Origin of the sequence: Sodalis sp. RH16, from assembly GCF_047324245.1 — a bacterium.
Taxonomy (GTDB): Bacteria; Pseudomonadota; Gammaproteobacteria; order Enterobacterales; family Enterobacteriaceae; genus Acerihabitans; species Acerihabitans ligni.
This window is the reverse complement of record NZ_CP178737.1, coordinates 2,180,059-3,102,804: the sequence shown is the minus strand read 5'-3', so window position 1 is coordinate 3,102,804 and position 922,746 is coordinate 2,180,059. Positions and strand designations below refer to the sequence as shown.

General features: G+C 55.3%; 851 protein-coding genes, 9 tRNA genes, 7 rRNA genes, 2 other RNA genes, 8 pseudogenes and 2 riboswitches (2 of these 879 cut by a window edge). Of the genes and pseudogenes, 379 read left to right on the top strand and 498 right to left on the bottom strand.

Annotated features, from left to right (window positions below; genetic code table 11):
* From ACL2XJ_RS14265 to ydfZ, 7 genes are all read right to left on the bottom strand, one after another.
* Positions 1 to 433, bottom strand: partial view of an IclR family transcriptional regulator gene (locus ACL2XJ_RS14265; protein ID WP_203522420.1) — the 5' portion only. It extends 338 nt beyond the left edge of the window; the window shows 433 of its 771 coding nt (coding positions 1-433); it begins with the start codon at positions 431 to 433; its stop codon lies off the left edge, out of view.
* 424 nt (positions 434 to 857) lie between these two features.
* The gene (locus ACL2XJ_RS14260; RefSeq protein ID WP_132922980.1) at positions 858 to 1,049 is read right to left on the bottom strand and encodes a hypothetical protein; all 192 of its coding nucleotides are present in this window, start codon (positions 1,047 to 1,049) and stop codon (positions 858 to 860) included.
* Positions 1,050 to 1,169: 120 nt separating this feature from the next.
* On the bottom strand, positions 1,170 to 1,700 hold the full coding sequence (gene aroL, locus ACL2XJ_RS14255; protein ID WP_413726895.1) for a shikimate kinase AroL: 531 nt from the start codon (positions 1,698 to 1,700) through the stop codon (positions 1,170 to 1,172).
* A gap of 259 nt (positions 1,701 to 1,959) precedes the next feature.
* Positions 1,960 to 3,501, bottom strand: a complete 1,542-nt coding sequence (locus ACL2XJ_RS14250; protein ID WP_413723616.1) for an FAD-dependent oxidoreductase — start codon at positions 3,499 to 3,501, stop codon at positions 1,960 to 1,962.
* 209 nt (positions 3,502 to 3,710) lie between these two features.
* The gene (locus ACL2XJ_RS14245; RefSeq protein ID WP_203522422.1) at positions 3,711 to 4,919 is read right to left on the bottom strand and encodes an MFS transporter; all 1,209 of its coding nucleotides are present in this window, start codon (positions 4,917 to 4,919) and stop codon (positions 3,711 to 3,713) included.
* Positions 4,920 to 5,317: 398 nt separating this feature from the next.
* Positions 5,318 to 5,974 (bottom strand): epoxyqueuosine reductase QueH, encoded by a 657-nt coding sequence (locus ACL2XJ_RS14240; protein WP_413723615.1) that lies wholly within the window; start codon positions 5,972 to 5,974, stop codon positions 5,318 to 5,320.
* Positions 5,975 to 6,261: 287 nt separating this feature from the next.
* The gene (gene ydfZ / locus ACL2XJ_RS14235; RefSeq protein WP_132922984.1) at positions 6,262 to 6,462 is read right to left on the bottom strand and encodes a putative selenium delivery protein YdfZ; all 201 of its coding nucleotides are present in this window, start codon (positions 6,460 to 6,462) and stop codon (positions 6,262 to 6,264) included.
* Positions 6,463 to 6,752: 290 nt separating this feature from the next.
* Between ydfZ and ACL2XJ_RS14230 the strand changes: the two genes are divergently transcribed.
* On the top strand, positions 6,753 to 7,637 hold the full coding sequence (locus ACL2XJ_RS14230; RefSeq protein WP_413723614.1) for a DUF2076 domain-containing protein: 885 nt from the start codon (positions 6,753 to 6,755) through the stop codon (positions 7,635 to 7,637).
* Positions 7,638 to 8,432: 795 nt separating this feature from the next.
* A pseudogene (locus tag ACL2XJ_RS14225) lies at positions 8,433 to 8,684 on the top strand (autotransporter outer membrane beta-barrel domain-containing protein); the annotation flags it as partial.
* A 44-nt stretch (positions 8,685 to 8,728) separates the two neighbouring features.
* Here the strand turns inward: ACL2XJ_RS14225 and ACL2XJ_RS14220 are convergent.
* Positions 8,729 to 9,139 carry a hypothetical protein gene (locus ACL2XJ_RS14220; protein WP_413723613.1) on the bottom strand — a complete coding sequence of 137 codons (411 nt, stop codon included), beginning with the start codon at positions 9,137 to 9,139 and terminating at the stop codon, positions 8,729 to 8,731.
* Positions 9,140 to 9,785: 646 nt separating this feature from the next.
* On the opposite strand from ACL2XJ_RS14220, the gene ACL2XJ_RS14215 reads away from it, so the two are divergent.
* The 3 genes from ACL2XJ_RS14215 (at position 9,786) to ACL2XJ_RS14205 (ending at position 17,315) form a co-directional block, all read left to right on the top strand.
* On the top strand, positions 9,786 to 11,387 hold the full coding sequence (locus ACL2XJ_RS14215) for an autotransporter outer membrane beta-barrel domain-containing protein (RefSeq protein WP_413723612.1): 1,602 nt from the start codon (positions 9,786 to 9,788) through the stop codon (positions 11,385 to 11,387).
* Positions 11,388 to 11,934: 547 nt separating this feature from the next.
* Positions 11,935 to 14,334, top strand: a complete 2,400-nt coding sequence (locus ACL2XJ_RS14210; RefSeq protein WP_413723611.1) for an autotransporter outer membrane beta-barrel domain-containing protein — start codon at positions 11,935 to 11,937, stop codon at positions 14,332 to 14,334.
* 1,271 nt (positions 14,335 to 15,605) lie between these two features.
* Complete coding sequence (locus ACL2XJ_RS14205; RefSeq protein ID WP_413723610.1) at positions 15,606 to 17,315, top strand: autotransporter outer membrane beta-barrel domain-containing protein; 1,710 nt, start codon at positions 15,606 to 15,608, stop codon at positions 17,313 to 17,315.
* 271 nt (positions 17,316 to 17,586) lie between these two features.
* On the opposite strand, the gene fusA (ACL2XJ_RS14200) is transcribed toward ACL2XJ_RS14205, so the two are convergent.
* The 3 genes from fusA (ACL2XJ_RS14200) to ACL2XJ_RS14190 all read right to left on the bottom strand — a co-directional run bounded on the left by fusA (ACL2XJ_RS14200) (position 17,587) and on the right by ACL2XJ_RS14190 (position 21,725).
* On the bottom strand, positions 17,587 to 19,686 hold the full coding sequence (gene fusA / locus ACL2XJ_RS14200; RefSeq protein ID WP_203522428.1) for an elongation factor G: 2,100 nt from the start codon (positions 19,684 to 19,686) through the stop codon (positions 17,587 to 17,589).
* A gap of 226 nt (positions 19,687 to 19,912) precedes the next feature.
* Positions 19,913 to 20,611, bottom strand: a complete 699-nt coding sequence (locus tag ACL2XJ_RS14195; RefSeq protein ID WP_413723609.1) for an extensin family protein — start codon at positions 20,609 to 20,611, stop codon at positions 19,913 to 19,915.
* 55 nt (positions 20,612 to 20,666) lie between these two features.
* Positions 20,667 to 21,725 carry an AraC family transcriptional regulator gene (locus ACL2XJ_RS14190; protein WP_413723608.1) on the bottom strand — a complete coding sequence of 353 codons (1,059 nt, stop codon included), beginning with the start codon at positions 21,723 to 21,725 and terminating at the stop codon, positions 20,667 to 20,669.
* Between the two features lie 72 nt (positions 21,726 to 21,797).
* Between ACL2XJ_RS14190 and ACL2XJ_RS14185 the strand changes: the two genes are divergently transcribed.
* Entirely contained in the window at positions 21,798 to 22,811 is a 1,014-nt protein-coding gene (locus ACL2XJ_RS14185; RefSeq protein ID WP_413723607.1) for an oxidoreductase, read from the top strand.
* A 49-nt stretch (positions 22,812 to 22,860) separates the two neighbouring features.
* On the opposite strand, the gene ACL2XJ_RS14180 is transcribed toward ACL2XJ_RS14185, so the two are convergent.
* Positions 22,861 to 23,292 (bottom strand): carboxymuconolactone decarboxylase family protein, encoded by a 432-nt coding sequence (locus ACL2XJ_RS14180; RefSeq protein WP_413723606.1) that lies wholly within the window; start codon positions 23,290 to 23,292, stop codon positions 22,861 to 22,863.
* 156 nt (positions 23,293 to 23,448) lie between these two features.
* Between ACL2XJ_RS14180 and ACL2XJ_RS14175 the strand changes: the two genes are divergently transcribed.
* The 4 genes from ACL2XJ_RS14175 to ACL2XJ_RS14160 all read left to right on the top strand — a co-directional run bounded on the left by ACL2XJ_RS14175 (position 23,449) and on the right by ACL2XJ_RS14160 (position 27,885).
* Positions 23,449 to 24,873 carry a PLP-dependent aminotransferase family protein gene (locus ACL2XJ_RS14175; protein WP_413723605.1) on the top strand — a complete coding sequence of 475 codons (1,425 nt, stop codon included), beginning with the start codon at positions 23,449 to 23,451 and terminating at the stop codon, positions 24,871 to 24,873.
* Positions 24,874 to 25,466: 593 nt separating this feature from the next.
* Positions 25,467 to 26,294, top strand: a complete 828-nt coding sequence (locus ACL2XJ_RS14170; RefSeq protein ID WP_413723604.1) for a hypothetical protein — start codon at positions 25,467 to 25,469, stop codon at positions 26,292 to 26,294.
* Positions 26,295 to 26,317: 23 nt separating this feature from the next.
* Positions 26,318 to 26,917, top strand: coding sequence for a hypothetical protein (locus ACL2XJ_RS14165; RefSeq protein ID WP_413723603.1), 600 nt, complete (start codon positions 26,318 to 26,320; stop codon positions 26,915 to 26,917).
* Positions 26,918 to 27,090: 173 nt separating this feature from the next.
* Positions 27,091 to 27,885, top strand: coding sequence for an SDR family NAD(P)-dependent oxidoreductase (locus ACL2XJ_RS14160; RefSeq protein WP_413723602.1), 795 nt, complete (start codon positions 27,091 to 27,093; stop codon positions 27,883 to 27,885).
* A 43-nt stretch (positions 27,886 to 27,928) separates the two neighbouring features.
* On the opposite strand, the gene ACL2XJ_RS14155 is transcribed toward ACL2XJ_RS14160, so the two are convergent.
* Complete coding sequence (locus tag ACL2XJ_RS14155) at positions 27,929 to 28,783, bottom strand: hypothetical protein (RefSeq protein WP_132922998.1); 855 nt, start codon at positions 28,781 to 28,783, stop codon at positions 27,929 to 27,931.
* Between the two features lie 215 nt (positions 28,784 to 28,998).
* On the opposite strand from ACL2XJ_RS14155, the gene rlmF reads away from it, so the two are divergent.
* Complete coding sequence (gene rlmF, locus ACL2XJ_RS14150) at positions 28,999 to 29,973, top strand: 23S rRNA (adenine(1618)-N(6))-methyltransferase RlmF (RefSeq protein WP_132922999.1); 975 nt, start codon at positions 28,999 to 29,001, stop codon at positions 29,971 to 29,973.
* Positions 29,974 to 30,208: 235 nt separating this feature from the next.
* Here rlmF and ACL2XJ_RS14145 read toward each other — a convergent pair whose 3' ends face one another.
* The 5 genes from ACL2XJ_RS14145 to ACL2XJ_RS14125 all read right to left on the bottom strand — a co-directional run bounded on the left by ACL2XJ_RS14145 (position 30,209) and on the right by ACL2XJ_RS14125 (position 33,834).
* Positions 30,209 to 31,048 carry an energy-coupling factor ABC transporter ATP-binding protein gene (locus ACL2XJ_RS14145; protein ID WP_413723601.1) on the bottom strand — a complete coding sequence of 280 codons (840 nt, stop codon included), beginning with the start codon at positions 31,046 to 31,048 and terminating at the stop codon, positions 30,209 to 30,211.
* Positions 31,049 to 31,059: 11 nt separating this feature from the next.
* Positions 31,060 to 31,836: a cobalt ECF transporter T component CbiQ gene (gene cbiQ / locus ACL2XJ_RS14140; protein ID WP_132923001.1), complete on the bottom strand. Its 777-nt coding sequence runs from the start codon at positions 31,834 to 31,836 to the stop codon at positions 31,060 to 31,062.
* Positions 31,833 to 32,186: a hypothetical protein gene (locus ACL2XJ_RS14135; protein ID WP_413723600.1), complete on the bottom strand. Its 354-nt coding sequence runs from the start codon at positions 32,184 to 32,186 to the stop codon at positions 31,833 to 31,835. The genes cbiQ and ACL2XJ_RS14135 overlap by 4 nt, the downstream gene beginning before the upstream one ends.
* Position 32,187: 1 nt before the next feature.
* Entirely contained in the window at positions 32,188 to 32,853 is a 666-nt protein-coding gene (locus tag ACL2XJ_RS14130) for an energy-coupling factor ABC transporter permease (protein WP_413723599.1), read from the bottom strand.
* Between the two features lie 265 nt (positions 32,854 to 33,118).
* Positions 33,119 to 33,337, bottom strand: a riboswitch (cobalamin riboswitch).
* Between the two features lie 308 nt (positions 33,338 to 33,645).
* Positions 33,646 to 33,834: a hypothetical protein gene (locus tag ACL2XJ_RS14125; RefSeq protein WP_413726832.1), complete on the bottom strand. Its 189-nt coding sequence runs from the start codon at positions 33,832 to 33,834 to the stop codon at positions 33,646 to 33,648.
* Between ACL2XJ_RS14125 and ACL2XJ_RS14120 the strand changes: the two genes are divergently transcribed.
* On the top strand, positions 33,828 to 34,040 hold the full coding sequence (locus ACL2XJ_RS14120; RefSeq protein WP_413726831.1) for a hypothetical protein: 213 nt from the start codon (positions 33,828 to 33,830) through the stop codon (positions 34,038 to 34,040). The two genes, ACL2XJ_RS14125 and ACL2XJ_RS14120, sit on opposite strands and share 7 nt — an antisense overlap.
* A gap of 14 nt (positions 34,041 to 34,054) precedes the next feature.
* Here the strand turns inward: ACL2XJ_RS14120 and ACL2XJ_RS14115 are convergent, their stop codons facing one another.
* The 19 genes from ACL2XJ_RS14115 to ACL2XJ_RS14025 form a co-directional block, all read right to left on the bottom strand.
* A complete protein-coding gene (locus tag ACL2XJ_RS14115) occupies positions 34,055 to 34,180 on the bottom strand; it encodes a hypothetical protein (protein WP_413726830.1) in 126 nt (41 codons plus the stop codon).
* 805 nt (positions 34,181 to 34,985) lie between these two features.
* Positions 34,986 to 35,990 carry a hypothetical protein gene (locus ACL2XJ_RS14110; RefSeq protein WP_413726829.1) on the bottom strand — a complete coding sequence of 335 codons (1,005 nt, stop codon included), beginning with the start codon at positions 35,988 to 35,990 and terminating at the stop codon, positions 34,986 to 34,988.
* Complete coding sequence (locus tag ACL2XJ_RS14105; protein WP_132923007.1) at positions 35,990 to 36,655, bottom strand: DUF2612 domain-containing protein; 666 nt, start codon at positions 36,653 to 36,655, stop codon at positions 35,990 to 35,992. Before ACL2XJ_RS14105 ends, ACL2XJ_RS14110 begins: the two co-directional genes overlap by 1 nt.
* Positions 36,652 to 37,851, bottom strand: a complete 1,200-nt coding sequence (locus ACL2XJ_RS14100; RefSeq protein WP_413726828.1) for a baseplate J/gp47 family protein — start codon at positions 37,849 to 37,851, stop codon at positions 36,652 to 36,654. The genes ACL2XJ_RS14105 and ACL2XJ_RS14100 overlap by 4 nt, the downstream gene beginning before the upstream one ends.
* Positions 37,851 to 38,204, bottom strand: a complete 354-nt coding sequence (locus ACL2XJ_RS14095) for a hypothetical protein (RefSeq protein ID WP_413726827.1) — start codon at positions 38,202 to 38,204, stop codon at positions 37,851 to 37,853. The genes ACL2XJ_RS14100 and ACL2XJ_RS14095 overlap by 1 nt, the downstream gene beginning before the upstream one ends.
* Positions 38,201 to 38,857, bottom strand: a complete 657-nt coding sequence (locus tag ACL2XJ_RS14090; protein WP_203522445.1) for a Gp138 family membrane-puncturing spike protein — start codon at positions 38,855 to 38,857, stop codon at positions 38,201 to 38,203. The genes ACL2XJ_RS14095 and ACL2XJ_RS14090 overlap by 4 nt, the downstream gene beginning before the upstream one ends.
* Complete coding sequence (locus ACL2XJ_RS14085; protein ID WP_413726826.1) at positions 38,857 to 39,684, bottom strand: hypothetical protein; 828 nt, start codon at positions 39,682 to 39,684, stop codon at positions 38,857 to 38,859. The genes ACL2XJ_RS14090 and ACL2XJ_RS14085 overlap by 1 nt, the downstream gene beginning before the upstream one ends.
* A 105-nt stretch (positions 39,685 to 39,789) precedes the next feature.
* Entirely contained in the window at positions 39,790 to 40,104 is a 315-nt protein-coding gene (locus ACL2XJ_RS14080) for a phage baseplate plug protein (protein WP_132923012.1), read from the bottom strand.
* A gap of 42 nt (positions 40,105 to 40,146) precedes the next feature.
* The gene (locus ACL2XJ_RS14075) at positions 40,147 to 40,746 is read right to left on the bottom strand and encodes a phage baseplate protein (protein ID WP_203522449.1); all 600 of its coding nucleotides are present in this window, start codon (positions 40,744 to 40,746) and stop codon (positions 40,147 to 40,149) included.
* Positions 40,747 to 42,234: a hypothetical protein gene (locus tag ACL2XJ_RS14070; protein WP_413726825.1), complete on the bottom strand. Its 1,488-nt coding sequence runs from the start codon at positions 42,232 to 42,234 to the stop codon at positions 40,747 to 40,749.
* The gene (locus tag ACL2XJ_RS14065) at positions 42,224 to 42,346 is read right to left on the bottom strand and encodes a DUF6889 family protein (RefSeq protein ID WP_413726824.1); all 123 of its coding nucleotides are present in this window, start codon (positions 42,344 to 42,346) and stop codon (positions 42,224 to 42,226) included. The genes ACL2XJ_RS14070 and ACL2XJ_RS14065 overlap by 11 nt, the downstream gene beginning before the upstream one ends.
* A 65-nt stretch (positions 42,347 to 42,411) precedes the next feature.
* Positions 42,412 to 42,816 (bottom strand): phage tail assembly chaperone, encoded by a 405-nt coding sequence (locus ACL2XJ_RS14060; protein ID WP_413726823.1) that lies wholly within the window; start codon positions 42,814 to 42,816, stop codon positions 42,412 to 42,414.
* Between the two features lie 3 nt (positions 42,817 to 42,819).
* On the bottom strand, positions 42,820 to 43,260 hold the full coding sequence (locus tag ACL2XJ_RS14055) for a phage structural protein (RefSeq protein WP_132923017.1): 441 nt from the start codon (positions 43,258 to 43,260) through the stop codon (positions 42,820 to 42,822).
* A 10-nt stretch (positions 43,261 to 43,270) separates the two neighbouring features.
* A complete protein-coding gene (locus ACL2XJ_RS14050) occupies positions 43,271 to 44,416 on the bottom strand; it encodes a DUF3383 family protein (RefSeq protein WP_413726822.1) in 1,146 nt (381 codons plus the stop codon).
* 3 nt (positions 44,417 to 44,419) lie between these two features.
* On the bottom strand, positions 44,420 to 44,968 hold the full coding sequence (locus ACL2XJ_RS14045; RefSeq protein ID WP_132923019.1) for an LIC_12616 family protein: 549 nt from the start codon (positions 44,966 to 44,968) through the stop codon (positions 44,420 to 44,422).
* Between the two features lie 160 nt (positions 44,969 to 45,128).
* Positions 45,129 to 45,548, bottom strand: coding sequence for a hypothetical protein (locus ACL2XJ_RS14040; RefSeq protein ID WP_413726821.1), 420 nt, complete (start codon positions 45,546 to 45,548; stop codon positions 45,129 to 45,131).
* 84 nt (positions 45,549 to 45,632) lie between these two features.
* Positions 45,633 to 46,127 carry a lysozyme gene (locus tag ACL2XJ_RS14035; RefSeq protein ID WP_413726820.1) on the bottom strand — a complete coding sequence of 165 codons (495 nt, stop codon included), beginning with the start codon at positions 46,125 to 46,127 and terminating at the stop codon, positions 45,633 to 45,635.
* 1 nt (position 46,128) lies between these two features.
* Positions 46,129 to 46,446 (bottom strand): hypothetical protein, encoded by a 318-nt coding sequence (locus ACL2XJ_RS14030; RefSeq protein WP_132923021.1) that lies wholly within the window; start codon positions 46,444 to 46,446, stop codon positions 46,129 to 46,131.
* Between the two features lie 313 nt (positions 46,447 to 46,759).
* Positions 46,760 to 47,191, bottom strand: a complete 432-nt coding sequence (locus tag ACL2XJ_RS14025; RefSeq protein ID WP_132923022.1) for an antiterminator Q family protein — start codon at positions 47,189 to 47,191, stop codon at positions 46,760 to 46,762.
* A gap of 154 nt (positions 47,192 to 47,345) precedes the next feature.
* On the opposite strand from ACL2XJ_RS14025, the gene ACL2XJ_RS14020 reads away from it, so the two are divergent.
* Both ACL2XJ_RS14020 and ACL2XJ_RS14015 read left to right on the top strand, forming a co-directional pair.
* Positions 47,346 to 47,969: a LexA family protein gene (locus tag ACL2XJ_RS14020; RefSeq protein WP_132923023.1), complete on the top strand. Its 624-nt coding sequence runs from the start codon at positions 47,346 to 47,348 to the stop codon at positions 47,967 to 47,969.
* A gap of 182 nt (positions 47,970 to 48,151) precedes the next feature.
* Entirely contained in the window at positions 48,152 to 48,406 is a 255-nt protein-coding gene (locus ACL2XJ_RS14015) for an ANR family transcriptional regulator (protein WP_203522464.1), read from the top strand.
* Here ACL2XJ_RS14015 and ACL2XJ_RS14010 read toward each other — a convergent pair.
* The gene (locus tag ACL2XJ_RS14010; RefSeq protein ID WP_413726819.1) at positions 48,385 to 48,960 is read right to left on the bottom strand and encodes an RBBP9/YdeN family alpha/beta hydrolase; all 576 of its coding nucleotides are present in this window, start codon (positions 48,958 to 48,960) and stop codon (positions 48,385 to 48,387) included. The genes ACL2XJ_RS14015 and ACL2XJ_RS14010 overlap by 22 nt on opposite strands.
* A 363-nt stretch (positions 48,961 to 49,323) precedes the next feature.
* Between ACL2XJ_RS14010 and ACL2XJ_RS14005 the strand changes: the two genes are divergently transcribed.
* From ACL2XJ_RS14005 to ACL2XJ_RS13935, 15 genes are all read left to right on the top strand, one after another.
* Positions 49,324 to 50,523 carry an MFS transporter gene (locus tag ACL2XJ_RS14005; RefSeq protein WP_413726818.1) on the top strand — a complete coding sequence of 400 codons (1,200 nt, stop codon included), beginning with the start codon at positions 49,324 to 49,326 and terminating at the stop codon, positions 50,521 to 50,523.
* Positions 50,524 to 50,617: 94 nt separating this feature from the next.
* Positions 50,618 to 50,824 (top strand): hypothetical protein, encoded by a 207-nt coding sequence (locus ACL2XJ_RS14000; protein WP_413726817.1) that lies wholly within the window; start codon positions 50,618 to 50,620, stop codon positions 50,822 to 50,824.
* A gap of 502 nt (positions 50,825 to 51,326) precedes the next feature.
* Positions 51,327 to 52,499 (top strand): ATP-grasp domain-containing protein, encoded by a 1,173-nt coding sequence (locus ACL2XJ_RS13995; RefSeq protein ID WP_413726816.1) that lies wholly within the window; start codon positions 51,327 to 51,329, stop codon positions 52,497 to 52,499.
* 19 nt (positions 52,500 to 52,518) lie between these two features.
* Complete coding sequence (locus ACL2XJ_RS13990) at positions 52,519 to 53,625, top strand: phosphoserine transaminase (protein WP_413726815.1); 1,107 nt, start codon at positions 52,519 to 52,521, stop codon at positions 53,623 to 53,625.
* A gap of 410 nt (positions 53,626 to 54,035) precedes the next feature.
* On the top strand, positions 54,036 to 54,281 hold the full coding sequence (locus tag ACL2XJ_RS13985) for a helix-turn-helix domain-containing protein (RefSeq protein WP_413726814.1): 246 nt from the start codon (positions 54,036 to 54,038) through the stop codon (positions 54,279 to 54,281).
* Between the two features lie 874 nt (positions 54,282 to 55,155).
* Positions 55,156 to 56,748: a protease pro-enzyme activation domain-containing protein gene (locus tag ACL2XJ_RS13980; RefSeq protein ID WP_413726813.1), complete on the top strand. Its 1,593-nt coding sequence runs from the start codon at positions 55,156 to 55,158 to the stop codon at positions 56,746 to 56,748.
* Between the two features lie 22 nt (positions 56,749 to 56,770).
* Positions 56,771 to 58,414: a S10 family peptidase gene (locus tag ACL2XJ_RS13975; RefSeq protein WP_413726812.1), complete on the top strand. Its 1,644-nt coding sequence runs from the start codon at positions 56,771 to 56,773 to the stop codon at positions 58,412 to 58,414.
* Positions 58,415 to 58,990: 576 nt separating this feature from the next.
* Positions 58,991 to 59,761, top strand: a complete 771-nt coding sequence (locus ACL2XJ_RS13970; RefSeq protein ID WP_132923032.1) for an enoyl-CoA hydratase/isomerase family protein — start codon at positions 58,991 to 58,993, stop codon at positions 59,759 to 59,761.
* Positions 59,762 to 60,108: 347 nt separating this feature from the next.
* Positions 60,109 to 61,428: an MFS transporter gene (locus tag ACL2XJ_RS13965; protein WP_413726811.1), complete on the top strand. Its 1,320-nt coding sequence runs from the start codon at positions 60,109 to 60,111 to the stop codon at positions 61,426 to 61,428.
* A gap of 51 nt (positions 61,429 to 61,479) precedes the next feature.
* Complete coding sequence (locus ACL2XJ_RS13960; protein ID WP_413726810.1) at positions 61,480 to 63,084, top strand: acyl CoA:acetate/3-ketoacid CoA transferase; 1,605 nt, start codon at positions 61,480 to 61,482, stop codon at positions 63,082 to 63,084.
* Positions 63,084 to 63,896, top strand: a complete 813-nt coding sequence (locus ACL2XJ_RS13955; protein WP_132923034.1) for a shikimate dehydrogenase family protein — start codon at positions 63,084 to 63,086, stop codon at positions 63,894 to 63,896. The genes ACL2XJ_RS13960 and ACL2XJ_RS13955 overlap by 1 nt, the downstream gene beginning before the upstream one ends.
* Before the next feature lie 64 nt (positions 63,897 to 63,960).
* Positions 63,961 to 65,346, top strand: a complete 1,386-nt coding sequence (locus tag ACL2XJ_RS13950) for a glycoside hydrolase family 88 protein (RefSeq protein ID WP_413726809.1) — start codon at positions 63,961 to 63,963, stop codon at positions 65,344 to 65,346.
* Positions 65,343 to 65,810, top strand: a complete 468-nt coding sequence (locus tag ACL2XJ_RS13945) for a MaoC/PaaZ C-terminal domain-containing protein (protein WP_413726808.1) — start codon at positions 65,343 to 65,345, stop codon at positions 65,808 to 65,810. The genes ACL2XJ_RS13950 and ACL2XJ_RS13945 overlap by 4 nt, the downstream gene beginning before the upstream one ends.
* 461 nt (positions 65,811 to 66,271) lie before the next feature.
* On the top strand, positions 66,272 to 66,952 hold the full coding sequence (locus ACL2XJ_RS13940) for a TetR/AcrR family transcriptional regulator (RefSeq protein ID WP_413726806.1): 681 nt from the start codon (positions 66,272 to 66,274) through the stop codon (positions 66,950 to 66,952).
* Positions 66,953 to 68,183: 1,231 nt separating this feature from the next.
* Positions 68,184 to 68,405, top strand: a complete 222-nt coding sequence (locus tag ACL2XJ_RS13935; RefSeq protein ID WP_132923037.1) for a hypothetical protein — start codon at positions 68,184 to 68,186, stop codon at positions 68,403 to 68,405.
* Positions 68,406 to 68,420: 15 nt separating this feature from the next.
* On the opposite strand, the gene ACL2XJ_RS13930 is transcribed toward ACL2XJ_RS13935, so the two are convergent.
* Positions 68,421 to 69,737, bottom strand: a complete 1,317-nt coding sequence (locus ACL2XJ_RS13930) for an MFS transporter (RefSeq protein ID WP_413726805.1) — start codon at positions 69,735 to 69,737, stop codon at positions 68,421 to 68,423.
* A 68-nt stretch (positions 69,738 to 69,805) separates the two neighbouring features.
* Positions 69,806 to 70,366, bottom strand: coding sequence for an isochorismatase family protein (locus tag ACL2XJ_RS13925; RefSeq protein ID WP_132923039.1), 561 nt, complete (start codon positions 70,364 to 70,366; stop codon positions 69,806 to 69,808).
* A gap of 169 nt (positions 70,367 to 70,535) precedes the next feature.
* Between ACL2XJ_RS13925 and ACL2XJ_RS13920 the strand changes: the two genes are divergently transcribed.
* The gene (locus ACL2XJ_RS13920; RefSeq protein ID WP_413726804.1) at positions 70,536 to 71,654 is read left to right on the top strand and encodes a hypothetical protein; all 1,119 of its coding nucleotides are present in this window, start codon (positions 70,536 to 70,538) and stop codon (positions 71,652 to 71,654) included.
* Between the two features lie 203 nt (positions 71,655 to 71,857).
* Here ACL2XJ_RS13920 and ACL2XJ_RS13915 read toward each other — a convergent pair whose 3' ends face one another.
* On the bottom strand, positions 71,858 to 73,324 hold the full coding sequence (locus ACL2XJ_RS13915) for a diguanylate cyclase (protein WP_413726803.1): 1,467 nt from the start codon (positions 73,322 to 73,324) through the stop codon (positions 71,858 to 71,860).
* A 290-nt stretch (positions 73,325 to 73,614) separates the two neighbouring features.
* Between ACL2XJ_RS13915 and ACL2XJ_RS13910 the strand changes: the two genes are divergently transcribed.
* On the top strand, positions 73,615 to 73,899 hold the full coding sequence (locus tag ACL2XJ_RS13910) for a YciI family protein (protein ID WP_203522488.1): 285 nt from the start codon (positions 73,615 to 73,617) through the stop codon (positions 73,897 to 73,899).
* A 7-nt stretch (positions 73,900 to 73,906) separates the two neighbouring features.
* Here the strand turns inward: ACL2XJ_RS13910 and ACL2XJ_RS13905 are convergent, their stop codons facing one another.
* Complete coding sequence (locus tag ACL2XJ_RS13905) at positions 73,907 to 75,445, bottom strand: diguanylate cyclase (RefSeq protein WP_413726893.1); 1,539 nt, start codon at positions 75,443 to 75,445, stop codon at positions 73,907 to 73,909.
* Positions 75,446 to 76,110: 665 nt separating this feature from the next.
* On the opposite strand from ACL2XJ_RS13905, the gene aldA reads away from it, so the two are divergent.
* The 4 genes from aldA to ACL2XJ_RS13885 all read left to right on the top strand — a co-directional run bounded on the left by aldA (position 76,111) and on the right by ACL2XJ_RS13885 (position 80,435).
* A complete protein-coding gene (aldA, locus tag ACL2XJ_RS13900) occupies positions 76,111 to 77,553 on the top strand; it encodes an aldehyde dehydrogenase (protein WP_132923043.1) in 1,443 nt (480 codons plus the stop codon).
* A gap of 112 nt (positions 77,554 to 77,665) precedes the next feature.
* Positions 77,666 to 78,409, top strand: coding sequence for a (Fe-S)-binding protein (locus ACL2XJ_RS13895; RefSeq protein WP_132923044.1), 744 nt, complete (start codon positions 77,666 to 77,668; stop codon positions 78,407 to 78,409).
* A 20-nt stretch (positions 78,410 to 78,429) separates the two neighbouring features.
* Entirely contained in the window at positions 78,430 to 79,824 is a 1,395-nt protein-coding gene (locus ACL2XJ_RS13890) for a lactate utilization protein B (protein WP_413726802.1), read from the top strand.
* Positions 79,821 to 80,435, top strand: a complete 615-nt coding sequence (locus ACL2XJ_RS13885) for a LutC/YkgG family protein (protein ID WP_413726801.1) — start codon at positions 79,821 to 79,823, stop codon at positions 80,433 to 80,435. The genes ACL2XJ_RS13890 and ACL2XJ_RS13885 overlap by 4 nt, the downstream gene beginning before the upstream one ends.
* A 61-nt stretch (positions 80,436 to 80,496) precedes the next feature.
* Here ACL2XJ_RS13885 and ACL2XJ_RS13880 read toward each other — a convergent pair whose 3' ends face one another.
* From ACL2XJ_RS13880 to ACL2XJ_RS13865, 4 genes are all read right to left on the bottom strand, one after another.
* A complete protein-coding gene (locus ACL2XJ_RS13880) occupies positions 80,497 to 82,557 on the bottom strand; it encodes a pentapeptide repeat-containing protein (RefSeq protein WP_413726800.1) in 2,061 nt (686 codons plus the stop codon).
* 270 nt (positions 82,558 to 82,827) lie between these two features.
* A complete protein-coding gene (locus tag ACL2XJ_RS13875; RefSeq protein ID WP_413726799.1) occupies positions 82,828 to 83,370 on the bottom strand; it encodes a DUF1003 domain-containing protein in 543 nt (180 codons plus the stop codon).
* A 104-nt stretch (positions 83,371 to 83,474) separates the two neighbouring features.
* On the bottom strand, positions 83,475 to 84,437 hold the full coding sequence (locus ACL2XJ_RS13870) for a hypothetical protein (protein WP_413726798.1): 963 nt from the start codon (positions 84,435 to 84,437) through the stop codon (positions 83,475 to 83,477).
* A 198-nt stretch (positions 84,438 to 84,635) separates the two neighbouring features.
* The gene (locus tag ACL2XJ_RS13865; protein ID WP_132923050.1) at positions 84,636 to 85,043 is read right to left on the bottom strand and encodes an ArsR/SmtB family transcription factor; all 408 of its coding nucleotides are present in this window, start codon (positions 85,041 to 85,043) and stop codon (positions 84,636 to 84,638) included.
* A 113-nt stretch (positions 85,044 to 85,156) separates the two neighbouring features.
* Here ACL2XJ_RS13865 and ACL2XJ_RS13860 point away from each other — a divergent pair, with 113 nt between their 5' ends.
* The 4 genes from ACL2XJ_RS13860 to ACL2XJ_RS13845 all read left to right on the top strand — a co-directional run bounded on the left by ACL2XJ_RS13860 (position 85,157) and on the right by ACL2XJ_RS13845 (position 88,490).
* The gene (locus ACL2XJ_RS13860) at positions 85,157 to 85,906 is read left to right on the top strand and encodes an SDR family NAD(P)-dependent oxidoreductase (RefSeq protein WP_413726797.1); all 750 of its coding nucleotides are present in this window, start codon (positions 85,157 to 85,159) and stop codon (positions 85,904 to 85,906) included.
* A 125-nt stretch (positions 85,907 to 86,031) separates the two neighbouring features.
* The gene (locus tag ACL2XJ_RS13855; RefSeq protein WP_413726796.1) at positions 86,032 to 86,715 is read left to right on the top strand and encodes an NAD(P)H-binding protein; all 684 of its coding nucleotides are present in this window, start codon (positions 86,032 to 86,034) and stop codon (positions 86,713 to 86,715) included.
* A gap of 119 nt (positions 86,716 to 86,834) precedes the next feature.
* Positions 86,835 to 87,746 carry an AEC family transporter gene (locus tag ACL2XJ_RS13850; protein ID WP_132923053.1) on the top strand — a complete coding sequence of 304 codons (912 nt, stop codon included), beginning with the start codon at positions 86,835 to 86,837 and terminating at the stop codon, positions 87,744 to 87,746.
* Positions 87,747 to 87,758: 12 nt separating this feature from the next.
* On the top strand, positions 87,759 to 88,490 hold the full coding sequence (locus tag ACL2XJ_RS13845) for an SDR family oxidoreductase (protein ID WP_413726795.1): 732 nt from the start codon (positions 87,759 to 87,761) through the stop codon (positions 88,488 to 88,490).
* Positions 88,491 to 88,517: 27 nt separating this feature from the next.
* Here ACL2XJ_RS13845 and ACL2XJ_RS13840 read toward each other — a convergent pair whose 3' ends face one another.
* The gene (locus ACL2XJ_RS13840; protein WP_132923055.1) at positions 88,518 to 89,492 is read right to left on the bottom strand and encodes an AMP-binding protein; all 975 of its coding nucleotides are present in this window, start codon (positions 89,490 to 89,492) and stop codon (positions 88,518 to 88,520) included.
* Between the two features lie 417 nt (positions 89,493 to 89,909).
* Here ACL2XJ_RS13840 and metQ point away from each other — a divergent pair, with 417 nt between their 5' ends.
* A complete protein-coding gene (gene metQ / locus ACL2XJ_RS13835; protein WP_413726794.1) occupies positions 89,910 to 90,725 on the top strand; it encodes a methionine ABC transporter substrate-binding lipoprotein MetQ in 816 nt (271 codons plus the stop codon).
* Between the two features lie 232 nt (positions 90,726 to 90,957).
* Here the strand turns inward: metQ and ACL2XJ_RS13830 are convergent, their stop codons facing one another.
* From ACL2XJ_RS13830 to ACL2XJ_RS13820, 3 genes are read right to left on the bottom strand one after another with little or no spacing between them, the layout of a single operon-like run.
* Positions 90,958 to 91,776: a MetQ/NlpA family ABC transporter substrate-binding protein gene (locus tag ACL2XJ_RS13830; protein WP_413726793.1), complete on the bottom strand. Its 819-nt coding sequence runs from the start codon at positions 91,774 to 91,776 to the stop codon at positions 90,958 to 90,960.
* A 17-nt stretch (positions 91,777 to 91,793) separates the two neighbouring features.
* Entirely contained in the window at positions 91,794 to 92,462 is a 669-nt protein-coding gene (locus tag ACL2XJ_RS13825; protein ID WP_203522505.1) for a methionine ABC transporter permease, read from the bottom strand.
* Positions 92,455 to 93,480 (bottom strand): methionine ABC transporter ATP-binding protein, encoded by a 1,026-nt coding sequence (locus ACL2XJ_RS13820; protein ID WP_413726792.1) that lies wholly within the window; start codon positions 93,478 to 93,480, stop codon positions 92,455 to 92,457. The genes ACL2XJ_RS13825 and ACL2XJ_RS13820 overlap by 8 nt, the downstream gene beginning before the upstream one ends.
* Before the next feature lie 292 nt (positions 93,481 to 93,772).
* Here ACL2XJ_RS13820 and ACL2XJ_RS13815 point away from each other — a divergent pair, with 292 nt between their 5' ends.
* The 9 genes from ACL2XJ_RS13815 to ACL2XJ_RS13775 all read left to right on the top strand — a co-directional run bounded on the left by ACL2XJ_RS13815 (position 93,773) and on the right by ACL2XJ_RS13775 (position 103,106).
* Positions 93,773 to 95,422, top strand: coding sequence for a TIGR04028 family ABC transporter substrate-binding protein (locus tag ACL2XJ_RS13815; RefSeq protein ID WP_413726791.1), 1,650 nt, complete (start codon positions 93,773 to 93,775; stop codon positions 95,420 to 95,422).
* 12 nt (positions 95,423 to 95,434) lie between these two features.
* The gene (locus ACL2XJ_RS13810; RefSeq protein WP_413726790.1) at positions 95,435 to 96,379 is read left to right on the top strand and encodes an ABC transporter permease; all 945 of its coding nucleotides are present in this window, start codon (positions 95,435 to 95,437) and stop codon (positions 96,377 to 96,379) included.
* Positions 96,376 to 97,269, top strand: coding sequence for an ABC transporter permease (locus ACL2XJ_RS13805; protein ID WP_413726789.1), 894 nt, complete (start codon positions 96,376 to 96,378; stop codon positions 97,267 to 97,269). The genes ACL2XJ_RS13810 and ACL2XJ_RS13805 overlap by 4 nt, the downstream gene beginning before the upstream one ends.
* Positions 97,266 to 98,942 carry a dipeptide ABC transporter ATP-binding protein gene (locus ACL2XJ_RS13800; protein WP_413726788.1) on the top strand — a complete coding sequence of 559 codons (1,677 nt, stop codon included), beginning with the start codon at positions 97,266 to 97,268 and terminating at the stop codon, positions 98,940 to 98,942. The genes ACL2XJ_RS13805 and ACL2XJ_RS13800 overlap by 4 nt, the downstream gene beginning before the upstream one ends.
* Entirely contained in the window at positions 98,939 to 99,997 is a 1,059-nt protein-coding gene (locus ACL2XJ_RS13795; RefSeq protein WP_413726787.1) for a putative FMN-dependent luciferase-like monooxygenase, read from the top strand. Before ACL2XJ_RS13800 ends, ACL2XJ_RS13795 begins: the two co-directional genes overlap by 4 nt.
* Complete coding sequence (locus tag ACL2XJ_RS13790) at positions 99,994 to 101,106, top strand: alkylhydroperoxidase domain protein (RefSeq protein ID WP_413726786.1); 1,113 nt, start codon at positions 99,994 to 99,996, stop codon at positions 101,104 to 101,106. Before ACL2XJ_RS13795 ends, ACL2XJ_RS13790 begins: the two co-directional genes overlap by 4 nt.
* A gap of 62 nt (positions 101,107 to 101,168) precedes the next feature.
* Positions 101,169 to 101,309: a hypothetical protein gene (locus ACL2XJ_RS13785; protein WP_413726785.1), complete on the top strand. Its 141-nt coding sequence runs from the start codon at positions 101,169 to 101,171 to the stop codon at positions 101,307 to 101,309.
* Positions 101,310 to 101,496: 187 nt separating this feature from the next.
* A complete protein-coding gene (locus ACL2XJ_RS13780) occupies positions 101,497 to 102,906 on the top strand; it encodes a YeiH family protein (protein ID WP_132923066.1) in 1,410 nt (469 codons plus the stop codon).
* Positions 102,906 to 103,106 carry a hypothetical protein gene (locus ACL2XJ_RS13775; protein WP_132923067.1) on the top strand — a complete coding sequence of 67 codons (201 nt, stop codon included), beginning with the start codon at positions 102,906 to 102,908 and terminating at the stop codon, positions 103,104 to 103,106. Before ACL2XJ_RS13780 ends, ACL2XJ_RS13775 begins: the two co-directional genes overlap by 1 nt.
* A gap of 209 nt (positions 103,107 to 103,315) precedes the next feature.
* On the opposite strand, the gene ACL2XJ_RS13770 is transcribed toward ACL2XJ_RS13775, so the two are convergent.
* The 4 genes from ACL2XJ_RS13770 to betC form a co-directional block, all read right to left on the bottom strand.
* Positions 103,316 to 103,636: a helix-turn-helix domain-containing protein gene (locus tag ACL2XJ_RS13770; RefSeq protein WP_413726784.1), complete on the bottom strand. Its 321-nt coding sequence runs from the start codon at positions 103,634 to 103,636 to the stop codon at positions 103,316 to 103,318.
* A 2-nt stretch (positions 103,637 to 103,638) separates the two neighbouring features.
* Entirely contained in the window at positions 103,639 to 103,998 is a 360-nt protein-coding gene (locus ACL2XJ_RS13765) for a type II toxin-antitoxin system RelE/ParE family toxin (protein ID WP_132923069.1), read from the bottom strand.
* A 901-nt stretch (positions 103,999 to 104,899) separates the two neighbouring features.
* A complete protein-coding gene (choX, locus tag ACL2XJ_RS13760) occupies positions 104,900 to 105,844 on the bottom strand; it encodes a choline ABC transporter substrate-binding protein (RefSeq protein WP_413726783.1) in 945 nt (314 codons plus the stop codon).
* Positions 105,845 to 105,864: 20 nt separating this feature from the next.
* The gene (betC, locus tag ACL2XJ_RS13755) at positions 105,865 to 107,409 is read right to left on the bottom strand and encodes a choline-sulfatase (RefSeq protein ID WP_413726782.1); all 1,545 of its coding nucleotides are present in this window, start codon (positions 107,407 to 107,409) and stop codon (positions 105,865 to 105,867) included.
* Positions 107,410 to 107,516: 107 nt separating this feature from the next.
* On the opposite strand from betC, the gene ACL2XJ_RS13750 reads away from it, so the two are divergent.
* The 5 genes from ACL2XJ_RS13750 (at position 107,517) to ACL2XJ_RS13730 (ending at position 112,776) form a co-directional block, all read left to right on the top strand.
* Complete coding sequence (locus ACL2XJ_RS13750) at positions 107,517 to 108,464, top strand: choline sulfate utilization transcriptional regulator (RefSeq protein WP_413726781.1); 948 nt, start codon at positions 107,517 to 107,519, stop codon at positions 108,462 to 108,464.
* A 99-nt stretch (positions 108,465 to 108,563) separates the two neighbouring features.
* Positions 108,564 to 109,457 (top strand): ATP-binding cassette domain-containing protein, encoded by an 894-nt coding sequence (locus ACL2XJ_RS13745; RefSeq protein ID WP_413726780.1) that lies wholly within the window; start codon positions 108,564 to 108,566, stop codon positions 109,455 to 109,457.
* Positions 109,441 to 110,280 carry an ABC transporter permease gene (locus tag ACL2XJ_RS13740; protein WP_413726779.1) on the top strand — a complete coding sequence of 280 codons (840 nt, stop codon included), beginning with the start codon at positions 109,441 to 109,443 and terminating at the stop codon, positions 110,278 to 110,280. The genes ACL2XJ_RS13745 and ACL2XJ_RS13740 overlap by 17 nt, the downstream gene beginning before the upstream one ends.
* Positions 110,281 to 110,587: 307 nt before the next feature.
* Positions 110,588 to 110,767 carry a hypothetical protein gene (locus ACL2XJ_RS13735; RefSeq protein WP_413726778.1) on the top strand — a complete coding sequence of 60 codons (180 nt, stop codon included), beginning with the start codon at positions 110,588 to 110,590 and terminating at the stop codon, positions 110,765 to 110,767.
* 929 nt (positions 110,768 to 111,696) lie between these two features.
* The gene (locus tag ACL2XJ_RS13730; protein ID WP_413726777.1) at positions 111,697 to 112,776 is read left to right on the top strand and encodes a porin; all 1,080 of its coding nucleotides are present in this window, start codon (positions 111,697 to 111,699) and stop codon (positions 112,774 to 112,776) included.
* A 120-nt stretch (positions 112,777 to 112,896) separates the two neighbouring features.
* Here ACL2XJ_RS13730 and bhsA read toward each other — a convergent pair whose 3' ends face one another.
* Positions 112,897 to 113,154, bottom strand: a complete 258-nt coding sequence (gene bhsA, locus ACL2XJ_RS13725; RefSeq protein ID WP_132923077.1) for a multiple stress resistance protein BhsA — start codon at positions 113,152 to 113,154, stop codon at positions 112,897 to 112,899.
* Between the two features lie 294 nt (positions 113,155 to 113,448).
* Between bhsA and hlyD the strand changes: the two genes are divergently transcribed.
* Genes hlyD through ACL2XJ_RS13705 form a run of 4 tightly spaced genes read left to right on the top strand, consistent with a single transcriptional unit; the run spans position 113,449 to position 118,433 of the window.
* Positions 113,449 to 114,456 (top strand): secretion protein HlyD, encoded by a 1,008-nt coding sequence (hlyD, locus tag ACL2XJ_RS13720; RefSeq protein ID WP_413726776.1) that lies wholly within the window; start codon positions 113,449 to 113,451, stop codon positions 114,454 to 114,456.
* Positions 114,446 to 116,188 carry an ATP-binding cassette domain-containing protein gene (locus ACL2XJ_RS13715; RefSeq protein ID WP_413726775.1) on the top strand — a complete coding sequence of 581 codons (1,743 nt, stop codon included), beginning with the start codon at positions 114,446 to 114,448 and terminating at the stop codon, positions 116,186 to 116,188. Before hlyD ends, ACL2XJ_RS13715 begins: the two co-directional genes overlap by 11 nt.
* Positions 116,175 to 117,317 carry an ABC transporter permease gene (locus ACL2XJ_RS13710; RefSeq protein WP_413726774.1) on the top strand — a complete coding sequence of 381 codons (1,143 nt, stop codon included), beginning with the start codon at positions 116,175 to 116,177 and terminating at the stop codon, positions 117,315 to 117,317. The genes ACL2XJ_RS13715 and ACL2XJ_RS13710 overlap by 14 nt, the downstream gene beginning before the upstream one ends.
* A 9-nt stretch (positions 117,318 to 117,326) precedes the next feature.
* Positions 117,327 to 118,433, top strand: a complete 1,107-nt coding sequence (locus ACL2XJ_RS13705; protein ID WP_413726773.1) for an ABC transporter permease — start codon at positions 117,327 to 117,329, stop codon at positions 118,431 to 118,433.
* A gap of 7 nt (positions 118,434 to 118,440) precedes the next feature.
* Here ACL2XJ_RS13705 and ACL2XJ_RS13700 read toward each other — a convergent pair whose 3' ends face one another.
* On the bottom strand, positions 118,441 to 119,670 hold the full coding sequence (locus tag ACL2XJ_RS13700) for an MFS transporter (protein WP_132923082.1): 1,230 nt from the start codon (positions 119,668 to 119,670) through the stop codon (positions 118,441 to 118,443).
* Positions 119,671 to 120,065: 395 nt separating this feature from the next.
* Between ACL2XJ_RS13700 and ACL2XJ_RS13695 the strand changes: the two genes are divergently transcribed.
* Complete coding sequence (locus ACL2XJ_RS13695; protein WP_413726772.1) at positions 120,066 to 120,989, top strand: LysR family transcriptional regulator; 924 nt, start codon at positions 120,066 to 120,068, stop codon at positions 120,987 to 120,989.
* A gap of 238 nt (positions 120,990 to 121,227) precedes the next feature.
* Here the strand turns inward: ACL2XJ_RS13695 and ACL2XJ_RS13690 are convergent, their stop codons facing one another.
* The 7 genes from ACL2XJ_RS13690 to hypA form a co-directional block, all read right to left on the bottom strand.
* Positions 121,228 to 122,628 carry a radical SAM protein gene (locus ACL2XJ_RS13690; RefSeq protein WP_413726771.1) on the bottom strand — a complete coding sequence of 467 codons (1,401 nt, stop codon included), beginning with the start codon at positions 122,626 to 122,628 and terminating at the stop codon, positions 121,228 to 121,230.
* A 459-nt stretch (positions 122,629 to 123,087) separates the two neighbouring features.
* Positions 123,088 to 125,508 (bottom strand): carbamoyltransferase HypF, encoded by a 2,421-nt coding sequence (locus ACL2XJ_RS13685; protein ID WP_413726770.1) that lies wholly within the window; start codon positions 125,506 to 125,508, stop codon positions 123,088 to 123,090.
* 124 nt (positions 125,509 to 125,632) lie between these two features.
* Positions 125,633 to 126,643 (bottom strand): hydrogenase expression/formation protein HypE, encoded by a 1,011-nt coding sequence (gene hypE / locus ACL2XJ_RS13680; protein ID WP_413726769.1) that lies wholly within the window; start codon positions 126,641 to 126,643, stop codon positions 125,633 to 125,635.
* The gene (gene hypD, locus ACL2XJ_RS13675) at positions 126,640 to 127,755 is read right to left on the bottom strand and encodes a hydrogenase formation protein HypD (protein ID WP_132923086.1); all 1,116 of its coding nucleotides are present in this window, start codon (positions 127,753 to 127,755) and stop codon (positions 126,640 to 126,642) included. Before hypD ends, hypE begins: the two co-directional genes overlap by 4 nt.
* Before the next feature lie 72 nt (positions 127,756 to 127,827).
* Positions 127,828 to 128,121 (bottom strand): HypC/HybG/HupF family hydrogenase formation chaperone, encoded by a 294-nt coding sequence (gene hypC, locus ACL2XJ_RS13670; protein WP_132923087.1) that lies wholly within the window; start codon positions 128,119 to 128,121, stop codon positions 127,828 to 127,830.
* Positions 128,122 to 128,166: 45 nt separating this feature from the next.
* Positions 128,167 to 129,357, bottom strand: a complete 1,191-nt coding sequence (gene hypB, locus ACL2XJ_RS13665; protein WP_413726768.1) for a hydrogenase nickel incorporation protein HypB — start codon at positions 129,355 to 129,357, stop codon at positions 128,167 to 128,169.
* A gap of 62 nt (positions 129,358 to 129,419) precedes the next feature.
* Positions 129,420 to 129,764, bottom strand: a complete 345-nt coding sequence (gene hypA / locus ACL2XJ_RS13660) for a hydrogenase maturation nickel metallochaperone HypA (protein WP_132923089.1) — start codon at positions 129,762 to 129,764, stop codon at positions 129,420 to 129,422.
* 397 nt (positions 129,765 to 130,161) lie between these two features.
* Here hypA and ACL2XJ_RS13655 point away from each other — a divergent pair, with 397 nt between their 5' ends.
* The 13 genes from ACL2XJ_RS13655 (at position 130,162) to fdhF (ending at position 144,757) form a co-directional block, all read left to right on the top strand.
* Entirely contained in the window at positions 130,162 to 130,782 is a 621-nt protein-coding gene (locus ACL2XJ_RS13655) for a 4Fe-4S dicluster domain-containing protein (protein WP_132923090.1), read from the top strand.
* 2 nt (positions 130,783 to 130,784) lie between these two features.
* A complete protein-coding gene (gene hyfB / locus ACL2XJ_RS13650) occupies positions 130,785 to 132,800 on the top strand; it encodes a hydrogenase 4 subunit B (RefSeq protein WP_413726767.1) in 2,016 nt (671 codons plus the stop codon).
* An 11-nt stretch (positions 132,801 to 132,811) separates the two neighbouring features.
* Positions 132,812 to 133,762 (top strand): respiratory chain complex I subunit 1 family protein, encoded by a 951-nt coding sequence (locus ACL2XJ_RS13645; RefSeq protein WP_132923092.1) that lies wholly within the window; start codon positions 132,812 to 132,814, stop codon positions 133,760 to 133,762.
* 18 nt (positions 133,763 to 133,780) lie between these two features.
* Positions 133,781 to 135,220, top strand: a complete 1,440-nt coding sequence (locus tag ACL2XJ_RS13640) for a hydrogenase 4 subunit D (RefSeq protein ID WP_413726766.1) — start codon at positions 133,781 to 133,783, stop codon at positions 135,218 to 135,220.
* Positions 135,221 to 135,231: 11 nt separating this feature from the next.
* The gene (gene hyfE, locus ACL2XJ_RS13635) at positions 135,232 to 135,882 is read left to right on the top strand and encodes a hydrogenase 4 membrane subunit (protein WP_413726765.1); all 651 of its coding nucleotides are present in this window, start codon (positions 135,232 to 135,234) and stop codon (positions 135,880 to 135,882) included.
* 4 nt (positions 135,883 to 135,886) lie between these two features.
* Positions 135,887 to 137,461 carry a hydrogenase 4 subunit F gene (locus ACL2XJ_RS13630; RefSeq protein WP_132923095.1) on the top strand — a complete coding sequence of 525 codons (1,575 nt, stop codon included), beginning with the start codon at positions 135,887 to 135,889 and terminating at the stop codon, positions 137,459 to 137,461.
* A gap of 65 nt (positions 137,462 to 137,526) precedes the next feature.
* A complete protein-coding gene (locus ACL2XJ_RS13625; RefSeq protein WP_413726892.1) occupies positions 137,527 to 139,212 on the top strand; it encodes an NADH-quinone oxidoreductase subunit C in 1,686 nt (561 codons plus the stop codon).
* Positions 139,213 to 139,223: 11 nt separating this feature from the next.
* Positions 139,224 to 139,775 (top strand): hydrogenase 4 subunit H, encoded by a 552-nt coding sequence (gene hyfH, locus ACL2XJ_RS13620; protein WP_413726764.1) that lies wholly within the window; start codon positions 139,224 to 139,226, stop codon positions 139,773 to 139,775.
* Positions 139,772 to 140,551, top strand: a complete 780-nt coding sequence (locus ACL2XJ_RS13615) for an NADH-quinone oxidoreductase subunit B family protein (protein ID WP_413726763.1) — start codon at positions 139,772 to 139,774, stop codon at positions 140,549 to 140,551. The genes hyfH and ACL2XJ_RS13615 overlap by 4 nt, the downstream gene beginning before the upstream one ends.
* A complete protein-coding gene (locus ACL2XJ_RS13610; protein WP_413726762.1) occupies positions 140,544 to 140,942 on the top strand; it encodes a formate hydrogenlyase maturation HycH family protein in 399 nt (132 codons plus the stop codon). The genes ACL2XJ_RS13615 and ACL2XJ_RS13610 overlap by 8 nt, the downstream gene beginning before the upstream one ends.
* Before the next feature lie 223 nt (positions 140,943 to 141,165).
* On the top strand, positions 141,166 to 141,669 hold the full coding sequence (hycI, locus tag ACL2XJ_RS13605) for a hydrogenase maturation peptidase HycI (RefSeq protein WP_413726761.1): 504 nt from the start codon (positions 141,166 to 141,168) through the stop codon (positions 141,667 to 141,669).
* Between the two features lie 315 nt (positions 141,670 to 141,984).
* A complete protein-coding gene (locus tag ACL2XJ_RS13600) occupies positions 141,985 to 142,524 on the top strand; it encodes a 4Fe-4S dicluster domain-containing protein (protein ID WP_413726760.1) in 540 nt (179 codons plus the stop codon).
* 61 nt (positions 142,525 to 142,585) lie between these two features.
* Complete coding sequence (fdhF, locus tag ACL2XJ_RS13595; protein ID WP_413726759.1) at positions 142,586 to 144,757, top strand: formate dehydrogenase subunit alpha; 2,172 nt, start codon at positions 142,586 to 142,588, stop codon at positions 144,755 to 144,757.
* Between the two features lie 135 nt (positions 144,758 to 144,892).
* On the opposite strand, the gene ACL2XJ_RS13590 is transcribed toward fdhF, so the two are convergent.
* Positions 144,893 to 146,899 (bottom strand): sigma 54-interacting transcriptional regulator, encoded by a 2,007-nt coding sequence (locus ACL2XJ_RS13590; RefSeq protein WP_413726758.1) that lies wholly within the window; start codon positions 146,897 to 146,899, stop codon positions 144,893 to 144,895.
* Positions 146,900 to 147,303: 404 nt separating this feature from the next.
* On the opposite strand from ACL2XJ_RS13590, the gene focA reads away from it, so the two are divergent.
* A complete protein-coding gene (gene focA, locus ACL2XJ_RS13585; RefSeq protein ID WP_413726757.1) occupies positions 147,304 to 148,161 on the top strand; it encodes a formate transporter FocA in 858 nt (285 codons plus the stop codon).
* A gap of 279 nt (positions 148,162 to 148,440) precedes the next feature.
* Here the strand turns inward: focA and ACL2XJ_RS13580 are convergent, their stop codons facing one another.
* The 5 genes from ACL2XJ_RS13580 to ACL2XJ_RS13560 form a co-directional block, all read right to left on the bottom strand.
* Entirely contained in the window at positions 148,441 to 149,628 is a 1,188-nt protein-coding gene (locus ACL2XJ_RS13580) for a UxaA family hydrolase (protein ID WP_413726756.1), read from the bottom strand.
* Positions 149,628 to 149,942 (bottom strand): UxaA family hydrolase, encoded by a 315-nt coding sequence (locus ACL2XJ_RS13575; protein WP_132923105.1) that lies wholly within the window; start codon positions 149,940 to 149,942, stop codon positions 149,628 to 149,630. Before ACL2XJ_RS13575 ends, ACL2XJ_RS13580 begins: the two co-directional genes overlap by 1 nt.
* A 42-nt stretch (positions 149,943 to 149,984) precedes the next feature.
* Complete coding sequence (locus tag ACL2XJ_RS13570; RefSeq protein WP_413726755.1) at positions 149,985 to 150,749, bottom strand: SDR family NAD(P)-dependent oxidoreductase; 765 nt, start codon at positions 150,747 to 150,749, stop codon at positions 149,985 to 149,987.
* Positions 150,736 to 152,028, bottom strand: coding sequence for an MFS transporter (locus ACL2XJ_RS13565; RefSeq protein ID WP_413726754.1), 1,293 nt, complete (start codon positions 152,026 to 152,028; stop codon positions 150,736 to 150,738). Before ACL2XJ_RS13565 ends, ACL2XJ_RS13570 begins: the two co-directional genes overlap by 14 nt.
* Before the next feature lie 82 nt (positions 152,029 to 152,110).
* Positions 152,111 to 152,797 carry an RraA family protein gene (locus ACL2XJ_RS13560; protein WP_132923108.1) on the bottom strand — a complete coding sequence of 229 codons (687 nt, stop codon included), beginning with the start codon at positions 152,795 to 152,797 and terminating at the stop codon, positions 152,111 to 152,113.
* A gap of 430 nt (positions 152,798 to 153,227) precedes the next feature.
* Here ACL2XJ_RS13560 and ACL2XJ_RS13555 point away from each other — a divergent pair, with 430 nt between their 5' ends.
* Positions 153,228 to 153,968: a FadR/GntR family transcriptional regulator gene (locus ACL2XJ_RS13555; RefSeq protein WP_413726753.1), complete on the top strand. Its 741-nt coding sequence runs from the start codon at positions 153,228 to 153,230 to the stop codon at positions 153,966 to 153,968.
* A 385-nt stretch (positions 153,969 to 154,353) separates the two neighbouring features.
* Here ACL2XJ_RS13555 and larE read toward each other — a convergent pair whose 3' ends face one another.
* Genes larE through larB form a run of 3 tightly spaced genes read right to left on the bottom strand, consistent with a single transcriptional unit; the run spans position 154,354 to position 157,100 of the window.
* On the bottom strand, positions 154,354 to 155,181 hold the full coding sequence (larE, locus tag ACL2XJ_RS13550) for an ATP-dependent sacrificial sulfur transferase LarE (RefSeq protein ID WP_413726752.1): 828 nt from the start codon (positions 155,179 to 155,181) through the stop codon (positions 154,354 to 154,356).
* Entirely contained in the window at positions 155,162 to 156,424 is a 1,263-nt protein-coding gene (gene larC / locus ACL2XJ_RS13545) for a nickel pincer cofactor biosynthesis protein LarC (protein WP_413726751.1), read from the bottom strand. The genes larE and larC overlap by 20 nt, the downstream gene beginning before the upstream one ends.
* Positions 156,405 to 157,100, bottom strand: coding sequence for a nickel pincer cofactor biosynthesis protein LarB (larB, locus tag ACL2XJ_RS13540; RefSeq protein WP_132923113.1), 696 nt, complete (start codon positions 157,098 to 157,100; stop codon positions 156,405 to 156,407). The genes larC and larB overlap by 20 nt, the downstream gene beginning before the upstream one ends.
* A gap of 370 nt (positions 157,101 to 157,470) precedes the next feature.
* Between larB and ACL2XJ_RS13535 the strand changes: the two genes are divergently transcribed.
* Both ACL2XJ_RS13535 and ACL2XJ_RS13530 read left to right on the top strand, forming a co-directional pair.
* Complete coding sequence (locus ACL2XJ_RS13535; RefSeq protein WP_203522582.1) at positions 157,471 to 158,790, top strand: MFS transporter; 1,320 nt, start codon at positions 157,471 to 157,473, stop codon at positions 158,788 to 158,790.
* A 9-nt stretch (positions 158,791 to 158,799) separates the two neighbouring features.
* Positions 158,800 to 160,104 (top strand): lactate racemase domain-containing protein, encoded by a 1,305-nt coding sequence (locus tag ACL2XJ_RS13530; protein ID WP_413726750.1) that lies wholly within the window; start codon positions 158,800 to 158,802, stop codon positions 160,102 to 160,104.
* 123 nt (positions 160,105 to 160,227) lie between these two features.
* Here the strand turns inward: ACL2XJ_RS13530 and ACL2XJ_RS13525 are convergent, their stop codons facing one another.
* The 3 genes from ACL2XJ_RS13525 to ACL2XJ_RS13515 all read right to left on the bottom strand — a co-directional run bounded on the left by ACL2XJ_RS13525 (position 160,228) and on the right by ACL2XJ_RS13515 (position 162,175).
* Entirely contained in the window at positions 160,228 to 161,508 is a 1,281-nt protein-coding gene (locus tag ACL2XJ_RS13525) for a type II restriction endonuclease (protein ID WP_413726749.1), read from the bottom strand.
* Between the two features lie 132 nt (positions 161,509 to 161,640).
* Entirely contained in the window at positions 161,641 to 161,970 is a 330-nt protein-coding gene (locus ACL2XJ_RS13520; RefSeq protein ID WP_203522588.1) for a type II toxin-antitoxin system RelE/ParE family toxin, read from the bottom strand.
* Positions 161,939 to 162,175 carry a ParD-like family protein gene (locus tag ACL2XJ_RS13515; protein ID WP_132923117.1) on the bottom strand — a complete coding sequence of 79 codons (237 nt, stop codon included), beginning with the start codon at positions 162,173 to 162,175 and terminating at the stop codon, positions 161,939 to 161,941. The genes ACL2XJ_RS13520 and ACL2XJ_RS13515 overlap by 32 nt, the downstream gene beginning before the upstream one ends.
* A gap of 212 nt (positions 162,176 to 162,387) precedes the next feature.
* Here ACL2XJ_RS13515 and ACL2XJ_RS13510 point away from each other — a divergent pair, with 212 nt between their 5' ends.
* Complete coding sequence (locus tag ACL2XJ_RS13510; protein ID WP_413726748.1) at positions 162,388 to 162,633, top strand: hypothetical protein; 246 nt, start codon at positions 162,388 to 162,390, stop codon at positions 162,631 to 162,633.
* On the opposite strand, the gene ACL2XJ_RS13505 is transcribed toward ACL2XJ_RS13510, so the two are convergent.
* The 10 genes from ACL2XJ_RS13505 to ACL2XJ_RS13460 all read right to left on the bottom strand — a co-directional run bounded on the left by ACL2XJ_RS13505 (position 162,614) and on the right by ACL2XJ_RS13460 (position 172,526).
* Entirely contained in the window at positions 162,614 to 163,915 is a 1,302-nt protein-coding gene (locus ACL2XJ_RS13505; protein ID WP_413726747.1) for an MFS transporter, read from the bottom strand. The genes ACL2XJ_RS13510 and ACL2XJ_RS13505 overlap by 20 nt on opposite strands.
* Positions 163,909 to 165,069 carry a mandelate racemase/muconate lactonizing enzyme family protein gene (locus ACL2XJ_RS13500; protein ID WP_413726746.1) on the bottom strand — a complete coding sequence of 387 codons (1,161 nt, stop codon included), beginning with the start codon at positions 165,067 to 165,069 and terminating at the stop codon, positions 163,909 to 163,911. The genes ACL2XJ_RS13505 and ACL2XJ_RS13500 overlap by 7 nt, the downstream gene beginning before the upstream one ends.
* Before the next feature lie 388 nt (positions 165,070 to 165,457).
* The gene (locus tag ACL2XJ_RS13495) at positions 165,458 to 165,658 is read right to left on the bottom strand and encodes a hypothetical protein (protein WP_132923120.1); all 201 of its coding nucleotides are present in this window, start codon (positions 165,656 to 165,658) and stop codon (positions 165,458 to 165,460) included.
* A 103-nt stretch (positions 165,659 to 165,761) separates the two neighbouring features.
* Positions 165,762 to 166,673 (bottom strand): fructokinase, encoded by a 912-nt coding sequence (mak, locus tag ACL2XJ_RS13490; protein WP_413726745.1) that lies wholly within the window; start codon positions 166,671 to 166,673, stop codon positions 165,762 to 165,764.
* Positions 166,674 to 166,756: 83 nt separating this feature from the next.
* Positions 166,757 to 167,791 carry an ABC transporter permease gene (locus ACL2XJ_RS13485; RefSeq protein WP_132923122.1) on the bottom strand — a complete coding sequence of 345 codons (1,035 nt, stop codon included), beginning with the start codon at positions 167,789 to 167,791 and terminating at the stop codon, positions 166,757 to 166,759.
* A complete protein-coding gene (locus ACL2XJ_RS13480; RefSeq protein ID WP_132923123.1) occupies positions 167,788 to 168,807 on the bottom strand; it encodes an ABC transporter permease in 1,020 nt (339 codons plus the stop codon). Before ACL2XJ_RS13480 ends, ACL2XJ_RS13485 begins: the two co-directional genes overlap by 4 nt.
* 38 nt (positions 168,808 to 168,845) lie before the next feature.
* Complete coding sequence (locus ACL2XJ_RS13475) at positions 168,846 to 170,327, bottom strand: sugar ABC transporter ATP-binding protein (RefSeq protein WP_413726744.1); 1,482 nt, start codon at positions 170,325 to 170,327, stop codon at positions 168,846 to 168,848.
* A 61-nt stretch (positions 170,328 to 170,388) separates the two neighbouring features.
* Positions 170,389 to 171,381, bottom strand: coding sequence for an autoinducer 2 ABC transporter substrate-binding protein (locus ACL2XJ_RS13470; protein WP_132923125.1), 993 nt, complete (start codon positions 171,379 to 171,381; stop codon positions 170,389 to 170,391).
* A gap of 67 nt (positions 171,382 to 171,448) precedes the next feature.
* Complete coding sequence (locus ACL2XJ_RS13465; protein WP_132923126.1) at positions 171,449 to 171,922, bottom strand: VOC family protein; 474 nt, start codon at positions 171,920 to 171,922, stop codon at positions 171,449 to 171,451.
* 31 nt (positions 171,923 to 171,953) lie between these two features.
* A complete protein-coding gene (locus ACL2XJ_RS13460; RefSeq protein WP_132923127.1) occupies positions 171,954 to 172,526 on the bottom strand; it encodes an SIS domain-containing protein in 573 nt (190 codons plus the stop codon).
* A 686-nt stretch (positions 172,527 to 173,212) separates the two neighbouring features.
* Between ACL2XJ_RS13460 and ACL2XJ_RS13455 the strand changes: the two genes are divergently transcribed.
* Both ACL2XJ_RS13455 and ACL2XJ_RS13450 read left to right on the top strand, forming a co-directional pair.
* Positions 173,213 to 174,328 carry a GntR family transcriptional regulator gene (locus tag ACL2XJ_RS13455; RefSeq protein ID WP_132923128.1) on the top strand — a complete coding sequence of 372 codons (1,116 nt, stop codon included), beginning with the start codon at positions 173,213 to 173,215 and terminating at the stop codon, positions 174,326 to 174,328.
* A 101-nt stretch (positions 174,329 to 174,429) separates the two neighbouring features.
* Positions 174,430 to 176,844 carry a phosphoketolase gene (locus ACL2XJ_RS13450; RefSeq protein WP_413726743.1) on the top strand — a complete coding sequence of 805 codons (2,415 nt, stop codon included), beginning with the start codon at positions 174,430 to 174,432 and terminating at the stop codon, positions 176,842 to 176,844.
* A gap of 20 nt (positions 176,845 to 176,864) precedes the next feature.
* Here ACL2XJ_RS13450 and ACL2XJ_RS13445 read toward each other — a convergent pair whose 3' ends face one another.
* The 3 genes from ACL2XJ_RS13445 to ACL2XJ_RS13435 are packed head-to-tail and all read right to left on the bottom strand — an operon-like array spanning position 176,865 to position 179,549.
* On the bottom strand, positions 176,865 to 177,947 hold the full coding sequence (locus ACL2XJ_RS13445) for a LacI family DNA-binding transcriptional regulator (protein ID WP_413726742.1): 1,083 nt from the start codon (positions 177,945 to 177,947) through the stop codon (positions 176,865 to 176,867).
* 20 nt (positions 177,948 to 177,967) lie between these two features.
* On the bottom strand, positions 177,968 to 178,777 hold the full coding sequence (locus tag ACL2XJ_RS13440; protein ID WP_243701459.1) for an ABC transporter permease: 810 nt from the start codon (positions 178,775 to 178,777) through the stop codon (positions 177,968 to 177,970).
* Positions 178,761 to 179,549: an ABC transporter ATP-binding protein gene (locus ACL2XJ_RS13435; protein ID WP_413726741.1), complete on the bottom strand. Its 789-nt coding sequence runs from the start codon at positions 179,547 to 179,549 to the stop codon at positions 178,761 to 178,763. Before ACL2XJ_RS13435 ends, ACL2XJ_RS13440 begins: the two co-directional genes overlap by 17 nt.
* Before the next feature lie 297 nt (positions 179,550 to 179,846).
* Here ACL2XJ_RS13435 and ACL2XJ_RS13430 point away from each other — a divergent pair, with 297 nt between their 5' ends.
* Entirely contained in the window at positions 179,847 to 180,614 is a 768-nt protein-coding gene (locus ACL2XJ_RS13430; protein WP_413726740.1) for a glutamine amidotransferase, read from the top strand.
* 29 nt (positions 180,615 to 180,643) lie between these two features.
* Here ACL2XJ_RS13430 and ACL2XJ_RS13425 read toward each other — a convergent pair.
* Positions 180,644 to 180,889, bottom strand: a pseudogene (locus ACL2XJ_RS13425) (transcriptional regulator); the annotation flags it as partial.
* Positions 180,890 to 180,926: 37 nt separating this feature from the next.
* The gene (locus ACL2XJ_RS13420) at positions 180,927 to 181,241 is read right to left on the bottom strand and encodes a hypothetical protein (RefSeq protein WP_413726739.1); all 315 of its coding nucleotides are present in this window, start codon (positions 181,239 to 181,241) and stop codon (positions 180,927 to 180,929) included.
* A gap of 409 nt (positions 181,242 to 181,650) precedes the next feature.
* On the opposite strand from ACL2XJ_RS13420, the gene ACL2XJ_RS13415 reads away from it, so the two are divergent.
* Entirely contained in the window at positions 181,651 to 182,460 is an 810-nt protein-coding gene (locus ACL2XJ_RS13415) for a hypothetical protein (RefSeq protein WP_413726738.1), read from the top strand.
* A gap of 50 nt (positions 182,461 to 182,510) precedes the next feature.
* Here the strand turns inward: ACL2XJ_RS13415 and ACL2XJ_RS13410 are convergent, their stop codons facing one another.
* From ACL2XJ_RS13410 to ACL2XJ_RS13400, 3 genes are all read right to left on the bottom strand, one after another.
* Entirely contained in the window at positions 182,511 to 184,667 is a 2,157-nt protein-coding gene (locus ACL2XJ_RS13410; protein ID WP_413726737.1) for a putative bifunctional diguanylate cyclase/phosphodiesterase, read from the bottom strand.
* 272 nt (positions 184,668 to 184,939) lie between these two features.
* Positions 184,940 to 186,628 carry an alpha,alpha-trehalase TreA gene (gene treA / locus ACL2XJ_RS13405; protein ID WP_413726736.1) on the bottom strand — a complete coding sequence of 563 codons (1,689 nt, stop codon included), beginning with the start codon at positions 186,626 to 186,628 and terminating at the stop codon, positions 184,940 to 184,942.
* 809 nt (positions 186,629 to 187,437) lie between these two features.
* On the bottom strand, positions 187,438 to 187,623 hold the full coding sequence (locus tag ACL2XJ_RS13400) for a hypothetical protein (RefSeq protein ID WP_203522616.1): 186 nt from the start codon (positions 187,621 to 187,623) through the stop codon (positions 187,438 to 187,440).
* 372 nt (positions 187,624 to 187,995) lie between these two features.
* Between ACL2XJ_RS13400 and ACL2XJ_RS13395 the strand changes: the two genes are divergently transcribed.
* On the top strand, positions 187,996 to 189,063 hold the full coding sequence (locus ACL2XJ_RS13395; protein WP_132923147.1) for a LacI family DNA-binding transcriptional regulator: 1,068 nt from the start codon (positions 187,996 to 187,998) through the stop codon (positions 189,061 to 189,063).
* Between the two features lie 376 nt (positions 189,064 to 189,439).
* Complete coding sequence (locus ACL2XJ_RS13390; protein ID WP_413726735.1) at positions 189,440 to 189,916, top strand: hypothetical protein; 477 nt, start codon at positions 189,440 to 189,442, stop codon at positions 189,914 to 189,916.
* A gap of 510 nt (positions 189,917 to 190,426) precedes the next feature.
* Here the strand turns inward: ACL2XJ_RS13390 and ACL2XJ_RS13385 are convergent.
* Positions 190,427 to 190,747 carry a glucose PTS transporter subunit EIIB gene (locus ACL2XJ_RS13385; RefSeq protein WP_132923149.1) on the bottom strand — a complete coding sequence of 107 codons (321 nt, stop codon included), beginning with the start codon at positions 190,745 to 190,747 and terminating at the stop codon, positions 190,427 to 190,429.
* A 616-nt stretch (positions 190,748 to 191,363) separates the two neighbouring features.
* On the opposite strand from ACL2XJ_RS13385, the gene ACL2XJ_RS13380 reads away from it, so the two are divergent.
* The 8 genes from ACL2XJ_RS13380 to cho all read left to right on the top strand — a co-directional run bounded on the left by ACL2XJ_RS13380 (position 191,364) and on the right by cho (position 199,855).
* Complete coding sequence (locus ACL2XJ_RS13380; RefSeq protein WP_132923150.1) at positions 191,364 to 191,852, top strand: ferritin-like domain-containing protein; 489 nt, start codon at positions 191,364 to 191,366, stop codon at positions 191,850 to 191,852.
* An 850-nt stretch (positions 191,853 to 192,702) separates the two neighbouring features.
* Positions 192,703 to 193,971, top strand: coding sequence for an urea ABC transporter substrate-binding protein (gene urtA, locus ACL2XJ_RS13375; protein ID WP_132923151.1), 1,269 nt, complete (start codon positions 192,703 to 192,705; stop codon positions 193,969 to 193,971).
* A gap of 87 nt (positions 193,972 to 194,058) precedes the next feature.
* Positions 194,059 to 195,639, top strand: a complete 1,581-nt coding sequence (gene urtB, locus ACL2XJ_RS13370) for an urea ABC transporter permease subunit UrtB (RefSeq protein ID WP_413726734.1) — start codon at positions 194,059 to 194,061, stop codon at positions 195,637 to 195,639.
* The gene (urtC, locus tag ACL2XJ_RS13365; protein ID WP_413726733.1) at positions 195,639 to 196,715 is read left to right on the top strand and encodes an urea ABC transporter permease subunit UrtC; all 1,077 of its coding nucleotides are present in this window, start codon (positions 195,639 to 195,641) and stop codon (positions 196,713 to 196,715) included. The genes urtB and urtC overlap by 1 nt, the downstream gene beginning before the upstream one ends.
* Positions 196,712 to 197,503: an urea ABC transporter ATP-binding protein UrtD gene (gene urtD / locus ACL2XJ_RS13360; RefSeq protein WP_132923154.1), complete on the top strand. Its 792-nt coding sequence runs from the start codon at positions 196,712 to 196,714 to the stop codon at positions 197,501 to 197,503. The genes urtC and urtD overlap by 4 nt, the downstream gene beginning before the upstream one ends.
* Positions 197,504 to 197,560: 57 nt before the next feature.
* Positions 197,561 to 198,259: an urea ABC transporter ATP-binding subunit UrtE gene (gene urtE, locus ACL2XJ_RS13355; RefSeq protein ID WP_132923155.1), complete on the top strand. Its 699-nt coding sequence runs from the start codon at positions 197,561 to 197,563 to the stop codon at positions 198,257 to 198,259.
* 70 nt (positions 198,260 to 198,329) lie between these two features.
* On the top strand, positions 198,330 to 198,803 hold the full coding sequence (gene nikR / locus ACL2XJ_RS13350; RefSeq protein ID WP_413726732.1) for a nickel-responsive transcriptional regulator NikR: 474 nt from the start codon (positions 198,330 to 198,332) through the stop codon (positions 198,801 to 198,803).
* Positions 198,804 to 198,991: 188 nt separating this feature from the next.
* Positions 198,992 to 199,855, top strand: coding sequence for an excinuclease Cho (gene cho / locus ACL2XJ_RS13345; protein ID WP_413726731.1), 864 nt, complete (start codon positions 198,992 to 198,994; stop codon positions 199,853 to 199,855).
* Positions 199,856 to 200,086: 231 nt separating this feature from the next.
* Here cho and ACL2XJ_RS13340 read toward each other — a convergent pair whose 3' ends face one another.
* Complete coding sequence (locus ACL2XJ_RS13340; protein WP_132923158.1) at positions 200,087 to 200,524, bottom strand: Lrp/AsnC family transcriptional regulator; 438 nt, start codon at positions 200,522 to 200,524, stop codon at positions 200,087 to 200,089.
* 151 nt (positions 200,525 to 200,675) lie between these two features.
* Here ACL2XJ_RS13340 and yedA point away from each other — a divergent pair, with 151 nt between their 5' ends.
* Both yedA and ACL2XJ_RS13330 read left to right on the top strand, forming a co-directional pair.
* Complete coding sequence (yedA, locus tag ACL2XJ_RS13335) at positions 200,676 to 201,626, top strand: drug/metabolite exporter YedA (protein ID WP_413726730.1); 951 nt, start codon at positions 200,676 to 200,678, stop codon at positions 201,624 to 201,626.
* 309 nt (positions 201,627 to 201,935) lie between these two features.
* Entirely contained in the window at positions 201,936 to 203,342 is a 1,407-nt protein-coding gene (locus ACL2XJ_RS13330; RefSeq protein WP_413726891.1) for an MFS transporter, read from the top strand.
* Positions 203,343 to 203,438: 96 nt separating this feature from the next.
* Here ACL2XJ_RS13330 and ACL2XJ_RS13325 read toward each other — a convergent pair whose 3' ends face one another.
* Both ACL2XJ_RS13325 and ACL2XJ_RS13320 read right to left on the bottom strand, forming a co-directional pair.
* Entirely contained in the window at positions 203,439 to 204,098 is a 660-nt protein-coding gene (locus tag ACL2XJ_RS13325; protein ID WP_413726729.1) for a C39 family peptidase, read from the bottom strand.
* Between the two features lie 42 nt (positions 204,099 to 204,140).
* On the bottom strand, positions 204,141 to 205,697 hold the full coding sequence (locus ACL2XJ_RS13320; protein WP_413726728.1) for a methyl-accepting chemotaxis protein: 1,557 nt from the start codon (positions 205,695 to 205,697) through the stop codon (positions 204,141 to 204,143).
* Between the two features lie 432 nt (positions 205,698 to 206,129).
* Here ACL2XJ_RS13320 and ACL2XJ_RS13315 point away from each other — a divergent pair, with 432 nt between their 5' ends.
* On the top strand, positions 206,130 to 206,459 hold the full coding sequence (locus ACL2XJ_RS13315) for a DMT family transporter (protein ID WP_132923163.1): 330 nt from the start codon (positions 206,130 to 206,132) through the stop codon (positions 206,457 to 206,459).
* 57 nt (positions 206,460 to 206,516) lie between these two features.
* Complete coding sequence (gene speG / locus ACL2XJ_RS13310; RefSeq protein WP_413726727.1) at positions 206,517 to 207,071, top strand: spermidine N1-acetyltransferase; 555 nt, start codon at positions 206,517 to 206,519, stop codon at positions 207,069 to 207,071.
* 179 nt (positions 207,072 to 207,250) lie between these two features.
* On the opposite strand, the gene glgX is transcribed toward speG, so the two are convergent.
* Positions 207,251 to 209,392, bottom strand: a complete 2,142-nt coding sequence (glgX, locus tag ACL2XJ_RS13305) for a glycogen debranching protein GlgX (RefSeq protein WP_413726890.1) — start codon at positions 209,390 to 209,392, stop codon at positions 207,251 to 207,253.
* A 555-nt stretch (positions 209,393 to 209,947) separates the two neighbouring features.
* Between glgX and ACL2XJ_RS13300 the strand changes: the two genes are divergently transcribed.
* The 3 genes from ACL2XJ_RS13300 to ACL2XJ_RS13290 all read left to right on the top strand — a co-directional run bounded on the left by ACL2XJ_RS13300 (position 209,948) and on the right by ACL2XJ_RS13290 (position 212,087).
* On the top strand, positions 209,948 to 210,760 hold the full coding sequence (locus ACL2XJ_RS13300; protein WP_132923166.1) for a shikimate 5-dehydrogenase: 813 nt from the start codon (positions 209,948 to 209,950) through the stop codon (positions 210,758 to 210,760).
* A gap of 382 nt (positions 210,761 to 211,142) precedes the next feature.
* The gene (locus ACL2XJ_RS13295; RefSeq protein WP_132923167.1) at positions 211,143 to 211,619 is read left to right on the top strand and encodes a hypothetical protein; all 477 of its coding nucleotides are present in this window, start codon (positions 211,143 to 211,145) and stop codon (positions 211,617 to 211,619) included.
* A 42-nt stretch (positions 211,620 to 211,661) separates the two neighbouring features.
* Positions 211,662 to 212,087 (top strand): hypothetical protein, encoded by a 426-nt coding sequence (locus ACL2XJ_RS13290; protein ID WP_132923168.1) that lies wholly within the window; start codon positions 211,662 to 211,664, stop codon positions 212,085 to 212,087.
* 37 nt (positions 212,088 to 212,124) lie between these two features.
* On the opposite strand, the gene ACL2XJ_RS13285 is transcribed toward ACL2XJ_RS13290, so the two are convergent.
* The gene (locus tag ACL2XJ_RS13285) at positions 212,125 to 213,138 is read right to left on the bottom strand and encodes an alpha/beta fold hydrolase (RefSeq protein WP_413726726.1); all 1,014 of its coding nucleotides are present in this window, start codon (positions 213,136 to 213,138) and stop codon (positions 212,125 to 212,127) included.
* 153 nt (positions 213,139 to 213,291) lie between these two features.
* Between ACL2XJ_RS13285 and ACL2XJ_RS13280 the strand changes: the two genes are divergently transcribed.
* On the top strand, positions 213,292 to 213,930 hold the full coding sequence (locus ACL2XJ_RS13280; RefSeq protein ID WP_132923170.1) for a TetR/AcrR family transcriptional regulator: 639 nt from the start codon (positions 213,292 to 213,294) through the stop codon (positions 213,928 to 213,930).
* A 264-nt stretch (positions 213,931 to 214,194) separates the two neighbouring features.
* Here ACL2XJ_RS13280 and ACL2XJ_RS13275 read toward each other — a convergent pair whose 3' ends face one another.
* The 11 genes from ACL2XJ_RS13275 to ACL2XJ_RS13225 all read right to left on the bottom strand — a co-directional run bounded on the left by ACL2XJ_RS13275 (position 214,195) and on the right by ACL2XJ_RS13225 (position 225,722).
* Complete coding sequence (locus ACL2XJ_RS13275; RefSeq protein ID WP_132923171.1) at positions 214,195 to 214,620, bottom strand: VOC family protein; 426 nt, start codon at positions 214,618 to 214,620, stop codon at positions 214,195 to 214,197.
* Positions 214,621 to 214,642: 22 nt separating this feature from the next.
* Entirely contained in the window at positions 214,643 to 215,719 is a 1,077-nt protein-coding gene (locus ACL2XJ_RS13270) for a PDR/VanB family oxidoreductase (protein WP_413726725.1), read from the bottom strand.
* Positions 215,719 to 217,077: a type III glutamate--ammonia ligase gene (gene glnT / locus ACL2XJ_RS13265; RefSeq protein ID WP_132923173.1), complete on the bottom strand. Its 1,359-nt coding sequence runs from the start codon at positions 217,075 to 217,077 to the stop codon at positions 215,719 to 215,721. Before glnT ends, ACL2XJ_RS13270 begins: the two co-directional genes overlap by 1 nt.
* Before the next feature lie 36 nt (positions 217,078 to 217,113).
* Positions 217,114 to 218,100 (bottom strand): aldo/keto reductase, encoded by a 987-nt coding sequence (locus tag ACL2XJ_RS13260; protein WP_132923174.1) that lies wholly within the window; start codon positions 218,098 to 218,100, stop codon positions 217,114 to 217,116.
* A gap of 40 nt (positions 218,101 to 218,140) precedes the next feature.
* Positions 218,141 to 219,304, bottom strand: coding sequence for an aromatic ring-hydroxylating oxygenase subunit alpha (locus ACL2XJ_RS13255; protein ID WP_132923175.1), 1,164 nt, complete (start codon positions 219,302 to 219,304; stop codon positions 218,141 to 218,143).
* Positions 219,305 to 219,360: 56 nt separating this feature from the next.
* Positions 219,361 to 220,419 carry an LLM class flavin-dependent oxidoreductase gene (locus ACL2XJ_RS13250; RefSeq protein ID WP_413726724.1) on the bottom strand — a complete coding sequence of 353 codons (1,059 nt, stop codon included), beginning with the start codon at positions 220,417 to 220,419 and terminating at the stop codon, positions 219,361 to 219,363.
* Between the two features lie 20 nt (positions 220,420 to 220,439).
* Complete coding sequence (locus tag ACL2XJ_RS13245; RefSeq protein WP_341785745.1) at positions 220,440 to 221,357, bottom strand: amino acid ABC transporter permease; 918 nt, start codon at positions 221,355 to 221,357, stop codon at positions 220,440 to 220,442.
* Between the two features lie 171 nt (positions 221,358 to 221,528).
* Entirely contained in the window at positions 221,529 to 222,308 is a 780-nt protein-coding gene (locus ACL2XJ_RS13240) for an amino acid ABC transporter ATP-binding protein (protein ID WP_132923177.1), read from the bottom strand.
* Positions 222,309 to 222,350: 42 nt separating this feature from the next.
* Positions 222,351 to 223,121 (bottom strand): SDR family NAD(P)-dependent oxidoreductase, encoded by a 771-nt coding sequence (locus ACL2XJ_RS13235; RefSeq protein WP_413726723.1) that lies wholly within the window; start codon positions 223,119 to 223,121, stop codon positions 222,351 to 222,353.
* 5 nt (positions 223,122 to 223,126) lie between these two features.
* Positions 223,127 to 224,809, bottom strand: coding sequence for an FAD-dependent oxidoreductase (locus ACL2XJ_RS13230; protein ID WP_413726722.1), 1,683 nt, complete (start codon positions 224,807 to 224,809; stop codon positions 223,127 to 223,129).
* 19 nt (positions 224,810 to 224,828) lie between these two features.
* A complete protein-coding gene (locus tag ACL2XJ_RS13225) occupies positions 224,829 to 225,722 on the bottom strand; it encodes an ABC transporter substrate-binding protein (protein ID WP_243701463.1) in 894 nt (297 codons plus the stop codon).
* A gap of 376 nt (positions 225,723 to 226,098) precedes the next feature.
* Here ACL2XJ_RS13225 and ACL2XJ_RS13220 point away from each other — a divergent pair, with 376 nt between their 5' ends.
* Positions 226,099 to 227,265: a hypothetical protein gene (locus ACL2XJ_RS13220; protein WP_413726721.1), complete on the top strand. Its 1,167-nt coding sequence runs from the start codon at positions 226,099 to 226,101 to the stop codon at positions 227,263 to 227,265.
* On the opposite strand, the gene ACL2XJ_RS13215 is transcribed toward ACL2XJ_RS13220, so the two are convergent.
* A complete protein-coding gene (locus tag ACL2XJ_RS13215; protein ID WP_132923180.1) occupies positions 227,258 to 227,593 on the bottom strand; it encodes a DUF2002 family protein in 336 nt (111 codons plus the stop codon). The two genes, ACL2XJ_RS13220 and ACL2XJ_RS13215, sit on opposite strands and share 8 nt — an antisense overlap.
* 304 nt (positions 227,594 to 227,897) lie before the next feature.
* Here ACL2XJ_RS13215 and ACL2XJ_RS13210 point away from each other — a divergent pair, with 304 nt between their 5' ends.
* Complete coding sequence (locus tag ACL2XJ_RS13210; protein WP_132923181.1) at positions 227,898 to 228,212, top strand: DUF883 family protein; 315 nt, start codon at positions 227,898 to 227,900, stop codon at positions 228,210 to 228,212.
* A gap of 294 nt (positions 228,213 to 228,506) precedes the next feature.
* On the opposite strand, the gene ACL2XJ_RS13205 is transcribed toward ACL2XJ_RS13210, so the two are convergent.
* A complete protein-coding gene (locus ACL2XJ_RS13205) occupies positions 228,507 to 228,632 on the bottom strand; it encodes an AgrD family cyclic lactone autoinducer peptide (protein ID WP_413726720.1) in 126 nt (41 codons plus the stop codon).
* Here ACL2XJ_RS13205 and nrdH point away from each other — a divergent pair.
* The 4 genes from nrdH to nrdF are packed head-to-tail and all read left to right on the top strand — an operon-like array spanning position 228,631 to position 232,400.
* Complete coding sequence (nrdH, locus tag ACL2XJ_RS13200; RefSeq protein ID WP_132923183.1) at positions 228,631 to 228,870, top strand: glutaredoxin-like protein NrdH; 240 nt, start codon at positions 228,631 to 228,633, stop codon at positions 228,868 to 228,870. The genes ACL2XJ_RS13205 and nrdH overlap by 2 nt on opposite strands.
* 6 nt (positions 228,871 to 228,876) lie before the next feature.
* Positions 228,877 to 229,278 carry a class Ib ribonucleoside-diphosphate reductase assembly flavoprotein NrdI gene (nrdI, locus tag ACL2XJ_RS13195; RefSeq protein ID WP_132923184.1) on the top strand — a complete coding sequence of 134 codons (402 nt, stop codon included), beginning with the start codon at positions 228,877 to 228,879 and terminating at the stop codon, positions 229,276 to 229,278.
* Positions 229,260 to 231,410, top strand: a complete 2,151-nt coding sequence (gene nrdE / locus ACL2XJ_RS13190) for a class 1b ribonucleoside-diphosphate reductase subunit alpha (protein ID WP_413726719.1) — start codon at positions 229,260 to 229,262, stop codon at positions 231,408 to 231,410. The genes nrdI and nrdE overlap by 19 nt, the downstream gene beginning before the upstream one ends.
* 18 nt (positions 231,411 to 231,428) lie before the next feature.
* Positions 231,429 to 232,400: a class 1b ribonucleoside-diphosphate reductase subunit beta gene (nrdF, locus tag ACL2XJ_RS13185; protein WP_413726718.1), complete on the top strand. Its 972-nt coding sequence runs from the start codon at positions 231,429 to 231,431 to the stop codon at positions 232,398 to 232,400.
* Between the two features lie 128 nt (positions 232,401 to 232,528).
* On the opposite strand, the gene ACL2XJ_RS13180 is transcribed toward nrdF, so the two are convergent.
* A complete protein-coding gene (locus tag ACL2XJ_RS13180; protein ID WP_413726717.1) occupies positions 232,529 to 232,744 on the bottom strand; it encodes a hypothetical protein in 216 nt (71 codons plus the stop codon).
* Positions 232,745 to 232,858: 114 nt separating this feature from the next.
* On the opposite strand from ACL2XJ_RS13180, the gene proV reads away from it, so the two are divergent.
* From proV to mprA, 6 genes are all read left to right on the top strand, one after another.
* A complete protein-coding gene (gene proV, locus ACL2XJ_RS13175; protein ID WP_413726716.1) occupies positions 232,859 to 234,061 on the top strand; it encodes a glycine betaine/L-proline ABC transporter ATP-binding protein ProV in 1,203 nt (400 codons plus the stop codon).
* Positions 234,054 to 235,253: a glycine betaine/L-proline ABC transporter permease ProW gene (gene proW / locus ACL2XJ_RS13170; protein WP_413726715.1), complete on the top strand. Its 1,200-nt coding sequence runs from the start codon at positions 234,054 to 234,056 to the stop codon at positions 235,251 to 235,253. The genes proV and proW overlap by 8 nt, the downstream gene beginning before the upstream one ends.
* Before the next feature lie 157 nt (positions 235,254 to 235,410).
* Positions 235,411 to 236,406, top strand: a complete 996-nt coding sequence (proX, locus tag ACL2XJ_RS13165; RefSeq protein WP_413726714.1) for a glycine betaine/L-proline ABC transporter substrate-binding protein ProX — start codon at positions 235,411 to 235,413, stop codon at positions 236,404 to 236,406.
* A 205-nt stretch (positions 236,407 to 236,611) separates the two neighbouring features.
* Positions 236,612 to 237,349 (top strand): AzlC family ABC transporter permease, encoded by a 738-nt coding sequence (locus ACL2XJ_RS13160; protein WP_203522642.1) that lies wholly within the window; start codon positions 236,612 to 236,614, stop codon positions 237,347 to 237,349.
* Positions 237,346 to 237,684 carry an L-valine transporter subunit YgaH gene (gene ygaH / locus ACL2XJ_RS13155; RefSeq protein WP_132923192.1) on the top strand — a complete coding sequence of 113 codons (339 nt, stop codon included), beginning with the start codon at positions 237,346 to 237,348 and terminating at the stop codon, positions 237,682 to 237,684. Before ACL2XJ_RS13160 ends, ygaH begins: the two co-directional genes overlap by 4 nt.
* A 102-nt stretch (positions 237,685 to 237,786) precedes the next feature.
* A complete protein-coding gene (gene mprA / locus ACL2XJ_RS13150; RefSeq protein ID WP_132923193.1) occupies positions 237,787 to 238,305 on the top strand; it encodes a transcriptional repressor MprA in 519 nt (172 codons plus the stop codon).
* Positions 238,306 to 238,321: 16 nt separating this feature from the next.
* Here the strand turns inward: mprA and ACL2XJ_RS13145 are convergent, their stop codons facing one another.
* Positions 238,322 to 239,377, bottom strand: a complete 1,056-nt coding sequence (locus ACL2XJ_RS13145) for a tRNA/rRNA methyltransferase (protein ID WP_413726713.1) — start codon at positions 239,375 to 239,377, stop codon at positions 238,322 to 238,324.
* Positions 239,378 to 239,568: 191 nt separating this feature from the next.
* Between ACL2XJ_RS13145 and trxC the strand changes: the two genes are divergently transcribed.
* The 6 genes from trxC to ACL2XJ_RS13115 all read left to right on the top strand — a co-directional run bounded on the left by trxC (position 239,569) and on the right by ACL2XJ_RS13115 (position 246,508).
* Positions 239,569 to 240,006, top strand: coding sequence for a thioredoxin TrxC (gene trxC / locus ACL2XJ_RS13140; RefSeq protein WP_132923195.1), 438 nt, complete (start codon positions 239,569 to 239,571; stop codon positions 240,004 to 240,006).
* 125 nt (positions 240,007 to 240,131) lie between these two features.
* Positions 240,132 to 240,839 (top strand): tRNA-uridine aminocarboxypropyltransferase, encoded by a 708-nt coding sequence (locus tag ACL2XJ_RS13135; protein ID WP_203522645.1) that lies wholly within the window; start codon positions 240,132 to 240,134, stop codon positions 240,837 to 240,839.
* A 40-nt stretch (positions 240,840 to 240,879) separates the two neighbouring features.
* On the top strand, positions 240,880 to 243,606 hold the full coding sequence (locus ACL2XJ_RS13130) for a bifunctional acetate--CoA ligase family protein/GNAT family N-acetyltransferase (RefSeq protein ID WP_413726712.1): 2,727 nt from the start codon (positions 240,880 to 240,882) through the stop codon (positions 243,604 to 243,606).
* A gap of 88 nt (positions 243,607 to 243,694) precedes the next feature.
* A complete protein-coding gene (pssA, locus tag ACL2XJ_RS13125) occupies positions 243,695 to 245,050 on the top strand; it encodes a CDP-diacylglycerol--serine O-phosphatidyltransferase (RefSeq protein ID WP_203522647.1) in 1,356 nt (451 codons plus the stop codon).
* Between the two features lie 90 nt (positions 245,051 to 245,140).
* A complete protein-coding gene (locus ACL2XJ_RS13120) occupies positions 245,141 to 245,488 on the top strand; it encodes a YfiM family lipoprotein (RefSeq protein WP_132923199.1) in 348 nt (115 codons plus the stop codon).
* A gap of 216 nt (positions 245,489 to 245,704) precedes the next feature.
* Positions 245,705 to 246,508 (top strand): SDR family oxidoreductase, encoded by an 804-nt coding sequence (locus tag ACL2XJ_RS13115; protein WP_413726711.1) that lies wholly within the window; start codon positions 245,705 to 245,707, stop codon positions 246,506 to 246,508.
* 103 nt (positions 246,509 to 246,611) lie between these two features.
* On the opposite strand, the gene ACL2XJ_RS13110 is transcribed toward ACL2XJ_RS13115, so the two are convergent.
* Positions 246,612 to 247,367 (bottom strand): SDR family NAD(P)-dependent oxidoreductase, encoded by a 756-nt coding sequence (locus ACL2XJ_RS13110; protein WP_413726710.1) that lies wholly within the window; start codon positions 247,365 to 247,367, stop codon positions 246,612 to 246,614.
* Positions 247,368 to 247,553: 186 nt separating this feature from the next.
* Here ACL2XJ_RS13110 and ACL2XJ_RS13105 point away from each other — a divergent pair, with 186 nt between their 5' ends.
* On the top strand, positions 247,554 to 248,471 hold the full coding sequence (locus ACL2XJ_RS13105) for an AraC family transcriptional regulator N-terminal domain-containing protein (RefSeq protein WP_413726709.1): 918 nt from the start codon (positions 247,554 to 247,556) through the stop codon (positions 248,469 to 248,471).
* Positions 248,472 to 248,567: 96 nt separating this feature from the next.
* Here the strand turns inward: ACL2XJ_RS13105 and rrf (ACL2XJ_RS13100) are convergent.
* The 5 genes from rrf (ACL2XJ_RS13100) to gmhB form a co-directional block, all read right to left on the bottom strand.
* A 5S ribosomal RNA gene (gene rrf / locus ACL2XJ_RS13100) occupies positions 248,568 to 248,683 on the bottom strand.
* Between the two features lie 125 nt (positions 248,684 to 248,808).
* A 23S ribosomal RNA gene (locus tag ACL2XJ_RS13095) occupies positions 248,809 to 251,720 on the bottom strand.
* A gap of 167 nt (positions 251,721 to 251,887) precedes the next feature.
* A tRNA-Glu gene (locus ACL2XJ_RS13090) sits at positions 251,888 to 251,963 on the bottom strand.
* A gap of 231 nt (positions 251,964 to 252,194) precedes the next feature.
* A 16S ribosomal RNA gene (locus ACL2XJ_RS13085) occupies positions 252,195 to 253,737 on the bottom strand.
* The 16S, 23S and 5S rRNA genes sit together here with 1 tRNA gene alongside, the layout of an rRNA operon.
* A 344-nt stretch (positions 253,738 to 254,081) precedes the next feature.
* Positions 254,082 to 254,654 (bottom strand): D-glycero-beta-D-manno-heptose 1,7-bisphosphate 7-phosphatase, encoded by a 573-nt coding sequence (gene gmhB, locus ACL2XJ_RS13080; RefSeq protein ID WP_132923203.1) that lies wholly within the window; start codon positions 254,652 to 254,654, stop codon positions 254,082 to 254,084.
* A gap of 182 nt (positions 254,655 to 254,836) precedes the next feature.
* On the opposite strand from gmhB, the gene metN reads away from it, so the two are divergent.
* The 6 genes from metN to proS all read left to right on the top strand — a co-directional run bounded on the left by metN (position 254,837) and on the right by proS (position 260,604).
* Positions 254,837 to 255,868: a methionine ABC transporter ATP-binding protein MetN gene (gene metN, locus ACL2XJ_RS13075; protein ID WP_132923204.1), complete on the top strand. Its 1,032-nt coding sequence runs from the start codon at positions 254,837 to 254,839 to the stop codon at positions 255,866 to 255,868.
* On the top strand, positions 255,861 to 256,514 hold the full coding sequence (locus tag ACL2XJ_RS13070; protein WP_132923205.1) for a methionine ABC transporter permease MetI: 654 nt from the start codon (positions 255,861 to 255,863) through the stop codon (positions 256,512 to 256,514). The genes metN and ACL2XJ_RS13070 overlap by 8 nt, the downstream gene beginning before the upstream one ends.
* 78 nt (positions 256,515 to 256,592) lie before the next feature.
* Positions 256,593 to 257,408 carry a MetQ/NlpA family lipoprotein gene (locus ACL2XJ_RS13065; protein WP_132923206.1) on the top strand — a complete coding sequence of 272 codons (816 nt, stop codon included), beginning with the start codon at positions 256,593 to 256,595 and terminating at the stop codon, positions 257,406 to 257,408.
* A 119-nt stretch (positions 257,409 to 257,527) separates the two neighbouring features.
* A complete protein-coding gene (rcsF, locus tag ACL2XJ_RS13060) occupies positions 257,528 to 257,938 on the top strand; it encodes an Rcs stress response system protein RcsF (RefSeq protein WP_132923207.1) in 411 nt (136 codons plus the stop codon).
* Positions 257,935 to 258,675, top strand: a complete 741-nt coding sequence (gene tsaA, locus ACL2XJ_RS13055; RefSeq protein ID WP_413726708.1) for a tRNA (N6-threonylcarbamoyladenosine(37)-N6)-methyltransferase TrmO — start codon at positions 257,935 to 257,937, stop codon at positions 258,673 to 258,675. Before rcsF ends, tsaA begins: the two co-directional genes overlap by 4 nt.
* Positions 258,676 to 258,876: 201 nt before the next feature.
* Positions 258,877 to 260,604: a proline--tRNA ligase gene (gene proS, locus ACL2XJ_RS13050; RefSeq protein ID WP_413726707.1), complete on the top strand. Its 1,728-nt coding sequence runs from the start codon at positions 258,877 to 258,879 to the stop codon at positions 260,602 to 260,604.
* A gap of 199 nt (positions 260,605 to 260,803) precedes the next feature.
* Here the strand turns inward: proS and ACL2XJ_RS13045 are convergent, their stop codons facing one another.
* Both ACL2XJ_RS13045 and ACL2XJ_RS13040 read right to left on the bottom strand, forming a co-directional pair.
* Positions 260,804 to 266,653 (bottom strand): hypothetical protein, encoded by a 5,850-nt coding sequence (locus ACL2XJ_RS13045; RefSeq protein ID WP_413726706.1) that lies wholly within the window; start codon positions 266,651 to 266,653, stop codon positions 260,804 to 260,806.
* Between the two features lie 296 nt (positions 266,654 to 266,949).
* Positions 266,950 to 267,498 carry a YaeQ family protein gene (locus tag ACL2XJ_RS13040; protein WP_413726705.1) on the bottom strand — a complete coding sequence of 183 codons (549 nt, stop codon included), beginning with the start codon at positions 267,496 to 267,498 and terminating at the stop codon, positions 266,950 to 266,952.
* A 248-nt stretch (positions 267,499 to 267,746) separates the two neighbouring features.
* Here ACL2XJ_RS13040 and rof point away from each other — a divergent pair, with 248 nt between their 5' ends.
* A complete protein-coding gene (gene rof, locus ACL2XJ_RS13035; RefSeq protein ID WP_132923212.1) occupies positions 267,747 to 268,004 on the top strand; it encodes a Rho-binding antiterminator in 258 nt (85 codons plus the stop codon).
* 36 nt (positions 268,005 to 268,040) lie between these two features.
* On the opposite strand, the gene tilS is transcribed toward rof, so the two are convergent.
* Positions 268,041 to 269,504 (bottom strand): tRNA lysidine(34) synthetase TilS, encoded by a 1,464-nt coding sequence (gene tilS, locus ACL2XJ_RS13030; protein ID WP_413726704.1) that lies wholly within the window; start codon positions 269,502 to 269,504, stop codon positions 268,041 to 268,043.
* Positions 269,494 to 269,883: a VOC family protein gene (locus ACL2XJ_RS13025; protein WP_413726889.1), complete on the bottom strand. Its 390-nt coding sequence runs from the start codon at positions 269,881 to 269,883 to the stop codon at positions 269,494 to 269,496. The genes tilS and ACL2XJ_RS13025 overlap by 11 nt, the downstream gene beginning before the upstream one ends.
* 303 nt (positions 269,884 to 270,186) lie before the next feature.
* Here ACL2XJ_RS13025 and ACL2XJ_RS13020 point away from each other — a divergent pair, with 303 nt between their 5' ends.
* Genes ACL2XJ_RS13020 through ACL2XJ_RS13010 form a run of 3 tightly spaced genes read left to right on the top strand, consistent with a single transcriptional unit; the run spans position 270,187 to position 272,117 of the window.
* Positions 270,187 to 270,666 (top strand): hypothetical protein, encoded by a 480-nt coding sequence (locus ACL2XJ_RS13020; protein ID WP_413726703.1) that lies wholly within the window; start codon positions 270,187 to 270,189, stop codon positions 270,664 to 270,666.
* Entirely contained in the window at positions 270,645 to 271,769 is a 1,125-nt protein-coding gene (locus tag ACL2XJ_RS13015) for an inositol phosphate phosphatase SopB (RefSeq protein WP_413726702.1), read from the top strand. The genes ACL2XJ_RS13020 and ACL2XJ_RS13015 overlap by 22 nt, the downstream gene beginning before the upstream one ends.
* Before the next feature lie 9 nt (positions 271,770 to 271,778).
* The gene (locus tag ACL2XJ_RS13010; protein ID WP_165934163.1) at positions 271,779 to 272,117 is read left to right on the top strand and encodes a hypothetical protein; all 339 of its coding nucleotides are present in this window, start codon (positions 271,779 to 271,781) and stop codon (positions 272,115 to 272,117) included.
* Here the strand turns inward: ACL2XJ_RS13010 and ACL2XJ_RS13005 are convergent.
* The 18 genes from ACL2XJ_RS13005 to rpsB form a co-directional block, all read right to left on the bottom strand.
* The gene (locus ACL2XJ_RS13005) at positions 272,114 to 274,276 is read right to left on the bottom strand and encodes a lysine decarboxylase LdcC (protein WP_413726701.1); all 2,163 of its coding nucleotides are present in this window, start codon (positions 274,274 to 274,276) and stop codon (positions 272,114 to 272,116) included. The genes ACL2XJ_RS13010 and ACL2XJ_RS13005 overlap by 4 nt on opposite strands.
* Before the next feature lie 360 nt (positions 274,277 to 274,636).
* Complete coding sequence (gene accA / locus ACL2XJ_RS13000) at positions 274,637 to 275,596, bottom strand: acetyl-CoA carboxylase carboxyl transferase subunit alpha (protein WP_203522661.1); 960 nt, start codon at positions 275,594 to 275,596, stop codon at positions 274,637 to 274,639.
* Positions 275,597 to 275,608: 12 nt separating this feature from the next.
* Positions 275,609 to 279,091, bottom strand: coding sequence for a DNA polymerase III subunit alpha (dnaE, locus tag ACL2XJ_RS12995; RefSeq protein WP_413726700.1), 3,483 nt, complete (start codon positions 279,089 to 279,091; stop codon positions 275,609 to 275,611).
* Between the two features lie 131 nt (positions 279,092 to 279,222).
* Positions 279,223 to 279,816: a ribonuclease HII gene (rnhB, locus tag ACL2XJ_RS12990; protein ID WP_413726699.1), complete on the bottom strand. Its 594-nt coding sequence runs from the start codon at positions 279,814 to 279,816 to the stop codon at positions 279,223 to 279,225.
* Entirely contained in the window at positions 279,813 to 280,961 is a 1,149-nt protein-coding gene (lpxB, locus tag ACL2XJ_RS12985; protein ID WP_132923219.1) for a lipid-A-disaccharide synthase, read from the bottom strand. Before lpxB ends, rnhB begins: the two co-directional genes overlap by 4 nt.
* 2 nt (positions 280,962 to 280,963) lie before the next feature.
* Entirely contained in the window at positions 280,964 to 281,752 is a 789-nt protein-coding gene (gene lpxA, locus ACL2XJ_RS12980) for an acyl-ACP--UDP-N-acetylglucosamine O-acyltransferase (RefSeq protein WP_413726698.1), read from the bottom strand.
* 4 nt (positions 281,753 to 281,756) lie between these two features.
* Complete coding sequence (gene fabZ, locus ACL2XJ_RS12975; protein ID WP_132923221.1) at positions 281,757 to 282,212, bottom strand: 3-hydroxyacyl-ACP dehydratase FabZ; 456 nt, start codon at positions 282,210 to 282,212, stop codon at positions 281,757 to 281,759.
* A gap of 151 nt (positions 282,213 to 282,363) precedes the next feature.
* Positions 282,364 to 283,386 (bottom strand): UDP-3-O-(3-hydroxymyristoyl)glucosamine N-acyltransferase, encoded by a 1,023-nt coding sequence (gene lpxD, locus ACL2XJ_RS12970; RefSeq protein WP_413726697.1) that lies wholly within the window; start codon positions 283,384 to 283,386, stop codon positions 282,364 to 282,366.
* A gap of 3 nt (positions 283,387 to 283,389) precedes the next feature.
* On the bottom strand, positions 283,390 to 283,887 hold the full coding sequence (gene skp, locus ACL2XJ_RS12965) for a molecular chaperone Skp (protein ID WP_132923223.1): 498 nt from the start codon (positions 283,885 to 283,887) through the stop codon (positions 283,390 to 283,392).
* A 55-nt stretch (positions 283,888 to 283,942) separates the two neighbouring features.
* A complete protein-coding gene (gene bamA / locus ACL2XJ_RS12960; protein ID WP_413726696.1) occupies positions 283,943 to 286,369 on the bottom strand; it encodes an outer membrane protein assembly factor BamA in 2,427 nt (808 codons plus the stop codon).
* A 36-nt stretch (positions 286,370 to 286,405) separates the two neighbouring features.
* Positions 286,406 to 287,761 (bottom strand): sigma E protease regulator RseP, encoded by a 1,356-nt coding sequence (gene rseP, locus ACL2XJ_RS12955; protein ID WP_203522666.1) that lies wholly within the window; start codon positions 287,759 to 287,761, stop codon positions 286,406 to 286,408.
* 20 nt (positions 287,762 to 287,781) lie between these two features.
* Complete coding sequence (cdsA, locus tag ACL2XJ_RS12950; protein ID WP_413726695.1) at positions 287,782 to 288,639, bottom strand: phosphatidate cytidylyltransferase; 858 nt, start codon at positions 288,637 to 288,639, stop codon at positions 287,782 to 287,784.
* A 9-nt stretch (positions 288,640 to 288,648) separates the two neighbouring features.
* Positions 288,649 to 289,410 (bottom strand): (2E,6E)-farnesyl-diphosphate-specific ditrans,polycis-undecaprenyl-diphosphate synthase, encoded by a 762-nt coding sequence (gene ispU, locus ACL2XJ_RS12945; RefSeq protein ID WP_413726694.1) that lies wholly within the window; start codon positions 289,408 to 289,410, stop codon positions 288,649 to 288,651.
* A 264-nt stretch (positions 289,411 to 289,674) separates the two neighbouring features.
* Positions 289,675 to 290,871: a 1-deoxy-D-xylulose-5-phosphate reductoisomerase gene (gene ispC, locus ACL2XJ_RS12940; protein WP_413726693.1), complete on the bottom strand. Its 1,197-nt coding sequence runs from the start codon at positions 290,869 to 290,871 to the stop codon at positions 289,675 to 289,677.
* A 153-nt stretch (positions 290,872 to 291,024) separates the two neighbouring features.
* Positions 291,025 to 291,582, bottom strand: a complete 558-nt coding sequence (gene frr, locus ACL2XJ_RS12935; RefSeq protein ID WP_132923229.1) for a ribosome recycling factor — start codon at positions 291,580 to 291,582, stop codon at positions 291,025 to 291,027.
* A gap of 250 nt (positions 291,583 to 291,832) precedes the next feature.
* Positions 291,833 to 292,558 (bottom strand): UMP kinase, encoded by a 726-nt coding sequence (gene pyrH, locus ACL2XJ_RS12930; RefSeq protein WP_132923230.1) that lies wholly within the window; start codon positions 292,556 to 292,558, stop codon positions 291,833 to 291,835.
* 210 nt (positions 292,559 to 292,768) lie between these two features.
* Positions 292,769 to 293,626, bottom strand: coding sequence for a translation elongation factor Ts (gene tsf / locus ACL2XJ_RS12925; protein ID WP_132923231.1), 858 nt, complete (start codon positions 293,624 to 293,626; stop codon positions 292,769 to 292,771).
* Between the two features lie 115 nt (positions 293,627 to 293,741).
* Complete coding sequence (gene rpsB, locus ACL2XJ_RS12920; protein WP_132923232.1) at positions 293,742 to 294,467, bottom strand: 30S ribosomal protein S2; 726 nt, start codon at positions 294,465 to 294,467, stop codon at positions 293,742 to 293,744.
* A 333-nt stretch (positions 294,468 to 294,800) separates the two neighbouring features.
* Here rpsB and map point away from each other — a divergent pair, with 333 nt between their 5' ends.
* The 4 genes from map to ACL2XJ_RS12900 all read left to right on the top strand — a co-directional run bounded on the left by map (position 294,801) and on the right by ACL2XJ_RS12900 (position 300,136).
* Positions 294,801 to 295,595: a type I methionyl aminopeptidase gene (gene map / locus ACL2XJ_RS12915; RefSeq protein WP_413726692.1), complete on the top strand. Its 795-nt coding sequence runs from the start codon at positions 294,801 to 294,803 to the stop codon at positions 295,593 to 295,595.
* A 202-nt stretch (positions 295,596 to 295,797) separates the two neighbouring features.
* Positions 295,798 to 298,473: a bifunctional uridylyltransferase/uridylyl-removing protein GlnD gene (gene glnD, locus ACL2XJ_RS12910; RefSeq protein WP_413726691.1), complete on the top strand. Its 2,676-nt coding sequence runs from the start codon at positions 295,798 to 295,800 to the stop codon at positions 298,471 to 298,473.
* 57 nt (positions 298,474 to 298,530) lie between these two features.
* Positions 298,531 to 299,355 (top strand): 2,3,4,5-tetrahydropyridine-2,6-dicarboxylate N-succinyltransferase, encoded by an 825-nt coding sequence (gene dapD / locus ACL2XJ_RS12905; RefSeq protein ID WP_203522671.1) that lies wholly within the window; start codon positions 298,531 to 298,533, stop codon positions 299,353 to 299,355.
* Positions 299,356 to 299,743: 388 nt separating this feature from the next.
* Complete coding sequence (locus ACL2XJ_RS12900; RefSeq protein ID WP_132923236.1) at positions 299,744 to 300,136, top strand: DUF3461 family protein; 393 nt, start codon at positions 299,744 to 299,746, stop codon at positions 300,134 to 300,136.
* A gap of 53 nt (positions 300,137 to 300,189) precedes the next feature.
* Here the strand turns inward: ACL2XJ_RS12900 and ACL2XJ_RS12895 are convergent, their stop codons facing one another.
* The 5 genes from ACL2XJ_RS12895 to syd all read right to left on the bottom strand — a co-directional run bounded on the left by ACL2XJ_RS12895 (position 300,190) and on the right by syd (position 303,955).
* Positions 300,190 to 300,642: a flavodoxin gene (locus ACL2XJ_RS12895; RefSeq protein WP_203523149.1), complete on the bottom strand. Its 453-nt coding sequence runs from the start codon at positions 300,640 to 300,642 to the stop codon at positions 300,190 to 300,192.
* A 27-nt stretch (positions 300,643 to 300,669) separates the two neighbouring features.
* Positions 300,670 to 301,452 (bottom strand): tRNA pseudouridine(65) synthase TruC, encoded by a 783-nt coding sequence (gene truC / locus ACL2XJ_RS12890; protein ID WP_132923237.1) that lies wholly within the window; start codon positions 301,450 to 301,452, stop codon positions 300,670 to 300,672.
* The gene (locus ACL2XJ_RS12885; protein WP_132923238.1) at positions 301,445 to 301,789 is read right to left on the bottom strand and encodes a YqcC family protein; all 345 of its coding nucleotides are present in this window, start codon (positions 301,787 to 301,789) and stop codon (positions 301,445 to 301,447) included. The genes truC and ACL2XJ_RS12885 overlap by 8 nt, the downstream gene beginning before the upstream one ends.
* 166 nt (positions 301,790 to 301,955) lie before the next feature.
* Positions 301,956 to 302,747: a YdcF family protein gene (locus ACL2XJ_RS12880; protein ID WP_413726690.1), complete on the bottom strand. Its 792-nt coding sequence runs from the start codon at positions 302,745 to 302,747 to the stop codon at positions 301,956 to 301,958.
* A gap of 659 nt (positions 302,748 to 303,406) precedes the next feature.
* Complete coding sequence (gene syd / locus ACL2XJ_RS12875) at positions 303,407 to 303,955, bottom strand: SecY-interacting protein (RefSeq protein ID WP_413726689.1); 549 nt, start codon at positions 303,953 to 303,955, stop codon at positions 303,407 to 303,409.
* Between the two features lie 92 nt (positions 303,956 to 304,047).
* On the opposite strand from syd, the gene queF reads away from it, so the two are divergent.
* The 4 genes from queF (at position 304,048) to ACL2XJ_RS12855 (ending at position 309,307) form a co-directional block, all read left to right on the top strand.
* Complete coding sequence (gene queF / locus ACL2XJ_RS12870) at positions 304,048 to 304,896, top strand: NADPH-dependent 7-cyano-7-deazaguanine reductase QueF (protein WP_132927867.1); 849 nt, start codon at positions 304,048 to 304,050, stop codon at positions 304,894 to 304,896.
* Between the two features lie 62 nt (positions 304,897 to 304,958).
* Positions 304,959 to 306,323, top strand: coding sequence for a nucleotide 5'-monophosphate nucleosidase PpnN (ppnN, locus tag ACL2XJ_RS12865; RefSeq protein WP_132923241.1), 1,365 nt, complete (start codon positions 304,959 to 304,961; stop codon positions 306,321 to 306,323).
* Between the two features lie 85 nt (positions 306,324 to 306,408).
* The gene (gene xni, locus ACL2XJ_RS12860; RefSeq protein WP_413726688.1) at positions 306,409 to 307,164 is read left to right on the top strand and encodes a flap endonuclease Xni; all 756 of its coding nucleotides are present in this window, start codon (positions 306,409 to 306,411) and stop codon (positions 307,162 to 307,164) included.
* Between the two features lie 292 nt (positions 307,165 to 307,456).
* Entirely contained in the window at positions 307,457 to 309,307 is a 1,851-nt protein-coding gene (locus ACL2XJ_RS12855) for a glycoside hydrolase family 3 N-terminal domain-containing protein (protein WP_413726687.1), read from the top strand.
* A 135-nt stretch (positions 309,308 to 309,442) separates the two neighbouring features.
* Here the strand turns inward: ACL2XJ_RS12855 and rlmM are convergent, their stop codons facing one another.
* The 4 genes from rlmM to ACL2XJ_RS12835 form a co-directional block, all read right to left on the bottom strand.
* Entirely contained in the window at positions 309,443 to 310,543 is a 1,101-nt protein-coding gene (gene rlmM, locus ACL2XJ_RS12850; RefSeq protein WP_413726686.1) for a 23S rRNA (cytidine(2498)-2'-O)-methyltransferase RlmM, read from the bottom strand.
* Positions 310,536 to 310,931: a DUF423 domain-containing protein gene (locus ACL2XJ_RS12845; RefSeq protein WP_132923245.1), complete on the bottom strand. Its 396-nt coding sequence runs from the start codon at positions 310,929 to 310,931 to the stop codon at positions 310,536 to 310,538. Before ACL2XJ_RS12845 ends, rlmM begins: the two co-directional genes overlap by 8 nt.
* 99 nt (positions 310,932 to 311,030) lie before the next feature.
* Positions 311,031 to 311,969 (bottom strand): transcriptional regulator GcvA, encoded by a 939-nt coding sequence (locus ACL2XJ_RS12840; RefSeq protein WP_132923246.1) that lies wholly within the window; start codon positions 311,967 to 311,969, stop codon positions 311,031 to 311,033.
* A 360-nt stretch (positions 311,970 to 312,329) separates the two neighbouring features.
* Positions 312,330 to 312,551 (bottom strand): YgdI/YgdR family lipoprotein, encoded by a 222-nt coding sequence (locus ACL2XJ_RS12835; protein ID WP_132927868.1) that lies wholly within the window; start codon positions 312,549 to 312,551, stop codon positions 312,330 to 312,332.
* Positions 312,552 to 312,744: 193 nt separating this feature from the next.
* Here ACL2XJ_RS12835 and csdA point away from each other — a divergent pair, with 193 nt between their 5' ends.
* Positions 312,745 to 313,953, top strand: coding sequence for a cysteine desulfurase CsdA (csdA, locus tag ACL2XJ_RS12830; protein ID WP_413726685.1), 1,209 nt, complete (start codon positions 312,745 to 312,747; stop codon positions 313,951 to 313,953).
* A 35-nt stretch (positions 313,954 to 313,988) separates the two neighbouring features.
* A complete protein-coding gene (gene csdE, locus ACL2XJ_RS12825; protein ID WP_413726684.1) occupies positions 313,989 to 314,441 on the top strand; it encodes a cysteine desulfurase sulfur acceptor subunit CsdE in 453 nt (150 codons plus the stop codon).
* A gap of 97 nt (positions 314,442 to 314,538) precedes the next feature.
* Here the strand turns inward: csdE and tcdA are convergent, their stop codons facing one another.
* Together tcdA and mltA are read right to left on the bottom strand one after the other, a co-directional pair.
* A complete protein-coding gene (gene tcdA, locus ACL2XJ_RS12820; protein WP_203522681.1) occupies positions 314,539 to 315,411 on the bottom strand; it encodes a tRNA cyclic N6-threonylcarbamoyladenosine(37) synthase TcdA in 873 nt (290 codons plus the stop codon).
* Positions 315,412 to 315,433: 22 nt separating this feature from the next.
* On the bottom strand, positions 315,434 to 316,600 hold the full coding sequence (gene mltA / locus ACL2XJ_RS12815; RefSeq protein ID WP_132923252.1) for a murein transglycosylase A: 1,167 nt from the start codon (positions 316,598 to 316,600) through the stop codon (positions 315,434 to 315,436).
* Between the two features lie 214 nt (positions 316,601 to 316,814).
* Between mltA and ACL2XJ_RS12810 the strand changes: the two genes are divergently transcribed.
* Positions 316,815 to 316,891, top strand: a tRNA-Met gene (locus ACL2XJ_RS12810).
* A gap of 62 nt (positions 316,892 to 316,953) precedes the next feature.
* Positions 316,954 to 317,030 (top strand) — tRNA-Met (locus ACL2XJ_RS12805).
* 120 nt (positions 317,031 to 317,150) lie between these two features.
* Here ACL2XJ_RS12805 and amiC read toward each other — a convergent pair.
* Positions 317,151 to 318,410, bottom strand: coding sequence for an N-acetylmuramoyl-L-alanine amidase AmiC (amiC, locus tag ACL2XJ_RS12800; protein WP_413726683.1), 1,260 nt, complete (start codon positions 318,408 to 318,410; stop codon positions 317,151 to 317,153).
* A 233-nt stretch (positions 318,411 to 318,643) separates the two neighbouring features.
* On the opposite strand from amiC, the gene argA reads away from it, so the two are divergent.
* Entirely contained in the window at positions 318,644 to 319,978 is a 1,335-nt protein-coding gene (gene argA / locus ACL2XJ_RS12795) for an amino-acid N-acetyltransferase (protein WP_132923254.1), read from the top strand.
* A gap of 6 nt (positions 319,979 to 319,984) precedes the next feature.
* Here argA and recD read toward each other — a convergent pair whose 3' ends face one another.
* The 12 genes from recD to rppH all read right to left on the bottom strand — a co-directional run bounded on the left by recD (position 319,985) and on the right by rppH (position 339,039).
* The gene (gene recD / locus ACL2XJ_RS12790) at positions 319,985 to 321,844 is read right to left on the bottom strand and encodes an exodeoxyribonuclease V subunit alpha (protein ID WP_413726682.1); all 1,860 of its coding nucleotides are present in this window, start codon (positions 321,842 to 321,844) and stop codon (positions 319,985 to 319,987) included.
* Positions 321,841 to 325,395, bottom strand: a complete 3,555-nt coding sequence (recB, locus tag ACL2XJ_RS12785) for an exodeoxyribonuclease V subunit beta (RefSeq protein WP_413726681.1) — start codon at positions 325,393 to 325,395, stop codon at positions 321,841 to 321,843. Before recB ends, recD begins: the two co-directional genes overlap by 4 nt.
* A gap of 15 nt (positions 325,396 to 325,410) precedes the next feature.
* The gene (gene ptrA, locus ACL2XJ_RS12780; protein ID WP_413726680.1) at positions 325,411 to 328,296 is read right to left on the bottom strand and encodes a pitrilysin; all 2,886 of its coding nucleotides are present in this window, start codon (positions 328,294 to 328,296) and stop codon (positions 325,411 to 325,413) included.
* 19 nt (positions 328,297 to 328,315) lie between these two features.
* Positions 328,316 to 331,726 carry an exodeoxyribonuclease V subunit gamma gene (recC, locus tag ACL2XJ_RS12775; protein ID WP_413726679.1) on the bottom strand — a complete coding sequence of 1,137 codons (3,411 nt, stop codon included), beginning with the start codon at positions 331,724 to 331,726 and terminating at the stop codon, positions 328,316 to 328,318.
* Between the two features lie 94 nt (positions 331,727 to 331,820).
* Complete coding sequence (locus ACL2XJ_RS12770; RefSeq protein ID WP_413726678.1) at positions 331,821 to 332,177, bottom strand: prepilin-type N-terminal cleavage/methylation domain-containing protein; 357 nt, start codon at positions 332,175 to 332,177, stop codon at positions 331,821 to 331,823.
* 196 nt (positions 332,178 to 332,373) lie between these two features.
* Positions 332,374 to 332,829: a DUF2509 family protein gene (locus ACL2XJ_RS12765; protein WP_413726677.1), complete on the bottom strand. Its 456-nt coding sequence runs from the start codon at positions 332,827 to 332,829 to the stop codon at positions 332,374 to 332,376.
* The gene (locus tag ACL2XJ_RS12760) at positions 332,826 to 333,395 is read right to left on the bottom strand and encodes a prepilin peptidase-dependent protein (RefSeq protein WP_413726676.1); all 570 of its coding nucleotides are present in this window, start codon (positions 333,393 to 333,395) and stop codon (positions 332,826 to 332,828) included. The genes ACL2XJ_RS12765 and ACL2XJ_RS12760 overlap by 4 nt, the downstream gene beginning before the upstream one ends.
* Positions 333,389 to 333,868: a prepilin-type N-terminal cleavage/methylation domain-containing protein gene (locus ACL2XJ_RS12755; protein WP_413726675.1), complete on the bottom strand. Its 480-nt coding sequence runs from the start codon at positions 333,866 to 333,868 to the stop codon at positions 333,389 to 333,391. The genes ACL2XJ_RS12760 and ACL2XJ_RS12755 overlap by 7 nt, the downstream gene beginning before the upstream one ends.
* 523 nt (positions 333,869 to 334,391) lie before the next feature.
* Positions 334,392 to 335,186 (bottom strand): thymidylate synthase, encoded by a 795-nt coding sequence (gene thyA / locus ACL2XJ_RS12750; RefSeq protein WP_132923263.1) that lies wholly within the window; start codon positions 335,184 to 335,186, stop codon positions 334,392 to 334,394.
* Between the two features lie 6 nt (positions 335,187 to 335,192).
* Positions 335,193 to 336,065 carry a prolipoprotein diacylglyceryl transferase gene (gene lgt / locus ACL2XJ_RS12745; RefSeq protein WP_413726674.1) on the bottom strand — a complete coding sequence of 291 codons (873 nt, stop codon included), beginning with the start codon at positions 336,063 to 336,065 and terminating at the stop codon, positions 335,193 to 335,195.
* Between the two features lie 184 nt (positions 336,066 to 336,249).
* Positions 336,250 to 338,499 carry a phosphoenolpyruvate--protein phosphotransferase gene (gene ptsP / locus ACL2XJ_RS12740; RefSeq protein WP_132923265.1) on the bottom strand — a complete coding sequence of 750 codons (2,250 nt, stop codon included), beginning with the start codon at positions 338,497 to 338,499 and terminating at the stop codon, positions 336,250 to 336,252.
* Positions 338,500 to 338,511: 12 nt separating this feature from the next.
* Positions 338,512 to 339,039, bottom strand: coding sequence for an RNA pyrophosphohydrolase (gene rppH, locus ACL2XJ_RS12735; protein ID WP_132923266.1), 528 nt, complete (start codon positions 339,037 to 339,039; stop codon positions 338,512 to 338,514).
* A gap of 691 nt (positions 339,040 to 339,730) precedes the next feature.
* Here rppH and mutH point away from each other — a divergent pair.
* The 4 genes from mutH (at position 339,731) to ACL2XJ_RS12715 (ending at position 342,836) form a co-directional block, all read left to right on the top strand.
* Positions 339,731 to 340,423, top strand: coding sequence for a DNA mismatch repair endonuclease MutH (gene mutH, locus ACL2XJ_RS12730; RefSeq protein ID WP_132923267.1), 693 nt, complete (start codon positions 339,731 to 339,733; stop codon positions 340,421 to 340,423).
* A gap of 136 nt (positions 340,424 to 340,559) precedes the next feature.
* Positions 340,560 to 341,300: a TerC family protein gene (locus tag ACL2XJ_RS12725; RefSeq protein WP_132923268.1), complete on the top strand. Its 741-nt coding sequence runs from the start codon at positions 340,560 to 340,562 to the stop codon at positions 341,298 to 341,300.
* Positions 341,301 to 341,445: 145 nt separating this feature from the next.
* Complete coding sequence (locus ACL2XJ_RS12720; protein WP_132923269.1) at positions 341,446 to 341,664, top strand: YgdI/YgdR family lipoprotein; 219 nt, start codon at positions 341,446 to 341,448, stop codon at positions 341,662 to 341,664.
* 131 nt (positions 341,665 to 341,795) lie between these two features.
* A complete protein-coding gene (locus tag ACL2XJ_RS12715; RefSeq protein ID WP_132923270.1) occupies positions 341,796 to 342,836 on the top strand; it encodes an NADP(H)-dependent aldo-keto reductase in 1,041 nt (346 codons plus the stop codon).
* A gap of 24 nt (positions 342,837 to 342,860) precedes the next feature.
* On the opposite strand, the gene lplT is transcribed toward ACL2XJ_RS12715, so the two are convergent.
* The 3 genes from lplT to ACL2XJ_RS12700 form a co-directional block, all read right to left on the bottom strand.
* Entirely contained in the window at positions 342,861 to 344,081 is a 1,221-nt protein-coding gene (gene lplT, locus ACL2XJ_RS12710) for a lysophospholipid transporter LplT (protein WP_413726673.1), read from the bottom strand.
* Entirely contained in the window at positions 344,078 to 346,234 is a 2,157-nt protein-coding gene (aas, locus tag ACL2XJ_RS12705; RefSeq protein ID WP_413726672.1) for a bifunctional acyl-ACP--phospholipid O-acyltransferase/long-chain-fatty-acid--ACP ligase, read from the bottom strand. Before aas ends, lplT begins: the two co-directional genes overlap by 4 nt.
* Before the next feature lie 178 nt (positions 346,235 to 346,412).
* Positions 346,413 to 347,129 carry a GNAT family N-acetyltransferase gene (locus ACL2XJ_RS12700; protein WP_413726671.1) on the bottom strand — a complete coding sequence of 239 codons (717 nt, stop codon included), beginning with the start codon at positions 347,127 to 347,129 and terminating at the stop codon, positions 346,413 to 346,415.
* Positions 347,130 to 347,710: 581 nt separating this feature from the next.
* Between ACL2XJ_RS12700 and galR the strand changes: the two genes are divergently transcribed.
* The gene (gene galR / locus ACL2XJ_RS12695) at positions 347,711 to 348,724 is read left to right on the top strand and encodes an HTH-type transcriptional regulator GalR (RefSeq protein ID WP_132923274.1); all 1,014 of its coding nucleotides are present in this window, start codon (positions 347,711 to 347,713) and stop codon (positions 348,722 to 348,724) included.
* Here the strand turns inward: galR and ACL2XJ_RS12690 are convergent.
* Complete coding sequence (locus tag ACL2XJ_RS12690; RefSeq protein ID WP_413726670.1) at positions 348,719 to 349,183, bottom strand: GNAT family N-acetyltransferase; 465 nt, start codon at positions 349,181 to 349,183, stop codon at positions 348,719 to 348,721. The genes galR and ACL2XJ_RS12690 overlap by 6 nt on opposite strands.
* Positions 349,183 to 350,067, bottom strand: a complete 885-nt coding sequence (locus ACL2XJ_RS12685) for a LysR family transcriptional regulator (protein ID WP_413726669.1) — start codon at positions 350,065 to 350,067, stop codon at positions 349,183 to 349,185. Before ACL2XJ_RS12685 ends, ACL2XJ_RS12690 begins: the two co-directional genes overlap by 1 nt.
* 99 nt (positions 350,068 to 350,166) lie before the next feature.
* Here ACL2XJ_RS12685 and ACL2XJ_RS12680 point away from each other — a divergent pair, with 99 nt between their 5' ends.
* On the top strand, positions 350,167 to 350,823 hold the full coding sequence (locus ACL2XJ_RS12680; protein WP_132923277.1) for an HAD-IA family hydrolase: 657 nt from the start codon (positions 350,167 to 350,169) through the stop codon (positions 350,821 to 350,823).
* Positions 350,824 to 350,876: 53 nt separating this feature from the next.
* Here the strand turns inward: ACL2XJ_RS12680 and lysA are convergent, their stop codons facing one another.
* Positions 350,877 to 352,160 (bottom strand): diaminopimelate decarboxylase, encoded by a 1,284-nt coding sequence (gene lysA / locus ACL2XJ_RS12675; RefSeq protein WP_413726888.1) that lies wholly within the window; start codon positions 352,158 to 352,160, stop codon positions 350,877 to 350,879.
* Positions 352,161 to 352,298: 138 nt separating this feature from the next.
* On the opposite strand from lysA, the gene ACL2XJ_RS12670 reads away from it, so the two are divergent.
* A complete protein-coding gene (locus ACL2XJ_RS12670; protein WP_413726668.1) occupies positions 352,299 to 353,225 on the top strand; it encodes a LysR family transcriptional regulator in 927 nt (308 codons plus the stop codon).
* A gap of 17 nt (positions 353,226 to 353,242) precedes the next feature.
* Here ACL2XJ_RS12670 and ACL2XJ_RS12665 read toward each other — a convergent pair whose 3' ends face one another.
* Both ACL2XJ_RS12665 and ACL2XJ_RS12660 read right to left on the bottom strand, forming a co-directional pair.
* Positions 353,243 to 354,400, bottom strand: coding sequence for an MFS transporter (locus ACL2XJ_RS12665; protein WP_413726667.1), 1,158 nt, complete (start codon positions 354,398 to 354,400; stop codon positions 353,243 to 353,245).
* A gap of 129 nt (positions 354,401 to 354,529) precedes the next feature.
* Positions 354,530 to 355,252, bottom strand: a complete 723-nt coding sequence (locus ACL2XJ_RS12660; protein ID WP_413726666.1) for a tetratricopeptide repeat protein — start codon at positions 355,250 to 355,252, stop codon at positions 354,530 to 354,532.
* Between the two features lie 597 nt (positions 355,253 to 355,849).
* Between ACL2XJ_RS12660 and ACL2XJ_RS12655 the strand changes: the two genes are divergently transcribed.
* A complete protein-coding gene (locus ACL2XJ_RS12655; protein ID WP_132923281.1) occupies positions 355,850 to 357,436 on the top strand; it encodes a hypothetical protein in 1,587 nt (528 codons plus the stop codon).
* A gap of 70 nt (positions 357,437 to 357,506) precedes the next feature.
* Here ACL2XJ_RS12655 and ACL2XJ_RS12650 read toward each other — a convergent pair whose 3' ends face one another.
* The 5 genes from ACL2XJ_RS12650 to ACL2XJ_RS12630 form a co-directional block, all read right to left on the bottom strand.
* Positions 357,507 to 358,535, bottom strand: coding sequence for an NAD(P)H-quinone oxidoreductase (locus ACL2XJ_RS12650; protein ID WP_132923282.1), 1,029 nt, complete (start codon positions 358,533 to 358,535; stop codon positions 357,507 to 357,509).
* Positions 358,536 to 358,871: 336 nt separating this feature from the next.
* Positions 358,872 to 359,231: a hypothetical protein gene (locus ACL2XJ_RS12645; RefSeq protein WP_413726665.1), complete on the bottom strand. Its 360-nt coding sequence runs from the start codon at positions 359,229 to 359,231 to the stop codon at positions 358,872 to 358,874.
* Positions 359,228 to 361,546 carry a hypothetical protein gene (locus ACL2XJ_RS12640; RefSeq protein WP_413726664.1) on the bottom strand — a complete coding sequence of 773 codons (2,319 nt, stop codon included), beginning with the start codon at positions 361,544 to 361,546 and terminating at the stop codon, positions 359,228 to 359,230. The genes ACL2XJ_RS12645 and ACL2XJ_RS12640 overlap by 4 nt, the downstream gene beginning before the upstream one ends.
* A 177-nt stretch (positions 361,547 to 361,723) precedes the next feature.
* A complete protein-coding gene (locus tag ACL2XJ_RS12635) occupies positions 361,724 to 362,509 on the bottom strand; it encodes an SDR family oxidoreductase (protein ID WP_132923285.1) in 786 nt (261 codons plus the stop codon).
* A gap of 23 nt (positions 362,510 to 362,532) precedes the next feature.
* Positions 362,533 to 363,435, bottom strand: coding sequence for a GntR family transcriptional regulator (locus ACL2XJ_RS12630; protein WP_413726663.1), 903 nt, complete (start codon positions 363,433 to 363,435; stop codon positions 362,533 to 362,535).
* 196 nt (positions 363,436 to 363,631) lie between these two features.
* Here ACL2XJ_RS12630 and ACL2XJ_RS12625 point away from each other — a divergent pair, with 196 nt between their 5' ends.
* The 7 genes from ACL2XJ_RS12625 to ACL2XJ_RS12595 are packed head-to-tail and all read left to right on the top strand — an operon-like array spanning position 363,632 to position 370,419.
* Positions 363,632 to 364,450 (top strand): ABC transporter substrate-binding protein, encoded by an 819-nt coding sequence (locus ACL2XJ_RS12625; protein ID WP_132923287.1) that lies wholly within the window; start codon positions 363,632 to 363,634, stop codon positions 364,448 to 364,450.
* Positions 364,451 to 364,482: 32 nt separating this feature from the next.
* Complete coding sequence (locus ACL2XJ_RS12620) at positions 364,483 to 365,205, top strand: amino acid ABC transporter permease (RefSeq protein ID WP_132923288.1); 723 nt, start codon at positions 364,483 to 364,485, stop codon at positions 365,203 to 365,205.
* 9 nt (positions 365,206 to 365,214) lie between these two features.
* The gene (locus ACL2XJ_RS12615) at positions 365,215 to 365,982 is read left to right on the top strand and encodes an amino acid ABC transporter ATP-binding protein (protein WP_132923289.1); all 768 of its coding nucleotides are present in this window, start codon (positions 365,215 to 365,217) and stop codon (positions 365,980 to 365,982) included.
* Between the two features lie 25 nt (positions 365,983 to 366,007).
* Entirely contained in the window at positions 366,008 to 367,183 is a 1,176-nt protein-coding gene (locus tag ACL2XJ_RS12610) for a M20 family metallopeptidase (RefSeq protein WP_132927870.1), read from the top strand.
* Positions 367,180 to 368,274, top strand: coding sequence for a mandelate racemase/muconate lactonizing enzyme family protein (locus ACL2XJ_RS12605; protein ID WP_413726662.1), 1,095 nt, complete (start codon positions 367,180 to 367,182; stop codon positions 368,272 to 368,274). Before ACL2XJ_RS12610 ends, ACL2XJ_RS12605 begins: the two co-directional genes overlap by 4 nt.
* Positions 368,274 to 369,449, top strand: a complete 1,176-nt coding sequence (locus tag ACL2XJ_RS12600; RefSeq protein WP_132923291.1) for a M24 family metallopeptidase — start codon at positions 368,274 to 368,276, stop codon at positions 369,447 to 369,449. Before ACL2XJ_RS12605 ends, ACL2XJ_RS12600 begins: the two co-directional genes overlap by 1 nt.
* Before the next feature lie 46 nt (positions 369,450 to 369,495).
* Entirely contained in the window at positions 369,496 to 370,419 is a 924-nt protein-coding gene (locus ACL2XJ_RS12595) for a dihydrodipicolinate synthase family protein (protein ID WP_413726661.1), read from the top strand.
* Positions 370,420 to 370,504: 85 nt separating this feature from the next.
* Here ACL2XJ_RS12595 and ACL2XJ_RS12590 read toward each other — a convergent pair whose 3' ends face one another.
* Entirely contained in the window at positions 370,505 to 371,725 is a 1,221-nt protein-coding gene (locus tag ACL2XJ_RS12590) for a glutamine amidotransferase-related protein (RefSeq protein ID WP_413726660.1), read from the bottom strand.
* 115 nt (positions 371,726 to 371,840) lie between these two features.
* Between ACL2XJ_RS12590 and ACL2XJ_RS12585 the strand changes: the two genes are divergently transcribed.
* The 7 genes from ACL2XJ_RS12585 to ACL2XJ_RS12555 all read left to right on the top strand — a co-directional run bounded on the left by ACL2XJ_RS12585 (position 371,841) and on the right by ACL2XJ_RS12555 (position 382,382).
* The gene (locus ACL2XJ_RS12585; protein WP_413726659.1) at positions 371,841 to 373,049 is read left to right on the top strand and encodes a pyridoxal phosphate-dependent aminotransferase; all 1,209 of its coding nucleotides are present in this window, start codon (positions 371,841 to 371,843) and stop codon (positions 373,047 to 373,049) included.
* 347 nt (positions 373,050 to 373,396) lie between these two features.
* Positions 373,397 to 373,828 (top strand): translesion error-prone DNA polymerase V autoproteolytic subunit, encoded by a 432-nt coding sequence (gene umuD, locus ACL2XJ_RS12580; protein ID WP_203522713.1) that lies wholly within the window; start codon positions 373,397 to 373,399, stop codon positions 373,826 to 373,828.
* A 2-nt stretch (positions 373,829 to 373,830) separates the two neighbouring features.
* Positions 373,831 to 375,099, top strand: a complete 1,269-nt coding sequence (gene umuC / locus ACL2XJ_RS12575) for a translesion error-prone DNA polymerase V subunit UmuC (protein ID WP_413726658.1) — start codon at positions 373,831 to 373,833, stop codon at positions 375,097 to 375,099.
* 32 nt (positions 375,100 to 375,131) lie between these two features.
* Positions 375,132 to 378,323, top strand: a complete 3,192-nt coding sequence (locus tag ACL2XJ_RS12570) for a hypothetical protein (protein WP_413726656.1) — start codon at positions 375,132 to 375,134, stop codon at positions 378,321 to 378,323.
* Positions 378,324 to 378,629: 306 nt separating this feature from the next.
* On the top strand, positions 378,630 to 379,556 hold the full coding sequence (panS, locus tag ACL2XJ_RS12565) for a ketopantoate/pantoate/pantothenate transporter PanS (protein ID WP_413726655.1): 927 nt from the start codon (positions 378,630 to 378,632) through the stop codon (positions 379,554 to 379,556).
* 428 nt (positions 379,557 to 379,984) lie between these two features.
* Positions 379,985 to 381,832 carry a DUF3413 domain-containing protein gene (locus ACL2XJ_RS12560; RefSeq protein WP_413726654.1) on the top strand — a complete coding sequence of 616 codons (1,848 nt, stop codon included), beginning with the start codon at positions 379,985 to 379,987 and terminating at the stop codon, positions 381,830 to 381,832.
* A gap of 124 nt (positions 381,833 to 381,956) precedes the next feature.
* A complete protein-coding gene (locus ACL2XJ_RS12555; RefSeq protein WP_203522718.1) occupies positions 381,957 to 382,382 on the top strand; it encodes an Rrf2 family transcriptional regulator in 426 nt (141 codons plus the stop codon).
* 9 nt (positions 382,383 to 382,391) lie between these two features.
* On the opposite strand, the gene ACL2XJ_RS12550 is transcribed toward ACL2XJ_RS12555, so the two are convergent.
* On the bottom strand, positions 382,392 to 383,237 hold the full coding sequence (locus ACL2XJ_RS12550) for an undecaprenyl-diphosphate phosphatase (protein WP_203522719.1): 846 nt from the start codon (positions 383,235 to 383,237) through the stop codon (positions 382,392 to 382,394).
* A gap of 341 nt (positions 383,238 to 383,578) precedes the next feature.
* Between ACL2XJ_RS12550 and hcp the strand changes: the two genes are divergently transcribed.
* The 3 genes from hcp to ACL2XJ_RS12535 all read left to right on the top strand — a co-directional run bounded on the left by hcp (position 383,579) and on the right by ACL2XJ_RS12535 (position 386,611).
* A complete protein-coding gene (gene hcp / locus ACL2XJ_RS12545) occupies positions 383,579 to 385,237 on the top strand; it encodes a hydroxylamine reductase (RefSeq protein ID WP_203522720.1) in 1,659 nt (552 codons plus the stop codon).
* 9 nt (positions 385,238 to 385,246) lie between these two features.
* Positions 385,247 to 386,224 (top strand): NADH oxidoreductase, encoded by a 978-nt coding sequence (gene hcr, locus ACL2XJ_RS12540; RefSeq protein ID WP_132923303.1) that lies wholly within the window; start codon positions 385,247 to 385,249, stop codon positions 386,222 to 386,224.
* 147 nt (positions 386,225 to 386,371) lie between these two features.
* Complete coding sequence (locus tag ACL2XJ_RS12535; protein ID WP_132923304.1) at positions 386,372 to 386,611, top strand: DinI-like family protein; 240 nt, start codon at positions 386,372 to 386,374, stop codon at positions 386,609 to 386,611.
* Positions 386,612 to 386,715: 104 nt separating this feature from the next.
* Here ACL2XJ_RS12535 and ACL2XJ_RS12530 read toward each other — a convergent pair whose 3' ends face one another.
* A complete protein-coding gene (locus ACL2XJ_RS12530; RefSeq protein ID WP_132923305.1) occupies positions 386,716 to 387,261 on the bottom strand; it encodes a YfaZ family outer membrane protein in 546 nt (181 codons plus the stop codon).
* Between the two features lie 303 nt (positions 387,262 to 387,564).
* Between ACL2XJ_RS12530 and ACL2XJ_RS12525 the strand changes: the two genes are divergently transcribed.
* Entirely contained in the window at positions 387,565 to 388,011 is a 447-nt protein-coding gene (locus ACL2XJ_RS12525; protein WP_413726653.1) for a GNAT family N-acetyltransferase, read from the top strand.
* Entirely contained in the window at positions 388,008 to 388,598 is a 591-nt protein-coding gene (locus ACL2XJ_RS12520; RefSeq protein WP_132923307.1) for an FMN-dependent NADH-azoreductase, read from the top strand. Before ACL2XJ_RS12525 ends, ACL2XJ_RS12520 begins: the two co-directional genes overlap by 4 nt.
* 14 nt (positions 388,599 to 388,612) lie before the next feature.
* Here the strand turns inward: ACL2XJ_RS12520 and ACL2XJ_RS12515 are convergent, their stop codons facing one another.
* From ACL2XJ_RS12515 to ACL2XJ_RS12485, 7 genes are all read right to left on the bottom strand, one after another.
* Positions 388,613 to 389,968, bottom strand: coding sequence for a sensor histidine kinase (locus tag ACL2XJ_RS12515; RefSeq protein WP_413726652.1), 1,356 nt, complete (start codon positions 389,966 to 389,968; stop codon positions 388,613 to 388,615).
* A gap of 57 nt (positions 389,969 to 390,025) precedes the next feature.
* Entirely contained in the window at positions 390,026 to 390,703 is a 678-nt protein-coding gene (locus tag ACL2XJ_RS12510; protein WP_413726651.1) for a response regulator transcription factor, read from the bottom strand.
* Positions 390,704 to 390,713: 10 nt separating this feature from the next.
* Positions 390,714 to 391,526, bottom strand: a complete 813-nt coding sequence (locus ACL2XJ_RS12505) for a MipA/OmpV family protein (protein ID WP_413726650.1) — start codon at positions 391,524 to 391,526, stop codon at positions 390,714 to 390,716.
* Positions 391,527 to 391,803: 277 nt separating this feature from the next.
* Positions 391,804 to 392,370: a TIGR00730 family Rossman fold protein gene (locus ACL2XJ_RS12500; protein WP_413726649.1), complete on the bottom strand. Its 567-nt coding sequence runs from the start codon at positions 392,368 to 392,370 to the stop codon at positions 391,804 to 391,806.
* A gap of 130 nt (positions 392,371 to 392,500) precedes the next feature.
* Entirely contained in the window at positions 392,501 to 392,899 is a 399-nt protein-coding gene (gene psiE / locus ACL2XJ_RS12495) for a phosphate-starvation-inducible protein PsiE (RefSeq protein ID WP_132923312.1), read from the bottom strand.
* A 165-nt stretch (positions 392,900 to 393,064) separates the two neighbouring features.
* Positions 393,065 to 393,427, bottom strand: a complete 363-nt coding sequence (locus ACL2XJ_RS12490) for a type II toxin-antitoxin system HicB family antitoxin (protein WP_413726648.1) — start codon at positions 393,425 to 393,427, stop codon at positions 393,065 to 393,067.
* Positions 393,424 to 393,699, bottom strand: coding sequence for a type II toxin-antitoxin system HicA family toxin (locus tag ACL2XJ_RS12485; RefSeq protein WP_132923314.1), 276 nt, complete (start codon positions 393,697 to 393,699; stop codon positions 393,424 to 393,426). The genes ACL2XJ_RS12490 and ACL2XJ_RS12485 overlap by 4 nt, the downstream gene beginning before the upstream one ends.
* A 162-nt stretch (positions 393,700 to 393,861) precedes the next feature.
* Here ACL2XJ_RS12485 and ACL2XJ_RS12480 point away from each other — a divergent pair, with 162 nt between their 5' ends.
* Positions 393,862 to 394,698: a helix-turn-helix transcriptional regulator gene (locus ACL2XJ_RS12480; RefSeq protein WP_207917846.1), complete on the top strand. Its 837-nt coding sequence runs from the start codon at positions 393,862 to 393,864 to the stop codon at positions 394,696 to 394,698.
* A 12-nt stretch (positions 394,699 to 394,710) separates the two neighbouring features.
* Here ACL2XJ_RS12480 and ACL2XJ_RS12475 read toward each other — a convergent pair whose 3' ends face one another.
* Positions 394,711 to 395,652 carry a nucleoside hydrolase gene (locus ACL2XJ_RS12475; RefSeq protein ID WP_413726647.1) on the bottom strand — a complete coding sequence of 314 codons (942 nt, stop codon included), beginning with the start codon at positions 395,650 to 395,652 and terminating at the stop codon, positions 394,711 to 394,713.
* A gap of 177 nt (positions 395,653 to 395,829) precedes the next feature.
* Between ACL2XJ_RS12475 and ACL2XJ_RS12470 the strand changes: the two genes are divergently transcribed.
* Complete coding sequence (locus tag ACL2XJ_RS12470; protein WP_132923316.1) at positions 395,830 to 396,147, top strand: DMT family transporter; 318 nt, start codon at positions 395,830 to 395,832, stop codon at positions 396,145 to 396,147.
* Positions 396,148 to 397,475: 1,328 nt separating this feature from the next.
* Positions 397,476 to 398,738 (top strand): MFS transporter, encoded by a 1,263-nt coding sequence (locus ACL2XJ_RS12465; RefSeq protein WP_413726646.1) that lies wholly within the window; start codon positions 397,476 to 397,478, stop codon positions 398,736 to 398,738.
* On the opposite strand, the gene ACL2XJ_RS12460 is transcribed toward ACL2XJ_RS12465, so the two are convergent.
* Positions 398,720 to 399,607, bottom strand: coding sequence for a LysR family transcriptional regulator (locus ACL2XJ_RS12460; RefSeq protein ID WP_413726645.1), 888 nt, complete (start codon positions 399,605 to 399,607; stop codon positions 398,720 to 398,722). The genes ACL2XJ_RS12465 and ACL2XJ_RS12460 overlap by 19 nt on opposite strands.
* A 376-nt stretch (positions 399,608 to 399,983) precedes the next feature.
* Here ACL2XJ_RS12460 and ACL2XJ_RS12455 point away from each other — a divergent pair, with 376 nt between their 5' ends.
* The 6 genes from ACL2XJ_RS12455 (at position 399,984) to ACL2XJ_RS12430 (ending at position 405,514) form a co-directional block, all read left to right on the top strand.
* The gene (locus ACL2XJ_RS12455) at positions 399,984 to 400,967 is read left to right on the top strand and encodes an autoinducer 2 ABC transporter substrate-binding protein (protein ID WP_413726644.1); all 984 of its coding nucleotides are present in this window, start codon (positions 399,984 to 399,986) and stop codon (positions 400,965 to 400,967) included.
* Positions 400,968 to 401,064: 97 nt separating this feature from the next.
* Positions 401,065 to 402,546, top strand: coding sequence for a sugar ABC transporter ATP-binding protein (locus tag ACL2XJ_RS12450; RefSeq protein ID WP_413726643.1), 1,482 nt, complete (start codon positions 401,065 to 401,067; stop codon positions 402,544 to 402,546).
* Positions 402,539 to 403,519, top strand: a complete 981-nt coding sequence (locus ACL2XJ_RS12445) for an ABC transporter permease (protein WP_413726642.1) — start codon at positions 402,539 to 402,541, stop codon at positions 403,517 to 403,519. The genes ACL2XJ_RS12450 and ACL2XJ_RS12445 overlap by 8 nt, the downstream gene beginning before the upstream one ends.
* Positions 403,516 to 404,475 carry an ABC transporter permease gene (locus ACL2XJ_RS12440; RefSeq protein ID WP_132923322.1) on the top strand — a complete coding sequence of 320 codons (960 nt, stop codon included), beginning with the start codon at positions 403,516 to 403,518 and terminating at the stop codon, positions 404,473 to 404,475. Before ACL2XJ_RS12445 ends, ACL2XJ_RS12440 begins: the two co-directional genes overlap by 4 nt.
* 113 nt (positions 404,476 to 404,588) lie before the next feature.
* Complete coding sequence (locus tag ACL2XJ_RS12435; protein WP_413726641.1) at positions 404,589 to 404,954, top strand: hypothetical protein; 366 nt, start codon at positions 404,589 to 404,591, stop codon at positions 404,952 to 404,954.
* Positions 404,954 to 405,514, top strand: a complete 561-nt coding sequence (locus ACL2XJ_RS12430) for an RNA polymerase sigma factor (protein ID WP_413726640.1) — start codon at positions 404,954 to 404,956, stop codon at positions 405,512 to 405,514. The genes ACL2XJ_RS12435 and ACL2XJ_RS12430 overlap by 1 nt, the downstream gene beginning before the upstream one ends.
* A gap of 141 nt (positions 405,515 to 405,655) precedes the next feature.
* Here the strand turns inward: ACL2XJ_RS12430 and ACL2XJ_RS12425 are convergent, their stop codons facing one another.
* Positions 405,656 to 406,621, bottom strand: coding sequence for a GlxA family transcriptional regulator (locus ACL2XJ_RS12425; RefSeq protein ID WP_413726639.1), 966 nt, complete (start codon positions 406,619 to 406,621; stop codon positions 405,656 to 405,658).
* A gap of 185 nt (positions 406,622 to 406,806) precedes the next feature.
* On the opposite strand from ACL2XJ_RS12425, the gene ACL2XJ_RS12420 reads away from it, so the two are divergent.
* From ACL2XJ_RS12420 to ACL2XJ_RS12405, 4 genes are all read left to right on the top strand, one after another.
* Positions 406,807 to 407,097: a hypothetical protein gene (locus tag ACL2XJ_RS12420; RefSeq protein WP_132923325.1), complete on the top strand. Its 291-nt coding sequence runs from the start codon at positions 406,807 to 406,809 to the stop codon at positions 407,095 to 407,097.
* Positions 407,098 to 407,122: 25 nt separating this feature from the next.
* Complete coding sequence (locus ACL2XJ_RS12415; RefSeq protein ID WP_413726638.1) at positions 407,123 to 407,989, top strand: NmrA family NAD(P)-binding protein; 867 nt, start codon at positions 407,123 to 407,125, stop codon at positions 407,987 to 407,989.
* 43 nt (positions 407,990 to 408,032) lie between these two features.
* Positions 408,033 to 408,371 (top strand): carboxymuconolactone decarboxylase family protein, encoded by a 339-nt coding sequence (locus ACL2XJ_RS12410; protein ID WP_132927873.1) that lies wholly within the window; start codon positions 408,033 to 408,035, stop codon positions 408,369 to 408,371.
* Positions 408,372 to 408,766: 395 nt separating this feature from the next.
* Entirely contained in the window at positions 408,767 to 409,489 is a 723-nt protein-coding gene (locus ACL2XJ_RS12405) for a GNAT family N-acetyltransferase (protein ID WP_132923327.1), read from the top strand.
* Between the two features lie 64 nt (positions 409,490 to 409,553).
* Here the strand turns inward: ACL2XJ_RS12405 and ACL2XJ_RS12400 are convergent, their stop codons facing one another.
* A complete protein-coding gene (locus ACL2XJ_RS12400) occupies positions 409,554 to 410,126 on the bottom strand; it encodes a TetR/AcrR family transcriptional regulator (protein WP_132923328.1) in 573 nt (190 codons plus the stop codon).
* 203 nt (positions 410,127 to 410,329) lie between these two features.
* Here ACL2XJ_RS12400 and ACL2XJ_RS12395 point away from each other — a divergent pair, with 203 nt between their 5' ends.
* From ACL2XJ_RS12395 to ACL2XJ_RS12375, 5 genes are all read left to right on the top strand, one after another.
* Positions 410,330 to 410,704 carry a hypothetical protein gene (locus ACL2XJ_RS12395; RefSeq protein ID WP_413726637.1) on the top strand — a complete coding sequence of 125 codons (375 nt, stop codon included), beginning with the start codon at positions 410,330 to 410,332 and terminating at the stop codon, positions 410,702 to 410,704.
* Positions 410,705 to 410,782: 78 nt separating this feature from the next.
* Positions 410,783 to 411,274: a DUF302 domain-containing protein gene (locus ACL2XJ_RS12390; RefSeq protein WP_413726636.1), complete on the top strand. Its 492-nt coding sequence runs from the start codon at positions 410,783 to 410,785 to the stop codon at positions 411,272 to 411,274.
* Positions 411,275 to 411,531: 257 nt separating this feature from the next.
* Positions 411,532 to 411,945 carry a GNAT family N-acetyltransferase gene (locus ACL2XJ_RS12385; RefSeq protein ID WP_413726635.1) on the top strand — a complete coding sequence of 138 codons (414 nt, stop codon included), beginning with the start codon at positions 411,532 to 411,534 and terminating at the stop codon, positions 411,943 to 411,945.
* A gap of 13 nt (positions 411,946 to 411,958) precedes the next feature.
* Positions 411,959 to 412,630, top strand: a complete 672-nt coding sequence (locus ACL2XJ_RS12380) for a LuxR C-terminal-related transcriptional regulator (RefSeq protein ID WP_413726634.1) — start codon at positions 411,959 to 411,961, stop codon at positions 412,628 to 412,630.
* Positions 412,627 to 413,913 carry a cytosine permease gene (locus ACL2XJ_RS12375; protein WP_413726633.1) on the top strand — a complete coding sequence of 429 codons (1,287 nt, stop codon included), beginning with the start codon at positions 412,627 to 412,629 and terminating at the stop codon, positions 413,911 to 413,913. The genes ACL2XJ_RS12380 and ACL2XJ_RS12375 overlap by 4 nt, the downstream gene beginning before the upstream one ends.
* 273 nt (positions 413,914 to 414,186) lie before the next feature.
* On the opposite strand, the gene ACL2XJ_RS12370 is transcribed toward ACL2XJ_RS12375, so the two are convergent.
* The 9 genes from ACL2XJ_RS12370 to xerD all read right to left on the bottom strand — a co-directional run bounded on the left by ACL2XJ_RS12370 (position 414,187) and on the right by xerD (position 422,100).
* Entirely contained in the window at positions 414,187 to 414,450 is a 264-nt protein-coding gene (locus ACL2XJ_RS12370; protein WP_413726632.1) for a helix-turn-helix domain-containing protein, read from the bottom strand.
* 446 nt (positions 414,451 to 414,896) lie between these two features.
* The gene (locus ACL2XJ_RS12365) at positions 414,897 to 415,070 is read right to left on the bottom strand and encodes a hypothetical protein (RefSeq protein WP_203522743.1); all 174 of its coding nucleotides are present in this window, start codon (positions 415,068 to 415,070) and stop codon (positions 414,897 to 414,899) included.
* A gap of 68 nt (positions 415,071 to 415,138) precedes the next feature.
* Entirely contained in the window at positions 415,139 to 415,333 is a 195-nt protein-coding gene (locus ACL2XJ_RS12360) for an ash family protein (protein ID WP_203522744.1), read from the bottom strand.
* 301 nt (positions 415,334 to 415,634) lie between these two features.
* Positions 415,635 to 415,708: transfer RNA gene (locus tag ACL2XJ_RS12355), tRNA-Gly, on the bottom strand.
* 183 nt (positions 415,709 to 415,891) lie between these two features.
* Positions 415,892 to 417,412 (bottom strand): lysine--tRNA ligase, encoded by a 1,521-nt coding sequence (lysS, locus tag ACL2XJ_RS12350; protein ID WP_413726631.1) that lies wholly within the window; start codon positions 417,410 to 417,412, stop codon positions 415,892 to 415,894.
* Between the two features lie 9 nt (positions 417,413 to 417,421).
* A protein-coding gene (gene prfB, locus ACL2XJ_RS12345; protein WP_413726630.1) for a peptide chain release factor 2 occupies positions 417,422 to 418,520 on the bottom strand; the annotation gives its coding sequence in 2 pieces (ribosomal slippage) (positions 417,422 to 418,444 and positions 418,446 to 418,520; 1,098 coding nt in all).
* Positions 418,521 to 418,605: 85 nt separating this feature from the next.
* A complete protein-coding gene (gene recJ, locus ACL2XJ_RS12340; RefSeq protein WP_413726629.1) occupies positions 418,606 to 420,336 on the bottom strand; it encodes a single-stranded-DNA-specific exonuclease RecJ in 1,731 nt (576 codons plus the stop codon).
* 13 nt (positions 420,337 to 420,349) lie between these two features.
* The gene (gene dsbC / locus ACL2XJ_RS12335) at positions 420,350 to 421,066 is read right to left on the bottom strand and encodes a bifunctional protein-disulfide isomerase/oxidoreductase DsbC (protein WP_413726628.1); all 717 of its coding nucleotides are present in this window, start codon (positions 421,064 to 421,066) and stop codon (positions 420,350 to 420,352) included.
* A 134-nt stretch (positions 421,067 to 421,200) separates the two neighbouring features.
* Complete coding sequence (xerD, locus tag ACL2XJ_RS12330) at positions 421,201 to 422,100, bottom strand: site-specific tyrosine recombinase XerD (RefSeq protein ID WP_132923340.1); 900 nt, start codon at positions 422,098 to 422,100, stop codon at positions 421,201 to 421,203.
* 101 nt (positions 422,101 to 422,201) lie between these two features.
* Between xerD and fldB the strand changes: the two genes are divergently transcribed.
* On the top strand, positions 422,202 to 422,720 hold the full coding sequence (fldB, locus tag ACL2XJ_RS12325; RefSeq protein ID WP_132923341.1) for a flavodoxin FldB: 519 nt from the start codon (positions 422,202 to 422,204) through the stop codon (positions 422,718 to 422,720).
* A 4-nt stretch (positions 422,721 to 422,724) separates the two neighbouring features.
* On the opposite strand, the gene ACL2XJ_RS12320 is transcribed toward fldB, so the two are convergent.
* Together ACL2XJ_RS12320 and sdhE are read right to left on the bottom strand one after the other, a co-directional pair.
* Positions 422,725 to 423,150 (bottom strand): protein YgfX, encoded by a 426-nt coding sequence (locus ACL2XJ_RS12320; protein WP_132923342.1) that lies wholly within the window; start codon positions 423,148 to 423,150, stop codon positions 422,725 to 422,727.
* Complete coding sequence (sdhE, locus tag ACL2XJ_RS12315; protein ID WP_132923343.1) at positions 423,131 to 423,397, bottom strand: FAD assembly factor SdhE; 267 nt, start codon at positions 423,395 to 423,397, stop codon at positions 423,131 to 423,133. Before sdhE ends, ACL2XJ_RS12320 begins: the two co-directional genes overlap by 20 nt.
* A 216-nt stretch (positions 423,398 to 423,613) precedes the next feature.
* Between sdhE and ygfZ the strand changes: the two genes are divergently transcribed.
* A complete protein-coding gene (gene ygfZ / locus ACL2XJ_RS12310; RefSeq protein WP_413726626.1) occupies positions 423,614 to 424,600 on the top strand; it encodes a tRNA-modifying protein YgfZ in 987 nt (328 codons plus the stop codon).
* A gap of 27 nt (positions 424,601 to 424,627) precedes the next feature.
* Here ygfZ and ACL2XJ_RS12305 read toward each other — a convergent pair whose 3' ends face one another.
* On the bottom strand, positions 424,628 to 425,581 hold the full coding sequence (locus ACL2XJ_RS12305) for a sugar-binding transcriptional regulator (RefSeq protein ID WP_243701591.1): 954 nt from the start codon (positions 425,579 to 425,581) through the stop codon (positions 424,628 to 424,630).
* Between the two features lie 239 nt (positions 425,582 to 425,820).
* Between ACL2XJ_RS12305 and ACL2XJ_RS12300 the strand changes: the two genes are divergently transcribed.
* The 7 genes from ACL2XJ_RS12300 to ACL2XJ_RS12270 all read left to right on the top strand — a co-directional run bounded on the left by ACL2XJ_RS12300 (position 425,821) and on the right by ACL2XJ_RS12270 (position 431,035).
* Positions 425,821 to 426,765 carry a tagatose-bisphosphate aldolase gene (locus tag ACL2XJ_RS12300; protein ID WP_413726625.1) on the top strand — a complete coding sequence of 315 codons (945 nt, stop codon included), beginning with the start codon at positions 425,821 to 425,823 and terminating at the stop codon, positions 426,763 to 426,765.
* Positions 426,758 to 427,411: an AAA family ATPase gene (locus tag ACL2XJ_RS12295; protein WP_413726624.1), complete on the top strand. Its 654-nt coding sequence runs from the start codon at positions 426,758 to 426,760 to the stop codon at positions 427,409 to 427,411. Before ACL2XJ_RS12300 ends, ACL2XJ_RS12295 begins: the two co-directional genes overlap by 8 nt.
* 225 nt (positions 427,412 to 427,636) lie before the next feature.
* Positions 427,637 to 428,080 (top strand): PTS sugar transporter subunit IIA, encoded by a 444-nt coding sequence (locus tag ACL2XJ_RS12290; RefSeq protein ID WP_132923347.1) that lies wholly within the window; start codon positions 427,637 to 427,639, stop codon positions 428,078 to 428,080.
* Between the two features lie 11 nt (positions 428,081 to 428,091).
* On the top strand, positions 428,092 to 429,084 hold the full coding sequence (locus tag ACL2XJ_RS12285; protein ID WP_413726623.1) for a 6-phosphofructokinase: 993 nt from the start codon (positions 428,092 to 428,094) through the stop codon (positions 429,082 to 429,084).
* Positions 429,085 to 429,094: 10 nt separating this feature from the next.
* Positions 429,095 to 429,394, top strand: coding sequence for a PTS sugar transporter subunit IIB (locus tag ACL2XJ_RS12280; RefSeq protein WP_132923349.1), 300 nt, complete (start codon positions 429,095 to 429,097; stop codon positions 429,392 to 429,394).
* A 52-nt stretch (positions 429,395 to 429,446) separates the two neighbouring features.
* Positions 429,447 to 430,712, top strand: coding sequence for a PTS sugar transporter subunit IIC (locus ACL2XJ_RS12275; RefSeq protein WP_132923350.1), 1,266 nt, complete (start codon positions 429,447 to 429,449; stop codon positions 430,710 to 430,712).
* Between the two features lie 17 nt (positions 430,713 to 430,729).
* Entirely contained in the window at positions 430,730 to 431,035 is a 306-nt protein-coding gene (locus ACL2XJ_RS12270; RefSeq protein WP_413726622.1) for a hypothetical protein, read from the top strand.
* 84 nt (positions 431,036 to 431,119) lie between these two features.
* Here ACL2XJ_RS12270 and trhA read toward each other — a convergent pair whose 3' ends face one another.
* Entirely contained in the window at positions 431,120 to 431,767 is a 648-nt protein-coding gene (gene trhA, locus ACL2XJ_RS12265; RefSeq protein ID WP_132923352.1) for a PAQR family membrane homeostasis protein TrhA, read from the bottom strand.
* Positions 431,768 to 431,963: 196 nt separating this feature from the next.
* Between trhA and ACL2XJ_RS12260 the strand changes: the two genes are divergently transcribed.
* Positions 431,964 to 432,572, top strand: coding sequence for an HD domain-containing protein (locus tag ACL2XJ_RS12260; protein WP_413726887.1), 609 nt, complete (start codon positions 431,964 to 431,966; stop codon positions 432,570 to 432,572).
* A gap of 15 nt (positions 432,573 to 432,587) precedes the next feature.
* Here ACL2XJ_RS12260 and ACL2XJ_RS12255 read toward each other — a convergent pair whose 3' ends face one another.
* Both ACL2XJ_RS12255 and mntR read right to left on the bottom strand, forming a co-directional pair.
* On the bottom strand, positions 432,588 to 434,825 hold the full coding sequence (locus ACL2XJ_RS12255) for a YgiQ family radical SAM protein (protein WP_413726621.1): 2,238 nt from the start codon (positions 434,823 to 434,825) through the stop codon (positions 432,588 to 432,590).
* A 159-nt stretch (positions 434,826 to 434,984) separates the two neighbouring features.
* On the bottom strand, positions 434,985 to 435,461 hold the full coding sequence (gene mntR / locus ACL2XJ_RS12250; protein WP_132923354.1) for a manganese-binding transcriptional regulator MntR: 477 nt from the start codon (positions 435,459 to 435,461) through the stop codon (positions 434,985 to 434,987).
* 218 nt (positions 435,462 to 435,679) lie between these two features.
* Between mntR and ACL2XJ_RS12245 the strand changes: the two genes are divergently transcribed.
* Genes ACL2XJ_RS12245 through ACL2XJ_RS12230 form a run of 4 tightly spaced genes read left to right on the top strand, consistent with a single transcriptional unit; the run spans position 435,680 to position 439,147 of the window.
* The gene (locus ACL2XJ_RS12245) at positions 435,680 to 436,603 is read left to right on the top strand and encodes a metal ABC transporter substrate-binding protein (protein WP_413726620.1); all 924 of its coding nucleotides are present in this window, start codon (positions 435,680 to 435,682) and stop codon (positions 436,601 to 436,603) included.
* Positions 436,600 to 437,448: an ATP-binding cassette domain-containing protein gene (locus tag ACL2XJ_RS12240; protein WP_413726619.1), complete on the top strand. Its 849-nt coding sequence runs from the start codon at positions 436,600 to 436,602 to the stop codon at positions 437,446 to 437,448. Before ACL2XJ_RS12245 ends, ACL2XJ_RS12240 begins: the two co-directional genes overlap by 4 nt.
* Positions 437,445 to 438,302: a metal ABC transporter permease gene (locus tag ACL2XJ_RS12235; protein ID WP_413726618.1), complete on the top strand. Its 858-nt coding sequence runs from the start codon at positions 437,445 to 437,447 to the stop codon at positions 438,300 to 438,302. Before ACL2XJ_RS12240 ends, ACL2XJ_RS12235 begins: the two co-directional genes overlap by 4 nt.
* A complete protein-coding gene (locus ACL2XJ_RS12230; protein ID WP_413726617.1) occupies positions 438,299 to 439,147 on the top strand; it encodes a metal ABC transporter permease in 849 nt (282 codons plus the stop codon). Before ACL2XJ_RS12235 ends, ACL2XJ_RS12230 begins: the two co-directional genes overlap by 4 nt.
* Before the next feature lie 2 nt (positions 439,148 to 439,149).
* Here the strand turns inward: ACL2XJ_RS12230 and ACL2XJ_RS12225 are convergent, their stop codons facing one another.
* From ACL2XJ_RS12225 to ACL2XJ_RS12190, 8 genes are all read right to left on the bottom strand, one after another.
* On the bottom strand, positions 439,150 to 439,782 hold the full coding sequence (locus tag ACL2XJ_RS12225) for a TetR/AcrR family transcriptional regulator (RefSeq protein ID WP_203522760.1): 633 nt from the start codon (positions 439,780 to 439,782) through the stop codon (positions 439,150 to 439,152).
* A gap of 279 nt (positions 439,783 to 440,061) precedes the next feature.
* Entirely contained in the window at positions 440,062 to 442,926 is a 2,865-nt protein-coding gene (gcvP, locus tag ACL2XJ_RS12220; RefSeq protein ID WP_413726616.1) for an aminomethyl-transferring glycine dehydrogenase, read from the bottom strand.
* Between the two features lie 90 nt (positions 442,927 to 443,016).
* On the bottom strand, positions 443,017 to 443,424 hold the full coding sequence (gcvH, locus tag ACL2XJ_RS12215) for a glycine cleavage system protein GcvH (RefSeq protein ID WP_203522762.1): 408 nt from the start codon (positions 443,422 to 443,424) through the stop codon (positions 443,017 to 443,019).
* 22 nt (positions 443,425 to 443,446) lie between these two features.
* Positions 443,447 to 444,547: a glycine cleavage system aminomethyltransferase GcvT gene (gene gcvT / locus ACL2XJ_RS12210; RefSeq protein ID WP_413726615.1), complete on the bottom strand. Its 1,101-nt coding sequence runs from the start codon at positions 444,545 to 444,547 to the stop codon at positions 443,447 to 443,449.
* Between the two features lie 421 nt (positions 444,548 to 444,968).
* Positions 444,969 to 446,198 (bottom strand): FAD-dependent 2-octaprenylphenol hydroxylase, encoded by a 1,230-nt coding sequence (gene ubiI, locus ACL2XJ_RS12205; RefSeq protein ID WP_413726614.1) that lies wholly within the window; start codon positions 446,196 to 446,198, stop codon positions 444,969 to 444,971.
* A 28-nt stretch (positions 446,199 to 446,226) separates the two neighbouring features.
* Positions 446,227 to 447,405 carry a 2-octaprenyl-6-methoxyphenyl hydroxylase gene (gene ubiH, locus ACL2XJ_RS12200; RefSeq protein ID WP_132923363.1) on the bottom strand — a complete coding sequence of 393 codons (1,179 nt, stop codon included), beginning with the start codon at positions 447,403 to 447,405 and terminating at the stop codon, positions 446,227 to 446,229.
* Positions 447,406 to 447,408: 3 nt separating this feature from the next.
* Positions 447,409 to 448,722: a Xaa-Pro aminopeptidase gene (pepP, locus tag ACL2XJ_RS12195; RefSeq protein WP_413726613.1), complete on the bottom strand. Its 1,314-nt coding sequence runs from the start codon at positions 448,720 to 448,722 to the stop codon at positions 447,409 to 447,411.
* An 82-nt stretch (positions 448,723 to 448,804) separates the two neighbouring features.
* Positions 448,805 to 449,386 (bottom strand): YecA family protein, encoded by a 582-nt coding sequence (locus ACL2XJ_RS12190; RefSeq protein ID WP_132923365.1) that lies wholly within the window; start codon positions 449,384 to 449,386, stop codon positions 448,805 to 448,807.
* A 198-nt stretch (positions 449,387 to 449,584) separates the two neighbouring features.
* On the opposite strand from ACL2XJ_RS12190, the gene zapA reads away from it, so the two are divergent.
* The 3 genes from zapA (at position 449,585) to ACL2XJ_RS12175 (ending at position 450,820) form a co-directional block, all read left to right on the top strand.
* Positions 449,585 to 449,914: a cell division protein ZapA gene (gene zapA, locus ACL2XJ_RS12185; RefSeq protein WP_131867692.1), complete on the top strand. Its 330-nt coding sequence runs from the start codon at positions 449,585 to 449,587 to the stop codon at positions 449,912 to 449,914.
* Positions 449,915 to 450,013: 99 nt separating this feature from the next.
* Positions 450,014 to 450,197, top strand: a non-coding RNA gene (gene ssrS / locus ACL2XJ_RS12180) — 6S RNA.
* Between the two features lie 23 nt (positions 450,198 to 450,220).
* Positions 450,221 to 450,820 carry a 5-formyltetrahydrofolate cyclo-ligase gene (locus ACL2XJ_RS12175; RefSeq protein WP_132923366.1) on the top strand — a complete coding sequence of 200 codons (600 nt, stop codon included), beginning with the start codon at positions 450,221 to 450,223 and terminating at the stop codon, positions 450,818 to 450,820.
* Between the two features lie 102 nt (positions 450,821 to 450,922).
* Here ACL2XJ_RS12175 and ACL2XJ_RS12170 read toward each other — a convergent pair whose 3' ends face one another.
* From ACL2XJ_RS12170 to rpiA, 6 genes are all read right to left on the bottom strand, one after another.
* Complete coding sequence (locus ACL2XJ_RS12170; protein ID WP_132923367.1) at positions 450,923 to 451,681, bottom strand: DeoR/GlpR family DNA-binding transcription regulator; 759 nt, start codon at positions 451,679 to 451,681, stop codon at positions 450,923 to 450,925.
* Between the two features lie 46 nt (positions 451,682 to 451,727).
* Positions 451,728 to 452,741: a D-threonate 4-phosphate dehydrogenase gene (locus ACL2XJ_RS12165; protein WP_413726886.1), complete on the bottom strand. Its 1,014-nt coding sequence runs from the start codon at positions 452,739 to 452,741 to the stop codon at positions 451,728 to 451,730.
* Positions 452,701 to 453,975, bottom strand: a complete 1,275-nt coding sequence (gene dtnK, locus ACL2XJ_RS12160; RefSeq protein WP_413726612.1) for a D-threonate kinase — start codon at positions 453,973 to 453,975, stop codon at positions 452,701 to 452,703. Before dtnK ends, ACL2XJ_RS12165 begins: the two co-directional genes overlap by 41 nt.
* Positions 453,972 to 454,925, bottom strand: a complete 954-nt coding sequence (locus ACL2XJ_RS12155; protein ID WP_413726611.1) for a 2-keto-3-deoxygluconate permease — start codon at positions 454,923 to 454,925, stop codon at positions 453,972 to 453,974. The genes dtnK and ACL2XJ_RS12155 overlap by 4 nt, the downstream gene beginning before the upstream one ends.
* 608 nt (positions 454,926 to 455,533) lie before the next feature.
* Positions 455,534 to 456,766, bottom strand: coding sequence for a phosphoglycerate dehydrogenase (gene serA, locus ACL2XJ_RS12150; protein ID WP_132923370.1), 1,233 nt, complete (start codon positions 456,764 to 456,766; stop codon positions 455,534 to 455,536).
* A gap of 335 nt (positions 456,767 to 457,101) precedes the next feature.
* Positions 457,102 to 457,758 (bottom strand): ribose-5-phosphate isomerase RpiA, encoded by a 657-nt coding sequence (gene rpiA, locus ACL2XJ_RS12145; RefSeq protein WP_203522767.1) that lies wholly within the window; start codon positions 457,756 to 457,758, stop codon positions 457,102 to 457,104.
* 188 nt (positions 457,759 to 457,946) lie between these two features.
* On the opposite strand from rpiA, the gene ACL2XJ_RS12140 reads away from it, so the two are divergent.
* A complete protein-coding gene (locus ACL2XJ_RS12140) occupies positions 457,947 to 458,840 on the top strand; it encodes a LysR family transcriptional regulator ArgP (RefSeq protein WP_132923372.1) in 894 nt (297 codons plus the stop codon).
* On the opposite strand, the gene ACL2XJ_RS12135 is transcribed toward ACL2XJ_RS12140, so the two are convergent.
* The 6 genes from ACL2XJ_RS12135 to ACL2XJ_RS12110 form a co-directional block, all read right to left on the bottom strand.
* The gene (locus ACL2XJ_RS12135) at positions 458,837 to 459,562 is read right to left on the bottom strand and encodes an oxidative stress defense protein (RefSeq protein WP_132923373.1); all 726 of its coding nucleotides are present in this window, start codon (positions 459,560 to 459,562) and stop codon (positions 458,837 to 458,839) included. The genes ACL2XJ_RS12140 and ACL2XJ_RS12135 overlap by 4 nt on opposite strands.
* Before the next feature lie 185 nt (positions 459,563 to 459,747).
* Positions 459,748 to 460,392 (bottom strand): LysE family transporter, encoded by a 645-nt coding sequence (locus ACL2XJ_RS12130; protein WP_203522768.1) that lies wholly within the window; start codon positions 460,390 to 460,392, stop codon positions 459,748 to 459,750.
* A gap of 241 nt (positions 460,393 to 460,633) precedes the next feature.
* Positions 460,634 to 461,551: a small-conductance mechanosensitive channel MscS gene (mscS, locus tag ACL2XJ_RS12125; protein WP_132923375.1), complete on the bottom strand. Its 918-nt coding sequence runs from the start codon at positions 461,549 to 461,551 to the stop codon at positions 460,634 to 460,636.
* A gap of 206 nt (positions 461,552 to 461,757) precedes the next feature.
* Positions 461,758 to 462,834, bottom strand: coding sequence for a class II fructose-bisphosphate aldolase (gene fbaA, locus ACL2XJ_RS12120; RefSeq protein WP_132923376.1), 1,077 nt, complete (start codon positions 462,832 to 462,834; stop codon positions 461,758 to 461,760).
* A gap of 120 nt (positions 462,835 to 462,954) precedes the next feature.
* A complete protein-coding gene (gene pgk / locus ACL2XJ_RS12115; RefSeq protein ID WP_132923377.1) occupies positions 462,955 to 464,118 on the bottom strand; it encodes a phosphoglycerate kinase in 1,164 nt (387 codons plus the stop codon).
* Positions 464,119 to 464,583: 465 nt separating this feature from the next.
* Positions 464,584 to 464,943, bottom strand: a complete 360-nt coding sequence (locus tag ACL2XJ_RS12110; protein WP_413726610.1) for a hypothetical protein — start codon at positions 464,941 to 464,943, stop codon at positions 464,584 to 464,586.
* Between the two features lie 16 nt (positions 464,944 to 464,959).
* Between ACL2XJ_RS12110 and ACL2XJ_RS12105 the strand changes: the two genes are divergently transcribed.
* The gene (locus ACL2XJ_RS12105) at positions 464,960 to 465,715 is read left to right on the top strand and encodes an SDR family oxidoreductase (RefSeq protein WP_413726609.1); all 756 of its coding nucleotides are present in this window, start codon (positions 464,960 to 464,962) and stop codon (positions 465,713 to 465,715) included.
* 79 nt (positions 465,716 to 465,794) lie between these two features.
* On the opposite strand, the gene tkt is transcribed toward ACL2XJ_RS12105, so the two are convergent.
* The 4 genes from tkt to ACL2XJ_RS12085 all read right to left on the bottom strand — a co-directional run bounded on the left by tkt (position 465,795) and on the right by ACL2XJ_RS12085 (position 471,346).
* Positions 465,795 to 467,789: a transketolase gene (tkt, locus tag ACL2XJ_RS12100; protein ID WP_413726608.1), complete on the bottom strand. Its 1,995-nt coding sequence runs from the start codon at positions 467,787 to 467,789 to the stop codon at positions 465,795 to 465,797.
* Positions 467,790 to 468,235: 446 nt separating this feature from the next.
* Positions 468,236 to 469,177, bottom strand: coding sequence for an agmatinase (speB, locus tag ACL2XJ_RS12095; protein WP_413726607.1), 942 nt, complete (start codon positions 469,175 to 469,177; stop codon positions 468,236 to 468,238).
* Positions 469,178 to 469,200: 23 nt separating this feature from the next.
* On the bottom strand, positions 469,201 to 471,177 hold the full coding sequence (speA, locus tag ACL2XJ_RS12090; RefSeq protein WP_132923381.1) for a biosynthetic arginine decarboxylase: 1,977 nt from the start codon (positions 471,175 to 471,177) through the stop codon (positions 469,201 to 469,203).
* Positions 471,170 to 471,346 (bottom strand): hypothetical protein, encoded by a 177-nt coding sequence (locus ACL2XJ_RS12085; protein WP_165934168.1) that lies wholly within the window; start codon positions 471,344 to 471,346, stop codon positions 471,170 to 471,172. Before ACL2XJ_RS12085 ends, speA begins: the two co-directional genes overlap by 8 nt.
* 689 nt (positions 471,347 to 472,035) lie before the next feature.
* On the opposite strand from ACL2XJ_RS12085, the gene metK reads away from it, so the two are divergent.
* The 8 genes from metK to ruvX all read left to right on the top strand — a co-directional run bounded on the left by metK (position 472,036) and on the right by ruvX (position 479,698).
* A complete protein-coding gene (gene metK / locus ACL2XJ_RS12080) occupies positions 472,036 to 473,190 on the top strand; it encodes a methionine adenosyltransferase (protein WP_413726606.1) in 1,155 nt (384 codons plus the stop codon).
* Between the two features lie 397 nt (positions 473,191 to 473,587).
* Positions 473,588 to 474,985, top strand: a complete 1,398-nt coding sequence (locus ACL2XJ_RS12075; RefSeq protein WP_413726605.1) for a sugar porter family MFS transporter — start codon at positions 473,588 to 473,590, stop codon at positions 474,983 to 474,985.
* 483 nt (positions 474,986 to 475,468) lie between these two features.
* Positions 475,469 to 475,975 (top strand): SprT family zinc-dependent metalloprotease, encoded by a 507-nt coding sequence (locus ACL2XJ_RS12070; protein ID WP_132923384.1) that lies wholly within the window; start codon positions 475,469 to 475,471, stop codon positions 475,973 to 475,975.
* A 68-nt stretch (positions 475,976 to 476,043) separates the two neighbouring features.
* Positions 476,044 to 476,760, top strand: coding sequence for a deoxyribonuclease I (gene endA / locus ACL2XJ_RS12065; protein ID WP_413726604.1), 717 nt, complete (start codon positions 476,044 to 476,046; stop codon positions 476,758 to 476,760).
* A 120-nt stretch (positions 476,761 to 476,880) separates the two neighbouring features.
* On the top strand, positions 476,881 to 477,612 hold the full coding sequence (gene rsmE, locus ACL2XJ_RS12060) for a 16S rRNA (uracil(1498)-N(3))-methyltransferase (RefSeq protein ID WP_132923386.1): 732 nt from the start codon (positions 476,881 to 476,883) through the stop codon (positions 477,610 to 477,612).
* An 11-nt stretch (positions 477,613 to 477,623) separates the two neighbouring features.
* The gene (gene gshB, locus ACL2XJ_RS12055; protein WP_413726602.1) at positions 477,624 to 478,580 is read left to right on the top strand and encodes a glutathione synthase; all 957 of its coding nucleotides are present in this window, start codon (positions 477,624 to 477,626) and stop codon (positions 478,578 to 478,580) included.
* 111 nt (positions 478,581 to 478,691) lie between these two features.
* Complete coding sequence (locus ACL2XJ_RS12050; RefSeq protein ID WP_132923387.1) at positions 478,692 to 479,255, top strand: YqgE/AlgH family protein; 564 nt, start codon at positions 478,692 to 478,694, stop codon at positions 479,253 to 479,255.
* Positions 479,255 to 479,698: a Holliday junction resolvase RuvX gene (gene ruvX / locus ACL2XJ_RS12045; RefSeq protein ID WP_132923388.1), complete on the top strand. Its 444-nt coding sequence runs from the start codon at positions 479,255 to 479,257 to the stop codon at positions 479,696 to 479,698. Before ACL2XJ_RS12050 ends, ruvX begins: the two co-directional genes overlap by 1 nt.
* On the opposite strand, the gene rhaM is transcribed toward ruvX, so the two are convergent.
* The 3 genes from rhaM to ACL2XJ_RS12030 are packed head-to-tail and all read right to left on the bottom strand — an operon-like array spanning position 479,686 to position 482,095.
* Positions 479,686 to 480,000 carry an L-rhamnose mutarotase gene (gene rhaM, locus ACL2XJ_RS12040; RefSeq protein ID WP_413726601.1) on the bottom strand — a complete coding sequence of 105 codons (315 nt, stop codon included), beginning with the start codon at positions 479,998 to 480,000 and terminating at the stop codon, positions 479,686 to 479,688. The genes ruvX and rhaM overlap by 13 nt on opposite strands.
* Positions 479,993 to 480,826, bottom strand: coding sequence for a rhamnulose-1-phosphate aldolase (rhaD, locus tag ACL2XJ_RS12035; RefSeq protein WP_132923390.1), 834 nt, complete (start codon positions 480,824 to 480,826; stop codon positions 479,993 to 479,995). Before rhaD ends, rhaM begins: the two co-directional genes overlap by 8 nt.
* 12 nt (positions 480,827 to 480,838) lie before the next feature.
* Complete coding sequence (locus ACL2XJ_RS12030) at positions 480,839 to 482,095, bottom strand: L-rhamnose isomerase (protein ID WP_132923391.1); 1,257 nt, start codon at positions 482,093 to 482,095, stop codon at positions 480,839 to 480,841.
* Between the two features lie 371 nt (positions 482,096 to 482,466).
* Between ACL2XJ_RS12030 and rhaS the strand changes: the two genes are divergently transcribed.
* Together rhaS and rhaR are read left to right on the top strand one after the other, a co-directional pair.
* Positions 482,467 to 483,294 (top strand): HTH-type transcriptional activator RhaS, encoded by an 828-nt coding sequence (gene rhaS, locus ACL2XJ_RS12025; RefSeq protein ID WP_413726600.1) that lies wholly within the window; start codon positions 482,467 to 482,469, stop codon positions 483,292 to 483,294.
* 107 nt (positions 483,295 to 483,401) lie between these two features.
* Positions 483,402 to 484,265 carry an HTH-type transcriptional activator RhaR gene (gene rhaR / locus ACL2XJ_RS12020; protein WP_132923393.1) on the top strand — a complete coding sequence of 288 codons (864 nt, stop codon included), beginning with the start codon at positions 483,402 to 483,404 and terminating at the stop codon, positions 484,263 to 484,265.
* Positions 484,266 to 484,576: 311 nt separating this feature from the next.
* On the opposite strand, the gene ACL2XJ_RS12015 is transcribed toward rhaR, so the two are convergent.
* Positions 484,577 to 485,560, bottom strand: a complete 984-nt coding sequence (locus ACL2XJ_RS12015) for a type IV pilus twitching motility protein PilT (RefSeq protein WP_413726599.1) — start codon at positions 485,558 to 485,560, stop codon at positions 484,577 to 484,579.
* Positions 485,561 to 485,576: 16 nt separating this feature from the next.
* Here ACL2XJ_RS12015 and ACL2XJ_RS12010 point away from each other — a divergent pair, with 16 nt between their 5' ends.
* The 5 genes from ACL2XJ_RS12010 to hemW are packed head-to-tail and all read left to right on the top strand — an operon-like array spanning position 485,577 to position 489,480.
* On the top strand, positions 485,577 to 486,290 hold the full coding sequence (locus ACL2XJ_RS12010) for a YggS family pyridoxal phosphate-dependent enzyme (RefSeq protein ID WP_413726598.1): 714 nt from the start codon (positions 485,577 to 485,579) through the stop codon (positions 486,288 to 486,290).
* Between the two features lie 20 nt (positions 486,291 to 486,310).
* Positions 486,311 to 487,132 (top strand): pyrroline-5-carboxylate reductase, encoded by an 822-nt coding sequence (gene proC, locus ACL2XJ_RS12005; RefSeq protein ID WP_413726597.1) that lies wholly within the window; start codon positions 486,311 to 486,313, stop codon positions 487,130 to 487,132.
* Positions 487,133 to 487,181: 49 nt separating this feature from the next.
* Positions 487,182 to 487,736 carry a YggT family protein gene (locus ACL2XJ_RS12000; RefSeq protein ID WP_132923397.1) on the top strand — a complete coding sequence of 185 codons (555 nt, stop codon included), beginning with the start codon at positions 487,182 to 487,184 and terminating at the stop codon, positions 487,734 to 487,736.
* A 24-nt stretch (positions 487,737 to 487,760) separates the two neighbouring features.
* Entirely contained in the window at positions 487,761 to 488,354 is a 594-nt protein-coding gene (gene rdgB, locus ACL2XJ_RS11995; RefSeq protein ID WP_413726596.1) for an RdgB/HAM1 family non-canonical purine NTP pyrophosphatase, read from the top strand.
* A complete protein-coding gene (gene hemW / locus ACL2XJ_RS11990) occupies positions 488,347 to 489,480 on the top strand; it encodes a radical SAM family heme chaperone HemW (RefSeq protein WP_413726595.1) in 1,134 nt (377 codons plus the stop codon). Before rdgB ends, hemW begins: the two co-directional genes overlap by 8 nt.
* A 77-nt stretch (positions 489,481 to 489,557) precedes the next feature.
* On the opposite strand, the gene ACL2XJ_RS11985 is transcribed toward hemW, so the two are convergent.
* Positions 489,558 to 490,280 (bottom strand): DUF2884 domain-containing protein, encoded by a 723-nt coding sequence (locus ACL2XJ_RS11985; RefSeq protein ID WP_132923400.1) that lies wholly within the window; start codon positions 490,278 to 490,280, stop codon positions 489,558 to 489,560.
* Positions 490,281 to 490,319: 39 nt separating this feature from the next.
* The gene (trmB, locus tag ACL2XJ_RS11980) at positions 490,320 to 491,039 is read right to left on the bottom strand and encodes a tRNA (guanosine(46)-N7)-methyltransferase TrmB (RefSeq protein ID WP_413726594.1); all 720 of its coding nucleotides are present in this window, start codon (positions 491,037 to 491,039) and stop codon (positions 490,320 to 490,322) included.
* A gap of 170 nt (positions 491,040 to 491,209) precedes the next feature.
* Here trmB and mutY point away from each other — a divergent pair, with 170 nt between their 5' ends.
* The 3 genes from mutY to mltC all read left to right on the top strand — a co-directional run bounded on the left by mutY (position 491,210) and on the right by mltC (position 493,847).
* On the top strand, positions 491,210 to 492,295 hold the full coding sequence (mutY, locus tag ACL2XJ_RS11975) for an A/G-specific adenine glycosylase (protein ID WP_413726593.1): 1,086 nt from the start codon (positions 491,210 to 491,212) through the stop codon (positions 492,293 to 492,295).
* 2 nt (positions 492,296 to 492,297) lie between these two features.
* Positions 492,298 to 492,570: an oxidative damage protection protein gene (locus tag ACL2XJ_RS11970; protein WP_132923403.1), complete on the top strand. Its 273-nt coding sequence runs from the start codon at positions 492,298 to 492,300 to the stop codon at positions 492,568 to 492,570.
* A gap of 206 nt (positions 492,571 to 492,776) precedes the next feature.
* Positions 492,777 to 493,847 (top strand): membrane-bound lytic murein transglycosylase MltC, encoded by a 1,071-nt coding sequence (gene mltC / locus ACL2XJ_RS11965; RefSeq protein ID WP_413726592.1) that lies wholly within the window; start codon positions 492,777 to 492,779, stop codon positions 493,845 to 493,847.
* A 211-nt stretch (positions 493,848 to 494,058) separates the two neighbouring features.
* Here mltC and ACL2XJ_RS11960 read toward each other — a convergent pair whose 3' ends face one another.
* A complete protein-coding gene (locus tag ACL2XJ_RS11960) occupies positions 494,059 to 496,215 on the bottom strand; it encodes an ornithine decarboxylase (RefSeq protein WP_413726591.1) in 2,157 nt (718 codons plus the stop codon).
* A gap of 639 nt (positions 496,216 to 496,854) precedes the next feature.
* Here ACL2XJ_RS11960 and ACL2XJ_RS11955 point away from each other — a divergent pair.
* A tRNA-Phe gene (locus tag ACL2XJ_RS11955) sits at positions 496,855 to 496,930 on the top strand.
* Between the two features lie 293 nt (positions 496,931 to 497,223).
* Here the strand turns inward: ACL2XJ_RS11955 and alkB are convergent.
* Positions 497,224 to 497,871: a DNA oxidative demethylase AlkB gene (gene alkB / locus ACL2XJ_RS11950; RefSeq protein ID WP_203522800.1), complete on the bottom strand. Its 648-nt coding sequence runs from the start codon at positions 497,869 to 497,871 to the stop codon at positions 497,224 to 497,226.
* Positions 497,872 to 498,181: 310 nt separating this feature from the next.
* Here alkB and ACL2XJ_RS11945 point away from each other — a divergent pair, with 310 nt between their 5' ends.
* Entirely contained in the window at positions 498,182 to 499,435 is a 1,254-nt protein-coding gene (locus tag ACL2XJ_RS11945; RefSeq protein ID WP_413726590.1) for a DUF1835 domain-containing protein, read from the top strand.
* A gap of 9 nt (positions 499,436 to 499,444) precedes the next feature.
* Here the strand turns inward: ACL2XJ_RS11945 and ACL2XJ_RS11940 are convergent, their stop codons facing one another.
* The 4 genes from ACL2XJ_RS11940 to ACL2XJ_RS11925 form a co-directional block, all read right to left on the bottom strand.
* Entirely contained in the window at positions 499,445 to 500,194 is a 750-nt protein-coding gene (locus tag ACL2XJ_RS11940) for a GntR family transcriptional regulator (protein ID WP_413726589.1), read from the bottom strand.
* A 259-nt stretch (positions 500,195 to 500,453) separates the two neighbouring features.
* Positions 500,454 to 501,377, bottom strand: coding sequence for a glycosyltransferase family 2 protein (locus ACL2XJ_RS11935; protein WP_413726588.1), 924 nt, complete (start codon positions 501,375 to 501,377; stop codon positions 500,454 to 500,456).
* Between the two features lie 341 nt (positions 501,378 to 501,718).
* The gene (locus ACL2XJ_RS11930) at positions 501,719 to 502,639 is read right to left on the bottom strand and encodes a DMT family transporter (RefSeq protein ID WP_413726587.1); all 921 of its coding nucleotides are present in this window, start codon (positions 502,637 to 502,639) and stop codon (positions 501,719 to 501,721) included.
* Positions 502,640 to 504,232 carry a B12-binding domain-containing radical SAM protein gene (locus tag ACL2XJ_RS11925; protein ID WP_203522805.1) on the bottom strand — a complete coding sequence of 531 codons (1,593 nt, stop codon included), beginning with the start codon at positions 504,230 to 504,232 and terminating at the stop codon, positions 502,640 to 502,642. It lies immediately after the preceding gene.
* Between the two features lie 136 nt (positions 504,233 to 504,368).
* Between ACL2XJ_RS11925 and ftrA the strand changes: the two genes are divergently transcribed.
* Positions 504,369 to 505,358 (top strand): transcriptional regulator FtrA, encoded by a 990-nt coding sequence (gene ftrA, locus ACL2XJ_RS11920; protein ID WP_203522806.1) that lies wholly within the window; start codon positions 504,369 to 504,371, stop codon positions 505,356 to 505,358.
* 24 nt (positions 505,359 to 505,382) lie between these two features.
* Here the strand turns inward: ftrA and ACL2XJ_RS11915 are convergent, their stop codons facing one another.
* The 3 genes from ACL2XJ_RS11915 to ACL2XJ_RS11905 all read right to left on the bottom strand — a co-directional run bounded on the left by ACL2XJ_RS11915 (position 505,383) and on the right by ACL2XJ_RS11905 (position 510,165).
* Entirely contained in the window at positions 505,383 to 506,348 is a 966-nt protein-coding gene (locus ACL2XJ_RS11915) for a D-2-hydroxyacid dehydrogenase family protein (RefSeq protein ID WP_132923422.1), read from the bottom strand.
* Positions 506,349 to 506,582: 234 nt separating this feature from the next.
* Positions 506,583 to 508,193: a methyl-accepting chemotaxis protein gene (locus ACL2XJ_RS11910; RefSeq protein WP_413726586.1), complete on the bottom strand. Its 1,611-nt coding sequence runs from the start codon at positions 508,191 to 508,193 to the stop codon at positions 506,583 to 506,585.
* 301 nt (positions 508,194 to 508,494) lie between these two features.
* Positions 508,495 to 510,165, bottom strand: a complete 1,671-nt coding sequence (locus tag ACL2XJ_RS11905) for a methyl-accepting chemotaxis protein (RefSeq protein WP_413726585.1) — start codon at positions 510,163 to 510,165, stop codon at positions 508,495 to 508,497.
* A 1,028-nt stretch (positions 510,166 to 511,193) separates the two neighbouring features.
* Here ACL2XJ_RS11905 and ACL2XJ_RS11900 point away from each other — a divergent pair.
* From ACL2XJ_RS11900 to ACL2XJ_RS11890, 3 genes are all read left to right on the top strand, one after another.
* The gene (locus ACL2XJ_RS11900; protein WP_413726584.1) at positions 511,194 to 513,206 is read left to right on the top strand and encodes a sigma 54-interacting transcriptional regulator; all 2,013 of its coding nucleotides are present in this window, start codon (positions 511,194 to 511,196) and stop codon (positions 513,204 to 513,206) included.
* A gap of 324 nt (positions 513,207 to 513,530) precedes the next feature.
* Positions 513,531 to 514,415 carry an isocitrate lyase/PEP mutase family protein gene (locus ACL2XJ_RS11895; protein WP_413726583.1) on the top strand — a complete coding sequence of 295 codons (885 nt, stop codon included), beginning with the start codon at positions 513,531 to 513,533 and terminating at the stop codon, positions 514,413 to 514,415.
* Positions 514,416 to 514,544: 129 nt separating this feature from the next.
* Complete coding sequence (locus tag ACL2XJ_RS11890) at positions 514,545 to 515,921, top strand: MFS transporter (protein ID WP_413726582.1); 1,377 nt, start codon at positions 514,545 to 514,547, stop codon at positions 515,919 to 515,921.
* Between the two features lie 74 nt (positions 515,922 to 515,995).
* Here ACL2XJ_RS11890 and arnF read toward each other — a convergent pair whose 3' ends face one another.
* The 8 genes from arnF to ACL2XJ_RS11850 form a co-directional block, all read right to left on the bottom strand.
* A complete protein-coding gene (arnF, locus tag ACL2XJ_RS11885; protein ID WP_132923427.1) occupies positions 515,996 to 516,379 on the bottom strand; it encodes a 4-amino-4-deoxy-L-arabinose-phosphoundecaprenol flippase subunit ArnF in 384 nt (127 codons plus the stop codon).
* Positions 516,376 to 516,726 carry a 4-amino-4-deoxy-L-arabinose-phosphoundecaprenol flippase subunit ArnE gene (arnE, locus tag ACL2XJ_RS11880; RefSeq protein ID WP_413726581.1) on the bottom strand — a complete coding sequence of 117 codons (351 nt, stop codon included), beginning with the start codon at positions 516,724 to 516,726 and terminating at the stop codon, positions 516,376 to 516,378. The genes arnF and arnE overlap by 4 nt, the downstream gene beginning before the upstream one ends.
* Positions 516,723 to 518,390, bottom strand: coding sequence for a lipid IV(A) 4-amino-4-deoxy-L-arabinosyltransferase (gene arnT / locus ACL2XJ_RS11875; protein ID WP_413726885.1), 1,668 nt, complete (start codon positions 518,388 to 518,390; stop codon positions 516,723 to 516,725). The genes arnE and arnT overlap by 4 nt, the downstream gene beginning before the upstream one ends.
* Positions 518,390 to 519,292 carry a 4-deoxy-4-formamido-L-arabinose-phosphoundecaprenol deformylase gene (gene arnD / locus ACL2XJ_RS11870; RefSeq protein WP_413726580.1) on the bottom strand — a complete coding sequence of 301 codons (903 nt, stop codon included), beginning with the start codon at positions 519,290 to 519,292 and terminating at the stop codon, positions 518,390 to 518,392. The genes arnT and arnD overlap by 1 nt, the downstream gene beginning before the upstream one ends.
* Positions 519,289 to 521,271, bottom strand: a complete 1,983-nt coding sequence (arnA, locus tag ACL2XJ_RS11865) for a bifunctional UDP-4-amino-4-deoxy-L-arabinose formyltransferase/UDP-glucuronic acid oxidase ArnA (protein ID WP_413726884.1) — start codon at positions 521,269 to 521,271, stop codon at positions 519,289 to 519,291. Before arnA ends, arnD begins: the two co-directional genes overlap by 4 nt.
* Positions 521,271 to 522,251 carry an undecaprenyl-phosphate 4-deoxy-4-formamido-L-arabinose transferase gene (gene arnC, locus ACL2XJ_RS11860; RefSeq protein ID WP_132923430.1) on the bottom strand — a complete coding sequence of 327 codons (981 nt, stop codon included), beginning with the start codon at positions 522,249 to 522,251 and terminating at the stop codon, positions 521,271 to 521,273. Before arnC ends, arnA begins: the two co-directional genes overlap by 1 nt.
* The gene (gene arnB / locus ACL2XJ_RS11855; protein ID WP_413726579.1) at positions 522,238 to 523,392 is read right to left on the bottom strand and encodes a UDP-4-amino-4-deoxy-L-arabinose aminotransferase; all 1,155 of its coding nucleotides are present in this window, start codon (positions 523,390 to 523,392) and stop codon (positions 522,238 to 522,240) included. Before arnB ends, arnC begins: the two co-directional genes overlap by 14 nt.
* A 487-nt stretch (positions 523,393 to 523,879) precedes the next feature.
* On the bottom strand, positions 523,880 to 524,752 hold the full coding sequence (locus ACL2XJ_RS11850; RefSeq protein WP_413726578.1) for a hypothetical protein: 873 nt from the start codon (positions 524,750 to 524,752) through the stop codon (positions 523,880 to 523,882).
* A 305-nt stretch (positions 524,753 to 525,057) separates the two neighbouring features.
* On the opposite strand from ACL2XJ_RS11850, the gene ACL2XJ_RS11845 reads away from it, so the two are divergent.
* The 6 genes from ACL2XJ_RS11845 to ACL2XJ_RS11820 all read left to right on the top strand — a co-directional run bounded on the left by ACL2XJ_RS11845 (position 525,058) and on the right by ACL2XJ_RS11820 (position 536,805).
* Positions 525,058 to 525,666: a TetR/AcrR family transcriptional regulator gene (locus ACL2XJ_RS11845; RefSeq protein ID WP_132923433.1), complete on the top strand. Its 609-nt coding sequence runs from the start codon at positions 525,058 to 525,060 to the stop codon at positions 525,664 to 525,666.
* A 1,822-nt stretch (positions 525,667 to 527,488) separates the two neighbouring features.
* Positions 527,489 to 528,412, top strand: a complete 924-nt coding sequence (locus ACL2XJ_RS11840; RefSeq protein WP_132923434.1) for a LysR family transcriptional regulator — start codon at positions 527,489 to 527,491, stop codon at positions 528,410 to 528,412.
* Positions 528,413 to 528,530: 118 nt separating this feature from the next.
* On the top strand, positions 528,531 to 528,992 hold the full coding sequence (locus ACL2XJ_RS11835) for a hypothetical protein (RefSeq protein ID WP_413726577.1): 462 nt from the start codon (positions 528,531 to 528,533) through the stop codon (positions 528,990 to 528,992).
* A gap of 808 nt (positions 528,993 to 529,800) precedes the next feature.
* Positions 529,801 to 534,039 (top strand): Ig-like domain-containing protein, encoded by a 4,239-nt coding sequence (locus tag ACL2XJ_RS11830; RefSeq protein WP_413726576.1) that lies wholly within the window; start codon positions 529,801 to 529,803, stop codon positions 534,037 to 534,039.
* 180 nt (positions 534,040 to 534,219) lie between these two features.
* On the top strand, positions 534,220 to 535,392 hold the full coding sequence (locus ACL2XJ_RS11825; RefSeq protein ID WP_413726575.1) for a hypothetical protein: 1,173 nt from the start codon (positions 534,220 to 534,222) through the stop codon (positions 535,390 to 535,392).
* Positions 535,393 to 535,683: 291 nt separating this feature from the next.
* Complete coding sequence (locus tag ACL2XJ_RS11820; RefSeq protein WP_413726574.1) at positions 535,684 to 536,805, top strand: Ig-like domain-containing protein; 1,122 nt, start codon at positions 535,684 to 535,686, stop codon at positions 536,803 to 536,805.
* Between the two features lie 60 nt (positions 536,806 to 536,865).
* On the opposite strand, the gene ACL2XJ_RS11815 is transcribed toward ACL2XJ_RS11820, so the two are convergent.
* The 9 genes and pseudogenes from ACL2XJ_RS11815 to ACL2XJ_RS11775 form a co-directional block, all read right to left on the bottom strand.
* Complete coding sequence (locus tag ACL2XJ_RS11815; protein ID WP_413726883.1) at positions 536,866 to 537,570, bottom strand: ABC transporter ATP-binding protein; 705 nt, start codon at positions 537,568 to 537,570, stop codon at positions 536,866 to 536,868.
* Between the two features lie 5 nt (positions 537,571 to 537,575).
* Positions 537,576 to 538,451 carry an ABC transporter ATP-binding protein gene (locus ACL2XJ_RS11810; protein ID WP_413726573.1) on the bottom strand — a complete coding sequence of 292 codons (876 nt, stop codon included), beginning with the start codon at positions 538,449 to 538,451 and terminating at the stop codon, positions 537,576 to 537,578.
* The gene (livM, locus tag ACL2XJ_RS11805; RefSeq protein ID WP_132923440.1) at positions 538,448 to 539,734 is read right to left on the bottom strand and encodes a high-affinity branched-chain amino acid ABC transporter permease LivM; all 1,287 of its coding nucleotides are present in this window, start codon (positions 539,732 to 539,734) and stop codon (positions 538,448 to 538,450) included. Before livM ends, ACL2XJ_RS11810 begins: the two co-directional genes overlap by 4 nt.
* A gap of 11 nt (positions 539,735 to 539,745) precedes the next feature.
* A complete protein-coding gene (locus tag ACL2XJ_RS11800; RefSeq protein WP_413726882.1) occupies positions 539,746 to 540,660 on the bottom strand; it encodes an ABC transporter permease subunit in 915 nt (304 codons plus the stop codon).
* 100 nt (positions 540,661 to 540,760) lie between these two features.
* Positions 540,761 to 541,879, bottom strand: a complete 1,119-nt coding sequence (locus tag ACL2XJ_RS11795; protein ID WP_413726572.1) for a branched-chain amino acid ABC transporter substrate-binding protein — start codon at positions 541,877 to 541,879, stop codon at positions 540,761 to 540,763.
* 396 nt (positions 541,880 to 542,275) lie between these two features.
* Positions 542,276 to 543,151: a D-amino-acid transaminase gene (locus ACL2XJ_RS11790; protein WP_413726571.1), complete on the bottom strand. Its 876-nt coding sequence runs from the start codon at positions 543,149 to 543,151 to the stop codon at positions 542,276 to 542,278.
* Between the two features lie 17 nt (positions 543,152 to 543,168).
* Complete coding sequence (gene dgcN, locus ACL2XJ_RS11785) at positions 543,169 to 544,161, bottom strand: N-acetyltransferase DgcN (protein ID WP_413726570.1); 993 nt, start codon at positions 544,159 to 544,161, stop codon at positions 543,169 to 543,171.
* A gap of 765 nt (positions 544,162 to 544,926) precedes the next feature.
* Positions 544,927 to 545,283 (bottom strand): annotated as a pseudogene (gene arsC / locus ACL2XJ_RS11780) (arsenate reductase (glutaredoxin)); the annotation flags it as partial.
* A gap of 350 nt (positions 545,284 to 545,633) precedes the next feature.
* Positions 545,634 to 545,816, bottom strand: a complete 183-nt coding sequence (locus ACL2XJ_RS11775; RefSeq protein WP_132923445.1) for a general stress protein — start codon at positions 545,814 to 545,816, stop codon at positions 545,634 to 545,636.
* 487 nt (positions 545,817 to 546,303) lie between these two features.
* On the opposite strand from ACL2XJ_RS11775, the gene ACL2XJ_RS11770 reads away from it, so the two are divergent.
* Complete coding sequence (locus ACL2XJ_RS11770; RefSeq protein WP_132923446.1) at positions 546,304 to 546,600, top strand: putative quinol monooxygenase; 297 nt, start codon at positions 546,304 to 546,306, stop codon at positions 546,598 to 546,600.
* 134 nt (positions 546,601 to 546,734) lie between these two features.
* Here the strand turns inward: ACL2XJ_RS11770 and ACL2XJ_RS11765 are convergent, their stop codons facing one another.
* Together ACL2XJ_RS11765 and ACL2XJ_RS11760 are read right to left on the bottom strand one after the other, a co-directional pair.
* A complete protein-coding gene (locus ACL2XJ_RS11765) occupies positions 546,735 to 547,628 on the bottom strand; it encodes an alpha/beta hydrolase (RefSeq protein ID WP_413726569.1) in 894 nt (297 codons plus the stop codon).
* Positions 547,629 to 548,093: 465 nt separating this feature from the next.
* The gene (locus tag ACL2XJ_RS11760) at positions 548,094 to 549,671 is read right to left on the bottom strand and encodes an EAL domain-containing protein (protein WP_413726568.1); all 1,578 of its coding nucleotides are present in this window, start codon (positions 549,669 to 549,671) and stop codon (positions 548,094 to 548,096) included.
* A gap of 595 nt (positions 549,672 to 550,266) precedes the next feature.
* On the opposite strand from ACL2XJ_RS11760, the gene ACL2XJ_RS11755 reads away from it, so the two are divergent.
* Positions 550,267 to 551,004, top strand: a complete 738-nt coding sequence (locus ACL2XJ_RS11755; protein ID WP_413726567.1) for a LuxR family transcriptional regulator — start codon at positions 550,267 to 550,269, stop codon at positions 551,002 to 551,004.
* Positions 551,005 to 551,197: 193 nt separating this feature from the next.
* On the opposite strand, the gene ACL2XJ_RS11750 is transcribed toward ACL2XJ_RS11755, so the two are convergent.
* Positions 551,198 to 551,827: an acyl-homoserine-lactone synthase gene (locus ACL2XJ_RS11750; protein ID WP_413726566.1), complete on the bottom strand. Its 630-nt coding sequence runs from the start codon at positions 551,825 to 551,827 to the stop codon at positions 551,198 to 551,200.
* A 227-nt stretch (positions 551,828 to 552,054) separates the two neighbouring features.
* Here ACL2XJ_RS11750 and ACL2XJ_RS11745 point away from each other — a divergent pair, with 227 nt between their 5' ends.
* Together ACL2XJ_RS11745 and ACL2XJ_RS11740 are read left to right on the top strand one after the other, a co-directional pair.
* A complete protein-coding gene (locus ACL2XJ_RS11745; RefSeq protein WP_413726565.1) occupies positions 552,055 to 552,735 on the top strand; it encodes a carbapenam-3-carboxylate synthase domain-containing protein in 681 nt (226 codons plus the stop codon).
* A 239-nt stretch (positions 552,736 to 552,974) separates the two neighbouring features.
* Complete coding sequence (locus ACL2XJ_RS11740) at positions 552,975 to 553,874, top strand: SDR family oxidoreductase (RefSeq protein WP_413726564.1); 900 nt, start codon at positions 552,975 to 552,977, stop codon at positions 553,872 to 553,874.
* 64 nt (positions 553,875 to 553,938) lie between these two features.
* On the opposite strand, the gene exbD is transcribed toward ACL2XJ_RS11740, so the two are convergent.
* Together exbD and exbB are read right to left on the bottom strand one after the other, a co-directional pair.
* Positions 553,939 to 554,364 carry a TonB system transport protein ExbD gene (gene exbD / locus ACL2XJ_RS11735; RefSeq protein ID WP_413726563.1) on the bottom strand — a complete coding sequence of 142 codons (426 nt, stop codon included), beginning with the start codon at positions 554,362 to 554,364 and terminating at the stop codon, positions 553,939 to 553,941.
* 3 nt (positions 554,365 to 554,367) lie between these two features.
* Positions 554,368 to 555,363, bottom strand: a complete 996-nt coding sequence (gene exbB / locus ACL2XJ_RS11730) for a tol-pal system-associated acyl-CoA thioesterase (protein WP_413726562.1) — start codon at positions 555,361 to 555,363, stop codon at positions 554,368 to 554,370.
* 396 nt (positions 555,364 to 555,759) lie between these two features.
* On the opposite strand from exbB, the gene metC reads away from it, so the two are divergent.
* Together metC and ACL2XJ_RS11720 are read left to right on the top strand one after the other, a co-directional pair.
* Positions 555,760 to 556,956 carry a cystathionine beta-lyase gene (gene metC, locus ACL2XJ_RS11725; protein ID WP_413726561.1) on the top strand — a complete coding sequence of 399 codons (1,197 nt, stop codon included), beginning with the start codon at positions 555,760 to 555,762 and terminating at the stop codon, positions 556,954 to 556,956.
* A 123-nt stretch (positions 556,957 to 557,079) separates the two neighbouring features.
* On the top strand, positions 557,080 to 557,745 hold the full coding sequence (locus ACL2XJ_RS11720) for a DedA family protein (RefSeq protein WP_132923455.1): 666 nt from the start codon (positions 557,080 to 557,082) through the stop codon (positions 557,743 to 557,745).
* 5 nt (positions 557,746 to 557,750) lie between these two features.
* On the opposite strand, the gene ACL2XJ_RS11715 is transcribed toward ACL2XJ_RS11720, so the two are convergent.
* Positions 557,751 to 558,665, bottom strand: a complete 915-nt coding sequence (locus tag ACL2XJ_RS11715; RefSeq protein ID WP_132923456.1) for an AraC family transcriptional regulator — start codon at positions 558,663 to 558,665, stop codon at positions 557,751 to 557,753.
* A 254-nt stretch (positions 558,666 to 558,919) separates the two neighbouring features.
* On the opposite strand from ACL2XJ_RS11715, the gene dkgA reads away from it, so the two are divergent.
* Positions 558,920 to 559,750 (top strand): 2,5-didehydrogluconate reductase DkgA, encoded by an 831-nt coding sequence (gene dkgA / locus ACL2XJ_RS11710; protein ID WP_203522840.1) that lies wholly within the window; start codon positions 558,920 to 558,922, stop codon positions 559,748 to 559,750.
* A 170-nt stretch (positions 559,751 to 559,920) separates the two neighbouring features.
* Here dkgA and ftsP read toward each other — a convergent pair whose 3' ends face one another.
* From ftsP to parC, 3 genes are all read right to left on the bottom strand, one after another.
* Complete coding sequence (gene ftsP / locus ACL2XJ_RS11705; RefSeq protein WP_413726560.1) at positions 559,921 to 561,336, bottom strand: cell division protein FtsP; 1,416 nt, start codon at positions 561,334 to 561,336, stop codon at positions 559,921 to 559,923.
* 94 nt (positions 561,337 to 561,430) lie between these two features.
* Positions 561,431 to 562,165, bottom strand: a complete 735-nt coding sequence (locus ACL2XJ_RS11700; protein ID WP_132923459.1) for a 1-acylglycerol-3-phosphate O-acyltransferase — start codon at positions 562,163 to 562,165, stop codon at positions 561,431 to 561,433.
* Positions 562,166 to 562,386: 221 nt separating this feature from the next.
* Positions 562,387 to 564,675: a DNA topoisomerase IV subunit A gene (parC, locus tag ACL2XJ_RS11695; protein ID WP_413726559.1), complete on the bottom strand. Its 2,289-nt coding sequence runs from the start codon at positions 564,673 to 564,675 to the stop codon at positions 562,387 to 562,389.
* Between the two features lie 261 nt (positions 564,676 to 564,936).
* On the opposite strand from parC, the gene ACL2XJ_RS11690 reads away from it, so the two are divergent.
* From ACL2XJ_RS11690 to glpT, 3 genes are all read left to right on the top strand, one after another.
* Positions 564,937 to 565,248 carry a putative quinol monooxygenase gene (locus ACL2XJ_RS11690; protein WP_132923461.1) on the top strand — a complete coding sequence of 104 codons (312 nt, stop codon included), beginning with the start codon at positions 564,937 to 564,939 and terminating at the stop codon, positions 565,246 to 565,248.
* Positions 565,249 to 565,898: 650 nt separating this feature from the next.
* A complete protein-coding gene (locus ACL2XJ_RS11685) occupies positions 565,899 to 566,693 on the top strand; it encodes a leucine-rich repeat domain-containing protein (RefSeq protein WP_413726558.1) in 795 nt (264 codons plus the stop codon).
* 245 nt (positions 566,694 to 566,938) lie between these two features.
* Complete coding sequence (glpT, locus tag ACL2XJ_RS11680) at positions 566,939 to 568,294, top strand: glycerol-3-phosphate transporter (RefSeq protein WP_413726557.1); 1,356 nt, start codon at positions 566,939 to 566,941, stop codon at positions 568,292 to 568,294.
* 302 nt (positions 568,295 to 568,596) lie between these two features.
* On the opposite strand, the gene mtnK is transcribed toward glpT, so the two are convergent.
* Positions 568,597 to 569,796 (bottom strand): S-methyl-5-thioribose kinase, encoded by a 1,200-nt coding sequence (gene mtnK / locus ACL2XJ_RS11675; protein ID WP_413726556.1) that lies wholly within the window; start codon positions 569,794 to 569,796, stop codon positions 568,597 to 568,599.
* Between the two features lie 102 nt (positions 569,797 to 569,898).
* On the opposite strand from mtnK, the gene mtnA reads away from it, so the two are divergent.
* Positions 569,899 to 570,930, top strand: a complete 1,032-nt coding sequence (mtnA, locus tag ACL2XJ_RS11670) for an S-methyl-5-thioribose-1-phosphate isomerase (RefSeq protein ID WP_413726555.1) — start codon at positions 569,899 to 569,901, stop codon at positions 570,928 to 570,930.
* Between the two features lie 80 nt (positions 570,931 to 571,010).
* Here the strand turns inward: mtnA and ACL2XJ_RS11665 are convergent, their stop codons facing one another.
* The 8 genes from ACL2XJ_RS11665 to nudF all read right to left on the bottom strand — a co-directional run bounded on the left by ACL2XJ_RS11665 (position 571,011) and on the right by nudF (position 577,630).
* Positions 571,011 to 571,556 (bottom strand): 1,2-dihydroxy-3-keto-5-methylthiopentene dioxygenase, encoded by a 546-nt coding sequence (locus tag ACL2XJ_RS11665; RefSeq protein WP_413726554.1) that lies wholly within the window; start codon positions 571,554 to 571,556, stop codon positions 571,011 to 571,013.
* Positions 571,553 to 572,242 carry an acireductone synthase gene (gene mtnC / locus ACL2XJ_RS11660; protein WP_413726553.1) on the bottom strand — a complete coding sequence of 230 codons (690 nt, stop codon included), beginning with the start codon at positions 572,240 to 572,242 and terminating at the stop codon, positions 571,553 to 571,555. The genes ACL2XJ_RS11665 and mtnC overlap by 4 nt, the downstream gene beginning before the upstream one ends.
* A complete protein-coding gene (locus ACL2XJ_RS11655) occupies positions 572,239 to 572,853 on the bottom strand; it encodes a methylthioribulose 1-phosphate dehydratase (RefSeq protein ID WP_413726552.1) in 615 nt (204 codons plus the stop codon). Before ACL2XJ_RS11655 ends, mtnC begins: the two co-directional genes overlap by 4 nt.
* Before the next feature lie 291 nt (positions 572,854 to 573,144).
* Positions 573,145 to 575,040 (bottom strand): DNA topoisomerase IV subunit B, encoded by a 1,896-nt coding sequence (parE, locus tag ACL2XJ_RS11650; RefSeq protein ID WP_413726551.1) that lies wholly within the window; start codon positions 575,038 to 575,040, stop codon positions 573,145 to 573,147.
* 96 nt (positions 575,041 to 575,136) lie between these two features.
* Positions 575,137 to 575,718, bottom strand: coding sequence for an esterase YqiA (gene yqiA / locus ACL2XJ_RS11645; protein ID WP_413726550.1), 582 nt, complete (start codon positions 575,716 to 575,718; stop codon positions 575,137 to 575,139).
* A complete protein-coding gene (gene cpdA / locus ACL2XJ_RS11640; protein ID WP_207917854.1) occupies positions 575,718 to 576,545 on the bottom strand; it encodes a 3',5'-cyclic-AMP phosphodiesterase in 828 nt (275 codons plus the stop codon). Before cpdA ends, yqiA begins: the two co-directional genes overlap by 1 nt.
* A gap of 27 nt (positions 576,546 to 576,572) precedes the next feature.
* On the bottom strand, positions 576,573 to 576,998 hold the full coding sequence (locus tag ACL2XJ_RS11635) for a DUF1249 family protein (RefSeq protein ID WP_203522851.1): 426 nt from the start codon (positions 576,996 to 576,998) through the stop codon (positions 576,573 to 576,575).
* On the bottom strand, positions 576,998 to 577,630 hold the full coding sequence (gene nudF / locus ACL2XJ_RS11630) for an ADP-ribose diphosphatase (RefSeq protein ID WP_132923471.1): 633 nt from the start codon (positions 577,628 to 577,630) through the stop codon (positions 576,998 to 577,000). Before nudF ends, ACL2XJ_RS11635 begins: the two co-directional genes overlap by 1 nt.
* A gap of 213 nt (positions 577,631 to 577,843) precedes the next feature.
* Between nudF and tolC the strand changes: the two genes are divergently transcribed.
* The 3 genes from tolC (at position 577,844) to ACL2XJ_RS11615 (ending at position 581,405) form a co-directional block, all read left to right on the top strand.
* Complete coding sequence (gene tolC, locus ACL2XJ_RS11625) at positions 577,844 to 579,373, top strand: outer membrane channel protein TolC (protein WP_413726549.1); 1,530 nt, start codon at positions 577,844 to 577,846, stop codon at positions 579,371 to 579,373.
* A 187-nt stretch (positions 579,374 to 579,560) separates the two neighbouring features.
* Positions 579,561 to 580,241: a DUF1190 family protein gene (locus ACL2XJ_RS11620; protein ID WP_413726548.1), complete on the top strand. Its 681-nt coding sequence runs from the start codon at positions 579,561 to 579,563 to the stop codon at positions 580,239 to 580,241.
* Positions 580,242 to 580,244: 3 nt separating this feature from the next.
* Positions 580,245 to 581,405, top strand: a complete 1,161-nt coding sequence (locus ACL2XJ_RS11615; protein WP_413726547.1) for a glutathionylspermidine synthase family protein — start codon at positions 580,245 to 580,247, stop codon at positions 581,403 to 581,405.
* A gap of 62 nt (positions 581,406 to 581,467) precedes the next feature.
* Here the strand turns inward: ACL2XJ_RS11615 and ygiD are convergent, their stop codons facing one another.
* Positions 581,468 to 582,250 carry a 4,5-DOPA dioxygenase extradiol gene (gene ygiD, locus ACL2XJ_RS11610; RefSeq protein WP_413726546.1) on the bottom strand — a complete coding sequence of 261 codons (783 nt, stop codon included), beginning with the start codon at positions 582,248 to 582,250 and terminating at the stop codon, positions 581,468 to 581,470.
* A 164-nt stretch (positions 582,251 to 582,414) separates the two neighbouring features.
* Positions 582,415 to 583,935, bottom strand: coding sequence for a nitric oxide reductase transcriptional regulator NorR (norR, locus tag ACL2XJ_RS11605; RefSeq protein ID WP_413726545.1), 1,521 nt, complete (start codon positions 583,933 to 583,935; stop codon positions 582,415 to 582,417).
* Between the two features lie 232 nt (positions 583,936 to 584,167).
* Between norR and tehB the strand changes: the two genes are divergently transcribed.
* Positions 584,168 to 585,073 carry an SAM-dependent methyltransferase TehB gene (tehB, locus tag ACL2XJ_RS11600; RefSeq protein ID WP_413726544.1) on the top strand — a complete coding sequence of 302 codons (906 nt, stop codon included), beginning with the start codon at positions 584,168 to 584,170 and terminating at the stop codon, positions 585,071 to 585,073.
* Between the two features lie 312 nt (positions 585,074 to 585,385).
* Here tehB and ribB read toward each other — a convergent pair whose 3' ends face one another.
* A complete protein-coding gene (ribB, locus tag ACL2XJ_RS11595) occupies positions 585,386 to 586,039 on the bottom strand; it encodes a 3,4-dihydroxy-2-butanone-4-phosphate synthase (RefSeq protein ID WP_132923477.1) in 654 nt (217 codons plus the stop codon).
* Between the two features lie 109 nt (positions 586,040 to 586,148).
* Positions 586,149 to 586,319: riboswitch (FMN riboswitch) on the bottom strand.
* A 164-nt stretch (positions 586,320 to 586,483) separates the two neighbouring features.
* Between ribB and ubiK the strand changes: the two genes are divergently transcribed.
* The gene (gene ubiK / locus ACL2XJ_RS11590; RefSeq protein ID WP_413726543.1) at positions 586,484 to 586,846 is read left to right on the top strand and encodes a ubiquinone biosynthesis accessory factor UbiK; all 363 of its coding nucleotides are present in this window, start codon (positions 586,484 to 586,486) and stop codon (positions 586,844 to 586,846) included.
* Between the two features lie 61 nt (positions 586,847 to 586,907).
* Here the strand turns inward: ubiK and hldE are convergent, their stop codons facing one another.
* From hldE to ACL2XJ_RS11575, 3 genes are all read right to left on the bottom strand, one after another.
* Positions 586,908 to 588,341 (bottom strand): bifunctional D-glycero-beta-D-manno-heptose-7-phosphate kinase/D-glycero-beta-D-manno-heptose 1-phosphate adenylyltransferase HldE, encoded by a 1,434-nt coding sequence (hldE, locus tag ACL2XJ_RS11585; protein WP_413726542.1) that lies wholly within the window; start codon positions 588,339 to 588,341, stop codon positions 586,908 to 586,910.
* A 108-nt stretch (positions 588,342 to 588,449) separates the two neighbouring features.
* Positions 588,450 to 591,278, bottom strand: a complete 2,829-nt coding sequence (gene glnE, locus ACL2XJ_RS11580) for a bifunctional [glutamate--ammonia ligase]-adenylyl-L-tyrosine phosphorylase/[glutamate--ammonia-ligase] adenylyltransferase (protein WP_413726541.1) — start codon at positions 591,276 to 591,278, stop codon at positions 588,450 to 588,452.
* A gap of 86 nt (positions 591,279 to 591,364) precedes the next feature.
* A complete protein-coding gene (locus ACL2XJ_RS11575; protein WP_413726540.1) occupies positions 591,365 to 592,672 on the bottom strand; it encodes an inorganic triphosphatase in 1,308 nt (435 codons plus the stop codon).
* 404 nt (positions 592,673 to 593,076) lie between these two features.
* On the opposite strand from ACL2XJ_RS11575, the gene ACL2XJ_RS11570 reads away from it, so the two are divergent.
* Positions 593,077 to 593,697 carry a TIGR04211 family SH3 domain-containing protein gene (locus tag ACL2XJ_RS11570; RefSeq protein WP_132923481.1) on the top strand — a complete coding sequence of 207 codons (621 nt, stop codon included), beginning with the start codon at positions 593,077 to 593,079 and terminating at the stop codon, positions 593,695 to 593,697.
* Positions 593,698 to 593,806: 109 nt separating this feature from the next.
* Positions 593,807 to 595,060 carry a multifunctional CCA addition/repair protein gene (locus ACL2XJ_RS11565; RefSeq protein WP_413726539.1) on the top strand — a complete coding sequence of 418 codons (1,254 nt, stop codon included), beginning with the start codon at positions 593,807 to 593,809 and terminating at the stop codon, positions 595,058 to 595,060.
* Between the two features lie 60 nt (positions 595,061 to 595,120).
* Here ACL2XJ_RS11565 and bacA read toward each other — a convergent pair whose 3' ends face one another.
* Both bacA and folB read right to left on the bottom strand, forming a co-directional pair.
* Entirely contained in the window at positions 595,121 to 595,939 is an 819-nt protein-coding gene (bacA, locus tag ACL2XJ_RS11560) for an undecaprenyl-diphosphate phosphatase (RefSeq protein ID WP_413726538.1), read from the bottom strand.
* A gap of 147 nt (positions 595,940 to 596,086) precedes the next feature.
* The gene (folB, locus tag ACL2XJ_RS11555) at positions 596,087 to 596,437 is read right to left on the bottom strand and encodes a bifunctional dihydroneopterin aldolase/7,8-dihydroneopterin epimerase (RefSeq protein ID WP_132923484.1); all 351 of its coding nucleotides are present in this window, start codon (positions 596,435 to 596,437) and stop codon (positions 596,087 to 596,089) included.
* Positions 596,438 to 596,543: 106 nt separating this feature from the next.
* On the opposite strand from folB, the gene plsY reads away from it, so the two are divergent.
* Positions 596,544 to 597,176: a glycerol-3-phosphate 1-O-acyltransferase PlsY gene (gene plsY / locus ACL2XJ_RS11550; protein ID WP_132923485.1), complete on the top strand. Its 633-nt coding sequence runs from the start codon at positions 596,544 to 596,546 to the stop codon at positions 597,174 to 597,176.
* A gap of 183 nt (positions 597,177 to 597,359) precedes the next feature.
* Here the strand turns inward: plsY and tsaD are convergent, their stop codons facing one another.
* Entirely contained in the window at positions 597,360 to 598,373 is a 1,014-nt protein-coding gene (tsaD, locus tag ACL2XJ_RS11545) for a tRNA (adenosine(37)-N6)-threonylcarbamoyltransferase complex transferase subunit TsaD (RefSeq protein ID WP_413726537.1), read from the bottom strand.
* 427 nt (positions 598,374 to 598,800) lie between these two features.
* Between tsaD and rpsU the strand changes: the two genes are divergently transcribed.
* From rpsU to rpoD, 3 genes are all read left to right on the top strand, one after another.
* Entirely contained in the window at positions 598,801 to 599,016 is a 216-nt protein-coding gene (rpsU, locus tag ACL2XJ_RS11540) for a 30S ribosomal protein S21 (protein ID WP_001144069.1), read from the top strand.
* Between the two features lie 156 nt (positions 599,017 to 599,172).
* Complete coding sequence (gene dnaG / locus ACL2XJ_RS11535; RefSeq protein WP_413726536.1) at positions 599,173 to 600,921, top strand: DNA primase; 1,749 nt, start codon at positions 599,173 to 599,175, stop codon at positions 600,919 to 600,921.
* Positions 600,922 to 601,071: 150 nt separating this feature from the next.
* Positions 601,072 to 602,916 (top strand): RNA polymerase sigma factor RpoD, encoded by a 1,845-nt coding sequence (rpoD, locus tag ACL2XJ_RS11530; RefSeq protein ID WP_132923488.1) that lies wholly within the window; start codon positions 601,072 to 601,074, stop codon positions 602,914 to 602,916.
* A 318-nt stretch (positions 602,917 to 603,234) separates the two neighbouring features.
* Here the strand turns inward: rpoD and mug are convergent.
* Positions 603,235 to 603,723: pseudogene (mug, locus tag ACL2XJ_RS11525) on the bottom strand (G/U mismatch-specific DNA glycosylase); the annotation flags it as partial.
* A 132-nt stretch (positions 603,724 to 603,855) separates the two neighbouring features.
* Here mug and ACL2XJ_RS11520 point away from each other — a divergent pair.
* Positions 603,856 to 603,932, top strand: a tRNA-Ile gene (locus ACL2XJ_RS11520).
* 462 nt (positions 603,933 to 604,394) lie between these two features.
* Here the strand turns inward: ACL2XJ_RS11520 and ACL2XJ_RS11515 are convergent.
* Entirely contained in the window at positions 604,395 to 604,736 is a 342-nt protein-coding gene (locus ACL2XJ_RS11515) for a type II toxin-antitoxin system HicB family antitoxin (protein ID WP_413726535.1), read from the bottom strand.
* Positions 604,733 to 604,987 carry a type II toxin-antitoxin system HicA family toxin gene (locus ACL2XJ_RS11510; protein ID WP_413726534.1) on the bottom strand — a complete coding sequence of 85 codons (255 nt, stop codon included), beginning with the start codon at positions 604,985 to 604,987 and terminating at the stop codon, positions 604,733 to 604,735. The genes ACL2XJ_RS11515 and ACL2XJ_RS11510 overlap by 4 nt, the downstream gene beginning before the upstream one ends.
* A gap of 190 nt (positions 604,988 to 605,177) precedes the next feature.
* Between ACL2XJ_RS11510 and ACL2XJ_RS11505 the strand changes: the two genes are divergently transcribed.
* Complete coding sequence (locus ACL2XJ_RS11505; protein WP_413726533.1) at positions 605,178 to 605,651, top strand: cupin domain-containing protein; 474 nt, start codon at positions 605,178 to 605,180, stop codon at positions 605,649 to 605,651.
* A 79-nt stretch (positions 605,652 to 605,730) separates the two neighbouring features.
* Complete coding sequence (locus ACL2XJ_RS11500) at positions 605,731 to 606,372, top strand: glutathione S-transferase family protein (RefSeq protein ID WP_413726532.1); 642 nt, start codon at positions 605,731 to 605,733, stop codon at positions 606,370 to 606,372.
* A gap of 621 nt (positions 606,373 to 606,993) precedes the next feature.
* Here the strand turns inward: ACL2XJ_RS11500 and ACL2XJ_RS11495 are convergent.
* The gene (locus ACL2XJ_RS11495) at positions 606,994 to 607,311 is read right to left on the bottom strand and encodes a hypothetical protein (protein ID WP_413726531.1); all 318 of its coding nucleotides are present in this window, start codon (positions 607,309 to 607,311) and stop codon (positions 606,994 to 606,996) included.
* Between the two features lie 67 nt (positions 607,312 to 607,378).
* Here ACL2XJ_RS11495 and ACL2XJ_RS11490 point away from each other — a divergent pair, with 67 nt between their 5' ends.
* Positions 607,379 to 607,855 (top strand): RcnB family protein, encoded by a 477-nt coding sequence (locus ACL2XJ_RS11490; RefSeq protein ID WP_413726530.1) that lies wholly within the window; start codon positions 607,379 to 607,381, stop codon positions 607,853 to 607,855.
* Between the two features lie 385 nt (positions 607,856 to 608,240).
* Here the strand turns inward: ACL2XJ_RS11490 and ACL2XJ_RS11485 are convergent, their stop codons facing one another.
* From ACL2XJ_RS11485 to ACL2XJ_RS11425, 13 genes are all read right to left on the bottom strand, one after another.
* Positions 608,241 to 609,932, bottom strand: coding sequence for a hydantoinase B/oxoprolinase family protein (locus ACL2XJ_RS11485; protein ID WP_413726529.1), 1,692 nt, complete (start codon positions 609,930 to 609,932; stop codon positions 608,241 to 608,243).
* 3 nt (positions 609,933 to 609,935) lie between these two features.
* Positions 609,936 to 612,023 (bottom strand): hydantoinase/oxoprolinase family protein, encoded by a 2,088-nt coding sequence (locus ACL2XJ_RS11480; protein WP_413726528.1) that lies wholly within the window; start codon positions 612,021 to 612,023, stop codon positions 609,936 to 609,938.
* A gap of 129 nt (positions 612,024 to 612,152) precedes the next feature.
* On the bottom strand, positions 612,153 to 613,010 hold the full coding sequence (locus ACL2XJ_RS11475; RefSeq protein ID WP_413726527.1) for a transporter substrate-binding domain-containing protein: 858 nt from the start codon (positions 613,008 to 613,010) through the stop codon (positions 612,153 to 612,155).
* A gap of 46 nt (positions 613,011 to 613,056) precedes the next feature.
* Positions 613,057 to 613,788 carry an ABC transporter permease gene (locus ACL2XJ_RS11470; RefSeq protein ID WP_279433144.1) on the bottom strand — a complete coding sequence of 244 codons (732 nt, stop codon included), beginning with the start codon at positions 613,786 to 613,788 and terminating at the stop codon, positions 613,057 to 613,059.
* The gene (locus ACL2XJ_RS11465) at positions 613,785 to 614,504 is read right to left on the bottom strand and encodes an ABC transporter permease (RefSeq protein WP_413726526.1); all 720 of its coding nucleotides are present in this window, start codon (positions 614,502 to 614,504) and stop codon (positions 613,785 to 613,787) included. Before ACL2XJ_RS11465 ends, ACL2XJ_RS11470 begins: the two co-directional genes overlap by 4 nt.
* Positions 614,505 to 614,802: 298 nt before the next feature.
* Positions 614,803 to 615,090, bottom strand: coding sequence for a HigA family addiction module antitoxin (locus ACL2XJ_RS11460; RefSeq protein WP_132923503.1), 288 nt, complete (start codon positions 615,088 to 615,090; stop codon positions 614,803 to 614,805).
* Between the two features lie 11 nt (positions 615,091 to 615,101).
* Positions 615,102 to 615,383, bottom strand: a complete 282-nt coding sequence (locus tag ACL2XJ_RS11455; RefSeq protein ID WP_413726525.1) for a type II toxin-antitoxin system RelE/ParE family toxin — start codon at positions 615,381 to 615,383, stop codon at positions 615,102 to 615,104.
* 135 nt (positions 615,384 to 615,518) lie between these two features.
* Positions 615,519 to 617,069 carry a histidine ammonia-lyase gene (hutH, locus tag ACL2XJ_RS11450; protein WP_413726524.1) on the bottom strand — a complete coding sequence of 517 codons (1,551 nt, stop codon included), beginning with the start codon at positions 617,067 to 617,069 and terminating at the stop codon, positions 615,519 to 615,521.
* Positions 617,070 to 617,188: 119 nt separating this feature from the next.
* Positions 617,189 to 618,103 (bottom strand): MurR/RpiR family transcriptional regulator, encoded by a 915-nt coding sequence (locus tag ACL2XJ_RS11445; protein ID WP_413726523.1) that lies wholly within the window; start codon positions 618,101 to 618,103, stop codon positions 617,189 to 617,191.
* A 243-nt stretch (positions 618,104 to 618,346) separates the two neighbouring features.
* A complete protein-coding gene (locus ACL2XJ_RS11440) occupies positions 618,347 to 618,892 on the bottom strand; it encodes a hypothetical protein (RefSeq protein ID WP_413726522.1) in 546 nt (181 codons plus the stop codon).
* The gene (locus ACL2XJ_RS11435) at positions 618,892 to 619,314 is read right to left on the bottom strand and encodes a DUF3830 family protein (RefSeq protein ID WP_132923507.1); all 423 of its coding nucleotides are present in this window, start codon (positions 619,312 to 619,314) and stop codon (positions 618,892 to 618,894) included. The genes ACL2XJ_RS11440 and ACL2XJ_RS11435 overlap by 1 nt, the downstream gene beginning before the upstream one ends.
* Before the next feature lie 223 nt (positions 619,315 to 619,537).
* On the bottom strand, positions 619,538 to 619,951 hold the full coding sequence (locus tag ACL2XJ_RS11430; protein ID WP_132923508.1) for an RcnB family protein: 414 nt from the start codon (positions 619,949 to 619,951) through the stop codon (positions 619,538 to 619,540).
* A 128-nt stretch (positions 619,952 to 620,079) separates the two neighbouring features.
* Positions 620,080 to 621,516 carry a PLP-dependent aminotransferase family protein gene (locus ACL2XJ_RS11425; protein ID WP_413726881.1) on the bottom strand — a complete coding sequence of 479 codons (1,437 nt, stop codon included), beginning with the start codon at positions 621,514 to 621,516 and terminating at the stop codon, positions 620,080 to 620,082.
* Between the two features lie 193 nt (positions 621,517 to 621,709).
* On the opposite strand from ACL2XJ_RS11425, the gene ACL2XJ_RS11420 reads away from it, so the two are divergent.
* Complete coding sequence (locus tag ACL2XJ_RS11420) at positions 621,710 to 621,937, top strand: DUF1127 domain-containing protein (protein WP_413726521.1); 228 nt, start codon at positions 621,710 to 621,712, stop codon at positions 621,935 to 621,937.
* A gap of 20 nt (positions 621,938 to 621,957) precedes the next feature.
* Here the strand turns inward: ACL2XJ_RS11420 and ACL2XJ_RS11415 are convergent, their stop codons facing one another.
* The 6 genes from ACL2XJ_RS11415 to ACL2XJ_RS11390 all read right to left on the bottom strand — a co-directional run bounded on the left by ACL2XJ_RS11415 (position 621,958) and on the right by ACL2XJ_RS11390 (position 625,302).
* A complete protein-coding gene (locus tag ACL2XJ_RS11415) occupies positions 621,958 to 622,365 on the bottom strand; it encodes a GNAT family N-acetyltransferase (protein ID WP_413726520.1) in 408 nt (135 codons plus the stop codon).
* Positions 622,366 to 622,637: 272 nt separating this feature from the next.
* Positions 622,638 to 623,042, bottom strand: a complete 405-nt coding sequence (locus ACL2XJ_RS11410; RefSeq protein ID WP_132923510.1) for a hypothetical protein — start codon at positions 623,040 to 623,042, stop codon at positions 622,638 to 622,640.
* On the bottom strand, positions 623,039 to 623,632 hold the full coding sequence (locus tag ACL2XJ_RS11405; RefSeq protein WP_413726519.1) for a DUF6036 family nucleotidyltransferase: 594 nt from the start codon (positions 623,630 to 623,632) through the stop codon (positions 623,039 to 623,041). Before ACL2XJ_RS11405 ends, ACL2XJ_RS11410 begins: the two co-directional genes overlap by 4 nt.
* 265 nt (positions 623,633 to 623,897) lie before the next feature.
* Positions 623,898 to 624,629: an SDR family NAD(P)-dependent oxidoreductase gene (locus ACL2XJ_RS11400; RefSeq protein WP_413726518.1), complete on the bottom strand. Its 732-nt coding sequence runs from the start codon at positions 624,627 to 624,629 to the stop codon at positions 623,898 to 623,900.
* A gap of 27 nt (positions 624,630 to 624,656) precedes the next feature.
* Entirely contained in the window at positions 624,657 to 625,064 is a 408-nt protein-coding gene (locus tag ACL2XJ_RS11395) for a type II toxin-antitoxin system HicB family antitoxin (RefSeq protein WP_132923513.1), read from the bottom strand.
* Between the two features lie 34 nt (positions 625,065 to 625,098).
* Positions 625,099 to 625,302: a type II toxin-antitoxin system HicA family toxin gene (locus tag ACL2XJ_RS11390; RefSeq protein WP_132923514.1), complete on the bottom strand. Its 204-nt coding sequence runs from the start codon at positions 625,300 to 625,302 to the stop codon at positions 625,099 to 625,101.
* 739 nt (positions 625,303 to 626,041) lie between these two features.
* Between ACL2XJ_RS11390 and ACL2XJ_RS11385 the strand changes: the two genes are divergently transcribed.
* Positions 626,042 to 626,254, top strand: a complete 213-nt coding sequence (locus ACL2XJ_RS11385) for a hypothetical protein (protein WP_413726517.1) — start codon at positions 626,042 to 626,044, stop codon at positions 626,252 to 626,254.
* A gap of 90 nt (positions 626,255 to 626,344) precedes the next feature.
* On the opposite strand, the gene ACL2XJ_RS11380 is transcribed toward ACL2XJ_RS11385, so the two are convergent.
* The 3 genes from ACL2XJ_RS11380 to ACL2XJ_RS11370 all read right to left on the bottom strand — a co-directional run bounded on the left by ACL2XJ_RS11380 (position 626,345) and on the right by ACL2XJ_RS11370 (position 627,890).
* Positions 626,345 to 626,902: a hypothetical protein gene (locus tag ACL2XJ_RS11380; RefSeq protein WP_413726516.1), complete on the bottom strand. Its 558-nt coding sequence runs from the start codon at positions 626,900 to 626,902 to the stop codon at positions 626,345 to 626,347.
* A 41-nt stretch (positions 626,903 to 626,943) separates the two neighbouring features.
* A complete protein-coding gene (locus ACL2XJ_RS11375; protein ID WP_413726515.1) occupies positions 626,944 to 627,327 on the bottom strand; it encodes a hypothetical protein in 384 nt (127 codons plus the stop codon).
* 128 nt (positions 627,328 to 627,455) lie between these two features.
* A complete protein-coding gene (locus ACL2XJ_RS11370) occupies positions 627,456 to 627,890 on the bottom strand; it encodes a MarR family winged helix-turn-helix transcriptional regulator (protein WP_203522882.1) in 435 nt (144 codons plus the stop codon).
* A gap of 243 nt (positions 627,891 to 628,133) precedes the next feature.
* Here ACL2XJ_RS11370 and ACL2XJ_RS11365 point away from each other — a divergent pair, with 243 nt between their 5' ends.
* Positions 628,134 to 628,895, top strand: coding sequence for an alpha/beta hydrolase (locus ACL2XJ_RS11365; RefSeq protein ID WP_132923518.1), 762 nt, complete (start codon positions 628,134 to 628,136; stop codon positions 628,893 to 628,895).
* Between the two features lie 39 nt (positions 628,896 to 628,934).
* On the opposite strand, the gene ACL2XJ_RS11360 is transcribed toward ACL2XJ_RS11365, so the two are convergent.
* The 4 genes from ACL2XJ_RS11360 to ACL2XJ_RS11345 form a co-directional block, all read right to left on the bottom strand.
* Entirely contained in the window at positions 628,935 to 629,438 is a 504-nt protein-coding gene (locus tag ACL2XJ_RS11360; RefSeq protein ID WP_132923519.1) for a DUF1543 domain-containing protein, read from the bottom strand.
* 166 nt (positions 629,439 to 629,604) lie between these two features.
* A complete protein-coding gene (locus tag ACL2XJ_RS11355; RefSeq protein ID WP_132923520.1) occupies positions 629,605 to 630,777 on the bottom strand; it encodes an AI-2E family transporter in 1,173 nt (390 codons plus the stop codon).
* A 187-nt stretch (positions 630,778 to 630,964) separates the two neighbouring features.
* Positions 630,965 to 632,890 (bottom strand): methyl-accepting chemotaxis protein, encoded by a 1,926-nt coding sequence (locus tag ACL2XJ_RS11350; RefSeq protein ID WP_413726514.1) that lies wholly within the window; start codon positions 632,888 to 632,890, stop codon positions 630,965 to 630,967.
* Between the two features lie 295 nt (positions 632,891 to 633,185).
* Positions 633,186 to 633,380 carry a hypothetical protein gene (locus ACL2XJ_RS11345; protein ID WP_413726513.1) on the bottom strand — a complete coding sequence of 65 codons (195 nt, stop codon included), beginning with the start codon at positions 633,378 to 633,380 and terminating at the stop codon, positions 633,186 to 633,188.
* 380 nt (positions 633,381 to 633,760) lie between these two features.
* On the opposite strand from ACL2XJ_RS11345, the gene ACL2XJ_RS11340 reads away from it, so the two are divergent.
* Positions 633,761 to 635,161 carry a hypothetical protein gene (locus ACL2XJ_RS11340; protein ID WP_413726512.1) on the top strand — a complete coding sequence of 467 codons (1,401 nt, stop codon included), beginning with the start codon at positions 633,761 to 633,763 and terminating at the stop codon, positions 635,159 to 635,161.
* Positions 635,162 to 635,163: 2 nt separating this feature from the next.
* Here ACL2XJ_RS11340 and ACL2XJ_RS11335 read toward each other — a convergent pair whose 3' ends face one another.
* Positions 635,164 to 635,463 carry a hypothetical protein gene (locus tag ACL2XJ_RS11335; protein WP_132923524.1) on the bottom strand — a complete coding sequence of 100 codons (300 nt, stop codon included), beginning with the start codon at positions 635,461 to 635,463 and terminating at the stop codon, positions 635,164 to 635,166.
* A gap of 246 nt (positions 635,464 to 635,709) precedes the next feature.
* Here ACL2XJ_RS11335 and ACL2XJ_RS11330 point away from each other — a divergent pair, with 246 nt between their 5' ends.
* The 3 genes from ACL2XJ_RS11330 to ACL2XJ_RS11320 all read left to right on the top strand — a co-directional run bounded on the left by ACL2XJ_RS11330 (position 635,710) and on the right by ACL2XJ_RS11320 (position 638,722).
* Entirely contained in the window at positions 635,710 to 636,708 is a 999-nt protein-coding gene (locus ACL2XJ_RS11330) for a Gfo/Idh/MocA family protein (RefSeq protein WP_413726511.1), read from the top strand.
* The gene (locus ACL2XJ_RS11325; protein WP_413726510.1) at positions 636,708 to 637,442 is read left to right on the top strand and encodes a glutamine amidotransferase; all 735 of its coding nucleotides are present in this window, start codon (positions 636,708 to 636,710) and stop codon (positions 637,440 to 637,442) included. The genes ACL2XJ_RS11330 and ACL2XJ_RS11325 overlap by 1 nt, the downstream gene beginning before the upstream one ends.
* Before the next feature lie 326 nt (positions 637,443 to 637,768).
* Positions 637,769 to 638,722 carry a TerC family protein gene (locus ACL2XJ_RS11320; RefSeq protein WP_132923527.1) on the top strand — a complete coding sequence of 318 codons (954 nt, stop codon included), beginning with the start codon at positions 637,769 to 637,771 and terminating at the stop codon, positions 638,720 to 638,722.
* Between the two features lie 24 nt (positions 638,723 to 638,746).
* Here ACL2XJ_RS11320 and ACL2XJ_RS11315 read toward each other — a convergent pair whose 3' ends face one another.
* From ACL2XJ_RS11315 to uxaC, 4 genes are all read right to left on the bottom strand, one after another.
* The gene (locus tag ACL2XJ_RS11315; RefSeq protein WP_203522890.1) at positions 638,747 to 639,289 is read right to left on the bottom strand and encodes a YgjV family protein; all 543 of its coding nucleotides are present in this window, start codon (positions 639,287 to 639,289) and stop codon (positions 638,747 to 638,749) included.
* Positions 639,290 to 639,393: 104 nt separating this feature from the next.
* On the bottom strand, positions 639,394 to 640,881 hold the full coding sequence (locus ACL2XJ_RS11310; RefSeq protein WP_132923529.1) for a UxaA family hydrolase: 1,488 nt from the start codon (positions 640,879 to 640,881) through the stop codon (positions 639,394 to 639,396).
* Between the two features lie 18 nt (positions 640,882 to 640,899).
* Positions 640,900 to 642,351, bottom strand: coding sequence for a tagaturonate reductase (locus tag ACL2XJ_RS11305; RefSeq protein WP_132923530.1), 1,452 nt, complete (start codon positions 642,349 to 642,351; stop codon positions 640,900 to 640,902).
* 91 nt (positions 642,352 to 642,442) lie between these two features.
* A complete protein-coding gene (gene uxaC / locus ACL2XJ_RS11300) occupies positions 642,443 to 643,852 on the bottom strand; it encodes a glucuronate isomerase (protein WP_203522891.1) in 1,410 nt (469 codons plus the stop codon).
* Positions 643,853 to 644,391: 539 nt separating this feature from the next.
* Between uxaC and ACL2XJ_RS11295 the strand changes: the two genes are divergently transcribed.
* From ACL2XJ_RS11295 to ACL2XJ_RS11255, 9 genes are all read left to right on the top strand, one after another.
* Complete coding sequence (locus ACL2XJ_RS11295; RefSeq protein ID WP_413726509.1) at positions 644,392 to 645,690, top strand: MFS transporter; 1,299 nt, start codon at positions 644,392 to 644,394, stop codon at positions 645,688 to 645,690.
* A 274-nt stretch (positions 645,691 to 645,964) separates the two neighbouring features.
* A complete protein-coding gene (exuR, locus tag ACL2XJ_RS11290) occupies positions 645,965 to 646,741 on the top strand; it encodes a transcriptional regulator ExuR (protein ID WP_132923532.1) in 777 nt (258 codons plus the stop codon).
* A gap of 424 nt (positions 646,742 to 647,165) precedes the next feature.
* Positions 647,166 to 647,840: a DedA family protein gene (locus tag ACL2XJ_RS11285; RefSeq protein WP_132923533.1), complete on the top strand. Its 675-nt coding sequence runs from the start codon at positions 647,166 to 647,168 to the stop codon at positions 647,838 to 647,840.
* Positions 647,840 to 648,217 carry an EnvZ/OmpR regulon moderator MzrA gene (mzrA, locus tag ACL2XJ_RS11280; RefSeq protein WP_413726508.1) on the top strand — a complete coding sequence of 126 codons (378 nt, stop codon included), beginning with the start codon at positions 647,840 to 647,842 and terminating at the stop codon, positions 648,215 to 648,217. Before ACL2XJ_RS11285 ends, mzrA begins: the two co-directional genes overlap by 1 nt.
* 246 nt (positions 648,218 to 648,463) lie before the next feature.
* Positions 648,464 to 648,769: a DUF883 family protein gene (locus ACL2XJ_RS11275; RefSeq protein ID WP_132923535.1), complete on the top strand. Its 306-nt coding sequence runs from the start codon at positions 648,464 to 648,466 to the stop codon at positions 648,767 to 648,769.
* Positions 648,770 to 648,771: 2 nt separating this feature from the next.
* Positions 648,772 to 649,215 carry a phage holin family protein gene (locus ACL2XJ_RS11270; protein ID WP_132923536.1) on the top strand — a complete coding sequence of 148 codons (444 nt, stop codon included), beginning with the start codon at positions 648,772 to 648,774 and terminating at the stop codon, positions 649,213 to 649,215.
* Positions 649,215 to 649,493, top strand: coding sequence for a YqjK-like family protein (locus ACL2XJ_RS11265; protein WP_413726507.1), 279 nt, complete (start codon positions 649,215 to 649,217; stop codon positions 649,491 to 649,493). Before ACL2XJ_RS11270 ends, ACL2XJ_RS11265 begins: the two co-directional genes overlap by 1 nt.
* Before the next feature lie 400 nt (positions 649,494 to 649,893).
* Entirely contained in the window at positions 649,894 to 650,289 is a 396-nt protein-coding gene (locus ACL2XJ_RS11260) for a DoxX family protein (protein ID WP_132923538.1), read from the top strand.
* Between the two features lie 124 nt (positions 650,290 to 650,413).
* The gene (locus ACL2XJ_RS11255) at positions 650,414 to 651,415 is read left to right on the top strand and encodes a glutathione S-transferase family protein (protein ID WP_413726506.1); all 1,002 of its coding nucleotides are present in this window, start codon (positions 650,414 to 650,416) and stop codon (positions 651,413 to 651,415) included.
* A 5-nt stretch (positions 651,416 to 651,420) separates the two neighbouring features.
* On the opposite strand, the gene ACL2XJ_RS11250 is transcribed toward ACL2XJ_RS11255, so the two are convergent.
* Entirely contained in the window at positions 651,421 to 652,311 is an 891-nt protein-coding gene (locus ACL2XJ_RS11250; RefSeq protein ID WP_132923540.1) for a LysR family transcriptional regulator, read from the bottom strand.
* Between the two features lie 172 nt (positions 652,312 to 652,483).
* Here ACL2XJ_RS11250 and ACL2XJ_RS11245 point away from each other — a divergent pair, with 172 nt between their 5' ends.
* The gene (locus ACL2XJ_RS11245) at positions 652,484 to 653,182 is read left to right on the top strand and encodes a pirin family protein (protein ID WP_413726505.1); all 699 of its coding nucleotides are present in this window, start codon (positions 652,484 to 652,486) and stop codon (positions 653,180 to 653,182) included.
* A gap of 41 nt (positions 653,183 to 653,223) precedes the next feature.
* Here the strand turns inward: ACL2XJ_RS11245 and rnpB are convergent.
* Positions 653,224 to 653,624, bottom strand: an RNA gene (gene rnpB / locus ACL2XJ_RS11240) — RNase P RNA component class A.
* A 25-nt stretch (positions 653,625 to 653,649) separates the two neighbouring features.
* Positions 653,650 to 654,519 carry a 16S rRNA (cytidine(1402)-2'-O)-methyltransferase gene (gene rsmI / locus ACL2XJ_RS11235; RefSeq protein WP_413726504.1) on the bottom strand — a complete coding sequence of 290 codons (870 nt, stop codon included), beginning with the start codon at positions 654,517 to 654,519 and terminating at the stop codon, positions 653,650 to 653,652.
* 62 nt (positions 654,520 to 654,581) lie between these two features.
* Here rsmI and ACL2XJ_RS11230 point away from each other — a divergent pair, with 62 nt between their 5' ends.
* From ACL2XJ_RS11230 to dolP, 4 genes are all read left to right on the top strand, one after another.
* Complete coding sequence (locus tag ACL2XJ_RS11230) at positions 654,582 to 656,633, top strand: penicillin-binding protein activator (RefSeq protein ID WP_413726503.1); 2,052 nt, start codon at positions 654,582 to 654,584, stop codon at positions 656,631 to 656,633.
* Positions 656,591 to 656,986 carry a YraN family protein gene (locus ACL2XJ_RS11225; RefSeq protein WP_132923544.1) on the top strand — a complete coding sequence of 132 codons (396 nt, stop codon included), beginning with the start codon at positions 656,591 to 656,593 and terminating at the stop codon, positions 656,984 to 656,986. Before ACL2XJ_RS11230 ends, ACL2XJ_RS11225 begins: the two co-directional genes overlap by 43 nt.
* Positions 656,987 to 657,089: 103 nt before the next feature.
* The gene (gene diaA, locus ACL2XJ_RS11220; protein ID WP_132923545.1) at positions 657,090 to 657,680 is read left to right on the top strand and encodes a DnaA initiator-associating protein DiaA; all 591 of its coding nucleotides are present in this window, start codon (positions 657,090 to 657,092) and stop codon (positions 657,678 to 657,680) included.
* Between the two features lie 9 nt (positions 657,681 to 657,689).
* Positions 657,690 to 658,265, top strand: a complete 576-nt coding sequence (gene dolP / locus ACL2XJ_RS11215; RefSeq protein ID WP_132923546.1) for a division/outer membrane stress-associated lipid-binding lipoprotein — start codon at positions 657,690 to 657,692, stop codon at positions 658,263 to 658,265.
* Positions 658,266 to 658,297: 32 nt separating this feature from the next.
* Here dolP and mtgA read toward each other — a convergent pair whose 3' ends face one another.
* From mtgA to ACL2XJ_RS11195, 4 genes are all read right to left on the bottom strand, one after another.
* Positions 658,298 to 659,032, bottom strand: coding sequence for a monofunctional biosynthetic peptidoglycan transglycosylase (gene mtgA, locus ACL2XJ_RS11210; RefSeq protein WP_413726502.1), 735 nt, complete (start codon positions 659,030 to 659,032; stop codon positions 658,298 to 658,300).
* Entirely contained in the window at positions 659,029 to 659,688 is a 660-nt protein-coding gene (gene elbB, locus ACL2XJ_RS11205; protein ID WP_132923548.1) for an isoprenoid biosynthesis glyoxalase ElbB, read from the bottom strand. Before elbB ends, mtgA begins: the two co-directional genes overlap by 4 nt.
* Positions 659,689 to 659,925: 237 nt before the next feature.
* Entirely contained in the window at positions 659,926 to 662,259 is a 2,334-nt protein-coding gene (gene arcB, locus ACL2XJ_RS11200; RefSeq protein ID WP_413726501.1) for an aerobic respiration two-component sensor histidine kinase ArcB, read from the bottom strand.
* A gap of 102 nt (positions 662,260 to 662,361) precedes the next feature.
* A complete protein-coding gene (locus ACL2XJ_RS11195) occupies positions 662,362 to 663,300 on the bottom strand; it encodes a TIGR01212 family radical SAM protein (protein ID WP_413726500.1) in 939 nt (312 codons plus the stop codon).
* A gap of 692 nt (positions 663,301 to 663,992) precedes the next feature.
* Here ACL2XJ_RS11195 and gltB point away from each other — a divergent pair.
* Both gltB and ACL2XJ_RS11185 read left to right on the top strand, forming a co-directional pair.
* A complete protein-coding gene (gltB, locus tag ACL2XJ_RS11190) occupies positions 663,993 to 668,453 on the top strand; it encodes a glutamate synthase large subunit (protein ID WP_132927889.1) in 4,461 nt (1,486 codons plus the stop codon).
* Between the two features lie 10 nt (positions 668,454 to 668,463).
* Entirely contained in the window at positions 668,464 to 669,882 is a 1,419-nt protein-coding gene (locus ACL2XJ_RS11185) for a glutamate synthase small subunit (RefSeq protein ID WP_132923551.1), read from the top strand.
* Positions 669,883 to 669,928: 46 nt separating this feature from the next.
* Here the strand turns inward: ACL2XJ_RS11185 and sspB are convergent, their stop codons facing one another.
* From sspB to zapE, 5 genes are all read right to left on the bottom strand, one after another.
* Positions 669,929 to 670,429 (bottom strand): ClpXP protease specificity-enhancing factor, encoded by a 501-nt coding sequence (gene sspB, locus ACL2XJ_RS11180; RefSeq protein ID WP_132923552.1) that lies wholly within the window; start codon positions 670,427 to 670,429, stop codon positions 669,929 to 669,931.
* A gap of 5 nt (positions 670,430 to 670,434) precedes the next feature.
* Positions 670,435 to 671,076, bottom strand: coding sequence for a stringent starvation protein SspA (gene sspA, locus ACL2XJ_RS11175; protein WP_132923553.1), 642 nt, complete (start codon positions 671,074 to 671,076; stop codon positions 670,435 to 670,437).
* A 327-nt stretch (positions 671,077 to 671,403) separates the two neighbouring features.
* Positions 671,404 to 671,796, bottom strand: coding sequence for a 30S ribosomal protein S9 (gene rpsI / locus ACL2XJ_RS11170; RefSeq protein ID WP_132923554.1), 393 nt, complete (start codon positions 671,794 to 671,796; stop codon positions 671,404 to 671,406).
* 15 nt (positions 671,797 to 671,811) lie between these two features.
* Positions 671,812 to 672,240 carry a 50S ribosomal protein L13 gene (gene rplM / locus ACL2XJ_RS11165; RefSeq protein WP_132923555.1) on the bottom strand — a complete coding sequence of 143 codons (429 nt, stop codon included), beginning with the start codon at positions 672,238 to 672,240 and terminating at the stop codon, positions 671,812 to 671,814.
* A gap of 492 nt (positions 672,241 to 672,732) precedes the next feature.
* Positions 672,733 to 673,857, bottom strand: coding sequence for a cell division protein ZapE (gene zapE, locus ACL2XJ_RS11160; protein WP_413726499.1), 1,125 nt, complete (start codon positions 673,855 to 673,857; stop codon positions 672,733 to 672,735).
* A 240-nt stretch (positions 673,858 to 674,097) separates the two neighbouring features.
* Between zapE and zapG the strand changes: the two genes are divergently transcribed.
* The 5 genes from zapG to ACL2XJ_RS11135 all read left to right on the top strand — a co-directional run bounded on the left by zapG (position 674,098) and on the right by ACL2XJ_RS11135 (position 681,175).
* Positions 674,098 to 674,502: a Z-ring associated protein ZapG gene (gene zapG, locus ACL2XJ_RS11155; RefSeq protein ID WP_132923557.1), complete on the top strand. Its 405-nt coding sequence runs from the start codon at positions 674,098 to 674,100 to the stop codon at positions 674,500 to 674,502.
* 167 nt (positions 674,503 to 674,669) lie between these two features.
* Positions 674,670 to 676,055: a serine endoprotease DegQ gene (gene degQ, locus ACL2XJ_RS11150; protein ID WP_132923558.1), complete on the top strand. Its 1,386-nt coding sequence runs from the start codon at positions 674,670 to 674,672 to the stop codon at positions 676,053 to 676,055.
* A gap of 95 nt (positions 676,056 to 676,150) precedes the next feature.
* Complete coding sequence (gene degS, locus ACL2XJ_RS11145; RefSeq protein ID WP_413726498.1) at positions 676,151 to 677,218, top strand: outer membrane-stress sensor serine endopeptidase DegS; 1,068 nt, start codon at positions 676,151 to 676,153, stop codon at positions 677,216 to 677,218.
* A 273-nt stretch (positions 677,219 to 677,491) separates the two neighbouring features.
* Positions 677,492 to 678,727, top strand: coding sequence for a hypothetical protein (locus ACL2XJ_RS11140; protein ID WP_413726497.1), 1,236 nt, complete (start codon positions 677,492 to 677,494; stop codon positions 678,725 to 678,727).
* 249 nt (positions 678,728 to 678,976) lie between these two features.
* Positions 678,977 to 681,175, top strand: a complete 2,199-nt coding sequence (locus ACL2XJ_RS11135) for a hypothetical protein (RefSeq protein ID WP_413726496.1) — start codon at positions 678,977 to 678,979, stop codon at positions 681,173 to 681,175.
* Positions 681,176 to 681,242: 67 nt separating this feature from the next.
* On the opposite strand, the gene murA is transcribed toward ACL2XJ_RS11135, so the two are convergent.
* From murA to mlaF, 7 genes are all read right to left on the bottom strand, one after another.
* Positions 681,243 to 682,502: a UDP-N-acetylglucosamine 1-carboxyvinyltransferase gene (gene murA / locus ACL2XJ_RS11130; RefSeq protein ID WP_132923561.1), complete on the bottom strand. Its 1,260-nt coding sequence runs from the start codon at positions 682,500 to 682,502 to the stop codon at positions 681,243 to 681,245.
* Positions 682,503 to 682,554: 52 nt separating this feature from the next.
* Positions 682,555 to 682,809: a BolA family iron metabolism protein IbaG gene (gene ibaG, locus ACL2XJ_RS11125; RefSeq protein WP_132927890.1), complete on the bottom strand. Its 255-nt coding sequence runs from the start codon at positions 682,807 to 682,809 to the stop codon at positions 682,555 to 682,557.
* 332 nt (positions 682,810 to 683,141) lie between these two features.
* Entirely contained in the window at positions 683,142 to 683,450 is a 309-nt protein-coding gene (mlaB, locus tag ACL2XJ_RS11120) for a lipid asymmetry maintenance protein MlaB (RefSeq protein ID WP_413726495.1), read from the bottom strand.
* Positions 683,443 to 684,081, bottom strand: a complete 639-nt coding sequence (gene mlaC / locus ACL2XJ_RS11115) for a phospholipid-binding protein MlaC (protein ID WP_132923563.1) — start codon at positions 684,079 to 684,081, stop codon at positions 683,443 to 683,445. The genes mlaB and mlaC overlap by 8 nt, the downstream gene beginning before the upstream one ends.
* A 13-nt stretch (positions 684,082 to 684,094) precedes the next feature.
* A complete protein-coding gene (gene mlaD / locus ACL2XJ_RS11110; RefSeq protein ID WP_132923564.1) occupies positions 684,095 to 684,691 on the bottom strand; it encodes an outer membrane lipid asymmetry maintenance protein MlaD in 597 nt (198 codons plus the stop codon).
* Positions 684,692 to 684,695: 4 nt separating this feature from the next.
* Positions 684,696 to 685,478: a lipid asymmetry maintenance ABC transporter permease subunit MlaE gene (gene mlaE, locus ACL2XJ_RS11105; RefSeq protein ID WP_413726494.1), complete on the bottom strand. Its 783-nt coding sequence runs from the start codon at positions 685,476 to 685,478 to the stop codon at positions 684,696 to 684,698.
* A gap of 7 nt (positions 685,479 to 685,485) precedes the next feature.
* Positions 685,486 to 686,295: a phospholipid ABC transporter ATP-binding protein MlaF gene (mlaF, locus tag ACL2XJ_RS11100; RefSeq protein WP_132923566.1), complete on the bottom strand. Its 810-nt coding sequence runs from the start codon at positions 686,293 to 686,295 to the stop codon at positions 685,486 to 685,488.
* A gap of 250 nt (positions 686,296 to 686,545) precedes the next feature.
* Between mlaF and ACL2XJ_RS11095 the strand changes: the two genes are divergently transcribed.
* The 11 genes from ACL2XJ_RS11095 to npr all read left to right on the top strand — a co-directional run bounded on the left by ACL2XJ_RS11095 (position 686,546) and on the right by npr (position 694,646).
* On the top strand, positions 686,546 to 687,502 hold the full coding sequence (locus ACL2XJ_RS11095) for a calcium/sodium antiporter (protein WP_413726493.1): 957 nt from the start codon (positions 686,546 to 686,548) through the stop codon (positions 687,500 to 687,502).
* A gap of 34 nt (positions 687,503 to 687,536) precedes the next feature.
* A complete protein-coding gene (kdsD, locus tag ACL2XJ_RS11090) occupies positions 687,537 to 688,523 on the top strand; it encodes an arabinose-5-phosphate isomerase KdsD (protein ID WP_132923568.1) in 987 nt (328 codons plus the stop codon).
* 18 nt (positions 688,524 to 688,541) lie between these two features.
* The gene (gene kdsC, locus ACL2XJ_RS11085) at positions 688,542 to 689,105 is read left to right on the top strand and encodes a 3-deoxy-manno-octulosonate-8-phosphatase KdsC (protein WP_413726492.1); all 564 of its coding nucleotides are present in this window, start codon (positions 688,542 to 688,544) and stop codon (positions 689,103 to 689,105) included.
* A complete protein-coding gene (gene lptC / locus ACL2XJ_RS11080; RefSeq protein WP_132923570.1) occupies positions 689,102 to 689,680 on the top strand; it encodes an LPS export ABC transporter periplasmic protein LptC in 579 nt (192 codons plus the stop codon). Before kdsC ends, lptC begins: the two co-directional genes overlap by 4 nt.
* Positions 689,649 to 690,248, top strand: coding sequence for a lipopolysaccharide ABC transporter substrate-binding protein LptA (gene lptA / locus ACL2XJ_RS11075; protein WP_132923571.1), 600 nt, complete (start codon positions 689,649 to 689,651; stop codon positions 690,246 to 690,248). The genes lptC and lptA overlap by 32 nt, the downstream gene beginning before the upstream one ends.
* 17 nt (positions 690,249 to 690,265) lie before the next feature.
* Positions 690,266 to 690,991, top strand: a complete 726-nt coding sequence (gene lptB / locus ACL2XJ_RS11070) for an LPS export ABC transporter ATP-binding protein (protein ID WP_132923572.1) — start codon at positions 690,266 to 690,268, stop codon at positions 690,989 to 690,991.
* A gap of 48 nt (positions 690,992 to 691,039) precedes the next feature.
* Positions 691,040 to 692,476, top strand: coding sequence for an RNA polymerase factor sigma-54 (rpoN, locus tag ACL2XJ_RS11065; RefSeq protein ID WP_132923573.1), 1,437 nt, complete (start codon positions 691,040 to 691,042; stop codon positions 692,474 to 692,476).
* 23 nt (positions 692,477 to 692,499) lie between these two features.
* Entirely contained in the window at positions 692,500 to 692,787 is a 288-nt protein-coding gene (gene hpf / locus ACL2XJ_RS11060) for a ribosome hibernation promoting factor (RefSeq protein ID WP_132923574.1), read from the top strand.
* Positions 692,788 to 692,947: 160 nt separating this feature from the next.
* Entirely contained in the window at positions 692,948 to 693,427 is a 480-nt protein-coding gene (gene ptsN / locus ACL2XJ_RS11055; protein ID WP_132923575.1) for a PTS IIA-like nitrogen regulatory protein PtsN, read from the top strand.
* A gap of 98 nt (positions 693,428 to 693,525) precedes the next feature.
* Positions 693,526 to 694,377 (top strand): RNase adapter RapZ, encoded by an 852-nt coding sequence (rapZ, locus tag ACL2XJ_RS11050; protein WP_132923576.1) that lies wholly within the window; start codon positions 693,526 to 693,528, stop codon positions 694,375 to 694,377.
* Positions 694,374 to 694,646 (top strand): PTS phosphocarrier protein NPr, encoded by a 273-nt coding sequence (gene npr / locus ACL2XJ_RS11045; RefSeq protein ID WP_132923577.1) that lies wholly within the window; start codon positions 694,374 to 694,376, stop codon positions 694,644 to 694,646. Before rapZ ends, npr begins: the two co-directional genes overlap by 4 nt.
* Here npr and ACL2XJ_RS11040 read toward each other — a convergent pair whose 3' ends face one another.
* From ACL2XJ_RS11040 to ACL2XJ_RS10995, 10 genes are all read right to left on the bottom strand, one after another.
* Positions 694,647 to 696,566 (bottom strand): BglG family transcription antiterminator, encoded by a 1,920-nt coding sequence (locus ACL2XJ_RS11040; RefSeq protein WP_413726491.1) that lies wholly within the window; start codon positions 696,564 to 696,566, stop codon positions 694,647 to 694,649. It lies immediately after the preceding gene.
* Between the two features lie 145 nt (positions 696,567 to 696,711).
* Complete coding sequence (locus tag ACL2XJ_RS11035) at positions 696,712 to 697,908, bottom strand: lactonase family protein (RefSeq protein WP_413726490.1); 1,197 nt, start codon at positions 697,906 to 697,908, stop codon at positions 696,712 to 696,714.
* A 56-nt stretch (positions 697,909 to 697,964) separates the two neighbouring features.
* Positions 697,965 to 698,705, bottom strand: a complete 741-nt coding sequence (gene dagF / locus ACL2XJ_RS11030; protein ID WP_132923579.1) for a 2-dehydro-3-deoxy-phosphogluconate aldolase — start codon at positions 698,703 to 698,705, stop codon at positions 697,965 to 697,967.
* Positions 698,702 to 699,820, bottom strand: coding sequence for a DgaE family pyridoxal phosphate-dependent ammonia lyase (locus ACL2XJ_RS11025; RefSeq protein ID WP_132923580.1), 1,119 nt, complete (start codon positions 699,818 to 699,820; stop codon positions 698,702 to 698,704). The genes dagF and ACL2XJ_RS11025 overlap by 4 nt, the downstream gene beginning before the upstream one ends.
* Complete coding sequence (locus tag ACL2XJ_RS11020; protein ID WP_413726489.1) at positions 699,804 to 700,943, bottom strand: amidohydrolase/deacetylase family metallohydrolase; 1,140 nt, start codon at positions 700,941 to 700,943, stop codon at positions 699,804 to 699,806. The genes ACL2XJ_RS11025 and ACL2XJ_RS11020 overlap by 17 nt, the downstream gene beginning before the upstream one ends.
* A 36-nt stretch (positions 700,944 to 700,979) precedes the next feature.
* Positions 700,980 to 701,624: a DUF4310 family protein gene (locus ACL2XJ_RS11015; protein ID WP_132923582.1), complete on the bottom strand. Its 645-nt coding sequence runs from the start codon at positions 701,622 to 701,624 to the stop codon at positions 700,980 to 700,982.
* Between the two features lie 19 nt (positions 701,625 to 701,643).
* A complete protein-coding gene (locus ACL2XJ_RS11010) occupies positions 701,644 to 702,420 on the bottom strand; it encodes a DUF4311 domain-containing protein (protein WP_132923583.1) in 777 nt (258 codons plus the stop codon).
* 30 nt (positions 702,421 to 702,450) lie between these two features.
* Complete coding sequence (locus ACL2XJ_RS11005; protein ID WP_132923584.1) at positions 702,451 to 702,747, bottom strand: DUF4312 family protein; 297 nt, start codon at positions 702,745 to 702,747, stop codon at positions 702,451 to 702,453.
* Entirely contained in the window at positions 702,747 to 703,112 is a 366-nt protein-coding gene (locus tag ACL2XJ_RS11000) for a glycine-rich SFCGS family protein (protein ID WP_132923585.1), read from the bottom strand. The genes ACL2XJ_RS11005 and ACL2XJ_RS11000 overlap by 1 nt, the downstream gene beginning before the upstream one ends.
* A 16-nt stretch (positions 703,113 to 703,128) precedes the next feature.
* Positions 703,129 to 703,428, bottom strand: coding sequence for a PRD domain-containing protein (locus ACL2XJ_RS10995; protein WP_165934290.1), 300 nt, complete (start codon positions 703,426 to 703,428; stop codon positions 703,129 to 703,131).
* Positions 703,429 to 704,248: 820 nt separating this feature from the next.
* Here ACL2XJ_RS10995 and ACL2XJ_RS10990 point away from each other — a divergent pair.
* Entirely contained in the window at positions 704,249 to 708,385 is a 4,137-nt protein-coding gene (locus ACL2XJ_RS10990) for a dermonecrotic toxin domain-containing protein (protein WP_413726488.1), read from the top strand.
* 138 nt (positions 708,386 to 708,523) lie between these two features.
* Here ACL2XJ_RS10990 and cybC read toward each other — a convergent pair whose 3' ends face one another.
* A complete protein-coding gene (gene cybC / locus ACL2XJ_RS10985) occupies positions 708,524 to 708,913 on the bottom strand; it encodes a cytochrome b562 (protein WP_413726487.1) in 390 nt (129 codons plus the stop codon).
* A 13-nt stretch (positions 708,914 to 708,926) separates the two neighbouring features.
* Positions 708,927 to 710,267, bottom strand: coding sequence for a metalloprotease PmbA (pmbA, locus tag ACL2XJ_RS10980; protein ID WP_413726486.1), 1,341 nt, complete (start codon positions 710,265 to 710,267; stop codon positions 708,927 to 708,929).
* Between the two features lie 416 nt (positions 710,268 to 710,683).
* Between pmbA and yjgA the strand changes: the two genes are divergently transcribed.
* Positions 710,684 to 711,232, top strand: a complete 549-nt coding sequence (gene yjgA / locus ACL2XJ_RS10975; RefSeq protein WP_132923589.1) for a ribosome biogenesis factor YjgA — start codon at positions 710,684 to 710,686, stop codon at positions 711,230 to 711,232.
* 12 nt (positions 711,233 to 711,244) lie between these two features.
* Here yjgA and ACL2XJ_RS10970 read toward each other — a convergent pair whose 3' ends face one another.
* From ACL2XJ_RS10970 to aaeX, 5 genes are all read right to left on the bottom strand, one after another.
* Positions 711,245 to 711,514, bottom strand: a complete 270-nt coding sequence (locus tag ACL2XJ_RS10970) for a hypothetical protein (RefSeq protein WP_132923590.1) — start codon at positions 711,512 to 711,514, stop codon at positions 711,245 to 711,247.
* 91 nt (positions 711,515 to 711,605) lie between these two features.
* Positions 711,606 to 713,063 carry an NAD-dependent succinate-semialdehyde dehydrogenase gene (locus tag ACL2XJ_RS10965; protein WP_413726485.1) on the bottom strand — a complete coding sequence of 486 codons (1,458 nt, stop codon included), beginning with the start codon at positions 713,061 to 713,063 and terminating at the stop codon, positions 711,606 to 711,608.
* A gap of 58 nt (positions 713,064 to 713,121) precedes the next feature.
* The gene (aaeB, locus tag ACL2XJ_RS10960) at positions 713,122 to 715,080 is read right to left on the bottom strand and encodes a p-hydroxybenzoic acid efflux pump subunit AaeB (protein ID WP_413726484.1); all 1,959 of its coding nucleotides are present in this window, start codon (positions 715,078 to 715,080) and stop codon (positions 713,122 to 713,124) included.
* Positions 715,081 to 715,100: 20 nt separating this feature from the next.
* Positions 715,101 to 716,033: a p-hydroxybenzoic acid efflux pump subunit AaeA gene (gene aaeA, locus ACL2XJ_RS10955; protein ID WP_132923593.1), complete on the bottom strand. Its 933-nt coding sequence runs from the start codon at positions 716,031 to 716,033 to the stop codon at positions 715,101 to 715,103.
* A 7-nt stretch (positions 716,034 to 716,040) separates the two neighbouring features.
* On the bottom strand, positions 716,041 to 716,244 hold the full coding sequence (gene aaeX / locus ACL2XJ_RS10950; RefSeq protein WP_132923594.1) for a p-hydroxybenzoic acid efflux pump operon protein AaeX: 204 nt from the start codon (positions 716,242 to 716,244) through the stop codon (positions 716,041 to 716,043).
* A gap of 463 nt (positions 716,245 to 716,707) precedes the next feature.
* Between aaeX and aaeR the strand changes: the two genes are divergently transcribed.
* Complete coding sequence (gene aaeR, locus ACL2XJ_RS10945; RefSeq protein WP_132923595.1) at positions 716,708 to 717,634, top strand: HTH-type transcriptional activator AaeR; 927 nt, start codon at positions 716,708 to 716,710, stop codon at positions 717,632 to 717,634.
* 173 nt (positions 717,635 to 717,807) lie between these two features.
* Here aaeR and tldD read toward each other — a convergent pair whose 3' ends face one another.
* From tldD to csrD, 8 genes are all read right to left on the bottom strand, one after another.
* On the bottom strand, positions 717,808 to 719,253 hold the full coding sequence (gene tldD, locus ACL2XJ_RS10940) for a metalloprotease TldD (protein WP_132923596.1): 1,446 nt from the start codon (positions 719,251 to 719,253) through the stop codon (positions 717,808 to 717,810).
* Positions 719,254 to 719,435: 182 nt separating this feature from the next.
* Complete coding sequence (gene yhdP / locus ACL2XJ_RS10935) at positions 719,436 to 723,257, bottom strand: AsmA2 domain-containing protein YhdP (protein WP_413726483.1); 3,822 nt, start codon at positions 723,255 to 723,257, stop codon at positions 719,436 to 719,438.
* 90 nt (positions 723,258 to 723,347) lie between these two features.
* Complete coding sequence (rng, locus tag ACL2XJ_RS10930) at positions 723,348 to 724,817, bottom strand: ribonuclease G (protein ID WP_132923598.1); 1,470 nt, start codon at positions 724,815 to 724,817, stop codon at positions 723,348 to 723,350.
* 18 nt (positions 724,818 to 724,835) lie between these two features.
* Positions 724,836 to 725,411, bottom strand: a complete 576-nt coding sequence (locus tag ACL2XJ_RS10925; protein ID WP_413726482.1) for a Maf family protein — start codon at positions 725,409 to 725,411, stop codon at positions 724,836 to 724,838.
* An 8-nt stretch (positions 725,412 to 725,419) separates the two neighbouring features.
* On the bottom strand, positions 725,420 to 725,908 hold the full coding sequence (mreD, locus tag ACL2XJ_RS10920; protein WP_132923600.1) for a rod shape-determining protein MreD: 489 nt from the start codon (positions 725,906 to 725,908) through the stop codon (positions 725,420 to 725,422).
* Entirely contained in the window at positions 725,905 to 726,936 is a 1,032-nt protein-coding gene (gene mreC / locus ACL2XJ_RS10915; RefSeq protein WP_413726481.1) for a rod shape-determining protein MreC, read from the bottom strand. Before mreC ends, mreD begins: the two co-directional genes overlap by 4 nt.
* Positions 726,937 to 727,030: 94 nt before the next feature.
* Positions 727,031 to 728,074: a rod shape-determining protein MreB gene (gene mreB, locus ACL2XJ_RS10910; RefSeq protein WP_004385136.1), complete on the bottom strand. Its 1,044-nt coding sequence runs from the start codon at positions 728,072 to 728,074 to the stop codon at positions 727,031 to 727,033.
* A 309-nt stretch (positions 728,075 to 728,383) separates the two neighbouring features.
* Entirely contained in the window at positions 728,384 to 730,312 is a 1,929-nt protein-coding gene (csrD, locus tag ACL2XJ_RS10905) for an RNase E specificity factor CsrD (protein WP_413726480.1), read from the bottom strand.
* A gap of 331 nt (positions 730,313 to 730,643) precedes the next feature.
* On the opposite strand from csrD, the gene msrP reads away from it, so the two are divergent.
* The 11 genes from msrP (at position 730,644) to ACL2XJ_RS10850 (ending at position 739,841) form a co-directional block, all read left to right on the top strand.
* Complete coding sequence (gene msrP, locus ACL2XJ_RS10900; RefSeq protein WP_413726479.1) at positions 730,644 to 731,645, top strand: protein-methionine-sulfoxide reductase catalytic subunit MsrP; 1,002 nt, start codon at positions 730,644 to 730,646, stop codon at positions 731,643 to 731,645.
* Positions 731,646 to 732,245 carry a protein-methionine-sulfoxide reductase heme-binding subunit MsrQ gene (msrQ, locus tag ACL2XJ_RS10895; protein ID WP_203522922.1) on the top strand — a complete coding sequence of 200 codons (600 nt, stop codon included), beginning with the start codon at positions 731,646 to 731,648 and terminating at the stop codon, positions 732,243 to 732,245.
* A gap of 241 nt (positions 732,246 to 732,486) precedes the next feature.
* Positions 732,487 to 732,939, top strand: a complete 453-nt coding sequence (aroQ, locus tag ACL2XJ_RS10890) for a type II 3-dehydroquinate dehydratase (RefSeq protein ID WP_413726478.1) — start codon at positions 732,487 to 732,489, stop codon at positions 732,937 to 732,939.
* 20 nt (positions 732,940 to 732,959) lie between these two features.
* Positions 732,960 to 733,430: an acetyl-CoA carboxylase biotin carboxyl carrier protein gene (gene accB / locus ACL2XJ_RS10885; RefSeq protein ID WP_132923606.1), complete on the top strand. Its 471-nt coding sequence runs from the start codon at positions 732,960 to 732,962 to the stop codon at positions 733,428 to 733,430.
* An 11-nt stretch (positions 733,431 to 733,441) separates the two neighbouring features.
* The gene (gene accC / locus ACL2XJ_RS10880) at positions 733,442 to 734,791 is read left to right on the top strand and encodes an acetyl-CoA carboxylase biotin carboxylase subunit (RefSeq protein ID WP_413726477.1); all 1,350 of its coding nucleotides are present in this window, start codon (positions 733,442 to 733,444) and stop codon (positions 734,789 to 734,791) included.
* A gap of 137 nt (positions 734,792 to 734,928) precedes the next feature.
* Positions 734,929 to 735,171 (top strand): YhdT family protein, encoded by a 243-nt coding sequence (locus ACL2XJ_RS10875; protein ID WP_132923608.1) that lies wholly within the window; start codon positions 734,929 to 734,931, stop codon positions 735,169 to 735,171.
* Entirely contained in the window at positions 735,161 to 736,606 is a 1,446-nt protein-coding gene (gene panF, locus ACL2XJ_RS10870; protein ID WP_413726476.1) for a sodium/pantothenate symporter, read from the top strand. The genes ACL2XJ_RS10875 and panF overlap by 11 nt, the downstream gene beginning before the upstream one ends.
* Before the next feature lie 61 nt (positions 736,607 to 736,667).
* On the top strand, positions 736,668 to 737,555 hold the full coding sequence (gene prmA / locus ACL2XJ_RS10865; RefSeq protein WP_413726475.1) for a 50S ribosomal protein L11 methyltransferase: 888 nt from the start codon (positions 736,668 to 736,670) through the stop codon (positions 737,553 to 737,555).
* A 250-nt stretch (positions 737,556 to 737,805) separates the two neighbouring features.
* Entirely contained in the window at positions 737,806 to 738,771 is a 966-nt protein-coding gene (gene dusB / locus ACL2XJ_RS10860) for a tRNA dihydrouridine synthase DusB (RefSeq protein WP_132927893.1), read from the top strand.
* Between the two features lie 23 nt (positions 738,772 to 738,794).
* Positions 738,795 to 739,091, top strand: a complete 297-nt coding sequence (fis, locus tag ACL2XJ_RS10855; RefSeq protein WP_132923611.1) for a DNA-binding transcriptional regulator Fis — start codon at positions 738,795 to 738,797, stop codon at positions 739,089 to 739,091.
* A 78-nt stretch (positions 739,092 to 739,169) separates the two neighbouring features.
* Positions 739,170 to 739,841 carry a MarC family NAAT transporter gene (locus tag ACL2XJ_RS10850; protein ID WP_132923612.1) on the top strand — a complete coding sequence of 224 codons (672 nt, stop codon included), beginning with the start codon at positions 739,170 to 739,172 and terminating at the stop codon, positions 739,839 to 739,841.
* An 11-nt stretch (positions 739,842 to 739,852) separates the two neighbouring features.
* On the opposite strand, the gene ACL2XJ_RS10845 is transcribed toward ACL2XJ_RS10850, so the two are convergent.
* A complete protein-coding gene (locus ACL2XJ_RS10845; protein ID WP_413726474.1) occupies positions 739,853 to 743,695 on the bottom strand; it encodes a dermonecrotic toxin domain-containing protein in 3,843 nt (1,280 codons plus the stop codon).
* 315 nt (positions 743,696 to 744,010) lie between these two features.
* Positions 744,011 to 744,223, bottom strand: a complete 213-nt coding sequence (gene cspE / locus ACL2XJ_RS10840; protein ID WP_132923614.1) for a transcription antiterminator/RNA stability regulator CspE — start codon at positions 744,221 to 744,223, stop codon at positions 744,011 to 744,013.
* Positions 744,224 to 744,763: 540 nt separating this feature from the next.
* Here cspE and ACL2XJ_RS10835 point away from each other — a divergent pair.
* From ACL2XJ_RS10835 to ACL2XJ_RS10820, 4 genes are all read left to right on the top strand, one after another.
* Entirely contained in the window at positions 744,764 to 745,789 is a 1,026-nt protein-coding gene (locus ACL2XJ_RS10835) for an amino acid ABC transporter substrate-binding protein (protein WP_132923615.1), read from the top strand.
* A 78-nt stretch (positions 745,790 to 745,867) separates the two neighbouring features.
* The gene (locus tag ACL2XJ_RS10830; protein WP_132923616.1) at positions 745,868 to 747,046 is read left to right on the top strand and encodes an amino acid ABC transporter permease; all 1,179 of its coding nucleotides are present in this window, start codon (positions 745,868 to 745,870) and stop codon (positions 747,044 to 747,046) included.
* Between the two features lie 15 nt (positions 747,047 to 747,061).
* Positions 747,062 to 748,168 (top strand): amino acid ABC transporter permease, encoded by a 1,107-nt coding sequence (locus ACL2XJ_RS10825; protein WP_132927894.1) that lies wholly within the window; start codon positions 747,062 to 747,064, stop codon positions 748,166 to 748,168.
* An 8-nt stretch (positions 748,169 to 748,176) separates the two neighbouring features.
* Positions 748,177 to 748,938, top strand: a complete 762-nt coding sequence (locus ACL2XJ_RS10820; protein WP_132923617.1) for an amino acid ABC transporter ATP-binding protein — start codon at positions 748,177 to 748,179, stop codon at positions 748,936 to 748,938.
* A 27-nt stretch (positions 748,939 to 748,965) separates the two neighbouring features.
* On the opposite strand, the gene ACL2XJ_RS10815 is transcribed toward ACL2XJ_RS10820, so the two are convergent.
* Positions 748,966 to 750,138 (bottom strand): ROK family transcriptional regulator, encoded by a 1,173-nt coding sequence (locus tag ACL2XJ_RS10815; protein ID WP_132923618.1) that lies wholly within the window; start codon positions 750,136 to 750,138, stop codon positions 748,966 to 748,968.
* A gap of 262 nt (positions 750,139 to 750,400) precedes the next feature.
* On the opposite strand from ACL2XJ_RS10815, the gene ACL2XJ_RS10810 reads away from it, so the two are divergent.
* Genes ACL2XJ_RS10810 through ACL2XJ_RS10790 form a run of 5 tightly spaced genes read left to right on the top strand, consistent with a single transcriptional unit; the run spans position 750,401 to position 755,481 of the window.
* A complete protein-coding gene (locus ACL2XJ_RS10810) occupies positions 750,401 to 751,654 on the top strand; it encodes an extracellular solute-binding protein (RefSeq protein WP_413726473.1) in 1,254 nt (417 codons plus the stop codon).
* 10 nt (positions 751,655 to 751,664) lie between these two features.
* Entirely contained in the window at positions 751,665 to 752,567 is a 903-nt protein-coding gene (locus ACL2XJ_RS10805; RefSeq protein WP_413726472.1) for a carbohydrate ABC transporter permease, read from the top strand.
* Complete coding sequence (locus ACL2XJ_RS10800; protein WP_132923621.1) at positions 752,564 to 753,403, top strand: carbohydrate ABC transporter permease; 840 nt, start codon at positions 752,564 to 752,566, stop codon at positions 753,401 to 753,403. The genes ACL2XJ_RS10805 and ACL2XJ_RS10800 overlap by 4 nt, the downstream gene beginning before the upstream one ends.
* Before the next feature lie 23 nt (positions 753,404 to 753,426).
* Positions 753,427 to 754,377, top strand: a complete 951-nt coding sequence (locus ACL2XJ_RS10795; protein ID WP_413726471.1) for a carbohydrate kinase family protein — start codon at positions 753,427 to 753,429, stop codon at positions 754,375 to 754,377.
* A gap of 3 nt (positions 754,378 to 754,380) precedes the next feature.
* Entirely contained in the window at positions 754,381 to 755,481 is a 1,101-nt protein-coding gene (locus ACL2XJ_RS10790; protein WP_413726470.1) for an ABC transporter ATP-binding protein, read from the top strand.
* A 38-nt stretch (positions 755,482 to 755,519) separates the two neighbouring features.
* Here the strand turns inward: ACL2XJ_RS10790 and ACL2XJ_RS10785 are convergent, their stop codons facing one another.
* From ACL2XJ_RS10785 to ACL2XJ_RS10750, 8 genes are all read right to left on the bottom strand, one after another.
* Positions 755,520 to 757,127 (bottom strand): hypothetical protein, encoded by a 1,608-nt coding sequence (locus tag ACL2XJ_RS10785; RefSeq protein WP_413726469.1) that lies wholly within the window; start codon positions 757,125 to 757,127, stop codon positions 755,520 to 755,522.
* A 183-nt stretch (positions 757,128 to 757,310) separates the two neighbouring features.
* Positions 757,311 to 757,426 (bottom strand): 5S ribosomal RNA (gene rrf, locus ACL2XJ_RS10780).
* Positions 757,427 to 757,461: 35 nt separating this feature from the next.
* A tRNA-Thr gene (locus ACL2XJ_RS10775) sits at positions 757,462 to 757,537 on the bottom strand.
* Between the two features lie 59 nt (positions 757,538 to 757,596).
* Positions 757,597 to 757,712 (bottom strand): 5S ribosomal RNA (gene rrf, locus ACL2XJ_RS10770).
* Between the two features lie 234 nt (positions 757,713 to 757,946).
* Positions 757,947 to 761,038: ribosomal RNA gene (locus tag ACL2XJ_RS10765) — 23S ribosomal RNA — on the bottom strand.
* A gap of 216 nt (positions 761,039 to 761,254) precedes the next feature.
* Positions 761,255 to 761,330, bottom strand: a tRNA-Ala gene (locus ACL2XJ_RS10760).
* Between the two features lie 191 nt (positions 761,331 to 761,521).
* Positions 761,522 to 761,598 (bottom strand) — tRNA-Ile (locus tag ACL2XJ_RS10755).
* Positions 761,599 to 761,672: 74 nt separating this feature from the next.
* Positions 761,673 to 763,215: ribosomal RNA gene (locus ACL2XJ_RS10750) — 16S ribosomal RNA — on the bottom strand.
* 531 nt (positions 763,216 to 763,746) lie between these two features.
* On the opposite strand from ACL2XJ_RS10750, the gene ACL2XJ_RS10745 reads away from it, so the two are divergent.
* Positions 763,747 to 764,298 (top strand): gamma carbonic anhydrase family protein, encoded by a 552-nt coding sequence (locus tag ACL2XJ_RS10745; RefSeq protein ID WP_413726468.1) that lies wholly within the window; start codon positions 763,747 to 763,749, stop codon positions 764,296 to 764,298.
* On the opposite strand, the gene aroE is transcribed toward ACL2XJ_RS10745, so the two are convergent.
* Genes aroE through dprA form a run of 5 tightly spaced genes read right to left on the bottom strand, consistent with a single transcriptional unit; the run spans position 764,295 to position 767,842 of the window.
* On the bottom strand, positions 764,295 to 765,113 hold the full coding sequence (gene aroE / locus ACL2XJ_RS10740; protein WP_413726467.1) for a shikimate dehydrogenase: 819 nt from the start codon (positions 765,111 to 765,113) through the stop codon (positions 764,295 to 764,297). The genes ACL2XJ_RS10745 and aroE overlap by 4 nt on opposite strands.
* A gap of 17 nt (positions 765,114 to 765,130) precedes the next feature.
* The gene (locus ACL2XJ_RS10735) at positions 765,131 to 765,700 is read right to left on the bottom strand and encodes a Sua5/YciO/YrdC/YwlC family protein (RefSeq protein ID WP_203522937.1); all 570 of its coding nucleotides are present in this window, start codon (positions 765,698 to 765,700) and stop codon (positions 765,131 to 765,133) included.
* Entirely contained in the window at positions 765,687 to 766,244 is a 558-nt protein-coding gene (locus ACL2XJ_RS10730) for a topoisomerase DNA-binding C4 zinc finger domain-containing protein (protein WP_413726466.1), read from the bottom strand. The genes ACL2XJ_RS10735 and ACL2XJ_RS10730 overlap by 14 nt, the downstream gene beginning before the upstream one ends.
* A 31-nt stretch (positions 766,245 to 766,275) precedes the next feature.
* Positions 766,276 to 766,749 (bottom strand): DUF494 family protein, encoded by a 474-nt coding sequence (locus ACL2XJ_RS10725; RefSeq protein ID WP_132923629.1) that lies wholly within the window; start codon positions 766,747 to 766,749, stop codon positions 766,276 to 766,278.
* Positions 766,721 to 767,842, bottom strand: a complete 1,122-nt coding sequence (gene dprA, locus ACL2XJ_RS10720) for a DNA-protecting protein DprA (protein ID WP_203522938.1) — start codon at positions 767,840 to 767,842, stop codon at positions 766,721 to 766,723. The genes ACL2XJ_RS10725 and dprA overlap by 29 nt, the downstream gene beginning before the upstream one ends.
* A 129-nt stretch (positions 767,843 to 767,971) precedes the next feature.
* Between dprA and def the strand changes: the two genes are divergently transcribed.
* From def to mscL, 5 genes are all read left to right on the top strand, one after another.
* The gene (gene def / locus ACL2XJ_RS10715; protein ID WP_132923631.1) at positions 767,972 to 768,487 is read left to right on the top strand and encodes a peptide deformylase; all 516 of its coding nucleotides are present in this window, start codon (positions 767,972 to 767,974) and stop codon (positions 768,485 to 768,487) included.
* Between the two features lie 22 nt (positions 768,488 to 768,509).
* Entirely contained in the window at positions 768,510 to 769,469 is a 960-nt protein-coding gene (gene fmt / locus ACL2XJ_RS10710) for a methionyl-tRNA formyltransferase (protein ID WP_132923632.1), read from the top strand.
* An 84-nt stretch (positions 769,470 to 769,553) separates the two neighbouring features.
* Positions 769,554 to 770,873, top strand: coding sequence for a 16S rRNA (cytosine(967)-C(5))-methyltransferase RsmB (gene rsmB, locus ACL2XJ_RS10705; RefSeq protein WP_413726465.1), 1,320 nt, complete (start codon positions 769,554 to 769,556; stop codon positions 770,871 to 770,873).
* Positions 770,874 to 770,889: 16 nt separating this feature from the next.
* Positions 770,890 to 772,266: a Trk system potassium transporter TrkA gene (gene trkA / locus ACL2XJ_RS10700; protein ID WP_132923634.1), complete on the top strand. Its 1,377-nt coding sequence runs from the start codon at positions 770,890 to 770,892 to the stop codon at positions 772,264 to 772,266.
* Positions 772,267 to 772,551: 285 nt separating this feature from the next.
* On the top strand, positions 772,552 to 772,983 hold the full coding sequence (gene mscL, locus ACL2XJ_RS10695) for a large-conductance mechanosensitive channel protein MscL (RefSeq protein ID WP_132923635.1): 432 nt from the start codon (positions 772,552 to 772,554) through the stop codon (positions 772,981 to 772,983).
* A 70-nt stretch (positions 772,984 to 773,053) separates the two neighbouring features.
* On the opposite strand, the gene ACL2XJ_RS10690 is transcribed toward mscL, so the two are convergent.
* The 3 genes from ACL2XJ_RS10690 to ACL2XJ_RS10680 all read right to left on the bottom strand — a co-directional run bounded on the left by ACL2XJ_RS10690 (position 773,054) and on the right by ACL2XJ_RS10680 (position 774,866).
* On the bottom strand, positions 773,054 to 773,284 hold the full coding sequence (locus ACL2XJ_RS10690; RefSeq protein WP_203522941.1) for an alternative ribosome-rescue factor A: 231 nt from the start codon (positions 773,282 to 773,284) through the stop codon (positions 773,054 to 773,056).
* 152 nt (positions 773,285 to 773,436) lie between these two features.
* Positions 773,437 to 773,811 carry a DUF1992 domain-containing protein gene (locus ACL2XJ_RS10685; protein ID WP_132923637.1) on the bottom strand — a complete coding sequence of 125 codons (375 nt, stop codon included), beginning with the start codon at positions 773,809 to 773,811 and terminating at the stop codon, positions 773,437 to 773,439.
* 152 nt (positions 773,812 to 773,963) lie between these two features.
* Positions 773,964 to 774,866, bottom strand: a complete 903-nt coding sequence (locus tag ACL2XJ_RS10680; RefSeq protein ID WP_413726464.1) for a LysR substrate-binding domain-containing protein — start codon at positions 774,864 to 774,866, stop codon at positions 773,964 to 773,966.
* 241 nt (positions 774,867 to 775,107) lie between these two features.
* On the opposite strand from ACL2XJ_RS10680, the gene ACL2XJ_RS10675 reads away from it, so the two are divergent.
* Positions 775,108 to 776,229, top strand: coding sequence for an alkene reductase (locus ACL2XJ_RS10675; RefSeq protein WP_413726463.1), 1,122 nt, complete (start codon positions 775,108 to 775,110; stop codon positions 776,227 to 776,229).
* 71 nt (positions 776,230 to 776,300) lie between these two features.
* Here the strand turns inward: ACL2XJ_RS10675 and rplQ are convergent, their stop codons facing one another.
* The 28 genes from rplQ to rpsJ form a co-directional block, all read right to left on the bottom strand.
* Complete coding sequence (rplQ, locus tag ACL2XJ_RS10670) at positions 776,301 to 776,696, bottom strand: 50S ribosomal protein L17 (RefSeq protein ID WP_132923640.1); 396 nt, start codon at positions 776,694 to 776,696, stop codon at positions 776,301 to 776,303.
* A gap of 40 nt (positions 776,697 to 776,736) precedes the next feature.
* A complete protein-coding gene (locus ACL2XJ_RS10665) occupies positions 776,737 to 777,726 on the bottom strand; it encodes a DNA-directed RNA polymerase subunit alpha (protein WP_132923641.1) in 990 nt (329 codons plus the stop codon).
* A 25-nt stretch (positions 777,727 to 777,751) separates the two neighbouring features.
* Positions 777,752 to 778,372, bottom strand: coding sequence for a 30S ribosomal protein S4 (gene rpsD, locus ACL2XJ_RS10660; RefSeq protein ID WP_132923642.1), 621 nt, complete (start codon positions 778,370 to 778,372; stop codon positions 777,752 to 777,754).
* Positions 778,373 to 778,402: 30 nt separating this feature from the next.
* A complete protein-coding gene (rpsK, locus tag ACL2XJ_RS10655) occupies positions 778,403 to 778,792 on the bottom strand; it encodes a 30S ribosomal protein S11 (protein WP_025420689.1) in 390 nt (129 codons plus the stop codon).
* Between the two features lie 16 nt (positions 778,793 to 778,808).
* The gene (rpsM, locus tag ACL2XJ_RS10650; protein WP_132923643.1) at positions 778,809 to 779,165 is read right to left on the bottom strand and encodes a 30S ribosomal protein S13; all 357 of its coding nucleotides are present in this window, start codon (positions 779,163 to 779,165) and stop codon (positions 778,809 to 778,811) included.
* A gap of 147 nt (positions 779,166 to 779,312) precedes the next feature.
* Complete coding sequence (rpmJ, locus tag ACL2XJ_RS10645; protein WP_132923644.1) at positions 779,313 to 779,426, bottom strand: 50S ribosomal protein L36; 114 nt, start codon at positions 779,424 to 779,426, stop codon at positions 779,313 to 779,315.
* A gap of 33 nt (positions 779,427 to 779,459) precedes the next feature.
* Positions 779,460 to 780,791 carry a preprotein translocase subunit SecY gene (gene secY / locus ACL2XJ_RS10640; protein ID WP_132923645.1) on the bottom strand — a complete coding sequence of 444 codons (1,332 nt, stop codon included), beginning with the start codon at positions 780,789 to 780,791 and terminating at the stop codon, positions 779,460 to 779,462.
* Positions 780,792 to 780,798: 7 nt separating this feature from the next.
* The gene (gene rplO / locus ACL2XJ_RS10635) at positions 780,799 to 781,233 is read right to left on the bottom strand and encodes a 50S ribosomal protein L15 (RefSeq protein ID WP_132923646.1); all 435 of its coding nucleotides are present in this window, start codon (positions 781,231 to 781,233) and stop codon (positions 780,799 to 780,801) included.
* A gap of 3 nt (positions 781,234 to 781,236) precedes the next feature.
* Entirely contained in the window at positions 781,237 to 781,416 is a 180-nt protein-coding gene (gene rpmD, locus ACL2XJ_RS10630; RefSeq protein ID WP_132923647.1) for a 50S ribosomal protein L30, read from the bottom strand.
* A gap of 6 nt (positions 781,417 to 781,422) precedes the next feature.
* The gene (gene rpsE, locus ACL2XJ_RS10625) at positions 781,423 to 781,926 is read right to left on the bottom strand and encodes a 30S ribosomal protein S5 (RefSeq protein ID WP_132923648.1); all 504 of its coding nucleotides are present in this window, start codon (positions 781,924 to 781,926) and stop codon (positions 781,423 to 781,425) included.
* A gap of 14 nt (positions 781,927 to 781,940) precedes the next feature.
* A complete protein-coding gene (gene rplR / locus ACL2XJ_RS10620) occupies positions 781,941 to 782,294 on the bottom strand; it encodes a 50S ribosomal protein L18 (protein WP_132923649.1) in 354 nt (117 codons plus the stop codon).
* Between the two features lie 9 nt (positions 782,295 to 782,303).
* Positions 782,304 to 782,837 carry a 50S ribosomal protein L6 gene (gene rplF, locus ACL2XJ_RS10615; protein WP_132923650.1) on the bottom strand — a complete coding sequence of 178 codons (534 nt, stop codon included), beginning with the start codon at positions 782,835 to 782,837 and terminating at the stop codon, positions 782,304 to 782,306.
* A gap of 13 nt (positions 782,838 to 782,850) precedes the next feature.
* The gene (rpsH, locus tag ACL2XJ_RS10610) at positions 782,851 to 783,243 is read right to left on the bottom strand and encodes a 30S ribosomal protein S8 (protein ID WP_132923651.1); all 393 of its coding nucleotides are present in this window, start codon (positions 783,241 to 783,243) and stop codon (positions 782,851 to 782,853) included.
* A gap of 33 nt (positions 783,244 to 783,276) precedes the next feature.
* On the bottom strand, positions 783,277 to 783,582 hold the full coding sequence (rpsN, locus tag ACL2XJ_RS10605) for a 30S ribosomal protein S14 (protein ID WP_132923652.1): 306 nt from the start codon (positions 783,580 to 783,582) through the stop codon (positions 783,277 to 783,279).
* A 12-nt stretch (positions 783,583 to 783,594) separates the two neighbouring features.
* Positions 783,595 to 784,134 (bottom strand): 50S ribosomal protein L5, encoded by a 540-nt coding sequence (gene rplE / locus ACL2XJ_RS10600; RefSeq protein WP_132923653.1) that lies wholly within the window; start codon positions 784,132 to 784,134, stop codon positions 783,595 to 783,597.
* A 14-nt stretch (positions 784,135 to 784,148) separates the two neighbouring features.
* A complete protein-coding gene (gene rplX / locus ACL2XJ_RS10595; RefSeq protein ID WP_132923654.1) occupies positions 784,149 to 784,463 on the bottom strand; it encodes a 50S ribosomal protein L24 in 315 nt (104 codons plus the stop codon).
* A 10-nt stretch (positions 784,464 to 784,473) separates the two neighbouring features.
* Positions 784,474 to 784,845 (bottom strand): 50S ribosomal protein L14, encoded by a 372-nt coding sequence (rplN, locus tag ACL2XJ_RS10590; protein WP_132923655.1) that lies wholly within the window; start codon positions 784,843 to 784,845, stop codon positions 784,474 to 784,476.
* 166 nt (positions 784,846 to 785,011) lie between these two features.
* Positions 785,012 to 785,266 (bottom strand): 30S ribosomal protein S17, encoded by a 255-nt coding sequence (gene rpsQ / locus ACL2XJ_RS10585; RefSeq protein WP_132923656.1) that lies wholly within the window; start codon positions 785,264 to 785,266, stop codon positions 785,012 to 785,014.
* Positions 785,266 to 785,457, bottom strand: coding sequence for a 50S ribosomal protein L29 (gene rpmC, locus ACL2XJ_RS10580; protein ID WP_132923657.1), 192 nt, complete (start codon positions 785,455 to 785,457; stop codon positions 785,266 to 785,268). The genes rpsQ and rpmC overlap by 1 nt, the downstream gene beginning before the upstream one ends.
* Positions 785,457 to 785,867 (bottom strand): 50S ribosomal protein L16, encoded by a 411-nt coding sequence (gene rplP / locus ACL2XJ_RS10575; RefSeq protein WP_132923658.1) that lies wholly within the window; start codon positions 785,865 to 785,867, stop codon positions 785,457 to 785,459. The genes rpmC and rplP overlap by 1 nt, the downstream gene beginning before the upstream one ends.
* Positions 785,868 to 785,879: 12 nt before the next feature.
* The gene (gene rpsC / locus ACL2XJ_RS10570) at positions 785,880 to 786,581 is read right to left on the bottom strand and encodes a 30S ribosomal protein S3 (protein ID WP_132923659.1); all 702 of its coding nucleotides are present in this window, start codon (positions 786,579 to 786,581) and stop codon (positions 785,880 to 785,882) included.
* 17 nt (positions 786,582 to 786,598) lie between these two features.
* Positions 786,599 to 786,931 carry a 50S ribosomal protein L22 gene (gene rplV, locus ACL2XJ_RS10565; RefSeq protein ID WP_011412083.1) on the bottom strand — a complete coding sequence of 111 codons (333 nt, stop codon included), beginning with the start codon at positions 786,929 to 786,931 and terminating at the stop codon, positions 786,599 to 786,601.
* Positions 786,932 to 786,945: 14 nt separating this feature from the next.
* Entirely contained in the window at positions 786,946 to 787,224 is a 279-nt protein-coding gene (rpsS, locus tag ACL2XJ_RS10560; RefSeq protein WP_132923660.1) for a 30S ribosomal protein S19, read from the bottom strand.
* 17 nt (positions 787,225 to 787,241) lie between these two features.
* Positions 787,242 to 788,063, bottom strand: coding sequence for a 50S ribosomal protein L2 (rplB, locus tag ACL2XJ_RS10555; protein WP_132923661.1), 822 nt, complete (start codon positions 788,061 to 788,063; stop codon positions 787,242 to 787,244).
* Positions 788,064 to 788,080: 17 nt separating this feature from the next.
* Positions 788,081 to 788,383, bottom strand: a complete 303-nt coding sequence (gene rplW / locus ACL2XJ_RS10550) for a 50S ribosomal protein L23 (protein WP_132923662.1) — start codon at positions 788,381 to 788,383, stop codon at positions 788,081 to 788,083.
* The gene (rplD, locus tag ACL2XJ_RS10545; protein WP_132923663.1) at positions 788,380 to 788,985 is read right to left on the bottom strand and encodes a 50S ribosomal protein L4; all 606 of its coding nucleotides are present in this window, start codon (positions 788,983 to 788,985) and stop codon (positions 788,380 to 788,382) included. The genes rplW and rplD overlap by 4 nt, the downstream gene beginning before the upstream one ends.
* A 16-nt stretch (positions 788,986 to 789,001) precedes the next feature.
* The gene (rplC, locus tag ACL2XJ_RS10540) at positions 789,002 to 789,631 is read right to left on the bottom strand and encodes a 50S ribosomal protein L3 (RefSeq protein ID WP_132923664.1); all 630 of its coding nucleotides are present in this window, start codon (positions 789,629 to 789,631) and stop codon (positions 789,002 to 789,004) included.
* Positions 789,632 to 789,663: 32 nt separating this feature from the next.
* Entirely contained in the window at positions 789,664 to 789,975 is a 312-nt protein-coding gene (gene rpsJ, locus ACL2XJ_RS10535) for a 30S ribosomal protein S10 (protein ID WP_001181005.1), read from the bottom strand.
* Positions 789,976 to 790,378: 403 nt separating this feature from the next.
* Between rpsJ and ACL2XJ_RS10530 the strand changes: the two genes are divergently transcribed.
* Positions 790,379 to 791,068, top strand: a complete 690-nt coding sequence (locus tag ACL2XJ_RS10530; protein ID WP_413726462.1) for a prepilin peptidase — start codon at positions 790,379 to 790,381, stop codon at positions 791,066 to 791,068.
* Between the two features lie 120 nt (positions 791,069 to 791,188).
* Here the strand turns inward: ACL2XJ_RS10530 and bfr are convergent, their stop codons facing one another.
* The 11 genes from bfr to fkpA form a co-directional block, all read right to left on the bottom strand.
* A complete protein-coding gene (gene bfr, locus ACL2XJ_RS10525; RefSeq protein ID WP_132923665.1) occupies positions 791,189 to 791,668 on the bottom strand; it encodes a bacterioferritin in 480 nt (159 codons plus the stop codon).
* 73 nt (positions 791,669 to 791,741) lie between these two features.
* Positions 791,742 to 791,936, bottom strand: coding sequence for a bacterioferritin-associated ferredoxin (bfd, locus tag ACL2XJ_RS10520; RefSeq protein ID WP_132923666.1), 195 nt, complete (start codon positions 791,934 to 791,936; stop codon positions 791,742 to 791,744).
* A 178-nt stretch (positions 791,937 to 792,114) separates the two neighbouring features.
* Positions 792,115 to 793,299 (bottom strand): elongation factor Tu, encoded by a 1,185-nt coding sequence (tuf, locus tag ACL2XJ_RS10515; protein ID WP_132923667.1) that lies wholly within the window; start codon positions 793,297 to 793,299, stop codon positions 792,115 to 792,117.
* A 70-nt stretch (positions 793,300 to 793,369) separates the two neighbouring features.
* Complete coding sequence (gene fusA, locus ACL2XJ_RS10510; RefSeq protein WP_413726461.1) at positions 793,370 to 795,475, bottom strand: elongation factor G; 2,106 nt, start codon at positions 795,473 to 795,475, stop codon at positions 793,370 to 793,372.
* Between the two features lie 96 nt (positions 795,476 to 795,571).
* Entirely contained in the window at positions 795,572 to 796,042 is a 471-nt protein-coding gene (gene rpsG / locus ACL2XJ_RS10505) for a 30S ribosomal protein S7 (protein ID WP_011412093.1), read from the bottom strand.
* A gap of 94 nt (positions 796,043 to 796,136) precedes the next feature.
* A complete protein-coding gene (rpsL, locus tag ACL2XJ_RS10500) occupies positions 796,137 to 796,511 on the bottom strand; it encodes a 30S ribosomal protein S12 (protein WP_132923669.1) in 375 nt (124 codons plus the stop codon).
* A 132-nt stretch (positions 796,512 to 796,643) separates the two neighbouring features.
* Positions 796,644 to 796,931, bottom strand: a complete 288-nt coding sequence (tusB, locus tag ACL2XJ_RS10495; RefSeq protein WP_132923670.1) for a sulfurtransferase complex subunit TusB — start codon at positions 796,929 to 796,931, stop codon at positions 796,644 to 796,646.
* 16 nt (positions 796,932 to 796,947) lie between these two features.
* Positions 796,948 to 797,307 carry a sulfurtransferase complex subunit TusC gene (gene tusC / locus ACL2XJ_RS10490; protein ID WP_413726460.1) on the bottom strand — a complete coding sequence of 120 codons (360 nt, stop codon included), beginning with the start codon at positions 797,305 to 797,307 and terminating at the stop codon, positions 796,948 to 796,950.
* A gap of 9 nt (positions 797,308 to 797,316) precedes the next feature.
* The gene (gene tusD / locus ACL2XJ_RS10485; protein ID WP_413726880.1) at positions 797,317 to 797,703 is read right to left on the bottom strand and encodes a sulfurtransferase complex subunit TusD; all 387 of its coding nucleotides are present in this window, start codon (positions 797,701 to 797,703) and stop codon (positions 797,317 to 797,319) included.
* Between the two features lie 2 nt (positions 797,704 to 797,705).
* Complete coding sequence (locus ACL2XJ_RS10480; RefSeq protein ID WP_132923672.1) at positions 797,706 to 798,428, bottom strand: transcriptional regulator; 723 nt, start codon at positions 798,426 to 798,428, stop codon at positions 797,706 to 797,708.
* A gap of 373 nt (positions 798,429 to 798,801) precedes the next feature.
* Entirely contained in the window at positions 798,802 to 799,716 is a 915-nt protein-coding gene (gene fkpA / locus ACL2XJ_RS10475; RefSeq protein WP_132923673.1) for an FKBP-type peptidyl-prolyl cis-trans isomerase, read from the bottom strand.
* Positions 799,717 to 800,152: 436 nt separating this feature from the next.
* Here fkpA and ACL2XJ_RS10470 point away from each other — a divergent pair, with 436 nt between their 5' ends.
* The 8 genes from ACL2XJ_RS10470 (at position 800,153) to araD (ending at position 809,649) form a co-directional block, all read left to right on the top strand.
* Entirely contained in the window at positions 800,153 to 801,226 is a 1,074-nt protein-coding gene (locus ACL2XJ_RS10470) for a zinc-binding dehydrogenase (RefSeq protein ID WP_132923674.1), read from the top strand.
* A gap of 17 nt (positions 801,227 to 801,243) precedes the next feature.
* Positions 801,244 to 802,812 (top strand): FGGY-family carbohydrate kinase, encoded by a 1,569-nt coding sequence (locus ACL2XJ_RS10465; RefSeq protein WP_413726459.1) that lies wholly within the window; start codon positions 801,244 to 801,246, stop codon positions 802,810 to 802,812.
* 279 nt (positions 802,813 to 803,091) lie between these two features.
* Positions 803,092 to 804,009, top strand: a complete 918-nt coding sequence (locus ACL2XJ_RS10460; RefSeq protein WP_132923676.1) for an ABC transporter substrate-binding protein — start codon at positions 803,092 to 803,094, stop codon at positions 804,007 to 804,009.
* A gap of 94 nt (positions 804,010 to 804,103) precedes the next feature.
* Complete coding sequence (locus ACL2XJ_RS10455) at positions 804,104 to 805,594, top strand: sugar ABC transporter ATP-binding protein (protein ID WP_132923677.1); 1,491 nt, start codon at positions 804,104 to 804,106, stop codon at positions 805,592 to 805,594.
* A 32-nt stretch (positions 805,595 to 805,626) separates the two neighbouring features.
* A complete protein-coding gene (locus ACL2XJ_RS10450) occupies positions 805,627 to 806,580 on the top strand; it encodes an ABC transporter permease (protein WP_413726879.1) in 954 nt (317 codons plus the stop codon).
* A gap of 21 nt (positions 806,581 to 806,601) precedes the next feature.
* Positions 806,602 to 808,083 carry an FGGY-family carbohydrate kinase gene (locus ACL2XJ_RS10445; RefSeq protein ID WP_413726458.1) on the top strand — a complete coding sequence of 494 codons (1,482 nt, stop codon included), beginning with the start codon at positions 806,602 to 806,604 and terminating at the stop codon, positions 808,081 to 808,083.
* Positions 808,076 to 808,963 carry an L-ribulose-5-phosphate 3-epimerase gene (locus ACL2XJ_RS10440; RefSeq protein WP_132923680.1) on the top strand — a complete coding sequence of 296 codons (888 nt, stop codon included), beginning with the start codon at positions 808,076 to 808,078 and terminating at the stop codon, positions 808,961 to 808,963. The genes ACL2XJ_RS10445 and ACL2XJ_RS10440 overlap by 8 nt, the downstream gene beginning before the upstream one ends.
* Positions 808,957 to 809,649 (top strand): L-ribulose-5-phosphate 4-epimerase, encoded by a 693-nt coding sequence (gene araD, locus ACL2XJ_RS10435; RefSeq protein WP_413726457.1) that lies wholly within the window; start codon positions 808,957 to 808,959, stop codon positions 809,647 to 809,649. Before ACL2XJ_RS10440 ends, araD begins: the two co-directional genes overlap by 7 nt.
* A 224-nt stretch (positions 809,650 to 809,873) precedes the next feature.
* Here the strand turns inward: araD and ACL2XJ_RS10430 are convergent, their stop codons facing one another.
* Positions 809,874 to 810,875, bottom strand: a complete 1,002-nt coding sequence (locus tag ACL2XJ_RS10430; RefSeq protein ID WP_132923682.1) for a LacI family DNA-binding transcriptional regulator — start codon at positions 810,873 to 810,875, stop codon at positions 809,874 to 809,876.
* 264 nt (positions 810,876 to 811,139) lie between these two features.
* On the opposite strand from ACL2XJ_RS10430, the gene ACL2XJ_RS10425 reads away from it, so the two are divergent.
* Positions 811,140 to 811,358: a protein SlyX gene (locus ACL2XJ_RS10425; protein WP_203522957.1), complete on the top strand. Its 219-nt coding sequence runs from the start codon at positions 811,140 to 811,142 to the stop codon at positions 811,356 to 811,358.
* Between the two features lie 231 nt (positions 811,359 to 811,589).
* On the opposite strand, the gene slyD is transcribed toward ACL2XJ_RS10425, so the two are convergent.
* The 4 genes from slyD to kefG form a co-directional block, all read right to left on the bottom strand.
* Positions 811,590 to 812,168 (bottom strand): peptidylprolyl isomerase, encoded by a 579-nt coding sequence (gene slyD, locus ACL2XJ_RS10420; protein WP_413726456.1) that lies wholly within the window; start codon positions 812,166 to 812,168, stop codon positions 811,590 to 811,592.
* 94 nt (positions 812,169 to 812,262) lie between these two features.
* A complete protein-coding gene (locus ACL2XJ_RS10415; RefSeq protein ID WP_413726455.1) occupies positions 812,263 to 812,466 on the bottom strand; it encodes a YheV family putative zinc ribbon protein in 204 nt (67 codons plus the stop codon).
* The gene (gene kefB / locus ACL2XJ_RS10410) at positions 812,456 to 814,294 is read right to left on the bottom strand and encodes a glutathione-regulated potassium-efflux system protein KefB (protein WP_243701471.1); all 1,839 of its coding nucleotides are present in this window, start codon (positions 814,292 to 814,294) and stop codon (positions 812,456 to 812,458) included. The genes ACL2XJ_RS10415 and kefB overlap by 11 nt, the downstream gene beginning before the upstream one ends.
* The gene (gene kefG, locus ACL2XJ_RS10405) at positions 814,287 to 814,847 is read right to left on the bottom strand and encodes a glutathione-regulated potassium-efflux system ancillary protein KefG (RefSeq protein ID WP_165934291.1); all 561 of its coding nucleotides are present in this window, start codon (positions 814,845 to 814,847) and stop codon (positions 814,287 to 814,289) included. Before kefG ends, kefB begins: the two co-directional genes overlap by 8 nt.
* 133 nt (positions 814,848 to 814,980) lie before the next feature.
* On the opposite strand from kefG, the gene ACL2XJ_RS10400 reads away from it, so the two are divergent.
* Entirely contained in the window at positions 814,981 to 816,903 is a 1,923-nt protein-coding gene (locus ACL2XJ_RS10400) for an ABC transporter ATP-binding protein (protein ID WP_413726454.1), read from the top strand.
* Between the two features lie 442 nt (positions 816,904 to 817,345).
* On the opposite strand, the gene ACL2XJ_RS10395 is transcribed toward ACL2XJ_RS10400, so the two are convergent.
* On the bottom strand, positions 817,346 to 817,948 hold the full coding sequence (locus ACL2XJ_RS10395) for a LysE family translocator (RefSeq protein WP_132923689.1): 603 nt from the start codon (positions 817,946 to 817,948) through the stop codon (positions 817,346 to 817,348).
* Positions 817,949 to 818,071: 123 nt separating this feature from the next.
* Between ACL2XJ_RS10395 and ACL2XJ_RS10390 the strand changes: the two genes are divergently transcribed.
* A complete protein-coding gene (locus ACL2XJ_RS10390) occupies positions 818,072 to 818,293 on the top strand; it encodes a YheU family protein (protein ID WP_132927897.1) in 222 nt (73 codons plus the stop codon).
* 165 nt (positions 818,294 to 818,458) lie between these two features.
* Complete coding sequence (locus tag ACL2XJ_RS10385) at positions 818,459 to 819,328, top strand: phosphoribulokinase (protein ID WP_132923690.1); 870 nt, start codon at positions 818,459 to 818,461, stop codon at positions 819,326 to 819,328.
* Between the two features lie 46 nt (positions 819,329 to 819,374).
* Here ACL2XJ_RS10385 and ACL2XJ_RS10380 read toward each other — a convergent pair whose 3' ends face one another.
* The gene (locus ACL2XJ_RS10380; protein ID WP_132923691.1) at positions 819,375 to 819,782 is read right to left on the bottom strand and encodes an OsmC family protein; all 408 of its coding nucleotides are present in this window, start codon (positions 819,780 to 819,782) and stop codon (positions 819,375 to 819,377) included.
* 314 nt (positions 819,783 to 820,096) lie between these two features.
* Here ACL2XJ_RS10380 and crp point away from each other — a divergent pair, with 314 nt between their 5' ends.
* Together crp and ACL2XJ_RS10370 are read left to right on the top strand one after the other, a co-directional pair.
* Positions 820,097 to 820,729, top strand: a complete 633-nt coding sequence (gene crp / locus ACL2XJ_RS10375) for a cAMP-activated global transcriptional regulator CRP (RefSeq protein ID WP_034895576.1) — start codon at positions 820,097 to 820,099, stop codon at positions 820,727 to 820,729.
* Positions 820,730 to 820,780: 51 nt separating this feature from the next.
* A complete protein-coding gene (locus ACL2XJ_RS10370) occupies positions 820,781 to 822,862 on the top strand; it encodes a YccS/YhfK family putative transporter (protein WP_132927898.1) in 2,082 nt (693 codons plus the stop codon).
* Positions 822,863 to 822,959: 97 nt separating this feature from the next.
* On the opposite strand, the gene argD is transcribed toward ACL2XJ_RS10370, so the two are convergent.
* Positions 822,960 to 824,180 (bottom strand): bifunctional acetylornithine/succinyldiaminopimelate transaminase, encoded by a 1,221-nt coding sequence (gene argD, locus ACL2XJ_RS10365; RefSeq protein ID WP_132923692.1) that lies wholly within the window; start codon positions 824,178 to 824,180, stop codon positions 822,960 to 822,962.
* Between the two features lie 161 nt (positions 824,181 to 824,341).
* Complete coding sequence (locus ACL2XJ_RS10360) at positions 824,342 to 824,917, bottom strand: aminodeoxychorismate synthase component II (protein WP_203522961.1); 576 nt, start codon at positions 824,915 to 824,917, stop codon at positions 824,342 to 824,344.
* A 308-nt stretch (positions 824,918 to 825,225) separates the two neighbouring features.
* Here ACL2XJ_RS10360 and ACL2XJ_RS10355 point away from each other — a divergent pair, with 308 nt between their 5' ends.
* Entirely contained in the window at positions 825,226 to 825,507 is a 282-nt protein-coding gene (locus tag ACL2XJ_RS10355; RefSeq protein ID WP_413726453.1) for a LysR substrate-binding domain-containing protein, read from the top strand.
* Here the strand turns inward: ACL2XJ_RS10355 and ACL2XJ_RS10350 are convergent.
* Both ACL2XJ_RS10350 and ACL2XJ_RS10345 read right to left on the bottom strand, forming a co-directional pair.
* Positions 825,504 to 826,271 carry an SDR family NAD(P)-dependent oxidoreductase gene (locus tag ACL2XJ_RS10350; RefSeq protein ID WP_413726452.1) on the bottom strand — a complete coding sequence of 256 codons (768 nt, stop codon included), beginning with the start codon at positions 826,269 to 826,271 and terminating at the stop codon, positions 825,504 to 825,506. The two genes, ACL2XJ_RS10355 and ACL2XJ_RS10350, sit on opposite strands and share 4 nt — an antisense overlap.
* Positions 826,272 to 826,457: 186 nt before the next feature.
* The gene (locus ACL2XJ_RS10345; RefSeq protein ID WP_132923695.1) at positions 826,458 to 827,054 is read right to left on the bottom strand and encodes an EF-hand domain-containing protein; all 597 of its coding nucleotides are present in this window, start codon (positions 827,052 to 827,054) and stop codon (positions 826,458 to 826,460) included.
* Positions 827,055 to 827,236: 182 nt separating this feature from the next.
* Here ACL2XJ_RS10345 and ACL2XJ_RS10340 point away from each other — a divergent pair, with 182 nt between their 5' ends.
* Positions 827,237 to 827,815, top strand: coding sequence for a TetR/AcrR family transcriptional regulator (locus tag ACL2XJ_RS10340; protein ID WP_203522965.1), 579 nt, complete (start codon positions 827,237 to 827,239; stop codon positions 827,813 to 827,815).
* An 80-nt stretch (positions 827,816 to 827,895) separates the two neighbouring features.
* Entirely contained in the window at positions 827,896 to 828,636 is a 741-nt protein-coding gene (locus tag ACL2XJ_RS10335; RefSeq protein ID WP_413726451.1) for a 3-oxoacyl-ACP reductase family protein, read from the top strand.
* A gap of 10 nt (positions 828,637 to 828,646) precedes the next feature.
* Here the strand turns inward: ACL2XJ_RS10335 and ACL2XJ_RS10330 are convergent, their stop codons facing one another.
* Together ACL2XJ_RS10330 and ACL2XJ_RS10325 are read right to left on the bottom strand one after the other, a co-directional pair.
* Positions 828,647 to 829,429, bottom strand: coding sequence for an SDR family oxidoreductase (locus ACL2XJ_RS10330; RefSeq protein ID WP_203522966.1), 783 nt, complete (start codon positions 829,427 to 829,429; stop codon positions 828,647 to 828,649).
* Positions 829,426 to 829,755: a nuclear transport factor 2 family protein gene (locus tag ACL2XJ_RS10325; protein ID WP_413726450.1), complete on the bottom strand. Its 330-nt coding sequence runs from the start codon at positions 829,753 to 829,755 to the stop codon at positions 829,426 to 829,428. The genes ACL2XJ_RS10330 and ACL2XJ_RS10325 overlap by 4 nt, the downstream gene beginning before the upstream one ends.
* A 96-nt stretch (positions 829,756 to 829,851) precedes the next feature.
* Here ACL2XJ_RS10325 and ACL2XJ_RS10320 point away from each other — a divergent pair, with 96 nt between their 5' ends.
* Positions 829,852 to 830,187 carry a winged helix-turn-helix transcriptional regulator gene (locus ACL2XJ_RS10320; protein ID WP_413726449.1) on the top strand — a complete coding sequence of 112 codons (336 nt, stop codon included), beginning with the start codon at positions 829,852 to 829,854 and terminating at the stop codon, positions 830,185 to 830,187.
* A gap of 137 nt (positions 830,188 to 830,324) precedes the next feature.
* Positions 830,325 to 830,714 carry a DUF427 domain-containing protein gene (locus tag ACL2XJ_RS10315; protein ID WP_203522969.1) on the top strand — a complete coding sequence of 130 codons (390 nt, stop codon included), beginning with the start codon at positions 830,325 to 830,327 and terminating at the stop codon, positions 830,712 to 830,714.
* A 24-nt stretch (positions 830,715 to 830,738) separates the two neighbouring features.
* Here the strand turns inward: ACL2XJ_RS10315 and ACL2XJ_RS10310 are convergent, their stop codons facing one another.
* The 3 genes from ACL2XJ_RS10310 to ppiA all read right to left on the bottom strand — a co-directional run bounded on the left by ACL2XJ_RS10310 (position 830,739) and on the right by ppiA (position 832,486).
* On the bottom strand, positions 830,739 to 831,341 hold the full coding sequence (locus tag ACL2XJ_RS10310) for a putative adenosine monophosphate-protein transferase Fic (protein ID WP_413726448.1): 603 nt from the start codon (positions 831,339 to 831,341) through the stop codon (positions 830,739 to 830,741).
* Positions 831,331 to 831,498, bottom strand: coding sequence for a YhfG family protein (locus ACL2XJ_RS10305; RefSeq protein ID WP_132923703.1), 168 nt, complete (start codon positions 831,496 to 831,498; stop codon positions 831,331 to 831,333). Before ACL2XJ_RS10305 ends, ACL2XJ_RS10310 begins: the two co-directional genes overlap by 11 nt.
* 415 nt (positions 831,499 to 831,913) lie before the next feature.
* Positions 831,914 to 832,486, bottom strand: coding sequence for a peptidylprolyl isomerase A (gene ppiA, locus ACL2XJ_RS10300; RefSeq protein ID WP_132923704.1), 573 nt, complete (start codon positions 832,484 to 832,486; stop codon positions 831,914 to 831,916).
* 273 nt (positions 832,487 to 832,759) lie between these two features.
* On the opposite strand from ppiA, the gene tsgA reads away from it, so the two are divergent.
* Complete coding sequence (tsgA, locus tag ACL2XJ_RS10295; RefSeq protein ID WP_413726447.1) at positions 832,760 to 833,947, top strand: MFS transporter TsgA; 1,188 nt, start codon at positions 832,760 to 832,762, stop codon at positions 833,945 to 833,947.
* 62 nt (positions 833,948 to 834,009) lie between these two features.
* Here the strand turns inward: tsgA and ACL2XJ_RS10290 are convergent, their stop codons facing one another.
* Complete coding sequence (locus tag ACL2XJ_RS10290; RefSeq protein ID WP_243701472.1) at positions 834,010 to 834,225, bottom strand: DUF1127 domain-containing protein; 216 nt, start codon at positions 834,223 to 834,225, stop codon at positions 834,010 to 834,012.
* A 173-nt stretch (positions 834,226 to 834,398) separates the two neighbouring features.
* Here ACL2XJ_RS10290 and ACL2XJ_RS10285 point away from each other — a divergent pair, with 173 nt between their 5' ends.
* Complete coding sequence (locus tag ACL2XJ_RS10285; protein WP_132923706.1) at positions 834,399 to 835,823, top strand: PLP-dependent aminotransferase family protein; 1,425 nt, start codon at positions 834,399 to 834,401, stop codon at positions 835,821 to 835,823.
* Here the strand turns inward: ACL2XJ_RS10285 and ACL2XJ_RS10280 are convergent.
* The 13 genes from ACL2XJ_RS10280 to pilM all read right to left on the bottom strand — a co-directional run bounded on the left by ACL2XJ_RS10280 (position 835,813) and on the right by pilM (position 847,326).
* Positions 835,813 to 837,093, bottom strand: a complete 1,281-nt coding sequence (locus tag ACL2XJ_RS10280; protein ID WP_132927901.1) for a cytosine deaminase — start codon at positions 837,091 to 837,093, stop codon at positions 835,813 to 835,815. The two genes, ACL2XJ_RS10285 and ACL2XJ_RS10280, sit on opposite strands and share 11 nt — an antisense overlap.
* A gap of 78 nt (positions 837,094 to 837,171) precedes the next feature.
* On the bottom strand, positions 837,172 to 838,176 hold the full coding sequence (trpS, locus tag ACL2XJ_RS10275) for a tryptophan--tRNA ligase (protein ID WP_413726446.1): 1,005 nt from the start codon (positions 838,174 to 838,176) through the stop codon (positions 837,172 to 837,174).
* A complete protein-coding gene (locus ACL2XJ_RS10270) occupies positions 838,169 to 838,876 on the bottom strand; it encodes a phosphoglycolate phosphatase (RefSeq protein WP_132923708.1) in 708 nt (235 codons plus the stop codon). The genes trpS and ACL2XJ_RS10270 overlap by 8 nt, the downstream gene beginning before the upstream one ends.
* Positions 838,869 to 839,546, bottom strand: a complete 678-nt coding sequence (gene rpe / locus ACL2XJ_RS10265; protein WP_132923709.1) for a ribulose-phosphate 3-epimerase — start codon at positions 839,544 to 839,546, stop codon at positions 838,869 to 838,871. Before rpe ends, ACL2XJ_RS10270 begins: the two co-directional genes overlap by 8 nt.
* 12 nt (positions 839,547 to 839,558) lie before the next feature.
* Positions 839,559 to 840,410, bottom strand: a complete 852-nt coding sequence (gene dam / locus ACL2XJ_RS10260; RefSeq protein WP_132923710.1) for an adenine-specific DNA-methyltransferase — start codon at positions 840,408 to 840,410, stop codon at positions 839,559 to 839,561.
* Positions 840,411 to 840,492: 82 nt separating this feature from the next.
* Positions 840,493 to 841,704: an SPOR domain-containing protein gene (locus ACL2XJ_RS10255; RefSeq protein WP_413726445.1), complete on the bottom strand. Its 1,212-nt coding sequence runs from the start codon at positions 841,702 to 841,704 to the stop codon at positions 840,493 to 840,495.
* Between the two features lie 118 nt (positions 841,705 to 841,822).
* Complete coding sequence (aroB, locus tag ACL2XJ_RS10250; RefSeq protein WP_413726444.1) at positions 841,823 to 842,908, bottom strand: 3-dehydroquinate synthase; 1,086 nt, start codon at positions 842,906 to 842,908, stop codon at positions 841,823 to 841,825.
* A 42-nt stretch (positions 842,909 to 842,950) separates the two neighbouring features.
* On the bottom strand, positions 842,951 to 843,472 hold the full coding sequence (gene aroK, locus ACL2XJ_RS10245) for a shikimate kinase AroK (RefSeq protein ID WP_131866394.1): 522 nt from the start codon (positions 843,470 to 843,472) through the stop codon (positions 842,951 to 842,953).
* Positions 843,473 to 843,807: 335 nt separating this feature from the next.
* A complete protein-coding gene (hofQ, locus tag ACL2XJ_RS10240) occupies positions 843,808 to 845,079 on the bottom strand; it encodes a DNA uptake porin HofQ (protein ID WP_413726443.1) in 1,272 nt (423 codons plus the stop codon).
* Complete coding sequence (locus ACL2XJ_RS10235) at positions 845,076 to 845,387, bottom strand: hypothetical protein (RefSeq protein WP_413726442.1); 312 nt, start codon at positions 845,385 to 845,387, stop codon at positions 845,076 to 845,078. Before ACL2XJ_RS10235 ends, hofQ begins: the two co-directional genes overlap by 4 nt.
* Positions 845,377 to 845,934 carry a hypothetical protein gene (locus tag ACL2XJ_RS10230; protein WP_413726441.1) on the bottom strand — a complete coding sequence of 186 codons (558 nt, stop codon included), beginning with the start codon at positions 845,932 to 845,934 and terminating at the stop codon, positions 845,377 to 845,379. The genes ACL2XJ_RS10235 and ACL2XJ_RS10230 overlap by 11 nt, the downstream gene beginning before the upstream one ends.
* Entirely contained in the window at positions 845,921 to 846,475 is a 555-nt protein-coding gene (locus ACL2XJ_RS10225) for a PilN domain-containing protein (protein WP_413726440.1), read from the bottom strand. Before ACL2XJ_RS10225 ends, ACL2XJ_RS10230 begins: the two co-directional genes overlap by 14 nt.
* Positions 846,475 to 847,326, bottom strand: a complete 852-nt coding sequence (pilM, locus tag ACL2XJ_RS10220; RefSeq protein WP_413726439.1) for a pilus assembly protein PilM — start codon at positions 847,324 to 847,326, stop codon at positions 846,475 to 846,477. The genes ACL2XJ_RS10225 and pilM overlap by 1 nt, the downstream gene beginning before the upstream one ends.
* Before the next feature lie 118 nt (positions 847,327 to 847,444).
* Between pilM and mrcA the strand changes: the two genes are divergently transcribed.
* Positions 847,445 to 849,976, top strand: coding sequence for a peptidoglycan glycosyltransferase/peptidoglycan DD-transpeptidase MrcA (mrcA, locus tag ACL2XJ_RS10215; protein ID WP_413726438.1), 2,532 nt, complete (start codon positions 847,445 to 847,447; stop codon positions 849,974 to 849,976).
* Between the two features lie 516 nt (positions 849,977 to 850,492).
* On the opposite strand, the gene nudE is transcribed toward mrcA, so the two are convergent.
* Complete coding sequence (gene nudE, locus ACL2XJ_RS10210) at positions 850,493 to 851,050, bottom strand: ADP compounds hydrolase NudE (protein ID WP_132923719.1); 558 nt, start codon at positions 851,048 to 851,050, stop codon at positions 850,493 to 850,495.
* Positions 851,051 to 851,521: 471 nt separating this feature from the next.
* Here nudE and ACL2XJ_RS10205 point away from each other — a divergent pair, with 471 nt between their 5' ends.
* The 4 genes from ACL2XJ_RS10205 (at position 851,522) to pckA (ending at position 857,051) form a co-directional block, all read left to right on the top strand.
* A complete protein-coding gene (locus ACL2XJ_RS10205; RefSeq protein WP_413726437.1) occupies positions 851,522 to 853,645 on the top strand; it encodes an IgaA/UmoB family intracellular growth attenuator in 2,124 nt (707 codons plus the stop codon).
* 255 nt (positions 853,646 to 853,900) lie between these two features.
* Positions 853,901 to 854,323 carry a ribosome-associated heat shock protein Hsp15 gene (gene hslR / locus ACL2XJ_RS10200; RefSeq protein WP_132927902.1) on the top strand — a complete coding sequence of 141 codons (423 nt, stop codon included), beginning with the start codon at positions 853,901 to 853,903 and terminating at the stop codon, positions 854,321 to 854,323.
* Between the two features lie 29 nt (positions 854,324 to 854,352).
* Positions 854,353 to 855,231 carry an Hsp33 family molecular chaperone HslO gene (hslO, locus tag ACL2XJ_RS10195; RefSeq protein ID WP_413726436.1) on the top strand — a complete coding sequence of 293 codons (879 nt, stop codon included), beginning with the start codon at positions 854,353 to 854,355 and terminating at the stop codon, positions 855,229 to 855,231.
* Positions 855,232 to 855,431: 200 nt separating this feature from the next.
* On the top strand, positions 855,432 to 857,051 hold the full coding sequence (gene pckA, locus ACL2XJ_RS10190) for a phosphoenolpyruvate carboxykinase (ATP) (RefSeq protein ID WP_413726435.1): 1,620 nt from the start codon (positions 855,432 to 855,434) through the stop codon (positions 857,049 to 857,051).
* A 272-nt stretch (positions 857,052 to 857,323) separates the two neighbouring features.
* Here the strand turns inward: pckA and envZ are convergent, their stop codons facing one another.
* The 3 genes from envZ to greB all read right to left on the bottom strand — a co-directional run bounded on the left by envZ (position 857,324) and on the right by greB (position 860,121).
* Positions 857,324 to 858,691, bottom strand: a complete 1,368-nt coding sequence (envZ, locus tag ACL2XJ_RS10185) for a two-component system sensor histidine kinase EnvZ (RefSeq protein ID WP_132923723.1) — start codon at positions 858,689 to 858,691, stop codon at positions 857,324 to 857,326.
* Positions 858,688 to 859,407 (bottom strand): two-component system response regulator OmpR, encoded by a 720-nt coding sequence (gene ompR / locus ACL2XJ_RS10180; RefSeq protein ID WP_003853014.1) that lies wholly within the window; start codon positions 859,405 to 859,407, stop codon positions 858,688 to 858,690. The genes envZ and ompR overlap by 4 nt, the downstream gene beginning before the upstream one ends.
* A gap of 231 nt (positions 859,408 to 859,638) precedes the next feature.
* A complete protein-coding gene (gene greB, locus ACL2XJ_RS10175; RefSeq protein WP_203522984.1) occupies positions 859,639 to 860,121 on the bottom strand; it encodes a transcription elongation factor GreB in 483 nt (160 codons plus the stop codon).
* 217 nt (positions 860,122 to 860,338) lie between these two features.
* On the opposite strand from greB, the gene ACL2XJ_RS10170 reads away from it, so the two are divergent.
* The 6 genes from ACL2XJ_RS10170 to ACL2XJ_RS10145 all read left to right on the top strand — a co-directional run bounded on the left by ACL2XJ_RS10170 (position 860,339) and on the right by ACL2XJ_RS10145 (position 869,462).
* A complete protein-coding gene (locus ACL2XJ_RS10170; protein ID WP_413726434.1) occupies positions 860,339 to 862,663 on the top strand; it encodes a Tex family protein in 2,325 nt (774 codons plus the stop codon).
* A gap of 939 nt (positions 862,664 to 863,602) precedes the next feature.
* Positions 863,603 to 863,827 carry a ferrous iron transporter A gene (gene feoA / locus ACL2XJ_RS10165; protein ID WP_203522986.1) on the top strand — a complete coding sequence of 75 codons (225 nt, stop codon included), beginning with the start codon at positions 863,603 to 863,605 and terminating at the stop codon, positions 863,825 to 863,827.
* A 126-nt stretch (positions 863,828 to 863,953) separates the two neighbouring features.
* Positions 863,954 to 866,278: a Fe(2+) transporter permease subunit FeoB gene (gene feoB / locus ACL2XJ_RS10160; RefSeq protein ID WP_413726433.1), complete on the top strand. Its 2,325-nt coding sequence runs from the start codon at positions 863,954 to 863,956 to the stop codon at positions 866,276 to 866,278.
* A 2-nt stretch (positions 866,279 to 866,280) separates the two neighbouring features.
* A complete protein-coding gene (locus ACL2XJ_RS10155) occupies positions 866,281 to 866,517 on the top strand; it encodes a FeoC-like transcriptional regulator (RefSeq protein ID WP_413726432.1) in 237 nt (78 codons plus the stop codon).
* A gap of 245 nt (positions 866,518 to 866,762) precedes the next feature.
* On the top strand, positions 866,763 to 868,445 hold the full coding sequence (locus tag ACL2XJ_RS10150) for an alpha-amylase family glycosyl hydrolase (protein WP_132927903.1): 1,683 nt from the start codon (positions 866,763 to 866,765) through the stop codon (positions 868,443 to 868,445).
* 42 nt (positions 868,446 to 868,487) lie between these two features.
* Complete coding sequence (locus tag ACL2XJ_RS10145; RefSeq protein ID WP_413726431.1) at positions 868,488 to 869,462, top strand: LysR family transcriptional regulator; 975 nt, start codon at positions 868,488 to 868,490, stop codon at positions 869,460 to 869,462.
* Here ACL2XJ_RS10145 and mdcH read toward each other — a convergent pair.
* The 10 genes from mdcH to bioH all read right to left on the bottom strand — a co-directional run bounded on the left by mdcH (position 869,428) and on the right by bioH (position 878,470).
* Positions 869,428 to 870,357: a malonate decarboxylase subunit epsilon gene (mdcH, locus tag ACL2XJ_RS10140; RefSeq protein ID WP_413726430.1), complete on the bottom strand. Its 930-nt coding sequence runs from the start codon at positions 870,355 to 870,357 to the stop codon at positions 869,428 to 869,430. The genes ACL2XJ_RS10145 and mdcH overlap by 35 nt on opposite strands.
* A gap of 61 nt (positions 870,358 to 870,418) precedes the next feature.
* Positions 870,419 to 871,072 carry a malonate decarboxylase holo-ACP synthase gene (locus tag ACL2XJ_RS10135; RefSeq protein WP_413726429.1) on the bottom strand — a complete coding sequence of 218 codons (654 nt, stop codon included), beginning with the start codon at positions 871,070 to 871,072 and terminating at the stop codon, positions 870,419 to 870,421.
* Between the two features lie 14 nt (positions 871,073 to 871,086).
* Complete coding sequence (locus tag ACL2XJ_RS10130) at positions 871,087 to 872,046, bottom strand: AEC family transporter (RefSeq protein ID WP_132923732.1); 960 nt, start codon at positions 872,044 to 872,046, stop codon at positions 871,087 to 871,089.
* A 351-nt stretch (positions 872,047 to 872,397) separates the two neighbouring features.
* On the bottom strand, positions 872,398 to 873,204 hold the full coding sequence (gene mdcE / locus ACL2XJ_RS10125) for a biotin-independent malonate decarboxylase subunit gamma (protein ID WP_413726428.1): 807 nt from the start codon (positions 873,202 to 873,204) through the stop codon (positions 872,398 to 872,400).
* The gene (locus ACL2XJ_RS10120; protein WP_413726427.1) at positions 873,201 to 874,037 is read right to left on the bottom strand and encodes a biotin-independent malonate decarboxylase subunit beta; all 837 of its coding nucleotides are present in this window, start codon (positions 874,035 to 874,037) and stop codon (positions 873,201 to 873,203) included. Before ACL2XJ_RS10120 ends, mdcE begins: the two co-directional genes overlap by 4 nt.
* Positions 874,030 to 874,329 carry a malonate decarboxylase subunit delta gene (locus ACL2XJ_RS10115; protein WP_132923735.1) on the bottom strand — a complete coding sequence of 100 codons (300 nt, stop codon included), beginning with the start codon at positions 874,327 to 874,329 and terminating at the stop codon, positions 874,030 to 874,032. Before ACL2XJ_RS10115 ends, ACL2XJ_RS10120 begins: the two co-directional genes overlap by 8 nt.
* A 25-nt stretch (positions 874,330 to 874,354) precedes the next feature.
* The gene (locus ACL2XJ_RS10110) at positions 874,355 to 875,206 is read right to left on the bottom strand and encodes a triphosphoribosyl-dephospho-CoA synthase (RefSeq protein WP_413726426.1); all 852 of its coding nucleotides are present in this window, start codon (positions 875,204 to 875,206) and stop codon (positions 874,355 to 874,357) included.
* Positions 875,206 to 876,867 (bottom strand): malonate decarboxylase subunit alpha, encoded by a 1,662-nt coding sequence (mdcA, locus tag ACL2XJ_RS10105; protein WP_413726425.1) that lies wholly within the window; start codon positions 876,865 to 876,867, stop codon positions 875,206 to 875,208. The genes ACL2XJ_RS10110 and mdcA overlap by 1 nt, the downstream gene beginning before the upstream one ends.
* 343 nt (positions 876,868 to 877,210) lie before the next feature.
* Positions 877,211 to 877,480 (bottom strand): YdgH/BhsA/McbA-like domain containing protein, encoded by a 270-nt coding sequence (locus ACL2XJ_RS10100; RefSeq protein WP_413726424.1) that lies wholly within the window; start codon positions 877,478 to 877,480, stop codon positions 877,211 to 877,213.
* 222 nt (positions 877,481 to 877,702) lie between these two features.
* Positions 877,703 to 878,470, bottom strand: coding sequence for a pimeloyl-ACP methyl ester esterase BioH (gene bioH / locus ACL2XJ_RS10095; RefSeq protein ID WP_413726423.1), 768 nt, complete (start codon positions 878,468 to 878,470; stop codon positions 877,703 to 877,705).
* 47 nt (positions 878,471 to 878,517) lie between these two features.
* Between bioH and gntX the strand changes: the two genes are divergently transcribed.
* Positions 878,518 to 879,204 (top strand): DNA utilization protein GntX, encoded by a 687-nt coding sequence (gene gntX / locus ACL2XJ_RS10090; protein WP_132923740.1) that lies wholly within the window; start codon positions 878,518 to 878,520, stop codon positions 879,202 to 879,204.
* A 59-nt stretch (positions 879,205 to 879,263) separates the two neighbouring features.
* A complete protein-coding gene (nfuA, locus tag ACL2XJ_RS10085) occupies positions 879,264 to 879,839 on the top strand; it encodes a Fe-S biogenesis protein NfuA (protein ID WP_132923741.1) in 576 nt (191 codons plus the stop codon).
* A 61-nt stretch (positions 879,840 to 879,900) separates the two neighbouring features.
* Here nfuA and malQ read toward each other — a convergent pair whose 3' ends face one another.
* The 5 genes from malQ to ACL2XJ_RS10060 form a co-directional block, all read right to left on the bottom strand.
* Positions 879,901 to 882,009, bottom strand: a complete 2,109-nt coding sequence (gene malQ / locus ACL2XJ_RS10080) for a 4-alpha-glucanotransferase (protein WP_413726422.1) — start codon at positions 882,007 to 882,009, stop codon at positions 879,901 to 879,903.
* Positions 882,010 to 882,018: 9 nt separating this feature from the next.
* Positions 882,019 to 884,427, bottom strand: a complete 2,409-nt coding sequence (malP, locus tag ACL2XJ_RS10075; protein ID WP_413726421.1) for a maltodextrin phosphorylase — start codon at positions 884,425 to 884,427, stop codon at positions 882,019 to 882,021.
* Between the two features lie 205 nt (positions 884,428 to 884,632).
* Complete coding sequence (locus ACL2XJ_RS10070) at positions 884,633 to 885,391, bottom strand: DeoR/GlpR family transcriptional regulator (protein ID WP_132923744.1); 759 nt, start codon at positions 885,389 to 885,391, stop codon at positions 884,633 to 884,635.
* A gap of 24 nt (positions 885,392 to 885,415) precedes the next feature.
* The gene (glpG, locus tag ACL2XJ_RS10065) at positions 885,416 to 886,261 is read right to left on the bottom strand and encodes a rhomboid family intramembrane serine protease GlpG (RefSeq protein ID WP_413726420.1); all 846 of its coding nucleotides are present in this window, start codon (positions 886,259 to 886,261) and stop codon (positions 885,416 to 885,418) included.
* Between the two features lie 165 nt (positions 886,262 to 886,426).
* Positions 886,427 to 887,191 (bottom strand): GntR family transcriptional regulator, encoded by a 765-nt coding sequence (locus ACL2XJ_RS10060; RefSeq protein ID WP_413726419.1) that lies wholly within the window; start codon positions 887,189 to 887,191, stop codon positions 886,427 to 886,429.
* 283 nt (positions 887,192 to 887,474) lie between these two features.
* On the opposite strand from ACL2XJ_RS10060, the gene ACL2XJ_RS10055 reads away from it, so the two are divergent.
* Positions 887,475 to 888,545, top strand: coding sequence for a glycoside hydrolase family 88 protein (locus ACL2XJ_RS10055; protein WP_413726418.1), 1,071 nt, complete (start codon positions 887,475 to 887,477; stop codon positions 888,543 to 888,545).
* Positions 888,546 to 888,612: 67 nt separating this feature from the next.
* Here the strand turns inward: ACL2XJ_RS10055 and ACL2XJ_RS10050 are convergent, their stop codons facing one another.
* From ACL2XJ_RS10050 to ACL2XJ_RS10040, 3 genes are all read right to left on the bottom strand, one after another.
* Positions 888,613 to 889,902, bottom strand: coding sequence for an MFS transporter (locus ACL2XJ_RS10050; RefSeq protein WP_413726417.1), 1,290 nt, complete (start codon positions 889,900 to 889,902; stop codon positions 888,613 to 888,615).
* 136 nt (positions 889,903 to 890,038) lie between these two features.
* Positions 890,039 to 890,791: an enoyl-CoA hydratase/isomerase family protein gene (locus tag ACL2XJ_RS10045; RefSeq protein ID WP_132923750.1), complete on the bottom strand. Its 753-nt coding sequence runs from the start codon at positions 890,789 to 890,791 to the stop codon at positions 890,039 to 890,041.
* Positions 890,788 to 892,350, bottom strand: coding sequence for an acyl CoA:acetate/3-ketoacid CoA transferase (locus ACL2XJ_RS10040; RefSeq protein ID WP_413726416.1), 1,563 nt, complete (start codon positions 892,348 to 892,350; stop codon positions 890,788 to 890,790). The genes ACL2XJ_RS10045 and ACL2XJ_RS10040 overlap by 4 nt, the downstream gene beginning before the upstream one ends.
* Before the next feature lie 369 nt (positions 892,351 to 892,719).
* On the opposite strand from ACL2XJ_RS10040, the gene ACL2XJ_RS10035 reads away from it, so the two are divergent.
* The 6 genes from ACL2XJ_RS10035 to ACL2XJ_RS10010 all read left to right on the top strand — a co-directional run bounded on the left by ACL2XJ_RS10035 (position 892,720) and on the right by ACL2XJ_RS10010 (position 900,476).
* Positions 892,720 to 893,748, top strand: coding sequence for a LysR family transcriptional regulator (locus ACL2XJ_RS10035; protein ID WP_413726415.1), 1,029 nt, complete (start codon positions 892,720 to 892,722; stop codon positions 893,746 to 893,748).
* Positions 893,749 to 893,939: 191 nt separating this feature from the next.
* A complete protein-coding gene (locus tag ACL2XJ_RS10030; RefSeq protein ID WP_413726414.1) occupies positions 893,940 to 894,956 on the top strand; it encodes a zinc-dependent alcohol dehydrogenase family protein in 1,017 nt (338 codons plus the stop codon).
* Positions 894,957 to 895,233: 277 nt separating this feature from the next.
* A complete protein-coding gene (locus ACL2XJ_RS10025; RefSeq protein ID WP_413726413.1) occupies positions 895,234 to 896,415 on the top strand; it encodes an epoxide hydrolase family protein in 1,182 nt (393 codons plus the stop codon).
* Positions 896,416 to 896,581: 166 nt separating this feature from the next.
* The gene (locus tag ACL2XJ_RS10020) at positions 896,582 to 897,229 is read left to right on the top strand and encodes a glutathione S-transferase family protein (protein WP_132923754.1); all 648 of its coding nucleotides are present in this window, start codon (positions 896,582 to 896,584) and stop codon (positions 897,227 to 897,229) included.
* A gap of 112 nt (positions 897,230 to 897,341) precedes the next feature.
* Positions 897,342 to 898,883, top strand: coding sequence for an MFS transporter (locus tag ACL2XJ_RS10015; RefSeq protein WP_413726412.1), 1,542 nt, complete (start codon positions 897,342 to 897,344; stop codon positions 898,881 to 898,883).
* Between the two features lie 564 nt (positions 898,884 to 899,447).
* Complete coding sequence (locus ACL2XJ_RS10010) at positions 899,448 to 900,476, top strand: pyridoxal-phosphate dependent enzyme (protein ID WP_413726411.1); 1,029 nt, start codon at positions 899,448 to 899,450, stop codon at positions 900,474 to 900,476.
* Positions 900,477 to 900,733: 257 nt separating this feature from the next.
* Here the strand turns inward: ACL2XJ_RS10010 and ACL2XJ_RS10005 are convergent, their stop codons facing one another.
* The 6 genes and pseudogenes from ACL2XJ_RS10005 to ACL2XJ_RS09980 form a co-directional block, all read right to left on the bottom strand.
* Entirely contained in the window at positions 900,734 to 901,462 is a 729-nt protein-coding gene (locus ACL2XJ_RS10005; protein WP_413726410.1) for a hypothetical protein, read from the bottom strand.
* A 496-nt stretch (positions 901,463 to 901,958) separates the two neighbouring features.
* Complete coding sequence (locus tag ACL2XJ_RS10000) at positions 901,959 to 902,264, bottom strand: type II toxin-antitoxin system RelE/ParE family toxin (RefSeq protein WP_413726409.1); 306 nt, start codon at positions 902,262 to 902,264, stop codon at positions 901,959 to 901,961.
* The gene (locus ACL2XJ_RS09995; RefSeq protein WP_413726408.1) at positions 902,261 to 902,545 is read right to left on the bottom strand and encodes a damage-inducible protein J; all 285 of its coding nucleotides are present in this window, start codon (positions 902,543 to 902,545) and stop codon (positions 902,261 to 902,263) included. The genes ACL2XJ_RS10000 and ACL2XJ_RS09995 overlap by 4 nt, the downstream gene beginning before the upstream one ends.
* Positions 902,546 to 902,828: 283 nt before the next feature.
* The gene (locus ACL2XJ_RS09990; RefSeq protein WP_413726407.1) at positions 902,829 to 903,281 is read right to left on the bottom strand and encodes a surface-adhesin E family protein; all 453 of its coding nucleotides are present in this window, start codon (positions 903,279 to 903,281) and stop codon (positions 902,829 to 902,831) included.
* The gene (locus ACL2XJ_RS09985; protein ID WP_413726406.1) at positions 903,278 to 903,886 is read right to left on the bottom strand and encodes a hypothetical protein; all 609 of its coding nucleotides are present in this window, start codon (positions 903,884 to 903,886) and stop codon (positions 903,278 to 903,280) included. The genes ACL2XJ_RS09990 and ACL2XJ_RS09985 overlap by 4 nt, the downstream gene beginning before the upstream one ends.
* 1,214 nt (positions 903,887 to 905,100) lie before the next feature.
* Positions 905,101 to 905,369 (bottom strand): annotated as a pseudogene (locus tag ACL2XJ_RS09980) (tyrosine-type recombinase/integrase); the annotation flags it as partial.
* Positions 905,370 to 905,452: 83 nt separating this feature from the next.
* Between ACL2XJ_RS09980 and ACL2XJ_RS09975 the strand changes: the two are divergent.
* The 3 genes from ACL2XJ_RS09975 (at position 905,453) to ACL2XJ_RS09965 (ending at position 906,721) form a co-directional block, all read left to right on the top strand.
* The gene (locus ACL2XJ_RS09975; protein WP_413726405.1) at positions 905,453 to 905,695 is read left to right on the top strand and encodes a hypothetical protein; all 243 of its coding nucleotides are present in this window, start codon (positions 905,453 to 905,455) and stop codon (positions 905,693 to 905,695) included.
* Between the two features lie 237 nt (positions 905,696 to 905,932).
* A complete protein-coding gene (locus tag ACL2XJ_RS09970) occupies positions 905,933 to 906,166 on the top strand; it encodes a helix-turn-helix transcriptional regulator (protein ID WP_413726404.1) in 234 nt (77 codons plus the stop codon).
* Positions 906,167 to 906,397: 231 nt separating this feature from the next.
* Entirely contained in the window at positions 906,398 to 906,721 is a 324-nt protein-coding gene (locus ACL2XJ_RS09965; RefSeq protein WP_413726403.1) for a SymE family type I addiction module toxin, read from the top strand.
* Between the two features lie 304 nt (positions 906,722 to 907,025).
* On the opposite strand, the gene ACL2XJ_RS09960 is transcribed toward ACL2XJ_RS09965, so the two are convergent.
* From ACL2XJ_RS09960 to ACL2XJ_RS09935, 6 genes and pseudogenes are all read right to left on the bottom strand, one after another.
* Positions 907,026 to 907,523, bottom strand: coding sequence for a hypothetical protein (locus ACL2XJ_RS09960; protein ID WP_413726402.1), 498 nt, complete (start codon positions 907,521 to 907,523; stop codon positions 907,026 to 907,028).
* A gap of 24 nt (positions 907,524 to 907,547) precedes the next feature.
* Positions 907,548 to 907,673, bottom strand: a complete 126-nt coding sequence (locus tag ACL2XJ_RS09955; RefSeq protein WP_413726401.1) for a hypothetical protein — start codon at positions 907,671 to 907,673, stop codon at positions 907,548 to 907,550.
* Positions 907,674 to 908,203: 530 nt separating this feature from the next.
* Positions 908,204 to 908,515 carry a type II toxin-antitoxin system RelE/ParE family toxin gene (locus ACL2XJ_RS09950; RefSeq protein ID WP_413726400.1) on the bottom strand — a complete coding sequence of 104 codons (312 nt, stop codon included), beginning with the start codon at positions 908,513 to 908,515 and terminating at the stop codon, positions 908,204 to 908,206.
* Positions 908,512 to 908,775, bottom strand: a complete 264-nt coding sequence (locus ACL2XJ_RS09945; RefSeq protein WP_413726399.1) for a type II toxin-antitoxin system ParD family antitoxin — start codon at positions 908,773 to 908,775, stop codon at positions 908,512 to 908,514. Before ACL2XJ_RS09945 ends, ACL2XJ_RS09950 begins: the two co-directional genes overlap by 4 nt.
* A 66-nt stretch (positions 908,776 to 908,841) precedes the next feature.
* A pseudogene (locus tag ACL2XJ_RS09940) lies at positions 908,842 to 909,354 on the bottom strand (tyrosine-type recombinase/integrase); the annotation flags it as partial.
* 6 nt (positions 909,355 to 909,360) lie between these two features.
* A pseudogene (locus tag ACL2XJ_RS09935) lies at positions 909,361 to 910,334 on the bottom strand (DNA primase); the annotation flags it as partial.
* On the opposite strand from ACL2XJ_RS09935, the gene ACL2XJ_RS09930 reads away from it, so the two are divergent.
* Both ACL2XJ_RS09930 and ACL2XJ_RS09925 read left to right on the top strand, forming a co-directional pair.
* The gene (locus ACL2XJ_RS09930; RefSeq protein WP_413726398.1) at positions 910,301 to 910,468 is read left to right on the top strand and encodes a SymE family type I addiction module toxin; all 168 of its coding nucleotides are present in this window, start codon (positions 910,301 to 910,303) and stop codon (positions 910,466 to 910,468) included. The pseudogene ACL2XJ_RS09935 and the gene ACL2XJ_RS09930 overlap by 34 nt on opposite strands.
* The gene (locus ACL2XJ_RS09925; protein ID WP_413726995.1) at positions 910,441 to 910,668 is read left to right on the top strand and encodes a hypothetical protein; all 228 of its coding nucleotides are present in this window, start codon (positions 910,441 to 910,443) and stop codon (positions 910,666 to 910,668) included. Before ACL2XJ_RS09930 ends, ACL2XJ_RS09925 begins: the two co-directional genes overlap by 28 nt.
* A 36-nt stretch (positions 910,669 to 910,704) precedes the next feature.
* On the opposite strand, the gene ACL2XJ_RS09920 is transcribed toward ACL2XJ_RS09925, so the two are convergent.
* From ACL2XJ_RS09920 to ACL2XJ_RS09905, 4 genes are all read right to left on the bottom strand, one after another.
* On the bottom strand, positions 910,705 to 910,971 hold the full coding sequence (locus tag ACL2XJ_RS09920) for a hypothetical protein (RefSeq protein ID WP_413726397.1): 267 nt from the start codon (positions 910,969 to 910,971) through the stop codon (positions 910,705 to 910,707).
* Positions 910,971 to 911,630: a hypothetical protein gene (locus ACL2XJ_RS09915; RefSeq protein ID WP_413726396.1), complete on the bottom strand. Its 660-nt coding sequence runs from the start codon at positions 911,628 to 911,630 to the stop codon at positions 910,971 to 910,973. The genes ACL2XJ_RS09920 and ACL2XJ_RS09915 overlap by 1 nt, the downstream gene beginning before the upstream one ends.
* 223 nt (positions 911,631 to 911,853) lie before the next feature.
* Positions 911,854 to 912,186 carry a hypothetical protein gene (locus tag ACL2XJ_RS09910; protein WP_413726395.1) on the bottom strand — a complete coding sequence of 111 codons (333 nt, stop codon included), beginning with the start codon at positions 912,184 to 912,186 and terminating at the stop codon, positions 911,854 to 911,856.
* Positions 912,187 to 912,194: 8 nt separating this feature from the next.
* Positions 912,195 to 912,593 (bottom strand): hypothetical protein, encoded by a 399-nt coding sequence (locus tag ACL2XJ_RS09905; protein WP_413726394.1) that lies wholly within the window; start codon positions 912,591 to 912,593, stop codon positions 912,195 to 912,197.
* 412 nt (positions 912,594 to 913,005) lie between these two features.
* On the opposite strand from ACL2XJ_RS09905, the gene ACL2XJ_RS09900 reads away from it, so the two are divergent.
* Entirely contained in the window at positions 913,006 to 913,188 is a 183-nt protein-coding gene (locus tag ACL2XJ_RS09900) for a hypothetical protein (RefSeq protein WP_413726393.1), read from the top strand.
* 259 nt (positions 913,189 to 913,447) lie between these two features.
* Here ACL2XJ_RS09900 and ACL2XJ_RS09895 read toward each other — a convergent pair.
* Positions 913,448 to 913,771 (bottom strand): annotated as a pseudogene (locus ACL2XJ_RS09895) (tyrosine-type recombinase/integrase); the annotation flags it as partial.
* 27 nt (positions 913,772 to 913,798) lie between these two features.
* Here ACL2XJ_RS09895 and ACL2XJ_RS09890 point away from each other — a divergent pair.
* Positions 913,799 to 914,038, top strand: coding sequence for a SymE family type I addiction module toxin (locus ACL2XJ_RS09890; RefSeq protein WP_413726392.1), 240 nt, complete (start codon positions 913,799 to 913,801; stop codon positions 914,036 to 914,038).
* A 295-nt stretch (positions 914,039 to 914,333) separates the two neighbouring features.
* On the opposite strand, the gene ACL2XJ_RS09885 is transcribed toward ACL2XJ_RS09890, so the two are convergent.
* Positions 914,334 to 922,746, bottom strand: partial view of a hemagglutinin repeat-containing protein gene (locus ACL2XJ_RS09885; protein ID WP_413726391.1) — the 3' portion only. Its footprint extends 686 nt past the window's final position; only the last 8,413 of its 9,099 coding nucleotides appear in the window; its start codon lies off the right edge, out of view; its stop codon occupies positions 914,334 to 914,336.

Genomic DNA, 922,746 nt, shown 5'->3' with positions numbered 1-922,746 from the left:
GCAGAGCCCGTCCGACGGCGGTGTTCGCCGCCGGTAACCGGTGCCCGGCGCTATAGGATGCCGGCCGGTGGGGGCAACCGTTAAATACCGATACGATGCGGACATAATCTTTTTCGAGCAGACAAATCATGCCGGCGCAGCCCTGTTCGTCGCTCAGGGCAGTCAGGGCGGGAGCAACCACATCCGTTAATGGCTTTGCACGCTGCCGGCCACCTACAGCCAGCAGCAATTCACCCACGGAATAAAGCCGGTTGGCGGGATTACGGACCAATAACCCCTGATCTTCCATGGCCACCAATAATCTGGACAAGGTACTTTTCGGCAACGGCAGCCGGCTGGCCACATCGCTGAAAGATAATCCCTGTTGTGGTAAAGACGAACTTTCATGGGCAAACAGTTTTAATACCGCTGATGCATTTTCCAAGGTAGACATGATTATTTTTCATTTTCATTTTTATTAAAAGCAGGTTGAATAATCTTTAAATTGTCAGCCGCTCTCCGTCAAGATAATATTTTCCCACAAAATAAACCTTCAGTTAAAAATAGCGTGTTTAATCCCTTAAGCGCGATAATAACGAGCTTATTCCTGACAATCTACGGTTATAGCCGTAAGGCTATCGGTAATTCAGTGAATTGCTCCGCGCGGATAAAGATAAGATTATTATTCAATTTACTAATAGTTGCGGGCCTGAATTCAATAAAAGTAATACAAATACAAGCCTATTGAAAATGACGTAAAAAATGATTAACCGGCGGTTCAGCCGCTAGAGCCTGAACCGCCGGTAAGTGATAGCGTACAATCCTACCGCCCTGCTGCTTATACCCAAAATAATTCGAGTTGCAAAAAGGCGGGTATATCAGGACTTATCTTCATCCTGATACCGATCCTTAGCGTCAAGCGCTTCCTGCTCGGTATCATGTTCGCTGATAAGCGTATCGGGCCTTGGATGATCCGCCCGCAATTCATAGACTTCTTTGGATTTACCAGGCAATCCCTTTTCTTTCTTTACTATATGCGCTTCACGCGGATACGGTGGTTTACTCGCCATAATCACTCCCTTATTTATGATTTGGTCGGGTAAATAAGTATAGGCTACTCTTGAAAACTCTGCTGGCGGGTAAAGGTTCGCGGGAACGGCTGCATGGATGGCGCCGTAACGGCCGCCCCTTCAGCCGGCGGCGCAGGGACAAAGCCGCTGCAAAACAGCCGAGACCACATCCTGCGGCGACTGGCCGGCATCCAGCACATGATGGGCAGCATCCTGATACAGCGCCTCGCGGGCCAGTAATATTTCCGCTATCTCTTCGGCGATGGGCCTGCCGGTAAGACTGGGACGCTGATCCTCTTCAGGCACGGCTTCCAGGCGCCGGGCCAGCACGTCCGCCGGGGCGTGCAAATAAAACACGGTGCCGGTGGCGCGCATGAACCGCCGGTTGGCCTCTGATAAAATGATTCCCCCGCCGGTGGCTACCACCTGACGGCCGTCGGCGCTTGCCACCCCATGCAATATATCGCTTTCGCGGGTCCTGAATCCCGCCCAGCCCTCCTGCTCCACTATCTGTGCCACGCTCAGACCGGTGGACTGCAGCAATATCAGGTCGGTATCGGTGAACTGAAATCCCAGCGCCTGCGCCAATGCCCGGCCAACGGTGGTTTTGCCGCATCCCCTAGCACCAACCATAAAAATGGGCTGTATAATCAACTGCATATCCTTTTTCACAAATAGCTATAATCGAACCTTTGTCCCGTTCGACCCGCAAAAAACCGACGGCAATACTGGCAGCAACCGCCGATGAAGTCCAGCGGAGCATTATGCGGCCGGTAAGAAGCATTAAATAACATACTTTTTGTGGGGTTGTCCTCTATGGCGCAAAAAAAAAGCCAAACACAGCAGGTTTATCCGCAGCGTTTGGCATGATGGTCATGGCGTCCCGGGCGCGTAACGGCCCGGGCAAATATCAGCTTTTGGGTTCCTTAACCTCTTTAACGATGCGGCGGGCATCGTCCATGGTCAGCGGCTCGCCCATCTTGATGAGCAAGGTACCGGTTGTACGCATGCGGCCGGTGCCCACCACGGCCATCAGTTTGTCTTTCAGGCCGAACAGCGCCACAAAATCGTCTTTATCCGGCGAGCCGATGATGTCGATATCATCCCATTTCTCCGCATGCCCCAGGTATTCGTAGCGCACCCCGTAATGCTGCGTCCAGAAAAAAGGCACCGAATCGTATTTCTCATCCAGACCCGCCATAACGCCTGCGGCTACGCGGCCATGCTGCTGCGCCACGCGCCAGTGCTCAATTCGCGTGGGATGTCCGTTAAGCGGGAAGGTGGCAATGTCGCCGATGGCGAAAATATCGTGCCCGGCCGACATGGATTCATCCACAGTCAAACTGCCGTCTTTATTGAGCGGCAATTCATGGATAAAGTCCGTAGCGGGCATGACTCCGGTGGCCAGCAACACCACATCGGCATCAATGCGGCGGCCGTCTTTCAATACCACCGCCGACACATGGCGATCGCCGTCGAAAGATGCCGGTTCGCCTTCAATGAATTTTACGCCCTTTTGCTCATGGCGCCGGCGGAAAAAGCTCGCCAGATCCTTGCCGAACTGTTTTTCAAACGGCAGGTCATGCTTGGCGATAACCGTAATATCGATATCCTGTTTACGGAAAGCCGCCGCCACCTCCATACCGATAAAATTATTGCCGATTATCACCAGCCGCTGCTTTTGCTCAACCACGGCCATAATGGCGGCCGCCTGCTCCCAACTGCGTAGAACCTCAATGCCCAGCAGCGCCTTGCCCGGCAGATCCGGCCGCTGCGGGATACCGCCGGTGGCCAGCAATAATTTCCGGTAGGGTACGACTGTGCCGTCTTCCAGCCGCAGCTGGTGTTTTTTTACGTCGAGCTCTTCCACGTTGCCGGTAATGCGCTCGACCTTTTGCTTTTTGTAAAAATCATCGTCGAGCAACGACGGAACCTCATCAATGGACATATCCCCCTGAGGCACGAATTTAGACAGCACAGTACGGTCATAGGGTGCCTGTTTTTCGCGCTCAACAACGATCAACCGGCCGCTATAGCCCTTTTCGCGCAGCGCCTTCAGCGCGGCGCTGCCGCCTGCGCCTGAACCCAGGACCACTATCGCCTGCGTATCGTCCACCTTGTCCAGGGCAGCGGCGCCCGGCAGGGCCTTGGGATCGAGCCAGATTGCCCCCTCCTCCACCTTCACCGGATAACGTTTCAGGGCACGCAGAGAGGGTGGTTCGCACAAAGCTCCCTCTTCGATGGTAAATACGGATTTATGCCAGGGACATATCAGCTTCCCTTCACAAAGGGCACCTTTTTCCAGCGGGGCGCCGGAATGAGGACAGGTCGCCTCAAGGGCAAAAACCTCATCGCCTTTCCTGATGAGCAGAATATCTGTTTCGTCCATGCTGACTTTTTTGGGTTCCAGCTCCGGCAAAGCGGATAACGACATCACTTTTTGATAGGCCACGATATGCTCCTTCAGGTATCTAAAATCATCGTTTTTATAAAACCGTACTCTTTAGAGGACTATCGTTAAGCCTAGCAGCTAATTTAAGGGTGGAAAGCGTGGGGGACTCAGAACGCGACAGGATGCATTAACGGTGCGAAGCGTAGGATAAACCCGGCGGCGCACCAGCCCGCGGGGATGCGGGCTGATAAAAAATTTTACGCAGGCGGTTATTTACTCATTGCCTGACGCAGCGCCAAACGGCCTTTTTCGCCGGGGCGACGCAGCGTCAAGGAGACCACCAGGGAGATTATCGATAACACCATAATCAAATGAAAGGTCACCATAAACCCACCCAACAACGAGGCGACAATAGAACCGATAATGCTGCCGACGCCGAAACCGAGATAAATCACCCCGTAGTTTTTAGTCAGGTTGTTGAGACCGAAGTAATCACTTACCAGTGAAGGATAAACGGTGATGGTGCCGCCAAAGCTAAAGGCAACGCAGGCCAGGGAGAGAAAAAACGATGCCTCGGCGAGAGGAGCGAAGGTGAGCGCCGCCATCCCTGCCAACGATACCACCTGCGCCAGCGTGATAACCCGTATCCGCGGCATTTTGTCGGAAAGCACGCCCAAGACCAGGCGTCCGCCGAGATTGGCTATGGCGATAATGGTTACCGCATTGGCGGCCGATACCGGCGATAAGTGAACCAGGCTTTCGCCAATGTCCTTTGCCACCCCGATAACATAGAGACCGCTCATGCAGGCGGTCAAAAACATCAGGGCCAGCAGCCAATATTGCGGCACTTTGATAGATTGTCCCAGCGTAAAATCGTGGGCAGCCTGCACTTTTTGAGTTTCCTGCCGCGGTGCGTCTTTCATCACCAGACCGCCGGCGATAACCATCAGCATGGCTATCAGTCCCCACAGTTCAAACGTCACTTCCAGGCTGTAACGGGCGAGCAGCTGGCTGTTGATGTATTTGAACCCCAGGCTTCCCAAGCCATAGGCGCCGATAGCGCAGGCGGAGATCACGCCTTTACGTTCAGGGAACCATTTGACGCAATTGGATAACGTCATCAAATAACCGATGCCGTCAGCCAATCCCACCAGGATGCCGGCGCATAACCACAGCATCGCCAGGTTGGTTGCGTAGGCGGTCAGCCAAAACCCCGCCGCCAGCAACACGCCGGCGCCGATGGTCACCTTACGCACGCCGAAACGGTCCTGAAATTTACCCGCCACCGACGAGGCCACCGCCAGCGCCAGACTCAGAAGGCCGAAAGAAAAGGCCACCTGGCTGACGGGCTGGTGGAGCTTATCCGCCAGCGGACCGTTAAACAGGCTCCAGGTATACACCGATCCCAGGGCAAACTGGGTCACGATAGTGCCGCATAGGGTCAGCCACCGGATATGATTGGATTGTTGAGTCATCATGTTCTGCCTCGTAGTAATCACTATCTATACCCAAGAGATTTCCAGTTGCAGCAAGACGGCAAGCTCGTGAGCCCCAGGAGCTTAGATAACCAAGTAACTGGGATAAACGAGCGCAGCCAACACCGCTGCAACTTGAAAGATGAAGGGTATTTCGATGCCCTCATCCGGGCTTAATGGCGCCACTATAAGGCAATGCCGGCGGGAGCGGCTCGAAATGGGAATGAGATGCCCTCCACCGGGAATGAAATGCATGTTGGCAGGTATGAACGGCTTAACGATTGATACGACGGGGTGACGGAAAAAAATAAGGATAAAGCGTGGTAAACAGGATTAGACGATTATTCACGAATGCTGTCAAGAATGATCATTGAATTAACATTATTAACATAAATTGATGTTTATTCATCAGCATCGCCATAGTATGTCATCCCGATACGAATAATATCCCGCCCCTGTGATTTGCGGTGCCGGTTACTGTCGCGAAGAGAGTAAATGCAACCGCAGTATTCCTGCTGATAAAAGCGCTCGCGTTTACTGATTTCAATCATGCGCGATGAACCACCCTGCTTGCGCCAGTTATAATCCCAATAGGTGATGCCGGGATATCTAGCGGCGGCGCGTTTGCCGCAGTCATTTATTTGCTGCATGTTTTTCCAGCGGGAAATGCCCAGCGAACTGGAGATAATGCTGAAACCTTGCTCGAAGGCATAGAGCGCGGTACGCTCAAAACGCATATCGAAACACATCGTGCAGCGTATCCCCCGCTCCGGTTCATGCTCCATGCCCCTGGCCCGGGCAAACCAGTTATCGCTGTCGTAATCGGCATCCACAAACGGCACCCGGTGCTTTTGCGCAAAACGGATATTCTCCTCTTTGCGGATTTGGTACTCCCGCCGCGGATGAATATTCGGGTTATAAAAGAAAATGGTATAGTCAATTCTCGAGGCGCCGAGCGCTTCCATCACCTCACCGGAACAGGGCGCGCAGCAGGAATGCAGCAGCAGCTTATGGGCCTGGTGGGGAAGTTGAAGCATCGGACGGGTCAATTCGGCCATGGGCGCTGTCTCTCTGGCAACGGATAACTGGTCGAGGAAAATATAGCATAACGCAGGCGGAACGCGGTGCCGCCGGGGGCGGCGTTTAAGCAAGGTTCAGGCAATCGGGGCAAGCAAATACACCCAATCCACCTTACCGCAGATACCGACAGGCATAATAGGCCCGCTATCACCACGCCAAGTACCGAGCGCGTTAACGGGCGACCATGCCAATGAGGCCGGATCGGACGGGAGTTTTCCGCCGGACCTAGCGCCCCATGGCATGGTAGACCGGATGGCGGCCCTACTCAGGCCAGACGAATCAGCTCAAAGGGAATATAGCGCTCGGCGGTATTTTGCAGTTCCACACACTTTGCCCGTTCGGCCTCGACGGGCGATAGCCCCTCGGCATGTACGGCCTTGGCAATGGATGTCTCACCGGTAGCGGCAATCATGACTTTCTGACCAGGGATGATTGCATTCCGATTCCTGTCATAAACGTGAATCATACACTCCTCCAATTTCCATCACGAAACCGATAGCAAGCATAGGCCCGCCGCAAGGGGCATAATTTGAGTTAAATCAAGCAAAACAACGGTTCATCGCCGGCGCCTTTTCAGCCGCAGAAGCCAACCCCGCATGAAACCTGCTCTAGGCGCCCCATTGGACAAAGTATGTTAACTGGTAACATATATCTGCAAACCTTTACGCTCGGCGCCTTTATGATTAGCCGTAAACAGACTAGATTTAAACGTAATGCAGCCTTCTGCGAACCTGAACATGTCAAAAGGTCAAAGCCATGCAATCTGAAGAGCAACGTCTTATTGAAGGGCTGTTTCAGCGCCTGAAACTGGCGGAACAGCAATCCGGCGCCCGTGATACCGCGGCGGATCGGCAAATCCAGGAATTTATCCGTCAGCAGCCCGCGGCGCCTTATTATATGGCGCAGTCTATTTTGATTCAGGAAGCCGCGCTCAAACGCCTGCATCAGCGGGTCACGCAGCTTGAAAACGAACTGACCGAGCTGAAAAACACTCCTCCCGCCCACAGCGGCGGTTTTCTCAGCAATCTGTTCGGCGGCGGTTCACGCGCGGCTCAGCCTCAGACGCAGGCCCAACAGCCCGCCAACGCCTGGGGCAGCCAAGGGCAGCAAACACCCCCTCCCGGCTATAACGGCTATGGGCAAACCCCTCCCCCCGGCTATAACGGCTACGCCCAAACGCCGCCTCCCGGCTATGGACAACAGCCGGTGCCTCCGCGTGGCGGCGGCTTTATGGCCGGCGCGCTGCAAACCGCGGCCGGGGTTGCCGGCGGCGTGGTATTGGGCAATATGCTCACCGGCATGTTCCATAACAGCCGGCCGGAGGAGATAGTCAATGTTATCGACCAGCCCATGGATACCGCCGCCACGGATCCCCTGACCAATCAGGATTTCCAAAGCAATAACCTCGACACCTTCAATGATGTCTCGGACAGCCATTTCCTGGATAATAACAATAATTATCTGGGCGGCGATAATGCCGGCGGCGATACCGATTACAATAACGGCTTTGGTGCCGATAACGGCTTTGGCTCGGATAATGGTTTTGGTTCAGATAATGGCTTTGGCTCCGATAACGGTTTTGGTTCGGATGGCGGCTTCGGTTCAGACGATGACTTCAGCGACGATGATAATTTTGTCTGATAGCCGGTCTGCTTAAAAAAATCGCCGGCGTAGCGCCGCTGGCGAAAACAAATTCCTGCTTTTGAACCGCGCCGCCAAAGCAATACTACCCAGCCCGCTAGCAGCGCGGTTCATATGGCCGGGGTTTAATTATATCGAGCCCCGCGTTATCTATGCGAACCATTCTAATGTCCCCTAAGCTTGTACCCATCGCTCCATGACGATTTGAAGGATAATTTCACTTCACCTCACGAATACTCTCTTTACTTCTAAATTTCGCTAGAAAATAAGAAAATATTAAATTACAATAATTTCATGAACCTTTTTTTCTCAAAAATTCATAAATACAGTTAAAGTAAAAAACTCGTATTTCATCGACAGTCTTTGTATTTTAGCGAAGGATCTTTTACCAAAATAATAAATAAAACTCACCATACGTTAGTTTTAGCAGGACATCCCTGACAGTAGGCCTGATAAAAATCATGTTATTACATGACAGCTTGCAGCACCGGGCTTACGCATCAATAGCAGAGGATATAAATTTTTTAAGAATTACTAAATCAAGCTAATTTAATAACATATCTGTTATAAAGGCTGATAATTATGCGTAAAAAAACTCAGTGGCGCCTTTGTTATTACGTTTACACCTTTAAACATTGATAAAAGAATATTTTATCAGATTAAAAATATAAATAAATTTAATATTATCACCGCGACCATTGCAATGACGTTATGTATATATTCCATACCTGAAAAGGCGTCGGCGGCTTGCGCTCCTGCGCCAGCGGATGGCGTGACCACGACATGCGCGAACGGGATAAAAACAAGGACCGCCTGTTCCAGCCGTTTATCGAAGCCAACTGGATACATAACAGCAAGGATTTCGGCGCCACGCTGAACGGCGTCACCGTTAGTCAGGACGGCGCGGCCAATATCGGCGAGCTGAAACTGGGGGTGAACGGGCAGCTTAACAAAAACTTCAACCTGTGGGGCAGCGTCGGCCAGCAGGTGGGCAATAAAGGCTACAGCGATACCGCCGGCATGCTGGGCTTGAAATATCTATTTTGACAAAACAGGCCGGCTAATAGCGCTGAAAGCGTGCCTTATCCAAGTCATGTTATGCGAAAACTCACTGGATCCATAACAGCACAGCTTTCGGCATCAGCCTCAATGGCGTCACAGCGTCTCACGAATGATGGCATTTTTAAAATAGCATTTTTTTCGCAGCCATTAATCAAACAAATGAAAGGAATGAAAATCATGCGTAAAATAACTCCTCTGGCGCCTTCGTCTTTAGGTTCTATTTCTTTAAGCATTAATAAAACGACAACTGTTAAAATTAAATCCGTAAATAAATTTAATGTCATTGCCGCAGCCATTGCGCTAAGTATATATGCCATGCCTGATAAGGCGTCAGCGGCCTGCGCCCCAGCCCCGGCGGATGGCGTGACCACGATATGCGATACCTCGTCGGTGCATACCACCACTCTCGGCACCGGACCCGGTTCGAATAATGTGACCATTAATGTCCTTCCTTCCGCAGAAATCGATACCGGTGTATTCAGCGCCATTAGCCTTGACTCGGGTTCCGTCATTACCCTGCAAGACGGTGCCGTGGTTAAAAATGCCGGGTATAGCGCGGTGGTCGGCAGCGGAAATTGGGGAAAGGAGCAAAATACCATAGAGTTCAATAATGATAACGCTATCACGGTGGGACATGGCGCGCAGGTGCTGTTGACCTCAGGTACCGCACACGTTTTTGGAATCATAGGCGCAGGCAATACCATCATCAACCACGGTTTAATTTCATCTAGTTTAATTATATTCGAACTTTATAATAACGTTGGCAGCAATATTATAGACAATTACGGAACCATCGCCAGTGTTGCTGACAATCGGGTCCTTCTAATTTCCTCCGGCAATGGAGATGTTTCCTTAATCAATCGTACCGGGGCCTTGATTTACGGCGTAGTGCGTTTGGGTGCTGGGAATGATACAATTACTCTCGAGCCTGGCTCGGTTCTTACGGGTACAAGCATATCTGGTGGCGATGGAATTAATTCTTTTACACTTGAAGGATCGTCTAATCCTTCGGCGACAGCTGATATTTTACCAACCAACATTAGAGGTTTTCAATCGCTGACCAAAACCGGCGCGGGAGAGTGGCTGTTGACGGGCCAGCTCGACGCCACTGTCTCCAACGTGACCGTCAATGACGGCACCCTGACCCTGGCCGGAAGTAATAGCTTCGTCGGCGATACCCATATCAACGGCGGCACCTTGGCCGCTCAGGCCGCCAACGCCTTCAGCCCCAATTCGGCCTATATCATCGCCACACCCGGCGCCATGGATTTAAACGGCTTTAGCCAAACCATCGCCAGCGTCGACAATGCAGGGGGCATCAACCTCAACGGCGCCAACGCCGGCACCGTGCTCACCGTCACCGGCGACTATACCGGCAATAACGGACGGCTCAATTTTAACGCCAAACTCTCCGACGACGCCTCACAGTCCGAACGCCTTATCGTCGGCGGCAGCACGTCCGGCGATACCCAGGTTACCGTCAACAACGCCGGCGGCGGCGGCGCCCAGACCATTGACGGCATCGAGCTGATTACCGTCAACGGCAGCTCGGACGGCGAGTTTATCCAGTCCGGCCGCATCGTGGCCGGGGCCTATGACTATAATCTCGAACGCGGCACCGGCGCCAACGCCGCCAATTGGTATCTCAACAGTTCAACGTCGACGCCGGCGCCGGGACCCATTCCCGACCCGGATCCGGCCCCCGGCGACATGGTGGAGCGTCCTGAAGACTCAAGCTACGGCGCCAACCTGGCCGCCGCCAATACCCTGTTCGCCGCCGGCCGGGATACCCGCTCGGTCCTGACCGCCTATATCGACCCCATCACCGGCCAACAGCAGACCACCAGCCTGTGGATGACCAATGTGGGCGGCCACAACCGCTCACGCGATGACAGCGGACAGCTGCGCACCCAAAGCAATCGTTATGTCCTGCAACTGGGGGGCGATGTGGGACAGTGGAGCAGCGACGGCGCCGACAGCTTTCGCCTGGGGGTGATGGCCGGTTACGGCAACGCGAAAAGCACCACCGTATCCCAGGTCTCCGGCTACCGTGCCAAAGGCTCGGTGGACGGCTACAGCGTCGGTCTCTACGGCACCTGGTACGCCGATGCCGCCGGCCACGACGGGCTCTATGTCGACGGCTGGACCCAATACGGCTGGTTCGACAACGAAGTGAACGGGCAAGACCTCAATGAGCAAGACTATAAATCCAAAGGCTTCACCGCGTCGCTGGAAACCGGCTACGCCTTTACTATCGGCGCCAACCCGGCCAGAAACGCCACTTATTATATCGAGCCCCAGGCCCAGGCCATCTGGATGGATGTCAAAGCCGACGACCTCACCGAGGACAACGGCACCCGGGTCAGCGGCGACGGCGACGGCAATATCCAGACCCGCCTGGGGGTCAAGGCCTATATGAACGCCTATAGCGAACGGGATAAAAACAAGGACCGCCTGTTCCAGCCGTTTATCGAAGCCAACTGGATCCATAACAGCAAGGATTTCGGCGCCACGCTGAACGGCGTCACCGTCAGTCAGGACGGCGCGGCCAATATCGGCGAGCTGAAACTGGGGGTGAACGGACAGCTGAATAAAAACTTCAACCTATGGGGCAGCGTCGGCCAGCAGGTGGGCAATAAAGGTTACAGCGACACCGCCGGCATGCTGGGATTGAAATACCTGTTCTAAAGAGACCATGGTAGACGACGAAGCCACCATCACGTAGCGGCTAAGCGTACCATGGTCAACGGCTCCATAAACATTTGACTGGCACAAACGCTTGATGAGAGACCGATACGCTGCGGCCACCGCAGCGTTTTTATGTTTCTCCGCTCACATTAATCGAATACCCGTTAATTTAAAAATGGCAATTAGACTTTTTTTTATTTATGGTAATTTTTATTGGATCTTAGCTATTATATAAAATTTATTTTTTTCTCAACATAATCTCTGTTATTAATAAACCGCGCTGAAGATTTGCATTATCCGATTCATGTTCTTAATAAGTATGCACAGGTCTTATGGATAGAGTAGCGTTGTAATACATATCCATCATGATTGCAAAACATACTCTGAGTTCGCCCGGAAACATAACTATTAAAGGATGTTAATCATGAGCACGTTAAATTCTACGCCACGGTTTTTATTAATTGACACAAACGCATCATTATTTTTTCACATAAAAAAAATAAGCAAATTTAATATCATTACCGCTGCTATTGCATTGACTTTTTCCGTGTCGCCAGAAATAACGCTGGCGGCCTGTACCCCTCCCCTGGTGAACGATGGCAGCACCGTTTGTGATGCTACCGTAGACCAAACCACCACCGTCGGCACCGGACCCGGAACAACTAACGTCACCATTACCGTCCAGCCCGGCGCTACAATTACCACCGGCGCGGTCACTGCGATAAGCGTGAATTCCGATTCCACAATCATTTTACAAAACGGCGCCAATGTGATTAACAATAGCAGCGCACTGACGGGTTCGGGTAATTGGAGTACGGGTGAAAATACCATTGAGTTCAACAACGATACCACTCTGGAAATAGCGCCTGGGGCACAGGTACTGTCACAAGGCCCAACTGGCTCGAACGAAGCTATCAACGTCATAGGGGCGGGGAATAGCATTATCAATCACGGCCTGATTCAAGGAAATGCCAGTTCGGCAATCTGGTTCCAGCCCGCCACGGGCATCAACACCATAGACAATTACGGCACCATCAGCATACTGACTCCGGGCGGTACGGCTATCGGTAGTTCAGGCACCATGGTGTCCATAATCAATCGCGACGGCGGCTCCATTATCGGCAACGTCAGTATGGGCTCCGGCGATGACAGCGTAACCCTTGAATCAGGCTCGCTTTTGGAAGGTAACATTAGCGGCGGCGGCGGAACAAATACGCTTACCTTAACCGGTGCGGCAAGTTCGACCGACACCTTGGACCTTCTGGCAGGCAATATAACCAATTTTCAAAGCCTGACCAAAAACGGCGAGGGAGAATGGCAATTAACCGGCGGACTCACCAACATTGCCAACGTGACCATCAACGAGGGCACCCTGGCCCTGGCCGGCACTAATACCTACGTCGGCAATACCAATATCAATGGCGGCACCCTGGCCGCCCAGGCCGCCGGTGCCTTGAGCCCCAATTCGGCCTATATCATCGCCGCACCCGGCGCCATGGATTTAAACGGCTTTAGCCAAACCATCGCCAGCGTCAGCAATGCCGGCGTCATCAACCTTAACGGCGCCGACGCCGCCACCGTGCTCACCGTCGCCGGCAACTATACCGGCAATAACGGCCGATTGAATTTCAACGCCAAGCTCTCCGACGACGCCTCACAGTCCGAACGCCTGATTGTCGGCGGCGACACCTCCGGCGATACCCAGGTCACCGTCAACAACGCCGGCGGCAGCGGCGCCCAGACCATTGACGGCATTGAGCTGATTACCGTCAACGGCAGCTCGGACGGCGAATTTATCCAGTCCGGCCGCATCGTCGCCGGCGCTTATGATTACACCCTGGCGCGCGGCACCGACGTTAATGCCGCCAACTGGTATTTGAACAGCTCCACGGCCGCGCCGACGCCGGAACCGCCTGGAGCGGAACCGCCCTCGGAACCCATTCCCGACCCCCATCCCGACCCGGGCGACATGGTGGAGCGTCCTGAAGACTCAAGCTACGGCGCCAACCTGGCCGCCGCCAATACCCTGTTCGCCGCCAGCCTGAATACCCGTTCGCGATTGACCGCCTATATCGACCCCATCACCGGCCAACAGCAGACCACCAGCCTGTGGATGACCAATGTGGGCGGCCACAACCGCTCACGCGATGACAGCGGACAGCTGCGCACCCAAAGCAATCGTTATGTCCTGCAACTGGGGGGCGATGTGGGACAGTGGAGTAGCGACGGCGCCGACAGCTTTCGCCTCGGGGTGATGGCCGGCTACGGCCATGCCCGCAGCAATACCGACTCGCAGGTCTCCGGCTACCGTTCCAAAGGCTCGGTGGACGGCTACAGCGTCGGTCTCTACGGCACCTGGTACGCCGATGCCGCCGGCCACGACGGGCTCTATGTCGACGGCTGGACCCAGTACGGCTGGTTCGACAACGAGGTAAACGGGCAAGACCTGGGCGAGCAAGACTATAAATCCAAGGGCTTCACCGCCTCGCTGGAAACCGGCTACGCCTTTAATATCGGCGCCAACCCGGCCAACAACGCCACTTATTATATCGAGCCCCAGGCCCAGGCCATCTGGATGGACGTCAAAGCCGACGACCTCACCGAGGACAACGGTACCCGGGTCAGCGGCGACGGCGACGGCAATATCCAGACCCGCCTGGGGGTCAAGGCCTATATGAACGCCTACAGCGAACGGGATAAAAACAAGGACCGCCTGTTCCAGCCCTTTATCGAAGCCAACTGGATCCACAACAGCAAGGATTTCGGCGCTACGCTTAACGGCGTCACCGTCAGTCAGGACGGCGCGGCCAATATCGGCGAGCTCAAATTGGGGGTCAACGGCAAAATCAGCAAAAACCTCAACCTGTGGGGCAGCGTCGGCCAGCAGGTGGGCAACAAAGGCTACAGCGACACCGCCGGCATGCTGGGCGTGAAATACCTGTTTTGATTAAACACGCCGGATAATGCTGATGGTTTTCCCGGCATTCAACGTAGAAAGACATTAAAGAGAATGTAGTAGAGTAAGACCGCATTTGCCGCGGCCGAGTTAAATTATGTTTCCCTGCTCACATAAATTAATTTCTGTCACATTGGAAAATGGTAATTGTTCTGGTTTTTAATTGATGTGGCATTTTATGGCTGATATTACTTAATGAAATGGATTGCGATTTAACATAACCCCTGGTATTTAAATTAATTAGCGCTAAAAGCTTGCCATATCCGAGTCAAGATATGTGGAGGCCAACCGGATCCATAACAGCAAATATTCCGGCGCCAGCCCCGATGGCGTCACTGCGTCTTACGATTGCTGACAGCTTTAAAAGAGTACTTTTCCGACAACCGACAATTAAACAAATGTAAGGAATTAAATTTATGCGTAAAATAACACCTATGTCGCCTCCATCATTAGATGCCATTTATTCATGCATTAATAAAAAAAAACCTTTTCAGATTTATGTAATAAATAAATTTAATATAATTGCCGCAGCCATTGCGCTAAATTTATATGCCGTGCCTAATATGGCGTCGGCGGCATGCAACCCCGCGCTGGCGGATGGCGTCACCACTACATGTGACACTACATCAACTCATACAACCACCCTTGGCAGCGGTCCTGGTTTAGATAATGTGACCATTGTTGTGGACCCTAACGCTCAAATCATTACCGGCATAAACAGCGCCATTAGCCTCGATTCAAATTCAAACATTACGTTGGGGACAAATTCTCTGGTGCAAAATACACCTGAAGCCTCGGGCCCAGGGAATTGGGGCTCTGGCGCAAACACTATTGAGTTTAATAATGATAATACTCTGACCGTGGAATCTGGAGCAGAGGTGTGGGCGGAAGAAGGAATACGAAATGAAAATATTGACAATGCCCTTCATGTTATTGGCTCCGGGAATACCATTATTAATCATGGCTATATTTTTAGCCAAGCCGGCAATGCCATTCAAATTGAATCCAGCACTGGATTAACTACCATTGACAACGACGGGACGATTGCAAACTTTTATCCCAACGGAATCGCCATCTCAAGCGCGTTTAGCAACGGGGATGTTTCAATTGTCAACCATTCCGGCGGAATAATCGCTGGGGCAATTAATTTAGGCGGTGGGAATGATAGCATAGTTTCTGAAGACCACTCTTATCTCTCCGGCAATATCAATGGTGGCGGCGGGAGCAATACCCTGATCCTGGACGCGACGTCAAGCAACGTCTTGCCAGCAAGCCGGGTAGAAGGCACTATCAGTAACTTCCAAAGCTTGACCAAAAACGGCGTGGGACTATGGCGGATACTAGGCCAGATCGACGACACTGTTTCGAATCTCACCATTAACGATGGCACCCTGGCCCTTTATCAAAATAACGCATACACCGGCAACACCAATATCAACGGCGGCACCCTAGCCGCCTACGCCGACAATGCCCTCAGCCCCAATTCGGCCTACACTATCGCCGCACCCGGCGCCATGGATTTAAACGGCTTTAGCCAAACCATCGCCAGCGTCAGCAATGCCGGCGTCATCAACCTTAACGGCGCCGACGCCGGCACCGAGCTTACCGTCACCGGCAACTACGCTGGCAATAACGGCCGGCTCACTTTCAACGCCAAGCTCTCCGACGACGCTTCCGACTCCGAACGCCTTATCATCGGCGGCGACACCTCCGGTGAGACCACTGTCACCGTCAACAACGCCGGCGGCAGCGGCGCCCAGACCATTGACGGCATCGAGCTGATTTCGGTCGCCGGCGCCTCCGACGGCGAGTTTACCCAGTCCGGCCGTATCGTCGCCGGGGCTTATGATTATACCCTGGCGCGCGGCACCGACGCCAATGCCGCCAACTGGTATCTGAACAGCTCAACGGCGGCGCCGACGCCGGAACCCCCCGGAGCAGAGCCTGAGCCATCGCCGGAACCCATTCCCGACCCCGACCCGCAACCGGGCGATATGGTGGAGCGTCCTGAAGATTCCAGCTACGGCGCCAATCTCGCCGCCGCCAATACTCTGTTCGCCGCCAGTCTGAATGACCGTTCAGGATTGACCACCTATATCGACCCCATCACCGGCCAACAGCAGACCACCAGCCTGTGGATGACCAATGTGGGCGGCCACAACCGCTCCCGCGATGACAGCGGACAGCTGCGCACCCAAAGCAATCGCTACGTCCTGCAGCTGGGGGGCGATGTCGGCCAGTGGAGCAGCGACGGCGCCGACAGCTTTCGCCTCGGCCTGATGGCCGGCTACGGCCACGCCCGCAGCACTACCGACTCGCAGGTCTCCGGCTACCGCTCCAGAGGCTCGGTGGACGGCTACAGCGTCGGTCTCTACGGCACCTGGTACGCCGACGCCGCCGGCCACGACGGGCTCTATGTCGACGGCTGGACCCAATACGGCTGGTTCGACAACGAAGTGAACGGGCAAGACCTCAATGAGCAAGACTATAAATCCAAAGGCTTCACCGCGTCGCTGGAAACCGGCTACGCCTTTACTATCGGCGCCAACCCGGCCAGAAACGCCACTTATTATATCGAGCCCCAGGCCCAGGCCATCTGGATGGATGTCAAAGCCGACGACCTCACCGAGGACAACGGCACCCGGGTCAGCGGCGACGGCGACGGCAATATCCAGACCCGCCTGGGGGTCAAGGCCTATATGAACGCCTATAGCGAACGGGATAAAAACAAGGACCGCCTGTTCCAGCCGTTTATCGAAGCCAACTGGATCCATAACAGCAAGGATTTCGGCGCCACGCTGAACGGCGTCACCATCAGTCAGGACGGCGCGGCCAATATCGGCGAGCTGAAACTGGGGGTGAACGGACAACTGAATAAAAACTTCAACCTGTGGGGCAGCGTCGGCCAGCAGGTAGGCAATAAAGGCTACAGCGATACCGCCGGCATGCTGGGGATGAAATATCTGTTTTAAACGCTATAACCGATTGGCACAGCGAAGATGTTTGAGAAGTCGCGTGTGAAAGGGAAACCGCGCCGATGGGGTCGAAGCGGGCATGGTTTTCCTGCCCGCCCGAGCACCCCATGGCACGGTAAGCCCGCTTGCACCGAACGTGCAACGAGCCTGTTAAAGGGAAACCGCGCCGATGGGGTCGAAGCGGGCATGGTTTTCCTGCCCGCCCGAGCGCCCCATGGCACGGTAAGCCCGCTTGCACCGAACGTGCAACGAGCCGGCCTCAGGCAAACTACTTGCCGCGGCTCTTGATAACCTGCTCCGCCACCGCTTTTGGCGCTTCCGAATAGTGCTTGAACTCCATGGTATACGTAGCGCGCCCCTGCGACATGGAACGCAGCGTAGTGGAATAGCCGAACATTTCCGCCAGCGGCACCTCGGCACGGATAAGCTTACTGCCGAGAATATCCTCCATCCCCTGCACCATGCCGCGCCGTGACGAGAGATCCCCCATCACGTTGCCCATGAAATCTTCCGGCGTTTCCACTTCCACCGCCATCATCGGCTCCAGCAGAATCGGCTGCGCCTGACGCATCCCGTCCTTGAACGCCATCGCGGCCGCCATACGAAACGCATTTTCGTTGGAATCCACCTCATGATAAGAACCGAAGAACAGCGTCGCTTTCACGTCCACCACCGGATAGCCCCCCAATACGCCGGAGGTCAGCGTATCCTGAATACCCTTGTCGATAGAGGAGATATACTCCCGCGGCACCACGCCGCCCTTGATGGCATCCACGAACTCATAGCCTTTGCCCGCCGGCTGCGGTTCGATTTTCAGCACCACGTGCCCATACTGTCCACGGCCGCCGGTCTGCTTAACGTACTTGCCTTCCACCTCTTCCACGGTCTTTTTAATGGTTTCCCGATAGGCAACCTGCGGTTTACCCACCGTTACCGCCACGCCGAACTCGCGGCGCATCCGCTCCATCAGGATTTCCAGATGCAGCTCGCCCATGCCGGAGATAATGGTCTGGCCGGATTCATCATCGGTCTTGACGCGGAACGACGGATCCTCCTGCATTAACCGTCCCAGGGCAATACCCATTTTTTCCTGGTCCACCTTGGTCTTCGGCTCAATGGCCTGGGAAATGACCGGATCGGGGAAAATCATGCGTTCCAGAATAATCGGATGATCCGGATCGCACAGGGAGTCGCCGGTGGTCACATCCTTCATGCCCACCGTGGCGGCGATATCGCCGGCATGGACTTCCTTGATATCTTTACGTTCATTGGCATGCATTTGCAGCAAACGGCCCAAACGCTCTTTTTTACCCTTCACCGGGTTAAACACCGAATCCCCGGTGGATATGGTGCCGGAATAGACCCGGAAAAAGATCAGCTGGCCGACAAAGGGGTCGGTCATGATCTTGAACGCCAGGGCGGAGAACGGCTCGGTATCGCTGGAGTGACGTTCCACTTCCTTATCGTTCTCGTCATGGCCGACAATGGCCGGCACGTCGATGGGCGACGGCAGGTAGTCCACCACCGCGTCCAGCAATGCCTGCACGCCTTTATTCTTAAAGGCGCTGCCGCACAGCATCGGCACGATTTCATTGTCGATGGTGCGCTTGCGCAATGCGCTCTTGATCTCTTCTTCGGTGAGTTCCTCGCCGTTCAGGTATTTATTCATCAAGTCTTCGCTGGCTTCGGCCGCCGCTTCCACCATATGGTTGCGCCACTCCAGCGCCGACGCCATCAAGGCCGCCGGGACATCTTCGTAGGTGAACTTCACACCCTGGGTGGAATCATCCCAGACAATGGATTTCATCTTGATCAAATCCACCACGCCCTCGAAATGCTCTTCGGCGCCCACCGGAATCTGAATCGGCACCGCTACCCCTTTGAGGCGTTTGGCGATCTGGGTCTGCACCTTGAAAAAATCCGCGCCGGTGCGGTCCATCTTGTTCACGAACGCGATACGCGGCACTTTGTATTTGTTTGCCTGGCGCCAAACGGTTTCCGACTGCGGCTGAACCCCGCCCACGGAGTCATACACCATCACCGCGCCGTCCAATACCCGCATGGATCGTTCCACTTCGATGGTGAAATCCACGTGCCCCGGGGTATCGATAATATTGATATGATGTTCCGGATAGTTACCGGCCATCCCTTTCCAGAAGGTGGTGGTGGCAGCTGAGGTAATGGTGATTCCGCGTTCTTGCTCCTGCTCCATCCAATCCATCGTTGCAGCGCCGTCATGCACTTCACCGATTTTATGGCTGACCCCGGTATAAAACAGAATACGCTCAGTGGTGGTAGTCTTGCCGGCATCAATATGAGCACTGATGCCGATGTTGCGATATCGTTCTATGGGAGTTTTACGGACCATACAATTACCTTAGATGCCCCTAATGGACAAAACCTACTGTGAAACATTTTCCCGGCGGCCTACGGCGGCGGGGACTGAGTAATAAATTGAGTTTGTTGCGCATTTCCGGGCAATCCGGCGGAAAAAAAACAGCGCCGGCGCGCCTGGTCAGAATGCGCCTTTTGTAACCGCTCTTCAATGTCCGCCAGTGCCTTTGTCGCTCAGGGTCACATAGCGGCGCGGAACATTACCGGCATAGGCCGAAACCGCGCATGCCGAAGTGGAAATGGCCGGCATGGGCGCTATTGTAGTCGGGACCGAGGGAATTGCCGAAGAAATCGCAGCTCTGGCTGAAGATGCTATGTAAATAAGCGCCTTCGGCATCGTCTCGCCGCCACTGCCGCGACACGGTGATGTCTTTGCCGTTCGCCAGGCGAAAACCCGCCACATCCAGCGCATCGGCACCGGCGTGTTCGCTGAGCCGGGCGTCGGGACGGCTGTAGATATTGCGACAGGCATAGCTGCCGAGGTGGTCAATGCGCGCCAGCGGCGAACCGAGGTCCGTCTCGGCCCGTGGCAAGGCGGATTGCGCCACGAACATGGCGCTGCTGAGCGCCAGGGGACAGCTGGCCAGAAAACTCGAGCTCAGCGCCACCGGCCCGAAGCTGCGCACCCGCACCGGCGACACCAGCGGGCAGGCGCCGGTAGTGGTTCTCTCGGCGGTAAAATCGATACGACCGGCGGCGCGCGCCTGCGCCAGTATCGCCAGACAGGCGGCGGGGTCCCGGGCCAGGGACCGCAGCTTGAACCGGGTAATCAACGTCGGCGGGTCGGTAACTGAAACGGGCGCAAAGGGATCGTAACCCGGCGGCAGGTAGCGCTGAAGCCGTGGGGCGAAGACTACCGCCAGCGCTACCGCAATCAATAAACCCAATAGGAATCGCACCCGGTTTTATTCCCTGCACGAGGTCGGATGGTAAGATTCTAGCAGTTGATCCGGTTTAAGGGATTTTTGCGGCGGTTTCCAGCGTAGCCGGGATCCCGGTTGCCAGATTAACGACAGTTGCCCCCTGGCTGGGTGACGAAGAGGCTTCTGTGGTTTCCAACGCGCGCCGGGCCGCGATGCGGTAGGGCTTCGGGGCATGGCCGTTAACACGTTTGAAGGCGCTGCTGAAGGCGCTCTCCGAAGTATACCCCAGCGAACGGGCGAGCACCGCCACCGGCACGTCGCTTTCCCGCAGCGCCCGTCCCGCCAGGCGCATGCGCCAATCGGTCAGATAGGAGAGAGGCGCAACGCCCGCCACCGCCTTGAAATGCAAGGCAAAGGAGGTTCGGGACATGGCGGCGGCCCTGGCCAGCTCCGCCAGTTGCCAAGGGTGGCCCGGATCCCCATGCATCAGCCGCAAGACCGGCGCGATGCGCGGGTCCGCCAGCGCCCTCAGCCAGCCGGCCGCCAGCGTGCCGGCGGTGGAGAAATGCACGCGCAATATTTGCACGAACATCAGCTGGGCTAGCTGGGACGAGGCGATACCGACCCCCGGCAGTTGCGCCGTTCTTTCCCGCACCAGTTGATCCAGCAGCCATCTCAGTACCGAGGCCTGGGGCGAAGCGGCCCGGACATGAATGAACGGCGGCAGGACATCCGACAGCAATCCTCCGCTGGCGGGATCCAGTTTGATATGACCGCCTATCTGTATGCAATCCTCGCCCTCGCCGAGCTTGGCGTTCTTATTGTCGCTGGCGGCAAAAACCCGGACCGCATCCAGGGGCGCCTGGGTCAAATCCCCCGCCAGCACAAACGAACGCTGCGCCGCCAGCAGAAACACATCGCCCTCCTCCAGGCGCAGCGGCTCATCCTCATCGTTAAAACGAAACCAGCAGTTGCCCTTCACAAGCGCGAAAAATTTGATTTTATCAGGAGCCGGAAAGCGGAGCGCCCAAGCGCCGCCGGCCGTAAATCCGCCGGAGACCACGGATTGGGCCTGGGTGAACTGCAGAATATCGGAAAAAAGATCGTTCATTATTGAACTATCGCGCAATAAATACGGATTTTCAAGCATTCATCGTTCAGTCAGCGAAGACTACACTGGGTCCCATGCACTCACCGTTATCCCTTGCAGGAGTCCAATATCATGTCCGCATTGCAAAAACCCCTCCATTCCGGTTTCAGCGCCGCTTCCACCAGCGGCGAAGTGATTAAAGGCATCGATCTGACCGGCAAAATCGCCATTGTCACCGGCGGCTATTCCGGCCTCGGCCTGGAAACCGTGCGAACGTTACGATCGGCCGGCGCCACGGTCATTGTGCCGGCGCGGGATCGGGATAAAGCCGCCGCCGCGCTGCGGGGGCTGGACGGCGTCGAGCTTGAGGTTATGGATCTGGCCCGGCCCGCCTCCATCGACGCTTTTGCCGCGAAATTCATCGACGGCCGACGGCCGCTGCACATTCTGGTGAACTGCGCCGGGATCATGGCCTGCCCTCTTGAGCGGGATGAACGGGGTTATGAATCCCAGTTCTCCACCAACCACCTCGGCCATTTCCAGCTGACGGCGAGGCTCTGGCCGGCGCTCCGGCGGGCCGGCGGAGCACGGGTGGTTTCGGTATCCTCCTGGGGACACCGCTTTTCCCCGGTGGTATTTGACGATCCTAACTTCGAACATCGCGAATACGATCGCTGGCAAGGTTACGGACAGTCGAAAACCGCCAATATCCTGTTTGCCCTGGCGCTGGACGGCCACGGTGTAGCCCACGGCGTGCGCGCCTTTTCACTGCATCCCGGCGGGATTCTGGACACCGGCCTCGGCAAACATCTGTCACAAGGAGAACTGAGGGAAGCGGGAGTCATTGACGATGCCGGAAAGCCCATCCTGGATCCCGCCAAAAACCTTAAAACCGTGGAACAGGGCGCGGCCACCATTGTCTGGTGCGCCGCCAGTCCGCAGCTCAACGGTATGGGCGGTCTTTATTGCGAAAACAGCGATATCGCACCGCTGGCCCCGGAAGGTCGCGCCGGCGGTTGGAATACCGGCGATGCCACCAGGCTCACCCTCAATGGCGTCCTGCCCTACGCTGTAGATCCGGCATCCGCAGAACGCCTGTGGCATCTGAGCGAACGGCTGCTGGGTTTTACCTTCACAGCTGATTAAGCCGAGGCCGCGCTTATCGCGGCCTCGGTCTTGCCTCCGGCGATGGCGGTTATTGCCGCATGCCGATAGCCAGGCGGTTAAAACCGTTAATCAGGGCGACGGCGAAGGTCAGATCGGCAATTTCCCCATCGGTAAACTGGCTTTTTAACGGCTCGAATACCTCATCCGGCGCGCCGGTGGCGGCAATATGGGTCAGGGCTTCCGCCCAGGCAAGCGCTGCGCGCTCCCGCTCGCTAAAATGCGAGCTCACCCGCCATCCGGCCAGGCTATCGAATTTAACTTCCGCCAAACCGCCGGCCCGCAGCGCGGCGGCGTGCATTTCCAGACAAAACGCACAGCCGTTGATTTGCGACACGCGCAAATTAACCAACTCTATTAATTGCTGTCCCAACGTGCTGTTTCCCAATGCTTTATTGACCATCAGAAATCCCTGATAGGCTTCCGGGGATAATTTGGCGTAAGGCAAACGTAATTGGCTCATAGGTATTTCTCTCTGCTGATGCCGGCGGGCCGGTCATCTTTGTAAAACGAAGGTGAAAGCCGCATCATAAGCGTCTTCATTAAATGCGGGTTCACTATAGGCAATGAATGTCATAATCTACAGGGCCAAGAACCGGCTGAATGATTAGGACATGCCATGCCTTATCAGCACATACAACTTGATGGCGACCATTCAATACCGCTCTATCTGCAGATTTACCGGCGGTTTCGCGAGGCCATCACCAACGGCCGGCTGCATCCCGGCGATCGCATCCCGTCGGTGCGCAGCCTGGCCAGCGAATTGGATCTGGCCCGCGGCACGGTGGAAACGGCTTATCAATTATTGATAAGCGAAGGGTATCTGTTAACGCGCGGCCCGGCGGGCACGGTGGTCTCACCCCAGTTGCCGACCCGCCGCATTAAGGAAAAGCCGACGCTTCCGGTGGTTATCCGTGAGTCGACAATTCGCCCTCAGCGCCCCGTTCCGCTGCCGCTGCAGCTTGGCTTACCGGCGCTGGATGCCTTTCCGCGCAAACTTTGGGCCCGCCTGGCCGGCAGCCGCCTGCGCCGGCCGGGGGTGGAGAACATGGTTTATCCCGATCCCCGCGGTTATGCGCCCCTGCGTTCAGCTATCGCCGCTTACGTGGGCATCTCCCGCGGCATTGTCTGCGGGCCGGATCAGGTCTTTATCTGCGCCGGTTACCCCGCGGCCCTTGAGCTGATATGCCGTTGCCTGATGAAGCCGGGGGACGCCTGCTGGTTCGAGGATCCCGGTTATCCCTTCGCCCGCGATGTGCTCATCGGCGCCGGCGCAAAGCTTGTACCGGTGCCGGTGGATGGATCAGGCCTGCGGGTGGACGCCGGTCAGACGCTGGCGGACGATGCCCGTTTTGCCGTGGTGACGCCGTCTCATCAAAGTCCGCTGGGGGTCGCCCTCTCCCTGCCCCGCCGCCTGGCTTTGCTTGAATGGGCCAATCGGCGGCAAAGCTGGATCGTTGAAGACGATTATGACAGCGAATACCGTTATCACGGCCGCCCGCTGCCGGCGCTAAAGAGCCTCGACGACGGGGGACGGGTACTTTATGCCGGGACCTTCAGCAAGGTATTGTATCCGGGTCTGCGGCTGGCCTATCTCGTGGTGCCGGCCGGGCTTATCCCCCGGTTTGCCGGGGTTTCCGAACGAATGGCCAATAACTGCCCCGAATTATTGCAGGGCACCGTCAGCGATTTCATTGAACAGGGGCATTTCACCCGCCATTTGAAAAAAATGCGGAACCTCTACACCCTGCGCCGGAGTTATCTGGAAGGGGCGCTACAGGAGATTTGCGGGCAGCATCTGAAAATAGCGCCTCAGGCCGGCGGCATACAGCTGCTGGCCCGACTGAAGGCCGGCACCGACGATGGGGCGCTGGCGGATGATGCCTTGGCATCCGGCGTGGCGGTGCAGGCATTGTCGCGCTGGTGTCTGGCGGCCGAAATCGAACCGGGACTGCTGATGGGATTCACCAATGTCGCCAGCCCCGAACAGGCCCGGGACATATGCCGGATATTAATGTTATCCCTTAACCGGCCATTGGCTTAACCCTAAAATTTCAGTTAATTTCCAAATCGGTTGCCCCGATGTTTACTTAAGGGAGTTCATATTTAATCGGGTCCGATAAGCGGTCCGGCACCCATCATCCTCTCTGATCAATGCGCGTTTCGACTTTGCTGTGAAGTCCTTGCCCGTCCTAGAGCGGGCTTTTTTTTGCCCATGGAAAAATGGTGTTGGTTAAACAACGCTTTTCATTGACCGGCTCTCCTGTCGGCGCTGAAAAAAAACGTTGTTTTCGTGTTTACGCCCCCGGTATTTAGGTTCATACTTGCGTCGGTTTCATGTAGCAATGAGCTAGACTTTACGCCTCGGACCTAGGTTCGGGGCATCCTCCGATTTCCTTGTTCTACTCCCCCTTGATATATTTTTTTTCCTCCTGTGCGCCGATATCACGCCAAGATTGCCGTTCCATCCGGTTTCCCATGGCTACCGCCGACACCCTGGCTTTTATACCCGCCATATTTTCAGGGCAGCGCGCTCGCCGCTAAACCCTGCCTGCAATCTGCCGATAACCTATACCGGGCGGCTTGGGGCTTCAGGGCTGATTCAGGCGCGGCATGCGATATTGTTAAAGGATGGCTATGTCTACTCAAGATTGCTTGCAACAATTGTTCGATGAAACGCCGGAATCTTCACTTTATTACAAGCAGCTTCAGGCCTTTTCCACCCGGCCCGCCGCCGATTGCCACATCGTGATATGCGGTTTGGCCAACGTCGGCAAGAGCGACCTGGTCAAAGTCCTGTCGCTATCCCGCACGCTATCAGCCACAGACGGGTCCCCTGCTGCGATCGTCCCCCGGTATGTTGATACGCCGGGTTTCGACCTGTCCGGTCAACAGAGCGCGCAGGCCTGGGAAAAAGCCATCGGCGCCGATATCATCGTCTTGATACACGATATGCGACAAGGCGCGCTGGCGGCCGGCGAAATGGCTTTTCTACAATCGCTCAAGGCTCGGTTTCCCGACCTTCGCCAACGGATGATTGTGGTCCTCGCCCAGGCAGATAAGGTGCCTTGCCAAATGCTGGAGCGCCTGAGTGCGATTCACCGCAATCTGGCAATGCTGTTTTTATCCTGCAGCGGCGGGATTCCCGATGAAAGCTATCCCGCTCCGGCAAAGAGCGGGGTCCCGGTGCTGCTATTGGAGCACGGCCGTATCCAGGCGCTGCGGCAACAGCTTTTGTTACTGATCGGCAGTTATGAGGGCGGCCTGCCCGGGATGCGAACCGCAAGCAGCAAAGCGTTGCTTGATACGCTGGATGCCTGGGTTACCGGGGCCATTAAAATCCGCAAAAAAAGCATCGCCATAAAAGAAGCCGAGCTGAGTCAGACTTTTTCTTTATGGCAACGGGATTTACAGCGCCTGGGGGATACATTGCGTTTTCGCATCAATGAGCTTCGTCAACGTTAACCCTTACGGGATAAGGAATGGGTATGTGGTGGTTTATCCTGCCGATGCTGGCTTGGGCTTACAGCCTGTTTGCCCTTTCGGGGCGTGCCCGGACGGTTTCCCCGGGTTTGGCGCCGCCGCTCCCGCCATATGAGGTGGTTTTATGGTCCATAGAGGAAGAAAGCCCGTCAAAGGCCCGGTTCATCAGAGAAAATGAAATTATCGCCGATACCAAAATCGCGCTGCTTAAATTATATGGCGAACATCCGTTGCTGATCGTCCGGGACGAGTCGGCGCCGGTCACCCTGACCTTTGACGCGTTATGCCGATTTGCCGAGCAAGGGCAAGCCAAAAAATTACCGGCGCTGATCAAAGATCTGTCGGTATTGATACCCGGTACCGCTATGAGTCCCGCCAGGGAAAAACAAAAAGCCGAGCTGGCAAGACTCAAAGAAGAAGTCGCCGCATTTATCCAGCTGCGTACCACGCTGGCACAAGTCCAGCTGCGTACCACGCTGGCACAAGTCCAGCTGCGTACTACGCTGGCACAAGTCCAGCCGCGTACCACGCTGGCGCAAGTCCAGCTACCCACCACGCTGGCGCAGGGGGCTCTTCACGGAGAAAATGACCGGCTGTCGGATTGAGCGGTCCCTCCACGGCCGACAGCGACTTAATGATCCGGCCCCCCTGTGGCGCAACGCCAAAATCAAAAGGAGAAAAAACCGGCCTGCGCTATAGGTATTCCCGCCAGATCCCCCATAATAAATAACTCATGTCCTGCCGAGCCATTTTATTTCGCAACGCAAAGGAGACAATTATGCACATTGATTTATCAGGTAAAACCGCCCTGGTCACCGCCTCAACCAGCGGTATCGGCTTCGCCATTGCCAACGGCCTGGCACGGGCCGGCGCCGCCGTGGTCATCAACGGCCGCAGCCAGGATACCGTGGACAAAGCGCTGGCCGCCATCGCTGCTGATGTTCCCGGCGCCGTCCTGAGCGGGATCGCGGCCGATCTATCCGATGCCGCGGGTGTGGCGCGTTTAACGGACGCGGTACCAAAGGCGGATATTCTGGTGAATAATGCCGGCATCTACGGCCCGAAACCTTTTTTCAGAATAGACGACGACGAATGGGAACACTATTTCCAAACCAACGTGATGTCCGGCGTACGCTTGTCGCGCTTCTATCTGCCGGGCATGCTGGATCGCAATTGGGGCCGCATCGTCTTTATCTCATCGGAATCGGCGCTGAATATTCCCACTGAAATGATCCATTACGGCGTGACGAAAACGGCGCAGCTCGCGGTTGCGGGCGGGTTGGCCAAGCTTGCCGCCGGCAGCGGCGTAACGGTGAATTCCGTATTGCCCGGACCGACACTGTCCGACGGGGTCCGGGCCATGCTGAAGGGAAGCGCGGAGGAAGCAGGCATCAGCATCGAAGAGGCCGGAGCCGATTTCGTACGCACCCAGCGCTCCACTTCTATCCTGCAACGGCTGGCAACCCCGGAAGAAGTGGCCAATCTTGTGATCTACACCTGCTCAACGCAAGCTTCCGCCACCACCGGCGCCGCATTGCGGGTAGACGGCGGCGTGGTGAACAGCATCGTTTGATTGAAAATGTCGCTTCACGCCGGGACCGGGGAGGTGGGATGCGTTACCAATATTGATATTGCATCGCCGTGCTTCTGTGGCGCTTTATGACATAAAGAGGGAAGATTTCCGTTTCCCGGCCGTAGCTTAAAACACAATTCCCCACCGCGTCGAAGCGCTGGCACTCTTCAATCTTGGAAATCTGGCTGATGGATGTGGTTGAAACCGAATTGGAGCCCAGTTCCCTTCCCGCGTCATCGTAACGGTAGGTCGTGGAGCCTTTCGAAGACGCGGTGGTGGCTAACAGGCCTTTTTTGTCGTAGTTATAAACGTACTGATCGTTCGCCAGCGCATCCGAACCGCGCGAGACGCTTTTCACCAGCCGGCGCCGCTTGTCATAGCTATACACCGTGGTAGTAAAGCCTTTTTGATCGTTAATGGTAAAAGCATCCGTAGACGTGGCGATCAAACCGGTTTTATCGGTGGAAAAATTGATTTTTCCCAGCTTGTGGGTCGCCAATGTCTGGGTCCCCTCTTTATCCAGGATGACGGTAATTTCATAGTCGGATTCCCAGCCGCCCGGCGCTTTGACGGTATGGTTGATCATCCGCAGGATCACGCTGCCTTCGGATTTACGATAATCAAAAAGCGCATCGGACAAGACACCGCAGCGATCAAAGCGAATGTTGCCGGAGGCCTGTTCATTCACATCCTTTCCTACCATGCCGGAGACCATCATCTTGATATTCCCCCTCGCATTGCCGTCCAACATGATGAGATTGTTATTGTCGTTCACCCTGCGATGTTTGTCAGCGCAGCTAACCGCGGCAACGGCGGAGGTGGACAACAGGCTTCCCAATAAAAACACCGCCGCCCATTTCTGGAAAAGTGTGATCATGGCGTTTTGCAGCATATCCATTTGCGAGAGGAACACTCATTCTATAGCAATTGCCCCTCTCCATCCATTGTCCAAACTGCGGTGACGATGTCTGAGGGGAATATCGCCGCCAAACGCCATAAGATAAGGCTGATTTTTTCCGGCATCGATTTTCCGGCTTTTTGCCGTCCACTCCCCCCTACGCCGGACATTGTGTTATCTTAGCCGCCGGAACAACCCGCCTGAGAATCTGAACGATGGAACACAAGAAAACCTTCCCGCAGCAAAAAAACCACCTGCATCCGCGGAACCGCCATCGTTCACGCTATGATTTTGATGCGCTGATCGGCCGTTGCCCGGCGCTGGCGCCGTTCGTTAAACCCAATGCCTGGGGAGACATTTCGGTGGATTTTGCCGATCCCGCGGCGGTGAAAATGCTGAATAAAGCCTTATTACTACATTACTACGGTATCGAGCATTGGGATATTCCTGCGAATTACCTCTGTCCGCCAATTCCCGGCCGAGCGGACTATATTCATTATCTCGCCGATTTGCTGGCGGACGGTAATGGTCAAGAAATACCCCGTGGCAAAAATATCGCCATCCTGGATGTGGGCGTGGGAGCCAGCTGTATTTATCCCATTATCGGCCAGCATGAGTACGGTTGGCGTTTCACCGGCTCGGAAAATGACAAAATCTCGCTGAATTCGGCCAAAATGCTGGTGGAGATGAATCCCACGCTGAGAAACAGCGTGCGGTTGCGCCACCAAAAGCAAAGCGACGCTATTTTTGACAATATCATCGGCATCGCAGAACGCTTTGACGCTACTATATGCAACCCGCCTTTCCATGGTTCGGCGGAGGAGGCGCGCGCCAGCACCCGGCTGAAGCTGCATAAACTCGGCAAAGGCGAAGTGGCGGACACGCCGGTGCAAAATTTCGGCGGTAAAAATAACGAACTCTGGTGTGAAGGGGGTGAATTGGCCTTCGTCGGCAAGATGGTCGAAGAAAGCGTCGGCAAAGGCAAAAACTGCCTGTGGTTCACCTCGCTGATTTCCAAGCACACCACCCTGCCGCCGCTGTATGAGGCCCTGAAGCTGGCCGATGCGTACGATGTGCGCACCATTGATATGGCCCAAGGCCAGAAAATCAGCCGCTTTATCGCCTGGACCTTCCAGAATGCCGAACAACAGGCGCAATGGGCCGCCGAGCGCTGGCAGAAACCGGAATAACCCGGCGGCTCCCGGCAGTGAGAAGCCTATAAACAGCCGCCGAGGACAAGCCGTTAACGTTAGCGGCTGGCGACAGCAAGAATCAACGTTACCCTCGGCGCTCGCCGGCCTGTCGTGGCGACACGGTTCAACGGGATTACCTTCGGCGGGCGCCGGCGTGCCATGGCGACAAGGGTCAGCAAGATAACCCTCGGCGCTAACCGGCCTTGCAAATCGGCACGTCCGGATGGAATAATCACGATTTGGGCGCCAGCGCCGCCTCTATCATCTCTTTGGCCTGACCGATGGTTAGCGGCAGCCCCTTTTCATCGAGCCGGCCGTCGCGCATCAACAGCTCCGCCAGATGAGCCACCCGAGGCAATCTCAGTTCGAAACGCCGCAGAATGTCTTTTTGATTGAAAAACTCAGAGAGATTCCCCCCCAGAACCACTTCCCCTTTATCCATCAAATAGACCTTGTCCGCCAGCAGCGGAACGATATCCATATCATGGAGGGTAAAAATCAGGGTGATGCCCAGGGTTTTATTGATATCGTTCAGCATATGCACCAAATGACTGGCCGACCGGGGGTCGAGGGCATTAAAGGGTTCATCCAGCACCAGGATCTTCGGTTTCATCGCAATTACGCTTGCCAGGGCAATGCGCTTCTTCTCGCCGCCGCTGAGATTAAAAGGATTGCGGTGAATGTAGGACTCCATGCCGACGATATTCAGCGCCCAGCGTACGGTGTTATCCAATTCCTCGCCGGCAATTTTCATGTTAACCAGGCCGTAGGCGACTTCCCGATAAACCGTGGCGTTAAACAGCTGGTCGTCTGAGTCCTGGAAAACCATGCCCACCCGGCGCCGCAGTTCAATGAAGTTCTCCCTCACCACCGGCAGGCTATCCACCACCACCCGTCCGCCCTGAGGCAACAACAGTCCGTTAAAGAGCTGAAACAGCGTCGACTTCCCCGCGCCATTGGGGCCCAAAACAGCGACACGCTCGCCCTGGCCGACGGTCAGATCCAGATGATTCAGTGCATTGTGTTTACCGTCATAAGAGAAGCTGACGTCGGAAAGCTTGATAATGTCCATGGTTTTCTCGGTTAGCGGCTTAACACATTCAGCGTGACGACCAATATCAGCAATAAGCCGGCGGCCAGGCCAATCAATTTATCCCGCCTTGGCACCTTGGTGGTAAAAAAGCACAGGTCGTGACTGTCTTCATCATAACCGCGAGCCAGCATGGCCTGATAAATCCGCGTGCTTCGGTCCAGGGATCGGATGAGGATACCGCCGGCGACCTTACCCGTATCCCTGACTCTGCGCAGCCAGGAAACAGTCTCTCCCAAGCGGCTGATTTGCGCCTGCCGCATGGTAAAGGCGGTATCCTGCATAATAAAAACATAACGATACATCATATCCGCAATATCAATAACGGTATGCGGCACTTTGCAAAGGCGCAGCGTTTCCAGGATATCTATCATCGGCGTGCTGAATGACAGCGCGGCAACCAGGGTCACCGCCGCCATGATGCGTAAAAAAAGGACAATACCGAAGACCAATCCCTCCTGATAGGCATCAAGGGAAAAGTAGTGAAGCGGAATAGTGAACAGCAGCCGGCTGCCATGGGTGAACAGCACGCTTAAAAATACCAGCCAGGCAATACCCATCGGCATGATCAAGCGTTTTAACAATGCCCTGCGGTCAAAGGGCATAACGCAAAACAGACTGATGGCGGCCAGCCATAATGCCAGCGCCAGATACCATTGGCTCAAGACGGAAGCCACCGCCACCGCCGACAGCAAAACAACGGTTTTTACCCGGCTGTCCAGCCGGCGCAGGGGACTGGAGGATTCATCGGCGAAACGCGCCAGGCTCATGATTCTTCTTCTTTGCTCCCGACGGCGTTGCCCTTGCCGCCAAACAGCTTCAGCCAATGATATCCCACAATCAGGCCGGCGAAAAAGTTGGCCACGGAAAAGGCCCCCACCTCGGCATCCCCCGGCAATTCCACAAAGGGATGATGAGGTTTGTGCGCCACGCCGGTGGCCAAATCATTGACGTGGTTATCCGTACCGCTGCCGTCCATGTTGTGGGTGCTCATATAGGTTCCCGAGGCAAAGATAAACAGCAGTATAACGCACATGACCGCCAGCATGGTTTTGGTGAATCCATCAAAAAACTGGGTCTTTTTCGCCTCTTCGGTCGGAGTCTCAATCTGCAATGACATGTTATGCTCCCGTTCTCGTCAAGATTCCCGGCAACAGGTCAGGACGCCGGCTGACCATGGCCTGCAGCACCGCGGCGGTAAAAACCGCCTCGGCCACCGCCAGCGGCAGTTGCGTCGGACCGTAGCCCATGAAAAAAATCATCCACTGCTTCACCAGCGGAACGTTGCCGTGCAGGCTTAACGCCAGCTCAAACGCGCTGATGAGATAGGTCACCAAATCCCCCACCAGGCCGGCCATGCCCGCGGCGAGCCATAACGGAAAACGAAACGCCCTGAAGAATTTCCACACGGCGTAACCGGAAAAAGCCCCGGCAATGCCCATGGAGACCGTATTGGCGCCGATGGTGGTAATGCCGCCATGGCCCAGGAAGACCGCCTGGAAAAACAGCACAATCATCGACACAACCGCGGTGGCGAACGGACCGATAATAATCGCCGCCAATGGCGTGCCGCACGGATGAGAGCTGGAGCCGGTGACCGGCACCGGCAAATGCATCGCCGAGATAACAAACACCGCGACGCCGATCATGGCGAGGAAAGGTTTATAAGCGAGATTAGTTTTGATTTTTCGTTTTATTTCATAGATGCCCGGCACAACAAAAACCGCCGTCACGGCATAATAAACGGCGCACGCCGTCAGCGGTAAAATTCCATCTTCGATATGCATGCCTGATCCTCACGAGTGTCAACTATACCCATCATCTCTCTCGTTGCAGCTGTGCTAAATAGACTCTTTCACTCGAATAACCTGCCTGAGTAAGCCTCATCGGGATTTTTCGCTTGCCGCCGCTTGAAAACCATTGGGTATATAACACAAATTAAAAAACCAACATGCGGCAGTGAAGGAAGGAAAATAAGTTCAGACACGGGGAATGTTAACCACTCTCGCCGCGAAGTTATAACCGAACCCTTCCCATCACCCCGGGGATTGGTACTTCCTGTATGAGATGGGCCGGTCTCCTGGCTTGCCGTCATTCTTCTTTACCGCCTTCCCATGTCATAAAACACAGTGGCTGAAGGTAAATTCGTCAGGCTTACAGTAGCGGGGGCTGCGCCGGAATATTGATTATCCCAAAAGGGATCTGCACCGGCTTTCCGTTTCACCCGCCTCGCGATCGCGAAGCTAAGGCACCCAAATCTCGGAAATTTATCCTGAGTTTTTTTTCAATTAACGTCAAGGGGTAATTAAACCTTATGGCGGGATTTTATTGCGGTAGATCATGATAAGAAGAAATGATGAACGGGAGAACTTAGCGGGTGGATATCAGATTTTGTTAGGGAGGCGGGGGTTGTGCTTAAAATACCGGAAAATATTTGTAACGGTGAAATATGATTTACATCAAATATTGCCTTATAAAATTTAATTAGAAACATGCATCTAAATCAATTTTATAAAAATCAAGAAATCAAGCAACCTGCTTATTGCGCCGATTAAAACAACCGGCGCGACATTATAATATTATTCTATTATTTCAATTGGCGGTGCGGCAAATCCGCCTGGAGCTGTATATCCCCAACCAATCCATGCCTGCGAATTTTCCGGTATTAAAATTGGTGGGATATCGTCGCCAGCGTCAAAAGGTGTAACGCCATCCCACACACAGACATTTATGACCACACCGTTTTGAATTTCTGCATAGTTTGCCATACACCTCACCACTCTATTTCTATAAAACCAGCGCTACCAGCGCCACCATTTCCACCACTGCCACCGCCAGAATATGGCGTTGCGCCGCCCGAACCACCAGCCCCATAACCACCCGCTGGAAGACCGTTCAGGCCGGCACTACCAATACCCGCGCGCTGATTGCCCCCACCCCCACCGAATGGCGAATTACCACCATTGCCCGATAAACCAGGCCAGCCATTTATTGAAGTATTTGCGCCCGGTGAGGCACTGTCACTTCCAGAACCGCCTTGAGGAAATCCGCTACCACCCGCACCTCCGCCCAAAGCTCCAGTACTGATACCAGCCCGGCCGACACTGCCGCCATTTCCCCCCGACAAGGTGATTAATGATCCTACTATCGTGTTCCCGCCGTTAGAACCCTTTGTGGCATTGTCTGAGCCCTGTCCACCTCCAGTACCTCCTGATCCAGCGCCACCTATAGTAATAGGAATTACCTGTCCTGGCGTCACATTGAACACCGCTCTCTGAATCGATTGACCAGCACCGCCCCCGCCAGCGCAAGAGCCGGAAGCATTTGCTATATTGTTACTGCCGCCACCGCCACCACCACCGCCGCCAGCGCATCCGGAAATATAAATCGTTGTAACGCCTACCGGCACAGTGAAATTGCCGCTGGAGGTAAACGTAGCAAAACCATGGGGCGCCAGGGCTTCATAATCCGCCTGGGCGGTGACGTTAGCACCGGCACCTGCGGCAAAGGATTTGAAGTTGTTTGTTGTCATTAGAAATCCTCCAATAATTTTATCGAATGGATATAATGATTAAGTGAGCATATATTCAAAATTTGTATATATATAATCACGTTTAAACTTACAGGTTAAAAAATTAAAAACCCGTTATTGAAAATTTCCGTATATTCTGGAATGTTTTATTTGATTAAAAACATCACAATGTCAAACAAATTAATATATAATATTAACCATGCTGTCTAAGCATTAACAGGCGGAACGATGAATTCGTCCTGTTTATATAACCACCCCATATCTACAGGTGAATCATCGGTAATAAGTATCGGTATTGTATTATCCGGCCAAACAACGGGTGTCATTCCATCCCATAATATGATATTGACAACAATTTCTTTATTAATAAGTGCATATCTAGCCATATTATGCATACTCCCATATTATAACCATACCTGGCGCTCCTGAGCCGCCGGAGAAAGCTGACGCTGTATTTTCTGTATTAGCAGCCCCGCTTCCTCCAGTGCCAGGAGATACCGCCGTTTGACCATTATGCCCAACCGCGTTTATTCCCGCGCCCGCGCCCATACCAGACTGTCCCCCTTCCCCGGGCAATAGAACCAATGTGGAAATAACCGTTGATGGGCGCCCCTGTCCTCCCTGCTGTGAAAGAATATTCGCTCCAGTTGGAAGAGATGGAGTGGCAGTGCCTTGTGGCGAAATTGGCGGAATAGCTGGCCCAGTTTTTATTCCACCTATTCCCCCAGGCGCGGAAAGCAGCGAGCCAAAAGAGGTTAGCCCACCATTACCGCCATTTGAGCCAATAACAGGAACGCCCGCAGCACCAATAACAACAGCAACTCCTGAAAATCCACCGGTATATCGAGATTTTCCATACGAGCCACCAGAGCCGCCGCTTCCTACCGATGTTGCGCCAGCCGTAGTAACAGATGCGCCACCACCGGCACCGCCACCACCTTGTACCTCAACGATAACACTAGTCGTTCCTGGCGTTGGCGTGTACGTTCCAGACGAGGTAAATGTCCGAACATTAAGCAGCCGCCCCATGGCGCCAATATTCACCAGTGCCGTTGATTGCGCAGCGCTGCCGGCGTCTTTGATTTCTGATAAATTATTAGTCTTTTGTAAAAAACTGGCAGCACCCTTAGAATTCAATGCCGCAATCAGATTATTGAGCAAGGTTGCCGTATCGCCATTATCCAGCACATCCGCTGATAATTGATTTGATATAAACTGCGCCAGAACGCTGGAAAATACCGTCGCCTGTCGTAGCACCTTATTCACCTGCGCCGAAGACGCCTTGCCCGCCGTAAAGCCCGATGATAATTCCGCCAGCGCTTGATAATCCGCCTGATCGATAACATTGGCCCCGGCGCCGGTGGCGAACGGTTTAAAATCATTGGTTGCCATTATAAATTCACTCCCCATGAGCCGATATCAAAACCGGCGATATATTGGTTGTCCATGTCGAAGCCGAAAAACTGATTGTTGGCCGATGGGGTTAATATTTCCCCGGCATAAACCCCGGCGGCTTTTACCGTTAAATAGCCCTGGCGAATGGCGGCCAGCAGTTCACGGGAAACGTAATCCATGCTGGTTTCGGCAAATACCCACAGAGCAATGGTCATATCCTGGTTATCCACTATCTGCATAAATAACCCGGAGCCGGCCAGGGCGGTATTCAGAATATCCGGCAGCGAGCCGTTGGTGCCGTCCCAGTGATTAATGGCGATTTTGGCTTTCAGCACCACCCGGTAAACATCGTCGCTCAGGTTGGTAAAACCGGCGTCGGGATCGTAGGGGCCTTGCCAGACGCCCTGTTCATAGCCCAGTCCGTCGGTATCCCAGGAAAAGTAGACGCCGGAAATAGGCTGTGCCACGGTGCGGCTGCGGCCTATCCATTCGCCGAGAATATCCAGCTGATTGCCCACGGCGGTATCAATATCAAAATCATTGATAAACCCGGTCATGGCGCCATCGATATCCACCAGCGGGCGGGTGGATAAATCGATATGGTCGACAAAATTCGGTTTGCCACGGTGGTAGTTGGTGATGAGATCGGTGTATTTACTCATGACGCCACCTGGATAAGGATGTCATCCACGCTGCAGGAGGCCGATTCGTCCCAGGCGATACCAATATTGCCGGCCGCGACGGCGGCGGCGGATGTGCCGATGGACAGATCGTTAATGTCGTAATATTTGCTGGCGCCGCCGCTCACCGCGCCGAGATTGGCGGGTGAATACACCCGGCTCAGCAATACATCGCTGCCGATGGACAGTGAGTTGATATAGTCGGCGATGGTGGCTTTAATCTGGTCGCCGATGACCGAGGTATAGCCGGTAAATATCGTCAGGGTCAGGGAGATGAACACCGGCACCGCAATGGGCCTGGAAAAGCTAATGACCTGTGGGTTGCCGTACTCGTCCGGCACGGTGATGCTGGTAGTGCCATAGGTGCTGACCCCCTGCCCTTTCTTGCTGCGCAGGGTATCGGCGATGGCGGTGGCGTCGCCGCCTTCAATCACCGCCGAGATGGAGTGCGCCGGCAGGCCGTTACCGTCCGTGCTGCCGGTGTCGTTCTCGAACAGGACATGGCGAGTGACGCCGCCGATATTGGCGATGGCCCCGTCTATGGCTTCAAAGGGCGTCAGCGACGGCAGCGCCACGCTGATGGCCTGCCTGGCCCTTAAGGCGGCGTCGGTCTCGTCGGCGCTGCCCACCGCGGCGGCGGAAGGATTGGTGGCGGATGACCATCCCAGGGTTGGCGTATTGATCTGGTTTACCGTGCCGGGCAGCGCGGTAATAGCGCCGGTGGCGGCGCAGGTGGCGGTAACAATAACCGAGCCGGCGACGTCAATCACCACCTGGGCCGGTAAATTCCAGATAACGCTGTTGCCGTCTTTTACCGATCCGTTGGTAATGGTGGTGCCGGCGGTGCCGGCTATCAGCACGTCCACCGTGGAATTCACCGCGGCGGCCCGTTGGATACCGTTAATCTTCACATTGCTGGCCAGTCCGTTGCCGACGGCGGTGGCCGGTGAAAAAGAGTTATACACCGCGATGGCGCTGTTATTGGCATCATGAATCGCCAACGCCACCAGCGCCACCATCTGGCCGTCTTTGCTGTCGGGGGCCAGATAGGCGTCGCTGCCGTAGATTTGCTGGAAATAGCCGGTGACGGTGTTGAGGATGGTCTGGTAGTCGGGGGCGGTGATGCCCGTGGCTGTGACGGTGGCCGCCAGTCCAAGAGTGTCGAGATTAAGAGCCATTATGCCTCGCTTATTACCGTGGTCGCCCCGTAGAGGGTGTCGATGGCGGCGGTAAAGGTGACACGGCGCGTATTGCCGTCGTTATTGGTGTCGAAGGATTGGATGGAATTGACACCCGCAGTGCCCAGGATCCGGTTGCGCACCGCGAGGCTGTAGATATCCGAGCGCTGCTTGCCCAGGATGGACTGCAGATAGGGCGTGCCCTCGGTGGTATCCAGGAACCATTGTCCCTGCCACAGCTTAAAACGGGTGTCCACGGCCTGGGCCACGCATTCGGGAGAATTGACCAAAAAGGTGTTGTCCCCCTGGCCAAAGGTGTAATCGCCGTCCGCTCCTTCACGTCTGTATCTCATTTTGCCGCTCCTGTATTGCTGCCGCCGCTTTGTACTCCGCCGTGGACGTGGCCGGTCTGGCTGATGCCCGCCGCCACCTGATCGCCGGTGGAGGTGACGGCGCCGTTGATTTGTACTTTGCCGTTCACCGTCAGCAGCGGCGTATCGATAGTGACATTGCCGCTGCGGTCGATTTCAATAAACGACGCGCCGCTGTCGGTGCGCAGCTGGGTGGCGGTGGTGCTGATGCCGCTGATTTTATATTTTTGCGACTGCGGTCCAATCAAGGCGAAGGCGTCGGATAAATCATGCTGGCGAGGGTCCACCGGTTCCTGCAGGTCGCCGTTCTGCCACCAGAAATCGATGCAGCGATCGGCAAACACCACCAGACATTCATCTCCTTCTCTCACCGGGAACGTCAGGGTGACGCCGCCGCCCCGGGGAAACAGCACCGGAACATCCGCCAGCAGCGGCAGGTTGACGGAATTCACCTTGCCGGTGATATCGGTGATGGCGCCTTTGATGGCCGGCTGTACCGAGCAGGTGACCGTATCCGGATCGAAGGACTTGATAATGCCGGGCATGGCTACCCGCAGGTTGGTGGAGAGATTATCGCCATGGGCTTCCAGTAACTGGTCAATCTCGCCGGTTTGTTCATTAACGGGAATCGTCATCAGTTTTTACTCGAATCTTTGTGAGGTTTATCCACCAGGTTATTGTGGGCGGTACAGTTCAAATCCATATACCAATCGTCGCCCATGGTATCGCCCTGGCAGTTTATGGAGTTGACGATAAAATAGCCGGTAGTGGCCGATTGCAGTTCTACCTGAACCAGGCTTCGCCACTGGATAGTCGGATTGATCAGACAGCGTATCACCGCCCCGCCCCCAATGGTCTGTGTAGGCACGCCGAGCAACCCCGTACGACCGTTTAATACAATCACATCATCAAGGCTGGCATCTTCAAATATCGATACATATTGGCCGTTGATGAATTGCCAAAGGAATCGGCACTGTTTTGCAAGCAGGTCTTGATAGACTGTGGAGCGCCCGAACATAGCCTTTGACCGGGGATATTTGGTGCCGGGCATTTTCGCCGTCCTGCCCCTGGTCACGCCGTAGGGCTCAAAGGTCTGCATTAAAGCCGCATCCACCCGCGCGGCGTCATAGCCTTTACCCAGGGTCTGGTTGATGGTGGCATAGACCTTGGCATCGTGAGAATCCACCGCTTGAATGGTGACCACCTGGTCGGTTTTGTTCTCCAGGCTTCTGCTGGAATAGCGGATTTTGCCGTCAAACAGGATGCCGGAATTATTCTGGTAGCCGGCAATGAGTTGAATACTGGAAAATTCGCCGGCCTGAATGGCATTGGCGGTGTCGTCGGATAAATTATAAATCTTGAAAACGGCGGAGCCCCATTGTGAGGTGGTCCACCCTTGCAGCGTGAAAACACATCTCAAATTAGCTAAATCCAGCGTGCGGCCGCCAGGAGCCGTAATCAAGAGCGTGCAACTTCTTAGCCAGTTATAACTCATATTTCACCCATAAAAAAACCCGCCGGGGCGAGGTTCATTCAGATATTCCGTGGCTAGAACCGGAAATAAAAATCATGACGATGACGCGATAATAAAATAGACATGGCTGGTGCTTCCCAGGCCGGTTATGGTCGGCAGACTGGTATCATCGTCATCCAGCATAACCATCAGTCGGCCGTTAAAGCCCAGGTAGGCGTATTGCGCCAATAAGTCGACGTTAATCACCAGGGGAATGCCTTGAATCAAGGCGTTGCCGGCAGAGTCGGCGATATCCAATATCCAGCCGGCGCTGTCCCGCCACAATAAGGTCATTTTGTATAAGGTCCCTGCCAGCTTGATATAGAAGGTCTGATTATCCGCTGTGAGGGGTATTTCTTGGATAGCCATGATGTACCGCCGAATAAAATAAAGAGTATCGAGGTTTGAATATCAATTGGCGGCAATATTGCCCGCCGCCACCGTGGGATTAGCGGGTGTTGTCGGTGTTTTCTTTCCGGTATTCGCCACTGCCGAGGTGCTTAAGGTGTTGGCCATATTGACTTTCAAAGCGGCCTTGGTCGTATCAGTCGTGGTGATAACGACCTGGGTCATCGTCAACGTGCAGGACAAAACGTATTCCGTCGCGACACTGGTATCCACCTCGATGGACGTAATCAGCATATTGCTGTATTGCCGCTTGCCGGTGGTGACTTCGATAAGGGTTCGAGAGGTAAGCAAGCCCAATATTTGCTTATAAGTGTCCTGCGGACTGAGTTCAAGGGGCGTGGTTTGGCCGATGGTTTTTGTTATCGCACTGGTGATGGACTGGTCAAGCAACGCGCCGCCGCCGGCAAAGCCCAGGATCATGGTTACCGTCGCCGGCGGCATATAGGCGTGGTCGCTGATGGTGGCGCCACTCTCCACCGGATACGCCGTCACGGTCAGGCTATCCTTATGGACTTCCGACACCACTACGCTTGGAATAAGCAGCGTCGTTCCCTGGCCGAAATGCCGCGAGTTTTGCTGGAACAGGGCTGAAAGAATATCCATTTATCGCGCCTTTGGGGAAAGTAGTTGGGTCAGGGTCGCGTTGACGCTGATTTGCCGATCCGCGATAGTATTGGCCGTCTCGCTGGGCGACACTGCGCCGTTGACCGTGATATTGGTGGTCTGGTTCAGGGTAGCGGCCCCCGCCGCCGCGCCGGCGCTTCCCATCGGTTCATTGGCATAGGGGCTCCGGCCCGGTTCCCATTGGCCCGTTCCCCCCATGAGGGATGCCGAGAGCCGGGGAGCGGCGATATTCAGCAATGCCGTCGGATTGACGCTGAATCGTTTGGCGAGGCTGCCCAGGGCGCCGCCGGTTCCGGAGCTGTACAAGGCCGTTTGCTCGCCGTCGTCGGACATGTCGCTGTTCAGGAGCGTTTCGGCGCCGCCGGCTTTGTTCTGGTTCGCCAACCGACGGACCTTGGCCCCGGCGCCCTCAAGCAGCGCCTGTAAAAAAGCCCCGCCGCCCTGTCCGCTCGCCGCAGGCTGTGGGACGAGGTCAGGCTGATTGCCGGTTTGCCGTGCAGAGCTAAAGGCGTTATGTACGGTGGCTTGCCGGACATCCGCTGGTGTAACGGCGGATACCGGGTTGATATCCGCGTTCGATATATTATCGCCGGACCCCGAGGCGGGCTTGGTTGAGCCGCCGCGGGTTTGGTTGCCGTTATGCCCAAACGGCAAAGGCCGCCCCATGGTTCCAACCAATCTCTTGACGATATTGATAAGGTAACTACCCATCGCGGACAATCCGGCAACGGCTCGCCCAGTATCGCCAGCGGAAATCAGTTGATGATGAGCGACGACAGCAGGCTTATCGCTGGAGGCAGCACTATGCCCGGCGATATCCGAGGCATTATTCGGGGCGACAGAAGTCCCGTTGACTCCGGAAGCTTCGGCCCCCGGGGGCGACGATATGCCGTTCCGCGCCGCCGGAACGCCACTCACCATGCCATTATCATTGCCGGCATTGAGAGCCTTGCCACTCCCCGTATCTGGTTGCGGCAAACTTGCCCCCGTCACGCTCAACAGGCGCGATAACGATGTCCCTGCGTTGGTAGTAACCGACCCCCGCCTGCCCAGGCCGCTCTGCTTTACCGCACCGGATTGCCCGGTATCCTGGGCAAAAGACAGTGTCGGCGCCAGCGCTGTCGCCAACGGCGCCAGCATGGTTGCCGCCTGGACCGACGGCCCCTGTAAAGCCCGATTCAATCCCGCCAGACTGCCGGTCAAGCCGGTCAAAGACGTGGCCGCACCCGTTGCCGGCGTCGCGGCATTGGCGCTAAAAGCCCCCCCGAGGGGGGGTATGGAAAAACGGTCCAATCCACTGGCCAGGCGCCCGATAAAACGTCCCATCGAGAGCGCCGTTGCGTCGGCAGCCCGGCCAAGGCTGGCGATATGACGGGTTATCATGGACCCAAGGGTATCCAGACTCTCATCGGCATTCGGTTGAAACCCCAGACCGGCCAAAAAATCCTTGATGATTTCAGCGTTCATTTGCCTGCCTCCAGCGCGCTATCCGCGCATTATTGTCATCCACCAGATCGAGATAATCGTTCAACATGGCGATATCGCACAGATCAATGGCGCCGCTTTTGATCTCACCCATGGTGGTCAGTCCCGCCTTGACAGGGCGGAGAATAAACTCTTCTCCGCCCGGCAGGCTGTCCAGCGTTATAGCGGCGACGGGTCCGCCGTCACGCTGCCGGGGAGATCGTGAAAAAAATTTCCCAGCGATTCCCCCACCACGTTAGCGACGATATGCAACACATCCATCAGTTCCAGATCATCAAACATCAGGGTGTCCGACGATGGGTCGAACACCGGAGCCCAATGGCTGCCCTGTTTACGCCTGGCAACCGCCAGGCAGGGAAACAGGATGGCGTCGCAGTCTTCGTCTTTCAGGGCGGCAATGGTTTGAGCGATTTTCGGCAGGGCGTCCAGCAGGCTGGTTTCACCGTTTTTCAGTTCTCCCAGCATGTCCGCTATCACCGGCAATAATTTGCGGGATACCTTGAGCTGGTGGAACACGTCCAAGGCGGACGTGCGGTACTGATTGCCTTTCAGTTCAAATTCCATTGCTTAGAACTCCCCGAGCACCTGATCGATTTTGCCGCAGGCGAATGTCCAGGTCATAGTGCCGCCGTCCGCCGCGTTGGTATTGTTGGGTACCGCGTTGAACGCCACGGAACGGGCGGTGGTGATGTCGCCGGAAGCATGGTTGCGCAGGACGATAACGTTATTGCCCCAGGCCGCCGAGGATAAGGTCTGGGCGTTGTAGGCCAGGGACAGCTTTTTATTCACCGGCGAGGTTTTCAGCAACGTTACCTGGATGGTGCCTGATTTATTCGGACTCAGGCTGTGCATGACTTCACCGTCGGCGCCGACGGTGACGGTATTCACGGCGGCGGGCATCGTCACGGTGATGCCTTCTGATGCGTTGGCGGAGCCGTAGCCCAGATCGATAACGCCGGTCAGGCCGGACAAAGAGGCGCTGACATCGGAAAAACTATAAGTTGCCATGAATTACTCCTTAACGAACCACATTGATTTGAACATCGGCATAATGCACCGCACCCGCCAGCTTGCAGGCCACCTGGATAAGCGGCGCCTTGCGTGCCTCGCGATCGGACTGCGCCTGGTCGGCGATGGGCGCCGCATAGACGTAGTAACCTTTGGTGAGAGTGTCCCCCGCCGCCAGCTGACCGATATCGCCGCCATTCCATACCCCCGGCGCCACCAGGCCGTTAGTCACCGACTGATCCATGGACGCCTCGACGTTGGTGAGCAGACGCGTGACCCCGGCATCGGTTTGCGGGATTTTGGTGGTGGAGGTGTAAAGCAGATTGTAGAGATTGGTCTGGACGTAGTTTTGCAGCCAGTCCAGTCCCTGGCGTTCATCGAAGAAGTCGCCGTTGGCCATGACCCCCTGTTGCAAAATCGCCGTATCATTGGCGTAGTAGACATAGACGTTGGCGTTCTTGCCGTCCACCGCCGCCGCCTGGGACAGGGTGAGGGTTTCGTAGGTGACGCCCGGTTCGGTTTTGAATTTCAGCGTAATGGTGGTGTTGCTGCCGGTGAAATCCACGGTAAACGCCCGGCCAAACGCCGACAGCGCGGCATATTTGCTCGAGGTGGAATACTGCACGAAGGTGCGGCTGTAAGACGCGGCCTTGAGCTTGGCGGCCAGATCGGCGCTGGAAGTGGCGCTCAATGTCATAGCGTCGCCGGTGGTGACGGCGAAAATATGGCTGAGGGAGGAAGCCTCGATGGCGGCGGCGACGCTGATAACATCCCCATCGACGAGATCCGCATCGTCCGCTACCGCCAGGCCATACCAGTTGGTGTATTCCAGGCAGGCATTCACCGCCGCAGCCAGGGTTTCGGCCGTGCCGGTTTCCCCGGTGGCCAGGGTTTTGGCCCAGCGGCCGATATAGACCTGGGTGGGATTCGGCGACTGGGAAAAGAAAATCGACGCCGCTTCATATTCCGGGCTGCCAACGCCGAAATCCGTGCCGATATCATCAATACCGGCATACAGACGCAGACGCTCGGTTACCGGTATAACGGTGGAGGTGCCGAGGATAAGCAACGCGCCGAAGTTGCGGCCGGATGCCGCCGTGGGCGACATGATGATATCAACGTTGACCACGTTGGATACAGGTAATCCCTGTGCCATAAGTTATTCTCCAAAGAATGATACTGGTGTGTCCACCAGCGAATTAACGCCGTATTCTCGTACGACCTTGCGACGCAGGCGCACCGTCATGTCATAACGGCGCGTCCACTGTGTATCGATAAGTTCAGGGTTGGATTTGATGGCGCTGTAATCGGTTAATGACAGGCCTTGTGCATTGAGTTCGTCGTTGTTCTGATTCACCGCCATACCGTCGCGGAACTGGCTGATCAGCTGCTGGCCGCCCGGTCCGTAAAACGACGTCTGGAGACTTATCACTTCATGCCGCCATAGCTGAGTGCTGCTGTCGGTCTGATCTACGAACGCCTGACTGTCGTCCTGGCTGATTTCCGAAATGCCGAAAGCGCACCAGTTGATATCCGCCGCGAATGCCGGCGCCTGATTGGGCTGCCAGCGGGAAACCACATACCCGTCCGCCAGCCCGGTGAGCCCCGTCACCCAGCTGCTTAACTGGTTTTCAAGGGTTGCGTCATAATCGGGGCCGTTGCCCAGCGGCACCAGCCAGCCGCTTTCGGTACTGCTGTTGTTGCCCAATGTTTCACCTCCTGTTTAGGTCGGCCAAAGCCGGTTTGAGGGGCCCTATTTCTGTCTCTCGATTTCGATTTGCCGAATGGCGGATAATTGCTCATTGCAATTTTGCAGGTCGGTGAGCAACAGTTCGTCCCAGGCCAACGCGGCGCCGTAGGTCAAAGGGTCATTTGGCGGCGGCGACGGCGGACATGGGGCCGTCAGGCTGGCCGGCAGGGGCACCGTCGGTACTTTCACGTAGCTGGTGGTAGTGGTCGAGCAGGACGTTGCCAGCAGCAGCAGGAACGGCAGTCCCAGCGCAGGGCTCGGTCTTGATGACCGTTTGGATAACCACTTCCCGGTCCTGGCCGACAGCGGTATTGTTGGCTTGCGCATTGAGGGTGGTCCCGGCGAGAGTATTAAAAATTGTGATAAGATGGCTTTGGCTTTGCATGGCTGCGTCAGCCGCCTTGTTTTCCTGCGCCAGCGCGGAATTGGCGGTCACTTGAGCCTGATACTTGCCGTAATAATGCAATGACAGGTACATCGTGGCGCCGAGCAGCAGCACGACCACGGCGGCCAGGATAACGGCGATTTTATTGCTCATAGGCGCCGTGCTCCCGCCGTCGGCTTTCAGCGATCCTTACCCCGCCGGCGAAAACCCGCCGGGTGTCCTCGGTAATCAACAGGTTCATACGCCTCCCCAGGTACAGACGTCAGTTTCAATTTCGCGCCGTTGCATCAGCCCCTTCCAGGCCCTGTTGCCGGCATAGATCCACTGGCGCAGCGCCTGGCATGCCGCGAGGATGTCGCCGGCGTTAAGCTTGCGCAGCAAAGAGGAGTGACGAAACGCCGTGGTCCCTACGTTATAGGTAAAGGAATAAAGCGCGGCGCGGGTGCTGTCTTTTATCGGGACTTTTACCGCCGTATCAACGGCTTTTTTCACCGGCGCCAGGTCTTTTGCCAGCAGTGCGTCGCATTCGGCATCGGTATAGCGCCGGCCCTTGATAATATCCGGTCCGGTATGGCCGTCGCAGACGGTCCAGATACCGGCCACATCCTGGTAGGGCAGGTATTGCCGCCCCTCAAGGCCGTTGGGACCGCCCAGCAGCGCCACCGCGATGGTCATCGCCCCGCCGCTGAGGGCGGCGATGATGCTTTTGCGTAACGCGGGAGACATCGTCATGCTAATGCTCCGTCTCTTTAAGCACGTTGTTTACTTTCTGAACCACCTCGCCGGCCTGGCTGATATCGTGAGAAGGCGATCCCTGCAAAAATTCAACGATGGCTTTGGTTCTTTCCCAATCGAACGTCAGCCGTTCACGGGCCAGCTGGCGATTGAGCCGTTCGGTTTTTCGTTTATCCAGGTAGCCGAGCAGCGAGATAACCGCGCCGACAACGGCGATAACGAGGTAAACGAGTTCCAAGGTGGAGAGTCCCATCAGGCTTGATAACAGCGTGACCAATGCCCCGCCGTGCGTCGCGATATCTGATTTTTGATCCATGAGTTGCATATCCCACTGCATGAAGTTCAAGGTTGGTGCCGGGTGAAAAAAGAGAATAAAAAAAGCCCGCCGGAGGAAAACCTCCGGCAGGCTAGATAACAGAGACAGAAACGAAAAGACCCCGCCGAAGCGAGGTCTTTTGCCGTTCAAATATGTTTGGCTAGTACGTTTTGTAAATCACGTTTAATAATGTCTAAATAACCAGTAATTGCACCCTATCACGGGTTTTGCGGACCGCACAAGCTTTTTTTTCAGAAAAAATTATTGCCAAGACCCCGTCAAGGCGGGGTCTTTTGCCGGTCGTAAAAACCACTTAGAACATGCTAGCATGGGTTTTGCGGACCGCGTTAACCTTTTCTTTCTCGTAGGTTTTGACTTGCGCATCCATATCCAGTTGCACGTCCAGCATTGCCAGACAGCCCGCCACAAACCCTTCGGCCACCTGCAATTGGATACGGATAATCTTTTCATCAATGCGCCAATGGCGCGCGATTTCCCGTTTGGACATACGGTAGACGTAATACAACATGATCAGATCCAGCTCTTTGCGCTGACGCATCGCCTGCAAATGCAGCACGCAGGCATCGATGGTCAAACCGTCGCTATCGCAGCATTTTAAACGTTGCGACGTGCGATACGGCATCAGTCCTTTAAAACCGGCGGCGATGGGGGACCAATCAAGGCCGCTGTTATCGCTTGCGGCCCAGCCGCCCCACCGTTCCAGAACCTGCTGAATATCTCTCATTTTTGACCCCGGTGAATTTTACAATACTGCTAAAGAGATTCGTGGATTTACAATATTAATTGTATTAAACTACCCACATTATTGTTTGTCAACCACAACTAAAATTGTATTTAATGCTATAGCTGATTTTCAGTTCATTTCATGGAGAGACAGAATGTCTTTAGCTGCACGTTTTAAAGCCAGACGTATGGACTTGAATTTGACACAGGTAGGAGTGGCCGCTGCTGCCGGAGTGAGCCAGCAAGCCATTGAATCCATCGAAAGCGGCAGGACCAAACGCCCGCGAAACCTGCTGGATCTGGCCAAGGCGCTGAACTGCAGTCCTGATTGGCTCCTGAACGGCAAAAACGTCATGCCGCTGGCTGAAATCAGCACGCGCCGTATCCCTATATTGAGTTACGTTCAGGCAGGAGCGCTAACGGAGGTGTCCGAAATTACCACTATCGAAGGCAACTACGAGTATGTTTTGGCTGACGCGGACATCACCGAAAACGCCTTCGCACTGCGTATTGACGGCGATAGCATGATGCCGGAATTCCAGCCGGGAGACATTGTGATTATCGATCCGGAACTGACCCCCGCCCCGGGGGAATTCGTGGTGGCGAAAAATAACGGTTATGACGCTACGTTTAAAAAATTTCGGCCGCTGGGCCTCGGTATTTGCTCATTCGAACTGGTGCCGTTGAATCCCGATTACCCGGTTTTGCGCAGCGCCGACATCGATTTGCAGATTATCGGCGTGATGATTGAGCATCGGATTTTCCGCCGCAAACGCTAAACCAGGACCCGGGGTCCTGCTTCAGGGATGGTCATTGGATTTAACATACAAATCAGCTGCCGTGAAAAACAAATAACTGGTTTACCTTCAAAACAAATACCCCTTTTATTGTTTACATATAACAATTAAAGAGGTATTTTTATTTCCGCTTACTACTTTTCATTTTGAAGGGATCTAAAGATATGGCATTTAAAAACCTCGACAGCCCGCTCTACTTTCGGGCGGCCATCGCCGCAGCGCGGATAGAGCGTACAGGGGATTATCGGCATGCGGCGCAGACCTGGAGCAAAGCCGCACGGTATTCGCGCAATCCGCTCAATCAAACCTGGAGCGAACATCGCGCGGATTTTTGTGTGATGCAAATCGAGCGCGAAAGGCTCAAAAGGAGCGAACAAAGCGTTAAAAACGCCACTGTTTATTCCGTCACATACCTGTAATCGTTAAGCATGTCCAACAGCGCCGGGAACTGGATAAAGCCATCCTGTTCCCTGAAATGTCCCGCGGCGGGAAAGCTGTAGAGTTCGGCGCTAAGCGATCGGCTCAGGGTTTGAGTGAGATCCGGCGGGACAACCTCATCATTCAGCGACCGCAAGGCAACCAACCGTCCGACGCTTTTCTTCAGCCGGCCATAATCGATTTGCTCCAGGGTAAAGCGATCCAGTTCGGGAAATCCCGCTACCGGTTCGGCAAATCCCGCCACCAGCATGGCGCCGCCGACGCAAACCCCCTCCCCCAGCGAGGCGAGATACCGCATCAGGGTAATGCACCCCAGACTATGGGCAATAAACCAGGTGCGGCGGGAGGGTGCGGGTACACAGGCTTTCAGATGCGACAGCCAGCGATCCGGACAGGGAGCCCGGGGCGAGGGCATGCTGGGCAGAATGACCTGGGTTCCCTGTTTTTCCAGCTGCTCTTTTAGCCAGCGGAACCAGTGATGGCGCGGCGTGGACAGAAATCCATGGATTATCACTATCTTGTCAGGCATATTCATTTACTTCCCCTATACCCGTCATACTCCAAGTTGCAGATGCGTTGGCTTTCCTCACTCACCCCAGTCACTTACCTGAGTAAGCTCCCGGGGATTCGCTGCGTTGCCGCCTTCCTGCAACTTTGATTATTTAGGGTAAGCTTCCAGCTAAGCGAAGTTAACTGCATGAACTGGCCTTCAGGATAGGGCGGATATATTTCAACCTGATTAACATTGCCCGACTTGCTTGCCACGGCTTGACATCCTGTCGTTAGCTCCTTAGGTTAAGCCGTTATGGTATGACAAATCCCCCTAGTATAGCGGCCGGAAAAGGTTTCCCGCGAGCCGGGCCTGCTGTCGCCCCACCGGCGTGAATCGAGGTACATCATGAATCAAGAGGCTGATCGCGGGTCGCTTTCCCGGACTCACGTCACTGTTTTCGCCATCGCATGCGGCATTACCGTCGCCAATATCTATTATGCGCAGCCGCTGGCGCAAACCATCGGGCGTGCGCTGGCGATGCCGGGCACCCTGTCGGGTCTGGTGGTCACCGTGACCCAAATAGGCTATGCCGCCGGGTTGATCCTGCTGGTTTCGCTGGCAGACCTGATGGAAAACCGCCGGCTGGTTATCGCCGCCCTGCTGGGGGATGCGCTGGCGCTGGTGTCCATGGCGTTTGCACCGGCTGTCTCGCTGTTTTTCCTGGCCGTTTTTGCCGTCGGCTTTTTCTCCGCGTCGGCTCAGGTCCTGGTGCCCTTCGCGGCGCACATGGTGCCGGAAGCGCGGCGCGGCAGGGTGGTGGGTAATGTCATGGGGGGTCTGCTGCTGGGCATCATGCTGTCGCGTCCGTTGTCCAGCCTGCTTGCCGGCTGGTTCGGCTGGCAGGCGGTCTTCTGGCTGTCCGCCCTGCTGATGGCCGCACTGGCCCTGATGCTGCGCTTTCAGCTACCGACCCGCCAGCCGCGCCATGACAGCCACTACCTGGCCATTCTAGGTTCGTTGTGGCACCTGTTTCGTTCCACGCCGCTATTACGCCGCCGCGCCCTGTGGCAGGGGCTGCTGTTTGCCGCCTTCAATATGTTCTGGACGGCAACGCCCATGGTGCTCAGCGGCCCGCGTTTTAATCTTTCGCCGCACGGCATCGCGCTGTTTTTATTGGCCGGCGCCGCCGGTGCGCTGGCCGCCCCTATCGCCGGCCGGCTGGCGGATAAAGGATTGTCGCAACCTACGACGGGAGTGGCAATGCTTATGGTGGCGCTGGCGTTTGCTTCCACGTTCGCCGCCTGGTCGCTGCACAGCATCACCCTTTTCGTCGTGGCGGCCATCGTGCTGGATGCCGGCGTGCAGACCCACCAGGTACTGAGCCTGCGGGCGATTTATACCCTGCCGGCGGAAGCCCGCGGGAGGCTGAACGGTCTGTTTATGACCAGCGTGTTTTTGTGCGGCTCCGGCGGCGCGCTGCTGGCGGGGGCGCTGTTTTCCCGCGAGGACTGGCCCGGGGTGGCCGCCGCCGGCTGCGTTGTTTCCGTATTGGCGCTGGTTTCGTTTGCCGCCGTCAAAACATTGGGCCATGTAAAAGAGGCCTGACCCCGTCAACCTTTGTTACATAAGTCAAGATGACAGCCGCCGGGCAATAATGGCAATGTTTCCGAACTGTTTTACCCTTTTGTTTGAGATGATCGTGAATAAACATTTTTGTTATGCCGTGGTTTTTATCCTGTTAACAGGCGCCGCCCCGCTCTCCTATGCCGCAGGCTGTCTCAAGGGCGCCGCCGTCGGCGCGGCTGTCGGACATCTCAAAAACCATGCGGTATTGGGTGCGGTGGGGGGTTGTATCGTCGGCCATCATATGGCGGCTAAGGATAAAAAAGATCAGGCCAAAGGATAACGGCGCCACGTTACCGGCGCTTACGCCGGTAAACATGTCCGGTCACGGCATGTTCTTTTATTTGGCTTAAGCAGCAATGAAAATAATAGAATTAAATTTTGACTTAATTAAAATTTTTACCTCATATAACCCACGCCGTGAGTCTAAGCCGTAATAAAATAGATTTTCTTCGATTTTAATGCCAAAAATAAGATCAAAAATACTCTTAATATCAGTTTCTCAGGCTGTTGAGTATGAAATATTTTTTGACGAATATATCTCTCTATAGCGCTGGATCCAGGCCCCGCGCGGCTTGACCACGACCAAGCCGCCACTCATACTAGCCTCCATTAATTTAAAACGACTTTAGGCTGAATATTTTCTTAGCCCGATGCCCGTTAACGCCCCACACCCAAAAGGGATATGACGATTGCAAAATCCAGCGACATTAAATACGCCGTTTGTGCCTGATGCGGCGTATCAACCCGCAACTTTGTTTCTCGGGCTGGCACCTTTTCTGCGTATGAGTATTGCCGGAACCGATTTCACTTCCCTGGCGGAAGAGATGTTGGTCAAGGCGGAACATTATCCGGACGACGCCGAGCTGTGGATGAATATTTCCACCGTCATGATGTGCCTCAAACAGCTAAAAGCAGGTTTGGCTATCCAGGGGCAGGCGTTGGCGATGCAACGGGTATTCCGGCTGCCGGCCGCCCGGCAGCCGGCGAAGCTGCGCCTGCTGATGCTGATGATACCAGGGGATCTTTCAGCCAATATGCCGCTGGATTGCCTGTTGGAAAACAGCGATATCGATCTGCTTTATTACTATATTACCCCCGATACGCCGCTGGCCTGGCCGGTGCCGGAACACGATGCCGTCCTGGTGGCCATCAGCGCCGCCGACGAGAGCCGTGAGCCGCTGGCGCAATTGGAACAGGCATTGGCCCGCTGGCCGAAGCCGGTAATCAACGCGCCGCAGTTTATTCCCGCCTCGGAACGGTATGCGGCCAGCATGCTGCTGCAAAACGTGCCGGGGCTGGCCATATGCCCGGCGCTGCATATCGGCCGTACGACGTTGCAGCGGGTCGCCGACAAAGAGATACCGCTTTCCGGGGCGATGGAAGGCTATCACTTCCCCGTTATCCTGCGTCCTGTGGGTTCCCACGGCGGACGGGGGCTGGCCAGGATTGATTCGTTACCGGCGGTCGCCGCCTATCTGGCGGACATTCCCGCAGAGCACTATTTTCTCTCCCGGTTTGTTGACTACAGCGGGCCGGACGGGCTGTTCCGTAAATTCCGCATTGTCCTTATCGCTGGCGTACCCTATGCCTGCCATATGGCGATATCGTCGCACTGGATGATCCACTACGTGAACGCGGGCATGTACGAGGATGAGAAAAAACGGGCCGAAGAAGCGGCGTTTTTCACTCACTTTGACGCTTTCGCGCAGCGGCACCGTAGCGCCCTGGCGACGATTTATCAGCGCACCCGGCTGGATTACCTCGGCATCGACTGCGCCGAAACCCAAGACGGAGATCTGTTGGTATTTGAGATCGATCCCGCCATGGTGGTGCATGCCATGGATCAGGAAGACATCTTTCCACACAAGCAATATCACATGCAAAAGGTTAAAGATGCATTGCGTGAGTTGCTTCTCATCAGGGCCGCTGAAAATCCAATCAGCAAATTACTTTGACGCGGGAAAAAACGTTATCATGCCGACAAATTCGCATAATGCCCTGAACTTTTCAGGCGGGCCCGGGGCGCTGCCGGAAAGCGTCCTGGCCCAGGTTCAAGCGTCTATTATTGAAGTACCGGAAACGGGCCTATCCATACTGGGCATCAGCCATCGCTCCGCCTGGTTCGAATCCATCGTCCGGGAAACGGAAAACAATATCCGGACCCTGCTGGGCCTGCCGGAAAACTACCATATCCTATTCCTGCAGGGCGGCGCGACGCAGCAGTTCTCAATGGTGCCCATGAACATGCTCCGCGGTAAGCGCCACGCGGCGGAGTATCTTGACACCGGTTACTGGAGCCGCAAAGTCATCACCGAGGCCATGCGTGAAGGCCCGGTCCGTGTGGTCTGGAGCGGCGAAAACTGCGGGTATCGCCATCTCCCGCGAGAAGACGAACTCTCCTTTTCAGCCGATGCGCCCTACATCCATTATGTATCCAATGAAACGGTGGAAGGTTTACAGTTTCATCGTATTCTGGGCCGGGACGATGTTCCCCGGGTCTGCGATATGTCTTCGGACTTTTTATCCAAACCCTGCGAGGCGGATAAATTTTCCCTGATTTATGCCCATGCCCAGAAAAACATCGGCCCGGCGGGCGTCACCATCGTGTTGGTGCGGGACAGCGTCGTGCAATCCGCTGGGCAAAATCTGCCGGCGTTCCTGGATTATCGCCGCCACGTCGACGCCCACTCCAACTTCAACACACCGCCGGTCTTTGCCATTTATGTGGTACTGCTGGTAACGCGTTGGTTGCTCAATGACATCGGCGGCGTGGAGAATATGGCGCGCATAAACCGCGGCAAGGCAGATCTGCTCTATAGCATCCTTGACGGCAGCGATGACTTCTATCGTGGCTGGGGTGAAGCACGGGACCGCTCGGCCATGAATGTCTCCTTCAACCTGCCGAACGCGGACCTTGAAAGGGCATTTTTCACCGAAGCCAAAGCCGCAGGATTTTCCGGGCTGGAGGGACATCGGGCCATTGGCGGGGTACGAGCATCGATTTACAATGCGCTGTCCCTAGGCGCGGTGGAAGCATTGGCGGATTTTATGCAGGACTTCCGGCATCGCAGCGGGCGTTAAACCCTGCCACGGCGTTATTTCCCCTTTCTTCCTGAACAGGCCGGCGGCGGCATTTTCTCCCGCCGCCGGCCGTGCAGTCCTTGCTCACGCGATGCAGCCCTTCCGCCGCCGGCGATGCATTGCTGGTACTCGCCACCAAGCGCTCCTGACGCCGACGGCATAAACACGCCTACATCCATTTTTTTTTGCAACCCTTTTTCATATTGCCATCCCATCGTCTCCCCTACATTCCAAGGGCTAGGATTTATACCGAGTATGTATATTATTCTTAATACACTAAAATAGTGTAAATTATATACGAGCTATAAACCGAAAATTATACACCATTTGTATATATTAACTTAATTCCGACTTTTCTTATTCTAAATATACTCTATATGTATAATCAAGCCATGTAGGAGAACAACCACGTGAAACTTTTAATTATTAACGCTCAAAGTCTCGGCAGCACTATCAGGGATGTTAGAATTCAGAAAGGATTGACACAAGCCGAACTTGGCCTTAAGGTACAAATGCATCAGAAAGACATATCTATTTTCGAAAATAACGCCGGGAATATTAAGCTATCCAGGCTGCTTTCAATATGCGCCATGCTGGGCTTAAAGTTAATAATAGAAGATGATGCCGGTACGAAAGCAGGAGAAGACATGTGGTAAAGTTATGCCATACTTTCTTATACCGAGCATGCTATGCTCACGGAAGGAATTATTAAAAACGGTGGTATTATATAAAAATATCATTAAAAATCATCACTATAACCAATATAATCATCTTTCATTACCAATAAAAAAATGTCGACAATGCTGAAAATAAGTGAACGTTATTAGTGGTTATGTAATAAATTATGCAGGTGGTTCATGAAGCTTGACAATGCTATAACGGCCGATGGGTATTCATAAATAGTGTCGATTGTCTCACTACCTATACATTACGACAATTGACGATATAATTGTCTATAAGACGCCCTGAATATTCAGAGCGTTTTATATTTCCCCCTTAAAAGTCTGATTAAAAAAACCATCAAAACCCAATGCTATAAATTGACACACCTGAATTGCTTAAATTGACATTCGTGATATTTACCCTGCATTTTTTTTATGAGGTAACTATTATGCGAGGCAGGCAGATATAAATCCGCCGGTACACTACCCTGATTACCCGCCATCGTGCGGGCTTTTTTTGTGGTCCAGCATCCTGTTTAATTTTTGATCAAATTTATAATATGAGAACGGTCAGTCTCACTTTTTGACCGTTCCCTGGTAATCTTTGCCCGCCAGTTATATTAATGGCGGGTCTTTTTCCATCAAAAAATTGAAGGGTTTTCATCCGCTTTTTTCACGCCCCGGACAGCGTTAAATCAAAGAAAAACCATTCTGTCGGGTCTGGCGGCGCGATGAGGAGCCGGCCGCCGCCGAAAACGGGTCGCAATTTAAGATTAATCGTCCTGGCGTTCAGGCAACGACGGTTCTAACGTGAGGATCAAGACACCTGATCCGCACGGCGTTTTAGACCGTGCTTGCGGAGTATTCTATGACGGATAACAAACACGCTTTACCCGGCAGCGACAGGAAAGAGCTGCCTGGCTCCAGCTGCACCGGGCCGCTGGAAGATAATGAACGGTTCGACGTAAGCCTGATCGTGCGGCGCCCTGATGCCGCCGGGTTTCAGCAGCATATAAGCAGCCTATGCCAATCGCGGAATCCCGACGCCAAAGTCACGCCCTCGTCACCCGCCCTTTTGAGCCGGGAGGAGTACGCCCGGCGCTTCGCCGCCTCTTTGGAGGATGTGAGTAAAGTACGGGAATTTGCCCATCGGCATCAACTGCGGGTGGTGAGCGAAAACCGGGTAACCCGAACCGTGATTTTGTCCGGCACGGCGCGGCAATTCATGGAGGCTTTCGGCGTCCGCCTGCAACATTATCAACATGCGGGCGGACATTTTCGCGGCCGTACCGGGGCGATTCATTTGCCGGCGGACCTGGCGGGTATCGTTACCGCGGTGCTGGGTCTGGACAACCGGCCCCAGGCCCGCGCCCATTTCCGCTTCCGGCCGCCCATCCGGCCGGCGGCGAAGGATCCCACCTCAGGCTCCTATACGCCGTTGGAACTGGCGGCCCTTTACGATTTCGCCCCCGGAGACGGCGCGAAGCAGTGCGTGGGCATCATTGAACTCGGCGGGGGTTACGATGAAACCGATTTGCAGAACTATTTTTCATCACTGGGCCTGCCCCCCCCTGCGGTGAACGCGGTATCGGTGGACGGCGGAAAAAACAGTCCGTCCGGCGGCGCCGACAGCGCGGACGGGGAGGTGATGCTGGACATCGAAGTGGTGGGAGCCTTGGCGCCCCAGGCTAAACTGGCGGTGTATTTTGCCGGTAACAGCGATCAGGGTTTTATCAATGCGGTCAATAACGCGATTCATGATACCGCCAACCGGCCCTCGGTGATTTCCATCAGTTGGGGCGGTCCGGAATCCAGCTGGACGGCGCAATCCCTGGACGCCTTCGACGATGTGCTGCAATCGGCGGCGGCGCTCGGCGTAACGGTATGCGTGGCATCCGGCGACAGCGGATCGAGCGACGGCGTGAATGACGGCGCCGATCACGTGGATTTCCCTGCCTCCAGCCCTTATGCCCTGGCCTGCGGCGGCACCCGGCTGAATGCCGGTAAAGGCGCCATCAAGACTGAAACCGTGTGGAACGACGGCGAACAGGGAGGAGCCGGCGGCGGCGGAATCAGCACGCATTTTCCCCTGCCGGGCTGGCAAAAATCGTTAAAGGCGGTACGCACCGGAGGGAAACAGGCCGCTCTGGCCCATCGCGGCGTGCCTGATGTGGCGGGTAACGCCGATCCGGAAACCGGCTATAAGGTCCTGGTACACGGCCAGTGGACGGTGGTGGGCGGCACCAGCGCGGTGGCGCCTTTGTGGGCCGGACTTATCGCCCGCGTCAATGGCGCCGCCGGCAAGACGCTGGGCTATATGCAGCCCCTGCTCTATCCGGCCGGAGCATGTCGCGACGTTACGCAGGGCAATAACGGAGATTTCGCCGCCGCGTCCGGTTGGGACGCCTGTACCGGACTGGGGTCGCCCGACGGTAAAAAAATCGCGGCGCTTTTGGATTAAGCAATAGCGTTGAGGAGGGAATATGGCGGGTCATAAAAAAGAGAGTAACGGTAACCACCAGGGCGATGCCGGCGGCAAGGGGACAACGCCTGTACAAAGCGATCGGCCGTTTTTCGATACGGTGGCCTATGGCAACGGTCCGGACGACGGCGTGGCCGACAGCAGCGAAAATGCCGCCGTTACGCATCACACCCTGGAGCTGGGGGGGAAAACTCTGGCCTATACCGCGACCGCCGGTCACTTGGTGGCGGTGGACCCGAGCAGCTCCAAACCGGAAGCAAAAATATTCTATGTGGCATTTACCCTGGACGGCCAAACGCCGGAGCAACGTCCGGTGACCTTTTATTATAACGGCGGCCCGGGCTCGTCTTCTGTGTATGTCTTATTAGGGTCCTTTGCGCCAAAGCGCATCAAAACGGCCATGCCTGATTTTACCCCGCCCGCCCCCTATAGCCTCGAGGATAACAGCGACAGCCTGCTGGATCTCAGCGATCTGGTGTTTATCAATCCGGTGGGCACCGGTTATTCGGCGGCCATCTCCCCGCGCCGCAACCGTGATTTCTGGGGCGTTGACCAGGACGCCCGTTCGCTGGCACAGTTTATCAAGCGCTATCTGACCGCCAACGATCGCTGGAATTCACCCAAGTTTTTATTCGGCGAATCCTATGGCACCGCGCGCAGCGCGGTGCTTTCCTATTTGCTGCACGAAGATGGGGTCGATCTGAACGGCGTCACGCTGCAATCCTCCATCCTGGATTATGCCAAGGCCGGACGGCCCGTGGGGCTGCTGCCCACCTGCGCCTGCGATGCCTGGTATCACAAGAGGCAGAACGTCAAACCCAGGCCGGCCGATCCGGCCGCCGCCGCGCAGCAGGCGGCGGCGTTTGCCGACGGGGACTACGCCGCCGCGCTGGCGGCTTTTCCCAAAGTGGACGATGCCGTCCTGGCAAAGCTCAGCGACCTGACCGGTATTGACGGCAAAACCCTTATCGGCTGGAGCCTCGATGTGGGCGCCTACAACAGCCGGGGCAATTCGCTGTTTCTGGTGACACTGCTCCAGAGCCGGGGTCTGGCGCTGGGCTCCTATGACGGCCGGGTTACGGCGGTCAATACCGGCATCGCGGCCGATATCGATCCTAATTCCGGCGGCAACGATCCCACCATGACGGCGGTGAACGGCGCCTACACCGCCATGTGGAACAGCTACCTGAACGATCAGCTTAAATACACCTCCACCTCCGCTTTCACCGATCTCAACGACCAGGCGTTTCAATACTGGGATTTCCATCACACTGACCCCACCGGCGCGGAAAAAGGCGTCGACAGCAAGGGAAACCCCATTCTCTATACGGCGGGCGACCTTGCCGCCGCCATGAGTCTGAACGTCGACCTGAAAGTACTGTCGGCCAATGGCTACTACGACTTCGTGACGCCGTTCCACCAGACCGAATCCGATCTGCTTAACATGCCCTTGCTGTCCGCCTCGATTCGCCAAAACCTGACGATCAAATACTATCCGTCCGGCCATATGATCTATCTTAACGGCGATGCCCGCACCCTGTTAAAAGCCGATCTTGCCGCCATGTATCGCCAGGCCACCGGCGATCACGCGGCCATGAGCCGCATCCGCCTGCTGCAACAGCGAAAATCGGCGCCGGGAACATAAAAACCGGCGCCCGGTTTTGGACCATCGGGCATGCCTTTTTTTGTTTAAAAAGCATTCTCTTTGAGCAGTAATCTATCTAAGGATTATCTTAAGGAGGATGAAAATGGCTACCGTCATGGCTTTTATTATCTATGCTGTGGTGATGACTTTCGTTGCGATCAAGGTGAGAGAGTCATAATTTCATTCCATCCCGCCGCCCGGACGCTTCCCGGGCGGTTCGCCCCGCATAGCCATCGGCCGGGCATGCAGAGCCCCGCCCGTTTTTACCCGTCCTCCAGTCGCCACATTATCGATTCCGCCGCCAATGTCCCCTATCAAGGCCCTTGCCAATCCCGCCCCCCCACGCCGGCCAGCCTTTCAATATTCATATTTACTAGTCAGTAAGTTTATCCATGGACCGGAAATGATAACCCGATCACTATTTACTTACATGAAAGTAAGTTTTTCTTGTATTGGATAGGGAATAATTTATAACTAGAACACCAAGGCGGCATTACCGGGGCAGCGGTTAATCACAGCCGGTCAACCGTAGATTGCCCGCTGTACATCGCCCCCGTACATAAAGAGGTGAGCAGCATGACGGATCTTATTATCATGAACCAGCATGATTCCATTGCTGAAATCATTATTAATCGACCGGAAAAAATGAATGCCATCACGCCGGAAATGAGCGTGGAGCTTGCCCGGATTTGCGCCGAAATCGACAAAGATGACGGGGTACGGGTAGTGTTGCTGCGGGGCGCCGGAGAACGCGCCTTTTGCGCCGGCAGCGATCTGAAATCCCTGGACAGCTATGACAGCGCCTGGGCATTTCGCAACCGGGTAGAGTATGGAACCACTATACGCAGCCTGCGCAAGCCGGTGGTGGCGGCCTTGACCGGCTGGGTGCTGGGAGGCGGACTGGAAATCATGCTCGGCGCCGATCTGCGCGTGGCCGGAACGGGCGCCAGGTTCGGCGCGCCGGAAGTTACCCGCGGCTGGGTGGGCGGCGGCGGCGCCTCACAGTTTTTGCCGCGCCTGGTGGGTTACGGACAGGCCATGCGTCTGTTGTTGACCGGCGACCACATCGATGCCAAAGAGGCGTTTTCCCTCGGGCTGGTGGAGTATCTGGTGGCGGATGATGACGTGTACGAAACCGCGCGGGCGCTGTGCCGGAAATTGGCAAGTTACAGCCCCCTCGCCGTGCAATCCGTGAAGGCGGCGGTGCGCGCAGCGCTGTCGATGCCGCTGGAAGCCGGGATGAAATATGAAAATGAATTGACCTGTCTGTGCTTCGCGGCGGGAAACTATCAGGAAGGATCCAGCGCGTTCGGCGAAAAGCGCTCGACAAAATATGCCAAAGATTGAAGAGAAAAATATTTACTATAAAGAAGCCCCACGGGAAATATCCTATTCACCGAGAGACAAATGCAGAAATTTGAACATCGCCCGCTAAGATAATAAATGAAATTATCTTGGCATCACCCATAATAAAGGAGCCTCATTTCAACTCAATCACCGTGCCCGGTTGCAAATTTAAAGTCTCCTTTGGATCGAAAATTATCCAGAGTGCGGTTTATTGTGGATAGAATAAGCTGCCGATTTAATTTTGCCATACAGCAAGTAAAGATGGACAGAGTTCCATTACCAAAATCAATCTTCTTATTAAGATGTAAGGAAGGAAGTGTCAATAAACATCGGCAGGAGTACATTCCATGCAAAGTGCCCAGACCCTAGATACAGAATTAACAGTTAATAATAATTCCAATATCCGAAAAGCTGTTGTTGCATCCACCATAGGAACCATCATCGAATGGTATGATTACGGCCTGTATGCCGCGGCATCGGGGCTGATAATCAATAGATTATTTTTTCCGCAGCTCTCGCACCTGGGCGGCATTCTGGCGGCGTTCGCCACCTTCGCCATCGGTTTTGTCATTCGTCCGCTGGGGGGAATCGTTATCTCCCATATCGGCGATCGGTTCGGCCGCAAGCCCGCAATGATTGTTTGTGTTTCCATCATGGGCGTCGCCACCGTGGGGGTGGGGCTGTTGCCCACCTATGAGCAGGCCGGGCTGCTGGCCCCGGCGCTGCTGATCCTGATGCGTCTGTTGCAGGGTTTCGGCGCCGGCGCCGAACTCGCGGGCGCCATGACGCTGGTGGCGGAATATACGCCGCTGAACCGGCGGGCCTTTTATACCTCCATTCCCAATACCGCCACCAATTTCGGCGTTTTGGTGGCTACCCTGACGTTCCTGGGATTTTCCTCCGTGCCGGAAGATATTCTCCTGTCATGGGTTTGGCGCGTTCCTTTTCTTATTTCGGTATTATTATTCGCGGTGGCGGTCTATATCCGTTTTAAATTGAACGAAACCCCTGAGTATGAAGCCGCTATGGAAAAAGCGCGCCTGGAGCAAAAGGATAAAAAAATCCCCATTACGGAATTATTTAAAAATAGTCCGAAGGAAGTGCTGTGCGGGTTTTTCGCCATGGGGGGGCATCAGGCGCTGACCTATATTCTCAATACCTTTGCGCTGAGCTATATGATCAATACCCTGGGCATGTCCAAAACCGACGGCCTGCTGGTGTTGATTATCGCCCTGTTTTGTACGCTGTTTACCGGCCCCATCGGCGGATATCTCTCGGATCGCTTCGGCAGCGCCAAAATTTTCATGCTGGGCGCCTTGTTTGCCGCCCTGATGGTTTATCCGCTGTTTTTACTGGTGGATACCAAGAACGTCGTGCTCGCCACCATCGGCGTGAGCACCATTTATGCCGTCAGTTGGGGCTGCACCGGCGGCGCGCAGGGTGCGTTCCTGGCCAACCTGTTCCCTACCCGCTACCGCTTCTCCGGTATCGCCATGTGCCGGGAACTCTCGGGAGCCATCGTGGGCGGCCCCACCCCGTTTGTCGCCACGGCCCTGGTGGCCTATGGCGGGGGTCAGCCCACCTACGTCATGTGGTATCTCATGGCGTTCTGTATTTTTACCTTTGTGGCCGTCTGGTTCGGCAGAAAGCTCTCATCACATACCTGAATGATGTGCAGGGCCACGGACAAGAACTGAAAAATAGAGGGGAGTAAAACAATGCGAATCGTAACGGCAGCTGAGGTCGCTGGCCTGCTGCAAGATGGTGATACGCTGCTGATCGGCGGATCCGGCGCGGGGCATGCGGTGCCTGAGGCTCTCATTGAGGCGGTGGAAACGCGTTTTCTGGCGGACGGGACCCCTGAACGCATCACCGCCGTGCACCCGGTGGGACTGGGGGATCGCACCTTTCGCGGCGCGTCCCGTCTGGCCCATAAAGGATTATTGAAGAGGGTGGTATGCGGCACGCTGGTGGATTCGCCTCCTCTGGCACAATTGGCGCTTAACGACGAAATCGAGGCCTATACCTTGCCGCAGGGTGCTTTATCGCAACTGATGCGCGAGATTGCCGCCGGACGTCCGGGTCTTGTCACCCATGTGGGCCTGCATACCTTTGTGGACCCCCGGCTGGGAGGCGGACGACAAAGTCCCCGCAGCAAGGAGGATTTGGTCAAGCTTATCGAAATAGAAGGAAAATCCTGGCTGTTCTATAAGCCCTTCAACATCGATATGGTCTTTTTGCGGGGCACCACCGCCGATGAGGACGGCAATATTTCCATGGAACAGGAAGCCATTTTCGGCGACATGCTGTCAATGGCGCAGGCGACCCGCCGCTGTGGCGGCCTGGTGGTGGCGCAGGTTAAACGGATCGCGAAACGGGGCACGCTGCCGGCCAAAAGCGTGAAAATCCCCGGCATGCTGGTGGATCTGGTGGTGGTGGAACCCCACCAGCCCGTGACCTACCAAACCCAGCACGACTTCGCCTATACCGGCGAACTGCGCATTCCGCTGGATGCCTTCCCCACCCTGGCCCTGACCGAGCGTAAAATCATCGCCCGCCGCTGTGCCATGGAGCTTCGCACCGGCGCCATCTGCAATGTGGGTTCGGGGATTTGCACCGGCATCGGACTGGTGGCGGCGGAGGAGAACATTCTGCACAGCATCGTGCTGACCAATGAACAGGGGCTTATCGGCGGCGCTCCCGCCGCAGGCCTGGATGCCGGCGCCGCCCGCAACTATTCGGCCATCGTCGATCAGCCCTATCAGTTCGACTTTTATGACGGCGGCGGGCTGGATATCGCCTTTCTTTCCGCCGTGGAAATCGACGCTGAAGGCAATGTGAATATCAGCCGTTTCGCCGACAAAATCGTGGGAGTCGGCGGCTTTATCAATATCAGTCAAAACGCCAAGAAAATGGTGTTCGGCGGCACCTTCACCGCCGGCGGCCTCAAAGTGCGCTGCGAAGACGGAGAGCTGCGCATTCTCCAGGAAGGCGGCCACCGTAAGTTCGTTTCGTCGCTGCAGCAAACCTCCTACAGTGGGCCGTTTGCCAATGAACGCGGTCAAACCACCCTGTTTGTCACCGAACGGGCCGTCTTTCGCGCCCTGCACGGCGCGCTGGAGCTGATGGAGATCGCTCCCGGCATTGATTTGGAACGGGACGTGCTGGCCCATATGGCGTTTCGCCCGCAGATTTCGCCGGACCTCAAGACCATGGATGCCCGGCTGTTCCGGGAGGAGCCGATGAATCTGCAGGAAGCGCTGGACGGCCAATCCTGGCCGAGTCATCCCCGTCTCTCCCTGCTTGGCAAGGGGGAGCGGTGATGGAAAACGCTATCGTTGACGGATCGACCCGCCTGTTCGGCATTGTCGGCGATCCGGTAACACAGGTAAAAACACCGCAATTAATGACCGCTATCTTCAGGGCGCAGGGCATCAATGCCCTGCTATTGCCCTTTCAGGTGGCGCAGGAGGGTTTTGAGGCCGCCATGCGGGGGCTGATGAGCCTGCGCAATCTTGACGGGCTGGTGATCACCGTACCCCACAAGGTCCGGGCATGCGGCCTGGTGGACAGCCTCTCCCCCCGGGCCGATCAGGTAGGCGCCATCAACGTGATGCGCCGTTTGCCGGACGGTACCTGGTACGGCGATATGTTTGACGGGGAGGGCCTGGTGCGGGGCATGCAAAAACAGGGCTTTAGCATCGAGGGCAAACGCATCAAACAATTGGGGGCCGGCGGCGGCGGTTCCGCCGTGGCCGTTGCCTTGGCGGCGGCCGGGGCGGATACCATCACGCTTTGCGATCCGCGGCAGTCGCTGGCGCAAGGGCTGGCGTCCCGCATTAATCGTTTTTATCCCCGCCGTCCCGCCGGCGTGACCGCCGACAGCGCAGGAACGGAAGGCTACGATTTGCTGGTGAACTGCTCGCCGGTGGGTATGCGGCCCGGCGACGGCATGCCTGCGCCGTTCGGTGAGTTCGACCCATCCCTTGGGGTGGTGGATATCATCATGCATCCGGAAGAGACCCCCCTCCTGGCCCATGCACGCCGGTGCGGCTGCCGGGCCATGAACGGAAAGCCGATGATCGAAGGACAGCTGGAGTCGTTCTGCAACTTCTTCGCTATCCGGCAACCCTGATCGGCCGGGCCATCGCGACTGTCAGCCCCGTCCCGTGTCAAGACTAGAAGGAAAGGCAACATCCATGAAAATAAAATCTGTTAACGCCGCCGATCTGCTGCCGGCTATCCGGCGCATGTGGGAGCTTTCGGCAGTCAAAATACGCTCCATAGATGCCGCCATGGATCGAAGCCAGGGGGCGCCGGTACATACCGTGGCGGGCCGCTACCAGGCCAAGGGCTGGACGGACTGGACGCAGGGGTTCGAGTTCGGCAGCGCCGTACTGCAATTCGATGCCACCGGCGATGAACAGTTCCTTGATATGGCCCTTCAGCGCATTCGCCATGAGATGCCGACGCACATTACCCATTTCGGCGTACACGACCACGGTTTCAACCAGATCAGCACCTATGGCAATCTGTTGCGCCTTATCCGGGAGGGCCGTTTACCCGCCGACCGGGGAACCCTTGATTACTACCAACTGGCGTTAAGGTGCTCGGGGGCGGTACAGGCCCATCGCTGGACCGCCATTGGCGAAGGACAGGGATATATCCACTCCTTCAACGGCCCGCATTCGCTGTTTATCGATACCCTGCGCACCCTGCGCATCCTCCTGGTGGCCCACAGTCTGGGACATGTCATGAAAGACGAGGGAGATCGGGTGGTCTCTCTGCTGGACCGGGCCGTCGCCCATGCCCGAACCACCGCCCGCTATTGCGTATTCTACGGCGAGGGGCGCGATATTTACGATGTGCGCGGCCGGACCGCCCATGAAGCCATTTTTAATATCAAGAACGGCGATTTCCGCTGTATCGGCACGCAACAGGGCTATTCCGGTTTCTCCACCTGGACCCGCGGTTTGAGCTGGGCCATCTGCGGTTTTGCCGAGCTGCTGGAATATATGGCGCAGCTGAGCCCGTCCGCGTTCGGCCCCGGGAACGATAAAGCGAAGGTGCTGGACATGATGGACCAGGCGGCGGCGGCGGTATGCGATTTTTATATCGATCATACCACCCTTGACGGCATTCCCTACTGGGATACCGGCGCGCCGGGATTGGCGCGGATGGCGGATCCCTATGGCGTGGTTTCCGATCCGGCCAATGATATCGAGCCGGTGGACAGTTCCGCCGCCGCCATCGCGGCCCAGGGCCTGCTGCGCTATGGCGCCTGGCGGCAATCCATCGGCGATGGGGCGGGCGAACGCTACACCAGGGCGGGTTTGACGGTATTGGAAACCCTGCTGGGGGATGTTTACCTTAGCGGCCATGAGCATCACCAGGGGCTGGTCCTGCACAGCCAGTATCACCGGCCCAACGGGTGGGATCATGTGCCCGCCGGGCATCTTATTCCGTTTGGCGAGGCCACAATGTGGGGGGACTATCACATGCGGGAACTGGCGCTGTATGTGCAGCGGCTGGCGCAGCAGGGCCCGTACCTGACTTTTTTTAACATCAGCGGAGAAACCCGATGAACGACACTCCTGCCCCGCGCATCTTAGCCTCCGGCGAGTACGGCTATGGCGATGTGAATATCGGCGATAGCTATAAAACGTCCGGCATTACGGTAACCGAAACCCATGTGGTGGGTTTCGCCGGCCTGTCCGGCGATCTCTTCGATGTGCATATGGACGATCAGTTTGCCCGAGAACAGGGCTTTCCGGGGCGAATCGCCCACGGCCTGCTGGGATTATCCCTGGCGGACGGGCTGAAGACCCGCTGCGCCGTACGGCTGCGCGGCGTTGCGACACTGAGCTGGAACTGGTCGTTTCGCGCGCCGCTGATGATAGGCGATCGCATTCACGCGGAGATCGCCATCGCCGCCAAACGCGCCACCAAGCGGGACGATCGCGGTATCGTGACCTTGGGGATCAAAGTCATCAATGATAAAGCGGTTACCGTGCAGGAAGGAGAAACGCAGCTATTAATGCAGGTTTAGCGGGGTTGCGCCCAGGGATGGGCGCTTGAGGGATGGCAGCGTCATCTCCATCAGCACCGTTTCCCTTTAACAGGCTCGCCGCACGTCCAGTGATAGCGGGCTTACCGCGCCGTGGGGCGCTCGATCGGGCGGTAAAACCACGCCCGCGTCGACCCTATCAGCACGCTCTCCCTTTTACTCGATCTTTGCTCGCCCGGCGATAGCGGGCCTGCTTAGCTTATGCCTTTGCGCCGCTGTTTGACCTGCGTCATCAATTGGCCGCTGATAGCATTACTCCATTGCAATGAGATTGATTGTCATACAAACTTACTTATCGGCAAGGAACTTTCCTCCCCCCGCGATCGGAGCGGTCCGTTAATAGCAACGCGATTTTTCATGGCAATGCCGGCTTTCACACCGAAGGGAAAAAGCTTATAACGACGTTGAATTGAAGATGAATAAAACGCAGTTTTGAGGACACTATGGCGAAAAAAGCACAGGTTACCGCGGTAGCCAAAAAAACATCCATGTATGACAACATTAAGGAAGTGGCCAAAAACCGACTTATCGCTTACGGCTACCATGGAACAACGTTCGGCGCCATCGCGGAATCCCTGGATATCACCACGACTAATATTCATTACCATTTCGGCAGTAAAAGCAAACTGGTGGAAGAGGTGGTAAAGGATTACGTGGCCAATGCCTCTGTGCAGCACCAAGCCATCTGGCTGGACGAAACCACCTCTCTGGCGGAAAAAGTGCAGAATGTGGTGAAATACAACTATAAGCTCTACAAAAAATTCAATCGCGGTAAAAATTCCAAAAACCCCTGGAGCCTGATAGGCCGAATGCGGTTGGAGAGCGACGTGCTGAGCGATGAAACCAACGCCTCTTTAAGATCTTTTACCCAATCCATTACTGAAGCCATTGTCCTGGCGGTGGAAAGGGCGCGGGATAATGGACAGCTCAAAGCGGATACCCCTTTGGAGGACTTGGCGTTTTTACTCATTAATTTGGTGGACAGTTCGTCGGTTTTTGCCCAGGACGCGGGTAACTTCGAGCGGCTGGAGCAATTTTTCAATGCGTTTTCCCACGTTGTGCTGTCCGTTTATACCGTGGAACCGGCAACGGAACCCCCCCACAAGGCTGTTATGGAGCCTTGAGCCATGCAACAAGGCGAAAACACATCAGCGGGCGGCTCTAGGATATTTCGGATTTTGCGCCGCGGGTTAATGCCTTTTCAATGGATTACGGGTATTGTTTCTGCAGTATTGCTTGCGCGCCGACGCCGCGTTAACGGGCGCTGTTAATGAAGACTCAACTTTTACCAGAGAGGACGGCATATGACATGTGAATTAACATATTCTCAGGTGACTTCCCTGTGCTTTATCGCTTTTATGATTTTAGCCGGCGCTATCTGCTGGATTCATGTATGGCAATAAGGCCATGATTCCGACAGTGGTCCTGTAATTTCCCCTGACTTCACTGCCGTACGGGGTGAATACCCCCGTTGCGCATCCGTGCTCTTTCGGTTAAATCCGCTGTTAACTATCCCGCACGGTCTGGGCGACGCGGTGGATGCCCCTCGTCCTTTCTGCTTTTTTGCACTAGCTAACAGAATCAACCCAAATCGGCCCCGTTGCCTGAGCGGTCTGCTATGATCAATACAGGCTAAGAAATTGGTTAGGAAGGCTAATGAAAAATCCACCGACAAACACCGGGCAATGGCGATGAAATGCCTGGTTCTTTGCTTAAGCCTGCTGTTATTAACCGGTTGCGGCAGCGCTTTGGGATCGTTATTCAGAATTATCCCCACGGATACCGATGTATGCCCGCACGGACATAATCCCTTTACCAATCAATGTAATCCATAACGGCGGTTCAGGGTTCGCCTGACGCGCGGCGGCCTTGAAACCATCCCGCCTTCTCTCCTGTCCGGGATTTTTAATGCCTTGGCAAAAGTGGCGAATCAGTCACAGCGGACCGTACAAAAATACGCCATAATTACCTCGGTTCAGCCAGCAGGGGGTAACGATATGCGCCAAAAAGTCGATCTTCATATGGTCCTGCTCGGGGTATTTTCATTAGTGGTATTGGTTGCCCTGGCGTTCGGATCCTGACCGGCCGCCATGGTTTCCGGCGGATAGCCGGCGCGGGTGGATTGCGCCGGCTATCCGCCGGCCGAAGTCTGCCCGCCACCTGGGCCGATAATGCCTGAAGCGGATTTTATCTGCGTTGTTTCTCTTATAAATCGAACACCCTTCATACAGGAGCGACTGACTCCCCTGGGCTCCTATAGCTGAAAACCATCTAAGGCGGAACCAAAACCGGTTTCAGGCAGTCCAAGAAAAAAGCATACTTCTGGCGAAGAGGTTCTGGTGGAAATAGTGGCTGATGTTTGAGGCGAAAATGCTTGGACGTTTCCTTGTGACTCTATTGGGTTTGTTATTTGCAGCCTGGATTGCGGTTATCGTTAATTTCCATAATCTCGCCATCCATATCGACCGCGGGATGGATCATCTTGAGTCTTTGCGGAAAAACTCCCTGGATATCATTTCTCTCACGGAAAAACAGAACCGTGCCGCCCGCGCCGAGTCCCAGGACGCCGCGCGCTAACCTGGTCTGCCGGTTTTAACCCCGTCCGGACGGCAAATCGGCATCGGGGTTGGGGCGTACCCTCTGCACCACCGTGAATTCACCGTCATCAAAGCTACATCGAATCCGCCCGTCCACTTTGCCTATCCGCAGGTGGCGATAGCGGGCAAGAAAATAGACGCCGATTATGGCCGCGCCCACACCCGCGAGGGCACCGATGCCCAAGGCCCAACGGGGTCCGAACCTGTCCGCCACCCACCCCACCACCGGTGAACCGATGGGAGTGCCCCCCAGCGCGATGGCAAGCAGAATGGCCATTACCCGACCGCGCATGGCCGGCTCAGTGGATAATTGCACCAGGCTGCTGGCGGTGGTGGTGAATGTCTGGGCGGACATGCCGATAATCACCAACATGACGCTGAACAGCAGGTAATCGGGCATCACGGCGGCCAACGCCAGGCCGCTGCCGAAAATGGCGGCACCCACGCACAGCAAGGCGATATTGGGTTTTTCCCGTCGGGCCGCCAGCAATGCGCCGGCGATTGAGCCGATGGCCATGGTGGAGGTCAAGAATCCATACTGATTGGCGCCGGCGTGAAAAATGGTTACTGACATGGTGGAAATAAAGATCGGAAAATTCAGGCCGAAGGTACCGATTAAAAAAAACATCAGCATCCCCATGCGCAAATCCGGCCGCTGCCAGATATAACGAAACCCTTCGGCAAGACCGCCACGGCTGCGGGGAGCCCGCAGGCTTGCATGCAGTTCGCCGGTGCGCAAGAGCAGCAGCGCGCCGAGCACGGCGATAAACGACGCCGCGTTCAGCAGAAATACCCACCCGGTGCCGATAATGGCAATCAATCCCCCGGCCACCGCTGGTCCTATCATGCGCGCGGCGTTAAAAGAGGTGGAATTAAGCGCCACCGCATTGGACAGATCGGCCTCTCCCACCAAATCCGACACAAAGGTCTGGCGCGCGGGCGTATCAAACGCCGCGGCGGCGCCGAGCAAAAAGGCGAAAACGTAAACGTGCCACAGCTGTACCCAGCCGGTGACGGTAAGGACGCCTAATCCCAAGGCCAGAATCCCCAAGGCCGCCTGCGTCACCATCAGCAGTTTTCGCCGGTCGAAGTGATCGGCGGCAAAGCCGGTTAACGGCAGCAGGAGCATCTGGGGCGCGAACTGCAGCGCGATCACCACCCCCAGAGCGGTGGCGTTATGGCGGGTCAACTGGGTCAGCACCAGCCAGTCCTGGGCGGTACGCTGCATCCAGGTACCGATATTGGAGACGATCGCACCGCCGGCCCACAGCCGGTAATTATAAATCGCCAGGGAACGGAACATGCCATTCATCGCTATTCCTCAGCGCGCCGGCGTCGTGGGGTGCAAAACGGAGGGCACCGCCGTCGCCTGTAAAATGCTCAAGAGCGGGAGCCGTCAAGAAGCGAGATAATCTCCCCGCTGGCGCCGGTTTCACCCAGCCGCGGAAAAATCCGGCTGATGCTGTTGATATGGGCATCGGCATTGGTGTCGGTCATGGCATCAACGGCAAGGGTAACGTTATAACCGTTTTCATGCGCATGGCGCGCGGTGGATTCAACGCCGGCGCTGGTGGAGATGCCGGCAATCACCACCTGCGTGACGCCCGCCTGTTGCAGATAGCCGTTAAGATCGGTATGGCTAAAGGCGCCCCAGGTCCGCTTGGTGACCCGGTGATCGGAAGGCTGCGCATTAAGCTCCGTCGCCAGCTCGGCCCAATCAGCGGAAAATGACCGGTTACGGCTCTGCTCCGTCCGGCCCGGCGCGCCGGCGTCCACGTTCACCAGCACTACCGGCAAGCCGTGCCGGCGAAAAGCGTCAGCCAATTCCCGGGCATGCCGTAATACGTCCGCCACCGGATGTACGGTGGGGTAGGACAATATGCCCTTTTGCAAATCGATAAGAATGAGCGCGGTGTTGGGATCTAGAGTGGTTAATGCCATGGTATTGCCTCTCCGGTAAAGGAATAAGCATTAGGTTAACAGTTAGCAAGGCAATCTACAAAGGTAAACTTCTTATATTGATTTCAAAATGTGCCAAGGGTGTTTTATGCTGAAACCGGCTTGGGTACCGGCCGTTCGTTTTAATCCAGCGATAATAAGAGAGCAACTGATGCCTTCAACTCCCCGTTTTCGCCGCGCCATAGCGGGTTGCATGATTGCCTTGCCGATATTGGCGTGCAGTGCCGTCCCGGTCGCGGCGGCGGCGCCGTCCTGCACAGCGGCCGCCTCGCCGGCCTGCTACCTTCAGTTTAAACCGGCCGGCGCCAAAGGGATCATGCACTACTACGCCTCCCGGCCCGCGGGTAATAGCAGGGCCGATGCGGCGCCCACCCGAGCGTTGATTGCCGTACACGGCCATCCCCGCGATGCCGATAAAACCTTCGACGCCGCATTGCTGGCGACCCGCCGTGCCGGACGGATGGAGGATACCCTGGTGGTGGCGCCGCTATTCCAGGTTGCCGATGCAGACGCGGGGAAATGCCATACGGCGGGGGTACCCGCCGCCCGCGCCGGCGACTTGCTTTGGACTTGTGAAAGCTGGCTGGACGGCGGCGTGGCGTCCAATGACGCTATCGGCTCATTCGATGCCCTCGACGCCCTGGCGGCGACGCTAAAGCGTCAATGGCCCAGCCTCAAGACTATCACAGTAGCGGGATTTTCCGCCGGAGGACAGATGGTGCAGCACTACATCGGTTTTGCCGCCGATCCGGCCGGGGTATCGATGCGTTACGTGGTGGCGGACCCCGGCACCTGGCTCTATTTTCATCCCCTGCGCCCGCAGCCCGTCGCTTCCGGACAGCCGGCGGACTGGTCCCTATGCACCGCCGCCGATAGCGGCGCATGCCGTTTTCGGATGACGGCGCCGGCCAAGGATTGCCCTTCGGTGAATCAATGGAAGTACGGTATGGAAAACCTGCCGGGACATCTCGCCGGCAACGCCCCCCGAGCGCGTCGTCACTATGCCAAAGCCGACATACATTATCTTGAGGGCGCTCTGGACAGCAGCGCCGCCAAAGGCGCCTTTTATCCGATTCTGGACAAGTCCTGCGCCGCGGCCGTCCAAGGTCCCTACCGGATGCAACGTGGACTGGCCTATGCCGCCTACGATCGCGCCCTGCTGGCCCCCGATAAAAAACGGACCGTCACCCTGGTGCCGGACTGCGCCCATGATGTCGGCTGTGTGTTCCCCTCAGAGGCCGCCCGCCCGGCGCTGTTCGGCGATAACTGATTCGGGAGTAAACCACGGACAATCATCCTTGGTAACAAAATATGCAATTATTTTTGGTTCATTATTCAGATAAGCAATCTGTCTTGAGACTATTATAAAAATCCAATACGCTTTTTAGATTTGTACTTCATTCCGATATTTTCATGCCATCTTCATCATAAATAGTACGTGCTTCTATAATCAATTAACGGGACTTTACAGAACTAATCCTCCCACTTTTCGGCGCGATTACGTCCGCGCTGCTTGGCTTGATATAACGCGATATCCGCGCGGTTCATCAATGCGTCCACCCCCTCTTTACCCTGGTGTTCCGCCACGCCGCAGCTTACTGTGACCGGTATGGTCTTGTTATCGAAAATCAGCGGCGATTGTTCAATTAACGCGGACAGCGTTGTCATCCGCGCCAGGGCCTGGACGCTGTCGCAGTCCGGCATCAATACCAGAAATTCGTCCCCGCCCCAGCGGCACAGGCTATCGGTGCGGCGCAAGGAAGTTTGAATGATTCCGGCAATGTGCTGAATGACCCGGTCGCCAATGCCATGGCCGTGATAATCGTTGATGGGTTTAAAATGATCAATATCGATGATTGCCAGCGCAACCGGCGTCCCGGTCAGTAAAGACCCGCGCCTGTGCTGGAAAAGAAGAAAACGTAATTCAAACGCTTGGCGGTTCATGACGCCGGTGAGTTTATCCGTGGTGGCCATGTGTTCCAGCCGGCGCTGGTAGCCGCCGATGGTCAGCCATAATAATAATAAAAAGACCACGCTCACCGCTGCGCCGATGCCCAGATTCTTTAGCAACGTCATATAAAGCACCCGTTGCAAGGGATGATCCCGTTGTTCCACCATTAAATACCAATCGAACTCCGGCAGTAAACGGGTATTGAGCAGCACCTGCCGGCCCTGGTCCCGGTATTGGTAACTGCCGCCGGGCACGGTGAGAATCGAGGTGGTTAACGGGCCTATTCCGGGCTGTTGGCGGATATTCATCGCCCGTTTAAAGGACTGTCCGTGCAAGACCACTTGACCGCTTTTATCCACAAAATAAATGACGCGGTTATAGCGCTGTTCATATTTTTCAATCAAGACCTTGATCTTTTCCACCGAAATGCCGATACCGGTAAGGCCGATAAAGTTTCCCTGGTAATCCTGGACCTTATAGTTGACGAAGATATCCAAACGGGCGTGATCTTCCGGGTCCAGGCGGACATCGATAAAATAGGATTTATCGGCGGGCAGGCTTTTGGCCTGGAAATACCATTGATCCCGGCGCGCCTTTTCAGACACCGTTTCGAGCACCCGTTTAGGATCATAATAACGATCGGTTTTATCGGAAACGAAAAATGAAAAGATGGTATCGAAGCGGCGATCAATCTCGCTGAGATAGCGGATCATGGCGTTAGGATCCTTTTCATGATCCAGCACCCAGTCGCGAACGAAGGTGTCATGAGCCATCAGCGATGAGACAAAGATGGGCCGCAACAGGTCTTGCTGAATCTCTGAATAGACATTATCACTGGTCAGGGGCAGGGTATTCTCTTCGATTTCGTTGTTTAGCGACTGCCGCGCCACCTCATAGCTGCTCCAGCTGATGAGCAAAAAGGCGCCCAGCAGCATCAGGGTGAATAAAATAATGGCCCGTGTTTTAGTTAACCGATAAGGGCTGTTCATCCATTTCCCCTGAAGTGTCGTGTCTTTGACAAAAACGGCCAATGCGCATGGCTAAGCATAACGGATACGAGTGAAACTATCCTGCTGTATTCCGGCCATCACAGGCGGGGGTACGGGATAATATAAGAATTGCCTGCTTCACAGAATGACAAATACCCTAAATAATCCGAGTTGCAGGCGCAGAGTTAACCTCATGGATGAGCCGAGTATCGCCAACGTACCTGCAATTTAAAGTATGACAGGTATAAACATTTATTTTATCGCATAGCCATTACCTAAAGGAGTTGCAGATGTTCATCGTCGAGTTGACCTATGAGGAACCGATTGAAAAGGTTGAAGAGCTGCTGGAAGGTCATATAGCCTGGTTGAAAGAGTTTTATGCCGCCGGCGTGTTTATTGCATCCGGCCGGAAAGTCCCTCGCAACGGCGGGATCATTTTCACCAAAAGTATGGACCGTTCAGAGCTCAATACCGTTCTGTCGTCCGATCCCTTTAATGCCGTGGCGAATTACAAGGTCACCGAATTCCTGCCCTCCATGACCATTCCGTCGCTGGAAGAGCTGAAAACGATTTAACCGGGCATCAGGCTACCACCACCTGGTTGCGGCCTTGCGCTTTTGCCCGGTACAGCGCATCGTCGGCCTGTTTAAGCGCTTGCTCCGGATTTCCCGCCTCAGGCGACCATAAAGCCACCCCCGCGGAAATGTAAACGCGCCCTACGCTGGGGAAATCCGTCGCCGCGATATTGGTCCGCAGACGCTCGGCGATATCGGTTGCGATACCCATCGGGGTCGCGGGCAGCAGCATCAAGAACTCCTCTCCGCCAATCCGGCACAAGACATCTTCACTGCGGGAGCAGGCCCGCAGCTGCTGCGCCATACATTTGAGCACCTGATCCCCGACATCGTGGCCATAGGTATCATTCACTTTTTTAAACTTGTCGATATCAAAAGCAATGACGGCAAAGCCTTGATTCGCGGACGAATAGGCAGCCAGCGCCAGCGATAAACCGCGCCGGTTATGCAGCCCGGTCAACGGATCCGTTTGTACCTCGGTCTTCAGGGTACCGATCTTTTTTTGCAGCAGGCTGATGCCCACCAGCATGGCGCGTTTAAGCTGCGCCACTTCAAAATACCAGGACGGAATGCGAGTGATATCATCAAAAATACCGGTCCGATCCATGTCGTTTGCGCTGCGGGCCAGCAGCCATAGCGGCTGGGAAATCAGGCGGGCGAACAGCCAGGCCGCCACCAGGGTCAGCAGGGTCAGCGGCAGTGTTCGGTGCAATACGCTTAGCATCAGGCCCCGCAGGGACATTAAGGTATTGTCCGTGGTCCGGATGGTGATGATGGTCCAGTGCGACAACGGCTCCGCGGCAAAACCCGCCAGGATATTGATTCCCGACTGGCTGGCCTCCTGTAGGCTGCCGCGGCCCTGACGCTGCACCGCCGTACTGAGTTCCCCGTGCGCCATCGGCTGTCCGATACGGGCGGCATCATCGTGATAAATGATTTTACGTTCGTCATCAACCACGTAAGTATAGGAGCCCGCGCCGTGAAAATTTTGCCCCAGCATTTCGTTCAAAATACTTTTTTGCTTCAGGTAGATGGTGCCGCCCACATATCCCAGGTAGGTCCCGTCCTCGGCGAAAACGGGCGAAGAAATAAAGATCAGCAAATTGCCCGTGACGGAAACATAAGGTTCGCTGATGTTCGGCACGCGAATCCGCAGCGCCTGTAAAGCGCCGGGAGTCGTCAGCTTCCGACCTTTGATTTGTATGGATTCGGGGGAGGTGGCCAACACCACCCCCTCGGCGTTCACCACGGCGACCGAGTTAAAACTGTTGGTTTGCAGCAGCAGGCGCTGGGCCTCCGATTGCAGCAGGGCGGAGTTGCCAAAATCTGCTGAAATCATGGCGGAGCTATAGGCCAATTGACGGTAAAGGCTGACAAAAAACAGATTGGTCGTATCCGCCAGCTTGGCGGCGTAGTTTCGATTGGCTTCCAGGGTATCGTCAATCAGCAGTTGCCGCTGTACCTGGTAAGTGGCGAAAAAACCATTGGCCAAGGTGACCAGCGCGCTCATTACGGCCAGAATCAATATCAGTCGCCGCAAATCCATATGCAGGAACGAGTTTGTTTGTCTATCCACGAGCTAAACCCACGGCAAAACGGATGCGCTATAGTAGACTTGACTTTACTGACTGTAAAAGGGTGCTAAAGCATTCACGGAATATTTTTGTCTCCTGCGGTAAAAGGCCATTCCGTTTATCAATCGATTATATTAATGCCACCCGATACTTAGCGGAAAAATTTGAACTCGCTCAAAATTTCATTATAAAAATATTTTTTTTCATCCGGGATGATCGGAATGAGGTCTTTCGTTTTTTGCCGGTTTTAACGACGATAAAGTGTATTTATGTGAGCCCCATCACTGCAGTCTTCCCCTGATGGTCATTCTTGACCGGGTGATGGCACTATTATCAAGGCCGCTTTGTATGGGTAGACTATAATAATAGGTTTTACATTGACATCACCGCTCAACCCTTCAATACCGGCTGAGCGGATTCGGGCCTCCTCCAGGAAATATTCTGTTTACAATCCCTAGAATCTTCAATGAATTGCATTTGATTGTATAACCTATTGGCCGGTGTTTTTTTCCCGTTGCGCCAATAAACAGTACCTTTCTATTTCCGTAATTTCCGTCATTGCAATACCTCGGCGGCGGGGTAATACTGATTTTTGTATGCAACAATTAACCTACATATCATTAATGGAGTTGCAGCAATGACCATAAAACAGCAACAAATTTATATAAACGGTGAATTCATTTCCAACCCCGGCAACAAATGGATTGATGTGATCAATCCTTCCACCGAGGAAGTTATTTCGCAGGTTCCCGATGCCGGCATTGAGGAAGTCCGTAAAGCTATTGACGCCGCTGAGGCGGCGCAGAATGACTGGGAAGAGTTGCCGGCCCAGGAACGCGGCCAGTGGCTGCATAAAATCGCCGCCGGCATCCGCCAAAGGGAAGAGGAACTGACCGCCATTATCGTCGCCGAGGGCGGTAAAACCCAGGGGCTGGCCAATACCGAAGTGCTGTTCACCGCCGATTACCTTGATTACATGGCGGAGTGGGCGCGGCGCTACGAAGGGGAAATCGTGCAAAGCGACCGACGCAATGAACATATCCTGGTGTTCAAAAAAGCCATCGGCGTCACCACCGGCATCCTGCCCTGGAACTTCCCTTTCTTCCTCATAGCCCGTAAGGCGGCGCCGGCGCTGGTCACCGGGAATACCATTGTCGTCAAACCCAGCCAGCTGACGCCCAACAACGCCATCGCCTTTGCCGAGATCGTCCATGGGGTGGGGTTGCCTAAGGGGGTCTTCAATCTGGTGACCGGCCGTGGATCTGTCGTGGGCCAGGAGCTGGCGGCCAATCCCAAAGTCGGCATGGTCAGCCTGACCGGCAGCGTGGCGGCCGGGGAACAAACCATGGCGGCCGCCGCCAAAAATATCACCAAAGTGTCGCTGGAACTGGGAGGCAAAGCACCCGCCATCGTGATGGCCGATGCGGATTTGGACCTGGCGGTGAAAAGCATTGTCGACTCCCGCATCATTAACACCGGCCAGGTCTGTAACTGCGCGGAACGGGTCTATGTGCAGGAAGAGATAAAAGACGCATTTATTTCCCGGCTGACCGCGGCCTTTAAACAGGTTAAGTATGGCGATCCGGCGAAAGAAAAACAGCTGGATATGGGACCGCTGATTGAAGCCGCCGCGCTGCAAAGCGTGCAGGAAAAGGTGGATAAAGCGGTTTCCCAGGGGGCAAAGGTGGTGCTGGGCGGGAAACGCGCCGAAGGCAAGGGGTATTTTTTCCAGCCGACGCTGCTGGTGGATGTACAGCAGGAGATGGATATTATGCATGAGGAAACCTTCGGTCCGGTATTGCCGGTCACCACCTTCCGCACCCTGTCCGAAGCCATTGCCATGGCCAATGACTGCGAGTTCGGCCTGACCTCGTCCATTTATACCACCGATCTGAACAACGCCATGGTGGCCATGAAAAAACTGAAATTCGGCGAAACCTACATTAACCGCGAGAATTTCGAGGCGATGCAAGGTTTCCATGCCGGATGGCGCAAATCAGGCATCGGCGGCGCCGATGGCCGGCACGGCCTGGAGGAGTATCTGCAAACCCATGTGGTTTACCTGCAATATCAGGCTTAAATCACACAAATAAAGCGGACGGGGGGGAATAATCGCATCAGCCGCGATACCCCAATCGCCCCCGATCCGCTTATGGGAAGAATACCGATATTCCAGGGAGATGTGCCGCCTTATGAAAATCGCCTTGTTTATTCCTTGCTTTATCGATGCCTATTTTCCCGAGGTGGGCATCGCCACGCTGGAGCTACTGGAACGCCTGGACTGTGAGGTGGATTATCCCCTGACCCAAACCTGCTGCGGCCAGCCCATGTCCAACAGCGGCTGCCAGCGTGACGCCGCGGGCTGCGAGGCCCTGTTCGTGCGTAACTTCAGCGGCTACGATCATATCGTGGCCCCCTCCGCCAGCTGTGTTCATCATGTGCGCGAACATCTGGACGCCATCGAACAAACCGACGACGTGCGGCGGGTGCGCCGCAACACCTATGAGCTGGTGGATTTTCTGCATGATGTCCTGCAGGTCAAGGCATTCCCCTGGGCGGCGTTTCCCCATAAGGTCGGCCTGCACAATAGCTGTACCGCCCTGCGCTCCCTGGGCCACGCCTCGGTATCGGAAGTTGACGAACCGCCGTTTTCAAAGCCGCTGGCCCTCTTGAGCGCGGTAAAGGATATTCAGTTCGCCCACCCCCGCCGCCCGGACGAATGCTGCGGTTTCGGCGGAACCTTCAGCGTAACCGAAGCGCCGGTATCGGCCAAGATGGGGTATGACAAAGTCAACGATCATAAAGACGCCGGCGCCGAATACATCGTTTCGGCGGATATGTCCTGCCTGATGCACCAGAAGGGCTGCGCGCAGCGTATGGGGGCGGAGGTTAAATTTATGCATATCGCCCAAATCCTGAATGGCGCCCATGCCTGAGCCCCGTGCCGGAGACCGATATGAAAGCGATTGACCACGTTAAAGGCTCGCGGGAATTCCTGGCCAGCGAAAAGCACCAGACCTTCCTCGATCAACGGCTCTGGACCCTGCGACAGCTGCGCGACGCCCAGATGAAGGCCCATCCGGAATGGCAGCAGCTGCGCGACCTCGCCTCGCAAATCAAGGAGCATACCCTCACCCACCTCGATTTCTATCTGGAGATGTTCGAACGCAATGCCCTGGCCAACGGCGTGAACGTCCACTGGGCCAAGGATGCGGCGGCCCATAACCGTATCGTCCATGAAATCCTACGGTCCCATGGGGTGAAGACCCTGGTGAAAAGCAAATCGATGCTGACGGAGGAGTGCGATATGCGCCCTTATCTGGCGGCGCGGGGCATTGATGTCATCGAAACCGATTTAGGGGAGCGCATTCAGCAGTTGGATAATGAGATGCCCAGCCATATCGTGGTGCCGGCGGTGCATAAGCTCTCCATCGACGTGGCCCGGGTGTTCGCCGATACCCTGGGCACCGATCCGGACAATGCCGATCCGCACTATCTCGCCGGGCAGCAGCGGGATAAAACCCGCCCGTACATTCTGCGGGCCGAGGCGGGCATGACCGGCTGCAACTTTGCCGTCGCCGAAACCGGCGCCGTCACCGTCTGCACCAATGAAGGCAATGCGGATTTGAGCGCTAACGTGCCGAACCTGCACCTGGTGTCCATCGGCATTGAAAAAATGGTGCCCGCCACAGCGGATCTGGGGGTGTTTATCCGCTTACTGTCCCGCAGCGCCCTCGGTTCGCCCATTACCCAGTACACCTCCCATTTCCGCGCACCGCGCCGTGGAGGCGAGATGCATTACATCCTGGTGGATAACGGCCGCAGCGCGCGGCTGGCCATGGAGGATTTCTGGTATTCGCTAAAATGCATCCGCTGCAGCGCCTGCATGAATACCTGCCCGGTCTACCGGCGCAGCGGCGGCATCAGCTATGGCGCCGTCTATTCCGGCCCTATCGGCGCCATCATCAACCCCACCATGGATCTGAAGAAATACAGTACCCTGCCGTTCGCCTCGACGCTTAACGGCAGCTGTACCCAGGTCTGCCCGGTGAAAATCAATATTCACGAGCAGATTTTCAAATGGCGCGAGATCGTCGCCCGCAATAACGAGCTGCCTTTTGCCAAAAAAAGCGCCATGAAAGCCGCCGGCAAGATACTCGCCAGTCCCGCCCTGTACCGGGCGGTGGTGGACACCGCCAACGCCGTAGTGCCTAAACTGCCGCGTATTCTGCTTTATCATCCCCTGAACGCCTGGGGCGAGGCCCGGGAAATTCCGACATCGCCGCGCCAGAGCTTTCACCGCTGGTACCTGGAGCACCGACGCCCCATCGACAAGGATAAAAAGCCATGAGCGATCGTGATGAGATATTGCGCGCCGTGCGCAACCACGCCATGATGCCGGTGCCTCGGCCAGAGCTGCCTGATTTTGCCGATCGGTACCCGGCAACGCCGGAAGCCTTTGGCGTCTCGTTGGCTATTATGGGCGGCATATGGGATGAAAGTCTTATCAATGCGCCGTGGGATGGAAGCCCGGCGGATTATGCCGCGCTGTCCGGCTATATCCGCGGGCTGTTTCCCGCCGGCGGCGTGTTCTGCTCGGCGGTGCGGGGCATCGACGGCGATTTGGCCATCGGGCCGGATACCCCCGCCGCCGCGGTGGATCATGTGGAGGTAGGCATCGTCCGGGCCAGGTTCGGCGTGGCGGAAACCGGCTCCATCTGGCTGAGCGAAGCGGAATGCCCGGTCAATGCGCTGGGTTATCTGGCGCAGCATCTGGTGGTGCTGCTGTCGGTGAAGGATATCTTGCCCAACCTGCACGCGGCCTACCGGCGCGCAGAGTTTTCCACCGCACGCTATTCGGTACTGATGTCCGGCCCCTCCGCCACCGCCGATATCGAAGGCGTATTGATTCGCGGCGCCCAGGGCGTTCGCAGCCTGCGTGTGATCGGCCTGCCTGGATGAATGTTTGTTTTCTTGCCCCCGCAACTGGAAGCGTGAGATAAAAGTATCGAGCCCGACGTTATCAACACCATGCCGGCGGCAGGATACCCCCCAAAACGTCCGGGAAATTTTCGCGGATATGGCCAACCATTAAAAATGATACCATGGCGCTGCAACTTTGGGCGCCTTCCAAGCCCAGCAGGCGGTTTTTCCAATTGGTAAAGGCATTTCCCCTCCCATTCATAAACACCTTCTCATCAAGGGCATTGGCTTTTTCCATCAATGCACAGGCATAGCGTCTGAGCATTTCCGGGGATTCATGTTCAGTGCCGAAAATCGCGCTGGAGGAATATTTCGTGAATACCGCCGCCAGGCTCAGCAGCGTTTTGGCCTGAACGTCATTACCGGCCGATGAGAGGCCATAGGCCATAATAATCTCGTCGTAATGCCCGCTGGTAAGGCTATAGTCGCCGGAATCCGTTGAATAGGTCAGTTTCGGGCGGAAGACTTTGCGCAATTCTTCCTGGCTTTCCGGACTCACCAGCTTTACCTTTGACGTTTTGGAACGCGTTGCGGAGATAAATAATTCCTGCCGTTCCCCAAGCCCTAATATTCCAAGCAATTTTGCAAAGCTGGCGAGCTGTTCCGCAAAGCGATAAGGCGCCAAAAATAATTTGAAATCCTGGTCAAACAGCGTTTCAGGAGGGTGATCGCTTGGCAGCAGATTTTCCCCCCGCCGGTTATACAGATAAAAACCATCCCATACGGGCTTGAGAGGGTCAGGATGCAGCATGCCTTGAAGGGTATGCGCAGAGAGCAGCATAACCGGCCCGTCAGGTCGAGAGGGGAAGAGTATATGATTCGCGGCGTGCTCATCCCTCCAGTCAGGCCGCTGGGCGCCATAATCGCCAAACTCATCCACAGCGGCATACGGTCGCACCCTTTCATGATTCAGGTAGCTATCATAAAGCCGGATGATGCTTGCCTTGATAGCGTCGTTCCCCGTCTTCATTCCTTGGGCAACCCACTGGATAAATGCGCTGTTATGAGTAAACATCCGTTCCGGCTGATGTGAGAACAGGCCCGCAACCTGTTCAAGCCCGTCGTCACTCAACAGCGGCAAGGCTTTCGTATCATATTGACCGAGGTAGCGATCGCAAACCCCATCCAGCCAGGCTGTGATGCCGGCATCACCGCTATAGGGAGCTTTAGACAAGACATCCCTCAAAAGAAGCGCCACGCTCGATACATCAACGTCTTGCAATGAATGCATCAATTCGCGGGCCATCTGTACTTTAACGTCAGCATACCGTTCATCAATGCTGTCCATCATGGTCAGCAGGCTGCCGTTCCTGCCGCTAGCCCTATGATCAAGAAAGATTTTTATATTGCCTGCATCCCAGAGGGGGAAGTAAAGCAACGGACCTTGCCGTGAGAGGTTGCTCAGGTTGACCCCATTGAGTTTAGCTCCGTTCAAATCGGTATTACACAGGTAAGTCCCGGCCAGTTGAACGTCAGTAAGATCGGTTTTCAACAGAATGGCATTTTTGAGAGAGGCTTCGCCCAGGTCAGATTTGCTAAGGTCGGCCTCACGCAGGTCGGCGCCGCTCAAATCGGCTCCGCGCAGATCGAGTTCGCTCAGGTCGGCTCTTCTCAAGTTAGCGCCGCGCAGGTCTATATTTCCCTGGTCCGTTAAAGTGATGGCTGAAAAAGCCAGGTCATGCCGCTGGCGTATCAGCAAAACGGTGCAAATACGGCAGAAGGCAATTTTATCCACCTGCGAGTCGACACTTTTGCCGTCCTGGCTCACCCGAATGGCGACGGGGCCGGCTTCATCATGATTTTCTCCCGGCAGCATAAAGGTGACGGTATAACCGGCATAATCAATGATAAGCGTTTGCGGAAGGATATAAGAATCTTTTGATGGCAAGGCATTATCAAGAGCAGTGGCCAAGGCTTGCGTAAACGCATCATATTGCACCGCGCGCTGCTTGCACAGATAGCCGGCGGTAAAAAAATTCACAATATGCTCCAGAATCCCCCGGAGGGAATTCGCGTCGGATCTCGCCGTTTCAGTGCCGATGCCTGCAACGGCTTGCGCCATGACGTTCATCCGTGCTGTATTGATATTGATTAAAGGCATCTACCGCTCCCCGTGCGTCAAAGTCGCCCCAACGCATGATCCAAAACTCTTTGGCCAAAGTTAGCACGGTAACAATTGGGAAACTTGCAGAAAATACTCTCTTGATAGAGATGGCGAAGATGAGAATTTTAGTGGAATAAGACAGCTCTTTTATCTCTTTAGCGAAAACGTTATTCGGTACCCTGTGATTTAAGGGTAAGAACGTTTTTTAGCTATTTAGGTATCGCCACGAAGAATGCGGCGGCGCTTAAACAGTCTGACGGTTTTGCGTCAGGACGACGCATTTTGCAGCAGCTTGTCGTGCAGTTCGGCAGCCAGCACTTCAATACGTTCGCTCAGCTGTTTGGTCAACGCCGTCAGCTCGGTATTTTGTTCCAGCAGGGCCATCATCTGCGCGGAGGTTTGCGCCGACAGTTCCTGGCGCTCCGCGTTGGCGACCGCCAGTGCCTCCCGGTGCTGGGCATCGGCATCGGCATTGGCCTTATCCCGTTCCGCCTGGCGCGTTTGCGCCAGCAATATCAACGGCGCGGCGTAGGCAGACTGCAAGCTGAAGGCCAGATTGAGCAGGATAAACGGATAAAGGTCGAACTTGGCGAGTCCCGAAACATTGACCACTATCCAGGCGACAACGATGAAGGTTTGCGCGCCGAGAAACATCGGCGTACCAAAAAAACGCGCAAACGCTTCCGCTTTGCGGGCGAACCAGCCGTTGCCGAACGGCGCGGCAAGATGGTGATTCCGCCGGTGGAAGCGCAAATGATCAACGAGCTGCGGTTTATTGTTAGACAGCGCCGGGCCGGTTGGCTTTTCCATATTATCCCCATTAAAACCATTAAGATTGAATGAAAAACGTTAAATGCCGCATATGATAGCCGACAGAAGGCGTCACTGACTAACCACCAATTATGACCATTTGTTTACCCATAGCGTACAGGATATTCCCAGGGTATACCTCCGCCCAAACACTGAAGATAAAACGGCAATTCTTGACTAAGTAATGGTCGTTCAGTAACATTTTCAAAATGATTTTTTTTATAGAATTTATACTCGGAAAAAGTAATGGGCTGATAGGAATTGCGGTTTTTTTTAAATGCCTGTTTAGGGGTAAAATCCATATCGAAAATAACTGAAATATTATTTTCCTTGCTCCATTTAAGTCCTAATTTGGATGACCTTCTAAAAAACATGCTGCTGAAAATACCTGCAATTCGCTCTTTATTGGGTGATTTATAGTTCTGCAAGGCAATAAAACCCTCCGTATCACCCAATATCATAAACTTATCAAATAAAAACCTTATATCTTTTAGTTCATTTGAATCCAGTTTCGGGCCTACGGCATGATTTTTTTTAACCAGGTATTTAAAATTTTCGCGATTGGATAGCGTGTGTTTTGCGACTCTTTTTCTCAATGCCGACTGCAGTGAAATGAAGTCATATTCCCGTTGAAGGTAAGCGGACCAGGAGCGTAGTAAATACCTGGCGGTTTCATCATCGATTTGCGTCGTCTGGGCAAACTGCCTGACCGCGCTACCTCTGACCTTTATACCTTTTTGAATTTCAAGTATTTTATTTGAAGATAAGTTACCATGGGCAAGCATGAGCGCTCTGTTAAGCAGGTCGACGGTGATTTTATCGACGCCGTCCGCCCGTTCAAGATCCCGCACCCCCATGAATCCATACATCAGGGCGACAGGCCTAGGTTTGCGCTGCGCATCGTTTTTTACGTTTGCGGCGGCAAGGCTGTCATTAGTGACCTTGACCAACCCGCCTGCCAGTTTAGTGTTTGTCGCCATGCCCGGAGTCTCGGTTAATCCAGCAATACAGGGCGTGACGGTAAATTTTTGCTTTAGGCCGTTATTCGTTTTAGAAACATTATCCATGTCAAAAATCCTCGCCGGCGGCCGGCATATACAGGTCATCAATTGTGAAAGTGAGGTATATATCGCGACAGCCGCGATAGGGATGGTTCCAGCTTAATCAGGATGAGAGAAGGAATATATCTTTTGAATTCAATATAGGATTAAAAAGTAATGTCCCGGCAAGCAAACATATAAAGGAGCGACATGGCCACCGGGGCGTTATCCCTCGGCAGGACGGCTTTCCGGCAGGCTATCACTATCGGCTCCCTGGCCGGCCTCGCGATCCGCCAATCTTGCTCGTTGGTATTGAGCGGTATAAGCCTCGATAATGGCGCTGATCAGCCCGCCGAAACGTTCATGCAGATCGTCATGGCGCGGCATATTGTACATTTCCACGCCCTTGCGGACGCTGCGTATAAGCCCGGCTTCCCTCAGCACCTTGAAGTGCTGGGACAACGTGGATTTAGGTACGCAACGGTCGCTGACTTCCAGAAATGCCGAACAGGTTTGCGCGCAATCGCCCCGGGCGATTTCTACAAAAATCCGGGCGCGCACAGGATCCGCCAAGGCATGCAGGATACCCTCGACGGTAATATCACTGGCTGCGGGGTGAATTATCGGTCTCATGAAAATATTTATAACAGAGTATTGACAAAGAGTCCATTAGTTCATATTTTACGAACTATACTAGTTCAATAAAACCGAACTAATGTACTTAAACTTAATCTTCGGAGCCCCATATGAGCCAACTTACAGATAAAATCGCTATCGTCACCGGCGCCTCCAAAGGCATCGGCGCCGCCATCGCCAAGGCCTATGCCGCCGCCGGCGCATCAGTGGTGGTGAATTATGCCTCCAGCCGTGAAGGGGCCGATCGGGTGGTGGCGGAAATCGTCGCCAACGGCGGCAAAGCCGTTGCGGTGCAGGGTGACGTGGCCAAAGCAGCCGACGTGCGCCAGCTGTTTCTTACCACTAAAGACGTATTCGGCGCACCGGACATCCTGGTGAACAATGCCGGGGTCTTTAAGTTCGACTCTATCGAAGAAGCCACCGAAGCGGAATTCCATCGGCAATTCAATATCAACGTGCTGGGGATTTTTTTAGCCGTCCAGGAAGCGCTGAAATATTTCGGTCCGCAAGGGGGCAGCATTATCAATATCAGCTCAATGGTCAGCACCAACCCCACAGCGGGTTCCGCCATCTATTCCGCCACCAAAGGCGCTGTCGATACCCTCACCGTAGAGCTGTCGCGGGAATTGGGTCCCAGACATATCCGGGTTAATGCCATTGCGCCGGGGGGCGTGGAGACGGAAGGCGCGACGACGGTGGGCGTGGTGGGCAGCGATTTTGAAAAGATCCTGGTGGCGCAGACGCCGCTGGGCCGCTTCGGGCAGCCGACGGATATTGCTAAAGTGGCGGTATTCCTGGCCTCCGACGACGCGGCCTGGCTGACCGGCGAACGGATCGCCGCATCCGGCGGCTGGCGCTGAGCCTGCGGCTGAATCACTTGCTTTATACTTTACCCCGCATATAATTGAGTGATTACTCATTTATAGATGGCGCAACCGGTGTCCGCCGGTTATGTCATCGGCTTAAGGCCGGCGGAGAACAAGGTATGAAAGTAATTATCTGGGGAGCCACCGGCATGGTGGGTCAAGGCGTATTGCGGGAATGCCTCCGGGCTGAAGATGTGACTTCTGTTATCGCGGTGGGCCGAAAGGCCCCCACCGTTCAGCACTTCAAGCTGCAAACCGTCATTCAGGAAGATATGCTCCATTATGGCGCCATCACCTCAACGCTTACCGGACTTGACGCCTGCTTTTTTTGCCTCGGCGTCAGCTCCGTGGGCAAAAGCGAGCAGGAATATACCCGGATTACCCATGATATGACCTTGGCCGCCGCCACGGCGCTGGCAGCGCAGAATCCCTTGATGACATTTGTTTATTTGTCCGGCTCCGGCGCCGACAGCAGCGGCAAAAGCCGCACCATGTGGGCGCGGGTGCGGGGCGGCACGGAAAATGCCTTACGGACGCTGGCGTTTAAGAGTGTCTATATACTTCGGCCCGGCATCATCCTGCCCCGGCACGGCGCGGTGTCCAAAACCCCCTTTTACCGCTTTTTTTACAGTTTCCTGGGCCCGCTGCTGTCATTGATTCGCCCCCTGTGGCCCGGTGCTATTCTAACCACTGAAGTAATGGGGTTGGCGATGCTTAATCTGGCCCGCCGGGGATTTCCGGAAACTCTGCTGAATGCCAGGCAAATCAACGACCTTGCCCGGGAAAAGCTCCCGTTATCCTAGACTGAAAATTGTGCAACGTTTACATCCTGTAATGGTATGATAAATATCATGACGATTTATCCTTACCAGCGGGAAGGAACCGACAGGTAAACATGTCGGATATTCTCCGGACGATGCACATGATTGATGTTCTTATAAAAGCGTTCTCATTCTTTCTGATCATTGTTGTAGGATATCTGTTAAAAAAGTACGGAGTGCTGCAGCGATCCGACAGTATCGCACTGTCGAAAATAATGATGAATCTCACTCTGCCGGCGGCGGTTATCAACGGATTCTCCAGTTTTAATGTGGATCACAGCCTGCTGATCCTGGTGGTTATCGGTTTTGTCTGTAATATTCTGCTATTGTTCGCCGGGTTTATGTTGAGCCGTAAACGGGACAACGATACAAAAGTCTTTTATATGATCAATTCCCCCGGCTATAACATCGGCTGTTTTACCCTGCCGTATGTGCAGAGCTTTTTGGGGCCGGTGGGGATTGTCGCCACCTGTCTGTTCGATGCCGGCAATTCCATTATCTGTACCGGCGGCAGCTACGTGGCCGCATCAAATGCCATCGGCACCAGTACCGGATTAAAAAGCACGTTCCAGCGACTGTTCTCCTCCATTCCCTTCGATGTGTACGTCCTGCTGCTGCTGGCCGCCCTGTTCGGCTATCACCTGCCCAGCCAGGTGACTATCCTCACCACCATGGTGGGCAATGCCAATCCCTTTATCGCGATGCTTATCATCGGCATGATGCTGGAAATCAATATCGACCGTTCGCAGCTGAGAAGCGTCTATAAAGTGCTGGTGCTGCGTTACGCCGCCGGCGCGCTCTTCTCGGCGCTGTTTTATTTTTGCACGCCGCTGCCGCTGGAAATCCGCCAGGTGCTGGCGGTAACGGTATTTGCGCCGGTCTCCTCACTGGCGCCGGTATTTACCGCCAGAGCGAGCAAGTTCGGTTCCGTTTCCAGCTTTACCGGTTCCATTTCGGTTTTCATCAGTATTATTATTATCACCACCTTACTGACGCTGATGCATGTGGGATAAGAGGACAATGTCATGAACATTGAAGGGAGCATTGCCCTGGTTACCGGGGCGAATCGGGGCCTTGGTCAAGCCTATGCCCAGGCTCTGCTGGCGGCGGGCGCGGCCAAAGTCTATGCGGCGGCGCGGGATCCCGACGGCGTTGCCATTACCGACCCGCGGCTGATAGCGGTAAAACTGGATGTGACTTCCCGGCAGGACGTCACGGCCGCGGCGCGGCAGTGCCCGGATGTCACTCTGCTTATCAATAATGCCGGCATTCTGTTGCAAAGTCCGATACTGGCGGAAGGCGCCGAAGAGGCCATGCGGCAGGAGATGGAAGTGAACGTTTACGGCGTGCAGCGGATGATCACGGCATTTGCGCCGCTGTTGGCCGCCAACGGCGGCGGCGCCATCGTCAATATGCTGTCAGTGGTAAGCTGGTTTACCTCACCGCTGAACGCCACCTACGGCGCGTCCAAGCATGCCGCGCTGGCGGTGACCGACGGGGCGCGCATTCAATTGCATGATCAAGGGACACAGGTCGTCGGCGTTTACGCCGGGTTTATCGATACCGATATGACCACCCACATCGACAGCGCCAAGGTCTCCCCCGAACAGGTGGCCGAACAGACGCTGGAAGGCATCCGCCAGGGACAAAATCATGTGCTGGCGGACCAGCGCGCCAGGGATGTGTGGGCGAGTCTCAGGCGGGATCCCGCCCTGATGGAAACCCAGATGCTGCAACTCTGGCAACGGCAGGCTTGACATCGTTTTGAATCAACTGCCGGACGCTCAATGTTCCGTGCTTTCGGCAAGCATCAGCCGGGTGCCCGCATCGCTGCCGTCGCCATAGAGCAGATGCCGGGGCGGCCCATATTGCAACACCCGCCGCATACTGTGCGCATTTACCGATTCCCCTCCCACCAGCAGATAATTGAGCTGACCGAAACAGTCGGGACGGATACTTGCCAGCAGATTGAACATGGCGGGAGAGGCGCGCAGAATGCTGATGGCAAATTCCCGTAGAGCCGTTTCGAACCGGCGGGGATCGTTAACCCAGCTGTCGGGCATGACCACCGTTGCCGCGCCGTTAAGCAGCGCGCCCCAGATTTCAAACAGCGACGCCACAGCGGTCATGGGCGCGATGGCCGCTACCCGGTCTTCATGATTAAAACGAACATGCCGCGAGTCCAGGGCCTGGCGAAAGATATCAAGAGGATAAACCGGTATGGTTTTCTGAATATCCGACCGGTAAAACCGGTGTGAGGGCTGTGAGATGCCGTGACGCAAGGGAATGAAATCCTGATCGTTTCCGTCCCCCACCGCCACCTGTTCGAAAACGATATAGCGCGTCGCCAGGGAGCGTCGAAGCGTTAAGGCATCAGAGAGGGTTAATAAAACCCGCGAGTCCCGCAATATCCCATTGAGCCGATCGTCCGCTAAGAACGGGTCCAGCGGTAAACAGCAGCCACCGGCCAGCATAATCGCCACCTGGCAGGTAATATGCTCAATGCCGGGAGGCAGCATGATCCCCACCGTGGTGGCCGAATCCACCCCCTGGTGGCGCAGATAAGCCGCCAGTGAGACGGCATCCCGCGCCAATTCCCCATAGTGCAAAATCCGCTGGGGGGTGATAATGGCGGGCCGGGTCTTGTTAAGGGCGGCCTGTTGCAAGAACAGCTCGCTCAACGCCAATTCGGCGGGATAGGCTGAAAGGGTCGGGTCACTGATGCTCCTGCTGCGAGCATACGCGGAAAGTTGTACCATGCTGATCACCTGGGAAATAGGCTACGGGTTAAAATGGACTGCTGGTTAAACAGTATGGTCGAAACAACATTACAATTGTATTAATTGATGTAAAAATTATATATATGTGAAGTTAGTCGCTATAGACGTAACATAAGCAACACATTTTTTTATTTTTATACAAGTTGTGCGAAATCATAATAACCCCCCGTTATTTCTTTCCAAGCAGGCCCTAACGAGGATTCATAAGCTTGACGCCGGTGCAGGCAATCGTTTGCGTCCCTTGGTGGTATTCATCAATGGAATATCACAGAACAATTTGATATTAACTAATGCACAATCGGCAATAAAGTCATGCCGGGTTTTGCGGTACTCTTGTCGGTAAGGATAAATACCTTCCTGGGCAAAATAAATTAATTATTCCGGAGTTTTCTTATTATGTCATCAATATTAAAGTGCCTGGCCCTGGCGGGCATTATTGCTTCGTCTTTGACGTTAACCGCCTGTGATAAAGCCGATAAAGACGCTAACCATATTAAAGTCGGTATTAGCGCGGGTATCGATCAGCCGTTATGGGATGCGGTAAAAAAAGTGGCTAAAAAGAAGTATAACCTGGACGTGGAGACTGTCACCTTCACCGACTATGTGTTGCCTAACGAGGCGCTGAATTCCGGCGATACGGATGCCAATTCTTTTCAGCACGGCCCTTATCTGGCGCAGCAGATTAAAGAGCATGGTTATAAACTCGCGGCGGTGGGCAAGACATTTGTCTATCCCATTGCCGGTTATTCACGCAAATATAAATCCGTTGCCGAGTTACCGGATGGCGCTCAAGTGGCTATTCCCAACGATCCCACCAATCTGGGGCGTTCATTATTATTATTGCAGAAAACCGGTCTGATCTCGCTGAAAAACGGCACCGGCCTGCAGCCTACGTCGCTGGATATCGTCGATAATCCCAAGCATCTTAAAATTGTCGAAATTGAAGCGGCCCAGCTGCCGCGTACGCTGGATGACGGCAAAGTGGATTTGGCGGTCATCAATACCAACTATTCGACGCAGATTGGTTTATCTCCTCATAAAGACGGTCTGTTTATCGAGGATAAAGAGTCGCCTTACGTTAATTTGATCGTGGCGCGAGAGGATAATAAAGACAGCGATAAGGTGAAGAATTTGGTGAAGGCCTATCAGACCGATGAAGTGGCCGCTGCGGCGGATAAAATTTATCACGGCGATGCGGTAAAGGGCTGGTAAATTTTTACAGGCGCCCGCGGGGCGGTAAAACCACGCCCGCTTCGACCCCATCAGCACGGTCTCCCTTTAACACGTCCGCTGCGCGATCGGCGATCGCGGGCCTACCGCGCTGTGGGGCGCTCCGGCGGGCGGTAAAACCACGCCCGCTTCGACCCCATCAGCACGGTCTCCCTTTAACACGTTCGCTGCGCGATCGGTGATAGCGGGCTTACCATGCCATGGGGCGCTTGATTTAACCGTTGACCGGAATGACCGCGCCTTTGTATTTCTGGCGGATAAAATCCTGGATGGTTTTGGAGTGGAGCACCTTCACCAGCGCCTTGATATCCGGTTTGTTCTCATCTCCGCGATGAACGGTAATGATATTGGCGTAAGGGTTATTTTCGCCGCTTTCAACCGCGATGGGATCTTTTACCGGATTGAGTCCGGCATCAATGGCATAGTTGGCGTTGATGACCACCGCGTCCCCTTCATCATTGTTATACATCTGCGGCAGCAGCGAGCCTTCTATATTCGGCAAGAACTGAAGATGTTTCGGGTTATCGGTGATATCGGTTATCCGCGCATCCACCTTGCTGACGCCCGGTTTCAGTTTAATTACCCCTTCCCGTTCGAAGATCGACAGGATTCGCCCCTCTTCCGCCACCGAATCGCGCATGATGACCTTGCCGTTCTGCGGCAGGTCCTTCAGGCTTTTATAGCGTTTTGAATAGATGCCGATGGGTTCGATATGAATCGCGCCGGCGCTGACGAAGTCATAGTTTTTATCCCCGGCATGATCCTTGAGCACGCTGTTAAGATATGGCACATGCTGAAAATAGTTGGCATCGATGTCATGGTCCGCAAGGGCGGTATTGGGCAGGATGTAGTCCTGGAACGGTTTAATCTCCAGGTCGATGCCTTGTTTCGCCAGTATGGGTTTTGCCTGCTCAAGGATTTCAGCATGGGGTACATTGGATGCGCCCACCCTGAGCGTATCGGCCCAGGCCGAGGCGGAGAGGCTGAGGGCGGCAAGGGTGGTGGCGGCCAGTATTGTGAAGGTTTTATTCATGGTTTATCCCGGTCTGTTTAACGTTTATCAAGCAGTGAGGTGATGACGTCGCCCAATAACTGAATGACGAACACGATGATCAAGATCATCAGGGTCGCCACCAGGGTGACGTCGTTGTGGTTACGCTGGAATCCTTCCAGATAGGCCAGATTTCCCAATCCGCCGGCGCCGATAACACCGGCCATGGCGCTGTAGCTCACCAGCGCAATCAGGGTGACGGTGATGCCGGAAACCAGGGCGGGCGACGACTCCGGCAGTAAAACCCGAAATATAAGCGTACCGACGCGGGCGCCCATGGCGCGTGATGCCTCGATGACGCCTTTATCCACTTCCCGCAGGCCGATCTCCACCAGGCGGGCGTAAAAAGGCGCGGCGCCGACAATCAGCGCCGGCAGGGCCGCGTTGGCGCCCAAAATGGTGCCGATGAGAACCTTGGTAAAAGGGATCAGCAGCACGATTAAAATAATGAAGGGGATGGACCGGAACACATTCACCAGCGCCGAAATCACCCGGTAGGCGGCGGGACGCTGAAACAGTCCGCCGCGGGCGGTGAGAAACAGCGCCAGTCCCAGCGCGATGCCCAGCGCAAAGGTGGCAATGCCCGACAGCGCGGTCATATAGAGGGTTTCCGCGGTGGCCGCCCATACTTGATCGAGCTGGACGTGTGGAAAGAAATGCTCAAGCATGTTCCACCACCTCCGCGGTAATGTTGTGTTGACGCAGATCCGCCAGAATATTGTCAAGCCGGCCGGGATCGATTTCAGCATGCAGCCATAATTCGCCAAAGATGCCGTTGGCGGTCTGCGTGACATTACCGTGCAGGATGTTAAACGGCAGGTTATAGCGCAGCGTCAGCTCTCCCACCACCGGCCGGCGGACGCTCAGGCCGAGAAACGTCAGCTTCAATACCACGCCGGGCAGGTTTTGCAGCAGTTCCGGGGCCAAATCCGGCAGCGGTTCCCGGTACTGGCTGACCTGCTTCACAAATTGCCGGGTAATGGGCTGCTGCGGATGGGTGAAGACATTCAAGACGTCGCCTTCTTCCACTACGCGTCCGTTATCCATCACCGCCACCCGTTCGCAAATCTTGCGCACCACATGCATTTCATGGGTGATAAGCACAATGGTGAGATTCAGCCGGCGGTTGATATCCAGCAGCAGGTCGAGTATGGAATCGGTGGTTTGCGGATCCAGCGCCGAGGTGGCCTCGTCGCATAACAGTACCGCCGGGCTGTTCGCCAGCGCACGGGCGATACCCACACGCTGTTTTTGCCCGCCGCTGAGCTGCGAAGGGTAGGCGTGTTCCCGTCCCTGCAAACCCACCAGCGCGATAAGTTCCGCCACCCGCTGCCGGATGGCGGCCTTGGGCGTGCCGGCTATCTGCATGGAAAAAGCGATGTTTTCGCTGACGTTCCGTGACCACAGCAAATTAAAATGCTGGAAAATCATGCTGATTTTCAACCGCGCCTGCCGCAGGCTTTCGCCGCTGGCCCGGGCGATATCCTGCCCGGCCACCAAGACCGACCCGGCGCTGGGCTTTTCCAGACCGTTCAGCAAACGGATGAGGGTGCTTTTCCCCGCCCCGCTATAGCCGATAATGCCGTAGATCTGTCCCCGCTCTACCCGCAGGCTGACATTATCGACGGCGATGATGGGCTCATTATTATCTTTGAATACCTTAGAAACGTTCGTCAGAACGATCATAACCCGTCGATCCTTTTTTCCGCCGCTGAATAAACCACATTATGCCGATTAATTATTTTGATTATTTCTTATTCACTATTTAACGGGCTAATAATCCTCGGGATAATAGGGTAAGCCGTAAGCGGGCTGAAGAAACGATATCGTATTAGTTATAGTTAATTCTTCTTATGCGTTTTTCGATTTTGAATATTGAAATAAATTCTTTTTGCCGGACCTTTATTTGCCGGATATTGACTTTGATCATATTTAAGCAGGCACTACATTTGACCGTCACTACTTAAAGGAAGTCATTATGCAGAATATATTCCGTTTGAGCGCTGTCGGTCACGGCCTGGCACGGGGGATGGCATTAGCCCTGGGGATGAGCTCATTAAACGCCCTGGCCGTGGAAAACGCGCCGGTAAAAGGCGGCACCCTGATTTATCTTGAGCAGCAGGCGCATACCAATCTCTATCCGCCGGCGGGGGGATTTTACCCAAACGGCGGCATTCTCAACCAGATTACCGATAAATTGACCTATCAAAACCCCAAGACCCTGGCCATCGAGCCCTGGATTGCCGAATCCTGGACCAGCAACGACGATAAAACCCAATACACGTTCAAAATCCGCCCCGGCGTGACGTTCTCCGACGGGAAACCCCTGGACGCCGCCGCCGTGGCGAAGAATTTCGATACCTTCGGCCTGGGGAATAAACAGCTGCATCTGCCGGTATCCGAAGTCATCAATAATTACGATCACAGCGAAGTGATCGACCCGCTGACCGTTAAATTTTATTTTAAGAAATCATCGCCGGGATTTTTGCAAGGTACCTCTACCATCGGCTCAGGCTTAGTCTCGCCGGCCACCCTGGCGCAGAATTTCGATGCGCTGGGTGATGCCCGGCATATCATCGGCTCAGGCCCCTTTGTGGTGAGCAATGAAACCCTGGGCCGGGAGGTAGATTTGCGGGTGCGGGACGATTATCGCTGGGGGCCGAAAACGCTGGCGCAGCAGGGTCGGGCGAACCTTGACGGCATCAAGTTCATTATCACGCCGGAAGACAGTGTGCGCATAGGGGCGCTGCTGGCGGGCCAGGCCGACTTTATCCGCCAGGTGCAGGCCTATGATGAAAAGCAGGCCGAGGGGCAGCATTTTATCATCTATGCCGCGCCGACCCGCGGCGTCAACGACGGCATCTCATTCAGGCCGGATAATCCGCTGGTAGCGGATGTGCGGGTGCGCCAGGCGCTGCTGCACGCCACCGATACCGGTCAAATCGTCAATACGCTGTTTTCGCCGCACTATCCGCGGGCGACCTCGGTGATCGCCGCGCCGGCGGCGGGGTATATCAATCTGGCGGATAAATTGACCTACGATCCGCAGCTGGCCGCGCAGTTGCTGGATCAGGCGGGCTGGAAGCCGGGTACGGACGGTATACGCCAAAAAGAGGGTCATTCGCTGGTGCTGTCGGTGTATGAATCGCCGCCGCAGCCGCAGAATAAAGAGGTGCTGCAGCTGGTTTCCCAGCAATGGAGCAAAGTAGGAGCGCGACTGAACATCCTGGCCGGCGATGCCGGCAGCAAAACCGCCGACAGCCTGGACCCGCTTAAAACGCCGGCAAACGTGGTGGAAGTGGGACGGGCCGATCCGGATGTGATTAAAAGCCAGTTTTATCCCACCAATCGCGACGCGCTGCTGCAAAAAGGCGGCCTGAGCAGCAAGGTGCAGAACTTCAGCGACGATAAGCTTAATTCTCTGCTGGTGGCGATTTCAGCCGAAGTGGATGGGCAAAAAAGACTGGCGCTGGCGGGAGAGGCGCAAAAATATTTGCTGGATCAGGCCTATGTGATCCCGATATTTGAAGAGCCGCAGGTCTTCGCCGGCGCACCCTATCTTAAGGGTGTCAGCTTCGAGGCCGTCGGCCGGCCGGCATTTTACGGCGCCTGGCTGGATAAGCATTAAGGAGCGCAGAGTATGCATCGTTATCTGTACGCTCGCCTGGGACAGGCCCTGCTGGTGCTCTGGGCGGCGTTCACCCTCTCTTTTTTCCTGCTGCAGGTCCTGCCCGGCGACGCTATTCTGATCAAGTTCCAGAATCCGGACATGGGCCTCAGTCCGGCACAGATCGCCGATATGCGCGCCGTCTATGGCGCCGATGCGCCGCTATGGCGGCAATATCTGCACACCTTGGTGGATTTTATCCGCGGTGATTTCGGTTACTCCGTACAGACCGGGGTGCCGGTGGCGCAATTACTGACCACCAATCTCCCCCCTACCCTACGGTTGGCGGTGTGCGGTTTTCTGCTGGCGGCGATATTGGCGGGCGGCATGGCATTGCTGGCCGGACTGACTTCCGTCCGCTGGCTGAGGGGAATATGGCATGCCCTGCCCTCCATGTTTATTTCGGTTCCCACCTTCTGGCTGGGCATTGTGCTGATTCAGGTGTTCTCATTTCGGCTCAAATGGGTGCCGGTTATCAACCCCGGCGAATGGGCAGGGCTGATATTGCCCATTCTGACCCTGGCGGTGCCGATTTGCGCGCCCCTGGCGCAAATCCTGATTCGCAGTATCGATGAGGTCCAAACCCTGCCGTTCGTCGCGGTGGCTCGGGCCAAGGGCGCCAGCCGGGCCGGCGTGCTCTGGCGGCATGTGGCGCGCAATGCGGTGCTGCCGGCGCTCACCATCGCCGGCTTGCTGTTCGGCGAGCTGATCGCCGGCGCCTTGATAACCGAAACGGTGTTCGGCCTGAGCGGCCTGGGCCAGTTGACCCAACAGGCGGTGAACAACCAGGACGTGGCGGTGCTGCAGGCCATTGTGGTGATTTCCGCCACGGCGTTTGTGGTCATCAACCTGCTGGTGGATCTGCTGTATCCCCTCCTTGATCCCCGACTTAAAATGCCCGCCGGAGCCGCCCTATGAGCAGTCTGCCGCTGAACACCCAAACGCCATCGCCATCGCCTTCGGCCTCTCCGCCGCCCGAGGCTGTAACCCCACCCCGTCGCCGCCCCCGGTTATTCCGCTGGCAGCCCGGCCTGGCGCTGTCCTGGCTGGTGATGGCAGTGGTGATTCTGTGGGCCCTTGCCCCCGGACTTTTCACCCCTTACAGCGGCACCGACGGCATTGCCGGCGCACAGCGGCTGGCGCCGGCGGCCGGTCACTGGCTCGGCACCGATCAGCTGGGGCGCGATCTGTACGCCCGCATCGTTTACGGCGCGGCCTGGTCTCTCTCCGGCGCGCTGGTGGCGGTGGCGCTCGGGCTGACGGCCGGCACCGCCCTTGGGGTCATTGCCGGCGCGGCGGGACGGGGCACCGACAGCCTGATTATGCGTTTTATTGATGTTCTACTGTCCATACCCGGCCTGCTGCTCTCCCTAAGCATTATTATCCTACTGGGCTTCGGTACCGTCCATGCGGCTATCGCCGTAGGCATCACCTCCATCGCCAACTTCGCCCGCCTCGCCCGGGCGGAAGTGGTGCGGGTGCGGCACAGCGACTATGTGGAAGCCGCCTACGGCAGCGGCGGCACCTTTGCCGCCGTGCTGTGGCGCCATATCCTGCCCAACTCCCTGACCTCGGTAACGGCATTTTCCGCCCTGCAGTTCGGCAATGCCATCCTGGCTATTTCCACCCTGAGTTTCCTGGGCTACGGCACCCCGCCGCCGACGCCGGAATGGGGTTTATTGATTGCCGAAGGCCGGAATTACATTTCCACCGCCTGGTGGCTGACCACTTTCCCCGGCCTGGTGGTGGTGCTGGTGGTGCTTGCCGCCAATCGAATCAGCCATTCATTCGCCAGGAGCCATCGATGAGCCTGTTATTAGCGCGATCCGACACGTTGATTCCCCAACGTGAACCGGTGCTGGAGCTACAGGATCTTTGTATTGCCTATCGCAGCGGCGGCGAACAGCGGCGCGTGGTGCATGACGTCTCCTTTCGCCTTTATCCCGGTGAGGTGCTGGCGCTGGTGGGAGAGTCCGGGTCCGGCAAAACCACCACCGCCCAGGCCATTATCGGCCTGTTGGCGGAAAACGGCCGGCGGGAGCGGGGAACCATCCGTCTGAACGGGGCCGATATCAGCCGCTGGCCGCAACGCCGGCTCGATGCGCTGCGCGGCGTGGGCATCAGCCTGATACCGCAGGATCCTTCCAGCTCCCTTAACCCGGTGAAGACCATCGGCAGCCAGGTGGCGGAAATTCTCGATATCCACCGCCGCCTGCCCCGCCGGGAGAGGGATGCCAAAGTGATCGAACTGCTGACCCGGGTCGGCTTATCCCATCCGGCGCAACGGGCCGGCCAGTATCCCCATGAGCTTTCCGGCGGTATGAAGCAGCGGGTGCTGATTGCCATTGCCGTCGCGCTGCAGCCGGCGCTGATCATTGCCGACGAACCCACCAGCGCCCTGGATGTCACGGTGCAAAAACGGATCCTTGACCTTATTGACGAACTGCGTCGGGAGTATGGCACCGCGGTATTATTGGTGACCCACGATCTGGCGGTGGCGGCCGAACGGGCCGACCGACTGCTGGTATTGCGTCACGGGCGGGTACAGGAACAGGGCAGCACCGCCGACGTGCTGCGGGCACCGGCCAGCGCCTATACCCGGCAACTGTTCGCCGATGCGCCGGCCCTTGCCGCCGTAACGCGCATCCAGCCGCATCGGCTGCACGCCGCGGCGCCCATCATCCGGGTGGAGGAAGCGGCTAAAAATTTCCGCCTCGGCGGGGGCGGTGAAGTGCGAGCGGTGGACCGGGTGTCCTTTGTGGTGGAACGCGGCACTACCCATGCGCTGGTGGGGGAGTCCGGTTCGGGCAAGACCACTTTGGCACGCATTCTGCTCGGCTTTCAACGGCCGGATGCAGGTAGAGTGCTCATTGACGGCATTGACATTGCCCGCCTTAAGGGCGAGTCCCTGCGGCAGTTTCGTCAAAAAATCCAGTTGGTCTACCAGAACCCGTTCGGCTCGCTCGATCCATCCTATACCCTGTTTAGGATAATCGAGGAGCCCTTGCGCAACTTCGCCCCCCTCTCCCCGGCGGAACGGCGGCGCCGGGTGGAAGAGACGGCCGACCGCGTCGCGCTGCCTTTGGCGTTGCTGGCGCGCCGGCCACGGGAATTATCCGGCGGACAGCGGCAGCGGGTGGCCATTGCCCGGGCCCTGGTGCTGCAGCCGCAGATCCTGGTGCTGGATGAAGCGACATCGGCGCTGGACGTCACCGTACAGGGGCAGATATTGGCGCTGTTGCAGCATCTGCAAACCGAGCTGGGGCTCACGTACGTCTTTATCTCCCATGACCTGGCCACGGTGCGGCAAATCTCACACAGCGTTTCGGTCCTGTTCAAGGGCCGGCAGGTGGATTGCGGTCCGGTAGCCGACATATTCGACCATCCCGGGGCGGACTATACCCGGGAGCTAATCAACGCCATTCCCGGCCGGGGCGGAACCCTCCTTCCCGCGCCGCGGCAATCGAGGACCGATGCATGACGGCTAAGCGTTTAGGTTTTTTCACCCGCCTGCTGGATAAAGCCGCTCCGCGGCAGCGCTACCTGCTGGCGGCGGAGCAGATTATCCATGCCGAGGCGCAGGGTTTTGATACCGCCTGGGTGGCCCAGCATCACTTCCATGAAGACGAAGGCGGCCTGCCGGCGCCGCTGGTGTTTCTGGCCCATGTGGCGGCGCGGACCCGGCATATCCGCCTGGGTACCGGCGTCATTACCCTGCCGATGGAGCTGGCGCTGCGGGTAGCGGAAGATACCTCGGTACTTGACCTGCTGGCGGAGGGACGCCTGGAAGTCGGACTCGGGTCCGGCGGCACGCCGTCCTCTTTCCCGCCGTTCGGCCTGCTCAGCGACGAACGCGCCGCCGCCTATGCCGACAATCTTGCCATCCTGCGATCGGCCTGGCGCAACGAGACCTTGAGCGACGGCGGCAACCGCCTCTATCCTCCGGCCCCGCAGTTGGCCCGCCGGGTATGGCAGGCCACTTTCTCCGTTGACGGCGCCGCCCGCGCCGGAACCGCCGGCGACGGGCTGATGTTATCCCGCACCCAGCCGCGTCCCGCCGATAGCCTCGATTTACCCCTGGACGAAATCCAGAATCCCATTATCGATGCCTACCTTGATGCCCTGCCCGCCGGGGCGACGCCGCGCATTCTCGGGTCACGCACCGCCTTTGTCACCGACAATCCCCAACAGGCCCGGCAGCTGGCGGAAGCGGGACTGCGCCGCCAGGCGGAAAATGCCCGCGCCAACGGACAACCCCTTGCCGGCGACCGGCTTGATGATTTTATCGCCGCGTTTGACGTCCATCTCGGCAGCGCCGAACAGGTACTGGCCTCCCTGCAACGGGACAGCACCTTGTCGCGGGTCACAGACCTGGCGTTCCAGGTGCACTCCATCGATCCGCCCCATTCTTATATCCTGCGATCCATTGAACTGATTGCCCGGCAGGTAGCGCCCGCATTGGGATGGATACGACAACGCCCCGCGACGGAGTTGACGCCGCCCCGCACCGACCCTTTACCTGAGGACATCAGATGACACATACCCTAACGGCAGCGGATCTGCTCGATCGGCTGGCAAACATTGCGCCGGACTCGCCGCTGGCGGCGGCGCGCATTACCCGCGATGCGGCGACCCAGCATATTCAGGGCAGCTATCTGGCGCTGTTCGCCGACGACGGCATAGATTTTAGCTTGCCGGACCGGCTGGCGGTGGCGCGCCAGGTAGCTGAGTGGCATGAAGACAGCCGTTTGACCGCACATTATGCCGGTCGTCTGTCCAACCCCGATCCGGGTACCGGCGGCTCCCGGCTGCAAAGCGCGTTACATCACGCCGAACGGCTCAGCCGCCATCCCTCCGCCGCCACGCCGGCGCATCTGGAAGAGCTGCGCCGGGCGGGCTGGGGGCCGGATGCCATTGTCACCTTGTCCCAGTTGGTGGCCTATGTCAGCTTCCAGAGCCGACTGCTGAGGGGTTATCGTTTGATAGCCGGACAGCCCGTGGACAACCCCCTGCCTCTGCCGGTGGGCGCAGCCGCCTGGCGTACCGTCGGCGCCACCCACGGCGGCCGTCCCGCGCCCCATGCATTTACCCAACGGGAGCTGGGCTGGGAGCCGTGGCTGGCCGCCAAGCCGCTGAAGGAATTCACCTTGCAGCAACAGGCGACCCTTGAACACAATGGCCATGCCGATTCCGATTATTTCCGCCTGCTCGGCCGCAATCTGCCTGTCCTGGAGCAACGCACCCTCACCGATAAAGGCATCTTCTATACCGCCGGCGGCCTGGCGCGCCAGGAACGGGAACTGGCGGCGGCGGTGGCCAGCAAAGTCAACGGCTGCATATACTGCGCCTCGGTGCATGCCCGCAAAGCCGCCCAATTATCCAAACAGCCGGATGACATCCAGCGCCTGCTGGACACGCCGCCAGGGGGCAAATTGAGCGCCGGCCAATCCCCCCGCTGGCAGGCGGAAATCGATTTTGCCGCGGCGTTGTCCGCCACCCCCGCCGTGGCCGCGCCGGAGCATATCGCCCGGCTGCGGGAGTTGGGGTTAGGCGATCTGGAATTGCTGGATCTGGTACAAGCCACCGCCTTTTTCGCCTGGGCCAATCGTTTAATGCTGACACTGGGAGAACCCTTTGAGAAATAAGTATCGGCAATATAAAAATTTTCCGGCGTTTTATTACAGCCAATCTGCCATAGGCAATGGCAATGGCAATGGCAATGGCAATGGCAATGGCAATGGCAATGGCAATGGCAATGGCAATGGCAATGGCAATGGCAACATGCTTGACGCGCGAGAAGGCCAATCATAGCTGTATTTTATCTAACGTAATGCAATTTACGTATTAAAACATGCCGGTTATTTGCCTGCATAAATAAGAGCTGCTTACCGGCTGCATATTATAGATTAAATGGTTATTACCCATAACAGAAAGATAATATCCTCGGGGTATCAATTTCGCTATTTTCTCTTCAAAGCATAAAAAGTTAAAAAAATATTTTTCTCCATTCGGCAAGGCATAATAGAGGCAAAATCATGAGCACAAGTGAAAGCAGCGACGTGGTAATAAAATCACCTGACGGGCGGTCCTCTTCCCGCTGGTGGCAGCAGGAGGATTGGTGGTCGATTTTCCTGGCGCTGATATTAATCAGCGCCGCGTATATTCTTTTTTCCCAGGGCGGCAGCCTGAAATGGCTGGCCACCGGGCCGACCAAATGGACCACGCTGGGTGAAGCCGGCGCCGATTTACTGCGCCGCTTGCCGGCATTAGGCGGCCTCTATCTGGTATGGGCGGTATTATTAACCATCAGCAGCGCCATTATCGGACATGACAGCCGAAAATTCCTCGGCGGCTTCACTGTCCTGTTTATTGTTTCGGTCTTTATTTTCCAGCTCGGCGCCTGGGCCAGTGCGTCTCGTTATAACCTCGAACCGCCGTTGCTGGCGCTGGTATTAGGGCTGGTGGTATCCAATATCTGGCAAATTCCGGACTGGCTGGCGCGCAGTCTACGGGTGGAATATTACATCAAAATCGGTATCGTGCTGTTGGGGGCGACGCTGCCGCTGACGCTGATTCAATGGGCCGGACCGGTGGCCATAGGCCAGGCGGCCATTGTCTCCCTGGTGACCTTTTTCGCCATTTTTATCACCGGCCGCTTGCTCGGTCTGGAAAACCGCTTCGCCGCCGTACTGGGCGTCGGCGGCGCGGTGTGCGGCGTATCCGCGGCCATTGCCGTGGCGGGTGCCGTGCGAGCCAAACGGGAACAGGCTTCCGTCGCCATCTCCCTGGTGATCATCTGGGCCATCGTATCGCTGCTGGCGCTGCCGTTTATCTCCCGGGCGCTGGGACTGTCCACCGGCGTGGCCGGCGCCTGGATAGGCACCTCGGAGTTCGCCGATGCCGCCGGCATCGCCGCCGCACAAACCTACAGTGATTTTGCCGCCCACTCTGGGGGCGCCATTGCCGGCAATCCCGATGCCGCCGTGCAGGCTTTTACCCTGATGAAGGTTATCGGCCGGGATATCTGGATCGGCATCTGGGCCTTCGCCCTGGCCATCGTGGCCACCACCTGGTGGCGCGGTGAAGATGGCACCGTCAGCGCCAGAGCCGGTTCCGGGGAAATCTGGCGGCGTTTCCCGAAATTCGTGATCGGGTTCGTCGTGGCTTCGGTGTTCGTCACCTGGCTGAGCAGCCATTACTCCCTGGCTGAATACCGCACCACCGTCACCCCGGCCTTTATCGCGCCGATTACCGCGCTGCGCACCTGGGCCTTTATTTTCTGCTTCCTGAGCATCGGCCTGAGCACCCGCTTTGCCAGCCTGACCAGCACCGGCCTGCGCCCGTTCTGGGCGTTTACCGTCGGCGTGGTAATCAACGTGCTGCTGGGCTATTTCCTGTCGGTGCATGTCTTCGCGGATTTCTGGAATCAGCTGGGTAATTCCTGATGAACACCCCCGCCGAACGTCGCTGCGAACACTGCCGCTTTTGCCTGCGGGATCGCGGCGGAACCGAGCAGCTGATACCCGGCCTCGCCATGCTGGGATCGGCCTTCGGCGCCAGCATCGGCGATTCGCGGTTATGCCGCCGCCACGATCGGCTGGTGTCGCCGAACGATAGCTGCCCGGCGTTTGCCGGAAAAGAGTGAGCTTAGCTTAGCCCGCCGCGTGCGGGCTGATATCGCTGCTGATAGTCCACCGGTTGTTTCACCATTCTAAACACGGTCACTTCGCCGGGGGTTTGTGCGGCAGCAAGATGATAAAGGATATAAATAAATTCACTTGATTCGTCAATCCGAGCCTTCAAAATGGATATATCTACACCACGGTTAGATGCGATGCTTAAGGTCCGTTTCCGTCATGCCGCAACCGTAATACCGGCGGCATAAGCCTGGCGCGCGGGCTGGACGCTGATCTCCACATGCTGGTCAAACGACACCAGAGCCTGCATGAGCCTTTCCAGAGAAATGTTTTGCAGCTTATAACGGCGAACCTGAGATATCTTAGGCTGAGTCATACCGGTTATTTCGGCAGCTTCCACCTGACTAAGGCCTCTCTTTTTGATTAATTCGTTGAGTTTAATCGCCAGCGCCGCTTTTGCCGATAGTTCTTCCGCGTCTTCAAATCCAAGATCAAACAATACATTATCAGAACCTTGAGCATGGCTTTTGTTGGTCATCACTATCTCCTGTCCTCCGCATAGCGAGTGAGTACTGCCTTAAACCTTTTTTCGATCAGTTCCACATCCGGCCGCGGCGTGGCGATGCCGGACTTTGATTTCTTTTGAAATGCGTGCAAAACATGTATTGCCTCTTTGATCCGTAATGTGTAAACAGCCCGAAATGTATCGCCTCGGTGGTCACCTACCAGCTCGTAGACTCCCGGACCGAGCCCTTTCCAAGATCTTACCGACTCGGGAGTTTGGCCCAACTGCACCACAAACAATCCGATGCCCATGTCCTTTTGGACGGAAACCGGGAAGGTTTTGAAATCTCTTTTCGAAGAGCCCTCCCAATAGAGGATTTTACGTTTATGAGTCATAAATTATACCTGTTCAGATATAGAAGGCAAGTAAAGAAATCAGGGGAAGCCATCGTGGGAGCAGAGCTGATAAAACAAGTTATTCTTTTGATGCAGTGAATTATCATTATCAAAAAAAATCCTACCATTGAATTAGTAGCATTAGCGAAAATTGATCAATAGGTAATATTTTCAATATATTAATTTGTTTTAAAATGATCCACTTATGCCCTTAAACACTAGGAATTTCTTATATCATAAAGCAAAATTTAACTTAAAATTAATTTTTAATGATGAAAATTTTTAATTATTACACCATATTAAATTATCATAAAAAAATGATGGATTTAAATTTTTGAGCATATAATTATTTCTAAATTTAAATTTTTAATAATGGGAATAATATCTCTAAGGTAATTATGTTTGACGAAAATGGTCATGTTTGAATTGAATGTTCCTGTCTTTTTTGGCTTGGTTTTCAAACTAATGAACGGCTCGATAAATAACGGATAATTTCTGTTTATTTCCAAACCGGTCCTGGCATGACTGCTTCAGCCAGGTATCCTAGCCCAGCGGCGCTATTCGGCGTTTACCGGAAAAGAGTGAGTTTAGCTTAGTCCGCCGTGGGCGGGCTGAATAAATGCCCGATTGGGCCAGCGCAGCGGCGGTTTCAAATGGCGGGATCACTGTGTTTCAAAGTTTTAGAAACGCAATAATATAAATCATATTTGTGATCTTGTCGGACTGTCGCTGTCTGGCTTTAAAGTCCAATAATATAATTTGATCGCCTCAAGTTAAAAAATTTATCCTATCGAATCATATAATAATAAACATACCAAGCGCCAGATATAATCAAGCGCTTGGCTAGGGTGGGATACACACCAATGTTATACCGAGCCCTATCGGGGTTCATGTAAAAGATCTACAGCGCCAGCGACTGCCGTACCGCCGCCAGGCCCGGCTGCCCCTGGAGGGTGGTGACGCCGTCCAGCCAGCGGGACAACAGCTCCGGATGCTGCTTGAGCTCCTCGCGCGCGGCATCGCGGGGGGTTTGTTTATCATCCAGTGCGCGCTTGATGAGCACATTTTCCAAATCCACGGTAAACGTCAGCTGGCTGAACAGCCGGCCGGCGTTAGGGCATAACGCGCTATAGTCTTTGCGGGTCACGGTATTCACCGTGGCGCTGCCGTAATTGGGGCCGAAGTATTTATCCCCGCCGCTGAGATAGACCAGCTTATGATGGGTATTCATCGCATGGGGCTCCCAGCCGAGAAACACAATCCACTGCTGTTTCGCCACCGCCCGATCCACCTGCGCCAGCATGCCGCTTTCGCTGGATTCCACCAGCGTCCAGCCGGTCAGGTTAAAATCATGCTTATCCAGCATGGTCTTGATATTCTGGTTGGCCGGCGCGCCGGGGGCGATGCCATAGATTTTGCGATCGAACTTATCGCCGTATCCGGCCAGGTCGGCAAAGTCCTTCACGCCGCCCCGGGCTACGTAGTCCGGCACCGCCAGGGTGAACTTGGCGCTGTTGAGATTGGCCCCCAGCACCTGCACCGAGCCATCGCCGGTGAATTTCGATATCACCGGCCGCTGGGCCGGCATCCAGTTACCGAGAAACACATCCAGCTGACCGGTTTTAAGCCCTTGATAGGCCAGGGCCACGGAGAGATTCTGTACCTGCTGTTTATAGCCCAATCCCTCCAGCAGCACGCCGGCCACGCCATTGGTGGCGCCGATATCGGTCCAGCCCGGATCGGACATCTTCACTACGCCGCAGTCGGCATTGTCGGCGGCATAGGCCATAGGCAGACCGACTGCCAGAGACATCCCCAGAGTAAATACAGCAGAAAACACACGCATTTTATACCTCGTTATAATCATCATGAGCGGGTTGAGGACGGACGAGGATAGCGCGCCCGCGCCTCCTGCTCATCCAGGGTCTGGTTATTACGGATGTATCGTTGGCCTGCGTCCTGGCGCGGCTGGTAATCCCATGCCGCCGCTTCCCCCAGGACTTCATTAAGAAATAAGCGCTTGTGCTGGCTGGCCAGCACCTGCCGGTTAAGGGCGTCCAGATCCCAGCGCAGCGCCGCCTCCCGTTCAAAGCCAGCAATGTCATTGCCGTATTCGGGGGATGCCGCCAGATTATGCAGCTCCAGCGGGTCCCGGCTGATATCGTATAACTGCGCCGGTTCGCCGGGGGAGGCGATATATTTCCACGGTCCGCGGCGAATCATGACAATCGGCGCCAGCGCGCCTTCCGCCAAATATTCGCCGTAGGCGACGTTATCGCCGCCATCGCCGCCCGTTTCTCCTGTTAGATAGGGCACCAGGCTGCGCCCGTCCAGGGGAGCGGCGCTCTGTTCCGGCGTCGGCGCACTGCCCGCCGCCAGCTCAACCAACGTCGGCAGCACATCCACCAGCGACACGTTCTGCGAAATATGTCGAGGGGCAAAACGGCCGGGAGCGTGCACGATAAGGGGAACACGCGCCGCGCCTTCATAAAAATTCATTTTGTACCAAAGGCCCCGCTCCCCCAGCATTTCCCCATGATCGGAGAGCACGATGGTGACGGTGTCCTCAGCCAGGCCGGTAGCCGCCAGGGTCTCTTTGATCTGGCCGAACTGATCGTCAACATAGGCCAGCGCGCCATAATAGGCATGCCGTGCCCGGCGTATCTGCTGTTGGCTCAACAGGCCGTCGGTCATCTGATACATACTGCGCAGCCGCCGGGAGTGAGGATCGTCCGCCACATCCGCGGCCGATACCCGCGGCAGATCGATGTCCTGTTCCCGGTATCTCTCCAGGTAACGACGCGGTATGGCGAAGGGATCGTGGGGATGGGTCAGGGACATCACCAGCAGAAACGGCTGTTCATTACCCTGGCGGGCGATATCGAACAATTTTTGCCGGGCGAAAAACAGCGCCTCGTCATCAAAATCCAGCTGATTGGTACGGATGCACTCTCCGGCATCCAGCACCGAGCTCATGTTATGATACCAATCCAACCGCCGCTGGGGATTGCGCCAGTCCGGCGTCCAGCCGAAGTCCGCCGGATAGATATCGGTGGTCAGGCGTTCATCAAAACCATGCAACTGATCGGGGCCGCAAAAATGCATTTTCCCGGACAGATAGGTCTTATAACCCTCACGGCGTAAATAATGGCAAAAGGTCGGATTCTCGGCGCGAAATTCCGCGGCATTATCATAGACGCCGTTATGGGAAATAAATTGTCCGGTCATTAATGACGATCGGGAAGGGGCACATAATGGACTATTGCAATAAGCCGAATTGAATATTACGCCCTCCCGCGCGAGAGAATCAATATGCGGTGTCAGGCTGACGGTATTTCCATAAGCGGATAACGCTCCGGCGCTCAATTGATCGGCCATTAATATTACGATATTCGGTTTCTTTCTAAGCATAGTTAATAATTCGCTTTAAATAACCCACCTTGGCAGTGGTACTTTTATCGCACAAACATTTTTTTCTGTGAACCGGGTATTTTCTTATCGGTCAATAAGGAGACGTTATGTCTGGCAAATCTCGGCTCCCGCCGTTACAGGCATTGGCTGTATTTGAAGCGGCGGCGCGGCATTTGAATTTCACCGCCGCCTCGCTGGAATTAGGTTCCTCGCAGCCGGCGGTCAGCCAGCGCATCAATGCGCTGGAAAATCAACTGGGCACGTCCCTATTCGAGCGTCGTCACCGCGGCGTGGTACTGACGGAAACCGGCGAACAGCTCTATCAAATCGTCCGCGCCAGCCTGCAGGGCATCAGTCGGCAGATTGAGAAAATTCAGTCGAAAATACAAAGGGATGTATTGCGTATCGACACCGATATGGGTTTTGCCGGCTACTGGCTCCTGCCGCGGCTGGACCCGTTGCAACGCTTGATTCCCAATGTGGATGTGCAGATTTCCACCTCACCCAATGAATTTTCGCTGCGCGACAGCAGCGCCCATCTGGCCATCTCTTTTGGCGACGGGCAGGTGCCCGGCTGCCGGAGCGATAAGCTGTTTCCTGAACGGGTGGTGCCGGTCTGCAGCCCGCAATTTTTCCTGGCCCACGGCCGGCCGGAGAGCGCGGAAAGCCTGCTGCGCCTGCCGCTGCTGAATCTGCCCGATCCCCGCCCCTCCCGCTGGCTCAATTGGACGGAATGGTTTCGCCGGCAGCGTTTGGACCCCGGCGAGGGTGTCACCTCGCTGACGTTTAACGCCTATACCCTGGTTATCCAGGCGGCCATAAAGGGCCAAGGCGTGGCATTGGGCTGGCGGCCCCTGGTGGATCAGTTTTTATCCAGCGGCGAGCTGGTGACCTGCGGGCCGGAGTGCCGCACCGAGCGGGGCTATTATTTAATTCAACCGATACCGGAAAGTGACAGTCCCTTGAACCTGAAAGTCAAAGAATGGCTTTTAAGGGAGGCGCTAAGCTTTTATCCGCGGGAAGAAAATACCCCGGCCGTCGTGAATTTTGTTTAAACTTTTTAGCTATAACTCATATGATAATAATGTATAGGACGATACGTGTTTTCTTATAGCCTGTGCCGATGGCAATAGTCATGCTATTAGAAATTCTTTATGAGTGAAACTCTGGTCAGCATAAACAGGCTTTTTAAAATATTCGGCCCCGGCGCGCAGAATGCCCTGGCGCATTTGCGACAGGGGGCGGACCCGGCACAGTTATTTGCGCGGCATAATTGGTCGGTGGCCCTGAATGATATTTCCCTGACGGTAAACCGCGGCGAAATTTTTGTGCTGGTGGGCCTGTCGGGATCGGGAAAGTCTACCCTGCTGCGGACGGTCAACCGGCTTATTGCCCCAAGCGACGGAGAAGTCTATTTTAACGGCGCCGCCATGTCGGCATTATCCGACGCTGAGCTCATCGCTCTGCGCCGCCATGACATGAGCATGGTATTTCAATCCTTCGCCCTGCTGCCGACCCGAACCGTACTGGACAACGCCGCCTTTGGGCTGGAACTGGCCGGCGTCGATGTCCGGCAGCGGCACCGGCAGGCGATGGCGGTGCTGGAACAGGTGGGACTGGCGCAGGTAGCGCGGCAACTGCCCTATCAATTATCCGGCGGCATGCAGCAACGGGTGGGACTGGCGCGCGCCCTGGCGGTTAATCCGACGCTGTTATTAATGGATGAGGCCTTTTCCGCCCTGGACCCCATCAACCGTCGGGAAATGCAGGATCTCTTGCTGGATCTCCAGGCGCAGCGGCAGCGGACGCTGATCTTCGTCACCCATGACATCGAAGAGGCGCTGCGCATCGGCAGCCGCATCGCCATTATGGAACAGGGAAAAGTCATCCAGATAGGCACCGCCGAAGAGATTATCAACGCGCCGGCCAATGCTTACGTCCGACGCTTCTTCTCGGGCATCGATACCTCCCGTTATGTGCTGGCGGAAAATTTCGCCGGTGCGTTCGGCCATCCGGCCACTGAAGGCGCCCATGACCACACCCTTTGATTTCAGCGCCGAAATCGACAGCGGCATCCGTTACCTGCTCTCCCACGGCGGTCCGTTTTTTGATGCCGTCTCCCGGATCATCGATGGCGTGGCCGGCGGATTGGAACAGGGACTGGGCTGGCTGTCGCCCTGGGGTCTGATGGCTATCGCGGTGGGGGTGAGCCTGTGGCGCATCGGCGTGGGTTTTGCGTTATTCACTACTGCCGCGACCCTGTATATTATCTACAGCGGTTATGGCGAACATGCCACGGTAACGCTGGCCCTCACCCTCTCCTCCACCCTTTTCAGCCTGCTGGCGGGCATCCCCCTGGGTATCACGATCGCCCGCCGCCAACGGACCGGGACCATCGTCAGGCCCATGCTGGATTTCATGCAAACCATGCCCGCATTTGTCTATCTGATTCCCGCCGTCATTTTATTCGGTCTCGGCCGGCCGCCGGGTATTTTCGCCACCGTGCTGTTTGCCATGCCGCCGGTGGTGCGGTTAACCGATTTGGGTATCCGTCAGGTGGAAAAGAGCCTGATCGAGGCCGGCCTGGCTTTTGGCTGCACCCGACGGCAATTATTATGGAAAGTGCAATTGCCGAACGCCCTGCCTTCTATTATGGCCGGCGTTAATCAAACCATCATGATGGCCATGTCGATGGTTATTATCGCTTCCATGGTGGGGGCCGGCGGGCTGGGCAATGATGTTTTGACCAGCATACAGCAGCTGGATATCGGCCAGGGATTGCAAAGCGGCATCGTGGTGGTGCTATTGGCGATGATGCTCGATCGGCTTTCCGCCAGTCTGATTAGCCGTCCGCACCATGCCAGGACTTAATCCGTCGTCCGGAATCCAAAGAGGTCGGCCGGAGAAAACCATGAATTTTATTGCGAACTAAAGTAATTAATTTCATTAAAAAATTCGAAATAGTGTGTATATAATTTCGCCTGAAAATGGGCAAATGTCCTAATAAGAGTGGACGCTTCGCCGAAGCCTTATGAGACAAAAGCCGTTAGCCTATATCGATGTGACAATTCATAGCAAAAAAAAGTATTTGTACTTACCCAATCAATGAGGCAAAGTCCCACGGACGCCTAAAATCGCCCCGATAATAACTGCCGCAAAGAGACGGATAAAAGAAGACATGACATTTTTCCCGATGTTATGGGCATTTTATTTTGTTCAAAATACGAACCGCTTTATTATTGTGCTGATTTTTTCATCTGCAGAGGGAATGTACGGCATCGGTATTGATGCGCGAGCTTCGTTAAAGAGCGCAATGCCTGGGTTTGTTTGCGGGCAGATGTCATACATATTTGATTGAGAGAAACCATGGTGCATGAAAAATTTGAACCGCATCACATTTCATGCAATCACCCGCAGCCGTCGAAACGCAGAAAATGCTGTATGGGGAAATTGGACAGGCAATATGGGAGAAAATTCAGTGGATAGACGTGTCGTCAAAAGATTGAACGCCAAAGGAATGTTTCCTAAATGTTGAAATATGTTATACCAATTCAGTTTTAGACGGTTTTGGTATGAGATATATCGTTCAATGTTTAACAAATTTAACATTTACGCAAAGTTATCAACACAAAATATCATTAAGAAGCGGAAAAGCGCCTCAAAATGATACTACTGGACATAGATTGAATATCCTGTAATAAAATAGGGTTTTGTGATGGCTCTCAACTTTTAAATCTGTATGACAAGTTATCGTAGCACCCGATGATTTCCGCAGGACTTCACGGCGTCGATGTAGCGGTTAAATGACGCGCTGGATGTTTTTCCTGCAGTACGCCGGGTGCATAACGTGCGTTGTCTCGGATTGCCGTATTAGACGCCTGGTTTTCGTTTAGTAAAAAAACGGCATGCAATGAGGCGCAAAGAGATCATAAAAACTTAACCAGATGTTAATTGACTTTAAATTATTGTGATCTGGTAAATGGCCCGATATTGAGTTCCGGGGTGTCGTGAAAACGCATTTAAGGTAAATAATCGGGTTTTTGCCGAGGAAGGGAGACCGTAGCACAAAAATCGCAGACTGCTAATTTAATGAAAAGTTCACAATCAACATGGCCCTTTAGCTGATACTATCCTCCGAAATTAGGCGACAGGATAATTTCTCTAGGGACGATCCCATGACATTTGAGCTTTTATCAAACAAATAACATTTTGGTTAGCCCCGGACATCAGCCATCAAAAGGGTGAGTCCTTTACTTAAACACGAAAGTATTTGGTAAGGAAATAGTGATGAAGAAGATAGCATTAGCCGTTTTAGCTACATTGTTAGCACCAGCTGTTCATGCCGCGGTGATATACGACGCCGACGGCAATAAGCTGGACTTATACGGCAGCTTGCGCGCACGACATTACTTTAGTAAAACCACCTCCATTGATGGTGACAACAGCTTCTTGCGTTTGGGCTTCAAGGGCCAAACCAAGATCAATGATGACATTACCGGTTACGGCCAATGGGAATATAACTTCCAGAACAACAATACCGAAGGCGGCTCGGATAGCCAGACTGGTAATAAAACCCGTCTTGGTTTTGCTGGTTTGAAATTCAATAAATTTGGTTCGTTCGATTACGGCCGTAACTGGGGTATCGCGTACGACGTAGCGTCCATCACCGATATCGCGCCCATCTTCGATGACCTGACCTACAGCTTCGCCGACAACTATATGAACGGCCGTGCCACCGGCGTGGCAACGTATCGTAATAACGGCTTCTTCGGCCTGGTTGACGGCTTGAATATCGGCATGCAGTATCAGGGCGCCAATGACGAAAGCACCGCCAATGCCCGCGGCGAAAAACAGTCTAACGGCGACGGTTACGGTTTCTCGGTATCTTATACCACGCCTATCGATATATCGGTCCTGGGTACCTATACCAACTCTGATCGTACCAACAATCAGCAGGTCACCAGCCTGAAATACGGCAACGGCGACCGGGCTGAAATGTGGGCGGCCGGTGTGAAATATGACCATCAGGGCGTTTATCTTGCCGGTTTGTATGGCGAGACCCAGAATATGACGCCGATTTCCTCTAATGGGTTCGCCAATAAAACCCAGAACTATGAAGTTGTCGCGTCTTATCTGTTCGATTTCGGCTTGAAACCGTTGGTTGGTTACTTCCAGTCGAAAGCCAAAGATGTTGAAGGCGTAGGTGATGCGGATCTGGTGAAATACTATATCGTATCCACCACCTATTACTTCAACAAGAACATGAACGCCTATGTGGATTACAAAATCAACCGCATCGACAGCGATAACCAGCTGGGTATCGCTTACCACAATCAGGTGGGTGTTGGTTTGAACTACCAGTTCTAATAACGTTATCACCACCGGTTGCGGATATTTCAACCCTTGCCCCGCAGTTGACTTGATGATGGCCGATACGAAAAGGCGACCCTCCGGGGCCGCCTTTTTATTTACTGCTGTTATTTATGCTTATTTATACAGTTCGGCACTGCCGCGCAGCGTATTATTGCCGCCGGCCGCAACGATGCGGTAAGACGACGCATCAGCTGCCTGCGCCTTGGCGGCCAGCTGGGATTGCAGATCGGTCAGCGAACCTGTGGTACTGGCGGAAACCATACCCACGGGTTGTTCATTGGCGGGGCGTGAAGTGACTTCCTGAGCGGCTAAGCTGGCAAAAGATAACGTACTCAGGGCAATGGCTGCGATAGCTAATTTCAGGTTTTTCATAATGTCTAATCTCTTCTCGTTAATCAGTTATAAACGGGACGTTAATATCTTAACGTTCGATAATTAAATAATAGACGCGATCCCGCCAACGATCAAGTATTTTTTTAATAACCGTTAATTAAATATGTAAACCCTTATTTTTTGCCCTGAAGAAAATTTACCTGCCCTTGCAAACCGGCCTGCAAGCGCTCAGTCCGGCGCAAATCACACTTATCAATGCCGTTTTAGTACAACATAGCCACTGGCTGCTCGAAGGATTGCGGGCTGCAAATGCCCGATAACAGGCGAAATATCATGAATATAAAAAAAATAGCCTTGGCGGTGGTTATCCTGGCGCTGATTGCCGCAGCCGTCTATGGCGTGATGGCGTACCGTGGCCGGCAAAACCAGGCGTTGACCTTATACGGTAACGTGGATATCCGTACCGTCAATCTCGCTTTCCGGGTGGGAGGCCGCCTGGCGCAGCTGGCGGTGGACGAGGGGGACAGTATCCGACCGGGCCAGGTGCTGGCTACATTGGATGACGGGCCTTATCGCAACGCCCTGCAGCAGGCGCAGGCCAATGTTGCAAGCGCGCAGGCCAAACTGGATTTGCAGTTGGCCGGCTATCGTAGCGAAGAAATCGCCCAGGTGCGCTCGCAGTTGGCGCAGCAGCAGGCGGCCTATAATTATGCCGAAAGTTTCTTCCAGCGCCAGCAGGGGGCATGGGCAAAGCGGGCTATTTCCGCCGACCAGATGGACGACGCCTTGACCGCCCGCAACCAGGCCAAAGCGAATTTACAGGCGGCCAAGGATAAATTGCAGCAATACCAGACCGGTAACCGGCCGCAGGAGATCGCCTCCGCGCAGGCGGATGCCGCCCAGGCACAGGCGGCTCTGGCTCAGGCGGCGCTGGATGTGGCCGATACCGTGCTGTTGTCCCCCTCCGCCGGCACTATACTGACCCGCGCCCAGGAGTCCGGCAGTATGCTGAATGCCGGCGGCACCGTCTTTACCCTGTCGCTGACCCGGCCGGTGTGGATCCGGGCCTATATAGATGAACGTTATCTTGCCCAGGCGGTGCCCGGCAGCGCGGTGGACATCAGCGCCGACGGACTTCCCGGCAAGGTCTATCACGGCAAAATCGGTTTTGTTTCGCCCACCGCCGAGTTCACGCCCAAAAGCGTCGAAACGCCGGAATTGCGCACGGACCTGGTGTATCGCCTGCGAATCATCGTTACCGACGCCGATGACCGGCTGCGGCAAGGTATGCCGGTGACGTTGCGCTTTCCTTCCATCGCAGGCGTCGCCGATGCCCGCTAACCCTATTGTGCTCAGCGCGTTGGAGAAAACCTTCCCGGGGCTTGATAAACCGGCGGTGGCAAGCCTGGATATGGTAATACAAAGCGGTGCGGTAACCGGATTGGTGGGGCCTGACGGCGCGGGTAAAACCACCCTGTTGCGCATGCTGGCCGGTTTATTGACCCCCACCGGCGGCACGGTGCGCGTCATGGGGTTGGACCCCATCAAGGATGAACGCCGGCTGCGTGCCGTTCTCGGTTACATGCCGCAAAAATTCGGCCTGTATGAAGATTTGACGGTACAGGAAAATCTAGCGCTGTATGCGGATTTGCGCGGCGTTACCGGCCAACAGCGCCATGACACCTTCGCAAAATTATTGCAGTTCACCGATCTGACCCATTTTACCGGCCGCCTGGCCGGCAAGCTGTCCGGCGGCATGAAGCAAAAACTCGGCCTGGCCTGTACCCTCATCGGCCAGCCCAGGGTCCTGCTGCTGGACGAACCGGGGGTGGGGGTGGATCCCATTTCCCGGCGCGAACTCTGGCGCATGGTGCATGAACTGGCGGACGACGGTATGCTGATCCTCTGGAGCACTTCTTACCTGGAAGAAGCGGAACAGTGCCGCGACATTATGCTGCTTAACGAAGGACGTTTGTTATACCAGGGCGCGCCGAAAGATCTCACCGGCCGGATGGCCGGCCGCACCCTTCTGGCCGGTACGCGGTCCGGTACCCATCGTCAATTGCTGCAGCGGGCGCTGCGTCTGCCGCATATCAGCGACGCGGTAATACAGGGCCGATCGGTGCGTCTGATCCTGGCTAAAGATGCCGATCCCGCGACCCTTGCCGACGCGCTCATGCTGCCGCCGGAAAATATCACCGAAACCGACCCGCGATTCGAGGATGCCTTTATCGATTTGCTCGGCGGCGGTCCCTCCATCAAAACCGCCCTGGCGGACATTATGCCTTCGGTGGCGGGGGATCGGGGGGAAGTTGTCATCGAAGCGCGGGATCTGACAAAAAAATTCGGTGATTTCGCCGCTACCGACCGGGTGAGCTTCCGGGTGCGCCGCGGAGAAATCTTCGGCTTGCTGGGTCCCAACGGCGCCGGAAAATCCACCACCTTTAAAATGATGTGCGGTTTGATGGCGCCCACCGGCGGTAAAGCGCTGGTACTGGGAATGGATTTAAAAACCAGCTCCGGCAAAGCGCGCCAGCGCCTGGGATATATGGCGCAAAAATTTTCCCTGTACGGGAATCTGACCGTGGAACAAAACCTGCGATTTTTTTCCGGTGTGTACGGCCTGTGGGGTAAACGTCAGCGGGAAAAAATTGCCGCCATGAGCGATGCTTTTGATTTCAAACCTATTTTTAAAAAAACGCCGGATACCCTGCCGCTGGGATTCAAACAGCGTCTGGCGCTGGCCTGCTCGCTGATGCATGAGCCGGCTATCCTCTTTCTCGATGAACCCACTTCCGGCGTCGATCCCATTACCCGCCGGGAATTTTGGCTGCATATCAACGGCATGGTGGAAAAAGGCGTGACGGTCATGGTCACCACCCATTTCATGGAGGAAGCGGAGTACTGCGATCGCATCGGGCTGGTGTACCGCGGCAAATTGATTGCCAGCGGCACCCCCGACGACTTGAAGCGGCGGGCGGCGGATGCGCAGTCGGCGTCCCCCACCATGGAACAGGCGTTTATCGCGCTCATCGGGCAATACGATAAGGAGAGCGGCGATGAAGCGGCATGACGGCGGCGGGCTTTCCTGGCGCCGGCTGCGCGCCTTATGCCTCAAGGAAACCCGCCAGATCCTGCGCGATCCCAGCAGCGGACTGATAGCCTTTGTCATTCCCATTATGCTGCTGTTCATTTTCGGCTACGGCATCAATCTGGATTCCAGCCGCCTGCATATCGGCATACTAATGGAGCAGCAAAGCGCGCCGGCCCGCGAACTGGCCTACGCCTTTGCCGGCTCGCCTTATATCTCTCCCACCACCGGCACCAATCGGCGGCAGCTCATTGCCCGGATGCAGTCCGGCGACATCCGCGGCCTGATTGTTATTCCGGCGGACTTTGACATTAATATGGAGCGCGCCGGCAACAGCGCGCCCATCCAGGTGATCACCGACGGCAGCGAGCCCAATACCGCCAATTTTGTCCAGGGATACGCTCAGGGAATCTGGCAGCTTTGGCGACAGCAGCGCGCCGAAGATCATGGCCAGCCCCTGGGGCAATCAATAGATATCAGAATACGCTACTGGTTCAATCCGGCGGCGGTCAGCCGGAATTTTATCATTCCCGGCGCCATCACCATTATCATGACGGTGATCGGCGCCATCCTGACCTCGCTGGTGATAGCCCGCGAGTGGGAGCGCGGCACCATGGAAGCGCTGCTGTCCACCCAGGTCACCCGCGGCGAACTGCTGTTATCCAAGCTCTTGCCCTATTATGTGCTCGGCATGGCGGCCATGGCGCTGTGCATGGCGGTGTCGGTGTTTGTGATGGACGTGCCGTTTCGCGGCTCACTGTGGCTTTTATTCGGTATCAGCAGTCTGTTTCTCGCCAGTACGCTGGGCATGGGACTGCTGATATCCACCCTCACCCGCAATCAGTTCAATGCCGCCATGGTGGCGCTGAACGCGGCCTTTCTGCCCGCCGTGATGCTGTCCGGGTTCATCTTTCAAATCGACAGCATGCCCGCCGTGGTCCGTGCCATCACCTATATCATTCCGGCCCGCTACTTTGTCAGCACCCTGCAAAGCCTGTTTCTGGCGGGCAATATCGGCGGGATACTGGTGATAAACACCCTGTTCCTCATGGCCTCCGCCGCGGGATTTATCGGCCTGACCGCCTGGAAAACCCGGCGCAGGCTGGATTAAGGAGTCGTTATGCTGCACCGGTTATGGACGCTTATCATCAAGGAACTTCAGGCCCTGCTGCGCGATCCGCAGACCCGGGCGCTGCTGATTATGCCGGTGATTTTTCAAGCGGTGCTGTTTCCCTTTGCCGCTACCCTTGAAGTCAAGCACGCCGCCATTGCTATTTACAGCGAAGATAACGGCCAGGCGGCGGTTGAACTGACTCAGCGCTTCGCCAAAGCCCAGGCGTTTTCCAGGATTTTATGGTTGCGCAGCCCGCGGGATATCCAAACTACCCTCGATAACCAGCGGGCGCTGCTATTGATCCGCTTTCCGGCGGCGTTCTCCCGGGATTTGGCCGGCGGCGTTCCGGCGCCGCTGCAATTGATCCTCGACGGGCGCAATTCCAACAGCGCGCAAATCGCCGCCAATTATATCCAGCAGATCGTCGCCGCCTACCAGCTGGAGCTGAACGGGCAGCAGGGAACTGTCGATAACAGCCAGTTGATCATCCGCAACTGGTACAATCCGAACCTGGATTACACCTGGTTTGTGGTGCCCTCGCTGATTGCCCTGATCACCACCATCGGCGTGTTGATAGTCACCTCGCTGTCGGTGGCCCGGGAACGGGAACAGGGCACGTTGGAACAATTGCTAGTGTCGCCGCTCACCACCGGGCAGATTTTTATCGGCAAAGCGGTGCCGGCACTGGTGGTGGCGGGCTTTCAGGCCACCCTCATTCTGTTGATAGGCATATTCGGTTATCAGATCCCCTTTGCCGGCTCGCTGTGGCTGTTTTACGCCGCCATGCTGATTTACGGCCTGTCGCTGGTGGGGTTCGGCCTGCTTATCTCCTCGCTGTGCGCCACCCAGCAGCAGGCGTTTATCGGCGTTTTCGTCTTTATCATGCCGGCGATACTGTTATCGGGCTATGTGGCGCCGGTGGAAAATATGCCGCAGTGGCTGCAAACCCTGACCTGGATAAACCCGGTGCGCCATTTCACCGATATTATTAAGCAGATCTACCTGAAAAATGCCGGTTTCAGCATTATCTGGCACAGCCTGTGGCCGCTGCTGGTAATCACCGCCACCACCGGCAGCGCCGCGTATGGGATATTCCGCCGCAATATCGCCTGAGCCCACGTTATTTGTTGCCCTCGGGAGACGCGGACACCGCCCCGGAAATTTTAATGCCCTGCGTTTCACGGCCAAAGGAAACCAGCACGCAGATCAGTATCGCCACGGTGCCGGCCACCAGGGCCATCGCCAGGCCGTAATTATTGCCGTGCGCTTCGGCGATACGGGCCTGCAGGGTAGCGTTTACCGACGCAATCAAGTTGCCCAGCTGATAAACAAACCCCGGCAGTACCGCCCGTGAATTGGCTGGAACCAGCTCCGTCAGATAGGTGGGCACCACGCCCCAGGCGCCCTGCACCATGAACTGCATCAAAAACGCGCCGACGCCGATCATGACCGAACCGGTGGAAAACGCCCACAGCGGTAACACCGGCAGCGTCAGCAGCGAAGCGATAATCATCGCCTTTTTACGGCCGATTTTTTCCGAGAAGGTGCCGAAAACGATCCCGCCGAGCATCGCGGCGATGTTATAGCAGATAGCAATGATACTGACGGTATGCGGGGCAAAGCCATGCTGCACTTTCAGGAAGGTGGGATATAAGTCCTGGGTACCGTGGCTGAAAAAGTTGAAACAGGCCATCAGTATCACCATATAAATACATAGCCGCCAATGGGTGCGGATAATAGGCAGCAGCGCCACGCTCTCTTTCCGCTGACGGGCCGCCAGCCACACCGGCGATTCGGGGACTTTGAAATAGATATACGGCAGCAGCAGAATCGGCAGTGCGCCGATCAGGAACAGGCCGCGCCAGCCTACGCTTGTGACAAACAGGCCAAAGACGATCGCCGCCAGCAAATACCCGGCGGGATAACCGGCCTGGAAGATTCCCGACATCAGCCCGCGTGAGCGGTCGGGAATGGTTTCCATCGCCAGGGACGACGCCACACCCCAGATACCGCCCATCGCCACGCCATACAGCAGCCGGAAGGTAATAAACGCCGCCAGCGTCGGCGACCAGGCGGAGAGCAATTCAAACAGCGAGAACATAAAGACATTTACCATCAGTATGGGACGCCGGCCGAATTTCTCCGCCAGTCGGCCGAAAAGCAGCGCCCCCAGGGGACGCACCGCCAGAGTCAGCATAATAGAGATGGACACGCTGGCGATATCGGTATGAAACCAGCTGGCGAGGTCGCTTAATACAAACACCAGGATAAAGAAATCGAAGGCATCCAGCATCCAACAGGCAAAGCAAGCCGTCGCCACATTGCGCTGTACTGAGGTCCAATTGAACATAGTGATTGTCCTATCTTTAAGGTGGCCGAGGAACGCGGCGCAGAAAAAATAAGCTATGGTCAGGTAAACTGCCGGGGATATTTCCCTGTCACCCGAAAGGTGTCGTTCTGCAAAAACAATTCTTTTATACCTACCCAATAGATTTCGAGTTACAGCGCTTGCGCTGCCAACAAAGCTGTTACTGGAAAGATAAAGGATAAATGTTAACTATTTGTTTATAGCACGTTATAACCATGCAATTTAGAGGGATTTGTTACCCTCCATAACTAAGTGTAAATATTGGTAACAACCTGCGGCGCTTTGCCTATCTGCCTGGACGCGTTACGATTAAGCCGGAGCGCGGTCCGTCTCAAAGAGCCGCGATAGAATGTATCAGCTATGGGTGGAAACTTTTCATGATCAGGTTTGATGACCTGGCGTTATTTGTCCGTTCCGCCGCCTTGGGCAGTTTTTCCAATGCGGCCCGTGAGGTGGATTTACTCCCCGCCCAGGTCAGCGCGGCGATTAAGCGGTTGGAACGGGAACTTGATATACGTTTGTTTGCCCGTTCCACGCGCAGCCTGCGCCTGACTTCCGAAGGAGAGCAATATCTGCCCTATGCCGCCGGCGTGCTGCAAACCCTGCGGGAAGGCCAGGAATCACTGCGCCAGGATCCCGCCGGTCTGTACGGCATGCTGCAAATCGCCGCCCCTTCCGATTTAGGCCGCAACGTGCTTTTGCCGTGGATTAACGCTTTTCACCGCGACCATCCGCGGCTGAATTTACGGCTCTATTTTTCCGATCAGATAGCGGACGTCTTCAAGGATCCGGTGGACGTGGCTTTTCGTTACGGCATTTTCGACGACGCCAGTTACATTGCCCTGCCGCTGGCCCCGGATAATCACCGCGTGCTGGTGGCATCCCCCGACTACCTGCGCCGGCACGGGCGGCCCGGCGATTTAGCCGAACTGGCCCGGCACAACTGCCTGACCTTCGTGCTGCGCGGACGGGTCTATGATAAATGGCTGCTGTTCCGTAAAGGAGAAAAACAGGAGGTGCCGGTGAGCGGAACGGTGATAAGCGATGATGCCGAAGTGATACGCCGGCTGGCGATTGCCGGCGAGGGCATCGCCTACAAATCATGGCTGGATGTGGCTCAGGATGTACTTAAGGGCAATCTCGAACTGCTGTTGCCGGAATATCAAGGGGAATCGCTGCCCCTGAGCCTGGTTTGTCCCCACCGGCGCCAATTGTCGCCGGCGGTGCAGCAGCTTTACGACCGCGTCAAAACGGCCTGCCTGGAACTGCAGCAGGCCTATCTGTGCCGGGCGGCAACATAACCTGAATTCATTATAAACGTTCCCATGAGAATGCTTAAAATGTAGTACGTTTTTTTGGAGAAAGCGACTGCGTAGATGCTTAAAGAGGGATGACAATGGCCACACGCGACAACGCAGCGACAAAGCACAGCACGCTCAGCCACTGAGGCAGATATTTGCGGCATATTGAAAAATAGTGCTCCGGAGGGCGAGTCACCTCAATTACCGGGCAGGCTTAATACACCGCCCGGCCAGGATATCAGCTCTCTTTAACGGCCGGCTGCTGATAAAGATCCATTTCAGCCTTATAATGATCTCCGTAACCCTCGTCGTCCCAGATTTTTATCGCATATTTCTTCCATTCTTCCGCCAGGTTATCCAATTCATGGCTGAATTTAAAATAGCTGTCGCTGCCTTCATGCTGGGGAGTGGCTTTGTATTTCAGAATATGTTCTCTGAATTTGGCAGGATTATCTATTATAGGACAAGGCTGCATCAAATTTTTATTAAAGGGAATCTGCTGTTTGAATCCCTCAAAGAACGGCGATTTAAGCACCTCGATAACGCTTTTATCCCGGATGTTATCCACCGCATATTGCTGGAATACGCAAGGTTCAACGCCGCCTTTGGCATTAATATGCAAATAATTGGCCCCGCCGGACATACAGCCGTTGACCAAAAAACCATGATTCCAAAAATCGGCGATAAACGCGAACCGCCCTGAAAGACGAAGCTGCTCGATTTTATGAAAACGCGCATAGCGCTGCTCGGGTGTGGGAACCAGATCAAAGGTGGCATCGCGGCCTATGGGCATATATTGGAATACCCAGATATATTCCACGCCGAGATCCTGAATGAATTGCCAATAGTCATCATTCATCAACTGATCGTGGTTTTTACGGGTTGCCATCATGGACGCGCCGCAAAGAATGCCCGCCTCGCGTAATCGGTGATAGGCGGTGACAATCTTTTGAAATACCCCCTCCCCACGCCGCCAGTCGGTCATGTCTTCCCAACCTTCAATGGAGATGGTAATGGCCACGTTACCCAATTTGGCCAGGCGCTTCACCCGGGACTCCGTCAGCAGCGTGCCGTTGGTGTACACCATGAAATAGCAATCGCTGAATTTTTCAAAAATGCGCATAATGGCGGGATAGACAAAAGGCTCCCCGCCGGTAAAGGTAAAAAAGCGTACTCCGAGGTCATAGAACTGCTGCAGGATATTCATCATTTCGTCTTCTTCGAAATGATAGCGATCGCCGTATAATGCCGAATAACACCCCTTACAGCGCAGGTTACAGGCATAAGTAGGAGAAATCAGCACCAAAAAAGGGATATGGGTGGCAAACTCCTTGCCTTTTATTCCCCTGATATTTTCACCATAGATAAGGTGATTAAATATTAAATTTTTTACTAATTTTTCTCGGGCGGTTTTATTCAGCCCACGCAGTGCCCGAATCCAGCCGGATAACATGGGATCCCTATCATGAGCCAGCCGGGCCAATTTAAGCAAATCCTCTTTACTGTCTTTGGCGAATTTCGCCCCGAGGCTAAATATCTTTTCAAAGTTGTTCTCATCGGTATTATTGATCAGTGCGGATAATACCGGAGACATGGAACTAACGATGAAATGATTTAGCTTTACACTTAAACTTTCCATCTTAATTACCTCTACCTTGCCAATATTTATTTTTGTTGGAAAACACTCTTTTTCTAAACGTTTTGTATGACAAATCATAGATCCGTTTCAATCACGTTTGAATTGATATATGTCAATTTTTTCGGAAACCCGGTGAGTCAATTCTTGTGATAATAAGCCCCGCACCGTCGCGGGTAAATAATGCAGCACACATTTTAGCGCTGATAGCGATGGGAATCGCGATCACCGATCGCACAGTGGACGTGTTAAAGGGAGACCGTGCCGAGGGGGTCGAAGCGGGCGTGGTTCTCCCGCCCGCCGGAGCGGCCCCCGGCTCGGTAGGCCCACGATCACCGATCGCGCAGCGGCCGTGTTAAAGGGAGACCGTGCCGAGGGGGTCGAAGCGGGCGTGGTTTTACCGCCCGCCGGAGCGCCCCCCGGCTCGGTAGGCCCGCGATCACCGATCGCACAGCGGACGTGTTAAAGTGAGACCGCGGCGGCGATCAATGCCTGACCCAGGGCCAAGCCGCCGTCTCCCGCCGGCAGACGGGCCGGCGCCAGCACCCGCAGCCCCCCCAGCTCCTGCAGCAACAGCTCCTTAAAAAGACGATTATGCAGCACCCCGCCCGACAGGACGATGGTGTCGATACCTTCCCGGCGTGCCGCTTGGCGCGCCAGCGCGGCAAAGCCCCGGGCCAGGGCCAAATGAAAGCCATAAGCACGCAGGGGCGGTTCGGCCCGCCAGGCCAGCCACTGCCGCCAGAACACCGCCAGATCCAGCCGGTTGTCCAGCACAGGCACGGTAACCGGAATATCCGCCATTCGGACGGATACCGCTTCCCAGGCCAGGGCCTCCAGCCGGCAGGCGGCCTCGCCTTCCCAGCTGATTTCCCGCGGACACAGCCCGAGCGCCGCGGCAACCGCATCGAACAGCCTTCCCGTCGACGAGGCTTCCGGCGCGTTAATGCCCCGCGCCACCGCCCGCGCCAGAGGCTCTCCCAGGGCCGGCGGAATGGCCTCCGCCTCCGGCAGGTCCCGCCAGCCGGGCACGAAGCGCAGCCATTGCGCCAATAGATTACGCCACGGCTGGCGCGCCGCCATATCTCCCCCCGGCAGGGGAACGGCCGGTAATCCCCCCAGCCATTCGCAGCCGAGATAATCCACCTTCAGACACTCGCCCCCCCACAGCGCGCCGGGATCGTCGCCCGGTAGATTTGAACTCAGATCAGCCGGATTGCCGGATCGTTCCCGGCCAAAGCCCAGGCCATCCAGGGCCAAGCCGATAACCGGTCCGGCGTTGCGCCCCCAGCCGTGTTCCGCCAGGCAGGCGACAATATGCGCATGGTGGTGTAAAACGGTAACGCAGGGCAGACCCAATTCCTCTGCCAGGGTGGCGCCCCAGCGACGGCTGAGGTAACCGGGATGGGCATCCACCGCAATCCGGTCCGGGATAAAATTCCAAATGGCGCCGAACAGCGACAGCGCCCGCTGCTGCTGTTGGCGGATCCCCTCATCCGCCAGATCGCCAAGATGCTGGCTAAGTACCGCCTGCCCGTCCCGCAGCAGGCAGAAGGTATTTTTCAAATCCGATCCCATGGCCAATACCGGCGGGCACTGTTCAAAACCGGGGGGCAGCGGGAGGGCATCCGGCACATACCCCCTGGAACGGCGCAGCATTTCCACCTTATCACCCGCCAGCCGCACCAGTGAGTCATCGGCGCGCTGCAGGATATCCCGGTCATGCAACAGCCAGCTGTCCGCGATAGCCGAAAGATCCGCCAGCGCCCGCGCATTATCCAGAGCCGGCGGACGGCCGTTGAGATTGCCCGAGGTCATGACCAGCGGACGCCCTACCCGTTGCAACAGCAAATGCTGCAACGGGTTGGAGGGCAGCATCACGCCGATCTCATGCAGGCCGGGTGCTATCAGGGAACACAACGCCTGTTCTTGCTTTCCGTCGGGATACCCTGCAACGGATCCCGGCTTAACGGGTTGGCCAAGGACGACCGGTCCCGAGGCGGAAACCGTCGCCATCCCCGGCTGCGGAATAAGCACAATGGGCGCGGCTGGAGATCGCAGCAGGGCAATCAAGGCGTCCGATACCGGATCGGCGCAGCGGCGCAGCCAGTGGATATCCGGCATCATGACCGCCAGCGGCTTGGACGGCCGGCGTTTGCGCCGCCGCAGTTTCGCCACCGCCGCCGGGTTGGCGGCATCGCAGGCCAGATGGAATCCTCCCAGCCCCTTGATAGCAACGATCTCCCCGGCCAGAAGCCGCTCCGCCGCGCTGTTTACGGCGTCATCGCCACCGGACAGTTCCTTGCCGTCCCGGTCCGCCAGCCAGACCCGCGGACCGCAGTCGGGGCAGGCATTGGGCTGGGCGTGGAAACGCCGATCGGCGGGATTTTGGTACTCGGCCAAACAGCGGGGACACAAGGGAAAAGCGTCCATGGCGGTATTGGGCCGATCATAGGGCATGCGGCGTATGAGCGTGAAACGCGGGCCGCAGTGGGTGCAATTGATAAAAGGATAATGAAAGCGCCGGTCGGCCGGATCGTTCAGTTCCGCCAGGCAGGCATCGCAGGTTGCCGCATCCGGCACTACCTGGGTGGACATACCGCCGCCCCCGCTGGGGAGAATGGTAAAGCCCTCCGGCGCCTCGTCCCAGCGCCAGGGCAGGGTTTCAATGCTGTGGATTTCCGCCAGCGGCGGGCAGGCCTGCCGCAGCCGCCGGATAAATATCCCGGCGTCGTCACACCGCAGGCGCACCTCGACGCCGGCGCCATTGTTGCTGACATCGCCGGTTAATCCCAGCTCATGGGCCAACTGCCAGACCACCGGCCGAAACCCCACGCCCTGCACCTTACCCTTGATGCGCAGCAGGATACCGTTGTGGGACATATTTTTCCTCCGCTGAACGGAACCTGGGCCCCGGCGACATCCTAACTTGTATTCCACTGGCATTCGCCGCCGGGGCACGCACCAGAGCGGACCTTACTAGAATAACGTGGCCTCGTCTGCCTAACTAGCAAATACGGGGCAGCGGCTCGTCATGGGGCAGATCCAGAATGCGGCTGACGCCATAGAGTCCCCGCAATCTCACCTGCTTGTCGTCGGTCACCCGGCCTATTACCGCCGCGTCGCGTCCCAATGGGTGCCGGCGCAGCGCCTGGAGAACCTGCTGCTCCGCCGCCGCCTCTACCACCAGCAGCAATTTTCCCTCATTGGCGAAGTTCAGCGCATCCAATCCCAGCAGTTCGCATATCCCCCGTACCGTGGTTTTCACCGGCAGCGCCGCTTCGTCCACGGTCATGCCGTAGCCGCTGCCGCGGGCGAACTCATGCAGAATGGCGGTCACGCCGCCCCGTGTGGCATCCCGCAGGGTGCGGATACCGGCGATGCCCCGCAGCGGCGCAATCAACGGAGCCAGCACCGCGCAATCGCTGGACAAATCCGCCTCCATGCCGAGGTTCTCCCGCAGATTCAGAATGGTGGCGCCGTGATCTCCCAGGGTGCCGCTCACCAGAATACTGTCGCCGGGGCGGATAGCGGTCACGCCCCATTCCACCGTCGCGGGGATCACCCCCAGGCCGGCGGTATTGATAAACAGTTTGTCCACCGCGCCGCGGGGCACCACCTTGGTGTCGCCGGTGATAATCTGTATGCCGGCGCCGCGGGCGGTATCGGCCATGGAGCGCACCACGGCCTCCAGAGTTTCCAGCGCCAGCCCCTCTTCCAGGATAAAACCGCAGGAGAGCCAGCGCGGCGTCGCGCCGCTTACCGCCAAATCGTTGGCGGTGCCGCATACCGCCAGCTTGCCGATATCGCCGCCGGGAAAAAACAGCGGATCGACAACGTAGCTGTCGGTGGTAAAGGCCAGCCGGTCGCCCAGGGCATTCAGTTCGCTTAATGCCAGCCGGGCCTGATCTTCCCCGGTGGCCAGCAGCGGATTGTCAAAGGCGCTGACAAACACGCCTGAAATCAACGCCTGCATGGCGCCGCCGCCGTTGCCGTGCGCCAGCGTAATCTGTTTCATGCCTCACTCCGACGATATTGATACCAGGCGGCGCACGCCCCTTCCGAGGAAACCATCAACGCCCCGAAGGCGTTTTCCGGCGTGCATACTCCGCCAAACAACGGACAATCCGCCGGTTTGCAGCGGCCGGTCAGCACCGCGCCGCAGCGGGCGCGGGGATCGTCCGCCACCGGCTGCGGATCGGGATTGAAACGCCCTTCGGCATCATAGGCCGACCACTCCGGCCGCAGGCTGACGCGGGAATCGTCGATGACCCCCAGGCCGCGCCACTCGCTGGCGCCTTCGGTGATAAAAACCCGGTCCATCGCCTCCTGCGCCAGTCTGTTGCCTTCGTCCGGCACCACGCGCCGGTATTGGTTTTCCACTGTACAGCGTCCGTCCACATATTGCTCGCACAGCATCAGCAATCCCTGCAGGATATCGCCGGGTTCAAAGCCGGTCACCACCACCGGTTTATGGCAGATATCGCTGATATAGGCATAAGGCCGCTGGCCGATAACCATGCTGACATGGCCCGGGGCGATAAAGCCGTCGATGCGCACATCCGGCTGAGCCAACAGGCTTTTCAAGGTGGGCATCAGGGTAATATGCTGGCAGAAAAGAAAGAAGTTCTCCACGCCGTCGGCCCGCGCCTGCTGCAGGGTCATGGCGCTGGCGGGCATGGTGGTTTCAAAGCCAATACCGAAAAACACCACCTGCCGATCCGGATTGTTTTTGGCAATGGCCAGGGCATCCAGCGGCGACCAGACCATGCGCACATCCGCCCCCTGCTGGCGCGCGGTCAGCAGGGATCCGTTCCGGCCGGGCACCCGCATGGCGTCGCCGAAGGTACAGAAAATGACCTCGGGCCGCATGGCGATTTGCACACAGGCGTCGATGCGGCCGGCCGGCAGGACGCAGACCGGACATCCCGGACCGTGGATAAACTCCAGCGACGGCGGCAGCAGCTTATCCAGGCCGAACTTGAAAATGGCATGGGTATGGCCGCCGCAGACTTCCATTACCTGTAAAGGCTGCTCGGCGGTATAAACCGTATGGGACATACGTTCGCCGATGCGCGCCACCAGCCCCCTCACCAGCTCCGGCTGGCGATATTCATCAACGAATCGCATCGGTTTCACCATTGTGCAAAAAACAGCCATCAACAAATCGCATCGGTTTCGCCTTTGCGCAAAAAACAGCCATCAACGAATCGCATCAGTCTCGCCTCCCCGCAGGAAATAGCCTACGTCCGCTTCCACCTCCCCCATTGCCTGCAAGGCTTCCAGCGTGTCCCGCGCCTCGGACTCATCCAGCAGGCTCATGGCAAACCCTACGTGCACCAGGACCCATTTTCCCGGCAGCGCCGCCATGTCGGCATCATCGGCGCAAACCAGACGGACATTGACCCGCCGTTTGACGCCGCAGACGTCCACCCAGGCGTTGCCGTAGCCGTCGTTATCGAGCTCCACCACCTGACCGGGGATGCCTATACACATGTTTTTTCTCCAGCCCGCTCCCGCGGGCATAGTGATCGGCGACGATTACAGGCGCCGCTGCTCTTCCAGCCAGCTCAGCCAGGCATCCATGCCCTCGCCGCCGGTGGCGGACACCATCAGTACCGCAATGGAAGGATTGACCCGGCGGGCATTGGCGATACAGGTATCGACATCGAAACGCACCCAGGGCAATAAATCAATTTTATTGAGGATCATCAACCCGGCGGCGGCAAACATATGGGGGTACTTTAACGGCTTGTCCTCCCCTTCGGTCACCGACAGCACCACGACTTTACAACGTTCGCCGAGATCAAAACCGGCGGGACAAACCAGATTGCCGACATTTTCGATGAACAGCAGGCTGTTTTCCGCGGGATCCAGACGCAGGGCGGCGTCATGCACCATCTGCGCATCCAGATGACAGCCTTTACCGGTATTGACCTGGATCGCCGGCGCCCCGGTGGCGCGGATACGTTCGGCATCATTGGTGGTTTGCTGATCGCCCTCGATGACGGCACAAGGGATGCGGTCCTTCAGCCGCAGCAGCGTTTCCGTTAACAGGCTGGTCTTGCCCGAGCCGGGGCTGGAGACCAGGTTCAGCGCCAGGATGGCGCGCTGCTGGAAATAGTGCCGGTTATGGTGCGCCAGCCGGTTGTTTTTATCCAGGACATCAATTTCGATTTCCACCATCCGCCGCTGGCTGAGGCCCGGCGCATGAGTGCCCGCCTCCCCCCGGCCATAATCCAGGTCCCCCCGCGCATCGGCCTGGGGGGTAAACCCGGCCGGACCCGCCGCCGGAACCGGGCCGGGTTCACCGGCGGCGGTTAACGGCAGTGTTTGGCCGGGGGCGAGCTGGTAATAATGATTGTGGACTTCCCCATGATAGTGATGGTGGTGAATGACCTGCGCCGGCGCGGCGGGAAACACCACATGCCTTGGCGCCAGCGCCGCGGAGGGCCGGACTTCGCGCTCGGGATCATAGTGTGTGCGCTGATGGCCGCCATACGCCGGACCATCGTAGCTATGGTAATGATCGCCATGGTCGTGGCCATCGTGGCAATGGTAACGATCGCCATGGTCCCGGCCATCGTGGCTATGTTGATGCTCGTCGTGGTCATGACCATGGCGAGTATGTTGATGCTCTCCATGCCGATGGCCGTGAAGGCCGTCACCCGGTTGATTTTCATCGCCTTCGATATGACGTTCACCCTCGGCACAGCCGCAGGTACTGCACATGGCATGTCTCCTGTCATTATGAAAGTGGCGTGGCCGCTAACCCCACCCTGGGGAGTATACCCTCAAGCCACTTCCAATCGTTTGATCTGGATATGGTCGTGGGCGTCGGTGTGTAATTGATGTCCGCCGCACAAAGGGCAGACCAGGATCGGGACGCCCGGCAGGGTAACCTGCCGCCGGCAATGGCCGCACCAGGCCTCTGCCGGCTGCTGCTCAAGATGCAATACACATCCTTCGGCCAGTGTCCCGCGGCACACCATATCGAAACAGAAATTCAAAGACTCCGCTTCCACGCAGGAAAAGGCCCCGAGGGACAACCAGACGGCGGTAATACGCCGCGCGCCGTTCGCCCGCCCCTGCTGTTCCAGGATCTCCAGCGTATTTTGCGCCAGCGTCAATTCGTGCATGAGTCTCTCCGCGGTACCACCGATGCCTCTCCTATAAAGCTATGCAAGACGGGTGCCAGCGGAAAAACGGACATCCGCCGCAGGCTGAGCGACGGCGGAGACTCGGTTTTAATAAGTTAAATCAATCAATTACCAAATAATTTTCATTCGCGGCGCCTTCAGACAGAGCGCGCAATCCCGTCGTCATAAGTGACGACGGCCCAGGGGCCCGGCCTGTCGACACTTATGACGATATCCCCTTCTCTGCAGCCTGTTTTTACCATTGATGGCCGCGTTAACCCCCGGCCTATGGCCTCCCCGGGCAATAACCCTACTCATGGCATGGAAAATGCTTAGGTGCCGGTATGAATAAACCAAGCAGCCTGACTGTCATCCGTTTCTCCCGGAGGAGAGGGTTATGAACCGCTTTGTTATCGCGGAGCCACAGCTTTGTATTGGATGTAATACCTGTATGGCCGCCTGTTCCCAGGTCCATAAGGCCGCCGGATTGCAGGCGCATCCCAGACTGTCCGTTACGCGGACCGATGAAGAAAGCGCCCCCATGCTCTGCCGCCAATGTGAAGATGCGCCTTGCGCCCGGGTCTGCCCGGTGAATGCCATTACCCACGGCCCCGACGCCATCGTGCTCAATGAAAGCCTGTGCATCGGCTGTAAGTTATGCGGATTGGCCTGTCCGTTCGGCGCCATTACGCCCTCCGGCAGCAAACCGGTGAATATACCGACGATGTTTGAGAATTTCATCCCGTCGCAGCAAATGGCGGATGTGCCGGAGAGCCCGGCGAATATGAACCCCTTTCTGGCCTGGAACGCCGGGATACGCAGCGTCGCGGTGAAGTGCGATCTCTGCGGCTTTCATCCCGACGGACCGCAGTGTGTGCGGGTCTGTCCTACCGACGCGCTGGTGCTGGTAAGCGACGGCGCGGTGGAACAGGTCAGTATGTCGCGCCGCCAGTATGCCGCGCGCTGGCTCTCCGCTGGTCTGGACTCGCTTTCCCCCTCTCAACCGGAGCAGGAGTAAACATGGACGCATTTCGGTTACTTGGCGGCTCCCTCGGTTGCTATGCGGTGGGCGCCATCCTGTCATTGCTGCTGGCGCGGCGGGAAACGCTGGCTATCCAGGCCGCCGGACTGACGGCCATGGCCGGCGGCATCCTTGGCCTGCTGGCGGCCGCCAGCGTGCTGTACAGCGGCGAGACCCTGACCTACAGCGCCGCCGGGCCCTTCCCGTTTGCCGCCTTCAGCGTCCGGCTCGATAGCCTGGCGGCTTTTATGCTGTTGGTGATTTCGCTGCTGGTGACGGTGTGCGCCCTCTACTCCCTGGCCTATGTGCGGGAGTATCTGGGAAAAGGGGCGGCGGCGATGGGGTTCTTTATGAACCTGTTTATCGCCTCCATGGCCACGCTGGTGGTCATGGACAATGCCTTCTGGTTCATCATTTTCTTCGAGATGATGTCGCTGGCCTCCTGGTTCCTGGTCATCGCCGACCAGGATGAAGAGTCCATCAATGCCGGTTTGCTGTATTTCTTTATCGCCCACGCCGGGTCGGTGCTGATCATGATTGCCTTCTTCCTGATGTACCGCCAGAGCGGCAGTCTGGAATTCGCATCGTTCCGCACCCTGTCCTTAAGTCCCGCCGGCGCCTCGGTGGTATTCCTGCTGGCGTTTTTCGGCTTCGGCGCCAAGGCCGGCATGCTGCCGCTGCACAGCTGGCTGCCGCGCGCCCATCCCGCCGCGCCGTCCCATGCATCGGCGCTGATGTCCGGGGTGATGGTGAAAATCGGCATTTTCGGCATCATCAAGGTAGGTATCGATCTGCTGGGGGCCAGCGAACTGTGGTGGGGTATCCTGGTGCTGGCGTTCGGCGCGGTCTCCTCGGTGCTGGGCGTGCTGTATGCCCTGGCGGAGCACGACATCAAACGTCTGCTGGCCTGGCACACGGTGGAAAACATCGGCATTATCCTGATGGGGGTAGGGGTCGGCATGGCCGGTATCGCCGCCCATCATCCGGTCATCGCCGCGCTGGGCCTGCTGGGCGCCCTTTATCACCTGCTGAACCACGCGGTCTTCAAGGGCCTGCTGTTTCTCGGCGCCGGCGCCATTATCTGGCGGGTGCACACCCGTGATATGGAGAAAATGGGGGGATTGGGCCGCCTGATGCCCTTAACCGCCCTGGCCTTTATCGTCGGCTGTATGGCCATTTCCGCCCTGCCGCCCCTGAATGGCTTCGTCAGCGAGTGGTACACCTATCAATCCCTGTTCGCCATGAGCCGCGACGGCGGGTTCCTCCTGCGCCTGAGCGGTCCGGTGGCCATCGTGTTGCTGGCCATCACCGGCGCGCTGGCGGCGATGTGCTTTGTCAAAGTGTACGGCATCAGTTTCTGCGGCGCGCCACGCAGCGAAAAAGCCGCTTTGGCCCGCGAGGTGCCCTGGCAGATGACCGTTGCCATGCTGCTGCTGGCCCTGCTGTGCGTGCTGCTGGGTATCGCCGCGCCTGTCATCGCGCCGGTGCTGGCGGCGGTGGCCGCCGGGCTCGCCCACAGCCATGATATTACCGTGGCGCAGGGGCTGCTGCTGGTGCCGGATCAAGCCCGGCAGGCCATGCTGTCGCCGTTGCTGATCTTTATCCTGCTGCTGGTGTTGCCGCTGATTCCGCTGGGAATTTACCAACTGCGCAAAGGCAGCCAGCCGGATTATCGCCGCCGCGGCGATCCCTGGGCTTGCGGCTACGGCTGGGAAGCGGCCATGTCCATGTCGGCGGGCAGTTTTACCCAGCCGCTGCGCGTCATGTTCGCAGTCCTTTACCGGCTGCGCCGCCAGCTTGACCCCTCACCCGGCCTCAAACGTTTACTGGAACGCACAACCGAAGGGGCCGGACGCGTCGAGCCGTTCTGGGACGACAGAATTATCAATCCATTGGTACGTATCACCCAGCGGGCGGGCGGTCAGGTCCAGGTATTACAGGGCGGGGATTTTCGCATCTACTGCCTGTACGTGGTCGCCGCCCTGGTTATTCTGCTGCTTGTCACCGCCGTCTGAGGAGAGAGTCCATGTTCATGCAACCCGCGCCGACGCTGACCCTGGGGCTGTTCGCCCTGATACAGGCCCTGCTGCTGCTGGCGCTGACCCCGCTGATGACCGGCATCTCGCGCCAAATCCGCGCCCTGATGCACTCCCGGCGCGGACCGGGCATCTGGCAGGATTACCGGGATATCGCCAAGCTGCTTAAACGGCAGGAAGTGGCGCCGGCCCAGGCCGGACCCGTGTTCCGGCTAATGCCATATGTGCTGCTGGGCACCATGCTGCTGGTGGCCATGACCCTGCCGGTATTCACCCGCTTTTCGCCATTCGGCGCGGCGGGGGATCTGATTACCCTGCTGTATCTGTTCGCCCTGTTCCGGTTCGTCTTTTCACTGGCGGGGCTGGATACCGGCAGCACCTTTGCCGGCATCGGCGCCAGCCGCGAGCTGACCCTGGGCATCCTGGTGGAGCCGACCCTTATCCTGGCGCTGCTGGTGGTGGCGCTGATTACCGGATCCACCAATATCGGCGCCATCAGCGCCTCTCTTACCGCCGGCTGGATCTCCCCCACCGCCACCTTTTTGGCCCTGCTGGCCTGCGGCTTCGCCACCTTTATCGAAATGGGCAAAATCCCGTTCGATGTGGCGGAAGCGGAACAGGAGCTGCAGGAAGGACCGCTGACCGAATACAGCGGATCCGGCCTGGCGCTGGTGAAGTGGGGTATGGGCCTGAAACAGGTGGTGATGGCGGAACTCTTTCTGGCGGTGTTCATCCCCTTCGGCAAGGCGCAGATGCTTACCGCTCCGTCGCTGCTGTGGGGGCTGGCGACCGCGTTCATCAAGCTAACCCTGGTGTTTGTTCTCGCCTCCGTGATGGAAAACAGCCTGGCGCGCGGGCGCTTCTTGTTGATTCCCAGGGTGACCTGGCTCGGGTTCGGCGTTGCGGCGCTCTCTTTCGTCTTTTACCTCACCGGTCTTTAAGGAGCCAGGAAATTCATTATGGAAAATATAGCCCTTGCGACCGTTCTGGTCCCGTTCGTCGGCGCGCTGCTGACCGCCTGCCTGCCCCGGCGCATGGCGAAATGGGTCTGTACCCTGTTCGCCCTGCTGGCCACCCTGGGCACGCTCTCGCTGGCCTGGGCGTTCCATTCCGGCGGTAAAGCCGATGCCACCTACACCCTGCTGCAGTATGGCAATGCCGCCCTGATGGGGATTACCGTCGATCGCGTCAGTACCCTGATTGTTTTTGCCGTGGTGTTCCTGGGACTGCTGGTGAGCCTCTATTCCACCGGCTATCTCACCACCGGCAACCGGGAACATCCCCATGAAGGCACCAACCGCTACTACGCCTTCCTGCTGGTGTTTATCGGCGCCATGGCGGGACTGGTGCTCTCATCCACCCTGCTGGGCCAACTGCTGTTTTTCGAAATCACCGGCGGCTGCTCCTGGGCGCTGATCGGTTATTACCAAACGCCGAAAGCCCAGCGTTCGGCCCTGAAGGCCCTGCTTATCACCCACGTGGCGTCCATCGGCCTCTACCTGGCGGCGGCCACCCTGTTCCTGCATACCGGCACCTTCGCCCTCAGCGCCCTGGGTCAAATACAAGGCCCGGCGGCGCTGGTGGTGTTCGGCGGCATTCTGTTCGCCGCCTGGGGCAAATCCGCACAACTGCCGTTGCAGGCCTGGCTGCCGGACGCCATGGAGGCGCCGACCCCGGTGAGCGCCTATCTCCATGCGGCGTCTATGGTGAAAGTAGGTGTGTATATCTTCGCCCGCGCCATCCTGTCCGCCGGCGATGTGCCGCATATCATCGGCTGGGTCGGCATGGTCATGGCGCTTATCACCATGGTCTACGGCTTCCTGATGTACCTGCCGCAAAAGGATATGAAGCGGCTGCTGGCCTGGTCCACCATCACCCAGCTGGCCTATATCTTTTTTGCCTTGTCCCTGGCGATTTTCGGCTCCAAAGAGGCCTTCCTCGGCGGCATCGCCTATATCTTCAACCACGCTTTCGCCAAGAGCCTGTTCTTCCTGGTGGCCGGTACCCTTAGCTACAGCTGCGGCACCCGGTTGCTGCCGCGCCTGCGCGGGGTGCTGGGGAAAATGCCCCTGGTGGGCATCGGCTTTTGCGTCGCGGCGCTGGCCATTACCGGCGTACCGCCGTTTAACGGCTTTTTCAGCAAGTTCCCGATTTTTGCCGCCGGCTTCGCCCTGTCGAGCCAGTATTGGGTGCTGACGCCGATGATGATCCTGGTGCTGATTGAATCCGTCGCCAGCTTCGTCTGGCTTATTTACTGGTTCGGTCGGGTGGTGCCCGGCAAGCCCAGCGAGGAGGTGGCGCAGGCCGCCCCGGTTCCGCTGGCCATGAGTGTCGTGCTGGTGGTTCTGATCGTGATGTCGCTGTGCTCCAGCTTTATTGCCGTCGCCTGGCTTGGATAAGGAAAATGAATATGACCGGATCGCTTATTGTCAATAACCTGGCGGGGCTGATGATGATCACCTCGCTGCTGGTGATCGGCGCCAAACGCCCCGTGGTCTCCTGCTGCTGGTATGCCCTGCAGTCCCTGGTGCTGGTGGCTATTTTCTTCACCCTGGCGGAAACCCTGCAGGCGCATCAGCTACTGCTCTGGTCCCTCAGCGCGCTGATCACCAAGGTGATACTGGTGCCGTTGATCATGGCGCGGGCGTTCAGCAAGCTGGCGGACCCCGGCGCGGACGGCGGTTTTATCTCGCCGCCTATGCTGATGCTGGCGGCGGCGGTAATCGTGGTGCTGTGCTGGTTTGTGGTGGCGCCGGTGGAGCTGCCGATAGCCGCCACGCTGAAACCGGCCCTGGCGGTATCCCTGGGCCACTTCCTGCTCGGTCTGCTCTGTATCGTCAGTCAGCGCAACATTCTCAAACAGGTGTTCGGTTATTGCCTGATGGAAAACGGCTCGCACCTGACCCTGGCGCTGCTGGCCAACCGTGCGCCGGAGCTGGTTGAAATCGGTATTGCCACCGACGCCATCTTCGCGGTGATCGTCATGGCGGTAATGGCGCGCAAAATCTACCGGACGCTCCATACGCTCAATGTGTCCCAACTGACGGCGCTGAAGGGGTGATGAGATGAGTAATACCGCTATGATGTTCATACTGCTGGCAACGCCGCTGATTTTCTCCCTGCTGGCCTTTGCCTGCCGGTGGCTGGGCAACGGCGCGCGGGGCGCGGTAACCGCGTTGCATAGCCTGGGCATAATCGTCCTGCTGGCGGAAGTGGCCTGGGTGGTCGCCAGGGTGGCCGCACAGGGAAGCGTGCTGGCGGCGCACCAGTGGCTCTATCTGGACAGCCTGAGCGCGCTGTTTCTTTCCATACTCGGCATCATCGGCTTTATCACCGGGCTTTACTCCATGGGATATATGCGCCATGAAGTGGATACCGGCGAGATTTCGGTGACCACCCTGTGCCATTACTACGGCTTTTTCCACCTGTTCCTGTTCACCATGCTGCTGGTGGTGAGCAGCAATAACCTGATCCTGATGTGGGCGGCGGTGGAAGCCACTACCCTGAGTTCGGCGTTTCTGGTGGGGCTGTACGGCCAGCGTTCATCGCTGGAAGCGGCCTGGAAATACATCATCATCTGTACCGTCGGCGTCGCTTTCGGCCTGTACGGCACCATTCTGATGTACGCCAACGCCGCCAATATCATGCCCGATGCCGGCCAGGCGATTTTCTGGACCGAAGTGCTGAAAAACACCGCCCGGCTCGATCCCGCCCTGATGCATCTGTCGTTCGTGTTTGTGCTGATCGGATTCGGCACCAAGACCGGCCTGTTCCCCATGCACGCCTGGCTGCCGGACGCCCACAGCGAAGCCCCCAGTCCCACCAGCGCCCTGCTGTCGGCGGTGCTGCTGAACTGCGCCCTGCTGGTTATCCTGCGCTACTACATCCTGGTGAGCGGCGCCATCGGCCCGCTGTTTCCCGGCCGCCTGCTGCTGGTGTTCGGGTTGCTGTCGGTGGCGGTGGCGGCCTTTTTTATTCTGGTGCAGCATGACATCAAGCGGCTGCTGGCCTACTCCAGCGTCGAAAACATGGGGCTTATCGCGGTGGCCGTCGGCATCGGCGGACCGCTGGGGGTATTGGCGGCGCTGCTCCATACCCTCAACCACAGCCTGGCAAAAACCCTGCTGTTCTGCGGCTCCGGCAACGTGCTGCTGAAGTACGGCACCCGTGATATGGGCGCGGTAAAAGGCATGCTGCGGGTGATACCCTTTACCGCCGTACTTATGGCCGGCGGCGCGCTGGCCCTGGGCGGCATGCCGCCGTTCAATATTTTTCTCAGCGAATTCATGACGGTCACCGCCGGTTTGGCGTCCGGCCATATCCTGCTGACCCTGGTGTTATTGCTGCTGCTTACCGTAGTACTGGGCGGCCTGGTGCGCATGGTTGCCCTGACGGTTTTCGGCAGCCAGCCCGAGGCGGTCAGCAAAGGGGAGCTGGGCTGGCTCACCACGGTGCCCATGGCCGTGCTGCTGGTGCTGATGCTGGTCATGGGCACCTATATTCCGCGGCCGGTAGTCCACCTGCTGGAAAACGCCGCCGCCATCGTCCTGCAGCGCGACGCCACCACGTTTCACTGGCCCTGGGCCGCGCCGGATACCGCCGCCGTTACCCCCCATACCCCGTCTGGAGAAGTAAAGTGACTGATAACATTTCCAATAACCCTACCGATGCTCCTTCCGGTGCGTTCAGCGAAAAGAAAGGCGGCCTGGGTTACCTGGCGCAGGTACATGAAAAATTTCCGGCGGCAATCCTGGCTGAGGAGTGGCAAACCGCCAATCAGCTCACCATCACGGTTAAGGTCAACACCCTGCCGGAGGTGGTGGAGTTCCTTTATTACAACCTGGGGGGCTGGCTGCCGGTGCTGTTCGGCAACGACGAGCGGACCCTGTGCGGCGACTATGCCGTCTATTACGTGCTGTCCATGGAACAGGGGGAAAAGTGCTGGATCACGGTGAAAGCGCTGGTAAGCGCACTTACCCTGGAGTTTCCGTCCGTCACGCCGCGGGTACCGGCGGCGGTATGGGGCGAGCGTGAAATCCGCGATATGTACGGCCTGATCCCGGTGGGACTGCCGGACGAGCGCCGTCTGGTGCTGCCGGACGATTGGCCGGACGATCTCTACCCGCTGCGAAAAGACAGCATGGACTATCGCCAGCGGCCGGCGCCCACCAGCGACGGCGAAACCTACCCCTTTGAAAACGCCGCCCCCGGCGAGACCCGGGTAGTGCCCATCGGCCCGCTGCATATCACCTCCGACGAACCGGGCCACTTCCGGCTGTTCGTGGACGGCGAACAGATAGTCGACGCCGACTACCGGTTGTTCTATGTCCACCGCGGCATGGAAAAGCTGGCGGAAACCCGAATGGGTTACAACGAGGTGACCTTCCTCTCCGACCGGGTCTGCGGTATCTGCGGGTTCGCCCACAGCGTGGCCTATACCAGCTCGGTGGAAAATGCCCTGGGCATCGTGGTTCCGCCGCGCGCCCATGCCATCCGCAGCATCCTGCTGGAGGTGGAACGCCTGCACAGCCATTTGCTGAATATCGGCCTCTCCAGCCACTTCGTCGGCTTCGATACCGGTTTTATGCAGTTTTTCCGCGTGCGGGAAAAATCCATGACCATGGCGGAACTGCTCACCGGCGCCCGTAAAACCTACGGCATGAACCTCATCGGCGGCGTGCGGCGGGATATCCTTAAGGATCAGCGCCTGAAAACCCAGCTGCTGGTGGCGGAAATGCGCAAAGAGTTCGTTCAGCTGGTGGATATGCTGCTCAGCACGCCGAACATGGCGCAGCGCACCCAGGGTATCGGCATATTGGACCGGAAGACCGCCAGGGATTACAGCCCGGTGGGACCGATGATCCGCGCCAGCGGCTTTAACCGCGACCTGCGTTTCGATCACCCCTACGCCAACTACGCCAATCTGCCGAAAACCCTGTTTACCCAGGATAACGGCGATGTCTATTCCAGGCTGATGGTGCGGGTGAAAGAGGTACTGGACTCCATGGCCATGATTGAATACGGACTGGATAACCTGCCCGGCGGACCGCTGCTCACCGAAGGCTTTACCTATCAGCCGCATAAATTCGCGCTGGGATTCGTTGAAGCGCCCCGGGGAGAGGACGTGCACTGGAGCATGCTGGGGGATAACCAGAAGCTGTTCCGCTGGCGCTGCCGCGCCGCCACCTACGCCAACTGGCCGGTGCTGCGCTATATGCTGCGCGGCAACACCGTTTCCGACGCGCCGCTGATTATCGGCAGCCTCGATCCCTGCTACTCCTGTACCGACCGCGTGACGCTGGTGGATGTGAACAAACGCCGGGCGAAAACCGTGCCCTACCAGGAATTGGAACGCTATGGCATTGAGCGTACCCATTCGCCGCTTAAGTAGAGGGCTGGACAATGTTTAAACTGTTTAAAACCATCCTGAAAGCCGGTGAGGCCACGGTCAAATATCCGTTCAAGCCGCTGGAGGTCTGCCCCGGCTTTCGCGGTAAACCGAAGTACGACCCCGCACAGTGCATTGCCTGCGCCGCCTGTACCAGCGTTTGTCCGGCCAACGCACTGACCATGGAAACCGATATCGCCAGCGGCGAGCGGCGCTGGCAGCTGTTCCTCGGGCGCTGCATTTTCTGCGGCCGCTGCGAAGAGGTCTGCCCCACCCGCGCCATCGCGCTGTCGGAAGAGTTCGAAATGGCGGTCACGCAAAAAGCGGATTTGTACGTGACCGCCACCTTCGCCCTGCAAGAGTGCCGGGTTTGCCATCAGCCGTTTATCGCGAAAAAATCCGTCGAGTACGCGATGGCGTTGCTGGCCCATTCGGGTCTGGACGACGGGGCGGTAGAGGCGCTGCGCCCGCAGTTCGAAACCTGTCCGGACTGCAAACGCCATCAAAACCTCCATGCCAACCGTAACCTTCGGTTGCGGCATAATACGGGGAGAGAGAACCAATGAGCCTGGACATTCCGTTGAATCATCATGTCAGCGTTCCCGTGACTCCCGATGAACACACGCTGGCGCTGAAAAAGACCCTGCTGAAGGATATCAAGCGTTCGGCCTACGTCTACCGCGTTGACTGCGGCGGCTGCAACGGCTGTGAAATCGAAATTTTCGCCGCCATTACGCCGCTGTTCGACGCCGAGCGTTTCGGCATCAAGGTGGTGGCGTCGCCGCGCCACGCCGATATCCTGCTGTTTACCGGCGCGGTCACCCGCGCCATGCGCACCCCGGCCCTGCGCGCCTATGATGCGGCGCCGGATCCGAAAATCTGCATTTCTTACGGCGCCTGCGGCTGCGGCGGCGGTATTTTCCACGATCTCTACTGCGTATGGAGCGGCAGCGAAAGCATCGTGCCCATTGATGTCTGGATTCCCGGCTGCCCGCCCACGCCGGCGGCCACCATTTATGGCTTCGCCGTGGCCCTCGGCCTGCTGGAGCAAAAGCTCAAAGGCGAGACGCACATCGAACAGCCGGGGGAGAAAGCCTTGCTGCTGCTGCCGGACGTGCCGTTGCATGCCCGGGTGATTGTCGAGCGCGAAGCCCGGCAACTGGCGGGCTACCGGGAAGGCCGAAAAATCAGCGACCGCCTGCTGGGCCTGCTGGCGGGCGCCACCGTCCCGGTCCTGGCGCAGCGCGTCGAGGAGTGGCTGCGCCGCGAAGACGACCCCCGGCTGCGGGAGATCGTCCAGCGGCTGCTGCACACCTTACAGGGTGAATTGCATCATGGCTGATGTCTATATCTGGTCATTGCGCCAGAAGTTCCTCGACAGCGACGACGATATGCCGGCCCAGGCGCAGCAGGTCATGTATTACTCCCTGGCCATCGGCCACCACGTAGGGGTGATCGACTGCCTCAACAAAGAGCTTATCTGCCCCCTCGAGCAGTATCGGGAATGGGTGGAACTGCTGCCCGAGGGGGAGGCGCGGCGCAAAATGCACGGTCTGCTGACCTTCGGCGAAATCATCATCGACAGCAGCCATACCGACCTGCTGGCCAATGCGCTGGCCCCGTTGCAATCCCATGCGCCGGCGCCCTTTAGCGAATGGAGCGCCCGGCTCATAGCCCTGCTGGGGGAAATCTCCCGCGAGCCGGCCATCTATCTTATCGTCAGGAGGGTATAAAACCGTGCGTAAGCCTATGAGTATGCCAAAAATGCCAGGTCGGGACAGGCTGCTATGCGTACGCATATGAGTCTGTTTGCCGAGAGCCTGAACATCGGGAGAGCATGCCAAGCGGGGTCGAATCGGCGCAAGCCGACCTGGCTCCCCACGGCAGGCTAGGCCCGATGCTCACTGGATCGGTCGGCCTGAGGTCATTGTGTCTTCTTATCATAGGAAGCTGGAAATGAATGCCAATACTAGCGATCTCAGCGTTGTGCTGACCGTCGGCAACAGCATGATGGGGGACGACGGCGCCGGTCCGCTGCTGGCGGAGCTGATGACCCTCAAGCCGGTCGCCGGCTGGACGGTGGTGGACGGCGGCGCCACGCCGGAAAATGTCGTCCACCGCGTAAGGGCCCTGCGGCCGCGGCGGGTGGTTGTGGTGGACGCCGCCGACATGACGCTCATACCCGGAGACATCCGGCTTATCGATCCGGCGGATATCGCCGGGATGTTTATCATGAGCACCCATAACCTGCCCCTCAGCTTTGTTATCGAACAGTTGAAAGAGGATATTGCCGAGGTCTGGTTTGTCGGCATTCAGCCGGACGTGGTGGCGTTTTATTTTCCCATGACCGAACCGGTCACCCGGGCGGTGAACGCGCTTTACCAGCGGCTGGAGCAGTGGCGGGGAGACGGCGGGCTCCCCTGGCTGGTCCCTGACAATGCCGCCGATGGCAATGAGTGAACGGCCGGATGCCGTCCGTGTCAATTTCAATAGCGACGGGTCCAACAGCCAAACCAGCGGCAGCAGGGATAATACAGCGGTGACAGGCCGCTGTGTCGAAGCAGGGCCGGCATCGTCAATTTTGTCGATATGACGATAAAGGGCATGATTTTCAAGATATATTTGTTAAGCTCTGTTAAAAAACAATTAAATATCAATGGGTTAAAATAATTCCGTTTCACTTGCAAACTGGCATAAACCCTGCTTTATATAAGGCTATTAATCGCCCGAGGCGGGCCGGGGCATTTCCACCATCGGCACCGCGAGGAGAAATACATGAACCGGTTTGTTATAGCCGATCCCCAAAAATGCATTGGCTGCTTTACCTGTGAAGTCGCTTGCGTGGTCGCGCATAACGGCAATCGCCCCGGCGCGCTGAATCCCGAGAACTTTTTGCCCCGGCTGAAAGTCATCAAGGAGTGGAACATCAGTACGCCGGTGCTGTGCCGGCAATGTGAAGACGCGCCCTGCGCCAATGCCTGTCCGAACGGCGCGATTATTCACGCCAAAGACCATATCCAGGTCTTGCAGGAAAAATGCATCGGCTGCAAGACCTGCGCCGTGGCATGTCCCTATGGCGCCATGGATATCGTTACCCGGCACGTTTACGACGAACGCAATCCGTTGGCGGGGCACAGTATCAAGGCTGAAGCGCAGAAATGCGATTTATGCGAAGGCCGCCCCGAAGGCCAGGCTTGCGTCAGCGCCTGCCCCACCGACGCATTGGTCCTGATGACCAATGAAGCGGTGGAAAACATGAAACTGAAAAAACGGCAGCGGGCCGCGTTGGAAGGCTTCGGCGCCATCCTGTCCTGACCGCTTATTAATTCAACACGGGATTTATGAGTAAAAAATCCTCCACAAGGGGTATGGCATAATGCATAAAGCACTTACCGTATGTCCGTACTGCGGCTCCGGCTGCAAAATCAATTTGTTGGTTGAAAACGGGAACGTCGTCGGCGCCGAGGCGGCCAATGGCGTCACCAATCAGGGCCAGCTTTGCCTGAAGGGATATTACGGCTGGGATTTTCTCAATGATACCCGCCTGCTGACGCCACGGCTGCGCAGCCCGATGATCCGCCGGGAAAAAGGCGGTAATCTGGAGGAGGTATCCTGGGACGAGGCCATCGAATTCGCCAGCTCGCGGCTGCGCCATATCAAAGAAAAATATGGCCCCAAGGCCATTATGCAAACCGGTTCGTCCCGCGGCACCGGTAATGAAACCAATTATGTCATGCAGAAGTTCGCCCGTGCCGTCATGGGCAACAACAATGTCGACTGCTGCGCCCGTGTCTGCCACGGCCCGTCGGTGTCCGGTTTACAGGTGACGCTTGGCAACGGCGCCATGAGCAATTCGATTTGTGAAATCGAAGATACCAAATGCCTGCTGGTGTTCGGTTACAATGCCGCCGATTCGCATCCCATCGTGGCGCGGCGCATCCTCAAGGCCAAACAGAAAGGCGCGAAAATCATTGTCTGCGACCCGCGGCGCATTGAAACCGCCCGCCTGGCCGACCTGTGGCTGCCGCTGAAAAATGGTTCCAATATGGCGCTGGTGAATGCCTTTGCCAACGTGCTGATTAATGAAAATCTGTACGATGCGGATTACGTGGCGCGCAATACCGAAGGCTTTGACGAATACAAATCCATCGTCGCCAAGTACACCCCCGAATATGTAGAAGAGATCACCGGCCTGCCGGCGCAGCAGATCCGCGAAGCCATCCGCATGTATGCCGCCGCGCCCACCGCCACCATTCTGTGGGGCATGGGCGTCACCCAGTGGGGCCAGGCGGTGGATGTGGTTAAGGGACTGTCCGGACTGGCGCTGATGACCGGCAACCTGGGTAAACCCAATGTGGGCGTCGGCCCGGTACGCGGCCAGAATAACGTGCAGGGCGCCTGCGATATGGGCGCGCTGCCGAATATGTTCCCCGGCTATCAGCCGGTGACCGACCCGGCGGCCCGGGAAAAATTCGCCCGCGCCTGGGGTGTTGAATCCCTGCCCGCCGAGCCCGGGTTTACCCTGACCGATGTGCCGCACAAAATCCTTAGCGGCGAAATCAAAGCCAACTATGTCATGGGTGAAGATCCGTTGCAGACCGAACCGGATTTGTCGGTGATGCGCCAGGCGTTCAGCGAGCTGGAACTGCTGATTGTGCAGGACATCTTTATGACCAAAACCGCGTCGGTGGCGGATGTGATATTGCCGTCCACCTCCTGGGGAGAGCACGAAGGGGTCTATACCGCCGCCGACCGCGGCTTCCAACACTTCGAAAAAGCGGTGGAACCGAAGTTCAACGTCAAGACCGACTGGCAGATCATCAGCCTGATGGCCACCGCCCTGGGTTATCCGATGTTTTACAATAATACCAAGGAGATCTGGGACGAACTGCGGGGGCTGTGCCCGTTATACGTCGGCGCCACCTATGAGAAACTGGCCGGATTCGGTTATGTTCCCTGGCCCTGTACGGAAGAAAGCAGTCCGGGCACGCCGTGGCTGTATGAAGGCAATAAATTCGACCGTCCCGGCGGTAAGGGCCTGCTGTTCGCCGCCGAATGGCGGCCGCCGCTGGATCAGGTGGATGATGCGTTCCCGCTGGTGCTCTGCACCGTTCGGGAGGTGGGCCATTACTCTTGCCGTTCTATGACCGGTAACTGTACGGCGTTGGCCACCCTGGCGGATGAGCCGGGTTATGTGCAGGTTAATCCTAAGGACGCCGAGAAGCTGGGCATTCGCGATCAGCAATTGGTGTGGGTCTCTTCCCGCCGCGGTAAGGTCATTACCCGTGCGGCGGTGAGCGAGCGCATTAACCTTGGGGCGGTCTATATGACCTACCAATGGTGGATTGGCGCCTGTAATGAGCTGACCATTGATCATCTGGATCCTATTTCCAAGACGCCGGAGTATAAGTATTGCGCGGTGAAATTGGAAATGATTGACGATCAGCGCTGGGCGGAAAACTATGTGCAAACCGAATACAGCCATTTGAAGGCGCGGCTGCGTAATGCGGTGGATGACGCTATCACTCCTGCCATCACTACCGCTTAGAATATCCGTCGGGCCCGTGGCATCGGGCCTACCATGCCAAGGGTCGCTCCGGCGGGCGGGGAAACCACGCCCGCTTCGACCCCTTCGGCATGCTTTCCCTTTAACACCTTCGTGGCACGTTCGGTGATCGCGGGCCTACCATGCCTGCGGAGAGATGCCCAGCCGCTGCATCCTGGACAACAGCGTCGTACGTTTAACCCCCAGCTTCATGGCGGCGCCGCGCGGACCCGCTACGATGCCGTTCGCTTCCCGCAGCGCCTGTATGATGCGCTGGCGCTCAGTCTCGTCGTTTTCCAGCGGGACGGGCGCCGGGCGGTGCATGGCGGGTTCCGGTGCGGGGGGGCGAACGACGGGCGGCGATACGGCGGGCTGCAGTTCATCCAGCCGCAGATTAAGCTGGGTACCCCGGGTCAGTATCACCGCCCGCTCGATGACGTTCTCAAGCTCGCGGACGTTACCGGGCCAGGAGAGCTGGCTGAGCCGGCGCAGGGTTTCGCCGGGGATGCTGTCGATGGTGCGGTTCATGCGGCGGGCAATCTTCTGGGTGAAGAACTTTGCCAGCAGCGGAATATCTTCCGGCCGCTCACGCAGGGGGGGAATGAGAATCGGGAAGACATTCAGCCGGTAGTAGAGATCGCTGCGGTACTGTCGCTCAGCCACCATGTCCTTGAGGTCGCGGTTGGTGGCGGCGATGAGCCGGACATTCACCGGTATTACTTTGCTGCCCCCCAGCCGTTCGATTTCCCGCTCCTGCAGCACCCGCAACAGCTTGGGCTGCAGCTCCAGCGGCAAATCCCCCACCTCGTCGAGAAACAGCGTTCCCCCTTCCGCCAGTTCAAAGCGGCCGTGACGGGTGGTGGTGGCGCCGGTAAACGCTCCCTTTTCATGGCCGAACAGATCGCTTTCCAGCAGGCCGGACGGGACCGCGGCGCAATTCATCTTCACCATGGGTTTGCCGTTGCGCGCGCTGAGCTCGTGGATCGCGCGGGCAATGAGCTCCTTGCCGGTGCCGGTCTCACCGAGGATCAGTACCGTACTGTCGCTGTCCGCCACCATTTGCACCTGCTCAAGCAGCGCCCCCATCGCCGCGCTTTTCCAGATAATCTCGCCGAAGCTGCCGCTGTTGTACATCTGTTCGTTGAGCCAGATATTTTCGTGTTCCAGATTGTCTTTCAGCCGGGTTATTTCGTCGTAGGCGCGGGCGTTATCCACCGCGATGGCGATGCGGGCGGTAATCTGGCTCAGCAACCGCAGGTTGGACTCGCTAAAGATACCCTGCTGGTATTGCGCCAGTTTCAGAATCCCCAGCGGCTTATGGCCGAACAGCATCGGCAACAGGCACAGGGTGTGTACCCCTTCCCGCAGCATTGCGGCCAGGTGCGGATCATCCTCCGCCCATTGCGGCTCATCCTGCAAATTGATAACCAGGGGTTCAGTTTGCGCCAGTGCCCTTTGCGCCAGGGCATTACCGGCCAGGGGGACACGTGTTTGCTCGCGCCGCATGGGCTTGCCGGCTTGATAGTGAGTGACATACCGATTAAGACGAACGTTTTCCCCGGCGTTCTCGCATAGCGCCAGACTGATATAGTCAATGCCGAAAAACCGATGGATCTCCTTCGACACTTCTGACGCCAGCGCGTCCATATCCAGGCAGGAGAGCACGGAATTGGTTACATCCACCAAAATCCGGTGGTGATCCCGCTCATGGCGCAATACCTCGTTTTCCAGACGCAGGGTATCCTGCACAGCGAGATTTTCCAGCGCCACCGCCAGCAGCTGCGCCAGACGGCGTAAAAACGCACGCTCATCCTGGCTGTAATGATATCCGTCGGTCCGGGTAAAATAAACGTCGCCGAACCGGCGGCGGGGAGAGGCTACCGGCAGCACGCAGCGGCTGTGATTTTCCGGCAGATCTTGCTCGAGATCCGGCTCGGGTCCGGCTCGGGGCCCGTCCCGGTCGCAGCTGAAATGGCGGCGCGGCAGGAACAGCACCAGATCGATGAACCGGCAGGGAATCGGCAAAGGCATCAGAGCGGATAATATCGATGCGTCGTCCCGCTGAAAAAAGAGGGTTTGCGAGATCCGGATTATCGCTTCCTGCCATTGGTCGTTTATTTCACTATCATTCGACGTTTTCAGCATCAGCGTTGCTTCGTGGCCATCCTAAACATTTTTTTCAGTTTAAAGGAGTACGGATGGAAAGAATATTCGGCCGGTTCATTAATTTGATCTGATACGGTGTTTTATGGACTATCTCTGCCGACGCGGGGACATTAGCGCCGTAAAAGCAATTCGTTGTATAATTAAATACATAGCGGTTTTCATTCCTCCCAATCGTAAACGGTAAATGTAAATAATTCTTATTACGCAATATATTTGCTGTCAGTCTTCCGGTTTACCACGAAAAGCCATCAGGAACATATCTTTTCCATCTTTATGGTATGAGAAATGCATTTAATTTAAGGACCTTTATTTTCCAAGTCCCTACTTTATTGAGCAATAACCGTTATTACCATGCCATAGATAATTAATAATCGGGAGTCATTATGAACATCGAAAATTCATTTGATCTGCGCCTGCCGGCGGAAATGGCAAAAGTGGCCGAGCAGGCCGGCGTTTATAAGACTATGAAAAAACCGGAAATCACCTTTTTCCTGGCAATGACCGCCGGTATGTTTATCTCCATTGCTTTTGCATTTTATATTACCGTGACCGCCGGACCGGCCCCGGCCAGCGGTCTGGTAAAACTGGTGGGCGGCCTTTGTTTTTCCCTCGGCCTGATTCTGGTGGTGGTATGCGGCGCCGATCTTTTTACCTCCACGGTATTAACGGTAGTGGCCAAGGCCAGCGGCCGCATCACCTGGAAACAGCTGGCATTGAATTGGATTAATGTCTATTTCGGCAATCTGGCGGGGGCGCTGTTTTTCGTCGCCTTGATCTGGTTTGCCGGGCAGGGCATGTCATCCAACGGCGGTTGGGGATTAAACGTATTGCAGACCGCCGATCATAAGATGCACCATACCTTTGTGGAGGCGGTATTCCTTGGTATTCTGGCCAATTTGATGGTTTGCCTGGCGGTATGGCTGAGTTATTCCGGACACACCCTGAGCGATAAAATGTTCGCAATGCTGCTGCCCATTGGAATGTTTGTCGCCAGCGGATTCGAGCACAGTATCGCCAATATGTTTCTCATTCCATTGGCTATTATTATCCGTGATTATTCGTCGCCGGCTTTTTGGCAAGGAATTCACGCCACGCCGGATCAATTTCCTGCCCTGACGGTGGGTCAATTTATTACCGACAATCTTATTCCGGTAACCATCGGCAATATTATCGGCGGCGGCCTGTTAGTGGGGTTGACCTACTGGGTTATTTATTTGCGCCCCGGCGATGAACGGCATTAATGTCGATACTGTCGCCACGACATTTTTGACGAACATAAATTTATAAAGAACAAACTTTGTTTTGAATAAATTAATACCATGGCAAAAAATGGAAATATATTTTAAAGCATGAGGCATTTTTACGGTGATCAATGCTGAATAGCAGATGTCAACGCAGCGGCGATGCTGCGCTGCGGGCGTCGTTTGGAAAAACTCCGCTGGGGGCGGACCATGCGGCAAATAAGGTATGGGACGGCGTTTGGGGAGCCCCCAAACGCCAGGCCGGCTGCCGTGCTTATCTCAGGCGATACGGCAGCCGCTCTTCTCATAATCAAAGGCTTTATAGGTCAGGACAAATTCGCTGTGTCCCAGCCGTTCGGAACAGCTGAGCTCCTGGCCGGCGACAGCGCGGATGCAGTGCAGAATGTCTTGCGCCACATCATCCAAAGAAGCCCCTTCACTGATAATGCGCCCGGCGTTGACATCCATATCGTCGCTGAGGTTGCGGTAAGTTTGCGGGTTATTGCAAATCTTGATAACCGGCGAGATGACCGATCCCACCACCGATCCCCGGCCGGTAGTGAACAGTATCACATGGCAACCGGTGGCGATGAGCTCGATGATTTCCGAGGTATCGTTAATATTGGGGTAGCCAAAACGCGGCTCGCCGTCGGGCACCACATCCATAAGATACAAACCCGGCCGCGGAGGCACTTCCGTCGGCAAGATCACGCCGTTGATGGGACTGTCGCCTGATTTGGTGTAAGCGCCGAGGGATTTCTCCTCCTGCGTGGTCAAGCCGCCCACGGCATTGCCGTTGGAAAAGCTGCCCAGCCCCATGATGGAGTAGTAGCGTTTGGCCTTGCGCATCGCCAGGTCGATTTGTTCGCGGGCCGTTTCGCTGGCCGCCCGCGCCATCATATGATCCTCGCAGCCGATGAGCTCCCCGCTCTCTTCAAACATGCATCTGGCGCCCTGGGTCAGCAGGTAATCGAAGGCCCGGCCCACCGCAGGATTGCCGGTGATGCCGCTGGTGCCGTCGGAACCGCCGCAAATAGTACCGATAATCAAATCACTGAAGTCGATTTCACGCCGGGGAACCCGGGCAATCTCTTCTAGCATATCCGCCACCAGGGCTTTCCCGCGTTTGGTGGTCTCAAGCGTGCCGCCGTTCTCCTGGATCACCAGCAGATGGCAGGGACGCCCGCTGGCTTTTACCTCCCGGGCCAGCCCATCGCGATCGAAGTTTTCGCACCCCAGGGAAACTATCAGGACCGCGCCGACGTTGCTGTGGGTCGCCAGATTCTTTACCAGCCGGTAGCCATAGTCGCTGGGGTAGCAGCCGGAGAAACCGAAAAATTGCACGTCCGGCCGCTGGAAAGATTCGGCGATATTCTTCGCCACATGGCTGGCGCACTCCACCATAAAAATGACTTGTACCGAGTTGCGGATGCCGACACTTCCGTCCGGCCTGATATAGCCTTGCATTATGCCTGCTCCCCCGAGGCCGAATAGCCGGCGTCGTCATGGTGATAGCCTTCGATATAATTACTCTTCAGGTTATGAGAGTGAATATGGCTGCCCCGGCCGATAGTCTGGGTCGCCGACCCGATAATCGCGCCGTATTTGTAAACCTGCGCGCCGCTCTCCATATCCACAATGGCCAACTTATGTCCCAGGGTCACATCATGAAGGGCGGTAAATTCACCGCCCTCATAATTCACCTCATCCCCCTTGGCGATGTCCTCCAGCGCCACCACGCAATTATCTTTCGGATTTAACAACAGTGCTCTTTTGCTCATGGGATACTCCACGGGGCGGGAAGCGTAGCCCGTCCGGATAAATCAAAAGCCGATCAGCGCCCCGCCGTCCACCACCAGGACGTGACCGCTGACAAACGCCGCGGCGTCGGAGGCCAGGTAAGTGGCGGCCCAGCCGATATCCTGCGGTTTGCCGAATTTTTTCATCGGCGTGCGGCCGAGAATTTTATTTTTCCGCTCATCATCCCCGGCGATAGCCTTGCGCAGCATCGGCGTGTCGATCCAGCCGGGGGCGATGCCGTTTACCCGGATCCCGGCGCCGGACAGCTCGGTGGCCAGGCTATGTATCAGCCCGAGATAGGCGGATTTCGCCGCCGCGTAGCCGCTGACATAGGGCTGTCCCAGGAACGATGTCATGGAAGCGATGAACAGCACGCTGCCGCTGCCGTGCTGCTTCATATGCGGCACCAGGGCCTTGGTGAGGGCAAAGGCCCCGACCACATGCACATCCAGCACCGATTCGAATTCCGCCACCGTCATCTCTTCAATGGGCTTTTTGCAGTGGTTGCCGGCATTGTTCACCAGAATATCGATCTGCCCGTGGGTGGTGAGCAGATTGTCTACCCACCCCTGGGTCTTGCCGGTTTCACCGATATCAAACGACGTCCAGGCGGCCTCGGGACCGAGGTTTTGCGCCGCCTGGCGCGCGGCCTCGCCGTTGCGTCCGGCGACGATCACCTTTGCGCCGGCGGCGGTCATGCATTCCGCCATGGCATAACCGAGGCCGCTGGCCCCGCCGGTGATAAGGGCGGTTTTGCCTGCCAGTGAGAAGGCATTAGCGATTGTCATGGATAAGGCTCCCGTTAACGATTCCGCCGGGTATCGGCTTGACGAACAGCGCCACGCCTAACGCCCCCACCACGCCCACCGCCCCCGCCAGGATAAATGCCGCGATAAAGCTGCCGGTGTATTGCACGATCACGCCGGTGAGGATCGGCGCGATCATGCCCGAGGTGTTGGCCATCAGGTGGACAAACCCGCCCACGCCGCCGACCTTGTCCGGCGAAATATGCTCGGAAATGATGGACCAGGGCGCCGCGGCGGAGAAGTACATGAAAAAGATCCCCAGGGCCATCAGGCTGACCGCGCTGTTCACCGACGTCACGCTGCCGGCGAAACTTAAGCAGATTGCCGACAGGATCAGTCCCCCCACCAGCATGATTTTTCTCGAAAACAACAGGTTATGGGTTTTACGGAATATCCAGTCGGAGGTGGCGCCGCCAATGGCGATACCGACGCTGCCGATAAGCCACGGGATGGCGGAGGCGATGCTGATTTCCTTGATATTCAGGCCCCTTTCCATCGACAGATAGCTGGGGAACCAGGTCAAAAAGAAATACAGGATGTAATTGATGGAAAAAAACGCCAGCCCGGTAAACAGCACAATGGGCTGGGCGAGGTAGAAACGCAGAGGCAGCTTATGCCTGTCCCCTTGCCCGGCAAGGAGGGTTTGCTGTTCTTCATCGTATTCGGACACTTCCTGAGCGGAAGTATGGGGATTGGAATGGGGCCGGTCGGTAAAGGATCGCAGCCAGAAGAACGTCCAGACAAAACCCAGCGCCATCAGGATGATAAATGAAATACGCCAGTTCCACATCACGGCGATGATACCAACGATAGGCCCGGCGATAGCCCCGCCCAGCGGGTTGCCGGCATTGGCGATCCCCACGGCCCGCGATCGCTGGCTCAGCGGCACCCAATTGCTGATGCATTTGTTAATGGTGGTGCTGATGGGTCCCTCGCTCATGCCGAACAGCAGGCGAACGACAAACAGCATGCCATATCCGAACGCCAGGCCGGTCAGGCCGCAAAACAGCGACCATGACACCATGGCGATGGCAAACACTTTTCTCGGACCGTATATATCCGACAGATGGCCGCCGACAAAATTGAACAGGGCATAGCCGAAGAAAAAGCTGCTGAGCATCACCCCCACTTCGGTGGGAGAAAGATGAAGGTGATCCTTGATATAGGGCATGGCAACCGAGAATGCCGCCCGGTCCAGATAATTCACGATGCCGGCGATAAATAACAAAAATAGGATCTTCGAATAGTGTTTTTTGAACATGCCTTTATCTCCTTAATACCGGGAATGCACTGTCCCCGGTATGCGGTGAACCCCAAGCGGATTGAGCGCGCCGGCAATGGCGCTACATCACGCCGAATTTTTCAAATGCTTCCACGGTGCTCATACCGTCCTTAATGGCGCGGCGGACATCGCTTTCGGTATTGACCTTTTCCAGCGCCCGGGAGATGGCTTCCCCCTCGATTTCCCGCGGAATAATCAACAGGCCGTCGCGGTCGCCATACACGATATCCCCCGGCTTCACGGCAACGCCGTGAAATTCAATAGGCACCCGAAAGTCGATGACCTTGCCGCGCGGCCCCTGATCCTGCGCATAAGTGCCGTGGGAAAAGGTCGGCAGACCGAGTTCGAGAATCTCCGCCGAATCGCGGACAAAACCGTCCAGCACCGCCCCGGCGGCATGCAAATGCATGGCGCGCGTGGACATCAGGCCGCCCCACAGCGCATAGCGCAGTGAACTTCCGGTGGTGATATACACTTCATCTTCCTGCAAAGAGTCCAGCGCCTCGAACATGATGCCGAACGGCTTTTCACCGATGGCGGTGCGGCCGGAGGTGGAGCGCTGTTCATACACATCGGCTTCCAATACCGTCATGGCCCGCCCGGCCACCACCATATCCGGGTGCAGGGGTTTGATGGCCGGAGAAACGAACTGATGCAAATAGCCCAGGGTGTCGAGGATGTCCCCCACCACGGCGGTAAAAAGCCTGCTGCGCATCAGTTGAAACAGCTCTTTATCGTTTTTCCACATAACAATCATCCTGTGAGGTTGTCGGTAACGGTCATCTTGTAGAAGAGACAGGGAATATGGAGCTTAGAGGAAGGGTATATTTTGCCTTGAAACCTGTCAAACAGGTTTACAGGATCGTTAACATATTTGATAATATGATCACACTTTCTATTAACGTTAGCCGCAGGGTCGGCCCCTTTGCATAAGGTTAATGACCGTCCGCCTCGGGTGGCTGGTTTTTGGCGGGAATTTACCGGACAATAGGGCGCATTGACGGCGGGCGGGAAGAAAACGATGATATCTGGGTTTGACAACAAAGTGCCCGGTGGGAACAGGCTGCTTGAGTTCCGTGCATGTTTGTCAGCAGTCTGATATCTGCACTGTTTGCGGTATTTATCACCGGACTGAACGGTATGACGCATACCGTTCATCAAGAGGGAATTGAATCGCCATGACCACTAAAAAGCTGCTGGAACATAATACGCTATCGAGCCAGGTGCAAAACTACATACTGGAACTGATCCCTCGGGAAAATCTCACCGCCGGCATGGCGGTGCCCAGCGAGATGCAGATCATTCAGGATCTCGGCGTCAGCCGCGGTGTGGTGCGGGAATCATACCGATCCCTGTCGGCCCTGGGGGTGCTGGAGATCAAAAGCGGCAAAGTGCCGCGCATCAAACACTTCGATGCCAGCGTATTGCAGCTTATCTTCGGCTTCGCTTCCGCCACGGAGCAGGTGACGGCGTCGCAAATCCTGTCGGTACGCCGCTGGCTGGAGATCGGCTGCGCCGAAATGGCGGCGGTTAACGGCACCGAGCAGGATTTCGCCTTACTGCAGCAGGAAATGCGGCTGATTCGCGAGAATTTCCACAATACCGAAAGCTTTGTGGAGCATGACATCCACTTCCACCTGGTGCTTTCCCAGGCCTCGAAAAACCCGCTGTTCATGATTTTGCTGCAGGCCCTGCACGCCCAGCTGAAACAGTCCGTCTATGCCGGTCTGGAGGCGCAAAAAGAGCATTTGCAATATGAACAGCGCATCGTTGAGCTGCATCAGAAGATTTGCGACTTCGTCTGCGCCCGGGACGCCGAGAACGCCAAAAAAGCCATGATGGAGCACTTCGATACCGCAGTGAACTCACTGATTGAGCAGGGCAGCGAAATGAATGGCAAAAGCATTACATCGGTGTGAATACGGAGCGATTTACCCATCCTGTCTGGTCGGTCTGTGCCGAAATAAGGGAAGGCGGGATAATGCCTTTTCGTTGACGAGGCTTGCTTTTAAAACCCATGACAGCAACTATTGATCTCAAATTTTCATAATTTTGAGATGAACGGTGAAAATCAAACTTCCCCCCAACCCCCTACGCATTACGGATTCGGCGCCTGTGCAATTGCTCATCGCCATAAACACAGCACAGGCCGTTGATGGAGAGTGACGTTATTTGCCTTGGGACATGCTGCGCCGTTGATCAAAAAGACCTGCTCTGCCATCGACCGGTTAACATCGTCGGCAGGCAAATGAGTCCCAACCGCTATTTGGCGTTTTACAACTCGGTTCCTCGCCCCAGAACCCGCTATTTTGCCGCACCGTCTCCCATCTCCGTCACCAGTATCCGGTTCATACTGCCGCTCTGGTAACCCCCCAGATCCATCGCTACCCATTTGAAGCCCAGTTCCCGCAGCCGCCGGGATACGGCGTCGTGTTGAATCAGTAACAACGGCATGGCGTCCGGCTCCACCTCCACACGGGCCATTTCACCGTGGACCCTCACCCTGACCTGGCGGATACCCAGCGACCGGATGTAACGCTCCGATTCCTCGATACGCCGCAGCTTGACCAGGGTTATCTCCTCGCCGTAAACCACCCGCGACGACAGGCAGGCATAGGAGGGCTTATCCCAGTTGGACAGCCCCAGGTGCAGGGCCAGTTCGCGAATCTCCGCTTTATACAAATCCGCTTCCTGCAGCGGCGCCCGCACCCGGTACTCCTGCGCCGCCTTGACGCCGGGACGGTGTTCTCCCATATCATCGGCAATCAGGCCGAAGGCGAGATGATGGTAACCTTGCCGCTCCATCAGCGGCAGTATGTTCACAAAGAGATTCTTTTTACAGAAATAACAGCGATTGGGGGTATTTTCCGCATAACCGGCGATGGCCAGCTCGGAGGTGGCGATGACTTCATGACGGGCGTCCAGCTCGGCGGCCAGCCGTTGCGCCGCCCGCAGCTCTTCCCTTGGGTAGGTTTCGCTGTCGGCGGTGACCGCCAGCACCCTGTCCCGCCCCAGTGTATCCAGCGCCACTTTCAGCAGCAGGGTGCTGTCCACGCCGCCGGAAAAGGCAATCACCACGTCGCCCAGCGCCTGCAGGGATTGCTTTAACACGTCATATTTTTGTTCCAGCATCTTGGACTCCTTGGGTGGTCTTCAGGCAAGCGTCCGCCCAGTCGGCATTGGCCGATTGCCGGACCGCGTCCCATACCTGGTCAAACGGCACCCGGTGGTTTTTGGCCGCCTGCCGCACCTGTTCATATTCCGGGGCAATGTGATAAACCCGCCGGCCGCGAAAGCCGATCTTCACCGCGATATCGCCATAGGGTGTGGCAACCTGTTCCATACGCCGTTGTAAAATAAGCCGGCTGTGGCGGGTTTGGCGCACGCCGAAGGTGGAGGTTTCCAGCAGCAGTATCTCTTCCAGCGCGGCGCTGTCCTCTGGCCGGCACAGCACCGTCACCAGGGTGCCGGGGCGGTTTTTCTTCATGTAGACCGGCGTGTAATAGACATCCAAAGCCTGCTGCTCAAACAGCCGTTCCATGACGTAACCGAGATTCTCGCCGCTGATATCGTCCACTTCGCACTGCAGCGTCAACACCGTTTCACGCTCCGGCCGGCTATCCGCGCTCTCGCAAACCATTACCCGCAGGATGTTGGGATGGCTGAACCGCTTTTTACCGGCGCCATAGCCGATAGCCCTGACGGTGACCGCCGGCAGGCCCCGGAACTCGGCCGCCAGGGCATTGAGAAACGCCGCCCCGGTGGGAGTGGTCAGTTCCCCTTCCACCGGAAAATCCGCCAGGGGAATACCCAGCAGCAGCTCGGCGGTGGCCGGGGCCGGGATAGGATAACAGCCATGGGCCATCTGCTTTTTACCGCCGCCCACCGCCACCGGAGAGGCGATGATACGGTCAATATCCAGGCTTTCCAACGCCAGGCAAACGCCGATGATATCGATAATGGAGTCCATCGCCCCCACTTCGTGGAAATGCACCTCACCCGGCGGGATACCGTGGATTTTCCCTTCGGCCCGGGCAAGTACGCTGAAAACCGCCGCTGCCCGCTGTTTTACCCGCGGCGGCAGCGAACTGCTTTCAATCATCGACAATATGGCGGCGGCCCGACGGTGATGGAGATGCCGCGCGGGCGCGGCCAAAGGCGCCGGTCCGGCATCGGCCAGCGGGAAGAAAAGCTGCAGGGTTTTCGCCTCGATGCCGTGCTGGTTAACCGGCGAGACCCCCAGCACAAAGGGATCCACCGGCAGGCCGTTCAAGTGCCTGATGACATAGTCGAGATCCGCCCCGGCGCCGACAAGGGCGCAGAGCATCATATCCCCGGCAATACCGTACTGGCAGTCAAGATAGAGCAGCGGCATGTGGGGCCCCTTCATTCACCAGCCTCATGATCTGCGCCGCCTGGTAAGCGGCGCCGAAACCGTTATCGATATTCACCACGCTGACGCCGGCGGCGCACGACGTCAGCATGGTCAGCAACGGCGTCACCCCCTGGAAATGCGCGCCATAACCCACCGAAGTGGGCACGGCTATCACCGGGCTGCCGGTCAAGCCGCCCACCACGCTTGGCAACGCCCCTTCCATGCCGGCCACCACAATCAGCACGCTGGCCCGGGCGATTTCGTCGCGGTAGGCCAATAGCCGGTCGATGCCCGCGACGCCCACATCGTAGCGGCGGCGGACCCGGCACCCCATCCATTCGGCGGTGAGCGCCGCCTCTTCCGCCACCGGCAGATCCGAGGTTCCGGCGCACAGCACCATCACTTCTCCGGCAAAGCGGGCTTTGGCGCCTCCCTGGCACAGAATGCGCGCCCCGGCGTCGTAGCGGGCCTCAGGAAAGGCCGCCATTACCTGCGCCGCCTTGCCTGGTCCAAGCCGTGTCACCATGGCCTTACCATGATGACTTAGCAAGCGATCAAAGATACCGGCTATCTGCGCAACGGTTTTGCCCTGACCAAAAATCACCTCGGGGAAACCGGTCCGGCTCTCGCGCTGGACATCCACTTTGCAATAACCCAAGTCTTCAAACGTATTCATGTCGGCTCACTCGGTGCTTTTTGTGATTAGTTTCGCAATTCAAGAAAACAGCGGACGCTAACGCCACAACCTGTTTGACAGGATTACAGGTTATTCATAATCTCGTTAACAGACAAGACATCTTTCATTAAAAAACGATTATCAATGAGAGGCAGTTCACAAAAACCACAGCGGGTTATTGGTGGTTAATAAATCACAACCGCGGCGGTTTGAAGCGGGCTTAAGAAATCCAAACAGTTTTAATGAAAACCATAGACAAAATGATGTTAGCGAAGTGGATGCACTGAAAAACAGACAGTCAGTCCCTTGGAGTATGGCGAGTCAATATAACAACTTCAGCTGCGAACCAAACACAATGAGAGGCAATGCTATGCTCAATGATCCGCACGTGATTCCCAATAAAAGATGGGTAAGGATCCTGCCGCCGATTCTTCTGGTTTATATCGTTGCCCTGATGGATCGGGTGAATATTGGTTTCGCCATCGCCGGCGGCATGGATAAAGATCTGGGTTTATCAACCACCTTTGCCGGACTGGTGGCGGGTATTTTCTTTATCGGCTATCTGCTGCTGCAAATACCCGGCGGGCTGATTGCCGCCGGGGGCAGCGCTAAAAAATTCATCGCCTATACCATTGTCGGCTGGGGCGCCACCTCGATTCTGATGGGCTTTGTGGAAAAAGACTGGCAGGTGCTGACGCTGCGCTTCATTTTGGGGGTGGCGGAAGGCGGTGTCTTTCCGGCGCTGCTGATCATTATCTCCAACTGGTTTCCCAACGCCGAACGCGCCCGGGCCAACGCGATATTTATCGGCGGTATTGTCTTTATCGCCAACTTTATCAACGGTCCCATTGCCGGCTGGATTATCAGCCGCTGGAGCTGGCGGGAACTGTTTATTATCGAAGGGGTGATGTCGCTGTTATTGCTGTTTATCTGGTTCCCGATTATCAGCAACCGGCCGGATGACGCCGATTGGATAAGCGAAGAAGAGCGTAGTTATATCAACAACAAAATCAGAGAAGAGCAGGAAGCAAGTATTCATACCGGCTCGCTGATGGAAATTTTAAAACAAAACAGCCTATGGAAACTGGTAGTCATTTATTTTTGCTACCAGACCGGTATATATGGCTTCAGCTTCTGGCTGCCGACGATGATTAAAAACCTCACCACCATGGGCATCGGCGCGGTGGGATTCTTATCCACATTACCTTATGTCGCCATGCTTATCGGCACCTATGCTATTTCGTCGCTGTCGGATAAAAGAAACAACCGGAAATTTTTCATCGCGCTATCCCTATTCGGATTTGCGCTGTTTTTAATCTGTTCGGCGCAATTCAGCCATTATATCTGGGTATCATTTACCTTTCTGGTGCTGTGCGGGCTGTTTTATGAATCTGCTTCCAGCGTATTTTGGACCATACCGCCGGTGCTGTTTCCCCATCATCTGGCCGGCGGCGCGCGCGGCGTGATTAACGCCCTGGGTAATCTGGGGGGATTTGTCGGCCCGTTCATGATTGGCTGGATGACTTCTCAATACAGCCTTTCCACCGGCATTTATTGCCTGGCGGGTATATTGCTGGTGGGATTTCTCACCACACTGACCCTGCCGGGGCACCTTACCCACCCAAAGTCACCTGAAGCCGCCGCCGGGTTGCCTAAAGCGACAAATACCAGCCGTGAAACCGGAGCATAAGGTCAGGCCATGTTTGAGAATACCGACATAAAACTGCAGGACGGCTTTGATATGGCGTGGCCGAGACTGCATCGGGTAAAACAGAAATTCGACCCCCAGCGGGTAGAGAACATTCCAGCCAAGGTGGCGGCGGAATTTGCCAAACCCGCCGTGAGCGCCAAAATCCGGCCGGGGATGCGGGTGGCACTTACCGCGGGTAGCCGGGGCATCGCCAATTTGCGGGAAATTATTACCGCCGTGGTGCACGAGGTAAAACAACGGGGCGGGAGTCCCTTTGTGGTCCCCGCCATGGGCAGCCACGGCGGCGCCACCGCCGAAGGCCAGCGCCAGGTCATCGCCGGCTTCGGCATTACTGAAGGTAACGTCGGCTGTCCCGTTGTCTCCTCCATGGATACGGTTGAATTGGGACAATTGGAAAACGGCCTGCGGATCTGGTTTGATAAAAATGCCTATGAAAGCGATGCGGTAATCGCCATCGGGCGCGTCAAGCCCCATACCGACTTCAAGGGTCCGGTGGAAAGCGGCATCCAGAAAATGATGGTTATCGGCCTGGGCAAGCACATAGGCGCCAGCTCCATACACCGCCATGAAATACCCTCGTTCGGCCAGTTGATGCCCATTGCCGCGAAACTGGTGATGGAAAAGGCCCCGATAGCCATCGGCATCGGCCTGGTGGAAAACGCCTATGACCAAACCTGCGAAATCGTCGCGCTGCCGGTGGAGGATATCGCGGCGGAAGAACCGGCGATCCTGGCACGGGCCAAGACCCGATTGCCAAAACTGCTGCTAAAGAGTATAGACGTGCTGGTGGTGGAGCGGTTCGGCAAAGAGGTCAGCGGCGCCGGCATGGATCCCAATGTCACCGGCCGGAATTCAACCAATGTGAAAGAGGGATTTGTCGCGCCCCCCATCCAGAAAATCTGGGTGCGCGACCTGACGGACGAGTCCCATGGCAATGCCGCCTGTATCAACAATGCCGATATCATTACCAGTAACTTTTTCAATAAAATCGACTTCTCGGCGTTTTACACCAATGTCATTACCTCCTCCAATCTCAACGCCGGCAAGCTGCCGCTAATCCTGCCCAACGATCGCATCGCGCTGGCGGTAGCCATTAAGACCTGTAATCGCATTGAATTTGACCGGGCCAAGGTGGTGTGGATCAAAGACACCCTCCATCTGGAATATATCTATGTTTCCGCATCCTGCCTGGACGAACTGAAAAAGCGCGATGACGTGGAGATAACCGGTGAAACGGTGGAATTAAGCTTTAACGACCGGGATGAGGTGAATACGCGGTTTGATTTTGGCTAATATAGCTACGGGGGATTCTTGCCCCCCCGTAAGGGGATGCGATTTTGCGGCTATTGTCTTTATTTGCCGCACCGATGGGCATTGGCGGAATCGATTGCAAGATAATCATTAGAGAACAGGATGTTATAGCAAGCATTTGGAAATGGCGTACATGCCTTTGATCCCTTGCCCGAAACGCGCCAGCGCCTGGCGATTCTCCGCCAATTCGCCATAGGTCAGGTAGCGCACCCGCAGATCCGCCACCCGGCTGAACGCCGGACGGCGCAGCTGCGCCAGCACTTCCGCCTCGCGATTGTCGGGCGCCACCAGGAAAAGGCCTTCGCTGGCCTGGGTATCTCCGCTCAGGGCCAAATCCAGCATGCGCACGATCCCGGAATAGATCGAGGTGGTATGCTCCACTTCAAAAGCCGCCATCACCCGCTGCCGCCCTGCGTCAAGCCAAAGTACGTCGATGAGGCGGATAGCATCGGCGGCCGGGGAAGCGATAATATCCGGCGGCAGCTGTTCCAGGCAGCCTTGTCCCAGCACACCGCCGTCGTAAGCGCGGCGGCGATCGTTGGCGGCAATCCAGACGCTGTAGCCCAAGGCCAGCCCCAAATCGCGCAGCCAGCCCTGGATTTCGGTATGGGTACGGTCATTGTCACCGGCCTGTTGCCGCGCTTTTGCCATGGCGGCGCCCTCCGCCCGCACCTGTGCCAAATCCGCCGCCCACCGCTCCCGAGCCCCCAGGTCATCAGCCCTGGGCGGTGCGGGATATCGCTCATTGCCCAGATCGAACAGTAGCCCGGCCATGGCGCCAAGATCGTTGGATAACAAAGGGCCGTAGCGATGGTTAAGGGCCATGATGCCCTGCCGCATGGCAAGATATTCCGTCCATTTGCCAAGTTTCACATTGGCGCCGGTCAGCGCGTTGTAGCCTTTGACGATAGCGGTATTAAACGGCGGCATAAGCGTAGGGTGCAGAAAATACAGCAGATTAGCCACCGCCGGTCCCAGCCCTTTGATCCCTAGCCTGTCGATATCATGGATAGCGTGGATAATTTGCTCAGCGTGGATACAGCCGGCGCAGGAAAACAGCAGATGCCCAAACGCCCGTTGATTGCCGGGATTTTCATAAATATCGGGAATGCGCAGCTTCGGCTTCCATAAAAAAGCGTGATCGGCGCCTTTGAAGATCTGGCGCTGTTCGGCAATGGAATGCACGATGGTCTCAAGCGAAGAACCTCGATACAGATTGCCGAAGGTACCGGCTTCAATTTCCGACACCACCAGGGCAATCCCGCGGCGGATGGAGCGGAAATTCTTGATGCGCTCCGGCCATAAAAACCAGCTCTGATAGGTACCGGCCGGATCGCCGCGCCAGCGTTCTATCAATTGCCCCATCGCCGCTTCATCTACTTGCATTTTCCGAACGTGCTCCCTGGCAAACGATAGGCAAGTTTACCGCCAAACGGGCCAGGTTGTCCTTAATATTAATAGGGTTAAATACCTGCTGATTTATACGCTACGCCAAACTCTGCAACCCGAAGGCCGGCGTTATTCAATAAGCTTAAGATCGGCTTTACGATGAATTTTTTGCTCCAGGTAAAAATTTTCATGAGTACCAAAACTCAGCAGGTAGAGTTCCAGCCGGTTCTCAATCCAGCTATACCCGATTAGCATCAATTGGTTGTTCAATGAAAACTTATGTACCTGCAGGAAGCGCAAATCCCCTTTTTTCTGTTCGCCGAGGGAAGGATCGGCGATGATGGCGTCAATCTCGTCCTCAACGGCTGCGAGCACATCCCTGGGCAGCTTTGCCAGGGCCTTCGAGAAACGGCGCGTCTCGTATACATCAATCCTTCGACCGGCTTGTCCTTCTGGCATAGCGGGATACCTTATTGTTTTTAACTTCACTCTGCGCTAACAGCGTCTCAAGAATAAAACCATAGGGCAGATCCGGGTTTTCTTCGGCAATACGCCCTATTTTGGCCCAATGCTCAATTTGCTTGGGTATGCTTCGGCTTGCCGCTTCAGCATGAACCTTGATGTCGCTAACAAATTCATCGTCTAAACGTACACTGATTGACATGTCGGGGACCTCTTTCGGAATAGATTATTGACTGCATCCGGCGAACGCAAACTTCAGATGACAGAGTTCGATCCGCGTCGCAACGTCTCATAACGCTAAAATGCCACATTAGGTCGCGTTGTGCAACCTAATGTGGCATTTCTGCCATTACAGCCTTGTCATACAGACCATACGCCGACCGCCAACCGACTTAACTGAAGCTTGAACCGGAAGTGTTAAAGGGAGACCGCGGCAATGGGGTCGAAGCGGCCATTGTCGGCCGCGGAGCGCCCCATGCCACGGTAAGCCCGCTATCACCGAAGCTCAATGCGGACCTGTTAAAGGGAGACCGCGGCAATGGGGTCGAAGCGGCCATTGTCGGCCGCGGAGCGCCCCATGCCACGGTAGGCCCGCTACCACCGAAGCTCAAAGCGAACCTGTTAAAGGGAGAGCAACAGCTCAGGCCGCCTGCAACCTGATACTGTCCACCTTACGCTGACGCACGAACAGCAGCATCACCACAATACCCGCCACCGCCAGTATACTGGACAGAATAAACGCCGACCGGTAGCCGCCGCCGTACTGGATCAGAAATCCCGTAATGCTCGGCGACAGAATTCCCGCCAGGTTAGCCAGCAAATGCACAAAGCCGCCGGCGGAGCCGATACGGGAGGCCGGAACAATATCCTGCAGCAGCGACCAACAAGCCTGAGGCGTCATGTAGGCAAAAAGGCTGGCCACGGTAATCAGCGTCACCGCCGACCCAAGCGTCGCCGCATAGGCGGTCATCAGCACGCACACCGCGGCAATGGCCAGACCGAAGATAATCACCAGCTTGCGCGACAGCAGGAAGTTACCGGTTTTCTTGAATATGCCGTCACACACCACGCCGCCGCCGACAAAACCGAGCGTCGCCCCCAGCCAGGGCAATACGCCGATGATGCTCATGCTTTTGATATCCAGATGCTGATAATCCGTCAGGTAGCTGGGCAGCCACGAAAGGAAAAAGAACTGGATATAATTGAAACAGAAAAAGGCCGCCGCCACGCCCAGCACCGGCATCGATAACACATAAAACAAAATACCGTGCTTTTTCTGCCGCGACAGGTCGGCGGGCAGCACCGGCGCGGCCGGATTCGCCGGGCGGTCGGCGGTAATAAGCGCCACTTCCTCGGCGGAAACCCGGCGATGCAGTTCAGGCCGATCGCGAAAGAAAATCAGCCAGCAGCCCAGCCAGATAAACCCCAGCAGGGCAATAACCAGAAATGAAATGCGCCAACCGAAGTTAAGCCCCACCAGGCCGACGATGGGCGCCGAGATAGCAGCGCCCAGCGGCTGGCCGGCATTGGTAAAACCCACCGCCCGCCCTACTTCCTTACGGGGAAACCAATTTGAAATGGATTTATTGGTGGTGGTGCCCATGGGGCCTTCGCCGATGCCGAACAGAATCCGCACGAACATCAGATAGCCAAAACCGGTGGCAAGCGCCGTGGCGCCGCAGAAAAATGACCAGACGCCGGCCGCCCAGGCATAAACCCGCCGCGGGCCGAATTTATCCGCGCCCCATCCGCCGACAAAACAGAACAGGCAGTAGCCCACAAAGAAGAAGCTGAACAGAATGCCCATTTGCGCATCATCGATGTGCAAATCCTTTTTTATCAACGGCGCCATCACCGACAGCGCCGACCGGTCCAGATAATTCAGCATACCGGCGAAAAACAGCAACAGCGCCACCACCAAGCGATATTTATGTTTTAGCATGAGGTCATCTCCGACGAGAGGGTTCGATGGGCAATGCGATAACGGCGCAGAATATCTTCAGCGGGCCGGAAACCCAAACCCGGCGTATCGGCCAGACGCAGGCGCGGCTGGAAATCCAGTTCGGCATACAGCGGTTCGGGCCATTGCAGATAAGGCACTTCCAGCGCAACGTCTTCCGGCAGGGTAGCCACCAGATGCGCGGTGGCCATCAGGGCCGCACCGTAATAAAAACAGTGCGGCACCACTTTTACCCGATACTGCTGCGCCAGACGATAAACCTCCAGCGCGGCGCTGATGCCGCCTATTTTCGCCACGCTGGGCTGGGCTACGCTTACGGCGCCGGCTTCAAACAGTTGCCTGAAACCCTCCACCCCCTGGGCATTTTCCCCGGCGGCCACCGGGGTCCCGCAGGCCTTTACCGCCGCCAGCCCGGCCAAATCATCCGGCGGCCATACCGGCTCTTCCAGCCAGGCCAGTCCCAGTTCGTTGAGCGACCGGGCTTGCCGGCACGCTTCCTCTACCGTCCACGGGCAATTAACGTCCACCATTAACCGCGCATCGGCCGGCAGCGCATCACGGGCCGCCGCAATGGCCCGGTACTCGGTTTCATGGAGTTTGATGGACCGAAAGCCTTGGCCGTAAGCGCGCATGGCATGGGCAGCCACCTGCGCGGGATCGTTGCCATAGCTCACCAGACTGGCATAGACGCCAATCTCCCGGCGCGGCGCCCCGAGCAATTGCCAGAGCGGCATCCCCGCCGCCTGGGCGCAAAGATCCCACAGCGCGATATCCAGGGCCGACAGGGCAAATTGCACCGGTCCGCTGCGTCCAAAGGCGTGGAAAGCGCGTTGCGCCCGATCCATCAGCTGCCCTACTCCCTCCGGCGTGTCCGCAAAGGTTTGTCCAAGGAAAAACCGCCCCACCGGCCCCTCCAGCGCGGCAAAGGTCACCGGGTTGGAAAGATGGCCGAAACCCTCGCCCCATCCTTGCAAACCATTGTCCGCCGTCAGCCGCACCAGCAGGGTTTCCATACGGGTCAGCTCCGGGGAGGCGGCGTTATAGGCATCCTCCGCCGAACCCTTTTGCCGGTCGCTGCTTCTACCGGAAGTAAAAGGCATCGCCAGGCGCATCACTTCAATGTCGGTAATTTTCATCACGGGTGCCTCATGTAGAGAACCTTCGGGCAGTCATGCATCGCTGGTTTGCAAAGGTCTTCAACAGGGTTTTATATCAATAATGTTAAAGCATTGTCACATGAGTGATTATAGAGGGCGGATGTGCCGGCGACACCGGTCAAGGGCACAGCATTAAAGCGGGCGCAGGCAATTTCTTTGTGCAAATGTATGAGATGAAGAGAGCTAAATCACGAAAATAGCGGAGGGTTTCCGGCAGGAAAAAAATGGCTATCGGCTATAAGACAATGACGGGATGTTTGGGGAAAACCGGGCCGTAGGGACCCGGCATCAAAGCCTGAAACCGGGCGACGAATCGGCCCGGATTCAACGTTACACAAGACGCAAAGGCGTTATCGGTTGCCCGTGATTACTCATCCCGGTGATTATTGTGGGCATCCTGGCTCTCTTTGGCGGCCGCCCTGGCTTTATCCGCCATGGCATTCTCCTGTTCCGGCGTCAGCAGCGCGTCCGCTTCAAGTATTTTGGCCAGGCCTTCGCTGACGGTCACATCTTCGGGTTTTTGGTCCGGTTTTTGGTCCGCTGGCGCGGGATTATTTGGGGTTGTCATAAAACGCTGCTCCCTATACTTATCATGATGAGGTAAGCATAGCCCTAATTATGCTAATGGCTTTAGTTATTATCGCCCTTATCACACAAGCGAGACCGCGCCATCAGCCCATTAATTTAGGCAGCCAGGCCGCTCCCCGCACCCCGCTTGAGTCGCCGTGTTTCGCTTTACGGATGGGGGTGGAGAATTCCCCGCCGAAAATCCATTGCGGCATCAGCGTCGGCAGGGTGGAATATAATCGATCCACATTGCTCATACCGCCTCCCAGCACGATGACTCCCGGGTCGATGATATTCACGACCCCGGCCAGCGCCTTGGCCAGCCGCATTTCATACTGCTGTAACGCTTGCCCGGCGGCTGCGTCGCCGGCCTCGGCCAGGCGGGCTATCTCATCTCCCGGCAGGGATTTGCCGCTGATGCGCCGATAGGCGGTGGCAAAACCGGTACCGGAGATAAAGGTTTCGTTGCACCCCACCTTGCCGCAGTAGCAGGGCACCTCACGCTGATACACCTGTTCCACCTCGTCGGGCCAGGGTAAAGGATTATGTCCCCATTCGCCGGCAATACCGCTGCTTCCCTGATAAACGCGGGTATTGATGGCCAAGCCCCCGCCGCAGCCGGTGCCGATAATCACCGCGAATACGATTTCCACCCCGGCCCCGGCGCCATCGGTGGCTTCTGAAATCGCCAGGCAGTTGGCGTCATTGGCGACCTTGAACGGGCGTTGCAGCAGCGCGGCTAAATCCTGCTCGAAAAAGCGGCCGTTCAGCCATACCGAATTGGCGTTTTTGATTTTTCCGGTTAACTGCGAGACCGTACCGGGAATACCGATGCCGATGGTGCCCTGCTGTCCCGTCTCCCGCTCCGCCAGTAAAATGAGATCGCGAATGGCGATAAGTGTTTGATCATAATCATTACGCGGCGTCGGCACCCGGTGCCGGTACAATTCCCGCCCATCCGCTTCAAGAGCAATGACTTCCGTTTTAGTGCCGCCCAAATCAATACCGATATACATAGGATAAGCCTTTATTTTTAAATGCCGTATGCAGCAAATGTTGACGATGCGCCGGGACAGCGACAACCGGCTCCATGCCGGCGCTAAACCCGGCGACGCTGTTTCATTTGCCGGTTGATAGCGGAAAAAAGCCCGCGGCACAGCACGATAATAATAATGATACCGCCCCAGGTTGCCGTGATCATGAACGGATCCAGGCGCATCAGATTCAGGCCGCTGGAAATCAATTGCAAAATGATGACCGCCAGCACAACCCCCGACACCCGGCCGAAACCGCCAAACGGGCTGACCTTGCCGAGAAACGCCGCCAATACCGCCACCAGCAGGTAGGAATCGGCATAGCTGGCCTTGACCGAGTTCAGCTGGCCAATCATCACCAGCGCGGTAAGGGCGGCGAAACAGGACGACAGCACATACTGAATAACCGTAACCTTGACGATACTGATATTGGAAAAACGGGCCGCCACCGGATTGGAACCCATCATATAAAGGTTAAAACCAAAGCGGGTTTTGTTCAGGATGACCGACGCGACAATGGCGGCGGCCACAAACAGGAACAGGGAATTGGGCACGCCGAAACTCTGGCCGTTGCCGATATTCACCAACCCCGCCGGAAAGCCGGTAATGGTGTAGCCTTTGGTGAAAACCACGTTCAAGCCGGAAATCAGGGTCATGGTGCCAAGGGTCACCAAAATATCCGGGATCTTCAGCAAGGCAATCAGTAAACCGTTTATCACCCCCACCAGCACGCAGGCCGCCAGCCCCAGCGCAATCGCCAGGGCAATCATTTCCCCCGACGCCAGCTTCATGCCTTGGGGAGCGAACGATTGCAAAAACAGCGCGATCACGATGCCGTTCAGATTGGTGGTGGCGATAATCGACAGGTTAATCCCCCCCGACAGCATGGATATCATCATCCCCAGGGACAAAAAACCGACGATGGGCAGCTGATACGCCATGGAGCTGAAATTCTGCACGCTTAAAAACTTGGCGCCGTTAAGGCTATACATCAACAGGAATACCGCCGCCAACACCAGATATAGCGAGGCGTTTTCGCGGATAATCGGCGGCAACGGCGCTCTGCCCGGTTGCTTTTTATCGACTGCTATCGCTTTCATGAGGGCTCCTTGATATCCACCAGCACCCGCACGCGGGAACGCCGTTGTCTGATAACCTGCACAGCATTAACGGCGACGCTGAATAAAATCACCAGGCCGGTGAACACGTTGTAGTAATAGGGGGATATTTTCATGAGGGTCAGGCTGTTGCTGAGAATGGAGAACAACAGCACTCCCAGCAGGGTCCCCGCTACGCTGCCGCGGCCGCCGGTAACCGAAGCCCCGCCCAGGACCACGGCGGCAATCACCTGCAGTTCCGAACCGACGATGGAATTGGGAATGACGGTTTGCACAATCGACACCTGGACAATACTGGCAAAGCCGGAAATGGCGCCCACCAGGGTATAGATAAACAGCGTGGTTTTTTTAAGGTTGAACCCCACTCGTTCCGCCGAAACGGGATTGCCGCCGATGGCATACACGCTGCGCCCCAGCACGGTATGGCGCAGGAATAAATGCATGCCCAGCGCCAGCAGGAACCACAGGCAGGTGACAAAACTGATCCCGTACAATGCGCCGTTGGCGGCATGCATCGGAAAAATTTTCAGCTCAGCCAACCCCAGGAACGACGGCGGAATATCATAAATCAGATCGCCCTGGGTCACGACGTATAACAGGCCGTAGAACAGGCTGTTGGTGGCGATGGTGACAATGATCGCGGTAATCTTGAAATAATAAATGATCACGCCGTTCAGCGACCCCATCACCCCACCGATTATGATGCTGCACAGTATCGCCAGATAGATGTTATCCAGATTGGCCTGCAGGAAGTAATAGACCACGGCATATTGCACCACCTGGGCGATGGCGGTGAAAGAAACGTCGAATCCGCCGGAAATCAAGACCAGCAGAACACCCAGGGCGAAAATGCCCAATACCGTGTTTGCCTTGAGTAAATCTGCAATATTATCCAGCGACATAAATGCCGGATTGATATAGGTAATGGCAATGGAGAATACTATAATCAGCAAGAGCAGCAGCCACTCCCGCGATTTGAACATTTTGGTCATATCCATAATAAAATAACCTCACCCGCTTTTTTACACCGACGACATCAGACGTTTTCCATTTCTTGCTGCAATGTTTCATTATCAATGGCATCGGTGGCATATTCCTTACCGAAACGGCCCCGGTTCATCATGATAATCCGGTCGCAATTGGCCAACAGCTCGGGCAGTTCATCGGAAATAAACACAATCCCCATGCCCTCGGCGGCCTTCTCTTTCACCGTTTGGTAGATATAGCTTTTTGCCCCCACGTCTATGCCCACCGTCGGGCTGTCCAGGATGAAAATCCGCGGATGGGTGGCGAGCCATTTCGCCAGCACCACCTTCTGCTGGTTACCGCCGGAAAGCATTCTGATCTCTTTATCCATATTGTCATACTTCACCTGCATGCCTTTGAGCAGGCCGCTCACCGCACGGCGCATCTTGCCGCCGTCCAGCAGTCCCAACGGGTTAAGATAGGATTTCAATGAGCAGAGCGCGGCGTTGGCGGCGATGCTTTGCTGCATCACCAGCCCCTGCAGTAATCTGTCCTCCGGCACGTAAGCGATGCCGTTGGCCACGGCGGTGCCGACGCTCCCGATGACCACCGGACGGCTTTCAATAAAGATTTCGCCGCTTTGCGCCGGTTCTATGCCAAACAGCGCCAGGGCAAGTTCGGTACGGCCGGCGCCCAATAATCCGGCGATGCCCAGCACTTCGCCTTTATGCAAATCAAAACTGATATCCTGAAAGCTGTTTTTTTTACACAGGCCGCGCACCCTGAGCAGCACCTCGTCCGTAGCATGGGTTTGCCGCGGGGGATAGGTCAGTTCATAACCCAGCATCAAGGCTTCGATTTTTGCCGTGGTGGCTTCGCCGCCGTCCACCGTGTCGATTAATTTGCCGTCGCGCATCACGGTAATGCGATCGCAGATTTCCAGTAGTTCATTAAGCTTGTGGCTGATAAAAATAAACGATATGCCCTGCGTGCGCAGACGGTTGAGGATGGCGAAGAGATGCTTGATTTCGGTACGGGTCAACGCCGTGGTGGGCTCATCCAGAATAATCAGCCGTGAGTCATTAATCAGCGCGCGGGCAATGGCCACCAGTTGCTGCTTGGCGATGGGCAAATCATCCACATCCGCCTCCAGATCGAGGCTGATGCCCAATTGCTGGATAATCGTCCCGACCTTGTCTTTATAGGCCGATGAAAACACGAGTGATTTATTGTCATTCACCATTTGACTGATATAAATATTTTCCAATACCGTCAGATTGGGAAACAGCGACAGATCCTGATAGATGATGCCGATACCTTGCTTTACCGCTTCAATGGCGGAATATTTATCCATTTGGCGGCCGTTGATCCGCAGGGTGCCGCGATGGAAATCCAGCACGCCGGCGATGATTTTCATCAAGGTGGATTTGCCGCAGCCGTTTTCACCCACCAATCCATGAATTTCCCCGACATTGATGTCGAAACTGACATCATTCAGGGCGGTCACCCCGTCAAAGGTCTTGGTAATATGTTCAGCGGCAAGAAATTGCATTGTAGGGTCCTCCGGCGGCAGACAGGGGCACGGCGCAGTCCGCCCCTGTCCAGGCGTCCGATTAAAAATCGTATTTGCTGTAGTTGTCTTTGGTCACGGTGAGCGGTTTATCAAAAATAATGTTTTTACCGTTGATATCCGGTTTGCCGATGCCGGGGATTTCCAGTCCGTTTTTAATCTGATCGCGCTTGCCTTCAGCGATCATTTTGGCGATATAGGTCATGGAATACGCGGCATCGCCCGGGCTCCACAAAATCAGCTCGGTCAGCGAACCGTCTTTCAGGAATGACGCCCCCTCTTTGGGGGAGGTGGTGCCCATGACGGTCAATTTACCCACCAGGCCCTTCTCCCGCAGCGCCTGCGCCGCCCCCGGCCCACCCTGGCTGCCGAATGAAATTACGCCTTTCAGATCGGGATAGGTGGAGAGCAGTTCCAGGGTCTTCTGACGCGAGGCGTTGCGATCCTCGCTGACGGGGAAACGCTCGGCCACCAGCTTCAGATTGGGGTATTTCGCCTTTGCTTCTTTTATCGCCGCATCCGCCCAGATATTGTGGGCGGGCACCGTTAACGAACCGACATAAATGGCGTATTCGCCGCTGCCGTTCACATGCTGGGCGAACTGATCCAGCATGTATTTGCCGAATTTTTCGTTTTCGATCATTTCCACGTCAAAATCGGCGTTAGGCTGGTTCACCGACTCATGGGTAATGACCACGATGCCTTTATCATGGGCGCGGGCGAAAACCGGCTCACAGGAGCTGGCGTTATTCGGCACCACCAGTACCGCGTTAACCCCCTGGCTGATGGAGTCTTCAATAATACGGACCTGTTGCGCTTCATCCGGGGACGCGGGCGCCTGCTGGTAAACATTGACGCCGAAATCCTTGCCGGCTTTTTTTAACCCTTTTTCATAATCGTTAAACCAGGCAGAACGTAATTTCGGAATACCGACCATGGTTAATTGCTGCTCGCCCGCGGCGTTGGCGATCATAGGATAGGTATTGATGGCGGCGCCAAGCAGCAGGCACAGCGCAATTGCGTTGAGTTTTTTCATGTTTATTCCTCATGACTGACAATATGCTCTTTATCCTCAATACTACGAGTTGCAAGCGACGGGTATATCAGGCGGGATACCGGCTTTCCGGTTCAGGTATGGCACCGGCGTTGCCTAATTCGATCACCGCGCCCTGGAACCGCTCTTCGGTATCAAGATAATAAAAAACATCGTCACCGATATTGCCGCTTTGCACCACCTGGTAGCCGCGTTTTTCATAATCGGCTATCGCCTGCCGGCAATCTTTAAAATAAAGCTTCAAATGATGCAAACCGTAACCATGCTTTTCGATATACTCATCATAGATGCTATATCCGCTTACAGGCTGCATTAATTCCATTTGAACACCGTTTACCCAGCATACGGCGATTTTATAAACATGCTCCGCCGGCTTACCGCGATAAAGTGAATTTTTGATATTATGCGGTCCATAGGTGTATATATCCCATGGACCGATATTACATACATGATAATAATGCTCAATTGCATCATCCAGATTGGATACCAGATGTGCGATTTGTATTATGTCACCATCTTTCATAATCGGGCCTTTTGGCTAAATAAAATCAACGTTAGGCAAATTTATGCGGCAACCCTTCAAGATTGGTATGGCGCTTTTTCATCTCGTCGAGGGAAATACCGGTTTTTTCAATCAACAGCATGGTAATAATATCAACAAACAAAAAGAGCGATTGTTCCAGCAGGGACGACATGGGCTGAATGGATGCCACTTCCTCAGCGCCGCCAAAAATCTGGCCCGGTACCCGCACCGTTAAATCGGCATAACCGCCATGTTCGTTTTCCGGATGCGCGGTGAGTAAAGCGATGCGGGCGCCGGCTTCCTTAGCCAGCTTGATGATATTGAGTTCGACATTGGTGACCCCGCAGTGGACGATAAGCAGGTCTCCCTCCCCGATGCAGGGGGTGGTGGTGTCATAAACCACATAACTGTCGAATCCCATATGCTTCAGCCGCATGGCAAAAGCGCGAACGGAAAGTTGCATTCTACCCATAGCATACAACTGAATCGTTTTTGCTTTACATATTTCATCCATCAACTGGCTAATTTCATTTTCATCAACCGCCAGCAGCGTCGTTTTGTTTTCAGCTATTACCTGTTCAACGAGGTTCTTGTAGGTGTACATCAAAAAAATCCTCAGTTTTAGTTTAATCGGCATTGATGATTTATTTTTACATATCAAAAAATTTGTAAACTAATTTAGTTGATATGTGCATACAACATACGATAAATTTGTAGCGTAACTATCGATACCGATCACATTTTTTTTGCAAATTTGTTAAAAAAAAGCACCGTTTTGTCATTAAAGTGATCGCGCTCACATTAATTATCCGAAAGAATTACAGCCCCTCCAGTATCTCCACAGCAGCGCTGTTGTAACGCCACAGGGTAAAAAAAGCCGTCTAAACTCCCCCATCGGGAAGAGGACTCGGGGACGCGTTGCCGCTTGGCAGCGACTTGCCAAAGGTTGTCGGATGGGGCAGAATCGCCGCTGGGATCAATTCATTGAAGTCAATACCGTAAGGGCGAGGGATTAAGATTGTGACGCCACTCGTGATAAAGAAAAAAATCTTTATTTAGTGTGCTCGGTACGGGTTTATTTTTATCTCCTGCACGATAATCACAATGGCGGCAGCGGCCTCGGACGGTATAAATCTTGACCAAATAACGCGCTTGATTTTACAACTTTTATCATTTATGGTGTTTTTAAAATATTGTCGGGTGCTGGTTATTTCGTGTCGGTGTTATTTCCCGGCCCACGGATAATTTTGAATTGCTTAATTACTTTTAGAATGGGCGAAAAAAATCATCATGGCAAAAAGAGGTAAACTTGACGCGGTATTCTTGACGATAAAACAGCGTATCCTTGATGGGATCTACGAAGAAGATCAACGTTTACCATCGGAAAAAATTTTATGTGATGAGTTTTCCGTCTCCCGGCCCACAATATCCAAAGCCTTGGCTAAATTAAGAGAACTGGGATTGATCAGCAGTACTCAGGGCTCAGGTCATTATGTCTGCGTTCAGCGTCAGGAATCTCCCCTTGCGCCGCAAGAACTGATCCTCGGTATATTATCTCCTCGCCTTGAGGCCAATGAAAGCGGCTTTCTCTTCGAACAAATTTTCAAGTCCATGGCGTCATTATCGCAGCAATTCAATTTTTCCCTGGTCTGGAACGGTGTGGTCACCATGGGATCGGAGGCCAGTAAACAAAAAATCATCGAGATCATTGAAAAAATCATCGATCGCTATATCAAAAATAACGTGCACGGAATATTTTTTATTCCCATTGAATTTCACCCCTTTGCGGATGAGATCAACAACCTGATTCTGCATAAATTATCGCAATACAATATCAAGGTGGTCCTGGTGGACAGCGATTTTGCCGCTTATCCGGATAAAAGCGCCTACGACCTGGTGGGTATCGACAATATCGCCGCCGGTTATGAAGTGACGCGCCATTTGCTGCAAAATAAAACGCGGCGCGTTGATTTTCTTTGTGAAAACTACTCGGCTCATACGGTTTCCATGCGCATTATGGGATATAGGCTGGCATTGCTGGAAGCCGCACTGCCCGCCGTAGCGGAGTGGGTGCATGAGGGCGCCGTGGGGGATAAAAAGTTTATTAACCGTATACTCGATTCCGGCGCCACCGATATTGTTTGCGCCAACGATTTCACCGCCATGAAGCTGTTATCAGTCTGCACTCAAATCAACCGCAAAGTGAACGTTGTCGGCTTTGATGATAACGAATATTCGGCTTTGCTCGGCATCCCCCTGACCACCTATAAACAACCCTTCGGCGATATCGCGGAAAACGCCATTTTCCTGATGCTTAACCGTCTACAGTTTCCGCAGACGGCCCCCCGCCATTTGCAGCTCCGCGGCGAACTGATTATCCGTTCTTCCTGCGGAACGCTTCCCTGATTCATCACTGACTGCCCGCCCGCGCGCCCTCCCCCAGGCATAGCGGAAGATACCGGTCTAGACTTGAGCTATGTCTTATTAAGTCTGTCGAGGAGGCTCCGATGCATACCACCGCCGCAGAAACCGTTCCCTCCACCCCCGATGCCCGAGAACTGGCGCTTATGGATCGCTATTGGCGGGCGGCCAATTACCTGTCGATGGGACAAATCTATCTGATGGACAATCCCCTGCTCCGCCGGCCGCTGCTGCCCGAACATATCAAGCCTCGCCTGCTCGGCCACTGGGGTACTACGCCCGGACTCAATTTTATCTATACCCATCTCAATCGCATTATCCGCAATCGCGATGCGGAAATTATCTTTATTTGCGGTCCGGGGCACGGCGGGCCCGGGATGGTAGCCAATACCTGGCTTGAGGGCACCTATAGCGAAATTTATCCGGCCGTCGGTGCAGACGTCGAGGGGATGCGCAAACTGTTCCGGCAATTCTCGTTCCCGGGCGGCATCCCGAGCCACGCGGCGGCGGAAACGCCCGGTTCCATCAATGAAGGCGGCGAACTGGGCTACTCTCTGGTGCACGCCTACGGCGCGGTGTTCGATAACCCAAGCCTAATCGCCGCCTGTGTTATCGGCGACGGTGAAGCGGAAACCGGCCCGTTGGCCGCCAGCTGGCACGCCAACAAATTCATTAATCCGGCCCGCGACGGCGCCGTGCTGCCCATTCTGCACCTTAACGGCTACAAAATAGCCAACCCCACCCTGCTGGCGCGTTGCAGCGATGGCGACCTGCGGCAACTGTTCGGGGGTTATGGCTATCGGCCGATTTTTGTCGAAGGGGATGAACCCCTGGATATGCACCGTAAAATGATTGCCGCTTTTGATCTGGCCTTCGACGCTATCCACGAAATACAACGAGATGCCGCCGCCGGCGGTGCGCCGAAGCATGAGGTGCCCCATTGGCCGCTGATCGTATTTCGCAGCCCGAAGGGCTGGACCGGCCCGAAAGAAGTGGACGGCAAAAAAGTGGAAGGCTTCTGGCGCGCCCACCAGGTTCCGGTGGCGGGCTGCCGCGAGAACGACGCCCACCGGAAAATACTGGAGGACTGGCTGCGCAGTTACCACCCTGAAGAACTGTTCGACGCCGAGGGCAGGCTGCAGGACGACCTGCGTCAGTTGGCCCCCGCCGGCGCCCGGCGCATGGGGGCTAATCCTCATGCCAACGGGGGACTGCTGCGCAAGGCCCTGCGCACGCCGGCCATCGGCGACTATCAGGTGGCGGTAAGCCGGCGGGGTGGAATCCAGGCGGAATCCACCAAAATTTTCAGTGAATATTTGCGGGATATTTTCCGGCTGAATGCGGATAACGCCAATTTTCGCCTGTTCGGCCCGGACGAGACGGCGTCAAACCGGCTGAGCTCGGTTTTTGAAGCCACCCATCGGGTTTGGATGGAGGAGGTAAAACCTTACGACGAGCAGTTGGCAACGGACGGCCGCGTGATGGAAGTCCTGAGCGAGCATCTTTGCCAGGGCTGGCTGGAGGGCTATCTGCTTACCGGTCGCCACGGCGTGTTTACCTGTTACGAAGCCTTTATCCATATCGTCGACTCCATGTTCAACCAGCATGCCAAGTGGCTGAAGGTATCCCGTGCTTTGCCATGGCGCCGGCCCATATCGTCCCTGAATTATCTCTTGTCGTCCCATGTCTGGCGGCAGGATCACAACGGGTATAGCCACCAGGATCCGGGATTTATGGATCTGGTGGCCAACAAGAAAGCCGATATCGTGCGCATTTATCTTCCGCCGGACGCCAATACCCTGCTGTGGGTGGGCGATCACTGTCTGAACACCTACGATCGCATCAATGTCATTGTGGCGGGCAAACAGCCGGAACCGCAGTGGCTGCCTCTGGATGAAGCGGTCAAGCACTGCGAGTCGGGCATGGGCATCTGGCGCTGGGCGGGTAACGAAGACGGCCGCACGCCGCCGGATGTGGTGATGGCCTGCGCCGGGGATGTCCCCACCATGGAAACGCTGGCGGCGGTGGAACTGCTGCGCCGCCATGTGCCGGCCCTGCGCATCCGGGTGGTCAACGTGGTGGACCTGCTGGCGCTGCAATCACCGGAAAGCCACCCCCACGGCCGCCCCGATAACGTCTTCGATGCGCTTTTTACCCCCGACCGGCCGGTGATATTCGCTTTTCACGGTTATCCGGTCCTGATCCATCGCCTGACCTATCAACGCAAAAACCATGACAATATCCACGTACATGGTTTCATGGAAGAAGGCACCACCACTACGCCGTTTGATATGGCGGTGCTTAATCGGCTGGACAGATTTCACTTGGCCATCTCCGCCATTGAGCGGGTGCCGGGGCTGAAAGCGCAACAACCGGCCGCCGCCGCCCTGGCCCTGTTCCGTGCCAAGCTGGATGAGCATTATCATTATGTGCGGGAACACGGCGACGACTTGCCGGAAGTGCGGGATTGGCAGTGGCAAGAAATCCACCGGCCGGTGTGAACCCACAGTGCCTAGGGGATTTACCCCGGCACAACATCGTCAGGTGGCGATAAACCCACCGAACGGCGGATACAAAGCTCGGTGGGAAAATCTTTTTGCGCCGGACCGTCGGTGACGGCGCCCATGCGCTGCAGCAGCAGGGTCGCCGCGGCGCGGCCCATGTCCCGCCCCGGCTGGCGCACGGTGGTCAGTTCGGGGTGAAGCAGCCGCGCTTCGGGAATATCGTCGAAACCGGTAACGCTGATATCCTCCGGCACCCGTACGTGCAGCTCCAGGCAGCGGCGGATAAAACCAATGGCCATCAGATCGTTGGCGCACAGCACCGCCGTGGGCCGCGCCGCCAGGGCCAGGATCTCGTCCGCCGCCCGGCGGCCTGCCTGCTCGGTGTAATCGCCGCGTATCACCGGCACGCTGTCCGGCGGGATGCCGGCACCGGCAAGGGCCTCGCGGAATCCCGCCTGGCGCTGCTCACTGGTCCATAACCCCCGCGGACCGCTTACCAGCGCCAGGCGACGGTGGTGCCTGGCCAAGACATATTGTCCCAGGGTACGGGCGCCGATAAGATTTTGCGAACTGATAAACGGCACTTCTATCCCGGGGGCTATGCCGGACACCATGCCGGGCAGATATTCATCCACAAACACCACCGACCCCTTTGTCGCCAAGGCGGTAAGCGACGGACTGGGCAAACCGGTGCCGGAGAGATAAATCACTCCGTTCAGCCGCTGGGTGCGCAACACCTGGGCGTAATACTCCTCCCGCCGGGTATCCGACCAGGTCAGACACAACACCAGCAGGCAATCGACGGTATCCAGCACGCTCTGGATACCCTGGGCGACATCGACGAAAAACGCATTGCCCAAATCCGGCACGACAAAACCGATGGATGAGATGCGTTGATGCTTAAGGCTCCTGGCGGCGCTGTTCGGTTCGAAGTTCAGTTCGGCGATGCAGCGCAGGACGTGGCGGCGGGTATCCTCCGCCACCGGCCGGGCGCTATTGTTGATCACGGCGCTGACGGTGCCGATTGAAACCCCGGCCAGCCGCGCCACATCACGAATGGTGGGCCGAACCGGCCGGGCGGATTTGATGCTGTTTTCCATGCTTGATAAGCCTGTGCGGGTTAGGGGGAACGGCGCCAGTAGCGCCGCGACCAGCGGCGGGCCTTGGACGAAGTGCGCCATGGAGTGACCAGATATTCCAGCACAATCACCAGCAGGAAACTGAGCACGCCCAATAAGGCCAGGAAACCGATGGCGGAAAAGGTCCCGGCGGTGTTCAACCGCGAGTTGGCCTGCAGCAGATAAGCGCCCAGGCCGCCGCTGGTGGAGGCGGTCCATTCGCCGATCACCGCGCCGGTCACGCTGAACGTGGCGGACAGTTTCAGGGCGGAAAACAGCGGCGTATAGGTGGCCGGCAGTTTGACATAGCGAAAGATGCTCCAGCGGGAGCCGCCCATGGACCTCACCAGGTTCAGCATATCGCCGTCAACGGAGTTCAGGCCGTCCAGCACGTTCACCACCACCGGGAAAAATACCACCAGTGCCACGATAACCAGTTTGGGCGCCAGGCCGAACCCCAGCCAGATGGTCAGCGCGGCGGAAATGGCGATCACCGGCACTGCCTGGCTGGCAATGAGAATCGGATAGAGCACGCTGCGAATCCAGCGGGTGGAATCCATGGCCACCGCAAACAGGAACCCGGCGCCGGCGCCGAGAACAAACCCCAGCAAGAAGGTGGTAAACGTACTTTGAAAACCAATCCATAATACCGCCCAGTCCGACAGCACATGGCGCCAGGTCATTTCCGGCGAAGGCAGGACATAGGGGGGAATGTGGTAATAACGCACCGCCAGGTCCCATGCCAGCAGCACCAGCAGTAACGCCGCCAGGGGCCCCAGCAGGGGTAACAACAATTTACGAAGGTGTTTCATCGGCATGAACGTCCTGTTGGGGAGTCTCGCTGTAAATCAGGCTCAATATCCGGCGCTTCAACCGGATGAATTCCTCCCCGGTCAGACAGGACAAAGGCCGCGGCCGGGGAATATTCACGGTAAAGATTTCCTGGATACGGCCGGGACGGGGCGTCATTACCACCACCCGGTCCGCCAGGTAAACCGCTTCGTCGATATCATGGGTGACGAAAATCACCGTCCGGTGCTGCTCGGCCCAGACGGTCAACAGCCACTGCTGCATGGACAAACGGGTTTGCGAATCCAGCGCGCCGAAGGGTTCGTCCAGCAGCATGACGTCATGCTCCATGGCCAGGGTGCGCATCAGCGCCACCCGCTGCCGCATTCCGCCGGACAGTGCCGCCGGATAGTGATTGATGAACTCCCCGAGGCCGTAGCGTTCCGCCAGCGCTACCCCGGCCGCCCGCTGCGCCCGGCCGGCGCCGCCGTTAAGGATGGCGCCGAGCACGATATTGTCGATAACCGTCATCCAGGGCAGCAGCAGATCCTTTTGCAGCATATATCCCACATGGCCGGTGCGGCCGGTAACATCCCTGCCGTCAAGAACAATCGCGCCGCTGTCCGGGGGCAAAATCCCGGAAATAAGATTGAACAAGGTGCTTTTGCCGCAGCCGGACGGCCCCACCACGCAGACGAACTCCCCCGGCGCGATGTCAAGACTGGTGGGCGCCAGCGCCGTCATCGCCCCAAAGCGCCGGCTGACCTGTCGGATCGATAACTTGGCAGATGTCATGCGGTGGCCTCTTTTCAATCCGGATATCCCGGTACGCTACAATCAATGGCTTCCCTTCGGTTATCAGTATTCCACAACCGCCGCCGCCGAACCACCGCAACCTGGCGGATAAAATGGAAATTGAAACGGTTCAATAATTTACCATTGTATCTCGATAATATCTTTTTTTTTGCTTGATTAAAAAGCATTAAGATGACAATTTTGTTTATTGAACCGGTTCAATAACCGTGATGACTGACATATCAATAGAGCACTATAACACCCAATTTTTTAATACGGCTCGGGGAGGGCCTCACAATGAGTCGAAAAAAAGTACTGCTGGTAGGTGAAACATGGGTTACCTCGGCAACGCATTTCAAGGGTTTCGATCAGTTCGGCAGCGTGACCTTCCACTCGGGGGCCAAAGGTCTGATGGCCGCACTGGCCGACACGGAGTTTGAGATCACCCATCTACCTGCGCATCAGGCGGTGGAAGATTTCCCCTTTACCGCAGAGGGGCTCAGCGCTTACGATGCCGTCCTGCTGTCGGATATCGGCGCCAATTCGCTGCTGTTGCACCCCGATGTCTGGCTGAACGGCAAAACCGTGGCCAATCGCCTGGCGCTGTTAAGGGATTGGACCGCCCAGGGAGGCGCCCTGGCCATGTTCGGCGGCTATCTGAGTTTCCAGGGCATCGACGGCAAGGCGCGCTGGCATCGGACCCCGGTGGAACAGGCCTTGCCGGTGGAATGTCTGCCCTATGACGATCGGATCGAAATACCCGAAGGATTCCGCCCGGAAATAGAGCCGGCGTATCAAGGCCATGCCATGTTCAGTGATATTACCGGCGAATGGCCGGTATTGCTGGGGATAAACGAAGTGATCGTCAAACCCGGCAGCGAAGTGCTGGCGCGCTTGCCAAAAGCCGCCGGCGGCCATCCGCTGCTGGTGACCGGCCGCTATCAGCAAGGGCGTACGCTGGTGTGGACATCGGATATCAGCCCGCACTGGCTGCCGCAAAGCTTTATGGACTGGCCCGGCTACAGGCAGTTATTGATCAATATGCTGTCCTGGATGACGCAATAGCTGACCGATGCGGCCGGCCGGGCAAATCATCAGACGATGATGACCTCAATGCCCTGCTGTTCCAGGTCGGTTCGATCCTTGTCATTGATTCCGTCATCAGTGATCAAGGTGTGAATTTTATCGATAGGCAGCACCAGATTGAATCCGTTACGGCCGAACTTGCTGGAATCCAGCACCGCAACCACTTTTTTAGCCGCGTTCGCCATCACGCCGCTGATGGCGAAACCCTCGTTAAAAGACGAAATGCCGATACGGGCATCAATACCGTCCGCGCCGCAGAGGGCGTAGGCGTACAGCTTAACGCGATCGGCTTTATGCCTGACAGGCGCGAGGCCGCCTCATTGGATCCGATGGCGTAGAGATAGCGGCCAGCAGGCCGAGCTCCACCGGCAAACCGGCCTTGATCGATAGCCTCGCCGCCACGCCCGACAGGGCGACAACGGATCCGATGCTTAATTCAATGCCGCCGGTGAGGATAACGCAGGTGGCGCCCATGCCGATAAAGGCAATGGTGGAGGTTTGCAATCCCACCGTCATGATATTATTCATGGTCAGGAAACTGCCGCTGGTCACCGAAAAAATAATAACCAGTAACAACAATCCGCCCAATGCCGTTAATTTCAACACAATTGCTTTTGATTATCGCTCATTTACGCAACCTATTTTTATTTATTGTATTTATCTTCTATTTACGTTTGTGATCCTGATCATAATAAACCTTCGTCTGAACTTAAACGAAAGATATCGAAAGAATGGCTTTCAGGAAGTAAACCGTAAGCATGCAGGCTGGGGGAGCTCCCCCGAGGCTAGGCGTAACCCGGTTTGACAGAGGGAAGATGGGCAGAAATATTTAAATGACGATAGGTTGAAAATCGCGGCTTTAACGAGGGTTCGGCGGAACATCCCCTGTTTCGGCCAAGTTTGTTTTAAAAAAAATAGTTTTATCTGCTATTTAAAATAGCCGAAATATTTGTTGAGCAGATGCACAATTTCATTATGATACTAAAAAAAATGATGAAACGTTTTGGAGCTTTGCATGAACAATACGCTGTCGGCTAATAACGGGACGGTGACTTTTAGCGGATATGCCTCGATGGATGGACTTGGAGCCGGAGCTAATACGCATGAACCCTTTTCTGCCAATACATCACGAATGGCGCCAAGAATAAGCGTTTCCAACAGCAGTGTGAAATTTAACAAAATCCCTGCAGCGTCACGCGATAGTGCTCAGCTCCCACCTTCAATACATGGCGGATCATGGACCGGCGGCTCTGAAATTACTGCCGGTTTACCTCAATCAATCATGGGCGGGCAGAAGAACTGCAATCTCCATGCTCATTGCTCTGTGCATACAATTGGCGATTCGCTTAACGCCAAGGCTTCCAATCAGTACAGACAAATGCCGTATCGGTCCAGCTACGCCGCTATTACAGCGCGGAAAAAATGGGAAAAAGAGATCTATTATCAGAACATCAAAAAAGCATGCCTGGATGAGGTAACGAATAAACACCTGAGCATATATTCTGTGGTAAAGAAATACGGTGTTCCCCGTACGAGACTCATGAAATGGTTGAAAGAATGTCCGGCATGGACAGGAAATCTTGACGATGGCGGCCTTTCGGCAGAATTGCTCCATAAAAGGATTTTAGAAGTCAACTCTTCCCTAATCGCCGCACAGCAGAGCAATAATGGCCCGGCGGAGAAAGCGGCCGGAACCCACCGTAGCGCTCAAGGCAAAAGTAGCACAAACAGCGGAAGGGCGGGTTCCCGTCCCCTGCCGGTTTTGCAACAGCAGGCGGCAAACGGAGACATGGCCCAGATGGGGCGGCTCTGGCGGCCTTGGTAAGACGATTGTCCCGACCGCGTCAAAAGAACTCATGGGTATCGCCATCGTCTTCAGCGTCCCAGTCCCAACCGCAGGGCAAACTCCGCCGCCGGCATGGGTTTGCCGAACAGATAGCCCTGGGCTTCAAGACAGCCTTTTTTACGCAAGCGTTCGCACTGTTCCACGGTTTCAACGCCTTCGGCGATAACCTCCAGTTTGAAGCTGCTGCCCAAATAGAGTATTGCCCTGACGATCGCCGCATCCGGCGGGGATTCGCACATGGCGCGGACAAAGGTTTGATCCACCTTCAGCCGGGTGACCGGGTAATGCTTGAGCATGCTGAGGGAAGCATATCCCGTTCCATAGTCATCAAAAGCGATCCCCACGCCATCTTGGCATAATTCGCGCAGCGGAAGCAGCATCGTTTCATCATGGCGCAGGATGATATTCTCGGTGATTTCCAATTCCAGCGCCTGGGGCGGTAACCCGGTTTCGGCCAGAATGGCGCGAACCTGCCGCGCCAGGTTTCCGGTTCTGAACTGAGCGCTAAAAAGATTGACGCCGGTACGGAAATTTTCAACGCCGGCCTTGCGCCAGGCCGCCGTCTGGCGGCAAGCGGTCTTTATCACCCACTCCCCGACCCGTTCCGCCCACGGACCGGATTCCAACGCCGGTAAAAAAGCGGCCGGACCAAGCAATCCTTTTACCGGATGTTGCCAGCGCAGCAGGGCTTCCGCGCCGACAATCGCTTCGTCGGACAAACGTACCTGAGGCTGATAAAACAATTCAAATTCATTCTGCTCGAAAGCGCGGCCGAGTTCGGTTTGGTAGGAGCGTTTCGCCTGCGATAGCTCACGCAGTTCGCGGGTAAAGAAACGGCGGCAGTGGCGTCCCTCGGCTTTCGCCTGATAGAGCGCCAGATCCGCGCTGGTAAGCAGTTCCTGGATAGTCAGGCCGTGGATGGGATAAATCACGATACCGACGCTGGCGCCGATATTCACCGGCTGTCCGTCGACGGCCAAAATTTTTGATATTTCATCAATGATCTGGTCGGCGATTTCCGCTGCCCGCTGCGGATCCGACAGGCCCGGCATCAGCATGGCGAACTCATCGCCGCCCATGCGGGCCACCACATCGCCGGATCGCACGCAGTGCTGCAGTTTATAGCCCACTTCCACCAGAACCGCATCACCGCCGGCATGTCCCAGGTTATCATTGACGTCCTTGAAGCCGTCCAGATCCACCAGCATGATGATGGCGGCGTCTTCATTCCTCAATACCTGTTCGAGACTCGACGTCAGCAGGGTCCGATTGGCCAGTCCGGTAAGATGATCCATATGCGCCAGTTGGAACAGGCGCTCCTCATTGCGGCGACGTTCGGTAATATCCCGCAGGATGGCGCCAAAGCTGACATGCTGATCATCGACCCACATCGAGGCGGACAGCTCCACCGGAATCCAGGCGCCGTCCGCGGCCCGAACCTTCAGTTCCAGCGTGCCGCCATGCTGCAAGGCTTCTTTATCCGCCACCAGACGGCGCAATCGGGCCACCGGACCGCCCGGTATCAATATATTGATATTTTGTCCGATAATATCCTTGCTGTCATAACCCAATAATTTACGGGCGGCGGCGTTCCAAAATGTAATGGTACCGATTTCGTCGGCGCAGATAATCGCATCCGGCGAGGTATGCGCGATATTTTCAAAACGGCCCTGGCTGGCGCCGCGCGCCCGTTCCAGTCGGCGCATTTCCAGCTTATCCATCACCAGCGCCGCCAAATCCTGCATATTCTGCCTATCGCCGCCGTTAAGATCCGGTCGCGGTACCCGATCGATAATGCACAATGAGCCGATGGCGTAGCCCGTTCGCGTAAACAGTGGTATTCCGGCGTAAAAACGGATAAAGGGCTCCCCGGTCACCAGTGGATTATCCCGGAATAAAAGATCCGCCAGGGTATCCGGTATCACCAGGATATTTCGAGTTTGGATGGTATGGGTACAAAAGGAAATGTCCCGCGGCGTTTCACAGGTAGCGATGCCGGTGCTGGCGACAAACAGCTGCCGCTCCGCTTCAATAAGGGAAATCAATACGATGGGAACATTGAATATATTGGCCGTTAATTGGATTAATCGGTTAAAAGCCATATCCGCTATTGGCGAATGAATTCCGAATTCCTCAAGAATTGCCAAACGCTTTTCTTCATCCTGACCCAACGGCGGATACGTCATATTTGCCTCTTCAAATAATTATAAACATAATAATTGACAATGCTTTAGAAGGGTTATGCCTATTAAGTATAGTCACAGGCGCGAAGAAGCGGCGATAATCAACGGGCTGGTTTTATGCGCGGGATCGATAAGAATGAATAATGACCGGCGCCGGATAAAATTCATCAGATTCTAAAAGACGGTGCCGGCCCTATGCCCAGGGCCCCGTTTATGTGCCGCTGACGGGTCAACGGGGCGATAGACTCATAGGGCGGCCATGGCGCCATCCTATGCTAATGGGCCGCCGTAGCCTCTTTTGCACTCTCGTCCGAGCTTTGTTTGTCCTCGCAGCCCGGCGTTTTATCGCAATACATATCCAGTAATTTCAGGGTGACGCCATTAGTCCAGCCGAAGCCATCCTGCAGCGGATATTCACCGCCGCCGCCGCCGCCGAGGCCGCTGCCTTCAACAACATATTTTTCCACCAGCTTGTGCTGATTATTATAAAGCCGCTGCACGTTGCCTAAAAACCGGGTGGCGATATCTTCCGCCAGGGCATCATTGCCGTAATTACGCAACCCTTCAACCGCAACCCATTGCAGCGGCGCCCAGCCATTGGGGGCATCCCATTGCTGGCCGGTGGTATGGGTAGTGGTGGTCAAGCCGCCTTGCTTAAGCAGCTGCGACCGTATGGTTTGCGCGGTGCGATTGGCGCGATCCATCGGCGCGATTTTTGCGTAGAGCGGAAACACGGTGGCGGCGGTAAGCTGTTCGCTCAGCTTGCCCTGCTGCCAGTTGTAGTCGGCGTAATAGCCCTCCTGATCGTTCCACAGGTGCTGGTTGATAGCCTGCTTCCGGCGTTCGGCCCGCTGGCTGTAATCATTGGCCGCTTTCTGATCCTTGGCCAGCAAACTGGCGTTGGCCAGGGTATGCTCAAGATGATACAGCAAGGCGTTCAGGTCCACCGGCAGGAATGAGGTGGTGCGTATGGACGAGAGTTCCAGCGGGTTGTAGAACCAGCGCGAACTATAATCCCAGCCAGAGGCGGCGCCGGCCCGCAAATCACGATAAACTTCCGCCGCCGGCCGGTCTTTGGCCTCGCTGGCGGTCAGCACGTCCTCCATATAGGATTCCGTGCGCGGGGTATCCAGATCATCCCAATACCGGTTCAGTAACGAACCGTCCGGCAAACGCACCACCCGTTTGTTGGCTTCGCCATTTTCCAGGTTCTCGCTGCCTGCCATCCAGTACTCGTACTCTTTTTTCAATTGCGGCAGGTACTTGAGGTAAACCCCCTCGCCATCGTGGGTCGCCAGCAAATCGATCATCAAGGCGAAAAAGGGCGGCTGGGAACGGCTCAGGTAATAGCTGCGGTTCCCGTTGGGAATATGGCCGTATTTTTCGATTTCATGGGCGAAGTTATTGGTCATATCCCTGACCAGTTCCCATTTGTCGCTTTCCGCCAGGCCCAGCATGGTGAAGTAGCTATCCCAATAATAGACTTCCCGGAACCGGCCCCCCGGCACCACATAATCGTTGGGCAGAGGCAGCAGCGAATCGTAAGGCCGTACGGTGGCGGTATTACGGGTCAATACCGGCCATAGCGTATTGATATGTTCACGTAACGTCTGGCCGGTGGGCGGCACATATTTCACCCGATCCGGGGGAAAGATAAAATTCTTGTCGACAAAGGTTCGCAGATTGAATTTTTTACGCCGTTTTTTTACTTGATAATCGGCCACAATCGCCGACGGAGTCCGGCGCGGTACCGCATCCGCAAAAGTTTTCTGGTCGGGGAATAATTTCGCCGTTTGCACGTCGATATAGAGCTGGCCCAATAATATGTCCGGCCCCAGCAAGGAAGGAATATTTGTTTTATTTTTAGTTGTACTCGTAGAGAGAGCCAGGCCTGAAGCTGCTCCCAGCGCCATGCCCAATGTCAGAAATCTTTTCCAGGTCCACCTGAAAGAGCGTGTAATCATAGGTTTTTCTCCTTTTTTATACGCCATCCGGCTAATCTGGCCGCGGCCGCGAAATTCGTAGCAGACTTATAACTATAGCCACTACTGAACTATTCATGGACATCCGGAACAAGCCCGAAACGTTTATTCTTCCCGGCGCAAGCGCCTTAACCAGGCTATGGCCCCGTCGGGCGCGGCGCGGCGGGAGCGCCACTGTCAAATGGACACGCTGATTATTTCCGCCGGCCGCCATAGGAAAAGAGAGCATCACATGATATTTTTTTGTTTTAAAACAACGAATAGCATTAAACCATCAATTGAAATATCCTGCTTGCGCACCCTCGGGGGTTTCATGGGCGCCGGCGGTTAGCCGTTAAACTGCCCCACCGGGCCGATGGATATGTCCAGGCAAAACCCGCGTTAAACATGCCGGCCGGCCTCGCCCAAACGAAGAGATTCGGATTTATCGTAAAGGCCGGATTGCCCGTTGCGGCCCTTGCCGAACGCTTTACTGACCGCCTGATCTTTATTGAGTTCAACACATGAACGTTATTAGATACTATTATTAAACAACAATAACAAAACGAAAACATCTTTAAATGAAATTTATAAATTCGCAGTGGTTATAGAGGGTTAATTATTATTAAGGAAACGCCATAGGGGAAAATAGAATTATCTGGGCGCGACTCGGGGGAAAAGAGCGGGCTATTGCCTAGCGGATTGGAGGTTTTAGACGTTAGCGCGCTAACGTGCATTCAATCAATGAGTGTAATCAGATATCGGCCCGGCGCGGCTGCGCATCGCTTGAAACCGCGCCCGGCGGTTCATATTCATACCCGGTGCTGGTCGTACTCCATATCGCTGACCCGTTGCCAGACTTCGGCGGGCATGTAAACCGGCATATGATCGCAGCCCATGGCGCTGAACAATGCATCGGTTTCGGAACAGGAAGCCCTGTCGGCGCTGGGTTCTTCAGGTAAGACAAGAAACAGACGCTTTAAATGTTCAATAATCATCTCGATGCTCCTGGCCTGAAGAGCAAGGCCTGTTGGTCGGGTGAATTGGCAGCGTACCGCCCGAAGATGACGGTAATACCGTTATAAACGCAAACCGTTCCCGCGGGAAAGCTTTTTTTTGTATCTCTGGCGCCTCAACGCGCCTTAGAACCGGCCTTTCACCGCCGTGCGGTTTCAATGCCCTGAAATGAAAGATATTAAATACCCTGCGGCGACGACCGATAAAATGTAAATCTGAACATAGAATATTCATATGGTTAAAAAGGTTGTCAATAATGGACGCCCGGAAGGCGGCCGGCCCCAGGCGGTTTGGGTTGCCCGGATATCCCCGGCGTTGTAGCATTGGCACCGGTCTTCTTTCCGAGCAACCCCATGCCCAAGCCGCAAAAACCCCGCAATGTCAGTGCCCGGTCAACCCAGGGCGTTACCGTATTTGAAGTGGCCCGTCTGGCGGGCGTGGCGCCCATTACCGTTTCACGCGTACTGAACGAGCCCGGCAAGGTTAAAGAAGCCACGCTGTTGAGGGTACGGCAGGTGATTGAAGAAACCGGCTACGTGCGCAATCAAATCGCCGGTTCGCTGGCATCCAACCGCACCCGGCTGGTGGCGGTCATCGTGCCGGTACTCACCAATCCGATTTTTTCCGATACCTACCAGGCCATAGCGACCTGGCTGGCCAAAGCCGACTACCAGGTCTTGCTAGGCATTTCCGGCTACCATGCCGAGCAGGAAGAGGAATTGATTGACGTTGTCCTCAGCCGCCGCCCCGACGGCATTATCCTGACCGGTACCATTCACACCGAACTGAGCCGTAGGCGACTGCAATCCACCGGCATCCCGGTGGTTGAAACCTGGGATATGACCGAAGAACCCATTGATATGCTCATCGGTTTTTCCCATGAGGAGATAGGACGGAGGGAAGCGCAGCATCTGCTGGCGAAAGGCTATCGGGATTTTGCTATTGTGGAAGTGGACGATCCGCGCGGCCATCGGCGCAGCGAAAGCTTCATAAGGGAGCTCGCGCTGCACGGTATAGCTCCCCGCCATCGCCAAACCTTTCATGGATTGCCGGCGCTGTCCCAGGGACGGGCAGCCCTACTGACGCTGCTGCCATTGCGGCAGCGGCCGCTGATGATCGTCTGTTCATCGGATACGCTGGCCCATGGCGTGCTGACTGAGGCCGCTTGCCAGGGAATAAACGTTCCCGGTGAATTTGCCGTCATGGGTTTTGGCGATATGAATTTCGCCGCGTTTACCTTCCCGTCGCTGTCTACGGTAAGAATCGACGGTGCCGGTATCGGCCGCCGGGCGGCCGCGGCTTTGCTGGAGCGGCTGAAGGGTAACACAACGTCCCCGCCGGTAATGATGGATGTGGGTTTCACTCTGGTGGATCGCGACAGTACCGCATTATTAGCCAACCCATGGACGTCCACAGAGTAACAGCGGACGCCGGCCGGCGGCAAAGCCTCTAGGGCGCGGTATCATTGGCATCGGCGACGAATTCAACGCCCGCGCCGAGCGTACCCTGGACAGAAAGCAAACAATACCCATTCATAGAAAATATATAATTATAAAAAGTATAGTTCCAATATTACTCTTTTTGTAATAAATACCCTTCCCTGTTGAGCCAATTCTTCAAGAAGAGGGGAAAGAGTGTTATTACCTCCTGGCAGCTCACTGTAATTATAAAATTTTTCTTATATGATCCACGTGCTATTAAATGAGCTCAATCATGCTATTTTAGCGATCATTATCCGGCACGCCAGTATTGATTACATATCAAATTAACTAGGATGTATTATTAATAAGGAAAATTATGTTTCATTATAAAGATTGCGGATTATCAATTGTTTGGCTCATCAACGGTTATGTGCAAGAGAAAATGAATAAGGGCTTCGCCTACCGCATTGAAGATAAATCCGGTTTACATCGATTAATCGCCAAGGCATTAATTAATCGCCGGGGATCTCTGACCGGACGGGAGATGTATTTTATACGCAGCGAAATGAATCTATTAACAAGGGAACTGGGAGAGAAAATGGGCGTGGGCGCGACGATCGTCAGTCAGTGGGAACAAAGTTGCCACCCCTTGCCCCGAGGGGCCGATATTGCATTAAGAACGATCTATGTCGGCTTATTGCTGGAAGAAAGCGAAAGGGAACTGCATGTCCATTTACTTTCCGAGTCGGGACAGGATCGTTTCATTGAACAGCTCATTTTTAGATTCATCGACAGGCAATGGCAGCGCTATGTGCCGCTGCCGGGATCGCCGGCGGAGATTGAGCCGATATAATGCGGCTAAAGCGGTGACGCCTGCGCCATCGCGGATCGTGCATTGAAATGATCACTTTTTAAAATTATCAAATTTGATTCATGATTCCGTCATCGGACAGCGTCAACGCGGCATGGCAATAAAAACGTCATATTGATTCTTTATACTTCAGCTTCAATTAAGTCCAAAAAAGAATAACAATATGTACGCCCGCCTGTCCTTGGCGCAGCGGCCAGGCTCCGGTATTAAGCCATCACCGGATGCCGTGCTCTGCGCCTTATTTTTTTGTCCCCGTTCCGCCTCGTCCGTCCGGGGCGAGTTACCCACGAAAGGCCATCTTTCCCGCCGGCGGTACGGTTATCGCGCCACTGCCGATGTTGAAATGCACCAAACCGCCCGAACAGGCCAATGACGTTATCGATTATGTCCTTTTGCCGGAAAGAGGCCATGGGTCGATTTGACCTGCCGGCGATGGCGAAGGACCGGGCCGATTAAAGGGGGAGCGTAAACAGGATCGAAGGCGATTCGCCCCTACTTGTCCTCCAGACCGAAACGTTCCGCCAGCTCGCGGCGTAGATTATCCGATTGCCGTCCGAAAATGGCCTGGATTTCCTGGCCTATCACAACCACCCCCACGGCGCCCAAATGCTGGATTTCCCCCGTATCCACCTTGCTCAAATCCTTGACCTTCACCCGCAAACGCGTGATACAGGCATCCACATCAACGATATTTTCCTGCTCGCCCAGCGCGGAAATCAATGAAGTGATATCCGGATCGTGCGGCACCGTGGCGTTATGCGGGTGCTTTATCTTCTCGCGGAAAAAACGCATAAATTCTTTGAAATTAACCATTCTTGCATCCTTATTTGAATTATCGGGGCCTGTTAGGCTCGCCGGCGGCTATAAAAGCGCGATCCGCGCCCTTCTCCCCGGCACGTTACTGAAAGTGCCACTGCTTATGTTATGCCTTACTTCAATTATCCTACCGCGATGGCGGCAGACCTGAAAGGAGGATTAAACGTCTTGAAGGTTGTGACGTGCATTCTCGAGTAAAAAATGTGATCCAGCCGACAGCGTCGCTGCTGCATATGCGCTACGAAAGCCGGCATAGCCAAAAGCCCCGCCAGGGTGATAAAACTAAAGGCCACAAAAGTTTTTTTCGTATCTCATGAGGCTATGGTCCAAACGACAAATAGGCCGTTATCGGCTTATATTTTAGGTTGCATTATTCTAAATACCTTCTACCTCTCGATTTATTATTCTAGCAATGGGAAAATATGATAAAAAAACGCAGCGCCAACCCCATGAATTTATTATTATTCATGATAGCAATTATCATTTCACTCTCTTATATTAACGCCACTGTTTGTTTTATTACCACTCTCTGACTAAACTTATATCATAAAGGGATTTTCATTGAAAAAGGGCCTTTCTTATTAATGTTTTAAAACCTGCCGCGGAGACATAAATGAATATCAAAACTCTGGAAGACCTTTTTATCCATGCCCTATCGGATGTGTACAGTGCTGAAAAGCAAATTACCCGCGCATTACCGAAAATGGCCCGCGCCGCAACAGATCCCGAGTTGGTCACGGCATTCCAAGCGCATCTTGAGCAAACGCACGGTCAGATAGAACGTATTGATAAATTGGTGGAAGCGACCCCTAATGTGAAGATCAAGCGGATGAAGTGCTTGGCAATGGAAGGATTGGTTGAAGAGGGACAAGAAATTATCGACGAAGTGGAAAAAGGCCCGGTGCGCGATGCGGGACTTATTGCCGCGGCCCAAAAGGTGGAGCACTACGAAATTGCCACCTACGGCACTCTTTGCGCTTTGGCTGAACTGTTGAAATATAGCGAAGGGAAGGCGCTGCTGGCTGAAACCTTAAAGGAAGAAAAAGACACCGATATTAAACTGTCTAAATTGGCGACGATGAAAGTCAATATAGCTGGCTAATATATTCCCCAGGTTATGCCTTATTTATTTTGCTTAAAGCCACGGCTCGGACAATATGAAAAATTGCCTGAGCTGTGATTTATTTATTCATGTTTTTTATAGGGTTGATATGATTATTTAATTTTTTATATATGGCTTAGGCCACCATAAAAACCCCTCAATATTTGGCGCAAACCACAATGGTCTAAATCCTGAACTCGGCAATAACTCTCTCTCGCCGCTATGTGGCGTTTTTGATAGCATTATTATCTGTTCAAAATTCACTGCCCTGCCAAATCGCCAATCGCCTGCGCCCGCTGTTCCATGGCGGGGGCGTCGCGTCACCAGCCCAGGCCATTAGCATGTCAATCGGCCATCATGCACCCTTCAAAGAAGAAATCAGCACTGAACAAAAGTGCCTTTTGGGACAATTGAAAGTTTAGCTTCTCTTACTAATTTCCCCAGCGGCACCTCTTAAGATAAGGGGGATCGACACCGCGAGGCCCTATCCGCTCTGCACGGTTTATATAACATCTTATCGGTCCTCTGCACTCCGTTAGCCCTTCTTTCCCCCCGGATTGGATGATAAATAGCCTTTCCGCCCCGCCATGCCGCATCGATGCCCGCCGCTGGTGCACGCCTGGTTTTTTATGCCCATGGTAAAGAGGAGAAAAGCCGGTGGGCTAGACCAGAGGTATCTGGCACGGCGTTTGCTTTGCTCAAAGCATCCCCGGCCACCGCAGGGGCAAAGCGTAACCGCCGGACGCCAGGCAGGCCGAACCGGCAATCACTATCGCGGCATCAAAAGACATTGTCACCCTTTACAACGGGCCGTTTATGTTTATCCACAACTCATTTTGGAGTGAATTGTATGCAACGACGTAGTTTGCTTAAAGCCTTTGCCCTCTCCGCTACCGTTATCGGCATGGGCATCAGTTGGGGCGCCCTGGCCGCGGATACCATCAAAGTCGGCATAATGCATTCACTGTCCGGCACCATGGCGATTTCTGAAACGCCGCTGAAAGATGTGGCCCTGATGACCATTGATGATATCAATGCCCACGGCGGGGTTTTAGGTAAACAGCTGGAGCCGGTGGTGGTGGATCCCGCGTCGAACTGGCCTCTGTTTGCCGAGAAAGCCCGTCAGCTGTTAACCCAGGACAAAGTGGCGGTGGTGTTCGGCTGCTGGACCTCGGTATCGCGAAAATCAGTGCTGCCGGTGTTTGAAGAGCTGAACGGCCTGTTGTTCTATCCGGTGCAATATGAAGGGGAAGAGATGTCGCCGAACGTATTTTATACCGGCGCGGCCCCTAACCAGCAGGCTATCCCGGCGGTGGAATATCTCATGAGCGAAGACGGCGGCGGCGCCAAACGCTTCTTCCTGCTCGGTACCGATTATGTCTATCCCCGCACCACCAACAAGATCCTGCGCTCGTTCCTGCATTCCAAAGGCGTGGCGGATAAAGATATCGAAGAAGTCTATACCCCCTTCGGCTACAGCGATTATCAGACCATCGTCGCCAATATCAAGAAATTCTCCGCCGGCGGTAAAACCGCGGTCATTTCCACTATTAACGGCGATTCCAACGTGCCGTTCTATAAAGAGCTGGCCAACCAGGGCATCAAGGCCACCGACGTTCCGGTTATCGCCTTCTCGGTAGGCGAGGAAGAACTGCGGGGTATCGATACCAAACCCCTGGTGGGCAATCTGGCGGCCTGGAACTATTTCGAGTCGGTGGATAATCCCACCAACAAGAAATTTGTCGCCGATTACCGGGCCTATGCCAAAGCCCATAATCTGCCCAATGCCGCTACGGTGGTGACCAACGACCCCATGGAAGCCACCTACGTGGGCATTCATATGTGGGCCCAGGCGGTGGAAAAAGCCAAGTCAACGGACGTGGATAAAGTCCGGGCGGCCATGGCGGGACAGACCTACGCGGCGCCGTCAGGCTTCACGCTGACCATGGATAAGACCAATCACCACCTCCATAAGCCGGTCATGATTGGCGAGATCGAGGATAACGGTCAGTTCAACGTGGTCTGGCAGACGGATAAACCCATTCGCGCCCAGCCTTGGAGCCCTTATATTCCCGGCGATGAGAAAAAACCGGATCATCCGGTGAAAAGCGCCATGTGATCTGAGTAAGGCCAGCGAGAGGGTATGGTATGGGTGCCGGAGCGTGGCCGGCGCCTGATTATTCCGGCGCCAGAACGGGTGAATATCATGAGCGGTTTAATTCGTTTATTACGGTGGGTAGCCCTGGCATTGTGCTTATGCCAGCCGCTGGGGGCCTTAGCCGGTCCCGCCGCCGATTTTGTCGCTGCAAACCGCAGCATGCAGGCCAAGATGCTGGAAAACTGGTCCGTGGCGCCGGATGCCTCGCGTTTACCGTTGCTGGAGTCATTGCGGCGGGAAGAGGTGGTTATCGACGAGGCGGGCCGGCCTTTTATCCAAAGGGATACGCAGCTGTTGCCCATGGAAGGCGATGGCAAACCGCAGGGCGCGGTTAAAAAAGTCTGGCTGAATAACCGGCTGCGCAATCTTATCGCCAATGCGCTGTCCGCTCATCAGCTGGTGAGCAACGATCGCCGCGTGCGGTTACAGGCCGCCAAGGTATTGCAACGGGAAGCCCAGGCGGACCAGTTGCCGTTGCTGACCGCCCGTTTAAAAGCGGAGCAGGATCCGTCGGTGCACGGTGCGTTGCTGGCCGCCCTGGCCAATCTGCAATTAAACGATGCCAATCCCCAGGTGCGGCTCCAGGCGGTGACGCTATTGGGCCAATCCGGCGATCCGGATACCCAGGCGCGTCTGGCATCCCTCACCAACGTTAACACCGAACCCGATGCCCAGGTCCGTGCCGCCGCTATCAACAGTTTAAAACAGGTAAGGCATCGGCTGCTGCTGGGAGACCTGCTGGGCCAGGCCTTTACCGGACTCTCGCTGGGTTCGATATTATTGCTGGCGGCGCTGGGACTGGCCATTACCTACGGCCTGCTGGGGGTAATCAATATGGCCCATGGCGAAATGCTGATGCTCGGCGCCTATTCTACCTATCTGGTACAGATGCTGATGCAGCAGTTTACCCCGCAATTACTGGCTTTTTATCCGCTGGTGGCCCTGCCGGTGGCCTTTGCCGTCACCGGCGGCATCGGCATGCTGCTGGAGCGCACGGTGATACGCCACCTTTACGGCCGCCCGCTGGAAACCCTGCTGGCTACCTGGGGTATCAGCCTGGTGCTTATCCAGGGAGTCCGCATGCTGTTCGGCGCCCAAAACGTGGAGGTGGCCAATCCTGACTGGCTGTCCGGCGGTATTCAACTGCTGCCGAATCTGGTCTTGCCCTGGAACCGCATAGCGGTAATTTTGTTTGTGCTCGCCGTACTGGCGCTGTGCTGGCTGCTGCTGAATAAAACCCGGCTGGGCATGAATATCCGTGCGGTAACTCAAAACCGGGCCATGGCCGCCTGCTGCGGCGTTCCCACCGGCCGGGTGGATATGCTGGCCTTCGGCCTGGGTTCCGGCATCGCCGGCCTGGGGGGCGTCGCGTTGTCCCAATTGGGCAATGTCGGACCCGAACTGGGCCAGGGTTATATTATCGATTCGTTCCTGGTGGTGGTGCTGGGGGGCGTGGGCCAGTTGGCGGGTACCGTGGCGGCCGCGTTCGGGCTGGGTATCGTCAACAAAATCCTCGAGCCGGAGATCGGCGCCGTGCTGGGTAAAATCCTTATCCTGGCATTGATTGTGCTGTTTATCCAAAAGCGGCCGCAGGGTCTGTTCGCCGTGAAAGGCCGGGTGATTGACTGATGAGCCAGCCCTTAACCATAACCGCGGTGCAAAAAGCGCCGCGCATCGCCATCACGCTCACCGGACTGGGCTTTATCGCGCTGGTGATTTTCCCGCTGCTGGCCCTGCTGCCCGAGGGGCATCCGCTGGCTATCTCCACTTATACCCTGACACTGGTGGGTAAAATCCTCTGCTATGCCGTGGTGGCCATCGCCCTGGATCTGGTATGGGGCTACGCCGGGCTGCTGTCCCTGGGACACGGGCTGTTTTTCGCGCTGGGGGGCTACGGCATGGGCATGTACCTTATGCGCCAGGCGGCGGGGGACGGTTTGCCGCCGTTTATGTCCTTTTTATCCTGGACTCAACTGCCGTGGTACTGGACCGGCACCGAGCATTTCGCCTGGGCGCTCTGTCTGATTATCCTGGCCCCCGGCCTGCTGGCGCTGGTTTTCGGTTATTTTTCATTTCGTTCGAAAATCAAAGGGGTCTATTTTTCCATCATGACCCAGGCGCTGACCTATGCCGCCATGCTGCTGTTTTTCCGCAATGAAACCGGTTTTGGCGGTAATAACGGTTTTACCGGTTTTACCACCCTACTGGGCTATACGGTAACCGCCACGTCCACCCGGATCGCACTGTTCATGGTAACGGTACTGCTGTTGGCCGCCAGTTTATTGCTGGGTTTCGCCCTGGCGCAAAGCAAGTTCGGCCGGGTGCTGACGGCGATAAGGGACGCGGAAAACCGCCTGGTGTTCTGCGGTTACGATCCCAAGGGCTTCAAGCTGTTCATCTGGACCCTGTCGGCGGTACTGTGCGGTCTGGCGGGCGCGCTGTATGTGCCGCAGGTAGGGATCATCAATCCGGGGGAAATGTCTCCCACCAACTCCATTGAAGCGGCGATCTGGGTGGCGCTGGGCGGGCGGGGCACCCTGATCGGCCCTTTGCTGGGGGCCGGCATCGTCAATGGCGCCAAAAGCTGGTTCACTGTGGCGATGCCGGAATATTGGCAGCTGTTTCTCGGCCTGATGTTTATCGTGGTCACCCTGCTGTTGCCCCAGGGCGTCATCGGCCTGCTGCGTAAAAGGAGGGGCTTATGAATGAAGGCCTACTGACGCAAACCTATCCGGCGGACGCCAGGCGGGATCGGCGCGACCCGGTGCTGTCGCTGGAAAACATCAACGTCAGCTTCGACGGTTTTCGCGCCCTAACCTCCCTCTCCTTTCAGATAGGCGTCGGCGAACTGCGCTGCGTTATCGGCCCCAACGGCGCCGGCAAGACCACGCTGATGGATGTCATCACCGGTAAAACCCGTCCCCAGAGCGGCCGGGCCATTTACGATCAGCAGACCGATCTGACCCGGCTCAGCCCGACCCAAATAGCCCGGGCCGGCATCGGCCGTAAATTTCAGAAGCCGACGGTATTTGAAGCCTTAACGGTATTTGAAAACCTGGAACTGGCGCTGAAAACCGATAAATCGGTCTGGGCCTGTTTGCGCAATAAGCTCACCAGCGAACAGCGGGACCGCATTGACGCCATGCTATCGACGCTGCGCCTGAGCCATGAGCGGCATCGCGCGGCCGGCATGCTGTCCCACGGACAAAAACAATTCCTTGAAATAGGTATGCTGCTGGTGCAGGAACCGCATCTGCTGTTGCTGGATGAGCCCGCCGCCGGCATGACCGATGCCGAAACCGCCTATACCGCCGAGCTGTTCCGCTCGCTGGCGGGTAAGCACTCGCTTATGGTGGTGGAGCACGATATGGGATTTGTGGAAACCATCGCCGACCATGTCACGGTGTTGCACCAGGGCCAGGTATTGGCGGAGGGATCGCTCCGGGAAGTCCAGGCCAATGAGCAGGTGATTGAAGTCTATCTGGGGCGATAATCGCATTCCGTTGGGGCGATAGCGGGAAAACCAAATTTTTTCCTGGGGAGAAACCGGATGCTGCAGGTGGAAGAGTTGAATCAGTTTTACGGCGGCAGCCATATCCTGCGCGGCCTGTCGTTTGAGGCGCGCGTCGGCCAGGTCACCTGCCTGCTGGGACGCAATGGCGTGGGTAAAACCACCCTGCTCAAATGCCTTATGGGACTGCTGCCGGTTAAAACCGGCCGCATCCGCTGGCAGGGCGAGCTGATAAACGGGCGCAAAACCCATCAGCGCGTCCAGGCGGGTATCGCCTATGTGCCGCAGGGACGGGAAATCTTTCCGCGCATGACGGTGGAGGAGAACATCCTGCTGGGCTTATCGCGCTTTCCGGGCGCCCAGGCCAAACAGCCGCCGGCGGAAGTCTATTCGCTGTTTCCCATACTGGCTGAAATGAAACAAAGGCGCGGCGGCGATCTCTCCGGCGGCCAGCAGCAGCAACTGGCCATCGCCCGCGCCCTGGCCTGCCGGCCGCAATTATTGATCCTCGATGAACCCACTGAAGGCATACAGCCTTCGGTTATCAAGGAGATCGGCCTCGTCATCAAAACCCTGGCGGCCCGGGGAGATATGGCCATTTTACTGGTGGAACAGTTTTATGATTTTGCCGCCGCCCTGGCGGACAGTTATCTGGTCATGTCCCGCGGCCAGATCGTGCAGCGCGGGCGCGGAGCGGATATGGAAGCGGAAGGAGTGCGGGGATTGGTCACCATTTAACATACTGCGTCTATGATTGGGGATAAAAATGTTTCACACTGGCTTATAGCCTTTAACCCGGAACAAAGACATGCAACGTTTGACCCTTTCCCTGGACGATGAGCTGGCGCTCGCTTTCGACGAATTAATGCGGCGCAACGGCTACGCCAGCCGCTCCGAAGCCTTCCGCGATATGCTGCGGCGCGAGCTGGGACGCCAGGTGGCCGCCAGCGACGTGAATACGCCCTTTATCGCCATACTCAGCTATGTCTACGACCACCACGAACGCCAGCTGTCCGCCCGTCTTACCGAACTGCAGCATGATCATCATGAACTGACCATTTCCACCATGCATGCCCATCTGAGCCATGACGAATGCGTGGAAACCGCTATTTTGCGCGGACCGCTGCGGCAACTGACTGAGTTTGCCCAGTCGGTGATTGCCCAGACCGGCGTGCGCCACGGCAGCATCAACCTGATTCCGCTGGAGGCGGCGGAACTGGCGGTTGACGCCAACCCGTCCCCAACGCCCCGCGGCGGCCACGATCACGGGCATAAGCACTGATGGCGTCCGCGCCGCCTTCCCCGGGCGGAACCGGGCGGCAGATGGCTCGTCCTAGCCGGCAATAGCGTCAGCGTGGATTTTCCGGCAGGATATGCTCATTTTCTACCCTGCCGGCGATATTTTAGGCTGTTATGTTAAAATATAACCTGCTATGCTGTACAAAACAACAGTAGAGCGGGTTTTATTCAGTGCGCAAGCGTCTCACCACCGTCCGGCGGGAATTCGATCCCGCCGAGATTTATCAGTATCCGGAACATCTGCGTTCATTTATCGACAGCCTCCCCGCCGCCCCCGGCGTGTACGTTTTCCATGGCGACAGCGACGTCATGCCGCTGTATATCGGTAAAAGCATCAATATCCGCAGCCGGGTGATGTCCCATTTTCGTACCGCCGAGGAAGCGCGCATGCTGCGCCAGGCCCGGCGCGTCAGCTATTACCCCACCGCCGGAGAAATCGGCGCGCTGTTGCTGGAGGCGCAGATGATCAAGCAATATCAGCCGCTGCATAACAAGAGGCTGCGGCGCAGCCGCCAGCTCTGCTCCATCCAATTGGTGAACGGTATGCCGGTTATTGTCTCGGCCAAGGAGATAGACTTCGCCCGCGCAGCGGATTTATACGGGCTGTTCTCCAACCGCCATTCCGCGCAGCAAAGGCTGCTGGATATCGGCGACAGCGAATTTTTATGTTACAGCCTGCTGGGGTTGGAAAGGATCAGTCACGGCCGCCCCTGTTTCCGCTTTCATCTCGGACGCTGCGCCGGGGCCTGCTGCGGTAAGGAGACGCCGCAGGAGCATCATCTTCGCCTGATGGACGCGCTGCAGCAGATGCGCATATTCAGCTGGCCCTATGCGGGGGCAATAGGCCTGGTGGAACAGGGGGCGGCGTTTCGCCAAATCCACGTGGTGAATAATTGGTATTATCTGGGGTCTGTAAACAATCTGTCCGACGCCGCGGCCCTGAATAAAGTGGCGAAAAATTTCGACCGCGACGGCTACAAAATCCTCAGCGGGCCGATCTTAAGCGGGCGTCATGAGATCATCGAACTGGAATAGGCGTGAATGCGCCTGGTTAAAACATGGTGAGCCTGGCGGCCTGTGCATGTATATCGCCTTGCTTCTTCAAAAACGCTTTTATTTTGCGCAGCACTTTCATGGCAAATTCCTCGGATTAGCTATTAATTTGTGATGTAAATCACAATTTTCATACTAGGCAAAAGGGAATGGCCTGTCAAATTTATGTGATGCACATCACATTTTTCCGGAAAGCGTTTTTACCTTCGGCAATTAGCTCAGCGACAGCGGCGCGATACGTTCTACCGGTGCCGACAGGATGATGGACGTTTTGGTGGCCCCAAAACGGCTGACTTCTTCGATAAAAGCTTCCAAAGCCGCCATATTGCGTACCGCGCCCCTTATCATCACGCAGGCTTCGCCGGTGACCCGGTAGCACTGCAAAATCTGCGGCATCTGGGTCAATGCCTGCAGGATATTCTGCCAGTGGTTATGATTAAGACGCAGTTCAACAATAAAAGAGATATCCAGCCCCATTTTTTCCAGATTGATATGGGCATGGTAGCCGGTGATGACTTTTTTTGCTTCCAGCTTGGCCACGCGCTCGGCCACCGCCGGCGGTGAAAGGTTCACCCGGCGCGCCAGCTCGGCATAGCTCAATCGCCCGTTTTCCATCAGCGCGTGCAATATCAATTCGTCGAATTTATCCATATTTTGTCCGCCGGCCGTTGAACGTTGAATCGAAGGTATATGGGTGGTTTTCCCGTGCTTTCATCGGGTAAACGGTGCGTAAATACCTCATTGAGTGCTAATAAAATAGGTTAAGTTAGGATTCAATTGCTAGACATTTACAGGAAAAAAAATGCGCTTAAAGGATTCGCCCGGTTTCAAACTCGCCCTGGCCCTGTTTACCCTCTATATCATTTGGGGTTCCACCTATTATTTTATCCGCGTCGGCGTCGGCGCCTGGCCGCCGCTGATGATGGCCGGAGTCCGGTTTTTCCTGGCCGGCGCCCTGTTGCTGACGGTGCTGCTGCTTAAAGGCGACCGTCTTCCCACCCTGCGCCAGACGGTGAACGCCGGCGCGATAGGCATATTGCTGCTGGCCATCGGCAACGGGCTGGTCACCGTGGCGGAGCATATGCAGGTGCCGTCCGGCATTGCCGCCGTGGTGGTCGCCACCGTACCGCTGTTCACCGTGGCTTTCGGCAGCCTGTGGGGCATCCGCGCCACCGGGCTTGAATGGCTGGGCATTGCCATCGGACTGGCGGGGATTATCTTGTTGAATACGTCCGGCAATCTCACTGAACATCCGCTGGGAGCCATGCTGTTGATCGTCGGTTCCATCAGCTGGGCGTTCGGTTCCATATGGGGAAGCAAACTCCAGCTGCCGCAAGGTTTGATGGCCGGAGCAATGGAGATGCTGGTGGCCGGGACGGTACTGCTTTGCGCCAGCCGCATCAGCGGCGAACGACTGGTGCGGATGCCGGATATGGCCGGCATTCTGGCGGTGGGCTATTTGATCCTGTTCGGTTCAATCATTGCCATCAGTGCCTATATGTTCCTCCTCAAACACGCCCGTCCGGCGCTGGCCACCAGCTATGCCTATGTCAATCCGGTGGTGGCGGTACTGCTGGGCATGGGTTTCGCCGGTGAACGTCTCACGGGGACGGAATGGACGGCGCTGGGTATTATTATCCTCGCGGTCATGATAGTCATGGTGGGCAAATCCATCACCGCCGGCAGGCACTCCGCCGGCAATCTGGAGCCGGTGGTCAAAACCCGCCGCGATTCCGGCAAACCGGCGGGTTAACCTCTCTCCTTTCGCCCGAAAACACCGGCACGATTGTTGCCGGTCCTACATCTTTATGCCCACTGGTATAATCACTCATTTTTTTGTATGACAAATTATTCCCCGGAGGTAAAGTAACATCCATACCCCGCGCGTAGCGGGTCAGGTTTGCCGGTATTCTGATACCGACGGGTAGGTAAAAACGTGTTTTAAGGATTTGAGCAGGCAATGGCGAATGAGAAACAACCGACTTCCGCGTTGACGGAGATCAGGGACGCCGACACAGCGGATAACCCGCCTGAACAGGTGTCTTCCGGCGGGATATCGGGCATGGCGCTGCTGGTAGCCGGCGCGTTTTTTATGGAGTATATCGACGGCACGGTCATCGCTACCGCATTACCGCAAATGGGCGTGACCTTCGGCGTTTCCGCGGTGGATCTGAATATCGGCATGAGCGCCTATCTGCTGACGCTGGCGGTATTGATCCCCGCCAGCGGCTGGATCGCCGATCGCTTCGGCTCCCGGCAGGTTTTTACCGTCGCGCTGGCCATTTTTACCCTGTCGTCGGTGCTGTGCGGCCTGACGCAAAACGTGCCGCAATTTGTCCTGATGCGCATCCTGCAAGGGGCCGGCGGCGCATTAATGGTGCCGGTGGGGCGCCTGGCGGTGCTCAGAAGCACGCCTAAACCGCAGTTGATCAAAGCTATCGCCACGTTAACCTGGCCGGCGCTGGTGGCGCCGATCCTGGGGCCGCCTCTGGGGGGGTTTATTACCGACTACTCAAGCTGGCGCTGGATCTTTTTTATCAACCTGCCCCTGGGAATAGTGGCCATCTTTGCCGCCTGGAAGCTTATTCCCAACCCGCCCCGCACGGTACGGCCGCCGTTTGACCTGATTGGCTTTGTCACCAGCGGCATCGCGATGCTCAGCCTGGTCTACGGACTGGAACTGACCGGCCGGCAAGATGCCCCCTGGCCTTACATGCTGCTGTATCTGCTGGTGGGCCTGCTGGCCCTGTTTTTGACCCTGCGCCATTTGCAGCGGGCCGAAAACCCGATGATCCGGTTGAATTCCATTAAGGTATTGACCTTCAGGGTGACTCTCGGCGGCGGTTCGTTATTTCGCATGGCCATCGGCGCGGTGCCGTTTTTACTGCCCATCATGTTCCAGGTGGGATTCGGCATGGACGCGTTCAATGCCGGTTCTCTGGTGCTGGCGGTGTTTGCCGGCAACCTGGCGATGAAACCCGCCACCACGCCGCTTATCCGGCACTTCGGTTTCCGCAAGGTCCTGCTGGTAAACGGCACTCTTGGGGCGCTGTCGCTGCTGGCCTGCGCCTTTCTGACGCCGACGACGCCGAGCTGGGTCATTCTTAGCGTACTGTTTTACGGCGGCCTCTGCCGATCGATGCAGTTTACCGGCATCAGCACCCTGGCCTTCGCCGATATCCCGCAGAGCGACATGAGTTATGCCAATACCCTGTTCAGTACGGCGGTGCAGCTCTCCATCGGCATGGGCATCACCATCGGCGCCATTGGCGTGCGGATCGGAGAGAAAGCGGCGCCGCTCTTGGGTATGGGGGATTTGCCCGGCATCAGCTATCGGCTGGCGTTTGTGCTGATTACCCTGATGTCGCTTATCGGCCTGGTGGATCTGCTGCGATTGCCCGCCAACGCGGGGGAATCGGTCTCGCGCAAACCGCAGCCGGTAAAACGAAAACCGGCTTCCGGCCGTTAGGGCTTGATGAATGAGACGTTGCCGGAGGCGCCGGCACGGCTATCCCCGTGGTTGCCGCCGCCGGTACCGCTACCTGACGGCGCGAGAGGATTAACCTTAGGTCGAAGCGGGGCAGGACGCCGCGTCAAACACCACGCCCCGGCCGGCGCACCAGGAAAAAAACGCGTCCAGCGGCAGTGAAGAGTGGTAAGGGGCCGTCTCGGTGGCCGAGGGATTATTGAACCACACCCGATCCCCCTCCAGCCCGTAGCACAACACCAAATGGCCGCCGTTTGCGCCGGGATCGCTATTGTATCCGTCGGCATGGCGGATCTTAGGCGAAACCGACGCCATTACCGGCATCCCCCTTGACAGGCAGTCCGCCAGGCTCTCCCGGCTGATGGCGGTATCCACCCGGGCCGAAATGCCGTACAGGCGTACGATCATCTCCACAAAAGGGGCATAAATCAACCCCTTAACCGAGCCGTCCGGCTGCGGGATATAGGCTTTTGCCGCCATGGCATGGCGCCAGATGGCATAACGCGAGCAGAGGGACGGGTCCGGCGTCGCCCCGTGCCGGCGCCGGTATAGCAATAGCGATTGAAAACAGGCGATCCCGCAGATTCGCCAGGACCAGAAGCGATACTCCTGGGCATCGCTAAAGCCGGACTGTTCCCGCCAATCCGGATCCCCGCAGGGATCGGCGCCGGCCAGTATTCGCTGATTCAGTCCCGGCGCGGACCACTGTGATACATAGGGATAATGCTCTACCGGCATACCGCTGTCCTTATGATTACCTCTGCTCGGCCGGGCCGCCAATCAGGCGGTCTGGAAAAAGCTGACGGTTTTACGCAATTCCTCTCCTTGTTCGGTAAGCGACCGGGCTGCGGCGGCGGCCTCTTCAACCAGCGCCGCATTTTGCTGGGTCACCTGATCCATTTGCGCAACCGCCTGCCCCACTTCCTGGATGCCCAAATGCTGCTCGCTGCTGGCATTGGCGATCTCACGGATAATGGCGGCCACTTTATCCACCGAATCCACCACTTCCGTCATCGCTTTACTGGCATGATCGGCGCGGTCGGAGCCGGCGGTGATTTTCTCCACCGTGCCTTCAATCAAGGATTTAATCTCTTTGGCCGCGTCGGCGCTCTTTTGCGCCAGGGTTCTGACTTCGCTGGCCACCACCGCGAAACCCTTGCCCTGGGTACCGGCCCGGGCCGCTTCCACCGCCGCGTTAAGCGCCAGCAGGTTGGTTTGGAAGGCGATACCTTCAATGACAGAAATGATATTAACGATTTTTTTCGAGCTTTGCGAAATATCGCGCATCTGAGTCAGCATTTCGGCAACGATCTTACCGCCTTGGGAAGCGGTACGCGACGTTACCGTGGCAAGCTCGCTGGCCTCTTTGGCATTATCGGCGTTCTGATGCACGGTTTGCGTCAGCTGCTGCATATTGGCCGACGTCTGGATCAACGAAGACGCCTGTTCTTCGGTACGCTGGGAAAGATCGGTATTTCCCTGCGCAATCTGGCCCGAGGCCACCGAAATGGATTCGCTGCCGCGGATGATACCGTTAATGGTATCGCGCAGCTGCTGGCTCATGGTATTCAGCGCCGCCAGCAAACTGCCGCTGTCCTTCGCCCTCACCTGGATGCCCGTGGTCAGGTCGCCCTCGGCGATTTTACGCATAATGACCGTGGCATAAGCCGGCTCGCCGCCCAGCTGCCGCCACAGATTTCGGGCGATGACCGTCGCCAGCAGGCCGGAAATCACCAGGGCGAACAGCCCCAGTCCCAGCAGAGAAGTTTTGGCGATAAAATACCCCTGGCTTGATTCGTCGGCGGCCTTGTTGCTGCCGCTGATTTCCCGATCCACCATGGTGGCCAGATCAATCATCAGTTGAGTGCGGTATTTGCGTGAATTATCACCGCTGATTTGGATGGCCGACGTCACATCGCCGGCGCTCATGGCTTTCACCACCTCATCATTCGCCTGGCTGAACTGATCAAAATTGGCGATGATCTGGCTGAATAACGGGGTGGAGCTTAACGGACTGTGCAAAGCAATATAATGATCCTGAGCACGACGATAGTTCGCCACCGCCTGCATGAGCTCTACCCGATGCCCCTCGCGGTCGCTCTCCGTCGCCGAGGAGATATACTGTATCTGCTGCAACCGCAGCTCCGCCAGATTTTCGCGCATCTCCAGGGTATAACGCACGCCGGGCAGCCAGTTGTTGCGATAGTCGTCTATATGGGCATTGGTATTGCTAAGGTGGTACAACGATACTCCGCCCAAGCAAAGCATCATAAAAATAACGACTGCAAAACCACTTATCATTTGAACCAAAAAAGGTAAATGTACTAATTTTTTCATAACCAAAACCGTCCTTGAAGAGGGGTAAAGGTTTATCGGCATAAATGAGCGGAGGATGAGCCCCGGGACGGTTTTATTGTCGATCCGTGAGCCGTCCCAAGCTTTTGAACCTTGTTACACATTTTCCCCGGGCGGCCACGGCACGATGCAAATGATTTCCATAAAGCTTCGTTTTTTTTCCATTTTAAGGAATCTGCTTCCCCCGGAGGAACCGTGCCGCCGTGCGCACTGCCGGCCCATCCCAACACAGCGGGGTCCGGCCGGAAACGCCGATATGGCTGAATCAATAGGCCGGCGGTATAAATCGTCAAATTCTTTATAGAATAATAATCATCCTGCCGAATATTAAAAACAGCGGTAAATTGTCAATTTCACATTCCATATTAACGTGGTAATATTGGCGGCCTTTGTTAGAGAAAATGATTAATGCCTATGACGTATTTATATCTCCTGATCGCTATTTTATCCGAAGTTATTGCTACCACATCACTTAAAGCCTCGGCGGGTTTTACGAAACTCTATCCCTCCATTCTGGTGATTGCCGGCTATATTACTTCCTTTTTATTATTATCATTAGTACTCAAATCCATCCCGGTGGGCATAGCCTACGCGCTCTGGGCAGGCTTGGGCATCGTTTTCGTGGCCATTGCCGGCTATCTGTTCTTCGATCAAAAGCTGGATCTTTACGCTATACTCGGCATGGCGCTTATTATCACCGGAGTATTAGTTATTAACCTGACATCCACCGCGGCGGAGCATTGAAACGCAGCGCCCCGGCCCGATTAAAATCATTATTATCTTATTATTAATAAATAAATTATGATCGTAGAAAATAAACTCTCTAACACCTACAATATAAAATTACGCCCATTGGAACGCGAGGATCTTTATTTCGTCCATCAGCTGGATAATAATGAAAGCGTAATGCGTTACTGGTTCGAGGAACCCTATGAAGCATTTGTGGAACTGAACGACCTCTACGACAAGCATATTCACGATCAAAGTGAGCGGCGTTTTATCATCGATAAGGAAGGCATCAAAATCGGTCTCGTGGAACTGGTGGAAATCAACCATATCCATCGCCGCGCCGAATTCCAGATTTTGATCGATCCGACGCATCAGGGGCATGGCTATGCCGGCATCGCCGCCCGGCTGGCCATGGAATATGGGTTCCTGGTGCTAAACCTGCATAAACTCTACCTCATTGTTGACCAGGAGAATGAAAAGGCCATCCACATCTACAGCAAGCTGGGATTCAACGTGGAAGGGGTATTGATCAAGGAATTTTTCGTTAACGGCGAATACCGCAACACCATCCGGATGTGTATCTTTCAAGAGGAATATCTGGCCCTTCGCCAGTCGGCCTGTGAGTAGCGTCGGCCCATGGCGGCCCGGGCCCGCGATCGCCGCGCGTGCAACGAACCGGTTAAAGGGATAGCGTGCCGATGTGGTGGAATCGGGCGTGGTTTTCCCCGAGCGCCACATGGCACGGTATGCCCGCTATCGCCAGACGTGCAGCCGACGTGTAAAGGAGCACGCCGTCCTACCGGCCCTCATCCCCGCACCATGGTAGTCTTGGTATTCACCAGCTCAAACAGCGCCACGGTCCTGGAGGGACAAGTATATTTATGGCCGAAGCCGAAGCTGTGCTCATTGATATCGTCCGGCTGGAACGTATCAAAGATATGCCGCCAACCGTAACCGTGGGCCACTTCCGGCAAGGTATACACCACATCCTCATGGGAGGCGCTGAACAGCAGCAAAACGGTACTGAGGGAGCCGACCCGCAGCAGGCCGGTGGGCTGTGAACGACCGTCCAGCAGCATACCGATACTTTTCAGCTGGGCATCACCCCATGACTCCTCGGTCATCTCCTCGCCATTGGGCTGGAACCAGGTCACATCCTTGATGTCCAGTTTTTCATTGCGCTGCCCGGTGAGGAAACGTCCCCGATGCAAAATCGGGAACCGATCCCGCAACGCGATAAGCCGATAGGTAAAGAGAATCAGCGATTCGCCTTTATCGGTGATATTCCAATCCACCCAGGAGATATCATCGTCCTGGCAATAACCGTTATTATTGCCCTGCTGGGTACGGGCGAATTCGTCCCCCGCCAGCAGCATCGGCGTGCCTTGGGAAAACATCAGGCTCGCCAGCATATTGCGCATCTGCCTTAGCCGCAAAGCATTGATGGCCGGGTCTTCGGTGGGCCCCTCAACGCCATAGTTGGCGGAATTATTATCGCTATGGCCGTCGCGGTTATCCTCTCCATTAGCTTCGTTATGCTTATTCTCATAGGAAACCAGATCGTTGAGGGTAAAACCGTCATGGGCAGTGATAAAATTCACCGACGCATGGGGCTTTCGTCCGCGGTGGTTGAAAATATCCGCCGAGCCGGCCAGCCGGGTGGTGAATTCCGCCAATTGGCCCTCATCGCCGCGCCAGAATTTGCGCACCGAATCGCGATACCGATCGTTCCACTCCGACCAGCCGGGAGGAAAACCGCCCACCTGATACCCGCCGGGGCCGCAATCCCAAGGTTCGGCAATCAGTTTACATTGGCTGAGCACCGGATCCTGGCGGCAGGTATCCAGAAACCCGCAGCCTTCGTCAAAGCCGTAAATCTCCCGCCCGAGGATGGTGGCCAGGTCGAAGCGAAAGCCATCCACCTGCATCTCCGTTGCCCAGTAACGCAGGGAGTCGGTGACCATTTGCAGCACCCGCGGATGGCTTAAATTCAACGTATTGCCGGTACCGGTATCGTTGATGTAATAACGCTTCTCTTCGGGAAACAGCCGGTAATAACTGGCATTGTCTATGCCTTTCAAAGAGAGGGTCGGCCCCAGTTCATTCCCTTCGGCGGTATGGTTATACACCACGTCTAGAATCACTTCGATGCCGGCGGCATGAAGGGTGGCTATCATCTGCTTGAATTCATAAACCGACGACGTGGCCATGTATTGCGGATGCGGGGCGAAAAAGCACAGGGTATTGTAGCCCCAGAAATTGTGCAGCCCTTTTTCCTGTAAATGGCGATCGTCGGTGAAAGCATGGATCGGCATCAGCTCAATAGCGGTAACGCCGAGAGACTTAATGTAATCCACGATCTGGGGTACGCTCAGGGCCGAAAAGGTGCCGCGCAGATGTTCGGGCACCGCCGGATGGCGCATGGTATAGCCGCGCACGTGGGTTTCGTAGATCAGGGTTTTTTCCCAGGGGATAAAACTCTTGCCGTTCGCCGGCCAGGAAAACGCCGGATCGATAACCCGGCACTTAGGCATGAAAGGCGCGCTGTCCCGTTCATCTATGCTCAGGTCTTTATCGTCGGCGTTAAAATCATAACCGAACAGCGCATCATCCCATTTCAATTCGCCACGGATCTGCTTGGCATAAGGGTCGAGCAGCAGCTTAGCCGGATTGAAGCGATGCCCCTCCTCCGGGGCATGTGGGCCATGCACGCGATAACCATACAGCAGACCCGGCCGGGCATCCGGCAGATAGACGTGCCAGACTTCATCGGTATATTCCGGCAGTTCGATGCGGTCATACTCAACGCCTTCCTCGTCGAACAGACAGAGTTCCACCTTGGTGGCATGGGCGGAGAAGAGGGCAAAATTCACCCCAAGGCCGTCCCAGGTCGCGCCAAGGGGCACCGGCTTGCCTTCCCTGACGCGGGTTTTGCGATCGGCGTCCAGCCGCTGGACAATATCGTTATCTGAATTGGGGTGGACGATACGCACCCCTTTGTCATCAATGGTAATTTCCACCTGGTTATCGACTTTGCTTGCCATGGTGGTTGTGGTGGTAGGAAAAACCACTTCATTTTTCTTCGAGGATCCCTTGGCCATCCAATTCTTCTCCTGCGCGCATTTAGACGAATTCCGACTTCCGCTGCCTTAACCCGTGCCGATGTCGGCATCGCTCCCGGAGCGGGCAATAATTAACCCGCCTTTGGAATCAATGGCTGATGGCACATAAATTTAAAACAGGTATTGGGCGTTGCTTTTCGTATGAGTCCGGGGTGGAAGTAACAGACCATGTTCGAAGTGTAGTACCGCTTTGCGGTTCTGCCAGAAGTCCGCACGGCGAATCTACATCGCTCGCCGGCCGGTGCCTGAAGGATTAGCGATGTGATATGCTGCCGGTTAAGGATAAAACCAGGCCGGGCAGCAACTTGGCACCGCTGTATCTAAGCGACATTCCGGCATAACAGACAATTCTTGAAAAAAAAGAGACACAGGATAACCGCCATGAATATCAATAAAGATACCTTGCTTTGCATGTCTTTGGCCGCGCGGCCGGGTAATTTCGGCACCCGTTTCCATAATTATCTCTATGAACAGCTCAATCTGAATTACATCTATAAAGCCTTCACCACGCAGGATCTGCCGGCCGCCATCGGCGGGATCCGCGCACTTGGAATCCGCGGCTGCGCAGTGTCGATGCCCTTTAAAGAAGCGTGCATTCCCTATCTGGACGAACTTGATCCTTCGGCAAAAGCCATCGATTCCGTCAATACCATCGTGAATACCGATGGCTATCTAAAAGCCTATAACACCGACTATATCGCCATTGCGCAGTTGATAAAACAGCATGGTATCAATCCGCAGACCTCCTTTGTCCTGCGCGGCAGCGGCGGCATGGCAAAAGCGGTGGCCGCCGCGTTCCATGACGCCGGATTCCACAACGGCACCATTGTCGCGCGCAACGAGGAAACCGGCCGGCGGCTGGCGGATTTGTATGGTTATGCCTGGCAGGAGGACGACAGCACAACCCCCGCCGCCTTGCTGATCAATGTTACCCCGGTGGGTATGGCCGGCGGCGCCGGCGCAGACGCCCTCTCCTTTAGCGAGCAGCGCATAGCGCAGGCCGAAATCGTGTTTGACGTCGTGGCGTTGCCGGCGCGGACTCCGCTGATTCAAGCCGCGCAGGCGCAGAACAAACCGGTGATTACCGGTGCCGAAGTCATCGCGATCCAGGCGCTGGAACAATTCGTTCTGTATACCGGCGTTCGCCCGGACCATGAGCTGGTACAGCGCGCGGCCGCCCACGCCCGTAGCTGACCCATGGCGGTTCCCCCCGGCGGGGCCATAACGGCAGGCCGTCATCTTAAAAGATGATGGCCTGGGCTTGTTGACAACGCGCCCGGTCGGGACAGGCTGCCAGATCGTAGCAATAGGGTAAATCAGGCCGTGAACCCCTCCCCGAAGGGCGCGATCATCCTCCCAGAGCCAAGCCATGCCAACCGGAACCGATGCGCCCGAACCGGGTGCAACCCATGCACCATGGTAAAACATCCCCGAACCGGCGCGTATCCTCCTTTCCAGGGCCGACCACAACATTATGATTTGAATAGATATTAATCACGCATGAGCGTTGGCATACTCCTTGCTTATTAATTAGTTAATTAATTAACACGCCTTTTTCATGATGATGGAGACCAACATGTCCGTTGATGAAGTGATAAAACGTTTCGAAGAGGAACGTGAGAAAATCTGGTTTGAACAGCCCGCTGAAGTGCGAGACCTGGGCAATGGCATCGTCCCCCGGAATACCGGATCGCGCGGACAATACCTCAGCACCATCATTTTCGCCGAAGGCGAAGCGAGAACCATGGCGGATGAAATGCTGTGGGGGCTTATCAGGGTGGCGGAAGATACCCAAGCGGATCTGCCGACCCTGCAAGCCATCATCAAAGAAATCATCGGTTATAAAGCGGATTTTTTTGATTTCGTCAGCCTGCCCCACGCCGCCAGCCTGATTCATTTATATGTGGACACCGCCTGCAAATGCACCACGCTGGACGAACTGTGCCGTTTGTCCCATGCGGCATTGTCCTATGCCAACCGTTTGCATATGTGGGTCGATTTTATTCTGCCCTGGGGCCTTGGCGATGGATTCCGTCGGGTCAAACCGGCCTGATCCGCTTCTTATCCCTTTTCTCCTCAAATAACAGGAAACAGAATGAAACTCAGAATGAACGTTGCCGACCAGCCGATTTGCATTATCGAGGTATGGGAAGATAAAGTCCCTAATCTGGTCAAGGAACTGCGAAAAAAACTGCCGATGAAAAGCGTATTGCAGCACGGTAAGCTCATCGGCGATATGGTCTTTTTTACCATGCCTATCGTGGCGCCCTGGGAAAATAAATTCAGAACAGAAGAAGTGGGAAAAATGCGCCGGGAAAAATACGGCAAGTGCACCGGCTCGGTTTGCTTTTACAGCCCCCGCCAGCAGTTTTGCGTGGTGTACGGCGATGATACCGCCGAAGAACCGCTGCCTATCTCCTATATCGGCGAAGTTATCGAAGGTGAATTGCCCTTGCGCGTCACCGGCCTGGAAACCTGGTTTGACCAGGGACGGGTGGTGGAGCTGGAAATCATCGAATAGCGCCGGCCGCAAAGCATTTACCCGTTTTATTGAGGCGTCAGTCTTTTTGCGGCAATAACTCAGCCATTCCCTGCTCTATCAGCGCGGTTTCAGCGGCAAAACGGCCGGGAGCGCCGGCACAATGACCGTATGGCGACCGGATAGGACGCCATACGGCGCGGCTTAACAGCCGGTATTCTTTAAACGCCTCCTCCTCGGTAAAATAGCTATCCGTATCGCAGGGCATGATAATCGCCCTGGCCCTAATCCCGCTTATCGCCTCCGCGAACCGGCCGCCAAACGCCGGATCCCGGCTGATATCCGCCTGCTGCCAGGTCGCCAGCATGCACAACAGATCGTTGGCATCCCATTGGCAGTGATCCCGCTCCCACTCCCGCAGCAGGTCCTCCACGGTGGCAAAATTAAGGTTCCGGTATAATTCATCGCGATAAAACGCCGCTGAATAGGCCCAACCGGCATAACAGCGGCCAAAGGCAGCCAAGCCGGCCCGCGGCGGTTGGCGATAGTTGCCGTGATCAAAAGCCGCGTCCGCCAGCAATGCGGCTTTCACGCCCTCGAGAAAGACAAAGTTCAGCGGCCAGCAGCGTGCGCTGCCGCAAATGGACAGAAACGCTTTTACCTGTTGCGGGTATAGCGCCGCCCAATGCCACGCCTGCATCGCCCCCATTGACCAGCCCGCCACCAGGGCCAGTTCCCTAACCCGCAGATGTTCCGTCAGCAGTTGATATTGCGCGCGGACATTATCCCCCACGCTGACGGCAGGAAAACCCGCCCCGCCCTGGCGTGGTGAATTGCTTGGCGAACTGGAAATACCGTTTCCAAACATATTCACAGCAATGATGAAATAACGGGCCGGATCCAGCGCCCGGCCCGCACCGATGATTGAACGCCATGAACGGTGGGTACCGGTATACCACGACGGCAACAGCACGGCATTGTCCCCCCGGCTATTCAAGGTCCCGTGGGTTTCGTAAGCCAAAACGGCGTCATCAAGCACCTCTCCGGATTGAAGCCGGAAGTTGCCCAGCGCATAACGTTCATAATCTGCCATGGTTTTTCCTTATCAACGCAAAGCTAAGGTAGGTGTTAATTAATCAAATAGTTAACTTGTTGATGATTTCTTGGCTATGGTAGAATTTAGCCATTGAGTCCCCCTCGTCATGTTGCGTGACGGGAACAGCAGGCACCGGCCGCGGCATCTTCTATGAAAAACAGTGAAACCAACGAAAAATCCACAATCAAAAATGGTAAGCATGCTCAAAACGATGTAGCCAATATCTTACAGGACTCGGCGCTGGAATTATTTGCTAAGCAAAATTACTCATCGGTACGTATAAAAGACATTGCCGAGGCCACCGGCCTTAATTCCGCGCTCATCTATTACTATTTCGGCTCCAAAGAAAATCTGTTTCTAAAAGTCATTGAATCCACGGTAGAAAAGGCCTTTGAGAAATTTGACTCCATCAAGATGAACGCCTCAAACCCAAAAGACGTACTGTTTCTTTGGATCCAGATTCATATTTTACAATTTTACCTGCTGCAAAAACTGGCCAAAATCAGTCTTGATTACGCCGGCACCAACGGACGCACCCCCGAAATAGATAAAGCTATTCGGAAATTCTATGAAAAAGAGTCCGTGATACTGAAAAATACCCTCAAAGACGGCATAACCGCCGGCGTATTCCGGGATGTCAATCCGGTGGATATGGCGATGTTTATTTCAACTTTTCTCGACGGCGTATTATTCCGCACCGTAATGTTCCCCAAATTCAAATATAAACACGCCATCAGCTGCATGCGTGAATTCGTGTTTGAACACCTGGAAATCAAACCGGCCCCATAAACCAGGCCCGCGATCGCCGAACGCGCAACGAACGTGTTAAAGGGAGAGCGCGCCAATGGGGTCGACGCGGGCGTGGTTTTACCGCCCGCCGAAGCGCCCCATGGCACGCTAGGCCCGCGATCGCCGAACATGCAACGAACGTGTTAAAGGGAGAGCGCGCCAATGGGGTCGACGCGGGCGTGGTTTTACCGCCCGCCGAAGCGCCCCATGGCACGCTAGGCCCGCGATCGCCGAACATGCAACGAACGTGTTAAAGGTCGCCCCTCACTTGGCAAACAGCTGGCCGATATCCTTAAACGCCTTGAATTCCAACGCATTCTGGCACGGATCGAGCAAAAACATCGTCGCCTGCTCCCCCACCTGCCCTTTAAATCGAATATACGGCTCAATCACAAAGGCGGTATTTCGCTCCGTCAGCCGTTTCGCCAGCGCCTCCCAATCATCCCAGGCCAGCACCACGCCGAAATGCGGCACCGGCACATCATGGCCGTCCACCGGATTGGTATGGGCATGATCCTGACTGGCGGTTTTCGGATGCTCATGGATAACCAACTGATGACCGAAAAAGTCAAAATCCACCCACTGCTCACTGCTGCGCCCCTCCTCGCACCCGAAGATATCGCCATAAAAATGGCGGGCGGCGGCCAGGTCGTAAACCGGTATCGCAAGATGAAAAGGCGCTACGGACATAGTGTGATTCCTCTGCTAACAATTAAAGGTCAATAACCAGGGTTGATGAAAGCGAACGGGAACAACAAAGCAAAATCTTCGTGTTGGCCGCCTTCTCATCCGCACTTAAATACTCATCCCGATGATCCGGTACTCCCTCTTTCACCTGTGCCAGGCAGGTACCGCACAACCCCTGGCCACAGGAAATCTCTACCCCGACACCGGCATCATTCAGCGCGTCGGCAATGGTCTGCTCGGCGCTGACCGGGATAATTTCGCCGGTGCCGTGGATTTTTACCGCAAAGGCTTTTTCGCCGGCCACCTTGGGCGGAGCGAAAGATTCACAATGGCAATCCTCCGACGGTATGCCCAGAGCAACACAGCGATCGCGGATGGTTTGCATAAATTCCGTCGAGCCACAGTAATAGAGCTCAAACCGCCGGTAACGCTGCCGCCAGTCATGCAATATCCCGTCCAGCGATCCGTCTCGGCCTGACATAGCGGCATCCCCGGCGGACGCCATGGCCGCCGCATCCTCAGGCAGCGGATCCGACGGCGGCCCCAAGGCCGCATCCACCTGGACCGCTGCCTGCCGGGGCGGCCGGGTTTGCGTATCCACCAGGATATCACCCGCTATCTCCCTATAGTCCGGCTCCTCCGCCAGGGCCGCCAAGGTGTCGGCACGGCCGAAATAGTGCAGCAGATACTCCCGGCCCTGGCGCTTGAGGGCCAACGCCATCAATAACAACGGCGTAATGCCGATGCCCCCCGCCAGCAACAGCGTCGGGCCGGGATGCGGTTCCAGCGGAAAGTGATTGCGCGGCTCGCCGACAGCCAAGGCCACCCCCGGCAGCAGTTTTTCGCGGATGACCTGGCCGCCGCCCTGCGAGTGCCGGGTCACCAGAACCGCCAGCTTATAACGGGTACGCTGCGCCGGATCGCCGCACAGCGAATAGTAGCGCAGCAATCCCCCCGGCAGCTGCACCGGGATATGCGCGCCGGCGGCAAAGGGCGGCAGCGGCCCGCCGTCGGGACGGGCCAGGGTGATAATGATGACGCCGGTGCCCCGATCCTTCCTCTCCGCCACCACCACCTCAAACAATTCAGGTTGTCCGCTCATCAGAATATTGTACTGTACTGGTCGATTTCCCATTGGCTGACATGGAGATGGTAATTGTTCCATTCCTGGGTCTTGTACTTAACGAATTCATCCCGCAGCGCGGTGCCGAGGGTGGCTTCGACAAAGGGGTCGGCGGCAAAGGCTTCCACCGCTTCCAGCAGGTTCTGCGGCAGGAAATCAATGCCCCGCGCCCGCCGTTCCTGTTCGCTGATGGAATAGAGATTGTCTTCGTTGGGCTCCCGCGGATCGATTTTCTCGCGAATGCCTTCCAGCCCGGCGGCCAATGCCAGGGTGGCGGCCAGGTAGGGATTCACCGCGCCGTCGGCATTGCGGGATTCGCAGCGACCGCCCCCGGCCGGGACCCGAACCGAGTTGGTGCGGTTATTGGAGCCGTAGGAATTGAATACCGGCGCCCAGGAGAAGTAGCTCATGGCCCCCTGGCGCACCAGACGTTTGTAGCTGTTGACGGTGGGCGCGAATGCCGCGCACAGCGCCCGGCCGTGCTTGAGCAAGCCGCCGATAAAATAGTAGCCGGTGTCGGACAGGCCCAGGCCGCGCGGGTCATCCCGGGAAGCAAAGATATTCTCGCCGCTGGCGATATCATATAAAGACATATTGAAATGCGCGCCGGTACCGGTTTTATTGGCGAAGGGTTTCGGCATCATGGTGGCCACCAGTCCCCGTTCCTTGGCGTAATGCTTCGCCATGAAACGGAAGAAAATAAAACGATCGCAGCTGGTTAACGCATCGGCATAGTTAAAATCGAATTCAAACTGGGAATTGCCGTCTTCATGATCCAGCGAATAGAGATCCCAGCCCAGATCGTTAATAGTGCGGGACATGGTATCCAGCCAGTCGAACTGATCGACAAATCCCTGCAGGTCATAGCATGGCTTGTTTAATTTATTATCCGCGTCCGGTACTGATAACCCACCGTCTTCATCCCGTTTCAACAGATAGATTTCACATTCGATGCCGAGATTGAACCCAAAGCCCATCTTGTTGGCCTGCGCCAAGACGTTTTTCAGCGCCACCCGGGTGTTTAACGCATAGGGCTCGCCTTTAAAGGCATTATCCGCCGGCATCCAGGCGATTTTCGGTTCCCAGGGCAGCTGGATAATATGATCCAGGTCCGGCACCGAGGTGAGTTCGTCCTCATTGGGAAGCTGGCCCAGACCGTCCAGGGCATAGCCGGTATAGCGCTCCGAACCGGCCGCCATCTGGCTGAAATGGCTGAGGGGGACCACTTTGCCCTTGGGCACGCCGTGGATATCCACATAGGCGCCCATGCAATACTCCACCCCTTTTTGCTTCAACTGTTCCGCGATGTCCGCTATCTGCTGATGACTTTTTTTCATAATAGGCTCTGTATAAGAAAGATAAAAAACACCGGCTCAGGTATGTTCAACCACCTGATGGGGAATGTAGGGCGCCTCAAGGGCGGCTATTTCTTGCTCCGTCAGCACCAGCTCCGTCGCCGCGACGGCATCGGTGAGGTGGCTGAACGCGGTGGCGCCGATAATGGGCGCCGTCACCGATGGCTTGGTGAACAGCCAGGCCAGCGCCACCTGGGCTTGGCACACCCCGCGACGGGCGGCGACATCCGTTACCGCCTGGATGACTTCCCGGTCCGCCTGTTCGGTGGCGGTATAAAGAAAGCGGGCGTAGGCATCGTCAGCGCCGCGATCGGTGGCGGCGCTCTGTTGCCACGGCCGGCTGAGCCGTCCCCGCGCCAGCGGACTCCACGGGGTGACGCCGATGCCCTCGGCCCGACACAGCCCCATCATTTCCCGCTCCTCTTCCCGATACAGCAGATTGAGATGGTTTTGCATGGCGATAAACGGCGTCCAGCCGTTTTCCCGCGCCACATGAAGCGCCTTGCAGAACTGCCAGGCATACATGGACGACGCGCCGAGATAACGCACCTTGCCCATCTTCACCAGGTCGTGCAGCGCTTCCAGCGTCTCTTCAAGAGGCGTCTCGTAGTCCCAGCGATGAATCTGGTATAAATCGATGTAATCGGTGTTCAGCCGCGTCAGGCTGGCATCTATTTCCGTCATAATGGCCTTGCGGGACAGACCCTTGCCGTTCGGCCCCGAATGCATGGGATTAAACACTTTGCTGGTGATCACCACCTCGTCGCGACGGGCGAAATCCCGCAGTGCGCGGCCGAGGATTTCTTCGCTGTGCCCCTTGGAATAGGCGTTGGCGGTATCAAAAAAATTGATGCCCAGCTCCAGCGCTTTTTGAATAAACGTGCGGCTTTGCCGTTCATCCAGGGTCCAGCTATAGCCGCTTTTGTCCGGCGCGCCATAGGTCATGCAGCCTAAACACAGCGCGGAGACGTCCAGCCCGGACCGTCCGAGTTTTTTCATTTTCATGCCGATTACCTTTTTTATCCTGCCGGCGTGAGCCCGCGCGTCAGATGCGAGTACGTATATAGTTCGCCAAATGCCAGACCGTGGTTTCCAAATGTCCCAGGCGTCCCGGCCCGGCCAGCTGCGATGCGCTGCCCCGTTGCTGGGCCGAATTAATCATCAGATCTTCATCGATGATGGAGAGGCTGGATGCTTTCATATCGGCGGCGGTCTGCGCAAAAGAGGGCTGCGCGCTGGAGGCCTTGGACACCAGCACCAGACGATGCCAGACGGTCATGTGCTTATTGATGGGCAGCAGGGTGCTGATACTGAGCCGATCCGGATTGAGGCCTATCAGGCAGCCGGGATAAATCAGCATCAGATGGATTTGCCGCATATCCTCTTCGCTAAAGCCGGTTAAAGGAATCAGCCCTTCCGTCAGCACTTCGGACAGTTCGCCGTTTTTGCGCAGCGGCTGGTGGCACAGGGTCCAGCCGGGGCCGTCTTCGCCGATATAACTCAGCCGGCCGGGAAAACTGTCTTCCAGGGTGGTACGGTGCACCGCGGAGTGGTGATAGCACTCCATAAAGGTCTCCACCGCCATTTTCCAGTTGAACGGGCAGTCGTAGTCCAGGGTATAGGCGGTGTCCAGTTCAGCCACCTGGTATTTATCCAACAGGGCGTTGAGGGGCTTTAACCGCTGGGCAATGGATTCCACCTGCTCTGAAAAGGTAATGAAAATCATGCCGTGAACGATTTCACTGCGAATGACCGGCAGACGGCACTGCTTGCGGTCGAAATCCGCCGCCTGATTCATATAGGGCGTGCCGATAAGGTTGCCCGTAATATCGTAGGTCCAGTTATGGAACGGGCAGACAAACGCCTTGCAGTTGCCCTGGCCGCTCACCACCGGCGCCCAGCGGTGCAGGCAGACGGCGGACATGACGCTGACGCCCTCGGCGTTGCGTACCACCACCAGCGGCTCGTTAACGATATCCAGCGTGAAATAATCCCCCAGCGCCGGAATTTGCGATACATGGCCGACGAATACCCAATCGCCGCGAAATATTTTTTCCATTTCATGAGAAAAAAATGCATCGCTATTATAGGCTTCCGGCGGTAACGTCTCGGCCAGGGCGGAATTATCGGACTGCTGCCGTTTAATCTTTTCGATTATCATCCCGCAGTCGTCACCGGCAACAGGTATTCGCTGTGAATATTCAGGCATGGACTCTCCCCTTTAATAACAAAGCATATTGGGTAATACATTTAACGTAATAAGACTTAACGAATATCCACCGTGACTTTACCCAAGGCCCGTTCCAATAATGGAATCACCTCCAGGCCGAATTTTTCCAATGATTGCCTGGCGGCGGCAATGGGCATATCGCCAAATTGGAAAAAACAGTTGTAATGGGACGGATTCAAATCCTTGACTTCCTGGATAATACGTTCGGCCACATGCTGGGCATCGCCGATTATAAGATTATCCCGAATCACCGAGGCATCCGGTTCATCAGGGAATTTGGGGGCGTGGATAAAAGCGCCTTCGGTACTCATCTCCTTGCCGTGCAGCGCCGCAATCATCCGGGCCACGAACAGCGCCCGCTCGGCGGCTTCCAGGGCGGCTTTTTTGCTGTCGGTGACATGGATATACTGCTGTACCGCCACCGGCGTATCCGCCGGCAGGCCGGCCTCATGCCATTCCCGCCGGGCGTCGTCCACCATGGTTTTCAGCCGCGGCGAACCGCGCCAGCCGGCGGTCATGAAGGCGGTGGGCCGCCAACGGCTGAATCGCTGCAACAGCGCCGGCTGGGCGGTGGTGATAAACACCGGCGGCAGGGGCTGCTGCAGCGGCCTGAGCAAAAAGTCCGTTTTAATGTGCTGCCCTTGCCATGACAGCGTCTCGGTCTGTCCGTCCACCAGCGCCGACTCGATAAATGCCCACTTATCCAGCAGGATATCGTTGCGCCGCGCCACGTCCATGCCATAGCGGTCAAATTCGTAGGCCTGGTAGCCGCTGCCGATGCCCAACACCAGGCGGCCGTCGGTCAACCGGTCCACGAGGGCGATTTCCTGCGCCAGGCGCATGGGTTCATACAGCGGCAAAACGATAACCGCGGTACCGAGTTTGATTCGCCGGCAGTATCCCGCCATATGCGCGGCCATTAACAGCGGCGATACGCTGATGGAATAATTGCTGAAATGGTGTTCGGCAAACCAGGCGGTTTCAAACCCTATTTCTTCCGCCAGGCCGACCATGCTGCGCATATCATTAATGACGCCCTGGATTCCCTGCGGATTATCCTGGTATGACATTAAATTAAACAATCCCAATTTCATTGCCTGCTCCCGTCCAACCTTTAATTCCGAGCGAATCTATCGGCGGTTTGACCTTTACGGAATATGTTTTCAATCCGCCCCTGTATCCAGCTCAATATCGTGGTGGCAAATAAATACCAAATACAGGCAACAATCAGTAACGGAATATTTTCAAACGTCCGAGAATAAATAGATTGTGCCGAATACAACAAATCCGATAACGAAATCACGCTGACCAACGAGGTGGTTTTCAGCATCCCTATCACCTGGTTCCCGGTGGGAGGGATAATAAAGGGTATCGCCTGCGGCAAAATAATGCGTCGCAACCACAATCCTTTATTCATGCCCAGCGCGCGAGCCGCCTCCTGCTGACCGGTATCCACTGATGACATGCCCGCCCGGATGATCTCCGCCATGTAGGCCGCCTCGTTCAATCCCAATCCCAATATGGCGGCGGTATAGGGGGTAATCAGATCGTTCATACTGCCCTGGTATAGCGTAAACACGTGGGGTATGCCGATATAGACCTCTGGATAAAGCGCGGCCAGGTTATACCAGAAAATCAACTGCACCAGCACCGGCGTACCGCGAAAGAACCAGATATAGCCGGAACTGAAACGCGACAACAGCGGGTTGGCGGATAACCGCAGCGTGGCGATAAAAACACTGAGCACAATCGCCAAGGCCATAATCACCGCCGTCAGCCATACCGTTACCCATAATCCCGACAGGATAATGGGAGAAAACAGGTAGTGCCCCACAATGGACCAGCCGAAATTCTCATTCATCACCATGGACCGGATAAGCAGAATCAGCAGCAAAACGCACACCGCCACTGAAATCCAGCGCCCGGGGTAACGGGTGGGTATGACCACCAGGGCATCATGGGGAAACGCTTTTTCGTGCGCGGCGTCTATTTGTCGCTGCCGCATGGCACGGTATTGCTGATTGTCTGTCATCTCATCTCTCTTAACCGCAGAAGGATAGCGCAATGGCAGCCACACATTTAATTAATCAGTTAATTAATAATATGCACTTGCATTCTCTTACTGTCAATGAAAATCCAGCGCTGAATTTAATTTTTCAATTAACAATAAATACTTTAAAAACAACATATTAAACATAGTCCATCACTGTGAAAGATATTTAGCCAAAAACGAGCGGGTTCGCGGGTGCTGCGGCCGCTGGAACAGTTCCTCCGGCGAGCTCTTCTCAATGATCGCGCCGTTATCCATAAACGCGACGCTGTCCCCCACTTCCCGGGCAAACGCCATTTCATGGGTTACCACCACCATGGTCATTCCCTCTTTTGCCAAATCCCGCATCACATCCAGCACTTCTCCCACCAATTCCGGATCCAGCGCGCTGGTGGGCTCGTCAAACAGCATCAGGGTAGGCTTCATCGCCAGCGCGCGGGCAATGGCCACCCGCTGCTGCTGGCCGCCGGAAAGCTGCGAAGGGTAGGCGTCAAACCTATGGGACAATCCCACCCGAGCCAGCAGCGCCTTGCCCTGCTCCAGCGCCTCGGCTCGCGGTATTTTGCGTACCCGCTGCGGCGCCTCGATGACATTCTCCAGGGCGGTCATATGGCCGAAAAGATTGAAGCGCTGAAAGACCATGCCGATTCCGGCGCGTTTTCGGGCGATCTCCGCTTCCTTGAGCTCATAAAGCTTATCCCCCACCTGACGGTAGCCCATCAGCTCACCTTCCACATACAGCGCCCCGCCGTCGATTTTCTCCAGATGGTTAATGCAGCGTAAAAAGGTGGACTTACCGGAGCCGGAAGGGCCGATGAGGCACGCAACCTCCCCCCGCCGGATCCTGATGTCCACGCCTTTGAGGATCTCATTGCCGTGGAATTGTTTTACCACTTGGTATGCGGCAACCGCCGGCGTCGTGGTGTCGGGCATGTTGGGTTCCTCTTTATGAATAAGAATGAAAAGCCCGGCTGTTCATCGGGTCATATACCAGGTGCAAAGGCCACCGCCGTCCACCGCCAGCATATGGCCGGTGGTATAGGCGGCGTCGCTGAGCAGATAGAACACCGCCGACGCCACTTCCTCCGGCAAACCCGCGCGGCGCAGCGGCAAGCGGGCCACTTCCGCCGCCAGCTGCGGCTCCCGTTGCTGCCAGTCATCGTCGGCGTCCCGGATGGGCCCCGGGCTGACGCCATTAACCCGGATGCCGTAATCCGCCCATTCAACGGCCATTTGCCGGGTCAGGTTGACTACCGCCGCTTTACTGGCGCCGAAAGCGCCGGCGCCGGGATAGCAACGGTGCGCCGAGGCGCCGGCGATATTGACGATGCCGCCGCCGCCCTGGGCGCGCATCTGTTTCGCCGCCTCGGTGGCCACCACAAAACAGCCGGTGAGGTTGGTGGCAATCACCTGCCGCCATTGCTGGTCATCCAGGGTCAATAAGGCGCCTTGGGCGACGGCGCCGGCATTGTTCACCAGCATATGGATACCGCCGAAGCCGGCGGTGATGGCCGCAATGTGCTCCCTTACCTGCTCCCGCTCGGTAATATCGCCATAATAGGCCGCTCCCCGGCCGCCCAGGGCGCGGATTTCCGCCATTAGGCTCTCCCCGGCGGCCCGATCCTGCCTGAGGAGTAATGCAATATTGGCGCCAGCCTGTGCCAGCCGCAGGGCAATAGCCCGGCCGATGCCTTTTGATCCGCCGGTGATAAGCGCGGTTTTCCCCGCCATCAGCGTATTTTCCATTACTTTTATTTCTCCGGTGAAGAGGAAGCGGAGTCGCCGCCATGCACCAGGGCGCGTCCGCAGATATAACCCCAGGTCAGATTCGGTCCCAGGGTGGTGCCGGCGCCCACGCCGCGGGTGCCGATGGGATTGGCCATAGCGACGCCGGCGCAATACAGGCCGCGGATAACCGTGCCGTCGCGGTGTATCACCCGGCCGAATTCATCCGTACGCGGGCCGCCTTTAGTGGCCAGGAAGGTTCGGTTGAACGGTATCGCGATAAACGGACCGCGCGCTATTTTCATTAACCCGCCGTGAAAACGGCGATCTCCCGCCCCATGGCCGGTGGCCAGATGGCGCTGAAAATCCTCGTCCACACCCCGTTCGCAACAGGCGTTGAAGCGCGCCACCGTCTCCTCCAGCGCGCCAGGCGGCAGCCCCAGCAGGGCCGCCAGCCCGCCCAAGGTCGCCTCGCGGCGCAGCCAGCCTTTGCTGCGCAGGGCACAGACCGACAAAAGCGGCGCCCGCCACAGCAGCCGGCTGTCGGCGATAAGCCACGCGGGAAGATGCAGCGGCAGGCCGCTTTGTTCACAGCGCTCGTCCAGCGCCTCGCCGAGATTGAACTGGAATTCGTTGGTAAACCGCCGGCCGTGGCGGTTCACCAGAATGATGTTCGGTTCATATTGAAAAAACACCGACAAACCGTAAGGCCGGCCTTCATAGCGGGTGGGCAGGGATCCGCTGATGTTGGCCTGATCCATATGGGCCAGCTGCGCGCCCGCCGCCTCCGCCATGCGATGCCCGTCGCCTTCGTTGGTCCGCGGGCTGGAGATGGCATCGAAAGGACCGGGAAAATGGACGGCCCGGCGCCGGGCATCCCATTCGAATCCCCCGCTGGCCAACACTACGCCCCGGGCCGCCGTCACCTTGATCAGGCGGCCGTGCCGGGCGACCCATGCCCCGGTGACCCCCTGTTCCCCCTCGGTAATCAGTTCCAGCACCCGCGCCGCCGTCTTCACCCGGCAGCCGTTGGCCAGACACCCCGCCAGCAGCCCGGTAATCAGCGCCGCGCCTTTGGTCCGGGTAGATGTAAGCCGCCGCCAGACCAGGCGCGGCGCCAGTTTGGCCGCCACCCGGAACGGATGATGATAAATGTCTTCGCGGATCACTTCCTGATAGGTGTACACCTGCGGCAGCGGCGATGTCCTGATGGGCCAGGGGCGGGAGCCCAGCACCGCCGCCCGCAAAGGCGCGGGGGTTACCATCCTGCCGAAGGCTTTGGCCCCGTCAAAGGCCATGAGGGGATCGGATTCCGGCGTCAGCTCAAAGCGCAGCGGGGTGTGTTTTTCCAAAAAGGCCAGCATCTCCGGCGCGCAGCGGCAAAACTGCTGCCAAAGAGGGTCCTCCGTCTCCCGCCATCCGTCCGGGGCGGTGGCGCGTAAATAGGTCAACGCTTCTTCCGGGCTGTCCGCCACCCCCTGCGCCAGGGCGTGATGATTGGCCGGCACCCACACCGCGCCGCCGGACATGGCAGAGGTCCCTCCCAGGCTTTCGGCCTTTTCCATCACCAGTACCGACAGCCCCGCCACGGACGCGGCGAGGGCCGCGCTGAGGGCCGCGCTTCCCGACCCCACCACCAGCACGTCGCACGCCATGGTGACGTCGGCGACAAGCGGGCCTGCTCCCCGCGCCGGACTTACCGATTGCATATTGCCCGCCACCGCCGGATTACATGGGACGGGTGGTGAAGAGATTGATGCCCGGCTGCTCCAGCTTCACCGGATCCAAATCCCACTTTTTCATGATGCGGTCATACTCGCCGTTGTCCCACAGCACCTTTAACGCCCCCAGCAAGGCCTGGGCCAGCTGCTGGTTATCCGGCTTCACCACGATGCCCAGATAATACCTCGGCATCAGGGGCATGGTGACGGTGCGTATCGGACGTGGCGCCGCTTTTTTAATGGCTGCCGCCGCGGCGGCGTCATTCAGGACAAAATCGATACGGCCGGAATAGAGGGCCAGCAGTACGGCATCCGCCGAAGGCAGCGTGGTGACGTTAATCGCCGGCTTGCCGTTCTTAACGCAGTTGGGGCTGAAAATTTCCGTCACGGCATGCTGGAAATCAGTGCCGGACTGTACGCCCACCTTCAGGCCGCAGAGGGACAACGGATCGCTGACGATGCTTTTGTTGCCCGCCAGGGTATAGACTTCATTGGTGGCATAGGCGTAATTCACGAACGTAACCTGTTTTTCCCGCTCCAGGCTGTCGGAGATGCACTCCATGGCCATATCGTAACGGCCGCTTTTCACGCCGGGAATCAAACCGTCGAAATCAATGGATACCGGCTTTACCGCCACCCCTAGCACCTTGCCCAGGGCATCCCACAAATCGGGTTCGAACCCCAGCATGGTTTTGTTATCCTCGGCGAAGACTTCGCAGGGAGGATAGTGGGCATCGGTAACCAGATTGATATAGCCGTGGTTCTTGATGTTTTCCGGCAGCATATCGTGCAAGGTTTTATCCATGGCGATAGGCGTGCCGTCCGCTGCGTAAACCATACTTCCCAGAGCCAAACCTGCGCACAGCAACAGCGTATGGGGCAGCATAAATAGTTTTCTCATTCCTCGGAACTCCTGAAACGTCTTTACCCGGTTAACCCGATAATCAGGGCGGATCAGCCAAAAATGTGTCCTAACGCCCGTGGCCGTGACCTGGCGTTACCCTTTAAATTAGCAACTAGCGTGCCATCAATTAACTAATCAATTAATTAACTGATTAATTATGTAATCATTAGGTTTGCTGCCGGCGCCAGCGTCCCTGGGCGTATAATAAATGAGCGTTAAGAGTGCAAATGTTGCATTTTTTCATCAAAAAAGTGCAGGCGTTTCCGCTGCTACACAGCAAAGCCAAGCAGCGAATCGCTAATGGCGATATATGAAAGCCAAGAGGAAATACAAATTATAGAATTGAACTAACTTGCTTATTAAAGGGAAAAAAATGGCCTTCGATATTCAACCATCGCCGGTAAATACTAAGGGCATACCGTCTGATTATCCGGAAAAAAATTCCTTTTACGATCGGTGGCCCACGGAAGACCGCCGTTTGCTTGACGAACTTAAGGAGCGGGCCACACGAAACGATACCGCAAGTATTGAATACCTCTTCACCCTGGCCTGCGAAGCCAGTGAGAGGGGGGCCGAGGCTGAAGATTGTCTTTTCGATTTATATCGCGGCAAGGGACCCGACGATACCCGGCTAAGAGAGCAGATAGGCAAAGACAGCCTGCGGCTTTTTACCCTGGTTCAGCAAAGAAACCAAAACACGCGGCGTGAAAGCACCGACATATGGGAATTGCCTGCCTCATTGTTGCTTATGGCCGCTTTCGAAGCCCAAAGCGGGTCGGAACAGCAGGCTGAACTCTTTGGTAAATTACAGAATTCATCAATATTCTTACACTATGTCAGTGAATTGGAAGAGAATACCGCTGAATCGGCTTTGGCAACCAATCGATTCATTTCCTCAGCCGAAATAGACGCTTTTGCCAACGCGCTTGAGGTCGATAGCACCCTCACATTCTATCCCGCCGCCAACGTTTCCCAGAGTGAGGTTACTGATGGGAACCACAGACGGGTGCTCTTATCGCTGGAATCCCCTGATGCCGACTCCCGGCGCATGTCGTTTGGCGGAGCCTATAATGCTTCCGACGGCATATCCGCCTCGGAACCCGCGGCCGGCTTTATTCCGTTGCTTTTCCGTGACCACTGGATTCTGTTCGGCTGGTTTATCAACGCAGATGAGCAAAAAGAAGCGATCGTCCTGGACAGCTCGCATTATTTGAATAACGACGAGAAAAATTACCTGGTTGATCTTGCCCATCGCTGCGGGGTCGGACAGCAGCAAGAGGTGACATTTATCGACGATAATTTACAAGAAAACGCACCCAACGCCTGTGGTCTTTTTGTTGCTAAAGCTATGGAAAGTCTTGCCGGAGATTCACTTTCGCGGGTTGGGAAAGCCTACCCCAAGGAAACGCTCAGAAGCTTTGCCGGACAATTCTCCGCAACCCACCTCGACAGCGTTGAAGAGCAGCGTCTGTTCAATCGCCATGGGCGCGCCGAGCTGTATGCCATAATGGCGCGGTCCCTTAATGAGTCGCTTAATTGAACATCTTTTTCAAATAATGGTGCAGCGACGCGCGGGAACTGAAGCCGTGGGGTATTCCGTAATGACTGTCCGGCGTGCCCTGAGGGTCGGCGGGGAAAGCGCGGTAGCTGTCGCTGGAGCGTACCGGCGAGGTCGGGGCGGCAAACAGGCTGCTTTTATCCCGCAGGGAAGGGTGTACCACCAGGGCGGTTCGGCCCATTTTGGCTTCCCGGTTAACGTAGACATAATGATGCCCTTTGCGGTAACCGTAGCATTGTTGAGTGATATAATCTCTTTCAAAACCGGCGTTTTCAAGTACGCGAGCGACTTCATCGGGTCTTAAATACATGGTTCGTCCTCTTTTAGTCCGGGTGAAGTTTCACAGTAATGTAATCAGTTAAGGGGCTCGTCTGTAGACGGCCGGCGCTTTTTCGGAATATTCCAAAAATCGGAAAACTTTTCCTATCCCTTTCCCCCGCTTCGCCTGTAAAGGCTTGACCGGCCGCCCGTTTCGCCTATCCCGGCCCCTGCGTGTCCCCTGCTGGAATTTTGTTTTTATCTCGTGTAATCCAGCCCGAAACCGCCGGCATGCCAGCAAGAAGCCCCTGAATGAACTAAAGTTAAATCACTCAATAACCGAAAGGGAGAAACACATGTTTACGAATACTGAAAAAGACGGGATCCAACGGGATATCAAAGACGATGTTTCTCTGTTAGCCGACACTTTGGATGAATTGCTCAACACTTCCGAAAAAACAACGCAAGAACAGCTGGACGCGTTGCGCAGCAAAGCCAAAGGCGTATTGAAAGATGCCCGTGCCCGCGTGAACGGCACCAGCCGTCTGGGCCAGTATGCGCGCGATACCGCTATTCAGACCAAAAATTATGTTGTTGAAAAACCCTGGCAGAGCCTGGGCATCACCACCGCGGTAGGCATAGTCCTCGGCGTGCTATTATCCCGCCGTTAAAATTACTGCCCGGCCGGGTGTCCGGCCGCTGACCCTCCTGACCAGGCAATATTGACCGCTCTTGCCAAAGAGCGGCGAGCTTGTTGACAAAGTGCCCGGTGGGGACAGGCCGCCAGATCGTAAACACGCCGTAAATCCGTCCCTGGAGGCTCGATCCGCGCCGTCCCTGGCGCGGACGGTTTACTCTTCTGGCAGCCTGTCCCTACTTATTAACGCCGAGTACGTTTGTCGGCAGTCTGACCGCTCTTGCCAAAGAGCGGTTTTTTTATGTCGCCGCTTTGCCTTCCCCCTGCATTAACACCATATATTGCGTGGTTGATAAAAATAATATCTACATATAGTATTAACGACAGATTCCACCACTACCCGTGCCGCACAAATCCACTTGGGATTGTTACTTGAGAGGTAAATACGAATCATGAGCATTACTATTTACACTAAACCGGATTGCGTTCAATGTCACGCCACCTGTCGCGCCCTGGACAGCAAAGGCCTTCTATATCGGAAAGTGGATATTCTGCAGGATAGGCAGGCGCTGGATTATGTCCGTTCCCTGGGCTACCAGCAGGTGCCGGTGGTGGAAACCGCCGGCGACAGCTGGAGCGGCTTCAGGCCGGACAAGATAAGCGGTCTGGCCGCCGCGGCCATGGCCTCGTAAACCGCTATGGCCACCCTGGTTTATTTTTCCAGCAGCTCGGAGAATACGCACCGCTTCGTCGGCAAGGTCTCCCTGCCCAGCGTGCGGATTCCCCTGGCGACGTCGCAGCGGCTGCGAATGGATAGCCCCTATATCCTGATTACTCCCAGCTATGGCGGCGGTAGCCGGCACGGGGCGGTACCGCCCCAGGTGATCCGTTTTCTCAATGATGCAACGAATCGTTCCTGGCTGCGCGGCGTCATCGGCGCCGGTAACCGGAATTTTGGCGCGGCGTTCTGTCTGGCGGGCGACATCATCGCCAAAAAGTGCCAGGTTCCCTTTCTTTATCGTTTCGAATTACTGGGAACAGCGGAAGACGTGCGGCAGGTACGTGAAGGAGTGACCGAATTTTGGCAACGACAGAACTGAACATCACCCGCCCCGGTCCGGAACTGGCGGATTATCATGCTTTAAACGCCATGCTGAATCTGTATGACTCGGAAGGCAAGATACAATTCCATAAAGATCGTCAGGCCATAGACTGCTACCTACAGCAGCATGTCATCCCCAACAGCCGGCGGTTTCCGTCCCCCGCGGCCAGGTTGGACGCCCTGGTGGCGGAAGGTTATTACGAAGCGGGGGTACTGGCGCCCTACTCCGCTGAATTTATCGCCGAGCTGTACCAACGGGCGGATGCGCACCATTTCCGTTTCCAGACCTTTATGGGAGCCCTGAAGTTCTACACCGGTTATGCCCTGAAAACCTTTGACGGCCGGCACTATCTCGAACGTTATGAAGACCGGGTCTGCATGGTGGCGCTGACCCTGGCCGCCGGCGACGGCGCCCTGGCCGTCCGCTTGATGGAAGAGATGATGACCGGCCGCTTCCAGCCCGCCACGCCGACCTTTCTCAACTGCGGCAAACAGCAGCGCGGGGAATATGTCTCCTGTTTCCTGCTGCGCATCGAAGACAATATGGAGTCCATCGGCCGCTCGGTCAATGCGGCGCTGCAGCTGTCGAAACGCGGCGGCGGCGTGGCGTTTATGCTCACCAACCTGCGGGAAGCTGGGGCGCCCATTAAACGCATTGAAAACCAGTCTTCAGGGGTGATCCCGGTGATGAAAATGCTGGAAGACGCCTTTTCCTATGCCAATCAGCTGGGGGCGCGCCAGGGCGCCGGCGCGGTCTATCTCCATGCCCACCACCCCGACATCATGCGCTTTCTCGATACCAAGCGGGAAAACGCCGATGAAAAAATCCGCATCAAAACCCTGTCCCTGGGCGTGGTCATCCCCGATATCACATTTGAACTGGCGCGTGACAACCGCCCGATGTATCTGTTTTCTCCCTATGACGTGGAACGGGTCTATGGCGCGCCATTTTCCCAGCTCAATATCAGCGAGAAATACCATGAGATGGCGGCGGACAGCCGCATCCGCAAAACCGCCGTCAACGCCCGGCAGTTTTTCCAGACCCTGGCGGAGATCCAGTTCGAATCCGGTTATCCCTATATGGTTTTCGAGGATACGGTTAACCGCGCCAACCCCATCGCCGGCCGGATCAATATGAGCAACCTCTGTTCGGAGATCCTGCAGGTGAACAGCGCCACGCTTTACAATGAGGATTTAAGCTACCGCGAGGTGGGCAAGGATATTTCCTGTAACCTCGGTTCGCTGAATATCGCCCGCACCATGGATTCGCCGGATTTCGGCAATACGGTGGAAACCGCCGTGCGCGGCTTAACCGCGGTGTCGGACATGAGCCGGATCGCTTCCGTTCCCTCCATTGTCAAAGGCAATGACGAATCCCATGCCATCGGTTTGGGGCAAATGAATCTGCACGGCTACCTGGCGCGGGAACATATTTACTACGGTTCCGAAGAAGGGGTGGATTTTACCAATATCTATTTTTATACCGTGACCTATCATGCCCTGCGGGCCTCCAACCGGCTGGCCATTGAACGGGGGAAGTCGTTCAGCGGCTTCGGCGATTCCCGTTATGCTTCCGGCGAGTACTTTCGTCCGTACCTGGAGCAGGTTTGGCAACCGCAAACGGAACGGGTGCGAAGTTTATTCGCCGGCGCCGGCATCGCCCTGCCGGGCCGCGAGGAGTGGCTGGCTCTGCGTGACTCGGTGATGGCGCACGGGTTGTATAACCAAAACTTGCAGGCGGTGCCTCCCACCGGCTCTATCTCTTACATTAATCATTCCACCTCCAGCATCCATCCCATCGTGTCTCCCATCGAGATCCGCAAGGAGGGCAAGACCGGACGGGTCTATTATCCGGCTCCCTATATGGATAACGACAATCTGCAGTATTTCCAGGACGCCTATGAGATCGGGCCGGAAAAAATTATCGACACCTACGCCGCCGCCACGCGGCATGTGGATCAGGGCCTGTCGCTGACGCTGTTTTTCCGTGATACCGCCACCACCCGGGATATCAACAAGGCGCAGATCTATGCCTGGAAAAAAGGCATCAAGACGCTGTATTACATCCGCATCCGTCAGTTGGCGCTGGAGGGGACGGAAGTCGCCGGCTGCGTCTCCTGCGCACTGTAAACCAAGGAACCCACGGCCATGACAACAGCTCGCACGCTGCGTACCATCAAGGCGGTCAACTGGAATCGCCTGGAAGACGATAAGGATCTGGAGGTCTGGAATCGCCTCACCGCCAATTTCTGGCTGCCGGAAAAAATACCCCTGTCCAATGATGTGACTTCCTGGGGGACACTTTCCCACCGGGAACAACAGCTGACCATCAGGGTATTTACCGGCCTGACGTTGTTGGACACGGTGCAAAATACCGTCGGCGCGCCGGCCCTGATGGCGGATGCGGCCACGCCTCATGAAGAAGCGGTTTTTTCGAATATCAGCTTTATGGAAGCGGTGCATGCGCGGTCCTACAGTTCGATATTTTCCACGCTGTGTCCGATGGCGGACGTAGATGCCGCATACCGCTGGAGCGAGCAGAACGGCGCGCTGCAAAATAAAGCGGCCATTATCGAAAAATATTACCGCGAGGAAGATCCGCTGACGAAAAAAATCGCCAGCGTCTTTTTGGAATCTTTCCTGTTTTATTCCGGCTTCTACCTGCCCATGTATTATTCCAGCCGAGCGAAACTCACCAATACCGCCGACCTTATCCGTCTGATTATTCGTGATGAAGCGGTGCATGGCTACTATATCGGCTATAAGTTCCAGCGCGGGCTGGAACACTGCACGGCGGCGCGGCGGGAAGCCGTCAAGAGCTTCGCCTATGACCTGTTGCAGGATTTGTACGAGAATGAACTGGTCTACAGCGCGGAATTATATGACGGCGTCGGCTGGACCGAGGATGTAAAGGCTTTTCTTCATTACAACGCCAATAAGGCGCTGATGAATCTGGGTTATGAGGCGCTGTTCCCGGCGGCCATGACCGCGGTCAATCCGGCGATTTTATCCGCCCTGTCGCCCAATGCGGATGAAAATCATGACTTTTTCTCCGGCTCCGGCTCCTCGTATGTCATGGGCCGGGCGGTGAATACCGAAGACGAGGACTGGGCATTTTAATATATATACCCTGCGGGATATTACCCTGGTAACGGTGGTAATATCCCTTTTCTACGTTCATTTAATAAATAGTGAATTTCGATAGATCTAAAACAATATACCCTCTTCTTAAAATACCTCTTTTTCATTTAAAATTTTATAAAAAAAATAATCGCATTGAACATTCTCCCTGATGCAGAAATCAGCTTTACCATACCGGCTATTTTCAACATCCAGGACAAAATGAGCCCTCTTGCGCCATAAGCGGCAGCAATGAATCCAAGGGCGGAAATAGTCCGCCAAACGCCTGTCATAGCTGGATAAATCGCAGGAAATACGTTTTCCCCGCCGGTAGAATATGACATGCACGGGTCGATTAGGGGTTGTCTAATGAGCTCAGTATGTTAGGGTATACAACCTTTTTATATGTACCAGGGCTAATCAAAATAGTATAAGCAACACAGGGAAATAATAATTGCATGGCTGTTAAACTTGAAGTTAAGAATCTGTATAAAATATTCGGCGACCATCCCGAACGGGCGCTTAAGCTTCTGAAAACGGGACTCGACAAAGATAAAATATTCGAAAAAACCGGTCTGACGGTGGGCGTGAAAAATGCCTCTCTGGCCATTGAAGAAGGCGAGATATTCGTCATCATGGGATTATCCGGTTCCGGCAAATCCACGTTGGTACGCCTTCTCAATCGTCTGATAGAACCGACCCGGGGCGAAGTCCTGATTGACGGCGTCGATATCGCCAAGATCTCGGATAAAGCCATGCGCGAGGTGCGGCGCAAGAAAATCAGCATGGTATTCCAATCCTTCGCCCTGATGCCCCACCTCAACGTGGTGGACAATACCGCCTTCGGCATGATGCTGGCCGGCATACCCGCGGGCGAACGCCGGACCAAGGCCGTCGAGGCATTGGCCCAGGTGGGATTGGAGATGCAGGCGTTTTCCTGGCCGGACCAGCTCTCCGGCGGCATGCGCCAGCGTGTGGGTCTGGCGCGGGCGCTGGCCAATAACCCCGATATCCTGCTGATGGACGAAGCCTTTTCGGCCCTTGACCCCTTGATCCGGGCCGAGATGCAAGATGAGCTCATCAACCTGCAGGCCCGCCACCAGCGCACCATCGTATTTATCTCCCACGATCTCGACGAAGCCATGCGCATCGGCGATCGCATTGCCATTATGCAGGGCGGCGAAGTGGTACAGGTGGGCACGCCGGAGGACATTCTGAAGAACCCGGCCAATGACTATGTCCGCACCTTCTTTCGCGGCGTGGATGTCAGCCATGTTTTTAATGCCCGGGATATCGCCTTGCGGCGCCCGGTCACCTTGATCCGCAAAACCCCTGGCTTCGGCCCGCGCTCCGCCTTGAAGCTTTTGCAGGATGAGGATCGCGACTTCGGTTATCTGTTGGAACGGGGGCAAAAGTTCATCGGCGTGGTGTCGGTGGATTCACTGAAGGCCGTCCTGGCCGCTAATCTGCCGCTGGAACAGGCCTTGCTCGACAGTCCGATCCCGGTACCCGCCGATACGCCGTTAAACGAGATGATCTCCACCGTGGCTCAGGCGCCCTGTGCCGTACCGGTGGTAGGTGAGGAAAACCGCTATATCGGCGTGATCTCCAAAGGCATGTTGCTGCAGGCATTAGATCGGGAAGGAGCGACCAATGAATAAATTACCAAGCCCATCAGAGGCCGGCGCCTCATCGGCCAACGCTACCGGCGTCCAGAGCGCCGCATCCCCTGCCGCCGATCCGTGGAACAGCGCGCCGTTGCCCCAAGGGGACACGGCGGCGCAAAGCGCCCAGGCCGGCGGGGCGAATGCCCCCGCCGATGCATGGAACAACGCCGCCTCCAGCCACTCCGCCGCGGCCGGCCACCCTCTGGCCCAACCGGGCGCCGACTGGCTGAACAGCGGACCGGCGGCGGCGCCGGAGCATTTCACGCTGCTGGATCCGTTTCACCATACGCTCATCCCTTTGGATAGCTGGGTAACCCTTGGTATTAACTGGCTGGTGCTGCATTTTCGCCCGTTCTTCCAGGGCATCCGTGTACCGGTGGATTTCATTCTGAGCGGCTTCCAGCATGTTTTGCTGGCGCTGCCGGCGCCTATCGCCATCGTGCTGTTCGCCCTGCTGGCCTGGCAGATAGCGACCCCGGCCATGGGCGTCGCCACCCTGGCGTCGCTGACGATTATCGGTGCCATCGGCGCCTGGGGACAGGCCATGGTCACCCTGGCGCTGGTGCTGACCTCGCTGCTGTTCTGTATCGTTTTAGGCCTGCCTTTGGGCATCTGGCTGGCCCGTAGCCAAAGGGCCGCCCGCTATATCCGGCCCTTGCTGGATGCTATGCAGACCACGCCGGCGTTTGTCTATCTGGTACCCATAGTCATGTTGTTCGGCATCGGCAATGTGCCGGGGGTGGTGGTGACCATTATCTTCGCACTGCCGCCGGTGGTGCGCATGACGATACTCGGTATCAAACAGGTGCCGGCGGATTTACTGGAGGCCGCCGGATCTTTCGGCGCCAGCCCAGGCCAGCTGCTGTTCAAGGTACAGCTGCCGCTGGCGCTGCCCACCATTATGGCCGGCATCAACCAGACGCTGATGCTGGCGCTCTCCATGGTGGTCATCGCCTCCATGATTGCGGTAGGGGGACTGGGCCAGATGGTACTGCGCGGCATCGGCCGGCTGGACATGGGCCTGGCGACCATCGGCGGCGCCGGCATCGTGATCCTGGCCATTATCCTCGATCGGCTGACGCAATCCATGGGGCGGGATAGCCGTAACCGCGTGCATGGCCGTTGGTATGCCGGCGGCCCGTTAGGTCTGCTCACCCGGCCCTTCATCAAAAAACCGACGCTTTAAGCACCGGCGGATGGCATAGCCTCGTTCTGTTAACGGCCTGCCCTCACCGGGCAGGTTATAAAATCGCGATGATCTTCCGGACCCGTTCCCGCTTCGATGCCGGGCCGGAATGCCGCGCATTTCGCTACACCTACTGACTATTTGATAAGGACTACCCATGGGAAATAAAACGATTTGGGCGCTGACGTTCACCGCGGCCATGGCCGCACAGACTTCTTTTGCCGCCGGCCAGCCCGGTAAAGGCATCGCGGTGCAACCGCTGCAAAGTACCCTGACCGAAGAGACGTTTCAGACCCTGCTGGTGGATAAAGCCCTGGAAAAACTGGGCTACGATATCAAGCCCATACGCGAGGTGGATTATAACGTGGCTTACACGTCTATTGCCGCCGGCGACGCCACCTTTATGGCGGTGAACTGGGATCCGCTCCATGCCGATCAATACCAGGCCGCCGGGGGCGGGGATAAATTTTATCGCCAGGGCCAGTATGTGCAAGGCGCCGCCCAAGGCTATTTGATCGATAAAAAAACCGCTGACAAATACCACATTGTCTTCATCGACCAGTTAAAAGATCCCAAACTGGCCGCGCTGTTTGATGCCAATGGCGACGGCAAGGCCGATTTGGCCGGCTGTACGCCGGGCTGGGGCTGTGAGGCGGTGATTAACCATCAAATCAAAGCCTATGGACTGGGCGATACGGTCGAACATAACCAGGGAAATTATGCGGCGATCATCGCCGACACCATTGCCCGATTCAAAGAAGGAAAACCGATTCTTTATTATACCTGGACGCCATACTGGGTGAGCGATGTGTTGGTGCCCGGCCGGGACGTGGTCTGGTTACAGGTGCCGTTCTCTTCGCTGCCCGGTCCGCAGAAAACCCTCAGCACCAAACTCCCCAATGGCGCCGATTACGGTTTTCCGGTCAACAGTATGCGCATCGTCGCCAACAAGCAGTGGGCGCAGGCCAATCCGGCCGCGGCGAAACTGTTTGCTATCATGAAGCTGCCCATCGCCGATGTGAATGCACAGAATCTTCGCATGCACGAAGGACAGGCTTCGTCGGCAGATATCGAACGGCACGCCAATGGCTGGATTGCTGCTCATCAAGAGCTGTTTGACAGCTGGATAAGCACCGCCGCCACGGCAAAATAGCGAAACCCGGTTAAGCGCCGGAGCGACGGCAAGGAGTTGGAAGGCGCGCATGGGTGATGCCATAGCGGGCGGGCCGGCGGACAGGCAGCACGTTCGCCCCTCGTATTTTCGCCGCGGATCGGGAATAATCTTTTCCATTTTCTATCCGGATTTTCCCGTGAATCTCACGCCGGGATGCGGATAAAGCACGGAGAGGACCGCGTATATGGAATATCCCCACGACACCCTGCCGCTGCCGAAGGCGACATTCGGCGAGGGCGTTTTTGACAGCCTGCCCATCGTTATCGGTTATGTGCCGGTGGCGTTCGCTTTTGGAATGAACGCCGTCAAACTGGGTTTCACCCCGCTGGAAGGCATTTTCCTCTCCTGCATTATCTACGCCGGCGCCAGCCAGTTCGTGATAACCACCCTGCTGAGCGCCGGCATATCCATCTGGGTCGCGGCGTTAACGGTAATGGCCATGGATGTGCGGCATCTGCTGTATGGTCCGGCGCTGCGCCATCATATACGGGGCGGCCTGTCGCCGCGTAAAACCGCCGTATGGGCCTTTGGCCTGACCGACGAGGTATTCGCCGCGGCCATCGCCAAATTAATCAAGGACAACCGGCGCTGGTCGGAAAACTGGATGCTAAGCGTCGCGGCATGCTCGTGGGGGTCCTGGGTGCTGGGCACCGCCGCCGGCGCGCTGTGCGGCAACGGTCCGCTGAATGCCTACCCGGCGCTGGAAGCGGCATTGACCTTTATGCTGCCGGCGTTATTCCTCGGTTTCCTGCTGGCGGCGTTCCAGCGCCGCCAGGCGCCGGTACTGGCGGCCGCCTTGACGGGAGCGCTGGCGGGCCTGCTGCTGCTGTCGATCCCCATGGCGATACTGGCGGGCATCGGCGGCGGCTGCCTGGCCGCCCTGGCCGTTCCGGGTAAAACAGCCGCCAAGGAGCGCGGATGAGTCACACCGTCATCATTATCGGTTTGGTGGTCGGCCTGGCCAATTATCTGTTCCGCTATCTTCCCCTGCGTCTGGGGTCGGGCGCCGGCAAAGGCGAACATTATCCAGGCCGCTGGATAGGCCGGATATTGGACGGTATCGGCATCGCCTCCATTTGCGCCCTGCTGGTGGTTTCAAGCGTACCGGACGTCCTGCGCGACACGCATAAGCTGGTGCCCACCCTGGCCGGATTCACGGTGCTGATAGCGCTGTTTTACCGAACCCGCAGCATCATAATCGCCACCTTGGCCGGAGCGCTGTGTTACGGACTGGTCTTTAAATTTCTGCCGTTCTGATGGCGCTATACATAGGCTGCTTATTTTTTTATGTAGAAAATATATACACCAGTGATTACATTAGTTACTATACCTACAGTAACTAATGAGGTGATAATCATTATGGAAAGTTCCTTTACGCCCATAGAGCATATGTTGACCCAGCGCGCCCAGCGGCGGGCCGGTTTTCCTTTCCAGGAAATCTTGCTGACCCGCCTGTGCATGCATATGCAGGGAAAACTGCTGGAAAACCGCAATCGCATGCTGAAAGCCCAGGGAATAAACGAAACGCTGTTTATGGCGCTGCTCACTCTGGAGTCCCAGGACAATTTCAGCATACAACCTTCGGAACTCAGCTCCGCGCTGGGATCCTCCCGTACCAATGCCACCCGTATCGCCGACGAGCTGGAAAAACGCGGCTGGATTGAGCGCAAGGAGAGCGAAAGCGATCGCCGCTGCCTGCATCTGCATCTCACCGACGCCGGGGAAGCCTTCCTGAACAGCCTGCTGCCGCCGCAGCATAAAAGTCTAATGGCGTTATGGTCGACGTTGACGTCTGAAGAGAAACAGCAGCTTGAAGCGGTGACCCGCAAGCTGCTGGATAAGCTGGATGAATTGCTGGTTGAAAATAACCCCGCCTGATAGGCGGGTTGACACTTTAAAGATGCTGCCGCCACCACTCCGCCAGCAAAATCCCGGCCGCCACCGATACGTTCAGGCCGGCGACCCGGCCGGTACCGCCGATAGACACCGACAGATCCCCGGTTTCGGCCATCACTTCCGATTGTCCGTTGCCTTCCTGGCCCAGCACCAGCACCATCTTTGCCGGCATCGTCACCGAGGCCAGCGGCTTGCCCTGCCGGCCGGAATTAATCACCACCGTATATCCCGCCTGGCGGAAGCGTTCAAGATCCTCCGGCAAATTATCGGTCTGGATCGCGCTGATATGCTCAGCGCCGCCTTCGGCGGTGCGTATGGCGGCGCCGGATTCCAGCGCCGCGCTATCATCAACCATCACCCCTTTGACGCCGAAATGCGCGCAACTGCGCAATATGGCGCCGAGGTTATGGGGATTGGACACGTCTTCCAGCGCCATAACGCAGTCCTTTTCCACTGCCACCGTCTGTTGCAGGTAGGATTCAGCGTCCAGGCCGGTACGTTTTTTAATCAAAAAACAGACGCCGCCGTGATGTTCGGTGCCGGAAGCCTTGGCCAGCTCTTCATCATCAACCACATGATAGGCTTTACGATTGGCGGCCATCCAGCGCAGCGCATCGCGAAAACGGGGCGTGACGGATTGCACGAACCAGGCGCGGACAATAGAGTCGGGGCGGCTTTTATATAATGCCTGACAGGCGTTCTCACCGTAGACGCGGGTCTCTTCAGCACGCTGGCGGCGCAGCTGCTCGGGGTCGATAAAACTTTTGCCGCTGATGCCGCCGTGATCGGCCGCCAGCGGTTCATCCTCGCTCTGATAATGGGTTTTCCACGGCGAATCCGGCATGGCGGCGGGTTTATCCCGGCGGCCGGCCCCGTCGTCCGGTCGGTCACGGCGGGGACGCCCCTCGCCGCGGCGCGGCGCTTCCCCGCGCTTATTGGCGCTGTCGCGGCCTTGCGGCGCAGAACGCGCGGGACGACGGGGCGCTTCCTCTTCATCTTTACGCACGTACATGACGCGGACTTTATTGTTTTTACCCTTCAGCGAATCGCTCATTTGTTTCTCCACCCGAGTGCTGGGCGCGAAGATTACCCGATCTTGCTCTTTTTAGCTACCGCACCGGCGTTAAAGCCGGCAACTATCAAAGCCATCGGGTAAATCATTTTGTCACCCGCCCGGTCTTTCACCATACTTGAGATCATTGCTCAGATAAAGAGCGGCCGCTCGCCGCTCCGCGAGGTTATTATATGAATACGGTATGCCCATCATGCCAGGCCACCAACCGCCTGCCGGACGAAAGAGTCAGCGACGGCGCCAAGTGCGGCCGCTGCGGCGAGGCGCTGTTGGACGGTAAAGTCACCCACGCCACTGCCCAGACCCTGGACAAGCTGCTGCAGGACGACCTGCCGGTGGTAATCGACTTCTGGGCGCCCTGGTGCGGTCCCTGCGTCGGTTTTGCACCAGTTTATGAAGCCGTGGCCGGCGAACGCCGCGGCAAGGTGCGGTTCCTCAAGGTCAACACCGAGGCCGAACCGCAGCTGGCCGCCCGCTTCAAGATCCGCAGCATTCCCACCATCATGGTCTTCAAACAGGGCCAAATGGTGGATTCACTGCACGGCGCCATGCCCAAGGGGCCGTTTGAAGAGTGGCTTGACGAAGGGCTCTCCATCCAAAAAGCCTCCTGAGTCGTCGCTATCCGCAGCCGTGCCGGGGAGAGATTCCCGCCACGGCTGCAAAGCCTCGCCCACTGAAAAAAATTACCTTTTCTTGCCATAGGTCCGGTAAACTCTCTCTTTTACTTGAGCAACCTATGACACAAAATGCCGTGCTGGCCTTGCGTCAATACCGCCTTGCACTCGCCACCAGACCTTTTCGCGCCCGCGGTTGCCGGGTCAAACGCTGTGAAGGCTGCCTGCTGCCGCTTCCCGTTTGCCTGTGCGATCATATCACGCCCCGCCAGGCCCTGAGCCGGTTTTGTCTGATCATGTTTGATTCGGAACCGTTGAAACCCAGCAATACCGGGCGGCTGATTGCGGATATCCTGCCGGACACCCAGGCGTTTCTCTGGTCCCGCACCGAACCGGCGCCGGCGCTGCTGGCAGCGGTGAATGACAGCGGACGGCAGCCCTACGTGGTATTCCCGGCACAGAATGTCCCGGCCGGCCGGCGGGTGCTCAATGAAATCAGACCGCAGGCGTTGCCGCCGCTGTTCATTTTGCTGGACGGCACCTGGCCGGAAGCGGGAAAGATGTTCCGCAAGAGTCCTTATCTGGCTGATTTTCCGGTGTTATCCCTGGATTTGCACACCCTATCCTCCTACCGGCTACGGGAATCCCACGGCGACGGGCATCATTGCACCGCCGAAGTGGCCGCCACCCTGCTGTACCAGGCCGGCGATAACGCGGCGGCGAAGGGCCTGGCAGATCACTTCGCCCTGTTTCGCAACCGATACCTGGCGGGTAAATCACACCACAATACACTGCAAATTCCTCGCGCCATCACAACACCTGTTCCCTAAAAACGCATACACTTAGCCAGTGCGCCAGGAGGGGAAACGAATGAGTCAACGAGGATTGGACGCGCTGCTCAGGCCTAAATCCATTGCCGTTCTGGGCGCGTCGGACACGCCGGGACGCGCCGGCTACCTGATGATGCGTAATTTACTGGCCGGCGGATTCGGCGGCCCGGTGCTGCCGGTTACGCCGCGATATTCGGCGGTCTGCGGTGTATTGAGCTACCCCGACGTCGCCAGCCTGCCGCTAATACCGGACCTGGCGGTGATTTGCACCCACGCCCGCCGTAACCCAGGACTGCTGGATGAACTGGGGCGGCACGGCTGCAAAACCGTGATTATCCTTTCCTCGCCTTTGGCACAATTCGCCGAATTAAAAGCCTGTGCCCAGCGTTACGGCATGCGCCTGCTCGGTCCCAACAGCCTGGGCCTGGTTTCACCCTGGCAAGGGCTTAACGCCAGCTTCTCTCCGGTGCCCATCCATATCCACAAAGGCAAGCTGGCCTTTATTTCCCAATCCGCCGCAGTGGCCAACACCATCATGGATTGGGCGCAGCAGCGGGAAATCGGCTTTTCCTATTTTATCGCCCTGGGGGACAGCATCGATATCGACGTGGACGATGTGCTTGACTTTCTGGCCCGTGACGGCAAAACCAGCGCGATACTGCTGCATCTTGAACATCTGAGCGACGCGCGGCGCTTCTTATCAGCCGCCCGCGGCGCGGCGCGCAATAAACCCATTCTGGTGATCAAGAGCGGCCGTACGCCGCAGGCGCAGCGGCTGCTGAATTACCCCCAGGGCCGGGACGCCGCCTATGACGCCGCCATCCAGCGCGCCGGAATGCTGCGGGTACGGGACACCCATGAGCTGTTCTCGGCGGTGGAAACCTTGAGTCACATGCGTCCGCTGCGCGGCGAGCGTCTGATGATAGTCAGCAACGGCATCGCGCCGGCGGCGTTGGCGCTTGATGAACTCCTCAGCCGGCACGGCAAGCTGGCCACATTGAGTCCCGCCAGCCGCCAGGCGCTGCAAAGCGTATTGCCGGCGCAAATCGCGGCCGCCAATCCGCTGGATTTAGGGGACGACGCCGATCCGGCCCGCTACCGGGCGGCGCTATCGTGCCTGCTGGACAGCCGGGATTATGACGCGGTACTGATCCTCCACGCCCCCAGCGCCGTCTCCCCCAGCAGTGAAACCGCGCTGCAGGTTATCGAGCTGTTCAAGCAGCACCCCCGCGGCAAACAGGTTACCGTGCTGACCAACTGGAGCGGCGAATTCTCCTCCCGCGACGCCAGGCGCCATTTTACCGAGGCGGGGCTCCCCACGTACCGTACGCCGGAAGGTTCGGTTACCGCATTTATGCATATGGCGGAATACCGCCGCAACCAAAAGCAGCTTATGGAGACGCCGGCATTGCCGGTCAGCCTGGCGGCGGATACCGCACAGGCCCATGAGCTCATCCGCCAGGCGCTGGATGAAGGGGTTTTTCAGCTGGCCACCCATGAAATCAGGCCGATCGTCGAAGCCTACGGCATCGCTACCCTGCCCACCTGGATTGCCGGCGACAGCGCCGAGGCGGTTGCCATCGCCGACAAGATAGGTTACCCGGTGGCGCTTAAACTGCGATCGCCGGATATCCCACACAAGTCCGACGTACAGGGCGTCATGCTCTCCCTGCGCAACGCCCGGGAGGTAGAACAGGCGGCCAACGCCATGATTGAACGGGTCGCGCAGGCTTATCCCCAGGCGCGAATCGACGGTATGCTGGTACAAAGCATGGCCAACCGCGCCGGCACGTTGGAACTCCGGATCCTGGTGGAGGAGGATCCGGTGTTCGGCCCGCTGATCCTGATGGGGGAAAGCGAAAGCGAGTGGCGCCAGGCGGATCAGATGGCTGTGGGGCTGCCGCCCCTGAACATGGCCCTGGCGCATAATATGGTATTGCAGGGGCTGAAAAAGGGCGCAATCCGCGACCGGCGCCCGCTCTACCCGCTGGACGTCGCCGCATTAAGCCAGCTGCTGGTGAAGATATCCACGCTCCTGCTGGACTGTCCCGAGATAGTCCATCTCGATATCCACCCCCTGCTGGCCTGCGGCGACGATATGACCTTGCTGGATGTCAGCCTGACGTTGGCGGAATGCCGCGGCGATCCGGAAGCGCGCCTGGCCATCCGCCCCTATCCGCAAAAGCTTGAATCCGAGATTTTGCTGAAAAACGGCGAACGCTGCCTGCTCAGGCCCATCCTGCCGGAAGACGAACCCATGCTCAAACAGTTCATCGGCCAGGTCACGCCGGAAGATCTCTACTATCGCTATTTCAGCGAGATCACTGAATTTACCCATGAAGATTTGGCTTACATGACCCAAATCGACTACGATCGTGAAATGGCTTTTGTCGCGGTAAGACGTCACGGCCTCGAATCAACCATCGTCGGCGTTACCCGGGTCATTGCCGATCCTGACAATATCGACGCTGAATTCGCGGTGCTGGTGAGATCCGATCTGAAAAAACTGGGTCTGGGGCGCTTGCTGCTGGAAAAAATGATCGGCTATGCCCGGGAACACGGACTTGATCGTTTAACCGCCATTACCATGCCCAGCAACCAGGGCATGATAGCGCTGGCGAAAAAGCTGGGGTTTACCGTCAAGCTGCAGTTAGAGGACGGCATCGTCGCTTTATCGCTGAGGCTAACAGCCGAATCTCCTGCCGCGACGGACAAAATTACCTCAAGGGCTAATCAACCTGAGGCGAAACAAGGCCACAACGGCTGAAAGTAATGTTATTATGGCAGATTCCGCATAATTATGTTTTGCATATGGTCATTCCACCATACGATGACAAGAGAAGAAGCGCACTGTGATGTTGTCAAACTTTAGACGTACCAAACACCAACAACACCTTGCACAACTGCCAAAAATTCCCCAGACGGTTGAAGATGTAAAAACGCTATCCAGTCCAGAAGAATTCCGTATCGCCCTGTTGAATGCCATTAAGGGAGCCCGGCGGCGTATTTATCTGGTGGCGCTCTACCTTGAACAAGATGAAGGCGGCGATGCCGTTCTCTCGGCCCTGTACCGGGCCAGGCAGCAATATCCGGAATTGGAGGTCTGCGTACTGGTGGATTGGCATCGGGCACAGCGCGGGCGCATCGGCGTCGCGGCGGCGAATACCAATGCCGATTGGTACTGCCGCCTGGCGAAAGAACACCCCGATATTTCGGTGCCGATATTCGGCGTACCGGTGAATACCCGTGAAGCTTTGGGCGTGCTGCATTTAAAAGGCTTTATCATCGACGATACCGTTATCTACAGCGGCGCCAGCCTTAATGACGTTTACCTGCACCAGTTGGACAAGTACCGCTACGATCGCTATCAGATTATCAACAACCCGGTTCTGGCCGATAGCATGCTGGATTATCTCAAGCAGCGGCTGTTAACCGCCCCCGCAGTAAACCGGCTGGATAATCCCGATCGGCCCAAAAGCATAGAAATTCGCAACGATACCCGGCTGTTTCGTCAATCCCTGCGGGATGCGGCCTACTCCTACCCCGGCACGGCCTCTGACCGGCAGCTGGCCGTGACCCCGCTGGTAGGGCTGGGTAAGAGAAGCCCGCTGAACAAGACCATCCACCATTTGATGTCTTGTACCGACAGCAAGCTCATAATGTGTACACCCTATTTCAATATGCCCGCCTTATTGGTCAGGAACATTATCTCTCTGCTGCGCCAGAACAAACAGGTGGAAATCATTGTCGGCGATAAAACCGCCAATGATTTTTATATCCCGGAAGATCAGCCCTTTAAGATTATCGGCGCGTTGCCTTATCTGTACGAAATCAATTTGCGCCGCTTCCTCGGACGCCTGCAGCGCTATGTGGATAATGGCCAGCTTGTGGTGCGCTTATGGAAAGACGGTGACAACAGCTATCATCTGAAAGGGATGTGGGTCGATGATGAATGGCAATTGCTCACCGGCAATAACCTCAATCCCCGCGCCTGGCGGCTGGATTTGGAGAATGCGCTGCTGATCCATGATCCCCTGCAATCATTGCGGGAGCAACGGGAGCATGAACTCCATCTGATCCGTACCCATACCCAGGTCATAAAGCATTTTACCGAGCTGGATAGAATCGGCGATTACCCAATAAAAGTGCGTAAGCTGATTCGTCGTTTACGCCGCATCCGTATCGATCGTCTCATCAGCCGAATCCTGTGACATGTCATCTCCCAAAAGCGGCCCCCCCTTAACGCGGCCGTCGGGATCTCGCTGTTCAGCCGGCTGATGCCGATAGCTTATGAGGAAATAATGCTGCAAACGCGTATCGGCAATGCGTGGAAATTCTCGGTGTTGCTGCCGTTGATAGGGTGCACCGCCTGCGCCCATATGGCGCAGGATACTTGGACCGGGCAGGATAAAACGGTGCATTTTGCCGCCTCCGCCGCGCTCGCCATGGCGGGCGGCGCCGTAGCGGAGCATCAAAACGCTTCACCGGCCCGTAGCCGTAATATCGGTTTTGCTTTTTCCATCTCTCTTGGCGCCGCCAAAGAGGGCTTCGACAGCCGCGCCGCCGGCACCGGATGGAGCTGGAAAGACTTTGCCTGGGATGTGGCCGGCGCAGCTACCGGCTATACGCTTTATTATCTCAGCGATTAATTTCCCGTCCCCCATTCCTGGTTTACCGACGGCGTTCCCCCCTTATGCGTCTCCCGATAGGGTCATTGTTGCGAAAAAATTTTCGTTTAAAGGCTATTGCATCAAAATCCAACATATGTTAGTTTTTAAACCAACAAATGTTGGATATAGCATTCAAGCCGATCAACGTCATGGCCCCGCCCATGATCTCATCCATATCTTTAGGGAGTACCTAGCATGATCAAGACCATCCTTATTACCGGCGCCGGCTCGGGTTTCGGCGAAGCGGCCGCCATCGGCCTGGCCCGCAACGGACATAATGTCATCGCCACTGCGCAGCTTTCGCCGCAGGTCACACCGCTGCGGGAGAAGGCCAAGGCCCTCGGCCTCCCGAACCTGCGGGTCGAGAAGCTTGATCTGTGCGATCCCTATGACATGGCTTTTGCCCAGCGCTGGGATATCGACGTGCTTTGGAACAATGCCGGCATGGGAGAAGGCGGGCCGGTTTTCGAGATCCCGCTCGATCTCGTTCGCCGGAACTTCGAAATCAACGTTTTTCTTCCGCTCACCCTGACGCAGGCTTTCGTCAAAAAGTGGATCGAGCAGAATAAACAGGGGAAGGTGGTCTTTACCTCATCGATGAGCGGGCTGTTTTCCCCGGCCAAATGGGGCGTGTACGCCGCCACCAAGCATGCGCTGGAATCGGTTGCCGAAGCCATGCAGCAGGAATTGGCCGGTCATGGCATCAAGGTTCAAACCATCAATCCCGGCGCTTTTTATACCGGCTTTAACGAGACCATGGCCGACACGGCATTCCGCTGGCTCGACGACGGGAAAAATGTCACCAAACGCGCCGATCTGCGCACGCAGTTCGATGAAGAGCTGGCGTCGCCCTTCGGCCACTTCGACGCCCAGGAGATGATTGATCGCATGATTGAAATCGTCCCCGCCGATACGGGCAAGTTTCGCAACGTCGTGCCCCAGGCGGTGGAGGATATGCTTAAAGCGCATCAGCTCGCCGCCTGGGACAACCAGATTTGAACAACGTTGAAACGTCTTTGGACGCTTTTTGGTTCACTGTCTCAAGCCAGGGATGGCATGTTCCGATTTCTTCCTTGATATTCCCTCCCCTATCCCTTGCGCTTCAAATACCCTGGCCACCGGATACTTCAATGCGTTGAGCATTGATCCAGCGATTATCCTCACCCAGCAGCCCGGCGATCATCGGGCCGATATCGTCCGCCACCCCAACGCGGCCAAGCGCGGTCATGCCGGCAAAGAACCGGTTGTACTCCGGCGTATCCCGGACGGCGCCGCCCAAAAAATCCGTCTCAATCGCTCCCGGCGCCACGGTATTGACTGCGATGCGGCGACTGCCCAGTTCCTTCGCCATATAGACGGTAAGAACTTCAATGGCTCCCTTGACGGCGGCATATGCCGACCAGCCTTCGGCGGACACGCGGGTCAGTCCGGAAGAAATATTCACGATGCGGCCGCCGTCGCCGATAAGCGGCAGGAGTTTCTGGGTAAGGAAAAACACGCCTTTGAAGTGGACATTCACCAGTTTGTCGAATGAATCTTCGTCCATCTCGGCAATCAGGGCCATATCACCATGGCCGGCGTTGTTGACCAGATGGTCGAAACTTTCGCGCCGCCAGGTTTCGCTGAGTACCGCGCGCAGTTGCTCAACGAATGCCGGGAAGGTGGATACATTGCCGACATCAAGCTGTAAAGCAACGGCCTGGCGGCCCAAGGCCCGGATTTCAGCCACCACAGCCATGGCCTCTACCCGGCTGCTCCGGTAAGTGAGCACAACGTCGCCGCCGTTCCGGGCGATGCCAAGGGCTGTATTACGGCCAATCCCGCGGCTGGCGCCGGTTACGATTGTGATTTTACTCATCGTTATTTCCTCGTTTAAACGCTTAATGGGAAGGTTGCGCTGACAGAGAACATGTTGGCCCGGATTGGTTGCGCGTGGTTGCCAGAATCGTGTTTATACTTGCCTGATTCTCCAAATAGTTTGCAAGCGGCTTCATTCTGGGTATGTTGGGATGATTCCTCCTTTTGGTTTAGTCTTGTGGAAAGCATGAACCATTCTTTGCTGAGCGCTGTAGGGCGATATGCGGATACCCATGCAGATTCAAGCGGCGTGGCCCGTACGCCGATTCCGGGCCTGAGCGTTATACGCGCAACTATGCCCAGCGAACTGCAATACGCAATCTCCCGCCCATTGGCGGCACTGGTGCTGCAAGGCGGAAAACGTGTCACAACGGGAAGCCGATCATTCAGTTTCGGTGAAGGGGATTCATTAGTCATCGCCGCCCATGTACCCACGATAAGCCAGATCACCAAGGCGAGCCTTGGTGTGCCTTACTATTCACTGGTACTTGAATTTGATCCGGCGGTGATTGAGACGCTGGCCATGGAGATGAACGCTGCCCGCGTCAGTAAGAACTTTCCGGTCAGAGTCGCCGCGACAGAGAATGAAGTCGCCGATGCGGCGCTGCGTCTGATGCGATTACTTGAACGCCCTGAGGCCCTGCCTCTCCTTCAGTCGCAGTTGATACGTGAAATGCATTATTGGCTGTTAGTGGGACATCACGGGGCATCTATACGGGCGCTTGGCGTCGCGCAAAGCCATGCTCAACGGATAAGCAAAGCCGTGGCTATCATTCGTGAGGAGTTCTCACACCCCCTTCGGGTAGAACGCCTGGCGCAAGCGGCCGGTATGAGCATTTCCAGTTTTCATCAACATTTTCGAACCGTAACCTCCTTGTCACCCCTCCAGTTCCAAAAGCAGCTGCGGCTGATCGAGGCGCGCAGGATCATGCTGGCCGACGGAAAACTTCCTAGCCATGTGGCTTATGAAGTGGGTTATGAAAGCGTGCCGCAATTCACACGGGAGTATAGCCGCATGTTCGGCGCTCCCCCGGTAAGAGACATCAGACAGGTTCGAGACCGGCTGACGACAATGTCAGCCCCAGCCCAACACCGTATTGATTGATATGATAGACATTAAAAAGCCCTTGAGTAGCGAAATGCCAGTTCGACAGGCAGAAAAAAGCCCTCTGTTTTCACAGAGGGCTTCGTTCATTTGGATGCCTGGCAGTTCCCTACTCTCGCATGGGGAGACCCCACACTACCATCGGCGCTACGGCGTTTCACTGCTGAGTTCGGCATGGGATCAGGTGGGACCACCGCGCTAGTGCCGCCAGGCAAATTCGTTATCCAACCGTCATCTTTTACTGATGACCATTGGCCTTTATCCGGAACAATCGCTGAAAATTCTCTCATCGCCCTTGCGGACAACGCTCTCACAGCCCAAACACCTTAGGTGTTGTAAGGTTAAGTCTCACGGGTCATTAGTATCGGTTAGCTCAACGCATCGCTGCGCTTACACACCCGACCTATCAACGTCATCGTCTTTAACGTCCCTTCAGGTGGCTTAAAGCCACAGGGAAGACTCATCTCGAGGCAAGTTTCCCGCTTAGATGCTTTCAGCGGTTATCTCTTCCGCACGTAGCTACCGGGCAATGCCATTGGCATGACAACCCGAACACCAGTGGTGCGTCCACTCCGGTCCTCTCGTACTAGGAGCAGCCCCTCTCAATCTTCCAACGCCCACGGCAGATAGGGACCGAACTGTCTCACGACGTTCTAAACCCAGCTCGCGTACCACTTTAAATGGCGAACAGCCATACCCTTGGGACCTACTTCAGCCCCAGGATGTGATGAGCCGACATCGAGGTGCCAAACACCGCCGTCGATATGAACTCTTGGGCGGTATCAGCCTGTTATCCCCGGAGTACCTTTTATCCGTTGAGCGATGGCCCTTCCATTCAGAACCACCGGATCACTAAGACCTGCTTTCGCACCTGCTCGAGCCGTCACTCTCGCAGTCAAGCTAGCTTATGCCTTTGCACTAACCTCACGATGTCCGACCGTGATTAGCTAACCTTCGTGCTCCTCCGTTACTCTTTAGGAGGAGACCGCCCCAGTCAAACTACCCACCAGACACTGTCCTCGACCCGGATTACGGGCCGGAGTTAGAACATCAAACATTAAAGGGTGGTATTTCAAGGTTGGCTCCATAAGGACTGGCGTCCCTACTTCAAAGCCTCCCACCTATCCTACACATCAAGGCTCAATGTTCAGTGTCAAGCTATAGTAAAGGTTCACGGGGTCTTTCCGTCTTGCCGCGGGTACACTGCATCTTCACAGCGAGTTCAATTTCACTGAGTCTCGGGTGGAGACAGCCTGGCCATCATTACGCCATTCGTGCAGGTCGGAACTTACCCGACAAGGAATTTCGCTACCTTAGGACCGTTATAGTTACGGCCGCCGTTTACCGGGGCTTCGATCAAGAGCTTCTCCTTACGGATAACCCCATCAATTAACCTTCCGGCACCGGGCAGGCGTCACACCGTATACGTCCACTTTCGTGTTTGCACAGTGCTGTGTTTTTAATAAACAGTTGCAGCCAGCTGGTATCTGCGACTGGCTTCAGCTCGGGAAGCAAGTTCCTCCACCTAATGCCAGCGTGCCTTCTCCCGAAGTTACGGCACCATTTTGCCTAGTTCCTTCACCCGAGTTCTCTCAAGCGCCTCGGTATTCTCTACCTGACCACCTGTGTCGGTTTGGGGTACGATTCGATGTGACCTGGTGCTTAGAGGCTTTTCCTGGAAGCGTAGCATCAACCCCTTCACCACCGTAGTGGCTCGTCATCACGCCTCAGTGTTACAAGAGAACGGATTTTCCTGTCCTCTCCACCTGCACGCTTGAACCGGGACAACCGTCGCCCGGCCGGTCTAGCTTTCTCCGTCCCCCCTTCGCAGTCACACCCAGTACAGGAATATTAACCTGTTTCCCATCGACTACGCCTTTCGGCCTCGCCTTAGGGGTCGACTCACCCTGCTCCGATTAACGTTGAACAGGAACCCTTGGTCTTCCGGCGAGCGGGCTTTTCACCCGCTTTATCGTTACTTATGTCAGCATTCGCACTTCTGATACCTCCAGCAACCCTCACAGGCCACCTTCTCAGGCTTACAGAACGCTCCCCTACCCAACAATACCCGAAGGTATCGCTGCCGCGGCTTCGGTGCATGGTTTAGCCCCGTTACATCTTCCGCGCAGGCCGACTCGACCAGTGAGCTATTACGCTTTCTTTAAATGATGGCTGCTTCTAAGCCAACATCCTGGCTGTCTATGCCTTCCCACATCGTTTCCCACTTAACCATGACTTTGGGACCTTAGCCGGCGGTCTGGGTTGTTTCCCTCTTCACGACGGACGTTAGCACCCGCCGTGTGTCTCCCGTGATAACATTCTTCGGTATTCGCAGTTTGCATCGGGTTGGTAATCCGGGGTGGACCCCTAGCCGAAACAGTGCTCTACCCCCGAAGATGAATTCACGAGGCGCTACCTAAATAGCTTTCGGGGAGAACCAGCTATCTCCCGGTTTGATTGGCCTTTCACCCCCAGCCACAAGTCATCCGCTAATTTTTCAACATTAGTCGGTTCGGTCCTCCAGTTAGTGTTACCCAACCTTCAACCTGCCCATGGCTAGATCACCGGGTTTCGGGTCTATACCCTGCAACTACACGCCCAGTTAAGACTCGGTTTCCCTACGGCTCCCCTATTCGGTTAACCTTGCTACAGAATATAAGTCGCTGACCCATTATACAAAAGGTACGCAGTCACCCCAATTTCTCAAGGCTCCCACTGCTTGTACGTACACGGTTTCAGGTTCTGTTTCACTCCCCTCGCCGGGGTTCTTTTCGCCTTTCCCTCACGGTACTGGTTCACTATCGGTCAGTCAGGAGTATTTAGCCTTGGAGGATGGTCCCCCCATCTTCAGACAGGATATCACGTGTCCCGCCCTACTCATCGAACCCACAACCTCTGCACCTTCGGATACGGGGCTATCACCCTCTGTCGCCGGACTTTCCAGACCGTTCTCCTGATGCAAAAGCTGATGGTGGTTCTGGGCTGTTCCCCGTTCGCTCGCCGCTACTGGGGGAATCTCGGTTGATTTCTTTTCCTCGGGGTACTGAGATGTTTCAGTTCCCCCGGTTCGCCTCATTGCGCTATGGATTCACGCAATGATAGTGCAACGAATTGCACTGGGTTTCCCCATTCGGACATCGCCGGCTAATAACGCTTCATATCAGCTTACCGACGCTTTTCGCAGATTAGCACGTCCTTCATCGCCTCTGACTGCCTAGGCATCCACCGTGTACGCTTAGTCACTTAACCTCACAACCCTAAGATGTCTCAGGTTTGCTTGCTTTGAGAGACTCGCATACTGATTTTGCTCAGCATGTTTTTTCAAATTTTCAGCTTGTTCCGGATTGTTAAAGAGCAGTATTTCGCAGCGCACTCTTTCAAATGCGCTCTGAAATTTATCAGACACGTAGGCTGTTTGGCGTCCCCTAGGGGGTTCGAACCCCTGTTACCGCCGTGAAAGGGCAGTGTCCTAGGCCACTAGACGAAGGGGACACGGAAAATGCTTGCAACGCACCGCGTTGCTTTTCCGTGTAAGGCGAAACTTTCATTAATGAAAGTAAGCGACCTCTTTCTAGTCGAACAACGCATCGCGTTGCTCTCCTATCATCGGACGATGCCTTGCACGTGCGAAGCCGGGCTTCACGTGTAAACCATACGAGCTGTTTGCTCATCACTTCTATCAGACAATCTGTGTGGACACGTCACTCGACGCGCATCTTTCGGTAAGGAGGTGATCCAACCGCAGGTTCCCCTACGGTTACCTTGTTACGACTTCACCCCAGTCATGAATCACAAAGTGGTAAGCGCCCTCCCGAAGGTTAAGCTACCTACTTCTTTTGCAACCCACTCCCATGGTGTGACGGGCGGTGTGTACAAGGCCCGGGAACGTATTCACCGTGGCATTCTGATCCACGATTACTAGCGATTCCGACTTCATGGAGTCGAGTTGCAGACTCCAATCCGGACTACGACGCACTTTGTGAGGTCCGCTTACCCTCGCGAGTTCGCTTCTCTTTGTATGCGCCATTGTAGCACGTGTGTAGCCCTACTCGTAAGGGCCATGATGACTTGACGTCATCCCCACCTTCCTCCGGTTTGTCACCGGCAGTCTCCTTTGAGTTCCCACCATGACGTGCTGGCAACAAAGGATAAGGGTTGCGCTCGTTGCGGGACTTAACCCAACATTTCACAACACGAGCTGACGACAGCCATGCAGCACCTGTCTCAGAGTTCCCGAAGGCACAACTCCATCTCTGAAGTCTTCTCTGGATGTCAAGAGTAGGTAAGGTTCTTCGCGTTGCATCGAATTAAACCACATGCTCCACCGCTTGTGCGGGCCCCCGTCAATTCATTTGAGTTTTAACCTTGCGGCCGTACTCCCCAGGCGGTCGATTTAACGCGTTAGCTCCGAAAGCCACGGCTCAAGGCCACAACCTTCAAATCGACATCGTTTACAGCGTGGACTACCAGGGTATCTAATCCTGTTTGCTCCCCACGCTTTCGTACCTGAGCGTCAGTCTTCGTCCAGGGGGCCGCCTTCGCCACCGGTATTCCTCCAGATCTCTACGCATTTCACCGCTACACCTGGAATTCTACCCCCCTCTACGAGACTCTAGCCTGCCAGTTTCAAATGCAGTTCCCGAGTTAAGCTCGGGGATTTCACATCTGACTTAACAAACCGCCTGCGTACGCTTTACGCCCAGTAATTCCGATTAACGCTCGCACCCTCCGTATTACCGCGGCTGCTGGCACGGAGTTAGCCGGTGCTTCTTCTGCGGGTAACGTCAATGATTGAATCTATTAAACCCAACCCCTTCCTCCCCGCTGAAAGTGCTTTACAACCCGAAGGCCTTCTTCACACACGCGGCATGGCTGCATCAGGCTTGCGCCCATTGTGCAATATTCCCCACTGCTGCCTCCCGTAGGAGTCTGGACCGTGTCTCAGTTCCAGTGTGGCTGGTCATCCTCTCAGACCAGCTAGGGATCGTCGCCTAGGTGAGCCGTTACCCCACCTACTAGCTAATCCCATCTGGGTTCATCCGATGGTGTGAGGCCCTAAGGTCCCCCACTTTGGTCTTGCGACGTTATGCGGTATTAGCTACCGTTTCCAGTAGTTATCCCCCTCCATCGGGCAGATCCCCAGACATTACTCACCCGTCCGCCGCTCGCCGGCAAAGTAGCAAGCTACTTTCCGCTGCCGCTCGACTTGCATGTGTTAGGCCTGCCGCCAGCGTTCAATCTGAGCCATGATCAAACTCTTCAATTAAAAGCTTGATGCTCAAAGATTTCATCTGGTTAATCTTTTGAATTAACTGTTTGTCACTCTTCAAGACTTGTATTGTTGTGTTTCGATACGGTCTTGTGAGTGCCCACACAGATTGTCTGATAAATTGTTAAAGAGCGTGCGCCGCTATGATTCAGTCTGGCGCGAGGTGGCGTATATTACGCTTTCCCCTATCAGTGTCAAGCCCGTCAGGCTTGCTTCTGACTCGTTTTCGGTCCTTGTGAAGCTGCTCACAGTCCCGGTCGATGGAGGCGCATTATAGGGGGGTGCTGTGAAATGGCAAGCGAATATCGTCAAATTTTTTTTGATCGGTCAAAATTTGCCCGTTATGCCCTTGCCGACTGCCGTTTTATCGCGTCCGGCAGTTGCGCCAGGCTGTCAATGACCCAATCCGCCAGCTTTTGGCCCTCTTCATCAAGCGGCTTACCGGTACGCACCAAGACAGTGGTGCCGACGCCCGCCGCCCGGCCAGCCAGCATATCCTTGGCTGAGTCGCCCACCATATAAGAAGCGGCCATATCGATGTGCAGAAATTTTTGCGCATCCAGCAACATCCCGGGTTTGGGTTTGCGGCAGTCGCAATCCTGACGATATTCGCCTTCACCAACGTCCGGATGGTGCGGGCAAAAATAGATACCGTCCAATTCCACTTCGCGATCCGCCAGCGACCAATCCATCCATTCGGTCAAGCGCATAAATTGGTCTTCGGTGAATTTGCCGCGGGCGATGCCGGCCTGGTTAGTCACCACCACCAGGGCAAAACCCATTTTTTTCAGTTCCTGCATGGCTTCGATAGCACCATCAATAAACTGAAAATCATCGATCTCAAATACGTAACCGTGATCGACATTAATGGTACCGTCGCGGTCTAAAAATATTGCGGGAACAAGCTGTGCCACTGATTGGCTCCTGAGGATATAAACAGCGGGTAGTATCGCACGTTTTAGACAGTGGAAAACCTAGAAAATGAATCCTGGTTGACTTAGACGTCTAGACGCCCTAACATCCACCCCATTAGCACCCGTTGGCGTTAATAACATAATTTCATCCTTGCCACAGGTAACTGTTTACAATAAAAAATATGATTAAACTCTCTCATATTACTAAGCACTTTATCCAGGGAACGCAGACCATAGCCGCATTGTCTGATGTCAGCCTGCACGTGACCGCCGGCCAGATATACGGGGTTATCGGCGCATCCGGCGCCGGCAAAAGTACCTTGATCCGCTGCGTAAACCTGTTGGAACGTCCCACCAGCGGTTCGGTATTGGTGGACGGACAGGATCTGACCACCCTGTCGGAGCGGCAGCTCATCATTGCCCGCCGGCAAATGGGCATGATTTTTCAACATTTCAATCTGCTTTCTTCCCGTACGGTTTCGGGCAATATCGCCCTGCCGCTGGAGTTGGACAACCTGCCGAAAAACGACATCAAAAAACGTGTTGCGGAGCTGTTGGCCTTGGTGGGACTGGAAGATAAAGCCGATGCCTATCCCGCTAATCTGTCCGGCGGCCAGAAGCAGCGGGTAGCCATCGCCCGCGCCCTGGCCAGTAATCCCAAAGTCCTGCTATGCGACGAAGCCACCAGCGCATTGGATCCGGCTACTACCCGTTCGATTTTGGCATTATTAAAGGATATTAATCGCCGGCTGGGATTGACCATTTTATTAATTACTCACGAGATGGACGTGGTGAAGCGCATCTGTGATCAGGTCGCGGTCATCAGCCAGGGAGAACTTATAGAACAAGATACGGTGAGCGAAATGTTTTCCCATCCGAAAACGCCGCTGGCGCAGCAGTTTATCCGCTCTACCCTGCACCTCGATATTCCGGAGGACTATTTGCAGCGGATGTCGCCCCAGCCCGCCGAGGGGAAAATTCCCATCCTGCAGTTGGAGTTTACCGGCCAGTCGGTGGATGCGCCGCTGTTGTCCGAAGCCGCCAGGCGCTTCAATGTCAATAACAATATCATCAGCGCCCAGATGGATTACGCCGGCGGGGTTAAATTCGGCATTATGCTGGCGGAGATGGCGGGTGATGCGGAAAACTCCCGTGCCGCCATCGCTTTTTTGCAGGAACAGCACGTTAAGGTGGAGGTATTAGGGTATGTCTGAAGCCATGTTAGGGCTGTTTGCCAAAGGGATCTGGGAGACGCTGGCGATGACCTTTGTTTCCGGTTTCTTTGGTTTTGTGGTGGGATTGCCCATCGGCGTTTTACTTTATACCAGCCGCCCCGGGCAGATCATCGAAAATCCCAGGCTTTACCGAACCACTTCCGCGATAGTGAATATCTTCCGGTCTATTCCGTTTATTATTTTACTGGTCTGGATGATCCCCTTTACCCGCATGATCGTCGGCACGTCCATCGGACTGCAGGCGGCCATCGTGCCGTTAACCGTCGGCGCCGCGCCTTTTATTGCCCGTATGGTGGAAAATGCGCTGCTGGAAATACCCACCGGGCTTATTGAAGCCTCCCGCGCCATGGGCGCGACGCCGATGCAAATCATCCGCAAGGTTTTATTACCCGAGGCTCTGCCCGGGCTGGTTAACGCCGCCACCATTACGCTGATTACCCTGGTGGGCTATTCTGCCATGGGCGGCGCCGTGGGCGCAGGCGGACTTGGGCAAATCGGTATCCAATACGGCTATATCGGTTATAACGCCACGGTGATGAATACCGTACTGATTTTACTGGTTGTCCTGGTGTTTTTGATACAAATCAGCGGCGATAAAATCGTTAAAGCGGTTACTCATAAGTAAATGATAGTCTTTAAAAAAATGAAGCCGCCATGCCGGCGCTTCAATGAAATAATAATCAACCCATAAGAGGAAAGGGATATGTCTTTTAATTTCAGGACCCTGGCAACCGTTGGCGCTTTGGTAGGCGCATTGGCGTTGACTGCTTGCGGGCAGGACAAGAAAGATCCGAACCATATCAAGGTCGGGGTCATCGTCGGCGCGGAACAGCAGGTGGCGGAAGTCGCGCAGAAAGTCGCTAAAGAGAAATACGGCCTTGACGTGGAACTGGTGACCTTCAATGATTACGTGTTGCCCAACGAGGCGCTGAGCAAAGGGGATATCGATGCCAATGCTTTCCAGCATAAACCTTATCTCGATCAGCAAATCAAGGATCGCGGTTATAAGCTGGTTCCGGTAGGTAATACCTTTGTCTACCCCATCGCCGGCTATTCAAAACAGATAAAATCCCTTAGTGAATTGAAGGACGGCTCACAGGTAGCGCTGCCTAACGATCCCACCAACCTGGGCCGTTCCTTGCTGCTGCTGCAAAAGGTCGGGCTAATCACATTGAAAGACGGCACCGGCCTGCAGCCCACCGTATTGGATGTCGTGGGAAATCCGAAAAACCTGAAGCTGGTGGAATTGGAAGCGCCGCAGTTGCCTCGTTCCCTTGACGACCAGCAGATCGCCCTGGCCATCATTAATACTACTTATGCCAGCCAGATCGGCCTGACCCCCACCAAGGACGGGCTGTTTGTGGAAGATAAAGAGTCTCCCTATGTCAATCTGATCGTGGCCCGGGAAGATAATAAAAACGCAGAAAACGTCAAAAAATTCGTTCAGGCCTATGAGTCCGATGAAGTTAATGACGCGGCCAATAAAATCTTTAATGGCGGTGCGGTGAAAGGCTGGTAAAATTTTTTTGTCACTTTAGTGCGCTTTTATCAAGACGGGCTTCGGCCCGCCTTGTTATTTTGGCCGTACATTGATTCAATAGCGCCAGTTAAATAACAACTCCAATCCGAGGAAAACGTATGCGTGCCTTACCAGGATGTATCTTGGTGCTCTCGCTGACAGGATGTTCATGGATACATTCGCCCGCGTCATCAACCGCAAATCAACATACCGCCATCACGCCGTTTAGTAGTCCCTTGACGAGCCATAAACCCGCAGTGCGCCCGCTGCCGGCAAAATTATATAAATCCGCGGAAGAATTGGTGGGCAAGCCCTTCCGTGATTTAGGGGAAGTCTATGGTTCCACCTGCCAGGTCAATCTGCAGGATCCGCCGCCGAGTATCGCCGCGGCTCGCAAGGACATGCAGGTCCGGGCAGCCCGTATGAAGGGCAACGCCGTGCTGTTGCACCAATGCGAAATGGTCAGGTCGGTGGCCGGATGCTACGCGCAAGCGGTCTGCCAGGGTACGGCGCTTAAAGTGACGCAATGAGCGAGTTCGGCCTTAGCCAAATCGGCGTAATTCGCTCGCCTTATAAAGAAAAATTCGCGGTACCCCGGCAGCCGGGTCTGGTGCCGGACGGCACCGGCGAGCTGCATTTACTGGCGCCTTATAATCAGCCGGAAGCGGTACGCGGCCTGGATGCGTTCAGCCATATCTGGTTGCTGTTTATCTTCAACCAAACCATGGGGCAAGGCTGGCATCCCACTGTGCGCCCGCCGCGCCTGGGCGGCAACAGCCGGATCGGCGTCTTCGCGACCCGTTCCACCTTCCGGCCCAATGCCATCGGCATGTCCTTGGTGGCCTTAAACGCCGTGCGCATTTTCAAAACCGAAGTGGTGCTTGAACTGGGCAGCCTGGACCTGGTGGACGGTACCCCGGTAGTGGACATCAAACCCTATTTACCCTACGCGGAGAGCATCCCGTCGGCTCGGGCGGGCTTTGCCCAACAGATTCCCGCCGCTGACATGGGGGTGGACTTTTCCCTCGGCGCGGCCGCACGGATAGAGGCTCTTGTCCCCCGTTATCCGCATTTGCGGCGTTTCATCAGCGATGTACTGGCGCAGGATCCCCGCCCGGCCTATCGTAAAACTCACGGCGGCGAGCAGACCTATGCGGTACGGCTTATGGAATTCAATATCCGCTGGCGCGTCACCGGCAACATCGCCGAGGTCATTGCCATTGAAGATGCCGCCGCCATGAATTCCCCTCCGCCCGCGGTCGGCTGAAGGGTCACTTGCGTACGGCGCCACGCTCCTTGGCCGATACCTCAAAGCAAAACAACTTCAATAAAAAATAGACGCTTTTGGTTAATTTTTTGTCCTGTCTCTTTTGACCGCCCGCCGGCACTGGTAAACTAAGCCACTTTTTATATTTCGCTGCCGTGATGCAGCCATGGCGTTTAGCCGTCCTTTTGGAACCTGATTATTATGCGTACTAGCCAATATCTACTCTCCACCCTTAAGGAGACTCCCGCCGACGCTGAAGTCATTAGCCATCAATTGATGCTGCGCGCCGGCATGATCCGCAAGCTGGCCTCGGGCCTTTATACCTGGTTACCCACCGGGCTGCGGGTTTTGCGCAAGGTTGAAAACATTGTGCGCGAGGAGATGGACAGGGCCGGGGCCATTGAGATATCCATGCCGGTGGTCCAGCCGGCGGACCTCTGGCAGGAAAGCGGTCGCTGGATGCAGTACGGCCCCGAGCTGCTGCGCTTCAACGATCGCGGCGAGCGGCCGTTCGTGCTCGGCCCGACCCATGAAGAGGTTATCACCGATCTGGTCCGCAATGAAATCAGCTCCTATAAACAGCTGCCGCTGAACTTTTATCAGATCCAGACCAAATTCCGCGACGAAGTCCGCCCGCGCTTCGGCGTGATGCGCTCACGGGAATTTGTGATGAAGGATGCCTATTCGTTCCATACCACACAGGAATCCCTGCAGGCCACCTATGATGCGATGTATCAAGCCTACAGCGCGATATTCACCCGCATGGGCCTGAACTTCCGCGCGGTACAGGCAGATACCGGTTCCATTGGCGGCAGCGCCTCCCATGAGTTTCAGGTGCTGGCGGACAGCGGCGAGGACGATATCGTCTTTTCCAGCGGTTCTGACTACGCCGCCAATATCGAACTGGCGGAAGCCGTGGCGCCGGCTACCCCTCGTGGCGAAGCCGCCGAGGAATTGCGCCTGGTTGACACGCCCGACGCCAAAACCATCGCACAGCTGGTGGAACAGTTCGCTTTACCCGTGGAAAAAACCGTCAAGACCCTGATTGTCCATGGCCGGGAAGATTCCGGTTATCCACTGGTGGCGCTGCTGGTGCGGGGCGATCATCAGCTCAATGAAATCAAGGCTGAGAAACATCCCCTGGTGGCCAGTCCGCTGGAATTCGCCGCTGAAGAAGAGATCCGCGCCGCCATTGGCGCCGGTCCCGGTTCCCTGGGGCCGGTGAATTTGCCGCTGCCGCTGGTCATCGATCGCAGCGTAGCGGCCATGAGTGATTTCGGCGCCGGCGCCAACATCGACGGCAAGCACTATTTCGGCATCAACTGGCAGCGGGATCTGCCGCTGCCCCAGGTTGCCGATTTGCGGAAAGTGGCGGAGGGAGATGCCAGCCCGGACGGCAAGGGCACGCTGCTCATTAAACGCGGTATTGAAGTTGGGCATATCTTCCAGCTCGGCACCAAGTATTCCGACGCGATGAAAGCCACGGTACAGGGAGAAGACGGACGCAACCAAACGCTAACCATGGGTTGTTACGGTATCGGGGTGACCCGCGTGGTGGCCGCCGCCATTGAGCAAAACCATGATGAGCGCGGTATTTTATGGCCTGAAGCCATTGCGCCGTTTCATGTCGCCATCTTGCCGATGAACATGCATAAATCCTTCCGGGTCAAGGATGCGGCCGAGGGGCTGTACGAGAAGCTGCGCGCCAAAGGCATCGAGGTGCTGCTGGACGACCGCAAGGAACGGCCGGGTGTCATGTTCGCCGATATGGAGCTGATTGGAATTCCGCATACCGTTGTTATCGGCGATCGCAACCTCGACAGCGAAGAGGTTGAATATAAACACCGCGGCGCCGGTGAGAAACAAATGATAAAAATCAGCGACATCGTCGACTATCTGGCAGGCGAAATCAGCAAGGCACAGCGTTAATCCCCTTTGCATTGATCCCGACTACCCGGCCCGTCGCGGCCGGGTATTTTTTTGCAGCCTGGTGGAGTGAGCAATCACTATTTACCCTAAATCATTCGAGTTGCGGGAGCGCTGCTTGCAGCGGCCCCGAAGGGGCGAGGCCCATGGATGAGCCGAATATTGCCAACACACCTGCCACTTAAAGTATGACGGGTATAAGCTAATCGTTATGAATCAAATTGACCAATATCCAGCTTTTTTGCAGAGACACGGGATCGCTATAGACAGAGTTTGCTACGTTTGATTTTGTGGGTAGGATATTCTCACTATTTTTGACGCCTACTTTAATGCTTCGGGTATATTTATTAATTTCCCCGGCAATAAAAAAAGCGATTTCCCCGTTATTTGATAAAATTTCCGTGGGAATATTTCTCTGCAGCATGATCAATCTTTCGTCATTTTCCACCAGGGTCATCACCACTCTCGGCATGGACAGCAATGGGGAGGCATTAGCCGGCGGTTGGCCGCTATCACCGAGGCCGGCCGGACGTTCCACGGACAATGTATCTTTCATCTGCAATGCCAGCCTCCCATCCTGCTCCAAAAGCAAAGAATGGCCCAACCCGATATCTTCCCGGGTATCTGTCTTTCGTCCCCTTCCGCTGAAATGGACATAGTCGGCCGGCCGGCAGGATTCGGGGCTTATCTCAGGGGGGGGCATATCTATCTGCAGGCTGAAATCATTCCTGAACCACGAATTCAGGTAAAAATGAAAATGGGTAAAATCGAATCCCATTCTCAAGATATCCTGCTCCTTCAGGCCGGCCATAACCGGGAAAGAACCCGGCTGTTCACTGAAAAAATTCGCGAGTAAAAGTGGCCATAGTCTTCTATTATTGCATTTGCTACCGACGCGGATCATATATTCCTGCAGATTATCATCATCATTTTTCATGGAAATATAAATATTGCTTCCGCCTAACAAATCATTTTCAACAATCACGGCCGGTAATTGCCGGAATGTCGCCAGCGCGGGTACGATATCTTCCCAATATAGCGGTTGAAGTAAATTTTCACCGTACCTCACCACCGACCCTGAAGACTGATTTTGATATTCGCCGGCCAAAATATAGGCATCCATGGCATTGGTTATATTGCTGTTACCATAAAAAATGGTCAACAAGGCGGCTATCAGCGCTTCTTCCTGACTAACGGGGTTAGCCAGCAAACCGGCCTCGCTCAGTGACTTCTCAGACATCAGGCCGGGATAAAGGCGCATAAGCGTTTCGGCGCTAATCTCCTTGCGCAGAAAATGCAGGACATCAATGACCACCATGGCGAAGGGAATATTTTCACCGATCGCCCTGCCGTGGCGCCTAAACGGCAGATGGCCGAACAGACCTAATACATTTTCAATAAAATTATGAATTCTCCGATGCCAACGTTCATCTTCCCGCAATCTTTCAATGCCGTAACCCACATGCGGCTCAAACATAACCCCCGATCCTCGATTGCGGGATTTACTGTCAGTAACAATGCCTTTATAGCTTAAAACCTTGGCGCCCAAGCGATCGGAAATGATTTGAGCGGACGATCGCCTGCCCCCCAACGCTCCGAAGCATGATATAAGTTCGAGACGCTTGAGGGATTGCTCCGGGTACATTGAACGGTGTATGCCAGCAATAATATCCGCAAGTTCTATCGCGTCATAGTGATTGATGCTGGCCAAAGCACCATGTGCCTTGATTTCCATTTGCAGATCATTTAACCCATAACGAACATACTCGATGCGCCCATCCGGACCTAACAAAGCTGAGATTCTCGTTTTTTCTAAATTAACATCACCCACTATGACCTTGAAGACATTTTGATTGTTGAATCTCTTGCCGGCGATAATTTCCCCCATCTCTTGAGAGGAAATTATCATTTGATTTCTATTAATTTCATTATTAATGATATGGTTATTTATTCCTAAAAATTGATTGTCACCAAGGCTGACCATCGTATGAAAATGTTTATCTTCCGTATAAAAAACCACGAGTTTACATTCAGCAATATTTTTCAGCTCAGCATTGTTATCTATATATTTATCGATAATTAAAAATTTATTCAATTTTATTATTGATATCTTCTCGCCATCTAATTTTCCGGTTATCAACATAACCAATCGTTCCAATGCATCAGCCTGCTGAGGGACCAATTGTTGGGCGGCGACTAAAAATTCCAGAGCAAAATGAGTACTGCTTTTCTCACTAATGGTCTCATGAATAGTTTCTGTGGCGATATCCATCAAACATTTCCGTGGTGGTGATGAATGCGGCAAATCACCCTTTTCAATGATGAAAGAATTAAGTTTATCAAATGAACATAAAACATCATCCCGGAATAATCCTAGCTGTTCTGCGATAAGAATGCGCTTTTCGCTACTCAAGGTCGAATCCAGTAAATCATTGTTCATACCGGCAAACCTGCCGTTACCAAGGCTTATCATCAAATGAAAAACTGAACTGTCATTCAAATTGGTAAAGCGAACCAGTTTGCCCGGTTCCACACATAACATATCGCGAAATGTTCTTATTTGTTTGGGACTGTCTATAACCTCGAGCAACGCTTCCTGCGGATGCTCATGGTAGAAGTTTACTAAATCGTCTTTCCGGCCGGCCGAAATCGTGCCGGTTGCTTTTAATAGCGACATTATGAATTCGTAACTGCTTCTTGATTTCCTATCTTTGATAATACTGTTACGAATTTTCTTCTGCAGCAATAATTGTTGCCCCATGCCTTCATAATATGATAAAAACAATGGAAATGTGACAGGGGCAGACGATTCTTCCAACTCAACAAAACCTGCCGGTGACAGCAATATATGTTCAGAGCTCTCCTTAATATTAAAGTTGTGATAATAATCTCTGGCACTTTGTTCCGTGAGGAAATCCTTATAAGTAATCAAGGCTCTAGATCTTGATTTTTCAAAACACTTCCTCCATCTATCTTCTGTTAAAATCATTACATCCTCAATATCGGGAATATTGATATAACGAATTTTTTCAGCATTGGGTTCTATGATGTACGTTACCTCCGCATGCGTAGCTACCAGAACATAATGTCGGACTGTCTGACTTTCCATAACAGGATCGAAAATAAATAAGGCGCGATAGCGTATATTATAAAATCCATTGTTATAAGCAAAGCGTTCGACCCCGCTAAACATGTTTATTGTATTTCCGTCAAATTTGAATCTATTACAATAACGCCGTAATTTTGTGGCCAGTTCACTTTCATGACGAGTCATATCATCACCGAGAGTTGCCAATGACGCACCATGCAAATCTTCAGCATATAGAGTTGCAGTGCTGCCGTCGTTTAACATAACGCTGTTTTTGTCAAAAATAAAATCATCACTACTGACCACTTGCCACCCTTTATGAGAAGAAAATATTGCTGGCTGAGTCAGGCTTTTTATATCAAATCCCGCAAATCTGTCATTGCCAAGAGAAAGCAGCATCAAGCTTGATTTATTAGTTTCGTTATCAAGCAAAATCAGCTCATAGCCGGCTGGGATAGAGGCCAATGAAGCCTTATCATGTATACTTCTTATTTGACTGAAAATTTCGGCAATAAAAGATTTTTCACTCAATAGCCGGGATTGGTGGGCATCTATACGGCCACAAATCTGCAAAACCTTCGACATTACCCCGACGCTGTTTTGACCCAATATTTCCAGCTGACCGACGTTTTCCTTAATCAGGGCCTCCACCAACATGATTGCCCGCACGCGAGCCCCCCCTTTGACAAAAGCCTTAGCGACACTGTTGGAATCAGATAACGTTAGTACATCTCGCAACTGGGTCGCCGCCTCATGCATTAGCTTGTATCCGTGGTAACCTGAGGCTTTTATTAAACTATAGATATCGGTCGTACCGGACAAGCCGATGATCATGATGCCTAGCATTGCCGATTTCCAAGCCTCCTTGCGTTTTTGCCGGTCCTGCGCGTTAACTGCTTGGTAGAGATATAATGCGCTACCGGTTCCCGTCACGACGTTGCTTAACATCATGGCGGCACAACCTGCGGATGTCCCGCCGGTAAAAAAGAAGGCCAGCAGCGATAAAGCGTTGCCGGAGGCCAGCAAACGCTGTGACGCCTGCTCCGCAGGAACAGATTTTTCGGGACCAGTACTAAAGAGGGGATGATAGCTCAGATGTTCCCCCAGCTTTTCAATCTCAAGAGCTTTTAAATCGGCCCAAAGAACTTTTGCGTCCATTAAGAGGAGCGGAGGTTTTATAGCACATGCCTTCATATCTATTTTCGGTGTCAGGATGACGGATTCCAGCCAGGCCTTATGCTGTAGCGAAAGGTGACCGGCGATAAAATTTTTGAGTGCCGCCGAGGCGTCATCAGGGGTCCAGAGATAAATTGCGCCTGTGGCCAGAGATATCATTAATCCTCCAGTCGGTTGAGTAATAGCGACAATTCCCGGCACCATGAATTGTCCCTCCGGGCTGACAAAACCCACCAATTTTTCTTTAATCGAACCATCCATCCATAATTCAATAATGTTTCTTAATGTGCTATCTGTGTCATTGGTCATAAGACTAAATAACGCAATGGCTAACCGATCTTTTGCCATGGTAATATAAGTGTCGTTAATGTCCTCACTGGTTGAAAAAAAAGTTAACAACCTTTCGATTTCAGCAGTTATGTTGGAGGGTTCGCCATTTACTATAAATTCCAGATAAGATATGAAATCTTTCTTATCAGATTCTTTGATATTAGTTCTGAGTATAGTAAGGTGCGTATATTCTGATTCATTTGGCTTTAATAAAACTTTAAATGGTTCTCTTAAAAGGATTTTCCTGAGCGAATACTCACCATGAGCAATATATTTATGGGGTTCTAATTCCCCAACTTTTTTAGTATAGACAATATCAATAGTTAACAGCTTATCAAGATCCTGTGAGGTTAGGGAGAGGCCGTAATCCCTCTGTATAATATCGCTTAGCATTATATCTATAAAATTAATAGTCAGATTAGCATTTGCAGACAAGTACTCATTGGAAATACCGAAAGTATGCAGCCATCGGTTCCTTTCACTTTTTTTTTGATATCCATCCAATGATGTATCGGTAGATAGCTCACCATCGGGTAATAGATTAGAGGGTTGTAAACGCTCCCGATTTCCGGCTGTTTTGGTGAGCATTTGGTTAATATCATAATATTTTTCAATATTGGTCAATAAATCGACCCAATATTCTCGGAAATGGTTGTCAATGACGCAAGCAGGAAGATTGAATTTCGAAAAATTTTGCACAACCTCTCTTTTCTTCCGCTTGGAATGACGCATTAGCGGTTTGGTTGCCGTCGCCTTTTTGGTCATTATCCAATATCCACCCTCAATCGCGGCCTCCGGACCCAGTGGCTGCTTGCGAAGCGTATGTGCATCAAGGGGGGTATCTTCAAAGGCATAGCCATCATTATTTTTTTCAAGTCCCATCGCTTGTCCGGCATGACTCATCCCCGTGGGAAATATCGACGCTTGGCCGTAAATATCCGGCGACAACCTGATAGAGATAAGGGTCCTTAATAACGCTTCGGAAATATTCATATTACGCGGCGTGGAATAAATCGGCAAACCTATTGAATTATTTCTAACAATAGCATTAATTTTTTTCGCCTTCATATACTCTTCAGGGGGCAATTCGGAAAACCATTTTTTACCGTGCGGCTTCCCATCGCCGCTGCGCATATAATGGATAAACTTCCCCCCGCCGAAAATAGCCGTCAATAAAGAGAATATTTTTACTCCCCATGAGAACCCTCGTGTTCCACCAGAACCAGCGCTCCCCGCGGAAGGCGAGTTATCGAATGAAGTAGTATTTTCACCTGTCCCAGCTGTTGCTTCATTGTCAAAGGGGAGGTCGACAGCAGTGTCATTAGCAATTATTTTGCTATTTGATATATTTTTTATAGAATTTATTTCTTCTAAAAATGGCAATCTAGCATTAATTTCTTTACTATCATTACTTACAGAAATTAATGCAGGTGATTGAGTCTTATCCGCGGTAAGCATAAATATGGCATCCTTATCCAGTATGGTTTTTAATAAACGTTTTCTGAGGAGTAAATACCCCAGGTATTACCCTTTAAAAGAGAATGCCGTTTAATTGTATCTGCTAGCGAACAGTAACTTTTGCCATTGCCGTGCGTCAACGCCACCTTAAGTTAATCAATATTTAATCATATAAGCACTCAGGCATGCGGCATATGCTTAGACCGTCATTGCATCATTAATCCGGCCATGATATGTGCTTGACGCACCGGCCCCGGTCTTGCTGACGATCGGGACTTCGGCGCGATGACCTGTCATTATTCCGCCGCGCTTTTCCAGGTCTGCAATTGGATTTCCAGATTGGTTTGCTGGTCTGAGAGCCACAGAAGCCCGTCTTGCAGCGTTGCCTGGAGGGACATATTGCGTGCCGCCAGCGCCGCCAGCTGTGCCATCTGCCCGTCGTCGACAAACCGTACGCAGAGATTGCCGTGCTGGGACAGGTTGGGTTCCGCCTGCTGCCACCAAACCCGTGCCGCCCGTTCGTTATAGGCATACAACACTACCTGGCGCGCCAGATGGCAGGCTTTGCGCAGCCTTTTTTCATCAGGCAGTCCTAATTCAATCCATAATTCCAGTTCGCCGCTATCGCTACGCAGCCATAACGCCGGTTCATCTTCCGCGCTGAGTCCTTTGGTAAACTCCAGGCGGTCATCGGCATGATAGACCCAGGCCAACAAGCGCAACATCATGCGCTGCGGCGTTTCTGAAGGATGTTGTGCTAAAACAAGGTTAACATCCGAGAAATAATTTCGATCCATATCGGCAATATTAACCGCCGCTTTATGAATGGTTGCTTTTAATGCCATTATATCCTCATGGGGTGAGTCCGGGCCGGCAGTGTAACCGACAATGCGCGGGCATCGCCAGAAAAGCAACAAAAAGGGGCATTCAGCCGCCCCTTTAATCACAGAGTAATGGATGCTCTGTGCTATAGTCTCATAAGGAAAATACTGTTGAACGATGGTGGCGGGATCAGGACCTCTTTAGCAGAGCCCTTGTTCCGCCCTCAGGGAATAGGCGGTACCAGGCCGCCGTAACATGTAGGTGAGCTATTATGTCAACGAATGAAGAATATCAACCCATTAATTGCGATGATTACGATAATCTTGAGCTCGCCTGTCAGCGCCATTGGGTCCTTAGCCTGACGCTTCGGAATGGAGATACCGTGACCGGTGTAGCGCGTGATATGATCTCAAGAAAGCATGTGGAATATCTGGTTATTGATAATGCGGGCACCAGTAACGAACTGCGATTGGATCATATAGCCAGCTTCACTCATCCGGAACTCGGCACGGTGGTGGTAAGCGTTTAACAGCCTTGCGCCATACGTACTATGACGGGCAGTGATTTACTGCCCGTTGCCGTTTTTATCACACAGCCATTCTATATGCCATACCCTTTTGTCATCCTGTGCCTGCCCTTCGCGGGTAGTGAATATGCCCGGCGCGGCAATTAACACCTCATTATAAAACAGCATGGGCGTTCGCTCCCGCAGCCAGGGGGCAATGCCCAGTTCCTGCCACAGCTTTTTGATTTGCCGTCCATGCCGGCGACCGACAATATGCAGCGTGCCGGCGGCGGCAAATCTCACCGTAATCTTTTCATCTTCGCCGGCGGCCCGTACTGCCGCGCCCGACGGGGCCCGCTGCAAACAGCCCAGGCCATTGGGCAGCGTCAAGGGGCGGCTGGTTTCCGTCCAGGGGATGATAAGCTCTTTAAGGGAAGGCCAAAGCGGCAAAATATAGAGCCGCCGGCGAAAGCGCCGCACCTGCCGATCCGCCAGCTGGAAGCGGGGCTCCGCGTCCGGCCGGCTTAGCGCCACCTCGGTCCAAAGGCGCTCCAACTGGTCCTTGGCAGGCATCCGCGTCCCGGCGCCGGCCAGCCAGCGGCGCAATAGCGCCCCCCGCCGGGAAGCACTCATGGCCATCATGGGCGCCAGGTCAAGCGAACCGTCGGGGGACGTCAACAGGCCCAGGGTTTCCTGCAGCAATTCATCCAGCAAAGCTTCCTGTTCGGCGCAAAGGCGGGCGCTGCGCGCCACCGCCTGAGTGAAATGCGGCCAGCGCCGGGTCAGCAGGGGCAGGATTTGCCGGCGAAGAAAATTCCTGTCGAAGCGCTCGTCTCGGTTGCTGTCGTCTTCAATCCAGCGCAGCTCACGCTGTAAAGCGTATTCCTGCAACTGTCCCCGGCTCCAGTCCAGCAGGGGCCGCAAAAGCTCATGGCCGTGAAAGGGCGTGGAAGCCGCCATAGCCGACAGTCCCGTCGGACCGCTGCCTCGTTTTAACGCCAACAGGAAGGTCTCGCTTTGGTCATCCAGATGCTGGGCGGTAACCAGTGTCTCTCCAGGTAGCAGCGCCTGCTGCAGCGCCAGATAGCGCGCTTCGCGCGCCGCCCCTTCCAGGCCGGCCGATGCGGGGTTGACCAGCACCGGTATGGATTGAAACCCCACGTCGCGGCTATGGCACTGGGCAAGGCAATGAGCGGCCCAGTCATCGGCGTGAACGCTCAGGCCGTGATGAATATAGACTGCGCGAATCGTTAAATCAGGCCATTGCCGCTGCCGCAGAAAGACCAGGGCATCCAATAATACGGTGGAGTCCAAACCTCCGCTAAAGGCCACCAGCAGCTTTCTGCGAGACCCCAGCGTTTCGGCAAGATGCCCGCAAAGCGCCACGGCGGGGTGACAAACCGAAGGGCCGCTGGAGCGTTCATCATCGGCCGGAGCGGAGTCATCATCGGCCGGTACGAGTCCATCATCGGCCGCAACGGAACCATGAACGGCGGCGAATCGGGTCGAGTGCTCAGGCTTCATAGAGTTCCAGCGGCAATCCATCGGGATCGCTGAAAAAGGTAAACTGTTTTTCCGTCAGGGCATCCCGGCGGATGGGCTCCACCTCCACGCCCGCGTTTGTCAGCGACGTCACGGCAACCGCCAGATTGTCGACGCTGAACGCCAAATGACGCAATCCCAAGGCTTCGGGGCGGCTGAGGCGGTCGGGCGCGTCTGGAAAAGAGAACAGCTCGATGAGATAAACGCCGTTCAGCGCCAGATCGCCTTTCCAAGAAGCACGCTCGGCGCGGTACGTCTCGCTTTGCAGTTGGAAGCCCAAAACATCGCAATAAAAACGCTTACTCACCTCATAATCCGCCGCGATAATGGCGATATGATGAACATTGTTAAGTTTAAGCATCGGCATTTCACTTCCTGATTATTTCAAATAAAATAGCTTATTCAACCCGTAGTTAACCAAGATCGCCAATTCCCTCTTCATATCTCATTATCAGCGTTTCCGCTATCAGGAAGATACATAAAACGCTTATATTCTATATGTTAAATAGTCAATAAAACAAACATGCCTTATTATCCGGGGTAATGACAGTATCTATTTTAATATTTCAACCCTGGGATAATTATGCAGATTCCTCTTCATCCTCTGTACAGACACTTACGATTAGCCTCGGAGCAAAAAACCGGGCAGGCCACGGGTCAGCGCATGACACAAATTATGCGTGGCATTGTACAACGGGTCAATCAGGCCCTACCCTCTGCCCCGGTGAAAATTTCCCCGGTAAAGGGACAGCCCGCCGTCGTACGCGGCCAGATACATTCATTGCAGAAATTGTATCGTCAAGCGGGCTTGCGCGCGCTACGCCAGGGGAGAGGTACGGCACAAGGGGAACAGAGTGAGGCAGCGGTGGATAATGAGGATAATGTTGAATACGATATGGCCCCGGTCGGGAAAAAAGACGTTTCAGCCATGCTGGCGTTTAAAAAAGACCAAATTGCCAACTTGGCCGCCTTTGTAAAGAATAAAAACGGTTGTAACGGCAATGAAGCAAAACGAGAGGCTAAAAATCAGTTTGAGCAAAGTATTAAAGAGCTGCTGAATGATGCCGTTGGAAGACCGTTGAAAACCAGTTCAACTATAAGGATAAAACATTTTTCAGCACCTTGGTTCCCGCCGGACAAATGAAATTGGGCGCCGATGATATTCATGCCGCCGGCTATAACAATAAAGGGATCTGCAGTAAGTCCAGTGACGAAACCGTCCATGCGGTAAACCTGTGGTCCTCGACGTTTTCCGTAGCGCAGGGGGATTCCCGGCACACCCTGTTTGAAGGCATACGCCATGGGGTGCTCAGTCCCTACGGCCTCAAGGCTGATAGCGAAGAACGCAGCCGGGGGGCGCTGGCCAGGGCCCGGGAAGTCGTTGTCGCCGCCCTCTACCAGCAACCGGAAAAAATGAAGCGGGCCCTGGAGGTCAACGAAGTCGAGCTGGCGTTAACCTCCACCAGCTTATTGACCCCCGTTGACATTGGTCCTTTGACGGAAAAGTCCCAATTAAACGATCAGGTAGCGGCATGGGCCGCCATAAGCGCCAAGCCATTGTATTTGAAGATCAGAAATTCCTGCGGTGAGTTAGTGCCGGTCAAGATCACGGTTGACGTGGCCGCGTTTAACTTCGGCGTTAATGAACTGGCATTGGGCTCATTGCAATTGGGGCACGGCATATCTGATAACATTAATCAGGACGCATTGCGTAAATTGCTGGGCAAAAATCTTTCACCGGATGCCGCTCCCGGCGGATGGGTAGGGCAATACCTCGCCAACAATCCGAAAAATGCCGAGCGGGTGTCCATGCTGGCGAAGCAATTAAAAACCATTATTGCAGACAAAGCCCATCATCACGACGGCGGCGAGCCCTATAAGGCCGCGATGCGTATCGGATTGTTGTCTCATGAAATCGGCATTGTACCTTGCTGGAACTGTAAGAGCGGCAAGGATCGCACCGGTATGCTGGACGTGGAAATGAAGCGTGAGGCGGCGGCGGTCCATCTGGGTCTGGCCGGCGGCGCAATCGGGATGTTGGATAAAGAGGGACAGCGCCTGATGCAAACAGTCATACTTAATAGCGGCAATCAGGAAATACAAAAATATAATACCGGGGCCGAGGGAAATAAAACCCTTAAAAACAATAAACTGGTCAATGCGTTTGCCGGCGGCTTAATGCTGCGGGAGCGTCTTGGAAATAATGATATCGCGGATAGAGCTAAAGGCTTATCCGACTATGTATAGGTGGTTCAATTGGAGAGGTTTATTCAATCGGTTTATGACCATTTCGAGCTGCTTCCCGATGAAGACAATGTCTTCAATGTCGATGAAGACACGTTTATCTATCTTGGCGAACAGAGCGACGTCATCACCCTGCTTTGCCCCTGTTTTCCCGTGCCTCACGAGCAGCATTCGCTAATGGCGTTGCTGGCGCTCAACTGCCAGGGCGACACCATCTACGGCGCGGAGGAGGGTATCGTGGTGGCCCGACGGGTGGTGGACACCGAAGCATCCGCCGTCGATATGGCGCAGCATTTTAACGCATTCATCGGTGATATTTTTTCCGCCAAAAAATTTTTCGTCCCGGGCTAAATCGGGCTTTCGCCGCCGACGGGATCGGTTTTCAATACCCGCACCAGGTATCGGCCGTCCTCCGTCAGCTGCGCACCGTGGATATCGGTTTCAAATCCCGGGTACTGAATGCCGATGCTGCAAAGCATGATCAGAAAATCCAATACTCCGCGGCTTTGCTCGGTGATCATCTCGCCGGGCATCACCACCGGCACTCCCGGCGGATAAGGCAGCAGCATATTGGCGGAAATCCGGCCGATTAACGCCGGCAGTTCCACGGTTTCAACGTTGCCGCGTACCTGTTGCTGGAATGCGTCATGAGGCGTCATTTTCATTTCGGGCAAAACATCGAAGGCGGTAAGCATCAGCTGCGGCAGACGATGCCGGCGGATAAGGCTGTGTATGCCGCGGGCCAAATCCTGTATACGCATGTTGCGGTAGAAATCCGGATCTTCCGCGTAGAGGTCCGGCAGCATATTTTTGATGCGTAAATTGAGATCAAAGGAGCGTTTGAATTCGGTCAATCCCCGCAGCAGGCTCATGGCTTTGGTTTTATCGATGCCGATGCTGAACAGGAACAATAAATTATAGGGTCCGGTTTTTTCCACCACCACGCCGCGCTCGTCCAGGAACTTGGCCACCAGCGCCGCCGGTATGCCCTCATCGGCCATGGCGCCGGATTCATCCATGCCGGGTGTCAGTATCGTGACCTTAATGGGATCAAGATACATATGATCTGCATCGGCACCCTTGAAACCATGCCAAGGGGCGCCGGGTTCAATGGGCCAGCATACCGCCTCATCGATAATTTCCGGCTGCCAGATATCGAAGAACCACCCTTCGGATTCCTCCCGCAGCCGCTGTACCTCTTTGCGAAAATGCAGCGCCCGTTCGATGGAGCGCAGAATAAGCCGCCGTCCCGATTTGCCGCGTACCATCGCCGCCGCCGTCTCGATGGACGCCACAATCCCGTAATTAGGCGAGGTAGTTGTGTGCATCATATAGGCTTCGTTGAAGGTACGTTCGTCATAATCACCTTTGATATGAATCAGTGATGCTTGAGAGAACGCCGCCAGGAGCTTATGGGTGGACTGTGTTTCGAAGATGACTTTGCCAGGAGTGCGTTCGCCGCTCATACCGCTTTTGCCCTGGTAGATAGGGTGAAAATGGGTATAGGGCACCCAGGCGGAATCGAAGTGGATTGCCGGCACATCCAGGGTTTCTTTGATATAGCGGGTGTTATAAAGCAAGCCGTCATAGGTGGAGTTGGTGATAGCCGCATACACCGGCCAGCTGGCACGGGGGGTATCCGCTACCTTCGCGGCGATGCTCTCCCGCTGGAACTGGCTTTTCGGGATGCCCCCCAGAATACCGTAGGCGTTGCGAATCGGACACAGGTAGATGGGTACCACGTCGCTCATCATCAGCAAATGGGTCAGGGACTTATGGCAATTACGATCGATCAGCACCGTCCCTCCCGCCGGCGCGGCATACATGCCCACCATTTTATTGGCGGTGGAGGTGCCGTTGGTCACCATATAACTCTGCTCGGCGCCAAATACCCGGGCGATAAACTCCTCCGCCTCCAGATGCGGCCCGGAATGATCAAGTAAGGATCCTAGTTCCGTTACCGAGATGGAGACATCGGATTTCAGGGTATTGGCACCAAAAAAATCATAAAACAGGCTGCCCACCGGGCTTTTCTGATACGCCGTACCCGCCATATGTCCGGGAGTGCAAAACGTGTATTTGCCCTCTTTAACGTAATTGAACAGGGCTTTAGTGAAAGGCGGAATAATGGTGTCGATATATTCGTCGGTATATTGCCGTATCCGGGTGCTGATATCGTCCGCCGCGCCGAGTCCGTATTCAAAAAAATACAGCACCATCCGCATCTCGTTCAGGCTCACATCCAGAGAGGACTGCGTATTGATAAAAGCGTAAAGCGGCAGATACTCGTTCAACTCGTTGATTTCGGTGCAGAGATCCATACTGTGCTGATCCCAGTCGAAAACCACGCCGCATATCCGAGGATTTTGCTCAATAAGCTTTAGCAAATCCTCGCTGCCGTTAGGATAGACTAGCTGAAACCCCTGTGCTTTCAGCGCTTCATCCAATTCCCGGATCGGTTCATGTTTATAAAACACCTGTTCCGGACTCAAAATTGCAATGATATTCATTCAGCCAATCCTTATATTTCGGGCTGCTTCGCTGAAAATTTTTCAGAAAATATTCAAAATTAATGATAGGTAAGAATACACCACATTTGGCGTGGCAGACACGCGATCACCGGCGCTTGAACCGTGCGTGTCAAAGGGAGAGCGTGGCAATGGGGTCGAATCGGGCGTGGTTCTCCCGCCCGACCGAGCGCCCCATGACGCGCTAGGCCCGCTATCACCGATCGTGCAACGACCGTGTTAAAGGGAGACTGTGCTTGATGGGGTCGAAGCGGGCGTGGTATTACCGCCCGCCGGAGCGCCCCACAGCGCGCTAGACCCGCTATCATCGATCGTGCAACGAGCGCGTTGAAGGGAGACCGATCAGCAATAACCGTAATTCATCAACCGCTGGTAACGGCGATTCAATAACTCTTCTTCACTAAAGGTATCCAGTTCCCCCAGATCCGACAGCAGCTGCGCTTTCAGCGACGCGGCAATAGCCGGCACATCCCGATGCGCGCCGCCCAGAGGCTCCGGGACAATACTGTCAATCAGCTCCAGCTCCTTCAGACGCGAAGCAATGATGCCCATAGCCTCGGCGGCAACGGGCGCCTTATCCGCACTCTTCCATAATATGGAGGCGCAGCCTTCCGGCGAAATCACCGAATAGGTGCTGTATTGCAGCATGTTGACCTTATCCCCCACGCCGATAGCCAACGCGCCGCCGGACCCCCCCTCACCGATAACGGTGCAAATAACCGGAATTCGCAAACCCGACATTTCCCGCAGGTTATGGGCAATGGCTTCCGACTGTCCGCGCTCTTCCGCACCGACCCCCGGATACGCACCGGGGGTATCGATAAAGGTAAGCAGCGGCATCTTGAACCGGTCCGCCATTTCCATCAGGCGCAGGGCCTTGCGGTAGCCTTCCGGCGCCGGCATGCCGAAATTGCGGCGAATTTTCTCTTTGGTTTCACGCCCCTTTTGGTGACCGATAATCATCACCGGCCGCCCGTCGAGACGAGCCGTACCGCCGACAATGGCCTTATCGTCGGCATAAGCGCGATCCCCTGCGAGTTCATCAAAATCGCTGAAGACGTGCTGGATGTAATCCAGCGTATACGGCCGGCGGGGGTGCCGGGCCAACTGGGCAATTTGCCAGGCGCCCAGATCGGAAAAGATCTTGCGGGTCAGCTCTACGCTTTTCTCACGCAGTCTCTGGACTTCCTCATCCAGATTAATATCTAATTTTTCGTCTTGACGGCTGACTGCGGTCAGCGAGTCAATTTTCGCTTCCAGCTCTGCAATCGGCTGTTCAAAATCAAGAAAATTCAGACTCATATTATTCCTATATTAGTCAAATTCCAGTTCCACCTGCTCGTTGCCCACCAGAGTACGCAAATCATTCAGCAATCGGTCGGTCGGCGTGACACGCCATGTCGCGCCAAACCTTAACCTGGCACGAGCATCTTCACGTTGGTAATAAAGATGCACTGGAATCGTCCCCGATCGATGCGGTTCCAACGATAGGCGGAGACGGTTTAAAAGCTGGTCATCAATTTGCCTGTCGGTCAGCGATATAGCAAGCCCGCGGGCATATTTTTCACGCGCTTCGCTGATATCCATCAGTTCGCGGGCAGTCATTTTAAGGCCGCCGTTAAAGTCGTCAAAGCTGACCTGTCCCTGAGCTATCAGGATACGGTCTTTTTCCAGCAAATGCTGATATTTTTCCAAGGCATCGGTGAACAGCATGACATCCAAACGCCCGGAACGGTCGTCCAGTGTACAAACGCCGATGCGGTTGCCCCGTTTGGTCACCATGACACGGGCCGACAGCACCAGTCCCACCGCGGTGACCATTTTACCACGGTCGGTGGGATGCATATCCTTCAGGCGTAGGCCGCCGCCATAGCGCTCGATTTCCTTCAGATAGCGTGTGATGGGATGCCCGGTGAGGTAAAGCCCCAAGGTCTCCCGTTCACCGTCCAGCACCACATGTTCCGGCCAGGGCGGAACCGTACTGTAGGACGCTTCCACCGCTTCCGGCGCCTCAGCCAATACGCCGAACATATCCCCCTGCCCGATGGCTTCGGCTTTGGAGTGCTGCTCGGCTGCTTTCAGGGCATCCCCCAGGGAATTCATCAACGCCGCGCGATGGGGACCAAGCCGGTCGAAGGCGCCGGACATGATGAGTTTCTCCAGCATCCGGCGGTTAAGCTTTTTAATGTCGGTGCGGGCGCATAGATCAAACAGCTCTTTGAAATGGCCGTCCTGGTTGCGGGCGTCGATAATGGCCTCAATCGGCCCTTCCCCCACCCCTTTGATGGCGCCGATGCCATAGACGATTTCCCCTTCGTCATTGACGTGGAAATGGTACAGCCCGCTGTTGATGTCCGGCGGCAATACCTTGAGTCCCATGCGCCAGCATTCGTCCACCAGTCCCACCACCTTTTCCGTATTGTCCATATCGGCGGTCATGACCGCCGCCATGAACTCGGCCGGATAGTGCGCCTTTAGCCATAGCGTCTGGTAGGAAACCAGCGCATAGGCGGCGGAGTGGGATTTGTTAAAACCGTAACCGGCGAACTTTTCCACCAGATCGAAGATATGCATCGCCAGTTCGCCGTCGACGCCGATACTTTCCGCCCCGGCCTTGAACACCGATCGCTGCTTGGCCATCTCCTCCGGTTTCTTTTTACCCATGGCCCGGCGCAGCATATCCGCTCCCCCAAGAGTATATCCCGCCAACACTTGGGCGATCTGCATCACCTGTTCCTGGTACAGGATAATGCCGTAGGTGGGCTCCAGTACCGGCCGCAGGGATTCGTGCTGCCATTCGATATCCGGATAGGAGAGCGCTTCGCGGCCGTGCTTACGGTCGATAAAGTTATCCACCATGCCGGACTGCAGCGGTCCGGGACGGAACAACGCCACCAGGGCTATCATGTCTTCAAAGCAGTCAGGCTGCAGGCGCTTGATAAGATCCTTCATGCCGCGGGATTCCAGCTGGAATACCGCGGTGGTTTCCGAACGCTGCAGCATGTCGAAGCTTTTTTTATCATCCAGCGGAATGGCGGCGATATCCACCGGCGGCAGGCCCTGCTTGCCGCGCCGGGCGTTGATCATCTCCAACGCCCAGTTGATGATGGTCAGGGTGCGCAGGCCCAGGAAGTCAAACTTCACCAGCCCGGTATATTCCACATCGTTTTTATCAAACTGGGTGACCGGATGATTGCCCTCGGCATCGCAATAAAGCGGCGCGAAATCGGTAATCTTGGTGGGGGAAATAACCACGCCGCCGGCATGTTTACCGGCGTTGCGGGTGACCCCCTCCAGCTTGCGCGCCATATCGATGAGCGCCTTGACCTCTTCGTCGGCGTCATAAATGGCCTGCAGCTGCGGCTCGGCGACAAAAGCCTTTTCCAGCGTCATGCCCGGATCGGGCGGCACCAGCTTAGAGATACGATCCACAAAACCGTAGGGATGGCCCAGCACCCGGCCGACGTCGCGGATAACCGCTTTGGCCGCCATGGTGCCGAAGGTGATAATCTGGGACACCGCGTCCCGCCCGTAGGTTTCCGCCACGTGATCTATCACCAGATCCCGCTTCTCCATGCAAAAATCCACATCGAAGTCAGGCATGGAGACACGTTCGGGATTCAGGAACCGTTCAAACAGCAAATCGAACGCCAGGGGATCCAGATCGGTGATTTTCAGCGAATAGGCCACCACCGATCCGGCGCCCGAGCCGCGTCCCGGACCGACCGGCACGCCGTTATCCTTGGACCACTGGATAAACTCCATCACAATCAGGAAGTAGCCGGGGAACCCCATCTGGTTGATAACCTGCAGTTCCCGCTCCAGCCGCTCGTCATAAGGCGTCCGTTTTTCCAGGCGCTCCTGCGGATCGGGGAACAGAAACGCCAGCCGCTCTTCAAGCCCTTCGTGAGCGCGGGCCACCAGAAAGTCTTCGGTGGACATATCGCCGGTGGGGAACTGCGGCAGAAAATATTCCCCCAGACGGATAGTGACGTTACAGCGCTTGGCGATTTCAACGCTGTTTTCCAGCGCTTCCGGCAGGTCGGCGAACAGCTCGCACATTTGCTCTTCGCTGCGCATAAACTGCTGGGCGCTGTAATGACGCGGCCGTTTGGGGTCGTCCAAAGTAAAGCCGTCATGGATCGCCACGCGGATTTCATGAGCATCGAAATCTTCCTCGGCGATGAAACGCACGTCATTGGTGGCCACCACCGGCAATTTATGTTCAATGGCGACGGCCACCGCGGCGTGCAGATAGGTCTCTTCATCAGGGCGGCCGGTACGTATCAGTTCAAGATAGTATCGATTGGGAAAATACTGCTGATAGAATTCCAGGCACTGCTCCACCTGCGGTTTGTTGCCGCGCAGCAGGAACTTGCCCACGTCGCCTTTGCGGGCTCCCGAGAGCAATAGCAGCCCCTCGTTCCGGTTCATCAGCCAATCCCGGTCGATAATCGGACCGGCAGGCCCATAGCCCCGCTGATAGGCTTCGGAAACCAGCAGCGTCAGGTTTTGATAGCCGGTGTTGTCGGTGGCCAGAATGGTCAGTTCCGCCAGCTCTTCACCCAGCATGTCGCTTTGCACCAGAACATCCGCGCCGACGATGGGTTTGATACCCGCACCGTGGGCGCTGCCATAAAATTTCACCAATCCGCACAGGTTGGTGAAATCGGTGATGGCCAGCGCGGGCATGTTGAGGGCCGCGGCTTTTTTAACCAACGGGCCGACTTTCGCCAACCCGTCTATCATGGAGTAATCGCTGTGCACCCGCAGGTGAATGAAACGGGGTTCGGTCATTATCCTGCCACCAAAGGTTGATTATACCCGTCATGCTTCAGGTTGCAGGTGCGTTGGCTTTCCTGCACCTTGAATTATTGGGGGTATTTTAATTTATGGGCCTACAAACCGCACGGCATAATGAAATTTCATCACAGTCCCAGCACCCGCTTCACCGGGCCGAAACTTCGCCGATGATGCGCCGTCGCTCCCAGCAGCGCCAGTTTTTCCAGATGATACGCGGTGGGGTAGCCTTTATGTTGAGCAAAACCGTATTCGGGAAACTCCAGATCCAATTCCGCCATTTCACGATCTCGCGACACTTTGGCCATAATCGATGCGGCGCTGATTTCCGCCACCAGGTTATCCCCTTTCACCACCGCCAGGGACGGCATGGGCAACAGCGGACAGCGATTACCGTCGATCAAGACATAATCCGGCGTCAGCGACAACCCCTGTATCGCCCGCTGCATGGCCAGCAGCGTAGCGTGAAAGATGTTCAGCCGATCGATTTCCACCGCTTCGGCGCGGCCCAGGCTCCAGGCCAGGGCCTTGTCGCTGATTTCATCGTAAAGCGACAGGCGGCGTTTCTCACTGAGTTTTTTTGAATCCGCCAGTCCGCGAATAGGACGGGCGGGATCAAGGATCACCGCGGCGGTCACCACCGCCCCCACCAGCGGGCCGCGTCCCACTTCATCGACGCCGGCGATGCAGCTGGCTATGGGGTATATAAACAATTCGGTCATCGTTTTATGAATTTCATCACCGCCTGGGCGGCCTGTTCGTCGGCATTGCAGCGAATACTCTGATGCAGGGCCAAAAAGGTTTCTTTCAGCTCCCGGCTGCGGGCGTCGTTGTTCAACAGAGGCAGCAGCGCCGCCGCCAGCTTGTCCGGCACGCACTCTTCCTGGAGCAGTTCTGTCACCAATTCCCGGCCGGCCAACAGATTGGGCAGGGAAACGTAGGGCGTTTTCACCAGCCGGCGGGCCAGCCAGAAGGTCAGCGGTTTCATGCGATAGCCCACCACCATCGGGCATTTGGCCAACATGCACTCCAGGGCGGCGGTGCCCGAAGCCAGTAACGCGGCGTCGGCGGCTATCATAGCTTCCCGCGCCTGGCCGTCCAGTAAATGTACCCTAAGATCCGGGGCGACCCGCGCTTTGATTTTTTCGAACTGTTCGCGTCGGCGGGCGTTTACCAGCGGCACCAGAATTTCAAGATCGGGGAAATGGCGGCTGAGCAATTGGGCGGTATGCAGGAAGTCGGCGCTGAGCATCTCCACCTCGGCGCTGCGGCTGCCCGGCAGCAGCGCCAGACAGCGGGCCGCAACGGGAATATCCAGGCTCTGCCGCGCCGCGGCTTTGTCGGGCACCAGGGGCATGGCGTCCGCCAGGGTGTGGCCGATAAACTGGCAGGGGACGTTGAAACGATCGTAGAAGGCTTTCTCAAAAGGCAAAAACGCCAGCACATTGTCGGTAGCGCGGCCGATTTTGAATACCCGCTTCTGGCGCCAGGCCCACACCGAGGGGCTGACGTAATGAATGGTATGAATGCCGCGCCGCTTCAAGCGGCCTTCCAGGGTGATATTAAAATCGGGGGCGTCAATGCCGACAAACACATCCGGCATCAACGCGCTGAAACGCCGGGTCAGGTCACGGCGGATCTTCAGCAAACGCGGCAAGCGTTCCACCACTTCCACCACACCCATCACCGCCAGCTCTTCCATTTCATACCAGGCCTCGCACCCCTCGGCCAGCATGCGCGGCCCGGCCACGCCGACAAAACGGGCGTCGGGCAAGTGCCGCCGGAGGGCACGAATCAATCCCGCGCCGAGGGTATCCCCTGACGCCTCTCCGGCCACCAGGCCGATAACCACGGAAGGCGCGGGCATAATCAGCGGATGATGCCCCGCTGTGAACGGGCAAGGAATTCGGTAAATGCGCCTACCGACGGATGCTCTGCCGCCATCGCCTCGAGTTCCGGCTTGATTTCTTCCAAGGTCTTGCCGCTGCGGTAGATCAGTTTGTAGGCGGCCCGAATGGCTTGCAGCGCTTCTTTGTCGAAACCGCGTCGCTTGAGCCCTTCGATATTAAGGCCGAATGGCGTGGCATGGTTGCCCTGGGCTATCAAATAGGGCGGGACGTCCTGGGCGACGCCGGAACATCCCCCCACCATCACATGGGCGCCGATGGAGCAGAACTGATGCACCGCGGTCATGCCGCCTATAATGGCGTAATCATCAATGGAGACATGGCCCCCGAGGGTGGCGTTGTTCGCCAGAATACAGTGATTGGCCACGCGGCAGTCATGGGCGATGTGGGTATTGACCATCAGCAGATTATCATCGCCGACCCGAGTCACTTCACCGCCTTGCACGGTACCGCGATGGATAGTCACGCTTTCGCGGATCCGATTGCGGTTGCCGATTTCCACCCTGGTGGGTTCACCGGCATATTTCAGGTCCTGATTCACCTCTCCGAGGGTGGCGAACTGATAGATCTGGTTTTCTTCACCGATCCGGGTGATGCCGTTGATGACCACATGGGATTTCAGCACCGTACCGGCACCGATTTCCACCTGCGGACCGACAACACAAAAGGGACCTATGTGAACGCCGGCATGAATTATGGCACCGTCTTCAACGATGGAGCTGGGATGGATAAAGGCGGATTGATCAATCACGTTATCAGGACTCCCGACGTCGGGCGCACATCATTGACGCTTCGCAGGCAATTTCGCCGTCTACTTTGGCAACTCCCTGAAAACGAGCAACTCCGCGGCGCTCTTTGATAAATTCAACCTCGAGGATCATCTGATCGCCGGGCTGAACCGGACGTTTGAAACGAGCGTTATCCACTGCTGCAAAATAGTATAGTTCACCGGGTTCCAATTTACCGACGCTCTTGAATGCCAGTATTCCCGTAGCCTGAGCCATCGCTTCGAGAATCAGCACGCCGGGGAAAATAGGCTTACCGGGGAAATGCCCCTGAAAAAACGGCTCATTGTATGAGACATTTTTTACCGCGCGCAAAAATTTCCCTTTTTCAAAATCCAGCACGCGATCCACGAGCAGAAATGGAAAGCGGTGGGGCAATAATTCCAATATCTCTTCTATTTCAAGAGTATGTGTGTCAGTAGTCAAAATACTCTTCCTGTCTGAAAAAAAACGATGGCAGTAACAACACGGCCTGCAATAACCCGATTAAGGGTACGTTAGCAGGCCGCAAATAAAAAATGTTTTCGTCAGGCCTAAAGGCCTGAACGCACATTATCAGCTCAGTTGGCGAAGGCGGTTAGTCTTTTGCTGATTTTCGCTCGATAGCTTTTAATCGCTTGCTCATCTCGCTGATATTCATGACCAGCGCTGCGGTCTTTCGCCAAACTTTATTGGGCTGCAATGGAATCCCCGAAGAGTATACGCCGGGTTCGGTGATAGGTCTCATCACCATTCCCATACCGGTGATGGTCACCTTGTCACAAATTTCCATATGGCCGTTAATGACGCTGGCGCCGCCAATCATGCAATAACGACCGATTGTCAGGCTGCCGGCCATGATAACACCGCCGGCTACCGCCGTATTGTCGCCGATAACAACGTTATGTGCGATCTGGCACTGATTATCGATGATGACGCCATTACCTATAACGGTATCATCCAGGGCGCCGCGATCGATGGTGGTACAGGCGCCGATTTCAACCCTGTCGCCCACGACAACCGTGCCCAACTGGGGAATTTTGATCCAGGTACCGCGATCGTTGGCATAACCGAAACCATCGGCGCCGATAACCGTCCCGGACTGTATCAGGCAGCGTTCGCCGATACGGACTTCATGATATACGGTGACATTGGCCCATAACCTTGTGCCTGTCCCGATTTTGCTATTTTTACCAATAAAGCAGCCCGGGCCGATAACCACGTTATCCCCAAGGATGACGCCGGATTCAATAACCGCATTAGCGCCGACGGCTACCTGTTTGCCCAATCGCGCGTCGGGGGATATGACCGCGCTGGCGGCGATATCTTGTGCCGGAGCCGGCGTGGTATCCATCAGTTGCGCCATGCGGGCATAGGTCAGGTAGGGATTTTTCACTACCAGCGCGGCGCATTGGCAATACGGCAGATCGTCGGCGGAAAGCACTACGGCCGAGGCATGGGAGGTGGAAAGTTTTTCGCGAAAGCGGCTGTCGGCCAGAAAAGTGATTTGGCCGGCGGTGGCGGAATCCATGGAAGCAATGCCGGTGATGACGATATCGCCATCACCGTGCAATTGTGCATCCAACTGCTGCGCTAAATCAGCAAGTCGAATTGAAGGCATGACTTATTTGACCTGTTTCAACACGTCGGCAGTAATGTCTTGCGAAGCGCCGGCATACGCCACGGCGTTGGTATCGATAACGATATCATAGCCTTGTTTGCTGGCAACGGTTTTCACCGCATCCTGAATACGGCTCAGGATTTTATTGCGTTCTTCTGCCTGACGGCGGCGGTTATCCTGCTCAAAAGCCTGGGCTTTGGCGGAGAAATCTTCACGCTGCGCCATGACGTCTTTTTCCATCCGGCTGCGATCGCTGGCCTTCATGGTAGAACCGTCACGTTGCAGACGTTGCATTTTACTTTGCAGGTCCTTTTCCTGAGCTTGCAGATCCGCAGCGCGGCCCTTGAACTCATTTTCAAGCTGCGCAGCTACAGTAGCGCGCTGAGGCAATTGCTGAAAAATACTCGCAATATTGACGACAGCAATTTTATCAGCAGCTTGCACGCTGGCTGAGGCAGCCAATGCTAATCCGAGGCCCGCGGCATACAACCACTTTTTCACTATAAACTCCTTAACCCTACATGTATGTTTAAAATCATTTCAAATCGACGCAATACTACCACGTTTTACCAATATTAAACTGGAACTGCTCGGCTTTGTCGCCTTCTTGCTTTTTAACCGGCTGGGCATAGGAGAATACCAGCGGCCCCAGCGGGGACATCCACTGCAGGGCAAAACCGCTGGATACGCGGATATTGCCCGGATCGCTGTAGTCCGGCACGCCGGCGGCGCGGGTCTGCGCGGTATTCTGCCAGGCGGTATCCCATACCGTGCCGCTGTCCACGAAGAACGAGGTACGGATGGAGTTGGCGTATTTCGCGCTGACGAACGGCGTCGGCACGATCAGTTCCGCGCTTAACAGCGCCATGGCGTTACCACCCACCGCGTCGCTGGATTTATCCAACGGGCAGGTGCTGTAGGAGGTGGCCCCGGCGGCGCAATTATAATAAATGGCTTTCGGCCCGATGGTATTGGACCGGAAACCACGCACCGTGGTGGAACCGCCGGCGAAGAAGTTATCGTAGAACGGCACTTCCATGCCGCCCAGGCCATCGGCATAACCGGCGCGGCCCCGGCCCATCAGCACCCAGCTGCCGGAATCGGTGAGCGGCAGGTAGCTGGTGGTGTCGAAGGTCACTTTATAATATTTGTTGTCGGAACCCGGAACGGTAATTTTGCCGTTCAGGCTGGCGGTGGTACCGGACGTCGGGAAGTATCCCCGGTCGAGGTTGTTATAGCTCCACCCGGTGTTGAAGAAGAAGTCGTCGGTGCTGAAATCGGAGTCGCTGGTTTCATTTTCCCCCACTACGATTGGAGGGTGAATGCCGTTGGAATTCAGATAACGCCACATGGCTATCTGGGGTTCCATGTTCGACAGGTCATTGTGGACATAATTGACGCCCACGTTCAGTGAATGGGTGTCACTGATGGGGAAGCCCAGCGTAGAGCCGATACCGTAGCTCTTATTGGTATAATCCGACAGATCGGCGTCATCCGCCTTAAAGTCGTTATAGAAAATACGACCGCCCAGGCTCACGCCGTCGACGGTGAAGAACGGATCGGTAAGGGAAAGCTCGGCATAGGTCTGATAGTCGTTCTTGGTACCGCTGATGCCCACCGAATTACCGGTACCCAGCCAGTTGTCCTGCTGTATGCCGAACTGGAAGCTGACGCCGCTCTCGGTGCCGAAACCGATACCGAAGTTGATGCTGCCGGTGTTACGCTCTTTGACTTTGTAAACCACGTCAACCTGATCATCGGTGCCTGGCACCCGCTGGGTGTCCACATCGACGGTTTCAAAATAGCCGAGCCGGTTCAAACGCTCCTTGCCCTGATCCACCAGATTGCTGCCCAGCCAGGCGCCTTCCATCTGGCGCATCTGACGGCGCAAGACTTCGTCCTTGGTGATGTCGTTGCCTTCGAACCGTATGCGCCGGACGTAGTAGCGGTTACCCGCGTCGACGTTGATATGGAGCTTCACGGTCTTGGCGGCGTCGTCTATCTCGGGCTGCGTCACCACGCGGGGATAGGCATAGCCGTAGCGACCCAGCAGCTGCTTGATGTCGCTTTCCATTTTGGTGACTTTGGCGCCGCTGTATAAATCGCCGGGTTTAACCGTGGCAATGGCGTCGATTTCAGCGGAATGGCCTGCCAGATTGCCGTTCACCACCGTACCGGCCAGCGTATACTGCGCGCCTTCGGTAATGTTCAGGGTGATATAGATGCCTTTTTTGTCCGGCGTCAGACTGACCTGGGTGGAATCGATACTAAAGCGCGCATAGCCGCGATCCAGGTAGAAACTGCGCAGGGTTTCAAGGTCGCCCGCCAGCTTTTGCTTCTCGTATTTGCGATCCCCCACCACGTTCCACCACGGCACTTCGTCCCGCAGCTGGAACCGGGATACCAGCTCATCGGTAGTGAAGGCATGGTTGCCGACAATATTGATCTGCTGGATTTTGGCCGACAGGCCTTCGGTAAAGACAAACTTCAAGTCCACCCGGTTTCGAGGCAACGGCGTCACCACGGCTTTCACCGTCGCGCTGTACTTACCGGCGCTGTAATAGAAATCCTCAAGCCCCTTCTCGATATTGGAGATGGTGGTGCGATCCAGCGCTTCGCCGACGCGGACCCCTTGGGCGTCAAGATTCTGCTTGAGCTGTTCTTCTTTCACCGCTTTATTGCCGGAAAAGGTGATGCTGGCAATGGAGGGGCGCTCCTTGACCTGAACAACCAGCGTATCTCCATCACGCAGCACCCGGACATCCTCAAAGTTTCCGGTGGCGAATAAGGCGCGGATAGTATTGCCGATATCTTCATCACTGGCCGTGTCTCCGACACGTACCGGCATACTGAGTAACGCCGCACCGACGGCGACTCGTTGCAGTCCTTCGAAATGAATGTCCTTCACTACGAACCCGTCTGCACCGTATACGGTGGCGCTGCTAAGAAGCAGCGACGCTATGAGCAACTTTTTCATCGCCATCGTGGTTATGCGTTCTTCCTAACATAATCCCCGGCGCTAGAGCCGGGAGAAATCATTGAAAAGGGCAAGTCCCATTAACAACACCAGCAAAATCGAACCGATGCGGTAACTGAAATCCTGCACTCGCTCGGAAACCGGCCCACCCTTAAGCTTTTCAATCGCCAGGAAGAGCAAGTGACCACCATCTAACACCGGTAACGGGAAAAGATTAATGATACCCAGGTTGACGCTTATCAGCGCCAGGAACATCAGGTAGTACACCAAACCATATTCCGCCGACATCCCCGCGCCCTGGGCTATGGAAATCGGCCCGCTCAGGTTATTCAGCTTCACATCCCCCGTCACCAGTTTACCCAGCATACCGACGGTCAACTTCATCAGTTGCCAGGTTTTGTCGCCAGCCTGATAAACCGCGGGAATCAGGCCGTACTGGCGTATCGTTTTATACTCCTCGGGCAGCGGTATCACCTGTGGCACCACGCCCGCAAAACCTTCCACCTCGCCTCTACCCACCGTTTTTTCATCGGGAATCAGGGTAATCGGCAACGTTTCTCCCCGCCTTTCTACTTCCAGCAGCAGCGGCTGGCCGGGTTTGTCGCGCACCTGCATGACAAAATCCTGCCAGCGCACCAGCGGACGACTATCGACTTTAACGATCCTGTCGCCTGCTTGCAAACCGGCTTTTTCCGCCGCGGACGCTTTTTGGACTTCCGCCAACACCGGTTCTATGCGCGGACCGCGGGGAATAATCCCCAGCGCGATAATCGGATCCTGCTTATCCGGCTCGAATTTCCAGTCACGCAAATCGAGCGTTTTTCTCTCCACCTGGGAGGAACCGAACGGGGCAACGCCCACCGTGGCCTGGCTATCGCCTATTTTACCAATCAATTCTAAACGAACCGAATCCCAGTCAGGCGTTTCGATGCCGTCAACCGACTTTAGTTCCATGCCCGGTGAAATTTCCGCCTGCGCGACGATGGAATCAGGGGTGACTTCGCCGATAACCGGACGAAAACTCGGCACACCGATAATAAACACCAGCCAATAGGCAAACACCGCGAAAATAAAATTGGCGATGGGTCCCGCACTGATGATGGCGGCGCGCTGCCACACCTTTTTATGGTTGAAGGCCTCATGACGGCGTTCCGGGGGCACGGTATCCACCCGTTCGTCGAGCATTTTTACATATCCCCCCAGGGGGATGGCCGCAATAACATACTCGGTGCCACGGCGATCCGTCCATCGCCACAGGGCGCGGCCAAAACCGATGGAGAAGCGCTCCACCGTGACGCCGCACCGGCGCGCCACCCAGAAATGGCCGAACTCATGCACCGTAATCAATATGCCCAGTGCAATGATAAATGCAGCGAGACTCCAGAGAAAATGCAACATGATAACTCCTGGCCCCTCGATTAAATAGCTCTGAAAATCAGCAGCATCAAACAGGCGAAAACCGGCACCGCGGCGGTCAGGCTATCGATGCGATCCAAAATGCCGCCGTGCCCCGGAATCAATTGGCCGCTGTCCTTGATGCCAGCTTCACGTTTGAACATGCTTTCCGTCAAATCCCCCAGCACCGAGGCCAGCACGGCGATGACCGAGCACAGCAGCAGGCTCAGCGGAGCGGCTTCCAGCGGCGCGTACTTGCCGAACAGCCAGGACAGCACCGCCGAGGTCAGCAGGCCGCCCGCCAGGCCCTCCCAGGTTTTGCCGGGGGAAACCCTGGGCGCCAGTTTATGCTTGCCCAACGCCCGGCCGAACAGGTAGGCGCCGGAATCCGCGCCCCAAACCAGCAGCATGACATAGAGCAGCCACCAGGCGCCGATAAAATGATTAAGCGTATACTGATGCTGGCGCAGCGCCAGCATGCCCCAGAAAAAAGGCACGATGGTCAGAATACCGAATAACAGCCGCAGGGTGCTTGAGCGGCGCCACAAAGCCGCGGATTGCGGATAGCACAATACCAGCACCAGGGCGGCCAGCCACCAGACCAGCGAGGCGCCCAGCGCGTATTCCACCTGCCAGGCCGAGGTAAAGGGATGGTAATCGGGAATGGTCAGCATCATCAGCGCCAGCAGCAAGCCGCACAAGATTGCCAGCCAGATCCGCTGGCTGCGGGTCGCCAAACCCGCGAACTGCCCCCACTCCCAAGCGGCCAGCATGCATACCGCCAGGGTAACCAGCGCAAATCCCACCGGAGGCAGCAAAAAGAGCGCGGCAATAACGATCGGAATCAAAATAAAGGCGGTAATCAAGCGAGACTTCAGCAAAAATCCTCCCTAGGACGCGTCGGCATCATTAGGTGTTGTTCTCCCGAAACGCCGCTCGCGTTGAGCAAATGCATTCAGCGCACCTTCAAAAACGTTTTCATCAAAATCCGGCCACAGCACATCGGTAAAATAGAGTTCGGCATAGGCTATCTGCCATAACAGAAAATTACTGATGCGGTGTTCGCCGCCGGTACGGATCACCAGATCCACCGGCGACAGTTCGTTTAAGCAGACGTACTGGCACAGCGCATCCTCATCAATCTGGTCCGGACGCAAAATTCCTTCCTGCACTTTTTCAGCCAGCTTTTTCACGCTCTGAATGATATCCCAACGGCCACCATAATTCGCGGCAATATTTAACGTCAGCCCATCGTTATTGTGCGTTAGCGCCTCGGAGCGACGAATCCGCTCCTGCAGACGAAGGCCGAAACGGCTGGTATCGCCGATAATACGTAAGCGTACGTTATGCTTATGCAGGCTTTTCACTTCGCTGTCCAACGCCCTGACAAACAATTCCATCAGAGCGGAGACTTCCTGCATCGGCCGATTCCAGTTCTCGCTGCTGAACGCATAGAGCGTCAGCGCATCGAAATGATGGCTGACAGCGAAGCTGACCGCGCGCCGGACCGATTTCACTCCCGCTTTATGGCCGAAGATACGTAACTTTCCGCGATTCTTCGCCCAGCGACCGTTGCCATCCATAATGATGGCCACATGCCGTGGAACGGATGATAGCGGAACAGTAGCCTCTTGCTGATTTTCGGACGACATAACGCTTACGTATTTCCTCAATAAGAATATACCCGCCATACTTCAAATTGCCGGTGCGTTGACCATTCCGCAATTCGAATTCTTTTGGGTATTCACCCGTCTTTCCGGAACAAAAGGCCCCGAATATGCAAAAAAAACCGTGCGCTCACACGGCTCGCTCCTGACCTTTAGCCAGCCAGCCGTCATCCCAGGAGAGAGGTGGCGCTGACTATAACATTTCGACAGCGGCGGAACAAATCAGGCAAGCGCTCCGGGGAAAACACGTCAATGCATTAACATCCTGATTTCACGCTCCGCGTTGCTGCGCGCCTCCAGATCGATGGCCAATACGTCTTCGATGCTGTGGGGCTCGGTCAGAGCCGTGCCTTCCAGCACGTTACGGTTTAATGCCGCGATATCGGTAAATCCGATGCCGCCCTGCAAAAAAGCAGCGACCGCCACTTCATTGGCGGCATTCAGCGTCGTGGTGGCCGCCTGGCCGAGATCGGACGCAAGGATGGCCAGCTGCAAACAAGGGTAGCGCGCGTAGTCCGGGCGGTCGAATGTCAATTGGCCGATGCGGTGGAAATCAAGGGCTTCCACCCCGGCGACCACCCGCTGGGGATAAGCCATGGCATGGGCTATGGGCGTACGCATATCCGGCGAGCCCAGCTGTGCCAGCACGCTGCCGTCGCGATAACGAACCATGGAATGAATTACCGATTGCGGATGCAATATCACTTCCATTTGCTCCGCCGAGGCGTTGAATAACCAGCGTGCTTCAATATATTCCAGTCCTTTGTTCATCATCGTCGCCGAGTCCACCGAGATTTTGCGTCCCATTGACCAGTTAGGATGAGCACAGGCCTGATCCGGCGTTTTGGCCGCCAAATCCGCCAGCGGGGTTTCTCTGAAAGGACCGCCGGAACCGGTAAGGATGATGCGGGAGACGCCATGATCTTCCAGTGAAGAGTAACCTAACTGGCGCTGGATTGGTTCAGGTAAACTCTGAAAAATCGCGTTATGTTCGCTGTCCACCGGCAAAAGCTGCGCATTGCTGCGCCGCGCTTCGTTCATGAATAGCCGACCGCAGGTCACCAGCGCCTCTTTGTTTGCCAACAATACGCTCTTCCCGGCGCGCAGCGCCGCCAGGGTCGGCATTAAACCGGCGGCGCCGACGATAGCCGCCATCACCTGATCCACCCCGTCCAGCTTCGCCAGTTCGCAGGCGGCATCGGCGCCCGCCATCACTTCCGTGGTTGCCCCGGCGTCGTGCAGGCGCCTTTTTAACTCCCGCGCCGACGCCTCGTCGGCCATGCAGGCATAGGCGGGACGGAAGGCCAGGCATTGTTCGGTCATTATGTCGACATTTTTGCCGGCCACCAGCGCGCGGACGGTGAATTTATCGGGATTTTGTTTAATTACGGCCAGCGTATTGGTGCCAACGGAACCGGTAGAACCAAGAATCGTCAAATGCCTCATGAGGTACTCTGAAAACCGCAAGTCAAAGGAATGATGGAAGCACAGTAGTCTGAAACGTTGCGCAACATTTGTCTATGACGTTACCGACAAAAAAAAACCGTAGCGGCAGATCCCGCGGGATCTGCCGCTACGGCCGAGCTTAGCGCCGGTAGGTTAAATTTCCATTAATTCGGCTTCTTTCTCGGCCAGCGCGCTGTCGACTTTTTTAATAAACGCATCGGTAAGCTTCTGGATATCGTCCTGCGAACGCCGATCCTCGTCTTCGCTGATGACTTTATCCTTCAGCATAGCCTTCACTTTTTCATTGGCGTCGCGGCGCACGTTGCGCACCGAGACCCTGCCCTGCTCTGCTTCGGACCGGACAACCTTGATCAGGTCGCGGCGGCGTTCCTCGGTCAAAGCCGGCAGCGGAACACGGATCACGGTACCGGCGGACGAAGGATTCAATCCCAGATCGGACGCCATGATCGCTTTTTCCACCGCGGGGGCCAGCGAGCGGTCGAATACCGTTATGGCCAGCGTGCGGGAGTCTTCGGCTACCACGTTAGCCAACTGGCGCAACGGTGTCGCCGTACCGTAATACTCAACGTGAATGCCATCAAGCAGGCCCGGGGAGGCGCGGCCGGTACGGATTTTGCTAATGTGGTTTTTGAATGCCTCGACGCATTTTTCCATACGCATTTCGGCATCTTTGCGAATTTCATTAATCACGTTGCGAACCCTTGGAAACGAGTTATCCGGGCGGGCTTAAGCGTATGCCAAGCCCATGATAGTCAACACCCGCGGCGGCAGGTCCTGACATTAGGCATTTCGCCCTCTCCTATCTATACCCGTCATACTTCAAGTTGCAGGCGCGTTGGCTTTCCAGCAGCTCGACGTATTTAAGGTATACAGCATAATACTGTTTTTTTACCGCTACAGCTTTCATCTTTCGATGTGCAAATCTATGGAGTACATGCCGCTATTTGCAGATGAGCGTACCTTCCTTTTCGCCCATCACGACACGCCGAAGCGCACCCGGCTTGTTCATATTAAATACCCTGATAGGGATATTATGATCACGGGCAAGGGTAAAGGCCGCCAAATCCATCACCTTGAGCTCCTGCTCCAGAACATCCTGGTAGCTGAGCTGTTCATACAGTGTAGCATCGGGATTTTTCACCGGATCGGCGGAAAAAACGCCGTCCACCTTGGTGGCTTTCAGCACGACATCGGCTTCGATTTCGATACCGCGCAGGCAGGCGGCTGAATCCGTGGTAAAAAAAGGATTGCCGGTACCGGCGGCGAAAATCACTACCCGATTGTTTCGCAGCAGGCTGATGGCTTCAGCCCAGCTGTAGTTATCGCAAACGCCGTTCAGCGGAATAGCCGACATCAGGCGGGCATTGACATAGGCGCGATGAAGCGCATCGCGCATCGCCAATCCGTTCATCACCGTCGCCAGCATGCCCATATGGTCGCCCACGACGCGATTCATGCCGGCCTGGGCCAATCCCGCGCCGCGGAACAGATTGCCGCCGCCGATCACCACCCCGACCTGAATGCCCAACTCCACCAGTTCCTTCACTTCCTGGGCCATGCGGTCCAGAACGCTCGCGTCGATACCGAAACCTTCCGCGCCTTGCAAGGCTTCGCCACTCAATTTAAGCAGGATACGCTGGTAGACGGGTTTCGCATTGGTTGCCATTTTTCTGTTCCTAAAGCAGCGATAACAAGATGAGAGGATTTGACTTCCATACCGCATTCGGCTGGTTAGATGCGGCACAAGTCGCCTGACTTTTTGTTAAAAACCAACTTGCTGACAAACGCCATCGGCGCCACGGGGGCCACCGATGGATTCAGGGCATAAAGACAGCTTGCCCGGTCCGAGCCCGCGACAGCGGTTCGGACCGGCTTATTAAGACTGTTTGCTCATGGCGGCGACTTCAGCGGCAAAGTCCACTTCCGCTTTTTCGATGCCTTCGCCCACTTCAAAACGGATAAAGCCCGTCACGCCGGCTTTATGCTCTTGCAGCAATTGGCCGACGGTCTTGTTAGGATCCATGACGAAGTGTTGACCGGTAAGGGAGATTTCGCCGGTGAATTTGCGCATACGGCCTTCCACCATTTTTTCGGCGATTTCACGAGGCTTGCCGGACTGCATGGCGATATCCAGCTGAATCTGGTGCTCACGCGCCACAACGTCGGCCGGCACATCTTCGGCATTGACATATTCGGGTTTGCTGGCGGCGATATGCATGGCCACATGCTTCACCAGCTCATCGTCGGCGCCGCTGGCGGCAACCAGAACGCCGATACGGGCGCCATGGAGGTATGAACCCAGCACGTCCCCTTCCAGCGCGGCCACGCGGCGGATATTGATATGTTCACCGATCTTGGCCACCATCGCGGCGCGCTGATCTTCGAATTTGGCTTTCAGCGCTTCAATATCGGTAATGCGATCCGCCAGGGCGGCGCTCACCACTTCGTCGCCGAAGGCTTTGAATCCGCCGTCTTTGGCCACGAAATCGGTTTCACAGTTGAGTTCAACGATAACGCCGTATTTTCCGTCCTGAGCGATTTTCGTCAGGATCACGCCTTCGGCGGCGACACGGCCGGCTTTCTTAGCCGCCTTTGCCTGACCGGATTTACGCATGTTATCGATAGCCAGCTCGATATCGCCCTGCGCTTCAACCAGGGCTTTCTTACATTCCATCATGCCTGCGCCGGTACGTTCGCGCAGTTCTTTAACCAGGGCGGCGGTAATATCAGCCATTATTTTTTCCTCGTTATCCCGTGGCGGGATAGGTAAAAAAGAGGGCCTGAAGACAGGCCCTCTAACCAACATAGTTTAAACTTGGTTAATAAGGGCTCAAAAAGAGCATGCCTTATTATTCAGTTTCCACAAAGCTTTCTTCGGCCTGTTCAACCAAATCCTGCGAGCGGCCTTCGCGAACGGCGGTGGACACGGCGCTCAGGTAGAGATTGATGGCACGGATGGCATCGTCGTTACCCGGGATGATGAAATCAACGCCGTCCGGATCAGAGTTGGTATCCACCACGGAGAACACCGGAATGCCCAGGTTGTTGGCTTCTTTGATAGCGATGTGTTCGTGTTCCGCATCGATAACAAACAGCGCGTCAGGCAACCCGCCCATGTCCTTGATACCGCCCAGGCTGTTTTCCAGCTTGTCCAGTTCGCGAGTGCGCATCAGCGCCTCTTTCTTGGTCAGCTTTTCGAAAGTGCCGTCCTGGGACTGGGTTTCCAGATCCTTCAAACGCTTGATGGATTGACGAACCGTTTTCCAGTTGGTCAACATCCCGCCTAACCAGCGATGATTCACGAAGAATTGATCGCAGCTGTTGGCCGCTTCTTTTACCGCTTCACTTGCCGCGCGCTTGGTGCCGACAAAGAGGATTTTGCCTTTGCGGGAGGCAATCTTGTTCAGCTCGGCCAGGGCGTCGTTGAACATCGGTACGGTTTGCTCAAGGTTGATGATGTGAACTTTATTACGCGCACCAAAAATGAAGGGTTTCATTTTCGGATTCCAGTAACGGGTCTGGTGGCCGAAATGCACACCGGCCTTGAGCATGTCACGCATGGAAACAGTTGCCATGATTAAACCTCTATAGATAGTTTGGGGTTATGCCTCCACGTATCCCATGCGGCCGACCCCGCCATCCAGGCCAAGGCACCCCGGCACATGTGCCGATACGTGTGTGTAATAACACTTAGGTATAGTTGATCTGAACGGCGCATAAGACCAAAATACTCTACGCCGATCGTCGGCGCGCTTTATACCATAATCCGCGCCGAGACTCCACCATTTGTTCACAGACGGCGCCGCGCCAAATGATAATTTGGCAGTCCACGGCTTGGCTGATAACATTATCCTTTATTTTATTGTAATCATAAATCGTCGACATACACGCCGACTGCGGATCTATTCATGGCTATTCCCATTAAAAATTCAGACGATATAGCAAAAATGCGCGTTGCCGGCCGTCTGGCCGCCGAAGTGCTGGAAATCATCGAACCTTATGTTGTGCCGGGAGTCAGCACCGGGGAATTGGATCGGCTCTGCCATCAGCATATCACCGAGCATCAGCACGCCATTTCCGCAAGCCTTAACTATCACGGCTTTCCCAAATCGGTTTGTATTTCGGTGAACGAAGTGGTTTGCCACGGAATTCCCTCGGATGAAAAAAAGCTGAAAGACGGCGATATCATCAATATCGATGTTACGGTCATCAAAGACGGTTTCCATGGCGATACCTCGAAAATGTACCTCGTGGGCAAACCCACCATCCTCGGCGAGCGCCTGTGCCGAATCACCCAGGAGAGCCTCTATCTGGCCATCAAGATGGTGAAGCCGGGCATTCGCCTGCGCAGCCTGGGCAAGGCCATCCAGAAATTCGTCGAGGCGGAGGGGTTTTCCGTGGTGCGGGAGTACTGCGGCCACGGCATCGGCCAAGGCTTCCATGAAGAGCCGCAAGTGCTGCATTATGATGCCGATGACGGCGGCGTAGTGCTGCAGCCGGGCATGGCGTTCACCATCGAACCCATGGTCAACGCGGGTGACTACCGCATCCGCACCATGAAAGACGGCTGGACGGTAAAAACCAAGGATCGCAGCTTGTCGGCGCAATATGAACATACTATTGTGGTAACGGATAACGGATGCGAAATTATGACCTTGCGCAGCGACGATACCCTGCCCACGGTTATCACGCACCCGGCCTGAGCGCCGGTCCGGCTTTTTTGCGACGCGGGCCGCTACCGCAGCGGGCCCGGAGCTGAAGCGGCGGGCTTAATCAGTACCCCGGGGCGGGCCACCGGCGGCAGTTGCCGACCCCCGTTCCCCGGCACAGACCTACTACTCGTGCGGTAACGCCGGGGTTGGGCTGCCCCCACCACGGACTTACCGGCTTTATCATGGGCCTTATATGCCGGACAAAATCCTTCAGTACGCCGCCCCTCCCGTCGACAGCGCGTTGCCTGTCAAACCCGCATCGCCGTTGACCTGGCCCGATGAGGCGCTGAATCGCGCATTTCTCAAGGACCGGCTGGATGATTTCCATGCCTGGCTGGCGGATGCCTTCAACGCCGGCGTTCCGGCGGAGACGCTCATTGACGCCCGTGCCCTTTATATCGATCAGCTGCTGCGGCAGCTTTGGCGCTTTCACGGTTTCGACGCGGCGCCGGAAACCGCGCTGGTGGCGGTGGGCGGCTATGGACGCGCCGAACTGCATCCGTTATCCGATATCGATGTACTGGTATTGAGCCAGAACCCTCTTACCGCCGGGCAGGCGCAGCATATCAGCGAATTGCTGACGCTGTTGTGGGATTTGAAACTGGAAGTGGGCCAAAGCGTTCGCAGCATCGACCAATGCCTGCAGGAGGGCAAGGCCGATCTGACCATCGCCACCAATCTTATCGAGTCCCGGCTGATCTGCGGCGATGTGGCGCTGTTCCTAAAATTGCAAAAGAGCATTTTCAGCGAGGATTTCTGGCCCTCGAGCCAATTTTTCCCCGCCAAGCTGGCGGAGCAGGAGGAGCGCCACCAGCGCTACCACGGCACCAGTTACAACCTGGAGCCGGATATCAAAAGCAGTCCCGGTGGTTTGCGGGACATCCATACGCTGTTATGGGTGGCCCATCGCCATTTCGGCGCCACTTCCCTGGACGAAATGGTGGGGTTTGGTTTTTTGACCCAGGCGGAGCGCGATGAGCTCAACGAATGCCAGAGTTTCCTGTGGCGTATTCGTTTTGCGCTGCATCTGGCCATCAGCCGCTATGATAATCGTCTGTTGTTCGACCGGCAGCAAAGCGTGGCGCAGATACTGCGCTATCGCGGCGAGGGCAATGTGCCGGTGGAACGCATGATGAAGGATTTTTTCCGCGTCACCCGCCGCGTCAGCGAACTCAATCAGATGCTGCTGCAGTTGTTCGATGAGGCTATCCTGGCCCTGGCGCCCGATGAAAAACCGCAGCCGCTGGACGATGACTTCCAGCTGCGCGGCGATCTCATCGATTTACGGGACGAAACCCTGTTCGCCCGCCAGCCTGAAGCGATACTGCGTATGTTCTACCGCATGGTGCAGCATCAGAACATCTCAGGCATCTATTCCTCCACCCTTCGCCAACTGCGCTACGCCCGCCGCCATCTCGACGGCCCGCTGTGCAATATACCCGAGGCCAGGCAGCTTTTCATGGCTATCCTGCGCCACCCGGGGGCGGTCAAGCATGCCTTGCTGCCCATGCACCGGCACAGCGTGCTGTGGGCCTACATGCCGCAGTGGGGCAATATCGTCGGTCAGATGCAGTTCGACCTGTTCCACGCCTATACCGTGGATGAGCATACCATCCAGGTCCTGATGAAGCTGGAGACTTTCGCCGATGAGCGCGAGCGGCCCAGGCATCCGCTGTGCGTGGAGCTGTTTCCCCGGCTGGCGCACCCCCACCTGTTATTGCTGGCGGCGCTGTTTCACGATATCGCCAAAGGGCGCGGCGGCGATCACTCCACCCTGGGCGCCAAGGATGCGATGGAATTCGCCGAGCTGCACGGCCTGCATTCCCGGGAAGCGCAGCTGGTGGCCTGGCTGGTGCGGTTCCATCTGGTCATGTCGGTAACGGCCCAGCGGCGCGATATCCAGGATCCGGCGGTAGTGCAGCACTTTGCCGCCGAAGTGCAGACGGAAAGCCGGCTGCACTATTTGCTTTGCCTGACGGTGGCCGATATATGCGCCACCAATGAAACCCTGTGGAACAGCTGGAAACAAAGCCTGCTGCGCGAACTCTTTTTCGCCACGGAAAAACAGCTGCGGCGCGGCATGCAGAATATGCCGGACATGCGCGCGCGCATCCGGCACCACCGTTCGCAGGCTCTAGCGCTGCTGCGCATGGAAAACGTCGACGAAGAGGCGCTGCATCGCCTCTGGAGCCGTTGCCGCGCGGATTATTTCCTGCGCCACTCCCCCAATCAGCTGACCTGGCACGCCCGCCATCTGCTGGAACACCATAGCGACCAGCCCCTGGTGCTCATCAGCCCCCAGGCTACCCGCGGCGGTACGGAAATATTCATCTGGAGCCAGGATCGTCCTTACCTGTTCGCCGCCGTGGCGGGGGAATTGGACCGGCGCAACCTGAGCGTCCACGACGCGCAGATTTTCACCAATCGCGACGGCATGGCCATGGACACCTTTGTGGTGCTTGAGCCGGACGGCAGCCCGCTGGCGCCGGATCGCCACAGCATCATTCGCCAGGCGCTGCTGCAAACGCTGCAGCCCGGCAAATACCAGCATCCGCGCTCACGGCGCCCCTCCCCCAAACTCCGTCACTTCTTTGTGCCTACCGTGGTGGATTTCCTGCCGGGGCACTCGGACCGGCGCAGTTATCTAGAATTGACGGCGCTGGACCAGCCCGGCCTGCTGGCCCGGGTCAGCGAGGTGTTCGTGGATTTGGGCGTATCGCTCCACGGCGCCCGGATTTCCACCATCGGCGAACGGGTGGAGGACCTGTTTATCCTGGCCGGCAGCGACCGGCGCGCATTGAGCCGGGAGATCCGTGAGGAATTGCAGCGGCAGCTGACGGAGGCTCTCACCCCGAACGAAAAAGTATGATACAAGTGATGATGGGTATAATTTATTTCATTCGACAAGATACGGGACACAGATAGGATGCAGCAATTACAACAGATCATTGAAAACGCCTTTGAGCGCCGCGGGGACATCACGCCGACAACGGCGGACAGCGTTACCCGCGACGCGGTTAACCAGGTTATCGCCCGTCTTGATAGCGGTACGTTGCGGGTGGCGGAAAAAATCAATGGTGAATGGATAACCCATCAATGGTTGAAAAAAGCGGTATTGCTGTCATTTCGCATCAGCGACAACCAGCTTATGGACGGAGCGGAAACGCGTTACTTCGATAAAGTGCCGATGAAGTTCGCCGGTTACGATCAGGCGCGCTTCCAGCGGGAAGGTTTCAGGGTAGTGCCCCCCGCCACCGTCCGCCAGGGCGCGTTTATCGCCCGCAATACCGTGTTGATGCCCTCTTATGTCAATATCGGCGCCTATGTCGACGAAGGCACCATGGTTGATACCTGGGCGACCGTGGGATCCTGCGCGCAAATCGGCAAGAATGTCCATTTGTCCGGCGGCGTCGGCATCGGCGGCGTACTTGAGCCGTTACAGGCCAATCCCACCATTATTGAAGATAACTGCTTTATCGGCGCGCGCTCCGAGGTCGTGGAAGGGGTAATCGTGGAAACCGGCTCGGTAATTTCCATGGGGGTTTTTATCGGCCAAAGCACCAAGATTTACGATAGGGAAACCGGCGAGGTGCATTATGGACGCGTTCCGGCCGGTTCCGTGGTGGTCTCCGGCAATCTGCCTTCCAAAGACGGGCGCTATAGCCTGTATTGTGCGGTCATCGTCAAAAAAGTCGACGAGAAGACCCGCGGTAAGGTGGGTATCAATGAGTTATTACGGACGATAGACTAATATCTTTATTGGCGAATGCGCTTCCCGCGCGGCCCCCATGGATAGAGAGCCGGCTGTAATGTAAGCCGTTTATCACACTCTATACCCGATTGATTTCTTGCTGCGGCAAGGCTTCAGCAAGATATACCCTAAATACTTCGAGTTGCAGGAAGGCGGCGACACAGCGAATCCCCAGGAGCTTACTCAAGTAAGCGACTGGGGTAAGCGAGGACAAATCTGCCGGGAGCAGATTTGAACGCTGCATGCAGCGGCCCCGAAGGGGCGAGGCCCATGGAGGGGCCGAGTATTGCCAACACACCTGCAACTTGAAGTATGACGGGTATAAAGGGTATATGGCGCCCCCGGGCGTTATACTCATCACAGGATATTACACACCAGAGGTAGTGCTATGTACGATAACTTGAAAAGCCTTGGCGTAAATCATCCGGACGATATCGACCGTTACAGCCTGCGTCAGGAAGCCAATAACGACATTCTGAAAATTTATTTTCGCCGGGATAAAGGTGAATTCTTCGCTAAAAGCGTGAAGTTCAAATATCCGCGCCAGCGTAAGACCGTGGTTTCCGACAACGTCGCCGAAGGTTATCGCGAAATCAACGAAATCAGTCCCAACCTCCGTTATGTCATCGACGAACTGGATCAACTCTGCCTGCGGGATCAGACCGAAGTGGATTTGAAGCAAAAAATCCTCGACGATCTGCGCCACCTCGACAGCGTGGTCACCAACAAGATTGCCGAGATCGAAGCGGATCTGGAAAAACTGACCCGCGGCAAATCCTAAGGGCAAGATCCAGGCCGCCGCCCCGGCGGTCAGACAGTCCAGGGCCGGACGCTTCAGGCGCCGAGAAGCCCGCTCCATTTTTCCACCCAAGGGCCGGCCACGACTTCCGGCTCAGGGTTTTCCTGCGCGTCGATTTCCAGCAGTTCGCCGATCCTGACCGCCCCCTGCTCCTGGAGCAGCGCATCAAAGGTATGCCCCGCGCCGCAGAAATTTTCGTAGCTGCTGTCGCCAAGGGCAATCAAACCGTAACGCAATTCCGGCTGATAACCCACATGGTCTTTCACCGCCTGGAACAGCGGGGCAATACTGTCGGGAAAATCTCCCTGACCGGTGGTGGAGGTAATGATCAGCACAAAATGATGGCGATAAAACTGCCAGGATTCCAGCGTACCCTCTTCGAACAATTTCACCTCGTGGCCTTGTTCCACCAGAATGGTTTCCGCTTCTTCGGCCACCAGCAATGCATTACCGTACACCGTGCCGACAAAAATGCCCACTTGTGCCATTGGCATAACTCCCTTTCATTGATGCTTTCAGATAAATGTCGCCATATCCTGACCTGTGACCGCGGCAAACTCAACCCTTTCATAAGCAGGGAGAATGCCATTCCAGTGAAACCGCTCCACCAGGTTTTGCCAGGTCTGGTCCCATCTGGCGTCTATAACCAGCGGCAGTCCGGTCACCGGATGCGCCAACTCCAGCCGGCTGGCGTGCAGCATCAGGCGAGAACAGTCGAACGTGCGGGCGAAACCGCGATTCTGCCGCAGATCGCCATGGGTCGAGTCGCCAATCAGCGGATGGTGCATATGGGAGAGATGGCGGCGCAGCTGGTGCTTTCGGCCGGTTTGCGGCGTAAGTTCCATCAGGCTGTATCGGGAGGTGGGATAGCGGCCGATAGCCACCGGCATCTCCACTTGGGCCAGTCCGCGATAATGGCTGACCGCCGGCTGCGGCGCTTTGTCCGGCTGGGCGAATTTATCGGCGATCTTATCCAGCTCCTGCGTCAGGGCATAATCGATGGTGCCGTCGCCTTCCATATAGCCCCGCACTACCGCATGGTAGGTTTTTTTCACCCGGTGCTGCTCGAACTGCCCGGACAGGGTGTGGGCTACCTCGGCGGACAACGCCAGCAGCAACACCCCCGAGGTGGGCCGGTCCAGTCGGTGCACGGTAAACACATGCTGTCCCAGCATATCCCGTACCGTTTGCATGACCACAATCTTCTCCCGGCGATCCAGCCAGCTGCGATGCACCAGCCAGCCGGCCGGTTTGTTCACCGCCACCAAAAACTCATCCCGATAACATATTTCAATCATGCTGGATTATCCGCGCGCCGGAAGTGGGGCTCGAGTTGAGCAAATCGTCCAACCGGCGCAGCTGTACCAACAGCGGCGCGGCGTCAGGCAATGCTTCTTCAAAATACGGGGCAATGGAGAAACGGGCCGGCAGCGGTGCGCGCTTATCCAGTAACGCATGCATCCGGGGCAACAATATCCACTGCAGCCACTGCTCCGCCTGCATGGTATCGATACAAAAAGGCTCAACGCTTTCAAAAGCCGCCCGCGCCGGCGGCTGCGCCTGCCAAATCGCCAGGGTCCTCATCGTTTGTTCGATATCAAACAAATGCTGACGGATTTCAAGATGTAAGCTCATGGTGTGCTCCTGACCCAAAGGCCGCCGCCGGTGGTAAAACAGCATAAACCTGCTGGCGGTACGCCCTCGCGGTTGCAAAAACGGCGCAACTCTGCCGTAACGGCCCTTCGCAAAACGGCTGAGGATAGCATTGAACGCGTCCGGGCGCTAATGGCGGCTTTGGCGCTCAAATCAACCGGTCGCCGAATTCGGTTCTGAGCGCGGGCGCGAGACGGGCATACGCCGCTTCAACGTGCGGCGGAATATCCACATGGGCAATAAAGCCGGCCCCCGCCGGGCCGTAGCCGCCGGGGGCGTCGCGCAGGCGCGGGATCTCCCCCAGCAGCAGGGAAACGAATCGCGGCAGCGGCCAGGATTCAGCGCACTCCCGGTTGCCCCATGCCACTTGTCCCGCGTTCACTTCAAAGCGCGGTATCAGCGTCGGCCAGTTGATGAAACGCACATCCGGGCTATCCTGCCAGACCTTGCGGAAACTGGCATCGGTTCGCCGCTGCATCAGCGGATCCTGCGTGAGGATCACGGTATGAGGTTGTTCACCGGCCGCCGTCAATACCTGGCGGGCCCGCAGGGCATTGTCGCCGCAGTTGGCGGACTGGGTTTCCAGCAATATCCGGTCATCGGCCAAACCGAAAAAACGCCGGCCGATATCCCGCAATATCTCCGCTTCGCTGCGCCCGGCGGTGGCGATGTCATGATAAAGGGGATGCTGCCGCACCGCCCGGTATAACAGTTCGGTGGCATGCCCCACGCCGCCGGCGATAAGGATTTTCGGCGCGACGCCGGCGCAGGCCGCCTGGAACACGCGTTCGGCGGTAATAAGCACCGCATTGCCCAGCAACACCAGCAGATCGGCTTTGCCACGCCCGGCCAGCCGTTGCGGCGTGGCGTCAAGGGTCTGATCGCAAGACAAAAAGGATGCCAGCAGATTGACATCCGCTGCCTGGGCGGCTGAAAACATAGCGAAGGTCCTTTATGAATTATAGTGGCCTATGATAAGCCATCATGAGGGATCTCTGCCATTGACGAGGAGAAAATCAGATAAAAGAAAAGGGGGTACTGTCGAAACAGTACCCCCGGTTCATTTATAGCATTCCCGCTATCGCTGTGCTCCCTGCGTTCATCCGTGAAAAGTTATAATCACTATAACCTTGAAACGCTCCGTATCGGCAATCCCATCCTTGAAACCGGCTACGTCGTCCGACGTATGTCCTTTTGGCCTTCCTGCCCGCGGAATCTTCCTGATCCACTCACATTCTCCATCCTGGAGGTGTCCCGATCATCGTCCTGAAACATCCGGGCGCGGTCCTGCGGCCCTCCCTATAGCGGTTCGTCCTGAACCCATCCTTGTCAGCCAGCGGCTAAAAGCGGAAAACGAACGTGATAGCCGCATCGTCAAATTGATTGATAAGATCGCTTAATCGAAGGCAATATACAAGACGGTTATGCATAGCCGAAGATATTGTTCCAAGTTGCACAGTTAATGTTGCTAATTAATTCATTGATTAAATTAGAATAATTAGCGTTAACCTTTAGGGTGTAAATATATATTGCCGGCAATGTCTCACAGTATTTGTAGGAGATCTCTTACATTCTATTCAACAAACACGACAGATACATTCATGCTACTTTAGGTTCCAGCAGGGATAGGAAATCCTGCAGATTATCAGCCAGCACCGTGCGATTTTTGCGCCCGAGCTCTTCAAGGAGGATTTGCCCGCTGAGATTGCAAATTGAGATAAGCGTCAGTTCGGAATCCGTAGTGGCGATAAACAGCGTCGGCGGCAGTTTCAGCCTCTTTTGCATCAGCAGATGGCCGATAAGATTTTCCTGGATGCGGATACCATCGGCCTCGCTCCAAACCTGCAGCAATTCCAGCGGGCGCGCGAGATAGCTTGCCGCCATATCTCCCGCCAGCTGGCTGCAATAAAATGCTTCCGCCGCCGGCTGCAACCGCAGCTCCAACGCCCGTTCCACCCCCGCCAGGGTCAGGCTTTCAGGCGGCGGGCAAGGCTGCCAGTAGACCTGATCCCCATTCTCGCCGATCACGCAAGGGGACGGCACGCCGAACAGCGCGCGGCTTGCCGGAGCGCCGCCGGTAGCGGTACGCCAGTGCTGCTGGTAGCGGCGGGTGAATGCCTGCAATGCCTGTGACACTTGGTAATCCATAATCTCTCTCATCTTGCGGCGCTCTACGTTACACTAGACCTTGTGTAATAAGAAGGATTCAGGGTAACCATTTATTTATGTCCGCTTATAATATGTCCGATTATGAAAATCAACCGGCGTTAGGATCGCTGACACTGGGCAAACCCACCCCCTATAGCGATCGATACGATGCCGCCTTGCTGCAAGGAGTACCGCGCGCGCTCAACCGGGAACCGTTGGGTCTGGCGCCGCATACGCTGGGATTCCACGGTGCCGATATCTGGACGCTGTACGAACTGTCCTGGCTCAACGACAAGGGCGTGCCGCAGGTGGCCATCGGCGAAATGCGCCTTGACGCCGCCAGTCGCAACCTTATCGAATCCAAAAGCTTCAAGCTTTATCTTAACAGCTTTAACCAGACGCGATTCGCCCACTGGGACCAGGTACGGGATGTTTTGATCCGCGACCTCGCCCGCTGCGCCGCAGGTGACGTGAATGTGGATTTGTTCCGCCTCGGCGATATAGCCGGCCGTTGCATCGCCGACTTTGCCGGCGAGTGCATTGATGAGCAGGATATCCTCATTGATGATTATACCTTCAGCAATGAATGGCTTCGGCACGCCGCGGACGATAACGCGCAGGTCAGCGAGACCCTGGTCAGCCACCTCCTGAAATCCAATTGCCTGATCACCCACCAGCCGGATTGGGGATCGGTGCAAATCACCTATCGCGGCCCGCGCATCAATCGGGAAGCCTTATTGCGCTATCTGGTCTCTTTCCGCCATCATAATGAATTCCATGAACAGTGCGTGGAACGGATTTTTACCGACCTGATGCATTTTTGTCATCCCGAGCAGCTGTCGGTTTATGCCCGCTACACCCGTCGCGGCGGGCTGGATATCAACCCGTGGCGGAGCAATACGCCATTCATACCCTCAGCCGGCCGGCTGGCGCGGCAATAATGCTACAACAAGACGCGTTTGAAAAAAAAATTTTGTGCGAAACCGCGCACCAAGGAGTTATTTTGATTACCCATATCAGCCCCCTAGGCTCCATGGATTTACTGTCACAACTCGAAGTGGATATGCTCAAACGTACCGCCAGCAGCGATCTCTATCGTCTGTTTCGCAACTGTTCGCTGGCGGTATTGAATTCAGGCGCCCAAACCGACAGCAGCAAAGAACTGCTGGCCCGTTTCCAGGATTTCGATATTAATGTGCTGCGCCGCGAGCGCGGCGTGAAGCTTGAGCTGGTGAACCCGCCCGAAGAGGCTTTTGTCGACGGCAGTCTTATCCGCTCCATCCAGGCGAATCTGTTTGCCGTGCTGCGGGATATTCTGTTCGTCAACGGCCAGATTGCCTCAGCCGGCCACCATCAGAGCCTTAACCTGAATAACTCGGTGCATATCACCAACTTGATATTCTCCATTATGCGCAACGCCCGCGGCCTGCACGTGGGCGAAGCGCCGAATATGATTGTCTGCTGGGGCGGCCATTCCATCAGCGAAACCGAATATCTCTATGCCCGCAAAGTAGGCAGCCAGCTGGGTCTGCGTGAACTCAATATCTGCACCGGCTGCGGACCGGGCGCCATGGAGGCGCCGATGAAAGGCGCAGCGGTGGGCCACGCCCAGCAGCGCTACAAGGAAGGACGCTTTATCGGCATGACCGAACCGTCTATTATCGCCGCCGAACCGCCCAATCCGCTGGTGAATGAGCTGATTATCATGCCGGATATTGAAAAACGGCTGGAAGCGTTTGTCCGTATCGGCCACGGCATCATTATTTTCCCGGGCGGGGTGGGCACCGCGGAAGAGCTGCTGTACCTGCTGGGGATCATGATGAATCCGGCCAATAAAGAACAGGTGCTGCCCCTAATTCTTACCGGTCCGGGCATCAGCGCCGATTACTTCCGGGTGCTGGATGAATTTGTCGTCAGTACCCTGGGCGAGCAGGCCCGCAAATATTACACCATCATCATTGACGATGCGGCGGAAGTGGCCCGCCAAATGAAAAAAGCCATGCCCAGGGTCAAGGAAAACCGGCGCAGCAGCGGCGATGCCTATAGCTTCAATTGGTCGCTGAAGGTGGCGCAGGATCTTCAGCACCCGTTCGATCCCACCCATGAAAACATGGCCAACCTGAATCTGCATCGCGACCAGCCGGCCGAACAGCTGGCGGCGGCGCTGCGGCGGGCGTTTTCCGGCATTGTTGCCGGCAACGTAAAGGAAAACGGCATCCAGTCCATAGAGCAGCACGGCCCCTACAAGCTGCGCGGCGATCCGGACATTATGAAACGCATGGATTTCCTATTACAGGGTTTTGTCGCGCAGCACCGCATGAAATTACCGGGCAGCGCCTATATCCCTTGCTACGAAATCTGTATTTAACGCCGGGCCCGACTTGACGACAGGACAAAGCCAATCCCGGCGTCCTGTCCCGCTTCCCAATGGATGATGATAAGGACGACACGCCATGACGGTTCATTTATTGATTGTGGATGCGTTGAACCTGATTCGCCGCATGCATGCCACCCAGGGTTCTTCCTGTCCATCAGCGTGCGCCCATGCGCTAAAGCAGCTGATTTTTCATAGTGAACCGACCCACGCGGTGGCGGTATTTGACGATGAACAACGCGACGAAAGCTGGCGTCATCAACTCTTACCGGCCTATAAAGGCGGACGCGCGCCGATGCCCGACGAGCTGCGCGCACTGTTGCCGGACATCAGGCGGCTGTTCAGCCAAACCGGCGTGGCATCGTGGCAGCTAAAAGGATACGAAGCGGACGATATCGCCGCGACGCTGGCCTTCAAAGTCGCCGCCGCCGGACATCGCGTGACGCTGATTTCAACCGATAAGGGATATTGCCAGCTATTATCGCCGGCAATCCACATCAGGGACTATTTTCAAAAACGCTGGCTGGATCTGCCCTTTATTACCGAGACCTTCGGCGTGCAGCCGCAACAATTGCCCGATTACTGGGGATTGGTCGGCATCAGCGGCAGTAAGATTCCCGGGGTCGCCGGTATCGGCGCCAAAACCGCCGCGCAGTTAATCAGCCAGGCCGGCAGCCTGGAAACGCTTTATGGGCGATTGGCCGATATCTCGCCTAAATGGCGGAATAAACTGGAACCGCAGCGGGAAATGGCTTTTATATGCCGCCGGGTTGCGACGCTGGATACCGGCGTAACCCTGGAAGGGAACCTGCAGCAGCTGCGTTTACCCCGCTAATCCCCCCGCCGGTGGCCGGCGGCCACCGTTGGCACAAAAAAATGCTTTGATATTTTCATATAGAAAATATGCGAAGCCTCCTGAGTTGATATTTCATCTGCGTTTCCCTCCTGTTCAAGTTTCTCCGGTAAGATAATCTCTTTATTTCAAAAGAACTATATTCTTACATTGGTGCTTATCTGAGTGATTTATTTACCCTGCTGTTCCATCTTAATAACGTGAGTCATATATGATATCAGAATCACGCTCCGCCTGTGCCAATTCCATGCCCTCCCCTTCACGCCCCATTGATTTGCACCGTAACGCGTCAAATCATCTGTCTATTGGAAAAAATCTGACAGCGGCAAGTCAAAGCGATGAAATAGTAGCAAAAATGACTTTAAAAGAAAAAATAGGTCAGAAAATCATGCTGGACTTCCGTTATTGGCGAGAAGATGCCAAAACAAACGATAAGAAGGATATGGTGCAGCTCACGGCAACAATCACAAAAATCATCAGGAACAATTTTATTGGTGGAATTATCCTGTTTGCCAATAATTTAAAGGATAAAGAACAAATACAAAAACTCACTGACGATCTGCGGGGAGTCATGCCGGCGGACGGCATCCCGTTATTTATTGCCACTGATAACGAGGGGGGCAGCGTCTTTCGGCTGCCCCGCGGCGAGTTCTCTGCTTTCCCGGGCAATATGGCGCTGGGCGCCGCCGTTGCCGGTACGGGGGATAACAAATTGGCTTATAGACAGGGATGCGTTATAGCCCGGGATTTGTCATCTCTCGGCATTAATACCATTTTCGCGCCGGTGATGGATGTCAACAGCAACCCAAATAATCCGGTGATTAATGTTCGTTCATTCGGCGACGACCCGGCCAGCGTAGGGCGATTGGCACGGGAAATGATAGCCGGCATCGGCAGCAAAAGCGTAGTGAGCGTCGCCAAGCATTTTCCCGGCCATGGGGACACGGTGACCGATTCCCATTTTGGCTTGCCGATGGTGAACAAAAACCGCCAAGACGCCAATGAGATCGATCTGGCGCCCTATCGCGACGCGATAGCCTCCGATGAAGCGCCGGATATGATTATGACCGCCCATATCCGATATCCGGCTCTTGACGACACGACGCTGAAGAATAAGGCAGGAAAAGAGATTGTCCGGCCGGCAACCTTGTCCGGAAAAATACAGACCGATATATTGCGCGGCGAACTGGGATTCAAAGGGGTCACTATTACCGATGCGCTGGACATGAAAGCCATCAGCGATAATTTTGATATACATACCGTCATGCAAGAAGTCTTCAAGGCCGGCGTTGATATAGCCCTTATGCCCGTCCGCATCTACTGCGCTGAAGACGAGTTTAAATTAAAGACATTGATAGAATATCTAGCCAAAAATATTACTGACAAAGTCCTTGATGAAAAGGTCATTTCGGCCTCCGTCAGCCGGATTATTGATTTAAAACTGGACAAAAATATTATAACGCCGGTTGAAAAATGTTTTTTCCATGATGAAGCGAAGAGCAGAAAATTGGAAAGGGAGATTACCGACAATTCAATTACTTTATTAAAAAATGCCAAACAACTTATTCCTTTGAAAAATGAGATTCAATCCATCTTTATTTTGATGCCACGGACCGAACAGGGGGCGGCTATTGAATATACTCTGCGTGAAAATGGCTACCATTCGGTACTGAGTGGAGATTTAACTGAAATGACCTGGCTGCGGAATTTGAGCATAAGGAAATACGATATTTTGATTATCGGCGGTATGTCGGACTCTGTCAGCGAGGGAGAAAACGTCCCTGGATTACCGCAGCCAACCCATCCGGGCACTACTGCAAAAAATAAAATTCAAGACGCCATCATCACCGCCAAAGCAGCCGGTAAAAAAGTGATATATCTCTCGTTAAAAACGCCCTATGACGTTGTTGATTATCACGACAAGGCAGATGCGGTATTGGTGACTTACTCTTTTTATGCTTCAAAAAAGGGAAGTTCACCAGACTCGTCTCTAAATGCAGCCGCCGAGATTATTATCGGCAAACTGCCGCCTCGGGGCAAACTGCCGGTCAATATCTATAATGCCAATAGCCGCAGGCATGTCGCGGAGCTGAAATACCCCCGCGGTTTCGGACTGACAAACTAGGCGCCGCAAGCAGCCATAGCGGGCATCGTGACGCGGTCAATATCATTCGCCTCGGTGGCCGCGGCGGTGTCCGTAAGCGGCGGGATGCCTGCGAGCGCAAGCCATTGCGGACCATTGAGCCGCCGGGTTCGCGGCTTATCGCTCGTCCCGGCGTCCGGGCACTGCGCTCCAGAAACGGCGGATATGCACCGTTACCTCTTCCCGATCGTGATAGAGCTGTTTGGCATGGATCTCTCCGTAAACGCTGTTTTCCTTCAGGCTGTTGCGCAGCAGGTCCAGGTTTTGGCAGACTTCCTCATAACGCTTTTTCATCGGCAGTTTGAGATTGATGATAGCCTCGCGACACCAGCCCTTAACCAGCCAGTCGGCGGCAAGCTGCGCCACACGCGCCGGTTGTTCCACCATATCGCACACCAGCCAGTAGACATTATTGCGCGGCGGCTCGAATTTAAACCCATCGGCTCGATGGTGGATGACCTGGCCGGTGTCCATCAGGCTGGCGGCCATGTCGCCGTTATCCACGGCATGCACCATCATGCTGCGTTTCACCAGTTGATAGGTCCAGCCGCCGGGGCTGGCGCCCAAATCCACCGCGTACATGCCGCTGCCCAGCCGCTCATCCCATTCATCGCTGGGGATAAAGACATGAAACGCCTCTTCCAGCTTCAGCGTGGACCGGCTGGGAGCCTCAGTGGGAAATTTGAGGCGGGGGATGCCCATATAAAAAGGCGAGTTGTTATTGCTGTAGGAATACCCCACATAACAACAGCCCGGCGCGATAAAAAATACATGGATAACCGGACGATTGGCTTTTTCCTGCGGGGTCAGCAGCTTCTGGGCCCGCAGCGCCCCGCGCAGGGGCACCGTAAATTTACGGCAGAACTTCATCAGCTCTTTGCTTTCATTGGTATCGGGCACTTCCACCCGCACGTCCCCCGCGCCGTTAACGGCGCCGGTCAGCATGCCGATGATGGGGGTTATGCGATCCTCCGGCGGTAAATCACGCAACAGCTCGCCGGTCAGCAGCATTTGCCTGGCGAATATCAGGTCGGCGAAGGGGATTTCCCGCAGCAAACGATCGGCTTCATCATGCTGATAACACTCGAATATGATATAACCGCTGTGCTCCTTCACCCGGACAAAGCCAAAAATCTCCAGTGCGGCGGCCTTGTCGGTTATTTCCGCCGCACACTCTTTTTCAAATCCGGGGCGGCAATATAAAATCACTTTATTCACGGCGTTCGGCCTTCTTTTTAAGACGCAACGCGCCTGACAACATTAAAATCCACCCGGCCAAAAAGCAGACCCCGCCCACCGGCGTGATATACACCCACATGCGCAGGTGCGACAAAGCCAGGCAATAAAGGCTGCCGCTAAACAGCACGATTCCGATAGCCAACATGACGCCGCTCCAATAAAACCACAGGCTGGCGTGGCGCTGCGTGGCGACGCTGAGCGCCATAATGGCCAGCGTATGGAACGCCTGGTATTGCAGGCCGGTTTTCAGCCAGGACATCTCCGTTTCACCCAGCGTCTGGCTCAACACATGGGCGCCGAAAGCGCCGAGCACGACATAGACCAGGCCGCTGACGGCGGCAAAAACCAACATGGCGCGACTTCGCATCTTACAATCCTAATGATTACGCTGTTATACCCTTCACCTTTCAAGCCGCAGGCGTTTTGGCTGCCCTCAGCTTGGAATCTTTTGGGTATATTATCAGTGTTATTGTGGTTCGACTGTCTGGCCGTTATTGTAACGGACCCGGAATTTTTCCTGCTCGCTGGCGGCACGCCCGACTATCCACTGACGAAAGGCGGCTATTTTACCTACTTCAGCCTGGCTGTCATGACAAACCAGATAAAAAGCGTTTTTACTTACCAGCACTTCGTTGAAGGGGCAGATAAGCCTGCCTGCTTCTATCTCGGTCTGCGCCATGACGTTATTTGCCAAGGCAACGCCCTGACCGTGGATCGCCGCCTGCAAGACCATGGCACTGTGGCTGAAAATCGGCCCCTGCTGAACGTTGATGTGCGTCAGCCCCAACTGGCGGGTATAAGCCTGCCAGTCCCGGCGCGAAGCATCGTGCAAGAGGGTGTGATGAATCAAATCCGCCGGGGAGGCCAGCGGATGCAGGCCGCTGAGCAGTGACGGCGAGCACACCGGTAAAAGATACTCGGCATAGAGTTTCTCCACCTTGAGCCCTGGCCAGTTACCCCGCCCGTAAAATATCGCCACATCCACGTCGTCCGCCAGCTTGTCTTCCTCGCGATCCACCGCCTGGATCAGCACGTCGATGCCCGGCCAGGCGGCATTAAAACTGGACAGCCGCGGCACCAGCCACTGAATAGCGAAGCTGGGTAATAGACTGACGGTGAGCGCGCCTTTCGCGCTGCGGGACTGCAGTTTACGGGTAGCGTCAGCCAAATCAGAAAAAATCTCTTTTATATCAAGGTAATAACTCTGACCTTCTTCCGTCAGCAGCAGCGAGCGGTTGCGCCGACGAAACAGCTTAAGCCCAAGGAAATCCTCCAGCGATTTGATTTGATGGCTGACCGCCGCCTGGGTTACGAACAGTTCTTCCGCCGCTTTGGTAAAGCTCAAATGGCGCGCTGCCGCATCGAAAGCCCGTAGGGCGTTGAGCGGCGGTAAGCGTTTAGACATGTTGGGACACTTTATCGGCGCTGGTGGATTGAAAATTAAACACAGATACCTGACCTATTAGTTTTTTTTATCCGAGGCATTATAAATTGTCCGTTGTGGATGCACCAGCAAATACCTATAGTTCCGCCACCGGTGAGCCGGAACGAAAAGGTATGCGGGTTCTTGAATGTTGGGGAGTCCGGATGGCTTTTGGCTTGCCGAGTGATGTTGTGTTTGCAGATTTGGCCTGGATTCAGGCCGCTTTAATTACTCCTTGGCATTTCTGTACATTTCTCTGTCTGTCCCTAGTGAATATGTAGCACCGCGGAAGCGGTGCTTTTTTATGCTGCCAAAATAAGGAGGCGGTATAAAAAGTCTATATTATTTCGCTTCCATCATTTCTTTCACATCGGCACGGTTGATCTGCTGTTGTGTACCGTTGGCGTCCTTGTAGCTTATCATGCCGGTTTCATCATCGACTTTGGGTTTACCGTCAGAGACAATGGTGCGACCATCGTTGGTATGCATGACATAATTGCTCGAACAGGCACTCAGGGTTAACCCAAGCAGAAAAACAGAGATAACTGCGGCTGTTTTCTTCATCATTAACTCCTCGCAGATTAAAAAAACTTAACTGAAACATTTAGGCAAGCAGGTCATTTTTCTTACCTTATGATAATTAGCATAACAAGCAATCGACATTTTTCCACAAAACGGGATTAAATCCTGCCGCTTCCCCGCCACAGACGGCGATAATAGGACAAGTCTGTAATTTTATGACAGTGAGAACGTGGTGATGAGTGAATTTGATTTCATGGCCTATGGCCGGCAATTCCCGGCGCTGAACGATGAGGTGGTGTATTTGGACAGTGCCGCCACCGCGTTGAAACCGGAGGTGGTGATTGCCGCCACCGAGGCGTTTTATCGCCATGATAGCGGCAACGTACATCGCAGCCAGTATGCAGCGGCCATGGCCCTCACGGTTCGTTACGAACAGGCCCGGCGGCAGGTGGCGGACTGGCTGAATGCGCCGGGGCCTGACAGCATAGTCTGGACTCGCGGCGCCACCGAATCCCTCAACCTCGTGGCGCAAAGCTATGCGCGACCTCGCCTGCGGCCGGGGGATGAGATTATTGTCAGTGAAGCCGAGCATCACGCCAATTTGGTGCCCTGGCTGATGGTGGCGCAACAAACCGGCGCCAAGGTCGTCAAATGGCCGCTGGCTGCGGATTTATTGCCCTCGCCGGCCGGTCTGGCGCCATTATTGAACGATCGGACCCGCCTGGTGGCCGTCTCGCAAATGTCAAACGTAACCGGAGGCTGCCCGGACCTGGCAGCGATAATCGCGCTCGTCCGCCGTTTTCCCCAGGCGGTCATCGTACTGGACGGAGCCCAGGGAGCAGTACACCGGCCGCCGGACCTGATAAAAGCAGATATTGATTTTTATGCCTTTTCCGGCCATAAGCTGTACGGTCCCACCGGGATTGGCGTGCTCTACGGCAAACCGCAACTTTTGGCGCAAATGCCGCCCTGGCAAGGCGGCGGCAAAATGCTGAGCGCGGCCGCTTTCGAGGGATTCACTCCCATGGCTCCGCCGCAGCGCTTTGAGGCAGGCACGCCGAATATCGCCGGCGTGATAGGGCTTGGCGCCGCCCTGGACTGGCTTTCACGGCAAGACCGGGATGGGGCGGAACGCTACAGCGTCTCCCTGGCGGACCTGGCGCAAGAACTCCTGTCGGCGCTGCCGGGCTTTCGCGCCTTTCGTTGTCCCGGTTCGAGCCTGCTTTCGTTCGACTTTGCCGGTATTCATCACCAGGATATCGCCATGATACTGGCACAGGAAGGCATTGCCCTGCGCGCCGGGCAGCACTGCGCCCAGCCGCTGATGGCGGCGTTGGGGGTTACCGGCGCGCTGCGCGCCTCGTTCGCCCCCTATAACACCCGCCGGGACGTTCACCGTCTGGCGGCGGCGGTGGAAAAAGCGCTGACGCTGCTGCGGGATTGATAGTCCACGATAAAACCGACGGAAACATTGACGCCATGAACGAACCGATAACGGACCGACACCCCTTCGGCCACGCTATTTCCAGCGAGGAAATCAGGGCGCGTTTTGCGGGCTGCCGGCAATGGGAAGAGCGCCTGCGACAGATTATTCTGCTGGCCAAGGCCCTGCCGGAATTACCGGAAGCATTGAAGACGCCTGAAACCGCCCTGTCTGGGTGTGAAAACCGCGTCTGGCTTGGCCACGTGCGGCAAGAGGACGGCAGCCTGCATTTTTATGCCGCCAGCGACGGCCGTATCGTTAAAGGCCTGCTGGCCATCGTATTGACGGCGGTGGAAGGTAAAACGCCGGCACAGCTGGCAGGGCAGGATCCCCTCGCGCCGTTCGATGACCTGGGCCTGCGGACTGAACTCAGCGTCAGCCGGGCCGGCGGACTCGCCGCCATTGCCGGCCGCATCAACGCCATTGTCGACAGCTATATCGCCAATTGATGGTGGGGATGTGATGGAACCATGGCCGAAAAAGGCATAGCGGGAAGGTGATGTGGCCGCCGGCACGGCGGTTGACTCCGGCGCTAAGGCGGCGGGATTATTGCCCGCCGCCGGCCGCGCACTGTACCTCAGGCTCGGGCCGAGATTCAGGCGACGTGGCGGCTTCAGCCAGCCGCGCCTGCCGGGCAAGCATCTTCTTCAGCGCATGGGAAACCGCGATAAAACCAAAGCTGGCGGTAACCATAGCGGCCGCGCCGAAACCGGAGGCGCAATCCATACGCTTGGGCCCCTCGGCGGTGGAGGGCGACGCGCACACCGTACCGTCCGCCTGCGGATAAACCAGCTGCTCAGTGGAAAACACACAGTCGATGCCGAGCTTTCCCTTGCTGCTTTTCACCACGTTGAAATCATGCTTAAGCCGTTCACGCAGCTTTGCCGCCAGCGGATCCTGGATGGTTTTCGCCAAATCGGCGACGCGGATTTGCGTCGGGTCGATTTGTCCGCCGGCGCCGCCGATGGTCACCACCGGAATTTTATTGCGCCGGCAATAGGCCAGCAGGGCCGCTTTCGGCCGCACGCTGTCAATCGCATCGATAACATAATCAAAACCGCGATCCAGTAAAGCGGCGACATTATCCACGGTAATGAAATCATCCACGCTGGTCACGACGCATTCCGGATTAATGGAGGCGATGCGCGCCGCCATAACCTCGGTCTTAGGCCGTCCCACCTGTTCCTTCAGCGCATGGATCTGCCGGTTGGTATTGGTGACGCAGACATCGTCCATATCGATTAAGGTCAACGCGCCGATCCCGGTACGCGCCAGCGCTTCCGCCGCCCAGGACCCCACGCCGCCGATACCTATCACACAAACATGGGCGCGATGAAACACCGCCAGCGCTTGTTGACCGTATAACCGGGCGGTGCCGCCAAAACGTTGTAAATAGGCGTCTGTATATTGACCGCTCATGGCTGAAACCTCGGTTGGCCGTTCAGTTATCGTAACTGACCTGCACGGTATTGGCCGCAGCGGCGGGTGCGCCGCTATTGCCGATCATTAACGGTACCGCGTTCAGCGACCCCGTCCCCTTCAGCACCCAGACCCGGCCATAATGATTGTAATAGCCGGCGGCCTGGCCCGCCTGCGGACCGATTCCCTGGTAAATATCAAAATGCTGGCCTTTAATGGCGCCGCCCACATCGAGGGCTATCATCAACCGCATTTCATATTTGCCGGTAAATTTACCGTTATCATCCAATAACGGCACTTCCGCCAGCAAAGTGGTTCCCGCCGGAACCAGCGAACGGTCAGACGCCACCGATGCTTTGGCTACCAGAGGTACGGCGCTGGCGCCTTTCACCGGCGCAAAGGGAATCGGTTTAAAGAACACATAGGACGGATTCTGTTCCAGCAGTTCCTGCACTTCAGACGGGCTGTGGCGGGCGGCCCATTGCCGTATCGCCTGCATCGACATATTTTCCCGCGCCACTTCCCCGCGGTCGATAAGTACTTTGCCGATGCTGCGATAAGGATGGCCATTATTGCCGCCATAACCGAAAAACATCAGCGGCCGCCCGTCATCGTAATCCACATAACCGCTGCCCTGAACTTCCATCAGGAAATTATCCAGCATCGAATTACTATAGGCGATAGCCTGTCCCCGGCCCTCAAGGGCGCCGGCGTAGATGGCCGCGCGATCGGGCAACCGGCGCTTGGCCCCTCGCGGCGGCATACGGTATAGAGGATATTGGAACTCCCCCTGCGGCGTATAGCGGGCATGGATCACCGGAGTATAATAACCGGTGAACTGAACGTTACCGTAATTATCCACACCTTCCATCTGATAGGCTTTAATACCGAACTGGCTCAGTTGCCGGGTATCGGCCCCCGCCATCGCCCAGCGCTTGACCGCATCATAATCGGCGTAATTGCGGTTATAAAGCCCGGTGGCGGCAAACTGGGTTTGCGTCACCTGATCGGCAAAATCCTTGGCATTCACCGGTCGGCCTTTGGCGTTAGGCTCGTTAACCAGCCCAAAGGGCTCCGTAAGATGACCATCTTTATATTGCTGCCCGCGATCGGTGGGCCGGGACGAACATCCGGCCAGGATGGCGATAGCCAGACCAATGGAAAGATAGCGAAGCCAGTGCTTGTTCATATTGCTCTCATGTGAAAACCATGCTCTTGCATTTACGCCGAAAGATAGCAAACGTTAATCAATAGATAAATGTATTAATTCAAAAAGAACATGAGGATATGTCTATAAAACCAGCAAAAATGCCTCTGTATAAACAAAAATCATTATTCTACGCGATTAATCGCAAAAAGGGGTTGCATCAGTTACTGTCCGGAGTATAGTGCGCATCCACGGACGCGGGGTGGAGCAGCCTGGTAGCTCGTCGGGCTCATAACCCGAAGGTCGTCGGTTCAAATCCGGCCCCCGCAACCAATCAACAAAACGTCATACCGTACGAAGTCAACATCTGACTGCTCACAGATGTCATTATCGGACGCGGGGTGGAGCAGCCTGGTAGCTCGTCGGGCTCATAACCCGAAGGTCGTCGGTTCAAATCCGGCCCCCGCAACCAACTTCAAGCAAGCCTGCCGTAAAACATTCAGTCGTGTTTCTCCCCTCCTTTTCAGGCGGGTTTTTGTGTTATTTCCTTCGCCACGGCGTTTCCCGCGGCAAAACAGCCCTTAGTCCCCTTTCAACGATGCGCCAATACCCCGCCCGCGGCAAAGTATCCCTTGATGCCGGCCAAGATTGATTCCGCCAGTTGCCGTTGATACCTGGAGGTAGCCAACCGCCGCTCTTCGTCGATGTTGCTTATAAACCCGGTCTCTACCAGGATTGAAGGGATATCCGGCGCTTTAAGCACCGCAAAACCGGCCTGATCAACGGTGTTTTTATGCAAATGCGCGATTTTACCCAGTCGGGACAATACCTGCCGGCCGAATTTCAGGCTGTCGGTGATGGTGGCGGTTTGCATCAAATCAAACAGGGTATGATCGAGGTACCTATCGCCGCTCTTGCCCACGCCGCCTATTTCATCGGCGGCATTTTGCGTCTGCGCCAGAAAACGCGCGGCGGCGCTGGTGGCGCCTTTGGTGGACAGGGCAAATACCGAGGCGCCGCGGGCAGAACGGTCGGTAAAGGCATCGGCATGTATGGATACAAACAGATCCGCCCGGAGTTTGCGCGCTTTCGCCACCCGAACCTGCAGTGGAATAAAGACGTCTTCATTGCGAGTCATATACACTTTCATATGGGCTTCGCGTTCAATTAACGTCCGCAGATGCCGCGCGATCTTTAATACAATATCCTTTTCACGGGTGCGCCGCTTGCCGATGGCTCCCGGATCCTCGCCGCCATGGCCGGGATCCAGCATAATCACGATGGGACGATCGCGCCCGGCTTTTCCTGCCCGCGGTCCCTGAGACTCCGGCGGCAGATTTCGCGCCAGATCGCCCTGATTGTAATCCTCCAGCAGCGCCAGCAGCGGATCGTCCTGCACGGCGCCCCGGCTGCCGGCTTTGGGGTAAAGATCCATCACCAGCCGGTGTTTGAAGCCGGCCACCGGCGGCAGGGTCAAAAAGCGCGGCTCCACCGGTTGTTTGAGTTCCACCACCAGCCGGGCGGTATGGCCGTCGAACTGCCCCGCCCTCACCCCCCTGATATAGGGATCCTGCTCTTTCACCAGTGCGCCCACGCCTCGCATGATTGCATTCAAATGCATCCCCTGGATATCCACCACCAGACGAAGGGGATCGCGGAGCATGAAATGACGGTACTGCAACACTGACTGGGATTCCAATGTCATGCGGGTATAACTCGTGGCCGGCCAGATACGCACCGCAACCAGCGCCACCGGCGCGGCCGCGCCCGCCCGGCTGAGACTCAGCAGCCAGGTGGCCGCCGCCCCCTTTAACAGGCGGCGGCGAGACGGTGCAAAATCATGATCCGGCATGAACCCCCTTTACTTGAAGTTATTCTAATGATAAATCAGGCTTTTTTTTAGCATGCCAAAAACTTTACCCAATCTGCAGGTTTATGTCACCTCCAAAAGACTCTATGCTTATCTGCCAAGGGATTATTTTCCTTTCTTTACAATGAAAATTGGCGATAAATGCTGCTTGCCAACCTGGCGTTAATAGCATAAAAATACACGAAATCCGAATAACCATTCACAGAGGGTTTGCCGTGAAGGAACGTAGTACTGAACTGGTCCAGGGCTTTCGCCACTCAGTTCCCTATATCAATGCTCATCGTGGCAAGACGTTTGTCGTCATGCTGGGCGGTGAAGCCATAGAACATGAAAACTTCGCCAATATCGTTAACGATATTGGTCTCCTTCATAGCCTGGGCATTCGTCTGGTGCTGGTATACGGCGCCCGGCCGCAGATTGACGCCAATCTGGCGGTGCATCATCTGGAACCCATTTACCACAAGCATACCCGGGTCACGGATGCCCAAACCCTCGAGCTGGTGAAGCAGGCGGCGGGGTTGCTGCAGCTGGATATCACCGCCCGTTTATCCATGAGCCTGAACAATACGCCGCTACAGGGGGCGCACATCAACGTGGTGAGCGGTAATTTCATCATCGCGCAACCCCTGGGCGTCGATGACGGGGTGGATTATTGCCATAGCGGGCGCATACGGCGCATTGATGACGAAGCCATCCATCGCCAACTGGACAGTAACGCCATTGTGCTGCTGGGGCCGGTGGCGGTATCCGTTACCGGGGAAAGTTTTAACCTGACGGCGGAAGAAGTGGCCACCCAACTGGCGATAAAGCTTAAAGCAGAGAAGATGATCGGTTTTTGCTCTTCCCAGGGGGTTATAGATAACAAAGGGGAGATCATCTCCGAGCTGTTTCCCAACGATGCGCAGCAGCATATCGATGCGCTTGAGAAAACCGGGGATTACTACTCGGGCACGGTCCGTTTTTTACGCGGTGCGGTTAAAGCCTGCCGCAGCGGCGTGCGGCGCTGTCATTTGATAAGCTACCAGGACGACGGCGCCCTGGTGCAGGAACTGTTTTCCCGGGAAGGTATCGGCACGCAGATTGTCATGGAAAGCGCCGAACAGGTTCGCCGGGCGACCATTAACGATATCGGCGGTATTCTGGAGCTGATCCGCCCGTTGGAACAGCAGGGGATTCTGGTGCGCCGTTCCAGGGAACAGCTGGAAATGGAAATCGATAAATTCACCATTATCGAACGGGACAATCTGACCATCGCCTGCGCCGCCTTGTATCCTTTCCCGGAGGAGCAGGTAGGTGAAATGGCGTGTGTGGCGGTGCATCCCGATTACCGCAGCTCCTCGCGCGGGGAAATGCTGTTGCAGCGCATCATGCAGCAAGCGCGCCAACTGGGACTAAAGAAGCTGTTTGTGCTCACCACCCGCAGTATTCACTGGTTTCAGGAGCGCGGCTTTACGCCGGCGGAGGTGGAAGTGCTGCCGCAGCAAAAACAGGCCCTTTATAATTACCACCGGCGTTCCAAGATTCTGGTGACGGACCTGCTTGATAGCTGAGCCGGGTTAGCCCGCCGCCCCTTTCCGTAAGCGATCGATAAGTCCGCTGCGCCGCTGGGTCGGCGTGGCGATGGCGTAGCTCAATACATCATCGTTGGCATAAAGGGACAAAGACCGGCGGGCCCGGGTGATGGCGGTATAGACCAGTTCCCGCGTCAACACCGGCAACAGCTGATTGGGCAGCACCAGCGCGGTATGCAAGAATTCCGACCCCTGGGATTTATGCACCGTCATGGCGAAAGCGGTCTCATGCTCGGGCAACCGGCTCAGGGGAACCGCCTTGGGCGTACCGTCGGGCAAGGAGAAATAGACCCGCAATTCCGACGCTTCATCGGCAAGCATAATGCCGATATCACCATTGGAGAGGCCGAGGGAAGGAGCATTGCGCACGATCATGACCGGGCGTCCGGCATAGCCCTTGACCAGGGAATCCGCCGGAGGATTTATCAGGCCGGCCCGGGACAGGGCCTGCTCGATGCGGCTGTTCAAGCCGGTGATGCCGAACGGCCCTTCCCGCAAGGCGCAGAGCAGCCGGAAGCGATTGAACGCCTCGAGGATAACCGCCGGGCTTTCATTGGCCCCGACCCGCGACAGGTAGTCCCGATAGCCTGCCACAGCCCCTTCCAGCAGGCGCCGGTAGTCATCACCGTCCCGCACGGGGGCATAGCGGACATCGTCATCCCTGCCGGCGTGCAATAACGCCAGGGAACCGGCGGTATCGCCGGCATTGACGGCATTGGCCAGCCGGCCGATGCCCGAACCATCATCGAACCGGTAGCTTTTTTGCAGCAGGCACAGGCTGTCCCCAACGGCGGGCCCCGTGCCGTCGTTGCAAGGGGGCAGGACACAGCCGGTTAACCGCGCCAGCTGTTGGTTGCGGGCCGCGCTGTAGCCGTTTTCCGCGAAATAACAAATATCCCCCAGTACCGCGCCTGCTTCCACCGAGGCCAATTGACAGCGGTCACCGAGAAAAATCACCTTGGCCTGCGCCGGCAGCGCGGCAATCAGATTGGCCATCATCGGCAGATCCACCATTGAGGCTTCATCCACCACCAATACATCAACGTGGAGCGGATTGCCCCGGTGGTACCGCAAACGCTGGCTGTTGGGCTGCGCCCCCAGCAGGCGATGCAACGTCACCGCTTCCGGCGGAAACAGCCGCTTTTGCTCTTCGTCAAGCCGCAGGGCGTCCAGGGCGTCTCCCAGGGATTCGCTCAGGCGCGCCGCGGCCTTGCCGGTAGGCGCCGCCAGCTGGATGCGCATGCGCTTGCCCTGCCCCAGCACCACCAGGGATGCCAGTATCTTAGCCACCGTCGTGGTTTTGCCGGTACCGGGTCCGCCGGAAATCAGACTCACCGGATGGCTGACCGCCACCGCGGCCGCTACCTTCTGCCAGTCCGGCGCCCCCTCGCCGGCAGGGAAAAAGCGCTGCAAAACCTGCCGGATTCCGGCTTCATCCGCCAGGTCCGCGGGCCGGATGGCGTTGAAAAATTCCGCCACCCGGCACTCGTTTTGCCACATGCGCTGCAGATATAACCGCTGGTTATCCAGTACCAGGGGCGTGGGCCTGGTACCATCGCTTACCGCCGGCGAGGCCAGCAATATCTCCCGCCAGTCCGCCAGGGACGGTTCGCCGGCAAGCCCCCAGGCCCGGCGGGCCAGTTCGGGATAACGGCCGTCAAACAATCCCTCGGGCAACAGGCGGCTCAACGGCAGGCAGACGTGTCCGTCGCCGGCGTCGGCGCTAAGGCAGGCGCAGGCCAGCATGACGGCTATTTCATCCGGCGCCGCCAGCATGCGGGCGAACTGGATGTCCAGCGGCCGCCAGAGCCTAAGCTGCTGCGCCTGTTCAATGAGTGAATTCATTTATTCGCCTCAGGTTCAGCCGATAACGGCGTTTCCCCGCCGAACAGGGCGTCCAGCGCATCCACAAATGCCGGTTCCGGGCGGCGGAACACCACGCCGTCACCGGGATTGTCCGGTGAGACCCCGCGCAAAAAGACATAAAATACTCCGCCGAAATGGCGGCGGTAATCATAATCCCGCAGGCGGTGCCGCAGGTAGCGGTGCAATGCCAGGGTATAAAGCTGGTATTGCAAATCATAGCGATGCTCAGCCATGGCGCCCAGCATCGCCTCGGGCGTGTAAGCGGCATTATCCTCCCCCAGCCAGTTGGATTTATAATCCAGCAGGTAATAACGGCCGTCGTAGCGAAAAACCAGATCGATAAAGCCTTTCAGCATCCCTTTGACCTGGGGGAAGCTCAGGGGCGGACAGGCGGCGGACAGGGGGTCGTAACGTTTGCACAGCGCATCAAGCCCAGCGGCGGTGATAAGCGCGTCGATGGGAAGATAGAATTGCAGCTCGGCCTGCCGGTCCGCCGGGGCGATGCGCGACAGCTGGATACCCTCCTGGTTGAGGGGCGCGTGCAGTACATCCTCCAGCCAACGGGCGAGAGTCGGCTGCCAGCTTTCATCAATGCCGTACTGCAAGAGCTGCGCGTCCAGCCACACCGGATCCAGCGGTTGGGTAAAGTCTACCGTTTCAAACAGGCCGTGCAAAAACGTGCCCGGCGACGCGCCGCGGGGAAACGTATGGGGAGAATGCTCCCGTTCCGCGTCCCGTTGCCGTTCGCCCACCGCGTCGCCGTCCAGCCGGGGCTGCAAATCCATCAGCGATGAGCCTCCGCCATGCTGCTGCAGCCCGGAATAGCTGGTAACGCGCCAGTTTTCAGCGGCGCGTGGCCGGTATTCACGGGCCGACAAACGTTGCCGGGCGCTGTCCTGCGGCCGCCAGGGCAAAGCATCGGGCTGGCCGATAACGGTGACGGCAATATCTTCCGTCGCCAGCGACTGCAGGCGGGATAAAAGCGCGGCGGCGTCACAGGCTTCGCCCCCCTGGACCAGATAACCCAGCGCGCCCAGGTGCAAATCGGTGTTGCCGGTTTTGCTCCGCTGGCCGCGAAACAGCGGGGCGATGCCGATGCCGCAGTGGTAGATGGAACGGGTCACCGCCACGTAGAGCAGGCGAAGATCTTCCGCCAGACGCTCCTCCTCCGCCAGTTGCAGACTTTCAGCAGATTCGGAAAGATCCAGCCAGGCTTGAAAATCGCGGCGATCGTGAAACAACGGGCGTTTTTGCTGGCGAAAATCGGCGATAAACGGCAAAAACACCACGGGAAACTCCAGCCCTTTGGACTTATGCACCGTGATTATCCTCACCAGATGGCGATCGCTTTCCAACCTTAACTGCTGATTTTCAGCCTGGGTATCGGGCAATTCAATCTGCAACGCCAGCCAGCGAACCAGCCCGTGCTCGTTCTCCAGCTGCGCCGAGGCTTCCTGCAACAGCTCCGCCAGGTGCATAAGGTCCGTCAAACGCCGCTCGCCATTCACCGACGCCAGCAGATTTTCCGCCATGCGGTGGCGAATCATCAGTTGGCGCAACATCGGCAATACGCCACGCTGCCGCCATACCTGGCGATACCCGGCGAATTCATCCACCAGGGCATCCCATGCCGGCCCGTTGTTATTGATATCTTCAATGGCCGGGGCATCCAGCCCCATCAGGCTGGTAGCCAGCGCGCAGCGCAGGGCGTTGTCCTGCCCCGGGATCAGTATTGCCTGCAACAGCCAGAGCAGCTCCCGTGCTTCGGGAGTTTCATACACGCTGTCGCGATTGGATAGATAGACCGCCGGAATCGACAGTGCGCTTAAGGTATCGCGGATCAGGGCCGCTTCATTGCGGTTACGCACCAGCACCGTAATATCGGACGCCTGCAGCCCCTGACGCCCTTCAGGGCCCACCAGAACGGCCCGGCCGTTCTGACCTGCGCTCAGCCAGTGGCGAATGGTGGCGGCGCAATGGCGCGCCATCAGGTGTTGGTACTCACTTACACCAACCCCCGCTCCCGGCTGCAGCCACAGCTCCAGGGCCGGCTGGACCTGCTGGTTGATTTCCAGCGCCAGGCCGCGGTTATCCGCCGCAGCACGCACCGGCAAAAAGGGGATTTGTTCAAAGATAAACGGCTGCGGCAGCGACTGGAACAGCCGGTTGACTCCATTGATCATCGCCTGTGACGAACGCCAATTGGTGTCTAAAGTATAGTGGGCGCTCACCTCACTCCGGGCGCGCATATAGGTGAAAATATCCGCGCCGCGAAACGCATAAATCGCCTGTTTGGGGTCCCCTATCAGCACCAGTCCGCAGTCAGGCCGCCCCTGGTAGAGGCGACGGAAAATACGGTATTGCTGCGGGTCGGTATCCTGGAATTCATCGATCAACGCCACCGGATAACGCGCGCGAACCGACAGCGCCAATGCCTCACCCCCTTCCCCTTGCAGCGCCTGGTCGAAACGGCTCAGCAAATCATCAAAGCCCATTTCGCCCCGCAGCCGCTTCTCCTGCGCCAGCGCCAGGCGCAGCTCATCCAGCGCCAGCACAAAAATCAATTCACGCAGGGTCAGCGTCTGCCGCAAAAATTCTTCTATATGGTCAAACACCTCATGGACCGGCGGCGTTCCTTTGAGGGTTTTAGCCGCCAGCACCGATTGCCGGAAACGCTCAAGCTCCTTTGGCACATCATAATCTTCGGTGGGCGCGGCGGCCCAAAGGGAGATTTTTTCCAGCCACGCCGGCAGGTTTTTACTGCTGTAGGCGCGTTTGTCCACCCCCGATCCGCTGATGAGAGGCAACAGATTTGGGGCGGCCAGGCGCCAGCGCCGTTTGAGTTCATCGATACGGGCGACGATTCGCCCATGGCGCTCAAGGATGGTTTCGGCCTTTTCCGGCGGGTTGCGCACCACCGGCGCCTCCCCCTGCAAATAGGGAAGCAACTCCGCCAGAAGCTTTTGGGGACCATCCCAGTCTTTATTGATGACCCGTGCCACGGCCACCGGCAGCGGGTAGCAGTGGCGACGCCAAAAATCGGCGCATACCTGGCGCCGCAAATCCGATTCGTCTTCCACCAGGGTTTGTTGAAACAGCAGGCCGGATTCAACGGTACTGTGGCTGAGCATTCGCTGGCAGAAACCATGGATAGTGTAAATCGCCGCTTCATCCATTTGCCGTTCCGCCGCAAGCAGAAGACGGGCGGCATAGTCCGTATCGGGAATATGTTCCAGCAGGCTGCTGAACAAGGGATTACGGCTGACGCCGCGCACGCAGGCCAGCCGCAATCGATGGATATTATCCCGGATACGGCCCCGCAGCTCCTCGGTGGCCGCTTCGGTAAAGGTTACCACCAGGATCTCTTCCACGCTCAACGGACGGGGATAAGCCGCCTGTTGTCCCAGGCCCAGCAGCAGGCGCAGATAGAGCGCCGCCAGGGTATAGGTTTTACCGGTGCCCGCAGAGGCCTCTATCAGGCTCGTCCCACGCAGCGGCAGGGTCAGCGGATCAAGTGTCAACGGGGTCAAGGATAACCGATTCCTTTACTGGGGCCGGATGACCGGCAAGGTTTTTTGCAGCGCCGCCGCGTTCGGATACAGCGTCCAGCCTGGGGGCGCGGCAAAGGAGACCGGGTCGTGACCCTGGCCGCCGATTTGCGACAATAACGCCAGGCCCTGCGGCTCGATCACCGCCCGGTGAAAAAACTCCGCCATTTGGTCCAGGGTCAATTGCCGCAGCCCCGCCACTACTTTGTCACGGGTATCGAAGGCGGCATTGTCCCGGGCCATCTCATCGGTATATTGATCCACTTCCTCACCCAATGTCTGCGGCTGCTGTAGCACCAGGCTGATAACGCCCTGTTTGTACTGTTCGAAATCCGCCGGCGACATGGCGCGTAAACGCTGTTCGGTCTGGACGAAGAACGCCTGGAATCGATCATAAAGATAAGCGGGCTGTTTCGTACTGCTCTGCAGCACAAATTCGACGCCCCCCTGATCGCCGACAAAAACCGGCGTCATAAAGATGGCATAACCCAATTGTTCCAGGGTACGGAGTTGCTGATAAAACCAGGATTCGACAATCTGCGACAGCATATAGCTATTGACCATGCCCGCAATCCGATCGTAACCAGTGGGTACGTAGGCCGCCGCCAGCGCCGAATCGGTGGTGCTGCCGGTTTTTTGGATCAGCGCCAGCTGCGGTTGCCTGATTTCCACCCTGGGGGTTCGCTGCCAGCGGATCCCGGTCCAGCCGACGTGTTTTTTCAGCTGATCGGCCAGCGCCGTAGACTGCTGCGGCGTCAAATTGCCCACCACCAGCATTTCCAGCGCGGCGGGTTTGAATACTTTCTGGCGATAATCGATCAAATCCTGCAGCGTCATACCGTCAATCAGCCCCCGCCGTTCATCCCGCTCCACGTAAGGCCATTCGGAAAGCACCCTGGCCGGAATCACGGCCTGGGAATAGGCCTTGCCTTTATCGGTGCCGTCAAGCTGCTGACGATACCAGGTCTTGGCCTGTGCCAGCTGATCTTCGGTGGGCGTGAAGGAGGCATAGCGTTCGATAAGGCTTATCACCAATTGCGGCAGCCGCTGGGTATACCCGCTGGCTTTGACGGTTAATCCATCGCTTTCAAAGGTGGAGAAATTAATGCCGCCGACATAGGACTGATTGCTCAGCTCCGCCAGATTCAGGCCGGCGATGTAATCATTCATGGCATACAGCACCTGATCCCGTGGCGTATCCATCAGATTGGGGTTGCGGAAATTCAGGGTAATATCGGCCCGCGGCTCATCGGCGAAATAGCGGCTGGGCATGTACAGCAGACGCAGTCCGGGTTTATCAACAAGGGTTTCAGGGTGCGCGGGGACCTTGCCCGCCTTGATCAGGGAGAAATCGCTGGCGATATACGGATTGAGCGTCGGCAGCGACAAACCGATGTTCTGTTCTCTTTGCCGCCAGGCCGCCATGTGTTCCGGCGTCAATGCATCCACCCGGTAGGGCGCGTTCATGAAATAGGCGACCTTATCATGGGGTTCGTCGGGACTGATAAACCAGATACGGGCATTTTCCGGTTTCATGCTGTCCAGACGGGCGGCGATTGCCTTGGGATCGTAGCGATCCGCCAGATAGGGGGCGTCCAGGACGTGCTGTACCGGCACCTTGAGCATGGAATCCACCAGCCACTCGATATAATCCATATCGCGGGTAATAATGGGATAACGAAAATCCTGCTGCAGCACATGGGCGATTTCGTCGAAATATTGCCGCTGGATGCCGTGTTCGCGCAGGGTCTTGAGGTAGCTGAAAATCGCGGCGATCACCTCATCCCGCTGGGCGAAGCCTTTATCGCTCAGGGATACGGCGATGGAGAAAACGCCGCCGTTTCCATCCACCATCGGATCCGCGCCGGCGTCGATAGCATCCGCCAGGCCCTGCTTTTGCAGCCAGTCCGCCAGGGTATTGGGGCTGTGGTTGCCAATTAGGTAACTGATATAGGTGTCGCTTTTACTGCGGAACGCACGGCTGTTATTGGCAATGGGAAATTCTATGCGCAGCATTTTCTGCGGCTGCACCGGCTGGTAGTGAATCACGATGCCGGTTTGTTTTTTGGTCACCGCCGGTACGGTAATGGGCGGCACCACGGCGTTGTGATTGGCGACGCGTCCGTAGGTTTGTGTGGCGATCGCCGCCAGCTGCGGCAGCGGCTGGTTACCATAAATCACCGCCACCATGAGGTTGGCGGAATAATAACGATGATAGAATGCCGTTAACGTCTGGTGCAGGTTGCTGCCGGGTTTATCCCGCAGGGTTTCCAGATTGCCGCCGGAGAACCGGGCCGCCGGATGGGCCGGATTCATGGTTTCGGCCCGGATTTGCGCCATGCGCAAAGCGTCGTTGGAACGGCCCATGGTGAGCTCGGCATTCACCGCATGGCGTTCTTTGTCCGCGCTGGCAGGGTCTAGCAGCGGTTCGGCAATGGCGTCCGCCAGACGATCCACCGCCGGCAGCAGGGCGCTGTTTTCCACCTCGAGATAAAAAGCGGTGCGGTGGGAGGCCGTGCTGGCATTATGGTCGCCGCCGTGCTTTTTAAGGAATTCCGACAGGTTTTCCGGCTGCGGGTATTTTTTGGAGCCCATCAGAATCATATGTTCAAGATAATGGGCCAACCCGAGCTGGCTGTCGGGACTTTGCAGCGTACCCACCGGCACCGCTATGGCGGACAGGGATTTCACCGCCTGCTTATCACTGACCAGCAGAACAGTCATGCCGTTGGCCAGTTTGACGGCCTGGTATTGCCGGGCATCCTTGCTGCTTTTTTGAATCGTCTCGTTGATGGGTTGCCAACCGGTGGCGGCCCAGCCGGTTGAAAAGCAAAAAACGCCAATTAATATACCGCTTAATAATCCGCTAACCAGTCTTCGCATTCCACTCTCCAGCAAATCCCTACAGAGCCGCCCGGGGCCGCTTTGACTTTTCCGATGTCGCGGCCAGATTAAGGCTGAACGGCGTTAATAAATAGTTTTGCGCGGCCTGGATTATCGCCTCGACACGATCCCCGTCCAACTGGCGCATGAGGCGCTGTATATAGGGATCCTGGCTATCACCGGGCATATAATCGTCCCCCAGCCACGCGTACAAGAGTTTATCCCGTGCCGGGCGCTGGCGCTCTTCGCTCCAGTCGATGTCGCCCTTGTCACGGTCAAAACAGTAATCAAGCCATGCGCCGCCTGAACGGTGCAATAACAACAGCGGGGAATTCATCCCTTGAACATAACCTGATACCAGCGTAACTAAAAATGATTTTGCCTGTTCAGGGGATAAAGGCGCGAACCGCCACTCTCCCTTGGTGCCGAACATGCGGCTTTCACCCATGCCGCCCATGGCGCACCAGACCAGGTGCTCCAGCCATAAGGAGAGTCCGTCCTTCATGGACAAAGCGCCGGGCCGCCAGCGTAGCAAACCGTCGCTTTGCACCTGGGAAAGCCAGCCGCTTAATTCGACCTCATCCAGCATCAGGTACACTTCCTGGCTGTGCGCTTCCTCGCGGCGGTGTTCGCGCACCGTTTCAGCCAGCCGGGACATTTCGTCGCACTGCCGGTTCCAGTAAAGCTCGCCGAACGCGCCGTAGGGCAGATAGCCGGCGGCCCGGACTTTACGGAATAGCTGCCCGGGGTCCTCGTCGGCAATCAGGGTATTGAGCAATTGATCATTAAGCTGATAGCGCGTCAGGCCCTCGATGACAAAGGGCTCGTCGGCGGAGAGCTCCCGCTCTTCCAGGCGGAAATAGACCCCCAGGCGCTGCTGGAAAAAAGCGCGTACCGGATGGCTGTAAAAGCGTTTGAGGGAGTCGAAGGACAACGCCGCGATAGGCCGATTCTCCAGCGGCCGGCTGAACTCGGGATGGGGCGTGCCGCCGGCGCTGGCGGCGGGCAACCATTCCGCGGCATAACTTTGCAGTTCGGTTCCGGCGATAAAGTTTTCCGCCGTGAACGGCATTCTGGGATGCCATTGGTAAAGATGTTCACGTATCCGTTCGGCGCTGGCATCCGCATCAGCGTCTTCATCCCCGGCCAGATAAAAGCTCTGGGCGATATAGTCGGTGAGCTCGCTCACCAGCACCGAAGGATAACGCAAGGTATTGTCCTGAATGGAGCGGCCGATAAAGCTGATATAAAAACGCCGCTGCGCCGAGAGCATGGCCTCCAGAAACAGGTAGCGATCGTCGTCGCGGCGGCTGCGGTCGCCGCGCCTGGGCTGTCTTGCCATGAGATCAAAGCCCATCGGCGGCAGCGAGCGGGGATAGACGCCGTCATTCATGCCCAGCAGGCAGACGACTTTGAAGGGGATGGAACGCATCGGCATCAGGGTGCAAAAATTGATGGTACCGGCCAGGAATCTCTGGCTTACCCGTTCTTGATCCAGACGCGTGGACAACTCGTCCCGCAGCAGGGTCACGGCAACAGGCTTATCGAGACCTCCCTGCAAACCAAACTGCACAATCTGCTGCCACTGAGTTTCAAGCAGCGCCAGGGCTATCTCGGCTTCGGCATCCGGCAGGAAAAAATCGGTTATCAACGCCCGGCAACAGGGCAACCAGTCCTCCAGCATGCGTGGCCGGCTCAGGATGTCGCGCCAGCGCCTGAGCTGCGCCAGCAGCTCCGCCAGATGTCCCACCAGTTCGGCAATCAATCCGCTGGATTCGTCATAGGGCAATATTCCGCGCCAATCGCCGCTATGGCTGTCCATGGCGTAACCAAGCAGCATGCGCGTTAGGCCGAACTGCCAGGTGTGCTGTCCGGTGGCGGGCAGCATCAGTTCGCGGATATTCTCGTCGTCCAGTCCCCAGCGAATCCCTGATTCATCCACCCACTGCCGGAGCAGTTTCCGATCCTCTTCTTTGATTGCGAAGCGGGCGGCCAGGGCCGGGACCTCCAGCAGCGCCAGTACCTCTTCGGCGGCAAAGCGGCTGCGCGGCAGTTCCAGCAAGGAGAGGAACGCCGGCAGCGCCGGATGAATCTGTCGCGCCCGCCGGTCGGAAATGGCGAACGGCAGATGGCGGCCGGTGGCGATATTACCGAATACCGCCTGAATAGCGGGGGTATAACGATCAATGTCCGCCACCATCACGATAATGTCCCGCGGCGAGAGTTCCGCATCGGCGCCCATCATGGCCAGCAGTTGGTCATGTAATACTTCCACCTCCCGTAGCGGACTGTGGCAGACATGCAGGCTCAATGTCCGATCATCGGCCGCCAACAGGCGTTTGCCCCGGCTGTTGGACAGCGTCTCGGCGCTCGTTCCCACCCAGCTATGGTCTTCAAGTTCAAGGATATCCCGCTGTAACAGGGAGAGCAGTCCTTCATCGGAAGGGTCGACAAACGCATCCACCTCCTGGGCATTGTCGAGCTGGGCCAGCAAAAAAATATTATCCCGGCCCAGTTTTCCCCATGAGGCCAGTAGCGGATTCCCTACCGCCTGCTCTCCTTCGTCGTTAAACAGGCTGCCGGCCTGCTCCGGCCGACGGAATATACCCTTCTCCAGCCGGTCCTGGTAATGGCTGCGCGTGCGGTTTTGCAGCCTGGCAAGGAAAGTCCGATCGCGGATGTCGCCCCAGTAATAACGGCAGGGGTTAGTGAACAGCAGATGGATATCGATATGGCGGCCCAGCGCCTGCAAAGCGTGGAGATAAGTGGGCGGCAGCGCGGATATGCCGCAGATGAACACGCGCGGCGGCAATCCCGGCGGGCAGTGCTCCGCCTGCTCCAGGGCATGGATGAAGCGCTCATAAAGATTGGCCCGGTGCCAAGGAGACTGGCCCGCCCGGGCGGTATACTCAACCAATGCCAGCCAGAGCGGGGCCTGCCACTGTTGCTCTTCCCCCAATCCCGTCACCCGTTCGCCCCGTTGCCAGCTTTCCAGCCAGTCGGGGCGGAACACCAGGTACTGATCGTAAAGGTCCGCCAGTCTGGCGGCAAACTGATGGCATTTCCGCTGGTCGCCATCGTCTTCAAGGTATCGGCAAATCACCTCAAACCCGGGCTGTTCGCAGAGCTGCGGCAGCAGGGCCATCAGTTTCCAGGTCATTGCATCCTTGGAAAAAGCGCTCTCCGCGGGAATATCGGGCAATACACGGGTAAACATCTGCCAGATAAAACTGGCCGGCAGCGGGAATTCGATATTGGCGGCAATACCGAAACGCGCCGCCAATTCCATTTGCAGCCATTGGGCCATCCCGGTGCTTTGCACTAGAATCACTTCCGGCTGGAAGGGATCCGGCAGCGGTTGCCCATCAATCAAGGCAGCGGCCAGGGATTTAAGTAAATCCAACTGATTTGAGTGATAAATTCTAAACATGCCGCCCCTCCGAGCCTGGCCTTCCCTGCCGCTCCCCGCTACTCATGTGGACACTTTAACCGGATTGGCGCTGAAAACAAGCTGTCATCAGTTGCTATGGCGGAGCACCGCCGGAATCTTTTCGACAAAACCATTCGCTAAGCGCAGCGCTACCCCCCGACGGGATTCGCACTTCGACGGTAACCCGTCGGCAAGCCGGTCCGCGGGGCTGCTCTACCCTGTCTATCCGCCAGCCCTGGGGCAGATCCCATGGGAGGTCCCGTCCTCCAAGACGATGAAGCTCCAGCGTCTGGTGAGCAAAGGCCAACGCCTGCTGGCGCTGAACCAGTCCGTCCTGGGTCTGCTTAAGCGCTTGCAGGTAATTTATAAAGGCCAGGGCAATCACGGAAAACAGCAGCACCGTCACCATGGCTTCCGGCATGCCCAGTCCCCGCTCATCGCCACCCTGCATAAACTGTCTCCTTCGCGTCGGATTCCGCAGCCCCGGCGACCGGCTCTCGCTCCCGGGGCAAACTCGCCGTCAATTGAACACTTGGCAACATGCAAGGCTCCCCGGTCTTGTGTACGGCCAGAAGAACCATTCAATCCGCCGCCGAATACCGACGCCGGTATGCCGCGATGCCGGTACGCTATCCGGCCACGCACAGTCAGCCTGGATAATAATCCAGCCAGCCACTGGCCAGCGGCGTCAGCATGCAGCTTCGCCTCTCCTTACCTGTCTCCTCAAGGTCTTCTTTCATTCTAGTCAGCGCCACCCGCCGATAGAGGTTTATCTCACCAGGCCCGCGCGCGCCTTCCAGGACGCCGCTTTGCGCATGCAGCACCCAGCCGACCGTCAGACGCGGCGCGCAAAGACAGGCCCGGAAGGCTTCTTCTTCAGGGCGGCGGCACTCGCCGTCCTCCCCCCGCCAGGGCACGGTCATTGCCCAGGATAATGCGGATTCAGCGCGATGGAATGCGGTCAGATAACGCTGCTCGTCATGAATCAGGGGTACCGCGCCATCTAAAAAACGCTGCCAGCCCAGCATGGCCGTCAAGCCGATAATCAGCAGGATCGGCAACACCGCCAGCGCGCCGCTGCCTTGCTCTTCTACCGGCGTCATCCGTTACGCCCCACCATAATCCGGCTGGCGCGATGCCTGATTGACGGCGTGCTTCGCGCAGCGCCGGTCAGGGTTACCCGATAGGCATTGTTCCCCACTGTTTCAAACCGCAACTGCTTTATTATCCATAACTGCGGATCGTGCATCTTGACCCACCCCGGGCCGTTGCAGTGCGTTACGCCGCGCTGCGTCTCCAGCGCCCCCCTATGCAGCCGGTAGCCGAAGGTTTCGTTTTCCAGCACTCCGCCGGCGGCTACGCCCGAGGAGGGTATAAAAGCGTAAGTAGCCACCAGGCAGGATTGTTGCCCCTCGCCTCGCCGATGGCCGATGACCACGGCCGGTCGTCCGCAGGAAGGCGAGCAGTGTCCGGCGCGCCGGAGATCTTTTTCAATCAACAGCAGGCCGTGGTTAAGGTGCCGAATCAACCGCATATGCTGGATGCCGCCGTAGCATTGGCCGTACATCACCGGTAACAGACGCATGCCGGATAACAGCACCAGGCTTACCACCGCCATCGCGCACAGGGTTTCGGCCAGGCTAAAACCTGATTCACCGGCTTTCAGCATGGCGAGATGCCTCCAAAACTCCCCTTCACGCTGCACAATCGCACCCGTCCGGCGCCGGATACGATGATTTTGATGCGTCCGGCCGGATTACTGAGCACAACGTGCGCCGGCGTGGCGGTATTGTGCAACCCTCTGAAGGTGAGATACCCCGGCGACGACATCTCCAGGCGCATATCGGAGAGCGGCGACCCGAACCGAAGCATCTCATCCTGACGGGAGGTACAGACAGCGGAGAGCTCCCCACCGACGCCGGTTTTCATCGCAATGCGGCAGTTGTGATTATTACGTGCCGCGTGCGCTTGCAAACGCGACAAAAAGTCCGCGATCTGCTGGCTGGCCTGGGATAACCGGCACTGGTTACGGTGGTGTTGCCAGCAAACGCTGCCGGAAAGCGTCATCAGCGCCGCCAACAGCAGCACCAGCATCATTTCTATCAGGGTATAACCCTGCTGCGAGGAAATAGGGTTCTTCATGCCGTAAAGCGTAACGCGATACCGCCCGGCCATGCCATGGGGTTAATATCAGGGAGGAAAGCAGCGCGCAAACAATCGAGGAGGAGAAGGCAAAACGACAAAAAAATGCGAGACAAACCGCAATTGGAGACTGGCCCGCTACCACCGGACGTGCAACGAACGTGTTCAAGGGAGACCGTACCGATGGGGTCGAAGCGGGCGTGGTTTTACCGCCCGCCGGAGCACCCCATGGTGCGGTAGGCCCGCGACCACCGGGCATGCATCGAACGTGTTAAAGGGAGACCGTACCGATGGGGTCGAAGCGGGCGTGATTTTACCGCCCGCCGGAGGCCCCATGGTGCGGTAGGCCCGCGACCACCGGGCATGCATCGAACGTGTTCAAGGGAGACCGTACCGATGGGGTCGAAGCGGGCGTGGTTTTACCGCCCGCCGGAGCACCCCATGGTGCGGTAGGCCCGCTGCCACCGGGCGTGCAATGAACGTGTTCAAGGGAGACCATGCCCGGTCAAGACAAAATCCTGGCTTAAACCGCCACAGGCGCCTTGATGGCCGGATAGGGATCGTAACCCTGAATATCGAAATCCTCAAAGCGGTAATCAAACAGCGAAGCGGGCTTACGCTTAATCGTCAGCGTCGGCAAAGGACGCGGCTCGCGGGTCAACTGCAAATCCGCCTGATCCAGATGGTTGCTGTACAAATGGGTATCACCACCGGTCCAGACAAAATCCCCCACCTTCAGATCGCACTGCTGCGCCACCATATGCACCAACAGCGCATAGCTGGCTATATTAAACGGCAGACCGAGGAAAATATCGCAGGAGCGCTGGTAAAGCTGGCAGGAAAGCGTACCGTCGGCAACATAAAACTGGAACAGCGCATGGCAGGGGGCCAGCTTCATCTGGTCCAGCTCCCCCACGTTCCAGGCGGAAACCATGATGCGACGCGAATCCGGATCCTGGCGCAGTTGTTCAAGCACCCGGCTTAACTGATCGATTTGGCGACCGTCCGCCGCACCCCAGGCGCGCCACTGCTTACCGTAAACCGGACCGAGATTGCCGTTTTCATCCGCCCATTCGTCCCAAATGGAAACGTTATGGTCATGAAGATAACCGACATGAGTGTCGCCGTTGAGAAACCACAGCAGCTCGTAAATAATCGAACGAAGATGGCACCGCTTGGTGGTCACCAGCGGAAAACCCTGCCGCAAATCAAAGCGCATCTGGTGGCCGAAAATCGACAGAGTGCCGGTACCGGTGCGATCCGCTTTCGGCGTGCCTTGTTCACGGACCAGCCTCATCAATTCCAAATACTGTTTCATGTAACCTCAGGACAATTGTTGCTGCGGACGACGGCGATAGGCCCAGATAATCATAATCACACCGGCAATAATCATCGGCAGCGACAGGATCTGCCCCATGCTGATGGCATCGTCGAATAACCCCAATTGCGCATCGGGCTGGCGGAAGAATTCCACGATAATGCGAAACGCGCCGTAACAGATGAGAAACAGGCCCGATACGCTGCCCAACGGGCGCGGTTTGCGGATAAAAAAGTTGAGAATGATAAACAGCACTATCCCTTCCAGCAATAATTCATATAGCTGCGAGGGATGGCGGGGCAATACCCCATAACGGTCAAAGATCGTCTGCCATTCCGGATGAAACGGCAACAGCGCTAAATCCTCGTCGCGGGATCCGGGGAACAGCATGGCCCACGGGGTATCGGTGGTCACCCGCCCCCAGAGTTCACCATTGATGAAGTTGCCCAGCCGGCCGGCTCCCAGCCCGAAGGGAACCATCGGCGCGATAAAATCCGCCACCTGGAAGAAGTGGCGTTTGGTGCGGTGGGCAAACCACAGCATGACGCAGATCACGCCAATCAAACCGCCATGGAACGACATGCCTCCGTCCCAGACCTTGAAGAGATAAAGCGGATTGTCAAGAAACAGCGGCAGGTTATAAAACAGCACATAGCCGATGCGTCCGCCCAGAAACACGCCCAGAAAACCGGCATATAACAGGTTTTCCACTTCCTCTTTGGTCCAGCCGCTGCCGGGACGATTGGCCCGACGCACCGCCAGCCACATGGCAAAAACGAAACCAATCAGGTACATGAGACCGTACCAATGAAGGGCAACCGGACCCACGGAGAAAATCACCGGGTCAAACTGAGGAAAAGCCAGATAATTCGTTGTCATTCATCACCACAACAGAGTTTATTTCAGGGCGTATATACCCGTCGTACGTTGAATTGCAGGTACGTTGGCCTGCCTGCAACTTGGATTATTTAGGGTATCATAGCATAGGGGGTACATTTTTCGCGGCGGACCGGCGGTAAATTTACCCGTCGCTCGTGTACGTTATATTCATTGACGGCGGTATTCAGCGACCGCCGCGAATCAGGCCGCCCAGGCCGCGACGTTCTAAAAATGCCGCCACCTGATGGCGTACGTCAATGGCGTTATGCGCCACCAGTACCCGCTCCGCCAGCTGTTCGGCATCGCTGAGCTCCACGTTGCGCAGCAGATATTTGATTCTGGCCACGGTGCGTCCGTTCATACTCAGGGACCGATAGCCCATGCCGGTGAGCAGCAGTGCCCCCATGGGGTCCCCCGCCATCTCCCCGCACAGGCTGCAATCGAGCCCCAGCCGCCCGCATTCCACGATAATCTTTTGCAGCACCTGCAGCATCGCCGGGTGCAGGCTGTCATACATAGCCGCCACCCGGGTATTGTTACGATCCACCGCCAGCAGATATTGGGTCAAATCGTTGGTGCCCACCGAAATAAAATCCACCCGGTTCACCAGGGAAGATAGCATAAACACCATGGCAGGCACTTCAATCATGATACCCACCCGCAGGGGCGGCAACGCATAGCCCAGCATCTCTTCCACTTCGCGGCCGGCCCGGTCGATCATCCGCCGGGCCTCGTCAATTTCGTCCACGCTTGTGATCATCGGCAGTAAAATGCTGAGGTTGCCGGTGGCCGCATTGGCGCGCAGCATGGCCCGCACCTGGATCAGGAAGATTTCCGGCTGATCCAGGGTAATGCGGATTCCGCGCCAGCCGAGGCACGGGTTCTCTTCGTTGATGGGGGCCATGTAGGGCAGCTGTTTATCCGATCCCACATCCAGGGTACGCAGCGTAACGGATTTGCTGGGAAACAGCTGCAGCATGCCCTGATATTGCGCCACCTGCTCATCTTCCGACGGAAAACCGCTTTGCAGCATAAAAGGGATTTCGGTACGATACAGCCCGACCCCATCCACCCGGTCACCCAGCCGCTGTTCGTGCTCGGCGCTTAGACCGGCATTCAGCATGATTTGGATCCGCTCGCCGCTTTTAAGCCGCGCCGGCTGTTCCACATCATCTTCCGCCAGACGGCTGAGCTCTTTTTCCTCGCTGATGAGGCGCTGATACTCCTGCACCAGCACCGGTTCCGGATCCACCAGCAGCTCGCCGCGATAACCGTCCACCACCAGCAGGCGCTGGTTCAGCAGCAAGGGTTGGATATCCGCGCCCATCACCGTCGGAATGCCCATGGCCCGGACCAGTATGGCGGCGTGGGAATTGGCGGCCCCGTCGCGCACCACCACGCCGACCATTTTACTTTGCGGCACTTCCGCCAGCAGCGTGGCGCTCAGCTCATCGGCCACCAGCACAAAACGGGACGGCCACTGCGTCACGCGCTGGGTGCTGTCGTCCAAATGGAACAGCAGCCGTTGCCCCAATGCCCGTAAATCGTTGGCCCGCTCGCGCATGTAGCTGTCGTTAAGCTGGGCGAACTGTTCGGCGAACTGTTCAATGACATATTTCACCGCCCATTCCGCTACCGATCCGCCGTCGATTTGTGCAAACAGCTCGCGCTTGAGGCGGGCATCGTTAAGCAAATGGGAATAAAGATCGAAGATGGCCGCGCTGTCTTGCTGGGCGCTGGCGTTAAAACGTTTGCTGAAACGGCGAAATTCCGCCGCCGCCTCGCCAAGGGCAAAGGTCAGCCGCTCCCGTTCCAGGGCGCTGTCCAGTGACGACGCCGGAAAGACCTGATCCAGCGACGGCTGGCTGGTATCCACCCAGCCCTGGGCGATAGCCACCCCCGGCGCGGCCGCCAGCGCGCGGATACGTGTCTGGCGATACTGGCCGAACAGGGCGTTCAACTGGGACTGCGAAAGAATGCCGGCCATTTGCGTGGCCAGCGTCACCATAAACGACTCTTCGCTTTCATCGAACTGGCGATGTTCGCGCTGCTGCACCACCAGCACGCCCAGCAGTTGGCGGCGATGGATAATCGGTACGCCGAGGAAGGAACGAAAACGTTCTTCTTTTACGGCGGGGATGTATTGAAAACTGGGATGGGTATGGGCATCGGCCAGGTTGATGGGTTCCGCCAGCCGTCCCACCAGCCCGACGATCCCTTGGTCGAATGCCAGCGTGATGGTGCGCCCGCGCGGTTTCTGTAAACCGCGCGTAGCCATAAGGTAGTAGCAGCGACGATCGTTGTCCGCCAGATAAACCGAGCAAACCTCAGTGTTCATCGCCAGACAGGTTTCATTAACCAGGATATCCAGCGTATCCGACAAACGCGGCGCGGCGGCAACCTTCTCAACGATCTCTCGTAAACGCGTGAGCATGTTCTGCGTAGCTCATCCCCTCTTTCGTCGATAAGCAGGACAAGACCGTTGCGGAGCGCCTTCCTGCAACGGCATGACAGTGGTAGAGAATTCTTTCATGACCCGGCGGTAAACGTCCCTCTTGAACGAAACCACCTGGCGGACAGGGTACCAAAAGCTGACCCAGCGCCAGCCATCAAATTCAGGTGTGCCCCCGCGCTGCATATTGATATCGGCGTCTTGACACATAATCTGTAGCAAAAACCACTTTTGCTTTTGCCCGATACAGACCGGCTTTGTGTCCCAGCGAACCAGCCGCTTTGGCAGTTTGTAACGCAGCCAGTTGCGGGTAGCGGCGAGTATGCGCACATCTTTGCGACTTAATCCCACCTCTTCGAACAATTCACGGTACATTGCCTGCTCAGCGGTCTCGCCGGCATTAATGCCGCCCTGGGGGAATTGCCATGAGTGTTGTCCGTAGCGCCTGGCCCACAAGACCTGTCCGTCACGATTACAGATTACGATACCAACATTCGGGCGGTAGCCATCATCATCGATCACTGGACTACCTCGATTACTTATAGTGCAAACATGACTTGATTGTTTCACATCCCCTCAATAGGGTAAACCACTGCTTTTCAGTAAGTCCGGCCTCAATCGCGGTTTCAGCGGGATTTGGCGGCCAGGTTATCAACAGTTTCGATCCGCGCCGTATGGCTTTATGCACTTTTTCTGTGGATAGTACTGTGCAGAACGCTGAATTAGTAGGGGAAAACTTTTGCCCAACCCTTCGGGAAACGAATTCCCGACGGAGAAATCCTTCGGGATTTCATGCGGCTAGGGATCCCATGCCGCCACGGCGGGATCCATCGGGATCTTGTGGCTTCATTCCGGGGGCCGGTAAGGCTAAAAATCAGTCAATGCTGGTTTTATCCACAATTTAGTGGATAAATCACTGCCATATCGGAACAAACCAGCAATATAACAGGGCGTCAAGGCTGTAAATAGCTACAGTAGTGAGTTTTTATTAAGGTTATCCCATAAATCTGTGGATAACCTGGTGTAAGATCCTGTTCATTGTTCTCCTCTACTGGTGCACAACCCTTTTGCTTACCATTGTAGAGTTCAGATAATGGAATAAAAATAATAGAAAAATCATGCTATTATTAATGGCGTCAATTTATATGATCATTAAATACGGCTCATTGAAAAAGACAGCCTAGTTTTTAAACACCATGCGGATAACACAGCGATGACCCTGCCGTTGGTTTCAACCCTCGTGACGCCGCCGGTCAATGAAGTTGAATTATTGGCCCGCGCCAGTGCCCTGGCGGGTTATACCCTGGGTGAGCTGGCAACCCATGCCGGACTGGTGCTGCCCGCCAATCTCAAGCGCGACAAAGGCTGGATCGGCGTGCTGCTGGAGCGTTATCTCGGCGCCAGCGCCGGCAGCAAACCGGAACAAGACTTTGCCGATATCGGCGTTGAACTCAAGACCATCCCGGTGGATAGCGCGGGAAGGCCGCTGGAAACCACCTTTGTCTGCGTGGCGCCCCTCACCGGCAATAGCGGCGTCACTTGGGAAACCAGCCATGTACGCTATAAGCTGGCGCGGGTGCTGTGGATACCGGTGGAAGGCAGCCGGGATATTCCGTTGGCCGCGCGCCGGGTCGGCACGCCGTTGCTGTGGAGCCCTGACGCCCAAGAAGAGCTGAGGCTAAAGCAGGACTGGGAGGAATTGATGGATCTTATCGTATTGGGGCAGGTGGAAAAAATCACTGCCCGGCACGGCGAGGTTCTCCAGCTGCGTCCCAAAGCCGCTAATAGCCGGGCTCTTACCGCCGCCATCGGCGAATTCGGGCAGCCGATCATGACCTTGCCCAGGGGATTCTACCTGAAGAAAACCTTCACCGGCCCGCTGCTGGCCCGGCATTTCCTGATTTAGACAGTCATTGCCTGCCCGCGGGCATTCAGTATTGTTTATACCCATCATCTTTCACGTTACAGCTGTGTTGGCTGCAGTATGAAATCTTTTGGGTATATACTATTCGTTTAATATTCGTTTAGGTTGTTAACTCTTTATGTTTGATTGGATCCTGGACCCCAACGCGTGGCTGGCGCTGGGCACCCTGACTATCTTGGAAATCGTCCTTGGTATCGACAATATCATTTTCCTTTCTCTGGTAGTCGCCAAGCTTCCCCCTGCCCAGCAAGGCAAAGCTCGCGGCATGGGGCTGTTCGGCGCCATGGTGATGCGGTTATGTCTGCTGGCATCTATTTCCTGGGTGATCCGTTTAACGTTTCCCCTGTTCACCGTTCTGGGCAACGCCATCTCCCTGCGGGATTTGATTCTCATGCTCGGCGGGTTGTTCCTGATTTGGAAATCCAGCAAGGAAATCCACCAGTCGCTGGAAGGGAGCGAAGAGGCGCAAAACAGCCGCGTCAGCTCCTTTACCGGCGCCATCGTGCAGATTATGCTGCTGGATATCATCTTCAGCCTGGATTCGGTGATAACCGCGGTGGGTTTGTCCAATCATCTGTTCATCATGATGCTGGCGGTGGTGATCTCCGTGGGGGTAATGCTGTATGCCGCCCGGCCCATCGGCGAGTTTGTCGCCAGGCACCCTTCCGTGAAGATGCTGGCCCTGTCGTTTCTGATTTTAATAGGCTTCACGCTGATTTTGGAAAGCGTTGATGTTCATGTGCCCAAGGGATACATTTATTTCGCCATGTTCTTTTCGATGGCGGTGGAAGCGCTGAATCTCGCCAGAAGCAAAAAAACCGATCAGGCCGGGCGCTCCGGCTCGGATCTTGAGGGATGAAGGAGTTCTTATGGGGTACCGGGCCCATTGAACAGCTTTTCTTTTGTCTGAAAAGCAGTCTTAAAAAAGCCTGGCAAAGGCATAGCAGCCTGGTGTTTTGCTAAACTTATTGCCTATCCCAACGCTCAATGGACGGAAAATCACAATGAAAAAAAGCATCATGATCTGTTCGGCTATTCTCCTGACGGGTTTACTGTCGGGATGTGCAAGTGATTATGTTATGGCCACCAAAGACGGTCGGATGATTCTGACCAAGGGAAAACCCGAAGTGGATAAATCCACCGGGATGATAAGCTATACCGATGAGCAGGGCAATGAAATGCAAATCAACGGTAATGACGTGTCGCAAATGATCGAACGTTGATTCCCCCCTGGCGATGAATACCCATTGGCCGGGCCGTTTTTGCTTTTCCCCGCGGCCTGGCTTGGTTATAGTCGATTACATCGGAGGAAGATCAACGCCCGCTCTTTTCAGACACTAAGGAACCAGCCTCAATGTATTATCACCGTATCCCCCACAGTTCTCTTGAAGTCAGCGTTCTGGGATTGGGCACCATGACTTTTGGTGAACAAAACACGGAGGCCCAGGCCCATGAGCAGCTGGATCATGCCGTCGCAGCAGGCGTCAACCTGATCGACACGGCTGAAATGTATCCGGTCCCGCCCCGGCCTGAAACCCAGGGACTGACGGAGACTTATATCGGTAACTGGCTGCACAGACACGGCCAGCGGGAAAAAATCATCCTGGCCACCAAAGTCACCGGCCCGTCACGGGGCAATGACGCATCAATCCGGCCACAGCAGATTCTCGATCGCAAAAACATCCGCAAGGCGCTGGACGACAGCCTGCAGCGGCTGCAAACCGATTATGTGGATCTTTATCAGGTGCACTGGCCGCAGCGGGCCACCAACTGTTTCGGCCAACTGAATTACCGCTACACCGATGAAAAGCTGGCAGTGACCATACTGGAAACCCTGGAAGCGCTGAACGAGCAGGTGCGGGCCGGTAAAATCCGCTATCTTGGTATTTCCAACGAGACCCCATGGGGCGCCATGCGTTATCTCCAGCTGGCGGAAAAACACGATCTTCCGCGCATTGTTACGGTGCAGAATCCCTATAGCCTGCTCAATCGCAGTTTCGAAGTCGGCATGGCGGAAATCAGCCAGTTTGAAGGGCTGGAGCTGCTGGCTTATTCCAGCCTGGCGTTCGGCACCCTGACCGGCAAGTACCTCAACGGCGCAAAGCCCGCCGGCGCGCGCAACACCCTGTTCAGCCGGTTCACGCGCTATAGCTCGCCGCACACCCAGCGGGCAATCGCCGAGTATGTCGCCCTGGCGGGACGTTTTGGCCTGGACCCGGCGCAAATGGCCCTGGCGTTTGTACGCCGGCAGCCCTTTGTGGCATCTACCCTGCTGGGCGCCACCACACTGGATCAGTTAAAAAGCAATTTGGCCAGCCTGACGCTGCGGCTGGATGACGAAATCATCGACGCCTTGGAAGAAATCCATCAGCGCTTTACCTTTCCCGCACCCTAATCCCAAGGTCCGGCGGCTTTCTTATCACTTGGAGCCGCCGGTACGGGTGCTTTTACCGGCTCGGGTCGCAAACCACAGCGTCGCTATCGCCGCCGAAAACAGCAGGCCAAAACCCATACCGACCACCACCGCAGGAACATTCAGTTTCACCACCAGCGAATAAAGCCCCAGCATCAGCAGCATGGCGGTATTCTCGCCGAAATTCTGTACGGCGATGGCATTGCCCGCCCCCACGCTCTGTTTGCCGCGATGCTGCAGCAAGGCATTGAGCGGCACGATAAAAAAGCCGCCCAGGATACCGATGAACGCCAGCAGCAGGTAGGATGGCATCAGGTGGTGCTGCAAACTCAGGGCCACCACCACTCCTCCCATGATGACACCCGCCGGCATGCAGCGCCGTACCGTTTCCAGGCTGATGAGTTTCGCCGCCGCCGCGGCGCCGAACACGATGCCTACCGCCACCATGGCATTAAGCATGGTTGGGGTGGCGTTATCGTTGATGCCCAGCGCCACCGGCACCCAGAGCACCAGCAGAAAACGCAGCGTCACGCCGGCTCCCCAGAACAGGCTGGTGCCGATAATGGAAAAACGCGTTTCGCCATCCTGCCAAAGGCTGCGGCAGGCGGCGGTGAAGGCGCCCAGCATCCGGACGGGATGCCAGGAACCGCCGGAGCGCGCCGGAACCAGCCGCGGGATAAAGAGATTAGCCACCACCGCCACGCCATAGGTCACGGCACAGACGGACAGCGCCGCGAGCACATGCCAGTCCGCCAGTAACCCGCCGGCCACCGAACCGATAAGAATGGCGGCAATGGTGGACGCTTCGATTAAACCATTGGCCTTTACCAGCAGACCGCCCTGGGTGAGTTCACCCAGGATACCGTACTTGGCGGGGGAGTAGGCAGCCGCCCCGACGCCCACCAGGCAATAGCCGAAAAAAGGATTGAGACCGGCGCAAATCAATAACGCCCCGGCCAGCTTCAGGCCGTTGGCCGCCATCAATACCCGGCCCTTGGGGAAGTTATCGGCAAATTTGCCGACAAAGGGCGCCAGGAAGATATAGGCGGCGACAAACAGCATCTGCAATACCGGTTGGCTCCAGGCGGGATAGTGCTGCTGCTTGATAAGCGCCAAGGTGGCGAACAGCAGGGCATTATCGCCGAATGCGGAAAAAAACTGCGCGCTGATCACCGCTATCATGGGCCGTGACAGCAGGCGATCGGATAATACCGCCGATTGGCTCATGCCTGGGTCTCCGGGGTTTCCGCCATCTTTTTCAACGCGGCAAAATCGGGCTTGCCGCTGCCCAGCAAAGGTATTTCCTTGACAGGGCGGATATCGCGCGGTACGGCAATCTCAGCCATGCCGTCTTTACGCGCCTGCTGTAGCAGCATATCGCGGGTTAACGCCGTATCGGTGGTAAACAGCACCAGTGATTCTCCTTTCACGCGATCGGTTTTCGCCGCCGCGCCATGGTGGGCATCCGGCGAAACGCGTGCCGCCAGCCCTTCGATGCTCTCCAGAGAAACCATTTCTCCCGCCAGCTTGGCAAAGCGCTTGACACGGCCTTGGATGGTGCAGAACCCCTGGCTGTCGATAAAGACGATATCCCCGGTGTCATACCACCCCTCCTCCCGCCGTCCGTCCGCGTTTTCAGCGGCCGGCGGCTCCAATACCCCCGGATGCTCCACCCGAAGATAGCCGTTCATGATATTCGGTCCGCGCAATTGCAGCTGCCCGCCCTGTTCAATACCCGGCACGGGGATGATGCGCGCGGTCATACCCGGCAGGATTTGGCCGACGGTATGCGGTTTTGCCGCCAATGGGACATTGATGGACACAACCGGCGCACATTCCGTCACGCCATAGCCTTCCAGGATACGGATGCCGAATTTATCCAGCCACAGCTGCCTTGTGTTTTCCGCCAGTTTTTCCGCCCCGGCGACGATATAACGCACCCGGGCGAAATCATACTGGTGGGCCAGGCGGCCATACTGGGCCAGAAACGTCGACGTACCGAACAGTACGGTACAATTCTGGTCATACACCAGTTCAGGTATCACCCGATAGTGTAACGGACTGGGGTAAAGCAGCACCCTGGCGCCGGTCAGCAAAGGGGTAAACAATCCCACCGTCAGGCCGAAGGCATGAAACAGCGGCAGCGCCGATAAAAACTTGTCCCGGGGGGTAAAATCCGCCACCGAGCGGATTTGTTCTATATTCGCCAGGATGCTGTCGTGGGAATGCACTACGCCTTTGGGCGTACCCTCTGAGCCCGATGTGAACAGAATGAGCGCATCGCCATGAGCCTGTTGCGGCGCTTCGGCATGATAAGGCGCCAATAAATGGAAGAGAATCCAAAGCTTATCCCGCAGGTCCAGGCTGTCTTTCAGATCTTCCAGATAGACCCAGCGCACGCCGGTCACCTGCCCCGGCAAGGCGGTCAATTTCGCTTTGTCCAGAAACTGGCGCGAACTGACGATGGTTTTCAATTGCGCGGCTTTCACGGCATTGTTCAGGCCGCTGGCGCCGGCGGTGTAGTTAAGCATGGCCGGGACGCGTCCGCGCAGGCTGGCGCCGAGAATAACCGCCGCGGTAATGGCGGCATTGGGCAGCAATAACCCCAGGGGCTCCCCCGGCGCGCTCAAACGTTCGAGTATGCGGCTGACGCCGAAGATTTTTTTCAACAACCCGCGATAGCTGTCCGCTTTGAAGGCGATATCCTCAATACAGGGTTTGCCGGCGCCATAGCGCCATGCCGCCGCCAGCAGCGCCCGGTACAGAGTGGGATGCGGGCGGGACGCCATCCGCGCCTCCATCATGATCCGATGCAGATTTTCACCGGCGATACGGCGTCGATCCCGTGCCCGCGGGGCTTCCGGCATGGGTAGCTTAGTGGGAGCCCGAACGTGGATGGTAATTTTGGGGAACCAGTGCCGCTTGATAATGCCGCCCATGCGGCTAAAGGGCGTCAACTCCGGCCCGTCCAGCCAGACGGGCACCACGGTGGCGCCGGAGCGTGAGGCGACAAAAGCGGCGCCGTCATAGATTTTCATCAGTGAGCCGGTAACCGAAATCCGTCCTTCCGGAAATACCACTACCGGCCGGCCGTGACCGACGTATTTGATGAGTTTTTTAATGCTTAGCGGCTTGGTGGGATCCAGCGGCAGGACATCCACATAACGCCTGATCACGGGCATAAACCAGGCGTCGGTGATATCGGCATAAATAGCGAATACCGGTTTTACCGGCAAAAAAACGGCCAGCAGTATGCCGTCGAGAAAGGACACATGGTTAGGGGTAATCATCACCCCGGGCTGTTCCAGCACCTGCGTATCGCCGATGATCTCCACCCGGTAAAGCAGCCGGAAAAAATGTCGCAGCAGGGAAAAAAGCATGCCGTCTCCTTGTCATTGAATAGTGTGGCTGGCATAAGAGCGCCCTAAGCCGGCTTCCCGCAAGCAGAATCAGGTAAAGTTTATATTAGCAGGTTAAGAGGCCTTTTAATCAACGGCATAGTGATAACGGCGCCGGGGAACACATGGCACACAACCGATTGCCCGCGTACGCCAACGGCTAAGACCCGCTCCTGGCGGCCATAAAATCTCCCAGCCGCCGCTTTTGTCCCCCCACGGCGGTGAAATTATCCGCCCGCAGCCAACCCTGCAGCGCCCGGCTGATGGCCGGCCACTCTTTATCGATAATGGAATACCAGCAGGTATCGCGATTATGGCCTTTATTGACCACCGCCTGGCGAAAGGTTCCTTCGTACTGGAAGCCCAGGCGTTTGGCCGCCAGCGCGGAGGCCTGGTTCAGGCTGTGGCATTTCCATTCGCAACGCCGGTAGCCCAGGGTATCGAAGGTATAATTCAGCAGCAGGAACAGTGCTTCGGTACCGCATACCGAGCGTTTCATCAGCGGCGACCAGTTGACCCAGCCAATCTCCAGCACTCCGTTGGCCGGGTCGATGCGCATCAGCGCCACCGTACCCACCGCCAGGCCGGTGGTCAAATCAATCACCGCGTAATGCATCGGGTCGCCGGAAGCCGCATTGCCGGCTATCAGGGTATCGCACGCCGACTGTGTGGCCGGGCGCGCGATGGAAAAATAGGTCCAGTCCCGCTCATCGTTGATGCTGTGCCAGGCATTGAACAGCGCGGCGCTATGCTTGAGGGACAACGGCTCCAGACGACAAAAGCGGCCGGTCAGTATCCGTTTTTCAGGGCGTTCCCTGGGTTGCCAGTCAGGCAGGGCGTCACCCAGGGGCTGATCATATTGATTCACGGCAGGCATCGGTTGGATCTCCTTGGAAAGCAGGAATTCGGCATGAGCTGAAAAAGATTCGCCTTTGAATAACTTGCCTTAAAACAGGGAACCTGCGCAACCGACTTCAGGAAAAGCCGGTGAAAGACGCGATCAATACCGCAAACTCGATAGGTCCGAGGAAAATCCGGAGGTAAACGACAGACAAAAAAAAACCTACGCATCCGCGTAGGTTGGTGCAACTGAAATGGTCTCAGCATACAAGGTATGCTGATTTCTCACCAATCAATACCTCTGGGAATACCTACTCTAATGGGGGTGATATGAATAAACTACCGCTCAATCGAAAGATTGCTGCTCGAAATGAAACCAACTGTAAAATTTACCCCAGGATTATATCCACAGCCGGTTTAAAGCCGCGGCGCCGGTTTGGCGCGGGCCTTGGCGTGATGAAGAGGGAGAGGAAACCGGGAACAACGGCATTCCGGCGTTGCCGATAATCCTATTTGTGAACTGTTTGCTCAACCTGTGCGCTAACGCCTTGCATCGTCGGGCCTTTTCCGTAAAACTTAACGGGTAAACGATTTTTTCTTTGAGAGCCTGTAAGCGATATGGCCACCATTAAGGACGTAGCGAAACTGGCGGGCGTATCCGTCGCCACCGTTTCGCGGGTTATCAATAATTCGCCAAAAGCCAGTGATAGTTCGCGTCAGGCGGTGCTCGGCGCCATGGAAGAGCTACAATACCATCCGAATGCCAATGCCCGCGCACTGGCGCAACAGTCGACGGAAACCCTGGGGTTGATTGTGGCGGATGTCTCCGATCCTTTTTTTGGCGCGATGGTCAAGGCGGTGGAACAGGTTGCGTACCGCACCGGCAATTTTTTATTGATCGGCAACGGCTATCATATCATCGACAAAGAGCGTCAGGCCATCGAGCAGCTGATACGGCACCGCTGCGCTGCGCTGGTGGTGCACGCCCAGATGATACCAGAGGCGGAACTCAGCGCGCTGATGGCGCATATTCCCGGGATGGTGCTGATTAATCGCATATTGCCGGATTATGTCCACCGCTGCGTGGCGCTGGACGACCGGTATGGCGCCTGGCTGGCCACCCGGCATTTGATTCAGCAGGGCCACCGGCGCATCGCTTTTATCTGTTCAAGCCATCCGATATCCGACAGCACGGATCGCCTGCAGGGTTATCTGGACGCTTTGACGGATCATCAGATCGACATCGACGAGAAGCTCATTGCCTACGGCGAGCCGGATGAAGTGGGGGGCGAGCAAGCCATTACCGATTTATTGGGGCGCGGCCGGCATTTTACCGCCATCGCCTGCTATAACGATTCCATGGCCGCCGGCGCGCTGGCGGTGTTAAGCGACAATGGTATCGATGTGCCGGAACAGATCTCGCTGGTGGGTTTTGACGATGTCCTGATATCGCGCTACCTGCGCCCCCGCCTGACCACCATACGCTATCCGGTGGTGGCGATGGCTACCCAGGCGGCGCAGCTGGCGCTGGCGCTGGCCAACGGCGATCCGTTGCCGGAGGTGACCAATACCTTCAGTCCGACGCTGGTAAGACGCCATTCTGTCGCGCCGCCGCCGTCGGAAGCATCATGATCTCCTTCCCTGATAGCTATAAAGATAAACCCGCTTGCGGGGGTATTCCACCCCTTCCCCCAGGTATAACCAGCCGAAACGTTCGTAATAGCCGGTAAAGGCGGCGTAAAGATAGAGGCGATGGAAACCCGCCCGGCGGCTGAACGTCGTGACAAATTCCAGCAGCTGCCGGCCCAATCCCTTGCCCCGGTGCGCCTCATCGATATAAAGCGCCGCCAGCCAGGGCGTCAAATCCTGCCGGCTCAAAAGGTCGCTGCGCCACAGGCCCACGGTTCCCACCGGCCGTCCCTGCTCCAGGGCGATAAAGGTAATGGGCAAGCCCTGCCGCCGCAGACCATTTTCAACTATCGCGGCGTAAAATTCGCGGCCGGCGCCATCGCCGAAGGCCTGCCATAACCAGTCCGTCACCAGTTCCTTATGCCAGGGACAGTCCGCCAGGAAAGCAATATCCACCGGCATCAAGGCTTACCCGCCGCGGCGGTGAGCTTGACCACTTCACGGATAAACACATCGCGGTGGGGATCGGGAATATTTTCGTTCCAAACCAGCCCCACATCCCAGTCGGCATAGGCGCCGGACAGGCGCTGGCATCGCACTTCCGGATGACGGGACGTCATGGCGCTGCGGGGCAGTATCGCGACACCCATTTGCGATTCCACCAGGGTCATGATGGTGCGGGCATCTTTAATCGCCTGCAGCCGCCGCCGGCTAAGGCCTCCGGCGCTGATGAAACTATCGATTTGCCGCGCGGAACCGGGACAGTTTTCAGCATCCAGCACATATAGGGTGGTGACGTTAAGCAAACGACCGATCCCCTCCGGTTCGGGGCTGAGATTTTTATGAAAGATCAGGCACAGGCAATCATGCCCGGTCCGTTCGAAGGTTAACGGCGCTCCCACCGGCAGGCGCATAAAACCGGCCTGCAGCTGTCCCGACAAAATCAATTGCTGTTGCCGGGGCGAGGAGAGGTCTTGCAATTGAATAACGATATCCGGATTAAGCTGGCTAAAACGGGTGATGATGTCAGGCATGATGCTGGTGGCGGAGCCGATAAATCCGATGGATAGCGATGCGTCCCGGCCGCTGCCGAGCTGTCTGCAGCGGGTTTTGAAAGCGCTGAACCGCTCCACCAGCTGTTTGGCGTCCTCATAGAGCAACTGCCCTTGGCGGCTCAGCCGGGTCCCCTGATTATCGCGCCGAAACAGCTGCAAACCCGCTTCCGCCTCCAGCATCTTGATTTGTTTGGTTAGCGTCGGCTGGGTCAGACATAATCTTGCGGCGGCTTCACGATAATTCAAACGCTCCGCCAGAGCGACAAAGGCCCGCAGTTGCCGAATCTCCATTCCAATCCTCTATCACCGGTGAACTTTATTTGATTATACAAGCCGCCGTGCGCCTGTTGTAGTGGTACCGGCAAGAAGCCCACAACAAGGTGAAACGTTATGATCTCCATTGAGGCAAAAGCGGTATTGTTGGACATGGACGGCACGCTGGTGGAATCCACCCACAATGTGGAACTTATCTGGACCCAGTGGTGCAGGGACAACGGTATTCCGCCGGAGCGGGTGCTCGCTATCTGTCACGGGGTACGCTCGCGGGATATCATCCGGCAGGTGGCGCCCCATCTGGACTTGGAGCGGCACATCGCGCTGCTGGACGAGCTGGAAATCAGCCATTTCGCCGGCGTCTCGGCGCTACCGGGAGCGGCCGGCTTTTTGCGGGATATCGGCCCCCTGCCCTGGGCGGTGGTGACTTCCGCCAGCCGGCGGGTGGCGTTGCATAAACTGGCCGCCTGCGGATTGCGCGTTCCCGCGATACTGATAGGTTCTCAGGATGTGGTGCTGGGCAAGCCCGACGCGGAGCCTTACCTCCTGGCGGCGCGGCGGCTGGGCATCGATCCCGGGGATTGCCTAGTATTCGAAGACGCACCCGCCGGTATAGCCAGCGCGCTGGCCGCCGGTTGCCGGGCGGTGCAGGTGGGAGGCGAGCAGGCCTGTTATGGCGCTGTCGAAGGCATTATCCAAAGCTGGCGGCAAATCAGCGTCGCAAGCCTGGCGGACGGCGCCATCCGCCTGGCGCTATCCCCGCCCGCCGGGTAGCAGCGGTTACGCCGCAGGGCGCTTCCGTTACTCGCTCCGGCGCGGGCTAACGATTAGGCCGGAGGGAGATCTTCCGGCACCTGTTCCAGCGCCAGCAGTTCGTCCAGCGTTTGGCGCCGACGAATAAGGCGCGGGTGTCCTTGTTCATATAACACCTCCGGCAATAACGGCCGGCTGTTGTAGTTTGACGACATGGACGCGCCATAAGCGCCGGTGTCATGGAACACCAGATAATCCCCCACCCGCGCCTCGGGCAGCATGCGCGGTTCCACGCCGCCGCCGGCCAGCTGCGTGAAGACGTCGCCGGATTCGCATAACGGACCGGCCACCACCGTGGCACGGTCGCCCTGCTCCACGGGCGGACGGCCGTCGGCGGGGATCAGCGAAATATGGTGATAGCTGCCGTACATGGCCGGGCGCATCAGATCGTTGAATCCGGCGTCCACCAGCACGAAATGGCGGCTGCCCATCTCTTTCACAGCCCGAACCTGAGCCACCAGCACGCCGGCTTCCGCCACCAAAAAACGGCCCGGTTCAATTTCCAGCGTCACCGGATGTCCCAGATGGCGGCTTATTTTCCGGCGCGCGGCATCCCACAGGCCAAAATAGTGCTCGGTATTGATGGCCTCCTCGCCGAACTGGTAGGGTACGGATAAACCGCCGCCGGCGGAAATGGCGTGCAAATCCTGACCGGAGGCGATAACGGCTTCCACCATGGCCTCGCACACCTGCTGCAAATGATCGTAATCCACCCCGGAGCCGATATGCATATGAAAACCAATCAGCTTCAGTCCATAGCGCCGGATCTCGGCGAAAGCCCGCGGCAAATCCCCATGCCAAATGCCGTGTTTACTGTTTTCGCCGCCGGTATTGGTTTTCTGGCTGTGGCCATGGCCGAAACCCGGATTTATCCGCAGCCAGACCCCGTGCCCCGGTGAGCGCGCGCCCAGCTGCGTCAGCATATCCACCGAGCCGGCGTTCACAGGTATCCCCAGTTCCGCCACCCGCTGCAAGGTCGGCTCGTCGAACACATCCGCGGTAAACACGATCTCGCTCGGCGACTGTCCCGGTGTGAAGCCCGCCAGCAAGGCGCGTTCGATCTCCCCCAGGGAAACCGAATCCACTTTCACCCCGTGCTCCCGCATCAGACGCAATATATGCGTATTGGAACAGGCTTTTTGCGCGAAACGGATAACATCGAATTGTCGCAGCTGACGAATGCGCTGGATGATAATTTCCGCTTCATATACCCAAACCGGGCCGCCGAAGCGTTGCGCCAGGGAACGGAGATTATTCGCGTTCAAGGCGCCGGCGTTTTCATAAAGGCTATGGGGCATGGTTTCCTCGTTCTTGACCTGATTACCGGGACGTTCCACCGCCGGCTATTATCCGTGATCCTCGCCCGGGTGATAAAATATCTATATAAGGCAAAGCTATTCATTTATGATATGGCTTTGCACTTTCGGAGCGACTGCATGGCCGCCATCACCTTGCGCCATATCGATATTTTTCATGCGGTAATGACCACCGGTAACCTCACCGCCGCCGCGGCGCTGCTGCACACCTCGCAGCCCACCGTAAGCCGTGAGCTGGCGCGCTTTGAGCATTTGCTGCAGTTAACCCTGTTTGAGCGGACCAAGGGCCGGCTGAAACCCACCGGCGAAGGGTTGCGACTGTTTGAAGAGGTGCAGCGTTCCTACTATGGGCTGGATCGGATTCTCGGGGCGGCCCAGGCTATCCGGCAATACCGGCAAACCCAGCTTTCGGTGGCCTGCCTGCCGGTATTTTCCCAGTCCCTGCTGCCTGAAGCGTGCCGGACCTTTTTCCAGCGCTACCCGGAGGCGAGCCTGAGCGTCGTCCCGCAGGAGTCGCCGTTGCTGGATGAATGGCTTTCCGCCCAGCGCCATGACCTCGGTCTGACGGAAAACACCTTCACTCCCGCCGGTACCGAACGGCAAACCCTGATGACACTGAACGAGGTTTGCGTACTGCCGGCGGGACATCCCCTGAGCGTAAAAGACGTCCTGACGCCGGAAGATTTTCACCACCTGCCCTTTATCAGCCTCTCCGTCACCGACGGCTATCGCCAACTGCTGGACCGGCTGTTCGAACAGCGGGAGATAACCCGCCGACTGGTGCTGGAAACGCACAGCGCCGCATCGGTATGCGCCATGGTGCGTGCCGGTGTGGGCATCTCCATTGTCAATCCCCTCACCGCCCTGGACTACGCCGCCAGCGGGGTAGTGATCAAGCCCTTCAGCATCGGCGTGCCTTTCACCGTGAGCTTGGTCAGGCCGCTGCATCGGCCGGCCTCCTCGCTGGCGACGCAGTTCATCCACCATTTGCAGGCGCTTGCCGATAGCATTCCGGCCAGGCTGACGCAGGCCACCGGCAGTAATTAATAAGCCGGCGCGAAATATTATGCCACCGCCGGGCGGCGCGGCGGACGACGGAAAGTGACCAGGCAGACCGCCAGCCCTATCAGCGCCAACGCACAGGCGGCCATGGGCACCCGGGTCAGACCAAAACCAATGGCAATAACCTTGCCGCCGGCCCAGGCTCCCAGCGCATTACCGATATTAAACGCCGAGATATTCAGGGTCGACACCAGATTGGGCGCATCATCGCCGTGGGTCACAACGTTGATTTGCAATGCCGGCACGGTGCTGAAGGTGGCCAACGCCCATAAAAACAGGGTAATTTCCGCCGGCAGAAGCTGATGACTGGTCCAACTGAACAGCAGCGAAAAGACCGCAATAAACGAAAAGCTCAGCAGCAGGCTGGCGGAAAGCCGCCAGTCGGCCAGTCGGCCGCCGATAAAATTCCCCAGAGTCAGGCCTGCGCCGATCAAAAACAGCGTCCAGCTGACGCCGCGATTGCCCACGCCGGTAACCTGCAGCAGCAGCGGCGCAATATAACTGAATAAGGTGAACATCGCCGCGGCAAAACAGACCGTCATCAGCAGCGACAGCAGCAGGCTGCCGTTGCGCAGGGCGGCGAACTCCCTGGCCAGATCCGGGGACTCCGCATTTCGCTGTGACGGCAGGCTTGCCAGCAACGCGATAAAGGCCGCCACGCCGAGCGCCGACACGCACCAGAAGGTGGCCCGCCAGCCGTAAAGCTGCCCCAGCCAGGTGCCGATGGGCACCCCGAGCACATTGGCCAGCGTTAAGCCGGTAAACATCAGCGCCACCGCCGAAGCCCGGCGATTCGGCGCCACCAGCCCGGCGGCCACCACCGACCCGATACCAAAAAACGCGCCGTGACACAGCGCCGTCACTACCCGTGCAAACATCAGCAAGCCATAACCATAGGCCCAGGCGCACAAGGCATTACCCACCACAAAGATCACCATCAACAACGCCAGACAGCTTTTGCGCGGCAAGCGGGCGGTAAGCACCGCCATGATCGGCGCGCCCACGGCCACCCCGAGGGCGTAGCCGCTAATCAGCCAGCCGGCATCCGGCAGCGACACCTTGAGATCCGCCGCCACCTGCGGCAGTAACCCCATGATAACGAATTCGGTGGTTCCAATGGCAAAGGCGCTCAGGGCCAGGGCCAATAGGGCAATAGGCATAACACACTCCATGACTTAACCGCCGCGGGCCGGGCGGGCTGTGAAAAAACAGGAGGGATAAAGAGGAAGATCGTTTTTTTTATAATTAGAAAAGTAACACAATTGTTATGCCGCGCCAACGCCGCGCTATCAATAGAGCGAAACCCGCAAAAACCTGCCGTCGGCGCGGACGTTCATACCGAAGCCGCAATCCCCAGAGACCGTATCAAGCTGCACGTCGCCTGGGGAAAAGGTCATATTCACCTGGCAGGCCGAACCGCTGTCAGCGGCATCCTGGCTATAGGTAGCCTTGCCATCGCTAATGGGCTCTACCACCGAAAAAGAACCCATGTTCGGACCATAATACATCCCCATGCCGGGCATGTAATATCCGTTAAAGGTGATTTTCCAGGCATTGCCGTCCGCGGGCATGACCGACAGCACGCTCCACACGCCCTGACCGGCATAACGCCAGTAATTCCCCATCGGCGTGGCCGCCAGCGCGGGAGCAAGCCGCGCCAATATCGGTTGAAGCAGCGCCAGATTCACCCGGCTTTTAGGATCGTCCGGCGCCAGTGAAAGCCAGGCGTTGGCTTTCAAGGGTTCACCGGATCGAAACAAGGCCAGCGCGGTATTATTATAAGCGGTGGCAAGCGCCGGCGCCGGCAGGCGGCAAAATTCCCCCCAGGCAGCCTGGGCGGTAAACTCTTCAACGGCGCGGGCCATATCTCCCTGCCGGTAGGCCGCCGTTCCCGCCTGCCCATAGCCGTCTATCTTGCCGCAGTCGGTTTTGATCTGTTCTTCCTGCGACGCAAAACCGGTAACGGCATAGAACCCGGCCAGCAATGCCCACGCTTTACATTTCCAGTGCATAATCACTCATTAATTGTCGAGAACATTATCCGATAGCAATAATGATATGCGGGGAACGATAAGTAAAGCCGGCGCTTACGGTATAAGGTGTGCTGATGTTTTAATGCCAATATCTTAGCGAGCCGGGTCGCAAATGCGCTGTTTATTTCCGTTGCGCTATAACGGGGGAATCCAAAGCGTAAAGCAGATTTATGAGAAATAAAATGCCTTTGAAAAAAGAATATAAGTCTATTTGATATTTAATGCTAATGAACTGCAAATAATTTATGAATCAAGCCTTTTTTTGTCGTGACATTAATATCAATATAGAGAGAACTGATATACAGCACAGAAAATCATTCTACCCTTTACCCTCCTTGCCATTGATTTAATAAAAGGTAATGTATAAAGTCAATTGATACCGGTTACGGCCGGCGCTTTTGCATAATGACCACCTATATATCCAAATATTAATAAGACCGCTTTGAATAAATCATCCAATGCGGCTAATGAGTTATTTTAATTCGCTTAACCCATGGGAAACTCTTTTTTATAACACTTCCTACCACCTGGTACTGAATCAAACAGAATTTTTTTTGTTTTATGAGGAGCGCCAATATGAAGAGACGTACATTTTTAACAGGTGCCGCTGCATTAGGTCTCACCGCGGGAACATCGGCAGCCCGAGCGGTCGCCGCCGAAAGTCCCCCTTCCGGGGGGATTACGGCGTTGCCGGATGAAATTGCCACGGCGCTAGCGCGTTTTCGCGCAACGATCCCGGTCAATTTCGATCGGGCCTATGTGGAGAATGTTGTAGTCCCGTATTTCCTCAGCAGCTTTTACGAAGGGGAAAGACCGAAGCTGCCATTAATAGATCTTATACTGAGCAAAGAAAATGCCTTGCCCCAAGATCTTTGGGGCCTCATTTATTCAGAGTGGCAACCGACGCCGGAAGAAGGCAGTACGGTATTTTTACAGGGATTGGAGAACCGTGGTGAAAATAATCTGCGTAAACGAATTTACTTTTCCGCGATGACAACGGACCTTTACAAACCCATGTATAGCGAGAAGGTGAGCGCTTTCTTTGATGAGCTGATGGATCCGAAATTTGCCGACATCCCTTTTATGCGCCATTACCTGGACTACTACTTCGATCTCTATTGGGATTTGCATGTGGGCGTAAAAGGAAATGCCATTCCCGCCGAGGTGCGTGAAATCGGTGAAGCATTCAATACGGTGCTGGCCTATCGCAATCCGCTGCAACCCATCGTTTATGAAAACTACATGGCGGTACGTAAACGGCTGGATTTCCTGAGGACCTGGATCGATGAACGGGTGGAGGATATTGCCAATGGCCGCATCGCCAATCCCGAAAAAACCCTGGCATGGTATTGGCTGAAAAATGCCGGCGACGGTACGCATTTCAGTAAAAAGGATATCATTTTCGAGTGTTTCCACAACTTTGTCGCCCTGAGCCAATGGGGAAATTCCCTGTACGGCATAATGTCGCGCTTAAGTGAAAATGACGGCGACAAGGCGGTTCGGAGCAGTTTCCAAAAAACCATGAGCGGGGACTTCGACCATGCCAACGGCGCGCCTTATACTCCGCTGGAATTGTTCGTCATGGAGTTGTTCCGCACCATCTCTCCCAACAGCGGCAGTATTTCAGCCATCCACGATGCCCGCGATTCCGCTTATGGCGAATCTCCCCATCGCAGCCTTGGCCTTTCCTTTGAACGCCACAGCTATCTGATTACGCCGCATACCGCCACAAGCTTCAGCCGAGAGCTTTGGAAAGAGCCGGATACGTTCGATCCCGATCGTTACCGCGAGGTTCCCACCAGTGCCGACATCGACGAGGAAAAATGCCGGCAGGTAGGACTGGCGCGCTGTCCGTTCGACATGACCTCATTCGAGGTTAAAGACGGGCGCAAGGTGAGCATTACCAACAGCGGTTTCGGCACGGTATTCGGCGTGGCGGACGGACAGCCCAGTCCGGTATGTGATTTTGCCGGCTTCGCCCCATTTGGGTTCAGCTATCGCCGGTGTCCGGGGGAACAACTCACCATCCGGGTGTTTGAGGATTTTTTGCGCAAAGTTTGGAAAGAGAAGATTATCTTTCGCAAGCTGCCCCTCACCCAGCCTGGACGCGTGCCCATCGGCCCCACAGCGGTGATTGACGACAATATTGGCTTTAGCCGCTAGGATTGCAGATTGACAAGACAGACAACGTGCCCGATGCGGGCACGTCTGCCTAAAATCCGGCTATTTCCTTTCAGACCAACAGGTCGACGTAACCCGGCGTCACCAGCATTATCTTGCCGATATGCGTGCTGGCCTCCATCGTGGTATGGGCATCGCAGGCCCGGTATAAAGGAAAAGTGCTATCGATTAGCGGCTGCAAACGGCCATCCGCCAGCAACGGCCAGACTTTCTCCTGCAAATCAGCGGCAATGGCCGCTTTTTCCTCAATTGACCTTGGACGTAACGTGGTGCCGGTGTGGGTCAAACGTTTGGATAACAACGGCATCAAATTGAGTTCCCTGGCCGGACCGTGCTGTATACCGATTTGCAAAATGCGGCCTTCCACCGCCGCGGCGGCATAGTTTCTCGCCACATAATCGCCGGCGACCAAATCCACAATCACATCCGCGCCGTGCCCGCCGGTCAGCCGTTTCGTTTCGGCGACAAAATCATGGGTGCGGTAATTAATGGCGCTGTCGGCGCCAAGCTTAATGGCCGCCGCGCATTTTTCCTCCGACCCCACGGTGGTCAGGACCGTGGCGCCGAACGCTTTTGCCAGCATGATGGAAACCGTACCGATACCGGAGGTGCCGCCATGCACCAGCAGGATTTCGCCGGCCTGGAGTTTCCCGCGCTGGAACAGGTTGGCCCAGACGGTAAAAAATGTCTCCGGCAGCGCCGCCGCCTGCAATAAAGAGAAGCCGCGTGGGATAGGGAGCGCGTTGGTTTCATGGACGACGCAATATTCGGCGTAACCGCCGCCGGCAATCAGGGCGCAGACCTTATCTCCCACCGCAAAACGGCTGACATCCGGGCCCACGGCCACCACTTCACCGGCGATTTCCAGTCCGGGGATCAGGGAGGCGCCGGGAGGGGGCGGATATGATCCCGCCCGTTGCATCACATCGGGACGGTTGACCCCCGCCGCCGCCACTCTCACCAGCAAATAACCCGCATCCGGCCGGGGAACCGGCATTTCAATAGCCACTAATTGCTCCGGTCCGCCGGGCTGTTTGATATCAATCGCTTGCATTACTGAGGGAATGGCAATAGCAGTCATGACTCTTGTCCTGTTAGGGTAGATTATAGGGATAATAGCCCTATGCCGTGGCAACGGCAAAGCGGATAAAGGGTATGACTGTGCTCGCTCTGATCGCTAAGGTGAGTCGGGGGATATATTCACAGTGAAAAATTGAGTTGGATTATTATATAGTGCATTTTTAGTAAGTATGCCTGTTACACAAGAGAAGCCACGAGGAATCGGCCGACTGTGGGTTCAGGGGAAAGACAATAAACCGTGGGCAATGAGCGTGCATACTTAATCCCCTGCTGTAAAATCATGAAAGTAGCTATTATACATCTCAGCCAAAAAATGCTGAGAGCAATTGATAAAATATCAATTGTTATCTGCTGAAGCCATGTAAGTTTTAATAAATTTATAAAATTCAGTCACCTCATCAAGCTCGCACTGATTTTCCAATATCTCCGCGACTTGTCCTCCTAACGAAGAGTAAATTACACATTTTTCAAAAATTGCTTGTCTTTGATATTTATAATAATCATAATTTATATTATAGGCATTCCCTTTCCTGTTTATTTCATGTTTAATTTTATTTTCCATTTTTTCGGTCTCAATTTGTATCGAAGCAACCATATCAGGATGTGAAGATTTAATAGAATCATGGCTCATTTTCTCACTAGCAATTGAAAGCAAAGGACATAAAATAAATAAGTAATAAATTGTTATTTTTTTCATAGGGCGATTTCCCTGTTCTCCGCTAGAAGTTTCAATAAATCTCTTTTTTCATTTTTAGCTCTTGAACGCAAATCATTCCATAATTTCGGTGACGATTTAAATATTTCTTCAACATGGTCGTGCTTATAGTCCTGAACCAATGTTATCACATCTTTTTCAGACAAATTTTGGAAGACTCTCCCGGCTAAAGCCCGAATTATAAGAGTAGTTGCAGGCCCTATTTGAACCGATGTCGACCAAACAAGATCATGTATAGCAGCATTGCTATTTGTAATAATAATTCCATTTCTTTTTAAAAAATTCATTTGTACATCATAATGAGTATTTTTTATATAATCATGTTGCTCTTTAGAAAATTCGTCTCTATAAGTTTCTGAAATGAGTTTCCATTTATTATTAAATTCAGCGGTTGCTGGTTCAAGGCGGTCAAATTCTTTATTGAACTTTGAACAAGAGATAAATTTATGAACAACTTTTAATTTTGAAGAAAATTGATAGCGCCCATAGGACACGCCACCATAATCGCCCCTACCGGTGGATATTACCCCTGGCCCTCTCCCCGCAGATTCATAACGCTCAGACGTTTTACCTAATTCCCAGTATATTATTTCCTGTGTGTTCTGAGCAATCGCCTCCAAAAACGTCACCGGATGCAAATGCCACAGCGCCTCGCTGCTGCGTATCTCCGGCACGTCCTTCATCCATACTAGCGCATCTATAAACTGCCGGTTGTAAAGCGCCAGGGCCGGCTGATATTTGCCCTGCTCGTCCAGCGCCGCCCGCCACAGCGCCGACATTCCGTCATGCAGCCATTCGCTGTGGTGCTTGACAATAAGACGCTGAACTTGCTTGAGAATATGTGATTGCCGGTTGTGCAGAAACTGCCACAGTCTTTTACTGAATTTTTCCCCATCGCTTTCGAACTCCATCTCCTTGAGCAGCCGCTGGTAGCCCTCGATGTAGGTTAACGAATACATATCGCGGGTGTTCTGTTGCGCCAGCTCGGCGAGCCGCTGAAATCCCTGCCGCAGCCAGCCCTCTCGGGGCGTTTGTCGCACGGTCCGCGGCGGTTCATCCTGCTCCAGCAGGATAAATCCGCGCTTTGCCAGGTCAAACTGATTGACTACGGTCACGTCGCTCTCGGCCAGCCAGGACTGCTCCGCCGGTATCTCATACCACGCGCTATCCCCGGACTTCTGCCAGCGGGTTTTGCTTCGTGGAGTGAAGCGGTCTTCGCCGGTGAGTACCGGGTCGTCGCCGATGGCTAATGCCTCAAAGGTATTATCCCGCTCCCGGTGGAAATAGCGCGGCTTGCCACGGGGGGAATGAATAAAGGGCTCCCCGGCGGTAACCCCGGCCCGGTTGGCCACAAAATCCGGCAGCCGGCTGTCCTGGCTGAACATCTCAAGATGGCAGAAATGATGCGGGGCGCTGTGGGGCGATTCCAGATAGCCGAGGTGGCCGATAATCTCGCCGGCGCTGACCGGCAGCACGTTGTCGCCGGCCAGGGCGACCACCTCGTTGAATACGCCTTTTTGACGGGCCGCTTTCATCCAGCGGGGAAGCGCGCCGGCGCCGCCCCGGCGTTTAAGATACTTCTCCTGCCCCGATATCCAGCCGCTCTCTCCCACCGCCAGCCCGGCGGATACCCCCTCGGGCACGGACATGACCCGCACGTACACAAACGGCACGGCCCGGCGGTCCAGCAGAAAGGTCGCCTCCTCCAGGATTTCCACCGTGCTGAGCCGAGGCAACTGCGTGTAGGTATCCCGCGGGGCCGGGTAACGGTTTTGCACATCGTAACAGGTCCGCGCCTGCGCCCCGTCGCCGCCGGGCAGTCCCTGCCGCACCCAGCCCGGCGCGGGATTGTCCCGGCGGACCTTAAGCGCCGTGGCGGCCACCTCGCCGATGACGGTGTCGCTCGCGCCGTACACCGACAGCGGCGCCAACTGCATCCACAGGGTATAAAAATCCAGCCCGTGCGCCGGTCTGGCCTTATCGGGCACGCAGGTGGATTTCACCAGAATAAACGTCGTGCTGAATTTCAGGGCGCGTTTGTTGTGGACGGCGGCGCGGTAATCGTCGTTGAGCCGGTAGGCCACGATATGGCCGTCGGTCATGCTTTTCAGGCCGTGACCGGCCGGGCCGTCGGGACGGTAAATTGCCCCGGGGACGAAGCTGTCGAAAAGATGGAGGCCGCCGTGCCAATGGCCCTGCGATTTGAGCAGCCAAAAGGCATCGCCCTGGGTGCCCTGCAGGGCCGACATAAATTCGCTTGCCGATGAATACCCATCCGTGGGCAGTACCGTTTTCATCCTGAATGACCTCGTGAAAATGCACAGGTTATCCGCGCACCCTTCCCGTCATTGATTCAAGGACAAATGGCACCGGACAGCGCCCAGCTTATCCGCACGATAGTCTCAATATCTTAAACCGCGGCATATCCCAGGGGATTTGCCGCCGCATTCCGGCACCAGGAGATGTTCCAATCCTTAGCAGGCAGGGATCATGCCGCCGTCTACGCGCAGTACGGATCCGGTGATGTAGGAAGCCTGCCGGCTGGCGAGAAACGCCACCGCCGAGCCATACTCTTCCGGCTCGCCGTAACGGCCCGCCGGAATCGTCGCCAGGCTATTGGCCTTTACCTGCTGCTGACTGATATTCTCGCGTCCGGCGCGGGCGGCATCCAGCTGGCTGACACGGGCGGTGGCGATACGGCCCGGGACAATAACGTTGGCGGTAATGCCCTCGCGAGCCACTTCACCGGCCAGGGTTTTTGACCAGCCGATCAGCGCCATCCGCAGGCTGTTGGATATCGCCAGATTGGCAATAGGCGCCACGACGCCGGAAGACGTGCTGGTCACAATCCGGCCCCATCCCGCCTGGCGCATATCCGGCAGCACTTTATCGGTCAGTTGAATCAGCGACGCCACCATGGCGTTAAACTGCTCCTGCCAGACCCGCGGCTCGACGCCGCTGGCTTTGCCGGGGGGCGGTCCGCCGGAATTGTTCACCAGAATACCGATGGGGCCGAGATCCCGGCGGATCTCCGCCAGCACGCCGTCAAACGTCTCCGGCCGGGCCAGATCCAGGATATAGCGCCGCGCCCGACCGCCGGCCTGCTCAATAAGCGCTACGGTTTCCTCTATGGTGGCCGCCGTGCGGCCGGTTACCGCCACGGCAGCCCCCTCAGCCGCCAGCGCCAGCGCGATGGCGCGTCCGAGACCTCCGCCGGCCCCGGTAACCAGCGCCACTTTGTCATTTATCGCGAAATTCATATTCTTCTCTCTTTCTTGGCAAGCTAGGTATTTTTTTTACTGACTTTATCCGCCACCATGTCGTAAGCGGACTGCAGGTGATGGCGCATTTTCTCCGCCGCCTGGCGCATTTCGCCATCGCGTATCGCGTCCATAATGGACACATGCTCTTCACACCACTCCCTCACCCGCTGCCGGTTGGTATAGCTGCCGAACTCCAGCAGCCGGCGCAGACGGTTTTGCTGCTGGATAGCCTGCAGGACAAAAAAATTGCCGCTGCATTCCGCCAGCAGTTCGTGGAAACTGGCATCGGTTTCAAAGATCTGGCGGCTCTCCACCTGAGTGATATCGGGGTGGGAAATCAGGAACAGGTGTTGCAAACGCAGCCGTTTCAGGGCGCGTTTATCCGCCTTGAACCCCGGCGTCAGCAAATTGGCGGGTTCGATCATCAGTCGGAAACCATAGCCGTTGCGCAAAGCCACATCGGTGTTGAGCGTAGGCTGAAAACGCCAGCCATGGCCCTGGTTGCGTGCGATAAGGCCGTCCTCCGCCAGGCGCAGCAAAGCCCGGGACAATACTCCGCGATCGGCATCGTAGCGTTGGGCAATGTCGGTCTGGGTCAAGGATTCGGGTAAAATGCCGGCGATACGATCTTTCACCAACTGTTCGTAAAGCTCCTGATCGGTGCTGGAAGGCACGTCGATTTTAATCCGTTGCAGTTCGTCATAGGGTTTTACCAGAAAAAACCCCTGGTTGCGGCGCGCTTCCAGAATGCCCAGGCCGGTGAGTAAATTCAGACCGGCGCGCACCGGCGTGCGCGATACGCCGATGGTATCGGCCAACTGTTGTTCCCGTAAATGATGACCTGGCTCGAATCTTGCTTCACATATCAGGTCAAGGATTTGATTCGCCAACCGCCGGCTGGTAGCCGTAGAACGCTGCTCCATGGGATAAACGCCCTGATTAATGTATTTATTGACTTATAATATACAATATCGCGGCCGGCGAACAGACAAGAATAGACCTGAATACTGCCCTAATCTGGTGCGGAAAGCGCACCAAAACAGAGCAGTTAACTATCTTCATAATTGTATTAATTGACTCACAAAGAGCAATCCAATCATTTGAAAACCGGAGCCCGTTATGACCAAGAAAGCCCCATTACGCCGTTATGCCCTGATGTCATTGGTTGTCACCTGCCTGAGCGTATCGTTCTTCAGCCGGGCGGCGGAGCCTGAATGGGTAGAAAAAGGCCGCATGACCTACGGCACCGCCGCGACCTTTATGCCGTTTGAATTCACTAAAGACAATACCATCACTGGATTCGATATCGATTTGATCAATGCGCTGGCGAAGAAACTGTCTTTGACGCCCGCGCCGCTTTCTATGGAGTTCAAGGGGTTGATTCCTGCGCTGCAAGGCAAGCGCATCGATCTCATCAATTCGGCCATGTACATCAATCCCGCCCGTGCGGAGCAGGTTGATTTCGTGCCCTATCTGAAAATCGGCGGCCGGGTTGTGGTGCGTAAAGGTAATCCGGCCAAGATAACCGGACGCGACCATTCCCTGTGCGGCAAAAATGTTGCCGTCACCCTGGGGGGCATCGAAGAGAGCCAGGCGCGGGCGGATAACAAGAACTGCCTGGCCGCCGGTCTGAAGGAGATTAACGTCATGACCTTCCCCGCCGCCACCGATTCCGCTGTATCCGTCGCCCAGGGCAGGGCCGACGCCGAGTTCGTTTCCACCCCCGGCGCGGTGGCGCTGCTGAGCGAAAAAGGCGATGTATTCGAGACCACCGGTCCGGAGTTTGAATCCGACACCCATATCGGCTTTGCGGTGCGCAAAGGCGATGCCGCCATGAAGCAAACCCTGGAAACCGGCCTGAAGGCGGTGGTAGCGGACGGAACCTATAAGCAATTAATTGATAAATGGAAATTTCCCGCTTCCGTATCAATCTTTTAAAGACCCGGGGCAACGCGTTATGAGGAAAAGGTATGTCCATTGATCTTGTCTGGCAATATTTGTGTTCACCGGCATTCTTCCAGGGCGCGGTAATGACCCTGCTGCTGACTCTGTGTTCGCTGTTTTTCGGCGTCGTGATGGGACTTATTCTGGCGTTGCTGCAGGAGTCGCGTTTCAGAGCCGGCCCGGCGCTGGCCTTTGTCTATCTTTGGCTGTTTCGCGGTACGCCGGTGCTATTCCAGATAATCTTTGTCTACAACGTACTGCCGACATTCGGACTGCGCTTCTCCGCCTTTACCTGCGCGGTGCTCGCGCTATCCCTGAATGAAGGCGCCTATATGGCCGAGATTCTGCGCTCCGGCCTGCAGGCGGTGAGAAGCGGCCAGCGCACCGCCGGCATGGCGCTGGGCATGACCGGCGGCCAGATCATGCGCAAGGTGGTACTGCCGCAGGCGGCGCGCATCGTGCTGCCGCCTATGGGCAACCAGATGATCAGCATGTTGAAATCCAGCGCCCTGGTCTCGGTGATTGCGGTACAGGAACTGCTGCTGGTGGCCAACCAGACCGCCAGCGCCAGCTTCCGCTATTTTGAGGCCCTGTGCGCGGCGGGTATTTATTATCTGGTGCTCACCAGCCTGTTTATGGTGTTCCAGGCGTGGCTGGAGCGTGCGCTTGATCCGAAAAAACGCCGCAAGCCCGCGGGTTCGCTTACGGATCGGCTGATCCGCGCCGCCCGCCAGCCGGCCCCACGCTAAGGAGCCCTTATGGAACCAATAACTGTAAATCCTTTAACTACCGCTAAACCCATGCTGGAAATTATCGGCATCGACAAGTTTTTCGGCCGTAACCACATTCTTAAAAATTGCTCGATTAACGTACATAAAGGGGAAACGGTGGTGCTCATCGGGCCCTCTGGCTCGGGTAAATCCACCCTGCTGCGCTGCGTGAATCTGCTGGAGCCGGTGGACGGGGGCGCCATATTTTTCGGTAACCAGGAAATCACCGCCGCCGAGGTGGTGCCGCACCGGATCCGGCAGGAGATCGGTATGGTATTTCAAAACTATGAGCTGTTTTCTCACCTGTCGGCGGCGGAGAACATCATGCTCGCCCCGATGACGGTGTTGGGCATGAGCCGGGCCGATGCCCACGACATCGCGTTGGAACTGCTGGGCAAGGTGCGTATTCCCGATAAAGCCGATGCCTTTCCCGATGAGCTGTCCGGCGGACAGCAGCAGCGGGTGGCCATTGCCCGCGCCCTGGCGATGAAGCCCAAGCTGATGCTGTATGACGAGCCCACCTCGGCCCTGGATCCGGAAATGATCCGCGAAGTGCTGGATGTCATGACCGATCTGAGCGCCGAAGGCATGACCAGCGTGGTGGTTACCCATGAGATGGGATTCGCCAAACGGGCCGCTAACCGCATCGTGTTTATGGAGCGCGGTGAAATCATTGAAAACGCCACCGGCCGGGATTTCTTCGGTGGGGATGTCAGCGAGCGCGCCCAGCGCTTTCTCGATCAGATTTTACATTAAGAAGGGTGTCATTTTGGAGAAGACCATGATTTGCGCCGAGCCCGATATCGCTCGCATGAAACGGGATCTTGCCGCCCTGGTGGCGGTCAATACCGAAAATCCTCCCGGCCGCGAACGGGAAGCGGCGGAGCTTATCGCCGGTTTGCTGGCGGATGCCGGTTTTGATCTGAGCTACAGCGAGTATCAGCCCGGCCGCACCAACGTTATCGCCGTGCTCAACAATGGCGAGGGTCCCTGCTTTGCCTTCAATACCCACATCGATGTGGTGCCGGCCGGTGAAGGCTGGTCCACGGATCCCTTTACGCTGACGGAACGGGAGGGCCGCCTGTACGGGCGCGGCTCCTGCGACGCCAAGGGTCCGCTGGTGGCCATGCTGGAGGCGATGCGTCAGATGGCCGCCCATCGCCACAAGTGGTCCGGCACGCTGATGGGGGTATTTGTGGCTGATGAAGAGGCGGCCAGCGAAGGGGCGAAATTTTATGTCCGCAACAATCCGCCGGCCATCGACTTTGCGGTGATTGGCGAACCCACCTCCAACGCCACCTTCTCAGCCCATAAAGGCAGCCTGCGGCCCTGGGTGCGGGTGGAAGGCGTCACCGCCCACTCCGGCACGCCGGATCTGGGAGAGAATGCGATCTTCCGCGCCGGGCAGTTGCTGGGCTTGATCGAAGAGCAGCATCACACCGAGGTGAAATGCCGCTGCCATCCGCTGGTGGGATCCGCCAGCCTGACGGTTACCCGTATTCAGGGCGGCCATGCCGATAATGTCCTGCCCGGCGCCTGCGACATCCTGCTGGATCGCCGCATGGTGCCCGGCGAGGATGAAGAGGTGGTGAAACAGGAGCTGGAACACCTGCTGACGGTGGCTCGCGAACGTTTCGGCGTGCGGGCCGGCGTCTTGCGGTACCAGCCCACCACCGGCGGCGCCACCGAAACCGCCGCCGATGAAGCCATTGTTCAGGCCGGCCTGGCGGCCTGCCGTGCCCATGGCCAGTCTGAGCCGGGGCCCTTCGGTTTTCAGGGCGGCTGCGATCTGGTGCATTTTCGCAGCCTCGGCACCAAGGGCATCGTCATCGGGCCGGGCTCGCTGGCGGTAGCGCATAAACCCGACGAGTTCGTGCCGTTGGATGAATTTATCAATGCCGGCCGGATTTATCAGCAGGTGGCCTGCGCTATGCTGCCCGCGGAGAACGCCAAGTGAAAGCCGCTCTTTATCGCGCCGATCTGCACTATCGGGGACTGCAGCTGCATACCGCCTCTTCCGGCAGCATCCCCGCCCTTGAGTCGCTCTATCTGGTACTGGACGACGGCCACGGCAGGGGCGTCGGGGAAGTCAGGCTGAATATCGCCTACCTCAACGGTTTTACCGCCGAACAGGTCATGGCGGATGTGCGCCGGGCCCTCGCCGGCCAAGACTGGTCGTTGCCCGCCGCCACGCTGCTGGAGCATTCGGAATCGACGCTATCCCCTTACCTGGCGCCGACCCGCATGCTGCTGGATCTGGCGCTGCATGATATGACCGCCGCCCAGGCGGGTACCAGCGTGGCCGGACTATTAGGCGCGCCGGAGGCGTTTCCCGTGTCTTCCGCCACCAACCAAACCCTGTTCTGGAGCACGCCGGAGGTCTTTTTGCAGCAGGCCGAGGCCTATGTGGCGCGGGGCTTCACCCAGCTCAAAGTCCGCATCGCCATCGGCACGCCGGAGCAGGATATCCAGCGTCTGGCGACGCTGCGTGACCGTTTCGGCGATCGCATCCATCTGGCCGCCGATGCCAACGGCCAGTGGACGCCCGAACAAGCCGCTGAACGTCTGCGAGCCTTGGCGCCTTTCGGCCTGAGCTATGTGGAGCAGCCCATCGGGCCCCAGTGGCCGGATGAAATCCCCCGACTGGCGGAGCACAGTCCCATCCCCTGGATGCTGGATGAAAGCGTCAGCTGCGAGGCCGACGTCGACCGGGTCATTGCCCTTCAGGGCAAGGTTTGGGCCCATCTGAAGCTGGTGAAGCTCGGCGGCATCGCCCCGACGGTGCGGGCCGCCCGGCGGCTGAGGGACGCCGGCATCCCCTTTATGATTGGCCAAATGAACGAAGGCGCCGCCGCCACCGCCGCGGCGCTTCAGGTGGCTTACCTCACCCAGCCCCGCTTTGCCGAACTCTATGGCGCCGACGGCATTATTGACGATCCGGTCAGCGGGGTGATCTACGGCCGGGGCCAGGTCAGCTGTTCTTATTCCACCGGTCTGGGTATTCATTTTGATGCGGGCCGGGCTGTGTTTATTCAGGAGTTTAACTAATGCAAAACGTGGGTAATATTGTCCAGGGCAGTCAATCCGCTTTCGCCCCGGAAGAGTACCGTGGCCGGGTACAGCGGGCGCGCCGGCTGCTGACCGATGCCGGTCTGGACCTGATGATCATCACCGGACCGGAGAATATTTTCTATCTCACCGGCCAGCAGACGCCGGGGTATTACACTTTCCAGGCCATGGTCCTGCCGGTTGACGGCGAGCCGGTGTTTGTTATCCGGCAGCTGGAATATTTCAATTTTATCTCCAATACCTTTATCAGCGACGCCGCCATCTACCAGGACGGGGATAATCCGGTGAATTTCCTGCTGGAGGTGCTGCGCGGACGGGGATGGCTCGATAGCCGCATCGGTATCGATAAACGGGGCTGGTTCCTGCCCATCAGCGTCTATGAGGCCTTGCAGGAAAAACTGGGGGTTATCCATGACGCGGCGGGCATCGTCGAACAGCTGCGGGCGGTGAAGTCGCCGGCGGAAATCGAAAAAATGGCGCTGGCCGCGCGCTATGTAGATGCCGGCATGAAAGCGGGCCGCGATGCCATTGCCGCCGGCGCCACCGAGAACGACCTGGTGGCCGCCATGATGGGACAGGCCATCGCCGCCGGCTCGGAATATGTCGGCATGGAACCGCTGGTCTCCACCGGACCGCGCAGCGGCGTGCCGCACGGTACCTGGCGCCGCCGCCGCATCGCCGCGGGGGATGCGGTATTTCTGGAAATGTCCGCCACCCACGATCGCTATCATGCCGCGCTGATGCGTTCCGCCTGGCTGGGCACCCCGCCCGCCGTCGCGCTGGATATGGAGAAGACCTGCCAGGAAGCCTTGCAGGCCGCCCTGGACGCCATCCGTCCCGGCGCCACCTGCGAAACCCCGCATATCGCCTGCCAGCGGGTGATTGACCGCGCCGGCTATACCGAAAACTTCAAAAAACGCACCGGCTATTCCATCGGCATCGCCTTTGCGCCGGACTGGGGCGAAGGGGCGATCCTGAGCCTCTATAGCGGCATCACCACCGAACTGCGGCCGGGCATGACGTTCCATATCCCGCCGGCGCTGCGGGTTTACGGGGAATTTACCGTCGGCGTCAGCGAAACCATTGTCGTCACCGAAACCGGCTACCGGGTACTGGGTTCAACCGAGCGTCCGCTCTATCAGTTAGGGTCATAATCGCCGGGGGTGGCCTGCCACCCCCATTTTATCAAAGGAAATTGCAATGAAAGATTTGGTCGAAAGCCGCGAACGCCTGAAGGGCATTTTTAATATTACCGTTACGCCCTTCACCGCCGACGGCGAGATTGATTTTGACGGACTCTGCCGCAACGTGGAGCGCGTCATTACCCTGGGGTATGACGGCATTCTTATCGGCGGCACTTATGGGGAATTCCCTACGCTCACGGTGGCCGAACGGGCCGCTATCTTCCGCCGGGTGATGGATGCGGTGAATGACCGGGTACCGGTCATGCTGTGCAGCGCCGGTTCCGATCCCCGGGCGGTGAAGGAGCTGACGGCCCTGGCGGGGGAGCTCGGCGGCCTGCCGATGGTGACGCCGCCGTTTGTTTCAGAGGTCACCGACGAGCAGATCGTCAGCTTTTTCAAACAGATGGCACCCTTATCCCGCACCGGCATCCTGGTGTATAACGCGCCGGGCATCGGCATCACCCTGGCGCCGGCCCTGCTGGAACAGCTGGCGGACATTCCGCAGGTGGTGGGGATCAAACAGGGCGACCTGAATCCCACCGTTATCGACCAGTTGGCTAATCGCCTGTCGGGACGCCTGCGGCTGTTTTGCGCCTCTGATCTGGCCTTCCTGGGGCCGATGATGTGCGGATTCGACGGCATCAGCAGTACCAACAGCGGCGCGCTGCCGGAGCTTATCCTGGCGGCCTATCGGGCGCTGGAACGGGGAGATGCCCATACCGCGCGGGATTTGCATCGTCTGTGGTACGGCTACCGGGGTCTGGCGCGCCGTTTCGGCCAGCCGCAATTGGTCAAGGCCGCCATGAACCTGCGCGGTTTCGACGGCGGCCATGTGCGTTCGCCGCTGATAGACGTGGCCGAACCGGTGATAGCCCAGCTTCAGGAAGAATTAACCAGGCTGGCGGCGGACAGCCGCGGCGGCGTGGTTCTGAAAAACTGAAATCGCGGGCGGGCATATGCCATGTCCGCCCGCGAGGCATGGCGCCTGGAGCGCGGTGCGGCGCCGGCAGAAACGGGCGGATATATCAACGCCCCGACAAGGCGGCCTGTTTCAGCCAGGCCATGATCAGCGGGTGTGCCGCCGCCGGGGCGGAGGTCAGTTCGGGATGTCCCTGTACGCCGAGATAAAATGGATGGTCGGCCAGTTCGATGCCGTCGGCGATGGCGCCGGCGCTATCGGTGGCGCTCACCGTCAGGCCGCAGCGGGGAAGCATCTCCAGCAGATCGGGATTGAGCTGATAGCGGTGGTTATAGCGCAGCCGGTTGTCTGTCGCCAGGATGGACGCCAGCCGGCTGCCGGTACGCAGCCGCATGTCATGCTCCCCGGAGCGATGCACGCCATAGCGGTTCGGATCCCGCAGCGGCACAAAGGTTTTCACCGGCGCGTCCGGGTCGGCTTCCTGCAGGTTGGCCCGCCGTAATGCCGGCAGCTGTTGCAGGGCGGCGGTGGCCATGGTCTGCATGCCCAGGCATAACCCGAGGGTGGGTATGCCCTGTTGCAGGGCATAACGCGCCACCGCCAGCTGTCCGGACACATTGCCCATATCCGCGCCGCCGGGCAGCAGTATCCCCGCCACCGTTGCCGGCAGCAGGCCATCATCCGGCGACAGCGTTTTGGGCGGGACGAACAGCACGTCAAGGGTAATGCCCAGTGCGTCGGCGGCATCCCCCAGGGCCGCCAGGGTGGCGGGATAGGCGGCGGCCTGATCCTGCCTTGCGCCGATAAGGGCGATGCGGAGTTTTCCCGCGCCGCGGATGGAATGCGGCGGCGAGGACGGTGGCGGCGTGGCATGCCAGCGGCCGAAGGTATCGGGTCGCCATTCGCCCTCGATGGCCGCGCCGCCGGAGCGGTCTTCCAGGATCAGGCGGCCCCGGCGGTTCACCGTATGCCAGAGACGGTACGGGACGCCGCCCTGCTCAAGCAACGGGATCAGAACGGATAAAGCGTCCCGCTGCGATGGTCCGATGGGCACCACGCAATCCTCCCGTGCCGCCCGCCGCGCGCAGGCGGCGGGGGTTAAGGCGGCGCCGGGCGAGCGGCCGGTCATGCGTTCAAGCCAGAGCAGCCCGCTGGTCACCAGCCCGCCGTGACGCAGCACATGCTGGCAGGCATCGGGAAATCGTCCGGTGTCGTAGTCCGCCGCCAGATGCAGCAGGGGGAGCTGGCGCTGCGCCGCCACGATCGCCGCCATCAGGCCGTACAGCGCGGGTTCCGGCGTGTCGTGCACCACCAGTAGGGTCGTCATGGATAGGTTCCTTTAGGGAATCAACAAAGGAAAGGCCGGTTCGGCCATGTTAATGTAAATTGAACTATATGTGTCAAATAATACAATTTTCTTATCCCACTTTGAAGAGGCATCCATGTCAGCAGAACTTATCGCCCGGCGTATGAAGCGCGTACGTCCCTCCCCCACCGCCGTGATTTCCGATATCGTGCGCGCCATGCAGCAAAACGGCATCGACATTATCAACCTGGGTGAGGGTGAGCTGGACTTCGATACTCCCCAATCTATCAAACAGGCGGGTATCGATGCTATCGAACGCGGCGACACCAAATACACCGCTGTTTCCGGTACCGAGGCGCTGAAACGGGCCATTATCGGCAAATTCCAACGTGAAAACGGGCTGGTCTTCCAGCCGGAAGAGATCATTGCCGGATGCGGCGCCAAGCAACTGATTTTTAATGCCTTCCTGGCAACAATCTCACCGGGCGATGAGGTTATCGTGCCGGCGCCTTACTGGGTTTCCTACCCGGACATGGTGGCCCTGGCCGAAGGCGAGCCCCGTATTGTCCCCTGCAGCGAGCAGTCGGGCTGGAAATTGCAGGTCGCCGACCTGGCCGCCGCCATCACCCCCCGTACCCGTTGGCTGATATTGAATTCCCCCAATAATCCCACCGGCGCGGTGTATTCCCGCGAAGAGCTGCAAGCCCTGGCTAAGGTGCTGCTGGATTCTCCCCAGGTGATGATCCTGTCCGACGATATTTACGAACATATGCGCCACGATGCCGAGCCCTTTGTCACCCTGGCGCAAATCGAACCCCGCCTGCGAGACAGAACGCTGACGGTGAACGGCCTGTCGAAGGGCTACTCCATGACCGGCTGGCGTATCGGCTATGCCGGCGGCCCCGCCTGGCTTATCTCGGCCATGCAGATATTGCAATCCCAAAGTACCTCCAACCCCAGCTCCATCTCCCAGGCGGCGGCGGTTGAGGCGCTGACGACACCGGCCGTTTTCCATGCCGACTGGCTGCGGCGGCTGGCGGCCCGGCGCGCCGTGGTCATGTCGATGATTGCCGAGGTGCCGGGACTCGGCGCCGAATTGCCGCCGGGGGCATTTTACGTGTTTGCCAACTGCCGGGGGATGCTGGGCAAACGTACGCCGCAAGGGAAGACAATAGACAGCGACAGCGATTTCGCCGCCTATCTGGTGGAGAATGCCCATGTGGCCACGCTGCAAGGGTCGGCCTTCGGCGCATCGCCCTATATCCGCATCGCCTATGCCATTGACGATGATCGCCTGCATGAAGCCTGCGCGCGCATCAAAAACGCCTGCCTGGCATTACAGTAGTAAAGTCCGGGTGCTTTTGCCCAGGGGATTAAAGGCAAGATCGCTGCGCTCTGGGTGAAATATAACAATACCGGCGGAACCGCCGCCGGCATATTTAATATAGGTTGGCTAATAATCAATGCCAAAATAACATCGCTTTTGATAAATAACTATACGAAACTAATGATTAGCATAGCTAATTAATTACCGTTAAACCTTTTGCTCATTCCCAATGATATTCTTATTTTTGATCTTTATATTAATCATAGAGCTAATTAACTTCCCGCCGAATCTCCTCAATCCCTGTCTTTTCAAACAAAACAATTTATTTATACTGGACACATAAACAGTATAAATGAGTTGAAAGAATGAAGATTATCGCAGACTTTTCCGGCGCCCATGCCATGCTGCCGGTGCTATCGCTCCCCTTGTTTGCCGATCAATGCCGGGCGGGCTTTCCTTCTCCGGCGCAGGACTATGTGGAAAAAACGCTCGACCTGAACGAGTATTGCATCCGCCATCCCAGCGCCACCTATTTTGTCCGCGCCAGCGGCGAATCGATGATTGAAGCCGGTATCGGCGACGGCGATTTATTGGTGGTGGATCGCGGTGAAACCGCCGGTCATGGCGATATCGTCATTGCCGCCGTCGATGGCGAATTCACCGTCAAACGGCTGTGCCTTAAGCCGCGCCTGGCGCTGCAACCGATGAATCCGGCCTTTCCGACGCTCTATCCCCAGCCGGATGCCTTGGAAATCTTCGGCGTGGTGCTGTACGCCATCCACAATACCCGGAACTAGCCATGTTTGCCCTGGCGGACGTGAACAGCTTCTACGCCTCCTGCGAAACGGTATTCCGGCCGGATCTGCAAGGGTTGCCGGTGGTGGTGCTGAGCAACAATGACGGCTGCGTCATTGCCCGTTCCCGAGAAGCCAAACAGCTTGGCATAAAAATGGGCCTGCCTTATTTTCAGCTGGGGGAATTGCTGCGCAAGCACCGTATCGCGATTTTCTCGTCCAACTATGCGCTGTATGCCGATATGTCGGCCCGGGTCATGTCTATTCTGGAAGCCATGGCGCCGCGCACCGAAATCTACTCCATTGACGAAGCCTGGATGGACGTTAGCGGCATCGAAGCCAGCATGCCCTACACGGAATTCGGCCATCGGGTGCGAACCAGGGTCCGGCAAGACACCGGCCTGACGGTAGGGGTAGGCATCGCCCGCACCAAAACCCTGGCTAAGCTGTGCAATCACGCGGCCAAACAGTGGCCGGCCACCGGCGGGGTAGTGGCTCTCAACGACCCGGCGCGCCTGCGCAAACTGATGTCGCTGGTGCCGGTGGAGGAGGTTTGGGGCGTGGGCCGCCGCATCTCCCGCCGGCTCAATGCCGTGGGGATTCATAACGCCTTGCAGCTGGCGGAATCGAATATTTCGTTTATCCGCAAGACTTTCAGCGTGGTATTGGAACGCACGGTGCGGGAACTGCAGGGAGAATCCTGTATCGCCCTTGAGGAGCAAACGCCGGTAAAGCAACAAATTGTCTGCAGCCGCTCGTTCGGCGGTCGCGTCACTGCCTTGGCCGATATGCGGCAGGCGGTTTGCCGCTATGCGGAGCGGGCGGCGGAAAAATTACGCCAGGAACAACAATACTGCCGGCAGATAGCCGTGTTTGTCCGCTCCTCGCCCTATGCCGTCAATGAACCTTATTATGCCAACGGCGCCAGCGAAAACCTGCTGACCGCCACCCAGGACACGCGGGATATAGTCGCCGCCGCCATGCGCGGGCTGGAACGGATCTGGAAAGAGGGACCGCGCTATGCCAAGGCCGGGGTAATGCTGAATGATTTTTCCCCGACCCGCCAGGCGCAACTGCATTTATTCGACGCCTGTCCCCCCCGGCGCGCCAGTATGGAGCTGATGGCGGTGCTGGATAAAATCAACCACACCGGCATCGGCCGGGTCTGGTTCGCCGGTCAAGGCATTGCCCCCTCATGGGCGATGCGCCGGGATATGTTATCCCCCGCCTATACCACCCGCTGGGGGGAATTACCCACAGCCAGGCTTTGCTGATGTTCGGATTCGCCATGGCGGCCACCGAATGAATGCCCATAAAACATTTCACAAACGCCGCTCGTCAATCCGGCGTTCATTATTCGGCGGTGCGTTATCTGGTAGTATTTTCCCGCGATGTGTCAATAACACTTTTACTCAACGGAGAAGAGCTCGTCATGCCGATAAGCGCAGTGGGTCACAGAAAGAATGTAGGTACATTTGAAAATAAATTTCTAAAATATAATACTAATATTATCCAGGAACAGATTATTAGCATAGCCCGTTCACAACAGGAGAAAGTACCGGTCAAACCGGGTGGAATAGCTGTTCTCTATACCCTTTCCGCTATTTTACCCCATATTAAAATGGTCGTGAATTCGTCGGCGGAGCCCCGCGGGGGTATCGTCATGTATAATGGCACGGCGCAGAACACCCCCAGCCATAACGGTAAAGCACAGATTATGGCGGCTGCCGCCAGGAACACAAACTATCCTAAGGCTGAATCTAGACCGGCTCCGATTCAAAATCATAGGATTCCCAACATTATTTCCGAGAATACAAATATAAAAAGCAATTTATATCAACATATGGGAAAAACCGCCTCTGAATTTTTTTATCAGTGCATGCAAAAGCTTGATGCGCTGGTAACCCAATATGACCCGCTCAGATTTCCCACGGCCGACGCAACGCCTGTGGGCACTGGTTATTTATCTCAAAACGGGGCCTACTGGGATCAGAATAATCATATCTATGTCATAAAGAGTGAATTGACAAAGAAAAAATTTATTGAATCGTTACTCAATTTCCTTGTCGTTAGCGGACAATTAACGGACTCAGGCGCAGAAAAACTTGAAACCTATGTAAAAGAAAACACCTCCGGCATTCCTTTTTTTCTCACGCCCGTAATGAAATTCGAGAATGAGTCATCAAGAGCGAAAAGGATCTCTGAGGCGGATAGAAACCGGTATATCGGCGAACATATTCGAGAACATTGCGCTTATGAAGCAGACGTGCTTAATACTAAAGGCGAAAATGAAGGAAAAGCCTTTATGTTCTGGGCTGGACGGTTAGAAAATCCTCTTCGAATGATATATGACAATACCGATGAAAGCCCATCCCCTTTAACACTGCAAGTAACAAGCGGGCTGAATTTCTTCTCTGACATTTTGACTCTAGGCTTAAAACCCCTCATTGGAAATCTTATTGCCAATTATCTTAGAAGAGAATACTACCTATCGCAAGGAGACGAGATATGCGCAGAAAGACAGCGCCATCTGATCATAGCTGAACTCGCTACTGGTATTAATGTCGAGGGATTTGCGTTCAGACATCGGGGAAAAGCGCCAATCCTAAAACCGCGAGAAATAATGCATTCGGTTCCCCTGTCCGAGCGGGCAGCCTACTCGCTGCGCAACCCTGCTACCGGGGTCCAAGAGGAACTGCTGATAAAAATAGTAGATAACAAAAAAACAGCGAGCGCGACCCACGATGGCAAAGACAACATTTACCTGAAACCGACGGATCAAAATGAGTTTATGACTTATCATTCTCATCCCGCCAAGCCGGACTTACCGGAAAGGAGAGTCATCTTTGATGAAGAGAAATCAACCTGGCGATATGCCGATAGCGTTGATGCCGCCGAGCTCAATGTACAATTCAGTAAAGGCAAGTCGTTTATTCACTTGCAAGGAGAGAAACATGAATTACGTATGAATCGTCACCGACAATATGAAGCCGTTGTTCATAAGACATCCGGTACCAAGGAATATCTTCCTGTCTATAGGGAACCGTTGTCACGTGAATGGCATTTAGAAGAACACAACGGGCATTCTGTATTCAATACCAGACAGAAGAAAATTATTAATGATTTTAATATTCCAATCGGCAAACCCGTCAAGTACATCGCGGAACAGAACGGCAATCAAAAGAGGTATGGCGCCGGAATAATATACCGGGTGGAAGACACCGATGCTTATTCAAACGATATATTATATAAAGCCATTGAGATGAATGGCATGGTGGTGCCGGTGAGAGAGCTTATCACATCGAAAAATCGTCTGCATTATGAAATATTCGATATTTCTAATAATCAAAAAGAGACCTACCCGGTTGAGTTTGACGGCGCTCGCTGGCTCTTTGAACGCCCGACGTCCATTCATGCATCCAATTCACTGAAAAAAACCGTTACGCGGGATATGCTCGTCGACATGGATGCCAGCCAGCTATCAGCACCGGGCCATAGAGGATTAAGATGGGACGCCCGAGAGAAATCCTTTTTGAAGGTCCACAATAAATACCTGCCGATAAAAAAATTAAATGGCAATAGATACAGTATTAAAGCACCTATGAAGGGTAATCGCATATATCTCCGATATAACAATGAAAAATTCTCTGTCGAGACAGCTCGCGAGAGGTTGAACAATATCCTTACCGAAGGCTTGAGCGGAAGAAAACGAACACTTGCCTTGGACGTTTTGAAAGAGCAGGATGGGTTTACTGAAGGCAGCGCCAGGGAATTGCTGCTTGAATATCAGTTCCCTAAAGATGGTTTTTTTGATGATTATAATTTTGCTCTTGAAATTGAGCAAACGGGTAAAGTACCTCGGTGGGCCAAGAGATTCAAGAAGTCCCATAGCCCTGAAAACGCTCAATCAGAAGCGCAGAAAACGGTTTCAGTGTTTGCAGTGGGCCAACCCGAACATCCTATTGAACTGAAGCTGGGAGACATATTAGGGGAGGGCTGCTATGGTAAGGTTTTTACTGATGCCAGTGATAATAACTATGTCATAAAAAAATATGTCCGTGACAATAAATATCTTCAGATTGACATAAAAACGTTGACCAATAACGAATCCAACTCATTCCGCCGTTATTACGGCGAGGACTCGGCAACATTATATCATAATGAAGAGGAAGATTTTTATCTGCGAATGTACCGTATTCCAGGTAGAACGGTTCCGCAGCTTCCCCCAGACACTTTACCCCCTGACGCCATTGAGCGGTACGTGGACATGCTGGAAAAACTTAATCATGTCGGCATATTACACGGTGATCTCCACGAGGGTAACATCATGTGGGATGACGAAGCGGAAATATTTCATCCCATCGATATTTACAATGTCAAAGACCAGTATTTCAGTGGAAATTCAGATAACACGCTTCAAAACGATATAGAGGAAGAGGAATGGCTCTATTTGGTTGATGACATCACCGCAAAAATGAAAAGCAATGTCCAGGTTTAACCCATCGGCAAACAATATTTGATAATAACCCTCATTCACGGTGGCCGTTTTGCGGTCGCCGTTTGCACACAATGCAAAAAAAACAATCTGTTGCGCTTCCCCCACGGCGGGGCTTGACATTATCCCACCGAAGCGACACCTCCAGTGGATGAATATTCACCGAAGGAATATTAGCGTTTTTGCAGCAGAGTGATTGCTACCGGCGGCAATTGAAGGTAAAAATACTTCCGCTGTGGCAAAAGCCGAAACCCGAAATTTCGGCGGTTATACCCCATCCATTATTAAAAAGACGACAAGGACCCCCCTATGTTAGCCAAGATTACCCGCCTGTTCCCGCTGTGGGCCGTTTTGCTGTCGGTTATCGCCTATTACTCCCCGGGAACGTTTACCCCCATGGGTCCCTATGTGGGGTATTTGCTGATGCTTATTATGTTCGCCATGGGCGTAACCCTAAGAGCCGGCGATTTCAAACGGGTTCTCACGCGTCCGGCGCCGGTGGTGGCGGCCACTTTCCTGCATTATCTGGTGATGCCGCTGGCCGCCTGGTTATTGGCCAAACTGTTTCATATGCCCGCGGATCTGTCGGCCGGCATGATACTGGTGGGCAGCGTGTCGAGCGGGACAGCGTCCAATGTGATGATTTACCTGGCCAAAGGCGATGTGGCTTTGTCCGTCACCATCTCGGCGGTATCCACCCTGGTGGGGGTATTCGCCACGCCGTTGCTGACCCGGCTCTATGTAGATACCCATATCAAGGTGGATGTGGCGGGCATGCTGCTGAGCATCCTGCAAATCGTGGTCATTCCGATTTTTGCCGGCCTGGTTATCCATCATTTATTCACCAAGGCCGTCAAGCGCATTGAACCGGGGCTGCCGGCGCTTTCCATGGTCTGCATCCTCGCCATCATCAGCGCGGTGGTGGCCGGCAGCCAGGGATTTATCGGCTCGGTGGGCCTGGTGGTCATTGCGGCGGTGATCCTGCATAACGGTATCGGCCTGCTCGGCGGCTACTGGGGCGGCAAACTGTTCGGCTTCGACGAAACCACCTGCCGCACCATGGCGCTTGAAGTGGGCATGCAGAACTCGGGATTGGCGGCAACACTGGGCAAGATATATTTCACGCCGCTGGCCGCCCTGCCCGGCGCGCTGTTCTCGGTTTGGCATAATCTGTCCGGTTCCGTGCTGGCCGGTTACTGGTCCGGCCGTCCGGTGGAAAAAGATCAGCATCGATAATTCCTCGCATACGGCGATGCATTAAGCCAATCCCGGCGGGAAAAGCCTCTTTTTCGCCGGGCTGCATGGCTGACCGGTTACAATTTTTAATTAATTCCCGACGGCCTCCGATATAAACAACGCACGTATTGTGCGTTTTTTCTAATGCTTTTACCGCTTTTGCACTAATATCTATGGCTTGTCCAGACAGGCAAATGCGCCCGCCCCCATGAAGCCGGCATTACAAAAGACATTTTCCGCATACCGCCGCGCCGATCGCGGCATCTATACTTTACTTAACATGCATTATTCATTAAGCCATTTCTCATCTCTCCGGCAAGATAGGTAACAGTTTTTTACCAAAGAGATAATGAATAAAAGCCATTTGGGTGTTAAATCTCACCGCCCAAATTATCTCGTTGCCACTGAAAAGCAGGATTGTTGAAAATATGTTCAGACTAAATGCCTTCCATTCCTCTAAGCTCAATCTTAAATGGGCCGGCATGTTCTGGTTGTTGAACGCCTTTTTACTGACGGCAGTCGCTTTTCGCTTTTGGCAGTGGATCTCCATTCCCCCGGGGGATATCCGCTCGCTGGTGTATTTGCTCACCACGCAGTACGGGCTGTTCGGCGCCTTCTGCGTGCTGGCGATGATTATTCAATGCCTGGTGTGTTTTTTGCCCCCCAGGCTGTTCCGTTCCGTCGGTATCCTCATGGCGTTTTTCCTCAGTGCGCTGCTGGTCGTGGATACCCTGGTGTATGCTCAATACCGTTTTCACCTGAACGGCGTGGTGCTGGAAATGCTGTTCCAGGGACGGGATATCATCGATCTCTCCTGGTATACCTGGCTGATAGGCGGTTGCATCGGTCTGGTATTGCTGGCGGTGCAATGCCTGTTCAGCGCCATGGCAACGAGGATGCCGCGCCTGCAGCGGCTGCGCAAGCCGGCCTATGTGTTAATGGCGGTCAGTATTCTGGTCAGCCAGGGGCTGCATGTCTGGGACGATGCCAATTATAAAACCCAGATCCCCGGCTATACCCGGCAATTTCCGCTGTACTACCCCTTAACCGCCAAGAGCCGCCTGGTAAAATGGGGTCTAGTGGATCCTTCGGTGGCCCTGAACAAGGAAAACAATCTGCATGTTGCGAGCGAGGGGGTACTGCATTATCCCTTGCAGGCTATCCAATTCCAGAAACCGGCCCAGCAGCCCAACATCCTGTTTATCCTTATCGATGCCTGGCGCTACGATGACGCCAATCCGCAGGTGACCCCTAACGTCAGCCGCTTTGCCCAGCAGGCTTTGCGCTTTCATCAGCACCGCAGCGGCGGCAATTCCACCGAACCGGGTATTTTCAGTTTGTTCTATAGCCTGCCCGATACCTATTGGCTGTCGGTACGCAACAGCGGCCAGCGTCCGGTGTTAATGCAAACCCTGGCGGACCAGGGATATGAATTCTCCATACACGGCTCCGCCAATATCAATCATCCGCCGTTTGATCGAACGGTGTTTGCCCAGATTCCCAATTTGAAGATCAGCAACGGCGCGCGCACTCCAGCCCTGCGGGATCAAGAGATAACCGATGATTTCAAGCAATTTATCGACAAGCGCGACGGTTCGCGGCCGTTCTTTGGTTTTCTGTTTTACGATGCCGCCCACGGTTATGATCTGCCTCCTAACCCGGTAACGCCGTTCCAGCCTTACTGGGATCGGGTAGACCATATCAAGCTGAATAATGATTTTGATCCCACGCCTTATCATAACCTCTACCGTAATGCGCTTTATTACGATGATGGGCTGATTGGCCAGGTATTAACCAAACTGCAGCAGGCCGGGCTGGATAAAAATACCCTGGTGATTATCACGTCCGATCACGGCGAGGAATTTAACGATCATAAAAAGAATTACTGGGGGCACGGCAGCAACTACAGCGATGTGCAGATTCATGTTCCGATGTTTATGCGTCTGCCGGATGGGCAAAGCGGCGATATCGACCGGCGCACCACGCATTTCGATGTGGTACCGACCCTGATGGCGACGGTGGCCGGGGTAAAAACGCCCGTCAGCGATTACAGCGTGGGCCAGAATATGCTGGATCCCTCGGCCCCGCAGTCGCAGGATATGATTGTCGGCAGTTATTATAATTATGCCGTGGTCTCGCCGGATTTAATTAATGTGGTCTATCCCGGCGGCGTTTTCGAAACCCTGACCCCGGACCTGAACCCCACTAAGCACCGTTTGCTGCAGGGGGATCGGCTGAAAAACATTATCAGCCTGATGTCGCGGTTTAATAGATAGCGCTGCATAATCAAAGGGCAGCAGAAGGGAGACAAGTGTCCGCCGGCTGGCACACGTTTAGCCATAGGCGAATCTGCTGCTTGCAATTATACTATCCGCCTCTCTTTGGCTGTCAGGAGGGCTTATGAAGCTCACGCGATATACCGACTACGCATTACGGGTAATTATTTACCTCGGTTCGCGGGATGACGGCCTGTCGTCCATCGCTGAAATTTCCGCCTTATATGACATCTCGCGCAATAACCTAATGAAGGTAGTGCAGGATTTGGCCCATCTGGGCTATGTCGAGGCGATCCGCGGCCGCAGCGGCGGCATCCGCCTGGGGCGGCCGGCGCGGGATATCAATCTCGGCACGCTTATCCGCCACACCGAGAAAAACCAGAAGCTGGTGGACTGCACCCGGTGCGTGATTGCCCCCGTCTGCGGCCTGCCCGGGGTGCTGAGCGAGGCTACCCGGGCGTTTTTCGCCGTGCTGGATAAATACACCCTGGCGGATTTACTGGTGCAGCGCCACCATTTTAACGATCTGCTGATCTTCTCCGATCAATAATCCCCGACGTCAGCCGAGCCAAAATACCAGCAGCGCGGCGAGAATGCAGTAGCCGCCGAACAGATGCCAGCGGTCGTGTTCCAGCCAGCGCGACAGCCAGCGCAGGGCAACCAGGCCGGCAATAAAACTGAACACCATCCCCAGCAGGCTGGGCCACAGCATCGGCATGATTGCGCCTGACGGCAACGGGTGATTCGCCGCGCCGCCATGTAAGGCCCGCAGCGCTTCTTTAGCGATCACCACCGGCGTAAGCACCACCGCCAGGGCAAAGCTGAACTCTTCGGCGCGTCGGCGCGTCACCCCCATGGCCAGTCCGGTTGAGATGGTGGCCCCCGATCGGGAAAATCCGCGAAAAGGCAAACAGAGCCCCTGAACCAAACCGATGACCACCGCCCTGACGCTGGATATTTCACCGCCCTCGCGTTCGCCAAAACGTGACGAGGCGATAATCAAAACGCCGGCGGCGGCCAGCCCCGCCGCAATAAGCCTGCTGTTGCCAAACAGATGCTCAATTTCAAAATCCGCGGCATTGTGGGCATAAAGATGTTTAATCAGGCTTTGCAGGGTCAATCCCACCACGCCGGTCACCGCGGTGGCCAGAACAATATAAAAGGCATTGTGGCGGAAGGCCTTGCCGGAGCTGAAATAGGTGCTGCGCCAGGTTTTCCAGAAATAAAGAATTACCGCAAACATGGTGCCGGTATGCAACATCACCAGTAATAACGTCATTTCAGGCGCGGTGGGATCCAGACCCAGCAGCTTCTCGGCCATGATCACATGGGCGGAACTGGATACCGGCAGCAATTCGGCCAGACCCTGCACGATAGCGAGGATAACGATTTGTATAAAAGACATGGAGTCGGTCTCACATCAAGTCGAAGGCGATGATGCCATCGCAAAGGGAGGAAATCATAAGAAGCGCTAGCCTGGGGACAAAGGGTAAAGAATGAAAGAAGTCTATAGAAACCGCTTCGTTTTTACCGCTCAATTTTGCGTTAGAACTGTTACTGATCATTTCGTGCGGTAGTTTCTGCCGGCAACGATTTCAATGGACTATGAAGTGACAATCCGGATTACCCGCGAAAATTGCGCTATATCAAGTAATGATTAACTAGCGGAAATTGCACTATTACATTAAGCGGCGGCGTTCTATCTTAAAGATGCATTTTAAATGCATCTTATAAGGAGATCTCATTATGTTTTGTGTGCAATGTGAACAAACCATCCGTACGCCTCTGGCTAACGGCTGTGCCTACGCGCAGGGAATGTGCGGTAAAACCGCCGAAACCTCCGATTTACAGGACCTGCTGATTGCGGTGCTCCATGGCTTATCGGCCTGGGCGATACGGGCTCGTGAATTGGGCATCGTCGATCATCGGGTAGACAGCTTTGCACCCCGGGCTTTTTTCGCCACCCTGACCAATGTGAACTTCGATTCGGCGCGCATCGTCGAATATGCCCATGAAACCATAGCCCTGCGCGAGAGATTGATTGCGCGCTGCCGGGCCCTGGCACCGGGAGCGGACATTTCGCATCCCATGGCCCATATCACGCTGCCCGCCCTGTCGCTGGCCGGGCTGCAGGCGGAAGCGCAACGTTTCGCCCTCAATACCGATAAAGACGAAGTGGGCGCTGACATACACGGATTGCGAATGCTTTGCCTGTACGGCCTGAAAGGCGCCGCCGCCTATCTGGAACATGCCCATGTACTGGGGCAGTATGACGATGAAGTCTACCGTCAATACCATGAGATTATGTCCTGGCTCGGCACCCGGCCTGCGCAAATGGACGACCTGCTGGCGCAGTCGATGAATATCGGCAAAATGAATTTTTCCATACTGGCCATGCTAGACCGCGGCGAGACCGAAACCTATGGCAATCCGAAGCCCACCCGCGTGAACGTGAAAGCGGTGGCGGGCAAGGCCATACTGATTTCCGGCCATGACCTGCGGGACTTGCGGATGCTGCTGGAGCAGACCGAGGGCACCGGGATCAATGTTTATACCCACGGCGAGATGCTGCCCGCCCACGGCTATCCGGAGCTGAAAAAATTTGCCCATCTGGCGGGTAATTACGGCAGCGGCTGGCAGAACCAGCAGACTGAATTCGCCCGTTTCCCCGGACCGGTGGTGATGACCTCCAACTGCATTATCGATCCCTTCGTCGGGCAATATGACGAAAGGATCTGGACCCGTAGCATCGTCGGCTGGCCAGGGGTAAAGCACCTGGAAGGGGAGGATTTCTCGCCGGTTATCAAACAGGCCCAGAGCATGCCGGGTTTTCCTTACAGTGAAATCGAGCATATGATAACCATCGGATTCGGCCGCCAAACGCTGCTGGACGCCGCCGATACGGTTATCGACCTGGTGGCGCAGCAAAAGCTGCGGCATATCTTCCTGGTGGGCGGTTGCGACGGCAGCCGGGAAGAACGCAGCTACTACACCGATTTTGCCCTCGGCGTACCGCAGGACTGTCTGGTCATGACCCTGGCGTGCGGCAAATACCGTTTCAACAAGCTGGATTTCGGCACCCTGGAAGGGCTTCCCCGCCTGCTGGACGTAGGGCAATGCAACGATGCCTACTCGGCTATAACCCTGGCGGTAAAACTGGCGGAAAAATTGGGCTGCGGCGTCAATGATCTGCCGCTCAGCCTGGTGCTGTCCTGGTTTGAACAGAAGGCCATCGTGATCTTGCTTACGCTGCTGTCCCTGGGGGTAAAAAATATCTTTGTCGGCCCCACCGCGCCCGCCTTTCTCACCGACAATCTGCTGGCGGTGCTTAATCAGCAATTCGGCCTGCGTCCCATCACCGAAGCGACCCGGGATCTCGATGCCATTTTCGCCGCCTGCGCCTAAGGAGCCATGATGTTTGCACCTCACGCGTTATGCACGCACGCCATGCAGGTCCATCACATAGAGCAGGAGACCCCCGATGTCTGGACTCTATCCCTGATCAGCCACGATGTTTATGCTTACCAACCGGGGCAGTTCGCCCTGGTCAGCATCAACAACAGCGAGACCCTGCGGGCTTATACCCTTTCTTCAACGCCGGGGCAAAGCCGTTTTGTCACATTGACGGTGCGCCGTCTGGAAAACGGCAGCGGATCGGGCTGGCTGACACAGCGGGTAAAAACCGGCGACAACCTCTGGCTGTCGGATGCCCAAGGGGACTTCACCTGCGCCCGGCAAGAGGACGAACGGTATCTGTTTCTGGCCGCCGGCTGCGGCGTGACGCCAATCATGTCCATGTGCCGCTGGCTGGCGGCCAATCGTCCGCGGGCGGATGTTCAGGTTATTTACAGCGTGCGTTCACCCCGTGAGGTGATTTTCGCCAAAACCTGGCCGACGCTGCAGCCCTGGCTGAAATTGACGCTGTTTGCCGAACAGCAGGCCCTTCCCCCCGTGCTGGCCGGCCGTCTGACGCGGGAACACCTGGCGGCGCTGGTGCCGGATATCGCCATCCGCCGAGTCATGGCCTGCGGTCCGGCGCCTTATATGGATCAGGTGGAAAAAGATGCCATGGCGCTGGGGGCCACCGCTTTTATGCAGGAGCGATTCCATGCCCCGGCGGTGACCGGCACGCGGCAGCTTAAGATCACCCTGGCGCGGCTGCAGCGGGAATTCAGCGCGCCGGTGGGTGTTACCCTGCTGGCGGCGCTGGAGGCCAATAAAATCCCGGTTAACGCCGCCTGCCGCGCCGGCGTTTGCGGCTGCTGCAAAACCCGGATCCTCACCGGCCGCTATACCACCACCAGTACCATGACCCTGAGCCCGGCGGAGATCGCCGAAGGCTACGTGCTGGCCTGCAGCTGCCGGTTAGAAAGCGATGTCGCCCTGGCCTGACCTTGGGCGGCTCCCGTTTGCCTAGGCTTGCCTAAACCTGAACCCAGCGGATTACGGCCTAAATAAATGGCGGGAAATCCGCCATTTCCATTGATCCCGCCCGGAATAATCTGTATAAAAAACCAGTGCCACTAAAAGGGAGGTTTTATGCGGGTAGAATTGATTTATGACAAGCGCAACGTCAGCGGTTTACCAAACGCCGGCGCGTTAATCGAGGCGGAGCTGGCGAAACGCGTCCATCGCGTTTTCCCTGCCGCCGAAGTAAAGGTAAAAGCCATGCAGGCCAACGGCATCAACACCGACGCCAATAAACAGGAAAAGGCGGTATTGAATCGCCTGGTGGAAGAGATGTTCGAAAACGCCGATGAATGGATGATTGTGGAGTAAGACGCCTGACGCGTGCCCTCTATGGAACGGCAGGGCCCGCGATCACCTATCGTGCAACGAGCCGGTCAAAGGGAACCCTGCGGATGTGGCCGCCGGCGCAGCCGTCAGAAGTTGAACGCTCCGCCGATATAAGGGCCGTCAGCCACAATGTTGTCGCGGTCGCCGTCTTTACCGTCTATCGCCATATAACGATAGCCGACGCTGACCGTCACCACCGGAATCGCCGTCAAACGCACCCCGGCGCCGGCTTCGGTGTAATTGCCGATACTGCTGGAAAGCGACTCTGGGGAATAATAATAATCGCCGTACAGACTGAACAGGCCGGCCACCGGCAGCTGCAGCCCGCCGCCCACCGCGACGGCGTACCCTTCATCGCCGTCTTTCGGCCCCATATACAGGCCTTTGCCGCCGGCGGTGGCCATAAACGGGCCGAAAGGAATATTGTACCCCAGGCCTAAACCGGCCACATCGCCGTTGTCGTCGTTGTGCGCCCAGTTACCGGTCAATGCCAGGCCGGGCGTGGTGGTACCGAAACCAAAACCCAGGTTAGTATAATGTTCACCCACTTCACCGGTGACGCTGGCGGCACTGGCTGATGCGGCGGCAAACATCAGGCTGGCGACAGCGCCAGCAGCAAGAATCTTGTTCATTATTTATCCTGAATATTCAAAATGGGCGGGGGAAATTCCGCCATTGGCAGTCTAACCCAAAGCGGGATAAAAAGTAGCGGGTTATTGGCTTGAATATCATGATTTAACGTTCATTTCATACAAAAAATAGCCAATTTCGGTTTAGTCTCGCCTGCTGCCCCCGCGCCGCATACCTGCGCAGCGTGGGCAGAGATTGGAATCATGATCATGGCCTATTTTCATTGTTAATTCTTGCACCTGTTGGCTGGGGCATTCTTTGTCTACTGTTAAGACTCAACAATCAAGACGACAAGGAAACCGGCTATGACCCCCATCAGGATAAGCCATATCGACAGCGAGCAGGATTGCCTTGCCTGCTTTGACGTTATGCGGGAACTCAGGCCGCATCTTGCCGGCGCACAGGCATTCGCCGAGCAGGTAGGGCGGCAGGCCGGCCAAGGCTATCGGCTGCTGGCGGCGTGGCAAGACGAACAAATCACTGCCTTGGCGGGCTACCGACTGCAGGAAAACCTGCTGTACGGGCGCTTTCTTTACATCGACGACCTGGTGGCAACCGCTCGTGTCCGCAGCCAAGGACAGGGCCGCGACCTGATGGCGGCGTTACGCCAAGAAGCGATGCGCCGGGAGTGCGCCTATCTGGTGCTGGATACCGGCCTGGCGAATGCTCTGGCGCAGCGCTTTTACTTCCGCCGGGGCCTGCTGTCCAAAGGACTGCATTTCACCCTGTCGCTACAGGGGGATAAATCATGAGCACGCTGCTTTATTTGGAATGCAGTCCCCACGCCGGTCATTCCCTCGGCGCACGGCTGGCCCGTGGCGTTATCGACGACATCACATCCCGCCATCCCGATGTCGGGGTGGTCACGCGTAGCCTTGTGCTTGACCCGCTCCCCCCGCTGTCGGCGCGGTATGCTCAAGGGATCACGGCCTCGGCGCTTCGCGATGATGAGGCATTTACCTGTTCAGAACATCTTATCGACGAACTGGAGCGGAGCGAAGGTTTGCTGATCAGTACGCCGATGCACAACTTTGCCGTACCCGCGGCGCTAAAGCTCTGGTTAGACTATGTGTTGCGCAAGGACCGCAGCTTCAAGACAACGCCGCAGGGCAAGGTGGGGACGCTCAGAGACCGCCCCACCCTGGTACTGGTCCGATCCGGAGGCCCGTGCACCGGCGAAAACGCCAGACAACCCGATTTTTTGACGCCATATCTGCATTACGCGCTGTCGGCCCTGGGCATTGGTAACGTTAATTTTGTTTATTTGCCCGGCCTGAGCCCTTCGGAGGAAGATCTGGAACTCACCCGCTGCGCGCTGGCTGCCGTACCTCTGCTTTAAGCTGCCGGACCGGCTTAAAACCAGACAATAAACCGGGTTCCCGGCGCGGAAGGCGCCACCGACAGCCGCCAGCGATGGGCCACCGCGATCTCCTTGCAAATAGACAGGCCCAGCCCGGCTCCTTCATGGACGGCGTCGGGAGCCCGCCAAAACCGATCGAACAGGAAAGGCAGATATTCGGCCTTAATGCCTGGTCCGCTGTCTTGTACCTGAATCGAACTGTCGCTGATGGCAACGCTGACGGCGCCATAGGGCGGCGTAACGTTGATGGCGTTTTCAATGATATTTTTCAACAAGATAAACAAAGCGCTACGGTCAGCGGTTAACAACGGCAGGGCGTCCGGCGCGTCCACCTGCAGTTTCACCTGGTTCTTATCGGCCTTGCGGGCCAGATACTCCACCACATCCTGAGCGACATCCACCGTGTCCACGCCGGCAAAATGATAATTCTGCGACTCGCTCACTTCCGCCAGATGCAAAAGTTGCCGTACGTGCCTTGCCATCAAATCGATTTCAAAAAACAGGAGTTCCTTGTCTTTGATTTCCGGTTGCAGCTCAATCTGGCCGCGAATCAGGGTCAGGGGCGTTTGCAGCTCATGGGCGGCCGAGGCCAGGAATTCCTGCTGCACTTTGAAGCCGTTTTCCAGCCGCGCCAAGGCATCGTTAAACGCCAGGAGCAGCGGCTTGATCTCGCTTGGAATGTCGTTATAGGACAACCGGGTTTTCAAATTGGCCGGGGTAATGGACGCGGCGGCGCCCGAGGCGACTCTTACCGGACGCATGACCCGGCGCACCGTGAAGGGAAAGGTCAGACTGAATAAAATCATAGTAATAAACAGTGACCAGCCGAAAATTTCCGGGATCGGCTTGAGTTTCAGATTCATGATGGCTTTATTGAAAATCTCGCTGGTGGCGACCTGGACATAGAATCGCGTCCCCTGTTGATCGATGCCTAACGTCACCAGATCGAACCGCCGTCCGTCTATCATCACCTTTTCGCGCAGGGTCGCCTCGTTGGCCAGATTCTTGCTGTCCAGCGTGCCGAAGAGCCGGCCCTGGGGAGATTGCAGCAGAATATTACCGGCCTCATCGCATACGCGATAGAGGATTTCGCTGGCGGCGGTCTTGACCAGCCATGCCGTTTGCCGGTCGAATATTATTGATGCCGGCCGGCCGCTATCGTCAAACCGAAGCCCGGCCGCCACCTCCTGCGCCGTCTTCATATCCTTATCCCGCTGCCACATGAATTCCGGGAACTGATTGAAAACGTACAGAACAATAGCGGTAATAATCGGCAGGCTCAGCGCCAGCGCGGCTACGCTGATGAGCCATAGCCGGGCGGACAGGCTGCTGATCCAATACCTGAACATACTGACTTTCCTTCCTGTGCTGTCGCCCGGCGGCGGGCATGTTGCGGGATGAAGGCCTTATGCGGCGGACTGAAGGGAAAAACCCACGCCGCGGATATTTGCGATGCGTACCGTAGCGCCGACGCCGGCCAGCTTTTTACGCAGCCGATGGACCGTAACCTCCAATGCATTGGGCGTAACCGCATCCGCCAGCCCCCATGCCGCATGCTCCAATACCGCATGGCGCACGGTCTGCCCTGCGGCGCCGAGCAGCGACAACATGATCTGCAGCTCCGCCGGCGCCAATATCGTTACTCGGGCGCCGCAGCGCAGCGCGTGCTCCTGCGGGTCCACGGAGATATCGGCAAAACGCTGCACCAGCGCGGTCATTTTAACCGGCCGTCGCATCAGCGTACGCACCCGTGCCACCAGTTCGCTCATTTCAAAGGGCTTGCTTACATAATCGTCCGCCCCGCTCTCCAGGCCCTCGATCCGATCGTGCAATGCATCTCTGGCGGTTAACATCAAGCATGGCGTCATCTGGCCGCCGGCGCGCAGGTTGCGTAAAAAGTTAAGCCCGTCCCCGTCCGGTAATCCACGATCCACCAACAGTACCGCATACTCCGCCTGCTTCATCCCATAGGCAGCTTCGGAAAGATTGGCGAAAATATCCGTTTCCACTCCCGCGCTCAATAACGCCTGGCGGATCATCTGCGCCAGGCGCTGCTGATCCTCGATCAGCGCCACTCGTGACATAGGCCGTTACTCACCTGAATGTATAAAGATAACCGAACTTCGCCTCGGGAATATAGGTTTTGCCCACCAGCGGGCTATCGGTAATGCCGCCGCCCAGGCGGGTGACCCCGACGTCAAGGCTTATGCTCTGGTTCGGCGTTAGGCTATAGCCAAAGCTTGTACCCACTGACGTATTGTAGGTGGATTTGCCATTGTACTGGTTACGTCCGGGACGAGCTTCCGACGGCATCACGCCATAATAATAATCGACATTCTTATCGCTGAGCCACTGGGCGCCCAAATAGGGTTTGATGGTAAAATCCCCAAAGGCGAAGGACTTGCCGAATTCGATATCGGCCTTTTGCCCTTTGCTGCCCGCGGTCAGGAAGTCAGCGGAAAGCGTGCCGAATCCCATATCCCACGCCGCCGCCGGGCCGAACCAGAAGGCGCCTTTGCGTTTTTGCATGTCGTTGAGTATCGGCGCGTCCGATCCCTTGTAGCCGTCTCCAAGGGCATAGCTGCCGCGCAGGGTAAGCTGCAGGCCGCCCCATTTACCGACCTTTGCGTCCACGGTGGTCCCCAGGACACGCACCCATTTGTCCTCAAAATAGACCAAAGGAAGCGGCGTAAAGTCGGAACCATAACCGCTGTAGGGCGATTGGTGGTAACCCAGCCCAGCTCCCAGTCCCCACTGGGTGGTATCCGGGGCATCGCTTAGCAGCGTAAAGCCGAAATCCTCACCGGCGGACTCGTTGACACCTTCCGCCCAAATCGCACCCGTGTACAGCAAAACCGACGCCGCCAATAACGGCAACCAGGACCTATGGCTAAGAAATTTTGTCACAATCGTGCTCTTGAGTTTGAAAAAGGACGGCACGACTTTAAAACCCAACGACTTACTGTTTACTTACGGCCCGCCATTTCAGCACGGGCGGACAAAAAAGCGATCTCGCCGGGCTAAGGGCGCAACAGGCGATATATCCTGGCCTCCCAGGGTTGCTATAATGGCGGCCATTGAATACGGTAGGTGTCTAACTGATGTGCGAGAACACTCATGTCACCGCTGACGGGATTGATGCGCCGGTACGTTGAGCAACGCCCGGCGCTGATGAATATATGATTTATTGCCACTTATGTTTCGGCGGCTGATAATTTCTGAATTTTTCCAAAATGACATCCGGTTTATGTTCAACAATCAGCATATCCAGATATTCAGTTTTCAGGAAACCCTCATCGGCCATGCGCCGTATCATGGACAGCAAATGAGAAAAATATTCATTGACGTTCAGAAAGGCACAGGGCTTTTGATGTAATCCCAGCTGCGCCCACGTCCATTGCTCGAATATTTCTTCCAGCGTGCCGGCGCCGCCGGGCAGGGTCAGGAAGGCATCGGAAAGATTCGCCATCATATATTTTCGTTCATGCATATCTTTCACGACATAGAGTTTTGTCAAACCGGTATGGGCAATCTCTTTTTCAACCAGCGACTGAGGCATAACGCCTATCACCTGGCCGTCATGTTGGATGGCCGCATCGGCGATAGCACCCATAAGGCCTACTTTCCCGCCGCCATACACAATTTTTAAATGATTTTTTGCAAAAAAAGCACCGATATTTCTGGCCGCCTGAAGATACACGGGGTTAAGGCCCGCGCTGGAACCACAGAAAATGCCGATACTGTTTAACATTAATAGCTCCGCAATAAAGGTCGAAAATTTTTATATCAATCCAACTCATTGACATGAATATCATTACCAGAAAAAAACGAAAATCAATAGCGCGGACGTCAAAAAATGACCGCGCCGCCCCATGGGCACTCTATTCTCGCTTCAGGCGATTGCTGTTTGCCAGCCACAGGGTGAACACCAGAATCAAGATTGCCGCCGAATAATAGAGCGTATCCAGAGAATTTTTATGGTCGACGATAATCAGGCGAATAATTGCGGTAATACTGATATACACAAAATAGCGCAGCGGGAAGTGATAGCCGGACTGGAAGTATTTCACAATCAGCGCGATAAATTCGAAATATAAAAAATAATTAACAATACCTTCAATAAGCAGGTAGGTTGACGACTCCGCGTCCGTATGCAGCAGCACCTCGCCCAGATGGTAAGTTTCCTTGCCCAAAAAAATGATAAGAATAATCCCCAGACAGACCAGTCCGATGTTTAATATCATTTGCAGCACGGTTGCAATGCGCAATCCGGTAATCATGCTCACACCTCTGTTTCTGTTATGCCACGCACAAACCCCACCAGCATAACATGCCATTGTGTGATACATATCACAAAAAATCCCCTAAACTCAACGTTCAGCTACGTCACATTGCTTGCACCGCCTGCCTGTTTTTCGCAAGCAGCGTCTTCCCAAGGCGAGGGTTCAGGCGTGTTTAAGGCGTTCATTTAACGTTTCAACAATAAATGAATTCACCGAGACATGATGTTCAGCGGCAGCAACGGCCAACTGCTCCCCGAACGATTCAGGGTAGCGGAGGGTAAAGGTTTTCACTTTCTCTTCCCGTTCGTAAGGGTCGATGAGATTTTCCCGGCAATCTTCCAGGTATTCACGCAACGACACCTCCCCTTCGCTTTTCAAACCGTCGATGCTATCGGCAACAAAGTCACAATAGCCCGATAGGCCGATAAACTTACCGCGGAACATGCCAATTTCCGGAACATAGCTGATAATGGCCGGCTGTCCGGCAACAACCATGGTATTAGGGGTTTTCAATACTTTTGTCATGGTTCGACTCCTATGCTCTCCAGCCATTCCCTCAAGTCGGCTAACGCCCCCTTGTCAGCGTCAGGCGACGGATGGGGACGATGAAACCGGGCAATACCGCCATTAAGTAAAAGCCTTACCCGAGACCCGCTGCCTTCCTTGATTTCACCCCCTAATGCGCAAACGAGTGACTCAATATCAGACCATTTGACGCCAGAGGGTACCGGCGTTTTGAAAATTTGATTTAACACCGTCCGTTGCTTCTTACGTAGGCCGGTAATTTTCTGTCGCATTAACTCATCCATGAGTTCAGTGATTGACATTAATATAGCGATTAGCTTTGGTGAAGTCAATTTATGAAGTCACCGCCATGTATAGACACAGATTGCTCTCGCCTTTATCTTATAGGGGTAAAGCAGTCACTTTATACGGGTATAAGGATAAACAGGATGAGCATGCCGGCCACCTCTACCAATCAGCTTGGAACCTACCTCAAGGATCGCCGCGGCAAACTCGATCCGGCGGCTTTTGGCTTTTCATTGACACGCCGGCGGACACCGGGGCTGCGGCGCGAGGAAGTGGCCCAGCGCGCCAATGTCAGCCCGACGTGGTACACCTGGCTCGAACAGGGCCGGGGAGGCGCGCCATCGGCCGAGGTGCTGGACCGGATAGCCGGCGCACTGATGCTGACCGGCGTTGAACGCGAGCATCTTTTCCTGCTTGCCCTGGGCCGCCCCCCCGAAGTCCATTACCAGGCGGGCGAAGGCATATCGCCGCGGCTGCAGGGCGTGCTCGATGCGCTGCCGTTCAGCCCGGCCTTTGTAAAGACCTGCACCTGGGACGTGGTGGCGTGGAACCATGCCGCCTCGGCGGTGTTCGATTACGGATCCCTCGTCCCCGGCCAGCTCAATATCCTGCGCCGCATATTCCTCAATCCCGAGACCCGCGCGGCACAGCTTGACTGGGAAAGCGTCGCCCGGTTCGTGGTGGCGGCGTTCCGGGCGGACGCCGTGCGGGCGGGCGCCGCGAAGAATATTGAGGCATTGGTGGACGAGCTCTGCCGCCAAAGTCCGGAATTCGAGGCAATGTGGCGGGACAATGACGTGCGCGCGCACGGCGAGGGCTTAAAAAGCCTGAAGCACCCTCTGGCCGGACTTATCGCCATGGAATATTCGTCCTTTGCCGTCGATGGCCGGCCCGATCTCAGCATGGTTGTCTACAACCCGGCAACGCCGGCGGATTATGAACGGGTCCGCGCCTTGGTTGCCTCCTTGTCTCAAACTGCCCGGTAACGGGCCGGAAAATTACCTAAGCAGCGCGTTGAAATAACACTCCGCCACCCGCTGCGCCTCCACGGCAACACACACCTCGGTTGAAGAGAGATGTTCGCTGCCCTTTAAATGCTCGCCGAAATAATGCAGCGTCTGGCCCGCGGCGGGGCCTTCCAGTACCACCTGCACATTGCCAGCGACGGTGCGATAAAACTCCGGATGGATGGCGCAGATAAATGCCTGCAAATCGTGAGGGCGCATCCCGTCCAGGCCATAGCGCGCTTTGGCATAGGCCACATAGCCCTGAATGAGGCGAAACAGGATTTGATGATGCTTGTTAGGGTGATTTTCCAATTGGCGCAAGCGCGAATTATCGAGCAGCACCTCATGGGTCACATCCAGGCCGACCATCGTCAGCTTCAGGCCGCTGTTAAATACGATTTGAGCCGCATGGGGGTCACGGTGGATATTGGCCTCGGCAACCGGCGATTTATTACCGAAGTGGCCGTTGCGCAAAGTGGTTCCCCCCATGATGACCACCTGCTTTATCAAACCGGCAATAGCCGGATCCAGACGGCAGGCCAGCGCCACATTGGTCAGCGGGCCGACGGCTATCAGCGATATTTCCCCGGGATTGGCCCGCACGGTATCGATAATAAATTGCGCGGCATGGCGTTTATCCAACCCGTTGCGGGGCGCGATATGAAAGGCATCCCCCAGCCCGTCACGGCCGTGCGCCGCCACCGACGGGGCATTGGGTTCGATGATAAGCGGGACTCCGCAGCCCCGCGCCACCGGACAGGAGATATCCAGTTCCTCCCTGAGAAACAGGGCATTGCGGGTGGTTACCTCAACGGTGTTGTTGCCGAACACCGTTGTCATCCCGACAAGCTCGATATCCTGGCTTTCAGCGGCGAAATGCAGGGCGACGGCATCATCCACGCCCGGATCGGTATCGTAAATTGCCCTGATCATGTTATGCCTCATAATTAAATAATTTATACATCATATTTATTTAAGTAAATTCAGGCAACATTCGTGTATTACTGCCGGGTTTGAATTTCCTTTGAACTGTGCTAGGCTCATATTCTCTCTGGACGACCAGACAGACTTTAACTCATTTAGGGACGGCCCTGTTATCGGAGTGATACCATGGCTTGGTTATATCTGTTATTAGCGGGTCTGTTTGAAGTGGTCTGGGCTACCGCAATGAAAGCGTCTGAGGGTTTCACCCACCTGATACCGAGCGCCATAACGCTGATTTTCATGATATTAAGCTTTATCCTACTGGCCATTGCCATGAAAACATTGCCGCTGGGAACGGCCTACACCCTGTGGGTGGGAATAGGCGCGATAGGCGCGTTTATTATTGGCGTGATATTATTTGGCGAAAGTCTCAACCCTTACCGGATTATTGCCGTTGCGTTGATTATTTCCGGCGCCACGCTGCTTAAAGTTATGTCAAAATAAAATGATGAAACTTTTACGCTGTTTTACGCTGTCGCATAAATAACAGTTTATCAGTCGATCCGAGCAGCTCTAGCGTGAACGTTTTAAATAGCCGAAAATATTCAGCGTCGCCGACGCGGGCTGTGGCTGACTGAACTTCAAGTAAATTAGTAGCCTCATTATATGTCCGATAAACCCACTAAATGGCCTTGATGGTACGCCGTTCTTTTCAGGGCTGCCTGTACGGCAGTGAACTGGCGAAAAATGATTTTCCATAACCGGAGTGACTTCTGAGCTGCCGCACAGGCAGTGAACTCATTTAGACGTGAAGAAAAAGATATTGAAGAACTTCTGAGCTGCCTGTGCGGCAGCTCAGAAGAGGGACAAACAGCGGTGACTCTCCGGCACGTTGTTCACTGCCTGTGCGGCAGCTATCGCTTAAACGAGATGGACCCGCAAAAAAGTGAAAAAGTTAATATTCGAATAAATTAACAATCGCCCTATGGCTACGCGTTTGCTAATACTCGTCACGGCTATAACGTTATATAATCCAAACCTCATATCTCGCCCATCACATACCAGTAGAAAGAATTATTTAAAGCATAACGGGTTGAATAATGTTTTTTTACGACACGTCTCTCATCAAAAGATATATCGACTTCTTTAACCCTGCCAAGGCAGGGTGTAAAATTCGGATATGTACTGTTAATCAACGCATTATATTTTATTGGCACGATATCATACATAATGGCATAGCGGGTAACCGCTTCGCTTTTTGTAGATGAAAGACGGTAGCGGCGTCTTTGCAAAATTTATCGTAATGACAATTACGAATTTGTCCGAATCTGTCAAGTATCTTTAAAAAAGACTACAATGGAGGGCCGTTATACAATAGTCATTTATAATTTTAAGTTAATTAAAGTCGTCATTGAAATATGGATATTTTCTTTAAAAAGATTCGTTAATATTAATCCGCAAAAATCACCATCTAATATTTCTCTGTCATGAAAATAGTAAATAATTTATTAAAACCGCTTTCATTGAACTATTTTCGGTTAAAAAAATACACCGTCATCGATGCTTCAATATCTCTATCTATTTTAATCATAGACCCATCTGTTTTTATCATAATATCACTTTCAATTTTATCCAGACGTAAAAATTATTGGCGCTGAAACATATCATGTTCCATTATGACACTTTGATGACAACCAGCATCAGACGCGATGTAGATGAAGAGAAACGCACATTGATGAAGAGAATTCAATCAACCAGACCCACCGGCGCAACGCCAGGCAGTCGGTTCGGCATGTTGGTAATGGATAAATTGAAAAAAGGGGGGCCGCTGAATGTCTCGGCAGAGTAGTGAGGTATTTATCGACGGCGCCGCGTCAAAATCGCAGAGCAGACGAATACTCGGCGCCACCAGTCTGGCGCACCTGTTCCATGACGGCGCCACAGACATGCACTACCTGCTGTTTGCCATATGGCAGCAGCAGTTCGGGTTGTCGCTGGCGCAGGTCGGGCTGTTGAAGATGCTGTTTTCCGGCGCCATGTCGGCGCTGCAAATTCCGGCCGGCGAGCTGGGGAGAATTGCCGGAGAGAAAAAGGTCCTTATCGGCGGGACCTTGCTGCTTACGGCGGCGATATTCTGCTACGGGTTCGCCACTACCCTGCCGGTCCTAATGGGATTGATCGTTCTAGGCGGCGTCGGGGCTAGCGTCCAGCATCCGTTGTCATCCAGTTACATCTCGCAGAGCTTTCCCCGTTTGCAGGCGCGCCTGGCCCTGAGTACCTACAATTTTTTCGGGGATGTGGGGAAGGCCATCATTCCCAGCGCGCTTTCCGCCCTGCTGCTGATTACCGTCTGGGGCCACTCGGTTCAACTGATTGCCGTCTCGGGCTTGCTTATTGCCGGTTGCCTGAGCGGGTTGTTATCTTCTGAAAAACGCTTGCCCAAGACCATGGCGCCGCGGCCTTCAGCATCAGACGACACGGCGACGCAAACGGCTGACGCGGGGGCTCCGCTGTTTACTGAAACGCAGAGAAAAAGGGCATTCGCTTCATTATGTACCATCGGCAGTCTGGATAATGCGACCCGTACCGGCACGCTCACTTTCCTGCCCTTTCTGCTGGCGTCCAAAGGGGCTTCGGCGACTCAGGTGGGTTTTGCCCTGACCGTTATTTTTATCGGCGGCGCGCTGGGTAAACTGGTATGCGGCGCCCTGGCTCCGCGCCTGGGCATATTGAAGACGGTGGCCGTCAGCGAAATCGTTACGGCGGGAATCATTCTGGCGCTCACGCAAATCCCCTTACCGGCCATCTATCTGCTGCTGGTGCCCTTGGGCATCGCCTTGAACGGGACATCGTCCGTGCTCTACGGCACCGTGGGCGAACTGGCCAAACCCCGCCGGCAAACCCGGGCATTTGCGGTTTTTTATACGGCATCATTGGGGTGCGGCGCCGTGATGCCTTTAGTGTACGGGCTGCTGGGGGATCGGTTAGGCATATCTCATACGCTGATTGTCATTGCGATATTACTGCTGTGTATTTTGCCGCTATTGCTGCCGCTCAAGGTAATAACGGCCCAGCATCACTCTCCTGTGGGCTGATTCAGGATCTCGTCCAGCCACTGGCAAAAAGCACGCGCATGTTGTTTATAGGGGCTGCGGGGATTGACGTAAGCCGTGTAAGCATCACCGGACTGAACGACCACGTCGTCGATGAGCACCAGCGTGCCGTCGCGCAACCGATCGCGCACCAGCAGATGGGGAACAACCAGCAAACCGGCGCCGCCTGCCGCCGCGGCCACCGCCAGGAAGTAGTGGTCATAGGTGGCCCGGACGCTCAGACGGTCCGCTTGCCGTTTATGGGCCGCCGCCCATTTGGCGATGGCATCCGGACGCGAGCGGGCGGCTATCATGGGCCAGGCTTCCGATTCGCTGCCTTCGGCGACGATTGCCGCCAGGCCCGGCGACGCGACGCACACCAAACCTTCGCGAGCCAATTCCCAGCGCTCTGTGTTCGGCAGGACGAGGTCTCGGGTGATCAGAACATCATACTCATCCTGCGGCAATGGAAACGACAGGGAGGTAAAGAGATCGATTTGAACGTCGTTTCGCTCCGTGTAGCCACCCAATAAGGGCGCCATAACAGCCGTTGCGAAGCTCGGCATTGAAGTCCGGACCCGGATTCGGTTAAGAGAATGTCCGCGGTAGGCCAGCTGCTGAGTCGCCAGTTCAATGGTGGAAATGGCGTCTTTGACCGATTCGTAAAATTGAGATCCGCGCGGCGTAAAGACAACCGTCGCGCCTCGTCGCTCGAAAAGCGGTCCGTCAGAGACCGCTTCCAAATTCGCCACGTGGCGGCTTACCGCGCTTTGCGTAATGCCCAGCTCAGCCGCCGCGCGGGTAAAATTTCCATGACGGCCGATAGCAACCAAGGCGCGTATTGCCGTCAATGAAATATCCGAATCCTTCATGTTCAGGTCATCTCTTGCAAAGCGGCGTGGCAACGCGGCGGGACGTCGCCGCAAAGGCGCATAACGGGGACAGTAATATTGGGCATGGCTGTTTTAAAAGTATCACCTCATTTCCCTTTGTAAAGTTTCCACTGATGGCTTTGTGAGCTCAATCTTAAACCCGAATAGTGCCTTATTTATCCATATATTCAGCCAGTATGTATATAGATTACTCGCCTGTAACAATTCATATTTCAAATGTTTCATCTGTGTAAATCCTAATTAACCCTTGTAACTATAATGATTAATTTTCTTATTTTTCAGAAATATAGATTCTTGCCTTTTATCTGTATCTACTCTGGCCATCCCTACCCTCCTAACGCATGAGGATAATAAAATGAAAACAAACGCCCTTCAGAATTGGTTAACCGCGGGCTGTCTGGGCCTGTTGATAAGCGCGTCCGGCGCGCTTGCCGCACAGCCGGAAGTTGTCAATATCTCCAAGATTGCCGGAATGCCCTGGTTTAACCGCATGGGTGAAGGCGTCACCCAGGGCGGTAAGGATTTCTCGCTGAATGCCACTCAGATAGGCCCGTCCAGCACCGATGCGCCGCAGCAGGTAAAGATCATCGAGGATCTGATCGCGAAAAAAGTCAGCGCGATAACCATCGTGCCCAATGACGCCGATGTCCTGGAGCCGGTATTCAAAAAAGCGCGCGATGCGGGCATCGTGGTGCTGACCAACGAATCGCCAGGCCAGCCCAGCGCCAATTGGGATATCGAGATCATCGATAACCAGCAGTTCGCCGCCGACAATGTTGAGCAAGTGGCCAAGTTCAACGGCGGCAAGGGAGGCTATGTGCTTTATGTGGGCAGCCTGACGGTGCCCCAGCACAATCTCTGGGCGGACCTGTTCGTGAAATACCAGAAAGAGCACTATCCCGATATGCATGAAGTAACCAGCCGTATGCCGGTGTCGGAGAGTATTGATGATTCCCGCCGCACTACCCTTGATCTGATGAAAGCCCATCCGGATCTGAACACCATTGTTGCCTTCGGATCCCAGGGGCCCATCGGGGCGGGGCGCGCGGTTAAAGAAAAACGCGCCAAAAACAAGGTCCATGTCTACGGCATGATGATCCCGTCCCAGGCCGCGTCGCTGATCAAAAGCGGCGATATCACCGAGGGGATTACCTACGATCCGGCAACCGCGGGATATGCGCTGACGGCGGTGGCATCCAGCCTGCTTAAAGGTGAAAACATCGGTTCCGGATACGAAGTCAAAAATATCGGCAAAGCAGACGTCGATACCGACAAGAAAGTCATTAAGTTCCATAAAGTGCTGCTGGTGACCAAAGACAATATCGATAGCCTGTATTGATGGGTTCCCGCAATTGACATCCTGAGACAACGCAGTGGCCGGAGCAGGACCGCAGCGACCCCGGCCGGTCGCCTGGACGCTTGATGATGAGGTTGCAATGAAGCCGCTAATCGCTATGGAAAATGTCAGCAAAACGTTTTACGGGGTGAAAGCGCTTAATGATATTGCCCTGACCCTATTGCCCGGAGAGGTGCATAGCCTGGCAGGGCAAAACGGCTGCGGCAAGTCGACGCTGATTAAAATCATCTCCGGCGTCTATCAACCGGATGCCGGAGCGAAAATCACCATTGACGATCATCTGTTCTCCCATTTGACGCCGGCGGAATCGGTCAAACGCGGTATTCAGGTGATTTACCAGGATCTCTCTTTATTCCCCAACCTGAGCGTGGCGGAAAATATCGCCATCAATCTTTACCATCGGCATTTTTGGGTGAACAAGCGCCGCCTGTATCAACTGGCGCAGCATACTCTGAATGATATCGGCGTTACCCTTGATTTGCACGCGCAGCTGGAGACGCTCTCCATCGCGCAGCGCCAGCTGGTGGCGATTTGCCGGGCGCTGGCGCAGGACGCCCGGCTGATTATCATGGATGAACCCACCGCATCGCTTACCATGACGGAAGTCAAAGGGCTGTTCAGGCTCATCCGCCAGTTGAAGGAACGGGGTATCTGCGTGGTATTTATCAGCCACCGCCTGGATGAGGTGTTGGACGTGTCGGATCGTATTACCGTGTTGCAGGACGGCGTACATATCGGGACCTTCCCCGCGGCCGACATGGGCAGTAAACAGTTGGCTTTTCTGATGACCGGCCTGGCGTTCGACTACCGGGTACTGGCCCCTTATCCGGGCGGTAAACCGGTGGTGCTGGAGGTGGAAGGGTTAAGCCGCCGCGGCCAATATCATGATATTTCCCTCAGGGTGCATCAGGGGGAAATCGTCGCCATCACCGGATTGCTGGGCGCGGGGAGAACCGAACTGTGTCTGAGCCTGTTCGGCCTGACCCGTCCGGACAGCGGCGTGATCAAGATTGACGGCCGGCCGGTGCATTTCAACAGCAACCGCGACGCCATTGCCGCGGGCATCGGTTATGTCTCGGAAGATCGTCTTAGCACCGGTTTGGTCATGGAACAGTCCATCGGGGATAATATCATCTCGACGGTCTTGCCGCAGGTGAAGGACCGCTGGCGCCTTATAGACCGGCAGCGTGTACAGCGCCTGGTGGATGAGATGATCCGCCGGCTGACCATCAAGTCGGACGATACGTCGCTTCCGGTCAATACGCTTTCCGGCGGCAATGCCCAGCGGGTAGCCATAGCCAAGTGGCTGGCGACCCATCCGCGCCTGCTGATCCTCGACTCGCCCACGGTGGGGGTTGATATAGCCAATAAAGCGGGCATCTACCAGATTATCAATGCGCTTGCCGAACAGGGCATCGCGGTGTTGATGATTTGCGACGAGATCGAGGAGGCCTATTATAACAGCCACCGTATCCTGGTGATGCGTGGGGGTGAGCTGGTGGCTGAATTTCTTACGTCACAGACGACCGAGGCGGCGCTGGCGGAGGTGGTCAATGGTTAACAAAACGGAATTGCATCGCCATGAAGGGCTGCTTATCTTGACTATCCTTATCCTGGGAGTGGTTTTCAGCCTGAAAAGCGATGATTTCCTGACCTTCGGCAACCTCTATGACCTGGTCAACAACTATGCCATGCTGATGATTCTGGCGTGCGGGCTGTTTATCGTCCTAATTTCCGGCGGTATTGATATTTCATTTCCGCCCATGACCATTATTGCCCAGTACGTCATGGTCACCGCGCTGCTGAAATACGGCGGTAATTTCCTGGTGGCGTTCCTTATCGCCGGCGGCGTCGGAACGGCTCTGGGTCTTATCAACGCTGTATTGGTCAACCGGCTCAAAGTCCCCTCCATCATCGTCACCATTTCCACCTTGAATATCTTTTACGGCTTGCTGCTCTACTTTTCCAAAGGGGTCTGGCTTTATAAATATCCCGACTGGTTTGAAAACGGACTGACGATATTCACCTTTACCGCTTCCGACGGCAATGACTACGGACTGAACCTGCCCATCATGACCTTGCTGGCGGTGCTGATAGTCACCGGCCTGCTGATGAAGCGCAGCAGCATCGGCCGCAAGATCTATGCCATGGGCGGCAACCGCGAGGCGGCCTCCCGGCTGGGCTTCGGCATCTTCAAACTGCAGCTGTTCGTCTATGGTTTTATGGGGCTGCTGTCAGGTATCGCCGGGGTGGTGCAATCCTATACCGTCATGACGGTGGCCCCGGACTCCCTGCTGGGCTATGAGCTGACCGTCCTGGCGGCGGTGGTGCTGGGGGGGACCAGCATTATCGGCGGGCGCGGCACGCTGTTGGGTACGATGCTTGGGGTCATATTGCTGGCCATGCTGCAAAACGGCCTGAACCTGATGGGCATTTCCTCTTACTGGCAAATGGTGATTACCGGCCTGGTCATCGTGGTCAGCATCAGCTCCACCGCTTGGAGCCAGCGCAGTAAATCGGAGATCCTGTCATGAATAGCCTGAAAGTAAAAGACCATGTGGAAGTGTATCTGGTGGTCTTGCTGCTGCTGATCATCGTGGTTTTCAGCACGCAGATCCCGGACGTATTCTGGTCGGCGTCGAATTTCCAGTCTATCGGTTCACAGCTGCCGGTTCTGGGCGTGCTGGCGTTCGCCATGGCGGTAACCATGCTGACCGGCGGCATCAATCTGTCGATTATCGCCACCACCAACTGCTGCGCCCTGGTCATGGCGTGGGTGGCCACCCATTTCGCCCCGTCCGCGGGCAGCGCCCTGCTAATGCTGCTGGCCGGCATCGGCATGGCCTTGGTCATCGGCCTGCTGAACGGCATATTGATAGCCGTTATCCGCGTCTCGCCCATATTGGCTACCCTTGGCACCATGACCCTGCTTAAGGGAATAACCATCCTGATATCCAAGGGAACGGCGATTTCCAATTTCCCCGCCTATGTGCTGTGGCTTAACAGCAATAATTGGCTGGGCATCCCGGTGCCGCTGTATCTCTTTGCGCTGGTAGCAATTGTTATGTGGATTGTGCTGGAGCGTTCCCCGCTGGGCCGGCGAATCTACCTTATCGGCTCCAACCAGCGGGCGGCCCATTACTCCGGCATCAATACGCCGCGCACGCTTATGGCAACCTATATTATCTCCTCGCTATTGTGCCTGGTGGCCGCGCTGATGATGATGTCAAAGCTGAACTCCGCCAAAGCCGGCTACGGCGAATCCTTTTTGCTGACCAGTATCCTGGCGGCGGTCTTGGGAGGCGTTAATCCCGATGGCGGCTTCGGCAAGATTGTCGGTATGGTATTGGCGTTGATCCTGCTGCAAATGCTGGAAAGCGGACTGAATATCATGGGAATAAGCAGTTACATCACAATGGCGCTGTGGGGCGGTCTGTTGCTGGCGTTTCTTTTTCTCAAGGGCGGCCGACTGCCTTATTTCGGCCGGTAGCCATTGGCGGCTTACTCTTCTGCCGGCAAATAAATAAAAAAACTGTCGCCGACGCAAATATTTTCCCGGCTGATTCGTCTACCTCTGTATCTGAACCGTATGGAGTGGACAACATGAGAGATCGCAAGTTTAAAATATTGGTTATGGCCGTGGTGGCTGTCGCCGCCGTCACCACGCTGGTGATGCTGCTGTGGAATGCGCTGCTGCCGGTCATTTTCGGCGTCAAGAGCATTGGCTTTTTCCAGGCGCTGGGATTGCTTATCCTCAGTAAAATCCTGTTCGGCAGCTTTCACGGCCACGGCATGTTCGCGCGCAGAAGACAAGAAATGCGCGAGCGCTGGATGGCGATGACTCCCGAGGAGCGTGAAGCCTTTATCAAACAGCGCGGCGCGGGCCATTGGCACGGACGCTGGCATGGACGCTGCCACCAGAGGGATCGGGACAATGAACCGCGCACCGACGACAACGGCCAGGCCTAATGACTAACGCCGCGGACCGGCGCCACGTCCTGATGGCTGCGCTGCGTGGCTGCCAGCAGCGGCTACGGGCGTTTATCGCCGGACGTACCGGTAATATCGCCGATGCGGAAGATGTCTATCAGGAAGTAAGCTATCAGCTGCTCAAGGCCGATAGCTATCTGCACCCCATTGAGCAGGTCGCCGCCTGGCTGTATCGCGCCGCCCGCAACGAGCTTATCGACCGGTCGCGTAAAAAGCGCGAGCTGCCGCTCTCTGGCGAATTCGACAGCGAGTGGCCCGCCGGTGAAGAACTGGGCGAGATACTGTTCAATCCCCAAAGCGGGGCCGAGGACGACTACCTGCGCCAGCTGGTTTGGGAGGAACTGGCGCTGGCGCTGGAAGATATGCCGGCGGCGCAGCGGGAGGCATTTGAAAAAACCGAGCTGCAGGGCTACTCCTTCAAGCAGCTTGCCGAGGAAACCGGCACCGCCGTTGAAACGCTGCTATCACGCAAGCACCAGGCAGTACTGTTTTTGCGCCTGCGGCTGCAGGTGCTGTATGAAGCGGTGACGGGCTCCTGACCGGTCGAACGCGCAGGGAAAAAGCATGCATGGCGGCGAAAAAAACCGCCCGTAAAACGAGACAATTTGAGCTTGTTGACATAGTGCCCGGTCGAGACAGGCTGCCAGATCGATTCCGAGTATGTTTGTCAGCCGTCTGAATCAACGCAGATCGGCGCGAAGCTCACGCACTCCGCGTCCCAGGCGTTCGCGCAGCAGCGTGCCTAGCGTGGTTCCGTCAACATAGCCCACTTCGGCCGCGATGGCATCCAGATCGAGACTGCTCCCCTGGATAAGGGATCTTGCCCGCTCCACACGCAGGTCCTGAAAGTAGGAGAGCGGCGATTTACCGAGCACCGCCTGGCAGCGCCGCTGCAATGTCCGGGGACTGGTGGCCAGCGCGCCTGCCGCCTCCGCCAGCGAAAAGCCTTCCTTGAGATGATCCCGCGCCCACCGCTCAAAGCGCTGAATGACCGGATCCGCCTGCGCCAGATGGTTGGGAATGATATAGGGCGCCTGTGAGGAACGGAAGTCGGCGAGCAGGTAGCGGGAAACCACCGCCGCCAGCTCCGGGCTGTACTTGCGTACCAGCCAGAGGGCAAGATCCAGATGGCCCATGGCGGCCCCGGCGGTAACAATCCTGCTCCACGGCACGAGCATCCGGGTTTCGTCGAGTAGAATATTCGGGTACCGCTGCCGAAACAGCGGCGCGAGCCACCACGTCGTCGTGGCCTCACCCCCATCGAGAAGCCCGGCTTCCGCCAGCAAAAACGTCCCGATACAGGAAGCCGCGATATGGGCGCCTTCGGCGTGCCATTTCCTTAACTGCTCCATTCCCTGGCGTACATCCCGCCGTCCCAGCGCCGGAATCAGCGTCTCCGGACTGCCGGTATTGAGCGCCGGAACGATTACCCAGTCCGGCTTAACGTCCGGCATTATCCCCTGCACGGGTATCGCCAGCCCGTGGCTGGTCTTGATCTTCTTTCTCATGCCGACGATAGACACCTCGAAAGTCAGCGCTCCCCCCATTTGCTGGGCCGCAAATTTGTGTGCGAGCCTGAGCGCGTCAAGCAGCACGGTCAGCCCGGTATCAAACACCCCATCCAGGGCAAGTATAAAAATTTTCATGGCGTAAAAGACCTTAAAGTTGTCGTTTACGACTATACCGGAGTCACTGTCGAAAGACGATTCCTTTCTTAGCTGCCAAATGGCGTAAATCGCAGTAAAAATGTCGTTTACGACTGTTCTGTTATTCAGTCCCTCAGCCTAGACTCAAACCTTCTTACAACCCACCCCGCATAAGGAATACCATCATGAAAGTTATCGCTATAGGAACCATCATCAAACCCATGTCGCCGGAGCAACGTCAGCAAGTCATGTCGAAGGAAGTGCCCGACACGCTTAAACACTACCTAGACGGCACCCTTGAGCAGTTCTGGTATCGCACCGATAAACCCGGCGTGATCTTCCTCATGAACGTCGAGTCGGTGGAAAAGGCCAAGGCGACCATTGAAGCGCTGCCCCTGGTGACCAACGGCTTCGCGCAGTATGAGTTCATGTCGGTCGGCCCGCTGGCCCCCCTCGGCATGCTGCTTCAAGACTAATAAGCGCGGGAGGCGCCGACGAATTATGAAACCGACCATCCTTATCGCCGGCGCCACGGGCGCGACCGGCGGCGTGGCTGCAAAAATTCTGCTTGAGCAGGGCTTTCCCGTTCGCGCCCTGGTCCACGCTGAAGATGAGCGCTCGCAACAAATCAATGCGCTGGGGGCAGACATTGTCCTCGGCGACTATCAGGATTTCCGATCCCTTCAGCGCGCCTTTAAAGGCGTGCAGCGGGCATACTTTGTTTATCCGATCCGGCCGGGCATCGTACAAGCGACAGTCCATTTCGCCCAGGCGGCGCAGGAGGCAAAGATTGAACACATCGTCAACATATCGCAAAGAACGTCTCGCGAGGACGCAGAAAGCGAGTCAGCGCTCCAGCATTGGCTGGCGGAAAGGGTTTTCCAGTGGTCCGGCATACCTGTCACCCATTTAAGGCCAACCGCTTTCAACGAATGGCTTCTCTACACGCGAGGCAAAATCCGTGATGGAGAGTATGGCGTTCCGTTTGGACCCACAGGCCGTTTTGCCCCCGTTTCCGCACGGGATCAGGGCCAGGTCATCGCAGCCATCCTGGCTGAACCGGACGGACACCAAGGGAAAACCTATCCTCTGTTTGGACCGGTGGAGCTCACGCCGCCGCAAATTGCCGAAATCGTCGCTGATACGCTCGGCAAACAGGTGCGCTACCGGCAAATCACACCTGAAGAGTGGATCCAAAACGTTTTCGGCGGCGAATTTCCCTTCGGCGCGCAGCATCTCCATGGCATTGTTCTCGCACACAACGCGGGCCACATGGCGGGAACCAATGACATCGTGGAGAAACTTACCGGCCATAAACCGGAATCGGTCGCCGAATTTGTCGCAAGAAACCGCAAGGCTTTCGAGTAATCCGCCAGCGTATTGCGAACACCACCAGGAGAAGACAATGTCAATGCTCGATTGGAATGCCTATTTATCGCAAATTAAGTCTGGAATCACGGCGTTTGGTAAGCTGAGCCCCGGGACAATACAAGGATATGTCGGTCTAAGCTCCGCCGGGCATAAGGCAAATCTGCTTGGCGCCAAAACGCGCGAACTGATTGCGCTTGCCGTCGCGGTGACGCTGCGTTGCGATGGTTGCATCACCACGCATACCGATGCGGCGTTAAAGGCGGGAGCGACCCGCGAGGAAATCGCCGAGGCGCTAGGCGTCGCGATTTCGGTAAACGCCGGCGCGGCGCTCGTTTATTCGTTGCGCACCCTTGACGCTGTGGAACAGAGAATCCCATGACAAGCTATTGCAGCGGATCTATCAGATTGGTTAATTTGTAGTGTAGCGCTTTGTGGCGGTCGTTTAATGGAAGGATTTAGGTACCAGGATGCTCAAGGTGAAATATATTTGGATTTTCCAATTAACATCTCTGATATCTCATTATTACCGGCTTTCACGTCGGTTGGCATCAAAGATACAGGCGACGCCAACCCCGTTGAATACGCTCGTACTGAAAGCCTGAGCCCTTGCTTGCAGACAAAGTGAGTCTGTCCCTTGCTTACCGATATCACCGATCACAGGCCGTTAAAATTCTCTATCTGGCGTCAATATCTCAGGAGCGGCTACACATTGAAAGCAGACTGGGTAGAATAAGCCGTTGTAATTTTTTTAATTCTATAACGCAGGTAGAATTTATGACGACAGTATTTAATCAATATGGCCAAGGCTTAGGGAGTCCCCTACCCAATTGGCAGCCGCGGGCTAACCCACAAAAAATTGCTCTAAAAGGAAACTATTGCCAACTTGAACCTATTGATATCAAACACAGCCAGGATTTATTTAACGCTTGGCACAGCATTGACGACGACCGAGACTGGACCTACTTTCACATCAATAGACCCATCACTATCAAGCAATGTGATCATTACATTGCATCTCTAGCCGCCAGTAAAGACCCTCTTTTTTATGCAGTTATCAGTCATTCCTCGAAAAAAGCCATCGGTTTCTTGGCCTTGCAACGTATCGACCCGAATAATGGCGCTATAGAGATTGGTTGGATTAACTGGTCGCCGATGATGAAACGTACCATTTACAGCACTGAAGCAATATTCCTTTTACTGTCATACGTCCTCGACACCCTGCAATACCGGCGCTGCGCGTGGAAGTGCGACAGCCTTCATCAATCAGCAATCAATGCCGCGGAGCGGCTGGGATTTCAATACGAGGGCATTTTCAGACAAATGCAAGTTTCCAAAGGACACAGTCGCGACGTCCGCTGGTACTCTATTATCGATAATGAATGGTCCGGGATTCGTCAAGCCATGCAGCTTTGGCTAAGCCCGGATAACCTAAACGAAAGCGGTAAACAAAAGCGAAAGCTGACCGAGTTTATGCCGCCTAAAGTGAATGTTTCATAGCGGCGCAACGCCTGCCAGCGGAGCGAAACGCCGGGCTCTCCGGCCCGCTCAGGGCGGCATGCTCTTAGCCTATAAGCGAGACGGCGGTCTCAAGGGCATGGTGGATGGCGCGGTTGGCCTCCTCGCCATCGGGCATGGCTCGCGAGATGCTAATCGCGCCAACCATCATCGAGACGATGCTCCATGCGCGCCGTTCGCGATCCGCTTCGTTACCGTCAAGAACAGCCGACACTTTGCGGATCAGTTCCGCCATCCTGAGCCGGTATGCCTCCCGGACCGCCGGGGCGGCACGGGCGACATCGGCGCTCAAGGTCGGCATGACGCAGCCCGATGCCGGATTCTCCCGATGACTGGCGCTGATGTACTCGGTTAGCCATTGCCGGAGAAGATCCCGCCGCTCGGCGACGCTGCCGGTATCCGAATCGATAAAGGACTTGCCCAGGCAAGATTCGATGACGCCCTCCAGCAGCGCCTGCTTGTTCGGGAAATTTGAATAGAAAGCCCCCGACGTGACGCCGGCCGCCGCCGCCAGACCGTCGACGCCGATCCCGTTGAAACCGTTCGTCCTGAGAGCCTGCGCTCCCGCCTGTAGGATGGCCTCCTTGGCCTTAGCCTTCTGATCCGGCGGATATCTCATTCCTCATTCTCCAAATATACCACGGTAAGCATTGCACCATAGAATAACGATCGCTATATTATAATCATCGCATCCATTATACCACCCGCGATGGTTTTGCCAGCGCGTGGTTCGCGCCACTGGAGCCGCGATAGCATTTGACTATGCGCCGACGAAATCGGCTTCCCGACACCTGAACCCGTACCAGCAGACTGGAGAAAAAAATGGCCCATGAAGCGCATCAGCGCCACCCGTTCCTGGATGACCTGACATCTGACGCCGAAATGACAGGTACAGCCCTGCGCCGGCCTGTTTACGGTCGCGAAAACATCAAAAAGCTCATCGAAACCGTCGCCACGCTGTACAAATCGCAAACGCCGATTTTTCTCGAAACCGTCGGGTCACGCAGCTTTCTGCAATATGAAGCCGAGCTTACCAACGGAATGCCGTTAACCGGCGTGGCCGTCATCGAGCGCAACGCGCAAGGCGGCGTCCACCGCGTATCCATTACCATGAGCCCTCTGGGCCCGGTACTTTCGCTGTCCGGCCAGCTCGGAGCGCTGCTCGGTAATGACGTCGGAGAAGACCTGTTCCTTTGAGTCTTGCCCAATCAAGCAGCGGCGCGACACCAGTATGACCCCGCGTCCATTTCTCTCATTTTCAAAAGGCACCCCATCATGACCACCGCGACGACCACCTCCAAACCCATTACCATAGAACACGTCAGAATAACCTCAAAGCGCCCCTTTCCACAGGTGCGAGCCGCCATCGAGGCCGACCTTCCCATACTCGACGCGAATATCCAGGTCATGCTGAGCAGCGGCGATCGGGAGGGTATCAAGCAATATGTAGACCACGGGCCCAAGCTTTTCATGTTTATCGAGCGCGACCACGGCGATCTGCTGGCGATAACCGGTCATAAGCGCAACGCCGTCCAATATGAGATTGGCAATCCCATCACCGCCTCGACGATGACGCGGCACAATCTGGGCGCGGCGCTCTATGCGCCGCTCCGCGTCGCGCTGTTTGAAACCGACGGCGGGGAGGCCGTTTTCGAATATGACAAACCCTCCACGCTCTTCGGCCAGCTTGGAGACGAGCGGGTCACCGAAATCGGGCGCTACCTCGACCGGGAGCTGGAAGCCGCGCTTTTGAAGGCGGCCGGATGAAGTGCCGATAAGCATAGACGTTGGCAAAATAAGTTTTATATTCATGAACTGCCGCGGCAAATTGAGGGAGCGCATACCTGCGGCTAGTGTTGTTTAGTTCAAAATTTTCATTATTGTGTAACCCCAAAACCTTCGTGTTTCAATCTTGTTTAAATTTTAACGGACATCTGTTTGTTACACTCTAATGAGACTGAAGCTTATTGTCTTTTGACAAAGAATAATTATTAGTAGCAATAATGTTTTATGAAGGTATTACCATGGAATTAATACTAAGCGATGTACCGGATGAGGGCGAAGAAAAGCAGATACTTGATGGCTTGTGGGGATATAACCATCAATTCTCGCCGGTTCACATCCATCCGCTCAGGATAGTTTTAAAAGATCCGACTGGTAATTTACAAGGGGGAATCATTGCAAGAACTTGGTGGGGCGGGCTTGAGATACAATATTTGTGGATAGGGGAAATGTCTCGGAGGAAAGGCTATGGACGCACACTAATGACAACAGCTGAAGAAGAAGCGAGAATGAGGGGCTGTCACTTCGCGTATGTGGATACCTTAAGTTTTCAGGCTTCAGGGTTTTATAAAAATCTTGGCTATTCGGAGTATGGAAATCTTGGCGGCTTTGCACATAAATTTTCGAGGCACTATTTATTTAAGGTTTTTCGCTAATAAAAGGATTTTTATGAGGTTTGAAAATGGATATAGCAATGCTATCACATTAATTGAGAAACTCGATGAACCTTGGGGTATAAAGGATGCAGAATCACGACACGTTTATATGAATCCACCCGCGAGAAAGTACACTAACACGCCAGATAATTTCCCAATTGAAGGAAAACTGGATATTGAGTTCCCCGCTGAGTGGCATGAGTTACATGATGAGCTAATAAAGCACGACCAGATTACCATGAATAAAAAAGGCAGTGTCAGCGTTTTGGAAGTACATCACTGGAATGGTTGTTCAAAGCCTACCCCCTTTATCAGTGATAAAATACCCATTTATGAAAGTGATGGTAACTGTATCGGGATTATCTGGAACGCAAAACCCGCCTCTATAGTTAATCCAACTTTGAATATATTTAAAAAAAATAACTGTAAAACTATACCCTATGCTACAGGAGAAATAACTGAGAGAGAGCATGAGGTTATCTGGTTAATTATACATGGATATACCAGAAAGGAGATCTCCTACATACTAAATATTTCTTCATGCGCGGTGAAATGTCGGTTATATTCAGTATTTCAAAAAAAATCAATTTTTAATATAAAACAATTGCGTGAACTTTATATTAACAACAGGATGGACAGTTATATACCATCTTCAATTCTAAAAAATGGTTTACTTTTTTTATGAATAACTTTGAAAAGTATATTATCGGCCGGGTGCCACCTGAATGCCGTTTATCGTTTTTGGGTATCGCGCTGGTTCATGCAGGGATGTTAACCGCACTCGATCAGTTTATGCTTGGTGCCCTCCTAGGCCATTCAATGACTATGGCCGATGCTTTTATTGCTATTACCATTGCAAGTCTGATATTTGGCGCGCTGACATTTGCCCTGGGTTATGCGGGTATGAAAGAGGGATTGCCAGGTACAGTGCTTGCACGCTGGTGCGGCTTCGGGCGTATCGGGTCGGTACTGGTCAGTATAGTGATTGCTGTCAGTTTGTTAGGGTGGTTCGGGGTGCAAAATGCAGTGTTTGCCAGAGGTATCAACCACGCGCTGAACGGTGTCCCGGGATTTGGCCTGTCGGCTGCCGTATCAGGGATATTTCTGACATTTCTGGTGGCATTCGGCATTAAGGCGCTTAAAATCACAGCCAGCATAGCGGTTCCGCTTTTTATTACGGTTATCACTTTCATCTCCTTCCATATACTCTCGCATCAGTGTCTGATGACCGCAGCGGGATCTCCGCCACAGGGTGAAATCTTATCTGTCCCCGACGCAATAACCATAATTATGGGAAGTTGTATTGTCGCAGCACTTATGACCCCAGATATTACAAGGTATGCGAAAAAGTCTACCCATGTATTGTCAATGACATTGTTTACGATTCTTGCAGGTGAGTACCTGATTAATGGCTTGGCCATTATTCTGTCCAGAGTTTTGAATACAGAAGATGTGGTTACAATTATGGCTGAGGCTACGGGGGGCATTGGGCTACTGGCGGTAGTGTTCTCCACGCTAAGGGTTAATGACCTGAATCTTTATTCCTCATCTCTAGGGATTGCAAACACCTTTTCAGTTCTGACCGGGAAAAAAGCCAACTACACGACCATTACTATCATTATTGGGTTAATGGGCACGATGCTTTCTTTACTGGGGATACTCGAGCGGTTTGCCGATTTTCTTATGCTGCTTGGCATTGTTTTCCCGCCAATAGTCAGCGTAATGGTTGTGGGCTATTTTATGGTAAAGCAGAATACCAAAAGATTCGCTATTCTCAGACAGAACAATACGTCACCCGAAGATACAGACACTCCACTAATCGGATGGGCGGCAATTCTCGCGTGCATAACAGGTAGTCTCGCCGGAACAGTTAATAGCATTGGGATACCATCCATCAATTCACTGCTGATTGCAGGAGTGGCTTATTGGAGTGTTGAAAAAGTGAAATACCATTTCATGTTAAAGTAAAATAATAGCAGTGAATGCCAATTATAAAAAATGATTCAGTATTTTAAAATAGTGGTGTTTTGAAATACTGAATCGCCTCGTCGATTGCATTGCGGAAATAAAATGATAAAATTGCAGAAGAAATAATTTAATATTTATACAAGCATCATCCTATGAGTGACATAATACCAGCGTCATAAGTTTATGGTAAATAGGCGCCTAATTAGGACACGTCCAAATCCATCCTATACCCATGCGGCATTTTGATTAAAGCATCGTAGTTGCATAATAAAATTAAACACGGTTCCAACTCTTCCTTATTAACATATATCGATCAATTAAATTAAAGTTCGCATCATAATATCGGCTTGGCCAGATTTCAGCCGGATGAACACTGAGCGCATCAGCGATAATAAATTCGCCTTTAGGCCAAGGACGAACCAAGGCGTTTGCCAATGTGCTTGAACTGAGGCCCGCCTTACGAGATACGGCCGCGAGAGTGGTACCCTCTTTACGAAGGGCCGCTATGATGTCTGCCGGGTGCCAGTCTTTTTTCATTATTCTTCACTACCTCCATAAAAATTAACCTGCCTGACGACACATGCAACCCGCAGGTAGATGATTTTTTCCTATGCATAATCATTAATAAATTAAAATATACAGGGTGATGACTACTCGATTTGCATGTCTACAGTATGTACTTTTCGGGATTTCAAACACCAAACAAAACGGACATTGACATTTGATTTTAATTGTGATGGTCATTAATAATAGCTTACTGTTGTTCATTAAATATCCAACTCTATATTTAAGCGATCAAATTTTCCTTGTATATAGCAACTAAAAAGGGGAAGTTCTAAAATAGATATTACCCCCCCATGATTCTATTTTTATGGTGACTTCGTTTTAAAAACGCCTTAATAGAATTATTTCATAACATATCAAATAAAATTAGTTTATTCAGATAAGGCATTATCTTAAACCGTCAATAGTTAATCCAGAAATCACTCCTCCTGAATTTCCATTTCCAGCGTAAGGTTAAGTAACTCCAGTCGTTCAAAGAGTATAAATAGCAGCAATTCTCTGTACACCGGATGTTGAATTTCACTAATGGCATGAGTCAGGGCGCGACAATGGTCGACAACTTCTTCAATGGTGAGATGTGTGTTATCAAACATTATGCTTTCCCCCGTAATTGATTAATCGGAGGGGAAGGTAAAGAACGTATCTTAGGCATAGAATCGCTTCACAGTAGTTTATGATGAAAACTACCACCAGAGCTGCTAATCCCATGGGTGGTAGCCCAGACGAGGTTAGCAGTACCGGCACTACTGGAAACCGGCCAGCCCGAGGGCTGCCTCACCTGAGCCACCATAGACATAGATAAACACAATTTTAAACTGCGTTCATTATGGTGTGCCAAAGCGTCGACCAAGAGCATGCGTTTTGCATGCAATATCGCCAGTAGTGTTCCAGGCTGCTAACCCCGACTACGGATTGAGCCGTAGCAAGGTGACTATAACCCAATTTTTCAATTACATGCAATCAGATATCAGACTTTCCACTGCTTATGCGATAGCCGTTACAGTAAAATTGAAATCCATGTTTTGAGCGATTAGCCGTATCGAATACAGTCGATAATGATCGAAACTGTTGTGGGACTCAAAAAGCTGTAATAAGGAATTTATCCATATAGAAAAGCTGATCTTTTAGCTTATGGATGCTGGAATAGCAGGAGAATTTGGAGCGGGTGAAGGGAATCGAACCCTCGTATAGAGCTTGGGAAGCTCTCGTTCTACCATTGAACTACACCCGCGGGGAGAAACGCGCAGAGCATTATAACCTTATGTCGGCGGCTGACAAGCGGTCCGGCGACTAACTGCGTGAGTTTTAAACGATTATCGCCAAACAAAAGGGCCGGCGATTTTTTAGACGGCCCTTTGGGATTGCCAATACGCTCCTGCCGGGAACCCCATCCTGACCGGATGGGGCAACCGCCTTACTTCTGCGGGCGTAGCGCCGGGAACAGGATCACGTCGCGGATGGTATGGCTGTTGGTGAACAGCATGATCATCCGGTCGATGCCGATGCCCAGGCCGGCGGTGGGCGGCAAGCCGTGCTCCAGGGCCGTGACGTAGTCTTCGTCATAAAACATGGCTTCGTCGTCGCCGGCGTCCTTGGCGCGGACCTGATCGGCAAAGCGCTGCGCCTGATCTTCGGCGTCGTTCAGCTCGGAGAAGCCGTTGCCGATTTCACGGCCGCCGATAAAGAATTCAAACCGGTCGGTGAAGAACGGGTTTTCATCGTTGCGGCGCGCCAGCGGCGACACTTCCGCCGGGTATTGGGTAATGAAGGTCGGCTGGATCAGGTGGCTTTCCGCGGTCTCTTCAAATATCTCGGTTTGCACCCGGCCCAGGCCCCAGCTTTTTTCCACATGGATGCCTAAGGATTCGGCGATGGCGCTGGCCTTGGCCATGTCGTCCAAATCGGCGGGGTTCGTTTCCGGCCGATAATGGCAAATGGCTTCCCGCATGGTCATCTTGACGAAGGGCTGGCCGAAATCAAAGGTATGATCGCCATATTCCACTTTGCTGCTGCCCAAGACCCGCTGCGTCAGGGTACGGAACAAGTCTTCGGTCAACACGATCAAATCCCGGTAATCCGCGTAGGCCATATAGAGTTCCATCATGGTGAACTCGGGGTTATGGCGCGGCGAAATACCTTCGTTACGGAAATTGCGGTTGATTTCAAACACCCGTTCAAAGCCGCCCACTACCAGGCGTTTCAGATAGAGCTCCGGCGCGATGCGCAGATACATATCGATATCCAGCGCATTGTGGTGGGTAATAAACGGACGGGCGGCGGCGCCTCCGGGGATGCTTTGCATCATCGGGGTTTCCACTTCCATAAAGCCGTTGTCCACCATAAAGCGGCGGATTTCCACCATGATCTGCGAGCGCACTTTGAAAGTGTGGCGGGATTCGCCGTTGGCGATAAGATCCAGATAACGCTGGCGGTAGCGGGTTTCCTGATCGGCCAGGCCGTGGAATTTATCCGGCAGCGGGCGCATGGCTTTGGTCAGCAGACGAATCTCGGTGCAATGGATCGATAATTCGCCGGTGCGGGTTTTGAAAACCCGGCCACGGGCGCCGAGAATATCCCCCAGATCCCATTTTTTGAACTGTTCGTTGTAAACGCCTTCCGCCAGCTCGTCGCGGGCGACATAAAGCTGGATATTGCCGCCCACGTCCTGGAGATTGGCGAACGAGGCTTTGCCCATGATACGACGGGTCATCATGCGGCCGGCGACGCTGACTTCCACCCCCAGGGCCTCAAGCTCTTCGGCGGACTTACCGTCATAGGCGGCATGGAGCTTGTCGGAGGTGGTGTCGCGCCGAAAATCGTTCGGGAACGCATTACCCGACTCGCGCAGCTGCGCCAGCTTTTCGCGGCGGGCGGTCAATTCGTTATTTAAATCCAGCGCCTGGGGGGCACCTTCCTGTGATTGTGATTCAGACATCTTGGTTCCTCATAACCCGGCTTTAAGACTTGCTTCAATAAATTTATCCAGATCGCCATCCAGCACCGCCTGCGTGTTGCGTGTTTCCACGCCGGTACGCAGGTCCTTGATACGGGAATCGTCCAGGACGTAAGAGCGGATCTGGCTGCCCCAGCCTATGTCTGACTTGGTGTCTTCCAGCGCTTGTTTTTCCGCGTTTTTCTTTTGCAGCTCATACTCATACAGCTTGGCTTTGAGCTGCTTCATGGCCTGTTCTTTGTTCTTGTGCTGCGAACGGTCGTTCTGGCACTGGGTCACGATATTGGTGGGGAGATGGGTAATGCGCACCGCGGATTCGGTACGGTTAACGTGCTGGCCCCCGGCCCCGGAGGCACGGTATACGTCGATGCGTAAATCCGCCGGGTTGATTTCGATATCGATATCGTCGTCCACTTCCGGATAGACAAACGCCGAGCTGAAGGAGGTGTGGCGGCGTCCGCCGGAATCAAACGGGCTTTTGCGCACCAGACGGTGCACGCCGGTTTCGGTGCGCAGCCAGCCGAAGGCGTATTCGCCCATGATCTTGATGGTCACTGATTTGATGCCGGCGACTTCGCCGTCGGACTGTTCGATGATTTCGGTCTTGAAGCCGCGGGCTTCCGCCCAGCGCAGGTACATGCGCATCAGCATGCTGGCCCAGTCCTGCGCCTCGGTGCCGCCGGAACCGGATTGGATATCCAGGTAGCAATCGGAGCTGTCGTATTCGCCGGAGAACATGCGGCGGAATTCCAGCTGGCCCAGCTTGGCTTCCAACTGGTCCAGCTCGGCCACGGTGTCGTTAAGGGTTTCTTCGTCGTCTTCTTCCACCGCCAGTTCCAGCAGGCCGGAGACATCGTCCAGTCCGCGGGTCATCTGATCGATGGTTTCAACAATGGCTTCCAGCGAGGAGCGTTCCTTGCCCAGCGCCTGCGCGCGTTCGGGTTCGTTCCAGACGCCGGGCTGTTCCAGCTCGGCTATGACCTCTTCGAGACGTTCCTTCTTGAGATCGTAGTCAAAGATACCCCCTGAGAACTTCCGTCCGTTCAGACAGGTCCTGGATGCGGTTTTTTACCGGATTGATTTCAAACATGAGTGTCATTTGCTCGTAAAGAGATAGAGTGCGTATTAACCGGCTATTCTAGCGGATCCGCGCCAATGTTTGTAGCGTCTTAGGCTTAGAGCGGCCAGAGATGCTGGATTAATAATTGAACCGTTCGATTACCGCGATATTCGTTCACATCCAGCTTATAGGCCATCTCAACGGTGCGGACGCTGTTGTCGGGCCAAATCCGGTTATCGATATTAAACGCGATGCCGTCCAGCAGCGGCCCGCCGGTCAGGGGTTCAACCATGAGCTTTAGGTGTTTTTCACCCACCAGCCGCTGTTGCAGCACACGGAATCTGCCGTCGAACAGCGGTTCGGGAAAGGCTTGCCCCCAGGGGCCGCCGTCGCGCAGGAGTTCGGCGGTGGGCAGGTTCAGTTCGGCGCCTGACAGTTCGCCATCGGACCAGACCACGCCGTCCAGCTGCGCCGGATCCAGCCACTCGTTCACCAGTTCGGCGAAACGCTGCCGGAAGGGTTCGTATTGGACCTGCTCCAGGGAGAGCCCGGCGGCCATGGCGTGCCCGCCGAATTTCAGGATCATGCCGGGATAGAGCGTATCCAGTCTTTCCAGCAGATCGCGTAAATGCAAACCGGCCACCGATCGGCCGGATCCTTTCAACAGGCCCTCCCCCGCCGGGGCGAAGGCGATAACCGGGCGATGGAAGCGTTCCTTGATGCGGGAAGCCAGTATTCCCACCACGCCCTGGTGCCATTCGGCGTGATAAATCGCCAAACCGTAGGGGAGTGCCGTTTGGCTGCGCTCCATCTCGCCGCACAGCGCCAGGGCTTCCGTTTCCATGCCCTGCTCGATCTCGCGCCGGGTTTGATTCAATGAATCCAGCTCACCGGCCAGCATGCGGGCCTGGGACAGATCCTCGGTCAACAGCAGTTCAACCCCCACCGACATATCGTCCAGGCGGCCGGCGGCGTTCAGGCGCGGCCCCAGGGCAAAACCGAGATCGGCGGCGCAGAGCCGGGCAGTGTCGCGATTGGCGATTTCCGCCAGGGCACGAATACCCGGCCGGCAGCGGCCGGCGCGGATCCGGCTGATGCCCTGATGCACCAGGATGCGATTATTGCGGTCAAGGGGCACCACATCGGCCACCGTGCCGAGAGCCACCAGATCCAGAAGCTCAGCCAGCTTGGGCGCCGGCAGGTTTTTTTGCCCGAACCAGCCGCTTTCGTGCAGCCGGGCGCGCAGCGCCAGCATCAGGTAAAAAGACACGCCGACTCCCGCCAGGGATTTGGAGGGAAAGGCGCAGCCGTTCAAATTGGGGTTCACGATGGCATCGGCGTCGGGCAAGGTCTCGCCGGGCAGGTGATGATCGGTAATCAGCACCGGGATGCCGTGCCGGTGCGCCAGCTCGACGCCCGAATGGGAGGAAATGCCGTTATCCACCGTCACGATGATTTGCGCGCCGCGCGCCATGGCCTGTTCCACCACTTCGGGGCTCAGGCCGTAACCGTCCTCGAAACGATTGGGCACCAGGTAATCGATATGTTCCCCGCCCATCTGGCGCAGCGCGAGCACCATGACGGCGGTGCTGGTGGCGCCGTCGGCGTCAAAATCCCCCACCACCATTAATCGGCGGTTATCCGCCAGCGCGCCCACCAGCATATCCACGGCAAGTTCGATGCCGTCCAACTGCTGATAGGCCAGCAAACCCCGGACGCCGCGCTCGAGGTCGTCGCCGGTCTTGATGCCCCGCAGCGCGTAAAGGCGCCTTAGCAGGGGGGGAAGATCCACGTCAAGCAACCCGTCGTCGGCCGCCGCCGGGCGACGCCGTAATACCGTTTTCATGTCCGTCACGTTATCAGCCGCCCGTCGCGCCGTTTGGCGATTGCTGATCGAGCATCGCCGCCATCTCTTTCGGGCTTTGATAGCCCGGGACCATGACCCCGCTTTCCAGCAGGATGGCCGGCGTGCCCTGGATGCCGTACTGGACGCCAAGCTGGTAATGCCGGCTGAGATCGGTCTTACAGGTGGCCGGAGGCACCGCATCGCCTTTCATGGCTTTATCAAAGGCCGTTTTGGGGTCGGCGCTGCACCAGACCGAAACCATGTCTTTCTCCGATTGGGAATTCAGGCCCTGGCGCGGAAAAGCCAGGTAGCGGATGGTAATGCCCAGCGCGTTGTAGTCTTTTATCTGTTCATGGAGCTTGTGGCAGTACCCGCAGGTGACATCGGTAAAGACGGTGATGACGTGTTTTTGCACAGGCGCCTGGTAAACGATCATCTCGTCCTGCATGGCGTTTAATCGTTTGTTCAATAATTGATTGGTGACATTCACCGGCTGGCTGCTGCCGACATCGTACATCGGGCCCTGTATGACGTGCCTACCGTCATCGGAGACATAGAGCACGCCGCTTTCCGTAAGCACGGTTTTCAGGCCCGCCACCGGCGAGGGCTGGATTTCGGCGCGATGCACGCCCAGGCGGTCAAGGGCGTGCGTGATCGCGGCGTCGTCGGCATAAGCCAGGCGGGCGGTGGCCAGCGCCACGAAAGAGAGCAATAGCAGCCTTTTTTTCATTGTTAAGTCCTTTGATTATCTGTCCTAATGGTATTTGTAAAGTCCGTTAGCAGGCGGCCCTTGGATACATCCCTCTATCGGCATTGGGAGGTATCACGGCCGTGATCATGCCGGCCGGTTGAACCTATACCGGCTCACCCCCGGGGATGATGCTGCTGGTGTATCAGTTTCAAGCGCTCGGTGGCCACATGGGTGTAAATCTGGGTGGTGGAGAGATCGCTATGCCCCAGCAACAGCTGTACCACGCGCAGGTCCGCGCCATGATTCAGCAGGTGAGTGGCGAACGCATGCCGCAGGACATGGGGCGAGAGCCGCGCGCTGTCGATACCCGCCAGAATCGCATAATGTTTGATGCGATGCCAGAACGTCTGCCGGGTCATTTTCTGGCTGCGATTGCTGGGAAACAGGATATCCGAGCTGTGTTCATTCATCAGCCAGGGACGGGCATGTTCCAGATAATACTCCACCCAGTGTACCGCTTCTTCTCCCAGCGGCACCAACCGTTCTTTATCTCCTTTGCCCACCACCCGCACCACGCCCTGGCGCAGGCTGATATCGCTCATGGTCAGCCCCACCAGTTCGGAAACCCGAAGGCCGGTGGCGTACAGCACTTCCAGCATGGCTTTGTCCCGTATCTCTATGGGCTGTTCCAGCACCGGCGCGTTAAGCAATGCCGACACCTGCGCCTCGCTGAGATCCTTGGGCAAGCGCTGGGGCAGCTTGGGGGCCGCCAACAGGGCGCTGGGATCGTCGTCGCGCACTTTTTCCCGATACAGATACTGGAAAAAACGCCGCATGGCGCTGAGCAGCCGCGCTGAGCTGGCCGCTTTGTAGCCTTCCGCCAGGCGGGCGGCGAGATAGGATTGCAAATCCGGTGCCCCGGCGCTCAAAAGGGAGCTTTGCTGCCGGACCAGCCAATCGTCAAGCTGCTGCAAATCGAGGCGGTAGGCCGACAGGGTATTCTCCGCCAGGTTGCGCTCCAGCCAAAGGGCATCAAGGAACTGTTCGATCCATGGGTTATTTTGCTGTTGCATCTAGGCCCCTGCTGGTTTACGACAGGCTACATTATGCCTGATACGAAGGTAAATCTGGTACACTTGTTGTTATCAGGTTGTCATGAAGAGTATGGCTAAAGATGAAAGTCGGTTTGTTTTATGGCTCCAGTACCTGCTACACCGAAATGGCCGCGGAAAAAATTCGCGATATTCTCGGTGCGGACCTGGTGGAGCTGCATAATATCAAAGATGTGCCGCCACAGCGCATGGAAGATTATCCGGTATTGATCCTAGGCATCCCCACCTGGGATTTCGGCGAAATCCAGGAGGATTGGGATGCGGTCTGGCCGCAGCTGTCCGGGCTGGATCTGTCCGGTAAAATCATCGCCTTATACGGTATGGGCGATCAATTGGGCTACGGCGAATGGTTTTTGGACGCGCTGGGCTATCTGCACGACGTCCTGACGCCCACCGGCGCGCGGTTTATCGGCTATTGGCCGATCAAAGGCTACGAATTCACCAGTCCGAAAGCCCTGAGCCCCGACGGACGGCATTTTGTCGGTCTGGCCTTGGACGAGGTGAACCAGTACGATCTGAGCGACAGCCGTCTGCAGCAATGGTGCGAGCAAATTCTAAACGAAATGGCCGCCCTGCTATAAGAAATTAACGATCGTGCCGCTGTTGCACCGAGGCGGCATGCAGCAAAGCCTGGCGCAGGCTGCGCCATTCGCGCTGGTCCATGCTGTCCGCCGCCAGCCAGAGTTTGCGTGTGCGCCTTCCCCCCACCTGGCGTAACGAGATCAGGATGCCGCTTTTCAGCATCCAGGGCGTTCCCCTGATTAACCAGTCTTTATTATGCCAGCGCAGGTGCAGGCCGCTTTGCAGCACGAGTTCCCCCCGACAGGCCATGATATTTCTCTGACTGCGAATGCACTCGAAGACCACAAGCGTAATAAGCGTGACCCAAACCAGACCGTAATTCTCGGGCCAGGGGGATAACAGAATCAATAGCGTCAATATCCCGTGAATCACCAGGGAGAAGATTTGCGTGCGCCACGACACCCTTACATCACAGCGCCAGAGGGCCACGGGCTTTATTTCGTGTTTGTATCAGGTTAATCATTTTTTTCAATCCGCTATCCTGGGGCTCGCCATGATTCATCAGCCAGTTGAAAAGATCCGGGTCGTCGCATTCCAACAGACGCACGAACAAACCTTTGTCCTCGTCGCTCAGGGTGTCGAAATCGTATTCAAAAAACGGCATTATCGAGATATCCAGTTCACGCATGCCCCGGCGGCAGGCCCAGTGGATGCGGGCTCTATTATCAATATCCATATGGACTTTATACCTCCCATGCTGACATTTCGGCAGCTAGTTTAACCTGTTTTGCTATTGCGCATTACATAAAACGATACATTCCGACACGTTCTGCTAATTTTTCCCGATGCATATCGCACGGATAGGCAAAAATCCGGCGAAATAACCGCTTGCAAAGCCCTGAGGCTATTTTACCATTGACCTATATTTTGCCTCACAGCACAGGAGTGTCATATGTCGCTTAACGTTCCTTTTCCCCCACGGCTGCCGACGCCGTCCAGCCACTTGCCCTTAACCCTGATTTCGCTGGAAGATTGGGCGCTGGTAACGCTTACCGGCCCGGATACCGAGAAATATCTGCAGGGTCAAGTGACCACCGACGTCGCCGCCATGGCTGCCGATCAGCATATTCTGGGGGCGCATTGCGACGCAAAAGGCAAAATGTGGAGCGATTTGCGGATCTTTCACCGCAATGAAGGCATGGCGTATATTGAACGCCGCAGCGTGCGGGACGCGCAGCTGGCGGAACTGAAAAAATATGCGGTATTCTCCAAAGTCACCATCGCCGCCGACGACGGCATCCTGTTGTTAGGCGTTGCCGGTTTCCAGGCGCGGGCGGCCCTGAGCGGCATATTCGACAACCTGCCCGACCCGCAGCATGCGGTGGTGCAGGAAGGGGAAACCACGCTTTTGCATTTCAGCCTGCCGGCTGAGCGTTTTTTGCTGGTGACCACCGAGACGGTGCTGCAGCGTTTGCTGGACAAGCTGGCGGGCCAGGCGCAGTTCAACGACAGCCAACAGTGGCTGGCGCTGAATATCGAAGCGGGATTGGCGGTGATAGACAGCGCCAACAGCACGCAGTTTATTCCCCAGGCGGTCAATCTCCAGGCGCTGGGCGGCATCAGTTTCGATAAGGGCTGCTACGCCGGTCAGGAAATGGTGGCCCGCGCCAAATACCGCGGCGCCAATAAACGCGCCCTTTACTGGCTTGCCGGTAAAGCCGGCCACGTCCCGGCCGTCGGCGACGACCTGGAACTGCAGCTCGGGGAAAACTGGCGCCGCACCGGCACGGTGCTGGCCGCCTGCCAACTGGAGGACGGCACGGTCTGGGTGCAGGCGGTTTTAAACAACGATTTGGCGCCGGACAGTCATCTGCGGGTGAAAGAGGATACCACCGGGGCGCTGGCCATTCAGCCGTTGCCCTATACCCTCACGGACTAGCCATCGCAAACCAGGCGAAGGGCGTTTTTATGCCGGTTTTTTTGCCGGCTCCGCCCCTTCCTGTGCGGTTAACCGATCCAGTATTGCCTGGGCGGTATTCACATCGGTCACCAGAGAATTGATCATGCCGGATCGCACGGCGCCGATAATCCCGGCAGCTTTCTCCGGCGTGGCGGCGACGCCGATGGTCAGCGGCGTGCGGCGCAGCTGCTCCGGCGACGCGGCAATCATCCGCTCCTCCCCTTCCCAATGCAGGATCCCCCCCGACTCGGTCACATAGTGGCGCAGCACATCGCCGGCGGCCTGGCTGAGCGCTTGCTCATCAAGAGTGGCGGCGGTGGACTCGCTGGGTTTGGGGGCATGGGTCAAGCCGACGCCGACAATAGCGACATCCAGCCGGTCCCACAGCGAAATAATACCCTGAACGCTGTGGTCGCTGAGAAAAGCATCGCGCAGTTCAGCGGAAGAGATATAAGGCGCATGCAGAAAATAGGGGGTGCCCTCCATGTGCTGCGCGGCCAGACGGACGAACTCATTGATCTGGAAATGGGGCGCGGCCTGCTGCATACCGCCGTTCAGCGCGACGGTCAATATCCCCGGTATGCGGGGCAACCCCGCCACGGTCACCTCCCTTATCGCCCGGCCCCAACCAATGCCTACCACCGAACCGCTGCCCAGTTTCGCCTGCTGCAGGAGGGAGGACAAAGGCGTCGCCAGCGAGCTTAAAATATTGCTGGGCGGGGTTTCCACCACCGACGCCGTCTTCAATCCAAGGCGCTGGATCAATTCGTCAGTCATATTTTCCGGCGACGTCAATTCAATGACCTCAATCCTGATAATTCCCGCCGCGCGCGCTTTGTTAAGCAAACGTGAAATGGTCGCGGTTGATAAACCCAGCTTCCGGGCTATGTCCACCTGGGACATATCTGACTCATAGTGCAGCTTCGCCACCATATGCATCATGGCGCGCGTTGCCGTCACATCTTGCAAAATTGGTTCTTTCAGCTTGAAATTCCTTTCTGCAATGTATTACACTGTTTTTGACATAGGGGAATTATTGCTCAATGCCAGTGAAATTGCAACGACCAGCATTGGCGTAAACCCCTTATGAACCGGCCTGCGGAGCGCGTTTGACCCTGTTCTTGCACGTCGGATGACGCCGCGGCCAGTCGCATTAACGTTTGTGAATATGCAACAAATTTCACGCCCAGGAGTAATAAATGTCAAAGATGTCTACTTCAGAGTTACGAGGCTATCAGCAAATCTGCGGCAATAACGGCGCAATGATGGTCATCGCCTGCGACCAGCGCGGCGCTATGCGCAGCCTGCTCACCAGCGACCCGGAACTGCAGTCGAAAATTTCCGAAAAGCAGTTGGGAGCGATTAAGGCCGATATCACCCGTTATTTGGCCAGCAATGCCTCCTGCGTACTGGTGGATCCGGTCTGCGCGGTACCGCAGTTGGTTGACGACGGCGTGATTTCCCGCAATACAGCCCTGTTGATTGGCCTGGACGCCTCAGGCTGGGATACTTCCCCTGAGGGTTACCGCCTTTCCCGGCTGGTACCCAATGTGAACGCCCGGCATGTGCGCGAGCTGGGGGGCACCGGCGGCAAGATAATGGTATACCTGCGTTCCGATCATGACGAGGCGAACCGTCACAATATCGCTATACTGCGTCAGTGCGTGGAAGATTTCGCCAAGGAAGATATATTGCTGGTGGTTGAGTATCTTACCTATCAGCTTGAGGGTGAAAGCGACGAAGAGTATAAAGCCAAATTCCCGGAGCTTATTAAAGGCGGCGCGAAGATTGCCCTGGAATGCGGCGCCAAGGTATTGAAGCTGCCCTATCCCGGCTCGCCGCAGGCCTGTGCCGAGATTACCCGCATCGCCGGCGATGTTCCCTGGGCCGTGCTTTCCGCCGGCGTCGATCACGCCACGTTTTTGAAACAGGTGGCCGACGCCATGAGCAACGGCGCTTCGGGGGTGATTGCCGGACGTTCACTTTGGAAGGACTGCATTTCCCTGGACAGCGCATTGACGAAAGGCAAACTGGAGACGCTGGCGGTGCCTCGCCTGAATGAAATCCAGGCTGTTATCCGGCAGTATTATCGTGCGGACAAACTTAACCAAGGCGCATTGGCGGGACAGGTACACCATGGCTGATACCAGAGCAGCTTCTCACGACGAACCGGGTAAAACTCATTTTGCTGACGCAAGGCCGTCGGAAGATGGGCGCCCTGTCGCGGGAAACGGCAAACGCGTTGTGCTGGTCAACGGAATTCCCGCGTCCGGCAAAAGCACTGTCGCCGTTGAGCTCTCTAAACGTACCGGCTGGTTGCACTTATCTCTTGACGGCATAAAGAATCCTTTCCTTCAGCTTATCGACGGTGTGGATCGCGCCTTTAACCGGGTATTGGGCAGAGCAAGCTATCAGGCCATCTGGTCTATCGTCGCCGACGCGCCCCCGGGAAGTACCTTTATTATTGATGCCTGGTTTGGTTTTCAACCAAAAGAAGTGCTCAGGAATTACCTGTTACAGGCGGATGTAACCCGTCTGGCCGAAGTCTGGTGCGATATTTCAGGGGAATTGGCTGCGGAACGCTATCTCGCCCGCCTTGATCAGCGATTACCCGGACACCCTGGGAAAGAATATGTCCCTGAATTGATTGCGCTGGCAAACCGCGCGGAGCCTATGGCTTTCGGCCCCGTATATCTGGCACGGCAAAATCAGTTTGTTGATATAAATGCATTGAATAACTGGATCGCTCAGGTCTTCGAGTCACCCGTCGATATTAATAAACCGGCTTAAGGAGTTATTACAAAACGGCAAAAAAAAAGAATAGCAATTTTTTATTTATAATAATTTTCACTGGTTATTCCCATGAGATAACTGCGGATATCTAACGCGTTTCTATAATTATATTGCATCGTCATTGATTTTAGTTAATAGTAAATAGGTATGGATGGATCACAGTTTTATTTATTTATCGAATCCATACTTATAAAAACGTTTTATATCTTAATGAGGTTTCTTATGTTAACGGACTGGATTAATGACGCCAATATCACCTTAGTTAACCAGGTTAATAACTGGCAAAGCGCGGTGGAATTGGCTGTGCAGTCATTAATAGCGCAACAGGCTGTGGAAAGCAGATATCTGCAGGCTATCTATGCCATGCATGAACAAATTGGGCCTTACTATGTATTGGGCGAGGGAATTGCCATGCCCCATGCGCGGCCGGAGGAGGGAGTAATCAAAACCGCATTATCTTTGGTTTTAGTCAAAGAAGGCGTGAACTTCGGCAGCGAAGACAATGATCCGGTATATATTATTTTTGGACTCTCGGCGGTAGACAGCAATTCACATATTGAAATGATTGCGAGTCTTTCACAATTTTTTTGCGATGAAGAGGCGGTGAAAAATCTTAAATTAGCGATTGATAAACAGCAGGTGCTAGATATTATCGGTCAGTTCTGATAAGTGAAAAAATGAAAAGAATAGCCATTATCGCCAGCGGCGGCGATGCAGCGGGTATTAATTCGGCCATCGCGCAAATCGCTCAGCGGGAGGAATTAGATATATTAGCATTCCACGGTGGTTATGACGGTATTATTGAACAATCTCCTTTTGCGTTATCGTTTGCGGAGATGGGTTCATCGGTGTCTTCCGGCAAAAACCTGTTGCGCAGCGCACGCAGCCGTTCGCCCTGGACCCCGGCGGGCCGCCATGCCATCCGAAGCCGCCTGCGGTCTCTGGACGTGCAAACCTTGCTGGTGTTTGGCGGGGGAGGTTCGTCGCAGGCGGCGTTATTGCTGGACCGGGAGGGTTTACCCACGGTGGTGCTCCCCATGTCCATTGATAATGATATCGCCGGTACTGAATTTACCATCGGCTTTGACAGCGCGCTGGCGGTGGCGACCAACGCGTTGGATCAATTGCACAATACCGCCCGGAACATGGAAGGACGGGTGTTTTTGTTGGAGGTCTTTGGCGCCGATGCCGGCCATATCGCCCTGGGCAGCGCCCTGGCGGGGGGCGCCCATGCGGTATTGCTGCCTGAATATCCGCAGGATATGGGCGGTCTGTGCAACAGAATCAGACAGTGCCTGGCGGCGCCCCAGGGTTATGCATTGGTGGTCTGTGCCGAAGGTTATCCGATGGAAAATGCCTTTCTGGCGGGAACACAGGGCGTGTCGATAAAGATTGGCAAAATAATTGAAGAAAACATAGGGTTTAAAATTCGTCATACGGTTTTGGGATTTTGCCAGCGGGCTCCTTCACCCTCGGTGAAAGATCGTTTATTGGCAATAGCCCTAGGCCAGAAAGCAGCAGACGTCATTCTAGCCGGCGGGCACGGAATGTTGATAGGCATTTTGAACGGACAGGCCGTTAGCTGTGAGCTGAATAAGGCATTAAGCGGGAAAAGACAGCTTGATCCCCATTTGGTCTCGGCAGCGCGACATCTCCATATGATCAATTAAGGAATATTCTATGAAAAAATTATCCATTTTGGCAGTATGCGGGGCCGGTCTGGGCAGCAGTTTTGCCTGTGAAATGAGTATCGAATCGGCATTAAAAGATCTTGGCGTGGAAGCGGACCTTTCCCATTGCGATATTTCCAGCGCCACTTCCATGCGGGTGGATATTATTGTCACCGGCGAAAACTTTCGTTCTCAGTTTCAACATTACACGGTAAATGCCACCATTGTTTACCTGAAAAGACTGGTGGACAAAACGGAAATTAAAACAAAGCTAACGCCTATCCTGCAAAATCTGGGCTACTTAGCGTAATAACATTATTCATCATTAATAAGCTTACCGCTAACCCATACAGGGGCTTTATATGGCTTTCCTTCATTTTATCGTCAATGATGTGCTGGGACAGGCATCGATATTGATCTCGCTAATCGCCATGATCGGGCTTATTGCCCAGCAGAAAAGCCCGGGCCAAGTGATAACCGGAACCTTGAAAACGCTGCTGGGTTTTTTGGTTCTGTTGGCCGGTGCTAATATCATTGTCAATGCGCTCAATTTTTTGGGAGAGGTCTTCCAAAAAGGGTTCAATATGCGTGGCGTGGTGACCGACGTAGGTTCTATCGCCGGTATCGCGCAGCAAACTCTGGGGCGGGAAACGGCGCTCATTATGGTTTTGGCTTTTTGCGTCAATATACTCATCGCCCGTTTCACTCGTTTCAAATATATTTTTCTAACCGGACAGGCTTCGCTCTGGATGGCAACGGTATGCTCCGTTATCGGCTATATGGGCGGGTTACGGGGAGCAGAACTGATTATTATAGGCGGCGTTATTGCCGGACTGATGGCAGTATGTATGCCTGCCCTGGCGCAACCCATTGTCCGCAAGATAACCGGCTCCGATGATATTGCCCTTGGCCATTTTTGTACCGTGGGATATATCGTTCAGGCCGGAGTGGCGAAATTGACCGGCGACGTCAGCAAAAGCACCGAAGATCTCGAACTTCCCCAATCGCTGTCGTTTTTGCAAGACACCTATTTATCGATGATGGTGGTGATGATACCCATTTATCTGATCCCGTCCATCGCCGCCGGCCCGGATGTCGTTGCCGCTTACTCGAAAGGGGTCAACTATCTGGTGTTCTCATTTTTACAAGCGATACAATTCGTCGTCGGCGTCTATGTATTATTATCCGGGGTACGTTTACTGCTGGCGGAGATCGTGCCTGCGTTTCGCGGCATCGCCATGCGCATTGTGCCGAACGCCGTACCCGCCCTCGATTGCCCGGTGCTGTTCCCCTACGCGCCTAATGCGGTAATCATCGGCTTTATCTCCACCACCATCGGTTCGGTGATCGGTATGTTTCTTTTCCCCTGGGTCGGATTGGCAATGATCCTGCCGGGCATGCTGACCAACTTTTTTGCCGGCGGCACCGCCGGAATATTCAGTAATGCGGTGGGCGGACGGCGGGGTGCGATTATCGGCGGCATCTTTCACGGGCTCTTTATAACCCTGCTGCCGGCGCTGCTGTTACCGCTGCTCGGCCAGTATGGCTTCGCCAATGTCACCTTCAGCGATTCGGATGTTATCAGCGTCGGTCTGATATTCGGACATATACTCAATTTCTTTCATTGATCGATAATGGAGATCCTATGGACACCACTATAGAGGAAATTCTGGCCCGGGGGCTGTCGCCCCAGGACTGCGCGAAAGCGCTTAATGACTTGGGTAAACGCTTTTCCGAGCAAAATGATATCGATAGCGCCATTGCCTGCTGGGAAAAAAGCATGGAGTGCTACGGTAAACCCGGCTTTGCCCAGGCGCAGTTGATGAAAGTCTATAATCAGAAACAGCGTGAAAGCGCCCGCTCCGGAGACAGCCAGGGCATTGAGGCGTATGCGCAAAAAATCGACGCGCTGATGCAAAAAAGCAAGGATGCCATCCGTTACGGCTATTGATGCCATTGCGGCCGCACCGGCCCCACCCCTCGCCAGGGAGTAGAGGGCCGGCCAGGCCGGCATACCGTTGGTCAGATATGAAATTCAGATATAGAAATAGATGGCCAGAAAATGGCACAGGCTGCCGCCCAGCACAAAACCGTGCCATATGGCATGGTTGAACGGGATGCGGTTGCAGGCGTAAAAAATCACCCCCACCGTATAGATTAGCCCGCCCACCGCCAGCAGCGTCAGGCCGCCCACCGGCAGACGTTGCGCCAGTTGATAAATCACCACCAGCGACAGCCAGCCCATGGTGAGATAGGTAATCAGCGACACCACCTCGAATCGATGGGCAAACGCCAGTTTGAAAATCACCCCTACTAACGCCATGCCCCAGATGACGACCATCAGCCCTTTCGCCAGCGGCGAGGCCAGTCCCACCAGCAAAAAAGGCGTATAGGTGCCGGCAATCAGCAGGTAAATGGCGCAGTGGTCCAGTTTTTTCAACCACCGCTTGGCGGGTGGATGGGGGATGGCGTGATAGAGGGTGGAGGCCAGGAACAGCAGGATCATGCTGCCGCCGTATAGACTGTAGCTGGTCATGGCGGTGACGTCGGCGCCCACATCCCCGGCCTGCACCAGCAACAGAACCAGCCCGACGATACCGAATATCAAACCGACACCGTGGCTGACGCTGTTGGCTATCTCTTCCGCCAGCGTATAGCCTTGAGCTAATAATTTATTAGCCATTCTTACACTTCCTCGTACGTCTTTTGCTAAAACATCTGGTACATGGACAAGCTTAACTGAGAATAATTCCAGTGTACACGCGTAAGCTAAACAAAATATGTCCGCCATCAACCGATATTCCTTTATCGCCGCATTCGAATTCAAACCCTTTTTGCCCTACAATGATGCGCTTCACTGTCTGGCCGTTGGGGTAAGCATGTTGCAGGAATTACCGGCATTGGCGTTCGGAGAATTAACCGACGTCGTCGCTTTTTTGATGGAAATCGATAAACTCAAGAACATTCAACGCCGTACCAAGGTTTTGGGCACGCAGCGGCAGGAGAATACCGCCGAGCACAGCTGGCATTTCGCCGTGGCGGCCATGGCCCTGGCGCCCTACGCCGGCGACAAGGTGGATATCAACCGGGTGACCCAGATGGCGCTGGTGCACGATATCGTTGAAATCGATGCCGGCGATGTGCTGGTGTACGATCTGGCGGGCCGTCATGCGGTGCACGATCTGGAAGAAACGGCGGCGGTCAGGCTGTTCGGCCTGCTGCCGGAACCGCAGCGCCAACACTTTCACCAGCTGTGGCTGGAATATGAAGCGGGCGAAACGGCGGACGCGCAATTTGCCCTGCTGCTCGACAGGCTGATGCCGGTACTGATGAATCTGCATAATCAAGGGCAAAGCTGGGTGGAAAACGGTATCCGGCTGGAGCAGGTATTAACCCGCAACGCCTTTATCGGCGATGTCTATCCCGCACTTTGGGAGCATTTGAAACACCATCTCAACCAGGCTCAGCAAAACGGCTGGCTGAAATAAGCCCCCCTGTCATTCTCAAGGTTTACGGCTGCGCGCGGGCTTTAGGGCCGGTTTCACCGCCGCCGCCGGCCGCGGGGCAGCTCCGGTACGTTTGGCTATCGCCGGCCGCGGGGCAGCGCCGGTATGTTTGGTCATCGCCGGCTGTGGGGCGGCGCCGGTATGTTTGGTCATCGCTGGCCGGGTGTAGCGCCGCGTGCGGCGCAGTTCGCGCTGTTCTTCAATGCCGGGAGCCGGTACCAGGCATTCTCGGCGACCGCCAATCAAGTCTTGCCTGCCCATTTGTTCCAGCGCGGCGCGAATCAACGGGAAATTGGCGGGATCGTGGTAGCGCAGCAGGGCCTTATGCAGCCGGCGCTGGCGATCCCCTTTGGGTATCACCACGTCTTCGCTGTCATAATCCACCTTCCCCAAGGGATTTTTGCCGCTGTAATACATGGTGGTGGAGCTGGACAGCGGCGAAGGATAAAAATTCTGCACCTGATCGAGGCGGTAGCGGTTTTTCTTAAGCCATAACGCCAGATTGACCATATCCTCGTCCCGGGTACCGGGATGGGCGGCAATAAAATAAGGGATGAGGTACTGCTTTTTACCCGCCTGATTGGAATAAAGGTCAAACAGTTCCTTGAAGCGTTTATAGCTGCCCATGCCCGGCTTCATCATTTTGGACAGCGGTTCCGGTTCGGTATGCTCCGGCGCGATCTTCAGATAGCCCCCTACGTGATGCATCGCCAGCTCTTTGATATAGGCCGGATCTTCTACCGCCAGATCATAGCGGACCCCTGAGGCAATCAGGATCTTCTTGATGCCCGGCAAGGCGCGGGCGCGGCGATAGAGCTTGATGGTGGGCGCGTGGTCGGTATCCATATGGGGACAGATTTCCGGATAGACGCAGGATGCCCGCCGGCAGGTCTGTTCGGCGCGCGGCGAAGTGCAGCGCAGCATATACATATTGGCGGTGGGGCCGCCGAGATCGGAGATGATACCGGTAAAGCCCGGTACTTTGTCGCGTATCTCTTCGATTTCGCGGATGATGGACTCTTCCGAACGGCTCTGGATAATGCGGCCTTCATGCTCGGTGATGGAACAAAACGCACAGCCGCCGAAGCAGCCGCGCATGATATTGACCGAGGTGTAGATCATTTCGTAAGCCGGTATCACCTGCTTGCCGTACGCCGGGTGCGGCAGGCGCTGGAACGGCAGGGCAAAAACGCTGTCCATTTCCGGCGTGCTAAGGGGGATGGCCGGCGGATTGATCCAGACATACCTGTCGCCGTGCTGCTGCATCAGCGCCCGGGCGCAGCCGGGGTTGGTTTCATGGTGAAGAATACGCGAGGCGTGGGCGTACATGACTTTATCGCCCTTGACCTTGTCGAAGGAGGGCAGCAGCACGTAGGTCTTTTCCCAGGGCTTGGGTTTGGCGGCCCGCACGGTGACGGGTTTACCACGGGATGCCGGCACCTCGCCCCCGGCGCACGGCAGGTCGTCGCCGTAAGGATTGAGCATAGGCTCGATGCGCCCCGGGTTATCGAGCCGGGTGGAATCCACGCCGCTCCAGCCTGACAAGGGGCCTTTGCGCATCACCGCGGTATTCCGTACATCCTGTATGTCGCCGATGGATTCGCCCGCCGCCAGCCGGTGCGCCAACTCCACCAGGGGCCGTTCGCCATTGCCGTAGATCAGCATATCGGCTTTGGCATCCACCAGGACCGAACGGCGCACGGTGTCGGACCAGTAATCGTAATGGGCGATACGCCGCAGGCTGGCCTCAATCCCTCCCAGCACCACCGGTACCTCGCTATAGGCTTCCTTGCAGCGCTGGCTGTATACCAGCGTGGCGCGATCCGGGCGCTTGCCGCCGGCATTGCCCGGCGTATAGGCATCGTCATGCCGCAGTTTGCGATCCGCCGTATAGCGGTTGATCATGGAATCCATGTTGCCGGCGGTCACGCCGAAAAACAGGTTGGGCCTGCCCAGCCGCATAAAGTCCTGCTTATCGGTCCAGTCCGGCTGGGCGATGATGCCGACACGAAACCCCTGCGACTCAAGCATGCGGCCGACGATGGCCATGCCGAAGCTCGGATGGTCCACATAGGCATCGCCGGTGACGATAATCACGTCGCAGCTATCCCAGCCCAATTGGTCCATTTCCTCGCGCGACATGGGTAGAAACGGCGCGGTGCCGTAGCATTCCGCCCAATAGAGCGGATAGGAGAACAGGTCGCGTTCGGGTTGGATCAAACTGGTGGAAACCATACATGCACTCTTGAAGGGGTTATTTCGCCGGGAGGGGATTATACGTGGCCCGGGGCAAAAGCAGTATGGAAATTTCGGATTATCGCTTAATTAATCGCCTGTGGCGACCGACGCTTGTCCGAGCGGGCGGCGGACTTTGACGATGTTCACCGCACACCCTCATCGTCCGTTCCCTCTTTGGGCCTGTTCGGTAAACCGCTGGAATACATCCAGGGTTTCCTCGCTGACATAATGTTCCAGGCCCTCGGCGTCCCGGCGGGCAGTTTCCGCGCTGATACCCAGCGCCAGCAGGAATGATTCCACAATCTGGTGCCGTTTACGGCTTTTTGCCGCCATGATCTCCCCTTCGGCGGTGAGAAATACGCCCCGGTAGGGTAGCTGCCTGATCAAACCGGCGGCGGACAATTTTTTGATCATCTTGGCCACCGTGGGCTGCGCCACCCCCAGGCGGGCGGCCAGCTCCACCTGGCGAACCTCTCCCCGCTCCTGGATAAGGTCGGCAATCAGCTCGATGTAATCGTCCATCAGTTCCGACCGGTGGGCCTGCCTGACCTGCATAAACCCCTGGGCATGTTCCCTCGCATCGACCAGTTGGCCGGCGGGAATGGGGAACGCGTCTTTCTCCGGGCGGTTCATGGTATTTCCTCATGGTTGTTTTTCGGCCTGGATGATCTGTCTGCCGGCAGCTACAACGGCAAGCATAGCATTGTAACCGTCGGCGGATGATAAACAACCCGGCAGCGGCGGTCTGTTGGTTGATGTCCATTAAAATTGCCTTTGCTATACAATATAGCCTGTGCTATATATGGACATAATTTTATCACCTGTTAATGATATTGCCGCCAATCGACTGTATGCTGACGAACCCGCTAAAGCGCCAACCCTTTCCAACCGCCGCGTCATGGTGGATCCTGCTGGGCTGTCTGCTGTTTTTCGCCGCCGGCGGCGCCCACGGCGAAAAAAAATTCAGGGTCATCACCACCTTTACCGTGCTGCAGGATATAGCGCAAAATGTGGCCGGGGATGCGGCTATGGTGGAGTCCATTACCAAACCCGGGGCGGAAATCCATGATTACCAACCGACGCCGCGGGATATCGTCAAAAGCCAGTCGGCGGATCTGGTGCTCTGGAACGGCTTGAACCTGGAGCGCTGGTTCCAGCGTTTTTATGAAAATGTCCGTGACGTCCCCTCGGCGGTTGTCAGCGAGGGCGTCGAGCCGTTGCCGATCCGTGCCGGTCCCTATCGCGGCAATCCCAATCCCCATGCCTGGATGTCCGCCGGCAATGCCCTTATCTATGTGGAAAACATCCGTAAAGCGCTGGTGTTACACGATCCGGCCCATGCCGCCGATTACAACCGCAACGCCCGGGATTACGCGGCTAAAATCGCCGCCCTGGACGCGCCGCTGCGAGCGCGGCTGAACCGGATCCCCGCTACTCTTCGCTGGCTGGTCACCAGTGAAGGGGCCTTCAGCTACCTGGCGCGGGATTATGCCCTGCGCGAGCTTTACCTCTGGCCCATCAATGCGGAAGAACAAGGCACGCCCCGGCAGGTCCGCCATGTCATTGACCAGGTGCGCGAGTATGGCATCCCGGTGATCTTCAGCGAAAGCACCGTATCGGACAAGCCGGCCCGCCAGGTCAGCAAGGAGACCGGCGCGCTGTACGGCGGCGTGCTGTATGTGGATTCCCTTTCGGCGGCCGGCGGGCCGGTGCCCACCTACCTTAGCCTGCTTTACCAAACCACGGACACCATTGCCAAAGGATTCGGCTTATGACCCCGCTCTATCGGCCCGAGCTGCGGATGGACGGAGTGACCGTAACCTATAACAACGGCCATACCGCCCTGAGCAACGCCAGTTTCCGCCTCTGCGGCGGCACGCTTTGCGCCTTAATCGGCATGAACGGCAGCGGCAAATCCACCCTGTTTAAAAGCATATTGGGCATGGTGCGGCCCGCCGCGGGTATGGTCACATTGGACAACCTGCCGGTGGCCGACGCATTGCGAAAAAACCTTATCGCCTATGTCCCCCAGGCGGAAGAGGTGGACTGGAGTTTCCCGGTGCTGGTGAGGGATGTGGTAATGATGGGCCGGTACGGCGCCATGTCTTTTTTGCGCATTCCCTCGGCACGGGACAAACGGTGGGTGGAAGAGGCATTGGACCGCGTCGGGCTATGGGACTTGCGCCATCGCCAGATCGGCGAGCTTTCCGGCGGCCAGCGCAAGCGGGTGTTCCTGGCCCGGGCGCTGGCGCAGCAGGGCCGGGTGATGCTGCTGGATGAGCCTTTCACCGGGGTCGATGTGCAAACGGAAGATATCCTCATCGGGCTGCTTCGGTCGCTGCGGGATCAGGGCCATCTGATCCTGGTGGCCTCCCATGATTTGGCCGGCATACCGGAGTACTGCGATCGGGTAGTGATGATCAATCGCACCGTTATGGCGGCCGGCCCGGTGGACACCACCTTTACCCGCCAGAATCTGGAGCGGGTTTTCGGCGGCGCATTGCGGCTCGGCACGCTGCCGGAGCACCCACCGGCAGCCCTTGCCACAACCGGCGCCGGCGCTGATATTGGCACCGGCAATGTCGATGTCGATGTCGATGGTATGAGGATTCGGCCATGATGTCGCTGCTGCTGCAACCCTGGCAGTATGACTATATGGCCAAGGCCATCTGGATGAGCGCCATAGTAGGCGGCGTTTGCGGGTTTCTGTCCGCTTATCTTATGCTCAAGGGCTGGTCGCTGATGGGGGATGCGTTATCCCATTCGGTGGTGCCGGGTGCGGCGGGCGCCTATGCGTTAGGATGGCCCATCGCCGCCGGGGCGTTTTTTACCGGCATGCTGGCGGCGCTGCTGATGGCGCTGGCCCGCCACTATTCCCGCCTGCGCGAAGATGCGGTAATCGGCCTGGTATTCAGCGCGTTTCTTGCCGCCGGCCTGCTGATTGTCTCCCTCAACCCTACCGGCGTTAACGTTCAGTCGATTATTTTCGGCAATATCCTCGGCATCGCCGATGAGGATGCCAGGCAGGTGATGATTATCATCGGCATTTCCTTTCTGGTGCTATGTCTTATCTGGCGGGATCTGCTGGCGGTGTTTTTCGACGAGGGCCATGCCGCCACCATCGGTCTGTCGCCTCTGCGGCTGAAAATCATCTTTTTCACCCTGCTGAGCGCGTGCACCGTCGCAGCATTGCAAACCGTGGGGGCCATCCTGGTGATCGCGATGGTCATCACTCCCGGCGCGACGGCCTATCTGCTCACCGACCGTTTCCCGCGGCTGATCATCATCGCCGTGCTTACCGGTATTATCACCGGCGCCGGCGGCGCCTGGTTAAGCTACTTTATCGACGGGGCCACCGGCGGTGTGATTGTCACGCTGCAAACCCTGCTCTTCCTGCTGGCGTTCCTGTTCGCCCCCCGGCACGGCCTGCTGGCGGCCCGTCGCCGTCGCCGCATCACGAGCAAACCGTTATGACCGGCTGGCTTGACTATGTAACGGAGCCCTTTGTGTTCCCGTTTATGCAACGGGCGATGATTGCCGCCGTCGCCACTGGCATCGTCTGCGCCCTGCTGTCGTGCTTTTTGGTATTAAAAGGCTGGTCGCTGATGGGGGACGCCATTTCTCATGCGGTTTTGCCGGGCATCATACTGGCCTATCTGGCCGGCCTGCCGATGATTGTCGGTGCTTTTGGCGCCGGCATCGCCTGCGCCGCCGCCACCGGCTATATCAAGGATCACTGCCGGGTCAAGGAAGACACGGTGATGGGCATTGTCTATTCGGGCATGTTCGCCCTGGGGCTGGTGCTGTTTTCCCGGGTCGATACCCACCAGCACCTCAGCCATATTCTGTTCGGCAATGTATTGGGCATCAGCCGGTCCGGCCTGAACCACCTGTTGGGGATAATCGCCGCGGCGTCGGTGATTATCCTGGTGAAGCGCCGGGACCTGATGCTGTATTGTTTCGACCCGGCGCAAGCAAGGATACAAGGGCTGCCGGTAGGCCGGCTGCATTACGGCCTACTGTGCCTGCTGGCGCTCACCATCGTCGCCGCCCTGCAGGCGGTGGGGATAATACTGGTCATCGCCATGCTGATAGCGCCGGGCATGACCGCCCTGCTGCTATGCCGGCACTTCGACCGGCTGCTGCTCACGGCGACGGCGGTATCGGTCCTGTCATGCTTTGCCGGCACGCTGCTGAGTTTCCATATCGACGGCGCCACCGGCCCTTGTATTGTGCTTACCCAGGCCGGCCTGTTTATACTGGCGCAATGCTATGCGTTGCTGCGCAAAAAAGTCACGGGGCGGATCGGTGCAGGATAATGCTATGCCGGTGAATCGCCGACATCGCCACCGTCCCAGCGCGCAAGATACGCCGTCACGGCCCGTGTCGCCTCCCGGCAAATCGCCGGCGATATCCGGCCTTCCTTCCCGTAGCCGTGCTTCATACAGGCGAACGCAATCTCAACGGCGATAGTCGCCGCATCCGGCACCGCCGGCAGCGCCCGCAGTTCCCCCAGGCTTGCCGCCTTGGCGCGCAGCAGATCGCCAATGGCCGCATTCTTGGCGCCATGAGCATCATGATCGCTGTCGGCGAATGAGCCCCTTAGCAACAGCACGCTCGCCACCGGATGGGCGTTATAATAATCCGCCGTCTCCTCGATTGCCGTCTCGACCCATGCCCGCCAGGTACCGGCGTGCCCGGTCCGGGAATGCGCCAAGGCATCCAGCAGGCGCTCCATATGAATACGCGCCAGGTGGGAAAACAGGGCATATTTATCGGGAAAGAAGGGATAAATGGCGGCGCGGGGAACATCCGCCGCTTCAGCCAGGGCGGGAATCGACGTTTTTTCCGGCCCCACGTCCGCCAGCATGCGCTCCGCGGCGTCCAGCACCTTGGCCATACGAGCCGCTGAACGCTCCTGCACCGGCAGGCGCACATCTCGGGTTATTGGCATATTTGATTTGTTATTCGACAATGATGAGATGACCTTATCCGACATTTGTTGCATTGTACACAACAAGCCGCCTCATCGAAACCCCATACAGCAATTTAACGAAGGGCCGCGAACGCCGGACCTGCAACGAGCGTGTTAAAGGGAGAGCGTGGCAATGAGGTCGAATCGGGCGTGGTTTTTCCGCCCGACCGAGTGCCTCATGGCGCGCTAGGCCCGCGATCGCCGGACCTGCAACGAGCGTGTTAAAGGGAGCGCATGCCGGCTCTGCCCGCCGTTTCCCTACTCGTAATCGCTTACCGGCACACAGGAACAGAACAGGTTGCGATCCCCATACACATCATCCAGCCGCTTGACGCTCGGCCAGTACTTATGCTCAAAGCCCGCCGGAAAAGCCGCCGTCTCACGGCTATAGGGATGAGTCCACTCCCCCGCCAGCTCGCGCTCGATATGCGGCGCGTTAACCAGCGGATTATCCTCCAGCGGCCACTCCCCTTTAGCAACTCTATCAATCTCGCCGCGAATCGCCAGCATGGCGTCGATAAAGCGATCCAGCTCCCCCTGGCTTTCCGATTCGGTGGGCTCCACCATCAGCGTACCGGCCACCGGGAACGACATGGTGGGCGCATGGAAACCATAGTCGATCAAACGCTTGGCGATATCCATTTCACTGATACCGGTCGCCTCCTTCAGCGGACGGATATCCAGAATACACTCATGGGCCACCCGGCCGTCGCGACCGCTGTAGAGCACCGGAAACGCGGCGTTCAAACGGCTGGCGATATAGTTAGCATTCAAAATCGCCACCTGGCTGGCCTGTTTGAGACCCTCGGCCCCCATCATGCGAATATACATCCAGCTGATGGGCAGAATGGAGGCGCTGCCGAACGGCGCGGCGGCGACCGCGCCCTGCCGGGTCAGCACGCCGTCCATATGCAGCACCGCATGGCCCGGAACAAACGGCGCCAAATGGGCTTTCACGCCGATGGGTCCCATACCCGGTCCGCCGCCGCCATGGGGAATGCAGAATGTTTTATGCAGGTTAAGATGCGACACGTCCGCGCCGATATAGCCCGGCGAGGTAATGCCCACCTGGGCGTTCATATTGGCGCCGTCCAGGTAAACCTGGCCGCCGTACTGATGAACTATCTGGCACACCTCGCGGATCGTCTCTTCGTAAACGCCGTGGGTGGAAGGATAGGTCACCATGATGCAGGACAGCTCATCGCCGGCCTGTTCGGCTTTCTCACGCAAATCGTGCAAATCGATATTGCCGTGCTTATCGCAGGCCACCACAATAACCGACATACCCGCCATCTGCGCCGAGGCCGGATTGGTGCCGTGGGCTGAGCTGGGGATAAGGCAGATATGGCGGTTGCCCTCATTACGGCTCTCATGATAGCGCCGTATGGTCAGCATGCCGGCATACTCGCCCTGGGCGCCGGAGTTGGGCTGCATGCACAGCGCGTCATAGCCGGTCAACTGCACCAGCCAACGGGAGAGCTGCGCTATCATCTGCTGATAGCCGGCAGCCTGTTCCGGCGGGCAGAACGGATGCAGTTCGGCGAACTCCGGCCAGGTAATGGGGATCATTTCCGCGGCGGCGTTCAGCTTCATGGTGCACGAGCCCAGGGGGATCATCGCCTGGTTCAGCGCCAAGTCTTTGTTCTCCAACCGGTGCATATACCGCATCATGTCGGTTTCGCTATGATAGCGGTTAAAGACCGGATGGGTCAGGATGGGGGTGGTACGCAGCCATTGCGCCGGAATCACCTCGCCGATGCCGGCATCCAGGGCATCGATATCCAGCGCCTGCCGGCTGCCGGTGAGAATGGCATACAGGGCGGCGATATCCTCGCGCCCGGTGGTTTCATCCAGGGTAATCCCCACCGCGCCGTCCAGGTCGGCACGCAGGTTAACGCCGGCTTCCCGCGCGCGCTCCAGCACCGCGGCCTTATCCGCCACATCCAGCGTCAGGGTATCGAACCAGCGGGCAAAACGCGGCGTGATGCCGGCGGCGGTCAAGCCCGCCGCCAGGATCGAGGTCAGGCGGTGGATACGCCCGGCGATACGTTTAAGCCCGGCCGGTCCGTGGTAAACGGCATACAAGCCGGCGATATTCGCCAGCAGAACCTGCGAGGTGCAAATATTGGAATTGGCCTTTTCGCGCCGGATATGCTGCTCGCGGGTTTGCATCGCCATGCGCAGGGCGGTATTGCCCGCCGCGTCGCGGGAAACGCCGATAATGCGGCCCGGCATGGAACGTTTCACCTCGTCGCGGGCGGCGAAAAATGCCGCGTGCGGTCCGCCGTACCCCATAGGTACGCCAAAACGCTGGGAAGAACCGAACACCACATCGGCCCCCTGGGCCCCCGGCGCCGCCAAAAGCACCAGCGCCATCATGTCCGCCGCCACGCAGCTGACTATCCGGCGGGCTTTCAGGGCCGCCAGCAGTTCGCGGTAATCATGGAGCTCTCCGGTGGTGCCTACCTGCTGCAGCAAGACGCCGAATACCCCCGGCTGTTCAAGCGCCGCTTCGGCTTGGCCCACCACCAGATCGAAACCGAAGGTGCGCGCCCGGGTGCGCACGACATCCAGCGTCTGCGGGTGCACATCGTCGGCGACAAAAAAGCAGTTGGCCTGTTTCAGTTTACTGGCGCGTTTGGCCAGCGCCATGGCTTCCGCCGCCGCGGTGGCTTCATCCAGCAGCGAGGCGGAAGCGATATCCAGGCCGGTCAAGTCCAGCGTCAGCTGTTGAAAATTCAGCAAGGCTTCCAGCCTGCCCTGCGACACCTCCGGCTGGTAAGGCGTATAGGCGGTATACCAGCCCGGGTTCTCCAGCATGTTGCGCAAAATCACCGGCGGGGTGATGACCGCACTGTAGCCCATGCCGATATAGGTTTTGCAGATCCGGTTACGGCCGGCAATGGCTTTCAGCTCAGCCAGCGCCCGGGCTTCGGTGGCGGCCTCGCCCACCGCCGGCGGGGCGGAAAGCTGAATATCCGCGGGAACGATTTGGCCAATCAGCGCGTCCAGAGTGGCGGCGCCGACGGCTGAAAGCATATGCGCCCGCTGTTCCGGGGAAGGGCCGATATGGCGCTGTATAAACGCGTCATGGTGTTCAAGCTGGCTGAGAGTCTGGGTCATAAACTACAATTCCTGCATCGGGCATGGGACGGGGGAAATCACAAACGGGTCGGGAAAAGCCCCGGATGGTTCACCGGGGCCGTGCGGCGGTTATTCGTCTTCGTCGTCTTCTTCGTCGAGGGTGGCCTCATAGGCATCGGCATCGAGCAATGCGGCTACTTCACTCTCGTCGGCGGCTTTGATTTGAAACAGCCAGCCTTCGGTATAAGGCGCGCTGTTCACCAGCTCCGGCGAAGCTTCAAGCTCTTCATTCACCGCCACGATTTCACCGCTGATGGGCGCGTAGATATCCGAAGCGGCCTTTACCGACTCGGCCACGGCGCAATCATCGCTGGCGGCGAATTCGGCGCCCACTTCCGGCAGATCGATAAATACCATGTCTCCCAGCAACTCCTGGGCATGTTCGGTGATACCGACGCTGTAAACGCCTTCGCCCTCGTCACGGACCCACTCATGGGACGTGGTGTATTTTAGTTCTTTAGGCACGCTGCTGCTCATCGCCATCCTCACTCTCGCAAAGTTAAAATTGAACGACCGGTTTACCGGCGCGGACAAAACCGGGTTTGGTCACCTTAACCGGCATTTCGCGGTTACGGATTAATACTATAGCCTGCTCGCCGATACCTGCGGGTACGCGGGCCAGGGCAATACTGACCCCGAGCGTCGGGGAAAAGGAGCCGCTGGTGATGATCCCCGTCTGCCGGTTGCCGTTGCTGTCGGTGAAATGCACCGTTTGTTCGTTGCGCAGCACCCCTTTTTCGGTCAGCACCAGGCCCACCAGCTGTTCGGTGCCGGCGCGGCGCTGGGCTTCCAGCGCCTCACGGCCGATAAAATCACGGTCTTCCGGCTGCCAGGTGATGGTCCAGCCCATGTTGGCGGCCAGGGGCGAAATTCTTTCGTCCATTTCCTGCCCATATAAATTCATGCCGGCTTCGAGGCGCAGGGTATCCCGCGCTCCCAGGCCACAGGGTTTGACCCCGGCTGACAGCAATTGTTGCCAGAACGACTCCACCCGGGTTTTCGGCAGGGCGATTTCATAGCCCGCCTCGCCGGTATAGCCGGTAGTGGCGATAAACAAATCCTGCGACTGCACGCCGAAAAAGGGCTTCATACAGGCCACCGCCGCCAGCTGCTCGGGCGTAAAGAGCGTCCGCGCCTTGGCCTGGGCCTGCGGTCCCTGCACGGCGATCAACGCTAAATCGTCACGCACGGTTACCCGGACATTAAACGGTTCGGCATGGTCCGTGACCCAGGCAACGTCTTTTTCGCGGGTGGCGGAATTCACCACCAGGCGGAAATCCTCTTCAGCCAGGAAATAAACGATCAAATCGTCAATCACGCCGCCGGACGCATTCAGCATCCCGGTGTACAGGGCCTTGCCCGGCTGGGTCAGCTTTGCCACATCATTGGCCAGCAGGTAGCGCAAAAATTCGCGGGTGCGGGATCCCTGGAGATCGATGATGGTCATATGGGAAACATCGAACATGCCGGCGTCCCGGCGGACCTGGTGATGCTCCTCCAGTTGCGAACCATAATGCAACGGCATCATCCAGCCATGGAAATCCACCATTTTTGCGCCGCACGCGATGTGCTGTTCGTACAGCGATGTCAGCTGGGCCATCTTTTCTCTCTTTGTGGTCAATTCAGACGATATAACCGCCATGCTTCACGTTGCATTACATTGGCTTTATTGCAACTCGAATTATTGAGGCTATACAACAAATGTCCTGGAAGGCGCCGACGCTTTCGGCCTATACGAAAAATAAGCTTCCATCGGCGCAAACGATACCTTTTGCCAGAAGTTACCACCTAATCCAGGGGGAAACCATAAATTAAATTATCCCGCCGGGAAGTATAATGTTAAACGACGCTCCCCGCCTCATCAGCATGATATGCTGACAAAGGGATTATAACGGCGCACAAACGGTAAATCGGAGGACCTCAACGCAAAATTTGATAACAAAAAACCCCGACGAAACGCTGTTGGAATACGTTTTGCCGAGGCTTCGGATTAGAAATAATAATGAAAAAAAACCCTTGGATTAGATTTTTTCAGTCGAACGGGCGTCTTCATCCAGCCAGGCCGGCAGTTCGGTAAGCCCCATGGCCTGCCGGATCAGGCGAGGTTTTACACCGGGCAGCGTATCCGCTAAACGCAATCCGGCGTCACGAACCCATTTTTTGAGGGGATTGTTGCCGTCAAACAGCTCACGCAGGGCCTGCATGCCCGCCAGCATAACGGCGGCGCTGTGCTTGCGGCGCCGTTCATAGCGGCGCAGATAGGCATAATGGCCGATATCCTTGCCGGCGATTTGCAATCGCTGCAGTTCAGACAGCAATTCGGCCACATCCATCAATCCCAGATTCACCCCCTGCCCCGCCAGCGGATGGACGGTATGCGCCGCGTCTCCCACCAGCACCAGACGGTGCGCGGCGAAATCCCGGGCATAGCGGCCGGTAAGGGGGAATGTCAACCGTTCGCTTTCCAGCGTGCATAAACCGAGGGCCAGATTAAAGTGTCGGGCCAATTGCGCGGTGAATTGCTCCGCCGGCATTTGCCGCCGCTGCTCCGCCGACTCCGGCGGCAGGGACCAGACGATGGAACAGACATCGGGCTGCGCCAGCGGCAGAAACGCCAGAATTCCGTCGCCGTGAAACGCCTGGCGGGCGATGCCGCCGTGGGGGCGCTCGGTACGCACGGTGGCTACCAGGGCATGATGCTGGTAATCCCAGAAAGTCAGCGGAATATCGGCATAGCGCCGCAGCCAGGAATCGGCGCCGTCCGCCCCCACCACCAGCCTGGCGGTCAGCATCCGATCGTCATCCAGGGTAATAAACGCCTCGTTTTCGCCCCAGGCTACTTGCCGTAGCGACGCCGGGCAAAACAGCTCGACATCCGATAACCCGGCGGCCCGGCGCCACAGTGCCTGATGGATGACCGGATTTTCGATAATGTGCCCAAGCTGCTCGAATCCCAAGGGACCGCCGTCAAAGGCGATTTTACCGAAGCTGTCGTTATCCCAGACTTCCATGCCCCGGTAGGGCGTGGCGCGCACCGCGACGATATCGTCCCATACCCGGACATGCCGCAACAGGCGCTGACTGGCGGCATTGATGGCGGAGACCCGAAGCGCCGGGCTTTCGGCCGGGGGAATCGCTTCCGGCATCCGCTGCTCCACCACCGCGACGCGCAAGCCGCTGCCCTGCAGACCGCAGGCCAGGGTCAAACCCACCATTCCGCCGCCGTTGATCACCACATCGAATGCTTGCATAGCTGAAGTCCTTGTTGAAGGCCGGAAATTAACGCTCCACCCAGCCCAGGGTGCGTCGCGCGAGGGTGTCCCGCAGCCAGGGTGAATGCGCCATGGCCAGCAGCCCCAGATTACGGGCAATCACCAGCGGCGGGTGCCCGTTGGCAAACACGTCGATTAGCCCGTCGGTAATGCCTACCGTTCCGGACTGATCGGGCAACCGACGCTGTTGATAGCGCTGCAATACCGCATAGCCGCCGGGATCGAGCCCCTGTCCCGCCGCGTCCGCCAGCGTCTCCGCCAGGGTCATCACGTCGCGCAACCCCAGATTGAACCCCTGCCCGGCGATGGGGTGCAGGGTTTGCGCCGCATTGCCCACCAGCGCCAGGCGATGGGAGATATGATGCGAGGCGGTACGCAGGTGCAGGGGATAAATCTGCCGTTGCCCCACGGTAACAATCCGCCCGAGGGACCAGCCGAACGCCGTCTGCAACGCCTCCCGGAACCGGGCGTCATCCCAGGCGCCGACCTCTTCCCGCCGTGACTCGGGCAAGCACCAGACCAGCGCGCTGCGTCCCCCCGACAAGGGCAGTAACGCCAGCGGCCCGTGTTCGGTAAAGCGCTCAAAGGCCCTGCCCCGGTGGGGCATGGCGGTGGAAACGTTGGCAATGACCGCCAGTTGCCGGTAATCCTGCTGCCGCCACTGGATATTGCATTGCCGGGCCACGGGAGAATGGGAACCGTCCGCCGCCACCGCCAGCCGGCCGGTCAATACCCCGCCGTTATCCAGCCGCACTTCCACATCGTCCCGGCGCCGGGTCAGGGTGGCGACGGTGGCGGGACAATGCAGCCTGACGCCGGGCGCCCGGCGCAACAGCGAAAACAGCCGCTGCCCCGCGTCATGCAGCTCCACCACGTAACCCAGCGCGGGCACCCGGTAATCCCCGGCGTCAAGCCGCACCTTGCCGAGGTGGCCGCGATCGCTGACCTGCACCTGGGTAATGGCGGTAGCGCCGGGCATCAGCGCCGGCCAGACGCCTATAGCGGTTAATTGCCGGCAGGTCCCCTGGGCAAGGGCAATGGACCGGCCGTCATAGCCGGGGTGGCGATGGCTTTCAGGAGCGGCGCTTTCCACCAGATCGATGTCGAGCCGCCCCCCGGTCAGATGGGACAATGCCAGCGCCAGGGTGGCGCCGGCCATGCCGCCGCCAATGATGATTACCGTCATGAATTAGCGCGCCGCCGCCATTAGCGCTTCGATGGCGTCCGGATCCTTCACCACCGAATCGGTAAGGTTTTCGTTGCCCTGTTCGGTAATGAGGATGTTATCTTCGATGCGGATGCCGATACCGCGATAGGCTGGAGGCACGTCTGCATCCAGAGCGATATAGATGCCCGGCTCAATGGTCAGCACCATGCCCGGCGCCAGGATCCGGCCCCGTTCGGGCGTACCGTAATCCCCCACGTCATGGACATCCATCCCCAGCCAGTGGCTCAGCCCGTGCATGAAGAAACGCCGATGGGCCTGCTGGCCGATCAGGGTGGTTACGTCACCCTTCAGGACCCCCAGCTTCACCAGGCCGGTTACCATGATTTTCACCACTTCCTCGGTCACGTCGCGGATACTGGTGCCCGGTTTGAAGAGCGCCAGCGAGGCATTCAGCGACGCCAGCACGATTTCATAGACGGCACGCTGTTCGGCGCTGAACTTGCCGCCCACCGGGAAGGTCCGGGTGATATCCCCCGCATAGCCCCGATACTCGCAGCCGGCGTCAATCAGCACCAGATCGCCGTCTTTCATGATCGCTTCATTTTCGGTGTAATGCAGAATGCAGCCGTTCACACCGCTGCCGACAATAGTGTTATAAGAGGGGAAACGCGCGCCGTGGCGGTTGAATTCGTGCAGGATTTCCCCTTCCAGCTGATATTCATACATGCCCGGCCGGCAGGCCCGCATAGCGCGGGTATGGCCCAGGGCGGTGATTTCACCGGCGCGGCGCATCACGGCGATTTCTTCCGCCGATTTGAACAAGCGCAGCTCATGTGCCCAGGGACGCCAATCAGTCAGCGTAGCCGGCGCCTTTAACTGCTGGCGATAACCGCGCCGCAGCGTTGCCAGGGCATTGAACACCAGTTCGTCGGCGAACGGATATTCCCCCTGCGCGTGATACACCACATCCAGGCCGTTCAATAACAGGTGCAGCTGATTTTTGATCTCATCCCAGGGCAAGGCCCGATCCACCCCCAGCTTGGCCGGCGCGGCTTCCTGGCCCAGGCGGCGGCCGAACCAGGTTTCCGCGGTTAAATCCCGCACCCGGTTGAACAGTACGCTGTGATGGTGGGTTTCATCGCTTTTAATCAGGATCAGCGCGGCTTCGGGCTCGTTAAAGCCGGTGAAGTACCAGAAATCGCTGTTTTGACGATAAGGATATTCACTGTCGGCATTACGTGTCGCTTCCGGCGCAGCGAAAATTACGGCGGCGCTGGCCGGAGACATCTTTGCCAGTAACGCCTGACGACGGCGTAAATATTCTTGTTGAGTCATCACTCTCTCCTGCCTTTTCATGGTGATGGTATTGACCGGCTATCGCCGTGCCGGCGGCCTGATACCTGAGCGGGCCAAAGGCTCAATGCAAGGTCGGTTTGGGTTTTTCCTGCGGCGCGGATGATTCCGGGTGCGTAAAATCATTATGACAAAGAATCGCCGCCATACGGACATATTCGATGACTTCTTCCAGGGATTGCGCCAACTCCTCCTGATCTTCGTCTTCGTCATAACCCAGCTGGCCGATATTACGCAAATCGTCAATCGCCTCCCGCACCTCTCCTTTGACTTTATCCAGCTGGGGCTGGACAACTCCCAGCCCCAGCAGAAAATGATTGACCCAGCCCGCCAGGGCGTCCACCCGATCAAACACCGTCGCACTTTCGTCATCCGGCAGCAGCAGCTGGAACATGAACTCTTCGTCCTCCAAAGAGTGGGCGGTGCTCTCATGCAGCTGGCGCAAGGGTTCCGCCAGGGTCTGCGAGAAAGCCAGCCCTTCATTGGTCAACTCATGCACCAGGGTCTGCCAGCTGTGGTCCCGGTTTCCGCCGCACAGCATTCCGCTGATCAAACCATGCATTTCCGCCGACGTTAACGCCACCGCCTGCTGGGTAAGCAGCTGATTCAGATTTTCATAGTCCGGCAAGGTATTTTGTATAGACATGCGCTTTCATCGTCGTTGGCAGGATAAGTTCGTGTTATGCTACCACCAAGGTCCGTCGCTATACCAGAAAGGGCTTGTAACTTCTGTTTTATATAGATTGTTTTATATAGATTGATTATAGTAGCGTCCGCTTTTGCTCCCGCAATGGTGAAACGGGTGGCGATAAGCGTTGGCGCGGCAACAATGCAGGAAGGTGGTATGTCCGCACAACCGGTAGATATTCAAATATTCGGCCGCACGTTGAGGGTGAATTGCCCGCCGGAACAACAGGAAGCGTTGAACCAGGCGGCCGAGGATCTTAATCAGCGGTTGCAAGATCTTAAAGTTCGAACTAGAGTCACCAATACGGAACAGCTTGTTTTTATCGCGGCCTTGAACGTCTGTCACGAACTGGCGCAAGAAAGGTTGAAAACGCGCGATTATGCGGCCAATATGGAGCAGCGAATCCGGTTATTGCAGCAAACGATCGAACAAGCCTTGGTAGAGCAAGGACGGATTTCCGAACGTCCGGGAACGCAGTTCGAATAGCAGTATGCAGTTCGAACAGCGGCAAGGGGTTCGAATAGCGGCAAGCAGTACAAATAACGATAGTCGCCGGGGTTTCAGCCCGCGAATCGTACAAATAAAATTTCTCTGAGGTGTTCGCCAGCGGGCCAGTCCCCTGAGCCGATAATTTATACCACAAGAATGTGGCGATCTTTAACTGGTGCGCATGCTCGGTTCGTCCGAGAAGCCTTAAGGTTAGAACGCTGCGTTCACCTTGAACCATGGGTTCAAGGGTTACAGCCTGCGGCGGCATCTCGGAGATCCCCTTTCCATACCATCGTCTTTTCTATGACTCCAGCGTCGGACAAATCAATCCTGCGGCAGTCCATCCGCAATCAAATCCGTCAAGCACGGCGAGCGTTAAGCCCCCGGCAGCAGGCCGACGCCTCAAACGCGGTTACCGAACGCTTGCTGGCGCATCCGCGCATCGCCGCCGCCAAAACCCTGGCGCTGTTTTTATCCTTTGACGGCGAACTGGATACCCGGCCGATAATCGATGCCCTCCGCCGGCGCGGCCAGCAGATTTACCTGCCGGTGCTGCACCCGTTCAGCCCGGGACATTTGCTGTTCCTGCGCTATGATGCCGATACCCCGCTTACGGTCAACCGCCTGCGCATCAGCGAACCCAAACTGGATATCACCCGCCTGCTACCCCCGGCGCGGTTGGATGTGCTGTTTACCCCGCTGGTGGCGTTTGATGCACAGGGCCAGCGGCTCGGCATGGGCGGCGGTTTTTATGATCGCACCTTGCGGCACTGGCGGCGGGAATCGGGTTTTTACCCCATCGGTCTGGCCCATGATTGCCAGCAGGTGGAACAGGTGCCGGTTGAATCCTGGGATATCCCCCTGCCGGAAATCATCACGCCCTCTCGTCAATGGCAATGGTAAATCTCAATCACGCCTGAGACGGCGGTCACGCCAATGAGCTCCCTCCGGCCAATGGAATCAGTCGGCCTCATTGCGCCAAGCAAATCAAGCCGGCTTAGGCGGTCAGGCCAGCGTCAGGGTAAACGGCTGCTGCCGCAGAGCGGATTCAATCTCGGCGGGGATGCCGCGATCGGTTATCACCTGCGTCAGGTCGGACAGGGGCGATACGCAGAACAGGGAATAGGCGCCGTATTTGCTGCTGTCCGCCAGCAGCACCCGCCGACGGGCATTGGCAGCCAGATCCCGCTTCAGGCCGGCCTTCTCTTCGGTGGGGGTGGTGATGCCTTTGGGCAGGCTCCAGGAGTTGCAGCTGATAAAGGCGATATCCGGGTAGATATTGCGCAGCAGCTGGCGACCGTGCTCGCCGATACAGGACTGGCTGCTGTCATCGATACGGCCGCCGATGATGGTCACTTCGATCTGTTTGAATTCGGACAGAAGCAGGGCGATATGCAAATCGGCGGTAATCACCCGCAGCGGCAAATGGGTAAGGTTGCGCGCCAGTTCCAGCATGGTGGTGCCGGCATCCAGCACCACCGAATCGCCGGGCTGCACCAGCTGCGCCGCCAATTGGGCGATAGCCCTTTTTTCCGGCAGATTGCGCTGCATTTTTTCATTGGTGGTGGGCTGGCTCGGAACGAATCGGTTTAAAGTCACTCCACCATGGCTGCGGCTGATCACACCCTGTTCATCGAGTTTGATCAGATCGCGCCGGATGGTCGCAGGTGAAGCAGATACGGCCGCGACCAGTTGATCTACAGTGACCAGATTATGGCTTTTAAGAAAATCCATAATCTGATCCAGACGACTTTGTCCTTTCATAACATCCGCTTAACTGTATCATGACTATGCCATGACTATACCATGACTAGGCCAGTTGCATGGCTAACTGAATCGATATGGCCATGCTCTCAGACTTGGCTTTGCCTGTCCAGGCAATATCGAAGGCGGTACCGTGGTCGGCTGAAGTCCGAATAAAAGGCAGCCCGGCGGTGATATTCACTCCATCATAAAAACCAAGTAATTTCAACGGAATATGTCCCTGATCGTGATACATCGCCACCACCATGTCATATTGCCCTTCATAGGCTTGCAGGAAAACGGTATCCGGCGGACAGGGACCGAATACATTTATCTTTTGGGCCTTCATCTCCTCAATGGCCGGACCGACGATGGTAATCTCTTCATCGCCGAATAAACCATGTTCGCCGGCATGGGGGTTGACCCCGGCCACCGCGATGCGCGGCGCTGAAAATCCTACCCGTTTAAGAAAGGTATCGGCGATGCCGATAACCGTTTTGATGCGTTCGCGACTGAGCGTGTCAAGGAATTTCCGCAGCGCGATATGGGTGCTGACATGGATCACCTTCAGCTTATCGGTATAAAGCACCATGGCGAAATCGCGGCTGCCGGTCAGTTCGGCCAGCAGTTCGGTATGCCCCGGATAGATATGCCCGGCGGCATGCAGCGCTTCCTTGTTTAGGGGGGCGGTGGCTATCCCCTGCACCTCTCCCGCCATGGCCATGGCCGAGGCCTTGGCGATGCAGCGATAGGCCAAATCGCCGGCGGCGGGTTGCACTTGTCCCGCCACCAGCGCTGCCGGGTCCGCCAGCGGCACATCGATAACGTTAATGACGCCGGGGGCGAAAACTGCCCGATCCGCTCTTTCTATGGACTTCAGCTCCGCCGGCGGCGTAATGCCCAGTGCCTGAATGCGCCGAAGGGTTTGCAGACAGCCCACCACCACGGCCCTGCATCCGGACAGTTCGCCCTGCGCCAGGGATTTCAAAATAATTTCCGGACCGATGCCTGCCGGATCACCCATAGTGATTGCTATCGTTTTATTTACCACTGTACATCTCCTCAATAAAATAAAGTGCATCGCGCAAGGTGGTTTCATTACCAAAACCGCCGGCTTTGGTTATCACTGGTAAATCATCAATCTCACTGTTCACAAAAGTGCCGCAGGGCACACAGGGTGCCACCTCGGCGGCAATGCGATATCCCTCGGCCCCAAGCGCCCGGGCCACGGCGATGGCAATATCGCCGCCGGTGAGAAACAGTCCGCCGATTTGTGCGCCGGCGATGATTTGCCGGGTGATTTCGCCAAGACGTAAACCGATGTAATCCCCTAACTGCTGGCGCGTATAGCCGTAGCGGCGGCACAGCTCGTCAATGGCTTGCCGTGCCCCGACGTCACGACAGGTGCGCAACACGCAGTGCTGCCGATCCTCCAGCACCGTCACCGCCGCCCGGACATAAGGGAGGAGGGTTTCCGGTGCCGGCGACGCCAGCAGTGTTTCCACATCGATATCCACGATGCCCAGCGACTTCTCACGTGCGGCATACGCTATTTGCCGCTGGGTTATTTCACTCATGGACCCGGCCACCGCCAATACCGGCAGGCGCTGTTTGGGCGTGAGATAGCTCGCGGGGGGCAAGGCGTTGGCCAGGCCCGCGGCGCCGACCAAAATATAAGAAGTCGTCAAATTGCCCACCGCCTGGGCTATTTGCACCAAATCACCATCGTGTTCGGCATCCATGACCACACAGCAGGGTCCTTTGGTCGCCAATTGCTGCAAAAAAACGCTAAGCTCGCTGCCCCGGACAGTCTCAAGGCATGCCTCGTAAACCGGCAATGTGCTTTGTAAACCGATCAGCGTGCCGATATGCGAGGATAAAATCGGTGTTTTCGGATCGCTGGCAAACTCGGTTTCCACCAGGGGAATTCCCTGGACCAGACACTGGCCCTCGCGGGTGGTGCGGCCCGCGGCCGGAATGGCGGCGGCGATAATGGCAAGCATTGCGCCGCTTGCCTTCATGGCGGCGGCGATCTCCGCCCCGACGTTACCGCGAAAAGTAGAGTCGATTTTTTTGTAGATAATCGGTTGCCCGGCTTTTTCCTGAAAAAACGGCCGCAGCGCCTCGCTGACCTTCAGCCCCGCCTCCTCCGCGCTCAGCGCACGGCTTTCAGTATTGATAACCAGAACATCGGCCCGCGGCGACACGGTAGCCCGCTCGTCAAGCAGCACCTCGGTTCTCGCCCCCTTCTTCGCCAACTGCACGCCGGTGTCGTTAGCCCCGGTAAAATCATCGGCCACCACTACCAGTTTCATGCTTTATTCTCCCGAAGTACGGATGCTGCATTACGTTTTGCCACCCAGGCACAAAGCAACGGGGTCAGGATGGCGGTCGTAATCACCGATGCGGCAATCAGCGGTGCGGCGGCGGCGGCGGCCGACGCCATGGTAGGATCGGCCTGGGCTATGGCCAGCGGAGTCGCCACGGCGTTGCCCGCGGTGCTTGATGCCGCGGCGCCGGCGATCCCCGATCCCCCCACCAGCCGATCGACCCGTATATTAAAGAAACCGCCCAGGACGGTGACCAGGATGCCCAGCACAACCCCGGCCACCCCGCCTTTTACCAGCATATCAAGATTAATGCCCGCCCCCAGAGCGAAGGCGAACAGCGGAATCAAAATCGGACCGCCGCGGGTAAGAAAATCACGCATTTGATGATCAAGGTTACCCAAAATCATGCCCACCACAATCGGCACCAATACCGCCACCAGCGCCATAAACGGAATATTAGCCATCCCCGCCGCCCCCAGGGCTATCATGGTAAACAGCGGGCCGTCCCCCAGGGACAAAATGGAAATGGCCCCCAGATCCCGTTCGGTGCCATACTCACCCACCAGCGCGGCGTAAAGACCACCGTTGGCATTCGCCATCGCCACGATAACCGTCAGGCTGGAAAGGCCGTAGATACCGCCGGTGCCAAACAAATGTTCAATACCAAAGCCTAACACCACCCCCACCAAAACCTTGGTCACCGTGATGGTGGTCCCTTGCAGCAACGCCCGCGGAGCGGCCTTAAAACTGATACCGGCCCCCATGCAGAGTAAAAATGCGCCGATAAGCGGCAGGGCGCCGTGCTTAAACAGCGCCGAAGTAAACCCCCCGATCTCCAGCGATTGCGGCGCAAAGGTATTGAGTAAAGCGGCGAGAATCAGCGGGACCAGCATCATCCCCCCCGGCATTCTCTCAATGGTTGCTTTGATTTTCATTCTGCCCTCACATGTATGATTACATTTAATCATAATGATTATATTGAGTCAAAATATAAAAAATGCGATCTAGATCTGATTATTACCAGTCATGATAAACAGAAATGATTATGAATAAGACCAATTTGATTGAATAGAATCACAACAGCACAATCGCCCGTTGAAGGGGGGTTGCATATTAAAGGGAGTCGCGTGTTAAAGGGAGACTCTGACAATGGGGTCGAATCGGGCGTGGTTTTCCCGCCCGACCGAGCGCCCCATGGCGCGGTAGGCCCGCAGACACCGGGCGTGCAGCAAACCTGTTAAAGGGAGACCGTGACAATGGGGTCGAATCGGGCGTGGTTTTCCCGCCCGATCGAGCGCCCCATGGCGCGGTAGGCCCGCAGACACCGGGAGTGCAGCGAACCTGTTAAAGGGAGACCGTGACAATGGGGTCGAATCGGGCGTGGTTTTCCCGCCCGACCGAGCGCCCCATGGCGCGGTAGGCCCGCAAACACCGGGAGTGCAGCGAACCTGTTAAAGGGAGACCGTACCAACGGGGATGCAGCGGCTATCTCGCAGCCGCCGCAGTCCCCCAAGGCGCCGGCCCCCGCCCTGGGGCCAAAACCTCAGTACAGCAAACGCGCCCGGATCGTGCCGGGTATCGCCTTAAGCAATTGCAAAGCGGTATTTTCCGCATCGGTTTCCACGTCTATCACCACATAGCCGATATCCGCCGTGGTTTGCAGATACTGGGCGGCAATATTAATGCTCTGTTCGGCGAAAATCTGGTTGATACGGGTCAAAATACCGGGACGGTTCTCATGAATATGCAGCAGCCGGCTGACGTTTTCACCATGCTCCGGCAAAGAAACCTCCGGGAAATTCACCGCGGACAGAGTAGACCCGTTATCGGAATATTTCGCCAGCTTACCCGCCACCTCCGTACCGATATTCTCCTGCGCTTCCTGGGTCGACCCGCCGATATGCGGCGTCAGGATAACATTATCGAATTCGCACAGGGGCGAAACAAACGGATCGGTATTGGTGGCCGGTTCTTCAGGGAAAACGTCCACGGCGGCGCCGGCAAGATGTTTACTGGCCAGAGCGTCGCACAGCGCCGGAATATCCACCACCGTACCGCGCGCGGCGTTGATAAACAGCGCGCCTTTTTTCATCTGGCCGAATTCCGCCGAGCTCATCATATTCCGAGTAGACTGGGTATCGGGCACATGCAGGGTCACCACATCGCTGAGGCCAAGCAATTCCGGCAGCGAATCCACCTGATGGGCATTGCCCAGCGGCAGCTTGCTCTCGATATCGTAAAAGTAAACCTGCATACCCAGGCCTTCCGCCAGGATACCCAATTGCGTACCGATATGGCCGTAACCGATGATGCCCAGCTTTTTGCCCCGGGCTTCGTAGCTGCCCTGGGCCTGCTTGTTCCACTGGCCGCGATGGGCTTTGGCATTGGCTTCCGGCACACCGCGGATCATCAGCAGCATCTCGCCGATGACCAGCTCGGCCACGGAACGCGTATTGGAAAAAGGCGCATTGAATACCGGCACGCCCCGTTTCAGCGCGGCCTTGAGATCAACCTGATTGGTGCCGATACAAAAGCAGCCCACCGCCACCAATTTTTCCGCGGCGGCAAACACCTCTTCCGTCAGGTTGGTGCGGGATCGGATGCCGACGAAATGCGCATCGCGAATGGATGCCTTCAATGACTCGGTGTCCAATGCGCCTTTATGGTATTCGATATTGGTATAACCGGCATGCCGCAGATTATCGATGGCGGTCTGATGCACGCCCTCTACCAATAGAAATTTGATTTTGTCTTTTTCCAACGATACTTTCGCCATTTCCCGACCCTTTTTGATACTTCAGAAGCGGCTGCAAAACACAGCACCCGGACAAAATAACAAATATTGCCGCATCGGCAAGTTCATTGACCAAAGTCCGCCCAGCACAAGCGCCGAACATAAGTGATTGCTATGGATAATTCTTCTGGAGGGACAGGCATACGTCCTATATATGGCAGTTAAATGACTTAAATGTGATATTTATCACTGAATTTCAGATAAAGAATTAAAAAATGCTATGTAAACAAAATTAACACTTATCCGTCGCCCGCAGTCAGGCCGGCATCGGTAACAATATCCCTGCCCGGCCGGCCCGCCCATGGGAAATCCGCGGCTTATTCGATAACCTTGACGCCCTCCGGAGTGCCGATCAGCGCTACGTCAGCGCCGCGCCGCGCAAACAGCCCGACGGTAACCACCCCCGGCAGAGCGTTGATTTTATCTTCCAGCGCCACTGCATCCAATATTTGCAGGTTACGCACATCAAGAATGATATTGCCGTTATCGGTCACCACCCCCTGGCGATATTCGGGCAAACCGCCCAATTTAACCAGTTCACGGGCCACATACGCCCGCGCCATAGGGATCACTTCAACCGGCAGGGGAAATCTTCCCAATACGTCTACCTGTTTGGACGCGTCGGCAATGCAGATAAAACGGCGCGCCACGGCGGAGATAATTTTTTCACGGGTCAACGCCGCGCCGCCGCCTTTAATCATCTGCATATGGCTGTTGATCTCATCCGCCCCGTCGACATAGATATCCAGCGAATCCACGCTGTTTAAATCAAGCAAAGGGATCCCCAGCGCTTTCAATTTCGCCGACGAAGCCTCGGAGCTGGATACCGCCCCGTCTATCTGGTGTTTCATGGTGCCCAGAGCGTCAATAAAATGCGCGGCGGTGGTACCGGTGCCGACCCCGACGATGGTACCGGGTTGAACATATTTCAATGCCGCCCAGCCTACCGCTTTTTTAAGTTCATCCTGCGTCATGGCATGTTTTTCCTATGGAAATCCAACTTGCCGGTATTATAAAGCAATATCCGGCCAAAAAGCTTGAATTCCGCCGCAACGGCACGCGCCCGGACCACTCCACCCTCATCCATAAGATTTTAAGACCTTACCGGGGCAAAACTATGGCATAGTGCAGGGATACACCGACGTTAGGGGACGAAGATTGAATGAAACGCCCGGACTATCGAACGCTGCAGGCGCTCGACGCCGTGATACGTGAACGAGGTTTTGAACGTGCCGCGCAGAAACTCTGTATAACGCAATCCGCGGTATCGCAACGCATAAAACAGTTGGAAAATCTTTTCGGCCAGCCGCTGCTGGTACGTACCGTCCCGCCCCGGCCGACGGAACAGGGCCAAAAGCTGCTGGCATTATTGCATCAGGTGGAGTTGCTGGAAGATGAATGGCTCGGCACCGATAACGGCAGCGATACTCCCCTGCTGTTATCCCTGGCGGTCAATGCCGACAGCCTGGCCACCTGGCTGCTGCCGGCGCTGAAACCGGTACTGACCGATTCGCCCATCCGGCTTAATTTGCAGGTTGAGGATGAAACCCGCACCCAGGAGCGGCTTCGGCGCGGTGAAGTGGTGGGGGCGGTGAGTATCCAGCCCCAGCCCCTGCCCAGCTGCCTGGTGGATCAACTGGGCGCCCTGGATTACCTGTTCGTGGCATCGAAACCTTTTGCCGACCGCTACTTTCCGAACGGCGTCACCCGCAGCGCGCTGCTGAAAGCGCCGGCGGTGGCGTTCGATCATCTTGACGACATGCATCAGGCGTTTTTACAGCAGAATTTCGATCTGCCGCCGGGCAGCGTGCCCTGCCATATCGTCAACTCATCGGAAGCGTTTGTGCAGCTGGCTCGCCAGGGCACCACCTGTTGCATGATCCCCCATTTGCAAATCGAAAGAGAGCTGGACAGCGGCGAGCTGATTGATCTTACGCCAGGGCTGTTCCAGCGCCGGATGCTGTTCTGGCATCGTTTTGCGCCGGAAAGCCGGATGATGCGTAAAGTGACCGATGCCTTGCTTTCCCACGGCCGCCAGGCTTTGCGCCAGGTTTAAGGCTGAGGCCGCAGTTCAAATACCACGTCGACCTGATCGTCGAAACGAATGGTCTGCTGCGCATAGGTTTGCGCGGCATCGGTTTGCGCCATGGCGTCATTGGCTTTGAACATCCGGGCTACCGGAACCGGCTGATAGTTGGCCACGTGGTAACGGATACTGTAAATCGGTCCCAACTGGGCCTTGAAGCCTTCCGCCAGCGCACGGGCCTGGGAGGAGGCATTTTCCATAGCCTGGCTGCGCGCCTTGTCGCGATAGACGTCCGGATTGGCCACGCCCAGTTCCACCGCCCTGATTTCGTTCAGGCCGGATTTCAGCGCGCCGTCCAATAGTTCATTGAGTTTATCAAGCTGCCGCAGCGTAACCTGGACCTGGCGCACCGCGCGGTAGCCTTTCAGCACCGATTCGCCGGTTTTCAGGAAGTCATATTCCGGCTGGGTGCGCAGATTGGCGGCATTGATGTCTTTCTTCTCTACGCCGTTTTTAGCCAGAAAATCAAAGTATTGCGCAACGCGCGCGTCCGCCTGTTTCTTGGCGTCGCCGGCGTCCTTGGACGAAATGGAAACTTCTATGGTCAGGGTGGCGATGTCCGGCACCACCTCCACGCTTGCGGCGCCGGAGGTGATGACGTGCGGCCCGGCGGGCAGCTCCGCGGCCGGCGCCTGGGTGGATAACGCCCCCCACCCCAATATGGCGGCTAATGCTAATGCCTTGACCTTCATGGTACCTCCCGTCGAGTTGGATTGCAGATATACTCATCCTGATGCAGCATATCATTACCGAATTTCATCTTATGGCTATGTTATTTGCAGTTATTTACCGTTTGGTTATGCTGCATCGGCAGAGTAACGCGCCGTGCGTCCGGTAAAATATAGGAGGAGTCTTCAAACGGGGCATTTGCGGTAAGCTATTGTAAATGCGTCATCAACAACGACAGCGGCCAGGACTGACGCGCCAGTTTCAGCGCCACCATCCACATCACCATTCCCACGAACAGCTGGATGCCCCTTTGTACCGGCGGCCGGTTCAGCCAGGGGGAAAGCCGTGCCGACAGCAGGGCCAGTCCGTAAAACCACACCACCGAGGCGCCGATGGAGCCGGCGGCAAAGAAGCGTCGCGCCAACGGATCTAACTGACCGCCGAGGCTGCCCAGCACGACCAGGGTATCAAGATAGACATGGGGATTGAGCCAGGTCACCGCCAGCATGGTCATCACCACCCGGCCTCGGCTGGCGGGGAGCATACCGGCCCGGTCCGCCATCGCCTCGTCGCCGCGCCAGGCATGCCTGACGGCGTTAAATCCATACCAGGAGAGAAACGCCACCCCCGCCAGGGTGACGGCTTGCAGCAGTACGGGCGAGCGCGACAGCAGCGCGCTGCCGCCAAACACGCCCGCCGAGATAAGCACCATATCGCTGAGCAGGCACAGAGAAGCAATCAACAGATGATATTGCCGGCGGATGCCCTGATTCATGACCAGTACGTTCTGCGGTCCAAGCGGGACAATGGTCGCCATGCCGAGGGCGAACCCTTGGAACAGTACAGTCCACATGCCGTATTCCTTTTGTTATGCAATAGAAAATACCGGCAGTGTAATGAAAAGCCATCATCAGTTGAAATGGAAATTTCTAATTAATAATTAGCAAAACTAATAATTGGCGTTTGGCCCGAGGCAGCGGGCCGGGCTGCCATGGGTAGAGTCCCCCTTTAACAGGTTCGTTGCACGTTGGGTGCTCGCCCTTTGACACGCGATCCCTTCCGCATACTCGGTTCAAAATTCGAGGATGTCGGGACTAGCCTGCCGTGGGACCCTCCGCCGCCGGGGCCGGCTTTTTGGATTCATCCTCGTTAGCGGCGGTCTGCGGTTTGGGGGTGCGATACATATGCACATCCATTTGCGGATAGGGTATGCCGATTTGGCGCTCATCAAACGCGTGTTTGAACCGTTCCAGCCAGTCGAAGGTGACGTTTTGCAGGTCGCCGCTCTTGACCCAGGCCCGTACCATAAAATCCAGTGAAGATGCTCCCAGGTTGTTGAGCCCCACGGTAATGCCCATATTTTTCAGTACGCGGCTGTCTGCCTTGATAATGTCAGTGATCACGGATTTAACCGTGTTGATATCGGCGTCGTAGCTGACGCTGATGGTGAGATTCACCAGCCGGTTGGGCTCGCGGGAAAAATTGGTGATATTGCCTGCCAGGATTTTGCCGTTGGGCACCACAATCATTAAGCCGTCGTAGGTGCGCAGGGTGGTGGAAAAAATCTGCACGATCAGCACCGTGCCCGCGGTTCCGCCGAAATCCACATACTCGCCGGCGCGAAAAGGCCGGAATGTCACCAACAGCACGCCGGCGGCAAAATTGGCCAGCGAACCTTGCAGGGCCAAACCTACCGCCAGGCCGGCGGCGCCGATGACCGCGATAACCGACGCGGTCTGAACGCCCACCCGGCCCAGCGCGGCAATCACCGTAAAGATAATGACGCCATAACGGATGATGGACGACAGGAAGTCCGCCACCGTGATATCGATATGGCGGGATCGCATAAGCTGATTGATGGTGCGGGAAATCACCCGGGCGATGAGGATCCCGGCAAAGAGAATCACCAGCGCGGCCACGATATTCACTGCGTAAGAAAGCAATAACTGCTCGTTATTAACCAGCCAGTTGCCGGCATGGTCGATTTTATCGACGACGTTTAGGTCTTCCATTCTATTATCCTACCCTCTGGTGTAAGGCGAAAAAAAACCGGCCGGCCATACCTGCCGACAACAACGGAGTTTCTTAAGCGTAACCAATAATCGTTTTCGACGCCAATCAACGGCTGAAAAAAGGGCAGGAATATTCCTATAATTCATTATGTTAAAGGCCTCCGGTTTGGAGGCCTTTTATCACAACGTTTTTTGCAGAACGGAAATTACAATACGTCGACAGCGTTCAGTTCATGGAACGCCAGCTCAAGACGGGCAGCCATGGACGCTTGGCCGGCACGCAGCCAGGCGCGGGGATCGTAGTATTTCTTGTTCGGTTTATCTTCGCCTTCGGGGTTGCCCAACTGCGATTCCAGATAACCGGCATTTTTGTGGTAATACTTCAAAATACCTTCCCAGGTTGCCCATTGGGTATCGGTATCGATGTTCATTTTAACCACGCCGTAGCTTACCGCTTCCTTGATTTCTTCCGGAGTGGAGCCCGAACCGCCGTGGAACACCAGGTTCAGGGAATTGGCCGGCAAACCGTATTTTTCGGAAACGAATTTCTGCGAGTTATCCAGGATTTTCGGGGTAAGCTTCACGTTGCCCGGCTTGTATACGCCATGAACGTTACCGAAGGAGGCGGCGATGGTGAAACGTGGGCTGATGGCATTCAGCTTTTCATAGGCATAGGCCACGTCTTCCGGCTGGGTATAGAGTGAAGAGTTGTCCAGATGGCTGTTATCCACGCCGTCTTCTTCACCGCCGGTACAACCCAGTTCAATTTCCAGGGTCATGTTCATCTTAGCCATGCGTGCCAGGTACTTGCTGCAAATGGCGACGTTTTCTTCCAGCGACTCTTCCGACAGGTCGATCATGTGGGATGAGAACAGCGGCTTACCGGTCTTGGCAAAATGTTTTTCGCCGGCATCAAGCAGGCCGTCAAGCCACGGCAGCAGTTTTTTAGCGCAATGGTCGGTGTGCAGGATAACCGGCACGCCGTAGTGTTCGGCCATATGATGCACATGCAGCGCACCGGAAATAGCGCCCAATACGGACGGCGTCTGGCCTTCGGCCTTCAGGCCTTTGCCGGCGATGAATGCCGCGCCGCCATTGGAGAACTGAACGATGACCGGAGCGCGCACTTTCGCGGCGGCTTCCAGCACGGCGTTAATTGAATCGGTACCTACACAGTTAGCGGCGGGCAGAGCAAAGTGGTTTTCCTTCGCTACGGCAAATACTTTCTGTACATCGTCACCGGTGATAACACCTGGTTTTACAATATCGAAAATCTTAGACATATTGCTTTGTCCTGTTTTGTAGGCCATTAAAAAAGAGGGATTGGACACCGTTGCCCCGTACAGACTTCGCAACGGCGAAAGCGCGCGCCGATAATGGCGCGCGCCCGGCTTGCTGTCGCGTTACTGTTTGGCTCGCTCTTCAAGCATCACCACGGCAGGCAGTTTTTTACCTTCCACAAACTCCAGGAAAGCGCCGCCGCCGGTGGAAATATAGGAAATTTGATCGGCAATGCCGAAAAGATCGATGGCCGCCAGGGTGTCGCCGCCGCCGGCAATGGAGAACGCTTCGCTTTCGGCGATGGCCTTGGCGACGATTTCGGTACCTTTACGGAAATTAGGGAATTCGAATACGCCCACCGGACCATTCCAAAGAATGGTCTTGGCTTTTTTCAGGATTTCCGCCAGTTGTGCGGCGGAAGCATCGCCGATATCGAGCACCTGTTCATTGTCTTTGATATCGCTGGCCGACTTCAGGGTCGCCGCGGCGGTTTCAGAGAATTCAGTGGCGACGCGCACGTCGGCGGGCACCGGGATTTCACAGGTTTGCAGCAGGCGTTTGGCTTCGGGGATCAAATCGGCTTCGTACAAGGATTTGCCGACATTGTGTCCCTGGGCGGCAATAAAGGTATTGGCGATACCGCCGCCGACAATGAGCTGGTCGGCAATCTTGGACAGCGAATCCAGCACGGTCAGCTTGGTGGAGACCTTGGAACCGCCGACGATGGCAACCATCGGACGCGCCGGGTTACCCAGGGCTTTGCCCAGGGCTTCCAGTTCATTGGACAGCAGCGGGCCGGCACAGGCTACCGGGGCAAACTTGCCGACGCCGTGAGTGGAAGCCTGGGCGCGATGGGCAGTACCAAAGGCATCCATAACATAGACGTCGCACAGGGCGGCATATTTTTTCGACAGGGTTTCGTCGTCTTTCTTTTCGCCTTTATTGAAGCGGACATTTTCCAGCACCACCAGTTCACCGGCAGCCACGTCCACGCCGTCCAGATAATCCTTGGCCAGACGAACCGGCGACGACAGCTTGTCCTTCAGATAATTGACCACCGGCAGCAAAGAGTATTCTTCATTATATTCGCCTTCGGTCGGACGGCCGAGATGGGACGTCACCATTACATGCGCGCCCTGTTTCAACGCGGCTTCAATGGTAGGCAATGAAGCGCGGATGCGCGCATCGGACGTTACTTTGCCGTCTTTAACCGGAACGTTCAGATCCGAGCGGATGAGTACTCGTTTACCAGCCAGATCCAGATCAGTCATCTTAATTACAGCCATGGTGAACCCTCTTGTTTGATTCTTGTAAAGTTGCCTGGGCGGCGGGAAGACGGGTTGCCGTCCGCCGGCCTGGAAGCTGCTTACGGTCAACGCCCGTCGGAAGAGTGCCCGGACGGCGGTGCCGCGCTTTTATATATGTCCCGCTCTTGTTTTATCACCGGGGTTTTTAACATACCGGCCTGGAGGAATCGTTGCTTGTCGTGCTCACGTGTCCCGCGGTAGGCCGCCGTCCGTCCGGACGAGGATAATGTTGAAAAACGATCGTGACGGTAGAGCATGTTATACAGTCAACTATACCACTAAATGCGTCCCATGCCGCTTTTTGCGAAAATTCAAGCCCGACGGACGGCTGTTAAAAAGACCGCTGAACAAGGGACTGCTCGGATGGTGACAACGTTGACGGTTCCGATTATAAACGGTCATCCACATGAACAAAAGCGCGCTCATATGGTTGACTGAAACGCTTCAGCTAGAATAATCAAAAAAAGAGCGCAGCGGAATTATTTTGGCAAATATGTGATGAAGATCCGCTTTCGCTGGATAAAACGGTGTTTTTTTGCACAAATAGTCACGAAAAATCAGACTTAAGCCAAACGAGCGGGACGCGGTCACCATTGCCGTCTGTTTTACAGGAGAGGTCCCATTCTCAGAGGCTTGGCAAGGCCTTTTTGGGAAAATCCCGTTTGGAAAATATTGACGATGCCAATGCAGCCACGCAATAATCGTTTCTGCAGTTGCCCGCAGGGCGCTGTCGTAGGCGTTACCGTCATCCAACGCGTCCTTTGTCGAGAGGATCCCAGCAGGGAGTGTCTCGAAGTCCATCATAAAGGAGCAGCGAACCATGAAAATGACCGGCAACACTATCCTCATCACCGGCGGTACCAGCGGCATCGGCCGGGCGCTCGCCGAAGCTTTCCACGACCGCGGCAATCGGGTTGTCATCGCAGGGCGAAGGCAGTCCCTGCTTGATGAAATAACGGCAAGCCGGCCTGGCCTGATTGGAATGACGCTCGATCTCAACGACCCGGCCTCATTGTCTCAATTTGCCGGCGACGTGCGCGCGCGTTTTCCAGAACTGAACGTGCTTATCGCCAACGCCGGTATTTCTCGGGCAGAGGACATGACCGCGGATGGCTGGGATGTTTGTGCCGCCCAGGCGATAGTGGAGACGAACATCATGGGAGTGCTGCGCGTGACCGCGGCTTTCCTGCCGGTGCTGCAAGGGCGGCCGGACGCGGCAATCATGGCGACCAGTTCCAACCTGGCTTTCGTACCCCGGGCCGATTTTCCGAGTTATTGCGCCAGCAAGGCATTCCTGCACTCCTGGCTTCAATCGCTGCGCCATCAGTTGCGTCATGTTCCCGTCGAGGTGCTTGAACTGGCGCCGCCCTACGTACAGACGGAACTCACGGGCGAACAGCAGGCCTCCGACCCGCGCGCGGTTCCGCTCGCGGCATACGTGGCGGAGGTTATGCAGTTGCTGGCGGCGGGGGATCACCCCGGCGGCGAAGTGCTGGTGGAGCACGACAGAACCCGGCGCTGGGCCGAGCGGGATGGTCGCTATGACGCCATATTTGCCGCCATGAACCCACGCTAGAACCAGCCGAAGATTTGTCTCCGTTCCGGGCGTACCATAAAAAAGGCACCCTAGGGTGCCTTGAAAGATTTTATTGAATTTACGCCAGCAGCGTGCGCGCCTTATCCAATACATTTTCGGCGGTGAAACCGAACAGTTTGAACAGTTCTTCGGCCGGAGCCGATTCGCCGAAACCGGTCATGCCGATGATTGCCCCGTTCAGGCCAACATATTTGTACCAGTAATCCGCGATACCCGCTTCAACGGCCAGACGCGCCGATACCGCTTTCGGCAGTACCGCTTCGCGATAGGCCGCATCCTGCAAATCGAACACCTCAGGCGAGGGTAATGATACCACCCGGACCTTGCGGCCATCCCCGCTGAGTTTTTCCCACGCGGTTACCGCCAGCGCCACTTCCGAACCGGTGGCGATAATAATCAGCTCAGGCGTACCGTCGGTATCTTTCAGGATATAGCCGCCGCGGGCGATATCGGCCAACTGTTGCGGCGTACGCTGCTGCTGCGCCAGATTCTGCCGGGATAACACCAGGGTGCTCGGGCCATGGGCATGTTCTATGGCCTGCTGCCAGGCCACGGCGGATTCCACCTGATCGCAGGGCCGCCAGGTGCGCATGTTCGGCGTCAGGCGCAGGCTGGCCAGCTGTTCCACCGGCTGGTGGGTTGGTCCGTCTTCCCCCAGGCCGATTGAGTCATGGGTATAGACGTAGATGGAGCGGATTTTCATCAATGCCGCCATGCGCACCGCGTTACGGGCATACTCCACAAACATCAGAAAGGTGGCGGTATAGGGTATAAAACCGCCGTGCACGGCGATACCGTTGGCGATGGCGGTCATGCCGAACTCGCGCACGCCATAGTGGATATAGTTGCCTGCCTGGTTGTCGCCAAGAGAAACCGACTTCGACCAAATGGTGAGATTGCTGGGGGCCAGGTCGGCGGAGCCGCCCAAAAATTCAGGCAATAGCGGCCCGAAGGCTTCCAGGGCGTTTTGCGATGCCTTGCGGCTGGCGATGCTGGCCGGATTGGCCTGGAGCTTTTCGATGTAGGCTTGGCTTTGCTGCCGCCAATCGGCGGGCAGACGGCCTTCGATGCGGCGTTTGAATTCCGTCGCCAGTTCCGGGTAGGCTTTTTCGTAAGCGGCGAATTTTTCGTTCCAGGCGGCTTCACGGGCGGCGCCGGCGGACTTGGCGTCCCAGGCGTCGTAAATTTCCTGCGGGATGACGAACGGCGCTTCGTTCCAGTCCAGCTGCTTGCGGGTGGCGGCCACTTCGGCATCACCCAGCGGCGCGCCGTGGGCGTCATGGGAACCGGCCTTGTTCGGCGAACCGAAGCCAATCACCGTTTTGCACATCAGCAGCGAGGGCCGATCGGTAACGGCTTTGGCCTGTTCAATGGCGGCCTTGATGGCTTCGCTGTCATGCCCGTCTACGCCGCGCACCACGTGCCAGCCGTAGGCTTCAAACCGTTTGGCGGTGTCGTCGCTGAACCAGCCTTCCACATGCCCGTCGATGGAGATGCCGTTGTCGTCGTAAAACGCCGTCAGCTTACCCAGCTTCATGGTGCCGGCTAATGAGCAGACTTCGTGGGAAATCCCTTCCATCATGCAGCCGTCGCCCATAAACACATAGGTGTGGTGATCGACGATGTCATGGCCCGCACGGTTGAATTGCGCCGCCAGGGTACGTTCGGCAATGGCCATGCCCACGGCGTTGGCAATGCCCTGCCCCAGGGGTCCTGTGGTGGTTTCAACCCCATCGGTGTAGCCGTATTCCGGGTGTCCGGGGGTTTTGGAATGCAGTTGGCGGAAGTTTTGCAGTTCGGACATCGGCAGGTTATAGCCGGTGAGATGCAGCAGGCTGTACAGCAGCATGGAGCCATGGCCGTTGGACAGGACAAAGCGATCGCGGCCGGCCCATTTCGGGTTGGACGGATTGTGCTGCAGATAGTCTCGCCACAGGACTTCGGCGATGTCGGCCATGCCCATGGGGGCGCCGGGATGGCCGGATTTAGCTTTTTGCACAGCATCCATGCTCAAAGCGCGAATGGCGTTCGCCAATGTTTTACGGGGTGTCATTTTTATACTCCAGTTCGGATTGAATAGTGTCTCGTTGACCAAGCTATATGAAAATCAATCACTTAACTTCAGAGACTAAGAAAGAAAATATCGCTAAATGTAACCTAAATTGGTAATAAATGTATATGCAGGAATGCGCGAAATATGAGGTGAGATTCAGGCGGAGGGGTGTTCGAGCCGCCGGGGGCGGGTAATGGCGGGTGGTTTCCGGCAGGATGGGCGCTGATGTTACGCTGGGTTGCAGCTTCAGTGATACCGGGCCTACCGTGCCAGGCGCGCTCCGGCGGCCACAAGATGGCCGCTTCGGCACCATTGGCGCGGTCTCCCTTTAACACGCCGGGTTGCAGCTTCAGCGATAGCGGGCCCACCGTGCCATGGTGCGCTCCGGAGGCCACAGGATGGCCGCTTCGACACCATTGGCTCGGTCTCCCTTTAACACGCCCGGTTTAGCTTTCGGTGTTTGGGGAGTTATCAGGCTTTTTTGCGCCTTGGATATAGAGCATTTCCAGGGCCAGAGTGGCGGCGGCCAGGGCGGTGATTTGCGCGTGGTCGTAGGACGGCGCCACTTCCACCAGATCCATGCCGACGATATTCAGCGACTGCAGGCCGCGCACCAGCTTTAAGGCCCGATCGGTGCTGAGTCCGCCGATCACCGGCGTGCCGGTACCCGGCGCATGGGCCGGATCCAGGCAATCGATATCAAATGTCAGGTAAACCGGCAAATCGCCGACAATGCCTTTTACCTGGGCAATGATATCTTCCACGCCGCGATCGTTAACCTGCGCCGCGTCCAGCACGGTGAAGCCGTTGTCGCGATCGTATTCGGTGCGAATGCCGATCTGCACCGAGTGCCGCGGGTCGATCAACCCCTCGTTGGGGGCGTGGAAGAACATGGTGCCGTGATCGAATTTGCTGCCGTTGGCATAGGTATCGGTATGGGCGTCGAAATGCACCAGCGCCATTTTGCCAAATTGCCTGGCATGGGCGCGCAGCAGAGGAAGCGTGACAAAATGATCGCCGCCGAACGATAACAGCCGTTTGCCCGCGGCCAGCAGGCGTTCCGCATGTTGTTGCAGTTTGTCGCTGAAATCCTGGGCATCGCCGAACTCAAATACCAGGTCGCCGCAATCCACTACCTTCAGGCGCTGGCGGACATCAAAATCCCAGGGCCAGCGGCAGCCTTCCCAGGCCAGGTTGGTGGAGACCTGGCGAATAGCCGCCGGACCGTGCCGGCTGCCGGAACGTCCGCTGGTGGCCATATCGAAAGGTATACCGGTGATAACCCAATCGGCATCGCTATCGTAGGGGTTGAATTCCAGCGGCAGCCGCAGAAAACCGAACGCATTGGAAACCAGGGAGTTATCGTATTGATGGCCCAGGGTGCTCATGTTTGTTCCTTCGTTATTCATCATTATTCATCTTCGAGATAGGTGTAACCATAAAGACCGGCCTCGAACTCTTCGAGGAATTCCGCCTGCAGCGCCGGATCAAGATCGGTCTCTTTGACCTGATCGCGGAAGCGGGCGAGCAGTACATCCGGCTCAAGCTGTACATATTGCAGCATATCGGCCACGGAATCCCCTTCATCGGATTCATTGAGCTCCACGCTGCCGTCTTTAAAGACAAACACGTCCACCGCCGCGGTATCGCCGAACAGATTATGCATATTGCCGAGGATTTCCTGATAGGCGCCCACCATGAAGAATCCCAGCAACGGCGGGTTATCTACATCATAAGGAGGCATCGGCATGGTGGTGGCGATGCCGTCGCCGTCGATGTAGTGATCGATGGTGCCGTCGGAATCGCAGGTGATGTCCAACAGCACGGCGCGGCCTTCGGGGGGTTTGTCCAATCCCTCCAGCGGCAGCACCGGGAAGAGCTGATCGATGCCCCAGGCGTCCGGCATTGACTGGAACAGCGAGAAGTTCACATACAGCTTATCCGCCATGCGCTCCTGCAGTTCGTCGATAATCGGGCGATGGGCGCGGTTGCTGGGATCAAGCTGTACCTGGATCATGCGGCAAATATTCAGATAGAGCTGCTCCGCCCAGGCCCGCTGGGTCAGATCCAGCATGCCGTGGGTATATTGGGTATGGACATCGTGCAGATCCATCTGGCTGTCGTGCAGCCATTCGCGCAGAGAGCGCCGATTAAGGGGTTCCTGCATTTCCTGCCAGGTCTGCCACAGGCTTTCCAGCGCGCGCGGCGCGTCTTCATCCGGCGGGTTCGGCTCGCTGAACTCATTACGCTCGACGCCGATGATATTCGATACCAGCACCGTATGATGGGCGGTGACCGCCCGGCCGGATTCGGTAATCACCGTGGGATGGGGCAGATCGAATTCGTTACAGGCGTCGCCGATGCCCCAAATCACATTGTTGGCATATTCATTGAGACCGTAGTTGGCGGAGCAGTCCGATTGGGAACGGGTGCCTTCGTAATCCACGCCCAGCCCGCCGCCCACGTCGAAACATTCGATGTTGACCCCCAGCCGGTGGAGTTCCACATAAAACCGCGCCGATTCACGCACGCCGGAAGCAATATCGCGGATGTTGGACAATTGTGACCCGAGATGGAAATGCAGTAGTTGCAGGCTGTCGAGGCGGCCTTTGCTGCGCAGGAGTTCCACCAGTTGCAGTACCTGGACCGCCGCCAGTCCGAATTTGGATTTTTCGCCGCCGCTGGATTGCCATTTGCCGGAGCCCTGCGACGCCAGGCGGGCGCGCACGCCCAGACGGGGCACCACGTTCAGCCGCTCGGCCTCTTCCAGCACCAGTTTGATTTCGCTAAGCTTTTCAATCACCAGATAGACTTTGTGACCCAGCTTCTCGCCAATCAATGCCAGGCGGATGTACTCGCGATCCTTATAACCATTACAGACAATCACGGTCCGGGTCATGCCGGCATGGGCCAATACCGCCATTAATTCCGCCTTGGAGCCCGCTTCAAGACCCAGGGGCTCGCCGGAATTGATCAGGGATTCGATGACCCGACGATGCTGGTTCACCTTAATCGGATAAACCAGGAAATAACCGCCTTGGTAACCGAATGATTCCCGGGCGCGCTTGAAGGCGCCGTTGATGGAACGCAGCCGGTGCTGAAGGATTTGTGGAAAGCAAAACAGCGCCGGCAGCCGCTGGCCGTCGTTTTGCCGCTCTTTGACCAATTCGGCCAAATCCACGCGCGCTTCGGGGAAATCCGGATCGGGGCATACGCTGATATGGCCCAGTTCGTTGACATCAAAGTAATTGTTGCCCCAGTAAGCGACATTGTAGGTGCGCATCATTTTACTGGCATCGCTGTCATTCATGGCGACCTCCTGCATGGAACGCAAAGTATCATGGTGGCCGGTACGGTGAGGCCCTTGGTGTTTTTGATCATCAAACATGATGTTGCTCTCTCCCACGGTTCACGTTGATGATCCCGTGCACCGTTTTTACAGCGTAAAAACCACCGACGGTGGCATGGTTAAGCGTGCGCCCACAGGCCGCCAACAGCAATAAACGCCGCCGGATGCAGCAGGCATCCGGTACATCGGTACCATAATTGTAAAACACCTTGATGAACTCCGTGCTACGGGACAGAAGAAACCCATTAAAAATGGGCCGCATGAAATGCCTGGCGCTGCCGGCTCAGTTGCCGGCGGATGAACTGCCGGTTCCGGCGGCCGGCGTCAGGCCGAAGTATCGGTAACATCGGCGAGAAACTGGGAATGACGCGGAATAAGTATAGGTTACCGGGCATGCGAGACAGCGGAGAATAGGGTCGGTGACGACCGATGAAGTGCGGATCATTAACTGTGTCACCCCCGGGCTGGCGCATCCGGCGGCGCGGGAGCCGGTCCGGTGCAGATAAAAAGTTACAAGATGTAAACGAAGGCCATTCACATCGCGCTCTATGTATGTGCGCGCGAATTTATACAGCCAACGCCCTTAAAATGCAAAATGAAAATCATGACAAAGCATTTTCAGCGGGTGAATCGTTGCCATTAGCCCCTGACGGACACATTTCAGAAGAAAAATTGCTGGCGTTTAGACGCCTGGGTGTCCTAGAATAGCCATCCAGAAGTTAATCCATCCATGTATTGGGGTATGACCGATTAACTCAGCGACTCACTGCTTAATGCTATTAATCCGCGGGACGTTGCAGGACGCGTAATGCCATCAGAGGAAAATCGCTTTTCCCGGTGGTTTATCCACAGCGCTACGCAGTCATTTCTAACCCGTATTCTAAGGTAAAGAGACCGATGGCTAAACACCTATTTACGTCCGAATCCGTTTCAGAAGGACATCCTGATAAAATCGCGGATCAAATTTCCGATGCCGTGCTTGATGCGATCCTGGCACAGGATCCCAAAGCCCGCGTGGCCTGCGAGACCTATGTGAAAACCGGCATGGTGCTGGTCGGCGGCGAAATCACCACCAGCGCCTGGGTGGATATCGAAGAGTTAACCCGCAGGACCATTCGCGAAATCGGTTATATCAATTCGGAAATGGGTTTTGACGCCAACTCGTGCGCCGTGCTCAGCGCTATCGGCAAACAGTCCCCCGATATCAATCAGGGCGTGGACCGTACCGATCCGCTGGAACAGGGTGCCGGGGACCAGGGCCTGATGTTCGGTTATGCCACCAACGAAACCGACGTATTGATGCCCGCCCCGATTACCTACGCCCACCGCCTGGTTTCACGCCAGTCGCAGGTGCGGAAAAACGGCACCCTGCCCTGGCTGCGTCCAGATGCCAAAAGCCAGGTCACCTTTGCCTACGATAATGATAAAGTCGTCGGTATCGATACCGTGGTGCTCTCCACCCAGCATTCCGATGACATCTCGCTGGCGGATCTTCATGAAGGCGTGATGGAAGAGATCATCAAGCCGGTGCTGCCCGCCGAATGGCTCTCTCCCTCCACCAAATATTTCATCAATCCCACCGGCCGTTTTGTTATCGGCGGCCCGATGGGAGACTGCGGTCTGACGGGACGTAAAATCATCGTCGATACCTACGGCGGCATGGCTCGCCATGGCGGCGGCGCATTTTCCGGCAAGGATCCGTCCAAGGTGGACCGTTCCGCCGCCTATGCCGCCCGCTACGTTGCCAAGAATATCGTCGCCGCGGGCCTGGCCAGCCGCTGTGAAATCCAGGTGTCTTATGCCATCGGCGTGGCGGAACCGACGTCCATCTCCATCGAGACATTCGGCACCGGTAAAATAGCCGATGACAAATTGATCCCGCTGGTGCGCGAATTCTTCGATCTGCGTCCGTACGGCTTGATCACCATGCTGGATTTGTTGCAGCCTATTTACCGCGAAACCGCCGCCTATGGACATTTCGGCCGCGAACATTTCCCGTGGGAAAAAACCGATAAGGCGCATTTGCTGCGCGACGCCGCCGGTTTAAAATAAACGGTAAATTCATCCTTTAAAGCAAAAAATTTTTTTTCGGCTACACTCAACAACGACGATCTTCTTGATCGTCGTTTTTTTATGTGTTTTATTGAAACCGGTTACACCTTCTCATTTCCATAAATTTCATTCGGTTAACTTCCAATTAGCATGGTAAATTTTTTGCCTACCGCTTCGTTTTCAGCTATAGCTTATTGATACCGGGATACGGTTTTGCCAACGGCAAGAATGACGCGCTTTTAAAAAGTTTTTAACCGCCGTCTTAGGCATAAATGCTTTCTAAACAAAAATATGTGAGTGTAATCGATTACATAGTTGTGATCTGGCGCACATAATGCCCCGAGGCATTTGCCTAACATACATAATTATTAATTTTTGAAGTTATTAGGGAGGTACTATGAGTACTGCCAAACATAGGTCAGGCAGCTCTAATGCTCGCATAACCTTTTTCGTCTGTTTTATGGCCGCCCTTGCCGGCTTGCTTTTTGGCCTGGATATCGGCGTGATTGCCGGTGCGTTGCCCTTCCTGTCGAAAGATTTCCAAATCACTTCCCATGAACAGGAATGGGTGGTCAGTTCAATGATGTTCGGCGCGGCAGTGGGCGCGGTGGGCGCCGGTTGGCTGTCAGCGAAACTCGGCCGTAAATACAGTCTGCTGATTGGCGCGCTGCTGTTTGTCATCGGCTCGTTATGCTCCGCGTTTACGCCAAGCGTTGAACTGCTGATCGTCGCCAGGGTTATCCTCGGCCTGGCGGTAGGTGTCGCCTCTTACACCGCCCCGTTATACCTATCGGAAATCGCGCCGGAAAAAATCCGCGGCAGCATGATTTCCATGTATCAATTGATGATTACCATCGGCATCCTGGCGGCCTATTTATCCGATACCGGCTTTAGCTACAGCGGATCCTGGCGCTGGATGCTGGGTGTGATAACCATCCCGGCGGTATTGCTGTTCATCGGCGTTTTGTTCCTGCCGGGCAGCCCGCGCTGGCTGGCGGCGCGAGGGCGTTTCATCGAAGCGCAGAAAGTTCTGGATATGCTGCGGGATACCTCGGCGCAGGCCAAAAATGAACTGGATGAAATCCGCGAAAGCCTGAAGATCAAGCAAAGCGGCTGGGCACTGTTCACCAGCAACGGCAACTTCCGCCGTGTAGTTTATCTGGGCATCTTGCTGCAGGTAATGCAGCAGTTCACCGGCATGAACGTCATCATGTATTATGCGCCGAAGATTTTCGGCATCGCCGGTTTCTCCGGTACCGCCGATCAAATGTGGGGAACGGTCATTGTCGGTTTGGTGAACGTACTGGCCACCTTTATCGCCATCGGCCTGGTGGATCGCTGGGGCCGCAAACCCACCCTCAAGCTGGGCTTCCTGGTCATGGCCGTCGGCATGGGCGTATTGGGTACGCTGCTGCATATCGGCGTCGAAACCGACTTTAGAAAATATTTCGCCATTGTCATGCTGATGATGTTTATCGTCGGTTTCGCCATGAGCGCCGGTCCGCTGATTTGGGTACTGTGTTCCGAAATACAGCCGCTCAAAGGCCGTGATTTCGGCATCACGGTCTCCACCGCCACCAACTGGATCGCCAACATGATAGTCGGCGCCACTTTCCTGACCATGCTGGATAAATTGGGCAACGCCAACACCTTCTGGGTCTACGGCGGCCTGAACGTCCTGTTTATCCTCCTGACCTACTGGCTGATACCGGAAACCAAAAACATCTCCCTCGAACATATCGAACGGAACCTGATGACCGGCAAATCCCTGCGTGAAATCGGCGATCGCGCCTAACAAACAGAGCGCTTTCACCGAACGTGACAACGCGCCTGTCAAAGTGAGCGCGTGTTAAAGGGAAACCGCGAGCATCGGGCATGCAGCGAGCGTGTTAAGGGAAACCGTGCTGATGGGGTCGAATCGGGCATGGTTTTCCTGCCCGACCGAGCGCCCCACAGCGCGGTAAGCCCGCTATCACCTGACGTGCAGCAAACGTGTTAAAGGGAAACCGCGAGCATCGGGCATACAGCGAGCGTGTTAAGGGAAACCGTGCTGATGGGGTCGAATCGGGCATGGTTTTCCTGCCCGACCGAGCGCCCCACAGCGCGGTAAGCCCGCTATCACCTGACGTGCAGCAAACGTGTTAAAGGGAAACCGCTATCACCTGACGTGCAGCAAACGTGTTAAAGGGAAACCGCGCCAACAGTCCGAAGCGGCCGGCCCGCCGCCATCGGGCCCCCCCACTTGCCACCGGCCCCAAAGCTGGTTTATCTTGCTCTCATGAAACCGATCCGCATCCCCATAGCCCTTCAGCAAGCCGTCATGCAGTGCTTGCGCGAAAACCTGCGCCTGGCCGGCCAATATTTTAACTGCGATTTCCCTGAACCGACGCTAACCTATCGGCAACGAGGCACATCGGCGGGCACCGCCTGGCTGGAAAAATGGGAAATCCGCATCAATCCGGTCCTCCTCCTGGCCAACCAGGCCAGCTTTATTGAAGAAGTCGTTCCCCATGAACTGGCGCATTTACTGGTATTCCGCCAGTTTGGCCGCGTAGCGCCTCACGGCAAGGAATGGCGCTGGATGATGTCCGAAGTCCTAAAGTCCGATCCCCGCCGCACCCATGAGTTCGACCTTGCCACGGTACGTACCCATACCTACCCATACGCGTGCGGATGCCGGCGCCATGATTTAACCATCCGCCGACATAATCGCATCCGCCGGGGCGAAGCCCAATATCGCTGCCGCCAGTGCGGCAATATCCTCCATTACGATGAAAATGCCTGACCCCCTCCGATTTGCCTACAGCCGCGAGATTCGCTACCCTGCGTTTTTCCTTTTGTTGAATAACCGTTATGCCAAATAAAACGCTCCGGGCTCTTTTACTTTCCTTACTCTGTTCCCTCACACTGCTGCTGATGCCCGCCCTCGCACCGGCCAAAGGAATCAATAACTTCAGCCAGGCCAAGGCGGCGGCGGTCAAAATCAATCAGGACGCCCCGGGCAGCTTTTACTGCGGCTGTAAAATCACCTGGCAAGGTAAAAAAGGCATCCCGGACCTGGCTTCCTGCGGTTACCAAATTCGCAAAAGCGCCCTGCGCGCCAACCGTATCGAATGGGAGCATGTGGTACCGGCCTGGGAGTTCGGACATCAGCGGCAATGCTGGCAAAACGGCGGCCGCAAACATTGCGCCGAAGACGCCGGCTACCGGCAAATGGAAAATGATTTGCACAATCTGCAGCCCGCCGTCGGCGAAATCAACGGCGACCGGGAAAACTTCCAGTACGGTCAATGGAACGGCGGTGAAGGACAATACGGCCAATGCGCCATGAAAATCGATTTCAAAAATAAGCTGGCGGAGCCGCCGGCCCGCGCACGGGGCACCATTGCCCGCACCTATTTTTATATGCGCGATCGCTATCGCTTGCACCTGTCGAGCCAGCAAACCCAGCTGTTCGAGGCCTGGGACCGGCTTTATCCGGTCACGCCCTGGGAATGCCAACGCGACAGGCGCATCGAGGCGGTGCAAGGGAATGCCAATCCTTATGTTCAGCGGGCTTGCCAGTCATAAAACCCCTGACCTACTATAAGACAACCCGACGCGCGGCCAAACGGCGCCGGAAAGCGACTCCAGGCTGCGTAACCGCGACGCGTAGCGGGTATTTTCGACTCCAGGAAAAACGATAACAGCATGCGTATACCGCGTATCTATCATGCCGGGCCGCTCCCGGCCGAGGGCAGCGTGAAGCTCAGCGAGGATGCCACCCACCACCTGACCCGGGTGCTGCGCCTGTCCGAAGGACAGCCCCTGCATCTTTTTGACGGCAGCAATCATGTCTTCGATGCCCGGATTACCGTGGCGGACAAAAAAAACGTCGTGGCTCAGGTCCATGCCGTACGGCCCCAGGACTGCGAATCGCCGCTACACCTGCATTTGGGCCAGGTGATGTCCCGGGGCGAAAAAATGGAGTTCACCATCCAGAAATCCATCGAGTTGGGAGTGAATGTCATTACCCCATTGTTTTCAGAACGCTGCGGCATCAAGCTGGAAGGAGAGCGCCTGGCAAAAAAGATCCAGCAGTGGCGGAAAATCGCTATCGGCGCCTGTGAACAATGCGGCCGCAACGCCTTGCCGCAGATCCGCGACGCTATGAATCTCGACGATTGGTGCGCGGAACATGAACCGGGACTGAAACTCAATCTGCATCCGCGGGCCCGGCACAGCATTAATACCCTGCCGCTGCCGGTGGAACGGGTGCGGTTGCTCATCGGTCCGGAAGGAGGCTTGTCCTCCGAAGAAATTGCCATGACCTCCAGCCACGGATTTACCGAAATCCAGCTGGGGCCCCGAGTTTTGCGCACAGAAACCACAGCGCTCACCGCCATTACGGCTTTACAGGTTCGTTTCGGTGATCTGGGTTAAAGGAGAAATCAATGATAAAGATCGGCATTGTTATGGACCCCATTTCGTCCATCAACATCAAGAAAGATACCAGTTTCGCCATGCTGCTCGAAGCGCAACGCCGCGGCTGGCAGATTCACTACATGGAAATGAGTTCGCTCTACCTGCGCGGCGGCGAAGCCAGGGCCACCACCCGGCTGCTGGCGGTAAAGCAGGATTATGACGACTGGTATAGTTTTCATGAGGAGCAGGATATTGAACTGGGCTCCCTCGACGTCATCCTGATGCGCAAGGATCCGCCGTTCGACACCGAATTCATCTATGCAACCTATATCCTGGAACGGGCCGAAGATAAAGGCGCCCTGATTGTCAACAAGCCCCAAAGCCTGCGCGATTGCAATGAAAAGCTGTTTACCGCCTGGTTTGCCCACCATACCCCCGATACGCTGGTGAGCCGCCGGGACGATCATATCCGCGCTTTTTGGCACCAGCATGGGGACATCATTCTCAAACCCCTGGATGGCATGGGCGGCACCTCCATATTCCGGGTGAAACCCGAAGATCCCAACCTCTCGGTAATCATCGAAACCCTCACCGGTTACGGCCGGCATTTTTGCATGGCGCAAAATTTCCTGCCGGCCATCAAGGATGGCGATAAACGGGTCTTGGTGGTAGACGGCGAACCGGTGCCTTACTGCCTGGCACGCATCCCCAAAACCGGTGAAACCCGCGGCAATCTGGCGGCGGGCGGCCGTGGCGAAGCCCGAGCGCTGACGGAAAGCGATTGGAAAATCGCCCGCGACGTTGGCCCGATATTAAAAGAAAAAGGCCTGATTTTTGTCGGTCTGGACATTATCGGCGACAAGCTGACGGAGATAAACGTCACCAGTCCCACCTGCGTGCGGGAAATCGAAGCCGCATTTCCCATCTCCATCACCGGCATGCTGTTAGACGCCATTGAAAAAAGATTAGCCCAGGGAAAAAACTGATTTGTGGCTGGTCGCAAGAGGATTTACCTTGCGGCCAGTGACTTATTCACCGTTTACCCGCATACTTGCTCTTCGCCTATTTATTAAACTCTTTATATAAAAAAAGTCAGAATGAATTTACAGCATCACTTCCTTATCGCCATGCCCTCACTCCAGGATCCGTTATTTAAGCGCTCGGTAATCTATATCTGCGAACATAACGATGAGGGGGCCATGGGATTGATCATCAATAAGCCGGTGGAGCAATTCACAGTAGAAAGTGTGCTCCTCAAGCTGAAAATCATGCCGGTAGAGAGAGACCCTGCCATCCGGCTGGATAAGCCGGTATTTGCCGGCGGTCCGCTGGCGGACGATCGGGGGTTTATCCTCCACACGCCTAAAGAAGGATTCGGCTCCAGCATCGCTATTTCCGAAGAAACCATGATCACCACATCCAAAGACGTACTGGAAACCCTTGGAACGGCCCAACAGCCGCAGGACGTCCTGGTGGCGCTGGGCTACGCCGGTTGGGAAAAAGGGCAGTTGGAAGATGAGCTGCTGGAAAACGCCTGGTTGACTATTCCCGCCGACAGCGAAATCCTGTTTCGCACCCCCATCGCGTCCCGCTGGCGCGACGCGGCGCGCAAATTAGGTATCGATATGCATAATATCGCCAACGAAGCAGGCCATGCATAATGTCCAATCGCACTATGATGGCGTTTGATTTCGGTACCAAAAGCATCGGTGTGGCCATCGGCCAGGAGATTACCTGTACCGCGCGGCCATTAACGGCGTTCAAGGCGCAGGAAGGCGTTCCCGACTGGTTGCAGGTGGAAAAATTATTGCATGAGTGGCAACCGGATCTGGTAGTGGTAGGACTGCCATTGAATATGGACGGCAGCGAACAGCCCCTCACCCTGCGGGCGCGCAAGTTCGCCAACCGTCTGCACGGCCGTTTCGGCTACGAGGTCGTGCTGCACGATGAACGGCTGAGCACCGTGGAAGCCCGCGCCGGTTTATTCGAACGCGGGGGATTCCGTGCCTTGAGCAAGGGCCGGGTCGATGCCGGCTCGGCGGTCATTATCCTGGAAAGCTACTTTGAACAGCAGATGACCGGGAATACGCCTCACTCCAGATAAAACACCGCTTTCAATTCGGTGCTCACCGGGCTGTTATCCTCGTTGGACGGCATTATGGCGGTCATGTATTTCCACCAGCGCCGGCATACGTCGGTTTGCGCCACCGCATTCCAGCGCTCCTCGGATTCCATTTCAACATAGGCAAACAGCAGGTGGCGTTCTTCATCCATAAAAATGCTGTAGTGATGTGCGCCGTGGGCCTTGAGGGTTTGCGCCAGCTCCGGCCAGATGGGATTGTGGCGGTGGCGGTACTCCTCATGGGCCTCGGGATTCACCTGCATGACGAAAGCCTTTCTAATCATTTTGCACGTCCAGCGCCGCCGCCATCGGCGTCACCCCGAACCGGCGGCCCAAGGCAATCAGTTCCTCCCGGCTGATAGTCTGTTTTTTCCCGCCCATGGAGCGGACCTTAACCATGATTTCCGCCGACTTTTCCGCGGTGTCGATAAGACCGAAGGCATCATCAAGGGTTGGGCCGCTGGCAAAAATACCGTGGAACGGCCATAAAACCAGCGGATGGGATTCCATCTGTTCAGCGGTGGCCGCGCCGATGCCGTCGGTGCCCGGCACCATCCAGGGCACGATGCCCACGCCGTCCGGGAACACCACCAGACATTCGGTGCTGCCTTCCCACAGCTCGCGGGTAAAGCGGGCGCTATCCAGATCAAGCACGTAGCTCAGGGCAATAAGATTGGTGGCATGGCAATGCATAATGACCCGGTTGCTATCCTTCGTCACCTGCTTGCGCACCACATGGGACTGGAAATGAGACGCCAGTTCGGAGGTGGGCAGACCGCCGGCGGTCAGACCCCAGAGAATACTGTAGCCGTTTCCTTCGGCATTGACTTGCAGTAGCACCAGATTATCCGACGGGGATAATTGCACATTGCGGAAAAACTTTCCCGAACCGGTAACCAAAAAATAGGAATTGGCTAATTCCGGCACCCCCTGGGTCAAGGATTCGGTACGGGGCTGGGGGCTGAATTCCGCACGGTACGGAGCGACATCCTCCGGCGTCAGACGCAGGCTGACGTTACCGCCATTGCGCTCATCCCAACCTTTAAGCCACATGTCGGTGGTGGCTTTGACCATTCCCTGTACGAACCAGGAAGAAAGTATGGTTTGCATAACTCATTATCCTCAGCGTTTGCTTGATACGGAACTTTCATATTCACGAACCACCCGCAGCCAATCGCCGCCGACCGGTACATCGTGAAGTTGACAATATTTATCCCACACCGCCTGCCAGGGCAGTGATTTGGTCTCTTCCAGCAACGCCAGGCGCGCGGTGTAATCTCCTTGCTGCTCCAATTCACGCAGTTGCCCCGTGGGTTCCACAAGAGCCCGCAGAAGCGCTTTTTTCATATTGCGGGTACCGATGACCCAAGCGGCGATGCGGTTAATGGACGCATCAAAAAAATCCAGTCCGATATGCACGCGATCAAACAAATCATGGCGGATGATTTCATTGGCGATGGCCTGGGTCTCATCGTCCAGCAATACCACATGATCGCTGTCCCAGCGCACCGGACGGCTGACGTGCAGCAGCAGCCGGGGCACAAACAGCATGGCGCTGGAGATCTTGTCGGAAATAACCTCGGTGGGATGGAAATGGCCGGCATCCAGACAAAGGGCGATACCGCGGCTGCTGGCGTAACCCAGGCAGAATTCACTGGATCCCACGGTATAGCTTTCGGCGCCGATGCCGAACAGTTTGCTTTCGACGGCGTCGATATGGTGGCGGCTATCCAGCTTTTCGGCTATCACCTCGTCCAGTGCGGCCATAAAGCGCTGCCGGGGCGCCAGCCGGTCGATGGTGACGTCCTTCATCCCGTCCGGGACCCAGATATTCATCACCGACGGCGTACCCAGTTCGCGGCCAAAGTAGGCGGATATCCGGCGGCTGGCCTGGCAGTGTTCAATCCAGAAGCGGCGGATGCCTGCATCGGCATGGGACAGGGTAAAGCCATCGGCGCTGAGGGGGTGTGAAAAACAGGTAGGATTGAAGTCCAGGCCCAAATCGTGATTACGCGCCCAGTCCACCCAGCCGGCGAAGTGCTTCGGCTCGATTTCATTACGCTCAACCCGACCCTCGGCCTCCAGATAAATGGCGTGGAGATTCAGCCGCTTCGGGCCGGGAATCAACTGGAAAGCCAGCTCCAAATCCCCACGCAGCTCACGGACATTACGCGCTTTGCCGGGGTAATTGCCGGTGGCCTGAATGCCGCCGGTCAACGATCCGGTGGGGTTCTCGAAACCGGCCACATCGTCACCCTGCCAGCAGTGCATTGAAACCGGCAAGGTATCCAGCAATGTCAAGGCTGCGTCAACGTCGACATTAATATCCGCATAACGCTGCCTTGCCAATTGCCAGGCATTTTCAATGGATTGACTCATAATAAGCTTCCTCTGTCAGATGGACAGCGAGAATATTCCCCACGGCCATTACGATTATTTCTTTTATTCTATGGCTGGCAGTGTAAGAACTTTGTTCATTAATCACCTTCCGGTGAATGCCACCCCGAATGCATGGGTGGCAGAATAGCGAAGATGAATGTGAAGCAGATCACAAATATGGCAGGCAGCCAGGGTCCCTGATGTAAAAAAATATATTGTCGGCGCATCTGTGATCACCGCCGCAATTTTGATCTTACTATCACCAATCTTTAAAAAATAACCCGAATGACACTGATGCCGGTCAATAATTTAAGGTTATATTTTAGTAGCACGCCTTACTATAAAGTCCCTATAACGGTGAGGTACCGGCAATGACTTTACTCTGCGGTGAGGATTTCTTTATTTCAAAAGACGCGACGGTGGCCATTGAACCACGCTGGCCTCAGCCTGCATTCCCCGAGCACTACCACGATTTTTGGGAGATCGTCCTCGTTGAAAAGGGATCGGGTATCCATGTTCTCAACGATCAGCCCTACGTGCTAGGCAGCGGAACAGTCTGTTTTATTCGTGCCGACGATCATCATCTCTTTGAAAACGTCGACGATCTGAATTTGATTAACGTGTTGTACCGTTCCCCCCACGGATTTCGCTACCTGGCCGACCTCAGTGATTTTTTGCCCTCGCGCGACCTGCCGGACGGCCAGTTGAGCTGGCAGATAAATCATGCGCAGATGCAACAGGCCAAACAGTATATCCGCGCCTTGAGCGACTTGATGGCGGACACTTCGCCGGAAAACATTGCCGCCAGCGAAGGGCAGTTTCTGCAATTGCTTATAATGTTGCGCAACGGCTGTTTCCAAAACCGCGGCGACGGCAACCGGGAGCAGCGCTTGCAGGGTTTGTTACGCTGGTTGCAGCATAACTTTTGCAACGATATCGACTGGCTGGCCCTGGCGGAACAGTTTTCCCTGCCGCTGCGCACCCTGCATCGCCAGCTTAAGCAGCAGACCGGCATGACCCCGCAGCGCTACCTGAACCGGCTGCGCTTATTGGAAGCACGCAAGCAATTACAGCAAAGCGATAAAACCATTACCGAAATTGCCCACGCCTGCGGCTTTAGCGACAGTAATCATTTTTCCACCCAGTTCCGCCGGGAGTTTTCTTTATCCCCTAAAACGCTCCGTAACGGGGAACATTGATTTCAATGAGTTAACGGTGAATTATGGCAAATGATGCCCGGCGCAATAAATCGCTCTCGCGAACGTGCCATTATTCCCCTTTTGTGTAGGTGCCGGGGAAGGTCACGATGTCACATCTGAAACTGGATACCACCGATTATTTCCTGTCAGATAAAAATGCAATCACCGTCGAGGATCGTCATCCGCAGCCGGCCTTCTCGACCCATACCCATGAATTCAATGAACTGGTCATCGTCTGGCGGGGCAACGGCCTGCATATCCTGAACGATGTGCCTTACACCATTACCTGCGGCGATTTGTTTTATATCAACGCCGCCGATAAACACAGCTATGAATCCGTCAATGACCTGGAGCTGGATAATATCCTGTATTGCCGCCATCGCCTGACACTATCCTCCGACTGGGACTCCCTGCTGCCGGGGGAAAACGTCGATCAGGCCCAGCGATATTGGCGGCTGAGCACGCCGGGCATGTCGGTCCTGCGGCGGGAAGTGGATGCGCTGGCGCGGGAATGCATGAAAACCGACCCGCTGTCGATTATGCTCAGCGAAGCGCTATTTCTCCAAGTGGCGCTGTTGCTCAAACGGTTCCGCCACTCTCCGGACAGTCTGCTGCTTTCCGATGCCGAACAGCTGGATTTGTTACTGATGGCGTTACGCGTCAGTATCAATGAGCCCTTTCGTCTGGAAGACTTTTGCCGGCAACACCAGTTGAATGCCCGCAGTTTGAAATCGCTGTTCAAACAGCAGACCGGCATTGGCGTTAACCAGTATTTACGGCAGCTAAGGCTTTGCAAAGCCATGGACCTATTGCGCCGCGGGAAACAAACCATCGGCGAGGTGGCTTCCCAATGCGGATTCGACGACAGCAATTATTTTTCCGTGGTGTTCAATCAATCCTACGGTATCTCCCCCCGGCAATATCGTCAGCGGTTTCAGAAAAAAAATCACGGCACCACGGGAAACGGTTAAGTTATTGTCATTTTTTTTGACCGTCCAATAGCCTCTTCTTTGTTGCCCTGCGGTTTTTATTCCATTCCCCTATTCTGATATTCTTCGCCAGCAACGACGTCACGCGTTTTTTTAATTGAATATACCGGCTTAGTTATTTATGAGACCACTCTTCACAATAAATTTTTTTCAAAATAAACGGCGTGTCTATAAATAGAAATATTCCTCATCGCGGTAAAAACTATATGGCAAAATTGCTCCCATCAGTTTGTTAAGATTTCATGACCCTAGCGGCCCCTTGGTAAAATCATGGAACCGTGGACAACGGGGGTCTAACCGCCGCCCCGCTGCCGAGAGTTTTGCTCAAAAGTCAACATGCCCTGTCCCTTTCCGGTCTGCAGCAGTCCCGGCAGCAGATGGGTTTTACCTTCGCGGATAAGGTTGCGCACCGCCGGCGTGGCGATCATCAGCTCAAACAGACCCATGCGGCCCCCCTGCTGCCGCGCCACCAATTTTTGCGCCATTACCGCCAGCAGGCTATCGGCCAGCATGCCGCGGGCAAAATCCTGCTCCTGGGCGCAGAACGCGTCCAGGAGCCGATTGACGGCCTGGCAGGCATGCCTGGCGTGCAGCGTCGCCAGCACCAGGTGGCCGGTTTCTGCGGCGGTGAGCGCCAAACGGACAGTGGCGGCGTCGCGCAACTCCCCCAGCAGGATAACGTCCGGATCCTCCCGCAGCGCCCCCAGCAGGCCGGCCCGGAAATTTCGGCAATGCTCGCCGATTTGCCGCTGCTGAATGAGACAGCGATCCGGCTGATGGATAAATTCCACCGGGTCTTCCAGGGTAATGATATGTTGCCGACGGAGATGGTTAAGATGATCCACCATGGCCGCCAGTGAGCTGGATTTGCCGCTGCCGGCGGCGCCGGTCACCAGCAGCAGGCCCTGGGACCGGGCCAGCAGTTCCGTTATCTCCGGCGGCACCCCTAACGCGCAGAGCGCGGGTATCTGCGCGGGAATCAGCCTGAAGGCGGCCGAAACGCCAGTGTGCTGGCGGAAAAAATGAGCGCGCAGACGCCGGCCGCCGGCCAGCGCCGTCACGCCGTCCGCCTGGCCGGACAGTGCCAGCGCGTCCCGGCCGCGGGGGCCGAGAAAGCCTTCGCACCAGCCGGTAATAATATCTTCGCCGAGGGGTGGTAGAGTCTTCAGGGAGCGCAGCTCGCCGTCGATACGAACGATGGGCGCCAAACCCGGACAAAGGTGCAGATCTGACGCATTATGCTTTACACTATGGGCCACCAGTTCATCCATATTCATACGACCTCCTGAAAACATGAGCGCTATCGAACAGAATTTACAGCAGGTAACAGCAAGAATCTCGGCTACCGCCAGGGAATGCGGCCGCGATCCCGGGGAAATTTCTTTGCTCGCGGTCAGCAAAACCAAATCTGTGGAGGCGATCGAAGAAGCCATTGCCGCCGGCCAGCGGGCTTTTGGCGAAAATTATGTGCAGGAAGGCGTCGAAAAAATCCATTATTTTCAGCAGCGGGAATTTATCCCTCCCCTGTCATGGCACTTTATCGGCCCGTTGCAATCGAATAAAAGCCGCCTGGTGGCGGAACATTTTCACTGGCTGCACACCTTGGATCGCCTGCAACTGGCACAGAGACTGAACCATCAGCGCCCGGAGGAATCGGCGCCGTTGAACGTGCTGATTCAGATAAATATCAGTGGCGAGGAGAGCAAGTCGGGTATTATGCCCGACAGGCTGCCTGAACTGGCGGCGGCGGTGGCGGAACTGCCCCGCTTGCGGCTGCGCGGACTGATGGCCATCCCGGCGGTGGAAAGCGATTATCAGCGGCAGCTGGCGGTATTTCAGCGGATGGCGTCGCTTTTTAACGGTTTACGCCGGCAATTCCCCCAGGCCGACACCCTGTCTCTGGGGATGACCGGCGATATGGCGGCGGCGATTGCGGCCGGCAGTACCCTGGTAAGAATCGGTACCGCTATTTTCGGCGCCAGGGATTACGGCGCCCCCACAGCATAATCATAATGATGAGGAAGAGCATGCAACAGCGCAAAATCGCCTTTATCGGCGCCGGCAATATGGCGCAGGCCATCATCTCCGGCCTGGTGGCGCAAGGCTATCCCGCCGAACTTATCACCGTTTGCGCGCCGACGGCCCAGCGCCGCGACGCGCTGGCGGAACGTTTTTCAGTACACGCCGTCGATGACAACAGCGCTGCCGCCCAATCGGCGGATGTGGTGGTTCTGGCGGTGAAACCACAGCTGATGGCGGATGTTTGCCGCCAGCTTTTTGAGAACGTGGATTTTTCCGGCAAACTGGTGCTGTCCATCGCCGCCGGGGTAAACCTGAGCCGCTTTCGGGCGCTGCTGGGTGAATCCATAAATCTGGTGCGGATTATGCCGAACACCCCCTCGCTGGTGGGTAAAGGCATGAGCGGGCTTTACGCGCCGGAACAGGTGAGCCGGGCCGACCGCGACTTCACCGCCGGCCTGATGGGCGCGGTGGGTAAAACCTGCTGGCTGGGGAAAGAGAGCGATATCAACGGAATCATCGCCGCAGCGGGCAGCGCGCCGGCCTATTTTTTCCTGTTGATGGAAGCCATGCAGCAAGAAGCCGTCAACCAGGGATTCGACCAGGAGACGGCGGCCATGCTGGTGAGGCAGGCAGCCATCGGCGCCGCCGAACTGGCTGAAAAAAGTCCCGATACCCCCCTTGGGACATTGCGGCAAAATGTCACATCGAAAGGCGGCACCACCGCCGCGGCGCTGCGGGTGTTCGATGAACGGCAACTGTCGCAAACCGTCGCCGAGGCCATGCGGGCGGCGGTCAAGCGCGCGGAAGAAATGGAAAAATTATTCTGATACTTCGCGACTCCGTGCAATTTAACGTTATTAAGGACACTTTCTTCTTATGTTGACGCTGACGTTTTTGGTCACCACCGTGATTGATCTCTATATCATGGTGCTATTGCTGCGTATCTGGATGCAATGGGTACGTTGCGATTTTTATAATCCGTTTTCGCAATTTATCGTCAAGATAACCCAGCCGATTATCGGCCCCCTGCGCCGTATTATTCCGTCGCTGGGCCCCATTGACAGCGCGTCGCTGCTACTGGCCTATATTCTGGCCACGCTGAAATTCCCGCTGTTGATGCTGATTCAGGCCGGCGCGTTAGCGGTGGATCCGCTGAATTTGCTGGTGGGGCTGCTGACGCTGCTGAAAGCCGCCGGGCAGCTGGTGTTCTGGGTGATTATCATCCGCTCCTTGATGAGCTGGGTCAGCCAGGGCCGCAGCCCGATGGATTACGTGCTGTTTCAGCTCAGCGAACCGCTGATGGCGCCGATTCGGCGCATTATTCCGGCCATGGGCGGTATCGACTTCTCCGCCATGGTGGTTATTTTGATCCTCTATCTGCTGAACTACCTGGGGATGGATCTGTTTCAGGGGCTGTGGTATCAGCTGTAAGCGGTATCCGTAAGGACCAGGACTATGCAAAAAATCGTATTGGCCACCGGTAATGCCGGTAAAGTCGCCGAATTGGCCGGACTGCTGACGGATTTCGGCCTGGAGGTGGTGTCGCAGGCCTCGCTCGGGGTGGAGTCGGCGGAAGAAACCGGCCTGACTTTTATTGAAAATGCCCTGCTTAAAGCGCGCCATGCCGCCCGCCTCACCGGCCTGCCCGCCATTGCCGATGACTCCGGGCTGGCGGTGGACCATCTTGGCGGCGCGCCGGGAATATACTCGGCCCGCTATGCCGGCCCCGATGCCGATGACCGGCAAAATCTGGAAAAACTGTTAAACGCCCTTAAAGGCGTACCGGAACACCAGCGCGGCGCCAGCTTCCATTGCGTACTGGTCTATCTGCGCCACGCCGACGATCCCATTCCCCTGGTTTGCCATGGCGCCTGGCGCGGCGTTATCGGGCCTGATGCAGTGGGCGACGGCGGGTTCGGTTATGATCCGGTGTTCCGGATCCCCGCGCTGGATTGCAGCGCCGCCGAATTGAGCCGGACTGAGAAACAGAGCTTGTCCCATCGCGGCCAAGCCCTGGCGCTGTTGCTGGACGGCCTGCGTCATGCTTAGCTTGCCGCCTCTCAGCCTGTACATCCATATCCCCTGGTGCGTGCAGAAATGCCCCTATTGCGATTTCAATTCACATGCGCTGAAGGGCGACGTTCCCCATGAGGAGTACGTGAATCATCTGCTGGCGGATCTGGACCAGGATCTGGCCTACACCGGCGGTCGCGAAATCAGCACGATTTTTATCGGCGGCGGCACTCCCAGCCTGCTCAGCTCCGAGGCCATGCAACGCCTGCTGGATGGCGTACGCCGGCGATTGCCGGTGAACGCCTTCGCGGAAATTACCATGGAAGCCAATCCGGGCACAGTAGAGGCCGAACGTTTTCACGCCTATCATCAGGCCGGTGTAAACCGCATTTCCATCGGGGTGCAGAGCTTCAATGAAGAGAAACTGATCCGTCTGGGACGGATTCATGGCGCGCAGGAGGCCCGCGGGGCCGCCCACCTGGCCGCCGGTCTGGGCTTGCGCAGCTTTAATCTCGATTTGATGCACGGTTTGCCCGATCAGACGCTGGAACAGGCCCTGGACGATTTGCGCCAGGCCATCGCCCTCAATCCGCCGCATCTGTCCTGGTACCAGTTGACCATCGAACCCAATACGCTGTTCGGTTCCCGTCCGCCGGTCCTGCCGGACGACGACGCCTTGTGGGATATCTTCGAGCAGGGAAACCACCTGCTCGCCGCCGCCGGTTACCGGCAATACGAAACCTCCGCTTATGCCAAACCGGGCTTTCAATGCGAGCATAACCTGAATTACTGGCGCTTCGGCGATTATCTCGGCATCGGTTGCGGCGCCCACGGCAAGCTGTCCCAGGCCGACGGCACCCTGCTGCGCACGGTCAAAACGCGCCATCCCCGTGGCTATATGCAAGGAAACTACCTGGAGAAGCGCTATGGGGTGGAACCGGCGGATTTGCCCTTTGAGTACTTCATGAACCGTTTTCGGCTCACGGAACCCACCCCACGGCAGGAGTTCAGCGCCTTTACCGGCCTGGATGAAGAAACGGTCCGTCCTGCCCTTGACCAGGCCCTGGCGGGCGGTTATATCTCCGAAGACGACAGCTGCTGGCAGGTTACCGAGAAAGGCAAACTGTTCCTGAACCCGTTACTGGAAATGTTTATGGAATAAATCACGCGACCGCCGGAACAGGCGCGTGGTTTTTAGAGTGAAACAGGCGACCACGCGGGAACGGGCGCGTTGCGGGGCTATTGCAGGGATTTCATCAAATCCCCGCGCTGCTGCTCAAGATGAGTCACCCGCTGGCAAACCTGATGACCAAACTGCTGGAAATCCTGTTCCTGGCTGTTCCACTCATTTTGAATCGCTTGCTGCAAACTCCCCAGATTGCCCATAACCGCTTGCAACGGGCTGCTGCCGGTGGCGGCTTTCATGGCTTGCTGCGTCCCCATCTCGTTCAGGCTGTCCTGCACCACGCCCCCCATGCTGTCCTGGACAATGCGACGTCCGTCCTGCTCAACCTGGGCGATGGCCTGGTGGTGGAAGGCCAGCCCTTCGGGACGGTGTTCAATAATACGGTTCATCTGCTGCTTCAATTGCCGATCCAAAGTGGTCAACCGTTCGCGCACATGACTGTCGCTACCCAACTGCTGTACGATAATCCGGTCCAGGGCAATGCGTCCCTTTTCCAGTCGGCTGCGTGCGCCCTCATCGATCCAGGGCAGTTGTTCCCGCACCGACGCCTGATAATCCGCCGCCTGGCGCCGCTGTTCGCCGTTCAGGTTCAGCGGCTGGCCGTTGCGCGCCACCTGGCCATCGGGAGTGATGGTGATATCGCCGCTGGCCCCCGCCACCCTCACCTGCTGCGAGCTGATAAAAATATCGTCCTGCGGCTTGACCGGACACTGATAATCCGCCTGAGCCTGCCATGCCGTTAACATCAATAAACCCAGCACCAATTTGCGCAACATACCTTCTCCTGAAAATCGACGGCGGTATAGCCCGCACTATCAGACCACTTTTTCGAACATTAAATCCCACACACCGTGCCCTAATCTTTGTCCGCGCTGTTCAAATTTGGTCAACGGCCTGTGTTCCGGGCGCGGCACGTAATCATTTTGTGGCGAAAGATTGCGAAAATGCGCCGCCTGATTCATGACATCGAGCATATGTTCCGCATAAGGCTGCCAATCGGTGGCCATGTGGAATACGCCCCCCGCCCGCAGTTTTCGGCGCACCAGATCCACGAACGGTCCCTGTACGATACGCCGTTTATGATGCCGTGCCTTATGCCAGGGATCGGGAAAATAGAGCTGAACCAGCGCCAGGCTGTCATCGGGGATCATATTCTCCAGCACTTCCACCGCGTCATGGCACATGACCCGCAAATTATCGATACCGGATTCATTTGCACTGGACAAACAGGCGCCGACGCCGGGTAAATGTACTTCAATGCCCAGATAATCCTGATCCGGATGCGCTGCGGCGGTCTGGACCAGCGAAGCCCCCATGCCGAAACCGATTTCCAGGGTTACCGGAGCCTCCCGTCCGAACAGCGAAGAGAACGCTATCGGATTGGCCTGATAGTCCACCCCCATTGCCGGCCAGAATTTATCCACCGCCAGTTGCTGACCTTTGGTCAAACGACCCTGCCGCCGGACAAAACTGCGAATACGCCGCAGCGGACGCCCCTGCTCGTCAAACTCGGGGGAGATAACATTATTGCTCATAGTGGTTTCGTGTCGTACAAGTTGATGGGCAAACGCGCATTATGCAAAGATAACCTTGATTAGCAAGTGGCCGGCCTCAGAAAGTTCCTGTTTACAGGGTGGCAACTCTGTGCTGGAATCGCTGCCAGAAGCGTCGACCCCGAGACCCGCCAGAGAGTGAAACTCCCCAGATGATACAAGCGCAACAGTTCGCGCAGCAAGTGCTGGACTGGTACCAGCGCTTCGGCCGCAAGACCCTGCCATGGCAGTTGGAGAAAACGCCGTATAAAGTATGGCTGTCTGAAATTATGCTGCAACAAACCCAGGTTGCCACCGTTATTCCTTATTTCGAGCGTTTTTTAGCGAAATTTCCCACGGTAGGCGCGCTGGCGGCGGCGCCGCTGGACGAAGTGCTGCATCAGTGGACCGGCCTGGGCTATTACGCCCGCGGGCGCAATCTGCATAAGGCGGCCCGGCTGATAGCCTCCCGGCACAATGGCGTGTTTCCAACGAACTATGAAGATATCACGGAGCTGCCCGGTATCGGTCGCTCCACCGCCGGCGCGGTATTATCATTGGCGCTTGGCCAACATTATCCTATCCTTGATGGCAATGTGAAGCGCGTATTGGCCCGTTGTTTTGCCATTGAAGGCTGGCCGGGTAAAAAAGAGGTGGAGCAGCGACTGTGGGCCTTAAGCGAACAGCTCACACCGGCCCGGGACGCCGGGGCATTCAACCAGGCCATGATGGACCTGGGCGCCATGGTGTGCACCCGCACCAGGCCCAAATGCGAGCTCTGCCCGCTGCATACGGGGTGCGAAGCCTATGCCGCCGGGACCTGGGCCCGCTATCCCGGCAAAAAACCCCGGCAGGTTTTGCCCGAAAAGACCGCCTGGTTTTTATTATTGCAGTCAGACCAGCGGATTTGGCTGGAACAGCGTCCGGCCGTCGGCCTGTGGGGCGGGCTGTTTTGTTTCCCGCAGTTTTCCCGGCGGGAAGATCTGGCGCTGTGGCTTGAAAGACGCGGCATGGATATTCAACGCGGCGAGCAAATGGTGGCTTTTCGCCATACGTTCAGCCATTTTCATCTGGACATCGTCCCTCTGCGCATGGATCTTACCGATATGCAAGGTTGCATGGATGAAGGCGCCGGACTCTGGTATAACTTAGCGCAGCCACCGTCAGTGGGACTGGCCGCGCCGGTAGAACGCTTATTAAAACAAGTGGGTAAACCATGGCAACCGGCATTGCTACAGCCTGTCGCCAAAGAGGAATAACGATGAGCAGAACGATTTATTGCACCTATCTTAAACGCGAGGCCGAAGGGCAGGATTTTCAGTTGTATCCCGGCGAGTTGGGTAAACGCATCTTTGAAACCATTTCCAAAGAAGCCTGGGCGTTGTGGATGTCCAAACAGACTATGCTTATCAACGAAAAAAAACTCAGCATGATGAATCCCGCCGACCGGAAAATACTCGAACAGGAAATGGTCAAGTTCCTGTTCGAGGGCCAGGATGTGCATGTCGAAGGCTATACTCCGCCCAGCAAATGACGTTTCGACCCGTCATGCTTCATGTTGCTGGCGCGTTGGCAATACCCGGCCCCTCCATGGGCCTCGCCCCTTCGGGCCAGCGCAGGCGCTGTTCAAATCTGTTCCGGACGGATTTGTCGCTGTCTTTCTGCGGCTCGAATTCTTTAGGGTATGTTTCAGGGCGGAATTAGCCCTTATGTATTTTTCGTCCCGACACGGCATGTAAGATGAAGAAAATTTTAGCTTTGCTAGTTATAGCGCCCATGTTGTTCTCGTGTTCCAGCCATAAAAATGAAGACAATGAAGCCTATGTGAAAGACACCAACGGCTTCGATATATTGATGGGGCAATTTGCCAATAACGTTGAAAACATCTGGGGCATAAATGAAGTCCTGATTGCCGGACCAAAGGATTACGTTAAATACACCGACCAATACCTAACCCGCAGTCATATCAACTTTGACGCCGGCACCATCACGGTGGAAACCATCGCCGGCACCGATCCTGCGGCGCATCTGCGGCAGGCGATTATCAGCACCCTGCTGATGGGGGACGATCCGAGCAGCACCGACCTTTACTCCGACGCCAATGATATCCAGATCAGCAAGGAACCCTTCCTGTACGGCCAGGTGGTGGATAACACCGGCCAGCCCATTCGCTGGGAGGGACGGGCCGCCAGTTTTGCCGATTATCTGCTGCAAACCCGGCTCCAGAGCCGGACTTCCGATCTGCACGTGATATGGTCGATTACCATTCAGCTCGTGCCTAACCATCTAGATAAGCGTGCCCATAAATATTTGCCGATGGTGCGTAACGCCGCGCAAAAATATGGCGTGGACGAATCCCTGATCCTGGCAATCATGCAGACTGAATCCAGCTTCAACCCTTACGCGGTCAGTCATACCGATGCCTTGGGTCTGATGCAGGTGGTTCAGCACAGCGCCGGCCGGGATGTGTTCAAAATGCAAGGCCGTTGGGGCCAGCCAAGCCGCAGCTTCCTGTTCGATCCGGAAAATAATATCGACACGGGGACCGCCTATCTGGCCCTGCTGCAGTCGAATTACCTGGCAGGCATCGCCAATCCCACCTCAAGGCGCTATGCGGTCATCACCGCCTATAACGGCGGCGCGGGCAGCGTTCTGCGGGTGTTCTCCAGCGACAAAAACCAGGCCTTCGAGCTTATCAACGAACTGCAGCCTGCGGACGTGTATGAAACCCTGACCACCAAACATCCGTCAGCCGAGTCGCGGCGTTATCTGTATAAGGTGAATACCCTGCAGAAATACTACCGGCGCTAAGGGGGAGATAAAAATACTAAAGGGCAGACTGCTGACAAACGTACTCGGAGTCAAAAAGGCGGGACAGACTGCCAGAAGAGTAAACCGTCCGCGCCAGGGACGGCGCGGATCGAGCCCCCAGGGACGGGTTCACGGCGTGTTTACGATCTGGCAGTCTGTCTCGACCGAGCACTTTGTCAACAAGCTCAGGGCCGGACAGCCGGCCCTCGGACTAACGGCTGATAACGTGGCCATAGAGGCGTTTGATGCCGTCCTCTTGCTCGATGGCGTAGACGCCCTGCAATTCCGGCGAGAAGCCGGGCAGCAGGTTCAGCCCCTCCTCCAGAGCCAGGAAATAACGCTGCGCCGCCCCGCCCCAGACTTCTCCGGGCACCACGCACAATACGCCGGGAGGATAAGGCAGCGCCCCCTCCGCGGCAACGCGCCCTTCGGCTTTGCTAATGGCGACACACTCCACTTCACCGCGCACAAAGGCGATGTTCGCTTCTTGCGGATTCATCGCCACCTGCGGCAAGCACTCCCGCCGGAACATATCCCGCTGTAGCTGCTTCACATCGAAACTGACGTATAAATCATGCATTTCCTGGCATAGCCGGCGCAGGGTATAGCCTTCATAACGATCGGTATGCTTCTCATAAATACTGGGCAGCACGTCGCATAGCGGCGCGTCTTGCTCGATATAGCGTTCAAACTGCACCAGCGCCGCCACCAGCCGCTGCATCTTTGGACGATCTTCCGCCGGCGTGAGCAGGAACAGGATTGAATTCAGATCGCATTTTTCCGGCACGATGCCCTGCTCGCGCAAATAGGTCGCCAGGATGGTGGCGGGTATACCGAACGCTGAATAATTTCCGCTCACCCGATCGATACCGGGGGTGGTCAATAATAATTTACAGGGATCGACAAAATACTGATTGTCGGTATAGCCGCTGAACGCGTGCCAGCTCTCGCCCGGTTCAAAATTGAAGAACCGCACATCCCCGGACATGACGCCGGTATCGTAATCCTGCCAGGGTCTGCCGTTGACGGTTTCAGGAATAAAGGGCCGGATAAGCCGGCATTGCGCCAGCAATTCCTTGCGCGTATCGATTCCCAATGTCACACAGTCCTGCCACAGACGCCGGCCGCTGGCGCCTTCATGCATTTTGGCGTTGATCTCCAATGCGGCGAACAAGGGATAGAAGGGACTGGTGGAGGCATGCAGCATAAACGCATTATTAAAACGCTTATGGTTACAGAATCTTTTTTGCCCTTTGATATGGGCGTCTTTTTTATGGATTTGCGAGGTCTGTGAGAATCCCGCCTGCTGTTTATGTACCGACTGGGTCACAAAAATCCCCGGATCGTGTTCGTTGAGATCCAATAAGAGCGGCGAGCATTGTTCCATTATCGGGATAAATTGTTCGTAACCCACCCAGGCGGAATCAAACAGGATGTAATCGCACAGATGGCCGATCTTGTCCACCACCTGGCGGGCATTATAGATGGTGCCGTCATAGGTACCCAGCTGGATTACCGCCAGACGGAACGGGCGCTGCTCATCGGCCCGCCACGGAGCGACTTCCGCCACCTGTCGCCGGAGATACCTCTCTTCGAAACAGTGAGCATCGATACCGCCGATTAAACCAAACGGATTACGGGCGGTTTCAAGATAGATTGGCGTCGCCCCGGCCTGGATTAGCGCGCCATGATGCACGGACTTATGATTATTACGATCGAATAGGACCAAATCCCCCCTGGTCAGCAAGGCGTTGGTCACGACCTTGTTGGCGGATGAAGTGCCGTTGAGTACAAAATAGGTCTTATCGGCATTAAACACCTTGGCGGCAAATTTCTGCGCCTCTTTGGCCGAACCCTCATGTATCAACAGATCCCCCAGCTTCACATCGGCATTGCACATATCGGCGCGAAACAGGTTTTCACCAAAAAACTCATAGAACTGACGGCCGGCGGGATGCTTACGAAAGAACTGGCCGCCCTGGTGTCCCGGGCAGGCAAAGGTACTGTTGCCCATGGCGACATATTTGGTCAGGGTATCGAAAAACGGCGGTAGCAACGTCTGTTGATAAGTATCCGCCGCGGCTTCCAAGAGGGCCGCACTCTCTTTTGAACCGTTCAATACCAGCGCTGAGGCCTCTTTCGGTAGTGCCATGCCCGCAGCCTGCGCCTGCTCATTTATCGCCACAAACGCCGGAATCGACAGCCCGGTGTTCCGCAGTATATTCAGCAACCCCGCCCGGACATCGTCCGGAGTGACCACCAATGCGGCCACATCGGTAAAATCAGTCTCGGTCAACGGCACGATTTCCCGTGCCGTCTGCAGTTGCCCGACAAGGCTGGCGCTAGCCGCGATCTTAAGTAGTTTCATGTCACCGATCCCAAAAGGTTAAGGATGAGTGTATGTGCCGGAAGGCACGTAAATGGGAGAGAAATTTCTCAACCCGCATTAACTTTCAAGGTTTTCCACTAGGAAATTCGGCACTTATGGAAGAAACCGCTGATGACGGCAGCCAATAAGCATAAGGAAAAGCAGAGGAGCCCTCTGATTTCAGTCATGCTTACAAGCTGGTCAGGGGTAACCTCACCGCATGGTGGGCGTGAGCGGGAAAGAAAAATAGGGATCGATGAGACAATAGGAGAACGCCATCAGACAAAGTTGACTGATGTGGCAGCGCAGCAGCAAGGAATTGTTCATACCTGCGGCCCCCATTGACCTTTTGGAATAATAAGAGAAATTCGGGCAATAATTGCATTTTTTTACTCTCTGTTCAAGAAAAAATCTTCAAAATAAACATAATCCAAATTAATCATAACTACTTGATTAATAGATAAATTAATTAATTTTGATAAATTATGACATAACTTATTGCTTCAATGCCTTTCCAAAGGCAGCCGGATATGCCTCCAGGCGGTGGGATGAGGGCTGCATGAAATCTCGTCAACCGAGCGGGCAAAGGTGATAAAGCCGTTGACGTTATCCTTGTGATACGGTTTAATGCGCCCCGTTGCCCGGATAGCTCAGTCGGTAGAGCAGGGGATTGAAAATCCCCGTGTCCTTGGTTCGATTCCGAGTCCGGGCACCACTATTTTGAGAAACCAGCTTAGCGGCTGGTTTTTTTGTTTGATAACATTCTTATTTTCATTGAAATTGTTTTGGCATAAAGCTTCGTTGCTTTACCTTCTGACAGCGGCCCGTTACTTAACTATTAGAATATTCGGGATAAATACATCCTCGATTAATGCGATTGCCTTTGCAATTAACGACACCTAAACACAATATGTATCTTTGCCGTGAGTAGATAAAATAACAAATAAATTATATGCAGCGGCAGTTTAAACAGACGGGCCGGTAACCGCGATTCATGACAATACCCGACTATAACGCCTTACGCAGTGTAATATTGATACGATGCGGCCCCACCAGCGAATGATACCCCTCCTTCACCGGTAAAATACCGTGATAATTGAGTCTGGACGGCCCGCCCCACACCACCACGTCGCCGTGGGCCAGCGGGACGCGCCTAGCCTTGTCGCCGCGCTGCAGGCCGCCGAACTGAAATACCGCCGGCAATCCAAGGGAGACCGATACAATAGGCGCGCCAAAATCATTTTCATCCTTATCCTGGTGCAGGGAAAGCTTGCTGCCGGGATCGTAGCGGTTCATCAGGCATGAGTCCGGTACATAATGGCCGAATCCCGCCTGCACAGCGGCTTCATCCGCCAGCGCCATCAATATTTCCGGAATCGGCGGCCAGGGTTTGCCGGTGCGGGTATCCCGATCCGAATAGCGATAACCGCGATTATCGCTGGTCCAGCCGTTGCCGCACCAGCTCATCGCCACCGACATGCGGTAACCCCCCGGCGTGATCATGTGGCGCCAAGGCACCTGCGCTACCACGCTGTTTACCGCTGCCAGCAGCTCCGGACCGTGATCGCGGACAAAACCATGCAGCACCACCGCGCCGGGGGCGATTTGTTCGTGCCACGGCGGCGGCAACGCGTCTTCAAAAAGATCCATCGTCATTGGCATAACCTGTATATGCACACAGTATTTATATTAGCCGATGGATACCGGATGTCCAGCGCTCTCCTGGCACGTTTTCGCGGCGACACCCAGTAAAGGCCCTTTGCAACCCTCGCCTAACGAACATGAGCGCACGTTCACACCCTCCGCCTAAAAGGCGTGGCGTCATTATCTTCTCTTCGGCTATAGTGGGACATGGCGTCCTCCACGCCTCCCGTCCGCGGAAAGGGCTGCGCCCAGGTCATCAGCCAGACGAATAGCCCATACGGCTCCCGGCCTTACAGCGGACAAGGCTTAGCATGGAGATCGTATGCCTCAACATCCGCAATATTCTTCCCGCCACGACGGTAAAATCAACCTCGAACAGCAGCGCAAGCGTGCCAAAGAGCTGCTCAAGCAGCTACGGAACGGCGCCGCACCCAACCTGGAAGAACGCCTTACGGGCGCCGGATTTTCATCCCATCCCCGTCGTTTGTCCGATGCGCAATGGTTAATTGCCCAAGACTTGGGCTTTCCCAGCTGGCCGAAGCTGAAGGCGCATATTGACGCCATTGCTTTCGCCGCCCGCCACCCCGGATTCGATTCGGACGATGAAGCAAATTCCGTGCATTGGCGTTGCGGCAACGACATAGCCCATACTCTGCGCGTCGCCGGCTTCAAGGGCGAATTCCGAATGTTCACCGATCCCTTATGCATGGGGCCGGTACCTGACCTGCCGCCGCCGGAATTCCAGGCGGTCCGGAGTAAGTTTATCAGCCGCGCCTTCGCCATGGACGAAGCAGAAAGCAGGCAGCGCCTGGCTCAGGAATACGCCGCTATCGACCAGTTGGCGCACTCCCCTCATGTCGTGCTGTGGTGCGAAGCGGATGCCTACGATCAGCTTTTCCTGATCCGTTTACTGGCCGGACTGCGGCATCTCCCCCCTCGGCTGGAGCTGATAGAAATCAATCACGTGCCCGGTGTGGAACGATTTATCGGCATCGGCCAACTCGCCCCCGATTTGCTTGCCTGGCTTTGGCCGCAGCGCCGGCCGCTGGGTGAGGATGCGTTGCGCCTGGCCCGCCGTGCCTGGGCCGCCTATCGTTCTTCATCACCCCTGCCCTGGGCGGCGCTGGTGCACGCTCCCAGTCCGCCATTGCCTTTTCTGGCGCCGGCGTTATTACGGCAATTAAGGGAATTGCCGGCGCTTCGCACCGGTCTTTCGTTAACCGAACATCTCGCGCTGGAGATCATACGTGAAAAAGGGACGGTTGCTTTTGGCCGAGTATTCGCCGAGCTCATGGCGAAACGGGAGCCGCTTCCGTACCTGGGCGATACTATGTTCCATGCCCTGCTTCGCCCGCTGATTGACGCACCCTCCCCGTTGATAACCGAGACCGGAACCGAGCGCCTCTGGCATGAACGCACGCTGACGCTGACATCCTTGGGGCAACGGGTAACGGCAGGCTGCGCCTACTGGTTTGATCAAGCCGGAATGGAACGATGGGTTGGCGGAGTACGCATCAGGAGCGGCGGGCCGCACTGGGCAATAGATGATGATTTGCGGCCGGTATGGCGTCCCTGATGACGTGATTCACTTGGTACTGGTGGCGTAGTAGGCCTCTTTGGCTACATGCAATTGGCTTATCTGGATAAGCCGGCCGGCGAGATCGTAAGACAAACGCTCTACCGCCAGCACAGGGTCACCCGCCGCGGCGCCGAGATGCTTGATATCCTCCTCGTCGGCCAGCGCCGCGCATATCTTTTCATCGATCCGCATAATCAGAATATTGAACATGCGGTCGAGAAAGCTGGAGATGCTCACCGGACGATGAAGGGTAATCAGTTGGCTGGCTTTAGGGCATAAATCTTCCCTGATGGCGGCTCTTTCGATGAGCATGGGCATCTTGTTCGCGGCCCGCAGCCGAACCATGCGCGCCACCGGTGCGCCTGCCTCAAGACCAAAGGACTTGGCTTCCTGCGCCGTGGCCTTGCCCGGCATAATCTCAAGATATATCGACTCTTCCGTTCGAATATGATCCCGGGAGAAAAATTTCAGAAAGCGAAACGGCTTAGTGCTCCCGCCCCTGTTGGTGGCAATAGTCGTGCCGCGCCCCCGCTGGCGCACCACCATCCGTTCCTGCGCCAACTGCTCAATGGCTTTGCGGGCGGTGCCGACGCTGACGGAATATTCATTTGCCAACGCCGTTTCGCTGGGCACCAGCTCCCCCGGACGCCATTCACCGCTCAGAACCCGCTGCACCAGATCGTCTTTCATCTTTTGATAAAGCGGTATCTTTGCCGGCTCGGCCCGATCGACAAGACGGTTCGATTTAACTTTCATAATAAAATTATAGCCTTATAAAAAATCCTTCCCTAGCCGCACCAGCAAAGCCGTGCAATGGGCCATGACCATTGAGAGTTGTCTAAAGCGGGCAACGATGGAAAACGGCCGTGGTGGAGTCGTCCAGGTAAGCACAATGGCGCTAAAACCCTATATTAAAACATATAATGTTTTAATAAACAAAAAATTAACTTCAGGTACCGGCGCCGTGACTGGCGGATTGACATGGATTTTTATCTGAGGGAGAATTTTATTCTTATCACCAAGCTTTGGTTATTTTTTTTACTTTTAGAAGCTTTAGTTTGAAACTCAAGCGCACATAGGGATTTAGCATAAAAGGCAAGGTTCTTACATTCTCCAGGCACTGTTTCACCCCGCCGCGATCGTGCCAAAGAGCGATGATATTATGATATCGATTAACGAAATCTATCCAATGACAAAGTTGTAGTGACTTATAGTCGCCACCGAGAATAGACTCCATTCTTTCCAGCGAAATTTTATGAAGCTTAATTTTTCCCTCGTCAATTTTCGCTGATAAAGAGTTAGCTCTTTTGATATATAAATAGGGTCCCGAACCTGAATAAAATATTTTATCGCAATGCTGCAAAACTTCTAAAAAAAGAAATGCATCTTCATAACATATAAAGTCAGGAAAATGATGGTCTTTAAGAATTTCACTTTTGATAAACTTCCCGATGAAATGCGCCTGAAAGGATTTATGAATGAGATACTCTCTGATGGCCCTGTCTTGACCGATCTTCCTGGCGGAAAAGGGCGCAACCTTGCCTTCCGGCGCTTCTACAATCACTTCATTTAACTTGGTGATCAACATATCGGGTCTGCGGGAGCGGAGAAAATTCAAAATGTCTATCAGTGAAGCCCGTATGAACAGATCGTCCCCATCCAGCATGGTGATATATTGGCCACTACACTTGTGGACCGCAAAGTTTCTTACCATCCCGATGTTTTCATATGAAACATTAAATTTTTTTACGTTTTCATAGCCGAGGGCAAATTGATCGTATATGCTCTCACTATCGTCAGATGATGCATCATTAATGAGTAATATTTCGCATAAGTCAAAATGATCCCCTAAGGCAAGCTTCAATGAGCACAGACAGGCCGCCAGATATTTTCCGCTATTATGTGCTGTAACAATAATGCTTAGAATTATTGATTTCATTGATAAGCGTTCTAATAGTTAGAATAATTAATGTTAAATTAAATTTCTTACAGTTTTATTACTATTTATATTTAAAAAGAAACATTTAATTTGCCAAAAAAAAAGATATAAAGCGGAATTTTAGCTATGATTAAGCGTTCAAGTATTGCTTCGCTTTATGGAAATTTGATTAAATCAATCTCAAAAGAGATGATTGCGTTGTCCATTCTAAGCGATATACCTGACATAAGGAAGGGGAACAAATTAAACCCATGGTGCGGGGGATAATCCCGCTCAGGCAGAGTGGGGAATATTTATCATAGCGATAATCACGGGGATTGGCATAACCATTTCCGCCGGGATCATGGCGACGGGGTGGTTTGCGGCTTTGCCGCCGTCGCTCTGTTGGACAGCATTACGCCGGCGATGATAATTAACGCACCCAACCATTTGAACAAACTGGCCGGCTCTTTTAAAACGAACACTGACAGCAGCACCGTGATAAAAGGCACCAAATTGATGAATGAAGCCGCTTTGGTGGCGCCTATTTTATCGATACCCTGATTGAAAAAAAGGTAGGCCAGCACCGAGCCGCCGATGGACATGAACAACAATGAAGCAATACTTATAAATGTGATGCTTTTCCCGGGATAGCAATAAAATTGCAGATGAAAAGCGTCCGCCAAAACCCATGGCAGGAAGGCTATACTGCCGTAAAAGAACAGATAAAACATTCTTATCATGCCCGGCAAGGGGATAACCCAGCGTTTAATCAATACATTATAGATACCGAAACACAAGGTACTGACAAGCAGCATGACATCGCCTATATTGTAGGACGCGGCAGACAAAATATTCAAATCGCCGCCGGTGATGGTGATAGTTACGCCGAGATAGGCTATTATCAAGCCAAATAACTGCCAGGGTTTGACATGCTCCATGCCCGACATGGCGGCAATAAGCAACGTGATCAAGGGGATGGTCGCTTCGATGATTCCCGCATTAAAAGCGCTGCTGCCGTTCAATCCGTTGAAGTAAAAATAATAGCATAGCGTTACGCCAAAAATCGCCGTAACGAACATTCTTAGATGGGTAATTAAATCGATACGGATAAGTTTATTTTTATCCTTGATGAAACATAAGATTATCAATGCTGCGATAAAAAACCGTAAAAACGTGACAATAGAGGGCACAAAGACATCTAAAGCATATTTACCTGCGATGGCGGAACCACCCCAGAAAAAAGCGGAAAGGGAGAGTGCGATATAGACTTTGATGTTCATTCAATTCACTCCAAATATTATAGATAATTCTCTTATCATTTTTTCCAAACGTGGGATATAGCTGAATTCCTCTTTCATGAAACGATCCGATATCGAGCCGGTAGCATCTAACTCATTGATTAGCGCAAGTAAAAATTCCACCGTATTTGCTTGTATCAGTTCAATATAGCGATCAAACTCCGCTTCTCTCTCTGAATAACCCAGCAGGCCCTTATGGAAATTTGTGATTTTTATCTGATCGCGAATTTCCCGTAACAAGCGATCTTCCAGACGGATGATTTCATACCGGTCATGAATCCTTTTTACATAAGCATAAAGCTGCGCAACTTTCCCGTCGCTGAAATGATAATTCGTAACATCCCAGGGTACATACCTGTGCTCCATCAGGGTATGCTGGTTAAGCCGTATTCCCGGCAGGGTTTCCGCTCGTGAAGAAATATTCCAGAACGAAGCCAAACCGGCGCCGTATAAAAAAAGAATGGTTTTTTGTACCTGTTTTAAAGTGACATCCTGAAAAAAGGTAATGCAGCCGTTGGTGGAGCCCGCTATTCCCTTGGATTTTAGATACTGGAAAACTCTGCTGGATTCAGAAGGGATGATTTTTTTATTATAGGTGTCCAATTGTTCATCGTCCCCCGCCTCCAGTCCCAGATAAGTGCTTATCATGCCTATAGCGCGTAACCGCATAAGCAATTGGTGATCTTTTTCTTTATCAATATTGAAGCTGTCCGCCCGGATAAACACATTAAGCGGCAGCGACAGTTCCCTGCGTTCCATTTCCTCGCAGAAGGCGTTCATCCATAATCTGTTCTCTTTCGACGGCGTCACAAACGTCGCATCATAAATATGCAGATAATCTTTGGTCTGTCTAATCAGGGGTTCCAATGCGGCTATTTCCTTGACGGCATTTGCCGGCGAGCGGGTTCTGACCCCGGTTGACTCATTGCCCAAGAAACGCTGGGCATTGCAAAAAACACAGGGATAGGGACAGCCTCGATTGATCAATATCCCCGTTTTTACCGGCCTGCCGGTTTTTATGCCTCGATGGGCGATGTCGTGTGCCGCGAACGAAAGACCGTCCAGCTCGCTGTTCGGTAGCCGGTTATTATTGATATGTATCAGTCCGGTCTGCGGATCCCGGAACGTTATCCCATCGACGTCGTTTAGCGGGAAATCATTGCTGACCGTATCCACCAGCCGTTTCAGGCTGATTTCACCCTCGCCGCGACAGATGGCATCGATGGACTGATAGGCCGTAAGGATACCGACATCTTCATAAGAGACATGTTCACCCCCAAGGACAATAAAGGGTTTTGCTTCGGCGAACTGATAAAGACGCTGGCTGATCCGCAGGGCGGATTGAAGCGTGACGTAATTAACGCTGAACGCCACCAGGGTAAACCGGCCTTTGATGATTTTCGTCACCATCTCATGTTCGGTAAAGCCATCCACCCGCAAATCAAAAAGTTCGACACTGTAGCCGGCCGAACGCAATTGTGCCGCAATGAGTCCCAGCGCCAGATTTTCATAATGGCCATAGAGCTCTCGCATGTCCGGCGTCTCGGTTTCCGGATTAATCAGAGCGATGCGCATGTCCTACTCCTCATATAACATCAATTAAATGCCAGGCGTCCGGCATCACATGAACGAATTAGCCGTCGCCAAGCCTTTAAAACAGGGATATTATCCCTTGACGATCTGCTTGCTTCATAGAATGTGAAGAGTCAACATGCGTATAAATTCTGCCAAAAAGAAACATCACGTCGTGGCCGTGGCCTACGATCGGCTGCGTACCTTCGAATTTGGCTGCGTGATTGAGTTTTTTGCCGTGCAGCGTCCCGAGCTGAATGTTGATTGGTATCGCTTCTCGGTATGTACGGCGGAAGAGCATCGAATCCATGCCGTCGGCGGTCTGGTCATGGAAATTCAGCACGGATTGGAAATACTGGAAACCGCGGACACCATCGTGATCCCGGCCTGGCGTGACATCGATGAAGCGCCTCCCGAGCGTTTATTACAAAGCCTGCGGGACGCTTATCAACGGGGCGTCAGAATATGCAGCATCTGTACCGGGGTATTTGTACTGGCTGCGGCCGGATTACTCCATGGCAAAAGCGTTACCACCCACTGGCATCATGCGCGCCTGCTGGCGCAGCGCTATCCCGATACCAACGTTTTGCCTTCGGCGCTGTATGTGGATGAAGGCCAGATAATGACCTCCGCCGGCTCCGCCGCGGGATTGGACATGCTGCTGCATTTGGTTAAATCCGATTACGGCCACCGGGTCGCCAATAGGGTGGCCCAGCGGCTGGTTATCTCTTTTCACCGCGAAGGCCGCCAGCAGCAGTTGCCTAAAACCAAGGCGGTGGAAAAAGGCGAAAACCGGATTGCCGGCCTGGTGGACTGGCTGAGGGCCAATCTTGCGTTGCCCCATACGGTGTCATCCCTGGCGAAACGGGCCATGATGTCCGAACGGACCCTGCAGCGCCATTTTCAGGAAACCATGGGCTTGCCCATTATGCAGTGGCTGGCGTTGTGCCGGCTGGAATACGCCAAGGAGTTACTGGTCAACGGCTCATTTTCCATTGCCAAAATTGCCGAAGTCTCCGGGCACTCCTCGGAAGCGACGCTGCGGCACCAGTTCAGAACCCATGAGAATTTGTCCCCGACGGCGTTTCGCCGCGGGGGGCTGCGCGGGGAGTACGCCGATGGCGGTTAGCTTTGCGACGTCGCGCCTACCGGTTCAAGAGAGGGTCCGTATGGGCCGGCCCTCATGCCAGGCCAGGATATCTTCAATCATCTGCGTGAAAAAGATGCGGTAATCCTCCTGGGTGACATAACCGATATGGGGAGTCGCCAGGACGTTATCCATGCGGCGGAACGGGTGATCCCGCGGCAGGGGTTCCTGATCGTATACATCCAGCGCCGCACCGGCGATATGATGTTCCCGCAGGGCTTTGATTAGCGCCGCTTCATTTACCAACGGTCCGCGCGACGTATTAACCAGATAGGCGGTGGGTTTCATCACAGCCATGGAAGACGCATCGACAATGCCCCGGCTGCGGTCGCTCAAGACTAAATGAATGGATAGCACATCAGATTGCCTGAAGAGTTCTTCCTTGGCGACATAGGACACGCCGTGCTGCTGCGCGCCCTCGGCGGTGAGATTCTGGCTCCAGCCAATCACCCGCATACCGAAAGCCTGGGCATAACCGGCAACCCGTTGGCCGATTTTACCCAAACCCAGAATGCCCAGCGTCTTACCGTATAATCCGCCGCCCAGGCTTACCTGCCATCCCCCTGTTTTCAGGGAGCCTGCTTCGTCGGCCAGGTTACGGGTCACGGCCATAATCAATGCCCAGGTCAATTCGGCCGCCGCATGCTTCCCGCTCTCGGTCCCGCAGACCAGAATACCGGACTGCGCGGCGGCCTCCATATCCACAGCCGCATTACGCATGCCGCTGGTGAGCAGCAGTTTCAATCGGGGTAACCGGGTCAGTAGGTCCTTATCAAACCGGCTGCGTTCCCGCATAAGACAAATAACATCGTAGGATTGCAGCCGCTCCGCCATTTGCGCGGGCGCCGCGGGGTAATCATGAAGAAAAGTCACCGATCCCAGGGAGTGTAAAGCCGACCAATCCACGGCTTGCTCCGCAACGGATTGCCAATCATCGATCACCGCGATGCGTATAGGTAGCTGTTTATCCAAAATGTTCTCCTCATTCGGAGCGATCCTGCAACCGCCTCGTAAATAGTGTCGCTTAATAAAGGGTGCCGAAGGAATACGGATATTGTCAGAGTACAGGGATATGAAAAGGGGTTGCCACTGATTCTGGCCGGCACTGTGTTAAATATTGTTTCTCCCAATGCCGGGACATGGCCGCCTTTCAGGGCGGCGGAACCTTCTGGCGGCTGAAGTTACCGTTTGTTTTCCGTTTGGCCTCTACAAGGTCAGCGAGAATTTACTGACGCTTTGCCGCAACCGCTGGGAATGGGAAATCAGCGAATCGGAAGCCTGGGCACTGGCCACCGTCAGGGAATGGCTTTGATGTATCTGATCGTTCAGCCGTTTAATCTCACCGGCGATGGTATTGACCTGGAGGCTTTGCTGATTGGCGTTCTGCTGTAATTCCTCTAACAACACCGACACCCCCCGCACCGATTTGATGATATCCAGATAAAAGGTATCCAGTGCTTTAACCCGGCTAAAACCGCTGTCGATATGCTTATGGGTGGAGTGGATCAGATGGTCGATTTCCCGCGTGGAGCTGCCGCTTTTTTGAGACAATAAGCCGATTTCTTTCGCCACGACGGAAAAACTGCGGCCGTATAGACCGGCATGGGCCGACTCGATGGCGGCATTCAGCGCCAACAGCTTGGTTTGCATGGAGATCCCGTCCAGCATCGTGATAATACCGGCGATTTTTTCCGATTCGGCCACAATTTCATGCATTTTACGATCAACTTCCGTGACCATTTCACCGCAATGCCGGGTTAAGGCTTCCGCGTCGTTCATCTGCCTGGTGGCGTTACCGGCGAAACGCGCCCCGTTATCCACGTCCTGGGCAACGCTGTCCAGTTTATCGCTGATGGCATCGAAGGCGGCCATTTGTTGCTGGTTTTGCCGGCTATACCCCTGGTTATGCTGGGCAATATCATTGGCGCTGTGCATCACCAGGGATGATATTTCATTGATTTCTTGAATGATGTGCTGCAAGCCCCGCTGCATCTCATCGATACCTTGGTTAAGCCAGTGGATTTCACGGGACTGCCAGCGTGAAGCCGGTAATGCATGGGCAATGTTGCCGGTGGCGATTGACGCCAAATGGCGCAAAGCGCGATTGAGCGGCGTCACCACCGCAAAGGATAACACCAGGCAGGCTAAGACCAATAACCCCATCAGCAATACCGAGATACTCAGGGAGATATTACGGTTATGGGTCAATGAAGCCAGCATGGTTTGGTTAAAACGCTCGGCATCGGCATTATCCTGCTGCAGCCATTGATAAAACAGACCGTTGAATTGTTCCTGGAATGCCTGGATCGGCACCATAAAAAATGAGTCGATATTATCGGCCCTGATGCCTTTTAACTGCTCATGAAGGCCGTCGAATACCATGGAAAAACTTTGCTGCAGAGCGCTGTCATCCTGTCCCGAACTCAATTTCTGGTAAGAAGAGTAGTAACCCTGCGCGGCTTTCAGGGATGCATCGGCGCTGTCCGCCAGGGCATTCCAACTGCCCACCGAACCGCTTTGCTTATCCTGCATGTAATAGATGCCGGCGCGATCGATATTGTCGCTGGCGGTCAAGAGTTCTATGCGTGATTTGTTCAACAGAGATTGCCGTTCGGTCATCATGCGGGCGGTGGTGACATTGGTCGTCGTTTGCGTCACCAGCCGGGTTAACAAAGCGATAGAAGCGCACTGCAGCAAACAAAATATCAGGGTAAAAAGTATGAAACCGCCTCGCAGGCTGGTCATCCATCCCGGCAGCGACAGATGTCGAAACCTCAGGATTTTCGGCCAGTGAACCACTGGTTTGATAATAGACATCTTTTTATCCGCGCTAAATAAAAAGCAGTATTCGATCACTTTATTTCAAAATCGTTACAGCCGGACAGACCGGTAACTATAAAGATAATCATCCGGCCGTAAGTCAAATAATCGGAATGATAGCGGACACATATGAAAGGCTTATTAACGGCCCCGCCCCGGCGGCGGCAACCCTGTCTGAAAAAAGGCGGTTCGGCTATATCGGGTGATTCGTAATAAAAGAGGCACAGATTAAGTAAGCCGGGTTTTCGCTGCCCCTTTGCGGCTGCGAAAACCCGTGTTGGAATTCAGAGCTTAAAAATTAAAATGTTTCCCAATTTTCCGATGTATGTTCCTGCTCCGGTGAAGCGGTAAGCGGCGACAGCAGGCGTTTCTCCGGCTTATCCTCGGCCGGCGGCGCGTTATTGACGCTATTTCCCCCGGCGGGCAGATGGAAAATGGCCACGGTTTGAGTCAAAAGACGGGCCTGTTCTTCAAGGGACGCGGCCGCTGCGGCGGATTCCTGAACCAGCGCCGCATTTTGCTGGGTAACGCTGTCCATTTCCGATACCGCTTGCCCTACCTGACTGATCCCCCTGCTCTGCTCATCGGAAGCAGAGGAAATTTCCCCCATCAGATCGGTGACCTTGGCCACCGCCTGGACAATATTATGCATGGTTTCACCGGCACGGGAGGCCTGAACCGAACCGGTGTTGACCCGTTCAACCGACTCGCTGATCAACCCTTCGATTTCCTTCGCCGCCTGTGCGCTGCGCTGGGCCAGGCTACGCACTTCTCCCGCCACCACGGCGAAGCCACGGCCCTGTTCGCCGGCTCTCGCCGCTTCAACCGCCGCGTTCAACGCCAGAATATTGGTCTGGAACGCTATGCCGTTGATGACCCCGGTAATATCGGCGATCTTTTTCGAGCTGGTGCTGATGCTGCTCATGGTCTCCACAACCTCATCAACAATAGCGCCGCCCTTTTTAGCGGTATCCGAGGCGTCCTGCACCATCTTGTTGGCCTGAAATACATTTTCGGTATTCTGTTTCACCGTCGCGCTCAGCTGTTCCATGCTGGCGGCGGTTTCCTCCAGGGCGGAAGCCTGTTGTTCGGTACGGGATGATAAATCGCTGTTGCCTAGACTGATTTCTCCCGAACCCTGGTAGATAGAGGCCGAACTGTCCCGAATGGCCGTCACGGTCCGGATCAGGCTTTGCTGCATACTCTGTAAATGAGGAATCAGCTGTCCGACATTGTTGCGGCCGAATTCAGCGATAGTCTCGCCCAGATGTCCGTCCGACAGGGTTTCAAGCTGGGATTCAATACGCTTTAGCGGTTTAATCATGAAATTGATCAGATAACGGTCAGTGAGCAGCAGAATGGCAATGCCGGCAACAAGTGCGGCAATCAAGATCTTACGGCTTAAATCCACCAGTGTATAAACCTGTTTGACAGATTCATCCGAACGGGCCTGTGCTTTGAATTTTTCGGCCGCCGCGCCAAACGCCACGCTAAACGGCGGATATTGCGTTCTGAAAAATTGGCGGTATTGATCCAGCTGCTTGGCCCGCGCCGCCTGGAACATCGGCTCAAGGGCTTGATTGATAAGTTTGGTCCAGCTATCAATCATGGCATCCGTAACGGCGGTATCGCTGGATAAGTGCGGTTTGGCCTTAAATGAGGCCAAGGCATCTTTGGCGTTCTGAAAGGAGTCCGCCGCCGTTGCCAGAACTTTATCCGCGTCCGCCATTTCCCCGGTTTGCACAAAATCCATCGCCCTGGCCAGTCGCGTGACGGTGCGAAAGTACTGATCGTTGCCGCGGCTTATGATATCTATATCGGCCTTTTGCTCTTCACTGGTCGCTAAAAATTGAGTTACCTGATTTAGGGAAGAGAGAGTAAACGCGGAAACCCCGCCCCATAAAATCAAAAAAAAACCAAGCGTAATTAGTAGGATAACCCTGATACTGGTATTTTTAAGTAAGCTCATGGTAAGGCTCCTGTCAATTATATCTATGCTGACTTCTGCGCATATGTGTGAAAAGGCGTGCAGGATGTAAAAACATAAATTTTCAAATTTACTATTAAGCGCATTCTCTATTGAAGACGTATGAGGGAAATGACCTCGTCTTTATTAAGCGAAATATCAGCTAATTTCCGCTCCCTGTAAAACGGTTTACTGATATAGTATCTTTATCGACCGGCACCTTAGAAACTTTATGGTTATGCCGGAAAAAAAGAGATCAAAAACAGATGGTTAGGAGGCTAAGCGGTTACCGCTACTCCTCATTTTTGATTGCGTAAAATCTGTAAATTTTTCGCTGTTTCTAAACCCTAAATTCTTACAGCCCATTAATAAACAAGGAGTTTAGTCACCGTTTTTCCTGTTGCACTCTTTTTTTCCTTCAGAGATCGATTTTTTTTCTGCCGATTAAAGTTATAATAAATATATTATGGCGATAATATACGGTAAGGAATGGCAAGCCGACCTGGCATTGTTCAAGATGCATTATTATTGTCCGATTGGTTGATTCCTTTCTTTCTGCGGGTCCTATCCACCAACTCTACTTTTTGAATGGCTTTTTTTAGCATGATGTAAAGAAATTGGCTTCGTAAGGCCGATTTAGTTCTGCGTGGGGAGTAAAGAATGTCTCAGTTAATAAAATACCACCGGGTTATGAGACAAATTAAGCCAATATAGTTTCGAAGGCTGATTAATAAAATAGGATAATGCATTGCTTATTATTACGTGCGGATAAACGGCGTATATATTATTTAACGCCTATCGTAATGAGGGGTGCCTATGTCAGTGAAATGCGCGCCGCCGGCTGAGAGCAGGATATCTTTCAGAGTCCCTCGGGTTCTCTTGTCCGGAAACATAAACAAATTTGAATTTTGCAACACAACCCGCAGAAAATGAGTGGATAAGGCTGTTAACGTCCCCGCATGGCCGCTGAAACTATTGCATGAGCGTGAGATGATCCGCGTTGACGTGTCTACGGGATCTTGCTATTGACCATGGAAAAAAAAGATTATCACTTCTTAGTCGTCTCCCCCACCAACGATCTGACAAAAATGGTCTGCAAGATCGCGCCGGAGTTCGATTGCAGCATCACGCTGGTACGCGGCGTATTGGACAACGCTGCGGAGATGGCGCGCAAGTCTCTGGATTCCCATACCGAGATTATCATCAGCCGCGGCGGCACGGCGGGATATTTACGCAATAATTTCAATGATATACCTATTGTATCCGTCCATACTACCGCGCTGAACGTTCTTCGGACTCTGCTGGATTTCAACCGGTCCGCCGCCCCCGGTGACGCCGCCGGCAAAATCGTCTGTTTTAGCTTCGGGCACGAAATTTACGGTTTGCAGCAGGTGGCCCAGGCCCTGCGTTGCGGCATTACCAACGCTGTTTTCGATAATTTTCAGGAGCTGGAAAATAAAATAATTCTGGCAAAAGAAGCCGGGGCGGAGCTGCTGTTGGGCGGGCAATTGATCCCGCCCCTGGCGGTAAAATACGGTCTTAGGGCCAAGGTACTGGAGTCCGAAGAGGATTCGGTGCGGATCGCTTTTAATGAAGCATGCAATATTGCCGGTACCCGGCGCGTTTTGACCCAGCGTAATTTTATGCTGCAAACCATTTTGGACAGCGTGTGGGACGGCGTCCTGGTCACCGATACCGACAATCATATTACCCACATGAATAAACGGGCCGAATCCATCATGAATGTGGATTTCAGCTCCGTGCTCGGCCATAAAGCCCGCGACGTCATCCCTAATACCAATGTCGAGAGCGTTTTAAACAGCAAACGCGCCGAATACGGCGAACTGCAAGATATCGGCAACGCCACCATCGTCACCAACAGGGTACCTATTATCATCGACTCCTCCTGCTGGGGAGTGGTTTGTACCTTTACCGAAGCGGCGGATATCAAGCACCAGGAGATGCGGCTGCGCAAGCTTAAGCAAACCGGCTTCGCCGCCAAATACCGTCTGGAAGATATCGTCACCGGGCACGGGGATATGCGTGAAATCATCGAGCTGGCCGCTATCTACGCCAAAACCGACTCGACGGTGCTTATTCAAGGGGAGTCAGGTACCGGCAAAGAACTTTTTGCCCAGGGAATACATCATGCCAGTGCCCGCCGGGATAACCCTTTTGTCGCCCTTAATTGCGCCACAATTCCCGAGAACCTGTTGGAAAGCGAACTGTTCGGTTATGAGGCCGGCGCCTTTACCGGCGCCAGAAGCAAAGGGAAACCAGGTCTTTTTGAACTGGCCGATAAAGGAACCCTCTTTCTTGATGAGATGGGTGAGCTGCCCCTGTCCTTCCAGGTTAAGCTGCTGCGGATATTGCAGGAAAAAGAAGTGCGCCGGGTGGGGGGCCACAGCACTCTCTCAATTGACGTGCGCATCGTCTGCGCCACCAATAAAAACTTAAGCCAGCTTTGCGCCAGCGGCGGGTTCAGGGAAGATCTGTATTACCGCCTCAACATTCTCTCCCTGGATATTCCCCCTCTGAGAGCGCGGGGCGATGACGCGCTGATCATCGGCAAACGTTTGCTGGCGCGGCGGATTCATGATGAGCAGCAGTTGGCGGCGATCTATCCTTTTATGGAGAAGACCTTTGTGACCTGGCCGTGGCCGGGCAATGTGCGCGAATTGCAAAGCGTCGTGGAACGCATCGCCCTGCTATTTCAAATCAAAGACGAAAAAAAGCGGCGTTTGCTGCTTGACCGGCTTTTTCTTCGCATCAAAAGCGCTGCGCCGAACCTCATCGCCGATGACGGCGCCTCCGGCGATTTTTCCCTGCCGCCACCGGCCGAAAGGGACTCTTTGCCGCTGAAAACCATGATTAAGCGTCACGAACAGCAAATCATCATGCGCTGCCTGGCGGAATGCCAGGGGAGTCACAGCAAGGTGGCGCAGAAACTGGGGATCAGCACCATGAGCCTTTGGCGTAAACTTCAGGAGATGAAATATAGCGAGTCGGATAATCATCCCGCCGGTGAGGCAGATAAAGAATAAATTTTTGCATTCTCTTGCCGCTATTTTCACTTTATTCACGCTGCTGATAATGGCATATCAAAATTGATATAACATAAATGATATATATTTATCAATTTTGATAAAACAACCGTTCTACACATGGGAAAAATTAAGCCGCTTAAAAAGCGATATCATGCATTCAATTGAATATTAAGGTTATTTAAAAAATAAATATCGGGCATTTTTTCTGGCACGATAACTGCTATTCCTGTACTGAGCCGCTGAAAGATGCTTGCCACAGGCATCAGCTTTCGGTAAAGAAACAATCATCTTTATTGTACGGGAATAATTGACATGAGTGGAATGGGAACAAAATTAAAAGCCAGACTGCAGCAAAAAAATATTCTGGTGGCGCCGGGCGCCCATGATGTTTTAACGGCGAAAATCATTGAAGACACCGGTTTTGAAGCCGTGTATATGACAGGGTACGGCACCGCCGCCAGCATGCTCGGTCAGCCCGATGTAGGTCTTTTAACTCAGGTCGAGATGGCCACGCGGGCCAGGAATATTGTCGATCGCGTCAACATTCCGGTTATTGCCGATGCCGATACCGGGTTTGGCAATGCCGTGAATATGATCAGAACCACCCGGCTTTATGAAAGCGCCGGCGTGGCCATGATGCAGATAGAGGACCAGGTTGCACCTAAGAAATGCGGGCATATGCTGGGTCGCGACGTGGTGCCGCTGGAAGAAATGGTAGGCAAAATCCAGGCGGCTTGCGACGCTCGCCGTGGCGATATGCTGATAATGGCCCGTACCGACGCACGAACCAATTATGGTCTTGAAGAAGCGATAAAACGCGGTAAAGCGTATGAAAAAGCCGGGGCGGATGTATTGTTTATCGAATCGGTGGAAACGGAAGAGGAAATGCGCGTCGTCACCAGCAGTTTCAATGTGCCCGTATTGGCTAATATGCTTGAACATGGGCGGACCCCGCTGCTCTCCGCCGGGAGGCTGCAGGATATCGGCTACAATCTGGTTATTTTCTGCGTCTCTTCAGTGTATGCCGAAGCCCGGGCCGTTTCTGAATTAATGAAAACATTAAAACGGGAAGGCACCACTGAAAATTTCATCAAATACATGATCCCTTTTGAGGAATTTAACCAATTGCTGAATTTACCGGAAATCAGGGCGGCGGAAGAAAAGTATTATACCGGTCGCAAAGCGGATTATGAAAACAATAAATAGTTAAATTAGTATTATCAAAATTTTACTTTTAGCTCGGGGTAATATATATCCCTAAACTATTACCCCGACAATACTTTTGCCATTGCCTCTTATAACCTATTTTAAGGATATTATTCAGGAGATATCCCCATGGCTAATATACAGAAAAAAAGGATGACTCAGTATCACTGGTGGGTCATGAGTTTAATATTTATTGTTTACACGGTGGAATATGCGGACCGGGCTAATATCGGTTTTGCCCTGCCGTTTATTCAAAAAGAATATAATCTGGACAACACGCAGGCAGGCCTTCTGGTAAGCCTTTTTTTTGCCGGTTATGCCATCATGCAAATCCCAGCCGGGTTTTTGGTCAATAAATTCGGCGTTAAAATAACCTATTCGCTGGGTATTTTTCTCACCGCTATTTGTACAGGTCTGATGGGTATAGTGAATTCGGCCCTGCATCTCAAGATGCTGAGAACGCTGGTGGGGATCAGCGAGTCCACCGTGGTTATCGGCTCCACGGTAACCATCAATAACTGGTTTCCCGCCAAAGAAAAGGGAACGGCCACCGGTATTTTTTTGGCCAGCTCCAATATGGGGCCGCTTATTGTGCCGTTGATCAGCGCCTGGATCCTGATGAATTTCGATTGGCGCTATATTTTTATCCTGTTTAGTATTCCCGGCATCCTTTTGGCGATTATCTGGGCGGTAATGGTCTGTAACCATCCCGAACAAAGTAAATTCGTGTCCAAAGAAGAGCTGAAATATATCAAGAGCGGCGTCTCCTCGCTCAATAACCAGGCACGGGAGATCAAGGCATTCCGCTTTTACTGGCTGGATCGCGTGATTCGCACCAGGGAAGTGGCGGACCTCACCAGTTCAAAACAGTGTTTCCGCTGCTGGGATATTTACGGCGCGGCGCTGGGCTACTTTTTTATGGTAGGCACCGTTGGCGTTCTGATGTCATGGCTGCCGAAATACCTGTTACAGGAGAAGGGATTTTCGGTAATGCATTCCGCCATGCTGGCGGCCTCCCCTTTTGTCGGCACGCTCATCGGCAATCTGCTTGGGGGCTGGCTGTCCGATAATGTCTTGGGAAAAAGGAGAAAACCCCTGATGATGGTCAGCGCCATTTCCACCATTGTTTCCATGAATCTCATTATCCACGCACCGGAAAATCAGTGGCTGCTGACCGCGCTGTTTTTCGTGACCGGCCTGCTGTTAGCCCTGGGCTATTCGGCTTTTTCCGTGTATGCCATGGGCCGGGTGAACAAAGCCACCTATCCTATCGCTTATGGCATTATCAATATGGGCGGACAATTGGGGGGAATGTGCCTGCCCTTTATCGTGGGAATGATTCTGGACCACTATAGCTGGAATATGGTTTTTTTCGCCTTATCCGTCGGGGCAATGCTCTGCCTGATCTTTGTCGTCACCATTGTCGAGCCCAGACCGCGGGACGCCGATGCCCAGCCGGCCGGCAGCGCCAGCGGGCTGCATAAGGACAGTGGGCTCAGGGTGTAAACGTTAAAGGCATTCACCTGCTCAATGCGCAACAAGAGATGCAAAAAAAACATGAAACAGAGACGGGAAAATCGCTATTTCCCGGAGTGCTTGCCGTTGATCAACCACACGCCGAATAAAATAAAGGCGACACCGAAGGTTTTGAAGAATGTAGCCGTTTCATTGAACCACGGCAGCAAAACGGCGGCAAAATACACCAGGGCATAGCTGATACTGATTAACGGATAAGCCGTGCTTAACGGCAAATAAAGCAAAGCATAAAACCAGCACAGCATGGATAAGGCATAAGCCAGGATGCCGCCGGCTAACGCCAGCAGCGGCAGCCCGTAATAGGCAACGAGTCCCGGAGCAATGAGATTCAACGGCAGCAGGGGGATTTGCGCCATACCCCATTTCATCAGCAGTTGCGCCACCGTCACCAACAGCACGCTGGCCGCCGCCCAGGATAATCCCTTCATGCAAACAGCCCCATCAACGCTATACCCAGGATAATGGATGCCACACCGCACCACTGGCGCAGCGTAATCCGCTCATGAAAAAGCCAGTGCGCGCATAAGGCGACAAGAACAAAATTCAAACTGAGCATGGGATAGGCCTGGCTCAGGGGCAAACGTTGCAGCACGCTGAGCCAGACGACCAAGGCAATAATCAACAGCACCGCCGCCGCCGCCAGCCAGCCCAGGGTTGCCCGGCGGCGATGTTGTGGCGGCCGGCGCCGCCGCCAGCACAAGGCGGCCTGCTTTTGACACAGCTGACCGCCGCATGCCAGCAGGCTCGCCAGCAACACCAGGAGATAGCCGTTCATGGCCGTTGCCGGTAGAAATACAGCGCTAACTCGTTTAGCTGCCGCACGGCGTCGGCGGGGGGCAGATCGCCTGCCACATCATGGCCCTCACGTAGCCGCAGCACCAGAGACACGTTGCCGTGCTGCCGCGCCTGCGACAACCAGTGGGTAAAATCCTGCCCGCTGACAAAGTGACCCTGCGCATCGGGATAAGCCAGCCCGTAGCTCAATTCACCTTTCTCCCGGTACATTTCGATATCGCTGCGCTTAAGCTCCCATGCCAGCGAGGTAGCCACGCCGACATTGTTGCTTAATATATAGCCGCCGCGATCCAGCAGATCGGCGTTAAGCCGGATAAAGTGCTGCGGCTGTTTATTGTCGATGGTATGCTGCGGAATCGCATATCCCACCAGCAGCCCGAGCAGCAGCGGACAAGCCGCGACCCATGCAAAGCGTTGTCCGGCGCGGCGCAGGGATAAAACGGCGAACAATACCCAGCCCGCGAAGGCGATAATGCCGATGGCGATTTTCGGCCACTCCTGCCGGCCGTACAGCGGGTGATGGAACAAACCGAAGCCCATGGCCGCCAGCGCCACGATGCATACCCCACCGAAAATAATATTGATGACCGCGTTCAGCCGGAAAACGCGATGACGTAACGCCGCGGCGCAGTCGGCGGCATAGGCGGCCATCAGCAGCGCCAATGGCGCCATGCAGGGCAAAATATAGGTCGGGAGCTTGCCTTTGGCGATGCTGAAAAACAGCAACGGCATCACGACCCAGGAGAACAGGACAAACAGCTCGGGCCGGACGCGGCGCTCAAACCAGCCTTTTAGCAACGATCCCGGCAGCAAACCAAGCCAGGGCATGGTTCCGCCCACGATCACCGGCAGATAATACCAGAACGGCGCCTTATGCTGAGCGTTGTCCTCGGCAAAACGCTGAATATGCTGCACCCAGAAAAAATAGTGCCAGAAATCCGGTTCACGGTGCGCCACCGCCAGTGCCCAGGGCAAGCAGAGCAATACCGCCGCCATCACCGCCGACGGGCCATAGATTAACAGCTCCCGGAAACGGCGCTGCTGTATGGCGATGGGCAGCACGGCGAACACCGGTACCGCCAGAGCCAGGAACCCCTTGGTCATGACGCCCATGGCGCAGGCCAATCCCAGCAATATGTAGGCCGCCCATTTTTTGCCCGGGCTTTCGGCGCGCCACCCCAGGTAAAAGCAGGCCATGGCCGCCGTAAGCCACAGCGTAATCATCGGATCCAGCACGTTGTAGGTGCCGACGCCGAACACTAACGTCATGGAAAGAAAAATCAGGGCGGCGAGCAACGCCGTGCTGCGCTGCCGCCACATCATCATTGCCAGGGCGAAGACCAAAAGGGCGGTAATACCGCTGCTGAACGCCACCGCAAAACGAAGGGCGAAATTGGAGTCGCCGAATAGCCATTGGCTGATATTGTTCAACCAATAGCCCGCCACCGGCTTCTCGAAATAGCGCAGCCCGAGCAAATGGGGCACCACCCAGTCGCCGCGCTGCAGCATTTCCCGGCTGATCTCGGCATAACGGGTTTCATCGGGCTGCCACAATAAACGGCCGTTCAGGGGAAGCAGATAGAGCAAGACAAAAAAAAGGACCACGCCGCCGCCGGCGGCCCGGACATTTTGCAAGATTTTCATCATGTTTCAACCACCGGGACCTGACATCCCAGCCATCCTTCGCGCCCCGGAAACGGTGTGCGAACCACGCGCCCAAGAGGCAATGAATTGATATCCGCCGGCAATAACGCGCTTAGGGGACAAAAAAGAATGTCCTGCTGTTGCGCCCGTTGCAGTAATTGTTCAAACATCCCCGACTGCGAGCGGCCTTCTACTTCAGTGTGGATGGTATAAACGGTTGGACCGATATCTTTGGCGATCAAATCGAGAATATAGTCGTTGTAATCCTCCAACTGTATTTCACGCCCGATCGCTTCATCGAACGTCGGCAGCGTTACCGGGATTTGCACGGTGCCGATGCGATTATCATCCAACAGCGGCCTGAAGGGATGGACGCCGCGGCAGTCGCTGTTGTAGCGAAAGCCAAAATTCTGCTTTGCCGCCAGCACCCGTCCGTCGGCGCGCCACCCCGCCGCCGCGGAGCAGGTCACCGGCCGGCCGATCCCGGCCTGCAGCGCGTCCACGCCGAGCCGGATCTGCCGTTCAAGTTCGGCTGACGGCCAGCGCCCCGCCATGGCCTGCCAGCCCTGGTGATCCCAGGCATGCAAGCCTGTTTCATGCCCGGCGTCGGCGGTCTGCGCCATAAGCGGCCCCAGCGAGCGGGCAATATTCCTGCCGGGCCAGGCCGTGCCGGCCAGCAGGATATCCCAGCCATAAAGCGACACGGCATGGGAACGCAGCATTTTCAGCAAAAAGCGCGGATACATCAGCCGCCAAAGATGGCGGCCCATATTGTCCGGCCCGACGCTGAAAAAGAAGCTGGCGACAATATTATAGCGTTCAAAAAGCGCCAACAAACGCGGCACCCCGTCCCGGGTGCCGCTGAAGGTATCCACATCTACCCGTAATCCGACTCGTTTCACCCTTTTCTACCCGCGGAAACGGTGCAGCGCAGGAAGAAATCCAGAGTATCGGCAACGGTCTGCTCCATGGCAATGGCCGGCTGCCAGTTCAACAGCCGGCGGGCATTTTCTATACTCGGCTTTCGATGCTCAACGTCCTGGTAACCCTGGCCGTAATAGTTTTTGCTTTCGACATTTTTGAAGCCGGCAAAAGGCGGGAAGCGATCGCGCAGCGGGTGACGCTCAAAGCTGGCCAGCAGCATCTCCCCCAGTTCACGGATACTGGCCTCGTTGGCGGGATTACCGATATTCACAATCTGTCCGTCGCAGCGCCCGTCACGGTTTTCAATGATGCGATAAAGGGCTTCTATGCCGTCGTTGATATCGGTGAAGCAGCGTTTTTGCGCCCCGCCGTCCACCAGCTTGATGGGCGATCCTTCCACCAGGTTAAGGATCAATTGGGTGATGGCCCGAGAACTGCCGATACGGGCGGCGTCAAGGTTGTCCAGGCGCGGTCCCATCCAATTGAAAGGCCGAAAGAGGGTGAACTTCAATCCCTCTTTGGCGCCGTAGGCCCAAATGACCCTATCCAGCAACTGCTTGGAAACCGAATAGATCCAGCGCTGTTTATTGATGGGCCCGACGATCAGCCGGGAGGTATCTTCGTTAAACTCCGGATCGTCGCACATGCCGTATACTTCCGAGGTGGAGGGGAAGATAATGCGTTTGTGATACTTCACGCAGTCACGCACGATTTTCAGGTTTTCCTCGAAATCCAGCTCGAACACCCGCAGCGGGTTACGGGTATATTCAATGGGCGTGGCAATTGCCACCAGCGGCATGACCACATCGCATTTTTTAATATGGTATTCGACCCATTCGGAATGAATGCTGATGTCCCCTTCGACAAAGTGAAAGTGCGGGTTATCCAGGAAGCGCTCAATGGCATCGGAACCGATATCCAGCCCGTAAATATCGTACCGATCTTCACGTAGCAGGCGTTCGGTCAGATGATTACCGATGAAACCGTTCACACCGAGAATCAGCACCCGAACCCTGCGTCCATGCGCCGCCGCGGGCCTGGCCGCCAGGCGCACGCCGGGCATAATACCCATTTCCTGGGCCAGACGGTTGCCTTGCATATACAAAGCGGTCTCGCCCTGGCCGCTTTGTATAACCAGCGCGCCCTCGCCACAGGCGATAGTGAGCGGAGAGGTGCTAAGCACCGTACCGGGCTGCTTGTCGTGAACAGTATCCAGCGCCATGCTGCGCCAGATGATCAGCTTTCGCTCCCCAAGATAAGTGAATGCCCCCGGGTAAGGTTCGGTAACCGCCCGCACCAGATTGGCTATCTCCCGAGCCGGCTTATGCCAGAAAATTTCGCCGTCCGCGGCGGTGCGGCGACCGAAGTAGCTGGCTTCGGCCTCGTTTTGCGGCATGCATTCGACATTTCCGGCCTTGAGCAGCGGCAACAGATCGTCCAGCAGCGGTTTCGCCGCCTCGCGCATCTTGGCGTGCAGGCTCAATGCGGTATCGTTATCCGCGATAGGCAGGATGGTCTGGGCGACAATGTCGCCGGCATCGGCTCTTTTCACCATACGGTGCAGCGTGATGCCGGTCTGGGTTTCGCCATTCACCAGCACCCAGTTAACCGGCGCGCGGCCGCGGTAGCGCGGCAGCAGCGAGCCGTGCAGATTGAAGCCTCCACAGGGCGCCAGGGACAGAATTTCCTCGCTCAGCATATGGCGATAATAAAAGGAAAAGATAATATCCGGCCGCAGCTTGCGGATATGTTCCACCCATAACGGATGGTTGACGTCCTCCGGCGCATACACCGGCACATCGAGATCGGCCCCCAGCCTCGCCACGGAAGAGAAGAATTTATTTTCACCGGGCTCGTCGGTATGGGTAAACACAGCCTGAACGTCGTAGCCGGCCTCCACCAGGGCGGTTAACCCGACACAGCCGATATCATGGTAAGCAAATACGATAGCTTTCATCATTCATTTTCCTGAGTATGCGAGGACTGCTGCCGGCCGATCACTTTCTGCACAAAATAGCGGGGACGGGCGCGGACATCGTTGTAGATACGGCCGATGTACTCCCCCAGTAACCCCATACCGACGAACTGAGCGCCAATAAAGGTAAACAGTACGGCGAACAGGGTAAAAACGCCGTTCGCCGCCCATTGGGGACCCAAGATCAGGCGCATGGCGATTAATATCACCGAAAGGGTAAAACCGGATACGGCAATCACGCTGCCCACCAGACTTAACAACCGCAACGGCGTGGTGGTCAGGCAGGTGATCAAGTCGTACATCAAATTGATAAGCTTCAAAAAGCTGTATTTTGAATCGCCGAACTCCCGCTCGGCGTGGCTGACGTTGATTTCGGTGGTTCGCCTGGCAAAGGAATTCGCCAGGATGGGAATAAAAGTGCTGCGCTCATGGCAATGCAGCATGGCCTCCACCACCTGGCGCCGATAGGCCCGCAACATGCAGCCGTAATCCCCCATGGCTTTGCCGGTGGAGCGTTGGATCAATTTGTTGATCATGTGCGAGGCGGTTTTGCGGAACCAGGAATCTTGCCGGTTGGCCCGAACCGATCCCACCACGTCATAACCCTCTTCCGCAACGCTCACCAGGCGGGGGATTTCCTCCGGCGGGTTTTGCAGATCGGCGTCCAGGGTAATGACTAAATCGCCGGTAGCCTGCAGAAAACCGGCCATGATCGCCGAGTGCTGGCCGTAGTTGCGATTCAGCAGCACGGCAATGATATGGCTGTCCGGCCGTTCCGCCGCCGCCGACAGAATATCGGCGGAATTATCGCTGCTGCCGTCGTCCACCAGGATAATCTCATAACGCTGGCGTAATTGACCGCAGGCGGCGCTGGTACGGCCAATCAGCGCCGTTAAGCTTTCTTGTTCGTTAAATACCGGAATGACGATCGAAACGGTATTAAGAGGTTCAACGCGAGGCACTGGGCGGCTCCACTAGTGAAAACAAGGCATTGACCACCAGATCGACATCTTCCTGGGTCATATCGGGAAATAACGGCAAAGTGCACAGACGCGCCGAATTCCATTCGGTGTCGGGTAACGACAGCTGCGGATAACGCTCACGGTAGAATTTTTGGGTATGGACGGCGCGAAAATGCAGTCCGGTACCGATCCCCTTATCCTGCAGGCGCTCCATCAATTGGTCTCGATCCAGGCCGCAGCGCTCCGGATCGACGCGTATCATAAACAAATGCCAGGCATGCCCATGGGCGTAGTCCGGCAACCCCAGCGGCAGGAAGGGCGACTCCGCGAGCCGCCGGCGATATTGTTCCGCCAGCCGGCGGCGGCGGGCGTTCATCTCAGGAAGACGCGCCAGCTGCACCACGGCGATAGCCGCGTGGATATCGGAAAGATTATATTTGAAGCCGGGCTCCACCACTTCGGCCTGTGGTTTACGCCCCAGCCTGTCGCGATCGAAAGCGTCCACCCCGAGACCGTGGAATTTCAGTCTGCGTACCCGTTCGGCCAGCATATCGTCGTCGGTGGCAATCAAACCGCCTTCGGCGCAAGTCATGTTTTTGATGGCATGGAAAGAGAATATCGCGGTGCCGCGAGCACCTATCCATTCGTTTTTATAGCGTGCGCCCACCGCGTGTGCGGCGTCTTCAACCAGCGGAATGCCGTAACGCAGGGCCACGGCGCGCAGCGGATCCAGATCCAGCGGCGCGCCGGCGTAATGAACCGGGACAATGGCCCTGGTCCTGGGAGTGATGGCCTTTTCCACCGCGTCGGCATCCACCATCAGCGTATCGCGGTCCACATCGATCATCACCGGCCGGGCGCCGAGCAGTTCGATCATATTGGCCGTGGAGACCCAGGTTTGGGATGGAGTAATGACTTCATCACCGGGACCGATGCCTAGAGCCATCAAGGCGATATGCATACCGGCGGTAGCGGAACTGACGGCAATAGCGTGCCGGCAGCCGAACGCCGCGCTAAAATCGATTTCCAATTGCCGATTCCGCGGACCGGTGGTAATCCAGCCCGATTGTAATACCTGCTCAACGGCGTTTATCTCTTCTGCACCGATTGAGGGGCGGGAAAAAGGCAGCAGGAGATCCATATTCGTTACCACAGTAATAAATGCATTTTGATAGTAACTATAATCCCTCTTTATTAAACGAAGATTAAATTTAATAGGAATAACTGCACCCATTCTGGACTTTAATTAATCGATTATGAGGGAATTCGGCTTAATTCATGGGCAACGCACTTTATTAACTAAGCCTTCTCCCGATAAATCAACGGGTAAGCCCTCTTTTTACCCGCCGAACGGCGATCGGCGACGCAACCGCCGAAAACAAAGGTACCGCCCCGGCCGAAAGCTTTAACCAAAAAGAGGCGTAGTTTGGTTGTATCACATTATTTTGATAGGTAAGTTTTATTTTTTTCGAATAAACTTTCTTACATAATACTCCTGTTGCTCTTAAAGCTGAATAGCTATCAAAAATGGCATGGAGAAATTGCGATGAGATTAGCATTATCATCCCCCACGGTATTATTAATTAATCCTTAAGAGAAAGAATTTATAGGTAACACCATAAGCCGGATTATTCCCCGGCGATAAAATCCCCGCGATGTTCTTTAATCCAATCGATGACCGTTAATGCCGGTCGTTGGGTAAGAGCAAACAGGTCTGGCGTTGTCTCGGCATAAAATCCTTCACGTATTAATGTATCTTGCCCAAGCAGTGCCTCAATCAGCGGCGGAAGCAGACCGGCTCTCAGGTAGAGCGTCCGCTGCTCGTCTCGGGCGCGGTAGTGATATCTTACCCGCCGCGACAGGTTTTCTTCGAGATAATCGGCGATATAACCCATCGTCACCGCCGTGGGTCCGGTGAGATGATAAACCTTATCAGCGTGGCGCTCGGCGCCTTCCAGTAATATCCGCGCCGCGGCGGCCGCTACATCCGATGAGTCCACCAGCGCCGCCTGACCGGAACCCGCGATCCCGCCCCATAATCCCAACGGAACAAAGCGCGCCGCTACGGCTAAAACGGCATCCAGCGATAATGCCGGATGTATCCGGGTGGCCGTGATGCTTTGAGCGGCGAGATGCCTATCGGTCTCACTCTGCCATTGCCTTGCCGATTGCCCAGGGCATCCGCCGCCTTCCGATAGGTTGACCAGATAGGGCACTTCCGCCTGCACCGCTGCGTCGATCATGGCAAGATCGTAGCGGGAAGGTCTCTGCGGGTCCCCTCCGGCCAGAAAGGCCCGATCGGTATCCTGGAATGCAACCCGCAACGACAATGAATCCTCCCGTTGGATAGCCATATATTCAACGTTTCCCTTGTCGCGATGCCCACGAGCCAAATGGGGAGCATCGGTTAGCACCCGCACCCTGGCCCCTTGCGCGGCCAATGTATCGGTCAGTTTATCCACCGCCGCCCATGTCCCCCCCGCAATGGTCACCCTGATCATGGGAAAAACTCCTTTTGCCTATAAAAAGCGCCTTCGCTTCAGATAAGGAACCGCACCTTGCGGCGTTATGCCGATAATGGCTGACGCCTACCCGGCGCGGCAAAGCGAAATAATATCAATATTATCACTAAAATCGCGGAAATACCGACCGTTGCCGGACTTGTCCGCGATTTCGCCGGGGTCTGGCCGTAAAAAGACCGGCAGCGGCCTCATACAAAACCTTCACTACCTGGATATTGCGGGTGGCTTCGGCGGCCTAGGGGTAAGCGGTTGACTAAACTAATACGTACGACTATATTACTTTTATGGCTAGAGCATCTCATAAAGCAAAAATCCTGACCGTCGGCATGCAGGTCGTCCATGCACATGGCTTTGCCGGTGCGAGCGTAAGGGATATCGTCCAGGCGGCAGGTGTACCCCAAGGGTCGTTTACCAACCATTTCGCTTCTAAGGAAGCGTTCGGGCTGGAAGTAATCGACCTTTACTTCGCCAATGCCCGCAAGACCATCAGCGAAACGCTGCGTAATGACCAACTGCCGCCGCTGCAACGTTTGCGTGCCTATATTGACGCCGGTATCGACAGGCTTAATAAAAACCATATGCGCGACGGGTGCCTGCTTGGCAATTTCGCCGCCGAAGCCAGCGGCTGGAGCGAGCCCATCAGGCAGCGGTTAAATGACGTATTCGACGAGATCCAGCAATCCTTGGCTTATTGCCTGCGCGCCGCGGTTAAAGCCGGCGAACTGGATGCGCATCTGGACAGTGAAGAAATGGCGGGATTTATAGTCTCATCGCTCCAAGGCGCCAATCTACTGGCGAAAGCCCAGCTTAACCCCGCACCGGTGGAACGCTTCAGGGACCTGCTGTTTTCGGCAATATTGCCTCGGGTCCATGCCGCGAAAGCCACGCTGTAACCCGCGTTGGCCCGTTTTCCGCCGAGAGGGGCAACGGCTATCTCTGTTTTGACTGCAGTTCTTCCAACTGGCGTGAAGTATACGCCAATTGCTCTTTGAGAGAGTTAACAATATCCCCTTCCAGATCGTCAATCTTGTCGTGCAGCGCATACATTTCCAAATCGGCATTCACGTTGACATTGGAGGCGATTTCAGCACGTTAGCGACCCACTTCCCCTTCCCTCTTCTGACTCATCATGATGGCAGGGGCGGTATACGCGGCCTGGAATGATAATGGCTTGCGTTCATATAAACGTGCAGGTGCCAATCATTGAGGTGAGCTTGTCCGCCAGCCGTTGGCCTAAGGTTCTGGGAGCAACAAAATCCGAAGAGGGCATCAGTAAGGTAGCGCGCTCGCTTCGGCTACTGGTCCGCAATTCCTCAAGCTGTTTTTTTTGATTTTGCGTCCATAAAAGTATCCTGCTATAACGCGCTGATAGATAAGATATATTTAATATTTAGTTTGATTGTAAATTAATATTTATGATTTACCAGCTTACCAACTACACAAATTTATATAAATTTGTGTCTAATTTATGGACGATGAGAATCCGCTGTTTTCTCATTTTCTTATTGATTTTTATGATAAAAATGACCATAAGCACCGCTGGACCGCATTAACACTCTTCATGATAATGGTTAAAAAGATCTTAATAAATTTCTTTTCGACAGATACGGGCTGCGCCGCACCTATCCAAAGCAGGTCTAACCATTGCTTTTATTTATTAATCCCGGACGTGAGTAGCATATTTATAGACGTTCTGTTCGGGAGCTAAACTAAAATGACTGTCTTTACCGGATATGTTACAGTCATCACAGATTAAAACACCATTTTATAAGCCTTTTTCCTAATTTTTTTAATAATTTTATTGTGGAAAAGTGGCCTAGCGTAAAGCATTTTTTTAATAAAGAAGATATTCTAATCTATTGATAAAGTTGATTTTTATAAAGAAATATTAATTTTACTGATAGTTGAAAATAACGATTTTCCTCTCTCAACAAGAATCGTGAATAAATAATAATATCCCCTGAATGTTGAAAATTAGCATTGCCTTTAGTAATGTCTTTCCTTTATTGTCAAGCTTGTTTATTAAGCGTGAGCTGGATAACAATATCATGCAATTTTTTAATTTCCTCATACGAAATGCTTGTCAAGTTGTACACTGCGTCGTACCTTTTATCAATACCAGTAACATAAAGATCTCAGAGGATTTGTTAACAAATGCTGATGTAACGCGATAACTCTTGATACAGCAAAAAAACTGGAGTGATGAGAACTACTGAGTTCGCCCTTTATCCACCCGGCGGGGTTAGCATTAAATATCTACATATATCCACTCCTACAGATAGCCGGCGTGACCGGTACCATAGCGCTGTCTGCGGATGATGGCCGGCACATACCGGTTATGGTCAAGCCACGTTGCGGCAAACCGCATGATAAAACTGGCGCGATAAATTCCGGCTGTAATGATTGGCCTCGGAAAATACCAAAAGGAAGGCAAAAGAAGATATCTACCGACAGAAAAAATCAACAGAGAATTGCGAAGTTTTAAGCGTGCCTAAGGCTAATCAAAATAAATGGATATTTTTATGCCTCACGTCTGAATTATGTTATGCAAAAATGTTTATTAGACACAAATTCAGTCTTTGCAACGCTATAGTTTTTTAAACGAAAATTAAAATTTTTGTTATGGATGGTTTATTAAGCCTTTCTATAAAATTTGTCTACCAAATGAACTGTTTTTGACGTCCTAAAATGAGTGAGTAACGTTGGAGGTTTAACATGATTCTATTATCTAAGACATTAAGATATTTTATAGTTACCGCACAAGAGCAATCCATAAGAATGGCGGCGCTTATACTCTGCATTACTCCGTCTCCCCTTTGCCGGACAATTAAAATTTTTGAATTGAATCTGGGGCATAAATTATTTACCAGAACCAATAATGGCTTAAAACTCACTAATTATGGACGTGATCTGTATGCAACATTACTTCCATTATACCAGGAAATTTGTGAAATTGAAAAAAAAGTGATTAAAAAGACTCATCAAATTCAGAGTGGGAAATCAAGTTTAAAAATAGGACTTGATCATCGTGACTATTCGTATTTATCGCCTTTCTTATCTTCACCAGTATTTAAGGACACAAAAAATAATATCTCATTGGAATATTTCACTTCTGATGAGACAGATATCGGAGACATTCTTAATAAAGGTTTGTGTCAGATATTTTTTACCCAGAAAAAGATTCAATGTCCGCCGGGATTATTACACCAAGCATTGTCAACTGACACCATCATGCTGGCGGTTAAAAGCGATCTTAAGACTGAAGACTATAGCCAAAACGAACTTTTTATGAATAAAATCCTGGTTCAATATGAAGCAAACAAAAATGAAGAGATATTCGATGACATCGAAGGATATATTGCGAAGAATCAGCTAAATCCGAAGCGAGTATTTATTCCTGAATTGTATGTACAATTGTCTATGATTGAAAAAGGCGACGCCATAGGGCTTATGCCGTCATCCATAATTAACATCATCAACGATCGAAACTTCAAGGTGAAATTTATACCTTTTGATTGCGATGATAAAAAGTTAGTCATAGAACGTCATATCTATTACACTCGTGCCTATCAAGCATTTATGGAGGAAAAAATGATGCCTTTGATCACTAATCATGATGATAAGTGCTTAACAGGATAATTTTTACCTTGCTTGTATTGACATTTCCATACACAGTATCACTGGCAAACCTTAATTATCAAATTAATTTGATGCAGTTTTTAAATGGTTAACCAGTGATACTCTAAAATAAAAATTCATGGCTATGGAGAGCGACACGGCAAAAATTATCCTCTTTTTCATTCTTACCTCTCCAAAGCGCCATCCCTCGGTCCTTACCGGTAAACCGGGCTCTAATACCTCCTGCACTCGTATCGGGGTATTGCAAGTCGCGGCGCAAATTATCGCCGCCAACCTGAATGCCACTAAAAATGATTCCATTGCCAACGGCAGCGATTACAACAAGGCACGGTTCAATGCCACCGATGCCGCCGGCACCTTCCATGTCGTCACGCCGGGCATCAATGAAGGAACGGGGATGGATTCAAGTATTGCGGATATCAACGCCCGATTTTCTTCTTTTAGCATGTTAATACAATCGCTTATGACAAGAACCTGCGACGAGCACCCGTTTTTCCCGCCACTGTTACCGACAAAGATTAAGACCTGCCAAGGTATATCCGTCTCCACGTTAATTAACTCAAATTCCAGCCCGGGCTGAGACCGTAGCGGATCAGCGGAGACCGTCATGCTGTATACAAGCTATATTTATTGCTTAGCAAGATAATAGATTCATATAATTTATTCCTGAATAGTGATTAGGTGCTAATAGCATAATCATAAGAATACGATAGTCATGAACTAAGCTTGTCTTTGACCATAGCGGCTCGCCAACTTTTTTACCGGCTATCCTGAAGTAAAAATGCCCATGAACGGCCATATTCAAGGTGATAAGCAGGGGTTATCAGATCCAATCCTGTTTTGACTTTCTCCTGTCTGAGCGCCATCTTGGGCCTGCTCACCAACCGACGCCACCGGACTCGGTCCGCCTCCTCCATATCCCATTCCCGCTGTCAAATGAGCAACAAATTTCGATTTATGTGACTGAGGTTAATTAACTTTCAATATAGACTATGTATAAAAAATGATGGAATTGTCATGTGTGATGTGGCACTCTCGATATTATAACCCAGTCAGAACTTACATATTCTGAAAGAATATTAGCAATGTTAATGTAATCACCGGATTTTAATACAAGGGTATTTGATATCGATAAAACAATTTTATTTTAGAATCCATTCATACATTAACCACATGCGTTAATTGAAAATTATTTAATTAAAAGCTTTCAGTGAATACTGAGTAATGGTTTCACGCGTCCAAACGAAATAGACGGCAGGATAACAAAAATGGTTAACTCTCTTAATAATTATTTGATCGTATTGCTCATCCATGCCGCGCATAGTTTCAAAAAAACAGTTAATTTGGCGGGTTGCTACTCAGCGGATAAATTAAGATTATTTAATCTGATGGTATGGATCACCCTTGTTTTCCAATTCTTGTTTCCCATCAGTATTGCATTTTCGCCGGCCATTGCCGCCGCGATAAAACCGCAAACCATTATCGCAACCCAACCTTATGTCCTGGGGCCGGGTGAATCTCCGTTTTCCGTTGCGCACAAATATCATCTCAGCGTGGATGAACTCAAAAAATTTAATCAATTCCGGACATTCTCCAAGCCTTTCGAACAATCAGGTGTCGGGGATGAAATCGACGTTCCGCTGAATGTCGCTGATTTTTCCGCCCACGGCCCGGTATCTAAACCCCAAGCCCTCTCTTTGGGCAACTTCGGCGGAATGTCTGTCTTCAATGCGCAACCGTCCGCCGGTAACGGCATATTCACCACAGACGGCAATTCCGTCGGCGCTCCCGCGCCGGCGGATCAAAACCGCGAGGCCGCCAACGCCATGCTCCGTTCCGCCGCCACCGGGGAAATAGGTCAGAAAGCCCAGCAATGGCTTAATCAATTCGGCACCGCCCGGATACAGCTAAACGTTAATGATGACTTTCATCTGGACGGCAGCGCGTTCGATTTGCTGGTGCCGCTGTATGACAAACCCGACGAAATGCTGTTTAGCCAGTGGGGTTACCGGAATAAGGACAGCCGCAACACCATTAATATCGGCGCCGGCGCCCGTACCTGGCTAGGGAGCTGGATGTACGGCATGAACGCTTTTTATGACGAGGATATTACCGCCCATAACCGCCGGTTCGGCATGGGCCTGGAAGCCTGGCGGGATTATCTTAAACTTTCCGCCAATAATTATTTCCGGCTTTCCGATTGGCGCGAGTCAAGGGATTTGGAAGATTATAATGAACGCCCCGCCAATGGATTTGATATCCGTGCCGAGGCGTATTTACCCTCTTATCCCCAGTTGGGGGGCAAATTGATTTTCGAACAGTACCGCGGCGATAACGTGGCGCTGTTCGGCAAGGACAATCTGCAAAATAATCCCTACGCCGTGACCCTTGGCATGAACTACACCCCCATTAGCCTGGTCACCCTTGGCGTCGATTATCGCCAGGGCAAAGGCGATATGAACGACACCACCTTCAACCTGCAGATGAATTACCGGCTCGGGGCATCCTGGCAATCGCAAATCAGTGCCGACGGCGTGGCGTCGCTCAGGACGCTGGCCGGCAACCGCTACGATCTGGTGGATCGCAACTATGATATTGTATTGCAATACCAGAAACAGCAGGTGATTGAGCTCAGGCTGCCGGACCATGTCACCGGCTATGAAGGAGACCCGCTGACGGTCACCGCCCAGGTCACCTCGAAATACGCCCTGGATCATATCGATTGGAATGACGCGGAAATCATCGCCGCCGGCGGTAAAGTCACGCAAGCGGGACAAAACACCCTCACCGTCACCTTGCCGCCCTATCAGCACGCCGGCGCCGCCACCAACCTGTATAACCTGAGCGCGGTGGCTTACGACGTCAGAAAGAATGCCTCCAATACCGCCTCCACCCGTATCGAGGTATTGCCCGTCGCGGCGCAAATCACCGCCGCCAACCTCAACGCCACTAAAAACAATGCCATTGCCAACGGCAGCGATTACAACGAGGTACGGGCCAAGGTTACCGATGCGGCCGGTAATCCGGTGGCCGGGCAAACGGTGACCTTTACCGCCACCAACGGCGCTACGGTCACCACGGTTACCGGCACCACCGGGGCGGACGGCTTCGCCGTCGCCACCCTCACCAATCTGCGCGCCGGCACCAGCGTGGTCACCGCCACCCTGAACGGCGTAAGCCGTTCGGTTAACACAAACTTTAACCCTGACCCGTCTACCGCGAAAGTGATCCTGTCCGTGGTGCGCACCGGCGTGGTGGCCAACGGCACCGCCACCAACGAGGTCAGCGCTTTAGTGGAAGATGCCAACGGTAATCCGCTTTCCGGCCAAACCGTCGCCTTTACCGCGACACTCGGCACCGTCACGGCGGTCATCAACCCCACAGGCGCGGACGGCATCGCCACCGCCACCCTCACCAGCCTCGAGGCCGGTTCCAGCACGGTCACCGCCACGCTGACCAACGGCAGCAGCCAGGGAAAAGACGTTGCATTTATTGCCGATGTCACCACTGCGCGCCTCGTGCTGAGCGTGGTGAACAGCGGCGCAACGGCGGACGGCATTAATCGCAACGAGGTTCGGGCCCACGTCACCGATGCCAACGGCAATAATCTGGCCGGACAAACCGTCAACTTTACCGTCGCCGCCCCCGCTCTGCTTTTTGCGACCACCAATCCAACCGACGCGGGGGGCATCGTCACCGCCACCTTTATCAGCAAAAGCCCCGGCACCATGGCGGTCACCGCCACCCTGAGCAACGGCGACAGCCAGGCGGAGAATATTGTCTTCATACCCGATACCGTCACCGCGAAAGTGGAACTGACCGTGATTCACACCGGCGCGGTGGCCAACGGCACCGCCACCAATGAGGTCAGCGCCCATGTCACCGATGCCCTGGGCAATAACCTGGCCGGACAATCCGTCACCTTTACCGCCAATGACGTCGATATCAGCCCGGTGACGCTAATCACCGGCGCCGACGGCACGGTGAGTGCGACTTTCACCAGCCATAAGGCGGTCGGCAGTACGGTGGTCGCCACCCTGACCAACGGCAACAATGCCAGTAAAGATATTGAATTTATCGCCGACACCGCCACCGCACGGGTCGTGCTGACCGTGGTGCATACCGGCGCCGTGGCTGACGGCATCGCCACCAACGAGGTCAGCGCCCTGGTGGAGGATGCCAACGGCAATAAACTGGAGGGGCAAACCATTACTTTCACCTCGACGCTTGGTACCGTCACGTCGGTCATTAACCCCACCGGCGCGGACGGCATCGCTACCGCCACCATCGTCAGTGATAACTCCGGCAACGGTACGGTTACCGCCACATTGACTAACGGCGCCAATCAAACCAAGGATATCGGCTTTATCGCCGACGTCTCCACCGCCCGGATTACCCTGACGCCGGTACGCACCGGCGCCGTGGCCAACGGCATCGCCACCAACGAGGTCAGCGCCCATGTCACCGATGCCAACGGCAATAATCTGGAGGGGCTAACCGTCACCTTTACCACGACGCTCGGCACCGTCACGGCGGTCATCAATCCCACCGGCGCGAACGGCATCGCCACCGCCACCATTGTCAGCAACAACTCCGGCGACGGTACGGTTACCGCCACATTAACCAACGGCGCCAATCAAACGGTGGCTATCGACTTTATCGCCGACATCGCCACCGCACGGGTCGTGCTGACCGTGGTGCACACCGGCGCCGTGGCTGACGGCATCGCCACCAACGAGGTCAGCGCCCTGGTGGAAGACGCCAACGGCAACAGGCTGGACGGACAAACCGTGACCTTTACCGCCACGAATGGCGCCACTGCTACGGCGGTCATCAATCCCACCGGCCCGGACGGCATCGCCACCGCGACCCTGGTCAGCGAGACGGAAGGCGATAGCGTGGTGACCGCGCAATTAGCCGGCGGCGTATCCGCCACACAAACGGTCAACTTCGCGCGCAATATCTTTATCGTCAGCATTACCGTGACGGAAAATAACGGTTTGGCCAATGGCCTGGAGCCCAATACCGCCGATATACTGGTGCACAATGCCGCCGGCGCGCCATTATCCGGTGCGGAGTTAACAGTAAGCGGCATCAACGGCGCGGGGACATTCAGATTTACCTCACCCCTACCGGGCGCCACCACCCAAGGCACCACCGGCAGCGACGGCATTCTAAGAGTCCAATACACCAATACCTATGTAAGCGGAACATCCTTAACCGCCCATGCATCCAACGGTACGGAGCTTAGCGCCTCCGGGGGGAATTTCGCACTGCCCACCTTGACCATGACACCTCTGGTGGCCACGGCGCCGGCGGATAACACCACGCCGGCCAGCGTGCTCATCAGGCTAATATCCCCCCGCGGGAACCCGGTAGTCGGTAGCAATCTGGGGTTAAGTGCGCAACGGTATGTCAGCGGTACCCCGGAACCGACCCCGGCGGTGATGGTAAATACCAGCGCCATCACCGATGGCGCTGGTGAGACTACCGGCTACGTAATCAGCCCCACTCCCACCAGTTTGGTCTATGTCATCGTACAGATGTTGGACTTTAACGATGGCGGCCAAGGTTCGGCCGTTCGCCCTTATATACCGGCGGCGAACCTGACTTTTATTTCGCCTTAAACTTGGATTAAGACACGGTAAGCGGCAGTTTTGGCCTCCCGTGTCTTAATATCTGAAATGCAGCGATGTTTTTTTTTACCACTGTCGTCGATAAAAATGAACATTGAAGATTTTATCTTTCTATAACAATATTCCTTGGCAGCAACTGATGAATTATTTAAATTCACTGAGGATATTTCTATGCCTAATATTATTACCTTAACGGCCACTCCGAATCAATATTCCAGGACTCTAACTCCCCCCCCCAATATAGCACTGGAAGCATTGGTGGTAGATGCGGTCACCGGAGCACCCCAAGGCGGTGTCGTGGTCACATTTGAATCCCCAACCCCGCTGCTTGAGTTCGAACCGGCACCTGTCCCACCAGGATCACCGGTTACAGCAACGACAGATCCAGCAACCGGAATTGCCACAGTTAGCATTACCTTAAGCGCAGCAATCGGCGCACTGGTGGGTGTGATAAAAGTAACCGCCACCATCCCGGACGATTCCGCTACGGTCACCGTCCCGGTGTACGATCCCAATAAAGCACCGCTCTATGTCACTAATGCGGAAGATGGTATCATTGATCAATACGATATCAATTCCGGCATCCAGACGACCATCCCCCTCCAGCCAGGTATCGCAGCCGGATCACTGGTAACTTTCTATTGGGGAAGAGTACAAAGATCTCGCATTATCGATGTGAGTGACACCGGAGTGATTTTGGGATTGCCATGGGTTATCAATCTTAAAACGAATTTCCCCACCGCCAGTGTATTAACGGACGGCCGCTATTTGACTTTCTATACGGTAACCGAAGATCCCTCAAGTCCCACTTCAAATGCTGGGTCAAGCACGCCGAGGACGATTACCGTACAAGGCAGCGCTATCTCTCCCGCCACCCTTCTGGCGCCCCTGTTGCTCCCTGCCAGCTTGAATAACAAAATCAATGCGCTTGCCGCCGCCATTGGCGTGCAGATCCGTATCCCTCCGCAACCAGCAATTTCCGCTGGAAGTGGGACATATAGCATATTTTTAGTCGCCACGCCGCAAGGCCCCGGCGCAACCGGCCCCATCAGCAGAACCCTGGCCCTCGACCAGCCCGTTCCAACACCTATTCCCGCAGATGGTATTACCTTCAACGTTCCGGCTGCCACTTTGGCCGGGATAGACGATAGCATCGGGGACGTTTATTATGTCTATTCGCCCGCTACCGGCCCGGCATCAACTTCCCGCCATTTAGGGATACTGGTTGATACCGTTGGCCCCTTTGTCGAAGTCGATGACGAGGACGATCATCACCATCATGGCGGACACGGACACGGACACGGGCATGATCACCGCCCGGGGTGGGACCGAGACGATAAATAATATCGCAGGGAAAAAGTTGACAATCCACGATATGATAATTGATAGGTAAATATCCACAAGTAACGGCAACATACATTAACCTATAATTATAATTTAGTTGATAGGACGATAGCTATTTGCTATCGTCCCTTTTCCGGATAATAAAATTAATATCAAATAATTTCTCAGCATCAAATTTCGACATAACCGCGTTAAAAAAAAACATTGTATATCTAATGAAATTCACCTAAATACTTCATTATCTAAATTAGCATTTGCCTTTTATAAAAGTTTCATATTAAGGAATAACGTATGCCAAATTCCATTTCCCTAACAGCCACGCCCGAAAGTTATCCCGTATCGGCAGAGTCAATAACGACCGTGACCGTAACCGCGACGGTGGTCAACGAACACGGCGATCCGGCACGCCATGTTGAGGTCACCTTCAGCTCACCACTGTTCAATTTTCAACCGGCAACTGTAGCCACCGACCACGCCGGTAAAGCTGTTCAGCGGTTAACCTATCCTTTAGGCGGCGTGATAACTATTACCGCGGCCCTTCATCACGGTCCATCGGCCACAGCCTCGGTATTTGCCTATTCTCCCGGACTGGCGCAGGTCAGGGTGACCAATGCACCCCATGACCATATCAATCAATATTCCATCAAATCCGGCGTTCAGGCTGAAATCCCCTCGCCGGGGAAAATCGCCGCCGGTTATCTGTTTGACTTCCATTGGGGAGAGGCCACCCGGCAGCGTTTGATAGAAAGCGAAATAGATGGCTTGCCGTATGGCGTGCCCTGGGTGCTAAACCTTAAAACCCAGTTTGCCCCCGATACGGTACTCAAAGACGGCCGTTATGCGGTCTATTATGCTGTTTTTGATCAGGCCGGCAATGTCGCCGTGTGCAAGCCGAAATACATCACCGTTACCGGCGGCGATTATTCCAAACTGCTGGCGCCGGTACTGCTGCCCGCTTCGTTGGACGATAAAATCGACCGTGAGGCCGCCCGTCGCGGCGTTACCATCCGCATACCGGCGCAGCCTGAAATCAAGGCGGGTTATACCTACCGCATCAATCTTAACATCATCCCCGGTATCCACAGCCATGAACCGGCCGAAACCCGGCATATCGCCTCCGGTACGGTGTCCGCAAGCGACAGAGCGATCAGTTTCGAGATTACCCACCGCAGCGGCCTGCTTGCGGGGCTGGATAACGTGAAGGGGGAATTCGTTTATGATATCGCCCCGGCGGGGGGGGGACGTATAACCCATTCTTTGCCGCTGGCCACACATATCGATACGGCAGGGCAGGGGTCCTTAACAGAAGAGTTAGCGCAAGAATCCTTTGGCGCGTCGACTGAAGAATCCAACGAAAATGTATCTGGATTATCCACTGAAGAGTTGACGCAAGAACCGGCAAAAGATGAGTGATTTATCCACCCATTGGCAAGAATCGGCGGGAGCCAACCCACTCCCGCCCCGCTGCCGGCATCATATTCCCCCCAGATAAGCCTGCCTTACCTCCCGGTTTTCCAGCAGCTGTGCGCCTGAGCCCTGCAGGCGGATGCGGCCGTTCGCCATCACATAGCCCCGGTCCGAAAGCTTAAGGGCATGGTGGGCGTTTTGTTCCACCAGAAACAGGGTCATGCCCTCACGGGCCAGCTCGCGCAGGGTCTGGAAAATCTGTTTTACCACCAGCGGCGCCAGCCCCAGGCTTGGTTCGTCCAACAGCAGTAATTTAGGCCGGCTCATCAGCGCCCGGGCAATGGCCAGCATTTGCTGCTCGCCGCCGGACAGGGTCATCGCCCGCTGGTGGCGGCGCTCTTCCAGATGAGGAAACAGCGTGAACATGCGCTGCAAATCCTCCGCTTCATGGCGATTGCCGATGGGAATAGTGCCCATTTGCAGATTTTCCGTCACCGTCATATCCGGAAAAACCCGCCGCCCCTCCGGCGCCTGGGCGATACCGGCGGCGGCAATGGAGTGCGTTGATTTGCGGCTGATATCCTCGCCGCGAAACAGAATTTGCCCGCCGGCGATGCGGGGCTGGCCGAAGATGGACATCAGCAGCGTGGATTTACCGGCGCCATTGGCGCCGATAAGCGCCACTGTCTCTCCCTCGTTAACCTCTAGAGAGACCTGCTGCAACGCCTGGATCGGGCCGTAAAATACATCCACCTCACGGAACTCCAGCATCCGGTTCATATCTCCCCCTCTTCATCGTCAGCGCCGAGATAGGCGGCGATGACGCTGTCATGATGCTGGATATAGTGCGGCGCGCCGCGGGCAATCACGTCGCCGTGATCCAAGACGATAATATGATCGGAAATCTCCATCACCATGCCCATATCATGTTCTATCAGCAGCACCGTGATGCCGTGCTTGTCGCGCAGGAAGCGAATAATGCCGCTCAAGGTGCGGGTTTCCACCGGATTAAGGCCGGCGGCGGGTTCGTCCAGACAGACCACCTCTGGATCGGTGCACATGGCGCGCGCGATTTCCAGCCGGCGCTGCTGGCCGTAAGACATCTCACCCGCCAGCCGGTTGGCGCAGTCCACCAGATCCACCACCTCCAGCCAGTAAAAAGCCCGGTCCAGCGCCCGGTTCTCCGCCCGGCGGTAGCCCTTGGTATTCAGTATGCCGGCAATCAGGTTACGGTTGCTTTGCCGGTGCTGTGCCACCAACAGGTTTTCCACCACCGACATTTCCCGGAACAAGCGAATATTCTGAAAGGTGCGCGCCAGCCCGGCGCGATTCACCAGGTGGGTGCCGCCGAACATTTTGTAGAAGACCCGCCGGCCCCAGCGCGCCGGGTGCAGCCAATCCTCGCCGCGGAATTTTTGGCCGAGGATTTGGATGATATCCACGCTACGCTGCCGGGTATTGAGTTCGATACGCCCGCCGGAGGCCCGGTAAAACCCGGTAAGGCAATTGAATACCGTGGTTTTACCGGCGCCGTTGGGACCGATAAGGGCGGTGATGGAGCCGCGCTCCACCTCGAGGTTGACATCGTTAAGGGCCTTGATGCCGCCGAACTGCATCATCAAATGCTCGACCTTGAGAATGGCATCGCTCATGGCGCCACCCCCTTGCGCGCCGCAAAGCCGGAACGGCTGATGCGAATCAGTCCGCGCGGCCGCCAAATCATCATCGCCACCATCAATATACCGAACAGCAGCACGCGATACTCGGCGAAACTGCGCAACAGCTCCGGCGCCACCGTCAGCACAAACGCCGCCATCACCACGCCGACGGTGGATCCCATCCCTCCCAGCACCACAATGGCCAGGATCAGCGCCGATTCAAAAAAGGTAAACGAGGTGGGATTGACAAAACCCTGGTAGGTGGCGAAAAACACCCCAGCCACCCCGGCGGTGGACGCGCCGAGGGTAAAGGCCGACAGTTTTACCAGCACATGGTTGAGTCCCAGGGAGCGGCAGGCCACCTCGTCTTCACGCAGCGCTTCCCAAGCCCTGCCGATGGGCATGCGCCTTAGGCGCTGATTGATATACAGCACCAGCAAGACCACCAGGGTCAGTACGGCATAAATAAACACGAATTTCAGGTTCGGGTTGTAGGGAATATGCAAAAACTCATGAATCGGCACGCCCCCTTCCCTGGCCCGGCGGCCGAATTCCAGACCGAAAAAGGTGGGAGACGGCACCTCGACCCCGTTGGGGCCGCCGGTAAACGCCAGGGCGTTATTCAGAATCAGCCGGATGATTTCGCCGAATCCCAGGGTAACGATGGCCAGGTAATCCCCGTGCATGCGCAATACCGGAAAGCCCAGCAGGGCGCCGGCCAGGGCCGCCAGCAGCGCCCCCAGCGGCAGCATGGTCCAGAAGCCCAGTCCCAGGTATTCATGCCCCAGCGCCAGCCCGTAGGCGCCGATGGCGTAAAACGCCACATAGCCCAGGTCCAGCAGGCCCGCCAGTCCCACCACGATATTCAGTCCCAGGCCCAGCAGCACATAAATCAGGCCGAGGATGCCCACCGTCAGAACATATTTAGTGGCCACAAAGGGAAATATTACCGCCAGCAGAACGATAAGCGGCATAATCCAGCGCAGACGGCTTTTATAGCCCGCCGGCAAGACATACACCCCGCCGCTGTCGCTGTGGAAACGGGACTGGAAACGCAGCCCCGGACCGGTTTGCAAAAACAGGCTCACCAGGGCGCGGCCCGCCATCACCACCAGGATAACCCACATCAGCCGCCGGGGCTGAAAGTCGAAACTGTATCCGTTAAGCACCACCCCCACCATGGGGCCGAAAATGATCAGCGCGAGAAGTCCGGCCAATACGGTATCCACGGCGCATTGCCTGAAATCAATGGCGCCGCGCGTTACGGGTTGCGACATACAAGCTCCCTTTATACCTTGGCCACCATGGGCCGGCCAAGCAGGCCCTGCGGACGAAAAATCAAAATGACCACCAATAATGAAAATGAAAACACATCTTTATAATCGGAATTGACCATGCCGGCGAACTGCGCCTCCGCCACGCCGAGAATAAGTCCCCCCAGCATAGCCCCCGGCAGCGAGCCGATGCCGCCGAGCACCGCGGCGGTAAAGGCTTTGATGCCGATAATAAAGCCGGCATAAAAGTCGAAGGTGCCGTAGTTCATGGTGATAAGCACCCCCGCCAGCCCGGCCATGGCGGCGCCGATCACGAACACCAGGGAAATCACCCGATCGGTATTGATACCCAGCATCGACGCCATTTTACGGTCCTGTTGGGTGGCCCGGCACATCCGGCCGAGCCGGGTATGGCCGATAAGGTAAGTCAGCGCCAACATCCCCGCCAGGGAGGCCATCAGAATGAAAACCTTGGTATAGGTGATTTGAACAAAATCGCCGCCAAGGGTGAATTTAAATACCCCGTCCATCATGGTGGGAATACCCTGCTGGCGCGGCCCTTGGCTGATCTGGGCATAGTTTTGCAGGATCAGGGACATGCCGATGGCGGAAATCAGCGGCGCCAGGCGGGTGGAATTCCTCAGAGGCCTGTAGGCGATACGCTCGATAACCCAGCCGTACACACCGATGACGACAATGGTGAACACCAGGGTGCCGAGAATCAGCAGGGGGAACGAATGCAGGCCGAAAAAAGAGAGCAGGGCCAGGGCGATGGCGCACAGATAGGCGGAAATCATATAGACTTCGCCATGGGCGAAGTTAATCATGCCGATAATGCCGTACACCATGGTGTAGCCGATGGCGATCAGACCATAGACCGCTCCAAGCGTTAAACCATTAAGCATTTGTTGCAAAAAGGTAGCATCCATCATTCAGCAGTCTCGTTTGAACCGGTTATCCCATGGTCGCCGCGCCTGACATCCGGCACAGTCCCCATGGAACTCAGGCTTGTCGGCGTTCAGCGGCGGATTACGGGACTTCGTGATATTTACCCTGATCGTCCCACTGATAAACCACGTAATCGGAGACCTTCAAATCGCCTTTGCTGTCCCAGGTTTTTTGCCCCATAACCGTACTCACCGGGTGGGATTTCAGCCAGGCGCTGGCCTTGGCGGAATCGACGCCGACGGCGTTAAAGGCAGCGGCCAGGGCCTGGACCGAGGCATAAGAGTAGAGTGTATAACCTTCAGGTTCGAACTTGGCGGCGCGGAATTTTTCAATCACCGCTTTGCCGTCCGGAATTTGACGGGGATCTTTACCAAAGGTCATCAACACGCCCTTGGTATATTGCGGACCGCCGGCGGCGGTCACCATGTCGACGGTGACAATACAGTCGCCGGAGAAAAAGGTGGCCTTCACGCCCTGTTCGCGCATCTGGCGCACCAGCGGACCGGCTTCAGGATGGCAGCCGCCGAAATACACCACGTCCGGATCCGCCGAGCGGATCTTGGTCACCAGCGCGTTGAAATCCTTTTCGCCGCGGGATAACCCCTCATACATCACTTCCTTCACGCCCCGGCTGTTAAGCTGCGCTTTGGTGGCGTCCGCCAATCCCTGACCGTAGGTATCTTTATCATGGATAATGGCCACTTTTTTCGCTTTCAGCTTATCAATGATGTAATTGCCGGCCACCAGGCCCTGCTGATCGTCCCGGCCGCACATGCGGAACATGGCGGTCTGGCCGCGTTCGGTAATCTGCGGATTGGTGGATCCGGGTGTGATGGCGATAATGCCGGCCTCGTCATACACCGCCGACGCCGGCATGGTGGAGGAAGAACAAAAATGCCCCACCACCGCGGCGACATGGTTTTCATCCACCAAACGGTTGGCGACGGCCACCGCCTGTTTCGGTTCACAGGCGTCATCCCCCTGCACCAGGGTAATTTTTTGCCCCTTGATGCCGCCGGCGGCATTGATATCCGCCGCCGCCTGCGAGGCGCCGTGCCAATATTGATCCCCGTAGGTGGCATTGGGCCCGGTGAAGGGGCCGGCGACGCCGATAACCACATCGGCATGGGCGGCAAAGGCCGTGCCCAGGCAGGCGATAAGCACAGCGGAAAGCGGAGTTCTCAGCAGTTTTAATGACATTATCTGGTTCCTTTATACTGTTTTTAGCAATACGCCAGCGGCGCGGACCCGTTATCCAAAAGCAAAAACGTACAACCCATGTATTCGCCGGGATAAAACCGAATCCTGGCGATGGTGGAAACGATAGCATTCTAAGTAAGCAATATTTCTGCCACTTTGGCGGGCACCGCCTATAGCGGGTGATATCCCTACCGCAGATAGTCTAAAAGACAACCCATTAGGCAGGCGCCTGCCTTAAAACGGTGCGTAGAGATTCACAATAAGCGATACCACGGCCCATTCGCACCTCAAACTCCCGGCACGATAATTAAAGGTCAGAATTTGTCGCGCCGTACAAAGTACGAGTAACAAACCCGACAAACATCACAATCAATTTCACTCCTGGATGTGCCGCACTCAGCCGCCTGCGCTGTTGCCGGTGGCTGCCAACGCCATTTCCACATAGATATTGCGCAAAGCCAGGGTGACCTGTCCGGGCTTGCCGTCGCCGATGGGTTTGCCGTCGATTTCCACCACCGGCCAGATAAAAGACGTCGCGGAACTGATAAATGCCTCGCCGGCGCGATAAACTTCTTCAACGCTGAAGGGGCGTTCTTCAAACGGGATGCCGTGACGCGCCGCCAGTGCCAGCAGCGATCGGCGGGTAATGCCGTGCAAGATATCCGTACTGAGCTGCCGGGTGACCAACGTGCCCTGTTCGGTGACGATCCAGGCATTGGAAGAGCTGCCTTCGGTTATAAAACCGTCTTCCACCAGGAAGGCGTCGTCCGCGCCCTGGCTGTGGGCGTACTCTTTCGCCAGGCAAGGGGCCAGTAAGCCGACGGTTTTAATATCACGGCGATGCCAGCGGATGTCTTCCACCGTCACCACCCGGATCCCGGTTCGGGCCTTGACGTTGTCGATAACCGGGCGGGCCTGGGTAAACAACAAAAGCGTCGGCTCCACCTCGGCCTGCGGAAAATCGAACTCCCGATCCCCGGTGCTGCCGCGGCTTAACTGCAGATATATCGCTCCTTCCCGCAGCTGGTTAACGGCGATAAGCTTATTCTGGATAGCTTCCAGGGCGGCGGCGGTCACCGGCAGCCGCAGCTTCAGTTCCCGGCAGGAGCGCTCTAGGCGCGCGATATGGCCGGCATTTTCCAGTAATCTGCCGTTCAATACCGCCATGACTTCATATACCGCATCGGCAAATAGAAAGCCGCGGTCGAAAATAGATATTTTTGCCTCAGACTCCGGCACAAAGTCGCCGTTGATATAAACGGTTCTGGTCATTCTATTTTCCCGCCCTATTAAAGATTATCAATGATACGGTCCACGCCCTGGCGGAACGGATCCGCCACCGGCAGGCCGAATTGACGCTCAAGGTCCGCCATATACTCCAGCGCCTTCGGCTCGGCCAGATGCGCGCTATTGATGGAGATGCCGACAAAACGCGCCAGGGGATTGGTTAATTGCGCCATCTTAAGGTTAAGCGCCATGCAATCCGCCAGATCCGGCAGCGGATAATCCACCCCGCGCATGGCGGTACGCGTGGGCTCGTGGCATAACACCAGGGCATCGGGCTGGGCGCCGTGAATCAAACCGGTGGTTACCCCGGCGAAGGAGGGATGAAACAGCGAGCCCTGCCCTTCTATCACATCCCAATGGTCCGGCTCATTGTCCGGCGCCAGCACTTCCACGGCGCCGGCGATGAAATCCGCCACCACCGCGTCGATGCTGATGCCCGCGCCGCTTACCAGAATACCGGTCTGGCCGGTGGCGCGAAAAGTCGCCTTTTGCCCACGGGCCAGCAGCGCCTTTTCAATGGCCAGGGCGGTATACATTTTGCCGCAGGAGCAATCGGTACCCACCGGCAGCAGGCGTTTGCCGCTGCGTTTACGCCCGCTGCCCACCGGCAGCACCGCGCTGGTGTGGCGCACGTCGAACAGGCTGCGCCCCAGGCGCCGGGCGGTCTCTTTCAATACCGGCACATCGGACAGACGGTTATGCAATCCCGCCGCCAAATCCATGCCCCTTTCCAGCGCCTGTTGCAGCAGCGCCACCCAACTTTCGCTGATAACGCCGCCGCGATTGGCCACTCCCACCACCAGCGTCTTGGCGCCTTTGGCCGCGGCGGCGTCTATATCCAGATCAGGCAGTTCGCAATCCACCTGGCAACCCGCCATCCTCAGTTGACCGACGCAATATTCCGGATGCCAGTAGCGAATGCCGGTGGCGACTTTTGCCGCCAGCCGATCGTGGGCATCAGCCAGAAACAACAGGTAGGGTTTTTGAATTTCCATTTTAAGCGCCTCGATAAAGTGAGCTGTCTAGGGATCGGCCTCACCGGCAGCAGCTGTCTGTTACTCTTTAGACAAACATGGCGCTGGCGTCAGCGGGATAACCACATCAAGCACAGGCCGTGCCAAAGAGGGAATATCTAAAAATAAGATTTATATCAATAAGTTAAATAGAAATTTATCGTCTTGTCACACCATGACGCCCCTATCGGGTATTTTTTATGCACCAACTTCAGGCATTAACACTGCTTTACTGCCCTTATTAGGTGAATTTTAATAAATGTTTAACAAAAAACCCAATAAACCACTAACCAAAAGAAATAATCCGGCATAAACGTCGACAAAAAAACGGTCGTTTCAACATAAAAAACAAGCCAATAGCGTTTTTACCGCCGCTTATGCGGCCGCAGGGATAAAACAGGATTAAATACGATATGGAATAAGGGAAAAGAGATACGGCCCGCGGATAGCACAATTTAACATTGTTCATACCATGTCATATTGACGTCATTGTTCTCGGGATTTAATCAGGTAGTATAAAAGCAAAAAACCTAAACCGCTTGTCCGCCACTGCCAGGGGCAATAGAAACAGGAGATTTAGGTTTTAGTGAGCTGACAATCTGAAACCAAGTACGGGTTACGATAATGAAGCGAGACCGGAAATTTCACAAGCACGCCGCGCCGCCGCATGTGAATTCTGTGAGTCCGCTCAAAAACTAATCATTAGCGGACCTGACAGATGCCCTACCGAGTTGTCCCGACTGCTCAGCCATGGGGTAAAATGTCCAGCACGCGCTCCTTGGGACGGCACAGCCGGGTGCCCAGCGGGGTGACAACGATAGGTCGGTTGATTAAAATCGGATTGTTCACCATAAAATCAATCAGCTGCTCATCGCTCCAGCGCTCCTCCGCCAAACCGAGCTGCTCATAGATGTCGTTGTTGGTCCTTATCAACGCGCGCGCCGGGATGCCCATATCGCCAATCAGCTTTGCCAATTGTTCCCGGTCAGGGGGCGTTTTCAAATATTCAACGATCGTGGGTTCATATCCCTGCTGGCGAATCAGCGCCAGCGTATTGCGGGAGGTGCCGCAAGCAGGGTTATGATAAAGGGTAATGTTGCTCATTGGGGTTATCCCTCCAGTCTGGCCAAATAATGTTATCCCATCAATCCCCAGTATCGCGTTTTCCACGTTTCGGTGCACGTTATTTTAATAACAGTCATGGATGCCTGAGCGGCGAATTCATCAGCAATCATTCGGCTATGGCGGCCTTTAAATTATCTGCATTAAATATTTAATTCCCTTATTTGGTTTTATTTTATCAACACATAAAAAAACTGCCGGAGATTAATCCGACAGTTATCAGCTATGGCGACCCTATAATTAGGCTGCGCTATCCATCAGGATGATTGCCGTCCGGATAACTAAACGAAGCTTAATTATGTGGCTGTTGCATATTCATATTTCCCGACCGATTACCGGGCAGGTTTTCTTCCGCCGCCATGGCTGTTGCGGCCGCCTTTTTCACCGGCTTCAGCTGCGCGTTGCGGATCGTTCTTGAAATTGCCGCCGCTGTGCTGGCCGCCTTTCTTGCCTGCGCTGGACGCTTTTTCACGATCTTCAGCAAAATTACCTGAACCGCCACGATGAGTAGCCATCAGAGACCTCCGAGTGAGTTAAAAGTTCATGCCGTAATACATAGTATTCTTAATAAAAAATAACTATCTATCATCTCCGGTTGCTTAATCATAGAATGGTTAAACAACCGTTATGTTTGATCCTAGTCGACTCACCTCAGCTGACAAGCCTTATTTACACCTTGAAACAAATTGCGCTGAAAATAAATTCATCCTGAGCAAACAACATCATATTCAAGTCCCTGAATATCGGGAAGGAAATTAATATTTTTAGCATACTGCGCACCGTAATTTTTTTTCTTTAAAATAAATAGACGAAACCGCTGCGGCCGTTAACGCTATTATGGTAACGTTCCCGGCTTGCCCGCAAGCTCATGGCATCCGGAACCAGGGTTCGCAAAAATCATGATGGTATGATGCTACGCTATTCAATGGAGTATATTGGAAAGTGAAAATACATTGCCCCGGGGTTGGAACCGGGCCAGTCGCCTTAATAAAGGAGAAGTCAATGTCCACCGATATCCATGTAGTTGCCGTAATCGAAGGAAAACCGGGCTGTGCCGAAGCTATCAAAGCGGTTACCCAACCTTGCGTCGAAGCGACGCGAAAGGAAGAGGGCTGTTTGAAATATCAGCTTCATCAGGATCAAGACCGCCCCGAACATTTTATCTTCGTCGAACATTGGGCCAGCAATGAGATCCTGGCTAAGCACGGCCAGTCCGCACATATTAAAACGATGGTAGATGAATTGGCGTTGCTTACGGTGAAACCCCTGGAAGTATCGATACTTAAAAACTTGTACTGATCCCGTTGAGGTTTATGGTCAGGCGTCCCACGGGCGTTTGACAAATGCGACCGCTGCGGAAAATTAAAACCGGCGACCGGCGCATTGCGCCGTTCGTCGGGTGGCAACGAGGCGGCAGCGGGTGTTTATGCCATTTAGAGATATTCACGCAGCCAGTGCAACTGGCGCTCCGCCACCTGCGAAAAATGCTTGCCGGCAAAGAGATCATAATGGCCGGCCTTCGGCTGTATATAGCATTTTTTCTCCGCCGCAACGGCTTGATAGAACGCCAAACCGTACTCCAGCGCAATAACTTTATCGTTCTGCGCGAAAATCATCAATGTCGGCTGGGTGACCTTCTCAGCCGCCGCGGCCGGGCGATATTGAATCGCTTCCCACACCGTCATGTAAGGCACCTTGATATCCAGCGCCGGGTAATTATTTTTATTTTTTTCAAAAAAAACGCGGGATTCCTCGTCGGTCATCACCTTGTTAATGGGCACAAACAGCTCTTTTCCCAATTGCCGCTTCTTCCGTTCCATTCGCGCCATAGTATTGAGAAATCTCTTTTTTTCATCATGGCCCATATCTCCCGTCACCAGTTGTTCCCCATCGGCGAAACCCATTTGGCTGATGATGCATTTCACTTCAGGATGCCGCACGGCAACTTCCATCACATGGCAGCCCCCCAGTGAGGTTCCCCATAGCGCGATGCGTTTCACGTCTATATCCGGCCGGTTTTTACACCACTCCAGCACGGCGATGATATCGTTGATCTGCTGTTCTGGAACAATTCTGCCGGTCTCACCGCCACTGTCGCCAAACCCGCGGTAATCAAAGGTTACCGCCGTATAACCGTTCTGGGCGAAAAGGTCGGCGAATACCGGCAACAGGAGGTCCTGGATGCCAAAAAAGCCATGGCAAAGCAGGATTACCGGCGCAGGATACGGGGTCGCGCAACGTGCGGGAAATAACCGTACCGCCAGTTTATTGCTCTGGGAGACAACAGTATGCCGCTCTATGTCCATCGACTTTTCTCCTTGAATCATGAACCACTCATCTTCATGACAAAATGATTCTATTTATAATTTTTACGATAATTATTTTAAACGAATGCAAGCTATTACTTTTTTCGCTAATAACCGGTCCATTATATAGCACTGTCTTGTGCCGACTCAATGTGCTTAATGTAATTGAATTTAGTTCATTGTTTGATTAATTTTTAAAAAAATTATTTAGATTGATAACGAGTTAGATACTGGATTAATTAGCCACAATCAAATTATGAAAGTATCTTTTACTAACCTTACTATTAAAAACAAAAACAGACAAGTCAAAAAATAAATAACCTGCTAATAATTAATCATCAATCCTTACGCGGCGAGTGCTCAAAATAATATATTTTTTTCAGTAAGTTATGCCCACAATTGCTGTTAACTCCGGCCATCTTGCAAAGAGTTATTGATTATTTTTCAATACTGTTACGAATGCAATCAACATGAATGAATATACACTCATTGTTTGCGCCGTTCATGCTCTTGGCTGAAATAGCGTTGGAATTGAGCTATGGGTAAAGGTTTTGAAAATAAGAAGCCTTGCTGAAAGATAACCTTTTTGTCGAGCAAATACTGTTTTTGGTGTAAATGCTCCACGCCTTCAGCAATGACTTGCATGTTCAGCTTTTGTGCCAGATCAATGACCACATCAACGATGATCTTGGTGGTGCTTTCAAGCGCAATCATAGCGATAAAGGATTTATCCAGCTTAAGAAAATCGATATTCATTTTACTTAAATAAGAAAGACCGGAGTACCCGGTGCCGAAATCATCGATACCGATACGAACGCCAATCTCTTGCAGAGCCGATAAAACCTGCAAAGTGACGTCATTGATTTCAATGGACTGCCGTTCAGTCAACTCAAGCAATAAGGTGATCTTTTTGCCCTGCACGCTCTGTAAAAACTCGCGGCAGTCATCAACGATCTGCAGGTTTAGCAAATGAATCGCCGAGATATTCACGGCTATATGCAAGCTTTCCCGCCAAAAAACCGGCGTTCTGGCCACAACCTCCGCAACCTGTTTCATTAGCTGCTGCGTCAGCGGAACGATCATGCCGGACTCTTCCGCCAAGGGAATAAACACTTCCGGGGAAACCACTCCATCGGTGGGATGGTTCCAGCGAGCCAGGATTTCCACACCGGTACAACAATTGTTTTTCGCGTCCATGACCGGTTGAAAAAAAGCCTCGAATTCACTGCGCTTTAATCCGTGCGCCATCGTGGTCCTGATGGATGTCAGCGCCTTGAGCCAATTGCGGATCAGTAACGAGGTGACTAGCGATACCACCGCCAAAAAAAGCACTACCACACCGTAAGTATCGAGGAGATCCGCAAAAAAGCGGTGGCGGGAGATACTAACCTGCAGCTTGTAGGGATACTTTTGCGAATGCCCTTTAACGCCAATATACTCGTTTACCAGACCGCTGGCCGGCGCAAGCTTGCCCAGCGGCGACAAAAATTGATCGCCGATGATAACCATGACCTGATTATCGGTACCGACGATATTCATCATATAAGACATATACTGCGTATCGATAATGGTACTGACGCCGTCGTTGCCGCGGTATTTATGCATTATTATAACGGCGATATTGGGAAATAGAGCGGTACCATTGTGAAATTGAATGGAAGTCGCGGATGAGTTGTCGCCGGGGGTATGGGGTATCAGCTGTAGGTGCGGCGTCAAGGGCACCGTGCCACAATAAATTACATTGTTATGAATTAGATTCACCGTACGCACCAGGGAATGTTTCACGCTCATGATGCGTAATTGATCCACCACATCCCCGCAGGGCCGTCCAAGCAGCGTCAGCGCCTCTTCAGCCGTGCCGCTGGCGTCATCTAATATGGTATCGATAAATTTTATCGTGCTGTGAATATCGTTATCGGCTCTTTTTTTCAGTGTGTGCTGCGCGATAGCGCCGATTACAACTAATGAAACAACAAAAAGGCATAGCGGGATTACCACCCATAGCAGCATCAGATGTTTGTTGGTGAGTTTTGCTAAAACGGGTGCATCCAGTGACCATCGCATCTATGTTCCCTTCTCATCATTACTTCTTCGCGGCGAAGAGATTATCCCGCATCCCGGAGTCAGTTAAACCCTAGCCGCTCCTGAAGATTATACACCTAATGAATAACTTTCAACTTACCGTAATGAGGTGGGGTCTTAGAAACCTTTAAACATAGGCAGGGGCCGGCACAGCGGACGCAATAGAGGCATTAGGCGGGCAGCAAGGTGGGTAGCAGGAGCGGCAGGAGCGGCAGGAGCGGCAGGAGCCATCGGGGGCATGGCGAACATCGGGGCATATCAGGTCAGGTGGAATATTTAGCCGGCATTCATCACGCAACAGAAAGTAGCTTTGCTTCTAAGAAGGACTGGGATGATTGTTTTCATCTGTTTAGTAATTATTGTTGATACACTTTAATTTTTAATTAACTTCCTAGTAATTATTGTTGATATTGTTTTATTTGCATATTATTTTAATTGATGAAAATAATTTATCGTTGACCGAACCTGTTATTTGTTTTACTATCAAATTAAATAATAATCCCTATTTCGTACTCAATCCAGCCCTTGAATAATCAGTTCTTGCCAATACCATTGCATGTAAATATAGAGAAACATAATGCTTATAAATGTCAAATCAGCCCGAGATAATAAACATGTTCTCATTACGGATGAAATCAATGATCTTATACATCGGGAGATCAATTTTCCTGAACATACTCGATTTGCTTATTCGGTAATCAATAAACGTCATTTGGATCAGCCGGTCATATATTCTAACTATCCCACAGAATGGATTAATACGTATATCAATATGACGCTATATCATCATGACCCGGTCATCATCATCGCACTACAGCGCATCATGCCCTTCACCTGGAACGATAAAACCCTGTCCTCTGACGACACACGCCATGAAGAGATTTTCAAAGTTGCCGGAAAGTACAATATTTCCAACGGACATACTTTCCCTTTGCACGATCATGAAAATAATCTCGCCACCCTCAGCCTGTACACGGAGGGAGATACAGATTGCTTTCAAGATTATGTGGTGAAAAATAAAAAAAATCTGCAGCAGTTGCTATTAACAATCCATGAGCGTTATATCATCGAGCGAAGGTACGATCGTAAACTTTTCCGGGAAAAACTTGAAAAGGAATTAACGTCGCGAGAAATAGAAACGCTTCGCTGGGCAAGCCTCGGTAAAACATATAATGAGATCGCTATTATCATGGGGATCACTGAAAGTACGGTCAAGTTTCATATCGGCAATCTCATCGTCAAACTCGGCGTGGTTAATGCGAAACATGCAATAAGAAAGGCGTCTGACTTACATCTTCTGCAAATTTATGAATAATCAAGCGTCAATGACATGGATTACGTTACACCATAAAGAAATGGAATGATTACTACGGCCATTATCTTTCCCATGTCATTGACATGATGTTACCCAACGGAATTTTCATTAACCTGTTAAGCTTATTTCTAACCATGCAAGAATTTACATGTTGAAAGCGCTATGTTGATGTTTATTTTTATAAAGTAAAATATCAAAGATAAATAGGCCATTTTTTCAGATAATCCTCTTCACAATAATGATAACGACGTATATATTTGATCAGACTATCCTGACTCTCGTCATCAATGCCCAAACGAAGCAGATAAACGGGCTCTTTTTTTTCGGACAATCCAATGCTCACAATGGTAATATTCCAGCCACTTCGTTTCAAAAGCGTATACATTGATTTACTGCATACGGTCATGATGGCCGTTTTACCGATAGTACGCGTATAATTCACCATACCTAAAAATAATAGGTGGCAGAAGGGCAGCTTAGTTTCAGACAGCGATTTCACCCGCTCCTTATCGACAAAAAACCGGCTCGACTCCAGCAGGGTTTCATCCTCCGCTGCTTGATAATTGAAAAATGCCTTGAACGGGCCGGTAATCATGTTCGGATACTTCATGCTGATAAAACGCACGCTGCTGACAATGTAGCCATCGTAACAGCCCAGTAGATAGTGGGTATGTTCATTATCGTACTGATCAAACTCCCGGTCCCCCACACAGGCTACCTGCCAATTGAGGCGATCTTTAAATGTCCTTTTTCGCAGCAAATATAATTCGTCAAGCTTATCATTGATAATATCCTGGTAATCTACACTAATTAAATTAAACATACCCCATCCTGTTATCGTTATGATGAATTAACTACCTTTGTTCTAACTAAATACAAAGTGATTTTATGGTATCAGTAAAGGAAAATCCTCACAACCTGTACTAAAGTCTAGGGTAATAACTACACTATATATCAGCTTTAAAGATATTAAATTAACGAGTAATGTATTTCACTAACCCGTATTCACTCCAGTCATTATTAACGTTTATGATAGTTATAAGGGAACCTATGAGCAATCGATTTTGCATCATTTTGAACGAAGGAAACACTATATTAACTTTTGCGACCCCACTTCAGGATAAAATTTATAAAATAAAACAGGGATTTTTATTCATCGGCGACCGCACGCCATATCACACTTTTGATATAAAAAGTGAGTCATGGCATATTATTGGACATATAGACAATCTACCGTTGCTGAATTATTTATTATATAGCCATTATCCATCACAACATGAGGTTCTCAGCTTGGACATCATCTGCCTGGCGGTAAAACGTTATGGTATGAAAATTGTCGAATTACTTCAGGGCAATTTTTGTATTGTTTATGAAGATGCCGAGGGCAATCTGACGCTGGTCACGGAAAAAGAAACGCAGCAGTGTGCTGCCAAGGCCACGAATGACACCGAAACGGAGCGCGGCGGCACTGGCTGCCCGGTGGTTGCCGGCGCCCCGCAGGATACGCATTCTAAGCCCATTATACCCGATATTCCGGCCGTCAAGGAAGCGAACTGTACCGCGACGGCATGCCGGTACCCGCAGCAATCCTACAATACACAGCGGAAGATTGCCATAAATCGTTGGCATGATAACCATTTGCAATTCATCCAGAGCGTTAGGTATCCGGCGTATTGCGAAAAGGAGACATGCGTCATGAACGATATAAAAGGCAAAGTGATTGATATTTAAATTATACATTTCCGTCAACTTCAAAACTAAATAATATTTTATTTTTTAAAAATTAAGCCTATTTATAACGCCATAAGTGATCTTCTCGTTAATAAAGCGACGGGTAAACACACCTTTAATATAGGTCCTGATGGGTTTCGCAACTTAATATTCCCCATTTTCACTCATTAGACAAAGCGTCAAAATCGACTAGGCTTACTAATAATTATTACAGTCCGAACGAGCTCAAGGTGATTAAAATGGCCGAATCAGATCAATATAAAATGCAAAATCCTTTAACCCAATATCCGGCGGGCGAGTTCCCAAAACAACAGCAGTCATCGCCGGGTCTGCAATCGGAGATGGGGCCGGTTCCGGATTGCGGCGAGAGCACCTATCGGGGCAGCGGCCGGCTGACGGGGCGCAAGGCGCTGATCACGGGGGGCGACTCCGGTATCGGCCGCGCAGTGGCTATCGCTTTTGCCCGTGAAGGCGCGGATATCGCCCTCTCTTATCATCCGGATGAACAAAAAGATGCCGATCAGGTCGCGGAGCTGATTAAAGAGGCCGGCCGAAACCTGGTGATGTTGCCGGGAGATTTAAGCGATGAGTCCGTCAACATTAAAACGGTGGAAAACGCGCTCAATCAGCTCGGAGGCCTAGATATTTTGGCGATAGTGGCCGGTAAGCAAACCGCGGTCGATGATATTGCCGAACTGACCACCGAGCAATTTCGCAAAACGTTTGAAACCAACGTCTTCTCGCTGTTCTGGATAACCAAAGCCGCAGTGCCGCATATGCCGGCGGGCGCCTCAATCATTACCACCTCGTCCATTCAGGCATACCAGCCCAGTCCTTCCCTGCTGGATTACGCTTCCACCAAAGCCGCCATCCTCACCTATACCCGCGCGTTGGCAAAGCAGGTTATCTCAAAGGGGATAAGAGTAAACAGCGTCGCCCCCGGCCCCATCTGGACCGCGCTGCAGGTTACCGGCGGCCAGCCCATTGAAAAGCTCCCGCATTTCGGTTCGCAGACGCCGATGGGACGTGCCGGACAGCCCGCCGAACTGGCGCCGATCTATGTCTATCTGGCATCCCAGGAATCCAGTTATGTCACCGCTGAAGTACACGGCGTGACCGGCGGCAACCATTTAGGTTAATGATGCGGGGATAGGTATGTTTTACTCTTGATTATACTTTTGCGCCAAGGGGATGCCATGGGAATCACCGTTGTCCGGGGGTTTCCATGCCCACCAGGCCCACTTTGAAATAGCCCGCCTTGCGCAAACCGTCCATCACCGACATCATGGTTTCATAATCCACCTGTTTATCGGCTTGAAAAAAGATGGTGGTGTCTTTATTACCCTGGGTCTGAAGGTTAAGAGCGTCTGCCAGCGTATTCATATCCACCGCCCGATCGCCGATAAACAGCTGCTTATCCGCTTTGACCGATAAATAAACCGGCTTTACCGGCCGGGGCTGGGCCAAAGCGGTGGAGTTAGGCAAATTCACCCGGATATCCACCGTTGCCAACGGGGCGGCCACCATGAATATAATCAACAACACCAGCATGACGTCAATGAAAGGCGTCACGTTGATATCATGCATTTCGCCGTCGCCATCGATGTCTTCGTTCAAATGCATCGCCATAGTCTACCCTAACCGAAGCTTTGCAACGGCTTTGTGTTCGCGGTTGCCGGCGCCGACGGCCAAATCCAGATCGCGCCCCAGCAGCAGGAGAATTTGCGCCGCGCTGTCCCCTACCATGGCCTTATAGCCGGCAATGGTGCGGGCAAAGATATTGTAAATCACCACCGCCGGAATGGCGGCGAATAAACCCACGGCCGTGGCCAGTAATGCTTCGGCTATACCCGGCGCCACCACCGCCAGGTTGGTGGTTTGAGTATGCGCTATGCCGATAAAACTGTTCATTATGCCCCATACCGTACCAAACAGGCCGATAAAGGGGGATATGGCGCCGATAGTGGCTAAAAATCCGTTGCCTTTGCCCATCATCCGGCTGGCAGCCGCCACCCGCCGTTCCAATCGAAAAGCGGCGCGCTCTTTGATGCCTGCGCTATCGTTGGTTCCAGCGGATAAATCCAGTTCATTTTGCACTTCAGCCACCAGACGGGAGCTGACGCCTTCGGTCCGAAATGCGGCGACGGTTTCAATCGCCTCATCCAGACTGCGTACGTTTTTTAACGTTCTCAATTCATCACGCAGACGCCGTTTGGCCGACATCAGTTCGATACCTTTGCCGAAGAAAAGCGCCCAGGTGATAATCGATGCTATCAGCAGACCGACCAGCACGGTTTTCACCACCACATCGGCATGCCGGTACATTCCCCATACCGACAGATCCATTTGGGCAAGCTGCTGGGCCGAACCCATATCGGTACTCAAAGGTCCGGATAACGCGGGGGTCCGCTGGATGTTTTGGTCCAGGGCGGCATCTTGGGACGGCGCCTGTTGAACATTTTGGGCGCCGGGGTCTTGGGCGGCGGCCTGCGGCGGCGCCGCGGCGCTTAATGCACATGAAAATAGTGACGCCGCCGCCAGGCCGCGCAGGATCGCAGGCAGCGGGCCGGCGCATCGCCGAGCCTTAAAGGATAGGTCCTGGATAATCGTCATGACAGCCGTCTTCACGAAATGCCTCCACCGGAATCTGTTACAGGAAATTTAATCAGCGAGAATGATAACAAACAGGACGCGAATTGATAGTGGTTCTCATTATTATTTGTATCAATTTTATTATGCGGCCAGAAATCTACCCAATAGTTTCACTTCATTAATAAATGGTAGCTTAATTTGTAACGTATTTATCAAGATTACCGACAGCGGGAGGTTTTAGCGTCCGTTCTCCAGCCATCATTTTACGCCGCTGAATCATGAAAGGCGTTAATGGTTTTTTAACGCGTTAAAACGCCTGCCGTCGGCGTGCAATCGTGTTAACTTAACTACGCGAAAGGGGGGTGTAATCGAGGCTTTCCCCGGCCTGCGGAATCGTAAGTGAAACCATAAGCGAAAGGCATAGCGCAGAACATGACGGTTAAGAAAATTGAAACGGCGCTGATCGCTGCCGGGAGAGATAAAAAATTCACCCAGGGCTCGGTCAATGCGGTCATTCAACGGGCTTCCTCGTTGGTTTTTGATTCGGTTCAGGCCAAAAAGCACGCTACCGAGCAGCGGGCGAACGGGGAACTGTTTTACGGCCGGCGGGGTACCCTGACCCATTTCTCATTGCAACAAGCCATGGTGGAACTGGAAGGCGGAGCAGGCTGCGCTCTGTATCCTTGCGGAGCCGCCGCCGTAACCAATTCCATCCTCTCTTTCGTTTCCGCCGGGGATCATGTTTTGGTTACCGGATCCGTTTATGAACCCACCACGGATTTTTGCCGGCATATTCTGGGCAAGCTGAATGTCGCCACCACCTGGTTTGACCCGATGATAGGCGCCGGCATAGCGGATCTTATCCAGGAAAACACCCGCGTGGTGTTTTTGGAATCGCCGGGATCCATCACCATGGAGGTGCAGGACATTCCGGCCATCGTGCGGGCAGTGCGATCCGCTAATCCCCAGATTGTGATTATGCTGGATAACACCTGGGCCGCGGGTATTCTCTTGCCGGCGCTGGCGCTGGGCGTGGATATCTCCATCCAGGCCGGTACGAAGTATATTATCGGCCACTCCGACGCCATGCTGGGCACCGCGGTAGCCAACGCCCGCTGCTGGGATCAGTTGCGCGAGCAATCCTATCTGATGGGTCAAATGGCGGATGCCGATACGGCATATATGGCCGCCCGTGGTCTGCGGACGCTGGGCGTCCGGCTTAAACAGCACGAGGCAAACGGCCTGCGGGTGGCGCGTTGGCTGGCCGAACGCCCTGAAGTGGCGACGGTAAATCATCCGGCCCTGCCCGGCAGCCGGGGCCATGAATTCTTCCTGCGGGATTTCAAGGGCGCCAGCGGGCTGTTTTCCTTTATTTTGGCAAAGAGGCTGAGCCAGCGGCAGCTTGAACACTACCTCGATCATTTCGAGCATTTCAGCATGGCTTACTCGTGGGGAGGGTTTGAATCCTTGATACTGGCCAATCAGCCCGAAGAGATCGCGGCCATACGGCCGGCCGGCGGGGTGGATTTCACCGGGACCCTGGTGAGGGTTCATATCGGTCTGGAGAATGTCGATGACCTTATCGCCGATCTGGAAGCCGGTTTTGTTCGGATCGGGGAGGCGGGGTAATCGCTCATTGACCCAAAGAGGTCTAAAATAGTTAATGAAAATTGTCTGATTGGGCGGGCCGTCGAGGACAAGCCGGTCTATTGACGATACGCTGTGGCACTAAAACGAGATGAGCAGGTTCGAATGGGTGTATTACATGAGATTGTCCGCGCACTTTGGCAACAGGATTTTGCCGCATTAGCCAACCCGCGGGTAATTTGGGTGGTCTATTGCGTAATATTCACGATGTTGTTCTTGGAAAATGGACTACTGCCGGCCTCATTTTTACCTGGTGACAGTTTATTATTGCTTTCCGGCGCCATGGTGGCGAAAGGGGTAATGAGTTTTGTCCCCACGCTGCTGATTCTCACCGCCGCCGCGGGCCTGGGCTGCTGGTTCAGTTATCTACAGGGGCGCTGGCTGGGTGACACCCGCATTGTCAGAAGCTGGCTGCTCCATCTGCCCGCCCATTATCATCAACGCGCCTACACCATGTTCAACCGCCACGGACTGATGGCGCTGCTGGTGGGCCGCTTTTTGGCCTTTGTCCGCACCCTGCTGCCGACCATCGCCGGTATATCCGGACTGAGCAATACCCGCTTTCAGCTTTTCAACTGGCTGAGCGCGCTGATATGGGTCAGCGCCTTGCTGACGCTGGGGTACTCCTTAAGCCATATGCCATTGCTGAAACACCATGAAGATCAGGTCATGATGATCCTGATGGTGTTGCCGCTGATATTGCTGTGCAGCGGGCTGGTGGGAACCCTGCTGCTGCTCTGGCGTAAACGCAAGATAAAAGATACCGCCTGAAATAATTAAATCTGCATAGCCGAACCGGAGCCGGGAGTTCGAATTCGCGCCACGTCTTCCCTGGGGGAAACGCCGAAGTAGCGTTTGAATTCCCGGCTGAACTGGGACGGGCTTTCATACCCCACCCGCATGGCGGCGGTGCCGGCATTCAAACCGTCATGCAGCATCAACACCCGCGCCTTATGCAGCCGATAGGTTTTAAGATACTGCAGCGGCGAGGTGCTGGTCACCGCCTTGAAATTATGATGAAAAGCCGACAGGCTCATGTTGACGTCGGCGGCCAGCTGTTCAATGGTCAGGTTATCGGCGAACTGCCTTTCTATTTTTTTAAGTATCTTGGCGATCTGATTGAAATGCGTTTGCCGGTTCGCCAGCGCAAACAGCGCATCGCCGCAGACGTCCTGCAGCAGATAATAGATGATTTCCCGCACGATATTCGGCCCCAGCACTCTTGCATCCATGGGCTTATCCATAATATCCAGCAGGCGTTCCGCGGCGCAGAACAGCTCCTCGGTCAAGGGCGCCGCATTGATGCCGCTGGAGCGGGCGGTTACCGGCCGGAACTGCGCGTCATCTCCCATGGAGATAATCAGATCCTGCAACATCAGGGTATCCACGCCAATCGCCAACCCCACCAGAGGTTCTTGCGCCGAGGCAAAGGTTTCGCATTCAAACGGCAGCGGCACGCTCAGCAATAAATATTTGCTGGCGTTATAGTCAAAGACCTTGTTGCCGAGATAGCCGGTTTTTCGCCCCTGGAAAAGAATGATAATGCCCGGCTCATACATAACCGGCGTGCGGGCACAATAGGTATCGGTAAACAGCAGCCTGACATAGGGTATGGTTACCCGGTTTTTCTGCTGCAGCAACTCCATGGCGCGTATCGATAACCGGGTACAAATGGAGTGGTTCTCTGTCATCGTACGGATTCTCTCTATTGAATGATTCAACATTTATTTTGCCATTTATGGCGATATTTCTCTAATTATTAGGATAAATAGGCAAACAGCGAGGAGGAATATGCATTGAATCACGATGCCGCGTTAATCACAATAGAGGATAGGAATGTATACCTCATGACCTGCCGCATCCCGTGGCGTCTACTAGACTAGTGATACAGATTTTACCACTGCCGGCCTATTGCGCGCCGGCAACCGGCTATAAAGGAGATACTATGGCAACGCAACCTACAGTGACTTTTCATGATGGGCAGACCATGCCGCAGTTTGGCTTAGGCGTGTGGCAGGCCAGTAACGAAGAGGCCTTATCCTCGGTCCGGGAAGCATTAAAACTGGGTTATCGCTCCATTGATACCGCCGCCATTTACCGTAATGAAGTGGGCGTAGGGCAAGGGATCAAAGCCGCCGCGCTTCCCCGCGAAGAGCTGTTTATCACCACCAAACTTTGGAACGCGGACCAAAGCGCCGCGCCTAAAGCCATGGAAGAGAGCCTGAAAAAACTCCAGCTTGATTACGTTGACCTCTATCTGATGCACTGGCCGGCGCCGGCGCAGGACACCTATGTCCGGGCCTGGCGGGATATGGTCAAGCTAAAGGAAGAGGGGCTGGCCAAAAGCATAGGGGTGTGTAACTTCCATGCCCCCCATCTGCAACGGCTGTTTGATGAAACCGGCGTGGTTCCGGTTATCAACCAGATCGAACTCCATCCGTTGCTGCAACAGCGCGAACTAAGCAAGTTCAACGCTGCCCATGACATTATCACCGAGGCCTGGAGCCCGCTGGCCCAAGGCGGGAAAGGGGTATTTGATCAGCCGATTATTCGCCAGCTGGCGGAAAAATATGGCAAGACCCCGGCGCAGATCGTTATCCGTTGGCATCTGGATTCCCAGCGTGTAGTGATCCCGAAATCCGTCACCCCGGCGCGTATCAAGGAAAATGCCGAGGTTTTCGATTTCAAGCTGGAACAAAGCGAACTGGACGCCATCGGGCGGTTGGATAGCGGCAAACGCCTGGGGCCGAACCCGGATACCTTTGTTAAACCCTAACCGCGGGCTGAATGTCCAAGGTGCAAGGTCGGGACAGAGTGCGAGAGGGTAAACTCGCCGTGAACCCTTCCCTGGGGGCTCGATCCGCGCCATCCCTGGCGCGGACGGTTTACTCCTCTCGCACCCTTTCCCACCCTTATTGGCTCCGAATCATCTGTACATGCCCAGTTTTATGAGGAAGTTTGCACGATAAACTGGCCGGCGCAGCCGCGGTCGGCCAGTTCCAGGACCTGGTTATAATACATAAAGGGGAAATGACCCGAGGAGACCTGGGGATACCAGACCATCAGCTCTATTTCGGTCTCCACCCAAACCGTATCCTTCCAGCCCTGATCTTCCGGCAGCGGCGCGTTGCCGTTAACCCGTTTGATCAAAAACGCTACGCCCTGGATATGAAAGGGCTGTGGCGTATCGGCATAAATTATCCACCGTTCAAAACTGCCCTGCAGCGCCTGGAAATCCGTGCGGTTCATGTCCCAGAGGGCGCCGTTGATTCCCGGCAGGCTCCCTCCCAGACGGAACTCGCGGGTGCGGCTGATATTGCCGTCCACGAACTGATCCGGCAGCAGGCGCATGGGCAAATTATCCGTCACCAGCGGCAGCAGGCCGGTTGGCTTCAAGGTCAAGACCACGGTGGAAATCAATATGGTCGAAGGCTCAAAAAAGCCCCGGACCCTGTCCATCAGGCCCGCCGCGGCACCGACGGTAATGGACACTTCTTCCCCTTTCGACATATCAATGAGGATTTCACGGCGCTCGCCGGGCACCAGTGACAATTGGGTCACCGCAACCGGCGCCGGTAAAAAGCCCTGGTCGCCGGCCACCACCTGCATTGACCGGCCGTCGCTGAGCTGCAGCCGGTAGTTGCGGGCATTGGACGCGTTGATCAACCGCAGCCGCACCCAGCCGCGGGAGACTTCAAGGAATGGGCTTTGCACGCCGTTGGTCAATAAGGTATCGCCGAGAAAGCCGCCGCTGGAGGGCGGGTCGTACACCGGCGCGCCGAAATTATCCAGCCGTTTATCCTGGATAATCACCGGAAAATCATCCACTCCGTAATGATTGGGCAACGGCAGTCCTTTGCTTACCTCATCTTCCACCAGCCAAAGTCCGGCCAGTCCATTATAAACATGTTGGGCCATGCGGTTAGGGGTATTGGCATGATACCAGCAGGTTGCCGCCGGCTGGCGGATAGGCAATACCGGAGACCAGTCGACATTGGGGGACATCATGCGGGGCGCCCCGCCCATCAGTGAACCGGGCACCTGCAGGCCGCTGACGGTCATGGCCACCGGCTCGTTGAGGCGGTTGTTATAGATAAGCTTGACGTCGTCGCCGTTATAAACCCGCACCGTCGGCCCCAGATAACCGCCGTTGATGCCCCAGGTCGCCGTCCTGCGGCCGGGGATAAATTCCCAATGCGCCTGCTGCAGGGTTAAAAACAGCGGCTGGCCGCGACGGGACTCCAGCAACGGCGGCACCGGTAAGGCGGCCGGCTGTCCGGAGGCCCCTGCCCTCAGCGGTATGGCGCCGGAACAAAGCGCAATGCCCGAAGCCTGAATGAACTGACGTCGACTGAGTGACATATCTACTCCACAAGAACCCTGCAACCTGAAGTATTAAGGGTATATATATCCGGCGGCGGTCCCGCCGGTAACGGCACGGGACAAAGAAGCCCGCCTATTTTATCCGCGCTTCGCGCTCAGCCACTTCCGCATTCAGTTCCGCCAGCTTGGCCGCCATGATGTTGCGGCAATCTTCCGTCAGCACCCGCACCTTATCGCGGCTGTAGGCTGCGGTATCCACCGGCGGCATGACTTCAACAATGACCAGCCCGTTCGACCAGCGATTAAGCTTGATTTTATTGGAGGTGTTAGACACGCAAATCGGCACAATCGGCACTCCGGCGGCGATGGCCGCATGGAAAGCGCCGGTTTTGAACGGCATCAGCCCCCGGCCCCGGCTCCGGGTCCCTTCCGGAAACATCCAGATGGAGATATTTTTCTTTTTGATTTGGCGAACGACTTCGTTGATAGTACCGTGCGCCTTGGAACGATTTTCCCTATCTATCAATAAATTGCCCGCCAGCCAATACAGTTGGCCGAATAAGGGTATCCACAGCAGGCTTTTTTTCCCCACCGTAACCGTTCTGGGCTGCACAGCGCTCGCGGCGGTCACCATATCATAATTATTTTGATGATTAGCAATATAAATGCAGTTTTGCCGGGTCGTCATGGATGAAGGGCAACGTATCTCCACCTTTAGCCCTAAAAGCGGCGCCAGACGGCCGAACATATGGCCGAAGGTAGCGACATGGCGAGGATTTCGCGGACTGAAAAGACAATAAATCAACCCAAAGACGCAGATACAAGCAGACAGCACTATCACCAGAATTGTGCGAATAATCGCTAACATATTAACCTCTTAACCCTCAGCCACCGCCAGTATACCGGCTTGATGACAAATTACACGGCTATTACCGGCTCGGATCCGGCCCAACCGGCCGGATCCACGGTTTTTATTTTTTATCCCCTCAAACTTCAAGCTGCCGGTGCGTTGGCTTTCCCGCGACTTGAATTATTTAGGGTAGTCGAGTGCGGCCTGCCCGCCCGCGACGCGGGCAGGCGAGATCATACTCAGCGATCCGGCGCATCCCCTTCCGGGGAGAGAGCAGCCGCTAACGGATCATCCAGCTCAATGCGATCGATACGCTGCAGGCCGCGAGGCAGCAGGGTGCCTTTACGGCCGCGTTCGGCACGGTATTTCTGTAAATCCTCGGGACGCAGAGTGAGTTTGCGTTTACCGACAAAGAAGGTCACCGACGCCTTGGTGGAAAGCAACAGCAGCCAGGCCATACGATCCTTGCCCGACGCCGCGTCCGCCGCCGCAATGGAAATGATTTTATTGCCCTTGCCTTTGGAGAGCAGCGGCAAATCCCCCACCGGGAACAACAGTATCCGGCCGGCCTCGGTTATCACCAGCAATAGGGAATCGACAGCGTCGTTAACCCAAAGCGGCGCCATGACTTTGGCGTTTTCCGGCAGGGTCAGCATGGCCTTGCCGGCCCGGTTCCGGGCGACCAGGTCTTCGAAGGTACACAAGAACCCATAACCCGCGTCCGAGGCCAGCAGCAATTTTTGATCGCTGGGGGCGGTCAGCATCCGGTCGACGGTCGCCCCCGGCGGCAGGGTGAGTTTGCCGGTTAAGGGCTCGCCCTGTCCCCGGGCCGAAGGCAGGGAGGAGGGATCTAATGCATAGCTGCGGCCGGTGGAATCAATAAAGACCACCGGCTGATTGCTGATGCCCCGCGCGGCGGAGAGGAAGGTGTCGCCGGATTTGTAGTTCAACGCGCCCGGGTCGATATCATGGCCTTTGGCGCTGCGCACCCACCCCATGGTGGAGAGGACAATGGTTACCGGCTCGGAGGGAACCAGTTCATGCTCGCTGAGGGCCTTGGCCTCATCTCGCGCCACCAAAGGCGAACGACGGGGATCGCCATAGGCGGCGACATCCGTCTCGATTTCTTTTTTCAGCAGATTGCTGAGCTTGCGTTCAGAGGCGAGAATGCCCTGGAGCTTTTCACGCTCTTTCTCCAGCTCCGCCTGTTCACCGCGGATTTTCATCTCTTCGAGCTTGGCCAAATGACGCAGTTTCAATTCCAGAATGGCGTCGGCCTGGGTATCGCTCAGCGCGAAAGCCTGCATTAACACCTGTTTGGGCTCATCCTCGGTACGGATGATGCGGATCACCTCGTCAAGGTTGAGATAGGCCACCAGCAGCCCTTCGAGAATATGCAGGCGGCGCAGCACTTTTTCCAGCCGGAAGTTCAGGCGGCGCCGGACCGTATTCCGGCGGTAAACCAGCCATTCGGTGAGAATTTCCAGCAGGTTCTTCACCGCCGGCCTAGCATCCAGGCCGATCATATTCATATTGATACGATAGCTGCGCTCCAAATCGGTGGTGGCGAACAGATGATTCATGACCTGTTCCAGATCGATGCGGTTCGATCGGGGCACCACCACCAGCCGGGTGGGGTTTTCATGATCCGATTCATCCCGCAGATCCTCCACCATCGGCAGTTTTTTTGCGCGCATCTGGCTGGCGATCTGTTCCAGCACTTTCGCCCCTGACACCTGGTGAGGCAATGCGGTGATAACGGCATCGCCATCCTCCATATGCCATAAGGCGCGCATGCGCACCGATCCGCGCCCGCTTTGGTATATTTTGAGGATTTCATCGCGGGGGGTAATGATTTCCGCATCGGTGGGGAAATCCGGCCCCTTCACATGATTAAGCAAGTCTTCCAGGGTGGCTGCGGGATTATTCAGCAGCTCGATGATGGCGGCGCCCACCTCGGCGACATTATGGGGCGGAATGTCGGTGGCCATACCGACGGCAATGCCGGTGGTGCCGTTCAACAGAATGTTGGGCAACCGCGCCGGCAGCGTTTTCGGCTCTTGCAGCGTCCCGTCGAAATTAGGGGCATAATCCACCGTCCCCTGCCCCAGTTCGCTCAGCAGCAGCTCCGCGTACTTGGAAAGGCGGGACTCGGTATACCGCATGGCGGCGAAGGATTTCGGGTCATCCGGCGCCCCCCAGTTACCCTGGCCGTCCACCAGCGGATAGCGGTAGGAAAAAGGCTGGGCCATCAGCACCATGGCTTCGTAGCAGGCGCTGTCGCCGTGGGGATGATACTTACCCAAGACGTCGCCGACGGTTCGGGCGGACTTTTTGTATTTCGCGTTGGCGTTTAATCCCAGTTCCGACATCGCATAGACGATACGGCGCTGTACCGGCTTCAGCCCGTCGCCGATAAAGGGTAATGCGCGATCCATGATGACGTACATGGAGTAGTTAAGGTACGCATTTTCGGTGAATTTATGCAGCGCCAGGCGTTCCGCGCCGTCATGAGCCAAATCACTCATTGATTGTTCTTCCTCTTACCGCGGTGTGTTCGGGAGTAGATTGGCACACCCTGGGGTATGTTGGTTTCAAGCCAATGATAGTACCTTATCCGGCCTATGGCTGTCACAGGGGTTAATTGCCGCGGCGCCGGCCTTCATATGCAATGATTTCCTAAAGCAGCCGCTCATCGATCAAGACATTATAAAATATCGCGAGCATCTGGGCCGCGTCTTTGGTTAACTAGTGGGCGCCCCCATTTTTATCCAAAGACAGAGGAAGTAATGATCACGGTAATTGCAGAAATCAAAGTTAAACCGGGACGACGAGAAGCGGTTTTAGCAGCTATCCAGGCACTGCGGCCCAACGTGCTGGCCGAAGATGGCTGCGGTGAATATACTTTGCTGACCGACTACAAAGCGCAAGTGCCGTGGCGCAAAACCGCCCCTGACTCCATCTTCATGCTGGAGCAGTGGAAAAGCATACGTCATCTTGAACAGCATCAACAGGCGCCGCACATGGATGCGCACCGCGCCCACATCAGGAACGACGTTATGGATGTCACTTTCCATATTCTGGAGAAGCGTACCGATTGATTAACGCCTATATCGATGGCGATTTGCCGTAAGCACTGCCTCCGACAATCACCGGCGTTATGCAGGTGGTTGTCGGATTATCTCCGGGGGGATTAAGATGCCATTGATGAGATTGAAATTGGCCCTTCGCTAATTTACACCGTGCCGTCCGCATTGTAGTATTATATAGCCGTCGCCGTGACAGGGTTCTTGTTATCATGGAGGGTCAATTAATTTCATGGTTCCGACACCTGCTTTGAGATAATGAATACTTTTACTGATATTGATAATGCGGATAATGATTATTATAAAAATAGCCATGATCAGTGAAAAAGAAGCATCGCCAACAGCCATTACACATGCTTGAAAAATATATTTTACAAATGATGATAAATGCGTTAGAAACTAAAATATATCATTTTACAGTTACTGATTTTGGAAAATTAAGCCAGCCATGGCCGATGCCGATACTCTTGTTTTGAATATCTTTCATTAACATAACGGATTGAATGGCCCTCGGCAGGAGTCAGAGGAATACATATTATATAATATCTCTCAGTGAGTATTTTGGCTTTTTTCGAGTCTTAGAATGGTTAAGGAAAAAATTATATTTATTTTAATAATCCAATTTTAAAAAATATTTATGACACCAATTAAGGATTCCATGCCCTATGAATTTTTCAACATTAAAGACATGTTATTCCACTGCGGCATGTGAAAGTATTGAATGCGTTGGATTACTCAGTAACGAATTGTATGATTCATGGGGTTACTGGCAAAATCAGGCGGCTCACGGCAGCGACGAATTGCGGCAGATAGCCGTGGATATGCTTGAGGACTGCTGGCAAAGAAAATGTAATCAGTTAAGCTTGGTCGATCTTAATCTCACCACCCTGCCGCCTAATATGTCGCATCTTTATTGGTTGGAAATACTTGACGTCCACAATAATAAGCTGACATCCCTGCCGAACGATTTGCCGCCGAATCTGCGCAAGCTCAACGTCGGCCATAACCGGCTAAAAAAAATTTCGGCGAGGAAGCTTACCGATTTAAAGGAGCTAAACGCCGCCAACAATAAATTAAGCAGGCTGCCGACGCATTTGCCCGATTCCCTTGAGATCCTTAATGTCCAAAATAACCGGCTGTCGCGCTTATCGGAAAAACCGCCATTATCGCCATTATCGCTGCGCGTCCTTTTTATCAATAAAAGCCTGCTGACAACGCTGCCTGCGGAATGGGCCCGCCTGAGCACCGACGCCGCCGGGCACGGACCTGCGGCGGCGTTTTTCACCGTCGATGAGCGGGAAGCCGATAACCACAACGAAGACGTAGTGTCCGCGATACAGTCGGTATCCGAACCCGCCTTGTCAAACCGGCCGCGGGAATCATCCCAACCCAGGTGGAGGCTCGCGTTTGTCGCCGGTTGGGATGCCCTGTGCCAAAAAATATCCTTAAAAAAATGTTAGGCTCGGGCATCTTAATGAAATATTCACGGTAGCCTCGCCGTGAATTATGCGCCGCCCGCCGGCTATTACCCTAAAGTTTATAGAGTTATTATCTGATTAAGGCAAATTCCTGTCATATATTGAACTCCCATCCGCTCTGTCTTCACAGAAGGTCATTTCCCTTGGCGACATGACTTGTTTCGACGTTCATACTTCCGCCGCCTGAAACCGCAGGCAGCCCATACCATGACAATACCGGAGATAAGATGTTAAGTTTGTTCAAACCCGCCGCCCATCGGCCAAGGGTACCGGATCAAAGCACCGATCCTCTTTATCGCCGTTTGCGCCGGCAATTGTTTCTCGGCATTTTTTTTGGCTATGCCGCTTATTATCTGGTGCGGAAAAACTTCGCCCTGGCGATGCCCCAACTGATGGAACAGGGATTTTCAAAAGGAGATCTGGGCATTGCCCTGTCCGGCGTTTCCCTGGCTTATGGTATTTCCAAATTTGTCATGGGATCGGTTTCCGACCGGTCCAATGCCCGCCTGTTTCTACCCACCGGCCTGTTTCTCGCCGGGGCGGTAATGCTTTTCATGGGGCTGGTGCCCTGGGCAACCTCCGGTATCGCCATCATGTATGTCCTGCTGTTCATCTGCGGCTGGTTTCAGGGCATGGGCTGGCCCGCCTGCGGCAGGGTGATGGTGCACTGGTGGTCCCATAAGGAACGGGGGCCGATTGTCTCGGTATGGAACTGCGCCCACAATGTCGGCGGCGGTATACCGCCACTATTAGCCATGGTGGGCATGGCCTTGTTTGGCGACTGGCACAGCAAACTCTATCTACCGGCGCTGGCGGCCATGGCCATGGCGTTGGTGGCATGGCTGCTGGTGCGCGATACGCCGCAATCCTGCGGACTGCCGCCCATCGAAGAATATAAAAATGATTTTCCGGAGCACTACGACGGGGAAAACGCCGAACGGGAACTCACCACCCGTGAAATCCTGTTGAAGTACGTCTTGCCCAGCAGGTTATTGTGGTACATCGCGCTGGCGAACGTTTTTATCTATTTGCTGCGCTATGGCATTCTGGACTGGTCGCCCACCTACCTGAAAGAAGTGAAACACTTCACGCTGGAAAAATCGTCCTGGAGCTATTTTCTTTATGAATACGCCGGTATTCCCGGTACCTTGCTGTGCGGCTGGATGTCCGACAAGGTCTTTAACAGAAATCGCGGCGCCACCGGCGTCTTTTTCATGGTGCTGGTGACCATCGCCACGGTGGTGTACTGGCTCAATCCGGCCGGCAACCCCGGTGTGGACATGTTGTGCATGCTGGTCATCGGTTTCCTGATTTACGGTCCGGTCATGCTGATAGGCCTGCATGCGCTTGAGCTGGCGCCGAAAAAAGCCGCCGGTACCGCCGCTGGTTTTACCGGCCTGTTCGGTTATCTGGGCGGTTCCATGGCCGCCAGCGCCGTTATCGGCTATACCGTGGATTTCTTCGGCTGGGACGGCGGTTTCATGGTCATGATAGGCGGCTGCGTCCTGGCGGTGCTGTTGCTGTTATTGACTATGCTCAGCGAAACAAAACGGCCCGCCTTAACCGACGCCGCAGCGGAGTAGCATGCTGAAACGGGGTCACTCAGTTAAGGCGTTCATTGCGGCCTCGCAAGGTGGCCGGGAACGCCTGACCTGATTGGCGCCGATGTTGTCCTAGAAGATTAATTTAAATACGCCGGTAATGGTCAGCAGGCCGACAATAAAGATAATTGCGATAATCCAGAGAAATATTTTCATTCCGTTTCCTTCTTGTGAGGTGGGATATCATCAATGCGGAGTTAAGTGGATGATATCTTTAAATGAGTATAGAAGAAGAAAATGAAATTGACAGGCCGGGGCTGTATTAAGCCGCCCCGGACGGAACCTTAGCCGCTCTGCCGTATGCAGGCCATCAACGCCGCCGCATCGTCGATGCGCGGCGCCGACAGGATCAGCATTTTACCCAGCTTCAATGCATGATGCTGGCATTTATGCCGCATGGCGGCATCGGTCACGGTATCCAGATCCGCCACATGGGCCAGGCCGATGGTGCGGCGAATCAATTCGGTACCGCAATAGCCCAGGGCATCGGTCCAGACCTGCCGGAGGAAATAGCCGGCATAGCCCGATTCGGCAAGGGCGGGGTCTCGGGTGTTTTCCGCCGCCAGCGTCCGGAATTTCCCGGCAAAGGCCTGCCACAGTTCGCCGATATCCTGCAGACGCTGTTCACGGCCCGCGGCGGCCTCAGGCGGCCCCAGCAATCCCGGCAGGCCGCAGTAGTTCAGCAGCAGATTGCCGATGGCGGTGCCGATATCAAACCCGATGGGGCCGTAATAACCGAACTCCGCATCGATAACCTTTAGCCGGTCTTCGGCGACAAAGATCGATCCGGTATGGATATCGCCATGCAGCAATGCTTCCGCTTTAGTGAGGAAACGATGCTTAAGCGCCGCCACCGCCAGCTTGAGATCGGAATCGCTTTGTAATGAGGCCACCGCTTCGTTCAGCGCCGGCTCGTAGGAGTTACGGTCGTGGCCGCCGTAGGGATCGGTGAAAAACAGATCTTCGGTGATCTGGCACATTTCCGGATTGCTGAACCGGCCCACCTCGGCTTTTTTTTCGTGGGGATGCTGATAGAAATCCGACGTATGAAACAGGGTTCTGGCCAGATACTCCCCCAATTGGCGGGCGGCCTGGGGATAATAGCGGCCATAGGCCAGTTCCCGCCGCCAGATGGCCATGGAAGACAAATCCTCCTGAATCATCACCGCCAGACCGGCGTTATGATGCAGGACTCGCACGGTATGCTGCGGACAATAACGGCCATGGGCAAGGAGGGTTTCTGCCTCGATACGGGCGCGATCGAGGGTGAGTGGCCATGATTCGCCGACGCAGCGCACATAGGGCAACGCCTGTTTGACCACTACCCGGCTAACGCCTTGGCCGTCGAGGATTTTAAACACCAGATTGAGATTGCCGTCCCCCACCTCCTCGGCGTTTATCAACGTTTCCGCGTCGCTGAGCCCGGCATAACGGCGGGCATAATCAACGGCATCGGCGGCGGTAAGCGTACGGTAAGCGGACATATTTCAGCACCTCTATTTAAGAGTATGGACGTCTATACTTCTTTACGTCATGTTGGCAGAATACCTTTTTTGGCGCAATAACCTAAAAGGATTTAACAACTGATGCAGAACATTAACGCCACCAGTTTGCGGGTGCTGGATAACCGCTTGTGGATATTGGATCAGCAGGCGCTGCCGCAGCAAAAAAACTGGTATCGGGTCTCCACTGTGCATGAGCTTATTGATCATGTCCGCGCCCTTCGGGTACGCGGCGCGCCGCTGATTGGTTTGACCGCCAGCCTGCTGCTGGGCCTGCTGGCGGAGCAAGGGATGTCGCGCACGGAGCTGTTGTCCGCCCTGGCGCAATTGCTGGCGGCGCGCCCCACCGCCGTGAATCTGATGAATAACCTGGCGCGGATGGGCGAAGCGCTGGCAACGGCCGATTATTGCGATGCCATGGGACGGGAAGCGCTGCGGCTGGTGGAGGAAGATCGGGCGCTTTGCGAGGCTATCGCCGGCCATGGCGCGACGCTGGTGAGTCCCGGCAGCCGCCTGTTGACCCATTGCAATACCGGCGGGCTGGCTACCGCCGGTATCGGCACCGCGCTGGGAGTGATACGCCGCGCGCATCGACAGGGCAAAGTGAAACGGGTGTGGGTGGGTGAAACCCGGCCGCTGCTGCAGGGCGGACGCCTGACCGCCTGGGAGCTGGGCGAACTGTCCATACCCTATACCCTGATTTGCGATTCCATGGCCGCCGGGCTTATGGCCCGGGGCGAGGTGGACGCCGTTTGGGCGGGGGCGGATCGCATCGCCGCCAACGGCGACGTGGCCAATAAAATCGGCACCTATGGCCTGGCGGTGCTGGCGCATTACCATGGCGTCCCGTTTTATGTCGCCGCGCCACATACCACCCATGACGCGGCGTGCGCCGATGGGGGTGCGATTCCTATTGAGCAGCGGGATGCGGGGGAAGTTACCGGCGTAAGCGGCGGTTTCGGCAGCTGCCGCTGGGCGCCGGAAGGCGCGGAGGTTTATAATCCGGCCTTTGATGTGACTCCTGCATCACTTATCAGCGCCTGGGTGCTGGATAGCGGCGTTATTACCTCCGGGCAGGTGGCCGCAGGGGTTTTCCGGCGATCGCTGGTTAGCTGATTGATTTTTCAAAACCCGCATACCTTGCACAGTGGGCCTTCAACACGTTGGCTGCACGATCGGCGATCGCGGGCCGGGTCTTAGCGTTCCAGCCGCGGGTAGTTATCGGCGATGGGATCGCCGGTGAAGCGGGCTACCCAGCCCTCGGGATTGTCGAACAGTCTGATGGCGGTGAAATGCGGCGCGGCACCCATATCGAACCAGTGGGGTGTGCCCGCCGGCACGGAGATCAAATCGTTTTTTTCGCACAAGATTTGCAGGATTTTCCCCGCGATGTGCAGGCAAAACAGACCAGAGCCTTCGACAAAAAACCGCACCTCATCTTCACCATGGGTATGTTCAGAGAGGAATTTGGCGCGCAGCTCCTGCCGTTGGGGGTGATCTGCGCGCATGCTGATCACGTCCCAGGTTTGATAGCCTTTCTCCGCCACCAGCCGTTGGATGGCCTGTTGATAAGCGGCAAGGACCTCCTCCGGCTGCGGATCGCCGCCCAGTTCGCGGTCGGCTCGCCAGCGTTCGAAACGGACGCCGACCGCATTCAGCTGCCCGCGGATGGCATCGGCGTCACGGCTTTGCCAAATGGGCCGGCTCGCATCGGAATCGGTGAAAATGGTTAACGCGCTCATGAGGCCAGCTCCTGTAAATCAATTTGGTTAAAATGAGTTGCCTGGGGATGCAGCGGCGGGCATTTCACCGGGTCCCGAATCAGCTGACAGGTACGCCAGCCCGCCTCCCGCGCGGCATCAAGCTCTTGGATAATGTCTGATAAAAAAAGTATTTCCTTAGGGGGACACTGCAAGCGGGCGGCAATATTGCGATAGGATGCCGCTTGTCGTTTAGCCCCTATGCGGGTGTCGAAATAGCCGTTGAACAGCGGACGCAAGTCTCCCGACTCGCTGTAGCCAAACAGCAGCTGCTGCGCTTCTACCGAGCCGGAAGAATAGGCATAAAGGGAGATTCCCTGTTGCCGCCACTCAGCCAACCGGGGAGCGACGTCGGGATAGAGATGGCCCTGGAAGTCCCCTTTCAGGTAGCCTTCACGCCAAATCATGCCCTGTATGATTTTCAGGGCGGTGGATTTCCGATCCTCATCCATAAAACTGAACAATTCAGCAATCATATCGGCTACGGTGGCGCCAGGACGGGCTATTTCATGGCGCAATTCCGACAAAGCCGCGGCCACTTCCGGTTCATGTTCGCGCCGGCGCAGGAATTCGGACAGCCGCTCCCGGGCATAAGGGAACAGGACCTGATGTACAAAGCGGATATCGCTGGTGGTACCTTCGATATCGGTCACGACGGCCTTGATCATTTCGCCTCCAGCAAACGACGCTGCAACTCGCATTGAAACAGGAACTCCAGCCCTTCCAAATGGCGTCGGGCTTCTTTAACATCCCGTCCCCAGCAATACAGGCCGTGGCCGCGCACCAGAAAACCATGACGCAGTCCCTCCAGCTTATCGCGGGCCGCCACCCGCTCCGCCAGGGCGGCGATATCCTGATCGTTATCGAATATTGCGACGGTCACCGGAGTTAAATGACTATGAACGCCGGCGAGGGATTTTTGCATTTCATATCCGTTCAGGACCAGCGAATCACCCGCTTGCGCGAGCGAGAGTACGGTGGCATTCACCGAATGGGTATGCAATATCGCCCCTACCAGCGGGTCACGGCGATAAATCAGCGTATGCAGTGCGGTCTCCGCCGACGGCCTGCGGTGGTCGTCCACCCGCTGGCTCAGAATATCCACCCGCAAAAAATGTTCGGCCTCCAGGCAGCCTTTATCCTGGCCCGACTCGCTGATAAGGCAGGTTTGCCCGTCCAGGCGTACCGACATATTGCCGCCGGTGGCCGGGCACCAGCCCTTTGCGCCGATCCAATGGCATGCGGCCACCAGCTCGGCTAATTGCTGAGTCACTATCATAAGTATCCATTCTCCAGAAGCGCAGTCTCTCAGTCCGGGAAATATAGCCGTGTAACCGTCCGTATGTCTTTACAGCCAGAAATAGTAACATCGGGTTAATGTGGCGGCAACAGCGTACACAGAGGGTTTCGGAGCGCGCGGGCAAAAGGATATGGCTTGATATGGCAGAGTGATTTTTATAGGCAAGCAGCGCAAGCGCGTAATCAGGCAGCTTTATATACCGGCCCGGCCCGACGGATGGCGATAAAGGACAGGTCGCGCTCCGGACAAATGCGGAGCGCGAGGGAATTATCATACTTCGATTTCAGCTTCGTCGCCTTTTTCCTGCAGCCAGTTGCGCCGGTCTTCCGAGCGTTTCTTCGCTAACAGCATATCCATCATCAGCAGCGTTTGTTCCACGTCTTCATCATCAATGGTCAGTTGCACCAGCCGGCGGGTGTTGGGATCGAGGGTCGTCTCCCGCAGTTGCAGCGGATTCATTTCCCCCAGCCCTTTGAAACGCTGCACGTTAGGCGTGCCTTTTTTGCGTTTGAGCTGTTCGAGCACGCCGGCTTTCTCGCTCTCGTCCAAGGCGTAATAGACCTCTTTGCCAAGATCGATGCGATAGAGCGGCGGCATGGCGACGTAGACATGGCCGCCTTTCACTACCGGTCGAAAATGCCGCACGAACAAGGCGCACAGCAGGGTGGCGATATGCAAACCGTCCGAGTCGGCATCCGCCAGGATACAAATCTTGCCGTAGCGCAACTGGCTTAAATCATCGCTATCGGGATCGATGCCGATGGCCACCGAAATATCATGCACTTCCTGGGACGCCAACACCTCATCGGAAGAGACTTCCCAGGTGTTGAGGATTTTGCCCTTCAGCGGCATGATGGCCTGGTATTCGCGATCCCGTGCCTGTTTGGCCGAACCGCCCGCCGAATCACCTTCCACCAGGAACAGTTCGGTACGGGCCAGGTCCTGGGCGGTGCAATCCGCCAATTTGCCCGGCAGGGCCGGTCCGCTGGTGAGCTTTTTGCGCACCACTTTTTTCGACGCCCGCAGGCGCCGCTGGGCGCTGGAAATCGCCAGCTCCGCCAACTGCTCGGCGACCTGGATATTCTGATTCAGCCACAGGCTGAACGCATCTTTCACCACGCCGGAAACAAAAGCGGCGCACTGCCTGGAAGAGAGACGTTCCTTGGTCTGGCCGGCGAACTGCGGGTCCTGCATTTTCACCGACAGCACGTAGGCGCAGCGCTCCCAAATATCTTCCGCCGACAGCTTGACGCCGCGGGGCAGGATATTGCGGTATTCGCAGAAGTCCCGCATAGCGTCCAGCAGCCCCTGCCGCAGGCCGTTAACGTGGGTGCCGCCCTGGGGCGTTGGGATCAGGTTGACATAACTTTCGGTCAACAGCTCGCCGCCCTCCGGCAGCCAGAGCAGCGCCCAATCCACCGTTTCGGTATCGCTGGCGAAGCTGCCGACAAACGGCGCTTCCGGCAGGGTAATCAGGCCATTGATCGCCTGATTGAGATAATCGGTGAGGCCGGACTGATAGCACCAGCTCTGCTCAGTGTTATTCACCTGATCGATAAACACAATTTCAACGCCGGGACAGAGCACCGCTTTCGCCTTCAGCAGATGGGTCAGGCGCGAGGCGGAAAAGCGCGGGCTGTCGAAGAACTGCGGATCGGGCCAAAAATGTACGCTGGTGCCGGTATTGCGTTTGGGGCAGGTGCCTTTTATCGATAGATCTTCTACTTTATCGCCGTTCTCGAAGGCGATGCCGTAGATATTGCCGTTGCGGCGAACGGTGACATCCACCCGGATGGAAAGTGCATTCACCACCGAGATGCCGACGCCGTGCAAGCCGCCGGAAAACTGATAGCTCTTGTTGGAAAACTTACCGCCCGCGTGCAGGCGGCACATGATCAGTTCCACCGCCGGCACGCCCTCTTCCGTATGGATGTCCACGGGCATGCCGCGGCCGTCATCGGTCACTTCCAGGGATTGATCGGCGTAAAGAATCACCTCAATGCGCTTGGCATGGCCGGCAAGCGCCTCATCGACGCTGTTATCGACAACCTCTTGTCCCAAATGGTTGGGGCGCGTGGTATCGGTATACATGCCGGGACGGCGGCGCACCGGCTCCAGTCCGCTGAGCACTTCTATAGCGTCGGCATTATAGGTTTCTTGTGTCATGGTTTAATCGACTATCGTGACAAATTGTTGGAGAGCCTACCGCAAAGGGCACCGGTTCGGAAAGTGTTAATTCGCACAAGACGATGCGCAGAGGATTCAGACAGCGGCGAGCCCGAGGAAATCCACGATGGGAGAGAAATAATGTTCGAAGCCGATAAATGCATGATTCCCCCCTGACTCCACCGTTTGACGGCAATGAGTGTAGTACTCCTGCGCCTGGCGGTAATCCAGGATCTCGTCTCCCGTTTGCTGCAGTAGCCAGATAAGGTCCGGCGATGCCGGCTTCTCCACCTGCATGGACTTCAAATCGTAAATATGACGAGACTCTAGCACATAACGCTGACCGGTGTAGGGATTCTCGTTAACGCCTAAAAATCCCGTCAGCAGCTCATAGGGACGTACCACCGGATTAACCACCACGGCGGGCAGCTTGAAGGTTTGCGATAGCCAGGTGGCGTAATAGCCGCCGAGGGATGACCCCACCAGTCCCAGCGGTTCGCCGGCGTTCTCCAGCACCAATCTTTCGAGCAATTCCGCGGTCTCGGCGGGATACATCGGCAGCTGCGGCACGAGCATTTTCACGGAGGGATGGTGCTGACGCAGCCAGGCCATGAGTGAAGTCGCCTTGGAGGATAAAGGGGAACTGTTGAAACCGTGCAGATAGAGCAGAACAGCCATTAATAGCCTTCCGAATCCGTATCCGGCAAATACGCCACGCCCGATAACCGGTGGACTTCGGTTTCAAGCTTGCCGTCCGGATAGAGATCGAGATAACGCCAGCCCGGGCCGACGGAATCGATGGTGAAATTGGTGCAATGGGGTTTGAATTGCACGCAGGTGGAGGGTGACGCCAGAACGCGCCGGCCTTGCCAGTCCAAATCCAGTTCCTGATGGATATGACCGCACAATAAGGTCTTAACCCGCGGGAAATTATTCAGCACCGCCGCCAGCATATGGGCATTGCGCAAGCTGTGCTGATCCAGCCAGATGCATCCCGAAGCGGAAGGATGATGGTGCAGCAGCAGCAGCGTGTGGCGCTCCGGCTGCAGCCGAAGGGTTTTATCCAGCCATTCCAGCTGGTATTCGCTCAGTTCGCCGTGAGGCACGCCGAATACCTGGCTATCCAGCAGGATCAACTGCCAATTGTCACCCAGAAGCACATGCTTGGACGGCGAAATGCCGCACTCGTCAAGCACCTTAACCATCGCCGGCTGGAAATCGTGGTTGCCCGGCAGCCAAACGCAGGGAGCGGGCAGGCGCGAAATGCCCTTGGCGAAAAGCTGATACGCTTCAAGTGAATGATCCTGGGCCAGATCCCCGGTGGCCACCACCAAATCATACCGATGCTGTTCCGCTTCTATCGCGTCCAGTACCGCACAATAGCTACGATAGGTGTTCACCCCAAGCAGCGCCTCATCCTCACCGGCAAACAGATGAGTGTCTGTGATTTGTAAAATCCTGATTATGGCCCCATTCGCCACAGGAAGTCTCAACAGGCTTTCCAAAGGGTATCCTTGGTTATTGAAATCTGCCTAACACACTGGAATTGCCATCGCCCCGTACGCTAAACAATAGCGTAGCCAATCCGCGAGGAACTGGTTGATTTGATGTTTTTCGTCACGTTGATGTAACTTTTTATTAGGGTAATCATACCGTGCCTTGAAACGATAGATCTGCTGACTGGAACACACTTCCGCAACCATGGCGTCGTGATACAGCCGGACGCTCATGGACGGCAGGCTCCAGAAACTGACCAGCGGTTCGGTCTGGATGATTTGCACCAGGGTGGTGTAACGGGTCGCTTCCAGAATGGTCAGGCGATAACTGGCGCCGTTAACCTGATAGGCTATCATTTCCCCGACTTCATTAATGCGGGGCAATAGCCGGCGCAGCTGGGCGAAGTTCGTTTCGCACAGGCGCATCATTTCCGGGAAATCAGGGGTATAGCGCTTGGTCATTAATCCGCCCACTCTTTTCGTAAGGATTCATGGTGTAAGGCCAGCCACTGCAGGGCAATGACGGAGGCCGCGTTATCGATAACGCCCTCTTCCACCCAGCGGTAAGCCTGCTCGCGGCTCACCACGTGAAGACGTATATCTTCGTTTTCTTCCACCAATCCATGGATACCTTCTGCCAGCCCGGCATCAACTTCCCCGGCCATAATGGTCAGGCGTTCGCTGGTGCCGCCCGGGCTTGCCAAATAGCTTAGCATCCGTTTGCAGCGTCCGACCCGAAGCCCCGCTTCCTCCACCGACTCCCGGCGAGCCACCTGCTCGAGGGTTTCTCCGGGTTCGATCATACCGGCTACCAGCTCCAACAGCCAGGGGGTCGGACTGCTATCATAAGAGGCAATGCGAATTTGTTCCAATAATACAACTTCATCACGTATCGGATCATAAGGCAGCAGGACCACGGCGTGGCCGCGCTCAAAAATTTCCCGGGTGACTTCTCCACTCATTTCACCGTTAAACAGGCGATGACGGAACCGATACAGCTCCAACGAAAAAAAACCTTGGTAAAGTTTATCCCGTGCAATAATTTCTACATCTTCTTTACCGAATGTAACGGGTGTGGGTTCGGTTAATGCCATTTTAACGACTCCTAGTCTGTATAATCGGCGATTTCGTGGTTGCTGAAGCAATCACTGTGCCGCAAAGTGCAGGTTTGTGATAAATTTTGTGATATAGAGACAAGATGGCACGTTCAGCCACCTCATACACTCCGCTGACTCTGATAGAATCGGGCGATATTTATCTGTCGACAGCGCTACCATAGCAATTTTGCTGTATCAAAAGGAATGCAAATGAAGAAACTGCTCCCCCTTCTTATTGGACTGAGCCTCGGCGGATTCAGTACTTTAAGTCAGGCAGAAAATCTGCTTCAAGTGTATCAGCAGGCACGGCTATCCAATCCGGATCTTCGCGCATCGGCAGCTGACCGCGACGCAGCATTTGAAAAGATCAACGAAGCCCGCAGCCCCCTGCTGCCACAGCTTGGACTCGGGGTGGACTACACCTACAACAATGGCTTTCGCGATCAGAGGGATATCAATTCCAATGAGACCAGCGGCTCGCTGCAGCTCACCCAGACCATTTTTGATATGTCGAAATGGCGCGCGCTGACGGTGCAGGAAAAAACCGCCGGTGTCCAGGATGTGACTTATCAAACCCAGCAGCAGACGCTGATTCTTAATACCGCTACCGCCTATTTTAACGTATTAAGCGCCATCGACGCACTTTCTTATACCGAAGCGCAAAAGCAATCGATTTACCGGGAGCTGGACCAGACCACGCAGCGCTTTAACGTCGGCCTGGTGGCTATTACCGACGTGCAAAACGCCCGCTCCAACTATGATACCGTGTTGGCCGACGAAGTGAATGCCCGCAATACCGTGGATAACGCATTGGAAAGCCTGCGCCAGATCAGCGGCAACTTTTATCCGCAGCTGGCGTCGCTGAATATCGATCGTTTTAAAGCCGCCCAGCCGCAGCCAATCAACGCGCTGTTGAAAGAAGCGGAAATGCGCAACCTGACCCTGCTAAGCGCCCGCTTGTCGCAGGATGTTGCGCGGGAACAGATTCGTTTGGAAGAAACCGGCCATTATCCGACGTTAGCCCTGACCGCCAGTTCATCGTTAAGCAATACCGATTATAACGGTTCGCGGACCAACGGAAATGCCAATTATAACAATACCAATATCGGCCAGAACGCCATCGGCCTTAGCCTGAGCGTGCCTATCTATTCCGGCGGCGCGGTGACCTCGCAGGTCAAACAGGCGCAGTACAGCTTCGTCAGCGCCAGCGAACAGCTGGAAAGCGCCCATCGCAGCGTGGTGCAAACCGTGCGGTCATCTTTTAATAACATATCCGCCTCCATCAGCAGCATCGATGCTTATCGCCAGGCGGTGATTTCGGCGCAAAGCTCTCTGGATGCCTCGGAAGCCGGTTATGAAGTCGGCACCCGCACCATTGTCGACGTGCTGGACGCCACCACCACGCTGTATGACGCCAAACGCAATCTTTCCACCGCCCGCTATAACTATGTTATCAACCAGCTGACGCTTAAAAATGCCCTGGGCACCCTCAACGAGGATGATATCCGTACGCTGAACGCCTCCCTTGGGCAAGCCATCGCCACCAGTCCCGAGAGCGTGGCGCCGGTGAATCCCAATCAGGACGCCAATGCCGAAGGCGTTAACCCAAGCCAGACCTCCCGGGCGCCCCGCAGTAATCCGTCCGATGCCGCCCAATCGGCCAGGCAGTCCGCCACTCCGGTGAGCGCCACCGTACCGGCATCCTCGTCGGCGAAAAAACGCAATCCGTTCCAGCACTAAGCCATATCCAGGCGGGTCCGTTCCCGCCTGGCTTGATCCCGTTGATCCTCCCGCCCCGATCCCATCGTTGTGTATAACTTTGTAAAGTTGTTTCATGGTTGTTGCCGACGCTTCTTATTTAAACGCTTTTCCCCTATCCTTAGGGGGAACTCTGGGTAAGTTAAAACATTAATAAAGCAGGAAAATAATGAAACGGACAAAAGAAATCAACCACGCCGACTTTCGCAAGCGCTGGCGGGTTTATCGAATGGCACCAGCCGCGCTGGCGATAGGCGCGGTATTCGTTCTGGCCGGCTGTGAAAAAAGCGACGAAAACGTGACGCTTTATCAAAACAGCGACGACTGTTCCCGCGCCAATCCCTCCATGAGCGAACAGTGCGCCACCGCCTATAAGAATGCCATGGCGGAAGCCAAGAAAACCGCCCCCAAATACGCTTCCCGCGCCGATTGCGTGGCGGAGTTCGGCGAAGAACAGTGCACCCAGGTGCCGGCCCAGGCTGGCACGGCGGCTGAACCGCAGCAAAGCGGCAGCTTCTGGATGCCGCTGATGGCCGGTTATATGATGGGCCGGATGATGGGCGGCGGTTATTCCCAGCAGCCTTTGTTCACCTCCCGCGCGCCCAATAGCCCGGCCAACGGCAAATTCGTCGATGCCAGCGGCCGCAATTACGGCCCGGCGACCGGCGGCCGCAGCATGAATGTGCCGAAAAGCGCCATGGCGCCCAAGCCCGCCGCCACCAATACCGTAACCCGCGGCGGTTTCGGCGAAACCGTGGCCAAACAGAATACCACGATGCAGCGCAGTTCCGCCGCCTCCATGCCGCGCAGTTCCGCCGCCTCCATGCCGCGTCGCAGTATGGGCGGCTGACGGATGAAACGAGTTACGTTGTATGAACGGCCGGACTGGCGTGAAAAAGCCGCCGAATATGGCTTTGATTTCCATACCATGTACGGTGAACCTTATTGGTGCGAAGACGCCTATTATCAGTTCACGCTGGCGCAAATCGAAACGCTGGAAGACGCCACCGCCGATATCCACCGCATGTGCCTGAAGGTGGTAGAAAAGGTGGTGGCCAGCGATGCGCTGATGGCCAAATTCCGTATCCCGAAGCATACCTGGCAATTTGTCCGCAACGCCTGGCACAGCGGCCAGCCCTCGCTCTATTCCCGTCTCGACCTGGTCTATGACGGCCGGCAGGCGCCCAAGCTGCTGGAAAACAATGCCGATACCCCCACCTCCCTGTTTGAATCGGCATTTTTCCAATGGATCTGGCTGGAAGATCAGATCAAGACCGGTCAATTGCCTGCCGGAGCCGATCAATACAACAGCCTGCAGGAAAAATTAATCGATCGCTTCCGCGAGCTGAAAGAGCGCCATGGCTTCGGGGCGCTGCATTTCGCCTGCTGCCGGGATACCGATGAAGATCGCGGTACGGTGCAATACCTGCAGGATTGCGCGCTGGAAGCGGGACTGGCCAATGAGTTCCTGTTTATCGAGGAGATCGGCCTGGGAGAAAAAGGACAGTTTACCGACACCGAAAACCAGGTGATCGGCAATATGTTCAAGCTCTATCCCTGGGAGTTCATGCTCAAGGAGATCTTTTCCACCAAGCTGGAGGATGCCGGGGTGCGCTGGCTGGAGCCGGCCTGGAAGGCCATTCTGTCCAACAAAGCCCTGCTGCCCATGCTGTGGGAAATGTTTCCCGGCCACCCCAACCTGCTGCCGGCCTATTTCAGCGAAGACAATCCGCCGCCCATGGCCAGCTATGTGGTGAAACCCCTGTTTTCACGGGAAGGGGCCAATATCCGCATCGTTGAAAACGGCCAGGAAACCGCCCGCGTGGACGGTCCCTATGGCGAAGAGGGGTATATTATCCAGCAATACTGCCCGCTGCCGCTTTTTGGCGACAGTTATACCGTTATCGGCAGCTGGCTGGTGAACGACCAGCCATGCGGTATCGGTATCCGCGAGGATAAAGAGCGGATAACCCAGGATCTGTCGCGGTTTTATCCCCACATCATACTGGGTTGACCGGGTGCGTGGTCCGTTAGCGGTGCGCCTTATATCCTGGCCTTTTCAGGCGGGCAGGATAATCACCCCACCTGGACCGACAGCATGCTCAGCGAGGCCATTTCGATGCCGTCCACCGGTATCGAGATGGGTTCTTTGCCGTCCCAGGCACCGAGAATATACAACAGCGGCAGATAATGATCCGGCGTAGGATTTGACAACGCCGCCCCTTCATGGCGCATAAAGTCCACCAGCGGGTGCTGCCCCTCCCCTTGCCAAGCGATATTGTCGCGAACAAATTGATTGAATGACTCGGCCCAGGGATAGGGCTCGGCCGCGCCCTGCCAGATTACCATGCGTAAATTATGCACCACATTGCCGCTGGCGATAATCATCACCCCCTGGTCACGCAGCGCGGAAAGTTCACGTCCCAGCCGGTAATGATATTCGGCGGGTTTTGTCCCGTCGATGCTCAACTGCACCATGGGAATATCCGCCGCGGGATACATCTTTTTCACCACGCCCCAGGAGCCGTGATCGAATCCCCAGGATTGATCGGCGGCCACCTCAACCGGCAACAGGATTTCCTGGATCGTTTTCGCCAGCGCCGGCGAACCGGGGGCCGGATAACGGATATCAAACAGCGCCTGGGGAAACCCGCCGAAATCATGAATGGTGCGCGGATTTTCCATGGCGGTCACCGCGGTTCCACGGGTATACCAATGGGCGGACACCGCCACAATGGCGCGGGGACGCGGCAGGGTTTGCCCCAGATGTTCCCAGGCCTGGGTATAACGATTATCTTCCAGCACGTTCATCGGACTGCCGTGGCCTAGAAACAGCGCGGGCATGCGGGATTCACTCATGGTTATTCCTTAATGGTATGGCGCACCAGGCGCTTCATAACCGTTAAGGTACGCGCTTCGTTCATAAAATGAACTCGGATAAGCATGATAAAGACATTCAAAAATATTGAACATTAACCTATCAGACCATGGGGAATCCCCTCGACATGCTCGTTCCGTGGCTTTTATTTGACGCCCAGCCGCTTCGCCAGACGATGCAAATTACCCGGATCCATGGCCAGCCGGCGCGCGCAGGCCGACCAATTGTTTCCACAGCTTTCCAACGCCAGGCGGATCAAGTGCCGCTGGTAGTTATCGGTCCCCTGGCGCAGGCTGACCAGTTCCACCCGTTCCGGCGAATCAGGCCGGCTATCCGCCGCCGGACGCGCCGCGTCCAGGGCAAAATGCTGCGGCTGCAACAGGATATCGCCCCCGCCTTGTTCCGCACGCGCCAATACCGTGGCGCGATAAATAGCATGCTCCAATTCCCGCACATTGCCCGGCCAGTGATTACCGGTAAGCAATGCCAGCGTGCCAGGGGCCAGTACCAGGCTGCCCAGCCCCAGCTTTTCCCGGCTACGCTCGCAAAAAAATCCCGCCAGCAGGGCGATATCCTGTTCCCGCTCCCGCAACGGCGGCACATGGATCGGAAACACGCTCAGGCGATGAAACAGATCGGCGCGAAACTCGCCGGCCACCACCGCATCTTTCAGCACCCGATTGGTGGCGGCCAGTACGCGGACGTTCACCCTCAGGCTTTGGTCATCCCCGACCCGCTGCAGGTCGCCATATTGCAGCACGCGCAGCAGTTTTGCCTGCAGCGTCAGGGAGAGCTCGCCGATTTCATCTAAAAACAGCGTACCGTTATCCGCCAGCTCAAATTTTCCGATACGATGGTGAATGGCGCCGGTAAAGGCGCCTTTTACATGGCCGAACAGTTCGCTCTCCGCCACCGATTCCGGCAACGCCGCACAGTTCAGATAAATCAAGGCATTGGCCGCCCGGGGCGACCCCTGATGGATAGCCCGGGCCACCAGTTCCTTACCTACGCCGGTTTCCCCGGTGATCAGCACATTCAGATCCGAGTTCGCGACGATATCGATCTCTTTTTTCAGCTGTCGCATCACCGCCGATAGCCCGATCATTTCGTCGCCGCCAACCGCCGTCGATACGCTGCCGGCGCTCACCGGCGCTATGACCTGTCTCTCCAGCCGCTCCACCAGCAGGGCATTGCTGAGGGCCGCCGAGGAGAGCGCCGCCACCAGCCGCAGTTCCTCATCGCTGAAATGATCGAGCTGATGGGGATCCATACCGTCCAGGGTCAGCGCGCCGATCAGGGTCTGGTGGATAAACAGCGGCAGGCCGATACAGGCATGTACCTTGAACTGCTGGTGGCCGGGAATCAATCCGTCGTAGGGATCCGGCAATTGGCTGTCCGCCGGAAAACGCACCACATCGCCGGCGCGGGCGATAGCTTCAAGGCGCGGATGCTCGGCCAAACGAAACCGCCGCCCCAAGACATCCGGCGATAACCCGGCGGTGGCCAGCGGACGGAACAACTGCTGCTCATAGCTCAGCAACGCAACGGCATCGCAGCCCAGCCGCCGCCGCAGGCCGGTAATCAGCCGCGCAAACCGGTCTTGGCTGGACATGCCCGATTGCAGCTCAATGGCGAGATGACTTAAGGTTTCAATGGATAAAGGCATAGGATTGTAATTATGACACTATTTATGTCAAAAAGACAAATAAAAAACATAGTCATTTTAACAATTTACTTTAAAATAATATTAATATTCATACAGATAGGCACTGGCACGCTCTATGCAACCTTTATCCCATCATTTATCACTAAGCCTTTACAATGGGGGCCGGCGAAGCACGTATGCAGGAGGCGTTTTCACTGTTACGCCAACTGGGCAATCAATAACGGAGAGTCAAATGCAGGAACTGTTGTGTTATCAAACCATGCCTATCTGGACGGCCGAAACGATCCCGGCGGCCTTTCGCGAGCGCCACAATACCAAAGAGGGCGTCTGGGCCCGGTTGACGGTATTGCAAGGCAGCCTGACCTTTGATCTGCTTAACGAGGATAGCGATATTCTGCAAAGCGGGACGTTTTCCAGCCTACGGCAGCCGCCGCAGGTGGAACCGCAGCAGTGGCACCGCATTGCCGCCGTGTCAGATGATATCCGGTGCCGGCTGGCGTTTTACTGCCGGCCGGAAGATTATTATCATTTGAAATACGGCTTAACCCGTACCCATTCCGAAGTCATTAATGCCGGTAATTATTTATTGCCTGGCAACGGGTTGTTGCCCGGCAAGGCGCTGGACCTGGGCTGCGGTGGCGGCCGCAATGCGCTATATCTCGATCTGCTGGGCTTTAGGGTAACCGCCCATGATAAAAATCCCCAGAGCATCGCGGCCCTTAATGAGATTATCGCCGCCGAGGAACGGCAGAATATCAGCGCGTCGGTGCTGGATATCAGCGAAGAGACCATCAGCGGGCAGTATCAGTTTATTCTTTCCACGGTGGTGATGATGTTTTTACCAGCCGGCTGTATCAGCCGCCTGATAGGCGACATGCAGCGCAGCACTCTGCCGGGGGGAATGAACCTGATTGTCGCCGCCATGTCGACGCCGGACTTTCCCTGCCCCATCCCGTTTACCTTTACCTTTGGACCCGGCGAACTGAAGCGGTATTACGAGGGATGGGAGATTATCAAATATAACGAGGACCCGGGGGAACTGCATAAAACCGATGCCGACGGCAACCGCATCAAGCTGCGGTTCGCCACCCTGCTGGCCAGAAAGCGCCCCGTGGCAGGCCCACTAACGCCGGAGTGAAACCAAGCCTGTTAAAGGGAGACCGTGCCGATGGGGTCGAAGCCGCCGTCCAGCGGCGGCCGGAGCGCCCCATGGCTCGGTAGGCCCGCTATCACCGGGTGTGCAACGACCGTATTAAAGGGAGACCGTGCCGATGGGGTCGAAGCCGCCATCCAGCGGCGGCCGGAGCGCCCCATGGCTCGGTAGGCCCGCTATCACCGGGTGTGCAACGACCGTATTAAAGGGAGACCGTGCCGATGGGGTCGAAGCCGCCATCCAGCGGCGGCCGGAGCGCCCCACGGCGCGGTAAGCCCGCTGCCTCCGGGCCTGAACTCAGCTGGCCCGCTGGGCCAACGCCTGGCGATAGGCCACCAAATCCTCAATGGTCACCACCGGCATAGCGTGCTTTTGGGCAAACTCGATGACTTCCGGCGCGTGGGCCATGCTGCCGTCGTCATTAGTGACTTCGCACAGCACGCCCATAGGTTTGAGCCCCGCCAGGGTGCACAAATCGATACTGGCCTCGGTATGGCCGCCACGGGTCAATACCCCGCCCGGCTGCGCCCGCAGCGGGAAAACGTGGCCGGGACGATTGAGATCGCCGGGCTTGGCGCCATCTTTGATGGCGGCGCGAATGGTGGTCAGGCGATCGGCGGCGGAAACGCCGGTGGTCACCCCTTCCGCCGCTTCGATGGTCACGGTGAACGCGGTTTGGTAATGGCTGGAATTGCGTTCCACCATCATCGGTAAATCCAGCTGCTGGCGCCGCTCTTCCGTCAGGCACAGGCAAACGATACCGCTGCCATGACGAATAGCCAGCGCCATTTGTTCAACCGTCATGTTTTCGGCGGCAAAAATCATGTCGCCTTCGTTTTCACGATCTTCGTTATCGAGCACCAGCACACCGCGGCCATCGCGCAGCGAGGTGAGTGCGTTTTCCACGCGTTCCATCGGTGTACCGAATTTGGAAAGAAGCGTCTGATTCATGGTAAATAAAACCTCATAAAGTATATGGATTACCAGAACCAGGGCGGACTTAGGAGCGAGCCATTGAAGGCTGAAAAATAACGAGAATGGGCGCAAGCCCATAGTAAGCCGTTACTCTCTCCCGTCCGGACTATAACCGTCGGCCCCGGAATTACACCGGATCTGCTGACCTCAGATTAACCAGCAATCTGAGCGCTCGCGGGCTTCCCCCGACTATTGCACGCAATAGTTGCAGAGGTTTACCGCCGGTGGGGAGTTTCGCCCCGCCCTGAGAATAAGCGCAATAACTATAGCGCCAATGAAATTGCAGGGCAATAACGGCGAGGGGCAAAGCGGAAAATTTGCGGCTATAAAGAGATATAATTAATGTGTCGCTGTTTTAGTTTCTTCTCTATCGAACAGGCATTACACTTAACCTTATCTTACGCGCTAGGAAACTCACCGATGATTGATACTAAAAAAATTGAACAGCTTGCCCGTCAAATCCATGAATCCCTGCCCAAAGGCATTCGTGAACTGGGTGATGATGTCGAGAAGAAAATCCGTCAGGTGTTGCAAAGCCAGTTTAGCCGCATGGATCTGGTCAGCCGGCAGGAGTTTGACGTGCAGACTCAGGTATTACTGCGCACCCGGGAAAAGCTGAGCCAGCTGGAATTGCGGATCAATGCCCTGGAAACGATGCCGGGAAATGCCGTGACCCCGACGGTGGCGGCCGAAACCGGACCCGCCGCCGTCGCCAAGACGGACATTGACGAGCCGGAGGCCGGCGATGTGGCGGACGATACGTCGGCCGAACCGAAAAAATGATATAAAATCAAACCTACCCGGCAACCATTGATTGCCGGGTTTTTCACGCCTGCACTGAGCTTTAGCCCCGCTTGCCGCTTTTGATCGAATTGATGATATTGGTGGTGGAACAGCCGTCCTCGAAATTCAGCACCCGCACATCGCCGCCGTTGGCCCACACTTCCTTGCTGCCGGCGATTTCCTCGGGTTTATAATCGCCCCCCTTCACCAGCAAATCCGGCAGGATTTCGGCAATCAGGCGCTGCGGGGTATCCTCTTCGAACGACACCACCCAGTCCACCGCCTCCAATGCGCTCAGCACGATCATCCGCTGGGCCAAGGGGTTCACCGGCCGGTGTTCGCCTTTCAGCCGCTGGGTGGAAGCATCGCTGTTGACCGCGACAATGAGCCGGTCCCCCAGCCGCCGGGCATTGGCCAGATAAGAGACGTGGCCCGCATGCAAGATATCGAAAATCCCGTTGGTCATCACCACTTTCTCGCCGCGCCGGCGGGCCTGAGCCACCGCCTGGGCCAGCTCCGTTTCGGTCATGATGCCGAAACCGGCGTCGGCCCGGCCGTGGATGGCGTTTTCCAGCTCGATGGGACTGACGGTGGAGGTTCCCAGCTTGCCCACCACCACCCCGGCGGCGGCATTAGCCAGAAAACAGCTTTCCTCCAGGGAGTTGCCCGCCGCCAGCGCTGCCGCCAGCACCCCGATCACCGTGTCTCCCGCGCCGGTGACATCGTAGACTTCCTGCGCCTGGGTCGGCAAATGCAGCGGCTCCTTGCCGGGTTGCAGCAGGGTCATGCCCTGTTCCGAACGGGTGATAAGCAGAGCCGACAGATCATAATCGGCAATCAGCTTCATGCCCCGGCTCACCAGTTCGTCCTCGTCCCGGCACTGTCCGGCCACCGCTTCGAATTCGGACAGATTCGGCGTCAGCATGGTGGCGCCGCGATAGCGGGTAAAATCGGTACCCTTCGGATCCACCAATACCGGAACCCCGGCATCCCGCGCCAGGCGAATGATATCATGCACCTTTTCCAGCGCTCCCTTGGCGTAATCCGACAATACCAGGGCGCCGGCGGCAGGCAGCGCCTGGCGGATGCGCTCAAGCATCGGCGCGGCGTCGACGCCGTTGAACCCCTGCTCGAAATCAAGGCGGATTAATTGTTGATTGCGCGACAAGATTCGCAGTTTGGTAATGGTGGGATGGGTGGATACCGCGACGAAATCACAGGTGACGCTGACCTCGCCCAGCCTATCCGCCAGCGCACGGGCGGCATCATCCATGCCGGTCAGGCCCACCAGGCGCGAACCTGCTCCCAGCGCGGCGATATTCATGGCAACGTTGGCGGCGCCGCCGGGCCGTTCTTCGATAGTCTCGACTTTCACGACCGGCACCGGTGCTTCCGGGGAGATACGGTTTGTGGGGCCATACCAATACCGGTCCAGCATGACATCACCCACCACCAGCACGCCAGCACGGCGAAAATCAGGCAACGTTACTTTCATCCATTCGCTCTCGCTTTAACAATTTATTGCGCCGGATAGTAGCACAGGCGGGTTGAATTCTCTCGTTCACCGCCGGGGAAATGCGTTTTTCCACCGGCAAAAAAGGGCTCAGTCCAGCCACTTTCGCCAGCATTGGGTAATCAAGGCGCGCTCGGCCGGGAACCGGTCGGCCGCTACTCTGCCCGGCTGTGCCTGCAGTGCCAAATGATGGATTTCATCCCGCAGGGTAATATAGGATTGACTTAACGCCTCCGCTGTCCGCGGGTCGAGAATATCGTGGCGGGCCATCAGTTCAAAAATGCGGACATTATCGGACCAGCGGGTCAGTTCGGGAATGGCGGCGGCATAGCGCAGCACCAGATATTGCGCCAGGAATTCAATATCGGTAATGCCCCCTTCATCCGCTTTGATATCGAACATATCGCCGCTTTTGCCGGCCAAATGCCGGCGCATTTTCCCCCGCATCTCGCTGACGTCGGTGCGTAACGCCGCCGGATCCCGCTCCCGGCACAGCACCGCCCGGCGGATCTCGCCAAAGCGCGCCCCCAGGGCCGGATCGCCATAGACCATACGCGCCCGCACCAGCGCCTGATGCTCCCAGGTCCAGGCTTCGTGGGCCTGGTAATCCCCAAAAGCATCCAGGGTGCTTACCAGCATACCGGCCGCGCCGGAGGGGCGAAGCCTGGGATCCACCTCATACAGGATGCCGGTGGGGGTCCGGGTGCTGAACAGGTGCATGACGCGCTGGGCCAGCCGTAAATAAAACTGCCGTCCGTCGATTTGGCGTTCTCCATCGGTCATGACGTCGGGCGGGCAATCATGCAAAAACACCAGGTCGAGATCGGACCCGTAACCCAATTCCCATCCCCCAAGCTTGCCGTAGCCGATTACCGCGAATCCCTGCCCGCTTTCTTCATCCAGATGCCCCGGACGGCCGTAACGCGATACCATGGTGCGCCAGGCCTGCCGAACCACGTCGGCAATGATGGCCTCCGCCAGGTAGGTAAGATGATCGCTCACCCGCATCACCGGCAGCACGCCGGTAATATCGCCGGCGGCGATGCGAAGCTGTTGCGCCTGCTTGAACTGCCGCAGCGCGTCCATTTGCTGCTCCTCATCCTCATCAGGCACCCGAATAAGATATTGGCGCAGCTCATCGGCATAGGCCTGCGGCGCCGGCGGGTTGTACAGCGTGGCGGGGTCAAGCAATTCATCCAGCAACAGGGGATGAAGCGCCAGCTGGCTGGCGATCATTTCCGAGGCGGCGCACAGGCGAATCAAATGCACCAGCGCCTTGGGATACTCCAGCAGCAATTCGAGGTAGGTTGTGCGGGAGACGATGCTGAGCAAGATGGGCGCCAAACGGCTGAACGCCATATCGGCGTCCGGGCGCGGGCAGATTTCTCCCAGCAAACGCGGCATCAATTGATCCAGCACCTCGCGTCCGCGCGGTCCGATGGTCCGCTTCGCCACGTCGCGGCGAAAGCCGGTTAGCTGTTCCAGCAGCCGCTGGCGAGAAGGCTCGGTCAGGTGCGGCTCCCAGAAATCCGGTTCAGGCTCTTCACCCTCATCCACCCACAGGGTGCCGTAACGGCCAAAATCCGCCGGATCCGCCGGGTCGGGCGCATCGTCCCCGATGAGTTCATCAAAGATGCGGCGCACCTGCTGCATATGCGTGCCGAGAGCACGGTATAACGACGGCCAATCCGCCTCGTTCATACCATAGGCCAGGCGGCATCGGTTTAGTTCATCCACCGGTAAGGTCTGGGTCTGTTCATCATTGATGGCCTGCAGCAGATTTTCCAGCCGGCGCAAATAAAGATAGGCGCGGCTCAGCCGTTCGGTCTGTCCGGCATCCAGCAAACCCAGCTCGCCGATAGCGCTCAGGGTGGGCAATAGGGCGCGTCCTTGCAGGCGCGGTTCCCGGCCGCCGCGAATCAATTGGAAAACCTGGGTGATAAATTCAATCTCGCGGATACCGCCGGCGCCCAGCTTGATATTATCCGCCAGCCCCCGGCGCCGGACCTCGCGGGCAATCATGCTTTTCATGTTGCGCAACGATTGGATAACGCTGAAATCAATGTAGCGCCGAAAGACAAACGGACGCAGCATCCGGTGCAATTCACGGCTGTAGGCATCATCATCAAAGCCCAGCAGCCTGGCTTTGATCATGGCATACCGCTCCCAATCCCGGCCCTGCTCCTGATAATAATCTTCCAGCGCGGAGAAACTGAGGACCAGGGGTCCGCTATCGCCGAACGGGCGCAGCCGCATGTCCACCCGGTAGACGAATCCGTCGACGGTGGTTTGATCCAGCACTTTTATCAGGCGCTGCCCCAGGCGGGTAAAAAATTGGGCATTGTCCAGCTCCCGGCGCCCGTGCCGGGTATGGCCATTTTCCGGATAGGCGAAAATCAAATCGATATCGGAGGAGAAGTTCAGTTCGCCGCCACCCAGTTTGCCCATGCCCAGCACCAGCAGCGGCTGCGGTACGCCCTCCCCATTGCAGGGCGTGCCCCAATCCCGGCAGCAGGCCTGATAAAGCCAGTCCCGCGCCGCGCACACCAGCACTTCCGCCAGCCGGCTAAGCTGGGTCAGGGTCTGCGGGGTCTCACTGGTGAGCAGCGCCTGCGACCAGGCGATACGCATCAGGGTACGGCGACGAAACAGCCGCAGTTCCCGCATCAGGTCCGCTTCATCCGCCACCGCCGCCAGCCGCTGCCCGAGCAATGCATCGTACTGCCGCCATTCATCGGCCGCCGGCGGCTGCCGGCGCAGCTCTTCATACCAGTCGGGACGGGCTGTCAGCGCCGCCGCGATAAAATCGCTGATGGCCAATACCCCCAGCCCCTCGTCCCCCGCAGGTATCGTGAACGGCATCCCGGCCAGGACGGATTGTGCCTGACGGTGTAATATCGGCGGTAGCGGCTGCGCCATTGTTCTCTTCCTCTCATGCCCCGAGCACCCGACGTCGCGGGTGAACCTGTTACCCGCATCCTTTTCCCGGCCTGCCCGGCATTAAATCAGCGCTGGTTCACGCTGCGCCAGAATCCAGGCTGTGTGACCGCCTGGCGCCGCATATGTTCCACGTCATTGGTGCCCGGCAGCAGAATCGCCTGTTCCAGCGCCTGCCAGTGCAGTATATAGGATAAAACCTTTTTAGCGGGATAAGCGCCGGAAAGCAGATGAAAGGCCATGATTCGCCGCTCCAGGCGCGGTAATTGCTGGAGATATTCTTCCGGCGACAGCGTGCGGCCGAACGCCACCTTCAGCTCGGCGGCACAGCGCGACAGGGTGATATCCGAGAAACGCTTGAAAGAGCCGTTCAGCTTCCGGCGACCGTCGTCGTCAATGCTTTTTTGCCAACCGGACAGAATAAGCCATGAGGTCAGGGCCAGTTTGCACTCAAGATAGGCGGCCTCATAACACAGGGTCTGCGGTGAGCAGTCGGCCCTGACGATAAGGGGCGACAAATCCGCCAGCATAGCGCGCAAATGGGTGGTGGCCTTGCGCGGGATCATATTGCCCATCACCACGAAGGTTTCCCGTATCAGGGTAATGGCGGTCAGAATGGCATCCCGCGCCGGCGCCACGCCCCGCAGCCAGATCTCCTCATGATACTGCCAGTGCGCCAGCGCCAGTGACAGCGCTTCGCTTAGTCCCTGCTCCACGGTGGCCTTGGGGTTCGGCCTCGGCAGCGGCAGGGCGCGCACCTCATGGGGCGGATTGCCCTCGGCGAGATGATATCCCCGCGCCGCTTTGCTCAGGCTGCCCAGCCGCAGCCCTCCCCCGGCAGACAAGGTTTGCCCATAGGCCAGCAAATCCGCCGTATTACCCCGCAACAGTTCAAGTTCCAGCTCACAGATGGGTTCGCGCAGTTCACCGGCAGTCACCTCGCCCCGATCGAAAGCGACTTCAATTTCGCTCTCGCCAAAGGCCACTACCCATTTTTCACGCTGGTAATCGGTGCGAAACAGCGGTTTCAGCTGGTTTTGCAGATTGGGGATATCCGTCCCGGCAGGCCAGATTTCCGCCGGCAGCAGCGACAGATCCAGTTCGGGACCGGATAGCGGGATATTGTACTCCGGGTGCTGGTGCAGCCCGCCGGTAACTTTGCCGGCGGTTTTTGCGGTCATTTCATAACGGTCGCCATTGCCGCGTATGCGCAAACCGATGCCATGATGACGCAAAAACAGGTCGGCGGTTTCAAAATAGATATTGATCAGACGTTGCGGCGGGGTATGGACACCCTCGCCGGCGGATACTCTTTCCGCCAGCGATGATAGCGCCTCGGGATGAACGATAAACTTTATTTCTATTTCTTCACTCATAGCTTCGGCCACACCCATAGTTTGATATCTGACGATCGGCGGCGCCGCTTAAGAACAGAAAACACGCCGGAATCGTCATGTTAAAGAGCGTAATCATCACCTTAAAGCATAATTTGAACAAGTATGGTGATAATTTAAATGAAAATTTATGACAAAAAATGAATCCTTCCCGCCCCGCTTGTGCCTCCTTTCACGGCTTATGGCGCCATAAAGCGTTCTAAGCAGTAAAACAATTAACGCATTTCCCTCAACCGGCATTATTACCCCCGGCTAAGGGCCGCAAACACGCCCAGCGAAGCCGGGCGCAGCCTGATAGTAAGATAGTTCTCATTTTTGTTTAAGCATTGCGCCGTCAAACTTAACCCTTTACTATCCACCGACATTAGCCGAAAAACGACGGAACTATGCACAAATTACGCCATATTTGCTTCGCGTTATTGAGTCTAAGCTTCGCCGCTAGCACTCATGCCGATGAGACGCGTTATATATCCGACGATCTCACCACCTATATTCACAGCGGGCCGGGCAATCAATTCCGTATTGTCGGCACGCTGAACTCGGGAGAGCAAGTTGCGCTGCTGGGTGTGAACGATAGCACCAATTACGGCCAGATCCGCGATGGCAAAGGCCGAACCGCCTGGATCCCGCTGGATCAATTGAGCGACCAGCCCAGCCTGCGCGTAAAAGTCCCCTCCCTGGAACAACAGGTGCAGACCCTGACGCAAAAACTCGCCACCATTGATGCGGACTGGAACCGGCGCACCGCTGATATGCAGAAGAAAGTAGCCGAAAACGACAGTACGCTCCAGGGTCTGCGCAATGAAAACCAGGGTCTGAAAGACCAGCTGACGGTGGCGCGGAAAAAAGCGGACGCCGATGCGGTACAGCTGGATGACAAGCAGCGGGCCATTATCATGCAGTGGTTTTTATACGGCGGCGGCGTCGCCGGGGTTGGCCTTATCCTCGGATTGCTGCTGCCGCATATCATCCCCCGCCGCAAACGGGACAATCGCTGGATGAACTGACCCTCCCGCGGGTTCACCCCGGCAAAGCCGCACAATGCGCGGCAACAGTATTGCGGATGGGACTACAATTAAGACATGATGGCAAAACCGACATGGTCAGGAGTGGAGCGTGAAAAGATATCTGGTCGGCGGCGCCGTTCGCGACAGTTTATTACATTTGCCGGTGCGGGAAAAAGACTGGGTCGTGGTGGGTGCGACCCCCGATGAACTTATTGCGCAGGGCTATCAGCAGGTGGGCAAGGATTTCCCCGTTTTCCTGCATCCGCAATCCCGCGAAGAGTATGCCCTGGCGCGCACCGAACGAAAATCCGGGCAGGGATATACCGGCTTTACCTGTTATGCGGCCCCGGACGTCACCCTGGAGCAGGACCTGCTGCGCCGTGACCTGACCATCAACGCCATCGCTCAGGATGAAGACGGTGCGCTTATCGACCCGTTCCAAGGCCGGCGGGATATTGAACAGCGCCTATTACGCCACGTCTCGGACGCCTTCGGCGAGGACCCTTTACGGGTTTTGCGGGTCGCCCGCTTCGCCGCCCGCTTCGCCCATTTGAATTTCCGTATTGCCCCGGAAACCCTGGCGCTGATGCGGCAGATGACTCTGGCGGGAGAACTGCCGCTTATTTCGACGGAACGGGTATGGAGAGAAACAGAGAAGGCCCTGGTCACCCGCAATCCGCAGGTCTATTTCCAGGTTCTGCGCGACTGCGGAGCGCTGGCGGCGCTGTTCCCGGAGATCGACAACCTGTTCGGCGTGCCCGCCCCGGCCAAATGGCATCCGGAAATCGACACCGGCATACATACTCTGATGACCCTGGCGGTGGCGGCGCAGCTGACGCCCGATGTGGACGTGCGGTTCGCCACCCTGTGCCACGATCTGGGCAAGGGCCTGACTCCGCGCGATCAATGGCCGCACCACCACGGGCACGGCCCGGCGGGAGTCAGGCTGGTGCAAACCCTGTGCGAACGCTTGCGGGTACCGAACCACATACGGGAACTGGCTACAGTCGTCGCCGAATATCATGACTTGATCCATACCGTGGACCGTTTAACGCCCAAGACGCTGATGAAGTTATTCCATGCCATCGACGTCTGGCGCAAACCGCGGCGCCTGGAGCAAATGATCACGGCCAGCGAAGCCGATGCCCGCGGCCGCACCGGTTTTGAAAACAATGCGTACCCGCAGGGAGATTATCTGCGGGAGGCCTTCAAAGTGGCGGCCTCCGTGACCAACCGGGAGGTGATTGAAGACGGCTTCGTCGGCGCCGGGATCGGCGAAGAGATTCGCCTGCGCCGCCTGCGCGCCCTGACTTCATGGAAACAGCAAAAAGAGCACTCACGAACGGCGGTTATAGAGGACTAGCCTGTCCCGCCGCATACCGGAAGGACAGGTAGCGGCAGGAAAATTCGCCGTTCCAGCCCGTTACATCATCACCCAGTAGACCACCGCCGCCAGAACAAACCGGTAGATGGCGAAGGGCACAAACGAAATCCGCTTGATGATTTGCAAGAAGAATTTTATGGCCAGCAGGGCGACGATAAAGGCTGTCACAAACCCCACCGCAAACATCGGAAAATCATGCCACGACAGGAACGGCAGGCTTTTATACAGATCCAGACCCGTGGCGCCAATCATCATCGGCACCGCCAGAATAAAGGAAAACTCGGACGCCGCGTAACGGCTGACGCCCATCAGCAAACCGCCGCTGATGGTAGCACCCGAACGGGAAAATCCCGGCCACAGCGCCAGGCACTGGAAACAGCCGATCAGAAGGGCCTGCAGATAGGTGATATCATCGATCCCCTGCGCCCTGGGCAGCTTGGGTTTCAGCCATTCGCCCGCCAGCAGCAGCACACCGCCCACCACCAGGGCGTACATGACATATTTTGCTTCAAACAGCGCTTTGATCTGCTCATGCAGCACCAGGCCCATAATAACCGCCGGCACCATGCCCAGAATGATATGCACCAGGGTTAACCGCCCCTGTCCGATGCCCTCATGCTTGACTTCGCCGAAATGAATGCCGATCAAACCAAACAACCGCCGCCAGAACATCACCACCACCGCCAGGATAGAACCCAACTGGATTATCACCTCGAAGGTCTTCGCTCTGTCATCGGTAAAACCCAGCAACGTGCCCGCCAGAATCATATGTCCTGTAGAAGAGACCGGCAAAAATTCAGTTAACCCTTCGACTATCCCTAAAATAAACGCGACAAATAAATCATGCAGACCTGTCATACAAAACCGTCCCCTCAATCAACCGACAACAAAAAAGCGGCAGTTTAAAACTCCGGCCGCTAACAATTCGGAAAATGAGACATAACATACGGTATCCCTGTTTCCGTTGCATGAAATTTAGCTTAAGAAGTCTTTTTTTCAGACTTTTCAGCGAGTACGCTCGATAATAACGCCGACGCTCTCGGCCTGGGGTACCGCCCCGGGTTTGCTAAGAACGATCCGCACCCAGGGCAGGGCGAAACGCTGCAGCAGCAAATCGGCCACCTCCTCCGCCACCCGTTCCACCAGGGCGAAACGACCACCGGCCACAAAGGCAAGCACCGCTTCACTGACATCGGCGTAGCTCAGGCAATCCGCCACATCATCGCTGCCGGCCGCCGGCCGGTTGTCCCATCCCATTTCGATATCAAAAACCAGTTTCTGCCGGCGCTCCTGTTCCCACTCGTAAACGCCGATAAACGCCATCACCGTTAATGCTTTTATAAATACAATGTCCATGAGCCATACTCGGTTTTTGTGGATGTCTGATACCACTTAGCACGGAATATGCGTATTATCCACAGCTAGACCACGAAAAACGATGATGACGGGATGGAATTTGGTTATGAATGCTCTTTCGATCGGCATGATAATCTTCGCCTATCTTTGCGGCTCGGTATCAAGCGCGATCCTGATCTGCAGGATAGCCCGCCTGCCCGATCCCCGCACTCACGGCTCCGGCAATCCTGGGGCCACCAATGTCCTGCGCCTGGGCGGCCGGTTCGCCGCCGCCGGCGTCATGGTGTTCGACGTGCTCAAAGGGATGCTGCCGGTCTGGCTGGGTTACCGGCTGGGGATACCGCCGTTTTACCTGGGCCTGGTGGCCATTGCCGCCTGTATCGGGCATATCTACCCGGTATTCTTTCACTTCCAGGGCGGCAAAGGCGTCGCCACGGCGTTCGGCGCCATCGCGCCCATCGGCTGGGACCTGACCGGGCTGATGGCCGGCACCTGGCTGCTGACGGTGCTGTTAAGCGGTTATTCATCCCTGGGCGCTATCATCAGCGCCCTGATAGCGCCGTTTTATGTCTGGTGGTTTAAACCGCAGTTCACTTTTCCCGTGTCGATGCTGTCGTGCCTGGTCTTGTTGCGCCACCATGACAATATCCAGCGCTTATGGCGCGGCCAGGAAAGCCGCCTATGGCGCAAACGCAAAAAGGATTTGGATATCGATGATCGGCAAAATCATAAAAGCTGATAACGGAGCTTGTTGACAAAGTACCCGGTCGTGACAGGCTGCCAGATCGTAAACACGCCGTAAATACGTCCTTGTAGGCTCGATCCGCGCCATCCCTGGCGCGGACGGTTTACTCTTCTGGCAGCCTGTGTCCCTCCTTGATTGACTCCGAGTACGTTTGTCAGCAGCCTGGCCTGGCGAAGCTTACAGCGCCGGTAATTCCGCCAGCGGCCAGCGCGGCCTTACCGTGATGGCCAAATCCCCCATGATCCCGTTTTGCAAACGCACCATCCCGGCATAGGCAATCATGGCGCCGTTATCGGTACAAAACTCCGGACGGGCATAAAATACCTGGCCGCCTCGGCTTCGCATCATGGCCGCCAGGCGTTCGCGCAGGGCACGGTTGGCGCTTACGCCGCCGGCGATGACCAGGCGTTCGAGCCCGGTTTGTTCCAGCGCCCGCCGGCACTTGATAAGCAGCGTATCCACCACCGCGTCCTCAAACGCCCGGGCGATATCCGCCCGGGTCTGGGGATCGCCATCATTAGCGCGCACAGTATTGGCGGCAAAGGTTTTCAAACCGGAGAAGCTGAAATCCAGACCGGGGCGATCGGTCATGGGGCGCGGAAAGGTAAAGCGTTCGGCGACGCCCTGCCGCGCCAGTTGCGACAGCAGAGGACCGCCGGGATAATCCAGCCCCAGCAGCTTGGCGGTCTTATCAAACGCCTCGCCGGCGGCATCGTCGATGGATTCACCCAGCAGCGTATAGCGGCCGATGCCGGCCACATGGATCAATTGGGTATGGCCGCCGGAGACCAATAACGCCACAAAGGGAAACGCCGGCGGATTCGCTTCCAGCATCGGCGCCAGCAAATGGCCTTCCATATGATGTACCGCAACGGCCGGCACCCCCCAGGCATAGGCCAGCGCCCGTCCCACCGTGGCGCCCACCATCAGCGCGCCCACCAGGCCGGGACCGGCGGTATAGGCCACGCCGTCAATATCTTTCGCCCCCATGCCGGCTTCCAGCAGCGCCGCCTGGATCAGCGGAACGGCTTTACGTACATGATCCCGCGAGGCCAGCTCGGGCACCACGCCGCCGTAATCGGCATGCAGCTTCACCTGGCTGTATAGCTGATTGGCCAGCAGGCCCGCCTGTTGGTCATAAATCGCCACACCGGTTTCGTCGCAGGACGTTTCAATACCCAATACACGCATAATTTTTTACCAGCTCCACTCCAAAGCGGCGCACAGTCTACCATAATCTCCGCCCGCGGGAGGCGCACCTGACCATGGCCCGGTGTAAAATCAGTGTCTTTCTTGTCCGGGCCATGCTACAAGTATGCCCCTTGCTGGCCCTGAAGATCCGGTATTGGCCGGGAGGATCTTGATTTGCAAGGTACAGCCGCTTGATATTACCTTTTTTGATTGATAAAACCAATCAGATGCGGCAATTTTAAGCGCTTTGCGCTATACTCTTATACAGAAATCAGCCGGAAACGCGGCGGCCGAACGCTTCGCCGGCAAGAGAGTTGTCCTTAGCGCTTTACAAGACAGCTATGCTTGAAGTAAAATTCCGCACCATTTTGAAATGGCTGACAACAGGTCAGCAGCAAAAACCGAATTCTATCGAGGTGAGAGTTACATGCCGGTAATTAAAGTACGTGAAAACGAGCCGTTCGACGTAGCACTGCGTCGCTTTAAACGTTCCTGTGAAAAGGCAGGTGTTCTGGCCGAAGTCCGTCGTCGTGAGTTCTATGAAAAGCCGACTACCGAACGCAAACGCGCCAAAGCGTCCGCAGTAAAACGTCATGCTAAAAAATTGGCCCGCGAAAACGCACGCCGCACTCGTCTGTATTAATATTTCGGGGTGAAAACCCCGACCGCGTGATTAATCCGCAGACTTAGAAGTTGCATACGACTTAGTAGTTGCATACAGAAAGTTGCAAACGAAGGCCGTGGGATCCGCAAGGGTTACACGGCTTGTTCTCGTTTATAGGCTAACCAATCAGGGCTTATGGCTGGACGAATTCCACGCGTATTTATCAATGACTTGCTGGCGCGCACCGACATTATCGACCTGGTCGATGCTCGTGTGAAGCTTAAAAAGCAAGGCAAAAATTATCACGCCTGTTGTCCGTTTCACCATGAAAAAACCCCGTCGTTTACCGTTAATGGCGAAAAGCAGTTCTATCATTGCTTCGGCTGCGGCGCCCACGGCAACGCAATTGACTTCTTGATGAATTTTGACCGGCTGGAGTTTGTCGAATCCATCGAAGAGCTGGCGACCATGCACGGTCTGGAGGTTCCCTACGAAACGGGGGCCGGACCCAACCAGCAGGAACGCCATCAGCGCCAGAGCCTGTATCAGGTTATGGAGCAACTGAGCGGTTTTTACGCACAGGCCCTCAAGCAGAACACCGCCACGGCCCCGCAGCAGTATCTGGCCAAACGCGGGCTGAGCGCGGAGGTCATCGGCCATTTCGCCATCGGCTACGCTCCTCCGGGCTGGGACAACGTTCTAAAGCGCTTCGGCCGGTCGGCGGAAGAAAGAGAAGCATTGAACGATGCCGGAATGTTGGTGACTAACGATCAGGGAAGGACCTATGATCGCTTCCGTGAACGGGTGATGTTCCCCATCCGGGACCGTAGGGGCCGGGTTATCGCTTTCGGCGGCCGTATTCTGGGCGAAGGCCAGCCCAAATACCTGAACTCGCCGGAAACCGAGATTTTCCACAAAGGCCGCCAGCTGTATGGCCTTTATGAGGCGCAGCAGCAGCATCCGGAACTCTCGCGCCTGCTGGTGGTGGAGGGTTACATGGATGTCGTGGCGCTGGCGCAGTTCGGCATAGATTATGCCGTCGCCTCGCTGGGAACCGCCACCACAGCCGAGCATATACAGTTGCTGTACCGCGCCACGGAACAGGTTATCTGCTGTTATGACGGCGACCGCGCCGGCCGCGAGGCCGCCTGGCGGGCGCTGGAAACGGCGCTGCCTTATCTCAGCGACGGCCGTCAGCTGCGCTTTATGTTCCTGCCGGACGGAGAAGATCCGGATACCCTGGTGCGCCAGATTGGCAAAGAAGCGTTCGAGCAGCTTATCGAGCAAGCACAGCCGCTGTCGGTATTTTTGTTCGAGACGCTGATGCCCCAGGTGGATCTGAGCAGCCCGGACGGACGGGCGAAATTGAGCACCCTGGCCCTGCCTCTCATCGGACAGGTGCCGGGAGAAACACTGCGTATGTACCTGCGCCAGCAATTAGGCAATAAATTGGGCATTTTGGACGATAGCCAGCTGGAAAAGCTGCTACCGCAACAGGGGGGCAATACAAATATTTCGCCCCAGCCCCGGATAAAACGCACAACCATGCGTATACTTATAGGATTGTTGGTGCAAAACCCGCGCCTTTGCGCTCTTATCCCGTCAATTGCGGGTTTAGAGCAGGCAAATCAGCCGGGTGTACCTTTGTTTATCGAGTTAGTGCAAACCTGTCAGGCGCAACCAGGCATTACCACGGGACAGTTGCTCGAGCATTATCGGGATAATAAATCCAGCCGACAGCTTGAAACCCTGGCAACCTGGAACCACATGATCATAGATGATATGGTCGAAGAAACTTTTATCGATACCCTGACGAGCCTGTACGACTCCATACTTGAACAACGTCAGGAAGTGTTAATCGCCCGCGACAGAACGCACCGGTTAACTGCCGAAGAACGTAAAGAGCTTTGGTCGCTAAATAAAGCGTTGGCCAAAAAAAAATGAATGACGAGGCTTAAATGCCTATAAATGTCAGGGCAATGCCCTGTGCGATGCCGTAGTGGGCTGCGGCGTTAAATAATGGCCTGATCTCTTGTTGGTGATGAAATTTCACCGACCAACACCGAAATTACTCTGAAGTGTGGATACCGTCTTATGGAGCAAAACCCGCAGTCACAGCTCAAGCTACTTGTCACTCGTGGTAAGGAGCAAGGCTATTTGACCTTTGCCGAGGTCAATGACCATCTGCCGGAGGATATCGTCGACTCCGATCAGATCGAAGACATCATCCAGATGATAAATGACATGGGCATCCAGGTGATGGAAGAAGCACCCGATGCCGATGATCTCCTGTTGGCGGAAAATACCTCCGACACCGACGAAGACGCCGCCGAAGCGGCAGCCCAAGTGCTATCGAGTGTCGAATCCGAAATTGGACGCACCACCGATCCGGTGCGTATGTACATGCGTGAAATGGGTACAGTGGAACTGCTGACCCGTGAAGGCGAAATCGACATCGCCAAGCGTATCGAGGACGGGATTAATCAGGTTCAATGCTCCGTCGCGGAGTATCCTGAGGCTATCACCTACCTGCTGGAACAGTACGACCGCGTCGAAGCGGGGGAAGCACGGCTGTCGGATTTGATCACCGGCTTTGTCGATCCCAACGCCGAAGAAGATTTGGCCCCTACCGCCACCCATATCGGTTCCGAGTTAACCACTGAAGAGCTGGCGAACGACGACGACGATGACGAAGAAGACGACGAAGACAGCAGCGACGATGATAACAGCATCGATCCCGAGCTGGCCCGCCAGAAATTCGTCGAGCTGCGCGAGCAGTATGAAGCGACGCGAACCGTTATCAAAACCAACGGCCGCAGCCATGCCAAATCAACGGACGAAATCCTCAAGCTGTCCGAGGTGTTCAAACAGTTCCGACTGGTGCCCAAGCAGTTCGACTATCTGGTGAACAACATGCGTTCCATGATGGACCGCGTGCGTACCCAGGAACGCTTGATCATGAAGCTGTGCGTTGAAATCTGCAAAATGCCGAAGAAAAACTTCGTCACGCTGTTCTCCGGTAATGAAACCAGCGAAGCCTGGTTCAAGGCCGCGCTGGCCATGAACAAGCCCTGGTCGGAAAAACTGCGCGAAGTGGATGAAGACGTCCATCGCAACCTGCAAAAACTCCGTCAGATCGAAGAAGAAACCGGCCTGACCATCGAGCAGGTGAAGGATATCAACCGCCGGATGTCCATTGGCGAAGCCAAGGCCCGCCGCGCCAAGAAAGAGATGGTTGAGGCAAACCTGCGCCTGGTTATCTCCATCGCCAAAAAATACACCAACCGCGGCCTGCAGTTCCTGGATTTGATCCAGGAAGGCAACATCGGTTTGATGAAAGCGGTAGACAAGTTCGAATACCGCCGCGGCTACAAGTTCTCAACCTATGCCACCTGGTGGATACGGCAGGCCATCACCCGCTCCATTGCCGACCAGGCGCGTACCATCCGTATACCGGTGCATATGATTGAGACCATCAACAAGCTCAACCGTATCTCCCGTCAGATGCTGCAGGAAATGGGACGCGAGCCTACCCCTGAAGAGCTGGCGGAACGTATGCTGATGCCGGAAGATAAAATCCGCAAAGTGCTGAAAATCGCTAAGGAACCGATTTCCATGGAAACCCCCATCGGCGACGATGAAGATTCCCATTTAGGTGATTTTATCGAAGATACCACCCTGGAATTGCCGCTGGACTCCGCCACGTCGGAAAGCCTGCGTTCGGCGACCCATGACGTATTGGCCGGTTTAACCGCCCGTGAAGCGAAAGTGCTGCGCATGCGTTTCGGCATCGATATGAATACCGACCATACGCTGGAAGAAGTGGGTAAACAGTTCGACGTCACCCGCGAACGTATCCGTCAGATAGAAGCGAAGGCGCTGCGCAAGCTGCGTCATCCGAGCCGTTCGGAAGTGCTGCGCAGCTTCCTGGACGACTAGAACGGCTCGTGCCCTGGCGGCCCTTGTTTCATTGATGTAATGAATAAGGGCGCCATGACATCATTGCCGTTAGATGCTTTTATCCTAAAAAGCCCCGCCAGGTCAGCGGGGCTTTTTTTATGCCTTCAATCCTCCGTAGCGCCGGTGGGCTTTTACAACACTCATTCTCCGTAGCGCCGTGAGCTTTACCTGGTTCTACTCACCTAAAGCGCCGGTGGGCTTTTCGAGGCCGGGCTCCTTCATAGTGCCGGTGTATTTTTCCACGCCGCCATCCGCCATAGCGCCGAGGTTTTTTATGGCAGTATCCTTCAGCGGCGGCAGCGCAATATTCAATTCGCGATAGGATTTGAGCAACGTGCCGAAGCTCATGCGGTTCAGGCCGCTGGGATTGGGCAGCACCCAGATTTCGGTATTGCCGATGGTCATCTCCTGTTTGCCCCACATCACGTCGCGCACCCGAAAGGCCTGCCGATAGACCTGCTTGCCTAAAACCGCCAGCGCCTTAGGCTGATAAAATTCTATTTTTTCAATCAGGCGCGGGCCCCCTTCACGAATCTCCGATAGCGTGACCTCCGCCGCTTCCACCGTGGGCCGCTCCACCAGCACCGTGAGTCCGCAGCCACTACCCAATAGCTCAGGCCCCTCTTCCGGCTTGAACTGGCGCTCGGTGAAACCGGACTGGTGGAGGATCTTCCAAAAACGATTATTGGGGTTGGCGAAATGAAGCCCTTTATGGGCGCTGGACAACCCGGGATTGATACCGCAAAACACAACCCTTAACCCTGGCGACAGGATATCCTCAAGCATCTATTCGGCTCCTTTATGATGCCTAGCTATTGTTATACAATCATAATAGCTGGGATTTGGCGATAAATCAGCCATCTAGTGCGCGCCCCTATGGATCTGTTTGTGCCGTTCCTCTATAATCAACGCCCACTCGGCCCCTTAGCTCAGTTGGTTAGAGCAGGCGACTCATAATCGCTTGGTCGCTGGTTCAAGTCCAGCAGGGGCCACCAAGAAAATTTATACAAATTATTAAGTTAAGCCAGCCCCTGAGCTGGTTTTTTTTGTGCCTGAAACTTGCAGTGGCGATGAAATGGCGATGGAATTTTTTGCCTTAGCCCAAATTCAGGCGTAAAAAAACCTGCTTTAGCAGGCAGCTATAACCTAAATCCGTATCGTTTGTTGTTGGTTTCGGACCGCGTGAATCCAGTTAGGACGAAAAAGCGGCAATTCGTCCTACATCGGCACTGCCACAGCCTTCATATAAAATGTTGAATCGAAATACTCACTAGGCTTATATATAGCTGTCACTGCGACAACAATTGAGGTCCCGGCCTCGTCCCCATGGGAGGCGTACACCATGCCTGAGAAGATTGCAGCACTATACGCAAGCGATGCACCGCCTCGCATCAAACCGAGCAACTATCCCGAGCCGTTCGCCTCACTCATGGCAGGAACCTTGAATCAATTATCGGTTAGGCATATTTTTGAGTCACCATATCCGCACCTTCATTCAAAAGGTCATTAATAGAATGCCCCGTAGCTTGTGCCGTCACCGTCAACGCTTGATGCCTTTCCGGCGTTAGCCGCGTTGTCACCTTACCGCTATAAGATTTGTATGGCGGTATACCGTCTTTCTTACATTCATCCAAGAAGACAGACAGAGAAATGGCGCCCTCTTTTTTTAGCTCTTCCACGCTGTAGGCGTAAAAGTCCGCTCCACCGTTAAGACCGATAAACTCACCGCGAAACATTTCGATGTCTGGGTCGAAGATGATAACAGCCGTATGGCCGTTGATTTTAAGCACATTATTCATGGTTTGATTCCTAAGCTTTCCAACCATATCCTGATGGAGTTAACCGCCCCCTTGTCAGTAGTGGGTCTCGGGTGTGGCCGATGAAAGATTTTTTTTTCACCTTTCAACAACACCGCGATCCTTGAACCTTCCCTTTCGTGTACTTCCGCGCCCAGACCGATGAAAAGAGCTTCAATATCAGCCCATTTTATCGAACTATTGACTGGACGGGTGAACACATCTGACAGCGTTTTCTGGTGTCGTTTGTTCATGAATTTATAGTATCACAAAATGACACCATGACAAGTGGGCTTAGTGTCATATTATGGTTCGATGATGTCCCTACCCCAAAATTCTGTTCACATATAAAATGTTGAATCGAAATACTCACTAGGCTTATATATAGCTGTCACTGCGACAACAATTGAGGTCCCGGCCTCGTCTCCATGGGAGGCGTACACCATGCCTGAGAAGATTGCAGCACTATACGCGAGCGATGCACCGCCTCGCATCAAACCGAGCAACTATCCCGAGCCGTTCGCCTCACTCATGGCAGGCAGAGTTAAACGGCCCCTTGGCGACCTGTTTGGCTTGTCCAATTTTGGCGTCAACCTGACCAGCCTTTCTCCTGGCTCGGTCTCAGCGTTGCACCATCGACATTCCCGGCAAGATGAGTTTATATATGTCATCGATGGCGAACCTACGCTGCTCACCGACGAAGGCGAAATCCAGCTGAAGCCGGGCATGGTCGCTGGCTTTGCTGCGAGCGGCACAGCCCATCATCTGGAAAATCGCACTGATAAGACCTGTGTTGTCCTTGAAGTAGGGGATCGGTCTGAAGGCGACGAGGTCTCTTATCCATCGGATGATATTGCAGCAGTCAGGGGCGATGACGGAAAATGGCATTTCACACACAAGGACGGGACCCCTTACTGATTCGCCCTTACAGGATGAGGATGAAGCCATCGTTATTTTGGCCATGAAAAACGGTTTTTAAACAAAGGAATGGCGCTTTATGCTGCAAGTATGGGGAAGAAAGACATCCTCCAACGTCCAGGCGCTGATGTGGTGTATCGGCGAATTTGGCCTGGATTATCTGCGATATGATGTCGGCCATAGGTACGGCGGCAATGATACGCCGGCCTTTTTAGCTATGAACCCGAACGGTACCGTTCCCGTGCTTAAGGATGGCGACGGCCCGGCATTATGGGAAACCGGCGCCATACTCCGATACCTGGCTGCGCGCTATGGGGATGCGGCCTTCTGGCCGCGGGATCTGGACGCAAGAACAAAAATCGATATGTGGGCGGAGTGGGCCAAAATTAACGTGGCGCTGGGTTTTACCGCCCCGGTATTTTGGCGTGTGGTGCGTACGGCGCCGAAAGACCAAAATAAACCGGCAATCGATGAAGCCGTCGCCAATCTGACGGTAATGTTGACTATCGCCGAAAAACAATTATCCTCCCACGCCTATTTATCCGGTGAGCATTTCACCCTGGCCGACATTCAGTTCGGCCATCTGCTTTACCGCTATTTTGACATCGACATTGCCCGCCCTAAGCTGCCTGCCGTGCAAGACTATTATCGGCGATTGACCCGCCGGCCGGCCTTTAGGGAACATGTCATGGTCTCTTATGAGGAGTTAAGGGTATTGTGATTATTCCCCGGGGAATATCGTTTAGCCGCTGTTCTCATTATCCGGCGGAATATGCAATGGTGAAAAACTGAATTTTTTAAGGGTTGCAAATGCCCATGTTTATAATCAGGAGCACCAGATATGATCAAGACGTGCCGGGATAAAAATCGATATTTTTTATCAAAATTACCTTAGCCGTCAATGCGCTAGAACTGATTGGATCCATAAACATATCACGGTAATAATTATTAGCGTTTGGCCCATTTTATATAACTCCTACCATGCAAAAGGAAATTACATTTGTCCTTGATAGATTATTCGCCCAAAGTCCATTATCTGCCACACTTGAGGTCACTGTTAATGGTTTCAGAAAAAAAATGAATCTGAACAAAAAAACGCTTCTACGATGGAGCGCTATAACTCTTATTTCCGCTTGCTCTCTATTGGCACATCTTTGGTTGGATTTTTTGTACTATATGACCAAAAAAGATCTGCAAGAGCAATTCCGCGGGGAGTCAATGCCCTCACAGTCTTGTGTTGAAGCCATGGGCATCCTGGCTAAACAACATGACTATGGGATGGATGTGGGATTCTATGGTTTTTTCATAGGCATGCCGCTGATATTACTTATTTTTAAAATCGTTAGGTGAGTGCTGCCCGCCCCAATGCCAACCCGAAAAATGGTTGACCCCGTGGCGGTAGCGTCAATGACGCGGGCTCGCCAGAATCCAGTATAAGCAGTGCGGTGGCAGGGGGGTTTCTTCCTGCACCGGCTGCTATTATCTGTTGCCAAATCATCTTTCTTTTCTGATAATTGCTGCGATCATGTTTTTTTACAAAAATTACATCCGCCCGCAGAAGAATTTCTTTATCTTCTACACCGTGCTTTAACGTGACCGGACGGGTTTCTGGACGCTCAAGCGCGACAAAAGTGCATATCAAAATAGAATGTAATGACATAACCTTTTGATTTGTGTGAATTTTAAAATCTACGTACCGGGAATGACGGTTGAATTTCGGAGAAGCTATGGGTAAGTCGAAGGTCGTGTTGTTTTCTGCAGTTTTTTTTATAGGGGCGCTGCCCTTCATTTCTTCCGCCTATGCTGAAGATGCACAGGGCGACGGCGTACCAACGCCGCCTAGCATTTCGTCACAAAACCCCCCTGCCGATTCGACGCAAAATCCGCCTGCCGATTCTACTCAGAATCCACCGGTTGATTCGACGCAAACGCCGCCTACCGATTCAGCACAAAACCCGCCCGCCGTTCATTCTTATGAGATTCAGTCGTTCTATCTGGATTCCAAACAATATAAGATTGGTGACATCGTGCCGGATCTGTATCGCACCAAGCCTTATGAGATAGTCCAGTGGAATATCAGACATCTCCCGGCGCCGGAAGATGGCAGCCATTGGACCTATATGGGCGGGAACTATGTTCTTATCACCAACGATGAAGGCAAGATCCTAAAAGCCGAGACCGGTGATATCTTCTTCGAGATGTGATGGGAAAAACGGAAATTAAACCAGGAGTTAATTTCCGTTCTATTACAGAATAAATAAACGCAATGATTTTATTTTGCACTTCCCATATATCCACGTTCGTTTTCAAATTCAGCCAGAAATAGAGGTCGATAGCCTTTCCTTTATATTTGAAGGGATTTCTTATGCTTTTTATTATAAAGAAAAAATCCCACAAGCCACTGTTCTCGAAAGCGTTCAATCATATTGCGCATCTGCATCCCTACAGCACAGCAGCATACTATGGAAGGATTATACCTACCGTACTCATGCACTGTGCTCGAATGCATTAAGCATCCACAGTATCAATACATGTAAAATCAGTCTGGCTCAACAAAGGGGACCCGGCTAAGGCCCCCTGCCCTTCTCCTTATATATCTTGAATCTCGTCCATCTTCATCCCGTAAATATCCAGGGCGGCACTCAGTGAAATCCGGTCTTCCTTCAGGTCGCGCAATACCAGGGCGCGGTCTCGCTGCTTCGGATCACCGAAACCGCCGCCGCCGGCGGCAATCATATCCACGCTCTCGCCCGGTTGCAGCACGCCGGCGCGGCGGTGCAGCGGCGGCGCTCCTTCCGGCAGGTCAACGCGCGCCGGCAATCCCGGCAGGCCGCCGGAGAGGCCGAAGGGGGCAATCAGGCTGTTGGTGCCGCCGGCTGAGATGATGGCGACATGGTCAAGGACCCTGACCCGCCGCCGCATGGTCATGCCGCCGCGAAACCGGCCGGGGCCGCCGGAATCACGCACCAGCTCATAGCGTTCAATCAGGATCGGATGCTCGCTTTCCAGCGCTTCTATAGGCAGGTTGGCGGTATTGGTGATATTCACCTGTACGCCGTCCAGGCCGTCCTTGTCGGCGCGTGCGCCCATGCCGCCGCCCTGCATTTCATTGTACACATAGAAACGCCCGGTGCGGGGATGCATGCCGCTGGTGGTCAGCAGCGTACCGCCGGTGGACCCGGCGGCCACGCGTTCGGGAACCACCGGCGCCAGCGCGGCGAAAATCATGTCCACCAATCGTTGCGCGATATCCGTCCGGCTGTAAACCGCGGCCGGCGGCAACGAATTCAATACGCTGCCCTCGGCCGCGTTAACGTGAATCGGGCGATAAAAGCCTTCATTTACGGCAATGTCGGGATCGATCAGGGCCTTAACGGCAAAATAGATAGTCGCCAGCAGGGCGGTATAGACCATATTGATGGGCGCGGGCATCTGCGGCGGCGCGTCGGGGAACTCAAAGAAAATTTCATCGCCTTGCACGGTGATGCGTACCTGCAGGTCGAGAATGCCGTCGATAAGATTGGTGTCGAAATCGTGGCGGAATTCATAGACGCCGTCGGGGATGCCGGCAATACCGGCACGGGTCCTCCGTTCCGTGGAGAGCAAAAACTCCCGCGCGGCGTTGGCCATCAGTTCCGCGCCATATTTGTCGCACAGGCTCTGGACCCGTTGTACCCCAAGCCGGTTGGCGGCCATCTGCGCGCGCAAATCGTTGATGCGCTCCCTGGGCACCTGGCAATTAAGCAAAATCAGGGCCTGGATATCCTGCTGCAATATCCCGGCGCGATAGAGGCGCACCGGCGGGATGCGCAGGCCTTCCTGGAAGATATGCTTGTGGCTGCGATCAACGAAATCGGAATGGTGGGCCAGGTTGGCTACCCAGGCCACCAGCTTCCCATCGTGAAACACCGGCTCCATCAGCACGAAATCGTTTAAATGCGTACCGCCGCCGGTATAGGCGTCGTTACCGATAAAAGCATCACCCGGACGCAGATCCGAGAGATCGTTATGATCGAGCACGTATTTGGCGATACCCAGCAGCGAGCCGAGGTGGATGGGGATATGTTCCGCCAGCGCAATGGTACGGCCTTCGGGGTCGAAAACGGCGGTGGAGCAGTCCTGGCGTTCCTTGATATTGGTGGAATAGGCGGAACGGATAACCGATTTACCCATCTCTTCGGCAATGGTGGACAAGGCGCTGGCGATCACCGCCACGGTGATGGGATCGCATGTTCTTTGATACGCTGCCTGCGCCGGTAATGAGACGTTGCTATCGGACATGGCCTAGGCTTCCTCAATAATAATATTCAAATAGCTATCGATAGTGGCGTTCTGGCCCGGCAGGATAAGCGTGGTGGAGTCCATCTGCTCGATAATGGCCGGCCCGGAGAGGCAATGGCCTGGCCCCAGGCGCTCGCGTTCGTACACCGGGCAAAGGGTGAAACCGCCCATTTCCGGCAGCCAAACCTGCCGCTCTCCCTGCCGCGCCGCCGACACGGGGGTGGCGGCATTATCCAGCGGTTTGAGATCCGCTTTTGGCACGCGGCCTATGACCTCCAGTCGCAGAGTGGTGAGGTGGATAGGTTCTCCCTCGGCAATGTAGCCGTACATCTGCTGATGATAGGCCGCGAACGTTTTTTTCAACGCCTCCACGGCGGCGGCGTCAATCACTTTGGCGGGACAGGGAATATTCAGTTCATAGCCTTGTCCGCCGTAGCGCAGGTCGACGGAGCGCACCATAACGCGATTGTCGGGAGAAATTTTTTCATGGGTAAACCAGGCGCCTGCCCGTTGCTCGAGATCGGTGAACGCCGCTTCCATGGCACCGGTGCTGCTCTCTTCCAGGTGCATCAGCCGGGAGGTGGAAAAATTGGTGCGCAGGTCGGTGAGCAGCAGGCCAATGGCGCACATGATGCCGGGGTGTTTGGGAATCACCACCCGGGGCATATCCAGCGCCCGCGCCAGCCGGGAGGCATGGATGGGGCCGGCGCCGCCAAAGCCGAACAGGGTATAATCCCTGGGATCGTAGCCCCGTTCCACCGAAATGACCCGGATGGCTTTGGCCATGTTGCTGACCACCACGCTGATAATACCCTGCGCCACCGACATGACATCCATGCCGATGCGCTCACCGAGCCGCGCAATCGCCTTTTTCGCCTTGGCCTGGTCAATGGGCAGGCGCCCGTTCAGCAGATGGGTGGGATTGAGCACCTGCAGCACCACATTGGCGTCGGTGACGGTGGGGTTATCCTCGTTGCCCAGGCCGTAGCAGATGGGGCCGGGATCGGCGGCGGCGCTCTGCGGCCCTACCTGCAACAGGCCGCCTGCGTCGATGGAGGCGATGGACCCGCCGCCGGCGCCCACGGCATGGATGTCCAGCATCGGCAGTTTCAGCGGGTAGCCGTGTACGACCGATTCGTTCGCCATCTGCGGCCGGCCGTCGGAAATCAGCGAAACGTCCGTTGAGGTGCCCCCCATATCGAAGGTAATGATATTATCAAAACCCGACAGCGTACCGATGGTAGTGGCCCCCATCACCCCCGCCGCCGGGCCGGAAAGGACGGTACGCGCCGGGAATTGCTGCGCCGTATCGGCGGAAATCACGCCGCCGTTGGACTGGGTGAGATGAGGGTGGGCGGCGATGCCAATGGCCTCCAGGCGAGGCTGGAGCCGTTGCAGGTAGCGCTGCATGATAGGCCCGAGATAGGCGTTCACCACGGTGGTGGAAAAGCGCTCGTACTCGCGGAATTCCGGGTTCACCTCATGGGAGACGCTGATGAAAGCGCCGGGAATCTCCTCGGCCAGGATCGCCTTGATACGCTGCTCATGGCGGGGCTCCAGATAGCTGAACAGGCAGCACACCGCGATGGCGCGGATGCCGTCCTCACGCAGCCGGCGCGCCGCGCCGCGGACTTCTTCCTCATCCAGGGGGGTCATGATGCTGCCGTCGAACAGCACCCGTTCGTTCACTTCCAGCCGCTGATTGCGCAAGGCCAGGATGCGCGGTTTTTCGGTTTGCACGTCATACAGGCCGTCACGCTTTTGCCGTCTTAATTCGATAATATCGCGAAAACCCGCCGTGGTAATCATGCCGGTTGCCGCCCCGCTGCCGACAATCAGCGCATTGGTGGCCACGGTGGTGCCGTGCCCGAGGTAAGTCACATTCACAGACTCACCCGCCCCCAACCCTAACGACGCGATGCCCTGGGCAATGCCGTCGGCGATGCCGATGGAAGGATCCGCCGGCGTACTGCTCACTTTCCAAACGTGAATGGAACCCTCGGCCACATCATAGATACAGATGTCCGTAAAGGTGCCGCCGGAATCGACGCCGATTCTGACCTGACGCTGCGTTACGGCAGTGGAAGCCACAGTCATTCTCTCCGTTAAAAATCCTGATATCGAGTGGGCTGTAGCGTGCCGGATGCATATCGCGGTATCTACAGACCGTTATGGCACGCCGCCGGAAGGGGCATGCCGATTAAAGCGCCGGACCAGAGGTTAAAGCGGCGTGACGTCCATGCCGAAAGTCGCTTCGGACAGCTTTTTAATGGTGCCGTCGGCCTGGGCTTCTTTGATGGCTTTATCGAACATGGCCTTAAGTTCGGTATCCCCTTTACGCAAGCCGACGCCCGAACCCTCGCCCACGACGCCGCCCTGGAAGCAGGGACCGGACAGGGCGATATTCTGGCTGCCCTGTTTTTTGATGACCCCGAGCATGGCGTCTTTGGAACCGACAATGACATCCACCCGATCAGAGACTAAATCAAGATCCCGCGATTCAGGCGTTTTATACTGGCGAACCTGCACCGCATCTTTCAGATAGGTATTCACAAAGGTGACGGAAGTGCCGGCGGATAACGTGCCGATGGTCTTGCCCTTCAGGGCGGCGGCCACGCGTTTTATGGCATCGGACGACGCGGCGTTGTCATCAAGGGAAATCACTTTATCTTCCGGCGGCAGGGACTTGGCGATATCGCTGTTCTTGCCGGTGGCGAAGGTATAGCACAGTGAAGCGTAAGGAACGGAGAACGCGATGGCCTCTTTACGTTTCGGCGTGATGGCCACGTCATCGATAATGGCATCGAATTTCCCGGCGTTCAGGGCCGGAATCATGCTGTCGAATGCCTGGGCGGTAATGGTGCAGCTCACCCCCATGCGTTTGCACAGATTATTGGCCAAATCGATTTCAAAGCCGCCCAGGGTGCCGTCGGGCTTGGTGTAATTCCACGGGAAGAATCCCCCTTCCGTGACGATTTTAACGGTGGTCCATTTTTGGGGTTCGGCATGAGCGCCGAGGCATCCCATCAGCGTAATGGCGGTAGCGAAAGCGACCCGGGTAGCAACAGACATCTTCATGTAACTTTTCCTATATGGTTGAATGTTGGCACTGCAAAAGGGAAGTCTAGTTGTGGTCGTAGGGGGACTCCTTCAAGATGATATTCACCGGAGGCGGACGCAGATGGGGCGTTAAACCGTGTTCAATGGCCCGGATAATGCGGGTCAGGACAAAATTGATCAGCAGGTAAATGGCGCCGGCGGCGATAAACACCGGAATCGGCCGGTAGCTTTCCGAGGCGATATCGGTGGCGATGCCGGTGATTTCCATCAAGGTCACCAGGGATACCAGCGAGGTGGCTTTTATCATGGCAATCACTTCGTTGCTGAACGCGGGCAGCGCCTGGCGAATGGCAATGGGCAGGATAATGCGCCGGTATAACAGCACGCCGGACATGCCGCAGGCACGGGCGGCTTCGATTTCATTGTGGGGTACGGAGAGCAGGCCGCCGCGGATAATTTCAGCGGCGTATCCCGAACTGTTAATCATCAGCGCCAGCAGCGCGCAATAGTAGGGCTCGCGCAGGAACGGCCATAATACGCTGTGGCGAATGGCCGGAAACTGGCCCGGCCCGTAATACATCAGGAACAGCAATACCAGCAGCGGGGTGCTGCGTATCACCTGAACATAAATCCAGCCGAACGCGGCCACCAGCCGATTACCGGACAGGCGGGCAAAGGCAATCAGCAACCCCAGCAATGCCCCGCATAGCAGCGAGATGGCGGCCAGCTGCAGCGTCAGCGGGACGCCGGCCAGCATGCGCCGCAGGCAGTCGACAATAAACGGGAGATCCATCATGTCCTCCTGGTGCCGCGTGAATAGTGGCGTTCCGACAGGTGGACCAGCACGCCGGAGAAGGACGCCAGGATGATATACAGCGCGGCGGCCGCCAGAAAGAAGTTGAACGGCAGGCGGGTAGATCCGGAAGCCACCTGGGCCTGCCGCATCAGCTCCGCCACGCCCGTGACCGACAGCAACGAGGACTCCTTAAGCAGCCCCAGCCAGACATTGCTGATACCGGGCAGGGCGTGACGAAGCGTCAAGGGCGTGATAATCCGCCGAAACCGCAGGAAAAAACCCATGCCGTACGCCCGAGCCGCCTCCAGTTCGCCTTTGGATACCGCCTGGAATGCGCCGCGCAGCACTTCGGTACTCAAGGCGCCGGCGATGACGGCGATGGCGATGGTGCCGGCAATGAAACCCGGCAGGGCGAAAAAGCCCTTGCTGCCGAAGTAACCGGCGATGGCGGTCAGGATGGAGCTGCTGCCGAAATAAAACAAATAAATGACCAGCAGATCGGGTACGCCCCGCAGCAGAGTGGTATAGGCATCGGCTAAAAAACGGAGGGTTTTGCCGCCGGATATTTTAGCCCAGGCGCCGAATACGCCGATGAGCAGTCCGAGCACCAAACCGCTGACGGCCGCCGCCAGGGTGACCGCGACGCCGGAGAGCAGGATGGCGCCCCAGCCCTTCGCGCTAAACCCCACCAACGTAAAAAAGCTCTCGTTATTCACACACTGTCTCCGGGCGAACAAATCTCAACCACTTAAATCAATCTAAAGTATGTGAATAATAAATGCAATAATAAATTATAAAGAAAAAAGCTATTCATTTCCTGCCGGGAAGGCGTTAGCGAGAGGGTATGGCTAGGGGAAAGGCGGGTAGAAACCGGAGAGAAATAACCGATATCGTTTTCCCGCTGGCGTAACCGTCAAACAGGGCTAACGATGACATCTAGTACGATGGGCAATAACCTGGCTTAGGGGAAAAGCGGCAAAAAAGATCACGCCGGTTGGATGCCGGCGTGGTCTTTTAGGCGTGAACGTGCGGTCTATGCAGCGGTTCGATAACCGGGCGCGGCCTCTGTGCCGCCTGCCAGAGTTCATATTCAGACTGCATATCCACCCACATTTCCGCACTTGTGCCAAGCAGACTGGATAAACGCAGCGCCATGTCAGCAGTAATCGCCGCATGTGCATTCAGGATACGGGACAGTTGCGTGCGCGTTATCTTTAGCGACGCCGCGGCGTCGGTCACGCTAACCCCTTCCAGGTAATCACGCAAAACCTCACCGGGGTGAGGCGGATTAAACATACGCATAATTGCCTCCATTAGTGATAGTCACGATAATCGACGAGAACGGCGTCGCCATCAGCATCAAAACGAAACGCCATACGCCGGTTACCGTTGACCGACACAGACCAAACGCCAGCCTCGTTTCCTTTCAAGGGATGGAGATCCCATCCCGGAGCGCCCATATCACAAGGCTTTTTAGCCTTGCTTAAGGCAAACAACTGCCTGCGTAATCGCGAAGCGTGGGCAGTTTGAATGCCGGCGGCAGAACCCGTTTTATAAAACTTTTCCAATCCTTTGTGCTTGAAACTTTTAATCATCTGCGAGCGCGCCCTATCCGTATAGCATAACTATACGGAATGATTGGCCGCTGCACAAGTCAACAAACACCAAACAAAGACAACCGACGCCAAAATGCGGCCTTTGGTATCTTACGGCCTGGACACAAATTAATATCAGGCAGACGCATCGTGCCCGGATAGCCGGGGCACACACTCGGCGGACACCGCGGCATGCAGGGCGCCGGTTAATACCAGTTGACGGACCTGTTCCAGATCGTCGGCCATATAGCGGTCCACCTCCAGGGAAGGGACTACGGCGCGCACGGCCTCCAGGGCGCGGCTCAGTTCAGGGCTGGTGGCCAGGGGGGCACGCAGTTCGATGCCCTGGGCGGCGGCCATGGCTTCGATGCCGATAATACCGAACAGATTATCCGTCATCTGCAGCAGGCGGCGCGCCCCGTGGCAGGCCATGGAAACATGGTCTTCCTGATTGGCTGAGGTGGGGGTGGAATCCACCGATGCCGGGTGGGACATCTGTTTATTTTCCGACATCAGCGCGGCGGAGGTCACTTCGGCTATCATCATGCCGGAGTTCAGGCCCGGTTTTTTAGCCAGGAACGCCGGCAGGCCGTAAGACAGCGACGGATCCACCAATAGCGCGATGCGCCGCTGGGCGATGGCGCCGATTTCACATACCGCGATAGCGGTTTGATCGGCGGCGAAAGCCACCGGCTCGGCATGGAAATTACCGCCGGAAATCACCGTTCCATCCGACAGAATCAGCGGATTATCGGTGACCGCATTGGCCTCGGTTTCCAGGGTATGTGCAACGGAGCGCAATAGATCGATACAGGCCCCGGCCACCTGGGGCTGGCAGCGGATACAATAGGGATCCTGCACCCGTTCGTCATTCACCACATGACTGGCCAGTATATCGGAATCCTTCAGCAATGCCCGCAGGGCCGCCGCCGCGTCAATCTGACCGCGATGGCCGCGCAGCGTATGGATATCCGGATGGAAAGGCGCCGCCGATCCCATGGCCGCCTCGGTGGACATGGCGCCGGTTATCAGCGAGGCCTGGGCGGCGCGATAGGCGCGGAACAATCCCGCCAGCGCCAGCGCCGTGGAAGCCTGGGTGCCGTTAATCAGCGCCAGCCCTTCTTTTGCCGCCAGGATAATGGGCGACAGACCGGCCTTTGCCAGCGCATCGGCGCCGTTCATTCTTTCACCGCTGAAGAAGGCTTCCCCTTCCCCCAACATCACGGCGGCCATATGCGCCAGCGGCGCCAGATCGCCGGAAGCCCCAACCGAGCCTTTTTCAGGAATAACCGGGATCACGCCTTTCGCCAGCATATCCTCGATCAACCGCACCAGCTCAAGCCGGACGCCGGATGCGCCGCGACCCAGCGAAATAAGCTTCAGCGACATAATCAGCCGCACGATACTCTCGGGCAATGGCGCACCCATGCCGCAACAGTGGGACAAAATAAGATTACGCTGGAGCGTAACCACGTCCTTTCCATCGATTTTTATCGAGGCGAGTTTGCCAAAACCGGTATTTACGCCATAAACAGCCGCACTCCCCTGGGCTATTTCAGCGATGCGTGACGCGCCCGCTTTTATGGCGTCATCGAAGCTGCGATCCAGGCATGCTATTTCACCTGTCCAGTAAATGGACTCCAGCATGGCAAGGGTCACATGACCGGGTTTTAATATAATGCCCATAGTAGTCTCACAATCAGTTGTCAGATAAAAGAAGCCCTACGGCGGGTATACATTCGCCTTATCAGGATGAATGATATTGCCGATACATGGCTGAATTTAAAAAGTCAGTCGGCTTGATATCAGCCGGTAAATACCTTGCGTTTGCGCGAAGAGTGATCAAGATGATCCAGGCGTCTTTCCGCCTCGTTTTTCATATGATTACACATGGCGTCCAGCAGCACCGACACAATGACGGCAGGGGCGGAATAGGAATCAAACACCAGGCTGGTATTGATAGGCACCTGCAGCAGCCTGTCCGACCAACGGGAGTAATCCGCCAAACCGGCATCCGCCACCAGGGCCACGGATATACCGATTTCCCGGGCAAACTCCAGGGCCCGCACCGTTTCCCGTGGATACAACGGCATCATGAAGGCCAGCAAGGTTTTACCGCCGGCGGCTTTTACCTGCTCAAGCAGATCTTCATTGATGGAACCGCCGCCGGTCAGCAGACGGACATCGGGATGCACCTTCGAGGCGAAGTAGGAAAATTGCGTCGCCAGGCCGCTTGACGCCCGCAGCCCGAGGACGGCCAGCGGCCGGGATGAAGCAAGGGCCTCGCCGAAGGAATCAATCAGGCTCTCATCGGCAAGCATTTTCCCCAGCTCTTCAAGGTTGTGCATTTCCGCTTGCGCCGCCGCCTGATAGCGATTGGCCAGGGTTTCCGACCGGGCTTCGGTGACGCTTAGACCGGAACGAAGATGTCTGCGCATCTCAAGATAGCCGCCAAAACCCAGAGAGGTGGCGAATCGGGTCACAGAGGGCTGGCTGACATTGGCAAGCTTTGCCAGCTCGAGACTGGAAAGAAAGCCGATTTCATTGCTGTTTTCAATCAGGCATTGGGCAATCCGCCGCTGTGCCGGCGTGAGACGCTGGCCCTGGGCACGCCGCTCAAGCTCGGCATAAATGGCTTGCCGCTCGTTTTGCGTGCTGATAGCGGTAACGCCTGGCATATCAGGAATGTTGAGGTCTTTGTTAAACTCACTGTCAGCCATTGTGATTCCTGTGGGAAGAGTGTCGAAGTGGTCGACGAATTCACTTTCAGCCATGCTTATCACCCTATATTTCAGCCTGCAGTCTATACAAAATTAGTATCTACCGCTACCGGACTGCGACCCTTCGTTTACCACATTTATTGGACGCCAACTTACAATATACTGATTTATACCCTAAATAATTCGAGTTACTGGCAAGCCAACACCCCTGCGACTTGAAGTATGACGGGTATATAAGGCTATTTAAATAACCGGCAAAACCTTCGCCATGGCGAACAGCTCCTCCGGCTTGCGGTGCGGGAAAGCCACGCCTAGATTCCACGGAAATATATAATGGATCCAGCGATGCATGCGAATTACATAGGTCATCATTGCGCCGGTAAGCTCAACGTATTCTTCCTTGGTGGCCAGCGTATCCAATGCGTCGGAATACATTTGTCCCATGGCATGCATATTGGTCAGGCCGAGATCGGTCATGAATTCAAATACGTTAAAGGTTGCCGTTAAAAATTCGCGGGTAATACGATTGAGGGTAGGCAACTGCATATCGTCGTATTGGGATATTTTCAGGAAACGATACATCACGTCAGCGCCCACCAGCATCAAATAGGCCTCAAGATGCACCAATACCGAAAAGGACTGTTCACCGCTGCCGGCGCCGCTGTCGATAATGCCCCAGCGAATTTTCTGGATTTCTTCGGGTTCATGCAGCCAGACGCGATCAATTTCTTTCTCGATAATGGCTTTTGCGTCACGCCAGTGACCTTCAAATTTCGTGATGCTAGACATCAGGCGGCCTTCCTCACAATGATTTCAACGGTATTGCGCCGGGGTTGCGCAACGGTATGTTCCCAAACGTGAGCGCCAAGCCGCTGCAGCGCGGGCAGATCCTCCGCAAAGACCTCGCCGAATTTATTCACTTTCGCGCTTTCGGTAATACGGCCGTAGGTCAGGCAAATCGATTGCCCGGGCGCGTAGAGATACACCGCTCCAGGAGAGCGCGGCACCATATTGCTGCGGCCAAGATGCACAATGCGGGTCGGCATCCATACGGCTTCGCCGGAAATAACCACATGGCCCAGCATGCTGTGCAGGGGCAGCTGCGCCAACACTTGCCGAACCACGTCAGGATTGTCATCGGTCAGTAGTTTTGCTCTGAAGGTCAGCTCCAGCTCAGGGACATGAAACTCAAGTGTATCCTTTGAAGACATCGTGCTCTCCAGTAGTATCGTTTATTTCAGTTTATTTATTATGAATAATTTTATACTTTGTGTAAATGAATAATATGATTCTTTTGCAAAGGAGGGTTGGCGCTGAAAGTGCTGAGGAGTGGATTTGAGGCGGAAAACGACAACAAAAAGCCGATGCACAGGGCATCGGCTAAGGTTATTGCAGCGGCGTTGATAACGAGTCCGCCATCGGCATCGCGAAAAATTAGTTGTTTAAGGCGTTACCGATAAGAATGGAAGTGATTATTCCCGTCGCCACGGCCACTAACACATAGTTACCGTTCACGTAAGCCCACTCTTCGCCCCGGGGCGGCTCATACAGGCCGCGTTGACGCCAATCATGCACACGGTAGTGATCGTTGCGATATTGGGGCGGCAATGGGCGTCCGCGGCGGAAATCATGGCCGTTGGCGGCAAAATGATCCCGTTCACGGCCACGGAAGTCACCACGTTGCGGGCTGGCATGGCCCTGCGGTCCCTCGTGGCCCCGTTGTGCTTCATGGCCTTTTTGATGCCACTGCTGGTCTTGTCCGCCATGGTCGTCGGCGAAGGACGCAATGGGCAGGCAGGAGCTGGTAGCAATCAGCGTCATCACTATCGCCAATGTTGTTTTTTTCATATTCATGATCTCCATGACAAACTGCTTGTATAGCCAGTAATGCATTAATAATAGTTAATATAGGGACTATATGGATCACGAAATATCTTAAAAACTGCTATTTGACAAAGATTTACCGGCGTTAACGATTACTTAACACTATTCCCGAAACCGGAACGGCTTAACAGCTGATGTATGACAACGCCGATCTGCCGTATGGCATTTTCAATTTCGGCGGTTAAAGGCTGCGCATAATTTATCCGCATGCAACTGTGGAATTTTCCGGCGGTAGAGAACACCGCACCGACGGCTATACTGATGTTGTGCTCCGCCAACAGGGCGTTCAACTGTTGAGTGTCGATGCCATGATCCAGCTCGATCCACAGCAAACATCCTCCCTGGGGGCGGCTGATACGCGTGCCGCAGGGGAAATATTTCGTTATCCAGCCGGTCATGATATCAAGATTACGCTGATACTGACCTCGCATACGGCGGACATGCTTATGGTAATGGCCCTGTTTGATAAACTCCACAATGGCCAGCTGCGTCAGGCTGGCGGTTGAGCCGGAACCGGTGTATTTCATGTGGACGGCGCGATTCATATAACTGCCCGGCGCTATCCAGCCCACCCGCAGGCCCGGCGCCAGCGTTTTGGAAAAAGAGCTGCATAACAACACCCGGCCTTCATCATCCATGGAGGTTATCGTGGCGGGCCGGGGATAGCCGAATGAGAGTTCCCCGTAGACATCGTCTTCCACGATGGCCACATCATAATGTTGAGCCAGCTTTAACAGCGCTTGCCGGCGCTCGAGGGGCATATTATAACCCAACGGATTATGCGCGGTGGGGGTCACCATAATGGCCTTGACCGGCCATTGATCCAGCGCCAGTTCCAACGCTTCGACGCTGATGCCGTTCACCGGGTCGGTGGGGATTTCCAGCACTTTCATGCCCAGCCCGTGCAGAAGCTGTAAGCTGCCGTGAAAACTCGGGCTCTCCACCGCAACGATATCTCCCGGCGCGCAGACGCAGCGTACGGCAATGGACAGCGCTTCACGGCATCCATTGGTAATCATGATATTTCCGGCATCCATATGGCTGCCGCTGTCAATAAGCAGCCGGGCGATTTGCTCACGCAGCTCGAGAGACCCCCTGACATCATCATAACTCAGGGTGCGCAGATCGTGCCGCTGGCTCAAATGGCTTAATGCCCGGGTTAACGGCCTCAGGCTGCTGACGCTGACATCAGGGGCGGCCGACACAAACGTTATTTCGCCCTCCTTAAGGGGGCCCACCATCTCCAGCACCTGATCCCACTGCGGAATCGACAGGGAGCACTGAGACATAGAACACACCGCGGGCAGTTCGGGGCGGGTTTTCAACGGCGACACGAAATAGCCGGATTTGGGGCGCGCTTCCACCAGTTGCTGATCTTCCAACTCCCGATAGGCCTGTTGCACGGTGGTAATGCTGACCCCGTGTTCCTTGCTCAGTACCCGGATGGACGGCAGGCGGACACCGGCGGGATAAAGACCTTGTTCAATACGCTGACTCAGTATGGAAGCCAGATTTTGGTAACGCGTTATAGCCATAAGCAGATATCACTTCGCATCCGGCAAGGGTAAAAGACCGGAAAAAAGAGTACAGATTACCCCTATAAATAGCACATTGTGTCATGGTTGCGCCATCTGTATATGTCAAAGCACTAATGGATTGAATCTACTCTCTTTTGTTTAAAAGCTTCATGCTGTTGCCAAGCGTTCCAGAAGGACAACGGCCATGAAAAATGCAATGCAAAAGAGTGACTTCAACACCGGCAGCGACGCAAAACTATTGCACATCGCCGTAAAACGCCCTCCATGGTGGGTTGCGTTATTTCGCCGCTATCAACACTGGCGGGCTCGCAGGCGCGATCGTAGGGCATTGATGTCGTTGAACGAGAGTCAATTACGGGATATCGGGCTAAGCCGTGGCGACCTGCCCTACCGGGATGAGAGAAAATTCTAGCCCGCCAACAGGGGGGTTAATCACCATAAGGGTAGGAGTAATGTGCTTGGCTGTATTTCTGAGGGGATAAATCCCCAATGCCGGTAAAAAGCATGGGCATTATCAGATAATGCATGAACCAACAACGCTTTGGTGCCAACCTGCTCAGCGACTTGCCGGGAGCGTAAAACGGCGTCTTTCAGCAATCCGACGCCCAGACCGAGCCCATGGTAACGTTCATCTACCGCCAGACGCCCCAAAACCAGAACGGGTATAGGCTCGGGCATGTTACGCCTTAACGCTCCAGACACGATTTGTCGCTGTACACTGCCCGTTGCCAATGCGTAAAAACCGATGACCTGCTTAGAGTCCGATTCGCGGATGATAAAGGTCCGGGATGCGCCACTGGTTTGGTTTTTCAGCGCTTTACGTTTAAGCCATTCATCCAATGAGGGGTCTGAGCAATGGAAATCTCCGGTAATATGCTTCTATTGATGGGCGTTTCTTTGGCCTCTGTTTTCGCTAATCTCATCACTCTTTTACCCCGTAGCGGATTGCTATACGCCTTAGTGTATATCTAATTGCTATACGAGGGTGGGGCGACGGTGTTTACCGTCACTCTCTTACCCTTAGAAGATGGCTTTGAACTGGCGGGCGAAAAAAGGATGATGAAATACAGAATAAAAAAATTACACATGCCGCAGGAAAATTAATGACCATTTCAAGCAAACGAACGACAACCAAAGGCATGGCGTGTTTGAAAGGGTAGAATATCGCCCATGAACTTGCATAGGTCACTATGTAATCCCCATTTTGCTGCAAGTAGATCCAACGGTTTACTTTGAGTTGAATCAGATCCAGGCTCGGACAAATTTTCAAACAGTGATTCTGCTAGAGCTAATACTTCATACTTAAAATCATAAGGGACACAGTTGAATCTGCATAGCCGGTCAAGTATAAACCCTCCGGTTTTCTTTGCCTCCGTGCTTTTCAATAATGACGTATCGGGCAATTCCTTTTGATGCCATAACGAAACGGCTATTGTTTTAATATCTTCAACGTTTGCCTTTTCAAGGCCTGCAAGGCATACGCGTTGAAATGCTTGATTTAAATCTGCATTAATCATAGTTCCCCCATGAGCTCTTTGTACATAGAAATAGCATACTCAATCTTTGAAGGCAATCCAGATTGACCAACTGCGTAATCCGCAGCTTCCATGGCCTTGGTTCTAAATTCATCAATAGATAAACCGGCCCGAAAGAGGGCATATATATCTTCTTGATCCATGTCACCAAATCTTCCTAGTTTACTAATTGCAAGATCGCATTTACTAATAAGATAAACCCATAATGGCGAAGGCGTATTGGTTTCAATACCGATCGCATTAATATCATAGTCTTCATGCATCGGGGCTAATGCTGGATTAAAGTGAGAATCGTAAACTAAAAGACTAGGACCGTGCTTGTTATCTAAAAAATCGACCGGGCTAATAGATTCTATTAGCCCGATGGCTTTTTCTTTCATACTACGGCAAAAATCCATTTGACTGTCTAAATCGCTGCTTATACGAATATTTGTATGCAAATGCATTGCACAACCACCAAATATGTAAGCTTTGCATGATCCCGGTGCAGTAAAACCACGCAAACATAATTCAATTTTTATATTTGAGAACATAGTAAATATTGCATTTGCGAAAGGTGTATCAGTAAACATTTATTCATTTTTCTAAAAACAAAAAACAAAAATATCACTTAGACGAAAAAGTTAACTAAACGTTTCGTCTCATTTCCAAAATTTTATTTTTTTTAATTACGATGATACTATCGCATGAAATTAAAATGATATCATTTCATGTATTTTAATATAGGTATTTTATGGTAAATAAAATAGTGGAGATGAAACCGGCAAGCTGCCCATCTCCCCATCGATCGGGCCTTGTGTTGCGATGGCTGGCGATACCGCCGACTCGCGCCGATATTCAGCTCATATACCAGCCGCCGTTGACATTGATGGTTTGTCCGGTGATGTAGCCATTGTTAAGCAGCATCATCAGCACTGCCGTCACCTCTTCCGTTTTGCCGAAGCGTTTTACCGGCAAAAGATCCGGCGTGATCTTCGGGTTGTTTTTGATCATGTCGGTTTCAATCAATGCCGGCGCGATGGCGTTCACCGTCACGCCCTTACCCGCCAGCAGATTGGCATAGCTGTGCATCAATCCCAACTGCCCGGCTTTGCTGGCGGCGTAATGGGGCCCTATCACCCCGCCGGTTTGGGCCGCCATGGACGATATCATAATCACCCTGCCCCAGCCGCGCCGCTGCATGGCGGGCAATACCGCGTGGGACATCAAAAATGACGAGGTGAGGTTAGCCGCCAGCACCGCCCCCCAATCGTCCGGGGTGATATCCTGCCAGTCCTGGACTTTGGCAATACCGGCGTTATTCACCAGAATGTCAATTTCACCGAAGGCCCCGCGGGTTTGCAGCACGATCCGGTTCACCTGCTCCGGTGAGCTGATATCGCCTTTGAAGGCGATTGCCTGGCCGCCGTTGTGATGTATTTCATCCACCACCTGCCGGGCCTGTTCGTCGGCCTGAAGATAGCAGATCGCAACCTGGCAGCCCGCTTTGGCCAATGCAAGGGCGGCATCGCGGCCAATCCCCCTGGAGCCGCCGGAGACCAGGGCGACTTTACCGGTTAATTCACTCATGCATCCCCCGTTGAAATAAGCATGCCATTAATGGGCAATTTTCTCTCTGGCCAGTTCAGACAGGAATTGGCTGCGATTTTTATAATGGCGGCTGGTGGTAATATACCGGTCAATGGCCGTGAGCAGATTCTGCGGCATGGTAAGATTGAATTTCACCGCCTTACGCTCATATTTCGTCGGATCGATGTCCACAAATCCCACTATGCCGTTCTCCTCGGCCAATCTGGCATCCCCCAGATAACATTGCACATCCTTAGGCGGTGGGGGAAGTGGATGCCCTTCTTCAATCAAAGCCTCAATATGCACCGCAAACGCTTCTTCTGCATCTTTGCTTACGCCTGCCAAGGTATCACTGGCGAAAAAACAGCCCTCAATGCCGGGGAAGTAACCGTCGAAACCATGATCGTTTCTAAAGATAAAAATCGGATAAATCATTACACCCTCCTATAAAACCTCTCCCACCACGTTGTCAGATAAATGCGATACCGGATATCCGCTGTACCTGCTTGATGAGCCCTTTTGATACATCCTTGCGCGGATGAGGGAGAGTAATGATATTGAACCACCCAGGCTTGGTCAGCGTAACGTGACTCCCTTTGGTTTTTCTCGGACCCATCTTCCTGATATTCCACCCGTCATCTTGCAAACCCTTGATCAGTTCTCCGCTGGTCATCTGACATCCTTGTCTTCCATGGTGGGTATAATACCCACCTTCGTAATTTAAGTCAATTATGAATCAGGAGAAATTTATCAAAAAACAAATTGTTCCTTAAAATTGGGTATTTGCGTAAGAGATCGCATTGACTCATTTTTTTATTCGCGGATAAAGCCCAGTTCTACCTCTATAAAAATAAGGCAGTCACATAAATTAACGATGTAATCACATCATTAATTGCAGATCCAACGAATATTTACCTAAGTTTACCTATGACTAAAATGCCGCCAATCAATAAAGATAAAAATATTTATGTGAAAATAAATTACTGTATAAATATAAACTTCCTCATCCAGAAAATTTATATAAGCTATTGATTATATTAACATAGCAAGTAATATTTTTATTATTTTCTCTTGCCATTCTTAAAATAACTCCGTTATTATAGCCCGGCATTAATATTTTAATGTAGGGACTCTCACTCCCTGGTTGGCTTACGGCGGCATAATATGCTGATTGTATTATGTCGTCTTCTAAGTAATCATTGAACAGCAAGTCAAAACTTGTTGTAATATCAATGGTGGCTCAGGTCGGGCAGCTTTAGAGCTGGCCGAGAAACAGTAAGCCCCGGTTGTGAGAACCCGATTTGGGCCACCGCCATTGATAAATTTTTGTGCGGTGGTACTCGCAACTGAGGTCACCGTATCTGTTTCCTTGCCTCTTATGGAACATCTACGCTGCACCTCGCCTTTATCAGGTGATTACCATTGAAAACCTTCTTGATACCTCCAAACAGTGCTTTGACGACGTGCAGTGCCAATGCCAGGCGCTGGCCTTTGCCGCCTATAAAATCGAAGATGAAAACATCAGGGAATTGCTGTTATATACCCTTATAGAGAAACAGCAGCAGTTGGAAATGCTGGTGCCGCCTGCCCGATCAATCAAAACTGATATCGAATTAACGCAGTGACCTAACGCAGCAGCCTATTTATGCCCATGCAGACCTATAACGAGAGGGGAGGAGTACAGCCCCCGGCTAGAAAAAAGCAGCAACGAGATTTTATTTGTACTTATCGACACTTAGATGATCCGCTACGGGAATATCTGAGTTCAGGATTTTAAAGATTGTTTTTCCCGCTGCCACCGCAATCTGCGTCCTGCCCTCCTTGCCAAGAAATAGCGCGCTGAAGCCGGTAAGCATGACAATCACAACAACTGAAGCGATAAGCCCTGATAAACCAACGCCAAGCCATTTGACAAATTTCACCCAGGGTGGCGTGATTATTCTCCGGTACTGCGCAACCTTTTCCTGATATTCAGACACAGCATCTCTTTTGATCCTTTCCTTCGTCTCGGTAACGAATTTTTCAGACATCTCCCTTGCCTGCTGATAGAAGTGTTGCCGCATACCTTCCTGTTGGATTACCGAATCATGCAAACTTTTCAGCTGCAGCGCGAGTTGGGAACCACTCCATAGTTCGTGCCGGGCTTGCTTAATAACTTTATTCTTATGCACCTTATAAAGTGCATATGCCAGAATATGTTCAGGCTCTCCTTCTTTAATAATTAGCGAATTATACACATATTGCTTTGGAGGGGGATTCACGCTAAATGACATTTTTCATCCGTTAAAATTAGGCATGCCTTACTAAGTTTTTGTTAATCATTATAACTTTTATTTTTTTTGGTGACTTCTAAGAACGCAGTCTTGAAGATCTCTTGGTTCTCCTTACGCTCTGCCATTCTCCTATCATTAAAAACCCACCTAAGAATGAAGGCATGGCATGCGGTGAACCCTGCGCGGCAATGAATAATGAATCGTTCCTTTATCGGTAAATTACGCCACATAACATCATCGAAATCATTACGTGACTTATTAGGAACCTTAGGCCACCTTTCAGGATGATTGATAATATCGATATCAATAAGGCTTGTAATAATTTTCTTGTCTGCAATTTCCTGCATTACTTCTTGAGCAAGACGCCTTACTTTTTCAGGTGAATAATCCTCAAATTCATATTTTGTCTCAAAGAATCTTTTCATATGGCCTCCATTGTATGCGTTAAGAATACCACAAAAAGCGCCAATAAAAGACATCGCGCCGGGTTGATTATGCGCTCTTGTCCGCATAAATAATGATTGACGCAATGGAGACCGGATTAATCACTCGCTTATACCTTTTGAATGATGTTATCACGCAGTGCGATGATCTCTTTATTTAAACGCTGCAACTGCCCCAACTCCAGGTGTGAACTCGACAACAGCGTCATCGACAGGCAAGCGGACTTGTCATGCACGGCGGCGCCCTTATCGGTCAAGGTTATCATGACCTGGCGCTCATCATGAACGTTGCGGAGCCGCTGAATAAATCCTTCGTTTTCCAGGCGTTTTAACAACGGCGTCAGGGTGCTGGTTTCCAGCGCCAGCTTTTCGCCAATGGCGCCGATAGGCTGCTCCCCCTGCTCCCATAACACATTTAACACCAAAAACTGCGGATAGGTGACGCCCATGGCATCCAGCATCGGTTTATAAAGCCTTTTGATGGCCAACGCGGTTGAATAAATCGAATAACACAGCTGGTCTTCCAGGCGCGGCGGCTTTGTCACTTCAGACTCCAGGGTTGTTTTGCATGATGCCAGATGGATAGGTCGACGATCAGCATAGCAACAAATCCAGATTTTATCTATCGCAATAACAAATCGCTTGACACGCTCCGATGCTTTCATCATTATCTATCGCAGCAATACTTATCGCGATAAACAATTATCATCATGCTTTGCAATGAAGACGATACACCGCGAGCGGGCAAGGCCTGTTTTCAACCCATTTACCTGTTTAGGAGATTTATCATGTTTAAAAGATCACTGAGTATGCTAGCTGCCGGCATCGTGCTTTCACTTTCGGCCCAAGGCGCGGTACAGGCCCAGCCGGTAAAAAATATCGTACTGGTGCACGGCGCGTTTGCCGATGCATCTGGCTGGCAGGCGGTCACTAGGATCCTGGATAAGAAAGGCTACAACGTTTCGCTGGTTCAAGAACCGGAAACCTCATTGGCTGACGATGTGGCCGCCACCCAGCGTGTCATTCATCAACAGCAGGGTAAAACGCTGCTGGTAGGCCATAGCTACGGCGGGTTTATCATCAGCGAAGCGGGCCAGGATCCGCAGGTGGCGGGGCTGGTTTATATTGCCGCCTTCCAGCCGGAAAAAGGGGAAACACTGGGCGCCCTGGCGGGAAGAATTCCCCAGGCCAGCAAGGGCATTACCGCTACTCCCGACCATTTCCTGTATCTTGACCCCAAGGTTTATCATGCTGATTTCGCAGCCGATATATCCGCCAGCCAGGCCGGTTTCATGGCCCGTTCCCAGGTAATGCCCGCCGCGGCCATTTTCGGCACGCCGGCGGAGCAGCCCGCATGGAAGACCAAACCTAGCTGGACACTGGTCGCCACTCAAGACCGATCCATCAACCCCGATCTGGAACGCTTCATGGCGAGCAGGGCCAAAAGCCAGGTTGTGGAAGTTAAAGGCAGCCACGCCGTGTATATTTCGCAGCCTGGCAAGGTCGCCGCGCTCATTGAAAAAGCAGCCAATAGCTTATCAGATAAATAAACCATCACCGCCAGCGCGCCTGGTTCAGGCAGGCGCCCATCACTCCCCGATGGGCAAATAACCCTGCCAGGCAGGCTTCGCCGGCTCGCCATTGGGGTTCTCATGAAGATGCAGATAAAATCCCCCCACCTTATCCAATAGCAGGCAGTCATCAACGTCTTTCAGGTTATCCTTGTGCTGCTGGTCGGTCCCGAGCAACAGCGTCTTTAGCGCCCGGCTTTTGGCAGCATCGGCATCCTCGGCCACAAACAGATCGAACTCATGCAATTCCGCCAGGGTATCCGGCCGGTATCCGCCGGCATTAACGAAAAAGAGCTTCTGTTTGCCCTGATAGGGTTCGGTGGACAACGTGACATCATAGCCGTCGGTCCACTTTATGATCGTATAGCCGTCAAGATGAATCTTGTCTTTGTCGCCATACCAGGCTTCACGCAAAAGCGGCCAGGCCTGTTCAGGCGTTTCCACTGCGGCAAACTGCACGTCGTGAACTTCGATATTAGACTTGCCTGCATTGCCGCCCAGATAAAACATGTACAAATTCATATAGCTAGACCTCGGCATCAACCATTATATAGAAACTCATATAACGCATGATGCTATAAATGTTGAACATGTTTTGGAAGCAAAGATGCCCTATGGACACGTTTGAAAACCAAGATGCAATGCCGTTGGCAGGGATAGTGTCTGGTCATATAGACCAGAAATAACCTTAGGGCTTGTCTATGCTTTCGCTTTTCTCGATTTTATCAAGTTTATCTATCGCTTGCTGTACCATGAGATCTTCGCTTTCTTGTGCTTCAGTTATAATATCTTCATCTATCTCTACCACATTCCCCCGATGATCTCTGCCGGAGAGTAAATTCCAACAAGCGATAAAAAGGGAGGCAATCAGCGGGCCGATGATAAATCCATTAAGGCCGAAGAATGCCATGCCGCCAAGGGTAGAGATAAGCACCACATAGTCAGGCAATTTAGTGTCTTTACCCACGAGCAGCGGCCTGAGGATATTGTCCACCAAACCAATAATGACGACGAAAAATACCACTAAAAAGAAGCCCTTCCAGACAACGCCGGCAAAGAAGAAATAGATAGCAACGGGCGCCCAGATGATGGCTGAACCAATAGCGGGAATGAGCGAAAGGAATGCCATCAGCGCGCCCCAAAGCATAACCCCTTTAACGCCCACGATATAAAACGCCATGGCGCCTAAAGCGCCTTGGACAAGAGCGACAATAACAGTCCCTTTTACCGTTGCTTTTGCTACGGCGGCGAATTTTACAAACAGATGGTGTTTGATATATCTGGATAAAGGGAGCGAGTCGAGGATCAATTTAACAAGATGAGATCCATCTTTCAAAAAGAAAAACATCAGATATAACATAATGCCAAAGCTGACCGTGAAACTAAAAGTACTCTCGCCGATCAAAAGCACACTGTTGGCGAGCGTTTGACTCCCCCGCATAAATACATCGGATAATTTGTGTTGCAGCGTCGTGACATTGCTCAAATCGTGTACGGAAATGTATTCCTGCATTCTTTTGGGAAGGTGCTCCAGGGCGCCGTTGAAAATGGTGGCAAACGGTATCTGGTTATGTTGAACTGCGTTATATAAATCATTGCATTCCATTGCAAGCGAGGTTGTGATTAATGAAAGAGGTATGAAAACAATGAGGCAAATAAAAATAATAGTTATAAAAGAGGCCAGTCCATTTTTGTCTTTGAGTTTTTCTCTTATCTTTGTTTTTATAGGATAAAAAAGCAGGGCAAGGATTGCGGCCCAAAGAATTGCGGAGTAATAAGCCTTAAGAACAAGAATAAAAGCAATAGTACTGATTACTAACAATAAAACAAAGAAACCTTCATTCATTCCCTTAACTTTCATTTAAAAATTCCAGCATATTAGAAAAATTATCTGCAAATAGTGTAGTAAAAATTGCACTTTTTGCAATATTCTCCCCTCGAGTAATTGCCCCTACCAACTGAAATTAAAACCATGGCCATTAGACTTACCGCCACCCTACCCGGCCCCTGAGACCGGGCGTTCATTACCCTGATTGTTCAGTGAGGGACTAAAAAGTTTGCCAGTTCGCGTCCGGCGCCAAATTTTTAAGCTTGCCGACCACGGCCGGCGTCTTTTTAGCCGGTGCCCTGCGCTGTTTTTGAGCGGACGTACCATTGGCCGGGATTCTTGCGAAGGTCTGTCCCGTAGCCGCATCGTTCAGGCTACCGGCTCGTTGAGCTGCCTGCATCGACGCCGCCGCCCGTGCCCGACTCTGGTATAACGGCTCAACGGAGGATGTTCTGCCGCGGCCTTGCGCTAACGGCTCAACGGCGGATGTTCCGGCACGGTTTTGCACGGCCCGCTCACCCATTTGCGAACGGTCCTGGGCCACCAGTTCACCTACCAGCGCCTTGGCTCGCCCCGGGACGGTGGTTACCGGCGCCAGTTGGAATAGCGCCACCATTTCGGTGAGATAATGGGCCTGCTCTTCCAGAGACGCCGAGGCGGCGGCGGATTCTTGTACCAGCGAGGAATTTTGCTGGGTAACGCTATCCATTTCCGTCACCGCCTGGCCGATTTGTGCAATTCCCTTACCTTGCTCATCGGATGCAGAGGCGATTTCTCCCATAATATCCGTCACATGGGTGATGGCCTTGACGATATCCCCCATAGTGGCGCCCGCATTGGCAACCTGTTTAGAACCGATACCGACGCGCTCCACCGATTCGCCGATCAGGGTTTGAATCTCTTTCGCCGCCTGTCCGCTGCGCTGCGCCAGGCTGCGCACTTCACCCGCCACCACGGCGAATCCCCGGCCCTGTTCGCCGGCCCGGGCTGCTTCCACCGCCGCGTTGAGGGCCAGAATATTGGTCTGGAAAGCAATGCCGTTGATAACATCGATGATTTCGACGATTTTCTTTGAACTGGCGGCTATGCTGCCCATGGTCGCCACAACTTCCTCGACAATGATGCCGCCCTTCTTGGCGGTCTCCGAGGCGTCTTTCGCCAGTTTACTGGCCTGGTGGGCATTTTCTGTGTTGTGTTTTACCGTTGAGTTGAGCTGTTCCATACTGGCGGCGGTCTGTTCCAGAGCGGAAGCCTGCTGCTCCGTGCGCGAGGAAAGATCGGTATTGCCTTGGGAAATCTCGCCGGCGCCTTGGTAGATGGATTCCGCGCTGCCGCGGATTTGCGTTACCGTATTAACCCAGTGGGTTTGCATGTCACGCAGGAACGGAATAAGTTCGCCGACACAGTTGCGACCCATATCGGTGATGGTGAAACCGAGCTGACCGGCGGCCAGTGACCGAAAATGCCCTTTAATGGCATTAAGCGGCCTCACCAGATGACGCACAAGATAACGATCTGTAAACAGCAAAATTACCACTCCGGCCAACAGCGCCGCCAGTAATGCCCGTTGGCACAGGGTCGTCAACAGGGCGATCCGTTCATTGGATGCGTTCTTGATAGCGTCCACCGCGCCGTCGTATTCCTGCATTACCGAAGTGAATTGCTTACGCAGCGGTAAATAGGTGTCGTGTAGACCCTGGTTGAAATCGTCATACCGCCCGTCCTTTACCGCCAGCAGGAGCGGCTGTATGCCAAGGGTACGCAGCTGCAGCGAGCTGTTGTAAATTTTATCCACCAGCAGCGGATCCAGCTGGCCGTGATCGATGCCTTTGAACTGCGTCAAACCCTGGTCGATAAGCTCCAGCTCCGAGGCCACCGAGCCCAACTCCATGTCGGCATCGGCACGGGCGCCGGATTGTCCGGCGCGGGCCGCACGTTCCAATGTCGTGACGACACGATAATAATGGTCATTGGCGCCATTGATGATGTCGCTGTTTAGCTGTTCGTTGTTGCTCAGCTGCAAGGTTTGATTGACTTGATTAAGGGAATAAAGGGTATATGCGGAAACGCCTAGCCACAGCAAAGAGAAGAAAATAAGAATAACCATCACCGCCGTTCTTATCTTTATATTTTTTATAAAATTCATACAAGCACCCTTGCAATGTCACTTTGCTGTTTTTTTCCTGACAGCACATGCCCACGAGCGATCCGCGTCACGTTAGCGTTCAGTTGCAGTGAACGTTAAGCGAAGCCCTATCATGGGGAGATATGCCTGGCGAAAATGGCAATGGCTTTATTATCGGCAATTGACTATAAAATTTTATGCTTAGGAGCAGAAATAAACGTGGGGGGCATTCTAAGCATTCAGCCATCCGGCGCCTGTACGGACGGACGTCATCATAACTGGCATCATGCTGACGTCCACCATCAGGAGGCAGTGACTACTCCCTGTCATGGCGGGACGGGTCGAGGGACTCCATTTCGATTTCAACGCCGTATAAGCACCCCAAGGGCAAAAACGCGGCCAATCTGCGCGCAACATCCATGGCGGGATCCCGCTGGGCCGGAAAGATGAACTTATCCCGGATGCGCTGCCAGAACATGTCTCTTACGGTAGAAACTGACGTATTTTTCATGATAAACCTCGTCGCAGCCAACAATCGATGCAGATCCACAGTAAAGCGCAATTTCTTTCCATATTGAAACACCTATTTGTGCTGACATTATCTGAAAAAACGATAACGTCTCCTACGACATTTCGGCGAACCGCTTGTTATGACCATAGCTTACCGTATCAGACGGTTAATTATAAATTGGCTTAATTTTTAATTCACAGTTTACGTCTCTTCTTTTAAGATGTTTTTCTAAAAAGCGAAAAGCTTGTAAATATGCAGATAAATATTAAGCTAATAGTTTTGAATTATATCTCACTTAAATAATCACAAGAATTTAATAAATAATTGAATCAGGTTTAGAGAGTGAAAATATCCTTAAATAAATTTCCCAAGAGGCTTGTATGCTTCACTTGAATGGAAATTCCCTTGCATCCCAGACCATACCCACTCTTGATTTTCGTTGTCGGAACGATGAAAAAAGGGTAATGCACAGGTTCTATGACGGGGATATAGATACCAGAGCAGACATTATTGTCCAGCTATGGCAACAGTGTCCCGTTACCCCAGCGAATCCGCTTGGTCCTTGCGACATCAGCAAATCAGTCGTTCTGGGGATAAAACTTTACGACGTTATGATCTGCGAGGGGCAGGGGAATCAGGTAAGGGATAGGATTTACCAAAGCGCATCACTGTTATTTTATGCTGCCGTCCGACGGCAGATTAATCTTGAGCATTTGAATACAAGAATCAAAGCCAGACTCTGCGCCATGACGTTGTCCAATATAAAAATGGCCAGATTAGCCGACGACTTAACTGAATTAACGGATTTATTTCAGAGTATAGGTCATTTTCTGACAATTCCAAAGGCGCTTGCGCCCATGACTCACACCTACCATCCTATGGACAGACAGGTACTGGATACCGCCATTTACTTACTTACCGTGGACAAAGAGGGTATCTTTTTCTCCAGCACGCTACTGTATAGTGAGAACGAGGCTATTGACCCTTTTGATCTCGGCAAGTACCTCAAAGACGAATCGGTATTATTCAAAAACAACGCCAAGGAAAAACTCAAGCGGCTTGTTCCAGGGCAAAAACTGCTGTTCCCAATCCTGTCCACATCCCTTAATAACAGCTCGCAACGGGCGGCGGACGGGCATTTCAGCGCGGTCCTCGCCGTCAAGACGACTGAGGGTTATCACTTTACCCTTTTTGACAGCAATAGCCCACCCGACACAAATGATAATAAGTCAGCATTGATTAAGTGCCTGATTGAGCCGGGTGAGGAGGCGAAAATCATCGCTCTGCGCCAACCGTTTCAATACCACAATGACTGCGGCCTCCATACCTACAACTTTTTCAAACTGTGCTTATCTGCGCACTACGCCGCCCGTGATGAACCCAATCTCCTGGGGGAGATGTTCGAAAATTATATTGTCCATTTGGAAACTCTTAACATCGTGTTGCAGGCAGGCAGACGGACCACCAGCTCCCTGCTTCGTTTTCAATTTGTGCTGGATTGTATGATAAACGGCTATGTCGACGGTTTGCAGGACCGGGATGATATGCTTGAACTGCTTTATAAGCTGCAGGCATACGACATGCCCGTGGTATTTGAAAAAAAGAACACCCGCCCTGCCCCGACCCTTTGGAATAATCTGCGAACTCATCTGAGAAACGTATTTCCCCTGACGCCCGCCGATCTTGGTAGAAAGGGAAATAATGTTCCGGCTGTTACCTTTAAAGAACTCAGTAAAAAAGAGCGGGAGAAAGACAGGGAACAAGACCATGGGCCGGCGTGATGTCACATGCGGCAAGATTGACGAAAAGCCGCTGCATCCTTTGCCAGCGCATCAATGTGCGCACTGAGTATTTTAATCTTATGGATTAGCGGGTTGCGATCGGGCGACGTGTCGAGATTATTGAGCTGGCTTATCAGTAATGCATTTTGCTCGCGCAGTTTCGCCTCGCGCCGCATGCTCAGATCCAATTGCTGTTGCAATGCCTCACGATCCAGCTGCCATTGCCGCTGGTGTCGCGCAAAGCTTTGCTCAAGCTCCGTTAAGGCATTATTTATACGTACTTCGAACTCTTGCAACAACATGATGGTTCCTTAAAATTCACCCTTAGCGAAGTATAACGAGTGACCGGCCAACCAACAAACCTTATGGCGGCGGCGCGGGCAAAGGGCCGGCTCGTTTGGTGACTATAGTAGTCCGACCGGGCGTCATTGCCCTATAGGATTTGTCGACAAATTCCTCCCAATCTTGAGAATTAAGGGAATATTGGCCTGATATGGTTAGCATGATAATCTAGGGTATCCAAATATTGCGTAGGGTAAAAATTAGGTATGATTCGCTTCGCTGTGATAGGTACCAATTGGATCACTCGCCAATTTATCGATGCCGCCCATGAGAGCGGCAAACTGAAACTGTCCGCTATCTATTCCCGGGATATCGCGGCAGCGCAAAAAATGGGAAAGGATTATCCCGTAGAACATTATTTTGATTCTCTGGAAGCAATGGCGGCATCCGATGCCGTGGATGCGGTATATATCGCCAGTCCCAATTCTTTTCATTGCCCCCAGGCATTGCTGTTTATGCGCAATAAAAAGCACGTCATTTGCGAAAAGCCCTTGGCCTCGAACCTGTGGGAAGTGGAACAGATGATAACCTGCGCGCGGGAGCATCAGGTGGTGCTGTTCGAGGCATTCAAAACCGCCAGTTTACCTAATTTCCTGGCGCTTCAACAGGCATTGCCTCGTATCGGCAAGGTTCGCAAGGCGCTGCTGAATTACTGCCAGTACTCTTCCCGCTACCAGAAATATCTGGACGGCGAGCTGCCGAATACCTTTAATCCGGCCTTCTCCAATGGTTCGATTATGGATATCGGGTTTTATATGCTGGCCGCCGCCGTGGCGCTGTGGGGCGAACCCCATTCTTTGCAGGCCAGTGCGACGCTTCTGGCAAGCGGCGTTGACGCCCATGGCACGGTCTGCCTGAACTACGGTGATTTTGATGTCACATTGCTGCACTCCAAAGTCAGCCAAACGGTATTGCCCTGCGAAATCCAGGGAGAGGACGGTTCATTGGTCATCGAGAAAATGTCCGAATGCCAGCAGCTTTTCCTGGTTCCGCGCAACGGCAACAAACAGGATTTGAGCCAGCCGCAGCATATCAATACCATGCTATACGAGGCGGAGCGGTTCGCCGCGCTGGTGGAAAATGGCGACGTCAACCATGATGGCCTGGCAGTATCCCGCAGTACGGCTAAACTGCTGACGGAGATACGGCGCCAGACCGGGGTTGTCTTCCCCGCTGACCGTTCCCGTGCCGATACGGTGGCATAATGGCGCGGTCCCTACCGGTATTGATTCTGCAAACCGGCGATGCCCCCGAGGAGGTCAGCCAGGCTAACGGTAACTATGACCGTATGTTTCTCGCCGCCGCGGGTCTGCGGCCGGAACAGGCGGCGGTGGTGCATTTGCCGTCGGGTGATCGGCCGCAGGAGCCCGGCGCCTATGGCGGTGTGTTGATTACCGGTTCATCGGCCATGGTGACCGACCGCTTGCCCTGGAGTGAATTCGCCGCCGGCTGGCTGCGCCAGGCCATGGCGGAACGCGTGCCGATTTTCGGGGTATGTTATGGACATCAACTGCTGGCCTACGCCATGGGCGGCGAGGTGGACTATCATCCCGGCGGCATGGAGCTGGGCACCTTGGATATCGAACTGTTGCCGGCGGCTGGGCAAGATCCCTTGCTGGCATCGTTGACGCAGGGCTTCCCGGTGAACCTTATCCATTCACAAACCGTGCTGACCCCTCCGCCGGAGGCGGTGGTATTGGCCCGTTCCCAGCGAGATCCCCATCAGATCCTGCGCTATGGCGAAAATACGATAACCGTGCAGTTCCATCCGGAATTCACCGCTGAAGTCATGCACGGCTTTCTGCGGTCCATGACGGAGGAACAGCCGGAACGGGAGCTGGAGCTGGCACGGGTGGGCACCGGTATTAGCGGTACGCCGCAAAGCCGGGATCTGATGGCGACATTTGTTAACCGCTATATTTTACGCAAAGGGTCGTGACCCTTTGCCGCGCTTTAACCCGAGCCTCGCGGTTTAAACAGCCGGCGTGCAGCGGAAGCTGACGGCGAAAAGCGCGACGGCGGCGGGCAAGTTGACTGTCGCAAATTTTTACATTATTGTTCCCTTAGCAAAGGGGAGTAACTTCTTCGTCGGTTTGCCGTCATTACGATGCTTGCGCATCCGGCTACCGGGCAACCAGAATAGAAAAATTCATCTGCGTTGTAAGTGAGACCTTGCCGGAAGGCAAGGTTCGTTTACAGCCCGGAATGGGGAAAACGGCTGACGCCTTCCGCGGTTAGCCGTTTTTTTTATGAAGGAAATCGCATATGAATACCGTTGGCACGCCTCTGCTGTGGGGCGGTTTTATCCTGGTGGTGGTGATTATGCTGGCCGTGGATCTGTTGCTCCAGGGCCGCACCATGACGCTCAAACGCGCCGCCTGGTGGTCGGTGGTCTGGGTTTCGCTGTCCCTGCTGTTCAACGCCGCCTTATGGTGGCATCTCTCCGACACCCAAGGGCGGGCCGTCGCCGACACCCAAGCGCTGGCTTTTCTCACCGGCTACCTTATAGAGAAAGCCCTGGCGGTGGACAACGTGTTTGTCTGGCTGATGCTGTTCGGTTATTTTGCCATCCCGACCCAGATGCAGCGCCGGGTATTGATTTACGGGGTACTGGGAGCCATCGTGCTGCGTACCCTGATGATTTTCGGCGGCAGTTGGCTGGTGACGCAATTCCAGTGGCTGCTCTATCTGTTCGGCGCGTTTTTACTGCTGACCGGCATCAAGATGGCCTTCTCAAAAGAGAACGACGCCGTATTGGGTGAAAAACCATTGGTCCGCTGGCTGCGCGGGCATTTACGCATGACCGATCAATTGCAGGGAGAGCGCTTTTTTATCCGGCGCAACGGCTTGCTGTTTGCCACTCCCCTGTTGCTGGTGCTGATACTGGTGGAATTCAGCGACGTGATATTCGCCGTCGATAGCATCCCGGCCATTTTTGCCGTGACCACAGATCCCTTTATCGTCCTGACATCCAATCTGTTTGCCATCCTCGGCCTGCGCGCTATGTATTTTATGCTGGCCGGGGTTGCCGAACGCTTCTCGCTATTGAAATACGGGCTGGCGGTGATCCTGGTTTTTATCGGCGTGAAAATGATGATAGTGGATTTTATCCATATCCCGATTTCCGTTTCGCTGGGCGCGGTGGCGGCGATATTAGCCGGCACGCTGATAATCAACGCCTGGATCAATCATCGCCGGGATACGCGCGGTAACCAGTAATGCCTGGGTCAGGCATCGGCAAGACTATCGGGTGCTGACCGCCGTGGTCTCGTCCTTGAACGGGTCGATGCCGCGCAGCTGCATACGGCGAAAACGGATGATGGCAATGCCGTTGACGATAAGAAAACTGCCCTCGGTCAACGAACCGCCAATGGAACCCAGCCACAGATTATGGGTCACCCAGCCGGCGGTGGAGCACCACATAATGCAACGGGTGGTGAGTCCGCGGGTACGGAACAGCGCCCAGGTGCTGGCTACCGTGCCGGTAACCGGCAACAGTTCGACCCAGTGCTTCACTTCGCCAAGGCCCAGCGCCGTGGTCAGGATGATAAAGACAAACATCACCATGATACTGCGGGTGCGGGTGGCTATCAGGGTGCGCAGCGCATTAAGCTCCGCGCTCGCGCCCGCGGCGTTGGCGCCCATTAAAAAGAAGTGGCAACCGATAATGGCGCTGTATAAAGAAAGCTGCAGTTTGAATTTGCGGTCATCACGCTTGATAAACATGGTGATGCCGACGATAAAAGCCAATCCCCCCACTGCTTGGGCGATCCAGTAAAGGCTCATGGTACGGCGTTCCTATTAAATGACGCAAAACTGTATGGCGCATAAAAACAAACGGTGCTTCAAAATTGAAACACCGTTTCTATACTAAGGCCAAGAGCGGTTAATTACAATGTTACGCCGCTTTTGAAAATAGCCAGTTCGCGAAAGTCATTAACTTCATTACGCGTATGTTTGCCGCTGGCGATTTCCGCGATCAAATCGATAAATTGCCCCAGCACTTCTTCCATGGACATACCGTGGATAAGCCTGCCGGCGTCGAAATCAATCCAATGCGGCTTTTTATTCGCCAGTTCGCTGTTGGTGGCCAATTTCACCGTCGGCACAAAACCGCCGTAAGGCGTACCGCGACCGGTACTGAACAGCACCATATGGCACCCGGCGCCCGCCAGCGCACTGGTGGCCACCGCATCGTTGCCCGGCGCGCTCAGCAGGTTAAGCCCCGGCACATGCAGACGTTCGCCATACTTCAACACATCCATGACCTTGCTTTGACCGGCTTTTTGCGTACATCCCAGGGATTTCTCCTCCAGGGTGGTGATGCCGCCCGCCTTGTTCCCCGGCGAGGGATTTTCATAAATCGGCTGCTCATGGGCCATGAAGTATCTTTTGAAATCATTGACCATGTTGACGGTTTTGGTGAAGGTCTCTTCGTCGCGGCAACGGCTCATCAGGATCCGTTCGGCGCCGAACATTTCAGGCACTTCCGTCAGTACCGATGTGCCGCCATTGGCGATAACATAATCTGAAAAACGGCCCAGCAGCGGGTTGGCGGTAATACCGGACAGCCCGTCGGAGCCGCCGCATTCCAAACCAAACTTCAGTTCACTGAGTTTGCCCGGCTGGCGCTTGTCTTCACGCATGGCCAGATACAAGGCGCGCAGGCATTCCAGCCCCGCTTCCACTTCATCATCCTGCTGCTGGCAGACCATAAAGGTTACGCGGTCGGGATCGTATTCACCCAGGGTTTTACGAAAGACATCCACCTGATTGTTTTCACAGCCCAAACCAATTACCAGCACTGCGCCGGCATTGGGATGGCGTACCATGTTCTGCAACATGGTGCGGGTGTTTTCATGATCCTGCCCCAATTGCGAGCAACCGAACGGGTGCGTGAACAGATGCACGCCGTCGATATCCTCCGCCCCAAACGTCTCTTTAAGGAAACGCTGCTGGATTTGCTTGGCGATGCCGTTAACGCAGCCGACGGTAGGCAGGATCCACAGTTCATTACGGATCCCCACCAGGCCGTTTTTGCGCCGATAAATCTGGATCTCGCGATCCGGCATTTGCGCCGGCAGGGTCCGGAACGCCGGCTGGTATTGATATTCATCCAGATCGCTAAGATTGGTCTTGGCGTTCTGGGAATGAATATGCTGACCCGGAGCGATGTTACTGAGGGCATGGCCGATGGGCAGGCCATACTTGACAATCATCTCTCCTTCGCCGATAGGCGCCAGGGCAAACTTATGCCCCCGAGCGATGGGTTGCGGCAGCGTGATGGTCACGCCGTCTATATCCACCGTGTCATTTGCGTCGAGGTCTTGCAGGGCGACCGCCACATTGTCCAATGGATGTATTTTAATAATTTGCATGAAATAACCTTTATGCGTTTAGCTGTAGGCGGTAACCGCAGCGCGCATGCCATTGTCTAGAATGGCCTGCAACTGCTGTTCCACCTGTTCCGCCAGACCGGGAACCTTGAGCAGATCCTGCTCCCAATGCCCGGTATCACCGAGTACGTCATTCACTAATGTGCTTAACGCGATTTCACCACTGTTCACACCGCTCCAAAGCGATTTGTAACGGGTGAGCCATTTATCATCGTCCTGCAACGGATAACTTTCGCCATCGCGTTCGCCGCGATAAAACGCAATCAGCGCGGCCAAGGCAAAAGTGAGCCGGGCAGGCAGCTCGCCGTGTTGTTCACGGTAGGTCAACAATTGCGGCAGGATACGGGTGCGGAATTTTGTCATCCCGTTGAGCGCAATGGATAATAATTGATGCTGGATAAAGGGATTGCGGAAACGGCTCAATACCGCCTGGGCAAACGACGTCAGTTCGTCGTGGGGCAGGTCCAGTACCGGTACAATATCTTCGGCAATGGTTTTTTCCACATAACCGCTTATCAGTTTGTCGTTCATGGCCTCGCCGACGGTATTGAGCCCGGACAGGAACGCCACCGGCACCAGCGCGGTATGGGCGCCGTTGAGAATAGCCACTTTACGTTCTTTATAGGGTTTGATGTCGTCGACGATGCGGACGTTCAGTTCAAGCTTGTCCAGGCGCAGTTCTTTCGCCAGCCACTGCGGTCCCTGGATAACAAACAGGTAAAAATATTCGGCGGTATCGAGGAAGGTATCTTGATAGCCCAGCTCCGCCTGCAACGCATCAACTTCACCGCGGGGGTGCCCGGTAACGATGCGATCCACCAGCGTCGAACAGAAGGTATTGTGTTCGTTCAGCCAGGTGGTGAATTGCGCCGGCAACGCCCACTGCTGCGCGTAACGCAATACCAGCTCTTTCAGAGCCTTGCCGTTATAATCGATGAGTTCGCACGGCAGCAATACCCAGCCTTTATCCGCAGCGCCGTCAAAATGGCTGAAGCGTTCATAAAGCAGGCGGGTTAATTTGGCCGGATAGCTGGCGGGCGGCGTATCGGTGAGTTTATCGTCGGCAACGTAGCTGATGCCGGCTTCGGTGGTATTGGAGAAGACAAAACGAATATTGGCGTCGTGGGCCAGCGCTAAATACTCGTCAAACTGCTTGTAGATATTGATTTCCCGGTTCACCGAACGGATAAGGCGCGGCTCGCGCACCGCTTCGCCCTGTTCGTTCAGGCCGCGGATAATGGTGGTATATAGACCGTCCTGGGTATCCAGCGACGGCGGAAAATCGGAATTGATGGGACGAACGATCACAACCCCGGCATCGAGGTCGGTATGCTCATTGAGCAAATCAAGCTGCCAGTCGACAAAAGCACGCAGAAAATTTCCTTCGCCGAATTGGATCACGCGATCCGTATATTGACGACCCGGGAAGTTTTGACGGTTTAACGTTTTCATTCTGTATTTACCTTAAAAATTACCCGCTGTCGGGCAATAAAAAATCGCTTGATCGCTGAAACCAGGCAGGCCGTCTGGCCTGCCTTAGTTATCAAAGCCCTACGTCAAAGTAGTTTTTCGCGTTATCGAAACAAATGTTTTTCACCATGTCACCCAGCAGCTTGATATCCGCGGGCGCTTCGCCATCCTGTACCCAATGGCCGATCATCCGGCACAGAATGCGACGGAAATACTCATGACGGGTGTAAGACAGGAAACTGCGGCTATCGGTGAGCATGCCTACGAAGCGGCTCAGCAAACCAAGGGTTGCCAACTGGGTCATCTGACGCTGCATGCCGTCTTTCTGATCGTTAAACCACCAGCCGGAACCGAACTGCATTTTGCCGGGCATGCCTTCGCCCTGGAAATTGCCGATCATGGTGCCGATAACTTCATTATCCGACGGGTTCAGGCAATAAATAATGGTCTTCGGCAGCGCATTCTCTTTAGCCTGGGCATCCAATAAGCGGGACAGCGCCATGGCCACCGGCTGGTCGTTGGTGGAATCGAAACCGACATCCGGCCCGAGCTGTTTGAACAAGCGGCTGTTATTGTTGCGCAGCGCGCCGATATGGTATTGCTGCACCCATCCGCGGCGGGCATATTCGCCGCCAAGGAATACCAGTACGGCAGTCTTGAATTGGGCAATTTCTTCCTGGGTCGGCAAGGTGCCGCTCAGGCGACGGCTCAATATGCCGTTAAGGGTATTTTCATCCGCTTCGCCGTAAACCACGACGTCCAGCGCATGGTCGGACAGTTTGCAGCCGTGGGCGGCAAAGTGATCCAGGCGTTTGGTCAACGCGGTGCGGAACGCGCCGAATCCGCTGATGGCGGTGTCGGAGACTTCTTCCAAGCGTTTCAGATAATCGTTGAAACCCGCCGCCTCGATATTAAACGCTTTATCCGGACGCCAGGCCGGCAATACCTTGGTCTTGAAGCTGCCGTCAGCCGCGATGGTGCTGTGATGTTCCAGGGAATCCACCGGATCGTCGGTGGTACAAATCACTTTCACGTTCATCTGCGAGATGATACCGCGGGCAGTGAAGTCATCCTTCGCCAGCAGCGCGTTGCAACGATCCCAGGTCTGGCGGGCGGTTTCACCGGAAAGCAGCGTATCGGTAATACCGAACGGACGGCGCAGTTCCAAATGCGTCCAATGATAAAGAGGATTACCAATGGTGTGCGGTACCGTTTGCGCCCAGGCTTCAAATTTTTCCCAGTCGCCGGCGTCGCCGGTGCAAAAACGCTCAGCCACACCGTTGGTGCGCATGGCACGCCATTTATAATGATCACCCTTCAACCAGATATCATACAGATTTTTGAAACGGTAATTTCCCGCGATTTGTTCCGGCGGCAAATGGCAATGATAGTCAAAAATCGGTTGATCAACGGCATATTCGTTATACAAACGGCGAGCAAATTCGCTATCCAGTAAAAAATCTTCAGTCAAAAACTGGGACATTTCAGGCTCCTCACCTTCATTTCTCATGAGTTATGTTTCTAAATTGTTGGAAGGTGTTATACCAATTTAGCAGATTTGAACGTTTCTGCCTGAATCGTTATAGCTTTTCCTGCCAAAAGTAACAAAAACTCACTATCTATTGGTCAGCTTTGGGCTTTCGCCCCGGCTAACGGGACAAAATGATTATCCCCTAAATAAAAAATGGTTTTTGTGATGGCTCTCAACTTTTAAATCTGTATGACAAGTTATCGTAGCGCCACATTGAGTTTGGACTCAATCATTTTTGTTGCAATGACTGCATTTTGAGTCATTGCCTCATCCGGCAGGTCGGGGTGCGGGGTTTCCGCCGAAGTTTTTAGGTGGTGATTCGCAGCGCCAGGCGACAACGTTGGCAAGGCGTTGTCGGCAAGGTTAAGCCACGATCCGCCAGACTATAACTACACCCGGAGGGAGAGTCCTCCGGACTGGCTCAGGTATCCGCCATCCCATCATATCTGGGAAATTGAGATGGCGGTTCATACTCATCGGGAGAAGTGGTAATGCGTAAAATAAAAGGGTTACGCTGGTATATGATCGCGCTGGTCACCGTCGGCACGATACTAGGTTACCTAACGCGTAACGCCGTTGCCGTAGCGGCGCCTACCCTCATGGGGCAGCTGCACATTAGCACACAGCAATATTCGTATATCATCGCGGCCTATTCCGCTTGTTATACCATCATGCAACCAGTAGCCGGATATGTTCTGGACATGCTGGGTACCAAAGTTGGCTACGCGGTATTCGCTATCGTCTGGGCGCTGTTCTGTATGGCGACCGCGCTGGCAACCAGCTGGGGCGGCCTGGCCATTGCACGTGGCGCGGTAGGTATGGCGGAAGCGGCAATGATTCCGGCCGGCCTGAAGGCCAGCAGTGAATGGTTCCCCGCCAAAGAGCGTTCCATCGCGGTTGGCTGGTTTAACGTCGGATCGTCAATCGGCGGGATGATTGCTCCGCCGCTGGTGGTATGGGCCATCATGATCCACAGCTGGCAGCTGGCGTTCGTGCTGGTGGGCGCATTGAGCCTGGCCTGGGCGATTTCCTGGCTGATTTTCTACAAACACCCGAAAAACCAGACCAAGCTCAGCGACGAAGAGCGCGAGTATATTCTTGGTGGTCAGGAAGCACAGCACCAGATTAACAATACGAAAAAAATGTCTGCCTGGCAGATCATTCAAAAACGTGATTTCTGGGGTATCGCCATTCCGCGTTTCCTGGCCGAGCCGGCCTGGGGTACCTTTAATGCCTGGATCCCGCTGTTCATGTTCAAGGCCTATGGCTTTAACCTGAAAGAAATCGCGATGTTTGCCTGGATGCCGATGCTGTTTGCGGACCTCGGCTGCGTACTGGGTGGTTATATGCCCCCGTTCTTCCAGCGCGTATTCGGCGTGAACCTGATCATTTCCCGTAAACTCGTGGTAACGCTGGGTGGTTTCCTGATGATTGGCCCAGGGCTTATCGGTCTGTTCACCAGTCCCTACGTGGCAATTGCCTTGCTGTGTATCGGTGGTTTTGCCCATCAGTCCCTGTCCGGTTCGTTGATAACCCTGTCGTCAGACGTCTTCGGTCGCAACGAAGTGGCTACCGCCAACGGTTTGACCGGTATGGCTGCCTGGACCGCCAGTACCCTGTTCGCCCTGGTGGTGGGTGCATTGGCCGATACCATTGGTTTCAGCCCGCTGTTCGCCATCCTGTCGGTGTTCGATTTGCTGGCCGTATTCTTTATCTGGGTCCTGTTGCGCAATAACCCGGTACAGCCGCCTGTTGCCAATATCGAGCCGCTTAAACCGGCGCACGGGTAATAACCCTGCTTGCCGCGCTAAATCACGCGGCAAGCATCACTCCCTGTTTCGAAGGGCAGTATCCCCGGCCAATGCCCAAAGCACCGCCGGGGATTTTTTTCCTTAACGGAAAAATAAACCGGTTAAAAGTACGATCACGGACACAGTGCCATCTAGGCGCTGACAGGGTAAAGTGGTATAACAAATAATGGCTTCTCGTCAGTTCCATAGTGAATATGGCGACGGACTGTACGCGAGCGGATGATACGTTTACCTACCTTTAAGAGCACGCATTATGGAATTCACAGAAACCCGGCGATTATATCAACAGCTGGCCGCTGAACTGAAAAAGCGGATTGAGTCCGGTGTCTATCGCGTTGGTGAAAAACTGCCCGCGGAACGTTTTATCTCGGAAGAAATGAATGTCAGCCGCACCGTGGTGCGCGAAGCCATCATCATGCTCGAGGTGGAAGGTTACGTTGAAGTACGTAAAGGCTCGGGCATTCATGTCGTGTCAAACCAGCAAAAGAATCTACTGGTCCCCAGCGGCGAAGTGTTATTCACTACCCCTGGGCCTTTCGAACTGCTGCAGGCGCGCCAGCTGATTGAAAGCAATGTCGCCGAATTTGCCGCCACCCAGGTGACCCGGCAAGATATCGTGCTGCTTATGGATATCCAGGAAAACGCCCGGCAGGAAGACCGGTTCCGCGATTCGAAGTGGGACCTGAAATTCCATGTCCAGGTGGCGCTGGCGACGCAGAATACCGCCATGGCCACCATCGTCGAGCAAATGTGGAGCCAGCGCCTGCATAACCCTTACTGGCGCAAGCTGCATGAACATATCGATGATAAATCCATCGAAAGCTGGTGCGAGGATCACGACCATATTCTCAAGGCGTTAATCCGCAAGGATCCCTACGCAGCCAAACTGGCCATGTGGCAACACCTGGAAAACACCAAGCAGATGCTGTTTCATGCCACCACAGATGATTTCGAATTCAACGTAGACCGGTATATGTTTACCGAAAATCCAGTGGTCCATCTGGATAACGTCGCCACCGGCACAAAATAGCGCCGCCGATTTTGCTGTTCCGGCTTCCCTCGGGGAAGGCGGAACGAGTCAATAATTGTTCTCTTTCTGTCAGGTCAGGTAAAAATGGCCTGAATTAACCTTTTTTGTCAAAAAAAAGCCTCCCGTCTCTGGCATTCTCGCGTATATTCCTCTGTCTCAGTCTGTTTAATTTTGTTACAGTGAAGTCGTTTTATTTACAATTTTGAGCACATCAGCAGCGTATTCACGCCTGCTGCATTTCAGATGCCGTCCCATGCGCAACCTGGTTTTGCGCTTGCCGGACTGGCCATGCTCCTTGCCCCGCCGACGGGTGAGACCGTTACTGCGACTTTATTCTGCTACGCCGCCCCCGTTCCGGACACCTATTAAAACTGCTCTGGCCGCCGGGGAGCAATCTGATGCTGTTACACGTTAGGAATGCTGCATGGATATATTGAAAGACCTGGTTCATGCCCTTTGGCAACAGGATTTTGAAACACTTTCCGACCCAACGCTGGTTTGGACCATCTATCTGGTGCTGTTTGTCATTTTGTTTTTGGAAAACGGCCTGCTGCCGGCGGCATTTCTGCCCGGGGACAGCCTGCTTATCCTGGTGGGCGTGCTGATATCGAAAGGGGCGATGAACTTCCCCCTTACGCTGCTGGTCTTGACCGTCGCCGCCAGTTTGGGATCCTGGATAAGTTATATTCAAGGCAAGTGGCTGGGCAATACCCGGCTGGTGCAAAGCTGGTTATCCCATTTGCCGCGACACTACCATGAACGGGCCCATTTAATGTTCCATCGCCACGGCCTGTCAGCGCTGCTTATCGGCCGGTTCGTGGCGTTTGTGCGGACACTGCTGCCCACCATCGCCGGGTTATCGGGGCTGAGCAATATCCGCTTCCAGTTTTTTAATTGGATAAGCGCCCTGATATGGGTATTCCTCCTGACCACGGTAGGTTTTGCCCTGGGTAAAACCGCCTTGTTCCAGTACTACGAAGACGAATTGATGCTGTGCTTGATGCTGCTGCCCTTGGTCTTCCTGGTTATCGGTCTGGCGGGATCCCTGGTGATATTGTGGCGCAAGAAAAACGCGCCCGACATCGGTAAAGGACTGTAATGTTTACGAGGCTTCAAGAAAAAATTTCCTGGCGGTCGGGACTGACCGCGGTGATGGCGCTGCTGTTGTTGCTGGTGCTGGCGCCCGCCCTGTTCACAAAAGAAACCGCGCTGCAAATAACCCTTGCCAACGAACGCGGATCGCTGCCCGACGGTTTTTATATTTACCAGCGACTGGATGAGCGCGGTATCAGGATCAAAAGCATTACGCCTGCCAAAGACAGTCTCATTATCCTGCTGGATTCACCGGAGCAGGCTTCGGCGGCGCAAACCGCTCTGGAAGATTTGCTGCCGGAGACCTACAGGATATCCCACAGCCGTCAGTATCCCCGCTGGCGGTGGCTTTACTGCTTCAATCGGGATATATCCGCTATCTGAGGGTGGATCCGGCCTCGCCACGGCGCCGGGCGGACGCGTTTCGCCGCCGCCCGGCGCCGTGGCATAAAATTAAGCCCACGTAAAAGCTATAAGTTTTTGCGGTTTGTTAAATCCAGGGCTACGCTTTAAACATACATTAAATATCAGTAGATAAGCTGATTGTTAGCATTCATCTGCCGACCAGGAAGGCTCAGGGACTATGTCCCTTCAGGCCGCCATTATTCGTAAACGTCTAAGGAGTAAAAAATGGCTAAAGACACTACCTCTGAACATTTACGCGCTGAATTAAAATCATTGGCGGATACGCTGGAAGAAGTGCTGCGCGGCTCCTCTCAGAAATCTAAAGCGGAATTCGATAATTTACGCAATAAAGCCGAAAGCGCACTGAAAGAAACCCGCAACCGTCTTGGAGACAGCGGCGAACGCCTGGCCGAACAGACCAAGGTCGTGGCGGGCAAGGCTGATGAATATGTCCATGAAAATCCCTGGGCGGGAATCGGCGTGGGTGCCCTGGTGGGCTTTGTCCTCGGCGCATTATTCACGCGGCGCTGATTATGATTGAATCGCAGACTCAAGGCCCGGGTAAGGGTGTATTCGCCATCGGCCAGCGGATTATTACCATTCTTGTCGGTATGGCTGAAACCCGCCTGCGGCTGGCGGTGGTTGAACTGGAGCAAGAAAAGGCCAATATAATCCAGCTGTTGATGATGGCGGGGATTACGCTGCTGCTGGCCGCATTCGGACTCATGAGCCTGTTGGTGTTATTGATTTGGGCCATTGATCCGCAATACCGCCTGACGGCCATCGCCACCACAACCGGTGTGCTGTTCCTGCTGGCGATCATCGGCGCGTTTTGGACCCTGAGCAAAGCGCGTAAATCGACGCTGCTGGGCTCCAGCCGGGAAGAGCTGCTGGCCGATCGCAATATTCTGGAAAAAGTGCAGGATGAAATCCAGGAAGAGGAACGGGAGCGTAAAAGAGAAAGGGAGGCCAGATAATGCCCCATTCCCGACAGACCAAAGCCGAGCTTCTGCGGCGTATCCATCAGCAACGGTTGGACCTCTCGGTACAAAAGCGGGAGTGGCTGTATGCCACTTACCGCTATGACCGCAGTTGGATCCGGCTGGTTCACCTGCGTAAATATCTTATCGCCGGCTCAAGCCTGCTGGCCCTTTACAATATCCGCCATCCCAGCCGGTTCATACGCTGGACCAAACGGGCGGTGGGTATCCTCGGCACGCTCAAATTGATCCGCTCCACCCTGCAATCACGCTAATCGCTCAACTGCCGTCAGGCAGTTGAGTTTGTTGACAAAGTGTTCTGCCGGGACAGGCTGCCGGATCGTAAATACGCCTTAAATACCTCCCTGTAGGCTCGATCCGCGTCATCCCTGGCGTGGACGGTTTACTCTTCTAGCAGCCCGTCCCGCCTTATTGACTCCGAGCACGTCTGTCAGCAGTCTAAACTGCCGTCAGGCAATTTTTTATGCCGCCACGCTTCACTCAATTTATTTGATAGAAATAGACAATTTTACTTGCTATCGCCCTGCTCCCCCGCCGGATACTATTCCCCCCATCAAGCACATCAGGGATGTTAAGCCGAATAAGTCCGCTTAAAACCTGGCGTTACCGGCGTTCATTATGAATGCCGCCATTATAATATCGGGTGGGAATACAATGAAAAAATTAGATGATACTGCCATTCTCGTGGCGCGTATTTTAATGCCGATACTGTTTGTGGTATCGGGTTTCGGCAAAATGGGCGGCGGCTATGCCGGCACGGAGCAGTATATGGCGTCCATGGGCGTCCCGGGATTCCTGCTGCCCCTGACCATCCTGCTGGAATTTGGCGGCGGCCTGGCGATACTGTTCGGTTTCCTGACCCGTACCGTCGCGCTGGTGACAGTGGTCTTCGTGCTATTGACCGCGTTTATCTTTCATAGCGACTTTTCACAGGCGGCCAATCAGATAAACTTTATGAAGAACCTGTCGATTTCCGGCGGCTACCTGCTGCTGGCGGTGCTTGGCGCCGGATATTTCAGCATCGATCGCATTCTGAACAAAAAATGGTAAACCGCTTATAATTAAGCGGGACAGACTGCTGACAGACGTGCTCGGCGTCAAAAAGGCGGGACGGGCACTTTGTCAACAAACTCGTATAGCCTATTTGATTACCCGATTTAGCCAAGGATACATCATGGGACTGCTCGTGGAAGGCCAATGGCAAGATAAATGGTACGACACCAAATCCACCGGGGGCCGTTTTGAACGCTCGGCCTCGCAGTTCCGTAATTGGGTCACCGCCGACGGTGCAGCCGGCCCCTCGGGCGGCGACGGCTATCAGGCGGCGGCCAATCGCTATCATCTGTACGTTTCCCTGGCGTGTCCTTGGGCGCACCGTACGCTGCTGATGCGGAACCTGAAAGGATTGGATCAGATAATACCGGTTTCGGTAGTGCATCCGCTGATGCTGGAAAACGGCTGGACGTTCGGCACCGATTTTCCCGCCGCCACCGGCGATCCGCTTTACCACAAGGATTTTCTCTACCAGCTTTATCTCCAGGCGGATTCCGACTATAGCGGACGCGCCACCGTGCCGGTATTGTGGGATAAAGAGCGGCAGACCATCGTCAGCAATGAATCCGCGGATATTATCCGCATGTTCAACAGCGCGTTTGATGCGGTCGGCGCCCGCGCCGGCGACTATTATCCGCAGGAACTCCGTTCACGGATAGACGAAATCAACGGCTGGGTTTACGACCAGGTGAATAACGGCGTGTACAAGGCCGGTTTCGCCACCACGCAGGGGGCTTACGACGAGGCGGTAACCGGCGTGTTCGCGGCGCTGGACAGGCTTGAGGAGCTTTTGGGCCGACACCGCTACCTGACCGGCGATCGCCTGACGGAGGCGGATTTGCGTTTGTGGACCACGCTTATCCGGTTTGATCCGGTTTATGTCACCCATTTCAAATGCGATCGCCGCAGGATTGAGGATTATCTGAATTTATCCGGCTTTTTGCGCGATATTTACCAAATGCCGGGAATAGCCGATACGGTGAATTTTGAGCATATTCGCAACCACTATTACCGCAGCCATGCCACCATTAATCCGTACGGCATTATTTCCATCGGACCGGAGCAGGATTTGAACGAACCCCATGGGCGCGATGACCGTTTCCGCCCGGCGGCGGATAACTGATTGGCTCAGGCGAACAGCCGGGGGATTTCCCGCAGGAACCAGGATTTGGCTTCTCCCATGCTGTCACGGCGCCAGGCCATGATAATATCGCTCTCCACGCTATACTCCGGACTGACCACGCGCAGACGGCCGGCGGCGATATCCTCGGCCACCAGCGGATAAGGCATGGTGGCGACGCCCAGACCCGCCAGCAGCGCCTGCCGTTTATCATGCATCGAACTCACCGTTAGCCGCTGCTGCTTATCCAGCAGTTGCACGGTCAGCACCGGCCGTTCCCGGGCGGTATCGGCGATGGCGATGCCGCGGTATTTGACCCGGGTCACTTCGGATAACGGTTCCGGTTCCTGGTGAATCGGGTGATCCGGACTTGCGACATAGACATTCAATACGGAATAGAGTTTGCGGCTGTTGATTTCCGACGACGCGCGAAAATGCATATCGGGAGCGATAACGATATCCGCCCGCCCCTGCTCTAGGCGTTCCCAGGCGCCCGCCAGCACTTCGGTGGTAAGGGAAACCTGGGTATTGGCCTTGAGAGCCAGTTTTTCAATCAGGGGAAACAGCTTTTCGGTGGGCACCAACGCCTCGGTGACCAGAGTAATATGGGTTTCCCAGCCCCTTGCCAGGGCTTCGGCGTCGGTGGTGAGCTTGTCCGCGGCCTCAAGCAGTATTCTGCCGCGCTCCAGCAGCATTCTCCCGACGTTGGTGAATTTGGTGCGATGGCCTGAGCGATCGAAAAGGACCACATCCAACTCTTCTTCAAGTTTTTGCATGGTATAGCTTAATGCCGAGGGCACCCGGCCCAGCTCATCCGCCGCCGAGGCAAAGCTGCCGCGCCGATCAATAGCATCCATTACCCTTAATGCTTCAAGCGTTAGTGCTCGTTCTTTGGCCATCGGGGTCTCATTCAGAAATTTTGAATATGGAGACCAGATTAACTTGCTAACATTCCGCCGTCCAGACCCTTACAATTTATACAGTGATTTTAGCGTTACCGTTTCACAAACGCCACGGGCCGGCGGGCGGCAAGCCTTACCCTACAAAACCTCAAAATAAGCAGAATGCACCATGATGACTTACAGAACAGCCAAACAGTGCGGCCATGCGGATTACGGCTGGCTACAGGCCCGCTATACCTTCTCTTTCGGGCACTACTTTGATCCCCACATGCTGGGTTACGCCTCGTTGCGGGTTCTCAATCAGGAGGTCTTGAGCCCCGGCGCCGTTTTCCAGCCCCGCACCTACCCGCAAGTGGATATTTTTAACCTGATTTTGCAGGGCCAGGCGGAATACCGTGACAGCGAAGGCAACCATGTTCAAGCCGGCGCGGGTGATATCCTGCTGCTGGCGGCGCAGCCCGGCGTCAGTTACAGCGAGCGCAATATTTGCGCCACGCCCCTCACCCGGATGCAGCTTTGGCTGGATGCCTGTCCGGCGCGGGATAATCCGTTGATCCAGCATTTTTCCCTGCCCGAACGTCCGCTGGCGTTACTGGCGTCCCCCGATGGGGAGGAGGGCAGCGTGGTTTTACGCCAGCAGGCGTGGATCTGGCATATCGCGCTGGCGGCGGGCCAAAGCCTGACCCTGAAGCCGAAAGGATCGCGGGCCTATTTGCAATCCATTCACGGCGGCATGGACATCGGCAACCACCAGACGAATCTGCTCACGCTGGCTTGCGGCGACGGCGCGTTTATTCATGATGAGCAGCAAATCAGGGTACGGGCCCATTCATCGCTGCGGGCGCTGCTGATTGATTTGGCGGGATAAAAAAAAACCCCATGCCATTGACGGGCACGGGGTTAACGCAATGTCGGAGATGACCGGTAAGCCGGGTTCTGTCGTGGACAGTCATTCATCTAGGCCAGCGCTCGCGCGCTGGCTCAAGCAGCCTACCCGGGTTCAGTACGGGCCGTACCTTGTGAACCCCTATTTGGCCTTGCTCCGGGTGGAGTTTACCGTGCCGCAGACTGTTGCCAGCCGCGCGGTGCGCTCTTACCGCACCCTTTCACCCTTACCTGATCCCGCATGCGGGCCATCGGCGGTTTGCTCTCTGTTGCACTTGTCGTGGGTTTGCACCCCCCAGGCGTTACCTGGCACCCTGCCCTATGGAGCCCGGACTTTCCTCCCCGCAACTGTTCTTTCCGAAAGCCGTACTTCACAGCTGTATTCCGAAAATAACCGGTTGCGCGGCGACTGTCTGGTCAACTCCGGCGCGGAGTATAAGGGCTTTTCATTCAATTGTCATCCCCAAGCTTATCTAAGGCATAACGATAGAGCGCATTTTTTTTCACGCCGTGGATTTCGGCGGCCAGAGCGGCGGCTTTATTCAGCGGCAGCTCTTTTTGCAACAGGGCCAGGGTACGCAGCGATTCCGGCGGCAACGCATCTTCCTGCGGGTGGAATCCTTCCACAATCAGCACCATTTCGCCCCGTGAGCGGTTTTCATCCTCCAGGACCCAGGCCAGCAATTCTCCCACCGGCGCGCCGTGGATATTTTCCCAGGTCTTGGTCAGCTCCCGCGCCAGCACCACATACCGTTCCGGCCCCCATACCGCCTCCATGTCCTGCAGGCTCTCCAGCAAGCGGTGGGTGGACTCGTAAAAGATCAGGGTGCGCGGTTCGTGTTCCAGGGCCCGCAGGTTGTCCTGCCTGCCTTTGCGTTTGGCCGGCAGAAAACCTTCGTAACAAAAACGATCGGAGGGCAGTCCGGCGGCGGACAGCGCGGTAATGGCGGCGCAGGGCCCCGGCAACGGCACCACGCGGATACCGGCGTCACGGCAGCGGCGCACCAAATGATAGCCCGGATCGTTAATCAGCGGCGTGCCTGCATCTGAAACCAGCGCTATACTCTGTCCTTCTTGCAGTTTCGCCAGTAATACTTCCGCTTTTTGCTGTTCGTTATGATCATGTAACGCGAACAAGCGCGCATTTATGGCAAAATGTTGTAACAATAAGCCGGTATGACGGGTATCTTCTGCGGCAATCAAATCAACACGCTGAAGTATCGACAGCGCCCGTTGGGTGATGTCTTCCAGATTACCAATGGGAGTCGGTACCACATAAAGCGTTGATGCGGAAATATCCGCTTGTTGGTGTTGATTCATTGTCTCATCCGGATTGCCGATTTAATATTGAGCATCTTGAAAAAAACATCACTGGACACAGTATGCTTTCCTCATATGTCATGAGTTTTAAAACAGGGCGTTTTATACCCGCCGTGCTGGTCGCACTGATCCTGGCCGCCTGTTCCGGCCAGGCGCCGCAAACCCCTTCCGGCACGGCTCAGATCAAAACCGGCGCCAACGCCGATTATTATTTGCAGCAAATGCAGCAGGCAGGCAATGATAGCAAGACCGACTACCAATTACTCGCCATACGGGCACTTATCAACGAAGGCCGCCTCGATCAGGCGCAGCAGCAGCTCGGCACGCTACCCCAACAGCTGAGCGATGTCCAACAACATGAACAACTCCTGCTGTCCGCCGAACTGGCGGTGGCGCAAAAGCGTCCGCAGGACGCCGCGGCCATCACGCAAAAAATGGACAGCAGCCAGCTGACACCCGATCAGCAGGCGCGCTATTATCAGGTGCAAATCGCCGCGGGCCAGTCGCAGCCGTCCCTGGATGTGATCCGCGCCTATATCGCCCAGGAACCCTTGCTCAAGGACCAGGCGCATCAGCAAAATATCGATGCGACCTGGCAAACGCTGCTGGCCATGTCGGCGCAGTCCCAGACCAACCTCGTCATCAACGCCAATGAAAACGTCCTGCAGGGCTGGCTGGATTTGCAGCATGTTTATCAGGACAACAAGCAGGATCCGTCACTGCTGAAAGCCGGCATCAAGGACTGGCAGACCCGCTACCCGCAAAACCCGGCGGCCAAGACCCTGCCGACACAGCTGAACCAGGTCCTGAACTACCAGCCCACGTCCACTGGGCAAATAGCGTTGTTTTTACCGATGACCGGCCAGGCGCAGGTGTTCTCCGACGCTATCCAGCAGGGTTTTAACGCCGCCAGGAACGGCGCGGCGGGAGCCCCCCAGCCGGCCCCTGCCGGCGGTCAATCCCCCGCCGATGGCGCGCAGGTTGCCGCAGCGGCCCAACCGCAGGGCGCCGTCACCGCGGCCGCGCCGGATACCGCGGCGGCCCCACCGCAGGGCGCCGTCGCCACGGCCGCGCCGGATGCCGCGGCGAACCCGCCCTTGGCAACTGCCCCCACGGGATCCGCCGCCGGCCCGCAGATAAAAATCTACGATACTTCCGCACAGCCGCTGCCGGCATTACTGGCCCAGGCACAGCAGGACGGCGCCACCGTCATCGTCGGCCCGCTGCTGAAAAACGAAGTGGAACAGCTTTACACCAGCCAGAACAGCCTGAATATCCTGGCGCTTAACCAACCTGAAAACCTGCAAAACCGGCCGAATATCTGTTATTTTTCGTTATCTCCGGAAGACGAGGCCCGGGACGCGGCGAACCATATTTTCCAGCAGCACAGGCAACAACCCCTGCTGCTGGTGCCCACCGGTTCGCTGGGAGATCGGATCGTCAAGGCCTTCGCCGACGCCTGGAGCAAGGCGGGCGGCGGTACGGTGCTTGAGCAGCGCATCGGCTCTATGGGTGATTTGAAACAGGCCATCAACAGCGGCGGCATCCAGCTTACCGGCCAGCCGGTCTCCACCGCCCCGGCGGCGGCGGCCCAGCCGCAGGCGGTCACCATCGCCGGCCTGACCATCCCGGCCCCGCCCAGCGATGCCGCCGTCTCTCCTTCCGCCACCGGTGGTCCGGTGGATGCGGTCTATATCATCGCAACGCCGTCTGAATTGGCGTTAATCAAACCCTCCATCGATATGCGCGTCAGTTCGCGCTCGCAGTTGGGGCTGTACGCCAGCTCGCGCAGCTACCAGGCCGATGCCGGTCCGGATTACCGTCTGGAAATGGAAGGGCTGGAGTTCAGCGATATCCCGCTGCTGGCGGGATCGAACCCGGCCTTGCTGCAGCAAGTCAGCGCCCAGTTCAAGGAAGATTATTCCCTGGTGCGTTTGTATGCCATGGGGATGGATGCCTGGACTTTAGTAAACCATTTCTCACAAATGCGTCAAATTCCCGGTTTCCAGGTCTCAGGCGACACCGGCGTGCTGACGGCGACGCCGGATTGTGTTATTAACAGGAAGTTATCTTGGCTGAAATATCAACAGGGACAAATCACGCAGATTATGTAAATCGACAGCAGGCGGGCGCGCAGGCGGAAGACCGGGCGCGCCGCCATCTTGAAAACGCGGGATTGCGTTTTATCGCCGCCAATATGCGGGTGCGCGGCGGCGAGATCGATTTAATCATGAAAGATCAACACACCTGGGTGTTTGTCGAGGTGCGCTATCGACGCGATAACGCTTTCGGCAACGCCGCCGAGAGCGTCACTCCTCGCAAGCAGCGCCGTTTACTGCTCGCGGCAGCGGTTTGGCTGTCGCGCCAGGGCGGGAGCCTAGACACATCCGCTTGCCGTTTCGATATTTTGGCAATTACCGGTAACCGGCTAGAATGGCTGCAAAACGCCTTCGGCGCATCGGGTTAATATACCCTAAATCATTCGAGCTGCGGGAAGGCGGCAACGCACCTGCAACTTGAAGTATGCCGGGTATAACCGTTTCCTCCATTACTTATTAGGTTCAATGACTGTGCTGGAAAGAATAAAAGGCTGTTTCACCGAAAGTATACAAACCCAAATCGCGGCGGCGGAGGCCTTGCCCGACGCGATTTCACGCGCCGCCACCGCCCTGGTGCACGCGCTGCTCAACGGCAACAAGATTTTATGCTGCGGCAACGGCACCTCCGCCGCCAACGCTCAGCATTTCGCCGCCAGCATGATCAATCGCTACGAAACCGAGCGGCCGAGTCTGCCCGCGGTCGCCCTGAACGCGGACAGCGTGGTGCTTACCGCCATCGCCAACGATCGCCTGCAACAGGAAGTCTATGCCAAGCAGGTGCGCGCCCTCGGCCAGGCCGGCGATATTCTGCTGGCTATCTCCACGCGCGGCAACAGCCGTGATATTGTGAAAGCGGTGGAAGCCGCGGTGACCCGGGATATGACCATTATTGCCCTGACGGGATACGACGGCGGCGAACTGGCCGGATTGCTCGGTCCCCAGGACGTTGAAATCCGAATTCCCTCCCACCGCAGCGCGCGCATACAGGAAATGCACATGCTGACGGTGAATTGTTTATGTGATTTGATCGATAATTCATTGTTTCCTCACCAGGACGATTAAGGAGCTCAAATGAAGGTGCATTACCCATTTGTACTGCTGTTCACCGCCCTGCTGCTTCAGGGATGCGTCGGTGCTGTCGTGGTCGGCAGCGCCGCGGTGGCGACCAAATCCGCCACCGACCCGCGCACCGTAGGCACCCAGGTCGATGACGGCACGCTGGAAGCGCGCGTGGGCAACGCCTTGGCTAAAGATCAGCAGATCAAGAAAGAAGCCCGCATCGTGGCAACCGCCTATCAAGGCAAAGTCTTGTTAACCGGTCAGGCGCCCACCACCGAACTGGCCAACCGCGCCAAACAAATCGCCATCGGCGTCGATGGCGCCTCCGAGGTGTATAACGAAATTCGCCAGGGCCAGCCGGTAAGCATGGGACGTGCTTCCATGGACACCTGGATTACCACCAAAATCCGTTCGCAGCTGCTGGCCAGCGACTCGGTGAAATCATCCAACGTGAAGGTCACGACGGAAAACGGCGAGGTGTTTTTACTGGGGCTGGTGACCAATAAAGAGGCCCAGTCGGCGGCGGAAATCGCCAGCCGGGTCAGCGGCGTACAGCATGTCACTACCGCCTTTACCATTCTGAAATAACATCATGCCCCCCGCCGCCGCGGCGGGGCCGGCTAACGAAGATGGTTTTCCCGCAAGAATTGTTCCCCGCCCATTTGGCGCATCTGCCGCAATATCCACTGCTGGCGCATCTGCACATAGCGCGAGGGCGCTTCGGCGCGAAAATGCAGCGGATTGGGTAATACCGCCGCGAGCAGCGCAGCCTCCGATGGGGTCAGGCGTGCGGCGGGCTTATGAAAATAGCGTTGCGACGCGGCCTCGACGCCAAAGGTGCCGCGACCGAATTCCGCAACGTTTAAATAGACCGTCAAAATACGCCGTTTGGTCCAGACCGTTTCCATCGCCAGGGTTAAACCGGCCTCCAGCCCTTTTCTGAAGTAGCTGCGTCCGTCCCACAGCAGCAGATTTTTCGCCGTTTGCTGCGACAGGGTGGAGGCGCCGCGGATGCGTTGGCTGCGCTCATTGTGGGCGGCGGCGGCCTGTATGGCTTCAATGTCAAATCCCCAGTGCCAGGGGAATTTTTGATCTTCCGCCGCAATCACCGCCAACGCCATGGACGGGGCGATGTCATCCATCGCCACCCAGCGGGAGTGGGCCACATAACCGCCGTCGCCGCGCAGCCAGGCCCCCAGCTGGCGCTCCGCCATTACCGCCGAGAAAGGCACCGGCACAAAGGAGAAGAGCAGAATGGCGGCCACCCAGAGGGCAAGAATGGCCCCGCAGCCAATCAGCAGCCACCGCGCGCTTCGGCGAAATAGTCCGGATTTTCCGCCGGACCGAAACCTCATTCGCACAATGCCAATACCCGGGATACCAGTTTATCGATACCTTTAGCCAGATCGGCGAGGGAGGTGGCCAGCATATAGCCCGGGGTGGTGACCACTTTGTTTGCGGCATCCAGCACGATATCGTCCACCGGGCAGATAACATGGGTCGCGCCCATATCATCGATCATCTCCGCCGTATCGCTGTCGGTGCCGATGGTCAACCGCAGAGGTTCGGGGGTGTCGATGAGTTTCGGCAATAACGCCGGGGCGATGCAAATAAAACCAATTGCTTTATTTTGCTTATGTATTTGACGGGTCAGCTGTCGTAAATCGGCATCGACTTCTCCCTCGATTCCCCTTAAGGCAATATCGCTGAGGTTGCGTACGGCACCAAAACCGCCGGGCACAATCAGGGCATCGAGCTTATCCGCATCCGCCTCGGAAAGGGGGTGGATTTTACCCCTGGCCAGGCGCGCGGACTCCACCAGCATGTTGCGTTTCTCCGTCATTTCTTCACCGGAAAGATGATTAATCACAATAGGTTGCATCTTATCCGGCGCAAAACATATTACTTCGGCGCCCGCCCGTTCGAGAGCCAGCAGCGTCAGTACCGTTTCATGTATTTCGCTGCCGTCATACACACCACAGCCGCTTAAAACGAGGCCCACACGTTTCATAGAAATCTCTCTTCTGTCATGGCGGTCAAAATCTTATTTCTATTGACAAAGTCTATTCTACATCCCAAATTTTAATGGTTCTTGTAACATTATCTCGTTCTTTTGCTATGTTGTTTACTAACGCTTAATGAATTTTAGTGACTTGCCAACCAAGAACGCCCGATAACTCTGCACAGTGGCGAGAATCAGTTTCCCTGGTGTTGGCGCTATATTCGCGCACCCCGGCTTACGTCGGGGTCATTTTTTTGCCTTCCCAGCCCAAGCCTTAAGCGTCAGCACATCGTTCGGCCATTCCCGGTGCAAATCATCGACCCAGCCCTGCACGTTATCCCACCATCCGGGCATATCCGGCGACTGAATCTGTTGCGCCAGGCGCTGTAGACGCACCAAGCCGATTGAACCGGCGGCGCCCTTGATTTTGTGGCCTTCCTCGGCAATGGCGCGCTGATCCCGGGCGGCCATGGTGCCGTCAAGAGCCGCCAGATACTCCGGCATCATCTTCTCGAACATCTCCAGGCTTTGGCTGATGAGCGACGGCCCCACCAGATCCAGATACTGTTCCAGCATGGCGATATCCAGAACGGCCTGCTGCTCTTGCTCCGCCGCCGAGTCATCATCATCGTCATCGGCGGCTTTATCCGGCTGGTCCCAGAATTTTTTTATCATGGCGGTGAGGGCCGATACCGACAGCGGCTTGCTCAGCACATCGTCCATACCGGCGTCCAGATACTCTTTCTTATCTTTGAGCACATTGGCGGTCAGGGCGATTAACGGCGGCAAATGCCGATCGCTGTAACGCTTACGCAGCTGGCGCGAGATATCCAGGCCGGTCATGTCCGGCAACTGGATATCCAGCAACACCAGGTCGTATTCGTCCGGATCAAACATGGTCAACGCATCGTGGCCGTTCATGGCGACATCCACGCTGCTGCCCAGCTTCTCCAGCACCGAGCGGGCCACCACCACATTGAGTTCGATATCTTCCACCAGCAAGACGTTGAGCGCCGGCAAAGGCAGTTCTTCCTCTTCATTTCCCTCGTCGGGAACGACCTCAGACGCGACGATGGATAGGCTGAAACAGGCCCCCTCGCCCCGGCGGCTCTTCACCTGGATATCGCCGCCCATGGCCTGCGCCAGGCGTTTCGATACCGCCAGGCCGATACCGGTGCCGGTGGCCGGTTTGCCCCCTTGCTGATCCTTGACCTGGTAATACATGGCAAAAATCTTATCCTGCTCTTCTTCAGGGATGCCAATGCCGGAATCCTGTACGTCGAAACAGAGCAGATCCGGCTCTTCCCGGTGGATGCGGATGGTGATTTTTCCCTGCTGGGTGAATTTCACCGCATTGCCGATGAGATTCCAGAGGATTTGCCGCAACCGGGTACCGTCGGCGACGATATTGCGCGGCAGCGGCTCCTGGGCGTCCATCACCAGCTTCAGCCCTTTGGGCTGTACCAGCAGACCGGAGAGGTTCTCCAAATCCACCAGGAAGGCGGTGAAGTCCAGCGGCTGGTTATCCAGCTGGACGTGGCGGCGCTCCAGTTTGTCCATTTCGATAATATCGTTGAAAATATTTCCCAGGGTAATGGCGCTGACGTGCACGGTTTTAAGGTAATTGAGCTGTTCTTTGTTGAGGTCGGTATCCAGCAGAATACGGCTTAACCCTACAATGCCGTTAAGGGGCGTACGCAGCTCGTGGCTGATGGTAGAGATGAAGGTGGTCTTCTCCCTGCTGGCGTTCTCCAGCGCGTCCTGGTAGCGCTTACGCTCGGTTATATCGCGGCCAAAACCCATTAGCCCATGCCGTTTGCCCACGCGATCGTAAAACGGCACCTTGCGCAGCTCGAAGCAGGCCCGGCGCCCGTCAGGATAGACCAGCCACTGTTCATAGGTCAGCGAGACGTTATGGCGGAAGACCTTTTCGTCGGTCTCAATGACTTTATCGGCAATTTCCGGTCCGTAAACGTCCTTGGGCGTCAGGCCTATCAACTGCTTCTCGCTTTTACCCACCAGCAGCTCCATTGCCCGGTTGCAGCCGGAGAATTCTTTATTTTCATTGCGGTAATACACCAGGTCGGGAGAGGCGTCCAAAAAAGAACGCAGCAGGGAGGATTGCTGTTCAAGCTCGATTTGCGCCTGTTCACGGCGCGCCATTTCTTCGGTCAGCTTGTTCAGCGCGCCCTGGCGGGCGTCTTCGGCTTTTTCGCGATCGGCGATTTCCTGGTTCAGTTGCGCGATATTTTCCTGCAACTGCTGATTAAGCAGTAAATCGCGGTTGCGCATCTCTTCGAGCTTATCCACCAGTCGGGCCAGCCGCTGGCGCGACTCCTCAAGCTGTTCCACCACCACCGAAAGGAAATATACCGCCCAGGGCGTTATCAGCAGGCCGAAAAAGATTGATCGCACCACGTCGATGCTTTCCACTTCCCCGCGCAATAGCATGGTGACGGCCATTTGCACAATCATCGCCAGCACCACCAGCGCCGACGCCAGCAGGAGCGAGAACCGCACCAGCCCTAATTTCACCATCAGATCGACGTAATATTGCGCCAGCAGGCGGATTTGCTTCATAGCGGTTTCCTTAAGTAGCATTAGGGTCAATGATACCTCAAAAAACAGTTTTTTAGCGAAATCCGCGGCTTGAGGTTGCCTGATAGGAAAGAACCTCGCAGTTTATGATAAGCGCGGCTTCATCCCTTGATAGGGTGTGCCGAGGGCGGCGCCCTGGGGACCGTTGGCCAACAGGTCCTGATAGATGGCATTCATGCCGGTGAACGTGTTTTCGCACCATAACGGTGCAAGCAGCGTCGGACGGCGGGCGCTGGCGCTGATGCGGTGAAACAGCACCTCAGGCGGTGTGCGACGGATCAATTCGCCGGCCAGGGCAGTGTAGTGTTCCAGCGTCAACACCGGTAACCGTCCCGCCCGCCAGGCGGCCGCCATGGTGCTGCCCTCCACCACCAGCAGCGGGTGCAGTTTCAGGCCGTCTACCCCGGCGGCCAATACCTTTTCCAGCGTATCCCGGTTGTGGGTGATGTCTTCTCCCGGCAAACCTATGATCAAATGGGCGCACACTTGCAGTCCCCGCTGGCGGGCCAGGACGGCGGTGCGCTGGTAGCAGGCGAAATCATGACCGCGATTGATCCGGTGCAGAGTTTTATCCTGTGCGCTTTGCAACCCCAGCTCCAGCCAGACTTCATACCCCTGCTGCCGGTATTCCGCTAGTAAATCCAGCACCGCCGGCGGGACGCAGTCGGGACGGGTGCCGATACAAATACCGACGATATCCGCCTGTTCCAAGGCCTGCCGGTAGAGCCGATCGAGTTCGCGCACTTCTGCATAAGTACTGGTATAGGCCTGGAAATAGGCCAGGTAGCGTTTTGCCCGATCGATACGGCCTGTCTGTTCGGCGAACTGCTCGGCCACGCTCAGGAATTGCCGATTTTCATCGGCAAACGAGGCAACATTGCAAAAAGTACAGCCGCCCCGGCCCAGGGTCCCGTCACGGTTGGGACAGCTAAACCCGCCATGCAGCGAGAGTTTATAGACCTTCTGTCCATAACGGCGCAAAAGATCCCCGCCAAACATATTGACTACTTGCGGCAACTGCATATTCTTTACATCCGGTTCGGGTATGGCCGTTAATGCTAGCGGAATTTTCATCTTTGCATGATGATATCGATCAAAGCCCCTTGCAGCCGCCGCCAAAAAAGCATAATTATGCAATATTAATGAGAAATAAATCATACCTGCTATGATTAATATTTCTTATTCGAGCCAGGTGGCTTATTCAAATAGTCACTAATTTGTAAAAACAGAGACATAATGGGAAAAAACACTCCATATCAGCATATCCTGCTATTAAAGCTGTCCGCCCTAGCATGGTGCAGAGATTCAATGGCTGCACTATAGTGCGACAGCGCATGATTGGCAGGGGATGATTTGCAGGGATAATGGTTATTAAATAGCTATTAAGTTATTTTTAATCATATGGTTAATCGTTTTTTGGCTCTAACCGGGACGGTCGCCGGGCATATTTGACCTGCGTGGTGTTTCTCGTTAATTTGGAAGACCGTCGGAAGAATTCCGGCGGGGCTGACGACGCGTCATAATTATGCAGTTAATGAGATTCCTTCTTAAAGCAAGTCGTTTATCATGAGTAAGACCGCCACGATAAGGTTTTCGCGGAGCGGGCCAGCGGTAAAACAGCGTGTTGACGCGTTTGATCCGCTGCCGCTCGATATCGATACGCCTGTTCGCAGTAGGTTGTAAGAGTCACCTGGAGCCTGGGGAGGTCCATGAATATGTTGTACGATGAATCCCAAGTAAAAGACAACTGCGGCTTCGGCCTGATTGCCCATATCGAAGGCGAGCCCAGCCATAAAGTGGTGCGTACTGCAATTCATGCGCTGGCCCGTATGCAGCATCGCGGCGCGATCCTGGCCGACGGCAAGACCGGCGACGGCTGCGGCTTGCTGTTGCAAAAGCCGGATCGGTTCTACCGCATGGTGGCGCAAGAGCGCGGCTGGCGTTTGGCCAAGAACTATGCGGTGGGCATGATTTTCCTCAGCCAGGATGAAGAGGAAGCCCGCGCCAGCCGGAAGATAATGGAAGAGGAACTGCAAAACGAAACGCTGTCCATCATCGGCTGGCGCGAGGTTCCCATCAATCCGGACGTGCTGGGTGATATCGCCCTCTCCTCCCTACCCCGCATCGAGCAGATTTTCGTCAACGCCCCGGCCGGCTGGCGCCCGCGCGATATGGAACGCCGTCTGTATGTGGCGCGCCGCCGCGTGGAAAAACGGGTGGTTGACGACAGCTTTTATGTTTGCAGCCTCTCGAACCTGGTGACCATTTATAAAGGCCTGTGCATGCCGGCGGATTTGCCGCGCTTTTACCTGGACCTGGCGGATCTGCGGCTGGAATCGGCCATTTGCCTGTTCCATCAGCGCTTCTCCACCAATACCGTGCCGCGCTGGCCGCTGGCCCAGCCTTTCCGTTATCTGGCCCACAACGGCGAGATCAATACCATCACCGGCAACCGTCAGTGGGCGCGGGCCCGTGCGTATAAGCTGAAAACCCCCCTGATTCCGGATTTGCAGGACGCCGCGCCGTTCGTCAATGAAACCGGTTCGGACTCCAGCTCGCTGGACAATATGCTGGAACTGTTCCTCAGCGGCGGCATGGACCTGATTCGCGCCATGCGCCTGCTGGTGCCGCCGGCCTGGCAGAACAATCCGAACATGGATCCGGAGCTGCGCGCCTTTTTCGATTTCAACTCCATGCATATGGAACCCTGGGACGGACCGGCCGGCCTGGTGATGTCCGACGGCCGTTTCGCCGCCTGCAACCTGGATCGCAACGGCCTGCGTCCGGCGCGCTATGTCATCACTACCGACAAATTGATCACCTGCGCGTCCGAAGTAGGGATCTGGGACTACCAGCCGGATGAAGTGGTGGAAAAGGGCCGCGTCGGACCCGGCGAACTGATGGTTATCGATACCCGCAACGGGCGCATCCTCCATTCGGCTGAAACCGATGACGATTTGAAAAGCCGCCATCCCTATAAAGAGTGGATGGAAAAGAATGTCCGTCGCCTGACGCCGTTTGAAGAGCTCGCCGACGACCAGGTAGGCCATCGCGAACTGGACGACAGCCGGCTGGCCAGTTATCAAAAACAGTTCGGCTACTCTAATGAAGAGCTGGATTCCATTTTGCGCGTGCTCGGGGAGAACGGCCAGGAAGCCACCGGCTCCATGGGGGACGATACGCCGTTCGCCGTGCTGTCCAGCAGGCCGAGGGTGATTTACGATTACTTCCGCCAGCAATTTGCCCAGGTAACCAACCCGCCTATCGACTCCCTGCGGGAAGCCCACGTCATGTCCCTGGCCACCTGTATCGGCCGGGAGATGAACGTATTCTGCGAAGCGGAAGGACAGGCGTTCCGGCTGGCCTTCAAATCGCCGATCCTGCTCTATTCCGACTTTACCCAGCTCACCACCCAGGAAGAGAGCCACTATCGCGCCGACAAGCTGGATATTACCTACGATCCGACGCAGCGGAATATGCAGCAGACCCTGCTGGCGATGTGCGACGAGGCGGAAGAGAAAGTGCGCCAGGGGACGGTACTGCTGGTGCTAAGCGACCGGCTGATTTCCCCGACCCGGCTGCCGGTGCCCGCGCCAATGGCGGTGGGCGCCATACACACCCGCCTGGTGGAAAAAAACCTGCGCTGCGACGCCAATCTGATCGTTGAAACCGCCAGCACCCGCGATCCGCATCATTTCGCGGTGCTCATTGGCTTCGGCGCCACCGCCATTTACCCGTATCTGGCTTATGAAACCCTGGCGGCCCTGATCGACAACGGCACCATCGAAAAAGATTACCGTACCGTGATGCTGAACTATCGCAACGGCATCAATAAGGGCCTGTACAAGATCATGTCCAAAATGGGCATTTCCACCGTGGCCTCGTACCGCTGCTCCAAACTGTTCGAGGCGGTGGGTCTGCATCGCGACGTGACCGATTTGTGTTTCCAGGGCGTGGTAAGCCGTATCGGCGGCGCCGACTTCAGCGATTTCGAACAGGATTTGCTGAATCTGTCCAAACGCGCCTGGCTTAAGCGCAAGCCGCTGGATCAAGGCGGTCTGCTGAAATATGTCCACGGCGGTGAATATCACACCTATAACCCAGACGTGGTTAAAACGTTGCAAAAAGCGGTGCAAAGCGGCCTGTACAGTGATTATCAGCAGTATGCCAAACTGGTGAACGAGCGTCCGGTGGCCGTGCTGCGCGATCTGCTGGCCATCAAACCCAACGGCCAGGCGGTTACCCTGGATCAGGTGGAACCGGCGGAAAATCTGTTTAAACGGTTCGATACCGCTGCCATGTCCATCGGGGCGCTGAGCCCTGAAGCCCACGAATCTCTGGCGCAGGCCATGAACGGGCTGGGTGGTTTTTCCAACTCCGGCGAGGGTGGCGAAGACCCGGCCCGCTACGGCACCAATAAGGTGTCGCGGATCAAGCAGGTGGCGTCGGGCCGTTTCGGCGTGACGCCGGCCTATCTGGCCAGTGCCGACGTTATCCAGATCAAGGTGGCGCAGGGCGCCAAGCCCGGTGAGGGCGGCCAGTTGCCTGGAGATAAGGTCACGCCGTATATAGCCCGCTTGCGCTACTCGGTGCCCGGCGTCACGCTGATTTCGCCGCCGCCCCATCACGATATCTACTCCATCGAAGACCTGGCGCAGCTGATTTTCGATCTGAAGCAGGTGAATCCAAAGGCCCTGGTATCGGTCAAACTGGTTTCCGAACCCGGCGTCGGCACCATCGCCACCGGCGTGGCGAAGGCCTATGCGGATTTGATCACCATTGCCGGCTACGACGGCGGCACCGGCGCCAGCCCGCTCTCCTCGGTAAAATATGCCGGCTGTCCGTGGGAACTGGGACTGGTGGAAACACAGCAGGCCCTGGTGGCAAACGGCCTGCGCCACAAAATCCGTTTGCAGGTGGACGGCGGGTTAAAGACCGGCCAGGATATTATCAAGGCGGCGATTCTCGGCGCGGAAAGCTTTGGCTTCGGTACCGGCCCTATGGTGGCGCTGGGCTGTAAATATCTGCGCATCTGCCATCTGAACAATTGCGCCACCGGCGTGGCGACCCAGGACGAAAAACTGCGGCGCGATCATTACCGCGGTCTGCCGGAGCTGGTAACCAACTACTTCCATTTCATTGCGCAGGAAACCCGGGAAATGATGGCGGAACTAGGGGTGACCCGGCTGGTGGATCTCATTGGCCGCACCGATTTGCTGCTTGAGCTGGACGGTATTTCCGCCCGGCAGCATAAGCTGGACTTGTCGCCGCTGCTGCAAACCGCGCAGCCGCATCCCGGCAAGGCGCTCTATTGCACCGAAGGCAGCAATCCGCCGTTTGACAAAGGCCTAATGAATAAAACTCTGCTGGAGCAGGCCATGCCCCATGTGGAAGCCCGGCAGAGCAAAACCTTCTATTACGACATACATAATACCGATCGTTCGGTGGGCGCTACGCTGTCCGGCGCCATCGCCGCGCTGCATGGCGATCAGGGCATGTCCGCCGATCCCATCAAGGCGCATTTTACCGGCACCGCCGGCCAGAGCTTCGGCGTTTGGAATGCCGGCGGCGTGGAGTTGACCCTCACCGGCGATGCCAACGACTATGTGGGTAAAGGCATGGCCGGCGGCAGCATCGTCATCCGCCCGCCGGTGGGTTCGGCGTTTCGCAGCCACGAAGCGACGATTATCGGCAACACCTGCCTGTACGGCGCCACCGGCGGCAAGCTGTTCGCCGCCGGACGGGCCGGAGAACGCTTTGCCGTGCGTAATTCCGGTGCGATTACCGTGGTGGAGGGCATTGGCGACAACGGCTGTGAATATATGACCGGCGGCATTGTGTGTGTGCTGGGCCGCACCGGCGTCAATTTCGGCGCCGGCATGACCGGCGGATTCGCTTATGTGCTTGATGAGACGGGAGAGTTCCGTAAACGCGTCAATCCCGAACTGGTGGAAGTGCTGGATGTCGATCAGTTGGCTATCCATGAAGAGCATCTGCGCGGCCTGATTACCGAACATGTGCACTTGACCGGTTCGCACCGCGGGGAAGAGATCCTGGCGGATTGGCCGGCCTGGGCCTCCAGGTTTACCCTGGTAAAACCGAAATCAAGTGATGTGAAAGCATTGCTGGGTCACCGTAGCCGTTCCGCAGCGGAACTACGCGTACAAGCGCAGTAAGAGGTTAATAATGAGTCAAAATGTTTATCAATTTATCGACTTGCAGCGTGTGGATCCGCCGAAAAAGCCGCTGAAGATCCGAAAAATTGAGTTTGTGGAAATCTACGAACCCTTCTCCGATTCGCAGACCAAGGCGCAGGCGGATCGGTGCATTTCCTGCGGCAATCCCTATTGCGAATGGAAATGCCCGGTGCATAACTATATTCCGAACTGGCTGAAGCTGGCCAACGAAGGGCGGATTATCGAGGCGGCGGAGCTGTCGCATCAGACCAACAGCCTGCCGGAAGTATGCGGACGCGTGTGTCCCCAGGATCGTTTGTGCGAAGGATCCTGTACGCTGAATGACGAATTCGGCGCCGTCACCATCGGCAATATCGAGCGTTATATCAACGATAAAGCCATCGAGATGGGCTGGAAACCCAGCGTCGGCGATGTGGTTTCCACCGGCAAGCGAGTGGCGATTATCGGCGCCGGCCCCGCCGGGCTGGCCTGTGCCGATGTGCTGATCCGTAACGGTGTGCAGGCTGTGGTATTTGATCGTCATCCGGAAATCGGCGGCTTGCTGACTTTCGGCATTCCGTCGTTCAAGCTGGAAAAAGATGTCATGATCAAGCGGCGGGAAATTTTCAGCGAGATGGGCATCGAATTTCGTCTGAATACCGAGGTCGGCAAAGATATTATGTTAAGCGACCTGTTGGGTGAATTCGACGCGGTATTCCTTGGCGTCGGCACCTATCAATCCATGCGCGGCGGCCTGGATAATGAAGATGCCCCCGGCGTGGTGGACGCGCTGCCGTTCCTGATAGCCAATACCAAACGGCTGATGGGGTTTGAAAATGCCCCCGCCGCGCCTTATGTCTCCATGGAAGGCAAGCGTGTGGTGGTATTGGGCGGCGGCGACACCGCCATGGACTGTGTGCGTACCGCTATCCGCCAGGGCGCATCCAGCGTGATCTGCGCTTACCGTCGCGATGAGGCCAATATGCCCGGCTCTCGCCGCGAGGTGAAGAACTCCCGCGAGGAAGGGGTTGAATTTATGTTCAATCTACAGCCGGTGAGTATTGAAATCGACGGCGCCGGACAGGTGTGCGGCGTCAAGATGGTGCGTACCGAAATGGGCGAACCCGATGCCCACGGTCGGCGCCGTGCGGAAATCATCGCCGGGTCGGAGCATGTGCTGGCAGCGGATACGGTGGTGCTGGCGTTTGGTTTCCGTCCGCACGCCATGTCCTGGCTGGCTGATTTTAGCGTGGAGCTCGACGGACAGGGGCGGATTATCGCGCCGGAAAACAGCGAGGCCGCCTTCCAGACCAGTAATCCGAAAATCTTTGCCGGCGGCGATGCGGTACGGGGTTCCGACCTGGTGGTCACGGCAATTGCCGAAGGCCGCAAAGCTGCCGACGGCATCATGAATTATCTTGAGGTCTGATTCTGGATGTCCCGCCCGACTGGGCGGGAATACCTGCGAAAAGGGCTTATTTAACCACGCGTAACGATGGACGGCCGCCGCGGGGCGGCGTTGGCGGTTCATCATCGTCCGGACGGGTATCATCCTGGCTATCGGGGCGATCGCCGTCAATAATGGACATGACCGTCTCCGAACCTTTATCAGGGGCTGATGCGCCCGCTTCCGCGCTGTATTGTTCATAACCGACTTCCGGCTCAAACATGGTGCCGGCGCCGTTTTCACGGGCGTAGATCGCCAGTACCGCCGCCATGGGCACGCTGACCTGGCGCGGTATACCGCCGAAGCGAGCGTTGAAGCTCACCACATCGTTGGTCATTTCAAGGGAAGCCACCGCGCGCGGCGCGATATTCAGCACGATTTGACCGTCACGGGCAAATTCCATCGGCACCGAAACGCCGTCAACGGTAACATCCACCACCACGTGCGGCGTCAGCTCATTATCCAGCAGCCAATCATAAAATGCCCGCAGCAGATAAGGGCGACGAGGAGAAAGTTGAGAGACTTCCATACCAGCTAACCCCGGGTCTGCAGGCGCATTTCGCGCTCGGCTTCGGTGAGGGAGGCCAGAAAGGCGTCGCGTTCGAATACTCGCGTCATATAGCCTTTCAACTCTTTGGCGCCGGCACCCGCCAGTTCGATACCCATTTGCGGCAAACGCCACAGCAGAGGTGCCAGATAGCAATCCACCAGGCTGAACTCTTCGCTCATGAAATAGGGTGCCTCGTTGAAGACAGGGGCCACCGCCAGCAGTTCTTCGCGCAATTGACGACGTGCGCTTTCCGCTTCCTGGGCGTTGCCCTGTTCGATTTTACGCATCAGGGAGTACCAATCGCTTTCAATGCGATGCATCATTAAACGGCTGGTGCCGCGGGCCACCGGATAAACGGGCATCAAGGGCGGATGGGGAAAACGTTCATCCAGGTATTCCATAATGATGCGCGATTCATACAGGGTCAACTCGCGATCGACCAAAGTCGGTACGGTGCGGTAAGGGTTGAGGTCAATCAGGTCCTGGGGCAGATTATCCATCTCTACCTGCTCGATTTCGACACTGACACCTTTTTCCGCCAGTACGATCCGTACTTGATGGCTAAAAATGTCGGTCGGGCCGGAAAACAGCGTCATCACCGAACGTTTGTTGGCAGCGACAGCCATGAAAACCTCCAAGTTTATCTAGAAAATACCGCGAATAGCCATACAACCCGGCTACTATCCTGAATTGTTTCACCGTTACCCATCGTTACTTTACCGGCATGGCCGCAACCAACCCTGGTTGCATCAGTATGAAAAAACGCCGGCCAAGTAAAAACAGGCATAAAAGTGTGGAACAGTTTACCAGATTTTTGCATGTTTAGGGGGATGGCGAGGGCAATTCATGTTGAATAAATGGACGCAATCAGAGATTTGACGGTAAATCAACGTTTGAAAAATAATAAAGCCCGAACAATGTCGGGCTTCGGTGGCCGTGAAAACAGCCGGAAATTAACGCTTGGAGAACTGCGGACGGCGACGTGCTTTACGCAGGCCGACTTTCTTACGTTCAACTTTACGGGCGTCTCGGGTGACGAAACCGGCTTTGCGCAACTCGCCGCGCAGCGATTCATCATATTCCATCAGCGCACGGGTGATACCGTGACGGATAGCCCCGGCCTGACCGGAAATACCACCACCGGAAACGGTGATGAAGAGATCGAACTTCTCAACCATGTCGACCAGTTCCAACGGCTGGCGAACTACCATGCGGGCAGTTTCACGACCGAAGTATTGATCCAGGCTACGCTGGTTGATAACGATGTTGCCGCGACCCGGTTTAATGAAAACCCGTGCGGAAGAGCTTTTGCGGCGACCAGTGCCGTAATATTGATTTTCAGCCATTGCCTATAATCCCGATTAAATGTCCAGAACTTGCGGTTGCTGAGCCGCGTGGTTGTGCGTGGTACCCGCGTAAACTTTCAGTTTACGGTACATTGCACGACCCAGCGGGCCTTTTGGCAGCATGCCTTTAACCGCGATTTCAATCACACGCTCAGGATGGCGGGCAATCATCTCTTCAAAGGTCGTTTCTTTGATACCGCCGATGAAACCGGTATGGTGATAATAAATCTTGTCGGTACGCTTTTTGCCGGTGACGGCAATTTTTTCGGCGTTCAACACGATAATGTAATCACCGGTATCAACATGCGGCGTATATTCCGGTTTATGCTTCCCGCGCAGGCGACTGGCCAGTTCGGTGGCAAGACGACCCAGGGTTTTTCCGCTGGCGTCGACAACATACCAGTCGCGTTTGACGGTTTCTGGTTTTGCTGTAAATGTTTTCATTAAAAGCTTACCCAATTGAAGTTACACGTTGGTGAACACCCAAACGTTAAGAGTTATGAGGCTCACACGGCTATCTAGTCCAGCAAACCCACCCCTTCGAGTAGCCGTTGCTGGCGCGATCGAAGTTTTCGGGAAAAAAACTTCTTGTAACGTGGGGTCGCAAGATTATAGAGAAGTCAGCGGCAAAGGTCGACTACTATTTGCGCCGAGCGGCGCGGCGCCCTTTAATACGCTCGCCGCACGACCGGTGATCGCGGGCCTACCGCGCTGTGGGGCGCTCTGTCGGGCAGGAAAACCATGCCCGATTCGGCCCCATCAGCACGGTCTCCCTTTAACACGCTCGCTGCACGTTCGATGATCGCGGGCTTACCGCGCTGTGGGGCGCTCTGTCGGGCAGGAAAACCATGCCCGATTCGGCCCCATCAGCACGGTCTCCCTTTAACACGCTCGCTGCACGACCGGTGATCGCGGGCCTACCCTGCCATTGGGCGTTCAGGGTTGATGTGGCTCCGCCAGGTACTCTTCGCTCTGCATTTCCTGCAGCCTGGAGAGGCAGCGGCGGAATTCGAATTTAAGCAGGTCCCCCCGGTACAAGTCCGCCATGGGGACATCGGCGGCCATCACCAGTTTGACCCGGCGTTCGTAGAATTCGTCCACCAGGGCGATAAAACGCCGGGCGGTGTTCTCCTCCGTGCGGCCCATGGCGTGTACGTTTTGCAGCAATACGCTGTGGTACAAACGGGAGAGAACGATATAGTCATTCTGGCTGCGCGGGCCGGCGCAAAGGGTGTCGAAATCCAGGGCCACCACGCCCCCCTCGGCGCCGAGCGTGGGCAGCGGGCGATGATTGACCGTAAGTACCGGCGCGTTGCCGGGCCCCTTGCCCGCCAGCCGGGTGAATATGCGGGTCATGGCGTCGGCGGTGCGCGGGTCGTTGGGCGTGAGGTAAAGATTCGCCTGGGTGAGGGTGCGCAGTCGGTAATCGATGCCGGCGTCTACGTTCATCACCTCGCAATGGCGTTTAATCATCTCAATAGCCGGCAGAAAGCGCGAACGCTGCAAGCCATTGCGGTATAAATCGTCCGGCGGAATATTGGAGGTGGCCACCAGGGTCATACCCCGGGCGAACAGCGCCTGCATCAACGTGCCCAGCAGCATGGCATCGGTAATGTCCGAGACATAAAACTCGTCAAAGCAGAGTATGTCGGTTTGCGCTTTGAAACCGTCGGCCACGATCTCGAGCGGATCCTCGCGCCCCTGCAGGACGGCCAGCTCTTCATGGACCCGCAGCATAAACCGGTGGAAGTGCAGGCGCAGCTTCCGCTCTTCCGGCAGGCTCTGATAAAAGAGATCCATCAGCCAGGTTTTACCGCGCCCCACTCCGCCCCACATGTACAATCCCCGCACCGGCTCCGCGGCGGGGGTTTTACCCAATAATTTCTTGCCCAGGCGACCGAAGATACCGCCGGCATCCGCCGGGGGCTCGGCGCGGCGCGCCAGCAATTCGCGGTGCAATCGATCCAGCTTACCGATGGCCTCGGCCTGGACGGCATCGGCCCGATATTCCCCTTCCGCCAGCATGCGCTGATAAAGGAACAATGGCGATATTTCTTGCATGGTGAGGGATGTTCCCGGCTGCTGATTATGAAATAGATATACCCAAAAGCTTTCGAGTCGCAATTTCTTGCCTGAGACATCCTAAACAGCCCCGGTGCGGAACACAACCCGGCAACAAATAATCGCCCTTTGACGGGCATCATGCTAACGGGTTCCACTCCGGCCGGGTAAACGGTTATAGTGGGAGGTATAGAGTCTGGAAAACCCTACGGGACAACGAAGTCAAATATAGGAGTCATTATGACCTGGGAATATGCGCTGATAGGATTAGTTGCTGGTGTCATCATCGGTGCGGTCGGAATGCGGTTCGGTAACCGTAAGCTACGTCAGCAGCAGACATTGCAGCATGAATTGGAAAAAAGCAAAGCGGAACTGGAAGAGTACCGGCAGGAATTAACCGGCCATTTCGCCCGCAGCGCGGAGTTGCTGGATAATATGGCGCACGATTACCGCCAGCTTTACCAGCATATGGCCAAAGGCTCCGATAGCCTGCTGCCCAACCTGCCCGGCGAAAGCAATCCGTTCCATTATCGTTTGACCGAGGCGGAAGCCGATAACGACCAGGTTCCGCCTGGGATGCAGCCGCGCGACTATCCCGAGAGCGCCAGCGGATTGCTGCGCACCACGCGGGAACCGCGTAAATAATTTGGCAGTTGCCGGCGGGTAACGTTGACACCGCGCCGCCGGCGCAACCTTTGCGGCGTTACTGAACTTTCGTCAGGGCCGCAGGGTCTTAGAGTCATTACGTGGCGTTTTATTAGGATCCCTTATTAATGACGTCGTCCACAGACAGCAAACGAGTTAATAACTTAATGAAGAAAACCCCTTTAATCAGCGCCTTAGCACTTTGCATCGGACTCGGTTTAACTCCTTTTATTCCTGTCGAAGCGGCATTGCCGGCCACCGTACCCGGGCAAACCATGCCGAGCCTGGCCCCCATGCTGGAAAAAGTCTTGCCGGCGGTGGTCAGCGTGCATGTGGAGGGCACCCAGCAGGTACAACGGCAAAACCTGCCGAAAGAATTCAAATACTTTTTCGGACCCAACGGGCCGGTTGACCCGCAGCAGGGGCAGCAGGGAGATACCCGTCCGTTTGAAGGGCTGGGGTCCGGCGTCATCATCAACGCCGCCAAAGGTTATGTCATTACCAATAACCATGTGGTAAACGGCGCCGACAAAATCAAGGTCCAGTTAAACGATGGCCGCGAATTCGATGCCAAACTGGTGGGCCGCGACGAGCAGACCGATTTGGCGCTGCTGCAGTTGCCGAATCCCACCAACCTGACCGAAATCAAAATGGCGGATTCCGACGCGTTAAGGGTGGGGGATTTCGCCGTGGCGGTGGGTAACCCCTTCGGCTTGGGACAAACCGCCACCTCCGGGATCATCTCGGCGCTGGGGCGCAGCGGTCTGAATCTGGAAGGGCTGGAAAACTTCATCCAGACCGACGCCTCCATCAACCGGGGCAACTCCGGCGGCGCGCTGATTAATCTCAACGGCGAACTCATCGGCATCAATACCGCCATCCTGGCTCCCGGCGGCGGCAATATCGGCATCGGCTTCGCCATTCCCAGCAATATGGTGCAAAACCTTAGCCAGCAGTTGATCGAGTTCGGCACGGTTAAACGCGGCCTGCTCGGCATCAAGGGCAGCGAAATGACCGCCGACATGGCGAAGGCATTCAATATCAACACCCAGCGCGGGGCATTCGTCAGCGAAGTCCTGCCCGGCTCCGCCGCTGCCAAGGCCGGCATCAAGGCCGGCGATATTATCGTCGCTATTGAAGGCAAACCCATCACCAGCTTTGCCGAGCTGCGGGTGAAGATAGGCACGACACCGCCGGGTAAAGCCGTCAAGATAGGTTTGCTGCGCAACGGTAAACCGTTGGATGTCACCGTCACCCTGGATGACAGCGCCTCCAGCACCACCAGCGCCGAAGTGCTTTCACCCTCGCTGCAGGGTGCGTCATTGAGCGACGGCCAGTTGAAAGACGGTACCAAGGGCGTCGCCGTGGATGATGTGGTGAAAGATTCTCCCGCCGCGCAGATTGGCCTGCACAAAGGCGATGTGATTATCGGCATCAATCGTGAACGGGTGGAAAATCTCGTCCAGTTGCGCAAGGTGCTGGATGCCAAACCGCCGGTAATGGCAATGAACATTATCCGTGGGGACGAGAGTATTTTCCTGTTATTGCGTTGATTTGACAAAAAATCGGGTGCCGGCACTGCGGTGCCCGATTAACTCATGCTATCCTGCCGCTATTTCTCCCATCCCTTTTTCGATAGTCGGTTACCATGCTGGTTAAGCTTATACGTGCGGTCATTTTCGGTTTTGTCATCGCGGGCATCTTACTGCTGGCGGTGCCTACGTTGCGCTCTACGACCGGCGCGCTGCTCAGCGGCCATTTCGGCGGCGATGGCGAAACGCCCCTCAGTTTTAACCAGGCGGTTCGGCGCGGCGCTCCCGCGGTGGTGAATGTCTATAACCGCAGCGTGAACAGCGATTCCCATAACGAGCTGCAAATCCGTACCCTCGGTTCCGGCGTTATCATGAACCAGAAGGGTTACGTGCTCACCAATAAGCATGTCATCAATAACGCTGAGCAGATCATCGTGGCATTGCAAGACGGCCGGGTATATGAAGCGTTGCTGGTGGGCTCTGACAGCCTCACCGATCTGGCGGTGTTAAAGATTGATGCCAACAACCTGCCGGTCATTCCCATCAACCCTGACCGTGCCCCGCATATCGGCGATGTGGTGCTGGCCATCGGCAATCCCTATAACCTGGGCCAGACCGTGACCCAGGGCATTATCAGCGCCACCGGCCGCATCGGCCTGAGTCCGTCCGGACGGCAGAACTTTCTTCAAACCGATGCCTCCATCAATCAAGGCAACTCCGGCGGCGCGCTGATCAACTCCCTGGGGGAGCTGGTGGGCATCAATACCCTGTCATTCGATAAAAGCAATAACGGCGAGACTCCGGAAGGCATTGGTTTTGCCATCCCCACCGCCCTGGCCACCAAAGTCATGAACAAGCTTATCCGGGACGGCCGGGTGATTCGCGGCTATATCGGCATCGGCGGGCGCGAAGTGGCCCCGTTGCATGCCAGCAGCACCAGCCAGGATCGCATCCAGGGCATTATCGTCAATGAAGTCACGCCCGGCGGCCCGGCGGCGCAAGCCGGCATTAAGGTCAATGACGTGATATTGAGCGTCAATAACAGAGCGGCGCTGTCCGCCATTGAAACCATGGATCAGGTGGCGGAAATCAGGCCGGGGTCGGTTATCCCTGTAGTGATAATGCGCAACGGCGCCAAAATGACCCTGCAGGTGACAATTCAAGAGTACCCATCATCTGAATGAAGCAAAGATTAAAGGAATTTTACCGATGCCGGGCGGTGATGTCCCCCTGCCAATATTTAACGACGGCCAAACAGGAAACGGCTTGCCTGTTTGGCTGAATAAATTTTGCGATATGATCACAGCGCCGGATATCTTGCAATTAAGGTCATATGGCGTCTGTTTAACAATCGCCGTTCGGTTGTTCTTTTTGCCAACGTTGTTTTCTATCCGGACTTGGCGGTATTAATATTTTAAAAATAATACGAGATGAATTTACTTTAGGGCACCCTCAATATGAAGCCAACCGATCAATTAACATCGAACATAACGTTGTCGGATACGGGTCTGTTTTTAAAAAACACCGTGGCGGGAAGTAGCGCCAACAAGCAATTGTCGGCACTTTTGGCCGTTAACAATAGTGACCAAGACCCTAAGCCAGATTTGACATATCTGGATATCATGCCGGAGAATATACTGCAACTAATCGCCCGGGCCACCCCTTTGACAGATCGTAAATCGCTATCAGATGCCCTTAACTCGAACATGGGTCTGGGCAGATATATTGCCAATGAGCTAAAATTAAGCGAATTTATAATTACCCGAGTATCTGAGATAGCGACTCTCAAGGACTTTCTTGCCGCGCTGCGGGATATTCCCACACTGTTACGATCGGATCAAGTTAGGGCGTTGGAAGCATTAAGCGGCAGCTTGTTGAATTTGACAGATCCAAAACCCCTGAGGCTTGCAATAATTGCGTATATAGAAGAAGCCACGCCACTTGGCAACCAGAATCCTTCACTGAAAAATTTGATCAATGTTCTGAACGACGTCAACGATAACGCCCAGTTAATAGAAAATTTTAGCTGCTTCATTTTTAAACAGCTCAAGACAGAAAAAAATTGCCATGAAATTGCTATCAAATATGGTGTCACTCAGGAGGAAGTATTGCATAATCTTGAACACCGCGGTTTTGAACTGTTATCCCATGAGGAAGTGGAAAAAAGCCATTCACATAAGGAAATTGCACTTAAATACGGTTTTTTCGAATCCTGCGTTCTTGAGCTGTTAGAGCATAAGTTTGTCGAATATCGGGCCGGGGTGGACGTATTAAAGGGAGAAAGTGCGGATAATATCGCCGTTAGATATAATATATCCACTCCCATGGGCCGCAATCGGCTATATCAATATCATTCTATCGCGAAAAAAATAATGGCCGGGGGTAATTGTTTTCAGCTTAGTCAATTATATTATATTGACCTTCACAATGAGACATCGCGTATTGCCATGGAAGAATTATCCATTAAACATGTAGCAGGAGCAGCGTTGCTTAAAGCTAAAGATTGGCGTAAGGTAGCCAGTAGGTATGGTATTTTAACAAGCAAAAGCCGGAGAAAACTTAAAGATAATTTACTTCATGTCCGCGCCGTTAGACAAGTTGATCGTGTAACAATACGATCACGATCAAACCCAGCACACTATCAGCCTTATTCTGCAAAAAAAGGCGGAAACTCACGGTCGATTCAGGAATAATTTTTCTCCCCACGGACCACTCCCACTAAAATGCCATCTAAACCATAGTTAATGTGACGGCAGTTTTCCTTTGATGGTTTATTTCCCGGTGACCGGACGGATGATAATTAATAAGCGGATTTTTTATATCCTCGTTGCCATTCACCGCAGGCCGATAGACCGTTGGCATCATTATCTGCCACATCGTCTTGAAGGACTCGGTGATGGCAACGCTAATTATTCATCCTATATTATTAAGGATAATGAGGAATGCTGCCTATAACATCGGCTTTACCGGGAAATTTCCCCTCTGTAAATCCATTAACCGGCCTTGATAAAGAAATGAATTCCGGCGGGTCCGTATCGTCCACCTTGACCCGTCTAAGCAATAGCGCTCTTAAACGGCCATTGATAGCGTCCGGCGACGCTGTCTTTGGTTCTACCCAGTCTGCAAAGGCAGCGGCGCCGACGCTGGCGGAAATGCCCGACTTGGTATTGAAAACCATTATCGGCTATATCCGGCCTGAAGATATGGTGCCGCTGGCGACGATATTCAACACGAAACAAAAAGCCTATTTCGCCAAGGAAATCAACTATGGCCATATCGTTAGCGATACGTTGTCATGGGTAATCACAATCAGGGATTTTGATACCGCTTTGGCGAGAATACAGGCATTGAGGGCAAAACAGCGGGTCCTGCCGCTGATACGTCTCGGCGGGCATATCTACGAGATGAATCCAGAGGATCGGCCTATCGCCATGGCACTCTATGCCGCCGAGGCGAGGCTTCACTATGAAAGCACCCCTTCCCTGGCATCTCAGCTGCGGGCTATCGAGGATAAAACGTCCTTTTGCCGTTTGCTGATTGACCAAATTACCGCCGAGAGCAGCTTGAGGGATGTTGCAGCGAGGTATGCCATTACCAGCCCGTCGTCCCTACAGGAACTCGAACGGTTGATTGTTAACACCTTGGCGGGCGAAGGAGGATGGGCGGGAAAAAATGCCCGTAACGTCGCCGTTAAATTCGGCATCGGCGAAGAAGGGAGTATTGCGCTGCTTGAGCAATATATTTTTACCGAGGCATACCGGCCTCTAATCAATGAAACGGACACCTGTGGGGATATTGCCGAGCGATATGGTGTTTTTACCTCTTCAGGACGCATACAGCTTGAAACCTATATGGTCAGACACTGCATCGGCATCAAGGCGCAAAGAGGCGAGAACTGCGTAATCCTGGCGCAACAATATGAGATCATTACCGCCACCGGGCGAGAATATCTAGAGTATTATGCGTTAGGAGGCGTCCTGGGAATAGAAGCAGGGTCCGGCGGTAATTGCCTTATGCTGGCCGAGAAATATGGCATATGTACCCCTGCAATGAGAAACGAAATTGAGAATTTTTCGATTCGTACCCGACTTTGGGAAATGGCGCACATCGGTAATAACTGTCATGAACTGGCCAGACTCTACGGTATCGTTACGCCTGAAGGACGCACGCTGCTCGAAAGCTATGCCATAAACGGTGTTGCCAAAGCGGAAGTTCAGTTGGGTAAGCACTGCGATATCGTGGCCAAACATTACGGAATAATCAGCCATAACGCCCGTGGCGTATTAGAAAACCATGCCGTTGAAGGCCTGGCCGGGGCTTACGCCCGTCAAGGTAATAACTGTCAACTGTTAGCCACCAGGCATGGCATATCTCATCCAAATGCCCGCGTCGCCTTGGAAAAATGCTCTTTACAGAGTCTGAATACGCGAAAAGGCAATCTGCGCCTGACTTGCCATCAGATTGTCGCCAAATATGGCATCGTTACTGATGAGGTGCGCGTCGCTTTGGAAAATCACGTAGTGAGCACCAGGGGGACGCGGTATATCAAGTGTGAGAATGATTGCCATAGCATCGCCGTAAGGCTGGGTCTCAAAACCGAAGCCGCACGGCTCCAGCTGGAATTATCCACTATTGATTTTATTCTCGATTCCAAAATGGAAGGCGGCCTTAATGCCGTTAAAATTCGGGAAAAATATCGGATTACTCAGCCAAAGGCGGTGGCAACGCTTGAAAATAAACTGATCAAAGGCGGGGACATACAGAAGGACATCCAGGCCGGCGGCCATTGGCGTGACATTGCCAGGAAATACGGCATCCAACTCATGGCCAGCCTTGATGTGCTGCAGTCAGATTGCGTTAATGCCGTCGCCGGCAACGGGGTGCTTGCCGGTGAAAATTGCCAAACGCTCGCCGAGCGATTCGGTATCATCTCTCCAATCGCACGTGTTGCATTAGAAGAATGCTATTTAGATCGGGCCATGGCGGATATCCGTTCCGGTGGGAACTACCGGGTCATAGCGGCACGTTACGGCATTACGTCCACTCCGGTATTGAACAAAGTGATAAAGCAGTTTGTATTATCTCAGTACGGCAATAATCGCCCGGTTTCGGGAACCCAGCAAAACGGTGTCGCGGTATAACCCTGTGATTGACTTGTGGATAACCTGTGGAAGGGCCGCCGCCGGCGGCCCGTTTCAGAATTACTGCCTATTCACCGCTGATGCGCTCGATGTTTGCGCCAAGCTTGCGCAGTTTAGCTTCGATGCAATCATAACCGCGATCGATATGATAAATACGATCCACCACCGTAACGCCCTCGGCGATGCAGCCGGCCAACACCAGGCTGGCGGATGCGCGTAAATCGGTTGCCATAACCTGTGCCCCGGAGAGCGTTTCCACCCCATGGCAAATCACGGTGTTGCTTTCGATTTCCGCTCGGGCACCCATGCGAATCAATTCGGGCACATGCATAAACCGGTTTTCAAAGATGGTTTCAGTGATAACGCCGGTTCCCTCCGCCACAAGATTCAACAAGCTGAACTGTGCCTGCATATCCGTAGGAAAGCCGGGATGCGGAGCAGTACGCACCGTAATGGCCTTCGGACGTTTGCCATGCATATCAAGACTTATCCAGTCTTCGCCGATGTCGATATCCGCGCCGGCTTCACGCAATTTGGCCAATACAGCGTCCAGCGTGTCCGGACGGGTAGCGCGGCAGGTAACATTACCGCCGGAAATGGCCGCCGCCACCAGGAAGGTTCCGGTTTCGATGCGGTCCGGCAGTACGCGATATACACCGCCACCCAGGCGGGCCACTCCTTCAATAGTGATTTTATCGGTGCCGGCGCCGCTGATGTTGGCCCCGAGGGTAATCAGGAAATTGGCGGTATCGACAATCTCCGGTTCCCGTGCGGCATTTTCGATTATGGTGGTGCCGTCCGCCAGGGTGGCGGCGCTCATAATGGTCACCGTGGCGCCCACGCTGACCTTATCCATCACGATGTGCGCACCCCGCAGGCGACCATCGACGGACGCCTTCACATACCCTTCCTCAAGCTTGATGGTGGCGCCTAACTGCTCAAGGCCGGAAATATGCAAATCCACCGGCCGGGCGCCGATGGCGCAACCGCCGGGCAGGGAAACCTGGCCCTGGCCGAAGCGGGCCACCAGCGGTCCCAGCGCCCAAATGGACGCGCGCATGGTTTTCACCAGATCATAAGGGGCGCAGAAGACATTGACGCCGCTGGCATCCACATGCACCGAACCATTACGTTCCACCTTCGCCCCAAGCTGGCTCAGCAGCTTCATGGTGGTATCGATATCTTTCAATTTGGGGACGTTTTGTATTTCAACCGGCTTTTCCGCCAACAAGGCGGCAAACAATATCGGCAGCGCAGCATTTTTGGCGCCGGATATGGTCACTTCTCCGCTTAACCGGGTCGGACCCTGGACACGAAATTTATCCATTACAACTGCTCTCTTATTAACGGGTGCAATGCCGCCGGACGCCGCCGACGGCCTAAAAGCCGTTCAGTTTGCGATCGCGCTGCCATTCATCAGGCGTATAGGCCTTGATGGAAAGCGCATGTATACGATTATCCGAAATATATTCCGCCAACGGGGCATACACCGCCTGTTGCTTTTTGATCCGGCTCATACCGGCAAATTGCTCACTCACGACGATGACCTGAAAATGGCTGCCGTCGCCCGATACATGAGCTTCTTGCAGTGCCAGGGCGCTCATCAGAACTTCTTTGATTTCGTGGTTTTCCATAATGGTCAAATCACTGTCATGGGTCGGGAAACAAGCCGCTATCTTAGATGAATACGTCGCCATCGGAAACAGGCATAACGATAATCCTTTGGCCTTTAAGCACGGCCGAACAAAAACAGCTTGGAGGACAGTGGGTTATTATCAGGGGTATGAAGCCGGCTTACGCCGGCTGTGGCTGCTGACAAATGTACTCGGAGTCAATAAGGTGGGACAGGCTGCCAGTAGAGTAAACCGTCCGCGCCAGGGACGGCGCGGATCGAGCCCCCAGGGATGGGTTCACGGCGTGTTTACGACCGGGCGGCCTGTCCCGACCGAACACTTCGTCAATACGCTCAAGCCAGCTTATCATCTACGGAAGGAAGAATATCTTGCAGCTTGTAGAGGGTAATCAGCGTGCGCAGTTTTTCCGTGACGCCGGTTAATGCCAACGCTCCGCCTTGTTTAGCCTGCGACGCGCATAAATGCAGCATCATGGCCACGCCGGCGGAATCCACGCGATCCAGCATTGAAACATCCAGAAAGCGGATACCCGGCAAGAGACTATCCCGCTGCGTCCAGAAGGAGATCAGCGTGTCGCGATCCAGCTCGCCCCGCAACAGCAGGGTGTCGCCGTCGGCTTGCCAGCTCAGGGACTCAGCCATTGTTTTGCTTATCCAGCGTAATGGGCTGGCCGGCGGCTGCCTGTAGCTGCTGTGTCAGGCCGTCGATGCCTTTCTGGCGCAGGGTGGAAGCCCACTCGTTTTGCTTCGTGGTAATCATGCTCACGCCTTCGGCTATCATATCGTAGGCCTGCCAGTTGCCCGTCTGGCTGTTCTTGCGCCATTGAAAATCAAGCCGGACCGGCGGCCGGCCGCCCTGATCCACAATGGTCACCCGTATGGCGATGATAGTGGCGTCACCCAGCGGTTTTTCCGGCTCAACCTGGAAGGTTTGGTTGCGGTACATGGCCAGGGCCTGTCCGTAAGCCTGCTCCAGATAGCTTTGGAATGCCTTGAAATAGGCATCGCGCTGGGCCGGGGTCGCATCGCGGTAATAGGAGCCCAGCACCAGGGCGCCGGCGTATTTTATCTGGACATAGGGCAGCAGCTCGTCCCGCACGATGGTGCGCAGATAATCGGGGTTCTGCCGGATCTGGCTCTGCTCGTTTTTCAGGCGGGTAAAGGTTTTTCCCGCCGCTTCATTCATCAAGGCGTAGGGGTTGGTCTGGTCCACCGCCTGCGCCAAAGGCGCTATCACCACCAGCAGGGCTATCATTATCAAACGCTTAAACATAGGTCATTTCCTCTCAGTGATTCGTCGCGGCGGGCTGGGCGCCGTTGCCGGATGCCGCGGGAGCGGAGGCACCGCCGGCGGCCGGCGCGCTGTTCGTTCCATCCGCAGGATTTTTGCCGCCGTCCGGCGCCGACTTGTTGTCGCCGCCGCTCTTGTACAGGAACTGGCCGATCAAGTCTTCCAGCACCAGTGCCGACTTGGTGTCCTGAATGGTGCCGCCGTCCTTGAGGATGGAGGTGCCCATATCGGGATCTTCAAAGCCGATGTTGAGCGCCAGGTATTGCTCTCCCAGCAGGCCCGAGGTCCGGATCGCCAGTGAACTGGTATCCGGGATGTGGTTGTAAGTGGATTCGATATCCATCGCCACCTTGGGGGCATAGGTTTTAGGATCGAGGGTAATGTCCGCCACCCGACCGATCACCACGCCGCCCACCTTCACCGGCGAGCGAACCTTCAGTCCGCCGATATTATCGAACGAGGCGGAAATACGATAAGTGGCGGTATTCCCAAAGGAGCGGATATTCGCCACCTGCAGGCAGAGAAAGACGATGGCGCATAAAGCGATAATCATAAACACGCCGACCCATATTTCGCTTTTTTTCGTTTGCATTAACTCACTTCCCAAACATCAGTGCTGTCAGCACGAAATCCAGTCCCAACACCGCCAGGGACGCATGAACCACGGTTCTGGTGGTTGCCCGGCTGATGCCCTCGGAGGTGGGAATCGCATCATAACCGTTGAACAACGCAATCCAGGTCACGGTGATGGCGAAAACCACGCCTTTGATCAGGCAATTCACCAAATCCTGACGCCAGTCCACCGCGCCCTGCATAGCGGACCAGAAATAGCCGCTATCGATACCTTTCCAATCCACGCCTACCACCCCGCCGCCCCAGATACCCACCGCGACAAAAATCGCCGTCAGCAGCGGCATGCTGATGACCCCGGCCCAAAACCGCGGGGCCACAATGCGACGCAGGGGATCCACCGCCATCATTTCAAGGCTGGACAACTGTTCGGTGGCCTTCATTAAGCCAATCTCGGCGGTGAGCGCCGAGCCGGCGCGGCCGGCGAACAGCAGCGCGGTGACCACCGGCCCCAGTTCGCGCAGCAGCGATAGCGCCACCAGCATGCCCAGGCTGGCCTCGGCGCTGTAGGTGGTCAGGATGATATAACCCTGCAACCCCAGCACCATGCCGATAAACAGCCCGGAAACGATAATTATCATCAGGGACTGCACCCCGACGCTATACAACTGCTTGATAAGCAGCGGCCACTGTTGGCGAAAGTCGGGTTTACCCACCAGCGCGTTAAACAGCAGCAGGCCTGCCCGCCCGAAGGCAAGGCAGACTTCAATGCCCCGGCGTCCGATGGACGCTAATGCTTGCGTTAGCATGGCTCGGTCAACTCCCTGAACCTAAAAGCTGGGTTTTATAATCCGCGGCGGGATAATTGAAGGGAACCGGCCCGTCGGCAATGCCGTCCAAAAATTGGCGCACCCTGGCATCATCGTTAGTGCGCAGCTGCTCCGGCGTCCCTTCCGCCACGACGTGCTGTTCGGCCACGATATAAGCATAGTCAGCGATACTCAGCACCTCCGGCACGTCATGGGAAACCACGATGCAGGTGACCCCCAGCGCGTGGTTCAATTCATCAATGAGCTTCACCAAGACCCCCATGGTAATGGGATCCTGCCCGACAAAAGGCTCGTCGAACATGATAAGTTCCGGATCGAGAGCGATGGCCCGCGCCAGCGCCGCCCGCCTGGCCATGCCGCCGGAGAGCTCCGACGGCATCAGGGAAGCGGCGCCGCGCAGACCCACCGCCTCAAGCTTCATCATCACCGTGGTGCGCAGTACCGGCTCGGGCAACCGGGTATGTTGCCGCAGGGGAAACGCTACGTTCTCGAACACGTTGATATCCGTGAACAGCGCGCCGGACTGGAATAACATGCTGATTTTCTTGCGCACGTCATAGAGCCGCCGCCGCGACAAGGCCGGGATATTATCACCATCGAACCAGATTTCGCCACTGTCGGGGGCCAATTGACCGCCTATCAGACGCAGCAGAGTGGTTTTGCCGATGCCCGATGGCCCCATGATGGCAGTGATTTTCCCTCTGGGGACATGCAAGGTGATGTTATCGAATATCGGGCGATTGCCGCGGCGGAAACTCAATCCGCGGATGTCCACCAGAGGTGCCGTTTGATTCATATTATTTCACTGCCTATACGTTCTCACTGAGAGCTCTAACCTACGATATTAAATGAATAGCGCCAAATCATCGAACTTTTACATAAACTTACCTATCGGCGTTAAGATAGGATCGGCGGCCGGATTTTACTTTTTGTCTACTGGCGGTCAAAATCAGACAACGCCATAGATGAGACGCACTTATTTATCCCGCCGCGGGGAGGAAGCGGCCGCCGGCAGGCCAGGATTATAGTCAAATCAAGGATTTTACATGTTTTTGACCACGTCATTACTTATTATCGGCCTTATTCTACTCGTTTATGGCGCGGATAGATTGGTTTACAGTGCTGCCGTCCTGAGTCGTTCGCTGGGGATCGCGCCATGGCTTATCGGCTGCACCGTGGTGTCGTTGGGTACCTCCCTGCCGGAATTGATGATTTCGGTTACCGCCGCCCTGAATCACGAAAACGACCTGGCGGTAGGAAATATCATCGGCTCCAATATCGCCAATATCCTGCTTATCGCCGGGGGCGCGGCCCTTTTCAGGCCGATAGCGTTCCACTCGGATATCCTGCGGCGGGAGCTGCCGTTGCTGCTGTTTGCCACGGCATTGTGCGGTATGTTGCTGGCGGATAACATCCTGAGCCGCCGGGATGGTATGATACTGTTACTGGCGGGCATCGGTTATATTGCCGCCGTAGTGAACATGTCCCGGCCGGCACTGCGTTCGCCGGACGACAGCCTGACCCGTCAGCAGATGGCGGAGCTGCCGCGGGGCGGCGGCAACACCGTAGCGGTGCTGTGGCTGGCGCTGGCGTTTATCATCATGCCCATCTCGGCGCATATGGTTATTGATAACGCCGGCGTACTGGCGCGGCAGCTGGGGGTGGGAGAGCTGGTCATCGGCCTGACGGTCGTGGCCGTCGGCACCAGCCTGCCGGAACTCGCAACGGTGATTGCCGGCGCGCTGAAAGGAGAAAACGATATTGCCCTGGGAAATCTCATTGGCTCCAATATCGTCAATAGCCTCCTGGTGCTGTGCGTCCCCGCCCTGCTCTCCCCCGGGCCGCTGGACCCGCTGGCGGTCCGGCGGGATTACTGGGTCATGCTGGCGGCCAGCATAGTATTGGCGGCGTTCTGTTTACGCAAACACCACAGGATCAATTCAATGATGGGCGGTCTGCTGTTAGGTGCCTTCGCCGCCTATCTTACGGTGCTGTTTATTTAGCCCGGATACACCGCCGGGCCATCAGGATGAATTTATGTCACATTTATCATTAGCGCCGGACTTTGACTTTCCGGCAGCCGGTAAGCAGGTTCTCGCCGTAGAGCGGGCCGGTCTAGCGCAGCTGGATCAATATATCAACGACGATTTCCGCCGCGCCTGTGAAAAAATATTTTTTTGCAGCGGCAAGGTCGTGGTGATGGGCATGGGCAAATCCGGCCACATCGGTCGCAAGATGGCGGCCACTTTCGCCAGCACCGGCACGCCGGCGTTTTTTGTCCACCCCGGCGAAGCCAGCCACGGCGATTTGGGCATGGTTGCAGCCCAGGATATCGTTATTGCCCTGTCGAACTCCGGCGAAGCCAATGAGATCCTGGCGCTGATCCCAGTGTTGAAACGCTTAAGCATTCCGCTGATCTGCATGACCGGCAAGCCGGAAAGCGCCATGGCCAAAGCAGCGGATATCCATATTTGCGTCCATGTTCCCCTGGAAGCCTGCCCTCTCGGCCTGGCGCCCACCGCCAGCACCACCGCCGCGCTGGTCATGGGGGACGCCCTGGCGGTGGCGCTGCTGCAGGCCCGCGGCTTCACCTCAGAAGATTTCGCCCTCTCCCATCCCGGCGGCTCGCTGGGCCGCAAATTGCTGCTGCGGGTGGCCGATATCATGCACAATGGCGATGAAATCCCCATTACCCCCCGCGACGCGTCGCTGCGGGACGCTCTGTTGGAAATGACCCGTAAAAATCTCGGTATGACCGTTATCTGTGATGAGAAAGGTAATATCGAAGGTATTTTTACCGACGGCGATCTGCGGCGGGTATTCGATATGGGCGTGGATCTCAATAAGGCACGCATCGCCGACCTGATGACGGCGGGCGGTATCCGCGTCACCCCTAACATCCTGGCGGTGGAAGCGCTTAATCTTATGCAATCGCGGCATATCACTTCGGTGCTGGTGGCGGAACAAAACCGTCTGCTGGGCGTGGTGCATATGCATGATATGCTACGCGCCGGCGTCATTTAACAAGGAAGGAACTGCGCCATGCATGATACCCCCCGTATTGATACATGCTACGGACCGGTTGAAGAATCCGTTTTACGGCGCGCCCGGGATATCCGGCTGCTGATTTGCGACGTCGACGGCGTATTGTCCGACGGCCTGATCTACCAAGGCAACCAGGGCGAAGAACTGAAAGCATTCAACGTGCGCGACGGCTACGGTATCCGAAGCTTGCTGACATCCGGCATCGAGGTCGCTATTATTACCGGCCGCTCCGCCAAATTGGTGGAGGATCGTTGTAAAACCCTGGGCATCGTCCATCTTTATCAGGGGCAATCGGATAAGCTTTTGGCCTTTGTAGCCCTGTTGGATAAACTCTCTTTAACAGAGGAGCAGGTGGCTTACATCGGCGATGACCTGATTGATTGGCCGGTGATGGCGCGGGTTGGCCTGGCTATCGCCGTAGCGGATGCCCATCCGCTGTTATCGCCCAAGGCCGATTACGTGACGCATATCCGCGGCGGCCGCGGCGCGGTGCGGGAAGTCTGTGATCTGTTGTTGCTGGCGCAGGGGAAGCTTGAGGATGCCAAAGGGCAGTCGGTATGAGTAAGACAAAATATTGGGTTACCCTGCTGCTGGTTATCGTGGTATTGGTGCTCATCGGCTGGAACCTGGCGGATAACGACAACGCGACGGCCCCGGCGGTGACGGATACCGGCGAGCCGACCTATCAGAGCGAGCATACCGTCACTACGGTCTATAACCCTTTGGGGAGCCTGAACTACCGGCTGATATCCGATCATGTAAAACAATATGCCGTGGAACAAATCACCTGGTTTACCCGACCGGTGGCGACGATGTACGATGAAAACAAGGTCGCGACCTGGACAGTCAAAGCCGATCAGGCCAAGCTGACCGGTGATAAAATGCTTTATTTATATGGCCATGTTCAGGTAGACAGCCTGACCGACACATCACAGCTGCAGCACATCAGAACCGATAACGCGGTAGTGAATCTGGTGACGCAGGATGTGTCTTCTGATGACGTAGTCACCTTATATGGCGTCGGCTTTAACTCTGTAGGCACAAAGATGCGCGGAAATCTGCGAAGCAAGACTGCCCAGTTGATTGAAAAGGTCAAGACCTCTTATGAAATTCAGAACCAGCAGCAAAATCCATAACATCATCGCCGCCGGCGCGCTGTTACTGCTCAGCGCCAAGGCCATGGCGCTGACCGGCGATACCGACCAGCCGATCAATGTTGACTCCGCGCAGCAGGCGGTTGATATGCTCACCAATACCGTGACGCTGACCGGCACGGTGGTGGTAAAACAAGGCTCCATCGATATCAGGGCGGATAAGGTCGTCATTACCCGTCCCAACGGCGTGCAGGGCAAGGAAGTGGTGGAAGGCTACGGAAATCCGGTGACCTTCTACCAGATGCAGGACAGCGGTAAACCGGTGAAGGGCCATGCGCAGAAGGTGCGTTACGAATTGGCCAACGACTATGTCATTCTTACCGGTGACGCTTACATCGAACAGCTGGACAGCAACGTCAAAGGCGATCGTATTACCTATCTGGTGAAACAGCAGCAGATGGAGGCCTTCAGCGACAAAGGCAAGCGGGTGACAACCGTGCTGGTGCCGTCCCAGTTGCAGGATAAAACCCCGGCCGCGCCGGGCGCACCGGCTGCTAAAGCCGCACCGGCCAAGAAGGCCGCTCCGGCGGTTAAACCCGCCGCTAATTAACAAGGTTAACAGCTCCTATGGCAACATTAATCGCGGAAAACCTGGCTAAAGCTTACAAAGGCCGCCATGTGGTGGAAAACGTCAGCCTCAAGGTCAGTTCAGGCGAAATTGTCGGATTGCTGGGACCCAACGGTGCGGGCAAAACCACCACGTTTTACATGGTTGTGGGCATCATTCAGCGCGACGCCGGCCGCATCGTTATTGACGACGACGACATCAGTATCCTGCCGCTGCATACCCGCGCGCGCCGGGGTATCGGCTATCTGCCGCAGGAAGCCTCCATTTTCCGCCGCCTCAGCGTCTATGATAATCTGATGGCGGTGCTGCAAATCAGGAAGGATTTGAGCGGCGCCCAGCGCGAGGACCGGGCCAATGCCCTGATGGAGGAGTTCCATATCGCCCATCTGCGCGATCATATGGGACAATCTCTTTCCGGCGGCGAGCGGCGCCGGGTGGAAATCGCCCGCGCCCTGGCCGCCAACCCTAAATTCATTTTGCTTGATGAACCTTTTGCCGGTGTGGATCCGATTTCCGTTATCGATATCAAAAAAATTATCGAACATTTGCGCGACAGCGGGCTCGGGGTGTTGATTACCGATCATAATGTGCGCGAGACGCTGGACGTGTGCGAGCGTGCTTATATAGTCAGTCAGGGTAAACTCATCGCGCACGGGTCCCCGGCTGAAATCCTCCAGGACGAGCAGGTGAAACGTGTTTATCTGGGCGAAGAGTTCCGCCTCTGATAAGGTGTCCTGAAGAATGAAGGGCCATGAGGTTAATTAACGCATCATATGAAGCAAGGTTTGCAACTCAGGTTTAGTCAGCAACTGGCCATGACTCCGCAGTTACAGCAGGCGATACGTCTGTTGCAATTGTCCACGCTTGAACTCCAGCAGGAAATACAGACTGCGCTGGAAAGCAATCCTTTACTCGAACAATCGGACGTTCATGAAGAAATAGACACGCCGCACGACGCTCCCGACTCCGAATCCCTCGATACCCGCGAGGCGATGGAGCAAAAGGATATGCCGGAAGAACTGCCGCTGGACGCTACCTGGGACGAAATGTATTCAGCGGGCACCCCGTCCGGCACCGGTACGGATTACCGCGACGAGGAGCTGCCGATTTACCAGGGCGAGACCATTCAGACGCTGCAGGATTACCTGATGTGGCAAGTGGAGCTGACGCCTTTTTCCGACACCGACATCGCTATCGCCACCTCCATCGTGGATGCGGTGGATGAGACCGGTTATCTCACCGTGCCGCTGGAAGATATCCTGGAGAGCATCGGCGTAGAGAGCGTGACCATGGATGAAGTGGAAGCGGTGCTGAAACGAGTCCAGCGATTCGATCCGGTGGGTGTGGCGGCGCGGGATTTACGTGATTGCCTGCTCATTCAGCTGTCGCAGCTGTCAAAGGATTTTCCGTATCTGGCGGAAGCCAGGCTTATCGTCACCGATTACCTGGATTTGCTGGCCAGCCACGATTTCCGTACCCTGCTGAGGTCGACGCGGCTGAAAGAAGAGGTGTTGAAATCGGCGATGGCGCTGATTCAATCCCTGGATCCCCGCCCGGGCCAATCCATCAATACCACCGAATCGCAGTATGTGATACCCGATGTCCTGGTGCGCAAAGTGCATAACCGCTGGACGGTGGAACTCAATACCGACAGCATTCCCAACCTTAAAATCAATCAGCAATACGCGGCGCTGGGCAACACCACCCGAAACGATGCGGACGGGCAGTTTATCCGCAGCCACCTGCAGGAAGCCCGCTGGCTGATTAAAAGTCTTGAAAGCCGTAATGACACCCTGTTGAAAGTCACCCGCTGCATCGTAGAGCAGCAGCAGGCTTTTTTCGAACAGGGGGAAGAGTTTATGCGTCCCATGGTGCTGGCGGATATCGCCCAGGCGGTGGATATGCATGAATCAACCATATCTCGCGTTACCACGCAAAAATATCTGCACAGCCCGCGCGGTATCTACGAACTTAAATATTTTTTCTCCAGTCACGTCAATACCGAAGGGGGCGGCGAAGCTTCCTCAACGGCCATTCGCGCGCTGGTGAAAAAACTGATCGCCGCAGAAAACCCGGCGAAGCCGCTCAGCGACAGCAAGCTGACCACCCTGCTTTCCGATCAGGGTATTATGGTAGCACGGCGTACCGTGGCAAAATATCGTGAGTCCTTATCCATCCCGCCGTCGAACCAGCGAAAACAATTGGTTTGACCTCCACAGAGAAGGAAGACACTATGCAGCTGAATATTACCGGACAGCGTGTTGATATCACCGATGCGTTACGCGATTTCGTTACTGCGAAATTTTCCAAGCTTGAACAGTACTTCGACCGAATCAATCAGGTATATATTGTTCTAAAAGTCGAAAAGGTGCAGAAGATCGCTGAAGCGACGATACATGTCAATGGCGGCGAGCTGCACGCGACTTCGGAAGCGGATGATATGTATGCCGCCATCGATCTGCTGATAGATAAGCTGGCGCGTCAACTTAATAAGCATAAAGATAAACTGAAACAGTTTTAATTCACTGTAGCCATTGTCGCAGCCTGACCTCGCATCGGCTCGTAATGGCGAGGCTCATGGATGAGCCGAGTAACTAAGCCAACACACCCGCGACTCGCAAGATGACGGGTATAATGGGCCGATGAGTCTTAAAGGTGAATCAGCGCCTAAGTGAAACGAAATGACTAACGATACAGCAATGCAAATCAATACGGTGTTAAGCCTTGAATGCACCCGCGGCTCCATTCAGTGCCAGAGCAAAAAACGCGCGCTGGAAATTATCAGCGAACTGGCGGCCAAACAGCTTAACCTGGCGCCGCAGGTGGTATTTGACGCCGTATTAACCCGTGAACGCATGGGCAGTACCGGTATCGGTAATGGAATCGCGATCCCCCACGGCAAACTGGAAGAGGACACGCTGCGGGCGGTGGGGGTATTTATCCGCCTGGAGCAGCCCATCGCCTTCGATGCCATCGATAATCAACCGGTGGATTTGCTTTTTGCCCTGCTGGTGCCGGCGGAACAATGCAAAACGCACCTGCATACGCTATCGTTGGTAGCCAAGCGTCTGGCTGATAAAACGGTCTGCCGCCGGCTACGCGCTGCTCAAAGCGACGAAGAACTTTATGAAATCATGACGGAAACAGAAGCCGGGTCTTAACGCGCAGTGTCCTACGCTTACCGACCCGCGGGGTTTGATTGGCGGAAATAGCGGCCTCTTCGCCAATGCGTCGATGTTAATGCCAGAGGGGAGTCGTCATGGTGCTGATGATTGTCAGCGGTCGATCCGGTTCAGGGAAGTCAGTGGCGCTACGCGCGCTGGAAGATATGGGGTTTTATTGCGTCGATAACCTGCCTGTGGTATTGCTGCCGCAGCTGGCCGCCACCCTGGCGGATCGCAATATTTCCGCCGCGGTCAGTATTGACGTGCGCAACATGCCCGAAACGCCGGAAATTTTCGAGCATGCAATGGATAACCTGCCGCAAAGCTTTTCGCCGCAGTTGCTGTTTCTCGACGCCGAGCGCAGCACCCTGATCCGCCGTTATAGCGATACCCGGCGCCTGCACCCGCTGTCGAGCAAGAACCTGTCGCTGGAAAGCGCCATCGATCAGGAGAACGAACTGCTGGAACCGCTGCGCTCCAGGGCCGATTTGATTATCGACACCTCGGAAATGTCGGTGCATGAACTGGCGGAAATGCTCCGCACCCGGCTGCTGGGCAAACGCGAGCGCGAATTGACCATGGTGTTCGAGTCCTTCGGCTACAAACACGGCCTGCCCATCGATGCGGACTATGTTTTTGACGTACGATTCCTGCCCAACCCGCACTGGGATCCGAAACTGCGGCCGATGACCGGTCTGGATAAACCGGTGGCGGCCTTTCTCGACCGGCACACCGAAGTCCATAATTTCATTTACCAAACCCGAAGTTATCTCGAACTGTGGCTGCCGATGCTGGAGACCAACAACCGCAGCTATTTAACGGTGGCCATTGGCTGTACCGGCGGCAAACACCGTTCAGTGTATGTTGCCGAGCAGTTGGCGGATTATTTCCGCTCCCGCGGCAAAAATGTCCAATCCAGACACCGAACCCTGGAAAAACGCTCATGACAGTCAAGCAAACGGTGGAAATCAAGAATCGTCTCGGCATGCATGCCCGGCCAGCCATGAAATTATTCGATCTGGTGCAAAGCTTTGACGCCGAGGTGCTGCTGCGCAACGACTTCGGGACCGAAGCGGAAGCCAGCAGCGTTATCGCGCTGCTGATGCTGGATTCCGCCAAGGGCGGGCTGATTGAAATCGAAGCCACCGGCCCTGATGAAGAACGGGCGCTGGCGGCTATCATTGAACTCTTCAACGCCGGCTTTAACGAAGACTGATTAAGCCCGGCTCAGGCTATCAATGGCCACCGCCTTGAAGCCGGCGAAATCACGGCTCTCCCGCAGCCTGGGCATGGCGCGCGCACGGACAAAATTCACGAACAGCTCGTAAATCGCCATCGCCTCTTCATAATCAGTCTTGTTAATGGCCAGCAAAAAAACCACGTAGGCGATTTCGCCATCGCCCCACGGAATACCCTGGGGCGCCAATATGGTATAAATCACCGTTTTTTTCGCCAGCAATCCCAGCGAATGGGGCAATGCGATACCGTCCCCCAGCAGCGTGCTGACAATGGCTTCCCGCTCAACCACCGACGGATAAAAATCTTTACCCACCAACCCATCGCGTTTCAATTGCCCGCACACCCGCTTGAACAGATCCTGTTGATCCATGGGCTTATCAACGATCATAAAATAATTTTCATGAAAAAACTTTTCCAGCATATAAGGCCGGGTACGATCCACCAGCACCAGTTTACCCAGTTGCTCAAGCTGGTAATCACTGGGAAACGGCGCCAGTACCATCACCGGCTTGTTCTTTTCCTCCAGCCGAACGGTGGAAATCACAAAATCCTCCTCCAACGCCGGCAATCTCTCGTATTCCCGCAATGAAATGACCCGGGTCACGCTGATTTGCGGGTACTTGCGGCTCAGCAGCGCCTGAATCATACGCACCGTAGAGTTACCGCTATCGCACACCAGCAGCACCTGGGGATGACGCTGATAGCCGATATCATAATGGCGCTCCAGACCCACGCCGATATGCAGCACCAGGAAGCCGATTTCATTTTCGCTTATCACATACGGCGTATATTTGCCCCAGCTGTTCACCGCCGCCAGGGTGACATCATAGGCCATGGGATAATGCTGCTTGATATTGGCCAACAGCGGATTGGGGATATTAATCTGATATTTTACCCTGGTAATCATGGTCTTGATGTGAGTAAGCAGATCGGTACACAACTGCTTATCGCCACGTAAATCGTAGTTATAGTGGGTATTGATATAGGACAGGATATAGTCCACCAGCGACTCGTCGTCGTCAGCGTTAATATCAGTGGGCAGTATATTCTGCACCCGCCGCGCGGCGATATTCACCCTGAGGTAAGCCTCTTCCGCCGCCGGGATCTCTTTGCCCGCCAGGGATTTCAGCTCTGCCATCAGCCGCACCGATATCTGTTTCACCGCCGGATCGCCCTCTTCCGCCTCGAACTCCGTCAGGGGAAAACCGCCGGCGATGCGCTTGATGGCCACGGCGCAATAAAAATTCAGATAACGCTCGCTTTCATCGGTGAGGCGGATGGACGATTGCGCCAGCAGTTGATGCATAAAACGGGTAAGCTTTTCATAGGTCCCGCGATCCAGGCTTTCGGTTTTCAGCAGCGGATTGGCGTGATCCCCGGCATCGAGCTGGAACAAGAGGTCGGTCAAACAGGCCCGGATAGACAGCTCGGCGCCGAACAGTTTCATGCCGTAGCGCGGTTTGGTTTCAATATTCAGGTTATAGCGCGCCAGATGCTCACGCACCTCGGCCATATCATTTTGCAGCGTTCCACGGCTGACAAACCATTCATCCGCCAGATCCTCCAGCTTTAACGAGAACGCGGAGGTCAAAAAGCGGATCAACAGATAATCCACCCGATCCGAGGCGGTGCGCGGCGTCGGATTGACGCGATGGTTTACCGTCTGTTGCAGGGTGGAGAATAGCGACGGGTCATCTATTTTCAATTGATAGCCGCTGCCGCGGTTATACACAAAGGCGGCCCCGTACTGCGCGATAATTTCGTTTAAAGCAATAATATCCGCCCGCACGGTGCGTGTTGAGACTGCCAGGCGTTTTGCCAGCTCGTCCTGCGGCAGCGTTTCGAGCTGCAGCGCGTCAAACAAGTGGGCCAATCGTTGATAGGGAAATCTCACCATTATCCTTCCAATCATTATTGCCGGCAAACAGCGCTTTCGATTCGGTCCGGGACGGCATCCTGTTATCCCGTGCCGCTGTACCTACTTACGCCGTCAGCCCGGCGTATCGCTGGTTAGGGAATACTCTGTGCAAGGAATTCTCTTTTCAAGGGGCAATCACCATCTGCGATGGGCTGCCCACCGGAATGTAATCGTCAACAAACGCTAATTTGCCGCTGCCGCCGGCCACCCGGAACCGGGTGATGTTATCGCTTCGCTGATTCATTGCGAAAATATATCTGCCGTCCGGCGACATCGTCAGTGTGCGCGGGTAATCTCCGCGCGTCCAGATCTCGCCGCCCCAGGCCATGGCGCCCTCGCCGGTAACGTTGATTTGCGCGATGCTGTTATGCAGGCGATTGGCCACATAAAGATGGCGGCCGTCTTTACTCAACACGATGCCGGCGGCGAAATTGGTGCCTTTGAAATTCGCCGGCAACGAAGAGAGGCTGTGCAACTGCGTCAGGGTGCCCTTCGCATTGTCGAAGCGATAGCTGGTGAGCACCGAGGCCTCTTCGTTAATCAGGAAGACGACCTTGCCGTTGGGATGGAATACGAAATGGCGCGGACCGGCGCCGGCCGATGACGCGTTGATAAAGGGCGGATCGTTGGCTTCCAGCGCCCCGGTGGCATCGTTCAGTTTCCACTGATAAATCCGGTCCAGTCCCAAATCGGTGGAGAAAGCGAATTTGCCGCTGGGATCGGCCGCGACCATATGGGCATGGGGACCATTATGATCGCTGACGGCAAAGCTGCCCTCCGCCGCCGCCGCCGGTTTTCCCGCCCCGGCCGGACCGGAATCCTGCTGGCTTGAGCCGGTCTCACCTATTTTACCGCCGGCGTCGATGGGGAATGACGCCACCACGCCGCTAATATAGTTTGCCACCAGCAGATGGTCGCCCTTGGGCGTCAGCGAAAGAAAGACCGGGCCGGCGCCCTGGGAGTCCACCTGATTGATAAGGCTCAGGCTGCCATTCTGGGGATTGATATGGTAAGCCGCCACCGCGCCGTGCTTGCCGCCGTTGTAATTGTCGATTTCGTTGCCGATATACAGCGTCTGGCCGTCGCGAGCCGCCACCATTTGCGCCTGGTTCGGCAACTGGCTTACCAGCGTCCGGTTGGTGAGCGCCCCGGTTTTGCCGTTGAAATCAAAACGGTAAACGCCCTCGCCGTTCGGATTATAGGTGCCGACGTAAGCATAACGCGCGGCCGGGGCTTTTGGGGCGGCATATAGCGGCGTGGCGGATACGGCCAGCATCGCGGCGGTTAAGCCGGAAATCATAAACCCGTAATTACTTTTCATATTTTTCCTTATCTCTCACGGCGTGTCGGATAAACGGGGATTCCGCGAGCGGACGTTCAGCCCAGCAGCTTTTTCACCATCGCCAGCAGGGCCTTGACGTCCACCGGACGAGTCAGCCCGCTGGTTTGGTCGATAATCGAACTGTAGATATGGGGGATGATTTTGCCGACGCCGGCTTCCAGCGCGATGGTCAAAATCGGTTCAAAATTCGCCAAATCGATACCGCCGGTAGGCTCCAGGGCAAAATCATGTTCGGCGCAGGCGCGGGCCACCGCCGCAAATTCTTCCCGGGTTTTCAATCCTCCCATGGGGAAATACTTCACCGAACTACCGCCCATGTCTTTCAACAGCGCGATGGCGGTTTCAATGGGCACTATGGCGTCGGGCGCCGCCGAGCTGAGGGGCCCGGTGGAAATCTTCACCCAGCCCGCTTTACCGGTGGGGGAAACCAGGCCGTTCACCACGCTCTCGCTTTGGCCCAGCAGGGCGCGGCTGGCGCCGACGCCGGTAAAGACCTGATTGACATGCTGCGGCTGGACCTGCCGGGAAATCAGGCTGACCATCAGCGATTGGCGCGGGTCCCCCGCTCCCAATCCCACCGACAGCGCATTGTCGATCAGCGCAGCGTAATCGCGCATATCCGCCACGGCGGACGGAACATCGGCATAATTTTTAGACAGCACGCCCACCAGCACATGGCCCTCGGCGGCGGCATGGATAGCGCGGGCGTTATCTTTGGATCCCGCCAGCACGTTCAAACATACGCGATCGCGGTAAAAATTCGGCGTAAGTTTCATGCCTCGGCTCCTTTAAACAGATTTTCGATACAGGCGGCAATGGTCTCCAACTGCGGCGGCGTCACGCTGCGCACATCCACTTCAATCTTGCCTTCATTGGCGCGATAGCCCCGAAAATAAATGGCGATGTCGCCGTTTTTCAGCGCGTCGACGATATCCTTGGTTTTCCAGCCGAGCGCGGCTTCATCAAAGGTGATTTCCGTGCGGGCGATATCCCGTCCGGCGCTATCCCATACCACGCGCGCCGATATGCCGCGCAGCGCGTTCAGACTGCTGATAAACGGCGCCATTTTATCCACCATTTGCCGTCCGGTGGTCTTGGGCAGCCGGGTATAGCTCTCTATCGCCTGGGTCAGGCCGAGAATGCCCTCCTTGCCCACTTTCATCGCGCGGCCGATACCGCCGGACTGCAGCTTTACCCACTCCACGAACTGTTTTTTACCCAGGACCAAACCGCTGGTGGGGCCTTCAATGGCCTTCGCGCCGCTGTAAATCACCAGGTCCGCCCCCTGTTGGTAATAGACCGTCAGATCTTCTTCGGCGGCGGCGTCGACAATGAGGGGCACATGATGTTCACGGGCGACGGCGGCGGCCTGTGCCACCGACAGCATGCTTTTTTGCACCGAATGGTGGGACTTGATGTAGAGAATGGCGGCGGTGCGCGGCGTAATGCAGGCCGCCAGCTGGGCGGCGGAACATTCGTTGGCATAGCCGGCTTCCACGACCTTACCGCCGCCCAGGGCCACCATGGTGGAGACCGGCGCGCCGAAATTCACGTTGTGGCCTTTTGGCAACACAATATCCCGGGCCACGCCGGATGCCGTTTCATACGGGTTTTCCAACAGCCAGGCATCGTCTTTGACAATCACCGCGGCAACGGATTGGGCGATACCGGCGGAGGCGCAGGAAACCACCACCGCGCTTTCCACCTTCAGCAGGCCGGCGATATAGGCCCCGGTTTTATTCACCAGATCCTTCATTTCAAAAAAGTGGTTCAAGCCGTAATTAACCGCCTCAGCCACATCCGCGGCCGGGGTGGACACGCCCAGAATCGTCATGCGTCCGGAGGCGTTTATTACCTGCTTCAGCTGATACTGCTCATAGATTGAAGACATTTTTTGATTTCCCTTCAACGGTTAACAGGACCTTACCCGCCACCACGGCCGCCAGCGGCGCCAGATGACGTTCGCCGGTAACGGACAGTCCTTCGGAATCCACCAGGACCTGAGGTTCGGTACGGATATCGAACAACGTCAAATCCGCATCGGCGCCCACGGCCAGGCGTCCTTTAGACGGTAAACGCAATACCTCGGCGGCGTGGGCGGTGACACATTGGATAACCTCTTCAAGGCTCATGCCGAGGGTGAAAAATTTCGACATGACCGCCGCCAGGCTATGCACCGGGCCGTTGATGCGGTTTCGGCAATAAATATCGGAACTGATGGTATAGGGCAAAATGCCCTGTTTGATCGCCTGTTCGGCCACGGCGAAGCTGAAGCTGGCGGTGCCATGTCCGACGTCCAGGCGCACACCACGCCCCAGCGCGCGTTTTATCGAGGAGCGTAGTTCGCCTTTGGCGGATAAAATCCGGTTCGGTTTGCCGTTGAAACAGTGGGTAATGATGTCGCCGGAAGTGAGCAGATCCGCGATTTCATCCAGGCTCGGCGGGTTATTGCCGATGTGCACCATCAGCGGCAGCGAAGGCGTTTCCCGCTGCATCTCCTTGGCGCGCGCCAGGGGCTTGATGCCGTTGCTTCCCACCACGCTGCTGCTGATGCGCGCCTTGAGACCGATAATAAAACCGGGATGGTTTTGCAGCGCCTCACGGACGGCAACCGGATCGATTCGCGTCATGTCCGCCAGTTCATCCTGCGTGACGATGCCGGTACGGGCAATATTCAAAAACGCGTACACCTGAGTCTCGGCCGCCCGGGTGAGCCGGTAGAAATCGTCCACGTCATCGGCGCCGGTGCTGCCGGCGTCAATCACGGTGGTGACCCCGCCGGCAACCCCTACCAAATCCGGCTCATCGTGATAAACCGGCGATTTGGCGTAACAATGGACATGGGCATCAATCCAGCCGGCGCTGGCGAAAACCGCCCCCTGCAAGTCGAGGGTTTGTGCGGCGGCGGCGTGCTCGTCCACCTCCCCGACAACCGCTATCCTGCCGTTACGGACGGCAATGTCCATCAGGCTGCCGTCACTGTTTTTTGCCCGTCTTATAATGAGATCATACATTTGCCATTCTCCGTATAACGCACCTGATATACGTGGTTACAGCGCTATGGGGAAGATTGCCCCGAGTATCATCGCGCCCAGAATGGCGCCGCCGGTTATGGGCTTATTCCAGAGATAAAACAGCAGCGCCCCCAGCAGAGAACCCAAACCGATAGGGATCGACGCCGTGATGGCGGACAGGATGATCAGCGGGCCGAGGAAACGGCCGGAGGCGTTGCCCGCGCCCATCATGACATCCGCCCCATAAGTGGAATTGCTCTGGTTGATGGTGAACTTGCGCGCCAGGATAATCAGGCAGCCGATAATTATCCCCAGCACCAGGCCGGTGGCCAGCGACGCGGCGAAATTCTGCAGCGGATATTTAATGCCGGCCCCCAGCAGCAGCGCCGGTACCCCAAGTCCTACGCCGGTCTGTAGCGCGCCGCCGATATCCAGGATTCCCACCAGCGAACCTTCGATAATGCGGGCAAACAGAAAGCTGGCGCCAAAGGCCGCCACCGCGCCGTATACCCCGGTATCTATGCCGGTGCGCAGCATGGAGACAAACGCCACTTCATTGAACGCCCCGATGCCGTAGAGATAATACATATGGGTACCGGCGAAAATGCCGGCGGACAGTACCCCGACAAAGATCGGGAAAGACCAGTCGGCATACCAAAAACCGCGTTTTTCTTGTTCCATTTTCAGGATCCCCTCGAGGTTATTTACCGCTCAGCTGGTTATGGATAGCGTCCAGCCAGCCGGGAACGCCCAGGCTGAAAGACTGCAGCATTTTCATATCGAAACCGCGGAAAAATCCGCTCAGGACAAACAGCGCCACGATGGCCGTCATCATGATGCCGGTAATCTTGTTCCAGCCTCCCTCTTCAACCCCTTTGCCGATCAGAATCCCCAGCACCAGTCCCGGCACGGCGTTGCCCATGATCAATTGCGCCAGGCCGCCGAAAATCGTCGCCCAAAAACCCGAACGTTTGCCGGCATCAATGGCCGCCAGCCAGAAAATAACCGGCATCACGGTGTTCACCAGAATATTGGCGGCAGGCACCAGCACCTTCACCGCCGTCACCTGCAGCGCGGCCGGAACGGCGGAAGCCGTGGAGTTAAGAAACGCCACCACCACCATGCCGATGATGCCGCAGGCAATGGCCATACGCCGCGGATCGTGCATGGTCTGGTCCAGCCGGCGGTTTTTTATCATCAGCACCGCCGCGCCCCAGTGCGGGATAATGCGGTGATCCACATCCTGGGTAAAAGACCCGGCCGCCACCGAAGACGCCCAGGCGTTAAAGAAAAATCCCAGGCCGAAGGAAAAATGGGATGCAGGATCCCCTTCGCACGAATTCAGCTCTCCCAAGGTACGAAACGCCCCCATGCCCTGAATGGTGGGAGCATGGAACATGCGGGCCGCTCCGGCGCCCACGCCAAATCCCACCAGCCCGCCGATAATAAGAGACTTGATTAAAATGATGAGAAACATCGGATTATCCTTTTGTATTAACCCACCTGATTAACGCTGAGAAAAAGGGATTTTTTCGGGATCGATCATGATGATGCTGACCGTAATATCCAACACCACGCTGTAGCTCCTCTTTTCCCGGGGCAGAAAGAAAAAAAGAAATTTTTCCACCGTGCGGATTTCTTCCGCGCTCACCACGTCCACCTGCATGGGTTCGATACGCAGCAAAACGGCGCCGGTGGATTTCATTACCGACGGCTGAACCTGGCTTAACGCGGCGGCCAGCGCACCGTTCTTGGTTTCGCCTTTGCCCGCCACCCTGACTTTAATGACCGACTGCTCTTTCATCAGGCGGCGCCGTATTTTTTAAGCCAGGTTTCAATCAGCTTTTTCCCCAACTCTTCCTTATCCATAAAACCGAAACCCAGCACTTTGCATCCTTCCTGAATAGCAGTGACGCCCTCTTCAATGGACCTCATGCCGTATTTCGCTTTATAACCGTATTTATTCTGCGCGGTAATGGCGCCGGCGCCGCCGCTGCCGCAAAAAGAGATGCCGAAATCCGCCTGCTCTTTTTGCATGACGTCCCCTAGCTTCATATCCGCGGCCATGCCGGGCACGACAATCGCTTTGCCGCCGGCCTGCTCAATGCCCTGGGCTACTTTCTGGCCTTTACCCAAACGATCGCCGATGACCACTGTTACCTGACCCATAAAATGTCCTCCAACTTTATTTAGCGGTATTGTCTTTCGCCACTTCAAAATGAACCGATAATAAATAGGCCTCTTCCACCGGTAAATTGCCTAATTCATTTACCACTTTTTTTGCCATTAACATGGAATCCGGAGAGATTTCATCAAACAGGCTTTCATCCACCTCGGGTAACGGCTCACCGGTAAGGGACCGCAGAACCATTGCCCGTACATGGGAATGCAGCATTTGTTCCTGCACGGTATTGACCTGAATATTTCTCGTTTTCATCATCTCCATGATGCCCGCCAACACTTTTTCGATCAGCGCCGCGGACAACGGTTCCAGTTCATTCTTTCCCCCGGTCGCGGGTACGGCTTTATCCACCACTGTGTACTCCCATATCGTCCTTAGCGAAATGAATATGCCCAATAGATTTCAAGTTGCAGCGCCACCCAATGGTGGGGCTATTGATGATTTACCCTAGCGTTAATATCGCCGGGTTTGTAGCCGCTATTTTTCCAGTTTGAAACGGAAATAACGTTCACGAAAGTGATCTGACCCGCTTAATGCGGCCGCAAAGCGCTTTTTAACTCACCTAGCCTCGTTAACCAGCATGAAAATGCAGTTTATGATGAATTAATAAAATAATACTTCATTTTTAAAATATAAGTTTAATATATGATAAATTTTGCTATTTCATTCGCCCCAACTGTCATACCCCTCGTCAAATCGCCCCTTTAATGCAGGAATATCATGCTAATCCAGGCGCCTGCCGGCACCCATGATGGCCTTTCAAGCCCGGTGGATATCGCAATTGCGAACGTCCCCAGGTGCGGCCAGGCTATGACGCATAGGAGGTTCATATCATATGATCAGCTCCGATAACGAACATTTTCGTCCCATTGCCGGTATGGAATGGCAGTAATACTGCTTATATAATTAGTCCATTAACTTTATCTCATTAACATTCCATATTAACATCAAGCTATTTTCGTCTTTTATTTATTGCCTATAAAGAGTTATTTACCACTTTTATGCCGTAAACCCGGCGTGCCGATTTTTATTATGGGTTAACTTCTCTTGCTCAGCGATTCGGAAAAATACCGTCAGAAGGATATCACGCCAATACCCATAATAAATCCACAAGGGGAAATTAATGCAGATCACCGAAGGCTTTAAAGATTATTATAATATTTACAACAATGATTCTGAAATAGAATTCTTTGATTGTGAAGATCCGAATTATGAAACAGATGATGATAGTGAAATATATTACGACCTACCTGAAGAATTACCGACAGAAAATGTTCCGTTCACGGAAGATCTTAAACGAACGCTGTTTCACTTGATTAAAATAGTCACTTCCTGTGAAGCGGATCGTTTATCCCTCTCGCTCTTGTATAAAACCGGCCTGGGCATTCCTTTTTCCCTGCTGGCAGCCGCTCATTCATTTTATCGCCTCTGGCGCAGGGAAGAAAATATCGGCAGCGTGCTGATAGAGGGATTCCCCTTTTTCGCCCTGACCATTTTACCCCAAAGCGAAAAATTGATGCTCTTGGCAAATTTTATCAAGAATCATATCGAGGATCGGGTGGGGCTCGATAATCTTCCTTTTCTGGCCGGGTTTAACACGCCCACGGAAGGTGATTATCTGGTACTGGGCGTGCTGGCGCTGTTGGGCGAATATTATCTTGCCGGGCATTCTGTACCGGCTCCCCGCCGCGCCGGTTTAAAACTGCCCGTGGCCCTGGCGCAGCTTTTTACCCGCATCTGCCGATACTGGCATCTCTTATGCGCAACCGCCACGGAGAGCCCTACGCCCGCGGCAGATCCCTTTGGCCGGATAATCCTGAATCCGGCGGAAAAAAGGGAACAAAGGGAGGGTCGCAGGCTGGCGCGGCTCTGGGCCTGTGACAGCCGTCGCCGGCAAATTCAGCGGGAGCGCATCGCGGAAGCCTATTACGGCATAAAAAAGCCGCACGTACCCGCCACGGCAACCGGGCCGGGAACGGATCGGCGCCATGATCGCCAGGCTCTTGCCGGATCTGCCGCCTCTTCGTTGTCCGCAGCTTTATTCTCCACGGTTATTGCCCCAGTCCGCCGCGCATTGCAGGTGCTCGCACAGGGTTTGATGGCCGTGGCGATGCCCTTCCCCGCCGTCAGCGGCGCCGCGCCCGGCAGGTCTGCCGCTGTTTTGGCGCCGCCGCCAAACGCCATTACCGAGGTCGCGGCAACGCCACCGTCCGAAGCCTTGGCCTACCCGGAGACGGTTACGCTGAAAGCGTTGTTGGCGACAAAATTGAACCTGTCATCAGAGACCTTGTTACCACCGGAGACGACCACCCAAAACACGATGTTCCGCGGCCCATTTTGGGCGGCGCCTTATGTACAGTTGCGGCATTACCTGCGGGACAGTTATCCCGCCATAACCAACATTGTGGCGCAGCAGTTGGCCGAGGCCATCAGCCGGCGCTTTGGCGTCTCAATCAATCCGGACCACTGTTTTTTGCATCAAAATGATACTTCCCGGTCCACGCCTGATTCTCCCGTTAGCCGGGGTCTTGAGGACAGGCCGAAAGGTTCTCTGACCCTCACGGAATTTGCCATCAAAAAATATTTTACCGGCGAGGCGGAAGACCTGGCGGCCCTGGATGATGATTATGGCGTGTATCGCGGCAACCCAAGCGTGACAGGTACCCGGCGCGGCGATCTATTGCCCTTCAAGCCATCGGACCTGGATCCGCTGCTGGACTCTCTGAAGCCGACGGCGGTTTACCAGCATGCCCTGCACCATTACCGGCGCGTCAACCAAGAATTCCATGCCCTGGCGAATCTAATCCATATCGTAAACGCGCTAAGCCACCACCGGGAGCAGCCCAGCCCGGAGGATATTGGCATATACATGCAAGCCCTGGGGCTTGGGGAGGACGGCCGCCATCGTTTAAATATCTCTCTTTTTGATATCAACGGCTGTCTCGCTACCGATCTGGCGGTGATAGAAGCGCCGGGGGCGCCGGATGTGCTGCTCTATCTGCCCCGGGCCCAACAGCCCTTTCGCCGCTTTGAAAACGGTGCGGCCATGAGGGAATGGGTCGTCGGGCAAAGCCGCGACAGCTTCGCACGGCAAGAACTCCTAAAGCACTTTGCCTTGCGGGACAGTAAGGGCAGCAATGTGATCTTCGGACGGTGGGGAGTAGAGCGTTGGTTGGAAAACATCGCGGATTATCCGGAACATATTTGGCAAAACAAAGAAAAAGCCTCCGGACTGCTGTATGAGATAGTGAGCGAACGGCAGCTGGAGCGGGCATGGGCCGATGCCGCTTATTTACCTGACGTTCGGCAAGCCCGGCCGCAGAACGGATATGGCGATTCCGTTCTCTGGCTCAACCAACTCTACGCCTTGCCCATCGCGCCATTCACCGCCCTTGAGCCGCTGGAAGGAGACGGTCCGTATCACCCGACTGCGCGACAGACGGCGCTTCAATCGCCTGTTTCTGGTTCGTTCTATTCACCTGTTCCCGATCCGTCTCGGCTGGCGTTATCGTTATTGTTTTCCGCCGCCGGCGAAATACTGCCCTTTGATGATGAAGGTGTTATTCATTTTTCAGACGGGCCGAAAATAGCGCTGTCGTTATTTCGGACCCTAATTAACTATGATATGCAAGCAATGCAGGGCGCCCAGCACGTCAATGGGGGTATAGAGCGGGTTTTAACGGCATTATCGGTGATGCCCTCCGGTTATGTCCGCACCCTGCGCACATGGCCTAACGGTAGGATTGACATGCATTTCAGCATCACTCTGCCGCCGGCAAGCGGACAGAGGCGGGAAAATCTCCAGGCTGTCCGCCTGTTTGGCAAGGTCATGCCGCTGCGTTTCAACAGCCGGCTGAAAGCCTACGAAGTCTTTGATATTCACCATGAGGACAATGCCGGCTACCCGGTATGCCTTAATGAGAAAAACCATTGGCAGTTCGGACGCTTAACCGGCCGTGAATATCACGCGCGGTGGGCGATTTCCATGGCGGTATACAGCAATATTTCCATCAGGCTTTATGAAAAGCTTATGGAAAATTTAAATGAGCTGTGCAAAAAAACCGGCGATTTAACACCGGTAAATAGCCTGGGTATCGCCAAGGATGCTGACGGCGTAGACTATTTAACAATAAAAAACCATTATTTTGAAATATCCGCTGGGCCTGGCGAGAACGTTTTTCTATTGCGGGGCGATAAAAATATTGAGTTAAAAATAAGGTTTGATAACAAGAAGAAAAAATTCTTTTATATTTCCGGCAGAGATCAGGTACTGGCTTCTTACCAAAAAACACTATCAGCGGCGATGTTGGAACACGGAATTGATTCACGCCTTAGCTATCGGCAAGGTTTCAGATTGCCCAATGATAAATCCTGTCGGCTGGCCCTGGCCGCTGAAAAAAGCCTGGCGCATTCCGGTTTGAAAAAAATCATTTTTTATGGATTAGGGGAAACAGAGATCGCGCTGAGTCCGCGTTATGCGCCGCAGGCAAATGCTATTCGTAAAGGACTTTCCCTGTGTGACGCTTTGATGCGGGAATTGCTGTCCTCAAAAGAGCAGCCGCGGCTGCGGCCCCTGTTCTATTCCGCGCTGCAAATAACCGGCGCAGGCCAGAATATACAGCACCGCGCCTGGTCGCTTTTCATTAGCAACCTGAAAAAAACGTTGGCCTTGCTGGATAACCATACCGGAGACGACTACGGCCGGGTTTGGGGAGCTTCCTTTGATTCCTTTGCCATTGCCACGGTAGCCCTGAAATCCGATCCGCTGAAGCGGCTATGGTTCAATGTCCGGTATCGCCAGTCGAAGGGGCCTCATAACCATTATCTGGCGCATTATTGCCGCTACGGTTGCAAGGAAATTCCCTCCGGGGAAAATATTGCCTCCATCAGCCGTTCGGTGGGCAAAGGAAGCGTCACCGAGGAAGAGACCTTGGTGAATCCGGTGTTTAAAGACGATTTCCCGTTGCTGATGGCCCGACTACAGTCGGGAAACATGAACAGCGATGAAATCAACAGCCTGGTGAGTTTATCCGAAGCGGCAAACGTTCAGCATGTGGCCTTTTTATCCGATAAGAAGCTGGCCAGGCAATTATTCCGCACCAAGGCCCTGGCTCGAGTCAAAATGATCCTGAACGACGCGGACAGGTTCAGCCATTTATTGCTGCATTTGCATGCACAGCTTAACCACCGTTCCTGTGAACATCCCTCGCAGGAACCCGTCAGGATGTTGCTGTTTATGCTGGCCTGGCAGGGGATATAAACGCTGCGGCAACGAGGCATCGACGGCGGATAATAAAAGATGCGGGCCCGACGCTGCTTTGCCGGGACAGGATAGCGGCGGGTACGGCCATTGCCGCCCTGCGCCGGGCGCGGGAGCAATGGCCATCATGAAGGGTGTTTAGCGGAATTTGGCGTGATTGACTTTTTCGGTTTGTTTGAATTGCGCCGCCACTGCCTTGGCTTGCTTGATATCGCCCTTTTGCGCCAGGGCCTGCGCCTGCTCTATCTGGCCGATGAGATCCGTGATGCCTTGACGAAAGTCTTTCATCTGCGCGCTGTCGGCCGGCTGTCCTTTAAGCTTGGGCGGGGTGCCGTTGCGCGCATCCAGCGCCGCATCGTGCATGCCGTTCAGCGCATGCTGAAGAGTGGCCGGATCGTCGGTTTTCATTACCGCGCTGTAATTGGCCGCCAAGGCGTCCATGTCGTCGCCGAGATCGCGGGCCTGCGCCGCCAGTGGACTTAACATGAGAAGGGTTAACGACGACATTGCTACTGCTTTTATTTTCATTATTGATGACCTTTTATTGACCAGCGATTTTCATCATCGGTAATAATATCGAGCCACACTGTATATTGCTTCGCGTCTCGATATCATCCCCTACGGTTACAATATTGCGCAGCATGTCCCGCAAATTTCCGGCAATGGTTATCTCGCTTACCGGATACTGAATTTCACCGTGTTCGACCCAAAAACCGGCCGCGCCACGGGAGTAATCGCCGGTTATGGCGCTGACCCCTTGTCCCATCAGCTCGGTGACCACCAGGCCCCGATCCATCTGTTTTAGAAGCCCCGCGAAATCAAGACCCCGGCCGGCGATGCGCCAGTTATGTATCCCCCCCGCATGGCCCGTGGTCTTCATACCCAGCTTGCGCGCCGAATAACTGCTTAATAGCCAGGTCTGCAAAACGCCGTCTTTAACGATGGTGCGATCCTCGGTACGGACGCCCTCACTGTCAAAGGGGGAAGAAGCCAGGCCTCTCGCCAAATGAGGATACTCTTCAATGGTCATCCAATCGGGCAAAACGGGTTTACCCAGATCGTTAAGCAAAAACGTGGCTTTACGATAGACGCTGCCGCCGCTGATAGCGCCCACCAGATGGCCGAACAGCCCGGTCGCCACCTCGGCGGCGAACAGTACCGGCGCCTGCATGGTATCCAGCTTACGGGGATTGAGGTGTTCCAGGGTGCGGCGCGCGCTCTCTTCACCCACCCACTCCGGCGAGCGCAGATCCTCAAACACCCGGCTGATGGTATAGGCGTAGTTGCGTTCCATATTCCCGCCGCTTTCCGCAATAACGCTGCTGGAGATGGAGTGGCGGCTGCTGTTATAGCTGCTGAGCATACCGTGGCTATTGCCGTAAACTTTAGTGCTGTAATGGCTATTAAAGTTGCCGCCTTCGGTATTGGTAATACGCTTATCGGCCTTCAGGGCGGTCATCTCAGCCCGCGCCGCCAGCTCCGCGCCGCGTTCCGCATCAAGCTCGGCGGGATGGAACAGATCCAGTTCCGGGGCATCGAAGGCCAATAATTCTTTATCCGCCGGCCCGGCGAACGGGTCGGGAGAGGTATAACGGGCGATATCCAGCGCGGCGCCGACGGTGCGCGCAATAGCGTCCGGACTCAAATCGGTGGAAGAAGCGCTGCCTTTGCGCTGCTGGTAGTAAACGGTGATGCCCAAAGCCCCGTCACTGTTGAATTCGACGTTTTCCACCTCGCCATAACGCGTACTGACGCCGATGCCGGTGGTTTTGGTCACCGCGACTTCCGCCGCGTCCGAACCGGCGCCCGCCAGCTCCAGCGCTTGCGCAACCGCGTTTTCCAATAATTTTCGCTGTTCTGCAACTTGAGTGACTAATTTCATTGATCCGCCAGGTTTATAAGGTTATCCGCAAGAGGGTGACGCTACCGCAGGACGAACAGAGTCGGATTGTGATATCCACCGGCCTGATGCCAAGGTCATCTATTAACGATAAGTCTATCAGTACGCAAAGCATTTGGCACGGTATGCGACAGCAGTGGTTGCCGGAACAACTGTAAACAAAAGCAAAAGCACCGCGCTCCATTAAGGGTATGATGGTGTATATACCCCAAATAATTCAAGTTGCAGGAAGGCGGCAACGCAGCGAATCCCCAGGAGCTTACTTGAGTAAGTGACTGGGGTGAGCGAGGAGGGCCAACGCACCTGCAACTCGAATTATTTAGGGTATAGCGTAAAATAAGGGCATTGAAGATCCTCTGCAACCTGTTAGGATGAGCCTCTTTTTGAGGAACCGCATAATGAGCAAACAACCGGACGACTGGCTCGACGAACAGCCAGACGCGCAACCCGATGAAGATGAAGACGAAATCATTTGGGTCAGCAAAAGCGAAATCAAACGCGACGCCGAAGCGCTGAAAAAGCTCGGGGTTGAACTGGTGGAACTGGGCAAAAACGGACTGGAAAAAATCCCCCTCGACGACGATCTGCTGGCGGCCATAGAGCTGGCGCAGCGGATCAAAAAAGAGGGCCGCCGCCGCCAGATCCAGCTGATTGGCAAAATGCTGCGCGCCCGGGATGTGGAACCCATCCATCAGGCGCTGGACAAGCTGAAAAACCGGCATAACCAGCAGATAACCCTGTTCCATAAGCTGGAAACGCTGCGGGATCATCTCATTGAACAGGGAGATGACGGCGTGGCGGAAGTGATGGCCGTCTATCCCGAGGCGGACAGGCAGCAGTTGCGCTCGCTGGTACGTAACGCGCAAAAAGAACTGGCGGCCGGCAAACCGGGGAAGACCGCCCGCCTGATTTTCCAGTACCTGAGGTCAGTTGCCGCGGCGGATTAACCGTCGCGCGTACTATCCCCGCACGTTGAAGTGCAGCCGTCCTTCCAGCTCCTCCTCCGCTTCATCAAACAACAGTATCAACGCGCCGAAGCGGCGTTTTTTCGCCCCGTTCAGATGGAGAAATTCGATTTCCACCGGTAAGGGCAAACGGCGGGTGACGGTTTGCCATAATTCGTCAAGGTTGCTATCCCGGGGTTCCGACAGCGCGAACTGACGGCCAAAGTCACGGTAAAAAGCCGGTAGATCAGGTATCTGGCTGAAATCAAAGGATACTTTCTCCATCTAGCGTTCTCCGCACCACGTTTTATCAATATACCCGTCATCCAGAGAGCATGCCATACCGCGCCCGCGGCGGGTGTGGCTAAAAAAGCTGTCACAGGCCGCCTATATGCAGCGTTTTCACTTCCAGATATTCATCCAGGCCCAATACCGAACCTTCCCGGCCCAGTCCCGATTCCTTAACGCCGCCGAACGGCCCAAGCTCAGTAGACACCGCGCATTCGTTCACCCCCACCATGCCGCTTTCCAGCATCGCCGAAACGCGAAAGACCCGCTGCAGGTTCTGGGTATAAAAATACGCCGCCAGGCCGAAAGGAGTGTTGTTGGCCCTTGCTATCACCTCCTCTTCGGTATCGAAGCGGAAGCAGGCCGCCAGGGGGCCGAAGGTTTCCTCATGGGCCAGCGCCATCTGCTCATTGGCCCCGGCGATGACCGTCGGCTGATAGAAATTACCTCCGAGGGCATGGGGCTGGCCGCCGATCACCGCGCGCCCCCCTTTGGCCAGCGCATCCCTGACATGCTCTTGAACCTTATCCACACCGGCCTGGTTGATAAGCGGCCCGACAACCACGCCGTCATCCATGCCGTTGCCTACCTTGAGTTTCGCCACTTCCTCCGCCAGACGGCGGACAAATTCATCATACACCCCCGCCTGGATATAGAAGCGGTTCACGCTGACGCATACCTGGCCCGCGTTGCGGAATTTATTGGCAATGGCCCCTGCCACCGCGGCGTCGATATCCGCATCATCAAATACGATATAGGGCGCGTTGCCCCCCAGTTCCAGGGAGATTTTTTTCATGGTGTCGGCGGCGCGGCGCATCAGGGTCTTCCCCACCGCCGTGGAACCGGTGAAGGTTATCTTACGGACGTCGGAGCTGGCCATGATGGCATCGCTGATGGCAGCGGTATCACCCGCCACGCCGTTTACCACTCCTTTTGGCACACCGGCCTGGTGCGCCAGCGCCAAGAGGGCAAACGCCGAAAGCGGGGTATTATTGGCGGGTTTGATCAGGGCGGTACAGCCGGCCGCCAAGGCCGGACCCAGCTTGCGGGTCAACATGGCCAGGGGGAAATTCCACGGCGTGATGGCCGCAACCACCCCTACCGGCTCGCGCGTGGCGAGGATGCGGGAATGCGCCTTGGCGGGGGGGATAATCTCGCCGTTGGCGCGTTTGGCCTGCTCGGCGAACCACTGGATAAAACTGGCGGCATAAGCCACTTCGCCCGCGGCCTCTTTTACCGGTTTACCCTGTTCGGCGGTCATCAATTTTGCCAGATACGGCTGGTTTTCCATGATTAAATTGTACCAGCGATACAGGATTTCAGAGCGTTCTTTGGCGGTCTTGGCCCGCCAGGCGGGAAAAGCGGCGGCGGCCGCGGCGATGGCGGCCTCGGTTTCGGTTTTGCCGCTTTTGGCCACGTTGGCGATCACCTCCCCGGTGGCCGGATTAAGCACGTCAAACGTCTCTATGCCACGATGCCACTCGCCGTTAACCAGGTAGCCGGTGTTAAACAGGATATGATCCTGAATAAATGAATTTTCGTGCATGATATCCTCCCATCTTTTGGAGTAAGTATAGTTGCACGATGGAGATAGGGAGCGGCGTTTAACCGCTTAGTGCATGCCGGTAACGTAATAGCGTATCGGTTAAGCGCTCCACCGGTTCGATGACGGCGGCGGGCGCGTCATAATCCAGCAGCTTTTGCCGATAGATACCCATCTCTTCCAACAGTCGGTTGAAATGCTCGCCGCGGCGAATTTCATTGCGGGCATTGATCACCCGGTCGGCGGTGGCGCGGATCCGGCGGTGATACGCCGATAAATCCGCATTCACCGGGATATCCACCGTACGCAGGCGCTGGTGGGAGATGATCAACATCAACGCCAGGCGATACTTGGCGATATCGCTGGGAAACAGCGTCAACAACTGGAACAGTTGCTGATATAACGCCGGCAGATGATTTTCCCTGCGCCGGGCCTTATTGGTGGACAGCGCCGATACCGCGCCAAACACAAACCGGTTCAGCAGCACCCGGCCGATGCGGGCTTTGGAACTATCCCGAATCAACATCACCACCAGCGTCGCCAACGCGCAGCCGATGATTTGACCCATGGCGCCGTCGAGGAAACCGTTGATGGAAAACGACATGGGATTGGTCAGGCCGATAATCGTGAGCGTACCCGCCATCAGGCCAATGGATCCCAATATCTGTTTTTGCACCGCGAAACCGACAATAAACGTCAAGACGCCCAGGGAAATGAACAGCAGCAGCAGGCTTTGCTGGGTCGCCGGCATGATGTACATATAGAAGACAGCGCCGACGGGCAGCGCCGCCGTCATGCCGTAGAGCAGATCTTTACATACCATCATCGGATTGGGCGCCCGCATCGCCAGGGCGGTAATGACGGTAATCATTATCACCGCGCCGCTGCCGGAGGTCCAACCGGTCCACAGCCAGAACAGGAAGCCCAGCGCGGTGGCCACTCCGGTTCGAAGGCCGTTGATCAAGGCATGATGGTGCTCCGCCGACGGGGCGGCGACAATCACCTGATCCTCCAGGACCTGCTCTTCGATTTTACTGATACGGGTATTGTTTTTAACCCCTTTAATCAACAGCAGAAAACGCGTGGCGGTGCCCACCCAGGTATAAAGCGTATGGGGAGTCCGTCTGGCCGGGGTATCGGCGATCACCTGGCGCATCAGCTTCATCCGCTTATGGATATCCGCTACCGTGACCACCGGCTCGTTGAACAACAGCAGCAATTGGGTATTAACGAACTCAGGATGGGTTTGCAAAATCAGGTAGGTTTCGCAGGCCTGGGTAATCAGCGTCAGGGACAGGGTATTCATGGCCCTCAGGCGACGGTTGCAGCGGGTCCAATGGGAAGATTCCATCATCAGATTACTGCGCATGCCATCCAGAGCGGTGGTCCGCTTCACCAAATCGCCCCAGGATTTATCAATATCTTCTTTCGGCGCGTTATTAAGACACAACATCAGCAAGTGATATTGATCCAGCAAAAGCCGATCCACCGCCCGATCGATATCCTGCTTGATGGAGCGGGGAGAAAACAGCACGTCCGCCAGAATGGCGCAAAGGATGCCCAGGACTATCTCGCTGCAGCGTTCGATGGCATATTGCGGCGCCGTCAGGGGCGCCGTCTGGATGCCGACAATGATAATCAGCGCGGTGTAGCCGGAAAGCGCCAGCGCATAAGAGTTTTGCACTTTCACCAGCGAAGAGTACCAGGTACAGAAGCCCGCCCAAATACAGCTCAGCAACAGCATGACCACCGGCGCCCGGATGGTGGCGGTGATAATCACCAGGGCGCCGATACAGCCGATAAAGGTACCGATGATACGCAGCATGCCGCGATACTTAATGGCGCCGGCAAATGGCTCGCCGCCGGCGGCAAAGGCCGGCCCGCCCGCGACGATGGCCGCGGTCAGCGCCGACCAGCGCGGCGTCTCCATTTGAAAATGGAAACCGACAAACAGCGCCAGCAGTACGGCGAAGGTCAATTTAATCGCGAAACGGCAGCGTATGAAAATAGGATAAAGCATAATAATTGATTACCTTACGCTTAGCCGAATTCCCGTAGACGACGTATCAATTGCATCATCGGCGATAACCTGGCGGGCTGGCGATCCTTGCTGCCGGTAATCACCACCGTCGCGGTAGTGCCGGTGGGATAGAGGTCGCCCTGCTGCTCATCGAGCCGGATTTTCACCGGCACCCGCTGCGCCAGACGGACCCATTCCAAATTGGAATCCACCGTGGCCAACCCTTTTTTGTCCGCTACCGCATTCGTATTGGTCACCCCGGCGGCAATGCTGTCGACCGTACCGTAAAACACCACATTGCTGCCCAGCGGCGTGATTTCCGCCCGATAGCCGGGCCGCACCCTCTCCAGCTTGGTTTCCTCCAAATAGGCCAGCAGATAAAACGAATTTCGTTTCACCAGGGCCACCGACACCGTGCCGCGGGTAATGAATTCACCGGCATGGACACTGAGATTGGTTACCCACCCTTCCGCCGGTGCGCGGATAATGGTGCGATCCAAATCGATTTTCGCCAGATCGCGGGCCGCCACCGCCTTGGCGAGCTGATGGCTTACGGTGATGAAATCGTTATTGGCCTGATCGATCAATTCCTGCGACATGGCGTTGGTGCCCAACCGTACCCGCCGTCCCGCCTCGCGGCGTTTTTCATTCGCCAGCGCCTGATAATAATCCACATCGGCCTGCGCCTCATCCAATGCCTGCTGATAGCGCGGCTGATCCACCACAAACAACACTTGTCCTTGCTGCACCAGCTGATTGTCGCTCACCCGAACGTCGGTGAGCAGGCCGCTGACATCCGGTGCAATGGCTACCACATCGGCGGTGAATTTAGCGTCTCTGGTCCAGGGGGATTCGGTATAAAACACCCAAGCTCGGAAAATAGCGATGGCGGCGATCAGGACCAATAGCAGGGTAATCGCGACTCTGATTATTTTTGTTACAACAGTTTTCACAGCGGCCTCAGACGAAAAGACAAGAAATCAAGTAGTACGTGCAGCAGTACAAGGCGGTATTAAACAGGGCGGGATGCCAGACAAAATCATAGATACCCGTCGGCTGTAGTAACAGGCGCAGCAGGAAAAACAGCGCCATGGACACCAGCAATTCAAAAAATACCGGCGGAAACGACAGGCCGAATATCACCATAACCGGGAGCAAACTCATTACTTTTCCTTAACTTTCCTTCAACCCTCTCCGGCAGACCGGATCAATGTTGACCTCTCATGCGGATTAACCCGGCCCACAGGAATTTTTCACCCGTACTACACAAGGTTAGTCAAAAGCGGGAAGTTTATACCCTAAATAATTCGAGTTGCAGGAAGGCGGCGACGCAGCGAATCCCCAGGAGCTTACTTAAGTAAGTGACGAGGGTGGGCGAGGAAGCCAACATACCTGCAACTTGAAGTATGACGGGTATATCGATGGATATTTTAGATAGACATAATAGGGTTAGACAGATGGGCAGCATCGCATCCCAAATGTAACTGTTTATTAAAAGGCAATAAAAGTAAGGAATATGCAGGGATGCCGCTGTGCGATCTGGTGAACCGATAGGTATATAATAGTCCCGGATGTATAGGATTTTCAACTTTACGTGATCTAAATCACTTTTAACTCAGAGTAAATAATGGAAAGACTTAATCGGATGCGGGTGTTTGCCAAAGTGGTGGAAGGCGGGTCCTTCACCGCCGCGGCCAGACAGCTGCAAATGAGCGTGTCGTCCGTCAGCCAGATCGTGGCCAAGCTGGAAAGCGAGCTGCAGGTCAAATTGATGAATCGCAGCACCCGCAGCATCGGCCTGACGGAGGCCGGCAAAATTTATTACCAGGGATGCCGCCGCATGCTGATTGAGTTTAACGAAGTGCATGAGCAGCTTTACGCCTTTAATAACACCCCCATCGGCACGCTGCGCATCGGCAGTTCATCCACCATGGCGCATAACGTTCTCGCCACCATGACCGCCGAGATGCTCAAAGAGTATCCCGGCTTGTCGGTTAATCTGGTGACCGGCATCCCGGCGCCGGATATTATTGCCTACGGGCTCGACCTGGTGATTCGGGTCGGGGCGTTGCAAGATTCCGGCCTGTTTTCAAAACGGCTCGGCGCCATGCCGATGGTGGTATGCGCCGCCAAGAGCTATCTTGCCGCCCATGGCGCTCCGGAGAAGCCCGGTGATATGGCGAATTTTTCCTGGCTGGAGTACGACGTCCGGCCGGACAGTGAATTTGAGCTCATCGCGCCGGAAGGCATTACCCTCCATCTGGCGCCCCAGGGCCGTTTCGCCACCAACGATTCCCAGACCCTGGTCCGCTGGCTCACCGCCGGCGCCGGCATTGCCTATGTGCCTATCATGTGGGTGCTGGATGAAATCAAGCGCGGCGACGTCGAGATCCTGTTCAACCACTATCTTTCCGATCCGCGCCCGGTATATGCGGTTTATACCCAAAAGGACACACTGCCGCTGAAGGTGCAGGTGTGCATTAACTATCTGCAGGACTACTTTAAAAACGTCGCCACGGTCTATCAGGCATTCCGTCAAGATAGTAATACTTAAATAGGGAGAGGCCCGCCGCCACCGAGCTTGAAATGAACGTGTTAAAGGGAGAGCGCCCCATGGCTCGGTAGGCCCGCGATCGCCGATCGTGCAACGAGCCGGTTAAAGGTATACCGTGCCGATGGCCGCCGGAGCACACAAAGCAGCCCCGGCCCGCCGCACCGGGCCAAACCTCAAGCGGTGCCGCCCACGGTAAGCTTATCCAGCTTCAGCGTCGGCTGGCCAACGCCCACCGGCACGCTCTGTCCTTCCTTACCGCACACGCCGACCCCTTTATCCAACGCCAAATCGTTGCCCACCATGGAAATCTGCCGCATCGCCTCGATGCCGGAACCGATAAGCGTCGCCCCTTTCACCGCGCTGGTGACCTTACCCTTTTCGATCAGATAGGCTTCCGACGTGGAAAAAACAAATTTGCCCGAGGTGATATCCACCTGGCCGCCGCCGAAATTCGGCGCATACAGCCCATATTCAACGCTGGCGATAATATCCTCGGGCGTTGACTGGCCGGCCAGCATATAGGTATTGGTCATACGGGGCATCGGCAAATGGGCATAGGACTCGCGCCGGCCGTTACCGGTAGGAGGAACGCCCATCAGCCGCGCGTTCAATTTATCCTGCATATAGCCTTTAAGAATTCCGTTTTCAATCAGCATATTATACTGGCCCGGCACCCCTTCGTCGTCGATGGCCAACGAACCGCGCAAACCGGCCAGCGTGCCGTCATCCACCACGGTGCACAGCGGAGAAGCCACCAGCTTGCCCATTTGGCCGCTGAATACCGAACTGCCGCGACGGTTAAAATCCCCTTCCAGGCCGTGACCCACCGCTTCGTGGAGCAATACGCCGGGCCAGCCCGCGCCCAGCACCACCGGCATGGCGCCGGCGGGCGCCGAGACGGCGGACAGATTCACCAGCGCGACGCGCACCGCTTCCCGCGCCCAATTGTCCGCACGCACATCGCCGCCGTCGTCCGCCAGGAAAAAGTCATAACCGAAACGGCCGCCGCCGCCGCTGGATCCGCGCTCGCGTTTACCATCCTGCTCCACCTGTACGCTGATGGACAACCGCACCAGGGGGCGCACATCCGCCGCCAGGGTGCCGTCGCTGGCGGCGACCAAGACCTGCTCATATACCCCGGACAGGCTGGCGTTGACTTCCCGCACCCGCGCGTCGGCGGCGCGGGCGACTTTGTCTACCCGGTGCAATAAGGCGATTTTTTCTTCCCGCGGCAAACTGTTCAGAGGGTCCAGCAACGGGTAGAGCTTTTTATAAGGGATTTCCCCCAGGGTATGCACCCGGCCGTTACCCTGCTCTTTGACAATGCTGCGCGCCGCATTGACGCTCAGTTCAAGGGCATTCAGCGTCAATTGGTCGGCATAGGCGAAGCCGGTTTTTTCGCCGCTTACCGCCCGAACGCCCACACCTTGATCGATATTGTAAGAGCCGTCCTTGATGATGCCGTCTTCAATCATCCAGGCTTCATGATAGCTGGACTGGAAGTAGAGATCGGCGTAATCCAGGCGACGCTCGGTCATTTGCCCCAAAAGGGTAAAAAGATCGTTGTGACTCAGGTTGTTGGCCGCGAGTAATTGCTCACTGACAAATGCCAGACTCATAGGTTTTCACTCTTGTATTTGATGGAATGGCCAGCAACGGCTGGAACGCTTTGCTACATGCCATGCATGCTATTAGATATAGACTGCGGCAATTCCCCGCCGACGTCAAATGGGTAAAACGAATTCAATCATCTGCGGGCCGGCGCAATATCACCAAGGGATTTCGATGGCGGGCACGCGGCCTATTTGGCTTTAACGGCGGGCTGGCGAGGCTGGCGCAATACTTCCTGGATTTTCGGCTGGTCCAGATTGCCGCTGATGTGATAGCGAATCACCGAAATTTTATTCCACAGCGGCGCCAGGACCTTACTGGCGGCAAAGACCGCCGCCCCAACCACCGGGTTGATGGCAAAGGCGGTGGCCACCCCGACTGTGGCGGAAATTTCAGGAGCCACCACGGCTTCCATATTGATTTGCTGCTGATTGAAATTCACATCGCCGGACATGGCGATATCCGCCTCCAGTCCGTCCACCAGCAAATCGTTGGTGTGCAGTACGCCCGATTTAAGCCAGGCGGTGCCTTTGATGGAGTCGAAATAGAAGCCTTTACCGAAGGTATCGCTGAAATCAAATTGCAGTTTACGCAGCAAGGCGTCAAAACTCACCAGCCGCAATAATCGTCCGGCCCGGCCGCTGCTGATATCGTCAATCTTGCCTTTGCCCAGATTAGCATGCAAAACGCCGTTCAGGGTGGGGATATCCACGCTCCACGGGGCGGACTGCCAGTGCAGATCGTAATCCACATCAAACGGCGCATTACGCAGCGGCGTATCGATGCCGAGATAGTCATTGGCCTCGCCGATATCCTTGCCGCTGAGCTTGCCTTTCACGTCGGTCTGGTTCTGCGCTCCGTGCCTTGACCAGGCGCCGGCGAGGGTAAGCCGGGACTTGCCGGTATCCACCTCGCCGTTGGCGACCTCAAGGGAGTTTCCGCGGGGCATGATATCCGCCTTCACCCGTCCCAGGTTTTGTCCCATTATCCAGCATTCCTGGCAGCGCAATGCGATGGACGGCCAATCGCTGAATGAGGGCGCGGTATCGTCACCGCCTGACAAGACATCCAGATCCTTATCGGGAGACGTTGCCTGCGTCTTGGGCCAAAGCGGATTGTAATAAAGATACTGGATATCCGCTTGCCAGGCCCCCCTATCCGGGAGCGTAAGCTTACCGTTGATTTCCTTCCCGCGCGCCACGACGGCGCTGCCGCCGGGAATATTGGCCCGGGTCAGCGCCAGGTCGTGCCACTGCTGTCCCCCCAGGGTCAACAACGGCGTATTCAGCGTCAGCGCATCGGGGAAACGGAACCGGCTGACCACCGCCTTACCCTCCGAGCGCGATTGCGGCGTCATCAGCGCCAGCCACTGCTCGCCGTCCAGGGAAGGCAAATTCAGGGTCAGGCTGTCATCGGCGGGCAACGGCGGTACTTTGCCGCCCGCTACCGCCCAGGCACCCCTTTTCAAGGTGACCTGTTTGGTTAAAAGCCATTCGGTATTAAACGTATTCTTGCCGGCGCTGCCGCTCAGGGTAAAACCGGAGAGGGTACCGAGGGCTTTTACCGCCAGTTGGAACGGTACTCCGCTCTGTTTATTCAGCGGAGGAGGTAAGTGACTGCTTACATTTTTAAGATCGCCGGTTACGCCTATATCGTAGGTGGGCTTGCCGTGTACCGGCAGCGTCACCGCGATGGTGCTTTGCCAGTCCGCCCGGCCGGACAGCGCCTGACGGAACGGCGCCGGAATGCCGGTCAGGCGGTCCATAGCCAGCACGCTTTGCAAACCGACGTTGATAGCATAGTGCTCCGGCAGCTCTTGGGTATTAAAACCGATATTGATGGGCTGTCCGAGCCACTGCGCCTTCATGCCCTCGCTGTCCAGATTGCCGTTGCGATAGCGGAATTGGCCGTTCATGCCGGTCATGGTCATACCCAGGGGTTTTATCAACAGGGTATTGTTGTTTAAATTCACGTTGCCCGATGCGGTAACAGGCTGGCCCGTCAAAGGAATATCGAGATGTAAGTCCCCACTAACATTTCCGCCTATTTGCAGCTCGTCCAGTGCCGCACCGAGGGATTCTTTCAGCGGCGTCTGGTGGAAATAGTCTCCCACCGCCTTGCCCGAGCCGTTGATACTCGCATCAATCAACAACAGCTCTTTGGAATAATCTGGAATCGCCGCCACGACGTCGTGGCCGGCGGCATCCCCCAGCTGCGCCAGGGGCGCGTGCATGAACAGGCCGTCGTTTAGGAAATCAAGATCAATGGCCAGGTCCGGCAAATGCGGCCAGCCGGGCTCAAACTCATAGTCGGCATGGCGCAGCGGCACATATACCTCGAACTGGCCGTCGTTATGTTTGAAAGGAAACTGCTTGGGATCGCCGGCGAAGACCAGCGTGGCATTGTCCACCTGCCCGCCTTTCAGCGCGCCGGTGAGGTAATCCACCAGATGAGTGCCCATCAGGGGCTCGGGGAAATAACGCCAGGCCTGGGCCGCGTCGTAAAGCCGGATGCCGGACAGGACATCCAGCCAGGGCTCGCCATTAATGGGCTGGTGGAAATAAAAATCGCCGGTCATCCACAGCGCATCGGCGCGTACGTCGAGATTTTTGCCCCATAAGGCCAAGCCTTGTTCATTATTCTGCCAATTAAGCGTAACCCGCGCTTTTTGCACTGCCAGAGGCGCGCGGAACATATTCTGATAAGGCAGGGTACTGTTATCCAGCACCACGCTAAGCTCACCGTCCGCCAGGGTGCCGGCCACCGAACCGGCCACGCGATCGGCGCCGGGCAACAACTGCCATTGCCGCCAGGCCACATCGTGCCAGCTTCCCTGAAAACGGATTTGCTCCGGATTTTTAAGGGGAACATCCAGCGCCAGGGACGACAGGGTGCCTTTGGGCTGCAGGTCCTGCCAGCGCGCCCGTAACGCGGGGGTAATAAACGACACCAGCGGCAGTAGCGGACTGAACCTTTCCAGCATCAGGTTTTTGGCGCGCACCCGGATTTCTCCGGCCTGATCCGGCGCGAATAGCCGATTTTTCTCCGGCAGCCAAAACAGGGATAATGCGCCGGGAGCCCAGGTATCGCCATCGGTGGCGATGTTAAGCGCCGGCATATCCAATTGCCAGCCATCGCCCTGCTGGCTCAGGTGCATGGCCAGCTTCGAGACATCAAGCCGGTGCTGGTCGCTCCCGTCCTGCCATTGGGCGGTGCCCTGGCTGAAAAAGACATCGCCGCCGGTGATATCCCCATGATCGAGGTCCAGCCAGGCGGCCAGGCTGAAATCGGCGCTTTTCAGCCCGGTCTGGTCGCGCAGCCATTGGCTGAACCAGGGTTTGAGATCGATATTATCCGCGCGAAGATAGACTTTACCGTTGTCCAGCAGGCCTTTTTCATCGTTGAGGTCCATGCGCAGCTGGATGGCCCCCTGATGCACCTCGACGTTGGACAGGCTGATAAGGCCCTCCGCACGATGCCGCTGAGGACTATTGAGCCAGGTAAGCTGCGGCACCGATAGGGTGCTGCGTTCTCCTGAAGGCGTGAGGAAGGAGAGCTCGCTGTCGCGCAGGGTAAAATGGTCGAACTGGCGTAAAAACAGGTCGGAAAGCTGATCGGATTTTATCGGGCTGCCTTGATGATCGCGGCCAAGCAGGGTTGAATTGAGATCCAGCCGCAGCCGGTAGAAGGTGACATCGCGGAATTGCCAGCGCCAGTGCAACAGGGACTGCCAGACGTCCAGCGCCACCGTGACCCGCTGGATGTGCAGTTTCTCGTCTTCGGTGACGGACTCGATACCGCCGATATCCAGGGTCGGGCCAAATGACTGCCAGCTGCCGTGCATTTCGCGCGCCTGGATATTGGCGCCGTAAACGGCGTTGAGCCGCCCGATGATTTGCGGTCGGAAAGTATCCAGATAGGGCAGCGTCAGACGTAACCCGCTAACCGCTAACGCCATCAGGACAATCAGGGTTGCACATAGGGCCAGCAATATCCCCGGCAGTCGCTTCACGCCTTTCTCCTTGCTTCCCGTCGCTCTCCGCCCACGAAAAGCGTGTTATTTTTATACCCGGCCCCGCAATCGACTTTAATGAAGGCAGGCCTACATCATCACTACATCAAACTGTTCCTGACTGTAAAGCGGCTCAATCTGAACCTTGACCTGTTTACCGACGAAGATTTCCACTTCCGCCAGCGCATGGGACTCATCGCTTTTTAACGCGTCCCCCACCGCCGGGGAAGCGTAGACCAAAAACCGATCGGAGTCATAGGCATGGTGAACCCGCACAATCTCCCGCATGATTTCATAACAGACGGTTTCGATGGTTTTCACCGTACCGCGCCCATGACAGGTAGGACACTCGCTGCAAAGCACATGTTCAATACTTTCACGGGTACGCTTACGGGTCATCTCCACCAGGCCCAGCTGCGAGAAGCCGTTGATACCGGTTTTCACCCGGTCCTTGCTTAACGCCTGCTCCAGGGAGTGCAGCACCCGCCGCCGGTGCTCTTCGTTATTCATATCGATGAAATCAATAATGATGATTCCCCCCAGATTGCGCAATCGCAGCTGGCGCGCAATGGCCTGGGTCGCCTCGATATTGGTATTGAAAATGGTTTCGTCGAGATTCCGGTGGCCGACAAAAGCGCCGGTATTGATATCGATGGTGGTCATGGCTTCGGTCTGATCGATAATCAGATAACCGCCGGATTTCAGCTCGACTTTACGCTCCAGGGAGCGCTGGATTTCGTTTTCCACATCATATAAATCAAAAATAGGCTGCTTGCCGTTATAGTGTTCGAGCTTATGGGTCATTTCCGGGATATATTCCGCGGTAAACTCCAGCAGCAAATCGAAGGTCAGCCGGGAATCCACCCGGATACGGTCCAGGGCCGCGCCGGCAAAATCACGCAGGATGCGCTGCGCCAGCGCCAATTCGCCGTAAAGCATGTATTTGCTTTGGCCGCGGCGCTTGCGCTCCATGACCTTGGTCCACAGGCGTTTGAGAAAGGCCGCATCCTGGGACAGTTCCTCTTCGCCGATACCCTCGGCGGCCGTACGGATAATAAAACCGCCCTGTTCGTCGCAATACCCCGCCACGGTACGCTTCAGGCGCTCGCGCTCTTCTTCGCTGTCGATGCGTTGCGACACCCCCACGTGGGCCGCGCCGGGCATAAATACCAGGTAGCGGGACGGCAGGGTGATATCGGTGGTCAGGCGCGCGCCTTTGGTGCCCAGGGGATCCTTCACCACCTGGACCATAATATCCTGGCCCTGCCTGACCAGTTCGGCGATATCACGCACGTGGAAATTTTTTTGCTCTTCACCGGCCACGCATTCAGTGTGCGGCATGATATCGGACGCGTGCAGAAACGCCGCTTTTTCCAGTCCGATATCCACAAAGGCCGCCTGCATGCCCGGCAGGACCCGGCTGACGCGGCCCTTGTAAATATTACCGACAATACCGCGCCGCGCTTCACGTTCGATATGAATTTCCTGCAGAATGCCGCCGTCGATATAGGCGACCCGCGTTTCGGAGGGCGTGATATTGACCAGTAATTCAGCTGCCATGTTATCCTCGTACCTTGTTTAGCGCCATTCTAGAGCCGTGAATCGGCATAGCAGCTCAGAGGTTTCCACCAGCGGTAATCCCACGACGCCGTGATAGCTGCCATTGATTGCTCTGACAAATGCTCCACCCAATCCCTGTATACCGTAGGCACCGGCTTTATCCATCGGTTCACCTGTTGCAATATAGCGATGAATATCCTGTTCCGACAACTGGCGGAAAGTGACCTCGGTCACGACGTCATGGCAAAGCCGGCGTTGAGCGTCCGCCAGGGCCACGGCCGTCATCACCCGATGGCTCCTGCCGGATAAAGCGGTCAGCATCATGGCGGCATCATCCCTGTCCAAGGGTTTTTCCAAAATGCGGTCGTCAAGCACCACTATCGTATCCGCCCCCAATACCGGCCGCGATTCCGGCGCTATGGCCACCCCCGCCAGCGCTTTCTCCAGCGCCAGCCGCCGCACGTAGTCTCGTGGAAGCTCAAGCGGTTGCCGTTGCTCGGCAATCGGCGCCCGCAGCACCTCGAACGGCACACCCAGCAGGGTGAGCAGCTCTTTACGGCGCGGCGAACCGGACGCGAGGTATATAGGGGTCATTATCGTCCTCATTGCACGGAAAATTGGCGACGGACTTTACGCATCAGCAAAAACAGCCAGGGCCACAGCACGCCGTCCACCACGCTGCTCCAAAAGATTTCCGGCCGGAACGAAATATTGATCACCAGGAATTCGGCCCAAAATACAATGACGTGCATGCTTAATGACAGCACCACCACGATGAGTGATTGCTGCCATAAGGCCATATTCCTGAATAGTTGGAATTTGAACGCCACCAGATAGGCCAGGATGCTTAACGCCAAGGCCCTGACGCCGAGAATGGAGCCCAGCACCAGGTCCATCACCAGACCGAGCAGGAAACCGGTGCCGACATTCACTCGGTGCGGAATGGCCATGACCCAGTAAATCAGCACCAGGCTCAGCCAGGAGGGCCGGAAAAGATAGAGCTCATCCGGCCAAGGCATGATTTGTAAAATGATTGCTATCAGGAAAGAAAGCCAAATGACCCAGCTGCCGTTGCGGCGATAACGGTTCATTGGTTATCCCCGGCCGACGGATCCGCCGCGGATCCGCCCGTCCGGGACGCCGGCGTAGTTGACGGCGCCGCGGGCGTAGTTGACGGTGCCGCGGGCGCCGCGGGTCCCATGATATCCTGGGACGGCAAAACCTGCGGCATCATTTGCATCAGCCGCTCATTGGCTACCCGATGGACTTCGGCGGGCGGCAGCGGCACTTCCCCACGGGGATCGGCGCCCCATAACAGCAATAGATAGCGCAAGCGCTGGAGCTGGGCGGTGGGCCTGGCCTGAATCACGGTATACGCCCGCTGGGTGTCCACCTTGACCGAGGAGACCACCGCCACCGGATACCCTTCAGGGAAGCGACCGCCGAGACCCGAAGTCACCAAGACATCGCCCACCCGGATATCGGTATTGCCCGGCAGGTGCTCCAGCTGCAAATCCTCTGTACAGCCGTTGCCGGCCACGATAACACGGATATCGTTGCGCAGTACCTGGATAGGCAGTGCGTGCGAGGCATCGCAAATCAGCAGTACCCGGCTGGTGAGTTTGCCGGCGGCAACCACCTGGCCCACCACGCCTTTATCGCTGATGACCGGCTGTCCCACGTACACGCCGTTGTCCACGCCCTTGTCAATCACCACCTGATCGCTGTAGGGATCGGTACTGGTGGAGATAACCTGCGTCACCATTTTCTGTTCATCCTGCCGCAGCGGCGAACCGAGCAGTTCGCGCAGTCGGGCGTTTTCCTGCCGGTATTGCCCCAGCAGCAACTGCTCGCTGTTCTTCAGCAGCAGTTCCTGGCGCAGCGCGTGGTTTTCCAGCTCCAGCTGATCCCGGGACGCCAGAGTCTGCGAGATATTATCCAACACCTTGCGCGGACCGTTGGCCAGAAAATAGAACGGGCTGACGGCGGTGTCCATATAGGCGCGTATCTGGACAAACGAACCGAGCCGACTGTCGGCGACAATTACCGCAATGGCAACCATGACAGCCAGGAACAAACGGAGTTGCAGAGAGGGTCCCCTGCTAAAAATCGGCTTCATAAGCTATGCATTTTCCTCAACAAAAAAGGGGGGCGCCGACCAGGATGAGTAATCTCAGCGTTCACCCGGCTGGTTCCCCCCTTTTCGAGGCAGGTTATTCTTCGCTGAACAAATCGCCGCCGTGCATGTCGATCATTTCCAATGCCTTGCCGCCGCCGCGAGCGACGCAGGTCAAAGGATCTTCCGCCACCACTACGGGTATGCCGGTTTCTTCCATCAGCAGGCGATCGAGATTTCTCAACAACGCGCCGCCGCCGGTCAAAACCATGCCGCGTTCGGAAATATCGGACGCCAATTCCGGCGGACACTGTTCAAGGGCCACCATTACCGCGCTGACAATGCCGGTAAGGGGCTCCTGCAACGCCTCAAGGATTTCGTTGGAGTTCAGGGTAAAACCCCGGGGAACCCCTTCGGCCAGATTGCGGCCGCGTACTTCGATTTCCCTGACTTCGTCCCCCGGATAAGCGGAGCCGATTTCATGCTTGATGCGTTCCGCGGTGGCTTCGCCGATAAGCGATCCGTAATTGCGGCGGACATAATTAATAATAGCTTCATCAAAGCGATCCCCGCCAATCCGCACCGAAGAGGAATACACCACGCCGTTGAGGGAAATGACCGCCACTTCCGTGGTGCCGCCGCCGATATCCACCACCATCGAACCGGTGGCCTCGGAAACCGGCAGGCCCGCGCCGATGGCCGCAGCCATGGGTTCCTCTATCAGGAAAACCTCGCGAGCGCCCGCGCCCTGGGCGGATTCGCGAATAGCGCGGCGTTCAACCTGGGTGGCGCCCACCGGAACGCATACCAGCACGCGGGGACTGGGACGCATAAAGCTGTTGCTGTGAACTTGCTTGATAAAGTGTTGCAGCATTTTTTCGGTCACGAAGAAATCGGCAATCACACCATCCTTCATCGGACGTATTGCCGCAATATTGCCGGGAGTACGTCCCAGCATTTGTTTGGCTTCATGGCCGACGGCAGCAACGCTTTTAGGCGAGCCGGCGCGATCCTGTCGAATCGCGACGACGGAAGGTTCATTCAGGACAATGCCCTGTCCTTTTACATAAATCAGGGTATTGGCTGTACCCAGGTCGATGGACAAGTCGTTGGAAAACATGCCACGAAATTTTTTAAACATAACTGAAGGATAATCCTGCAAGCTGGGGCGAAAATAAAATCCGCCTACTTTACCAACCACGAGAAGCAGCGACAAGGCGCTACTTCAATGAAAATACGTCCCCGTTAACATTCCCACACACCGATGAAATCCCTGACGCGGTTTTAAGCCAGGCTTCCTGTGAGAAAAATTCTCTTGCTTGCAGTCGATGGTGATAACACCAAGCAGAAAATCTGACAGGCCACCTGATCCCAGGTAATGTAAGTGCCTACTAACCATTTCGGTTAATGGGCGTATTGTACGTTAATTTTTCACGAACTTTTATACTAATCACGCATCATGGCGTGAATATTTTTTTACCAACTCATCCAACGACGCAATCGGGGCAAAAAAGTCACCTTGCCCCCCCGCCACGGCATGATCCGTTAACGTTTGCCATTCCGACCGCGTTCTGACGCCGGCGGCAAAAACGTGTGTCGACGTGCCGATACAAGCTTCCGGCAGGCTTTGCACAAACAGCTGGTTTTCCGATCGCCGGTGGATATCCCTCACCAGGCCGGGATGCAGCTTGATCATGGCGATGGGCACCGCCGTTATATACGCGGTGCTGACGATGGTCAAACCCGCCTCCACCACGGCAAGACGGCAGCCCAGCCCGGTCAGCAAGCGTAACGCCGGACGCAGCGACACCAAGTGTTGACACAGATCCGCCTCAACAAGTTCAAACATAATTTGCTGGCGCCGGGATTTTTCGCATTGCATCAACATATTGCGCAGCCACACCAGAAATCCGCGGCGCAGCAGCGAGTCAATGCTGATGCTGAAAGCCAGCACATGATCCGGCAATTGGGCCAGCAAGGGGATAATCCGGCTTAATTGCTGGCGATCGTAGCGCTCAATCAGGCCCAATTGTCGCAGCATCGGCAAAAACTCGGCGGCGGTCACAGTCTGTCCGCCCTCGATAATGCGGTTAATCATCACCAGATGATCGAGACGGCCCTCGCGAGTATAGGCCTCCCTGGCAAATAACCGCGGCCCGTCTTCTGATAATGTGCGTTCAAGCAGGGTTCGCCACTTTACATTACCGCGCACCGACTCGGGCACCCGGCTATCGTAAACCGACCAGGTATTCCCCCCTTGCAAAACGGCTTCACGGGTGGCCCGCTCCACGGATTCCATGACCTCAACCGCCGTTTGTCCCTTGCGGTAGCGATAGATGCCGATATTCAGGAAATCATCCCGCTGCCGTACCGGCAATGCCGTCAGGGTATTTAGCCCGCCGATGATTTGCGCCCCGAGGGACTCCGCCTCTTTTAAGGAGCAGTTGGGCAGCAGCACCGCCAAATCGCCGTGAAAATAGCGCGCCAGCAAGGCGTTGGGATAGCGCAAGACAAAGCTTGAAACAAGATTGATCAATGCGTGCAGCAATCCGTTGTCTTGCGGGTTGCCGGACCGGTCTTCCATGATATCCGCATCGGTGGATCGCAGCAGCATGACCACGCCGTGGGCGCCCATCTCCTGGTTATCTTCCAATTGCAGCCCGAGCTGGTTATCAAAAAACAGCCGGTTGCTCAGGCCGGTTTTCGCATCCCGCGCGGCAAAAGCCCGGATAAGAATATCCACCCGGCTGCGCTGTTCGCGGGCCTGGGCCAGGTCGCTCAGCAAACGATCAATGGCGCTGCCGGTCAGGGAAGGAGGCTCGCCGGCATTTTCCCGCACGCTGTCCCGTTCGCCGTGGATGATACGTTTGGCCCGGTGCTCAAGGGTCTCCTGGGGCTGGATTTGCCGTCGCAGCCAGTTGAATCCCGCCAGCAAGGATAATACCGCCAGCACAATGGCGATACTCACCGGCGCCGTAACCTCAAGAGTACGGCCCTCGCTCAGGGGCGCCGCCCGATAGGACGCGGTCACCAGCAGGTCCGGGCGGTGGGCCAGCGCAAGCCGGCGCTGGCGGTAACCATAAGGGGGCGCCACGGGTTCGGCGGACAGCGGGAAACGGTACAGGACCTTCTCTCCCTGTCGGATTTCCAGCCCGCCGACGCCGGTGCTTTTCAGCGCATAGGGCAGCCAATGGTCAAGAGCGGTCAGCGGCTCGGTCAATAACGCCTGATCCAGCGACGAGGCCAGCGCCGCCATTTGTCGATCGGTGCGGTGCTGATTAAGATAAAAAAAACTTAAGGCGCTGCTCGACAGCATCAACAACATCACCAGCGAGCACAATAAGGCCATCATTGCGGAGAGTTTGACTATCAATCGCATCCCTGTGCCCCGATAAAAGTCTGAGGTTAATCTGCGACCAGAGTATGAAAAGCGCAACATCACCTGTCGCCGCCCTCGTAGCCGGAAGATGGAAGGCGCAATGTCCGTCCCCGTCGCCGCCTTTACCGCCGGTTGCAAATCAAAATAAGTGTATCGGTAGTTGGTTTAAAATGACATATTTTTAGCCAATACGTTTATAAATCCCCCAAAATCGTCAGTCAGCGAGGGGGAGTTGACAGCACGTTGAAGCGTAGCGGGAATGAAAATGATTTTTATGCATCATACTTATAAATAATGTGAAAGCCTGTGGTTTGATCCTGTGGAGCCCGTCATGAACCGTTACCGTGCATTGCGCGACGCCGATGTCACCGCTGAAGAAGCCTTTTTCCAGCGCAGGAAAGTATTGAAAGCCTTGGGGCTCACCGCTGCTGCGCTGAGTCTGCCGTTTCAGGCCCGGGCGGATATCGCCTCCTGGATAAAACGGCACGAGCCGCCCAAGGCTCCGCCCGGCAAAGCCCTGACCTTCACCCAGCCGGCGCAGTGGCACGCCGGGCTGCCGTTAACGCCGGAGGAAAAAGTCACCGGCTATAATAACTTTTATGAATTCGGCATGGACAAATCCGACCCGTCACATAATGCCGGCGGCTTAAAAACCGACGGCTGGAAGGTGCGCATCGACGGCGAAGTGGCGAAACCCGTCACCCTGGATATGGACGATATCCTCAAGCATTTCCCCCTGGAAGAGCGGATTTACCGGATGCGCTGCGTTGAAGGCTGGTCAATGGTAGTGCCCTGGATAGGCTTTGAGCTTGGAAAGCTGCTTAAACTGGCGGAACCCACCGGCCAGGCGCGTTTCGTGGCGTTCCAGACGCTGGACGATCCCTCGCAGTTGCCCGGCGAAAAAGATAGCCTGCTGGGGGGCGGCCTGGCCTATCCTTATGTTGAGGGGCTGCGCCTTGACGAAGCCATGCACCCCCTGGCGCTGATGACGGTGGGCGTCTACGGCAAAACCCTGCCGCCGCAAAACGGCGCCCCCATAAGATTGATTACTCCCTGGAAATACGGGTTCAAGGGCATAAAATCCATAGTCAGTATCCGGCTGACCCACGACCAGCCGCCCACCACCTGGAATCTCGCGGCGCCGAACGAGTATGGCTTCTACGCCAACGTAAATCCCCATGTGGATCACCCGCGCTGGTCCCAGGCAACGGAGCGGGTGATAGGTTCCGGCGGCATCCTTGATGTAAAGCGCCAGCCGACCCTGTTGTTCAACGGCTATGCCGGACAGGTGGCCGGACTCTATCGCGGACTGGATCTACGGGAGAATTTTTAAGTGCGATTGACCCTCAAGCACATTTTCTGGCTCAAAATCCTGCTGCACCTGGCGGCGTTTCTGCCGTTGGTCTGGCTGGTTTATGCGGTATTGCAAGGGGATTTCAGCGCCGACCCGGCCAAGGATATCCAGCATTTCACCGGGCGGACAGCCCTTAAGCTGCTACTGGCCTCTCTACTGGTGACGCCGCTGGCCCGCTACGGCCGCCAGCCGCTGCTGATCCGCTGCCGCCGCATGCTGGGCCTGTGGTGCTTTGCCTGGGTCACCCTGCATTTGCTCAGTTATGCGCTGCTGGAGCTGGGCATCGATAATCTCGGCCTGTTGGGCAGCGAACTGGTGAGCCGGCCCTACCTGACGCTGGGAATTGTCAGTTGGTTCATATTATTGGCGCTGGCGGTCACCTCAACCCAGCGCGCCCAGCGCAAATTGAAAGGCCGGTGGCAAACGCTGCACAACCTGATCTATGTGGTGGCGATCCTCGCCCCGATTCATTATCTTTGGTCGGTGAAAATTTTGTCGCCGCTGCCCCTGATGTATGCCCTAGGGGCGGCGGTGCTTTTGGCTCTGCGTTATAAAAAATTTCGCCATTGGTGGTCATGAAACAATAAGTTTTTATTTCTATCCCCGTTCAAAATGCGCTATCTTGCTCTCCACTTTGCGGCAGGCGCCAAGGTAAACTTCGCGGATTTCGCCAGCATTTAGCGGCTAAAAGCCGCGATATCTTTATAATGTATAAAGCGGCCGGCAATTTGCGGCGAATTTTGCAGCAAAAAGATGACAAATTGATACCATAAGGTTATTTTCTACCGGGTATCGTCAATTAACGGGAGATAGCGGCACGATGGCGGATAAATTGCACATTTTGCTTCTTAACGGCCCCAATCTGAATTTGTTGGGGACGCGGGAGCCGGATAAATACGGACGAACCACCCTTGCGGATATTGTCAGCCATCTCGATACGCTGGCCAAGGAGTACGACGTTACGTTCAGCCATCTCCAATCCAATGCGGAGCATGTCCTGATAGAACGTATCCATCAGGCCCGTGGCAATACCGACTTCATCGTCATCAATCCCGCGGCGTTCACCCACACAAGCGTAGCCCTGCGGGACGCGCTGCTGGCGGTCGATATTCCGTTTATTGAAATTCATCTTTCCAATGTGCATGCGCGTGAGCCTTTCCGCCATCACTCCTATCTCTCCGATATTGCAGTCGGCGTTATCTGCGGCCTCGGCGCCGACGGTTATTATTTTGCTTTTCAGACGGCGGTTAAGCGGCTGTCTGCATCCAATTAATTAGTGTATGGAACCCACTCATGGATATTCGTAAGATCAAGAAACTGATTGAACTGGTTGAAGAATCCGGCATTTCAGAGCTGGAAATCTCCGAAGGCGAAGAATCGGTTCGTATTAGCCGCGCCCCGGCGATGCAGGCCTATCCGATGATGCAACAGGCGTATATACCCGCCCAGCAGCAGCAGGCGGCGCCGGCAATTGCCCCTGCTCCCGCCGCCGCGCCCGCGGCGGAATCCGCCGTACCCGCCACCATGAGCGGCCATCTGGTACGCTCGCCGATGGTGGGCACCTTCTATCGCACGCCGAGCCCGGACGCCAAACCCTTTGTGGAAGTCGGCCAGAAGGTCAATGTCGGCGACACATTATGCATTGTCGAAGCGATGAAAATGATGAACCAGATCGAATCCGATAAGGCCGGCGTTGTTAAAGCCATTTTGCTGGATAACGGTCAACCGGTTGAATTTGACGAGCCGCTGGTCGTCATCGAATAACGAGGCGCCACATGCTAGATAAAATAGTCATCGCCAATCGTGGTGAAATTGCGCTGCGTATTTTGCGCGCATGCAAGGAATTAGGCATCAAAACCGTGGCGGTACACTCCACGGTGGATCGCGACCTTAAACATGTTCTGCTGGCGGATGAAACCATTTGCATCGGGCCGCCCCCCTCCGTAAAAAGCTATCTGAATATCCCGGCCATTATTTCAGCGGCGGAAATCACCGGCGCCGTGGCCATTCACCCCGGTTACGGCTTTCTGTCGGAAAACGCCGACTTCGCCGAACAGGTGGAACGTTCAGGATTTATCTTTATCGGACCGCGCGCCGAAACCATCCGATTAATGGGTGATAAGGTCTCCGCCATCAGCGCCATGAAAAAAGCCGGCGTACCCTGTGTGCCCGGCTCCGATGGGCCGGTGGGGGATGATATGGAGAAAAACCGCGCCATCGCCAAGCGCATCGGTTATCCGGTTATCATCAAAGCCTCCGGCGGCGGCGGCGGTCGCGGCATGCGCGTAGTGCGCAGCGACCATGAACTGGAATCCTCCATCGTCATGACCCGCGCCGAAGCCAAGGCCGCGTTCAGCAACGACATGGTCTATATGGAAAAGTACCTGGAAAATCCCCGGCATATCGAGGTCCAGGTGCTGGCGGACGGCCAGGGCAACGCCATTTACCTGGCGGAGCGCGACTGCTCCATGCAGCGCCGCCACCAGAAGGTCGTGGAAGAAGCGCCCGCGCCGGGCATTACCGAAGCCATGCGCCATTACATCGGCGAACGCTGCTCCAAGGCCTGCCGGGACATCGGTTACCGCGGCGCCGGTACCTTTGAGTTCCTGTATGAAAACGGCGAGTTTTTCTTTATTGAAATGAACACCCGTATCCAGGTGGAGCATCCGGTGACCGAGATGATCACCGGCATTGATCTCATCAAAGAGCAGCTGCGAGTGGCCGCCGGCCAGCCGTTGTCCATCAAGCAGGAAGAAGTGGTGGTGCGCGGCCATGCGGTGGAATGCCGTATCAATGCCGAAGACCCCAACACCTTTATGCCCAACCCGGGCAAGATCACCCGTTTTCATGCGCCGGGCGGTTTCGGCGTCCGCTGGGAATCGCATATTTACGGCGGCTATACCGTACCGCCTTATTATGATTCCATGATCGGCAAGCTGATTTGTTACGGCGAAAACCGCGACGTGGCTATCGCGCGCATGAAAAATGCCCTGGCGGAGCTGATTATCGACGGCATCAAGACCAATATCGATTTGCAGCTCAGAATCATGAATGACGAAAACTTCCAGCACGGCGGCACCAATATCCATTATCTGGAGAAAAAACTCGGCCTGCAGGAAAAATAACAGTATTAACAATAGATTATATGTCTTACCTCGTTGAAAAACGATCCCGGAGTTAAAGAGGCGGGGCAGGACGCTATGTAGGCGAAACAGGCCGGTTCTTACCGGCCTATTTTATGACTTCTATCGGCATAAACATCATGGATAAACGATTTGGGCAGGCTCACCGCGAAGCCCGCTGGGCGTTCGGCCTGGCGGTGGCTTACCTGATTGCCTGGCTGCTGGCCGCCTACCTGCCGGACGATAAGCAGGGCATTACCGGCCTACCCCACTGGTTCGAAATGGCCTGCCTATGGGTGCCGTTGCTGTTCCTGCTGCTCTGCTGCCTTATGGTGCGCTTTATCTATCGCGATATACCGCTGGAGGATAACGATGCAAACTAAGGTTGTCATCCCCCTGATAGCTTATCTGGCGCTGGTATTTATCCTCTCCGTCTATGCTTACCGCCGCCGCCGGAAAGGCGACTTCCTCAACGAATATTTCCTAGGCAACCGCTCCATGGGCGGCTTCGTGCTGGCGATGACCCTTACCGCCACCTATATCAGCGCCAGCTCGTTTATCGGCGGGCCGGGCGCCGCTTACAAATACGGCCTCGGCTGGGTGCTGCTGGCCATGATCCAGGTGCCGACCGTCTGGCTCTCCCTGGGCGTGCTGGGAAAAAAATTCGCCATCCTGGCCCGGCGCTATAACGCGGTGACCCTGAACGATACGCTGCTGGCCCGTTATAACAGTCCGCTACTGGTCTGGCTGGCCAGCATAAGTCTGCTGGTGGCGTTTATCGGCGCCATGACGGTTCAGTTTATCGGCGGCGCGCGCCTGCTGGAGACCGCCGCCGGCATACCCTATGATACCGGTCTGCTTATTTTCGGCGTGACCATCGCGCTCTATACCGCCTTCGGCGGCTTTCGCGCCAGCGTGCTCAACGATGCCTTTCAAGGGCTGGTGATGCTGCTGGGTACGTTTATTCTGCTGTACGGCGTCATTCACGCCGCCGGCGGCCTGCCCGCGGCGGTGACCAAACTGCACCAAATCCAGCCGGCGCTCACCGCCCCCAGCGGGGTGGATCATATTCTGTCGCCGCCGTTTATGGCGTCGTTCTGGATCCTGGTCTGTTTCGGGGTAATCGGCCTGCCCCATACCGCGGTACGCTGTATTTCCTACCGGGACAGCAAAGCGGTGCACCGCGGTATTATCATCGGCACTCTGGTGATCGGCGTATTGATGCTCGGCATGCATCTGGCGGGGGCGCTGGGACGGGCGATCCTTCCCGACCTGAAGATCCCCGATCAGGTCATCCCGACGCTGATGATCACCGTACTGCCGCCGTTTGTGGCCGGCATCTTCCTGGCGGCGCCGCTGGCGGCCATTATGTCAACCATCAATGCGCAGCTGCTGCAATCCTCCGCGACGATCGTCAAGGATCTCTACCTCAGCCTGCGCCCGCATCAGGCCGGCAACCAGCGCCTGCTCACCAGAATGTCCGGCACGGTAACGCTTATTCTCGGCCTGCTGCTGCTGCTGGCCGCCTGGCGCCCGCCGGAAATGATCATCTGGCTGAACCTGTTGGCGTTCGGCGGTCTTGAAGCGGTATTTCTCTGGCCGCTGGTGCTGGGTCTTTACTGGGAACGCGCCAACGCCGCCGGTGCGCTAAGTTCTATGATATGCGGCGGCGTCTGTTACGCCGTGCTGGCCACGCTTAATATACAACCCGGCGGTTTTCATCCCATTGTGCCCTCGCTGCTGCTGAGCCTGCTGGCCTTTGTGGCGGGCAACAGGTTCGGCAAAACGGGCCGCCAGGCGGAACCGGCCGGTCTGTGACCTTTTAAACATAGCGGCAAGGCGGAACCGGCCGGCCATTCACTTTTTTATCGGAGCAGCCATGCCCTGGATTCAACTTAAGATCAATACCACCGGCGCCGACGCGGAAACCCTGAGCGACGCGCTAATGGAATACGGCGCGGTCTCGATCACCTTTCAGGATACGCACGACAACCCGGTTTTCGAGCCGCTGCCGGGCGAGACGCGTTTATGGGGCGATACCGATGTCATAGGCCTGTTTGCCGCCGACGCCGATATGGCGGCGGTAATAGAGGCCTTAGCGGGCCATCCGCTGCTGGGAGAGGGTTTTGCCCACAAAATCGAACAGCTTGAGGATAAAGATTGGGAGCGGGAATGGATGGATAACTTCCATCCCATGCGATTCGGCCGCCGGCTATGGATTTGCCCTAGCTGGCGACCGGTGCCCGACGCCGGCGCGGTAAACGTCATGCTTGATCCCGGCCTCGCCTTCGGCACCGGCACCCACCCTACCACCGCCCTCTGCCTGCAATGGCTGGACGGGCTCGATCTCGCCGGCAAGACCCTTATCGATTTCGGCTGCGGCTCCGGTATCCTGGCCATCGCGGCGCTGAAACTGGGCGCGGCCCGCGCCATCGGTATCGATATCGACCCGCAGGCCATTCAGGCAAGCCGGGACAATGCCCGCCGTAACGGGGTGGAAGAGCGCCTCACCCTGTTTTTATCCCAGGACAAGCCCGACGACCTGCGCGCCGATGTGGTGGTGGCGAATATCCTGGCCGGGCCGCTGCGTGAGCTGGCCCCGCTGCTCTGCGCCTTGCCGGAAAAAAAAGGCGGTGTTATCGGTTTGTCCGGCATTCTCGCCAGCCAGGCGGAGGGCGTTGCGGCGGCCTATGCCGACGCTTTCCTGCTGGACCCCGTCGCGGAAAAAGAGGAATGGTGCCGGTTAACCGGTCGCCGCCGCGAATGAGGCAAAGGCCGGGCCCGGCCCCAGCCTCCGTCGCGGCAGAAATGAGTTGTTGGTGAAAAAATTTCCACCGCACAAAAGGTGTTTATGAGAATAACCCTTTGTAATTTATGAAAAAATAGTCACGCAGGCCATCCTATGAACATTTTCATTGATCTATAGCACAGGATTGTTCAAAGTTTGGCCTTTCATCTGACGAAAAAAATGCGTAATATACGCGCCCTTGCGGACACAGTATGGTCACTCTTTGTCTATGCGTATTGGACAGCTTCAGCTCGATAATTGCCTGATGGCCGCTCCGATGGCCGGTGTGACAGATCGGCCATTCAGAGCGCTTTGTCATGCAATGGGGGCCGGATTGACGTTTTCCGAGATGCTTTCCTCTAATCCTGAGGTATGGCGCACGGATAAGTCGCGTCTGCGTATGGTACATAGTGATGAGCCCGGTATCCGGGCCGTGCAGATTGCCGGGTGCTGCCCTGTGGATATGGCTGCCGCCGCCGTCATTAACGTGGCGAACGGCGCGCAGCTGATTGATATCAACATGGGTTGTCCCGCTAAAAAAGTGAACCGGAAAATGGCGGGTTCCGCCTTGCTGCAGTTTCCGGATCTGGTGAAACAGATCCTGTTATCCGTGGTCAAGTCGGTAGACGTGCCGGTCATGCTGAAAATACGCACGGGCTGGTCGCCGGAACACCGTAACTGTGTAGAAATTGCCCAATTGGCCGAAAATTGTGGTATACAGGCCATCACGATTCATGGCCGCACCCGCGCCTGTTTGTTTAACGGTCACGCGGAGTACGACAGTATTCGGGCAGTTAAGCAGTCTGTCGCTATTCCGGTTATCGCGAATGGCGACATCACTGACCCGCATAAAGCCAGAGCGGTATTGGACTACACCGGGGCCGACGCCCTGATGATAGGACGCGCCGCTCAGGGAAGACCCTGGATCTTCCGGGAAATCCAGCATTATCTGGATACGGGGGAAACGCTGCCGCCGCTGCCGTTAGGCGAGGTAAAGCGTTTGCTGATAGAACATATACGGGAATTGCACGACTTTTATGGTCCAGGCAAAGGATTCCGCATTGCTCGAAAGCACGTTTCCTGGTACTTACAGGAGCATGCCCCCGACAACCAGTTTAGGCGCACATTCAACGCCATAGAGGATGCCGGCGAACAGCTGGAGGCGTTGGAGGCATATTTTGAAAATCTTGCGTAATTGAAAAAAGAGCTGACAGAACTATGTTCGAACAACGCGAAAATTCTGACGTACTGACCGTTTCCACCGTTAACTCTCAGGATCAGGTAACAAAAAAACCGCTGCGGGACTCGGTGAAACAAGCACTGAAGAACTATTTTGCTCAATTAAATGGTCAGGATGTTAATGATTTGTATGAGCTGGTGCTGGCTGAGGTGGAACAGCCACTGTTGGACATGGTCATGCAATATACCCGCGGTAATCAAACCCGCGCGGCCCTGATGATGGGTATCAACCGCGGCACGCTGCGTAAGAAATTGAAAAAGTACGGTATGAATTGATACTGTAACTTAACTTATTAATAATAAAAGCGTTAACGGGAGACCGTTAGCGCTTTTTTAATAAGGAAATTAAATACTATGGGCGAACTCTTCAGGGCGATAGGCTTAGGCTTGCTGGTGCTGTTGCCGCTGGCCAATCCTTTGACTACCGTGGCATTATTTCTGGCCCTGGGCAAACACATGAGCCAGGAGGAGCGGAGACGGCAATCGCTCATGGCCTCGGTGTATGTCTTTATCATCATGATGACGGCGTATTATGCCGGCACGGTGGTGATGAATACCTTCGGCATCTCTATACCCGGCCTGCGCATTGCCGGCGGCCTTATCGTCGCTTTTATCGGTTTTCGCATGCTGTTCCCGCAGCAGAAAGATGAGTCCGATGACCAGTTGCAGCCCGGCGACGGAATACACCACCACCCCGCCCCCAACATTGCCTTCGTCCCGCTGGCCATGCCCAGCACCGCCGGCCCCGGCACTATCGCCATGATTATCAGTTCGGTCTCCACCGTAAAAGACTCGGTTTATTTCTCACCCTGGGTCATTACCGTCGCACCGGTGCTTATTTTTCTTTGCATCAGCCTCATCTTGTGGGGATGTTTGCTCAGTTCCGGCGCCATCATGCGCCTGATAGGGGAAAGCGGCATCGAGGCAGTCTGCCGGGTGATGGGATTTTTGCTGGTCTGTATGGGCGTACAGTTTGTCATAAACGGTATGCTGGAAATCATCTCTACTTATCCGATAAAACCCTAGTCCGGTAAATATCAGATTATTACCTTGCCGGTGAATATATCCTTAATGCGCCGGGCGCTTTTGGCGCGGCTGACACTAACGATAAGGACCGGGTTGCCCTTGAGATCATCGGCCGGTGTAATACTGACCACGTTCAGCGGAGTGCGTGGTTTTACCAGGATGTGATCGATAAGGAAACCGGTGCCGGCGATTTTTTTAGGCACATTTTTATCGAATATGACGATTATCTGATCCCCCCTGGTTTTGGAAAACTGCCTGGTCCAGCCCTCTTTCCAGCCCACGCAGTTAACGGGCAACGCGGAGGCAGACATAAACCCCTTATCCGCCACAATGTCGCCCTCCTGCACCGCCTGGCCGTAAACGCCGCGGGGATATTCAGCTACTCGAAAGGCGTAACCATTGAAATCATGCATTTTGTCATAGTCGGACAGCAGCTCGGCCGCCTCTTCATCAGCTGATAAAATTGCCGTATCCTTGGACCGGGTGCCGAACCGCAGCCAGTCATTGATAAAATCGCTGCCGGCCTCGGTGTATTCTTCCAGGGCGGAAGAGTAAATCTGTTTTTCCGCCAGACCGTACAGCAGTTTTGAATATTTTTCCATATACTCAGGCGCATTATGTAAGCTGGAATATTTATTCTTGAGTAATCCCTGCATGAGATGCACTTCTTTCTTTAAACTGTCTATGCCATCATGGGAAACATCAACATTAAGTGACCGTATCTCATTGAGGCTCGAAGTATACTTTCTTACATCATATGAAGAAATTTCCTTCAAGCTTACCTTGAGCCCTTGTATATCAGTCGTCCTGAAAAAGGTTTTATCCTTTACCAGAATAGCAATGTCCGAGACATCCCCGACATGTAAATTGATAGGATATCCTCTGTTTTTAAGCTGTACGGAAAATTCAACCGGTATTTCCTCAGAGTTCCAATACAAGTTTATATCTTTCCCCACTGGTTTTTTAAGACCGGCCAGCATAAAGCTCTCAGCCATAAACACATCGTTAGGTTTAAGTTTGAGAAAATCTCTTTTTTGCATTCTGCCGATTTTTACTACGGTGCATTGCGCTGGTTTCATCTTAGCCAAGGCGGAATGGATATTTTCTATTTGTCGCAAAACATCCGAGTCAATAACCACCGGGCGATGCCTGGTAGACACGCGCTTATGCAAAGCCTCATTAACTTGTCGCATATTCTTGTATTGAAAGTCTGCCAACGCTTGCCTCTCATGAGCGTTCAGAGGCCGTGTATTTCTCATCTTTAATAGATCAGGCTTGATCAGCGCCTGACTGAATATTTCTCCAATGCGTTCCATGCGAGTAATCAGGTAAGACGGTTTATTATCGAGACTGAAATAAACCCGAGTCAGCTTATCCCCATGCCCATGCTCCCCTGGTTTGTATATAACAAAACCATTCTCAATATCTTCAACAGGAAAGTATCTATTAGAGAAAAGTATATATTTCTGATTATTAGCTCTATCTCTAAAAAAATTCCCATCCCTATCATATACAATAGCAGATTCGTTATAATCATATAAAGGATTTATTTCTATGTGCCTGGCTAAAATCCGCCTTACCTGCGGGGAAAATTGCGGGAGGCAAAGGCGGTTACCCACTATGCTGATTGACCTTGTTGTCTTACAAGGAATGGGATCAGTTAGGCGCAGCTTTTCCAAGTCAATTAACCGATATCGATTTAATTTCTTATTAAAGATGATGCCAATATTATTTTTTTCACCAAGGAAATAATAACCTGGATGTCCGGCAGGTTTTATTTGATAAACCGCGTTTTTAATCTTGAGGTACTGATCGCCCACTGCATCATGAAAAATACCGAAGTTATTGATTTTGGATAATGCTGAAGTTGATATATTCACTCCTTTGATATCGAGTTTATCAATATTTGTTAAGACATTTTTATGAAAAGTTATTTTATCATTTATCTCATCGCGGATTGAGTACAAAAAGTTTTTTTCAAACGAAAAAGCCTTCCCTGATGTTTGAGGCCCGGCTGAATCAATATGATACATTTCATTTTTCAGCTGCTCCGATACCGGCATACCCCCAAACCGAAACTCAGCGCCTTCATTATAAGCAATGGACATCCTTCCCTCCAGCAGTCCTCCCATGGCGATTAGCGCCACGTTTATACCATCGCCCAGCACCAAGCGTGCCGCCTCTTTTCTTTCTGGCTCATCATCGCCATTGACCATTTTGTCAATGTCCAGCCCCAAGGAAATAAAGGGAGTAACAGGATTAGGCAAAAGCATATTCATAATGGAAAAATATTTTATAGCCATATCCCTTCGCACCTCCGCATTGGATTTAATCAGACTGTCCGCGTCGCTCAATGCCCTGTTTTTCTGTTGCATAACGATAAACCGAACTAAATCATCCGTGATTTCATCACGTCTCCACCAGATCCTACCCAAGTAGTTTATCGCATCGGCATCTTCTCCAAAAAAATCAAGCCAGCTATTGACTCCATCAAGAAGAATTCCTTCCTGCCTGGTGTCAATTGAAAAATGGCCGGCAATAATTTCACGACTCCCTTTTTCCATGCAACTTTTTATGAACCATGTTTTCATGGTTTCAAGCGTGTGAAAGTAAAAAATCCCCCCAGGCTTCCCTGGTACATACATACCGTAATGTTGAGAATCATCAAAGCTAAATATAATGATATCAGTAGACTTAAAACCATTAATATCGAATAAATATTTTTTTATGGCGGCTTTCCTCTGGGGAACAAGACCAAAAGCCTGTAGAAATAAGCCGGCATACTTTTTATTAGATTGCGTTGGCTGGCTTATTTCTAAAAAAAATTGGGCTAAAAAGATATATTCCGGAATATCCGTCTGCCAATATTTATTCAATTTATATATATATAAATTAAAAAAATCCATCTCTATGATAAGATTAGCCACGGTGGAAGGTTTGATCGGCACCTGATTCTCGCCGCCAAAGCATCCTGTGGGTAAGGTTGAAGCGTTATAAATACCCGTCATCTGATCGACAACATCCATATTGTCACGAGCATCTGCAGAGAAGTTGTACAGCACACACTCAGTCAACGTCCTTGACTCTATGGCTGTGGTGCTATCATGGCGCCACCCGGTCACCGAGGCGGGATCATTCTGCGCCGATGTGAACCGATGAAAATAGGTTTTATCAGGGTCGAGAGACAAACCGGTTTTCTTGATTATCGCTTTTTTGATTTCATCAGCTGCCACTTTAAACAGATTAGGATAGTTATTTTTATAAGCGTTTAAGAACGTCTTAATCGACTCGTATTTATTAAAATACTTAAAACTATTGGAAACCGTTAATGCAGGCTTTAAATCCATATCAATTTTTCTCAAGCCATCGACATCACTTTTGGATTTGCGAACTCCGTTATCTAAAATTATTTTATTTCTGTGACCTGCCTTGACGTGACTCTTTTTTTTACGACGGTTTAACCGCTCAGAGGTTAAATGTTTTTCATCTTTATTGTCGACGCTATAATAATAGATTGAATGCTGTTTTGGTATGATAGCAGTGGGATTATTTTTGACATTGACTATGGCAATAAGTTTTTTAGGAATGGGCAAATCATTACTTTCATTTAAATATAACTGTTTTGAAATCGTACTGGCCGACAATGAGGCTCCTTGAGACAGTTGAGCGGCATTGGTGAGCAATAATATTATTTTTAACCATAGCGATGCATTATCATATCTGGCCCTATGAGCAGGCATCTCAGACAAACGGTTGATAAATAACTGCTGTTGTTGATGAGAAGGTGCTTTTTGATTTTTATGATTATTGTATTCGCCGATATTTTTTCTATAAAAAAAGTTTGTTATACTCATTAATATTCACCAATATTAACTCTTTTTAATTAAAATAAATTATTTTATAAGCAAAACGAGTATTGATTAGAATTAAATTTTCAATTAATGTCAACATTGATAATATTCCATATCTTATTATGATTTTTTTATAACCGATCATGGCGATAAGTGGGTGAGGGCGTTTAACGGATAACAAAATCATGTCGGTTTTCAAATAAAAAAACCCCGACAGAAGTCAGGGTCTTAAATTTTGCTATCAGGTAACTGCTATAGGGTCACAGCGTGCAGACTAAACGTCCGCGCTGGCCAAGCGGGTACTGACAATAGCGGGACTTACAGTGCGACAACGTTCGCAGCAGACGGGCCTTTCTGGCCTTTTTCGATCGTGAATTCTACACGTTGACCTTCGTCTAACGTTTTGAAATCATTGCTCTGGATAGCGGAAAAATGTACGAATACATCTTTGCTGCCGTCTTCAGGAGTGATAAAACCAAAACCTTTACCAGCGTCGAACCATTTTACTAAACCTTTCACTTTGTCAGACATAGATACTTCCTTCATAATTATTTGTGCCACATTGTGGCGATGAGGTCTGTTTATCAGGGATTACTTATGGTGGCACTTAAGAAGGAAATTCGTCGAAGAAGTGATGGTAGACTATCGCTTTTACTAGAACAACTTTACTAAAATGGCTTTCATAAATAGGTCTGCGCTACAAACCGTTGACACTATTAACTCATATCGACGCCTCGGATGCAAGCGTTATCCCGCATTGCCATCACAAGCGCTATCAAAAGTGCCGCTCAAATTGCATATTGCGCAAAATGTGAACAACATTCCCATATAATGGAACTCATTGCCGTAAAGTGGTGCATTGGCGCCGCCATTGCACCAAATAAGTGCTCGCTTGCCCCATAAAGGCCTGTTCCCATGTCCCAAACGCCCGTGATGTCGCGGCAGACATGCGATTGCCGAATTGGCATCCCCTTTGCTATGAGGATACTGGCGATATGCCATTGACAGGACAGATGCGCGGCAAAAGTGCATCAAACCATTAGCTTTATTTTCGGCCTCACAGGATGCTTTATGAAAAAAATTATGATTTCCGCGTTAGCCGCCGCAGCAACCCTCTTTGCGATAGCTAACCAGGCACATGCGGGCACGACTTTGGATGCGGTTAAGAAAAAAGGTTTCGTACAATGCGGCATCAGCGACGGTTTGCCGGGCTTTTCCTACGCTGACGCCAGCGGCAAGTTTACCGGCGTGGACGTGGACGTTTGCCGGGCCGTTGCTTCTGCCGTTTTTGGTGATGACAGCAAAGTTAAATACACTCCCCTGACTGCCAAAGAGCGTTTCACCGCGCTGCAATCGGGCGAGGTGGATGTGCTCTCACGTAATACCACCTGGACCTCTTCCCGCGATGCGTCCATGGGCATTGTGTTTGCCGGCGTCAACTATTATGACGGCATCGGCTTTTTGACCAAAAAGAAAGCCGGGCTGAAAAGCGCCAAAGATCTGGATGGCGCAACCGTATGTCTGCAGTCCGGTACCGATACCGAGCTGAATGTCGCCGATTACTTTAAAGCCAATAAAATGCAGTATACCCCGCTGACATTCGACCGCTCTGACGAAACGGCCAAGGCGCTGGAATCCGGCCGCTGCGATACGCTCTCTTCCGATCAGTCGCAGCTTTATGCGCTGCGCATCAAACTGGGTAAACCCGATGATTATGTGGTCCTGCCGGAAGTGATCTCCAAAGAACCTTTAGGCCCGGTGGTCCGCCGCGGCGATGATGACTGGTTCGCCATTGTGAAATGGTCGCTGTACGCCATGCTGGACGCGGAAGAAATGGGCGTCAACTCCAAGAACGTCGATCAGATGCTCGCCACTCCCACCAATCCCGATATGGCCCATCTACTGGGTAAAGAAGGCAACTTCGGCGAACAGTTGAAACTGCCAAACGATTGGGCATACAAGATTGTCAAGCAAGTGGGCAACTACGGCGAAAGTTTTGAACGTAACGTCGGCCAGGGTAGCGAACTGAAAATCAAACGCGGCTTGAATGCCTTATGGAATCAGGGCGGTATCCAATACGCTCCGCCCGTACGTTAATTATAACTGTCAATAGGCGGGAACACTGGCGCATGGCGCCAGTGTTTTTCCATCAGATTTATTTTCGGGGCTTTCCACATGCGACAACGCCAAACTGCAAAAGGCGCATTTTCCTTGACAAACCCTGCGGTACGCGCCTGGGTTTATCAGATCCTCGCGGTCGTGGTGTTATTTTCATTTGTCGGCTACATTCTGCACAATACCCTGACCAATTTACATCATCGCGGCATCACTTCCGGTTTTGGGTTTCTCAACGACGCCGCTGGCTTCGGCATCATACAACATCTGATTTCTTTTCAGGATGGCGATACTTACGGGCGAGTCTTTATTATCGGTTTGCTCAATACCCTGCTGGTTTCCGCGCTGGGGATCGTTTTTGCGTCAATCCTCGGATTTTTCCTCGGGCTGGCGAGGCTGTCCGATAACTGGCTGTTACGCAAACTTTCCACCATCTATGTCGAAACTTTCCGTAACATTCCGCTGTTGCTGCAGATATTTTTCTGGTATTTCGCCGTACTGCGTAATCTGCCCGGCCCCCGCCAGTCAATCAATGCCTTTGATATGATTTTCCTCAGCAATCGCGGCCTCTATATGCCCATGCCGCTCGCCGGCACTGGCGCCATTCCCACACTGTTGGCCGTAGTGATAGCCGTTGCGGTCTCGCTGGTGCTTTACCGGTTCAACCGCCGGCATCAGATGGCCACAGGCGAACTGCGGCGCAGCTGGCCGTGGATTATCATACTTATCCTGGGCCTGCCGGCACTGGCGCAGTTTATTTTCGGCGATGCCCTGCATTGGGATGTCCCTGCGCTCAGGGGCTTCAACTTCCGCGGCGGTATGGCGCTGATTCCCGAACTGGCGGCCCTGACGCTGGCGCTGTCCATTTACACCTCGAGTTTTATCGCCGAGATCATCCGCGCCGGCATTCAGTCGGTTCCCTATGGCCAGCATGAAGCGGCCCGATCGCTGGGATTACCGAATCCCGTCACGCTAAACCAGGTCATTTTGCCGCAGGCGCTGCGGGTGATCATTCCGCCGCTCACCAGCCAGTATTTAAACATTGTAAAAAACTCTTCGCTGGCGGCCGCCATCGGTTACCCGGATATGGTGTCTCTCTTTGCCGGTACGGTATTGAACCAAACCGGGCAGGCAATCGAAACCATCGCCATCACCATGTCGGTTTATTTGATTATAAGCCTGCTGATTTCGTTCTTGATGAACCTTTATAACCGGCGTAAAGCATTGGTTGAGCGCTAAGGGAAATCCATGACCATGACATTAACTCCCCATGAACCCGTAGCAACCCCGACGCGTAGCCGGCTGGGCCTGGCCCTGTTCTGGATACGGCAAAACCTGTTTTCCAGCGTTACCAACAGCATTCTGACACTGTTCTGTCTCTGGCTGCTTTGGGTGGTGGTACCGCCGTTGCTGAACTGGTTGATATTCCAGGCCAACTGGACCGGCGCGACCCGTAGCGACTGTACCCGTGACGGCGCATGCTGGGTGTTTATCCACGCTCGCTTCGGCCAGTTCATGTACGGTTTATATCCTATCGATCAGCGCTGGCGCATCAATCTTACCCTGGTGGTAGGGCTTCTGAGCCTGATACCGATATTCTGGAAAGCCATGCCCCGCCGCGGCCGTTACATCGTCTGCTGGGTGGTGGCATTCCCGCTTTTTACCTGGATCATGCTGTACGGCGGCTTTTTCGGCCTCAGCCGGGTTGAAACCCGCCAGTGGGGCGGCTTGACCTTGACTCTGATTATCGCCTCGGTGGGTATCGCCGGCGCCTTGCCCCTAGGCGTGCTGCTGGCCCTTGGCCGCCGGTCTAAAATGCCGGTGGTGAAGTGGTTTTCCATTGTTTTTATCGAGCTGTGGCGCGGCGTACCGCTGATTACCGTCCTGTTTATGTCCTCGGTGATGCTGCCGCTGTTCCTGTCGGAAGGCACCAATATCGATAAGCTTATCCGCGCACTGGTGGGCGTTATCATGTTCCAGTCCGCCTATGTGGCGGAAGTGGTGCGCGGCGGTTTGCAGGCGTTGCCGAAGGGACAGTATGAAGCGGCGGAATCCCTGGCCCTGGGTTATTGGAAAACCCAGGGATTGGTTATTTTGCCCCAGGCGCTGAAAATGGTCATCCCCAGTCTGGTCAACACCATTATCGAACTGTTCAAAGATACCAGTCTAGTGGTGATTATCGGTTTGTTCGATTTGTTCAGTAGCGTTCAACAGGCCACGGTTGACCCGGCCTGGCTGGGAATGTCCACGGAAGGATACGTCTTTGCCGCGCTCGTCTACTGGATTTTCTGTTTTGGCATGTCCCGCTATAGCCAGCATTTGGAAAGGCGTTTTCATACCGGGCATTCTTCCACGCATTGAGGTAACCCATGAGCGACAATAACGCCAACCCAAACGAACGATTGATGATTACGCTGGAAAACGTCAATAAATGGTTCGGCCAGTTCCATGTGCTGAAAGACATCAATCTACAGGTGAAATCCGGCGAACGTATCGTGTTGTGCGGTCCTTCCGGTTCAGGAAAGTCCACCACCATCAGGTGCATCAATCATCTGGAAGAGCATCAGCAGGGAACTATAGTGGTTGACGGTACCCTGCTGGATGACGATCTGCGCAATATCGAACGGGTGCGTACCGAAGTGGGCATGGTGTTCCAGCATTTTAACCTGTTTCCACACCTGACGGTGCTGCAGAATTGCACCCTGGCGCCGATCTGGGTGCGCAAAATGCCAAAAAAAGAAGCCGAAGAGCTGGCCATGCATTATTTGCAGCGGGTACACATCGTCGAGCACGCCAATAAGTTTCCCGGCCAGCTTTCCGGCGGTCAGCAGCAGCGGGTAGCCATAGCCCGCTCGTTGTGCATGAAGCCGAAAATCATGCTGTTCGATGAGCCTACCTCGGCGCTGGACCCGGAAATGGTGAAAGAAGTGCTGGATACCATGATTGGCCTGGCCAACGACGGTATGACCATGCTGTGCGTTACCCATGAAATGGGCTTTGCCCGCACGGTGGCCGACCGGGTGATCTTTATGGATCGCGGGGAGATCGTCGAACAAGCCCCGCCGGACGAATTCTTTACCCAGCCTAAATCCGAGCGCACCCGCGCGTTTCTGTCGCAGATACTTCATTAAGGCCGGTAGCCCGCGCGCAGCGGGCTTTTATTTCAGCAGCACTTCGTATTGCGGATTGAATTCATCGAATATCGGCAGGGCCGCGGCTCCCAGCGCTGCGGTATCGGTGCCGGTCATACCGATGCGCACCCGCTGTTCGTCACGGTATTTACTGCGCACCGAGCGCAATAGCGGATGCAGCCGCCGGACAATCTTTTCCACCAGCGGCTGCGGCATCTGGCCGCCGATGATCACCGTTTCGGCATCAAAAATACACTCGATAATATTGATACCCTGGCGGGTGGCCGGCAAGGCGGATTCAACCCAGCGATCGAAACAGGCTACGTCCACCTGCAGCAGATCCTCCGGCATGGCGGTCATCGGATCGAGCCCGCAGGCTTCATAGGCCGACTGCAGCGAAAGATAGCACTCCAGGCAGCCATGATTACCGCAGGCGCAAGGCCGGCCGTCCGGCTGTACCACCATATGGCCTACCTCGCCGGCGTTATGGGCATGGCCGGTGTAGATGTGGCCGTCGGTAAAAATGCCGGCCCCCAAGCCGGTTCCAATATAAAGATAAATAAAGGAATCCAGCTGCTTGGCCACGCCGTGGAAACGCTCGCCGATGGCCGCCACGGTAGCATCATTTTCCAGCGTGACCGGCAGGCCGGTGGCCGCCGACAGCTCTGCCGCAACATCAATATTTTCCCAGCCGTGCAGCGTTGTCGGCCCCTGGGACGAAATCCCTTCCACTCCGAAAGGCCCCGGCATAACCACGCCGATGCCCAGCAATTTGCGCCAATCGATCACCTCTTGCTCTTTCATTTCCGCCAGTATTTGTTTAATCAAGACCAAGGTTGCACCCGGTTGGGGCTTTCGCACCAAACAAAGGCGTCTGAAACGGACGTTGCCGGTAAGATCCACCAGCACTACCAGCAGGGTTTGATGATCGAGATGGATACCGATGGAGTAGGCGCTATCGGGGTTTAATGTGATGGGAACCGCCGGTTGTCCTCGTCCCCCCACATGCCGCGGCAGATGAGATGACAGAATCCCCGCCTGCTGTAATTCCAGGACAATGTTGGACACCGTTTGCGGAGTCAGCGCCGTAAGACGCGCCAATTCCGCCCTGGTCAGTTCTCCCTGCAGCCGGATGGCTTCGATCACTACCCGGCGGTTATGGGCCCTGGCGTGTTCCAGATTGGTTCCTGAATTTCTCATTTGCTCCCTACCGCTCATCACCCGTAGCGCCAGTATGTGCATATGCTTTATAGCAATCAAATTGATTTAATTATTCCAGACGGCCTTTCCCGGCACGCCATTTGCTTAGCTATACCCATTAGATTTCGAGTTGCAGCTCGAAAGATGAAGGGTATCGGCGACAGGCATCACAGGACAAAGAGGTCCTTGTTGCTTTCGCCTATTAAAACAATCAAATTGATTTAATCCCCACCCCAACATTGGCTGTTTCCGGAGAGACGTTATGAATATAAAGAGAATGTGCCCCGCCCTGACCCTTTGTGCGCTATCAGTCCTCTCGCTGGGACTCTCGGCGCAAGCCCTGGCCAAAACCCAAATCAGCGCGTTGTTTATGACCCAGGCCGCCTACAGCGAAAATGACATTCGCGCCATGACCGCCGATTTCACCAAGCAGCATCCCGATATTGACGTCAATCTGGAGTTCGTGCCGTACGAAGCGTTGCACGACAAGATCGTTGCCGCCAGAGGCGCCGGAGGCAATGGCTACGATGTGGTGCTGTTTGACGCCATATGGCCGGCGGAATTTTATAAATTCGGTCTGCTGCAGGATGTGACCCCGCGCATTAACGGCGATGACAGCAAAAAGATCTTCTCCGGCGCCATGAGCACCGTCACCTATAAAGACAAGATTTGGGGCCTGCCGTGGATTCTGGACACCAAATATCTTTACTACAACAAGGCCATGCTTACCAAGGCCGGCATCACTACCCCGCCGCAAACCTGGGAGCAGGTGGAACAGCAGTCGGAAATCCTGAAACAAAAGGGCATCGTTAAATACCCCCTGGTCTGGAGCTGGTCACAGGCGGAAGCGCTGATTTGCGATTACACCACCCTGGTCCAGGCATTCGGCGGCGAATTTACCCAGCAGGGGAAATTCAATTTTACCAATCCCGGCGCCCTGAAAGCCGTCACCTATATGAAAGAAACGCTGGACAAAGGCCTGACCAACCCCAACTCGCGGGAATATCTGGAAGAGGACGTCCGTAAATCCTTCTCCAATGGCGATGCGGCTTTTGCGCTGAATTGGACCTATATGTACAACATGGCCAATGATCCCAAACAGAGCAAAGTGGCCGGGGATGTGGGCATTGTCCCGGCGCCGGGCGGCAAGGCGGGGGACGTTTCCGGCGTCAACGGCTCCATGGGGCTGGGTATCGCCAAGGCCAGCCAGCATCCTGAACAGGCCTGGCAGTATATTACCTACATGGTCTCACAGCCGGTGCAGGACAAATATGCCAAGCTGAGCCTTCCGGTATGGAAATCGTCCTATGACGACCCGGCGGTACAGCAAGGGCAGGAACCGTTAATCGCCGCGGCGAAACAATCCCTGAATGTGATGCTGTCGCGCCCGGCCACCGATCAATATTCACAGCTCTCCAATATACTGCAGCAGAACCTGCAGCAGGTATTGCAAAACCAGGTGACGCCGGAGGCCGGCATGCAGGCGGCGACCAAGGCTGCGGATCGTTTGCACTAAGGATTGCTTCATGCTCAGTTTGCCGCAACGTGAGCGTCGTCAGGCATGGGTGCTGTTGGCACCCATGCTGGTGATGATGTTTTTACTGACCGCCTGGCCGCTGGCCCGCACCATCTGGCTGAGTTTTACCGATGCCGCACTGATTGGGGGCGGGGCGGCGCCGCAACCGGTGGGCTTCGACAATTATCTCTATGCCTTGACCGATCCCGATTTCCTCGCCGCCCTGGCGCGTACGCTCTATTTCACCGTCGTCTCGGTAGCGCTCGAAGGGGTGATAGGGGTATTGGTGGCATTGCTGTTGAATCAACAATTCCACGGACGTAGCCTGTTGAGGGTCTTGGTGATATTACCCTGGGCGCTGCCCACCATTGTCAACGCCATGATGTGGCGGCTCAATTTCAACCCGGATTACGGCAGCATCAACGCCTTGCTGACCCAGCTCGGACTGATCGGGAGCTACCGCAGCTGGTTGGGCTCTCCCGACTCGGCCATGAATGCGGTGATGCTGGCCGATATTTGGAAAAATTATCCTTTGGTGACGCTACTGACCCTGGCGGCGTTGCAATCGATTCCGGACGACTTATTCGAGGCGGCGCGCATTGACGGCGCATCCGCCTGGCGGCGCTTTCGCGCCATTACTTTCCCGGCCATTCTCGGCCCGCTGGGCGTAGCCCTGATATTGCGCACCATTGACGCGTTCAAGATTTTCGACATTATTTACGTGATGACCCGCGGCGGTCCGGTGGACAGCACCAAGACCCTGAGCTTTTTTGTCTATCAGGAGTCTTTCAGCTATTTGCGCGCCGGCAGCGGCGCCGCCTACGCCATATTGATGACCTTACTGTGCGGGATCCTGATCGCCATTTACATGCTGATGATCGCGCGACAGCGCCGACGGGGAATTGAGCAATGAAACGTTATATCAGGACAATGCTCCGCTATGGAGCGGCGCTGGTGCTGGCGATGTCCATTCTTGCCCCCTTGCTGTGGCTGTTTTTGATGAGCGTCAGCTCATCGGCGGATCTCGCCCGGATTCCCCTGGAGTGGATACCGCGCCAATGGGACTTCAGCCGCTACGGCCGGCTGTTGTCCCTTGAGCCGGGCCAGCCGGGAGACCTGTTTTTGCACGCTCTGGCCAATAGCATTATCACCGCAACCGGCGCCACGCTGATTTCATTGGCGCTGGCCATTCCGGCGGCGTTCAGCTTCTCCCGCTATCCGGGCCGCGACGGCTGGCTGATGGGCAGTCTGGCCATTTATATGGTGCCGCCGGTAGCCTTTGTGCTGCCGCTCTATTTTGTGCTGCAGCAGCTGTCGCTGCTGAATACCCACCTGGGACTCATTCTGGTGTATTGCTCGCTGATACTGCCGTTTCTGACCTGGATGCTGAAAAACCAGTTCGATGCCCTGCCACTGGATATTGAACAGGCGGCCCGACTGGACGGTCTGCGCTTCTGGCAGGTACTGCTGCGGATCACCCTGCCGCTGGCGAAACCGTCGCTGGCCGCCTCGGCGGTATTCGGCTGGCTGCTGGCCTGGGATGAGTTTTTTTACGCACTGCTGTTTACCAATAACATCCAGGCACAAACACTGCCGGTCACTATCGCCGGTTTTACCGCCGGTCGGGCCACCGACGACGGTTTGGTGGCCGCCGTCGGCATTCTGGCGTCGGTTCCGCCGCTGTTTATCGCCATTTGGCTGCAAAAATTCCTGGTGAGCGGTTTAACCAGCGGCGGCAGCAAAGGTTAATCACAGGACGATATCAATAGACTATGACTATATCCGCACCCGAGGCCACTTTATATGTAGTGGGCAATATCAATATCGACCTGATTATGGGTACGTTGCTTGAATGGCCCGCCCGCGGCACCGAGGCAATGCTCGAGCACAGCGCATTGCGTCCCGGCGGGTCGGCGGGCAACTGCGTTCTCGCCCTGGCGGCTTTGGGCACCAGGCACCGCGCGGTGGCCAATCAGGGCAACGATCATTTCGCCCACTGGCTGGCGCAGCATTTTGCCGACAGCGCGCCCTTTTGGCCGCGCTACGACTGTGAAACCTCGCTGACGGTGGGCATCACCCATCCCGATAACGAACGTACGTTTTTCAGCAACCAAGGGCACATCGTGCGGTTGTCGCAACAGGATGTCCTGCGGCAATTACCGTCGCAGGCGGCGCCGGGAGATATGGTATTGCTGTGCGGCACCTTTCTCTGCCTGCGCCTCTTCGACGAATATTCCGAGCTGCTGGCGACATTGCAGCGGCGCGGCTTTAAGGTGGCGGTGGATACCGGCTGGCCCCCTTCGGGCTGGAACAGCGAACTGCGCCAACGGATCCAGGGCTGGCTCAGCCGCTGCGATTATCTGCTGTTGAATGAAGTGGAGACACTGGGGCTGGCGGACAGCGGCGACCTGGCGGCGGCGGGTCACTCCCTGGCACGGCGGCTGGCGCCAGGGGGCGCCTGCGTCATCAAATACGGCAGCCAGGGGGCGATGGTCTGCGACGGCCTTGAGGTTTTATCCTGCGGCGCGGAACCGGTACAGGTGGTGGATACCATCGGCGCCGGCGACAGCTTTAACGCCGGCTTCCTGAGCGCGCTGTTGTATGGTTTTAACCGCCGGCAGGCGCTCTATTGGGGCACCAGGGTCGCCGGACGAGCCATCAGCAGTTCGCCGCGCCAGTACCCTGACCGCGCCTCACTTCAATCTTTTGCCGGGGAGGAGTAATCCATGGCGAGCGTAGAATTAATCAAAGTCGCCAAACGTTATGGCAAACATGCCGTGCTGCATCCGCTGGATCTGAAAATCCCTGACGGCAGCTTTACGGTTCTGGTGGGCCCCTCCGGCTGTGGTAAATCGACTTTGCTGCGTCTACTGGCCGGGCTGGACACGGTGTCCGACGGTGATATTTTTATTGATAGCCAGCAAATAAATAATCTCGATCCCGCCGATAGGGATATCGCCATGGTGTTCCAAAGCTATGCCCTCTACCCCCATCTTACCGTGGCGGAGAATCTGGCGTTTCATATGCAGGTTAAAAAAGTACCCCGCGAGGAGCAGCACGGTAAAGTACAGCAGGTGGCCCGCATGCTGGGTATCGAACCGTTGTTGCGGCGCTTGCCCAAGGCCTTGTCCGGCGGCCAGCGCCAGCGGGTCGCCATGGGGCGGGCTATGGTGCGTAATCCACGGGTATTTCTGTTTGATGAGCCGCTGTCCAACCTTGATGCCCAACTGCGCATGGAGTTACGGGCTGAAATCAAATCCCTGCATCAGCAGTTGAAAACCACCACGGTGTATGTCACTCACGATCAGGTCGAGGCCATGACCCTGGCGGACCAAATCGTCGTGATGAAGGAGGGCAGTATTGTCCAGCAGGGGCAACCGCTGGAGATTTACGACCGGCCGGTGAATACCTTTGTCGCGCGATTTATCGGCTCTCCGCCCATGAACCTGCTGGACGGCCTGACGGAAATTCGCGATGGCGTGCCAGGCGTGAAATGCGGCGAACTGTGGTTTCCTTTGCCGGCAAAATGGCATGCCGCCGCACGCCAGCAGGGAAGTTCGCCGGTGACGCTGGGTATCCGTCCCCATGATTTCATGCAGGTAGCCGCCTCTTCACAGCCGCCCGCCACGCTTCGGCTACAGGAAATCACCGGCGAAACCAGCTTGCTCCACGTGGACTGGGGCGGATTTCCGCTGCATGTTCAGTTCGCCGGCCGATTAAATAACCCGCCGGGCCAGCCCTTGTGGCTGGAGGTGAAGGCGCAGAGCCTTCACCTGTTTGACACTGCCAGCGGTCAGCGGCTTACGGAAAATCATGCCGGCGCGTGACATCATGCCAGACATTCTTTACTGTCTGTCAAAAACCCTTAATCAATTTCGGGGAAAGCCGGCCTGTTTCGCGTTGACGCAACAGTGCTGGTGCCCATGAAATTTCGCACCGCGCTTACCTGCTGGCCGATAGCCGAAGCGGCATGTTTAAAGCGGCCACCTGAGCGGTGATCCAACCCGGCATATAAGCCGCCGGCCATGCCGCCGGTATAGGCGCCAAACCACTCGCCAAGGCCCGCACTGACTTCGCCATTTGTCGTTCTATCCCTTTTCGGATTAGTCCGTTGCGCATCAGGCTTTGTTTTGCCTAATCGGCTATCGACATGGACAATCGAGGGAGATTTTTCTGCCAACTTATCTTTTTCGATAAATGCCGCATCGTTACCCATCGTAAAAGCGCTTCTCTGACTGTAGGCCGGGGCGACGGCATCCTGGAGCCAAAACCGCCAATAGGCATTGACCAACCCCGTCACGTAGCTTTCGTCATGTTTGCTTAGGTCGGCGCTGCGGAACAGCCTGTTATCACCCGCTGCGGAACGTTCTCCTTCTGGCTGGGCCGGGAAGATATCCGGCAGCCAAAAGCGCCAGTAGGCATGTATACCCGCCGTGGCTAAGTCCGCCCCCTTTTCAGCTAGCATATCCACTTCCCTGCCAAACATAGCGCCGTGGAATGCACCGCTTCCGGCCATTTCACCTATTTTCGAACTGCCTTCCATTGTCCCATTAATATCAATTCCAGCGTTCGAGCCGGCCATAGCTCCTGCATAACTTGCCTCTGAGACCTTACAATCCTGTTGCTTTGCCAGCTTTTGTACCTTGGCAACGCTTACTCCCACCCCATTAGCGCAGGCCATGCCGGTTTCGGTACCTTTTTCTCGGCTTTTATAAAAACTTAACTTCATTGCAAGCCATGTGGCTTTCAAGTTAGCGCCATTAAATTTAGCAGATACCCCCGCAATAAAGCCTGCAGCAGCGTTTTGCACCGGCTTTGCTTTATTAGATGCCCAGGAACCTATCATTATAGCTGCCCAATCTTTTTTGTCGGCGTTACAAGCGCGCCACAAAACGTACAAAACATACACAACGATACTCGCTATTATCAACGGCGGAAAAGATAAACTGAACGTTCCCGCCACCGCTATTCCCGTGAGTATAACCGTGGACAATACCATTAAGATCAATGGGGTGGCTTTCTTTATTTTGTCTGTAATAATCTTTATTTTGGCATTGGCGGGTTTATTGGCATTTTTCGTTGCCGGCTCGGTTTTGACAATATTTACTGGCGCATTTGCTGGGTTACACTTTGATGTTGCCGATTGCCCATCCGCTGAGTCGACTCCATCGCTTGGGGCGGCAATGCTAAAAATAGGGATTTTGCCCCCCATCTCGAGAAGCGCAGGGCTTTGGACCAGGCCATTTTTGCCGGGAAATGAGTTCGATGATAAACCAGAATTGCCGGTAAATGTTAAATTCCGATTTCCCGCTGACTTCACCGCTGTCCCAACGCCTTGGCATTGTGTGTCGGATAAATGAGATAAAACATCGGATGATTTCCCGCTATTACAGGATAGTATTGAACATGTCATGGCAGGTGCCTCCTGATTTTTATCGCCATGATAAGCAGGAATGGCAAAGAGGACTTTCATAAATCGACGAAATGATAATTATTCGTAGACTATTTTTAACTGGCCGTCGCCTTCGGCTTCGTTCAACCGGCTTTGCCGGTTGTCCTACTCTGCCTTTTATACGAACTGACCGAGTAGCGAACCGCCAGTTTGACGCATATGAAAAAGCCCTCTGTTTTCACAGAGGGCTTCGTTCAATTGGATGCCTGGCAGTTCCCTACTCTCGCATGGGGAGACCCCACACTACCATCGGCGCTACGGCGTTTCACTGCTGAGTTCGGCATGGGGTCAGGTGGGACCACCGCGCTAGTGCCGCCAGGCAAATTCTTTATTTGCCGAACTCCGCCAAATTAACTGGTGCTGATACCCAGAGTCGAACTGGGGACCTCACCCTTACCAAGGGTGCGCTCTACCAACTGAGCCATATCAGCGCTCTAAGCTTTTATTGACCACACCTCTCGTTACACTCGAGGTATCGGCCTTAATGGATGCCTGGCAGTTCCCTACTCTCGCATGGGGAGACCCCACACTACCATCGGCGCTACGGCGTTTCACTGCTGAGTTCGGCATGGGGTCAGGTGGGACCACCGCGCTAGTGCCGCCAGGCAAATTTCTCGTCTCTTCCTGAGACTCGCCCTGCGGGCCAGCGCTGTGCGCTGTACAAAATCGTTCCCGACGATTTTGTCATTTCCCCCGTGCAAGGCCAACGCTCCGCGTTGTTGACAGTCCGTCAGTGCTTCGACCGACTGTTTGTATTCTTTAGGTCCGGAACAGTCACTGAAAATTCTCTCATCGCCCTTGCGGACAACGCTCTCACAGCCCAAACACCTTAGGTGTTGTAAGGTTAAGTCTCACGGGTCATTAGTATCGGTTAGCTCAACGCATCGCTGCGCTTACACACCCGACCTATCAACGTCATCGTCTTTAACGTCCCTTCAGGTGGCTTAAAGCCACAGGGAAGACTCATCTCGAGGCAAGTTTCCCGCTTAGATGCTTTCAGCGGTTATCTCTTCCGCACGTAGCTACCGGGCAATGCCATTGGCATGACAACCCGAACACCAGTGGTGCGTCCACTCCGGTCCTCTCGTACTAGGAGCAGCCCCTCTCAATCTTCCAACGCCCACGGCAGATAGGGACCGAACTGTCTCACGACGTTCTAAACCCAGCTCGCGTACCACTTTAAATGGCGAACAGCCATACCCTTGGGACCTACTTCAGCCCCAGGATGTGATGAGCCGACATCGAGGTGCCAAACACCGCCGTCGATATGAACTCTTGGGCGGTATCAGCCTGTTATCCCCGGAGTACCTTTTATCCGTTGAGCGATGGCCCTTCCATTCAGAACCACCGGATCACTAAGACCTGCTTTCGCACCTGCTCGAGCCGTCACTCTCGCAGTCAAGCTAGCTTATGCCTTTGCACTAACCTCACGATGTCCGACCGTGATTAGCTAACCTTCGTGCTCCTCCGTTACTCTTTAGGAGGAGACCGCCCCAGTCAAACTACCCACCAGACACTGTCCTCGACCCGGATTACGGGCCGGAGTTAGAACATCAAACATTAAAGGGTGGTATTTCAAGGTTGGCTCCATAAGGACTGGCGTCCCTACTTCTAAGCCTCCCACCTATCCTACACATCAAGGCTCAATGTTCAGTGTCAAGCTATAGTAAAGGTTCACGGGGTCTTTCCGTCTTGCCGCGGGTACACTGCATCTTCACAGCGAGTTCAATTTCACTGAGTCTCGGGTGGAGACAGCCTGGCCATCATTACGCCATTCGTGCAGGTCGGAACTTACCCGACAAGGAATTTCGCTACCTTAGGACCGTTATAGTTACGGCCGCCGTTTACCGGGGCTTCGATCAAGAGCTTCTCCTTGCGGATAACCCCATCAATTAACCTTCCGGCACCGGGCAGGCGTCACACCGTATACGTCCACTTTCGTGTTTGCACAGTGCTGTGTTTTTAATAAACAGTTGCAGCCAGCTGGTATCTGCGACTGGCTTCGGCTCGGGAAGCAAGTTCCTCCACCTAATGCCAGCGTGCCTTCTCCCGAAGTTACGGCACCATTTTGCCTAGTTCCTTCACCCGAGTTCTCTCAAGCGCCTCGGTATTCTCTACCTGACCACCTGTGTCGGTTTGGGGTACGATTCGATGTGACCTGGTGCTTAGAGGCTTTTCCTGGAAGCGTAGCATCAACCCCTTCACCACCGTAGTGGCTCGTCATCACGCCTCAGTGTTATAAGAGAACGGATTTTCCTGTCCTCTCCACCTGCACGCTTGAACCGGGACAACCGTCGCCCGGCCGGTCTAGCTTTCTCCGTCCCCCCTTCGCAGTCACACCCAGTACAGGAATATTAACCTGTTTCCCATCGACTACGCCTTTCGGCCTCGCCTTAGGGGTCGACTCACCCTGCTCCGATTAACGTTGAACAGGAACCCTTGGTCTTCCGGCGAGCGGGCTTTTCACCCGCTTTATCGTTACTTATGTCAGCATTCGCACTTCTGATACCTCCAGCAACCCTCACAGGCCACCTTCTCAGGCTTACAGAACGCTCCCCTACCCAACGGGCGTATCCTTAAGTCAACTCAACGTCATGAACGCATTGACGTCGCTGCGCTCCGTCAATCGTCTTTACCGCACAATTGTCTTAAGTGATACGCCCGCTGCCGCGGCTTCGGTGCATGGTTTAGCCCCGTTACATCTTCCGCGCAGGCCGACTCGACCAGTGAGCTATTACGCTTTCTTTAAATGATGGCTGCTTCTAAGCCAACATCCTGGCTGTCTATGCCTTCCCACATCGTTTCCCACTTAACCATGACTTTGGGACCTTAGCCGGCGGTCTGGGTTGTTTCCCTCTTCACGACGGACGTTAGCACCCGCCGTGTGTCTCCCGTGATAACATTCTTCGGTATTCGCAGTTTGCATCGGGTTGGTAATCCGGGGTGGACCCCTAGCCGAAACAGTGCTCTACCCCCGAAGATGAATTCACGAGGCGCTACCTAAATAGCTTTCGGGGAGAACCAGCTATCTCCCGGTTTGATTGGCCTTTCACCCCCAGCCACAAGTCATCCGCTAATTTTTCAACATTAGTCGGTTCGGTCCTCCAGTTAGTGTTACCCAACCTTCAACCTGCCCATGGCTAGATCACCGGGTTTCGGGTCTATACCCTGCAACTACACGCCCAGTTAAGACTCGGTTTCCCTACGGCTCCCCTATTCGGTTAACCTTGCTACAGAATATAAGTCGCTGACCCATTATACAAAAGGTACGCAGTCACCCCATCACTAAGCCCCCTCTGCTTATTTTGTCGGTTGGGCGTCACTTTCGCTCCGCCTACCGCACCTTTAGCAAAGGATGCATATGCAGCTTCACCACTGGCTTAGTGATGGGGCTCCCACTGCTTGTACGTACACGGTTTCAGGTTCTGTTTCACTCCCCTCGCCGGGGTTCTTTTCGCCTTTCCCTCACGGTACTGGTTCACTATCGGTCAGTCAGGAGTATTTAGCCTTGGAGGATGGTCCCCCCATCTTCAGACAGGATATCACGTGTCCCGCCCTACTCATCGAACCCACAACTCCTGCACCTTCGGATACGGGGCTATCACCCTCTGTCGCCGGACTTTCCAGACCGTTCTCCTGATGCAAAAGCTGATGATGGTTCTGGGCTGTTCCCCGTTCGCTCGCCGCTACTGGGGGAATCTCGGTTGATTTCTTTTCCTCGGGGTACTGAGATGTTTCAGTTCCCCCGGTTCGCCTCATTGCGCTATGGATTCACGCAATGATAGTGCAACGAATTGCACTGGGTTTCCCCATTCGGACATCGCCGGCTAATAACGCTTCATATCAGCTTACCGACGCTTTTCGCAGATTAGCACGTCCTTCATCGCCTCTGACTGCCTAGGCATCCACCGTGTACGCTTAGTCACTTAACCTCACAACCCTAAGATGTCTTAGGTTTGCTTGCTTTGAGAGACTCGCATACTGATTTTGCTCAGCATGTTTTTTCAAATTTTCAGCTTGTTCCGGATTGTTAAAGAGCAGTATTTCGCAGCATACTCAACACGCGTTCACCCGCAGGTGCCGCCATATCAGTGTGCTCTGAAATAATTAAAGAAAAACCAGACAATCTCTCATTTCGCGGCGCGAAATGGTGGAGCTAAGCGGGATCGAACCGCTGACCCCCTGCGTGCAAAGCAGGTGCTCTCCCAGCTGAGCTATAGCCCCAAGTCGTTTCTAACCTTTTAGTAACGAATTGCTTCTTTTCAACGCCGAAAGCCGCGCATCAATAATGAATACGAAGCTTTTTCTTTTGAGAGAGAATTCAACTCGATAGCCCATTCGTTTCCAGGCAAGGCGTGGGGTCACGAAGTTTATAATGATAAACGAGTGGCGCCGCAACGCAGCATGGGAAGGAATGGTAGGCCTGAGTGGACTCGAACCACCGACCTCACCCTTATCAGGGGTGCGCTCTAACCACCTGAGCTACAAGCCTATAGAAGGTTTTTCTTGCTCAATACTGTTATCAGACAATCTGTGTGGACACGTCACTTGACGCGTATCTTTCGGTAAGGAGGTGATCCAACCGCAGGTTCCCCTACGGTTACCTTGTTACGACTTCACCCCAGTCATGAATCACAAAGTGGTAAGCGCCCTCCCGAAGGTTAAGCTACCTACTTCTTTTGCAACCCACTCCCATGGTGTGACGGGCGGTGTGTACAAGGCCCGGGAACGTATTCACCGTGGCATTCTGATCCACGATTACTAGCGATTCCGACTTCATGGAGTCGAGTTGCAGACTCCAATCCGGACTACGACGCACTTTGTGAGGTCCGCTTACTCTCGCGAGTTCGCTTCTCTTTGTATGCGCCATTGTAGCACGTGTGTAGCCCTACTCGTAAGGGCCATGATGACTTGACGTCATCCCCACCTTCCTCCGGTTTGTCACCGGCAGTCTCCTTTGAGTTCCCACCATGACGTGCTGGCAACAAAGGATAAGGGTTGCGCTCGTTGCGGGACTTAACCCAACATTTCACAACACGAGCTGACGACAGCCATGCAGCACCTGTCTCAGAGTTCCCGAAGGCACAACTCCATCTCTGAAGTCTTCTCTGGATGTCAAGAGTAGGTAAGGTTCTTCGCGTTGCATCGAATTAAACCACATGCTCCACCGCTTGTGCGGGCCCCCGTCAATTCATTTGAGTTTTAACCTTGCGGCCGTACTCCCCAGGCGGTCGATTTAACGCGTTAGCTCCGAAAGCCACGGCTCAAGGCCACAACCTTCAAATCGACATCGTTTACAGCGTGGACTACCAGGGTATCTAATCCTGTTTGCTCCCCACGCTTTCGTACCTGAGCGTCAGTCTTCGTCCAGGGGGCCGCCTTCGCCACCGGTATTCCTCCAGATCTCTACGCATTTCACCGCTACACCTGGAATTCTACCCCCCTCTACGAGACTCTAGCCTGCCAGTTTCAAATGCAGTTCCCGAGTTAAGCTCGGGGATTTCACATCTGACTTAACAAACCGCCTGCGTACGCTTTACGCCCAGTAATTCCGATTAACGCTCGCACCCTCCGTATTACCGCGGCTGCTGGCACGGAGTTAGCCGGTGCTTCTTCTGCGGGTAACGTCAATGATTGAATCTATTAAACCCAACCCCTTCCTCCCCGCTGAAAGTGCTTTACAACCCGAAGGCCTTCTTCACACACGCGGCATGGCTGCATCAGGCTTGCGCCCATTGTGCAATATTCCCCACTGCTGCCTCCCGTAGGAGTCTGGACCGTGTCTCAGTTCCAGTGTGGCTGGTCATCCTCTCAGACCAGCTAGGGATCGTCGCCTAGGTGAGCCGTTACCCCACCTACTAGCTAATCCCATCTGGGTTCATCCGATGGTGTGAGGCCCTAAGGTCCCCCACTTTGGTCTTGCGACGTTATGCGGTATTAGCTACCGTTTCCAGTAGTTATCCCCCTCCATCGGGCAGATCCCCAGACATTACTCACCCGTCCGCCGCTCGCCGGCAAAGTAGCAAGCTACTTTCCGCTGCCGCTCGACTTGCATGTGTTAGGCCTGCCGCCAGCGTTCAATCTGAGCCATGATCAAACTCTTCAATTAAAAGCTTGATGCTCAAGAATCTACTGTTTCATTCATTACTGAATTAACTGGTAAACACTCTAAGACTTGTATTGTTGTGTTTCGATACGGTCTTGTGAGTGCCCACACAGATTGTCTGATAAATTGTTAAAGAGCGTGCGCCGCTATGATTCAGTCTGGCGCGAGGTGGCGTATATTACGCTTTCCCCTATCAGTGTCAAGCCCGTCAGGCTTGCTTCTGACTCGTTTTCGGTCCTTGTGAAGCTGCTCACAGTCCCGGTCGATGGAGGCGCATTATAGGGATCCGATTATATTGCACAAGCGTTTTTTGATCTTTTCCAACTGATTGCTTATTTTTCAACCCCGACGTATTGATCTTAAACGATCCGGCGCCGAGATCGTCCCGGGTTTGAAGATCGAGGCCCCCTGCCGCGTTCAGATCCTAGCCTGACCCGACTCGATAAAAAAAGCGAATTTGGCCACATCGGTTGTTGTCATGGCGGCCATCTCGGCGATAAAGTCAGTTAAATTTATTTGCTTGAGGTAATCGTCATGTTACAACCTTCAGGATCGCTGCGCCCATACCAGGGTATGGTGCCGGAACTGGGCCAACGGGTCATGATCGATCCTTCCAGCGTCGTGATCGGGGACGTCAGGCTGGCGGATGACGTCGGCATTTGGCCGTTGGTGGCCATTCGTGGCGACGTCAACAAAGTCATCATCGGGGCAAGAACCAATATCCAGGACGGCAGCGTACTGCATGTGACCCATAAATCCGATTACAATCCGGCCGGCAACCCGTTGATCATTGGCGATGATGTTACAATAGGCCATAAAGCCATGTTGCATGGCTGCACCATCGGCAACCGGGTCTTGGTGGGCATGGGATCCATTATACTCGACGGCGCGGTGATTGAAGAGGACGTCATGATCGGCGCCGGCAGCCTGGTAGCGCCAGGGAAGCGTCTGGAAAGCGGTTATCTTTATGTGGGTAGCCCGGCCAGAAGATCCAGGGCGCTGACGCCAAAAGAAATCGGCAGACTACTCTATTCATCTGATAACTATGTACGCTGGAAAGACGAGTATCTTGCCCAAGGGAGTTAAGTCGATTGCTCCTGGCGTAATAAATCTAATACCGGCTTGATTTGGGGCAGGACGCCATGCCATAACAAAAACGAATAGGCGGCCTGGCCTACCAGCATACCGAGGCCGTCAGCGTAATGCTCGCTGCCTCTATCGGCACACCACTGCAGGAAAGGCGTCAGTCCTTTCTGATAAAACATGTCATAGCAGTTTATCGACGAATTAATCAACGAGCCCGCCAGGGCCGGTACCTCGCCATGGACACCGGAAGTCGTGGCGTTAATGACGAGATCAAAATCCGGTTCGGCGAGTTCGTTTAACGGCTGTGCGTTGATAGTGCCCACATGCTGATAAAACGATACCAGCTCACGCGCCCGTTCAAATGTCCGGTTGGTAAGCATTATTGAACAGCCGTAAGACAGCAAAGGCAAGATAACGCCGCGCGCCGCGCCGCCGGCGCCCACCAGCAGAATGCGGCTTTCCGGCCGAATCAGTTCCAGACGGCGCAAATCCGTTAACAGGCCGATGCCGTCGGTATTGTCTCCCAATAACGTTCCGTCAGACTGTTTTTTGACGGTATTCACCGCCCCGGCCTGGGACGCCCGCTCGGTCAGCTGGTCACAAAGGGCGAAGGCCCGTTCTTTGAAAGGCATGGTGATATTGGCCCCTTCACCACCATCGGCAAAAAATGACCGTAAAACCTGTTCAAAATCATCCGGGGGAGCCAATACCCGGCCATAGGTATGGGGGATACCGGTTTGCTCGGCGAACAGCGCATGGATACGGGGCGATCTGCTGTGTTTTATCGGATTACCGAATACGGCGTAGGTTTCCATAATCTTTTCTCGTCTTTTCAGCCTTGGCGGATAAGGGTGCCAGTCAAGGCATCTCGAATTTCCGAAGGGTTTAGCCGCCCCTCGACGTTGCCGTCCATCAGCGGAAAATCATTACCAAACTGCAGCCGTACCTCCGCCGCGGTCCGGGCAGGCTCCCGGCCGGACAGATTGGCGCTGGTGGATACCAGCGGTTTTCCGAAGGCCAGGCAGAGCTGCCGCACCGGCTCAAAAGCGCTGACGCGCACCGCCAGGGTCGAAAATTGCCCGGTAAGGTAGCGGGGCGTTTCCGGCCTGGCGGGCATGACCCAGGTCACCGGCCCCGGCCAGCTGGACATAATCCGTTCCATCTGCGGATGGGTTAATGCGCTGTCGTCAATATAAGGCAGCAGCTGCCGGTACTCGGCGGCCACCAGTATCAATCCTTTGGTCCAGGGACGAAGCTTCAGCGCCAGCAATGCCCGCACCGCCGTTTCGCTGTCAGGATCGCAGCCCAGGCCGTAAACGGCTTCGGTGGGATATGCCACCACCTGGTCCCGGCCCAGTTTATTTACCAATTCGGACAGATCCGACAGATTATTCTTCATCATTCTCTTTGACTGTAACCGGTTTGCCACAGCGTTTATCGGCACAATAGAGTATGGAGCCCCGTGAGGTATTTTTTTCTATTAACAACGGAAAACGGCAATAAGCGCATTCCCCCGCGACAGGTTTAAAATTGACCACGAACCGGCATCGGGGGTAGGCATCGCAGGCGTAAAACGTTTTACCAAAACGGGATGTCCGCTGCACCAGATTTCCCGTCCGGCATTGCGGGCAGGTAAAAGCGGTCTCATCAGGTTTATCCGTCGCCGCGATATAATCGCAGACGGGATAGTTGGAACAACCGATAAACATGCCGTAGCGCCCCTGGCGCAACACCAGGGTCCCCTGACAGGCCGGACAGGTCTGCCCTTCCAGCACGGTGACGATATGTCCGTCAGCATGCTGTTTTAGCGGTTTGATATAAGCGCAACGGGGGTATTGAGAGCAACCGAGGAACGGGCCATGCTGACCGGACCTGATGACGAGCTCTGCCCCGCAATCAGGGCAGCGCTCAGTGGGCCTGGCGGTAAAAAGCGCGGCTTTTGCCATAAATTCCAATCATCAGTAAGTCTGTCATTCTTTAATGCAGATGGTTTTCATCTTCCTCAAATACGAGATCTTCCATTTGCTGGTATGCATTTTCATATCCTGGGATATTAAAAAGCACCATCAGGATAACCCATTTGAGATCTTCCAGATCAAACTCAGCGGCATCCAGGGCCATGACGCGATCGATAACCATTTCACGGGTTTCAAGGTTCAGCACCTGAATCTGTTCAAGAAACAGTAAGAATCCACGACATTCCGTATCCAGGAACTGGCTCTCTTCATCGGTATAAATACGTAAAGCGAGCGGATCGGCACTCATCGTAAAGGTTTTGCTTTGCCCATCCTGTAAATCAGCCAGTTTCTCCAACCAGTTCAGCGCGTTATAAATGTCATCCTGATGAAAACCCGCACGGGTTAAATCATCGGTCAACTTATCTTGATCCACACGCATTTCGACTTCATTGTGGATATATGTCTCAAACAAGTACATTAGTACGTCGAACATGGCCTGCCCTCCTTAAACGGACATAGCCGCCGGGTACAACTGCGATCCATCCTGCTAACTCCAGCTCAAGCAGCTTAATCACCACCTCTGGCACAGGTTGGCCGGCACGTTCAGCGACGACGTCAACAGGTGTAACCTCATCTCCTACGTTAGCCAACACATCGGCAAATGGCAATTCAACTTCGCGTTCTGCCGCATAAATAATTTTATCCTGCTCCAAAGTCAGCCAATTCAGGCCGCTGCCGAGCTGATCCAGGATTTCTTTTGGCTGCGTAATCAGATAAGCGCCCTGCTGAATCAGCCAATGGGTTCCTTCGGTACCGGAATTGCCGAGCGGACCGGGCAAGGCATAGACATCCTTGCCCTGGTCGAGGGCATATCGCGCGGTAACCAGCGAGCCGCTTCTGGCGGCGGCCTCCACCACCAGCACCCCGAGGCTCAGCCCGCTGATGATGCGGTTACGATAGGGGAAATGGCTCGCCAGAGGCGCCGCGTCCAAAACAAACTCCGAAACCAGCGCGCCGCCCTCCCCAACGATACGCTCGGCGAGCTTATGGTGCTGCGCCGGATAGACGTTCTGCAGCCCGCTGCCCAATACCGCGACGGTACGCCCCTTGGCGTCCAATGCCGCACGATGGCTGATGCCATCGATGCCCAGCGCCAGCCCGCTGGTAATGGTGAGACCGCACCGGGACAGCGCCGCGGCAAAACAGGATCCCCACTGCTCCCCGTATACCGTATAGCGACGGCTGCCGACCATGGCCAGCTGCTTTGAGTTCAGGCAGCCAATATCTCCTTTGACAAACAGCGCGGGAGGCGGACAGGCGAGATTTCGAAGCCGGTGGGGATAAGCCTCATCGGAAAAGCTGACAAAATGGTGGCCGGGATGCTCCAGCCAGCGAAGCGCAGCTTCGATATTGGCGGAAGGATACTGATGAAATCGCTGGCGCTGGCGAGGAGTAAGGTAGGCAAAAAGCGCCCCTTGCCGATCAAAGTCAGCGGAGAGCGGCAATTGTGACAGACATTCAAACGCCTTTGCGCCATTCAAGCCCTTTACCGCCGCCAGGCGCATCCATATTTCCATTAACGTCATGCTGACCTCTGCATCCGTGCGTATTGCCGGTGACGCGACATTTATGCACCGATGCTGTCAATCAGGACGGGAAATGTCTAGAATAAGAGGTGGAATAGTTTTCATAATCGGACGCAGATATAGACTCATATGCCAGTATTGCAGGTATTACATTATCCAGATGAGCGGCTTCGCATTGTTGCGAAACCGGTAAAAGAAGTTAATGACGCTATTCGCCGTATTGTGGATGATATGTTTGAAACCATGTACGTCGAAGAGGGAATTGGCCTGGCCGCAACCCAGGTCAATATACATCAGCGTATTATCGTCATAGATGTATCGGAGACCCATGATCAGCGTCATGTCTTGATCAACCCTGAGCTGCTGAGCAAAAGCGGCGAGACCGGGATTGAGGAAGGGTGCCTGTCGATCCCCGATCAACGGGGTTTTGTGCCCCGGGCCGAAAAAGTGACAGTGCGTGCGCTGAATCGGGAAGGAGAGTCATTCGAGCTTGAAGCGGACGGGCTGTTGGCCATTTGTATCCAGCATGAGATGGACCATCTGGTAGGTAAATTGTTTGTCGACTATCTTTCGCCCTTAAAGCGTCAGCGCATACGTCAGAAAATGGAAAAGATGGCGAAGATCAACGCCCGCGCCGAAAAATAATCGTCGCCATACAGGAATTAACGTGTCCGATTCTCTACGTGTCATTTTTGCCGGTACGCCCGATTTCGCCGCGCGCCATCTCAGCGCATTGCTCGGTTCCAGACATAAAGTCGTCGGGGTGTTTACCCAGCCGGATCGCCCGGCCGGCCGGGGCAACCGGCTTACGGCCAGCCCGGTCAAGGAGCTGGCGCAGCAGCATCACCTGCCGGTCTTCCAGCCAAAATCATTACGCCCGCCGGAAAATCAGCGCCTGGTGGCGGAGCTGGCAGCGGATATCATGGTGGTGGTGGCCTATGGCTTGATTCTGCCTCAGGCAGTGCTGGATATGCCGCGTCTGGGATGCCTGAACGTCCATGGCTCACTGTTGCCGCGCTGGCGGGGCGCGGCGCCAATCCAACGCGCCCTGTGGGCCGGCGATGACGCCACGGGTATCACCATCATGCAAATGGATGCCGGTCTTGATACCGGCGCGATGCTGCTGAAACTTTCCTGCCCCATCACCCCGGAAGACACCAGCGCCAGCCTGTATGAAAAATTGGCGGCTCTCGGCCCCGGCGCCCTGCTCGAGACCCTTGACCGCAGCGCCGCGGGTCATTTGGCGCCGGAAAAACAAGACGAGAGCCGGGCGACCTACGCCGAAAAGTTAACGAAGGAAGAAGCACGCCTGAATTGGCAATTGCCCGCGGCCGACCTGGAACGCTGCGTGCGCGCCTTTAACCCCTGGCCCGTCAGCTTTATCACGATCGCCGGTCAGCCGGTGAAAATCTGGCGGTCGGCGGTGGAGGATACGGCCGCGGACGTTTCACCCGATGCGATTCCCGGCACCATCGTCCGTGCTGACAAGAACGGCATCCTGGTGGCCACGGCTCAGGGCGCGCTCAATCTCCTATTATTGCAACCCGCGGGCAAAAAACCCATGTCGGCGCAGGATTTGCTTAACTCGCGCCGTGAATGGTTTACTCCGGGTACAATTCTGGTCTGATTTTTACAGGGGGTTATCGCCCGGTTTTTGCAAGAAAAACCGGGTGGTTACGTTCCGGCTGTTTCCACCATCCTCCGGTCAATTATGAATAAACATTATAACCTCCGCGCATTGGCGGCGAAGGCTGTCGCCCAGGTGCTCGATCAAGGATTATCCCTCAGCCAGGTGTTGCCGTCGCTGCAAACGCCCCTGGCCGACAAGGATCGCGCATTATTGCAGGAGCTATGTTTTGGTATTTTGCGCACGCTGCCGCAGCTTGAAGGATACATCAGGCAACTGATGGCCAAACCGCTCACCGGCAAACAGCGAACGGTGCATTACCTGCTGATGGTGGGCATATATCAATTACTCTTCACCCGAATTCCCCCTCATGCCGCGCTGGCGGAAACCGTCGACGGCGCAGTTGCGTTGAAGCACCCGCAGCTCAAGGGGCTGGTGAACGGCGTATTGCGCCAATTCCAGCGGCGACAGGAAGAACTGATGGCCGCCGACGACCGCCAGGAGAGCCGTTTTCTTCATCCCTCGTGGCTGGCTAGACGGCTGCAGGCCGCTTACCCCGAAGAAGCCTCGGCCATTATGGACGCCAACAATCAGCGGCCCCCTATGTGGCTGCGCGTTAACCGGCTGTTCAACAGCCGCGATGAATACCTGCAGCTGCTGGCCGGGGAGGATATCATCGCCTACCCCCACCCGGCGCTGCCGGAGGCGGTCAGGCTGGAAACTCCCTGTAATGTCGGTCGGCTGCCGGGCTTTGACCGCGGCTGGGTGACGGTACAGGATGTGGCGGCGCAAGGCTGCGCGCTGTGGCTTGATCCGCAGGCGGGGGAAGATATTCTGGATTTATGCGCAGCGCCGGGAGGAAAAACCACCCATATATTGGAGCTGGCTCCCTTGGCCCGGGTCACTGCCGTGGATGTGGATACCCAGAGGGCCGGCCGGATCAAAGAAAACCTGCAGCGTCTCGGACAGCATGCTAATGTCATCGTCGGTGACGGACGATTGCCGGCGCAGTGGAGCGAGGGGCAAACGTGGGACCGTATTTTGCTGGATGCGCCCTGCTCCGCCACCGGCGTTATCCGGCGGCATCCCGATATCAAATGGCTGCGCCGCGACAGCGATATTGCCGAACTGGCCGCGCTGCAACGGCAAATTCTCACCGCCATTTGGCCGCGGCTTAAACCCGGCGGGACGCTGCTGTATGCCACCTGTTCGGTATTGCCGGAAGAAAATCGCGAACAGATCCGGCGCTTTTTGCAGGAAAATGCCGATGCCGAACTCGCCGGCACGGGTGACGCCGAGCAGCCCGGTTTACAATGTTTGCCGGCCCCGAATGAGGGCGATGGTTTCTTTTACGCTAAGATAACGAAAGGGCAAACAGCCGATAACCCGGCGCGGACAAAATAAGTATGAAGAGTAGATAATGAAAATAATCATCCTTGGTGCGGGACAGGTTGGCGGCACGCTGGCGGAAAACCTGGCGGGGGAGAACAACGATATTACTATCGTCGATACCAACCCCAACCCTCTGCGACAGCTGCAGGATAAGTTCGATTTACGGACCATCCAGGGCCATGCTTCGCATCCCAGGGTGCTCCGGGAAGCCGGCGCGGAAGACGCGGACATGCTGGTCGCCGTCACCAACTCCGACGAAACCAATATGGTGGCCTGCCAGATTGCCTATACCCTGTTCAAAACCCCCAACCGTATCGCGCGCATTCGTTCGGCGGATTATATCCGGGAATCCGCCAGGCTCTTTTCGACGGAAGTCGTGCCTATCGATCACTTGATATCACCCGAGCAGCTGGTTATTGAAAGCATCTATAAGCTGGTGGAATACCCCGGTGCGCTGCAGGTAGTGAATTTTGCCCAGGGCAAAGTCAGTATCGCAGCGGTGAAGGCCTATTATGGCGGTCCGCTGGTGGGCAACGCCCTGTCTTCCCTGCGCGAGCATATGCCGCATATCGACACCCGCGTCGCCGCCATATTTAGGCAGGATCGGCCGATTCGTCCCCAGGGATCCACGGTTATCGAGGCGGGGGATGAAGTCTTTTTTGTGGCCGCATCGCCGCATATCAGGGCGGTAATGAGCGAACTCCAGCGACTGGAAAAACCCTATAAACGTATCATGATCGTCGGCGGCGGCAATATAGGCGCCGGATTGGCGCAGCGGCTGGAGAAGGATTACAGCGTAAAACTGATTGAACGCGATCAGCAGCGGGCGGCTGAGCTGGCGGAACTGTTGCAGGATACCATCGTATTTTACGGCGATGCATCCGATCAGGAGCTGCTGGCGGAAGAGCATATTGAACAAATCGATGTGTTTATCGCCATCACCAATGATGACGAAGCCAACATTATGTCCGCCATGCTGGCCAAACGCATGGGCGCCAAAAAAGTGCTGGTATTGATTCAACGCCGCGCCTATGTGGATCTGGTGCAGGGCAGCGTGATCGATATCGCCATCTCGCCGCAGCAGGCCACGATCTCAGCGCTATTAGGCCATGTGCGAAAAGCGGATATTGTCAGCGTGTCCTCGTTACGCCGTGGGGTGGCCGAGGCCATAGAGGCTATCGCCCACGGCGATGAGAGCACGTCAAAAGTAGTGGGTCGGGCTATCGACGCCATCAAATTGCCCCCCGGCACGGTTATTGGCGCTATTGTCCGGGGCGACGAGGTGATCATCGCCAATAAAAACAGTCATATTCAGCAAGGGGATCATGTGATTATGTTTTTGACCGACAAAAAATTCATTACCGATGTGGAACGCTTATTCCAACCTAGCCCCTTCTTTCTATAAAAAATATTAATGTGTTTTAACATAACAATATTTCGGTCATTTTTAAGTTGCCCGGTTCTAGCGCCGGGCAATGAAAAAATGGCCGCCCAGACCTACAAAAATGCTGCTGTAAAATAAAGGGCTCATTCTTATTAGGGATATTATCCCGCTCGGTCGTTGACAGGACGCTTAATGTCGGACTATTCCTTATATTGAGGGCCCGATAACCTTCACCTTCGAAGCATTCTGGCAAAATAGTGATCCTTTGTTAGAATTAATTTGTTATTAACCTAAGGGAACAAGCCTATGAGTTTTTTGCAGGAATTTCGTAAATTTGCCATGCGCGGCAACGTAGTAGACCTGGCGGTAGGTGTGATTATCGGTGCTGCTTTCGGCAGAATCGTCTCGTCACTGGTGGCAAACGTCATTATGCCGCCTCTGGGACTGCTGATTGGCGGTGTCGATTTCAAACAGTTTGCCTGGGTGTTAAAACCGGCGCAGGGAGATACGCCGGCGGTAGTGATGCAATACGGTATTTTTCTGCAAAATATTTTTGACTTCATTATTGTCGCGCTGGCCGTATTTTGCGTGGTCAAACTTATCAACAGCATGCATCGTAAACAAGAAGAGGCGCCGGCCGCGCCGCCGCCCCCCAGCGCTGAGGAAACGTTACTGACCGAAATTCGGGATTTGTTAAAACAGCAGCAGCAAACCCAGGCCGGCAGACCGATAGAATAAGCGTGGATATCAAGTCCCTATTTTCCGCCGGGCGTTGCGACAAAGACAACGGGACAATGCGGACAGGACATTAGTTCGCGCGGGAATGGTATGCAGGCAGAAGGGCAGTGGTAAAATCACGTGAAATAATTTTGCCACTGCCCTCCCAATCGCGGGCCTTTGCGTTTTTTCCTTTGCGGCAATAACTGCCTTTGCCCTTGAGATTTTTTTCGCGGCGCTGGCGAAACAACGGGTCGTTGAGGAGTGCCGCCAGGGCATTGTCCTTGATGATGCCTTTGGTGTGTTGATACTTGTCAGCCATGATGTTCTCTTCCTGCTGTCTTAATGGTATGAAAAGTTAAGCCTGGCACTGGGTGCCTTTTCACTGCGGGCGCAATTATAGCAAATCGTTTTCTACGTTGCTCATTCAATCCTCTGCCGTTGATAGGCGGTAAAGCCAATTATGGCATCCCTCTATTTCCCCGTTTTACTGAAACGTCGCTGCAGCTGCGGCTGATATCCCTGATGCAGAAAATCAGTGCTCAACCCAGCCTGACGGAGCTTGATTTCCAGCAGCCTTAACCGCGCGGCGATCTCGGTATGCCTGGCGTCGCTATCTTCAATGCCCTGCAATAAATCCTTGAGCTGCAGCGCATCTTTACGGTCCTGTAATTCCGGCGGCAAATAGCCGGCATTTTTCAACAGGCGATAACCGGTGCGCAACTCCTCCGGTACGGCACTATCATCATCAAGCTGCAGGGGCCTGCCGTATCCAGGCAAATTATCAAAATCGCCGTTCTTCTGCGCTTGCTGAATATGTTGCTCGGCCCATTCATCGAATAACCACATCGTCTAAGCCACTCCTTATCTATATAGCTTGCCGGTTAAGAATAACGCATTGGGCAATCGATGATAAGAGGCACGGGAATAAGGTGCAGCATTGCCACGGTTCAATGACACCCTGGAACTGCCTGGCATTGCTTATATTGAAAGACCACCCGTCATTCACCGAATGGCTGTTTACCCAGCACGCCGGTGACATGGTCAACAAAGCAGGTGATGCGCGATGCCAGCGTCGTGTTGCGGTAGTACACCGCGTTGATGGGCTGACGCACGTCAAGGGTTTGCGTGGAGAACAATTGCACCAGCCGCCCACTCTGGCGGTCCTCGCGGGTCATGAAGTCAGAAAGGCAGACGATGCCGAGGCCGGACAGCGCCATTTGCCTGAGTGTCTCACCGCTGGACGATGCAATCGATGGCTTGATGTGCAAGGTGACCCCGCTCGCTTCGCGCAGTGGCCAGTCGTTCAGAGATTCGGGATGATTAAATCCCAGAAGAGCATGTGTCCCGAGCTGGGCCAGCGTAGTCGGCATACCATAGCGTGTCAGATAGTCCGGACTTGCGAGCACGCGGACACGACTGCTACCGATGGGGCGTGCGTGTAGAGTAGAGTCTTTCAGGGGCCCGATGCGGAACGCCACGTCGGTACGCCTTTCGATCAAATCGATATTGCCCTCGGTGGAGTGGAGCTCCAGCTCTATGTCCGGGTAGCGGGTACGGAACCCCTCCAGCAGCGGCACGATAACATGCAGCATGAAAGGAGTAGCCGCATCAACCCGCAGCCGTCCGGCAGGCCGCATCCGTCTTGCCGCCATTTGCTCTTCGGCTTCATCAACCGAGGCAAGGATAGTGCGCGCGTGCTGCAAAAAGTCCGTTCCCTCCTCAGTCAGCTCCAGCCGCCGCGTGGTGCGCCGCAGCAGGGTCGTCTGTAACTTTTCCTCCAAACGACTGAGCGTGCGGCTGGTAGCCGAAATGGTCAGGTCCAGTTGTTCCGCCGCTGCGGTGATTGAGCCCGTATCTACAACGGCAACAAACGCTTGTAATTCGTCTAAGGTAGTTTTCATTATTGATTTTATATCAAAAGAATTTGGCTTATACAGGGCTTAATCTACAAATGTAAACCCAGCATACTGTGACCCTTGTTCAATATCCTGAATCACAACCATACCACTTGCACTGCTTGCCGTCGTGCCGCCGGTGGATTCAGCATCGGCGTCAAGGCCCCACTCGACAACGACTGGTACCTGTTGTCCCTTTTCCCGACGCATGCCACCGGCGCGGCTGCGCCGGTCGCGGAGACCCCTCATGTCTGATATCCAAGACCCGCTGTTTCAACCCTATTTCCTGGGTGGCCTCGAACTGCCCAACCGCATCGTGATGCCGCCGATGACCCGCTCGCGCGCCAGTCAACCTGGCGACGTGCCGAACGATCTGATGGCCGCTTATTACGCGCAGCGTGCCGGCGCCGGTCTGATCGTCAGCGAAGGCACCTGGATCTCACCGCTCGGCAAAGGCTATGCATGGACGCCGGGCATCCATACGCCTGCGCAGCTCGCCGGCTGGCGCAAGGTGACCCAAGCCACGCACGCCGCGGGCGGACACATATTCGCGCAGCTCTGGCACGTCGGCCGCCTGAGCCACATCAGCCTGCTCGAAGGGCAGTCCCCGGTATCGTCCACGGCCATCCAGGCCGAGGGCGTGAATGTCTTTGTTGCTGAAAGCGACGGTATGCCGAGCTTTGTGCCGGCATCCAAACCGCGCGCGCTCCAGGTGGAAGAAATCCACGCCATTGTCGATGAGTTCCGCCAGGCCGCACGCAACGCGATGGCCGCAGGCTTTGACGGTGTTGAACTGCACGGCGCCAACGGCTACCTGATCAACCAGTTCATCGACTCCGGCGCCAACGGCCGAAGCGATGAGTATGGCGGCTCGCTGGAGAACCGTCTGCGTTTTCTCGGCGAGGTAGCGCAAGCCCTGGTGGAGGGCACTGGCGACCAGACCCGCGTCGGTATTCGCCTGGCCCCGCTGACCACCCTCAACGGCTGCGTCGATGATGACCCAGAGACCACCTACACCGCAGCGGCAAAGCTGCTGGGCGAAATCGGCGTGGGCTATATCCACATCGCCGAGGCAGATTGGGACGATGCGCCGGATATGCCGACAGGTTTCAAGCAGCGGCTTCGGGAGGTGTTCCCAGGCACGCTGATTTACGCCGGCCACTACAACGCGGAGCGCGCCCGCACGGCGTTGCGTGAAGGCTGGGCGGATTTGATCGGTTTCGGCCGTCCGTTCGTGGCTAATCCCGACCTACCGCAGCGTCTGCGCACCGGAGCGCAACTCAATATGCATGACCGCGACACTCTGTTCGGCGGCGGCGCGCACGGTTTGACCGACTATCCCACGCTGGGCCTGAAGCCCGGCCAGTGATGTTTCAGGCGCCCGGCGCACTAAATAAAAAACCCGGCCAAGGCCGGGTTTTGTAAGCTGACGGCTATAGATTACTCTGTAACCGCTTCCGCTGGAACTTGTGACTCTGCCGCACGATCAAGCAGTTCGATGTAAGCCATCGGCGCATTGTCACCTGCACGGAATCCACACTTTAAAATACGAGTGTAACCACCGGCACGGCTCGCAAAACGCGGTCCAAGCTCGTTAAACAGTTTTGCCACGATCTCGTTATCACGAGTACGGGCGAATGCCAGACGACGATTTGCAACGCTGTCGGTCTTGGCAAGTGTAATCAGCGGTTCAACAACACGGCGCAGCTCTTTCGCTTTTGGCAGAGTCGTCTTGATTATCTCATGACGAACCAAAGAGCCGGCCATGTTACGGAACATAGCCTGGCGATGGCTGCTGTTACGGTTCAGTTGACGACCACTCTTACGATGGCGCATGACCTTATCCTTCTCAGTAAAACCTTACCCTGTGATCGGGTTATTCATCAGCAATACTTGCCGGAGGCCAATTCTCAAGGCGCATGCCCAGAGATAACCCACGGGAAGCCAACACATCTTTAATCTCAGTGAGAGATTTTTTACCCAGGTTGGGCGTTTTAAGGAGCTCAACCTCGGTGCGCTGTACCAGATCACCGATGTAGTGGATGGCTTCTGCCTTAAGGCAGTTAGCAGAGCGGACAGTCAATTCCAAATCGTCAACCGGGCGCAGCAAGATCGGATCGAATTCTGGTTTTTCTTCTTTCACTTCCGGCTGACGTACATCACGTAAATCAACAAAAGCTTCAAGTTGTTCAGCCAGAATGGTCGCCGCGCGGCGGATCGCCTCTTCAGGATCGATCGTACCGTTGGTTTCCATTTCGATGACCAGCTTATCCAGATCGGTACGCTGTTCAACACGTGCAGCTTCAACATTGTAGGCGATCCGCTCTACAGGGCTATAGCACGCATCGACCAGCAAACGACCGATCGGGCGCTCGTCTTCTTCCGAATGAATTCGGGCAGAAGCCGGCACATAACCACGACCACGCTGAACTTTGATACGCATATTGATTGCTGCGTTCTCATCGGTCAGGTGACACAGCACATGCTGCGGCTTGACGATTTCGACATCCCCGTCATGGGTAATGTCGGCTGCGGTTACAGGGCCAATGCCAGATTTATTCAGAGTAAGGATAACGTCATCTTTACCTTGAACTCTCACCGCCAGCCCTTTCAGGTTGAGCAGAATCTCCAGGATGTCTTCCTGTACACCTTCTTTGGTGCTGTACTCGTGCAGTACACCATCAATCTCAACCTCGGTCACCGCGCAACCCGGCATCGACGAAAGCAGAATACGGCGCAGTGCGTTACCTAGAGTATGGCCAAAGCCACGCTCTAAAGGTTCAAGGGTCACCTTGGCGTGCGTCGAACTGATTTGCTCGATATCTACCAGGCGCGGTTTTAGAAACTCTGTCACAGAACCCTGCATTGTGTCCTCTCTTTGGTACTAAGCCTTACTTGGAGTAAAGCTCGACTATCAGGTGTTCATTAATGTCCGCAGACAGATCGGTACGTTCTGGAATGCGCTTGAACACCCCTTCCATCTTAGCAGCGTCAACTTCAAGCCAGGTCGGCTTTTCACGCTGTTCAGCCAGTTCCAATGAGGCACGAACACGGGATTGCTTTTTCGCTTTCTCACGGATGCTAACAACGTCATTCGGAGTAACCTGGTAAGAAGCGATGTTGACTACACGTCCGTTTACCATGATCGCCTTGTGGCTGACCAATTGACGTGATTCAGCGCGAGTGGCACCAAAACCCATACGGTAAACAACGTTGTCCAGACGGCCTTCGAGCAACTGCAACAGGTTTTCACCGGTATTGCCTTTAAGACGCGCTGCTTCTTTGTAATAGTTGCGGAATTGACGTTCCAGAACGCCGTAAATACGACGGACTTTTTGTTTTTCACGCAACTGCACCCCGTAATCGGACAGACGCGGCTTACGCGCGCCATGCTGTCCAGGGGGCTGTTCAATCTTGCCTTTGGTATCGATCGCTCGAACACCTGACTTCAGGAACAGGTCGGTGCCCTCACGACGGCTCAGCTTGAGCTTAGGACCCAAATATCTTGCCATTTTCTTTCTCCAACTAACCTAAAAGCGGCGTTATACGCGGCGCTTTTTAGGCGGACGACAACCGTTATGGGGGATCGGAGTCACATCAGTAATGTTAGTGATGCGAAAACCAGCCGCGTTTAACGCGCGAACGGTAGACTCACGGCCCGGACCAGGTCCTTTAACCATAACTTCCAGATTCTTGATGCCATACTCTTTCACTGCTTCAGCGCAGCGTTCTGCTGCAACCTGTGCGGCAAACGGAGTAGACTTACGAGAACCACGGAAACCGGAACCACCGGCCGTCGCCCAACCCAACGCATTACCCTGACGATCGGTAATTGTTACGATGGTATTGTTGAAAGACGCATGGATATGAGCCACACCATCTGAAACTTGCTTTTTAACACGCTTGCGTGCACGAATAGGTGCCTTAGCCATTATTTAATCACCCCGATTATTTCTTGATCGGTTTACGCGGACCCTTACGGGTACGGGCGTTGGTCTTAGTACGCTGACCGCGGACTGGAAGACCACGACGATGACGCAAACCACGATAAGTACCAAGGTCCATAAGACGTTTGATACTCAGGGTAACTTCACGGCGCAAATCACCTTCGACCACAAATTTAGCCACTGCTTCACGCAGCGTGTCGATCTGCTCTTCAGACAGCTCACTGATCTTAACATGTTCAGCTATGCCCGCACTCTCACAAATAGATTGCGAACGGGTTTTACCGATACCGTAGATAGCGGTCAATGCAATCACGGCATGTTTATGATCAGGAATGTTAATGCCTGCTATACGGGCCACTATGCACTCCTAAAAATGTAAACGGCAACACCATTCTGAAAAGCCCGTTTTCAGGATACTCAAACGATGTTGCGTTGATATACAAAAGATTGGCTGGCTAATCTAGCCAGCTCAACCCAACTTTGCAAGAAAAAAATGCCGGAATTTTTAGCCTTGGCGCTGTTTATGCTTTGGCTCACTGCAAATCACACGTACGACACCGTGGCGTCTTACAATCTTGCAGTTACGACACAACTTCTTGACGGAAGCACGAACTTTCATTTTTCCTCTCCGTAACTTCGCAAGCTCACCGAATCAGCGGTTATAGCCTTTAAGGTTTGCTTTCTTCAATGCCGACTCATATTGACTTGACATCATCAGAGTCTGCACTTGAGCCATAAAGTCCATGATTACCACAACGACAATCAATAAAGATGTGCCCCCAAAGTAGAAGGGAACTTTCATTGCGTCACGCATGAACTCCGGGATAAGGCAGATAAAAGTAATATACATTGCCCCGACCAGGGTCAGACGGGTCATTACTTTATCTATATATTTAGCCGTTTGCTCTCCCGGACGAATGCCTGGTACAAATGCACCGGACTTCTTCAGGTTATCTGCTGTCTCGCGCGGGTTAAACACCAATGCCGTGTAAAAGAAACAGAAGAATATGATTGCAGACGCATAGAGTAACACATAAAGCGGTTGACCAGGCTGCAAATACAATGAAATAGCTGTCAGCCAACCCCAACCGGTACCGCCGCCGAACCAAGATGCAATCGTGGCCGGAAACAGAATGATGCTGGAAGCGAAAATCGCCGGGATTACACCGGCCATATTCACCTTCAACGGCAAATGTGTACTTTGTGCCGCATAAACACGACGCCCTTGCTGACGTTTGGCATAGTTAACGACAATACGCCGCTGGCCACGCTCGACAAATACAACAAAAAACGTCACTGCAAATACGAGAACCACAATCAATAGCAACACGAGGAAGTGCATGTCGCCTTGTCGAGCTTGCTCAATGGTATGGCCGATGGCCGGCGGGAGACCCGCAACGATACCGGCAAAGATAATGATGGAGATACCGTTACCGATACCCCGTTCAGTTATCTGCTCGCCCAACCACATCAGGAACATTGTCCCGGTGACCAGGCTCACGACAGCGGTAAAGTAAAACGCGAAGCCCGGATTATAAACCAGGCCTTGCATCCCGGGCATATTCGGTAAACCGGTAGCAATACCGATCGACTGGAATATCCCCAATACCAACGTGCCATAGCGGGTGTACTGGCTTATCTTGCGACGGCCAGCCTCACCTTCTTTTTTTATCTCCGCCAGCGCCGGGTGAACCACAGTCAGCAGCTGTATGATGATCGATGCCGAAATATACGGCATGATCCCCAACGCGAAGATAGAAGCACGGCTGAGCGCGCCACCAGAGAACATGTTGAACATTTCAATGATGGTGCCTCTTTGCTGTTCGAGCAATTTCGCAAGCACAGCGGCATCGATACCAGGAATCGGAATAAAAGAGCCGATACGGAAGACAATCAGAGCGCCGACCACAAACAAAAGCCTGCGTCGCAATTCGCCTAATCCGCCTTTAGCACTTTGAAAGTCTAATCCTGGTTGTTTGGCCATCTGCTACTTATTCCTCAATTTTACCGCCGGCGGCTTCGATTGCAGCACGAGCGCCTTTGGTGACACGCAGACCGCGCAGGGTTACTGCGCGATTGATTTCGCCGGAAAGCATGACTTTCGCGAACTCAATCTGGGTGCCAACAACGTTAGCGGCTTTAAGCGTATTCAGATCGATAACCTCACCGTCTACCTTCGCCAGCTCGGACAGGCGAATTTCCGCCGTAATTGCTGCTTTGCGCGAAGTGAAGCCGAATTTCGGCAGACGACGGTACAATGGCATCTGGCCGCCTTCGAAACCGCGACGCACGCCACCGCCAGAACGAGATTTCTGACCTTTGACACCGCGTCCGCCGGTTTTACCCAGACCGGAACCGATGCCACGGCCAACACGCCTTGGCGCGTGTTTGGAACCCTCAGCCGGAGACAGAGTATTTAAGCGCATCTCTTACTCCTCAACTTTGACCATGTAGGAAACCAAATTGACCATACCGCGAATCGCAGGAGTATCCTCGCGCTCAACGGTGTGACCAATGCGACGCAGGCCCAAGCCAACCAGAGTTGCCCTGTGTTTCGGCAGACGACCGATGGAACTGCGAGTCTGTGTTATTTTAATAGTCTGTGCCATGGTCAATTACCCCAGAATTTCTTCAACGGATTTACCACGCTTGGCAGCGACCATTTCGGGAGACTTCATGTTAGCGAGCGCATCGATAGTTGCACGAACCACGTTAATCGGGTTGGTGGAACCATATGTTTTTGCTAACACGTTGTGAACTCCTGCGACTTCAAGGACGGCGCGCATAGCACCACCGGCGATAATACCGGTACCTTGGGAAGCCGGCTGCATGAACACCCGCGACCCCGTGTGAGCACCTTTGACAGGATGCTGCAGGGTGCCGCTGTTCAGCGCGACATTCAACATATTGCGACGGGCTTTTTCCATCGCTTTCTGGATTGCTGCCGGAACTTCGCGTGCCTTGCCGTAACCAAAACCTACGCGACCGTTACCGTCACCGACAACTGTCAGAGCGGTAAAACTGAAAATACGGCCACCTTTTACGGTTTTGGATACGCGATTTACCGCGATCAGCTTTTCCTGCAGTTCGCCAGCTTGCTTCTCAGTGTGTTGTGACATCTTACACCCCTACCTTAGAACTGAAGGCCAGCTTCACGGGCAGCATCTGCCAGTGCCTGGACACGACCATGATATTGGAATCCGGAACGATCAAAGGCCACAACCTTGATGCCTTTTTCCAAAGCGCGTTCGGCGATGGTTTTACCCACGGCGCTGGCGGCGTCTTTGTTACCGGTACCCTTTAATTGCTCCGCGATGGCTTTTTCTAAAGTAGAAGCGGCCACCAATACTTCAGCACCATTCGGGGCAATGACCTGCGCATAAATATGGCGCGGGGTACGATGTATAACCAGGCGAGTTGCGCCCAGTTCGTGGAGCTTGCGGCGTGCGCGGGTCGCACGACGGATACGAGCTGCTTTCTTATCCATAGTGTTACCTTACTTTTTCTTAGCCTCTTTGGTACGCACGACTTCGTCGGCGTAACGGACACCCTTGCCTTTGTAGGGCTCAGGACGACGATAGGCCCGCAAATCAGCCGCGATCTGCCCAACAGCCTGCTTATCAGCGCCTTTCAGCACGATTTCAGTCTGGCTTGGACATTCAGCGGTGATGCCTGCCGGTAAAACATGGTCAATGGGGTGTGAATAGCCAAGGGCCAAATTCACCACATTGCCTTTTACCGCGGCGCGATAACCTACGCCTACCAGCTGCAGCTTCTTGGTGAAGCCTTCAGTAACACCGACAATCATTGCATGCAACAGTGCACGGGTCGTACCCGCCAGGGCCCAACCGTTCGCTTCGCCTTCACGGGGCAGAAACGTCAGGTTATTGTCCGCATAGTTGACATGAACTGCGTCGTGGATAGTACGGCTCAGCTCGCCGTTTTTACCTTTGATCGTAATGTTCTGACCGTCGAGTTTTATCTCTACGCCGGCAGGAACTACGACATGTGCTTTTGCAACACGAGACATGTTTTCCTCCCGATTAAGCTACGTAGCAGATAATCTCGCCACCAAGACCAGCCTGGCGAGCCGCACGATCAGTCATGACACCTTTAGAGGTGGAAACAACCGCGATACCCAAACCGGCCATAACTTTCGGCAGCGCATCTTTTTTCTTATAGATACGCAGACCAGGGCGGCTGATACGCTGAATGGTTTCTACCACCGGCTTACCTTGGAAGTACTTGAGTTCAAGTTCCAATGTAGGCTTGGTGTCGCCTTCAATTTTATAATCTTCAATAAAGCCTTCTTCTTTCAGCAAATGGGCGATTGCCACTTTAAGCTTGGAGGAAGGCATGGAGACCGCTGTTTTGTTCGCGGTTTGACCGTTGCGGATACGGGTCAGCATATCCGCGATCGGATCTTGCATGCTCATCTGTCTTTACTCCCGTGATTCAATTGGTGACAATTACCAGCTAGCCTTTCTCAGACCCGGGATCTCGCCACGCATGGCAGTTTCACGGACCTTGATACGGCTCAACCCGAATTTCCGCAGGAAAGCGTGCGGACGACCAGTTTGGCGGCAGCGGTTACGCTGACGAGACGGGCTGGAATCACGCGGCAGAGTCTGCAGCTTGAGAACCGCATCCCAACGCTCTTCATCAGAAGAAGTCACGCTCGAGATGATGGTTTTAAGTTCAGCGCGTTTTGCGAAGTATTTTTCAGCTAATTTCACGCGCTTGACTTCGCGTGCTTTCATGGATTGCTTAGCCATTAGAACCCTGCCTTACTTGCGGAATGGGAAGTTAAAGGCGTCCAATAGTGCACGACCTTCATCATCGGATTTCGCAGTAGTGGTGATGGTAATATCCAAACCACGAACGCGATCGACTTTGTCATAATCGATTTCCGGGAAGATGATCTGCTCACGCACGCCCATGCTGTAGTTGCCACGGCCATCGAATGACTTGGTGGACAGGCCACGGAAGTCACGGATACGCGGCACAGCAATGGTTATCAGTCGCTCAAAGAACTCCCACATGCGTTCACCACGCAGGGTTACTTTACAGCCGATCGGATAGCCCTGACGGATTTTGAAGCCCGCAACGGATCTGCGCGCCTTGGTGATAAGCGGTTTTTGACCTGAAATCGCTGCTAAATCGTTGGCAGCATTATCCAGCAATTTTTTATCAGCAATCGCTTCACCCACACCCATGTTCAGGGTGATCTTCTCGACCCGAGGGACTTGCATGACAGAATGATAGTCGAATTCTTTCATTAACTTCTCGACCACTTCGTCTTTGTAGTAATCATGCAGTTTCGCCATCGTACTACTCCAAGTTACTTAATAGTTTCGCCGTTAGATTTGAAAATACGGACTTTTTTGCCGTCTTCAATCTTAAAGCCTACACGGTCCGCCTTGTTGGCAGCCCCGTTGAAGATGGCAATGTTGGAAAGCTGAATTGCCGCTTCCTGTTCAACGATGCCGCCCGGCTGGTTCGTAGCCGGAACTGGTTTTTGATGTTTCTTAACCAGGTTTATACCTTCAACAATGGCCTTGCCCGTAGACAGAACATTCTTTACTTTACCGCGCTTACCTTTATCTTTGCCGGTCAGCACGATAACTTCGTCATCACGACGGATTTTCGCTGCCATGATTCGCTCCTTAAAGTACTTCAGGTGCCAGAGAAATAATTTTCATGAACTTTTCGGTACGCAGTTCACGAGTCACCGGCCCAAAAATACGCGTACCGATAGGTTGCTCACTATTGTTATTCAACAAAACACAAGCATTACCATCGAAGCGAACGACAGAACCGTCAGGGCGACGGACACCCTTCTTGGTGCGCACCACTACCGCCTTCAGGACATCACCTTTTTTTACTTTGCCACGCGGAATTGCTTCCTTGATGGTAATTTTGATGATGTCGCCGACGCCTGCGTAGCGACGGTGCGAGCCACCTAGAACCTTGATACACATTACGCGACGCGCGCCGGAGTTGTCGGCCACGTTCAGCATAGTCTGTTCTTGGATCATGTTAGTGCTCCGCTAATGTCAACTACAACTTAAGGACCTATTACAGGTCGTTAAAAAAACCCCATAATACAGGGCGCAGCATTATAACACCGCACCTAGGATATGGGTAGAAAAAATAAACGGCCCCTAGTCCGAGCCGTTTACCTTTTTGAGGGCGCTTACTGTATTACAGAATCGCTTTCTCTACAACGCGAACAAGTGTCCAAGACTTGGTCTTGGAAATCGGACGGCATTCGCTGATTTCAACGATGTCGCCGATTGCGCTCACATTGGTCTCGTCGTGTACGTGCAGCTTGGTCGTGCGCTTGATGAATTTGCCGTAAATCGGGTGTTTCACAAAACGTTCGATGGCAACAACGATGGATTTCTCCATTTTGTCGCTGACCACACGACCTTGCAGAGTACGGATCTTGTCACTCATTACGCACCCGCCTTCTCAGTCAATAAGGTTTTCACGCGCGCAACATTGCGACGCACTTGCAACAACAGATGAGACTGTTGCAGTTGCCCGCTTGCCGCCTGCATACGCAGGTTAAACTGCTCACGCAGCAGATTCAGCAGCTCGGCGTTCAACTCTTCAACGCTTTTTTCACGCAGCTCTTTTGCTTTCATTACATCACCGTCTTAGTTACAAAGGTGGTTTTAATCGGCAGTTTCGCTGCTGCCAGCTGAAATGCTTCGCGGGCAACTTCTTCCGGAACACCGTCCATTTCATACAGGACTTTACCCGGTTGAATCAAGGCAACCCAATACTCTACGTTACCTTTACCTTTACCCATACGCACTTCAAGCGGCTTTTCGGTGATCGGTTTGTCCGGGAAAATACGGATCCAGATCTTACCTTGACGCTTAACTGCACGCGTCATTGCACGACGCGCAGCTTCGATTTGACGAGCAGTCAGACGACCACGGCCAACAGCTTTCAGACCGAAAGTACCGAAGCTAATATCCGTGCCCGCAGCCAGACCACGGTTACGGCCTTTGTGCATCTTACGGAATTTTGTACGCTTTGGTTGTAACATCAGCGACTCTCCTTACTTGCGGCCTTTACGCTGCTGCTTTTTAGGTCGAGCAGCCGGAATTTCCGGTTGTTCAACGGCAGCCATACCACCCAGAATCTCACCTTTGAAGATCCACACTTTTACGCCGATGACACCATAAGTGGTGCGCGCTTCGGAGGTGTTGTAGTCGATATCCGCACGCAGCGTATGCAACGGAACACGACCTTCACGGTACCATTCGGTACGTGCGATTTCAGCACCGCCGAGACGGCCGCTGACTTCCACCTTGATCCCTTTGGCGCCCAGACGCATGGCGTTCTGTACGGCACGCTTCATAGCCCGACGGAACATGACACGACGTTTCAGCTGTGAAGAGATGCTGTCAGCCACCAATTTGGCGTCCAGTTCCGGTTTACGGATTTCGGCAATAATAATCTGCGCCGGTACGCCGGCTATATCAGCCACGACCTTCCGCAGTTTTTCTACGTCTTCACCTTTCTGGCCGATAACGATGCCCGGACGAGCGGTGTGAATAGTCACACGGATGCTTTTGGCCGGACGCTCGATAACGATGCGAGAAACGGAAGCCTTCTCCAGTTCCTTGGTCAGGAATTGGCGAACTTTAAAATCGCTGTCCAGGTTATCAGCGAATTCTTTGGTATTCGCGTACCAGGTAGAGTTCCAAGGTTTGACAATACCCAGGCGAATACCATTAGGATGTACTTTCTGACCCATTGCTAGTCTCCAGAGTCTCAGCGATCGGACACAACCACAGTGATGTGGCTGGTGCGCTTCAGGATGCGATCCGCCCGACCTTTTGCACGAGGCATGATACGCTTCATGCTGGGGCCGGCGTCGACGAAAATCTTCGCGACTTTCAGATCATCGATATCTGCGCCATCGTTGTGTTCAGCGTTAGCAATGGCAGACTCCAGTACTTTTTTAACCAGGCCAGCAGCTTTCTTGTTGGTGTAGGTCAAAACTTCCAGAGCTTGCGACACTTTCTTACCGCGGATCAGGTCAGCCACCAGGCGAACCTTCTGAGCAGAAGAACGAGCGTGGCGATGTTGAGCGATAGTTTCCATCTCTTCCTCCTACCTTAGCGTTTTTTAGCCTTTCTATCGGCCGCATGACCGCGATAAGTACGCGTCGGCGCGAATTCACCCAGTTTATGACCGACCATTTCATCGGAAACAAACACCGGTACGTGCTGACGACCATTATGGACAGCGATGGTCAAACCGATCATTGTTGGAAAGATCGTTGAACGACGGGACCAAGTGCGTATAGGCTTCTTGTCACCGCTTTCCACCGCTTTCTCTACCTTCTTCAGCAAGTGCAGGTCTATGAATGGACCTTTCTTGAGAGAACGTGGCATGGCTTATCCTCTAATAATTATTTACTACGGCGACGTACGATGAACTTATCAGTACGCTTATTACTGCGGGTCTTCTTACCTTTGGTCTGCAGGCCCCACGGACTGACCGGATGCTTACCAAAGTTACGACCTTCACCACCACCATGCGGGTGATCCACCGGGTTCATCGCCGTACCGCGAACGGTCGGACGAATACCGCGCCAACGTGTTGCACCGGCTTTACCCAGTACTCGCAACATGTGTTCGGCATTACCTACTTCACCCATGGTCGCCCGGCATTCAGACTGTACCTTGCGCATTTCGCCGGAGCGAAGACGCAGCGTGACATAAGCGCCGTCACGAGCAACGATCTGAACATAGGCGCCGGCTGAACGTGCCAATTGACCGCCTTTACCCGGTTTCATTTCCACATTATGGACAGTGGAACCCACCGGGATATTGCGCATCGGCAGCGTGTTGCCGGCTTTGATGGCCGCATCGACGCCAGATTGTATTTGATCGCCGGCTTTCAGGCCTTTCGGCGCCAGCACGTAACGACGTTCACCGTCTTTGTATAAAACCAAGGCGATGTTGGCGGAACGGTTCGGATCATATTCCAGGCGCTCTACGATTGCCGGGATACCGTCTTTATCACGTTTAAAGTCGACAATACGGTACTGTTGTTTATGACCACCACCGATATGGCGCGTAGTGATACGGCCATTGTTGTTACGTCCACCGGATTTAGTGAGTTTTTCCACCAACGGGCCGTAAGGCTTGCCCTTGTGCAGCTCAGGGTTGACCACTTTAACTACGTGGCGACGACCCGGAGATGTCGGTTTACATTTAACAATTGCCATTGTTCTTCTCCTCCGACTTACTCTGCGCCGCCGATGAAGTCCATGTTCTGGCCTTCTTTCAGGGTGACGTAAGCTTTTTTCCAGTCACTACGACGACCGATACGCTGTCCATGACGCTTCGTTTTCCCTTTAACGACCAGGGTGCGAACATCAGTGACTTCGACTTCAAACAGTTTGTGCACGGCGGCTTTTATTTCTGCTTTGGTCGCTTCAATAGCTACCTTGAGAACGATGGTGTTGTGCTTTTCCATCGCTGCAGACGCTTTTTCAGAAACGTGCGGCGCGCGCAATACTTTCAGCAAACGTTCTTCACGAATCATGCCAGCATCTCCTCAACTTGCTTCACAGCGTCAGCCGTCATAACGACTTTGTCGAAGGCGATCAAGCTAACCGGATCGATACCTGCGACATCGCGAACGTCTACTTTGTAGAGGTTGCGCGCGGCCAGGAACAGATTTTCATCGAGTTCGCCGGTAATGATCAGCACATCCGTGAGCGACATGTCTTTCAGTTTCTGAACCAGCAGCCTGGTTTTAGGCGCTTCGACAGAAAATGATTCAACAACAATCAGACGTTCTTGACGCACCAGTTCCGACAGGATGCTTTTCAGCGCCCCACGGTACATTTTCTTGTTAACCTTTTGACTGTGATCCTGCGGCTTGGCTGCAAAAGTCACGCCACCGGAACGCCAGATCGGGCTTGCGATATCACCTGAACGTGCGCGGCCGGTACCTTTCTGACGCCAGGGTTTTTTACCGGAACCAGTTACTTCGGCACGGGTCTTCTGAGCGCGAGTACCTTGACGGGCACCTGCTGCGTAAGCAACAACAACCTGGTGTACCAGCGCTTCATTGAAGTCACGCCCGAAGGTAGTTTCGGAAACAGTCAGCGCGCTTTGCGCGTCTTTCAATACCAATTCCATTCCTATCTCCTCGACGTTACGCCTTGACAGCCGGTTTAACGATCAGGTCACCGCCGGTAGCTCCCGGGACGGCACCTTTGACCAGCAGCAGGTTGCGCTCAACGTCAACACGCACTACGTCCAGGCTGAGAACGGTGACGCGCTCATTGCCCATCTGACCTGCCATTTTCTTGCCCTTGAATACTTTACCCGGCGTCTGGTTCATACCGATTGAACCATGGCCGCGGTGGGACAAGGAGTTACCATGGGTAGCATCCTGGGTACGGAAGTTCCAGCGCTTGGTCACGCCTGCGAATCCTTTACCTTTGGAGGTACCGGTAACGTCTACTTTTTTAACATCGGCAAACAGTTCAACGCTGATGCTTTGACCGGCGGCAATATCTTCAACGTCTTCGACGCGGAATTCCCACAGGCCGCGGCCGGCTTCTACACCAGCCTTGGCAAAGTGGCCGGCTTCAGGCTTGGTGACACGGTTGGCTTTTTTAGTGCCTGTCGTGACCTGAATAGCGCGATATCCATCGTTGTCCAGATCTTTGACCTGGGTAACGCGGTTTGCTTCGATTTCGATAACGGTTACCGGGATAGAAACGCCATCTTCGGTGAAGATGCGAGTCATGCCCACTTTACGACCGACTAAACCCTTCATTGTTTCAACCTCTCAATCGTTTGGTGACCTGATTAACCCAGGCTGATCTGCACATCAACACCAGCAGCCAGGTCCAGACGCATCAGCGCATCAACGGTTTTTTCGGTTGGCTCAACGATGTCAACCAGACGCTTGTGAGTGCGGATTTCGTATTGATCGCGCGCATCTTTATTGACGTGCGGAGAAATCAGAACGGTAAAGCGCTCTTTGCGGGTCGGCAGCGGGATCGGACCCCGTACCTGAGCACCGGTACGTTTGGCAGTCTCGACGATTTCCGCGGTTGATTGATCGATCAAACGATGATCAAACGCTTTCAAACGGATACGGATTCTTTGGTTCTGCATGAGACCAGAGCTCCAATTATTTATAAACGCAGAAAATTACTCCTCGCACCCATTTCGATTGATGGGGGAGTGTAATCGTTCAGTATTATCCCCATATCGGGGATGTTGTGTGCCGACTTGCCATTTCCACACCCCCCTTTCTTTTGGCGGATGCGTCTGTGGTGCCAGCGCGAACTCAACGTAACATTGAGCCGGCTTATTCCTTACTTATGCGAGATAAGCCCGCGCATTATACGCAAATACGCTCAGGAAGCAAGCGGGATATGACCATGCGAAGTGAATTCCATTACTGTCAAGACCATTTGGCATAGCGGGAAGGATATTGCATGCTTCAATGCGTGAGAATTATGCGCCCGATAAAAGCGCATAACCATGAAAACCGCAACCAGGGAGGGTAAAAATAGTGGCGCAGTGGCTGCTTATCGCCTCTGTCGCGCTGTATGGCGTGATAATGGGGCATCTGACCGGGCGTATCCTGCAATCGATGCCGGCATGGGCATTTTCCGCCGGCGCGCGGGGCGTCGGTTACGGCTCGCCGGCATACCGGCGGCCGGATTTGGGGCGGAACCGCCCACGTGATTCATACGCCGGCTCATACGGCTGTGAAAGCAGTTGTGCCCTGGTGTTCACCGCCATGCTGATTATCGGCGGGCCCGGGATGAATCTTCCCGTCGGGCTGCTCTTTGGCTGGTTTTTGCTGACACTCAGCTGGGTCGACGCCCTTACCCTGCTGTTGCCGGACCGGCTGAACGGCCCGCTTCTGGCCTGCGGGTTCGCAAGCCACGTCACTGCATGGGATGGGGCAGATGCGTTCAAGAACGGGCTGCTTGGGGCGATATGCGGCGCTATGGCGCTCTGGGGTGTTCAACGCCTGTTTCGGCGGGTAAAGGGTTATGAGGGTCTAGGGAGCGGCGATATTAAGCTGCTGGCTGCCCTTGGTGCCTGGCTGGGGTGGCAGGCGTTGCCGGGATTATGCTGCTACGCGGCGTTAAGCGGACTGGCCGTCTGTGCCGTAAGCGGAAGCACACAGGGGAAAATCCCCTTCGGCCCATGCCTGGCGTTGGCCGGCTGGGTGATATACATCAGTCCGTAGAAAATCCTGCTACGAACTGATGCGGCTTGCGGACGGGTTTATTATGAATCTTCGTATTTATACGACAGTTTAGAACCGTGCCGGTAAAAGTACCGGCGAAGTATCATCCAGGCCCGCTCGTTATTGCGCAGCATCTTTCAACTGGGATTGGAGGTAATTTTGCGCGCCGATGCGGCCGATCAGTTCCAGCTCGGTTTCAAGAAAATCAATATGTTCTTCTTCATCCGTGAGAATTTCGATGAGCATATCGCGGCTCACATAATCCCGAACGCTATCGGCATAATTGATGCCTTCACGGAGATCCTGGGCCCCTTGCAGTTCAAGGTTAAGATCCGAGCGCAGCATTTCTTCCACATCCTGGCCGATGTTAAGCGGGCCGAGGTCCTGCAGATTCGGCAGCCCTTCCAGGAAAAGTATGCGTTCGATATAACGATCGGCATGCTTCATTTCATCAATGGATTCGTGATATTCGACGTCGTTTAGCCGCATCAGACCCCAATTTTTGAACATCCGTGCATGCAGGAAATACTGATTGATGGCAACCAGCTCGTTGCCGAGCAGTTTATTGAGATGGGTTATTACTTGGGCATCGCCTTTCATAGTGCACTCCTCCGTTACGGTTAAGTACAGAATATAACCGGAGCAGAGTAAATCAAGGTAATAACCCTACTAATTAAGCAATTTTTTCATAACTCATAATGATCTGTAGTTCATCTTCCATGATGACCCGCGCCTTGCAGGTGCACTTACCGCATTTGGTGCCTACCGGAACAATCTGTTTAAGCTCTTGAAGCGACACGGGTTGGTACTGTCTGACAGCATCACGGATGGCTTCGTCACTTACCGCATTACATAAACAAACGTACATTTGCGTCTTCTCTAAACCAACTTGCGAATAATTTAAATGAGAACGCTTGTCATTTCAATAGGTGAATTATAATTGTTTTGTAAATTTGAGATATTCCATAGGGTTAATATCAAATGGAAAGAAATAAAAAGGGCGCCGAAGCGCCCTTTCTTTGCCAGACTCCAGGAAGATGGAAGTCTTAAGCGATAACCTTGGCTACCACGCCGGCGCCAACGGTACGGCCGCCTTCGCGAATAGCGAAACGCAAGCCGTCGTCCATGGCGATAGGGGCAATCAGGTTTACAACCATCTTGATGTTGTCGCCAGGCATCACCATTTCCACGCCTTCCGGCAGTTCGATGGTTCCGGTCACGTCAGTGGTACGGAAGTAGAACTGAGGACGGTAGCCTTTGAAGAACGGCGTATGGCGGCCGCCTTCATCTTTGCTCAGAATATAGACTTCTGATTCGAACTGGGTATGCGGATGGATGGTACCCGGTTTAGCCAGTACCTGGCCGCGTTCAACTTCATCACGTTTGGTACCGCGCAGCAGCACGCCCACGTTTTCACCGGCACGGCCTTCATCCAGCAGTTTACGGAACATTTCAACGCCGGTGCAGGTGGTTTTCACGGTCGGCTTGATGCCGACGATTTCAACTTCTTCACCTACTTTCACCACGCCGCGTTCCACACGACCGGTTACCACGGTGCCGCGGCCGGAGATGGAGAATACGTCTTCGATCGGCAGCAGGAACGGCTTGTCAATGGCGCGAACCGGTTCCGGGATGTAGGTGTCCAGCGCTTCGGCCAGTTCCAGGATCTTGGAGGTCCAGGCTTCGTCGCCTTCCAGCGCTTTCAGGGCGGAACCGCGGATTACCGGCGTGTCGTCGCCCGGGAAATCGTACTGCGACAGCAGTTCGCGTACTTCCATTTCAACCAGTTCCAGCAGCTCTTCGTCATCCACCATGTCGCATTTGTTCATGAAGACGATGATGTAAGGCACGCCTACCTGGCGAGCCAGCAGGATGTGCTCGCGGGTCTGCGGCATCGGGCCGTCGGTTGCCGCTACCACCAGGATCGCGCCGTCCATCTGGGCTGCACCGGTGATCATGTTTTTCACGTAGTCGGCATGCCCGGGGCAGTCAACGTGCGCGTAGTGGCGGGACGGGGTATCGTATTCAACGTGAGAGGTGTTGATGGTGATACCACGGGCCTTTTCTTCCGGCGCGTTGTCGATCTGATCGAAGGCGCGGGCGCTGCCGCCGTAGGCTTTAGCCAATACGGTGGTGATGGCGGCGGTCAGGGTCGTTTTACCATGGTCAACGTGGCCGATGGTGCCGACGTTAACGTGCGGTTTTGTACGTTGAAACTTTTCTTTAGACACGGCTATATTCCTTACTCTTATGCTCTCACCTTAAGCGAGAGCACGGGATAATAATTTTAAACCCTAAAACTTATTTAGCTTTACGGGCTTCGATAATGGCCTGAGCAACGTTGTTCGGTGCCTCATTGTACTTCAGGAACTCCATGGAGTAAGAAGCACGGCCCTGAGTCTGTGAACGCAGATCTGTAGCATAACCAAACATTTCAGACAAGGGGACCTGCGCACGAACCGTTTTGCCGGTCGCAGTATCTTCCATGCCGTCGATCATACCGCGACGACGGTTCAGGTCACCGATCACGTCACCCATATAGTCTTCAGGCGTTTCAACTTCGACTTTCATGATAGGTTCCAGCAGAACCGGTTTGGCTTTCATGAAGCCTTCTTTAAACGCCATTGAAGCGGCAATCTTAAACGCCATTTCCGAGGAGTCGACTTCGTGGTAAGAACCATCGAAAGCCGCGACACGGACATCCACAATCGGATAGCCGGCCAAAACGCCGTTCTTCAGCTGCTCCTGCACGCCTTTATCCACCGCGGGGACGTATTCTTTCGGAACAACGCCGCCGACGATTTCATTAAGGAATTCGTAGCCTTTACCACCGGGCTCCATCGGTTCGATACGCAGCCAGATATGACCGAACTGGCCACGACCGCCGGACTGACGAACAAACTTGCCTTCTTGTTCTACAGTATTGCGGATTGTTTCACGGTAAGCCACCTGCGGTTTGCCGACGTTAGCTTCAACATTGAATTCGCGACGCATGCGGTCAACGAGGATTTCAAGATGCAGCTCGCCCATACCGGCGATGATGGTCTGACCGGATTCTTCATCGGTCCATACGCGGAAAGACGGGTCTTCCTGCGCCAGACGCCCCAATGCCAGACCCATTTTTTCCTGGTCGGCTTTGGTTTTCGGTTCAACGGCAACGGAGATAACCGGTTCCGGAAACTCCATACGCTCCAGGATAATCGGCGCGCTTTGATCGCACAGGGTATCGCCGGTGGTAACATCTTTCAAACCGATGGCCGCGGCGATGTCGCCCGCGCGCACTTCTTTGATTTCTTCACGTTTGTTGGCGTGCATCTGCACGATACGGCCGAAACGTTCGCGTTTGTCTTTAACGGAGTTCAGCACGGTATCGCCGGAATTAACCACGCCGGAATACACGCGGAAGAAAGTCAGGTTACCCACAAACGGGTCGGTGGCGATTTTAAACGCCAGCGCCGAGAACGGTTCTGAATCGCTGGAATGGCGTTCCGCATGGGTTTCGCCGTCTTCCAGCACGCCGTTGATGGCCTGAACATCGGTGGGCGCGGGCAGATATTCGATAACCGCATCCAGCATCGCCTGTACGCCCTTGTTCTTGAACGCAGAACCGCAGGTTACCAGGATGATTTCGTTGTTCAGAACGCGCTGGCGCAGGCCGTGCTTGATTTCTTCTTCGGTCAGCTCTTCGCCGCCGAGGTATTTGTCCATCAGCTCTTCGTTGGCTTCCGCTGCGGACTCAACCAGGTGCTGGTGCCAGGTATGGGCCAAATCAGCCAGATCCGCCGGAATCTCTTCATAATTGAAGGTGATGCCCTGGTCGGCTTCGCTCCAGTTGATGGCTTTCATTTTCACCAGGTCGACAACGCCGGTGAATTTTTCTTCCGCGCCGATGGCCAGTTGAATCGGCACCGGGTTAGCGGCGAGACGGGTTTTCAACTGATCAACAACACGCAGGTAGTTCGCGCCCATGCGGTCCATTTTATTAACGAACGCAATGCGCGGAACTTTGTATTTGTTTGCCTGGCGCCATACGGTTTCAGACTGTGGTTGCACACCGCCTACCGCACAGTAGACCATCACCGCGCCGTCAAGGACACGCATGGAACGTTCAACTTCGATAGTGAAGTCAACGTGCCCCGGGGTGTCGATGATGTTGATGCGGTGGGCATCAAACTGCTTGGCCATACCGGACCAGAAACAGGTGGTCGCAGCGGAAGTAATGGTGATCCCGCGCTCTTGCTCTTGTTCCATCCAGTCCATAGTAGCGGCGCCGTCATGGACTTCACCGATTTTATGGTTTACACCGGTATAGAACAGAATGCGTTCCGTGGTGGTGGTTTTACCGGCGTCGATGTGTGCACTGATACCGATATTACGGTAGCGTGCAATAGGTGTTATACGAGCCATTTGTATCCTCGATTACTGGGGCGTTCTATTCGAGCTAGCCCAAGCGGGCGAACTTTTTATCCCGCCCGCTTGGTTAGCATAACTACTGCGAGGCGGTTACCAGCGGTAGTGGGCGAACGCCTTGTTGGCATCTGCCATACGGTGAACGTCTTCACGTTTCTTAACGGCGGTGCCTTTATTTTCTGCCGCATCGGAAAGTTCGTTCGCCAGGCGCAGAGCCATAGATTTATCACCGCGTTTACGAGCAGCTTCTACAATCCAGCGCATTGCCAGGGCATTGCGGCGGACCGGACGCACTTCAACTGGCACCTGATAAGTAGAACCACCGACGCGGCGCGACTTGACTTCGACAGTCGGGCGCACGTTGTCCAGAGCTACTTCGAAAGCTTCCAGATGGCCTTTACCGGAACGCTGAGCCAGGGTCTCCAGCGCGGTATAGACAATTGCTTCAGCGGTAGATTTTTTACCGTCTACCATCAGGATATTGACAAATTTTGCCAACAGCTCGGATCCGAACTTAGGATCCGGCAGGATTTTACGTTGACCAATGACGCGACGACGTGGCATGAGATAACTCCGTTGTTAATTCAGGATTGTCCAAAACTCAATGAGTTCTTTGACATTAATAATAAAATGTTTGGCCTTACTTAACGGAGAACCATTAAGCCTTTGGCTTCTTCACGCCGTACTTGGAGCGGCCTTGCTTACGGTCTTTAACGCCGGAGCAATCGAGCGCGCCGCGAACGGTGTGGTAACGCACACCCGGGAGGTCTTTAACACGGCCGCCACGGATCAGGATCACGGAGTGTTCCTGCAGGTTATGACCTTCACCGCCAATATAGGAGGTGACTTCAAAACCGTTGGTCAGACGAACACGGCATACTTTACGCAGCGCGGAGTTCGGTTTTTTCGGGGTGGTGGTATATACGCGGGTACATACGCCACGTTTCTGCGGGCAGGCTTCCAGCGCCGGAACGTTGCTTTTAGCAACCTTCATGGTGCGGGGTTTGCGTACCAGCTGGTTAATTGTTGCCATTCAATAAAGCTCCTGGTTTTTGCTTCGTAAACACGTAATAAATCACCTCGTTTTGCCGCAAGGCAGAGTACGAGGACGCAGAATTTTATGGCTCGCGGGTAAAGGTGTCAAGAAATATACAATAAACCCTGCTTACCATGCCATTTGTTGCGGCTGTTTTACCGTGAGGGAGACGAAATCATTATAGCCGATAACGGCAATTTTGTCTGAAAAATGAGCAGTCAATCCGCGGGCGGCCACATCCACGTCCAGCGCATACAGCCCCAGCGGCGCGGCGAGTAGTTTTTCCAGCGCCGGCGTGCCCGCCAGCCCGGCGATGACGCCGTCCTGCAGCAGGAGCAAATCGTCCCCGGCACGGGCGGTGAGCAACAGCGAGGCCAGATCGGAGGCGTAGGGGGAACGGCTTAAGGTATAGAGCATCGTGGATTCCGGAAGCTTAGAAGGTCAGCACAATATCAAATTCGGACAACCGCTGCCGCCAATCCGCCGCCGGCAGGATTTCGGTCTTGAGCACCCATTGTTGCCCCGCGTCCAGTCCGCGTTCAGCCAGCGACTCCCCACAGATATAAAAGCAGTCGACGTCGTAAATCGGCAGTACGCCGAAGGTGGCGATAAAATCGCGGGCCAGAATGTCCGCCGGTCGTTGTCCCGGCAATAGCAGCAACACGCCATCGGCAATGAAAAAAACGCCGATACCTTCGCAGACGGAGGAAGCGGCCAGCAGGGCATCGAGTCCTTCACGTCCGCAGGCGTTGCCATGGGGGCCGTGGGTGAAAACAAAAGCGAGGCGTTTCATGGCGGCACCCTAAAACTGAATGAAGCGATCGCAGTGGGCAACCGCTTGCGCCAGCGCCCCCAGGCCGCTCAGGACGAATCCCGGCTGCAGATTATTTCCGGGCAAATTCAACTGTTCGGCTTCCCGTTCATCGACAATACCGCGGCGCAGGGCGGCGGCGACGCAGACCTCCAGGGCCACGCCGTGTTCCTGGCCAAACTGCCGCCATGCGCGGACCAGATCCGCCTCGTCGCCGGCGGGGGAGGTATAGATATTGGCATTAAGCACGCCGTCCTGATAAAAAAAAACCGTGCCAATCCGGTGTCCCGCCGCCAGCAGCGCCCGGGCAAACTGCAGGGCGCTGGCGGACTGCTGGGTACCGTACGCAGGACCGGACACCATCAGGCAATATTCCAGGCTCACCGGTCCAAACCCAGGAAATCGCCGCTTTTGAACTGGCGGATATACAGATAAACCGTGTGTTTGGAGATATTCAGCCGATCCGCTACCTGATTGATGGCGTCTTTGATATCGAAAATGCCTTTTTCATAGAGATTCAAAACAATCTGGCGATTCTTGGCGTTGTTGGACACGCCGCGATCGGCGTTCACCTCTTCGATGGTGAATTCCAGGGCCTGCGCCACCAAATCGTCCACCGACGAGGCGAAATTGACGGAGGTGGCGTTCTCCTGCGTCTCAGGGGGGATAAAGGTTTGCATAATTTGCGAAAACGGCACGTCAAGATTCATATTGATGCACAGCAAACCGATAACCCGCTGCTCGCGGTTGCGAATGGCAATGGTGACTGATTTCATCAAGACGCCGTTTTTAGCCCGGGTAAAGTAGGCTTTGGATACGCTGCTGTCCTCACCGGCCATATCGTGGAGCATGCGCAGCGCCAAATCGGAAATGGGCGATCCGATTTTGCGCCCGGTATGTTCGCCGTTGGCAATGCGTATGGCGGAACTTTTCAGATCCTCCAGCGAATGCAGGACAATTTCGCAATGTTCGCCGATTAACATGGCCAGCCCGTCGACAGCGGCTTCGTAGGAGGCGAGGATTTCGTGATCTACCTGACTGAATGGCCGTTCGTCCAAAACATCCAGTTCGGTAAAATCTGGGATCGGAAGAGAAGTAGACATGTGCAGACACCACCCGTTATAGAGAGCCTGTCGCGCAATCGGGGGGCAGACTCGGCTGTATAAAAAATTTACTGGCCGCTAGTCTAGCAAATACCGTAAAACGCTGTCCTTGTGTTTGGACAGATTTTTTGCAACTTCATGACCGGTAATACCTTTTTTAAGAATTTCACGGGATTTTCAGCCGGCGAACCGAGACAAGGTTCACTCCCGCCAAGGCGTAACCCTTGTCCCGACCTTACGTATCCCCATGGCAATGTTACAAAAAAGCGGCGTTCTCCTTGCCGGAAGAACACCGCCTTTGCGTGTCGGCAATCCGCCAGGCCGGGACGGAATGTTAAAGAATCAACACGCCGCGGCGACCTGGGACAGGAGCCTATTTGCCCGTTTCAGCCCCGGCTGCCGGCTGATCTGCCGACGGCTTCCCTTCGTCAGGTGTTTTGGCCGCCGGTTTGATATCCAGCAATTCAACCTCGAAAATCAGGGTGGAATTGGCGGGAATGCCCGGTACGCCGGTTTTTCCGTACGCTTGTTCCGGCGGGATGACCAGTTCAATCTTGCCGCCCTTGCGCACTTCTTTCAGACCTTCGGTCCAGCCGGGTATTACGCCGTCAAGACGGAACGACAGCGGTTCGCCGCGCTTGTAGGAGTTATCGAATTCCGTGCCGTCAACCAGCGTGCCTTTATAGTTCACCACCACGGTATCGGTGTTGGTTGGGGCTTTGCCGGTGCCGACTTTTTCGACTTTATACAGTACGCCGCCCGGGGTTTTCTTCACGCCTTTTTGTTTGGCGAAATCGGCGCGGTATTTATCGCCCTTGTCGGCGTTATCTTTGGCTTCCTGCTCCATTTTAGCCTGCGCTGCTTCTTTAACGCGGGCTTCAAATCCCTGGAGAGTGGCTTCAATCTCTTCATCCGTCAGCTTGCTCTTATTGGCGAAGGCATCCTGGACACCGGCGATTAACTGGTCTTTATCAAGCTTAATGCCAAGCTTTTCCTGCTCCTTGAGGGAGTTATCCATATAGCGTCCCAAAGACGCCCCCAGCGCATAAGCCGCCTGTTCTTCGCTGCTTTTGAATTTGTCCGAGACGGCGTTGGCCGGGGCGGCGGCGGGAGCCGCCGTGGTGCCCGCGGCGGCGGGAGCATCGGCATTGGCGGCCGGCGCTGCGGCAGGAGCATCCGCATTAGCCGCAGGGGCTGCTGCTGCGGTATCCGCGGCCAGCACATGAACGGTATTGAGCGCAAACGCCATTGTGGCGGCCAGCAGCGTGACTTTAAACAGTGATTTCATCCATTTCTCCATAGCCTGGGCTATCTCTTCCCAAGTTTTATGACTAAGTTAAGCCGATACTATAGCTGTGAGCGTAAACACAACACAATCTCTATCCCGACTAATCGGGTCTTTCTCAGACTTTTTTTCCAAAGGGAAGTTTCGTTTTTCCCTTTTGCAATCTTATCGCGGCATCACAAAATCATAACAAAACCTCCACCATATGATTAAACATTAACATTTTGTGAGTTGACTCACTTTATTCCCATTCCAAACTATTATCATCTCGAAATGTTAACGTTGTCATTAAGCAAATAACACCAGCAGATCCTTACCGTATCCGTCGTTTTCGTTACCATAAAATGATGTATTTTTCTCGATAATGTGTTTTTAGTTAAAAAATGATAACGTCAACATTTTCTATTATTATTCAAAAATAGCTAACATGGAGCTGAAAATGAGCCAATTACCGGAATCTATGAAGGCAGTCGTCTGTCACGGCCCTCATGACTACAGATTTGAGCATATTCCCACCCCAAAACCCGGTCCGAAAGAGGTGGTAATAAAAGTCGATGGCTGCGGTATTTGCGCGGGAGATTGCAAAGCAAAAAGCGGCGCGCAAATGTTCTGGGGCGACGATCCCTGGGTGAAAACGCCGGTGGTGCCGGGGCACGAATTTTATGGCCGCGTGGTTGAATTAGGCGTAGGCGCCGCTGAAAAATTCCATATCAAACCGGGTGACCGGATATTAGCCGAACAAATTGTTCCGTGCTGGGAATGCCGTTATTGCAAATCCGGCAAGTATTGGATGTGTGAAAAACATGATATTTACGGTTTTCAAAAAACGGTCGCCGAAGGGGGCATGGCGGAATACATGCGGTTCTCTGAACGGGCCATCATCCATAAGATCCCTGAAAGCCTTTCTCATAAAGATGCCGCGTTGATCGAACCTATGGCCTGCGCCATTCATACCGTGGAACGGGCCGATATCCAACTGGATGATGTGGTGGTACTGGCCGGCGCCGGCCCGCTGGGACTTTGCATGGTGCAGGTGGCGCGGCTGAAAACGCCAAAGAAACTGGTGGTGATTGATGCCATTGATGAACGGCTGGAACTGGCCAAGTCGTTGGGAGCCGATGTGGTGCTCAATCCGAAAACACAGGATGTGGACGCTATCGTCAAAGGCATGACCGACGGCTACGGCTGCGATGTCTACATAGAAGCCACCGGCGCGCCCGTGGGCGTGACCCAGGGACTGCAGATGATCCGCAAACTGGGCCGTTTTGTGGAGTTCAGCGTATTTGGCAAAGAGACCACCGTTGATTGGTCGGTTATCGGCGATCGTAAAGAACTGGATATCCGCGGCGCCCATCTCGGCCCATACAGTTATGAAATCGCCATCGATCTGTTTGAACGCGGCCTGGTGACCGCGGAAGGCATCGTGACCCACAGCTATCCCATTGAAGAGTGTGATGCCGCTTTCGCCCTGGCGGATTCGGCCGACTCGATCAAAGTGGTCATCAATCCTTAGCACGGCGGGAGGCGGTGATGGATTATGTCATTGGAGTCGATATCGGGACGCAAAGCACCAAAGCCATCGTATTGCGTCTTGACGGCAAGATTGTGGGCCAGGCGTCCGCCGGTTATCAGGTGGACCAGCCGCAGCCCATGTGGGCGGAACAATGGCCGGATGTGTGGTACAAGGCCGTTTGCCAAACCATTGCCGCCTGTGTACGGGCGTCCGGGGTGGCCCCGGAGGAGATCCGCGGGGTTTGCGTCAGCAGCCTGTATGGCGGCGCCGGTATTCCGGTGAATAAAGAAATGCGGCCGCTATATCCCTGTTTGATCTGGATGGACCGCCGCGCGGCGGATGCCGTGGCCTGGGTGAATGAGCATGTGGATACGGAAAAGCTGTTTCGTATCACCGGCAATAGCCTGGACAGCTATTATGGCTACACCAAAATGCTCTGGATCAAACAGCACCGCCCTGATATATGGCGGGAGGTCCATCAATTTTTGCCACCCAATAGCTACGTCAATTATTTACTGACCGGACAGGTGGCGGTGGATCACTGTTCCGCCGGGAATATCGGCGGCGTGTATGATATCGACGCCCGCCGCTGGTCCGATACGGCGCTGGATATGCTGGGTATACCCCGCCGCTTCATGCCGGATCGGCTGGTGGACAGCAGCGCGGTAGTGGGCGGGCTGTTGCCGTCAGTCGCCGCCGAACTGGGGCTGCAGCCCGAAACGCCGGTGATGGCAGGCGGGGTCGACGCCGCCGTGGCGACGCTGGCGGCAGGCGTGGTGGCGCCGGGGGATCATGTGGCCATGATGGGCACCAGCATGTGCTGGGGCTATATCAATCCTGAAGTGGATGCCGCCAACCGGCTGATTTCCATGCCCTATGTCATTAACGGCCGGCGCGATAACTATATTTTCGGCGGGGCCGGAACCGCCGGGGCGGCGGTCAGCTGGTTTCGCGATACGTTCTGCCAGTCTGAGGTGCAGGCCGCGGCGCAATCGCCCGGCGTAGATGTTCATCAATTACTGGAGCGCCAGGCGCTTAGCGTCGGAGCGGGCAGCGAAGGCATTTTATTCCTGCCTTATCTGATGGGGGAACGCAGTCCGCTGTGGGAGCCCTTTGCCTCGGGTGTTTTTTTGGGCATGACGCTGGTTCATACCAAAGGACATCTTTATCGCGCCGTGCTGGAGGGCATTGCCTTTGCCCTGCGGGATAATATGGAGTGCGGACAAAAAGGCGCCGTGCGGCTGGAGCCGCGCCTGATCGTCGTGGGAGGGGCGGCGCGTTCCGATCTGTGGATGCAGATCATCGCCGATGTGACCGGTTATCCGGTATTCACGCTCAAAGAGGAGGTGGAAGCGCCGCTGGGGGATGCGCTGCTGGCGGCATTGGGGGTTGGATTGATTCGCGACGTGAATATTGTCAAAACCTGGAGCACGCTTGCAGAACGGGCACAGCCGGATGCGATGCGCCATGCCCATTACGATCGCCTCTTTGAACAATACCGGGAGGTTTATCTTAATTTAAAAGAGAATATGCATCGGTTGAGAATGTTGGCCAATGAGCGGTCTTTATCCGATTGCCCTGGCTAAGCCGGGACAGCCGCCGGGTCATTTTAAAAGCGGTATTATTTAACGCTGTTAAATATATGACAAAGTCAAATGTTTGCACTGAATCACAATGCGCGGTAGTGATGTTAGTTAGCATCATGTTCACGTTGTCATATTAATATTTCCCGGCAGCGTATTACTGTCAATGTGAAAAAAGCATTTGTCTGTCAGCAATGACAGGCCCGTATACATATACGCAAGAATAATATCGATCAACAAATATTGATAATAAAAAACTCGACACCCTACAGGAGAGATAATATGTTGTCTACGATTAGAAAAACATTTGCGGTATGCTGTATTGCACTCACGCCTTTTATTAGCCAGAGCCTCATGGCGAAGCCAATAACCATCGGCATGTCTTTTCAGGAGATGAATAATCCTTACTTCGTCACCATGAAAGCAGCATTGGATCAAGCCGGCAAGGATATTGGCGCAACCGTGTATGTGGCCGATGCCCGTCATGATGTCTCCAAACAAATAAATGACGTGGAGGATATGCTGCAAAAGAAAATCGATATTCTGCTGATTAACCCGGCGGATTCGGTGGGCGTTCAGTCCGCGGTGCTTTCCGCCCATAATGCCGGTGCGGTGGTGGTTGCCATCGACGCCCAGGCACAAGGCCCGCTGGATTCTTTTGTCGGTTCCAAAAACTACGATGCGGGCTTTCTGGCCGGCCAATACCTCGGCAAGAACCTGAACGGCAAAGGGAAAGTCGCCATCCTGGACGGCATTCCGGTGGTGCCTATCCTGGAACGGGTACGGGGTTTCGAGGCGGCGATGAAAGCCTATCCGGATATTAAAATCGTTACTAAACAAAATGGTAAACAGGAACGTGATACCGCGCTGACGGTAACTGAAAATATGCTGCAGGCCAATCCGGACCTGGCGGGAATTTTCAGCGTGAATGACGTGGGCGCGCTGGGTGCCCTGGCCGCCATCCAAGCCAGCGGCTCGAAAGTCAAGCTGGTGAGCGTAGACGGTCATCCGGAAGCGATTAAAGAAATCCTGAAACCCAATTCTCCCTTTATCGCCACCGCCGCACAATTTCCTCGCGATCAGGTCAGAATCGGCTTAGGCATTGCGCTGGCCAAATATTGGGGCGCCAATGTTCCCAAGACAATACCGGTCGATGTCAAATTGATTGATAAATCCAATGCACAAGGTTTTAGCTGGTAACCGGCGGTGATACCCATTCGAGACACGAAGGGTATATATATTTCCGGCCGCCGCCAAACGGCAGCGGCCGCATTTGCCCGGCGAGGAATTTATCATGACGTCTTTATTGCAACTCAGGCAGATAAAAAAGTCATTTCCCGGCGTTAACGCATTAAACGGTATTAACCTGACCGTTGAACACGGGGAGATTCATGCACTACTCGGTGAAAACGGGGCAGGCAAATCCACGTTAGTTAAAGTGTTGTGCGGTATTTATCGCCCTGATGACGGCGATATTATTATCGAAGGGGAAACCAAGAAATTTGGAAATTATCGGGAAGCGATTAACGCCGGTGTCGGTATCATTTTTCAGGAGTTTTCCTTAATTCCTTACCTGGATGCGGTTGAGAATATTTTTCTAAATCGGGAAATACATAACCGCTGCGGTTTTTTAGACAGGAAAGCCATGCGCCGCCGGGTAAATCAAATTTTCAAACGCCTGGAGGTACAACTGGATCTGGAACGACCGGTGGAGCAACTGAGCGTGGCGCAGCAGCAGTTTGTCGAAATCGCCAAGGCATTGTCCCTGGACGCGAAAATCCTGGTATTGGACGAACCCACGGCAACGCTCACGCCGGGAGAGGCGGAGCATTTGTTCAGCGTCATGCGCGATCTTAAATTGCTCGGGGTCGGCATGGTGTTTATTTCCCATCATCTGGAGGAAATTTTCCAGATATGCGACCAGATTACGGTGCTGCGTGACGGAGAGTACATTAGTACCGTTCCCACCGGCTCCACCGACATAGAACAACTGGTGAACATGATGGTGGGCCGCAAGGTGGAAAATGCCTTTCCGGTGAAAAACCATCTCATCGATCCCGATACCCGGTTGCTTGAGGCCAGCATTCAGCACAAAAAAAACGGCGTCACCGATGAATTCCATCTGCTGAAAGGGGAGATTCTCGGTTTTGCCGGCCTGGTGGGATCGGGCCGGACGGAACTGGTGTCGGCAATGATCGGCGCACGGCCCTGCTATCGCAAAGACATCAAGCTTCGGGGGGAAGCGACCGTGCTTCGTTCTCCGGCCCAGGCTCTTGAACACGGCATCGGGCTGCTGCCTGAAAGCCGCAAAACCGAAGGTCTGGTGCTGCCCTTTACCGTGTCGCAAAACATCACCCTTAATCGCCATGAAAAAGCCGCCCGCATTTTTATCAATGCCCGTAAAGAGCGCGGCATTGTCCAGCGATTGATCAAAGCCGTGGGGGTTAAGACTCCGGGCGGGGATACTCAGGTGAATACCCTCAGCGGCGGTAATCAGCAAAAGGTGGTGATAGCCCGTTGGCTGAACAACGATTGCAATATCCTGATTTTTGACGAGCCGACACGGGGAATCGACGTGGGAGCAAAGGCGGAAATCTATCAACTGATGCAGCAGCTGACTGAAAAAGGCATCTCGATCATCATGGTATCGTCCGAACTCCCTGAAATCATCGGCATTTGCGATCGGGTATTGGTTTTTCGCGGCGGACATATCGTAGCGGAACTCACCGGCGAACAGATCGAGTCAAACACTATTATGTTACATGCAACGGGGAGCTCATTATGAGCAGTATCGGCAATCCTTCTTCCCGCGATGTGATGACCCCATCGCCACGCCGCATCTATTGGGATAAATGCATGCGCCATCCGGCGGTTTTCCCTTTGCTGGGATTCATCGTGCTGTTTGTCCTGATGGTTTTTCTGAGCGACAGCTTTTTAACCTTCAATAACCTCACCAACGTGGCGCGGCAGGTTTCTATCAACGCCATTATCGCCGTGGGCATGACCTGCGCCATTCTCACCGGCGGGATTGACCTGTCGGTGGGATCGGTGATGGCGTTATCGGGCACGGTGGCGGCAGGTTTGATGATAACCGGCATACCGATGCCCCTGGCGCTGCTCGCCGGTTTGGCAATCGGCGGGCTGTTCGGCGCCATCAACGGCGCCTGCGTGGCTTACGCCCGGATGCCGCCGATCATCGTTACCCTGGCCTCCATGAGCGTAGCCAGGGGACTCGCCTTGATTTATACCGGCGGTTATCCCGTTTCCGGCCTGCCGGATCCGTTCGCCTTTTTCGGCCGCGGCGAGGTGATGGGCATCCAGGTGCCGATTTTGATTATGGCCGGCATCTACATCATTGCCTACGCCATGCTCAACCATATGTCGTTCGGACGGTATGTCTATGCCATCGGCGGTAATGAAGAGGCCGCCCGTCTGAGCGGCATTCGCATCACGCGCTACAAACTGCTGGTGTACATCATCAGCGGTATAACCGCGGCCCTGGCGGGCCTGGTGTTGACCTCCCGGCTAATGAGCGGGCAGCCCAATGCCGGGGAAGGATTCGAACTGGACGCCATCGCGGCGGTGGTGCTGGGGGGCACGGCCATTACCGGCGGTAAAGGAGCCATCATCGGTACGCTGGTGGGCGCCATGATGTTGGGCATCCTCAATAACGGACTGAACCTGATGGGGGTTTCCCCCTATGTCCAAAACGTCATCAAGGGCGGCATTATCCTGGCGGCGATTTATATCAGCTCAGAGAAGCGTAAGTGATTCTTTTATCAAGGAGGCCCTATGGCCTGTTTTCTAGGCATTGACATCGGCGGGACGGTCACCAAGGCCGGTTTATATAGCGCCGATGGGCATGAGATAGGCGTGGCCGAACGCGACGCCGAGGTGTTATCGCCGCAGCCGGGTTTTACCGAACGGGATATGGGAGAACTTTGGCAGACGGTATGCAGCGTTGTCCGGCTGGTGATTGGGGATAGCGGAGTGAACCCCGCCGACATCCTCGGCGTCAGCTTCTCCTCTCACGGCAAGGGGCTCTACGCTATCGATCATGAAGGCCGCCCGGTACGCAACGGCATCATCTCATCCGATACCCGGGCGCTGGCGCTGGTGCAGCAGTGGCAGAAACAGGGTATCGACAGCCTTACCTACCCCCGCGGACTGCAACAGCTGTGGACCGCGCATCCGGCCACCCTGCTGCGCTGGCTGAAAATCAACGAACCGGAAAACTACGCCCGTATTTCGTCGGTGCTGATGGTGCACGATTACGTCCGCTACCGCTTGACCGGCGTCATTGCGGCGGAAGTGACCAATATCTCCGGCAGCAATCTCTATAACCAGCATACACGCGACTATGACCCGCAGCTGATGGAGGATTTCGGCATCGGTGAAGTGCGCCATAAAACCGCCCCGGTGGTAGGCTCCGCCGAGCAGGCCGGGTCGGTAACGGAGCCCGCGGCCCAAGCCTGCGGGCTGGCCGCCGGCACGCCGGTCTACGGCGGTTTGTTTGACGTGGTGGCATCGGCGGTGTGTTCCGGCGTGTGCGATAACCAGACCCTCAGCGCCGTGGCCGGCACCTGGTCCATCGCTACCTGCGTCACCGACAGCATTATCCCGGCGGAGTATCCCTATGTCTGGGGGAGCTACTGTGTACCGGGAAAGTATTTCGTGCACGAGGGCAGTCCGACATCGGCGGCCAATCTGGCCTGGTTTATGCGTAATTTCTGCGGCGACGAAGAGACCCCTTTCCAGCAGTTTGATCAATGGGTGGCCGAACGCAGCGGGCATGATACGGAAATCGTGTTCCTGCCCTATCTGTTCGGCTCCAATTACAGCCTCAATCTGGCGGGGGGATTGGTGGGAATGCGGTCCCATCATGAAAAAGCGGACATTATCTACGCCCTCTACGAAGGCATTGTGTTTTCCCATCTCCTACACCAGGATCGTATTTTGCAGCTCAATCCGCAGGTCAAACGCATCCGCATCACCGGCGGGCCGACCCATTCTCCGGTATGGATGCAGATGTTCGCCGATGCCGGCAACTTGCCGCTGGATGTCATTGATATCAAGCAAAGCGGCTGTCGCGCCGCGGCATTATGCGCCGCCGTCGGCCGGGGATATTATGCCGATTTCGCCGCGGCCATCGCCGCAACCCAGCCTGAGGTCCGGACCTATACACCGCAACGGGACGCCCATCTGCAGCTGCGCCGGCAAATGGCCCGCTACCTTGATACCGCCAAGGCGTTAAGCGAGGTGAGTTATGCTTGATAACGACGGCAAGCCGGCGGATAAAAGGATTTGCCTGGGTATCTATGAAAAAGCCCTGCCTTTGCAGCTGGACTGGCCGCAGCGCCTGGATACCGCCCGGGACCTGGGATTTGATTTCCTGGAAATCTCCATTGATGAACAGCCGGAGCGGCAGCGGCGCCTGGATTGGGATCGGCGGGAACGCCTGGCGTTTACCCAGGCCAAATTGGACAGCGGCGTGGCGGTGCCCAGCATGTGCCTGTCGGCCCATCGCCGTTTCCCATTCGGCAGCCGGGACGGCATTATCCGCCAGCGGGCCTATCAGCTGATGGAGAAAGCGCTGGCGCTGGCGGTGGATCTCGGCATCAGGAATATCCAGCTGGCGGGCTATGATGTCTATTATGAACCTTCCGATCGCCATACCCGGGCGCGGTTTATCGACGGCATTCACTGGGCGGTGGAACAGGCGGCCAAGGCGCAAGTGATGCTGTCCATTGAGGTAATGGATACGACGTTTATCAATAGCATCAGCAAGTGGCTGGAGTTCGACCAACTCATTCAAAACCCCTGGTTTACCGTGTATCCCGATCTTGGCAATCTCAGCGCCTGGGGCAATAACGTGGCGGGGGAATTGACCAAAGGCATTAATAAGATCACTGCCATCCACCTTAAAGACACCTCGCCGGTGACGCCGGATTCGCCGGGCAAATTTCGCGATGTGCCCTTCGGCGACGGCTGTGTGGATTTTGTTAATGCCTTCGAGACTCTTCGGGAACTGGACTATCGCGGCCCCTATCTGCTGGAGATGTGGGCACGGGGCAAAACGGACGACATCGATCGGGTGCGTTATGCCAAAACCTGGATTGAGCAGCAGATGCGGCTGGGGGGTTTAGCATGTTGAATGACCTGAAACAGCAAGTGCTGGCGGCCAACCTGAGCCTGCCGACATATGGACTGGTGACGTTTACCTGGGGAAATGTGTCTGCTATCGACCGTCAACAGGGATTGGTCGTCATCAAGCCTTCCGGCATCGATTATGCCGACATGACGGCGGAAGACCTGGTGGTGGTGGATTTAACGGGCCGGATCGTCGAAGGGCGCCGGAGGCCTTCGTCTGACACTGCAACCCATCTGGTGCTGTATCAGCATTTTCCGGAGATTGGCGCCGTGGTGCATACCCACAGCCGCTATGCCACCGTCTGGTCGCAGGCCGGACGCCCCATCCCGGCGCTGGGCACCACCCACGGGGATTATTTTTACGGCGAGATTCCCTGCACCGGGCCGTTAAGCCGGCAGGAAATAGAAGGAGACTACGAACGGGAAACCGGCGAACTGATCGTGCGGACGTTCCGGCGGCAACAATGCTCACCAGGGGAGATGCCCGGCGTGCTGGTGCTTTCCCACGGCCCTTTCGCCTGGGGAAAAGATGCCGCCAACGCGGTACACAATGCGGTGGTGCTGGAGGAAGTGGCCGCCATGGCGCTGTTTACCTGCCAATTGGCGCCGGCCATCGCGCCAATGCAAACCGACCTGTTAAATAAGCATTTTCTGCGCAAGCACGGAAAAAACGCCTATTACGGTCAATAACAATATTTGCCGAACGGCGCTGGCGCCGACGGAAAGTGATTATTCACCCTTAACAGGGAGAGGAACATTATACCCGAACTTATCCGATATATACCCGCCATACTTCAAGTTACAAGTGCGTTGACAATACTCGGCCCCTCCATGGGCCTCGCCCCTTCGGGGCCGCTGCAAGCAGCGTTGCCGCCTTCCTGCAACTCTAATTATCTAGGGTATAGATTTACGGCTTAAACGGTCAGTTCGCCGGGAACATATTCACGCAGCGGCGTCTGCATATTTTTTGGCTTCTCAATGAGCTTGAATAATATCTCCGCCGCTTTTTCTCCCAGTAATACCGTATTGTGATATATACCTGGGATCCGCTGACCATAGGATTCACAATAAGGAGGAGTATCGATGGAAAAGAATTTAATCTGATTATAAATATTAAGCTGGTTGCAAATCGACATAGCGCCTAAGGTAATAATGCCATTCAGGCCGACAATATATTGAGGCCATCGTTCTTTGTCTGACAGTAAATTACGCAGAGCCTGCTCCTGGGAATCGAATTTATAATCCCCATATATTATTTCCACCTGTTTATTATTGCCGATCAATGCTCCCATGATACCGGCCGTACGATCTTTGGTGATCTCCGAATCCTCTGGCCCCCCGACGATCAGCAGGCGCTGCTCCGGCTGCTCCGCCAGAAAGCGGCCGGCGCGCACGCCGATTTCGATATTATTCAGGAATACGCCGCTCAGTTTTTTTCCGTAGATATCGCGGTCGATAAGCACCAAGGGAATTCGATAAACGTCCGCCAGATCCAGGTAAGCCGGAGAATATGCTTTATCATCACGCACGGCGGAAAGCAATATCCCGCAGGCCTGGTAACTAAACAGGGTTTGAATTGCCAACTTCTCCGCCGCTTCGCTGTCATCAGTATCAAATAACATTATCTGATAACCTTTATTCCTGGCGATTCGGGATACGGTCTGGATCAGGTGTGAATAAAAGGGATTATAGGTACTGCTGGTTACCACGCCGATAATACGGCTGCTGTTTTTTTTCAACCCTTGCGCAAATGCATTGGGTACATAATTAAGCTCCTTGGCGATGGAAAGTATTTTTTCCCTCGTCTCGGATTTAACTAAATGGGGTTGATTAAACACGCGCGAAACCGTGATATTGGTGACATTTGCGCGCCGCGCTATATCAATAATGGTTGAATTGGCGTTTTCTTTTTTCACCTGCAATCCTAAATCCCTGCTATCAATATAGACCCTGTTTTCCATTGTAGGGAAGCCAGGACGATAGCGCTACTTTTATTAGCGCCAACGTCCAGATTCCCCCGCCCCGGCCCCCCCTTCCCTCCCCCGCCTGTTTATCGCCTACCGCAGCGGGTCAAGAAACCAAGTGGCTTAAGCGCTCCGCAAGACAGGCTTAGGACGGGCAATGGAGACGTTTTATCGTTAGAATAGGGTGGGATCAAGGGTAGCACTGAGGAAAACATCATGGAATTATCACAATTCGAACAACGGCTGGAGTTGCTGGAAGGCCGACTGGCTTTTCAGGAAGTCACCATAGAAGAATTAAACCAAACCGTCGTAGCCCATGAGCGGGATATCAGCCGCCTGCAGGAACTGCTGCGCTTATTGTCCGAGAAGCTGCGCACGCAGCAAACCTCGATGATCGCCTCACAGTCGGAAGAGACGCCCCCGCCGCACTATTGATTATCATTGCGCATGGCGGTTAGCTCTCTAACACCAGAGGTTAAATGAGCGTGTTAAAGGGAAACCGTGCCGGTGGGGTCGAATCGGGCATGGTTTTCCTGCCCGACCGAGCGCCCCACAGCACGGTAAGCCCGCGTTCACCGATCGTGCAACAATCGTGTTAAAGGGAAACCGTGCCGGTGGGGTCGAATCGGGCATGGTTTTTCCGGCCGGCGGCAGCCGGCCCCTCCCTTAATGACAGCCGCAGCCGCCTTTACCGTCGCAATCGCCGCCTTCATGGTCGTGACCATGTCCGCCGCAGCAGTCATCGCCATGCTCATGATCGTGCTCATGATGATGATCGTGTTCGCCGTGGACATGTCCGTGCTCAAGCTCTTCAGCGGTGGCTTCGCGGATGGCCAGCACTTCCACATTGAAATTGAGGTTTTGGCCGGCCAGCATGTGATTGCCGTCCACCACCACATGATCGCCGTCGACTTCGGTAATTTCCACCGGAACCGGGCCTTGATCGGTCTCAGCCAAAAAGCGCATGCCGACTTCCAGCTCTTCCACGCCCATAAACACATCCTTGGGAACGCGCTGAACCAGGTTTTCGTCATAATGGCCGTAGGCGTCATTGGCGGTAATATGCACGTCGAAATGATCACCGACGTCATGTCCTTCCAATGCTTTTTCCAGGCCGGAAATCAGTGAACCATAACCATGCAGATAGTCCAACGGCGCACTCACCGGAGACTCATCGACCAAAACGCCATCTTCTGTACGTACCTGATAGGCCAGACTGACCACCAGATCTTTTGAAACTTTCATGATATCTCCTACCGTTGGAAACTAAACTGGCGCAGATTCTAACGAAAAAATGCACGTATGTATCCTTCAGCTTAAAAAAACCTGACCGTGAAGGCTACTCCGGATGGAAAATACCGATAATGTGCTCCGGGAGCGGCCTTTTCTCCGCGTTTGTTCCGTCAGTTTGCTGCTGGGTGAAACCGCATTTCACACAGATGAAGCTCTCGACATCGTTATCACTCCACAGGGCCAGAGTATCCTTGCTTTGGCAGTGAGGGCATACCGCGCCGGCAATAAAGCGTTTACGCTTAACCGTCATAAGGTTTATCTCCCTGTTGATCGTCATCTTCCCAACCGTTTAGCTGCCAGCGTTCCTTCATCATTTCCCGTTGGAAAATATCCTCCAGCTCGCGCCGGGATTCCTTGACGCGGGATATCTGCGCCAAATCCCCCTGCATCTGCGGCATCAGCTCCCGCAGCATCCGCACATCGAGCCGGCGAAAATGCTGCTGCGCACGATGGGCCTGGTGGGGATGCATGCCCAGTTCCAGCAGTGCCTTGCGGCCCAGATCCAGAGCGCTGGCAAAGGTCTCACGGGAAAAATGAGTCACGCCGGCCTGCAATAATTCATGGGCCTCTACACGGCCGCGGGCGCGCGCCAGGATTTTCAAATGGGGAAAATGCTGCTGGCACAAATGCACTACCGCCATGTTCGCCTCCGGGGTATTGGCGGTCACCACAATCGCCTGGGCCTTTTCCGCGCCGGCGGCGCGAAGCAGTTCAAGCTCCGTGGCATCGCCGTAATACACCTTATAACCATAGCTGCGCATCAGGCTGACCACACTGATATCCCTCTCAAGCACCGTGATGCGCATTTTATTGGCCATCAGCAGCCGCCCCACGACCTGACCGAAACGGCCGAAACCGACAATAATCACCTGCGGCTCGTCGTCGTTCACGAACGGCTTTTCGTCATGCTCCTCCTGGGCGTTATAGCGGCGGGTCAGAATGCCGTCGATAAGCTTCATCAGCAGCGGCGTGGTGATCATCGACAGGGTTACGGTCACCAGCAGCAGCGACAGCTGATCCGGCGACAGGATTTTCTGCGCCCCCGCCGCGGAGAACAGCACAAAGGCAAATTCACCGCCCTGGCTCAGCACCCCGGCGAATTGCAACCGGACCGAACGACGCAAACCGAAAATGCGCGCCAGAATATACAGTACCGTTCCCTTCAGCAGCACCAGTATCGCCAGACCGGCCAAGACCTGCAGCACATGGACATACAGGACGCCCAGATTGAGCGCCATGCCCACCGAGATGAAAAACAGCCCCAGCAGCAAGCCTTTAAACGGCTCAATGGCGATTTCCAGCTCGTGGCGGTATTCGCTTTCAGCCAGCAGTACCCCGGCGATAAAGGTCCCGAGCGCCATGGAGGCGCCCAGCATATCCATGAACAGCGCCGCTCCCAGCACCAGCAGCAGCGCGGCGGCGGTAAAGACTTCCCGCACGTTGGCGGCGGCGATATAGCGAAACAGCGGGCGCAACAGGTAACGGCCGCCCACCAGCATGACGAAAAACGCCGCCACCTTCATGCCGATCTTCGTCCAATCGCTGGGTACGCCGCTGCCGCCGCTGAGGAAAGGAATGACCGCCAGCGCCGGTATTACCGCCATATCCTGAAACAGCAACACCGAAAATCCGAGCTGGCCGCCTTCATTGCGGTTCATGCCTTTGTCGCGCATAAGCTGCAGCGCGATAGCGGTTGAGGACATGGCCAAACCGATGCCGCCGATAAGCGCCGATTGCCATGAGGCGTGGGTCAGCAGCAAGACGGTGCCCAGTAAAACGGCGGTAATGACAAGCTGCGCCGTGCCGAGCCCGAAAATGGAACGCCGCAATTCCCATAATTTGCCGGGGTTCAGCTCCAGCCCGATGATAAACATCAGGAACACCACCCCCAGTTCAGAGAAGTGCAGGATTTCATCCACGTCGCGGATAAAACCCAGACCCCAGGGGCCGATGGCGATACCCGCCGCCAGATAGCCTATTACCGCGCCGATGCCCAGGCGCTGGGCAATGGGCACCGCCACCACGGCGGCAAACAGGAACAGCACGACGGCGGTTAAAAATGACGGACTGCTACCCAAGACGCTGCCCTCTTTCCTGCACCGGCTCATTAAGCCAGCGCGCATACGCATCGGCATGACGCATCAAGGCGTCATGGGTTTGCCGTCTGGCCCAGTAAACCACCAAGGGCGACACCCATTGCATGCGACACAGGGTCGCGGCCAGTTCAAAGGGACGCAGAACCTCTTCCATGGTAGTGCGGTTATATCCCAAATGCTGATAAGCAGTTTCCGGCTCGCCGGTGGTAATGACCGACCGCCAATACTTTCCGGTCAGGGCATTGCCGCCGATGCCGCTGGCGAAGCCCCGCGTCAATACACGGTCGAGCCACTCCTTGAGCAGCGCCGGACAACTATAAGTATAAAGGGGATGCTGGAACACGATCACCTGATGCTCTCGCAACAATTGCTGTTCATAATGAATATCGATAAAAAAATCCGGATAATGCGCGTAAAGATCATGTACGGTGACATGCGCCAGGGGCGATGCCGCCTGCAGCAAAATCCGGTTGGCAACCGAATCCTGCGATTCGGGATGGGCATACAGCAACAAAACTTTGGGTGGTTGTGTAATCAATTCCCCTCCAAAGCGTCGTCAGGGCGCGGGTTTTCCGCTACCATGCTCCGCGAAGTCGAAAACCAGGACGTTTCACTCTGGCTTGCATTCAATAATGTCAATTTAACATACTCTCAAACTATGGCGCTTTATGATTGTCTTCTCATCTGTGCAAATTCGTCGCGGTACCCGGGTACTGCTTGATAATGCGACCGCCACGGTAAACCCGGGGCAAAAAGTCGGGCTGGTGGGCAAAAACGGCTGCGGCAAATCAACACTTTTGGCATTGTTGAAACATGAACTCAGCGCCGATGCCGGCAATGTCACTTACCCGGCCAACTGGTCCCTGGCCTGGGTAAACCAGGAAACGCCCGCGCTGGACGAACCGGCTATAGACTATGTTATCGACGGCGATCGGGAATATCGTCAGTTGGAATCCGAATTACAGCTGGCCAACGAAAAAAATGACGGTCACGCCATCGCCACGCTGCATGGCAAACTGGATGTCATCGACGCCTGGACCATACGGCCACGCGCATCCAGCCTGCTGCACGGCCTGGGTTTCAGCCAGGAACAGCTGCAAAAGCCGGTGAGCGATTTTTCCGGCGGCTGGCGGATGCGCCTTAACCTGGCGCAGGCGCTGATCTGCCGTTCCGATTTGCTGCTGCTGGATGAACCCACTAACCATCTGGATCTTGATGCGGTCATGTGGCTGGAAAAGTGGCTGAAAAATTACAACGGCACGCTGATCCTGATTTCCCATGACCGGGACTTCCTCGATCCCGTCGTCAATAAGATACTCCATATCGAACAGCAGTCATTGAACGAATATACCGGTAATTATTCCTCTTTTGAGCTGCAACGTGTGACCAAACTGGCGCAACAGCAGTCCCTTTATCAGCATCAGCAGGAAAAAGTGGCGCACCTGCAGCATTACATCGACCGCTTTCGCGCCAAAGCCACCAAATCCCGCCAGGCGCAGAGCCGGATTAAAATGCTGGAACGCATGGAGCTTATTGCTCCGGCCCATGTGGATAATCCGTTCCAATTCCGGTTTCGCGACCCGGAAAGCCTGCCCAATCCATTACTGACGATGGAAAAGGTCAGCGCCGGCTATGGCGATCGCACTGTCCTGAATTCCATCAAGTTTAACCTGGTGCCCGGTTCGCGCATCGGGCTGCTGGGACGCAACGGCGCCGGTAAATCAACGCTTATCAAACTGCTGGCCGGTACGCTGGAGCCTCAGTCGGGAAGGGTCTCCCTGGCCAAAGGCATCAAGCTCGGCTATTTCGCCCAGCATCAGCTGGAGTTCCTACGGGCCGACGAATCGCCGCTGCAGCATATGAACCGGATGGCGCCGCAGGAGTATGAGCAGGCGTTGCGGGATTATCTCGGCGGATTTGGTTTTCAGGGTGATAAGGTCACCGAGCGTACGGAACGGTTCTCTGGCGGCGAGAAAGCCCGGCTGGTGCTGGCGCTGATCGTCTGGCAGCGCCCTAACCTGCTGTTGCTGGATGAGCCCACCAACCATCTGGATCTGGATATGCGCCAGGCGCTCACCGAGGCGCTGATTGACTTTGAGGGCGCCCTGGTAGTGGTATCCCATGACCGGCATTTGCTGCGTTCCACCACCGACGATTTCTATCTGGTTCATGACGGGCTGGTAGAGCCCTTCGAGGGAGACCTGGAGGATTACCAGCAATGGCTGGCGGACCAGCAGCGCCAGGCGGCGCAGGGCGTCGACGGCCGCGAGGATATTCCCGCCTCCGCCAATAACGCCCAGGCCAGAAAGGACCAAAAGCGGCGCGAAGCCGAGTTCCGCAGCCAAACCCAGCCGCTGCGCAAATCCATCGAACGCCACGAAAAAGCGCTGGAAACCCTGGGCAGCGAACTGGCGAAAGTGGAAGCCGAGCTGGCGGATTCAGCGCTGTACGATATCGCCCGTAAAGGAGATCTCGCCGCCTGTCTGCAGCGCCAGGCCCAGGTAAAATCCCAGTTGGAACAGGCGGAAACAGCGTGGCTGGATGCCCAGGAACAGCTTGAAACCCTGATAAAAGAGTTTGAAGGGGAATAGCCCTTTATAGTCAACCGCCAGCACCGAAGCCGCACCGGGCGTGTTAAAGGGAGACCGCGCCAGCACCGAAGCTGCACCGAGCGTGTTCAAGGGAGACCGCGCCAATGAGGTCGAAGCGGACGTGGTTTTCCCGCCCGCCGGAGCGCCTCATGGCACGGTAGGCCCGCGATCACCGGCGCGTGAACCGAACGTGTTAAAGGGAGACCGCGCCAATGAGGTCGAAGCGGGCGTGGTTTTCCCGCCCGCCAGAGCGCCTCATGGCACGGTAGGCCCGCGATCACCAGCGCGTGAACCGAACGAGTTGAAGGGAGACCGCGCCAATGAGGTCGAAGCGGGCGTGGTTTTCCCGCCCGCCGGAGCGCCTCATGGCACGGTAGGCCCGCGATCGCCGGCGCGTGAACCGAGCGTGTTAAAGGAAGACCGCAAAAAATGCGCGGCCTTATCAGCGCCAAATCAACAGCACGCAGGCCGCGGTAAGCAATCCCATGGCGACATTAAATACCGTCCAGGCGCGTTTACTGCTGAGCAAACGGCCGATAAGCGTACCAAAGCCGAGCCAAATAGTCCCGGAAACGATATTCACCGTCACAATACCAATACTGATGGCCCCCACCGAAGTAATATAGGCATTACCCGTCAGGCTGAAGCTGGCTACAGCCCCCAGCGCCATCAACCAGGCTTTGGGATTCAGGAACTGCAGCAGTCCGCCCTGGTAAAACGGAATGGGGCGTGGCGGCGGCGCATCCGTCTCCAATGTTTCATACGCCGCGGTGGCAATCTTCCAGGCTAACCACAGCAGATAAAGGGAACCGGCCACTTTGAGCATAAAATGCAATGACGGATACAGGGTAATTAAACCGCCGATACCGAAAGCCACCAATAGCAATATGCACTGCATCCCGAGCATAATACCCAGCATCAACGGCATTGAACGCCAAAAACCGAAATTCGCGCCGGAAGCGGTGAGCAGCATATTATTAGGACCGGGCGTAATGGCAGCGACCCAAAGAAAACCCAACATTGAAAGAAAAAGACTCGGTTCCACGTTTCGGGGGCTCCCCTCCCTTTATTGAAGGTAAGAAACTAACAGCGCGCCTGTATCCGCACAAGGCTTTGCTGGTGAAATTTCCTCAAGGCATTGAATCATTAACAAACTGGACATAACATGATGATTATTCCGTGGGAAGAAATCGACTCCGACACCCTGTATAACCTGCTTGAATCCTTTGTCTTGCGAGAAGGCACCGATTACGGCGAACAGGAAAAGACACTGGAGGCCAAAGTCGCCGATGTCAAACGTCAACTGATAAGCGGCGAAGCGGTAGTGGTATGGTCGGAACTGCACGAGACCATCAATATTATGCCCCGCGGCCAGTTTCATCCGGAATAACGCAAATTGGCCCTGCGCCGCTAAACATGATAACAATAATCAAGTCTTTCATGCCGGGCGCATGTGAATCTACCCGTCATACTTCAAGTTGCAGGCGCGTCCGCTTTCCTGCAACCTGAATTATTGAGGGTATCACGCCGTCATATAACGAAGCGTAGGGTTACCATGTCAGCACAACATCCCATTATTGCCGTTACCGGCTCCAGCGGCGCCGGCACCACCACCACCAGTCTGGCTTTCCGTAAAATTTTTCACCAGTTGAATATTCACGCCGCCGAGCTGGAAGGGGACAGTTTCCACCATTTTACCCGTCCGGAAATGGACATGGCCATTCGCAAGGCCCGCGATCTCGGGCGACATATCAGCTATTTCGGGCCGGAAGCCAATGACTTCGGCCTATTGGAACACACCTTCCTGCAGTATGGGCTCACCGGCCACGGCAAAGCGCGAAAATATCTGCACACCTATGACGAAGCCGTTCCCTACAATCAGATTCCCGGCACCTTTACTCCCTGGCAGCCGCTGCCGGAGCCGACGGATGTGCTGTTTTACGAGGGGCTGCACGGCGGGGTGGTTACCGACCACCATAATGTGGCGCAGCATGTGGATCTCCTGGTGGGTGTAGTACCCATCGTCAACCTGGAATGGATACAAAAGCTGGTGCGCGATACCAGCGAACGCGGACACTCCCGGGAAGCGGTGATGGATTCCGTGGTGCGATCGATGGAAGACTATATCAGCTACATCACACCGCAATTTTCCCGTACCCATATCAATTTTCAACGGGTTCCCACGGTGGACACGTCCAACCCCTTTGCCGCCAAGGCCATCCCTTCGCTGGACGAAAGCTTTGTGGTAATTCACTTTCGCGGCCTGGATCATATCGACTTCCCCTATCTGCTGGCGATGCTGCAGGGGTCGTTTATTTCCAATATCAATACGCTGGTGGTACCGGGAGGGAAAATGGGGCTGGCGATGGAACTGATCATGGGACCATTGGTAAAGCAGCTGCTGGAAGGCAAACGCATTGAATAAACCGGGCGCGGCCGGAGCGTCGCGCCCGCGGTAACGCATCCGTCATTCAGGACGGCAAACGCACTTCAAAACTATGGGTAACGTTCACGGATTTGCCGAGCATCAAAGACACCGAGCAATACTTTTCCGCTGACAGCTCCACCGCCCTTTCGACGATTTTGTCGGTGAGCCCCGTGCCGGAAACTATAAAATGTAAATTAATATGGGTAAATAACCTCGGCGCTTCGTCGCGGCGTTCAGAGGTCAGCTTGACTTCGCAATCACGCACATCCTGACGCCCTTTTTGCAGAATCGATACCACGTCGATGGCGCTGCACCCCCCAGCCGCCATAAGTACCATTTCCATTGGGCTGGGCGCTTTTTCCCCTGCGTTGCCATCCATCAAAATCTGGTGGCCGGAGGCGGATTCACCTATAAAAGACAGACCTTCGACCCATTTTACTCGTGCTTGCATTATGATGACTCCAGATAAAAAGTTTTTCCTGCACCCTACATTTTTATTGGAAAGGTGGCAATGTTACCTAACATACTTCATGCTGATGCAAGACAACAGAAGACACTGCTTCAAACCTATGCTAAAAACAAGGCTGGATCGACCTCATGATAATGAAAGGGCAAGAGAGCGATCGGAACATCACTAAAACCAGACCCTAATAAGTTCCCTAACGTCGCTCCGTTTACAACGGAGATGGATCGATAAAACAGCGCCGTAATAGGGAATACGATGTCCTGAACAAGGACAGCGATGACAAAAGAGGATAACAGCGAATGGTTCTCGGCAAACCGCAAACAGACCCGACTCTCGAATGGTTCCTGTCTCATTGCCATATTCACAAGTATCCATCGAAGAGTACGCTAATACATCAAGGCGAAAAAGCTGAAACACTTTACTACATCGTCAAAGGCGCCGTCGCGGTGCTGATAAAAGATGAAGAAGGTAAAGAGATGATCTTGTCCTACCTTAACCAGGGGGATTTTATCGGGGAATTGGGCTTATTCGAAGAAGGCCAGGAGCGCAGCGCCTGGGTTCGTGCGAAAACCGCTTGTGAAGTGGCTGAAATTTCTTATAAAAAATTCCGGCAACTGATTCAGGTGAATCCGGATATCCTGATGCGTCTGTCGGCGCAGATGGCCAGCCGCTTGCAGGTCACCTCGGAAAAAGTCGGTAATCTGGCGTTTCTCGACGTCACGGGACGTATCGCGCAAACCTTGCTTAATCTGGCGAAACAACCCGACGCCATGACCCACCCCGACGGCATGCAAATCAAGATTACCCGCCAGGAAATCGGCCAGATTGTCGGCTGTTCCCGTGAAACGGTGGGCCGTATTCTGAAAATGCTGGAAGATCAAAATCTCATCTCCGCACACGGCAAGACCATTGTCGTTTACGGTACGCGTTAAACGTTAATCAAACAGGCGTGGTACTCTGTGCCACGCCTGCTTGTTGGCAGCATGTGGCGTCGACTGATCTATCACCCCGAAGTCAACTATGCCTTGCGGCAAACCATCGTGCTTTGCCTGCCGGTGGCGATAGGGCTATTGTTCGGCAGCCTGCAGAACGGCCTGCTGTTCTCCCTGGTGCCCGCCTGTTGCAACATCGCCGGCCTGGATACCCTGCATAAACGCTTTTTTAAACGCCTGGCCATCGGCGGTACGCTGTTCGCCGTCAGCAGCGTACTGATCCAGTGGCTGCTCTTTGTACACGTACCCTTGCCCTTTATCATGGTGGGCCTGGCGCTGGTGCTGGGCGTCACCGGTGAAATCAGTCCGTTGCACGGGCGGTTATTACCCGCCTCCCTTATCGCCGCCATTTTTACCCTCGGCCTGACCGGCAACGCCCCGGTGTGGATCCCGCCGCTGCTGTATATCGCCGGTACCGCCTGGTACGGGCTGTTTACCGGCCTGTGGTTCCGATGGCTTAAAGAGCAGCCGATGCGGGAAACCCTCAGCCTGCTCTATAGAGAGCTCGCGGATTATATCGAGGCGAAATACAGCCTGCTGACCCAGCATACCGACCCGGAAACCGCCCTGCCGCCGCTGTTTGCCCGGCAGCAGCGGGTGATTGATCTGATTGCGCAAATTTACCAGCAGCTGCATATGCTGTCGGCCAACCATCAGCTTCAGTACAAACGTCTGCTGCGGACATTTCAGGTGGCTCTGGACCTGCAAGAGCATATCGCCGTCAGTTTGCATCAGCCGGACGAAGTGCAGAAGCTGGTGGAGCAGAGTCACGCTGAAGCGGTGATCCGCTATAATGCCCAATTGATTGCCGCCCGGCTGCGGGTGGTAGCGGACGATATCCTTTATCATCGGTTATCGGGCCGTTTCACCATGGCGGAAGCCCTGTCGGCGGTGGAAAAAATTGCCCAGCGAAATCCGGATAATCCGGTGGGGCAATTTTGTTTTTATCACTTCAGCCGCATCGCCCGGCTGCTCAGGACGCAACGTCCGCTCTACCGGCGGGATATCATGGCGGATAACCAGCAACGGCTCTCTTTCTGGCAGGCGCTGCGCAGCTACTGTTCGCTCAAATCCATGGCGCTGCGCAACGCCGCCCGGCTGGGCATTATGCTGGCCATCGGCAGCAGCCTGGGACTGGTGTTCAACCTGCCTAAACCCTACTGGATTCTGATGACGGTGATGTTTGTCAGCCAGAACGGCTATAACGCCACCCGGGTACGTATCCAGCACCGGGCGCTGGGAACCTTGGCCGGCCTGGTTATCGCCGCCGCGACCCTGCAGCTCCATCTGGGGGACGGCACGGTTTTATTGTTTATGCTGGTGGTGACCCTGGCGGCTTATCTGGTTTTGCGGAAAAATTACGGCCTGGCGATGACCGGCTTCACCGTAACCGCCGTTTACACCCTGCAGCTTTTGTCCCTGAACGGTACGCATTTTCTGGTACCGCGGCTGGTGGATACCCTGATCGGATGCATGCTGGCGTTCGGCGGTACGCTCTGGCTGTGGCCGCAGTGGCAAAGCGGCCTGCTGCGCAAAAACGCCCATCAGGCGCTGGAAAGGGATCAGGACGCATTGCGTCTGTTATTACAGGCGAATCCGGAGCCGGCGGCGCTGGCCTATGCCCGTATGCGGGCCAACCAGGCCCATAACGCCCTGTTCACCTCGCTAAGCCAGGCCATGCAGGAGCCCGGTTTCAACTCCCGCTACCTCATCGATATGCGCCTATGGGTGACCCATAGCCAGTTTATTATTGAGCATATCAATGCCATGACGATACTGGCGCGGGATCACTACATGCTGACGCCAATGCTGGCGGAAAAATACCTGACCGCCTGCGAGGTGGCGCTGCAAACCTGCCAGCAACGGCTGGAATACGATGGTCCGAGCAGCGAACAGCCGGTACTGGCCACCGCCGGCGATACGCCGGAGCAGCCGGGCACCCCGATGGAACGCCATCTGCGGCGTATCCTGTTCCATTTGGGAGTCATGCATACCATCTCGTCGGTTGCCTGGCGCCAGCGGCCGCAGCACGGCCGCTGGCTATCGCGGCGATTGGGGGAAAATGCCCAATAGCCGCCGATAATGGCGGCTGAGCGTGTTGGCAAAGTGCCCGGTCGAGAAAGGCGGTTTGATAAGTGAACCGTCCGCGCCAGGCTCTTTCTCAGTGAGCTCAGCCGGCGGTAACCTGGGCCACCGCCTGTTCAAACCTGGCCATTCCCTGATCGATATCGTCAAATTCCACCACCAGCGACGGGGCGAAACGCACCACGTCCGGGCCGGCGTTCAGGATCATCAGACCGTTGGCGGCGCTGGCATGAAGGAATTCCCGCGCCCGGCCGTGATAGCCGGGTTTCAGCGCGGCGCCAATCAGCAAGCCCATGCCCCGAATTTCTTCGAACACATGATAGCGGTCGTTAATCTTCTGCAGCGCGCTGAAAAACCTGTCATGCCGTTCATTGATTCCCGCCAGCACCGCCGGCTGGTTAATGACGTCCAGCGCCGCCTCGGCCACCGCGCAGGCCAGCGGATTGCCGCCATAGGTGGTGCCGTGGGTTCCCACCGCCATCACCGACGAAATCTCCTCGGTAGTCAGCATGGCGCTGATGGGGAAACCGCCTCCCAGCGCTTTGGCGGTGGTGAGAATATCCGGCAGGACACCATAATGCATATAAGTGAATAACTTACCGGTCCGGCCCATACCGCACTGCACTTCGTCCATCACCAGCAGGGCCTGGTATTGATCGCACAGATCCCTAAGCCCCTGCAGGAATTCCGGCGTGGCCGGCGTGATCCCGCCCTCGCCCTGTATCGGCTCAACCACCACCGCGCAGGTATGATCGTCCATCACCGCTTTTACCGCCGCCAAATCGTTGAACGGCACGTGGACGATATCACCGGGTTTCGGTCCGAAACCATCGGAATATTTGGGTTGGCCGCCCACCGTGACGGTAAAGAGCGTACGGCCGTGAAAGGCGTTGTGGAACGCGATGATTTTGGTTTTATAAGGGCTGTGGCGGGTGATGGCATAATGACGGGCCAGCTTAAAGGCGGCTTCGTTGGCTTCACCTCCCGAATTGGCGAAGAAGACCCTATCGGCAAAGGTGGCATCGATAAGTTTGCGCGCCAGCCGCAGCGCCGGTTCATTGGTAAAGACATTACTGGTGTGCCACAGGGTTTCACCCTGGCTTTTCAGCGCCGCCACCAGCGCCGGATGGCAATGGCCCAGGGCGGTCACGGCGATACCGCCGGAGAAATCAATGTACTCCTTGCCTTCCTGGTCCCATACCCGGCTGCCTTTGCCTCTGACGGGAATAAACTGAGCAGGTGCATAAACTGGCAAAATGACCTGATCAAACGTTTCCCTGGTTACCGCGTCATCATGTGTTTTCATAAGCTTTTTACTCTATCCGCCGCAAAAGATAAATGAAATTATAATCATAAAATATGAATAAAAAATCACTTCAATGCAATCTTTTATCGCCGTTCAACGGCAAAAAATTATATCCGCTACCGACGCCGGGCCGGTTGAAGCATTCGCGGCGGGCCATCGGCTTACATCGCCAGGAAATTCGCCAGCAACCGATGTCCCTGTTCGCTGAGAATGCTCTCAGGATGAAACTGTACACCTTCAAGGGGCAAGGTACGATGACGGATGCCCATGATTTCATCGTGAACGCCTTCTTGCAGGCTCCAGGCGGAAACCTCCAGGCAGGGCGGCAAACCGGCGGTCTCCACCACCAGCGAGTGGTAGCGGGTCATGGTCAAATCCGCGGGCAACCCGGCGAAAACCCCCCGGCCGTCATGGACGATAGGTGAGGTCTTACCGTGCATAACCTGCTTTGCCCGCACAACGCGGGCGCCGAATACCTGCGCTATGGCCTGGTGGCCGAGGCAAACCCCCAAAACCGGTATCTTGCCGGCAAAATGCGCAATGGCCGCCATGGAGATGCCTGACTCGTCAGGGGTACCGGGGCCGGGAGAAATCACCAGCCTCTCAGGCGCCATACGGTCGATATCGTCCAGTTGCACCTCATCGTGGCGTTTAACCTCTACATGTGCGCCCAGTTCGCAGAAATATTGGTACAGGTTATAGGTAAAGGAATCATAGTTATCGATGATCAGCAACATGGTAAGGGTGGCCTATTTTTACCGGTTGTTCAGGCAGGAAAATGAAGAAATGGGTCAGCTTGTCCCACGCATCGGGATTTCAGCCAAGTATAACGTGCTCCATATCCCGCTGTCGAACATCGGGCGGGGGGATTCACCGGCTTTAGCGTGAGGCAAATCGAGCCTTGGCGCGGCGCGCGTACCTATTCTGGGACAGAAGGTCAAAACCAGAGGTCAGGCATCGGATATCTGAAGTCAAATAATGGAATAGCGGAATAAAAGGCCGTATATTGCTCATAATTGACTTTATTAGTGAGCAAAGTTCCTGAATGACCACCATCATGGAAAAGACCACCGGACTTGTCGCCTTTGTCCGCACGGTTCAAAACGGCTCCTTTGCCAGCGCGGGGATGGGGATTATTCAAATCCCCCGGTTCGCGGTCGCCGACGACATCGCGGCCGGAACGTTGATCCACGTCCTGCCCGTGTTTCCCATGCTGGTATCCCCTATCCACGCGCTGCATCCCTTTGGCCGCCAACTGCCGATCCGTGCCCGGCTGTTCGTGGATTTTCTGGTGGAACAATTCCGTGAAAAGGATACGGCATCCTAGGCGTTCCAGCCGCCATCGACGGTAAGATTTTCGCCGTTGGTATAAGAGGCGTCCGGGTGAGCCAGATAAGCGACGGCGGCGGCTATCTCTTTCACCTTGCCGAAACGGCCGACGCTTGTGAGCTTGACCATGGCGTCATATTCTGGCGTGCCGGGGTTCGGACTCAGCTCGGTGTCGATGGGACCGGGCTGGACGCCGTTAACCGTAATGCCCAATGGACCGAGCTCACGGGAAAGACCTTTGGTAAAACCGGACAGGGCGAACTTGGTGGCGATATAGAGAGTCACGCCGGGCAGCGGCGCGGCTTCGCCAAACGCCGAGCTGATGTTGATGATGCGTCCCCAGCCCGTTTTCGCCATGCGCCTGCCGGCATCTTTGGCCAAGGCCATGGGCGCACGGACATTCAAATTGAAATGATTGTCGTAGCTTTGGTCGGACGTTTCGAGAAACGGGCCGTACTCCACCGTGCCGGCGTTATTCACCAGGATATCAAGACGGCCGTTGAATTTACCGCTGAAAGCGCCATCGACGGCGGCAATGAGGGTAGCTATTCCCTTAGGGTCGCCGAGATCGGCGCCAACCGCTTCCGCTTCGCCGCCGGCGGCGCGGATTTCATTAACCACCGCCTCGGCGCGTTCCCGGCCGGCGGCATAGGTAATGATGACCGATGCGCCGTCGGCCGCCAGACGGGCCGCCACCGCGGCGCCGATACCACGGGAAGAACCCGTGACCAGGGCGAGTTTATTGCTAAGTGGTTTAGACATGCTTGAATCCTTAAGGTTAAGAGAGGGGAAGTGCTCCCCGTCTGCTGTATGGTTTACGGATTCAGTATTGGCCTTTCCCAAATGTCCCGGTAGTGCCATTCCATTCGCTTCATTCGTGAATAAAGTTCGCGAATAACGCCGGCAGGCTTTCCAGCTCGTGAGACGGCGGAGGAAATTGCCGTCAATTCATGCCTTGCCGGACTCCTGCATCGCCAGATTGGCGAGAATCAGGCTGGAATCAAGGCTGGGCGTTGCCGCCGCATCGCCGCCGCCCGACATCTGCTGCGCGATGAATTCCTTGCCGAAATCCGGGGTATTGAACGGGCTCGGGATGCTGTCCTTGAATTCCTGGTCTGAAACCTTGCCGTCGCCGTCCTCGTCCATGGCCTTATACAACGTATCGGCTTCGGCCTTAGTGCCGCCGCCGGCCGTAACCTGCTGCTCGAGGGAATCCTCGGTTACGGTGCCGCTGCCGTTGGGATCCACCGCCTGCAACAGCTGACTCTGGTAAACATCGGCGAAGGACGTCGTCGAGGCCTTTATCCCGAATCCGCCAAGTTTGGCGAACGACGCCGCATTGGCGGCGCTTGCCTTGGCGGCCTGCTCGGCGGCGAGGGCGTTTTGCCCCTGGGCGCTCAGCACGACGTTGGTGGATGATTCATCCGCCTGCAGCGCCGTGTTTGACGCTTCGGCGCCGTTGGACGACATCGCCTGCCGCTGGCTCGCCGCGTCCGCATTGGCGATGTTGAACAGCGCGGCGGCTATGGAAGATGGAACCTGCATTGAAGCCCCCAATATGATTGATATAAACGTGGCGGCAAAACATCCTGCCCGTTGGAAAGTGCCGGTGATATCACCTGCCTTGTCCTAAGCTATCGGCATCGGACTCTCAATACTTTAGCCGGCAAACCCACATCACAATCTGATTATTGACAGAGTAATCTATTATCATTACTCTGCTGAGTATGGCGAGACCTAAAGAATTTAACCGCGAAACAGCGCTGGCGTGCGCAATCCGCGTTTTTGCCGAGCACGGCTATGAAGGCACCTCCACCGAGGCGCTGTTGCAGGCAATGCGCATCAGCCGTCAAAGCATGTACGATACGTTCGGCGACAAACGTCGGCTTTTTCTGGAAGCGCTGCAACGCTATTGTTTCGAGAGCATAGGCACTATCGCGGCGGCCCTGCGGGGTGGCGGTTCGCCCCTGGCCGGCATTGAGGCGGCCCTGCTGAGCTTTGCCCTGCGCGCCCATGCCTCCTCTGAAAGCGGTTGCCTTGGGGTAAACGCCCTGTGCGAATTCGGCCGGCGCGACCGCGAAGTTACCGCCATTGGCGACGCCAGCGGCGCTGCCTTGCAGCACATTTTCGAATCCGCGATAAAACAAGCCATCGTTCAGGGGGAGATCGCCGCCGATGTGCAACCGCAGGAAGCGGCTCTATTCCTCAATGCGACATTTATCGCCCTGAAGGTCATGGCGCGCGGAGGGGCCGACCCGGAAGCGCTGCGCTCCATCACGCGCACCGCGCTGCGGAGTCTGAAATAACGGGCATCCTTTTTTTACCCTGTTTTGGACTGATTAATCTAGAACAGAAAAACTATTTGAACCTACCGGAGAAACACCCCATGACGAAAATTTTGCTCGGTAAAGTCGCCCTGGTCACGGGGGGATCCCGCGGCATCGGCGCTGCAATAGTCCGCCGACTGGCCGCCGACGGCGCCGCCGTCGCGTTCACCTTTGCCGCTTCAGAGGAGCGGGCGCTGGCATTGGTTGCCGAGGTTGAGGCCCTTGGCGGCAAAGTATTGGCAATCAAAGCGGACAGTGGGGATGCCGAGGCGGTGCGGCGGGCAGTAGCCCGAACCGCCGGCGCGTTCGGCGTTTTGGATATCCTGGTGAACAACGCCGGTATTTTGATTCACGGCAAGGTGGATGAGTTTACCCTGGAGGATTTTGACCGAATGGTGGACGTCAACGTACGGGCGGTGTTTGTCGCCGTACAGGCCGCCATTAAGCATATGACGACGGGGGGCCGCATTATCACCACCGGAAGCGTAGTGGCCGACTACACCGGTTTTCCCGGCGCTTCCATTTACTCCATGACCAAGGGTGCGGTGAGCGCCATGACGCGCGGCTTCGCGCGGGATCTCGGCCCGCGGGGCATCACGGTGAATGCGGTACAACCCGGTCCCACCGAAACCGATATTAACGATATCGAGAGCCAACGCGCCATGCTGCGCCCCATGATGGCGCTGGGGCGCATGGGCAAGGATTGGGAGGTTGCCAGTCTAGTGGCCTATCTTGCCGGTCCGCAAGCGGGCTTCATTACCGGCTCGCTGCTCACCATCGACGGCGGCTATACCGCTTAAACGGGGAATATCACGCCGTCGGCACGGTGCCGCCGTCGATGACGTATTCGGTGCCGGTAATCGCCGAAGCGCGTCCGGACGCCAGAAAGGCCACCAGTTCGGCTACCTCGTCGGGCCGGGCCGGGCGGCCCAGGGGGATACCCCCCAGGGAATCCATCAGGATCCGGCGGGCGCCGTCGAGATCCGTGCCTTCCCGCCCGGCGATCCCCCGCAGCATGCCGGCGGCCGCCTCCGTTTCCACCCAGCCCGGCGACACCCGCACCACGCGAACGCCCCGCGGGCCGACCTCCTTCGACAGGCTTTTACTGTAAGTGCTAAGGGCAGCTTTGGCGGCGGCATAGGCGGTGGTGGAATCAGGCAGCGGCAGTTGCCGCTGGATGGAGGTGACATGGATGATAACGCCGGATCCTTGGGCCAGCATGGCGGGAAGCAAGGCGCGATCCAGGCGCACCGCCGGCATCAGGTTGAGATTGAGTTCCGCCGCCCACTCTTTCTCCCCAAGGGAGGCGAAACCGCCGCCGGGGGACGACGATCCCCCCGCCACATGGACCGCAATATCGATACCGCCCAGCGTGGCCGTTACGGCGTCCGCTATGGCGGCGCATCCTTCCGGAGTAGCGATATCCGCCGCCACGAACCATTGGCCTTCCGGCACTGGGTCGGGCCGGTTTCTCGCGGTTATCAGCACCCTGGCCCCCGCGGCAAGCAGGCGGGCGGCCACGGCCTTGCCGATGCCTTTAGTGCCGCCGGTGACCAGCACGCGGCGGCCGGAAAATTCAGTCTCAGCCATCATAGGCGAATCTCCAGATTGGCGATTTTCCCGTCGCTGAGGCCGAAGGTGTAGGTCAATTCAACCGGGCTGCCGGGAAAATTACCGGCTACCCGGGCCACCAGGCTGATTACCTGGTCCTGCTGCGTGAAATGCAGCGGCTCGACGGTGTACTGATATTTTCCTTTGGCCGCACGCCGCCATTCGGTGATGGCCGCCAGGCCGCGATAGCTCTTGCCCTCATCATGTACGATGGCGTCCGGCATAAAAAAACGTTCCAGGCTTTGGGGGGTAAATTGATTGTCCGCGGCGAAATAGCCGGCAATGGGTTCAGGTAAGAGGATTGTCATGATTGCTCCGTTCGGGTGGTTGCCTTTACCGGATTTTCCCCTTAAGCTCTCTTTTTAGGAAGTACGCACGAAAAAGTAAGTTTAAAAAAGGCGCCCATGACCAACAAAACCTATACCGCCCTGACCGCCGCCAGCGGCGTAGAATCGGTGCTTCGCCTGCTGGAAGGCCGCTGGAAACTGGTTATCCTTTTCCATTTGTTCGGCGGGCAGGTGCAACGCTACTCCGACCTGGAAAAACTGATCCCCGATATTTCGCAAAAGATGCTGGCCCAGCAATTGCGCCAGCTGGAAGCCGACGGGATTGTGATACGCACCGACTATAAGCAGGTCCCGCCCAAGGTAGACTATCGTTTGACGCCTTGGGGCCAAGCGTTGTGTCCGGCGCTGGATGCGCTGCTGACCTGGGCTGAAAGCCGTAATTCGCTTATCTAGGCAAGGCGGTCCTGCGGGAACGGCTGAATTAAAATACGTACAGCCGTAATGAAATTGACTCCCTGAGATAACGACTCCATACTCGTTTTTCAGGCCCATGGGGGTCAATAACATGCAGTCTTGCAGAGGAGAGTCCCATGACTACCAAGCCCGTTAAGATTCCCGGCCCCGATCATCCCATTACCGTTGAGGCCAACCCTTCGCATATTGTGGTGGCCGTTGCCGGCAAAACCATCGCCGATACGCGGCAGGCGTTAACGCTGCGGGAGGCGGATTATCCGCCGGTGTATTATATCCCCCGTGAAGACATCGATATGTCCCTGTTGACGCGCACCGAACACCACACGTATTGCCCTTACAAAGGAGATTGCTCTTATTACAGCATTACTCCCGGCGGCCTGCGATCGGTTAACGCCGTCTGGTCTTATGAAAACCCTTACGACGCGGTGGCGGCCATCAAAAACCATGTCGCATTTTATCCGGACCGGGTCGACAGCATCAAAGCGTCGCCGTCCTCTGAGGGGTAGCGTCATGCAGCGGGCCGGCCGCGGCTACTCCGTTTCTCCCGGCTCATTCACCACCCGCATGAACAGGGCGGTGAGCGGTTCCAGCTCGCCAACCGCGCCGGCCCGATTGGCGGCCAGCCATTCGTCCCGTTCAACGGTTCGCCAACGGGGATCGTAGCCGGCGTGCACCATCAACTGCTCGAAAAATATCCGCTGCGCACGGCCGTTGCCTTCGCGAAACGGGTGCAGCATATTGATATCCGCATAATATTGAGCCAGACGAGGGCATATTTCCTCCTTGGACAGGCCTTGCAGGTAATTTTCATCCTCCAGTTGCTGCATCACGGCATTGCCCTCTTTTTCAAGATAATCAAAGTGGCAATAACGCGTATCGTCTTGATAGATATCCACCGTCCGCAGTTGTCCGGCCCAATCGTATACATCCTGAAATAAGGTATGGTGAATGGCGCATAGCCACGGTAGCCCCAATTTGGCGGTACCCAGCTCAAGGGTTGCGGCCCGCAGGGACGTCAAGGCCAGTTCGGCCTCCAGCAGCCCGGCGGCCTCATGGATATTGAGTTTATTGCGCAGCACCTTGATGCCGGGGTAAAAATAGGGATCGCGGTCATCGCCGAATTTATCGTTCATAATGGCTCCTGAGCTCGTCGATTCGCCGTAACGCCTCTTGTGGCGTCAGGGTGATCAGCTCGGCGGAAAAACCTTGAAGCCTTTGGCTTTCTCTATAATTCTCATTACGGCGTTGCTGATATAATCGCGCTTTTTGCTTGTCGGTCATTTTTTTCATGGGGAAGCCCTGTCAACGATCGGCCCGGTTAATTACCTAAAGTATATACCCTAAATAATTCGAGCTGCAGGAAGACGGCGACGCCGCGACAAATCTGTCAGGAACAGATTTGAACAGCGTTTGCGCTGGCCCGCAGGGTGAACCTCAGGGATGAGGTTCATTTATCCCCAGTCACTTACTCGAGTAAGTGACTGGGGCGAGCGAGGACAAATCTGCCAGGAGCAGATTTGATCGCTGCTTGCAGCGGCCCCGAAGGGGCGAGGCCCATGGAGGGGCCGAGTATTGCCAACGTACCTGTAACTTGAAGTATGACGGGTATAACCGGCAATGGCGGATTCGCCTGAAAGGGGACGGGATAGGGGCATGAGGGGGAAAAGGCCGTAGCGACCGTTCCCCCCTGGCGGGACGAAGGACGTTAGGGCAGAATCTTGGCGGACAGGATAACGATGGGTTTCGTCGGAACGTTCTGATAAGGCCCGATATTTTTAGTGGGTGCCTGGGCAATTTTGTCGGCGACATCCATGCCTTTGATCACTTTGCCAAACACCGCATAACCGAAATCACGTTGCCCGTGATCGAGAAAAGCGTTATCGGCAATATTGATAAAGAATTGGCTGGTGGCGCTGTCTTTATCGGCGGTACGGGCCATGGCCACGGTGCCGCGTAAATTGCGCAAACCGTTATCGGCTTCGTTTTTGATCGGCGCCTGGGTCGGCTTTTGCGTCATATCTTTATTGAAGCCGCCCCCCTGCAGCATAAAGCCGGGGATGACCCTATGGAAAATAGTATTGTCATAAAACCCGCTCTTCACATATTCGAGAAAATTCCCAACCGAGACCGGCGCTTTTTGGCTGTCAAGAGCCAGCTCAATTTTCCCTGCGGAAGTGGTGAGCAGTACATGAGTCTCTTTCTGCGCAGCCAGCGCAGAGGAGGACAAAGCGGCGAGAGAAAAAAATAATGCGGCGGTCGCCAGTTTTTGTTTCAGCATGAAAGGTTCCTTTGTAAAGACATGGGCAACAGGAAGCGCTTAGATTCTAAAGAGGGTGTCAGCCTAACGCTACCCATTTACCTATTTTTACGTAACAGGGCATAAAAATTCGTCATGGCGTTCTTGTAAAAAACGCTGATACGCCCCGATGAAATGACTTTTAGCTCCAAAATTAACGCTGTAATGGTATGATATGCTGCCATATCGGTTGAAACCAATCTCTTTTGCGCCACCGGCGCCAGCCATCCATCGTATGATTTTCACAGGTTTATAATGAATAATAGCAATCGCTCGCGGCTAACATGGATTAGTTTTCTTTCTTATGGATTAACCGGCGCCTTAGTGATTGTCACCGGCGTGGTATTAGGCAACATCGCCGACTATTTTAATCTGCCGATATCCGGCATGGGTTCCACCTTCACCTTTTTGAATTCCGGCATTCTGTTATCGATTTTTCTCAATGCCTGGCTGATATCCATCATACCCATGAAACGGCAGTTGATTGCCGGTTTCGTGCTGATGGCGGTGGCGGTGCTTGGATTGATGAGCGGCCGGAATATTGCCCTGTTCTCATTTTCCATCTTTATATTAGGCGTGGTGAGCGGGATTACCATGTCCATCGGCACCTATCTGATCACCTATCTTTATGACGGCCGCCAGCGGGGCGCGCGCCTGCTGTTCTCCGACTCCTTTTTCAGCATGGCCGGCACGCTGTTTCCCATGCTGGCCGGCGTCATGCTGGCGCGGCATATTACCTGGTATTGGGTGTATGCCTGTATCGGCCTGGTCTATGTGGCGATATTTATCCTGACCCTGCTGTCCGAGTTTCCGGCGCCGGCCGCTCAAGACGCCTCCCTGCGAGGGCAGCCGTCGTCAAAGGAGAAATGGGGACTGGGAGTTGTGCTGCTCTGCGCCGCCGCGTTATGCTATATCCTCGGCCAATTGGGGTTTATCGCCTGGGTACCCGAATACGCCGCCTTGAACTTCGGCATGAGCCAACAGCAGACGGGGGGTTTGGTAAGTCAATTCTGGATTGCCTATATGCTGGGGATGTGGGTTTTCAGCGCGGTACTGCGTTTCACGGATTTACAGCGGATGGTCACCCTGCTTGCCGCGCTGTCCGCAGTCATCATGTATCTGTTTATCGCCACCGATCGGCCGGCGCACCTGCATTATTATCTGCTGGGACTGGGATTTATCTCCAGCGCCATCTATACCACCCTCATTACGCTGGGTTCGCAGCAAACCCGGGTGACGTCGCCCAAACTGGTGAATTTTATCCTCACCTGCGGCACCGTCGGTACCATGCTGACGTTTGTGGTCACCGGGCCCATCGTGGCGTCATATGGCGCAAAAGCCGCGTTGACCACCGCCAACAGCCTCTATCTGGCAGTGTTCATTCTTTGCCTATTGCTGGGATTCGTCAGCAAACACCGCCTGTACGGCCACGGAGCCAAGTAGCATGCCCGCGATAGCAGATTGCTGACAAACATGCTCGGAGTCGATGAGGCGGCAACAACCGTTTATTTTTCACCGTAATGCAGGACATCCTCACGGGAAAGCCCGATATCCTTCAGCTGATCGTCGTTTAATTGCATCAGAATGGCGCGATTGCGGCGACGGTGGTTCCAGGCCATGAACCGACGGAAAAGCGTATCAGGCTGCGGGATTGGGTTCACGGCGCGATGTGGTAATGAAAAAGGAACGGCCTGGAAGGTTTTTGTCAGGGTTTTCATCATGGTTGCTCCTTGTTAAATGTTGCCACTATGATGAAGGGATCGACGCTCACCGTACAGATTCAGAAAGCCATTATTTTTACCATACAATACGCATTTTTATCTTCTGTCATGGTATTATCCGGGCCAATCTGTATTGATTTTCACAAGTACACTTATATCTGTATGGAACCAGCATGACACGCTACGATCAATTGGCCGGCATTATCGGCGAGCGCATAGAACAGGGCTTATACACCTGCGGCGAGCGGCTGCCTTCGGTGCGTACCTTAAGCCAGGAACATGAAGTGAGCATCAGTACCGTTCAGCAGGCGTACCGGGTACTGGAAGAGCGGCAGCTGATCGAGGCGCGGCCGAAATCGGGCTACTTTGTCAGCCAGCAGCATGAATTAGCGGCGCTGCCGGCCATGAGCAGACCGGCGCAGCGACCGGTCGAGATCTCCCAGTGGGATTTGGTGCTCAAACTGCTGCGGGCGGATCCGGAGGACGGCATGGTGCATCTGGGGATCGGCATGCCGGATATCAGCTCGCCGACCCTGAGGCCGTTGATGAAGGCCCTGAGCCGCATCGCGCTGCAGCCGGATTTGCGCGGCATGGCCTATGGCGATATTTGCGGCGCTCCCGCCCTGCGGGAACAAATCGCCCGCCTCCTGGTGGACAGCGGCAACCTGTTGTCATGGGAGGATATCATGATCACCTCCGGCTGCCACGAGGCGCTCTCCATTGCCATTCATGCCCTGTGCCAGCCCGGCGATATCGTGGCGGTGGACTCGCCAAGTTTCCATGGCGTGACCCAGACTTTAAAAGCATTCGGCATCAAGGCGTTGGAAATCCCCACCGACCCGGTGACCGGCATCAGTCTGGAGGCGCTGGAGCTGGCTCTCGAACAGTGGCCGATCAAAGCCATTCAGGTAACGCCCAATTGCAATAATCCCCTGGGGTATATCATGCCGGACAGCCATAAACAGGCGTTGCTGACGCTGGCGCAAGGCTACGATACGCCGATTATCGAAGACGATGTCTATGGCGATCTGGCCTACCGCTATCCCCGGCCGGTGACCATCAAATCCCTGGATGAAGACGGTCGGGTATTGTTATGCAGTTCGTTTTCCAAAACCCTGGCGCCCGGCCTGCGTATCGGCTGGATTGCCCCCGGCCGGTACATGGAGCAGGCAACCCACATGAAATACATCAGTACCGGCGCTACCGCGCTGCAACCGCAGCTGGCGGTGGCCGAGTTCGTGCGTCAGGGGGGATATCAGAAGCATTTGCGCCGGATGCGTGCCCACTATCAACATAACTGCGACATCATGACCGGTTGGATCAAGACCTATTTCCCGCCTGAAACCCGGGTAAGCAGGCCGCAGGGGAGCTTTTTGCTGTGGATTGAAATGCCGGAGCACTTCGATTCGCTGCGCCTGAACCGCCAATTGGATCAGGTGGGGGTGCAAATTGCGGTAGGGCCGATTTTTTCCGCATCCGGCAAGTACCGCCACTGCATGCGCCTGAGCTACGCGCTTGCCCTTACCCCCGCCATCGAACAGGCGGTTAAAACCATCGGCAACGCCGTGAAACGGCAATTGGATGAAGTTAACGCTTGAAGTCGACGATTTCCGGTGAATCTGCGAGAAACAGGGTGGATTGTGCCGGCTCGGTCTGGGCGATTATCCGTCCGCGGCGGATAACGTAACGGGGCGGAACCTGACGTCTTACGGCATCAAAGCCATTTTCCGCCGGCAGAATCACCAGGTTGGCGCCATGTCCGACGGCAATGCCATAATCGCCAAGGTTCATGGTTCGCGCGCTGTTCACCGTGATCAAATCCAGTCCCTGATTGATTTGTTCGTATCCCATAAGCTGGCAAACGTGCAGCCCCATATGCAGGACCTGCAGCATATTGCCGGTACCCAGGGGATACCAGGGGTCGAACACGTCGTCATGGCCAAAGCAGACATTAATGCCCGCCGCCATCAGCTCTTTGACCCTGGTGACCCCGCGACGCTTGGGATAATCATCAAAACGCCCCTGTAAATGGATATTCACCAGCGGATTGGCCACGAAATGAATGCCGGAGAGCTTTAGCAGCCGAAACAGCCGCGCGGTATAGGCGCCGTTGTAGGAGTGCATGGCGGTGGTGTGGCTGGCGGTAACCCGAGGGCCGATATGGTGGCGTAGGGCCAGCGCCGCCACGGTTTCCACAAAGCGCGACTGCTCATCGTCGATTTCATCGCAGTGCACATCCACCAGCCGGTCATAGCGCAGCGCGAGGGCAAAGGCTTTATGCAAAGACTCAACGCCGTATTCACGGGTGAATTCGAAATGCGGAATCGCGCCCACCGCATCGGCGCCCAAACGCAGCGCCTCTTCCAATAATTCTTCTCCCCGCGGATAAGAGAGTATGCCCTCCTGCGGGAATGCCACCAGCTGCAGCTCAAGCCAGGGGGCCACCTCCCGTTTTACTTCCAGCATGGCTTTCAGCGCCGTCAGATGGGGATCGGACACATCCACATGGCTGCGGACATATTGGATACCGTTGGCGATTTGCCATTTCAGCGTTTGCCAGGCGCGCTGTTTGACATCCTCATGGGTGAGCTGCGCTTTGCGCTCTGCCCAGCGCTCAATGCCTTCAAACAGCGTGCCGGATTGATTCCAGCGGGGGGAGCCCGCGGTCTGGGTGGTATCCAGATGGATATGGGGTTCGACAAAGGGCGGCACCGCCAGTCCGCCCATGGCATCCAGGGTCCCGGCGGGGGCTTGCCCGGCGGTTCCGCCGGCGCTTATCTGGCGAAACCGCTCTTGTTCGATATCAATCTGCCAGAGGCCTTCACGCTGGGGCAGACGAACGTTGGTGATTCTTTGCAAAGGAAGCATTTGCACGGCGCGCCTCGAGTGGTGTGGATCTGATATTTCCAATCTTAGCGCGCCTGGGACGCCGGTGCAGCATTCAGATCATGGATGCGCCACAAAACCCACGGCCTCGTAGACTTTGTCCAGCGTTTCACGGGCACGGGCACGGGCTTTGGCCGCGCCGTCGCGCATAATCCGGTTAAGCAGTTCTTCGTCCGCCCGGAAGTCGTGATAACGGCGCTGCAATTCAATCAACATGCCGGAAACGGCATCCGCCACGCTGCCCTTGAGATGGCCGTACATTTTTCCGGCGAACTCCTGTTCCAGCTCAGCGATAGGTTTGCCCGTCACGCCGGACAGGATATCCAGCAAATTGGACACGCCGGGCTTATTGGCTATATCGTAACGCACCACCGGCGGCTCGTCGGAGTCGGTCATGGCGCGTTTGAGCTTTTTCACCACCGACTTGGGATCTTCCAACAGGGTAATGACGTTGTTGCGATTCTCGTCGGACTTGGACATTTTTTTCGTCGGTTCCAGCAGCGACATGACCCGGGCGCCGGATTTGGGAATAAAGGGTTCCGGAACGGTAAAAATATCGCCGTAGAGAGTATTGAAGCGCTGGGCGATATCCCGGCTTAGTTCAAGGTGCTGCTTTTGATCTTCCCCCACCGGCACCTGGTTGGTCTGGTAAAGCAGGATATCCGCCGCCATCAGTACCGGATAGGCGAACAGGCCGGCGTTGATGTTTTCAGCATAACGGGCCGACTTGTCCTTGAACTGGGTCATGCGGCTCAGTTCGCCGAAGTAGGTATAGCAGTTCAGCAGCCAGCCCAGTTGGGTATGCTCCGGCACATGGGACTGCACGAAGATAGTGCTTTTCTGGGGATCGATGCCGCACGCCAGGTACAGGGCCAGCACGTCCAGCGTGGCCTTTCTCAGCTTGAGGGGATCCTGGCGAACGGTAATGGCATGAAGGTCAACAATACAATATATGCAATCGTAATCGTCTTGCAGGTTAACCCACTGACGCAGCGCACCCATATAGTTGCCTATGGTCAATTCACCCGACGGCTGCGCGCCGCTGAATACTATGGGCTTACTCATTATATGTTTCCTGATTATGTAAAGTTGGCAACCCGAGGACGGGCAGAAGATCGGCAAAATGATCCAGCAGATAGTCCGGGTGACTGTCAGCGATGGATTCGCCGTAGTTATAGCCGTAGGTCATGCCGACACAGGGACAGCCCGCCGCTTTGGCCGCCATGATATCGTTGCGTGAATCCCCCACGAACAGCAGTTCGTTCACATATAATCCCAGCTTGCCCAGCACCAGATAGAGCGGCGCGGGATGGGGTTTTTTCGCCGCCACGTCATCCGCGCCGATAAGCAGGGAGAAATAACGGTCAATCTCCAGCGAGGCCAGCAGAGGCGCGACGAAGGGCGTGGGTTTATTGGTCACCACCGCCATGGGGAATCCCTGCTCCGCCAGGCGTGCCAGGGTGGCCTTCACCTGCGGGAAAAGCCGGCTGCCCTGCTCCACCGTCTGGGCGTAAAACTGGTCGAACAGCAGGCGGGTCTGGCGGCACAGCGTGATTTCCGGTTCTGCGCCCGCCCACTTCAGCGCCCGCTCCACCAGGATGTCGGCGCCGTTGCCAATCCAGGTGGAGACCCGCGCCTGCCCCGCCGCGGGCAACCCCTGGGCCTGCAACGCCCCATCGAGCGCGCTGCTCAATCCCGGCGCGGTATCCGTCAGCGTACCGTCCAGGTCAAATGCCAAGGCGCGTATCCGCGTCACATCAGCCATGTTTGATCCCGTTTAATTCGCGGCGCATGGCCTCAATGATTTCCTGATAATCCGAATGGCCGAAAATCGCCGATCCGGCGACAAACATATCCGCCCCGGCCGCGGCGATGGCGCCGATATTATCCACTTTGACACCGCCGTCCACCTCGAGACGGATATCCCGCCCGCTGTCGTCAATCAGCCGGCGGACCTGGCGCAGCTTATCCAGCGTGCCGGGAATAAAGGATTGTCCGCCAAAACCGGGATTCACCGACATCAGCAAAATGACATCCAGCTGATCCATGACATAGTCGAGATAACTCAGGGGCGTCGCCGGGTTGAATACCAGGCCGGCTTTGCAGCCGTGAGATTTTATCAACTGCAGGGAGCGGTGGACATGCTCCGATCCTTCGGGATGGAAAGTAATGTAACTGGCGCCCGCGTCGGCGAAATCCGGAATGATCCGGTCCACCGGCTTGACCATCAGATGCACATCGATAGGGGCGGTAATGCCGAAATCCCGCAGGGCTTTGAGAACCATCGGGCCCATGGTGAGATTGGGAACATAATGATTGTCCATCACATCAAAATGCACCACGTCGGCCCCGGCCGCCAATACCCGGGCGGTATCCTCACCCAGGCGGGCAAAATCCGCCGACAGGATGGATGGGGCGATCAAGAATTTTTTCATCCGCTTCTCCAATCAGTTAGGGTCGGACGCAGGCGTTCCTTGCTGGTCCGCATAATGATACAGCGCCAGCAGTTCATTCACTTTGGTACGACCCAGGATATTCCGGCTGATGGTACGACGCCCTTTCACCACATGGAGTACCGCGTCGCAGTACCACTCACGGGTCAACAACGTATCGTGGTTGGAAATCAGCACCGGCACCCGGACTTCGCTGGCGAGTTGATGAGCTATCCGCGCCAGGTTCTGCTGCTCGATATTGTTGAAACTGTTGGTATGGTAAGCCGTAAAGTTGGCCGTCGTCGATAGCGGCACGTACGGGGGATCACAATACACCACCGAGCCCCACTCGGCTTTCATCAGCGTTTTCTGGTAATGCTCGCAGACGAAAACCGCACTTTGCGCCTTTTCGGCAAACCAGTTTAATTCGATTTCCGGAAAATAGGGCTTCTTGTACCGCCCGAACGGAACGTTGAACTCGCCGCTCAGATTATAACGGCACAGGCCGTTGTAACAATGCCGATTAAGATAAAGAAATAGCACCGCGCGCCGATAAGCATCAGTACAGAGGTTAAACTCGCTGCGCATCGAATAATAGATTTGCGGGGTATTGGCCTCGGCATAAAATAGTTGGCGAGCATCACCGATGAATTCATCGGTGCGCTCTTTTACAATGTTGTACAGGTTGATGAGATCGCTATTGATATCAGCAAGAATATATTTCTCATAATCGGTGTTCAGAAACACCGAACCTGCGCCGACAAAAGGCTCTATAAGGCAATCGCCCGCCGGTAAATGGCGGCGGATATCTTCTATTAGCGGATATTTACCGCCAGCCCATTTTAAAAACGCGCGGTTCTTCTTCATGCCGTCGATTGATACTCATACACTCTTCAGAGCCGCGGATTGTACTCTGTTTATGACAGCACATCAGTGCTAAATTCAAGAACTATTTGTTCTGATCCTGTTTGACCTGGCCTATTTGCCTGGCCCAGGGTTTATTAGCCTGTACATCAGCCGGTAATTGCGCAACCGCGCTCTTGGCCTGCGACGAAGTCGGATAAACGCCGCTTACCAATACATACCAGGGTTTTCCTTCGCGGCGGGTCTCATAGACCCAGTACTGGCTCAACTGCTGCTTGCGGGCATAGGCGTTCAGAGTCGCCGCCTGCGAAGCGCTGCTGAGCTGCAGGGTGTAGAAACCGGCGGGAGCGGTCTGGATGGCACCAGATGACGCATGGGCGGGCGTTGCCGGAGCCAGGGCGCCGGCGGATACAGGCGCGGATACGGGCGCGGCGGCGGCTGTATTCCTTCCGGCAACCGCTGCGTGGGTATTCCTGCCGGCGGGCGCAGCAGGCGTATTCCTGACGGTTGCGGGGTTATGCTGCTGGCCGACGGCGGCCATGGGAGCCGGGGCCACTGCATGTCCATTGGCGCCTACCGTGGCATGGGGCCTGGCCGCCTTGTGGACCGGTGGTACGGAGGTATTGACCGCGCCGGATTTATGGGCCGGCTCCTTGCCCACCGGCGCCACCGTGGCCGGTGCGGTGGGCAGGGTCGAGGCGGAACCCTCGTTATTCATCTGTTCGGTCATGCCGTTAACCTGATTGCCTTGCTGCGACAGCGCGTCCGCCATATTGCCGGGCAAATCGATGCGGTGCTGCGGCGCGGCGCCGACAACCGGCGGTGCCTGGGTCGGCGTTGAGGCAATGGGGGGCGCGTTCAGGGTTTGCGGCTGCGAAGAAGCGCCGTTAACGCCGTTGGCCTGGGACGGTGAAGCAGTACCGTTAACGCCGTTGGCCTGGGATGGCGCGGAGAGCCCGCCGTTGGCGCTGCCGGGACTATTGGCATCCGGATTGGCGGAATTGGCCGCCGGCGCGGTTCCATTCAACGGCGCGGAGGAGGAACCGGCGGAACCGGACAGATCGATATTCTTTTCACCCGCCGTCGGGTTTTGCTGGCTGGCATCCGGCTGGGTCGGCGATTTCAACGCCGAGCCGACGCCGATAACCACCAGCAGCAATACCAGGATACCGATGCCAATCATCATATGCTGTCTGGACATCGCGACTTTAGGAACCGAGGGGCCTTTCCGTTGACGTGGGGGACGGCGATCACTGCTGTCAGGTCTCAGTTCGTCTTCCGACTTGAACTCATCCATTTACAACTCTCCAACTGAGAGATTATTCCACCGGGCGCAAAGGCCCGGCGGAGGGTTAAAGCGATTAAACCAGCTTAATCTTCCCTCCCCCATAGGGGACCGGGACAAGAAGGCTGATTCAGGTGCGGCAATCGGCGATTGACGCCAATACGATATCATCGGGCACGCCGGCACGCACTTCAGCCTTGCCAAGGCCCTGGGGCAATATCAACCGCAGTTTGCCGGAAACAACTTTTTTGTCACGCATCATATGCGGCAGGTACTCTTCCGGCGCCATGCCTTCCGGCCCGGCCACCGGCAATCCGGCGCGCGCCAGCAATCCGGTAACCCGCAGCAGGTCGTCGGCGGAGAATTGCCCCAGCCGCCGGGCGGCATGCGCCGCCATCACCATGCCCGCCGCCACCGCTTCACCATGCAGCCAATTACCGTAGCCCATATGGGTTTCAATGGCGTGGCCATAGGTGTGGCCCAGATTGAGTAAAGCCCGCAGGCCGGTTTCACGTTCGTCGGCGGCGACCACCTCCGCTTTCAGTTCGCAGCAGCGGCGGATGCAATAAGACAGCGCATCGGGATCGAGAGCAAGCAGGCTGTCCATATGCTCTTCAAGCCAGACAAAAAAAGCATAGTCCAAAATGATGCCGTATTTGATCACTTCCGCCAGGCCCGAGGATAATTCCCGCGGCGGCAGGGACTGCAGGCAATCCAAATCGATGATCACCGAGGCCGGCTGATAAAAGGCGCCTATCATGTTTTTGCCGAGGGGGTGATTAACCGCGGTTTTCCCTCCCACTGACGAGTCAACCTGAGCAAGCAGCGTGGTGGGTACCTGGATAAACCGGACGCCGCGCTGATAGCTGGCGGCGGCAAAGCCGGCCATATCGCCGATAACGCCGCCGCCCAAGGCAATGAGCGTGGTGTCGCGACCGTGCGGCTTTTCCAGCAAGGCGGTGAATATCCGCTCCAGGACGGCTAACGTTTTGTACTGTTCGCCATCGGGCAATATCACCTGATCGACGATGATTCCGGCGTGTTCGAGAATCGCCCGGACAGGATTAAGATAAAGCGGCGCCAACGTTTCGTTGGTCACCACCATGACTTGAGCGCCGCTTTTCAGCGGTAGGAAAGAAGCCGGGTCACTGAATAACCCGGCTGCTATCGTAATCGGGTAGCTACGCTCCCCTAATGTTACAGTAATCCTCTCCATGGGGTGCTTAATGACCTTTTCGGCATCTCGTTACACACTAGATCAGTTGCTTTCCAACATATTGATGATTTGGTTGGCAACAACCTTAGCACTTTGCTCGTCGGTACGAATGGTGACATCCGCAATTTCTTCATACAAAGGATTGCGTTCCCTGGCCAGCGCTTCCAGTACTTCGCGCGGCGGGGCTTCAACCTGCAGCAAGGGGCGTTTCTTATCGCGCTGGGTTCTCGCCAGCTGTTTTTCAATAGTGGTTTCAAGATAAACGACCACACCACGGGCAGAAAGGCGGTTACGTGTCTCACGCGATTTTACTGATCCACCGCCTGTAGCCAATACGATCCCTTGTTTTTCAGTAAGTTCGTTAATGACTTTTTCTTCACGATCGCGAAAGCCATCTTCGCCTTCCACGTCGAATACCCAGCCTACATCAGCCCCGGTGCGTCGCTCAATCTCTTGATCAGAATCGAAAAACTCCATATTAAGTTGTTGGGCCAACTGACGCCCAATAGTGCTTTTGCCGGCACCCATAGGCCCAACCAGAAAGATATTGCGTTTCTCTGCCATGTTTTTCGGTATTACTAAGATTATTCGTTAATGACAACCCGCCCCGCCAATCAAATTAGCGGCGGGACCTAAACTGAAACCTCATGAGCGATAGTGCGAGAATCAGACGAAAAATTATCTCAACACTCGGGGTAGTTTGGCAACCGATTAAATCGATGCTCACACCGCAAGGAAGAATTCCGATATCGCTATCGAAATTACAGGTGACGCAAAAACAGCGATGCTCAATGGGTTACCCTTGTAAGCGAAATCTGTCACAGCGTCAAATTGATCGCGAAAAAAACGCATAATTTGTTGCTAAGGCCCCGATTTTGCCCAAATTGAGATAATCAAGTTTACCCTGATATTCGCGTGGGCGTTATAAAAATAACCAGTTCACGCTGTTTATAGTGTCCCTGTTGGCGTTTAAACAGATGTCCCAGCCAGGGGATGTCCGCCAGCAGCGGAATTTTATCCTTGGTTTCGTGTTTTTGGCGCTGGAAAATGCCGCCCAAAACAATGGTTTCCCCATCGGCAATGGTCACTTGGGTTTTAATTTCCTCCATGTCGATGGAAATACCCTCATTGCCGCCTTGCTTGAGCATTTGTCCGGGTACGTTTTGACTGAGGCGCAAATCGAGAGTGACCTTGCCGTTGCGCAGTATTTTCGGCGTCACTTCCATTTTCAGCACCGCCTCTTTGAACTGAATGGACGAGCCTTTGCTTTTGCTCTTTTTCATCTGATAGGGCAGTTCCGTGCCTTGCTTGATGCTGGCGGTGCGCTGATGGGCGGTATACAGCCGCGGGCTGGCCAGGATATCCACCTTGTTTTCCTGTTCCAGGGCGGTCAGTTCCAGTTCCAGCAAACGACCGCTCAGGCGCGCCAGACGGAACCCCATGCTGGCATAATGCTCCCCCAGGGGCAGACTCACCCCCATGTTCGCCGTTCGCCGCCCCATATCGGCGGAATGTTGCCAGTCGACGCCGATATTGCGTAAATTATCGCGGCTGATGGTCACGATATGGGCGGTAATCATGACCTGCTCCAGCGGCAAATCCCAGATCTTTATCCAGTCGGTCACGTTGGCCAGCGCCTCGTCGGTATCCCGCAACACCAATGAATTGGTACGTTTGTCCAGCACCAGGGTACCGCGGGGCGACATAAGGCTTTTGCGCAATGTCCCGATATTTTTCGCCACTTCGGCGGCATCCGCGTGCTGCAGCGTCACCAGCCGGTTGGATAACGGCTGTTCACTTTCCCGCCGGCGCTGCGCTTCGGCCTGCTGCTCCTGGCGGGCGGCAAGCTGCTCCGCGGGATAAACCAGCAACACATTTCCCCGACGCTCCAGGTGAAGGCGGCCGGAACCGACGATCAGGTCCACCGCCTGCTGCCAGGGCACGCCATGCAGATTGAGGCTGATATTGCCCTTGATACCCGGCGCTACCACCAGGTTGAGCCGCTGATGCTCAGCCAGGGCCCGCAATACCTGTTGAATGGGGGCGTCGTCGAACACCAGCGTCACCGGCTTGCCTTTTCCGGCGGAAGATTCAGCGGGCGATTCCGCGGCGCAAAGCCCGATAGACAACAATAAAAACAGCAATCCTGCAATTGACCGGCGTCCTTTCACGGTATTTCATCCTTGTTAAAATCATGCTTGTTAAAATCAGCGGCGAAAGGGGGAATGGCCGGCCCCTCCGCCTCGCGCTTATGCCAGCGGCCTTGCTTATCGGTAGTCCAAAGATGCCAGCATTCGCTATCTCCCACCCATCCTTTTACCGGCGCGCCGTCGGTCCGTTCTGCCCGGATGTCCGGTTCCGGGGCAAAGGGATTGCGTTCAGCGCTTGCCCGCTCCGCCGATACCGGCGCGGCGCCTGGCGGCAATGGCAGGATGCTTAACCAGATGAATAGCGCCCCCCGCCGACGGCTATTTCCCATGGTCCGTCCCCGGCGCCGGTTCCGCCAGCTCAAACTCAATATCCAGGACGCTCCCGCGTGCCGCCACCGCAAAAGAGGCCAGAGATAAACCGCCCGACAGCTCGGCCAAACGTTTTAACATCAGGCGCAGCCCCGGATAATCCGTGGTCGCCGCCACGGTCCAGCGGCGGGGACAGTCGTGCCCGGCGGGGGATAGCGGGGCGGCCCGCCAGGTTAATTTCCCGCCAACACCGGGATCGATGGATCTGATAAAGACAGCCGGTTTCCGGCGCACCGTTTCGCAGGCGGCCAAATCGCGCTGGATTGATGAAATGCGCGTTTCAAGCCGCGCCTGCGCCGGCCATTCGGCCATGGCGCGCCGGTGCTGCAGCAGCGCGTGTTCAAGCTGCCGGATATCCCGGCGCGTATCTTCCAGAGCGCTGTGACCGGGACGGAGCAGCAGCAACGCGCCGAGGGCGATAACCGCCGCCGACGCAGCCAGCGCCGATGTCAAACCCCGCCAGGACAGGCCCCCCCCGCGCCACGGCCAGTGTTCAGCGGGGCGCATCTTTTATCGCCTCCCCCGGCCAGGAGGCTTGCAGCTGAAATCGCAGCAGGCCGTTCTCCAAACGGGTAATTTCACGCCAATGCGCCGTTTCCAGCGGGGGATGATGCCTTAAGCGGCTATCAGTTTCGGCGATGGCGGCATAACTCCGGCTACAGCCCTCGGCCAACAATCGACCCTCCCGCAAGCGCAGCGAGGTCAACCACAATCCCGGCGGCAACAGCGCCGGCAGATGTTGAAAAAAACGCTGATATCGCTGGTTAACGAGCCGGTTCCGCCGGCAACGGTCCAGGGTATCCTGCAGCCGTGCGCATTGATCCATCCGCTGTTGGTGCTCATGCCGCTGCCGCCGGGCCTGTTCTTGCTGCCGCAGCAGCAGCGCCTGGCGCGCCGACAGCACCGTCTGCTCTTCCCGCCAGCGCAGGGCCAACCCGCCGGTGATACAGAGAGCCAGCAGCAGTTCAGCCGCCAGCACGGCCCCCGCCGCCATTGCCCTGCGGCGGCGGCGTTGCTGCCGCCACGGCAGCAGATTCACCTGGTACATCAGGCATCCTCCAGGCGCAGCGCCAGGCCCCCGGCGATAAGAAAGGCCTGCGGCCGGGGCGGAACGGGAGGAAATATCTGCCAGAAGGTGTCGAAAGGCGGCCAGGCAAGCGCGTCCTTCGGCGCGTCCGCGCCTGCAATGCTGCTAAAATACGCGCCCGGGCAAACCGCGCCCCTCTCGCCGGACGGCGGCGGGCCGATTATCCGGCGCAAGGCCTCGAAGTCTAAGGCGTCCTCGCGGCGGACGAAGCCGAATTCAAGAGGACGGGACAAAGGGGATATCCAGCACCAGCCGTCGTCCAGCCCGTGAATCAGCATGGCGTTCCGCTCCAGTTCGGCATGGCGGGCCATACAACGCAGGGCGCACGGCATGAAATCCATGATCTGCGGATCAAGACCGGCGGCGGACAGGCAAGATTGCCATTGCGCTACGGCGGTTTGCCGGGCGGCGGTGACCAGCAGGGTATTCGGCACCAGGGGATCGTTCTGGTAATCAAACAGCAGCGGGCCGCTGTCCTCCGGGAAATGGCGTTTGGCATGGGAGCCGACATACCATTCCCGTTCCGGTTCACGCAGCCTCCGGTCCGGCGCTTTGATCCGCCGCTGCGAAAACAGATGAGCCGGCAAACAAACTCGTAACGAAATGCTACCGGGCAACTGTTTGCGCCACTCGGCCAGCAGCCGACCGACGCCGTCGCAAGGGCTTCCCTCCCTCTCATTTAACGACGCCGCCGGCAAAGCGCGCTGCCACCAATGTCTAAGCTGCCATCCCCCTCGCCGGCGTTGCACCGCCAGGGCCCGCACCGCGCCGTTTCCAATCTCCAATCCGACCTGCCAAAGACGGAATGCCATGTTTTGCCGCTCCCTATCATCCGTAATGAAAAGTACGTATCCAACGTGCAGGCTTACCTTTATACTAGCGCGCGGTTGTTTATAAACTGCCCAAACGACATGAAATGGGAAATCTCAGGTGAAGTTCGTAAAATATTTATTAATTTTTGCAGTGTGTTGCATCTTGTTGGGAGCCGCGTTGATATTCGGCATGTACAAATACATTGAGCCGCAGCTGCCTGATGTCGCCACCCTGAAAGATGTACGATTGCAAATCCCGATGCAGGTCTATAGCGCGGACGGCGAATTGATCGCCCAGTTCGGCGAAAAGCGCCGGATTCCCTTGCGGCTTGATCAAATACCCCCTGACCTGGTGCATGCTTTTGTCGCCACCGAAGACAGCCGCTTTTATGAACACCATGGCGTAGATCCGGTGGGCATCATGCGCGCCGCCTCCATTGCGCTCATGTCCGGCCATGCCACGCAAGGGGCCAGCACCATCACCCAGCAGCTGGCGCGCAACTTCTTTTTGAGTCCTGAAAGGACATTGATCCGCAAGATCAAGGAAGCCTTTCTCGCCATTCGCATCGAGCAGCTGCTGACGAAAGACGAAATCATCGAGTTGTACCTGAATAAAATCTATCTCGGCTACCGCGCCTATGGCGTCGGCGCCGCCGCCCAGGTCTACTTTGGTAAAGATGTGGGCCAGCTCAGCCTGGCTGAAATGGCGGTGATTGCCGGCTTGCCCAAAGCCCCCTCCACGTTCAACCCGCTGTTCTCCCACGATCGCGCGCTGGCGCGGCGCAATTTCGTTTTGTCCCGCATGCTGGACGAGAACTACATTACCCGCGAACAGTTCGAGCAGGCCCGCAATACGCCGCTGGTGGCCAACTACCATGCCCCGCAGATGAGTTTCTCGGCGCCTTACGTCGCTGAAATGGTCCGGCAGGACATGCTCAAGCGCTACGGGGATAATGCCTACACCGACGGTTACAAGGTCTACACCACCATCACCAAAAAGCTTCAGCTGGCGGCGCAGGACTCGGTGCGGAACAACGTCATTGATTACGATATGCGCCACGGCTACCGGGGCCCGAGCAATATTTTATGGAAAATCGGCGAAACGCCCTGGGATCAAAAACGCATCACCGGCAGCCTGAAATTGCTGCCGGTTTACGGCCCGCTGCTGCCGGCGGTGATCACCCAGGCTGACGCCGGACAGGCCGCCGCCATGATGTCGGACGGCACCAGCGTGCAGTTAACCATGACCGGCATGCACTGGGCGCGCCCGTTCAGAACCGACCGGCTGCAGGGCGCGGTGCCGAAGAAAGTCACCGATGTGGTGCAACCCGGCCAGCAGATCTGGGTACGCAAGGTGGATAACGATTGGTGGCTGGCGCAGGTACCGGACGTCAACTCGGCGCTGGTGTCCCTGGACCCTTCCACCGGAGCGGTAAAAGCGCTGGTGGGCGGTTTCGACTTCAACCAGAGCAAATTCAACCGGGCAACCCAGGCGCTGCGGCAGGTTGGGTCCAATATCAAACCCTTCCTGTATACCGCCGCCCTGGACAAGGGCCTGACCCTGGCCACCATCTTGAACGACGCGCCCATTTCCCGCTGGGATGCGGGCGCCGGCGCCGACTGGCGGCCGAAGAACTCCCCCCCCACCTATGACGGTCCGATCCGGCTGCGCCAGGGCCTGGGGCAGTCCAAAAACGTCGTTATGGTGCGCGCCATGCGCGCCATGGGCGTGGACTATGCCGCCGAGTACCTGCAACGCTTCGGTTTCCCGCCCCAGAACATCGTACATACCGAATCGCTGGCGCTGGGTTCCGCTTCGTTTACCCCTTTGCAAATGGTGCGCGGCTACGCGGTGCTGTCCAACGGCGGCTACCTGGTAGATCCCTACCTCACCGCCAAAATCGAAGGCGAGTCGGGCAACGTGCTGTTCGAAGCCAAACCGAAAACCGTCTGCGATACATGCAATCTGCCGGTGATATATGGCGATACCAATAAATCAGCGGTTTTGTCCGATGACGACATGGAAAATGTCGCCGTATCCCATCAGCCCGGTAATAACGATGCCGTCCCCATGCCGCGGCTGGAAACCGTTTCTCCCGCACAGGCCGCAGCGGACGGTGAGCAGCAATATGCCCCCCATGTTATCAGTACCCCGCTGGCCTTCCTGATCCATGACGCCCTTAACAGCAATATCTTCGGTGAACCGGGCTGGCAGGGAACCGGCTGGCGCGCCGGGCGCGATTTGAAACGCCATGATATCGGCGGGAAAACCGGTACCACCAACAGTTCAAAGGACGCCTGGTTCTCCGGCTACGGTCCGCAGACGGTAACCACGGTATGGATAGGTTTCGACGATCACCGTCGCGACCTGGGCCGGAGCCCCTTCGGCGGCGAAGGCGGTGCGCAAAGCGCCCAGCCGGCCTGGGATGATTTTATGAAAGTGGCGCTGGACGGCATACCGGAGCAGAAAATCACGCCGCCGCCGGGCATCGTCACCGTCAGCATCGACAAGAGCAGCGGTAAGTTATCCGATGGGGGCGGCAACAGCCGCGAAGAATATTTTATCGACGGCACGCAGCCAAAAGATAAAGTCGTGCATGAAGTGGGCACCACCCTAATGGATAACGGCGAATCCCATGAACTGTTCTAACGGCGGGCCAGGCCCGCGATCGCTGATCTTGCAGCGGACCTGTTAAAGGGAAACCTCGATCGTACAGGGGACGTGTTAAAGGGAGACCGTGCTGGTGGGGTCGAAGCGGGCGTGGTTTTCCCGCCCGCCCGAGCGCCCCACAGCGCGGTAGGCCCGCGTCGCCGATCGTGCAGCGAACCTGTTAAAGGGAAACCTCGATCGTATAGGGGACGTGTTAAAGGGAGACCGTGCTGGTGGGGTCGAAGCGGGCGTGGTTTTCTCGCCCGCCCGAGCGCCCCACAGCGCGGTAGGCCCGCTATCACTAAGGCTTAAACCGTGCCCGGCCGGGGCAGGATGCTAGATCGTAAACACGCCGTGAATACGTCCATGTAGGCTCGATCCGCGCCGTCCTGGCGCGGACGGTTTACTCCTCTATCATCCTGCCCCGACTCTTTGACTCCGGACTCGTTTGTTAGCAGTGAAACTCTGGGCCTAACAGTCCCCGCCGGCGGGTGAACGCGCCGAAGGTCGGCCGTTTTATTTCTGGTTCTGGAGGAGCCACGCATGGGCCAAAAACAGCGCGCTCACATTGCGCGCCTCGCGAAAATCCGGCTCGTTCAGCAGATCCATCATGGCGGCGATGGGCCAGCGCACCTGCGGTAAAGGTTCGGGTTCGTCGCCCTGGCGCCGCTGCGGGTACAGATCCCGCGCCACCAGAATATTCATCCGGCTGGAAAAATAGGAGGGCGCCATGGTCAGTTTGGTCAGGATATCCATCCGGCCGGCGCCGAAACCCACCTCCTCCATCAGCTCCCGATTGGCCGCGGTGAGAATATCCTCCCCAGGATCAATCAGTCCCTTGGGAAAACCCAGCTCATAGTCTTCTATCGCCACGGCGTATTCGCGAATCAGCACAATATGTGAGTCGATCACCGGCACGATCATGACCGCCTCGCGATCCGAAGGCTGCATCCTTTCATAAATCCTTCGCGCCCCGTTGCTGAACTCGAGATCAACGGATTCAACATTAAACAACCGGGATTGCGCGACAGTTTCGACTTTATGTATTTTTGGTTTTTGCAGATGCTTATCCATAGTTATCCCGGAGTCGACGACATACATGGCATAGCATAACCGCCTGAACGGCGAAACAACAGATGCAGACGATGAAGGTCGTTTCCCATGCCGGATATAGACGATGTTAACGTTAGCCGGTTTTAAGGCTTGATCGCATTGTGCATTAATGAGAACCTTCGCCGCAACCGTCAATAGCGGTTCCGCTCATTTTCCCGCCAGTGTCGGGAAGAATCGGCAACTCATTGTTATCCAGTGGCAAGCGAAAAGAATTATTGAGATTAAAATAGGAAAATACCGATATGTCAGGTAAGAATGGATTGTTAACCTGTACTAAGTATTGATACTCGTCCTGTTTCGTTCCTGCGCGGTTTATCAATCAAGGGATCGAATGTTTCGTTGTCGAAGGTGGATGCTCGCGAAACGGCGCCAGCTTGATACGTATCATATTCTCGATGTGTCGCAAATTTTTCGTGTATCGATGGGGATGGCATGAGCACAATAGCATTTGTATTGTCCGTACTGTTTGCCTGTGCGATCGCGGTTCTTGCTTACCGGCTTTATCGCAAACGACATCTCCCCGCCGCAAACAAGCGTTTGCCATTTCTGCAACCGATCCCACGCAAGCTGACCGCGGAAGAACGTGCGGCCATTGAACACTATTTCAAGCTTAATGAGCATCTGCAGAGCTCGCCGCTGGCGCCCGCCTCGACGGCGGAATCACTGGCGCTTACCCCACAAAGCGAGAACATCTATGCGGCTACCCACGCCATTACCCGCTACGGCCTGGTCACCGACGCGCCTCACACGTGGCGATATTATCTCGACAGCACGGAAATCCACCTGCCCCCGCTATGGGAACAATTCATCGCCGAAGAGAACCACGTCGAACTGATTAGAACCGCCGGCATCCCGCTGGTCATTGCCCTCAATGGGCATTCGCTGGTGGACTATGTCTACGCGCCGCAAACCGTCAATCCGCCGCAGACGGTACCGAACTCCTCCATGCGCGAGCAGGAGAACGAACAGGTCGAATTGCTGAATATCCGCAAGGAGACGCCGCAGGAGCACGCGGTCAACCGTCCCTCGGGGATACGGGAGGCCGCCATGGTCAGCGCGGCGCTGCTGCTGCTGTTCATGAGTTTACTGGCGCCCGTAGTGGCCGTGCCCTGGCTGGTGGCGGTCGCCGGTCTGTTGATTCTCTGCGGCGGCTGGATGCTGTTCCGGCCGCCGTCGCAGCGCACCCGGCTCGACATCCATTGTCTGCGGGGCACGCCCAAACGCTGGGGCCTATTCGGCGAATCCGGCCACAACCGCCTTGCGACCGTTTCGCTGGGCATTATCGATTTGACTTACCCACCCCACTGGCTGCCTTTTATCGACCATGATTTGGGTAAAAAAACCGAGGTGGATATCTACATCAATCGCCAGGTGGTACGTCAGGGCCGGTTTCTTTCACTGCATGACGAAATGGTGAATTTCCCGGTTCAGCGCTGGGGTAAGAACCTGGTATTGTTTTGCAGCTCTATGCTTGTCCTGTGCCTGCTACTGGCCTATGTTCCGCTCTCGCTGCCGCTGACGCTGAGCACGGCTTGGCTGAAGGGGGCGCAGAATATCCAGGCGACAGAAGCCAAAACCCTCGAAGCGGCGCCTTTGCGTATCGGCGATACGTTGAAGGTGCAGGGGACCGGCATGTGTTTTGTGGATACTACGCTTACCACCGCGCCGAAAAATCCCTTCCTGCCCTTCGACTGTTCCAGTATTTACTGGAATAACGCCGTTCCTCTGCCCACCCCTGAATCGGACACCGTAGACAAGGCGGTGGCGCTGCTTAATACCGTCGATACCCAGCTGCATCCGGAATTGAATTCCGATCCGAAAATAAATCCGGTGCTGGCGAACGCAATTCAAAAATCCGGCATGATCCTGCTGGACGACTTTGCCAATATCGTACTGAAGACGCAGGATTTGTGCGGCGACGATGCCGCCTGCGCCCGGCTTAAAACCGCTCTGGTCAATCTGGCCAACGCCCGGGACTGGCCGTCAGTGGTCAAGCGCGCCCGCAGCGGGACGCTGAAGGGAGTGAATGTGTTATTGCGGCCGGTCAGCGCCGAGACCCTTGAAAACCTGGTCAACGCCGCCACGGGGTCGTTCTTCGCCAGTGAGACCCGCCTGGCCACCAACGCCCTTAACAGTCCTCCCCCGGGCGGGGTCCTGATCAGCAGCGACGAGGGCAAGCTGCTGGTGGATCACCCCTTGCCGGTCAATTCGTTATATGATTATACCGGCGTGGCCCAATGGCGGGAATTGCAGCGTCTCTCGTCCATGCTGTTGCACACCCCTTTCAGCGCGCAGGGGGTGATTACCAATATCAGCGTCGATGTCAACGGCACCCGGCACATAGCCCTGCACAGCGAACCGGATGTCATTGCCGTTTGGCGTTACCTGGGCACCACCTTATTGTTATTGCTGGTCATTATCAGCGCGCTGGTGAATGTCTGCCTGGCAGCGCGGCGCCTGCTGAAAAGCCGCCATCGCGACCAGGATATCCAGCGGTATTATGAAAGCTGCTTTAATCCCGATTTGCCCAATGTGCCGCTGAAGACGCTGCCTTAGCCCATCGCGTCGCGGTGCGACAAAAAAATATGCTACCCTAATGGACAGGTCCGCCCCGGCGCAGGCCGGCGCGGGCATCCCTGTTTTACGTATCGCCGCCCACCATTCCGGGAGCATGCATGCCACCTGCTATCCATTGGCATCAGATTGATAATGTTATCCATGCTATGGACGGCACTTTGCCGGACCGGCACCTTGATTTATGACTTTCCACCCATACGTTTGGTTATCCCCAAGTAGTGATGCGGAGGCATGATGAAAAGTAAGGGCACTCAGGAACAGGGTCAGGATGAAAGTATCCGGCTCGATAAATGGCTATGGGCGGCCCGGTTTTATAAAACCCGCGCTATTGCCCGCGAGATGGTGGAAGGCGGCAAGGTTCACTACAACGGGCAACGGACCAAACCCAGTAAAATCATGGAAAGCGGCGCCCAAATCACGCTTCGCCAGGGTGACGATGAACGGACGGTGATTGCGCTTACGCTGACGCTGCAACGCCGGTCAGCCAGTGAAGCGCAACTGCTCTATAGCGAAACCCAGGCGAGCGTGGATAAACGGGAAAAACTGGCCGCGGCGCGCAAGATAAACGCACAGAATGTGACCCATCCGGACCGGCGTCCGGACAAAAAAGAGCGTCGCAACCTGATTAAATTTAAATATGGTGAGCCTGGGGAGTAAACCGGCCACCTCCGGTAAAAGAGACGATTATGGCCATTCAAGACCAGCTGCACCGTTATTTGTTTGAGAATTATGCCGTTCGGGGTGAACTGGTTTCATTGCATGATACCTATCGGCAAGTCCTCGGTCAGCACGATTACCCGCCATGCGTGAAAAACCTGCTCGGGGAAATGCTGGTGGCCACCAGCCTGCTCACCGCCACGCTGAAGTTCAAGGGTGAAATCACCGTACAGTTACAGGGAGACGGCCCGTTGCGTCTGGCGGTTATCAACGGCGACCATGAGCAGCATATGCGCGGCGTAGCGCGTATCAACGGCGCCATCGATGATAACAGCACCCTGCATGAAATGGTGGGCAACGGTTATCTGGTCATTACGCTGACGCCGGACGAAGGTGAGCGCTATCAGGGCGTGGTGGGGCTGGAAGGAGAACGCCTCGCCGACTGCCTGGAGAGCTATTTTTTGCAATCCGAACAGCTCCTGACCCGGCTGTTTATCCGCACCGGCATCCATAACGGCGAAGTGGCCGCCGCCGGCATGCTGCTGCAGGTGCTGCCGGCGCAAAACGCCAGCGAGGAAGATTTTGACCATCTGGCGCAGCTGACCGCCACCGTCAAGGGGGAAGAGTTGTTTAACCTTCCGGCGGACGAACTGTTATACCGGCTTTATCATCAGGAAGAAGTCACGCTGTATCCGGAGCAGGAAGTGAGCTTCCGCTGCACCTGTTCGCGCCAGCGATGTGCTGACGCGCTGCTGACGCTGCCGGACCACGACCTGCAAGAGATGCTTGTCCAGGATGGAAAAATAGATATGCATTGCGATTTCTGCGGCAGTCTTTACCGCTTTGACGCAGACGATATCAAAACGCTTAAGCAAGACCACAGCGGCTCTGACGTGCAATTGCACTGAAAAGGTGATTTCTGTCATGCGGAAATCCAGGCAGGATAACCTGCTGATATTACCCCAAGCTGAAGCAAAATTTATGCGTCAGCACACAAATCAGTGTAAAGACTGCTGACTTAGGTCATTTCATGACCCACCTCTCAGTGATGGAATGATTAAACCTTACAATCGCAGTAGGCATTAATCGAAAGCTAAGGAGTCGTCAGATGGCAAGTTATGGTATCAGTGCGCATGACCTTGTCGGCTATGGCATCACCGACTGCAGTGAGTTGATTTATAACCCGGGCTTTGCGCAATTATTCCAGGAAGAGACAGATCCTTCCCTGGAGGGTTTCGAGCGTGGCACCGTGACCCAGTCCGGAGCAGTAGCAGTGGATACCGGCATTTTTACCGGGCGTTCGCCGAAAGACAAGTATTTGGTACGCGATGACGTTACCCGCGATACGGTCTGGTGGTCAGATCAGGGTAAAGGCAATAACGACAATCACCCGCTAAGTCAGGAAACCTGGAGCGAACTTAAACAGCTCGTGGCGAAACAGCTGTCCGGCAAACGTCTGTTTGTTGTGGATACGTTTTGCGGCGCCAATGAAAATACCCGGTTGAAGGTTCGGTTTATTACCGAAGTGGCCTGGCAGGCGCATTTTGTCAAAAACATGTTTATCCGCCCGACCAAAGAAGAATTAGTCGGTTTCACACCGGATTTCGTGGTGATGAACGGCGCTAAATGCACCAATCCGGATTGGCAAAAACAGGGGATGCATTCGGAAAACTTCGTCGCATTCAATCTCACCGAACGGATGCAGTTGATCGGCGGCACCTGGTACGGCGGTGAAATGAAAAAGGGTATGTTCTCCATGATGAACTACCTCCTGCCGCTGCAAGGCATTGCCTCCATGCACTGCTCCGCCAACGTCGGCGCCGATGATGATGTCGCGGTATTCTTCGGCCTGTCCGGCACCGGCAAAACCACCCTTTCCACCGATCCGAACCGCCGTCTCATCGGCGACGACGAACATGGCTGGGATGACGACGGGGTCTTCAATTTTGAAGGCGGCTGCTACGCCAAGACCATTCATCTTTCCGAAGAAGCCGAACCGGAAATCTATCATGCCATCCGGCGCGACGCCCTGCTGGAAAACGTGGTGGTCCGCGCCGACGGCACCGTGGATTATGATGACGGCAGCAAAACCGAAAATACCCGGGTTTCCTATCCCATCTACCACATTGAAAATATCGTTAAACCCGTTTCCAAAGCCGGCCATGCATCCAAAGTGATTTTCCTCACCGCCGATGCCTTCGGGGTGCTGCCGCCGGTTTCCAGGCTGACCGTGGAACAAGCGCAATATCATTTCCTGTCGGGATTTACCGCTAAACTGGCCGGTACGGAACGGGGAATCACGGCGCCTACGCCGACGTTTTCCGCCTGCTTCGGCGCGGCATTCTTATCCCTGCATCCTACAAAATACGCCGAAGTCCTGGCAAAACGCATGAGCGCCGTAGGTGCCAAGGCTTATTTGGTGAACACCGGCTGGAACGGTACCGGTAAACGTATTTCCATCAAAGCGACCCGGACTATCATCAACGCCATATTAAGCGGCGATATCGACGATGAAGAAACCATTACATTGCCGATATTCAACCTTGCCGTGCCGATGAAGCTGGAAGGGGTAGACAGCAATATCCTCGATCCTCGCAAGACCTATGAGGATCCCAAGGCATGGCAGGAAAAAGCCGAGGATCTGGCCCACCGCTTTACCACCAATTTTGAAAAATATACCGACACCACGGCAGGACAGGCATTGGTAAAAGCCGGGCCGGCGCTTTAAAGGCGCATATGCCGGTAATCGTGGAATAATGCCCGCAAGTCGTTGTTCCGCAGGATTATCGACACAAGGAGCGGCTTTCAAGGATGAGAGCCCCCCGGCAGGTTGATGATGGACTAATACCCTGTAGCAATCCGCCCTTTACCCCGAAAGGCAGTCTCTCGGTGGTAAAGGGCTTTTTTATGCGCCGCCGAATTTCAGCAGGGCATCAGCATGGCGAGGGTTTCGCCACTGCCAGCTCACCCCGGACTTGGCGGCGGTGCCCGCGTGAATGTTCAGCTCATCTTCAGCATGGCGGTGCCCGCGGCATGATCCGTGGCATTCACCGGCAGCGGCAGATAAGCGCGTATCCGTAATCCGCCCCGCTCGCTGCTGCCAATCTCCAGCGTGCCGGTGTGAGCGTCCACAATGCGCTGTACTATCGCCAGGCCCAGCCCGGTACCGCTGGTGCTACGGGCGCTGTCGCCGCGCACAAAGGGCTGAAACAGGTACTTCAGTTGGGAAGGTTCGATACCCGGACCGTCGTCCTCCACTTCGAACCAGACCCGCAGAGCCTCTTTGCCGCTGTTCACCTTGATCCAGCCGTTACCGTAGCGGGCGGCGTTGACCACCATGTTGACCGCCGCCCGTTTGATGGATAACGGATTCACATTCACCATCAGCTCGCCGTCAAACAGGCTGGTTTCGATAATTCGTTCGTAACCGCTTTCGGCGGCCACCACTTCCGTCAGGATAGCGTTGAGATCGGCCATTTCGGTCTGCATCTCCTGCCCGGTACGCAGATAGTCGATAAACTGCTCGATAATGGCATTGCACTCTTCGATATCTTTATTGATGGATTCCGCCAGATAGCCGTCTTCGGCGCTCATCATCTCGGTGGCCAGCCGGATACGCGTCAGCGGCGTTCGCAAATCATGGCTGACGCCGGCCATTAACAGCGTGCGATCGTCCGCCAGCATTTTCACGCCGGAGGTCATTTGATTAAAGGCCCGGGTGACCGAGCGCACCTCCGAGGCGCCATATTCGCGCAGCGGCGGCGGGATAAGCCCCTTTCCCACCTGTAGCGCGGCATGTTCCAAATCCACCAGCGGCCGGTTTTGCATCCGGATAAACAGCCAGGCTCCCCCTATGGCCAGGAGCATAATGGCCAGGGTGTAGCGGAACAGGGGTGAAAAATCCCCCTGGTGGATTTCCGTTAAGGGAATGCGTACCCAAATATCCGGCGACAGCCAGGTCTTCAGCCATACCACCGGCGAATTTTTTGTCACCTCCACCCGCACATCGGTGGGCCCGCCAAGCTGCTGGGCCATCTGCTGGCTCAGGAACTCATAATGTTGCGCCCACCGCAGCCCGCTCTCTTCCGCCGCTGCCTTGGTATAAAGGGAAATACCCAGCTCACGATAGATTTCTCGCCGAAACGCCGGGGGAACCTCCAGCAGCGTACCGTCCTCCAACTGAAGACGGTCAGTCATCAACATCCTGACTTCATAGGCCAGGACCTTATTGAATTGCTGCAAACTGGGCAGAATGGCGAAGTTCAATACCACAAGGTAGGTCGTCACCAGGCTGACGAACAGCAAGGTAACGATTAATAGCAAACTGCGGGCAAACGAACTGCGCGGAGAGAAGCGCCATCGCCTCATGCTTTACTGCCGTCCGGCACGAATACGTAGCCCAAACCCCATACGGTCTGGATATAACGCGGGTGGGCGGGATCTTCCTCAACCATGCGGCGCAGGCGGGAAATCTGTACGTCGATGGACCTTTCCATGGCGCTGTATTCGCGGCCGCGGGCAAGATTCATCAGTTTGTCGCGGGATAACGGCTCGCGGGGGTGGCTTACCAGGGCCTTAAGTACCGCGAACTCCCCGCTGGTGAGGGGCATGGGTTCGTCCTCGCGAAACATTTCGCGGGTGCCGAGATTGAGTTTGAATTTGCCGAAAGCGATAATCGCCTCTTCCTGGGAAGGCGCGCCCGGTAATTCATTCGCCTGCCGCCGCAGGACCGCGCGGATGCGGGCCAGCAATTCACGTGGATTGAACGGCTTGGGTATGTAGTCGTCGGCGCCGATTTCCAAACCGACAATCCTGTCCACTTCTTCGCCTTTTGCCGTGACCATGATGATGGGCATCGGGTTGCTTTGACTGCGCAGGCGCCGGCAGATGGATAGACCATCTTCACCCGGCAGCATCAGATCGAGCACCATCAGGTGGAACGACTCGCGGGTCAGCAAACGATCCATTTGCTCGGCGTTGGCGACGCTGCGTACCTGAAAACCCTGTTCGGTCAAATACCGCTCCAGTAATGCCCGTAAACGCATATCATCGTCCACGACCAGAATTTTGTAATTCTCTTGCATTGTTTCTCTCCCAAAGGCGATACACCCGTAAGCGTATTGTTCAGAAACCTGTAAGACACGGACAGCGGTTTCAGGTGTATATTCTAAGCAAAATTGTTACAAAGCATATGGAAATACGTAGTTATCCACATTTTGAGCTTCAAAGACGCCGATTATACCCAATAGCTTTCATTCTTATTGTGCGCCGTTTACGAAATTTAAGAACCTGTTTCCCGGTTAAATAATCCTGAATCATTCCGGTCGTGGCTGGTAAGAAATGGCGGTCACATACCAGGTCTTGGGGCCGGCGGGGGTTTGCACCACCGCTTCGTCATCCACCGCTTTTTTGATCAGCGCCCGCGCCATGGGCGAATCGATGGAAATGTAGGATTTATGCTTGAAAATTTCATCAGGACCGACGATGCGAAAACCAATACGCTCCCCCTGCTCATTTTCCACTTCCACCCAGGCGCCGAAGAAAACCTTGCCCTCCTGCTGGGGGGAGTAATCCACCACCCGCGCTTCTTTTAATACCTTACGCAGATAACGCACCCGGCGATCGATTTCCCGCAGTATTTTTTTGTTGTAATGATAATCGGCATTTTCACTGCGATCCCCCAGGCTGGCGGCCCAGGAAACTTTTTCGGTGATTTCGGGCCGGTAGCGCTTCCACAGGTGGTCCAATTCCGCCTGTAATTCCTGATAGCCCTGACGGGTAATAAGGTTCGTTTTCATCATGACCTTTTAACGTAAGGATTATTGCCGGACGATATATCCTAAATGCAACCTAGCTTATGACGGGTATAAAAATATACCACAGACCGCGGCGCTGGGTGAGGCGCCCCTCTCAAACCAGGGGCGGGGATGCTCGCGCGGCTGGCATTTTGCTCACGCAATCCGTATAACTGTCCACTGCATAAGTTACCTATAACGTGATGACGACCAAAACAGTATGATGAATGAACCCCTGAATCGCCTTATCGCCGCCGAGTTGAAGGCCCGTCCTGAACAAGTGGACGCCGCGATCCGCCTGCTTGACGAAGGAAATACCGTCCCTTTCATTGCCCGTTACCGCAAAGAGGTCACCGGCGGCCTGGACGATACCCAGCTACGCCAGTTGGAAACCCGCCTCGGTTACCTGCGGGAACTGGAGGAACGGCGTCAGACTATTCTGAAATCCATCGACGACCAAGGCAAACTGACCGAACCGCTGGCTGCCGCCATTAATGCGACGCTGAGCAAAACCGAGCTGGAAGACCTCTATCTGCCGTATAAACTCAAGCGGCGCACCCGCGGGCAAATCGCCCTCGAGGCGGGGCTGGAACCCTTGGCCGATCTGTTGTGGCAGGATCCCTCCCGGCAGCCGGAAATAGTGGCGGCGGACTATGTAAACGCCGAAAAAGGCGTGGCCGATGCCAAGGCCGCCCTGGACGGGGCGCGTTATATCCTGATGGAGCGTTTTGCCGAGGATGCGGCCCTGCTGGCCAAAATCCGCCATTATCTGTGGAAAAACGCCCATCTGGTGTCGCGGGTCGTCGCCGGCAAGGAAGAGGAGGGGGCGAAATTCCGCGATTATTTCGCTCATCAGGAACCCCTGTCGCAGGTTCCGTCCCATCGCGCGCTGGCCATGTTCCGCGGTCGCAACGAAGGCGTTTTGCAAATATCCCTCAACGCCGATCCGCACTCAGACGAACCGCCCCGTGAAAGCTACTGCGAACAGATGATTGTCGATCATCTGCAGCTGCGGCTGGATCAGGCGCCGGGAGATGCCTGGCGCAGGAGCGTGGTGAACTGGACCTGGCGCATTAAAATCCTGCTGCACCTGGAAACCGAGCTGCTGGGCACCATCCGGGAGAAGGCCGAAGAAGAGGCCATCCAGGTATTCGCCCGCAATATGCACGACCTGATGATGGCCGCGCCGGCCGGTCTGCGCCCCACCATGGGACTGGATCCGGGCTTGCGCACCGGGGTAAAGGTGGCGGTGGTGGACGATACCGGCAAGCTGGTGGCCACGGATACCATCTATCCCCATACCGGCCAGACGGCGAAAGCGGCGGCGGCCGTGGCGGCCCTGTGCGTCAGGCACCGGGTGGAACTGGTGGCTATCGGCAACGGCACTGCGTCCCGTGAAACCGAGCGGTTCTTTGCCCAGGTCAAAGAGCAGTTCCCGGCCGTCACGGCGCAAAAGGTCATCGTCAGCGAGGCGGGAGCGTCGGTCTATTCCGCCTCGGAACTGGCGGCGCTGGAATTCCCGGATCTGGATGTGTCGCTGCGCGGCGCGGTGTCCATTGCCCGCCGGCTGCAGGATCCGCTGGCTGAGCTGGTGAAAATCGATCCGAAATCCATCGGCGTCGGCCAGTATCAGCATGACGTCAGCCAAAGCCTGCTGGCGAAAAAACTGGATACGGTGGTGGAAGACTGCGTGAACGCCGTCGGCGTTGATCTGAATACCGCCTCCGTGCCTTTGCTGAGCCGGGTGGCCGGGCTGACCCGTATGATGGCGCAAAATATCGTCAACTGGCGGGATGAAAACGGCCGGTTCCGGGATCGTAACCAATTGCTGAAGATCGGTCGTCTGGGACCCAAGGCTTTCGAACAGTGCGCCGGTTTTTTACGCATCAATCACGGCGATAATCCGCTGGATGCCTCAACCGTGCATCCCGAGAGCTATCCGGTGGTGGAACGCATCCTCCAGGCGATACAGCTGCCCTTGGAAGAGGTCATGGGTAACGGCGGCGCCCTGCGAACTCTGGACCCGGTTCGTTTTACCGATGAGCGCGTGGGGTTGCCAACGGTGACGGACATCCTTAAAGAGCTTGAAAAACCCGGGCGCGACCCGCGGCCGGAATTCAAGACCGCCACCTTCGCCGAGGGGGTGGAAACCATGAATGACCTGTCCTTAGGCATGATACTGGAAGGCACCGTCACTAATGTCACCAACTTCGGCGCATTCGTGGATATCGGCGTCCATCAGGACGGCCTGGTGCATATTTCCTCCCTGGCGACGCATTATGTGGACGATCCCCATAAAGTGGTGAAAGCCGGCGATATCGTCAAGGTTAAGGTCATGGACGTGGACCTGCAGCGCAAACGCATCGCCCTGACCATGCGGCTGGACGAGCAGCCGGGGGAAACCGCCAGCCGCCGCGACGGCGGCGATAAGCGGCGCGAGGCTCAGGCCCGGCCGGCGTCGAAAAACCGTCAGGCCAGCCCCTCCGCCGCCGGCAACAGCGCCATGGGCGACGCGCTGGCCGCCGCGTTAGGTAAAAAACGCTGATTTACAGAAAACATACAGAGTGATTTAAAGATTCAGCAACTAAAAAGGCGGAAGGTGGTTAATCCTCCGCCTTTATTCAGTTCCTTCGATCCTTGAGGACGTCCGGTCAGTTGCTTGACGACAACGATTATCTGCAGGGTAACGTGAATTATATTCAGCGTTACCACTATGGCATTCAGACTAATCACTGAGGCTGCTCCTATTTATTACAGAGCGCCACACGCCGCTTATGCCTTTGGGTTTCCCTCGCGACGGGTATCAGCGCTAACAGATACACGCAGTGCTCTGTGGGCAAAGGCAGATCAAACAGCACCACCTGTTTCTGATTGGGTAAACTTGAAGTGAGTAAATTGCAACTACTGCTCAGAGGACCGCATCCGCATAACTGTTAGCTCGCCGATTATATGTTCTCCATCTGAAACGGACAGTCACATTAGATTGAGGATACCAAAAAAAATGCTAAACTCGCCTAGAGCTAACAGATACATGCGGTGCTACTTCAAAGTGACCACCCATCTCGGCGAAGCAGAATAAAAAAACCTGACCTACCAAGTCAGGTTTTTTTATTGCTGATGCTCCTTAAACGATATTCATTAACCGTTAATTGATCCGAGTAATATTTTTTCATATTAATATAGTTAATAACTATTAGTTAGATAATATTATCACAGATTCATTCAATTAACCCCAATAAACATATCTTATTAACCTCAAATAAACATCCAGCGTTTGCGCCATTTAAGAATACTTTTTATTTGCAAATGAATCTCATTGGTGTTAAAAACTGTGCCATCCGATGGCCTTCCTGTCTATTATCATGAAATGAATGTATATATTGATATTACAGTCTTCTAATAAATTACATTATCAATATTGAGCATATTATTCAATTCATAACATCTTATTGTTATTCATCCATTTCATGAGAAAGAATATTACATGCACCTCATTCCACATCAACGCTATACCATCACCGGCTACACCAGCAAAATCAGCCTGGCCTTCCGGCAAAAACTTTTGTCCCTGGGTATGCTGCCGGGCAGCTCATTTCGCGTCGTTCGTATTGCCCCTTTGGGTGATCCTATTCAAATTGAGACCCGTGGAACACACTTAGCGTTACGGAAAAACGACCTTGCACAGATTATATTCAATGATGGATGCTGATCCCCTATTAATGATGTAAATATTTCATGAACACTTTTTTTAAAGGCCTTTATTTATGAAGGCGGAGTATCAATCCATCCCGCATTTTTATCTAAGCCCATTCTTACTACGGAAGCTCCAAAGGATATGAACCAGCTTACCATCGGCCTGATCGGTAATCCCAATGCCGGAAAAACCACGTTGTTTAATCAATTAACCGGCGGACGCCAACGCGTCGGCAATTGGGCCGGGGTGACGGTGGAGCGAAAAGAAGGGGAATTTATCGCCAACGGCCGGCATGTTACCCTGGTTGACCTGCCCGGCACCTATTCTTTAACCACTCTTTCAGCGCAGACCTCCCTGGATGAGCAGATTCCCTGTCATTTTATCCTCGGCCGGGAAGCCGACCTGCTGATTAACGTGGTGGACGCGTCGAATCTGGAGCGCAATCTCTATCTGACCTTGCAAATACTTGAACTGGGAATGCCCTGTATCCTGGCGCTGAACATGCTGGATATAGCGCGCGGGCAGCGCATTCACATCGATATTCCGGCACTGTCGCGGCGGCTGGGGTGTCCGGTGTTGCCGCTGGTTTCCACCCGCGGCAACGGCATTGACGCCCTGAAAAGAGCCATTAGCGACGCGGCCGATCTTTGTCCCCCGCGGCCGGTAATCTATCCACCGGCGCTGACCGAAGCCGTGGACGCTTTGGTGCCCCGTTTACCCCCCATACTCCCCCGCGACCAACGGCATTGGCTGGCGCTGCAAATATTGGAAGGCGATATCCACTGCTGCGCCCGGGCAGGACTTGCCCGTCAATATCAGGAAAACATCCGGGACAAACTGGGCCTGACGCTTGGAGACGAGCCGGCGCTGATTATCGCCGATGCGCGCTATCGCGAAATCGGCCGGATATGCGAGTCGGTGAGCGACGGACAGCAGGCCGAAGGCGGCCGGCCAACCCAGCTCCTGGACATGCTGGCGCTGAATCGCTGGCTTGGGATACCGTTTTTTTTCCTGGTGATGTACCTGATGTTTTTTTTGGCCATCAATCTCGGCGGAGCCTTCAAGCCCTTCTTTGAGCTGGGCTCGGCGGCGTTGTTTATCGACGGCATTCAATGGCTGGGCCATACCCTGCATTTTCCGTTTTGGCTGACCCGGCTGCTGGCGCAGGGCATCGGCTGCGGCATCAATACGCTGCTGCCGTTAATCCCGCAAATCGGCATGATGTATCTGTTTTTGTCATTTCTCGAGGAGACCGGCTATATGGCCCGCGCCGCGTTCGTCATGGATCGGATGATGCTGGCCCTCGGCCTGCCGGGCAAATCCTTCGTACCGCTGATAGTGGGTTTTGGCTGCAATGTGCCGGCGGTAATGGGTGCCCGCACCCTGGATGCCCACCGTGAACGGCTGATGACCATCATGATGGCGCCTTTTATGTCCTGCGGCGCCCGCCTGGCCATTTTTGCGGTGTTCGCCGCGGCGTTTTACGGGCAGCAGGGCGCCCTGATAGTGTTTTCACTCTATTTGCTGGGCATTGTGGTGGCGATATTGACCGGCCTGATGCTCAAACTCACCCTTCTGCGCGGCGAGACCACGCCATTTGTCATGGAACTGCCGGTATACCATGTTCCCCATATCCGAAGCCTGTTGGCGCAGACCTGGCAGCGGCTCAAAATGTTTCTGCTGGGAGCGGGAAAAGTGATTATCGCCGCCGGTATTGTTGTCGGCATGCTGAGCAGTTTTACCCTGCGCGGCACGGCGGCGGAGACAATCAACACCTCAGCGCTGGCGTCGGCGGGTAAGGCCATTACCCCCCTGCTGGCGCCAATGGGGGTTTCCCCGGATAACTGGCAGGCCACGGTGGGGTTGTTAAGCGGCGTATTGGCCAAGGAAGTGGTGGTGGGCACCTTGAATCAGCTTTATACCGCGGAAAATCGTGTCGAGGCGCCATTCGATGCGGATGAATATGATTTATTGGCCCAGTTGGCCGACGCCGTGATGCTGACCGGGCAACAGCTGCTGGACACCCTGAGCCTGAGCGTGCTTGCCAACCCCATCGAAGCCAGTAAGGGCGATGGCGAAATGAGCGGCGGGTCAATGGGCATCATGAGCGAAAAATTCGGCGGCGCCGTGGCCGCTTACAGCTATCTTATCTTTGTATTGCTGTATGTGCCCTGCGTTTCAGTGATGGGAGCCATCGCGCGAGAGAGCAATCGCAGTTGGATGAGCCTGTCGATATTCTGGGGCATTAACGTGGCCTATTCATTGGCAACGCTGTTTTACCAGGGGGTAACCTTTGCCGACCACCCGGCTGATAGCGCGTTTGCCATCCTGCTGGTATTGATGGCGAATGCGCTGTTCATCTTGTCACTGTACCTGCTAAGGCAGCGTTTTGCCCCGTCACTGGCCCGGCCCGGGCCCGCCCGGAACGCTACGGCTTCCGGCCGCTGCTGCCAACTGGAGAAATAACCGTGGGCAAGCTGCTGCAATTACGCGATGCCCTGGCGCTGCTGGGCCAGGCCGATACCCCTCGGCTAAGCGCTCAGCTGAACCTTTCCGTCGCCATGACCGAAGCCATGCTCGAACAGCTGGTAAGCATGGGACAGGTTGAGCGTGTTGCCGACGCCTCTACCGGCGGCTGCAAGCATTGCCCGCAGAAACGGCAATGCCGTGCCCCGGCTTACCGACTGGTTACTGCCGGACGTTAACTCCTCCCATCGGACTGCTCCGCAAATCTCCCGCCCGATAAAAGCGGCAGAATAAAATCCCGTCGTAATAAACTATTGTAATTAAGGTTATTAATGGCCGTCGGCGACTGAAATGGACCGGCTGCCGCCAATGCGGAATATATAAGAAGGTTTGCGCTTTTATTTCTAATGGCTACATTGACAACATGGCTTGTTTGCCAAGGTCACGCTGTTTCAGGACGTCGTCACATCAACAAGGTGCAATGATGGAAGCCATTACCCAGTTACTTGAAGAGATTTATGCCTCGTCATTGACCCAGGCTCAGTTGGATACCATCAAAAGTAAAATCAATTTTGCCAAATCGACCCTGCAACAGCCGCGCAAAAGCCATTGGGACCAAAAGGACGTGGTGCTGATTACCTATGCGGACCAGTTTATGGAGGCGGAACAGCCCACGCTGGTGAGCCTGACCACTTTTTTTCAACAGCGGCTGAAAGAGACGTTCAACCTGATACATCTGTTGCCCTTTTATCCCTACTCCTCCGATGACGGTTTTGCCGTCATTGACTATCACCAGGTAAACCCCATCGTCGGCAGTTGGCAACATATCAGCATACTCAACGAGTACGCCCGCCTGATGTTCGATTTTGTCTGTAATCATATTTCATCCCACAGCAAATGGCTGGCGGGGTATCGGGAGCAGCTCACGGATTATGAAGATTTTTTTATCGCCCTGCCCCCCGCCACCGATCTCAGCACCGTCACTCGTCCCCGCACCTCGCCGCTCTTGACGCCCTTTACCACTAAAGACGAGCAAACCAAATATCTCTGGACCACCTTCAGCGCCGATCAGGTGGATCTGAATTTTGCCAATCCCCATGTGCTGATCAACATCATCGGGGTGCTGCTGCACTATTTGACGCAGGGGGCGGAATACATTCGGCTGGATGCGGTGGGGTATTTGTGGAAAGAGCTCGGCACACGTTGCATCCATTTGCCGAAGACGCATCTGCTGGTGAAATTGTTTCGCGCCATCGTCGATGAGGTGGCGCCGGGTACCGTGATTATCACCGAAACCAACGTCCCCCATAAAGACAATATCAGCTACTTCGGCAACGGCCATGACGAAGCCCAGATGGTGTATCAATTCCCCTTGCCGCCGCTGGTGCTGCACGCTATCCACAACGGCAGCAGCCGCGCCCTGCGGCAGTGGGCGTCCTCCATGGAAACGGGACGCACGGATACCACGTACTTAAATTTCCTGGCATCCCACGACGGCATCGGCATGAACCCGCTGCGGGGCATTCTGCCGGAGCTGGAAATCAACAACCTGGTACGGGATCTGGAATCGGAAGGGGCGCTGGTTTCCTACAAGCAAAATACCGACGGCACCACCAGCCCCTATGAAATCAACGTCACCTTTATGGATGCCCTTAACCGGCGCAAGGATACGGATGATATCAGGCTGCGCCGCTTTATGCTGGCCCATGCCATTTTGCTGGCGTTCCCCGGCGTCCCCGCGGTTTACATCCAAAGCATACTGGGTTCGCGCAACGATTATGAAGGGGTGAAAGCGGCCGGTTACAACCGGGCGGTCAACCGGGAAAAATATCCGCTGAAGGCCATCGAGGCGGCGCTGCAGGATGAAACCTCGCTGCGCTCGCGGGTATTTCATCAATTAAGCGGATTAATACAAACCCGGCGGCAACAGCCGGCGTTTCATCCGGATGCCGCCATGGAAATACTGGAACTGGATAATGCCCTGTTTGCTTTTCACCGGCGTCATCCGCGCCAGAATATCCTTTGCCTGTACAACCTGAGCATCAAACCCATCAATTGCACTTTGCCCGACGGCCATTACCGGGATGTGATAACGTGTCGTGAGATAACCGGCGGAATAGCGTTTAGTCTGGAACCTTATCAGTTTTTCTGGCTGACGAATCCCTAACCGGACTCACCGGCTCCAGATCTCCGGGATATAAGCAATTTTATGATTGATAACGATATCACCTTTCGGAAGCTGGAAATCTTCCTGGCTTTCATGGACAAGCGCAATATCAGCCGTACCGCCGACCTGTTGGGGTTAAGCACGGTGAGCGTTCACCGCGCGTTGCATACCCTTGAAGAGAGCGTCCGCTGCCCGCTGTTTATCCACCAGGGGCGTAATCTTTCACCCATACCGGCGGCCGAAACCCTGGCGGAATATGCCCGCGAGGTGGTGGGTCTGATGAAACGGGGCATTGAGGAAACCCGCAAAAGCGGCGGGGTCGGGCAGGGCCGGCTAAAACTCGGCACGCTCTATTCTCTCACCCTTGATACCGTACCGCGATTGATCATGGGATTAAAACTGCGCCGGCCGAACCTTGAGCTGGAATTACAGATGGGGTCGAATCAGGATCTGCTGCTGCGTCTTGAGGACCAGCAGTTGGATGCCATCCTGCTGTCGGTCAGCGATACCCAAATCGACCCGGCGCGTTTTGAAACCCTGCCGTTATTCAATGACGATATTTTTTTGGCCGTACCCGCCTCGGCCGTGCATATCGTTAACGGTCCGGCGGATCTGCGGGATTTCAAAGACGAAAAGTTCGTCTCCCTCACCGAAGGATTCGCCACCTATCACGGCTTCCAGGAAGCCTTTCATATCGCCGGCTTTGAACCGCTCATCGTCACCCGCGTTAACGACATCTTCTCCATGGTAAATCTGGTGCAGGCCGGCGTCGGCTGCACTCTGCTGCCGGGGCGGATGAAAAAAATCCACGATCCCGCCTTTCGCATGCTGCCGCTGGCGGCGCCATACCAAATGCGGCAAACCATCGCCCTGGTCTTTGCCCGCAACCGCGAGCACGACCCGGATTTACTGGCTCTGCTGGCGGAAGGCAGGATGTATGCCCTCGGCCGCCGGACTCGCGAAACACAGGCGGCCCCGTCCCTCACCGCCGAGACAAGCGGCCGGCCAGGGCGATAATCAATTCCAGGGGATGTTGGCCGAGGGCGATGGCCTCTCCCTGTTCCATCACGCGTTTGGTCAGGCCGGTGAGCACCGCCCCCGGCGGCATCTCAATCGCCAGGCGGACATCCCGTTCATAGGCGCTCACCATGGCGTCCTGCCAATGTACCGGCCGCGCCATGTTCATCGCCAGATCGTCGGCGATACGCGCCGGTTGCCACAGTACCCGCCCGGTGCTGCCGCTAAGATAAGCGATATCCGGACGCCGCAGGCTGACCTTCGCCATGGCGGCCGCCAGTGCCGTCGCCGGCTGCCGCAACAGTTCACAATGGGACGGCACCGCCACCGCCAGACGTTGGGTGCGCCCCGCCCCCTGCTCCCGCGCCATAACGCAAACCTGTGCCATGGCCCGCTCGCTACCGGCAATCACGAACTGATCCTCGGCATTCAGATTAGCCAGGTAAACCGGGTTATCCGGCCGATGCACCTGGGCGATAATCTGTTCCAGCGGCCGTTGCAACAGGCCGGTGACGGCCGACAGTCCGTAACCGTCGGGATAAGCCCGCTCCATCAATTCGCCCCGCAGCGCCACCAGCCGTAAGCCATCGTCGAAGCCCAGCGCGCCGGCGCTCACCGCCGCCGGAAACGCGCCGATGGACAGGCCGCTGACGAAATCGGCCCGGATGCCGGCCTGCCGTACCTGCCGGGCATAGGCCACCCCGGCGATATAGAGGCATACCTGCACGGCGCGGGTGGATTGCAGCGCTTCTGCGCTATCCCAATCCAGCACCGGCTCGCCGAGAATCGCCGTGGCCCGCTCTAGCAGGCCACGGGTTTCATCGTTATCTGGCAGGTGATGCAGCATGCCGGGGACCTGCGGCCCCTGGCCGGGAAACGTCAGTAAAATTTTCACCGAACCCTCCGGTATGGTAAAACGGTGGAAAACCTGTCCTCGCATCCGACAGACCGCGCGATTAATGATGGTCCGCGACGCCGCAATCGCCCTGTTCCTCATGCGCCCAGGGGTCGGTTACCCGTATCGGGCCATCGGCGGTCTTGACCATGACTTTGCCGCCCCGCAGCCATTCCGTCAGTGCGCAGCCTCCCAGAGGCGTTTCCAGTTGAATATCCACCCGGCAGGGCAAGGCGGGTATGAACGCCATCAAGGGGGCGAAATCCCGCGGCCGCGGCGGCCGCGGGCTGCGGATCAGCAGATCCAGATCGCTTTCGGCTCGGCACGCCGGCAAGCCGGTGGCCAGCATATAACCGCAGCTGCCGGTGACGCCCCAGGGCCAGGGCCAATCCGCCGCCGCCATCTGGCGCAATGCCTGCATCACCGGCAGCGCCTCGTTGGCTCCGAGGTCGCTGCGGGCCAATTGCCCCACCAGCGCTTCCGGCGTGGCCGTGCGGGTGACGGCATCGGCATTGACCCAGGCCGCGGCCCGCAGGGAACGTTGCGTGCCGCGAATCCCCACCGGAATAGAGGCCGGCAAGCTGCCGTCACGTCGTACCACCAACGGCAATAACGGCGACCATTGGGCGGCGACCCAGGACGGCGGCGATGGCCGCCAGTGCAGCCGGCGGCCATCATCAATCCATAACAAATCGTGCGGTGCCGGCGGACGCATAACGACTCCTCCGGCTACAGTCCGGCGCTGAGCGTAATAAACAACGGCAACGTGATGATACAGAGTATGGAGCTTATCAACAGCGTGGCCTCCGCATCCGGCGATTGCACGCCGAAACGGTTACCGAACACGATACCGAAGAAACCCGCCGACAGGGCAATCATCAATACCGCGGTGACGGCCACCGGCCCGGTAATCCCGAAAGCATACAACAGGCCTATGGTTATAAAGGGCTGGATGATGTTTTTGGTCAGGCAGGACAGCAGTACCGGCGCATTGATTTTCAGCTTACGGGCCGAGAGGATAACGCCGGTGAGAAACAGCGCCGAGGCGGTGGCGGAGAGCCCCAGGGGCTTGATGGAAGCCAATATGATTTCCGGCATCTTCACTCCGCAGGCCGACAGCAATACCCCGAGCAACGGGCCCCAGACGATGGGTTTTTTCACCGAACGCCACATCAATAGCGGCAGCAGCATCAGGGTGGACCCATGGCTTTCCCCGCTGGCGCGGGCTTTTTCACGTTCGAGGATCAGCAGGCAGAACGGCGTCATCAATACCGAACCGCAGGCGATGGACACCGCCACCGACAGCGAGGTGGCCGAGCTTTCCCCCAGCACGCTGCCGAGAATCGGCAGGCCCAGGGCGGCATAGTTCGGCAGCGCCACCGTCAGGGTTAACACCGCCGCATCCTGGGGGGATTTTTTAAATCCCAGCGTGCAGATGAAATAGAGCGCGGCATAGGCTATCCACATGGATAAAACCAGCAGCAGGATCAGCGGCGACTGGCTGATTATCCCTTTCCAGGGGGTTTGCACCGTGGCGCTGAACAGCGCGGCGGGCAGCGCAAAGTCCATCACAAACACATTCAGCAGCGAAACATTGGAGTTCACCACCATTTTGGCTTTGCCGGCATAATAGCCCAGCAGCATGATCACGAATATCGGCGCCAGAGCGTGCAAAATAATATAAGTCATATAACCATCCGTTCAATAAAGAAAAATAATGTTTTTGGCCCGGCCGCGATGGCATTTTTGTTGTTCGTGAGCCGGAAAACAGCACAAAACCGGTCCGGCTATCACCCTTTGGGCAATAGTCCGAGCTTGTTGACAAGGTGCCCGGTCGGGACAGGCTGCCAGATCGTAAACACGCCGTGAATACGTCCCTGTAGGCTCGATCCGCGCCATCCCTGGCGCGGACGGTTTACTCTTCTAGCAGCCTGTCCCGCCTTTCTGATGCCGAGTACGTTTGTCTGCAGTCTGTAGCCCGTTGCTGAAGAGACCATTTCCCGGTGACGGCAGGTGTTGAAGGCCTGGGCTGGATTTTCGTTACCACTCCTGACGCATGCGTTCCCTTACCAGCAGCGAGCTGTGGCGGTTCTCGGCGGTTAACCGATTGGCCAGGCTACTACCTTGCTTACGGGCTTTCGCCAAGGCTTCCGTCAGTGCGGCGCGTACCCGCTGCACGTCTCCATCGCCGGCCTGGTCCGGGTTGGCGATGTCGAGTAATTGCGCCAGCAGGCCGAGGGTGGCGTAGTTTTCGATGTCATAGGCCATGGGCGGAATGGTTTTCGCCAGTTTTTCCAGCGCCGCCACCGAGCGCAGGGTGATACGGGCGGCGGATTCCTTACCCATGGCATGGACCATGACCGCCGGGTCGTTGAAGGCAATCAGTTGATTGGCCTGGTAACCGTGGGCCAAAAAAGCGCCGGACATGGCTTTACCGACGATAAGGGCAATAACCGGATGACCCGCCAGCCGGGCTTGGGCATAGGCCGAGGCCGCTCCCGCCAATGACTGGTGGATGCCGAAGGCTTCTTCCCGGCGGCCATAGGCCTGGCTCGGTACATCCACCACGGCCACGATGGCGCGTTTAACGGCGTTATCTTTATCCAGGGCAATGACCTCGCTGACCACTTCATCCAGCGTCCAGCCTTCCAGCAGGCCGACTTCCCCCAGCGCCGCGCGCGGGTAATGATTACCGGCATCGGGCACCACGGCGATATAGCGCGCCGGCTGGCCGTTAAGCTCTCCGTCGGCCGCTTTTACCGAGGCGCATAGCCCATGGCGCGGAGTCGCGCCGGCGGTGAGCAGGGAAAACCAATAATCTCCCCGGCTTAGGTAGGTGGTATTCATGAGCGATCCTCCCGGCTAAACAGCGCCAGTGTCTGTTCTTTTTCCACTTGCTGGCGGGTGTCGAATTCATTGAGTTTGGACAGATACAGGCGATAGTCGTCGGTGCGCAGCCGCGCCGGTACGCCTTGGCGCAGGAAATCCACCGTGGTCTGTCTGACCTCCGCCAGCGAATCCTTCACCAGGGCGTCGACAAAACCGGCCTGGTAGCGCACTTCGCCGCCGGTCATCCGCCAGATGAACGGGCGATCCCGCGAGTCGTATTCCTCCAGGCCCGCTTCCTGTTCAATTACCTGCGGACCATTGAGGCCCAAACGCGCCTCACGGGTCACGATCAGGCGGCTGCACAGGGCCGCGGCGATGGACATCCCGCCGAAACAGCCCACCGTGCCCGCCACAATCCCGATAACCGGGGTGTAACGGCGCAGATCCACAATGGCGGCGTGAATATCGGCGATGGCGGCCAGGCCGAGATTGGCCTCTTGCAAACGCACGCCGCCGGTTTCAAGCATCAGTACCGCCTGAGTGTAAATATCTCGGCGGTGGTCTTCCGCCGCAAGCTCCAGGGCCGCCGCCATCTTGGCGCCGGAGACTTCCCCCATGCTGCCGCCCTGGAAGGCGCCCTCGATGGCCACCACCACTGTGGGCTTGCCGTCCAAAGTCCCTTTCGCCACCACCATACCGTCGTCGGATTGGGGCACGATGCCCTGGGGTTCGAGCCAGGGGGAGACAATGTGTTCAAACGGCCCCAGCAGTTCACGAAAGCTGCCTTCGTCCAGCATGGCGCGGGCCCGCTGCCGGGCGCTTAATTCAATAAAACTGGTTCGTTCAGACATGTTCGGCCTCCTCGAAAACCTGTTCGATCCGCAGACGGGCAACGCCGGGCGTGGCGCCGAAATCATTGATCTCCAGTCGTCCCGCCGGCAGGGCATGGGCGGCGCCGACCCGTTCAAACAGGTGTTGCCAGCGCTGCCGGCCGCCATCCACCGACGAGGTCACCGTGACCTGCAGAGATTTATCCGCGGAGGGCTGATAAAGCACCTCCAGATCGCCGGAACCCACTACGCCGGCCAGTGCCTGTGCGGGCAATGCCTCACCGGCGGGAAAATGCAATTCGATTCGTTCCATAGCATCCTCATGATGATGTAAATGATCAGGCGCTAACCCAATCGAGGAAAATCGTCGCCGCCAACAGATCCGCCGCGCCGCCCGGCGAGGCGTTGTCTTGCAGCATACGGCGCTCCAGTTCGGCCAGGGCATCGCGCCCCGCGGGGGTGGCGGCGCCACCGGCCGCCAGGACCGCCAAGGCGCCCCGGTGCATGGCGTTGAGCGCCGGCATACCGCCACGGTTAAGTACGCAGGTATCCGTCAGCGTGCACATAATGGCCATTAACGCATCCAGCCGGGCCTGGGATTCGCCGGCACCCAGCCGGCGGCTGCGGTGTAATTGCGGCAATGCGCGGCTTACCACATGGGGAAAGCCTTCGACGGCCTCATCCCGCGCCCCCGGCACCCGGTAGCGCTGTACCGCCCGCTGCCCCTTGCTAAAGTTCTTGGGGCTGAAGGGATCCGGCAGCGACGCCAGCTGCGCGGCGGCGGCGGCGATGAATGCCACGCTGCCGCGACCGCCCAGCATGGCGCTGGCGCTGACCAGCAGTCCCAGGGCCCAAATCGCGCCGCGATGGGTATTAACGCCGTCGGTGGCCGCCATCATCTGCTGCTCGCCTTCACGGCCTAAGCGGCCGATTTCCTGGCGCAGCGCCCCGTCGGCCGGCCGCAGCCAGCTGTGCAAGGCCAGGCGGTAAAACGTCGGCTGCAGGCTGAGGGCGGAGCGCTCCATGAGATCCAGACTGAGATCCCGATGCGCCCCGGCGCCGCGGCTGTCCACCAGTCCCGGTTTAGGGCTCAGGCGGGCCTCTTCAATCAGCGCCCGCACCGCCAGGGCGGAGAGTCGGTCCGCCTGCGCTTCAACGTCATATGCCGGGACTGCCGTAAGGGCTTTCATTACCAGCTCCGGAATTTAGCCGGCGGCTGGTAGAGCCCGCCCGACCATTCCACCAAATCGGCGATACTGCCGGCGGCCAGCATGGAACGGCCGGCGTCGGCGCGTTTGATGCCCATATCTTCGGGATAAACCACCAGTTCCCGGCGGCGCAAATCCGCCACCCTGGCGGCATCCACTCCCAGGCCGATATCGGTGATACCCGCCACGGCGGCCACCATCGCCCGGCGTTCTTCCATGGAACGCGCCCGGTAGAGATAAGCGATGCCTTCCTCGGTGAGCACATGGGTCACGTCATCGCCGTAAATCATTACCGGCGCCAATGGCATACCCGCGCCCTGGCCCACTTCAACCGCTTCCAGCTTTTCCACGAAAGACGGTTTGGCTCCGGCCTGATAGGTTTCCACCATCTGTACCACCAGCTTTTTACCGCGCTGCATCGGATCCGGCTCTTCGATCATGTCCAGCCAGGCGGGCGTGGGATGCCGGCGGCCATGGGGATCGTGCCCCATATTCGGCGCGCCGCCGAAACCGGACAGCCGTCCGCGGGTCACGGTGGAGGAGTTGGCCAGGCCGTCGATTTGCAGGGTAGAACCGATAAACATGTCCACCGCATATTGACCGGCCAATTGACAGAAGGCGCGGTTGGAGCGCATCGAGCCGTCGGCGCCGGTAAAGAACACGTCCGGGCGGGCGGCGATATAGTCTTCCATCCCCAGTTCACCGCCAAAGCAGTGCACGGTTTCCACCCAGCCGCTTTCAATGGCGGGGATCAGGGTAGGATGGGGATTGAGCGTCCAGTGACGGCAGATTTTGCCTTTCAGGCCCAGCTGTTCGCCATAGGTGGGCAACAACAGCTCGATGGCGGCGGTATTAAATCCGATGCCGTGATTCAGCGACTGCACCTGATGTTTGGCGTAGATGCCTTTAATCGCCATCATGGCCATTAACACGTGCACCGGTTTAATCAAGCGGGGATCGCGGGTAAACAGCGGCTCGATAAAGAAAGGCTTATCCGCCACCACCACAAAATCCACCCATGAGCCGGGGATATCCACTCGCGGCAGGTCGTTTTCATCATCCACCAGCTCATTGACCTGGGCGATAACGATGCCGTCTTTGAACGCCGTGGCTTCCACCAGCGCCGGGGTATCTTCGGTGCTGGGACCGGTGTAAAGATTGCCCTTGCGATCGGCCTTGAAACCGGCAATCAGGGCGATATTGGGCACCAAATCCACAAACAGGCGGGCGTACAGCTCAATGTAGGTATGGATGGCGCCGATTTCCATCAGCCCGTCTTCCAGCAATTGGGATATACGCAGGCTCTGCGGGCCGGAAAATGCGAAATCCAGCTTACGGGCAATGCCTTTTTCGAACAGGTCAAGGTGCTCGGACCGGCTGACGCTGGGCATGATCATATGCAAATCGTGGATTTTTTCCGGATTGACCTTAGCCAGCATGCGGGAAAGAAAATCGGCCTGTTTCTGGTTGTTGCCTTCTAATACCACCCGATCTCCGGGGGCCAGAATAGTCTCGAGAATAGCGGTCATTTTATCGGTGGGCAGTACTTTTCCGTCGGCGACGGCACGAAGATTGTCGAGTCGGCGTTTTTTTTCCGTACGCCGCGAATCCCAGACTTTGGCGGATGCTTGATGAAGCGGCATGATAAAGCTCCTCGGTACATTGGCTGTTTTTTTACGAACAGCGGTAAAATACCCAACAGATTTCGGGTTGCGGCAAGGCGGCCAACACAGCCGCAGCTTGAAAGATGACGGGTATAAACGATAAGGGAGTTTAGGGCGCGGCGGCGGCGGTCATCAATTAACCCCGGCGACCGATCGTTAGCCTTAAGGTAATGAAGGGCCGGTACGGCGATTTTTTGTTGCCGGATTTGTTTATCGCGGCCAAAACGCTTTTGGCCGCAAAGAAAATCACGGTGCAAAGCAGAATCCGCACCGGCTTAAAAGATTCGGCGCTTTATTTTATTGCGCCCGGCGCTGGCCGGAATTATTCATAGACCTCGGCGGTGGCGCTGAATCTGCCGTGTTCGCGACCGGCGATAATCACATAATAATTACCGCCTTTTTCATCCGCCCGTTGCGACAGGATGGCCTTGGCATCCATAGGAGACGTCGCCTTGGCGGTGGTATGAATCGTGCCTATTCTCTTATAGCCTTTTTCTACGGCTTCCTGAGCGGAAATTTCTTGCGCCGCCAGCGCATTCAGTGAAAACACAATACCGCAAAGCGTCATGGCGAATAATATTAATTTTTTCATATAGACCACCTCTCAATTAAAATGAGTCGCTAACAAGGGAAACAAAGAATTAAACGATACCCTCTCGAATTATTTAGGGTATAACCGCCTCGCACTTAATGATTATGGGATAAATTGCTTAATAAGCATTTCACGGCCGGTCAGGAACTCTTTTACCGCCGCAGGGGACGGTAAAATGTCAGGCATTATTTTGCGCGGGAAGGTTACGGCGGCGCTGACCCATCATGGTCGGATATATTTGATGAGCTGCTGGCAAAACAGATCGGGATGAGAAACAAACGGGGCGTGGGCGGCTTTCTCAAACAGGTAGCTGCTGCTTTGGGGCCATAACAGGTCCAGAAGCGCCGCTACCTTGCGCGGCACCAGCCCGTCAAGGCTACCGTACAGACGTAGAAATGGCATATCCAGGGCCGCCATAGCCTGCCGCAGATCCGCGGTGCGCAGAATATCCAAGCCGCCGGTCAATACGTCCACCGACGGCAGGGGCTGCGCCAGCACCACCTGTTTCAAACGGCGGGTATCCTGCCGGGCCGTTTCCGTTCCCAGAGTTTGCAGCGCCAGGAAGCGCTCCACCGTCTTATGAAAATCTTCGGCCAATTGCTGTTCGAAACCCACCAGGACGTCCGGCTTGATGCCGGGCCAGCCGTCGGTGGCGCTGAAACGGGGCGATGAGGCCACGGTGACCAACCCGTCCACCCGCTGCGGCAGGGTTAACGCCACCTGGCTTGCCACCAGTCCCCCCAACGACCAGCCCAGCCACCAGGCGTGTTCCGGCGCCCGTTCCGCCACCGTTTGAGCCATCTGTTCGAGCGTCATGGTCCCGAAGCCCTGGCTGCGGCCATATCCCGGCAAGTCCACCAGATGGACCCGAAAATGCGGCGTAAGCCGCGGCACAATGTAAGACCATACCTGGGAATTCAAACCCCAGCCATGGAGCAGCACAAGTTCAGTCGTTCCGCTGCCGGTGGTATGCCAATAGAGTGGCGTCATCGGTTATAGTCTCTTTTGTTGAAGATATGGGTTAAGGAAAACGGCTTATGTTAACCATTGGCGCCCTGTGTTGGCTATGCCGGCAACCGCTTTGGTTCAGCCATCAGGGTATCTGCCGATGCTGCGCCGTCCGGCTGCTGGACGCCAGAGACCGGTGCTGTCCCCGCTGCGGCCTGCCGGCCGGGAACGCCGGCCGCCCCTGCGGGCGTTGTCTCCTGAAAGCGCCGCCCTGGGAAATCCTATTGTATGTCACCGATTATCAACCCCCCATCAGCCAGTTGATAAAAAGGCTAAAATATCACGGCGGCATCGGCCTGGCGCGGGTCCTCGCCCGGCTGCTGCTGCTGCGCTGGCAGGAAGCACATCGGGAACAACAGGTTTTCCGGCCCGAGCTTATACTTAATGTTCCTTTGCATGCTTACCGGCACTGGCGCAGAGGGTATAATCAAACCCACCTGCTGGCCCATACCCTGTCCCGCTGGCTGGAGGTGGATTACCGTGCCGATGCCCTGGTGCGAATCCGCGCCGCGCCGCCGCAGCAAACGCTGCACGCCGGCGCCCGGCGCCGGAATTTGCGCGGGGCGTTCGATTGCTGCATCGATGTGGCGGGGAAAACCGTGGCATTGGTGGACGATGTGGTCACCACCGGCAGTACGGTGGAGGAATTGACCCGCCTGCTGCTGTCCCGGCGGGCTAAAGCCGTTCAGGTGTGGTGTATCTGCCGTACCTTGTAGTCGGCGGGTTAATGGAGTTATTATATCTGACTAGATTAGTCAACTATTGAGTGAATGTCATGATACGGATTACCGATGCTGCCCAGGAACACTTTGCTAAATTACTGGCCAATCAGGAAGCTGGCACCCAAATTCGCGTATTCGTCATCAATCCCGGCACCCCGAATGCGGAATGCGGCGTCTCCTATTGTCCTCCCGACGCGGTGGAAGCCACTGATACGGTGCTGCCGTTCGATAAAATCACCGCTTATGTCGATCAGCTTAGCGCCCCCTATTTGCAGGATGCGGAAATCGATTTTGTAACGGATAAGTTAGGATCGCAGTTAACGCTGAAAGCGCCCAATGCAAAAATGCGCAAAGTTTCCGATGACGCGCCGTTGATTGAACGGGTTGAATATGTCCTGCAATCGCAGATCAACCCGCAGTTGGCCGGCCACGGCGGCCAGGTGACGCTGATGGAAATCACCGATGATAATCTGGCCATCCTGCAATTCGGCGGCGGCTGCAACGGCTGTTCGATGGTGGATTACACCCTCAAGGAAGGCATTGAAAAGGAATTGCTGGAAAAATTCCCTGAATTGAAAGGGGTTCGCGATTTAACCGAACACCAGCGCGGCGAGCACTCCTATTATTAAGGCGCCCGCCGCTACCCTTTATCTTCCAAGCTGCAGGCGTGTTGGCTTTTTACTCGGCCCGTCATTCGGGCCGTGGCGAAGAATTCTGGCCGTCGGCGCTTTTATTGCGTAGCCGGCCCACTTCCCGCAATAGCCTGGTAATGCCCTGATCGTCGAAGATTTCAGCCACCTCGCGCACCAGTTTTCGCCGCCAGTTGGGATATTGATCGGTGGTGCCCGGCACATTAACCGGCAGCGCCATATCCAGCCAGTCCTCCGGCTGCAGCCCCAGCAAAGCCGATTGGCTGAGCGCCAGATAACGATGGGCTCCCCGGTTCAAAATCGGCGACATGACCACTCGCTCGGCATTCTTGCCTAATTTGGCCGGTACGCATTTCCACGCATGCAGGGCATCAAGCAATGCCTGCCGGGCTTTTTGCCGGTCCGCCAGCAGTCGCTGATAGATTGCGTCGTCGGCGTAGAGATGCAGCCTGTTGCCCAGCCGCAAATCCTCCAGTTGCCAGAATCCTCGCAGGGTGGCTAAATCATGGGTGGTCAGGGTAGCCATGGCCTGCGGGACATATTCATCGGGAGCCCGGTATTGCGCGGGATCTTTGCGCTCGAAAAACAGCACCTTATATGAATAGATGCCCGCGGCCTGCAATTTGGCGGTGATCTCCTGGGGAACGGTGCCCAAATCCTCACCGATAACCATGCACTGCTGCCGATGGCTTTCCAGAGCCAACACCGCCAGTAAATCATCCACCGGATAACGGACATAGGCCCCTTGCTGCGGGCTGCCCGCCAGCGGGACCCACCACAATCGCAGCAGAGACATCACATGATCAATGCGCAGTGCGCCGCAGTGGCGCATATTGGCGCGCAGCATGGTGATAAAGGGTTCATAAGCGCGAGCGAAAAGCACATTGGGATCCTGCGGCGGCAGGCTCCAATTCTGCCCTTGGGGACCGAGCCGGTCCGGCGGCGCACCGACGGACACCTCCAGGCGATAAAGCGTGCGATCGCTCCAGGTTTCCATCCCCCCGGCGCTGACGCCCACCGCCAAATCGCGATACAATCCGATAGGCATATTCAAGCGGCGGCTGAGCTGGAAACAGTCATCAAACTGCCGCGCCGCCAGCCATTGCAGATAGCTGAAAAACCGGATGTCCTGGTGATGCTTTAGACGGAACTCGCGCACTTCGTCACTGTCAACCTGGCGGAAGGGCTCCGGCCATTGCTGCCAGCCCTCCGTCGGATGGCCCGCCAGGGTAAGATGGCGATGCAGCGCATCAAACGTCGACTGAAACCGCAGGCTTTCGCCGCCCTCCCTGACAAACGCCTCGAATGAACGACGCTGCGGGTCTTCCGGGCCGCGGGTGATGAAGTGCCGAAAGGCAAGGGTTAAGCCACTGAGTTTTAACGCCATCACCCCGGCATAGTCCACCAGATCGCCGTCACGCAGCGCGGACAAGGTCCCCTGGGTTTCCGGCAGACACCACCATTGCTGCGCAGCGGAGCTTTGCTGGAAATCATCCAGTGCGCCCACATCGATATAAATAATATTCAGCCAGCGCCGGGAAGAGGGACTGTAGGGACTGGCCCAGCCCGGCAACGCGGGATACAGCGCATGGATGGGATTAAGGCCGACAAAGGCGCCGCCGTTTTTCGCCGTGCCCTCAATCATCAGCGCCAGATCGCCAAAATCCCCCACTCCCCAATTCCGCTGCGAACGCAGGGTGTAAAGCTGGATGGTGGCGCCCCAAATCTTATGGCCCGCCAGCAACGCCGCCGGCTCATAACAACGGGGCGGCGCGACAATCACCTGGCAGCTCCAGTGGCGCAGTTCCCTGCGCAGGGCGAGACGGTGATAACCGGCCGGCAGCCCGGCAGGCAACGCTAACCGGCCGCCGCTGAGGTAGCCTGCATGCTGCCGGCCGGTTTCCTCAGTTAATACCCAATCCGCCGGTTCGCTTAACGCCACCGACAGCACGGCGCTTTCCCCTTCCCTGACTACCCATACCGGCGGCAGCGGCGCCGCCAGGGCGAGATCGTCGGCAACACCGGCCATGGCGTTAAGCAATTGCCGTTTGGTCTCGGTGCTGATTACTTTGCGCTGTCCCCAGGCGTCAATATATTCCGGAATAATCCCCGCCCGCTCGGCGGCCTGATCCAATACCTTGGGATCCATCGCTGCTCCTTAACGTTTTGCCTGCCAGATGCGCTGCTGATAATCGCGAACCGAACGATCGGAACTGAAAAATCCCACCCGCGCGGTATTCAGCACCGCGCTGTGGGTCCACTCTTCCGGGCGGCGGAATAGCGCGTCCACACGCTGTTGCGCCTCGCAATAGGCGGCGAAATCCGCCAGCACCAGGTAGGGATCGCCGCCCTGTTGCAGACTTTGCAGCAAAGGATCAAAAGCGTGTTTGTGCTTATTGCTGTATAAGCCGCTGCCCAGTTCGGTGAGCAACGCCTTCAGGTTTTTATCCTTTTTCAGCAATTGCGCCGGCTTATAACCGGAAGCCAGCAGGGTTTTCACCTGCGGCACGGTATTACCGAAGATAAAGATATGATCTTCTCCCACCTGTTCGGCGATTTCCACATTGGCGCCATCCAGCGTGCCGATGGTCAATGCGCCGTTCAGCGCCAGCTTCATATTGCCGGTGCCGGAGGCCTCTTTACCGGCGGTGGAGATCTGTTCCGACAGATCAGCGGCCGGAATCATCCACTCCGCCACCGATACCCGGTAATCCGGCAGAAAGACCACCTTGAGCCGGTCGTTTATCTTGGGATCGTTATTGATCTTTTCAGCCAACTGGTTGATAGCATAGATAATATTTTTTGCCAGCGCATATCCCGGCGCGGCCTTGGCGCCAAAGAGCACGACCCGCGGCACGATATCCAGGCTAGGATCGCTGCGCAACTGACGGTACAGGGACAAAATATGCAATAAATTCAGATGCTGGCGTTTGTACTCGTGCAACCGTTTGATTTGCACGTCGAACAGCGCTTCGGGGTTGACGGTGATATCGGTTAATTGCTTGATTTTCGCCGCCAGCTTTTGTTTATTATCGTGCTTGATTTGCTGGTACTGCGCGCAAAAATCCGCCTGTTCCGCATAAGGCTCCAGCTCTTTCAGTTTTTCCAGCCGGGTTACCCATCCTTTGCCGATGGTATCGTCAATGAGTTTCGCCAGCGCCGGATTACACTGTTTAAGCCAGCGGCGCGGGGTAATGCCGTTGGTCACGTTATGAAATTTTTGCGGCCAAAGCGCAAAATATTCCGGGAAAAGATCGGTTTTCACCAAATCGGAATGCAACGCGGCGACGCCGTTGACGGCGAAGCCGCACACCACGCACAGGTTGGCCATCCGGATCTGCTTATCGTACCGCACCGCCACCTTACTCCACACCTCTTCATCGTCCGGCCAATGCGCTTGCACAAGCTTTTTGAATTCCCGGTCGATCTGCTGAATGATGGCGTAGTGGCGCGGCAGCAGCGTGCGTACCAGTTTTTCATCCCAACGCTCCAGCGCTTCAGGCATCAGGGTGTGATTGGTATAGGCGAAGGTGCGCGAAGTGATATGCCAGGCTTCCTGCCAGGATAATTGATGCTCATCCAGCAGAATCCGCAGCATTTCGGGAATGGCGATGGTGGGATGGGTGTCGTTGAGCTGGATCACTTCATAATCAGGCAGGCTGTGTATCGAACGGCCGGCCAAATGATGCCGGCGCAGGATATCCGCCACCGAGCAGGCGCACTGGAAATACTGCTGCATCAGCCGGAGCTGCTTTCCTTCCAGATGATTATCATTGGGATAAAGTACCTTCGTCAGCTTGGCGGCGTCTATACCCGCCTGCTCCGCCTTGAGAAATTTTCCATCATTAAAAAGCGATAAATCAAAGGGATGGGGATGCGTCGCCTGCCATAACCGCAGCGGCAGGGTAATGCCGTTTTCATAACCCACCACCGGCAGGTCCCAAGCCTCGCCGTTCAAGGTAAACGCCGGTTCCCAGTTCACCTCCCCCTGCTCATTCTTTTCCAGACGCCCCCCCAGCCCAACCTGGACGGTTAACGACGGATTATGCCGGAACCAGGGGTAGGATTCACGATGCCAGTCATCCGGCGTTTCAAACTGCTCGCCGGAGGCAAACCGCTGGCGGAACAAGCCGTATTGATAATTCAGCCCGTAGCCGATGGCATCCTGTCCCACCGTTGCCATGGAATCCATGTAACAGGCCGCCAGTCGGCCCAACCCGCCGTTGCCCAACGCCGGATCCACTTCCTGTTCCAGGAGATCGCCTAGATTGATGCCATAGCCGTCGAGGATCTTTTTGACCGGATCGAACCAGCCCAGATTAATGAGGTTATTGCCGGTGAGGCGGCCGATCAGGAATTCCATGGAAAGATAATTCACGTGACGGGGGTTTTTTCTGTCCTGCTTGCCGGTGGCCGGTTGCCAGGGGATCAATTCGTTGACCGCGGCGCTGACCGCATCCCACCACTGGAACGGCGTCATCTCCTGGGCATTTTGCAGGCCAAGATGTTGCCACCGCCGATCCAGGGCAGCCTGAAAGGCAGCTTTATCAAATTTGTTTTTCGGCATAAGAGCGTCTCTATCCTGTTGGTTATAAGTTGATCAACGCCGGATACGGCAAGACATCCCACTGGCATGTCATTATCACGGACAACCCCATAAAATGGATATATCAAGTTATCGTAAAAAAACAGTGTTTTGTTTGTGATGATCAAAGAATAGTCAACGGCCTTGAAAAGGTGAGATCGCCGCAGCTTTTTACGCCGGGCCGGGCCTAGCACAGCTCCAGCTTCACCTCGGATTGTTCAATGATGCTCATCACGCTGGGGGGGGGCATCTTATCGGTGAACAGATAATCTATCAGTGACATTTTCCCCAGATTAACCATGGCGTTACGACCGAATTTAGAGTGGTCGGTAACCAGCATCACGCAGCGGGAATTATCGATAATGGCCCGTTTGGTGCGGACCTCGTGATAATCGAACTCCAGCAGCGAACCATCCATATCGATACCGCTGATACCGAGAATGCCGTAATCCAGCCGGAACTGGGAGATAAAGTCCAGCGTGGCTTCCCCCATGATGCCGCCATCGCGGGTACGCACCTCGCCGCCGGCCAGTATCAGGCGGAAATCCTCTTTCGCGGTCAACAGCGTGGCAACGTTCAGGTTATTGGTCACTACCCGCAGATCCTTGTGGTCCAACAATGCGTGGGCCACCGCTTCGGGCGTGGTGCCGATATCGATAAACAGCGTCGCGCCATTGGGGATTTCTGCCGCAACCCGCTGGGCGATGCGCGCTTTTTCCGCCGACCACATGGCCTTGCGATCGTGATAGGCGGTATTAACAGAGCTGGAAGGCAAAGCCGCCCCGCCATGGTGGCGATGGATTTTATTGATCTCGGCCAGTTCGTTCAGATCGCGCCGGATGGTTTGCGGACTGACCGCAAAATGTTCCACTAATTCTTCAGTACTGACATAACCCTGCCGACGTACCAACTCGATAATGGCATCATGCCGCTGCGTTTGCTTCACGTGAATTCCTCTGCTGCCCTACCGTTACCGATGGCGACCTGCCCCTGTTTTACGGCGAGTATCCCAGAAAGCCATTAACAACCCGATGGCCAAGCCTGCCACATGGGCGGCATTGGCTATCGCGATGCCTAAAATATCGAAATAACCGGCAATAAGCCACAGCAACGCGAAAACGATGACGCCGCGCGGCATCTGGAGCGGACCGCCGGGATTTTTCTCGCCATACCACCAGACATATCCCATCAGAGCATAGACCACGCCGGAGAGACCGCCGAACAAGGCGCCGCTGAAATGGAATTGCACCAACCCGCTGATTGCCGCCGACAACAAGGTCAATACCGCCAGCGGCAGCCAGCCGCGATATTTTTCCATCGCACTGCCGAGATACCACCACCACACCAGATTGAACAATAAATGCAGCAGCGAAAAATGCAACAGAATATGGCTTACCCAGCGCCACGGCTGCGCGCGCTGGGACTGGTCGGCGGGAAAGGCCAGCCAGCGCATCACCACCTCATCCCCCAGGACGTTCATCAGTATATAGACCAGCACGCAGGCTATCGTCAGGCCCAGGGTCAGCGGCCCGGCCTTGCTGCGCAGGGCCGGCAGCCAGGATGCGGGCTGAGGCCGGAAGTGCCCGCGCCCCACGGTTCCTGAATGCCAGCTGGCCGCCTGGTAGCGCGGGTGCAACGGATCCTGCAAAAAGATCTCCAATGCCGCCTCCACACGGGCCAATTCCTCGTCGTCGGCCAGCCACAACTCCGCCGCGCGCCCCTGGAGCTGCATTTCCATCGCCACGCCCTGGCTTTTCATATAATCGATAAACGCCTGGGCCAGGCGGGGATTGGATAAGGTCGTTACACGGATCATAGCGCTGGGGTTATCCCTGATTGTTATATTTGACGGTGCACGGCGTCAACCTGAACGATTCAGCCACCCACCGCGATAATTAACTGATTACCATCATAACATGTCCGCTCGCACATCCCCCATGCCGCAGCTTTCTCCTTTAGGGGACAGCGGTTCGGCCACGTCTCATTCAGCATAGACCGACATGGAGAACTGATAACATTTGGGATTTAGCGTGGCGATAAAATATTCGATGGCTTGATTGTCCTCGGTATAGGCCGTGCGGGAAATTTTGATGACATAGGCATTGATGGGCAGATCAAGATAGGTCGCCTCATCCATGGTGATTTCCTGAACCACCAGCTGTTGTTCACCCCGCACCACCGGTTTTTTCAACAGCTTGTCAAACATTTGCATCAATGAAGCGGACAGATCGTATTGCTCCAGATCCGGAAGCAGTTTGACCGGAATATATGACACCTGGTGTGCAACGGGTTTCCCGTCGCCATAATGCAGGCGCTCGACGCGGTAACACTCATCATCTTTTTGCAAACCTAATATATCGTTGACCTTCTCCATCTTGACCCTGGAAAGATCAATGACTTTGGTACTGGCTTTAATGCCGGCGGCCAGTAGGTCGTCGGTAAAAAAACCCCTGAGCCGATTAAGCTTCTGCGTCAGATGAACCTTTTGCAGGCGCAGGCGCCCTCTCGATTTGGGACGAATCAGGATCGATTCATTTATCAACGTATCGATAGCGCGGCGTACCGTAATACGGCTTACGCCGAAACGCTCGGTAATCTCTTTCTCGGTAGGTAAATCATCACGCAGGGTAAAATCCTGACAGAACCAGCGTTCAAGGATGTCACGCAACTGATGGAACAAGGGAATCGGGCTTGACGGGTCAAGCAGGGAGGACAAGGAATCCGTTTTTTCCAAATGAGACAGCATCTTTTACCCCGGATCACATATAGCATTTATGACTGCATGTTATGTACACATGACATCATAGGCCGCTTGTGCTTTAAAATTCAAGCCACCGGAACATATTGATTTTAAAAGGTGTCCTGGCCGCACATCTTAACGCATGTGTCGTTCCCCATACCCACAAGCCATGATAGCCGGCGTCATATCGACCCAACTCCTCCGGTCGTCACAAAAATCAAATTAGATCATTGATATAATGTCATAACTTAAATACATTTATATTGACTGTTTTAACATGGGGTATGATATGAACTGGCTGGACTCCGCGATACAACACTGCGTTACCAAAACGACGTTAAATAGCCGAAAATTCAAGGATTTTCCGCATATCACCGAGGGGGGTAAATATCAATTCACCCTAGATGGGGTGTGGACCGGAGGATTCTGGACCGGCCTGCTTTGGCTTTGCTATGAAGAGCAGCGGGACCCGGAATTATTAACAGCGGCCAAGGGTTTTACGGAACGCCTTTTGCCGCGGGCGAACGACAGCCGGAATCACGATCTCGGCTTTATGTTTTATCCCAGCGCCATCGCCGGCTGGCGCTTAACCGGCGAAGAAAGCTACCATGCGGCCGCCCTTAACGCGGCGGAAAGTCTGGCAAGACAATTCAACGAGGCTGGGGGGTTTATCCCGGGCTGGGGATTTTTCGGCGGCGAGGAGTGGGCCGGCGCGGTCTTGATTGACACCCTGATGAATTTACCTCTGCTGGTGTGGGCCAGCGATAATGACGGCGGCGACCGCCTGTTACGGGTCGTCGACACCCATACCGCAAAAGCCCTGGACAACCATTTGCGCGCCGATGGTTCCGTATTCCATGTGTATCATTTCTCCCCCCAGGGCGAGCCCCTGCAAGGCGATACCTATCAAGGGCTGGCCCCCGGGAGCGCTTGGTCCAGGGGCCAGGGCTGGGCCATCGCGGGGCTTTCAATGCTCGCCGGCGCGCGGGGAAACAAACGTTATCGCGAGGCGGCGCAGCAGGTGGCGCAATTTATCATGGCAAACTTACCCGCCGACCGGATCCCCCTATGGGATTACCGGGACGGCGCGGCCAGCGCCCCGAAAGATGCCTCCGCCGGCGCCATCAGCGCCTTTGGCTTGCTGCGCCTGTTCAAGATTACGCAAAAAGCCGAATACCTATCCTGCGCCGAAGAGATGCTCAAAGCCTTGAGCGAAAGCTGCCTGTCCGATGAGAATGAAGGGTTGTTATCCCATGCCACCGCCGATCTTCCCCACAGCCTTGGCATCGATGAGGCCACCATTTACGGCGACTACTACTTTCTGAAAGCCTTGCTGGAACTAAAGAAAACCGCTGATTGATGCGCCCCATCCCCCTTCTGTAAACAAGCCCTGAAAGATATTTTCAGGGCTTATCTATCTACTCAGTTCAGTGGAAATTAAGCGACATCCCTTCTTTGGGCAAATCGTTGTTTACGGTTTTGGGAATTTTAATCCACAGGCCGAACAGCGCCGACAAACCGAGACACACCGCCATCAAATAATAGGAGGCCTGGGTGGTTTGCATCAATCCATTGAGGAAACCCACGGCATAAGCGCCGAGGAAAGCCCCCAAGGATCCGATGCTGTTCACCATTCCCGTCGCCCCGCCGACCATGGAGCTGGGAAGAACATCCGGTATTGATGCGAAAAATGAACCGAACGGGATATACATGCACACCCCCGCCAGGGTAAGCAGGCCGTACGCCACCCAGAAATGATTGATGCCCAGCAGCGCCAGCGCCAAAAAGCAGCAGCCGGCCACCAGGATGGGATAGACAATAAAGGGAATGCGTTTTTGCAGCCGGTCGCTCAGCCAGCCCGCGAGCAGCATGAATACCACCGCCAGCCCATAGGGCAGCGAGGTCAACAGGCCGGTACGGGACATGGTGATAGACGAGGAATGCAGTATCGAAGGCAGCCACATCAGAAAACCATAAAAACCGATGCTTTGGAAAAACAGCCAGCCGGACAATTTCAGTACATTCGGTGACCGGAACACCTGACCATAATTGAGCAGTTGGGGTTTTTCGGTCTGCTCAGCCTTCAGGGCGTCAGACAGGGCGGCCTTCTCCCGGGCAGTCAGCCAACCGGCCTCTTCCGGCTTGTCGCGGATCAACAGATACCACACCGCCGCCCAGACGATAGCCGGTATCCCCTGGACGACAAACATATGGCGCCAGCCGAAGTTATCGATAAGATAACCCGAAAGAATCGACATCCAGAGGATGGTCACCGGATTCCCCAGCAGGAAAATGGTATTGGCCTTGGAGCGCTCTTTCTTGGTAAACCAGCGGGCCGTGAGAATCAAGACGGTGGGCATTACCACGGCTTCGACGATTCCCAATATAAACCGGATGACAATGAGCAGCGGAATACTGTGTACCAGCCCGGTGGCCGTGGCGCAAATACCCCAGATAACCAGGCTGCATGCTAATAATTTACGTACGCTGGTTTTTTCCGCCAAAATACCGCCGGGAATTTGAAAGAAAAAATAACCCAAAAAAAACAGCGAGCCGATTAAAGAGGATAACCCCTGGGTGATTCCCAGATCCCGATTAATACCGCCGGCAGCGGCAAAGCTGTAATTGGCCTTATCCAAAAATGCCAGGCTATAGCTGATAAATATAAGGGGCATGACATACAGCCAACGGCGCATGGGCAACGGATGAGTGTGCATAATTACTCCTACAATTGTAATAGGGTTTCAAATGAATAGGGCAACTTAGTGTCAATAATAAGCACATGCAAACTGAAACAGCATTGCTATACCCGGCAGATAATTAACCCTTCCGCCGGGCTGCTGGCGCTATTGCTTATTTTCCAAAAAACTCTTTTTGCGCCTCTTTTTGCGCTTGCGCGCCCCAGAGCTGACTGACGCCAAAGGCTTCCGCCAGCATGCCGGCATAGGCATTATCCGGCTCAGAAACGCGGACAACCGATTTCACGCTTTTCAGCGCGGGCGCATAATGCCGCGCAATGGCATCAACGGTTTGCCATACGCCCTCCTTAAGCGTTTCCACCGGATAAACATCATTAACCAATCCAATGCGCAACGCCCGCCCGGCGTCCACCGGCGTACCGGTAAACATGATCTGGCGCGCATGGGCCTGGCCGACAAGCTTCGGCAAACGTTGGGTGCCGCCCCAGCCGGGATGATTTCCCAGCGTGATTTCCGGATTGCCGAAAGTCGCCCGGGCAGAGGCAAAACGCATATCGCAGGCCAAAGCCAGCTCAAGGCCGCCGCCGAGCGCAAACCCATCGATCATGGCGATAGTGGGTAAGGGAAACCGTTCGATATCGTCAAATATCGATTGTCCCCAGCGCATATGATTAAACGCCTGCTCCGGCGTAAACCGGGTTTGTTCTTTAATATCAGCACCGGCGCAAAAAGCTTTATCTCCGGCACCGGTGATCACCAGCGCTTTTATATCCGTCGCATCTTTTAGCTCGGCCAGGACTTTTTTTAATGACTCGAGCAGTTCCGTACTTAAGGCATTTCTTTTTTCAGGGCGATTAAGCGTCAGTAAAACAACCTGATTCTCTTTTTCCACTAGCAGCGAGCTCATATAATGGCCTCTTGATCAACCTGTTGAGAAAATTCGCTGAACAGCCGTTCATCCATCATTTTGAGTTTGGATGAAATCTCCGGCATAAAATCCATTTGACTTAAAATATCTTTTTCGAGATCGATACCCGGCGCAATTTCAATCAACATCAGCCCTTTTTCACCTAATTCAAAGACGCAACGTTCGGTGACATAAATAACCGGCTGGTGCCGTTTTCGGGCATATAACGCACTGAAAGAAATCTGTTCCAGCCGATGGACAAATTTCTTGGCGACCCCTTCCTGTTTAATATGTACGCCGTCGGCGTCAAATCCCTGGGCCTGCTTTCCGGCTTTGAATGTCCCGACGAAAACCACTCGTTTGGCCCCTTGGGAAATATTGACGAAGCCGCCGATCCCCGCCACCCTGCCGCCAAACTTGCTCACGTTGACATTGCCCTGCCCGTCGACTTCGGCAAAAGAAAGGATGGCGATATCCAAACCGCCGCCGTCGTACCAGTCAAATTGATAGCCGGCGTCAATCATGGCCCATTGATTCCGCACCATGCCGAAATCCGATCCGGTAGCGGGAATACCGCCCACATGCCCTTGCTCCAGGGTAAAGGTCACCTCATCGCCGCGGCCTTCTTCCGCCAGGATGGAAGCGACGCCGTCAGGCATGCCGTAACCGAGGTTGACAACGTCCCCTTTTATCAGGGCCTTGGCGGCACGCCGGGCGATCACCTTTCTGGCGTTCATCGGCAGCGCCGGAAAACCCCCGGAGGGAATCCTCAGCTCGCCGCACAGACTGGGATCGCTGGCGGTAGCAAAGGACAGGCGCTGCCCTGCATCCACCACCACCGCATCAACCAGCACGCCGGGAACCTTGACTTTTCTTGGATCAATACTGCCGCGCTCCGCCAGGTATTTCACCTGGGCAATCACTATCCCGCCGGAATTTTTTGCCGCCTGCGCCGCGGAGAGGGTTTCGGCAAAGAGTCCCTCTTCTTCCATGGTGATATTGCCCTCTTCATCGGCTACCGTGCCGCGAATAATGGCGACATCGATGGGGAAAGCCTTAAAGAACAGGAACTCTTCATCATTGATATTCATCAGGCTGACGTAGTCGCCCTTGGCGCGTTTGTTGATGCGGCCGCCGTCAATACGCGGATCGACAAAGGTGCCCAGACCGACCCGGCTAATCAGCCCCGGGCCATTGCCGGCAATAACGCGCAGCAGATGGGACATCACCCCCTGCGGCAGGCACCACGCCTCGATTTGCTCCGTTACGGCCAAATCCTGCATTTTCCGGCACCAGCTCCAGTGGCCGCCGATGACCTTGCTCACCAAGTGCGGATCGGCAAGATAATCTATGCCGCCGCCCTGTCCGTCTCCCATGCCGCTGGGATGGACGACCGTCAGATGCCCGGGACGGCCGGTTTTGTCGAAGTGGGCCTTTAATGCCGACAATACAAAACCAGGCTCGTTAACGCCGCCGCCCGAACCATCAATCAGCACGGTTGCACCCGGGGCTATACGGGATATTGCAACATCCGCGCTACATACTTTTGATCTGCTCATGCTCTCCTCCATTGAATGTATAATGTTATAAACTCAATACATAAATACATCAATGGCAATGCCAATGCTGCTGGAGACAAAAAGAGATTCGAAAATAGAGTTAATTATCAGTCATATGAATTTTTTAACCTGAGGAAACAGTCGAGATGGATCACACTTTTCAGGCCGTTTCCCGGCCATTAAAATGTGGATTTTGCTAGCCGATTCACGTTTTTAACGTGTTTTAAGGCTGGGTTGACAATGAGGTAAAGGGGGTAAATCATGACGGGCAAAGACCAAATTGTTAAATAATGGTGTATCAGGCGCGTTAACGGCGCTTGTCCTTATCATCCCGCTTATTTTTCCTTAGGTGGAAAAATAGGCGTTGAAATGTTAAAACCAATCGGGGTGATGACCAGGTCGTCCCCCCTTGCTGCAAAAGACACTATCGCGCGCTTGCGCAATCGCCGGCATCGAACCGCCGCCATCGAACCAAAGGGCGTCATGGAACTACTCCAATCACTACGGGTTTTTGCCAGGCTGGCCGATCTCGGCAGTTTTACCAAGACGGCCAACGCCATGCAGATAAACCGCCCTCACGTCACGCATATTATCCAGGAATTGGAAGCATCGCTGGGGGTACGCCTTTTCCATCGCACCACCCGCAAGGTCATCCTTACAGCGGAGGGCGAGGCGTTTTACGGCCGCGTGACGGATATATTGAACGACATCGCCGAGGCCACCTCGCTGTTCTCGGCCAATGACGAGAATATCTGCGGACGACTGCGGATTGATCTGCCGGTGGCTTTGGCCCAATCATGCTTTATGGCCAGTCTGCGGGACTTCAACCGCACCTATCCCAATATTTCGTTGATTCTGGGAGTCACCGATCGCACCATTGATCTTATTGCCGAAGGCGTCGATTGCGTCGTCCGGCTGGGTGAACTGCCCAACACCAGCATGGTAGGACGAAGAATCGGCATGGCGCCCCTTATAACCTGCGCCTCGCCGGGTTATCTACTTGAATTCGGCAATCCGGCGACCTTGGACGAGCTTGCCCGGCACCAGGCGGTGAATTATTTCTCCGGCGCGTCGCGAAAGCCGTTGGAATGGCGTTTTCTGGTCAATGGCAAAGAGCGCGTGATTAATCTGCGCTCGGGGATTCTTGTCAATGACTCTGCGGCCTACATCGAAGCCGGTCTGGCCGGCTTCGGCATACTCCAGGCGCTGGGGGTAAGCGTTGACCATCATATTTCCAGCGGCGCCCTGGTGGAAGTGCTGCCGCAGTACCGTCCCAAACCAAGACCCATATCTGTGCTTTATCCCAGCAGGATGCATCTTGCCCCGCAGGTAAGGGCATTTGTCGATTGGGTGACGGAGTATTTCCCCGCATTGCATGGCAACTGGCTTGAGACTTAACGTGAAACGTTAAGCGTTAAGCGTTAAGCGTTAAGCGTTAAGCGTTCATCACATATTGTTTCCCCTGCACGCAACAGTCCTGTTGGGGTGCGGATATTTATCCCGCCCGCTTAAAACCGGAAGATGGTCCTCTCCAAAGCGCGGCCTTTGCCGGCGCGCATACCCGCACTCTTTTTCAACAGGAATATGCTATGAAAGCCTGGCTCTTGAAAGATTTTGGCATGGAAAATCTGCAGTTGGAGGAAATACCCACCCCGGAACCGAAAACAGGCGAACTGCTTATCAAGGTGGGCGCCGTGTCGCTGAACTATCGGGACAAGGTGATCGTTGAAGGCCTGTACGAGCCGAATATGATCCCCAAGCCATTGATTCCAGTCAGCGATGCCGCGGGGAAAGTAGTCAAGACCGGTCCGGGCGTCAGCCGGTTCAAGATTGGGGATCGCGTCAGCTCTACGCTCTATTCCAGATGGATAGATGGCGCGCCGGGCCCGAACGAGCCGGACTACTGCTTCGGCGCCCCGCTGCCCGGCGGACTGGCCGAATACATGATCATCCATGAAGAGAGCGCGGTCCTGGCGCCCGACAATCTGTCGGATGAGGAAACCGCCACGTTACCGATTGCGGCACTCACCGCATGGTTCTCTCTGATGGATGTGGGGCATTTGCAGAGGGGCCAGACGCTGCTGGTGCAAGGTACCGGAGGGGTCTCCCTATTTGCGGTGCAGATTGCAACGGCCCTCGGCGCGCGCGTTATCGCCACGTCGGGCAGAGATGAAAATCTGGCCAAGATCAGGGCGCTGGGCGCCGCCGAAGGCATCAATTATAAAAAACACCCTGATTGGGCAAAGGAAGCCCTCGCCCTTACCGGCGGCAACGGTGTCGATCTCTTACTGGACGTCGCCGGCGGCAACGGACTGAACCAGTCTGTGGCCGCCACGAAACCCGCCGGCCTGATTGCACAAATCGGCTTTTTGAGCGGCCAGACCGCGTCGCTCGATATTATGCCGCTGCTGTTCCGTCAAACGACCATTCGCGGCATCGCCGTGGGCCACCGCACATCCTTTGAGCGAATGAATATTTTCTTGAATCAGCATCAGATCAAACCGGTCATCGATAAGGTCTATCCGTTTAGCGAAGCCCGCCAAGCATATCAGCACCTTGCCCGCGGACCGTTCGGCAAAGTCGTAATCACAATTGCCGACGCCTAGCCACCCCCTGCCCGCATAGCCGGTGTAAAGACCCTGGCGCCGGCGCCGGTCCAAGCCGGCGCCAATGATCATTTCATTATAAGCATCCATCCGCTCCCCCCCCTTTTGACAGATGCTTCTCCCCCGGCAGCCGGTTTCATAGCCCAGCTGCCTTGCATTGTCGCCTGGAACGAAACAGAGCGTCACTTGCCGACGAATTTATCCAGCCGCCGAAAACAGTTACCGTCTCTTAACAGAAATAATCCCTGCCAATGATTTTATATAATGGAGCACCGCTATGTTAGATTTCATCCATCCCATGAAAAGCGCACCCGGCCGGACAGAGTTTCTCAGTCCCTTCACCATTGCTATTCCCGAAGCCGTTTTAGAGGATTTGAAACGGCGTCTGGACGCGACCCGTTTACCCGAACAGGAGACGGTACCGGACGCCTCTCAGGGACCACGTCTTGCCCGGATAAAGGAACTCATCGAATACTGGAAAACCGAATACGACTGGCGCCGCGTAGAGAAACGGTTGAATCAATACCCGCAGTTCAAAACCGGCATCGACGGACTCGGCATTCACTTCCTGCATGTCCGCTCTCGCCATCCGGACGCAATGCCGCTCATTCTGACCCATGGCTGGCCGGGATCGGTTATTGAATTCCTTGATATCATTGACTCCCTGGTGGATCCCATCGCCCACGGCGGTAAGGCGGAAGATGCGTTCCATCTGGTGATTCCTTCCCTTCCCGGCTACGGTTTCTCGGACAAGCCGGAAGATAAAGGCTGGAACCGAAACCGCATCGCGAAAGCCTGGCACGCTCTGATGCGCCGGCTCGGTTACGACCAATATGTCGCCCAGGGCGGCGACTGGGGTAGCCACGTCACCATCGAGATGGCCCGCTTGCAGCTCCCGGGGCTTAAGGCCATCCATACCAACCTTCCGCTGGTAACGCCCAGAGATAAGCCAGCCTACCCTACCCCGGATGAACAGCGGGCATTCGATCAACTCGCCCGGTTCGGCACGGACGGTTCGGGCTATTATTGGCAGATGGTCACGCGGCCGCAGACCATTGGTTACGCCCTGGCCGATTCGCCGGTGGGATTGTTGAGCTGGATTTACGACAAGTTTGAGTCCTGGACGGACAGCAACGGCGATCCGGTGAGCGTATTGGGTTATGACAAAATCCTCGACGATATCACCCTGTATTGGGTCACCAATACCGGCGCCTCTTCGGCGCGCATGTACGCCGAACATCCGGACCTCGATTTTTATGCCATTCCGGTCCACATCCCGGTGGGCGTATCGGTCTTTCCGGGAGAAATCTGGACTCCCCCCGAGTCCTGGGCGCGGCAGACCTATCCCAACCTGGTCTATTGGAACAAGACGTCCCGCGGCGGCCATTTCGCAGCCTTTGAACAGCCGGTCCTTTTCGCGGATGAAGTCCGTAAGGCATTCCGCAGCATCCGCAATTAGCATTACGCCGGGGGAGGACCCAATGGGTCTGCCCCGGCCCCAGGGCAAACCTTCGCCGGATTGTCTCCCTACAGGATACAGAGCTTAGCCTAACGCGGTGTTTATCCCTCCTCCAGGCACAGATAGACTTCATTTTGTCAAAAACATTCCCCGAGAGGACTATGAAATGAAACTTTATATCGCTGACAAAACCTGCTCCGAAGCTGTGCAAATCATCGCCAATGAACTTGGTATTGCGCCTGAACTCATTCATTTTGATGTTTTCGGCAAGTCCACCTCCAATGGCGACGACTTTGCCGAATTAAACCCAATGCAATACGTTCCCCTACTGGTTCTGGACGAAGCGAAAGAGCGGCTGTCGGAAACCATCGTCGTCACCTCCTATCTGGCCGACCAGTATCCCGAAGCCGGTCTGATCCCGCCCCAGGGCACCCTGGAGCGAGTTAAGTATGACCAATTGCTGGTTTTTATCGCCACCGAGATCGCGCAAAAGCACATTCCCCTGATGCGCAAACTGATGACGGAGGCCGGTATCGCGTGGACCAGCAGCAGAATCATCGCCGCCTATCAGATCCTCGACGATCGTCTTTCCGACGGCCGCCGGTATCTCGCCGGAGACACGCTGACGGTGGCCGATGCTTATCTCTGGGCAACCTTTTGGGGCGAACGCTCCGGCATCAACGTCAGTCACCTGGCGAACGTGACGGCCTGGAAGGCGCGGATGGATGCCCATCCTTCCGTATTGAAAGCGCTGCGGGACGAGGCCGACGTGGTCAACGCCCACCGCGCCCGGATTGCTGAACAAACAGTCTGACCAGGTGTACGGGCCGGCGCGTTATAAATACGGCCGCGCCCGCACAAAGAACAAGATGATTCCGCAACCTGCTGGATCACGCTGTCAACCGCAGAACAATGAGGGATATACCATGTCATCGAGCTTAGCGTCTTCAACCGGCAAAAACGGGCTGGCGGTGCTCCTTGCCGTCTGCCTGGCGGCACTGGCGCTGCCCATAAGCTTCACCGGTGGGGCGCTTGCCGCGCATACTATTAGCATCGAATTCAAGGCAAGCGCCGCGCAGATTAACTGGATCACCAACAGTTTCATGCTTACCTTTGGCAGTTTTATGCTGCCCGCGGGTGCGCTGGCCGATGTCTACGGCAGGAAGCGCGTATTTATCGGCGGTGTCATCGTCTTCGCCATTGGCTCCCTGGCGCTCGATTTTGCCCCCGGCATTGTCACTCTCAATCTCCTGCGCGCACTGCAGGGCGCAGGCGCGGCCGCGGCGCTGGCGGGCGGGTCCGCGGCGCTGGCCCAGGAATTCACCGGACACGCGCAGACCCGCGCGTTCAGCATGATCGGCACCACCTTCGGCATCGGTCTTGCCCTCGGACCGCTCTTGTCCGGCAGCCTCATCGAACGTTTCGGCTGGCGTTCCATCTTCCTGACGGGAACGTTGCTTGATGTCATGGCATTGGCTATAGCGCTTACCGTCATGCGCGAAACCCGCAATCCGGACAGCGCGCGGTTTGACTGGCCCGGAGCGTTATCCTTTATCGCCGCGCTCGGTTTTCTGACCCTCGGCCTGAACCAGGCGCCGGAGCGCGGCTGGGCCGATCCCGCGGTGCTCGGGGCGTTTTCGCTCAGCGCGGGGGCATTGGCGGTGTTCGCCATTATCGAAACCCATATCAAACATCCGCTGCTGGAACTCTCCCTGTTCCGGTATGGCAGGTTTGTCGGCGTGCAGATACTGCCGATTGCCACCTGTTATGCCTATGTCGTCCTGCTGATCCTGCTGCCGTTGCGTTTCGTCGGGGTAGAAGGCTACAGTGAAATGGACGCCGGCCTTCTTATGCTCGCGCTTTCCGCCCCGATGCTGGCGGTGCCCGCCATTGCCGGCATGCTGGCGAAGACCATCCCGGCGAGCCGGCTGGCGGGGGGAGGACTTATCGCCGCTGCCGCGGGCCTGTTCTGGCTCAGCCAAATCGGCTCCGGCGGCCCGATGTCGGAGCTTTTCGGCCCGCTTCTGCTTATCGGCGTCGGCACCGGCTTCCCCTGGGGGCTGATGGACGGCCTTTCCGTCACCGTCGTGCCCCGCGATAAAGCCGGTATGGCCAGCGGCATCTTCAACACGACCAAGGTGGCAAGCGAAGGCATTACCCTTGCCATGGTGAACGCACTGCTCGCGTCACTGGTGCTTTTCGCCGTCAGGCAAAACATTGCCGGGGAAGGAACAGCCCAATATGTTGGAGAAGCGGCCCGCCAGCTTGCCGCGGGCAACCTTGACAAGTCCGCCGGCATGCTTGCCCCCATGGGGCGCGCGGCGCTCACCGGCGTCTATGATTCCGCGTTTTCCATGCTGTTATACGTACTGATTACCGTTACACTGGCCGCCGCGGCGGCGGTACTTGTCCTGCTCTCCCCGAAGCGGGAAACGTCGCCGGGCAAGGATTGCGTTGTCCAGGAATAACCGTCCCTTTAACCATGGATGAGGGTATATGAGCGGCAGCTGACCATGCTGCCGGCTTTCACCGTCATGCCATTGCCCATCAGATATCGATATATTGCTTTCTTAATCTTATTCGAGTTTAATTAGCATCGGACAGAAATAAGGTCGTTCGGAATCATGTCCCACGCCAAAAAATGCATTAATTTTTATTGAAATAATTAATATGTTATGTTGTTAATTCAATAATATATTTAGCAAAATATAATTGACCCAATGCTAATTATGGTGTTAACAATAGTCCATAATTAACGTCACTCATTAAGCGGTCTTCTTGCGTTAATATCGAAGATATGGCTGAAAATTACCGTTATACTTTCAGATATAAATACATTTTCTCAGCAGCGCTATTATTTTTGTCATTTCCATGATTTTTATTATGGATAAGCTTTCTCTGATAGGGGCCGATTGTGAAAACATCAAGGTTCTAGCTTAAATAATCCGAGCGGCAGGTGAAAGTCAACGCACCCGCAGCTTGAAATATGGCGGGAAAAGGTATTTTACCGAATTATCAACTAAGGAGCGACGATGAATTTTGAAATATTCAATCCCCAGCAGGGCGTACCGGATCCCACCAAAACGCTGAAAATGTTTCCGCAATTAGCCTCATTCTATGACGCCCTCGGCAACACCCCGTTACAGGAGGTACCCGGTCCCGAGGGAGGCGCCAGAATCCTGGCAAAAGTGGAATCCGCCAACCCTTTCGGCTCGGTCAAGGATCGTACGGCTTTCGGCTTGATGTGCGATGCCGTCAATCGCCACGATTTTAATCAGGGGCCGCTCAAGCTGCTGGATGCCTCCGGCGGCAACATGGGCCGGGCGCTGGCAATGCTGGGCAATCTTTGTGATATCCCCGTGCATTTGGTCATTCCCGATTCTTCACCTGATACGCTGGTGAATTGCCTGCGTGAGGCGAATGCCGAACTCACCCTGGTGGATAAGCAGCATTTTTTGTTGGGCATGATCGCCCGCGCCCAGGAAATCAAACGGCGGGATCCCAGCTGGGCACTATTGTCACAACATTTGAACCTGGCCAACGTGGCGGTGCATCAGCACCAGACCGGTAAAGAGATACTGCGTCAGTTAGCAGGCGCCAGAGCCGATGGCTGGGTGGCGTCCGTGGGAACCGGCGGAACGCTATCCGGCGTATACGCAGCGCTGGCATTCGACAATCCGAACCTTAAGGTACAGGGAACCACCCCCAGCGAGATGCCTTTTGCAACCTTCGCTCCTCCCGATGGCCGGGACAAGTATGCAGGCGCCGGCGGGATGGGTTTCGGTTTTCGCCAACCGTTTATCACCCGAATGACTCCTGACGAAGTGCCGTTTTACCATGTTGGATATGAAGAAGCATTGGGCGCCATGTATGAATTTAATCATCTTACCGGCATCCGCATCGGGGCGTCATCAGCGGCGAACTGGAGGAGCGCCTATTACCTGGCTCGCGCACTGGGGCCGGACGAACGGGTGATAACCTTGTTTGCCGATGCCGGCAGCGACAGAGACCGTGAAAGAGGCGAGATGTTTTATTCCCGATTGGGGCCTGTTCATACTTAGCAGTTTGATGCCGAGGGCCGTTTGGGAAACAGGGTGTTTAAAGAAGGTCGGACCCGAAAGTCCGACCGGTACTACCAGCCCATCCATGGCAAACAGCAAAATAATGAGAGTTTAGAATGGCACATCAGGCCTAAATGGTTCCTTAACAGTTCCTAATGTTTCCAACCCATTTGGCGGGTAAAAAGTCTGGTCTGGAGTGTTAACGTTAAAAGCAAAAATGCGGTAGGTTACGTCCATCACCAATGATTAAGCGCCCGTCAGGGCAATTTAGATAATCTAATGAATTTCTCTTCGTAGCTTTCAGCGTTGACGATTCCTCTCCCTTGGATTATTTGAACTGAAGCCGAGTAAATATTCACCAGCTCGTCATTTCTCCCAAACTCCAGGTATAGTCTTTCTGATATACCTGATTCTGTACTGTTTGCATAATTATAAATAGGAATGTATGAAGATGCATCTCTTGAATTAAAATTTTTCTCATAAACAAGCATCAAATTTCCTTCATCAGAAAAAGTGATCTTCTTCGGCTCGCCTAAAATTGATTTTGCCTTTTCTTTTTTATCGTTTCTAGCAAGCTCATAATAAGCGATATTTTTGTACTTTAAATAATCTTTTTCGTAATTATTTTTGTCGCTAAAATTATTAGTAATTATATCATGATTTATGACCTTATCATTAGCATCGTAAGCCACGTAAAGCACACGATGTGCATAAGTGCCGCCTAACCCGTTCAAATTGCCATGATAGGTGGCGATAGATAATTTACCATCAGGGAAAGATTGAATTTTGATTGAGCGTCCAGTATCTCTTTTACCAAAAATATTATCGACCATCTGCATGGTCGATTTGTTATCAATGATTTTTAAATTTATACTGCTGTCACTTAACTGCTTATCTGCTAATATTTTATTTCCGTAAATCGAAGCCGTACAGGAAGTCAGACTCAAAGCACACAAAGATGCTGATAATAGAATATATATTTTCATTTAGTATACCATGCTATTTTAGTAACGGTGCGCTATTTTCCAAGCTATGCAAGTCAATTTATATTGACCGCGCGCATCTCAGCCTTTGATCAAACGGGATAGATTTTCAAGCAAGCAACGAACTCAGAACAATATTAATCCGTTAACCAATTAATTATTGAAGATAAAGATCATTTCGATTAAGGCGGGCCGGGACTTTTACACATACATCATTTAAACAAAAAAAGATGGTCGAACCCGAAGGCCTGACCGGTACTGCTTGGTACACTCACCGCTCTACGACCACAGCAAACGGATAAGAGTGAAATTGCATAGTCGCATGCCTGGGTTAAATGGTTCCTTAACAATTCCAAATGTTGTCAAATCCGTATGCTGGAACAATAAAATATTGCTCGCTAATGACGAACGACAGAATGAGCTTGCCGCTTTATTAACCTGATCAAAGCGACGCGCTGAAGCCTGGACAACCGGCACATGCATACTTATAGGGAGTTGGCTAAAGTTGCTGGTATCGACTCGTTATCTTACGAGACGTGTGCAAAATGCGTAAGATTCGCACTTTATGGGCTTCAATGGCATACACCATAATGAACGGAAGTCGTGGCATAACAAGTTTGCGTCGAGAGCTTTTGTTTCCCGTTTGAACTCCGCACAGCGGCGTTTTTTCGAGCAATGTTGCCATGGCGATGAACTTTTCATCCACCGAGTCGGCTATGACCATTCCGGCTTCTCGGTAAAGATAGACATAGATGGCTTCCCGGTCTGCCTGCGCTTGTTTAGCCCATTGCACCACTGCTGTCACAGTTTCCCCTGTATTGCGAGTTTCTTAAGTGCGTCCATTCGCGCATTCATTTCTTCATTGCTGATGAATTCGACTTGACCGGCATCATAACGGCTGAACGCGTCTTCTATCTGCTGCTCAAGCCAAAATTCATGTTGATGACTCTGATATTCCCGCTCTTCTTCTGCCAGTTCTTCCGCCCGTTGCCGCATCAGTTCCGTCAGACTCACTTTATGCCTTTCCGCCGCCTGCGTTGCCAAACGCTTGGTATCGTTATCTATACGGAAGTGGATTGTGCTCATTAAGAACCCCTCTCATGGCATCAACTATGGTGTCATTTGTGTTGTCATTATGCATGCGATCACCGTCGATGTCATCTTTATACTTTCCATCCAGCCCATATCATCTGCCGTTAAGTTGGCCGCCCTACATTGCCATTACTAGGCGACACTTCGCTGTCCATCTGAACCGCAGGATGCGTTAATGCAGGCGCCACCTATGCCAATGTCGCAAGTGCCATAAGGCACTCACCCTTAAGTCTCCTGCTTTGCCGGAGGATACTTAATAAACTCACAAATAACGACACTATAATTGTGCATCTATTGTTGCCTTTAGCTGGACACAATATATTTTCCAAAACATTGCTTCTGATGAATCTGCCTTTGCAATCAACCAGCGACTTGCACTGAAAGGATAGGGTACGATAGGCTCTCCGGTGGCATATTTGTCAGCAAAAAAACCTGCTGGCATAGTTGCGTATGTATTCTCGTGATTACAATCATAAATATATTTTGTTTTTATAGATCTGAATCTCTTACCTGCCACAATATCGTCTCTTTTTAAAGAAATCACTCTTTCCATCTGAATGACATCTTTGTTACCCTGATAATGCCATGTATCGGGTCGCTTAAAATAAGTATTATCTTTATTAGTTGACATTACTAGCTTAAAGCCTTCGGGGATAGGATCCTTATCATTAGATCCAATACACCCTGAAACTAACAATGTGAATAACAATGCTATTTTTTTATTTATCATTTCAACAGGCCCGAATCAATCAGGTCTTTCTGACTTACATTCCCCTGTAATGAACACATAATAGTCACTTGGTTACTTTGAGTTTCTTCAATAAAAAACATTTTTTCTGTCGTCTTCTCAGCTGGAGCTATTCCGTTAACAGCAGATTTGTTGTAACTCCACTCGTCACCCTCACTTTTAATCATTGGATTATAGACATAAATTTTTTCTCCTATTTTTTTTAAATCCAGAACCCCTGACAAAGCATTAATAATGGTATGTAATGGTTGATTAGAAGCAAACCCCCAGAAATAGAATTTACCTTTAACGTCCATTGGTGTTATTTCTTCGTAATCATCAAAGTTTTTATAAATTACTTTGAATTGGTTCAGTTCAACCCCTTCTGAAGATGTATGATTAACATCAAGCGAAAAATCTTTTTTCTCTTTAATATCAATTTTAAAAAACTGTTCCGGTATTATGTTTAAGGATTTATTTCGTTCCAGTTTCTCAAAAAAAGAAGCATTGCAGTCAGAGAGTGCCTCGATCACTGATTCGGACGCTAAACAACTATAACTAATACCTGAAAAAATCATTACTACGGAAATTTTACATAACATCTTCATAATCAAATCTCTTATCATACTTAATTTATACACCCTAGCGATTAACTCTATACTTTATTGAAAATATACAGAGACTCACCACAATTTGACATAATGCGAGCGAAGCTAAAAAATACTATATTTAGCTTTCCACCATATTTACTTTAAGAATTGTAGGGCTTAGTGTTACATTTACGCGCCATAGCACTTATGCTGACACCTTCTTTCAAACTCCCGAGTACCACTTTTAATTGTCCTTTATTTAGCACTGGCGGACGTCAAAATTGTTTCCTGAAAAAACTCGTCCTCGAAATCTCAGAATGTGCACGCTCAAGGAGGACGTATCAAGAGAATTCAACAACGGACGAAAACACCTGCATGACCATAGTCCCTGCCGGGCTGGTAAGTTCGACACTGCCGACCAGGCAGTGAACACGATTATTTGAGGTGAACATCTGTACACTGTTATCCTTACGTTCATGGCATTACGTCCAAGGCGGTCAAGCGTAATGACCATCAGTCACATCACCATTTCCCATGCGATCAAGCAACCAGGTAAACCCTAATCTTGATTTGGCAGCAACCAAGCTGCTGATATATTACTCGATCATCCGCAGAGCACTGACGTCAGCGTCGATCATCTCACTTTGCTAAAGAGATACCGTTCCAGCAATTATTTCTCACCCAATTTAGCCTCTAAAAGATAAATCATGGCTAAACCATATTTCCTTACTTAACGAAAACAGCATATTTTTGCTTGGCAACGCCGCGGATTAGCTAAAAAAGAATATTGTCGACAGAATGGAGCAACTAAAAGAGAGCAGGTCACCCGGTAGTGGGGCCAGAACTATTGGCATTAATTAGGATCATCAATTTAAAAACAACTTCATGGGTTCTATTTTTTTAATAAACGGGTGGGACTTTGTGTATTATTGTTATTAATTTCACTGAAAAGTTATCCACTAATATTACCTAACGTTTCAGCAGCATTTTATGCTACTAGCTGTTAAAAAATATCTACAACAACTTTTCCAGTCCCCACACCCACCGCAGCCCCAACGTCAGCCACTATCATCGGCCACACCTGGCTTTCCCCTTTAATCGAACTGCCCAAGAACACACCGCCGATATTAATCGCATCTTCCGCCACAACACGCTGGTCTTGCGTTAACGCACCGGTGCCGATTGCTACCAGCGTATCGGTTTAGCTTAGAGCCAAAATCGCCGAAGCGGCGTCAGCTACATAGTCCTACTGCGCGATAAGTTGTTTGTTTGCTTCGCAGGTCGACCAGCAGTCTGATGTCTTCAGCAGCATCCGACCGTTCGCTCTCCGTAAGCTCTGCCGGACGCGTAGGCGCTTGCACCGTAGACAGCGCTTTGATGATCACCTAAGTGTAGATTTGGGCGGATTCGACGCTCGCATGACTCAGCATCCCTGTCTCCAGCGCAGGTCCGCGCCGTTTTCCAGCATCTGAGTGTCCATAGCATGGCGGAACAGATGGTTTAAAGATCCTACATTCCCGCCCTCAGTGGTGTGGGCAATAACGCCGCCGGTGCTGAGAGCTCTTCCCTGGGCCATACGCTGGCATGACGTTGTTAGGAATTGGCGGTCTGGCCGCCGTAAGAGAGATCGATGCCGATGGTGTTGTTGTTTCCCGGCGAGTCTCGACCTGGGCCGCCACGATCCTTCCACCTCTTGCCATCAAGTCAAATAATGAAGAGAGCATCACAAGGGTTTCATTCCAAAAAACCAAGGTAATTACTACAAATGGAGATAAATATACTATTGAAATAAAGAATAAAAAAACAATATTCATGTCATATTCATAAATCAATTAATGGATATTGCATAATATAATTGAGATAGGTTATTGATACACTAATCAATAATTTTTATTATGATAGCTGACGGGCTTGTTCCAATAATTTTTGGAAGACTCTCGACAATTCAAAAAATAATTTTTGTAAAAATTGACATCCATGCATTACATTAAGTAGTATTTTAAGCAATGAAACATAAATGGAGCGTCATGATTTTTCATCCTAAAAATACGGATAAACGCAATTATGGTGGTTACCATAAGTAATGAAGAACAATTATTTTTGGTGGCATTAGGGAAGCGAATTAACCGTTTACGCAAAGCTCATGGTATGACGCAAGTACAAATGGCCAAGGTGCTCAATGTTTCTCAACAGACCATTCAAGCGTGGGAGGCTGGGCGACGTAGAATACAAATACCCATACTACCGAAAGTCGCTGAAATACTCTCCGTTTCATTGGATGAATTATTTAATGAATAGCCGGCAAAAATATCGCGTAAACGTAACCCTTTGTCTAAATGGTAGCGGCAAATTGAGGCTATCGACCGCGATTACCTAAGGCCCAGCAAAAGCTGGTCACAGGTTTACACAATGCAATCTTGACACAAGCGCAGAATGAACATTAGGTACTACTAATGAAAACTAACGCGGACTGAAAGTGCAGCAACACTTACAGTCCGCTCACCAGCACCAACTATAAAGGAGTTGATCATGGCTAAGAATGATTGTAAATCAGAACCCGTCATATCCCAAGCCCTGCGCCAGAGCGTTGTGGGCTACGCCCCAGACGCCTACCGTTATCCGCAGGTCAAGCTTAAGGGCAAGTGGCTGGAGCAGGCCGGTTTTTTGACCGGCATGTCACTGGTGGTCAGGGTGATGGAGGGGTGTCTGGTCATCACCACCCAGTCCGGCTCGCGGCTAAACGAGGTGCTGCAACAGTCCGACCGGCTGTCGGCCCAGTCGCGGCTGGAGCTCGAGCAGGTGATACAGGGGCTGGCGCTCAGGGAGAAGAGGACCGGGGAAAGTCGATCTTAGTTATCAGATGGGCTGATGAGGGTAACCCCGGCGCGGAGGCCGGGGTTATCAGTGTCAATCATTAGTAGAAGAACTTTTCTCTTTTTGGGTCTTTATTTTTACTAAAAACCGAGAACCTATACCTAAAGGTATACCGGCCGAAAAACCAGCCTTTAATGAGTACCAAAAATCAGTCCATAAAAAATAAAAATCGCCCCTAATAAAGTAAAAAACAATTGCTACCACTAATCTTGTAATAAATATCATGAAAAACAACATGATCACACAAGATATTGTTAGTAAAAATATTAATCTGGCGTGATTTTTAAGAGTCATCCTTCTTACTCATTTGATGCTGTATCGCCGCTCCTGTAGCCTCATTTATAACAGAACCTCCGACAGCACCAACAGCCTCTGAAACTGTCTGGCTAGCAATAGGTGCAAGCTTATCTACTATAACCTTTCCCCCTGCTGCTCCTGTAAAAGTTCCCAAACCAGCCCCCACCATCGGCCCCACCGGATCTTCGCCCTTAATCGTACTACCCAGGTAAGCCCCGCCAACGTTAATCGCTTCTTGAGCCACGATCCCCCGTCCTTGCGTCACCGCACCAATACCAGTTGCAATAAGCGCATCCGTATAGCTGAACGGCTTATCGCCATTGGTCGTTAACTGCACGCCGCTATTGGCAACACCGCCAATGACGCCGCCGGTCACCACGGCGGCGGTGCCTACCGCTGCCCCCGGCCCCATCGTCACCACGCCACTGAGCATATTGCCCCATTGTGTTAATAATGCTGTGGCGGGTTGTTCTGCTGTCGCCATACGCTGTGACGCAGCCGCTTTCTCTTATTCCGACATAGGGTTAAGCACATTGCCCATCTCATCGGTCAGATTGATATTCACGTACAAGCTGCCTTGCGCATCGATAATGCTCTCCATGCCTTTGGGCAGGCTCAGAGGGTTATTCTCCACAACAACGCCACCTGATGTAACCCCTCTCATCGAACGTCATTTTTCCTTGTACTATCAGCGCGTTAGATGTCGTTTTCTCCAGTGTCCTTTACCGTGGCGAACCGAAGACCCCGACGCGCCTTTTTCGCCTGTTTACGCGCCGTTGCCAGAGCAGCGTATCAACGCTTTTCTCTCAGGTTCTTATACGAAGCGGTTTTTACATCGCGGCGGTGAGGCGGGGCGCAGCTTGCCTGCGGCCCGGCGAACCGTCTGCCGGGCGTGGGTTGGCGAAGCCCGCAAGCGACGTTGCGCGGCGCTCTGAGACACGGACGGCTAAGGGAAGGAGGGTTTTGCATGACCGCGCCGGATCGGGGCGGGTAGCGCAAGCTGGCGAGACGGGAAGGAGCAACGCAGTGCGACCCGGCGTAGCCAGACGCAGCCGGGCGGCCATTGACCCCCGCTCTCACCGATGCCGACCAGGACAAGAGGTGAGCCAGGGATGGCGTGCCTGTTGCCGCTCACCTCAGCCCAACGGCCTAATAGAGAACACGCTAACTTTCGAGGTCATCCAATGACCAGGCATTCAGATTGCCGATATCACGCGAGCCATGGAGGACACGCTCGATGAGTACCTCATCATTGCGTGTGTCATACACCAGGACATAGCGTCCGTAAGTGCAGCATCTTCGTCTTTTTCCTAACTCCGGGCGTTCGCGATATATCCAGGGATTTTCACCTATCAGCTTGCATTGTTCGAGCAGCTCATGGGTAAAGCTGAACGCGCGTGCTGGGTTATCTTGCGCTATGTAATCGCCTATCGCGGCGACATCTTGCCCTGCCAACGGTGATATCCTTAGTTTCATTGCGCTTTATTATCTTCCATCATGCGTCGGTATTTTTGAAGCAAGGGGCCGAACACCTCTTCGACCGTTTTGCCCTCACCGCTGTTCGCTCCCAGCTCAACCGCTGCACGTAACGCTTCGAGTTTCCTTTGTTGCTCATGCTCTTCCAGCGAACGCAAGCCAGCACGAACAACTTCGCTCACATTGTTATAGCGACCACTGTCGATTTGTGCGCGGATAAACTCTTCGAAGTGAGGACTCAGTGCGATACTGGTTGTCATGGTAGCCTCCAGGCTCAGGATATTAGCTATTACTATCTATTAGTATCCATAGTGATTTCACTGACGTCAACCCCCTTTTATAGGTGTTTCATCTTCTGCCAGCAGGTCAGCCAACAGTCCGATATCCTCGTCATCATCCTGCTCGGCGCTTGATTGCTCCGCCGGATGCGTCGTTGCATGCACCGCCGACAGCGCACGGATACTCACCTGCGTGTAGATTTGCGTTGATTCAACGCTGGCATGGCCCAGCATCGCCTGTATCCAGCGTAGGTCCGTGCCGTTTTCCAGCATTTGGGTGGCCATCGCATGCCGGAACAGGTGACAACTGCCCCAGCTTGCTATGCCTGAGGCTTTGATGTAGTGACTGACGGTGTTGGTGATGCCATTGGGCGTTAACCCCTCTACCCCGTCTAACGCCACAAACAGCGCCGTCACCGCCGGATTGACCAGCAACTGTGGCCGCACCTGCTCAGCGTAGTGCTTAACCCAACGCAACGCCCGCTTCCCTATCGGGATGACCCGGTCTTTTTTGCCTTTGCCCTGGCGCACCGTCACCGTTTTGCGGCCTTTATCGATGCTGCACAGTCAAGTCCGGCCACTTTGTTGTTTCTCGCTGTCCGTTATTGTGCGTTTGAGGATGTCCCCTTTGTATCCAGTCCTCCAAGGGGGGGCGGGGGTGCGATTATTGTTTGCTGTTATTACCGCGTTTGCCACACCCCCGACTGCTTGTACTGTTAGGCCTTCTCCCGCCTGGGCTAAAGCCGCTTTCTCAAGGTGCGACCGACCACCGACTACACCCCGACCAGGGGCCGACCGGTCAGCGTCAGACCCCGACCGGTTCTTATTGCCTTCCGATGTGACCGGGCTGTCAGGCAACCCTTTCGCGTCCAACAGCCCGCTCAGATGAGGGTCGTCGTTTTCCTCGCCATCCCACAGGAGGCCGTATTCATAGGTCAGCCCGCGCCGGAACAGCAGCAGGTATTCCATTTCCAGCAGCAGGGCGAGGTGGATTTTAGCTGCGTATCACCCCAGCCCAGCGCCGCGCGGACATCGCGCCGGGTAAAGCGCAGTTCTTCTGTTTTCAACGCCTGGCCTTGTGCCTGTTCACCCACCCAGCCCTTTAGCCATACCAGTAACCGGCGCGTTTGCGGCGGCATCTCGTCCAGCGTCCGGCCCAGCACCTCGTGCGCCAGCCGGTTAGCCAAGGCGATATCCTCCGCCGTCACCTCGATATACTCGATAACCTGCCCGCGATGCTCGACCTTTTTCACCGCCCGCTGGTACTGGTGCAGCAGCGTGATACTCTGGATTAAGGTCAGGTATTTCATATGGTCGCGCCGGGTGCGGGTTTTATCTGACAGGAACGTCAGCCGGTCGGCATAGAGATTCACGACCTTTAGCGGGCGCAACAGCCGCTGTGCGTTCTGGTGCAGCGCCGTGAGGTAGCCTTTTTCACTTTCGCCCAAGAGGCCCGCCAGCGTCTGCTTATGCCGCTCAAGCGCTTGTATCGCCTGCGTCTGCTCGCGTGATTCGTTCACCGTCAGCACCAGACAGCGGTTACGCGCATCATAAGTCAGACCCGGTAATATCCCAAGCCCTACGCCGGAGCGTTGTGGGCTACGCCCCGGATGCCTACCGTTACCCCCAGGTCAAGCTTAAGGGCAAATGGCTGGAGCAGGCCGGTTTTTTTTGACCGGCATGTCACTGGTGGTCAGGGTGATGGAGGGGTGTCTGGTTATCACCACCCAGTCCAGCTCGCGGCTAAACGAGGTGCTGCAACAGTCCGACCGGCTGTGGCCCAGTCGCGGCTGGAGCTGGAGCAGGTCATACAGGGGCTGGCGCTCAGGGAGAAGCTGGCGGGAGAGAGTCGGGCTAAGTAGCCGGGTGGGCTAATGATTGAACCCCGGCGAAGTTGACGGGGTTCAATCATTAGCCTTTAGGGGGGAGTAGGGATTTCTTACGCTCCCCTAATTTTGACATAACCCAAATACCGCAAGCTAAAGGTATACCTTCGCCTAAACCAGCTTTGATGGCATAGTCCAAAGCATCCGTCCAAGCAAAATAAAAATTACCGTTACTAAAATAAAAAAACAAAGCCACAGCAATTTTCGAAAGAAAAACAAAAGCAATGAGTATTGCTACCCAATAAAATAGTAATAACGCAAGTAATTTAAGATCAATTACGATTGATTTCATTACCCCTTACCTTTTTTGTTTATTTGCTTTTGAACCTCTCCCCCAACAGACTCGTTGATCATAGAACCAGTAACTGCACCGCTTATTTCTACAGCATTTTTATTAATAACAGGAGCTAATTTACCCTTTACTACTGCTCCCCCCAGCGCACCCGCAGCGGTACCTGCGCCAGCCCCCACCATCGGCCCCACCGGATTTTCCCCTTTAATCGTACTGCCCAGGTATGCCCCGCCAACGTTAATCGCTTCTTGCGCCACAATTCCCCGACCTTGCGTCACCGCACTGATGCCGAAGGCTATCAGCGCATCAGTATAGCTGAACGGTTTATCGCCCTTTGTCGTTAACTGCACTCCGCTATTGGCAACACCACCGACGACACCGGCGGTAACTGCTGCTGTCGCACCAACAGCCACCCCTGGCCCCATATTCACCACGCCGCTGAGCATATTGCCCCATTGCGTCAGTAATGCCGTGGCGGGCTGTTCTGCCGGGAGGTCTCCTGCCGCCATACGTTGTGACGCAGCCGCTTTCTCTTCTTCCGACATGGGGTTAAGCACATTGCCCATTTCATCGGTCAGGTTTGTGTTCACGTACAGGCTGCCTTGCGCGTCGATAACACTCTCCATGCCTTTGAGCAGGCTCAGAGAGTTATTCTCCACCTCTATTTTTTATATTTCCTCATTAGCCATATGCAATTGATTATTGCAGTACCACCGCCTACTGTGATTCCGATAAAAACAGCCTCTTTGAAATTATTAAACGTATAATTGATAGGCGAGCGCCCTATAAACGAAAAATAAACTTTCATGCACAGAGTAAACCCCGCATGAAAAATAAATATAAAAAAGGTACCAAAGGCGAACACTGAAATTATTGAGCGAATCATTTAATAAGCTCCTTAACTTCTTCTTTTCCTAGATCACTTGCGATTTCATTGCCGACTGAACCAGCTGTACTACCCCAAATACTGGGCCAAGGATTAACTTGAGCCGGTGCCGAAATTGTAGGATGGTGTAGGCTGAATCGCTCTTTGAACCCATTCGGCCACGGATTAAGCTTTTTATCGGCATAGTTAAAGACTTTAGTACCGAAACCATAGCCGGCAGTTGTACCCACTGCAGCCCCTACCATTGGCGCTAATGGATTTTCACCATCTACCCAGCTAGAAAATCCTGCACCTGCCGCATTTACAGACAAAGTGCCGGGATAATTCATCCCTGCGACTACCCCCCAGTTAATATCGATGTCCCAAAGCTGGCATAGCTAAAATCTTCGTCGGGGTTTTGATAAATTTTGTAGCCTTGCATAAGCGCATTTGCGCCACCACTTGTTCCCATCCCAATGACTCGACTTGCAGCGGTTGCTCCGCCCATCCATTCGGCTACATAAGGTGCCACACCCTTACTCAGAATAGGTAGTGCTAGGGTGACTGTCGCTACAGCTGCGCGCGGAATATTATTGCTGCGTTGCAGCTCATCATAATTATCGATGATGGGAGAGAGTTGATCGATACTGTATTGCGCCAAAGCGCGGCAATCGTCGCCGCAATCCTGAGATTGCACTAGTCTGATGAGTTCGTCTTGCTGCTGAGTCAGATAACTTTGGGATATCCTTGTTTCCAAAGCTTTTTGCTGCTGGACGCTATCAACCTAGCTGGCGATATCGACTAATCGATTTCGTTCCTCATCCGAGGAGGCTTCTTTGTATTTCTGGAGCCAGTCCGGGATTTGTTTGGCACTCAGATAGTTATTCTCCACAACAACGCCACCTGATGTAATCCCTCTCATTGAACGTCATTTTTCCTTTTGCTATCAGCACGTTATTCGACGTTTTTCTCAGTACGGTTTTCCTTACCCATCCGAAGATGCCGACACGCCTTTTCACCTGTTGACGCGACGTTGCCAGAACAGCGTATCAACGCTTTTCTCTCAGTTCCTTATACGAAGCGGTTTTTATGACGCGGCGGTGAGGCGGGCCGCAGCTTGTCTGTGGCCCGGCGAACCGTCTGCCGGGCGCGGGCTGGCGAGGCCCGCTATGTTGATGTTGGTGTTGGTGTTGCTGAAGATGGGCACCGGCTTTGACGCCGCCAGGGATGGCGGCCCCACCGGCGGGGCCAAGGGGATAACCGAGGTTTGCAGCAGAGGGCAAGCCGCCCACCGGCGCCGCCCTGTGCGTCACGCCGAGCTAAGGAGCCGACAGCGGGGGCGCGCGACATAATGCGGATTATGCGAAGACGGACCGCTTGCCTTGGGTGATTCAGCCTTTATCGCCTGCAGGGACGGCGGCGTATAATCCCCGCGCATTCTGTTTAATGGCCGAACGGCCCGCAACAGGGCCTGTATGGTGTGCTGAAGCCTGTGCGGGCCGGGCGGCCATTGATTCCCGCCCTCACCGGGCCCGACAAGGGCAAGAGGTGCGCCAGGGATGGCGTGCCTGTTGCCCGTCACCTAACCCCAGAGGCCTCGCATAGAACGAGCTAACTTTTAGCACTGTCCGGCCATGCCCCGGCCTCATTCGGCTCTGGCCTGTCCGGCGCGTTCGGCTTCGGTGAGTCCGGCTCATCTTCTGCCAGCAAGTCGACCAGTAGCCCGGCGTCTTCATCATCTTCCGGCCCATCGCTGCCGGCCTGCTCCGCCGGATGCGTCGTCGCATGCATCGCCGACAGCGCACGTATACTCACCTGCGTGTAGATTTGGGTTGATTCAACGCTGGCATGGCCCAACATCGCCTGTATCCAGCGCAGGTCCGCGCCGTTTTCCAGCATTTGGGCGGCCATCGCATGCCGGAACAGGTGACAACTCACAAGCAACTAATAAGGATTGTTACTATGGCTGAGCATGATTCTAAGTCAGAAGCGGGTATTTCCAAAGCACAGCGGCGGTTAAAAGTAGGCTACGTCAGTAAACAGCACATCAACAGCAAGACAGGATTAACCAGCTATTACAGTCGTCACCCCGGCCTGTACCTCAAGGGCGACTGGCTGGGCGAAGCCGGATTTGCCACCGGCCAGCCCGTGCGGGTTATGGTAGAGCCAGGACGACTGGTGATATTGACTGAGGTCAGGTAACGGTCTGACCTATAAGATAAAATCCCGGATTTAGGGGCCGGGATATATTAGGAAAGCACAAAGTTAGGCTAAAAACCTTTTACTTTTAAGAGACGGAGTAAAACTATACCGACTCCCATTATTCCGCCTCCTCCGCCGCCTACCCTAACCCCTCTTATGATTTCAGAGGAAGTTAATTCAAAATGCCCATAAACAAAGCAATTAGCCAATACCAATAAAAAATAGGATATTTCGGCGATTAAGATACCCGCTAGAAGCGATGCTATCAAAATGAAAGCGTTAGGGATAAATAATGTCACTCTTTATTATCCGTAGTTATCTGATTAGCATGATTTTCAATTGTATTTCCGATCATTTCTGAAGTAATGGAAGCACCGGCATTGCCACTTGAGCTAGGAATTTTACTCGGCAACATTTCTTTCGATATGCCTAACTGGCCCTTTACCTCAGTATATTTCAGAAGATCAGGGTGGAATTTTGGATCAAATCCCTGCGTAAGATATCTACCGGCAGCGTTCGCACCTGAAGCGATAATCTTACCAAAACCATAGCCCAGCGCCGAACCTGCGCCATTTGTTATTGCGCCGGTAAGAGGATCATCACCGTTAATGGTATTGGTTAAAGCACCACCCGCCGCATTCCAGCCTATGGTTCCTGCCAGCCCGCTTCCCATACTGACAACGCTTACCCAACCTGCTACCGTCGCACTCACCGGATCGACCGGCTTACCCTCAAGATAATGGACACCGGCATTGGCTGTTGCGCCAAGCCCCCACAGAGCCTGGCCCGCGCCCGGCAACATCGCTACACCTGCGGTATTGGCAATACCGGCGGAGACTTTAGCATTTCCTTTCGCGATATCACCGGCCAGTTGCGCTTTCTCCTCTATACCCGCGTCCGGTATCTCACCGAGCCACAGTCCCAGTCCGGAACCCGCTGCCGCACCGCCCAGAGAGTTATTCTCCACCGCATTCTTCCCTGCCTGCGCTCCGGCAACCACATCTCCCCCACCCGTCCCTGTCAATCCGCCCGCCAGGCCGCCCAGGGCCGTGCTGATGGCGCTGACCGTCTCCTTCTGCTTTTCCGTCAACTGGCCCGGTTCAATGCCCGGATATAGATAGTGGGTTATTCCCTTGGCCGCCACCTCGGCGCTTAACGCTCCCGCGCCGCCCGCCAGGGCGCTGTGGCCTTGCAGATGCGACAGCATGGCTCCCGCCACCGCATGGGCGGTGATGCGCGCCGTGTCGGTGTCAAAACGCTCTTTTATCTCCGTGGCCACATAAGGCGCCGCCAATCCGGCTATCGCCTGGCCCGGATTACCGCCCGCCAGTCCCTGCGCCGCCGCAACCACCGCCGTGAGCGCCTTGTGATTGCCGCCGCCGGTGCCGAATCCCGATCCCGACAATGCCTGATTATAGGCATTGCCACGGATATAGTCCTTGATTTGCTTATCCGTTGGGGTTTCGTTGGGGTTATTACCCTTTGCCAGCGCATCACGGGCCTCCTGACGGTCCGCCTCGCTGATGTTTTCCGCCCTTTCATCGGCGGCATTCAGGGCGCCGATGGCCGCCTCGCTGAGGATGATATCCTTCACCTGATTACCGATATCCGCCAGCAGCGCCGCCTGTTGCAGCCGCTCCTGCTCCTTGGCTTTGTCAAATATCGGGCTTAAAGTCTCGTGGGCGTGCTCCGCATCCCGGCTCAGGGCAGCGATATCCTGCCTTTGCCCTGCCTGATTGCGAATAAGCAGACTGCCGGGGCTGAATGCCGCCCTGGTGGTATTGCTGCTATGGCCCGAGCGGTTAACCCCCGACAGCAGGCCGTTGGCCAGGTTGCCGGTGAACTGGCCGCCGATGGTGCCGCCGCTGCTCATGCCGATGCTTTGGTGTTCGGCGCTGAACTCAGCCTCATTGTGAATATCGCTGAAGCCCAGGGTGCCGGTGTCCAGCCGGTTTTTGCCTGCGTCGGCGGCGCTGGCGATAACCGCCCCGTCCAGTTGGGTGTGTTCGCCCACTCGGATATTCGCCCCGCCTTGGCCGGCAAAGAGGCCGGTCTGTTCCTGTACCGCGCTGTAGTTGCTGCGTATCTTGTCCCGGCTGACGTTGACGCTGGCCGAGCCGGTCATGGAGCCGAAGGTGAAGCTGCCGCCGGCGCTGACGTTCTGTTGTTTAGCATCGTAGTCATTGCTGTCCTGCCGGCTTTGCAGCAGCAAATGGCGGCCGATATCGGCTTTTACCGTTTCCCCCTTGACCTGCGCGCCGGACAGGATGGCGTCGCGCCCGCTTTCAAGGCGGACCTGCCGTCCCGCATCCAGCAGGGCGTTGGTGTGGAAGGTGCCGTTGCCTTTCTCGCTGCCTTTGCCTTTGTTGATACCGGCGAACACGCTGATGCCGAAGCCGTTCTGGCCGACGCCGATGCCCACCCCCACCGAGCCGCCCTGGCTGCTGTTGCTGCCCTCGGTTTTTTCCCGGCTCAGGGCGGAAAGCAGATGGATATCCTGCTTGGCCTTGAAGCTGATATCGCTGCCCGCCTTAAGCTGACCGCCCTGTAAAATGATATCGCCCCCGCCGCCCCGGCCGGTGGCGGTGACGGTCATTGCGCCACCGGCGCTAAGACTGCTGCCCTGGGCCATGCGCTGTTCATGGCGTTGTTCGGATTTGGCGCTCTGGCTGCCGTAAGAGAGGCTGACGCCGATGGTATTATTGTTTTCCGGCGAATCGCCCTGGGCCGCCGCTATGCGCCCGGCCTGCACCGCCTGTGCGCCGCTCAGCGCCGCCTTGGTGCGCTGCAGGGCCGCCAGGCGGGAATTGTCGGTTTTTTCCGCCTGCTGGGCGCTTTCCACCGCGCTGTTGATGGCGCTGCCCACGGTGCCGGAGAGCGCCAGAGTAAAGCCGCTTTTTTTCTGCTCCATGGTTTGATGCTGGATAATGCTGTTTTCAGCGGCGGTAAGATCGACGTCAGCACCGCTGAGAGCCATGCCGTTACCGGCGATCAGTTCACTGCCGTGGACGGTTAGCCGCCCGCCCGCGCTCAGCGTGGCGCTTCCTTCGGCGCTGCCCGCCAGGGTGCCTTTTTGCTGGTGGATGAGGGTATCATCGGTGAGTGTCAGGCTTTCAGAACCCACGGTGAAACCGATGCCGCCGCTGCCCATCAGGCCTGAGCTCTGCTCCTGCCTGAAGTGATTTTCATGATGAGTTTCCAGGGCTGTGGTCAGCGTCAGGTTGTTGCCGGCCGTTAAAGCGATATCTTGGGTGCCGGCGATGCCGCCGCCGGTAACCGTCAGGTCGCGGCCGGCATTAAGGCTGATTGCATCTCCGCTAAGCAAGGTGCCCAGGGCCAGCCGGCTATGGACTTCGTCGTGGGTTTCCAGGGACATGGACGACAGCATGCCGCTGCTGTTTTGTTTCATATGTTCCACAACCGAGGTAGCCGCCCGGCCCGCCGACAGGGTGATATCCCGTCCCGCATCCAGATCCAGCCGCTGCGCGGCGTCGATATTGGCCGCGCTGGCGCTGACATCCCGTCCCGCCGACAGGGCGAGGCCACCGCCGCTGGTGATACGGGTACCCGCGTCTGTCCGCTGGCTTTCCAGGCGATAATTATCCTGGTCCCAATACGCCATGTCGGTCTTGGCGGTGCGCAGCGTATCCAGTTTGAGATCGTTGCCCGCCGCGATCTTTGTGCGCCCGCTTTCGCCCTGGTTGGCGATATCGGCGGCGGTGAGGGTGATATTGTTCAGGGCTTTGAGTTCAAGCGCGCCGCCCGGATTTTGTACGTAGATGCCCGCTGTTCGATCCAGCCAGCGATTGTCCTGCTCGCCGCGCGCCGTGGACTGGATGCGGATATCCTGTCCGGCCAGCAGCGAGAGCCTGTCGCCGCCGAACAGGCGTCCACCGGTCTGATTGATATCCTTCCTGGCCTGTACGTCAATGTCTTTCGCCGCCATCTGTCCGCTGAGGGAAACGTTTTCCGCGGACACTTTCAGGGTTTCACGAGCGGTGATGCCGCCGCTGTTGTCCAGGTTGCCGGCCACCTCCAGCTTGATGTCCTGGCCGGAGAACAGCGCGCCGTCGCCGGACAGATCGCCTTTGCCCACCCTGGCGTAGACCTGGGGCACCAGCACCCGCTGGGTGCTGCCGTCCTTCAAGGTAACATCCTGATTTATCAGCCACACCATATCGGTGGTGAGCAACGCCATCTGGCTGGGACTGAGCATGACCCCCGGCGTCAGATTAAAAGCCTTGCCGTATTGCACCCCGGCGTTCATCAGCGCTTTGAACTGTTCGTTATCGTTGGTGTAACCGTCGAGATACCGCTGGCCGGTGAGGTTAAGCACCTGATCCCGCACCAGGCGCTGCTCGTAAAAGCCATCCCCGAGGCGTTTATGGGTATAGTTATGATCAAATTTCATTTTTTGCTGCATATAATCCAGGCCGATCCACTGCTTGTACTGGGTGTATCGTGGATTGGTTTCCACCAGATAAGGGTTGGCCGGACCGGGATGATGAGTAAACAGGCTGCTGGCAGGCAGACGGACCTCAGGCACCATAACGCGCACCGCCGGCGTCCAGGTATTGCCGGCAGTTAACACCGGTGGCAAGGGATGCTCATAGAACTCGCCCACTGCCAAATCCAGCGGGCGGAAAAACAGCTGTTCCGGACCCTCCGGCGGGATAGGCGCCTTAAAGGGCGAGTGATTCCAATGCTCGGTAAATGACTCTTCGTCGTTATGGCGAATGCGCCCGAACAGGCCGCTAAGCGCTGGGCGGGAATCAGGCGGGCCGGAATCGCTACGGGTGTTCTCCTTCCAGGCAGCGGTTTTTAAGTCGATGGTTTCCCTGATGGGGATGGGACGATATCTGCTGCCGTCCCTACCTTGGGACGTTTTGGTGCCACCCACCTTTTTCTTATGTTTTTTTGCATACCAGAGCGTTTGCCTGCCAAGATCCTGAGTGATCCGTTCGCCTTGGGCCGATTCATTGCGCAGATCGCCGATTTTGGCGTCTATGACACCACCGGCGCTCACCTGGCTGTCGCGATTGATAAAGGTTTCGGCATCTACGGTAAGCAGGCCGCCGGCCAGGATTTTCGCCGGATTGCTTTCCTGTACGGCATCTTCGGTGATATGGCGGGTATAGCGGTATTCATAAAAGTTATTGTTGTGGCTGCCATCAGGCATATAGGCTTCGTGAACCCCGTAGGCTTCTTTTTTCCGCCTGACTTTGTTCCAGTCGTAGCGGGTAGTCTTGCCCTTTAATACCGCTTCATGGCGGTTTTCTTTGCTGGAAACCCTGGTCAGAACCAGACCGCCGTTGCTGTTGGTGATTTCACGGGCGGCTATGGTCATATCGCCGTCAGCGTTTATCTCGGCGTCATGATTAACCAGGCTGCCGGCCCGGCCCGTTACTTTTCCATCGGCATCCAGTCCGCCGCCGATGGACATATTGCCGTTGCTGAGAATCAGTGCCTTATCGCGATTGTCGATATGGCCGGCGCCGATATCCAGGCGTTCACGGGCGGCGATAACGCCTGCCTGGCCTTCCTGGGCGTGATTTTCCAGACGATCGGTTCGCAGGACGACATGATCGCCGAAAATGCGCCCGCTACCGACGTTGGAAAGCGCTTTAGCTTCAAGACGCAATGTATCGGCGTCAATCAGGCCAACATTATCAAGTCCGTCGCGCAGTGTAAGGTGCAGGTCGGCGGCGGTGATTTCTGCCGCCGATGCATTGACCAGGGATTGCGCGTTGAGCTGGCCTTTAGCGGTGTTAATCAGCCCGCTGTTTTCCAGTCCGTCCCGCAGCGTGAGTAGCAAAGCTTTGGCGTGGATTTGCGCCGCCGTGGCGTTATTCAGGAATGCTGCATTGAGCCGAGTGGTGCCGGCGTTGATCACGCCGCCGTTATCCAGGCCGCTTTGTAAAGTGAGTCGCAGCTCATCGGCTTTAAGGGTCGCCCCTGCCGCATTGTTTAAGGATTGGGCGCTAAGCTCCCCTGTGCCGATCTCGATTTGACCATGGTTGCTCAGCGTACCGGGCAGGGTGAGCTGCAAATCACCGGTCTTGAGGTGCGCCGATGTGGTATTGATCAATGTGGCGGCGTCGAGGAATGATATCCCGCCGGCGGTTAACAGATGGTCATTGCGGATACTGCCCGTTGTATTCAGCGTCAAATTGCCGCCGGCATTTATCTCGCCGGTAAGGTGGAAATCATTTTGCAGCCCGATAATTAAATCCCCTCTCGAGCTGATTCGACCGCCACCCGTCAGGCGGCGCAGGAGGTAGAAACCCTGTTCCTCGGCAATCATTTCTCCGCCGTCATTGTCCGCTTCCAGCCGATATCCCAAAACATCATCCCCAAGCTTGATTTTTTTGGCGGACAGCTGTCCCTGACGGTTGTCCAGCGTCTCGGTGAGGGTGACCTCAAGCTGTTCCCCGCCTTTGAGCGCGCCACTGTTGTTATCCAATCGCCGGGCGTTGATGTGCAAACGGGGAGCCTGGATGCCCGACCCGTCCCGGCGCGTATTGCTGTTAATCACCTCATCGGCATGGATGGTCAGCGTATTGTCGCTAAATATCATCCCCTTACCGTTATCCAGTCGTTCAGCGATCATCAGATTAGCCTTATCCACCATTGAGACGTGGCCATCCCGGTTATCGAGGGCGGCTGATTTCAATTCAAGGGTATTTAAAGACGATAGCGTACCGTTCCGGTTGTCAAAACCGCCGCCGCCGGTATCGATATCCAGATGACGATTGCCCTGAATATGCCCGTTGTTATTGATAAAGGTGCCGGCCAGAGTCGGATTGGCGTTCATAACGTAGGTGTCACCCAGGGAAAAGAGATTTCCGCTGCTGTTATCCAGCGCCCCGATATTTAAGGTGAGGTCTCCGTCGGCCCGGATCTTGCCTTGGGTGTTGTCCAACCGTTTGGCGCTGGCAATGGCCGCGTTGCCTGAAGCGCGGATGTTGCCGCCATGGTTGATCACTGTGCCGCTATCCAGCGAAACGCCGGCGGCACATATCTCACCGTCGGTATTATTTAGTCGTTCCGCGCTGTTGATGGCGACGTTGCCCGGAGTGAGAATTTTTCCGTGATGATTAATCAGCTCTACGGCGTTAAGCGTGACATCGGCGGCACGTATCTCACCCTGGCTATTGTCCAGCTCTTTGGCGCTGTTTATTACCGCATTGCCGGAGGAGTGTATCTCGCCGGCATAGTTGTACAGTGTGCCGATACCCAGCGTGACGCCGGCGGCATGTATCTCGCCATGGGTGTTGTCCAGCCGCTCCGTGGCATCCACTACCGCGGCGCCCAAGGTATGAATTTTACCGGCATGGTTGTCCAGCGTTCCGGCATGTATCTTCAGGTTGCCGCTGACGTCTATCAAGCCCTGAGTGTTATCCAGGGATCGGGCTTTTATCTCGCCATCGCCTTTCGTAACTATCCGGCCTTGGGCGCTATTATCCAGCGTCCCGGCATTGATCTTGACGCGATCCGGTGCCTGAATGACGCCACCCTGGTTGGCAAGCGTTGAAACGGCCACCAAGGCATTCCCTTCAGAAAGCAGCTTGCCTTTTTGGTTGTCAAAAGTCTTCGCCAGCACCGACGCGTTTCCCGCCGCTTGTATCGTGCCGTCCGTATTGGCCAGGCGTCCGGTGACCACCGTGACATTGCCTGCGGTCTGTATCATGCCGCCGGCATTATTCAGCGTGACGGCAATATCGGGGGATACGACGTCCTGTGGGCTGTCGCCATCAATTACCTGGTTATTCTGAATACCGCCATTGCGCACCCCGGAACCCGAAGGCTGAGGGGCTGAGCTATCGGACGGGGATTGAATCGCCAAGATCAAATCCTGGGATCCGGTTTGGTGAATGACGCCCTTTTTATTGCTCAGGGTGGCGGTGGTGAGGGTTATCTCTTGGGCGACCAGGTTGCCGTTCTCACTATTGATTCCCCGAGGAGAGTTAATCGTGAGCGAGCCACCCGGGGCATGGACGACGGCGCCGGTCAGACGGGTTTCACCTCGAGACGCGCCGAGATTTATCCGCGGCGCCGTTGTTTGGCTGCCTGACAAGTCGAGGGTCGAACCCGCTACCGTCAGGGTCCCGCTTGCCCGACTGTCTCCGCCGAGGGTGATGGCGCCTGATGAAGTCAACAGCAGATGCCCCGGCGGTATGGCATTCCCCTGTTCATCCCGACCGGCTTCCCAGACACTTCCTTTCCCGCTGCGCAGGCTGGCCGAGTTGGCGGAAATAGCGCCGCGGGCCGCTATGGTGCCGCTGCTGTTTAACTCACCGGCCACCTGCAGAACGACATCGCCTTGGGATGATATGCGCCCCGGATTATGCACGTCGTCCGCCACGGTGATACGCAGATCGGACGCGCTGGAGATCGAGCCGCTATTTTCCAGCCGGCCTTCAATCGTGAGGGCGATCTCGCCGACGCCGGCGCCGATATGGCCGGCATTGCGCACCCCCAGCCCGTGTTCATTGCCCACCAACTGTATTTTACGGGCGTACATGCCCCCCAGCGCCGCCACATCCAGGGCATAGCGGGAAGGGGACTCGTTATCCGCTTTCTTGTGGGTGACGTTGCCCCGGCTGTCCGTTACATTGCGTCCGGTGGCGAGGGTCAGCTCGCCGGCCTGAACCTCGACGTTGACCCGCACGGCGCGGGCTATGAGCAAAGCGTGATTGGTGTTGAGG

Coding starts and splice junctions, on each gene's coding strand:
- trpS (WP_413726446.1), bottom strand. CDS start 838,176: ATGAGTAAGCCCATAGTATTCAGCGGCGCGCAGCCGTCGGGTGAATTG.
- ACL2XJ_RS12515 (WP_413726652.1), bottom strand. CDS start 389,968: ATGTTCAGGTATTGGATCAGCAGCCTGTCCGCCCGGCTATGGCTCATC.
- rplC (WP_132923664.1), bottom strand. CDS start 789,631: ATGAAGGGTTTAGTCGGTCGTAAAGTGGGCATGACTCGCATCTTCACC.
- ACL2XJ_RS10825 (WP_132927894.1), top strand. CDS start 747,062: ATGACATTAACTCCCCATGAACCCGTAGCAACCCCGACGCGTAGCCGG.
- rpsE (WP_132923648.1), bottom strand. CDS start 781,926: ATGTCACAACACACTGAGAAGCAAGCTGGCGAACTGCAGGAAAAGCTG.
- mntR (WP_132923354.1), bottom strand. CDS start 435,461: ATGAACCGCCCGGAGAAAGACGCGTTCCCCATTCCCGCCGGCCAACTG.
- ACL2XJ_RS11440 (WP_413726522.1), bottom strand. CDS start 618,892: ATGTCTAGCATCACGAAATTTGAAGGTCACTGGCGTGACGCAAAAGCC.
- ACL2XJ_RS13275 (WP_132923171.1), bottom strand. CDS start 214,620: ATGTCCGTAGCGCCTTTTCATCTTGCGATACCGGTTTACGACCTGGCC.
- ACL2XJ_RS10970 (WP_132923590.1), bottom strand. CDS start 711,514: ATGGAGAAAGTATCCTTTGATTTCAGCCAGATACCTGATCTACCGGCT.
- ACL2XJ_RS14180 (WP_413723606.1), bottom strand. CDS start 23,292: ATGAGCCAATTACGTTTGCCTTACGCCAAATTATCCCCGGAAGCCTAT.
- ACL2XJ_RS10685 (WP_132923637.1), bottom strand. CDS start 773,811: ATGTGGTTATTCGATGAATGGGCCGAGCAACATATTCAGCAAGCGCAG.
- ACL2XJ_RS13860 (WP_413726797.1), top strand. CDS start 85,157: ATGAGCCAACTTACAGATAAAATCGCTATCGTCACCGGCGCCTCCAAA.
- ACL2XJ_RS12665 (WP_413726667.1), bottom strand. CDS start 354,400: ATGCCTATTGCCCTATTGGCCCTGGCCCTGAGCGCCTTTGCCATTGGA.
- ACL2XJ_RS13940 (WP_413726806.1), top strand. CDS start 66,272: ATGGCGAAAAAAGCACAGGTTACCGCGGTAGCCAAAAAAACATCCATG.
- mlaB (WP_413726495.1), bottom strand. CDS start 683,450: ATGGCTGAGTCCCTGAGCTGGCAAGCCGACGGCGACACCCTGCTGTTG.
- ACL2XJ_RS11140 (WP_413726497.1), top strand. CDS start 677,492: ATGAAGCCAACCGATCAATTAACATCGAACATAACGTTGTCGGATACG.
- ACL2XJ_RS13380 (WP_132923150.1), top strand. CDS start 191,364: ATGAATATCAAAACTCTGGAAGACCTTTTTATCCATGCCCTATCGGAT.
- ACL2XJ_RS12455 (WP_413726644.1), top strand. CDS start 399,984: ATGAAAACAAACGCCCTTCAGAATTGGTTAACCGCGGGCTGTCTGGGC.
- ACL2XJ_RS12010 (WP_413726598.1), top strand. CDS start 485,577: ATGAGCGCTATCGAACAGAATTTACAGCAGGTAACAGCAAGAATCTCG.
- ACL2XJ_RS13270 (WP_413726725.1), bottom strand. CDS start 215,719: ATGAGCGGACAACCTGAATTGTTTGAGGTGGTGGTGGCGGAGAGGAAG.
- proV (WP_413726716.1), top strand. CDS start 232,859: ATGGCTGTTAAACTTGAAGTTAAGAATCTGTATAAAATATTCGGCGAC.
- norR (WP_413726545.1), bottom strand. CDS start 583,935: ATGCCTTTATCCATTGAAACCTTAAGTCATCTCGCCATTGAGCTGCAA.
- ACL2XJ_RS12385 (WP_413726635.1), top strand. CDS start 411,532: ATGGAATTAATACTAAGCGATGTACCGGATGAGGGCGAAGAAAAGCAG.
- aaeB (WP_413726484.1), bottom strand. CDS start 715,080: ATGCTTTATCCTATTTTCATACGCTGCCGTTTCGCGATTAAATTGACC.
- tusB (WP_132923670.1), bottom strand. CDS start 796,931: ATGCTCTATACCTTAAGCCGTTCCCCCTACGCCTCCGATCTGGCCTCG.
- ACL2XJ_RS12640 (WP_413726664.1), bottom strand. CDS start 361,546: ATGAAAACGGTACTGCCCACGGATGGGTATTCATCGGCAAGCGAATTT.
- ACL2XJ_RS11770 (WP_132923446.1), top strand. CDS start 546,304: ATGTCCACCGATATCCATGTAGTTGCCGTAATCGAAGGAAAACCGGGC.
- ACL2XJ_RS10455 (WP_132923677.1), top strand. CDS start 804,104: ATGACGTCTTTATTGCAACTCAGGCAGATAAAAAAGTCATTTCCCGGC.
- nudE (WP_132923719.1), bottom strand. CDS start 851,050: ATGGATAAGCATCTGCAAAAACCAAAAATACATAAAGTCGAAACTGTC.
- ACL2XJ_RS12585 (WP_413726659.1), top strand. CDS start 371,841: ATGTCAGCAGAACTTATCGCCCGGCGTATGAAGCGCGTACGTCCCTCC.
- ACL2XJ_RS12425 (WP_413726639.1), bottom strand. CDS start 406,621: ATGAAAATTTTTATACTTGCCCTGGATGGGGTGTTTGATACCGGGCTG.
- ACL2XJ_RS12555 (WP_203522718.1), top strand. CDS start 381,957: ATGAAGCTCACGCGATATACCGACTACGCATTACGGGTAATTATTTAC.
- ACL2XJ_RS11485 (WP_413726529.1), bottom strand. CDS start 609,932: ATGTCCGATAGCAACGTCTCATTACCGGCGCAGGCAGCGTATCAAAGA.
- ACL2XJ_RS14130 (WP_413723599.1), bottom strand. CDS start 32,853: ATGCATATCGAAGATGGAATTTTACCGCTGACGGCGTGCGCCGTTTAT.
- ACL2XJ_RS13850 (WP_132923053.1), top strand. CDS start 86,835: ATGATTGATGTTCTTATAAAAGCGTTCTCATTCTTTCTGATCATTGTT.
- ACL2XJ_RS10370 (WP_132927898.1), top strand. CDS start 820,781: ATGTGGCGTCGACTGATCTATCACCCCGAAGTCAACTATGCCTTGCGG.
- mlaE (WP_413726494.1), bottom strand. CDS start 685,478: ATGCTAACGCAAGCATTAGCGTCCATCGGACGCCGGGGCATTGAAGTC.
- ACL2XJ_RS11430 (WP_132923508.1), bottom strand. CDS start 619,951: ATGAAAAAAACAACATTGGCGATAGTGATGACGCTGATTGCTACCAGC.
- hyfB (WP_413726767.1), top strand. CDS start 130,785: ATGGACGCATTTCGGTTACTTGGCGGCTCCCTCGGTTGCTATGCGGTG.
- ACL2XJ_RS13485 (WP_132923122.1), bottom strand. CDS start 167,791: ATGAAAGCGATAGCAGTCGATAAAAAGCAACCGGGCAGAGCGCCGTTG.
- ACL2XJ_RS13795 (WP_413726787.1), top strand. CDS start 98,939: ATGACGGCTAAGCGTTTAGGTTTTTTCACCCGCCTGCTGGATAAAGCC.
- ACL2XJ_RS13410 (WP_413726737.1), bottom strand. CDS start 184,667: ATGACGTATCCGCCGTTGGGTCAGGATGAAGAAAAGCGTTTGGCAATT.
- ACL2XJ_RS13475 (WP_413726744.1), bottom strand. CDS start 170,327: ATGCAATTTCTTGCCGCTGAACATATTACCAAGACCTTTGACGGGGTG.
- ACL2XJ_RS12390 (WP_413726636.1), top strand. CDS start 410,783: ATGACCACCGCGACGACCACCTCCAAACCCATTACCATAGAACACGTC.
- ACL2XJ_RS14090 (WP_203522445.1), bottom strand. CDS start 38,857: ATGACGATTCCCGTTAATGAACAAACCGGCGAGATTGACCAGTTACTG.
- ACL2XJ_RS14105 (WP_132923007.1), bottom strand. CDS start 36,655: ATGAGTAAATACACCGATCTCATCACCAACTACCACCGTGGCAAACCG.
- ACL2XJ_RS13600 (WP_413726760.1), top strand. CDS start 141,985: ATGAACCGGTTTGTTATAGCCGATCCCCAAAAATGCATTGGCTGCTTT.
- ACL2XJ_RS10965 (WP_413726485.1), bottom strand. CDS start 713,063: ATGCACGAAAATTCATTTATTCAGGATCATATCCTGTTTAACACCGGC.
- ACL2XJ_RS13950 (WP_413726809.1), top strand. CDS start 63,961: ATGAAAATAAAATCTGTTAACGCCGCCGATCTGCTGCCGGCTATCCGG.
- malQ (WP_413726422.1), bottom strand. CDS start 882,009: ATGGATCCCAAGGTATTGGATCAGGCCGCCGAGCGGGCGGGGATTATT.
- ACL2XJ_RS10465 (WP_413726459.1), top strand. CDS start 801,244: ATGGATTATGTCATTGGAGTCGATATCGGGACGCAAAGCACCAAAGCC.
- rsmB (WP_413726465.1), top strand. CDS start 769,554: ATGAATAAACATTATAACCTCCGCGCATTGGCGGCGAAGGCTGTCGCC.
- ACL2XJ_RS13820 (WP_413726792.1), bottom strand. CDS start 93,480: ATGATCGTTCTGACGAACGTTTCTAAGGTATTCAAAGATAATAATGAG.
- fdhF (WP_413726759.1), top strand. CDS start 142,586: ATGCATAAAGCACTTACCGTATGTCCGTACTGCGGCTCCGGCTGCAAA.
- ACL2XJ_RS13120 (WP_132923199.1), top strand. CDS start 245,141: ATGCTGCAAACGCGTATCGGCAATGCGTGGAAATTCTCGGTGTTGCTG.
- mlaC (WP_132923563.1), bottom strand. CDS start 684,081: ATGTTTAAGCGTTTGATAATGATAGCCCTGCTGGTGGTGATAGCGCCT.
- ACL2XJ_RS10145 (WP_413726431.1), top strand. CDS start 868,488: ATGATTGATAACGATATCACCTTTCGGAAGCTGGAAATCTTCCTGGCT.
- lgt (WP_413726674.1), bottom strand. CDS start 336,065: ATGACAACGAATTATCTGGCTTTTCCTCAGTTTGACCCGGTGATTTTC.
- ACL2XJ_RS12620 (WP_132923288.1), top strand. CDS start 364,483: ATGTCCATTGATCTTGTCTGGCAATATTTGTGTTCACCGGCATTCTTC.
- ACL2XJ_RS11410 (WP_132923510.1), bottom strand. CDS start 623,042: ATGATTAATGCAGATTTAAATCAAGCATTTCAACGCGTATGCCTTGCA.
- ACL2XJ_RS13005 (WP_413726701.1), bottom strand. CDS start 274,276: ATGAATATCATTGCAATTTTGAGTCCGGAACAGGTGTTTTATAAACAT.
- recD (WP_413726682.1), bottom strand. CDS start 321,844: ATGAATTCACTCATTGAACAGGCGCAGCAGCTTAGGCTCTGGCGGCCG.
- ACL2XJ_RS13590 (WP_413726758.1), bottom strand. CDS start 146,899: ATGCTGAAAACGTCGAATGATAGTGAAATAAACGACCAATGGCAGGAA.
- ACL2XJ_RS13315 (WP_132923163.1), top strand. CDS start 206,130: ATGACGTATTTATATCTCCTGATCGCTATTTTATCCGAAGTTATTGCT.
- mdcA (WP_413726425.1), bottom strand. CDS start 876,867: ATGCCGCTTCATCAAGCATCCGCCAAAGTCTGGGATTCGCGGCGTACG.
- ACL2XJ_RS12535 (WP_132923304.1), top strand. CDS start 386,372: ATGCGGGTAGAATTGATTTATGACAAGCGCAACGTCAGCGGTTTACCA.
- ACL2XJ_RS12595 (WP_413726661.1), top strand. CDS start 369,496: ATGAAAGATTTGGTCGAAAGCCGCGAACGCCTGAAGGGCATTTTTAAT.
- hemW (WP_413726595.1), top strand. CDS start 488,347: ATGCTTAGCTTGCCGCCTCTCAGCCTGTACATCCATATCCCCTGGTGC.
- ACL2XJ_RS11850 (WP_413726578.1), bottom strand. CDS start 524,752: ATGATCAGGGTGACCATTGCGGGGGGGACATGGGCGGCGGTGGATAAA.
- ACL2XJ_RS13690 (WP_413726771.1), bottom strand. CDS start 122,628: ATGGAAAGTTTAAGTGTAAAGCTAAATCATTTCATCGTTAGTTCCATG.
- ACL2XJ_RS11635 (WP_203522851.1), bottom strand. CDS start 576,998: ATGACCAAGCGCTATACCCCTGATTTCCCGGAAATGATGCGCCTGTGC.
- ACL2XJ_RS13470 (WP_132923125.1), bottom strand. CDS start 171,381: ATGAAAAAACTCAACGCAATTGCGCTGTGCCTGCTGCTTGGCGCCGCC.
- gltB (WP_132927889.1), top strand. CDS start 663,993: ATGTTGTACGATGAATCCCAAGTAAAAGACAACTGCGGCTTCGGCCTG.
- ACL2XJ_RS11345 (WP_413726513.1), bottom strand. CDS start 633,380: ATGAAAAATACGTCAGTTTCTACCGTAAGAGACATGTTCTGGCAGCGC.
- ACL2XJ_RS10990 (WP_413726488.1), top strand. CDS start 704,249: ATGCAGATCACCGAAGGCTTTAAAGATTATTATAATATTTACAACAAT.
- ACL2XJ_RS13395 (WP_132923147.1), top strand. CDS start 187,996: ATGCCCAAGCCGCAAAAACCCCGCAATGTCAGTGCCCGGTCAACCCAG.
- metQ (WP_413726794.1), top strand. CDS start 89,910: ATGTCATCAATATTAAAGTGCCTGGCCCTGGCGGGCATTATTGCTTCG.
- ACL2XJ_RS12755 (WP_413726675.1), bottom strand. CDS start 333,868: ATGAAGAACCCTATTTCCTCGCAGCAGGGTTATACCCTGATAGAAATG.
- ACL2XJ_RS12445 (WP_413726642.1), top strand. CDS start 402,539: ATGGTTAACAAAACGGAATTGCATCGCCATGAAGGGCTGCTTATCTTG.
- hyfE (WP_413726765.1), top strand. CDS start 135,232: ATGACCGGATCGCTTATTGTCAATAACCTGGCGGGGCTGATGATGATC.
- ACL2XJ_RS11655 (WP_413726552.1), bottom strand. CDS start 572,853: ATGATAGTGACTCAGCAATTAGCCGAGCTGGTGGCCGCATGCCATTGG.
- zapA (WP_131867692.1), top strand. CDS start 449,585: ATGTCCGCACAACCGGTAGATATTCAAATATTCGGCCGCACGTTGAGG.
- rpoN (WP_132923573.1), top strand. CDS start 691,040: ATGAAGCAAGGTTTGCAACTCAGGTTTAGTCAGCAACTGGCCATGACT.
- ACL2XJ_RS09910 (WP_413726395.1), bottom strand. CDS start 912,186: ATGAATTATCCCGGCACTTTGTCTGTAAATGCGGCAGGTGCAGGATTT.
- rpsS (WP_132923660.1), bottom strand. CDS start 787,224: ATGCCACGTTCTCTCAAGAAAGGTCCATTCATAGACCTGCACTTGCTG.
- ACL2XJ_RS13290 (WP_132923168.1), top strand. CDS start 211,662: ATGAAACTCAGAATGAACGTTGCCGACCAGCCGATTTGCATTATCGAG.
- rplR (WP_132923649.1), bottom strand. CDS start 782,294: ATGGATAAGAAAGCAGCTCGTATCCGTCGTGCGACCCGCGCACGCCGC.
- pckA (WP_413726435.1), top strand. CDS start 855,432: ATGGCAAGTTATGGTATCAGTGCGCATGACCTTGTCGGCTATGGCATC.
- rplX (WP_132923654.1), bottom strand. CDS start 784,463: ATGGCAGCGAAAATCCGTCGTGATGACGAAGTTATCGTGCTGACCGGC.
- ACL2XJ_RS13240 (WP_132923177.1), bottom strand. CDS start 222,308: ATGCCCGACACCACGACGCCGGCGGTTGCCGCATACCAAGTGGTAAAA.
- mak (WP_413726745.1), bottom strand. CDS start 166,673: ATGTATATCGGTATTGATTTGGGCGGCACTAAAACGGAAGTCATTGCT.
- ACL2XJ_RS13945 (WP_413726808.1), top strand. CDS start 65,343: ATGAACGACACTCCTGCCCCGCGCATCTTAGCCTCCGGCGAGTACGGC.
- ACL2XJ_RS12460 (WP_413726645.1), bottom strand. CDS start 399,607: ATGAAGGATTCGGATATTTCATTGACGGCAATACGCGCCTTGGTTGCT.
- glpG (WP_413726420.1), bottom strand. CDS start 886,261: ATGATCCGTGTAACGACCTTATCCAATCCCCGCCTGGCCCAGGCGTTT.
- tkt (WP_413726608.1), bottom strand. CDS start 467,789: ATGACACCCCGTAAAACATTGGCGAACGCCATTCGCGCTTTGAGCATG.
- ACL2XJ_RS10805 (WP_413726472.1), top strand. CDS start 751,665: ATGCTCAGTTTGCCGCAACGTGAGCGTCGTCAGGCATGGGTGCTGTTG.
- ACL2XJ_RS10045 (WP_132923750.1), bottom strand. CDS start 890,791: ATGAGCTCGCTGCTAGTGGAAAAAGAGAATCAGGTTGTTTTACTGACG.
- ACL2XJ_RS10795 (WP_413726471.1), top strand. CDS start 753,427: ATGACTATATCCGCACCCGAGGCCACTTTATATGTAGTGGGCAATATC.
- ACL2XJ_RS10305 (WP_132923703.1), bottom strand. CDS start 831,498: ATGAAAAAAATGACCGACAAGCAAAAAGCGCGATTATATCAGCAACGC.
- rsmE (WP_132923386.1), top strand. CDS start 476,881: ATGCGTATACCGCGTATCTATCATGCCGGGCCGCTCCCGGCCGAGGGC.
- ACL2XJ_RS09985 (WP_413726406.1), bottom strand. CDS start 903,886: ATGAAGATGTTATGTAAAATTTCCGTAGTAATGATTTTTTCAGGTATT.
- ACL2XJ_RS13910 (WP_203522488.1), top strand. CDS start 73,615: ATGTTCATCGTCGAGTTGACCTATGAGGAACCGATTGAAAAGGTTGAA.
- ACL2XJ_RS10170 (WP_413726434.1), top strand. CDS start 860,339: ATGATGAATGAACCCCTGAATCGCCTTATCGCCGCCGAGTTGAAGGCC.
- ACL2XJ_RS11260 (WP_132923538.1), top strand. CDS start 649,894: ATGAAAAAATTAGATGATACTGCCATTCTCGTGGCGCGTATTTTAATG.
- sspB (WP_132923552.1), bottom strand. CDS start 670,429: ATGGAAGTCTCTCAACTTTCTCCTCGTCGCCCTTATCTGCTGCGGGCA.
- ACL2XJ_RS14005 (WP_413726818.1), top strand. CDS start 49,324: ATGAATCAAGAGGCTGATCGCGGGTCGCTTTCCCGGACTCACGTCACT.
- ACL2XJ_RS13245 (WP_341785745.1), bottom strand. CDS start 221,357: ATGACAGACAATCAGCAATACCGTGCCATGCGGCAGCGACAAATAGAC.
- ACL2XJ_RS11445 (WP_413726523.1), bottom strand. CDS start 618,103: ATGGCTGACAGTGAGTTTAACAAAGACCTCAACATTCCTGATATGCCA.
- serA (WP_132923370.1), bottom strand. CDS start 456,766: ATGGCGAAAGTATCGTTGGAAAAAGACAAAATCAAATTTCTATTGGTA.
- ACL2XJ_RS13445 (WP_413726742.1), bottom strand. CDS start 177,947: ATGGAAAACAGCATCAAATCCGCCCGGCCGGTTCGGCCCACCATTCGT.
- ACL2XJ_RS12630 (WP_413726663.1), bottom strand. CDS start 363,435: ATGGAGCAGCGTTCTACGGCTACCAGCCGGCGGTTGGCGAATCAAATC.
- hypC (WP_132923087.1), bottom strand. CDS start 128,121: ATGTGTATAGGCATCCCCGGTCAGGTGGTGGAGCTCGATAACGACGGC.
- ACL2XJ_RS13630 (WP_132923095.1), top strand. CDS start 135,887: ATGAGTAATACCGCTATGATGTTCATACTGCTGGCAACGCCGCTGATT.
- arnT (WP_413726885.1), bottom strand. CDS start 518,390: ATGAAAATCTTGCAAAATGTCCGGGCCGCCGGCGGCGGCGTGGTCCTT.
- argD (WP_132923692.1), bottom strand. CDS start 824,180: ATGAAAACACATGATGACGCGGTAACCAGGGAAACGTTTGATCAGGTC.
- sspA (WP_132923553.1), bottom strand. CDS start 671,076: ATGGCTGTCGCTGCCAACAAACGTTCGGTGATGACGCTGTTTTCCGGC.
- ACL2XJ_RS13885 (WP_413726801.1), top strand. CDS start 79,821: ATGAGCGATCGTGATGAGATATTGCGCGCCGTGCGCAACCACGCCATG.
- ACL2XJ_RS13825 (WP_203522505.1), bottom strand. CDS start 92,462: ATGCTTGAGCATTTCTTTCCACACGTCCAGCTCGATCAAGTATGGGCG.
- ubiI (WP_413726614.1), bottom strand. CDS start 446,198: ATGCAAGCATTCGATGTGGTGATCAACGGCGGCGGAATGGTGGGTTTG.
- rpsC (WP_132923659.1), bottom strand. CDS start 786,581: ATGGGTCAGAAAGTACATCCTAATGGTATTCGCCTGGGTATTGTCAAA.
- parC (WP_413726559.1), bottom strand. CDS start 564,675: ATGAGTGATTTGGCTCATGACGGCGCGGAACGCCTGGCGCTGCATAAA.
- tcdA (WP_203522681.1), bottom strand. CDS start 315,411: ATGAGCGGTCAATATACAGACGCCTATTTACAACGTTTTGGCGGCACC.
- ACL2XJ_RS12485 (WP_132923314.1), bottom strand. CDS start 393,699: ATGCGACAGAAAATTACCGGCCTACGTAAGAAGCAACGGACGGTGTTA.
- ACL2XJ_RS11775 (WP_132923445.1), bottom strand. CDS start 545,816: ATGGCTACTCATCGTGGCGGTTCAGGTAATTTTGCTGAAGATCGTGAA.
- larE (WP_413726752.1), bottom strand. CDS start 155,181: ATGCTGGAACAAAAATATGACGTGTTAAAGCAATCCCTGCAGGCGCTG.
- crp (WP_034895576.1), top strand. CDS start 820,097: ATGGTTCTCGGCAAACCGCAAACAGACCCGACTCTCGAATGGTTCCTG.
- dapD (WP_203522671.1), top strand. CDS start 298,531: ATGCAGCAATTACAACAGATCATTGAAAACGCCTTTGAGCGCCGCGGG.
- mlaF (WP_132923566.1), bottom strand. CDS start 686,295: ATGAATCAAACGGCACCTCTGGTGGACATCCGCGGATTGAGTTTCCGC.
- recJ (WP_413726629.1), bottom strand. CDS start 420,336: ATGAAAACGGTATTACGGCGTCGCCCGGCGGCGGCCGACGACGGGTTG.
- ACL2XJ_RS10810 (WP_413726473.1), top strand. CDS start 750,401: ATGAATATAAAGAGAATGTGCCCCGCCCTGACCCTTTGTGCGCTATCA.
- csrD (WP_413726480.1), bottom strand. CDS start 730,312: ATGCGATTGATAGTCAAACTCTCCGCAATGATGGCCTTATTGTGCTCG.
- ACL2XJ_RS09975 (WP_413726405.1), top strand. CDS start 905,453: ATGACGTTGTTAGGAATTGGCGGTCTGGCCGCCGTAAGAGAGATCGAT.
- ACL2XJ_RS10850 (WP_132923612.1), top strand. CDS start 739,170: ATGGGCGAACTCTTCAGGGCGATAGGCTTAGGCTTGCTGGTGCTGTTG.
- ACL2XJ_RS13895 (WP_132923044.1), top strand. CDS start 77,666: ATGAAAATCGCCTTGTTTATTCCTTGCTTTATCGATGCCTATTTTCCC.
- urtA (WP_132923151.1), top strand. CDS start 192,703: ATGCAACGACGTAGTTTGCTTAAAGCCTTTGCCCTCTCCGCTACCGTT.
- ACL2XJ_RS12050 (WP_132923387.1), top strand. CDS start 478,692: ATGAATTTACAGCATCACTTCCTTATCGCCATGCCCTCACTCCAGGAT.
- dprA (WP_203522938.1), bottom strand. CDS start 767,842: ATGACGTTAATGGAAATATGGATGCGCCTGGCGGCGGTAAAGGGCTTG.
- ACL2XJ_RS14025 (WP_132923022.1), bottom strand. CDS start 47,191: ATGAGAGATATTCAGCAGGTTCTGGAACGGTGGGGCGGCTGGGCCGCA.
- xni (WP_413726688.1), top strand. CDS start 306,409: ATGACGGTTCATTTATTGATTGTGGATGCGTTGAACCTGATTCGCCGC.
- accC (WP_413726477.1), top strand. CDS start 733,442: ATGCTAGATAAAATAGTCATCGCCAATCGTGGTGAAATTGCGCTGCGT.
- ACL2XJ_RS14155 (WP_132922998.1), bottom strand. CDS start 28,783: ATGGATATGCTGCAAAACGCCATGATCACACTTTTCCAGAAATGGGCG.
- ACL2XJ_RS13225 (WP_243701463.1), bottom strand. CDS start 225,722: ATGAGAAAACTATTTATGCTGCCCCATACGCTGTTGCTGTGCGCAGGT.
- ACL2XJ_RS11890 (WP_413726582.1), top strand. CDS start 514,545: ATGGCTAATATACAGAAAAAAAGGATGACTCAGTATCACTGGTGGGTC.
- ACL2XJ_RS10130 (WP_132923732.1), bottom strand. CDS start 872,046: ATGACTTATATTATTTTGCACGCTCTGGCGCCGATATTCGTGATCATG.
- ACL2XJ_RS11765 (WP_413726569.1), bottom strand. CDS start 547,628: ATGATTCAAGGAGAAAAGTCGATGGACATAGAGCGGCATACTGTTGTC.
- hslO (WP_413726436.1), top strand. CDS start 854,353: ATGGCCATTCAAGACCAGCTGCACCGTTATTTGTTTGAGAATTATGCC.
- ACL2XJ_RS12885 (WP_132923238.1), bottom strand. CDS start 301,789: ATGAGCTTACATCTTGAAATCCGTCAGCATTTGTTTGATATCGAACAA.
- nfuA (WP_132923741.1), top strand. CDS start 879,264: ATGATACGGATTACCGATGCTGCCCAGGAACACTTTGCTAAATTACTG.
- ACL2XJ_RS10350 (WP_413726452.1), bottom strand. CDS start 826,271: ATGTCTAAACCACTTAGCAATAAACTCGCCCTGGTCACGGGTTCTTCC.
- pgk (WP_132923377.1), bottom strand. CDS start 464,118: ATGGCTGTAATTAAGATGACTGATCTGGATCTGGCTGGTAAACGAGTA.
- rpoD (WP_132923488.1), top strand. CDS start 601,072: ATGGAGCAAAACCCGCAGTCACAGCTCAAGCTACTTGTCACTCGTGGT.
- rhaM (WP_413726601.1), bottom strand. CDS start 480,000: ATGATTAGAAAGGCTTTCGTCATGCAGGTGAATCCCGAGGCCCATGAG.
- dtnK (WP_413726612.1), bottom strand. CDS start 453,975: ATGAAACTGGTAGTGGTGGCCGATGATTTTACCGGGGCTAACGACACC.
- ACL2XJ_RS12410 (WP_132927873.1), top strand. CDS start 408,033: ATGCTCGATTGGAATGCCTATTTATCGCAAATTAAGTCTGGAATCACG.
- ACL2XJ_RS11470 (WP_279433144.1), bottom strand. CDS start 613,788: ATGATGGATCTCCCGTTTATTGTCGACTGCCTGCGGCGCATGCTGGCC.
- ACL2XJ_RS09925 (WP_413726995.1), top strand. CDS start 910,441: ATGGCTGGAGCAGGCCGGTTTTTTTTGACCGGCATGTCACTGGTGGTC.
- ACL2XJ_RS13180 (WP_413726717.1), bottom strand. CDS start 232,744: ATGTCATATTCTACCGGCGGGGAAAACGTATTTCCTGCGATTTATCCA.
- ACL2XJ_RS12135 (WP_132923373.1), bottom strand. CDS start 459,562: ATGAAGGTCAAGGCATTAGCATTAGCCGCCATATTGGGGTGGGGGGCG.
- exbD (WP_413726563.1), bottom strand. CDS start 554,364: ATGGCGATGCATTTGAACGAAGACATCGATGGCGACGGCGAAATGCAT.
- aroB (WP_413726444.1), bottom strand. CDS start 842,908: ATGGAGAGGATTACTGTAACATTAGGGGAGCGTAGCTACCCGATTACG.
- ACL2XJ_RS11305 (WP_132923530.1), bottom strand. CDS start 642,351: ATGAAAACGTTAAACCGTCAAAACTTCCCGGGTCGTCAATATACGGAT.
- ACL2XJ_RS13770 (WP_413726784.1), bottom strand. CDS start 103,636: ATGACCAACAAAAGCCATGCTCAAGGTTCTGATAATGTATTGTTTGAT.
- xerD (WP_132923340.1), bottom strand. CDS start 422,100: ATGCAACAGCAAAATAACCCATGGATCGAACAGTTCCTTGATGCCCTT.
- ACL2XJ_RS12610 (WP_132927870.1), top strand. CDS start 366,008: ATGATTTGCGCCGAGCCCGATATCGCTCGCATGAAACGGGATCTTGCC.
- rpsD (WP_132923642.1), bottom strand. CDS start 778,372: ATGGCAAGATATTTGGGTCCTAAGCTCAAGCTGAGCCGTCGTGAGGGC.
- ACL2XJ_RS09900 (WP_413726393.1), top strand. CDS start 913,006: ATGTTGATGTTGGTGTTGGTGTTGCTGAAGATGGGCACCGGCTTTGAC.
- ACL2XJ_RS09950 (WP_413726400.1), bottom strand. CDS start 908,515: ATGAAACTAAGGATATCACCGTTGGCAGGGCAAGATGTCGCCGCGATA.
- yjgA (WP_132923589.1), top strand. CDS start 710,684: ATGAGCAAACAACCGGACGACTGGCTCGACGAACAGCCAGACGCGCAA.
- ACL2XJ_RS10845 (WP_413726474.1), bottom strand. CDS start 743,695: ATGAGTATAACAAACTTTTTTTATAGAAAAAATATCGGCGAATACAAT.
- ACL2XJ_RS10835 (WP_132923615.1), top strand. CDS start 744,764: ATGAAAAAAATTATGATTTCCGCGTTAGCCGCCGCAGCAACCCTCTTT.
- degQ (WP_132923558.1), top strand. CDS start 674,670: ATGAAGAAAACCCCTTTAATCAGCGCCTTAGCACTTTGCATCGGACTC.
- ACL2XJ_RS10440 (WP_132923680.1), top strand. CDS start 808,076: ATGCTTGATAACGACGGCAAGCCGGCGGATAAAAGGATTTGCCTGGGT.
- ACL2XJ_RS12655 (WP_132923281.1), top strand. CDS start 355,850: ATGAAGAGACGTACATTTTTAACAGGTGCCGCTGCATTAGGTCTCACC.
- ACL2XJ_RS12660 (WP_413726666.1), bottom strand. CDS start 355,252: ATGCACTGGAAATGTAAAGCGTGGGCATTGCTGGCCGGGTTCTATGCC.
- ACL2XJ_RS14070 (WP_413726825.1), bottom strand. CDS start 42,234: ATGAACGCTGAAATCATCAAGGATTTTTTGGCCGGTCTGGGGTTTCAA.
- elbB (WP_132923548.1), bottom strand. CDS start 659,688: ATGAAACGTGTGGGCCTCGTTTTAAGCGGCTGTGGTGTGTATGACGGC.
- ACL2XJ_RS12880 (WP_413726690.1), bottom strand. CDS start 302,747: ATGTTTTCAGCCGCCCAGGCAGCGGATGTCAATCTGCTGGCATCCTTT.
- ACL2XJ_RS13575 (WP_132923105.1), bottom strand. CDS start 149,942: ATGAGCAAAAGAGCACTGTTGTTAAATCCGAAAGATAATTGCGTGGTG.
- ACL2XJ_RS11265 (WP_413726507.1), top strand. CDS start 649,215: ATGCCCCATTCCCGACAGACCAAAGCCGAGCTTCTGCGGCGTATCCAT.
- ACL2XJ_RS12295 (WP_413726624.1), top strand. CDS start 426,758: ATGGCTGATACCAGAGCAGCTTCTCACGACGAACCGGGTAAAACTCAT.
- ACL2XJ_RS12770 (WP_413726678.1), bottom strand. CDS start 332,177: ATGCAGGGTGGCGATGAGCGGGGACTGGGCATGCCGGAAGCCATGGTG.
- ACL2XJ_RS13960 (WP_413726810.1), top strand. CDS start 61,480: ATGCGAATCGTAACGGCAGCTGAGGTCGCTGGCCTGCTGCAAGATGGT.
- ACL2XJ_RS10355 (WP_413726453.1), top strand. CDS start 825,226: ATGACCACCATCATGGAAAAGACCACCGGACTTGTCGCCTTTGTCCGC.
- ACL2XJ_RS12110 (WP_413726610.1), bottom strand. CDS start 464,943: ATGATGGACTTCGAGACACTCCCTGCTGGGATCCTCTCGACAAAGGAC.
- ACL2XJ_RS12625 (WP_132923287.1), top strand. CDS start 363,632: ATGACCAAGAAAGCCCCATTACGCCGTTATGCCCTGATGTCATTGGTT.
- ACL2XJ_RS11840 (WP_132923434.1), top strand. CDS start 527,489: ATGATTCTATTATCTAAGACATTAAGATATTTTATAGTTACCGCACAA.
- ACL2XJ_RS13025 (WP_413726889.1), bottom strand. CDS start 269,883: ATGCTTAAACTTAACAATGTTCATCATATCGCCATTATCGCGGCGGAT.
- larB (WP_132923113.1), bottom strand. CDS start 157,100: ATGAATACGTTTGAAGACTTGGGTTATTGCAAAGTGGATGTCCAGCGC.
- ACL2XJ_RS13890 (WP_413726802.1), top strand. CDS start 78,430: ATGAAAGCGATTGACCACGTTAAAGGCTCGCGGGAATTCCTGGCCAGC.
- ACL2XJ_RS13705 (WP_413726773.1), top strand. CDS start 117,327: ATGCTGCACCGGTTATGGACGCTTATCATCAAGGAACTTCAGGCCCTG.
- hyfH (WP_413726764.1), top strand. CDS start 139,224: ATGTTTAAACTGTTTAAAACCATCCTGAAAGCCGGTGAGGCCACGGTC.
- ACL2XJ_RS12560 (WP_413726654.1), top strand. CDS start 379,985: ATGTTCAGACTAAATGCCTTCCATTCCTCTAAGCTCAATCTTAAATGG.
- ACL2XJ_RS10050 (WP_413726417.1), bottom strand. CDS start 889,902: ATGCACACTCATCCGTTGCCCATGCGCCGTTGGCTGTATGTCATGCCC.
- rpmJ (WP_132923644.1), bottom strand. CDS start 779,426: ATGAAAGTTCGTGCTTCCGTCAAGAAGTTGTGTCGTAACTGCAAGATT.
- sdhE (WP_132923343.1), bottom strand. CDS start 423,397: ATGGATATTGATAATAGAGCCCGCATCCACTGGGCCTGCCGCCGGGGC.
- ACL2XJ_RS12370 (WP_413726632.1), bottom strand. CDS start 414,450: ATGAAAAAAGACTGGCACCCGGCAGACATCATAGCGGCCCTTCGTAAA.
- ACL2XJ_RS10010 (WP_413726411.1), top strand. CDS start 899,448: ATGAATTTTGAAATATTCAATCCCCAGCAGGGCGTACCGGATCCCACC.
- rhaD (WP_132923390.1), bottom strand. CDS start 480,826: ATGCAAACCATACTTTCTTCCTGGTTCGTACAGGGAATGGTCAAAGCC.
- aaeX (WP_132923594.1), bottom strand. CDS start 716,244: ATGAGTTTGCTCCCGGTTATGGTGATATTCGGCCTGTCGTTTCCGCCG.
- ACL2XJ_RS13965 (WP_413726811.1), top strand. CDS start 60,109: ATGCAAAGTGCCCAGACCCTAGATACAGAATTAACAGTTAATAATAAT.
- npr (WP_132923577.1), top strand. CDS start 694,374: ATGACAGTCAAGCAAACGGTGGAAATCAAGAATCGTCTCGGCATGCAT.
- ACL2XJ_RS12130 (WP_203522768.1), bottom strand. CDS start 460,392: ATGTGGACTGTACTGTTCCAAGGGTTCGCCCTCGGCATGGCGACCATT.
- ygfZ (WP_413726626.1), top strand. CDS start 423,614: ATGTCGCTTAACGTTCCTTTTCCCCCACGGCTGCCGACGCCGTCCAGC.
- ACL2XJ_RS10460 (WP_132923676.1), top strand. CDS start 803,092: ATGTTGTCTACGATTAGAAAAACATTTGCGGTATGCTGTATTGCACTC.
- nrdF (WP_413726718.1), top strand. CDS start 231,429: ATGACAACAGCTCGCACGCTGCGTACCATCAAGGCGGTCAACTGGAAT.
- ACL2XJ_RS14040 (WP_413726821.1), bottom strand. CDS start 45,548: ATGAGCAATAAAATCGCCGTTATCCTGGCCGCCGTGGTCGTGCTGCTG.
- ACL2XJ_RS12140 (WP_132923372.1), top strand. CDS start 457,947: ATGAAACGCCCGGACTATCGAACGCTGCAGGCGCTCGACGCCGTGATA.
- ACL2XJ_RS12440 (WP_132923322.1), top strand. CDS start 403,516: ATGAATAGCCTGAAAGTAAAAGACCATGTGGAAGTGTATCTGGTGGTC.
- pilM (WP_413726439.1), bottom strand. CDS start 847,326: ATGGCATTCCGTCTTTGGCAGGTCGGATTGGAGATTGGAAACGGCGCG.
- metN (WP_132923204.1), top strand. CDS start 254,837: ATGATTAAACTCTCTCATATTACTAAGCACTTTATCCAGGGAACGCAG.
- ribB (WP_132923477.1), bottom strand. CDS start 586,039: ATGAATCAGACGCTTCTTTCCAAATTCGGTACACCGATGGAACGCGTG.
- trmB (WP_413726594.1), bottom strand. CDS start 491,039: ATGAGCAATAATGTTATCTCCCCCGAGTTTGACGAGCAGGGGCGTCCG.
- trxC (WP_132923195.1), top strand. CDS start 239,569: ATGAATACGGTATGCCCATCATGCCAGGCCACCAACCGCCTGCCGGAC.
- ACL2XJ_RS10665 (WP_132923641.1), bottom strand. CDS start 777,726: ATGCAGGGTTCTGTGACAGAGTTTCTAAAACCGCGCCTGGTAGATATC.
- ACL2XJ_RS13710 (WP_413726774.1), top strand. CDS start 116,175: ATGAAGCGGCATGACGGCGGCGGGCTTTCCTGGCGCCGGCTGCGCGCC.
- ACL2XJ_RS13715 (WP_413726775.1), top strand. CDS start 114,446: ATGCCCGCTAACCCTATTGTGCTCAGCGCGTTGGAGAAAACCTTCCCG.
- rplW (WP_132923662.1), bottom strand. CDS start 788,383: ATGATTCGTGAAGAACGTTTGCTGAAAGTATTGCGCGCGCCGCACGTT.
- ACL2XJ_RS12465 (WP_413726646.1), top strand. CDS start 397,476: ATGTCTCGGCAGAGTAGTGAGGTATTTATCGACGGCGCCGCGTCAAAA.
- ACL2XJ_RS11355 (WP_132923520.1), bottom strand. CDS start 630,777: ATGAAAGTTAAGGGAATGAATGAAGGTTTCTTTGTTTTATTGTTAGTA.
- ACL2XJ_RS13735 (WP_413726778.1), top strand. CDS start 110,588: ATGACATTTTTCCCGATGTTATGGGCATTTTATTTTGTTCAAAATACG.
- ACL2XJ_RS09960 (WP_413726402.1), bottom strand. CDS start 907,523: ATGGCGACAGCAGAACAACCCGCCACAGCATTATTAACACAATGGGGC.
- csdA (WP_413726685.1), top strand. CDS start 312,745: ATGAGTGAATTTGATTTCATGGCCTATGGCCGGCAATTCCCGGCGCTG.
- ACL2XJ_RS11755 (WP_413726567.1), top strand. CDS start 550,267: ATGCTTATAAATGTCAAATCAGCCCGAGATAATAAACATGTTCTCATT.
- dam (WP_132923710.1), bottom strand. CDS start 840,410: ATGAAGAAGAACCGCGCGTTTTTAAAATGGGCTGGCGGTAAATATCCG.
- truC (WP_132923237.1), bottom strand. CDS start 301,452: ATGATTGAAATATGTTATCGGGATGAGTTTTTGGTGGCGGTGAACAAA.
- ACL2XJ_RS11700 (WP_132923459.1), bottom strand. CDS start 562,165: ATGTTAGCGATTATTCGCACAATTCTGGTGATAGTGCTGTCTGCTTGT.
- ACL2XJ_RS11810 (WP_413726573.1), bottom strand. CDS start 538,451: ATGAGCGATGCCATTCTCAAGGTCGAGCATTTGATGATGCAGTTCGGC.
- rplE (WP_132923653.1), bottom strand. CDS start 784,134: ATGGCGAAACTGCATGATTACTACAAAGACGAAGTGGTCGAGAAGTTA.
- ACL2XJ_RS11350 (WP_413726514.1), bottom strand. CDS start 632,890: ATGAATTTTATAAAAAATATAAAGATAAGAACGGCGGTGATGGTTATT.
- syd (WP_413726689.1), bottom strand. CDS start 303,955: ATGGATTACCAAGTGTCACAGGCATTGCAGGCATTCACCCGCCGCTAC.
- fbaA (WP_132923376.1), bottom strand. CDS start 462,834: ATGTCTAAGATTTTCGATATTGTAAAACCAGGTGTTATCACCGGTGAC.
- ACL2XJ_RS12275 (WP_132923350.1), top strand. CDS start 429,447: ATGGCTTTCCTTCATTTTATCGTCAATGATGTGCTGGGACAGGCATCG.
- ACL2XJ_RS11335 (WP_132923524.1), bottom strand. CDS start 635,463: ATGTTGTTGCAAGAGTTCGAAGTACGTATAAATAATGCCTTAACGGAG.
- ACL2XJ_RS14230 (WP_413723614.1), top strand. CDS start 6,753: ATGCAATCTGAAGAGCAACGTCTTATTGAAGGGCTGTTTCAGCGCCTG.
- ACL2XJ_RS11340 (WP_413726512.1), top strand. CDS start 633,761: ATGCTTCACTTGAATGGAAATTCCCTTGCATCCCAGACCATACCCACT.
- ACL2XJ_RS13685 (WP_413726770.1), bottom strand. CDS start 125,508: ATGTCCCACAACGGTATCCTGCTGCGCATCAAGGGTAAGGTGCAGGGC.
- ACL2XJ_RS12500 (WP_413726649.1), bottom strand. CDS start 392,370: ATGTTAAACAGTATCGGCATTTTCTGTGGTTCCAGCGCGGGCCTTAAC.
- hypB (WP_413726768.1), bottom strand. CDS start 129,357: ATGTGCAGTACCTGCGGCTGTGCCGAGGGTGAACGTCATATCGAAGGC.
- ACL2XJ_RS11270 (WP_132923536.1), top strand. CDS start 648,772: ATGATTGAATCGCAGACTCAAGGCCCGGGTAAGGGTGTATTCGCCATC.
- ACL2XJ_RS11255 (WP_413726506.1), top strand. CDS start 650,414: ATGGGACTGCTCGTGGAAGGCCAATGGCAAGATAAATGGTACGACACC.
- ACL2XJ_RS14170 (WP_413723604.1), top strand. CDS start 25,467: ATGTCTACTCAAGATTGCTTGCAACAATTGTTCGATGAAACGCCGGAA.
- ACL2XJ_RS11285 (WP_132923533.1), top strand. CDS start 647,166: ATGGATATATTGAAAGACCTGGTTCATGCCCTTTGGCAACAGGATTTT.
- ACL2XJ_RS12070 (WP_132923384.1), top strand. CDS start 475,469: ATGAAACCGATCCGCATCCCCATAGCCCTTCAGCAAGCCGTCATGCAG.
- mdcE (WP_413726428.1), bottom strand. CDS start 873,204: ATGAATACCACCTACCTAAGCCGGGGAGATTATTGGTTTTCCCTGCTC.
- rplM (WP_132923555.1), bottom strand. CDS start 672,240: ATGAAAACATTTACAGCAAAACCAGAAACCGTCAAACGCGACTGGTAT.
- ACL2XJ_RS13875 (WP_413726799.1), bottom strand. CDS start 83,370: ATGGAAAAGCCAACCGGCCCGGCGCTGTCTAACAATAAACCGCAGCTC.
- mltC (WP_413726592.1), top strand. CDS start 492,777: ATGAAGAAAATTTTAGCTTTGCTAGTTATAGCGCCCATGTTGTTCTCG.
- larC (WP_413726751.1), bottom strand. CDS start 156,424: ATGCCGCTGCTCTATCTTGACTGCCAGTACGGTATTGCCGGGGATATG.
- ACL2XJ_RS10735 (WP_203522937.1), bottom strand. CDS start 765,700: ATGATGAAGAATAATCTGTCGGATCTGTCCGAATTGGTAAATAAACTG.
- ACL2XJ_RS13040 (WP_413726705.1), bottom strand. CDS start 267,498: ATGGCATTAAAAGCAACCATTCATAAAGCGGCGGTTAATATTGCCGAT.
- ACL2XJ_RS13285 (WP_413726726.1), bottom strand. CDS start 213,138: ATGGCAGATTATGAACGTTATGCGCTGGGCAACTTCCGGCTTCAATCC.
- ACL2XJ_RS10450 (WP_413726879.1), top strand. CDS start 805,627: ATGACCCCATCGCCACGCCGCATCTATTGGGATAAATGCATGCGCCAT.
- ACL2XJ_RS09990 (WP_413726407.1), bottom strand. CDS start 903,281: ATGATAAATAAAAAAATAGCATTGTTATTCACATTGTTAGTTTCAGGG.
- glpT (WP_413726557.1), top strand. CDS start 566,939: ATGTTAAGTTTGTTCAAACCCGCCGCCCATCGGCCAAGGGTACCGGAT.
- ACL2XJ_RS14160 (WP_413723602.1), top strand. CDS start 27,091: ATGCACATTGATTTATCAGGTAAAACCGCCCTGGTCACCGCCTCAACC.
- ACL2XJ_RS11435 (WP_132923507.1), bottom strand. CDS start 619,314: ATGTCTTCAAAGGATACACTTGAGTTTCATGTCCCTGAGCTGGAGCTG.
- exuR (WP_132923532.1), top strand. CDS start 645,965: ATGGAATTCACAGAAACCCGGCGATTATATCAACAGCTGGCCGCTGAA.
- ACL2XJ_RS10690 (WP_203522941.1), bottom strand. CDS start 773,284: ATGGCTGACAAGTATCAACACACCAAAGGCATCATCAAGGACAATGCC.
- msrP (WP_413726479.1), top strand. CDS start 730,644: ATGAACCGTTACCGTGCATTGCGCGACGCCGATGTCACCGCTGAAGAA.
- ACL2XJ_RS11930 (WP_413726587.1), bottom strand. CDS start 502,639: ATGAACATCAAAGTCTATATCGCACTCTCCCTTTCCGCTTTTTTCTGG.
- mprA (WP_132923193.1), top strand. CDS start 237,787: ATGGAAAGTTCCTTTACGCCCATAGAGCATATGTTGACCCAGCGCGCC.
- ACL2XJ_RS11620 (WP_413726548.1), top strand. CDS start 579,561: ATGAAACGGACAAAAGAAATCAACCACGCCGACTTTCGCAAGCGCTGG.
- rpiA (WP_203522767.1), bottom strand. CDS start 457,758: ATGACGCAGGATGAACTTAAAAAAGCGGTAGGCTGGGCGGCATTGAAA.
- ACL2XJ_RS14125 (WP_413726832.1), bottom strand. CDS start 33,834: ATGGCAAACTATGCAGAAATTCAAAACGGTGTGGTCATAAATGTCTGT.
- plsY (WP_132923485.1), top strand. CDS start 596,544: ATGAATGCTCTTTCGATCGGCATGATAATCTTCGCCTATCTTTGCGGC.
- ACL2XJ_RS13785 (WP_413726785.1), top strand. CDS start 101,169: ATGGCAATGGCAATGGCAATGGCAATGGCAATGGCAATGGCAATGGCA.
- ACL2XJ_RS12395 (WP_413726637.1), top strand. CDS start 410,330: ATGGCCCATGAAGCGCATCAGCGCCACCCGTTCCTGGATGACCTGACA.
- mtgA (WP_413726502.1), bottom strand. CDS start 659,032: ATGAGGTTTCGGTCCGGCGGAAAATCCGGACTATTTCGCCGAAGCGCG.
- ACL2XJ_RS10425 (WP_203522957.1), top strand. CDS start 811,140: ATGGAATTATCACAATTCGAACAACGGCTGGAGTTGCTGGAAGGCCGA.
- ACL2XJ_RS10335 (WP_413726451.1), top strand. CDS start 827,896: ATGACGAAAATTTTGCTCGGTAAAGTCGCCCTGGTCACGGGGGGATCC.
- rplF (WP_132923650.1), bottom strand. CDS start 782,837: ATGTCTCGTGTTGCAAAAGCACATGTCGTAGTTCCTGCCGGCGTAGAG.
- ACL2XJ_RS10480 (WP_132923672.1), bottom strand. CDS start 798,428: ATGTCTACTTCTCTTCCGATCCCAGATTTTACCGAACTGGATGTTTTG.
- hypD (WP_132923086.1), bottom strand. CDS start 127,755: ATGCGATTCGTTGATGAATATCGCCAGCCGGAGCTGGTGAGGGGGCTG.
- lysS (WP_413726631.1), bottom strand. CDS start 417,412: ATGTCTGAATCACAATCACAGGAAGGTGCCCCCCAGGCGCTGGATTTA.
- ACL2XJ_RS10025 (WP_413726413.1), top strand. CDS start 895,234: ATGTTAGATTTCATCCATCCCATGAAAAGCGCACCCGGCCGGACAGAG.
- ACL2XJ_RS12255 (WP_413726621.1), bottom strand. CDS start 434,825: ATGGTTTCCACCAGTTTGATCCAACCCGAACGCGACCTGTTCTCCTAT.
- ACL2XJ_RS12240 (WP_413726619.1), top strand. CDS start 436,600: ATGACCCCGCTCTATCGGCCCGAGCTGCGGATGGACGGAGTGACCGTA.
- ACL2XJ_RS11475 (WP_413726527.1), bottom strand. CDS start 613,010: ATGAAGATGTCTGTTGCTACCCGGGTCGCTTTCGCTACCGCCATTACG.
- ACL2XJ_RS11760 (WP_413726568.1), bottom strand. CDS start 549,671: ATGCGATGGTCACTGGATGCACCCGTTTTAGCAAAACTCACCAACAAA.
- ACL2XJ_RS13145 (WP_413726713.1), bottom strand. CDS start 239,377: ATGAGCGATTCGCTGAAGGGTAAAAACAATAAAGTCCGCGTCATGTAC.
- ACL2XJ_RS10040 (WP_413726416.1), bottom strand. CDS start 892,350: ATGAGCAGATCAAAAGTATGTAGCGCGGATGTTGCAATATCCCGTATA.
- ACL2XJ_RS12165 (WP_413726886.1), bottom strand. CDS start 452,741: ATGCACTTTATTTTATTGAGGAGATGTACAGTGGTAAATAAAACGATA.
- ACL2XJ_RS14015 (WP_203522464.1), top strand. CDS start 48,152: ATGGCATTTAAAAACCTCGACAGCCCGCTCTACTTTCGGGCGGCCATC.
- ACL2XJ_RS12520 (WP_132923307.1), top strand. CDS start 388,008: ATGAGCACGCTGCTTTATTTGGAATGCAGTCCCCACGCCGGTCATTCC.
- ACL2XJ_RS12490 (WP_413726648.1), bottom strand. CDS start 393,427: ATGACAAAAGTATTGAAAACCCCTAATACCATGGTTGTTGCCGGACAG.
- ACL2XJ_RS12725 (WP_132923268.1), top strand. CDS start 340,560: ATGTTTGATTGGATCCTGGACCCCAACGCGTGGCTGGCGCTGGGCACC.
- ACL2XJ_RS12015 (WP_413726599.1), bottom strand. CDS start 485,560: ATGAATATGGATGAACTGGTGGCCCATAGTGTAAAGCATAATGCGTCA.
- rplV (WP_011412083.1), bottom strand. CDS start 786,931: ATGGAAACTATCGCTCAACATCGCCACGCTCGTTCTTCTGCTCAGAAG.
- ACL2XJ_RS13555 (WP_413726753.1), top strand. CDS start 153,228: ATGACCACTAAAAAGCTGCTGGAACATAATACGCTATCGAGCCAGGTG.
- nrdI (WP_132923184.1), top strand. CDS start 228,877: ATGGCCACCCTGGTTTATTTTTCCAGCAGCTCGGAGAATACGCACCGC.
- ACL2XJ_RS13020 (WP_413726703.1), top strand. CDS start 270,187: ATGACACAAATTATGCGTGGCATTGTACAACGGGTCAATCAGGCCCTA.
- ACL2XJ_RS12530 (WP_132923305.1), bottom strand. CDS start 387,261: ATGAACAAGATTCTTGCTGCTGGCGCTGTCGCCAGCCTGATGTTTGCC.
- tsaA (WP_413726708.1), top strand. CDS start 257,935: ATGAGCGAGTTCGGCCTTAGCCAAATCGGCGTAATTCGCTCGCCTTAT.
- ACL2XJ_RS10135 (WP_413726429.1), bottom strand. CDS start 871,072: ATGCGTCCGCCGGCACCGCACGATTTGTTATGGATTGATGATGGCCGC.
- ACL2XJ_RS13160 (WP_203522642.1), top strand. CDS start 236,612: ATGGAATATCCCCACGACACCCTGCCGCTGCCGAAGGCGACATTCGGC.
- recC (WP_413726679.1), bottom strand. CDS start 331,726: ATGTTTAGAATTTATCACTCAAATCAGTTGGATTTACTTAAATCCCTG.
- ACL2XJ_RS11825 (WP_413726575.1), top strand. CDS start 534,220: ATGCCTAATATTATTACCTTAACGGCCACTCCGAATCAATATTCCAGG.
- ftrA (WP_203522806.1), top strand. CDS start 504,369: ATGCGTATAAATTCTGCCAAAAAGAAACATCACGTCGTGGCCGTGGCC.
- hypE (WP_413726769.1), bottom strand. CDS start 126,643: ATGAAACAGATTACGCTGGCGCACGGCAACGGCGGCGGCGCCATGCAG.
- ACL2XJ_RS13765 (WP_132923069.1), bottom strand. CDS start 103,998: ATGACTCATAAACGTAAAATCCTCTATTGGGAGGGCTCTTCGAAAAGA.
- alkB (WP_203522800.1), bottom strand. CDS start 497,871: ATGACGATGGATCTTTTTGAAGACGCGTTGCCGCCGCCGTGGCACGAA.
- ACL2XJ_RS12245 (WP_413726620.1), top strand. CDS start 435,680: ATGCTGACGAACCCGCTAAAGCGCCAACCCTTTCCAACCGCCGCGTCA.
- ACL2XJ_RS12260 (WP_413726887.1), top strand. CDS start 431,964: ATGTTGCAGGAATTACCGGCATTGGCGTTCGGAGAATTAACCGACGTC.
- ACL2XJ_RS11005 (WP_132923584.1), bottom strand. CDS start 702,747: ATGAAAGAGCAGTCGGTCATTAAAGTCAGGGTGGCGGGCAAAGGCGAA.
- mutY (WP_413726593.1), top strand. CDS start 491,210: ATGATACAAGCGCAACAGTTCGCGCAGCAAGTGCTGGACTGGTACCAG.
- ACL2XJ_RS13730 (WP_413726777.1), top strand. CDS start 111,697: ATGAAGAAGATAGCATTAGCCGTTTTAGCTACATTGTTAGCACCAGCT.
- mtnC (WP_413726553.1), bottom strand. CDS start 572,242: ATGATCAAGGCCGTCGTGACCGATATCGAAGGTACCACCAGCGATATC.
- ACL2XJ_RS12075 (WP_413726605.1), top strand. CDS start 473,588: ATGAGTACTGCCAAACATAGGTCAGGCAGCTCTAATGCTCGCATAACC.
- ACL2XJ_RS12230 (WP_413726617.1), top strand. CDS start 438,299: ATGACCGGCTGGCTTGACTATGTAACGGAGCCCTTTGTGTTCCCGTTT.
- ACL2XJ_RS13430 (WP_413726740.1), top strand. CDS start 179,847: ATGAGTCGAAAAAAAGTACTGCTGGTAGGTGAAACATGGGTTACCTCG.
- ACL2XJ_RS13105 (WP_413726709.1), top strand. CDS start 247,554: ATGAACCATTCTTTGCTGAGCGCTGTAGGGCGATATGCGGATACCCAT.
- urtC (WP_413726733.1), top strand. CDS start 195,639: ATGAGCCAGCCCTTAACCATAACCGCGGTGCAAAAAGCGCCGCGCATC.
- ptrA (WP_413726680.1), bottom strand. CDS start 328,296: ATGCGAAGACTGGTTAGCGGATTATTAAGCGGTATATTAATTGGCGTT.
- proX (WP_413726714.1), top strand. CDS start 235,411: ATGGGAAATAAAACGATTTGGGCGCTGACGTTCACCGCGGCCATGGCC.
- umuC (WP_413726658.1), top strand. CDS start 373,831: ATGTTTGCCCTGGCGGACGTGAACAGCTTCTACGCCTCCTGCGAAACG.
- ompR (WP_003853014.1), bottom strand. CDS start 859,407: ATGCAAGAGAATTACAAAATTCTGGTCGTGGACGATGATATGCGTTTA.
- ACL2XJ_RS10225 (WP_413726440.1), bottom strand. CDS start 846,475: ATGTACCAGGTGAATCTGCTGCCGTGGCGGCAGCAACGCCGCCGCCGC.
- dsbC (WP_413726628.1), bottom strand. CDS start 421,066: ATGAAAAAAAGGCTGCTATTGCTCTCTTTCGTGGCGCTGGCCACCGCC.
- ACL2XJ_RS12475 (WP_413726647.1), bottom strand. CDS start 395,652: ATGATCAGGGCAATTTACGATACCGATCCGGGCGTGGATGATGCCGTC.
- ACL2XJ_RS12900 (WP_132923236.1), top strand. CDS start 299,744: ATGTACGATAACTTGAAAAGCCTTGGCGTAAATCATCCGGACGATATC.
- ACL2XJ_RS10060 (WP_413726419.1), bottom strand. CDS start 887,191: ATGCTGTCTCATTTGGAAAAAACGGATTCCTTGTCCTCCCTGCTTGAC.
- ACL2XJ_RS13205 (WP_413726720.1), bottom strand. CDS start 228,632: ATGATTCGTATTTACCTCTCAAGTAACAATCCCAAGTGGATTTGTGCG.
- rpsI (WP_132923554.1), bottom strand. CDS start 671,796: ATGGCTGAAAATCAATATTACGGCACTGGTCGCCGCAAAAGCTCTTCC.
- aaeR (WP_132923595.1), top strand. CDS start 716,708: ATGGAAAGACTTAATCGGATGCGGGTGTTTGCCAAAGTGGTGGAAGGC.
- rpsB (WP_132923232.1), bottom strand. CDS start 294,467: ATGGCAACTGTTTCCATGCGTGACATGCTCAAGGCCGGTGTGCATTTC.
- umuD (WP_203522713.1), top strand. CDS start 373,397: ATGAAGATTATCGCAGACTTTTCCGGCGCCCATGCCATGCTGCCGGTG.
- ACL2XJ_RS13580 (WP_413726756.1), bottom strand. CDS start 149,628: ATGCAAGGCTATATCAGGCCGGACGGAAGTGTCGGCATCCGCAACTCG.
- feoB (WP_413726433.1), top strand. CDS start 863,954: ATGAACCAGCTTACCATCGGCCTGATCGGTAATCCCAATGCCGGAAAA.
- ACL2XJ_RS10800 (WP_132923621.1), top strand. CDS start 752,564: ATGAAACGTTATATCAGGACAATGCTCCGCTATGGAGCGGCGCTGGTG.
- ACL2XJ_RS14100 (WP_413726828.1), bottom strand. CDS start 37,851: ATGGCTCTTAATCTCGACACTCTTGGACTGGCGGCCACCGTCACAGCC.
- ACL2XJ_RS12430 (WP_413726640.1), top strand. CDS start 404,954: ATGACTAACGCCGCGGACCGGCGCCACGTCCTGATGGCTGCGCTGCGT.
- betC (WP_413726782.1), bottom strand. CDS start 107,409: ATGCTTAGAAAGAAACCGAATATCGTAATATTAATGGCCGATCAATTG.
- ACL2XJ_RS12650 (WP_132923282.1), bottom strand. CDS start 358,535: ATGACTGCTATTGCCATTCCCTCAGTAATGCAAGCGATTGATATCAAA.
- ACL2XJ_RS14115 (WP_413726830.1), bottom strand. CDS start 34,180: ATGGCGGCAGTGTCGGCCGGGCTGGTATCAGTACTGGAGCTTTGGGCG.
- ACL2XJ_RS10325 (WP_413726450.1), bottom strand. CDS start 829,755: ATGACAATCCTCTTACCTGAACCCATTGCCGGCTATTTCGCCGCGGAC.
- ACL2XJ_RS13775 (WP_132923067.1), top strand. CDS start 102,906: ATGAACACCCCCGCCGAACGTCGCTGCGAACACTGCCGCTTTTGCCTG.
- accA (WP_203522661.1), bottom strand. CDS start 275,596: ATGAGTCTGAATTTTCTTGATTTTGAACAGCCGATTGCAGAGCTGGAA.
- ACL2XJ_RS11325 (WP_413726510.1), top strand. CDS start 636,708: ATGGCGCGGTCCCTACCGGTATTGATTCTGCAAACCGGCGATGCCCCC.
- ACL2XJ_RS13865 (WP_132923050.1), bottom strand. CDS start 85,043: ATGAGACCGATAATTCACCCCGCAGCCAGTGATATTACCGTCGAGGGT.
- ACL2XJ_RS14050 (WP_413726822.1), bottom strand. CDS start 44,416: ATGGCACAGGGATTACCTGTATCCAACGTGGTCAACGTTGATATCATC.
- lpxD (WP_413726697.1), bottom strand. CDS start 283,386: ATGCCTTCAATTCGACTTGCTGATTTAGCGCAGCAGTTGGATGCACAA.
- ACL2XJ_RS10360 (WP_203522961.1), bottom strand. CDS start 824,917: ATGTTGCTGATCATCGATAACTATGATTCCTTTACCTATAACCTGTAC.
- ACL2XJ_RS11905 (WP_413726585.1), bottom strand. CDS start 510,165: ATGAGCTTACTTAAAAATACCAGTATCAGGGTTATCCTACTAATTACG.
- ACL2XJ_RS11490 (WP_413726530.1), top strand. CDS start 607,379: ATGGGTAAGTCGAAGGTCGTGTTGTTTTCTGCAGTTTTTTTTATAGGG.
- ACL2XJ_RS13210 (WP_132923181.1), top strand. CDS start 227,898: ATGTTTACGAATACTGAAAAAGACGGGATCCAACGGGATATCAAAGAC.
- ACL2XJ_RS11795 (WP_413726572.1), bottom strand. CDS start 541,879: ATGTCATTAAAACTGCTGAGAACTCCGCTTTCCGCTGTGCTTATCGCC.
- ACL2XJ_RS11685 (WP_413726558.1), top strand. CDS start 565,899: ATGAATTTTTCAACATTAAAGACATGTTATTCCACTGCGGCATGTGAA.
- proC (WP_413726597.1), top strand. CDS start 486,311: ATGCAACAGCGCAAAATCGCCTTTATCGGCGCCGGCAATATGGCGCAG.
- ACL2XJ_RS12105 (WP_413726609.1), top strand. CDS start 464,960: ATGAAAATGACCGGCAACACTATCCTCATCACCGGCGGTACCAGCGGC.
- ACL2XJ_RS11330 (WP_413726511.1), top strand. CDS start 635,710: ATGATTCGCTTCGCTGTGATAGGTACCAATTGGATCACTCGCCAATTT.
- ACL2XJ_RS13325 (WP_413726729.1), bottom strand. CDS start 204,098: ATGCCGGTAGAGCATTATCCCTATGTATCACAGTGGTCCGCGCCGGGA.
- ACL2XJ_RS11945 (WP_413726590.1), top strand. CDS start 498,182: ATGCCTCAACATCCGCAATATTCTTCCCGCCACGACGGTAAAATCAAC.
- ibaG (WP_132927890.1), bottom strand. CDS start 682,809: ATGGAAAACCACGAAATCAAAGAAGTTCTGATGAGCGCCCTGGCACTG.
- panF (WP_413726476.1), top strand. CDS start 735,161: ATGCAAACTAAGGTTGTCATCCCCCTGATAGCTTATCTGGCGCTGGTA.
- focA (WP_413726757.1), top strand. CDS start 147,304: ATGAACATCGAAAATTCATTTGATCTGCGCCTGCCGGCGGAAATGGCA.
- ACL2XJ_RS14095 (WP_413726827.1), bottom strand. CDS start 38,204: ATGAGATACAGACGTGAAGGAGCGGACGGCGATTACACCTTTGGCCAG.
- galR (WP_132923274.1), top strand. CDS start 347,711: ATGGCCACCATTAAGGACGTAGCGAAACTGGCGGGCGTATCCGTCGCC.
- urtE (WP_132923155.1), top strand. CDS start 197,561: ATGCTGCAGGTGGAAGAGTTGAATCAGTTTTACGGCGGCAGCCATATC.
- rpsK (WP_025420689.1), bottom strand. CDS start 778,792: ATGGCTAAGGCACCTATTCGTGCACGCAAGCGTGTTAAAAAGCAAGTT.
- ACL2XJ_RS11020 (WP_413726489.1), bottom strand. CDS start 700,943: ATGTATGATCTCATTATAAGACGGGCAAAAAACAGTGACGGCAGCCTG.
- ACL2XJ_RS10235 (WP_413726442.1), bottom strand. CDS start 845,387: ATGGGAAATAGCCGTCGGCGGGGGGCGCTATTCATCTGGTTAAGCATC.
- ACL2XJ_RS12510 (WP_413726651.1), bottom strand. CDS start 390,703: ATGTCACGAGTGGCGCTGATCGAGGATCAGCAGCGCCTGGCGCAGATG.
- ACL2XJ_RS13805 (WP_413726789.1), top strand. CDS start 96,376: ATGAGCAGTCTGCCGCTGAACACCCAAACGCCATCGCCATCGCCTTCG.
- amiC (WP_413726683.1), bottom strand. CDS start 318,410: ATGCCGGATCATGATTTTGCACCGTCTCGCCGCCGCCTGTTAAAGGGG.
- nudF (WP_132923471.1), bottom strand. CDS start 577,630: ATGGCATTAACCGAACCCACACCCGTTACATTCGGTAAAGAAGATGTA.
- ACL2XJ_RS11510 (WP_413726534.1), bottom strand. CDS start 604,987: ATGAACAAACGACACCAGAAAACGCTGTCAGATGTGTTCACCCGTCCA.
- ACL2XJ_RS13500 (WP_413726746.1), bottom strand. CDS start 165,069: ATGAAAATTACCGACATTGAAGTGATGCGCCTGGCGATGCCTTTTACT.
- rhaS (WP_413726600.1), top strand. CDS start 482,467: ATGACTTTACTCTGCGGTGAGGATTTCTTTATTTCAAAAGACGCGACG.
- ACL2XJ_RS11250 (WP_132923540.1), bottom strand. CDS start 652,311: ATGGCCAAAGAACGAGCACTAACGCTTGAAGCATTAAGGGTAATGGAT.
- ACL2XJ_RS12895 (WP_203523149.1), bottom strand. CDS start 300,642: ATGGCACAAGTGGGCATTTTTGTCGGCACGGTGTACGGTAATGCATTG.
- ACL2XJ_RS13320 (WP_413726728.1), bottom strand. CDS start 205,697: ATGAAAAAATTAGTACATTTACCTTTTTTGGTTCAAATGATAAGTGGT.
- rpsQ (WP_132923656.1), bottom strand. CDS start 785,266: ATGAGTGACAAGATCCGTACTCTGCAAGGTCGTGTGGTCAGCGACAAA.
- ACL2XJ_RS13905 (WP_413726893.1), bottom strand. CDS start 75,445: ATGGATTTGCGGCGACTGATATTGATTCTGGCCGTAATGAGCGCGCTG.
- ACL2XJ_RS11505 (WP_413726533.1), top strand. CDS start 605,178: ATGCCTGAGAAGATTGCAGCACTATACGCGAGCGATGCACCGCCTCGC.
- zapE (WP_413726499.1), bottom strand. CDS start 673,857: ATGCAAGAAATATCGCCATTGTTCCTTTATCAGCGCATGCTGGCGGAA.
- ACL2XJ_RS11960 (WP_413726591.1), bottom strand. CDS start 496,215: ATGAAACTACTTAAGATCGCGGCTAGCGCCAGCCTTGTCGGGCAACTG.
- ACL2XJ_RS11035 (WP_413726490.1), bottom strand. CDS start 697,908: ATGAAAAGTAATTACGGGTTTATGATTTCCGGCTTAACCGCCGCGATG.
- ACL2XJ_RS13230 (WP_413726722.1), bottom strand. CDS start 224,809: ATGCAATCGGTAAGTCCGGCGCGGGGAGCAGGCCCGCTTGTCGCCGAC.
- ACL2XJ_RS13565 (WP_413726754.1), bottom strand. CDS start 152,028: ATGTTCAAAAAACACTATTCGAAGATCCTATTTTTGTTATTTATCGCC.
- ACL2XJ_RS11405 (WP_413726519.1), bottom strand. CDS start 623,632: ATGTTTACTGATACACCTTTCGCAAATGCAATATTTACTATGTTCTCA.
- lysA (WP_413726888.1), bottom strand. CDS start 352,160: ATGCCCCATAGCCTTTATGAAAACGCCGGCGCCTTGAACGCGAATAAT.
- ACL2XJ_RS10315 (WP_203522969.1), top strand. CDS start 830,325: ATGACTACCAAGCCCGTTAAGATTCCCGGCCCCGATCATCCCATTACC.
- ACL2XJ_RS12765 (WP_413726677.1), bottom strand. CDS start 332,829: ATGACGCCGGTAGAAGAGCAAGGCAGCGGCGCGCTGGCGGTGTTGCCG.
- ACL2XJ_RS11800 (WP_413726882.1), bottom strand. CDS start 540,660: ATGGATGCTACCTTTTTGCAACAAATGCTTAATGGTTTAACGCTTGGA.
- ACL2XJ_RS12615 (WP_132923289.1), top strand. CDS start 365,215: ATGGAACCAATAACTGTAAATCCTTTAACTACCGCTAAACCCATGCTG.
- ACL2XJ_RS13845 (WP_413726795.1), top strand. CDS start 87,759: ATGAACATTGAAGGGAGCATTGCCCTGGTTACCGGGGCGAATCGGGGC.
- ACL2XJ_RS13070 (WP_132923205.1), top strand. CDS start 255,861: ATGTCTGAAGCCATGTTAGGGCTGTTTGCCAAAGGGATCTGGGAGACG.
- fkpA (WP_132923673.1), bottom strand. CDS start 799,716: ATGAAATCACTGTTTAAAGTCACGCTGCTGGCCGCCACAATGGCGTTT.
- ftsP (WP_413726560.1), bottom strand. CDS start 561,336: ATGTCACTCAGTCGACGTCAGTTCATTCAGGCTTCGGGCATTGCGCTT.
- csdE (WP_413726684.1), top strand. CDS start 313,989: ATGAACGAACCGATAACGGACCGACACCCCTTCGGCCACGCTATTTCC.
- rplN (WP_132923655.1), bottom strand. CDS start 784,845: ATGATCCAAGAACAGACTATGCTGAACGTGGCCGACAACTCCGGCGCG.
- ACL2XJ_RS09945 (WP_413726399.1), bottom strand. CDS start 908,775: ATGACAACCAGTATCGCACTGAGTCCTCACTTCGAAGAGTTTATCCGC.
- pyrH (WP_132923230.1), bottom strand. CDS start 292,558: ATGGCAACCAATGCGAAACCCGTCTACCAGCGTATCCTGCTTAAATTG.
- ACL2XJ_RS13995 (WP_413726816.1), top strand. CDS start 51,327: ATGAGTATTGCCGGAACCGATTTCACTTCCCTGGCGGAAGAGATGTTG.
- fldB (WP_132923341.1), top strand. CDS start 422,202: ATGAAAGTCGGTTTGTTTTATGGCTCCAGTACCTGCTACACCGAAATG.
- ACL2XJ_RS13385 (WP_132923149.1), bottom strand. CDS start 190,747: ATGGTTAATTTCAAAGAATTTATGCGTTTTTTCCGCGAGAAGATAAAG.
- ACL2XJ_RS11185 (WP_132923551.1), top strand. CDS start 668,464: ATGAGTCAAAATGTTTATCAATTTATCGACTTGCAGCGTGTGGATCCG.
- rplB (WP_132923661.1), bottom strand. CDS start 788,063: ATGGCAATTGTTAAATGTAAACCGACATCTCCGGGTCGTCGCCACGTA.
- ACL2XJ_RS13955 (WP_132923034.1), top strand. CDS start 63,084: ATGGAAAACGCTATCGTTGACGGATCGACCCGCCTGTTCGGCATTGTC.
- ACL2XJ_RS12470 (WP_132923316.1), top strand. CDS start 395,830: ATGGCTTGGTTATATCTGTTATTAGCGGGTCTGTTTGAAGTGGTCTGG.
- ACL2XJ_RS13300 (WP_132923166.1), top strand. CDS start 209,948: ATGAATATCAATAAAGATACCTTGCTTTGCATGTCTTTGGCCGCGCGG.
- ACL2XJ_RS10320 (WP_413726449.1), top strand. CDS start 829,852: ATGACCAACAAAACCTATACCGCCCTGACCGCCGCCAGCGGCGTAGAA.
- ACL2XJ_RS13855 (WP_413726796.1), top strand. CDS start 86,032: ATGAAAGTAATTATCTGGGGAGCCACCGGCATGGTGGGTCAAGGCGTA.
- ACL2XJ_RS12170 (WP_132923367.1), bottom strand. CDS start 451,681: ATGAAAGGACAAAGTCGTCTGGATCAGATTATGGATTTTCTTAAAAGC.
- ACL2XJ_RS13255 (WP_132923175.1), bottom strand. CDS start 219,304: ATGCCTGAATATTCACAGCGAATACCTGTTGCCGGTGACGACTGCGGG.
- ACL2XJ_RS13830 (WP_413726793.1), bottom strand. CDS start 91,776: ATGAATAAAACCTTCACAATACTGGCCGCCACCACCCTTGCCGCCCTC.
- ACL2XJ_RS11830 (WP_413726576.1), top strand. CDS start 529,801: ATGGTATGGATCACCCTTGTTTTCCAATTCTTGTTTCCCATCAGTATT.
- speB (WP_413726607.1), bottom strand. CDS start 469,177: ATGAGCACCCTGGGCCATCAATACGATAACTCCCTGGTTTCCAATGCG.
- bfr (WP_132923665.1), bottom strand. CDS start 791,668: ATGAAAGGCGATGCCCAAGTAATAACCCATCTCAATAAACTGCTCGGC.
- ACL2XJ_RS13065 (WP_132923206.1), top strand. CDS start 256,593: ATGTCTTTTAATTTCAGGACCCTGGCAACCGTTGGCGCTTTGGTAGGC.
- uxaC (WP_203522891.1), bottom strand. CDS start 643,852: ATGTCCCAGTTTTTGACTGAAGATTTTTTACTGGATAGCGAATTTGCT.
- ACL2XJ_RS10785 (WP_413726469.1), bottom strand. CDS start 757,127: ATGAAAGTCCTCTTTGCCATTCCTGCTTATCATGGCGATAAAAATCAG.
- rplO (WP_132923646.1), bottom strand. CDS start 781,233: ATGCGCTTAAATACTCTGTCTCCGGCTGAGGGTTCCAAACACGCGCCA.
- envZ (WP_132923723.1), bottom strand. CDS start 858,691: ATGAGGCGATGGCGCTTCTCTCCGCGCAGTTCGTTTGCCCGCAGTTTG.
- ACL2XJ_RS12570 (WP_413726656.1), top strand. CDS start 375,132: ATGCCCATAAAACATTTCACAAACGCCGCTCGTCAATCCGGCGTTCAT.
- ACL2XJ_RS13295 (WP_132923167.1), top strand. CDS start 211,143: ATGTCCGTTGATGAAGTGATAAAACGTTTCGAAGAGGAACGTGAGAAA.
- ACL2XJ_RS11310 (WP_132923529.1), bottom strand. CDS start 640,881: ATGCAAATTATTAAAATACATCCATTGGACAATGTGGCGGTCGCCCTG.
- map (WP_413726692.1), top strand. CDS start 294,801: ATGGCTATTCCCATTAAAAATTCAGACGATATAGCAAAAATGCGCGTT.
- ACL2XJ_RS13915 (WP_413726803.1), bottom strand. CDS start 73,324: ATGAACAGCCCTTATCGGTTAACTAAAACACGGGCCATTATTTTATTC.
- ACL2XJ_RS10005 (WP_413726410.1), bottom strand. CDS start 901,462: ATGAAAATATATATTCTATTATCAGCATCTTTGTGTGCTTTGAGTCTG.
- ACL2XJ_RS11495 (WP_413726531.1), bottom strand. CDS start 607,311: ATGTCATTACATTCTATTTTGATATGCACTTTTGTCGCGCTTGAGCGT.
- hlyD (WP_413726776.1), top strand. CDS start 113,449: ATGAATATAAAAAAAATAGCCTTGGCGGTGGTTATCCTGGCGCTGATT.
- ACL2XJ_RS14075 (WP_203522449.1), bottom strand. CDS start 40,746: ATGGATATTCTTTCAGCCCTGTTCCAGCAAAACTCGCGGCATTTCGGC.
- ydfZ (WP_132922984.1), bottom strand. CDS start 6,462: ATGATTCACGTTTATGACAGGAATCGGAATGCAATCATCCCTGGTCAG.
- ACL2XJ_RS10675 (WP_413726463.1), top strand. CDS start 775,108: ATGTCTGATATCCAAGACCCGCTGTTTCAACCCTATTTCCTGGGTGGC.
- rpmC (WP_132923657.1), bottom strand. CDS start 785,457: ATGAAAGCAAAAGAGCTGCGTGAAAAAAGCGTTGAAGAGTTGAACGCC.
- ACL2XJ_RS11295 (WP_413726509.1), top strand. CDS start 644,392: ATGCGTAAAATAAAAGGGTTACGCTGGTATATGATCGCGCTGGTCACC.
- ACL2XJ_RS13450 (WP_413726743.1), top strand. CDS start 174,430: ATGCATACCACCGCCGCAGAAACCGTTCCCTCCACCCCCGATGCCCGA.
- ACL2XJ_RS13250 (WP_413726724.1), bottom strand. CDS start 220,419: ATGAAATTGGGATTGTTTAATTTAATGTCATACCAGGATAATCCGCAG.
- mscL (WP_132923635.1), top strand. CDS start 772,552: ATGAGTTTTTTGCAGGAATTTCGTAAATTTGCCATGCGCGGCAACGTA.
- ACL2XJ_RS12290 (WP_132923347.1), top strand. CDS start 427,637: ATGTTAACGGACTGGATTAATGACGCCAATATCACCTTAGTTAACCAG.
- ACL2XJ_RS13525 (WP_413726749.1), bottom strand. CDS start 161,508: ATGCAAGTAGATGAAGCGGCGATGGGGCAATTGATAGAACGCTGGCGC.
- endA (WP_413726604.1), top strand. CDS start 476,044: ATGCCAAATAAAACGCTCCGGGCTCTTTTACTTTCCTTACTCTGTTCC.
- mltA (WP_132923252.1), bottom strand. CDS start 316,600: ATGAACAAGCACTGGCTTCGCTATCTTTCCATTGGTCTGGCTATCGCC.
- degS (WP_413726498.1), top strand. CDS start 676,151: ATGCTGGTTAAGCTTATACGTGCGGTCATTTTCGGTTTTGTCATCGCG.
- bioH (WP_413726423.1), bottom strand. CDS start 878,470: ATGACGCCACTCTATTGGCATACCACCGGCAGCGGAACGACTGAACTT.
- ACL2XJ_RS13930 (WP_413726805.1), bottom strand. CDS start 69,737: ATGAATGGCATGTTCCGTTCCCTGGCGATTTATAATTACCGGCTGTGG.
- rng (WP_132923598.1), bottom strand. CDS start 724,817: ATGGCAGCTGAATTACTGGTCAATATCACGCCCTCCGAAACGCGGGTC.
- proS (WP_413726707.1), top strand. CDS start 258,877: ATGCGTACTAGCCAATATCTACTCTCCACCCTTAAGGAGACTCCCGCC.
- ACL2XJ_RS13740 (WP_413726779.1), top strand. CDS start 109,441: ATGACCACACCCTTTGATTTCAGCGCCGAAATCGACAGCGGCATCCGT.
- ACL2XJ_RS12835 (WP_132927868.1), bottom strand. CDS start 312,551: ATGAAGAAAACAGCCGCAGTTATCTCTGTTTTTCTGCTTGGGTTAACC.
- rpe (WP_132923709.1), bottom strand. CDS start 839,546: ATGAAAAAATTCTTGATCGCCCCATCCATCCTGTCGGCGGATTTTGCC.
- ACL2XJ_RS12235 (WP_413726618.1), top strand. CDS start 437,445: ATGATGTCGCTGCTGCTGCAACCCTGGCAGTATGACTATATGGCCAAG.
- lptC (WP_132923570.1), top strand. CDS start 689,102: ATGAGTAAGACAAAATATTGGGTTACCCTGCTGCTGGTTATCGTGGTA.
- ACL2XJ_RS11010 (WP_132923583.1), bottom strand. CDS start 702,420: ATGTTTCTCATCATTTTAATCAAGTCTCTTATTATCGGCGGGCTGGTG.
- hypA (WP_132923089.1), bottom strand. CDS start 129,764: ATGCACGAATTGACGCTGGCGCAAAATACGCTGGAGATCCTGGAACAG.
- mutH (WP_132923267.1), top strand. CDS start 339,731: ATGACCCTGCCGTTGGTTTCAACCCTCGTGACGCCGCCGGTCAATGAA.
- ACL2XJ_RS11135 (WP_413726496.1), top strand. CDS start 678,977: ATGCTGCCTATAACATCGGCTTTACCGGGAAATTTCCCCTCTGTAAAT.
- ACL2XJ_RS11025 (WP_132923580.1), bottom strand. CDS start 699,820: ATGTCTTCAATCTATGAGCAGTATCAGCTGAAGCAGGTAATAAACGCC.
- rhaR (WP_132923393.1), top strand. CDS start 483,402: ATGTCACATCTGAAACTGGATACCACCGATTATTTCCTGTCAGATAAA.
- feoA (WP_203522986.1), top strand. CDS start 863,603: ATGCACCTCATTCCACATCAACGCTATACCATCACCGGCTACACCAGC.
- ACL2XJ_RS13115 (WP_413726711.1), top strand. CDS start 245,705: ATGATCAAGACCATCCTTATTACCGGCGCCGGCTCGGGTTTCGGCGAA.
- ACL2XJ_RS10820 (WP_132923617.1), top strand. CDS start 748,177: ATGAGCGACAATAACGCCAACCCAAACGAACGATTGATGATTACGCTG.
- ACL2XJ_RS10330 (WP_203522966.1), bottom strand. CDS start 829,429: ATGATGGCTGAGACTGAATTTTCCGGCCGCCGCGTGCTGGTCACCGGC.
- aroE (WP_413726467.1), bottom strand. CDS start 765,113: ATGGAAACCTACGCCGTATTCGGTAATCCGATAAAACACAGCAGATCG.
- ACL2XJ_RS11230 (WP_413726503.1), top strand. CDS start 654,582: ATGCTTTCCTCATATGTCATGAGTTTTAAAACAGGGCGTTTTATACCC.
- ACL2XJ_RS12525 (WP_413726653.1), top strand. CDS start 387,565: ATGACCCCCATCAGGATAAGCCATATCGACAGCGAGCAGGATTGCCTT.
- fis (WP_132923611.1), top strand. CDS start 738,795: ATGTTCGAACAACGCGAAAATTCTGACGTACTGACCGTTTCCACCGTT.
- ACL2XJ_RS12720 (WP_132923269.1), top strand. CDS start 341,446: ATGAAAAAAAGCATCATGATCTGTTCGGCTATTCTCCTGACGGGTTTA.
- ACL2XJ_RS10015 (WP_413726412.1), top strand. CDS start 897,342: ATGTCATCGAGCTTAGCGTCTTCAACCGGCAAAAACGGGCTGGCGGTG.
- ACL2XJ_RS13390 (WP_413726735.1), top strand. CDS start 189,440: ATGTTTCATTATAAAGATTGCGGATTATCAATTGTTTGGCTCATCAAC.
- malP (WP_413726421.1), bottom strand. CDS start 884,427: ATGCCGAAAAACAAATTTGATAAAGCTGCCTTTCAGGCTGCCCTGGAT.
- ACL2XJ_RS13980 (WP_413726813.1), top strand. CDS start 55,156: ATGACGGATAACAAACACGCTTTACCCGGCAGCGACAGGAAAGAGCTG.
- rseP (WP_203522666.1), bottom strand. CDS start 287,761: ATGTTGCATTTTCTCTGGAGTCTCGCTGCATTTATCATTGCACTGGGC.
- ACL2XJ_RS13750 (WP_413726781.1), top strand. CDS start 107,517: ATGTCTGGCAAATCTCGGCTCCCGCCGTTACAGGCATTGGCTGTATTT.
- ptsP (WP_132923265.1), bottom strand. CDS start 338,499: ATGCTCACGCGTTTACGAGAGATCGTTGAGAAGGTTGCCGCCGCGCCG.
- ACL2XJ_RS13935 (WP_132923037.1), top strand. CDS start 68,184: ATGTTTGAGGCGAAAATGCTTGGACGTTTCCTTGTGACTCTATTGGGT.
- ACL2XJ_RS11985 (WP_132923400.1), bottom strand. CDS start 490,280: ATGTTGCGCAAATTGGTGCTGGGTTTATTGATGTTAACGGCATGGCAG.
- ACL2XJ_RS10110 (WP_413726426.1), bottom strand. CDS start 875,206: ATGAAAGCCCTTACGGCAGTCCCGGCATATGACGTTGAAGCGCAGGCG.
- tehB (WP_413726544.1), top strand. CDS start 584,168: ATGCAGGAACTGTTGTGTTATCAAACCATGCCTATCTGGACGGCCGAA.
- ACL2XJ_RS10445 (WP_413726458.1), top strand. CDS start 806,602: ATGGCCTGTTTTCTAGGCATTGACATCGGCGGGACGGTCACCAAGGCC.
- ACL2XJ_RS11515 (WP_413726535.1), bottom strand. CDS start 604,736: ATGAATAATGTGCTTAAAATCAACGGCCATACGGCTGTTATCATCTTC.
- ACL2XJ_RS12635 (WP_132923285.1), bottom strand. CDS start 362,509: ATGAATTTCGCGATAAATGACAAAGTGGCGCTGGTTACCGGGGCCGGC.
- ACL2XJ_RS09995 (WP_413726408.1), bottom strand. CDS start 902,545: ATGAGCACAATCCACTTCCGTATAGATAACGATACCAAGCGTTTGGCA.
- ACL2XJ_RS13780 (WP_132923066.1), top strand. CDS start 101,497: ATGAGCACAAGTGAAAGCAGCGACGTGGTAATAAAATCACCTGACGGG.
- rnhB (WP_413726699.1), bottom strand. CDS start 279,816: ATGACCGAATTGTTTATATACCCCATAGCCAGCTGCATCGCCGGCGTC.
- ACL2XJ_RS14145 (WP_413723601.1), bottom strand. CDS start 31,048: ATGGACATTATCAAGCTTTCCGACGTCAGCTTCTCTTATGACGGTAAA.
- ACL2XJ_RS12590 (WP_413726660.1), bottom strand. CDS start 371,725: ATGACGACCCTACTGGTGGTGCACGACACGCCGGAACCCGCGCTGTAC.
- rpsJ (WP_001181005.1), bottom strand. CDS start 789,975: ATGCAGAACCAAAGAATCCGTATCCGTTTGAAAGCGTTTGATCATCGT.
- ACL2XJ_RS13655 (WP_132923090.1), top strand. CDS start 130,162: ATGAACCGCTTTGTTATCGCGGAGCCACAGCTTTGTATTGGATGTAAT.
- ACL2XJ_RS11500 (WP_413726532.1), top strand. CDS start 605,731: ATGCTGCAAGTATGGGGAAGAAAGACATCCTCCAACGTCCAGGCGCTG.
- ACL2XJ_RS14165 (WP_413723603.1), top strand. CDS start 26,318: ATGTGGTGGTTTATCCTGCCGATGCTGGCTTGGGCTTACAGCCTGTTT.
- arcB (WP_413726501.1), bottom strand. CDS start 662,259: ATGAAGCAAATCCGCCTGCTGGCGCAATATTACGTCGATCTGATGGTG.
- yedA (WP_413726730.1), top strand. CDS start 200,676: ATGCGCTTAAAGGATTCGCCCGGTTTCAAACTCGCCCTGGCCCTGTTT.
- ACL2XJ_RS11000 (WP_132923585.1), bottom strand. CDS start 703,112: ATGGGTCAGGTAACAGTGGTCATCGGCGATCGTTTGGGTAAAGGCCAG.
- tolC (WP_413726549.1), top strand. CDS start 577,844: ATGAAGAAACTGCTCCCCCTTCTTATTGGACTGAGCCTCGGCGGATTC.
- ACL2XJ_RS13970 (WP_132923032.1), top strand. CDS start 58,991: ATGACGGATCTTATTATCATGAACCAGCATGATTCCATTGCTGAAATC.
- ACL2XJ_RS10255 (WP_413726445.1), bottom strand. CDS start 841,704: ATGGATGAGTTCAAGTCGGAAGACGAACTGAGACCTGACAGCAGTGAT.
- ACL2XJ_RS12420 (WP_132923325.1), top strand. CDS start 406,807: ATGAAAGTTATCGCTATAGGAACCATCATCAAACCCATGTCGCCGGAG.
- ACL2XJ_RS10815 (WP_132923618.1), bottom strand. CDS start 750,138: ATGAGAAATTCAGGAACCAATCTGGAACACGCCAGGGCCCATAACCGC.
- ACL2XJ_RS10725 (WP_132923629.1), bottom strand. CDS start 766,749: ATGTTCGACGTACTAATGTACTTGTTTGAGACATATATCCACAATGAA.
- ACL2XJ_RS10055 (WP_413726418.1), top strand. CDS start 887,475: ATGAACTGGCTGGACTCCGCGATACAACACTGCGTTACCAAAACGACG.
- ACL2XJ_RS13515 (WP_132923117.1), bottom strand. CDS start 162,175: ATGTCAATCAGTGTACGTTTAGACGATGAATTTGTTAGCGACATCAAG.
- ACL2XJ_RS10680 (WP_413726464.1), bottom strand. CDS start 774,866: ATGAAAACTACCTTAGACGAATTACAAGCGTTTGTTGCCGTTGTAGAT.
- bhsA (WP_132923077.1), bottom strand. CDS start 113,154: ATGAAAAACCTGAAATTAGCTATCGCAGCCATTGCCCTGAGTACGTTA.
- ACL2XJ_RS11740 (WP_413726564.1), top strand. CDS start 552,975: ATGGCCGAATCAGATCAATATAAAATGCAAAATCCTTTAACCCAATAT.
- ACL2XJ_RS11895 (WP_413726583.1), top strand. CDS start 513,531: ATGGGAACAAAATTAAAAGCCAGACTGCAGCAAAAAAATATTCTGGTG.
- parE (WP_413726551.1), bottom strand. CDS start 575,040: ATGACACAAGAAACCTATAATGCCGACGCTATAGAAGTGCTCAGCGGA.
- zapG (WP_132923557.1), top strand. CDS start 674,098: ATGACCTGGGAATATGCGCTGATAGGATTAGTTGCTGGTGTCATCATC.
- mreB (WP_004385136.1), bottom strand. CDS start 728,074: ATGTTTAAAAAATTTCGTGGCATGTTTTCCAACGACTTGTCCATCGAC.
- aas (WP_413726672.1), bottom strand. CDS start 346,234: ATGCTTTTTTCCCTGCTGCGACATTTTTTCCGGCTGCTTTACCGGGTG.
- cbiQ (WP_132923001.1), bottom strand. CDS start 31,836: ATGAGCCTGGCGCGTTTCGCCGATGAATCCTCCAGTCCCCTGCGCCGG.
- ACL2XJ_RS13480 (WP_132923123.1), bottom strand. CDS start 168,807: ATGGATATGACCAAAATGTTCAAATCGCGGGAGTGGCTGCTGCTCTTG.
- ACL2XJ_RS12685 (WP_413726669.1), bottom strand. CDS start 350,067: ATGGAGATTCGGCAACTGCGGGCCTTTGTCGCTCTGGCGGAGCGTTTG.
- ACL2XJ_RS13520 (WP_203522588.1), bottom strand. CDS start 161,970: ATGCCAGAAGGACAAGCCGGTCGAAGGATTGATGTATACGAGACGCGC.
- dagF (WP_132923579.1), bottom strand. CDS start 698,705: ATGAAACTTACGCCGAATTTTTACCGCGATCGCGTATGTTTGAACGTG.
- arnA (WP_413726884.1), bottom strand. CDS start 521,271: ATGAAAGCTATCGTATTTGCTTACCATGATATCGGCTGTGTCGGGTTA.
- ACL2XJ_RS12645 (WP_413726665.1), bottom strand. CDS start 359,231: ATGAAAAAAATAACAATTTATTACTTATTTATTTTATGTCCTTTGCTT.
- lplT (WP_413726673.1), bottom strand. CDS start 344,081: ATGAGCCAATCGGCGGTATTATCCGATCGCCTGCTGTCACGGCCCATG.
- ACL2XJ_RS13920 (WP_413726804.1), top strand. CDS start 70,536: ATGCCTTCAACTCCCCGTTTTCGCCGCGCCATAGCGGGTTGCATGATT.
- ACL2XJ_RS11940 (WP_413726589.1), bottom strand. CDS start 500,194: ATGAAAGTTAAATCGAACCGTCTTGTCGATCGGGCCGAGCCGGCAAAG.
- speG (WP_413726727.1), top strand. CDS start 206,517: ATGATCGTAGAAAATAAACTCTCTAACACCTACAATATAAAATTACGC.
- ACL2XJ_RS09890 (WP_413726392.1), top strand. CDS start 913,799: ATGGCTGAGCATGATTCTAAGTCAGAAGCGGGTATTTCCAAAGCACAG.
- ACL2XJ_RS12415 (WP_413726638.1), top strand. CDS start 407,123: ATGAAACCGACCATCCTTATCGCCGGCGCCACGGGCGCGACCGGCGGC.
- ispU (WP_413726694.1), bottom strand. CDS start 289,410: ATGTCGTCCGAAAATCAGCAAGAGGCTACTGTTCCGCTATCATCCGTT.
- ACL2XJ_RS11315 (WP_203522890.1), bottom strand. CDS start 639,289: ATGAGCCTTTACTGGATCGCCCAAGCAGTGGGGGGATTGGCTTTTATC.
- kdsD (WP_132923568.1), top strand. CDS start 687,537: ATGTCACATTTATCATTAGCGCCGGACTTTGACTTTCCGGCAGCCGGT.
- choX (WP_413726783.1), bottom strand. CDS start 105,844: ATGCGTGTGTTTTCTGCTGTATTTACTCTGGGGATGTCTCTGGCAGTC.
- ACL2XJ_RS11815 (WP_413726883.1), bottom strand. CDS start 537,570: ATGCTGGAGTTCCGTGAGGTGGATGTATTTTACGGCCCGATCCAGGCG.
- nrdH (WP_132923183.1), top strand. CDS start 228,631: ATGAGCATTACTATTTACACTAAACCGGATTGCGTTCAATGTCACGCC.
- panS (WP_413726655.1), top strand. CDS start 378,630: ATGTTAGCCAAGATTACCCGCCTGTTCCCGCTGTGGGCCGTTTTGCTG.
- ACL2XJ_RS13460 (WP_132923127.1), bottom strand. CDS start 172,526: ATGTACACCTACAAGAACCTCGTTGAACAGGTAATAGCTGAAAACAAA.
- rsmI (WP_413726504.1), bottom strand. CDS start 654,519: ATGAATCAACACCAACAAGCGGATATTTCCGCATCAACGCTTTATGTG.
- hycI (WP_413726761.1), top strand. CDS start 141,166: ATGAATGCCAATACTAGCGATCTCAGCGTTGTGCTGACCGTCGGCAAC.
- ACL2XJ_RS13415 (WP_413726738.1), top strand. CDS start 181,651: ATGAACAATACGCTGTCGGCTAATAACGGGACGGTGACTTTTAGCGGA.
- ACL2XJ_RS10380 (WP_132923691.1), bottom strand. CDS start 819,782: ATGCAAGCACGAGTAAAATGGGTCGAAGGTCTGTCTTTTATAGGTGAA.
- ygaH (WP_132923192.1), top strand. CDS start 237,346: ATGAGTCACACCGTCATCATTATCGGTTTGGTGGTCGGCCTGGCCAAT.
- ACL2XJ_RS11615 (WP_413726547.1), top strand. CDS start 580,245: ATGAAACGAGTTACGTTGTATGAACGGCCGGACTGGCGTGAAAAAGCC.
- ACL2XJ_RS13990 (WP_413726815.1), top strand. CDS start 52,519: ATGCCGACAAATTCGCATAATGCCCTGAACTTTTCAGGCGGGCCCGGG.
- ACL2XJ_RS13110 (WP_413726710.1), bottom strand. CDS start 247,367: ATGAGTAAAATCACAATCGTAACCGGCGCCAGCCGCGGGATTGGCCGT.
- ACL2XJ_RS11750 (WP_413726566.1), bottom strand. CDS start 551,827: ATGTTTAATTTAATTAGTGTAGATTACCAGGATATTATCAATGATAAG.
- ACL2XJ_RS13280 (WP_132923170.1), top strand. CDS start 213,292: ATGAAAAACAGTGAAACCAACGAAAAATCCACAATCAAAAATGGTAAG.
- ACL2XJ_RS13400 (WP_203522616.1), bottom strand. CDS start 187,623: ATGATTATTGAACATTTAAAGCGTCTGTTTCTTGTCTTACCTGAAGAA.
- ACL2XJ_RS11420 (WP_413726521.1), top strand. CDS start 621,710: ATGAAAAATGCAATGCAAAAGAGTGACTTCAACACCGGCAGCGACGCA.
- hcp (WP_203522720.1), top strand. CDS start 383,579: ATGTTTTGTGTGCAATGTGAACAAACCATCCGTACGCCTCTGGCTAAC.
- rapZ (WP_132923576.1), top strand. CDS start 693,526: ATGGTGCTGATGATTGTCAGCGGTCGATCCGGTTCAGGGAAGTCAGTG.
- ACL2XJ_RS10830 (WP_132923616.1), top strand. CDS start 745,868: ATGCGACAACGCCAAACTGCAAAAGGCGCATTTTCCTTGACAAACCCT.
- tsaD (WP_413726537.1), bottom strand. CDS start 598,373: ATGCGTGTATTGGGTATTGAAACGTCCTGCGACGAAACCGGTGTGGCG.
- ACL2XJ_RS14055 (WP_132923017.1), bottom strand. CDS start 43,260: ATGGCAACTTATAGTTTTTCCGATGTCAGCGCCTCTTTGTCCGGCCTG.
- ACL2XJ_RS10270 (WP_132923708.1), bottom strand. CDS start 838,876: ATGGCTGATGTGACGCGGATACGCGCCTTGGCATTTGACCTGGACGGT.
- ACL2XJ_RS13130 (WP_413726712.1), top strand. CDS start 240,880: ATGAGTCAACGAGGATTGGACGCGCTGCTCAGGCCTAAATCCATTGCC.
- ACL2XJ_RS11375 (WP_413726515.1), bottom strand. CDS start 627,327: ATGAAAAGATTCTTTGAGACAAAATATGAATTTGAGGATTATTCACCT.
- hutH (WP_413726524.1), bottom strand. CDS start 617,069: ATGGGCATTATATTAAAACCCGGTCATGTGACCCTTGCCATGCTGGAG.
- ACL2XJ_RS14175 (WP_413723605.1), top strand. CDS start 23,449: ATGCCTTATCAGCACATACAACTTGATGGCGACCATTCAATACCGCTC.
- ACL2XJ_RS13220 (WP_413726721.1), top strand. CDS start 226,099: ATGGCCTTCGATATTCAACCATCGCCGGTAAATACTAAGGGCATACCG.
- ACL2XJ_RS13260 (WP_132923174.1), bottom strand. CDS start 218,100: ATGAAAATGAAAAAACTCGGACGGTCCGGGCTGGACGTCTCCGCGCTG.
- ACL2XJ_RS10290 (WP_243701472.1), bottom strand. CDS start 834,225: ATGATGAAAACCCTGACAAAAACCTTCCAGGCCGTTCCTTTTTCATTA.
- ACL2XJ_RS10745 (WP_413726468.1), top strand. CDS start 763,747: ATGTTACAACCTTCAGGATCGCTGCGCCCATACCAGGGTATGGTGCCG.
- livM (WP_132923440.1), bottom strand. CDS start 539,734: ATGTCGCAACCCGTAACGCGCGGCGCCATTGATTTCAGGCAATGCGCC.
- aroK (WP_131866394.1), bottom strand. CDS start 843,472: ATGGCAGAGAAACGCAATATCTTTCTGGTTGGGCCTATGGGTGCCGGC.
- ACL2XJ_RS11380 (WP_413726516.1), bottom strand. CDS start 626,902: ATGTCATTTAGCGTGAATCCCCCTCCAAAGCAATATGTGTATAATTCG.
- urtB (WP_413726734.1), top strand. CDS start 194,059: ATGAGCGGTTTAATTCGTTTATTACGGTGGGTAGCCCTGGCATTGTGC.
- ACL2XJ_RS13645 (WP_132923092.1), top strand. CDS start 132,812: ATGTTCATGCAACCCGCGCCGACGCTGACCCTGGGGCTGTTCGCCCTG.
- ACL2XJ_RS10790 (WP_413726470.1), top strand. CDS start 754,381: ATGGCGAGCGTAGAATTAATCAAAGTCGCCAAACGTTATGGCAAACAT.
- ACL2XJ_RS13925 (WP_132923039.1), bottom strand. CDS start 70,366: ATGGCATTAACCACTCTAGATCCCAACACCGCGCTCATTCTTATCGAT.
- ACL2XJ_RS11970 (WP_132923403.1), top strand. CDS start 492,298: ATGAGCAGAACGATTTATTGCACCTATCTTAAACGCGAGGCCGAAGGG.
- ACL2XJ_RS11715 (WP_132923456.1), bottom strand. CDS start 558,665: ATGACAGAGAACCACTCCATTTGTACCCGGTTATCGATACGCGCCATG.
- ACL2XJ_RS10730 (WP_413726466.1), bottom strand. CDS start 766,244: ATGGCAAAAGCCGCGCTTTTTACCGCCAGGCCCACTGAGCGCTGCCCT.
- pepP (WP_413726613.1), bottom strand. CDS start 448,722: ATGACTCAACAAGAATATTTACGCCGTCGTCAGGCGTTACTGGCAAAG.
- treA (WP_413726736.1), bottom strand. CDS start 186,628: ATGATTACACGCTCTTTCAGGTGGACCTGGAAAAGATTTCTGACATTG.
- gntX (WP_132923740.1), top strand. CDS start 878,518: ATGTTAACCATTGGCGCCCTGTGTTGGCTATGCCGGCAACCGCTTTGG.
- ACL2XJ_RS14065 (WP_413726824.1), bottom strand. CDS start 42,346: ATGGGTGAGATCAAAAGCGGCGCCATTGATCTGTGCGATATCGCCATG.
- ACL2XJ_RS13530 (WP_413726750.1), top strand. CDS start 158,800: ATGTTTGAGAATACCGACATAAAACTGCAGGACGGCTTTGATATGGCG.
- ACL2XJ_RS10285 (WP_132923706.1), top strand. CDS start 834,399: ATGACACGCTACGATCAATTGGCCGGCATTATCGGCGAGCGCATAGAA.
- ACL2XJ_RS09920 (WP_413726397.1), bottom strand. CDS start 910,971: ATGAAATCAATCGTAATTGATCTTAAATTACTTGCGTTATTACTATTT.
- ACL2XJ_RS12840 (WP_132923246.1), bottom strand. CDS start 311,969: ATGTCTAAACGCTTACCGCCGCTCAACGCCCTACGGGCTTTCGATGCG.
- araD (WP_413726457.1), top strand. CDS start 808,957: ATGTTGAATGACCTGAAACAGCAAGTGCTGGCGGCCAACCTGAGCCTG.
- ACL2XJ_RS10340 (WP_203522965.1), top strand. CDS start 827,237: ATGGCGAGACCTAAAGAATTTAACCGCGAAACAGCGCTGGCGTGCGCA.
- ACL2XJ_RS14220 (WP_413723613.1), bottom strand. CDS start 9,139: ATGGTCACATTATTCGAACCGGGTCCGGTGCCGAGAGTGGTGGTATGC.
- ACL2XJ_RS09970 (WP_413726404.1), top strand. CDS start 905,933: ATGGTGGTTACCATAAGTAATGAAGAACAATTATTTTTGGTGGCATTA.
- ACL2XJ_RS10030 (WP_413726414.1), top strand. CDS start 893,940: ATGAAAGCCTGGCTCTTGAAAGATTTTGGCATGGAAAATCTGCAGTTG.
- rpsN (WP_132923652.1), bottom strand. CDS start 783,582: ATGGCTAAGCAATCCATGAAAGCACGCGAAGTCAAGCGCGTGAAATTA.
- dgcN (WP_413726570.1), bottom strand. CDS start 544,161: ATGGAAATTCAAAAACCCTACCTGTTGTTTCTGGCTGATGCCCACGAT.
- tldD (WP_132923596.1), bottom strand. CDS start 719,253: ATGAGTCTGGCATTTGTCAGTGAGCAATTACTCGCGGCCAACAACCTG.
- ACL2XJ_RS11835 (WP_413726577.1), top strand. CDS start 528,531: ATGGCTATGGAGAGCGACACGGCAAAAATTATCCTCTTTTTCATTCTT.
- ACL2XJ_RS12435 (WP_413726641.1), top strand. CDS start 404,589: ATGAGAGATCGCAAGTTTAAAATATTGGTTATGGCCGTGGTGGCTGTC.
- mzrA (WP_413726508.1), top strand. CDS start 647,840: ATGTTTACGAGGCTTCAAGAAAAAATTTCCTGGCGGTCGGGACTGACC.
- ACL2XJ_RS11095 (WP_413726493.1), top strand. CDS start 686,546: ATGTTTTTGACCACGTCATTACTTATTATCGGCCTTATTCTACTCGTT.
- ACL2XJ_RS12300 (WP_413726625.1), top strand. CDS start 425,821: ATGTCAAAGATGTCTACTTCAGAGTTACGAGGCTATCAGCAAATCTGC.
- ACL2XJ_RS10470 (WP_132923674.1), top strand. CDS start 800,153: ATGAGCCAATTACCGGAATCTATGAAGGCAGTCGTCTGTCACGGCCCT.
- ACL2XJ_RS11400 (WP_413726518.1), bottom strand. CDS start 624,629: ATGAGTGAATTAACCGGTAAAGTCGCCCTGGTCTCCGGCGGCTCCAGG.
- ACL2XJ_RS12700 (WP_413726671.1), bottom strand. CDS start 347,129: ATGCCTGCCGTGAATCAATATGATCAGCCCCTGGGTGACGCCCTGCCT.
- ACL2XJ_RS10150 (WP_132927903.1), top strand. CDS start 866,763: ATGGAAGCCATTACCCAGTTACTTGAAGAGATTTATGCCTCGTCATTG.
- bfd (WP_132923666.1), bottom strand. CDS start 791,936: ATGTACGTTTGTTTATGTAATGCGGTAAGTGACGAAGCCATCCGTGAT.
- ACL2XJ_RS10310 (WP_413726448.1), bottom strand. CDS start 831,341: ATGAACGATAAATTCGGCGATGACCGCGATCCCTATTTTTACCCCGGC.
- ACL2XJ_RS12365 (WP_203522743.1), bottom strand. CDS start 415,070: ATGTTTGATAACACACATCTCACCATTGAAGAAGTTGTCGACCATTGT.
- ACL2XJ_RS14035 (WP_413726820.1), bottom strand. CDS start 46,127: ATGACGATGTCTCCCGCGTTACGCAAAAGCATCATCGCCGCCCTCAGC.
- dnaE (WP_413726700.1), bottom strand. CDS start 279,091: ATGACCGAACCCCGTTTCATTCACCTGCGGGTGCACAGCGATTACTCC.
- trkA (WP_132923634.1), top strand. CDS start 770,890: ATGAAAATAATCATCCTTGGTGCGGGACAGGTTGGCGGCACGCTGGCG.
- pmbA (WP_413726486.1), bottom strand. CDS start 710,267: ATGAAATTAGTCACTCAAGTTGCAGAACAGCGAAAATTATTGGAAAAC.
- ACL2XJ_RS13975 (WP_413726812.1), top strand. CDS start 56,771: ATGGCGGGTCATAAAAAAGAGAGTAACGGTAACCACCAGGGCGATGCC.
- ACL2XJ_RS14240 (WP_413723615.1), bottom strand. CDS start 5,974: ATGGCCGAATTGACCCGTCCGATGCTTCAACTTCCCCACCAGGCCCAT.
- mtnA (WP_413726555.1), top strand. CDS start 569,899: ATGCAGAACATTAACGCCACCAGTTTGCGGGTGCTGGATAACCGCTTG.
- arnB (WP_413726579.1), bottom strand. CDS start 523,392: ATGGATCTCCTGCTGCCTTTTTCCCGCCCCTCAATCGGTGCAGAAGAG.
- ACL2XJ_RS14110 (WP_413726829.1), bottom strand. CDS start 35,990: ATGGCAACCAATGATTTTAAACCGTTCGCCACCGGCGCCGGGGCCAAT.
- nikR (WP_413726732.1), top strand. CDS start 198,330: ATGCAACGTTTGACCCTTTCCCTGGACGATGAGCTGGCGCTCGCTTTC.
- ACL2XJ_RS12550 (WP_203522719.1), bottom strand. CDS start 383,237: ATGTCTTTTATACAAATCGTTATCCTCGCTATCGTGCAGGGTCTGGCC.
- ACL2XJ_RS12030 (WP_132923391.1), bottom strand. CDS start 482,095: ATGAGTCAATCCATTGAAAATGCCTGGCAATTGGCAAGGCAGCGTTAT.
- ubiH (WP_132923363.1), bottom strand. CDS start 447,405: ATGACGGTAATCATCATTGGCGGCGGCATGGCCGGCGCCACCCTGGCG.
- ACL2XJ_RS10020 (WP_132923754.1), top strand. CDS start 896,582: ATGAAACTTTATATCGCTGACAAAACCTGCTCCGAAGCTGTGCAAATC.
- ACL2XJ_RS12380 (WP_413726634.1), top strand. CDS start 411,959: ATGAGGTTTGAAAATGGATATAGCAATGCTATCACATTAATTGAGAAA.
- ACL2XJ_RS13135 (WP_203522645.1), top strand. CDS start 240,132: ATGACACAAAATGCCGTGCTGGCCTTGCGTCAATACCGCCTTGCACTC.
- rpsU (WP_001144069.1), top strand. CDS start 598,801: ATGCCGGTAATTAAAGTACGTGAAAACGAGCCGTTCGACGTAGCACTG.
- ACL2XJ_RS11570 (WP_132923481.1), top strand. CDS start 593,077: ATGCACAAATTACGCCATATTTGCTTCGCGTTATTGAGTCTAAGCTTC.
- ACL2XJ_RS10100 (WP_413726424.1), bottom strand. CDS start 877,480: ATGAAAAAATTAATATTATTCGCCATGACGCTTTGCGGTATTGTGTTT.
- dusB (WP_132927893.1), top strand. CDS start 737,806: ATGCGTATTGGACAGCTTCAGCTCGATAATTGCCTGATGGCCGCTCCG.
- ACL2XJ_RS13495 (WP_132923120.1), bottom strand. CDS start 165,658: ATGACAACCCCAAATAATCCCGCGCCAGCGGACCAAAAACCGGACCAA.
- speA (WP_132923381.1), bottom strand. CDS start 471,177: ATGTTTGATGATCAAAAACACCAAGGGCCTCACCGTACCGGCCACCAT.
- ACL2XJ_RS11745 (WP_413726565.1), top strand. CDS start 552,055: ATGAGCAATCGATTTTGCATCATTTTGAACGAAGGAAACACTATATTA.
- dkgA (WP_203522840.1), top strand. CDS start 558,920: ATGGCAACGCAACCTACAGTGACTTTTCATGATGGGCAGACCATGCCG.
- ACL2XJ_RS13615 (WP_413726763.1), top strand. CDS start 139,772: ATGAGCCTGGACATTCCGTTGAATCATCATGTCAGCGTTCCCGTGACT.
- mscS (WP_132923375.1), bottom strand. CDS start 461,551: ATGGAAGACCTAAACGTCGTCGATAAAATCGACCATGCCGGCAACTGG.
- accB (WP_132923606.1), top strand. CDS start 732,960: ATGGATATTCGTAAGATCAAGAAACTGATTGAACTGGTTGAAGAATCC.
- ACL2XJ_RS11575 (WP_413726540.1), bottom strand. CDS start 592,672: ATGAGTGAAGAAATAGAAATAAAGTTTATCGTTCATCCCGAGGCGCTA.
- hpf (WP_132923574.1), top strand. CDS start 692,500: ATGCAGCTGAATATTACCGGACAGCGTGTTGATATCACCGATGCGTTA.
- ACL2XJ_RS11845 (WP_132923433.1), top strand. CDS start 525,058: ATGGCTAGAGCATCTCATAAAGCAAAAATCCTGACCGTCGGCATGCAG.
- ACL2XJ_RS11360 (WP_132923519.1), bottom strand. CDS start 629,438: ATGAATTTGTACATGTTTTATCTGGGCGGCAATGCAGGCAAGTCTAAT.
- glnT (WP_132923173.1), bottom strand. CDS start 217,077: ATGAAAAAAAGTCATCAGCAGATAGCGGACATCGCGGAACAGTTGAAG.
- ACL2XJ_RS13870 (WP_413726798.1), bottom strand. CDS start 84,437: ATGGATAATGTTTCTAAAACGAATAACGGCCTAAAGCAAAAATTTACC.
- ACL2XJ_RS12360 (WP_203522744.1), bottom strand. CDS start 415,333: ATGCTCTTGGTCGACGCTTTGGCACACCATAATGAACGCAGTTTAAAA.
- ACL2XJ_RS10280 (WP_132927901.1), bottom strand. CDS start 837,093: ATGCTTCCTTTGCAAAGAATCACCAACGTTCGTCTGCCCCAGCGTGAA.
- ACL2XJ_RS12405 (WP_132923327.1), top strand. CDS start 408,767: ATGACGACAGTATTTAATCAATATGGCCAAGGCTTAGGGAGTCCCCTA.
- ACL2XJ_RS12280 (WP_132923349.1), top strand. CDS start 429,095: ATGAAAAAATTATCCATTTTGGCAGTATGCGGGGCCGGTCTGGGCAGC.
- hslR (WP_132927902.1), top strand. CDS start 853,901: ATGAAAAGTAAGGGCACTCAGGAACAGGGTCAGGATGAAAGTATCCGG.
- ygiD (WP_413726546.1), bottom strand. CDS start 582,250: ATGAGTGAATCCCGCATGCCCGCGCTGTTTCTAGGCCACGGCAGTCCG.
- ACL2XJ_RS13440 (WP_243701459.1), bottom strand. CDS start 178,777: ATGAAACACCTTCGTAAATTGTTGTTACCCCTGCTGGGGCCCCTGGCG.
- trhA (WP_132923352.1), bottom strand. CDS start 431,767: ATGGCTAATAAATTATTAGCTCAAGGCTATACGCTGGCGGAAGAGATA.
- ACL2XJ_RS13505 (WP_413726747.1), bottom strand. CDS start 163,915: ATGCTAAAACATAAATATCGCTTGGTGGTGGCGCTGTTGCTGTTTTTC.
- rplD (WP_132923663.1), bottom strand. CDS start 788,985: ATGGAATTGGTATTGAAAGACGCGCAAAGCGCGCTGACTGTTTCCGAA.
- ACL2XJ_RS12760 (WP_413726676.1), bottom strand. CDS start 333,395: ATGCTGAAAGCCGGTGAATCAGGTTTTAGCCTGGCCGAAACCCTGTGC.
- ACL2XJ_RS13640 (WP_413726766.1), top strand. CDS start 133,781: ATGGAAAATATAGCCCTTGCGACCGTTCTGGTCCCGTTCGTCGGCGCG.
- ACL2XJ_RS13340 (WP_132923158.1), bottom strand. CDS start 200,524: ATGGATAAATTCGACGAATTGATATTGCACGCGCTGATGGAAAACGGG.
- glnD (WP_413726691.1), top strand. CDS start 295,798: ATGCCGGACAAAATCCTTCAGTACGCCGCCCCTCCCGTCGACAGCGCG.
- ACL2XJ_RS11195 (WP_413726500.1), bottom strand. CDS start 663,300: ATGCAGTTGCCGCAAGTAGTCAATATGTTTGGCGGGGATCTTTTGCGC.
- ACL2XJ_RS13560 (WP_132923108.1), bottom strand. CDS start 152,797: ATGTGGAAAAACGATAAAGAGCTGTTTCAACTGATGCGCAGCAGGCTT.
- lpxB (WP_132923219.1), bottom strand. CDS start 280,961: ATGCCCGCGCCTTCCGTGGTTATCGGCCTGGTGGCCGGAGAGGCGTCA.
- ACL2XJ_RS12375 (WP_413726633.1), top strand. CDS start 412,627: ATGAATAACTTTGAAAAGTATATTATCGGCCGGGTGCCACCTGAATGC.
- tusC (WP_413726460.1), bottom strand. CDS start 797,307: ATGAAACGCCTCGCTTTTGTTTTCACCCACGGCCCCCATGGCAACGCC.
- ACL2XJ_RS11455 (WP_413726525.1), bottom strand. CDS start 615,383: ATGATTAAAAGTTTCAAGCACAAAGGATTGGAAAAGTTTTATAAAACG.
- ACL2XJ_RS10415 (WP_413726455.1), bottom strand. CDS start 812,466: ATGACGGTTAAGCGTAAACGCTTTATTGCCGGCGCGGTATGCCCTCAC.
- ACL2XJ_RS12715 (WP_132923270.1), top strand. CDS start 341,796: ATGTATTATCACCGTATCCCCCACAGTTCTCTTGAAGTCAGCGTTCTG.
- glnE (WP_413726541.1), bottom strand. CDS start 591,278: ATGGCGCAGCCGCTACCGCCGATATTACACCGTCAGGCACAATCCGTC.
- ACL2XJ_RS13215 (WP_132923180.1), bottom strand. CDS start 227,593: ATGTATTTAAGACCCGATGAAGTCGCTCGCGTACTTGAAAACGCCGGT.
- ruvX (WP_132923388.1), top strand. CDS start 479,255: ATGTCCAATCGCACTATGATGGCGTTTGATTTCGGTACCAAAAGCATC.
- rpsH (WP_132923651.1), bottom strand. CDS start 783,243: ATGAGCATGCAAGATCCGATCGCGGATATGCTGACCCGTATCCGCAAC.
- murA (WP_132923561.1), bottom strand. CDS start 682,502: ATGGATAAATTTCGTGTCCAGGGTCCGACCCGGTTAAGCGGAGAAGTG.
- ACL2XJ_RS10385 (WP_132923690.1), top strand. CDS start 818,459: ATGTCAGCACAACATCCCATTATTGCCGTTACCGGCTCCAGCGGCGCC.
- ACL2XJ_RS12175 (WP_132923366.1), top strand. CDS start 450,221: ATGACTCCAGCGTCGGACAAATCAATCCTGCGGCAGTCCATCCGCAAT.
- ACL2XJ_RS11395 (WP_132923513.1), bottom strand. CDS start 625,064: ATGATTTATCCGATTTTTATCTTTAGAAACGATCATGGTTTCGACGGT.
- ACL2XJ_RS12845 (WP_132923245.1), bottom strand. CDS start 310,931: ATGCGAAGTCGCGCCATGTTGGTTTTTGCCGCCGTCAGCGGCCTGGTC.
- ACL2XJ_RS11040 (WP_413726491.1), bottom strand. CDS start 696,566: ATGGTGAGATTTCCCTATCAACGATTGGCCCACTTGTTTGACGCGCTG.
- fusA (WP_203522428.1), bottom strand. CDS start 19,686: ATGGTCCGTAAAACTCCCATAGAACGATATCGCAACATCGGCATCAGT.
- rcsF (WP_132923207.1), top strand. CDS start 257,528: ATGCGTGCCTTACCAGGATGTATCTTGGTGCTCTCGCTGACAGGATGT.
- secY (WP_132923645.1), bottom strand. CDS start 780,791: ATGGCCAAACAACCAGGATTAGACTTTCAAAGTGCTAAAGGCGGATTA.
- ACL2XJ_RS11245 (WP_413726505.1), top strand. CDS start 652,484: ATGATGACTTACAGAACAGCCAAACAGTGCGGCCATGCGGATTACGGC.
- rpsG (WP_011412093.1), bottom strand. CDS start 796,042: ATGCCACGTCGTCGCGTCATTGGTCAACGTAAAATCCTGCCGGATCCT.
- ACL2XJ_RS11720 (WP_132923455.1), top strand. CDS start 557,080: ATGGGTGTATTACATGAGATTGTCCGCGCACTTTGGCAACAGGATTTT.
- ACL2XJ_RS13880 (WP_413726800.1), bottom strand. CDS start 82,557: ATGCCTTTAATCAATATCAATACAGCACGGATGAACGTCATGGCGCAA.
- ACL2XJ_RS11365 (WP_132923518.1), top strand. CDS start 628,134: ATGTTTAAAAGATCACTGAGTATGCTAGCTGCCGGCATCGTGCTTTCA.
- ACL2XJ_RS14190 (WP_413723608.1), bottom strand. CDS start 21,725: ATGCTTGAAAATCCGTATTTATTGCGCGATAGTTCAATAATGAACGAT.
- aldA (WP_132923043.1), top strand. CDS start 76,111: ATGACCATAAAACAGCAACAAATTTATATAAACGGTGAATTCATTTCC.
- ACL2XJ_RS13790 (WP_413726786.1), top strand. CDS start 99,994: ATGACACATACCCTAACGGCAGCGGATCTGCTCGATCGGCTGGCAAAC.
- rpmD (WP_132923647.1), bottom strand. CDS start 781,416: ATGGCACAGACTATTAAAATAACACAGACTCGCAGTTCCATCGGTCGT.
- gcvP (WP_413726616.1), bottom strand. CDS start 442,926: ATGACCCAGACTCTCAGCCAGCTTGAACACCATGACGCGTTTATACAG.
- ACL2XJ_RS12480 (WP_207917846.1), top strand. CDS start 393,862: ATGCCGGCCACCTCTACCAATCAGCTTGGAACCTACCTCAAGGATCGC.
- ACL2XJ_RS13700 (WP_132923082.1), bottom strand. CDS start 119,670: ATGTTCAATTGGACCTCAGTACAGCGCAATGTGGCGACGGCTTGCTTT.
- ACL2XJ_RS11390 (WP_132923514.1), bottom strand. CDS start 625,302: ATGACCAGCGGAGAACTGATCAAGGGTTTGCAAGATGACGGGTGGAAT.
- ACL2XJ_RS11790 (WP_413726571.1), bottom strand. CDS start 543,151: ATGACCAGAACCGTTTATATCAACGGCGACTTTGTGCCGGAGTCTGAG.
- proW (WP_413726715.1), top strand. CDS start 234,054: ATGAATAAATTACCAAGCCCATCAGAGGCCGGCGCCTCATCGGCCAAC.
- cspE (WP_132923614.1), bottom strand. CDS start 744,223: ATGTCTGACAAAGTGAAAGGTTTAGTAAAATGGTTCGACGCTGGTAAA.
- rlmF (WP_132922999.1), top strand. CDS start 28,999: ATGGAACACAAGAAAACCTTCCCGCAGCAAAAAAACCACCTGCATCCG.
- aroQ (WP_413726478.1), top strand. CDS start 732,487: ATGGCGGATAAATTGCACATTTTGCTTCTTAACGGCCCCAATCTGAAT.
- ACL2XJ_RS14010 (WP_413726819.1), bottom strand. CDS start 48,960: ATGAATATGCCTGACAAGATAGTGATAATCCATGGATTTCTGTCCACG.
- yqiA (WP_413726550.1), bottom strand. CDS start 575,718: ATGGCTGTTCTGCTCTATCTGCACGGTTTCAACAGTTCCCCTTTATCC.
- ACL2XJ_RS11320 (WP_132923527.1), top strand. CDS start 637,769: ATGAATACCGTTGGCACGCCTCTGCTGTGGGGCGGTTTTATCCTGGTG.
- ACL2XJ_RS12270 (WP_413726622.1), top strand. CDS start 430,730: ATGGACACCACTATAGAGGAAATTCTGGCCCGGGGGCTGTCGCCCCAG.
- hldE (WP_413726542.1), bottom strand. CDS start 588,341: ATGAAAGTAACGTTGCCTGATTTTCGCCGTGCTGGCGTGCTGGTGGTG.
- rdgB (WP_413726596.1), top strand. CDS start 487,761: ATGCAAAAAATCGTATTGGCCACCGGTAATGCCGGTAAAGTCGCCGAA.
- kdsC (WP_413726492.1), top strand. CDS start 688,542: ATGCATGATACCCCCCGTATTGATACATGCTACGGACCGGTTGAAGAA.
- mreD (WP_132923600.1), bottom strand. CDS start 725,908: ATGAACCGTTATCGCCGCAACGGCAGCTGGGTCATTTGGCTTTCTTTC.
- bamA (WP_413726696.1), bottom strand. CDS start 286,369: ATGGCGATGAAAAAGTTGCTCATAGCGTCGCTGCTTCTTAGCAGCGCC.
- ACL2XJ_RS12680 (WP_132923277.1), top strand. CDS start 350,167: ATGATCTCCATTGAGGCAAAAGCGGTATTGTTGGACATGGACGGCACG.
- ACL2XJ_RS13045 (WP_413726706.1), bottom strand. CDS start 266,653: ATGCTTACCGCGGATAAGACTCAATCACCTGCATTAATTTCTGTAAGT.
- ACL2XJ_RS11015 (WP_132923582.1), bottom strand. CDS start 701,624: ATGGAACAAGAAAAACGCGGTTTTTGGTATGCCGACTGGTCTTTCCCG.
- arnE (WP_413726581.1), bottom strand. CDS start 516,726: ATGAACGGCTATCTCCTGGTGTTGCTGGCGAGCCTGCTGGCATGCGGC.
- metK (WP_413726606.1), top strand. CDS start 472,036: ATGGCTAAACACCTATTTACGTCCGAATCCGTTTCAGAAGGACATCCT.
- ACL2XJ_RS12450 (WP_413726643.1), top strand. CDS start 401,065: ATGAAGCCGCTAATCGCTATGGAAAATGTCAGCAAAACGTTTTACGGG.
- ACL2XJ_RS10035 (WP_413726415.1), top strand. CDS start 892,720: ATGTTAAAACCAATCGGGGTGATGACCAGGTCGTCCCCCCTTGCTGCA.
- ACL2XJ_RS10115 (WP_132923735.1), bottom strand. CDS start 874,329: ATGGAACGAATCGAATTGCATTTTCCCGCCGGTGAGGCATTGCCCGCA.
- ACL2XJ_RS13810 (WP_413726790.1), top strand. CDS start 95,435: ATGCATCGTTATCTGTACGCTCGCCTGGGACAGGCCCTGCTGGTGCTC.
- ACL2XJ_RS13800 (WP_413726788.1), top strand. CDS start 97,266: ATGAGCCTGTTATTAGCGCGATCCGACACGTTGATTCCCCAACGTGAA.
- ACL2XJ_RS12225 (WP_203522760.1), bottom strand. CDS start 439,782: ATGCCAATAACCCGAGATGTGCGCCTGCCGGTGCAGGAGCGTTCAGCG.
- dnaG (WP_413726536.1), top strand. CDS start 599,173: ATGGCTGGACGAATTCCACGCGTATTTATCAATGACTTGCTGGCGCGC.
- arnF (WP_132923427.1), bottom strand. CDS start 516,379: ATGAAGGGATTATCCTGGGCGGCGGCCAGCGTGCTGTTGGTGACGGTG.
- ACL2XJ_RS12600 (WP_132923291.1), top strand. CDS start 368,274: ATGCAAAACGTGGGTAATATTGTCCAGGGCAGTCAATCCGCTTTCGCC.
- ACL2XJ_RS14260 (WP_132922980.1), bottom strand. CDS start 1,049: ATGGCGAGTAAACCACCGTATCCGCGTGAAGCGCATATAGTAAAGAAA.
- ACL2XJ_RS12400 (WP_132923328.1), bottom strand. CDS start 410,126: ATGAGATATCCGCCGGATCAGAAGGCTAAGGCCAAGGAGGCCATCCTA.
- ACL2XJ_RS12190 (WP_132923365.1), bottom strand. CDS start 449,386: ATGTCTATACAAAATACCTTGCCGGACTATGAAAATCTGAATCAGCTG.
- ACL2XJ_RS12155 (WP_413726611.1), bottom strand. CDS start 454,925: ATGAAAATCAAAGCAACCATTGAGAGAATGCCGGGGGGGATGATGCTG.
- urtD (WP_132923154.1), top strand. CDS start 196,712: ATGAATGAAGGCCTACTGACGCAAACCTATCCGGCGGACGCCAGGCGG.
- ACL2XJ_RS13435 (WP_413726741.1), bottom strand. CDS start 179,549: ATGACATCTGCCAAGTTATCGATCCGACAGGTCAGCCGGCGCTTTGGG.
- mlaD (WP_132923564.1), bottom strand. CDS start 684,691: ATGCAAACGAAAAAAAGCGAAATATGGGTCGGCGTGTTTATGATTATC.
- ACL2XJ_RS14080 (WP_132923012.1), bottom strand. CDS start 40,104: ATGGCTATCCAAGAAATACCCCTCACAGCGGATAATCAGACCTTCTAT.
- mtnK (WP_413726556.1), bottom strand. CDS start 569,796: ATGTCCGCTTACCGTACGCTTACCGCCGCCGATGCCGTTGATTATGCC.
- prmA (WP_413726475.1), top strand. CDS start 736,668: ATGCCCTGGATTCAACTTAAGATCAATACCACCGGCGCCGACGCGGAA.
- ACL2XJ_RS13610 (WP_413726762.1), top strand. CDS start 140,544: ATGGCTGATGTCTATATCTGGTCATTGCGCCAGAAGTTCCTCGACAGC.
- ACL2XJ_RS11925 (WP_203522805.1), bottom strand. CDS start 504,232: ATGCGCATCGCTCTGATTAATCCGGAAACCGAGACGCCGGACATGCGA.
- ACL2XJ_RS10400 (WP_413726454.1), top strand. CDS start 814,981: ATGATTGTCTTCTCATCTGTGCAAATTCGTCGCGGTACCCGGGTACTG.
- ACL2XJ_RS13455 (WP_132923128.1), top strand. CDS start 173,213: ATGGCAAAAAGAGGTAAACTTGACGCGGTATTCTTGACGATAAAACAG.
- ACL2XJ_RS09965 (WP_413726403.1), top strand. CDS start 906,398: ATGGCTAAGAATGATTGTAAATCAGAACCCGTCATATCCCAAGCCCTG.
- psiE (WP_132923312.1), bottom strand. CDS start 392,899: ATGATTACCGGATTGCGCATTGCAACCGTGCTGCAAATGATATTAAAC.
- ACL2XJ_RS12285 (WP_413726623.1), top strand. CDS start 428,092: ATGAAAAGAATAGCCATTATCGCCAGCGGCGGCGATGCAGCGGGTATT.
- ACL2XJ_RS13570 (WP_413726755.1), bottom strand. CDS start 150,749: ATGACAATCGCTAATGCCTTCTCACTGGCAGGCAAAACCGCCCTTATC.
- ACL2XJ_RS13465 (WP_132923126.1), bottom strand. CDS start 171,922: ATGAAAGATGGTGACATAATACAAATCGCACATCTGGTATCCAATCTG.
- ACL2XJ_RS13745 (WP_413726780.1), top strand. CDS start 108,564: ATGAGTGAAACTCTGGTCAGCATAAACAGGCTTTTTAAAATATTCGGC.
- def (WP_132923631.1), top strand. CDS start 767,972: ATGCCAGTATTGCAGGTATTACATTATCCAGATGAGCGGCTTCGCATT.
- rpsL (WP_132923669.1), bottom strand. CDS start 796,511: ATGGCAACAATTAACCAGCTGGTACGCAAACCCCGCACCATGAAGGTT.
- cybC (WP_413726487.1), bottom strand. CDS start 708,913: ATGAAAATAAAAGCAGTAGCAATGTCGTCGTTAACCCTTCTCATGTTA.
- ACL2XJ_RS11460 (WP_132923503.1), bottom strand. CDS start 615,090: ATGCGTATGTTTAATCCGCCTCACCCCGGTGAGGTTTTGCGTGATTAC.
- ACL2XJ_RS10205 (WP_413726437.1), top strand. CDS start 851,522: ATGAGCACAATAGCATTTGTATTGTCCGTACTGTTTGCCTGTGCGATC.
- rof (WP_132923212.1), top strand. CDS start 267,747: ATGTCAACGAATGAAGAATATCAACCCATTAATTGCGATGATTACGAT.
- ACL2XJ_RS12690 (WP_413726670.1), bottom strand. CDS start 349,183: ATGCCGGTGGATATTGCTTTCCTGGCGGACTGTCCCTGGCATAAGGAA.
- ACL2XJ_RS11910 (WP_413726586.1), bottom strand. CDS start 508,193: ATGTCTATTATCAAACCAGTGGTTCACTGGCCGAAAATCCTGAGGTTT.
- bacA (WP_413726538.1), bottom strand. CDS start 595,939: ATGACAGGTCTGCATGATTTATTTGTCGCGTTTATTTTAGGGATAGTC.
- ACL2XJ_RS11900 (WP_413726584.1), top strand. CDS start 511,194: ATGGAAAAAAAAGATTATCACTTCTTAGTCGTCTCCCCCACCAACGAT.
- tsf (WP_132923231.1), bottom strand. CDS start 293,626: ATGGCTGATATTACCGCCGCCCTGGTTAAAGAACTGCGCGAACGTACC.
- tilS (WP_413726704.1), bottom strand. CDS start 269,504: ATGAAGCCTGAGCACTCGACCCGATTCGCCGCCGTTCATGGTTCCGTT.
- ppiA (WP_132923704.1), bottom strand. CDS start 832,486: ATGCTGAAACAAAAACTGGCGACCGCCGCATTATTTTTTTCTCTCGCC.
- ACL2XJ_RS13330 (WP_413726891.1), top strand. CDS start 201,936: ATGGCGCTGCTGGTAGCCGGCGCGTTTTTTATGGAGTATATCGACGGC.
- ACL2XJ_RS12670 (WP_413726668.1), top strand. CDS start 352,299: ATGGCCGCCATCACCTTGCGCCATATCGATATTTTTCATGCGGTAATG.
- gshB (WP_413726602.1), top strand. CDS start 477,624: ATGATAAAGATCGGCATTGTTATGGACCCCATTTCGTCCATCAACATC.
- slyD (WP_413726456.1), bottom strand. CDS start 812,168: ATGAAAGTTTCAAAAGATCTGGTGGTCAGTCTGGCCTATCAGGTACGT.
- ACL2XJ_RS13695 (WP_413726772.1), top strand. CDS start 120,066: ATGATCAGGTTTGATGACCTGGCGTTATTTGTCCGTTCCGCCGCCTTG.
- ispC (WP_413726693.1), bottom strand. CDS start 290,871: ATGAGGCATTTGACGATTCTTGGTTCTACCGGTTCCGTTGGCACCAAT.
- ACL2XJ_RS13815 (WP_413726791.1), top strand. CDS start 93,773: ATGCAGAATATATTCCGTTTGAGCGCTGTCGGTCACGGCCTGGCACGG.
- ACL2XJ_RS13840 (WP_132923055.1), bottom strand. CDS start 89,492: ATGGTACAACTTTCCGCGTATGCTCGCAGCAGGAGCATCAGTGACCCG.
- ptsN (WP_132923575.1), top strand. CDS start 692,948: ATGACTAACGATACAGCAATGCAAATCAATACGGTGTTAAGCCTTGAA.
- pssA (WP_203522647.1), top strand. CDS start 243,695: ATGTTGTCAAACTTTAGACGTACCAAACACCAACAACACCTTGCACAA.
- ACL2XJ_RS14185 (WP_413723607.1), top strand. CDS start 21,798: ATGTCCGCATTGCAAAAACCCCTCCATTCCGGTTTCAGCGCCGCTTCC.
- gcvH (WP_203522762.1), bottom strand. CDS start 443,424: ATGAGCAGCAGCGTGCCTAAAGAACTAAAATACACCACGTCCCATGAG.
- metC (WP_413726561.1), top strand. CDS start 555,760: ATGACGGTTAAGAAAATTGAAACGGCGCTGATCGCTGCCGGGAGAGAT.
- ACL2XJ_RS14060 (WP_413726823.1), bottom strand. CDS start 42,816: ATGGAATTTGAACTGAAAGGCAATCAGTACCGCACGTCCGCCTTGGAC.
- ACL2XJ_RS13535 (WP_203522582.1), top strand. CDS start 157,471: ATGCTCAATGATCCGCACGTGATTCCCAATAAAAGATGGGTAAGGATC.
- ACL2XJ_RS10925 (WP_413726482.1), bottom strand. CDS start 725,411: ATGACCCCTATATACCTCGCGTCCGGTTCGCCGCGCCGTAAAGAGCTG.
- ubiK (WP_413726543.1), top strand. CDS start 586,484: ATGATTGATACTAAAAAAATTGAACAGCTTGCCCGTCAAATCCATGAA.
- lptA (WP_132923571.1), top strand. CDS start 689,649: ATGAAATTCAGAACCAGCAGCAAAATCCATAACATCATCGCCGCCGGC.
- dolP (WP_132923546.1), top strand. CDS start 657,690: ATGAAGGTGCATTACCCATTTGTACTGCTGTTCACCGCCCTGCTGCTT.
- rplP (WP_132923658.1), bottom strand. CDS start 785,867: ATGTTACAACCAAAGCGTACAAAATTCCGTAAGATGCACAAAGGCCGT.
- ACL2XJ_RS11690 (WP_132923461.1), top strand. CDS start 564,937: ATGATCACGGTAATTGCAGAAATCAAAGTTAAACCGGGACGACGAGAA.
- ACL2XJ_RS12000 (WP_132923397.1), top strand. CDS start 487,182: ATGTTGACGCTGACGTTTTTGGTCACCACCGTGATTGATCTCTATATC.
- greB (WP_203522984.1), bottom strand. CDS start 860,121: ATGAAAACGAACCTTATTACCCGTCAGGGCTATCAGGAATTACAGGCG.
- ACL2XJ_RS10345 (WP_132923695.1), bottom strand. CDS start 827,054: ATGCAGGTTCCATCTTCCATAGCCGCCGCGCTGTTCAACATCGCCAAT.
- ACL2XJ_RS10875 (WP_132923608.1), top strand. CDS start 734,929: ATGGATAAACGATTTGGGCAGGCTCACCGCGAAGCCCGCTGGGCGTTC.
- queF (WP_132927867.1), top strand. CDS start 304,048: ATGTCCGATTATGAAAATCAACCGGCGTTAGGATCGCTGACACTGGGC.
- thyA (WP_132923263.1), bottom strand. CDS start 335,186: ATGAAACAGTATTTGGAATTGATGAGGCTGGTCCGTGAACAAGGCACG.
- ACL2XJ_RS13235 (WP_413726723.1), bottom strand. CDS start 223,121: ATGGAAAATACGCTGATGGCGGGGAAAACCGCGCTTATCACCGGCGGA.
- hcr (WP_132923303.1), top strand. CDS start 385,247: ATGTTTGCACCTCACGCGTTATGCACGCACGCCATGCAGGTCCATCAC.
- ACL2XJ_RS11665 (WP_413726554.1), bottom strand. CDS start 571,556: ATGAGCGCGTTAACCATTTTCACCGATTCCGATGCGAGCCGGCCCATT.
- ACL2XJ_RS14135 (WP_413723600.1), bottom strand. CDS start 32,186: ATGTCATTGCAGATTGAGACTCCGACCGAAGAGGCGAAAAAGACCCAG.
- ACL2XJ_RS14030 (WP_132923021.1), bottom strand. CDS start 46,446: ATGGATCAAAAATCAGATATCGCGACGCACGGCGGGGCATTGGTCACG.
- ACL2XJ_RS11275 (WP_132923535.1), top strand. CDS start 648,464: ATGGCTAAAGACACTACCTCTGAACATTTACGCGCTGAATTAAAATCA.
- ACL2XJ_RS10390 (WP_132927897.1), top strand. CDS start 818,072: ATGATTATTCCGTGGGAAGAAATCGACTCCGACACCCTGTATAACCTG.
- fusA (WP_413726461.1), bottom strand. CDS start 795,475: ATGGCTCGTATAACACCTATTGCACGCTACCGTAATATCGGTATCAGT.
- ACL2XJ_RS14245 (WP_203522422.1), bottom strand. CDS start 4,919: ATGATGACTCAACAATCCAATCATATCCGGTGGCTGACCCTATGCGGC.
- ACL2XJ_RS14020 (WP_132923023.1), top strand. CDS start 47,346: ATGTCTTTAGCTGCACGTTTTAAAGCCAGACGTATGGACTTGAATTTG.
- ACL2XJ_RS11820 (WP_413726574.1), top strand. CDS start 535,684: ATGCCAAATTCCATTTCCCTAACAGCCACGCCCGAAAGTTATCCCGTA.
- ACL2XJ_RS10230 (WP_413726441.1), bottom strand. CDS start 845,934: ATGCGCCCCGCTGAACACTGGCCGTGGCGCGGGGGGGGCCTGTCCTGG.
- gcvT (WP_413726615.1), bottom strand. CDS start 444,547: ATGGCCCAGCTGACATCGCTGTACGAACAGCACATCGCGTGCGGCGCA.
- tsgA (WP_413726447.1), top strand. CDS start 832,760: ATGAATAATAGCAATCGCTCGCGGCTAACATGGATTAGTTTTCTTTCT.
- ACL2XJ_RS11935 (WP_413726588.1), bottom strand. CDS start 501,377: ATGAAATCAATAATTCTAAGCATTATTGTTACAGCACATAATAGCGGA.
- rplQ (WP_132923640.1), bottom strand. CDS start 776,696: ATGCGCCATCGTAAGAGTGGTCGTCAACTGAACCGTAACAGCAGCCAT.
- lptB (WP_132923572.1), top strand. CDS start 690,266: ATGGCAACATTAATCGCGGAAAACCTGGCTAAAGCTTACAAAGGCCGC.
- folB (WP_132923484.1), bottom strand. CDS start 596,437: ATGGACATTGTATTTATAAAAGCATTAACGGTGATGGCGTTTATCGGC.
- mreC (WP_413726481.1), bottom strand. CDS start 726,936: ATGAAGCCGATTTTTAGCAGGGGACCCTCTCTGCAACTCCGTTTGTTC.
- ACL2XJ_RS10120 (WP_413726427.1), bottom strand. CDS start 874,037: ATGTCTGAACGAACCAGTTTTATTGAATTAAGCGCCCGGCAGCGGGCC.